848 protein-coding genes, 3 tRNA genes, 3 rRNA genes, 1 other RNA gene, 9 pseudogenes, 10 riboswitches and 5 other annotated features (2 of these 879 cut by a window edge) are annotated in these 922,746 nt (G+C 35.2%); of the genes and pseudogenes, 220 read left to right on the top strand and 644 right to left on the bottom strand.

The annotated features are described in order from the left end of the window. Both ABC346_RS11905 and ABC346_RS11900 read right to left on the bottom strand, forming a co-directional pair. On the bottom strand, nt 1-176 hold the 5' end (the start) of the coding sequence (locus tag ABC346_RS11905; RefSeq protein WP_413235046.1) for an MFS transporter. It extends 1,099 nt beyond the left edge of the window; 176 of the gene's 1,275 nt are visible here — the first part of the coding sequence; its start codon is at nt 174-176; the stop codon falls past the left edge of the window. Nucleotides 177-207: 31 nt separating this feature from the next. Next, complete coding sequence (locus ABC346_RS11900; RefSeq protein ID WP_413235045.1) at nt 208-1,323, bottom strand: MDR/zinc-dependent alcohol dehydrogenase-like family protein; 1,116 nt, start codon at nt 1,321-1,323, stop codon at nt 208-210. A 255-nt stretch (nt 1,324-1,578) separates the two neighbouring features. Here ABC346_RS11900 and ABC346_RS11895 point away from each other — a divergent pair, with 255 nt between their 5' ends. Both ABC346_RS11895 and ABC346_RS11890 read left to right on the top strand, forming a co-directional pair. After that, nucleotides 1,579-2,343, top strand: coding sequence for a DeoR/GlpR family DNA-binding transcription regulator (locus tag ABC346_RS11895; RefSeq protein ID WP_413235044.1), 765 nt, complete (start codon nt 1,579-1,581; stop codon nt 2,341-2,343). Between the two features lie 97 nt (nt 2,344-2,440). After that, entirely contained in the window at nt 2,441-2,806 is a 366-nt protein-coding gene (locus ABC346_RS11890; protein WP_413236551.1) for a glycine betaine ABC transporter substrate-binding protein, read from the top strand. 43 nt (nt 2,807-2,849) lie between these two features. Here ABC346_RS11890 and ABC346_RS11885 read toward each other — a convergent pair whose 3' ends face one another. The 14 genes from ABC346_RS11885 to ABC346_RS11820 all read right to left on the bottom strand — a co-directional run bounded on the left by ABC346_RS11885 (nt 2,850) and on the right by ABC346_RS11820 (nt 15,121). Then, entirely contained in the window at nt 2,850-3,671 is an 822-nt protein-coding gene (locus tag ABC346_RS11885; RefSeq protein ID WP_413235043.1) for a MetQ/NlpA family ABC transporter substrate-binding protein, read from the bottom strand. Nucleotides 3,672-3,692: 21 nt separating this feature from the next. Next, nucleotides 3,693-4,358, bottom strand: a complete 666-nt coding sequence (locus ABC346_RS11880) for a methionine ABC transporter permease (RefSeq protein WP_413235042.1) — start codon at nt 4,356-4,358, stop codon at nt 3,693-3,695. After that, nucleotides 4,345-5,361 (bottom strand): methionine ABC transporter ATP-binding protein, encoded by a 1,017-nt coding sequence (locus ABC346_RS11875; RefSeq protein ID WP_413235041.1) that lies wholly within the window; start codon nt 5,359-5,361, stop codon nt 4,345-4,347. The genes ABC346_RS11880 and ABC346_RS11875 overlap by 14 nt, the downstream gene beginning before the upstream one ends. 61 nt (nt 5,362-5,422) lie before the next feature. Further along, nucleotides 5,423-5,527, bottom strand: a riboswitch (SAM riboswitch). Nucleotides 5,528-5,837: 310 nt separating this feature from the next. Beyond that, a complete protein-coding gene (locus ABC346_RS11870) occupies nt 5,838-7,835 on the bottom strand; it encodes a methyl-accepting chemotaxis protein (RefSeq protein ID WP_413235040.1) in 1,998 nt (665 codons plus the stop codon). Nucleotides 7,836-8,450: 615 nt separating this feature from the next. Next, nucleotides 8,451-9,329, bottom strand: coding sequence for an intracellular short-chain-length polyhydroxyalkanoate depolymerase (phaZ, locus tag ABC346_RS11865; RefSeq protein ID WP_413235039.1), 879 nt, complete (start codon nt 9,327-9,329; stop codon nt 8,451-8,453). Nucleotides 9,330-9,455: 126 nt separating this feature from the next. Next, entirely contained in the window at nt 9,456-9,917 is a 462-nt protein-coding gene (locus ABC346_RS11860; RefSeq protein WP_413235038.1) for a hypothetical protein, read from the bottom strand. Between the two features lie 138 nt (nt 9,918-10,055). Continuing rightward, nucleotides 10,056-10,129, bottom strand: a tRNA-Arg gene (locus tag ABC346_RS11855). Between the two features lie 6 nt (nt 10,130-10,135). Continuing rightward, nucleotides 10,136-10,209 (bottom strand) — tRNA-Gly (locus ABC346_RS11850). A gap of 181 nt (nt 10,210-10,390) precedes the next feature. Then, a complete protein-coding gene (locus ABC346_RS11845) occupies nt 10,391-10,900 on the bottom strand; it encodes a metallophosphoesterase (RefSeq protein ID WP_413235037.1) in 510 nt (169 codons plus the stop codon). A 22-nt stretch (nt 10,901-10,922) separates the two neighbouring features. After that, on the bottom strand, nt 10,923-11,516 hold the full coding sequence (locus ABC346_RS11840) for an XTP/dITP diphosphatase (protein WP_413235036.1): 594 nt from the start codon (nt 11,514-11,516) through the stop codon (nt 10,923-10,925). 31 nt (nt 11,517-11,547) lie between these two features. Beyond that, a complete protein-coding gene (rph, locus tag ABC346_RS11835) occupies nt 11,548-12,276 on the bottom strand; it encodes a ribonuclease PH (protein ID WP_413235035.1) in 729 nt (242 codons plus the stop codon). Between the two features lie 170 nt (nt 12,277-12,446). Further along, nucleotides 12,447-13,505 (bottom strand): GerMN domain-containing protein, encoded by a 1,059-nt coding sequence (locus ABC346_RS11830; protein WP_413235034.1) that lies wholly within the window; start codon nt 13,503-13,505, stop codon nt 12,447-12,449. Nucleotides 13,506-13,819: 314 nt separating this feature from the next. Further along, a complete protein-coding gene (gene racE / locus ABC346_RS11825; protein ID WP_413235033.1) occupies nt 13,820-14,644 on the bottom strand; it encodes a glutamate racemase in 825 nt (274 codons plus the stop codon). Nucleotides 14,645-14,668: 24 nt separating this feature from the next. Beyond that, nucleotides 14,669-15,121 (bottom strand): MarR family winged helix-turn-helix transcriptional regulator, encoded by a 453-nt coding sequence (locus tag ABC346_RS11820; RefSeq protein WP_413235032.1) that lies wholly within the window; start codon nt 15,119-15,121, stop codon nt 14,669-14,671. Nucleotides 15,122-15,368: 247 nt separating this feature from the next. On the opposite strand from ABC346_RS11820, the gene ABC346_RS11815 reads away from it, so the two are divergent. Continuing rightward, nucleotides 15,369-15,593, top strand: a complete 225-nt coding sequence (locus tag ABC346_RS11815; protein WP_010651078.1) for a helix-turn-helix domain-containing protein — start codon at nt 15,369-15,371, stop codon at nt 15,591-15,593. Between the two features lie 18 nt (nt 15,594-15,611). On the opposite strand, the gene ABC346_RS11810 is transcribed toward ABC346_RS11815, so the two are convergent. The 4 genes from ABC346_RS11810 to ABC346_RS11795 all read right to left on the bottom strand — a co-directional run bounded on the left by ABC346_RS11810 (nt 15,612) and on the right by ABC346_RS11795 (nt 19,345). After that, a complete protein-coding gene (locus tag ABC346_RS11810) occupies nt 15,612-16,088 on the bottom strand; it encodes an acyl-CoA thioesterase (RefSeq protein ID WP_413235031.1) in 477 nt (158 codons plus the stop codon). Nucleotides 16,089-16,166: 78 nt separating this feature from the next. Next, a complete protein-coding gene (gene sdhB / locus ABC346_RS11805) occupies nt 16,167-16,931 on the bottom strand; it encodes a succinate dehydrogenase iron-sulfur subunit (protein WP_413235030.1) in 765 nt (254 codons plus the stop codon). Nucleotides 16,932-16,946: 15 nt separating this feature from the next. Next, the gene (gene sdhA, locus ABC346_RS11800) at nt 16,947-18,698 is read right to left on the bottom strand and encodes a succinate dehydrogenase flavoprotein subunit (RefSeq protein WP_413235029.1); all 1,752 of its coding nucleotides are present in this window, start codon (nt 18,696-18,698) and stop codon (nt 16,947-16,949) included. 26 nt (nt 18,699-18,724) lie between these two features. Next, the gene (locus ABC346_RS11795; protein ID WP_413235028.1) at nt 18,725-19,345 is read right to left on the bottom strand and encodes a succinate dehydrogenase cytochrome b558 subunit; all 621 of its coding nucleotides are present in this window, start codon (nt 19,343-19,345) and stop codon (nt 18,725-18,727) included. A gap of 440 nt (nt 19,346-19,785) precedes the next feature. On the opposite strand from ABC346_RS11795, the gene ABC346_RS11790 reads away from it, so the two are divergent. Next, nucleotides 19,786-20,226 (top strand): YslB family protein, encoded by a 441-nt coding sequence (locus ABC346_RS11790; RefSeq protein ID WP_413235027.1) that lies wholly within the window; start codon nt 19,786-19,788, stop codon nt 20,224-20,226. An 81-nt stretch (nt 20,227-20,307) separates the two neighbouring features. On the opposite strand, the gene uvrC is transcribed toward ABC346_RS11790, so the two are convergent. From uvrC to zapA, 12 genes are all read right to left on the bottom strand, one after another. Beyond that, nucleotides 20,308-22,095 carry an excinuclease ABC subunit UvrC gene (uvrC, locus tag ABC346_RS11785; RefSeq protein WP_413235026.1) on the bottom strand — a complete coding sequence of 596 codons (1,788 nt, stop codon included), beginning with the start codon at nt 22,093-22,095 and terminating at the stop codon, nt 20,308-20,310. Nucleotides 22,096-22,436: 341 nt separating this feature from the next. Next, the gene (gene trxA / locus ABC346_RS11780) at nt 22,437-22,751 is read right to left on the bottom strand and encodes a thioredoxin (protein WP_413235025.1); all 315 of its coding nucleotides are present in this window, start codon (nt 22,749-22,751) and stop codon (nt 22,437-22,439) included. Nucleotides 22,752-23,020: 269 nt separating this feature from the next. Next, on the bottom strand, nt 23,021-23,992 hold the full coding sequence (locus tag ABC346_RS11775; RefSeq protein ID WP_413235024.1) for an electron transfer flavoprotein subunit alpha/FixB family protein: 972 nt from the start codon (nt 23,990-23,992) through the stop codon (nt 23,021-23,023). Nucleotides 23,993-24,020: 28 nt separating this feature from the next. Continuing rightward, nucleotides 24,021-24,794: an electron transfer flavoprotein subunit beta/FixA family protein gene (locus ABC346_RS11770; protein WP_413235023.1), complete on the bottom strand. Its 774-nt coding sequence runs from the start codon at nt 24,792-24,794 to the stop codon at nt 24,021-24,023. A gap of 24 nt (nt 24,795-24,818) precedes the next feature. Beyond that, nucleotides 24,819-25,592 carry an enoyl-CoA hydratase gene (locus tag ABC346_RS11765; protein WP_413235022.1) on the bottom strand — a complete coding sequence of 258 codons (774 nt, stop codon included), beginning with the start codon at nt 25,590-25,592 and terminating at the stop codon, nt 24,819-24,821. A gap of 34 nt (nt 25,593-25,626) precedes the next feature. After that, nucleotides 25,627-26,214 carry a fatty acid metabolism transcriptional regulator FadR gene (fadR, locus tag ABC346_RS11760; RefSeq protein ID WP_413235021.1) on the bottom strand — a complete coding sequence of 196 codons (588 nt, stop codon included), beginning with the start codon at nt 26,212-26,214 and terminating at the stop codon, nt 25,627-25,629. A gap of 132 nt (nt 26,215-26,346) precedes the next feature. After that, entirely contained in the window at nt 26,347-28,065 is a 1,719-nt protein-coding gene (locus ABC346_RS11755) for a long-chain-fatty-acid--CoA ligase (protein WP_413235020.1), read from the bottom strand. Between the two features lie 174 nt (nt 28,066-28,239). After that, nucleotides 28,240-28,650 (bottom strand): DUF350 domain-containing protein, encoded by a 411-nt coding sequence (locus ABC346_RS11750; RefSeq protein WP_413235019.1) that lies wholly within the window; start codon nt 28,648-28,650, stop codon nt 28,240-28,242. Between the two features lie 112 nt (nt 28,651-28,762). After that, nucleotides 28,763-31,111: an endonuclease MutS2 gene (locus ABC346_RS11745; protein ID WP_413235018.1), complete on the bottom strand. Its 2,349-nt coding sequence runs from the start codon at nt 31,109-31,111 to the stop codon at nt 28,763-28,765. Nucleotides 31,112-31,149: 38 nt separating this feature from the next. After that, nucleotides 31,150-32,868, bottom strand: coding sequence for a DNA polymerase/3'-5' exonuclease PolX (gene polX, locus ABC346_RS11740; protein WP_413235017.1), 1,719 nt, complete (start codon nt 32,866-32,868; stop codon nt 31,150-31,152). A 264-nt stretch (nt 32,869-33,132) separates the two neighbouring features. Then, a complete protein-coding gene (locus tag ABC346_RS11735) occupies nt 33,133-33,672 on the bottom strand; it encodes a CvpA family protein (protein ID WP_413235016.1) in 540 nt (179 codons plus the stop codon). A 6-nt stretch (nt 33,673-33,678) separates the two neighbouring features. Further along, nucleotides 33,679-33,939 carry a cell division protein ZapA gene (gene zapA, locus ABC346_RS11730; protein ID WP_413235015.1) on the bottom strand — a complete coding sequence of 87 codons (261 nt, stop codon included), beginning with the start codon at nt 33,937-33,939 and terminating at the stop codon, nt 33,679-33,681. Nucleotides 33,940-34,067: 128 nt separating this feature from the next. Here zapA and rnhC point away from each other — a divergent pair, with 128 nt between their 5' ends. Together rnhC and ABC346_RS11720 are read left to right on the top strand one after the other, a co-directional pair. Next, nucleotides 34,068-34,994: a ribonuclease HIII gene (gene rnhC, locus ABC346_RS11725; protein ID WP_413235014.1), complete on the top strand. Its 927-nt coding sequence runs from the start codon at nt 34,068-34,070 to the stop codon at nt 34,992-34,994. Between the two features lie 17 nt (nt 34,995-35,011). Beyond that, on the top strand, nt 35,012-35,689 hold the full coding sequence (locus tag ABC346_RS11720) for a uracil-DNA glycosylase (RefSeq protein WP_413235013.1): 678 nt from the start codon (nt 35,012-35,014) through the stop codon (nt 35,687-35,689). Between the two features lie 227 nt (nt 35,690-35,916). Here the strand turns inward: ABC346_RS11720 and pheT are convergent, their stop codons facing one another. The 3 genes from pheT to ABC346_RS11705 all read right to left on the bottom strand — a co-directional run bounded on the left by pheT (nt 35,917) and on the right by ABC346_RS11705 (nt 40,516). Further along, nucleotides 35,917-38,352 carry a phenylalanine--tRNA ligase subunit beta gene (pheT, locus tag ABC346_RS11715; RefSeq protein WP_413235012.1) on the bottom strand — a complete coding sequence of 812 codons (2,436 nt, stop codon included), beginning with the start codon at nt 38,350-38,352 and terminating at the stop codon, nt 35,917-35,919. Nucleotides 38,353-38,379: 27 nt separating this feature from the next. Beyond that, nucleotides 38,380-39,414, bottom strand: coding sequence for a phenylalanine--tRNA ligase subunit alpha (pheS, locus tag ABC346_RS11710; protein WP_413235011.1), 1,035 nt, complete (start codon nt 39,412-39,414; stop codon nt 38,380-38,382). A gap of 71 nt (nt 39,415-39,485) precedes the next feature. Continuing rightward, nucleotides 39,486-39,722, bottom strand: a binding site (T-box leader). Nucleotides 39,723-39,775: 53 nt separating this feature from the next. Further along, nucleotides 39,776-40,516 carry a TrmH family RNA methyltransferase gene (locus tag ABC346_RS11705; protein ID WP_413235010.1) on the bottom strand — a complete coding sequence of 247 codons (741 nt, stop codon included), beginning with the start codon at nt 40,514-40,516 and terminating at the stop codon, nt 39,776-39,778. 102 nt (nt 40,517-40,618) lie between these two features. Here ABC346_RS11705 and sspI point away from each other — a divergent pair, with 102 nt between their 5' ends. The 6 genes from sspI to ABC346_RS11675 all read left to right on the top strand — a co-directional run bounded on the left by sspI (nt 40,619) and on the right by ABC346_RS11675 (nt 46,579). Then, nucleotides 40,619-40,831: a small acid-soluble spore protein SspI gene (sspI, locus tag ABC346_RS11700; protein WP_413235009.1), complete on the top strand. Its 213-nt coding sequence runs from the start codon at nt 40,619-40,621 to the stop codon at nt 40,829-40,831. A 449-nt stretch (nt 40,832-41,280) separates the two neighbouring features. Continuing rightward, nucleotides 41,281-42,867 (top strand): hypothetical protein, encoded by a 1,587-nt coding sequence (locus tag ABC346_RS11695; RefSeq protein WP_413235008.1) that lies wholly within the window; start codon nt 41,281-41,283, stop codon nt 42,865-42,867. A 38-nt stretch (nt 42,868-42,905) separates the two neighbouring features. Then, nucleotides 42,906-44,129 carry an ABC transporter permease gene (locus ABC346_RS11690; protein WP_413235007.1) on the top strand — a complete coding sequence of 408 codons (1,224 nt, stop codon included), beginning with the start codon at nt 42,906-42,908 and terminating at the stop codon, nt 44,127-44,129. Further along, complete coding sequence (locus ABC346_RS11685) at nt 44,126-45,250, top strand: ABC transporter permease (RefSeq protein ID WP_413235006.1); 1,125 nt, start codon at nt 44,126-44,128, stop codon at nt 45,248-45,250. The genes ABC346_RS11690 and ABC346_RS11685 overlap by 4 nt, the downstream gene beginning before the upstream one ends. A 1-nt stretch (nt 45,251) precedes the next feature. Further along, nucleotides 45,252-45,923 carry an ABC transporter ATP-binding protein gene (locus ABC346_RS11680; RefSeq protein WP_413235005.1) on the top strand — a complete coding sequence of 224 codons (672 nt, stop codon included), beginning with the start codon at nt 45,252-45,254 and terminating at the stop codon, nt 45,921-45,923. 65 nt (nt 45,924-45,988) lie between these two features. Then, the gene (locus ABC346_RS11675; RefSeq protein ID WP_413235004.1) at nt 45,989-46,579 is read left to right on the top strand and encodes a lytic transglycosylase domain-containing protein; all 591 of its coding nucleotides are present in this window, start codon (nt 45,989-45,991) and stop codon (nt 46,577-46,579) included. A gap of 66 nt (nt 46,580-46,645) precedes the next feature. On the opposite strand, the gene ABC346_RS11670 is transcribed toward ABC346_RS11675, so the two are convergent. The 6 genes from ABC346_RS11670 to ABC346_RS11645 form a co-directional block, all read right to left on the bottom strand. Beyond that, nucleotides 46,646-46,780, bottom strand: coding sequence for a YvrJ family protein (locus ABC346_RS11670; protein ID WP_413235003.1), 135 nt, complete (start codon nt 46,778-46,780; stop codon nt 46,646-46,648). Between the two features lie 60 nt (nt 46,781-46,840). After that, nucleotides 46,841-47,056, bottom strand: a complete 216-nt coding sequence (locus ABC346_RS11665; RefSeq protein ID WP_413235002.1) for a DUF2922 domain-containing protein — start codon at nt 47,054-47,056, stop codon at nt 46,841-46,843. A gap of 32 nt (nt 47,057-47,088) precedes the next feature. After that, a complete protein-coding gene (locus tag ABC346_RS11660) occupies nt 47,089-47,313 on the bottom strand; it encodes a DUF1659 domain-containing protein (RefSeq protein WP_413235001.1) in 225 nt (74 codons plus the stop codon). A 105-nt stretch (nt 47,314-47,418) separates the two neighbouring features. After that, on the bottom strand, nt 47,419-48,402 hold the full coding sequence (locus tag ABC346_RS11655) for a ring-cleaving dioxygenase (RefSeq protein WP_413235000.1): 984 nt from the start codon (nt 48,400-48,402) through the stop codon (nt 47,419-47,421). Between the two features lie 251 nt (nt 48,403-48,653). Beyond that, nucleotides 48,654-49,739 (bottom strand): M42 family metallopeptidase, encoded by a 1,086-nt coding sequence (locus tag ABC346_RS11650; RefSeq protein WP_413234999.1) that lies wholly within the window; start codon nt 49,737-49,739, stop codon nt 48,654-48,656. Nucleotides 49,740-49,764: 25 nt separating this feature from the next. Beyond that, entirely contained in the window at nt 49,765-50,253 is a 489-nt protein-coding gene (locus tag ABC346_RS11645; RefSeq protein WP_413234998.1) for a dUTP diphosphatase, read from the bottom strand. Between the two features lie 115 nt (nt 50,254-50,368). On the opposite strand from ABC346_RS11645, the gene ABC346_RS11640 reads away from it, so the two are divergent. Then, the gene (locus ABC346_RS11640; protein WP_413234997.1) at nt 50,369-50,758 is read left to right on the top strand and encodes a sigma-w pathway protein ysdB; all 390 of its coding nucleotides are present in this window, start codon (nt 50,369-50,371) and stop codon (nt 50,756-50,758) included. Between the two features lie 127 nt (nt 50,759-50,885). Here the strand turns inward: ABC346_RS11640 and ABC346_RS11635 are convergent, their stop codons facing one another. From ABC346_RS11635 to citZ, 23 genes are all read right to left on the bottom strand, one after another. Continuing rightward, nucleotides 50,886-51,173, bottom strand: a complete 288-nt coding sequence (locus tag ABC346_RS11635; RefSeq protein ID WP_413234996.1) for a TIGR04104 family putative zinc finger protein — start codon at nt 51,171-51,173, stop codon at nt 50,886-50,888. Nucleotides 51,174-51,185: 12 nt separating this feature from the next. Then, nucleotides 51,186-51,953: an aminoglycoside adenylyltransferase domain-containing protein gene (locus ABC346_RS11630; protein ID WP_413234995.1), complete on the bottom strand. Its 768-nt coding sequence runs from the start codon at nt 51,951-51,953 to the stop codon at nt 51,186-51,188. A 71-nt stretch (nt 51,954-52,024) separates the two neighbouring features. Further along, the gene (locus ABC346_RS11625) at nt 52,025-52,633 is read right to left on the bottom strand and encodes a TVP38/TMEM64 family protein (RefSeq protein ID WP_413234994.1); all 609 of its coding nucleotides are present in this window, start codon (nt 52,631-52,633) and stop codon (nt 52,025-52,027) included. Nucleotides 52,634-52,703: 70 nt separating this feature from the next. Then, nucleotides 52,704-52,982 (bottom strand): DUF1294 domain-containing protein, encoded by a 279-nt coding sequence (locus tag ABC346_RS11620; RefSeq protein ID WP_413234993.1) that lies wholly within the window; start codon nt 52,980-52,982, stop codon nt 52,704-52,706. Between the two features lie 78 nt (nt 52,983-53,060). Beyond that, nucleotides 53,061-53,417, bottom strand: coding sequence for a 50S ribosomal protein L20 (gene rplT / locus ABC346_RS11615; RefSeq protein ID WP_017797263.1), 357 nt, complete (start codon nt 53,415-53,417; stop codon nt 53,061-53,063). Nucleotides 53,418-53,457: 40 nt separating this feature from the next. Beyond that, entirely contained in the window at nt 53,458-53,652 is a 195-nt protein-coding gene (gene rpmI / locus ABC346_RS11610) for a 50S ribosomal protein L35 (protein WP_413234992.1), read from the bottom strand. Between the two features lie 32 nt (nt 53,653-53,684). Further along, on the bottom strand, nt 53,685-54,191 hold the full coding sequence (gene infC / locus ABC346_RS11605; RefSeq protein WP_011066546.1) for a translation initiation factor IF-3: 507 nt from the start codon (nt 54,189-54,191) through the stop codon (nt 53,685-53,687). A 66-nt stretch (nt 54,192-54,257) separates the two neighbouring features. Next, nucleotides 54,258-54,387 (bottom strand) — a sequence feature (ribosomal protein L20 leader region). Between the two features lie 393 nt (nt 54,388-54,780). Further along, on the bottom strand, nt 54,781-56,289 hold the full coding sequence (locus ABC346_RS11600; protein ID WP_413234991.1) for a glycoside hydrolase family 10-like protein: 1,509 nt from the start codon (nt 56,287-56,289) through the stop codon (nt 54,781-54,783). A gap of 316 nt (nt 56,290-56,605) precedes the next feature. Beyond that, the gene (gene thrS, locus ABC346_RS11595; RefSeq protein WP_413234990.1) at nt 56,606-58,546 is read right to left on the bottom strand and encodes a threonine--tRNA ligase; all 1,941 of its coding nucleotides are present in this window, start codon (nt 58,544-58,546) and stop codon (nt 56,606-56,608) included. Between the two features lie 54 nt (nt 58,547-58,600). Beyond that, nucleotides 58,601-58,831, bottom strand: a binding site (T-box leader). A 55-nt stretch (nt 58,832-58,886) separates the two neighbouring features. After that, complete coding sequence (gene ytxC / locus ABC346_RS11590; RefSeq protein WP_413236550.1) at nt 58,887-59,732, bottom strand: putative sporulation protein YtxC; 846 nt, start codon at nt 59,730-59,732, stop codon at nt 58,887-58,889. A 170-nt stretch (nt 59,733-59,902) separates the two neighbouring features. Continuing rightward, entirely contained in the window at nt 59,903-60,829 is a 927-nt protein-coding gene (gene dnaI, locus ABC346_RS11585; RefSeq protein ID WP_413234989.1) for a primosomal protein DnaI, read from the bottom strand. 25 nt (nt 60,830-60,854) lie between these two features. Continuing rightward, complete coding sequence (locus tag ABC346_RS11580; RefSeq protein WP_413234988.1) at nt 60,855-62,189, bottom strand: replication initiation and membrane attachment family protein; 1,335 nt, start codon at nt 62,187-62,189, stop codon at nt 60,855-60,857. A gap of 25 nt (nt 62,190-62,214) precedes the next feature. Beyond that, nucleotides 62,215-62,688, bottom strand: a complete 474-nt coding sequence (gene nrdR / locus ABC346_RS11575) for a transcriptional regulator NrdR (RefSeq protein WP_413236549.1) — start codon at nt 62,686-62,688, stop codon at nt 62,215-62,217. 19 nt (nt 62,689-62,707) lie between these two features. Beyond that, nucleotides 62,708-63,094 carry a cytosolic protein gene (locus tag ABC346_RS11570; protein WP_413234987.1) on the bottom strand — a complete coding sequence of 129 codons (387 nt, stop codon included), beginning with the start codon at nt 63,092-63,094 and terminating at the stop codon, nt 62,708-62,710. 372 nt (nt 63,095-63,466) lie between these two features. Further along, complete coding sequence (locus ABC346_RS11565; RefSeq protein WP_413234986.1) at nt 63,467-64,498, bottom strand: glyceraldehyde-3-phosphate dehydrogenase; 1,032 nt, start codon at nt 64,496-64,498, stop codon at nt 63,467-63,469. 227 nt (nt 64,499-64,725) lie between these two features. Beyond that, a complete protein-coding gene (gene coaE / locus ABC346_RS11560; RefSeq protein WP_413234985.1) occupies nt 64,726-65,325 on the bottom strand; it encodes a dephospho-CoA kinase in 600 nt (199 codons plus the stop codon). Further along, the gene (gene mutM, locus ABC346_RS11555; RefSeq protein ID WP_413234984.1) at nt 65,325-66,167 is read right to left on the bottom strand and encodes a DNA-formamidopyrimidine glycosylase; all 843 of its coding nucleotides are present in this window, start codon (nt 66,165-66,167) and stop codon (nt 65,325-65,327) included. The genes coaE and mutM overlap by 1 nt, the downstream gene beginning before the upstream one ends. Nucleotides 66,168-66,180: 13 nt before the next feature. Next, entirely contained in the window at nt 66,181-68,823 is a 2,643-nt protein-coding gene (polA, locus tag ABC346_RS11550) for a DNA polymerase I (RefSeq protein WP_413234983.1), read from the bottom strand. A gap of 147 nt (nt 68,824-68,970) precedes the next feature. Further along, nucleotides 68,971-70,332, bottom strand: a complete 1,362-nt coding sequence (pnpS, locus tag ABC346_RS11545) for a two-component system histidine kinase PnpS (protein WP_413234982.1) — start codon at nt 70,330-70,332, stop codon at nt 68,971-68,973. Continuing rightward, nucleotides 70,332-71,024 (bottom strand): response regulator transcription factor, encoded by a 693-nt coding sequence (locus tag ABC346_RS11540; protein ID WP_413234981.1) that lies wholly within the window; start codon nt 71,022-71,024, stop codon nt 70,332-70,334. The genes pnpS and ABC346_RS11540 overlap by 1 nt, the downstream gene beginning before the upstream one ends. Before the next feature lie 618 nt (nt 71,025-71,642). Next, nucleotides 71,643-72,581: a malate dehydrogenase gene (gene mdh / locus ABC346_RS11535; RefSeq protein WP_413234980.1), complete on the bottom strand. Its 939-nt coding sequence runs from the start codon at nt 72,579-72,581 to the stop codon at nt 71,643-71,645. 118 nt (nt 72,582-72,699) lie between these two features. After that, the gene (gene icd / locus ABC346_RS11530; protein WP_413234979.1) at nt 72,700-73,968 is read right to left on the bottom strand and encodes an NADP-dependent isocitrate dehydrogenase; all 1,269 of its coding nucleotides are present in this window, start codon (nt 73,966-73,968) and stop codon (nt 72,700-72,702) included. A gap of 52 nt (nt 73,969-74,020) precedes the next feature. Beyond that, nucleotides 74,021-75,142: a citrate synthase gene (gene citZ, locus ABC346_RS11525; protein ID WP_413234978.1), complete on the bottom strand. Its 1,122-nt coding sequence runs from the start codon at nt 75,140-75,142 to the stop codon at nt 74,021-74,023. A gap of 514 nt (nt 75,143-75,656) precedes the next feature. Here citZ and ytvI point away from each other — a divergent pair. Next, nucleotides 75,657-76,763 carry a sporulation integral membrane protein YtvI gene (ytvI, locus tag ABC346_RS11520; RefSeq protein ID WP_413234977.1) on the top strand — a complete coding sequence of 369 codons (1,107 nt, stop codon included), beginning with the start codon at nt 75,657-75,659 and terminating at the stop codon, nt 76,761-76,763. A 1-nt stretch (nt 76,764) separates the two neighbouring features. Here ytvI and ABC346_RS11515 read toward each other — a convergent pair whose 3' ends face one another. The 8 genes from ABC346_RS11515 to dnaE form a co-directional block, all read right to left on the bottom strand. Next, the gene (locus ABC346_RS11515; RefSeq protein WP_413234976.1) at nt 76,765-77,160 is read right to left on the bottom strand and encodes an FxsA family protein; all 396 of its coding nucleotides are present in this window, start codon (nt 77,158-77,160) and stop codon (nt 76,765-76,767) included. A gap of 161 nt (nt 77,161-77,321) precedes the next feature. Beyond that, nucleotides 77,322-79,082, bottom strand: coding sequence for a pyruvate kinase (gene pyk, locus ABC346_RS11510; protein WP_413234975.1), 1,761 nt, complete (start codon nt 79,080-79,082; stop codon nt 77,322-77,324). A gap of 113 nt (nt 79,083-79,195) precedes the next feature. Then, entirely contained in the window at nt 79,196-80,155 is a 960-nt protein-coding gene (gene pfkA, locus ABC346_RS11505) for a 6-phosphofructokinase (protein WP_413234974.1), read from the bottom strand. A 172-nt stretch (nt 80,156-80,327) separates the two neighbouring features. Next, on the bottom strand, nt 80,328-81,281 hold the full coding sequence (gene accA / locus ABC346_RS11500; RefSeq protein WP_413234973.1) for an acetyl-CoA carboxylase carboxyl transferase subunit alpha: 954 nt from the start codon (nt 81,279-81,281) through the stop codon (nt 80,328-80,330). Continuing rightward, nucleotides 81,278-82,171 carry an acetyl-CoA carboxylase, carboxyltransferase subunit beta gene (gene accD, locus ABC346_RS11495; RefSeq protein ID WP_413234972.1) on the bottom strand — a complete coding sequence of 298 codons (894 nt, stop codon included), beginning with the start codon at nt 82,169-82,171 and terminating at the stop codon, nt 81,278-81,280. The genes accA and accD overlap by 4 nt, the downstream gene beginning before the upstream one ends. A gap of 93 nt (nt 82,172-82,264) precedes the next feature. Further along, nucleotides 82,265-82,873, bottom strand: coding sequence for a FadR/GntR family transcriptional regulator (locus tag ABC346_RS11490; protein WP_413234971.1), 609 nt, complete (start codon nt 82,871-82,873; stop codon nt 82,265-82,267). Between the two features lie 15 nt (nt 82,874-82,888). Continuing rightward, complete coding sequence (gene ystJ, locus ABC346_RS11485) at nt 82,889-84,124, bottom strand: NADP-dependent malic enzyme (protein ID WP_413234970.1); 1,236 nt, start codon at nt 84,122-84,124, stop codon at nt 82,889-82,891. A 128-nt stretch (nt 84,125-84,252) separates the two neighbouring features. Beyond that, on the bottom strand, nt 84,253-87,573 hold the full coding sequence (gene dnaE, locus ABC346_RS11480) for a DNA polymerase III subunit alpha (RefSeq protein ID WP_413234969.1): 3,321 nt from the start codon (nt 87,571-87,573) through the stop codon (nt 84,253-84,255). 142 nt (nt 87,574-87,715) lie between these two features. Between dnaE and ytrH the strand changes: the two genes are divergently transcribed. From ytrH to ABC346_RS11465, 3 genes are all read left to right on the top strand, one after another. After that, nucleotides 87,716-88,045 carry a sporulation membrane protein YtrH gene (ytrH, locus tag ABC346_RS11475; protein ID WP_413234968.1) on the top strand — a complete coding sequence of 110 codons (330 nt, stop codon included), beginning with the start codon at nt 87,716-87,718 and terminating at the stop codon, nt 88,043-88,045. Beyond that, nucleotides 88,045-88,548 (top strand): sporulation membrane protein YtrI, encoded by a 504-nt coding sequence (gene ytrI, locus ABC346_RS11470; protein WP_413234967.1) that lies wholly within the window; start codon nt 88,045-88,047, stop codon nt 88,546-88,548. Before ytrH ends, ytrI begins: the two co-directional genes overlap by 1 nt. A 104-nt stretch (nt 88,549-88,652) precedes the next feature. Next, complete coding sequence (locus ABC346_RS11465) at nt 88,653-88,856, top strand: YtzJ family protein (RefSeq protein ID WP_413234966.1); 204 nt, start codon at nt 88,653-88,655, stop codon at nt 88,854-88,856. A 59-nt stretch (nt 88,857-88,915) separates the two neighbouring features. On the opposite strand, the gene ABC346_RS11460 is transcribed toward ABC346_RS11465, so the two are convergent. Then, nucleotides 88,916-89,863 (bottom strand): DHH family phosphoesterase, encoded by a 948-nt coding sequence (locus ABC346_RS11460; RefSeq protein WP_413234965.1) that lies wholly within the window; start codon nt 89,861-89,863, stop codon nt 88,916-88,918. A 114-nt stretch (nt 89,864-89,977) separates the two neighbouring features. On the opposite strand from ABC346_RS11460, the gene ABC346_RS11455 reads away from it, so the two are divergent. Beyond that, entirely contained in the window at nt 89,978-90,274 is a 297-nt protein-coding gene (locus ABC346_RS11455; RefSeq protein ID WP_413234964.1) for a YtpI family protein, read from the top strand. 106 nt (nt 90,275-90,380) lie between these two features. Here the strand turns inward: ABC346_RS11455 and ABC346_RS11450 are convergent, their stop codons facing one another. The 4 genes from ABC346_RS11450 to ABC346_RS11435 all read right to left on the bottom strand — a co-directional run bounded on the left by ABC346_RS11450 (nt 90,381) and on the right by ABC346_RS11435 (nt 93,783). Further along, a complete protein-coding gene (locus ABC346_RS11450) occupies nt 90,381-91,688 on the bottom strand; it encodes a DRTGG domain-containing protein (protein ID WP_413234963.1) in 1,308 nt (435 codons plus the stop codon). Between the two features lie 72 nt (nt 91,689-91,760). Then, complete coding sequence (locus ABC346_RS11445) at nt 91,761-91,988, bottom strand: hypothetical protein (protein WP_413234962.1); 228 nt, start codon at nt 91,986-91,988, stop codon at nt 91,761-91,763. A 69-nt stretch (nt 91,989-92,057) separates the two neighbouring features. Beyond that, a complete protein-coding gene (locus ABC346_RS11440) occupies nt 92,058-92,867 on the bottom strand; it encodes a type IV pilus biogenesis protein PilM (RefSeq protein WP_413234961.1) in 810 nt (269 codons plus the stop codon). 235 nt (nt 92,868-93,102) lie between these two features. After that, nucleotides 93,103-93,783, bottom strand: coding sequence for a metal-dependent hydrolase (locus ABC346_RS11435; RefSeq protein WP_413234960.1), 681 nt, complete (start codon nt 93,781-93,783; stop codon nt 93,103-93,105). Nucleotides 93,784-93,972: 189 nt separating this feature from the next. Between ABC346_RS11435 and ABC346_RS11430 the strand changes: the two genes are divergently transcribed. Further along, nucleotides 93,973-95,070 (top strand): M24 family metallopeptidase, encoded by a 1,098-nt coding sequence (locus tag ABC346_RS11430; protein ID WP_413234959.1) that lies wholly within the window; start codon nt 93,973-93,975, stop codon nt 95,068-95,070. A gap of 75 nt (nt 95,071-95,145) precedes the next feature. On the opposite strand, the gene ald is transcribed toward ABC346_RS11430, so the two are convergent. Then, a complete protein-coding gene (ald, locus tag ABC346_RS11425) occupies nt 95,146-96,261 on the bottom strand; it encodes an alanine dehydrogenase (protein ID WP_413234958.1) in 1,116 nt (371 codons plus the stop codon). A 174-nt stretch (nt 96,262-96,435) separates the two neighbouring features. After that, nucleotides 96,436-96,594 carry a hypothetical protein gene (locus ABC346_RS11420; protein WP_413234957.1) on the bottom strand — a complete coding sequence of 53 codons (159 nt, stop codon included), beginning with the start codon at nt 96,592-96,594 and terminating at the stop codon, nt 96,436-96,438. Between the two features lie 128 nt (nt 96,595-96,722). On the opposite strand from ABC346_RS11420, the gene ABC346_RS11415 reads away from it, so the two are divergent. Further along, entirely contained in the window at nt 96,723-97,151 is a 429-nt protein-coding gene (locus ABC346_RS11415; RefSeq protein WP_413234956.1) for a universal stress protein, read from the top strand. Nucleotides 97,152-97,163: 12 nt separating this feature from the next. Then, a complete protein-coding gene (locus ABC346_RS11410) occupies nt 97,164-97,367 on the top strand; it encodes a hypothetical protein (RefSeq protein ID WP_413234955.1) in 204 nt (67 codons plus the stop codon). 246 nt (nt 97,368-97,613) lie between these two features. Here ABC346_RS11410 and ABC346_RS11405 read toward each other — a convergent pair whose 3' ends face one another. The 5 genes from ABC346_RS11405 to ABC346_RS11385 all read right to left on the bottom strand — a co-directional run bounded on the left by ABC346_RS11405 (nt 97,614) and on the right by ABC346_RS11385 (nt 101,753). After that, entirely contained in the window at nt 97,614-98,807 is a 1,194-nt protein-coding gene (locus tag ABC346_RS11405; protein ID WP_413234954.1) for an acetate kinase, read from the bottom strand. Nucleotides 98,808-98,818: 11 nt separating this feature from the next. Further along, on the bottom strand, nt 98,819-99,817 hold the full coding sequence (locus tag ABC346_RS11400) for a class I SAM-dependent methyltransferase (RefSeq protein WP_413234953.1): 999 nt from the start codon (nt 99,815-99,817) through the stop codon (nt 98,819-98,821). A 302-nt stretch (nt 99,818-100,119) separates the two neighbouring features. Continuing rightward, the gene (gene tpx / locus ABC346_RS11395; protein ID WP_413234952.1) at nt 100,120-100,614 is read right to left on the bottom strand and encodes a thiol peroxidase; all 495 of its coding nucleotides are present in this window, start codon (nt 100,612-100,614) and stop codon (nt 100,120-100,122) included. A gap of 97 nt (nt 100,615-100,711) precedes the next feature. Next, nucleotides 100,712-101,185 (bottom strand): GerW family sporulation protein, encoded by a 474-nt coding sequence (gene ytfJ, locus ABC346_RS11390; RefSeq protein ID WP_413234951.1) that lies wholly within the window; start codon nt 101,183-101,185, stop codon nt 100,712-100,714. Next, the gene (locus ABC346_RS11385) at nt 101,178-101,753 is read right to left on the bottom strand and encodes a DUF2953 domain-containing protein (RefSeq protein ID WP_413234950.1); all 576 of its coding nucleotides are present in this window, start codon (nt 101,751-101,753) and stop codon (nt 101,178-101,180) included. The genes ytfJ and ABC346_RS11385 overlap by 8 nt, the downstream gene beginning before the upstream one ends. A 137-nt stretch (nt 101,754-101,890) precedes the next feature. Here ABC346_RS11385 and ABC346_RS11380 point away from each other — a divergent pair, with 137 nt between their 5' ends. Further along, complete coding sequence (locus ABC346_RS11380) at nt 101,891-102,691, top strand: NAD kinase (RefSeq protein WP_413234949.1); 801 nt, start codon at nt 101,891-101,893, stop codon at nt 102,689-102,691. A 60-nt stretch (nt 102,692-102,751) separates the two neighbouring features. Here the strand turns inward: ABC346_RS11380 and ABC346_RS11375 are convergent, their stop codons facing one another. The 5 genes from ABC346_RS11375 to refZ form a co-directional block, all read right to left on the bottom strand. Beyond that, the gene (locus ABC346_RS11375) at nt 102,752-102,949 is read right to left on the bottom strand and encodes an alpha/beta-type small acid-soluble spore protein (protein ID WP_017797308.1); all 198 of its coding nucleotides are present in this window, start codon (nt 102,947-102,949) and stop codon (nt 102,752-102,754) included. Nucleotides 102,950-103,053: 104 nt separating this feature from the next. Then, nucleotides 103,054-104,256 carry a tRNA uracil 4-sulfurtransferase ThiI gene (thiI, locus tag ABC346_RS11370; RefSeq protein ID WP_413234948.1) on the bottom strand — a complete coding sequence of 401 codons (1,203 nt, stop codon included), beginning with the start codon at nt 104,254-104,256 and terminating at the stop codon, nt 103,054-103,056. 6 nt (nt 104,257-104,262) lie between these two features. Next, nucleotides 104,263-105,402: a cysteine desulfurase family protein gene (locus ABC346_RS11365; protein WP_413234947.1), complete on the bottom strand. Its 1,140-nt coding sequence runs from the start codon at nt 105,400-105,402 to the stop codon at nt 104,263-104,265. A 77-nt stretch (nt 105,403-105,479) separates the two neighbouring features. Beyond that, nucleotides 105,480-107,174: a septation ring formation regulator EzrA gene (gene ezrA / locus ABC346_RS11360; RefSeq protein ID WP_413234946.1), complete on the bottom strand. Its 1,695-nt coding sequence runs from the start codon at nt 107,172-107,174 to the stop codon at nt 105,480-105,482. A 147-nt stretch (nt 107,175-107,321) separates the two neighbouring features. Beyond that, nucleotides 107,322-107,975 (bottom strand): forespore capture DNA-binding protein RefZ, encoded by a 654-nt coding sequence (gene refZ / locus ABC346_RS11355; protein WP_413236548.1) that lies wholly within the window; start codon nt 107,973-107,975, stop codon nt 107,322-107,324. 127 nt (nt 107,976-108,102) lie between these two features. Here refZ and ABC346_RS11350 point away from each other — a divergent pair, with 127 nt between their 5' ends. Next, a complete protein-coding gene (locus ABC346_RS11350; protein ID WP_413234945.1) occupies nt 108,103-108,585 on the top strand; it encodes a GAF domain-containing protein in 483 nt (160 codons plus the stop codon). Nucleotides 108,586-108,749: 164 nt separating this feature from the next. Here the strand turns inward: ABC346_RS11350 and ABC346_RS11345 are convergent, their stop codons facing one another. Continuing rightward, nucleotides 108,750-110,534 (bottom strand): diguanylate cyclase domain-containing protein, encoded by a 1,785-nt coding sequence (locus tag ABC346_RS11345; RefSeq protein ID WP_413234944.1) that lies wholly within the window; start codon nt 110,532-110,534, stop codon nt 108,750-108,752. Between the two features lie 354 nt (nt 110,535-110,888). On the opposite strand from ABC346_RS11345, the gene rpsD reads away from it, so the two are divergent. Continuing rightward, nucleotides 110,889-111,491, top strand: a complete 603-nt coding sequence (gene rpsD / locus ABC346_RS11340) for a 30S ribosomal protein S4 (RefSeq protein WP_011066599.1) — start codon at nt 110,889-110,891, stop codon at nt 111,489-111,491. Between the two features lie 146 nt (nt 111,492-111,637). Here the strand turns inward: rpsD and ABC346_RS11335 are convergent, their stop codons facing one another. The 8 genes from ABC346_RS11335 to ABC346_RS11300 form a co-directional block, all read right to left on the bottom strand. After that, nucleotides 111,638-112,336 carry a hypothetical protein gene (locus ABC346_RS11335; protein ID WP_413234943.1) on the bottom strand — a complete coding sequence of 233 codons (699 nt, stop codon included), beginning with the start codon at nt 112,334-112,336 and terminating at the stop codon, nt 111,638-111,640. Nucleotides 112,337-112,476: 140 nt separating this feature from the next. Continuing rightward, the gene (locus tag ABC346_RS11330) at nt 112,477-113,511 is read right to left on the bottom strand and encodes an aldose epimerase family protein (RefSeq protein WP_413234942.1); all 1,035 of its coding nucleotides are present in this window, start codon (nt 113,509-113,511) and stop codon (nt 112,477-112,479) included. A gap of 116 nt (nt 113,512-113,627) precedes the next feature. Then, entirely contained in the window at nt 113,628-114,782 is a 1,155-nt protein-coding gene (gene mmsB, locus ABC346_RS11325) for a multiple monosaccharide ABC transporter permease (protein ID WP_413234941.1), read from the bottom strand. A gap of 1 nt (nt 114,783) precedes the next feature. After that, entirely contained in the window at nt 114,784-116,319 is a 1,536-nt protein-coding gene (mmsA, locus tag ABC346_RS11320) for a multiple monosaccharide ABC transporter ATP-binding protein (RefSeq protein WP_413234940.1), read from the bottom strand. Between the two features lie 63 nt (nt 116,320-116,382). Continuing rightward, on the bottom strand, nt 116,383-117,459 hold the full coding sequence (gene chvE / locus ABC346_RS11315; protein ID WP_413234939.1) for a multiple monosaccharide ABC transporter substrate-binding protein: 1,077 nt from the start codon (nt 117,457-117,459) through the stop codon (nt 116,383-116,385). 470 nt (nt 117,460-117,929) lie between these two features. Further along, entirely contained in the window at nt 117,930-118,565 is a 636-nt protein-coding gene (locus ABC346_RS11310; protein ID WP_413234938.1) for a queuosine precursor transporter, read from the bottom strand. 51 nt (nt 118,566-118,616) lie between these two features. Beyond that, nucleotides 118,617-119,114 (bottom strand): preQ(1) synthase, encoded by a 498-nt coding sequence (gene queF, locus ABC346_RS11305; RefSeq protein WP_413234937.1) that lies wholly within the window; start codon nt 119,112-119,114, stop codon nt 118,617-118,619. Nucleotides 119,115-119,182: 68 nt separating this feature from the next. Beyond that, nucleotides 119,183-119,229: riboswitch (PreQ1 riboswitch) on the bottom strand. Between the two features lie 74 nt (nt 119,230-119,303). Continuing rightward, on the bottom strand, nt 119,304-120,071 hold the full coding sequence (locus ABC346_RS11300; RefSeq protein ID WP_413234936.1) for an SDR family NAD(P)-dependent oxidoreductase: 768 nt from the start codon (nt 120,069-120,071) through the stop codon (nt 119,304-119,306). A 165-nt stretch (nt 120,072-120,236) separates the two neighbouring features. Here ABC346_RS11300 and ABC346_RS11295 point away from each other — a divergent pair, with 165 nt between their 5' ends. From ABC346_RS11295 to ABC346_RS11275, 5 genes are read left to right on the top strand one after another with little or no spacing between them, the layout of a single operon-like run. Further along, nucleotides 120,237-120,995, top strand: coding sequence for an IclR family transcriptional regulator (locus tag ABC346_RS11295; RefSeq protein WP_413234935.1), 759 nt, complete (start codon nt 120,237-120,239; stop codon nt 120,993-120,995). 4 nt (nt 120,996-120,999) lie between these two features. Further along, entirely contained in the window at nt 121,000-121,953 is a 954-nt protein-coding gene (locus ABC346_RS11290) for a sugar kinase (RefSeq protein WP_413234934.1), read from the top strand. Nucleotides 121,954-121,976: 23 nt separating this feature from the next. Then, a complete protein-coding gene (locus ABC346_RS11285) occupies nt 121,977-122,609 on the top strand; it encodes a bifunctional 4-hydroxy-2-oxoglutarate aldolase/2-dehydro-3-deoxy-phosphogluconate aldolase (RefSeq protein WP_413234933.1) in 633 nt (210 codons plus the stop codon). A gap of 15 nt (nt 122,610-122,624) precedes the next feature. Next, nucleotides 122,625-123,773 carry a galactonate dehydratase gene (dgoD, locus tag ABC346_RS11280; protein WP_413234932.1) on the top strand — a complete coding sequence of 383 codons (1,149 nt, stop codon included), beginning with the start codon at nt 122,625-122,627 and terminating at the stop codon, nt 123,771-123,773. 40 nt (nt 123,774-123,813) lie between these two features. After that, on the top strand, nt 123,814-125,175 hold the full coding sequence (locus ABC346_RS11275) for a GntP family permease (RefSeq protein WP_413234931.1): 1,362 nt from the start codon (nt 123,814-123,816) through the stop codon (nt 125,173-125,175). A gap of 115 nt (nt 125,176-125,290) precedes the next feature. Here ABC346_RS11275 and ABC346_RS11270 read toward each other — a convergent pair whose 3' ends face one another. Both ABC346_RS11270 and tyrS read right to left on the bottom strand, forming a co-directional pair. After that, nucleotides 125,291-126,934, bottom strand: a complete 1,644-nt coding sequence (locus ABC346_RS11270; protein ID WP_413234930.1) for an AMP-binding protein — start codon at nt 126,932-126,934, stop codon at nt 125,291-125,293. 352 nt (nt 126,935-127,286) lie between these two features. Continuing rightward, a complete protein-coding gene (tyrS, locus tag ABC346_RS11265) occupies nt 127,287-128,564 on the bottom strand; it encodes a tyrosine--tRNA ligase (RefSeq protein WP_413234929.1) in 1,278 nt (425 codons plus the stop codon). A 57-nt stretch (nt 128,565-128,621) separates the two neighbouring features. Next, nucleotides 128,622-128,825 (bottom strand) — a binding site (T-box leader). A 119-nt stretch (nt 128,826-128,944) separates the two neighbouring features. Here tyrS and ABC346_RS11260 point away from each other — a divergent pair. After that, complete coding sequence (locus ABC346_RS11260; RefSeq protein ID WP_413234928.1) at nt 128,945-131,851, top strand: transglycosylase domain-containing protein; 2,907 nt, start codon at nt 128,945-128,947, stop codon at nt 131,849-131,851. 94 nt (nt 131,852-131,945) lie between these two features. Here ABC346_RS11260 and ABC346_RS11255 read toward each other — a convergent pair whose 3' ends face one another. Beyond that, nucleotides 131,946-132,389 carry a VOC family protein gene (locus ABC346_RS11255; protein ID WP_413234927.1) on the bottom strand — a complete coding sequence of 148 codons (444 nt, stop codon included), beginning with the start codon at nt 132,387-132,389 and terminating at the stop codon, nt 131,946-131,948. Nucleotides 132,390-132,523: 134 nt separating this feature from the next. Here ABC346_RS11255 and ABC346_RS11250 point away from each other — a divergent pair, with 134 nt between their 5' ends. The 3 genes from ABC346_RS11250 to ABC346_RS11240 are packed head-to-tail and all read left to right on the top strand — an operon-like array spanning nt 132,524 to nt 135,013. Then, on the top strand, nt 132,524-133,177 hold the full coding sequence (locus ABC346_RS11250) for a GNAT family N-acetyltransferase (protein ID WP_413234926.1): 654 nt from the start codon (nt 132,524-132,526) through the stop codon (nt 133,175-133,177). Nucleotide 133,178: 1 nt separating this feature from the next. Continuing rightward, complete coding sequence (locus ABC346_RS11245) at nt 133,179-133,829, top strand: acetoin utilization AcuB family protein (RefSeq protein ID WP_413234925.1); 651 nt, start codon at nt 133,179-133,181, stop codon at nt 133,827-133,829. Then, a complete protein-coding gene (locus ABC346_RS11240; protein ID WP_413234924.1) occupies nt 133,826-135,013 on the top strand; it encodes an acetoin utilization protein AcuC in 1,188 nt (395 codons plus the stop codon). Before ABC346_RS11245 ends, ABC346_RS11240 begins: the two co-directional genes overlap by 4 nt. 88 nt (nt 135,014-135,101) lie before the next feature. Here ABC346_RS11240 and motS read toward each other — a convergent pair whose 3' ends face one another. The 4 genes from motS to ABC346_RS11220 all read right to left on the bottom strand — a co-directional run bounded on the left by motS (nt 135,102) and on the right by ABC346_RS11220 (nt 139,333). Then, nucleotides 135,102-135,860, bottom strand: coding sequence for a flagellar motor protein MotS (gene motS / locus ABC346_RS11235; protein ID WP_413234923.1), 759 nt, complete (start codon nt 135,858-135,860; stop codon nt 135,102-135,104). Continuing rightward, a complete protein-coding gene (motP, locus tag ABC346_RS11230) occupies nt 135,850-136,677 on the bottom strand; it encodes a flagellar motor protein MotP (RefSeq protein WP_413234922.1) in 828 nt (275 codons plus the stop codon). Before motP ends, motS begins: the two co-directional genes overlap by 11 nt. A 103-nt stretch (nt 136,678-136,780) precedes the next feature. Then, nucleotides 136,781-137,779, bottom strand: a complete 999-nt coding sequence (gene ccpA, locus ABC346_RS11225; protein ID WP_413234921.1) for a catabolite control protein A — start codon at nt 137,777-137,779, stop codon at nt 136,781-136,783. 480 nt (nt 137,780-138,259) lie between these two features. Next, nucleotides 138,260-139,333: a bifunctional 3-deoxy-7-phosphoheptulonate synthase/chorismate mutase gene (locus ABC346_RS11220; protein ID WP_413234920.1), complete on the bottom strand. Its 1,074-nt coding sequence runs from the start codon at nt 139,331-139,333 to the stop codon at nt 138,260-138,262. A 156-nt stretch (nt 139,334-139,489) separates the two neighbouring features. Here ABC346_RS11220 and ABC346_RS11215 point away from each other — a divergent pair, with 156 nt between their 5' ends. After that, complete coding sequence (locus ABC346_RS11215; RefSeq protein WP_413234919.1) at nt 139,490-141,601, top strand: cell division protein FtsA; 2,112 nt, start codon at nt 139,490-139,492, stop codon at nt 141,599-141,601. Nucleotides 141,602-142,081: 480 nt separating this feature from the next. On the opposite strand, the gene ABC346_RS11210 is transcribed toward ABC346_RS11215, so the two are convergent. The 7 genes from ABC346_RS11210 to ABC346_RS11180 all read right to left on the bottom strand — a co-directional run bounded on the left by ABC346_RS11210 (nt 142,082) and on the right by ABC346_RS11180 (nt 149,415). Then, entirely contained in the window at nt 142,082-142,594 is a 513-nt protein-coding gene (locus ABC346_RS11210; RefSeq protein WP_413234918.1) for a YtxH domain-containing protein, read from the bottom strand. 20 nt (nt 142,595-142,614) lie between these two features. Beyond that, on the bottom strand, nt 142,615-143,028 hold the full coding sequence (locus ABC346_RS11205) for a DUF948 domain-containing protein (protein ID WP_413234917.1): 414 nt from the start codon (nt 143,026-143,028) through the stop codon (nt 142,615-142,617). A 269-nt stretch (nt 143,029-143,297) separates the two neighbouring features. Continuing rightward, the gene (gene murC / locus ABC346_RS11200) at nt 143,298-144,608 is read right to left on the bottom strand and encodes a UDP-N-acetylmuramate--L-alanine ligase (RefSeq protein WP_413234916.1); all 1,311 of its coding nucleotides are present in this window, start codon (nt 144,606-144,608) and stop codon (nt 143,298-143,300) included. Between the two features lie 405 nt (nt 144,609-145,013). Next, nucleotides 145,014-147,452: a DNA translocase FtsK gene (locus tag ABC346_RS11195; RefSeq protein WP_413234915.1), complete on the bottom strand. Its 2,439-nt coding sequence runs from the start codon at nt 147,450-147,452 to the stop codon at nt 145,014-145,016. Between the two features lie 145 nt (nt 147,453-147,597). Next, a complete protein-coding gene (gene ytpR, locus ABC346_RS11190) occupies nt 147,598-148,206 on the bottom strand; it encodes a YtpR family tRNA-binding protein (RefSeq protein ID WP_413234914.1) in 609 nt (202 codons plus the stop codon). 13 nt (nt 148,207-148,219) lie between these two features. Further along, complete coding sequence (locus ABC346_RS11185) at nt 148,220-149,029, bottom strand: DUF1444 domain-containing protein (protein ID WP_413234913.1); 810 nt, start codon at nt 149,027-149,029, stop codon at nt 148,220-148,222. Between the two features lie 14 nt (nt 149,030-149,043). Beyond that, complete coding sequence (locus tag ABC346_RS11180) at nt 149,044-149,415, bottom strand: thioredoxin family protein (protein ID WP_413236547.1); 372 nt, start codon at nt 149,413-149,415, stop codon at nt 149,044-149,046. 114 nt (nt 149,416-149,529) lie between these two features. Here ABC346_RS11180 and ABC346_RS11175 point away from each other — a divergent pair, with 114 nt between their 5' ends. Further along, on the top strand, nt 149,530-149,970 hold the full coding sequence (locus ABC346_RS11175) for a YtoQ family protein (protein ID WP_413234912.1): 441 nt from the start codon (nt 149,530-149,532) through the stop codon (nt 149,968-149,970). 63 nt (nt 149,971-150,033) lie between these two features. Here ABC346_RS11175 and ABC346_RS11170 read toward each other — a convergent pair. Continuing rightward, nucleotides 150,034-150,536: pseudogene (locus ABC346_RS11170) on the bottom strand (DUF84 family protein). A 52-nt stretch (nt 150,537-150,588) separates the two neighbouring features. After that, a complete protein-coding gene (locus ABC346_RS11165) occupies nt 150,589-151,653 on the bottom strand; it encodes a M42 family metallopeptidase (protein ID WP_413234911.1) in 1,065 nt (354 codons plus the stop codon). Nucleotides 151,654-151,827: 174 nt separating this feature from the next. On the opposite strand from ABC346_RS11165, the gene ABC346_RS11160 reads away from it, so the two are divergent. Next, complete coding sequence (locus tag ABC346_RS11160; RefSeq protein ID WP_413234910.1) at nt 151,828-152,142, top strand: PepSY domain-containing protein; 315 nt, start codon at nt 151,828-151,830, stop codon at nt 152,140-152,142. Nucleotides 152,143-152,183: 41 nt separating this feature from the next. Here ABC346_RS11160 and ABC346_RS11155 read toward each other — a convergent pair whose 3' ends face one another. Next, entirely contained in the window at nt 152,184-153,038 is an 855-nt protein-coding gene (locus ABC346_RS11155) for a YtnP family quorum-quenching lactonase (RefSeq protein WP_413234909.1), read from the bottom strand. Between the two features lie 201 nt (nt 153,039-153,239). Here ABC346_RS11155 and ABC346_RS11150 point away from each other — a divergent pair, with 201 nt between their 5' ends. From ABC346_RS11150 to ABC346_RS11140, 3 genes are all read left to right on the top strand, one after another. Continuing rightward, a complete protein-coding gene (locus ABC346_RS11150) occupies nt 153,240-153,422 on the top strand; it encodes a hypothetical protein (RefSeq protein ID WP_413234908.1) in 183 nt (60 codons plus the stop codon). After that, nucleotides 153,419-154,891: a sodium:solute symporter family protein gene (locus ABC346_RS11145; RefSeq protein ID WP_413234907.1), complete on the top strand. Its 1,473-nt coding sequence runs from the start codon at nt 153,419-153,421 to the stop codon at nt 154,889-154,891. The genes ABC346_RS11150 and ABC346_RS11145 overlap by 4 nt, the downstream gene beginning before the upstream one ends. A 282-nt stretch (nt 154,892-155,173) precedes the next feature. Next, complete coding sequence (locus ABC346_RS11140) at nt 155,174-155,623, top strand: YndM family protein (RefSeq protein WP_413234906.1); 450 nt, start codon at nt 155,174-155,176, stop codon at nt 155,621-155,623. Between the two features lie 51 nt (nt 155,624-155,674). Here ABC346_RS11140 and ABC346_RS11135 read toward each other — a convergent pair whose 3' ends face one another. From ABC346_RS11135 to ABC346_RS11100, 8 genes are all read right to left on the bottom strand, one after another. After that, nucleotides 155,675-155,863: a hypothetical protein gene (locus ABC346_RS11135; protein WP_413234905.1), complete on the bottom strand. Its 189-nt coding sequence runs from the start codon at nt 155,861-155,863 to the stop codon at nt 155,675-155,677. Nucleotides 155,864-155,999: 136 nt separating this feature from the next. Next, nucleotides 156,000-157,052, bottom strand: coding sequence for an FUSC family protein (locus tag ABC346_RS11130; RefSeq protein WP_413234904.1), 1,053 nt, complete (start codon nt 157,050-157,052; stop codon nt 156,000-156,002). A gap of 93 nt (nt 157,053-157,145) precedes the next feature. Next, nucleotides 157,146-158,534, bottom strand: a complete 1,389-nt coding sequence (locus ABC346_RS11125; protein ID WP_413234903.1) for an NAD-dependent succinate-semialdehyde dehydrogenase — start codon at nt 158,532-158,534, stop codon at nt 157,146-157,148. Between the two features lie 187 nt (nt 158,535-158,721). Next, on the bottom strand, nt 158,722-159,888 hold the full coding sequence (locus tag ABC346_RS11120) for a hydroxymethylglutaryl-CoA synthase (protein ID WP_413234902.1): 1,167 nt from the start codon (nt 159,886-159,888) through the stop codon (nt 158,722-158,724). A 121-nt stretch (nt 159,889-160,009) separates the two neighbouring features. Beyond that, nucleotides 160,010-160,696: a reverse transcriptase-like protein gene (locus ABC346_RS11115; protein ID WP_413234901.1), complete on the bottom strand. Its 687-nt coding sequence runs from the start codon at nt 160,694-160,696 to the stop codon at nt 160,010-160,012. Between the two features lie 58 nt (nt 160,697-160,754). Next, nucleotides 160,755-163,844, bottom strand: a complete 3,090-nt coding sequence (locus ABC346_RS11110; RefSeq protein WP_413234900.1) for an AAA family ATPase — start codon at nt 163,842-163,844, stop codon at nt 160,755-160,757. 15 nt (nt 163,845-163,859) lie between these two features. Beyond that, nucleotides 163,860-165,023 (bottom strand): exonuclease SbcCD subunit D, encoded by a 1,164-nt coding sequence (locus tag ABC346_RS11105; RefSeq protein WP_413234899.1) that lies wholly within the window; start codon nt 165,021-165,023, stop codon nt 163,860-163,862. 149 nt (nt 165,024-165,172) lie between these two features. After that, nucleotides 165,173-166,390 (bottom strand): EAL domain-containing protein, encoded by a 1,218-nt coding sequence (locus ABC346_RS11100; protein WP_413234898.1) that lies wholly within the window; start codon nt 166,388-166,390, stop codon nt 165,173-165,175. A gap of 254 nt (nt 166,391-166,644) precedes the next feature. On the opposite strand from ABC346_RS11100, the gene qoxA reads away from it, so the two are divergent. Genes qoxA through qoxD form a run of 4 tightly spaced genes read left to right on the top strand, consistent with a single transcriptional unit; the run spans nt 166,645 to nt 170,408 of the window. Continuing rightward, a complete protein-coding gene (gene qoxA / locus ABC346_RS11095) occupies nt 166,645-167,529 on the top strand; it encodes a cytochrome aa3 quinol oxidase subunit II (protein ID WP_413234897.1) in 885 nt (294 codons plus the stop codon). Nucleotides 167,530-167,576: 47 nt separating this feature from the next. Then, nucleotides 167,577-169,529, top strand: a complete 1,953-nt coding sequence (gene qoxB / locus ABC346_RS11090) for a cytochrome aa3 quinol oxidase subunit I (RefSeq protein ID WP_413234896.1) — start codon at nt 167,577-167,579, stop codon at nt 169,527-169,529. Further along, nucleotides 169,526-170,122, top strand: a complete 597-nt coding sequence (locus tag ABC346_RS11085; RefSeq protein WP_379605015.1) for a cytochrome (ubi)quinol oxidase subunit III — start codon at nt 169,526-169,528, stop codon at nt 170,120-170,122. Before qoxB ends, ABC346_RS11085 begins: the two co-directional genes overlap by 4 nt. Nucleotide 170,123: 1 nt before the next feature. After that, nucleotides 170,124-170,408: a cytochrome aa3 quinol oxidase subunit IV gene (qoxD, locus tag ABC346_RS11080; protein ID WP_011066648.1), complete on the top strand. Its 285-nt coding sequence runs from the start codon at nt 170,124-170,126 to the stop codon at nt 170,406-170,408. A gap of 50 nt (nt 170,409-170,458) precedes the next feature. On the opposite strand, the gene ABC346_RS11075 is transcribed toward qoxD, so the two are convergent. Beyond that, nucleotides 170,459-170,692 (bottom strand): hypothetical protein, encoded by a 234-nt coding sequence (locus ABC346_RS11075; RefSeq protein ID WP_413234895.1) that lies wholly within the window; start codon nt 170,690-170,692, stop codon nt 170,459-170,461. 202 nt (nt 170,693-170,894) lie between these two features. On the opposite strand from ABC346_RS11075, the gene ABC346_RS11070 reads away from it, so the two are divergent. After that, a complete protein-coding gene (locus ABC346_RS11070; RefSeq protein WP_413234894.1) occupies nt 170,895-171,632 on the top strand; it encodes a processed acidic surface protein in 738 nt (245 codons plus the stop codon). 215 nt (nt 171,633-171,847) lie between these two features. On the opposite strand, the gene ABC346_RS11065 is transcribed toward ABC346_RS11070, so the two are convergent. The 7 genes from ABC346_RS11065 to trhA (ABC346_RS11035) form a co-directional block, all read right to left on the bottom strand. Then, complete coding sequence (locus tag ABC346_RS11065) at nt 171,848-172,579, bottom strand: YkgJ family cysteine cluster protein (RefSeq protein WP_413234893.1); 732 nt, start codon at nt 172,577-172,579, stop codon at nt 171,848-171,850. A gap of 135 nt (nt 172,580-172,714) precedes the next feature. Continuing rightward, nucleotides 172,715-173,638, bottom strand: a complete 924-nt coding sequence (gene opp4C / locus ABC346_RS11060) for an oligopeptide ABC transporter permease (RefSeq protein ID WP_413234892.1) — start codon at nt 173,636-173,638, stop codon at nt 172,715-172,717. A gap of 11 nt (nt 173,639-173,649) precedes the next feature. Further along, nucleotides 173,650-174,618: an ABC transporter permease gene (locus ABC346_RS11055; protein ID WP_413234891.1), complete on the bottom strand. Its 969-nt coding sequence runs from the start codon at nt 174,616-174,618 to the stop codon at nt 173,650-173,652. A 246-nt stretch (nt 174,619-174,864) separates the two neighbouring features. Next, nucleotides 174,865-176,661: a peptide-binding protein gene (locus tag ABC346_RS11050; protein ID WP_413234890.1), complete on the bottom strand. Its 1,797-nt coding sequence runs from the start codon at nt 176,659-176,661 to the stop codon at nt 174,865-174,867. Nucleotides 176,662-176,754: 93 nt separating this feature from the next. Further along, complete coding sequence (locus ABC346_RS11045) at nt 176,755-177,747, bottom strand: ABC transporter ATP-binding protein (protein ID WP_413234889.1); 993 nt, start codon at nt 177,745-177,747, stop codon at nt 176,755-176,757. Further along, complete coding sequence (locus ABC346_RS11040; protein ID WP_413234888.1) at nt 177,744-178,739, bottom strand: ABC transporter ATP-binding protein; 996 nt, start codon at nt 178,737-178,739, stop codon at nt 177,744-177,746. Before ABC346_RS11040 ends, ABC346_RS11045 begins: the two co-directional genes overlap by 4 nt. Nucleotides 178,740-178,943: 204 nt before the next feature. Beyond that, nucleotides 178,944-179,585, bottom strand: coding sequence for a PAQR family membrane homeostasis protein TrhA (gene trhA / locus ABC346_RS11035; RefSeq protein ID WP_413234887.1), 642 nt, complete (start codon nt 179,583-179,585; stop codon nt 178,944-178,946). 158 nt (nt 179,586-179,743) lie between these two features. Between trhA (ABC346_RS11035) and ABC346_RS11030 the strand changes: the two genes are divergently transcribed. Further along, nucleotides 179,744-179,965: a hypothetical protein gene (locus ABC346_RS11030; protein WP_413234886.1), complete on the top strand. Its 222-nt coding sequence runs from the start codon at nt 179,744-179,746 to the stop codon at nt 179,963-179,965. Continuing rightward, entirely contained in the window at nt 179,962-180,291 is a 330-nt protein-coding gene (locus ABC346_RS11025) for a YolD-like family protein (protein ID WP_413234885.1), read from the top strand. The genes ABC346_RS11030 and ABC346_RS11025 overlap by 4 nt, the downstream gene beginning before the upstream one ends. Before the next feature lie 24 nt (nt 180,292-180,315). Here ABC346_RS11025 and ABC346_RS11020 read toward each other — a convergent pair whose 3' ends face one another. The 4 genes from ABC346_RS11020 to mmgD all read right to left on the bottom strand — a co-directional run bounded on the left by ABC346_RS11020 (nt 180,316) and on the right by mmgD (nt 184,223). Continuing rightward, on the bottom strand, nt 180,316-180,546 hold the full coding sequence (locus tag ABC346_RS11020) for a hypothetical protein (protein WP_413234884.1): 231 nt from the start codon (nt 180,544-180,546) through the stop codon (nt 180,316-180,318). Between the two features lie 184 nt (nt 180,547-180,730). Continuing rightward, a complete protein-coding gene (prpB, locus tag ABC346_RS11015) occupies nt 180,731-181,636 on the bottom strand; it encodes a methylisocitrate lyase (protein ID WP_413234883.1) in 906 nt (301 codons plus the stop codon). Nucleotides 181,637-181,649: 13 nt separating this feature from the next. After that, a complete protein-coding gene (locus ABC346_RS11010) occupies nt 181,650-183,086 on the bottom strand; it encodes a bifunctional 2-methylcitrate dehydratase/aconitate hydratase (protein ID WP_413234882.1) in 1,437 nt (478 codons plus the stop codon). A 24-nt stretch (nt 183,087-183,110) separates the two neighbouring features. Then, the gene (mmgD, locus tag ABC346_RS11005; RefSeq protein ID WP_413234881.1) at nt 183,111-184,223 is read right to left on the bottom strand and encodes a citrate synthase; all 1,113 of its coding nucleotides are present in this window, start codon (nt 184,221-184,223) and stop codon (nt 183,111-183,113) included. A gap of 166 nt (nt 184,224-184,389) precedes the next feature. Between mmgD and ABC346_RS11000 the strand changes: the two genes are divergently transcribed. Continuing rightward, nucleotides 184,390-185,259 carry a LysR family transcriptional regulator gene (locus ABC346_RS11000; RefSeq protein ID WP_413234880.1) on the top strand — a complete coding sequence of 290 codons (870 nt, stop codon included), beginning with the start codon at nt 184,390-184,392 and terminating at the stop codon, nt 185,257-185,259. Nucleotides 185,260-185,412: 153 nt separating this feature from the next. On the opposite strand, the gene chbG is transcribed toward ABC346_RS11000, so the two are convergent. Continuing rightward, on the bottom strand, nt 185,413-186,111 hold the full coding sequence (gene chbG, locus ABC346_RS10995) for a chitin disaccharide deacetylase (RefSeq protein WP_413234879.1): 699 nt from the start codon (nt 186,109-186,111) through the stop codon (nt 185,413-185,415). 17 nt (nt 186,112-186,128) lie between these two features. Continuing rightward, nucleotides 186,129-186,857, bottom strand: coding sequence for a GntR family transcriptional regulator (locus ABC346_RS10990; RefSeq protein WP_413234878.1), 729 nt, complete (start codon nt 186,855-186,857; stop codon nt 186,129-186,131). Between the two features lie 184 nt (nt 186,858-187,041). Here ABC346_RS10990 and ABC346_RS10985 point away from each other — a divergent pair, with 184 nt between their 5' ends. The 6 genes from ABC346_RS10985 to ABC346_RS10960 all read left to right on the top strand — a co-directional run bounded on the left by ABC346_RS10985 (nt 187,042) and on the right by ABC346_RS10960 (nt 191,510). Further along, entirely contained in the window at nt 187,042-188,352 is a 1,311-nt protein-coding gene (locus ABC346_RS10985; protein WP_413234877.1) for a 6-phospho-beta-glucosidase, read from the top strand. Between the two features lie 12 nt (nt 188,353-188,364). Next, nucleotides 188,365-189,657 (top strand): PTS sugar transporter subunit IIC, encoded by a 1,293-nt coding sequence (locus ABC346_RS10980; protein WP_413234876.1) that lies wholly within the window; start codon nt 188,365-188,367, stop codon nt 189,655-189,657. Then, nucleotides 189,657-189,992 carry a PTS sugar transporter subunit IIA gene (locus tag ABC346_RS10975; RefSeq protein ID WP_413234875.1) on the top strand — a complete coding sequence of 112 codons (336 nt, stop codon included), beginning with the start codon at nt 189,657-189,659 and terminating at the stop codon, nt 189,990-189,992. Before ABC346_RS10980 ends, ABC346_RS10975 begins: the two co-directional genes overlap by 1 nt. 1 nt (nt 189,993) lies before the next feature. Continuing rightward, a complete protein-coding gene (locus tag ABC346_RS10970) occupies nt 189,994-190,299 on the top strand; it encodes a PTS sugar transporter subunit IIB (RefSeq protein ID WP_413234874.1) in 306 nt (101 codons plus the stop codon). Between the two features lie 251 nt (nt 190,300-190,550). After that, on the top strand, nt 190,551-191,018 hold the full coding sequence (locus ABC346_RS10965; RefSeq protein ID WP_413234873.1) for a DinB family protein: 468 nt from the start codon (nt 190,551-190,553) through the stop codon (nt 191,016-191,018). A gap of 81 nt (nt 191,019-191,099) precedes the next feature. Next, the gene (locus tag ABC346_RS10960; protein WP_413234872.1) at nt 191,100-191,510 is read left to right on the top strand and encodes a thiol-disulfide oxidoreductase DCC family protein; all 411 of its coding nucleotides are present in this window, start codon (nt 191,100-191,102) and stop codon (nt 191,508-191,510) included. A 48-nt stretch (nt 191,511-191,558) separates the two neighbouring features. Here ABC346_RS10960 and ABC346_RS10955 read toward each other — a convergent pair whose 3' ends face one another. The 12 genes from ABC346_RS10955 to ABC346_RS10900 all read right to left on the bottom strand — a co-directional run bounded on the left by ABC346_RS10955 (nt 191,559) and on the right by ABC346_RS10900 (nt 205,149). Then, complete coding sequence (locus ABC346_RS10955; RefSeq protein WP_413234871.1) at nt 191,559-192,005, bottom strand: hypothetical protein; 447 nt, start codon at nt 192,003-192,005, stop codon at nt 191,559-191,561. Between the two features lie 103 nt (nt 192,006-192,108). Further along, on the bottom strand, nt 192,109-193,533 hold the full coding sequence (locus tag ABC346_RS10950; protein WP_413234870.1) for a carbon starvation CstA family protein: 1,425 nt from the start codon (nt 193,531-193,533) through the stop codon (nt 192,109-192,111). A gap of 191 nt (nt 193,534-193,724) precedes the next feature. Beyond that, nucleotides 193,725-195,395 carry a thiamine pyrophosphate-binding protein gene (locus ABC346_RS10945; RefSeq protein WP_413234869.1) on the bottom strand — a complete coding sequence of 557 codons (1,671 nt, stop codon included), beginning with the start codon at nt 195,393-195,395 and terminating at the stop codon, nt 193,725-193,727. 1 nt (nt 195,396) lies between these two features. Then, a complete protein-coding gene (locus ABC346_RS10940) occupies nt 195,397-196,569 on the bottom strand; it encodes an aminotransferase class I/II-fold pyridoxal phosphate-dependent enzyme (RefSeq protein WP_413234868.1) in 1,173 nt (390 codons plus the stop codon). 255 nt (nt 196,570-196,824) lie between these two features. Next, entirely contained in the window at nt 196,825-197,124 is a 300-nt protein-coding gene (locus tag ABC346_RS10935; protein ID WP_413234867.1) for a DUF378 domain-containing protein, read from the bottom strand. A gap of 203 nt (nt 197,125-197,327) precedes the next feature. Continuing rightward, nucleotides 197,328-198,356: a spore photoproduct lyase gene (splB, locus tag ABC346_RS10930; RefSeq protein ID WP_413234866.1), complete on the bottom strand. Its 1,029-nt coding sequence runs from the start codon at nt 198,354-198,356 to the stop codon at nt 197,328-197,330. Beyond that, nucleotides 198,349-198,603, bottom strand: coding sequence for a transcriptional regulator SplA domain-containing protein (locus ABC346_RS10925; RefSeq protein ID WP_413234865.1), 255 nt, complete (start codon nt 198,601-198,603; stop codon nt 198,349-198,351). The genes splB and ABC346_RS10925 overlap by 8 nt, the downstream gene beginning before the upstream one ends. Nucleotides 198,604-198,626: 23 nt before the next feature. Continuing rightward, nucleotides 198,627-198,785, bottom strand: coding sequence for a hypothetical protein (locus ABC346_RS10920; protein WP_413234864.1), 159 nt, complete (start codon nt 198,783-198,785; stop codon nt 198,627-198,629). Between the two features lie 409 nt (nt 198,786-199,194). Then, nucleotides 199,195-200,139, bottom strand: a complete 945-nt coding sequence (locus tag ABC346_RS10915) for a phosphoglycerate dehydrogenase (protein ID WP_413234863.1) — start codon at nt 200,137-200,139, stop codon at nt 199,195-199,197. A 61-nt stretch (nt 200,140-200,200) separates the two neighbouring features. Continuing rightward, complete coding sequence (locus ABC346_RS10910; RefSeq protein WP_413234862.1) at nt 200,201-201,397, bottom strand: ornithine--oxo-acid transaminase; 1,197 nt, start codon at nt 201,395-201,397, stop codon at nt 200,201-200,203. Nucleotides 201,398-201,516: 119 nt separating this feature from the next. Further along, nucleotides 201,517-202,074 (bottom strand): O-acetyl-ADP-ribose deacetylase, encoded by a 558-nt coding sequence (locus ABC346_RS10905; protein WP_413234861.1) that lies wholly within the window; start codon nt 202,072-202,074, stop codon nt 201,517-201,519. A 12-nt stretch (nt 202,075-202,086) separates the two neighbouring features. Continuing rightward, on the bottom strand, nt 202,087-205,149 hold the full coding sequence (locus tag ABC346_RS10900; RefSeq protein ID WP_413234860.1) for an SNF2 helicase associated domain-containing protein: 3,063 nt from the start codon (nt 205,147-205,149) through the stop codon (nt 202,087-202,089). A 236-nt stretch (nt 205,150-205,385) separates the two neighbouring features. On the opposite strand from ABC346_RS10900, the gene ABC346_RS10895 reads away from it, so the two are divergent. Both ABC346_RS10895 and ABC346_RS10890 read left to right on the top strand, forming a co-directional pair. Continuing rightward, nucleotides 205,386-206,957, top strand: coding sequence for a peptide chain release factor 3 (locus ABC346_RS10895; RefSeq protein ID WP_413234859.1), 1,572 nt, complete (start codon nt 205,386-205,388; stop codon nt 206,955-206,957). Nucleotides 206,958-207,056: 99 nt separating this feature from the next. After that, nucleotides 207,057-207,257 carry a YjzC family protein gene (locus tag ABC346_RS10890; RefSeq protein ID WP_011066684.1) on the top strand — a complete coding sequence of 67 codons (201 nt, stop codon included), beginning with the start codon at nt 207,057-207,059 and terminating at the stop codon, nt 207,255-207,257. Between the two features lie 317 nt (nt 207,258-207,574). Here the strand turns inward: ABC346_RS10890 and helD are convergent, their stop codons facing one another. The 3 genes from helD to trmB all read right to left on the bottom strand — a co-directional run bounded on the left by helD (nt 207,575) and on the right by trmB (nt 212,210). Next, the gene (gene helD, locus ABC346_RS10885) at nt 207,575-209,887 is read right to left on the bottom strand and encodes an RNA polymerase recycling motor HelD (protein WP_413234858.1); all 2,313 of its coding nucleotides are present in this window, start codon (nt 209,885-209,887) and stop codon (nt 207,575-207,577) included. 206 nt (nt 209,888-210,093) lie between these two features. Then, nucleotides 210,094-211,353 carry a uracil permease gene (uraA, locus tag ABC346_RS10880; protein ID WP_413234857.1) on the bottom strand — a complete coding sequence of 420 codons (1,260 nt, stop codon included), beginning with the start codon at nt 211,351-211,353 and terminating at the stop codon, nt 210,094-210,096. A 215-nt stretch (nt 211,354-211,568) separates the two neighbouring features. Beyond that, entirely contained in the window at nt 211,569-212,210 is a 642-nt protein-coding gene (trmB, locus tag ABC346_RS10875) for a tRNA (guanosine(46)-N7)-methyltransferase TrmB (RefSeq protein ID WP_413234856.1), read from the bottom strand. A 74-nt stretch (nt 212,211-212,284) separates the two neighbouring features. Here trmB and ABC346_RS10870 point away from each other — a divergent pair, with 74 nt between their 5' ends. Next, nucleotides 212,285-212,572, top strand: coding sequence for a YtzH-like family protein (locus ABC346_RS10870; protein WP_413234855.1), 288 nt, complete (start codon nt 212,285-212,287; stop codon nt 212,570-212,572). On the opposite strand, the gene ABC346_RS10865 is transcribed toward ABC346_RS10870, so the two are convergent. The 6 genes from ABC346_RS10865 to ABC346_RS10840 form a co-directional block, all read right to left on the bottom strand. After that, nucleotides 212,564-213,376, bottom strand: coding sequence for a phosphotransferase (locus ABC346_RS10865; protein WP_413234854.1), 813 nt, complete (start codon nt 213,374-213,376; stop codon nt 212,564-212,566). The genes ABC346_RS10870 and ABC346_RS10865 overlap by 9 nt on opposite strands. Before the next feature lie 79 nt (nt 213,377-213,455). Next, nucleotides 213,456-214,370 carry a diacylglycerol/lipid kinase family protein gene (locus tag ABC346_RS10860; RefSeq protein ID WP_413234853.1) on the bottom strand — a complete coding sequence of 305 codons (915 nt, stop codon included), beginning with the start codon at nt 214,368-214,370 and terminating at the stop codon, nt 213,456-213,458. Next, complete coding sequence (locus ABC346_RS10855) at nt 214,370-215,296, bottom strand: NERD domain-containing protein (protein ID WP_413234852.1); 927 nt, start codon at nt 215,294-215,296, stop codon at nt 214,370-214,372. Before ABC346_RS10855 ends, ABC346_RS10860 begins: the two co-directional genes overlap by 1 nt. 12 nt (nt 215,297-215,308) lie before the next feature. Further along, entirely contained in the window at nt 215,309-215,878 is a 570-nt protein-coding gene (gene thpR / locus ABC346_RS10850) for an RNA 2',3'-cyclic phosphodiesterase (protein WP_413234851.1), read from the bottom strand. An 11-nt stretch (nt 215,879-215,889) separates the two neighbouring features. Further along, the gene (locus ABC346_RS10845; RefSeq protein ID WP_413234850.1) at nt 215,890-216,600 is read right to left on the bottom strand and encodes a pseudouridine synthase; all 711 of its coding nucleotides are present in this window, start codon (nt 216,598-216,600) and stop codon (nt 215,890-215,892) included. Nucleotides 216,601-216,610: 10 nt separating this feature from the next. Next, a complete protein-coding gene (locus tag ABC346_RS10840) occupies nt 216,611-218,230 on the bottom strand; it encodes a putative polysaccharide biosynthesis protein (RefSeq protein ID WP_413234849.1) in 1,620 nt (539 codons plus the stop codon). 200 nt (nt 218,231-218,430) lie between these two features. On the opposite strand from ABC346_RS10840, the gene ABC346_RS10835 reads away from it, so the two are divergent. From ABC346_RS10835 to ABC346_RS10825, 3 genes and pseudogenes are all read left to right on the top strand, one after another. Next, nucleotides 218,431-219,696, top strand: a complete 1,266-nt coding sequence (locus tag ABC346_RS10835) for a BaiN/RdsA family NAD(P)/FAD-dependent oxidoreductase (protein ID WP_413234848.1) — start codon at nt 218,431-218,433, stop codon at nt 219,694-219,696. Between the two features lie 73 nt (nt 219,697-219,769). Then, on the top strand, nt 219,770-219,955 hold the full coding sequence (locus ABC346_RS10830; RefSeq protein WP_017797417.1) for a hypothetical protein: 186 nt from the start codon (nt 219,770-219,772) through the stop codon (nt 219,953-219,955). Between the two features lie 132 nt (nt 219,956-220,087). Continuing rightward, a pseudogene (locus ABC346_RS10825) lies at nt 220,088-221,266 on the top strand (dicarboxylate/amino acid:cation symporter). Between the two features lie 694 nt (nt 221,267-221,960). Here ABC346_RS10825 and rrf read toward each other — a convergent pair. The 4 genes from rrf to ABC346_RS10805 all read right to left on the bottom strand — a co-directional run bounded on the left by rrf (nt 221,961) and on the right by ABC346_RS10805 (nt 228,160). After that, nucleotides 221,961-222,076 (bottom strand): 5S ribosomal RNA (gene rrf / locus ABC346_RS10820). 272 nt (nt 222,077-222,348) lie between these two features. Continuing rightward, nucleotides 222,349-225,270, bottom strand: a 23S ribosomal RNA gene (locus tag ABC346_RS10815). Nucleotides 225,271-225,804: 534 nt separating this feature from the next. Further along, a 16S ribosomal RNA gene (locus ABC346_RS10810) occupies nt 225,805-227,368 on the bottom strand. The 16S, 23S and 5S rRNA genes sit together here, the layout of an rRNA operon. A 483-nt stretch (nt 227,369-227,851) precedes the next feature. Continuing rightward, a complete protein-coding gene (locus ABC346_RS10805; RefSeq protein WP_413234847.1) occupies nt 227,852-228,160 on the bottom strand; it encodes a rhodanese-like domain-containing protein in 309 nt (102 codons plus the stop codon). Nucleotides 228,161-228,281: 121 nt separating this feature from the next. On the opposite strand from ABC346_RS10805, the gene ABC346_RS10800 reads away from it, so the two are divergent. Further along, a complete protein-coding gene (locus tag ABC346_RS10800) occupies nt 228,282-229,055 on the top strand; it encodes a hypothetical protein (protein ID WP_413234846.1) in 774 nt (257 codons plus the stop codon). A gap of 45 nt (nt 229,056-229,100) precedes the next feature. Here the strand turns inward: ABC346_RS10800 and leuS are convergent, their stop codons facing one another. Then, nucleotides 229,101-231,515, bottom strand: a complete 2,415-nt coding sequence (leuS, locus tag ABC346_RS10795) for a leucine--tRNA ligase (RefSeq protein WP_413234845.1) — start codon at nt 231,513-231,515, stop codon at nt 229,101-229,103. 81 nt (nt 231,516-231,596) lie between these two features. Continuing rightward, nucleotides 231,597-231,818, bottom strand: a binding site (T-box leader). A 168-nt stretch (nt 231,819-231,986) separates the two neighbouring features. Here leuS and mnmM point away from each other — a divergent pair. After that, entirely contained in the window at nt 231,987-232,544 is a 558-nt protein-coding gene (mnmM, locus tag ABC346_RS10790; protein WP_413234844.1) for a tRNA 5-(aminomethyl)-2-thiouridylate-methyltransferase MnmM, read from the top strand. Between the two features lie 86 nt (nt 232,545-232,630). On the opposite strand, the gene ABC346_RS10785 is transcribed toward mnmM, so the two are convergent. The 3 genes from ABC346_RS10785 to ABC346_RS10775 all read right to left on the bottom strand — a co-directional run bounded on the left by ABC346_RS10785 (nt 232,631) and on the right by ABC346_RS10775 (nt 234,495). Then, nucleotides 232,631-233,032 carry a hypothetical protein gene (locus tag ABC346_RS10785; protein WP_413234843.1) on the bottom strand — a complete coding sequence of 134 codons (402 nt, stop codon included), beginning with the start codon at nt 233,030-233,032 and terminating at the stop codon, nt 232,631-232,633. Between the two features lie 83 nt (nt 233,033-233,115). Next, nucleotides 233,116-233,454 carry a DnaJ family domain-containing protein gene (locus tag ABC346_RS10780; protein ID WP_413234842.1) on the bottom strand — a complete coding sequence of 113 codons (339 nt, stop codon included), beginning with the start codon at nt 233,452-233,454 and terminating at the stop codon, nt 233,116-233,118. Nucleotides 233,455-233,469: 15 nt separating this feature from the next. Beyond that, nucleotides 233,470-234,495 (bottom strand): DUF2332 domain-containing protein, encoded by a 1,026-nt coding sequence (locus tag ABC346_RS10775; RefSeq protein ID WP_413234841.1) that lies wholly within the window; start codon nt 234,493-234,495, stop codon nt 233,470-233,472. A gap of 152 nt (nt 234,496-234,647) precedes the next feature. Between ABC346_RS10775 and ABC346_RS10770 the strand changes: the two genes are divergently transcribed. Further along, complete coding sequence (locus tag ABC346_RS10770; protein ID WP_413234840.1) at nt 234,648-235,169, top strand: gamma carbonic anhydrase; 522 nt, start codon at nt 234,648-234,650, stop codon at nt 235,167-235,169. 250 nt (nt 235,170-235,419) lie between these two features. On the opposite strand, the gene ABC346_RS10765 is transcribed toward ABC346_RS10770, so the two are convergent. The 3 genes and pseudogenes from ABC346_RS10765 to metK all read right to left on the bottom strand — a co-directional run bounded on the left by ABC346_RS10765 (nt 235,420) and on the right by metK (nt 238,006). Further along, the gene (locus ABC346_RS10765) at nt 235,420-235,887 is read right to left on the bottom strand and encodes a sigma-70 family RNA polymerase sigma factor (RefSeq protein ID WP_413234839.1); all 468 of its coding nucleotides are present in this window, start codon (nt 235,885-235,887) and stop codon (nt 235,420-235,422) included. Nucleotides 235,888-236,346: 459 nt separating this feature from the next. Further along, nucleotides 236,347-236,541: pseudogene (locus ABC346_RS10760) on the bottom strand (transposase); the annotation flags it as partial. Between the two features lie 268 nt (nt 236,542-236,809). Further along, nucleotides 236,810-238,006, bottom strand: a complete 1,197-nt coding sequence (gene metK, locus ABC346_RS10755; protein ID WP_413234838.1) for a methionine adenosyltransferase — start codon at nt 238,004-238,006, stop codon at nt 236,810-236,812. 174 nt (nt 238,007-238,180) lie between these two features. Continuing rightward, nucleotides 238,181-238,289, bottom strand: a riboswitch (SAM riboswitch). A gap of 205 nt (nt 238,290-238,494) precedes the next feature. Between metK and pckA the strand changes: the two genes are divergently transcribed. From pckA to ABC346_RS10735, 4 genes are all read left to right on the top strand, one after another. After that, a complete protein-coding gene (gene pckA, locus ABC346_RS10750; RefSeq protein WP_413234837.1) occupies nt 238,495-240,078 on the top strand; it encodes a phosphoenolpyruvate carboxykinase (ATP) in 1,584 nt (527 codons plus the stop codon). Nucleotides 240,079-240,325: 247 nt separating this feature from the next. Next, on the top strand, nt 240,326-241,312 hold the full coding sequence (locus ABC346_RS10745; protein WP_413234836.1) for an ABC transporter substrate-binding protein: 987 nt from the start codon (nt 240,326-240,328) through the stop codon (nt 241,310-241,312). A gap of 15 nt (nt 241,313-241,327) precedes the next feature. Beyond that, a complete protein-coding gene (locus ABC346_RS10740) occupies nt 241,328-242,125 on the top strand; it encodes an ABC transporter ATP-binding protein (RefSeq protein ID WP_413234835.1) in 798 nt (265 codons plus the stop codon). After that, the gene (locus tag ABC346_RS10735; protein WP_413234834.1) at nt 242,118-242,918 is read left to right on the top strand and encodes an ABC transporter permease; all 801 of its coding nucleotides are present in this window, start codon (nt 242,118-242,120) and stop codon (nt 242,916-242,918) included. Before ABC346_RS10740 ends, ABC346_RS10735 begins: the two co-directional genes overlap by 8 nt. 187 nt (nt 242,919-243,105) lie before the next feature. Here ABC346_RS10735 and ytkD read toward each other — a convergent pair whose 3' ends face one another. The 8 genes from ytkD to ABC346_RS10695 all read right to left on the bottom strand — a co-directional run bounded on the left by ytkD (nt 243,106) and on the right by ABC346_RS10695 (nt 251,058). Further along, nucleotides 243,106-243,585 (bottom strand): RNA deprotection pyrophosphohydrolase, encoded by a 480-nt coding sequence (gene ytkD, locus ABC346_RS10730; RefSeq protein WP_413234833.1) that lies wholly within the window; start codon nt 243,583-243,585, stop codon nt 243,106-243,108. Nucleotides 243,586-243,613: 28 nt separating this feature from the next. Next, nucleotides 243,614-244,135, bottom strand: coding sequence for a hypothetical protein (locus ABC346_RS10725; RefSeq protein WP_413234832.1), 522 nt, complete (start codon nt 244,133-244,135; stop codon nt 243,614-243,616). A gap of 160 nt (nt 244,136-244,295) precedes the next feature. After that, nucleotides 244,296-244,616 carry a hydrolase gene (locus tag ABC346_RS10720; protein ID WP_413234831.1) on the bottom strand — a complete coding sequence of 107 codons (321 nt, stop codon included), beginning with the start codon at nt 244,614-244,616 and terminating at the stop codon, nt 244,296-244,298. A 145-nt stretch (nt 244,617-244,761) separates the two neighbouring features. Further along, complete coding sequence (locus ABC346_RS10715; RefSeq protein ID WP_413236546.1) at nt 244,762-246,204, bottom strand: o-succinylbenzoate--CoA ligase; 1,443 nt, start codon at nt 246,202-246,204, stop codon at nt 244,762-244,764. An 83-nt stretch (nt 246,205-246,287) separates the two neighbouring features. Then, nucleotides 246,288-247,106: a 1,4-dihydroxy-2-naphthoyl-CoA synthase gene (gene menB / locus ABC346_RS10710; protein WP_413234830.1), complete on the bottom strand. Its 819-nt coding sequence runs from the start codon at nt 247,104-247,106 to the stop codon at nt 246,288-246,290. Between the two features lie 26 nt (nt 247,107-247,132). After that, nucleotides 247,133-247,930 carry a 2-succinyl-6-hydroxy-2,4-cyclohexadiene-1-carboxylate synthase gene (gene menH, locus ABC346_RS10705; RefSeq protein WP_413234829.1) on the bottom strand — a complete coding sequence of 266 codons (798 nt, stop codon included), beginning with the start codon at nt 247,928-247,930 and terminating at the stop codon, nt 247,133-247,135. Nucleotides 247,931-247,932: 2 nt separating this feature from the next. Continuing rightward, entirely contained in the window at nt 247,933-249,669 is a 1,737-nt protein-coding gene (menD, locus tag ABC346_RS10700) for a 2-succinyl-5-enolpyruvyl-6-hydroxy-3-cyclohexene-1-carboxylic-acid synthase (RefSeq protein WP_413234828.1), read from the bottom strand. Nucleotides 249,670-249,672: 3 nt separating this feature from the next. Then, nucleotides 249,673-251,058, bottom strand: coding sequence for an isochorismate synthase (locus tag ABC346_RS10695; protein WP_413234827.1), 1,386 nt, complete (start codon nt 251,056-251,058; stop codon nt 249,673-249,675). Between the two features lie 184 nt (nt 251,059-251,242). Here ABC346_RS10695 and ABC346_RS10690 point away from each other — a divergent pair, with 184 nt between their 5' ends. Continuing rightward, nucleotides 251,243-252,178 (top strand): 1,4-dihydroxy-2-naphthoate polyprenyltransferase, encoded by a 936-nt coding sequence (locus ABC346_RS10690; RefSeq protein ID WP_413234826.1) that lies wholly within the window; start codon nt 251,243-251,245, stop codon nt 252,176-252,178. 18 nt (nt 252,179-252,196) lie between these two features. Continuing rightward, nucleotides 252,197-252,544: a TraR/DksA C4-type zinc finger protein gene (locus ABC346_RS10685; protein WP_413234825.1), complete on the top strand. Its 348-nt coding sequence runs from the start codon at nt 252,197-252,199 to the stop codon at nt 252,542-252,544. Nucleotides 252,545-252,606: 62 nt separating this feature from the next. On the opposite strand, the gene ABC346_RS10680 is transcribed toward ABC346_RS10685, so the two are convergent. The 4 genes from ABC346_RS10680 to ABC346_RS10665 form a co-directional block, all read right to left on the bottom strand. Next, nucleotides 252,607-253,194 carry an ECF transporter S component gene (locus ABC346_RS10680; RefSeq protein WP_413234824.1) on the bottom strand — a complete coding sequence of 196 codons (588 nt, stop codon included), beginning with the start codon at nt 253,192-253,194 and terminating at the stop codon, nt 252,607-252,609. A gap of 152 nt (nt 253,195-253,346) precedes the next feature. Then, nucleotides 253,347-253,470: riboswitch (FMN riboswitch) on the bottom strand. Nucleotides 253,471-253,504: 34 nt separating this feature from the next. Further along, nucleotides 253,505-254,605: an ethanolamine utilization protein EutH gene (gene eutH / locus ABC346_RS10675; RefSeq protein ID WP_413234823.1), complete on the bottom strand. Its 1,101-nt coding sequence runs from the start codon at nt 254,603-254,605 to the stop codon at nt 253,505-253,507. 152 nt (nt 254,606-254,757) lie between these two features. Beyond that, nucleotides 254,758-259,077: a S8 family serine peptidase gene (locus tag ABC346_RS10670; protein WP_413236545.1), complete on the bottom strand. Its 4,320-nt coding sequence runs from the start codon at nt 259,075-259,077 to the stop codon at nt 254,758-254,760. 745 nt (nt 259,078-259,822) lie between these two features. Then, the gene (locus ABC346_RS10665; RefSeq protein WP_413234822.1) at nt 259,823-260,881 is read right to left on the bottom strand and encodes a M20/M25/M40 family metallo-hydrolase; all 1,059 of its coding nucleotides are present in this window, start codon (nt 260,879-260,881) and stop codon (nt 259,823-259,825) included. 113 nt (nt 260,882-260,994) lie between these two features. Between ABC346_RS10665 and ABC346_RS10660 the strand changes: the two genes are divergently transcribed. From ABC346_RS10660 to ABC346_RS10645, 4 genes are all read left to right on the top strand, one after another. Continuing rightward, complete coding sequence (locus ABC346_RS10660; protein ID WP_413234821.1) at nt 260,995-261,531, top strand: thioredoxin family protein; 537 nt, start codon at nt 260,995-260,997, stop codon at nt 261,529-261,531. A gap of 75 nt (nt 261,532-261,606) precedes the next feature. Further along, nucleotides 261,607-262,605, top strand: coding sequence for a potassium channel family protein (locus ABC346_RS10655; protein ID WP_413234820.1), 999 nt, complete (start codon nt 261,607-261,609; stop codon nt 262,603-262,605). A 91-nt stretch (nt 262,606-262,696) separates the two neighbouring features. Then, a complete protein-coding gene (yugI, locus tag ABC346_RS10650) occupies nt 262,697-263,065 on the top strand; it encodes a S1 domain-containing post-transcriptional regulator GSP13 (RefSeq protein WP_413234819.1) in 369 nt (122 codons plus the stop codon). Nucleotides 263,066-263,199: 134 nt separating this feature from the next. Next, nucleotides 263,200-264,546: a glucose-6-phosphate isomerase gene (locus ABC346_RS10645; RefSeq protein ID WP_413234818.1), complete on the top strand. Its 1,347-nt coding sequence runs from the start codon at nt 263,200-263,202 to the stop codon at nt 264,544-264,546. A 40-nt stretch (nt 264,547-264,586) separates the two neighbouring features. Here ABC346_RS10645 and ABC346_RS10640 read toward each other — a convergent pair whose 3' ends face one another. Further along, nucleotides 264,587-266,710 carry an RNA polymerase sigma factor gene (locus ABC346_RS10640; RefSeq protein ID WP_413234817.1) on the bottom strand — a complete coding sequence of 708 codons (2,124 nt, stop codon included), beginning with the start codon at nt 266,708-266,710 and terminating at the stop codon, nt 264,587-264,589. A 253-nt stretch (nt 266,711-266,963) separates the two neighbouring features. Between ABC346_RS10640 and ABC346_RS10635 the strand changes: the two genes are divergently transcribed. Continuing rightward, nucleotides 266,964-268,136, top strand: a complete 1,173-nt coding sequence (locus ABC346_RS10635) for a MalY/PatB family protein (RefSeq protein WP_413234816.1) — start codon at nt 266,964-266,966, stop codon at nt 268,134-268,136. 150 nt (nt 268,137-268,286) lie between these two features. On the opposite strand, the gene ABC346_RS10630 is transcribed toward ABC346_RS10635, so the two are convergent. Together ABC346_RS10630 and ABC346_RS10625 are read right to left on the bottom strand one after the other, a co-directional pair. Continuing rightward, the gene (locus tag ABC346_RS10630; RefSeq protein WP_413234815.1) at nt 268,287-268,874 is read right to left on the bottom strand and encodes a superoxide dismutase family protein; all 588 of its coding nucleotides are present in this window, start codon (nt 268,872-268,874) and stop codon (nt 268,287-268,289) included. A 158-nt stretch (nt 268,875-269,032) separates the two neighbouring features. Then, nucleotides 269,033-269,251 (bottom strand): hypothetical protein, encoded by a 219-nt coding sequence (locus tag ABC346_RS10625; protein ID WP_413236544.1) that lies wholly within the window; start codon nt 269,249-269,251, stop codon nt 269,033-269,035. A 123-nt stretch (nt 269,252-269,374) separates the two neighbouring features. Here ABC346_RS10625 and kapB point away from each other — a divergent pair, with 123 nt between their 5' ends. After that, nucleotides 269,375-269,776, top strand: coding sequence for a kinase-associated lipoprotein KapB (gene kapB / locus ABC346_RS10620; RefSeq protein ID WP_413234814.1), 402 nt, complete (start codon nt 269,375-269,377; stop codon nt 269,774-269,776). 62 nt (nt 269,777-269,838) lie between these two features. On the opposite strand, the gene ABC346_RS10615 is transcribed toward kapB, so the two are convergent. Next, nucleotides 269,839-270,102, bottom strand: a complete 264-nt coding sequence (locus ABC346_RS10615) for a phosphocarrier protein HPr (RefSeq protein WP_011066736.1) — start codon at nt 270,100-270,102, stop codon at nt 269,839-269,841. 221 nt (nt 270,103-270,323) lie between these two features. On the opposite strand from ABC346_RS10615, the gene deoD reads away from it, so the two are divergent. The 3 genes from deoD to ABC346_RS10600 all read left to right on the top strand — a co-directional run bounded on the left by deoD (nt 270,324) and on the right by ABC346_RS10600 (nt 272,341). Beyond that, nucleotides 270,324-271,031 carry a purine-nucleoside phosphorylase gene (deoD, locus tag ABC346_RS10610; RefSeq protein ID WP_413234813.1) on the top strand — a complete coding sequence of 236 codons (708 nt, stop codon included), beginning with the start codon at nt 270,324-270,326 and terminating at the stop codon, nt 271,029-271,031. 124 nt (nt 271,032-271,155) lie between these two features. Beyond that, complete coding sequence (locus ABC346_RS10605) at nt 271,156-271,755, top strand: biotin transporter BioY (RefSeq protein WP_413234812.1); 600 nt, start codon at nt 271,156-271,158, stop codon at nt 271,753-271,755. 106 nt (nt 271,756-271,861) lie between these two features. Next, nucleotides 271,862-272,341, top strand: coding sequence for a divergent PAP2 family protein (locus tag ABC346_RS10600; RefSeq protein ID WP_413234811.1), 480 nt, complete (start codon nt 271,862-271,864; stop codon nt 272,339-272,341). A 51-nt stretch (nt 272,342-272,392) separates the two neighbouring features. On the opposite strand, the gene ABC346_RS10595 is transcribed toward ABC346_RS10600, so the two are convergent. The 3 genes from ABC346_RS10595 to ABC346_RS10585 form a co-directional block, all read right to left on the bottom strand. Further along, a complete protein-coding gene (locus ABC346_RS10595) occupies nt 272,393-273,067 on the bottom strand; it encodes a 3D domain-containing protein (RefSeq protein ID WP_413234810.1) in 675 nt (224 codons plus the stop codon). A gap of 61 nt (nt 273,068-273,128) precedes the next feature. Then, a complete protein-coding gene (locus ABC346_RS10590; protein WP_413234809.1) occupies nt 273,129-273,440 on the bottom strand; it encodes a YuiB family protein in 312 nt (103 codons plus the stop codon). 101 nt (nt 273,441-273,541) lie between these two features. Continuing rightward, nucleotides 273,542-274,753, bottom strand: a complete 1,212-nt coding sequence (locus ABC346_RS10585) for an NAD(P)/FAD-dependent oxidoreductase (protein ID WP_413234808.1) — start codon at nt 274,751-274,753, stop codon at nt 273,542-273,544. Between the two features lie 412 nt (nt 274,754-275,165). On the opposite strand from ABC346_RS10585, the gene ABC346_RS10580 reads away from it, so the two are divergent. Further along, complete coding sequence (locus tag ABC346_RS10580) at nt 275,166-276,152, top strand: NAD(P)/FAD-dependent oxidoreductase (protein ID WP_413234807.1); 987 nt, start codon at nt 275,166-275,168, stop codon at nt 276,150-276,152. 55 nt (nt 276,153-276,207) lie between these two features. On the opposite strand, the gene ABC346_RS10575 is transcribed toward ABC346_RS10580, so the two are convergent. From ABC346_RS10575 to ABC346_RS10560, 4 genes are all read right to left on the bottom strand, one after another. Next, nucleotides 276,208-276,813, bottom strand: a complete 606-nt coding sequence (locus ABC346_RS10575) for a polysaccharide deacetylase family protein (RefSeq protein WP_413234806.1) — start codon at nt 276,811-276,813, stop codon at nt 276,208-276,210. 141 nt (nt 276,814-276,954) lie between these two features. Continuing rightward, nucleotides 276,955-277,311, bottom strand: a complete 357-nt coding sequence (locus ABC346_RS10570) for a HesB/IscA family protein (protein WP_413234805.1) — start codon at nt 277,309-277,311, stop codon at nt 276,955-276,957. Between the two features lie 72 nt (nt 277,312-277,383). After that, the gene (gene dapF, locus ABC346_RS10565; RefSeq protein ID WP_413234804.1) at nt 277,384-278,247 is read right to left on the bottom strand and encodes a diaminopimelate epimerase; all 864 of its coding nucleotides are present in this window, start codon (nt 278,245-278,247) and stop codon (nt 277,384-277,386) included. A gap of 34 nt (nt 278,248-278,281) precedes the next feature. Continuing rightward, nucleotides 278,282-278,611 (bottom strand): YuzD family protein, encoded by a 330-nt coding sequence (locus tag ABC346_RS10560; RefSeq protein ID WP_413234803.1) that lies wholly within the window; start codon nt 278,609-278,611, stop codon nt 278,282-278,284. 325 nt (nt 278,612-278,936) lie between these two features. Here ABC346_RS10560 and ABC346_RS10555 point away from each other — a divergent pair, with 325 nt between their 5' ends. After that, entirely contained in the window at nt 278,937-279,167 is a 231-nt protein-coding gene (locus ABC346_RS10555; RefSeq protein ID WP_413234802.1) for a NifU family protein, read from the top strand. A 58-nt stretch (nt 279,168-279,225) separates the two neighbouring features. Here ABC346_RS10555 and ABC346_RS10550 read toward each other — a convergent pair whose 3' ends face one another. Beyond that, nucleotides 279,226-280,194, bottom strand: a complete 969-nt coding sequence (locus tag ABC346_RS10550) for a 2-hydroxyacid dehydrogenase (RefSeq protein ID WP_413234801.1) — start codon at nt 280,192-280,194, stop codon at nt 279,226-279,228. Nucleotides 280,195-280,219: 25 nt separating this feature from the next. After that, nucleotides 280,220-281,179 (bottom strand): protein kinase family protein, encoded by a 960-nt coding sequence (locus tag ABC346_RS10545; RefSeq protein WP_413234800.1) that lies wholly within the window; start codon nt 281,177-281,179, stop codon nt 280,220-280,222. An 83-nt stretch (nt 281,180-281,262) separates the two neighbouring features. Between ABC346_RS10545 and ABC346_RS10540 the strand changes: the two genes are divergently transcribed. Beyond that, nucleotides 281,263-281,781, top strand: a complete 519-nt coding sequence (locus ABC346_RS10540) for a phosphatidylglycerophosphatase A family protein (protein WP_413234799.1) — start codon at nt 281,263-281,265, stop codon at nt 281,779-281,781. 215 nt (nt 281,782-281,996) lie between these two features. On the opposite strand, the gene ABC346_RS10535 is transcribed toward ABC346_RS10540, so the two are convergent. From ABC346_RS10535 to ABC346_RS10525, 3 genes are read right to left on the bottom strand one after another with little or no spacing between them, the layout of a single operon-like run. Beyond that, a complete protein-coding gene (locus tag ABC346_RS10535; protein ID WP_413234798.1) occupies nt 281,997-282,776 on the bottom strand; it encodes a TIGR01457 family HAD-type hydrolase in 780 nt (259 codons plus the stop codon). Between the two features lie 27 nt (nt 282,777-282,803). After that, nucleotides 282,804-283,436, bottom strand: a complete 633-nt coding sequence (locus tag ABC346_RS10530; protein WP_413234797.1) for a helix-turn-helix transcriptional regulator — start codon at nt 283,434-283,436, stop codon at nt 282,804-282,806. 12 nt (nt 283,437-283,448) lie between these two features. Beyond that, nucleotides 283,449-283,889 carry a DUF86 domain-containing protein gene (locus ABC346_RS10525; RefSeq protein WP_413234796.1) on the bottom strand — a complete coding sequence of 147 codons (441 nt, stop codon included), beginning with the start codon at nt 283,887-283,889 and terminating at the stop codon, nt 283,449-283,451. Nucleotides 283,890-284,017: 128 nt separating this feature from the next. Between ABC346_RS10525 and ABC346_RS10520 the strand changes: the two genes are divergently transcribed. After that, the gene (locus tag ABC346_RS10520; protein ID WP_413234795.1) at nt 284,018-285,451 is read left to right on the top strand and encodes an amidase; all 1,434 of its coding nucleotides are present in this window, start codon (nt 284,018-284,020) and stop codon (nt 285,449-285,451) included. Between the two features lie 65 nt (nt 285,452-285,516). Next, nucleotides 285,517-285,768, top strand: a complete 252-nt coding sequence (locus ABC346_RS10515) for a hypothetical protein (protein WP_413234794.1) — start codon at nt 285,517-285,519, stop codon at nt 285,766-285,768. A gap of 30 nt (nt 285,769-285,798) precedes the next feature. Here ABC346_RS10515 and ABC346_RS10510 read toward each other — a convergent pair whose 3' ends face one another. After that, complete coding sequence (locus ABC346_RS10510; RefSeq protein ID WP_413234793.1) at nt 285,799-286,074, bottom strand: YutD family protein; 276 nt, start codon at nt 286,072-286,074, stop codon at nt 285,799-285,801. 125 nt (nt 286,075-286,199) lie between these two features. Between ABC346_RS10510 and ABC346_RS10505 the strand changes: the two genes are divergently transcribed. Both ABC346_RS10505 and ABC346_RS10500 read left to right on the top strand, forming a co-directional pair. Then, nucleotides 286,200-286,748, top strand: a complete 549-nt coding sequence (locus ABC346_RS10505; RefSeq protein WP_413234792.1) for a YhcN/YlaJ family sporulation lipoprotein — start codon at nt 286,200-286,202, stop codon at nt 286,746-286,748. A 26-nt stretch (nt 286,749-286,774) separates the two neighbouring features. Beyond that, nucleotides 286,775-287,734 (top strand): M23 family metallopeptidase, encoded by a 960-nt coding sequence (locus ABC346_RS10500; RefSeq protein ID WP_413234791.1) that lies wholly within the window; start codon nt 286,775-286,777, stop codon nt 287,732-287,734. Nucleotides 287,735-287,921: 187 nt separating this feature from the next. Here ABC346_RS10500 and ABC346_RS10495 read toward each other — a convergent pair whose 3' ends face one another. The 20 genes from ABC346_RS10495 to ABC346_RS10400 form a co-directional block, all read right to left on the bottom strand. Next, on the bottom strand, nt 287,922-288,023 hold the full coding sequence (locus ABC346_RS10495; RefSeq protein WP_413234790.1) for a methionine/alanine import family NSS transporter small subunit: 102 nt from the start codon (nt 288,021-288,023) through the stop codon (nt 287,922-287,924). Further along, nucleotides 288,024-289,559, bottom strand: a complete 1,536-nt coding sequence (locus tag ABC346_RS10490) for a sodium-dependent transporter (RefSeq protein WP_413234789.1) — start codon at nt 289,557-289,559, stop codon at nt 288,024-288,026. It lies immediately after the preceding gene. A gap of 209 nt (nt 289,560-289,768) precedes the next feature. After that, nucleotides 289,769-291,337, bottom strand: a complete 1,569-nt coding sequence (locus ABC346_RS10485; protein ID WP_413234788.1) for a Na+/H+ antiporter NhaC family protein — start codon at nt 291,335-291,337, stop codon at nt 289,769-289,771. Between the two features lie 145 nt (nt 291,338-291,482). Beyond that, nucleotides 291,483-291,659: riboswitch (Lysine riboswitch) on the bottom strand. A 40-nt stretch (nt 291,660-291,699) separates the two neighbouring features. Further along, a complete protein-coding gene (yunB, locus tag ABC346_RS10480) occupies nt 291,700-292,488 on the bottom strand; it encodes a sporulation protein YunB (RefSeq protein WP_413234787.1) in 789 nt (262 codons plus the stop codon). Between the two features lie 57 nt (nt 292,489-292,545). Continuing rightward, on the bottom strand, nt 292,546-293,634 hold the full coding sequence (locus ABC346_RS10475) for an HD-GYP domain-containing protein (RefSeq protein WP_413234786.1): 1,089 nt from the start codon (nt 293,632-293,634) through the stop codon (nt 292,546-292,548). Nucleotides 293,635-293,768: 134 nt separating this feature from the next. After that, nucleotides 293,769-294,077, bottom strand: coding sequence for a YunC family protein (locus tag ABC346_RS10470; protein WP_413234785.1), 309 nt, complete (start codon nt 294,075-294,077; stop codon nt 293,769-293,771). 67 nt (nt 294,078-294,144) lie between these two features. Beyond that, nucleotides 294,145-295,548, bottom strand: a complete 1,404-nt coding sequence (locus ABC346_RS10465; RefSeq protein WP_413234784.1) for a bifunctional metallophosphatase/5'-nucleotidase — start codon at nt 295,546-295,548, stop codon at nt 294,145-294,147. Between the two features lie 10 nt (nt 295,549-295,558). Further along, nucleotides 295,559-296,386: a sulfite exporter TauE/SafE family protein gene (locus tag ABC346_RS10460; protein ID WP_413234783.1), complete on the bottom strand. Its 828-nt coding sequence runs from the start codon at nt 296,384-296,386 to the stop codon at nt 295,559-295,561. Nucleotides 296,387-296,611: 225 nt separating this feature from the next. Then, on the bottom strand, nt 296,612-297,769 hold the full coding sequence (locus tag ABC346_RS10455) for a thiolase family protein (RefSeq protein ID WP_413234782.1): 1,158 nt from the start codon (nt 297,767-297,769) through the stop codon (nt 296,612-296,614). An 18-nt stretch (nt 297,770-297,787) separates the two neighbouring features. Then, complete coding sequence (locus ABC346_RS10450) at nt 297,788-298,534, bottom strand: SDR family NAD(P)-dependent oxidoreductase (RefSeq protein ID WP_413234781.1); 747 nt, start codon at nt 298,532-298,534, stop codon at nt 297,788-297,790. A 22-nt stretch (nt 298,535-298,556) separates the two neighbouring features. Continuing rightward, a complete protein-coding gene (locus ABC346_RS10445) occupies nt 298,557-299,336 on the bottom strand; it encodes an enoyl-CoA hydratase/isomerase family protein (protein WP_413234780.1) in 780 nt (259 codons plus the stop codon). Further along, nucleotides 299,326-300,498: an acyl-CoA dehydrogenase family protein gene (locus ABC346_RS10440; protein ID WP_413234779.1), complete on the bottom strand. Its 1,173-nt coding sequence runs from the start codon at nt 300,496-300,498 to the stop codon at nt 299,326-299,328. The genes ABC346_RS10445 and ABC346_RS10440 overlap by 11 nt, the downstream gene beginning before the upstream one ends. 1 nt (nt 300,499) lies before the next feature. Continuing rightward, a complete protein-coding gene (locus ABC346_RS10435; RefSeq protein WP_413236543.1) occupies nt 300,500-301,360 on the bottom strand; it encodes a 3-hydroxyacyl-CoA dehydrogenase NAD-binding domain-containing protein in 861 nt (286 codons plus the stop codon). A gap of 37 nt (nt 301,361-301,397) precedes the next feature. Next, nucleotides 301,398-302,144 carry an SDR family NAD(P)-dependent oxidoreductase gene (locus tag ABC346_RS10430; RefSeq protein ID WP_413234778.1) on the bottom strand — a complete coding sequence of 249 codons (747 nt, stop codon included), beginning with the start codon at nt 302,142-302,144 and terminating at the stop codon, nt 301,398-301,400. A 27-nt stretch (nt 302,145-302,171) separates the two neighbouring features. Then, nucleotides 302,172-303,809, bottom strand: coding sequence for an AMP-binding protein (locus ABC346_RS10425; protein WP_413234777.1), 1,638 nt, complete (start codon nt 303,807-303,809; stop codon nt 302,172-302,174). Between the two features lie 11 nt (nt 303,810-303,820). Next, the gene (menB, locus tag ABC346_RS10420; RefSeq protein ID WP_413234776.1) at nt 303,821-304,621 is read right to left on the bottom strand and encodes a 1,4-dihydroxy-2-naphthoyl-CoA synthase; all 801 of its coding nucleotides are present in this window, start codon (nt 304,619-304,621) and stop codon (nt 303,821-303,823) included. Between the two features lie 23 nt (nt 304,622-304,644). Further along, entirely contained in the window at nt 304,645-305,817 is a 1,173-nt protein-coding gene (locus ABC346_RS10415) for an acyl-CoA dehydrogenase family protein (protein ID WP_413234775.1), read from the bottom strand. A gap of 161 nt (nt 305,818-305,978) precedes the next feature. Further along, on the bottom strand, nt 305,979-307,295 hold the full coding sequence (locus ABC346_RS10410; protein ID WP_413234774.1) for a sigma-54 interaction domain-containing protein: 1,317 nt from the start codon (nt 307,293-307,295) through the stop codon (nt 305,979-305,981). Nucleotides 307,296-307,301: 6 nt separating this feature from the next. After that, a complete protein-coding gene (locus ABC346_RS10405) occupies nt 307,302-307,727 on the bottom strand; it encodes a hotdog family protein (protein ID WP_413234773.1) in 426 nt (141 codons plus the stop codon). Nucleotides 307,728-307,919: 192 nt separating this feature from the next. Continuing rightward, a complete protein-coding gene (locus ABC346_RS10400; protein WP_413234772.1) occupies nt 307,920-309,221 on the bottom strand; it encodes a S8 family peptidase in 1,302 nt (433 codons plus the stop codon). A 320-nt stretch (nt 309,222-309,541) separates the two neighbouring features. Between ABC346_RS10400 and ABC346_RS10395 the strand changes: the two genes are divergently transcribed. The 3 genes from ABC346_RS10395 to ABC346_RS10385 all read left to right on the top strand — a co-directional run bounded on the left by ABC346_RS10395 (nt 309,542) and on the right by ABC346_RS10385 (nt 311,960). Next, on the top strand, nt 309,542-309,766 hold the full coding sequence (locus ABC346_RS10395; RefSeq protein WP_413234771.1) for a hypothetical protein: 225 nt from the start codon (nt 309,542-309,544) through the stop codon (nt 309,764-309,766). A gap of 433 nt (nt 309,767-310,199) precedes the next feature. Then, on the top strand, nt 310,200-311,438 hold the full coding sequence (locus tag ABC346_RS10390; RefSeq protein WP_413234770.1) for an MFS transporter: 1,239 nt from the start codon (nt 310,200-310,202) through the stop codon (nt 311,436-311,438). Between the two features lie 225 nt (nt 311,439-311,663). Beyond that, entirely contained in the window at nt 311,664-311,960 is a 297-nt protein-coding gene (locus ABC346_RS10385) for a tyrosine-type recombinase/integrase (RefSeq protein ID WP_413236542.1), read from the top strand. Nucleotides 311,961-312,055: 95 nt separating this feature from the next. On the opposite strand, the gene sufB is transcribed toward ABC346_RS10385, so the two are convergent. The 14 genes from sufB to ABC346_RS10315 form a co-directional block, all read right to left on the bottom strand. Continuing rightward, a complete protein-coding gene (sufB, locus tag ABC346_RS10380) occupies nt 312,056-313,453 on the bottom strand; it encodes a Fe-S cluster assembly protein SufB (protein ID WP_413234769.1) in 1,398 nt (465 codons plus the stop codon). 38 nt (nt 313,454-313,491) lie between these two features. Continuing rightward, nucleotides 313,492-313,920 carry a Fe-S cluster assembly sulfur transfer protein SufU gene (sufU, locus tag ABC346_RS10375; protein WP_413234768.1) on the bottom strand — a complete coding sequence of 143 codons (429 nt, stop codon included), beginning with the start codon at nt 313,918-313,920 and terminating at the stop codon, nt 313,492-313,494. Beyond that, complete coding sequence (locus ABC346_RS10370; protein WP_413234767.1) at nt 313,907-315,130, bottom strand: cysteine desulfurase; 1,224 nt, start codon at nt 315,128-315,130, stop codon at nt 313,907-313,909. Before ABC346_RS10370 ends, sufU begins: the two co-directional genes overlap by 14 nt. Continuing rightward, nucleotides 315,130-316,440, bottom strand: a complete 1,311-nt coding sequence (gene sufD, locus ABC346_RS10365) for a Fe-S cluster assembly protein SufD (RefSeq protein ID WP_413234766.1) — start codon at nt 316,438-316,440, stop codon at nt 315,130-315,132. The genes ABC346_RS10370 and sufD overlap by 1 nt, the downstream gene beginning before the upstream one ends. 16 nt (nt 316,441-316,456) lie before the next feature. Next, complete coding sequence (gene sufC / locus ABC346_RS10360; RefSeq protein ID WP_413234765.1) at nt 316,457-317,242, bottom strand: Fe-S cluster assembly ATPase SufC; 786 nt, start codon at nt 317,240-317,242, stop codon at nt 316,457-316,459. 291 nt (nt 317,243-317,533) lie between these two features. Then, nucleotides 317,534-317,710, bottom strand: a complete 177-nt coding sequence (locus ABC346_RS10355) for a YuzK family famiily protein (protein ID WP_413234764.1) — start codon at nt 317,708-317,710, stop codon at nt 317,534-317,536. A 185-nt stretch (nt 317,711-317,895) separates the two neighbouring features. Continuing rightward, nucleotides 317,896-318,735 carry a MetQ/NlpA family ABC transporter substrate-binding protein gene (locus ABC346_RS10350; protein WP_413234763.1) on the bottom strand — a complete coding sequence of 280 codons (840 nt, stop codon included), beginning with the start codon at nt 318,733-318,735 and terminating at the stop codon, nt 317,896-317,898. 68 nt (nt 318,736-318,803) lie between these two features. After that, nucleotides 318,804-319,472 (bottom strand): methionine ABC transporter permease, encoded by a 669-nt coding sequence (locus tag ABC346_RS10345; RefSeq protein ID WP_413234762.1) that lies wholly within the window; start codon nt 319,470-319,472, stop codon nt 318,804-318,806. Then, nucleotides 319,462-320,490 carry a methionine ABC transporter ATP-binding protein gene (locus ABC346_RS10340; protein WP_413234761.1) on the bottom strand — a complete coding sequence of 343 codons (1,029 nt, stop codon included), beginning with the start codon at nt 320,488-320,490 and terminating at the stop codon, nt 319,462-319,464. Before ABC346_RS10340 ends, ABC346_RS10345 begins: the two co-directional genes overlap by 11 nt. A 127-nt stretch (nt 320,491-320,617) precedes the next feature. Continuing rightward, nucleotides 320,618-320,716, bottom strand: a riboswitch (SAM riboswitch). A gap of 81 nt (nt 320,717-320,797) precedes the next feature. Beyond that, nucleotides 320,798-321,106 carry a thioredoxin family protein gene (locus tag ABC346_RS10335; protein ID WP_413234760.1) on the bottom strand — a complete coding sequence of 103 codons (309 nt, stop codon included), beginning with the start codon at nt 321,104-321,106 and terminating at the stop codon, nt 320,798-320,800. A 22-nt stretch (nt 321,107-321,128) separates the two neighbouring features. Next, nucleotides 321,129-321,485 (bottom strand): toprim domain-containing protein, encoded by a 357-nt coding sequence (locus tag ABC346_RS10330; RefSeq protein WP_413234759.1) that lies wholly within the window; start codon nt 321,483-321,485, stop codon nt 321,129-321,131. 250 nt (nt 321,486-321,735) lie between these two features. Beyond that, nucleotides 321,736-322,116: a glycine cleavage system protein GcvH gene (gene gcvH / locus ABC346_RS10325; RefSeq protein ID WP_413234758.1), complete on the bottom strand. Its 381-nt coding sequence runs from the start codon at nt 322,114-322,116 to the stop codon at nt 321,736-321,738. Nucleotides 322,117-322,184: 68 nt separating this feature from the next. Beyond that, complete coding sequence (locus tag ABC346_RS10320) at nt 322,185-322,541, bottom strand: arsenate reductase family protein (RefSeq protein ID WP_413234757.1); 357 nt, start codon at nt 322,539-322,541, stop codon at nt 322,185-322,187. A gap of 141 nt (nt 322,542-322,682) precedes the next feature. Further along, a complete protein-coding gene (locus ABC346_RS10315) occupies nt 322,683-323,492 on the bottom strand; it encodes an SDR family oxidoreductase (protein ID WP_413234756.1) in 810 nt (269 codons plus the stop codon). Between the two features lie 115 nt (nt 323,493-323,607). Between ABC346_RS10315 and ABC346_RS10310 the strand changes: the two genes are divergently transcribed. Continuing rightward, the gene (locus ABC346_RS10310) at nt 323,608-324,147 is read left to right on the top strand and encodes a TetR family transcriptional regulator (RefSeq protein ID WP_413234755.1); all 540 of its coding nucleotides are present in this window, start codon (nt 323,608-323,610) and stop codon (nt 324,145-324,147) included. A 690-nt stretch (nt 324,148-324,837) separates the two neighbouring features. On the opposite strand, the gene ABC346_RS10305 is transcribed toward ABC346_RS10310, so the two are convergent. Further along, on the bottom strand, nt 324,838-325,311 hold the full coding sequence (locus ABC346_RS10305) for a DinB family protein (protein ID WP_413234754.1): 474 nt from the start codon (nt 325,309-325,311) through the stop codon (nt 324,838-324,840). 151 nt (nt 325,312-325,462) lie between these two features. Between ABC346_RS10305 and ABC346_RS10300 the strand changes: the two genes are divergently transcribed. Beyond that, nucleotides 325,463-326,251 (top strand): ion transporter, encoded by a 789-nt coding sequence (locus ABC346_RS10300; RefSeq protein WP_413234753.1) that lies wholly within the window; start codon nt 325,463-325,465, stop codon nt 326,249-326,251. A gap of 49 nt (nt 326,252-326,300) precedes the next feature. Here ABC346_RS10300 and ABC346_RS10295 read toward each other — a convergent pair whose 3' ends face one another. Genes ABC346_RS10295 through ABC346_RS10285 form a run of 3 tightly spaced genes read right to left on the bottom strand, consistent with a single transcriptional unit; the run spans nt 326,301 to nt 331,706 of the window. After that, nucleotides 326,301-328,085, bottom strand: coding sequence for an acyl-CoA dehydrogenase family protein (locus ABC346_RS10295; protein ID WP_413234752.1), 1,785 nt, complete (start codon nt 328,083-328,085; stop codon nt 326,301-326,303). A 31-nt stretch (nt 328,086-328,116) separates the two neighbouring features. Next, on the bottom strand, nt 328,117-329,292 hold the full coding sequence (locus tag ABC346_RS10290) for an acetyl-CoA C-acetyltransferase (protein ID WP_413234751.1): 1,176 nt from the start codon (nt 329,290-329,292) through the stop codon (nt 328,117-328,119). A gap of 20 nt (nt 329,293-329,312) precedes the next feature. After that, a complete protein-coding gene (locus ABC346_RS10285) occupies nt 329,313-331,706 on the bottom strand; it encodes a 3-hydroxyacyl-CoA dehydrogenase NAD-binding domain-containing protein (RefSeq protein ID WP_413234750.1) in 2,394 nt (797 codons plus the stop codon). A gap of 337 nt (nt 331,707-332,043) precedes the next feature. Here ABC346_RS10285 and ABC346_RS10280 point away from each other — a divergent pair, with 337 nt between their 5' ends. From ABC346_RS10280 to ABC346_RS10265, 4 genes are all read left to right on the top strand, one after another. Next, the gene (locus tag ABC346_RS10280; RefSeq protein WP_413234749.1) at nt 332,044-332,802 is read left to right on the top strand and encodes a metal ABC transporter ATP-binding protein; all 759 of its coding nucleotides are present in this window, start codon (nt 332,044-332,046) and stop codon (nt 332,800-332,802) included. Nucleotides 332,803-332,817: 15 nt separating this feature from the next. Continuing rightward, nucleotides 332,818-333,645, top strand: coding sequence for a metal ABC transporter permease (locus ABC346_RS10275; RefSeq protein WP_413234748.1), 828 nt, complete (start codon nt 332,818-332,820; stop codon nt 333,643-333,645). 14 nt (nt 333,646-333,659) lie between these two features. Then, the gene (locus ABC346_RS10270) at nt 333,660-334,073 is read left to right on the top strand and encodes a Fur family transcriptional regulator (protein WP_413234747.1); all 414 of its coding nucleotides are present in this window, start codon (nt 333,660-333,662) and stop codon (nt 334,071-334,073) included. Nucleotides 334,074-334,159: 86 nt separating this feature from the next. Then, complete coding sequence (locus ABC346_RS10265; RefSeq protein WP_413234746.1) at nt 334,160-334,639, top strand: SH3 domain-containing protein; 480 nt, start codon at nt 334,160-334,162, stop codon at nt 334,637-334,639. Nucleotides 334,640-334,713: 74 nt separating this feature from the next. On the opposite strand, the gene ABC346_RS10260 is transcribed toward ABC346_RS10265, so the two are convergent. The 6 genes from ABC346_RS10260 to aceB form a co-directional block, all read right to left on the bottom strand. Then, nucleotides 334,714-335,517: a VLRF1 family aeRF1-type release factor gene (locus ABC346_RS10260; RefSeq protein WP_413234745.1), complete on the bottom strand. Its 804-nt coding sequence runs from the start codon at nt 335,515-335,517 to the stop codon at nt 334,714-334,716. A 643-nt stretch (nt 335,518-336,160) separates the two neighbouring features. Next, nucleotides 336,161-337,459 (bottom strand): hemolysin family protein, encoded by a 1,299-nt coding sequence (locus ABC346_RS10255; protein WP_413234744.1) that lies wholly within the window; start codon nt 337,457-337,459, stop codon nt 336,161-336,163. Nucleotides 337,460-337,786: 327 nt separating this feature from the next. Beyond that, nucleotides 337,787-339,277, bottom strand: coding sequence for a BCCT family transporter (locus ABC346_RS10250; RefSeq protein WP_413234743.1), 1,491 nt, complete (start codon nt 339,275-339,277; stop codon nt 337,787-337,789). Nucleotides 339,278-339,518: 241 nt separating this feature from the next. Beyond that, entirely contained in the window at nt 339,519-340,745 is a 1,227-nt protein-coding gene (locus tag ABC346_RS10245) for a C40 family peptidase (protein ID WP_413234742.1), read from the bottom strand. A gap of 244 nt (nt 340,746-340,989) precedes the next feature. After that, on the bottom strand, nt 340,990-342,276 hold the full coding sequence (gene aceA, locus ABC346_RS10240) for an isocitrate lyase (RefSeq protein ID WP_413234741.1): 1,287 nt from the start codon (nt 342,274-342,276) through the stop codon (nt 340,990-340,992). Then, nucleotides 342,276-343,871 (bottom strand): malate synthase A, encoded by a 1,596-nt coding sequence (aceB, locus tag ABC346_RS10235; RefSeq protein ID WP_413234740.1) that lies wholly within the window; start codon nt 343,869-343,871, stop codon nt 342,276-342,278. The genes aceA and aceB overlap by 1 nt, the downstream gene beginning before the upstream one ends. Before the next feature lie 621 nt (nt 343,872-344,492). Between aceB and ABC346_RS10230 the strand changes: the two genes are divergently transcribed. Then, nucleotides 344,493-345,515 (top strand): aromatic acid exporter family protein, encoded by a 1,023-nt coding sequence (locus ABC346_RS10230; protein ID WP_413234739.1) that lies wholly within the window; start codon nt 344,493-344,495, stop codon nt 345,513-345,515. Between the two features lie 17 nt (nt 345,516-345,532). Here ABC346_RS10230 and ABC346_RS10225 read toward each other — a convergent pair whose 3' ends face one another. The 3 genes from ABC346_RS10225 to ABC346_RS10215 all read right to left on the bottom strand — a co-directional run bounded on the left by ABC346_RS10225 (nt 345,533) and on the right by ABC346_RS10215 (nt 347,747). After that, a complete protein-coding gene (locus ABC346_RS10225; RefSeq protein WP_413234738.1) occupies nt 345,533-346,141 on the bottom strand; it encodes a DedA family protein in 609 nt (202 codons plus the stop codon). 105 nt (nt 346,142-346,246) lie between these two features. Further along, complete coding sequence (locus tag ABC346_RS10220; protein WP_413234737.1) at nt 346,247-347,170, bottom strand: MsnO8 family LLM class oxidoreductase; 924 nt, start codon at nt 347,168-347,170, stop codon at nt 346,247-346,249. After that, nucleotides 347,160-347,747, bottom strand: a complete 588-nt coding sequence (locus ABC346_RS10215) for a DUF1836 domain-containing protein (RefSeq protein ID WP_413234736.1) — start codon at nt 347,745-347,747, stop codon at nt 347,160-347,162. The genes ABC346_RS10220 and ABC346_RS10215 overlap by 11 nt, the downstream gene beginning before the upstream one ends. 137 nt (nt 347,748-347,884) lie before the next feature. Between ABC346_RS10215 and trhA (ABC346_RS10210) the strand changes: the two genes are divergently transcribed. Continuing rightward, entirely contained in the window at nt 347,885-348,535 is a 651-nt protein-coding gene (gene trhA / locus ABC346_RS10210) for a PAQR family membrane homeostasis protein TrhA (RefSeq protein WP_413234735.1), read from the top strand. Between the two features lie 182 nt (nt 348,536-348,717). Here trhA (ABC346_RS10210) and ABC346_RS10205 read toward each other — a convergent pair whose 3' ends face one another. Continuing rightward, complete coding sequence (locus tag ABC346_RS10205; RefSeq protein WP_413234734.1) at nt 348,718-349,773, bottom strand: M42 family metallopeptidase; 1,056 nt, start codon at nt 349,771-349,773, stop codon at nt 348,718-348,720. A gap of 181 nt (nt 349,774-349,954) precedes the next feature. Between ABC346_RS10205 and ABC346_RS10200 the strand changes: the two genes are divergently transcribed. Together ABC346_RS10200 and ABC346_RS10195 are read left to right on the top strand one after the other, a co-directional pair. Continuing rightward, nucleotides 349,955-350,527 (top strand): copper resistance CopC family protein, encoded by a 573-nt coding sequence (locus ABC346_RS10200; protein WP_413234733.1) that lies wholly within the window; start codon nt 349,955-349,957, stop codon nt 350,525-350,527. A gap of 3 nt (nt 350,528-350,530) precedes the next feature. Next, nucleotides 350,531-351,631 carry a copper resistance D family protein gene (locus tag ABC346_RS10195; RefSeq protein ID WP_413234732.1) on the top strand — a complete coding sequence of 367 codons (1,101 nt, stop codon included), beginning with the start codon at nt 350,531-350,533 and terminating at the stop codon, nt 351,629-351,631. Between the two features lie 61 nt (nt 351,632-351,692). Here ABC346_RS10195 and ABC346_RS10190 read toward each other — a convergent pair whose 3' ends face one another. The 13 genes from ABC346_RS10190 to ABC346_RS10130 all read right to left on the bottom strand — a co-directional run bounded on the left by ABC346_RS10190 (nt 351,693) and on the right by ABC346_RS10130 (nt 364,947). Next, nucleotides 351,693-352,910 carry a PcsB-like coiled-coil domain-containing protein gene (locus tag ABC346_RS10190; RefSeq protein ID WP_413234731.1) on the bottom strand — a complete coding sequence of 406 codons (1,218 nt, stop codon included), beginning with the start codon at nt 352,908-352,910 and terminating at the stop codon, nt 351,693-351,695. Nucleotides 352,911-353,378: 468 nt separating this feature from the next. Further along, complete coding sequence (locus tag ABC346_RS10185) at nt 353,379-355,070, bottom strand: DUF6044 family protein (protein ID WP_413234730.1); 1,692 nt, start codon at nt 355,068-355,070, stop codon at nt 353,379-353,381. Then, complete coding sequence (gene rffA, locus ABC346_RS10180; protein ID WP_379603820.1) at nt 355,033-356,163, bottom strand: dTDP-4-amino-4,6-dideoxygalactose transaminase; 1,131 nt, start codon at nt 356,161-356,163, stop codon at nt 355,033-355,035. Before rffA ends, ABC346_RS10185 begins: the two co-directional genes overlap by 38 nt. 4 nt (nt 356,164-356,167) lie before the next feature. After that, nucleotides 356,168-356,524, bottom strand: a complete 357-nt coding sequence (locus ABC346_RS10175) for an EamA family transporter (protein WP_069686584.1) — start codon at nt 356,522-356,524, stop codon at nt 356,168-356,170. A gap of 2 nt (nt 356,525-356,526) precedes the next feature. Then, nucleotides 356,527-357,219: a GNAT family N-acetyltransferase gene (locus tag ABC346_RS10170; protein ID WP_011066809.1), complete on the bottom strand. Its 693-nt coding sequence runs from the start codon at nt 357,217-357,219 to the stop codon at nt 356,527-356,529. Then, on the bottom strand, nt 357,220-358,185 hold the full coding sequence (locus ABC346_RS10165) for a glycosyltransferase family 2 protein (RefSeq protein ID WP_011066810.1): 966 nt from the start codon (nt 358,183-358,185) through the stop codon (nt 357,220-357,222). Further along, the gene (gene rfbB / locus ABC346_RS10160; protein ID WP_413234729.1) at nt 358,155-359,192 is read right to left on the bottom strand and encodes a dTDP-glucose 4,6-dehydratase; all 1,038 of its coding nucleotides are present in this window, start codon (nt 359,190-359,192) and stop codon (nt 358,155-358,157) included. The genes ABC346_RS10165 and rfbB overlap by 31 nt, the downstream gene beginning before the upstream one ends. Continuing rightward, a complete protein-coding gene (rfbA, locus tag ABC346_RS10155) occupies nt 359,185-360,117 on the bottom strand; it encodes a glucose-1-phosphate thymidylyltransferase RfbA (protein ID WP_011066812.1) in 933 nt (310 codons plus the stop codon). The genes rfbB and rfbA overlap by 8 nt, the downstream gene beginning before the upstream one ends. Nucleotides 360,118-360,384: 267 nt before the next feature. Beyond that, the gene (gene arsC, locus ABC346_RS10150; RefSeq protein ID WP_413234728.1) at nt 360,385-360,804 is read right to left on the bottom strand and encodes an arsenate reductase (thioredoxin); all 420 of its coding nucleotides are present in this window, start codon (nt 360,802-360,804) and stop codon (nt 360,385-360,387) included. A 13-nt stretch (nt 360,805-360,817) separates the two neighbouring features. Then, nucleotides 360,818-362,116 (bottom strand): arsenic transporter, encoded by a 1,299-nt coding sequence (locus ABC346_RS10145; protein WP_413234727.1) that lies wholly within the window; start codon nt 362,114-362,116, stop codon nt 360,818-360,820. Between the two features lie 13 nt (nt 362,117-362,129). Further along, complete coding sequence (locus ABC346_RS10140) at nt 362,130-362,477, bottom strand: ArsR/SmtB family transcription factor (RefSeq protein WP_413234726.1); 348 nt, start codon at nt 362,475-362,477, stop codon at nt 362,130-362,132. Between the two features lie 570 nt (nt 362,478-363,047). After that, nucleotides 363,048-363,767: a GntR family transcriptional regulator gene (locus ABC346_RS10135; RefSeq protein WP_413234725.1), complete on the bottom strand. Its 720-nt coding sequence runs from the start codon at nt 363,765-363,767 to the stop codon at nt 363,048-363,050. Nucleotides 363,768-363,852: 85 nt separating this feature from the next. Beyond that, on the bottom strand, nt 363,853-364,947 hold the full coding sequence (locus ABC346_RS10130; RefSeq protein ID WP_413234724.1) for a tartrate dehydrogenase: 1,095 nt from the start codon (nt 364,945-364,947) through the stop codon (nt 363,853-363,855). Between the two features lie 190 nt (nt 364,948-365,137). Between ABC346_RS10130 and ABC346_RS10125 the strand changes: the two genes are divergently transcribed. Beyond that, the gene (locus ABC346_RS10125) at nt 365,138-366,772 is read left to right on the top strand and encodes an SLC13 family permease (RefSeq protein ID WP_413234723.1); all 1,635 of its coding nucleotides are present in this window, start codon (nt 365,138-365,140) and stop codon (nt 366,770-366,772) included. A gap of 211 nt (nt 366,773-366,983) precedes the next feature. Here the strand turns inward: ABC346_RS10125 and ABC346_RS10120 are convergent, their stop codons facing one another. The 7 genes from ABC346_RS10120 to ABC346_RS10090 form a co-directional block, all read right to left on the bottom strand. Further along, nucleotides 366,984-368,222: an IS256 family transposase gene (locus ABC346_RS10120; protein ID WP_413234722.1), complete on the bottom strand. Its 1,239-nt coding sequence runs from the start codon at nt 368,220-368,222 to the stop codon at nt 366,984-366,986. An 857-nt stretch (nt 368,223-369,079) separates the two neighbouring features. Next, on the bottom strand, nt 369,080-370,588 hold the full coding sequence (locus ABC346_RS10115; protein WP_336252971.1) for a TniQ family protein: 1,509 nt from the start codon (nt 370,586-370,588) through the stop codon (nt 369,080-369,082). A gap of 124 nt (nt 370,589-370,712) precedes the next feature. Further along, a complete protein-coding gene (gene ltrA / locus ABC346_RS10110; RefSeq protein ID WP_011067109.1) occupies nt 370,713-371,972 on the bottom strand; it encodes a group II intron reverse transcriptase/maturase in 1,260 nt (419 codons plus the stop codon). A gap of 616 nt (nt 371,973-372,588) precedes the next feature. After that, nucleotides 372,589-373,740 (bottom strand): TniB family NTP-binding protein, encoded by a 1,152-nt coding sequence (locus ABC346_RS10105; RefSeq protein ID WP_413234721.1) that lies wholly within the window; start codon nt 373,738-373,740, stop codon nt 372,589-372,591. Nucleotides 373,741-373,897: 157 nt separating this feature from the next. Beyond that, nucleotides 373,898-374,908, bottom strand: coding sequence for a DDE-type integrase/transposase/recombinase (locus ABC346_RS10100; RefSeq protein ID WP_413234720.1), 1,011 nt, complete (start codon nt 374,906-374,908; stop codon nt 373,898-373,900). Continuing rightward, entirely contained in the window at nt 374,909-377,572 is a 2,664-nt protein-coding gene (locus tag ABC346_RS10095; protein WP_413234719.1) for a Mu transposase C-terminal domain-containing protein, read from the bottom strand. It lies immediately after the preceding gene. Continuing rightward, nucleotides 377,559-378,926 carry a TniQ family protein gene (locus ABC346_RS10090; RefSeq protein WP_413234718.1) on the bottom strand — a complete coding sequence of 456 codons (1,368 nt, stop codon included), beginning with the start codon at nt 378,924-378,926 and terminating at the stop codon, nt 377,559-377,561. The genes ABC346_RS10095 and ABC346_RS10090 overlap by 14 nt, the downstream gene beginning before the upstream one ends. A gap of 298 nt (nt 378,927-379,224) precedes the next feature. Here ABC346_RS10090 and ABC346_RS10085 point away from each other — a divergent pair, with 298 nt between their 5' ends. Continuing rightward, a complete protein-coding gene (locus tag ABC346_RS10085) occupies nt 379,225-380,019 on the top strand; it encodes a hypothetical protein (RefSeq protein ID WP_413234717.1) in 795 nt (264 codons plus the stop codon). A gap of 208 nt (nt 380,020-380,227) precedes the next feature. Beyond that, entirely contained in the window at nt 380,228-380,422 is a 195-nt protein-coding gene (locus ABC346_RS10080; RefSeq protein ID WP_413234716.1) for a DUF7695 domain-containing protein, read from the top strand. A gap of 300 nt (nt 380,423-380,722) precedes the next feature. Here ABC346_RS10080 and ABC346_RS10075 read toward each other — a convergent pair whose 3' ends face one another. Then, nucleotides 380,723-381,358, bottom strand: coding sequence for a YdhK family protein (locus ABC346_RS10075; RefSeq protein ID WP_413234715.1), 636 nt, complete (start codon nt 381,356-381,358; stop codon nt 380,723-380,725). Between the two features lie 404 nt (nt 381,359-381,762). Between ABC346_RS10075 and ABC346_RS10070 the strand changes: the two genes are divergently transcribed. Both ABC346_RS10070 and ABC346_RS10065 read left to right on the top strand, forming a co-directional pair. Beyond that, nucleotides 381,763-383,271: a multicopper oxidase family protein gene (locus tag ABC346_RS10070; RefSeq protein ID WP_413234714.1), complete on the top strand. Its 1,509-nt coding sequence runs from the start codon at nt 381,763-381,765 to the stop codon at nt 383,269-383,271. Between the two features lie 302 nt (nt 383,272-383,573). Further along, a complete protein-coding gene (locus tag ABC346_RS10065; protein ID WP_413234713.1) occupies nt 383,574-383,963 on the top strand; it encodes a hypothetical protein in 390 nt (129 codons plus the stop codon). Between the two features lie 147 nt (nt 383,964-384,110). On the opposite strand, the gene copZ is transcribed toward ABC346_RS10065, so the two are convergent. The 4 genes from copZ to ABC346_RS10045 all read right to left on the bottom strand — a co-directional run bounded on the left by copZ (nt 384,111) and on the right by ABC346_RS10045 (nt 387,824). Then, nucleotides 384,111-384,317: a copper chaperone CopZ gene (copZ, locus tag ABC346_RS10060; RefSeq protein WP_068672923.1), complete on the bottom strand. Its 207-nt coding sequence runs from the start codon at nt 384,315-384,317 to the stop codon at nt 384,111-384,113. A gap of 29 nt (nt 384,318-384,346) precedes the next feature. After that, complete coding sequence (locus ABC346_RS10055; RefSeq protein ID WP_413234712.1) at nt 384,347-386,731, bottom strand: heavy metal translocating P-type ATPase; 2,385 nt, start codon at nt 386,729-386,731, stop codon at nt 384,347-384,349. A gap of 13 nt (nt 386,732-386,744) precedes the next feature. Continuing rightward, a complete protein-coding gene (locus ABC346_RS10050) occupies nt 386,745-387,050 on the bottom strand; it encodes a metal-sensing transcriptional repressor (protein ID WP_060681789.1) in 306 nt (101 codons plus the stop codon). A gap of 165 nt (nt 387,051-387,215) precedes the next feature. Next, on the bottom strand, nt 387,216-387,824 hold the full coding sequence (locus ABC346_RS10045) for a nitrite reductase (RefSeq protein WP_413234711.1): 609 nt from the start codon (nt 387,822-387,824) through the stop codon (nt 387,216-387,218). Between the two features lie 296 nt (nt 387,825-388,120). Between ABC346_RS10045 and ABC346_RS10040 the strand changes: the two genes are divergently transcribed. The 8 genes from ABC346_RS10040 to ABC346_RS10005 all read left to right on the top strand — a co-directional run bounded on the left by ABC346_RS10040 (nt 388,121) and on the right by ABC346_RS10005 (nt 396,143). Beyond that, nucleotides 388,121-388,846, top strand: coding sequence for a cytochrome c biogenesis CcdA family protein (locus ABC346_RS10040; protein WP_413234710.1), 726 nt, complete (start codon nt 388,121-388,123; stop codon nt 388,844-388,846). A 12-nt stretch (nt 388,847-388,858) separates the two neighbouring features. Continuing rightward, nucleotides 388,859-390,247: a sensor histidine kinase gene (locus tag ABC346_RS10035; protein WP_413234709.1), complete on the top strand. Its 1,389-nt coding sequence runs from the start codon at nt 388,859-388,861 to the stop codon at nt 390,245-390,247. After that, the gene (locus tag ABC346_RS10030) at nt 390,240-390,920 is read left to right on the top strand and encodes a response regulator transcription factor (RefSeq protein ID WP_413234708.1); all 681 of its coding nucleotides are present in this window, start codon (nt 390,240-390,242) and stop codon (nt 390,918-390,920) included. The genes ABC346_RS10035 and ABC346_RS10030 overlap by 8 nt, the downstream gene beginning before the upstream one ends. A 188-nt stretch (nt 390,921-391,108) precedes the next feature. Continuing rightward, nucleotides 391,109-393,280, top strand: coding sequence for a copper-translocating P-type ATPase (locus ABC346_RS10025; RefSeq protein WP_413234707.1), 2,172 nt, complete (start codon nt 391,109-391,111; stop codon nt 393,278-393,280). A 196-nt stretch (nt 393,281-393,476) separates the two neighbouring features. Next, nucleotides 393,477-394,052, top strand: a complete 576-nt coding sequence (gene resA, locus ABC346_RS10020) for a thiol-disulfide oxidoreductase ResA (RefSeq protein ID WP_413234706.1) — start codon at nt 393,477-393,479, stop codon at nt 394,050-394,052. A gap of 31 nt (nt 394,053-394,083) precedes the next feature. After that, nucleotides 394,084-394,788: a cytochrome c biogenesis CcdA family protein gene (locus tag ABC346_RS10015; RefSeq protein WP_060681782.1), complete on the top strand. Its 705-nt coding sequence runs from the start codon at nt 394,084-394,086 to the stop codon at nt 394,786-394,788. Between the two features lie 162 nt (nt 394,789-394,950). Continuing rightward, entirely contained in the window at nt 394,951-395,478 is a 528-nt protein-coding gene (locus ABC346_RS10010; protein ID WP_060681781.1) for a CueP family metal-binding protein, read from the top strand. Nucleotides 395,479-395,813: 335 nt separating this feature from the next. Then, nucleotides 395,814-396,143 (top strand): four-helix bundle copper-binding protein, encoded by a 330-nt coding sequence (locus ABC346_RS10005; RefSeq protein ID WP_413234705.1) that lies wholly within the window; start codon nt 395,814-395,816, stop codon nt 396,141-396,143. Nucleotides 396,144-396,212: 69 nt separating this feature from the next. Here ABC346_RS10005 and ABC346_RS10000 read toward each other — a convergent pair whose 3' ends face one another. From ABC346_RS10000 to ABC346_RS09985, 4 genes are all read right to left on the bottom strand, one after another. Continuing rightward, a complete protein-coding gene (locus tag ABC346_RS10000) occupies nt 396,213-396,737 on the bottom strand; it encodes a spore coat protein (RefSeq protein ID WP_060681779.1) in 525 nt (174 codons plus the stop codon). Between the two features lie 61 nt (nt 396,738-396,798). After that, nucleotides 396,799-397,359 (bottom strand): hypothetical protein, encoded by a 561-nt coding sequence (locus ABC346_RS09995; RefSeq protein WP_413234704.1) that lies wholly within the window; start codon nt 397,357-397,359, stop codon nt 396,799-396,801. A 280-nt stretch (nt 397,360-397,639) separates the two neighbouring features. Next, complete coding sequence (locus ABC346_RS09990) at nt 397,640-399,010, bottom strand: sensor histidine kinase (RefSeq protein WP_413234703.1); 1,371 nt, start codon at nt 399,008-399,010, stop codon at nt 397,640-397,642. After that, nucleotides 398,985-399,701 (bottom strand): response regulator transcription factor, encoded by a 717-nt coding sequence (locus tag ABC346_RS09985; protein WP_060681775.1) that lies wholly within the window; start codon nt 399,699-399,701, stop codon nt 398,985-398,987. The genes ABC346_RS09990 and ABC346_RS09985 overlap by 26 nt, the downstream gene beginning before the upstream one ends. A 131-nt stretch (nt 399,702-399,832) precedes the next feature. On the opposite strand from ABC346_RS09985, the gene ABC346_RS09980 reads away from it, so the two are divergent. Continuing rightward, a complete protein-coding gene (locus ABC346_RS09980) occupies nt 399,833-400,072 on the top strand; it encodes a hypothetical protein (RefSeq protein ID WP_060681774.1) in 240 nt (79 codons plus the stop codon). Between the two features lie 445 nt (nt 400,073-400,517). On the opposite strand, the gene arsC (ABC346_RS09975) is transcribed toward ABC346_RS09980, so the two are convergent. The 5 genes from arsC (ABC346_RS09975) to ABC346_RS09955 all read right to left on the bottom strand — a co-directional run bounded on the left by arsC (ABC346_RS09975) (nt 400,518) and on the right by ABC346_RS09955 (nt 405,790). Then, complete coding sequence (arsC, locus tag ABC346_RS09975; protein ID WP_413236541.1) at nt 400,518-400,928, bottom strand: arsenate reductase (thioredoxin); 411 nt, start codon at nt 400,926-400,928, stop codon at nt 400,518-400,520. 23 nt (nt 400,929-400,951) lie between these two features. Beyond that, a complete protein-coding gene (locus ABC346_RS09970; RefSeq protein WP_336253373.1) occupies nt 400,952-402,250 on the bottom strand; it encodes an arsenic transporter in 1,299 nt (432 codons plus the stop codon). 91 nt (nt 402,251-402,341) lie between these two features. Beyond that, the gene (locus tag ABC346_RS09965) at nt 402,342-402,959 is read right to left on the bottom strand and encodes a CadD family cadmium resistance transporter (protein WP_071649279.1); all 618 of its coding nucleotides are present in this window, start codon (nt 402,957-402,959) and stop codon (nt 402,342-402,344) included. A gap of 79 nt (nt 402,960-403,038) precedes the next feature. After that, nucleotides 403,039-405,429, bottom strand: a complete 2,391-nt coding sequence (locus ABC346_RS09960; RefSeq protein ID WP_060681772.1) for a heavy metal translocating P-type ATPase — start codon at nt 405,427-405,429, stop codon at nt 403,039-403,041. Beyond that, nucleotides 405,422-405,790 carry an ArsR/SmtB family transcription factor gene (locus ABC346_RS09955; RefSeq protein WP_413234702.1) on the bottom strand — a complete coding sequence of 123 codons (369 nt, stop codon included), beginning with the start codon at nt 405,788-405,790 and terminating at the stop codon, nt 405,422-405,424. The genes ABC346_RS09960 and ABC346_RS09955 overlap by 8 nt, the downstream gene beginning before the upstream one ends. Before the next feature lie 663 nt (nt 405,791-406,453). Here ABC346_RS09955 and ABC346_RS09950 point away from each other — a divergent pair. Further along, entirely contained in the window at nt 406,454-407,866 is a 1,413-nt protein-coding gene (locus tag ABC346_RS09950) for a hypothetical protein (protein ID WP_413234701.1), read from the top strand. Nucleotides 407,867-408,383: 517 nt separating this feature from the next. On the opposite strand, the gene ABC346_RS09945 is transcribed toward ABC346_RS09950, so the two are convergent. After that, entirely contained in the window at nt 408,384-408,764 is a 381-nt protein-coding gene (locus ABC346_RS09945) for a hypothetical protein (protein WP_336253374.1), read from the bottom strand. Between the two features lie 402 nt (nt 408,765-409,166). Here ABC346_RS09945 and ABC346_RS09940 point away from each other — a divergent pair, with 402 nt between their 5' ends. After that, the gene (locus tag ABC346_RS09940) at nt 409,167-410,741 is read left to right on the top strand and encodes an LA2681 family HEPN domain-containing protein (RefSeq protein ID WP_413234700.1); all 1,575 of its coding nucleotides are present in this window, start codon (nt 409,167-409,169) and stop codon (nt 410,739-410,741) included. A gap of 478 nt (nt 410,742-411,219) precedes the next feature. Here the strand turns inward: ABC346_RS09940 and merA are convergent, their stop codons facing one another. From merA to ABC346_RS09895, 9 genes are all read right to left on the bottom strand, one after another. Continuing rightward, complete coding sequence (merA, locus tag ABC346_RS09935; protein ID WP_413234699.1) at nt 411,220-412,860, bottom strand: mercury(II) reductase; 1,641 nt, start codon at nt 412,858-412,860, stop codon at nt 411,220-411,222. Nucleotides 412,861-412,884: 24 nt separating this feature from the next. Then, nucleotides 412,885-413,277: a mercury resistance transcriptional regulator MerR gene (gene merR, locus ABC346_RS09930; protein WP_060681934.1), complete on the bottom strand. Its 393-nt coding sequence runs from the start codon at nt 413,275-413,277 to the stop codon at nt 412,885-412,887. A gap of 301 nt (nt 413,278-413,578) precedes the next feature. Next, complete coding sequence (locus ABC346_RS09925) at nt 413,579-415,225, bottom strand: FAD-dependent oxidoreductase (RefSeq protein WP_336251785.1); 1,647 nt, start codon at nt 415,223-415,225, stop codon at nt 413,579-413,581. Between the two features lie 39 nt (nt 415,226-415,264). Beyond that, nucleotides 415,265-415,546 (bottom strand): HesB/IscA family protein, encoded by a 282-nt coding sequence (locus ABC346_RS09920; protein ID WP_060681933.1) that lies wholly within the window; start codon nt 415,544-415,546, stop codon nt 415,265-415,267. A 19-nt stretch (nt 415,547-415,565) separates the two neighbouring features. After that, complete coding sequence (gene arsA, locus ABC346_RS09915; RefSeq protein ID WP_413234698.1) at nt 415,566-417,338, bottom strand: arsenical pump-driving ATPase; 1,773 nt, start codon at nt 417,336-417,338, stop codon at nt 415,566-415,568. Nucleotides 417,339-417,351: 13 nt separating this feature from the next. Next, entirely contained in the window at nt 417,352-417,708 is a 357-nt protein-coding gene (gene arsD / locus ABC346_RS09910; protein ID WP_413234697.1) for an arsenite efflux transporter metallochaperone ArsD, read from the bottom strand. Between the two features lie 93 nt (nt 417,709-417,801). Then, nucleotides 417,802-418,221: an arsenate reductase (thioredoxin) gene (gene arsC, locus ABC346_RS09905; protein WP_413234696.1), complete on the bottom strand. Its 420-nt coding sequence runs from the start codon at nt 418,219-418,221 to the stop codon at nt 417,802-417,804. Nucleotides 418,222-418,236: 15 nt separating this feature from the next. Next, complete coding sequence (locus ABC346_RS09900; protein ID WP_413234695.1) at nt 418,237-419,535, bottom strand: arsenic transporter; 1,299 nt, start codon at nt 419,533-419,535, stop codon at nt 418,237-418,239. A 15-nt stretch (nt 419,536-419,550) separates the two neighbouring features. Then, nucleotides 419,551-419,895, bottom strand: coding sequence for an ArsR/SmtB family transcription factor (locus tag ABC346_RS09895; protein ID WP_060681928.1), 345 nt, complete (start codon nt 419,893-419,895; stop codon nt 419,551-419,553). Between the two features lie 437 nt (nt 419,896-420,332). On the opposite strand from ABC346_RS09895, the gene ABC346_RS09890 reads away from it, so the two are divergent. The 4 genes from ABC346_RS09890 (at nt 420,333) to ABC346_RS09875 (ending at nt 423,431) form a co-directional block, all read left to right on the top strand. Next, nucleotides 420,333-420,653 carry an ArsR/SmtB family transcription factor gene (locus ABC346_RS09890; RefSeq protein ID WP_060681927.1) on the top strand — a complete coding sequence of 107 codons (321 nt, stop codon included), beginning with the start codon at nt 420,333-420,335 and terminating at the stop codon, nt 420,651-420,653. Between the two features lie 88 nt (nt 420,654-420,741). Next, on the top strand, nt 420,742-421,626 hold the full coding sequence (locus tag ABC346_RS09885; protein WP_071649284.1) for a permease: 885 nt from the start codon (nt 420,742-420,744) through the stop codon (nt 421,624-421,626). A 64-nt stretch (nt 421,627-421,690) separates the two neighbouring features. Further along, the gene (locus ABC346_RS09880) at nt 421,691-421,843 is read left to right on the top strand and encodes a hypothetical protein (RefSeq protein ID WP_155555331.1); all 153 of its coding nucleotides are present in this window, start codon (nt 421,691-421,693) and stop codon (nt 421,841-421,843) included. 619 nt (nt 421,844-422,462) lie between these two features. After that, nucleotides 422,463-423,431, top strand: a complete 969-nt coding sequence (locus tag ABC346_RS09875) for an arsenic resistance protein (RefSeq protein ID WP_413234694.1) — start codon at nt 422,463-422,465, stop codon at nt 423,429-423,431. A gap of 595 nt (nt 423,432-424,026) precedes the next feature. Here ABC346_RS09875 and ssrA read toward each other — a convergent pair. The 6 genes from ssrA to secG all read right to left on the bottom strand — a co-directional run bounded on the left by ssrA (nt 424,027) and on the right by secG (nt 429,474). Further along, nucleotides 424,027-424,390: a transfer-messenger RNA gene (gene ssrA, locus ABC346_RS09870) on the bottom strand. 107 nt (nt 424,391-424,497) lie between these two features. Then, nucleotides 424,498-424,965, bottom strand: a complete 468-nt coding sequence (gene smpB / locus ABC346_RS09865) for an SsrA-binding protein SmpB (RefSeq protein ID WP_011066817.1) — start codon at nt 424,963-424,965, stop codon at nt 424,498-424,500. 181 nt (nt 424,966-425,146) lie between these two features. After that, nucleotides 425,147-425,953, bottom strand: coding sequence for a zinc transporter ZupT (zupT, locus tag ABC346_RS09860; protein WP_011066818.1), 807 nt, complete (start codon nt 425,951-425,953; stop codon nt 425,147-425,149). Between the two features lie 187 nt (nt 425,954-426,140). After that, nucleotides 426,141-428,357, bottom strand: coding sequence for a ribonuclease R (gene rnr, locus ABC346_RS09855; RefSeq protein WP_413234693.1), 2,217 nt, complete (start codon nt 428,355-428,357; stop codon nt 426,141-426,143). A 37-nt stretch (nt 428,358-428,394) separates the two neighbouring features. Continuing rightward, nucleotides 428,395-429,135: an alpha/beta hydrolase gene (locus tag ABC346_RS09850; RefSeq protein ID WP_413234692.1), complete on the bottom strand. Its 741-nt coding sequence runs from the start codon at nt 429,133-429,135 to the stop codon at nt 428,395-428,397. 105 nt (nt 429,136-429,240) lie between these two features. Further along, entirely contained in the window at nt 429,241-429,474 is a 234-nt protein-coding gene (secG, locus tag ABC346_RS09845; protein ID WP_011066821.1) for a preprotein translocase subunit SecG, read from the bottom strand. A gap of 188 nt (nt 429,475-429,662) precedes the next feature. On the opposite strand from secG, the gene ABC346_RS09840 reads away from it, so the two are divergent. Together ABC346_RS09840 and ptsP are read left to right on the top strand one after the other, a co-directional pair. Continuing rightward, the gene (locus tag ABC346_RS09840; RefSeq protein WP_413234691.1) at nt 429,663-430,568 is read left to right on the top strand and encodes an alpha/beta fold hydrolase; all 906 of its coding nucleotides are present in this window, start codon (nt 429,663-429,665) and stop codon (nt 430,566-430,568) included. A 90-nt stretch (nt 430,569-430,658) separates the two neighbouring features. Next, a complete protein-coding gene (ptsP, locus tag ABC346_RS09835) occupies nt 430,659-432,374 on the top strand; it encodes a phosphoenolpyruvate--protein phosphotransferase (RefSeq protein WP_413234690.1) in 1,716 nt (571 codons plus the stop codon). 47 nt (nt 432,375-432,421) lie between these two features. Here ptsP and ABC346_RS09830 read toward each other — a convergent pair whose 3' ends face one another. The 15 genes from ABC346_RS09830 to ABC346_RS09760 all read right to left on the bottom strand — a co-directional run bounded on the left by ABC346_RS09830 (nt 432,422) and on the right by ABC346_RS09760 (nt 449,797). Further along, nucleotides 432,422-433,399, bottom strand: coding sequence for a nucleoside hydrolase (locus ABC346_RS09830; protein ID WP_413234689.1), 978 nt, complete (start codon nt 433,397-433,399; stop codon nt 432,422-432,424). Between the two features lie 126 nt (nt 433,400-433,525). Next, the gene (gene eno, locus ABC346_RS09825) at nt 433,526-434,815 is read right to left on the bottom strand and encodes a phosphopyruvate hydratase (RefSeq protein ID WP_413234688.1); all 1,290 of its coding nucleotides are present in this window, start codon (nt 434,813-434,815) and stop codon (nt 433,526-433,528) included. Nucleotides 434,816-434,838: 23 nt separating this feature from the next. Next, complete coding sequence (gpmI, locus tag ABC346_RS09820) at nt 434,839-436,377, bottom strand: 2,3-bisphosphoglycerate-independent phosphoglycerate mutase (RefSeq protein ID WP_413234687.1); 1,539 nt, start codon at nt 436,375-436,377, stop codon at nt 434,839-434,841. Then, nucleotides 436,374-437,132 (bottom strand): triose-phosphate isomerase, encoded by a 759-nt coding sequence (gene tpiA, locus ABC346_RS09815; RefSeq protein ID WP_413234686.1) that lies wholly within the window; start codon nt 437,130-437,132, stop codon nt 436,374-436,376. Before tpiA ends, gpmI begins: the two co-directional genes overlap by 4 nt. Nucleotides 437,133-437,159: 27 nt before the next feature. Next, nucleotides 437,160-438,341, bottom strand: coding sequence for a phosphoglycerate kinase (locus tag ABC346_RS09810; RefSeq protein WP_011066828.1), 1,182 nt, complete (start codon nt 438,339-438,341; stop codon nt 437,160-437,162). A gap of 183 nt (nt 438,342-438,524) precedes the next feature. Beyond that, nucleotides 438,525-439,532 (bottom strand): type I glyceraldehyde-3-phosphate dehydrogenase, encoded by a 1,008-nt coding sequence (gene gap, locus ABC346_RS09805; protein WP_413234685.1) that lies wholly within the window; start codon nt 439,530-439,532, stop codon nt 438,525-438,527. 45 nt (nt 439,533-439,577) lie between these two features. Next, the gene (locus ABC346_RS09800; protein WP_413234684.1) at nt 439,578-440,597 is read right to left on the bottom strand and encodes a sugar-binding transcriptional regulator; all 1,020 of its coding nucleotides are present in this window, start codon (nt 440,595-440,597) and stop codon (nt 439,578-439,580) included. 661 nt (nt 440,598-441,258) lie between these two features. Beyond that, entirely contained in the window at nt 441,259-441,507 is a 249-nt protein-coding gene (locus ABC346_RS09795; RefSeq protein WP_413234683.1) for a glutaredoxin family protein, read from the bottom strand. After that, nucleotides 441,497-442,789 (bottom strand): RNA polymerase factor sigma-54, encoded by a 1,293-nt coding sequence (rpoN, locus tag ABC346_RS09790; protein ID WP_413234682.1) that lies wholly within the window; start codon nt 442,787-442,789, stop codon nt 441,497-441,499. Before rpoN ends, ABC346_RS09795 begins: the two co-directional genes overlap by 11 nt. Nucleotides 442,790-443,108: 319 nt before the next feature. Continuing rightward, nucleotides 443,109-444,638 (bottom strand): solute symporter family protein, encoded by a 1,530-nt coding sequence (locus ABC346_RS09785; protein ID WP_413234681.1) that lies wholly within the window; start codon nt 444,636-444,638, stop codon nt 443,109-443,111. 4 nt (nt 444,639-444,642) lie between these two features. Next, nucleotides 444,643-444,978, bottom strand: a complete 336-nt coding sequence (locus ABC346_RS09780) for a DUF485 domain-containing protein (RefSeq protein ID WP_413234680.1) — start codon at nt 444,976-444,978, stop codon at nt 444,643-444,645. A 410-nt stretch (nt 444,979-445,388) separates the two neighbouring features. Then, complete coding sequence (locus ABC346_RS09775; protein WP_413234679.1) at nt 445,389-446,291, bottom strand: fumarylacetoacetate hydrolase family protein; 903 nt, start codon at nt 446,289-446,291, stop codon at nt 445,389-445,391. A gap of 66 nt (nt 446,292-446,357) precedes the next feature. Beyond that, nucleotides 446,358-448,376, bottom strand: coding sequence for a TRAP transporter permease (locus ABC346_RS09770; RefSeq protein ID WP_413234678.1), 2,019 nt, complete (start codon nt 448,374-448,376; stop codon nt 446,358-446,360). Continuing rightward, nucleotides 448,369-448,842: a DUF1850 domain-containing protein gene (locus ABC346_RS09765; protein WP_413234677.1), complete on the bottom strand. Its 474-nt coding sequence runs from the start codon at nt 448,840-448,842 to the stop codon at nt 448,369-448,371. Before ABC346_RS09765 ends, ABC346_RS09770 begins: the two co-directional genes overlap by 8 nt. Continuing rightward, nucleotides 448,826-449,797, bottom strand: coding sequence for a TAXI family TRAP transporter solute-binding subunit (locus ABC346_RS09760; RefSeq protein WP_413234676.1), 972 nt, complete (start codon nt 449,795-449,797; stop codon nt 448,826-448,828). Before ABC346_RS09760 ends, ABC346_RS09765 begins: the two co-directional genes overlap by 17 nt. Nucleotides 449,798-450,006: 209 nt before the next feature. Here ABC346_RS09760 and ABC346_RS09755 point away from each other — a divergent pair, with 209 nt between their 5' ends. Beyond that, on the top strand, nt 450,007-450,510 hold the full coding sequence (locus ABC346_RS09755; protein WP_413234675.1) for a FixH family protein: 504 nt from the start codon (nt 450,007-450,009) through the stop codon (nt 450,508-450,510). A gap of 179 nt (nt 450,511-450,689) precedes the next feature. On the opposite strand, the gene ABC346_RS09750 is transcribed toward ABC346_RS09755, so the two are convergent. From ABC346_RS09750 to ABC346_RS09730, 5 genes are all read right to left on the bottom strand, one after another. After that, entirely contained in the window at nt 450,690-451,613 is a 924-nt protein-coding gene (locus tag ABC346_RS09750; protein ID WP_413234674.1) for an ABC transporter permease, read from the bottom strand. A 15-nt stretch (nt 451,614-451,628) separates the two neighbouring features. Then, a complete protein-coding gene (locus tag ABC346_RS09745; protein WP_413234673.1) occupies nt 451,629-452,630 on the bottom strand; it encodes an ABC transporter permease in 1,002 nt (333 codons plus the stop codon). Between the two features lie 505 nt (nt 452,631-453,135). Continuing rightward, nucleotides 453,136-454,800, bottom strand: coding sequence for an ABC transporter substrate-binding protein (locus ABC346_RS09740; RefSeq protein ID WP_413234672.1), 1,665 nt, complete (start codon nt 454,798-454,800; stop codon nt 453,136-453,138). Beyond that, complete coding sequence (locus ABC346_RS09735) at nt 454,797-455,819, bottom strand: ABC transporter ATP-binding protein (RefSeq protein ID WP_413234671.1); 1,023 nt, start codon at nt 455,817-455,819, stop codon at nt 454,797-454,799. Before ABC346_RS09735 ends, ABC346_RS09740 begins: the two co-directional genes overlap by 4 nt. Further along, nucleotides 455,785-456,810, bottom strand: coding sequence for an ABC transporter ATP-binding protein (locus tag ABC346_RS09730; RefSeq protein ID WP_413234670.1), 1,026 nt, complete (start codon nt 456,808-456,810; stop codon nt 455,785-455,787). Before ABC346_RS09730 ends, ABC346_RS09735 begins: the two co-directional genes overlap by 35 nt. A 188-nt stretch (nt 456,811-456,998) precedes the next feature. Here ABC346_RS09730 and ABC346_RS09725 point away from each other — a divergent pair, with 188 nt between their 5' ends. After that, a complete protein-coding gene (locus ABC346_RS09725) occupies nt 456,999-457,391 on the top strand; it encodes a reverse transcriptase-like protein (protein WP_413236540.1) in 393 nt (130 codons plus the stop codon). 64 nt (nt 457,392-457,455) lie between these two features. After that, a complete protein-coding gene (locus ABC346_RS09720; RefSeq protein ID WP_413234669.1) occupies nt 457,456-458,007 on the top strand; it encodes a shikimate kinase in 552 nt (183 codons plus the stop codon). A gap of 106 nt (nt 458,008-458,113) precedes the next feature. Here the strand turns inward: ABC346_RS09720 and ABC346_RS09715 are convergent. Next, nucleotides 458,114-458,189 (bottom strand) — tRNA-Arg (locus ABC346_RS09715). A gap of 242 nt (nt 458,190-458,431) precedes the next feature. Between ABC346_RS09715 and clpP the strand changes: the two genes are divergently transcribed. Continuing rightward, nucleotides 458,432-459,013, top strand: a complete 582-nt coding sequence (clpP, locus tag ABC346_RS09710) for an ATP-dependent Clp endopeptidase proteolytic subunit ClpP (RefSeq protein ID WP_011066849.1) — start codon at nt 458,432-458,434, stop codon at nt 459,011-459,013. A 273-nt stretch (nt 459,014-459,286) separates the two neighbouring features. Here clpP and ABC346_RS09705 read toward each other — a convergent pair whose 3' ends face one another. The 54 genes from ABC346_RS09705 to ABC346_RS09440 form a co-directional block, all read right to left on the bottom strand. Continuing rightward, nucleotides 459,287-459,940, bottom strand: a complete 654-nt coding sequence (locus tag ABC346_RS09705) for a hypothetical protein (protein ID WP_413234668.1) — start codon at nt 459,938-459,940, stop codon at nt 459,287-459,289. 37 nt (nt 459,941-459,977) lie between these two features. After that, nucleotides 459,978-460,649: an alpha/beta hydrolase gene (locus ABC346_RS09700; RefSeq protein WP_413234667.1), complete on the bottom strand. Its 672-nt coding sequence runs from the start codon at nt 460,647-460,649 to the stop codon at nt 459,978-459,980. Nucleotides 460,650-460,875: 226 nt separating this feature from the next. After that, a complete protein-coding gene (locus ABC346_RS09695; protein ID WP_413234666.1) occupies nt 460,876-461,451 on the bottom strand; it encodes a TetR/AcrR family transcriptional regulator in 576 nt (191 codons plus the stop codon). 190 nt (nt 461,452-461,641) lie between these two features. Continuing rightward, nucleotides 461,642-461,902: an HPr family phosphocarrier protein gene (locus tag ABC346_RS09690; RefSeq protein ID WP_413234665.1), complete on the bottom strand. Its 261-nt coding sequence runs from the start codon at nt 461,900-461,902 to the stop codon at nt 461,642-461,644. Nucleotides 461,903-462,045: 143 nt separating this feature from the next. Then, nucleotides 462,046-462,990, bottom strand: coding sequence for a DNA-binding protein WhiA (gene whiA / locus ABC346_RS09685; protein ID WP_413234664.1), 945 nt, complete (start codon nt 462,988-462,990; stop codon nt 462,046-462,048). Between the two features lie 35 nt (nt 462,991-463,025). Further along, a complete protein-coding gene (locus ABC346_RS09680) occupies nt 463,026-463,979 on the bottom strand; it encodes a gluconeogenesis factor YvcK family protein (RefSeq protein WP_413234663.1) in 954 nt (317 codons plus the stop codon). Nucleotide 463,980: 1 nt separating this feature from the next. After that, nucleotides 463,981-464,862: an RNase adapter RapZ gene (gene rapZ, locus ABC346_RS09675; RefSeq protein ID WP_413234662.1), complete on the bottom strand. Its 882-nt coding sequence runs from the start codon at nt 464,860-464,862 to the stop codon at nt 463,981-463,983. Between the two features lie 312 nt (nt 464,863-465,174). Further along, a complete protein-coding gene (gene trxB, locus ABC346_RS09670) occupies nt 465,175-466,122 on the bottom strand; it encodes a thioredoxin-disulfide reductase (RefSeq protein WP_413234661.1) in 948 nt (315 codons plus the stop codon). An 82-nt stretch (nt 466,123-466,204) separates the two neighbouring features. After that, a complete protein-coding gene (locus ABC346_RS09665; RefSeq protein WP_413234660.1) occupies nt 466,205-467,194 on the bottom strand; it encodes a tetratricopeptide repeat protein in 990 nt (329 codons plus the stop codon). Nucleotides 467,195-467,544: 350 nt separating this feature from the next. Further along, a complete protein-coding gene (locus tag ABC346_RS09660) occupies nt 467,545-469,206 on the bottom strand; it encodes a glycerol-3-phosphate dehydrogenase/oxidase (RefSeq protein ID WP_413234659.1) in 1,662 nt (553 codons plus the stop codon). A gap of 197 nt (nt 469,207-469,403) precedes the next feature. Continuing rightward, nucleotides 469,404-469,790 (bottom strand): dihydroxyacetone kinase phosphoryl donor subunit DhaM, encoded by a 387-nt coding sequence (dhaM, locus tag ABC346_RS09655; RefSeq protein WP_413234658.1) that lies wholly within the window; start codon nt 469,788-469,790, stop codon nt 469,404-469,406. A 5-nt stretch (nt 469,791-469,795) separates the two neighbouring features. Then, entirely contained in the window at nt 469,796-470,413 is a 618-nt protein-coding gene (gene dhaL / locus ABC346_RS09650; protein ID WP_413234657.1) for a dihydroxyacetone kinase subunit DhaL, read from the bottom strand. Nucleotides 470,414-470,430: 17 nt separating this feature from the next. Further along, the gene (gene dhaK, locus ABC346_RS09645) at nt 470,431-471,423 is read right to left on the bottom strand and encodes a dihydroxyacetone kinase subunit DhaK (RefSeq protein WP_413234656.1); all 993 of its coding nucleotides are present in this window, start codon (nt 471,421-471,423) and stop codon (nt 470,431-470,433) included. A gap of 215 nt (nt 471,424-471,638) precedes the next feature. Further along, nucleotides 471,639-473,141, bottom strand: coding sequence for a glycerol kinase GlpK (glpK, locus tag ABC346_RS09640; RefSeq protein ID WP_413234655.1), 1,503 nt, complete (start codon nt 473,139-473,141; stop codon nt 471,639-471,641). Nucleotides 473,142-473,156: 15 nt separating this feature from the next. Then, nucleotides 473,157-473,987, bottom strand: a complete 831-nt coding sequence (locus tag ABC346_RS09635) for an MIP/aquaporin family protein (RefSeq protein WP_413234654.1) — start codon at nt 473,985-473,987, stop codon at nt 473,157-473,159. A gap of 250 nt (nt 473,988-474,237) precedes the next feature. Next, entirely contained in the window at nt 474,238-474,780 is a 543-nt protein-coding gene (locus tag ABC346_RS09630; RefSeq protein WP_413234653.1) for a glycerol-3-phosphate responsive antiterminator, read from the bottom strand. 10 nt (nt 474,781-474,790) lie between these two features. Further along, nucleotides 474,791-475,312: an acyltransferase gene (locus tag ABC346_RS09625; RefSeq protein ID WP_413234652.1), complete on the bottom strand. Its 522-nt coding sequence runs from the start codon at nt 475,310-475,312 to the stop codon at nt 474,791-474,793. Continuing rightward, nucleotides 475,305-475,949, bottom strand: a complete 645-nt coding sequence (ppaX, locus tag ABC346_RS09620) for a pyrophosphatase PpaX (protein WP_413234651.1) — start codon at nt 475,947-475,949, stop codon at nt 475,305-475,307. Before ppaX ends, ABC346_RS09625 begins: the two co-directional genes overlap by 8 nt. Next, nucleotides 475,924-476,883 carry a nucleoside recognition domain-containing protein gene (locus tag ABC346_RS09615; RefSeq protein ID WP_413234650.1) on the bottom strand — a complete coding sequence of 320 codons (960 nt, stop codon included), beginning with the start codon at nt 476,881-476,883 and terminating at the stop codon, nt 475,924-475,926. Before ABC346_RS09615 ends, ppaX begins: the two co-directional genes overlap by 26 nt. A 32-nt stretch (nt 476,884-476,915) precedes the next feature. Then, complete coding sequence (lgt, locus tag ABC346_RS09610; RefSeq protein ID WP_413234649.1) at nt 476,916-477,782, bottom strand: prolipoprotein diacylglyceryl transferase; 867 nt, start codon at nt 477,780-477,782, stop codon at nt 476,916-476,918. Nucleotides 477,783-477,796: 14 nt separating this feature from the next. Next, nucleotides 477,797-478,729 (bottom strand): HPr(Ser) kinase/phosphatase, encoded by a 933-nt coding sequence (hprK, locus tag ABC346_RS09605; RefSeq protein WP_413234648.1) that lies wholly within the window; start codon nt 478,727-478,729, stop codon nt 477,797-477,799. Between the two features lie 190 nt (nt 478,730-478,919). Beyond that, the gene (locus ABC346_RS09600; protein WP_017797672.1) at nt 478,920-479,276 is read right to left on the bottom strand and encodes a phage holin family protein; all 357 of its coding nucleotides are present in this window, start codon (nt 479,274-479,276) and stop codon (nt 478,920-478,922) included. Continuing rightward, nucleotides 479,276-479,467, bottom strand: a complete 192-nt coding sequence (locus ABC346_RS09595) for a PspC domain-containing protein (protein WP_413234647.1) — start codon at nt 479,465-479,467, stop codon at nt 479,276-479,278. The genes ABC346_RS09600 and ABC346_RS09595 overlap by 1 nt, the downstream gene beginning before the upstream one ends. A gap of 246 nt (nt 479,468-479,713) precedes the next feature. After that, nucleotides 479,714-480,385, bottom strand: a complete 672-nt coding sequence (gene bshB2 / locus ABC346_RS09590; protein ID WP_413234646.1) for a bacillithiol biosynthesis deacetylase BshB2 — start codon at nt 480,383-480,385, stop codon at nt 479,714-479,716. Nucleotides 480,386-480,404: 19 nt separating this feature from the next. Then, the gene (locus ABC346_RS09585; protein WP_413234645.1) at nt 480,405-480,755 is read right to left on the bottom strand and encodes a YojF family protein; all 351 of its coding nucleotides are present in this window, start codon (nt 480,753-480,755) and stop codon (nt 480,405-480,407) included. A 129-nt stretch (nt 480,756-480,884) separates the two neighbouring features. Beyond that, nucleotides 480,885-483,761 (bottom strand): excinuclease ABC subunit UvrA, encoded by a 2,877-nt coding sequence (gene uvrA / locus ABC346_RS09580; protein WP_413234644.1) that lies wholly within the window; start codon nt 483,759-483,761, stop codon nt 480,885-480,887. A 7-nt stretch (nt 483,762-483,768) separates the two neighbouring features. Continuing rightward, nucleotides 483,769-485,751, bottom strand: a complete 1,983-nt coding sequence (uvrB, locus tag ABC346_RS09575; RefSeq protein ID WP_413234643.1) for an excinuclease ABC subunit UvrB — start codon at nt 485,749-485,751, stop codon at nt 483,769-483,771. Nucleotides 485,752-486,106: 355 nt separating this feature from the next. After that, a complete protein-coding gene (locus ABC346_RS09570; RefSeq protein ID WP_413234642.1) occupies nt 486,107-487,297 on the bottom strand; it encodes a PDZ domain-containing protein in 1,191 nt (396 codons plus the stop codon). A gap of 200 nt (nt 487,298-487,497) precedes the next feature. Beyond that, the gene (locus ABC346_RS09565; protein WP_413234641.1) at nt 487,498-488,967 is read right to left on the bottom strand and encodes a S41 family peptidase; all 1,470 of its coding nucleotides are present in this window, start codon (nt 488,965-488,967) and stop codon (nt 487,498-487,500) included. Between the two features lie 1,014 nt (nt 488,968-489,981). Then, nucleotides 489,982-491,364: a murein hydrolase activator EnvC family protein gene (locus tag ABC346_RS09560; protein WP_413234640.1), complete on the bottom strand. Its 1,383-nt coding sequence runs from the start codon at nt 491,362-491,364 to the stop codon at nt 489,982-489,984. 36 nt (nt 491,365-491,400) lie between these two features. After that, nucleotides 491,401-492,294 carry a permease-like cell division protein FtsX gene (gene ftsX / locus ABC346_RS09555; RefSeq protein ID WP_413234639.1) on the bottom strand — a complete coding sequence of 298 codons (894 nt, stop codon included), beginning with the start codon at nt 492,292-492,294 and terminating at the stop codon, nt 491,401-491,403. Next, entirely contained in the window at nt 492,284-492,970 is a 687-nt protein-coding gene (ftsE, locus tag ABC346_RS09550; RefSeq protein ID WP_413234638.1) for a cell division ATP-binding protein FtsE, read from the bottom strand. The genes ftsX and ftsE overlap by 11 nt, the downstream gene beginning before the upstream one ends. 229 nt (nt 492,971-493,199) lie before the next feature. Beyond that, nucleotides 493,200-493,505, bottom strand: a complete 306-nt coding sequence (locus tag ABC346_RS09545) for a c-type cytochrome (protein ID WP_413234637.1) — start codon at nt 493,503-493,505, stop codon at nt 493,200-493,202. 279 nt (nt 493,506-493,784) lie between these two features. Next, a protein-coding gene (prfB, locus tag ABC346_RS09540; RefSeq protein WP_413234636.1) for a peptide chain release factor 2 occupies nt 493,785-494,886 on the bottom strand; the annotation gives its coding sequence in 2 pieces (ribosomal slippage) (nt 493,785-494,813 and nt 494,815-494,886; 1,101 coding nt in all). 96 nt (nt 494,887-494,982) lie between these two features. Beyond that, nucleotides 494,983-497,499: a preprotein translocase subunit SecA gene (gene secA / locus ABC346_RS09535; RefSeq protein ID WP_413234635.1), complete on the bottom strand. Its 2,517-nt coding sequence runs from the start codon at nt 497,497-497,499 to the stop codon at nt 494,983-494,985. Between the two features lie 203 nt (nt 497,500-497,702). Next, the gene (locus tag ABC346_RS09530; RefSeq protein WP_413234634.1) at nt 497,703-497,855 is read right to left on the bottom strand and encodes a hypothetical protein; all 153 of its coding nucleotides are present in this window, start codon (nt 497,853-497,855) and stop codon (nt 497,703-497,705) included. A 297-nt stretch (nt 497,856-498,152) separates the two neighbouring features. After that, nucleotides 498,153-498,710, bottom strand: coding sequence for a ribosome hibernation-promoting factor, HPF/YfiA family (hpf, locus tag ABC346_RS09525; RefSeq protein ID WP_413234633.1), 558 nt, complete (start codon nt 498,708-498,710; stop codon nt 498,153-498,155). 472 nt (nt 498,711-499,182) lie between these two features. Next, on the bottom strand, nt 499,183-499,536 hold the full coding sequence (gene fliT / locus ABC346_RS09520; RefSeq protein ID WP_413234632.1) for a flagellar protein FliT: 354 nt from the start codon (nt 499,534-499,536) through the stop codon (nt 499,183-499,185). Beyond that, nucleotides 499,536-499,937, bottom strand: a complete 402-nt coding sequence (gene fliS, locus ABC346_RS09515) for a flagellar export chaperone FliS (RefSeq protein WP_413234631.1) — start codon at nt 499,935-499,937, stop codon at nt 499,536-499,538. The genes fliT and fliS overlap by 1 nt, the downstream gene beginning before the upstream one ends. A 17-nt stretch (nt 499,938-499,954) precedes the next feature. Beyond that, on the bottom strand, nt 499,955-501,448 hold the full coding sequence (locus tag ABC346_RS09510) for a flagellar hook-associated protein 2 (protein WP_413234630.1): 1,494 nt from the start codon (nt 501,446-501,448) through the stop codon (nt 499,955-499,957). A gap of 12 nt (nt 501,449-501,460) precedes the next feature. After that, on the bottom strand, nt 501,461-501,823 hold the full coding sequence (gene flaG / locus ABC346_RS09505; protein WP_413234629.1) for a flagellar protein FlaG: 363 nt from the start codon (nt 501,821-501,823) through the stop codon (nt 501,461-501,463). Nucleotides 501,824-501,888: 65 nt separating this feature from the next. After that, nucleotides 501,889-502,113: a carbon storage regulator CsrA gene (csrA, locus tag ABC346_RS09500; protein WP_413234628.1), complete on the bottom strand. Its 225-nt coding sequence runs from the start codon at nt 502,111-502,113 to the stop codon at nt 501,889-501,891. Continuing rightward, nucleotides 502,113-502,556 carry a flagellar assembly protein FliW gene (fliW, locus tag ABC346_RS09495; RefSeq protein WP_413234627.1) on the bottom strand — a complete coding sequence of 148 codons (444 nt, stop codon included), beginning with the start codon at nt 502,554-502,556 and terminating at the stop codon, nt 502,113-502,115. Before fliW ends, csrA begins: the two co-directional genes overlap by 1 nt. Before the next feature lie 21 nt (nt 502,557-502,577). Continuing rightward, on the bottom strand, nt 502,578-503,132 hold the full coding sequence (locus ABC346_RS09490) for a DUF6470 family protein (protein ID WP_413234626.1): 555 nt from the start codon (nt 503,130-503,132) through the stop codon (nt 502,578-502,580). 80 nt (nt 503,133-503,212) lie between these two features. After that, a complete protein-coding gene (gene flgL / locus ABC346_RS09485) occupies nt 503,213-504,094 on the bottom strand; it encodes a flagellar hook-associated protein FlgL (protein ID WP_413234625.1) in 882 nt (293 codons plus the stop codon). An 8-nt stretch (nt 504,095-504,102) separates the two neighbouring features. Beyond that, complete coding sequence (gene flgK / locus ABC346_RS09480) at nt 504,103-505,569, bottom strand: flagellar hook-associated protein FlgK (protein ID WP_413234624.1); 1,467 nt, start codon at nt 505,567-505,569, stop codon at nt 504,103-504,105. A 21-nt stretch (nt 505,570-505,590) separates the two neighbouring features. Continuing rightward, nucleotides 505,591-506,073, bottom strand: a complete 483-nt coding sequence (locus ABC346_RS09475; RefSeq protein WP_413234623.1) for a flagellar protein FlgN — start codon at nt 506,071-506,073, stop codon at nt 505,591-505,593. A gap of 19 nt (nt 506,074-506,092) precedes the next feature. Further along, nucleotides 506,093-506,350, bottom strand: coding sequence for a flagellar biosynthesis anti-sigma factor FlgM (gene flgM / locus ABC346_RS09470; protein ID WP_413234622.1), 258 nt, complete (start codon nt 506,348-506,350; stop codon nt 506,093-506,095). Between the two features lie 63 nt (nt 506,351-506,413). Next, nucleotides 506,414-506,839, bottom strand: coding sequence for a TIGR03826 family flagellar region protein (locus ABC346_RS09465; RefSeq protein ID WP_413234621.1), 426 nt, complete (start codon nt 506,837-506,839; stop codon nt 506,414-506,416). A 544-nt stretch (nt 506,840-507,383) separates the two neighbouring features. Further along, nucleotides 507,384-508,061 carry a ComFC family protein gene (locus ABC346_RS09460; RefSeq protein ID WP_413234620.1) on the bottom strand — a complete coding sequence of 226 codons (678 nt, stop codon included), beginning with the start codon at nt 508,059-508,061 and terminating at the stop codon, nt 507,384-507,386. Beyond that, nucleotides 508,058-509,479, bottom strand: coding sequence for an ATP-dependent helicase ComFA (locus tag ABC346_RS09455; RefSeq protein WP_413234619.1), 1,422 nt, complete (start codon nt 509,477-509,479; stop codon nt 508,058-508,060). Before ABC346_RS09455 ends, ABC346_RS09460 begins: the two co-directional genes overlap by 4 nt. A 66-nt stretch (nt 509,480-509,545) precedes the next feature. Further along, nucleotides 509,546-510,385, bottom strand: a complete 840-nt coding sequence (locus ABC346_RS09450; protein ID WP_413234618.1) for a DegV family protein — start codon at nt 510,383-510,385, stop codon at nt 509,546-509,548. Between the two features lie 123 nt (nt 510,386-510,508). After that, entirely contained in the window at nt 510,509-511,201 is a 693-nt protein-coding gene (locus tag ABC346_RS09445; RefSeq protein ID WP_017797704.1) for a response regulator, read from the bottom strand. Nucleotides 511,202-511,305: 104 nt separating this feature from the next. Beyond that, nucleotides 511,306-512,445, bottom strand: a complete 1,140-nt coding sequence (locus ABC346_RS09440; protein ID WP_413234617.1) for a sensor histidine kinase — start codon at nt 512,443-512,445, stop codon at nt 511,306-511,308. A gap of 154 nt (nt 512,446-512,599) precedes the next feature. On the opposite strand from ABC346_RS09440, the gene ABC346_RS09435 reads away from it, so the two are divergent. Next, nucleotides 512,600-513,256: a YigZ family protein gene (locus ABC346_RS09435; RefSeq protein WP_413234616.1), complete on the top strand. Its 657-nt coding sequence runs from the start codon at nt 512,600-512,602 to the stop codon at nt 513,254-513,256. 54 nt (nt 513,257-513,310) lie between these two features. On the opposite strand, the gene ABC346_RS09430 is transcribed toward ABC346_RS09435, so the two are convergent. The 9 genes from ABC346_RS09430 to ABC346_RS09390 all read right to left on the bottom strand — a co-directional run bounded on the left by ABC346_RS09430 (nt 513,311) and on the right by ABC346_RS09390 (nt 518,624). After that, nucleotides 513,311-513,466 (bottom strand): hypothetical protein, encoded by a 156-nt coding sequence (locus tag ABC346_RS09430; protein ID WP_413234615.1) that lies wholly within the window; start codon nt 513,464-513,466, stop codon nt 513,311-513,313. 122 nt (nt 513,467-513,588) lie between these two features. Beyond that, complete coding sequence (locus ABC346_RS09425) at nt 513,589-514,074, bottom strand: VanZ family protein (protein WP_413234614.1); 486 nt, start codon at nt 514,072-514,074, stop codon at nt 513,589-513,591. A gap of 138 nt (nt 514,075-514,212) precedes the next feature. Further along, nucleotides 514,213-514,536, bottom strand: coding sequence for a helix-turn-helix domain-containing protein (locus tag ABC346_RS09420; protein WP_413234613.1), 324 nt, complete (start codon nt 514,534-514,536; stop codon nt 514,213-514,215). A 78-nt stretch (nt 514,537-514,614) separates the two neighbouring features. Then, complete coding sequence (locus tag ABC346_RS09415; protein ID WP_413234612.1) at nt 514,615-514,743, bottom strand: anti-repressor SinI family protein; 129 nt, start codon at nt 514,741-514,743, stop codon at nt 514,615-514,617. A 22-nt stretch (nt 514,744-514,765) separates the two neighbouring features. Further along, nucleotides 514,766-514,850, bottom strand: a riboswitch (cyclic di-GMP riboswitch). A gap of 115 nt (nt 514,851-514,965) precedes the next feature. Further along, nucleotides 514,966-515,625, bottom strand: a complete 660-nt coding sequence (locus tag ABC346_RS09410) for a hypothetical protein (RefSeq protein ID WP_413234611.1) — start codon at nt 515,623-515,625, stop codon at nt 514,966-514,968. 31 nt (nt 515,626-515,656) lie between these two features. Then, nucleotides 515,657-516,250 carry a signal peptidase I SipW gene (gene sipW / locus ABC346_RS09405; protein ID WP_413234610.1) on the bottom strand — a complete coding sequence of 198 codons (594 nt, stop codon included), beginning with the start codon at nt 516,248-516,250 and terminating at the stop codon, nt 515,657-515,659. Then, the gene (gene tapA / locus ABC346_RS09400) at nt 516,247-517,038 is read right to left on the bottom strand and encodes an amyloid fiber anchoring/assembly protein TapA (protein WP_413236539.1); all 792 of its coding nucleotides are present in this window, start codon (nt 517,036-517,038) and stop codon (nt 516,247-516,249) included. The genes sipW and tapA overlap by 4 nt, the downstream gene beginning before the upstream one ends. Before the next feature lie 375 nt (nt 517,039-517,413). Next, nucleotides 517,414-517,974, bottom strand: coding sequence for a TasA family protein (locus ABC346_RS09395; protein WP_413234609.1), 561 nt, complete (start codon nt 517,972-517,974; stop codon nt 517,414-517,416). Nucleotides 517,975-518,033: 59 nt separating this feature from the next. Continuing rightward, complete coding sequence (locus ABC346_RS09390) at nt 518,034-518,624, bottom strand: TasA family protein (RefSeq protein ID WP_413234608.1); 591 nt, start codon at nt 518,622-518,624, stop codon at nt 518,034-518,036. Nucleotides 518,625-519,150: 526 nt separating this feature from the next. On the opposite strand from ABC346_RS09390, the gene ABC346_RS09385 reads away from it, so the two are divergent. After that, the gene (locus ABC346_RS09385) at nt 519,151-520,113 is read left to right on the top strand and encodes an LCP family glycopolymer transferase (protein WP_413234607.1); all 963 of its coding nucleotides are present in this window, start codon (nt 519,151-519,153) and stop codon (nt 520,111-520,113) included. Between the two features lie 130 nt (nt 520,114-520,243). Then, complete coding sequence (locus ABC346_RS09380; protein ID WP_413234606.1) at nt 520,244-522,256, top strand: penicillin-binding transpeptidase domain-containing protein; 2,013 nt, start codon at nt 520,244-520,246, stop codon at nt 522,254-522,256. A 40-nt stretch (nt 522,257-522,296) separates the two neighbouring features. Here ABC346_RS09380 and ABC346_RS09375 read toward each other — a convergent pair whose 3' ends face one another. The 8 genes from ABC346_RS09375 to ABC346_RS09340 all read right to left on the bottom strand — a co-directional run bounded on the left by ABC346_RS09375 (nt 522,297) and on the right by ABC346_RS09340 (nt 528,170). Further along, complete coding sequence (locus ABC346_RS09375) at nt 522,297-522,740, bottom strand: IDEAL domain-containing protein (RefSeq protein ID WP_413234605.1); 444 nt, start codon at nt 522,738-522,740, stop codon at nt 522,297-522,299. A gap of 147 nt (nt 522,741-522,887) precedes the next feature. Then, a complete protein-coding gene (locus ABC346_RS09370) occupies nt 522,888-523,247 on the bottom strand; it encodes a DUF779 domain-containing protein (RefSeq protein WP_413234604.1) in 360 nt (119 codons plus the stop codon). 14 nt (nt 523,248-523,261) lie between these two features. After that, nucleotides 523,262-524,782: an acetaldehyde dehydrogenase ExaC gene (gene exaC / locus ABC346_RS09365; protein ID WP_413234603.1), complete on the bottom strand. Its 1,521-nt coding sequence runs from the start codon at nt 524,780-524,782 to the stop codon at nt 523,262-523,264. A 281-nt stretch (nt 524,783-525,063) separates the two neighbouring features. Continuing rightward, nucleotides 525,064-525,249, bottom strand: coding sequence for a cold-shock protein (locus ABC346_RS09360; protein ID WP_413234602.1), 186 nt, complete (start codon nt 525,247-525,249; stop codon nt 525,064-525,066). A gap of 458 nt (nt 525,250-525,707) precedes the next feature. Continuing rightward, complete coding sequence (locus tag ABC346_RS09355) at nt 525,708-526,445, bottom strand: Cof-type HAD-IIB family hydrolase (RefSeq protein ID WP_413234601.1); 738 nt, start codon at nt 526,443-526,445, stop codon at nt 525,708-525,710. 81 nt (nt 526,446-526,526) lie between these two features. Beyond that, nucleotides 526,527-527,033, bottom strand: coding sequence for an SdpI family protein (locus ABC346_RS09350; RefSeq protein WP_413234600.1), 507 nt, complete (start codon nt 527,031-527,033; stop codon nt 526,527-526,529). 34 nt (nt 527,034-527,067) lie between these two features. Continuing rightward, the gene (locus tag ABC346_RS09345; protein ID WP_413234599.1) at nt 527,068-527,403 is read right to left on the bottom strand and encodes a hypothetical protein; all 336 of its coding nucleotides are present in this window, start codon (nt 527,401-527,403) and stop codon (nt 527,068-527,070) included. A gap of 146 nt (nt 527,404-527,549) precedes the next feature. Next, nucleotides 527,550-528,170 (bottom strand): pyroglutamyl-peptidase I, encoded by a 621-nt coding sequence (locus ABC346_RS09340; protein ID WP_413234598.1) that lies wholly within the window; start codon nt 528,168-528,170, stop codon nt 527,550-527,552. 183 nt (nt 528,171-528,353) lie between these two features. Between ABC346_RS09340 and ABC346_RS09335 the strand changes: the two genes are divergently transcribed. Continuing rightward, nucleotides 528,354-530,015: an SLC13 family permease gene (locus ABC346_RS09335; protein WP_413234597.1), complete on the top strand. Its 1,662-nt coding sequence runs from the start codon at nt 528,354-528,356 to the stop codon at nt 530,013-530,015. Nucleotides 530,016-530,048: 33 nt separating this feature from the next. On the opposite strand, the gene ABC346_RS09330 is transcribed toward ABC346_RS09335, so the two are convergent. The 5 genes from ABC346_RS09330 to motA all read right to left on the bottom strand — a co-directional run bounded on the left by ABC346_RS09330 (nt 530,049) and on the right by motA (nt 536,008). After that, nucleotides 530,049-531,272 (bottom strand): MFS transporter, encoded by a 1,224-nt coding sequence (locus ABC346_RS09330; RefSeq protein ID WP_413234596.1) that lies wholly within the window; start codon nt 531,270-531,272, stop codon nt 530,049-530,051. Nucleotides 531,273-531,638: 366 nt separating this feature from the next. Continuing rightward, complete coding sequence (locus tag ABC346_RS09325) at nt 531,639-532,106, bottom strand: chemotaxis protein CheW (protein ID WP_413234595.1); 468 nt, start codon at nt 532,104-532,106, stop codon at nt 531,639-531,641. 11 nt (nt 532,107-532,117) lie between these two features. Further along, nucleotides 532,118-534,166 carry a chemotaxis protein CheA gene (locus ABC346_RS09320; RefSeq protein ID WP_413234594.1) on the bottom strand — a complete coding sequence of 683 codons (2,049 nt, stop codon included), beginning with the start codon at nt 534,164-534,166 and terminating at the stop codon, nt 532,118-532,120. 281 nt (nt 534,167-534,447) lie between these two features. Then, entirely contained in the window at nt 534,448-535,230 is a 783-nt protein-coding gene (gene motB, locus ABC346_RS09315; protein ID WP_413234593.1) for a flagellar motor protein MotB, read from the bottom strand. Further along, on the bottom strand, nt 535,223-536,008 hold the full coding sequence (gene motA, locus ABC346_RS09310) for a flagellar motor stator protein MotA (RefSeq protein ID WP_413234592.1): 786 nt from the start codon (nt 536,006-536,008) through the stop codon (nt 535,223-535,225). Before motA ends, motB begins: the two co-directional genes overlap by 8 nt. A gap of 499 nt (nt 536,009-536,507) precedes the next feature. On the opposite strand from motA, the gene ABC346_RS09305 reads away from it, so the two are divergent. The 4 genes from ABC346_RS09305 (at nt 536,508) to ABC346_RS09290 (ending at nt 539,090) form a co-directional block, all read left to right on the top strand. Then, the gene (locus ABC346_RS09305) at nt 536,508-537,128 is read left to right on the top strand and encodes a sigma-70 family RNA polymerase sigma factor (protein WP_413234591.1); all 621 of its coding nucleotides are present in this window, start codon (nt 536,508-536,510) and stop codon (nt 537,126-537,128) included. Beyond that, entirely contained in the window at nt 537,128-537,301 is a 174-nt protein-coding gene (locus tag ABC346_RS09300; RefSeq protein WP_413234590.1) for a YvrJ family protein, read from the top strand. Before ABC346_RS09305 ends, ABC346_RS09300 begins: the two co-directional genes overlap by 1 nt. Continuing rightward, complete coding sequence (locus ABC346_RS09295) at nt 537,298-537,564, top strand: helix-turn-helix domain-containing protein (RefSeq protein ID WP_413234589.1); 267 nt, start codon at nt 537,298-537,300, stop codon at nt 537,562-537,564. The genes ABC346_RS09300 and ABC346_RS09295 overlap by 4 nt, the downstream gene beginning before the upstream one ends. A gap of 200 nt (nt 537,565-537,764) precedes the next feature. After that, nucleotides 537,765-539,090, top strand: a complete 1,326-nt coding sequence (locus tag ABC346_RS09290) for a short-chain fatty acid transporter (protein WP_413234588.1) — start codon at nt 537,765-537,767, stop codon at nt 539,088-539,090. 51 nt (nt 539,091-539,141) lie between these two features. Here the strand turns inward: ABC346_RS09290 and ABC346_RS09285 are convergent, their stop codons facing one another. From ABC346_RS09285 to ABC346_RS09235, 11 genes are all read right to left on the bottom strand, one after another. Continuing rightward, nucleotides 539,142-539,381 (bottom strand): hypothetical protein, encoded by a 240-nt coding sequence (locus tag ABC346_RS09285; protein WP_413234587.1) that lies wholly within the window; start codon nt 539,379-539,381, stop codon nt 539,142-539,144. A gap of 277 nt (nt 539,382-539,658) precedes the next feature. Next, nucleotides 539,659-540,621: an agmatinase family protein gene (locus ABC346_RS09280; protein ID WP_413234586.1), complete on the bottom strand. Its 963-nt coding sequence runs from the start codon at nt 540,619-540,621 to the stop codon at nt 539,659-539,661. A 125-nt stretch (nt 540,622-540,746) separates the two neighbouring features. Continuing rightward, nucleotides 540,747-541,589 (bottom strand): carbohydrate ABC transporter permease, encoded by an 843-nt coding sequence (locus ABC346_RS09275; protein WP_413234585.1) that lies wholly within the window; start codon nt 541,587-541,589, stop codon nt 540,747-540,749. A gap of 31 nt (nt 541,590-541,620) precedes the next feature. Continuing rightward, nucleotides 541,621-542,514, bottom strand: coding sequence for a carbohydrate ABC transporter permease (locus ABC346_RS09270; protein ID WP_413234584.1), 894 nt, complete (start codon nt 542,512-542,514; stop codon nt 541,621-541,623). Between the two features lie 71 nt (nt 542,515-542,585). After that, entirely contained in the window at nt 542,586-543,917 is a 1,332-nt protein-coding gene (locus ABC346_RS09265) for an ABC transporter substrate-binding protein (protein WP_413234583.1), read from the bottom strand. A gap of 175 nt (nt 543,918-544,092) precedes the next feature. Further along, entirely contained in the window at nt 544,093-545,079 is a 987-nt protein-coding gene (locus tag ABC346_RS09260; protein ID WP_413234582.1) for an N-acetylglucosamine kinase, read from the bottom strand. A gap of 182 nt (nt 545,080-545,261) precedes the next feature. Next, nucleotides 545,262-546,917: a glycoside hydrolase family 13 protein gene (locus tag ABC346_RS09255; RefSeq protein WP_413234581.1), complete on the bottom strand. Its 1,656-nt coding sequence runs from the start codon at nt 546,915-546,917 to the stop codon at nt 545,262-545,264. Nucleotides 546,918-547,184: 267 nt separating this feature from the next. Then, nucleotides 547,185-548,225, bottom strand: a complete 1,041-nt coding sequence (locus ABC346_RS09250) for a LacI family DNA-binding transcriptional regulator (RefSeq protein WP_413236538.1) — start codon at nt 548,223-548,225, stop codon at nt 547,185-547,187. A gap of 33 nt (nt 548,226-548,258) precedes the next feature. Next, nucleotides 548,259-549,098 (bottom strand): sugar ABC transporter permease, encoded by an 840-nt coding sequence (locus ABC346_RS09245; RefSeq protein ID WP_413234580.1) that lies wholly within the window; start codon nt 549,096-549,098, stop codon nt 548,259-548,261. After that, nucleotides 549,098-550,414 (bottom strand): sugar ABC transporter permease, encoded by a 1,317-nt coding sequence (locus ABC346_RS09240; RefSeq protein WP_413234579.1) that lies wholly within the window; start codon nt 550,412-550,414, stop codon nt 549,098-549,100. Before ABC346_RS09240 ends, ABC346_RS09245 begins: the two co-directional genes overlap by 1 nt. A gap of 415 nt (nt 550,415-550,829) precedes the next feature. Beyond that, on the bottom strand, nt 550,830-552,110 hold the full coding sequence (locus ABC346_RS09235; protein ID WP_413234578.1) for a sugar ABC transporter substrate-binding protein: 1,281 nt from the start codon (nt 552,108-552,110) through the stop codon (nt 550,830-550,832). Nucleotides 552,111-552,397: 287 nt separating this feature from the next. Between ABC346_RS09235 and ABC346_RS09230 the strand changes: the two genes are divergently transcribed. Beyond that, on the top strand, nt 552,398-554,149 hold the full coding sequence (locus ABC346_RS09230) for a glycoside hydrolase family 13 protein (RefSeq protein ID WP_413234577.1): 1,752 nt from the start codon (nt 552,398-552,400) through the stop codon (nt 554,147-554,149). Between the two features lie 257 nt (nt 554,150-554,406). Here the strand turns inward: ABC346_RS09230 and ABC346_RS09225 are convergent, their stop codons facing one another. The 15 genes from ABC346_RS09225 to ABC346_RS09155 all read right to left on the bottom strand — a co-directional run bounded on the left by ABC346_RS09225 (nt 554,407) and on the right by ABC346_RS09155 (nt 569,641). Continuing rightward, on the bottom strand, nt 554,407-555,096 hold the full coding sequence (locus ABC346_RS09225; RefSeq protein ID WP_413234576.1) for a YesL family protein: 690 nt from the start codon (nt 555,094-555,096) through the stop codon (nt 554,407-554,409). Between the two features lie 451 nt (nt 555,097-555,547). Further along, nucleotides 555,548-556,516 carry a sugar phosphate isomerase/epimerase family protein gene (locus tag ABC346_RS09220; RefSeq protein ID WP_413234575.1) on the bottom strand — a complete coding sequence of 323 codons (969 nt, stop codon included), beginning with the start codon at nt 556,514-556,516 and terminating at the stop codon, nt 555,548-555,550. Nucleotides 556,517-556,536: 20 nt separating this feature from the next. Then, complete coding sequence (locus ABC346_RS09215) at nt 556,537-557,571, bottom strand: Gfo/Idh/MocA family protein (RefSeq protein WP_413234574.1); 1,035 nt, start codon at nt 557,569-557,571, stop codon at nt 556,537-556,539. 5 nt (nt 557,572-557,576) lie between these two features. After that, complete coding sequence (locus ABC346_RS09210; protein WP_413234573.1) at nt 557,577-558,608, bottom strand: Gfo/Idh/MocA family protein; 1,032 nt, start codon at nt 558,606-558,608, stop codon at nt 557,577-557,579. An 18-nt stretch (nt 558,609-558,626) separates the two neighbouring features. Beyond that, a complete protein-coding gene (locus ABC346_RS09205) occupies nt 558,627-559,346 on the bottom strand; it encodes a ThuA domain-containing protein (protein ID WP_413234572.1) in 720 nt (239 codons plus the stop codon). Between the two features lie 52 nt (nt 559,347-559,398). Then, nucleotides 559,399-560,415: a LacI family DNA-binding transcriptional regulator gene (locus ABC346_RS09200; RefSeq protein WP_413234571.1), complete on the bottom strand. Its 1,017-nt coding sequence runs from the start codon at nt 560,413-560,415 to the stop codon at nt 559,399-559,401. 35 nt (nt 560,416-560,450) lie between these two features. Further along, complete coding sequence (locus ABC346_RS09195) at nt 560,451-561,269, bottom strand: carbohydrate ABC transporter permease (RefSeq protein WP_413234570.1); 819 nt, start codon at nt 561,267-561,269, stop codon at nt 560,451-560,453. Then, nucleotides 561,269-562,129 carry a carbohydrate ABC transporter permease gene (locus ABC346_RS09190; protein WP_413234569.1) on the bottom strand — a complete coding sequence of 287 codons (861 nt, stop codon included), beginning with the start codon at nt 562,127-562,129 and terminating at the stop codon, nt 561,269-561,271. Before ABC346_RS09190 ends, ABC346_RS09195 begins: the two co-directional genes overlap by 1 nt. 88 nt (nt 562,130-562,217) lie before the next feature. Continuing rightward, a complete protein-coding gene (locus tag ABC346_RS09185; RefSeq protein WP_413234568.1) occupies nt 562,218-563,516 on the bottom strand; it encodes an ABC transporter substrate-binding protein in 1,299 nt (432 codons plus the stop codon). Nucleotides 563,517-564,020: 504 nt separating this feature from the next. Further along, on the bottom strand, nt 564,021-564,932 hold the full coding sequence (rbsB, locus tag ABC346_RS09180; RefSeq protein WP_413234567.1) for a ribose ABC transporter substrate-binding protein RbsB: 912 nt from the start codon (nt 564,930-564,932) through the stop codon (nt 564,021-564,023). A 13-nt stretch (nt 564,933-564,945) separates the two neighbouring features. Then, a complete protein-coding gene (locus ABC346_RS09175) occupies nt 564,946-565,884 on the bottom strand; it encodes an ABC transporter permease subunit (RefSeq protein ID WP_413234566.1) in 939 nt (312 codons plus the stop codon). After that, on the bottom strand, nt 565,877-567,367 hold the full coding sequence (locus ABC346_RS09170) for a sugar ABC transporter ATP-binding protein (RefSeq protein WP_413234565.1): 1,491 nt from the start codon (nt 567,365-567,367) through the stop codon (nt 565,877-565,879). The genes ABC346_RS09175 and ABC346_RS09170 overlap by 8 nt, the downstream gene beginning before the upstream one ends. Before the next feature lie 17 nt (nt 567,368-567,384). Further along, nucleotides 567,385-567,780 (bottom strand): D-ribose pyranase, encoded by a 396-nt coding sequence (gene rbsD / locus ABC346_RS09165; protein ID WP_413234564.1) that lies wholly within the window; start codon nt 567,778-567,780, stop codon nt 567,385-567,387. A gap of 4 nt (nt 567,781-567,784) precedes the next feature. After that, entirely contained in the window at nt 567,785-568,657 is an 873-nt protein-coding gene (gene rbsK, locus ABC346_RS09160) for a ribokinase (protein WP_413234563.1), read from the bottom strand. Next, nucleotides 568,658-569,641, bottom strand: a complete 984-nt coding sequence (locus tag ABC346_RS09155; RefSeq protein WP_413234562.1) for a LacI family DNA-binding transcriptional regulator — start codon at nt 569,639-569,641, stop codon at nt 568,658-568,660. It lies immediately after the preceding gene. Between the two features lie 166 nt (nt 569,642-569,807). Here ABC346_RS09155 and ABC346_RS09150 point away from each other — a divergent pair, with 166 nt between their 5' ends. Beyond that, the gene (locus ABC346_RS09150; protein WP_413234561.1) at nt 569,808-571,865 is read left to right on the top strand and encodes a thioredoxin domain-containing protein; all 2,058 of its coding nucleotides are present in this window, start codon (nt 569,808-569,810) and stop codon (nt 571,863-571,865) included. A gap of 15 nt (nt 571,866-571,880) precedes the next feature. After that, nucleotides 571,881-572,024: a hypothetical protein gene (locus ABC346_RS09145; protein ID WP_413234560.1), complete on the top strand. Its 144-nt coding sequence runs from the start codon at nt 571,881-571,883 to the stop codon at nt 572,022-572,024. A 452-nt stretch (nt 572,025-572,476) separates the two neighbouring features. Here the strand turns inward: ABC346_RS09145 and ABC346_RS09140 are convergent, their stop codons facing one another. The 5 genes from ABC346_RS09140 to ABC346_RS09120 all read right to left on the bottom strand — a co-directional run bounded on the left by ABC346_RS09140 (nt 572,477) and on the right by ABC346_RS09120 (nt 578,166). Beyond that, nucleotides 572,477-572,716: a ferredoxin family protein gene (locus ABC346_RS09140; protein ID WP_011066973.1), complete on the bottom strand. Its 240-nt coding sequence runs from the start codon at nt 572,714-572,716 to the stop codon at nt 572,477-572,479. Between the two features lie 93 nt (nt 572,717-572,809). Continuing rightward, nucleotides 572,810-574,300 (bottom strand): AbgT family transporter, encoded by a 1,491-nt coding sequence (locus ABC346_RS09135; RefSeq protein WP_413236537.1) that lies wholly within the window; start codon nt 574,298-574,300, stop codon nt 572,810-572,812. A gap of 38 nt (nt 574,301-574,338) precedes the next feature. After that, on the bottom strand, nt 574,339-575,655 hold the full coding sequence (locus tag ABC346_RS09130; RefSeq protein ID WP_413234559.1) for a hypothetical protein: 1,317 nt from the start codon (nt 575,653-575,655) through the stop codon (nt 574,339-574,341). A gap of 5 nt (nt 575,656-575,660) precedes the next feature. After that, the gene (locus ABC346_RS09125) at nt 575,661-576,968 is read right to left on the bottom strand and encodes an amidohydrolase (protein WP_413234558.1); all 1,308 of its coding nucleotides are present in this window, start codon (nt 576,966-576,968) and stop codon (nt 575,661-575,663) included. Beyond that, a complete protein-coding gene (locus ABC346_RS09120) occupies nt 576,961-578,166 on the bottom strand; it encodes a M20 metallopeptidase family protein (RefSeq protein ID WP_413234557.1) in 1,206 nt (401 codons plus the stop codon). The genes ABC346_RS09125 and ABC346_RS09120 overlap by 8 nt, the downstream gene beginning before the upstream one ends. Before the next feature lie 196 nt (nt 578,167-578,362). Between ABC346_RS09120 and ABC346_RS09115 the strand changes: the two genes are divergently transcribed. Next, entirely contained in the window at nt 578,363-578,569 is a 207-nt protein-coding gene (locus ABC346_RS09115) for a DUF2188 domain-containing protein (RefSeq protein WP_413234556.1), read from the top strand. Nucleotides 578,570-578,888: 319 nt separating this feature from the next. Next, nucleotides 578,889-579,786 (top strand): annotated as a pseudogene (locus ABC346_RS09110) (exosporium glycoprotein BclB-related protein); the annotation flags it as partial. 104 nt (nt 579,787-579,890) lie between these two features. Here ABC346_RS09110 and ABC346_RS09105 read toward each other — a convergent pair. From ABC346_RS09105 to ABC346_RS09090, 4 genes are all read right to left on the bottom strand, one after another. Then, nucleotides 579,891-580,961 (bottom strand): glycosyltransferase, encoded by a 1,071-nt coding sequence (locus tag ABC346_RS09105; protein WP_413234555.1) that lies wholly within the window; start codon nt 580,959-580,961, stop codon nt 579,891-579,893. 65 nt (nt 580,962-581,026) lie between these two features. Continuing rightward, nucleotides 581,027-581,299, bottom strand: a complete 273-nt coding sequence (locus ABC346_RS09100; protein WP_413234554.1) for a YwqI/YxiC family protein — start codon at nt 581,297-581,299, stop codon at nt 581,027-581,029. Beyond that, nucleotides 581,300-581,716, bottom strand: coding sequence for a DUF5082 domain-containing protein (locus ABC346_RS09095; RefSeq protein ID WP_413234553.1), 417 nt, complete (start codon nt 581,714-581,716; stop codon nt 581,300-581,302). A 243-nt stretch (nt 581,717-581,959) separates the two neighbouring features. Further along, complete coding sequence (locus ABC346_RS09090; RefSeq protein WP_413234552.1) at nt 581,960-584,122, bottom strand: DNA topoisomerase III; 2,163 nt, start codon at nt 584,120-584,122, stop codon at nt 581,960-581,962. Nucleotides 584,123-584,280: 158 nt separating this feature from the next. Between ABC346_RS09090 and ytaF the strand changes: the two genes are divergently transcribed. Further along, a complete protein-coding gene (ytaF, locus tag ABC346_RS09085; protein ID WP_413234551.1) occupies nt 584,281-584,907 on the top strand; it encodes a sporulation membrane protein YtaF in 627 nt (208 codons plus the stop codon). 195 nt (nt 584,908-585,102) lie between these two features. Here the strand turns inward: ytaF and ABC346_RS09080 are convergent, their stop codons facing one another. Further along, nucleotides 585,103-585,999 (bottom strand): AEC family transporter, encoded by an 897-nt coding sequence (locus tag ABC346_RS09080; protein ID WP_413234550.1) that lies wholly within the window; start codon nt 585,997-585,999, stop codon nt 585,103-585,105. 400 nt (nt 586,000-586,399) lie between these two features. Here ABC346_RS09080 and ABC346_RS09075 point away from each other — a divergent pair, with 400 nt between their 5' ends. Both ABC346_RS09075 and ABC346_RS09070 read left to right on the top strand, forming a co-directional pair. Continuing rightward, on the top strand, nt 586,400-587,260 hold the full coding sequence (locus tag ABC346_RS09075; RefSeq protein ID WP_413234549.1) for a CvfB family protein: 861 nt from the start codon (nt 586,400-586,402) through the stop codon (nt 587,258-587,260). Between the two features lie 452 nt (nt 587,261-587,712). Further along, on the top strand, nt 587,713-588,885 hold the full coding sequence (locus tag ABC346_RS09070) for an IS256 family transposase (protein ID WP_413234223.1): 1,173 nt from the start codon (nt 587,713-587,715) through the stop codon (nt 588,883-588,885). A gap of 343 nt (nt 588,886-589,228) precedes the next feature. On the opposite strand, the gene ABC346_RS09065 is transcribed toward ABC346_RS09070, so the two are convergent. After that, entirely contained in the window at nt 589,229-589,513 is a 285-nt protein-coding gene (locus ABC346_RS09065) for a hypothetical protein (protein WP_413234548.1), read from the bottom strand. A gap of 198 nt (nt 589,514-589,711) precedes the next feature. On the opposite strand from ABC346_RS09065, the gene ABC346_RS09060 reads away from it, so the two are divergent. Then, nucleotides 589,712-591,409, top strand: coding sequence for a M3 family oligoendopeptidase (locus tag ABC346_RS09060; RefSeq protein WP_413234547.1), 1,698 nt, complete (start codon nt 589,712-589,714; stop codon nt 591,407-591,409). 94 nt (nt 591,410-591,503) lie between these two features. Here the strand turns inward: ABC346_RS09060 and ABC346_RS09055 are convergent, their stop codons facing one another. Then, complete coding sequence (locus tag ABC346_RS09055; protein WP_413234546.1) at nt 591,504-591,695, bottom strand: hypothetical protein; 192 nt, start codon at nt 591,693-591,695, stop codon at nt 591,504-591,506. Between the two features lie 5 nt (nt 591,696-591,700). After that, nucleotides 591,701-592,990 carry a helix-turn-helix domain-containing protein gene (locus ABC346_RS09050; protein ID WP_413234545.1) on the bottom strand — a complete coding sequence of 430 codons (1,290 nt, stop codon included), beginning with the start codon at nt 592,988-592,990 and terminating at the stop codon, nt 591,701-591,703. A 258-nt stretch (nt 592,991-593,248) separates the two neighbouring features. Here ABC346_RS09050 and ABC346_RS09045 point away from each other — a divergent pair, with 258 nt between their 5' ends. Together ABC346_RS09045 and ABC346_RS09040 are read left to right on the top strand one after the other, a co-directional pair. After that, the gene (locus ABC346_RS09045) at nt 593,249-594,463 is read left to right on the top strand and encodes a S8 family peptidase (RefSeq protein WP_413234544.1); all 1,215 of its coding nucleotides are present in this window, start codon (nt 593,249-593,251) and stop codon (nt 594,461-594,463) included. 155 nt (nt 594,464-594,618) lie between these two features. Further along, the gene (locus ABC346_RS09040) at nt 594,619-595,407 is read left to right on the top strand and encodes an HAD family hydrolase (protein ID WP_413234543.1); all 789 of its coding nucleotides are present in this window, start codon (nt 594,619-594,621) and stop codon (nt 595,405-595,407) included. A gap of 124 nt (nt 595,408-595,531) precedes the next feature. Here the strand turns inward: ABC346_RS09040 and ABC346_RS09035 are convergent, their stop codons facing one another. The 25 genes from ABC346_RS09035 to ilvD form a co-directional block, all read right to left on the bottom strand. After that, nucleotides 595,532-596,692: a mannitol-1-phosphate 5-dehydrogenase gene (locus ABC346_RS09035; protein ID WP_413234542.1), complete on the bottom strand. Its 1,161-nt coding sequence runs from the start codon at nt 596,690-596,692 to the stop codon at nt 595,532-595,534. A gap of 1 nt (nt 596,693) precedes the next feature. After that, nucleotides 596,694-597,131, bottom strand: coding sequence for a PTS mannitol transporter subunit IIA (locus ABC346_RS09030; RefSeq protein WP_413234541.1), 438 nt, complete (start codon nt 597,129-597,131; stop codon nt 596,694-596,696). A 13-nt stretch (nt 597,132-597,144) separates the two neighbouring features. Next, nucleotides 597,145-599,241, bottom strand: a complete 2,097-nt coding sequence (locus ABC346_RS09025) for a BglG family transcription antiterminator (RefSeq protein ID WP_413234540.1) — start codon at nt 599,239-599,241, stop codon at nt 597,145-597,147. Nucleotides 599,242-599,257: 16 nt separating this feature from the next. Beyond that, nucleotides 599,258-600,736, bottom strand: a complete 1,479-nt coding sequence (locus ABC346_RS09020) for a PTS mannitol transporter subunit IIBC (RefSeq protein WP_413234539.1) — start codon at nt 600,734-600,736, stop codon at nt 599,258-599,260. Between the two features lie 657 nt (nt 600,737-601,393). Next, on the bottom strand, nt 601,394-601,921 hold the full coding sequence (locus ABC346_RS09015) for a chromate transporter (protein WP_413234538.1): 528 nt from the start codon (nt 601,919-601,921) through the stop codon (nt 601,394-601,396). Then, nucleotides 601,918-602,481: a chromate transporter gene (locus tag ABC346_RS09010; protein WP_413234537.1), complete on the bottom strand. Its 564-nt coding sequence runs from the start codon at nt 602,479-602,481 to the stop codon at nt 601,918-601,920. Before ABC346_RS09010 ends, ABC346_RS09015 begins: the two co-directional genes overlap by 4 nt. Nucleotides 602,482-602,698: 217 nt before the next feature. After that, on the bottom strand, nt 602,699-603,361 hold the full coding sequence (locus tag ABC346_RS09005; RefSeq protein ID WP_413234536.1) for a FadR/GntR family transcriptional regulator: 663 nt from the start codon (nt 603,359-603,361) through the stop codon (nt 602,699-602,701). 239 nt (nt 603,362-603,600) lie between these two features. Then, the gene (locus ABC346_RS09000; RefSeq protein ID WP_413234535.1) at nt 603,601-603,879 is read right to left on the bottom strand and encodes a YciI family protein; all 279 of its coding nucleotides are present in this window, start codon (nt 603,877-603,879) and stop codon (nt 603,601-603,603) included. A gap of 260 nt (nt 603,880-604,139) precedes the next feature. Then, a complete protein-coding gene (asnB, locus tag ABC346_RS08995; protein ID WP_413234534.1) occupies nt 604,140-605,984 on the bottom strand; it encodes an asparagine synthase (glutamine-hydrolyzing) in 1,845 nt (614 codons plus the stop codon). A 199-nt stretch (nt 605,985-606,183) separates the two neighbouring features. Then, nucleotides 606,184-606,858, bottom strand: a complete 675-nt coding sequence (gene rpiA, locus ABC346_RS08990) for a ribose-5-phosphate isomerase RpiA (RefSeq protein ID WP_413234533.1) — start codon at nt 606,856-606,858, stop codon at nt 606,184-606,186. 141 nt (nt 606,859-606,999) lie between these two features. Then, nucleotides 607,000-607,506, bottom strand: a complete 507-nt coding sequence (locus ABC346_RS08985; RefSeq protein WP_413234532.1) for a GNAT family N-acetyltransferase — start codon at nt 607,504-607,506, stop codon at nt 607,000-607,002. 84 nt (nt 607,507-607,590) lie between these two features. Further along, nucleotides 607,591-609,438 (bottom strand): oligopeptide ABC transporter substrate-binding protein, encoded by a 1,848-nt coding sequence (gene opp4A / locus ABC346_RS08980; RefSeq protein ID WP_413234531.1) that lies wholly within the window; start codon nt 609,436-609,438, stop codon nt 607,591-607,593. A gap of 106 nt (nt 609,439-609,544) precedes the next feature. Continuing rightward, nucleotides 609,545-610,441 carry an ABC transporter permease gene (locus tag ABC346_RS08975; protein ID WP_413234530.1) on the bottom strand — a complete coding sequence of 299 codons (897 nt, stop codon included), beginning with the start codon at nt 610,439-610,441 and terminating at the stop codon, nt 609,545-609,547. A gap of 26 nt (nt 610,442-610,467) precedes the next feature. Beyond that, nucleotides 610,468-611,430, bottom strand: a complete 963-nt coding sequence (gene opp4B / locus ABC346_RS08970) for an oligopeptide ABC transporter permease (protein ID WP_413234529.1) — start codon at nt 611,428-611,430, stop codon at nt 610,468-610,470. A 7-nt stretch (nt 611,431-611,437) separates the two neighbouring features. Further along, on the bottom strand, nt 611,438-612,373 hold the full coding sequence (locus ABC346_RS08965) for an ABC transporter ATP-binding protein (RefSeq protein WP_413234528.1): 936 nt from the start codon (nt 612,371-612,373) through the stop codon (nt 611,438-611,440). Then, on the bottom strand, nt 612,360-613,367 hold the full coding sequence (locus ABC346_RS08960) for an ABC transporter ATP-binding protein (RefSeq protein WP_413234527.1): 1,008 nt from the start codon (nt 613,365-613,367) through the stop codon (nt 612,360-612,362). The genes ABC346_RS08965 and ABC346_RS08960 overlap by 14 nt, the downstream gene beginning before the upstream one ends. Nucleotides 613,368-613,939: 572 nt before the next feature. Then, nucleotides 613,940-614,956, bottom strand: coding sequence for a threonine ammonia-lyase (gene ilvA / locus ABC346_RS08955; protein ID WP_413234526.1), 1,017 nt, complete (start codon nt 614,954-614,956; stop codon nt 613,940-613,942). 32 nt (nt 614,957-614,988) lie between these two features. Next, nucleotides 614,989-615,567 (bottom strand): 3-isopropylmalate dehydratase small subunit, encoded by a 579-nt coding sequence (gene leuD, locus ABC346_RS08950; protein ID WP_413234525.1) that lies wholly within the window; start codon nt 615,565-615,567, stop codon nt 614,989-614,991. 12 nt (nt 615,568-615,579) lie between these two features. Continuing rightward, nucleotides 615,580-616,986: a 3-isopropylmalate dehydratase large subunit gene (gene leuC, locus ABC346_RS08945; RefSeq protein ID WP_413234524.1), complete on the bottom strand. Its 1,407-nt coding sequence runs from the start codon at nt 616,984-616,986 to the stop codon at nt 615,580-615,582. A 16-nt stretch (nt 616,987-617,002) separates the two neighbouring features. After that, entirely contained in the window at nt 617,003-618,106 is a 1,104-nt protein-coding gene (gene leuB, locus ABC346_RS08940; RefSeq protein ID WP_413234523.1) for a 3-isopropylmalate dehydrogenase, read from the bottom strand. A 14-nt stretch (nt 618,107-618,120) separates the two neighbouring features. Continuing rightward, entirely contained in the window at nt 618,121-619,668 is a 1,548-nt protein-coding gene (locus tag ABC346_RS08935) for a 2-isopropylmalate synthase (protein ID WP_413234522.1), read from the bottom strand. Then, complete coding sequence (gene ilvC / locus ABC346_RS08930; RefSeq protein ID WP_413234521.1) at nt 619,655-620,689, bottom strand: ketol-acid reductoisomerase; 1,035 nt, start codon at nt 620,687-620,689, stop codon at nt 619,655-619,657. Before ilvC ends, ABC346_RS08935 begins: the two co-directional genes overlap by 14 nt. A 53-nt stretch (nt 620,690-620,742) precedes the next feature. Further along, nucleotides 620,743-621,267, bottom strand: a complete 525-nt coding sequence (gene ilvN, locus ABC346_RS08925) for an acetolactate synthase small subunit (protein ID WP_413234520.1) — start codon at nt 621,265-621,267, stop codon at nt 620,743-620,745. After that, nucleotides 621,264-622,985, bottom strand: coding sequence for a biosynthetic-type acetolactate synthase large subunit (gene ilvB, locus ABC346_RS08920; RefSeq protein ID WP_413234519.1), 1,722 nt, complete (start codon nt 622,983-622,985; stop codon nt 621,264-621,266). The genes ilvN and ilvB overlap by 4 nt, the downstream gene beginning before the upstream one ends. Before the next feature lie 803 nt (nt 622,986-623,788). Further along, on the bottom strand, nt 623,789-625,474 hold the full coding sequence (ilvD, locus tag ABC346_RS08915; RefSeq protein ID WP_413234518.1) for a dihydroxy-acid dehydratase: 1,686 nt from the start codon (nt 625,472-625,474) through the stop codon (nt 623,789-623,791). A 218-nt stretch (nt 625,475-625,692) separates the two neighbouring features. Between ilvD and ABC346_RS08910 the strand changes: the two genes are divergently transcribed. Then, nucleotides 625,693-626,850 (top strand): pyridoxal-phosphate-dependent aminotransferase family protein, encoded by a 1,158-nt coding sequence (locus ABC346_RS08910; RefSeq protein WP_413234517.1) that lies wholly within the window; start codon nt 625,693-625,695, stop codon nt 626,848-626,850. Nucleotides 626,851-626,853: 3 nt separating this feature from the next. After that, nucleotides 626,854-628,440, top strand: coding sequence for a phosphoglycerate dehydrogenase (gene serA, locus ABC346_RS08905; RefSeq protein WP_413234516.1), 1,587 nt, complete (start codon nt 626,854-626,856; stop codon nt 628,438-628,440). A 243-nt stretch (nt 628,441-628,683) separates the two neighbouring features. Here serA and ABC346_RS08900 read toward each other — a convergent pair whose 3' ends face one another. Next, nucleotides 628,684-629,472, bottom strand: coding sequence for an HAD family hydrolase (locus ABC346_RS08900; RefSeq protein WP_413234515.1), 789 nt, complete (start codon nt 629,470-629,472; stop codon nt 628,684-628,686). A 146-nt stretch (nt 629,473-629,618) separates the two neighbouring features. Between ABC346_RS08900 and ABC346_RS08895 the strand changes: the two genes are divergently transcribed. Next, a complete protein-coding gene (locus ABC346_RS08895; protein ID WP_413234514.1) occupies nt 629,619-630,713 on the top strand; it encodes a branched-chain amino acid aminotransferase in 1,095 nt (364 codons plus the stop codon). 553 nt (nt 630,714-631,266) lie between these two features. Here the strand turns inward: ABC346_RS08895 and ABC346_RS08890 are convergent. Next, nucleotides 631,267-631,476, bottom strand: coding sequence for an alpha/beta-type small acid-soluble spore protein (locus ABC346_RS08890; RefSeq protein ID WP_413234513.1), 210 nt, complete (start codon nt 631,474-631,476; stop codon nt 631,267-631,269). Nucleotides 631,477-631,686: 210 nt separating this feature from the next. On the opposite strand from ABC346_RS08890, the gene ABC346_RS08885 reads away from it, so the two are divergent. Together ABC346_RS08885 and ABC346_RS08880 are read left to right on the top strand one after the other, a co-directional pair. Continuing rightward, nucleotides 631,687-632,166: an SRPBCC family protein gene (locus ABC346_RS08885; protein WP_413234512.1), complete on the top strand. Its 480-nt coding sequence runs from the start codon at nt 631,687-631,689 to the stop codon at nt 632,164-632,166. Between the two features lie 75 nt (nt 632,167-632,241). Next, complete coding sequence (locus tag ABC346_RS08880; protein WP_413234511.1) at nt 632,242-633,108, top strand: YitT family protein; 867 nt, start codon at nt 632,242-632,244, stop codon at nt 633,106-633,108. A gap of 83 nt (nt 633,109-633,191) precedes the next feature. Here ABC346_RS08880 and ABC346_RS08875 read toward each other — a convergent pair whose 3' ends face one another. The 10 genes from ABC346_RS08875 to mbcS form a co-directional block, all read right to left on the bottom strand. Beyond that, on the bottom strand, nt 633,192-634,520 hold the full coding sequence (locus ABC346_RS08875; protein WP_413234510.1) for an LLM class flavin-dependent oxidoreductase: 1,329 nt from the start codon (nt 634,518-634,520) through the stop codon (nt 633,192-633,194). A 16-nt stretch (nt 634,521-634,536) separates the two neighbouring features. Further along, nucleotides 634,537-635,313, bottom strand: a complete 777-nt coding sequence (locus ABC346_RS08870; protein ID WP_413234509.1) for an ABC transporter permease subunit — start codon at nt 635,311-635,313, stop codon at nt 634,537-634,539. 94 nt (nt 635,314-635,407) lie between these two features. Beyond that, entirely contained in the window at nt 635,408-636,367 is a 960-nt protein-coding gene (locus tag ABC346_RS08865) for an aliphatic sulfonate ABC transporter substrate-binding protein (protein WP_413234508.1), read from the bottom strand. A 12-nt stretch (nt 636,368-636,379) separates the two neighbouring features. Further along, a complete protein-coding gene (locus tag ABC346_RS08860; protein ID WP_413234507.1) occupies nt 636,380-637,504 on the bottom strand; it encodes an LLM class flavin-dependent oxidoreductase in 1,125 nt (374 codons plus the stop codon). A 222-nt stretch (nt 637,505-637,726) separates the two neighbouring features. Further along, on the bottom strand, nt 637,727-638,506 hold the full coding sequence (locus tag ABC346_RS08855) for an ATP-binding cassette domain-containing protein (RefSeq protein ID WP_413234506.1): 780 nt from the start codon (nt 638,504-638,506) through the stop codon (nt 637,727-637,729). Nucleotides 638,507-638,529: 23 nt separating this feature from the next. Then, a complete protein-coding gene (locus ABC346_RS08850; RefSeq protein WP_413234505.1) occupies nt 638,530-638,892 on the bottom strand; it encodes a NifB/NifX family molybdenum-iron cluster-binding protein in 363 nt (120 codons plus the stop codon). A gap of 44 nt (nt 638,893-638,936) precedes the next feature. After that, nucleotides 638,937-640,235 carry an O-acetylhomoserine aminocarboxypropyltransferase/cysteine synthase family protein gene (locus ABC346_RS08845; RefSeq protein WP_413234504.1) on the bottom strand — a complete coding sequence of 433 codons (1,299 nt, stop codon included), beginning with the start codon at nt 640,233-640,235 and terminating at the stop codon, nt 638,937-638,939. A gap of 158 nt (nt 640,236-640,393) precedes the next feature. Further along, nucleotides 640,394-640,500: riboswitch (SAM riboswitch) on the bottom strand. A 325-nt stretch (nt 640,501-640,825) separates the two neighbouring features. Continuing rightward, a complete protein-coding gene (locus ABC346_RS08840; protein WP_413234503.1) occupies nt 640,826-641,134 on the bottom strand; it encodes a hypothetical protein in 309 nt (102 codons plus the stop codon). 59 nt (nt 641,135-641,193) lie between these two features. Continuing rightward, nucleotides 641,194-642,147, bottom strand: a complete 954-nt coding sequence (locus ABC346_RS08835) for a dipeptidase (RefSeq protein ID WP_413234502.1) — start codon at nt 642,145-642,147, stop codon at nt 641,194-641,196. Between the two features lie 379 nt (nt 642,148-642,526). Beyond that, nucleotides 642,527-644,119, bottom strand: coding sequence for an acyl-CoA synthetase MbcS (mbcS, locus tag ABC346_RS08830; protein ID WP_413236536.1), 1,593 nt, complete (start codon nt 644,117-644,119; stop codon nt 642,527-642,529). Between the two features lie 180 nt (nt 644,120-644,299). On the opposite strand from mbcS, the gene ABC346_RS08825 reads away from it, so the two are divergent. Then, the gene (locus ABC346_RS08825) at nt 644,300-645,304 is read left to right on the top strand and encodes a YcjF family protein (protein WP_413234501.1); all 1,005 of its coding nucleotides are present in this window, start codon (nt 644,300-644,302) and stop codon (nt 645,302-645,304) included. Between the two features lie 19 nt (nt 645,305-645,323). Here ABC346_RS08825 and ABC346_RS08820 read toward each other — a convergent pair whose 3' ends face one another. The 12 genes from ABC346_RS08820 to ABC346_RS08765 all read right to left on the bottom strand — a co-directional run bounded on the left by ABC346_RS08820 (nt 645,324) and on the right by ABC346_RS08765 (nt 656,041). Then, nucleotides 645,324-645,887, bottom strand: a complete 564-nt coding sequence (locus ABC346_RS08820; RefSeq protein WP_413234500.1) for a GNAT family N-acetyltransferase — start codon at nt 645,885-645,887, stop codon at nt 645,324-645,326. Between the two features lie 105 nt (nt 645,888-645,992). Next, the gene (locus tag ABC346_RS08815) at nt 645,993-647,402 is read right to left on the bottom strand and encodes a SpoVR family protein (RefSeq protein WP_413234499.1); all 1,410 of its coding nucleotides are present in this window, start codon (nt 647,400-647,402) and stop codon (nt 645,993-645,995) included. A gap of 245 nt (nt 647,403-647,647) precedes the next feature. Beyond that, the gene (yhbH, locus tag ABC346_RS08810; RefSeq protein ID WP_413234498.1) at nt 647,648-648,820 is read right to left on the bottom strand and encodes a sporulation protein YhbH; all 1,173 of its coding nucleotides are present in this window, start codon (nt 648,818-648,820) and stop codon (nt 647,648-647,650) included. A 122-nt stretch (nt 648,821-648,942) separates the two neighbouring features. After that, nucleotides 648,943-649,725 (bottom strand): sulfite exporter TauE/SafE family protein, encoded by a 783-nt coding sequence (locus ABC346_RS08805; RefSeq protein ID WP_413234497.1) that lies wholly within the window; start codon nt 649,723-649,725, stop codon nt 648,943-648,945. Between the two features lie 53 nt (nt 649,726-649,778). After that, nucleotides 649,779-650,006 (bottom strand): sulfurtransferase TusA family protein, encoded by a 228-nt coding sequence (locus ABC346_RS08800; RefSeq protein ID WP_413234496.1) that lies wholly within the window; start codon nt 650,004-650,006, stop codon nt 649,779-649,781. 32 nt (nt 650,007-650,038) lie between these two features. Continuing rightward, nucleotides 650,039-651,160 carry an MBL fold metallo-hydrolase gene (locus ABC346_RS08795; protein WP_413234495.1) on the bottom strand — a complete coding sequence of 374 codons (1,122 nt, stop codon included), beginning with the start codon at nt 651,158-651,160 and terminating at the stop codon, nt 650,039-650,041. Between the two features lie 54 nt (nt 651,161-651,214). Beyond that, complete coding sequence (locus tag ABC346_RS08790) at nt 651,215-651,793, bottom strand: sulfurtransferase TusA family protein (RefSeq protein WP_413236535.1); 579 nt, start codon at nt 651,791-651,793, stop codon at nt 651,215-651,217. Nucleotides 651,794-651,812: 19 nt separating this feature from the next. After that, nucleotides 651,813-652,292 (bottom strand): DsrE/DsrF/DrsH-like family protein, encoded by a 480-nt coding sequence (locus ABC346_RS08785; RefSeq protein ID WP_413236534.1) that lies wholly within the window; start codon nt 652,290-652,292, stop codon nt 651,813-651,815. 139 nt (nt 652,293-652,431) lie between these two features. Further along, on the bottom strand, nt 652,432-652,692 hold the full coding sequence (locus ABC346_RS08780; RefSeq protein ID WP_413234494.1) for a metal-sensitive transcriptional regulator: 261 nt from the start codon (nt 652,690-652,692) through the stop codon (nt 652,432-652,434). Nucleotides 652,693-653,119: 427 nt separating this feature from the next. Beyond that, nucleotides 653,120-655,015, bottom strand: a complete 1,896-nt coding sequence (locus ABC346_RS08775) for a PrkA family serine protein kinase (protein ID WP_017797835.1) — start codon at nt 655,013-655,015, stop codon at nt 653,120-653,122. A gap of 262 nt (nt 655,016-655,277) precedes the next feature. After that, entirely contained in the window at nt 655,278-655,577 is a 300-nt protein-coding gene (locus ABC346_RS08770; RefSeq protein WP_017797836.1) for an iron-sulfur cluster assembly accessory protein, read from the bottom strand. 23 nt (nt 655,578-655,600) lie between these two features. Continuing rightward, entirely contained in the window at nt 655,601-656,041 is a 441-nt protein-coding gene (locus ABC346_RS08765) for a putative periplasmic lipoprotein (protein ID WP_413234493.1), read from the bottom strand. Between the two features lie 196 nt (nt 656,042-656,237). Here ABC346_RS08765 and ABC346_RS08760 point away from each other — a divergent pair, with 196 nt between their 5' ends. The 7 genes from ABC346_RS08760 (at nt 656,238) to ABC346_RS08730 (ending at nt 664,469) form a co-directional block, all read left to right on the top strand. Then, entirely contained in the window at nt 656,238-657,467 is a 1,230-nt protein-coding gene (locus tag ABC346_RS08760) for an MFS transporter (protein WP_413234492.1), read from the top strand. A gap of 62 nt (nt 657,468-657,529) precedes the next feature. After that, entirely contained in the window at nt 657,530-658,318 is a 789-nt protein-coding gene (locus ABC346_RS08755; protein WP_413234491.1) for a Cof-type HAD-IIB family hydrolase, read from the top strand. Between the two features lie 146 nt (nt 658,319-658,464). Then, the gene (locus ABC346_RS08750; RefSeq protein WP_413234490.1) at nt 658,465-660,528 is read left to right on the top strand and encodes a catalase; all 2,064 of its coding nucleotides are present in this window, start codon (nt 658,465-658,467) and stop codon (nt 660,526-660,528) included. A gap of 153 nt (nt 660,529-660,681) precedes the next feature. Then, nucleotides 660,682-661,245 carry an RNA polymerase sigma factor gene (locus ABC346_RS08745; RefSeq protein WP_413234489.1) on the top strand — a complete coding sequence of 188 codons (564 nt, stop codon included), beginning with the start codon at nt 660,682-660,684 and terminating at the stop codon, nt 661,243-661,245. Continuing rightward, entirely contained in the window at nt 661,242-662,003 is a 762-nt protein-coding gene (locus tag ABC346_RS08740) for an anti-sigma factor (RefSeq protein WP_413234488.1), read from the top strand. The genes ABC346_RS08745 and ABC346_RS08740 overlap by 4 nt, the downstream gene beginning before the upstream one ends. Before the next feature lie 440 nt (nt 662,004-662,443). Next, on the top strand, nt 662,444-663,793 hold the full coding sequence (locus ABC346_RS08735) for a copper amine oxidase (protein ID WP_413234487.1): 1,350 nt from the start codon (nt 662,444-662,446) through the stop codon (nt 663,791-663,793). 22 nt (nt 663,794-663,815) lie between these two features. Beyond that, the gene (locus tag ABC346_RS08730; protein ID WP_413234486.1) at nt 663,816-664,469 is read left to right on the top strand and encodes a class F sortase; all 654 of its coding nucleotides are present in this window, start codon (nt 663,816-663,818) and stop codon (nt 664,467-664,469) included. Nucleotides 664,470-664,685: 216 nt separating this feature from the next. Here ABC346_RS08730 and ABC346_RS08725 read toward each other — a convergent pair whose 3' ends face one another. The 18 genes from ABC346_RS08725 to ABC346_RS08640 all read right to left on the bottom strand — a co-directional run bounded on the left by ABC346_RS08725 (nt 664,686) and on the right by ABC346_RS08640 (nt 685,401). Next, entirely contained in the window at nt 664,686-665,513 is an 828-nt protein-coding gene (locus ABC346_RS08725; protein ID WP_017797841.1) for an aldo/keto reductase, read from the bottom strand. 80 nt (nt 665,514-665,593) lie between these two features. Beyond that, nucleotides 665,594-666,535, bottom strand: coding sequence for an MBL fold metallo-hydrolase (locus ABC346_RS08720; protein ID WP_413234485.1), 942 nt, complete (start codon nt 666,533-666,535; stop codon nt 665,594-665,596). Nucleotides 666,536-666,887: 352 nt separating this feature from the next. Next, entirely contained in the window at nt 666,888-668,480 is a 1,593-nt protein-coding gene (locus tag ABC346_RS08715) for a long-chain-fatty-acid--CoA ligase (RefSeq protein ID WP_413234484.1), read from the bottom strand. 58 nt (nt 668,481-668,538) lie between these two features. Then, nucleotides 668,539-669,705 carry an acyl-CoA dehydrogenase family protein gene (locus tag ABC346_RS08710; protein ID WP_413234483.1) on the bottom strand — a complete coding sequence of 389 codons (1,167 nt, stop codon included), beginning with the start codon at nt 669,703-669,705 and terminating at the stop codon, nt 668,539-668,541. 16 nt (nt 669,706-669,721) lie between these two features. Beyond that, on the bottom strand, nt 669,722-670,504 hold the full coding sequence (locus tag ABC346_RS08705; protein WP_413234482.1) for an enoyl-CoA hydratase/isomerase family protein: 783 nt from the start codon (nt 670,502-670,504) through the stop codon (nt 669,722-669,724). Nucleotides 670,505-670,515: 11 nt separating this feature from the next. Then, nucleotides 670,516-671,484, bottom strand: coding sequence for an NAD(P)H-dependent flavin oxidoreductase (locus ABC346_RS08700; RefSeq protein WP_413234481.1), 969 nt, complete (start codon nt 671,482-671,484; stop codon nt 670,516-670,518). Nucleotides 671,485-671,753: 269 nt separating this feature from the next. Then, nucleotides 671,754-673,370 carry a long-chain fatty acid--CoA ligase gene (locus ABC346_RS08695; protein WP_413234480.1) on the bottom strand — a complete coding sequence of 539 codons (1,617 nt, stop codon included), beginning with the start codon at nt 673,368-673,370 and terminating at the stop codon, nt 671,754-671,756. 57 nt (nt 673,371-673,427) lie between these two features. Next, entirely contained in the window at nt 673,428-674,549 is a 1,122-nt protein-coding gene (locus ABC346_RS08690; RefSeq protein WP_413234479.1) for a CaiB/BaiF CoA transferase family protein, read from the bottom strand. 17 nt (nt 674,550-674,566) lie between these two features. Then, nucleotides 674,567-675,721 carry a thiolase family protein gene (locus ABC346_RS08685; RefSeq protein WP_017797849.1) on the bottom strand — a complete coding sequence of 385 codons (1,155 nt, stop codon included), beginning with the start codon at nt 675,719-675,721 and terminating at the stop codon, nt 674,567-674,569. Between the two features lie 330 nt (nt 675,722-676,051). Further along, entirely contained in the window at nt 676,052-676,819 is a 768-nt protein-coding gene (locus ABC346_RS08680; protein WP_413234478.1) for a 3-hydroxyacyl-CoA dehydrogenase, read from the bottom strand. 77 nt (nt 676,820-676,896) lie between these two features. Continuing rightward, nucleotides 676,897-677,427 (bottom strand): TetR/AcrR family transcriptional regulator, encoded by a 531-nt coding sequence (locus ABC346_RS08675; protein ID WP_413234477.1) that lies wholly within the window; start codon nt 677,425-677,427, stop codon nt 676,897-676,899. A gap of 238 nt (nt 677,428-677,665) precedes the next feature. Beyond that, on the bottom strand, nt 677,666-679,084 hold the full coding sequence (locus tag ABC346_RS08670; protein ID WP_413234476.1) for a hypothetical protein: 1,419 nt from the start codon (nt 679,082-679,084) through the stop codon (nt 677,666-677,668). A gap of 446 nt (nt 679,085-679,530) precedes the next feature. Beyond that, nucleotides 679,531-680,481 (bottom strand): 5-oxoprolinase subunit C family protein, encoded by a 951-nt coding sequence (locus ABC346_RS08665; RefSeq protein ID WP_413234475.1) that lies wholly within the window; start codon nt 680,479-680,481, stop codon nt 679,531-679,533. Then, entirely contained in the window at nt 680,474-681,247 is a 774-nt protein-coding gene (locus ABC346_RS08660) for a LamB/YcsF family protein (RefSeq protein ID WP_413234474.1), read from the bottom strand. The genes ABC346_RS08665 and ABC346_RS08660 overlap by 8 nt, the downstream gene beginning before the upstream one ends. A 12-nt stretch (nt 681,248-681,259) precedes the next feature. Then, a complete protein-coding gene (gene pxpB, locus ABC346_RS08655) occupies nt 681,260-681,982 on the bottom strand; it encodes a 5-oxoprolinase subunit PxpB (protein WP_413234473.1) in 723 nt (240 codons plus the stop codon). A 26-nt stretch (nt 681,983-682,008) separates the two neighbouring features. Further along, nucleotides 682,009-683,232, bottom strand: a complete 1,224-nt coding sequence (locus tag ABC346_RS08650; protein ID WP_413234472.1) for an NRAMP family divalent metal transporter — start codon at nt 683,230-683,232, stop codon at nt 682,009-682,011. 373 nt (nt 683,233-683,605) lie between these two features. Further along, on the bottom strand, nt 683,606-684,760 hold the full coding sequence (locus tag ABC346_RS08645) for a toxic anion resistance protein (RefSeq protein ID WP_413234471.1): 1,155 nt from the start codon (nt 684,758-684,760) through the stop codon (nt 683,606-683,608). 17 nt (nt 684,761-684,777) lie between these two features. Continuing rightward, nucleotides 684,778-685,401: a 5-bromo-4-chloroindolyl phosphate hydrolysis family protein gene (locus ABC346_RS08640; protein ID WP_413234470.1), complete on the bottom strand. Its 624-nt coding sequence runs from the start codon at nt 685,399-685,401 to the stop codon at nt 684,778-684,780. A gap of 318 nt (nt 685,402-685,719) precedes the next feature. On the opposite strand from ABC346_RS08640, the gene coaW reads away from it, so the two are divergent. The 3 genes from coaW to ABC346_RS08625 all read left to right on the top strand — a co-directional run bounded on the left by coaW (nt 685,720) and on the right by ABC346_RS08625 (nt 687,954). Then, nucleotides 685,720-686,508, top strand: a complete 789-nt coding sequence (coaW, locus tag ABC346_RS08635; RefSeq protein ID WP_413234469.1) for a type II pantothenate kinase — start codon at nt 685,720-685,722, stop codon at nt 686,506-686,508. A gap of 90 nt (nt 686,509-686,598) precedes the next feature. Further along, on the top strand, nt 686,599-687,681 hold the full coding sequence (locus ABC346_RS08630; RefSeq protein ID WP_413234468.1) for an MBL fold metallo-hydrolase: 1,083 nt from the start codon (nt 686,599-686,601) through the stop codon (nt 687,679-687,681). Between the two features lie 12 nt (nt 687,682-687,693). Then, nucleotides 687,694-687,954 (top strand): DUF3006 domain-containing protein, encoded by a 261-nt coding sequence (locus ABC346_RS08625; protein WP_413234467.1) that lies wholly within the window; start codon nt 687,694-687,696, stop codon nt 687,952-687,954. Nucleotides 687,955-688,013: 59 nt separating this feature from the next. On the opposite strand, the gene ABC346_RS08620 is transcribed toward ABC346_RS08625, so the two are convergent. From ABC346_RS08620 to pdxS, 3 genes are read right to left on the bottom strand one after another with little or no spacing between them, the layout of a single operon-like run. After that, a complete protein-coding gene (locus tag ABC346_RS08620; protein ID WP_413234466.1) occupies nt 688,014-688,196 on the bottom strand; it encodes a CsbD family protein in 183 nt (60 codons plus the stop codon). A gap of 54 nt (nt 688,197-688,250) precedes the next feature. After that, on the bottom strand, nt 688,251-688,844 hold the full coding sequence (gene pdxT / locus ABC346_RS08615) for a pyridoxal 5'-phosphate synthase glutaminase subunit PdxT (RefSeq protein WP_413234465.1): 594 nt from the start codon (nt 688,842-688,844) through the stop codon (nt 688,251-688,253). 23 nt (nt 688,845-688,867) lie between these two features. Further along, complete coding sequence (gene pdxS, locus ABC346_RS08610; protein WP_413234464.1) at nt 688,868-689,755, bottom strand: pyridoxal 5'-phosphate synthase lyase subunit PdxS; 888 nt, start codon at nt 689,753-689,755, stop codon at nt 688,868-688,870. Between the two features lie 123 nt (nt 689,756-689,878). Between pdxS and pdxR the strand changes: the two genes are divergently transcribed. The 5 genes from pdxR to ABC346_RS08585 all read left to right on the top strand — a co-directional run bounded on the left by pdxR (nt 689,879) and on the right by ABC346_RS08585 (nt 696,248). After that, complete coding sequence (gene pdxR / locus ABC346_RS08605) at nt 689,879-691,279, top strand: MocR-like pyridoxine biosynthesis transcription factor PdxR (protein ID WP_413234463.1); 1,401 nt, start codon at nt 689,879-689,881, stop codon at nt 691,277-691,279. Between the two features lie 45 nt (nt 691,280-691,324). After that, nucleotides 691,325-691,954 carry a Bax inhibitor-1/YccA family protein gene (locus tag ABC346_RS08600; RefSeq protein ID WP_413234462.1) on the top strand — a complete coding sequence of 210 codons (630 nt, stop codon included), beginning with the start codon at nt 691,325-691,327 and terminating at the stop codon, nt 691,952-691,954. 30 nt (nt 691,955-691,984) lie between these two features. Continuing rightward, nucleotides 691,985-693,406: an alanine/glycine:cation symporter family protein gene (locus tag ABC346_RS08595; protein WP_413234461.1), complete on the top strand. Its 1,422-nt coding sequence runs from the start codon at nt 691,985-691,987 to the stop codon at nt 693,404-693,406. A gap of 184 nt (nt 693,407-693,590) precedes the next feature. Further along, nucleotides 693,591-694,700 (top strand): nitric oxide synthase oxygenase, encoded by a 1,110-nt coding sequence (locus ABC346_RS08590; RefSeq protein WP_413234460.1) that lies wholly within the window; start codon nt 693,591-693,593, stop codon nt 694,698-694,700. Nucleotides 694,701-694,823: 123 nt separating this feature from the next. Beyond that, nucleotides 694,824-696,248, top strand: a complete 1,425-nt coding sequence (locus ABC346_RS08585) for a dipeptidase (RefSeq protein WP_413234459.1) — start codon at nt 694,824-694,826, stop codon at nt 696,246-696,248. Nucleotides 696,249-696,319: 71 nt separating this feature from the next. Here the strand turns inward: ABC346_RS08585 and purU are convergent, their stop codons facing one another. Continuing rightward, on the bottom strand, nt 696,320-697,222 hold the full coding sequence (gene purU / locus ABC346_RS08580; RefSeq protein WP_413234458.1) for a formyltetrahydrofolate deformylase: 903 nt from the start codon (nt 697,220-697,222) through the stop codon (nt 696,320-696,322). Nucleotides 697,223-697,434: 212 nt separating this feature from the next. On the opposite strand from purU, the gene ABC346_RS08575 reads away from it, so the two are divergent. Further along, nucleotides 697,435-697,902, top strand: coding sequence for an Hsp20/alpha crystallin family protein (locus ABC346_RS08575; protein WP_413234457.1), 468 nt, complete (start codon nt 697,435-697,437; stop codon nt 697,900-697,902). A 540-nt stretch (nt 697,903-698,442) separates the two neighbouring features. On the opposite strand, the pseudogene ABC346_RS08570 reads toward ABC346_RS08575, so the two are convergent. The 18 genes and pseudogenes from ABC346_RS08570 to ABC346_RS08485 all read right to left on the bottom strand — a co-directional run bounded on the left by ABC346_RS08570 (nt 698,443) and on the right by ABC346_RS08485 (nt 715,994). Next, a pseudogene (locus tag ABC346_RS08570) lies at nt 698,443-699,615 on the bottom strand (IS256 family transposase). A gap of 504 nt (nt 699,616-700,119) precedes the next feature. Further along, a complete protein-coding gene (locus ABC346_RS08565; RefSeq protein ID WP_413234456.1) occupies nt 700,120-700,422 on the bottom strand; it encodes a YppG family protein in 303 nt (100 codons plus the stop codon). Between the two features lie 99 nt (nt 700,423-700,521). Further along, nucleotides 700,522-701,490, bottom strand: coding sequence for a Gfo/Idh/MocA family protein (locus tag ABC346_RS08560; protein ID WP_413234455.1), 969 nt, complete (start codon nt 701,488-701,490; stop codon nt 700,522-700,524). 271 nt (nt 701,491-701,761) lie between these two features. Beyond that, nucleotides 701,762-702,385, bottom strand: a complete 624-nt coding sequence (gene hxlA, locus ABC346_RS08555) for a 3-hexulose-6-phosphate synthase (RefSeq protein WP_413234454.1) — start codon at nt 702,383-702,385, stop codon at nt 701,762-701,764. Nucleotides 702,386-702,400: 15 nt separating this feature from the next. Further along, the gene (locus tag ABC346_RS08550; protein WP_413234453.1) at nt 702,401-703,351 is read right to left on the bottom strand and encodes a sugar kinase; all 951 of its coding nucleotides are present in this window, start codon (nt 703,349-703,351) and stop codon (nt 702,401-702,403) included. Nucleotides 703,352-703,373: 22 nt separating this feature from the next. Beyond that, a complete protein-coding gene (gene rpiA / locus ABC346_RS08545) occupies nt 703,374-704,048 on the bottom strand; it encodes a ribose-5-phosphate isomerase RpiA (RefSeq protein WP_413234452.1) in 675 nt (224 codons plus the stop codon). A gap of 19 nt (nt 704,049-704,067) precedes the next feature. After that, nucleotides 704,068-705,354, bottom strand: coding sequence for a TRAP transporter large permease (locus tag ABC346_RS08540; protein WP_413234451.1), 1,287 nt, complete (start codon nt 705,352-705,354; stop codon nt 704,068-704,070). Next, nucleotides 705,354-705,839: a TRAP transporter small permease gene (locus ABC346_RS08535; protein WP_413234450.1), complete on the bottom strand. Its 486-nt coding sequence runs from the start codon at nt 705,837-705,839 to the stop codon at nt 705,354-705,356. Before ABC346_RS08535 ends, ABC346_RS08540 begins: the two co-directional genes overlap by 1 nt. A 19-nt stretch (nt 705,840-705,858) precedes the next feature. Beyond that, a complete protein-coding gene (locus ABC346_RS08530) occupies nt 705,859-706,887 on the bottom strand; it encodes a TRAP transporter substrate-binding protein (protein WP_413234449.1) in 1,029 nt (342 codons plus the stop codon). A gap of 45 nt (nt 706,888-706,932) precedes the next feature. Then, complete coding sequence (locus ABC346_RS08525) at nt 706,933-707,565, bottom strand: bifunctional 4-hydroxy-2-oxoglutarate aldolase/2-dehydro-3-deoxy-phosphogluconate aldolase (protein WP_413234448.1); 633 nt, start codon at nt 707,563-707,565, stop codon at nt 706,933-706,935. 13 nt (nt 707,566-707,578) lie between these two features. Further along, nucleotides 707,579-708,136: a 6-phospho-3-hexuloisomerase gene (gene hxlB / locus ABC346_RS08520; RefSeq protein ID WP_413234447.1), complete on the bottom strand. Its 558-nt coding sequence runs from the start codon at nt 708,134-708,136 to the stop codon at nt 707,579-707,581. Between the two features lie 20 nt (nt 708,137-708,156). Then, a complete protein-coding gene (locus ABC346_RS08515; protein WP_413234446.1) occupies nt 708,157-709,158 on the bottom strand; it encodes a substrate-binding domain-containing protein in 1,002 nt (333 codons plus the stop codon). A 204-nt stretch (nt 709,159-709,362) separates the two neighbouring features. Further along, a complete protein-coding gene (locus tag ABC346_RS08510) occupies nt 709,363-709,641 on the bottom strand; it encodes a hypothetical protein (protein ID WP_413234445.1) in 279 nt (92 codons plus the stop codon). A 239-nt stretch (nt 709,642-709,880) separates the two neighbouring features. Then, on the bottom strand, nt 709,881-711,341 hold the full coding sequence (locus ABC346_RS08505; RefSeq protein ID WP_413234444.1) for an aldehyde dehydrogenase family protein: 1,461 nt from the start codon (nt 711,339-711,341) through the stop codon (nt 709,881-709,883). 13 nt (nt 711,342-711,354) lie between these two features. Further along, nucleotides 711,355-711,762, bottom strand: coding sequence for a methyl-accepting chemotaxis protein (locus ABC346_RS08500; RefSeq protein ID WP_260049339.1), 408 nt, complete (start codon nt 711,760-711,762; stop codon nt 711,355-711,357). Nucleotides 711,763-712,510: 748 nt separating this feature from the next. After that, nucleotides 712,511-713,851: a dihydrolipoyl dehydrogenase family protein gene (locus ABC346_RS08495; RefSeq protein WP_413234443.1), complete on the bottom strand. Its 1,341-nt coding sequence runs from the start codon at nt 713,849-713,851 to the stop codon at nt 712,511-712,513. A gap of 194 nt (nt 713,852-714,045) precedes the next feature. Further along, a complete protein-coding gene (locus tag ABC346_RS08490; protein WP_413234442.1) occupies nt 714,046-715,167 on the bottom strand; it encodes a M20 peptidase aminoacylase family protein in 1,122 nt (373 codons plus the stop codon). Further along, complete coding sequence (locus ABC346_RS08485; protein WP_413234441.1) at nt 715,164-715,994, bottom strand: MurR/RpiR family transcriptional regulator; 831 nt, start codon at nt 715,992-715,994, stop codon at nt 715,164-715,166. The genes ABC346_RS08490 and ABC346_RS08485 overlap by 4 nt, the downstream gene beginning before the upstream one ends. A 173-nt stretch (nt 715,995-716,167) precedes the next feature. On the opposite strand from ABC346_RS08485, the gene ABC346_RS08480 reads away from it, so the two are divergent. The 4 genes from ABC346_RS08480 (at nt 716,168) to ABC346_RS08465 (ending at nt 721,645) form a co-directional block, all read left to right on the top strand. Beyond that, on the top strand, nt 716,168-717,517 hold the full coding sequence (locus tag ABC346_RS08480) for a YfcC family protein (RefSeq protein WP_413234440.1): 1,350 nt from the start codon (nt 716,168-716,170) through the stop codon (nt 717,515-717,517). A 173-nt stretch (nt 717,518-717,690) separates the two neighbouring features. After that, entirely contained in the window at nt 717,691-718,803 is a 1,113-nt protein-coding gene (menC, locus tag ABC346_RS08475) for an o-succinylbenzoate synthase (protein ID WP_413234439.1), read from the top strand. A gap of 226 nt (nt 718,804-719,029) precedes the next feature. After that, entirely contained in the window at nt 719,030-719,878 is an 849-nt protein-coding gene (locus ABC346_RS08470) for a collagen-like domain-containing protein (RefSeq protein ID WP_413234438.1), read from the top strand. Nucleotides 719,879-720,250: 372 nt separating this feature from the next. Then, the gene (locus tag ABC346_RS08465; RefSeq protein WP_413234437.1) at nt 720,251-721,645 is read left to right on the top strand and encodes an L-cystine transporter; all 1,395 of its coding nucleotides are present in this window, start codon (nt 720,251-720,253) and stop codon (nt 721,643-721,645) included. Nucleotides 721,646-721,718: 73 nt separating this feature from the next. Here the strand turns inward: ABC346_RS08465 and ABC346_RS08460 are convergent, their stop codons facing one another. The 4 genes and pseudogenes from ABC346_RS08460 to ABC346_RS08445 all read right to left on the bottom strand — a co-directional run. Then, nucleotides 721,719-722,483 carry an SDR family NAD(P)-dependent oxidoreductase gene (locus ABC346_RS08460; protein WP_413234436.1) on the bottom strand — a complete coding sequence of 255 codons (765 nt, stop codon included), beginning with the start codon at nt 722,481-722,483 and terminating at the stop codon, nt 721,719-721,721. Nucleotides 722,484-722,671: 188 nt separating this feature from the next. Further along, nucleotides 722,672-723,022, bottom strand: a complete 351-nt coding sequence (crcB, locus tag ABC346_RS08455) for a fluoride efflux transporter CrcB (protein ID WP_413234435.1) — start codon at nt 723,020-723,022, stop codon at nt 722,672-722,674. Then, complete coding sequence (gene crcB / locus ABC346_RS08450; RefSeq protein WP_413234434.1) at nt 723,019-723,441, bottom strand: fluoride efflux transporter CrcB; 423 nt, start codon at nt 723,439-723,441, stop codon at nt 723,019-723,021. The genes crcB (ABC346_RS08455) and crcB (ABC346_RS08450) overlap by 4 nt, the downstream gene beginning before the upstream one ends. A 26-nt stretch (nt 723,442-723,467) precedes the next feature. Next, nucleotides 723,468-723,581, bottom strand: a pseudogene (locus tag ABC346_RS08445) (3-hydroxyacyl-CoA dehydrogenase); the annotation flags it as partial. 543 nt (nt 723,582-724,124) lie between these two features. Between ABC346_RS08445 and ABC346_RS08440 the strand changes: the two are divergent. Next, nucleotides 724,125-724,298 (top strand): hypothetical protein, encoded by a 174-nt coding sequence (locus ABC346_RS08440; protein ID WP_413234433.1) that lies wholly within the window; start codon nt 724,125-724,127, stop codon nt 724,296-724,298. 58 nt (nt 724,299-724,356) lie between these two features. Here the strand turns inward: ABC346_RS08440 and ABC346_RS08435 are convergent, their stop codons facing one another. Beyond that, nucleotides 724,357-725,481 (bottom strand): zinc-dependent alcohol dehydrogenase family protein, encoded by a 1,125-nt coding sequence (locus ABC346_RS08435; protein WP_413234432.1) that lies wholly within the window; start codon nt 725,479-725,481, stop codon nt 724,357-724,359. A 395-nt stretch (nt 725,482-725,876) separates the two neighbouring features. On the opposite strand from ABC346_RS08435, the gene ABC346_RS08430 reads away from it, so the two are divergent. Beyond that, nucleotides 725,877-726,443 (top strand): glycerol-3-phosphate responsive antiterminator, encoded by a 567-nt coding sequence (locus tag ABC346_RS08430; RefSeq protein ID WP_017797901.1) that lies wholly within the window; start codon nt 725,877-725,879, stop codon nt 726,441-726,443. On the opposite strand, the gene ABC346_RS08425 is transcribed toward ABC346_RS08430, so the two are convergent. The 7 genes from ABC346_RS08425 to hag form a co-directional block, all read right to left on the bottom strand. Further along, nucleotides 726,400-727,218 (bottom strand): HAD-IIA family hydrolase, encoded by an 819-nt coding sequence (locus tag ABC346_RS08425; protein WP_413234431.1) that lies wholly within the window; start codon nt 727,216-727,218, stop codon nt 726,400-726,402. The genes ABC346_RS08430 and ABC346_RS08425 overlap by 44 nt on opposite strands. 27 nt (nt 727,219-727,245) lie before the next feature. Then, complete coding sequence (locus ABC346_RS08420) at nt 727,246-728,943, bottom strand: ABC transporter permease (protein WP_413234430.1); 1,698 nt, start codon at nt 728,941-728,943, stop codon at nt 727,246-727,248. Continuing rightward, nucleotides 728,940-730,064: an ABC transporter ATP-binding protein gene (locus ABC346_RS08415; RefSeq protein WP_413234429.1), complete on the bottom strand. Its 1,125-nt coding sequence runs from the start codon at nt 730,062-730,064 to the stop codon at nt 728,940-728,942. Before ABC346_RS08415 ends, ABC346_RS08420 begins: the two co-directional genes overlap by 4 nt. 13 nt (nt 730,065-730,077) lie before the next feature. After that, the gene (locus ABC346_RS08410; protein WP_413234428.1) at nt 730,078-731,112 is read right to left on the bottom strand and encodes an ABC transporter substrate-binding protein; all 1,035 of its coding nucleotides are present in this window, start codon (nt 731,110-731,112) and stop codon (nt 730,078-730,080) included. 499 nt (nt 731,113-731,611) lie between these two features. Beyond that, a complete protein-coding gene (locus ABC346_RS08405) occupies nt 731,612-731,788 on the bottom strand; it encodes a YjfB family protein (protein ID WP_413234427.1) in 177 nt (58 codons plus the stop codon). Between the two features lie 39 nt (nt 731,789-731,827). Further along, entirely contained in the window at nt 731,828-734,356 is a 2,529-nt protein-coding gene (locus tag ABC346_RS08400; RefSeq protein WP_413234426.1) for a YheC/YheD family protein, read from the bottom strand. 154 nt (nt 734,357-734,510) lie between these two features. Beyond that, nucleotides 734,511-735,347 carry a flagellin Hag gene (gene hag, locus ABC346_RS08395; protein WP_413234425.1) on the bottom strand — a complete coding sequence of 279 codons (837 nt, stop codon included), beginning with the start codon at nt 735,345-735,347 and terminating at the stop codon, nt 734,511-734,513. A 718-nt stretch (nt 735,348-736,065) separates the two neighbouring features. Between hag and ABC346_RS08390 the strand changes: the two genes are divergently transcribed. Beyond that, nucleotides 736,066-736,251: an aspartyl-phosphate phosphatase Spo0E family protein gene (locus tag ABC346_RS08390; RefSeq protein ID WP_413234424.1), complete on the top strand. Its 186-nt coding sequence runs from the start codon at nt 736,066-736,068 to the stop codon at nt 736,249-736,251. Nucleotides 736,252-736,373: 122 nt separating this feature from the next. On the opposite strand, the gene ABC346_RS08385 is transcribed toward ABC346_RS08390, so the two are convergent. Further along, complete coding sequence (locus ABC346_RS08385; protein ID WP_413234423.1) at nt 736,374-738,344, bottom strand: methyl-accepting chemotaxis protein; 1,971 nt, start codon at nt 738,342-738,344, stop codon at nt 736,374-736,376. Nucleotides 738,345-738,687: 343 nt separating this feature from the next. On the opposite strand from ABC346_RS08385, the gene ABC346_RS08380 reads away from it, so the two are divergent. Next, nucleotides 738,688-738,939, top strand: coding sequence for a GlsB/YeaQ/YmgE family stress response membrane protein (locus tag ABC346_RS08380; RefSeq protein WP_017797910.1), 252 nt, complete (start codon nt 738,688-738,690; stop codon nt 738,937-738,939). Nucleotides 738,940-739,115: 176 nt separating this feature from the next. Here the strand turns inward: ABC346_RS08380 and ABC346_RS08375 are convergent, their stop codons facing one another. Continuing rightward, nucleotides 739,116-739,988 (bottom strand): transporter substrate-binding domain-containing protein, encoded by an 873-nt coding sequence (locus ABC346_RS08375; RefSeq protein WP_069685487.1) that lies wholly within the window; start codon nt 739,986-739,988, stop codon nt 739,116-739,118. A 249-nt stretch (nt 739,989-740,237) separates the two neighbouring features. On the opposite strand from ABC346_RS08375, the gene ABC346_RS08370 reads away from it, so the two are divergent. Continuing rightward, complete coding sequence (locus ABC346_RS08370) at nt 740,238-740,591, top strand: hypothetical protein (RefSeq protein ID WP_017797912.1); 354 nt, start codon at nt 740,238-740,240, stop codon at nt 740,589-740,591. A 236-nt stretch (nt 740,592-740,827) separates the two neighbouring features. Then, nucleotides 740,828-742,990 carry a YhgE/Pip domain-containing protein gene (locus ABC346_RS08365; protein ID WP_260049239.1) on the top strand — a complete coding sequence of 721 codons (2,163 nt, stop codon included), beginning with the start codon at nt 740,828-740,830 and terminating at the stop codon, nt 742,988-742,990. 443 nt (nt 742,991-743,433) lie between these two features. Here ABC346_RS08365 and ABC346_RS08360 read toward each other — a convergent pair whose 3' ends face one another. The 7 genes and pseudogenes from ABC346_RS08360 to ABC346_RS08330 form a co-directional block, all read right to left on the bottom strand. Further along, the gene (locus ABC346_RS08360; RefSeq protein ID WP_413234422.1) at nt 743,434-744,894 is read right to left on the bottom strand and encodes a CoA-acylating methylmalonate-semialdehyde dehydrogenase; all 1,461 of its coding nucleotides are present in this window, start codon (nt 744,892-744,894) and stop codon (nt 743,434-743,436) included. A 22-nt stretch (nt 744,895-744,916) separates the two neighbouring features. Beyond that, nucleotides 744,917-746,260, bottom strand: coding sequence for a GntP family permease (locus ABC346_RS08355; RefSeq protein WP_413234421.1), 1,344 nt, complete (start codon nt 746,258-746,260; stop codon nt 744,917-744,919). A 22-nt stretch (nt 746,261-746,282) separates the two neighbouring features. Then, nucleotides 746,283-747,479: an iron-containing alcohol dehydrogenase gene (locus ABC346_RS08350; protein WP_413234420.1), complete on the bottom strand. Its 1,197-nt coding sequence runs from the start codon at nt 747,477-747,479 to the stop codon at nt 746,283-746,285. A gap of 108 nt (nt 747,480-747,587) precedes the next feature. Further along, a pseudogene (locus ABC346_RS08345) lies at nt 747,588-747,650 on the bottom strand (helix-turn-helix domain-containing protein); the annotation flags it as partial. 188 nt (nt 747,651-747,838) lie between these two features. After that, nucleotides 747,839-748,453 carry a hypothetical protein gene (locus tag ABC346_RS08340; protein ID WP_413234419.1) on the bottom strand — a complete coding sequence of 205 codons (615 nt, stop codon included), beginning with the start codon at nt 748,451-748,453 and terminating at the stop codon, nt 747,839-747,841. A gap of 140 nt (nt 748,454-748,593) precedes the next feature. After that, nucleotides 748,594-749,328 (bottom strand): tyrosine-protein phosphatase, encoded by a 735-nt coding sequence (locus ABC346_RS08335; protein WP_413234418.1) that lies wholly within the window; start codon nt 749,326-749,328, stop codon nt 748,594-748,596. Between the two features lie 40 nt (nt 749,329-749,368). Further along, nucleotides 749,369-749,776, bottom strand: a complete 408-nt coding sequence (locus tag ABC346_RS08330) for a secondary thiamine-phosphate synthase enzyme YjbQ (RefSeq protein WP_413234417.1) — start codon at nt 749,774-749,776, stop codon at nt 749,369-749,371. Nucleotides 749,777-749,915: 139 nt separating this feature from the next. Here ABC346_RS08330 and ABC346_RS08325 point away from each other — a divergent pair, with 139 nt between their 5' ends. Both ABC346_RS08325 and ABC346_RS08320 read left to right on the top strand, forming a co-directional pair. Continuing rightward, nucleotides 749,916-751,232 (top strand): alpha/beta hydrolase, encoded by a 1,317-nt coding sequence (locus ABC346_RS08325; RefSeq protein WP_413234416.1) that lies wholly within the window; start codon nt 749,916-749,918, stop codon nt 751,230-751,232. A gap of 15 nt (nt 751,233-751,247) precedes the next feature. Continuing rightward, a complete protein-coding gene (locus ABC346_RS08320; protein ID WP_413234415.1) occupies nt 751,248-751,736 on the top strand; it encodes a DUF3887 domain-containing protein in 489 nt (162 codons plus the stop codon). Between the two features lie 81 nt (nt 751,737-751,817). On the opposite strand, the gene ABC346_RS08315 is transcribed toward ABC346_RS08320, so the two are convergent. The 17 genes from ABC346_RS08315 to ABC346_RS08235 form a co-directional block, all read right to left on the bottom strand. Continuing rightward, a complete protein-coding gene (locus tag ABC346_RS08315; protein WP_413234414.1) occupies nt 751,818-752,303 on the bottom strand; it encodes a hypothetical protein in 486 nt (161 codons plus the stop codon). A gap of 32 nt (nt 752,304-752,335) precedes the next feature. Beyond that, on the bottom strand, nt 752,336-753,112 hold the full coding sequence (locus ABC346_RS08310; RefSeq protein WP_413234413.1) for a hypothetical protein: 777 nt from the start codon (nt 753,110-753,112) through the stop codon (nt 752,336-752,338). 53 nt (nt 753,113-753,165) lie between these two features. Beyond that, a complete protein-coding gene (locus ABC346_RS08305) occupies nt 753,166-753,546 on the bottom strand; it encodes a hypothetical protein (protein ID WP_413234412.1) in 381 nt (126 codons plus the stop codon). A gap of 666 nt (nt 753,547-754,212) precedes the next feature. Further along, nucleotides 754,213-755,061: a Cof-type HAD-IIB family hydrolase gene (locus ABC346_RS08300; RefSeq protein ID WP_413234411.1), complete on the bottom strand. Its 849-nt coding sequence runs from the start codon at nt 755,059-755,061 to the stop codon at nt 754,213-754,215. A gap of 99 nt (nt 755,062-755,160) precedes the next feature. Next, nucleotides 755,161-756,516, bottom strand: a complete 1,356-nt coding sequence (locus tag ABC346_RS08295; RefSeq protein WP_413234410.1) for a tripartite tricarboxylate transporter permease — start codon at nt 756,514-756,516, stop codon at nt 755,161-755,163. Then, a complete protein-coding gene (locus ABC346_RS08290; protein WP_413234409.1) occupies nt 756,516-756,980 on the bottom strand; it encodes a hypothetical protein in 465 nt (154 codons plus the stop codon). Before ABC346_RS08290 ends, ABC346_RS08295 begins: the two co-directional genes overlap by 1 nt. A gap of 720 nt (nt 756,981-757,700) precedes the next feature. After that, nucleotides 757,701-758,750, bottom strand: coding sequence for a galactitol-1-phosphate 5-dehydrogenase (locus ABC346_RS08285; protein WP_413234408.1), 1,050 nt, complete (start codon nt 758,748-758,750; stop codon nt 757,701-757,703). Nucleotides 758,751-758,770: 20 nt separating this feature from the next. After that, nucleotides 758,771-758,929 carry a hypothetical protein gene (locus ABC346_RS08280; RefSeq protein ID WP_413234407.1) on the bottom strand — a complete coding sequence of 53 codons (159 nt, stop codon included), beginning with the start codon at nt 758,927-758,929 and terminating at the stop codon, nt 758,771-758,773. 55 nt (nt 758,930-758,984) lie between these two features. Next, nucleotides 758,985-759,656, bottom strand: a complete 672-nt coding sequence (gene deoC, locus ABC346_RS08275) for a deoxyribose-phosphate aldolase (RefSeq protein ID WP_413236533.1) — start codon at nt 759,654-759,656, stop codon at nt 758,985-758,987. Between the two features lie 26 nt (nt 759,657-759,682). Beyond that, nucleotides 759,683-760,717: a zinc-binding dehydrogenase gene (locus tag ABC346_RS08270; protein WP_413234406.1), complete on the bottom strand. Its 1,035-nt coding sequence runs from the start codon at nt 760,715-760,717 to the stop codon at nt 759,683-759,685. A 116-nt stretch (nt 760,718-760,833) separates the two neighbouring features. Continuing rightward, nucleotides 760,834-762,093 carry a galactitol-specific PTS transporter subunit IIC gene (locus ABC346_RS08265; RefSeq protein ID WP_413234405.1) on the bottom strand — a complete coding sequence of 420 codons (1,260 nt, stop codon included), beginning with the start codon at nt 762,091-762,093 and terminating at the stop codon, nt 760,834-760,836. A gap of 64 nt (nt 762,094-762,157) precedes the next feature. Continuing rightward, nucleotides 762,158-762,436: a PTS sugar transporter subunit IIB gene (locus ABC346_RS08260; protein ID WP_413234404.1), complete on the bottom strand. Its 279-nt coding sequence runs from the start codon at nt 762,434-762,436 to the stop codon at nt 762,158-762,160. After that, complete coding sequence (locus ABC346_RS08255) at nt 762,436-762,924, bottom strand: PTS sugar transporter subunit IIA (RefSeq protein WP_413234403.1); 489 nt, start codon at nt 762,922-762,924, stop codon at nt 762,436-762,438. Before ABC346_RS08255 ends, ABC346_RS08260 begins: the two co-directional genes overlap by 1 nt. A gap of 42 nt (nt 762,925-762,966) precedes the next feature. Continuing rightward, a complete protein-coding gene (locus ABC346_RS08250; RefSeq protein WP_413234402.1) occupies nt 762,967-765,027 on the bottom strand; it encodes a BglG family transcription antiterminator in 2,061 nt (686 codons plus the stop codon). A gap of 525 nt (nt 765,028-765,552) precedes the next feature. Continuing rightward, nucleotides 765,553-766,407, bottom strand: a complete 855-nt coding sequence (locus ABC346_RS08245) for an ROK family protein (protein WP_413234401.1) — start codon at nt 766,405-766,407, stop codon at nt 765,553-765,555. A 19-nt stretch (nt 766,408-766,426) separates the two neighbouring features. After that, on the bottom strand, nt 766,427-766,924 hold the full coding sequence (locus ABC346_RS08240) for a PTS sugar transporter subunit IIA (RefSeq protein ID WP_413234400.1): 498 nt from the start codon (nt 766,922-766,924) through the stop codon (nt 766,427-766,429). 228 nt (nt 766,925-767,152) lie between these two features. Beyond that, on the bottom strand, nt 767,153-767,950 hold the full coding sequence (locus tag ABC346_RS08235) for a histidinol-phosphatase HisJ family protein (RefSeq protein WP_413234399.1): 798 nt from the start codon (nt 767,948-767,950) through the stop codon (nt 767,153-767,155). A 453-nt stretch (nt 767,951-768,403) separates the two neighbouring features. Here ABC346_RS08235 and ABC346_RS08230 point away from each other — a divergent pair, with 453 nt between their 5' ends. From ABC346_RS08230 to ABC346_RS08210, 5 genes are all read left to right on the top strand, one after another. Next, nucleotides 768,404-768,709 (top strand): PTS sugar transporter subunit IIB, encoded by a 306-nt coding sequence (locus ABC346_RS08230; RefSeq protein WP_413234398.1) that lies wholly within the window; start codon nt 768,404-768,406, stop codon nt 768,707-768,709. A gap of 56 nt (nt 768,710-768,765) precedes the next feature. Beyond that, entirely contained in the window at nt 768,766-770,082 is a 1,317-nt protein-coding gene (gene celB, locus ABC346_RS08225; protein ID WP_413234397.1) for a PTS cellobiose transporter subunit IIC, read from the top strand. 34 nt (nt 770,083-770,116) lie between these two features. After that, nucleotides 770,117-770,428: a PTS sugar transporter subunit IIA gene (locus tag ABC346_RS08220; protein WP_413234396.1), complete on the top strand. Its 312-nt coding sequence runs from the start codon at nt 770,117-770,119 to the stop codon at nt 770,426-770,428. 13 nt (nt 770,429-770,441) lie between these two features. Then, a complete protein-coding gene (locus ABC346_RS08215; RefSeq protein WP_413234395.1) occupies nt 770,442-771,839 on the top strand; it encodes a glycoside hydrolase family 1 protein in 1,398 nt (465 codons plus the stop codon). Between the two features lie 72 nt (nt 771,840-771,911). After that, a complete protein-coding gene (locus ABC346_RS08210; protein WP_413234394.1) occupies nt 771,912-773,855 on the top strand; it encodes a BglG family transcription antiterminator in 1,944 nt (647 codons plus the stop codon). A gap of 344 nt (nt 773,856-774,199) precedes the next feature. Here ABC346_RS08210 and manA read toward each other — a convergent pair whose 3' ends face one another. Beyond that, nucleotides 774,200-775,174 carry a mannose-6-phosphate isomerase, class I gene (manA, locus tag ABC346_RS08205; protein WP_413234393.1) on the bottom strand — a complete coding sequence of 325 codons (975 nt, stop codon included), beginning with the start codon at nt 775,172-775,174 and terminating at the stop codon, nt 774,200-774,202. A gap of 90 nt (nt 775,175-775,264) precedes the next feature. Then, a complete protein-coding gene (locus tag ABC346_RS08200) occupies nt 775,265-777,022 on the bottom strand; it encodes an ABC transporter substrate-binding protein (RefSeq protein WP_413234392.1) in 1,758 nt (585 codons plus the stop codon). Nucleotides 777,023-777,333: 311 nt separating this feature from the next. On the opposite strand from ABC346_RS08200, the gene ABC346_RS08195 reads away from it, so the two are divergent. Further along, nucleotides 777,334-778,572, top strand: coding sequence for an MFS transporter (locus ABC346_RS08195; RefSeq protein WP_413234391.1), 1,239 nt, complete (start codon nt 777,334-777,336; stop codon nt 778,570-778,572). Nucleotides 778,573-778,651: 79 nt separating this feature from the next. Here the strand turns inward: ABC346_RS08195 and ABC346_RS08190 are convergent, their stop codons facing one another. The 4 genes from ABC346_RS08190 to ABC346_RS08175 form a co-directional block, all read right to left on the bottom strand. Continuing rightward, nucleotides 778,652-779,755: a Ger(x)C family spore germination protein gene (locus ABC346_RS08190; RefSeq protein WP_413234390.1), complete on the bottom strand. Its 1,104-nt coding sequence runs from the start codon at nt 779,753-779,755 to the stop codon at nt 778,652-778,654. Beyond that, the gene (locus ABC346_RS08185) at nt 779,745-780,818 is read right to left on the bottom strand and encodes a GerAB/ArcD/ProY family transporter (protein WP_413234389.1); all 1,074 of its coding nucleotides are present in this window, start codon (nt 780,816-780,818) and stop codon (nt 779,745-779,747) included. The genes ABC346_RS08190 and ABC346_RS08185 overlap by 11 nt, the downstream gene beginning before the upstream one ends. Beyond that, entirely contained in the window at nt 780,805-782,127 is a 1,323-nt protein-coding gene (locus ABC346_RS08180; RefSeq protein ID WP_413234388.1) for a spore germination protein, read from the bottom strand. Before ABC346_RS08180 ends, ABC346_RS08185 begins: the two co-directional genes overlap by 14 nt. A 168-nt stretch (nt 782,128-782,295) precedes the next feature. Further along, complete coding sequence (locus ABC346_RS08175; RefSeq protein ID WP_413234387.1) at nt 782,296-783,828, bottom strand: DHA2 family efflux MFS transporter permease subunit; 1,533 nt, start codon at nt 783,826-783,828, stop codon at nt 782,296-782,298. Between the two features lie 297 nt (nt 783,829-784,125). On the opposite strand from ABC346_RS08175, the gene ABC346_RS08170 reads away from it, so the two are divergent. Further along, complete coding sequence (locus ABC346_RS08170; protein WP_413234386.1) at nt 784,126-785,043, top strand: TetR/AcrR family transcriptional regulator; 918 nt, start codon at nt 784,126-784,128, stop codon at nt 785,041-785,043. 41 nt (nt 785,044-785,084) lie between these two features. Here the strand turns inward: ABC346_RS08170 and ABC346_RS08165 are convergent, their stop codons facing one another. After that, nucleotides 785,085-785,765 carry a ribonuclease YeeF family protein gene (locus ABC346_RS08165; RefSeq protein ID WP_413234385.1) on the bottom strand — a complete coding sequence of 227 codons (681 nt, stop codon included), beginning with the start codon at nt 785,763-785,765 and terminating at the stop codon, nt 785,085-785,087. 423 nt (nt 785,766-786,188) lie between these two features. Between ABC346_RS08165 and ABC346_RS08160 the strand changes: the two genes are divergently transcribed. Next, on the top strand, nt 786,189-786,905 hold the full coding sequence (locus ABC346_RS08160) for a DUF6612 family protein (protein ID WP_413234384.1): 717 nt from the start codon (nt 786,189-786,191) through the stop codon (nt 786,903-786,905). 164 nt (nt 786,906-787,069) lie between these two features. Here the strand turns inward: ABC346_RS08160 and ABC346_RS08155 are convergent, their stop codons facing one another. The 4 genes from ABC346_RS08155 to ABC346_RS08140 all read right to left on the bottom strand — a co-directional run bounded on the left by ABC346_RS08155 (nt 787,070) and on the right by ABC346_RS08140 (nt 791,856). Next, a complete protein-coding gene (locus tag ABC346_RS08155; RefSeq protein WP_413234383.1) occupies nt 787,070-787,636 on the bottom strand; it encodes a sigma-70 family RNA polymerase sigma factor in 567 nt (188 codons plus the stop codon). Between the two features lie 326 nt (nt 787,637-787,962). Beyond that, entirely contained in the window at nt 787,963-789,561 is a 1,599-nt protein-coding gene (locus ABC346_RS08150; protein ID WP_413234382.1) for a BCCT family transporter, read from the bottom strand. A gap of 245 nt (nt 789,562-789,806) precedes the next feature. After that, nucleotides 789,807-791,384: a glutathione ABC transporter substrate-binding protein gene (locus tag ABC346_RS08145; RefSeq protein WP_413234381.1), complete on the bottom strand. Its 1,578-nt coding sequence runs from the start codon at nt 791,382-791,384 to the stop codon at nt 789,807-789,809. Nucleotides 791,385-791,526: 142 nt separating this feature from the next. Continuing rightward, nucleotides 791,527-791,856 (bottom strand): hypothetical protein, encoded by a 330-nt coding sequence (locus ABC346_RS08140; RefSeq protein ID WP_413234380.1) that lies wholly within the window; start codon nt 791,854-791,856, stop codon nt 791,527-791,529. Between the two features lie 217 nt (nt 791,857-792,073). Here ABC346_RS08140 and ABC346_RS08135 point away from each other — a divergent pair. The 4 genes and pseudogenes from ABC346_RS08135 to ABC346_RS08120 all read left to right on the top strand — a co-directional run. Continuing rightward, nucleotides 792,074-792,337: pseudogene (locus ABC346_RS08135) on the top strand (TIGR04197 family type VII secretion effector); the annotation flags it as partial. A 74-nt stretch (nt 792,338-792,411) separates the two neighbouring features. Next, nucleotides 792,412-792,756, top strand: a complete 345-nt coding sequence (locus tag ABC346_RS08130) for a DUF3958 family protein (protein WP_413234379.1) — start codon at nt 792,412-792,414, stop codon at nt 792,754-792,756. Next, nucleotides 792,756-794,300, top strand: coding sequence for a T7SS effector LXG polymorphic toxin (locus tag ABC346_RS08125; protein ID WP_413234378.1), 1,545 nt, complete (start codon nt 792,756-792,758; stop codon nt 794,298-794,300). The genes ABC346_RS08130 and ABC346_RS08125 overlap by 1 nt, the downstream gene beginning before the upstream one ends. A 12-nt stretch (nt 794,301-794,312) precedes the next feature. Next, a complete protein-coding gene (locus ABC346_RS08120) occupies nt 794,313-794,933 on the top strand; it encodes a hypothetical protein (protein ID WP_413234377.1) in 621 nt (206 codons plus the stop codon). 69 nt (nt 794,934-795,002) lie between these two features. Here ABC346_RS08120 and ABC346_RS08115 read toward each other — a convergent pair whose 3' ends face one another. From ABC346_RS08115 to ABC346_RS08090, 6 genes are all read right to left on the bottom strand, one after another. Beyond that, nucleotides 795,003-796,523, bottom strand: a complete 1,521-nt coding sequence (locus ABC346_RS08115) for a sodium:solute symporter family transporter (RefSeq protein WP_413234376.1) — start codon at nt 796,521-796,523, stop codon at nt 795,003-795,005. Nucleotides 796,524-796,703: 180 nt separating this feature from the next. Continuing rightward, complete coding sequence (locus tag ABC346_RS08110) at nt 796,704-798,074, bottom strand: LLM class flavin-dependent oxidoreductase (protein ID WP_413234375.1); 1,371 nt, start codon at nt 798,072-798,074, stop codon at nt 796,704-796,706. A 60-nt stretch (nt 798,075-798,134) separates the two neighbouring features. Next, nucleotides 798,135-798,800 (bottom strand): carboxymuconolactone decarboxylase family protein, encoded by a 666-nt coding sequence (locus ABC346_RS08105; protein WP_413234374.1) that lies wholly within the window; start codon nt 798,798-798,800, stop codon nt 798,135-798,137. Nucleotides 798,801-799,083: 283 nt separating this feature from the next. Further along, nucleotides 799,084-799,192, bottom strand: a riboswitch (SAM riboswitch). A 640-nt stretch (nt 799,193-799,832) separates the two neighbouring features. After that, entirely contained in the window at nt 799,833-800,138 is a 306-nt protein-coding gene (locus ABC346_RS08100; RefSeq protein ID WP_413234373.1) for a hypothetical protein, read from the bottom strand. 67 nt (nt 800,139-800,205) lie between these two features. Further along, nucleotides 800,206-801,483, bottom strand: a complete 1,278-nt coding sequence (locus ABC346_RS08095; RefSeq protein ID WP_413234372.1) for a PTS sugar transporter subunit IIC — start codon at nt 801,481-801,483, stop codon at nt 800,206-800,208. 23 nt (nt 801,484-801,506) lie between these two features. Further along, a complete protein-coding gene (locus ABC346_RS08090; RefSeq protein ID WP_413234371.1) occupies nt 801,507-801,815 on the bottom strand; it encodes a PTS sugar transporter subunit IIB in 309 nt (102 codons plus the stop codon). A gap of 161 nt (nt 801,816-801,976) precedes the next feature. Between ABC346_RS08090 and ABC346_RS08085 the strand changes: the two genes are divergently transcribed. Next, nucleotides 801,977-802,291: a PTS lactose/cellobiose transporter subunit IIA gene (locus ABC346_RS08085; RefSeq protein ID WP_413234370.1), complete on the top strand. Its 315-nt coding sequence runs from the start codon at nt 801,977-801,979 to the stop codon at nt 802,289-802,291. Nucleotides 802,292-802,423: 132 nt separating this feature from the next. Further along, nucleotides 802,424-803,647, top strand: a complete 1,224-nt coding sequence (locus tag ABC346_RS08080) for a hypothetical protein (protein ID WP_413234369.1) — start codon at nt 802,424-802,426, stop codon at nt 803,645-803,647. 129 nt (nt 803,648-803,776) lie between these two features. On the opposite strand, the gene ABC346_RS08075 is transcribed toward ABC346_RS08080, so the two are convergent. The 3 genes from ABC346_RS08075 to ABC346_RS08065 form a co-directional block, all read right to left on the bottom strand. Continuing rightward, nucleotides 803,777-805,099 carry a catalase gene (locus ABC346_RS08075; protein WP_413236532.1) on the bottom strand — a complete coding sequence of 441 codons (1,323 nt, stop codon included), beginning with the start codon at nt 805,097-805,099 and terminating at the stop codon, nt 803,777-803,779. Nucleotides 805,100-805,640: 541 nt separating this feature from the next. Next, a complete protein-coding gene (locus ABC346_RS08070) occupies nt 805,641-806,330 on the bottom strand; it encodes a copper homeostasis protein CutC (RefSeq protein ID WP_413234368.1) in 690 nt (229 codons plus the stop codon). 19 nt (nt 806,331-806,349) lie between these two features. Continuing rightward, nucleotides 806,350-807,342 carry an asparaginase gene (locus ABC346_RS08065; RefSeq protein WP_413234367.1) on the bottom strand — a complete coding sequence of 331 codons (993 nt, stop codon included), beginning with the start codon at nt 807,340-807,342 and terminating at the stop codon, nt 806,350-806,352. Nucleotides 807,343-807,536: 194 nt separating this feature from the next. Between ABC346_RS08065 and ABC346_RS08060 the strand changes: the two genes are divergently transcribed. From ABC346_RS08060 to ABC346_RS08050, 3 genes are all read left to right on the top strand, one after another. Next, nucleotides 807,537-808,679 (top strand): CdaR family transcriptional regulator, encoded by a 1,143-nt coding sequence (locus ABC346_RS08060; RefSeq protein WP_413234366.1) that lies wholly within the window; start codon nt 807,537-807,539, stop codon nt 808,677-808,679. 147 nt (nt 808,680-808,826) lie between these two features. Further along, the gene (locus tag ABC346_RS08055) at nt 808,827-810,095 is read left to right on the top strand and encodes a GntP family permease (RefSeq protein ID WP_413234365.1); all 1,269 of its coding nucleotides are present in this window, start codon (nt 808,827-808,829) and stop codon (nt 810,093-810,095) included. 19 nt (nt 810,096-810,114) lie between these two features. Next, a complete protein-coding gene (locus ABC346_RS08050) occupies nt 810,115-811,254 on the top strand; it encodes a glycerate kinase (RefSeq protein ID WP_413234364.1) in 1,140 nt (379 codons plus the stop codon). Nucleotides 811,255-811,567: 313 nt separating this feature from the next. Here the strand turns inward: ABC346_RS08050 and ABC346_RS08045 are convergent, their stop codons facing one another. Beyond that, the gene (locus ABC346_RS08045) at nt 811,568-814,303 is read right to left on the bottom strand and encodes a GTP-binding protein (RefSeq protein WP_413234363.1); all 2,736 of its coding nucleotides are present in this window, start codon (nt 814,301-814,303) and stop codon (nt 811,568-811,570) included. A 288-nt stretch (nt 814,304-814,591) separates the two neighbouring features. Here ABC346_RS08045 and ABC346_RS08040 point away from each other — a divergent pair, with 288 nt between their 5' ends. Both ABC346_RS08040 and ABC346_RS08035 read left to right on the top strand, forming a co-directional pair. Continuing rightward, nucleotides 814,592-816,133 carry an AbgT family transporter gene (locus tag ABC346_RS08040; RefSeq protein WP_413234362.1) on the top strand — a complete coding sequence of 514 codons (1,542 nt, stop codon included), beginning with the start codon at nt 814,592-814,594 and terminating at the stop codon, nt 816,131-816,133. 15 nt (nt 816,134-816,148) lie between these two features. Next, nucleotides 816,149-816,568, top strand: a complete 420-nt coding sequence (locus ABC346_RS08035; protein ID WP_413234361.1) for an OsmC family protein — start codon at nt 816,149-816,151, stop codon at nt 816,566-816,568. Between the two features lie 96 nt (nt 816,569-816,664). Here ABC346_RS08035 and ABC346_RS08030 read toward each other — a convergent pair whose 3' ends face one another. Then, nucleotides 816,665-817,456 (bottom strand): SDR family oxidoreductase, encoded by a 792-nt coding sequence (locus tag ABC346_RS08030; protein ID WP_413234360.1) that lies wholly within the window; start codon nt 817,454-817,456, stop codon nt 816,665-816,667. Between the two features lie 137 nt (nt 817,457-817,593). Further along, nucleotides 817,594-818,505 carry a class A beta-lactamase gene (bla, locus tag ABC346_RS08025; protein ID WP_413234359.1) on the bottom strand — a complete coding sequence of 304 codons (912 nt, stop codon included), beginning with the start codon at nt 818,503-818,505 and terminating at the stop codon, nt 817,594-817,596. Nucleotides 818,506-818,666: 161 nt separating this feature from the next. Here bla and ABC346_RS08020 point away from each other — a divergent pair, with 161 nt between their 5' ends. Further along, nucleotides 818,667-820,451: a BlaR1 family beta-lactam sensor/signal transducer gene (locus ABC346_RS08020; RefSeq protein ID WP_413234358.1), complete on the top strand. Its 1,785-nt coding sequence runs from the start codon at nt 818,667-818,669 to the stop codon at nt 820,449-820,451. Nucleotides 820,452-820,471: 20 nt separating this feature from the next. After that, nucleotides 820,472-820,858, top strand: coding sequence for a penicillinase repressor BlaI (gene blaI / locus ABC346_RS08015; protein ID WP_413234357.1), 387 nt, complete (start codon nt 820,472-820,474; stop codon nt 820,856-820,858). Between the two features lie 83 nt (nt 820,859-820,941). On the opposite strand, the gene ABC346_RS08010 is transcribed toward blaI, so the two are convergent. From ABC346_RS08010 to ABC346_RS08000, 3 genes are all read right to left on the bottom strand, one after another. Next, the gene (locus tag ABC346_RS08010; RefSeq protein WP_413234356.1) at nt 820,942-822,144 is read right to left on the bottom strand and encodes a M20 family metallopeptidase; all 1,203 of its coding nucleotides are present in this window, start codon (nt 822,142-822,144) and stop codon (nt 820,942-820,944) included. Between the two features lie 180 nt (nt 822,145-822,324). Beyond that, entirely contained in the window at nt 822,325-823,839 is a 1,515-nt protein-coding gene (locus ABC346_RS08005) for a CoA-acylating methylmalonate-semialdehyde dehydrogenase (protein ID WP_413234355.1), read from the bottom strand. A 31-nt stretch (nt 823,840-823,870) separates the two neighbouring features. Further along, the gene (locus ABC346_RS08000) at nt 823,871-825,238 is read right to left on the bottom strand and encodes an aspartate aminotransferase family protein (RefSeq protein ID WP_413234354.1); all 1,368 of its coding nucleotides are present in this window, start codon (nt 825,236-825,238) and stop codon (nt 823,871-823,873) included. 255 nt (nt 825,239-825,493) lie between these two features. On the opposite strand from ABC346_RS08000, the gene ABC346_RS07995 reads away from it, so the two are divergent. Next, complete coding sequence (locus ABC346_RS07995) at nt 825,494-827,146, top strand: PucR family transcriptional regulator (RefSeq protein WP_413234353.1); 1,653 nt, start codon at nt 825,494-825,496, stop codon at nt 827,144-827,146. A gap of 182 nt (nt 827,147-827,328) precedes the next feature. Here the strand turns inward: ABC346_RS07995 and ABC346_RS07990 are convergent, their stop codons facing one another. From ABC346_RS07990 to ABC346_RS07945, 10 genes and pseudogenes are all read right to left on the bottom strand, one after another. Beyond that, nucleotides 827,329-828,564 (bottom strand): Zn-dependent hydrolase, encoded by a 1,236-nt coding sequence (locus tag ABC346_RS07990; RefSeq protein ID WP_413234352.1) that lies wholly within the window; start codon nt 828,562-828,564, stop codon nt 827,329-827,331. Between the two features lie 19 nt (nt 828,565-828,583). Next, the gene (locus ABC346_RS07985; protein WP_413234351.1) at nt 828,584-828,805 is read right to left on the bottom strand and encodes a hypothetical protein; all 222 of its coding nucleotides are present in this window, start codon (nt 828,803-828,805) and stop codon (nt 828,584-828,586) included. Nucleotides 828,806-828,846: 41 nt separating this feature from the next. After that, nucleotides 828,847-830,319 carry an NCS1 family transporter gene (locus tag ABC346_RS07980; RefSeq protein ID WP_413234350.1) on the bottom strand — a complete coding sequence of 491 codons (1,473 nt, stop codon included), beginning with the start codon at nt 830,317-830,319 and terminating at the stop codon, nt 828,847-828,849. Between the two features lie 117 nt (nt 830,320-830,436). Next, nucleotides 830,437-831,849 carry a dihydropyrimidinase gene (gene hydA, locus ABC346_RS07975; RefSeq protein ID WP_413234349.1) on the bottom strand — a complete coding sequence of 471 codons (1,413 nt, stop codon included), beginning with the start codon at nt 831,847-831,849 and terminating at the stop codon, nt 830,437-830,439. Between the two features lie 26 nt (nt 831,850-831,875). Next, nucleotides 831,876-833,147 (bottom strand): NAD-dependent dihydropyrimidine dehydrogenase subunit PreA, encoded by a 1,272-nt coding sequence (preA, locus tag ABC346_RS07970; RefSeq protein ID WP_413234348.1) that lies wholly within the window; start codon nt 833,145-833,147, stop codon nt 831,876-831,878. A 20-nt stretch (nt 833,148-833,167) separates the two neighbouring features. Next, nucleotides 833,168-834,484 (bottom strand): NAD(P)-dependent oxidoreductase, encoded by a 1,317-nt coding sequence (locus ABC346_RS07965; protein ID WP_413236531.1) that lies wholly within the window; start codon nt 834,482-834,484, stop codon nt 833,168-833,170. Between the two features lie 542 nt (nt 834,485-835,026). After that, entirely contained in the window at nt 835,027-836,418 is a 1,392-nt protein-coding gene (locus tag ABC346_RS07960) for a sugar porter family MFS transporter (RefSeq protein WP_413234347.1), read from the bottom strand. A 210-nt stretch (nt 836,419-836,628) separates the two neighbouring features. Beyond that, nucleotides 836,629-838,053: pseudogene (gene araA, locus ABC346_RS07955) on the bottom strand (L-arabinose isomerase). A 37-nt stretch (nt 838,054-838,090) separates the two neighbouring features. Continuing rightward, nucleotides 838,091-838,786, bottom strand: a complete 696-nt coding sequence (locus ABC346_RS07950) for an L-ribulose-5-phosphate 4-epimerase (RefSeq protein ID WP_413234346.1) — start codon at nt 838,784-838,786, stop codon at nt 838,091-838,093. A gap of 20 nt (nt 838,787-838,806) precedes the next feature. After that, nucleotides 838,807-840,417, bottom strand: a complete 1,611-nt coding sequence (locus ABC346_RS07945; protein ID WP_413234345.1) for a xylulokinase — start codon at nt 840,415-840,417, stop codon at nt 838,807-838,809. A gap of 311 nt (nt 840,418-840,728) precedes the next feature. Between ABC346_RS07945 and ABC346_RS07940 the strand changes: the two genes are divergently transcribed. Together ABC346_RS07940 and solA are read left to right on the top strand one after the other, a co-directional pair. Continuing rightward, nucleotides 840,729-841,820 (top strand): GntR family transcriptional regulator, encoded by a 1,092-nt coding sequence (locus ABC346_RS07940; protein ID WP_413234344.1) that lies wholly within the window; start codon nt 840,729-840,731, stop codon nt 841,818-841,820. A gap of 278 nt (nt 841,821-842,098) precedes the next feature. Next, complete coding sequence (gene solA / locus ABC346_RS07935; RefSeq protein WP_413234343.1) at nt 842,099-843,226, top strand: N-methyl-L-tryptophan oxidase; 1,128 nt, start codon at nt 842,099-842,101, stop codon at nt 843,224-843,226. A 57-nt stretch (nt 843,227-843,283) separates the two neighbouring features. On the opposite strand, the gene queE is transcribed toward solA, so the two are convergent. After that, nucleotides 843,284-844,006, bottom strand: coding sequence for a 7-carboxy-7-deazaguanine synthase QueE (queE, locus tag ABC346_RS07930; RefSeq protein ID WP_413234342.1), 723 nt, complete (start codon nt 844,004-844,006; stop codon nt 843,284-843,286). After that, complete coding sequence (gene queD, locus ABC346_RS07925; RefSeq protein WP_413234341.1) at nt 844,003-844,440, bottom strand: 6-carboxytetrahydropterin synthase QueD; 438 nt, start codon at nt 844,438-844,440, stop codon at nt 844,003-844,005. Before queD ends, queE begins: the two co-directional genes overlap by 4 nt. A 200-nt stretch (nt 844,441-844,640) precedes the next feature. Continuing rightward, nucleotides 844,641-844,688: riboswitch (PreQ1 riboswitch) on the bottom strand. 293 nt (nt 844,689-844,981) lie between these two features. Between queD and hxlR the strand changes: the two genes are divergently transcribed. From hxlR to ABC346_RS07900, 5 genes are all read left to right on the top strand, one after another. Then, nucleotides 844,982-845,359 (top strand): transcriptional activator HxlR, encoded by a 378-nt coding sequence (gene hxlR, locus ABC346_RS07920; protein ID WP_413234340.1) that lies wholly within the window; start codon nt 844,982-844,984, stop codon nt 845,357-845,359. 162 nt (nt 845,360-845,521) lie between these two features. Next, nucleotides 845,522-846,154, top strand: a complete 633-nt coding sequence (gene hxlA / locus ABC346_RS07915) for a 3-hexulose-6-phosphate synthase (protein WP_413234339.1) — start codon at nt 845,522-845,524, stop codon at nt 846,152-846,154. Between the two features lie 10 nt (nt 846,155-846,164). After that, nucleotides 846,165-846,722, top strand: coding sequence for a 6-phospho-3-hexuloisomerase (hxlB, locus tag ABC346_RS07910; RefSeq protein WP_413236530.1), 558 nt, complete (start codon nt 846,165-846,167; stop codon nt 846,720-846,722). 635 nt (nt 846,723-847,357) lie between these two features. Then, nucleotides 847,358-848,137: a DeoR/GlpR family DNA-binding transcription regulator gene (locus tag ABC346_RS07905; protein WP_413234338.1), complete on the top strand. Its 780-nt coding sequence runs from the start codon at nt 847,358-847,360 to the stop codon at nt 848,135-848,137. Nucleotide 848,138: 1 nt separating this feature from the next. After that, nucleotides 848,139-848,993 (top strand): Cof-type HAD-IIB family hydrolase, encoded by an 855-nt coding sequence (locus tag ABC346_RS07900; RefSeq protein WP_413234337.1) that lies wholly within the window; start codon nt 848,139-848,141, stop codon nt 848,991-848,993. A 167-nt stretch (nt 848,994-849,160) separates the two neighbouring features. Here the strand turns inward: ABC346_RS07900 and ABC346_RS07895 are convergent, their stop codons facing one another. The 40 genes from ABC346_RS07895 to ABC346_RS07700 form a co-directional block, all read right to left on the bottom strand. Further along, entirely contained in the window at nt 849,161-849,955 is a 795-nt protein-coding gene (locus ABC346_RS07895; protein WP_413234336.1) for a hypothetical protein, read from the bottom strand. A gap of 34 nt (nt 849,956-849,989) precedes the next feature. Next, nucleotides 849,990-850,643 carry a hypothetical protein gene (locus ABC346_RS07890; protein WP_413234335.1) on the bottom strand — a complete coding sequence of 218 codons (654 nt, stop codon included), beginning with the start codon at nt 850,641-850,643 and terminating at the stop codon, nt 849,990-849,992. 23 nt (nt 850,644-850,666) lie between these two features. Then, nucleotides 850,667-852,259: a T7SS effector LXG polymorphic toxin gene (locus ABC346_RS07885; RefSeq protein ID WP_413234334.1), complete on the bottom strand. Its 1,593-nt coding sequence runs from the start codon at nt 852,257-852,259 to the stop codon at nt 850,667-850,669. 34 nt (nt 852,260-852,293) lie between these two features. Next, entirely contained in the window at nt 852,294-852,578 is a 285-nt protein-coding gene (locus ABC346_RS07880; protein ID WP_413234333.1) for a YwqI/YxiC family protein, read from the bottom strand. A 2-nt stretch (nt 852,579-852,580) separates the two neighbouring features. After that, on the bottom strand, nt 852,581-852,973 hold the full coding sequence (locus ABC346_RS07875; RefSeq protein WP_413234332.1) for a YwqH-like family protein: 393 nt from the start codon (nt 852,971-852,973) through the stop codon (nt 852,581-852,583). 246 nt (nt 852,974-853,219) lie between these two features. Beyond that, nucleotides 853,220-855,073, bottom strand: coding sequence for an exo-beta-N-acetylmuramidase NamZ family protein (locus tag ABC346_RS07870; RefSeq protein WP_413234331.1), 1,854 nt, complete (start codon nt 855,071-855,073; stop codon nt 853,220-853,222). Between the two features lie 397 nt (nt 855,074-855,470). Continuing rightward, a complete protein-coding gene (locus tag ABC346_RS07865) occupies nt 855,471-856,763 on the bottom strand; it encodes a YhfT family protein (protein WP_413234330.1) in 1,293 nt (430 codons plus the stop codon). 18 nt (nt 856,764-856,781) lie between these two features. Continuing rightward, nucleotides 856,782-857,141 carry a DUF2620 domain-containing protein gene (locus tag ABC346_RS07860; RefSeq protein WP_413234329.1) on the bottom strand — a complete coding sequence of 120 codons (360 nt, stop codon included), beginning with the start codon at nt 857,139-857,141 and terminating at the stop codon, nt 856,782-856,784. 13 nt (nt 857,142-857,154) lie between these two features. Then, entirely contained in the window at nt 857,155-857,520 is a 366-nt protein-coding gene (locus tag ABC346_RS07855) for a PRD domain-containing protein (RefSeq protein WP_413234328.1), read from the bottom strand. A 27-nt stretch (nt 857,521-857,547) separates the two neighbouring features. Next, complete coding sequence (locus ABC346_RS07850) at nt 857,548-858,612, bottom strand: amidase (protein ID WP_413234327.1); 1,065 nt, start codon at nt 858,610-858,612, stop codon at nt 857,548-857,550. A gap of 121 nt (nt 858,613-858,733) precedes the next feature. After that, the gene (locus ABC346_RS07845) at nt 858,734-859,894 is read right to left on the bottom strand and encodes a YhfX family PLP-dependent enzyme (protein ID WP_413234326.1); all 1,161 of its coding nucleotides are present in this window, start codon (nt 859,892-859,894) and stop codon (nt 858,734-858,736) included. Nucleotides 859,895-859,908: 14 nt separating this feature from the next. Continuing rightward, nucleotides 859,909-861,123 carry a phosphopentomutase gene (locus ABC346_RS07840; RefSeq protein WP_413234325.1) on the bottom strand — a complete coding sequence of 405 codons (1,215 nt, stop codon included), beginning with the start codon at nt 861,121-861,123 and terminating at the stop codon, nt 859,909-859,911. A gap of 18 nt (nt 861,124-861,141) precedes the next feature. Continuing rightward, nucleotides 861,142-862,248, bottom strand: coding sequence for an aminotransferase class V-fold PLP-dependent enzyme (locus ABC346_RS07835; RefSeq protein WP_413234324.1), 1,107 nt, complete (start codon nt 862,246-862,248; stop codon nt 861,142-861,144). Between the two features lie 7 nt (nt 862,249-862,255). Then, nucleotides 862,256-863,131: a phosphotriesterase family protein gene (locus ABC346_RS07830; RefSeq protein ID WP_413234323.1), complete on the bottom strand. Its 876-nt coding sequence runs from the start codon at nt 863,129-863,131 to the stop codon at nt 862,256-862,258. A 21-nt stretch (nt 863,132-863,152) separates the two neighbouring features. After that, nucleotides 863,153-864,079, bottom strand: coding sequence for a GntR family transcriptional regulator YhfZ (gene yhfZ, locus ABC346_RS07825; RefSeq protein WP_413234322.1), 927 nt, complete (start codon nt 864,077-864,079; stop codon nt 863,153-863,155). 160 nt (nt 864,080-864,239) lie between these two features. After that, the gene (locus tag ABC346_RS07820; protein ID WP_413234321.1) at nt 864,240-864,872 is read right to left on the bottom strand and encodes a response regulator; all 633 of its coding nucleotides are present in this window, start codon (nt 864,870-864,872) and stop codon (nt 864,240-864,242) included. Next, nucleotides 864,865-865,917: a sensor histidine kinase gene (locus ABC346_RS07815; RefSeq protein ID WP_413234320.1), complete on the bottom strand. Its 1,053-nt coding sequence runs from the start codon at nt 865,915-865,917 to the stop codon at nt 864,865-864,867. The genes ABC346_RS07820 and ABC346_RS07815 overlap by 8 nt, the downstream gene beginning before the upstream one ends. Continuing rightward, on the bottom strand, nt 865,914-866,642 hold the full coding sequence (liaF, locus tag ABC346_RS07810) for a cell wall-active antibiotics response protein LiaF (RefSeq protein ID WP_413234319.1): 729 nt from the start codon (nt 866,640-866,642) through the stop codon (nt 865,914-865,916). Before liaF ends, ABC346_RS07815 begins: the two co-directional genes overlap by 4 nt. A gap of 125 nt (nt 866,643-866,767) precedes the next feature. Then, on the bottom strand, nt 866,768-867,409 hold the full coding sequence (locus ABC346_RS07805; protein ID WP_413234318.1) for a PspA/IM30 family protein: 642 nt from the start codon (nt 867,407-867,409) through the stop codon (nt 866,768-866,770). 26 nt (nt 867,410-867,435) lie between these two features. After that, nucleotides 867,436-867,789, bottom strand: coding sequence for a lmo0954 family membrane protein (locus ABC346_RS07800; protein WP_413234317.1), 354 nt, complete (start codon nt 867,787-867,789; stop codon nt 867,436-867,438). A gap of 549 nt (nt 867,790-868,338) precedes the next feature. Then, on the bottom strand, nt 868,339-869,463 hold the full coding sequence (locus tag ABC346_RS07795) for a zinc-dependent alcohol dehydrogenase family protein (RefSeq protein WP_413234316.1): 1,125 nt from the start codon (nt 869,461-869,463) through the stop codon (nt 868,339-868,341). 39 nt (nt 869,464-869,502) lie between these two features. Next, entirely contained in the window at nt 869,503-870,948 is a 1,446-nt protein-coding gene (locus ABC346_RS07790; RefSeq protein WP_413234315.1) for an aldehyde dehydrogenase family protein, read from the bottom strand. Between the two features lie 99 nt (nt 870,949-871,047). Beyond that, nucleotides 871,048-871,881, bottom strand: a complete 834-nt coding sequence (gene ahlS, locus ABC346_RS07785; RefSeq protein ID WP_077597120.1) for an AhlS family quorum-quenching N-acyl homoserine lactonase — start codon at nt 871,879-871,881, stop codon at nt 871,048-871,050. A gap of 582 nt (nt 871,882-872,463) precedes the next feature. Then, on the bottom strand, nt 872,464-873,120 hold the full coding sequence (locus tag ABC346_RS07780; RefSeq protein WP_413234314.1) for a GntR family transcriptional regulator: 657 nt from the start codon (nt 873,118-873,120) through the stop codon (nt 872,464-872,466). 254 nt (nt 873,121-873,374) lie between these two features. Next, nucleotides 873,375-874,811, bottom strand: a complete 1,437-nt coding sequence (locus ABC346_RS07775; RefSeq protein ID WP_413234313.1) for an SLC13 family permease — start codon at nt 874,809-874,811, stop codon at nt 873,375-873,377. Nucleotides 874,812-874,871: 60 nt separating this feature from the next. Then, on the bottom strand, nt 874,872-876,884 hold the full coding sequence (locus ABC346_RS07770) for a TRAP transporter permease (RefSeq protein WP_413234312.1): 2,013 nt from the start codon (nt 876,882-876,884) through the stop codon (nt 874,872-874,874). A 122-nt stretch (nt 876,885-877,006) separates the two neighbouring features. After that, nucleotides 877,007-878,041 (bottom strand): TAXI family TRAP transporter solute-binding subunit, encoded by a 1,035-nt coding sequence (locus ABC346_RS07765; RefSeq protein WP_413234311.1) that lies wholly within the window; start codon nt 878,039-878,041, stop codon nt 877,007-877,009. Between the two features lie 18 nt (nt 878,042-878,059). Then, complete coding sequence (locus tag ABC346_RS07760; RefSeq protein WP_413234310.1) at nt 878,060-879,112, bottom strand: DctP family TRAP transporter solute-binding subunit; 1,053 nt, start codon at nt 879,110-879,112, stop codon at nt 878,060-878,062. A gap of 179 nt (nt 879,113-879,291) precedes the next feature. Continuing rightward, nucleotides 879,292-879,957, bottom strand: a complete 666-nt coding sequence (locus ABC346_RS07755; RefSeq protein WP_017798032.1) for a response regulator — start codon at nt 879,955-879,957, stop codon at nt 879,292-879,294. After that, nucleotides 879,950-881,545 (bottom strand): ATP-binding protein, encoded by a 1,596-nt coding sequence (locus ABC346_RS07750; RefSeq protein WP_413234309.1) that lies wholly within the window; start codon nt 881,543-881,545, stop codon nt 879,950-879,952. The genes ABC346_RS07755 and ABC346_RS07750 overlap by 8 nt, the downstream gene beginning before the upstream one ends. 74 nt (nt 881,546-881,619) lie before the next feature. Then, a complete protein-coding gene (locus tag ABC346_RS07745) occupies nt 881,620-882,189 on the bottom strand; it encodes a Fe-S-containing hydro-lyase (RefSeq protein ID WP_413234308.1) in 570 nt (189 codons plus the stop codon). 227 nt (nt 882,190-882,416) lie between these two features. Continuing rightward, nucleotides 882,417-883,259, bottom strand: a complete 843-nt coding sequence (locus ABC346_RS07740) for a fumarate hydratase (protein ID WP_413234307.1) — start codon at nt 883,257-883,259, stop codon at nt 882,417-882,419. A 23-nt stretch (nt 883,260-883,282) separates the two neighbouring features. Continuing rightward, nucleotides 883,283-883,801 carry a MaoC family dehydratase gene (locus ABC346_RS07735; RefSeq protein ID WP_413234306.1) on the bottom strand — a complete coding sequence of 173 codons (519 nt, stop codon included), beginning with the start codon at nt 883,799-883,801 and terminating at the stop codon, nt 883,283-883,285. An 18-nt stretch (nt 883,802-883,819) separates the two neighbouring features. Beyond that, the gene (locus tag ABC346_RS07730; protein WP_413234305.1) at nt 883,820-884,971 is read right to left on the bottom strand and encodes a CaiB/BaiF CoA transferase family protein; all 1,152 of its coding nucleotides are present in this window, start codon (nt 884,969-884,971) and stop codon (nt 883,820-883,822) included. A gap of 16 nt (nt 884,972-884,987) precedes the next feature. Continuing rightward, nucleotides 884,988-885,854, bottom strand: a complete 867-nt coding sequence (locus tag ABC346_RS07725; protein ID WP_413234304.1) for an HpcH/HpaI aldolase/citrate lyase family protein — start codon at nt 885,852-885,854, stop codon at nt 884,988-884,990. 259 nt (nt 885,855-886,113) lie between these two features. Then, on the bottom strand, nt 886,114-887,475 hold the full coding sequence (locus tag ABC346_RS07720) for an MmgE/PrpD family protein (RefSeq protein ID WP_413234303.1): 1,362 nt from the start codon (nt 887,473-887,475) through the stop codon (nt 886,114-886,116). A 15-nt stretch (nt 887,476-887,490) separates the two neighbouring features. After that, nucleotides 887,491-888,651: an acyl-CoA dehydrogenase family protein gene (locus tag ABC346_RS07715; RefSeq protein WP_413234302.1), complete on the bottom strand. Its 1,161-nt coding sequence runs from the start codon at nt 888,649-888,651 to the stop codon at nt 887,491-887,493. Nucleotides 888,652-889,547: 896 nt separating this feature from the next. After that, nucleotides 889,548-891,053 carry an FAD-dependent tricarballylate dehydrogenase TcuA gene (gene tcuA, locus ABC346_RS07710; RefSeq protein ID WP_413234301.1) on the bottom strand — a complete coding sequence of 502 codons (1,506 nt, stop codon included), beginning with the start codon at nt 891,051-891,053 and terminating at the stop codon, nt 889,548-889,550. A 107-nt stretch (nt 891,054-891,160) separates the two neighbouring features. After that, entirely contained in the window at nt 891,161-892,225 is a 1,065-nt protein-coding gene (locus ABC346_RS07705; protein WP_413234300.1) for an isocitrate/isopropylmalate dehydrogenase family protein, read from the bottom strand. A gap of 91 nt (nt 892,226-892,316) precedes the next feature. Continuing rightward, on the bottom strand, nt 892,317-893,183 hold the full coding sequence (locus ABC346_RS07700) for a LysR family transcriptional regulator (RefSeq protein WP_413234299.1): 867 nt from the start codon (nt 893,181-893,183) through the stop codon (nt 892,317-892,319). 157 nt (nt 893,184-893,340) lie between these two features. On the opposite strand from ABC346_RS07700, the gene ABC346_RS07695 reads away from it, so the two are divergent. The 9 genes from ABC346_RS07695 to ABC346_RS07655 all read left to right on the top strand — a co-directional run bounded on the left by ABC346_RS07695 (nt 893,341) and on the right by ABC346_RS07655 (nt 904,585). Then, complete coding sequence (locus ABC346_RS07695; RefSeq protein WP_413234298.1) at nt 893,341-894,453, top strand: hypothetical protein; 1,113 nt, start codon at nt 893,341-893,343, stop codon at nt 894,451-894,453. Nucleotides 894,454-894,468: 15 nt separating this feature from the next. Continuing rightward, nucleotides 894,469-895,953 carry a tripartite tricarboxylate transporter permease gene (locus tag ABC346_RS07690; RefSeq protein ID WP_413234297.1) on the top strand — a complete coding sequence of 495 codons (1,485 nt, stop codon included), beginning with the start codon at nt 894,469-894,471 and terminating at the stop codon, nt 895,951-895,953. 1 nt (nt 895,954) lies between these two features. Beyond that, complete coding sequence (locus tag ABC346_RS07685) at nt 895,955-896,398, top strand: hypothetical protein (RefSeq protein ID WP_413234296.1); 444 nt, start codon at nt 895,955-895,957, stop codon at nt 896,396-896,398. A gap of 17 nt (nt 896,399-896,415) precedes the next feature. After that, on the top strand, nt 896,416-897,582 hold the full coding sequence (locus ABC346_RS07680; protein WP_413234295.1) for a 2-methylaconitate cis-trans isomerase PrpF family protein: 1,167 nt from the start codon (nt 896,416-896,418) through the stop codon (nt 897,580-897,582). A gap of 298 nt (nt 897,583-897,880) precedes the next feature. Next, nucleotides 897,881-899,308 carry a sodium:solute symporter family protein gene (locus tag ABC346_RS07675; RefSeq protein WP_413234294.1) on the top strand — a complete coding sequence of 476 codons (1,428 nt, stop codon included), beginning with the start codon at nt 897,881-897,883 and terminating at the stop codon, nt 899,306-899,308. Beyond that, nucleotides 899,292-900,434 carry a M24 family metallopeptidase gene (locus ABC346_RS07670; protein WP_413234293.1) on the top strand — a complete coding sequence of 381 codons (1,143 nt, stop codon included), beginning with the start codon at nt 899,292-899,294 and terminating at the stop codon, nt 900,432-900,434. The genes ABC346_RS07675 and ABC346_RS07670 overlap by 17 nt, the downstream gene beginning before the upstream one ends. Nucleotides 900,435-900,633: 199 nt before the next feature. Beyond that, complete coding sequence (locus ABC346_RS07665; protein WP_413234292.1) at nt 900,634-901,776, top strand: CdaR family transcriptional regulator; 1,143 nt, start codon at nt 900,634-900,636, stop codon at nt 901,774-901,776. A gap of 73 nt (nt 901,777-901,849) precedes the next feature. Continuing rightward, entirely contained in the window at nt 901,850-903,250 is a 1,401-nt protein-coding gene (glcD, locus tag ABC346_RS07660) for a glycolate oxidase subunit GlcD (protein WP_413234291.1), read from the top strand. Nucleotides 903,251-903,253: 3 nt separating this feature from the next. After that, on the top strand, nt 903,254-904,585 hold the full coding sequence (locus ABC346_RS07655) for a (Fe-S)-binding protein (RefSeq protein WP_413234290.1): 1,332 nt from the start codon (nt 903,254-903,256) through the stop codon (nt 904,583-904,585). 483 nt (nt 904,586-905,068) lie between these two features. On the opposite strand, the gene ABC346_RS07650 is transcribed toward ABC346_RS07655, so the two are convergent. Beyond that, nucleotides 905,069-905,920: a glycerophosphodiester phosphodiesterase gene (locus ABC346_RS07650; RefSeq protein WP_413234289.1), complete on the bottom strand. Its 852-nt coding sequence runs from the start codon at nt 905,918-905,920 to the stop codon at nt 905,069-905,071. A gap of 268 nt (nt 905,921-906,188) precedes the next feature. Between ABC346_RS07650 and ABC346_RS07645 the strand changes: the two genes are divergently transcribed. The 5 genes from ABC346_RS07645 to ABC346_RS07625 all read left to right on the top strand — a co-directional run bounded on the left by ABC346_RS07645 (nt 906,189) and on the right by ABC346_RS07625 (nt 911,937). Continuing rightward, entirely contained in the window at nt 906,189-907,073 is an 885-nt protein-coding gene (locus ABC346_RS07645) for an AraC family transcriptional regulator (RefSeq protein WP_413234288.1), read from the top strand. Between the two features lie 186 nt (nt 907,074-907,259). Further along, the gene (melA, locus tag ABC346_RS07640) at nt 907,260-908,558 is read left to right on the top strand and encodes an alpha-glucosidase/alpha-galactosidase (RefSeq protein WP_413234287.1); all 1,299 of its coding nucleotides are present in this window, start codon (nt 907,260-907,262) and stop codon (nt 908,556-908,558) included. Between the two features lie 317 nt (nt 908,559-908,875). Further along, on the top strand, nt 908,876-910,162 hold the full coding sequence (locus ABC346_RS07635) for an ABC transporter substrate-binding protein (protein WP_413234286.1): 1,287 nt from the start codon (nt 908,876-908,878) through the stop codon (nt 910,160-910,162). A 48-nt stretch (nt 910,163-910,210) separates the two neighbouring features. Further along, the gene (locus ABC346_RS07630) at nt 910,211-911,107 is read left to right on the top strand and encodes a carbohydrate ABC transporter permease (RefSeq protein WP_413234285.1); all 897 of its coding nucleotides are present in this window, start codon (nt 910,211-910,213) and stop codon (nt 911,105-911,107) included. Continuing rightward, the gene (locus ABC346_RS07625; RefSeq protein ID WP_413234284.1) at nt 911,107-911,937 is read left to right on the top strand and encodes a carbohydrate ABC transporter permease; all 831 of its coding nucleotides are present in this window, start codon (nt 911,107-911,109) and stop codon (nt 911,935-911,937) included. The genes ABC346_RS07630 and ABC346_RS07625 overlap by 1 nt, the downstream gene beginning before the upstream one ends. 105 nt (nt 911,938-912,042) lie before the next feature. On the opposite strand, the gene ABC346_RS07620 is transcribed toward ABC346_RS07625, so the two are convergent. From ABC346_RS07620 to ebgA, 5 genes are all read right to left on the bottom strand, one after another. Next, nucleotides 912,043-913,656 (bottom strand): BCCT family transporter, encoded by a 1,614-nt coding sequence (locus ABC346_RS07620; protein WP_413236529.1) that lies wholly within the window; start codon nt 913,654-913,656, stop codon nt 912,043-912,045. A 579-nt stretch (nt 913,657-914,235) separates the two neighbouring features. Beyond that, a complete protein-coding gene (locus ABC346_RS07615; RefSeq protein WP_413234283.1) occupies nt 914,236-915,060 on the bottom strand; it encodes a carbohydrate ABC transporter permease in 825 nt (274 codons plus the stop codon). Then, nucleotides 915,053-915,979, bottom strand: coding sequence for a carbohydrate ABC transporter permease (locus ABC346_RS07610; protein ID WP_413234282.1), 927 nt, complete (start codon nt 915,977-915,979; stop codon nt 915,053-915,055). Before ABC346_RS07610 ends, ABC346_RS07615 begins: the two co-directional genes overlap by 8 nt. A gap of 48 nt (nt 915,980-916,027) precedes the next feature. Next, nucleotides 916,028-917,308 carry an ABC transporter substrate-binding protein gene (locus tag ABC346_RS07605; RefSeq protein ID WP_413234281.1) on the bottom strand — a complete coding sequence of 427 codons (1,281 nt, stop codon included), beginning with the start codon at nt 917,306-917,308 and terminating at the stop codon, nt 916,028-916,030. A gap of 116 nt (nt 917,309-917,424) precedes the next feature. Next, the gene (gene ebgA, locus ABC346_RS07600) at nt 917,425-920,592 is read right to left on the bottom strand and encodes a beta-galactosidase subunit alpha (RefSeq protein ID WP_413234280.1); all 3,168 of its coding nucleotides are present in this window, start codon (nt 920,590-920,592) and stop codon (nt 917,425-917,427) included. Nucleotides 920,593-920,960: 368 nt separating this feature from the next. Here ebgA and ABC346_RS07595 point away from each other — a divergent pair, with 368 nt between their 5' ends. Beyond that, the gene (locus ABC346_RS07595) at nt 920,961-922,001 is read left to right on the top strand and encodes a hypothetical protein (protein ID WP_413234279.1); all 1,041 of its coding nucleotides are present in this window, start codon (nt 920,961-920,963) and stop codon (nt 921,999-922,001) included. Between the two features lie 383 nt (nt 922,002-922,384). Here the strand turns inward: ABC346_RS07595 and gudD are convergent, their stop codons facing one another. Beyond that, nucleotides 922,385-922,746 carry the end of a glucarate dehydratase gene (gene gudD, locus ABC346_RS07590; protein ID WP_413234278.1) on the bottom strand. Its footprint extends 1,003 nt past the window's final position, so 362 of the gene's 1,365 nt are visible here — the last part of the coding sequence; its start codon lies off the right edge, out of view — the gene reads right to left on this strand; the stop codon is at nt 922,385-922,387.

Raw genomic sequence — 922,746 nt, 5'->3', positions numbered from 1 at the left:
GTAAGCACTGCTGCTTGCTGTACTGTTAATCCTTGATCTACTAAGTAAGGACTAATCCAAGCAAGTTCTAACCCATCACCCATCATAAAGATTAATACTCCAAAATACCCCCATACTAAATTGGCAGGAATACCAATCTTATCTAAAAAAGTCTGATTTTGACTTAAATTTTGCACAATTTTTCTCCCCCTTTATAGTGGTAACCTCTTACGGTTTCAAAATAATCTTTAGTGACTTATCTCCCTTTTTCATTAATTCGAATCCTTTTTCAAACTCTTCTAAAGGAAGTTGATGTGTCACTACTCCACTAGTAGGGAAATCTCCATTTGCCATTCCATCAATAACTAACGGATAGCAGTATGGCCCAAGATGTGATCCAAGTAAATCAAGTTCTTTACGATCGCTAATAATACTCCAATCAACCGTAACGGGTTCTCCAAATACACTAAATTCTACAAATCTACCTAATTTACGAATAGCATGTAGTCCTTGTTCTACTGATTTTGGATGTCCAGTAGCCTCAATATATATGTCACAACCATATCCATCAGTCATATCTTTTATTTCTTTCACGACATCTGTCTTACTTGGATTCATAACAATATCTGCTCCGAACTGTTTAGCAAGTTCTAAACGGTCTTCTTTCATATCTAATACTATTAATTTAGCAGGTCCTGATTTTTTAATGGCACCAATCATACCTAGACCTAATGTACCCGCACCAGAAAGAACAACGAAATCTCCTAATTGTACTTGAGCACGTTGTACCGCATGTAAGCTACAAGCATATGGTTCAATGAGTATAGCATCTTCAATTGGTAAATCTTCTGGAACTTTATAGTTAATCGCTTCTTTCGTAAACTTCATATATTCCGCCATTCCACCATTTACGTTATTTTGGAATCCATATAAATCATGTTTTTCACACATCCAATATTGACCTCGATTACAGAAACGGCACTCCCAACAAGGTACAATTTGCTCAGAAATAACACGGTCACCTATTTTAAAATCAGTCACTTCACTACCTTTTTGCACAATCCGACCAATAAATTCATGACCAGGAATCATCGGAGCTTTAATATATGCAGGTTGTGTTTCATCTCCCCAAAAACTGGGTGCACCTTCATACGCTTTAATATCCCCAGCACAAATTCCACAAGCCTCTAATTTCACAATAATTTCTTTTTCATTTTCTAGTTTTGGAGTCTCTACACTTTCTTCAAATTTATAATTTTTAGGGCTATATGCTACAACAGCTTTCATATGTGTTGGTATTTCTTGCTGTTTCTTCATTTCTGTTTTTTCTACTGCTTTCTCCATTCTTTCATCTCCCTTGTTAATAGTTAATAAAAATTAATTTCAATATTCCGTTTTGAAATCGTTTTCAAATTATAATTATATATTATCATCCATTTTCGTATTGTCAACAATTTCTTTTAATTTCTATTGTTTATTATCTATATGATGATTTAATGAATTTATTCGAAAGTAAACGAAAGTATTTTTACTTCTTTATTGATTAAATTTGTAAAATAACCTAATATGAAACTAGATTACTTATAAGGGTGAAGTTTCATGAAAATGTTTGCTAGTGAAAGAAGAAATAAAATTATTGCTCTATTACAAGAACAAAAAAGAATTACTGTAAAAGATATCTCTTCACAAATAGGGGTATCTGAAGCAACTTTACGTGCAGATCTAAACAAAATGGAAAATGATGGCTTACTAACAAGAACGCATGGTGGGGCAATCATAAATGAAGAAAATGAAACAAGTTTCAATGCAAGAAAAAAAAGAAATAGAGAGGAGAAAGTTCAAATATGTAATAAGGCTTTTGAACTTATCGAAGAAAAGCAATGTATTTTACTAGATGCTAGTTCCACTGCTCTAGAACTAGCACGTCTATTAAATCAATCCTCAAAGAGAGTAACAGTAGTAACAAGTGGTATTCAAACTGCCTTTGAATTAAAAGATAATCCTGATATCACTACAATTTTGATCGGAGGAGTCGTTACAAAAAAATCCGCTTCGATCGAGGGTACTTTAGGTATCGATATTTTAGATAACGTTAATATTGATATTATGTTTACCTCTGCAAATGCCTTCTCTTTTGAGAATGGCTTAGAAGACTTTAATCTATATGAAGTACAATTAAAAAAGGATATAGTCCGAAGAGCTTCAAAAGTTGTTGCTCTTATTGATTCCACAAAAATTGGCAAATCATCAAGTGCCGTATTTGCAAAGTTCGATCAGATAGATCGGATTATAACAGATCAACCTATAGATCCGTTATTTAATAGCAAATTAGAATCACATCAGATAGAAACAATCGTAGTGTAATCTTTATTATAAAAAAAGCTCTCGGTGATGCTGAAGCAATAGAATTCCGTCCTTTATCAGCTCAAGAACGTTTTACTGCTTTACAAACTGGTGAGGTATAGCAAGTTCTGAACCAGCTATGTTAACCGCATTGCAAAACGCCATTAATAAAGAAGAAGAAATTGTTGTGCCTTTATGGAACCCACATCGCGTGTTTTCTGAAATGGACTTAAAATACTTAGAAGACCCGAAAAATTTATTTGGTGATGCTGAAAAGATTCACCATGCTACACGCCAAGATTTCAGCAATGATTTCCCTGAAGTTAACCAATGGTTTAAAAACTGGAAAATGTCTGATGAACAAATTGGTGAGTTAATGAGTTATGTCAATGAAGCAGAAGAAAATGGTCAAGAAGCCATTGCTGGCGCTGAAAAATGGGTCGAAGAGAATAAAGAATTAATTAATGAATGGTTAGAGAAATAAAGAAAAGCAGTCGGTTTTATATTCCGACTGCTTTTTTATACACCTATTCAAGCATCCACTGAGGTTTTCCAAAACCTTGGAATTTGTCATCGATAATTTGTTCAAATTCATCTGATTCCACAATTTCTTTAATATCTTTCACCCACTGTTCTTCCAAATCTTCTGTGTTTACAACAACTCGATTTCGATAATCATCTGGCATATCTTCTAATACTAAGGCATCCAATAAATCCATATCTGCTGAAAGCGCAAAATTCCCTGGTACTGCTGATGCATCCTCAGAATCTACTAATCGTGGTAATTGAGCAGCTTCTACTTCTTGGAACTCAAGATTTTTAGGGTTCTCTACAATATCTTTAGCCGATGCTTTTAAGGGATCTACCTCTTCACTAATTTCAATAAGACCCGCATCCTCCAACATGATTAATGTTCTAGCTAGATTCGTAGGATCATTCGCAATGGTAATCTTACTACCATCTTCAATTGATTCAATACTATCAAAGGAATTAGAATATAATCCCATAGGGGCAGTAGGTACAATGATTACTTCAGATAAATCCATTCCATTTTCCTCTGCGAATGCTTCATAATAAATTTTATGCTGAAAAAGATTAGCATCAATATCCCCATTATGTAATGCATTATTCGGTTGAACGTAATCCGTAAACTCTGTATTATTCACTTCATAACCCATTTCTTCTAGTAATGGTGCAATTGCGTCTATAACCATATCACTATAAGGGCCGACAGTTGCGCCAAATTCAATTGTTTTCTTTTCCCCATCTCCACCTTCAACTTCTTCGCTACCGCAGGCTGCCAATATTGTAACACTAACTAAAATGACTAAGAATAATTTCCACTTCATATTAATTCACTTCTCCATTCTCTATCTTTTATTTACACTCTTTGCAATAAAATCACCTAAATATTGAATGAATTGCACTAGTACAATAAGAACAATAACTGTTGTAAACATCACGGTATCATCATATCGATAATATCCATACCGAATTGCTAAATCACCGATACCGCCTCCTCCAACAGTACCAGCCATAGCTGAATATCCGACTAAACTGATTGCCGTTATAGTAAGTCCACTAATAAAACCAGGTTTTGCTTCTGGATAAACAATATCTTTAATAATTAACCAAGGCGATGCTCCTGTTGCAATTGCAGCTTCAATCACCCCACGGTCAATTTCTCTTGCAGCAGATTCTACGATTCTTGCATAGAAAGGAATAGCTGCAACAGATAATGATACGGATGCTGCTAATGGACCTGTTGTTGTATCGACTAACCATTTTGTAAATGGAAGTAAAAATACAAGTAGTATAATAAATGGAATCGAACGAATTAAATTAACGACAATACCTAACGTAGATTTAATTAGTCTATTTTCTAAAAATAAACCTTGGTCTGTGACATATAATAGAATGCCAATAGGCAGTCCAATAATTAATGCAACAAGTAAACCAAGACCAACCATCAACATGGTCTCTAAGAAAGCTTGGTTTAGCTCAGGAAGTATATCAAAAATACTAGCGAGATGCATATTGAATCACCTCCACTTGCTTCAAGCGTTCTTCTAAGTAACCAATAGCACTACTTATTTCAGAGGATTCTCCGTTTACCTCCATAATGAAAACACCTAATGGTTTATCTTTTATGTATTCTACTTTTCCGTGAAGAATATTTCCGCTTATCTTATGTTGTTGTAACATATCAGATACGACTGATTCAGCAGCTATATCTCCACGAAATTGAAGTTTAAGTAGTGTTCCAGTGCATTGCTTTAACAAAGCTTCCGGTAATTGAAAATCTAGAACTGTCTGGATAAAATCTTTCGTTAATCTCTCAACTGGATTCGCAAAAATGTCATATGTCTTTCCTTTTTCAATGACTTTACCATCTTGCATCACGGCGCAACGATCACAAATTTCTTTTACTACTTCCATCTCATGGGTTATGATGACAATAGTGATACCCATTTCTTCATTTATTCTCTTTAAAAGTTTTAAGATTGATTTAGTTGTACTAGGGTCTAATGCCGATGTCGCCTCATCACAAAGTAACACTTTTGGATTGTTTGCAAGTGCTCTTGCTATACTAACCCGTTGCTTTTGTCCACCACTTAATTGAGAAGGATATTGATTTGCTTTATCTTCTATTCCCACTAATTTCAATAGTTCCAGAGTCCTCTTATTCCGCTCCAACTTGCCAATCCCAGCTGCCTTTAGTGCAAATGAGACATTTTCCACCACTGTTTTGGAAGATACTAAATAGAATCCTTGAAAAATCATCCCCATGGATTGCCTTGCCTTGCGTAACTGTTTACTGTTTAAATCTAACAAGTCAATGCCATCGACAATCACTCTACCTTTTGTTGGTCTTTCCAGTACATTAATACACCGTAAAAGCGTACTTTTACCTGCACCGCTATATCCAACAATGCCATATATTTCCCCTTCATTGATATCAAGGGAAACTTGATCTACCCCAATTACTCTTTTCTTTTTAGTTTCATAGTATTTCTCGATATTTTCCAACTGGATCATCCACAACACACTCCATCAAAAAACCTTCTTTCATTCCGAAAGAAGGTTTTTACATATCATCACCTTATCTTTCAGAATAAAAATTCTGCAGGAAGAAGCACCACTCCTTAAAGGTAGGTTGCTGTGACATCATCGGTCCTGATCCCTCCGTCACTCTGGATAAGTTATTCAATTTTAAATTAAAAATAATAAGAATAATCATAATCTGATAATCCTGATTTGTCAATATGATTATATATTTTTATCTAGTGATTAAAGAGATACAGTTAAACCAAGTTCCATTGATACTAACCATACCATATTACTAATCGTCAATTATATCTAGCTGTAAGAGATTATATACTTTTAAGTAACTTTCAATTACTTCCTCGGTTCCAAATTCGTAGAAAAACGTATGAGTATAATAGCTATAATGAGAATGAGGCTCTTAACATAATTTAGAGCCCCCCTCGCGCTAGTGTTTTATGATGTGTTGTTTAATTTTTAGACAGTTTAAAATTCTCTACTAACTGTTGTAATTCTTCAGCTACAAGTGTTAAATCAGATGCTGAATTTGTAATTTCTTCCATAGAAGCGAGTTGTTCTTGTGTGGATGCTGAAACATTTTCCGCCTCATCTGAAACTGTATCACCAATAGAAGCTACCCCTTCAAATATAGAAGTAAATTGTTTAGTTGCAGTTGAAATTTCTTCAACTTCAGTAGTTACACTCATAATTTGATTCGTTATGGAGTCAACATAACCAGTAATTGTAGAAAATGATTGATCCGCATTATGTGCAATGGTAATTCCTTTTTCAACTTCTGTTGTTGCAGCTTTCATCGAACTCACTGTATTGGCTGTTTCCGACTGAATTGCACTAATCATTGTCTTAATTTGTTCTGCTGATTGAGAAGACATCTCAGCAAGTTTTCTTACTTCATCAGCTACAACAGCAAACCCTTTCCCATGCTCTCCAGCTCTTGCTGCTTCGATTGCAGCATTTAGGGCTAATAAGTTTGTTTGCTCGGAAATATCTGTTATAACATCAATAATTTTACTAATTTCTTCTGATTGATTTCCTAAACCTTCTATATTATTCGATAGTTGATGTGTATTCTCTTTGATAAATTTCATTTGACCTATTGTCGTATTCAGTGCTTTATTTCCTTCATTAACAGCTGATATGGTATTGGTAACTGTATTTGAAACCTCTTTCGAACTTGATTCAATAGTATGAATAGAATCCGTCATTTCCTTAGCTAATTTGGAACTTTGCGTTATATTGTTATTTAGATTACTCATCCCCTCAGCTACTTCTTGTACAGATGAAGAAATTTGTTCTGTTGCTGAAGTATTTTGTTCTGTACTTGCATTCAATTGTTCTGCAGAAGACGCTAAATGATTAGATTTATCTCTTACTTGCAGTATAATTCCATTCAAGTTTTCTCGCATTTTATTGAATGATTGTGCAAGTGTACCTAATTCATCATTTCTATATAAGTTTACCTCATCGCTTAGGTCTCCATGACTTATTGTGTTACTTGCACTTACAAGGTGATAAATCGGTTTAGAAATGGAGCGAATAATAAATATAATTAATACTCCACCAAGTACTAATGCGATTGTAATAACAAATATTGTCGTGTTTAAAATTGGACTCACATTAGATGAAATCTCACTATTAAACATAGCCCCCGCTATCTTCCAACCTGTAATCTCACTTGTAGCAAATGCTAATTGTTTTTCGTCACCTTCAAAAAGATAGCTGAACTTCCCACTTTCTGAATCATATAGTTTGGTGAAAAAATCTTCGGTTGCTTCAGCACCAGCCTCATAATCGGGATGACTAATATAATTTTGTGTTTCATCTAAGAGAAACAAATACCCTTCTTCTCCGATAGTGACTGAATTAATTATATCTGTTAAACTAGCCAGCTCAAGGTTTACTGCCACCACACCATTATTATTCGAAGTAGTTTTGGCAAGAGTCACCACCACTTGATTAGAAGAAGCCGATACATAAGGAGTTGTGACAATTACTTCTCCTTGATTGTCCATCGCTTGTTGATACCAAGGTCGCTCTCTTGGATCATAATCTGGCGGATTTTTAAAGGATGTAGGAAAGTTCATAAACTCCCCCGTTTCCGTCCCTACATATGTTTGTTCAAAAGCTACATCTTTCGCAGTTTGCATATTTTCTAAAATTCTTCCTGTCGCTTCATCTGCATTATCTTCTATATCCGATGGATCAATTGCAGTTGATAAGTATTCGATACTATCCATTTGGTCATTCATAAACTGATCAATTGTTTGTTTCATTATTTCTACGCTCTTTTGGGAAGAGTCTAACATACTTTCCTCAATCTTATTCTTTGCACTTTGGTATGAAGTTGCTCCAATTGCAATACTTGGGATTAATAATATGATAAGAAACGCTATTATTAATCTATTTCTTAAACTTATTGATTTCTTGGTTCTTTTTATCTTCTTCAAGATGTTACCTCCTGCTATAAGTAATTGTGCATTTATGAACTTTATATCGACCAAAAGCACTATAACTTAACAGCAAATACAAAAATAAAAATAATCATAAAAGTCGAATAATTATAGAACCATTACCACTTTTATGTTTCATACGTCTGTTATTTAATTCCTCATCCGGTTTGGTAAAAGAATGATTAACTGGGCCATTACACTTACAACAACTTAACCCATCAACGAATTTAAACTGTTGTTCAGTAAACACTTTTCTCATTGCATACATTCAAGTGTAGAAACTTTATCTTCATTCGACTTATTGCCAGCCATGATTTAACACTCTTTATATATTTAGTAGACCAGCACCTCGCAGCTCTGTTTATTAACCCCTTACCCTTCGACAGATAAATGCCAATGGTTGCTCCCTAAATGTTAATAATCCCTTTATATAAAAAAGACACCCTTGTTGAGGTGTCTTTAACTTCGGTTTCTATTTCCAGCCAACGATGCAATAAGGATCTCCACCCAATCTATGCTACTATAATCAAGTGTTCTAAAATACAAGAGAAACAAACAGAAGAAAATAATATTGAAACCGTCAATTTAAATTATTGAATTATTTAGATAGTATTAGCCAAACATTTCATCAATACCAACAAGTATTTCATCTAGATTATCTACTAGTGGAGAATGTCCACAATTTTTTAAAACACGTAGTGTAGCATTTGGGAGTGACTCAACTGTATTTTTTACATCCTGTAACTTAATGATCCGATCTTGCTCTCCGTAATAGCTCAGTACGGGTACTTGTATACTTTTTATTTTTCCATTGCCTTGAATATAACCATTATGCTCATCGGAAATATTAAAATGAGCAAGAGCCCAATAAATGTCTTCTAGGTTTCGTTGTTTCATTGTTTCTCTAATTAATGATTGAGATATAGACAAAGGAGGCTTCTTATTTGTATAAATACCTATGTTCCACATATTATTTAATGTATTAAAATCGTTATTTTGAATGGCTTTAGAGGGGATTGATATTTCGGGGTCTTGAGCCATCTCAGCTTTACTAGCATAATATTTTCCAGTGCTTGCACCTAATTGATCTTTCTTTTGTAACGGGTCTCCTTTAAGACTTACTGAACTCAAGAGGATCATTCCTTGCACAAAATCTGGATAATCAATAGCGAATTGCAGGCAAATTGGACCACCAGCAGACCAACCAACTAGAAAAATCCTTTTGATATGCATAGAATCTAAAAATTGATGAATGTCATTAGAAAAATCACGAACTGTTTTGATTAGAGTACCGTAAGTACTGTCGCCAAAACCTCTTAAATCAAGTGCATAAACCGTATATGATTTTGGATCAATTTCGTTTAATAATGTTGAATAATGTTCGCTTGAACACATATTACCATGAACCAGCACCACCACTTTTTCTCCATACCCCTTTGTCTGATAAGCAATGACTTCACCGTTATTTAGATTCACTCTTTTCTTAGGCATCTTACTCTCAGCTCCCTTTACTAACATATTATGGTAAAGGATTGTTGTAATCAAACGTAATTATAAATAGTCGATTTTTATTTCGAATTATCGAACCTTTTCAGATTCTCACCTTATTTATCTCCTCTATGTCAATCCCGGCACTTCGTCCTCTTGAAAGGCCTTAACTTGCTTGACGTTTTCCATCGGATTATAATCGAGATACCCTTCCTCGTGCCAAAATTTCGCCATCGTACTAATCGTTCTAGGGCGGATATTAAGGGTATTTACCGACAACCCTACCGTCTTATCTTTACGTCCTTCCGAGTTCTCATAACGGCGTTTCTGCGTTCTTATATACGTTATATAATCACGTATAGTATCCGGTATAATGTCCGATAAGTATCCGACGTGGTTAATATAGTCGCATACTGTTCGAGGACGTACACCCTCCGTTTCCTTTGCACGTAAGAATAAAGTCAACGCCTGTTGTAGAGTTAGTGGCTCGCTCGTTTTCCGTACAGTTGCCGGAGTATGTGGGACGTTATTTGTACGTGTGACTTTGCGATCACGTGTTCCGATTAATTTTCGTTTATTCTTGCGATTCACCTTCGAATGTTCGATGGCTTCCTGCTCGCTCGTTCAACGTCCTCCCTTGGAAAAAGAAAAAACCGCCATGTGAACGTGCTACTGTTAGGTAGTCTTATCGTTGATATGACGGTGTTTGTGCGCGATTTGTGCGCGGAACGTCCCAGGCAGGATTCGAACCTGCGACCCACAGCTTAGAAGGCTGTTGCTCTATCCAGCTGAGCTACTGGGACAAAAATTGGAGCGGGTGAAGGGAATCGAACCCTCGTCATCAGCTTGGAAGGCTGAGGTTTTACCATTAAACTACACCCGCAAACTCTATCTCTACGTAATAATTATGTATGCCGTCTTTTTTAACGGACAAGTAATATTATATGACCGTGGAGAGAATTTGTCAACAGGTTTTCTAAAAGAATTAACTGCTGGGACAAAAAAATTTAATACCGCTTTTTTATTATTGATCAAAAGCTCCTATTTTGTCCCAGTGATTATTCTTATATGGATGTTGTAAATGACATGTCCTTCAAATATTGACCATCAACTGTATAAAAGTTAACAGAAACAGACTGTTGGTCAGACCATTCTAGGATAGCATATGTTTTTTCAATCCGATTCCTTGGCATTCGTATACTACCTGGATTAATGAATAATTGATTACCTATTTTCTCTGCTCCGGCAATATGCGTATGTCCAAAACAAACAACTTTAGCTTGATGTTCTTCTGCTGCATAGGAAAGCGTGGTAAGGCTAGATTTTACTTGATGAAGATGTCCGTGTGTAATAAAGAATCGAATTCCGTCCATATCTTTAATTTCTTCGTTTGGATACCGTGGATCAAAATCACAATTCCCTCCAACCTTATAAAAAGGTTGGAGCTGATCTGCATCAAAATCTAATTCTGAATCACCACAATGGATATACCAATTGACTGCATGCCGATGTTTTATTTCATATAATTCTTTAGTCAAACCGTGACTATCGCTCGTTATTAATACACTCGTCATGCTTTTCCCTCCATTTCATTCCTTATAATGTATGTAACCATTTTTCTAGATGGTCAATCGCATTTTTCCGATGACTTATACGATTTTTTTCTTTAGGATCTAATTCAGCCATCGTCACTTCATATCCTTGTGGAATAAAAATTGGGTCATATCCAAACCCATGAGACCCTCGGGACTCACTCCCAATTTCTCCTTCACAAAAACCGGTTTTAAATATTGTATCCTGGTCAGGCTGTGCAATAGCTAAAACACAAATAAATCTTGCATTACGATCTTTTTCAGGAACATCCTGCATTTCCTGTAATACTTTCTCTATGTTCGCTTGATCATTCGTAGGTTCACCTGCATATCGTGCTGAGAATAAGCCAGGTCGTCCATCTAGAGCATCAATTATTAATCCTGAATCATCCGCAATTACAGCTGTATTGAAACGTTCACTAATTTCTTCTGCCTTTAAAGCTGCATTTTCTTCAAAAGTGGTTCCTGTTTCCTCAATATCTGGAATAGATTCTGGTAAATCCAATAATGATATTGCTTCAATATCAAAGCTAGCAAAGAATTCCTTGAATTCTTTCGCTTTCCCTTTATTTTTAGTAGCAACAATTATTTTTTTCATATGACTCCCCCTCACAATTAACTTTCCATTCTTAAACTAATTTATCAGCTAATATTTCTTTCTGTGTTTTCACCAGCTGCTGAATACCTTCTTCACCTAATTTAAGCATCTTTTGTAATTGGGCTGGTGTAAAGGTTGCTTCTTCTCCCGTTCCTTGAATTTCCACGAATTCACCTTTACCAGTCATCACAATATTCATATCTACTGCTGCTTCGGAATCCTCTTCATAATTTAAGTCTAGAATTTCCGTTCCGTTTGTTAACACGCCTACAGAAATAGCTGCTAAATAATCATGAATTGGCATCTTTTTTAATGTTTTCGATTCAACAAGTTTTGAAAAGGCAAGTGACATTGCTACGAATGCACCTGTAATAGAAGCTGTTCTTGTTCCTCCATCCGCTTGTATTACATCACAATCAATCCATACTGTACGTTCACCAATTTGATCTAAGTCGACAACTGAACGTAATGCTCTTCCAATAAGTCGTTGAATTTCCATCGTTCTTCCACTTACTTTTCCTTTTGAAGATTCACGAATATTTCTGTGGGCAGTAGCTCTTGGCAGCATGGCATATTCCGCAGTTATCCATCCTTTGCCCTGACCTCGCATAAACGGAGGGACACGATCCTCGATACTTGCATTACAAATAACTTTTGTATTTCCCATTTCTATTAGTACGGATCCTTCCGGATGCGATATATAATTGGTTGTTATGTTTATATTTCTTAATTGGTTTACTTGTCTTTGATCATTTCTCATTTATTTCTTCCTCCTCAATTGTACACTGAATAGCTTATCATATTTTTTCAAAAAGAAACATTCTCCTTATGTTTCCATAAGATTGTTATAACTACTATTTATATCTTAACAAATTAAAAAACCTCTATTCTACTTAAATTGTAGTAATAGAGGTTTTAATTTAAAATATTTTATAATTCTTCACTTGGTGAGAATACTTGTTTTGTTACTGGCTCTGTATATGCTTCTCCATTTTCATTTACGACTTTTTCTACATTCTCTACTTTTACATCGACTGCATCTATATTTGGCTGTTCCGTAAGTGTACGAACCATGGTTTCCATAACCTCATCAGCTATAATCCCCTGCTCACTATCAGCTAATATCTCCTTATTAAAGACGACTTCTAAAATACCATTACTCAATGTTGGTTCAGATGCAAGCCCCGCCTCTGGATTGAACACGTTCACTACTTTTGATTGGTGTCCAGGACCATCAATTAATTCTTCTATAATATTTGCAATGGCTTCATCTTCATTCGTTTCAATATACTGCGTTACTGGCACATAATATCGATTATTTTCTTGTTCGACTGGATAATACATTGTTACAGGTTCACTCTGTAAATAATCCAACGTATCATTGTTAATTATATTAATTCCATTTGCTCTTGAATAGCCAGAATTAATCGGGGTACCATTTACGGGCATTTCTTTTAAGTCTTGACCATTTACTCGTAGCTTAACTTTATGAACATTTTCAAATTGTGTTAACGTATGTGTAACAGATTCTAGTATTTGTACTTCTTGGTTTTCTTCATACTGGGTAAATTCTTCTGATAAATCTACAATAATTGTTCCATCCTCTTGCAAATTAACTCCACGTACTTCGGTACCTTCTGGTAACACCGCTTGGAAGCCATTCGGAAGAAGAGGTGTTACTGGACCACCTTTTACAAGATGCTCTAATACTTGTGCTGCAACTTCGTTTGTATCTGGGACTGGAAGTTCTAGTGTTTGAGAAGCAACCATTCCATTTGCATCTAGGAGATATAAGTCTCTAGATACTGTTTCGGCCGTTTCTTCAGGTGTAGCTGAAACATCTTCCTCATCTACTTTGTCAAGATTATCTACTTCCTGTGCATTTTGAGGTGGATCAATTTCATCAAGTGATTGTTCTCCATCAAAACACCCAGATAAAATAGTGGCAATACTAATTGACCCCGCTAATAGCATTAATCGCTTTTTCATGCAAAATACCTCCCACGATGGTTTGTACTACTATATATACGAGCCTATATAGAAAATAGACCAATAATAGAATAAATTTCCTATAAATGATGTTAAATGGCATGAAAGCAGAAATATATGCAATTAAAACGATGAAACAGCTTTTAATCTATGGTGTTTTTATTTCTCAAAGATAACCTCCACATTGATTAACAAATCCTCATTTTCTTGAAATTGGATTTTAATGCTTGTTTCATGCAGGATAAAACATAAAAGTTCCAATCCTTCATAAAAGATGATTGGAACTTACGTATTAATCAATATAGCTATATTATTTACCAAACTTTATTTGTTGATATATTTGCTTGTTTAATGGTTAGCATTTGGAAATTAGATTCATGGAATATTGTTTTTGCAATTTCAATAAAGATCTCCAAATCGCCTGTTGTATAAAATTGATGAAGTGGGACGAGGTCACTACGGTTCATAATTTGATGAGCCTCAAGAAGTGTACTTGTTTCTCGTGCAGTTTCTTCACTTGAGGAAATAACAGTGACTTCTTCTCCCATTACTTCCTGAATCGTGGATTTAAGTAATGGGTAGTGTGTACAGCCTAATATTAACGTATCCATTTCTTTATTATTTGAGAATGGACGTAAAGCCTCTGATACAACAGCTTTCGCTTCAGGACCAGATAACACACCTCGTTCAACCATTGGAACAAATGGAGGACACGCTAATCCACTTACTCGGATATCCGACTTAATTTTCGTTAATGCCTGTGCATAAGCTCCACTACTTATCGTTCCTTCTGTTCCAATTACACCAACTTGGTTATTTTCAGTAGATTTTATCGCAGCACGGGCACCTGGCTGTATAACACCGATAACCGGTATATCTAATTGTTCTTTTAAATCCTTTAATGTAAATGCAGTGGCTGTATTACATGCAACAACCAACATTTTTATATTTTTCGTTAGTAAGAAATCCACCATTTCCCACGTGAATTGTTGTACTTCCTCTTTTGATCTCGGGCCATAAGGACATCTAGCTGTATCCCCCAAATAAATTAACTGCTCTTTTGGGAGCTGCCTCATGAGTTCGTGAACAACAGTAAGTCCACCTACACCCGAATCAATTACCCCAATCGCTTTGTCCACAAAGATGTCTCCTCTTCCGTTTGATTATTTTTCGTTAACCATTTTCATCTCTTTATATAGAAAATCTAATAATTGATTCAACTGTTCTTTTTCTTCTTCAGAGAATTTCGTTAAGACTTCTCCTAAATATGCCTGTCGTTTATCAATTACTTCTTCAATAATATGTTTTCCTTTTTCTAATAAGTGAATGCGCACGACTCGTCGATCATTTGTATCACGTACTCTCTCCACCAGTTCATTCTTCTCCATACGATCTACTAAATCTGTTGTTGTACTGAACGCATGACTAATTCGGTTGGATAATTCCCCAATAGTTAAATCCCCTTCTTCTAACAACCATTGTAAAGCGATAAATTGGGGAGAAGTAATCGGATAATTATTTAAAATTTTACGGCCATTTTGCTTGATCATTCCAGATATATAGCGTAATCTCTTTTCCATTTGATTTACAGGATCACTTAGTTCGTTCTTTTTCAACGTTCATCCTCCTACTTACTGATCATCTATCCATTTCATTGTATTCATCTTATGTAATTGATGGGAGTTGTTTCATGCAAGGCTTGTTACTATAGTAAACCAAAATGAAGTTCTTGAAAACTTTTTTGAGTAACTGGCTGATTTCCGCACAAATATACGCACTAATTTTTTTCTAATATCATAAGCTATATTGACTAAATAATTTCCCTTCATCATGCAGCTCTATAGAGCAAGGAGGGGGTAACATTTGAAGGACAACGAGTATAAACCGAAGCAATTATTAACCAAACGCGAGAAAGAAGTGTTTGAACTATTAGTGCAGGATAAAACAACAAAAGAAATTGCACAAGAGTTGTTTATTTCCGAAAAAACTGTCCGGAACCATATTTCAAATGCTATGCAAAAATTGGGAGTCAAGGGACGGTCACAAGCCGTAGTTGAGCTTCTTCGCATGGGGGAATTAAAGCTCTAATAAAACCGACTACCCTTATTAGGGGGTCGGTTTTACTTGTGTTTTGGAAAAGGTTCTACCTAAAAGTTTTTCTTTCATATCCTCCGTTAATGGTTTAGATTTACCAAGATTCGCATCGATATACACTAATCTGCCTCTTGCCGTAAGGACTACATCAAAATTCCCTTTTGTCACCATATAATGAATATCAAATGATGAGTTTCCTACTTCTTTCGTCTTCACATGAACTTGCACTTCATCTCCAAAAAACAGCTGCTTTATATAATTACATTGAAGGTCAGCTACAATAATACCTTCTTCTTTATTAGAAAAATCATTAAAAAGTCCGAGTGATTGTAAATATGCGATTCTTGCTTCTTCAAAATAAATGAACGGTGATACATTATTCATATGCCCATACATATCCGTCTCAGAAAATCGAATATTTACAGGTATGTAGAAATTAAACTCTTCTGCCCAAGATGTAAAATCTTCTATATACTCAATGGTTCTCATTGTAACTTCCTCCAGTTTTCCATATTATATGATGAAGACCCTAGCCAGTTCATCGGATAGGGTCTTCGATGTTCAATTTTATAACGCTTGGTCACTTCCAAAGAAGTTTTTAAACGCTTGAATATTAGTAGCTCGGTTCATTGCTGCAATGGAAGTGGTAAGAGGAATTCCTTTCGGACATACTTGCACACAATTTTGTGAGTTTCCGCAACCATCAATACCTCCATCTTCCATCAATCCATTCAGACGATCACTTGCATTCATTTCACCAGTTGGATGTGCATTAAATAGACGTGCTTGTGAAATAGCCGCAGGTCCGATAAAGTTTGAGCTATCGTTAACATTTGGGCATGCTTCTAAACAAACACCACATGTCATACATTTTGATAACTCATATGCCCATTGACGTTTATTCTCCGGCATACGTGGACCAGGACCTAAATCATGTGTACCATCGATTGGTATCCAAGCTTTTACTTGTTTTAATGCATCAAACATACGCTCACGATCAACAATTAAATCTCTAACGACAGGGAACGTAGACATTGGTTCTAGACGAATTGGTTGCTCTAATTGATCAACCAACGCAGCACAAGATTGTCGTGCTGTCCCATTTATTACCATAGAACATGCTCCACATACTTCCTCTAAGCAGTTCATATCCCACATAACAGGTGTGGTATTCTCTCCTTTATTATTAACAGGATTTTGTCTGATTTCCATTAGTGCAGAAATAACGTTCATATTCTGTCTATATGGAATTTCAAACGTTTCCTCGTAAGGAGTCGAATCCGGGCCGTCTTGTCTAGTTATAATAAAAGTAACTTTACTCTGTTCAGCCATTTATATTACTCCTCCTTAGTGTTTTGTAGTGTAATCACGTTTACGCGGTTCAATTAAAGATAAATCTACTTCTTCATAGCTAAATTCAGGAGAATTCGTTTCTAGATTGAATTCAGCAATGGTTGTTTTTAAGAATTCTTCATCATTACGTTCTGGGAACTCTGGTTTATAATGCGCTCCACGACTTTCATTTCGATTGTATGCACCAATAGTGATAACACGTGCTAGATGTAGCATGTTTTTCAATTGACGTGTGAACATAACACCTTGGTTACTCCACCGAGATGTGTCATTGATATTGATATTATCCCAGCGATCTAATAATTCTTTTATCTTTTCATCCGTTTTTAAGAGTTTTTCATTCTCACGAACAACGGTAACATTATCCGTCATCCACTCGCCTAATTCTTTATGAATTTGGTAAGCGTTCTCCGTACCTTCCATGCTCATGAGTTGATCAAAGCTTTCTTGCTCCGCATTTTCACGAGATTGATAAAGTTCATCAGGTAAATCATCGACATGCTGATCTAAACTATCAATATAATCAATTGCTTTCGGACCAGCAACCATACCACCATATATAGCTGATAATAGTGAGTTTGCTCCTAAACGGTTACCACCATGCTGAGAATAATCACATTCTCCCGCAGCAAAAATACCAGGGATGCTTGTCATTTGATTTTCATCAATCCATAATCCACCCATAGAATAATGTACTGCAGGGAAGATTTTCATTGGGACTTTACGAGGGTCTTCACCAACGAATTTTTCATAGATTTCAATAATTCCGCCGAGTTTTATGTCGAGCTCTTTCGCATCTTTGTGAGAAAGGTCGAGATAAACCATATTTTCCCCATTAATACCTAATTTTTGATTTACACACACATCAAAAATCTCTCGTGTAGCGATATCACGTGGAACAAGGTTACCATATGCCGGATATTTCTCTTCTAAGAAATACCAAGGCTCTCCATCTTTATACGTCCAAATACGTCCACCTTCCCCACGTGCAGACTCACTCATTAGACGTAGCTTATCATCACCAGGGATGGCAGTTGGATGAATTTGAATAAATTCACCATTCGCGTATTTTGCACCTTGTTGATATAGTTTACTTGCAGCAGAACCAGTATTAATCATGGAATTCGTTGATTTACCGAAGATGATTCCTGGTCCACCTGTAGCAAATATCGTAGCATCTGAACGGAATGCTTTGATTTCATGTGTTTTAATATCTTGAGCGACAATTCCTCTTCCAACACCGTTTTCATCGATAACAGCCTCTAGGAATTCCCAGCCTTCAAATTTTGTTACTAACCCCTCTACTTCGTAACGACGAACTTGCTCATCTAAAGCATAAAGTAGTTGTTGTCCTGTTGTTGCTCCTGCATATGCTGTACGGTGCATTTGTGTTCCACCGAATCTACGGAAATCTAGTAAACCTTCTGGTGTACGATTAAACATAACTCCCATGCGGTCAAACATATGTATAATGCCTGGTGCTGCATCACACATCGCTTTAACTTGTGGCTGGTTAGCTAAGAAATCGCCACCATATACCGTATCATCAAAGTGTAGCCAAGGAGAATCCCCTTCCCCTTTTGTATTTACTGCACCATTTATTCCACCTTGCGCACATACAGAGTGAGAGCGTTTTACAGGTACGATAGAAAATAAATCTACTTTTACGCCAGCTTCAGCAGCTTTGATTGTAGCCATAAGTCCTGCAAGACCACCACCAACCACTGCAACTTTACGATTACTCATTCGATCACTCACTCCTTCTCTTTCAATTAGACTCCATAAGCAAATGTAATTAGTGATCTAATCCCCAAATAGCTCACTGCTAAGAAAACGACTAGACACGCATACGTTGAAATGCGTTGCGATTTTGGAGTTTGTGTAATTCCCCAAGTAACGAGGAAGCTCCATAAACCATTTGCAAAATGGAATACTGCAGAAATTACACCAATAACATAGAACCAAAACATAATTGGGTTGGTTAAAATACCTTCCATCAAGCTGTAATCTAGTTCCGCATTACCTAGACCGATTTGAACGCGTGTTTCAAATACGTGCCATGCAATAAAGATTACGAGAATAATTCCAGTAATACGTTGAAATCTAAACATCCAATTTCGGAAAAACCCATATTTACGTGTGTTTTGTTTCGCGACAAATACAATATAAACCCCTAAAATCGCGTGAAATAAAATTGGTAAATAGATAACAAATGTCTCTAACAATAATACAAATGGTAGGTTCTTCATGAACCCTGCAGCTGCATTAAAACTTTCTTCCCCATACACAACAAAATGATTAATAAACAAATGCTGCACTAAGAAGATTCCAATTGGTACTACCCCTAATAATGAATGCAGTCTTCTGTAGAAAAACTCACGATGCTCTGCCATGTTTACCCCCCTTAGTCAATTGATCACTCGATAATTATGTATACTACTAAACAATAAAGCGCTTTATTGTCAGAAAACGGTGCCTTATCTAAGTAGTACAAAATGTAACATGTTTATTGTACTTCTAACTGTGATTACCGTCAAGAAATCGTCATGAAAATTCTAGTAAAATAAAATATAACTAAAATAACCTCTAAAATTGTCAAGTTTACTTGATAAATGTATAAATAATATAGATAATGAGATTAGTTATTTTTCTATCACGGTAAATAAACGTCTGTAAAATAATCTTCTATTAAGAAGAGAGCAGTCCTAAATGCTGGGATAATAGACACTAATACCCTGATAAGTCTCACTAAGCAGTGATGAGGAAGTCATTCACCGATGGGAGTCTCACTTTATCGATCGTTTTATATACGATTAAGGAAAGGATGGAAAGGATGTCAAAAAAGTACCAAACGTTTGATGTACCCCAATTAGAAAATTTACATACACCAGGAGCGGGTTATGACATCCTGCGTTATATTGGATTACCAGAGTTATTTGGGGAAGAAAAAGATACATTATTATATTTTTTAGGTAAGAATATAGCTAGAAAATTTAATATCAATACCTTAGAGGACATTATATTATTCTTTGAAAAAAGTGGTTGGGGTACACTTGAGCTCTTAAAAAGTAAAAGGAAGGAAAGAGTTTTCCAACTGTTATCTGATTCAATAGTACTTCGGCTCAATTCTGAAATGGATACTGAATTTCGTTTGGAGGCTGGTTTTTTGGCTGAGGCAATTCAGCAAATCGAAGGAACAGAATGCGAATGTGTCGAGTCAATTAATAAGCGAATTAAACAAGTTGAGTTTTTGGTTCATCTAACAGATGAGTAAAATATCTTACATATTATTCAATATAATAAAACCACAAGAAATCGATTGAGAGATCTTGTGGTTTTATTATAAAATCTTTACTTAAGTTTCTTCATCTGGTGAATTTAAATGATTCAATATCAATTCAGCTATATTACTCGGAATTCCCAGTTTTCTCATATCTTCAATAGTTGCTTTTTTTATTTCTTTTACCGATTTGAAATGTGATAGTAAAAGTTTTCTTCTCTTTTCGCCAACACCTGGAATCTTATCCAATTCAGATTGAAATAAATTTTTCCCTCTTAATTGACGATGAAACGTGATGGCAAATCGATGCACTTCGTCTTGAATTCGCTGAACAAGATAAAATGCTTGAGATTGTCTTTCTAACGGAACCATTGTAGGTGGCACGCCATATAAAAGTTCACTTGTTTTATGACGGTCATCTTTGGCTAGTCCAGCTAAAGGTATATCTAGACCTAATTCATCTTCTAACACTTCTATCGCGGCAGACATTTGACCTTTACCGCCATCTACGATAATTAAATCTGGTAACGGTAAATTTTCTTTCAGCACTCGTGTATACCGTCTTCGAACAACTTCTCGCATCGTATCGTAATCATCTGGCCCTTGAACATCACGAATTTTATATTTCCGATATTCTTTTTTATTGGGCTTCCCATCTTCAAAAACAATCATCGCTGAAACCGGGTCTGTTCCTTGAATATTAGAGTTATCAAAAGCTTCAATCCTATGTGGAGTCTCGATACTTAATTGTTCCCCTAAATCTTCTATAGCTTGAATGGTTCGTTCTTCATCTTTTTCAATTAATTGAAATTTTTCATCCAAGGAGATTTCTGCATTTTTACAAGCCAACTGTACTAATTCTTTTTTTCTTCCTCTTAAAGGAGTATGCACTTGTGTCTCCAGTACTTCAGCTATGATTTCTGTGTCGATACCAACCGGAACCAACACTTGTTTTGGCTTCAAATGGTTTTCATGTAAATAGAATCTTCCAATAAAGCTAACAATCGTTTCTTCGGGACTATCAAAAAATGGGAAAACACTTGTATCTCTTTCAATTAATTTCCCTTGTCGTATGAAGAATACTTGTACACACATCCATCCCTTATCATAACTATAGCCAAAGATATCTCTATCCACTTGATCATTTAACGTCATTTTTTGCTGTTCCATTGTAGCATCAATATGTTGTATAGTATCTCGTAGCTCTTTCGCTCGTTCAAAATTTAACTCTTCACTTGCCTTTTGCATCTCACCTGCTAAATTTTTTCTAATATCCTTAAATCCACCTTGTAGAAATGAGCTAATCTCTTGAACTATTTCTTGATATACTCTTACGGAAGGTGGATGTTCAGCACAAGCTTTGCATTGTCCCATATGATAATAAAGGCATGGCCTACCTGGTGGATTATTACATTTTCGCAAAGGATACATTCGATCCAGAAGTTTCTTTGTTTCTCTAGCAGCTATTACATTCGGATACGGCCCAAAATACTTGCCTTTATCCTTTTTCAAACGACGTGTAACAATTAAACGAGGATGCCTTTCTGAGGTGATTTTTAAATAAGGGTACGATTTATCATCCTTTAACATGACATTATATCTAGGGTCATATTTTTTAATCAAATTCATTTCTAGAATCAATGCTTCAATTTCTGAAGAAGTTACCATATATTCGAAATCGCGAATCTCTTGAACTAATCGTTGTGTCTTTCGATCATTCGCCCCTCTAAAATACGATCGCACTCGATTTCTTAATTTCTTTGATTTCCCAACATAAATAACAGTTCCATTTTTATCTTTCATTAAATAACAACCAGGTTGCTGTGGCAATATAGATAGCTTTTTCTCTATATTTTCATTCATAAGCGTCTCAAATCCTTTGTTCATCGATAAAAAATATAAAATATGGTTAATAAATACTTTCTAAATATGTGAATAATATTTAGCTACAATTGTAACTTTCCATCAAATAAGTTCATCAACAGTTTGTTAGCAGTCATGATCAAATCCTATTCTCTAAAAAAGAGTAGAAGTTTGATAAAAGTCGCCCCTCAAAAAACCAGGTGCAATTTGTACATTGCTAAAACAACTCTACGGTTTCCTTAATCAGAAAATCCCTTATCAGCAACAACGACAGACAAGGGATTTTTCTCTATTTCTTATAATTATACAGGTATTCAGTTACAACACCAAGTAAAATTTACTTATGCGTGTTTGTTTATAAGATCCGCTAAAGCTTCTTTTGGTTGGAATCCAATGACTTGATCCACTACATCACCGTCTTTAAATAATAGTAATGTTGGGATACTCATTACTCCAAATTTACCTGCAGTTTCTTGGTTTTCATCTACATCTAATTTAACGATTTGTACTTTTTCTTCCATTTCACCATCAAGTTCTTCTAATACGGGCGCAATCATTTTACAAGGTCCACACCATGGTGCCCAAAAGTCAGCCAATACAAGACCTTTTGATGTTTCTTCTGTAAAGTTTTGGTCTGATACATTCTTAATAGCCATTATTTGTTACCTCCTTAAAAAACATATTCATCAAGCTTCATCTAAAGCTTATTATGAGTATATCACCCATGACATATACTTCCTAATAGTTTGCTTATTTTTATGTAATTAAATCAATTTTATAATTAGATATGTTGTAAGCAAATCTGTATGTTTCATGAAATTGAATCAATTGTTTAGATTGAACTAAAAAGTAAGACAATAGGGCTTGGTAATCTATGAATGCTTTTCTATTCATAATCAAAAAAACCCTATTGTCTCTTTCTATTTTACATCGCTACTTTAACTTTTTTCACTTCTTCAATGAGTAATGGAAGTACTTCAAATAAGTCTCCAACGATTCCATAATCCGCTACATTAAAAATATTTGACTCTGGGTCTTTGTTTATCGCAACAATTACTTTCGAGTTAGACATCCCCGCTAAATGTTGAATCGCTCCAGATATCCCTACTGCTATATACAAATCTGGTGTTACAACTTTACCAGTTTGACCAATTTGTAATGCATAATCACAATAATCTGCATCACATGCTCCACGAGAAGCCCCGACTGCACCCCCAAGTACTTCTGCTAATTCATATAATGGCTTAAATCCATCTGCACTTTTTACACCTCTACCACCGGCTACAATCACATTTGCTTCAGATAAGTCTACACCCTCAGATGCTTTTCGAATAACATCCTTAATCACTGTTCGTAAATCAGTAATATCCACATCCACTGAGCTAACTTCTCCCGATCTAGATTCATCCTTCTCAAGAGCAGGTATATTGTTTGGTCGTATTGTTACAAAGGTAATGCCATCGGTGATAACTTTTTTCTCAAATGCTTTTCCTGAGTAAATAGGGCGTACAAATACACCATCATCTTCAATATCTACCACATCGGATATAAGTCCGGTGTTTAATTTACTTGCAATTTTTGGAGTCAAGTCTTTCCCAATCGAAGTATGCCCCATTACTATTCCTGTTGGTGACTCATCATTAACTACTTTTAGAACTGCTTGCCCAAATCCTTCTGATGTATACGTTTTCAAATTGTCGTGAGAAACTACTATCACACGATCAGCACCGTAAGCTATTAATGATTGACCTTGAGTTTCGATATCACCGCTACCTAATAACAGTCCAACAACTTCTGCATTACTATTAATTTTTTTAGCAGCAGCAACCGATTCAAATGAAACGTTACGTACTTCGTTATCTCTCATTTCACCTATTACTAAAATTTTGTCGCTCATTATTTAAACCCCTTTCTGCAATCAAACATTAAAGTACTTTTTTCTCGTTTTTCAATAATGATACTAATTCTTTTACTTGATCTGCAGGTTCTCCTTCTAGAATTTTACCCGCTTCTTTTTCTGGAGGAAGATATACTTCTACTGTTTTGGTTTTTGCTTCTATATCATCTTCATCCAAATCTAAATCATCAATTTCAATTTCTTCTAAAGGCTTTTTCTTCGCTTTCATTATACCTGGTAAGGAAGGATAACGAGGTTCATTTAATCCTTGTTGACATGTAACTAAAAGAGGTAAACTTGTTTCAACAATCTCAACATCGCCTTCTACATCTTTTTCAATAGAAGCAGTATCGCCATCTACTTTTAAGCTTGTTATTGTTGATACATAAGGAATATCTAACAGTGCTGCTAAACGTGGCCCCACCTGCCCACTTGCTTCGTCAATAGCTACATTACCGGCAAGAATTAAGTCCACTTCCTTATCTTCAAAAAATGCTTCTAAAATTTTGGCAGTGGTATATTGATCTCCATTTTCAATATCTTCTTCTGTATTTATCAACACTGCTTTATCGGCACCCATTGCTAATGCAGTACGTAGTTGTTTTTCTGATTCTTCATCCCCAACGGTAACAACAGTAACTTCTCCACCATGTTCGTCACGCTGTACGATTGCTTCTTCAACTGCATATTCATCATAAGGATTGATGATGTATTCAGCACTATCATCTTCTATTCTACCGCCTGAGACAGTAATTTTTTCTTCTGTGTCAAAAGTTTTCTTTAAAAGAACATATATATTCATCTAGCTTCCTCCTAAACTATGGATCTATTTATCTTGGAAATTTGGCTTCCTTTTTTCAATAAATGCTGTAACTCCTTCTTTTGCATCATCAGACCCAAATACTCTGCCGAATGATTTTGCTTCTTCCGTTACACCATTTGCGAATTGATCTTTATTTGCATACGGAACTAAATGCATTACTTCTTTTATGCCAGGCTTACTTTTCACTGTAATCTTATTAGCGAGTTCCATCGCTCTTGGAAGCAACTCTTCTTCTGTAACTACGTGATTTGCTAGTCCCCAATCAGCTGCTTGTTGGCCACTAATTGGTTCGGCAGTTAAAATCATTTCATAGGCTCTTGCATTCCCTATGTGCCGTGGTAGTCGTTGTGTACCAGCAAAACCAGGTATAATACCCAAATTCATTTCCGGCAACCCTAACTTTGCATTTTCTGTCACTAATCGAATATGACAAGACATTGCTAGTTCAAGCCCGCCACCTAGAGCTGCTCCATGAATAGCTGCAATAACAGGTATAGAAAAATGTTCTACACGATCAAATACTTTTTGACCAGCAGTAGCAAGAGATTCATATTCAGATGCATGTTGATATCCCGTAAATTCCTTAATATCTGCACCAGCAGAAAAGAATCTACCCTCACCGGATATAACAACTGCCTTCGCTTGCCCCTCTTCTTCTATTTGTTCGAGTCGCTCATTGAGCTGTTCCAATAAAGCCCCGGATAATGCATTGGCTGGTGGACTTTGAATAGTCAGACAGGCAATTTGGTCTTTTAATTCATAAGCTATCTTTGTCAATAATGGCACCTCCCATAGTAATAGTATTTAATAATTAAGATTCATATACTAAGGCACCAATTATCAAAGAATGTACCTCAGGAACCATACGAATCAAGTTATACTTTTGTTCCTTCATTACCCAGTTCGTCACAATTTCATCTAAGGTACCAAATATCATTTGCCTTACAAGTGGTATATTTAAACCTTCACGAAATTCACCTTGGTCCACCCCTTCTTGGACAATACGATCGATCATGGCCAAGTATGGTTTTAATACTTGATTAATCTGTAGGCGTAAAGATAAATTTGATTGTCTTAATTCTAACTGAGTTACGATCGCTAAATGATAATCTGCAGATAATTGGCTGAAATGCATTTCTATTAGTTTCAACAATTTGTCAGATACATTATCTTTCCCTTCAATTGCGTCTGCTATTTTGCTTACAAATTGCCCCATTTTTTGTTCAAAAACAGAAACTAAGATATCTTCTTTATTTTTAAAATAAAGATAGATCGTTCCATCTGCCACGCCTGCCTCACGAGCTATCTTTGATACTTGTGACCCATGATAGCCATTTTCAGCGATAACTTTGACTGCTGCTTCAATTATTTGATGATATTTTGGTTTTTGATTCTTCATGATTATCTCCTTAGATGTGTTTCTAAACTGAGTGAATGATCATTCATAATTTTAATATACATTCCTCGAATTATTCTGTCAATAGGAAAGCTTGTCTATTTTTTTAAGAAAAAAGAGCACTAGGCTCATCATTTAAACGGATGAAACTTCTTCTTCAGATTGTTTTTCTTTCTCTTCATCTACTAATTTCCTGCGTAGTATTTTTCCTACTGCTGTTTTTGGTAATTCATCACGGAATTCATAAATACGAGGTACTTTATACGCTGCCAATTGTTTTCTAGCATATTCATTTAACTCATCTTCTGTTAAATTGGCACCTTCTTTTAATACAATATAGGCCTTTACTGTTTCCCCTCGATATGGATCTGGCACACCCGCAACGACTGCTTCTTGAATAGATGGATGTTCATAGAGTACTTCTTCCACTTCTCTAGGGTAGATATTATATCCGCTTGCAATAATCATATCTTTTTTACGATCCACTACATAAAAATATCCTTTTTCATCCATGTAACCCATATCACCAGTCAATAACCAGCCATCTTTTAGTACTTTCGCTGTTTCTTCTTCGTTTTTCCAATAACCCTTCATTATTTGTGGCCCTTTTACCGCTAATTCACCAACTTCTCCCACCTCAGCTGGCTCTAATTCACCGTCCATTTTAAAGATGGTTGCATCTGTATCTGGCCAAGGAACTCCTATACTTCCATTAATTCTCTCTTCCCAAATAAAATTAGAATGAGTTACAGGTGATGATTCAGTTAAACCATATCCCTCAACTAATTTTCCACCAGTCACTTTTTCAAACTTCTCTTGTACTTCAATTGGAAGCGGTGCCGATCCACTAATACAAGCCTCAATAGATGATAAATCATATTTATCTAAATCTGGATGATTAAGTATACCAATATAAATTGTTGGTGCTCCGGGAAACAGGTTTGGCTTCTGCTTATCAATAGCTTTTAATATATCTGTAGCATTAAACTTAGGCATTAGGATAATCTTAGATCCTTTTTTTATCGAAAAGTTCATTACGGTAGTCATTCCATATACATGAAAAAATGGTAATACACCAAGTACTACATTTTGCTTCTTAGAATCTGACTCAACTATTTTATATAACCACTTTTCACACATTTGCACATTCGATGTAAGATTATAATGTGTCAACATTACTCCTTTAGGATGCCCTGTGGTCCCACCAGTATACTGCAATAATGCTATATCTTCTTCTGGATCAATAGTTGATTCTAAATAATCAGCAACAGAATGTTCCATTATTTTTTGCCATACATGAGTATCATTGCTTGCTTCTACTTTCACTACCATATTATATTCTTTCTTTTGTACGAATGGATAAATCAAGTTTTTGGGAAATGGAAGGTAGTCTTTAATACCTGTGACTATTACATGTTCTAATGGAGTATGACTACGTACTTTATTCACTCGCGGTAATAATATGTCTAAACAAATAATAACTGTCGCCTCTGAATCGTTCACTTGGTAGGCTAATTCTCTTTCAGTATATAAAGGGTTTGTCTGTACTACCACTGCTCCAGCCATTAAAATTCCATAGTAGCTCACTACCGCTTGCGGAGTATTTGGAAGCATAATTGCTACTTTATCTCCTTTTCGAACACCAATTGACTGGAGATAATTTGCCATCTTCTTTGCTTCATCATACAGTGTTTGATAACTTATGTCCTTCCCCATAAAATGAAGCGCTTTCTTTTGACCGTACGTTTTTGCACTTTCTGCCAAATCATCATAAAGCGGCCTTTTGACATAATCGATGGTTATTGGTATTTCATTAGGATAACGACTATGCCAAACCTTCTCTTGTTTGACCATATTTTATTCCTCCTTTAGTTAATACTATAACCATTATACCGATTAATTTCTATTTTTTGAATTTTTATTTATATTTTTTTATAAAATCAGGTAAAAAATACCCACTACTAAAAACACAATTGAAACTGCGATTAAAATTTTCGCCAATCTCTCTAATACCATTCGCTTGTCCCCCTAACCAACAATACTGGCTCCAATTACATAAGCTAACCCGATAGATATTACCATTGATATTAATCCTACCGCTTTATTGCCTTTTCCTATTTCTTCGTCTACCTTCATAGCAGGAGTTAAAAATTCAAAAATTAGATAACCAATCATTAATAAAATAAAGCCGTAAATACCCCAACCAATCGATATAAGCAGACTATCGTTATGTTCAATGGAGAACCGGAACACAGTCGCTATACCAAATAATTTACCACCGGTTGCCATTGCAACAGCCAGATTGCCTTTTTTTATTTCATCCCAGTTTTTGTATGATGTTACTAATTCAAATATCGCTAAAAACAGTAAAGTACATAAAATAAACACACTATACCTTGCTGTTGTAACAACAATAATATGATCCCAGAAGTTTTCCAATTCGGTCCTTCCTTCCTATGTATAATAGGGCAAAGACAAAACGATAGCTTTTTAATAATTTTTTAACATCATAATTAATAGTAAAAGATCGTCTTGTCCGAAACCCGATAACTTAACCTAATTGAATTACAGTTACTCCACTACCACCTTCTCCTGATTCACCTGGTCTTGCACCTTTTATTCGTGGGTGTTTTTTCACAAAATCTTGCACCCCTTTTCGTAAGGCTCCAGTTCCTTTCCCATGTATGATGGATGCCTTTGGATAACCTGCTAATAATACATCATCCACATATTTCTCCAAGCGTAGAATAGCATCTTCATATCTTTCTCCGCGTAGATCTAATTCTGTACTTACATGATAATTAGAACCTTTAATCGTTGCTACTGGATCCACTTGTTTTTTCTTTGGTTTTCGTATCAATTCAAGGTCTTTTCGTTTCACTTTCACTTTCATGATACCAACCTGAACTAGATATTCTTTGTCGCTAACTTTTTCTAACACTTCACCCATTTGATTGACGGTTAATAGTTTAATTTCATCACCAGGTTGAAGTTCTTTATCTTCAGTGTTCTTTTGATCAACTTGTTGTTGATTACCATTTTTCGTCAAGTTTGGTTTAGCTTCATCAAGCATTTTTCTAGCTTCAATCCACTCATGCTCTTTCAGTCCTGCAGAGTCTTTCATCTGGCGCATCTCAGAAACTATAGTCTCCGCTTCTTCTCTTGCCTGTTGAATTGCTTTTTCTGCCTTCTCTTCCGCTTTCTTATATAATTTTTCTTTTTTTTGTTCGAAAAGGTTCCATTCATGTTCCAAAGCATTTCGAAGTCTTTCTGATTCTAATAATACATCATGCGCTTGTTCATAATCTTGTTCGGCCTCAATATGCGATTTTTCTAAAGAAGCAATCATATTCTCTACACTTTTCGAATCCACACCGATTAAACCTTTAGCTCTTTCAATAATTGTTAGTTCTAGACCAAGTCTAGTTGAAATATCAAATGCATTACTTCGTCCAGGTACACCAATTAATAAGCGATAAGTTGGCTTTAAAGTCTCTACATTAAACTCGACCGATGCATTTACTACTTGGTCACGATTGTAGCCATATGCTTTTAACTCAGGATAGTGTGTTGTCGCAATTACACGAGCTTGCTTAGAAATCACTTCATCGAGTATCGCCATTGCTAGCGCAGCACCCTCTTGTGGGTCTGTACCAGAACCTAATTCATCAAATAAGACAAGAGATCGATCGGTTATTTTTTTCATAATATCGACTATATTCGTCATATGGGAAGAAAATGTACTTAAATTCTGTTCAATTGATTGCTCATCGCCAATATCAGCATACACTTCATCAAATACTGGCATCTCACACCCATCTAGCGCTGGGACCTGTAATCCTGATTGGGCCATCAATGTACAAAGTCCAACTAGTTTAAGCGTTACTGTCTTACCTCCTGTATTAGGTCCAGTAATAACAATAGACGTATACTCTCTACCAAATTCAATATCGTTTGCAACAACTTCATCTATAGGGATCATTGGATGCCTAGCCTGCTGCATCTTCATATATCCTTCATCGTTCATTATAGGGCGTGATGCTTTCATTTCTTGTGCTAGCTTTCCACGAGCATAGATAAAATCAATATTTGTTAATACTTTAACATTTTCTAATAAATCCTGTTCATAAGAAGCAATCTGATTACTCAAGTCTTTTAGTATTCGTTCAATTTCTAATTGCTCTTTCGACTTTGATTCATGCAGACTGTTGTTAATGTCAACAACTGCCTTTGGTTCCATAAACAGTGTTTGACCTGAAGAGGATTGATCATGCACGATTCCACCAATAGCTCCACGATACTCTTGCTTTACTGGTAAAACGTAACGATCATTTCTAATTGTTATAATTGCATCTGAAAGCATTTTACTATTACTTCTCGTGTAATTTTCTAGCTTTTCTCGAACCCGACTTTCTAATGTACGAATAGAGCTACGAATCGATCTTAATTGAATAGATGCCCCATCCATAATATGACCATGGTCATCAATACAACTTTTAATCGCCTGTTCTAGTTCACGAATAGGTGTAATATGACTCACTAATTCTTTCAAAATAGGGATTTCTAGCTCTTCCATATTTTCTATAGCACTTTTAACATTTCTACTTCCGTATAAAGTATTGGCAACGTCTAAACATTCATCTGTAGAAAGAATCCCACCTATAGAACTACGTTTTACACTAGCTCTAATATCCGTTATTCCTCCTAAAGGAATCGTTTGATTTAACCTAATAATCTTTGCAGCTTCATCGGTTTCGTCTTGTAACTTATTTACATCATCTAAATTAGAAAGAGGTTTAATGCTTATTGCTCTTCCTTTACCTAAAGCTGTTTCTGCTTGTCCTTTTAGCATTTCAGTAACTGATTGGAAATCTAGTACTCGTAAAACTCGTTCATTCATTTTAAAAACCCCTTTTTGCTAAACCTATCAACGGGCAGTTACTTACCTCGGTTAAAGTAACGTTCTACCTCATCTTTCGTCCAACTATTTATTACAGTTGAAGGTTTTATCCAACCTTTTCTTGCTGTTCCTACACCGTATTTCATATGGTCTAACATATGATAATTATGTGCATCTGTATTAATTGCTAACAATACACCTGCTGCTTGTGCTTTTCTTGCCCACTCATGGGACAAGTCCAAACGATTTGGATTTGCGTTTATCTCTAATGCAGTATTTGTTTCTTTTGCTTTTTGTATCAATTTGTCCATATTCACAGAATAACCCGAACGCCTTCCAAGTAATCTACCCGTTGGATGTGCAATTATAGACACATATGGATTCTCTAAAGCTGTCCATAATCGTTCCATAATCTTCTCTTCAGATTGATTAAAACTAGAATGAATTGCGGCGATCACATAATCCATTTCCTGCAAGAACTCATCGGAAAAATCTAATTCACCATCCGGCTTAATATCCATTTCAACTCCTGAAAAAATATGAAAATCATCAAATTTTTTATTTAAATTTATAATTTCTTCACGTTGTTTTCGTAACCGATCTTCATCTAATCCGTTTGCTACTCGCAAATATTTTGAATGATCGGTTATCCCCATGAATTGGTACCCTTTTTCTCTAACTTTATTTACCATTTCTTCTAAAGATTGAGCACCATCACTCCACGTAGTATGCATATGGAGATCCCCAAGGATATCTGAATTTTGTATCAATGTTTGTTCTTGTTGAAATTCTTCCACTTCCCCTGTATTTTCTCTAACTTCTGGAGGAATATAGGCTAATCCAAAATGATTAAAAAAATCGGTTTCTGTTTCAAATGTAATGACTTCTCCAGTTTCTTCTACTTCTACACCATATTCACTAATTTTTTCTCCGCGTGATTTCGCTAACTGACGCATTGCCACATTATGATCTTTTGAACCTGTAAAATGGTGTAAAGTTGTCGGGAATTCTTTATCCGTCACTAACCTAAAATCAACATTAATATCATAAACATCTTCAATCGTCACAGATACTTTAGTATCTCCATTAGCAATAATTTCTTTAATTTGTGGTAAATCTAATAAAGCATCTCGAACATCCGTTGCTTGATCTGTACCTATAATAAAGTCTAAGTCTTTTATTGTTTCTCTCATTCTTCGAACACTGCCGGCTTGCGAAAAACGGATTATCCCATCCATTTCGTCTAAATAACCTTCTATCTTTTCAGCTAACGGCAACATCGTAGCTATAGGCAAACGGTCTGGTCGCTTTCCAACTTCATCGAGAGCTTTAACAATTTTTTCTGCTGATTTTTTTCCAAAACCTTGTAAAGCTTCTACTTTCCCAGTAAGACACGCTTCTTTTAAAGTGCTTGCATCCACTACTTGCAATTCCTGATATAACTTAGATAGCTTTTTCCCACCTAAACCTGGTAAATCCAATAATGGAAGTAAACCTGGTGGAACTTGCTTTGACAATTCATTTAACGTCTCTGAATAACCATCTTGTATAAACTGCTCAATAACAACACTTGTCCCTTTTCCTATGCCTTTAATCTTCGTAAAATCATCCATTTCTTCTAAGCTTCGGTCGTCTGTCTCCAATGCTTGTGCTGCCTTACGATAAGCAGATATCTTAAATGGATTCTCTCCCTTTAATTCTAAATAAACAGCTATATTTTCTAATAATTTAATAACATCTTTTTTATTTATACTCATTTATTTCACCCATTCAAGTCTTATTTTCGATAAAGCCAACTTGCCATTAGTATTATATTTTTTAACTCACGTATAAATAGATAAACGAATCGAGTTATTTACTACCACATATCGTTTATCCTTTGAACAAAACTTTTTGCTATGTTTGAGTCTCTATGTTGATTAATTGTCTATAAAAAACTGACCCACGCAATTTTCTAGGATGTACTCTTCAAGTCTCCCAAACAACATGAGTCAGTGCGTTAAGTTACTATTTAGCTCGTTCTAATTTCCAATTGAAAACCATAGGTCAACTATTTTCTCAGAAAAGTATGGTGTCTTTTCAATCATAAACAAGGCAATGGATGATTGCTGTATTGCCTCTTGTACTCCACCAAGCGGTGTTAATGCTAAAATAAATAGTAAAATGAAAGTTAGCAAGTAAATCTCAACAAACCCTAATACTGCTCCCAATAATTTATTAACGGAATTAATAATTGGTATAGAAGCTACAAAATCTAACATTGAAGCAATAATTTGTAAAATTACTCGCACCGCAATAAAAATAAGTGCAAACGCGATCGCATTATAAAACGCGCCTTCAAGTGGCAGCGACTGTAGAAAGTTAGCCCATGAACTATCGCTAGATAACTCAGGATAAGGGATAAACAATGATAGTTGCTCACCTAGTGGCTTGTAGTACATGACAGCCAAGACAAAAGCAACAATAAAACCTGTCAAATGAAGCAGTTGAAGAATAAATCCCCGTTTCAACCCCATTAAAAATCCAAAAATCAAAAGTAAAAATAATAATATATCTATCATATGTTTTTAATCCTCTTTCTTCTTTATCGACCCTAAAAGTGTAGCATAATCTTCTTTTAGTTTTAAATAGTCATTCATCGTGTTTACCGCAGTTAAAACTGCAAGACTAGAAGTGTCCAATTGTTTATTCACTTCATGAATATCGTTCATTTTTTGGTCGACAAGATTCGCCACTAATTTTACATGTCTCTCAGACTCTTCACCTACGATGGTGTACTTACGATTATATATTTCAACTGTAATACGTTGTTTATCTTCTTGACTCATAATGTTGCCTCCTGCGACAATAATTCTCATATAATAGTAACATGAAGTTGTTATAAAAAGAAGTATTTCATTGTATCGTTCAATTTGCTATAGTCTAATGTATGTAAGGATTGGAGAGATGTCAAAAAATGAGCCAACAAGTAATTGTAACTACAAAAGAACAAATTCAAGAAATGAAGAAACATTATCTTTCACAGCTCACATCTACACCGCAAGGAGCTATTTTTCGTGCAAAAACAAATAATGCAGTAATAACTGCTTATCAATCAGGGAAAGTTCTTTTCCAAGGCTCTGCACCTGAATCGGAAGTCATGAAGTGGGGTGACGTTACTTTAAATGATAAAAAGAAACCCTCATCAGAACAAAAACACTCCTATTCTCCACAAGTCGGATTATTTACGGAAAATCATATCGGCTCTGATGAAGCAGGTACAGGAGATTACTTTGGTCCAATTACAGTTGCTGCATTATTTGCAACGAAGGAGCAACAAGTCAAACTAAAACAAATTGGTGTACGTGATTCAAAACATTTGAATGATACAAAGATAAAACAAATCGCGAAGGAAATTGCCCGGTTACAAATTCCTTATACCCTTCTTTTGCTCCCTAATGAAAAATATAATAAGTTACAAGCAAAAGGATGGTCACAAGGAAAAATGAAAGCAATGCTACATCACCATGCAATTGATAAATTGTTACAAAAAATCGATGTCAATTCGTTAAAAGGTATTGTGATTGATCAATTTTGTCAACCGCCTGTATATAAAAAGTATTTACTATCAGAAAAGAAAACCTTACATCCAAACACTACTTTTATTACGAAAGCGGAAAGTCATTCTATTAGTGTTGCCGCGGCATCAATATTGGCTAGGGCAAGGTTTGTAAAAGCAATGGATGACCTATCCGCTGATGCAAATATAGAATTACCTAAAGGAGCGTCAGCAAAGGTTGATCAAGCAGCTGCCATGCTCATTCGCTCCAAAGGTTCCGAGGCACTTGATAAATATACGAAAACTCATTTTGCCAATACGCAAAAAGCACAAAATCTAATTTAATGTAAGGATGATATGAAATGAAAAACCCTTTACATAATGATTGGGCATCTTTGTTAGAGGATGAATTCCAAAAGGACTACTACCTTAGATTAAGAAGTTTCTTAAAGAAAGAGTACACAGAGGAGAAGATTCATCCCTCGATGGAAGATATCTTTAATGCGCTCCATTTTACATCCTTCCATAAAGTAAAGGTTGTCATATTAGGACAAGATCCATATCATGGTCCAAACCAGGCACATGGATTAAGTTTTTCTGTGCAGCCAGGGGTAGCCATACCACCATCTTTAAAGAATATATTTAAGGAATTAACCCATGAGTTTGGCATGACTATGCCTACTCATGGGCAGCTAACACATTGGGCTAAACAAGGAGTATTATTATTAAATAATGTACTAACAGTACGTGAAGGAAATGCTCATTCTCATAGAGGTCAGGGTTGGGAGTTGTTTACAGACAAAGTTATTCAAACACTCAATCAAAAAGAACATCCTGTTATATTCTTACTTTGGGGAAGTGCGGCTCAGAAAAAGGGGGAGCTAATCGACACAAACAAACACATTATATTAAAAGCTCCTCATCCAAGTCCATTGTCTGCTTATCGCGGATTTTTTGAGTCGAATCATTTTTCCCAAGCTAATCAAATTTTACGCGAGAATAATTTAGAAGAAATTGATTGGTCAATTCCGAAAATATAAATTGAAATCTCATTCCCCTATCTGAGTAATAATTAATGAATTTGAAAAAATTGAATGAATTTCATTATAAGATCTAATGTTTAAAGACTGAAGCGCATTTTATCAGGCACGACCTGAAGGTGACGTCGTATTCCATGTCATTACAATCTAAAAGTGGGTAAATTCAATTGATCGATGACTTTACCCACTTATCTTTAATAAAATTAATTCACGTTTAAATCTCTACATTAGGACCGAACGTAAGAACCAAATTTCTTATTTACAAATTCTATAATTTGTTGATAAGAATTGTCCACCTCGTCATCTTGCAATGTTTTTGAAGGGTCTTGATACATTAATCGATAGGCAACTGATTTTTTACCTTCTTCCATATGTTCACCTTGATATACATCAAAGATGATAACTTCCTTCACTAAAGGTGCTCCTATTTCTTGAATATACTGTTGTACTTCTCCTGAGAATACTTCAGTATCAAGAATAAACGCAATATCCCGAGAAACGGATGGATATCTTGGAATATCTGTAAAAGATGGAACATTCTTGTATTTTTCAAATACGGTTTCTAAGTCCAATTCAAATACATACGTTTCTGGTAAATCGAATACATTTGCTGTTTTTGGATGTAGTTGGCCCATATAACCTACTTTTTCTCCATCAATGGTAAGCTCAGCACAACGCCCTGGATGCATATCTTTCATTTTGATTTGTGTAAAAGAAATATCTAATCGCAAGTACCTAGATAATCCTTCAATAATTCCTTTAACTAAAAAGAAATCAACTGGCTTTTTCTCTTGTTGCCATGGATGGTTATGCCATAAACCAGTAAACGCCCCACCTAAGTGCAGATTTTCTGTTGGTTGATGCGTTAGTTCCTGTTCTTCTGATATAAATACTTTTCCAATTTCAAAATAACTCAAGTCTGTTTGCTTACGGGCAACGTTATGTTGCAGTGTACGAAGCAATTCAGGCACAATACTTAAACGCAAATATTTATGATCCTCACTCATTGGCATCGCTAATGAAATTGGATAACTATTGTCTATATCAATATTAGGAGTCACTAAACGCTTTGCATTTTGTTCATTAGTTAAGGAATATGTCAATGTTTCCATTGCACCACTACTCATCATATACTCTTTAACTTTTCGTTGCAGTAATTGCTTATCGGTTAATCCTCCAGATTTCACCCAACCTTGTGGTATCGTATATGGTAAGTGATCGTACCCATGAATACGAATAATTTCCTCTAACATATCTTCGAAAATTGTAATATCACTACGACGGGTTGGCACATGAACAATAAATGTATGACCATCTTGATCAAAGTCAAATTTTAATCTATTTAAGACAGCCTGTACATCTTTTTCCGATAATTCCATTCCTAGTCGTTGATTTATTTGGCTAAGTGGTACTTTTACTTCTGTTGTTGCTTTCGTGTCTAGATGATTTTCTTCTATACAACCTTGTAATACTTTACCACCTGCATATTTCTGCATGAGTTGACATGCTCTCAAACCCGCTTCAACAATTCGATTCGGGTCTATACCTTTTTCAAAACGGGTACTTGATTCACTTCGCAAACCAGTTTGTCTCACGGTATGTCGAACAGAAGTAGCTTCAAAATACGCAGCTTCTAATAATACGTTAACGGTCTTATCAGTAACCTCGCTATTTGATCCTCCCATTACTCCTGCTAAGGCAACCGGCTCACTGCCATTTGTTATCACAAGATTATCTTTCGTTAGTTTTCTTTCTTGTTCATCCAATGTTTTGATTACTTCCCCATCGTATCCACGACGAATAACAATTTTATTTGATCCAAAACGATCAAAATCAAATGCATGCAGTGGTTGCCCATACTCTAACAGTACATAGTTCGTAATATCAACTACATTGTTAATTGGTCGAATCCCGGATGCCATTAAGTAATTTCTCATCCATAAAGGTGATGGTTTAATCTCTACATCTTTAATGACAAATGCTCCGTAATAAGGATTTAAATCCTTGGCATCAATGTGAACCTCAACTTCATCAGACGCATTCTCATCAATATAATCAATTTCTTCATTCGGTAAATCAATTGGTTGATCTAAAACAGCTGCAACTTCATAAGCTACACCCAACATACTCAGTGCATCCGGTCGATTAGCTAAAACGTCTAAATCTAAAACAGCATCTGTTAAATTCAACCACTGATCTACCTTGGTTCCAACTTCGATATCCTCATCTTCTGGGAAAACAAATATTCCTTCTGCAATATCTGTTGGTATATACTTCTCTTCTAATCCAAGTTCTTGAAGAGAGCAGATCATCCCGTTTGATTCCACTCCACGAAGTTTTACTTTTTTGATTTTCATATTCCCTGGTAACACTGCTCCTGGTTTGGCTACTGCAACTTTTTGCCCTTTAGCTACATTAGGCGCACCACATACAATTTGTAATGTCTCTTCTCCTATATTTACTTGTGTCAAATTTAATTTATCTGCATCAGGATGTTTTTCACAAGATTCCACATAGCCAACTACTATATTTTCGTTTTTTTCGGCGATGTATTCTACTCCTTCTACCTCAATTCCTGATTTTGTAATCTTCGCTGCAAGCTCTTCGGGTGTAACCGCGTCTAAATTCACGTAATTTTTTAGCCAATTATAAGATACTAACATGGTCTTCCTCCTTTATCTTTTTCCGTTTTATGCTTGGTGAAATTGATTTAAGAATCGAATATCGTTGGTATAGAAATGACGAATATCATTTACTCCAAATTTAAGCATTGCGATACGTTCTTGACCCATTCCAAAAGCAAATCCGCTGTAAACTTTCGGATCATATCCACTCATTTCTAATACTCGGGGGTGTACCATTCCTCCACCTAAAATTTCAATCCAACCAGTCTGCTTACAGACAGAACAACCTTGACCACTGCACACTTTACATGAAACATCCATTTCAACTGATGGCTCTGTAAATGGGAAGAAAGATGGACGAAGTCGAATTTCACGTTCCTCTCCAAACATTTTCTTGGCAAAGATGTCTAGCGTTCCTTTTAAGTCACTTAATGTTATATTTTTATCGATAACTAATCCTTCTATTTGTCTAAATTGATGAGAGTGCGTCGCATCATCAGTATCTCGACGATAAACTTTACCAGGGCATATCATTTTAATTGGCTTTTCTCCATTGTATGCCTGCATTGTACGTGCCTGAACTGGTGAAGTTTGTGTGCGAAGTAACAACTCATTTGTAATAAAAAATGTATCCTGCATATCTCTTGCTGGATGGTTTTTAGGAAGGTTTAATGCTTCAAAATTAAAGTAATCTGTTTCCACTTCTGGACCTTCCTTTACTTCATATCCCATACCGATAAATAAATCCTCTATTTCTTCAACAACACTGGTTAACAAATGTTTACCGCCTATGTGTACCGAATTACCAGGTAAAGTCACGTCAATCGTTTCTTTTTCTAACTTTTCATTTAACGCTTCTTCTTCAATTTTTTCTGTTTTCTGATCTAACGCAGAAGTAATTTGTTCACGAACTTGGTTCGCAATTTCACCAACTACTGGGCGTTCTTCCTTTGATAATTTCCCCATTCCTCTTAGAACACTCGTTAACGAACCTTTTTTCCCTAAATATTTCACTTTTAAATCCTGTAATGATTTCATATCATTTGCTTCTTCGACAGACGCAATGGCCTCATCACGAATGGCGTGTAATTCTTCTTTCATTTTTTATACCCTCCTTAATTCATCTCATCAATACGTAAAACGGATTTACATACAAAAAAGCCCCTATCCCAAAAAGGGACGAGGCTCTATGGTCGCGGTACCACCCTTGTTGATTATACATTATTTCTATAATCCAACTTTAACCTGATAACGGATGGTTCCGAAACACCTTTACATTCATCTATGGTCCAAGTGTTAGCTCCAGAGTGAAATGCAATTCTCATCATCAATAGGAATGCTTTCAGTCAGGACATTCCCTCCCTTAAATGATCAAAAATGAGTCTTGCTAGCTCCTTCTTCGCTTGTATTGATTTTTTTAGTAATAAAACCATTATAGAAAAAACATACTAAGCATGCAAGGTTATTTTTTTAAGTGATACATTAATATTCCAGCTGCAATGCCTACATTTAATGATTCAGCTTTTCCATAGATAGGGATATTTATACGTTGATTTGCTATGTCTAATAATGATGAAGTTACTCCTGCCCCTTCATTACCAAGAATTAAACCAACTTTATTTTGATTTCTTACTTCAGTGTAGTCTACAGCATCATGTAATGCAGTTGCTAAAATTGTAAATCCTTGTGTTTGTAACTTATGAATTTCTTGTTCCAAAGTTGCAGTATAAATTGGTATATGAAAAAGAGACCCTTGTGTAGCACGGATAACTTTATCATTGTATAAATCAACACATCCCTCACCTAATATAACAGCATCGACTCCAGCTGCATCGGCTGTCCGGATAATCGTCCCCATATTTCCAGGGTCTTGTAGGGAATCAAGAAGGATAACCAGCTCGTTCGCCCCCTGTACATTGGTATTATTCATTTCTACCACAGCAATAATTCCTTGAGGAGTTTGTGTCTGTGATATTTCTTTTAATACATTTTCGCTTACATACTCCACAGGAATATCTTTAGCATCGTTTGGTATTTCATATCCTTCAACAACTATTAATTCTTGAATAACCCAATTGCTATTTAAGGCTTCTTGAATTAAATGGATACCATCTATTAAGAATGTGTTGGTTTTTAACCTTTCTTTTCTACGATGTAATTTTTTCCAGTTTTTCACTTTTTCATTTTTTATAGAAGTAATCATGATTCAAAACATCCTTCATTATTTTCCTATCTGTATCATACATATATTTTGTTGTTCTGGTCAAACTATCCATAGTCCACTATTTCAAGAGGAGTGTGTATAATGGATTTAAACTTACGTAAAGCAATTTATTCCAACATTTCCAATAATGACGAGCAACAGCTCGAAGCTACAATTGTGGATGCCATTCAAAATGGTGAGGAAAAAATGCTTCCTGGTCTAGGAGTATTATTTGAATTAATTTGGAAGCACTCTGATGATCAGGAAAAAAAAGAAATGATACAAGCATTAGAATCTGGTGTAAAGCAGATTTAATTAAATTTAGGAGACTGGGACATCAAAGCAAAACTTGTTATGTCCCAGTCTCTTTCATTGATCAAGGACTTTTTTCCTTGTTTAATAAATTTATTTTTAACGAAGAATCATTTACGTTCGTACAATTTGCTTATAAGTAAAAATATTTATTGATTTTTAAAAATAAGCCAAAAGAATCACTAAATGACAAAATTTTAAAAAATACAACATTTTTCTCTACAGCATTTTACATAATAACGTATACAAATATGCTAAAAGAACTATGTATATATCTTAAATTTAAAATTCATATCAAACTTTTAATATATATAACTATTTAGAAGATTATTAGATATATTTGACTACCTATCTGTTAAATGATATAAAAAATTGTAGCAATTTTTTATTATATGTTTTTCAGTATTGTAATAAACTTGTTAAGAGAACAGTATCAGAAAGGGGTAAATGTTTTGGAAGAAAATACGAATAACAAATCGAAAAAAGGTCTATCCAAAGGAATTATAGCCTTAATAGTAGGTGTCATAGTGCTTTTAGGAGGAACAGCGGCTGCATTCTTTATTAATAGCTCTTCTCCAAAAGCTACATATTTTCTTGCTGAGAAGAATTCGTTAGAACATGTAAAAGAATATGTGGAAAATCGGTATTCGGATGAAATAGCTTGGGTTGAGAAATCAGAAGAAGAAGCAATCGAACAAAACCTGGACATCGGTGTTACAATTAATGATCCAAACTCAAGCGGCTTGCAAGCAGATCCAGCAATTGAAATGATTAATAATTCCAGACTTATGTTCAACACACAAACAGATATGGAAGCACGTCAATTTTATACAAATATTGGTGTGAACTATAATGGAATTGAATTAAATGATATTGAATTAGCTATTAATGAAGGAAATCTAACAGCAGGATTACCGTTCCTTAATGAAACGCTTCAATTTAATGATGAAGATTTCGGAAGTCTTATGTATGAACTTGATCCATATACCTTTACTGGAAATGAAACTCTGAATTTAGATAGCATATTATTTGATAATATGTATGCACTAGAAGAAGAAGATCTTGAATACGTTAAAGAAGAATATGTGATGTATGCTTATGATTTACTTCCTGATGATGCATTTGAAAGCTCTAATGAAGACGTTGAAGTAAATGGCGAATCCATTAGTGCCGAAAAAGTTACTATGCACTTATCAGAAGAACAAACAAGAGAAGTATTGATTAGCCTGTTTGAAAAAATGAAAGATGATGAGAAATTGAAAGAACTTGTCCACGAACAATTAGTTAATATTTCTTACGTAGCTGGATCCGATATGTCACAGTTAGAAGAAGAAATTGACCTAATTCTTGAAGACTATGAAACAGTATTTGAAGATGCAATCAAAGAAGTTGAAACCTTCCAATTTAAAGATGGTATTCAATCTGCTTTATGGGTTGCCGATGATAAAGTAGTACAACGTGAGTTTAATATTGCTATAGCTCCTGAAGGAGACGAGTTAGTTACATTAGATATCAATGGACAACAACACTTAACCGATGATCAAATTTTCTTTGATTTTGAATTTACAGCAGATGAAAGCTCATCTTTAGTTCTTTCAGGTGATTTAAGTTCTAAAGATAGTATGATCAAAGACAATGTGGAAATCTCAGTTCCAGATGCTGAAATGAAATTATATTATGAAGGTGAAGAGTCCGTTAGTGACAACACCCGTACCTTTGATCGAACATTTGGATTTAGTGAACCATATACAGGTGAAGGAAGTATGATCTGGTCTGGTGAATCCACTTATGATGAAGATCAAATGAATTCTAGCAATACTATAACTTTCGGAACTACAGAAATGCCTGAAGTTTTCGCACTCGATATGAATGTAGACGGTTCTATTATTGATAGTGTAGCAGAAATGGATACTTCTAATATTGTAGACATTGGAGCAATGTCCTCAGAGGAAATTTCAACCTACTTTAGCACTGATTTCGCCGAACAGTTTCAACAGTGGATCATGCAATTTATGGGTGGATCGGATCTTGAATTCTAATATGTGTTAATTATAGATAGAAAAGAGCGTGCATTACAATGACGTTTATGAAACATGTAGGACTATTTCTAAAAAATTACATGGTCCATTTAAAGAGGAAGTGTCTAACACTTCCTCTTCTTTTCATGTTCCCTGTCCTTATCGTAAGTTTAATCGGATTTATGTTATATACCTTTATTTCTCAAGATGAACAAGATCCTATTCAAGTTGGGTTAGTAGATTTAGATAAATCTGATGAAACTCAGTTAATGGTCCAATTCTTAGAAGGTTCATCTTTATTCAATCAGTTTTTACATATTAATAAACTAGGAGAAAATGAAGCGGAAAAAAAATTAGAAAATAATACATTAACTACCTACATAGCTTTTCCAAAGAATTTTATTCAAGACCTTTATCAAGGAACCACTGTAGATATTCCAATTATAGGAAATCGACAACAATCAGCAGAGAGTTATATGATATATGAAACGATGGAAAGTGTCGTCCGTCATATTCGTTCATCTCAAGCAAATATTCTTACCATGAACTACTATGCAAAGCAATTTGAAATGAATGACGATGAACGAAACGATTTTGTATTTCAACAATTTCAAGAGTTTTTATTGTATACCATTAGCAGAGACCAAATAATACAGGAAAATGAACTTTCTAACCAGGCTACCTCTTCCCCTAAAGACTTTTTTGGAATTGGTATATGGTTTGTCGTTATAAGCATTTGGATTTTTATGATATACCATTTTTTCGCAAAAGAAACTCCGGACTCTATTTATCAAAGAATGCGCTTATATGGAGTTACTGTTTTGCAGCAGATAACTGCGAAAATAATAATCTCTTTGTTAGTCTCTTTTCTTTTCATCATTCCTACCTTATTAGGAACTTTGTATGTACTAGATATTACCTTGGTTATTGAGAATATTGCACGAATAATCACTCTCATAACATTATTTGTGGTGTCCTTGTTATTATTTACTGCTTTCTTAGAGTTGGTTATCTCATCCGAGAAAATTAGAATGTTTACCCAATCTATGTTTATTCTTTTAATTATTATATTAAGTGGAGCTATTATTCCAACTATTTACTACCCGGCATTCCTTCAAGATGTGATGCATTACATACCAAGCTATCTAGCTATGGATTGGATTCAACAGATTACGTTAAACGGTCGACACCATGCCGAATATACTTCATTATTAATGATAAATGGCGCCCTTCTATTTTTAATACTAGCCATATCAAGTTGGAAGGAGCGTGCACGAACTTGATACATGTTTGGAAAACAAGACTCATGCAATTAAAAAAACGATGGTTATCGATTGCTTTTTGGGCTATATTACCTTTTCTTTTAACTTGGATAGTCTTAGAAACTACAGAAGTTATACAAGATGAGAGTAAAATTCCAGTAGGTATCGTTCTAAAAGAAAATACAGAGATGGCTCATCTACTAAAAGAAAACTTGCAGTCTTCTACATTTGTTGATGTCTTGGATATTACGGAAACTGAAGCAAAACAGATGGTTGCTACACATGAAATTGACAGTGCTTTTGTAATTGAAAAAGGTTATGAAGAAGCCATTTTAAATGGAGAAAGAAATCGATTAATAAGTTCATATACTACAAACTTCTCTTTTGGATACGTACCAATTAGAGAAATGATTGGTTCTTTTGTACAAGAAGATAGTGGGAAAGCAAAAGCTGCTCAAACTATTTTACAATTGGGGGATTATTTAAATGTTAATAATCTACCAACTACTTCAGAAATCATTGAAAAGGTTCAAGAAGTAGAAATTAGTGAAAACTTAGTATATACCTCTTTTCAATTTCAAGGAGAGAATGCTACAAAAGATAATAATCGCAGTTATTTATTTGATCCTTGGCAACTCTGGGGTGTTTTTGCGCTCTTAAGTACATTACTCATATTTGATTGGGTCATTCGCGATCGAAATCATTTAATGCAATCACGTTTTGCTTTTATACGTTATTCTTTCAAACATTATATGTTATCGAATGTGATATTTTATATATTATTCCTTTATATTATTGATCTATTAACGGCCATTGGATTTCATTACTTATTTCAAGACCAATGGCAATGGAAATCAATTTTTGTTCTGTTAGGTTTTAGAGTGTTAATAACGATAATATCTTTTCTCATAGCTCTATGCTTCCAAAGATATTTAATTTATTACAGTTTTGTTTTTAGCTTTGTTCTCATCGTATTTCTTATTAGTGGTATTATCATCCCTATTGAAGGTTTAACGCAACTAGTCCCGTGGATAAATGTAATAAATCCAATGTATGCATTTAGTGAAGGGGAATTATGGCATCCACTATTTATATTATCTACCATTTTCCTTGTTCTATGGTATATGAAAGGAGAAAAGTAACTTGCTATCTGTACAAAACTTAAGAAAGTCTTATAAGAAAAATGTAGTTATTGACCAGTTATCTGTAGATATTAACCCAGGAGATATCGTAGGATTAGTAGGTGAGAATGGAGCAGGAAAGTCTTCCCTATTACGTATTCTTGCTACACTATCTAAACCAGATAAAGGAACGATTACTTGGAATAATTTATCCTATGAAAAAGAAACAAAAAAACTTCGTAAAGAGATTGGATTTGTTCCCCAAGATATCTCCATATGGGAAGATTTTACGGTTGAAGAAAATATGAAATTTTTCGAAAAATTATCATGGGTTCATCGTTCCCAATCAGAACTTAGGCAATTATGTATAGAGATGAAACTTTCCAAGTGGAAAGAACCTGTTCACACATTATCTGGTGGAATGAAAAGAAAATTGAACATGGCAATTAGCTTCATTCATGATCCGAGCCTTATACTATTAGATGAACCTACTGTAGGTATAGACTTAAAATCAAAAAAAGAAATTGGGGAATACTTACTCAAACAATCAAAAGAACATCATAAAACTATTATTTACACCTCTCATGATATGGATGAAATCACTTCTTTATGTGATTGGGTTATATGTATAGGTGAAGATAGATTTTATGAGAATGTATTAAAATCTTCAGGACAGGAAATATTTTCTATTTAATATTGCCTATTTATTTATAAACCGCTAAAATAGAATTAATAGATTAGGAAAACGGATGTGATGAAATGGATATAAAAGGTCTTCAGCAAATGATGCCTTATCAGCTTATGTCATCCCTACAAACAAGTAGTTCTACTGATTCTTTAGGTGTATCTTTTCAACAATTATTATTAGAAAAAATAAACGAAGCAGAAAAAAGAACAAGTTTGGATTTTGGATCAAATTTAGTATCTAACCCTTATAATATACATTCCTCATTAACTTATAACAATGCTGGTGCTTCATCTTTTCAAGAAATAATTTCAAGCGCTAGTCAAAAGTATGGAGTAGACGAAAAACTAATACATGCGGTAATTAAACATGAATCTAATTATAATCCAAACGCTACTAGTTCAGCTGGTGCTCAAGGATTAATGCAATTAATGCCAAAAACCGCAGCAAGTCTTGGTGTTACAAATGCTTATGACCCTGCTCAGAATGTTAACGCTGGAACAAAATATCTCAGTCAAATGTTACAGCGCTATAATGGCAACACTCAGCTAGCTTTAGCTGCTTATAATGCCGGTCCAGGAAATGTAGATAAATATCAAGGAATTCCTCCGTTTCGTGAAACTACTGCATATGTATCCAAAGTAATGCAATCTTCACATGTATAAAGTTATTTACAGTAAATAATAAGCATAAGCTGTCCATTTTTTGAGAAATTGGACAGCTTTTTTTGATTAATGGAGCTTATCAGGAAGTGAATGGATCGTTTCAATTAGTTGATTAAGCTTTCCTTCAATGCGGTGAAGAAGATAAAACGTAACCGCAATGGGAAAACCGACATCGGTTAAAAAAGAGATCCAAGCATCCATATAACTACCACCTCCACTTGTAATAAGGAAAGGACCAGCATTTCACTGGTCCGAGTATTATTAACCTAATTCGATATCTTCTACTGTACGTTCTACTATTCTTGCGCTATGCTTTTCGATTAAGTCTCCTCCACTTGATGTAAAAGCATTTTCACTTATAATTGTATCCATCGCCGCATTAATTGCATTCGTATCGACCGGTTCAATTGGCTGATCAAGCGAATAAGTGACAACTTTCCCTTCCTGATTTGTAAATTTAAGTTCTAACCTACGCATTTCTCCTCCTCCTTTCTCTATTTTAATCCAGACTAACTTTCATAAATATCCGAAATATCTCTTCGACTTACCTGATATAACGTATATTCCTGTAACCCTGCAAATGCAGTCGCAACATTGTATAGTTGTTCGTGATTCGCTTCCACCTTGACTTGATTAAAACGTTTATACGTTAAAATCGGTTCACCAGACTCTGCATCGACTCCTTCACTGAAAGTTAATTGCAACATCGAATCTATCAAATCTACTACAGCCATATATAACACCTCCTTCCTCTATACATATAATCGAATACAAATTTAAAAAAGGAGGGAACAAAAAAAGATAATCTCAGGTCTTGAGATTATCTTTTTTTGAAAGATTTATTCATATTCTTTTTCAATTGTTTTAGTACTTCGTATTGTATTAATAGGGCGAACCATGCTTTCAATTTTGTCTCGCTCAGATTCTAGGAAAGGAGGTAATGAAAGTTTTTCACCAAGTGTTTCATAAGGCTCATCTCCCATAAATCCTGGACCCTTCGTTGCTAATTCAAAAAGTATTTGCGGAGCTACTCGAGTATATAAGGACTGGAAGAAAAAGCGATCCACAAAACCTGAAGTTTGTAAGCCAAATGATTTAATATGATTATCCCATTCATATATATCACTTTGTTCATCAACACATAAAGCAGCATGGTGCACAGTTCCGTATCCTTGTCTTGCTATTGGAAGAACCGCATTATGTTCAACTATTAATTGTGCTCCGTTTCCACCTTCGCCAATTTCAAAAAGATACTCTGATCCCTCTCTCATTACTTCTTTATATTGAAATACTTTCTCTAAGATTTCCTTAAAGAAATCATATTGTGCCACTCTCACTACAACTGGCCCTAAACCGACAATTGCATATTCTAAAGGGATGGGACCGCCTTTCCAAGGTAGTCCTGTATTCGGTGACGTATTAGTTTCATCAGATACTAGTTGATACTGCTGATCATCAAAATCTGAAAAAGACAATGTCTGTACTCCAAAATGTTGTTGAATTCCAGAATGATTGATCTCAAGGCGATTAAATCTTTTTACCCAATAATCTAATGCGGCATCGCTCGGAACCCTAAAAGAAGTTTTGTATATTTCATTTGTACCATGAGAGCCTTTTGGAATGCCAGGAAAGTCAAAAAATGTCATATCCGTACCGGCATTCCCTTCATCATCGGCAAAAAATAAGTGATAGGTTTGGATATCATCTTGATTTACAGTTTTTTTAACTAATCGCATACCAAGAATATAGGTGAAAAATTCATAGTTTTTCTCTGCACTGCTTGTAATAGCAGTTACATGATGCATACCTCTAATTGGATTCATAAAAGATCCTCCTCTTTTACTCTTAATTAAATTATCTTTAATTAATTACAATATAGCAATTTAAATCACATATGTCAAATCATATCGAGTGAGTACAAAAGCTCTAAACACCTGTTTAGAACATATCGAGTGCCCCCTGTTTTTTGTTAATTACAACAACAATTATTTTAGAGCCAAATTTTAATGCTTTCTTTCCAATTTAAAAAGAAAACTTAAAGCTATATCGCTCTAAGTTTTCTTAACTCACGTTATTAAGATAATCGAATACTCTCTAAGGTTTTCTGATCAAGTTTCTTGACTACTTCTACAATTAACTTAACTGCATTCTCATAATCATCTCGATGTAAAATCCCTGCATGTGAATGTATATATCTAGTTGCAACTGTTATAGATAGTGATGGTACTCCATTCCCTGTAAGATGAATAGATCCAGAATCTGTTCCTCCACCAGCCATTGATGTAAATTGATAAGGGATTTGATTATCTTCTGCCGTTTGTACTACTAAATCACGCAATCCTTTATGAGAGACCATCGACGCATCGTATAAAACAATTTGAGGACCTTCTCCTAACTTACTATCTGCATCTTGCTTTGAAATTCCCGGAGTATCTCCTGCAATCCCAACATCCACTCCAAAACCAATATCAGGTTGAATAGCATGAGATGAAGTACGGGCACCTCTTAATCCAATCTCTTCTTGAATGGTACCTACGCCATATACGGTATTTGGATGCTTTTCATCTTTTAATTGCTTTAGAACATCGATTGCAATCGCTAGTCCAATTCGATTATCCCAAGCTTTTGCTAATAACATTTTTTCATTTTTCATTGGAGTAAATTCAAAATAAGGAACAATCGAATGCCCTGGTTTGATACCAAATGATTCCACCTCATCCTTATTTGATGCCCCAACATCAATAAACATATCTTTAATTTCATATGGCTTCTTTCTTGCTTCTGGAGATAATACATGAGGCGGTTTTGAACCGATCACTCCAGTTACATCACCTTTATCTCCCGTAATAGTAACTCGTTGAGCTAGCATTACCTGATTCCACCAGCCACCAACAGTTTGGAAATAAATAAATCCATTGTCATCGATACGAGTCACCATCATTCCGATTTCATCCAGATGTCCTGCAATCATAATTTTCGGTCCACTAGCATCACCAACTTTTTTTGCAATAGAGCTTCCTAAGTTGTCTAGGGAAACATCATCAGAATAAGGTGTGATGTATTTTTCAAATACTTCACGAACCTCTTTTTCATTACCAGGAATTCCTTTGGCGTCGGTAAGTTCTTTGAGCATTGTTAACGTGTCATCTAATTTAGCCATATGTAGTCTTCTCCTTTTTAAAAGATTAATATCCTTGATTTTGCCTTTTATAATTTATCTCGTTTTTTTCAAGATATGCACGTTGAATATCTTCTTCTGAAAAACCTAATATATTTCCAAGGTTAATACAAGATGAGAAAAGTTGCTCGTATTTAGCTTTTGTCGGTTCGTTTTTGTATATTATCGTCTGTTCATAAACAATCTGAAACTGAACTACTTCTGAGCTATTTATATTATGATTCGTTTTACTTTCAAAACTATCATAACCTTTGTTAATGCCGATTGACATTAGAAAATGGATGACATCTACATATTCTTCTAAAATTACAGATTGATTATTTCTTGGCTTCTTACTCCAAAATTTAAAGCATCTTGTCTCATTAGCTAGTTCTCCTAATTCAACTAATAATGCTAAGACTTTCTTTTCGAATAAATCTGCTTTTCGCAAGCCATGATTTTCTTCTATGTAGGAATCTAGTTGTTTTTGCATATTAAATAGTGCTATCCAATCCAAACTGCACCCTCCTTCTTCTCGCTTTCATTTATTGTATCATGAAATTATAATATTAGTGAAACCTCCCACTCGTTTAAAACGTATACTATAAAAACAATAACTAGGAGTAGATTACATGCTAGTGATTAGCTTTCGTATATTACTAATAATAGCTATAGGTTTGCTTATTTATACACTTGTACAATACTTACGTAAACCTGAACGCAAGTTAAAACTTGCTCAAAATAATAAACAATTTTATTTATTAGATGAAGAGCAGAATGATAAGAAGAATTTTCAACTCACGTATATGGGTTGTTTGTTTGAAGGAGAAAAGTATTTAGGTGCCACGGAGAACAAATTTGAAGTAGTAGATATTCATGTTACAGTTAAAGATCCACATCAACTTCAAGGGCTTTCAAGAGAAGATTTATTCTTTATAGAAGATGAAATTATTTTTCACTATCCTTATGCTGTGATTACGTGGAAGCATCCAATAAACAAGATTTTACAATCCTCAAAATAGTGATGGGCTCCTGCCCCTGTTTTTACTAGATTGGACATTCATGGGCTGTTTACACCTCACTTTACATTTTAACAAATTCTTCTTTATGAAGTAAGGTGTTACTGCTCATTACATCTTTATCCTTAGACTATATAAATGGTTGTTCTTTGTTTGTAAACTGATAAATAAATGGTAATAAGCTATATATTACGAATAGTATAATTGCTGATATACAAGCGGTTATACTATTATTTACATTAATACTTAACATAACAACTATAAATATTGAACAGATTGGAGTAAATAGAAAAGCGTTATTCCTGCTCTCCTTTGTTAGATACTGCGATTTTTCACATGATGGACATGGTTTAATACGTAAACATAAGTCTTTCCAGGCAAATTGATGTTTACAATTCCAGCAGCGTGGCAACTTCATTTTTTTCCTCCCTCAACTATTCGAAAATTGCGAACGAATAATGTGAAATTCTTCTCTTAGCTTATCAAGCTCTTCAAATGAGATACTTATATTCTCCCCAATTTCATATGCATCTTTAATTTTTTTTAATAACTTCTTTGAGTGTGAGTGATTCCCATTCACGCCCCATCCTGCTGCTTGTTGTTTTGATATAATTTTACCAAAAATTAAATAATATTCAATTCGAAGCAAACTAAGAATACAATATATTGGCTTCTCTTTTATTGATTTTAAACAATCATTATATTCTCCTTGTAATGAAAGGAGATAATCTTTTTTAGGTATGGAGTGAAACAGTTGCCCTATTGGCTTTCCATACAAACACAATCCTGAATTGATTACAATAGTTAAATGAGCCGCTAAATCTGGATCGGTATGAACTTCCATTAGATATGTGTTTACTTCACTAATCGGAGTATTCTCATAAAAATCTCTCCAATACTCACTATAATGGAAATCGTAATTACTAGGGTGCCTCCAATTTTCCAATCCACTTTTTTCTAATACAGAAACTTCAATCGGATAAGGATTCTTCGATTGTGATAAACAATATGAAAGTAATCCATGTTTTTCTTGTAAGCTCAACGTTTGATTAACAATAATGATCAAATCAATATCACTTTTACTTTTTTGAAATCCACCTAATGCGATAGACCCATGTACATAAACACCTTCTAGTTTTCTATGCAAAATTTCTGTAACCCTAGTCTTTATCACATCCAATATTAAATCTAATTCCATCCAACCACTTCCAACTTTTTTGTGCGTATATATCAACAATAACAAAAAACACACGTAGATTCACGTGTGTTTTAAGAAGGAGACCGTGTTAATGAAGTGTGTTGTTGTGAGTCATGTACGGAGAAAAACTCTTGCCATTTGATGATGATTTCTTTTCTTCTTAATAAATATAACATTGGTAATAATGCAACTAGTAATATTCCGATGAACATTGGATTTAAATTAGATATCCAACCTCCTATTGAAGTGTAGACCATTGCGAGTGGTATGCTAGAAAACAATGATGATCGCGCATAATCTTTAAACCCGTTACTTATTTCAATAAGACATAAGGATAATAGATGGAAATGTATAAAAGGGACCAATCGTAATAAGGTAATCTGAGATTTTGTCAGTTCTGCATGTTTGCCTAACAGTTTTTGTTTAACTCCAATCAAACGCTGTACAGATTTTGGAGTCCATCCCATTAAACCGTAGAACAGTAAACTTGAAAGTGTAATACCTATAATTGAGTAAATCGTCCCTGCTACTGGACCAAACAATACTCCACCTGAAATACATATAAATACGACAGGTAAAAATAATAAAGGTCTAAATAAATGAAATATGATAAATAAAAGCGGTGAGAGAACTCCACCCATTTCAACAATAGAAAATAAATAATTTCCTATATATTCCATCCTCCACCTCCTTTGTCTTTACCTTTGATTATACAAAGTTCCATATATCTATATGACAGTAGACGAGCCTTTATGACATGAAAAGTAGAATCCAGCTAAAACTAATCACATTAATAACAATAAGGACAGGTATTCCAATCGTAAACGATCGATGTTTCGTTTTATGTCGAAATGATTTCATACCAATATATATCCCAATACTTCCACCAATGATTCCTAGCAACCAAAATGTTCTTTCTGGAATCCGATAATGTCCACGAACAGCTTTCCTTTTATCTATGTACATCATTACAAAGCCAATAATATTTGCCGCCACTAAATAATATAATATGCTACCCCATTCTTCCATTGTACACCTAGCCTCCCTTTACTTTACATCTGTTTAAAAAAAGACCGATCCTAGTTGGATTCGGTCTTTATCAAACTATTATTTTAAAGCATCTTTTGCTTGAGATACTAACTGACCAAATGCTTTTTCATCACTAATTGCAAGGTCAGAAAGCATTTTACGGTTAATATCAATTCCAGCAACTTTTAATCCGTGCATTAATTTGCTGTAAGAAATATCATGCATACGAGCTGCAGCATTAATACGTGTGATCCATAATTTACGGAAATCACGTTTTTTCTGTCTGCGGTCACGATAAGCATACTGACCAGATTTAATTACTTGCTGTTTCGCTGTTTTAAATAAAGTTCTTTTAGAACCATAGTAACCTTTTGCTAATTTTAATACGCGTTTACGACGTTGACGCGTTACTGTTCCACCTTTTACACGTGGCATAAGAAATCCCTCCTAATTCATTTCCATTTCTACGATTATATTATTTTGGTAGCATGTCTTTAATGCGCTTATAATCTCCAGAAGAAACAAGTGCACTTTTACGTAATTTACGTTTTTGTTTTTGTGATTTGTTTGCAAACATGTGACTAGTGTATGCATGAGATCTTTTTACTTTTCCAGAACCCGTTCTTTTAAAACGTTTTGCTGTACCTTTATGAGTTTTCATTTTAGGCATAATTCATTCCTCCTAGTTATCTACTGTACGAATTAATTTTTTTCATTAATTGGAGCGACCATCATAAACATATTACGGCCTTCCATTTTAGGTTTTGTTTCAATCGTACCAAGGTCTTTTACTTCCTCAGCGAAACGATCTAACACTTCACGACCTAGTTCTTTATGGGTAATCGCACGACCACGGAAACGCACTGCAGCTTTTACTTTGTCTCCTTTTTCAAGGAACTTACGAGCATTTTTCAGTTTTGTCTCAAAATCATGGTCACCAATTCCTGGTGTGAAACGAACCTCTTTTACATTAATGACTTTTTGCTTTTTACGAGCTTCTTTTTCTTTCTTCTGTTGCTCGAAACGATATTTACCGTAGTCCATGATACGACATACTGGCGGTTTCGCATTTGGAGCAACTAGTACTAAGTCAAGATTTCTTGTTGTTGCAATATCCAATGCTTCCTGACGAGATTTTACTCCAAGCTGATCACCGTTTGAGTCGATTAGTCGTACTTCTCTAGCACGAATCTTTTCATTAACGTTCATATCCTTGCTAATAGCCAGCCACCTCCGAAATTATTGTTACTGATCTATTTGACAAGCTTATTTTATGCAATTAAAAAAGTGTCGGTACATACACGCACCCACACATCTCCAAATACAATTAAATAAAAGGTTGGAACCAGTCAACTACCATAATCGGTGTCAATCAGGTGAGAAGCGGGTGCTTCTACTTGTCTTAGATCATTTTATTAACTTTTATAGTGTACCATATCTCGTCTATGACGTCAATACAGCTTCACTAGTTTTTATACAACTGTTTTAGATTATCATGTCATGACAAAACTGTCAATCACCTTTATAAATTTTTTGGGTTGGGACATAGCAAAAAGATTCTTTCAAAAAACGAATGATAGATAGAATAAGCGTAAGAAATACACGGTTACTCCTTGAAAGTCAAAAATCGATTCTTTCCTGAGATGTAATGCTTTCGAGGTCCTCTTTGTCCTGTGGGAGTGAGGCTCCCCAGTCTCCGCTAGAAAAGTGCAGTATATTTCTGAAGCAGGTTTTATAAGCCATTCATTCTGATTTACCTTTTGCGTAGGTACTTTTGTCCCAATCCCAAGATTTACTTCTAATCTTCCAGAAGAATTTTCGTTACGTGTTGTTTTTTTATTTGTACTTTTGTTCGTTCGTCACGATTCTTATTATGGATAAAATAATTACCTGGTGAAAGATCAGTAGCAACAAAATAACCATTCGCATCTGTTTCTATTGTTTTAATTATTTTTCCATTTTTGCCACGTCGTATAACAACTTCTTCAGTAGCTTGCTCACTGATTAGTTGTCCTAATAGATGTCCATGATTCGTCTGACGCCATGAAGGATCTGGCAACTCTGTAGGTATTTCAAATGGTGCACTTCCTTCATTATGTTCTGTTGGTAAGTAAAGCGAATCAATGAGTTCCGATTTAGGAAGACCATCATTGCTCCAAATATTATAAACATACGGGCTTACTCCTTCTGCCATATTACCATTGACAGATGGTGTTAACGCACGATGAATTTGATTCATACTATCCGCTATCGTATTTAAATAGAGTGCTGGTCCAATTATTATACCTCGATTTCTTGGTAAATCTTTTTGCCATTCAATCCATTGATCATAACGTTCAGCCCTTCGTGGGTCTGCATCACTATCGTAATTCATAACATAAGCATAATCTAGATATCCTTCTTGAACCCATGTCTTCCAATTCTGATGTGCTCGCTGAATAGGATCCATATCCCACCAATTCGTTTTACTTGGATCATGAAATCCCCATGATAAAACAGCTGCAGATAGCTCAACATCAGAGTCTACTGCCATAAGCTCCGTGTACACGCGTTTAATTAGTGAATCAACTTGTTTTACTTTCCAAGCGATCCATTCTTGATCATTTACTGGTGGTCGATCAGTACGACCTGTTTCCTCATGAAACCTCGCTAAAGAAGTAGCATTGTATCCTTTCCCGTCTTCGGGGTAACGGATGTAATCCAAATGGACACCGTCTACATCGTAATTTCTTGCAATATCATTTACCATTTCAACTACATGGTTTCTTGCGTCAGGATGACCAAGGTCAAGATAAGGTTGCCAGTACGGTACTGTACCATTAAAATCTTCTGTTACCCATTTATCTTCTACAGCGTCCGGCCCATGTAGATTCCAAATATGTGTTGGATCTGAAGGAGCACCACCGTATACGCTATGCCACATTGGACCTACTACCACCCAAGCATGAACTTCGATTCCCTTGTCATGTGCTTTTGTTAATAAATAGCCTAATGGGTCGAATCCTTCTGGAACAGAAGGATCTTCTGTAAATGGTAAAACATCGCTATGATAATATGCATCATGTCTTCTGCTCACTTGTGCAATAATCGTATTCATATTAGCTTTATCAACATCTTCAACTAGTTCATCAATATCTTCGGGAGTTTTTAAGCCGGGTTCAAAGGCTTGTACCCAAAAAGCTCGTATAAATGGATTTTCTTTTTGTAGAGAAGCTTCTGTGGTGGTAAAAGGTGTAAGAGTGAGGCAAGACATCCCAATCAACATAACAAATACAACAACTACTCCCTTTGTCTTTATCCGTTTCATGTTCTCTCTCCTCCTATAATTTTAATCCAGTACCCTTACCACTTCACCTCCTAATAGATTAGTATTTATTTCTACCGCTCTAGAAGACGATCGTTTCTTGGCTGGATGCGAGAGAAAACATATCTTTCTTATTATTTTTTAGTTTACTATCTCATATTATTGGAAAAAAAGTGCCAAAAGTTGCTTTTTTCCGTCTATTGTTGGGCACTTTGTCCTTTAATACATATTTACAACAAAAAACCGAACTACAACGATATTGAAAAACATCACGTTATAGTTCAGCTTTTATTTGAATAATATCCCTTACCACTGATTCTTATTTAATCTTCTTATTATCTACTTCATCCTTGATTAAGTTTAAGAATTGGTTGTATTCCAATGTCTCTGTATCTTGTTCTCCGTATCTACGATAATTAACACTGTTACTTTCTATTTCTTTATCTCCTAATACTAAAGCGAATGGAACTTTCTGTGTCTGTGCTTCTCGGATTTTATATCCAATTTTCTCATCACGTTCGTCTAATTCTACACGAATTCCTTGATAACGAAGCTTTTCTTCCATATCCTTCGCATAATCTAAATGAGCTTGTAACGAAACTGGGATAATCTTCACTTGTACTGGTGCGAGCCATGTAGGGAAAGCACCTTTATATTCTTCAATTAAAAATGCAACAAATCGTTCCATAGTTGATACTACACCTCGGTGAATTACAACTGGTCGATGTTGGTTACCATCTTCTCCAATATACGTCAGATCAAACCTCTCAGGTAAATGGAAATCTAATTGTATTGTCGATAAGGTTTCATCTTTACCTAATGCAGTTTTAACTTGTACATCGAGTTTCGGACCGTAGAATGCTGCTTCTCCTTCAGCCTCTACATACTCTAAATCCATATCCTCCATTGTTTCTTTCAACATTGCTTGAGCTTTATCCCACATTTCATCATTATCAACATATTTTTCTTTATCTTCTGGATCACGATAGGAAAGGCGGAAATAATAGTCTTCAATCCCAAAGTCCTTATAGACATGTTGCACTAATTCCACTACACGGATAAATTCTTCTTTAAGTTGATCCGGACGAGCAAATATATGCGCATCATTTAATGTCATTGCTCGCACACGTTGTAATCCAGCTAGTGCACCACTCATTTCATGCCGATGCATGGTTCCTAGTTCAGCGATTCGAACTGGTAAATTACGATAGCTCCATAGTTGATTTTTAAACACCATCATATGATGAGGGCAGTTCATTGGACGTAATACCAGTTCTTCGTTATCCATCTCCATTGTTGGAAACATATCGTCTTGATAGTGGTCCCAATGTCCACTTGTTTTGTACAGATCTACATTACCTAATACAGGCGTATAAACGTGGCTATATCCCAATCTTTCTTCTAAATCAACAATATACCGCTCTATATTACGACGAATGGTTGCTCCTTTTGGTAACCAAAGCGGTAAACCTTGTCCAACTTTTTGTGAAACCGTAAATATACCTAATTCTTTTCCTAATTTACGATGATCTCTTTCTTTTCGTTCCTCTAAAATTTGGAGATGTTCTTCCAAATGTCCTTTTTTCTCAAAAGCTGTACCATAAATGCGTTGTAATTGTTTATTGTTACTATCTCCACGCCAGTATGCACCAGAAATGCTCAATAACTTAAATGCTTTAATCTTACTCGTAGAAGGCACATGAATTCCTCGACATAGATCAAAAAACTCACCCTGTTCATAAATAGTAACTTGTTCATTTTCTGGAATAGCGTCGATGAGTTCTAATTTTAAATCATCGCCAATTTCTTTAAACCTTTCTTGAGCTTCTTCTCGTGAAACTTCTATCCTTTTAATTTCGAGGTTTTCATCGACGATGCGCTTCATCTCTTTTTCAATCTTAGGTAAATCTTCAGGAGTTAATTTATGTTCCATATCAATATCATAATAAAAACCTTCTTCAATAATAGGTCCAACTCCAAATTTCACATCTTTATACAAGCGTTTTATTGCTTGAGCTAATAAATGGGCAGTAGAATGGCGTAACACTTCAATACCCTCATCATTTTTATATGTGATTATTTCTATTTTTCCACCTGAAGATAATTCTCTTCGTAAGTCTACAAGCTCACCATCAAGTTTGATTGCAAGTGCTTGTTTTTTTAGTCCTGGTGATATGGAAGCTGCAATATCTTCACCAGTGGTACCCACTGGAAATTGCTTTTCTGAACCATCAGGGAAAATAATCGATAAATCTGCCATGTTCATTCTCCTTTTCCATTATAATTAAAAAACGCCCATCCCTTTGCACTATTGCAAAGGGACGAGCGTTGGTATCGTCGTGGTTCCACCCTAATTCCTATCCATAATTTCAACTAGATAGCTTCATTACATCTTTAACGCAGAAATACGTTGTTGATTACTAAATATTTCACCAACAAAGCTCCGAGGTGGTAATTACTTATCTCATAAAGGTATCTTTCAGCCAATGGATTCCTTCTCTAAATTATGAAATATAAATAATCTTATCCTCATCATCACGAATAAATATATAGTCATTTATTCGTATTATAGACCTTTCATATAAGAAAATCAAGCCTGTTTAATCGTTTTTTAAATAGTAAGAAAAAGGAAAATTGCGGGTTGGCTCAAAATCCACCTTTTCTTGGAAGACATTAATAACTGTTAATGTTTTCGGTTCTGATGGATCATCTCCATAAATCTTAATTTTCTTTGGTCCCATAGCAATTAGTGGAGCTAGATTAAATTCATTATCATGTAACCCTACAACATATAATGGTTCTTCACGCATTAACATTCTTAATTCAAGACGCGATAATTGTTTGCCATTGTCATAATAAAACTGGAAAGTATCACCTTGCATAATATGAATAATTTCCATACCAACATCTTTCTTCTGTATGTAGGCACGTAACATATCAATAAATGCTTGATGATCTTCCTCTCTTCTAAACTCATCAATCGCATCTCCAACACATCTTCTAATTTCATCACGAAAAGGTAATAAACGAAAGTTCACTAATGAATCGAAATGAATTTCGGAATTAATTTGAATATTTTCTTCAAACAAATTTGTCAGTAGTCCATGAATATCTTTATTATTGCGTAAATGCTTACTATCCTCGTCCTCCCCCGTCAAAATCCAATTGGTGAGATCAAGTATACGTTCGATTTCTTCTTGCTCCGTATAATAGTACTCTTTAATCATCTTTCGAATCATATTACCTAAACGATGTGTTAATACTACATCTGCCATCGCTTTACTTATTGTTTTACGAAGATCTTCAGCAGGTAATATTTCATCAATCGTTAAATGATTTCCCCAATCTTCATTTGTTTTCCAATTTAATTCCATCTTTCTATTTCTACGAAAGACAGATTCACAAAAACTTACTACTTCTTTGTCTAATTCAAAAAATACTTCCACCAATACATATCACCCTCATCCACAACCGAACTGTTACATTATATGGACAACCATTTAAAAAAATGAATAAACTACTCAAACTAGCAAATGGTTTTATGAAAATAGGTATGAATGTATTAAAAAATACCTTTTACTGAACTGCTTTAGTAGAGTTCAATAAAAGGTACCCATTAGTCACGGCGATTCGGACCACTCATCTTCACATCTGTGGTAACTTGTTTAATCCGCTCAATAATTCTTCCTGCTTTAACTTGTTCTACTCCATTCCTTGTTGTAGATAATTCTTGTTCTAGTTGATCTAAATCATAATTAGATGTAATAAAAACTGGTAAACCTTCCATCATCCGGTATTGTAAAACAGAACCTAATACTTCATCACGGAACCAGGCAGATTGCATCTCAGCTCCCATATCATCTAACATTAATACATCTGCTTTTTTAAAGAAATCTATTTTTTCATTGAATGAATCGTCTTTAAAAGATGATTTAATTTCACGGACAAACTCCGGCATATATATTAGTGATATTGAGTATTGAAGTTTTTTTAGTTCATTAGCTATTGCACCTAATAGATAAGTCTTTCCGACTCCAAACGAACCATATAAATAGAGTCCCTTTTTGGGTAGCTCATGCTTGGAAGCTTCTAAAAAGTCAAGAACATTCCCTAATGCATTTGATCGGTGCTCATCCTGAATAACATCAGATATTCTTGCTTGAAGAATTTCTTTCGGCATATAAAGACTTTGAATAAGCTTTTGTTGCTGTTCGTTTTGCTCTTCGTCTATTCGTTTATGGCACTTTTCATAACTTAACCGAATTTCATTTTTGCCAGCTTCCAAAACAGGAGAATATCCTTGTATCATATTCTGACACCCACCAAGCGATTTACATCGTTCACATTGCTTGGACTGAGATTTATATTCATATAACTTTATTAAATGTTTATCAATAACTTCACTTGTTAACTCTGGGTGGCTAGATAAAAAATGCTTAATGGATGGGTCTTCTAATACTTCTTTCCTGATGTTTTGATAATTTGTTTGGAAGTTTTCGTTTTTTTTCATCCATGCTTTCAATTCTGATTGTATCGGTTTCACACTCAACCACCCTTATACATCTTGATTAATTTTCATTTAAATATTGTTTTAACCTTGATGCTATTTTTTCTTGATCTTCCATCGAAGAATTTGTTTTTCCAGAAGTTACTTGTGATTTATTTTTTCGCTCTTTAAACCAATCGGGAATAACTTCTTTTGTTGTAGTTTGACGTTGTCTCGTATAGTTATTCATCTTAACTTTAGAATGAGATTTCTGCTGTTCTTGTCTAGCAAAATTCATTGCATCACTTGCCGTTTGAAGATTTAACCTAGACCAATGACTAGCAATTTTCTCTAAATATGCTTTTGAAAGTTTCATATTCGATTGCAGTAATACGTAATGAATGAGCACATTCATTACTGGTGCTGGTAAATCTTGTTTTGTCATTACAGACTCAATTACTTTAATATCTTGGTCAGAAGCATCATTACCTCTTGATAAGTCTTTCAACAATTGTGTTGGAGATATTCTTTCTAGTTCATAAATTAATTGCTCTTTTTTGGTTTTGGGTTTCGTCACTTCATATATTTTATCCTGATTATTTTTTTCAGATAGCTGAACCGATTGTTGATTATTTTTTGAACGAAAAATATCATGACACGCTGCTTTAAATTCTTTTTGATCAAACTGATATGATTCATTGATTGCATATTGACAAGCACGTTCAATTTCATGACTGTCCAAATTATATAGAACTTTCATCTGATAAATAAGACGCTTGATAGCAGTTGTTAAAACCTGTTTAACTGGTATCATTCGTTTGTATAACATTTGCTCTATCCAACTAAAATCCATTGGAACTTCATATTCCCCTGAATTATTTTGACTATTATAATTATCTATTCTAGCTACTTTTTCTGAAGGTGTTACTGTTTGGAAGACATCACTAAAATCAACCGTTATTTCTTCTCCATATTCTCGTTCTTTAGGAACATAATGCGAAAATAGCATATCAAATTTTTGATCTCCAATATGATGTAATAACAATTGAGATAGCATATCATCTTTAAAGAAATCATGTGGAGCATATGGACTCAACAATTCATATGTATAAAAATCACGATTATCTTCTTTATATTTATATGTTTTTAGTAAACCTATCCCTTCCAATTTCAAACGAGATCGGTAAATATCATCCAATGAAAGATTAAGATAATTCATCAGTGTGTGATGTGTCTGTGGGGATACATGTGCATGGATACTTGAGTCGTGTAATAGGGTATGATACAGAGAAACAGCATAAATTCCAATTAATGGTTGATATAAATGAGTTAGTGAAACGGCGTAATCAACAGGTAAATGTTCTTTTCTCATAACATAATACCCATCAATAGGAAGAATCTTCCCTATAAAATTCATGTAATCATACACCCTTTCTACTTTTTCATTTATCTTTCATCGATTTATCCGTATTAATAATATCTTTTAATTCATCCAAAAATACTGTGATATCCTTAAATTGGCGATATACAGATGCAAAACGTACATACGACACCTCATCTACTTTAGATAAGAGTTCCATTACCATCTCACCAATGGAGTTACTCGAAACTTCTGGATTTCCTGCATTCCGTAATTTTTTTTCTACTTCCAGCGCTATACTTTCTATGGTTTCTAGGGCAACTGGTCTTTTTTCACACGCACGAATTAACCCACGAGTTAGCTTTTCACGCGAAAATTCTTGACGCACGCCATCTTTCTTTACCACTATTAAAGGAACTTCTTCAATTCGTTCAAAAGTAGTAAATCGAAATCCGCACCGTTCACATTCCCTACGCCGTCTTATTGCTCTCCCCTCTTCTATCGGTCGAGAGTCTAGAACTTTGGTATTCTTATTTTGACAATTGGAACATCGCATCATTGTTCATCTCCATTCTCTAATGTTCCGTAATTAGTTCAAGTTCTTTATTCATATGTTCATATAATTCTTGAATTACTTTAGAACTATATCCAAAATCTATTTGTAGTAAACTTTCTGTGGTCACAGAAAAATCAACAGCTGTATGATAAGGGCGCACCATAATAATAGTTGCAACTACAAAGACACTCTTGCCTTTTTTTGATGTTGCACTAATTTCACCATGTTCCTTTGAAACTGCATTGATAGAATATGTATCTTTCGATTGAAAATAGGACTCAATGACTTTCATTACGGAGTCTTTGCTTGCTTTATAGTAATGGGTCTGCAACTTTTTTTCCTCATGACGGTCTTTTGTTTCTGCATGATTACTAAAAAACTTCCTTATCTTATAGCCGATTGACATTTGGAAACACACCTCAAACGTTCATAGAATTAGTATAACTAATTATTATTATTCTATTATTTTAACATGTTTTTAACAAATGCTCTAGTTAAATTAAAATAGTGTCAATTTTTAAAAGTGACAATTTAAGATTTTAACAATAAACGGATAGAACCGTCAATCATAAGTGTTTTGCATCTACATAAAACAATCTATTTCAAGAAAAGTTCAATCTTATTCTTTGAAAAGAAGTTAGTTCATTTAGTAGTCATTTTTCACGCAAAATAAAAACGAACAATATCCAGGAAAGAAATTAACTTATCCTATCTATTGTCCGTTTTTTATTCAATTTCTATTTCTAGTGTTAATAGCTATTCAATATAATTAAAATTTTTATGAGGATACTTTCATTTCTGTTTCTAGACGATCTCCTACATAAAGAGCTAAATCAAGAACACGTTTGGAATAGCCCCATTCATTATCATACCAAGCAATTACTTTTATTTTGCTTCCCTCCATTACAATGGTAGATAACCCATCAATAATCGCGGAAAAATCACTTGTTGTATAATCAATTGATACAAGAGGTTCATCAGAGTATTCTAATACTCCTTTCATATATCCTCTAGATGCATCCTTAAATAATTGATTTATTTGCTCGACAGTAACACTTTCTTCTAGATCAATTACCAAATCTACCAACGATACATTTGGTGTAGGTACTCTTAAAGCCATTCCATGTAATTTGCCGTTTAAATGTGGCAAAACTTCACCAAGCGCTTTCGCAGCTCCTGTTGTTGTTGGAATAATTGATTGTGTACAACCTCTTGCTCTCCGTAAATCTTTATGTGGATTATCTAGATTCTTTTGATCATTTGTAAAAGCATGAACTGTAGTCATTAATCCATTTTTTATCGTAAAATGATCATCAATAACTTTTACAACAGGAGCCAAACAATTCGTTGTACAAGAAGCATTCGAAATTACATCATCACTTTCAGGAATATATGCAGCTTCATTTACTCCCATAACAATTGTTTTATCCACTTGCTTCCCTGGAGCTGTGATGATAACTTTTTTTGCACCTGCTTTAATATGCAATCCTGCTTCTTCTTTCGACTTGAATTTCCCAGTAGCTTCAATAACAATATCAATATCCAATTGTTGCCACGGCAGAAGTTCAGGCTGTCTATTGTTAACGATTTTCACTCTTTTTCCGTCTATTTCCAGATAATCTTCAAACGCTTTCACTTCTCCGTCAAAAATTCCATGAACACTATCATACTTCACCATGTGTGCTAATGTCTCAGATGGGTAACTAGCATTGATAGCAACAACTTCTAACTGATCATCTTGTATTGCTTGTCGAAAAATCATTCGACCTATTCGACCAAATCCAGTAATTGCGATACGTTTTGCATTCATAAGAAATAATCCCCCTAATTATGATATACTCATAATCCATTATGCAAAATTAGTATAACATAATTTAACTTTATTGTGTTAAAAATAATGAAAAAGAGGTATCTTGTCTATATATAAAGTTATCATTATAATCTAACAGGCTATATAAATAAGTTTTTACCTAAATAAAAAAAACAGAGTAATTTATGAATGAACCTCATGTTCATAAATTACTCTGTTGAAATTATCTAATCAATATTCCATGTTTGTAAAACTTGGTCTAACTGCAATTTCGTTTTCTCTATTGATTGATTATTATCAATGACGATATCTGCTAAATCAGCTTTTTCCTTAAGGGGCATTTGTGCATTTATCCGATCAGAAGCTTCTTTTTCACTATAACCATTTCTCTTCATCAATCGGGTAAGTTGTATATTTTCATCTACATAAACAACTAATGTTTTATCAACTAGATTGATTAAGTTACTTTCAAATAATAATGGAATATCTAACACAATACACGGCACGTCTTTGTTGATGTAATCGTCTCTTTTGGATATCATACGACTTCGTACGGCCGGATGGACAATCGCATTTAATTGGTTTCTTTTATCTTCATCAGTGAAAATAATTGATCCTAATTTAGGACGATTTATCTTGTGATCATCTTGAATAATTTCTTTCCCAAATGCTTCTATAACTTGATCATAAGCTTTTTCTCCTGGCTCAACTACTTCTCTTGCAATAATATCAGCATCAATAACTGGATAATTCTTTTCTTGAAACATAGAAGAGACAGTGCTTTTACCACTTGCTATTCCACCTGTTAAACCAATAACTAAAGTCATTATCTCACACCTTGCTTATTCGGTTGGCAAGTTGGACATAAGTGGGTTCCTCTTCCACCAACCTTCATTTTAATAATATCTTCACCACAAACTCTGCATGGTTTGGAATCTTGGCCATATACAAATAAATCTTGCTGAAACATCCCCATATCCCCTTGGGTATTTACATAACTACGAATAGTTGTACCACCAGCTTTAATAGCATCTTGTAATGTTTCTTTAGCATTTATTTGTAACTTTTTCACTTCCTGCTTTGTTAATTTGCTACACCGTTTAAGTGGATGAATATTTGCGCGAAACAATGTCTCATCTACATAAATATTCCCAAGTCCTGTAACGATTGATTGATCTAGTAAAGCTGTCTTTACATATCGATCTGTTCGCTTTAATTTTTCATAAAAGTAATCTAAATTAAATGAGGTGTCAAACGGATCAGGACCAAGTTGATTTAATGGCTTGTGCAAAAACTCTTCACCAATTGGATAGACATGCATTGTACCGAATTTCCGTACATCGTTATAACGTAATTCTTCTCCATTTGAAAAATAGAAAGTTACATGAGTATGCTTTTTAACTGGATCCCCCGGGGAATGGACACTATATTTTCCTTCCATTCGTAAATGGGAGATGAGTACATATTCATCTAGATAAAACAAAAGGAATTTTCCTTTTCTCCCCATCGACCGAACCGTTTGACCGGTAACCAATGCTTTAAATTCCTCAACATCATCTGGATACTTAATCATATTTGGCCACTTAATATCTACATGTTTAATTGTTTTATTGCATACAAACAGCTTCAATGTTTCTTTTATTGTTTCTACTTCAGGTAATTCAGGCATTTATTTCTTCTCCTTACTTTGCATCAAACCAGCTATTTCCAAAGGAATAGTCAACCTTCAATGGCACATTAAGTTCCACAGTATGCTCCATTACCTCTGGCACTATTTCCTTTAATTTGTCTATTTCATTTTCTGGTGCTTCTAAGATAAGCTCATCGTGAACTTGTAATAATAATTTAGCTTGTAACTCTTCTTTCTTCAGACGATGATCAAGGTCAATCATAGCTTTTTTTATAATATCAGCAGCACTACCTTGAATAGGGGTGTTCATTGCTGTACGTTCTGCAAAACTACGCAAATTAAAGTTTCTACTTGTTATATCTGGCAAGTATCTTCTCCGCTTCATGATCGTTGATACAAAACCTTTATGCTTTGCTTCTTGTACAATTTCATCCATATAACTTTTTACACCCGGATAACTATTGAAATATCTTTCGATAAATTTTTTCGCTTCTTTACGAGTAATTCCAAGGTTTTGTGATAAACCATAGTCACTTATGCCGTAGACAATTCCAAAGTTTACTGCCTTTGCTTGTCTTCGCATATTTGATGTTACTTCATCCGCCTCTACATGAAACACATCCATCGCTGTTTGCGTATGGATATCGGTATCTTCTTTAAATGCTTTGATGAGTTTTTCGTCCCCTGCTATATGTGCTAAAACACGAAGCTCAATTTGAGAATAATCTGCAGCAAACATAATCCATTTATCTTTTGAAGGTACAAAAGCTTGTCTAATTTTTCTACCTTCTTCGAGACGAATAGGTATATTTTGTAAGTTTGGTTCAATCGAACTTAACCTACCTGTTTGTGTTAAAGCTTGATTAAATCTTGTATGGATGCGACTTGTATCTTTGCGTACAACCTTCAATAATCCCTCAATATAGGTTGATTGCAGCTTTCCTAATTGGCGATACATTAATAGTTTCGGAATGATTTCATGCTCATTTTCAAGTTGTTCTAATACATCGGCAGCAGTAGAATAACCTGTCTTTGTTTTCTTAATAACAGGTAAACCCAATTTTTCAAACAAGATTGGTCCCAATTGCTTTGGAGAATTTAAATTAAACGTCTCTCCGGCAAGTTCATAAACTTCTTGTTCAAGCGTATCTAGCCGTTCTTTTAGATCCTCCCCCATATCTTTTAATTTATCAATGTCTACTTGAACACCATAATGTTCCACCTCAGCTAAGATAAGTGCTAATGGCATTTCTAATTCTTTTAATAACTCATATTGTTCATTATTTCTTAGTTCTTCTTCCATTTCTGGATGAAGATCATATAATAATTGTGTTTTACGAACAATATGCTCATTCAATATTTCTGATTCAGGAACTTTTTGTTTTGCACCTTTTCCAAATACCTCTTCGTCAAATTGAACATCCGTTCTACCTTTTCGATTGGCAATTGCTGGTATATCATGGTTGTTCTCAGACGGATTTAATAGATAAGATGCTAAGAGTGAATCAAAAATTATTCCTTGGATATTGATATTGTTTCGAAGCAAAGCAACTTTTGTTCGTTTTGCATCAAAAACAATTTTACATTTTTGTGGATCTTCCGCCCACGCTTTGAATATATCAGAATTAAGCGCAATATCAGTTGGAATAAAAGAAGCCTTCTCCTTATTTACAACAGCTACTCCTTCAATTGGAATAAGGTGATAATTTTCACCAAGCATTTCTATATATACTGCATCACTATCAGTAAATAAATCGTTCGTTATATTTTCAACAACTTCGAACTCAATTGATTCCATCTCTTTTTTAGGTTCTTCAGAATCAACTTCTGATTCGTCACTAACTCGAGATAGAAGTGATTGAAAACCAAGATTCTTAAACATCTGAATAACACTCGAAGATTGAAAACCACTATACGCTATTTTTTCAAGTGATACTTCTATAGGTGATTCACGATTAATCGTTACTAATTCTTTACTCATAAAGGCATCTTCGCGATGATTGGTCAGGTTCTCTTTTAATTTTTTCCCAGATACTTCATCTAAGTGCTCGTAAACATTTTCAAGACTATCATATTGTTTAAGTAATTTTGTAGCAGTTTTTTCTCCTACTCCAGGAACACCTGGAATATTATCTGAACTATCACCCATCAAAGCTTTTAAATGAATAATCTGGTCTGGAGTTATCTCCATTTTCTCTTTCATATAGGATGGAGTATATTTTTCGATATCACTAATCCCTTTTTTCGTAACACTTACCGTTACTTGTTCAGAAACAAGTTGTAATAAATCTTTATCTCCTGAAATAACTGTAACTTCCCAATCTTTTTTATCTGCTTGTTTGGATAAAGTACCGATAATATCGTCAGCTTCATATTGGTCAAGCTGATAATATTTGATAGAGAAAGCATCCAGTAATTCTTTAAGAACGGGAAATTGTTCGGAAAGTTCAGGTGGGGTTTTTTGACGTCCACCTTTATATTCTTTATATGTTGAATGACGAAATGTTGTCTTACCCGCATCAAAAGCTACTAACATATGTGTTGGTTTTTCTTCTTCTAAAATGCGCAATAGCATTGTAGTAAATCCATATACTCCATTGGTATAAACACCTTTATCATTATTTAGCAAAGGCAGCGCAAAAAATGCTCGATAGATAATACTATTTCCATCAATGAGCACTAACTTATTTGACATTTGATATACCATCCTCTCATTCTAATCCTTAGCTCTATTTTAGCATTCTCATTAAAGAAAAGGAAAAAATACGTGAGTTTCACGTTTTCTTTAATTTTCGGATACAAAAAGAGCTGACGATTTAATACAACGTCAACTCTTTTTCATTTACTTTGGTATATAGATATGAATGGTAGTTCCTTCATTCAAGGTACTCTCTACATCTATTTTGCCTTTATGAACCTCAACAATATGCTTTACAATTGCCAAACCTAGACCTGTTCCACCTGTATTTCTACTTCTTGCTTTATCTACTCGATAAAATCGCTCAAAGACTCTTGTTTGTGATTTTTCATCCATTCCAATTCCACTATCTTTCACTTGAAAATGAATGGCATCCGTTTCCTCAGAAATAGCTAAGCAGATATTTCCTCCACTCGGTGTATAATGAATCGAGTTATCAATCAAATTGATTAGCACTTGTTTCATACGATCTTTATCTGCACGCATTGTAAGTTGTTCGGGAACCACTAGATCAAATGTCAGGTTTTTCTTTTCTGCTTTTTGTTGAAGAGGTGGCAATATCTCTTCCACCATTTTTTTTACATCATAACTATCAATTAATAGTCGAAAATCTTCTCTTTCTAGTCTTGAAAGAGCAAGTAAGTCTTCAATTAACAATTGCAATCGGTGACTTTCTTTATAAATAATTTCCATAAACTCTTTCGTAGCAGGATCCTTTATTTCATTGTCTAATAACGTTTCAGCAAAACCACGAATAGACGTAATTGGTGTACGAAGTTCATGCGATACATTTGCAACAAAATCTTTACGCATATTCTCTAACTTTTTTAGTTCGGTAATATCGTAAAGTACTAATACTGCACCTTTTAACATATTTCTATCATTAAAAATCGGCGCACCGACAACTTCTACGTAAATTTTGTTTAATCCTACTCGATGGACAAATGAATCTTTAACAGCTTTTTCATATAAAAATGTTTTCTGGACTGTTTCATGAACATTTTCATTTTCAAAAACATCATAATAAAGATATCCTCTATAATTACTTTCTTCCTCACCGAACATTTGAAGAAACTTTCGATTTACAACATGGACATATCCTTTTTCGTCAATTAGAACTAATCCACTTTGCATATTATCAACAATTGTTGTTAATTGTTCTGATTGCATTTGTTCTTGTATTGCAATTTCACTCATATTTCTTGCTAATGTATTGATTTTTACACTTAGTTCTTCCATTTCAGGACTATTACCATTATAAAATCGAGCACTATAATTTCCGTCTATAAGCCGATTGACTGTTTTTGTAGCTTTTCCAATTGGCCGTGTATAACGATTATAAAATTGGATAAATAATATCGAAATAATCATAAACTGAACAATTAATACAGCAATAACCATAATCCAATTAGACTCAGCTTGAACAATCATCCAACCAGATAATAATAAGCTCAATATAGTAATAATCATACTTGGAAGTAAAGTTCTAGAAAAAATTACTTTCATTAAACAGGCTCCTCCATTTTATAGCCCAAGCCACGTACCGTTTTGATATATACGGGCTTTTTAGAATTAGGTTCTATTTTATCTCGAAGATGACTAATGTGAACATCTACGATTCGTGTATCTCCAATAAAGTCATAATCCCACACACTACTCAATAATTGATCCCTTGAAATAACTTTCCCTTTATGCTTTGCAAGGTGATACAATAATTCAAATTCTTTTCGAGTGAATGTAATGATTTTATTATTCATTTCTGCTTCATATCTTTCAGGATAAATACTTATTTCCCCAATTTTTAATACGTGAAACCCATTGTTATTAGATAATTGCGATCGTCGTAAAATTGCTTTTACCCTTGCAATTACTTCCTTTGGACTAAAAGGTTTCGTTAGATAATCATCTGCACCCATTTCTAGACCAAGCACTTTATCAAACTCTTCATCTTTTGCTGTTAACATTAGAATTGGTGTATTTATTTGATTCATCCGTAATGTACGACACACTTCCATACCATCTATTTCAGGAAGCATTAGGTCCAATACAATTAAATCATACTTGCTTGACTCTGCCTTATTAATCGCATCTTTTCCATTGTAAGCCACATCAGTTTCAAAACCAGAATTTTCCATATTATATTTTAGTAAAGTTACAATAGATTCTTCATCATCAACGATTAATATTCGTTTACTCATCAATAGTCCCCCTAGCATATACATACCCAATTTATTACCAACTCATACATCTATATTATCATTATTATCCAGCAACGCATAACGAATCACAAAATGTTAAAAAAAATTAACATGCACATCAAACGTATTTAATATTAAAGTTGGTGATTTACATTTAAGTCTGTAAATAGTAATAATCCAAAGCGAGAAAACGAATTCTTACTATATGGAAATAAATAAAGGTTCTAAGTCAAATGTTGGGGTTGAGACAAAAGTATTTAATAAAAAGAGAAATCCAAATTAATGGGTATTGAAAACCCGCTTTAGAAATATACTGCGCTTATCCTAAGGCGGCTGATGAGTATCCGGGTGCTACGCAGTCCGGGGTCTCAACTAGGCCTTCCTCTCACAGGAGTCTCCTTATATTTCTTACGCTTATTTTACTTATCATCCGTCTTTTGACCAAAAATTGCATGCATCTCCTTTTTTGGTTTAGTGGTTTAAACATGATAACAAAAATAGGAGATTGCGTGTTTTTTATTAATTTAATTTTTCCCTTACCCCTACAATTATTTTAGAGCCTAAATAAAAACTGCTCTACAAGTCTACTAATAGACAAATAGAGCAGAATTTTTATACTTATTGAAGAACATTTAATACATTCTTAACAGATTCAGCAGATTTATCAAGTTGTGCTTTTTCTTCTTCTGTTAAATCTAACTCAATAATTTCTTCAATTCCTTCCCCACCCAAGATGGTTGGAACACCTAAATAAATATCTTGATACCCATATTCACCTTCAAGATATGCAATCGTAGGTAATACACGACGCTGATCTTTTAGAATCGCTTCAGCCATCACAGTTAAGGAAGCAGCTGGTGCATAATAAGCACTACCGTTACCTAATAGATTAACAATTTCTCCGCCACCTGTACGAGTACGCTGAACAATTGCATCTAAACGGTCTTTAGAAATTAATTTTTCTAATGGAATTCCACCAGCATAAGAATAGCGAATAAGTGGGACCATATCGTCACCATGACCACCTAATACAAAACCAGTTACATCTTTTACAGAAAGATTAAGCTCCTCTGCTACAAATGTACGGAAACGTGCGGTATCTAAAATTCCAGATTGACCAATTACACGTTCTTTTGGTAGTCCTGACTCTTGAAATACAGTATATGTCATTGCATCCACTGGATTAGTTAAAACAACAATAGTTGTATTTGGTGAGTAATGTACAACTTCTTTTGTAACTGACTTCATAATATTAGCATTTGTATTTACAAGATCATCACGACTCATTCCTGGCTTACGGGCAATACCAGCTGTAATAATTACTAGGTCGGACCCTTCTGTATCAGCATAATTAGATGTACCAGTAATCTTTGCATCAAACCCTTGAACAGGAGCTGCTTCTGCCATATCTAGCGCTTTTCCTTTTGTAGGGTCTTCCATATCAGGTATATCAACTAGTACAACATCGCCTAATTCTTTTTGCGCTACCATTAAAGCAGTTGTTGCACCAGTAAAACCCGAACCAATTACTGATATCTTTTTACGTTTTAATCCCATCGTAATATCTCCTTTATCGTAAGATCTAATTTCACAAATGAAAAGAGTAGGAATGAAGAAACAGAATTTCCAATTGAATATCTAATTCTCATTCCTACTTCATCATCCATTTGTTGCTTTACATATTTTTAATTAGTTCTTGTCCAAATTCAGAGCATTTCACCTCTGTTGCTCCATCCATTAGGCGTGCAAAGTCATACGTAACTACTTTTGAACCAATTGTCTTATCCATTGATTTCGTAATTAAGTCTGCAGCTTCTCTCCACCCTAAATGTTCTAACATAAGTACAGCAGAAAGAATAACAGAAGAAGGATTTACTTTGTCCAACCCTGCGTACTTAGGTGCAGTCCCATGTGTTGCTTCAAAAATCGCGTGTCCAGTATCATAATTGATGTTTGCTCCAGGCGCAATTCCGATTCCACCTACTTGTGCTGCAAGTGCATCAGAAATGTAGTCACCATTTAAATTCATTGTAGCTACAACATCAAATTCTTTTGGACGAGTAAGAACCTGTTGTAAGAAAATGTCAGCAATTGCATCTTTAACAAGAATTTTACCAGAAGCAAGTGCTTCGTCTTGTGCTTTATTAGCAGCATCCTTACCTTCTGCTTCTACAATACGATCATACTCTGCCCATGTAAATACTTTATCACCGTATTCTTGTTCAGCTACTTCGTAACCCCAATTCTTAAATGCACCTTCTGTAAATTTCATGATGTTACCTTTATGTACTAAAGTAACATTTTTACGACCTTCATTAAGTGCATAGTCAATCGCTGAACGCACTAATCGTTTCGTACCTTCTTCAGATACTGGTTTCACACCAATTCCAGACGTTTCTGGGAAGCGAATATTTTTTACTCCCATTTCTTCTTTTAGGAAGTTAATTACTTTCTTCACTTCGTCAGATCCTTTTTGCCATTCTATTCCAGCATAGATATCTTCCGTATTCTCACGGAAAATAACCATATCTACTTCTTCTGGACGTTTTACTGGGGAAGGAACTCCTTCAAAATAACGAACTGGTCGTAAACATGTAAATAAATCTAACTCTTGGCGTAATGCTACATTAAGAGAACGAATACCCCCACCAATTGGTGTAGTTAAAGGTCCTTTTATAGCAATCTTATATTCATTAATTTTATCAAGTGTATCTTTTGGTAACCATTCACCAGTTTTGTCATATGCTTTTTGACCAGCATATACTTCCATCCACTCAATATTTTTCTTACCATCATAAGCCTTTTCAACTGCCGCTTCTATAACTTTTTGAGCAGAAGCCCAAATATCTGGTCCTGTTCCATCTCCTTCAATAAATGGAATAATCGGTGTATCAGGTACATTCATTTTTCCGTTTTCTACTATAATTTTTTCTCCTTGTGTCATTACAATACCTCCCAAATGTTATTCGCAATGTATCTTCTTTAGTTTATCTATATTAACCTCTTTGTTCAATAGAAACATAGTCACGTAATTCTGGACCTGTGTACTCTGCACGCGGACGAATTAAGCGATTATTTTCATATTGTTCTAGAATATGAGCAATCCATCCTGAAGTACGACTTACGGCAAATAAAGGTGTGAAAATATCATGATCAAGACCTAAACTATGATATACTGATGCACTGTAAAAGTCTACATTTGCAGGAAGCCCTTTATTTTCTTTAATATAATCTTCTATTTTTACTGACATATTATACCATTTTTCTTGCCCTGTTAATTTTGTAAGCTCTTTAGACATCTCTCGTAAAAACTTAGCACGAGGATCCCCTGTACGGTATACACGATGACCCATACCCATAACTTTTTCTTTATTTGCTAATTTTTCTTCAATATAAGGAATAGCATTTTCCTCTTCACCAATTTCAGTTAGCATTTTCATTACGTTTTCATTCGCACCACCATGTAATGGTCCTTTTAATGCTCCAATTGCTGCTGTTATACCTGAATAAATATCAGATAATGTTGCCACACATACACGGGCAGTGAAAGTAGATGCATTTAATTCATGATCAGCATGAAGTACGAGCGCTTTATTAATTGCTTCAACTTCGATATCCTCAGGTTCTTTATCATTAAGCATATATAAGAAGTTTTCTGCATAGCTAAGTTCTTTCTTCGGTTTTACTGGCTCTTGCCCTTTACGAATGCGAGAAAAAGACGTTACGATCGTTGCAATCTGTGCTTGAATACGCACCGCTTTTCGTTTGTTAGCTGATTCATCCATAACATCTGCTTCATTATCATAAAGCCCCAGCAATGATATTGCAGTACGTAATGCGGCCATTGGGTGAACCGTACTTAAATCATAGGAACGTAAGTGATCAATAATTGCATCAGGTATTTCCATATTTTCAGCCAATTGAGTTTTTAATTCATCCAATTCAGACTTATTTGGTAATTTTTGATTCCAAAGCAGATAAATAATCTCTTCAAAGCTTGAATTTTCAGCCAAATCATCAATTCTATACCCTACATAGGATAGTTGATCATCAATAATCGAACTAATCGATGACTGCGTAGCGACAATACCTTCTAACCCCTTTGTCGATGCTGTCAAAATAACCCTCTCCTTTTTAAAAAATATTCAAGCATTACTAAGAATGCGAATTATAATATAAGACAATTACAGGCTATTTCCTCTTAACCATTGTTCATCACATTGGCAAAGAATGTCAATTTTAATCTTTAAAACTGACAAAAAGAGCCTATTTTTGTCTACCCCAAGTATCATTATAAAGTATAATTCGTTGATTGTGAAATGAAACCGTTTAATGTTTTAATATTTACTTAAATCTACCAATTAAGACGACGTTATGTCGCTTTCCTTTCGTTATAGCCTTTATTGCTCAATATTGCTTCTTTTTTTGATTGTTACTTCATAAACTAGTACAAGCTATTAAGTAAAACTTTATTCAGTGGGGTTTTGATAATTCCCCCATGAATGTTAATTAAATAGAATCGGACATTGATGGCAGTTTATTCCTCACTTATCCTCTATGGGCCATAGCCTTATTGTCTTGAAGTGAGATTACTGCCCATTACATGCAGGACAAAAAGCGGGGGAAATCATTATGAGTACTGAACTGATTCAAAAATTTTTCAGAGCAATTATCATTATCGGAACAATCTTAACTATTGTAGCTGTTATATATTTTAGTTTTCCGTATATATATCCCATTCTTATTGCTTACATCCTTGCACTTTTATTTCAACCCATGGTTCTTTGGTTTGAAAACAGATTAAAACTTCCTAAAATCCCCGCGATCATTATTACGGTTACTGTTTTCTTAACCATTTGTACAGGTGCATTATTTTTAGCGATTACGGAATTATACCAAGGCACTCTTTTTCTCGCAGATAAGATCCCCAGCCATTATCAACAATTTGTTTTATATTTAGAAAATATGTTCAATACTCATATTTTACCTATGTATGAAAAAGTTCTTTCATATATTGATTCATTAGATCAAGGATATCAACAGACTGTTAAAAACTATATCGCCACACTTAGTGATTTAATTGCATCTGGAGGAGCTTCTTTTTTGCAAGTAGCAATAAGTAATATACCAATGTTCATTGCTGCAATTCCTAGCTCTATAACGAACATCGTTTTTATCCTTATTGCTTCTTGCATGATTAGTTATGAAATGGATCGAATTCACTCATTTTTCAAAAGTATCTTCCCTACTCACATACAATCTATTCAAAATAAAATAGCCTCCCATTTTAAACACGCGGTGGTTGGCTATTTTCGTGCACAATTAATACTAGTATTTACGACAGCATGCATTATACTTATCGGTTTGCTCATCCTGAAAGTGGAACATGCTTTAACAATTGTTCTATTTGCTGCTATTGCAGATATAATCCCATACGTTGGTACGGGGATTATCTTTATTCCATGGATAATCTTTAATTTTTTTAGTGGAAATTATGCATTAACGATCGGACTATCAATACTTTATGGGTTTGTTGTTATACTTCGACAAATTCTAGAACCCAAAGTATTATCTTCATCGATTGGTATTCATCCACTAATAATGCTTATTGGAATGTTCGTCGGTATAAAAGTACTTGGGTTTATTGGATTATTTCTATCCCCAATATTACTTGTTCTTATTAAAGGTTTAATGGAAACTGGTGCATTCCATCTGCTATTTAAATATATCAAGGGATAAACTACCAACGTCGATAAATAATTGCTCCCTTACCCATCATACGTGTCATTAATCGTTTTAATTGATGCTTAATCAAGTTCCTTGTCCATGGTAATACAAGTATTAGACCCACTGCATCTAAAATAAATCCGGGGAATATGAGTAATATAGCTCCAATAAATAAAGCAATACTATCCATTAATTCTTCAGCAGGAGCATATCCTTGTTGCATTTGTAGTTGAGCTTTTTTAAAAGTTTCTGCTCCTTGTTGCCGAACAAAGTAAAAGCCAAATAGCCCTGTTGCAATAATCAATCCTGCAACCCACCATGGACCTATAAGATTACCTAGCCATATAAATGTTCCTATTTCAAGTGCAGGGATAACAATCAACAATAACAAGAAAAATCTTAATTGCATTTGTAATCATCCTTTCCTCTCTATTTTATCATGGAAAATAACTAGAAAGAAATTTGGTGATAGCATTATCCTAAAATCGCTAAATGGATGAGTATTTTTGAATTAAAAAAGGTTCCTAACCTATAAAATGGCAGGAACCTTTACAACTATTTATTTCAACATTACAATACACCTGCATGGCCAGCGTAAATATCTCCACGGTTACCATCAACCGTAATATCTTGTCCATCTTGAAGGATTTCAAATACATTATCTACTCCTACAATAACAGGAATACCAAGGCTTAATCCAACAACAGCTGCATGGGAAGTTAATCCACCTTCCTCAGTTATGATTGCTGCTGCTTTTTCAATTGCAGGCATCATTTCTTTGTCTGTAGCGTAAGTTACTAAAATATCACCGTCTTGAACTTTCGCTATAGCTTCTTCATTGGTTTTAGCAAATACGGCATGTCCATATGCACTTTTTCTGCCTATTCCTTGTCCTTTAGCAATCACATCGCCAATGACATGAACTTTTAACAAGTTAGTTGTTCCACTCTCTCCAACAGGCACACCTGCTGTTATAATCACACGACTTCCTCTACTGCAAATGCCAGTATTTAATCCTTTATCAACAGCAATTTCAAGCATCTCGTCTGTAGAAGTTGCTGGCTTACCAAGAACAGCATGCACTCCCCAAACTAAGGAAAGTTGACGATTTACTACCTCGTTGAAAGTAACAGCGAGAATAGAAGCTTTCGGACGATACTTAGAAATCATTCTTGCAGTATGTCCACTTTCTGTCGGTGTGATAATTGTATCAACATCTAAATTAGATGCTGTATGGGTAACTGATTGACTAATTGCTTCAGTTATAGTCATATCAACATATTGTGAACGCTCTTCTAACATTTGCTTATGATCCAGCGCAGATTCAGCTTTTAATGCAATATTACTCATTGTTTGAACAGATTCTACTGGGTAGATTCCAGCAGCTGTCTCCCCAGAAAGCATAATAGCATCCGTACCATCAAAAATTGCATTAGCGACGTCTGATGCTTCCGCACGTGTTGGACGTGGATTACGTTGCATAGAATCTAACATTTGTGTAGCAGTAATTACTGGCTTTCCAGCATTATTACATTGCTTAATTAATTTTTTCTGAACTAATGGTACATCTTCTGCTGGGATTTCCACTCCTAAATCTCCACGAGCTACCATTAATCCATCACTTACTTCAAGAATGCTATCGATATTATCGACACCTTCTTGATTCTCGATTTTAGGAATAATTTTAATATATTGTGCTTGATGTTGATCAAGTACTTCTTTAATTTCTAGAATATCTGAAGCTCGACGTACGAAAGATGCAGCAATAAAATCAACTTCTTGTTCGATTCCAAAAATTATGTCATTTGTATCCTTTTCTGTTATACCAGGAAGATTTACAGAAACGTTAGGAACATTAACACCTTTTTTGTTTTTGATTTCTCCAGAGTTCAGTGCGATTGTTTCAATTTCACCTTTAGTTTTATCAATAGATTTTACTTCTAATTCAATAAGTCCATCATCTAATAGAATTTTGGAACCCTCATGTACATCATCGATAAGCCCTTGGTATGTAACAGAGAATTTCTCAGCCGTTCCCTCTACTTCAGCCATGGCGATAGTTACAGGTTGACCTTGTATAAGATCTGCTCTACCTTCTTTAAAGCTTCCCGTGCGAATTTCTGGACCTTTAGTATCTAGAAGTATAGCTACCGTTTTATTTTTATTCTTTGCTGCTTTACGGATATTCTCAATTCGTGCTCCATGCTCTTCATAATCCCCATGGGAAAAGTTTAAACGAGCTACATTCATCCCAGCTTCTATAAGTTGCTCTAATTTTTCAATTGATTCTGATGCAGGACCAATTGTACATACGATTTTTGTGTTTCTCATTATATATCCTCCTTGATGTTGCTGCATAATTCCTTGTTAATTCACTTAAATGAATTCATTTTAACATCCGATAAGTTAGTTATAAGCATATCCGATAAAATTGACTCATATCCTTAGATTGATAATTCTTTAGAAAGTTTATACATTCCTTTATCAATTGTATGTTCAACGTTGAACACTTCATCGAATGTATAATCCACTAACATGTTTTTTTGAATACCTACCATTCTGCCGCCTTGATTATCAATCAATAACTCTACAGATCTGGCTCCTAATCGACTTGCCAGAACACGATCTTGCCCAGTTGGTGAACCACCACGTTGGATATGACCTAATACAGTTACTCGAGTTTCAAGTTTTGCAACTTCTTCAATTCGCTTCCCGAATTCGAAGCCACTACCAACACCTTCAGCTAATAAGATAATGCTATGTTTTTTGCCACGGTCATGTCCATTTTTTAATCGTTGAACAATATCGGCAAATTCTTCTTTTTCTTCTGGTATTAATATACTTTCTGCGCCAACAGCTAATCCTGCCCATAGCGCTAGATCACCAGCATCTCTTCCCATTACTTCAATAATATAAGTCCTTTCATGGGATGTGGCAGTATCACGTACTTTATCGACAGCATCGATAATTGTATTTAAGGATGTATCAAAACCAATTGTATAATCTGTTCCCGCAATATCATTATCAATTGTTCCCGGAACACCTATACATGGAAAACCTTTTTCAGTTAATTTTTTTGCACCTTGGAAGCTTCCATCTCCTCCAATAACAACTAAACCATCTATATTATGTTTTTTAAGTTGCTCGATTGCTCGAATCTGACCTTCCTCGGTTTTAAATTCCTCACTTCTAGCAGAAAAAAGGATTGTACCACCTCGATGAATGATATCACCTACAGATCCTAATGTCATTCTTTCAATATTACCTTCCATTAGTCCTTGATAGCCATTTTTAATGCCATATACTTCAAGGTCATGATAGATCGCCTTACGAACAACAGCTCGAATAGCAGCGTTCATACCAGGAGAATCTCCGCCACTTGTTAATACTCCTATTCTTTTCATGAATTGTTCACCCCAATTAGATTATCATTAAATGCCAAAGTACTAACTATATATTTAAAGATAAAGAAAAAAACTTTAAATATCAATTAAAAACCCCACAACCTACTCATTTTACAAAATTTCTCGCAAAAATAAAAGGCTGATATAAAAATTTTATCAGCCTTTGTATTTATTAAGACATGAATGTCCCCATTTGTTTATATTTTTGCCACCTTTTATTTACTAACTCATTTGCCGAAAGTAACATTAGTTCATCTAAGGATTGTTGGATCATATTATCAATCAATTCTGCTTGTGAATCGACATCCCGGTGAGCTCCACCTTTTGGTTCTGAAATTACTTGATCTATTATACCTAATTCCTTTAGGTCTGGTGCAGTAATTTTCATGGATTCAGCTGCTTTTTTTGCTTGAGTTGAATCCTTCCATAAAATTGCAGCAGCACCTTCAGGTGAAATCACCGAATATGTAGAGTTCTCTAACATATGAATATGATTTCCAACACCTAGACCGAGTGCTCCTCCACTACCACCTTCACCAATGACAATACATATAATTGGAACCTGTAAGCCTGCCATCTCCATAAGGTTTTTCGCAATTGCTTCACTTTGTCCTCGTTCTTCAGCAGCTTTTCCAGGATAAGCACCTTTTGTATCAATAAACGTTATAATCGGTCTATTGAATTTCTCAGCTTGTTGCATATGTCGTAATGCTTTACGATATCCTTCTGGATGCGGCATACCAAAGTTTCTTCGTATATTTTCTTTTGTGTCCTTCCCTCGCTGATGTCCTATTACTGTAACTGGAGAATTTTTATAATATCCAATACCTGATACTATTGCTTCATCTTCACCATAGAAACGGTCCCCGTGAAACTCAATGAAATCCGTAAAAATACGTTCAATATAATCTAATGTTGTAGGACGATTAGGATGCCTAGCCATCTGTACTCGATTCCATGGTTTTAAATTCCCATAAATATCCTCTTCAAGTTTGGCTAGTCTTTCTTCTAGCGTTTCAATCTCTTTTGTTAAATCTATCTCACTATTTTCAGTAAACGATTTTAATTCTACTATTTTTTCTTTAAGATTTACAATTGGTTTTTCAAAATCTAGTATTGGAGTCATTTGGGTTGCCCTCCATCCACATGCATTTTAAGTAACTTGCCAAGTGTATCCTTCATATCGTGTCGATGAATCACTTTATCAACTTGTCCATGGTGTAATTGAAACTCCGCAGTTTGAAAATCATGTGGTAACTTCTCTCGAATAGTTTGTTCAATAATCCTTCTTCCTGCAAAACCAATTAATGCCCCCGGTTCTGCAAAATTATAATCTCCAATGGAAGCGAAACTTGCAGAAACCCCACCAGTAGTCGGATGAGTCATCACAGAGATCATTAAACCTCCACTATCTCGAAATCGTTTTACTGCAAAAGATGTTTTTGCCATCTGCATTAAACTTAAGACGCCTTCTTGCATACGGGCACCACCAGAAGCAGTAAAAATTACAAAAGGCGTCGATTCTTCTCTTGCTGCTTCAATTGCATTTGTAATTTTCTCTCCAATTGCAGATCCCATACTTCCCATTCGAAAGTGAGAATCCATAACTGCAAAAGCAATTGGGACGTCATTTATATTCCCTTTGCCAGTAACCACACCTTCATTAAGAGATGTTTTTTCACGATCTTTTGCAATCTTACTCTCGTATTCAGGAAAATCTAATGGATTTGCAGAGGTAATTTCCTTATCCCATTCCTCAAATGTTCCGTTGTCAAATAAACTATCAATTCGGTCCCATGCTGTCATAGGATGATGAAAACCACAATTAGGGCATACATGCAAAGCTTTTACCATTTCTTTACGATAGTATATTTTTTTGCAGTTTGAACATTTTTGCATCAAACCTTCAGGTACATCCATCTTTGCTTTTTCACTTGGAATGGATGCATATTTTTTTCGCTTGCCGAAGAGATCTTTTATTAGCAAGTCTATTCCCCCTTTTGTACACCTGGACATGCGGTATAAAACCACTATATAGATAATTAACTGAAAAAAGTATCGAAACTCGTCGAGTATATCTAAAAAATTGATATTGATACATCTTTGATTTTAAGAAGGGTTCGAAAAGATGGATTCAATTGATCCATAGTCTTTATCCCGAATAAGCTTAATCAATCGAGGATAAAATCCATCGATATAATAATGTTTTGGCACGGTAGATGAAAACTCTTCTAAGAGCATCCAAATTCGATCCATTAACAAATTATTCGTCTTTTTTAACAAAAAGGAAAAGAAATAATGATGTAAATCGTCATCTTCTCTATACAATTGATCTATTTTCTCTAATTCTTCTATATCCGATTCGGTTAGATGTTCTATCGCAAGTTTAGTTGCTTCTTTTTCAATTATTTGTTTGGTCCATGGTATTTCATGCTTTATATTATTTTGAGTCAAGATAAACGAAGATAGCAATTCAACTGTTTGAAAGGATTGATAAGAATTAAGAAATGTTCCTTCTCCATGTCTTGTTTCTATTAATCCTATTAATTCTAATGCTCGTAAAGCTTCTCTTATGGAAGATCTTCCAGCATTAAGTTTATCTGAAAGTTCTCTCTCAGAAGGAAGCTTGTCCCCTGCATTTAATTGATTTATCTCTATATAGCGCTGTAATTCCTTAATCACGCTTTGATAAACCTTTTGTTTATTTGTCATAGTCATGCGGGGATTCACTCCTTAATTCTTCTGCTGTGTTAATTTCCTTGTCTTTTCTGCCACTTCTTCAGGATCAACATTCATTCTAGCAACTCCTGTGCTCATAGCAGCTTTTGCCACATGGGAAGCTACCAATGGTGCAACTCTTTCGTCAAACGGCGATGGAATAACATAATCATCATGTAACTCTTCTTCCGAAATCAGCGTTGCAATTCCTTCAGCAGCAGCTACTTTCATCTCTTCATTAATTCTTGTCGCTCTGACATCTAGCGCTCCTCGGAATATCCCAGGAAAAGCCAACACATTATTAACTTGATTGGCAAAGTCAGAACGCCCTGTCCCAATAACTCTCGCTCCGGCTTCCTTCGCATCCTCTGGAAGTATCTCTGGATCTGGATTCGCCATTGCAAATATAATTGCATCATCATTCATGCTTCTTACCATATCTTTTGATAATGCTCCACCAACAGAAACACCAATAAATACATCTGCACCCTCAAGCACATCAGCAAGACTACCTTCAACTTTATTGGCGTTGGTATATTTAGCAACACTGTCTTTTACCGTATTCATCCCATATGGGCGTCCCTCATATATTGCACCTTTAGAATCACACATAATCATATCTCGTACGCCAAAGCTTTGTAATAAACGAATAATTGCGATACCAGCCGCTCCGGCCCCATTGGCTACTACTTTAATCTCAGAGAATTTCTTTCCAACCAGTTTTAATGCATTAATTAATCCAGCTACTGTAACAATAGCTGTACCATGTTGATCATCATGAAAAATAGGAATATTAGTCTCACTCTTTAATCTATCTTCAATAATAAAACAGTTAGGAGCTGCTATATCCTCTAAATTTACTCCACCGAAATTCGGTTCTAATAATTTAACTGTTTGAACAATCTGTTCTACATCGTGTGTATCTACACAAATTGGGAACGCATCAACTCCAGCAAAACCTTTAAATAATACTGCTTTCCCTTCCATTACTGGTAGTGCTGCTTCTGGTCCGATATTTCCTAATCCCAATACCGCTGATCCATCACTTACTACCGCAACCATGTTACCCTTCATCGTATAGTCATAGACAGTTTCTTTTCGGTCATAGATTTCTTTACATGGTTCTGCTACACCAGGAGAATAAGCTAAACTTAAATCCTTTGCATCTTTTACGGGAACCTTTGTATTTATTTCTAGTTTACCTTGCTTTACTTTATGTAAATGCAAAGCTTCATCTCTTAAGTTTGCCATAACAGTACCTCTCCTTTTAGACTTCGTTATCGATAATTCATATTTTATAATTGCGATACCACAAGTGGTCAGACCACTTGTGACCTCTATATTATAACAAATGATATAAAAGTGTAAAGTCATCACTACTATTTCAATGCCACATTCTCTTTACCAAAATAGCTTTCTAATTGTTTCTGTATTCGGCTATCAACTCGTAAAAAATAGTTTTCTGAAAGCCGATAAGACTGATTTAAATCTCTATCATAAACGATGATTGGTATCGCTCCAGGTTCTGATTCAGCTAGTTGTCTCAATTTTTCCACGACCTGGACTCTTCTGCTAGAATGTGTTCGTATAAAAACTTCCCCTGAAGGTTTTTGTTCCTCGAGATCATTTACTTGGAATGGAGAACCTGATTGAATGACTATTTGTAGTCTTTGTTTTCTATCTTCCACCACTCCAGATAATTGTAATAACATTCCTTCTTCAACTTTATTGCTTATTTGTCTAAATAAATCGGGGAATATTACAGCATCCACTTCAAACTCTTCATCACTTATCGTTAAAAAAGCCATTCTTTCTCCCCGTTTTGTCCGAATAACCTTCACTGTATCTACAATTACTACTGCATGTACGACTTTTCTTGTATTTACTAATTTCATTGCATGAGATAGTGTAATTTTTCCCGCTTGTCGTAATTGTTTACGATATTCTTTAAGTGGATGACTGGAGACATAGAATCCGAGAAGTTCTTTTTCATCACTCAATTTTCTAATTTTGGTAAAATCTTCTATTTCTGTATAACTTTCCACCATTTCTAATTGATCTTGGAATAAACTCGGTTGATCTAGAAATTCTTTAAATAGTTCCCTTTGTTCAATGGCTTGATCTATCGAAGCAAGTAAACTAGCTCGATTATTATAGATAGAATCGAATACCCCCACAAGCACAAGATTTTCAATAATAGTTCTAGAGACTATTTTTAAATTGACTCGCATACAAAAATCAAAAAAGTTTTTAAATGCCCCTTGTTTTCGAATCTGAATGATCTCCTGAATTGGTTGTATCCCAATTCCGTTAATAGCACTAAGTCCCATACGAATATCATTACCTTCTACCACATACTTTCCAAAACTTTTATTAATATCTGGTGGCAGTATATTGCGATTAAGTCTTTTAAATTCCTGAATATAAGTATTAATCTTCTCCTGTTGATTTCTGACACCACTAATTAATTCAGCATAGAATGCACTTGGGTAATGAGCTTTCATATAAGCTAATTGATAAGATATTTTACTATAAGCTACTGCATGACTACGTGGAAAGCCGTAATTAGCAAATCTTACAATCCAACTAAAAATTTCATCTGCGACTTCTTTTTCATACCCGTTATTTATACAACCATCAATAAATACTTGCTTTTGTTTATATATATCTGATTCTTTCTTTTTACTTACAGCTCGACGAAGTATATCTGCTTCACCTAACGTAAACCCAGCAATCTTATTAGCAATTTGCATTATCTGTTCTTGATAAACAAGCACTCCATAAGTCTTACTTAGAATAGGTTTTAAATCAGGATGTGGATAGCTAACAGGTTCTAAATTCTTCTTTCTTCTAATATATACAGGGATAAAATCCATTGGACCTGGACGATACAACGCATTTACTGCAACAATATCTTCAAAAGTAGATGGCATTAGATCTTTTAAAACCTTCTTCATCCCATCAGATTCTAATTGGAAAACCCCATTTGTATGACCTTTTCTCAATAATTGAAAAGTGGTTTCATCTTGTTCAGGAATTTCATCAAGGTGTAAGGGACGATGTTTACTAGAGGTAATGGCTTTATTCACTTTTTCAATTAAAGATAAATTACGAAGTCCCAAAAAGTCCATTTTCAGCAAACCAATAGTTTCTAGTTCACCCATTGCATATTGTGTTAAATAAGTTTGATTGGTTCCAGTTGTCAATGGGACATGATTTGTTAATTTATTCTTACTTATAACTACACCTGCTGCGTGCGTTGAAACATTTCTTGGGATTCCTTCTAACTTTACAGCTATAGAAAACAATAACTTTAACTTAGGTGATTGCTTTACGTACACTTTTAACTCTTCTTTTTCTTGTAGTATTTCTGTAAGTGTTCGGTTCGATTGAGATGGAATTTCCCTCATTACATAATTCATATCTATTTCATGAACATCCAATGCTTTCATTAGCTCTCTTAATACAGATCTTGCAGCAAATGTGCCAAACGTAATAATCTGTGCAACATGATCTTGTCCATATTTCTCTCTAACATAATCAATTACTTCATCTCTGCGAACATCTGAAAAGTCAACATCAATATCTGGCATGGATAACCGTTCTGGATTCAAAAATCTCTCAAATAATAGGTTATATTCTATAGGATCTACTTCAGTTATCCCTAATACATAAGCAACTATAGAACCTGCGGATGAACCACGACCTGGTCCTACAGCAATTTGATTATCCTTTGCATACTGAATAAAATCTGCCACGATTAAAAAATAATCACTATAGTTCATCGATTGAATAATTTCTAATTCATAGTGTAATCGATTCATGATTTGATCATCAGGTTCTTTGTAACACTGTTCTACTTTGCTATAGCAAAGTTGTTTTAAATAATCATCTGCTGTTAGTCCATTCGGTACAGGAAAAGAAGGAATGTGTCGCCCATTCATGTCAATTTCCAAATTGCATTTTTCTTTTATTTTTTCAGTATTTGCTATAGCTTCCGGTGCTATATGTTGAAATATTGATTCCATTTCTTTTTCAGAAGCGAAATGGAGTTGTTTATTTTTTTGATTTATTTCGGTTCCGTTCCACTTTTCACCATAACGAATTGATTGAAGACAGTCATAAGCAATATCATCATTCTCATGAAGATAACGAACTTCTTGTATGGCTGTTAAAGGTATCGAAATTGATTGTACAGACTGAACGACGTCCAAACTATGTCGATCTACTCCAATATAAAAATCTCCAACCGAAAAAAGGTTGCTCCAAGAAGGAATAGAAGTCATTATCTCCTTTGTAGAAGATTTTTTCACAAAGGAACTGACTGGCAATATACCTACAATATTATTCGTGTAGCTATTCAATAATGATTTTTCTATTTCTTTATTTTCATTTAAATTTATAATTGTACTCAATGAAATTAAATGCTGATAGCCATCATTATTTTTTGCTAAAAGAATACATGGTACTGCCTCATCCAAATGTTCGTCCTTCACCATTACCGTAAGTCCAACAATTGGCTTAATTCCATTACTAATACATGCTTGATAAAAAGAAATTACCCCGTAAAGTACTCCGACATCAGTTAGAGCTAAAGAATCATAATTTTCTTGTTTTGCTTTATTTATTAATTTAGGGATAGTAATTGTACTCTCCATTAAACTATATCCCGATTTTATATATAAATGTGTAAATGACATATAATCCCGCCTTTTGATCTTAACAAGTTAATTATAACAAGCAATGAACGAACATGTATACGGTTTTGGTTTGATCCCGCATAACCTGTACAAATATCTCATATACATGTACAAGGATACACTGCATAAGGAGAGTATGTATATGGAAGAACGGTTTTTTGCCGCCTTTATTCATTGTTTTTTTATTGCACTAGGAGTCATTATTGGAGGTTCGATTATAGGAAGCATTGGTGAGTTTGCAACTGGGGATGCAGCTCTTACTTCAATTAGCAGAATTGCTGACCGATTACGAATCTGGGCCATCGTTGCTGCCATAGGGGGTACATTTGATGCCATTGCAAATTTCGAAAAAGGATTACTAGATGGGACACCTCTAGATCTCTTTAAACAAATTCTCTTAATTTTATCAGCAATGGGCGGTGTTAAACTAGGAATTATTATTATTAATTGGTTTGTCCAAGGAGATACCTAATGCATATCCCCCCATATCATAAAAAACCCACTTGGAGATTGTTTTTTGTAGGTGTATTCTTCGGTTCCATTATTGGTTATCTAGTGATTATATATATGTATGGAACAATGTATGAAGATTTATTAAAAGAAAATATAGAATTAACGAGTGAGGTCAATGAACTAAAGAAACAAAACAATGCTTTACTTGAAGATAAAGAAGAAAGAGATGAAGAATCTCAACAACCGCTAATTGTTTCAAGTATTGAAATCATTTTTGAAGAACCGGAACGATTAAAAATGGATTTACTTATTCAAGATCAATTAAAGGCTCTGATTCGACAGGAAATTGATCATCTAATCGGAGAGGAACTAGCTACCTTATCCAAAGCAGATCAATTATTGTACTCCACTATAGAACATAAAGGTTTTGAATTAGAGGAGCTTACCTATCACTTTTCCGTAAAAAAAATTGTTATTGATACTGAATTAGAAATCGTATTATATCCCGAAGCTGTACAATAATGAATGTTATGTGACACATCTTTCCATATATAGTAAATCAACATAATATCGGCTATACTTATAATATAAAAATATAAAAACCTTAAATGAAGGGAGTTATAGTTATGTTACCCATCCATTTAAGAAGAATTCGGGATAAAAAAATGCAACTTCTTCGACAAGGTATCACTGCCTATGCGGAAACGGAAGAATTGATTCGATTAATGGAAAATTCCATTAAAAAGGAAAATATATCTGTACAATATGATTATGATCATGCTGGTTGTTGGTTTGTTCCCAATAATAATTCAAATCAAATTTCCAGTTAAGTTCCTCTTATTGAGTAAAGAGACTGAAACTTTAAATATAAGTTCTAGTCTCTTTTCTATTACATAATGTACTCCTCACATGCTCTTTCAAGCTTCGATTCTAATGCTTTTGCTTCCTCCCAGCTGTAAACAGTAGCTCCGGATGCTAATGGATGCCCGCCACCATTAAATTGTGAAGCTATTTCATTAATGATTGGTCCTTTAGAACGTAATCGTACGCGTATTTGGTCGGACTCCTCAATAAAGAACACCCACGCCTTAATACCTTTCACATCTCCTACTACTTGCACTAGCTGACTGGATTCATCCACACTAACTTTATATTTCTCTAATAATTCTGTGGTTAATTTAATGGTACATAACCCAGACGTGGATAGTTCAAAATTTTGCAATATGTGTCCACTTAACCTAGAAATTTTATCTTCTACACTATACAAAGCATTATAAATTTGCGATCGATCAAAATTAAATGTTACCAACTCTGCCGCTAATTGAAACGTTTTCTTCGTCGTGCTTGGGAACTTAAATCTCCCTGTATCCCCTACAATCCCTGCGTATAAAAGCCGTGCAGCCTCATCATTGAGTTGCAGACCTTCACTTTCACCATATATCGCTAAATCAACAATCATTTCACTAACAGAACTCGCATTAGTATTCACCCATTGAATGTCTCCGTATGTATCTGTCTCTGGGTGATGATCAATCTTAATTAACTTTTCTCCTCTATCGTATCGTTGATCATCTATACGAGGTTGGTTAGCGGTATCACATACAATAATTAAACTATCTGCATAAGTTTCATCGCTGACACTGTCCATCATATCTAAAAAACTTAAAGATGGTTCGGTTTCACCTACAATGTATACTTCCTTATTTGGAAAAGAATGCTGTATCAAATGTTTTAATCCCGATTGAGATCCAATAGCATCTGGATCGGGACGCACATGTCGATGAATTATTATCCGATTATATTGTTTTATTGCTTCGATAATTTGCTGTCTTGTCAATCTACTTCCTCCTCTATAATATCTACTTTACTCTAGCTATCCAATTGGAAAAACGTTACAATATTAACGGTATAGATTATAATATTATAGCATGAGCTAGGAGCGATTTAAAAAATGGTTATATTTCCAATATTTATTGTACTCTCTGCAGTTCTTTATATTTACTATAAGGTCGCTATTATTCGTGAAAAAGACATTCTTACACAAAGATATTTTAATGGTAAGGCAAGAATCTGTTTAGGTATATTCCTTTCAGCATTCGCGATTAATCAATATTTAAACTATTTAACACAATTAAGTCTTTTCATTGGTATTCTTTTGCTTGTTTTCGGGATTCTCCAATTAGTAAGAGGTATTGGTGAAACTAAACATTACCGAAGCGAATGGCGACGTCTTAACCCTAATGAATAAAAAGCAAAAAAACTAAAACCGACCTATAATCTAGAAAAATATCCGATTCGATTATAGTCGGTTTTTTGTTTATCTTCATAAAGAGAACTTCATTCAGCGGGTATTTTTATCTATTGATTAGTTGTGCCATAATTAATCCTTTACCAACCATTTGGTGTAAATTGTAAACTTCGACATCAATTTTTGCATAGAGTCTACCTACATCAATTATCTTAGGTTTAATCGTTAACTCACTTTCAATTTGAACAGGTTTACTAAAGTAAACGGTTATGTTCTCTATTGAAATATCTGCTTTTTTCACTTTTAAGAGCATTCTGCTACATGCTTCTGTTATTAGCGAAGTAAATACTCCATTTGATAAAGTACCTAATTGATTTGTCATTTGAGGAATTATTTTCGTAGTGAAAGACAATTCATCTTCCTCATTAGCAACTAAATTACTTGATACAATATCATCAATTGTTTCCCCAACTTGTGGTTGACGTTGAATCTGCTGCATTGCTTTTAAAACGTCTTGTCGAGATACAACGCCTTTTAGTTGATGAGACTGGTCTACTACCGGAACTAATTCTATTCCTTCCCAAACCATCATATGCCCAACCGAAGCTAGAGAAGTCTTTTCTTGGACAACTTGCGGTTTTCTACTCATGACTCGATCAATTCGATGTTCCTTTGTTTTTCCAACAATGTCTTTAGATGACACCATACCAACTACTCGCAATTTATCATCTAGAACCGGGAAACGAGTATGCGAAGATTTTTCATTTAATTGATACCATTGTTCAATGCGATCATTTGTAGTTAAATAATAAGCACTTTCAAAAGGAGTAGATATATCACCTACGAATACTATTTCCTTTTTAATTAATTGATCGTATATTGCACGATTAATCATTGCAGCAACAGTAAATGTATCGTAGCTGGTGGAAATAATCGGAAGCTCTTTCTCATCTGCAAGTTTTTTTATATAATCTTCCGTATCGAACCCGCCAGTTATTAATACAGCTGCTCCTTCATGTAGAGCTTGCTCATGTGCTCTTATTCTATTACCAACAATTAATAAAGAGTCCGCCTGTGTATAGCGCATCATTGCATCAAGCTCCATGGCTCCAATTACAAATTTACTTAATGTTTTATATAATCCATCTCTGCCACCTAAGACTTGTCCATCAATAATATTAACCACTTCAGCAAAAGTAAGTTGCTCGAAATTTTCTTTATTCTTACGTTCTATCCGAATCGTTCCTACACGCTCAATAGTACTGACTAACCCTTGGTTTTCCGCCTCTTTTATTGCCCGATATGCAGTTCCATCGCTTACATGAAGTTCTTTTGCAATCTGGCGGACAGATATTTTATTCCCCACAGGTAAAGCGATAATATGTTGAATGATCTGCTCATGTTTTGTAGACATGGTCATTCACCTTCTTTCAACTGTACTATATAGTTATCTTGACTATTATTATACAGTTGAAAATACGGAAACTCAATTATTTCCAAGTTTTCTCTTTAAAAATTCCTTCTGTTCCATTACAGGTGGAGATGTAATTTGTAAAAGCGTGGAAAGATTTGCTCCCACAAAAAGAAATAAGAAAACTAACCAACATCCCCAAAAAATAAATTCGAGCTGTGAAGTTGCTTCAGGTATTAATGGCCAAGCAATATATAAGAAAAAAACTGCTAAAAGTAAGCGTAGTAGAGCATATTGTCTCAATAGATATCCCTCCTTATCTTCATACTAGTCTATGAAGAAAAAAAGAATTTCATAACCAATTATTGTAAGCTACAACATAGCCACACCGATGACATCCATAAACTTAGTAGGAATAAATTGATTTCCATATACATAGATGGGAGAACGGATATTTTCCCTTATTTCAGAATAGATTTCAGCTAAATAAGTAACATCACCACTTAGAACAACCTGACCAAAGGCAATTGTTCCTTGATTGGAAACTATCTCGGTATAGTATTTTTTAAATAATCCAGGTAAATAGGTTGAGCTTTCAACATGCCAATGTTTTGTATAGACAGCTTGTCCTAAATAATATGTAGTCATAGTTAATACATCTTTATTCCAATAAACTACTAATACATCATTTGGAATATAGGAGACTCGCTCTTGATACAATCGATAAATGGCTTGTGGTGCGACATCTACTCTTATAGGATGAACTTTTGATCGATTTAATAAAGTTGTATACGTTTGAATATGATGAAGATAATATGAGTAGATTAATAGGTTTGATGTATCTCTATATTGATCATAATTATGTATATCTTTAGACCATTGATTCACAATTAGTAAACTTTCTCTGTTTTTCCTTTTTGATTTATAAAGTTGATAGAGGTGCGCTAATTCACTTGGTAAAGTGAAAGCAACTTTTCTTCCTTCCCATTGATAGCGCTGCACTAAATCTGTAATAACAAATTTAAGTTCTTCTTTATCTTTAATTATCCCTTTATCAATAATACCCAAAGGGAGCTCCACTTCCCCAACGTGACTCTCATCGTTCTTTGGATTACTATGGCCTTCAGAATATCGTATAACATTATTGGTAATAACGAAGCTAATATCCCCATTTCTCCCCACAACGCCAACCTCAATTCTAGTAAAATTTGGTAATATATAGTTCTTATAACCTATAATATCATTTTTTTCACACAGCCAAAAGACTTATTTACATTTTAATTAGGTATATTTACTTATTGTTCTTCCAAAAAAAGTATTATACCAGATATATAACAGTTAAAAAGCCTTATGAATCAACAGAACGTGATTCATAAGGCTTTTTTATTAGAATTCTATTTACTTGTTAAAATACTCTCTACAAATCGATAACTTCTCCAATATTCATTGCGTATCCTTTTCCAGTTTTTATTTGTTTAGCCCATGCTTTAGCATCTTGTTCTATTACTGGAAAAGTATTGTAGTGTACCGGAACAGATATACTTGCATTTATCCAATCAGCTGCATGTATTGCATCTTCTGGACCCATTGTAAAGTTATCCCCGATCGGAATAAACGCAATATCAATATCATTCATTTCACCATACATTTTTAAATCACTAAATAACGCGGTGTCCCCCACATGATAAATTGTCTTACCATTAATAGTGAGAAGGATTCCTGCAGGCATTCCACCATATATTATTGACCCATCTTCTGCTTCATAAGAAGATCCGTGGAAAGCTTGAGTAAGTTTTACTGTACCAAAATCAAATTGTCTAGAGCCACCAATATGCATTGGATGGGCATTTAAACCTTGAGCACTAAGATAGTTAGCTAACTCATTTGGCGCAACAATAAAAGCATCGTTATTTCTGGCAATTTCAAAAGTGTCTCCCACATGATCATTATGTGCATGTGTTAATAGAATTACATCTGCTTTTAATGTGCTTGCATTTAAATCACAAGCTTCATTTCCATTAATAAATGGATCGATAATAATATTATGATTCTCTGTTTCAATTTGTACTACTGAGTGACCATGATAAGATACTTTCATTAATATCTCTCCTTTATAGTTAAGGTAATTTTAATACTATTTTTCATTTTGCTCTATATTACTTCTTCCCATTTCCATCGTTATTTTAAACATTTTCTTGTAACCTTCAAGGAGTCTATACTTCATCACCTTTTAAAAAATATTAATATCCTGTTATAATATCAAAATACGAAACGAGGAGGTAATGAAATGCAAGAACGTTTAGAAAATTTTTTAAAAAAGTTAAATGAACAATCCATAGATAGCGCATTTATAACATCAAAAGCCAATGTCTATTATTTAAGTAATTATTATACAGACCCACACGAAAGAATAGTGGGAATCTATCTATCCGAAAAATTTGATCCTATCTTTTTATTACCTAAAATGGAAGAAAGTGATGCTAGGAATGCTGGCTGGAAATATACCATTTTAAGTTATTATGATCATGAAAATCCTTGGAATTTACTTAAAGATTATCTGAACAAACAAAATCATCAACCCCAATCGGTTGCATTAGAACAAGATCATATAACAATGGAACGTTACCAAGCAATCCAAAATACATTACCGGGATCTCAATTTCTAGATGCGAAAGAATTGCTCGCCAATTTACGTGTAATTAAATCAGAAAAAGAGCTTTCTTTATTAAAAACAGCTGCTGAACTTGCTGATTTTGGAATACAAACCGGAGTAGAAACTATTCAAGAAGGTGTATCCGAATTGGACCTTGTAGCTACGATTGAATATTCCTTAAAAAAACAAGGGATAAGAGAAATGTCATTTCAAACAATGGCATTATCCGGTGCTAAAACAGCCTCTCCACATGGCAACCCATCAACATCTCAATTAGAAAAAAATGGATTCGTTCTTTTTGATTTAGGAGTTATTTACCAAGGGTATTGTTCTGATATAACCAGAACAGTTGCTTTTGGTAACTTAACCGAAGAACAGAAAAGCATATACGAAACAGTATTAAAAGCAGAAGAAGCAGCAATCGAACGGTCAACTATAGGAACTTCTGTTGGTACAATAGACCAAACTGCAAGAAAAATCATTTCCGACGCGGGCTTCGGTGAGTACTTCACTCATCGTATTGGTCACGGACTAGGAATCGAAACACATGAATATCCATCCATGCATGGAGAAAATAAATTACCTCTGCAAAGTGGCATGACATTTACGATTGAGCCTGGTATTTACGTACCCAATGTTGGTGGAGTAAGAATTGAAGATATGATCTATATGACTGAAGAAGGACCGAAAACACTAACGAAATATCCGAAAAACTTACAAATAGTAAATTAAGCAGTCATGTTAAAAACCGACCTAAAAGCTAGACAAATATAGAAGGGTCGGTTTTTTAACATGAACAGTTCTTCTTTACTCCATAATACTAATAACATCACGATACTCTAATTGATGCGCGTCTGCCACAGCTTGATATGTCACAAATCCTTCCAAAGTGTTAATTCCTTTTAATAAAGCTTCATTTTCTAAGCAAGCTCGTTTATAACCTTTATTTGCTAATTGTAATGCATAAGGAACAGTCACATTCGTTAATCCAATTGTTGATGTACGAGGTACAGCACCCGGCATGTTTGCAACTGTGTAATGGAGAACTCCGTGTTTTGTATAGGTAGGAGCATCATGAGAAGTAATGCGATCGCTCGTTTCAAAGTTTCCACCCTGATCAATTGCCACATCTACAATTACTGATCCTTCAGCCATACTCTCCACCATTTTTTCACTTACTAATTTAGGCGCTCTTGCACCAGGAATGAGTACAGAACCAATTACCAAATCAGATTCTCTAACCGCCTCTCCTATATTAAGCGAATTTGACATGAGTGTATTAATGGAACTACCAAAAATATCATCTAATTGACGCAGCCTTTCAGGATTCAGATCAATGATCGTAACATCTGCTCCTAATCCAATCGCTATTTTCGCAGCATTCGTACCAACTACTCCTCCACCAATAATGGTCACTTTTCCTCTTTTAACTCCTGGGATACTCGAAAGTATTATCCCTTTCCCACCTCTAGGTTTTTCAAGAAATTGTGCACCTACTTGTGTTGCCATTCGGCCTGCTACTTCACTCATTGGTGTTAATAATGGTAAAGAGCGGTTTTGCAATTGAACAGTTTCGTATGCAATCCCAATTACCTTTTTTTCAATTAACGCTTTCGTTACCTCTGGCTCATTAGCTAGATGAAGGTACGTAAATAAAATCTGTCCTTCTTGAAAATAAATAAATTCTTCATGTAGAGGCTCTTTTACTTTCATTATCATTTCTTTTGACCAGGCTTCTTGTGCTGTCGGAACAATTATAGCTCCAGCTTGAGTATAATGTTCATCAGTGAAATTAGAACCTAGACCAGCTTCTGTCTCCACATAAATTTCATGTCCCGCATCTTTTAATGACATAACTCCTGAAGGAGCAATCGCCACTCGGTTTTCATTATTCATAATCTCTTTAGGAATACCAATTTTCATGTACATACCTCTTTTCAAATTGATGTACGAGCTTCGATAAATAAATTGTAACAAATATTGTGAAGAAACGCACTATTGTTTCAATTTACCATCTAAATACGATGGCGAATAAATCATCACTAATAGAATATATATGTTTTATGTAAAGAGGAGGTTTACTCCTCTTATTCGTATTTAGGCTTTACGGTTATTAAATGTGTTAATTCCACGGTTGTTATGGAGTTGATCTTCTATGACACCACTTTGATAACTTTCATTTAATTGATTTTTCACAGCAGCGACACCTTTATTATCCTCATACAAAGATTGCATTTTTCCTTGTTTTTTGGACATTCTCTATCACCTCCATGTTTTTATTTTAACCTTATCCCTAAAAACCATAATGTTATTTTATTCCTTTTAGGATTGGAGATAACTAAAAACGGGTATATAATAAGTAGATAAGAAAGGGGAGATTATTGATGGAATATAAAAATATCGTTGTAGCTGTAGATGGATCAAAAGCAGCAGAAAATGCATTTAACAAATCTTTAGACATTGCTAAACGTAACAACTCCAGACTTATCCTCGCCCATGTGGTAGACTCTCGTACTTTTGCTACAGCAGAAGCTTATGATCGCAGTTTATCTGAACGTGCCGAAACTTACGCTAAAGAATTGCTTAATTCTTATGTAGAAACAGCAAAAGCAGCTGGTATAACAGATTTAGCACGCGTTATCGAATATGGGTCCCCTAAAGTAAAAATTGCAAAAGAAATTTCCAAAACATTTGATGCAGATTTAATTATTTGTGGAGCAACAGGAATGAATGCTGTCGAACGTTTTCTTATTGGAAGTGTTTCTGAAAGCATTACTAGATATGCGCCATGTGATGTACTGGTTATTCGATAAAGGAGATTCTGTATGGATGGTTCAAAGAACGTTAATAACCTTATGACTATTTTAATGCCCTTAGGTATGGGAATAGGTTGTATTATCGGTATTATTCTTGGTAATACACTTCAGATGAGCCTTTTGTTTTCAACCACACTAGGAATAATTATAGGCTTTGCAGTTAGTGTAATTGCTTATGTAATTTATAGTGTGAAAGAAAAGAACATAAACTAAAGAACAATTATTATAGGAGGCGTATAGTTGTATACGCTTCTTTTTTGTTGTTTAAATTTTCCCTTACTCCAACAATTCTATAAAGCCATTAAGATGAACAGTTATGATATAAAAAAACGACCTCCTTCAATGTAATGTTTCGTTACAAAGTAGAAGATCGATAATTATAAAAAGGTTAATCAAGGACAATTCTTGATATTTATTTACTTATAACGTATTCGCTAAAATAATTATAAAGTAAAAAAATTATCCATTTAGTCCACTTAATCTCACCGTATCTTTTGCGATCATTGCTTCCTCATTTGTTGGAATAATGATTACTTTTACTGGAGAGTGTGGATAGTTAATAAATTGTTCTTTTCCGCGTACATCGTTTAATTTTGGATCCCAGTAGATTCCCATGAACTCAAGTCCAGTTAGGATTTTTTCACGGATAGTAACACTGTTTTCACCAACTCCAGCAGTGAAAATGATTGCGTCAAGTCCATTCATTTTAGCAGCATACGAGCCAATATATTTATGGATACGACCTGCAAATACATCTAATGCCAACTCCGCTCTTGCATCTGTATCAGATTTCTCTTCAATGTCACGTAAATCACTAGAGAATCCTGATAATGCTAACATTCCACTTTCTTTGTTCAACACGTTTAATACTTCATCTGCTGTTTTACCAGTCTTGTCCATAATATATGGAATTAGTGCTGGGTCAATATTTCCTGAACGAGTACCCATCGTTACACCCGCTAATGGTGTGAATCCCATCGAAGTATCAATGGATTCACCATCTTTAATTGCAGTTACACTTGCTCCATTACCAATGTGGCAAGAGATTAAACGTAGGTTGGATAAAGGTACACCTAATAAATCCGCTGCACGTTCGGAGACATATTTATGGGAAGTGCCATGGAAACCATATTTACGAATCCCATATTCTTCGTAGTATTCTCTTGGAAGACTGTACATATAAGATGCCTCAGGCATTGTTTGGTGGAATGCAGTATCAAATACAGCTACCATCGGAACTTCAGGTAAGATTTCCTTAAATGCATGAATCCCTGTTAAGTTCGCAGGATTGTGCAATGGAGCTAATTCAGATATTTCTTCTATTTTTTGAATAACTTCATCTGTAATTAAGACAGAATCAGAGAAGTATTCGCCGCCATGAACCACACGATGTCCTACAGCGTCTATTTCATCAAATGATTGAATAACACCTGTAGAAGTTAATGATTCTAGTAACATTTTTACAGCAACACTGTGATCGGGAATATCTGTAACTTGCTTATCTTTCTCTCCGTTTGCTTCGACTGAAAAAATTGCGTCAGGCATTCCAATACGTTCTACTAGTCCTTTTGCAATTACTTCTTCTTCTGGCATTTGAATAAGTTGAAACTTTAATGAAGAACTACCAGCATTAATTGCTAACACATTACTCATTACTCTCACTCCTATTTACTATTGATCCCTTTTGGATAGGATGCAAACCATTGGTCCATTTTCTTTAAGATGTCTGCCATTGCATGAGCATTTTTGAAAGAGGGCATCTGAACAAGTAATGGCTGTTTTGGATCACTTGTAGCTTCCCCTTTTTTCTGCAAAATTAAAATGCTCTTTGCTTGTTGTTTGGATTTAAAGGCCGATTCAGGTAAACGAATAACGCCAACAATATGTGCGTGCTTTTGTAAAAACGCATGCAGCTTATCAGATTGATCACTATCAAATAAGAATTCAGGCACGACTCCAATAAAATAAGCGCCTTCCTTCATATATGTTAGGCTTTGCTCTATGAACAGATGATGCGAATAAGAATGCCCTTCATCCGCCCTTAGTTCATAGTCATTAGCCGATATATCATCAGGATAATATCCTACTGGAAGATCCGATATAACGATATCTACAGGTTCCATTAAAAAAGGACGTAAACTATCTTGATGGAAGAATTCAACTTCTTTTTCTTGTAGATTTGCATTAAGTACAGCTAGTCCTATTAATGTTGGATCAACTTCAGCTGCGTATGCAGCAACATCTTTATCCAATTGATTCATCACTGCAGTTAGTAAATTACCCGTACCACTAGCTGGATCAAATAATGCTACTTCTTTTTGTGAAGCTAACAATTTATTTGCTACATAACTCACAATTAGACTAACTGTATCAGGAGTCATTAGATGTTGCTGTTGCGTAGATCCTTTCATCCCTTTTAATATTGCCAACGATATTCCTTTTCGAATTTCTTCATGTAGGAAATCACTTACGTTTATTTCTGATAATAATTGGTTTAATTTATGTTTTGCAATATCATCAAAACCTTCTGGCACATCTTTTTCGAACAACATCTCTAATGTGATTACAAGACTATCTAAAAATGTTTCATTCTTAGTTTGTTGAACATTTTCAGTTGTTTTATCAAGCCAATTAAAAATAAGTTCCACGTTCGTTTGCTCCATGGTATACCCTCCTATCCATGCTGACAACTTTTATATTGTATCAACACTTTTCTCATATGTAAAAAAATAAGAAAGGAATAAAAAATCACCTATAAAAACCTTTGTTAATATTTATTCCCTTTTATACACTCTTTTAAGTGATTAAACCTTATTTTCTCTATTTCAGTAATAAATTGTTCGTTGCTATATCTTCTTTTGAGTAAATATACAAATAAAAAGAAAATTTTTTATTGATTTAAACAAAAAGATTGGTTCATTTAAAAATAGCCATCCCAAATGACCGGGATGACTATCATTAAAAGTTATTTGTTTAAATGAGCGATTACTGCTTCATAATCAGGATGATTAGAAACCTCTGATAGATATTCAACATAAGTTATCTTATCGTTCTCATCAACGACAAAAACAGCTCTAGATAATAAACGTAACTCTTTAATAAGAACACCATATTTTTCACCAAAGTCAGCTTCACGATGATCTGATAACGTATCTACCTTATCGATTCCATTCGCTGCACACCAACGTTTTTGAGCAAAAGGCAGATCCATACTGATAGTTAATATTTGAACATTTTCAAAGTTACTAGCTTCCTCATTAAAACGACGTGTCTGTTCAGAACATACACCCGTATCAATTGAAGGAACAACACTTATCACTTTTACTTTTCCTTTATAATCACTTAAGTGTTTTTCTGATAAATCATTTGCTAGAACCTTAAAATCTGGTGCACTATCTCCAACTTTCTTTTCTGCACCTAGTAATGTTACAGGATCATTTTTAAATGTTACATTTGACATAAATTATCTCTCCCAACCATATTGTGTCTACATTTATTATGAAGCTTTACAAAAAACATGTCCAATGTTACACATCAAATCAGGAGATATATTCTTTTTAAATATCGTAGTGGTGGAAAGATGATGATTTCTTTTCTTCTTTCTTATCTTTCTTTTCTTCTTTATGGGATCCTTCTCCATCCTCATTCTCTTTCATTAATTTTTTCATTTTTTCTACAAGTTGTGGGGCGGCATCAATTAATTTCTCATAAAGATGCGTATGTTGATCTAAATGGATCATTTCCATACCCTTTTCTCCAATTACAAGGAAAGCTACTGGAGTTATAGATACTCCTCCACCACTTCCTCCACCGAATGGCATTTCCTGTTGTCTACTTTCATCCGAATATATTTGACTAGGAGAAAACTCACTCCCCCCAGCAGCAAACCCGAAACCAACTTTAGAAACGGGTATAATTACCGTTCCATCATGTGTTTTCACAGGATCACCAATGATTGTATTTACTTCTACCATCTTCTGTATACTTTCCATTGCTGTAGTCATTAAACCCTCAATTGGATGTTCATCCATGATTAGTAGCCTCCTTCTGTTTATTCGTTAACTTTGATAGTTGTAGAATTCCATAAATAGCTTTTCCTAATCTTATAGATATCATGCAACGAATATCAGTTTGGATAAAAGACTTTTGATAATCTGGAGTAACGTCAACAAGTAAGTCATCTACTTTCTTCATGTGTTCTCGTAAGAACCCGATAATTATTCCTTTTATTGCCCATATTGCTCCTGTCGATATTCCTGTCGTTACTGCATCCCCAGTCCCTCCTTTTGTCTTCCATTCAAAGAGGGAGATTTCAATCAACGATAGAAAATGAGTAACATTACGATAAACAATTGGTATGGATCGAATAAATTGTATAATTTCTTTACGAAAATTCAAATAGTCTATTTTTTCACTTTGATTCTCTTCTATCTTCAATTCTTTCTGATATATTTTCCATTTATAAATAAGAGCTTGAATATATACTACACTTTGCTCTTTTGAATAATGAAATGTTATATGTATGGATATTTTTAAGAGAGCTATTAATACCACAAGTAAAAAAAAGCTAAAAACAATAATACCTATTGTTACCCACATTAGAATCCCCTTCTTCTTCTTCATATATAAACTATTTTTAGGCAATTCACTATATTTTAAACCCTTTATAGGGATATGTTGAAATAAACATGGTAAACTTAAAGTAGGTTGTATAATAAAGTTTTGGAGGTTTCATCATGGCAGAGAGACAAAACATTTTCTTTTACTATCATCCTGATGAAGAAATGGATGGAAAAATTAACGCACTAAAAAAAATATCTTCGGAAAATGGATTAAACGTAGTAGAGGATTCTAAAGATGCCTCTATTATAGTAAGTATTGGTGGGGACGGTACTTTTTTACAAGCTGTAAGAAAAACCGGTTTCAGGCAAGATTGTATTTATACTGGAATTATGCGAGAAGGGCAATCAGGATTGTACTGTGATTTCAATATTGACAATTTTGATGATATGGTTCATTCCGTACTACATGAAGACCTAGAAGTACGAAGATTTCCTACAATTAAAGTACAAATTAATGGTGAAACACCTTTTTATTGTTTAAATGAAGTATCCATAAGATCAACGATTGTAAAAACGATCGTTATTAATGTGCTTGTTGATGGATTCCATTTCGAAACATTTAGAGGTGATGGGATGATCGTGTCCACACCTACAGGAAGTACCGGTTATTCCAAGTCAGCAAGAGGAGCAGTTATCGATCCATTAATTCATGGATTTCAAGTTTCAGAAGTTGCATCTTTAAATAATAACCAATATCGTACCCTTGGTTCTTCCTTTTTATTAAATAAGAACAGAAAATTACAACTTGAGATATTACAAGATGGCAATGATCATCCAATCATTAGTCTGGATAACGAAGCATCACCAATCAAACGTATTCAGAATATAGAAGTTACGATGGACGATACAATTATTAAAACAGTGAAGTTAAAGAATAACTCATACTGGGAACGAGTGAAACGTACCTTTTTATAATTTTAAAAAGCTACCCTTGTCGTTGACAAGGGTAGCTAGCCAAATATTATTGTTTATAAGTTATTTTGTTCCACCGAATTGTTGCTCAGCCATTGTTACAAGACGTTTTGTGATTTCACCACCAACAGAACCGTTAGCACGTGAAGTAGTGTCAGCTCCTAACTGAACACCAAATTCCTGAGCGATTTCGTATTTCATTTGATCAAGTGCTTGTTGCACTCCTGGAACTACCAATTGGTTTGAAGAATTGTTTGCCATGTTAGTTCACCTCCTTGGTACTTATAGATTGTGTTGTTTGGAGGAAAACCATGCATCTAATTTATTGGTAGTTTTTTCTTGTTTCATCTAACAAGTAATCTTTATTACAAGAGATCTTCAAAAGATTGGTCCATCACTGTTTTTTCCGTAATTTTAACTGTCTCAATCCCTTTGATTGTTTCTTCCATTGTTGGAGTAAAATCATGATGAGCCTCATAATAATTTACTTTTTCCCGCTTTGGCTTTGTTTTTGGAGACTTCGGTACAAAAATCGTACAACAATCCTCATAAGGTTGTATGGAAGTCTCATACGTTCCGATCTCTTGGGATATCTCAATAACTTCTTGCTTATCCATCGCTATGAGTGGACGAATAATCGGATAATTTGTCACTTCATTAATCGTATGCATACTTTGCATTGTCTGACTAGCCACTTGACCTAAATTTTCTCCAGTTGTTAGTGATAAAATCTCTTCTTGCTCACAAACTCGCTCACTTATACGAAACATCATTCTGCGCATAATCGTCATTGCATAATCATTTGGCATCTCCCGAAAAATTTCTTGCTGTAACTTCGTAAAAGGGACGATATGCACTTTAATGGATTTTCCATATTTCGTTAATGTCTGTGTTAGATCAAGTACCTTTTGTTTTGCTCGTTCACTTGTAAAGGGTGGAGAATGAAAGTGAATGGCTTCTATTTGAACCCCCCGTTTCATTGCTAAAAATCCAGCTACCGGACTATCGATCCCACCCGATAATAATAATAATGATTTACCAGATGTCCCAACCGGAAGTCCGCCTCTACAACGGATTGCTCCGGAAGTTATATAGGTAGCTTCTTTGCGAATTTCCACACGTACTTCCACATCAGGTTCATGTACATTTACAGTGATCCCATCCGTATTAGTTAATAGATGTCCACCTAAAATCTGATTCATTTGTTGAGAAGGAATAGGAAAATCCTTAGATATGCGTTTCACAGTTACTTTAAATGTTTTTGCGTTCTCTTCTTTCTTTAAAGCATACAGCGCTCCTTCTTTTATTTCCTCTTCACTGTTCTCTACTTGAATCGCTAAACTTATACTATGAATACCAAATACATTTTTCAGTTTTTCTATAATTGGCTCAGGGTCATTTCCATTTAATAAAACAAACATCCTACCCTGCGTTCGTTTAACTTTAACACCCTCAAAATGTTTAATTTTTTGCTGAATGTTCTCCTGTAGTTTTATGATGAATTGTTTTATATTCTTTCCTTTTAACGCCATTTCTCCATAGCGTATTAATATATGATCATAATTCATTACTATCTACCCCAATGCTTCTTTGTATTGTTTAATTGCATTATACAATTCTTTTAGAAATTCTTTTACATCTGCTACTGTATTATTATAAGAAAAACTAACACGTAAACCAGAAATTGCTTCTTCACGTGATTTCCCACAAGCAATTAGAATTCTACTTTCATCTAGTTCTTTCGATGAGCAAGCAGATTTTGTTGAAATATAAATTTCCTTTTCACTTAAAGTATGAATCATTACTTCTGGTTTTACACCAAGAACAGAAAAGTTAACAATATGCTTCGCTCCATGTGATGGTGAATGAATAACGATATGGTCCATTTTTGATAACCCTTCTCTTAACACTTTATTTAACTGGATAAGATGCTGCTGATTTTGTTGATATTGTTCCATCACTAATCGAAGTGCTTTCACAAAGGAAACCGCACCAGCAACATTCTCGGTACCCGAACGTAGACCAAATTCCTGATTACCTCCATGCATCAACGGAAACAGCGTAGTAGTTTTTTCCACATAAAGCATCCCAGTTCCTTTTAATCCATGAATCTTATGCCCAGAAAAGGTACATAAATCAATACCACTATCGGTTAATTTCAATGGTACTTTTCCCAATGCTTGAACTGCATCAACATGGAAAAATACTTTTGGATATTTTTTCAACATATTTCCGATCGCTTCAATTGGCTGAATGGTACCGAGTTCATTATTAACGTACATCATTGTAATTAAGATGGTATCAGACTCAATTGCTTTTTCTACTTGCTCCACGGAAACGTACCCATTCTCATCCACTGGTAAGAAAGTGATTCGAAATCCTAATTTTTCTAAACTCTTACACGTATCATAAATAGACGGATGCTCCGCTTCAGTCGTAATTATATGCTTGCCTCTTTGTTCATGTTCTAAAGCTATTCCTTTAATAGCAGTATTGTTTCCTTCAGTACCACCGGATGTAAAGATGATTTCTTCTTTCCGTACTCCTAACGTTTCTGCAGCCTGTTGCTTAGCAGTAACTAATAATTTCTCAACTCTGCCACCAAGCGGGTGAATAGAAGAAGGATTTGCGAAAAATTGAGAAGAAGCTAGTTGAAAACTTTGTATTACCTCTTCTTTTGGTTGCGTTGTTGCACTATTATCTAAATAAATCATCGGATTCACCTACTTTTACAAAAATGTAAGGCTGACTTAAGAAAACATATCGTCTCTTAATGACAGCCTTTTTTAGTCTATCTATTCAAGGTTAGTTGGTTCTCTTCAATTCGCTTTAAGGCACCAGGCTCAATTTCTTCTATTGCCTTAGCCGCATGCTCTAAGGATAATTCATATTCATAGTTACGGAATAATCGCTCTGCCTCTCTTAATTTCCCATTTAGTTCAGGGTGTTGGCTACGATAACGATTTGCATATTGGATGACTTGTTCCGTTAAATAAGCTTGATCAAGCATTATATCAATTTGTTCATCTGTCTGATCAACTGCTTGTTTCGCTTCAGACAATGCATGTTGAACTTTGGCAATATCTAATGGATAATCCTCTAAAGCATCTACCACTTGACTGTTTTTAGCAGAAGCAGTTTCAAATCTCGTCCAAATAAATCCTGGTACACCTGGTATATTACTCTTTTTCAGCTTTCGATTCAACTCATAAAGCTGTTTGCGCATCTCTATAAGTTTTTCTCTAGCTTCCATTTCATCTTTTCTAAGATTCTCAATTGATTTTTTAAATTCCTCATGCTGTTCTTCTAATTGTTCAATTTTGCTAAATCCATCCTCAACCACACCTTGTAAATCCGAATGGGATTTTTGATCGTCATTCATTTCTTTGTGAAGTTCTTTTAATTGTTCTCTTAAGTTAGAAATGGTTTTACCAACAGTTAAGAATCGTTCCATGTCATTATTCTCTACAAAATAAGCTTTCTTTATTTCCTCAACTTCCAATTTTGTCTCATCAAAAGTAGCAGCAATTTCGCTAATGGATTTTTCATATTCTGGAATACGCTGTTCTAAATAGTTTTTAGCGATAGCTTCCCCTTCAAGAGATTCATAAATCTCGGCAATACGTTCATCTATATCATCTAACCTTGAAGAAACATCTGTAATATCACCTTGTTCTAACTGTTGTTGTAATTTTTTAAGTTGTTCTTGGTATGTAATAATTTCTTTATCAAACCCAAAATGTTTTACACGGTAACCGTCTTCTTTCATTTCCTGAATTCCTGATAACACTTGTTCTAATTGAGAAGGTAATTCCTGTCTACATCTTCTTAGTATTTCTGGGAATTGTTCCATTTTATTTTCAAACTCAACAATTTCTTCTTTTAAAATTTGTATAAGTCTGTTGGCCTCTAAATAATCTCCAGATTCAACATGTTCTTCATATGTAGCTAATCGAGCATCAAAATCATCCAATTTATTATCAAAGTACTTCTCTGCTTTTCCATATTGATATCTTGATTGTGATAATGATTTACGAAGAAGTTTAATTGTAGGAACAATTTGGGAAACTTCTTCTCTGCTAGTTTTTTCTGAGCTTAATAGTTCATCCAATTCCAAAAGTATTTCTTCTATTTGAACTTCAATATTTTGTAGTTTCTGCTCTCCCTCTGATAATATATTATTTGCTCTTTTCATTCGAAATTTATCCGCCGCGTCTTCTGCATCAAATAAATGATCTTCAATGTCTGGAAGTTCTTTCGTAATGATTTGCTCCCAACGACCTTTCCAAAGTTCAAATTTTTCTTGTGTTTCTCCGGACAAATTAAGGCTTTTAATTTTGCTTATTTGTTGTGCAACATCCCTTGCCATGATATCCATTTTCCACTTTTCTTGATGGTCTACTTTGTCATAAATTCGTTTTCTTAGAATAAGTCCAATGGTTAATATTACAATAATTGCTAAAATGACGCTGATGACGAAAACCATAATATGCCTCCCAACCAGAATACCTATAACTCATTACAATCTATTTTGTCATATTTATTAAAATTGAATATATGTAACTATATTTCCTTAATGATACCATGTAATTTGCATTTTTGGCTAAAAAAATGCAAATTTATTGCGGATTCGTCACGATTTTTGCGAAGATCTATTACCAGAATGTATAAAATCTTTTTCATTATTATTTTCCAAAACAAAATCCAACCATTTTTGAATCGTTCTAACATATTTTTTTATAAATTGTTGATGAGAATACTCGCCAATAATTTGGTCTTTCCACTCACTATGCAAAATATATGGCGTGATTAACATACCTTTTAATTGCATTAATAAATACGTTTTTTCATCAGGATGAATTTTATTCGTAAGAGCTTCATAAAAGGTTTGCTGTATATAATAATTCTCTTTCGCCAAATAAGTAACAGCCATTTCTCTAACGAATACCGAATCCAAAGAAAGTTCTCTTTGAATGAAGCACGTTAATTGATGATGGGATTGCTTATAATGTATAATAGTGAAAATTAATTGGTGCAATTGTTCTTTTGGACTTAGAGGTACTACTTCTTCTAGTGTAGATTCAACACTTTGTAAATACGCTTCATAATATGCTGTGACAGCATATTCTAAAAGCCCTTGCTTTCCATTAAAGTAATAGCTTATCAGAGATACATTGACAGCAGCCTTGTCTGCTATATCTCTGACCGAGGTTCCATGAAAACCTTTTTGAAAGAACAATGACGAAGCGGCGTCAACAACTTTTTGTTTAGTTAGGTTATTTTTCATCATAATTCAGCTCCTTATTAATCAGTTACGACAGTTAATGATGAAATTCCTTCAATAAATTCTCGACAAAAAAATTATGATTGTCACCATTTGTCATCCGCTGTAAAACCATGTTAGGGGGATATATATGTTTGAACATAAAAACTATTCTGGTGAAAAAACAAAAGATTACGAACTACTTATCAAACAACTCGATGCATTATCTGAAGGTGAAAATAATAATGTCGCATTGTTATCAAATGCCTCTGCATTATTAAACCAATTTTTAACCGAAGTAAATTGGGTTGGTTTTTATCTTTGGGAAGAAAACGAACTCATTCTCGGACCTTTCCAAGGCCTACCAGCATGCATACGAATTCCGTATGGAAAAGGAGTATGTGGTACAGCTGTCTCTGAACAACAGACACAACGAATAGATGATGTGCACGCCTTTCCAGGTCATATTGCTTGTGATGGTTCCACTAATTCAGAAATCGTAGTGCCTATCACCATTGGTGACCAAATCTATGGAGTTCTAGATATAGATAGCCCGATTAATAATCGTTTTGATGAAGAAGACCAATATTTCCTAGAGAAATTTGTGCTACATTTAACAAAACACCTGCAGTAAATGTTTAATTTATTCGACAGTTTTTAAAGAATACTAAGCGTGAAAAAGTCGAACGATTATCCGCAAACATAAATGATTGGATAATCGTTCGATTTTAATTTTACTAAAACTTTTATTTCGTTGAGTCTAGTAAAAATTCTAGCATATAACAACATCAAAAGCTTCTATTTATATATCACTTTATTCTTTCCAAGTTCCTTTGCCTCGTATAAAGCTTTGTCAGATCTTTCCCATATCGAATTTGCACTGTTATTATCGTCATTAGACCAAGATGATACACCCGAAGAAAGTGTAACACGAGGGTTCGTAGTTTTTTCTACAATATCACAAGCTTTTCTAGAAATTTCAATTGCTTCTTCTAGTGAAATCTGCTGTGCATATATAGCGAGCTCTTCGCCTCCCCATCTTGCTGCTATATACTTATCCTTGACTACTTGTTGTAGTGCTTGTGAAACTTGTATTAACACTTGATCTCCAATTAAATGTCCATATGAGTCATTCACTTGTTTGAAATCATCAATATCAAATAGAATTAACGCGCCTTTACTTCCCTCTTTCATATGAGTATTTACAGTTTCTTCTAAATACTGTCTTGAATATAGTCCTGTTAAATGATCCACTGCCAATGCTTTTGTAAGTTGTTCTTTTTGTAAAGTGTTTGCAATAGCTACAACTGAATGTTGAATCATACTTTCCATTAATTTATATTGATGATAATCATATTGGTATTCTTCTTTATGTCCAATAAACACAATTCCAATTAAATTGTTTTCATGCTTCATGGGAACTGCTATTACAGATTGAAATATAGAGTTTGGCTCACTATCTCTAAAATTTCCACAGAAGAATATTTCTTTATAATCTTTTGTATAGTTTTTCAAATTATGAAGAAACATTAATCCTTCTTCTTGTTCGAAATATGGGTCATTACCTACACTTGCTCCAGCATATTTACCATCTAACGGCAAAATAGCAAATGTCGAATCAGAAGAATAAGAAGCAAACTGACTCTTTAAAGTATTAATAATTTCACGAAAATCTAATCGAGAATTAAAATGGTTACTCGTTTGATTAATCTTTGTTAATTGGTCAATCTCATTTCTAGAATGTTGAAATAAAAAAGCTGTTTCTAAAGCATTACCACATACTTTTGCAACTTCAGTTAAAAAATATTTTCCATTGCTATTCATAGTAAATATTACTTCACCATGTATTTCTATCACTCCGTAATTACCTTGCTTACCTGTAATAGGCAAATAAAGAGTTAATTTATCACTATCATATTGCAAATGACCTTTCATAAAGGTTTGTTTAATCTCACTACTAAGAGATGCATCATTCCAAGCCATTACCTTTACATTTAAATGATCAGGAATCGTAAACTCCTGTGTTACCATGTAGGAAACAGTAATTCCATGAAAAGTCGATTGAATAACATCGGCTATTTTTTGGAATATAAATGACGTGTGAATGGAACCAGACAATTCATTAGTTAATTGCAAAAGACGATTATTGAATAAAGGCATATGCATATTATGTAATATAGATGAAAAAGTAGTAAGGTAATTATTGATTTCTATTTTTACAACATCAATTTTTAATTGGTCCATGTTATCATTAGTTGTATGATTTATAATGATTTTCCAGGGATGTGATGGGGTATCTATCTTTATTATTGTATTTGTCTTATCATCAATAGCTTCTAAATGATTTGACATAAATATATGCGGAACTTTTTCGTCGTTTGAATGATAAATTAAGAAATAACAAGATTCTCCCTCATCCCATTCATAAACAGTAATATTCGAACAATTTAAATAGGACCCAACAGTATCAAATAGTGAAGGTATCCAATTTAAATTTTTATTTTCAATAAAATCAGACATATTCCGGTATAGTTTCTCTATAAAATTGCTTCGTAATTGATTCGAAACGTGCAAAATAATCACCTTTTCTCTATAACATAACGATTATGTAAAATTAAATCACCAAATCGATTACTTTCTACTATAATTATACATCAACTAGTCACATTTTCCTATACCGAGAAAATTATTACTTTTATTATGGCTATTGACATGATTATATAAAAATTATATACTGTAATTTGTGTAAAATAATTAGGTAGCCTAAGTGCATCGACGCTTGCACCCATTTTGTTCCTTACTTATCGAATTGATGAGAAGGTGTATCGTGTAACTCTCTGCTGCTGGAGCGATGGTACATGAAAACAAAATGGACAACGAAACGATCACGCTCGTTTTATTTTATGCAAATAAAACATATAAAGGAGGAAATGACCTATGGCACGATATACTGGATCCGTATGGAAAAAATCCCGTCGTCTTGGCATTTCATTAACTGGAACTGGTAAGGAATTAGATAAACGCCCTTACGCTCCTGGTCAACATGGACCGAATCAACGCAGAAAATTATCTGAATATGGCTTGCAAATGCAAGAGAAGCAAAAATTACGCTTCATGTATGGATTAAACGAACGTCAATTCCGTACTCTATTCGATAAAGCTGGAAAAATGAAAGGTATTCATGGTGAGAACTTCATGATTCTTCTTGAATCTCGTCTTGATAACCTTGTTTATCGTTTAGGACTTGCACGTACTCGCAGACAAGCTCGTCAGCTTGTAAATCATGGTCATGTAACTGTTGATGGCGGACGCGTGGATATTCCATCTTACGCTATTAAACCTGGTCAAGTTATTGGACTTCGTGAAAAGTCTAAAAACCTTGATGTCGTAAAAGAAGCTTTAGAAGCTAATAGCTTTGTACCAGAGTACACTAGCTTTGATGCTGACAAAATGGAAGGTTCATACACTCGCTTCCCTGAGCGTTCTGAACTTCCAGCTGAAATTAACGAACAACTTATTGTTGAGTTCTACTCTCGTTAAGCTTGATTCCTTAATAAGTATAAAAACCTTGACCTGTTGTTAATTCAACGGTTCAAGGTTTTTATGTTTTTCATACTAAAAAACTTCTTCATTTTCTCTTCAAAAAAGTGAATCAATCTATTCCTGGGTTATTTGCTCTGCTACTCTCAATCAATCTGAAAAAAACCTAGAACTTCCACCCCTTGATAATTTATTATATTTTCTATCTCGCTATTTTTTAGTATTACATCTGGGATATCTGATACAAATACAAATTCATATACATTCGCATTAACATTATTATATAAAATATGTTCACCTTCTAAATAGTTAACTATGAGTTTACTAATCATTTTCATTGTTTTATGTTGATCTACATTTTCTGCTATGTTTATATTAAGTTGGTATTTATTCTGCTGAGTGCTTTCTCCCAATGTATTAAAATTTAAAAACTGTTTATAAAGCCTTATTCTTTCATTTCCATCATCTGATAACTGCTTCACACTCCCTTTACTATCATTACCACTGCTCTTTTCTGTATTTCCGCTGCTGTCCAACTTCTTATGTGCATTTATCAACTCAGTTATATCAATCATTGTAATATTATCTACTTTTACTGCGACATCTTTTATATGATTAATTACTTCATTTCTCATATTGATGACAGAAGTTAACATTTTTTGATTGTCTTTACTTTGCTGCAACGACATGGATATAGCCACGATTGCTAAAGCAATGGAAACAGAACTAGACATAATCCCAAAACTCACAGTGAAATCGACTAGCCACAGTGAAAAAGCCAAAATAATAATACCAATAAGAATTCCAGTCAGCCATTTCCAATCTTTACTTGTCCAGTTCGACACGAAAGTATTCACTCCTTTCTTCAAAGAGTAGTGTAGTTCAAAAAGAAAAAGACACCTCAATAGAGATGTCTAATATAAGCAACGTTATCTTCTCCTAAACGTTATGCATTAAAAAAACGTTTTATCACCTAATTACAGAATTAAATTATCCCAAACTGGAATGTTGTTGTTTTTTGATAAAGCTGATTCGCCTCTAGAATAATAGTATCAAGGTTGTCATGGTGTAGGGATGCAGGACTTCCTTGAGTTTCAAAACATACGGCAATGTATTTCTTTGCCTCCCCTTCATAAAACTGATGACTAGAATCTACCGAATTTGACGTATACATGACCATCCCCGGTTGATTAGTTGAAATGAAGAGCTGTCTACCACTTCTCGGTTCAACAATATTCACGACATGTTTTTTCTCATGGTTAAATAAAAAATAGTGATCGTACCCTGCTCCAACAATTTTATTTTGATAAAAATCTTGATTCAAACCAATTCCAAGACGACGTCCACTTCGAAAATCAAACGGGGTCATATCTACATCCATTATCTTTCCAGTTGGAATTAGTTCTTCATCTAACTCTAAAAAATGATCACTATCTAATGTTATCTCATGTTCATGTATCGTTTGTTTTAAATCTCCACTTAAATTAAAATACGAATGATTTGTTAATGTAATCGGAGTCTGTTTATCACTAAGCGCTTTATACTCAATTGTTAATTTATTCTGATTATCCAAATAATAGGTTATTGTAACATTCACATTACCTGGAAAATCACTTTCTTTTTCTTTACTTGTATAAGTTAGTTCAATTCCTACATAATCCGGTTCTTCAATCGTTGTTACATCCCATAAAACTTGATGGAATCCACTAGGACCACCATGAAGCACATGGTTACCTTCATTGGCTTGTAAATGTATATCTTTTTCTTCTATAGTAAAACTTGCATTTTGAATTCTTCCTGCCACTCTGCCAATTACTGCTCCAAGATAAGTTGGATTCTGAATATAATCATCAAAATTGTTATATCGTGCAACAACATTTTCTCTTTCTCCATGTTTATCTGGTGTTATAATACGTGTGATAATCCCTCCATAATTTAAAATAGAAACTTCCATTTCATGATCATTAATTAGCGTAAATTGTTTCCAATTTTTATGTACATTATCTACATGAATTTGCATATTTTCACTCCAAACTAGTAATCTATTTCCTATTATATACGGATTGAATAAGGAACTACATTATTTTATATGATATTAACGAAAAGACTCCTATGTCGAGTCTCTTCGTTTATCTACTATTTATTTTTATTTAAAACATCAAATGCTACAGCGCCTAATAATACCAGACCTTTTATTGCTTGTTGCCAATCAATTCCTATCCCCATTAGTGACATACCATTATTCAACACGCCCATTACTAATGCACCAATTACCGCACCAAATATTGTACCTACGCCACCGGTAAACGAAGCACCTCCTATGACAGCAGCTGCAATGGCATCTAATTCGAATAAATTGCCTGCTTGTGGAGTTGCGGCGTTCAATCTTCCCGCAAAAATTAACCCAGATAATGCTGCAAGCACACCCATATTAACAAATACAAGAAATTTCATCTTCTTTGTTTTTACACCAGATAATTGGGCAGCATTAATATTGCCTCCTAGTGCATAAATATGACGACCTATGACAGTCTTGTTCATCACAAATGTATATCCGAATATGAGAAGCAGTAAAATAATCAGCACATAAGGAATACCTGCATATTGTGCCAAAACAAAGGTGAAAAGATTTAGGATAATCATCTTAAAAAATATTTTACTTACAAATAAAGGAAAAGATAGCGTCTCAAAATTAAATTTTACATTCGTTCTTCTAATCCTAACTTCATTTAAAACATATATAAGCGATAATACTCCCCCTATTATAATAGTTAAAAAGTGCATTTCAGTAGCAAATATATCTGGTATAAAGGAAGCGCTTAGGGATCGGAAATTCTCAGGAAAAGGAGCAATCGTTCTTCCATCAAGCACAATAAGTGTTAAGCCTCTAAAAATCAACATTCCTGCTAACGTTACAATGAAAGAAGGAATATTCACATAGGAAACCCAAAACCCTTGCCATGCACCAATTAAAGCTCCTATAAGCAAACACAGTACAATTCCGACAATTACAGGTAAATCTAGGGTTACTAATAATACCCCCGCCATCGCGCCTACAAATGCTGCTACAGAACCTACTGATAAATCAATTTCACCTGAGATAATCACTAACATCATGCCAATGGCAAGTACAATAATATAGCTGTTCTGCATAATAATATTAGTTATATTTAGTGGAGTAAGTAATATACCATTCGTTAAGATTTGGAATAGAATAATGATACCAACTAAAGCAATTACCATTCCAAACTTACGAATATTATTTGTAATTAAATTCTTCATTATTTCCATTTTAAGACCCCCAGCTTTGCGTCATATAAGTCATTAATGTTTCTTGATCCGCTTCCTGCCTGGATAGATTCCCTGTGATTTTACCTTCGCATAATGTATAAATACGATCACACATTCCAATTAACTCTGGTAATTCTGAGGAAATCATTATGATACTTTTTCCTTGTTCGGCAAGTTCATTAATTAACTTATAGATTTCAAATTTTGCACCGACATCAATACCTCTTGTTGGCTCGTCAAGAATGAGAATATCTGGTTGAGCAAACATCCATTTTCCTAATACAACTTTTTGTTGGTTTCCACCACTTAAATTAAGAACTTTCTGTTCGATAGAAGGCGTCTTAATATTAATTTGTGATTTAAGTTTCTCGGCTTCTAAAATCTCCCTATGGTTGTCTATTACTAAGTAGTTAGCCAGCTTCTGTAAATTGGCTAACGTTACATTGTTCTTTACATTATCAATCAGTACCAATCCATATTCTTTTCGGTCTTCAGATACATAAGCTACGCCACTACTAACGGCTTCAGTAACATTATTAAAAACAACTTCTTTTCCATTTTTGAAGAGTTGTCCAGTAATGTTTTTCCCATAGGATTTACCAAAAACACTCATTGCGAGCTCCGTTCTTCCTGCACCCATAAGGCCTGCAACCCCAACAATTTCTCCTCTTTTCACATGTAAGTTTACGTTGTATAGAATTTGCTTACTAATATCTATTGGGTGATCAATTGACCAATTTTTAATTTCAAAAACAATTTCATCCTTAATGTTGTAAGTGCGCTCAGGAAACAAGTTCCCTAAGTTTCTTCCTACCATGTCTTTTATAATTTGTGTTTGACTAACTTCTTGGTCTTTATGTTTATAGGATTGAATTGTCTCTCCATCTCGTAAAACGGTAATGCTATCGGATATTTTCAATAATTCTTTTAGTTTATGAGATATCATAATTGAAGTCATACCTTGTTTTTTAAACTCTAGTAATAAGTTTAATAGATTCTCACTGTCCTCTTCATTCAAGGCTGCAGTAGGTTCATCTAATATAAGCAATTTAACTTCCTTTGATAACGCTTTGGCAATTTCTACCAATTGTTGTTGCCCGACACCTATATTTTTAATTTTTTCTTCTGGATTGACACGAAGGCCAACTTTAGAAAGAAGTTTCCTAGTTTCTAATATAGTCTCATTCCAATTAATGACTCCTTTTTTACTTCGTTCATTCCCTAAGAATATATTCTCTGCGATAGATAGCTCAGGAATTAACGCAAGCTCTTGATGTATAATAACAATCCCTAATTCTTCACTTTGATTAATATTTTTAAATTCACATTTATTATTTTGAAATACAATATCTCCTTCATAACTTCCATATGGATGCACTCCACTTAATACCTTCATTAATGTTGACTTTCCAGCTCCGTTTTCTCCAATTAATGCATGAATCTCTCCAGACTCTACTTTTAGATTTACATTATTAAGAGCTTTCACACCTGGAAAAGTTTTCTCGATACCTTTCATTTCTAAAATATAATTATCCAACGTACTCACACCCTTACAAAAAGATGATTTAGCATAGAAGATATGCTAAATCACCTTATTAGATTAATTACTTACTTCATCTTCTGAATAATATTCGGTCTCTATTAATTCCTGTTCATAATTATCTATATCTACCGAAATAGGTTCAAGAAGATAAGATGGGACTACTTTATTGCCATTATCATAAGTTTCTGTATCATTAATCTCAGGTTCCTCATCATTTAAAACAGAATCTGCCATCTCAACTGCTTTTTTAGCCAATTCTCTTGTATCTTTAAATATTGTCTGCGTCTGCTCTCCGGCAATTATTGACTTAACCGATGCTAACTCAGCATCTTGTCCAGTAACTACAGGCATTGGTTTATCACCACTCCCATACCCTACTGCTTTTAATGAAGAAATAACACCTCTACTAATTCCATCGAATGGTGAAAGTACTACATCTACTTTTTCACTAGAATAATTTGCACTTAGTAGATTATCCATTCGTTCTTGCGCCTTTGATCCATCCCACCTTAAAGTAGCTCCCTGTTCAAAATCAGTCTGACCACTTTGAACCACTAATTGACCACTATCGATATATGGCTGCAATATCGACATTGCGCCATCCCAGAAAAAGTATGCATTATTATCATCAGGTGATCCTGCGAATAATTCAATATTAAATGGACCTTCACCATCTGCTAAACCAAGAGATTCTTCTATATATTGAGCTTGTAGAACTCCTACTTGAAAATTATCAAATGTTGCATAGTAACTAACATGATCACTATTCATGATTAATCGATCGTAAGCAATAACAGGAATATCCATGTTTTCTGCCTGTGTTAATACATCGGTAATTGCTTCTCCATCAATGGAAGCGATTACTAAAATATCTACGCCTTTCGTAATCATATTTTCAATCTGTGATACTTGATTTTCTACTACGTCTTCGGCATATTGAAGATCAACCTCATAACCTAATTCTTCAAATTCTCCTTTCATATTGTCACCATCGTATACCCATCGCTCAGAAGACTTAGTTGGCATTGCAATACCAACCGTTTTTGAATCACTTGCACCACTAGTATTATCACCACACCCGACCAACAACACACTAACTAAAAAAGCACACAAAATAAATGAAAACCTTTTCATTTTAATCCCCCTTCTTTCTTCTATCGCAAAAAATAAGGAAAGAAAAACATATCACGCATTTAAAAAAGAATATTCAATCTATTTTGAGCGATAGCAATGAATACGTTCGTACAAGATGTAATTATTTGTTTCTTGTACGTACATTTATTATAGAATGTTCAAAATAGATTATCAATAGAAAATTCACAAAATTAATAAAAGTTCTTTAACTATATGGATTTTATGATTTATTTATGTCAAATTGCTTTAATAAGGAGAATTTATATTTATAACTGGAAAAGAATCACTAATCAGGAACACCTAATTACACCTATACCTGTTATTTAAGTTTATTTATCCATTTATAAACCAATTTACTTTTTTATTATTGAATAACTATGTACGTACATATTAAAAACTTCAAGCAATGTATAACTTATACCTTTCCCACTAGATCTTGGGTTAACTAACATTGCTTGAAGTTTATAAAATTAAGAAGCCTTTACCACATGGTCTGGACTGTTGCCTTCGTATTTTCTAGTCCATTTAACCAATATATAAGCAAATGGAGTATCTAATAATGCGACTAGACATTTCCAAATATATTGTGAAACAATCATACCTAGTAATATATTTGTTGGTACTATCCCCCAAAATGCAATGGTAATAAATAATACAGTGTCTATAAATTGACTTGACATTGTTGCTAAATTATTTCGCAACCATAATTTTTTCTTGCCATGTTTATTTTTAAACCAGTGAAATATAGAAACACTTAAATTTTGACTAATTACATAAGAAGTCAAACTAGCAAGTATAAGCCGAAAACTTCCACCTAAGATTTGTTCAAATTCGGCTTGTGCATGAAAATCTGGTGCAGGTGGTAATTGTATAGAAATGTAGATAAATACCATTGCAATAATTTGTGTAAGGAAACCAGCTTGGACCGTTTTCCTTGCTGCAGCCTTGCCATAAACTTCACCAATAACATCTGTCATTAAATATGTAATAACATAAACAATCGCCGCACTTGGAAGGATAAAACTTCCCATTTCAAATAACTTCACTGAAAGAATATTTGATAGCAACAACAAACCTACAAAGATTGCACTAAAATAAATATACATGTTATCCTCTTCTCCCTTTATTATTAGGGTAGAGGATCTTACGCATTCCCTCTATCGATTATCTATATTTTCTGGATACATATCGTGTTGTATTAGTCGTTGGTCTGCCATCTTCTCAAATTTTGTTCCTGGCCTACCATAATTACAATATGGATCAATAGAAATACCACCACGGGGAGTGAATTTCCCTCGAACCTCTATATACCTTGGATCCATTAATTCTATCAAATCATTCATGATAATATTGATGCAATCCTCATGAAAATCACCATGGTTCCTAAAACTAAACAAATATAGTTTCAAAGATTTACTTTCTACCATTTTAACATCAGGGATATAGCTAATATAAATTGTTCCAAAATCTGGTTGGTTTGTTTTTGGACATAAAGTTGTAAATTCCGGACAATTAAATTTAACAAAATAATCACGTGATGGATGTTTATTCTCGAATACCTCTAACACTTCCGGTGTGTAATTAAAATCATAAGTAGTTCCTTGACTTCCTAATAACTGAACATCTTCTAGTTCATTTTCATCTCTTCCTGCCATATATCTATTACCTCCTTTTCCATAAAAAAAGCCATGCCCCTAAGGAACATGACTTGAATAATCATTGTTTGTCCTTAGTTTTTTATAGAGGGTTAAAGCTAAGAACCTCTACCAAAATTATGTTTGGTGTACAATCAATGATTATAAGTATTATTAGCGTTTATGTCAATCCTAATATTACCATCTCGCCTATACTGATGTTGCACCCTGGCCACCATCAATTCGATAATAGGAACCACTAATAAATGACGCTTTATCAGAAGATAAAAATAACATAAGGTTTGCAATCTCCTCAGCTGTAGCATAACGATTCATTGGTACAGAAGCTTCGAATTGAGATCTAGCATCTTCCGCTTTATCCCCCATTGCATTCTTTTCTATACTTCGCATCATTTCTGTGTTAACTCCTGACGGTGCAACTGCATTTACCCGTACACCATACTCCGCCATTTCCAAAGCAGCTGTTTTATTTAATCCGATTACAGCGTGTTTAGACGCAACATATGCACTCATGCCTGGTGCTCCTAATAATCCACCATTGGATGCAGTGTTAATAACTACACCAGATTTTTGTTCTTTCATCACTTGCAGTACATACTTCATTCCAAAAAATACACCCATAACATTAACATCAAATACATTTTTAAAATTTTCTTTTGTCTGCTCGATGATATTACTAAAATTTCCATTGATACCTGCATTATTAATAAAAATATCTATTTTTCCATATTGTTCTTTTGTTCTATCTACATAGTTTTTTACATCTTCTTCTTTACCAACATTTGCTGTAATCAGTAAAATTTCTTCAGTATCGATCTCACTAGCAGCCTCCTCTAATGCTTCATTTTTAAGGTCTACTAATGCCAATTTCGCTCCCTCATGTGCAAATGCTTTTGCAACCTCTAAACCTATCCCTCCGGCCCCGCCGGTAATTAATACAACTTTATTTTCAAACATTTCTTACACTCCTTTAACAAATTAGAATTTTTCATAGCTTTTACTAATTCGAGCACAATATGCTTTAATTAAAAATAGTCTTTACGAGCTAAATAAAGTGTGGTATATTCAATAAAATCACATACATGATTAAAATTCATATATGTGATTTTAGGAGGTGATATGATGTCTGTTAAATCTGCCAAGCGCGCCTTGGACATTCTAGACTTATTAGCAAAACATACAAATGGTCTAACAATTAAGAATATCGGTGACAAGTTAGAATTACCACAAAGCAGTACATTTAATTTATTAAAAACATTACATAACGAAGGATACGTACGGCAAGATGGCATGAAACTATATTACTTAGGTGAAAAGTTAATACCACTAGGAACAAGTGCTTTAGAATCATTAGATATTCACACAGTTGCAAAACCTTATTTAACCGACCTTATGAAAGCGGTTAAGGAGACTGTATTTATGGCGATGTTATCTAAAGATGAGTTAGTGTATATTGCAAAGATGGATGCCGATAGATCAATACGTACCACTGCACAACCTGGATATAAAAAACCAATATATTGTACTGGACTTGGCAAAACGTTTTTATCCTTTATGCCTGAATTTGAGAAAGATAATTTGTTAGATCAAATAACCTTAGAAAAAATCACTGCAAATACAATTACAGATAGATCTCAATTAGAAAATCAACTGCAATTCTTTCAAAAACAAGGATACAGTATTGATGACGAAGAAAATGAAGAAGGTCTGTACTGTTTGGCTGCCCCCATTTTCGATAGTCGAAGACAGCTTTTGGCTGCTATAAGTGTTGCGGGACCAAAAGAAAGAATGATAAAGCAAAAAGAAACTATCATTACAAACTTGAAAAATACAGCTCAACTTATTTCAAATGGTATGGGATATATAAAGAAAGGAGTATGACAAATTGGATGTTATTGGAATCGGGGAAACAATGATATCACTGACCCCAGATAAGAATGGACTTATTAGGCAAACATCATCCTTCGAACCACGAGTAGCTGGTACAGAAACCAATACATTAATCGGATTAAGTAGATTAGGCCATAAAACTGGTTTTATAAGTAGATTGGGAGACGATGAATTAGGTGCGATGGTATTAAAAGAATTACGCGGAGAAGGTGTAGATACTACTTTAATTGAGTTTGATTCGAGTCACCAAACCGGATTATTTCTAAAAGAAATCATTAATGAGTCCGATGTCCACGTATATTATTATCGCCAACATTCAGCAGCTAGCCAAATGGATCCTGATCTACTTGACGAGAATTATATTTCTTCTGCTTCTTACCTTTTTGTAACTGGAATTACGCCAGCAATTAGTGAAAGTTGTAGGCAAACGATATTTACTGCAATAAAAATGGCTAAAAAAAATGGTGTGAAAATTGTATTCGACCCAAATATTCGTAAAAAACTATGGTCAGAATTAGAAGCAAAACAAACATTACTTGATATCGTAAAGCTATCCGATATTATATTACCAGGTATTAGTGAAGGTAAATTTTTATTCGATAGTGATAACCCAGCAAAAATCGGTAATAAATGTTTGGAATTAGGTGCAGAGTTAGCTGTAGTCAAACTAGGTGAAAATGGCGCCTATTATTGTTCAAGTAATCAAAGTGATTATGTCCCTAGTTTTCCTGTAAAACAAGTGATCGATCCTGTTGGTGCTGGAGATGCATTTGCAGCTGGACTGTTATCTGGACTAATTGATGAATTAAGCATCGATCAAGCAGTAAAACGTGCATGTATAACTGGTGGATATGCTACAACTTTTATTGGAGATTATGAGGGATTTCCGGATAGAACTCGATTTCAACGTTTATCCAGCCCATCTTCAACTGAAGATGTGAGTCGTTAATCTATTAGAAGGAGGATTATTCTATGGATATTTTAAAGCAAATCGAAAAAGAAAAGCTTATTGCTATTATACGTGGATACGATACTAATGAAACTATTAAAATAGCAAAAGCTTTGTATGAGGGTGGAATTAGATTACTTGAAGTTACCCTTAATAGTGATAATGCGTTAGAAACAATTAATGCATTACATTCTCACTTAGAAAAGGATGTACTTATCGGAGCAGGAACAGTACTTGACTCCGAATCAGCTATATTAGCTATGAAAGCAGGAGCAAAATTTATTATTTCTCCGACATTGGATGTTGAAACGATTAAAGCAACAAAAAGGTACGGCGTCATTAGTATACCTGCTGCTTTTACTCCTACTGAAATATTATCTGCAGTAGAAGCAGGAGCCGATGTTGTTAAAGTTTTTCCAGCATCTTCATTAGGACCAAATTATGTAAAAGACGTTCATGGGCCATTACCACATATAAAACTACTACCTACAGGCGGGGTAAATGTCGAAAATGTAACCGAATTCATTGAAAAAGGTGCAATTGGAGTTGGATTAGGCAGTTCATTAGTCCCTAACACAGCAAATGTCACAAATGAATTCTTAGAGCAAGTAATAAATAATGCAAAACAATTTACATCAAAAATGAAAACGTTATAAATTGGAGCTGATCATATGAAAATAACAAATTACAAAATCTATCAAGTACCACCACGTTGGTTATTTTTAAAAATAGAAACTGATGAGGGAATTGTAGGTTGGGGAGAACCAGTTATTGAAGGTCGAGCAGCTACAGTAAAAACAGCAGTTATAGAACTGATGGAAAATTTGATAGGTAAGGATCCCCATCGTATTGAAGACCATTGGAATTTAATGTATCGCTCTGGATTTTATCGAGGTGGTCCAATTTTAATGAGTGCTATCGCTGGAATTGACCAAGCATTATGGGATATTAAAGGGAAATCATTCAATGCACCGATCCACCAGTTACTAGGTGGAGCATGTAGAGATTCAATAAAAGTATATTCTTGGATTGGCGGAGACAGACCTTCAGATGTTGGAGCAGCAGCAAAAGAAGTAGTAGATAGAGGTTTTCAAGCAATAAAAATGAACGGGACGGAAGAACTACAATATATTGACTCCCATCAAAAGATTGATGCTGTTGTAGAAAGAATTGCAGCTGTACGAGAATCAGTAGGCCCTTATATTGGAATTGGAATTGATTTTCATGGTCGTGTGCATAAACCGATGGCTAAAATTTTAGCAAAAGAAATAGAGCAGTTTAGACCAATGTTTATCGAGGAACCCGTTCTCCCAGAAAATAATGAAGCATTAAGAGAAATCGCTAATCATGTAACTACACCGATTGCAACTGGTGAAAGAATGTTCTCTCGCTGGGATTTCAAACAGCTATTATCAGATGGATATGTAGACATAATCCAGCCCGATCTATCACATGCAGGTGGAATAACAGAAGCTAAAAAAATCTTTTCAATGGCAGAAGCTTATGACGTTGCAGTAGCTCCGCATTGCCCATTAGGACCGATTGCTCTCGCTGCATGTCTGCAAGTTGACGCAACTTCGCATAATGCGTTTATTCAAGAGCAAAGTCTAGGAATACATTATAACGTAGGAAACGATTTACTAGACTATATTGTTGATAAAGACGTTTTCACCTATGAAAATGGCTATGTCAAAATTCCTGATGGACCTGGATTAGGTATTGAAGTAAATGAAGAATATGTTAAAGAAAAAGCAAACGATACAGAGAACTGGCGTAATCCAATTTGGAGACACAAAGACGGCTCGATTGCAGAATGGTAAATTTATTATTTAAATTTTTAATTATAAAGGGGGATTACTTGTGTCAAACACTACTATGTTAATTCTGGTAACAATACTAGGTATAGCGCTGTTGCTATTCTTGGTTATGCGGTCAAAGCTTCAAGCTTTTGTTGCATTACTTATTTCTAGTATTTTTATAGGTATCTTATCTGGTATGGATTTAAATGATCTTGTAGCTACTATGGAAGAAGGTATGGGAGGAACCCTAGGTTTTATTGCAGTGGTAGTTGGTTTAGGAGCTATGTTCGGAGAAATGCTCCGTGTTTCAGGAGGGGCAGAACGTTTAGCATTGACTTTGGTAAATAAATTTGGTGATGGAAAAGTTCAATGGGCGCTTGGTTTAACAGGGTTTATTGTAGCAATCCCCGTTTTTCTAGATGTTGCCTTGGTAATCTTAATCCCAATTGTGTACAGCCTTGCCCAAAAAACGAAAAAATCATTATTATATTTCGGTATTCCTTTACTAGCAGGACTAGCTGTTACTCATAGTTTCATACCGCCTACTCCAGGACCTATTTCGGTCGCTTCCATTATAAATGCTGATCTAGGATGGGTAATTTTATTTGGAGCTTTAGCAGGTTTACCAGCGATGATTATAGCGGGACCTATTTTTGGTAAATATATTTCCAAAAAAATTCATTTAGATGTTCCCAAATATATCGTTGATAAAGAATACCTTGAAAAAGAGGTAGAAAAAACGAATCGTGAATTACCAAGCTTTAAAACTGTATGTCTATTAATATTAATTCCACTCATTTTAATCCTTATTAACACTGTATTTGGGTTAATATTAGAAGAAGGAACGTTTATACATTCATTCCTTACATTTATCGGACATCCATTTATCGCTTTAACTATATCCACCCTATTAACCTTCTATATTTTGGGTACGAAAAGAGGATATACAAAAGAAGAAGTACAAAATATTGCTACAAAATCATTAGAACCTGCCGGTATTATCATTCTTATTACTGGTGCAGGAGGAGTTTTTAAACAAACACTAATTGATAGTGGTGTTGGTGATGTCTTAGGTAATATGTTAGCAACATCAAACCTTCCTTTAGTATTGGCAGCGTTCATCATTTCTACATTTGTGCGTATAGCCCAAGGTTCTGCTACAGTTGCAATGATTACTGCTGCAGGGTTAATGTCGCCAATTATTAGTATGATGGAAGTCTCTGAACCTATGTTAGGATTAATTGTAATATCTATAGCGAGTGGTGCTACTGTGTTTTCACATGTAAATGATTCTGGATTCTGGTTAGTTAATAGATTTTTCGGAATGACAGAAAAGCAAACACTACAAACATGGACAGTAATGGAAACTATCATCGGATTTGTTGGATTTGCAGTTGTATTTGCATTAAGCTTCTTTGTCTAACATATAAGAATAGTAATAGAGGTTGGAATAGAACAATCAATCTTATTAATTGACGGATCATCCCAACCTCTACTTACTTTCAGATGTAATTAGTAGTAATTTAACTGTGCTATTTTTATATGTTTCTTTCAACTTCCTTCAACGACTTTTCTCGTAACTTAAACTTTTGAATCTTACCTGAAGCTGTCATTGGATACTCATCTGTAATAAATATTTGCTTAGGAATTTTATGTTTGGAAATTTGTCCATTACAAAACTCTCTTATTTCATCTGGTGAACTAGTCTCACCTTCTTTTAAGATAATCCAAGCATGAACTTCTTCACCAAATTTTTCATCTGGTACACCAACTACTTGTGCATCTAGAATTTTAGAATGCTTGTATAAAAATTCTTCAATTTCACGAGGATAGATATTTTCTCCACCTCGAATAATCATATCTTTTAATCTTCCAGTTATTTTACAATAACCATTTTCATCCATTACTGCGAGATCACCAGTATGTAACCATCCATCTTCATCTATTGTTCGTTGAGTCGCTTCGAGATTTTTATAGTAACCTTTCATCACGTGATATCCTCTTGTGCACAGCTCCCCTTGTGTATAACGTGGTAGTTCCTCGTTTGTAGCTGGATCTATAATTTTCACTTCCACATTCGGTAATGCTTTTCCGACTGATTCAACTCTCAACTCGATCGGATCGTTTGTTCTTGTTTGTGTAATTACTGGTGAGGATTCCGTTTGTCCGTAACAAATGGTTATTTCTGACATGTTCATTTTATCCATTACATTTTTCATTACTTCCACCGGACAATTAGCTCCCGCCATCACACCCGTTCGCAATGTACTCAAATTGTATTGTTCAAAGTTTGGATGATTTAATTCTGCGATGAACATTGTTGGCACACCATGAAGTGCTGTGACATTTTCCATCTCCACCGTTTGTAAGACTTGTTCTGGTTCAAATTCTTGTATAGGGATCATAGTTGCCCCTACACTAACCGCTGCTAATGTACCAATAACACATCCAAAACAATGAAAAAATGGCACAGGAATACATAATCGATCTTCTGCGGTCAATCTCATACAGGAAGCTATATTATAGCCGTTATTTGTGAGATTACTATGTGTTAGCATCACGCCTTTTGGAAACCCTGTTGTCCCTGACGTATATTGCATATTAATGACATCATTTGGATCAAGATTTTGAGATTGAGTAATTAGTTCCTCATATGTAATTTCTTCTGCCTTCTCAATGATATCATTCCAATGAAAAGCACCTGGATAACTTCTTTCTCCCATAATTACAACATTTCTTAATAATGGTAGTCGTTCAGATTTCAATTCACCCGGTTTTGAATCATATAATTCTGGACAAATTTCATATAAAGTATCGATATAAGAGTGATTCCGATAATTTTCTATCAAAAATATAGTGGTAGAGTCAGATTGCTTAAGTAAATATTCTAATTCATTTGCACGGTAGCTCGTGTTTACCGTAACAAGGACTGCGCCCATTTTCCCGGTTGCATATTGAAGAGTTAACCATTCAGGAGTATTTGTACCCCACACAGCTACGTGCTCTCCTTTCCCAATCGATAAAGCCATTATTCCTCTTGCCACTTGCTCACATAGATGATTAAATTCTTTATATGTGTAACGTAAGCCACGATCTGAATATACAACTGCTTCTTGTCCTGGCATTTCGTCAGCTCTGTCTTGTAATAATTGCCCTACTGTTTTATGAATTAGTTCCGTCATAGCATCTTCTCCCTTTTTATTCCATCATATTAGCAATCACGTTTGTATTGTTATTGATCTCTTTAGAAAACGCTTACAATTTTATGGCATTCCCTTCTCAAATTCAATTAATAAACTTGTTAATTATTTTATCATAGATCATGGATGTATCCAATGAATTTTCTGAAATATCATAATTATCATCTGTTCATTTAGGAACAATATAATAAACCAATCGTACCAATTTCATAAATTAAGATATTAATGAAATCCGATTGCTACTATAATTCTAACGTAAAAAATATAGACGAGACAAAAATATACTCGTATGAGTGACATTGTTATGTGTCCCGTCCTTCTATATTAATTTATTCTATTGTACTTGAATAAGGAAATACTTTTTCTTCCCACGACGAATGACAGTGAATTTATTGCCTAAATGATCTTTTTCATCCACATGGTAATCCATTTCCTGTACACGGTCACCATTAATGTAAATTGCCCCATTTTTTACATCTTCACGTGCTTGTCGTTTTGATGAAGATATTTTCGCATCGACAAGTAAATCAATTAAACCAACAGGTTCACGGGTAATAATATGATTTGGTACATCTTTAAACGCTTGTTCTACCTCTTCGACGTTTAACTGTTTAATGTCACCGCTAAACAACGCATCTGTAATACGTTTTGCTTGTTCTAATGCAGCTTCATCATGAACGGTTTTCGTCATTACTTCTGCTAAACGTTTCTGAGCAACCCGTTTTTCAGGTTGTGTTTCTACTTCTTTTTCAAGTTCAGCAATTTCTTCTACAGATAAGAATGTAAAGTAGCGAATAAAGCGAATAACGTCACGGTCATCCGTATTAATCCAAAATTGATAAAACTCGTATGGTGAAGTTTTTGTTGCATCAAGCCATATTGCATTACCAGCAGTTTTACCAAATTTAGTACCATCCGCTTTTGTTATTAGTGGCACTGTCAAACCGAATACTTCAATATTCTCATCATGGTTTTCACGGGAACGACGGATAAGTTCCATACCTGCAGTGATATTCCCCCACTGATCACTACCACCAATTTGTAAAGTACAATTTTCTTCTTCATATAGTTTTAAGTAGTCTAATGATTGTAAAATCATATAGCTGAATTCTGTAAAGGTAATACCTTGTTCAATCCTTGCTGATACAGATTCTTTTGCTAACATATAATTTATTCCGAAATGCTTACCTGCATCGCGTAGAAAGTCAATTATTGTCATTTTACCTAACCAGTCGTGATTATTGCGTGCTACTACCTCATTTCCACTTGCGTTACTTTCCATATCAACTAATTTTGCAATTTGCTGTTGAAGTTTCGAAGTAAATCCATTTACCACTTCTGGAGCGTTTAAACTTCTTTCACTCGAGCGGCCGCTAGGATCTCCAATCATCCCTGTTCCACCACCAACAAGAGCAATTGGTTTATGGCCCGCTTGTTGGAATCGTCTCAACATCGTTAAAGGTACTAAATGTCCAATATGCAAACTATCTGCTGTGGGGTCAAATCCACAATATAATGTTACTTGATTATTTTGCAAATGTTTTTCTAATCCTTTGCGATCTGTGGTTTGATGAATCAAACCTCTGCTTTCTAAATCTTGTAAAATATCCATGTAATCTCACTCCAAAATTTATATTTTTCAAATAAAAAACTCGTCTCTTCCTAAAATGGAAGGGACGAGTTGTATTCGCGGTACCACCCTTGTTGCTGGATTATCAGCCACTTGGAATTGTTAACGATGTTTCCACCGATCTCTAACAAAGAGAACTACTCCAGATTGTAATTCACCTGCAAATATATACTGACTCACACCACCCGTCAGTTCTCTTCAATAGTGATTTGCATAGCTACTTCGATCCTTCTTCGTATATAACTTTATTGTATGATACTATTCATAGCATAATCATAATGTGAATGCAACAATTTTAATAAACTTCCCCTACAAAAATTTGTCATATGCTATAATAGTTTAGAGAATTTAGGAGGTTTAACATGAATATGAAAGAAAAACTACTACGTTTTTGGGATACATTAAAGCGTTGGTGGCATGAAGGTATCATCCAACGAACTTCTAGAATTACATATGATATTGTTTGGAATATAATCTTGTTTGTCTGCGTGATCATGTTCATTGGATTCTTTTTAGTTGGAGGTATCGGTTTAGGTTACTTCGCCTCACTAGTAAAAGATGAACCTATTCGAGATAAAGAATCTATGGCTATGGACATATACAATTACTCAGAAACATCAAGTATTTATTTTGCTGGTGAAGAGTATGCAGGAGATATACGTGCTGACCTTTATCGACAAGAGACAACGTTAGATAACGTATCACCCGTTTTAATTGATGCAGTTATTGCTACAGAAGATGAATACTTTATGGAGCACGATGGTGTTGTCCCAAAAGCAATCTTACGAGCTATGGTACAAGAATTAACCAACTCTTCCATACAAACTGGAGGTAGTACATTAACTCAGCAGTTAATTAAAAACCAAATTCTAACCAATGAAGTTTCGTTTGAACGAAAAGCGAAGGAAATATTGCTTGCCATGCGATTAGAACAATTCTTCGAGAAAGATGAAATTATGGAAGCTTATTTAAATATTATTCCGTATGGTCGCAATTCTTCTGGTCTTAATATTGCAGGTATCCAAACAGCTTCTCAAGGTATTTTTGGTGTGGATGCGAATAAGCTCACACTTCCACAAGCAGCTTATCTAGCCGGATTACCACAAAGTCCTACTGTTTATACGCCATTTTTAAATGGTGGTGAATTAAAAGATGAAAATGGCTTGCAACCTGGAATAAATCGAATGAAAACCGTTTTAAATCGTATGCATGATATGGATTACATAACAGATGAAGAGCTGAACGAAGCGTTAGAATATGATATTGCACAAGATTTTACCAAAGGGAAACCGTCAATTGTAGATCAATATCCATACCTTACATTTGAGGTTGAAAAACGTGCAAAAGATATTATTAAAGATGTTTTAATGAAGCAAGATGATATTACAAAAGAAGATCTAGATGAAGATGAAAATCTAGAAGCTGAATATGAAGAGTTAGCTGAACGTTCAATGCGTATGAATGGCTATGAAATTCATACGACTATTGATAAAGGAATTTATGAAGCAATGCAAAAAGTAGCCCGTAACTATGAAAATTATGGCCACGATCGAACGTTTACAAAAACCAACGATGATGGCGAATCCTATGAAGTAACAGAACGAATACAAACCGGTGCAGTGATGATTGAAAACAGCAGCGGTCGCATAATTTCATTTGTTGGTGGAAGAGGTCATGATGAAGATCATTCAAACAACTATGCATTTAATACAGTACGGTCGATCGGAAGTACAAGTAAACCAATTCTTGTCTATGGACCTGCCATGGAAGCAGGAGTAGTACAACCGGGGACACCAATTGCAGATTATCCTAGAACATTTGCTAATGGTAGTTACGAAGTAGGAAATTATGGTGGCGGAAGTTATGGAATGGTATCCGCTCGTAAAGCACTGGAAAGTTCCTATAATATTCCGGCTGTTGATACGTATATGAGAATAATTAATCAGGATCCAGCTGCTAATTATTTGGAAAAAATGGGGATTACATCGTTAACAGAAGGTGACCATTATAATCCTTCACTCAGTTTGGGCGCAATGGCTCACGGTGTAAGCGTGGAAGAAACGGTAAATGCATATAGTACTATAGGTAACAACGGAAAATTTGTAGACGGTTATATGATTGAGAAAATTGTTAATCCTGACGGGGAAGTAATCTATGAACATGAATCTGAACCAGTCGAAGTATTTAGCCAACAAACCAATTATTTAACACTTGACATGATGCGGGGCGTAGTTTCAAGCGGTACTGCTGGTTATTTGAATTCCCAATTAAATAATACAAGTGTCGATTGGGCTGGAAAAACAGGAACCTCTCAAGAGTATAAAGATGCTTGGTTTATGGGGACCAATCCGAACATTACGATGGGGACATGGATTGGTTATGATACCCCGTACTCAATCAATGCACAAAACCATGCCCTATCTTATAGTCAAAGAAACTTGCAGCTTTGGGCAAAATTAATTAATGCTGCTGCAAATGAAAATCCAGAGCTCGTTACACCGAGTGACCGTTTTGAACGTCCGGGTGGAATCGTTGAACGCAGTTATTGTGCGATTTCAGGTATGCTTCCATCCGACCTTTGTGAACAAGCGGGACTTGTGAAAACCGATTTATTCAATGAAAAATATGTTCCATCAGAAGAAGACGATAGTCTCGTTTCAGGAAGCTACGTTGTAGTGAACGGAAAATCGGTAAAAGCAGGACCTAATACTCCTTCTGAATTTGTTGAAGGTGATGGACTAATGTTTAATCCAGAATGGTTGGAACGTAAAGGCTATGATAATCTTAATGATATTACTCAGCTATATCCAATAACAGAAAGAGAAAAGTGGGAAAAAATTGCTGCTCCTGGAGGTTCTGTTGGATCATCTATAGAAGATGATGGAAAAGCACCTGCTAAACCAACTTCTGTAAAGAAATCTGGTAGCAACTTAACTTGGAAATCCTCATCTAGTAAAGATATCATCGGTTATCGAGTTTACAGATCTAATGAACCTGGAGGAAGTTTTAAAAAGATTGGAATTACAACTTCTACAAGTTATGAAATCGGAAATGATGACGGTGTATATATTGTTCGAGCAGTCGATTATTTCGGTGAAGAATCCGATAACTCAAGTGAAGTAATCATAGGTGAAACATCTGATAAAGAAGAAGAAACTCCAGATGATGATGAAACCAATGATGAATCTGAAAATAATGAAGAGGACCAAGAAGAAAGTTCTGATGAAGAAGCAAATGAAAGTAATGCTGAAGAAGACGATGAAGAATAGTATCTGTTGTTAAAAAGACGATGAAAAAACCTCTAATTAGAATTTGAACCTAATTAGAGGTTTTTTTATAAAAAAGAACTGGATATTTATCTGCTTACTTGATAATCAGCATATCTTGCTCATCGAAATGCCACATATCCCCGTAAGCTATTTCCCATAAGTGTCCATCTGGATCTTGAAAATAACCACTATATCCTCCCCACTCTACTTTTTCTGGTAATTTAACAATTGTTGCTTTTGCATTTTTTGCTAAAATAAATATCTCATCAACTTCTTGTTTTGATTTTGCATTATATGCTAATGTTACTCCACTAAAAGCTTTATTTTCTAAGGTTGGTGGATTTTGTTTATAAATATCCTTTGCTAACAAATCTATTGGATACAAGGAAATTTTTGAACCATTACTGTTAAAAAATACTACATCTGGATCTTCTGGATTCCCATAAATTTTTACATCAAATCCCAATCCTTCCTTATAAAAATTAATGCTTTTCACTATATCATGGACACCTAATGTTACTAAATTTAACCGGTTCATAATCATACTCCTTATAATTTGATATCTTTAATGTACTATTTTTTTATGTAAATTTCAAAAAATACTAAAAACAACTTTTTGTTTCCTGTATAATAGAAGTTGAAATATTATGTATTATCACAGGTGGTGAATTAATGGAACATACAAAGAAACACCATTCAATTTCCTATTCAACGAATATGGGTCAAATTACAATCGAAGGACCTATTCCACGCAAAGAACTAGAAAAATATGAATTTCATTCTGAGCTAACAGCTTTTCGTCCTGCTCCAAAACAATTTGAAGCTTTATTAGATATTGCTGAATTCCCTGAGGGGAGAATTATTGTTGCAAGAACAGAAGATACCATTATTGGGTATGTCACCTACCTTCATCCTGATCCATTAGAGAGATGGTCTACTTTTAATATGGAAGACCTCATTGAATTAGGAGCAATTGAAATTATTCCTGCATATCGTGGTGCAAGAGTAGCATCCAATTTATTAAGAGTCTCTATGATGGATGATTATATGGAAAATTATATTATTATATCAACAGAATATTATTGGCATTGGGATTTAGATGGTACAAACTTAAGTATTTGGGAATATCGTAAGGTGATGGAAAAAATGATGGCTGCTGGTGGACTATTACCCGCTCCAACAGATGATCCTGAAATTATTTCTCACCCTGCAAACTGCTTAATGGTAAGAACCGGTACCAATGTTACCCAAAAGTCCATTGAACAGTTTGACGTACTACGTTTTTTAGGAAGGTCAAAATACAGAAATATGAGAGAGGGTCTTTAACATGCTAGTTGAAGAAATTATGAATACGGAGGTAATTACGCTTCCACCAAAAGCAACTATTAACGATGCCCTGCAATTATTACAACAGCATAAGATTCGACATATACCAATTGTTGATGACGATTTCCAAGTAATTGGAATTGTTTCTGATCGTGATGTACGCGATGCTAGTCCATCTACATTTTTCGATTCAACAACAGATATTGATGTATTAAACAATGAAATCCAATCAATTATGACCAGTTCTGTTGTTACCATCCATCCGTTAGACTTTGTAGAAGAGATAGCAGCTATTTTTTATGAAAGAGAAATTGCTTGTCTCCCTGTCGTAAGCCACAATAGACTTATTGGAATTGTAACAGAAAAAGATATGCTATATACATTAATTCAATTAACTGGAACTCATGTCCAAAGCTCTCTAATAGAAGTAAAAGTTCCAGATCGACCAGGGATTCTACCAGAGGTTGCCGCAATCTTTGGTAAGAGAAAAATTAATATTGTATCCGTTCTCATATATCCATATAAAGATCCAGATTATAAAATATTAGTATTTCGAGTAAAAACATTAAATCCAATGCCAATCATACAAGATCTTCGTGAAGCTGGATATCCATTACTGTGGCCAAATAATATTGCGGAGCCTAAACGATGACCGGTTCTTCAGGTTTTGTGTATTCACCAGATTATTTGAAATATCATTTTCATGAAAACCATCCATTTAATCAAAAAAGGGTGCTTTTAACGAAAGAATTATTAGAAGCTCATCAAGTATTAAACGAACATGATTTGATATCTCCTCGTTTGGCCACTGAGGAAGAATTGTTATTATTTCATCACCCTGATTATATTGAAGCCGTAAAACGAGCTGGAAACGGAGAAATTACAGAAGAGAGATCACTAGAATATGGTATTGGCACGGAAGACACGCCTGCTTTTTTTCAAATGCATGAGGCAGCTAGCTATCTAGTGGGTGGTACATTAGCAGCAGTCGACGCTGTATTAAACAATGACTATACACATGCGTTAAACTTAGGTGGAGGACTGCATCATGGTTTTAGGAGTCGTGCATCTGGATTTTGTATTTATAATGACAGCGCAGTAGCTATAAAATATATACGTGAACTTACCAATTTAAAAGTTCTTTATGTGGATACGGATGCACATCATGGTGATGGAGTACAATCTGCTTTTTATGATGACCCAAATGTATGTACTTTTTCAATCCATGAAACTGGTAGATATTTGTTTCCTGGTACAGGAGGTATAAACGAACGTGGTATTAAAGAAGGTCATGGTTACACTTTTAATTTGCCAATTGATGCTTTTACACAAGATGACTCATTCTTAACACTTTATGAAACCGCATTCAAAGAGATTGCTGCTTTCTTTAAGCCAGATATTATTGTTACACAAAATGGAGCTGATGCTCACTGCCTAGATCCACTCACACATTTATGTGGAACCATGCGTATTTATGAGGAAATTCCTCGTATTGCCCATGAAATTGCACATGAATACTGTAATGGAAAATGGATTGCTATTGGCGGTGGTGGATACGATATGTGGAGAGTTATCCCAAGAGCTTGGGGACAAATATGGAATGTGATGAAAAAAAATGAAGCTAGTTATGGTGATTTACCGACAACTTGGATAGAAAAATGGCAAGGTCAGTCACCAGCTACACTTCCTCACCTATGGCAAGATCTTGAGGATATTCAACCAAACATTCCTAGGAAAAATGAAATTACAGAGAAAAACTATCAGTTACTACAAAGTTTATTAAAATATACAAAACCAATTAAACATATAAGTAATGTGTCGACAAAACAAAAGTAAAAGTGTCTTCCCAATAAAGTGATATTAAAAATCAGTGGGGTTGGATTAGTTCTGTCCCCCACTGAATGTTAGTTGGCTAAAGATATTCCTAGTCATTATCTAAAATAATAATTTCTACACGACGGTTTTTACTCATATTCATTTCATTGGTATTTGGTTCTAATGGAACCGTATCAGCATACCCAACGGTTGAAAATCGTGCCATTTGAAGAGACTGTGCTTCTATTAAATATCGAACAACACTACTTGCTCTCGCACCAGATAATTCCCAATTTGAAGGGTACCGATAATTAGCTATTGGTCTAGAGTCTGTATGCCCTTCGACTTTCACTTGATTATGTAACTCACTTAGCAAGGAACCAATATGATTTAGAAAAGGTTCTGCATCATCTAATATTTCAGCTTCTCCTGACTCGAATAGTATTTTTTCTTGTAATACAAGAACAACTCCTCGGTCATTTCTATTTGCTGTAATAACTTCATTAAGGTTATTTTCTTCTAAGTATTGAGAAACACTCATCATTAATTCGTCAAGTTCATCATTATTATCTTCTGCTTCTTTATCTTTTACAAGGTAAATAGGTTCAATTTCATCAACCTTACCATCCTCACTATTTTCACCAGTACTTTCTGTCGGATGGTCTAAAGGTACAGCCGAAGGAAAGAAATCTAGTATCATTCGATTTTGGAAAGACTCTGTTACTTGATCGAATTTTGTTTGATCAATTTGCGACATGGAAAATAATAATATAAAAAACACTAAAATAAGTGTTATCATATCCGAATATGTAACCATCCATTTTGGAGCACCTTTTTTGGGCTTATGCCTTATAGGTCTACGCTTCATTTAGCTTCTCCCCTGTGAAGGTCTCTTCATTTGTTTTATTTTTCTCTTTTTGGATATCCTCTTCAGTTAGAAAAGCACTTAGCTTTTCTTCTAAGATCCGTGGATTCTGCCCTGATTGGACCCCGATTATTCCTTCAATGATAATCTGTCTTATAAAAACCTCTTCCTCCGTTTTAGATTCAAGTTTTCCAGCCATTGGTGTAAAAAACAGATTGGCTAAGACAGTACCATACAATGTAGTCAATAATGCTACAGCCATGCTTGGACCTAATGCGGCAGGTTCAGCTAACTTATTCAGCATAAGAACTAACCCAATAAGCGTACCGATCATCCCCCAAGCAGGGGCATATTCTGCAGCTTTTTCAATTAGTTGACGTCCTTTATAGTGTCGATCTTCCATAGCAGTTATTTCAGCAGATAATATATCTGTAATTACTTCAGGCTCTACGCCATCTACTGCTAACATCATACCTTTGCGAATAAATGGATCTTCCACTTCATCCAATTCATTTTCTAAAGCAAGAATACCTTCTCTTCTAGCACGGTCCGATAAATGAATAAATAACTGAATAAGTTCAGGGATGGAGCGTTGGTTTTTATGAAATGCTTCTTTTAATACTCTTTTTGTTAGTCGAATTTGTTCCATCTTAAAAGTAATTAGCATGGAAGCAGTTAATCCACCTATCACAATGAATATAGATGAAATATCTGCAAATGATGATATCCCTTCAGAACCACTGTTAGACATAATTGCTGCCATTATCATTGCAAATCCAAGTGTAATACCTAGTGGAGTTAATAAATCACGTTTTGTCATCTAATCATTCTCCCATAGCTTTTCTGACATAATAGAAGTTCAAAATGCTATCTGTATGATAACCTTTTGAACTTCTATTCATCTATACCTTTTATCGGTATTATTATTGAATTGTTGAGTTTCTGAATTCAATTCGATGTGGTAATACTACATTTTTTTCATCTACTTGCTCTTTGTTCATATATTTAGTTAACAATCGCATTCCTACAGCACCAATATCATATGTTGGCTGTACTATGGTTGTCAATGTTGGTCGAACCATTGAAGATAAACGAATGTTATCAAATCCAAATACTTCTAAATCATTTGGCACATCGAGTCCTTTATCCTGAGCTCCATGGATAACACCTAATGCAATTTCATCATACATAACAAACACAGAATTAGGCTTGTCATCTAAATCCATTAGATATTCTACTGCTTTAATTCCTGTTTGATAAGCATATTCACCTTTATAAATATAATCTTCATTCACTTCTATATTTGCTTCTTTTAATGCTCTTAAATAACCAGTCGTTTTCAAGTTATTTACACTAGTGTCAGCTTTACTTCCAACTAATGCAGGTTGCTTATTTCCTTTTTGAATTAATTGCTTTGTCGCTTCGTATGCAGCAAGTTCATAATCAATATTTACGGAAGGAATTGTGTCTGTTGGATCGTAAGTGGAAGCTAAGACGACAGGTACCGAAGAAGTCTGGAATTGATGAATATGATCTTCAGAAATATTACCACCCATGAACAGTATTCCATCAACTTGCTTTTCCAGCATGGTATTAATTAATTCTAATTCCTTATCCTTGTTTTGATCCGAACTACTCAAAATTATATTGTATTTATACATGGTAGCAATATCTTCAATACCTCGTGCTAGTTCTGAAAAGAAGATGTTGGAAATATCAGGAATAATCGCTCCAACTGTCGTTGTCTTCTTACTTGCAAGACCTCTTGCTACTGCATTAGGACGATAACCAAGTTGTTCAATCGTAGCTAATACTTTCTTTCTTGTGGTTGGTTTCACATTCGGGTTTCCGTTAACAACACGAGAAACCGTAGCCATGGAGACATTCGCTTCTCTTGCTACATCGTAAATAGTTACATTCATTATATATATACCTCCTATTAGAAACTCTCATCACCAATCTTTATTGGCGAAAGATTCAGTTGCAATCATACAGTAAAGAATATTTATACTTTCTAAACCAGTAAAATGACAATATCCACTGTTCTTTCTATATATGATACTCTACCATGAAAAAAATTACAAAGTTTTCATGTAAACAAAATGAAAATTTTTCATTACAGTTTTCATTCTTGTCAAAAATACCAGTTTCTAACTAGTGAATCAAGTTTTTTTTCATTTATTATAGTATTTTACTCCTAAAGTGAATCTTCATTCAATGGTGGTTCTTCCCCTATTGAATCAGAATTGGACATTCCACACTAAGCTTTAGCCTATGCATCTTGAAGCAGGGTTTTTACCTTACATAAGTGGCAAATTGGCCCATTATTATGTAAAAATGCTCTCCTTTAATCTATCTATTAAAGGAGAGCATTTCATCATTAAAAGATTTTGTAATTTGTTTTATTTCAAACGATTTTCAGTTTCTTTAATTTCTTTATAGAATTGATCGAAAGTTGGAATATCCATTTGTTGAGCAGAATCGGATAATGCCACTGCTGGATCAGGATGCACTTCTGCCATTACACCATCTGCACCAACCGCAATTGCTGCTTTCGCTGTAGGCAACAAGAGATCTCTACGACCAGTTGAATGCGTAACATCCACCATTATTGGTAAATGCGTTTCTTTCTTCAATACTGGGACTGCTGATATATCCAATGTGTTTCTTGTTGCTTTTTCGTATGTTCGAATTCCACGTTCACAAAGAATAATGTCCCCATTACCTCTAGACATAATGTACTCTGCAGCATTTATAAATTCTGAAATAGTAGCAGAAAGTCCTCGTTTTAATAATACAGGTTTTTTTGAATCGCCTGCTGCTTTAAGCAATTCGAAGTTTTGCATGTTTCTAGCACCAATTTGAATGACATCTATATATTCTATTGCTTCTTCGATATGAGCAGGATTAACAATTTCACTAATTACAGCTAGATCATATTCGTCTGCTACTTTTTTAAGTATTTGTAGCCCTTCTACACCTAGACCTTGGAAATCGTATGGAGAAGTACGTGGTTTAAACGCACCACCTCGAAGTAATTTTAGACCTTTATCTTTTACAGATTGTGCTACCGCTGCAACTTGCTCATAGCTTTCTACAGCACAAGGACCAAAGACATAACTTAATTCACCATTTCCAACTTCTTTTCCTTTTAAATTAACTACTGTATTTTCTGGTTGCTTCTTACGTGATACTAATAAAGCTTTGCTATGATCATCTTCTTGTAATTCTAAACTTGCTTTAAATATTTCTTTAAATATATGTTCTAACGTGGCGTCTTGAAATGGCCCGTTGTTATTCTCTTTAATATAATCTAGCATTTCCCGTTCGCGTACAGGGTCAAAGCGAATAATGCTCTGTTTTGTTTTTAATTTACCTATTTCTTGTACAACACTTGCACGTTGATTAATTAAATCTAATATTTCTAGATTTATATCATCCATTTGTTGTCTTAGTTGTTCCATTTCATTACTCATTTGACACGCTCCTTGAAGATACAATTTATATTCTTTTCGAATAATTAGAGACAATTATAGCTAAATTTTTTTCATTTGTCACCATTAAGTTTATAATAAATTAAGAATGATATAATTATATCAATAGTTTACGAGAAAGAAGGGAGCTTTATACCTATGCCTAATACCATGTTTGCACTGGATATTGGTACACGCTCCGTTACTGGTATTTTATTAGAAATGGAAGAAAGTACCTATCAAGTCTTAGATTATGTGGAAATAGAACATACTGAACGGTCTATGCGTGATGGCCAAATACATCATGTTGTTGCTGTAGCAGAGGTAATAAAACAAGTTAAGCAACTATTAGAAGAAAGGAATAGCCTTACGTTATATAAAGCTTGTGTCGCAGCAGCTGGGCGATCGTTAAAAACAACGAAAGCAAAGGCAACTATTACACTTAATAATCAGCCGATTACGAAACAGGAAGAAATAAAACATATGGAACTTCTCGCTGTTCAAGAAGCACAACGGCAGCTGATAATGGAAGAAAAACAGGATACAATCAAACATTATTGTGTCGGGTATTCCGTACTTAAATACCAACTAGATAATGAGGATATTGGTTCATTTATTGATCAACAAGGTGATGCTGCAACTGTACATATTATTGCTACTTTCCTCCCAAAAGTCGTAGTGGAGTCTCTTCTTGCTGCGCTTCAACGTGCGGAATTAGAAATGGAAGCATTAACCTTAGAGCCAATTGCCGCCATTCAAGTATTGATCCCTGAATCTATGCGAAGGTTAAATGTAGCTTTAGTTGATATTGGAGCTGGTACAAGTGATATCGCTCTAACAGATCAAGGAACAGTAATTGCCTATGGTATGGTTCCTGTTGCTGGAGATGAGATAACAGAAGCAATTAGTGATCATTACTTATTAGATTTTCCAAAAGCTGAACAGATGAAACGACAAATAGTCAGTGAAGGCGAAGCACAGATAGAAGATATATTGGGATTCGAGACAATAGTAACTTACAATCAGTGTGTTGAAGATATCAATTCTTCTATTCATCGTTTATCTGATCAAATCACGGAGGAAATTCTCAGATTAAATGAAAAAGTACCGCGTGCTATTATGCTTGTTGGTGGAGGAAGTTTAACTCCAGAACTCAGCAATAAAATTGCTGCCAAGTTAGATCTTCCTGAGAATCGAGTAGCAATAAGAGGCATTGAAGCTATAGCAAATTTAAAGAAGAAAGATCATACACCAAAGGGTCCTGCTTTTGTAACTCCAATTGGAATAGCAATCGCAGCAAGTCAAAATCCAGTTCATTATGTAACAGTTACCGTGAATAAAAAGCGCATTCGTATGTTTGAAATGAAAAAACTAACTGTTGGTGACTGTATTATTCAATCAGGCATTGATACAAATAAATTATACGGAAAATCAGGAACCGGTATTGTCATAAATGTAAATGGAAAGGATATGGTTATACCTGGATCTATTGGTCAGCCTCCTATAATCTATGTTAATTCGGTAATTTCGTCGATTGATGATTTCATTAAAAACGGAGATAGTATAGAAGTTCAAACAGGGGCTCCAGGTAGTTCTCCCCATTTACAATTAAATGAGATCATTGAACCGCCTAATTTAACTTTTTATCATGAAAATGAGATGATTACGCTTCCTGCAAAAATATTAGTTAATGGTAAAGTACGTAGTAGTGACTATATCATCCAAGATCAAGATGATATAGAATGGAAAGAAAAACTAACGGTACAAGATTTTATTGACTTAAAATCTATCCCTATAAAAGATAGCTTTTACGTATACGTGAATAATCGACAATATACTATTCAGGAAGCAGAAACAACGATTCATATTAATGGTCGAAAAGTTTCAACAGAAACTATCCTCTCTAATATGGATAAATTGGAGATTTCAACGATTATTTCTCCTACTGTAGATGATCTTTTAACACAATTAGACCTTCAAAAGGAACAAACGTGTAAAATTATGTTTAATGATAGCCCTGTTGTTCTTACACAATCAATTGCGTTGCTATATCGAAATAGTGAGCAATTGGCTACGGATGCTTTGCTATATGAAGGAGATCATATTCAGTTAACGGAAGAAGTTCCGAAACCATTTATTTTTCAAGATGTTTTTCGTTATATTTCATTAGATATTTATAATTTAGATCCTGGTTTTAAAATCTATCGAAACGAACAACTCGCTTCCTTTGATGAAATTATCCAGCCAGGGGATCGGTTAGAAATTAAATAACATAGAACAAAAACACAATCGCCCGTTTTTAAGGAAAGGCGACTAAGAACGCTCCGTCCTGAAACAACGTCGACATGGCCCACCCGGGTCCTTCGGGCACGTAGCGAGTGCCCCTGCTTTCAAGGTGGTTCGACAGTAGTCGAACTTCCTTTTTTTCGTTGAGATAAAGGATTCACAGTGAGATGACGAATCGATGATGACTTTCACCACACGGTATAAGTGCGACTATGCCTCATAAAAAACATTCGGCAGTCTTCTTTTCACCTCAGGGTATAAGTGCGACTATGCCTCTTAAAAAACATTCGGCAGTCTTCTTTATCGTAGGGCGGTTCGTGAGGTCGCTTAGTTTCTGGGTGCTGGATCTGGACGTTGCCGTTTCTGTCTGCTGACGATGGAAATACCAAACTTTTATACTTTCTTATCTCACAAAAAAGACTTGGAGATTGTATATAGCTCCAAGTCTTTTGATTAATTATTCACTTATTTTTTTACTTCTTCTACTGCTTTTTTAGCTGATCCTTTTGCTTCCGCTTTTTTCTTTGTTGCTTCCACTTCTAACTCAGCTTTTTTAATTTCTGCATCTGCTTGAATTTCCTTTTTCTTGTTGGATGCGTCTTCTTTGACTTCTTCTACTTTTTCAGCTGCGTTATCTTTTAAATCAGAAGCCTTCTGCTTCACATTATCTGTAAACTCTTTTGATGTTGAAGCAACTGATTTAGAAAGATCTGAAGTTGTTTCCATTGCCTTCTTCTTAAATTCTTTTGATGTTGTATATGCTTTATCTTTCCATTCTGATCCTTTTTCTTGTGCAACTGTTTTCCATTCATCTGCACGGTGCTTCACTTGTACAGCACCATCATTTATATCATCACGTAATTCTTTTCCTGACTTCGGAGCAAAAAGCAATGCTGCAGATGCTCCAACTAATCCGCCTATCAGTGATCCGATAAGAAAGTCCTTTGTATTAATTTGGTTATCTTGATTATCAGCCATACTGTATTACCTCCTAAGTATTATTTCGATTTATTCTTCCTATTATTCCAAAACTCAAACAGCGATGCACCCCATTTTACTGCTTGTGCTGCTTTTTCCTGGTCTTCTTTCGAGTGTTTAGAAATAATTTTTGATAGATGTGCTAATGTCTGATTAAAATCTTGAAGTGTATTGCCAATTCCTTTTGCGCCTTCAAATAGGCTGTCTAATTTTGATGATTTTTGATTCATATCTTCCGCAAGTCGGTTCGTCTTATTTAATAATTGTGTAGCTTCAGATGTGACTCCTTGCATTTGCTTTTCCAGCCCTTGCAATGTACCTGAAACATCGTTTAGTGTTTGTTTTGTTGCTTTCAGTGTGATAATTACATAAACCACCAGTATTACAAAAGCAAGAGCTGCAATCCCTGCGGCAATGTATAGTATGATTTCCATTTTTTCTAATCAGCTCCTTTTATGTTGGTTGTTCAGGTTATACAGCTCAAATGTTTAAGGGCTTATTAGTTTCTTGTTCGTTTTATTCCCTGAATTCAATTTTATAAACCTATGTAATTTCAATTTGAACTGTATGTCCATTGTATAGTATTTCCCATAATTTGTACAAATACTAACGTGCTCGATTACTTCGTGTAACAAAAAAGATAGAAAAAACCCGAACCTTAATTTCTAAGGTCCGGTTTAAGATAATTTTTATTATAATACTTTTAGAAATTTGTTGATCTAGTAGTTGTTTCTTCATAAGCAGACTGGAATTTTTGAATATCTCCTGCTCCCATAAAGATCAATACGCTATCAGTAAATTTTTGTAAAACTTCTGTTTCTTCTAGTGATAAGATTTGACTGTTTGGAATTAATTTCTGCAAATCATTAATGGTTAACTGTCCAGAATCTTCTCTTGCTGATTTAAAAATTTCACACAAATATACATTATCAGCTTCATTTAGACTATCCGCAAATTCCTTCAAGAATGTTTTTGTTCGGGTAAATGTATGTGGTTGAAAAATAGCCACCACATTCTTATTTGGATATTTTTTTCTTGCGGATTCGATTGTAACGGAAATTTCTTTAGGGTGATGCGCGTAATCATCAATAACAATTTGCGAACCAATTTCCTTTTCGGTAAATCGACGCTTAACTCCCTCAAAGGAATCCAATTGTTTCATATGTTCAACTGAAATTCCTTCATAATGACAAATCGCAATGACAGCTAGTGCATTTAACACAGTATGATTTCCATATGTCGGGATAATAAAATGATCGTAGTACGTGTTACGTACAAAAACGTCAAATTCAGTACCATTTGCAGTTTCTACGACATTTTGTGCCTGAAAATCATTCGAATCATTAAATCCATAATAAATCACAGGTACCTTCGTATGAATTCCTTGCAACTGCTCATCATCACCACATGCGACAATACACTTTTTAACACGATCTGCCATAGACTGAAATGCGTCAACGACATCATCCAAACTCGTAAAGTAATCTGGATGATCAAAATCAATATTCGTCATAATCGCATAATCAGGCTCGTATTTTAAAAAGTGTCTACGATACTCACATGCCTCAAAAACAAAATATTCGCTGTCTACATGACCATTTCCAGTTCCATCTCCAATTAAATAAGAAATAGGATACGCAGATTTTAAAACATGAGATAACAAACCAGTCGTTGAAGTTTTTCCATGTGCTCCAGTGACTGCGATACTCGTGTATTGTTTTAACCATTCACCTAAAAACTCATGATAACGATAAAACTTACAACCAAGTTCCTTTGCCTTCTGAATTTCAATATGATCATCAGAAAATGCATTTCCTGCAATTATTGTATAATCTTCTTTAATATTTTCTTTAGAAAACGGTAAAATAGTAATATCTTTTTGCTCTAACGCTTCTTGAGTAAAGAAACGCTTCTCAAAATCAGACCCTTGCACTTTTTCTCCAGAGTCATGGAGGATTTGTGCAAGTGCACTCATTCCAGTTCCTTTTATACCGATAAAATGGTAAGTTGTCATAAACGAACCTCCAACATGTTCATACAATCATTCATTCTTATGATGTTTAGTACTTTTTCATACCGCTACATTATAGCAAAAAATTGCTTGCTTTCAAACTTAAATATATTTATTTCATATGTTTTTCCAGTTTTCACCTTTTATACTTGTTTATACATATATCTTTTTTCTACGTTTCTGTGTATAAATTTTTAAACATGATACAGCATAAATCAATATATCTGACGAATCCTAGTTTTACTTTCTTAATCAAACAGTTCTCGCACTCTTTACCTTAGTCTATACAATTACTAGGTAAGATGTTCTTCACACTAGTTCTACTAGCATTAGGAGGGCACCGTATTTAATTTTAATACATAATGTGTTTAATTTCATCTAAGATATTAAATTATTAGCATTCCCCATTTACATGTCATCCGACTGTGTTCTAGAAATCAGTATTTCTCTAGGCTTACTTCCATTCTGACCAGATATTATTCCTCTGCTTTCTAATGAGTCAATTAATCTCGCAGCACGGTTATAACCAATTTTAAAGTGTCTTTGCAACAACGACGTGCTCGCACCATTCTGAGCAATTACAAAGGAAATTGCTTCTTGTAGAAGCTCATCTTCTTCTTCATCGACAGTAATTTGTTCCAAGAGCTCTTCTTGTTCAAATAAATAATTCGGTTCAGCAATTGATCTTGCGTACGTTGCAACTCGCTCAATTTCATCATCGGATACAAAAGGCCCTTGTAGTCGGACACTTTTTCCTGCACCATTTTCTACAAATAACATATCACCTTTACCAAGAAGCTTCTCTGCACCACTTGAATCTATGATTGTTCTTGAATCCACTTGTGATGATACACTGAACGCAATTCTTGTAGGTATATTTGCTTTAATTAAGCCTGTAATTACATCGACAGATGGACGTTGTGTAGCTAATAGTAAATGAATCCCGCAGGCTCTCGCTTTTTGAGCAATCCGACTAATGGCATCTTCGACATCTTGTGGGGACATCATCATTAAATCAGCTAGCTCGTCAATTACAATAACGATAAATGGCATCTTCTTGTCATTTCTGCCTTGCTTAATCATTTTCTGATTATATCTCTCAATATCCCGAACGCCTTCTTCAACGAAACGTTCATACCGATCTTCCATTTCATTAACAGCCCATTTTAAACTTTGCGTAGCGGCTTTTACATCTGTAATAACCGGTGAGACTAGATGAGGTATACCATTATATGGAGCAAGTTCCACCATTTTTGGATCAATAAGTAAAAACTTCACATCTTCATGACTTGCTTTATAAATTAGGCTGATTAAAATGGTGTTAATACAAACACTTTTTCCGGATCCAGTAGCTCCGGCAATCAGACCATGAGGCATTTTTTGTATATTCGTTATCTTTGGATTTCCTTCGATTGTTAATCCGAGTGCTATACTAAGTGGTGATTTACTTTCTTTAAATGACGTACTTTCAAAAATTGATTGTAAACCTACCATCTCTGCATGCCGATTCGGTATTTCGATTCCTACCGTGTTCTTTCCCGGTATTGGAGCCTCAATACGTATATCTTGTGCTGACATATTTAATTTTAAATCATCTGCTAAATTCTTTATTTTACTTACCTTTACACCCATCTCCGGTTGAACTTCAAAACGTGTTACAGAAGGACCTTGAGTTGCATGAACTACTTTTGCCTTTACCTGAAAATGTTTTAACGTTTTTTCCAAGAGTTCCCGTTGTTCGTTCAGCCAAACACTATCATCTTCCGTACGTTGCACAGGATCATCTAATAAATGATAAGGAATCGATACAGGGCCACGCTCATTTTTTGCTTGTATTTCTTCTTTCACTTTATTTTTCGACTCATTAACAGTATTAAATTTTTGCTGAGCTTGTTGTAAAGCTGCTTCTCGCTTCCGTTCAGATTCCAATAGTTGATTGTGAACTTTTTCTCTTTTTTTCTGTTCGTGTACATTTTTTTTATCTCTTGGCGTCATCATAACATTAAATGGAGTAGAATTTTTCTGGATAGAATGTTTTCTGTATGCTTGATTACTCTGATTATCATCTACTGGGTTAAACTTTTTATTATTTGTTTGTTTTTCTTCTTTTTGTTTCATAGCTTGTTCTTCCGTAGAAGCAACTTCGTCTCTTCCATAACTCTCTACTTCAATTATTGGTGGTTTAGAATCAATTAATGTACTTGCATTATCTTCCTTATTATCTATTTCCATCGGTAAAGTTCGTTCGTTTTCTTCTTGCTCCTGTTCAATTAAATGATTACTAACTGTATTCTCCTCATTATCTTCAAAAACAATAGTGTTATCATTATTTTGCTCTTCATTCTTCCGTTGAAAAGCAGGTATATCATCGATCGATGTTGAATATCTTTTTTGATATCCATAGATTGGAGAAGGTACATCTGTAGGTTGGAAAGGAATATCTGGATTTTTCTTGTATATCTTTCTCTCATTACTCTCCGTATTTTTATATTTTTCATTTACACGTTTAGGCTGTGTTATCTTTTCTTTATTTTTACTTTTATTCGACCGTCTATACGTATACGTTTCTTCTTGGTTTTGCTTTTCTTCTTTTTCCCTTCTAACACTACGTTCGGTTTGCCGTTTCTTATAAGCAGGTTCATATGTTTGATGTTTTGTTTGGTTTTTTTCCGTCTCATCGGGAATTACAGGAAATTTAAATGACGAACGTGAAGGATACTGATAAGTCATTTTTGCCTTTACTTCTGACTTTGGCTCAGGATCATCCACTTCTACTTCGATCGTCTCTTCTACTTCAACTTCTTTTGTAAATACATTTTTTAATTTTTCTTTCCATTGTTCCCACATTTCACACTCACTCATTTCTCTAAAAGATCGTACATGCTTAGTTTATCAGTTTTTTCACCTATTTGGAATCATCCATTCGATGTGGGAGAATGGTTGTCTAATTGCACAAGAAATCCCCCTGCAATAATTGCTTAGGGGGCATGTGTTAAGACAATATAAATTCTTCTCCCACTGTATAAGAATCATCCAATACATAAATTCCTTTTTCTTTAGGCGCATTAGGAATTCCTAATTCTTTTTGGGAGCATATCATTCCGTTTGAAGGTACTCCTCTGAGTTCAGAGGCCTTAATTTTCATTCCACTTGGCATCGTTGCACCGACTTTTGCAACTACTACTTTTTGGTCTGCATCTACATTTGGTGCACCACAAACAATTTGCAACTTCTCTGTACCCACATCAACTTGACATACACTAAGTTTATCAGCATTCTCATGGGGGTCTTTCGTAGTCACATACCCTACTACAAATTTCGGACTTAAATCAAAATCAAGGGGGTCTTTAATTCCTTTTTCAATAAAAAGGGCACGTATTTTTTCTAACAAATCTTCAGTTAGGCGAATAGGTCCATTCTCATCTGGTAGGTCAACTACTTGAGAAGCTTGAAAAATATTATATCCAAGCAATTCTCCATCGGTAGACGTGATTCTTGTTACATTATTATAATTAGTTGATTCTATTTCATATCGATTACCATCTTTTACAGGAATAAGTAGTACATCACCAATTCCATTTGGATTATAAAATACATCCATGTTTATTCAGCTCCTATTTATTTTCTGGTTTGTTTTTCGCTAAAATAAAGATAGGTTCTAACTTTCTATCTTCATACACAAATGAAAGTGATGTAATCGGAATACGTCCTTCTGCAAAAAACTTCATTGTCATCTGCGCTAAAATATCATAACCCATTTTATTTTGAATGTCAGCAATAATTAATACATCTTGATGCGGAACAGCTACAGCTAGTTCACCTTGAGCATTGGCCTTCATCTCTTCTAAAAATGCTTCGTTTAAGATTCGACTAGCATCGTAGCCGTCTTGAGTTGCTAAGAAATAAAAATCATTATCAGCCACTTGGTCCTTTTTCACTTCATGAGGTAATGAGCGCACATTAAAGCTAGCAATTTCATCTAAACGTTCCGCAGTCCATCCTTCTTCATTTAACAAATTTTCATCTATAAGCCGATACGATTTCCCTAAATCTAAAGCATAGAAAACTCTCGTCTCTGCAGTGTGATCTTTATAGATTAGTTTCTTACCAGCTTTTGTTTCTGTTGGAAAAGAAGGTGACCGTAATACAGGAAATATGTGTTTTTCCATCCCTTGTAAATGATGTGTTTCATTCATTATCTTTAAAGCTTCTGTAATGTGTTCTTCCATTTCTTGAATGGCAATATCACCGCGACTATTGTATTTTGTAATCAGATTAGGAAGAGAAACGGTCATTCCTTGTCCAGAATCTCTCCATTCAATACGGAGAGCATCGTCATCACGCTTATATACGACACGATAATCTGGATGTTTTAAACGATCTTCGAGGAGTCGTTTCATTTTTATACTTGTTATTTTAGCCATCAAAATTCCTCCTCCTACTCTTTAAGGCCATGTATAAATTGTTCAATTTCTTCTTTTGTTTTTCGATCTTTACTGACAAATCGACCGAGTTCTTTACCTTTTTCAAACGCTAGAAAACTTGGTATCCCATAGACGTCATGGGATTGACATAGTTCAATAAAGTCATCACGATTTATTTCAACAAATTGATAATCACTAAATTGTTGTTCAATCTCCGGTAAGATAGGTTCTATTACTCTACAATCTGGACACCATCCAGCTGTAAACATAAAAATAACTGGTCCTTCTTGTTTATATGATTCAAATTGCTCGATAGTTTCTAATACTTTCATGTCATCTACTTCCTTTCTACACCTATCATAGCTTGCATTGTAGTTCGTTTCAATTATCGTGATTATACCATACTTAACTATAATGGAGGATATCGTGATACCGCCTTACTTTTCAAATTATTGAAAAACGTTTACTATAAGATTAGATTATACTTAGGAGGGATTTAAATGGAATTAACGGTTTATTTAGCTGGACAAATTCATGATAATTGGAGAGACTATGTAAAAGAAATAGCAAGATCGAAGAATTTACCTCTACAATTTGTATCTCCACAAACTAACCATGATCGATCCGATGATATTGGTGAGGCAGTAATCGGTAAACAACCGAGTAATTTACATAGAGACGATGCAGCATCGAGTATTAATAATTTCCGTACACAAGTTCTTCTTTCCAAGTCTGATATTGTTATTGCTTTGTTCGGTGAGTCTTATAAACAATGGAATACTGCAATGGATGCTAGCACTGCAATTACATTAGGAAAACCAACCATTATCGTCCGTCCAGAATCTTTAATTCATCCGTTAAAAGAAATTTCCAATAAAGCAAATGTAACCGTCGAGTCGATTGAACAAGCCTTGGACGTTATTGCTTATATCTATGAATAAACTATTAAAACGAACTCGTTTTTAAGCGATAGCACTTTATCCTTAAACGTAGTTCGTTTTTTATTATTCTTTGTAACTGTTTAACATCGTCCATTGTCCTTTTAATAAAGTAACAACATGGCGAAACATTTCTTGTCTAGTAATTAGTTGATTCGTAAAAATACCAATTGCTCCTTCTTTTTTACTAACATCCTTCTTTTCCGCATAGATATCCATTAATGTTCCAAGTTCTACATTTTTTAACAAACCTTCTTCGACATCTTTAGGTATCTTTATTCTCGCACCACTAGCTGTAATGATATCATTTTCAGGTGTGACAAGTGCTCCCCAATTACAAAGATACAACTCGTTGTCTATATACATGAGAGACCGATTCCAATTGTATATGGATTCTTAATGGCACAATGTTTTGCTCTAGTAATAGCTCCCAATTTAGTTTCCTCATCAGAAAAAGGTTGCGCACTTACTCCTGATTCTGCCCGAGTTCCGATTACATCTATATTCGGAAACATTTCTTTTACCGCTTGAATTTTCGTTGGATTTTTTGACCCTACTTGTATTTGCATATTAATAATCTCCTATGAAAGAGCAGCTACCTAATGGCAACTGCTCATCTCTTTATTTTTCTTTTAATTGTGATACGAAGGAACTATCTGTACCTTTTACTAATTTTACAATTAATTCTTTTGCAGCTGCATAATCATCCACATGAATGATAGAAGCAGACGTGTGGATATAGCGGGAGCAAATACCGACCACTGCCGATGGAACACCATCATTTGCAAGATGAACACGACCAGCATCTGTTCCGCCTTGGGAAATAAAGTATTGGTAAGGGATATTATTGCTTTCTGCAGTATCAAGCACATATTCTCGCATACCTTTGTGAGTTACCATGGTACGATCAAATATACGAAGTAATGCACCTTTTCCTAATTGCCCAAATGCTTGTTTATCACCAGATGCGTCATTTGCCGGAGAAGCATCTAAAGCATAGAACACATCAGGTTGAATCATATTTGCAGCTACTTGCGCGCCTCTAAGTCCAACTTCTTCCTGTACGGTTGCTCCAGAATATAATTGATTTGGTAGTTCCTCATTTTGTAATTCTTTTAACAATTCAATGGCTAGTCCGCAGCCATAGCGATTATCCCAAGCTTTTGCTAAAATCTTTTTCTTATTAGCCATCGGTTGGAAAGGTGTAATAGGAACGATACTGTCTCCTGGCTTTACACCTATTTTGTTTACATCTTCTTTATCGTCCGCTCCAATATCAATAAGCATATTTTTAATTTCCATTGGTTTGCTACGTTGTGCTTCTGTAAGTAAATGTGGTGGAATAGACCCAATAACACCTATAACTGGTCCATTTGCAGTCATAACCTGAACTCTTTGTGCAAGCATAACTTGGTTCCACCAGCCTCCAAGTGGTTGAAAGCGCAACATACCATTGTCGGTAATTTGTGTAACCATAAAACCAACTTCATCCATATGACCTGCCACCATAACTCTTGGTCCATCACCATGCTTCACGCCAAATGTTCCACCTAGATTATCTTGTATTATTTCATCTGAATATTTCCCCAATTCATCCTTCATAAATGCGCGTACCGGATGTTCATTACCAGGTGCACCTTGTAATTCTGTTAACGTTTTAAAAAGAGATAACGTTTCTTTTTCCATTCCCTTACTCCCCTTTCTATTTTTCATACTATGTAACATCTAAATAGTAGTATAACTGAAAAAGTCAAAATCTTTCCAGTAATCTTGTTTAAATCCTTGTCATTTTTAAGTAATTTCCTGTATACTTACAAATAATCTATCCTTCAATAAATATAGTAAGTAGGGGTGAACGATTTGAGTAGAAAAAAAGTACTTCTTGCTGCAGCAGTCGGTGTTGCAATTGGTTATATAGCAAGAGAACAAGTTAGTAAACAAACAAAGATCACACCAGAGAAAGCACTAAATCAAGCGAAGGAAATGTTTAAACGTAAAGGTCCAATTAGTGGTTCTTGGATTTATATGAAGCCAGAAGAAATCGAAAAGAATGGTTTGTTATACGATGTCTATCGAGGTGGAGTAACTCGTAATATAGATGGCGATAATAAACAATATGAGTTTTATGTAGATATTGAAACTGGCGCGGTAATAGAAACAAAAGAGGCTATATAATACAAAAAGCTGTCGAACTTTGTTCGACAGCTTTTTTTCTCCTAATCGTATGCATGCTGATTTCTTTCTACTTGGTCTATCTTTTCACCACGTTCATTGAATTTTATTGCTCGATAATATGCATCATGATAAAACGTTATCCAAGATTTTTCTTTATACAATGTATCCATCCATTTCTCTTTTTGATGCACAGACTCAATCGGATAATCATCATATGCCAATACCCATAACTTATTTTGATGAGCATGCGTTGGCATAATATCCGCCATATGTGTAAATGAATGACCCCCATCCTTAAATCGTATTATGGAATGTCCATCACTATGACCACCAGTATGTATCATCGATAAGCCGGGCAGAATTTCAATCTCTTCATCAAAAGGGATTACCTGTTCCACAATTGGTTTCCAATTCATTTCCCAGTAGGAATTAACCGAACGAATATTTGGATGACGCATTTCATCCCATTCTATTTGTGACACGTATATATCCGCGTTCTGAAACACACTCTGATATTCTTCTTTAACGGGGTTCGTTAATCCACATGCATGATCATAATGCAAATGTGTCATCAATATAATTTCTATATCATTAACTGTTAGATTTAAATTAGCTAAACAACTTTCTACTTTTGATTCTTCTTTCACCCCAAAATTTCGTTGTTGTTTTTCAGTTAGTTTATTTATTCCAATTCCAGAATCGATTAATATATTTTTCCCATCCAATTGTAATAAAATCGGATCGGTGCGTAACTCTATTTGATTCTTTTCATTAGCAGGATATTTTTTAGACCATAGCGATTTTGGTACAACTCCGAACATTGCCCCACCATCTAAATGCGTTACCCCTCCATTTAACCAAGTTAGTTTTGCACGTCCTATTTCTAGTGTCTCCACTTTCAATCGCTCCCTTCTGACATCTAGTTTCTAGAGTAATCTTACATGTAATCGCTATCAATAGTCTAGTATTTTTTAAATAATTGTGGCAAATTTGTGTACAGTCTGCTATGATTACTTTTGAGTTTTAATTGCAAGAAATCGCATTTTAATGTGAATAATTTCACAATAACTAATTGATTAGAAAGGGGAAATTTTAGGATGACAGAAAATAAATGGGCTATAATCATTGGTTCTATCGTATTACTAGCATTTTTCTTACCATTTACGTTACTTACTAATATCGAAAAATGGTATGGTAGTTTTTTTGTTTGGATTGTACTTGCATTAATCGTTGTTATATGTAATATCACTATGACAAAGAATTGGGGTAAATATAAATGAATACGACAATAATTTGGTGGGGAATAATTATTTATATAATTATTGCTATGTTTATTGCAATTCTTTCACGACAAGGGAAACAATCAAACATGACCTCATACTTTTTAGGTGACAGAAAGTTAGGCGGATTTGTTTCGGCACTCAGTTATAGTGCAACTACATATAGTGCTTTTATGTTAGTCGGACTAGCTGGGCTAACATACAGCGGTGGTGTAGGAGCGTTAGGATTTGAATTAATTTATTTAATGGGAGTTTCCCTAGTTGTTTTTTTTGGTCCTCGTTTTTGGCTCGTTGGAAAGAAATACGGATATGTTACACCGTCACAAATGCTCGGAGATCGCTATCAGCATAGAGGTGTTGCTATTGCTATTGCTATTTCTAATGGGTTGTTTTTAATACCATATAGCGCAGTGCAATTAGCAGGTATTGGGTATTTACTACAAGGTGTGTCGAATCAAGCGATAACATTTAGCACAGGAGTAATCATTGCAACACTTTTAGCTATTATCTTTTCTTATATTGCAGGAATTCGTTCAGTTGCTTGGACGGATTCATTACAATCTTTATTTATGATTATCGGATCGACTCTTGTAGTTATATTCTTAGTAAATAAATTGGGTGGTATCAGTGGGTTCTTTAACCAATTAGAAACACATAGTCCAGAGATGTTAACTGTTCCTGGTAATGGTTATTTTAGCTTTTGGACATTTTTAGGATTAACAATCCCTTGGTTTTTCTTTAGTATTTCCAACCCACAGGTTAGTCAGCGATTATTTATGCCTGCGTCTTTAAAAAGTATGCGTCAAATGTTAATCGGCTTTATGTTATTTGGATTTATCTATACTATTGTTGCAATTATGTGGGGATTCACTGCATTTATTTTAAATCCAGGAATGGAGAATGCGGATCTGGCAACACCTTTTGTTTTATCATCGGATGCTATCCCTTCTGTATTAGCAGTCATTGTAATGATAGGTATTATGGCAGCAGCTATTTCAACTATTGACTCTATATTACTTACAGTGTCGTCTTTATTTGCAAAAGACGTCTATGGTAACATTCGAAAAAATAGTAATGATCAGGCTCAATTAAAAGTAGGAAAAATCATTATCCCTATTATTGCTCTTCTTGCGTTTTTATTTGCCGAATTACAATTAGATCTCATCGCAGTATTATCAGTGGCATCTTCTGCAGGACTTATCGTAGTAGTTCCAGCAATTATAGGATGTTTCTTCTGGAAAAAAGGAACTGCTGCAGGTGTTCTATCGAGTGTTATCATTGCTGGTTTACTTGTGTGTATTCTGGAGATTTTCCAATTAAAACCATTAGGACTAGCTTCTGGACTATGGGGATTATTGGTGTCAACCGTATTATTTATTGTTGTTAGTTTATTGACTCGGGCACCTAAACAAAAAGCAGATGAATTTATAGATTATATAAAAAATGAAATGAAAAGTGTAAATTCGTAAATAAGCAATTTCATTGCAGTAGGTTTTTTCATACAAGTGTTATTACTATGAAGCATAACCTAAAAGGCACTTGAAAAGAATTGAACGTCTGGCAGATCAGTTATCTTCGTTTGATAAGTTTTATAGTCTCGAACTGGTGTATTACTGCCCGTTACATACTTGATAAATAGCGTAAGTAACATTTAAGGTATGGATATATTTCTAGTTGGTTATCCTATTCCATAGATAAAAGCGAAATTTCATTTACTAGGCGTTTACTGCTTTTGGAAAGGAAAACTAACGATGAGATATATTGCAGCACTTTTTTTAAAATTCTTAATTACATTATTTACTTTATGGATTGTTCTAGGTTTTATATATGGTAATTCGTTTGGCTCTATTTTCGTACTAAGTATGATCGTTACCACTATCACATATATTGGAGATTTATTCATTTTGCCAAGATTAAGTTCACAAGCAGCTGTTATAGCTGATTTCATCTTATACTGGGCTGTACTTTGGTTTGCGAGTATAACCATAGTCAATGAAATGAATAGTATTGGTATAGCTACACTTATATCTACTATCGCAATATCATTAATTGAAATATACTTTCATCAATATATGCTGGATGATGTCATTCATCAGAAAAAAATGGGGGAGATTGCATATTTTCCTACACATCGTTTTCAAACAGAAACAAGTGAAGAAATAACCCCATCTAAAAATGATGATGATAGCAAAAAAGAATAACGACAAAAACAGGACCCTAATATACTTAGAGGTCCTGTTACTTTATTATCTTTACGTTAATTTTGATATTAATTGCTGTTGAATATGCTTTGCCAATTCTAAATCCGTCTGTAGTCTTTGATTACGTTTTTGATTTGGATTTGCATCCATGAATTCTGTTAGTTGATGGTAAGCTTGCTCATGTTTACCTAATAGATAATATAAATTCTCTATCTCATGATGGGATAAAAACCTTGTCAAATTTTTCTCGCTCTCCTTCATTTTACAATATAGCTCGTTATTTACTATATACAAAAATCTCAGCTTTTATACCATCAAAAGTTCATTGTCAGAATAATATTATCCATCATTTCTTAAAATTTTAACCATCATATGTTTACTGATCATATTGTTTTTGTTCTTTTCTACGTACAAATCTCTCCAATTTATCCAATTCATAAAACAGTTCAATAATACTATTTGCTACAGGAAAGACATAATGCCATTTTTCATAGTCACTTCCTTGTAAAGCCTCAATTAAATTATTAATCGTTACCCGCATTGCATTCTTTGTTTCTTTTTGTAAATCTCGGTCCAATTCGATACGATCTTCATACATTAAAAATACATTCTCGCTATAGTTATTAATTTCACTTACTAATTTTTTAATTAGATGGGACTTTCCGCTAGCAATCTTTTCAATCTCTTGTAAATTCTTTTCTAATTCAATGATTAATGTAAATTTCTTTCTTAGAACTTGAATCATATGCTGATAAATAATTATATTTCTTAAAAAGTCTATACGTTTACGAATAAATAAGCGATTTCGTTCATCCGTAATGATATCAAAATAATCTCTTGCTTTATTAATTTCCTTCTCTATTTCCCGCTCCTCATCTCTTACTTGGGGAACACTCATTGTCTTGCTTGGGATGACACGAAGAAGAAAATTCGATTTTTCACTTGCTCGTTTTATCATACTAAACAATATTTTTTGATGATCTGGTGGATTCACGATGACATTAATAACAAAAGCGGATATGACCCCAACTGCTACTAAAGAGACTCGTTCTACAATGTACAACATATTTGCATGATCATCCGTGCTAGCCAGCATAATACTAACTATTGTTAGAACCGTTAAGCTAACCGTTTTATTTAAACCTAATTTGATATTAATTGCGATTGCAATAATCACAACCGCCCCAACAGATATCGGATGACTTCCTAACAATACAATACCAATAACTGCAAAGATAACACCGACTGTGTTAGATAATAATACTTCTTTAATGTAATTAAAAGACCGCATAATAGATGGTTGCATCGCAAGTACCGTAGCAATTGCAGCAATAATCTCAAATTGCAAATCAAACATTCCTGTGATAAGCAATGTCAGCGCAACGGCTAGTCCCGTTTTCACCATACGCGGTCCAATATTAAATTCCATGTTTTTTGCACCTCACTAGCAGTAGTATACCTTTTTCTTTGATGTCTGTCACCACAAATATCGAGGCAATACAGCTAATGCATGGTGAAGTTTCTATAGCTGAATAGAAATATATTTCACCTCTACATACTCTTCCATTCCATGATGACCGCCTTCTCTACCAATCCCACTTTCTTTAAAACCTCCAAATGGAGCTTGAGCAGTTGATGGTACCCCGTCGTTTACACCTACAATACCATATTCTAATTGTTCACTTATACGAATTGCTGTAGACAGATTTTCTGTAAATAGATAAGCGGCAAGTCCATATGGAGAGTGGTTTGCACGTTTGACCGCTTCTTCTTCAGTTTTAAATGTTGTAACGGGAGCTAATGGACCAAATGTTTCTTCGGTCATACACAACATTTCATCGGTTACCTCGGATAAGATGGTTGGTTTATAAAACAAACTACCCTTGTCCTCCTTACCTCCCCCATATATAATGGAAGCCCCTTTATTTACTGCATCTTCTATATGTGTTTCCACTTTATCCAATGCATCATAGTCTATAAGCGGTCCTACATCTATACCTTCTTCTAATCCATTACCAACTCTTAATTCTCTCACTTTCCGTTCAAAAGCTTCGTTAAACTCATCTTTAATCGATTCGTGTACGTATATACGATTCGTACAAACACAAGTTTGGCCAGCATTTCGGAATTTTGATGCTGTTGCCCCAGCAGCTGCCTTTTCAATGTCAGCATCTTTCATAACGATTAAAGGAGCATGACCACCTAGCTCTAACGATACTTTCTTCACAGTTTCTGCTGATTTTTTCATTAATATTTTTCCTACTTCTGTAGAACCAGTAAAGGAAATCTTTCTTACTCTACTATCTTCCATCCATGCATCACTAATATCACCTGAGCTACCAGTTACAACTTGCAAAACTCCTGTTGGAATTCCTGCTTCTTCCGCTAACTCTGCTAATCGGATTGCTGTTCTTGGAGTTGCACTGGCAGGTTTAACTACAGCTGTACAACCTACAGCCAAAGCCGGAGCAACTTTTCTGGTAATCATAGCTGCCGGGAAATTCCATGGAGTAATCGCTGCTATAACCCCTACCGGCTGACGCTGAACAAGAATACGTTTGTCTGCTTTTGATGCAGGTATTGTCTCCCCATAAAGTCGCTTTCCTTCTTCAGCGTACCAAGATACAAAATTATTTGCATATTGTACCTCACCCAAAGCTTCATTAAATGGTTTCCCTTGTTCCATTGTCATAATTTTTGCCAGTTCTTCTTGGTGTTTGGTAATTAATGCATTCCATTTCATCAATAATTCACTTCGTTCATAAGCAGTACGTTTTGACCAATCATTGAAGGCTTCATATGCTTGATTGACAGCTTCTCTTGCTTCAACTTTCCCTCCGCGCTCGACACGATCAATCACTTCACCTGTTGCCGGATTTGTTACTTCTATCCATTCTTGATTTCTTGCCATACTTATACCCTCCTATATTATTCCTATTCATTTTCTTGACTCTATTATACCTTTTCCCTTATTTCCTTACGATGTAATCGTTCGACAATAAACGATAAAATCCAAACAATTATCTATCAAAAAAAGGCCCAAATCTCATAAAAGAATTGGACCTCTACGTACATTTTTTAGTTGATTTTTATAACGTTTATTTCACATGGTATATACGTTGATGATTTTGTATCCCTGTCAGACAAATTTCAGCCGGGTCCTCTTTTGCGGACCATTCAATAACCGAACCATCTGTTGGGATTTGTTGTTCAAAGATTTTTTCATATTCGGACACCGATATTTTCTGACGTTTTTCAAACATAGCATTATGTTCTGTACGATGTAACTGTTTTTCAAAACCTTCTTGTAATATACCAGAGAAAAATTCTCCTACAGCACCAGATCCATAGCTATACATTCCAATTTTATCGCCAGCTGTTAATTGCTCACTATTTTCCAATAATGAAAGTAAACTCAAATAAAGAGAACCTGTGTAGATATTTCCGATATTCCGATTATATTGAGTACTTAATTGATATTGTTCTTTCAAACGTGTTTGTGCTTCTTCTCCAACTTCATCTAAAACTGTACGTAAAGCTTTTAATCCCATTTTTGTATACGGTAAATGGAAACAAATTGCCGCAAAATCATCTAAACTGCGCTCTGTTTGTTCTTTGTAAGCACCCCACACTTTTTGGAAAAACGCAATATACTGCTCATTGGAGTACTTGCCATCAACGAACGCGATGTCTGAATATACAGGTCTCCAGAAATCCATAATATCATCCGTATAGTAGGTACTTTCTTCTTCAATCTCCATTATACTAGGCTCAGCGGAAATTAATAGCGCAACCGCTCCAGCTCCTTGCGTCGATTCTCCAGGAGTCTTTAATCCGTAACGTGCAATATCTGAACCTAATACTAATACTTTGCGATTTGGGTTTAAAGCAATATGTCCTCTTGCCATCTGAATACCAGCTGTAGCACCATAACAAGCTTGTTTTAATTCAACAGCTCGTGCATGCGGTTGCAATCCTAGTAGTTGATGAACATTTACCGCAGCTGATTTGGAATGATCGATACCTGATTCTGTTCCAAAAATAACCATATCGATATCTTGCTTATCTGCTTCATCTAATATTTGTGCAGCCGCATTCGCAGCTAACGTAACTGTATCTTGTGTAATTGGCGGTACTGCCATTTTTTCTTGGCCAATTCCAATCGTGAATTTTTCTGGTTCGACTCCACGCTCTTTTGCCAATTCATTCATATCTAAATACAAATGTGGAGCATAAAAACCAATTTTGTCTATTCCTATCTTCAATGTCATTCTCCTTCACTATTACAACTTATCTTATTCGTATATTTCTAATAAATTTCTCGAAATCCAATACTTAAATGATAATATAACCTTTCTCAAAAAATCAACTAAGTTAGCTACCCTATTATTTTCTCTTCGTTATTTCCAATGTGCTTTCAATTTGTATTCCTTGAATTGCTTGTGTTGCTAGATGATCCGCTTCCTTATTATCTTTTCTTGATATAGTTTGATAATCAGGTTTAATTCCAAGTTGTTCTATTTTATTTTCAATACGCTCTATCCATCGTTGAAGTTTCTCTTCATAACAAGGCCATTCTTCATTCAATTGATGTATAACCACCATTGAGTCACCTTTAAAAGTGATAGCTTGATGTGTAGCTTGCATCTCTTCAAGTATCTCTAAACTATGATATAATCCAGCATATTCTGCTTCATTATTATTATCTAACTGCTCCAACTTTACGTTTTTTCTATGTCGAAAATATTTTTTATTTTTTTCAAAGTAAATAACTACTCCAACACCAGCAATCAAATCATTTCTATCAAATCCACCATCAAAATAAACCAAAATATGATGGGCTTCTTCTTCTACTTGGACTACTAGACGTTTTAATTCTTTGATCGTCCAAGTTCGGTCTAGATCATCTATTGCATATATATTTTGAACCGACCGCTCCTTTTCTAACTTTTCTGCAACTACAATGCTATCTTCAATACGCATTTCATCTGACATGAAATTTATTTCAATTTCTTTTCCAGCTTGAAACATATATGCTAACCGGATATTCACTTTATCCCCGCCAATCATCATTAAAATTCTTCTTAGTCATTTCCCAAAATACGAAAAAAGATCGGATAGACGATCTTTTTTATTTCACCATTAATTTTGTATGACTATATCCTTCTTTTGTCTTTTTAACTTCTATGGTAGCAGGTAGTATGTCCTTTAATTCTTGGACATGCGATATTACACCGATTAATCTTCCAGACTTTTGTAGTTGTACTAACGTATCTATTGCCTTTGTTAATGATTCTTCATCCAATGAGCCAAACCCTTCATCAATAAACATCGTTTGAATCATGACATTACCTTGAAAACTTTGAATAACATCAGACATACCTAATGCTAGACAAAGAGAGGCATTAAATTTTTCACCACCAGATAACGTTTTAACATCTCTTGTTTGCCCGGTATATGCATCGTAAACATCTAAAGCAAGTCCACTTTGACGACCATGAGATTCCTGTCGATCACTTCTAGTTAAATAAAATTGTCCATTAGACAAGTCTTTTAATCGGTAATTAGCAGCTTCGATAATCTGTTCTAGATATTCCATTTGTAAATATCGTTCAAAAGAAACCTTCTTCTGATTTTGCCCTCGTAATACATCATAAATTTCTGTAATTACCATTAAATTATTCTCTGTTTCTGCGACTTCATTGTGTAATATTTCCATTCGATCTTTCATTGAACGAATTTCTTGGCCATACTTTTTAAGGGTATTTAATTGATTTAAATTTTGTTCGAAATTTCGTTTTAAATCTACAAGTCTTCTTTCTAAGTAATCAAGATCTTGTTTTTCTTGTTTCATTAAAGTTGCTTCTAATTCTTTAATTTGACTGTCTAATTGTTGTTTTTCTTGTTTGAACCTTTCGACTTGTTGTTTTCGTTGAGTAAATATATTTTCTTCTAATTTCGCTTCTCGATACGTTTCTATAGTAAAACCAGCTTCACTGACTTTTTGCTCAAACTCTTTATTCGCGTTCTCTAGATGTTTATTTAGTTCTGTCAACTGCTTTTGATAATTTTTTACTTCAGAACGAATTTCCAAATGCGATTGTGTTATTTGCTGATATTCTTGTTGAATTTCTTTCCATGCTTGTTCCATCTCTTGTTTTTGTAGTTTTTGATTACGTAAATTTGCTTTCAGCTTCGATAATTCATGAAACTCCACTGGTACTTGTTTCTTTTTCTCTTTATGACTAGCTTGCTTCGTCTGTAGCATAGCTATTTGTTCTTGATATTTTTGCTTAAGGTGTTCAAATGCTTCTTTATTCTTTTTATCTTCTTGTTTTTTTTGCTCTAATTTTTCTTCATATTGGTTTCGTTTCTCTTTTGCCTGCTCAATTTCCTTTTCTTTTTCAGCTAATTGTTTACCTTCTTGTACAATCTTATGGAAAGTTTTAGTAGGTTCGTCCAGTAATATCCCCCATTCATTGAGTTCAGTAAACACTTCAGTCAAAGAGGTTTTATTTGAAGATAACACAACTTGTTGTTTCTGCCAAAATTGATTTTTTTCCTCCATTTGGTTCCGAAGCGTCTCTAACGCTTCTTTCGTAATCGGTTGTTTTTCGATAGAAGCTTTTTTAGGGTGTACAGTACTCCCGCAAACTGGACATTCTTCTCCATCATGTAGGTGTGAAGCCAACACGTATGCTTGATTATTTAACCAACTTTGTTCCAATTCTTGATATTCTTTTTTGCTATTTTCATAGGCTTGTTTTGTTTGTTGATACTTATTTTGAATGTTTGATTCTTCTTTTTGCAAATTAATAAGCCTCTGAAGTAACTTCCCTACTTGTCTTAATTCGGTTAATCGCTTATTTAATTCGGAAGCTTGTTCCACTTGTTTTGTTAATTGTTTTATTTCTTCAGCTAGACTTTCTTGTTCCTTCTCTTTTCTCTCAAGTAACTGTCTGTCTTCATGTATCTTTTGTTCCTTCTGTTCACACTGGTTCTTTAAAGAATTGATTTCATTTCTTTCCGTGTCCAGTTGCTCAACTATCGGGAGATACGACTCAAGTTGATTAATATAAAACGATATTTTTTCTCTATGTTCAGCTTTTTCTTCTTCTTTTTTATATTGTGAGGTGACAGATGTTAAGCGATCAGAGGCTTTCTGTTCTTTTTCCAATAGATTTTTTAATTGAATGTTTTTTTCTTGATATTGTTGTCGATAATTTAACGCATATTGCTCGGTCGGTTCAATACGTTGCGCCATCTCTGCTGCTTTTAATTGATTCTCTAGATGTTGTATATCCGCTTGCTTATTTGCCAACTCCTGACTATGTTGTTTTTTCACTTGAAGTTGATCAAATTGTTCATTTATATGTTTCGCTGCATAATATTCATTTTGTGCCGTATCGTGCTTCTTATAACTCGATGTATATTCCTCGGTTTTCTTTTCAATTTCGTGTTCATAATATACTTTTTCATCATTCAACGCCTCAAGAACCTGCTGTACATTATAATATTCTGCTTGAAATACATTTTGTAATTTGGAATTCTCACGAAGTGGAAAAACAGAAGAAACTTGTTTCATTGTTTGATTTAACTGATCCGAAACTCGATTATACGATTGTTCAAAGGTATTTTTTTTCTGGCGTAATATTTCATTCATATACTTATAATGTTCTGTTTTGAATAACCGTCTTAATATTGCTTCTTTATTCTCTGTTTCTGATGTTAAGAGTTTTCTAAATTCACCTTGGGGTAGCATTACTATCTGTTTAAATTGATCTTGTGTTAGACCTATTAGCTCTTCAATCTTTTTATCTACTTCGCTTACAATCTGTCTGTCTACTATCGACACTTCTTGTTGGTCCTTTATTTCAAATAGTTCATACTTCTCGCCTGTTTTCGTTTTATTTCCTTTTTTTATATGACCAGGCTGACGTAGTACCCGATAGGTTCTCTCTTTAATCGTAAATACTAATTCTACGGATGTGTGTATATGATCCTCTGCAAAATCACTTCGAAGCAAACGGTTATCCTCTCGATCGGACCCACTAGCCTTACCATATAAAGCAAATGCAATTCCATCAAATATCGTCGTTTTGCCTGCTCCTGTGTTGCCGGATATAGAAAAAAGCTGTACATCGCCTAATTTGGTAAAATCAATTATTTCTGTGTCTCTATATGGACCAAAAGCTGTTAACTTAAGATATAATGGTCGCATTGTTTACACCTCCATTCACTTCATCTTGACTTCTTCGTGTTCTTCCTTATTTAATTCATCCATTATCTTTTTAATAATTTCAGTTGCCTCTTCAGAAGGTCCTTCACCTTTTACTTCTTTATAAAAGGCATGGAAGAGTTCCATTTCATTCATTTTTGTCTTTGGTATTGAATCTTCTTCTTTTACAAAAATCGGTGATACCTGCACCCGTTCAACATGCATGGCATTTGGAAAAATAGAGCGGATTTTTTCCATCGGTGATAACACTGGAGCTTGATCCATTAATTGAACAAATACATAATCATCGCTTGGTTTTTCGTTAAATATTTCATCTATCGTCATTTTCACACGACGCATATCTCTTCGTGGATGTAAAAGCCTTTTCTCAACAGAGACTTCCCCATTTTCACCAAGCTCTACAATAAGAAAACCTTTTTTATGATTTTCCTCTGAAATAGAATATTTTAAAGGAGATCCCGAATAGCGGATTTTCTCCTCTAATACATAATGCGCTTGATGGAGATGCCCAAGTGCTGTATAGTCAAATATTTTAAAGTGATGTGCATCTACATATTCTGCTCCACCTATGGAAAGCGGACGTTCCGAATCACTCGTATTCTCACGTTCTTCACCAAATGGCGTTACAAAAGCATGTCCAATTGCGACATGCCTTGCATGAGGATCCATATTTTCATGAATTTTTCTTGTTATACATTCTACAGCATCATCATGTGAACGTATGTCATCATTATCTAAAAGTGTGCGTACCGTACTAGGATCTGTGTAAGGAATAAAATGAAAATGCACTTCTCCAAACGAATCTTCTATAATGACTGGTTCTAATTCTGGGGATATTCTGCCAGTAACGTGGTAGCCATTCTCTTTCATTAATCCACTCCCAAAGTGTAGCCTTCCAGGACTATCATGGTTTCCAGCAATAGCTAATACTGGAATATGAAGTCCATGAATTATTTTATCTAATGTCTGGTCTAATAGATGTACTGCATCAACTGGAGGAACTGCCCGATCATATAAGTCTCCGGCAATAATGACAACATCCGGTTGTTCCTTTTCAACTTCCGCAATAAATTGATTTAGTATATACATTTGGTCCTCTGTCATATATGTTCCTTGAACCAGCTTCCCTAAGTGCCAATCTGCAGTATGGAATATTTTCATTATGTCACTCCTTTACATAGATTCTTTTTTATCTCGCATGTAACTTGCAGTAATGTCAGTTCTGTTCAAGGGCAATTAATTTATGCCCTTGAACAGAACTGACATTTATCTGGGGAAGTACGAACTAACTACTGGAATAAAGCTTCATTCTATAATAAACCTTCTTGTTCAAATAAATAACGATAAGGAATATCTAAGAAAATATAACGTCCATCCGCAAGTGGATAAGAATAAGTACGGATTAATTCGGACTTTTCTATATCCGTATACAGATCAGAAAGCAAGCCTTTCTTCTCTAAGTTCATCCGCATCACATTTTCAAAGAAATATGGACGCCAACTCCAGTTTTTATTTAAACCTTCCTTAACCAGTTTCCACGTATCTTGTTGATCCTTTTCGGCGTTGGAAGAGAGTTGAATTCCTTCTTCATCACAAATATAAACACGAAAAGCGAATTCCTTACATGCCTTACCTACATTTAATATAAATTCGTCATAGTTATCAGTTAATGTTGATTGTGCTAAAATACTAGTAAATGTCGCGTGAATTTTTTCAAGAAGTTCCAGTTGCGCTTTACCCTTTTTTCGTTCATATGTAACGAATTGCCTAAAACTATCTTGAATGATTGATTTACAGCTATCAACATCTACAAAATCTTTCTGAGGATGAATTAAGTACCTACCCTGATAATATTGTCCGCCACTTCTCCATGCATAATTAAATTGATTATAGTTGTTAATTCCTTTAAATAAGAGCGATGCACCAATTTTACGTGACAACATGGAAATCGCATGATACACATCTTTGTATAAATGAGGTAATAAATCATCCTTTAGAAAACTAGTATCTACTTTTAATACATTTGGATGTAATGTAGCTAGTTGGTCAAGGATACCATTGGGATTTTCAAGTTGAATACTGACTTTTACACCTAATGTTTTTAAATATTTCATTAGATTAGATAGTTGATCCATATCTTTTGGAAATGCAGTATCTTTCACTTCTAGTATTATTTCATTTAATTTTAATCCTTTTGATTGATATTCTTCAAGTATTGCAAGTAACTGTTCACCATTATTACGAACTAGTAAATCAGCGTCATAATAAAAAGATACTAAACTATTATTTTTCTTTTCCAGTTTATTCTCTATCGCTTTGCGTTGAAGATACGTATTTACTTCTATACGAAATTCATCTGGAATGGATACATCATCAAAAAACCAATCCATACGTTGTAACTTTCCATTCTTATTTTGAAAATAAGCAATCACTTCATATCCAATAATCATTTGCGTATCTGCACTGACGATCGGCTTATAATAAGGAAGTAATTGGTCCATATCTAACATTACATCTAACGGATCCATATCTAATCCCCCTTTCGGCTATTATATCACAGCAAACAATTACCTCACTTCCTTTTTATTTAAAAAAGATGTCAAGCATTCTGTTACAACTTTTTTTGTTATCCATATAAATTCCACATATTCATGAACATTTTGTGAAGCATTTCTCAAACTCTTGTTATTTTAGTTTACGAGTATTAAGATTGTCTCTGACATGTTAACTTGATAGGATTTTACAAACTATCCATAAACATACCGATGAAAGGGGTATCTACATGAAGAAAAAGTGGGCCTATATAATGTTATTAACAGCAACAGCTTTGTTCTTAGCGGGTTGTGAACCATTACTCGTACTTGATCCTAAGGGGCCACAAGCAGCAACGACCGCAAATGTTATATGGATTTCAATTATAACAATGGCAGTAATTGTAATTGTTGTAATAGCAATGCTAGCAGTTGTTTTGTTTAAGTATAGAGCTTCAAAACAAAGTGACGATTATGAGCCACCACACATAGAAGGAAGTCCTATTGTAGAAGGAATTATTGTAGGGGTTCCAGTATTAATTGTAACATTCTTAGCAGTTGTTTCTGTTATTTCTACGTATCAAGTAGAATCTGTACCTGAAGGGTATGAAGATGAAGAGCCTTTAGTTATTTATGCATCGTCTTCTAACTGGAAATGGCACTTTAGTTATCCAGAACAAGATATTGAAACTGTAAACTATGTATTTATACCACAGGATAGAAATGTTGAATTTAGATTATATTCTCATAGTACAATCTCTAGTTTCTGGGTTCCTCAACTAGCTGGTCAGAAATATGCAATGGCTGACATGGTAAATACATTGAACGTAGTTGCAGATCACCCAGGCGATTTTGTAGGAAGAAACTCTAACTTTAATGGTGAAGGTTTTGCAGAAAATATGTTTAATGTAACCGTTATGCCTCATGACGAATTTGACACTTGGATAGAGGAAATTCATGCTACAGCAGATCCTCTTACAGAAGATAAGTTTGAAGAGTTACTAGAACCAGGTCATCTTGGTCAAATGACATTCACAGGAACACATCAAGAATTCAAACCTGCTCCTGAAGGTGAGAATAGTCCTCATAATCATGGACCATCTGAGTCTGAAGATGAAGGGCACGATCACCACTAATTTTTAAGATTCATGCAACAAGAGCATCGAAAGGAGATTCATAAAATATGAATATATTAGAAAGATTTGCCATTCCTCCGCATGACGATCCGATGCTTTATGCATCCTTAGTTGCCATTGCACTTGTTTCTATTGCGGTTGTTGTAGGCATTACCTACTTCAAAAAATGGGGATACCTTTGGAATGAATGGTTGACTACCGTTGACCATAAACGTATCGGAATTATGTATATAATTTCAGCACTTCTCATGCTTTTCCGCGGTGGTGCTGATGGAGTTATGATGCGTCTACAAACTTCAGTACCTGACAACAGTTTCTTAGATGCACAGCATTATAATGAAGTATTTACCACCCATGGTGTGGTTATGATTTTCTTCATGGCCATGGCATTTATTATAGGTTTAATGAACTATGTTATTCCATTGCAAATTGGTGCGCGAGATGTTGCATTCCCTCGCTTAAACGCACTAAGTTTCTGGCTATATTTTGCTGGTGCAATGTTGTTCAATATTTCCTTCGTTGTTGGAGGATCACCAGATGCTGGTTGGACCAACTATTATCCTCTAGCAGGACCAGAATTTAGTGAACATGTTGGTGTTAACTACTACAACTGGGCATTACAGATATCCGGTATTGGTACACTGATGACTGGTATTAACTTTGTAGTCACGATAATGAAAATGCGTGCACCAGGTATGAAATTGATGAAAATGCCAATGTTCACTTGGTCCGCTTTAATTACAAATATTATTATTGTATTTGCATTCCCTGTATTAACAATCGCCCTATTAATGGGTACTCTTGACCGTCAGTTCTTTACGAATTTCTTTACAACATCCGACGGCGGTATGGATATGATGTGGGCAAACTTATTCTGGATATGGGGACATCCGGAAGTATATATCTTGATATTACCTGCATTTGGTATTTACAGTCAGATTATCTCGACATTCTCACAAAGAAACCTATATGGTTATAAATCGATGGTAGCTTCCATGGTTATTATCTCACTATTATCCTTTGTTGTTTGGGTTCACCACTTCTTTACAATGGGTCAAGGTGCACTTACAAACAGTATCTTCTCCATTACAACAATGGCGATAGCAGTTCCAACCGGAATTAAGATATTTAACTGGCTACTGACCATGTGGAAAGGTAAAATTCGATTTACCACACCAATGCTTTATTCCATCGCATTTATTCCTTTATTTACGATTGGAGGAGTAACTGGTGTAATGCTCTCGATCGCAAGTGCTGACTATCAATATCACAACACGATGTTTTTAGTTGCTCACTTCCATAACGTAATTATTCCTGGTGTAGTATTTGCGATGATTGCAGGATTAATTTATTACTGGCCAAAAATGTTTGGTTTCTTACTAAACGAAAGAATTGGTAAATGGGCATTCTGGAATATCGTTATCGGTTTCTGTCTATCCTTCTTCCCAATGTACATCACAGGATTAGACGGGCAAGCACGACGTATGTACACGTATTCGGAAGCTTCTGGTTTCGGTCCATTAAACTTACTATCATTTGGTGGAGTAGCATTATTAACCCTAGGATTTATCCTTCTGGTATTCAATATTTACTATAGTTTCCGTCATGCACCAAGAAATGTTGGAGACGATCCATGGAACGCTCGCTCTTTAGAATGGGCTACGCATAATCCAGTTCCAGAGTATAATTTTGCTGTTACACCAACTGTAGATTCAGAAGAAGCATTTTGGGATTACAAGAAAAACGGATATCAGTTATTCAAAGAACCAATTAGTGACATCCATATGCCAAATAACAGTGGTTGGTCCATTATATTAGCAGGTTTCTTCTTTATCTTTGGTTTCTTCTTTGTATTCCATGTATGGGCTGGAGTTATTGTCGGAGCAATAGGAATATTAGGCTGTCTACTATACCGTACATTTGAAAAAGATGATGGTCACCATATCCATAAAGAAGAAATTATTGAGACTGAAAAGAAATTTGGAGGTGACAAGAAATGAAAATAGATTCTAATCAACCTCTTGAGTATAGTACCGAACAAAATAAGATGAATATCCTTGGTTTTTGGATATTCTTAGGTGCAGAGATCATGTTATTTGCTACACTGTTTACAAGCTACTTTATTTATGAAAGTCGTGTCGGTTCTGGTCCAGGCGCAGCAGAAATCTTCGAAATTGGACCTGTAATCATTAATACGATGATTTTATTAACAAGTAGTTTTACAATTGGTTTAGCAATACATGCAATGCGAATCCAACGTACTAAAGCAATGATCGGTTTTCTGATTGTTACACTCGCACTTGGTGCAGCCTTTGTCAGTGTTGAAATCTATGAGTTTATCCATTTCTATCACTTAAACGCAACATTACAAACAAGTGGTTTCACCGCAACACTATTCACTACCCTAGCAACACACGGAGCGCACGTTACATTTGGTCTATTCTGGGGAATAATGATTATTATTCAATTAGTGAAGCATGGCTTAACTGCTCAGACAGCGAATAAATCATTTATATTCTCATTATATTGGCACTTCCTTGATGTAATGTGGATCTTCATCTTTAGCTTTGTGTACTTGAAAGGAATGATGTAACATGAGAGAATTATTTCCTATGAAGCAGGTTAACGGATTTATCTTTTCCCTGCTCCTCACAGTGATTGCTCTGAGCGTCTACTTTTTAGACATGTCCTTTGCAATGGGGCTAACAATTCTTATTGTTACAGCATTCATTCAAGCTGGAGTACAATTAATTGTATTTATGCACGCAGGAGAAAGTGAAGATAAAGGTACAATATATACTAGTATATATTACGGTGCATTGATTGCATTGCTCACCGTATTCGGATCATTACTTGCAATGGTTTGGGGATATATGTAATTTGAAAAAGCCAAAGGCAAAAGTGCCTTTGGCTTTTTATATGCGTATCATTAATATAAATTTGTTCGTTGTTCTTTCTTATTAACAAAAGATTCCTCCGTTGCTACTAAGAAAATACCCATTATAAAGATGAAAGTTGCGCCCATTACCAACCCTATACCGATAGCAGTCACTGTCGGTAAACCGCTTACAAAGTATCCATAAATAAATAATAATGATCCAATTGTAATTAACGTACCACAAATAATTGACACATATTTCAGCAATTTTTGATTGATATCCATGAAACTTCATCCCCTTTGTTTACATTATGATACATGTTCAAAAAGTTGTCAATAAATTGGTTACAATTTCATGAACTAAGATATTAAAACTTGACTTTAGGTCTTTTGATTTATTTTTTTGCACATCACAGGTTAATCGTAGCAATTTAGGCGTTAACAATTTATACTAAATTTGTATTTTAATTCTTATAGGAGGTTTCATATGCGTAACAAATTTTTATCTGCACTATTTATTATTATGTTTAGCTTCACGATTATTCCAACTGTTGTATTTGCTCTTGAAGCAGACGATCCAGAATTCGAAGCATTTCTCGAGGAAATTGATTGGGATAAGGAAGAATACATTGAATACTTAGATAGTAAGTATTATTCTCTTGATGGTCTTCCTAGCACCGAATACTTAGGTATTCCTGTAACTGAAAAAACGTTAGAAGAAATTTATAATACCTATGACATAACACACGAAGAGTTAAATGAAAAATTAAGAGAGAATGGACAACTATTAGAAAATGAAGATGTGATTGAGTCTACTTGGTTTTTATTTATTGAGGATGTAGCATATGCGCTAGATCAAGGAGTAGAAGATTCTGGTGAATTTGCTGAAATAACAGATTGGGACGAAGAAATCACGGAGGAAAATATTCAAGGTCTACTTGAGTATTATGATTTTAGTTCTTCTGAAGAATTAGAAGAGTACTTAAATAGTATGAACGATTCTATCGAAAACTACGAGACAATTTGGGAACTCGAGTTAGCAGTTGACTCTTATATAGCTGGTCAAGATTTTACTTCTGATGGAACAGATGATTTTTCTGAGGGTTTCGATAATGGAATGGACTTGAGTATATGGGATACGGAGAGTTATTTCCCTACTTCAGATCCAAATTTTAACGTACTTATGGGATTAATGCCAATTGCATTTCAGGCAATCTTTTTTTAGTATAAGGTGAAATAGGTATTTACATTTAATTTTTAAAATGAGGTTAGACTATAAAATATTAATTAAAAGGACCAATATACACATCAATAAAATACTTTCTATGTACATTGCGCTTCTTTTTTATTAATTTTTTTATTTGTCTAACCTTTTTTATATCTTCTCATATATCCGGCAGTAATCCTCATTGAATAAAAGTTTGCTTGTTCGCTTTCTTACTAAGTTAATGATTTGTTCATCCAGTTAAACAAATAATCTGTCTGATATAAGTCATTTGGATATGTAATTTCACCTGTATCTCCATCCTCATAGGCCCACCGAATAAATTCATTTAATGCTGATATATATGGTTCATAAAGAAATTCAAAACTAACCGTTTCTTTTGGAAGTAAATTTTCTTTACATAATAGTGGATCAGAATAGCTCATATATGTTCTACAGGGTATTGGACGTATCTCGTAAGCCATACATTGATTCGTTTTCGTATCTAGCATTACACAAGGGAGTTGTAATTTTTTATATGCTAACTTCACATCATGAATATCCTCTTCCATATTATCAGGGACTTGCTCAAGGATATGCTTATATTTGCTAAAATATTGGTCAATATGATGGTATAATTTTTCTTTCTGTTCAGAATCAAAATTATTCATAGACATCTGAAGTAACTTAGCTTCCAATTTTGTTATAATAATTGGAAAATAGCAGCAAAAAGCACAGCCCATTTGACAAGTCGGTTGTAAAGACACCTTGTCTTCCATAGTAGAAATTTCATTAGATACTATTTTTAATAACCCCTGGAATACCCCTTTTAATTTATCATTAATTGGCTTTTCCGTTTCATCCCAATCTTCAATTACTTCATAAAATAAGTCTTCATTTATATCATAAGTTTCACTTATTTCATCACACTTTTTCCTTACTTGTTCATAATTCAAACCTTTTAGCATTTGCTTCTATCTCCTTATAACTGTCTCCTTCCTATTGTTACGTATAACCTAAAAAAAGTAAATCCTTTTTGTACATAAGAATACCGCAAGAAATCAATGTACAAGATATTGATTTCTTGCGGTATACATTTTCATTTAGCGTTGATTACTTTTCGGATCAAATGCATCTCTTAAACCGTCTCCAATGAAATTAATGGCAAGCACTGTAATAAAAATAGCAAGCCCTGGAGGCACCCATGCTTCCGGATGGTCACGTAAAATCCGAATATTTTGCGCTTCAGATATCATATTCCCCCAAGTTGGTGTTGGTTGTGGAATCCCAAATCCTATAAAACTCAACCCAGATTCTATAATGATATAAGAAGCCATCATAAGTGTCGCATTTACGACAATTGGGCCAACTGCATTTGGTATAAAATGCTTAAATATAATTCGAAAATCATTTGCTCCAATAGCATGTGCGCTCAATACAAATTCTTGTTCACGCAAGGATAAATATGTTCCTCTAATAATCCTTGTTAAACTTGGCCATGACGTTAGTGCAATTGTTGTAACAAATAAACCAATAGTAACATTATCAATTACAGCCATTATAGTAAGTACCAATACTAAAAATGGTAACATTAACATAATGTCTGCCCCACGCATAATTACACTGTCTACTTTCCCACCATAGTATCCAGCTAGTGAACCTAATACAACACCAATTACTAATGTAAAGAACATTGCACTAAATCCAACAATTAAAGATATCCTTCCTCCGTATAGAAGACGGGAAAAATTATCTTGTCCAACTCCATTTGTCCCTAATATATGTTCTTCACTTGGACCTTTCTCAATCTTTAATAGATCCGTTTTTTCAGGATCAAGGTCAGTAAATAATGGAGCAAATATACAGATTAAAATAATTAATATCAATACGATAAGACTAATTAATGCTAGTTTATTTTTTAAAAATCTACTTAATCCTATTTGAAAAGGACTTTTACTTTTTTGTTTTTTGGATAATATACCTTCTTCAGGAGCACTAGGCACTGGTTCTTGTGGCATTGATTGCATTTTCACTCACCTCAATCATAACGAATTCTAGGATCAATAACACTATACAAAATATCAGCAACTAAATTTCCAACTAAGACGAGAACACCCAAAATCATTGCAATTGCCATTACAACTGGGTAGTCACGATTGGTAACAGAGCTTAGAAACAGCGTTCCTAGTCCAGGGTATTGAAATACTTGTTCTGTGATAACAGCACCACCAAGCAGAATTCCAATTTCAAATCCCATTAAGGTAACAATCGGTAATAATGCATTTCGTAGGGTATGTTTATAAAGAACATTTCTCTCTGACATTCCTTTTGCTCGTGCAGTGCGAATATAATCACTACCTAAAACGCCCAGTACCTCAGATCGCATATATCTCATGTATGTTGCTGTACCAGCTAACCCTAGTGTTATCCCCGGTAGAATCATATGATGGATTCGATCAGCAAAACCACTAAAACCTGATGCTCCAGGAGAAGACAGTGTTCCTTGTGCAGGAAACCATCCAAGTTTAATAGATAAAAAGTAAATTGCCATCAAACCAAAAAAGAAATTTGGTATAGCTAGTCCTAAAAAGCCGAATCCAGTTGCAGTATAATCTATTAATGAATATGGTTTTCTAGCAGAATAAATACCTATCGGTATAGATACAACTAATGTAATTAATAATGCAAACACACCTAAGTATACTGTATTCATTATCCTATCCTGAATTAATTCCATTACGGAACGACCGTTAAATACAAGTGAGTTACCAAAATCTCCCTGAGCTACACCTGATATCCATCTACCATAACGAACCGGTATAGGGTCATTTAAGCCGAGTGCTTCTCTCTGCTTTTCGTACACTTCAGGATCTACTCTTGGATCTGCAAGTTGCTGTCCAGTCAGTGCGTCTCCAGGAGCTAATTGAGCAAGCGTAAAAACAATAATAGTTAAAGCTAAAAGCATCGGGAAAAATACTAATACTCTTCGTATAATATATTTCGTCATGTCATTCCCACCTTAATGTTTTTTCCTAGGAACATATATGTAAGTCCTTGTTGGTATGAACTATGCTCTTTAGTAATGGGATTCGATTTTTCTACTACCTCTACACAGCAAATAAAGAAACGACAGAAAAGAATAAATGTTGAATTGGAATATCTCGTTATCACTCAACTCGAATCTTACAGTTCCTTAAGAGCAAAATAGAAAGGAGCATACGGCCACAAATCGCACGCTCCTATACATATACTATTACTCAGAAACCCACCATAGGTGTGAATCATTTATAAAACTATATGGCATTGGATCTATTCCATTTAGGCGTTTATTATGGCCGTAAATTTTATTTTGCGCGTAAAGTAATAGCGCTGGAAGTTCATCTGAAAATAAACCTTGCCATTCACTATACTTTTCCTCACGAAAGCTTTGTTCAAAAGCATCAGGTGGTGTTAATGCATCAGCAATCAATTGATCCGATTCTTCGTTATTCCAGCGACCATAGTTATAAGGGTCTACACTTCTCCATAATCCAGATGGATCTGGGTCCCCACTTCCTAAACTCCAACCTAGTAAATATATATCCCAATCCGTATTATCATTTGTTAATTCTTCTACATATGCAGTCATTTCCTTCGGTTGACGTAGATCGATTTTAATTCCAGCCTCCTCTAAGAATTGTGCTAATATTGGAGCGGATTGTTCACGAAGCGCATTTCCGGTCGGATAATTAATGTTAACAATCCATTCTTCTCCATCCGGAGTCTCTCGGAATCCATCATCATTGGTATCAACGTATCCAGCTTCATCAAGCAATTCTGCTGCTTTTTCTGGATTATATTCATATGCTGTAGTTGCCTCCTCATCATATGCCCAAAATTGTTGTGCAATTGGAGCGTTAATAACAGATCCATGCCCATGCAGTAAATTATCAACAATAGCTTGACGATCAATTGCATATGCCATTGCTTGACGAACAAGTTTTTCTCCCACATCTTCATTTACTTCCCAATTAGCTGGATCAATCGTTCCACTTTCAACATCTGCGTCTGTTCTATGATTCATTTTAAAGCCCATTAATTGATAACCAAAATCAGTCTGTTCAATAACTTCTACATGTTCCATCCCATCTACATCTTCAAAATCAGCTGCAGGAACACCATTTGGATCAGAGATAAAATCAATTTCTCCGTTTTCTAAAAGACCAAGCATAACCGACTGATCTACAATTCTCCATACGATTTGATCTAGGTATGGTTCGTCCTTCCAATAATCAGCATGCTTTTCTAGGATATATTGTTCTCGTTCAAGCATTTCAGTAAATTTAAATGGACCCGTTCCGATTACTTCACCAGCATTTAAAGTCGCTGGATGAGAAGGCATTTCCTCAATTGGTACATCTGCAAAAATATGTTCTGGTATAATTGAAAATGCTACATCCTTCAAAATAGTTACATTTGGTTCTTCGAATTTAAAGGTAACCGTATAATCACCATCTGCAACAACACCCTCAAATTCATCTGTCTCTCCGCTATTAAATGCTTCATAGCCTACTAGTTTCTCTACATATTCAGTACGTACACCACCTGCTTCGATGTATCCAGGAGATGCAATCGATTTGTACGTAAAGACAACATCATCTGCTGTGAATTCTTCACCATCATGCCACTTAACGCCTTCTTCTAAGTTTAGCGTGATTTCTGTGTTATCATCATTGATTTCCCAATCTTTAGCTAAGTTAGGTCCAAACACTAATTCTTTATCTTGGCTCAATAAACCTTCATGCGTAAAGTCCAAGATATTTGCCTCATATGCTTCTTCATAGAAGATCGGATTAAAAACCCCAGCTGGTGCAGTATCCATTGCACCAGTAATGGTTCCACCTGATTGTGGTTCTCCAGTAGCCTCTTCACCGCCATCATCATCTTCTTCTGCAGTAGCTGGTTCCTCTGTATCGCCTTCACCTTCATCATTACCTGAACAAGCTACTGCAATTATAGAGACAAACAAGAATAGTACAGCAAGCATCAGTATTCTTTTCCATTTTCCCATTAATTTTCCCCCTTTAAATATCTTTGATAGAGTTACTAACTTAACCATTCGATAACAGAGACATCACCTCCTAATTATGTACTCCATCTTCTGTCAAGAATGCAAATGACAGGCAACGTAATGTCCATCTTCCTTTTTTATTAATGGAGGCTTTTCCAATGCACATTGTTCGAAAGCAAAAGGACAACGTGTACGGAAAGTACAACCACTCGGAGGATCTGCTGGAGACGGTAAATCTCCAGTTAATCTAATTCTCTCTTTAGTTGTTGCTACCTCATCATTCGCTTTAACGACAGGAATAGAAGAAAGTAAAGCTTGTGTATATGGATGCATTGCGTTTTTATATAACGAATGCTTATCCGCAATTTCAACAATTCTTCCTAAATACATAACAGCGACTCGATCACTAATGTGTTTTACTACACTAAGGTCATGCGCTATAAATAAATAGGTTAATCCTAAGTCATCTTGTAAATCTTTCATTAAGTTAAGGACCTGAGCTTGGATAGATACATCTAATGCTGATACTGGTTCGTCACAAATAACAAATTTCGGATTCGTAATTAATGCCCGAGCAATACTTATACGCTGCCTTTGTCCACCAGAAAATTCATGAGGATATTTTAAGCGGTCTTCTGCTCGAAGTCCTACTTTTTCAATAATGTCGATTACTTTTTTCCTTCTCTCTTCTTTGGACAAATTAGTTTGTACAATTAAAGGTTCTTCAATCAATTCTGAAATATTCATTTTAGAATTTAGCGATGCAAATGGATCTTGAAATACCATTTGCATATCTTTTCTATGAATCCGTAATTTTCTTCTACTTAAATGAGATATATCTGTCCCGTTAAACTCGATCTTTCCTTCAGTTGGGTCTAAGAGACGTAGCATCACCCGTCCTAATGTTGACTTACCAGAACCAGATTCTCCTACAATTCCCAGTGTCTCTCCTTCATAAATAGAAAATGAGACATCATCTACTGCCTTTAAATGTCCGATAGTTCTTTTTAAGACTCCACCTTTTATAGGAAAATATTTCTTCACTTCCTTCACATCTACTAAAACATTTGATTCGGCCTGCTTCATTTCTTCACCACCTCTTCTTGATAGAGATAACAACGTACAGAGTGGTTATTATCTTCTTCCACCTTTGTCAATCTTGGAATAGCTTGTTTACATTCCTCCATGACGTAAGGACATCTAGTTGAAAAGCGACAACCGATTGGGAAATCAAATGCAGGTGGTACAGAGCCTTTTATCGTTCCTAATCGTTCGATATCTTGATTTATATCTGGCAAACTTTCTAATAACCCTTTCGTATAGGGATGTTTGGTATGATGTAGTAATTCTGACACGGTTCCTTCTTCTACAATTTGCCCTCCGTACATAACGATAATTCGGTCAGCATATTCTGAAACTACACCTATATCGTGCGTAATTAATAGCACTGCCATATGAAATTTTTCTTTCATCTCTTGTAATAAATCTAGAATTTGCGCTTGTATCGTTACATCAAGGGCGGTAGTAGGTTCATCAGCGATTAATAGTTTAGGGTCACAAGATATCGCCATAGCAATCATGACACGTTGACGCATACCTCCAGATAATTGATGTGGATACTCATCTATAACTTGTTCTGCACGCGGAATTCCTACAAGTTTTAATAAATGTATTGCTTTTACTCTTGCTTTTTGTTTATTTATCTTTTTGTGTTTTCTTAACATTTCGATAATTTGATTTCCAATTGTGTATACTGGATTTAAAGAAGTCATTGGTTCTTGAAAAATCATTCCTATATCATTTCCTCTTATTTTCGTCATTTGCTTAGAGGTAAGATTTTGGATTTCTTCATTATGTAATTTAACAGTTCCGTCAATAATTTCCCCAGGTTTATTAATTAGCTGCATAATTGATAATGCAGTAATACTTTTTCCACTTCCTGATTCTCCTACAATCGCCACTGTCTCTCCTGGGGATACATGGAATGACACTCCATCCACTGCTTTTGCAACTTTTTCTTTTTCTAAATTAAAATATGTTTTTAAATTTGCAACATCAAGTACTGGTTCCTTTTTCATTCGCACACTCCATTCCCAAACTTTTTGGATATTCTTAACTAGGGATATATAACTAGTTAGTAAATTTGAATTCATATTATACTATAACTCATAAACTGTCAACGGAATATACAGAATTTTATTAAAAATACCAAAATTCGACATAATTAAATAAAAAATGCACTTCTTTTTTTAAAAGAAATACATTCGAATATACATTATATTTTATGGTAGTAAAAAGAATAGGACACAAAAGTAATGAAAAATTGTACCCGCAATAACAAATAAATGCCAAATCATATGATGAAATTTAAACCCTCTCCACATGTAAAAAATCGTTCCTAATGTATAGCATAATCCCCCTGCAACGAGGAGGTATACCCCACTACTTTCTAAGTTATTTGTTATTTGTGACCACCCTATTACAATAAGCCAGCCCATCGCTATATATAATAACGTAGAGGTAAATAGGAATCTCTTTACAAAATATACTTTAAATATAATTCCAAATAAAGCGATCCCCCATACAACACCAAAGATACTCCATCCCATCGCTCCTTGAATAACCAATAGAGTAAACGGAGTGTATGTTCCAGCTATAAATAAATAGATAGAGGAATGATCAAGTATCTCAAATACATCTTTTGCTTTTCCTTTTGGTAAAGCATGTACAAATGTAGAAGAAGTATATAAAATCACCATAGTCGCACCAAATATAGTAAATGTCACAACATGTAATGCTGTCCCATTAAGTGCTGATGAAACAATTAACACAACTAATCCAGCTATACTTAATAAAGCGGCAACACCATGAGTTATGGCGTTTGCAATTTCTTCTCCTTTTGTAAAAATATGTGTATTTGCCAATTCAATCATCCTTCTTTCCAAACAATAATATATCTACTGTAAAATATTACATGTCCAAAAGCGAAAAAGCGAATAAAATCGTATGTATATTTTTTTCTGATCATGATATACTTTAGATACAGAACATTTGTTCCTATTTAAAAGAGGAGGTTCGTTCAATGTACCCATTACTTCTTCATTCTACACAACAAAAAGAAAAGATAATAATAATATATATAGATCAGCATGATAATATAACACAACGAACTGTTCAAGTAGTCACGATAAAATCTGATTCGATTCTTGCATTTTGTTATTATCGAAAAGAAATCCGTTCTTTTCATCTTGACCGGATATTGTCTGTTGGGAAATCACCGTGGCAAGTGAGATATGGTGCATGACAATGAATGATCGCGGAAGTATAAAATGGACAGCTATGATGCTACCAGAACATGTCGAATATCTTAGAAAGAAGAAAAAAGAAGCTCAAAAGATTTCTAAACCTGTTATCGATGTTCAGCAACTTGAATATATGGAACAGCAACTACGGTTTGCTACGAACAATAATTCAAGTATCATCATTACTTACTATGATGACGGAAATATACAAACTACTTCGTGTCAGGCATCACATATAAAAATAACAAAGGAATATCTCCAACTATATATGGATAATGATACACTATCACTCCCTCTACACAGCCTTGTGAATATAGAACCTGAATGAGGAGTAGTACTAGATACTCCTCATTCAACCAAAAACTGTATGCTGGAGTAAATTTTCAATTTCAGTCCAATCATATTCTTCTTCCATTTTTTCTTTTATAAATGACAATATATGAACGGCTTCTATCTCAAAATAAAGTATTTGGTCCATAGACGTCATCGGAATATAAGAACCAAATAGTTGAATCCATTTTTTTATTTGATGAACAGGCGCTTCAATCACCTTACTTATTCCTATTAGACTAATAACATACATGGTTTCACCAACCTTATATCTTTTACAGATTAGAATGTATATATGGAACAATTCTATACTAGCGTGCAATAGTGGAAGTACCATGTGATAAGTCTAAAAAAAGTAAGTAATTTATATGACATTGAACAAAAAGAAATATGCACCCCAAAATTCAATCTTTAAGGGTGCATATGAATATATACTATTAATTCTCTTCTAAAACCGTTTTAGCAATACCTTCATCTAAATCTTCAAAATCATCGTAGGAAATTGTCTGGTATAGCTCTTTCCTTGTTTGCATATCCGATAAACCATTCTTTTGACTGCCTTCTTTCCGAATGGTTGAAAAGATTCTTTCATAGGCTTTTGCTGCAACTCGCAAAGATGTAACGGGATATATGACAATGTCAAAGCCCATTTCTTCAAATTCATCTGCTGTTAGATAAGGGGTTTTCCCAAATTCAGTCATATTAGCAAGTAATGGTGCATCAATCTTTTCTGAAGCAAGACGAAATTCTTCCTCATTTTGCAATGCTTCTGGAAATATAATATCCGCTCCTGCTTCCACATACGCTTGTGCTCTTGAAATAGCATCATCCAAGCCTTCAACTGCACGTGCGTCTGTTCGAGCAACAATAACTAGAGTTGGAGCTACTTCTTTAATGGCTGTAATTTTTTGAAGCATCTCTTCTGTACTAACTAACTGTTTTCCATTTAAATGCCCGCACTTTTTGGGCAATTTCTGATCCTCTAATTGTACTGCAGCCACATTCGCCTCTACCATTTCACGTGCGGTTCTGACAACATTTAAAACTCCACCAAAACCTGTGTCTATATCAACAAGAATAGGCAAATTAGTAGCCCGTACAATATCTCTAGCCCTTTCAGCTATCTCTGTTGAAGTAACAATTCCTAAGTCAGGCAAACCACGACTTGCTGTATACGCTGCTCCTGAAAGGTAAAGCGATTGGAACCCTGCTTCTTTGGCAATCAGTCCAGCCATCGCATCATGTGCACCAGGAATTTGAACAATACCTTTTTCACTTACTTGGGATCGAAATTGACTTGCTAACTCTTGTTGTGATATAGGTTGGTCTACTATCCAAGCCATTTATAAGTCCTCCTTATTTTACAAATAAATCAACAAAGTCCGTTGTATTCATTTGTTGTACCTCTTCAAAGTTATTAGTGATCTTTTGTATGCGTTCACTCTGTTTAGCCGTAAATTGTGTAGATAAATTATATGCATACTTCTCCAAAATCTTAGGGACTGCTTCATCACGACGAAAGCGATGTCCTAATGGATATTCACAATCAATAACATCTGTAGAAGTTCCATCTACAAAATGTACTTGTATTGCATTCGCAATTGAACGCTTCTCAGGATCTAAGTAATCCTTTGTATAGGATTCTTTCTCGACGGTTACCATTTTTTCACGTAATTCATCAATACGCGGATCAGCAGCAACATCATCTTCATAATCTTCTGCAGTAATATTTCCTTTCAAAAGCCCGATAGCAGCAATATACTGCAAGCAATGATCTCGGTCAGCCGGATTGTGTAATGGACCTGTCTTATCGATTATACGAATAGCAGATTCATGGGTTGTAATCGTTATTTCTTTAATTTCATCAAGACGTTCTATTATCTCAGAATGCAATTGAACAGCTGCTTCAGCTGCAGTTTGCGCATGAAATTCTGCAGGATACGATACTTTAAATAAGACATTCTCCATCACATAACTGCCTAAAGAACGACTTAACTTTAACTCCTGTCCTTTAAATAGAACATCTTGGAATCCCCAGCCTTTTGCGGTAAGAGCAGTTGCATATCCCATTTCTCCTTTTATAGCCATTAAAGCTAATCGAACTGCTCTACTTGTAGCATCTCCAGCAGCCCAGGACTTTCTTGAACCTGTGTTTGGAAAATGACGATACGTACGTAAACTTGAATTATCAATCCAAGCATTAGATAATGCATTTTGTATCTCTTCTTTCGTACCGCCAAGCATTTTTGTTACAACGGCAGTAGTAGCAATTTTCACATATAAAACATGATCCAATCCAACTCGATTCAAACTATTCTCTAGAGCTAATACACCCTGAATTTCATGTGCTTTAATCATCATTTCAAGTATTTCTTTTACTTTAATAGGCTCTTCACCTTTTTTTAATCTTTCTTGACTTACATAATCAGCAACAGCTAAGATTCCACCTAAATTATCTGACGGATGTCCCCATTCAGCTGCAAGCCAAGTGTCATTGTAATCTAACCAGCGAATCATTGCACCAATGTTAAAGGCACCTTGCACTGGATCCAACACATAGGAAGTACCAGGTACTCTGCTACCATTAGGTACAACTGTACCTGGTGCGATCGGACCTAATAATTTTGTACATTCTGGATAATTCAACGCTAAAATCCCACAACCCAAAGTATCAATTAATACATGATGTGCAGTTCTATATGCTTCTTCACTCGTAATTTCTGTGTGAAGTACATATTCAGCTATCTCTTCTATAATTTGATCTGTCTTATTTATCGTCTTTACTTGTTCCATAAAAATAATGTCCCCTCTCCGAACTTAATAATCTTTTCCGATATATTTCACTCTTGGTCTAAAAATACGATTATTTGCGTGCTGTTCAGCAATATGCGCTGCAAGACCGGCTGTACGCGCACTAAAAAAGATTGGTGTATAGAGCGAAATCGGTATACCCAATTTCCAATAAACAGGAGCTGCATAATAATCCAAATTAGGATACAATCCTTTTTCTTTTTTCATTACTTCCTCTCCTGCTTCACACATTTCCAATAATGTATAATCATTATCTTTTTCACAAAGCTTCTTTAAAGCTTCTTTCGTAATTAGCGCACGCGGATCCATCTTTTTCATATATACTCGATGTCCAAAGCCCATAATTTTCTCTTTATTTTCTAACTTTTTATATAATAATTGTTGAAATTCTTCTACGGAGTCCACTTCATTCAACATATACATAACGGCTTCATTAGCACCGCCATGCAGATTTCCTTTTAGTGAAGATATTGCGCCAGTTAGAGCACCATACATATCTGAGTTAGTGGAAGATATAACTCTCGCAGTAAATGTTGAGTTTGGCATCTCGTGTTCACTATATAAAAGCAATAAACGATCAAATATCTCCACTTCTAAATCTGACGGTTCTTTCCCTGTAATCATGTATAAAAAGTTCGCACTGTAAGATAATTCGTTCGCTGGTTGAATCGCTTCTTGATTGTTTATAATTCGATAACTATTTACAGTTATCGTCGGCAATTGTCCTAGCAGTTGATAAGCACGATCCTTATTATTACTAGCTGAACGATCATCAATTTTCTTATCGTATCCTGCAAGTACAGATAATGCAGTGCGCATTCCATCCATTGGATGTGTTTCCTTTGGTAATAGTTTTAAAATCTCCAATACTGCTTGAGGAACTTCATAATGATCTTTCAACAATTTCTCTGTATTTGTTTTTTCTACTTTTGTTGGTAGATCCCCTTCCAAAAGTAAATGAAGAATATCTAAGTAATCCTGTTTTAAAGATAATTCGATAAGGTCATGCCCATTAATAATAATCTTTTCCTTATCAACGTCTAAAAAAGATATCGCTGTTTCTGAGGCAATCACACCATCTAAACCTGGAACAAATTTTTCTTCTGTCTTCAATTTCATTCCTCCTCATTTTATTTTTGAAAGCGCAGTCAAATGATAGATAACAAATTACCTTTCAACTAATATACCTTTATTATAATATTGATTAGAAAATTAGAAAAATATATAATATTAATAAATAAACATAAAAAATTTCTATATCACATGCTTCGGGAGGGATAAAACCATGCATTTACAGGATTGGCAAATGTTATCTACATTGTATGACACAGAAAATATAACCCAGGCTGCTCATCAATTATTTCTAACACAACCCACCCTTACATCACGGATCAAAAAATTAGAATCCTATTATGGAATACAGATCATTATGAGAAAACGAAGAGGAATTGCTTTTACACCAGAAGGGGAACAATTGGCACATCATGCACAGCATATGTTACAGGAGCAGCGAAAGATTGAAGAAAAATTAGATAATATGAAAAATCAAGTTACAGGTACATTACGCGTAGGAGTTTCAAACTTTTTTGCATCCAATAAAATGCCCAAACTGCTCCAATTATTTAAAGAAGAATATCCTGATGTTGAATGCCAAGTTGTAACTGGATGGAGCAGTGAAATGCATCGATTGCTTTTGAATCATGATGTACATATTAGCTTTATAAAAGGAAACTATCCGTGGAAGGAAAGAAAACAATTATTGTACGAAGAAGAAATTTGCATCGCATCACCTTGGGAGTTTTCTTGGGACGAGTTGCCGGAACTTCCAAGAATTGATTATTATACAGACGATCATATGCGAATGATGGTTGATAATTGGTGGCATCACCATTATACACAAAGTCCCAATATTACAATCCATGTCAATCAGGTTGAAACTTGCAAAGAAATGGTGGTACATGGTTTAGGATATGCAGTGGTTGCTAATCTCGTAGTTAGAAATAACCCAGAATTAATTGTTAAGCCAATCATAGATGAAAATAACGAACTCATTAAAAGACAGACATGGATGTATTACCCTGAAGATGCATTACAAATGAATGTCGTTCGTGCATTTGTAGATTTCATTCAGACCATTGATGTTAAATCTTTATAACCTGAGAAATAATAAGATTGCCAAAAAGACAAAGATATATTTAAAAAACTAGCATATAAGGCCAAGGTGAGACAACAGAGTAAAGTATATTTACCAATTGTATTAATCTGTATGTCTCATCCTGCTTTTTATAAATAATATATTGCCAAAGTTTCACGTTAATTGTACCCAGTCTGGAACTCGCATTTTACAAAGAAGTTCGACTTCCTTTTCACGAGTATACAGATAAGAACTATTTTCTATTAAATCTTCATCTACAAATCCAGGATGTGTCATAATCTCTACAGAAAGAACATTTTCTTCTTTTAATTTTTCAAAAAGATTATCAGTAACACCATCTTGATAGAAGTCAGTCCATAGCTTTTCAGTCCAGCAAATATCTGGATAACCCTTCAACGAATCCGCATAGCGTACAGGGACTTCATATTCCCTAGCTAACCTTAAAATAACATCTACTAATGGTGGCCATGCATGGATATGGTGATGACTATCTATATGATTCAATGTCAAACCAGTTTCCTTAAATGCTTCTAGTTGAGCTCTCCACTCTTTTTCAACTTCTTCTACTAAAGGCGGCTCCATATCTCGATAACTACTGGTAAACTTAAAATCACCATTTGATTGTATCAAAGAAATGGTATCATTTAAGATTGGTTTTCCCCATGTTAAAACAAGATGTACTCCCACTTTCAACTCGTGATTTTTCTTTGCCTGTTCAACAGCATATTCTACTGACAATCCATTCATCATTAGAGTCGTTGATGTAATACATCCTTCTCTATGTGCTTTTATAATTCCATCCGTTACACCTCTCGTTAATCCATAATCGTCCGCATTGATTTCAACTCTCATTGTTATCCCTCCATTATTTAGTCTAATTCTGGATACTTTCGTTCTATTGTAAAGTTAGTCTTATCTCCTCGGAAAAACGACTTTGAAAATTCTATATTTCGTCCCTGTTGATCTTCTGCGATTGTTTCTATGTAAAAACATGGTAGTCCTGGTTCACATTCTAGATATTTACAAATTTGATCATCTGCAAGGGTTATTTCCATATTCTCATAAGTTTTAGCAATAAATACGTTGAACATATCGCTTAGCGACTTATATAAAGAGGTTTCCACATGTGTATGGGTAATTCCTGGTGCAATATACCAGGGTATAAATGCTATTTCATACTGCGTCGGCTGACCATTTGCTTTACGAACACGTTCAATCCGTTGTATGGGGTCTTTCATATTAACATCTAAATAGGAAACAATCACTTCATCAGCTGCAATTACAGAAATATCTAATACTTCAATTTCCGATACTTTCCCTTGAATAGCTAACTGATCACTATAACGCTTGACAGTCTGGGTCAATGTCTGTTTGACTTTCTCATCAGCTACAAATGTTCCACTTCCTTGTTGACGAACTAAATAGCCTTCTAGTGTTAGTTGGTTCAATGCTGTACGTACAGTGGTACGGCTTACATTAAAATCTTTGCAAAGATCTAACTCTGGTGGGATTTTTTCTCCACTTTTGTATTGATTTGTTTTAATTCGATGTAATAACTCCTGCTTAATGTAAGCGTGTAAAGATTGGCTTTTATCCATTACCTTACTCCTCTTTCACTGTTTTTATTTAGTTTACAAGATTTGAAACTAATTGACAATTATTTATGTTATAACAACTAGATAAAATTGTATGGACAATATAAAATTTGTATGATACATTTTTAATTAGTTGTCTAAACATTTTAAATTCAAGCGATTACAATTTGTAAAGGAGCATTAGATTATGACATTAAAACTCGTTATTATCGGTGGTGGTTCAAGTTACACTCCGGAGATTATTGAAGGAATTATTCAACGTCAGGATACTTTTCCTGTAAATGAGATTGTTCTAGTTGATATTGAATCAGGCCAACATAAACTAGAAGTTATTGGCAATCTTGCAAAAAGAATGATTCAACAAGCGAATGCGAATATTAATCTTTCATGGACACTGAATCGTAGACAAGCATTAGTCAATGCAGATTTTATTACTACTCAAATTCGAGTTGGTGGACTTGAAGCACGTGCAATAGATGAACGTATTCCGCTTAAGCATGGTTTTATTGGACAGGAAACAAATGGTGCAGGTGGCATTATGAATGCTTTGCGAACAATACCTGTGTTAATGGAAATCGCAAAAGATGTACAAGAAATTTGTCCAAATGCGTGGATTGTTAACTTTACAAATCCAGCAGGAATAGTTACAGAAGCACTTCTAAATTATTCTAGTCATCCGAGAGTAATAGGAGTTTGCAATATCCCTATTAACACGCAGCATTCCACTGCCGAATTATTAAATGCAAACCCCAAAGAGGTACAAATTGAATTTATTGGACTGAATCACTTTATTTTTGGCAAGAAGGTTCTTGTAAGCGGAGAAAATCGAACGGAAGAAGTATTCGATAAACTTGCTAATTGGAAAGGCAATTATACACCAGCAAATATAATGCCTTTAGATTGGTCAAAAACATTCATTCAATCTACAAAACTATTACCTAATCCATATCATCAATATTATTTCCAAACACAAACAGTCCTCCAAAAAGATTTACAAGCATATAAGGAAAATGGCACACGAGCGGAAGTAGTACAACAATTAGAAGAATCCTTATTTAGTTTATACCAACAACCAGAAGTAAATACAAAGCCAAATGAACTTGAAAAAAGAGGTGGAGCATTTTATAGCAAAGTTGCATGTAGTTTGATGGACTCCATCTACAATAATAAGAATGATATACAAACAGTAAATACACAGAATCATGGCACGATTACTGATTTACCAAATGATGCAGTAATTGAAGTTAATTGTGTAATAACAAAAGATGGTCCAAAACCAATTTCCATTGGAAAGATTCCAGCTCCTGTAAAAGGTATAATCCAAAATATGAAAGCAATGGAAGAACTCACAATTCAAGCTGCATTATCGGGAAAATATGAAGATGCTTACAATGCGTTTGTTATGAATCCATTAATTCAAGACGAAAAGAAAGCGAAAGTGTTACTTGATGAACTTTTAGAAGCTCACAAATCTTTTCTACCACAATTTAAACAATAGGAGGAACAAAGCATGAATAACAAATTTATGCAGAAATTTATTGAAATTGCTGGTCGTATTGGCTCACAACGTCATTTAGTTGCAATACGTGATGGTTTTGTTGCTATTATGCCTTTAATTATTATTGGATCATTAGCTGTGTTAATTAATAATTTTCCAGACTTCGGGAATTTTAGTCTAGTTGAAATGTTAAATAGTATTTTTGGTGAGGGTAAATGGCAGGTAGTCGGCGGAAGTATATGGAATGGTACATTCGCTGTATTAGGACTACTTATATCATTTTCTATCGCATATAATTTAGCTAAGTCCTATGAAATAGATGGTTTATCTACAGGTTTAATTTCCGCAGCAGCTTTTATTATGCTTGTCCCGACGACTGTTGATGGTGGATTGAATTTTGAATGGCTGGGAGCACAAGGACTATTTGTTGCTATTATTTTATCCATGCTTATAACAGAGTTTTTCCGATTACTCATGAATAAGAACATTACCATAAAAATGCCAGAAGGAGTTCCTGAGGGGGTTTCCAGATCTTTCTCTGCTTTAATACCAGCGATTATTATTCTTGTTCTTGTTGGTCTATTCCATGCTTTAATTAGTGTTTTTTCTGGAATTAGTATATTTGAATTAATATTTAATCTAATACAAGAGCCTCTCCAAGGACTAGGAAATACATTACCCGCAGCGATTATTGTTGCCTTCTTAAACCATTTATTGTGGTTCTTTGGGCTGCATGGTACAAACATTATCGGATCAGTAATCGAACCGGTATATTTGCCTCTGATTGAACGAAATGCAGATTTATTTCAAAAAGGTATGTCCGCATTTGATGTGCCAAATGTTGTAACAAAACCATTTTTAGATACATTTGTTTTTATGGGTGGTTCAGGAACCACAATTGCTCTGCTGATTGCCATATTTATTGTTATCAGACATGAAAAAAATCATCCATACCGAGAAGTCGCAAAATTATCAACACCAGCCGGTTTATTTAATATAAATGAACCAGTAATTTTTGGATTACCAATTGTTTTAAATCCAATCTTTTTAATTCCTTTTATCCTTGTACCTGTTACCTTAACAACAATCTCTTATTTTGCTCTGTCATTAGGGCTTGTACCAAAAACTGTTGCTATACTTCCATGGACAACACCACCTATTTTAAGTGGATATCTTGTCACTGGCGGAAGTATACGTGGAATCATTTTACAGCTCTTTAACTTAACTATAGCCGTCCTATTATATATTCCATTTATTATGGCAGGTGTTCGTTCAATGAGAGAAAAGATGGGAGGTCAAAAATAATGACCACACAACAAGAAGAATTACAAGTTCTTTCATTTCAAATCATATTACATGCAGGAAACGCTAGGTCTGAAGCAATGGAGGCATTACAGCTTGCTAGAAATGGAGAATTTAACAAAGCAGAATTAAAGCTAGATGCTGCTGATAAAGAATTTGCAGAAGCTCATCATATACAAACATCTCTATTACAAAGTGAAGCAAATGGAAACGTTCCAGATTTTTCTATTATTCTTATCCATGCTCAAGATCATTTAATGAATGCTTTAACAGTTAAAGATTTAGCAATCGAAATGATCACTATGCAAAAACAAATAAGAAACTTGGAGGAGAGATAACATGAAGATTCGTCTCGTATGTTCGGCTGGCATGTCTACTTCCATGCTTGTTAAAAAAATGGAAACTGCAGCAATAGAAAAACAATTAGAAGTAGAAATTGACGCAATTCCTGAATCACAATTAAAAAATCATTTATCAGATCTGGATGTTGTTTTAATTGGTCCTCAAGTTCGATATTTAGAGAAAAAAATTCGTGAATTTGTTGAACCAAAAGGGATAAAGGTTGCTGTTATTGATCAAATGGCTTACGGTTTGGTTCAAGGTGATAAAGTATTAGAACAAGCAATTAATTTAAAAAACAGTTAAAACAAGTTTAGTTTTGCGCATAAGATTCCAGATATCACTTTTGATAGATGGAATCTTTTCTTATTTAAAAAGGTAGTGATAGCTATGTATACCAAGCAATACTATCTAATCAATAGGTTTTGTAAACGAATTGATTGTCTTATATCGTTCCATTTACAGATATTTTGCCCAACGATCCTAATTATTTTTTATAAGATAAAGGATTTCATAGTAAGGTTATTGAATATTATATACAAATGGAGGCGATCAATATGTATGAACACATATCAAATCATATGAAGCGAGTACGTGGGATCACATTAAATTCTCTAGAGAAGATTCCTGAAGACTTAGCTGATCATATCCCAGACACATATCGAAATAATATTAGGTGGAATTTGGGACATATTATAGTCGTTCAAGAGAAGCTTATATTTGAAGTAATGAATGAAAAGCTAAAAATCCCGAAATTTTTTATCGAATACTTTAAACCTGATACTAGTCCGAATGAATGGAAAGGAACGCCGCCTAGCTTTGATGAAATAGCTAAAGAATTAACCCTTCAAATTGATAGAATTGACAACTATGCACCTTATCACTTAGAAGAGGCTCTGCCTACTCCTTTTATCAATAGTTCAAAAATGCAATTTGATACTTTTTCAGAAACATTGTTATTTAGTTTTTATCACGAAGCTCTTCATATGGAGACAATTAAGCGTATTTATCGACTTGTAAAATAAATGTTGTTTTAAAGAATTATACAAGGGGAATGTTTTTTCATGTGACCAAATAGTTTAAGTTTAAGTATTAGGAGGCTCACTTTGTATATAATCCTATTTGATGGTGAATGTAATGTTTGTGATTCAAGTGTTCAGTTTATTTTAAAAAGAGATCAAGAAGGTATATTCTCCTTCGCCTCTCTACAAAGTGAAGCAGGGAAATATTTAGGAGAACAAAATAATATTCCTGATGATACGGACAGTATGGTACTTGTAAAAGAAAATAATAATGTGAAAATAAAATCAAATGCAGTACTTGATATTTGTAGAAACTTACCATTTCCTTGGAAATTTTTATACGCATTTTCGATTGTTCCAACCCCTATTCGAGACAAAGCTTATGATTGGTTCGCCAACAATCGATTTAAATGGTTTGGTAAAAAACAACAATGTAAACTCCCTACCCCCGAAGAACGACAAAGATTTATCGAATCCGTTGAAGATATAAAATAAAAGAGGAACCTCTCACTGAAAGAGGTCCCTCTTTTATTGTTAGAAAACTTATTTCTTTTGAATTGGAAACATGATAACATTTCCTTTTTTCTGTTGGTATATTTCTTTTAACTTACTTACAACTAATAATCCATGCTCTCCAACTAAGCCCAAAAGATAATTAATTCCATCTTTATCACCAAAAATCCATCGATCTAATTCTTTATCATCGTATTCTGGATGTGTTAACTGATAATACAAACCAATTCTAGTTGACTCATTCATCAAGTTGTCATAAGTAGCATTATAAATATAATAATCATTAAAGTAATTCGTTTTAACTACTCCGAGTCCTAACTTTTCAACCCAATCATAATCCAGTTGATGATTCTCTACTCCATATAATCTCTCCACCCGATTAAAGTCAAATTCCGTATTAGTCATTACTTCTATATCTAAATAACTTTGTAATGCAGCTGCGTCAATATAAAACATTCTTTTTCTTTCTTGATTCATCGTTTTTCTCCCCCTTAACGACATTTGCTTACTTTAATAGACGGTACACTATACGAAAAAGAAGCAAAAAAGTCATAGAAAATTCTATGACTTTTATATTCATTTACTCCATATCTACTTGAAGGTTATTCTTTTTATTACTTTTTGCTTTTATAAAGAATAGAATTGTGAAGATAACTGTCAATACAAGTCCGATAATGAAAGATATATTTAAATCTAATTGGAATCCAATCTTCGCATTAAGAATATATACAAGAACCATATATGTCATAAAAATGGCTGGTACCATAGATACGAAGTAGTTCTTTCCTTTCACATACAGATACATCGTGGCAATCCATAATGCTAGCATTGCTGTTGCTTGGTTTGCCCAAGAGAAATATCTCCATAACACATTAAAATCAATCGTTGTTAAAAAGTATGCAATAACGAATAATGGAATAGCGATCATTAAACGATTAGCAACTTTCTTTTGGTTAATATTTAAATAATCCGCAATTATAGATCTCGCTGCACGGAAGGCAGTGTCCCCTGAAGTAATAGGTAAAATAATCACACCAATTACCGCAATCGTCCCCGCAACTGCTCCTAATAAAGTAATAGCAATTTCACTCACTGCTGCAGAAGCTGTGCCATCTGCAATTACTTGACTTAAGGTTTGTCCATCAAAAATACTCATTGCTGCTGCAGCCCAAATCATAGCAATAATTCCTTCTGCAATCATCATCCCATAAAATATATATCTACCTTGTGATTCTTTTTGGGTTGTTCTAGATATAATCGGCGATTGTGTTGCATGAAATCCTGATAAAGCTCCACAAGTAATCGTAAAGAATAAAATAGGGAATATTGGTAAGTTATCTGGATGCATATTTTGTAGCGTAAGTTCTGGTATTTTATAATCGGAGAATACCAGTGCTGCACCTATTAATACTGTTCCTATTAATAAAATTGCTCCAAAAAAAGGATAGATTCGGCCAATAATTTTATCAATTGGTAGAATGGTAGAAAGAAAATAATAGAGTAAAATAGCCCCTAAAATAAATACAAACGCAACTTTTCCATCTAGTAGAATATCGATCAAAGAAGCTGGAGTAGTTAAGAAAACGGTACCAACTAAAATTAATAAAAGAAGTGAAAAAGCATTAACAATATGTCTCGAAAAACTTCCTAAAAATTTTCCTGCAAGCTGTGGTATATGTGCCCCACGATTTCGTATAGATATCATACCTGTTAAATAATCATGAACCGCTCCTGCAAAAATCGATCCAATGACAATCCATAAAAATGCAACTGGCCCAAATAACGCACCCATAATAGGGCCAAAGATAGGTCCTGTACCCGCAATGTTTAATAGTTGAATTAAAGCATTTTTCTGTTTATGCATTGGAAGGTAATCTACTCCATCGTTTTGTGATATAGCAGGAGTCTGTCTCTTATCTGATGGTCCAAATAACTTTTCAATAAATTTACCATACGTAAAATATGCAATAATTAATAAGATAATAGCTGTGAAAAATGTTATCATGTATATCCCCCATAACCTATGATGTAATCGCTTCCATAATACTATTATATCTTTTAAGCGATAAATATCAATATATTTTCGCTAATAAAATTTCTATACGTTTAAATCACCATAAAAAAATCAAGAATAACATGGATTGTATTCTTGATTACTAATTTTTTCCATTCATTGAATCAATTTCAAATGCTGACTCAGTTATGAAAGTCTTTTATTTTCTTATTTACGCTTATTTGTTCACGATCGGTAAGTATTTCAATGACAACTGGTGAGTGCTTTGCATGTTCAAGTGCGATTGGAAAAACATGTTCAAATTCTAGAAAACTAGAAACTTGATACCCTTTTCCTCCTAAACTTTGGATATACGATTTAAATGAAATATTTCCAAGGTCTGTCGCTATTACTTTTTTCGGATAATGTATTTCTTGATGCATTCGAATTGTTCCATACATTTTGTTATTAAAAATCAGGCTTAACATACCAACTTTATATCTCACTGCTGTTTCTAATTCTTGTGCCGTCATCATAAAACCACCATCCCCAGACAGTGATATAATCGTTTTATCTGGACATGCTATAGCCGCTCCAATTGCAGAAGGTACACCATACCCCATTGCTCCTGATGTCGGTCCAATATAGGTGTTTTTATGGTTAAATTGAAAATAAGTATGTAGCCATCCTGCAAAATTCCCCGCATCATTTGTAATGATATATTCATTGTTTAATCGCTGTTGTAAATAAGCAATGATTTTACTTTGAATATCCTGTTTTTGATATAGTTGTTTTATCGATTCTATTTGCTTCGTACGTCTTTTGTCCACCCATTCTTTCCAGACAAAGTCACCTGATCCCTTTACCTCTTCAATACTAATCGGCCGTATTGACAATAATGCTTCCTTTATATCTGCTACTATACCTAAATCTGGTGGATATACATTTCCTATTGTTTCAAAAGATATATCAATATGCACCAGTCGTTTATCATTTGTAATAATAGAATAGTCTTGCGTAGTAACCTCCGATAATCTTGAACCAAAAGCAAAGATAACATCTGCTTCATTTACAGACTCTCGTATTTCAGATGTAATACCTAATCCCAAATGTCCAAGATATAAATTATGATTATTTGGGAAAACATCATGCCGCCGAAAGGCTGTCATTACAGGTATTTGAAATGCTTCAGCAAATTCAAGAAGTGCATCTTCCGCACCAGAAAAACGAATGCCACCACCAGCAATAATCAAAGGTTTCTTGGCAATTTGTAAAAAATGCTGGAACATGGATATTTCTTTTATCGATGGTGCCGGACGCGGAATACTAACAGGTGCTTGAAATGTAAATTCGCCTTCTTCATAAAGGATATCTTCAGGCAAAGAGATTACTACTGGTCCTGGCCTGCCGGTTTTAGCAATCCGAAAAGCTTTAGCGAGTATTTCAGGTATACGATGTACATCTGTAATTTCCACAGCCCATTTGGAAATCGGTCGAAAGAAACTTTCTAAATCCACTTCCTGAAACCCTTCTCTTCCTCTAAACTTTGTACTTACTTGTCCCAGCATTACAACCATTGGAGTAGAATCTTGATACGCAGTATGCACACCGATGGATAGATTACTTGCCCCCACACCTCTCGTCGCCATAACTATTCCTGGTTTCTTTGTAGCTTTTGCATATCCTTCCGCCATAAAAGCAATACCACCTTCGTGACGACCTGAAATTACTTGTATTTCTTGCTCATCATAAAGAGCATTTAATACCGGAAGATAGCTTTCGCCAGGGACACAAAAAACCTGTGTAACTTCTTCTCTTCGTAATCCTTTCACAATAGCATCTGCTGCATTTAAATAAATACGATGTTGATTCATATTACTTTCCTCCATTTATCCAAGAATCCAAACGTTGAACTGCTTCTACCAACCTTTCTTCTGGTACTGTTAATGCAATTCGAAAGTATCCTTCTCCTTGATTACCAAACGCTGAACCTGGAGTTACAATTACATGTACCTGATCAAGAACTTGTTCCGTAAAAGAACTTGAAGTATAGCCGTCTGGAACTTTCACCCATAAAAAAATCGTCCCTTTGGTTTTCTCTACTTGAAAGCCAGCTTTTTTTAAAAGTTGCCATGTTTTCAACATACGTTGTTCCATTGTTTGATGTATTGTGCGAATCTCAACTTCACTTTGTTCTAATGCTTTTTTTGCTGCAAGTTGAATTGGTATAAATTGGCTAGTATCAATATTACTTTTCAATGTAGCTAACGCTTGAATGACACTCGAATTTCCAACAATATACCCAATTCTCCAACCAGTCATATTAAAATTCTTAGATAATGATCCTAATTCTACCCCTACCTTTTTGGCATCTTCTACTTGAAGTAGACTTGGAGATTTATAGTTAGAAAATGTCACATGATCATAGGCTGCATCATGTGCAATACAGATATTATATTTATTTGCCATTTCTACCGCTTTCTCAAACGTTTCCCTTTGAGCTGTCGCACCAGTTGGATTATTAGGGTAATTTAGGAACAATAACTTTGCTTCTTCTTTATCTTGGTCGCTTATCATTTCCCAGTTTGGTTTATATTCATTGTTATTATCTAAAGGTAAATAAACTACTTTTCCTTGTACTAAATGTACACCCATTTTATAAACTGGGTACCCTGGATCTGGCAAAATCACTTTATCTCCAGGATTCACAACAGATTGTATTAAATGTACAATTCCTTCTTTACTTCCAATTAAAATAAGAACTTCTTCATCTGGATCAAGTGCTACGTTATATGTTTTTTGATAAAAATGAGCAACAGCTTTTCTTAATTCCGGTATACCTTGGTATGGAGAATAACGATGCAGCCGGGTATCTCTTGTATGTTTATACAATTCTTCAATTATATAGGAAGGTGGGGGTAAATCAGGTGCACCGATACCTAAATCGATAACATCCTTTCCTTGTTCAATCAATATTTGTTTTTTCTTTTGAATATGAGCAAATAAGTAAGACGGCATATTTTGAACAATATCCGATGAAAATGGCATCTTATCCCTCCAGAATAGATATAATTCCGTACTGGTAAAGTGTATGTTCCTCACTTAACTTCCTATGCCTATTTATCCCACATGTAATGTACTAATTTCCAATGCGAAAAAGTACAAAACTACTCCCTCTATTTAAATAGTTTCAATTTATAATTACTCACAGTGTAGCACGTGAAATATAAAATATCTATTATTTTTCAGAATTTTTATATAACAAGAAAACTCAAGGGAAAGTTCCTCCCTCGAGTCTTCATTTTATCGATCTTCTAAATCATCATCTATATCATTTTCGATATCATTTTCCTCAGCAAATTCTGTACCGTAATTTACTCTTCCAGTATTTACAGTATCATCCTCAACTTCTTCTCCAGTAAATAAAGTCGCAACATAATAAACAGCACTAATACCAACTAGACCATAAATAATTCGCGAAAGTACTGAAGTTTGGCCTCCGAAGATCGCAGCAACTAAATCAAACTGGAAAAATCCAATTAATCCCCAGTTGATTCCTCCAATTACTAATAAGGTTAGAGCGATCGCATGCAATGTTCTCATCTTACAATCACCTCCTTACCCATTATCATTTGTTGTTTTTATAATTTCATACTTCTTTATGGCTATCCTTTCGGAAAAAAGAGCATACCAATATAAGGAGATATTGCAAGTACGATCAACTAAAAATTAATAGGGCTGATGTAGCTTTTTAGAAATAGATTCACGGAGTGTACAAAAATTGATTAAGTAAGCACCATCTCAAGTTAAGTAAAATATTCGATAGTACTAGTTGGAAAATAATCGTTTATCCATCCGCCTAGTGTCTTTTTGATATCCTGTTGTTCTTGATCTTGATATACATATTTATAAATACCATATCTTCCCCATTTGGTTTTTCTTTTTGATTCATCTAATTCCAATTTAGTCATTGGATAATTTTTTTCTATTACACGTTTTGCTGGCTTCGTAAACCGATGTTGAATCATCTCAAATGTTAAATCTTTTCTTGCAAATGGAGGAAGAGCATCATCAAGTATATCGAACATTTCTTTATATCCTTCTTTCCAACCATCATGCAAGTAAATAGGGGCTATAATAAACCCTAAAGGATACCCTGCTTCAGCAATCTTAACTGCAGCTTCTATCCTCTCATTCAGTCGAGAGGTTCCAGGCTCAAAATATTTAATAATATGGTTATTATTAATACTAAAACGAAATCTTGTTCTCCCCTTATGATCAGCATCAAGTAAATGATCTACGTGTGCAAACTTCGTAACAAAACGGAGCTTACCGTACTCGCTTCTCCCAAAATATTCGATGGCATGTTTTAATGTATGCGTTAGATGATCCACACCTACAATATCAGAAGTACACGATGCTTCAAATCTCGTATCCAAAGGAGCTCTTTCTTGCATATATCCTTCTGCCGCATCAAAAATTTCATCAATATTAACATAGGTACGAATATATGGTTTACTGCCCATTGTTGTTTGCAAATAACAATAATGACAATGCCCCATGCAACCAGTAGCAAAAGGAATTGCATATTCAGCAGAAGGCTTAGATGTATCAAATTTCAATGTTTTCCTAACTCCGATAACTAAAGTAGACTTTGCGTTACGGTATTTTTGAAAATCATTATCTCCCGGTAAATTTCGAATTTGATTATGAGAAGTTGTTTCCCTAATTTCAATCCCCATATTTTCAAACTTTCTTACTAGTGATTTACCTAAGCTATATTCCATTGCTTTAGGTTCCACATATATCAATTGAGGGACAAAAGGTCTAACCATAAAATTGCCCCTCTTCATCATCAGATACAAATGCTTCCCTAAAAGCATCTTCTGCTGCTTCTTCTGAGGTGAAAATAGCATATTCATCCGTAATCGGGTAATACGTCTCGTGAACAAATAAGGCAAGATCCGATGGATTATCCGGATGTTGTACTACGGCAGCCTGCTGAACTTGAGCTACATCCTGGGCATGAGGATTTCGTATAATCATATAGACTATATCACCAGGAAAGTAAGGATTATTCATATCAATTTCCCCCTTTCTTTATCTTATCCATTAGGACGAAAACGCTTATTTTTCTTGCCATTTACGTTAAGAAATTCGGTCTCTTCTGCTATTTCTACATCTTGTTTTGGAGATGTATTATACTTTCTTATGTTTCTTTGTTTCCCTTTGTCTTTTTCTCGATTTTTGTTTTCTTCAGACATAGATTTCTTCCTTTCAAACATTGACTTGTCAATATCTTTACCAGAAACGTCAAAATTATGAATATGAATACAGACTAATGAAATAGCAAAAAATAAAAATTAAAGGAGGGATTTAAGTTGGCTAAAGGAAAGAAGAAGAAGAATAAGTCAAAAGAAGAATTGAATGAAATGAAAGATGATCATAAATATAAACAAAATAGACCACCTAGATAAAATGAAATTTCATCCACCCATTGTTTTGTTATCCTCTACTAATTAGTTAAAAGATCTATGGGTTAATCTCAACTCTCTTTAAATCAGGTAATCACTGCCCATGTAAGATAAACTAAAATACCGAACTATAAAGGCAGCATTAACTGATTTATAGTTCGGTTATATTATTCATCTTACTTAAATTGTTCAGTTGCCATTAATTAACCACATGTAACAAAGGATGGTCATTTTTCAAACGTTGTACATTTTCTAAAGCAACACTTCCTGTACGTTCTATTGCTTCATTTGTAGCAGCACCAATATGAGGAGTTACCGTTGTATTCGGTAATCTTAACAAAGGATGATTTGATGGTTCTTCTACAAATACATCTAAGCCAGCACCTTTAATCTTGCCGTTTGTAAGAGCTTCATACAAAGCATCCTCATCTACTAATGCTCCCCTTGAAACATTTATAAACAAGGCATCTTCTTTCATTTCATTTAGTGTTTTTGCGTTAATTAACTGATAATTATCCTCGCGAAGTGTTGTCGTAACAACTACAATATCACTTTCATTCAAGAGTTTATTAAGGTCTACGAATTTTACATTTAAACGATCGGCTATTGTTTGATCCTGGAAAGTACCATAAGCTACAACTTCCATTTGAAACCCTGTTGCCCTCAGTGCAATGGCTTGGCCAATTGCACCAAATCCGATAATCCCTAATTTCTTTTGAAATATTTCAATTCCCATAGATAATTCCCAATCTCCATTCCGTAATTCCTCATTCTTTGCAGGAATATTACGTGCGGTGGCTAGCATTAATCCAATTGCAAGATCTGCAACAGCATCTGCATTCTGACCAGGAGTATTTGTAACTGGAATACCTTTCTCTCTAGCATATTTAAAATCAATATTATCGTAACCAGCTCCAAACTTCATAATATATTTTAAATTTGGAGCTGCATCAATTATTTCTTTATCAATTTGAACAACAGCTGTTATAATAACTTCTACTTCTCTTACTGCCTGCTTTAGTTTCTCTTTCTCGATACCATTATCCGTATCTAAAATAGTAACATTTCCTAATCGTTTTAATTTCTCTACAAAGTCTGGGACCGCTTCAATAAATGGAGTTCGCACCATCAATAATATGTTCATGTTGATTTCCTTTCTGTAATAAATAGAGGGAAGGAACTGAGCTCTGCTCCCTCCTAAAATATTAATTAGTAAGTACTTCTTCTATTCGCTGGATTGCCCAATCCATTTCTTCTTTTGTTATAACTAATGGCGGTGCAAATCGTATTGTATTTACATGTGTTTCCTTACATAGGATTCCTTTATCTTTCAATTTCTCACAAATAGTACGTACTGGTTGGTGAAATTCCATACCGATGAATAATCCTCTTGCACGAACTTCTTTAATCCCTTCAAAATTAATTGCACGCAACTTATCTGCAAAATATTTTCCTGATTCTAATGACTTCGTAACTAAATTTTCTTCTTCGATGACATCCATTGCTGCCATCGATACAGCACACGCTAAAGGATTCCCCCCAAAAGTAGATCCATGAGAGCCAGGTGTAAACACATCCATAATATCTTTATTTGCAGCAATCGCAGAAACAGGCAGAACACCACCACCTAATGCTTTCCCCATGACATAGATGTCCGGTTCTACACCTTCCCATTCACATGCAAACATTTTCCCTGTCCGTGCAAAACCAGTTTGAACTTCGTCTGCTATAAATAATACGTTTTCCTTTGTGCAAAGTTCTCTTACTTGTTTCAAATATCCTTCTGGAGGTAAAATAATTCCCGCTTCTCCTTGAATAGGCTCAAGAATGATTGCCGCAGTATTTTCTGTAATAGATTTCTCAATTGCATTTATATCTCCATAGTGTACTTTATTAATTCCAGGAACAAATGGACCATAATTTTTTGTAGCATCTGGGTCATTTGATAAAGATATTGCATTTAATGTACGCCCGTGAAAATTTCCATTGGCAGCAATTATCTCCGCCTGGTTTTCTGTAACTCCTTTGACTTGATATGCCCAACGGCGTGCTGCTTTTATCGCAGTCTCGACAGCCTCCACACCTGTATTCATCGGCAAAACCTTATCTTTCTTGGTTAACTTTGCAATACGTTTTGTCCAAGGACCTAGTAATTCATTATGAAAAGCTCGAGAAGTCAATGTTACTTTATCAGCCTGATTTTTTAGTGCTTCAATAATCTTCGGATGACAATGGCCTTGATTCACCGCTGAATATGCACTTAACATATCCATATACGTATTTCCTTCTGGGTCTTTTACCCATACGCCATTTGCTTCAGAAACAACTATAGGAAGTGGGTGATAGTTATGTGCACCATAATAATTAGTCTCTTCAATAATATTTGTTGATGTTATTGTCATCAAATACCCCTCTCATTCAATTATTTCTATATTTAAGAATTATCATTAAGTTCAAGAAACGTCAACCTTAACATACAAAAATAAAAACCGAACTAATTATTAGTTCGGTAATTCAATGCCTAGATCTTATCCGTCAAATGCTGAAATTTTTCTTGGTAAATGTTAAAGTCTTCATCACTAAATAATACGACTTTTACAAGTCCCACATGATTTTCTTGTAGGAATTGAATAATTGTTTGTAAAGCGATAGTTGCCGCTTCATGAATAGGATAACCGTACGCCCCTGTTGAAATCGAAGGGAAAGAAATACTAGTTAATTTTTTTACTTTTGCTAATTCCAAAGCATTGCGATAACAGTTAGCCAATAATTCTTCTTGTAAATCAGGGGTCTGATTCCAAATTGGTCCTACCGTATGGATAATAAAACGAGCAGGCAATTGGAATCCTGAAGTGATAATCACTTCACCTGTCGGCAATTCTTCACCATTAAGTTCATCATTTCTTACCTCTTGGCATGCCTTCACTAATTTAGACCCTGCGGCATGATGGATAGCCCCATCAACACCTCCACCGCCTAATAAACTACCGTTTGCTGCATTTACAATAACATTCGTTGTTTCCTTCGTTATATCTCCCACCACTATTTCAAGCGTATTATCATTTATATTACGTTGCATCATCTCACCTACCTAATCTTTTGTTTCGTTAAACAATAAATCCTGTATATCTTCATCAGTAAGCTGATAGTTTATTGTAGATTTTCCTGTAACCAAATAATTCATCAATTCTCGTTTCTTACGCTGTAATTCATACATTTTCTCTTCAATGGTTCCTTCAGACAGTAGTCGTATAACAGTAACTTCTTTTTGTTGTCCAATTCGATGTGCACGGTCTATAGCTTGCTCCTCGACAGCTGGGTTCCACCAAACATCAAATAAGATTACTGTATCGGCTCCGACCAAATTTAAACCAGTTCCACCAGCTTTTAATGAAATAAGGCAAACTTCTCTTTTACCTTGGTTGAAAGCACGGCATATCTCTACTCTCTCCTCGGCGGCTGTCTCTCCATCAATATAATAATATGAGATATCCTTATTTCTTAATTCCTTGTCGATTAATTGCAGCATACTTGTAAATTGTGAAAAAATGAGTAACCTTTTATTTGCTCGACTAGCATCTTTTATTATTTGCTTGAGTCTTTCTAACTTTGCTGATTTGTCATTATATTCTCTAACAAATAATGACGGATGACAACATATTTGTCTTAATCGAGTAATTCCAGCTAATATTTTTATACGATTTTTCCGTATAGTTTCCTTATCTAAGTGCTTAAAAGAAGGATGTCGAAGTTTTGCTAAGTAAGATACATATAACTGCTTCTGTTTCTCTATTAAAGGTATACGCTCTACATATTCTACTTTTGTTGGAAGTTCTTGCATGACATCTTTCTTTTCACGTCTAAGCATAAATGGTTGAATACGTCGAATAACTTGATCATGAGTAAGCCAGCTGAAATCTTTTATATTACCTAATAACTCTGGAAATACAACATGGAAAATAGACCAAATGTCTTCCATTTTATTTTCTAATGGGGTACCAGTTAAAGCAAAACGATGTTTAGCACGAAGTTTTTTTACAGTTCGAAATGTTTGGGTTGCTGGATTCTTAAACGCTTGTGCCTCATCAAAAATTACTGTATGAAATTGATCTACTTGTTTTTGTATCCAATCTATTTCGTTCCGTAACATTCCATAAGAAATTATCCAAACATCATAATTTCGTAATTCAGATTTCCTCTGTTTTCTTTCTGATTTTTTACCATCAAAAACAACGGTTGAACAGTGAGGAGCAAATGTCATCCATTCTTGTTTCCACTGATAACAGACAGAAGTTGGACAAACAATAAGAATAGGTCGCTTCCTGTTCTTCCACTCTTTTTCACCCGAAAGGCAATATGCAATACTTTGAATGGTTTTTCCAAGTCCCATCTCATCTGCCAGAACGCCCCCAAATCCTATGTCTGCTACTGCTCTCATCCATCTGACCCCTTCTTTTTGATATTCTTTTAAAAGAGATGAGATAAGATTTGGAATTGGATAAGCTTGTTCATCTGGTTGTTGAATTTGAAATAACATCTGTTTAAACGAGTCTTCTACTTCAAGTATTCCTCGTTCTTCTAGCCGATTAGCGATAGTAAATCCTTCATTTAATGGTTTTTCCAACCCTTCCAAGATCTCAGTGGATGACATTGGAGAATCAATTAAAAAAGATTGTAACTCTTCAATTTCCTTTGTTTCAAGCGAAAGTAATGAGCCATCTTTCAATCGATAATATGGACGTTTTTCCTCTAATGCATCCAAAACACCACGAACCTCTTGATCTACAAAGCCTTTCATTTGAAAGGTAAATTCTAACCAATTTGTACGATCGCTTTTATGTCGTACACGTATAATTGGCTGAAAATGTTTTTTACTAATTCTATTTCTAACTGCAGTAGTAACGAAAACCGTTGCTTGTTTTTGTAAATCGGGTAGATGATGATATAAGAATTCATATTCTAATTTTTCATTCTGAAGAACATAACCACCATCCATATGGGCAAATCCTTTATCTTGTAAAAAACGAATGATTTCCTCTTCTTGTTCTTCTTGCCGATATAACGTCATTGGTGAAGGTTCAAACGGTTGAAACATGATTCCACCGTAATGGAATTCTACACCTGCTAATAAGCGATTACGAATTCGATCTAAGTATATCTTTGCAGTTAATGGCTTTTTACTTTGAGCGACTATACCCGTTGAATCATCTATTTCACCTATTTTTGTTAACAGAGGTATGAGTTGCTCTGCTTGTTCTAATGAAATTAATAAACTACTGTCTCTATTCTCTCTCCATAATCGATCACATAAGTCTATCGTAGTTACTTCTTGTTCTGTCAAAATATGAATCGCTTGTTGTGTAACCAACAGTCGATAAGAAGGTAAACTTACATATGACTGGAATTCCTGCCAACTAATCCGAATTAGATTAGCTGATTTTTCTATTTGAAAATGTAACGGAGGTAAATAATCAACGATAGAAAAACTAGGTAAAATCCAATTGTGTTTTGATTCTTCTATAATTAATTCCGTATTAACGGCAGCTTGAAATAATGACTCCAGTTTATTCCAAATCGAAGGAGGAATGACAAGCTTACTTTTGTCACTATTTTTATAGATATTTGTTAGCGAATTTTCCTGAATTAATTGTATTAAATGACGAAGTATAGCTTCATCGTTCGAATTAAAATAATTATTTGATGAAGAATACGTAATATCATCTGAAATCTTATAGGAGTGTCCATGTTGAACCGCTAATAAGAAATCAGATAGCTGTTTAATTTCATGGTGATTTACATCAATAGATATGGCTATTATTGGAGTTTCTCTATTTGTTAATATATAACATCGAAATAATGGAAGTAATTCTTGTCTATTTTCAAAATACCCTTGATGAGTGTACTTTTGACTCTCTTTATCGTTTTTCTGTAAAAATTGGCGCATAATTTCATCTGTACGATTAATACTCTTTGTACTTGTTTCACAAATACCGATTAATACTGCAGCAATATGTTGACAATATTTTGTAAAAGAAGTTAATGATGGACAACTACATTTCGTTTTTTTGATTTCTCCATCATTCCAATAAATTTGTACTTGGAAATCTTCCGTACTCGTAACCGTAGCAGTTGTTTCATTATGGTTATTATTCATATGGACACGGTTTCCATTCCATAATCGCTCACCATATTTAAATGAAACATCTCCACACAGTTCTCGCACTTTTTGCTTGGTTAAGGAATACATATTTAATCACAACTTTCTTTTCCTTTACTACCATCGTAAAATATAAAATTCTATAGTATAGTATGGAGGTGTCTTTATTTATTATAAAACATCTGAATGAGAACATCTATTTGTATATAGAAATGAAAGAAGGTTAAATCAATATGTCGATAAATAACGAAGTATCCAAACGTAAGACGTTTGCGATTATTTCTCACCCAGATGCCGGGAAAACCACTATGACAGAAAAACTTTTGCTATACGGGAATCTGATACGCTCAGCAGGTACGGTAAAAGGAAAAAAATCTGGAAAATTTGCAACATCCGATTGGATGGAAATTGAAAAACAACGTGGAATTTCTGTAACTTCTAGTGTAATGAATTTCACTTATGATGACTTGCATATTAATATTCTCGATACACCTGGTCATGAAGATTTTAGTGAAGATACGTATCGTACATTAACAGCAGTTGATAGCGTAGTTATGATCATCGACTCTACAAAAGGCATCGAAGCTCAAACCATTAAACTATTTAAAGTATGTCGAATGAGAGGTATTCCTATCTTCACATTTATGAACAAATTGGATCGTGAAGGAAAAGAACCTCTTGCTCTTTTAGAAGAACTTGAAGAAGTCTTAGAAATTGATACCTATCCAATGAATTGGCCAGCAGGTATGGGAAAAGGGTTTTTAGGAATTTTCGATAGACATGGAGATCAATTCGTTCAACATCACCCTGGAGATACGGAAACGTATATTCCAAATAACGAACTGTCCGACCATAAAGATCTTATAGAAAATCCGACATTTAAAGATGCACAACAAGAATTAGAACTAGTAACGGAAGCAGGAAATGAATACTCAGAAGAAGCTATATTAAACGGGGAATTAACACCTGTATTCTTCGGTAGTGCTTTATCTCCATTTGGAGTACAAGTGTTTTTTGATACGTTTATTCATCTTGCACCGAGTCCAACATCTCGTAAAACTACGATGGGACCGATCAAACCAGAAAATGAAGATTTTTCCGGATTTATCTTTAAAATTCAAGCAAACATGAATCCTGCCCATCGTGATCGAATTGCTTTCTTACGAGTTTGCTCTGGTAAATTTGAGCGTGGAATGAGTGTTCGCTTAGCTCGGACGGGTAAAGAATTAAAACTTGCACAATCACAACAAATGGTCGCTTCCTCCAGAGATACTGTTGATGAAGCATATGCTGGAGATATTATAGGTATATATGATCCAAATGCTTATCAAATTGGAGATACGCTTTTAGTTGGAAAAGAGACATATGAGTATGATGAATTACCACAATTTCCACCGGAATTATTCAAAAAGGTTACTGCAAAAAATGCATTAAAATCAAAACAGTTCCGGAAAGGAATAGAGCAGTTAGTCCAAGAAGGAGCCATTCAATTATTCCGTGATCAAATGACTGATGCCTTTATATTAGGGGCAGTAGGGGAATTGCAATATCAAGTTTTTACTTACCGAATGCAACATGAATATAACGCAGAAGTTATGCTTGAATCAATTGGTGAGCGTATTCCTCGTTGGTTAAAAGAGGAACAAGTTGATCGGAAGTTGTTTGACAGTGGTAATTTACTTGTTCGAGATCGAAACAATCAACCACTTGTACTATTCCGAAATGAATTTGCTCTAAACTGGTTTAAAGATAAGAATACTGACGTCGAATTAATTGATTTATTCGAGGTGAATGATTACACATAAGTTTCCATTTCCCGTTACAAGCGGGATAAAATTCCCATTCATGATTATAGATATTTCTTTGCATAATAAGTTTATCTTTAGTTAAAAGGAGTGGAACTTATGGGAGAAAGATCTGAATTTCGAGCTGGTGAAAAGGCTCCTAATAATGGTGTTTATATGGAAATCGGCGAAACTGGAAGTAATGTAAATGATCCACAAATTGTGGAGTTACAGGCAGGAGATTCATTCCCAGATAACACGAATAAAGATCGTGTATGGGTAAATAAGCGTAAACGCCATCACCCCGGAGTACAAGGATAAATATAACATGGCTGAGGTTGGGACATAACATAAATTTCTGGTCAAAAAACGTATGAAAGCCAGAACAAGCGTAAGAAATATACGGAGACTCCTTGAAAATCAAAATCGATTTTCTGCGTGCGATGTAATGCAGTCGCAGCCTTCCTTGTCCTATGGGAGCAAGGCCTAGGCGAGACCCCGATGCATAAGCATCCGGAGACTCACCAGCCACCTTAGGATAAGCGCAGTATATTTCTGAAGCGGGTTTTTATAGGCCAATCATTCGGATTTGTCTTTTGATTAAATACTTTTGTCCCTGCCTCTTAAATTCTTACACTCTAATTTCTTTCTAATATTGTTCTAAATGAGTATTTTTCTTTTGGAATTTCTTTTATAAATGGACTCGGTTTATCCATAAAAACCACTGTTAAATCATGCATTGCTCGTGTACATGCTGTATAAAATAAATACCTCTCATTTTCAGAGTGATAGTTAGCTTCCGATGCTTCTGGAACAATGACAGCATCAAATTCAATACCTTTAGCTAAATATACCGGTACGAAAACTACACCTTTTTGATATGTTTTCGTATTTGAACGAACAAGATTTATCTCCTCCTCATCCTCTAGTAATTCTTTATATTTCTCACATTCCTGCATTGATTTACATATCACAGCAATTGTCTCATGTCCCTCTTTTTTCTTAGCTTCAATTATTTCCTGTAGCACATTCTTATATTTAGAGCTTTTAGGTAATTGGATTACAGTTGGTAGTGGCCCCTGACGATCAAACGCATGTATACCATCATTACTCGGAGCAAAGAAAGTAGTAAAATCTGTAATCGGTTTTGTAGATCGATAACTTTTAGTTAATACAATTCGCTCGATATCCTCTGAGTCTTCTTGTTGAATTGGATTATCAGTTGTCGCATAAGAATAAATTGATTGGTTAATATCACCTAATAGTGTCATAGTTCCATAAGGATACACATGCTGCAGATAAGCAAATTGAAAAGGCGTATAATCTTGTGCTTCATCGATAACAATCAATCGTGTTGGTTGGTCAACATCATGACCAATTATTTCCCCTTTAAAAAATCGATACGCTACTGCATGCTCCCAAGGTAATTTATTTTGGTGAAGATCATGTAATATATACTTCGAATATGCTTTCCATTCATTCTCTCTGCCAACAGGTGCCCACTGGTTAAATAGTTCTGCATACATTCGTACTGTGTGCACAAAACGATTTTGCTTTATATTTTTTATCAAAGGTGCGAATGCTTTATGCACTATTTTTTTACGCAAAATCAGTTCTTCATCTTGAATAGAACTTTCTTCTTCCTCTGCTTCAGCCTCATGATAAGCTTTCATATAGTCTTCTTTCTTTAATAATTCCATTTGATCTTGCACCCAATTAGCTGCGATTTCTTTGGCTTGAAATTCCTTCACTTTTTGTAATAACCATAGCTGGACTTTTTCAATTTTATTGGATAAACGCATCGTTTTAGGCAGTTCGAGAAAATGCGCATTTATTTCTTCTTTTGAGATAAAAAGTTCATTTCTAAAGCGAATATGACGAAACTGCAAACCATGATTATTTATAAATGATAAATAAGATTGTATATCTTTCATAAATTGCATACTTGTAAAATATTTTACTGCGTTTTCTTTTTGCTGTTTGTCTTCACTTATCAACAACTGTTCCATTTGTTCAAATGGTGATTCTACATTAAGATTACTTTCAATACCTTTTACAAGAAAATCATAAAATGTTTGTTGATTCACTGGTTCTTCACCTAATTCCGGGAGAACATTTGAAATATAACTTGTGAATATGTCATTTGGTGAAAGCAATAACACTTGATTTGCCTGTAAACTAGTACGATGGTGATATAATAAATAAGCAATTCTTTGTAATGCAGCTGCTGTCTTTCCACTTCCTGCCGCTCCTTGTACAACTAAAATTTTACTACCTTGATGACGAATTATCTTGTTTTGCTCTTGTTGAATGGTTGCAACAATAGACTTCATGGTCGCATTTGCTGATTGACTCAAACTCTCTTGAAGCAATTCATCAACTATCGTTACAGCTGTATCAAAAATCCCTTTCATTTTTCCTTGCCTGATAACGTACTGGCGTTTTAAAGTCATTTCACCTTTTACTAGATCTTCTTCCGTCTCATATTGAACTGGGCCAGGTGCATAATCATAATAAATACTTGAAATTGGTGCTCTCCAATCATAAATGTAAAAGTCTGATCCATCTTCATCCATTAATGAAGATGTGCCAATATAAATTTGATTTTCTTCACTATCCGATTCTTCTTTGAAATCTACTCTCCCAAAATATGGTTGATTTTTTAATCGTTGCAATTGTTTTATCCGTTGAAAGTTCTTACCATAATGTCTTTCCTTCTGTGCTAAAACATTTGATTGTTGTTTTATACTTTCTTGCGTTTCAATAACATCATCGAGTTCTTCTAGATTAATGGTAATATCATCCCAAAAGTTTTTTCTAAATTCTACGACTTCCTGTTTTAATTTTGAAGATTGCTGCTTAATCGCATTTTCCCTGTCTTCAATAATTTGAAGAATACGTTCTAAACGTTGATGTTCAAAAACCTGTTCATTATTTTTCGATGAACTCATAAACATCCCCCTAATTAAATGTGATATATTTGTTGACAAATCATTAAATTGACATTATAATATAATCAGGATAGTATATATAAAATCAATCATTATGATGTAACTATATTATTGTACCATTAAAGATGACAAAGGTGCAATAGAAAAAACCTGATGAACAATTCATCAGGTTTTTTCGTTTCTTATCAAATATAGAGGCTCTGTGGTTACTCATTCGATAATTTTAATACATCGAGTAATTTAAAGAATAAACTTACAACAATTGCCACTATTGTAGCTAATCCCATACCTTTTAGTTCTACTGACCCTATATTGATGGAAGCACCGCTTACTCCAATAGCTAGAACTACACATGTCAGGATTAAATTCTGAGATTTATTATAGTCAATTTGTTGTTCTACTAACATACGTAACCCGCTGACAGCGATAATTCCAAACAGTAGTAATGAAATCCCTCCCATGACTGGTGTAGGTATAGAAGAAATAAGGGCAGCTAATTTACCACAGAACGAAAGTACTACAGCAATTATCGCAGCTCCCCCAATCACCCATGTGGAATACACTTTACTAATCGCTAATACTCCGATATTTTCACCGTAGGTTGTATTAGGTGTTGAACCTAGAAAACTAGAAATCATTGTTGAAAACCCATTTCCAAATAAAGAACGATCCAATCCTGGTTCTTTCACCAAATCTTTTTTCACAATATTACCGGTTACTACTAAATGACCAATGTGCTCTGGCACTAATACAAGTGCCGCAGGTAGAATAATTAATATATCTGACCAGTTAAATTCGATTTGGTAATACGTCGGCATTTGTATCCATGATGCTTCTTTAACCGCATTGAAATCTACAATTCCGAATATAGCAGCTACCACATAACCAGTTATAATTCCTAATAAAATAGGAATAATTTTTAAAAACCCGCGCATTGTTACCCAATAAATAATCGTCGCTCCCAAGGTTATTAAAGATACCAATATTGCAGTAGTATCCCTTGGTACATCTACTTGAGGTAATAAACCAGCCATATCAGCAGCAGTCGGCACCAGCTCTAATCCAATAACAGCTACAATTGCTCCCATTGCTGCAGGAGGGAATATGACATCTATCCAGCTCGTTCCAGCATAACGTACGATTAAACCAATGATGACTAAAACTAAGCCTACTACAAAGAATCCGCCTAAAGCAGCTCCATATCCGCCACCTTCAGTAAGTACCATTGTTACTGGAGATATAAATGCAAAACTCGATCCTAAATAAGCAGGAATCTTTCCTTTTGTAATAAATATATATAATAATGTCCCGATACCATTCATTAATAATATTGTTGCTGGATCAACACCAAACAATATCGGTACTAAAACTGTTGATCCAAACATAGCAAATAAATGCTGGATACTTAAAGGCAAACTTTGTAATAATGGTAAACGTTCATCTACTTGTATTTCTCTATCTTTCACTGTCCTCACACTCCCCTATTTATAAAAAAACACCCTGCCTGTAAAAGATGGCAAGGTGCAGTGGAAGTACAAGGAAACAGCATTGCATATATGTATGCGATGTTTGCTTATACTATCATTATCTTTTCCGCACAACCTTACCAGCCTCACAGGACTGATTTAAAGGTGTCTATATTTCTATCTAATTATGACAAATTTCGAGAAAAAGTCAAGCATTATTTTTCAAATACTGCTTTACAACGATAAATTGGTTGCCCTTTTGAAGAAAACTTCTCTTCGTACTCTGTCATAACATTTGTTTCGTCTTCTATAGCATGTAAATCCACATTTAATTCATTTATAGTCATTCCATATTGTGAAAAACTGACCACAGAATACTCAAATAATCCCCGATTATCTGTTTTTAATATTACTTCTCCATTCGTACACAAAATATCTTGATATTGATCTAAAAAGCGTTCATATGTCAAACGTCGTTTTTCATGTCGATTTTTTGGCCATGGATCAGAAAAATTCAAATAAATCATTGAGATTTCATTGTTAGCAAACATTTCCCGTACATCTATTGCATTTTCATTTAACATTAATACATTGGATAAGCTTTCTTCATCAATCTTCTGAACTGCAGAAACAATAATACTTTTTGCTATTTCGATTCCAATAAAATTAATATCTGGATATTGCTTTGCCATACCCAATACAAATTGCCCTTTTCCAGAGCCAATTTCTACATGAATTGGATTATTATTATTAAAAAGTTGATTCCAATTTCCTTTTTTGCTTTTTGGGTCATGAATGACAATATGATTTTTTTCTTGTAAATACTCGTCTGCCCACGGCTTATTTCTTTGCCTCATGTTGTATTCCCTCACTTTATTTCATTTTGTATAGAAAACTTCATTCAGAAAAAACTAGTTAAGAGGTGATTAATATGACATTAAATGTATCTAATCAATTAACATTACTTTCAGACATACTCGACGAACAACATGGAGAATGCTGTGCTTCAGTCAGTGAGTGTCAACAAATTGGAAGGCTTGTTCAATCTATACTTGATCGAGACCAAATTACGGATGAACAACTTCTAACTATTCTGCCTGAAATATATAACTATGGCAGACAAGGCGAACAAGCGCAAAGTCTGCCAAATCATGTTAGTTCTAATATAGATAATATAAAACACTGGATAAATGCAATTGAACAAACTAACTTAAAATAAACTCCTTATTTGCCCATTTAATTCCTGTAAATCCCACAAACGTTGGCGAACCTTTTCCGATTCATTTCTAGAATTGTGCCAACTTAAAAAATGCAAGGAATCATGTAATAAATACCAATACATGCGAGTAAATAAATTCTGGCTTGGTTCTATGCCATATTGCTTTAACCATGGAACCCAGTCTTCTTTTGGTAAATACCATTTTAAAAGCATACCAATATCTGTTGCCGGATCAGCAATCATCGCATTATCCCAATCAACTAAAAAGATATTTTTTTCACTTGTCAGTATAAGATTATTATGATTAATATCACAATGACATACTGCTAGTTGTTGATCGCGAGTTTCCGGTAACAATTTCTCTAAATAATAAATAGCTTCTGTTACTTCACCATAACTATCCATTATCCCTTGTGTATGAAGATTATTTTTTATTGACTTTAGACTTTCATCGGAAGTAACTGGCTTCTTTCCCATTCTTAGCAACATATGCAAAAGCTCTGTAGAGTGATGTATTTTATTTAATAAATCAGCCACGTTTTGTTGTTGCATTTCATATACATTTAGTGAACGGCCTTCTAACCATTCCTGCGCAGTAATAACATCGCCATTTTCCATGCGTTTCGTCCAAATTAATTTTGGTACGATTCCTTCTGCAGATAATACTGCAAGAAACGGTGATGAATTACGTTTTAAAAATAAACGTCTCCCATTTTTTTCCGCTATAAAAGCATCACCAGTGAGACCTCCTGCTGGTGTAATATTCCACCCTGTGCCTAGAGCTTGCTCAAGCCACTTAATCATAACTTCTTCACATCTTTCAAATTTAGCGTTCAATTATACATTGTATCTAGATTTTATATAAAATACAATTATTGCTTTTTTATTTCATTATAACTGAGATTGGATTTTTTTCTTTTTCTATTTTACAACTAGCAGAATAATCCGTTTGTCCATCTACTTGGTAGCAAAGAAGTGTATCTGATAATATTTCCACTGTATCAGCTTCAAATAACTCAACTTCCTTAAAATAACGATGCCAACCAAAAATTACCGATAGAAATAATAAAAGTACTTTCCATTTAGGTAATGCGTGAATGATTATACCATATATTTTATCACGATTATTTTTAGCATGAGGTAATATCTTTAATCCTCCACCATAATATGGGTGATTACCAACAGACAGCATCCAACAATCATTTAATCTCCTGGTAATTCCATCGATAGAGATTTGTATACGCTTAGGCTTATATGTTCTTAAAACTTTCACAAGTGAAACTAAGTAAATAATTTTTCCTATTCCTAAATTGTTAAAATACCTTTTTGATTTTGCACTATTTGCCCTCTCGGCAATTTCAGCATCAAACCCAAAACCTAAACTATTGACCATTTTTCTAGTGAACCCATTTGTTTTATAAATACTAAACCAATAATCATTCGGTTTATTGAAAGCCTCGGGTTTCAAAAATTGCTGAACATCGTTTCCTAGATTAATCCCCTTAGCAAAGTCATTTCCTGAACCGCTGGGAATGAATGAGATAGGGATAAGAACATTATCTAGACCATTTATAACTTCATGAATTGTTCCGTCTCCACCAATGATGAATAATCCTTTTAACTTCTCTTTATATTCATGTAGAATTTCTCTCGTTATTACTTCTGCATGAGTTGGATAATCTGTAAAATATACTTTTTTATCTGCCATCATACGATATTGTTCCATTTGTTGAATTAGAGAAAAAATATACCTAGCTCTTCCCTCTCCAGCTGTCGGATTAACAATAAAAATGAACATTAACTTTCCTTGTTCTCTGTTTCCCACTCAGGACGTCGAATAGAATTAGAAATCGATTGTTTTAATAAACATTCCGTTACATGAAGTTGTGTTTTTTTCAATGGAGATGAAAGGTTTCTTTTTTCATTTAACCATCCTTCAAAAGCTAACCGATCAACCACCTTGGTTTGATATGGTGCTGTTGCATATAAAATACGGTTGGTTCGAGAAACTACCGTTTTCTTAACAGGAACCTCCATATTATGTAACCGCAGGATGCCTTGAATCCATTTCTCTGACCGTTTTAAAGAAATTAATGGATTTATGACTCTTTCATTATCTTCTCCTCTAGTCACTGTCCATGTTCGTTCTTCGCCAGCCATAATTACAGCTTCATCATCTACTTCAAGAAAATGGATAATTTCAATTTCTAAGGGACTAATCAGAAGGATATCTGACTCAACAGGAGCTTGTTTTATTTCAAATACGGGCATGTACATGATGAAATATGTATCAGGGAAACGTTGTAATAAAAATCGAAGAAGTTCATCATGATAGAATTTTGAATCTACTACTGATACTCTAGAGACCGTAGAAGTTGCCCATTTCATTTGAATATCAAACAATCGATCCAAAAAATATTGCTTTAACTCTGTTTCAGAAGATGGAAGTGAATCATACTCCACATCCGTTTCATTATTTACTGATTCAATAGACTCTACATAAATATCCTTTCTTTTGATACGTTTTTTCCACTTTTGTAATATTCCTTCTTTATGTGTTTCTAAAGCTTCGTCCTCTTTTGTCTTCTCCATCTCTGGTTGTTGCCATCGTTGATAAAGTAGTTCCCATTGATCGTTTTTTTGACGTATATATTGCGTAGGATAACGATAAATGTCCCACTCATAACGTGATATATAGTCTTGTAATTTGATTAATTGCGCCATATTTACATCCCCTTAACCACGTAATGGAAAACTCATGTATTTTTCATATTTCGGCATTTGTTGTGGAAAAATCTTAAATAAATGAATCGTATTTACTTCAAAACTCGTTGCCATGGATTGAACATTTTTTTGCATAAGATCAAATTGTTTACTATCCATGTTAATGGATGGTTCATTCCATTTCTTAGCTATTGTGATATGCGGTCGATATGGTCGGTTATCTACGTGAAATTCCATCTGTGTTAACATACTGTTAATCTGTTTATGTACTACATGTAATTCATTAGAATGTTCGAGACCTGCCCATAATACTCTCGGTTTCTCGCGATTACCAAATACACCTAATTGATCCACCTTTATAGAAAAAGGTTTTTCTTCTAGTTTATTTAGATAATTCACTATATAAGTTAATTGTTTATCGTCTAATTCCCCTAAAAATGTTAGTGTTATATGAAAGTCAGATGGGTGAGTCATTTGTTTATACGAAAAAGAGGGTGGAAATTTTCGTTGTACATCTTTTAAATTTTGTTTTATATGATCAGGTAAATCTATTCCAATAAAATAATGAGACAATATTTCCACCTCTCCTTTAATTATTTCAATGATTTGCAATACTGTAATTCATCTTCCGTTAATGAACGATAATTACCAATTGGCAATCGTTCATCTAGTTGCAAATCTCCCATCTGAATTCTTTTTAAATAAGTCACTTTATATCCAACAGCAATAAACATTCGCTTAATTTGATGATATTTTCCCTCGGTTATTGTTATCTTAACTTCATTCGATTGTTTATCTAATATCTCTAATTTAGCTGGCTTTGTTTGATATCCGTCTTCTAGTGTTAATCCTTCTTTGAATTGTTTTATAATGTTTACCGGAAATTCTCCACTAACTTTAGCTATATATACCTTTTCTACATGTTTTTTTGGTGAAGTTAACCGATGAGCAAGTTTCCCGTCGTTAGTAATTAATAGAAGTCCTTCTGTATCCTTATCTAGTCTACCTACAGGGAATGGATCGAACTTCTTCTCATCTGCTGATAATAAGTCAATTACAGTTCGATCTCGATTATCAGAAGTTGCAGATATCACACCTGGTGGCTTATGCATCATAAGGTAAATATTTTTTTGATAAGAAACTAATTCATCATCAACGCTTACTCTACCATGCTCCGGTTCTACATGCATTCCACTGTCTTTTACAATAGCTTCATTTACTGTTATTCGCTTTGATTTTACTAATTGCTTTACTTCTTTACGCGAACCTACTCCCATATTAGCGAGTAATTTATCTAACCGCATGATTCCCCTCCTATTTACGCATAAATCTGCCAATAAACGGTATTTTCCCATCAAATACATGCTCTAGTAAAGTTGATTTATAAGCAAGGGTGAGGTAAACTCCTCCACCAACTGTCACTCCAATGATAAGCATTACAATTGCAGCCCATTTTTCTTCTTCAAAAGGTAAGAAGAAGCCAAATATACCTTTAAGAAGGAAGATTACAATACACATAATTATGGTAAAAATCACAATTAGCATCGTTCGTTTAATTGTCTGCTTAAACGAAAATTGTATAGTTGTTTTCAATCGCCATAAATTCATCACTACTGCAATCAGTGCAGCTAATGCTGTACCCAAAATGGCACCTTTGCCTCCAAATATGTGAATCAGTTGACTATTTAATAGGATTTTTACAAATAATCCCGTAAGTAAACTAATAACCGCATAATTCTGCTGGTCTATCCCTTGTAACATTCCTGCAGTTACTGTTATAAATCCAAACAACAATGCTACCGGTGCGTACCATGCCATTAATTCCGCTCTTGCACTTAAATCATCCATCGTAAATAATGAACCATAAATTTCTCCAGCTAACATTGCTATTCCTGCTGAAGCAGGTAGCACTAAAACAAGAATTACTTGTAACGCTTGATTTAAAAGCTTCGTATACTTTTCTCGATTATTATTGGTAAAAGCTTCGGTGAGTGAAGGCAACATTGCTAATGATAAACCTGTTGCAATTGTCATTGGAATAATGATTATTTTATGACCATAATTCATGATGACAGAAGAGGCCAATATCCATTCATCTTCTCCTCTACCACTTGCATTCATTGCTGGCTCAAAGGTAAATTGATCGACTAATTGATATAATGGTATAGCTAATCCAACTAATACAAACGGACCTGCATACCGAAAAAGTTCTTTAAATAAATCTTTTGTTTGAAAATCATACGTAAAACGTTGAGCATCGATTTGTTTTTGTAAATGTGATTTTCTTTTTTTCCAATATAAAAACAATATTACACAAGATGCAAGTGCTCCTAATAATGCAGCAAAAGCAGAAAAACCAACTGCAGTTGTTCTTGAACCACCTAATACGTAGACGATTACGTATGAACCACCTAAAATAAATAAAATGCGAACAATTTGTTCAATGACTTGAGACACAGCAGTTGGCCCCATGGATTGATGACCTTGGAAAAAACCACGTACTATACTCATGGCCGGAATTATAATTAAAGCAAAACTCACCATACGTATAACGTAGGCAACATCATCGGGTGTAATCGCTGAGTTATCTCCTCTGATTTGGAAACTAGCTAACCAATCAGCAGTTGAAAACATAACAATAAATGCCACTAGACCAGTAAAAAGCATTAGTGTGCTTCCAGCCTTAAACATCCGCATTCCTGTTTCATAATCACCTAATGAATTATATTTTGATACAAACTTTGACACTGCAAGTGGTATACCTACAGTAGAAAGGCTAATAAATATACTATAAGGTGTGTAGGCATAAGCAAATAACGTTCCACCTGCATCACCGACAATTGCATAAAATGGAATGACATAAATCATTCCTAAAAATTTGGATAAAAACGATGCCCCCGATAGAAGCATCGTTCCACGTACCATTTTTGACATTTGAATAGTTCACCCACAATTACGATTCATCGTTTAAATTTCATTTCTATGTATTTTAAATACTTATCAATTTTATCATACTTTTAAATAGCTTTCTTATATAAGATTCTTCACTTAAGGGGATTTTTTGACAAACTATATTGGTAATTGTTCTTAGACTCTTTAAAATGGTACGATACTATAGAAAGGAATGAAGATAATTGAAATATGATGTAACCGTAATTGGTGGTGGTCCATCTGGTTTAATGGCAGCATTATCAGCTGCAGAGCATGGGGCTACAACACTTCTTATCGAAAAAGGTAAAAAACTTGGGAAAAAACTTGCTATATCTGGCGGAGGTAGATGCAATGTAACGAATCGACTACCCCAAGAAGAAGTAATCCGACATATCCCAGGAAATGGTAAATTTCTTTATAGTGCCTTTTCTATATTTAATAACTACGACATTATTGATTTCTTCGAGAATCTAGGTGTTGCATTAAAAGAAGAAGATCATGGCAGAATGTTTCCTGCTTCCAATAAAGCGATGGATGTTGTTAACACATTGATAAAAGAATTAAATCGATTAAATGTAACCATACAAATGAACACAAAGGTAAATTCCATATCCTATGGAGACGATAAGCACACTATTCAATTGGATGATCATACAAACATACAAACAACTGCTATTGTAATTGCTGCTGGCGGGAAGGCAGTACCGCATACTGGTTCAACTGGGGACGGATATGAGTGGGCAAAAGCTGCTGGACATACAATAACCAAACTATATCCCACCGAAGTTGCATTAACTTCGAAAGAATCATTTATAAAAGAAAAAAAATTACAAGGACTTTCCTTAAGAGATATTAATCTAAGTGTATGGAATAAACGAGGAAAACCGATAATTACACACCGAATGGATATGATATTTACTCATTTTGGAGTATCAGGACCTGCAGTTCTTCGATGTTCCCAATTCGTTGTAAAAGAACTAATGCGAGGCAGAGAATCAGTAACAATGCATTTAGATGTCATCCCTGATAAACCAGAACAAGAAATAAGACAATGGGTAAAAAACCAAATCAAAGATAATCCAAAGAAGGCATTTAAAAATAGTATAAAAGGATTACTTCCAGAACGGTTAATGGAGTACTTATTAGTTAAATATGAAGTAACTGATGATCAAAAATGTGCAAATATCTCCAATGAAATTATCAATGATCTTGTTCATGATATTAAACACTTTACTTTTGAAGTAAACGGTTCTTTACCAATGGAAAAAGCTTTTGTAACAGGTGGTGGAGTTTCCATCAAGGAAATTATACCAAATCAAATGCAATCGAAAGTAATGGACAAATTATTCTTTTGCGGTGAAATTCTTGATATTCATGGATATACAGGTGGTTACAATATTACTTCTGCCCTTGTAACTGGCCGATTAGCTGGAATGAATGCTGCAAAAGCATCCATCACTTCCAATTGATACCGCTTATGAAATGTCTGTTATACGCTCATTCTATAAATGTCTGGTATTTTATAGAAAGGGTGATTTACGCTTGAATAATCAAAGTAAATGGTTACCAATTATTGCCTCTGTTGGTATGGGAGCTGCAACCTATTACACCATGACAAAGAACAACCAAAACATCGGTCAAACCGTTCAGAAATTCGCACCTTTTTTATCAGATAGTGGAGGCAATAATGGTAATAGTGGACAAATGGGACCGTTTGGAATGAGTTAGTAAAACTCAGGTACGGAGGAGTATAATATATACTCCTCTTTTCCTTTTTTATACACTAGCATATAGAAATAATTATGTGTATAATTGTTAGAATAATTACATCATCACAGAATTAAGGAGAGAGAAACCATCATGAAACAATTTGGACTACTTATCCGAATCATCCTGGCCATAGTTCTTGGTATAGCTTTTGGAACATTTGCCAATGAATGGCTGGTACGATTATTTGCTACTTTTAATGACATTTTTGGTGGCTTTTTAACCTTTATTATCCCTCTAATTATCATTGGATTTATTGCACCAGGTATAGGGTATATGGGGAAAGGTGCAGGAAAACTTCTTGGCATAACTGCACTTATGGCTTATATTTCTACAATAATTGCAGGAATTATAGCGTTTATATCTGCTAAGTCCTTGTATCCAACTATTTTAAGTGGACACAGTCTAAAGATGTTTGATGATCCAAGCAATGCTTTAGAAACTGGGTTCTTATCTTTTGAACTAACTCCACCCTTAGAAGTGGTCACTGCACTTATATTAGCCTTTGTACTAGGTATTGGGGCTGCAGCAATTAAAAACGATTCATTGTTAAAAGTAATGACCGATTTTAGGTCTATCATTGAATTAGTTATACAAAAAGTTATTATTCCATTGTTACCAATTCATATCTTTGGGATCTTTACGAATATGACTTATGCTGGTCAAGTAGCATCAATTTTAAGTGTTTTTGCAGTTGTTTTTGTAATGATTATTGTATTACATATTATTTACTTGATAATTCAATATACTATTGCGGGAACATTAAGTTGACAAAATCCATTTAGTATGCTCAAGAGAATGGTTCCGGCTTATTTTACAGCTTTAGGTACACAATCTTCTGCAGCTACCATTCCAGTAACATTAGAGCATACGAAAAAATTACGAGTGAAAGGTAATGTTGCTGATTTCACTGTACCACTTTTAGCAAACATACATTTATCAGGAAGTACGATTACCATAACTAGTTGTGCTTTAGCTGTAATGTTCTTACAAGGAACTAATGCTACAATTGGTTCTATATTGCCATTTTTACTTGTTTTAGGAGTAACAATGATTGCTGCCCCTGGTGTTCCAGGTGGTGCTGTAATGGCAGCTATTGGTTTGTTAGATACAATGCTAGGATTTGGGCCTACAATGGTTTCGTTAATGATCGCCTTATACCTTGCACAAGATAGTTTAGGTACAGCTTGTAATGTAACAGGAGATGGAGCAATCACCAGTATTGCAGATTCGATAAACAATAAGTGGAAAATAACAAATGATGATGCTTAATTTCATCAGTCCATAAGATAATTTACTAAAACTGTCTTTCCCCAATATAAATAGGAGAAAGGCAGTTTTTATTTGCTCTAAGATAATTTATTAGGTTAAAAGTAAATTAAACAAATGAATCAATTTCATAATCAAGGTATTTAGTTTAAAATCGGAATGTGGTACTGTTTGATTTCTATTGCAGACGGCGCTTTTTAGCAGGTACAGCTTAAACTACCTAGGAAAAGAATAGCCCTTTTCCTAGTGGTTTTTCTAGCTCGAGCAGAAGTCGTCTTCCATTACAATCAAAGCCAAGAATTCCTGTAATTCGAGCATTAATATATATTTATATTTTTAATAAGAATTCGTTATTTAATAAACTTGGAATTATGAAATTGACTCAGTTTGATATAATATTGTTAATGTTACTCTGACAAGATAAATTATAGGAGATAATATTAGAAGTTTCATGATACAAGAGGATGATTATATGTTAGGACATTCCTTAGGGCACATTTGTGTGAAATTTGGTCATTAGCAACAAAGTTAGCGTTACTACTATCGATAAGTGTATTAGTGGACGTTAGGTATGATCAAGGCGATATTTAGACTTTTTATTTTCGCATGAAGTATTCTCGGTAATACGTATATTGGTTTAAAAATCGCCAACAAAAAGCCGGATTAGATTTAATATCTAATCCGGCTTTTTGTTGTTGCCTGGCGGCGTCCTACTCTTGCAGGGGCAAAGCCCCAACTACCATCGGCGCTGAAGAGCTTAACTTCTGTGTTCGGCATGGGAACAGGTGTGACCTCTTCGCTATCGCTACCAGACCTACACGATGTAGGTCATTCGGTGTTGTTCACAGGACGTGAACGGTTTAATCGAACTTCCTTAATTTTTTTAGGATTGTACCCTAAAAACTAAATAAGAGTAACGTGACATCATTCTATTCTAGCTCCAGTCTCTATCAACTAGTAGACTTCCTTCTCTTCCTTACGATAAGTCAATATCAAATCGTCTAACGACTCTTTGTATTTCCTTTATCTCATTCAGAGAACGTCCAGTCTGTACGCTGATGTACAGATCCTGTCGCTTTATATACTTAGATAAGTCCTCGATCAATTAGTATCCGTCAGCTGCACGTGTCACCACGCTTCCACCTCGGACCTATCAACCTCATCGTCTCTGAGGGATCTTACTCACTCGAAGTGATGGGAAGTTTCATCTTGAGGGGGGCTTCATGCTTAGATGCTTTCAGCACTTATCCTTTCCACACGTAGCTACCCAGCTATGCTCCTGGCGGAACAACTGGTACACCAGCGGTGTGTCCATCCCGGTCCTCTCGTACTAAGGACAGCTCCTCTCAAACTTCCAACGCCCACGACGGATAGGGACCGAACTGTCTCACGACGTTCTGAACCCAGCTCGCGTACCGCTTTAATGGGCGAACAGCCCAACCCTTGGGACCGACTACAGCCCCAGGATGCGATGAGCCGACATCGAGGTGCCAAACCTCCCCGTCGATGTGAACTCTTGGGGGAGATAAGCCTGTTATCCCCGGGGTAGCTTTTATCCGTTGAGCGATGGCCCTTCCATGCGGAACCACCGGATCACTAAGCCCGACTTTCGTCCCTGCTCGACTTGTAGGTCTCGCAGTCAAGCTCCCTTCTGCCTTTACACTCTACGAATGATTTCCAACCATTCTGAGGGAACCTTTGGGCGCCTCCGTTACCTTTTAGGAGGCGACCGCCCCAGTCAAACTGCCCGCCTGACACTGTCTCCGAACCGGATCACGGTCCTGGGTTAGAATGTTCATACAGCGAGGGTGGTATCCCACGGGTGCCTCCACGTAAGCTAGCGCTCACGCTTCAAAGGCTCCCACCTATCCTGTACAAGCTGCACAAACATTCAATATCAGGCTACAGTAAAGCTCCACGGGGTCTTTCCGTCCTGTCGCGGGTAATGCGCATCTTCACGCATAGTATAATTTCACCGGGTCTCTCGTTGAGACAGTGCCCAAGTCGTTGCACCTTTCGTGCGGGTCGGAACTTACCCGACAAGGAATTTCGCTACCTTAGGACCGTTATAGTTACGGCCGCCGTTTACTGGGGCTTCGGTTCAAAGCTTCGCTCCGAAGAGCTAACTCGTCCCCTTAACCTTCCAGCACCGGGCAGGTGTCAGCCCCTATACTTCGCCTTTCGGCTTCGCAGAGACCTGTGTTTTTGCTAAACAGTCGCTTGGGCCTATTCACTGCGGCTCCTCCTATGAAGGAGCACCCCTTCTCCCGAAGTTACGGGGTCATTTTGCCGAGTTCCTTAACGAGAGTTCTCCCGCTCACCTTAGGATTCTCTCCTCGCCTACCTGTGTCGGTTTGCGGTACGGGCACCTATGATCTAACTAGAGGCTTTTCTTGGCAGTGTGAAATCCGGAACTTCGGTACTCAATTTCCCTCCCCATCACAGCTTGAAATTGCCAGACGGATTTGCCTATCTGACTTTCTCACTGCTTGGGCGCACACGTCCATCGGTGCGCATTCCTTATCCTACTGCGTCCCCCCATCGCTCAAACAATCATGAGGTGGTACAGGAATATCTACCTGTTGTCCATCGCCTACGCCTGTCGGCCTCGGCTTAGGTCCCGACTAACCCTGAGAGGACGAGCCTTCCTCAGGAAACCTTAGGCATTCGGTGAAAGAGATTCTCACTCTTTTTTCGCTACTCATACCGGCATTCTCACTTCTAAGCGCTCCACCAGTCCTCACGGTCTGACTTCACAGCACTTAGAACGCTCTCCTACCATTGTTCGTAAGAACAATCCGCAGCTTCGGTGATACGTTTAGCCCCGGTACATTTTCGGCGCAGAGTCACTCGACCAGTGAGCTATTACGCACTCTTTAAATGGTGGCTGCTTCTAAGCCAACATCCTGGTTGTCTGGGCAACTCCACATCCTTTTCCACTTAACGTATACTTTGGGACCTTAGCTGGCGGTCTGGGCTGTTTCCCTTTCGACTATGAACCTTATCACCCATAGTCTGACTCCCAAGTTTAAGTAACTGGCATTCGGAGTTTGACTGAATTCGGTAACCCGGTAGGGGCCCCTAGTCCAATCAGTGCTCTACCTCCAGTACTCATCATCTTGAGGCTAGCCCTAAAGCTATTTCGGAGAGAACCAGCTATCTCCGTGTTCGATTGGCATTTCACCCCTACCCACACCTCATCCCCGCATTTTTCAACATACGTGGGTTCGGGCCTCCAGTCAGTGTTACCTGACCTTCACCCTGGACATGGGTAGATCACACGGTTTCGGGTCTACGACCACATACTATATTCGCCCTATTCAGACTCGCTTTCGCTGCGGCTCCGTGTCTTCCACTTAACCTTGCATGAGATCGTAACTCGCCGGTCCATTCTACAAAAGGTACGCCGTCACCCATTAACGGGCTTCGACTACTTGTAGGCACACGGTTTCAGGTTCTATTTCACTCCCCTTCCGGGGTGCTTTTCACCTTTCCCTCACGGTACTGGTTCACTATCGGTCACTAGGGAGTATTTAGCCTTGGGAGATGGTCCTCCCGGATTCCGACGGAATTCCACGTGTTCCGCCGTACTCAGGATACACTCCGGAGGAAATTCCTTTTCAATTACAGGGCTGTTACCTTCTTCGGCTGACCTTTCCAGATCGATTCATTTAAAGAATTTCTTTGTAACTCCAAAGGAGTGTCCTACAACCCCAGAAAGCAAGCTTTCTGGTTTGGGCTCTTTCCGTTTCGCTCGCCGCTACTCAGGAAATCGAGGTTTCTTTCTCTTCCTCCAGGTACTGAGATGTTTCAGTTCCCCGGGTCTGCTCCCTATACCCTATGTATTGAGGTATAGGTACTGCTCCATTACGAACAGTGGGTTTCCCCATTCGGAAATCCCCGGATCAAAGTTTACTTACAACTCCCCGAGGCATATCGGTGTTAGTCCCGTCCTTCTTCAGCTCCTAGTGCCAAGGCATCCACCGTGCGCCCTTATTCACTTAACTAAGTTATTTCAGTAAATAAGCGTGCTAATTTAATAGCCTTGTTTCAAAAAAATATCAATCCAGCATCAGCTCCTAGTGACTAGTGTAACTTCCTTCTCCTCCGTATAATAAGTCAACATCGATTCACTATCGTTCATCGTGTTTCCTTTATCTCCTTCGGTTCAGTCCAGTTCATACGTCACTGAACAGTCGCTTCAGCTTTTTATTATTTGATGTCGTTGTTACTCTTATTTAGTTTTCAAGGTACAAACTTCCACACGGATGTGGTGGCTTCTGTGTTGTCACATGGACGTGACGTTCTTAACAGAAGTTCATTATTTCGAGAGATTGCTCTCTCAAAACTGAACCAAACAACCAAGTACGATTCCGTATTAATCTAGCTTCAGCTCCTAGCAACTAGCGAACTTCCTTTACCTTCGTACGATAAATCAACATCGATTCACTATTGTTCATCGTGTTTCCTTTATCTCCTACGGCTCAGTCCAGTTCGTACGTTGCTGAACAGTCGCTTCAGCCTTTTTAATATATCCTTAGAAAGGAGGTGATCCAGCCGCACCTTCCGATACGGCTACCTTGTTACGACTTCACCCCAATCATTAGTCCCACCTTCGGCGGCTGGCTCCAAAAGGTTACCTCACCGACTTCGGGTGTTACCAACTCTCGTGGTGTGACGGGCGGTGTGTACAAGGCCCGGGAACGTATTCACCGCGGCATGCTGATCCGCGATTACTAGCGATTCCGGCTTCATGTAGGCGAGTTGCAGCCTACAATCCGAACTGAGAATGGTTTTGTGGGATTTGCTTGACCTCACGGGTTCGCTTCCCTTTGTTCCATCCATTGTAGCACGTGTGTAGCCCAGGTCATAAGGGGCATGATGATTTGACGTCATCCCCACCTTCCTCCGGTTTGTCACCGGCAGTCACCTTAGAGTGCCCAACTAAATGCTGGCAACTAAGATCAAGGGTTGCGCTCGTTGCGGGACTTAACCCAACATCTCACGACACGAGCTGACGACAACCATGCACCACCTGTCACTCTGTCCCCGAAGGGAAAACTCTATCTCTAGAGTGTTCAGAGGATGTCAAGACCTGGTAAGGTTCTTCGCGTTGCTTCGAATTAAACCACATGCTCCACCGCTTGTGCGGGCCCCCGTCAATTCTTTTGAGTTTCAGCCTTGCGGCCGTACTCCCCAGGCGGAGTGCTTAATGCGTTAACTTCAGCACTAAGGGGCGGAAACCCCCTAACACCTAGCACTCATCGTTTACGGCGTGGACTACCAGGGTATCTAATCCTGTTCGCTCCCCACGCTTTCGCTCCTCAGCGTCAGTTACAGACCAGAGAGTCGCCTTCGCCACTGGTGTTCCTCCACATCTCTACGCATTTCACCGCTACACGTGGAATTCCACTCTCCTCTTCTGCACTCAAGTCCTCCAGTTTCCAATGCACGTTTACGGTTGAGCCGTAAGATTTCACATCAGACTTAAAGAACCGCCTGCGAGCGCTTTACGCCCAATAATTCCGGACAACGCTTGCCACCTACGTATTACCGCGGCTGCTGGCACGTAGTTAGCCGTGGCTTTCTGGTTAGGTACCGTCAAGGTACCATCAGTTACTATGGCACTTGTTCTTCCCTAACAACAGAGTTTTACGATCCGAAAACCTTCATCACTCACGCGGCGTTGCTCCGTCAGACTTTCGTCCATTGCGGAAGATTCCCTACTGCTGCCTCCCGTAGGAGTCTGGGCCGTGTCTCAGTCCCAGTGTGGCCGATCACCCTCTCAGGTCGGCTACGCATCGTCGCCTTGGTAAGCCGTTACCTTACCAACTAGCTAATGCGCCGCAGGCCCATCTGTAAGTGACAGCAAAAGCCGCCTTTCAACTTCTCATCAGGAGATGAAAAGTGTTATCCGGTATTAGCTCGCGTTTCCACGAGTTATCCCAGTCTCACAGGCAGGTTGCCTACGTGTTACTCACCCGTCCGCCGCTCATTCCATTATCGTCAACTCCGAAGAGAATCAAATAATTTCCTGCGCTCGACTTGCATGTATTAGGCACGCCGCCAGCGTTCGTCCTGAGCCAAGATCAAACTCTCCATAAAAGTTGTGTTTCTTGTGCTTCAGAAGTCAACTTCTGACTTCATTTCTTTTTAAGAAAAACGAGGTGTTTTTCTTCTTTCGTACTGGTTGTTTTGTTCAGTTTTCAAAGAGCAATTTCAGTGCCGCTCTCAAAAAAGCGACTTTTATAATTTACCACGCATAAAAAGATGTGTCAACAACTTTTTTCGAGGAATTTCGCAAGATTTCTTGTTAACTTGTCCTCAATTGGTGGATAACCATTGTAGCATCCATTTATAAAGAAGTCAACATTGTTTTTAAACATAATAATCCTTAAAAGAGCGAACTTAAATACAATACTACATATCTTATTGTTTTACAAGCTTTTTAAACGCTATTAAGGTTGAGGTAGAAATTATGTTTTCTAAAAAACGAATTCGTCCTTAAATCAAAAGATCCCATCGCTTCGCGAGGTTGGGATCTTTTTGCCTATACAGCGCTCACTTGTATAGCAAACGTTTCTAAAGTTATTTGGAAATTGTTTCGCCTTTCCACTCTAACATGCCACCGCTCATGTTTTTTACATTAAAACCTTGTTCTTGTAAAAATTCAGAAGCATTATAACTTCTTCTTCCAGAACGGCAGATCATTATATATTCTTTATCTTTATTTAAGTTCTCATATTCTTGTGGAATATCACCTAGCTTAATATGCTTCGCATTGTCAATGATTCCTTGTGCAACTTCATCATCTTCACGTACATCAACTAATACCACATTTTTTTCATCTTTTATCTTTTCTACTTCTTCCGGAGAAATTTCTTTAATTTCAGCCATGTTAATCCCATCCTTTTTAAAGTCAAGATTTTCTAATTTAATATTACTTGGATTAAGAATAGGATGCAACATCTTTGATTAAAATAAGCCTACTTAATCATTACTAAAAGGCGGTGACCATGTGCTGTACTTTCTTTCACTTCTATTAACCATTCCTATAGTAAATCCTGTAGTCGAACAACCAAGAGATCCAATAGCTATTCATTCCTATCATGAAGATGTTACCGGTGATGGACAGAGTGATACGATTGATTTAAAAGGCGAACTATTTGCGCCTGATGGCCAATACTATCAACATATATGGGCTGATATTACCGATGCAAATAATCATTCTTGGACAATTCCTTATGGTGGAGGTTATGAACCTTCTTTACAATTCGTAGATTTAAACCATGATAACCAAAACGATATTTTTTATCAGAGCGCAACAGGCGGAAGTGGTGGTTTATATACAAGCAAACTCCATACAATTGAAAATAATCAGCTGATTGAAATTCCATTACCAAACAATCAACCGATAAAAGGGAAGTTTATTGATAATTTTAAGGCATCGATAACTTTACTTCCTGGAGAAGATCCAATTATTGTTGATTTATCCGATCGTAAAGATGAATATATTCGCCTCAATATTTATGATGAGAATGGAATTTTATTAGAACCTACATCATTGATGATAGATCCAGTGGCAATGTTTGAACCGGTAAATCTCAGTGAAAGAAATGGATATGGTTTAAAAAGTTATCAACAAATCAGCGGGGCTTATCACGCAGATGGTATTGGTGTTGTAGAATCACTATGGTATTACGAAAAAGGAAAATGGAAATTATTAAAAACAACGTGGAAATCCGATAATCTAACGGAAGAAACGCCAGAAGAAAATAAAAATAATCATTAAAATAAAAAAGAAGCACTGACCATTTCCAGGTCAATGCTTCTTTTTTTAATTTGCTACTATATTTACAAGCTTTCCTGGCACAACGATAACTTTACGGATAGTTTTTCCTTCTAACCATTTTTGCATGCTTTCGTCATCTAATGCCGCTTTTTCAAGATCATCCTTACTAATATCAACAGGGACCTGAATTTTAGATCGAACTTTACCCATGATTTGTAGAACGACTTCCACTTCATCTTCAACTAATTTCGATTCATCATATGCTGGCCAAGTAGCCTTACTTATTGATTCTGAGTGTCCAAGTTTTTGCCAGATTTCTTCACTTAAATGCGGAGCTACTGGCGATAACAATTTAACAAAGCCTTCCGCGTAATTTTTAGGAATTTTATTCGCTTTATAACACTCATTTATAAATACCATCATTTGCGAAATACCTGTGTTAAAATGCATATTTTCAAAGTCATCTGTCACTTTTTTCACTGTTTCATGATAAATCTTGTCTAATTCAGTGGATTCATCATCAATAATTTTATCTGTAAGCGAACCATCATCACCTACATACAATCTCCATACACGATCTAAAAATCTACGCGATCCATCTAATCCGTTTGTAGACCAAGCAACAGAAGCATCTAGCGGTCCCATAAACATCTCGTATAAACGTAATGTGTCTGCGCCATGAGAATCAATTATATCATCAGGATTCACTACATTCCCTTTTGATTTACTCATTTTCTCGTTACCTTCACCAAGAATCATGCCTTGGTTATATAGCTTCTGGAATGGTTCTCTTGTGGAGACGACTCCAATATCAAATAAGAATTTATGCCAGAAACGAGCATATAACAGATGGAGAACCGCATGTTCTGCTCCACCTATATATATATCAATAGGTAGCCATTCTTCTAATGCCTTTGGATCTGCCAATCGCTCTGTATTATTTGGATCAATATAACGTAAGAAATACCAACAACTACCGGCCCACTGTGGCATTGTATTGGTTTCACGACGGCCTTTCAATCCAGTCTCTGGGTCAACTACATTTACCCAATCAGTATTATTTGCTAATGGCGATTCTCCTGTACCTGAAGGTTTTATTTCAGCAACTTGAGGAAGTGTCAATGGTAAATCCTCATCAGGTACAGCTGTCATTGTACCGTCTTCCCAATGAATAATTGGAATTGGTTCTCCCCAATAGCGTTGACGAGCAAACAGCCAGTCACGTAGACGATAAGTTATTTTTTTCTCCCCACTACCATTAGCTTCTAGCCAATCAATCATTTTCGTTATTGCTTCTTCCTTACCCAACCCATTCAAGAATTCAGAATTAACATGTTCACCATCACCAGTATAAGCCTCATCATCTACATTTCCGCCGGCAACTACTTCTTTAATAGGTAAACCAAATGTATTTGCAAATTCATAATCACGTTCATCATGCGCAGGAACAGCCATAATTGCACCCGTTCCATAACTCATTAATACATAGTCAGCAACCCAGATTGGCATTTCTTCTCCATTAACTGGATTAATTGCATAAGCACCTGTAAATACTCCTGTTTTATTTTTCGCTAAATCTGTTCTTTCCAAATCTGATTTGGTCTGAACTTCATCCAAATAGTTTTGAACAGATTCTTTTTGATCCATTGTTGTAATTTCTTTTACTAATGGATGTTCCGGTGCAACAACAGCATATGTTGCTCCAAATAATGTATCTGGGCGAGTGGTGAATACAGTAAATTCACCTTCATGATCCTTAATTGAAAAGGTTACTTCTGCACCTTCTGATCGACCAATCCAATTTCGTTGCATTTCTTTTAGACTATCTGGCCAATCAAGGTCATCTAAGTCCTCTAGTAAACGATCTGCGTAAGCAGTGATTTTTAGCATCCATTGTTTCATTGGTTTACGAACAACAGGGTGACCCCCTCGTTCACTTTTGCCATCAATTACTTCTTCATTGGCAAGTACGGTACCTAGAGCCGGACACCAATTCACCGCGACTTCATCCATATATGCTAGGTCATTTTCATATAATTTTTTAAAAATCCATTGTGTCCATTTATAGTAATTTGGGTCAGTTGTATTAATTTCTCTATCCCAGTCGTAAGAGAAACCTAATTCTTTTATTTGACGTTTGAACGTATTAATATTTTGGGTAGTGAATTCTGCTGGACTATTACCAGTGTCAATTGCATATTGTTCCGCTGGGAGACCAAACGCATCCCATCCCATCGGGTGCATCACTTCATAGCCTTGCATACGCTTCATCCGCGCTAAAATATCAGTTGCGGTATACCCCTCTGGATGCCCTACATGTAATCCCTGTCCTGATGGATAAGGAAACATATCTAATGCATAGAATTTTTCCTTGTTGGAAAATGTATCCGTTTTAAATGTCTTATTGTCTTGCCAATGGTTTTGCCACTTCTTTTCGATTTGACGATGATGAAAACTCATGTCAACCCTTCCTTTCATAGTTAAACTACGTGAGTAATAGCCTATTTTTAGAAAAATAAAAAAGCTACTCATCCCTCAACAAATAGGGACGAGAAGCTTTGATTCCCGCGGTACCACCCAAATTAGTGTCATCATTGACACTCACTTGACATCGATAACGTTGATGAAACGGCAATAGCTACTACATTTTCACTATTGCAACATCCAAGGTGAGTTCATATGATCATCATCAACAGTTTTCACCAACCACTGTCTCTCTATTTTGATGGATTACATACTACTAGTCCTTATCATAGTCGTTAATTGATTTACTGGAATTATAATGAAAATACTTTTCATTGTCAAGATACGATCAAAATATAATCTTAGTATATACATTTTTCTCGGATTGGAAACCTACTTTTATTTATTTATCAATATTAGGCATGCTAAAATATAGATATAACAAAGTAAATGGAGGATAATCTTCTTATGTTAAAAGGAATACTACATTTCGCCCATTATTTATTAGAAGAATCAATTGATGAAGGTGAAATTGTTATTGATGCAACATGTGGTAACGGTAATGACACGATTTTTTTAAGCAGAGTAGTTGGAACAAGTGGTCATGTTTATGCATTTGATATTCAACAACAAGCAATACAAACTACTAAACAAGAATTAGAAAAATTTCATAGAAATAATGTTACTTTAATTCACGGAAGTCATGCTCTTATTGAGGATTATGTACAACATGATGTTATCGGAGGAGCCATTTTTAATTTGGGTTACTTACCCCGAAGTGACAAATCAATTATAACGAAACCCGACTCAACGATAGAAGCTATACAAAGAATACTAACAAAACTAAAGAAGGATGGACTAATTGTAATTGTTGTATATTATGGTCATGATGGAGGTACTAATGAGAAAGAGGCAGTATTAAAACATGTAGCTAATTTAGATCAAAATTTATATAACGTCTTACAGTATGGATTTGTGAACCAAAAAAACAATCCTCCCTTTATTTTAGCTATACAAAAAAGGTAAGAAATCACTTTGCTTTCTAGGCAGCTGATGAGCTCCTATGCTGGAGTCTCATCTTGTCCTTTTTCCATATGAAAGTCTCTTCTCATTTAACTAGTAGTTCCATAAAACAGCAGTATAAACAACAGATTTATAAAATGACCCACGGTTAGAATTATAAGAAGAAATAACCCAGACGTTAGCACTTTTTTTAGTTGATCTTTGATTTGTAGCACAACACGTAACAATATATATAATGCAATTACCATAAATGGTATCGAATATAAATATCCAAATACAGTAACCCAACTAAATAACGGATTCTCTGCCACTTTAATAATTGTTTCACTTCGTTCAATAAATGCTAACCGTTGATTATACCCTACAATAAAAATGACAGATAATATGGTGTAATAAACAAATGAAATTATCTTCAGCCATTTCGCTTCATCGTTTGTTAATATATATAAACCAATAAAAAATAGTATTCCAATAATCAATTGGATCATCATCCAATACCGCTCCACTTCTATATCTTGAATTTTAACTTTTTTATTGTATCATAAATAAAAATTCAAGAAAGAGGAAATTTGCACTACCAGATCTTTTTTGCTTTCGCTAATTCTTCTAAAGTGATAGTTGAACGTTGCATGGAAGTGGGACAAACTGTATTGTATTCTTTAATTCGTTTATTAATTTTTTTTAGTTCTTTTTCATTAGTGATGGTATGAATTTGTAATGCTATCTCTTTTTGAAGCTTTAACCAATAAGGAAGATACCCTGCATCTTTTGCAATTTTCTGGAAGTTTTGAAATACATCTCGTTTCACATAATCCTTCGGCAAGGGTTTTCCTATTCCCTGCAAATCTTTTCTATCCTTTTCACCAGACTCCTTTAAAATATCGCCTATTAAGTCATTATATTTTCTATCCATTGTTTAACTCCTTTTTCAAATTGGCCAATCGAACCATTCTCCATGAGGATGTGTATCCATCCTAAACTCCTCTCGCCTATAACCATTGATATAACTTTCAACGTGTAATTGTCCATCCCAAATATTATTATAGATATGAAATACATCTCGTTTTTTCCCAATTTCAGAAACAATATTTAATAGAGTTTGACGTTGTTCCTTAGTAAGTTGATTTGCAACATGTGTATGAAAGATACAAAGTATAGATTCAGGATCAGATTCCATGGCCAGATCCTCTAAACAACTTAAAGCATCCGCTTCTATTAATCTTAATCGATTATTCGACTTATTAAATTGAGTGATAGCTTTTTCTAACGCTTCTATTCTATGCAGATTTTCCGGCCAAACTAATGACTTTAACCATCTTACATCAACTTCTTTCATTAAATCTAAAACATGTAAATCGATTCCTATTCTATCCTTAATTGGTAATTCTGCCGACGAAAAAGACGGCATGTCTCCATCTCTTATAAACGAACTTAATGTTAATGCAGAATTTATATTTCCAATTTTGGTTTTATAATTATTATATGTATATGCATACTGATCGCATAATAGTTGCAAACCAGCACTTGTACCAATCTCAATTAAAGACATTTGGGTACCGGTCTTTTTGTAAATATAATGTAATACAGGAAATAGGTAAGCGCATCTGTTCACTTCGTTCGTTTGCACATATTTTGTGGTGAGACGATTAATGATATCTTGTTTATTATTTAATACAAAATCTTTGAAATGTGGGTAGGCGTACTGAGATGCTTTCACTTCTTCTTTTGTAAATTCTGGATAATAGTTTTTGAGTGGATGGTCCTCTTGTATATAAAGTAAATCCTTAACTGAAGCAAATAATAAATTGGCTATCGGCTGGCCTTTTGGGATAACTGAACAAATATCGATCATTTCAGGATCTTCAGCAATGTATAAAGATAAAATTGAATAAAGAGGACTTTTATCTTTTACTTCAACTTCACCAAAATGCTTGAATCTATCTTCTAAATTCATGATTCCATTCCTCCTATGTGTTAGTGTTATACACTTAATATATTCGTCAATTATCCTTTAACACCTTTATTTAATTGTTTCGTATTCCTTTTTTCGTTACATTTTAAATTTGGTATACTTTAACATATTACTAATACATAGGAGGTTTTATTGTGATTGGTCACTATAATAATATTTACCCCACGATTCACCCAACAGCATTCGTTGCAAAAAATGCTGTAATTAATGGAGATGTAGAGATTGATGAGGAAGTAAGTATTTGGTTCCATACAGTAATACGTGGTGATGTATCAAAAACAATTATTGGAAAGCGTACAAATATTCAAGATCTATGCATGCTGCATCAGAGTCCTGGGAAACCACTTATCATTGAAGATGACGTAACAGTTGGACATCAAGTAACGCTCCACTCTGCAATTGTTAGAAAAAAATCTTTAATTGGAATGGGATCTATCGTACTAGATGGAGCTGAAATTGGCGAGAATGCTTTTTTAGGTGCTGGGAGTCTTGTTCCTCCAGGTAAGAAAATTCCTGCTCATACCCTTGCGATGGGAAGGCCAGCAAAGATTGTACGAGAATTGACAGAAGAGGATTATAAAGAGATGGATCGTGTCAGAAATTCTTATGTGGAGAAAGGCCAATACTATAAAAGCAATACCGATATGGGAAGATAAAGTAAGACTTCATATAACTGAGTAAGGTCTTAGTCACCCATCTTATCATCTAGGGCTTTAACCTCATCGTCTTTAAGAGCGCGTTACTTGTGGGATAAATTCTAAAAGAGGATGAACCTTACCATTAATGAAATAGGTGTATACTCCTTAGGAACGACCACAAGTAGCCTGTAGTAATTTAAAACATTTTTTGGTTATTAATTCCCGATGGAGTTTCACCTATTTTTATCATTCATGAAGCCTGTTTCTTCTACTGTAATTCTTGTTTAATTGCAAAAGACTTTAATTTCTTTAACGCACGGTAAGATAATGACTTTGTCGTACCATATGGAATATCTAATTGTTCCGAAATTTCTTTGAAGCTTAAGGAGTAAAAAAAACGTAGCATAATAATAGATCTTTCTTTTTCGTTTAGGCGATTTAACAATTGCTCCACTGTAATTTTCAATGGTATATCCAAATCATAATAAGCTTTATTGGATACTTTTTCTGGTTCCATCACAATCATCTTTTTATTCTTTCTAATCGTATCAAGTGCACAATTAATGGTTATTTTCGTTATCCACGTCTTAAAATATTTCGGATTTCTTAACTCTGGTAATTTTTCATACGTTCGATAGGCAGTTTCTTGAATTACATCATTTGTATCACTAGAATTTTTTACATATGTATTTGCAATGCGATATAAATTTTTCTCATAACTATGAAATAAAGTCATAAATGATTCCTGATTCCCTTTTTGTGCTTCTTCTACAAGTTCAATGATACTACCACCTGCTTTGCAATGTATTATATAATATTTGTCATAATATCATATTAAGCAGTTTTGATTTTTCGTAAATTAGTAAACTTATCAGAAGAATTTAACATAATTTCATAATTTTAAGTAAAAACGTATGAAAGTTTTCCTGTATTTTAAGATAATATTATGAAATTCTGTTAAAAAATGATGTATAGTTGAAAAATAGTTATGAATTTGATAAGAAGGTTATAAGTCAAATGTTGGGGATTGAGACAAAAGTATTTAATAAAAAGAGAAATCAGAATGAATGGGTATGAAAACCCGCTTCAGAAATATACTGCGCTTATCCTAAGGCGGCTGATGAGCTACCGGTCGCTATGCAATCCGAATCCGGGGTCTCAACTAAACCTTCCTCCCACAAGAGTTTCCGTATATCATTTGTAAATAGCGACCTAAATACCATCGTTGCTTATTCGTTAACTTCGATTGCCTTTTATAAAATACATGTCGTATACAATTACATTTCTTACGATCATAATCATGAAATTCTCGCTGTACACGAATCCTCACTCTTTCTAAAGCCAAAGTCCAATAAATATATCTGGTAAAATGAAAACGATCAGCGATGAGAGACTCTCTCCAATTCCTACCTAATGTAATAAATACATTCTCGTACTTCCCTATCTAATATATTTCCTTCTTCCAACCCAGGTAATGTTATATTAGAATTCAATTGCACATATCTCCTTTTTGTTTGGTTTAGTAGTTTAAACAACGATAACTAAAATAGGAGATTGCGTGTTTTTTATAAATTAAATTTTTCCCTTACCCCAACAATTATTTTAAAGCCATAAAGAAAAACTATCACCTATAAAGATGATAGTTTTTCTTTATGCATTTATTTAGTTAAAGCAATAAGTTCTTCCGTTTTGTCTGTTTTTTCCCACGGGAATAAAATATCTTTTCGGCCAAAATGACCATATGCTGCAGTGTTTTTAAAGATAGGTTTTCTTAAATCAAGCATTCGAATAATACCTGCTGGACGAAGATCAAACAATTCACGAACGGCTTCTACCAAACGGTCTTCACTTACTTTCCCGGTTCCGAATGTATTAACTGCAATGGATACTGGTTGTGCCACACCAATCGCATAAGCTAACTGAACTTCACAAGATTTCGCAAGTCCTGCTGCTACAATATTCTTAGCAACATAGCGTGCAGCATATGCTGCAGAACGGTCTACTTTTGTAGCATCTTTACCACTAAAAGCACCTCCACCATGTCTAGCATACCCGCCATATGTGTCTACAATAATCTTTCTTCCGGTTAGGCCAACATCGCCTTGAGGACCTCCAATTACAAATCGACCAGTTGGGTTTATAAAGTATTTCGTTTTATCATCTAATAATTCATTAGGCACAACTGCTTGAATTACTTTTTCAACCGTATCTCTTTCAATTTGTTCATTTTGAATTTCTGAATGATGTTGCGTAGATATTACAATTGTATCTATACGTACAGGTTTGTCATTCTCATCATATTCAACCGTTACTTGTGTTTTACCATCTGGACGAAGATAATCCAGAATACCTTCTTTTCTAACATCCGCTAATCTTTTAGACAATTGATGTGCTAATGAAATTGGTAAAGGCATTAATTCTTCCGTTTCATCGCAAGCATAACCAAACATAAGCCCCTGGTCGCCAGCACCTATAGCATCAATTTCCTCTTCACTCATTTTTCCTTGTCTTGCTTCAAGTGCTTGGTTGACACCTCCAGCGATATCCGCAGATTGTTCATCAATAGCAGTTAATACCGCACATGTTTCAAAATCAAAGCCATATTTAGCACGTGTATACCCAATATTTTTCACTGTTTCACGTACAAGTGCAGGTATATCCACATAAGTAGATGTAGAAATTTCTCCTGATACAAGAACGAGTCCTGTAGTCACTGTCGTCTCACATGCAACCCTCGCATTCGGGTCTTTCTTTAAAATTTCATCTAAAATAGCATCTGATATTTGGTCAGACATTTTATCTGGATGCCCTTCAGTTACTGACTCTGAAGTAAATAAACGTCGATTTGCAGCCATAAGGCTAAACTCTCCTTTAATTATGTTGTTACGGATCTCTTTCTAACTTCTATCCTATTCAAAGTGCCAATAAAAGCACCTCGTCCTTACAAAAACGCGGTACCAAAAAATATAGATGAAAACAAAAAAACCTTCCCTTCATAACATGAGGAAAGGAAGAATTATGGCCTTTCGCTCTTATTGTTCAAGGAATTATATCCTTGCATCAGGTTAGCACCTTTTCACCATTGTGATGGTTGCTGGGCTTCATCGGGGCTGTCCCTCCACCAACTCTGAATAAGAGTATCCGTTCATGGTTAACATTAACGAAAGGTGAGTTATCTGTCAACTAATATAGGTCCTGTCACATCAAAAATAATAATGCATAAAATAAATCTCAATAATAGTATGGACTATTGTTTTTAATGTGTTATACTAATAATCAGATTTAGTAATAAGGTTCGTTAAGTAATTTAAACTACTATCACTAATAGTAAGGAGATTATACCATGAAAACCGTTGATAAATCTTATATGAAAGAACTTCAAACCAATCACGTTCACCATAATTTATCAGTAGCTCAACTCGTTGAAAAAATTCTGTACAGACAAGAAGGAATACTTACATCTACCGGAGCAATACGTGCCACAACAGGAACATACACTGGTCGATCTCCAGAAGATAAGTTTATTGTGAAAGATGAAGTTTCTGATCAACAAGTCAACTGGGGTAAAATTAATAAGCCTATTCAAGAAGAAGTATTTAATCAACTATTAACTAAAGTGATCACATATTTAAATGAGAAACAAGAAATATTTAAATTTCAAGGGTTCGCTGGATCTGACCACACCTATAGACTTCCTATTCAAGTTATTAATGAATATGCTTGGCATAATTTATTTTCTAGACAACTATTCATTAATCCAACAGAAGAGGAATTAGCCAAACATCAAGCAGAATTTACAGTTATTTCAGCTCCTGGATTTAAGGCTGATCCAGCTATTGATGGAACAAATTCGGAAACATTTATTTTGATTTCTTTCAAAAAAAGAATTGTACTTATTGGCGGTACGGAATATGCTGGGGAAATTAAAAAGTCAATTTTTTCGGTGATGAATTATCTATTACCTCAGCAAGATGTACTTTCCATGCACTGCTCTGCTAATGTTGGTCAAGAAGGTGACGTTGCCTTATTTTTTGGTTTATCAGGTACGGGGAAAACTACGTTATCCGCAGATCCTTATCGAAAACTAATAGGTGATGACGAACATGGTTGGAGTCCTAATGGCGTATTCAATATTGAAGGGGGATGTTATGCAAAATGCATCAATCTCTCAGAGGAAAAGGAGCCACAAATTTATAATGCGATTCGATATGGCTCGGTCTTAGAGAATGTCATTTTAGATGATAATAGCAGAGAACCAGATTACGATGATACATCGTTAACGGAGAACACCCGTGCTGCTTATCCTTTGGAAAATATAGATAACATTATTGATCCTAGTGTTGCAGGACATCCAAATACAATTATTTTCTTAACTGCCGATGCATCTGGAACGTTACCTCCAATCAGTAAGCTAACAAAAGAACAAGCGATGTATCATTTTCTAAGCGGATATACAAGCAAATTAGCGGGTACAGAACGTGGAATAACAGAACCAACAGCAACTTTCTCTGCTTGCTTTGGATCACCGTTCCTACCATTGGCTCCTTCTACTTATGCCGAAATGTTGGGGAAGAAAATTGACATGTTTGACACAAACGTATTTTTGATAAATACAGGTTGGACGGGAGGATCATATGGAGTAGGTGAACGCATAAAACTTTCTTTCACTAGAGCAATGGTCCACTCTGCATTAGAAGGAGAATTAAATTCTATAGAAACGATTAATGATGAAATTTTTGGATTGCAGATTCCTGCTCATGTTCCTGGAGTTCCTGATGAATTATTAATTCCTAAACAGACATGGGGAAACAAAGAAGCTTACACGAAAGAAGCACAATCACTTGCTTTAAAATTTCATGAAAACTTTAAGAAATTCACTTTAGCCAGTGAAACAATCAAGCAAGCCGGTCCTTTATTTAAAGGATAATCTTAAATTTGTTTACTCATCCCATTAAAGGATTTATATAAATGAGTGAAATATCCGTTCGATATATGCGAACAACCAGTCTCAATATGAGGCTGGTTTTTTCTTTTGAAGGATTCGTTTATCTCATGATACCTCAGTCCAGTTCGGTGTCTCTTAACGGTGAGAAATGCTTTTGACACATATTTATATTTGGGCGCATACACTATTTTTATAAATTTTATCACATTAGTTGAAAGGAACGGTGGATATGCGTAAGAAGGGTTTTATAATTAGTTTTGTCGCTGTTCTAATACTCTTGTCCGCTTGTAATCAAGAAACAACTACAAACATAAAATTAGCTGAAGTAACAAGGTCAATATTCTATGCTCCACAATACGTAGCTTTAGAAAAAGGTTTCTTTAAAGAAGAAGGATTAGAGGTAGATTTACAAACCACTTGGGGTGGAGATACAACAATGACTGCTTTATTGTCGGATGGAGCTGATATTGCATTAGTTGGGTCAGAAACATCAATGTATGTATACGCGCAAGACTCAAAAGATTATGCAGTTAACTTTGCTCAACTTACACAAACCGACGGGACATTTCTTGTAGCAAAAGAGGCAAACACAGATTTCACCTGGGAAGATCTTAAAGATAGTACTTTTCTTGGTCAACGCGTTGGCGGAATGCCACAAATGGTTGGAGAGTATGTATTAAAGGAAAATGGAATTGATCCCCATGGAGATTTGAACTTAGAACAAAATATTGACTTTGCAAATATAGCTGGAGCTTTTGCATCTGGAGATTATGATTATGTACAGTTGTTTGAACCAACTGCAAGCGTATTTGAAGCAGAAGGCCAAGGACACATTGTTGCTTCATTTGGAGAGGAGTCTGGAGCTGTACCCTATACCGTATTTATGACAAAACAAAGCTTTATGGAGGAAGAAGACGACGCAGTAGAAGCATTTACTAGAGCAATTTATAAGGCACAACAATGGGTAGATGAACATAGTGCCGAAGAAATAGCAGAAGTCATCGCACCGTATTTTGAAGAAACCGATATCGAAATGTTAGCTTCATCAATCGATCGTTATAAGTCTCAAGGTTCTTATGCTACAGATCCACTTCTTGATGAAGAAGAGTGGGATAACCTACAAGGAATTATTGAAGAAGCTGGTGAATTACCAGAAAATGTGCCCTATGAAGATCTTGTAAATACAGATTATGCAGAGCGTGTCATGTCAGAATAAAGAGGAGGAACTGTCTTGTCATTTCTGACACTTGAGCATGTAACCCATTATTACTTTGCAAAGGAATCGTATGTAAAGGCATTGGATAATATTTCTTTTACCATGAAAGAAGGAGAATTTGTATCTTTATTAGGTCCTAGTGGTTGTGGAAAATCAACACTGTTATCGATTATTGCCGGTATTATACCTCAGACGGAAGGCCAGGTACGTTTACAGCAGGAAGATTTAATCAAACAAAACCAAGCAATTGGTTATATGCTTCAACAAGATTATCTTTTCCCTTGGAAAACAATTATTGACAATGTGTTAATCGGACCAAAAATTCACGGTGTTATAACTAATGAGGTAAAACAAAATGCAATTACATTACTAAATGAAGTAGGGCTTAAAGATGTTGAATCAAAATACCCTTCTGAATTATCTGGTGGGATGAGACAACGCGTAGCATTGGTTCGAACCTTAATCAATGATCCAAAAATTTTACTATTAGATGAACCTTTCTCTGCTTTAGATTATCAAACAAAATTAAAACTGGAAGATCTCGTTTCCAACTTGCTAAAAACTTATAAAAAAACCGCAGTACTCGTAACACATGATATTGGAGAAGCTATCGCAATGAGTGACCGAATCATCTTATTGGATTCTCATCCTGGTTCCATTGCTAAAATATATGATGTGCCATTAGAACTTAGAGATGAAATGCCGTTTCACGTAAGAAAACACCCAAAATACCAATTATTATTCGATAAAGTGTGGGAACAATTAGAACAGAAAGATGATTCCTCACCATTAAGGGATGATGATCATGAATGACAAGCAACTGTTTATTAATTACCGTCAAGGATTGAAACGAGAAAGTAAAATCGTATTTACTTGGCAAATTTCCATTCTCATCATTTTAGTCGGTTTATGGGAAATCGCCAGTAGAATGTACTGGATAGACCCTTTGTTATTCAGTTCTCCTAGTAGAGTATTTCAATTAATTATTCAACGGTTCGCTAATGGTTCACTATTATCGCATATTCAGGTAACCCTATTAGAAACAATCTTAGGATTTCTGATTGGAACCATTGGGGGGATAGTAATCGCAACTTTATTGTGGTCCTCTAGACGCTTTGCACGAGTAATGGATCCTTATCTTGTTATTATGAATGCAATGCCTAAAGTTGCATTAGGTCCTATTCTCATTGTTGCATTAGGTCCTGGTTACCTTTCCATCATTGCCATGGGGTTCATTATTTCCGTTATCGTTACAACTCTAGTAGTGTATTCTGCTTTTAATGAGGTTGATCCGAACTATCAAAAAGTTATGCTTAGTTTTGGTGCAACTAGATGGCAATGCTTTAAAGAAGCTATCTTTCCTTCAGCATTACCAGCAATTATCTCTACGCTTAAAGTAAATGTCGGATTGTCTTGGGTCGGTGTAATTGTAGGGGAATACCTTGTTTCAAAACAAGGGTTAGGTTACCTCATCATCTATGGTTTCCAAGTATTTGATTTTACTCTAGTCATGTCTAGCTTAGTAATTATCGCTATTCTTGCAACAATTATGTATAAAGTGGTAGAGAAAATTGAAAATTTACTCATACGAAATAGAAGCGTGTAGCCCTTATAGCTTACGCGCTTCTATTATTTTTACTATAATGCGAAACTTCATTTAGTCGGGTTTTCTAATCTTCCCCAACGGAATGTTAGTACTACATGGACTTGACCTAAAGGCTCTTGAACGAAGGCATATCCCCTACCTCTAATGCTTTAGCCTCATAATTTTGAAGTACGGATATTACTTCCTGTTACATTAAGGATAAAAAGGTTGTTTTTATCCGCTTCATACAACTATGAAGTACATCATCTTTCATTATAAAACTATATCCTTTTCGTTTACGCACATTTTTCGGTATTACTGATAATAAGACTGGACCTTTCGTTTCGTAATAGGTTTCCTGTTCGGTTAACTTATGAATATTAGCAAAATATACATTTTTTATCACTGTATCATTTCTTCCATCCACTTTATATTGTCCAATATAATGTAGTGTTTCTACTGAACCACCGGTTTCTTCCATAACTTCTCGAACTGCGGCTTGTTCTGCTGTTTCTCCAGGCTCTACCTTTCCACCAGGAAATTCAATCCCTCGTTCCTTATGAGCAGTTAGTAACCACTTATCCTTATATCGACAGATAACCCATACGTGCTTTGGCTCTGTTGAAAACGGATGATCTAAAAATGATAATTGTACTGTATTATTATAGAAATCCTTAAATCTGTTCAACTCTTTCACTACTTTCTTTGATTGAAAATTACTGATATGTTACCTTAGAAATTTTCCAATCATGTTGAAACGTGAAATCCACTACCAATGTATACTCTCCTACCATTTTATTATAATTTTCTTGAGTTAATTGGATAGTATTTTCATCTTTTTTAATCATATCATAATCGTTTTCCTCTTGAAACCAAGATGGTGCATCCATAGGAATAATGTAGATACCGTCTTGTTTTTCTTCAAAGTAATACGATACAAACTCAAAAGCCAATGTCTCTGTCGTATATTGTTCAAATGCATGAATAAGTTCGTCTTTTGTTTGATAAGCTTGTACTTTATAATTGCTGTCTACTTCCTGTATTAAAGTATTCATTAAACCACTCATTTTTTCTGTAACAGTAGAATGATCTAATGTTGATAATTCTTTCTCTACTTGAACACTATTACTATGATTTTCAGCATTAACTACTTCTTCTTGATTAAATGCGGAGAGTACAATTAAACCTAAAGATGCAACTATACTAATTGCTAATAAGTAATACGTTTTTTTCCTCATATGTTATAATACTCCTCCCATAAGTTGAGTATAAGCTCTTAATATTCTATACCTTATTTTCTGATAAGCTAAACCTACAAAATGATTTATACTGTAGCCCAACGCTAAGTGGACTACAGTAAAATTCCTTTAAAGAAACGTAATTACTAATACACAATCCTTATAAATGCTTATCTGACAATATTCCCATAGATTGTATATGATTCTTGGTTTTTTCGTCACCTAACTCATATAATAATTGAAAAGTTTCCGTCATTGTATCGTCGTATATATCGTTCGGTTCATCGTTGTGGTATGGCATAAACGGAATATGAGCTCGTACAAAAGAATCAAAACTTGATTCATGTAAGTCTTCAAATTTCGATCGTAATAATGTAATCTCATCTTCAGTTGCATAAACAACAAAATCATCATTATTTTGATAACGAACTTGAGATATTTCACCCTCACCTACACTAATAAAATATTTTTGTTTATCCATTTCTAACACCTCCTAGTATATAATCTGTGTCTTTTTTGTTTAATTCATCCAAATAAAAAAAGAGTATCTAACTTATAAAAAGTAAATACTCTTATCATATTATCCATTTCGTATATCTTCATCTGGCAATCATCACGTCTCGAACTTATTTTCCTAGTCTATGACGTACAAGCTTATTTGCAGCATTTCTTGGAAGTTCATTAATTATATGAATTTCTTTTGGTCGTTTATACTTTGCTAAATATTTCTCTAGGTGTGCGTCAAGCACTTTCATTTCTATTGGTTTACTACATACAATATATGCAGCAGGGACCATACCCCATTCTTCATTAGGAATCCCCTTAACTCCTGCTTCTTCAATGCCATCTATTTGTACTAGCACATTCTCTATTTCAGAAGGATAGATATTTTCTCCACCGGAAATAATTAAATCATTTCGTCGATCAACAACATATAAATACCCTTGTTCATCTAAATACCCCATATCTCCAGTGTGCAGCCAGCTATTTTCAAACACTTTATCGTTAGCCTCTGTTCGCTTATAGTAACCCCGTGTAACCATCGGACCTCTCACAATAATTTCTCCAATTTGATTTGGTTCGTTTTTATTGTGGTCTATTTTAAGCTGAGCCGGAAAAAGTGGTTTGCCCGCTGAACCAATCTTTTTTAAAGCATCTTCTGGAGTTAATGTAACGATTTGTGAAGATGTCTCTGTCATACCATATGACTGAAATACTGGTATATTACGTTCTTTTGCTTCTTCTAATAATGATTTAGGAGCCGGACCACCGCCGAGAAGCATACAACGAAAATCATACGGGTAATGATTATTTCCTAGTCGCTTTATTAAGCGTTGCACCATTACAGTAACCACGGAGACTATCGTAACATTACGATTCATAATAGCATCATGAACCTTTTCTACATCGAACTTTTCTAACACATAGATTGGCATTCCATAAATCACGCTTTTTAACATGGTTGACAAACCACTTACATGAAAGAGAGGTAAGGGTATTAACCATTTATCATTCTCATGTAATCCTAAATTCAGTACTGAACTAGTTGCGCTCCACCAATGATTGCCATATGTTTGCTGAACAGCTTTGGGAAATCCAGTGGTTCCAGAAGTATACATCATTGTGAATATATCATCTAAACAAATTTCTTCGTTTAACATTATACTGTTTTGTTTTTCCGATACAGATTCTAGCTCGTTATAACTAATTTTTTGGACTTCAAATTCGCTTTTTGTGAAAGATTCGGAAGTTATAATCAACGTAGAATCAGAATCAATGAGTTGTTGATTTAATTCGTTTATTGTCAGCTTCGTATTTAATAAAACCACTACCGTACCTAAATAACTACATGCATAAACGGTTTGAATCATTTCAACACAATTCGTAGACAGGATAGCAATGTGATCGCCTTGTTGCAAACCAAGATTTGCTAGTTTTTTTGCATAGGATTGACTACGATGAAATAATTCAAGATATGAAATAGAATTCCCATCCTCAAACTCAATCGCGTTTTTATCAGGGGATAGATCTGCCCGTTTTGTTAGCCAATGTGGAGTGGTTTCACTCATAATATTCTCTCCAATCTTCTTCACTATACGATAAAGAAACCCTTGCTCACGCGGAACAAAGGTTTTCTTCATACTATTACTTCTTAAGGAAAACGTGGGAATTGTTTAAAGTTAGGTTTTCTTTTTTCTTTAAACGCATCGCGACCTTCTTTGGCTTCGTCCGTTGTATAATACAATAATGTTGCGTCTCCACCAAGTTGTTGCAGGCCAGCTAAGCCATCTGTATCTGCATTAAATGAAGCTTTTAAGAAACGTAAGGCGGTTGGAGATTTTTCTAGAATTTCTTCACACCACTGGATGGTTTCTTCCTCAAGTTTTTCTAGTGGAACAACCGTATTTACAAGTCCCATTTCATAAGCTTCTTCTGCATTATATTGACGACATAGGTACCAGATTTCACGTGCGCGTTTATGCCCAACTAGACGTGCTAAATAACCAGCTCCATATCCAGCATCAAAGCTACCTACTTTTGGACCAGTTTGACCAAATATAGCATTGTCCGCGGCGATTGTTAAGTCACAAACTACATGTAATACATGACCTCCACCAATTGCGTAACCAGATACCATTGCAATTACTGGTTTTGGTATCGTACGAATAAGTCGTTGTAAATCTAAAACATTCAAACGCGGAATCTCATCAGACCCAACATAACCTCCGTGTCCACGTACCGATTGATCTCCACCTGAACAGAAAGCTTTTTCACCTTCTCCTGCTAATACAATAACACCGATAGAAGAATCATCACGTGCATCAATAAATGCATCAATCATCTCTTTTACTGTTAAAGGTGTAAAAGCATTACGTTTTTCAGGACGATTAATGGTTACTTTTGCAATACCATTATATTTTTCATAAATTATTTCTTCATAGCTATTTACCTTTTGCCATTCTACAGACATATATATGCTCCTTTCAAGCAACAAAATTATGTAGCGATTGGGTTTCTATTTAGAAACTCTTCTACTATTTTACCAAAGATTTGAGGATTTTCCACATGAACTGCATGACCAACGTTTTTACATACAGTTAATTCTGCATTTGGAAATTTCTCTGTCATATTTTTGTTTATATTTACAAATTTCGAATCTTTTTCTCCTACTACTAATAAAACCTTCATACGCATTTGTTCTAATTCATTCCAAAACGACGGCTGTGCGCCAGTTCCCATAGAACGAAGTGAATGTACCAATCCATCTGGTTGATGAGAAAGACGTTCGTTTCTAATTTGCTGCTGTTTCTCTTCAGAGAGTTCCTTCTGTGATAAAAACAAGGAAATATCTTGCCAATAATTAACAAATTGTACTATACCATATTGTAAAATATAGTTTGCTAACAACTCATCATTTTGTTGTCGCTGAATTTGCTCTAATTTAGAGAATAATCCAGGGGAAGCACTTTCTAAAATTAAGGATTGGACCATATCAGGAAATTCATTAGCAAAGTGAATTGCAGTACGTCCTCCCATGGAATAACCAACTAAATGGAATTTCTTTATATTCATTTCAATTAACTGTTCTCTGAGTTGCTTACAACATGCCTTCATTGAGGTTAGAGAATATCCCTGCGATCGGCCATGTCCTGGAAGGTCAAATAAAATTAATTGATATCCGTTAAAAAAAGGCTTTAATGATTCCCAAGTTTGGCGTGTCCCTGTAAATCCATGTAACATCACTAGCGGTTCACCATCACCGACTATTTCACAGTATAATTCTTTATCTTCCAAATCTAATCATCCTTTAAAATAGCTTTCTTAATGGATTGCCATTTTGCTTGATGCCATAGAACATTTTGTTCACGATCCGTTTTCACTTCAATAATGGATAGCCCATCAAGTTGATAACTTTCATATAAAGCTACTTTTAATTGTTCCTCCGTGTTCACATGATTGTAATTTGCTTCATACAGTTTCGCCACCTGTTCAAACGATAAATCCATTGGAGTACCAAATAAAGCTTCAAAATGTCGTTTATCTTCCGCCTGTGGCAAGAAGGAAAAAATTCCACCACCATTATTATTTATTAACACAATTGTAATTGGTAATTTATAATGTTTTGCAGCAAATAACCCGTTCATATCATGAAATAATGATAAGTCCCCAAGTAATAATGTAACCCTTTCATGATCTGCAGAGGCACCTACTCCACTCGAAACCATTCCGTCAATGCCGTTAGCACCGCGATTCGCCAATATTTTTATTGATTTTGGTGAAGTCATATAAAACGTGTCAACGTCCCGAACTGCCATGCTGTTCCCAACATACAAAGTACTTCCGTCTGGAATTACTTCAGCTATACCTCGAACGGCTTCTCCTTCAGTTATTTGCTCTTCGACACCTTCTAATAGATAATGCTTAGCAATTTGGTTCATTTCTTGCCATTTCTTTAACCATTTAATGGACACATCTTGATTCTCCGACATTTGATAAAGTTGTTCGCAAAATATTGTGGGTTCAGCAAATAAAAATGTTGCTTGATTAGAAGAATGATCTCGAACTCCCTCAGTGGGCTCGATTACGTATTGCTGTACATCAGCATTTTCCATAACATAAAATAAATAAGCTTTAGAAACAGGCATGGCTCCAAACCGAATAATATAATCTGGTTTTAAAATTTGTCTGATTTCTGGTTCTCTTAGAAAAGCATCGTATCCATCAATAACATTATCCTTATGATGCTTTCCCGTTCTCAATTGTGATAAAGGATCAGCAATTACGGGAATTCCCCACTTCCCAGCTAATGAAGTGACTGCATACGCAAATTTAGCATCTGTCTGTGGACCACATACAAACAACCCTTTTTTATTTGGGCCCAGTTGCTCAATTAACATTTGCAATTGATCTGTCGTTAATTGTTTCGTTCCCTCTTGCATGATATTTTGTTTAATGTAACTGTTAGTACTCCAAATAGAATTCAATGAAAAATTAGGAGTTAGAGGTTCGCGTAAAGGGAAGTTTAAGTGGACAACTCCAGGATTCCCTTCCTCTGCAACGTGTTTCGCATGAGATGCTTTATTACGAACATAATGCAACATTCTATCTGTTGCTTCTGGCAAAGCCATTTCATGAAACCATTTTGTATAATCACCATACATTTTTATTTGTTCAATCGTTTGAGGAGCTCCAATATGTCTCAGCTCATGCGGACGATCAGCTGTTAAAACAAGAAGTGGTACACGACTATAGTGCGCCTCCACTACTGCCGGATAATAGTTTGCTGCTGCTGTTCCTGACGTACATACTACCGCTACTGCACGATTTGATTTCTTCGCTAATCCTAAAGCGAAAAAAGCAGCCGAACGCTCATCCACGATAATCCACTCTTTTATGGATGGATGCTCTGTAAATACAAGAGCAAGTGGTGTAGAACGAGATCCAGGAGAAATCACCACATCTGTCACACCACTTTTTGCTAATTCATCTACAAAATTCGCGACATAGCGCGTTAACTTTTCTGTATAATCCATCGTCTATCCTCCTAAAACAGAGAGCATTGGCATCAATTTAATATTTGTTTCTTCATATTCACTCACTGGATCTGAATCTGCGACAATTCCGCAACCTGCAAAAAGTGATGCCTCAGTTTCTTGAATCATAGCAGAGCGTATAGCTACAGCAAACTCACCGTTATTATTACTATCTATCCAACCAATTGGAGCACCATACCAACCTCTGTCTAACTGTTCATTTTTTCTAATAAAGGACATAGATTCTTTTCTAGGTGTTCCACCTAAAGCTGGAGTTGGATGAAGTTCCTCTAAAATAGAAAAAATACTATTGCTATTCATTAATTTAGCCGTTACAGGTGTATAAAGATGTTGTAATGTCTTATACATATACACCTGTGGTTCACTAGGAATATCTACATCAGTACAGTATCTTTCAACAGCTTTCCTAATCATTTGAACAACATATTCATGTTCTTTTCGATTCTTCGGATCTGTAAAAAGCTCTTCAGCAATTTTCTGGTCTTCTTTTGTTGTTTCCCCTCTAGGTGCAGTGCCTGCGAGACACGTAGAAAACAACTTATTTCCTTCCACTTTAACAAGACGTTCAGGAGTAGCTCCCACAAAACAATCGTTGTCAATCTCATAGGCAAAAATATAACTATTCGATTGCGTTTCTACAAGTTTTCTTATAATCGAAGGAATATCTGCTCGTTTATCAAAACGCAAGCGAATCTCTCTTGCCAATACAATCTTATTGGTAATGGAGGTCTTCATTTCTTCTGTTGCTTTTTGAACAGTCTGCATCCATTGTTGTGGATCTACTTCTTTCTTTTCGATCATTTTTACATCTTTCCCCGAAAAATTCGACTTCCCTAACAAATAAGACTCTATTTCTTGGTACTCTTCCATTAGTTGAAAACCGTGATCGTTTGTATGCAGATACATATTGAAAGTTAAATAAAATTCATTGTCTACGTTTGTAACCATGATTTGAGGTATGGTTAATTGACCATCTGGAAAATTCCTCCACAAGCTTGTTGATTCTTTTTTAGGATCAAATGCAAAACCACCTAATCCTACTATTCCTGTTCCTTGCTTTTCAAAAGGATTATGGATAACTGCTTTTTTTAACAACTCATTCCATTGATTTTCTATTGATTGATAACGTTGGCCATCCGCTTGTATGGTAACTGCCTGTCCAGCGCCAAGTATGGTTATGTCGTTTGAATTACTCGACCAGAAACTTCTTGATAATTTTCGATCTCCTGCTAATTGCAAAAAAGAATATATACTAGGCTTGTTAATTTTTTTCGTGTAACTAAACAACTTAGCCTGATTTTCAGATAACATTTCATTAATTACTTTATCAATATGTGTTGCTAGTTGTTTTTCTTCTATTTCAATCATTCCTATGAACCCCCGACATAATATCGTAAATTAATTATATCCTTCCTTATTTTATGCTCTTTTTACGAGTTTCTCAAGAAAAGCCTATTATTTCTAAAAAATTCCTATTTATAACATACATTGACACCTTCTTAACCTTTCCATAAAATTAATATGATATAGAAGAATCAGGAGGCTATCTTCAATGCAATCAAAAGATACATCAAACATGAAAAAACTATTAAATGAACGTGAAGGATTTCACGTTTGGTGGCGACTACTTCGTCCACATACGTTAACCGCATCATTTGTACCTGTTTTTGTAGGTACGATGATCGCATTTAATGAAGGTAGCATTAACTGGTTGGTTTTTACAGCAATGTTATTAGCTTCATTATTAATTCAATCAGCTACAAATATGTTTAATGAGTATTATGACTTTATTAGAGGGTTAGATAATGACCAATCTGTGGGAATTGGCGGATCTATTGTACGAGATGGTATAAATCCAAAACATATTCGAAATTTAGCATTCTTGTTTTATGGTATATCTATATTGATAGGAATATACATTTGCATGATGTCTAGTTGGTGGATTGCAATTATTGGTTTATTTTGTATGATAATTGGTTATTTATATACTGGAGGCCCTATTCCAATTTCATATACTCCATTTGGAGAATTATTCTCTGGAGTATTAATGGGATCCGTTATAATCGGTATCACTTACTATATTCAAACAGGAACGATAACTTCGGAAATGGTTTGGATTTCCATTCCCATAACTATCTTTATTGGCTGTATCAATTTTGCAAATAATATCCGAGATCGTGAAGGAGACAAACGTGGTGGCAGAAAAACAATTGCTGTCCTGATTGGAAAGGAACGGTCCGTAGCACTTCTTGGGACATTAATGGCATTAGCGTATATGATGACATTATTATTTATCTTAATCGGATTCCTTCCGTATTGGTCCATCATCACTTTCTTAAGTGCTCCAAAAGCATACGGAGTTATAACCAAATTCCGTGGCAAGAAAACATCGATTGAAATGATGCCTGCAATGGGAGCTACCGCAAAAACAAACACGATGTACGGCATGTTATTAGGGCTGTCATTACTTATAACAGCATTGTTATAACTTTGAAAGGATGGGACTATGACAAATAAATTAAGCAAGGATAAGTTGAATTATTTTAAAAAGAAGTTAGAACAAATGAAAGAGGAGTTAGAAGAAAAACAAGATAACAATACTAACTCTGATGAACTCGCAAATTATGATAATCATCCAGCAGACCTAGGTACAGAACAGTTTGAAAAGCAACGAGATGCTGGTCTTAATCTAATGAGAGAAGATGAATTACAAGAAATTAACGATGCATTACAAAGGATTGAAGATGGCACTTATGGGATTAGTGAAAAATCAGGTGAACCTATTCCAGAAGAGCGCTTAGAAGTAATGCCCACGGCACGCCTTTTAGTATCAGAGGAAGAGGAAAGTAATTAAAAAATATTGCGCTTATGCTGAAAAAAAGCTTCGCTACCAATATGGTAACGAAGCTTTTTAATTTATTTTATAGAAAACCTTGTTTGTTGTTGTTGAAGCCATGCATGCAGTTTTATAAATAAAGGAATAAATAATACTGCAATAAACACACCTTTTAACATATTAAATGGTAATACACCTGCTATAACAGATATCCACTTAACTTGATTCGACATCTCCCATCCCATAAACCAACCATACGCTGGTAAAATTAGATAGTAATTTAGAATACTCATTCCAACTGCCATCACAATCGTTCCAATAACTAACCCCGTGATTAAGCCTTTTATCCCTTTAATTCGGTGATAGATCATAGAAACTGGTACAACTAACATTACACCTGCAATAAAATTAGACAGAACACCGATTGGGTCTCCAGATCCGGAGACTGCAAGATATAATAAATTTTTAAAACCAACTACTACAATTCCAGCTATTGGTGAAAAAATCAATGAAGCTATCAAAGCAGGTACATCACTAAAGTCTACTTTTAAATATGGTGTCGGTAAAAACGGTAAAGGAAAATTAATAAAAAATAATACCAATGAGATTGTACTTAATAACGCAATGATAATTAACTTTAATAGATTGTTCCTTTTGGATTTTTGCATCTGTGTCTCCTCCATCAGTTCATTCGACTCCGATCTTGTGATGAAGGACGATAACCTGTTTTGCATTACATTAAAAACCCTAGAGCGAGGCCCTAGGGTTTGAATACATCGTCAAATAATGCACACAAAAATCGTGTAACACAAAACATGATCGACATCTTCTCCCATCCAGACTATAACTGTCGGTACTGGAATCTAACCAGATCAACCACATAACGTATGCAGCTCGCGGACTTTACCGCCGGTCGGGAATTGCACCCTGCCCCGAAGATTGGAATCGAATATTTATTTGTTAGAAACTATTATACATTCACTTTGAATTTTTGGCAAGTCTATTTTTTTGGGATGAAGTCAGTATCAATGCTACCGTAATTGCTGAAATACCAGCTGATAGCTTTCCAATAATCATCGCAGTCACCATGGATGATTCTATACCTGCAACAAAACCTAAATGACCACCAAATACAAATGCACCACTCACTGCAAATGCTACATTCATAACCTTTCCGCGTTCATTCATTTGAGGTAACAAGGCTAGCATAGGAATCACATGAGCTACAGATGCTATTAGTCCTGTCGTTGCAGCGGAATTTATTCGTAAACTCTCACCAATCTTTTGTAAATGTTTTGAAGCAAGCTTTGTAATTGCTGCAACAAGCGGAAAAGCTCCAGCTAACACAATTGCGATTAAGCCAACTATTTGAATACCTTCTTCTAAAGGTGCTAACCCCGGGATAACTGTAATTTTAGTAATGGTTTCAATACCAATCGCTAATAATCCAATTAATGCAATTGTTGTCACTGTTTTACCTAACCAATGAAATAGTATAATCATCTTGTCAGCAAAAAATAGTAATCCTATTAAAATAAAAATTGAGAACACAATAGGAATAATAAGATTTCTAATCATCATCGACCAGTCAAAACCAGCATAAAATCCTCCCATTAAGCACCCAAAGGGTATTGTACTAACCCCAATCATAATACCTTTCGCAAAATAAGCTTGATCTTGTTTTTTTATCATACTGAGGGCAACCGGTATGGTAAATGAAATCGTTGGTCCGAGCATTGTTCCTAAAAATACCCAAGCAAATAATGCTGCCTCATTACTTTCAGCCATTTGTTCTGCAAGTGCTTGTCCACCCATATCTAATGCTAATATTGTATTCGCGAATGTAGCTGGATCTGCCCCAATCCAATTATATATAGGAGTTACAATTGGAGTTAATATATTTGCGATTACAGGAGCTAAAGAGACAATTCCTACAATTACTAATGCCAACGTCCCCATAGACGTAATTCCTTCTTTAAATTTCTCGCCCAAACCGAAGCGATTACCAGCTAAATAATCAATTCCACCTAAAAATAAAAATACTGCTAATATAAGCATTATAATTTCGTTTATATTCATATGATTACCCCTTATGTATCCATAAAATATGATTACTCGAACTCAGCTTACACTATATCAAATATGGGGTAAACATTTAGAAAAGAAAAAAGTCTGTAGGAAAGGAATTTCTTCCTTCTCTACAGACTTTTATTATTATAAACAAGCGATTACTATTCTTCTAGATTAATAAATAGTTTTCCTTCAGCTTGTTCTCTTGTTTCATTGCCGAAACTATCTTTTGCAATAACTTCAATAACTGCACCATCCGCAACTGCATTACTCGTAGCTGTCCAATAACCAACATACTTACCTTCTGAAACTTCCATCATTGGAAGTTCAGTTGCATTTGTAAGTCCTAGGTTCGTTAATGGCATATGAATAACATATGTTGCGCGCAGGCCTGGCTCAGCTTCAAACTCGATTTTCACACTTTCCCCGGCACTGAGATGAACATCCTCTGTCGGAGTTACATTTTCAATTTCAGGAGCAGTGTAATCCGTTTCTATAGTGACAGATTCAGTCGTTGTATTTCCTGCCAAGTCAGTAGCAACAACTTCAATTGTATTTTCACCTTCATCAAGTAAAATACGTTTAGAATAAGCTCCATCTTCTACGGATGCTTCTTGTCCATTAACTTCGACATAGTCTAAGTTTTCATCTGTAACTACACCTTCGACTGTCACTGTTTCACGATTTAACTTATCACCATCTGCAGGATTATCAATCGTTAATTCTGGTGATTCAGTATCAAGAGTAACTGTTACAGTATCCGATTCTCCTACAACCACATCATTCATAATCGTTTGAGCTTGAAGTTCGTTTGCACCTTCTGTTAAGTCAACTGAAATAGAGAACTCTCCACTATCTCCAACTTCCGTAGCACCTATTTCTTCACCATTATTTACAAGTTGAAGCGTCGTCGTTGGTGAAGCTGTTCCTTCTACAGTTAATTCTGATTCATTTGTAATATAATCTTCTGCAGGAGTAGTAATAACCGGATCATCAACACCGTAAGCTACTCGAGCACGAATCATATAGTTACCCTCAATTGCAGGAGATGCAGACCATGCTCCACCCACACTTTGGTAGCTTCTTCCTGCATTTGGACCATTTTCATCCGTAGCAAGTCCTGGTACATTAGGGTTGGCTGCAGTTTGAACATATACCATGTAGAAGTCCCCTTCTACTTGAATTGCATGTTCAGATAAATCAACTACAGTCCATTCATCAAGGCTTCGAATTGCTTCTGCTTCTACAGGACCGGCAATACGCTCACCAGGAGCACCATCTGGGCCACTCGCATCCCATACTTCGACTGCAAATTCTGTTCCGCCTGGATTAGGGAAGTCTGTACCGTGGAATTGGAACACACCATCAGTAACAATTGCAGATTCTCTGTCTTCATCTAAGGACATTTTTACTGCCCATTTGTTTCCTGCATCATAAAAAGCACGAGCATTTTCAGCAGTACCATCATCATAACCGATTTCTCCACCAGGAACGGTATAGAATGGTTCTAATGAGACATTAACTTCAGCATCTTGACCATCCAAGTCAACTTCAACCTCTGTTGGATGATATCCTTGAGCTAACACTTTTATCGTGTAAGTTCCTTCGTATGCTGTCAACGAGAAGTTACCATCCGCATCAGTTTCTACTGGTGCAATATTTGCATCCTCGACTAAAATTACCGTAGCACCTTCTACTCCTTCACCAGTATCTTCATCTGTTACTGCACCAGTGACAGTATATTGGTCTATTTCTTCTAAAGTAAAGTCAGCTGTAGTAGTTGCATCATCTTCAATAGATACAGATTGTTCTGCAGAATGAAAACCATATGCTTCTGCAACTGCAGTATAATCACCAGCAGCGTGCATAATAGAATAAGAACCGTTTGCTGGGTCTGTATTTACTGATCTACCCGTTTCTAAAATATTTACTGTCGCACCTATAGGTAATAGTGTTGGATTAATTGATTCTTCTTTATTATCCTTTTTCACTATTGGCATAGCAGGTGTGATTTTATTCGGATCAACTTTTTCCTTCTTCGTTACGTCTTTTTCAACTGCAACGTTAGATTCTTTCTGATCGATTGTTAATGCATTTGATCCTTTTACTTCTTTTAAGCCAACTGTATTCGATACAGAAGTGTCGGATAATCCAACATCATCAATATACCAACCATCTCTTAATACACTACCGTCTGTATCAAGATTAAAACCGATATATACTCGTTGACCACTATATTCTGATAAATCCAATTCTACTTGTTGCCAACCATCAGACACATTTGTGATTCGCAACAATTGAGTCCAGTTTTCTTGGTCTGTAGAAATAAATACATGACCATAATCCCAGTTATTTTCAATATTAAACCAATGTTGGAACTGTAAATACGATTCACCTTCTGGAAGATCAATAGGTGGCATTACTAGTGTGCTATTTTCATTGTTTGTATACTGTCCTTCGGTATTTGTTGCATATACATAATCTCCAGAATAAGCTTCTCCTGGTCCAGAAGTTGGCTCTCCTCTGTTCCAACTAGCGTTATCACCAGTTATTAGCCACCCTGATGGATTGGACTCGAAATCAGTGAAATAACCTACACCAATGCCAGGTAACACAGATAACGAATATTCATCTGTTGTTACTTCATTCCCTCCAAAGTCATTAATAACAAAGTGATATGAGAATGAATCTCCAGTAATACTATCACCAGGGATAGTTACCGCATACTCTCCAGATTTGTAATCACCAGATACTCTTTCTGCTACTAATGTTTCATCCCCAAATACAACATCTACAGAAGAAACACTGATATTATCCGAAACGTCAATAGTTAATGGTAAGTCCATTCCTTCATACGTTTCCACTGGAGCTTCGTGTTCATAAGTAGGAGCTTCGTTATCTTCTCCTTCTTTTGTAACTTGTCCTTCTAGAGTACCCAATCCAGATACTACAGAAGAAACAGCATCATGAGCATTAACAAGTCCATAACCATACCCCATATTCGGAGAATCAGGGAACGAGCCATCAGTTAGTGGTTGAGCAGTATTTAAGAGAATTTCCTCTAAATCATCCACTGACAAGCTTGGATCTGCTTGTATTAATAAAGCAACTGCCCCAGAAACCGCAGGCCCAGCCATTGACGTTCCGTTCCATCCACCTTCATACCCGCCACCAGGTACAGAAGAACGGATATTTACACCAGGTGCCGAAATATCAGGTTTAACATCTCCTTCATACGGAGAAGGCCCCTGTAATGAGAAGGATGCCAAGCTATCATTTATATCCGTTGCACCAGTTGCAAATGATTCTGGGTAGTTAGCTGGAACTGCAACAGATCCAGGTCCACCAGGATTAAATAATGTTGTATTACCAGCAGAGAATTCAGGGAAGATTTCCGCTGCTCTCCAAGCAATTACAACATCACGATACCATTCATCTAATCCAGGTCCGCCCCCCCAAGAATTATTAACAACGTCAGGTGCCATTGATGCATCTCCACCAGGAGCAAGAATCCACTCTGCAGCATCTAACAAATCAGCATCGGTACCACCAGCTGCAGTAAATGCTTTTACAGCGATCCACTGAGCACCAGGAGCAACACCTACTTGGTTAGCGCCATCTGGCTCACTACCAACCATCGTACCAGTTACATGTGTACCATGACCTTGGTCGTCATAAGGTGTTTCCTGACCAGCAGTTGCATCATACCAGCTATAGGTATGATCAACTTCACCGGAAGCCGGGTCATATCCACGATATTTTTCTTCTAATGCAGGGTGATCAAATTGTGCACCAGTATCAATACTAGCTACAACAACACCAGAACCATCAAATCCCATGTTCCAAGCAGCTGGAGCTCCAACTCTATCAACGTTCCACTCTACATTAGCCACATCTGATTTTGGTGTTTCTGCATCCTTATCTACGGTCGTATATAATTCACGCGTTTCGTTCGGAAGTATCTTTTCTACTTCTGCAAATGTAGCGACTTTTTCTGCAACTTCTTTCGTTGCTGTTACCGCGATACCGTTGACAATATGATAAGATTTGAGATCTTTTGCATTCCCTTTTTCAACTTCAGATTCTAAATATTCAATCACTTCTGCTTGAGAATCGATAGAAGTTGCTTTCAACTCTGAAATTACTGCAGAACGTTGAATATGTTCCAATTTAGCTGATGATAAACTCGCTTTCTCTGCAGTACTTTTTGCTTCTTTAGCAACTTTTTCTACATCTGCTTTTTCATTGAATTTAACAAGGAATGTCACCTTTTCATCATCTTTAAAGTTTTTCATCAAACGGTCACTGACTTTAGCTTCAGTAACTTGATTTGAATCATTTAAAGAAATACTAGTTTTCCCACTTTCTGCATAAGATAGTCCAGGTGTAATTAGAGATAACGTCATTGCTACTGTAGCAACAAGACTAAACGCTTTTGTCTGACGCCTTTTCTTTTTCCTCAAATCTTTTCCTCCCCTCATTTTTGAACAAGTTGCATAAAATCGACGGTTTGTTTTATAAAGAAACAACACTTCCCCCTTTTTCTAAATTGTCGATGGTATGCGTGTTATGTGTAAGTGGTTCTTGCTGTTAATGCAAGTATAGTAAATGAAAGGAATGATTTTTGTCGATTTGAGTCGAATCAAATCAGAATATTCTAAATTGATAGAAATGTAGTATTTTTTCACTGAAAAATACACAGACTTTTTCACTATAATTAGATAGAAAAACCTTATTTTCTTTATTAATAGAAAAACAACAGATTACAAAAATGAAACAGAGGTACTATGTAATGTTACATTTAAATGTAACATTTTTCTAAAAAGTAGAAATTTAATCGTAAAGTAACAGAAATCACATTAAAACTAGTGACGTTTATATTAGATAATAATTTGATTTTTTCTTTTATAGTTCATTATATTCATAGATAAATATTAAGAGATATCTCTATTCGTAGATATCTTATCGCTTTATTTTACAAATGATTACAATTTATTTCTGAAATATATCAGTTTTGTATCTTCAGCTATAGGTATTTGATAAGCTCACTATTCAGATCCAATAGTTAGTTTGGGTAAAAATATAGGTAGTTTCTTTTACAAATGAAATTTCTAGCAATTTAACCTAATCACCCGTTCCCGTTATATGCGGATAAAAGAATACTCTCCCGAAGTAGATATATCTACTTCGGGAGAGTATTCTTTTACAGGTTAATTTTTGACTAAATTAATCTTCTAGTGGATTTAAACTTTCATTACCCGAAAGGTTGGTTAACATGGATACCATTAACTGAACTTCTTCTTCCATATCCTGTTTACTTGCAGTTTCGACAGGTGAATGCATGTAACGCAATGGTAAAGAAACCAATGATACAGGAACACCTTTACCAGTAAGTCGCATTCGATCTGCATCCGTTCCTGTCATACGTGGTGTTAGTTCGTATTGAACTTTGATATTCGCTTCTTTAGCTGCATTCTCCAGCCAATGATTTATTTTACGATTAATCGGTGCACCTTTTGCTAAAACAGGTCCACCTTCTAAATATACTTCGCCATATTTTTCTTTATTAACTTTCGGGTAATCTGTTGCAAAAGTGACGTCAACGGCAATCGCCATCGTTGGCTCAATACCAGCTGCAGCGAAATAGGCTCCACCCATATTTGTTTCCTCATTAACCGTGCTAACCGCATAAACACCAATAGGAAGTTTTTTTTCAGATAAGAGGCGTATTACTTCTGCTACCATAAATGCTCCTGTACGATTGTCTAAACCTCGCCCTGCAATATATCTGTCTTGCAATAACTCTGGCTCTGTTTTATAAACAGCAAGATCACCAATCTGTACATTTTTAATTGCTTCTTGTTTAGAAGTAAAGCCACAATCAATAAATAATTCTTCTAAATCAAAATCACCTTTTAGTCCTCCATGATGTTGTGCATTGACTCCTATAACTCCTGTGATTTTCTTTTGATACCCTAGTACTTCCACTCTCATACCGACTGCAGCTTTTGGATTGATCCCCCCCATTTTATCAATGTAGAGAAATCCTTTATCATCAATTCGATTTATAACTAACGCAATCTCATCACAATGACCGGCTAATAATACTTTGAATTCCGCTTCTGGATTTAATACTGCAATCGCATTGCCAGCATTATCTGTACGCACTTCGTCAGCATAGTTTGTAACATATTCCATCCATTTCTTTTGAATTTCCATTTCCATACTTGACGGAGAGGGGGTTTTTAGTAAATCCATTAAAAAATCATACTGTAATTTTCCCAATTGATTGTCCTCCTTAAATAATGAAAGCATTGATTTCTAGGCACTTTAGTTTACCATCCGTAAATTAATGGGTACACTAACTATATCAAATTATGTAAATGAGGTGTACAAACATGCAGTTAAATGACTGGTATAATGATGGTATGTCTGTGGATGACTATATCGAGTCAATGACGGTTCATAAAGAAAGTCTCTTACATATCTATGACCATTTTCAGTTACCTAAAGAATTACCACTTGTTGATCAATCCCTTCGTATCATCGTTTTAACAGAAGATTGGTGTGGGGATGCTATGCTTAATATTCCTATACTTTTACGTGTTGCAGAAGAAAATGACATGTCAGTACGTATATTACTACGAGATGATAATCTCGAATTAATGGATCAATATTTAACAAACGGAAAATCACGCTCAATTCCTATCTTTATTTTTATCGATGAAGATGGAAAAGAAGTAGCTAAGTGGGGACCACGTGCAGAAAAAATCCAAGAATTTGTAGATAATGCACGGGAACAACTCCCTCCAAAAGAAGCAACTGACTTCGAAGAAAAGCAGAAAGAAATGCTTCTTTTCCTAACAAAATCATATCGAGATAATCAAGATATGTGGAATACTGTCTACAATAGTATTAAAAATACGTTAGTATAAACAACTCCCCACTCCTCACTGTTATTTTTAAAATAAGTAGCACATACTACTAAAAAACAGTGAGGGTGATCCTTCATGAACATCCGCTCAATAAAACAAGTCTATTTTCGGATACCAATTATATTGAAATTGTTACTGATTGTATTAATTACGATGATTTTTTTTGGGATAATTATTCATTTTATCGAACCAACACAATTCCCTACAGCCTTTGATGGGATTTGGTGGGCTTTTGTTACTGCAGCTACAGTAGGTTACGGTGACTATGTCCCACTCACTCCAACAGGTAGAATCATCGGTATACTTTTAATATTAACTGGTGGTGGGCTTATAGCATTTTATATTTCTTCTTTATCCACTACTACGTTAAAAAGAGAGCAAGATCTTGAGAATGGTCGTCTAGCATTTCATGGACATGACCATTTTATATTTGTTGGTTGGAATGAACGCACGAGACAACTTATGAAACTCGTCCTAGAGTATTATCCAGGTAGAAGAATAGTCGTAATTGATAAAACGGTAAATAAATTAACGTATAAAGAATATCCCGTCCATTTTATCCATGGTGATGCTACTGAAGATGACACAATAAAAAAAGCTAATATTTCGAACGCTAATTGTGTACTTATCACTGCAGATATTACCAAAAATGAACGACAAGCAGATACCAATTCTATTATGACTACGATAGCCATGAGAGGGAATCATTTAAACCTACCTATTGTGACAGAAATTTTATCCCAAAAACAAATCAAGAATGCGCTTCGTGCAGGGGCTACAACGATAATTCGTTCTAATGACTTTATGAGCAGTCTATTCTTTCATGAATTAGACCACCTCATGCAGGCAACCCCTTTTGAAGATATTCACCAGCTTTTAGTACAGCAGCAATTTTCTCATCAAAAGTTACCGCTCGATTTAGAGGAAGAGACATTCAGTAAAGTAGTCAATAATTTCTTATATCAAGGTTATCTAGTAATAGGTCTCATTCGAGATGATGCTTATACCATCCATCCAAAACCAGACTTTATCATGGAGGAAAACGATATTCTCATTACGATTACAAATTGGTAATAACGTTGCCTTTGCTGATTTTTTTAAAGTATGTTATAGTATCTTATTGTGTTCAAAGAATCGAATATATAAGATATAGGAGTTGTTCAGCATGACTAACAAATTAGAAGCTGGTCAGATTATAGAAGGTAAAGTAACAGGAATCCAACCTTATGGAGCATTTGTATCTGTAGATGAAGAAACACAAGGTTTGGTTCACATCTCTGAAATTACACACGGATATGTAAAAGACATTAATGAACATTTATCTGTAGGAGATGAAGTAAAGGTAAAAGTTATTAACGTAGATGAAGAAAGAAATAAAGTATCTCTTTCTATTCGTGCTACTGAAGAAGCGCCAAAAGCTAATACTGAAAAACCTAAAAAGCAAGCAGCTTCCACAGAATCTAATGATACAGCTGGATTTAATACGTTAAAAGACAAGCTACAAGAATGGATTAAACAATCTGAAAACAAATAATGCTTTTTAAAGACTCTACACCATTTAGGATGTAGAGTCTTTTTTATTTGAAAAGGGCTTGTTCTTGATTTCACAAACAGTATCGCTTAAAGTTAAATTATAGAAATAATTGCTTTTACAGAGGAGGAACTACCTTGACACATGTATCCTTTAACTATGAAAAGGCATTGTCATTTTTCGAAAAACAAGAAATAACTAATTTAGAACCATTTGTTCACACTGCACATCAAATGATTCATGAACGTATTGGTGCAGGAAAGGATTTCTTAGGTTGGCTAGATTTACCTAGAAATTATAATCGTGAAGAATATAAGCGAATAAAGGCTGCTGCGGATAAGATTAAACAAGACTCTGATATTTTACTTGTAATTGGAATTGGAGGATCTTATTTAGGTGCAAAAGCAGCACTAGAAATGTTAAATCATTCTTTTCATAACCTTCTCACTAAGGACCAACGTCAAGCTCCACAAGTCATTTTTGTTGGTCATCATTTAAGCTCAACCTATATGAGTGAACTTTTTGATATTCTTAAAGACAAAGATTTCTCCATTAATGTTATCTCAAAAAGCGGAACTACAACCGAGCCTGCAATTGCGTTTCGTATTTTCAAGAAATATCTCGAAGAAAAATATGGACAGGATGAGGCAAAAAAACGTATCTATGCAACTACTGATCGTGCCAAGGGTGCTTTAAAAACTACTGCAGATTCCAATGACTTTGAAACATTTGTTATTCCAGATGATGTCGGTGGACGGTATTCTGTATTAACCGCAGTAGGTCTACTTCCAATCGCTGCTAGCGGGATCAACATCGATGACATGATGGAAGGTGCTAAAGCTGCAATGGAAGACCTTGCTAATCCAGTTGTATCTGAAAATCCAGCATATCAATATGCTGCCGTACGAAACATTCTTTACCAAAAAGGAAAAGTCACAGAGCTATTAATCAATTATGAGCCAAGCTTACAATACTTCTCTGAATGGTGGAAACAACTATTTGGAGAAAGTGAAGGAAAAGATCAAAAAGGGATTTATCCTTCATCAGCGAACTTTACAACAGATCTTCATTCTCTTGGACAATACATTCAAGAAGGACGTCGTAATATATTCGAAACTATCTTACACGTGAATGAACCGAAAAAAGATTTAACACTAGAAAAAGAAGAATCAGATCTTGATGGATTAAATTACTTAGCTGGTAAGTCCATTCATGAGATTAACGATAAAGCTTTCCAAGGAACACTTCTTGCGCATACGGACGGAGATGTACCAAACTTAATCGTAGAAGTTCCTCGATTAGATGCATATACATTTGGTTATCTTGTATATTTCTTTGAAAAAGCATGTGCAATAAGCGGCTATATTTTAGGTGTTAATCCGTTTGATCAACCTGGAGTTGAGGCATATAAAAAGAATATGTTTGCTCTATTAGGAAAACCAGGATTCGAAGATCAAAAAGAAGAATTAGAAAAACGTTTGTAATGAGGAAAAACGTAAAATTGACTCATAACAAAAGAGGCTCTTAAGAAGGAGCCTCTTTTGTTTTTGTTCTATCATAAATTCTATTTATTAACCAGATTCCATCCTGTTTAATTAACTCAATAGAAATCTGAAAAGCTTCTTCCTCATAATATATATCAGGAAAAGAAATCAAATCATACACCGCTTCATCTGCCTCATTCTTCAATTCAATAAAATAATAACTATATCTCCAAATATCATACCAATCATAACTTGCTGTATCTAAATCATTCTCCGTCATTAATTTATGAACAAGCTCTTCATCTGGCTTCACGGATGCATACATAAAAAGTGACAATATCTCACGTGCTGACACATCAGATAATGCAGAAAGCTGATTCTGTTCAATATAATTTTGATATAAATCATGCGTCGTATCGACAACCGGCCACTTATCCAAAGATAAAAAGCTATCTTCCGTTAAATTTTGATAGGGTTCTACAAAAATATACCAATACTCTCGTTGTGCCAGTTCTTCTTTAGGAATCCAATTATTTCTCTCTAATTCTTGAACCACTTTATTTACTACAGTCCAATAGATAGAATCCTGATGGTTCTGAACAAAGGAAAGCAGTTCTTTTTGATGCTCTTCAGATAACGGTTTTTTTGTATCTATTTCATAAAAGTTATCTCTTACAAGTAAATAATCTATTAACACATACTGACCCATTAAAGCTAATTCATGTTGAACGAAAATTTTATGACGATCTCTTGGGAATGTTGTATAAATTTCTTCTATCTGTAAGAGAATATCTTTTAAATTATTAGACTTTCCATTGTAATAAGAATCTAATTCTTCTTGAATGGATAATAGCTGTAAATATGGCTCAGATCCATCAACATCGTGAATATACTGTGTCGACCAACTTTTATTTTCACGCAAAATAAAACTTCCTGTAGCATCATCTAATCCCTCGATGGTATATCCATTATCCTTAATTGCATGTATAGCTAATACAATTTCTTCTGGTACATCTATTCCATCTATACTTTCTTGATTATTTATAATTTCTTGTCGGATATTCTTATCAATAGAATGTTTTTTAAACAAATTGCTTAAGTAATGTTCTAGTGAGGTACGACTATTATATTGTACTGTATAATAATCTGGATGATTTAGAAATATCATGTTCTCATTTCTCTGTTTTTCTGCAAGCTGTTTAGGCGTTGTTAAAAGTGTCATAATTATATCCCTGTGCCATTGAATATCATCTTCAACGATATCTTCACCTTTAACTATTTTATCCCTAAACAGAATAACTACATCCTTTGCTTGCTTCACCTGAATAAAGCCATCTACACTTTCTACACCAAGACTTTGCTTATATTCTTCTTTTTTTCGTTCAAAGTACTGTTCCATTTTTTCTTGTTCGGTGATAGTAGTGGTAGCGGATTGTTGAAAATCGTCAAACATCGGAATAGAAAATAACACAAAGAATACTAAACCCAAGACTACAGCAATCTTTGAAATCCATTTTTTCTTCTTTTTTTCATTTAGCCCTTTTACAATAAGAAGAACTTGATTTATAGAAGTCTTTTCTGGAAGAGTCTTATACTCTTCCTCTAGGGACTCTAGCCATTCTTCTATCTGTTTATCTTCCATTCCGGAAGTACACTTCTTTATTAATGATTCTTTCCCTCCGTAAATTCTATCATCCACTTTATTTGGTGATGATTGTAAGATAAGAGCAATCTCTTCATATGATTTATCATGAAAATAATAAAGAATAAGTGCTATTTTATATTTATTTTCTAATTGTTGTATATTTTTATGTATCATGACATGAATTTCGTTTTTGAAATAATCAGTCAAAAATTCGTGTTGCTGTTTTAATTTCTCCTCCGACTTACGCACTCTTTTTTCTTTACACTTGTAATCTTTAACAACATTTAATGTAATTTTATATAGTAAAGCTGATAAATTTGCATTTTGTTCTTGATAATTTTTGATGCTCTTATTAATTTTTATGAATGTTTCTTGTACAACATCCGGAATTTTATCAGGGTGAATACCTAATTGAAAAGCAAATCGTTCTACGATCAATCGATATTTCTCTATGAATAGCTGCATTCCTAACTCAAATTTATTATCCTCAAAATAACGGATTATCTGATGATCCTCCAACCAAATCCTCCTTTCTAACATTTGATATACATATATAACGTTATAAAAATCAAATTTGTTCCCGAATTTCTAAAAAAAATTTCATTTTTCTTGTTTATAATTTTATACATGGGGTAATACTATAACTGTAAGACTTTCTCGTATTCCCCCTGTAGGCAAGGCGCTCGAACGCTTTGCTTTTTTTTTGCCTTTTTCCCTATACTGTCTGTTATAATAGTAGCATTATATTCACATAGCTAGGAGGTAATTTTGAATGAGTATTTTTGGAAAAGTATATGATAGAAAGCAAACTAGATCTGTTAAATGGGATATGTTACAAGAAGTATTTCAATCCAATGATGTCTTGCCAATGTGGGTAGCAGACATGGATTTCAAAGCTCCTGAAGAAGTTAATCAGGCATTAATAGAACGTGCTAAGCATGGAATTTATGGTTACACGACGATTGACAATGATGTTAGTTCTTCTATAGTCAATTGGCTGCAGCGTAGACATGATTGGAAGATTGACCCATCTTGGTTATCCTATAGTCCCGGTGTTGTGAATAGCTTACATATGGCAGTACAAGCTTTTACAGAACCAGGAGATAAAGTACTTATACAAACTCCAGTGTATACACCTTTTTATAACATCATTAAAGAACTAGATAGAGAAATGGTTAAAAACCCTCTTATCTATAAGGATCAATACTATACGATTGATTTTGATGATTTAGAGAAAAAATTAGCTAGTGGGGTCAAGGCTTTTATATTTTGTTCACCACATAATCCAGTAGGACGTGTTTGGAATAAAGATGAACTACAAAAAATAGCAGATTTATGTTTGCAGTATAATGTCATGATATTCTCAGATGAAATCCATGCTGATCTTATCTTTCCAGAGGAAAAGCATATCCCTATCGCTACTCTATCTGAGGAAATATCTAAAAATACAATAACTTGTATGGCGCCATCAAAAACTTTCAATCTGGCTGGATTAGATGCTTCTTATGTGATTACATCTGATAAAGTAAATCGACAAAAACTAGATAAAGCATTTCATCGCCAAGGTTTTCATAATATGTTAAATACAATGGGAAATACTGCTTTAGAAGCAGCATACCAACATGGTGAAGCTTGGTTGGACGAACTTGTACAAGTATTAGAACAACATGCGCATTATGTTCGTGAAATGTTTGAATCACATGCACCAGAACTAAAGGTGGTCCGTTCAGAAGGAACTTATTTACTATGGGTGGATTGTTCTGCACTAGAATTGAATAAACAAGAGTTGAAGAAATTTATGGTAGAGCAAGCCCGTGTTGGTTTAAATGCAGGTCAAGATTATGGAACTGAAGGAGAAGCCTTCATGCGAATTAATATTGCCTGTCCGAAAACAACACTGGAAGAAGGTATAAAACGTATTATTTCCGCTGTTCAAGCAAGATAATTATCTTGAAACTAATTCATTCAGTCTGAGTTTTTTCCTTCACTGAATGTTTATACACAAAGACATGACCTAATAAAAGAACCGAACTATCCAAAGTATAAAATGGCTTAAGGATAGTTCGGTTCTTTTATTGCTTAAAATTGTTTATCATTATTCCTCTTGTTCATCATTTTGTTCTGTTGGATCCGTTGGTGCTTTTTCAGAATCTCCGGATTCCTGTTCTATATGAATTTCTCCACAAATGATCCGTGATCCAGAATCTCCACCTGGTTGGCTCATTCCGTCGTCTTGACCATCATGGACGATTAATGCTGTTCCATCATTATTTATTAATGCGTTTTTTCCTTCTTTCAACGTTGCTCCAGGAAGTTCAAGTTCAGCATGTACTAATCCCCCGGAATCTGCTTCGATATTCGGTAAATCTCCTAAATGAGAGCCTTCTGGATGCATTAATCCGTGTTCATTTCCTTCTGGATTCAAGTGATTACCAGCAGTTGTAAAATCAGGCCCTTCACATCTTCCATATTCATGAACGTGTATTGCATGATAGCCTGGTTGAAGCCCTTCTAAATCTAATTCTATTGCAACGGCATCTTCTTGTTCACTTAATATAGCAGTTCCAACTCGATCACCATCTATATTATACATTTCTACAGTTAACGACTTTGGATTATGTAGTAAACACGCAGATAATAACAATGTAAGTCCCATTGTTAATCCCAATACTAGAGGACGCATAATCAACTACTCCTTTCCTCTTTTATATCAGTATCTGCAATGTTGAATAATCTAAACCAAAACCTTAGAAAAATTAAGCATCATTACTTCAAATTTAGGAGATTTATCCTGATTAAAATATAATGTAGTTACACTTCTAAGAGATTCAATTATATAAATTACCTAGAATTTGAATCTGTTGTAGTTTGTTCTGCCTGTTTTATTTCATTACTATATTTTTCATTAAATTTCTTTTCATCTTTCCTCGACTTCTTCATTATTAAGCGCATTGCTATTACAGCTAATACAATAAATATAGTTAAAGAAATCACTGCTGGTATATATTCAGTTTTATCTTCTGGAAAATAAAGAAATGGCATCAAAATTATAAATTTCATCAATTTATTTCACACCTTTCCAACTAATTATAACAAACATGACGACGTTTCCAAGTGTTAGTTAACATCATTCGCAATTTTATGTAGTTTTTGGCAAAATATATATAAGAAGGAGTGATTGAAATGAGTAACTTGGTAAAGGGAGATACCGTTAAAGCCCATTATAAATCTGGAACTTATATTGGAATTGTCCAAGAAGATCGTGGACAGCAATACCTTATAGAAGTTAGAGCAGTACTAAAACATCCTCTTCAAGGTGATCTTCATAATTACGGTCAAACTGGTGAAGATGTTTTCTTCCATGAACGAAAAGCACTTTCATTTAAAGAAAAAATGAATGTCAAAAAACCGGCTGTGCACGCTTATGAAACTGAAGAAATCCCCCCTTACGACGAATCATTGCAAAAAGCAATTGCCACTTATAAAGAAAAACTCAACCAAAATTCAACAGTGTTTAGTTTGCAATGCTTAAAGATGTTAGAACAACTTGAAGTAACCCATTATAAGAAAAATCATCATAACTAAAAGACACCCTTGTAAAGGATTACATCCGTTACAAGGGTGTCTTAACATTATATGAAAACAAATTATTCACCAAGATGCTCTTTAATTACTTCAGCAACACCATTAAGTGCATCTTCCTCGTCTTTACCATCAGCACTAACTTCGATTTCTGCGCCTTTTGGAATCCCTAAAGACATAACTCCCATAATCGATTTCAAGTTAACTTGCTTGCCTTTGTAAGATACTTCGATTTCTGAATCGAATTGTCCAGCTTTATTAACTAACAAAGTTGCAGGACGAGCATGTACTCCAGTTTCAGCAGTAATCGTAAATGTTTGTGATTTCATTACATTTCACCCTTCCACATCATATTTTCTCTATGATTGTTTATGCTTGTCTATATACTCAACGTTAAATATTTCACATAAACCTACGTTTATTATATACAAAAATCGTAAAAGATGAAACCGATAACCATAATTTTATTTATAACGAATTTAATTGTTTTTCAAATACTATTATGGTAACTTTAATCTAGAAATAGCAACTATTTCAAGGAGGCAGTATCATGAGTGTACATATTGGAGCAAAACAAGGAGAAATCGCAGATAAAATACTTTTACCAGGAGATCCACTTCGTGCAAAATTTATTGCAGAGACGTTTTTAGAAGAACCAAAATTATATAATGAAGTTAGAGGAATGTATGGTTATACGGGTACATACAAAGGTGAACGTGTATCGGTTCAAGGAACAGGAATGGGTGTACCATCTATTTCGATTTATGTAAATGAATTAATTCAGAGCTATGATGTAAAGAAATTAATTCGAGTAGGTACATGTGGAGCGATTCAAAAAGATGTTAACGTTCGTGACGTTATTTTAGCACAAGGAGCTACAACAGATTCGCAAATGAACCGACTTATTTTTAACGGAATCGATTACGCACCAATTGCAGATTTTGAATTGCTAAAAAATGCTTATGACGCTGGTGTAGATAAAGGACTTCAATTACGAGTAGGTAATGTGTTCACAAGTGACACATTCTATCGTGATAATGCGCAGCAAGTGAATGAGTTACTTGCAAAATATCAAGTACTTGCTATTGAAATGGAATCTACAGCGTTATACACATTAGCTGCTAAATATGGTAGACAAGCACTTTCTGTCTTAACAGTTTCCGATCATATTCTAACTGGTGAAGAAACATCTGCAGAGGAAAGACAAACAACCTTTAATGAGATGATGGAAATCGCACTAGATAGCATAATAAAGTAAGCTACTCACCCAGCATATAATTGCTGGGTCTTTTTCACCTCTATTGTCACCCTTTATAAATATAAGGTTGACAAAATATATGAATCTATCTATAGTAAAAACTATCAAGAAGGGAGAAACGATAATGCAATCATTTCGAGCGATACATATAACCTATACTTCATTATTTGTATGTCTTATGGTAATTGGAGCCAACATCGCTGTTTGGTTTCCATTTTTAACTGTGCCCATTGGTGGGGCTTCCGTTCCACTATCTTTACAGACGTTCTTTGCAATTTTAGCTGGTATGATATTAGGAAAACGACTTGGTGCATTTGCAATGATAGTATATATATTAATTGGATTAACTGGATTACCTGTTTTTGCTGGCTTAAAAGGTGGTTTTTATCCAATGATTAGCCCAACTGGAGGATTTATTATTTCATTTGTTTTCGTCGCTTTTATAGTTGGGTGGGTATTAGAAAATAAGTCAATTTATTCCACCAAAAATTTAATCGCAGTTGCATGTATTGGGTTAGTCATTAACTATACATTAGGTGTTACTTATATGTATATCGCTATGAATGAATGGTTAGAGCTTCCAATTTCTTATTTAACTGCTTGGATTGGTATGGTTCCTTTTCTAATTAAAGATGGGGTGTTAACAATCGCAGCCGCGGTTACAATGATGGCTTTACAAAAACGAATATCTTCCATCCCTGTAATCCAAAACATTTCAAGCTAAGTTACGCTAATAGATTGTTTCTTTATATTCCAAGATCTGTGTGATAAAATAACAGAAACATTTACACAAATACATGTGCTTTTGCAGGAAGGATGTTTCGTCATACATGACTCTGTTTTCCAACTTCCCTCTTTGGGCTGCATTATGTGCAATCATTTTTGCACAAGTAATAAAAATACCGATTAAATTAATTTTCACCAAAGAATTTCAACCCGGGCTGGCATTTAGTACGGGTGGTATGCCTAGCAGTCACTCTGCAGCTGTCACTGCACTAACTACTGCAATTGGTATTACAGAAGGAGTTTCTTCCAGTGTATTTGCTCTAGCTTGTATTTTTAGTGTTATTACCATGTTTGACGCGTCAGGGGTTCGAAGACAAGCAGGTGAACAAGCTATAGTGATAAACCAATTAATTCGAGATTTTCAATTGATTACAACGAGTGCAAAAGATTGGAATAAAAAAGGTGAAACAGAAAAAATGCAAGAATTAAAAGAACTGTTAGGACACCAACCGATTGAAGTATTTTTTGGAGCTCTAACAGGAATTATTTTAGCATTTTCCATTGCACCATTGTTCAGCTATTAAATATGAGGTTGAGACATAAGTTTAGTTTATGTCTCAACCTCATCATTTTTTCTAATTAAACTGTTGACGAAATACTTGCATTGATTCATCTTCATTTAATTCTGTTAATGCTTCTTCAGTTAATGTTCCATCTCCCATTTCAATCACGTATACATCTACTTCTTTCTTTCCCCATTGTTCATATACATCATCTACAGTGTGATAATATAAATCAATTTTATTCCCTGTGATAGCACTACCTTTATCTGCTACAACTCCAAATCCATAATCTGGTATAAATAGAATTGTTCCTATTGGATATACATTAAGATCAGCAGCAATAGTAGAATACAAGTCTCGTTTCACCTGAACACCTGAAAATGTAATTCCATATTCTGGATGTTCAGCAGTTTTACCAGTAGACTCAATTCCAGCTGTATAACCAGTTGCCATTACCGTATGCACAGGGAATTGTTCTAAATCAATCGCTTCGTCTATAGACGAAGGGCCTTCAATTTCATCATTACTTAATAGTGTTTCATTTGCCTTTGCTACGTTGAGTCCTTTAGGTTTTAGGCTAACTTTTTTAAACTGTTCTAAGATACCTTCTGAAGATGGAATAAGTTCAATGGGATTTGCTTTCACATGCTTTGGAATAAATACATTGGTAACCGATGTTATCTCCAATACGGATAAGCATATAATAGATATCATCCCTACATGTTTCATCCAATTTTTGATTTTCATGATTAACACCTCTTTGGATGTCATCATTTCCAATCTATTAAAATTTTATTCAAAAAAGTAGTTAAAACATTTGATAGCCACTTTTTCGTAGAAACTTAATAACAACTCCTGATACGATTGTACCTACAAATCCGGCAATTAAAATTGCTATATCTGCGAATGCTAAATTAAGTAATCTCGTACCTAAATCATTAAATGCTGTTGCAGTATTGGTAAAGTATTCTGTAATTCCTACATTATCAATTATAAGTATGACAACAATTGGATACAAAAATGCCATTAACCATGTTTGTCTTAACAGCATATTTAATATGAATGCGATCCCAAAAAAGATAACAAAATATAGAAATACGGAAACAATTAATTGAACCATGCTACACTCTCCCTTTTCGTCCTATGTACACATACATGAGTCATTTTATAATAAATAAAGTAAAAAGCAAAGGTTTAGCTAAATTACCTTTGCTTTTTAAACTAATGAAACATATTAAATTTTCCCTTTTTCATTAATAGATGAATACCACCTAATTTAAATAAATACCAATTATCAGCAAACCTCTTTAATACTACAGCTTTCCACCCAAAAATATTGCGATTAAACATTTCCGCTACTCCATCTTCCTTACCAAGAGATGTTATCATACCTGGGATATCCGGTATGAATCCCGTCATTTCCTTCCCTTTTAACTTAGCATTAATATTCCGAGCAATAAATTCTCCCTGTTGCACAGCAATTTGTGCAGTTGAAGGTAGTACATTACCATTCTGATCATAGTGAAGCGAACAGTCTCCGATTAAATATATGGAATCGTCTTCTATAGAACGCAAATCATTCCGAACCTTAACGCGACCATGATCCATGGATAGATTTAAACGCTCGACTATGCTATTCGCTTTTGTCCCAGCAGTCCAAATAACCGTTTTGGATGATAACTTGTACTCCGCTCCATCCTTTTCGTATATAATACCATCTGCTGTACAAGCTGTCACAACAGCATCGTTTATAATTTCAACCCCACGTGATTGTAAAGAATTTATAGCATATTGAACAGACGATTCATCATACCCAGACAGAACACAGTCTTTGCCTTCCAGTATAAACACCCTAACTAAGTTTTTTTCAATGTCGTATTCTTCACATATGGTTGGAATATGGTTTATTAATTCTCCAGCAAATTCTACACCAGTTAATCCCCCGCCTCCAATCACGATATTTAATCGTCCATCTTTTGAATATTTTTCATTAGTGTATAATGCAAAATTATATTCAACTCGTTCACGAAGTAGCCGAGCACTGTTAATATCTTGAATAGAATATGCATATTCACTTAAACCAGGTATTCCATATGTTGCAGGCTCAAAACCTAAACTAACAATTAATATATCATAGTAAAGGTCTTGATTCTTAAATTTCACTCGTTTTTCTTCTCTTTTAATGGAGACTACTTCATCTAGAATAAGTCTTACTCGGTTTCGATCAATGACTTCTTTAATATCAATTTTAGAACGATCCTGATGAAGTGTTCCTGCAGCATTCTCATGTAGCCAAGTAGTTTGATAGTGGTAATCATGTTTATTTACTAATGTAATCGTTGCTTCATTGGGATGTATCATTTTTTGCATTTTTGCTGCAGCCATCATTCCCCCGTAACCCGCTCCTAAAATAACGATGTGCGGTTTATTCATTACAATCACAACTCCTATAAATTTTATTTCCCGATATATTTTTATCACGATGAGTAAGTGGCCATTTTAAACCCACACAGAACAAAATCAATAAAATCTCTGCGTGTAAGGAATGTAATGGAAACTTTACACCTGGTAATTATCACTAACCGTTAGAAGACCTCACTGAAGGAAGTCTCATTTATAAAAAGAAATCATTGTTAACAAAATAATTTCTAATTGTAATCAAACTGTAATAAATCACTTCATTATACTACATGGTTTGATATAAATTTTCAACCTTAAAATTACCCATTTTTAAGACTATGACTTTACTTTGACTACTATTCTTTAGTACGGAAAAATACCAACATAATTCAGTTTATGATACCATTGATATGGTTATAAATTGTAAATAGAAAAGAGGGGACATATGGATAGCAAAGTTTTTGATGTAACAATTATCGGAGCAGGGCCAACTGGTTTATTCACTGCTTTTTATGGTGGAATGCGCCAAGCAAGTGTTAAAATTATTGAAAGCCTTCCTCATATAGGTGGACAACTAACAGCCCTATATCCAGAAAAATATATATATGACATTGCTGGTTTTCCAAAAGTACATGCCCAAGAGCTGATCGACCGCCTTGAAGAACAGGCCAAACTATTTGATCCGGAAATTGTACTTGGACAAGCAATTGATAAAGTAGAACGTTTAGAAGATGAAACATTCCGGCTAACCTCTAATACTGGAGAAGTTCATTTAACGAAAACAATTATTATAACGGCAGGAAATGGAGCTTTCCAACCTAGAAGGTTAAATATAGGAAGTAGTGAATCATATGAAGGAAAAAACCTTCATTATTATGTAAGAGATATGAATCAATATAAAGATAAACGCGTTGTATTACTAGGTGGTGGAGATTCTGCTGTTGATTGGGCATTGATGTTAGAAAAAATTGCTTCTAAGGTAACGCTTGTCCATCGACGTGATCAGTTTCGTGCACATGAGCACAGCGTCAATCAACTGAAAGAATCATCTGTAGAAATTCTAACTCCTTATGCTCCTATTAATATTGAATCATCTGATATAATTGAAAAGATTCAGCTTCAAGAAGTAAAAGGTGAGAAAATTATTGATGTAGAGGTAGACGATATTATTTGTAATTATGGATTTATATCAAGCCTTGGCCTAATTAAGGAGTGGGGATTAGAAATAGAGAAAAATAGCATCGTGGTAAACTCTAAAATGGAGACGAATATTCCTGGAATATATGCCGCTGGAGATGTCTGCACATATGAGGGGAAAGTAAAATTAATCGCAACAGGCTTTGGTGAAGGTCCCACAGCTATAAATAATGCGAAAAACTATATTGACCCTAAAGCAAGAATTCAGCCAAAACACTCTACAGCAATGTTTTAAATTCGTATAGGCTTCACTAAATGAACGCATGGGATATGATAATTCCATGCGTTTTCTAGTTTAAAATAAAGGTATCTCCTTGTGCTTCTAGTAATTCACTTATAGTTACTAATTCGTACCCTTGGTCTACTAACTGTGGAATTGCAATTTGCATCGCCTGAGCAGTGGTTGGGTGTATATCATGTAGTAAAATAATATCACCAGGTTGTATGTTATCTAACAAATTTCTAGCAATTACTTCTGCATCTAAAATTTCCCAATCTAACGTATCGTATGTCCATAGTATGGACTGCAATCCTATTCGATTAAATAAAAACTGTGCCTCTGCAGTGGAAAAACCATATGGCGGTCGTACATATTTTATCTGTATACCAAGGAGGTCTTCTAATAACAGTGTACTATCAATTAATTCACGATACACTTCAAAAATCTCTGTTTCCTGAAAATTAGGATGGCTCAAAGAATGCACTCCAATATCATGCCCTTCTTGAACAATTCTTCGAGTTATATCCGGATGTTGAGTTACATTATTTCCTAATACAAAAAATGTGGCTTTCGCTTGATTCTCTGATAAAATGTCTAAGATTTCATTTGTTGGTCCAGGTTTAGGTCCATCATCAAATGTTAGAGCAATCATTCGTTCTTGCCTCGGAAACACCATGTCCCACTCCTCTCCTTTATTAATATATTCTATGATCTTCACCCATCCTTAGTGCAGTAAAGAGAATAAGTTATAAAAAAAACAAAAAAACGATTTTCTCAACGCAATGCGATAAGAAAATCGTTTATTTATGTTTTAAAATTAACAATCACCTGGTGTTCCAACTTTGTCTTTCGTACGGAAGGATGATCCACAACCACAAGAAACAATAGCATTTGGGTTATCGATACTAAATCCACCGCCCATTAAATTTTGTTTGTAGTCAATCGTGGTACCTTCAATAATTGGAATATCTTGATTAAAAAAAACAACTGGAATACCATTAATATTTTGTACAACATCTAATTCTTCATTAATATCTTCATCAAAACCTAAGGAATAAGACAAACCACTGCATCCTCCACCTTTTATTCCAAAACGGAGATGCGATTGATCAGATTCGTCTTTTTTCATTTCCTTTATTTGCTCACTCGCACTATCAGTTAAATTTATAATCATGACGAACCTCCTTAAATAGTTCCTTAATTTTAGTATACACATGTTCTACAGAGTTTCAAGCGTTTGAATTATTCATTCGCCTTTAAAATAAAATAGACCGGATGCAATTACCTCTGCTGGACCAGTCATCCAAACATGGTTATCTTCTTTCCATTCAATATTTAAATCTCCGCCAGCAAGGTGAACTATAATTGGTTGTGACTTCGTTACCTTTTCATTTAAGGTCGCGGCAACCACAGCGGCACACGCACCTGTACCACAAGCTTGAGTAATTCCAGACCCACGCTCCCATACACGAAAATTAATTTCTGTTGGTGAAACAACTTCAATAAATTCTACATTGACACTTTCTGGAAAACGCATGTCCTTTTCTATTGTTGGTCCAAGTGTTTCTAATGGGGCTTTATTAATATCATCTACAAAAAACACTGCATGCGGGTTACCCATTGAAACTGCAGTAACATATTGCGTTTCCCCTGCTACAACAAATGGTTCATTAACTACTTTTGCATCGTTATTTCCCATCATTGGAATCTCATTTCTTGCAAATATAGGTTCCCCCATATCAATCGTTATTTGATTTACTTTATTATTATCATCTACAGACACTTCTGCTTCAACAATATTTGCTTTCGTTTGAATGTGAAATTTCCGACTTTGAACAATTCCATTTTCATATGCATATTTTGCTGTACAGCGTAATCCATTTCCACAGCTTTTACCTTCTGATCCATCCTTATTAAAGATACGCATGCCCACATCTGCATCAGTAGTTGGATGAATTAAAATCATCCCATCCGAGCCAATTCCTGTATAAATGTCTGACATGTGGATAGCTAAATCAGGATATAGTTTTTCATCAATGTCAAAATCAAATAAGTCAATATAAACATAATTATTTCCTAATCCATGCATTTTTGTAAAAGGTACTTGCATCCCTAATCTCCTGCTTTCTTTTTTAAAAATTTGATTAACTAATTAATGGTAACCCTAGATCATCTAAAGTGCGATATATAGGCTTTAATGTTGGGATACCTTCTGCAACTATTTTATCATTAACAAAGATAATCGGATAAAACATATCTTCTTCTACCATCTCATTTATAAATTCTTGATGTATAAGTTCTTTTTGTGGTTCGTTAATATCGATATACGTATAATCGACCATACCGACATCATATTTTCTACCAATTGCTGCTTGAAGCCATTCATACGTATCTTTTGATCCGGGTGCACCTACACAACTAGCACAAATTTGCTTGCTACCATATACGGTAATCATAATCTTCTTGCTCGTCATTGTATCTCCCCCACTTTACATGTTTACCTATCTTTATGAAGTTCATATTTTGTATAAAATACGAGTGTTGCTCTGTTTGATTTCCACTTCAGACGGTGCTTTAAAAAGAAACCCTCTGTATCTAGTGGATTTTAAGAGTGTGCGGTTTCTGCAGAACTCAGCAAGTAGCTATTATAATCCTAACATTAACGTAACTAATTCTGTATCTTTTATTTTACAAAATTGTTCTATAAAGATAAAATAAAAGTAGTTGCTAATTGAAAATAATTTTCAAATAGATTTTTTGTATCATTCCATTTATAATATACATATGGGAAAGGAGTAGATGATAATGCAAGAACAAGTACAAGAAGTATTAAATAAACTCCGTCCATTCTTATTGCGCGACGGTGGCGATGTTGAATTAATCGATGTAGATGAAGAAGGTGTTGTATTACTTCGCTTAATGGGAGCATGTGGTAACTGCCCTAGTTCTACAATTACATTAAAAGCTGGGATAGAACGTGCTTTAATGGCAGAGGTTCCTGGTGTACGTGAAATTGAACAAGTATTTTAATTCCATTTATCATATGTAAAAATGATCTCTGTGTGTTGAACAGAGATCATTTTTTGTATTAATTATAAACTGGAGTAGTTGCTTCTCTACCTGCAGTTACTTCTACAATATTCTTCATACACAAATGCACCATTTCAGTACGTGTCTCATTGCTAGCTGAACCTATATGTGGTAGGCAAACTACATTATGCATATTAACCAGCGGATGATCAGCACGAATCGGCTCTTCATAAAAAACATCCAATCCCGCTGCCTTTATTTCACCATCATTTAGGGCTTTAATCAAAGCTGCCTCATCCACTACTTTTCCTCGAGATATATTGATAAAAATTGCTGACGATTTCATTTTCTCAAACGCAGCCTGATTGAATAATCCTTCAGTCTCTTCAGTCAAAGGAACTACCGTAACGACGAAATCAGATGTTTCGAGTAACTCCTCAAAACTAACATAGGAAGCATGTAATTTTTCTTCTGCTTCTGGTTTTCTCGTACGGTTATGATATTGTAATTTCATATTAAATCCAGTTGCTCTTTTTGCTAAAGCTTCGCCAATTCTACCCATTCCTACAATTCCTAATGTTTTATGGTGAATATCCGAACCCGCTAATAAGAAAGGAGCCCACTGTTTCCAATTGTCTTCCTTAACATAGGCATTCGCCTCTGTAATTCTTCTTGCTGTTGCCGCTAATAATGAAAATCCTAAATCAGCCGTTGTTTCTGAAAGTACATCAGGAGTATTCGTAACAGTAATACCGTGCTTTTTAGCTGCCTCGATATCTATATTGTCATACCCAACAGCCATATTTGCTACTACTTTTAAATTTTTTGATTGTGCCAATAAAGATGCATCAATACTATCCCCTAATACAGTAAATAATGCTTCTGCTTCTTTCGCTTCACTTCGTAATATTTCCGCAGGAACAGGCTCTTCCTCTCTATCCCACATACGAATATCTAACGTTTCTTCATAAGCCTTCACTAGTTCATTTGATAATTTTCTTGTAACAAATACCTTTGGCTTGCTCATCAAAACATCTCTCCATTTTATTTATTTACAGCCAGTTTACCACAGGTATTTGCCAATCAGAAGTATTCACTCCTACGATTTGAAAAAATTCTCGAAGCTGTTTTTCATAACTTTCTTGAATGGTTTGCATTTGAATTAGCATCGAAGTATCTCTTGAAGTGAACCCTTCTTCCAGTAAATCATATAAATGAATAGGAAATAAAAGCCTAGCGTATATAATACGCCACCCAAAAATCGACAATGGTTGATAAGATTGATAATCATGTAGAAATCGTATCATGTTATCTTTGTCTCGTTGATTAACGAAACACCATCGAATATATTCTGCTATATCTCTAGTCGGATGATCAAAAACAAAACCATCCGTCCATAAAACTTGGTTTCCTTGTGGATTCCATCGAACAAAGCAGCAAGTACCTTGATCCGTTTCTAATATGCGTTGTTCTTTTTCACTTTCTTGCAAATATTGAATTGCATTTTCACTAACGCCTACAATGTAAGGTAATATATCCATTAATTCTCTATAATAATCTCCACGTACTTCTTTAGCTTGTTTTTCAATCTCTTCTTCAAAAAAGGTAAGCTTCTCTATCCATAACTCTTTCCATTTCCCATAACTGGATATCGTCTTGGGTTCATATTGAAAAGAAGCACCAATTTGATGAATACTACCTAATTGCAGTCCTGGAACTTTCGTATTTCTAATACTATTCATATCTAATTCTAGGACCATCCAGTTATCATCTCCATAGGAAGTGAACCAATCTCCATTCGAATTGGCAATGGGATAAGCAACATTTGCTACTCCATTCTCCTTAAGGTGATAAGCTAATGTCGCTTGTTCCATTAATATTGTTTCCCTGTTCTTTCCTGAAATGGTAAAATAAATATATTCCCCTTTTGTATATCCTTCTCGATTGTCTATGGTCCGTTTACCTTCAGATTGAATGGAATACAAACTACTTAACATTTCCGTAAGTGGCACAATCCTCTCCCCCTTTACTCGTATACAATAATTATATGAATTGGTATTGGATACATTAACTATAAAAGAGAAAGGTGATAATTATGGCAAAATATACAAAGAAAAGTGAACTTGAAGTAAAAGCAAGACAATTACTGACTGAGCGAGGTGTTGAACTTGATGATATTGCGGAGTTAGTATATTACTTACAATCAAAATATCATGAGAATTTAACGTTGGAAGAATGTCGTCACAATGTTGATCGGGTATTAACGAAGAGAGAAGTACAAAATGCGATTCTCACAGGAATTGAACTAGACATGCTTGCAGAACAAAAAAAATTAGTAGAACCGCTTCAAAAGACGATTGAAATCGATGAAGGCCTCTATGGAATAGATGAAGTAATTGCTCTTTCCATTGTGAATGTTTATGGATCTATTGGCCTTACTAACTTTGGTTATATTGATAAACAAAAACCAGGTATCTTACAAAAACTAAATGATAAATCAAGTGGCCAGATTCACACATTCTTAGATGATATTGTAGGTGCAATTGCAGCAGCCGCTTCAAGTCGATTAGCTCATAGTGATGCTGAGGATGAACATACAGAATTGGATAATTGATAGCTATTTCATTAACAGAGTCAAATAATCGCTAAGTATAGCAACAACTTGGCTTTGGTTATAATGCTCAGAATAGTGAGTTTGAAGATCCACTTGAAAAGTGTTCCTTATTTCAAGTTTGCTAAGAACTGAAGAATTAATAAAGAGACTAGGATATAATGCTTTGTCGGATGCCAACCGTCAAAATTATCCTAGTCTCTTATTCATTTAAATAGTTATATATGTGGAATCCATTCTTTTAATGTTTTCACAGTATATGTTGGTTGGTCATTGAAAGTTAGTAACTGCTCTTTCGTTGTTACTCCTGTTTCTACATGCAACGTATCCATATTTGCTTGTATCCCAGCCTGAATATCCGTATGATAATTATCTCCAATCATAATAACCTGTTCATTTGACATACCTAAAGTTTCTAGGGCTTGTTGCATAATAATCGAATCTGGTTTTCCAACAAACAATGGCTCCACTTCTGTACTTGTTGAAACAAGGGCAGTAATAGCACCATTTCCAGGTCCCATACCTTTCTCAGTTGGAATAGCGTGGTCCCGATTGGTTGAGAGGAATGTTGCACCGTTACGAATTGCCAAGCAAGCACCCTCTAATTTTTCATATGTAATTGAACGATCTAATCCAACAATAACATAATCACTATTTGTATCTTGCGTTAATTCAACACCTTTTTCTTTTAAAGCCTGTTTTAGACCTTCTTCTCCGATGCAATAACAAGTCACTTTTCTTCCTGCATGCTTCGACTGAAGATATCCAGCTATCGCTTTACTACTTGTTATAATTTGAGAATCTGTAGCACGAATTTGCATATCTTGGAGATTCTTCGCTACATTTTCTGCGGTTTTTGTAGAATTATTTGTAACAAATACATATGGGATATTATTCTGATACAAACTTTCAATAAATTCCTTTGCTCCATTTATTTCTTCATTTCCTCGGTACATTGTACCGTCTAAATCAATTAAATAACCTAAGTATTTCTTCATTCCATTTTCCTCCAAAATATAACCATATCAACTGCTACTAATGTTTATTTTCCATTGGCAACATATGTCACCATCTGTTATTAGGGACTGTGCAGTTACTTCTGCCTCAGAAAATAAGTCGGATAACATTTGTTCTTCATGTTTACATATCGATGGATATCTCACAGCTGCTTCTTTAAAAGGACAATGATAATTGTTTAATAAAAACGAGCTCTCCGAACCCTTAAACCTTTCAAACATATACCCTTTTTCATTTTGTTTCTCTATAAAGGTATTCATTTTCTCTTGCGTTTTTGTTTTTTCCAAATCATTTCTTAAACTTTGTTCCTCTCGATCTGTTTGTTTCTTTAATATTGCATTTACAGCTTCTTCTCCATATATATCTTCTATATCCTCTAACAGTTGTACAGAAAGTAGTTGGTACTGATTTGGGAAGTACTCATGTCCTTTTTCAGCTAATTGGTACGTATGATATGGTCTACCTATTTCTTGTTTATGTTGGATGATATTCACAAAGTTTTGACTTGCTAGACCTTGTAGGTGTTTTCTTATTGCAACTTCCGAAATAGAAAAATGCTTCATAATTTCATCAATAGTTAATTCACGGTTCTTCTTTAAAAGTTCTAATAGCTGTTCTTTCACAGGTGTGTGTTTCTTCATCAATAATCACCTCTATAGATTAGAAAAAGCATTAGCAACTCCTAATTCATTTTGTAAATAGCTTTGAATATATTTACTGAACTGAGATATTTCTCCAAGATGCTTATTCATTAATTTGGATAACTGATTATGATCAACTTCCTTATAGTTATTCACAATCTGTTTTCTTAACTCAATAATCCTTTTATAAGCATGTTCATGTTCCACTTCTAAGACATTTTCATCCAATAAAATATCAATAATGTCTTCATAACTACCAGGATCACGCATAATAAATCCATCTATCATCATATTTCCGACATCTAAAATACTCTCTATAACGATATGTATCATTCTTTCTTTTGCCATCTTATCTAAAAATGTTGTACTTGAAGAGTGCTTTTTTAGTTCTTCTATTACTTTATCCATATATGTAAGAATTTCTTCAATTTTTTGTTGATCCACAAAATACATTTTATAATTACCTCCAATATGAGTAAATTGAGTATATATGGATATCATATCATATTCTATAGGTGGAATTGTAAAAACGTGATATATTATAAAGTATCAACATTACATCAGCGAGGAGTAACTAGATTATGGATGATACGCAAATAATCCGAATGGATGCAACGCAGCTTTCAAAAGCAATTTTGAGTTCGGAACTTACAAGTGTGGAAGCAGTTGCTGCATTTATCAAACATATTCATGAAGTAAATCCAATTATAAATGCCGTTGTAGAAGACCGGTTTATTGAAGCAATCGAAGAAGCGAAAGAATATGACAACTTATTAAAGAACGGACAAAAACGTGGGCCATTACATGGGGTTCCAATAAGTATCAAGGAGTCTCTTCATGTTACAGGACTTAAAACAACTGGAGGATTAGAACATAGACAAGATTTAATCGCTATTGAAGATGCGGCTGTCGTTACAAAATTAAAGGATGCTGGTGCGATTATTTTAGGAAAAACCAATACTCCAGCACTTTGTTTTTGTCAAGAAACGGACAATAAATTATATGGTCAAACGAATAATCCTTGGAATATCTCTATGTCCGCTGGTGGATCGAGCGGAGGTGAAGGGGCACTATTAGCAGCCGGAGGAGCAGCGGTTGGTATTGGTTCAGATGTTGGAGGATCCATTCGTTTCCCAGCTCATTTTAACGGTGTCATTGGTTTTAAACCCGGTAAAGATCAAATATCTACCGACGGACACTTCCCTAGTATACAACATGAACTACAAGCACGTATGTTGACGATTGGTCCAATGGGGAAATCCGTACAAGATATGAGGTTACTTTACGAAATCTTAAGCCACTCCAATGTAGATACACAAAAATTAAAGGATTTCAAACTAGAAATCTTACCTGGCAATTCAGGATATCCTTTATCAAATGAAACCATTGATTTATTAAACCAATTAGAATATTTTCTAGAAAAATCTTTTCCAACAAAACGGATGGTTCCTCCATACTTTAAAGACAGTGCATTAATCTGGCAAGAAATCATGTCCATTAATGGTAGTAAACTGGTAGAAGATGAAGCATATAACAATGATCGTTCCGGAGTATACACTTCCTTTTTTAAAGAAAAATTAACACAAAGAACATCGGTTCACCCGTACTTATCTTGGGCGATTATTGGTGCCAAAATGTTTAAACCATCTCATAAACGAGTAAAAGAAATCTTAACGATCATTGAGCAAGGCGATGAAATGTTAGAAACATACTTAGATAATCGACTCCTTATTTTCCCAGTTTATCATGAAACAGCATTACCTCATGGAAAAGTATTTAAAGAAATCTTTTCCATGCGCAAAACTTATCTACAATATATGCCATATGTAGCTTATGCGAATGTATGGGGACTTCCCTCGTTGACCATTCCTATTGGAGACTCCAAAAATGGTCTTCCAATCAGCATTCAAATCATGAGCAAGTCTGGAAATGAGGATGCCATCTTTCGGTTAGGCAAATTAATTGAAAAAAAATATCGTGGATTTAAATTAGCTCCAATACCAAATATGAGATAGGTGAAGTCTTCCTTCATATTTTTCAAAAGTATGCGCATACTGAAAAATATAGGGGGAGTGTTACGATGAAGAAACAAAAATATGAAGAAGTTTCAAATGTTAAAAAGCAAAAAGAACGCCTCATACCAGAAGAATTCCCTGAAGGGGCTTACGGTTCAGATATTAATCAAAACGAGCCTGTCCAAGGTAAATCCGAACCTTGGCAGGAAGGTCAATATCGAGATAGTGCGTTTGTCTACCCAGATCGGGAGAACCATGAAAAAACGGAGCGTCGAGTTCCTGGTTCACATCCACTAGAAGATCAATTAGAAGAATAAAGCATGGGGACACTTCGGTTTGTCCCCTTTTTATTTTGGCAATTTTTTTAGTACAAAATAAGCACAGCCAAAATTACAATACTCAAGTATATAATCATCTAGTGCCGTGATTTTTGAATCGATGGGAGCTTTGGAATTTCTTTCACCATAAAATCCTTTTAAACGTAGTTGATCATATCCCCAATCCCCTACAATATAATCATATTTCGTTAAAATATCGGAATACCGTTCTTTAATTGCCTCTTCTTGAAAACCATCTTTAATATTTTCGATCATTTCATATTTCTTCCCATTCAATTCAATCATGAATGACCCACTCCTTTATGTGTTTTTAGTTTATCATAGTCGCCATAACAAAAACCAGAAAAAATTACCTGCATGATTTCTAGGAATTTATAAAAACTAAAATTACAAAAAGATGGGAGGATATAATGATGAAATTTTTAATACCACTATTCTTAATAACTGGATTATGTTTAGTTGGATGTGGTGCTGATGATGCTACTGATGATACTTCACCTCAATTAGACCCTAATAGAAACCAAACAGAACCAACAGAGTCCAATAATAAGTTAGGTTTTGTTCGCTACACAAAAGATGAGTTTGCAAATGATGGTTCACATGAACATCGTTCTATTACCATTGACCGTCGGGAAATGGCAGATATGATTTCACGAATTTTGTTACAAAATAATCAATATGAAGAAGTTGCTACATTAGTTACTGATGAAGAAGTACTTATTGCATTTGAACAATCAGAAAATATTTCCCAAGATGAAGCAATGATAAATGCAAGAAAAACAGCAGAATCTGTTTTACCTCGTTATTATGATATTTATACATCTGGAGATAAATCGTTAATTCAAGAAATACAAACCCTTCACTACTCGCTTGCGAATAATCCAAATTTCGATTATGACCAAACAGTACAAGCAATTATAGAAGAAATGAAACAAGACGAAACACCAGATGATGAGTAATTAATAGTATAAAGGGAGGTGACAACGTGCATCCAAAACAAGGGTTCATCATATTGGGATTTCTATTTTTTATTCTGTTTCTCCCATTAACTGCCTCGGCTGAGGAAAACGATATTTATGAACAACGAATGGCTCTTTTCAAAAAAACAGAAGCATTAACACAAATTCCATGGTATTATTTTGCAGCAATTGATAACTACGAAAGAAATATAAAAAATAGTGATGAACCAGAAAAAGTAATATCAATATATTTTGAAGAGGAAGTTTGGTATGGCATAGGTAATGCAGCTCAAGCTTCTGAAATGGAAATCATTCAAAGTTTTGGTGGTATTGGAAAAGATGGTAATGGTGACGGTAAAGCACAAATAGACAATGAGGAAGATATCTTATATTCGATGGGTATGGTTATTCAAGAGTTTGGAATGAATGAAGATGATATCAAAATTGCTCTTTGGGAACACTATAAAAGAGATTTAACTGTACAAACCATTATGAATACATCTAAAGTATTTAAGGAATTTGGTCACGTTCACCTTACTAATCGAGCATTTCCTGTAGATACAAATTATAATTATAGTTTCCGTAATACGTGGGGTGACCGACGTGGATTTGGTGGTTTACGGATCCATGAAGGGACCGATATTTTTGCCTCTTACGGCGTTCCAGTTCAATCAACAACTTACGGTGTAGTAGAGATGATGGGATGGAATTTATACGGCGGTTGGAGAATAGGAATTAGAGATATCTACAATATTTATCATTATTATGCACATATGAATGGTTATAGTGACGATTTAAAAGTAGGTCAAGTTGTACAACCTGGTGATGTGATTGGCAGTGTTGGTTCAACTGGGTACGGTCCTCCAGGAACTTCTGGAAAATTCCCACCACATTTACATTATGGCATGTATAAAGATAATGGATATAGTGAATTCTCATTTGATCCTTATCCTTACTTAAAAAAGTGGGAGCGAATGTCTAGATAGCACGGACTAAATTAACTTTAAGGTTGCTAACCGTTTGTGATAATCATTGAAGATGGGGAAAAAGTATTTAAGCAAAAGATAAAGCCGAATGATTAACTGGTGTTTCTCGGATTTCAACCAAATCATACATCTATAAAAAAGGACTACTTTCTATCGCATACTAGAAAGTAGTCCTTTATAAATTTTTCTACGCTTTCCCTTTTCTAATTGTATTCCATATACTAACGGCTAATCCGCCCCATAGAATCACCATTCCAATTATCATTACTGTAATTGCACTAGCAGACATTTATTTTGCCTCCTTTTCATGTTCGGTATATTCAGATAATTCATTGGATTTCCATTTAGTTAATGAGAAAACTATACCGATTACTAATGCTGCTATAGCTACTGTCCATCCTCCAAATAAAACAAAGGTATTTGCATATCCCTCATAATTTCCAGTAGCTGTATCAAATTCTCTTAACAAGTTTTGTTTAAATAATCCTAGCATCATATATCCCATTATAATCGGAGTAACAATAGTTAAACAAATGGTCCACCATGATCCTAATCGGATATCAGAAACACTATTAGCATGAGACTTTAATACATTTGACTTACGTAATATCCAAGCAATTAGTACGACTTCAACCAATCCAATCATTGCTACTCCAAATTGATTGATAAAATAGTCCACAACATCTAAGAAATGAAGCCCTCCACGACTAGCAAATAATAAGGAAATAACTGCAGCTAATCCGCCACCGAATAATACTGCTTTTGTTCGTGTGATCTTAAATTTATCTACCAAAGCTGAAACATATGCTTCTGTAATAGATACTAACGATGTTATTCCTGCTAACGTTAAGGAAACAAAGAATAATACGCCAAACAATCCATTAAATGCAGGTAATTCATTAATAATAGCTGGAAAAACAACGAAGGCGAGTCCTACTCCACCAGCAACAACTTCATCTACTCCTACTCCTGAAGAAGCAGCCATAAATCCTAATACACCAAAAACTCCAATTCCTGCTAATAATTCAAAACCAGAGTTACCGAAACCTACGATGAATGCATTATTGGTTATATCTGATTTTTTTGGTAAATAACTAGAATAAGTGATCATAATTGCAAAGGCAATGGATAAACTGAAAAAGATTTGTCCGTATGCGGCAATCCATACATCTGGTTCTAATATACGACTAAAGTCTGGGGTAAAGAATGCGTTTAAACCTTCTGCTGCTCCAGGCAATGTTACTGCCCGAATGACGATTACTAAAAACACTAAAACGAGAAGTGGTATAAATATCCGGTTAGCTACCTCAATACCTTTCTTCACTCCACGGAACAAAATACCAAGTACAATAATCCAAACAACAATTAAAGGTATGAATACACCTGGAACTAATCCACCTACTTGGCCAGGCACATCTGCTAGATGTAAATAATCTCCAAATAAAAATCCTTCTGTATCTTCTCCCCAAGATAGATTAAATGAGAAGAAAGAATATGAAATTGCCCAGGCAATAATGACAGAGTAATATGTCGAGATAACAAAGGCAACTAATACAGCCCACCAACCTACGAATTCTGCCTTTTTGTTCATTTTACTAAATGTCAACGGAGCTGAACCTCTATATTTATGCCCCATTGTAAATTCCATAATTAAAATTGGAATACCCGCAGTTAATAACGCAAATAAGTATGGAATGAAGAATGCTCCTCCTCCACTTTCATAAGCAACTGCAGGGAATCTCCAGATATTACCCAAACCAATTGCAGAACCAACCGCCGCTAAGATAAATCCAGCACGTGTTCCCCATTGTGAACGATTTTCCATTTACTTTCCCCCTTAAGTTTCAAAAATAATAATAGCCTGTTTCTTTATTAATATGTAGAATAATATCAATTATTAATACTTTCAGACTATTATAGTTGTATTATATCCTGTTATCCCTATTTGTCAAACGGTTCTGATAATTAATTTTGTATAGATTAAAAAATCACATGAGTAATAGGACCCTATACTCTCATGTGATTTTGACTCATTTATTTACTTGTTGTTTTTTCTTTTCTTCTGTCAACAACTACCTTCTTCAGTACTAATACGATAAGAATCATTATTACAATTGTAACTAGCAATGAAAGTAGTGTAGAATGAGTATACCCTATTAAGGTAAATCCGACTATCGCAGATACAGCAGCTATAATTGCATAAGGCATCTGTGTTAGCACATGGTCAATATGATTAGCACCAGCACCTGTAGAGGATAGTACTGTTGTATCTGATATTGGTGAACAATGGTCACCAAATACTGCTCCAGCAAGTACCGCTGCTAGTGCTGGCAGTAATAAACTACTATCTGTATTCACCATAATGTTAGCAGCTATCGGAAGCATAATACCAAAGGTTCCCCAAGAAGTTCCGGTTGCTAAAGCCATTATAGCGGATATTATAAATAATATAACTGGTAACAAGGACACGTTAATCGAAGCATTCTCAACTAATCCAGCTAAGTAATCCCCTGTTCCAATACTTCCAATAATGGAACCAATCATCCAAGCCAATAGAAGTATATTTATTGCAGGCCTCATTGTTTTTGCACCTTCAATTAATATTTTTCCGAACTCTGAACGTGGTACCTTTTGAGAAAAATAGAAAATAGCTGCAATTATTACCGAAGAAAGTCCACCTAATATTAAGGATAGATTAACGTCTGTATTTGCAAAAGCATCGATTAAACCATAACTTGATGCTGCTATAACACCTGTAGTGTACATTGAACCAATTGTAACTATAAATAATACAATAATCGGCACTAACAAATGGTATACTTTCCCATCTTTATGCGGATCAAAAACATCCCCTAAATCTCCGGCAACATTGTCTTGCGCTGGGTTAAGAAGCTCTCCTTCTTTTTCGGCTCTTTTTTCATGAGTATGCATTGGCCCTAAATCCAATCGGAAATACGCTACAATAAACACAAGAATAATTGCTGATATTGCATAGAAATTCAATGGAATCATTTGGATAAATGCTTCAAATGGTTGATACTCTGTAATTTCATTAGCAGCGAATAAAGTCCCTAATGTTCCAATAATATATGCTCCCCAACTAGAAATTGGGGCTAATACAGTAACAGGCGCAGAACTAGAATCAATGAAATAGGCAAGTTTTGCACGTGAAATGCGATGGCGGTCGGTTAGCGGTCTCGCAATTTGGCCAACTGCTAAACTATTAAAATAGTCATCGATAAATATAATTATACCAATAACCGCCGTCATTACCTGTGCACCGGTTCTTGTCTTCACTCGTTTCATCATCCAGTCGCCGAATGCTCTACTTCCACCTGATGCTTGTAAAAATGCTGTTAGTATTCCTAAAAGTAATAAAAATCCAAGGAGAAAAATATTTCCTATTTGCCATTCACCATCAGCATAAAATATAGTGTAAAATACTTTCCAAACCTCAGTGATTGAGGATAAAATATTAAAATTGTGAATAAGCAATGCTCCAACAATAATTCCTGTACCTAATGATATTAAAACATTACGCGTAATAATCACTAAAAGTAGCATAACTACTGCAGGAATAAGCGAATAAATTGTACCTTCCATAGTTGTTACCTCCAAATAAATAGTTAGTGATGGAGATAATACTCGAAATGCTCTTGATGTAAAGCAACGTTGCTATTTTAAGCACAAAAAAAACAACGACAGAAAATAACCATCATTGTTTTACCAACAAACGTTATCCTCCATTTCGATCAGTAGTTCTCCATGCACAAATTCTTGCATGACAGTGCATCTTTTATTCAAAGATGTACCAGCAATAATAAGTATGACCCTTACTACGCTTCGGCAAACAACCCTTCCACCAACTTTCATCGTTGTCATCCTCTTGTTGATTACTAATGTTGTATGCTCCTCTACCTCACCGATCTGATAAGGCATTATTCAATTACTAGTAATATACTATATTATTCATCATTCTGCAAATCATCTTTTGGTATAGCTATATCCGGAGTCCCGTCTCCGCCATAAAAATCAGGAACTTTGCCCATAATTGCACCACTGTCTAAGTATAATTCTGTATGAACTGTAGTTACATCTGACGTAAATGGAACAATAATTTGTACATCTGCTTCTACATTCACATACAAAGTAACCCACGACCCATTAATGCCAAATTCTTCGGTTTCCCTTACTACATTTGTTCTCACATTTCCAATAACTTGCATATTAATAGGAATCTTCGGACCAAGATTTGATAGTACCGAATTACCTGTCACTTGTCCAAGAGGGATCTCAATGAGAGTTGGATCAATAGCTGCTCTCCCCTCAGCACTTCCGTCATCATTCAAAGGTTCTTCTAAGTTATATTCAAAACTTAAAGGTTTCCCTTCATTTACATGTACAAAAAATTCTTCCACACGATCTGTAGCAACTCGATTAATTTCACTAATTACCGCACTATTTTGATTGTAAGTAACAAAGTTCCCATCGTTATCATAAGTAATATCAATCATATCTTCAAAACTATATTCACCTACAAAGTTTACCGCGGAATTTATTGCACGTGTGGCAAATTCTTCGGTTTTCCTCTTTGCAATGTCTTTAACTATTGGTTCAATCTTGTCATTAATAATCCAAAAACTAAAGGCCATGGATACAACAAATATGATAAGGGTTATAATTAATAAAAATTGACGTTGTGGAGGCCTTCTGTATGTCCTTCTCCGGATGCGATATCTTCTTTTGAACCTCAACCTTCATACCCCCTCTACACAATGTATGCTTGTTCTTAGAGAGGGTAGAACTATGGATTATCTATTTTTCATAACTTCCGTAATAAGTGTATTCATCACTCTTCCTAAATCTAATTCATATGGATTATCCAGTATCTTACCTTGTACTTCGGCCACACGAATAATCGGCCGATCACATAATTGTTTATTTTGTCTAATTACTTTTCCAAAACTCCCATCACTCAAAGTAACCATTAACCCTTCTGGATATACAGCGATACTTTTTTTAAATGCCTCAATAATTGTTATATCAAATTCCCTAACTGCGCCAGCATATAAGATTTCCAAAGCTTCATGCGGTAGTAAAGCATCTCGATAAACTCTATTACTTGTTACTGCATCAAAAACATCAGCCACTGCTATAATCTTCGCATAAGGAATAATATCTTTATCATATAGACCTAAAGGGTAACCAGAACCATCTAGTCTTTCATGATGTTGATATGCGCATTGAGCAACTTTTTTTGGAAATCCTGGATAGCTACGTAAATAATCATATCCTAATTTGGTGTGGTTTTTAATAATTTGAAACTCTGCTTCATCTAGGTTTGAAGGTTTATTTAAAATATCTGATTCAATAAAAATCTTTCCAACATCGTGTAATAATGCCCCGATACCTAGTTCTTTTAATTGTTCGGAAGTATAATTTAATTGCTTTCCTATCGCAATAGAATATATAGCTACATTTAGAGAATGCTGTAAAATATAATCGTTGGTGATCATAATATCCGAAAGCAATGTTAACGAACTTTCATTACCTTCTACTTCATCCAAAATCTGGTCAACAACTTCTTTTAACTCCGTTTCTTTTGTTTGCAAGATATAAGACTTACTTAGAAGCCCTGCTTGTTTTATCCCTTTAAATGTATCGTTAAGTGTATGTACTGCTTTTTGACGAAGTTGATCGGAAATAACTGGTTCGTAATACTGATCATCATCGATGTCACCTTCAATATAAACATAAGTAATTCCCCTATCTAGCAGCTTTTTAATAACGCTTGATGTCAACTTCATTCCCCGAGCCAATAGAATTACTCCTTGCTCATTATATAACGATTGCGCTAATGTATCTTCAGACTGAATAAGTTTCGTACTTACTAGTTTCATAGATTTCTCCTATAATCCGACATCTTTCAACATTTTCTTAGTAATATAGTACCAAACATCCAATCATATGCCTATCATATTTTTCCAGATAATTTAAAAAGCTTCTCCTATAAAAAGAAAAGCTTTTTAAACGGTTATGATATTTTTAATAAAGCCTCTTTCCCAGTCATTCCAACTTCCCATCCATATTCTTTAGATGCATCTGTGATTTTTTCTAGTGGTGCGTTAAGTAATTGATCGATTGATCTTACTCCCATCGCACGACCAGCTACCACATTCCGTTCTTGTAGTTTAGGTACTTCATTAAAAATATCAACATCGAGTGCTGCACACATGATATAACCTACATCATTACTAATCGTTAACAATGTTGTCTTTGGCAATTCCACACTTACAGCAGTGAATATAATTCCATCTACCTCGAGAGGTTCTATTGTAATCATTCGTACATTTGCCCCCTTTATAAAATTCACTATAAGTGTATGCAGGAGGCATGAAAAACGTCACATTCTAAGATGAATATTGCTGTAATAAAGTTTCGGCAAGAAGATCTCTTAAAAATTCAGGTACGAAATATTGCTTGGTTGTTGATTTGGCAATCTCAGGTAATAACCTTCCAAACGTAAATGTATCTGCAGTAGCTATATAGTAAGTTTGATCCGGATCAATCTGTTTTCCATTTTGTTCATAAACTGCTTTTACATACTCACCACCGGTACGATGAAAACCTGTGATTACATCTAAACCAGAAAATATCATCTTCCCTAGAATTTCACCGCGAAATCCAAACCCTTTTAACTTCAATTCTGTGAAATCCTTAGATAAAGATGCTCGTATTACTTCTATGAGTTCATCCCCTTTCAAATCAACTAAAACAGGATTGATCGGGTGAGGACAAATACGGTGTATGTCTCCATACGTAATTGGACCAGCAGGAAGGCTTTCCAACAGTACTCCTGCATTTAACATCGCAAAATCCGCTTTTGTCCATTTTCTTAACATAGTTGTCAAACTTTGAATGATTGGTGTGTTTGCAAACCAATTCACTTCAATTGGTTTGTTTGCTTTGACGATAACATTATCTAGATATTTCTTCGATTGCTCATATAATGATTGTATATATTGTTCTGTATTTAAATCAGGAATGGTATTACGGAGATCTACTGCATAACCATTGCGATTTGTAATACGATTCTCCTCATGGCTCCATTCTACAGTGACTTCTCCTACGTAAAAACAGTGTTTTCCAGCCGCTGTAATTAACGTATGATTAATCCTCTCCCCTTCCTGTAATAAATGATGGGTATGGCCGCCCATTATTATATCTACAGAAGGATACCGCCTAGCGATTTCCTGATCAACACTAATTCCTAAATGAGACAACAACACTATAATATCTGTTTCTTTTTCTAATTCAGTTATATAACGATCTAACACGTCAAATTCATTATCAATATACCAATCCAAAAGCTCATAAAACGCATTAAACGGAGCGGTTAGACCTAAGAAACCGATCCTAATGCCACTAGCTGTTTCTTTGATTTCACTTCGTTTTAACCAAGCTGGTAATTGACCATCCAGACTTTCTAGATTAGAACAAACCACTGAAAAATTAGCATGATCATACAGATGATATAATTCATCATGCGACAAAGTAATTCCTTCGTTATTTCCTAAAGTCACGACATCATAATTTAGTTGATTAAGTAAATCTATATTTGCTTTACCACGGCTTGCTTCTGTAATCGGATGAGAACGATCCACGTGGTCTCCTATATCTAACGTCCAAAAGGTCTCTTGATTAGTTTTATGCGTTTCTTGTTTATGAAGTAAATACGCCGCTACTTTTGGCCATTGTAAAAAATGACTATGTAGATCATTTGTAAAGTAAAACGTTAATTGTTCTTTTGACATGTATATTCTCCTAACCAATGCCTTGCATAATCATTCGTATACCAACTAAAACAAGCATCAATTTTAATACTAATTCTAGTACATTGTTTGATAAAATATGATTTACCTTCGCTCCAAGTTTACCACCTATCCATGCTCCAGGTATAAAGAAAAGCACATACTCCCAGACAACATTTCCTAAATATACATGTGTTATCGCACCCATGAAACTGACAAATATAATCATAAACATAGACGTTGCAGCGGCCAAATGAGCTGGAAATCCAAATAATAACATCATTACCGGTACCATTATTGCGCCTCCGCCTATTCCAAACAAACCAGACAACATTCCTACAAATAAAGCAATGCTAATTGCAGATATGAAAGATAATTTATATATGTATAATTCACCTTTTAATTCAAAACTTCTTGCCCCTGGCTCATAAATATCTACACTCCGTCTTCGTTTAGAAGCTTTATTTTTAAGACTTATTATAATAGAAATAACTATAATTAAAATACCAAAATAAAGATAAAATCCGTCAGTATCTACAAATTGATTTAACCATGCTCCAAGCATACTACCAGGAATACTACCTGCGAGAAAAATACTACCTGCATAGAAGTCAACTTGTTTTTGTTTTGCATAGGTAAGCACTGATGAAATCCCAGTAAAAATCATTACAACTAGAGACATTGCAACTACTGATTGTGGACTGACCCATTCAAAACCAGTAACGAATTGGCTGGAAAGTAAAAGTAACGGAATAAGTACTATTCCACCACCAAGCCCTACTAATGAACCAATAAAGGCCGCCAGAATAGCGATTATAATACAGATTATAGCCACAACCATTGATATCTTCTCCTTTATTTTCCTTTATCATATCATAGGTATACTTATTTAACGTAATAGTGCGAATTGAAATTGATCATTATTATATAAAAAATGCATGAGATCTAATGAAAGATTTCATGCATTTTAGTGTTGCTTTTTTCTATTAAGCTATTTTAAGTATGGCGATAAAAATATTAGTTGATTCCTGTGTACATCCATTTTGATGAATTGTTGTGAATTAGCTCAGCTATTAATAACCTCCATGATGGAGGCTGTCGCCATTCCACCACCACAGCACATTACTTGTAATCCAAAGCGATGATTGGAATCCTCTAATTCATGAAGCAATGTTGTCATAATTCTTGCCCCACTCGCACCTGTTGGATGTCCTAAAGCTATTGCACCACCACGTGGATTAACCTTCTCTATTTTAGGATTTAATTCTTTCATCCAAGCTAAGATCACGGATGAAAATGCTTCATTACATTCAAAGATATCTATATCATCCATTGTTAAATTTGCTTTTTGTAAAATTCTTTTTGTAATTGGAATTGTTCCAGTAAGCATCAATTTTGGATCACAACCAATCACATCACTTGCAATAATTCTCGCTCTTGGAGTCACACCTAGTGTTTGTGCCTTTTCCTTGCTCATAACTAAAATAGCTGACGCTCCATCACTTATTTGACTTGAATTACCAGCTGTAATTTTCCCATTTTCTTGAAAAGAAGGTTTTAGAGTTGCTAATTTCTGTGTAGAAGTATTAGCGCGTATCCCCTCATCATGCTTCACAATAATTTTTTCTCCATTTTTTTCTACTTCAATTGGTGTGATTTCCCGCTGAAAAAGACCTCTTTCACTTGCTTCATTTGCTAAAATATGACTTCTAACTGCAAATTCATCTAATTCGCTCCTAGATAGTTCCCACTTTTCGGCAATTCGATCAGCGGCCAACCCTAAACTTGGCCAATCATATGTTTTTATTAATTCATCTGGTAATCCGTTCGTATCTGAACCAATTGGTTGCCTTGTCATATTTTCAATTCCTGCTGCAACGACGGTATCACAATCTCCACTAATAATACTTTGAACAGCAAGATGCACCGCTTGTTGGGACGATCCGCACTTACGATTAATTGTCATTCCCGGAACCGATTCCGGATATCCTGCAATTAAAGAAGCTATCCGAGCAATATTATTTCCTTGCTCTTGGTTTTGAGTGACGCAACCAACTATAACATCATCAACATTTTCTCTTGCTATACTTGTTCTATTCATAACAGCTTCCAATACAGTTGATAACATATATTCAGACCTTGTTTCCGCATATACACCATCTCTTTTTCCTACTGGTAGCCGAACTGCTTCAACGATTACTGCCTCATTTTCTTGATTATTCATATGCCTACCTCTTTCTAATCAGTGAATCATGGAGTACCCTCCATTGACACTCAATACTTGCCCTGTAATCCAATCAGCACTATCTGATAATAAAAATAAAACAGCTCCTGTTATATCTTCTGGCGTTCCAATTCTTTTTAAAGGATAATTTCTAGCAAGTTTGTGAATATGCTCCTTACTTACGTCTCCTTGATCAATCATTCCTAACGATATCGTATTACATTGAATATCATTTTTTCCTACTTCCTTTGCCAAGGATTGCACGAAACTTATAGCACCACTTCGGGCAGCAGAAGAAATGATTAAATGTTTGTCACCAGTTCTTGCGGAATCTCCTACAACATTAATGAATTTTCCACGTTGTTTTTCTTTCATTGGAGGGAGAAATACGTATGCTAAATTTAGTACCCCGTGAAAACAAATATCCGTTTCTTTCTTCCATTCTTCAGGTTGATATTTAAAGAAAGATTTCATCTGTACCCATCCTGCATTATTCACGATATAATCAATCGAACCCAGTTTCTCTTCAATCTCTTTCTTCATTGCAATCACTTCATCATATTTAGAAATATCACCCTGAACCATGATAGATTTAATATGATACTTTTCTAATTGTTTATGTGTTACAAGTACATCTTCACTAGAATGATGATAATGCAATGCAATATTCCCACCGTTTTCAGCTATGGCATCCGCAATAGTACGTCCAACACGTTTTGCGGATCCAGTAACGAGTATATTCTTACCTTTTAAATCTACGTTCATCTTTATCATCCTCTTATGGATATTATTTTCCTATAAAACTAGCTTTTCGCTTTTCCATAAAAGCACTGGTCCCTTCATGCTTATCTTCCGTACCGTATAAAAATGATTGAATAAGACTTTCAATTAGGACGCCAGTATCCATGTCGACATCATGCCCTGTGTGAATGGAAAGTTTAGCAAGTTGTACAGCTAAAGGACCCTTATCTATTATTTTTTTTGCTTTTTCATATGCTAAGTCTAATAGTTCATCTGACTTTACAATTTGAGAGACAAGTCCTACTTGTTTTGCTTCGTCGGCACTGATATATGTCCCTGTTAATACCATATCTAGAGCAAGTCCTTTACCTGCAATTCGCGATAAACGTTGCGTGCCACCAGCTCCAGGGATTACACCTAAATTCAATTCGGGTAATCCCATTTTGCTGTTTTCAGTTGCTATTCGAATATCACAGGATAATGCTAATTCCAGACCACCGCCTAATGCAAATCCATTAATTGCTGCTATTGTTGCTTTATTGAATGCCTCTATCCGACTACATAACTTTGTCAAATTACGTTGTGTAAATACATCGATTGATTTCCGATGTTGTAACTGTTTAGTTTCAGCACCTGCTGCGAATGCTTTTTTACCAGCACCTGTAAAAATAATTACTCGGATATCATCATCATTCTCAATATAGTCCAGCGCATCCCAAATCTCTTGAACTGTTTGTTCATCTAATGCATTCATGGCATTTGGACGGTTTAAAACAATTTTTGAACATCTATTATCTTTGGAGAATTGTATATTTTTATATGCCATGCGTTACACCTTTCTTCTCAAATTCTTTAGATAATTGAGCTGCAATGATATTCTTTTGAATTTCTGAGGTTCCTTCATAGATTTTTGTTATGCGCGCATCTCGATAAAATCTTTCTATTGGATACTCTGAGATATACCCAATACCACCATGAATCTGAACGGCTTTATCTGCAACTCGGTTATATACCTCTGATCCTAGTAATTTAACCATAGCCGCATCTTTAATTACATTAACGTTCGCATCTACCATAGAGGCGATACGATATACCATTGATCGTAATGATTCTACATCGACCGCCATTTCTGCCAAATAATGTTGAATAATTTGTTGTTCAAAAATAGGTTGATTAAATTGAACTCTTTGTTTCGCATATTCAATTGACATTTCAAGTAATTTATCGGCTGATCCCAAATTACGTGCTGCCATCCCAGCACGGCCATTAGCTAAAATTTTTAACGCATTCACATATCCCGAACCTTCTTCACCAAGAATATTCTCTTTAGGTACTTCACAATTTTCAAAGAAGACTTCGGATGAATGTGACCCTTTTAGTCCCATTTTTCTTTCTTGTTTCCCTATAATCAATCCAGGAGTATCCCGTTCAACAATAAATGATGTAATTCCTTTTGCTCCTTTTTTAGAGTCAGTTACTGCCATAACTGTAAAAATATCAGCAATAGGGGCATTGGTTATATAATGTTTACTACCATTTAAAATATATTTATTATCTTCTTTTACAGCTGTTGTTTTTAAATTGGCTGCATGAGATCCTGCACTTGGTTCTGTTAATGCAAACGCCCCTATTTTTTCACCAGTTGCCATTGGCGGTAAATACTTTTGCTTTTGTGATTCTGTTCCTAATTCTACGATACCAACTCCTCCAATGCCGGTATGACCGCCAATAACTGTTGTAAATCCATTATGAGTCCTACCGACCTCTTCTAGTACAGCACATTTTGCTAGCATGCTTAATCCTAGTCCGCCATATTGTTCTGGAACACTTAATGCAAATAATCCCATTTCTTTTGATTTATTCATGATTCGCTCTGGAATATCATTTGTCTCCTCTATTTCCATTGCAAATGGTTCAACTTCATTATCAATAAAATCACGGATCCCTTGTTTTAATTCTAAAATTTCATCTGATAATAATAGACTCATTCTAACTCCCTCTCTCATTTGAATAGTTATAAAATCCGTGTCCAGATTTCTTACCTAATCTTCCTGCTGTTACATATTTTATAAGTATTGGTGAAGGTCGATATTTCTCACCTAAGATACGATGTAAATATTGCATATTACGTAATCTTGTATCCAAACCAACTAAGTCAGCCATTTCTAAAGGTCCCATCGGATGATTCAATCCTAACTTAATAGCTTTATCTATTCCCTCTGCTGTTGAAACGCCTTCCATAAGCATATTCATCGCTTCGTTTCCAATGACACAATTCATTCTACTTGTTACAAAACCAGGAAATTCATTTACTTCGACTGTATCCTTGTTCAATTGCTTAGCAACAGAATTAATTACATTTACCGTTTCATCAGACGTTTCTATTCCTCTAATAACTTCAACTAATTTCATTTGATGTACAGGATTAAAAAAATGCATCGCAATAAATCTTTCTGGGTGCTTTGTAGATGCACCAATTTCTGTTGGACTAATTGTGGATGTGTTTGTTGCTAATATGACATTATCTGGAGCATATTTGTTTATTTCATTAAAGACCTTTATCTTTTCATCTACTTTTTCAATTACAGCTTCAATTACAAGATCTGTTTTATTCACTGCTTCTTTTAGATCCGTTGTATAAATAATGTGTTCCTGCACACTTGTATATTGGGAATGATTAATGTACCTTTTGTTTTCACTTTTCTCTGCTAAACGATGGATATCATCATGAGCTTGCTTAAGTGCTTTCTCCGAAATATCATGAATAATAACATCAAATCCGGATATAGCAGCTTGATAAGCAATCCCTTTCCCCATCGTACCGCTACCAATGACAGTAATCTGTTTAATCATTTGCTCACCTCTTAAGTTATCTTCTAGCTTTGAATTAGACCATTGTTAATCCACCATTAACGGATAAAGTCTGCCCAGTTACATAGTTCGCATCTTCAGAAGCAAAATATCCTACAGCATTTGCTATATCTGTTGGTTTAGCTAGGCGCCTAAATGGTATCGCTTTCTCTAAAGCTTTGGTAATTCCTTGATTATACGAACCAATCTCTGCAAATAGTGGCGTATCACTTGGACCAGGTGCAATACAATTAACATTAATCTTATGTCTGGCCATCTCTCTAGCTAGCGTTTTCGTTAATGCCACGACTCCTCCCTTTGCTGCTGAATAAACAGCTTCACCACTGGAACCTACTCTTGCAGAATCTGAAGCAATATTAATGACCTTTCCATTTTTATTTTCAACCATTACAGGTAAAATTTCTTTACATGTATGAATTTGTCCCATTAAATTTATATCTACTATCCTTTTCCAAGTAGATGGATTACTCTCTAAGAATGGTTCTACTTTATCCCAGCCAGCATTATTGACTAATACATCAATAGAATCATAATGTGTTAGTGTTTCCGATACTGCTTCTTTAACACTTTCTAATGTTGTAACATCACAATAAACTGCTACTCCTTCGGCCCCGTGTTGTTTCAAGATAGAGACCGTTTCCTCTGCATTTGCTCTATCTATATCTGCAACGATTATATTCATATCTCTCTCTCCAAGAATAATAGCTATTTCTCTACCTATTCCGCTTCCAGCACCTGTAACAAAAGCTACTTTTTTCTTCATTTCTATCCCTCCATACTTTTTTCAACATCATAATGTTTGATTAAGCTGATTTATGATTTGCTCTCGTAGTCTAAATTTTTGTATTTTCCCACTTGGTGTTCTAGGAAAATCATCGACTACTTCGATATGTTCTGGCCAATATTGCTTTGTTACTTTCTTTTCTTTCAAAAATTGACGAACATCTTGTAAAGTAAGCGGCTTCTTTCCATGTTTCATACAAATAAATGCACATGCTTTTTCTTGAAGACGCTTATCAGGCATAGCCACAATTTGTGCTCCATCAATATCAGGATGTTCATATAACACATTCTCAATATAGGCAACTGGAATATTTTCACCACCACGGATAATAATATCTTTTTCTCTTCCCGTAATTCGAATATACCCTTCTTGATCCATCATGGCTCGGTCACCAGTGATAAACCATCCTCGATAATGTTCCTCTTTAGTAATTTCCATTTGTTTGAAATAACCAACGAATTGTGCTGGCCCTTTACTAATAAGTAATCCCTCTTGATTTTCAGGGAGTGGGTTAAATTGATCATCGACTATTTTCACTTCCATTCCAGGGAAAGCGAAACCATCCGTTTCTACTAGTCTTTCATCACTATCATTCAGTGAAGTTAACGTAACTAATCCATTTTCAGATTGTCCCCAACCAGCTATAATACGGAATTTCACTTTGTCTTTTGCTGTTCTGACGATTGCCCGAGGAACCGGTGCACCTAAGGCAACGAAAATACGGAATGTATCTAATTCCAAATCTTCAATACCTTCGATTTGCAATATATCTTGTAAAAATGGTGTTGCTGCTGCTGTAAATGTTATTTTTTCTTTAGGGATTAAGTCTAGTAACTCATGAGGATTCCAAATATCTTGGTAAATCCCTGTTCCCCCTAAATGAATCGGTAACCGAACACCATAACCAAAACCGGTTTGATGCGCAAATGTAGAAGCCATAAACATAACATCTTTTGATTCAAGTTGTAGTCGATCAATCCAATAATTTGTGGATACACACAGCGTATTATGGGTATGCATTACTCCTTTGGGATTTCCAGTTGTACCAGAAGTGAAGATAATTTCTGTAACATCATTTGGATCAATACTTATTTCATTTAACTGCTCCATGTTATTTTCGTTTTCCCACGGGTAATCAAATAGAACACAAAGTGATTCCATATTATCGAACTTAGCTTCTCCTAGTACAAATACAACTTCCATATTCGGCCATCCATCTCTTAGTCGCGAGATCATTTCAGGGTAATCAAATTGTCGGAATGATTCTGGTACGACAATCATTTTTGCTTCAGTCATCTTTACCATATAGTCAATTTCCCTATCACGGTAAATTGGGATAAGCGGATTTGTAATTACTCCTATTCGTGTTGCTGCTAAATGTAAGATAATGAATTCATTCCAATTCGGTAGTTGAATGGAAATAACATCACCTTTCTTCATTCCGTACTGAAGTAAACCTAACGCCACTCGATCTACTAATCTACCAACTTCTTTATACGTATATCTACTTTTCTTATCCACAATTGCTGTTTTATTAGGATGTTGTTGTATAGCATGTTGAAGATAATCTAAAATCGTTTTATTCGGCCAGTAATCTTGATATGCTTCAATATATTCATTAGTTAACAAAGTTTCAAATTCCATCATACCCCTCCTTAATTACGAAACTTATTGAAGTCTGCTGACCGTTTTTCTAAAAATGCATGTTTCCCTTCGTTTGATTCATCCGTATTATAGAATAGTGATAAGCTACCCATAGCTAGCTGTGTAATACCATGAATATTTGCAGAATCTGCATTGAACGAATACTTCAACATTTTTAGTGCTGTTGGACTTTTTTGCAGTATCTTCCTTGCCCATTCTTCTGCCTCTTCTTGTAATTGATTCGCTGGAACAATCTTATTGACTAATCCCATTTCTTTTGCTTCTTCTGCAGTGTATTTTTCACATAAATACCATATTTCTCTTGCCTTTTTCTCTCCTACAATTCTTGCTAGATAAGCTGAACCATATCCAGCATCATAACTCCCCACCTTTGGACCTGCCTGACCGAACTTCGATGTATCAGCTGCAATCGTTAAATCACAAATCACGTGAAGAACATGGCCACCTCCTATTGCATATCCATTTACAGCAGCAATAACAGGCTTAGGAATATTTCTGATAATCTGTTGCAGGTTCTCAACCTCTAGACCAATTCCATTTCCTAATCCTCCAGAATAATCATATCCACCTTCATCCCCTTTTTGCTTTTGATCGCCACCTACACAAAAAGCTTTATCTCCAGATCCTGTTAGAATCACCACACCCACTCTATTATCGTCCCACGCATCTCGAAACGCCCAAATCATTTCTTGGATTGTTTCAGCTCTAAAAGCATTTAACTGTTCTGGACGATTTATAATTACTTTGGCAATTCCATTTTCTTTGTGATATAAAATATCCGTTAATTCCATCTTCATTCTCCCTTTCTAATCTTTTACGAAGTTACTGGCTTCTCATACGATTTAAATTCTTTGCCAATAATGTCGTTTGCAATTACCATCTGATTTGCTTGTGCAGTCCCATCTCCTATTTCCAATCCGATAACATCACGTAACCGTTGTTCTAATGGCATTTCCTTTGTATAAGCATAATGTCCATTTAACAGAAGACATTCATGGATAGCTTCTTGGCTGCATTTAGGTCCCATCCATTTTACCGATGCGGATTCCTTTGAATGCTTTAGTCCTTGATCACGCAACCAAAGTCCTCGATATGCTTGCCATTTGATCATTTCTAACTGTGTATAATGCGTAACTATTGGAAAAGACACACCTTGATATTTTGCTAGTGGCTTACCAAATGATTTTCGAACTTTCACATGTTCGATTGTCTCATCTAAGCTTTGTAATCCTGCACCAACACATTGCAATCCAATTAGTAAACGACTTAAATCAAATCCATTCATCACCTGCATGAATCCTTTATTTTCTTCACCTATAAGGTATTTTTCTGGTAACACTACTTCATTTAAATATATTGAACCTCTGCCAATTGGTATATTTCCCATATCTTCATAACCTTTACATTCCACACCATCCAAATGTTTCGGGCAGAGAAACGTACTAATACCACGACTACCTAAATGTGTATCTGTTTTTGCAAACACTATGAAAGCGTCACCAATTGTTGCCACACTAATTCCTGACTTTTCTCCATTCAATACGTATACACCATCTTGATAGACAGCAGTTGTTTTAATTCCAGCTGCGTCTGTACCAGCATCCGGTTCTGTTAGTGCAATCCCAACAATTTTACTACCACTAGCAATTTCCGGTAACCACTCTTTCTTTATTTCCTCACTAGCATGCTTTGTAATGATTTCACCGATTAAGGCATTAAGCATAACTGCATATGTCAGGTTAAAATCACCTCTGCCAATTTCCTCTGCAGCAATTCCTGCTGTGACACAGTCCGCTTCGCTCCCACCGTATTGTACAGGTAGTCTTAATCCTGTCACCCCTATTTCCCCAAGCTTCTTCCATAAAGATCTTGGCAATTCTCCTTCACGATCCCATCTTGTATAATGCGGAAGCAATTCATCTTTCGCAAAATTTTTTAACATGTCACGAAAATACATTTGCTCTTCTGTAAATGAAAAGTTTAACATTTCCTTCCTCACACCCCTTTCAAAAGTTACCATGCAAATATCATGCCAATAATAAAAGATTGATGGCTTGCAGATTGGAAGGTACTAATTCGCAAATATGCGAAAATCTTAGTGTTTATGCGAATAACGAATGCAAAAAAATAACCCGCTCAAAAAGCAGATTATTTTAATCCATATTTATTTATTTTCCGATACAAACTTGCTAAATGAATGTCTAGGATATGAGCTGCTTTTGATCGATCTCCTTCTGCTTCTTTTAACGCTACCCTAATGGCCTTTATCTCCGCTTCTTCTACTGCTTGCGTTAAACTTTTGGAAGCAGTTAATGTTGATAGAGAGGTTTTTGGAATACTATCCGTTTGTTGGGAAGGTAATTTAATATCCTCAAATTTAAGCATAGAACCTTCTACAATATTCATGCCTCTTTCAATATATGCCTTTAGTTCTCTTACATTCCCCGGCCAATCGTACTCCACTAGCCAACTAGATAGCTCGTCTTCAATAGATCTTACTTCTCTTCCTAATATATCATTATAGTTTTGTACAAATTTTTCGGTAATTAATAATATGTCTTCTTTTCTTTCTCTCAAAGCGGGGATACGTAAATCAAATATATATAAACGATAAAATAAATCCTGTCTAAATTTCCCTGCTTCTACTAACTTTTTAAGATCTCGATTTGTAGCTGCAATAATACGAATATCTACTTTCTTTTGCGTAGTACTACCTAAACGATCTACTTCTCTTTCTTGCAGCACACGTAATAGTTTCCCTTGAGCTTGAAACGATAATTCAGATACTTCATCTAAAAATAAAGTACCATGTTGAGCTAATTCAATCTTACCTGGTTTACCATCTCTCTTTGCTCCACTAAATGCACCTGCTTCATATCCGAATAATTCTGATTCAAATAGTTCATCTGGTATAGCAACACAATTCACTGCTATAAATGGATGATTCTTTCTTACACTAAGTCGATGAATCGCTTGGGCAAATAGTTCTTTTCCGGTTCCACTCTCACCACTTAATAAGATAGTAGAATTATTTACAGCTATTTTACTAGCTAACTCTTTAATATGGTTAATACTTTTTCCTTCTCCAATAATATCATTGAACGTATACATACTATTATTTTGCCGTTTATGATTATTTGGATTAATGGAGTGTAAAAAAGATTGCCACTCCCTAAAATTTATATTTCCCTCAGAAATAATTAAATAATAAGTAACCTCAACACTAGTGTTGATCTGCTTAATTAAACTAGGGGTACCATAGACTAAACTAAAAATAGAATGCTTGGATTCTAATTTAGTAAAATCTCGGATCACTGTATGTATGGATTGTCCTATTAAATTACCATCATGAATATGAAATTGCTTATAAAACCCTGGACTAACAGATATTATATCTTTATTCTTATCCACTTTTAAAACGGCATCTTGATAGAAATTACTTATATCGTTTCTTCGATTATCCATTCATTATCACCAACTATCATTATCAATTAATAATAGTAAAACGACCTGACCCCTAATTACCTCATTACCTTGATCATCAAAACAGGTTACTTTTTGAGTTAACCAGTTTCTTTCTTCATTCACATCAATGATTGTGAGTTCAACTGTAATTTTTTGACCAACATGGACAGGCGAATAAAACACTAAGTCCTTTTGTAACAACACACAAGGGCTCCCAGGTAGTTTTGAACTTATCGCTTCGGTAATTAACCCTTCTGTTAAAAGAGCCGGAATAACAGGTTTTTTATAATATGCTTTCCACTCTTTTTCCCTTTCGTCATAGATTGGACTTACATCTCTCGTTAACGCTTTACTTTTTTCTACATCATCATTTGTAAATGTACGAGATAATCTTGTTGTTTTACCTTGATAAAATTGTTGAAGAAGATTCATTCTATACACACGTCCTAATACGATAATTTTCTTAATATACTAATTATATAGTTATTAGGGATTTATTAAAAGGATGAATAAGTAATGAGCTTGGAATCATCGATTTAAAAATCCCAAGCTCTATATTAAATTTATTCCATGTTTCTTTCCGATTGACTCTTAGGTTAAAATTAGATTAGCTATTACTAGGCACTAATTGCTATCTTCCTCCTGATTGAGTAGATTCGCAGCATTTAGATAACCAGCTCCTTGAACATTAGGAGATTGTCCTAAATCTTCACAGGCGGCCATTAATTTTTCTTTTACTTGATCGGGAGTTAAGCTAGAATCACTTTGTAATAACTGAGCTACCACCCCTGCGCATATTGGGGTTGCCATGGAAGTACCAGATAACGAGATATAATTTCCATCTATACGAGCTGATTTATTTGTTTTATCAATGAAAGAACCTGGTGCTCGCAAGGATACAATATCAACGCCAGGAGTTAATAAATCCGGTTTTGTTAAACCATCAATGGTAGGCCCCCTACTTGAAAAATCAGCTACTGAATCGTCAGAACGATCAGCTGTATTATTATCGTCTGCAGCACCAACAGTAATAACTTTTGGACTTATTCCAGGACTTCCAACTGTCTTTTCTCCAGGACCAGAGTTACCAGCAGCTACACAAACAACCATCCCACTATCCCATGCCATTTCAACTGCTTCTACTACAGGATCGTCTGCAGCAGGTTCCGTTGCATCTGACCCTAGCGATAAAGAAAGTATATTAATATTATATTCAGACTGATTTTGAATACACCAATCAATACCTTCTATAACCGTAGATAATGACCCTGAACCCATCTTATTTAATACTTTTACACCAACTAAATTTGCTTCTGGTGCAGGCCCCTGGTACTGTCCATCAGATAATGCACCATTACCTGCAGCATCTCCGGCACAGTGTGTACCATGCCCATTATCATCATAAGGATCTGATTGACCTTTTACAAAATCTGCAAATCCAATGATGCGTCCTTCTAAATCTTCATGTGGGTGTATTCCAGTATCGATAACAGCAATAGTAGAACCCTCACCAGTCAATCCATTCTCCTTTAAAACATCTGCATTTACGGAAGAAGAAGCAGTATCTAATAACGAAAAAACTTTTCTATCATAATAGATTTTTTCAATATGGTTACAGTTTTCAATTAAATGCTCAATCTTTTCGGCAGAAAACCTCGCTGAACAACAGGAAATGGAATGAAATTCACGAAGCGATTTACATTTGGTATTTTTCACTTCATGTAATCCATTAGCAAAATTTTCGGACTTAAACTTTATAACGACTGGTAATTTTTTTGTTTTTTTCCTAACTCGTTCTATCGGACTTTGTAAGAAACAAGGAATATAACGAAACGGTTTATAAAAATTCACCATTTCTTGTCTAATGCCTTTGTCCATCTTCTTACCATTACGACGAACCAAATTAATCATTGAAAAATTTAACATATGATTTCTCCCTCTCGTTGATTTACGATAATGTACGCAAATCTTGTAAAGAGAGAGTAGTGAAATAGTATAAAAAATAGAAAAAGAGGTAGATATCTATCGTACAAATGCTTATTTTATTGGAAATATAACATAAAAAATTCGCTTATAAAGCAATATAACAGCTGGCTAATAATGAAAAAAATATGAATATCACATTTGATCGAGATTATATATTGTTAAATGTTGAGTATTAAAAACTTAGTTATATCCATACAATTGACTTAAGTTGATGTTGCTTTAAAATTAGGATAAATAAAATAAACAGGGTGGTTATAAAAATGTTAATTTGGTTAACTATTGGTTTTATTTTAATTGGATTTTGTGTACTTATTTCAATGAAGAAGGCTATGGAAAATAAATTAGCCTTTATAAAATCAAATGCTGAAAATCAAAATGTAACAAAAGAAACCAATTCTATTGTCCGGTGGATAGTAGGAGTGTTCAGTTGGGGGTTAGTGAGTATTTTTCTAATCATATTAACGTTTCAAGACCTTTTTGGGTAATCACAGAATTTAATCTAGTCATACACTATTAACTGAGATCTTTATAGAAAAAGAAGATAGACATAATTTAATTTACCCAATAAATTGGCCCTAAATAATATACTAGATCCTGAGAGCGGGGTCTATTCACTACTTTCTTAGATTCCAAAGCAGTTTTTATTTTTAGAGCAATCAAGCAAGATTAACATTACAGAAAATAGAAACACAAAAATTACCGATACATTTGTAACGGAAATTTGTATTTGCATGAACCGTTTGAAACTCACATCAAGAACTCAAATTCATTATTTATACCAGATTGTATTAAATTGTAGTAAATTAGAAGAAGGCAATTAGCTTACTATGTTGAATATTGTTGTATGTATTAAATAATTGATCAGAATGCAAAACGAGTATTTGATTCATATAAAATAATAGGGGAATGAAAGGTTATATGAAACTTAGTTCAGTAAACGGATTCAATGCTTTTTGGATTGCCTCAACCAGTACTTATTTTGGTACATATGTTACTACATTTGTGTTACAAGTTTTAATTGTTGTGCATCTAGACGGTTCTGCTATAGATGTTGGTTGGATAAATGCCTCTAGGTGGCTACCATATGTTTTTTTAGGATTAATAGTTGGTGTATTAATTGATAAAACCAATCGACAATTGGTTATTGCAACTACAGATATATGTCGTGGTATCCTATTAATACTTATTTTCTTACTGTACAGCTTTGATACGCTCAATATGATACATATTTCTTCAATAATGATTTTATTTGGAATTCTTTCCATTTTTAATGATTCAGCATATCAATCATTTCTACCTCAACTAGTTCCTCGACAATTATTAACAAAGGCGAATGCTCGTTTAGAGCAAAGTGGAGCAGTAGCCGAAACTAGTGGGCCAGCGTTAGCGGGTTGGATAACGTCTTTAATTACTGCACCATTTACTCTTATAATTAATTCTGCATCATACTTTTTTTCAGGTATTATGATAACTTTCATTAAACATCCGCTTAACACAACCAGCTCTGTTTCAACCTTAACCTTCAATCAATTATTAAAGGAAGGTATAAGTTGGGTTTACGGACACAAACACCTACGAATACTAGCCTTAAATACACATGTTTGGTTTCTTTTTCACAGCATGACAACGACTGTCTTCATTACTTATGTACTGCTAGAGCTGGGATTAAGCTCTTTTATCCTTGGCGTTACATTAGCCTCTGCAGGAATTGGAGCTGTAGTTGGGGCAACTATTGCTCCTAATATTGGTATTAAATTAGGTGTAGGAAAAGCAATATCTCTTGCTCGTATACTCTATTTCCCTGCAGTTATTCTAATTGTTTTAGCGCAACATGTTCAAGTAAATATAGTCACGGGTACAATTATATTACTTATGATTGGACAATTTATATATGGTATAGCTATGGGTATAGAAGGTCCAAACGAGATGGGTTACAGACAATCTATAACACCATTACAATTACAGGGACGAATGAATACAACCATGCGGTCTATTAACCGCAGTATGATTATTATAGGTGCTCCTTTAGGTGGGTTCATTGCTGATGAATTTGGTTCAAGTAATGCTTTAGGGATATCTGCTACTGGATTAGCAATTTGTGCAATTTGGCTTTTTCTCTCACCTATTCGAAATGTTAAAATTGATGAAACCATGTAGAAATGACAAAACCGTGATTCCTAAAAAATGGTTCTAAGTCAAATGTTTGGGGTGAGACAAAAGTATTTAATAAAAAGAGAAATCAGAATGAAGGGGTATTGAAAACCCGCTTCAGAAATATACTGCGCTTATTTTACCTATCATCCGTCTTTTGACCAAAATTTTCGTTATGCATCCTTTTTTTGTAATTAAACAACTTCCTTTTTATATTGATGGTGTAACAGTATCCTTGCTCGAAAGCGATCGAAACTTTACATCTACATAACTTTCCACCTACATATTACCGTATATTTTAGGAGGTGCCTTTCTCATAGGGAAAAAGAAACATGTGTCTATTCTGAAGAAGTAAAACTTAAAGTCCTTTGCAAACAAAGCGAACTGCCAATATTATCACCTCATGCCCTAAGATACTCCCACGCTGTACACTTACTTGAATCTGATGCAACAATAAAATATGTATTAAAAAGATTAGGACATGCAAGTATAAAAACAAACTGCCGATACTTATCTACACATCACTGAAAAGATGAGACAGAAAAATATCAGCAGTATTTTAATTAATAATATTTGTGGGTGAAATAAGTTACAAACACCTCATAACACCGTTCATATCAGTTTTAACCAATAGAGCCTTCCATTTCGAATTTGATTAGACGGTTCATTTCAACCGCATATTCCATTGGAAGTTCTTTTGTAAATGGCTCGATGAAGCCCATTACGATCATTTCTGTTGCTTCTTCTTCTGATAAGCCACGGCTCATTAGATAGAAGAGTTGCTCTTCGGATACTTTTGATACTTTTGCTTCGTGTTCTAACGAAATATTGTCATTTAAGATTTCGTTATAAGGAATAGTGTCTGAAGTAGACTCATTATCCATGATAAGCGTATCACACTCTATATTTGCACGAGCTCCGTCCGCTTTACGTCCAAAGTGTACTAAACCACGATAAGATACTTTACCGCCTTGTTTAGAGATTGATTTGGACACAATTGTAGATGACGTATTAGGTGCTAAGTGATGCATTTTTGCACCAGCATCTTGTAATTGTCCTTTACCAGCAAGTGCGATAGAAAGTGTATTTCCACGTGCACCTTCACCTCTAAGCAAGATTGCTGGATATTTCATTGTTAATTTAGAACCAATGTTACCATCAATCCATTCCATTGTTGCATTCGCATCACAAACCGCACGCTTCGTTACTAGGTTATACACATTGTTTGCCCAGTTTTGAATTGTTGTGTAACGGCAATATGCATCTTTTTTAACAATAATCTCAACTACAGCACTGTGTAGAGAGTTTGTTGTATACACTGGAGCTGTACAACCTTCTACATAGTGTACTGAAGCTCCTTCATCAACAATAATTAACGTACGCTCAAACTGTCCCATATTTTCAGAGTTAATACGGAAATATGCTTGAAGTGGAGTTGTTGCTTCGACTCCTTTTGGCACGTAGATGAAAGATCCACCAGACCATACTGCAGAATTCAATGCAGAGAACTTATTATCAGAGTACGGAATTACTTTACCAAAATACTCTTTAAATAATTCTTCATTCTCTTTTAATGCCGTATCAGTATCTTTAAAGATGATGCCTAGCTCCTGAAGGTCTTCTTTCAAGCTGTGGTATACAACTTCCGATTCATACTGAGCAGATACACCAGCAAGATACTTCTGTTCTGCTTCTGGAATACCTAATTTATCAAATGTTTGCTTGATTTCATCTGGTACTTCATCCCAAGTTCTACCTTGTTTTTCGGATGGTTTTACATAGTAGACGATTTCGTCAAAATCTAATCCAGTAAGGTCTCCACCCCATTGTGGCATTGGACGGTTGTAGAAATGCTCAAGTGATTTCAAGCGATATTCTAACATCCACTCTGGTTCTTCCTTCATTTTCGAAATTTCTTCTACTACTCGTGGCGTTAATCCTTTTTCCGTACGAAAAATTGATACGTCTTTATCATGAAATCCATATTTATACTCATCGATTTCTGGCATATTTTTAGCCATATAGATAACCTCCTCCTAGCAGAAAAAACATCTCTGCTTTATTGATCATGTACACCTTTTTCCATTGCCTTCCATGCCAAGGTCGCACACTTTATTCTTGCAGGGAATTTAGAAACACCTTGTAATGCTTCAATATCTCCCATTTCTTCTGTATCTACATCATTTCCCAACATCATATCAGAAAATGTATGTGACATTTCTAATGCTTCTTCTATCTTTTTCCCTTTAATCGCTTGTGTCATCATCGAAGCAGATGACATGCTAATCGAACAGCCTTCTCCCTCATACTTTGCATCTTGAACAATTCCATCTTCAACATGTAACTGAAGCTGAATGCGATCGCCGCAAGTCGGGTTATTCATATCAACTGTAACAAAATCTCCCTCAAGAGTACCACGATTTCTAGGGTTCTTATAATGATCCATTATTACTTGTCTGTAAAGTGTATCGAGGTTATTCAAAGACATTCCCAAAATACTCCTTTGTTTTTAACAGTCCTTCTACCAATCGATCAACATCTTCTTTCGAATTATAAAGGTAGAAACTTGCTCTAGCTGTTGCTGAAACATTCAACCACTTCATTAATGGTTGAGCACAGTGATGACCAGCACGTACTGCAATTCCTTCTGCATCTAACACAGTAGCAGTATCATGAGGATGTACATCATCTAAATTAAAAGTTACTAGCCCAGCTCTTTGTTCAGGTCCATAAATGGAAATCCCATCAATTGTACGCATTTGCTGTAACGCGTATGCAGCCAAATCATTTTCATGATCGACAATTTCTTGATGTCCTATATCTTCTAAGAAATCAATAGCAGCACCGAGTCCGATAGCTCCAGCAATTATAGGTGTTCCACCTTCGAATTTCCACGGAAGTTCTTTCCACGTAGAGTCATAAAGATTAACAAAGTCAATCATTTCTCCACCGAATTCAATAGGTTCCATGTTTTCTAACAAATGCTGTTTTCCGTATAATACTCCGATACCAGTAGGACCACACATTTTATGACCAGAAAACGCATAAAAATCACAGTCTAAATCTTCTACATCCACTTTCATATGAGGTGCACCTTGTGCACCATCGACTACCATAATTGCATCATGTTGATGTGCAATTGCTGCAATTTCTTTAATAGGATTAATTGTACCAAGTACATTGGAAACATGAGCTATGGCAACAATTTTTGTTTGATCTGTAATTGTCTTCTTGGCATCTTCAATCGTGATAGTACCATCTTCTTGTAGTGGTAAGTACACCAGTGATGCACCTGTTGCTTTTGCAACTTGCTGCCAAGGAATTAAATTACTATGGTGCTCCATTTGGGTGATAACTATTTCATCGCCTGGTCCGACATTCATTCTAGCATAGCTTGATGCTACGATATTAATGGAAGTAGTAGTCCCTCTTGTAAAAATGATTTCTTTTGTACTGTTCGCATTGATAAAGGAACGAACCTTTTCTCTCGAACCCTCGTATTGGTCTGTTGCTCTAGTACCAAGTGTATGAACTCCACGATGTACATTGGAATTATGTTCCTTATAGTAAGCCTCGACAGCCTCAATAACCGAAAGTGGTTTTTGAGATGTTGCAGAAGAATCCAAATATACAAGTGGATGTCCATTTACTTCTTGGTTTAAGATAGGAAATTGTTGTTTAATGGCATTTACATCCATTAATAAACTTTCCTTTCAATTACTTGCGTTAATTGTTTACGAACAGATTCAATTGGGATCTGTGATACTACTGGTGCTAAGAAACCATGAATTACAAGGCGTTCTGCTTCTTCTTGCTTAAGACCACGACTCATCAAATAATACATTTGGATTGGATCCACACGGCCAACAGAAGCTGCATGGCCTGCAGTTACATCGTCTTCATCAATAAGAAGAATCGGATTTGCATCTCCACGTGCTTTTTCACTTAACATAAGCACTCTAGATTCTTGTTCTGAATTTGACTTCGTACCACCATGCTCAATTTTACCGATTGCATTAAAGATAGTAGAAGCTGCACCTTTCATTACACCGCGCTGTAGGATATATGCATCTGTTTGTTTACCAAATTGGCGGATACTTGATGTGAAGTTCTGTGTTTGTTTTCCACGCCCTACAGAAACTGCTTTTGCTTCAGAAGTTGCATTATCTCCTAATAGATACGTAATGTTTTCAGAAACGGTGTTACCATCATTCATTTGACCTAATGCCCAATTTATTTGAGCGTCACGATGTCCAACTCCACGACGGTTCACGTAAGTTGTTGTACCTGCAGCAAAATTATCTACAGCACCATAAGCTACTTGTGCGTTGTCATGTGCAAATACTTCAGTAACAATATTTGCTACAGAAGCTTGCTCGTCATTATGAGATAAATAGTTCTCTACATAAGTAACAGAACTACCTTCTTCAGCTACTACTAAAACATGGTTGAATAACGCATTATCTGCGTCTTCTTGCCAGAAAATAGCTTGTAACGGTTCTTCAATTTGTACATTTTTAGGTACATACACGAAAATACCGCCGTTCATTAATGCAGCATGTAGTGCAGTCAGTTTGTTTTGATCAACTGCTACTGCGTCTTTCATGTAATATTTTTCAACTAGTTCACTATGCTCATTCATTGCAGTAAAGATATCTGTGAAGATAACGCCTTTAGAAGCTAAGTCACTTTGTAACGTACTATAAGCAACGGATTGATTGCGTTGAATAAGCAAGTTATTAGGTTTGTTCTCGTCATCGAAATAAACTTTTAGTTCTTCCGGTAATTCTGATAAGGAAGAAATTGATTTACCTTCTTTATACTCATGTTTAAAATCAGTGAAATTCCAATTCGTAATTTTCGTTTTATCTGGCTTCGGCATATCTAATGAATCAACCATACCTAAAGCACTTGAGCGCAATTTCGTCATCCATTGTGGCTCATTACGATCTTTTGAAAATTGGTTCGTATAATCTTGATTGAATGGAAGTTTTGTTTCTACAGTCATGCTATCCCTCCTTACATTACGCGTTTTGTTCAATAGTTTCGTCTTCGATACCTAATTCTTCTTTAATCCACTCATAACCTTCTGCCTCAAGACGTTTTGCAAGTTCTGGTCCACCAGACTTCACAACTCGACCTTGCATCATTACATGAACAAAGTCAGGTGTAATGTAGTTAAGTAGACGTTGATAGTGAGTGATGATTAGGCATCCAAATTCGTCAGAACGCATTTTGTTAATTCCTTTAGAAACTACTTTCAATGCGTCAATATCTAATCCAGAGTCGATTTCATCTAGAATTGCAATTTCTGGTTTTAATTGCATTAATTGCAGGATTTCATTACGTTTTTTCTCTCCACCAGAGAAACCTTCATTTAAGTAACGTGTAGCCATACTTTGATCAATATCAAGATAATCTAAATCTTTGTCTAATTCTTTAATAAATTTCATTAGTGGGATTTCGTCGCCCTCTTCACGTTTTGCATTAATAGCTGAACGTAAGAAGTCAGAAGTTGTAACACCACTAATTTCACTTGGATACTGCATCGCCAAGAACATTCCAGCACGAGCTCGCTCGTCAACTTCCATCTCTAATACGTCTTCACCGTCAAGAGTGATACTTCCTTCTGTTACTTCATATTTAGGATGCCCCATGATTGCTGATGCTAATGTTGATTTACCAGTACCATTTGGTCCCATGATTGCGTGAAACTCTCCACCCTTTATAGTAAGGTTTACCCCTTTTAAAATCTCTTTATCCTCAATGCTTACATGAAGATTTTTGATTTCTAAAACTGATCCTGACATAAAACATACCTCCAAGTACTTTATTTTCATCAAATGAATTTATATCCATTCTCAATTTATTCTCATTACAATCTTAAAGCATTTCAAATTAATTATCAACTCTTTTAAGCTATACCTATCTTGTCGTTAACGGTTATTTCTAACACGTTTGATAGCTATTCATAAGTATTAAATAGGTGAAAATTTTACTGAATCATTAAGAAGGACATCTAAGTTTATTTTAACATATTATCAAATTTATCTGTAATAATTATAAAAGACTGATGTCGTATTGACATCAGCCTTTAAAATTTATTTTGGTATTTGTGAATTCATTTCAGATGCCACTGATTTGGCATCATGGTATTCTTTATCTCTCAGTTTTTCAACATGAATTTGTTTTTCTAAACTTCTTCCATATTCCTCATAATTCATTCCTCTTGATTGTCCCAGTCCTTTTTCCATTTCCGAAGTATAGTTTAAATCCATTCCACTGGTAATAATAAATCATCCTTTCTTATTCGTTAACATTAAAAATGCTAACACAAGGACTATTCCCGTACAAAATGGATTTAAACCTTGATTTCTCATTAAAACTTCATTTCTCTAGAATAAGTCACTTTAACTGAGTTTTCTATACAATTCTTACATTTTACTCTCTATTACTTACTTCATTAGTTAGTTGGTGTTGGCACCACTGCTCCATCATAATTTTCAATGATAAAGTTTTGAATTTCTTCTGATTGTAACACTTCAACTAATGCTTTTAATGCCTCATTATCCTTATCTTCAGAACGAACTGCAATCACATTTACATAGTCCGATTCTTCATCTTCAACAAATAAAGCATCTTCTGTTGGATTTAATCCAGTATCAATAGCATAGTTCGTATTAATAACAACTAACGCATCTTCTTCACTATGGTAGTATTCAGGTAAGAACCCTGGTTCTGTTTCAGCTGAAAATTGAAGATTTTTCGGGTTTTCCGCGATATCATCAATCGTAGCTGCAGAATTTTCTACACTTTCATCTAATTTAATTAAACCTTCTTTTTCAAATAAAGAAAGAATACGACCATGTTCAGCAACCGAATTACTTAAAATAACTTCTGTACCTTCTGTGATTTCTTCAACACTAGATATATTTTGAGAATATACACCCATTGGTTCCACATGAATGCCACCAATAGATTCAATCTCATAGCCGGTATCAGCAATGGTTTGTTCTAGAAAAGGAATATGCTGAAAATAGTTTGCATCAATACGTTCATCAGCTAAATCATCATTAGGTAAAATATAATCTTGGTACTCTTCAATATTTAATGTAATACCTTGCTCTTCTAATAATGGCTTTGCTTCTTCTAAAACTTCCGCATGTGGAACACTAGATGCACCAACCGTAATTTCTGTTGTTTCATCAGACGATTCATCACCTGATGAACCTTCATCACTTGTTCCACAAGCTGCTAATAACCCCACAATTGCAATAGTTAACAATAATAATAATCTCTTCATCTCTGTATTCTCTCCTTTTAACATTTTATTAATTTCATCAAGTAGTGAAGTTATTTGAGAATTCTACTTTAACGTTTATCAAGTTTTCTAGTAATAGCATCCCCGATAAATTGGAAAATAAATACGATAAGAACGATAATAATCGTACACCATAATACAACATCAAAGTCACGACGTTGGAACCCAAAATAATAAGCATAGTTTCCAAGGCCACCTGCTCCAATTGCTCCAGCCATCGCTGTATATCCTATCAAAGCAATTGTTGTAACCGTTATTCCAGACACAAGTGCCGGTTTTGATTCAGGTAATAACACTTTGAAAATTATTGTTCTTGTCTTCGCTCCCATTGCTTTTGCAGCTTCCACTACACCTTTATCTACTTCATTAAGGGCAATTTCTACTAATCGTGCATAGAATGGAGCAGATCCAATAATTAGCGCTGGTAAAGCAGCATTAGGACCACGAATCGTCCCCATCAGAAAATCGGTAAACGGAAATAGTAATAGAATTAATATAATAAATGGTATAGCTCTGAAGATGTTTACAAAGGCGGCAACAATATTATTCACTACTCGATTTTCCCATATATTTCCTTTTGAAGTAAGGAATAATAGTAACCCAAGTAAAATCCCAAAAATAGCGGTTCCTACCATTGAAATAAGTGTCATGTAAAAGGTCTCGTAGGTTGCTTCAATTAAATCTTCTATTTTTATTCCTTCAAATAAACTATTTAGCATGTTGAATTACCTCCAATTCAACAGACTCTTGACTTTCAATAAAACTTCTAGTTCGCTCAATTTCACTGTCATTTCCTGTTACTTGAACTACCAGTGCTCCATAGCTGCCTGCTTGTGTCTGTGTAATATTTCCTTGGATAATATTTAAATCTACAGAAAATTGTTTAGCTATCTGACTAATTAAGGTTTGATTTGTAGTCTCTCCTAAGAAGTGAATTCGATATAAAACTCCATCAGGATAATTTTCAACGATTGTTGACATATCACTATCCTCATTAGAACTCATAACTTGTTCAACAAACTTTCTCGTCACTGATTGCTTCGGATTTGTAAATACATCAAGGACTTGTCCTTCTTCTACAACTTTTCCTTCCTCCATAACAGCTACACGATTACAAATTTTACGAATAACATGCATTTCATGCGTAATTAAAATTATCGTTAAGTTTAATTTTTCATTAATATCTTGTAATAATGATAAAATCTGATTAGTCGTTTCCGGATCAAGAGCAGAAGTGGCTTCATCACATAATAATACTTTCGGAGAATTCGCTAACGCTCTTGCAATACCAACACGCTGTTTTTGTCCGCCACTTAATTGTGAAGGATAAGATTTCTCTCTTCCTTCAAGTCCAACTAAACCAATTAATTCGTTTACCCTACGTTTTCTTTCTTGCTTATCAACACCTGCAATTTCTAAAGGAAATCCAATATTATCTTCTACTGTGCGTGACCACAATAAATTAAAATGTTGAAAAATCATTCCTATATCTTGTCGTGCAACACGAAGGTCTGTTTTATTTAATTCCGTGATTACTTGATCCCCAATGGTCACTTTTCCAGATGTAGGTTCCTCTAGTCGGTTAATTAAACGTACAAACGTACTTTTACCAGCTCCACTATAACCGATTACGCCATAAATATCGCCATCTTCAATATTGAGGGTCAATGAGTCTACAGCTTTGATGTCTTTTTGATTTAGTGAAAATACTTTGCTTAACCCTTCTATAGATATCAATGTTTATTCCTCCTCTTACTCTCCAACAACCATTTCGTTTAGTTTCCCCACATTTCGTCAAAATAAAAACGCCTTTCTGTTAAGAGAACAGAAAGACGTACGTATTTATCGTATATCGTCTGACGTTCTCTCATCTTTCATTTTCTGCAGGAATTGGCACCTTTCATTAATTATGAAGGTTGCCGCGGTTTCACAGGGCCAGTCCCTCCACCGCTCTAGATAAGAGATATCATATTGTTAATGGTTATTTTTAATTAATTCAGTGTACCTATCTTAGCATGCGCTTATAGGACTGTCAATCAATATATTACGTCGCATTTGAAAATAATTCTGGTTGGTATTTTATCAAATAATCATATATATTTGCAGTTGAATAAAACGTATATATTTTTTCGACAACTTCTCCATTTTCCACAAATAATAAGCATGGTACACTTTCGATTTGGCTATCCTGCATATACTCAGGATGAATAGAAGCATTCATTTCGTGAAAAATGTCTTGTTGATGAAGCCGTTCAATATTCTCTAACATCGCCCTAGCAACAGAACAAGTTCCACAGAATGGTGTGTAAATATAAACCACACCTCGTTCAATATGTTGGTTCCATTCCTTCATAAATTAATCACCTTACATTCCTTTATAACAAAAAAGATGGATGTACAGAAAACCGCGCACCAATTAAAGCATTAGCTAAAATTTTCATTGGTGTAGCCGCAACTTCACGATACTCACTGCTAACATAAATATGCTCTGCATGAGGTAATTCCCTTGCCAATTGTTTTCTTAGTTTCATCCCTGAAGGGTCCTCATCCACTAATATATAAACATCCTTTTCATCTAAATCATATGTTTCTAATAGTTCGTCAAGTTTTTCAACACCTAAAGTTCCATTTGTACAAACGATTTTAACATTGTCATCAATGATTTTTTCAATTTGTCGCTTATCCGACAAACCTTCTACAATAATTACTTTATTAGATTCATTTGTCATCATCGCATAGCACTCCTTATGCAAGCAAGAAACATGCTTATTTATCAGGAAAGAAATTTAAATAATTCGATTACATCTTCTTAAAAACGTAAAGTAAATGGAAGGTGAATTCCTAGGCATTATTCCCCTGAAGAATTCATTCAAAAATAAGTAGTAATTACAACCTTATGAATAAAGATTTCGTTTTATTATCATTATATGATAAAACAAAGGCTGACTATACACAAATAACGTGTAAATGTCAGCCTAAAAATTAGTCTTGAATAAATGCCTCATATTTTTCTGCAGTTAATAATTCTTCAAGTTCCTTTTCATCAGATGGTTCGATCACAATCATCCACGCTTTTTCGTATGGAGATTCATTAACATACTCCGGGCTATCTTCCAACTCATCGTTGATCTCAACTACTTTTCCGCTCACTGGAGCATAAAGCTCAGATACTGTCTTTACAGACTCTACACTTCCGAAAGGATCATCGGCTTTAAACTCTTCTCCAATTTCAGGAAGTTCAACAAACACAATGTCTCCCAATTCATCTTGAGCAAAATCTGTAATTCCAATACGTAGTTTTCCATCTTCTTGTTTTACCCATTCGTGCTCTTTAGAATACAATAGATCTTGTGGCAAACTCATAAACAATCCCTCCAAATTATCATTCCAATTTAACTATACAATCTATACTATCATTTTTCTAGTTAAAATTACTTCCAAACCTTTTCAAATACTTCTTCTTTAAAGCCAATTGTTATGTTATCCCCATCTGTCACAATCGGGCGTTTAATTAACATACCATCTGAACTTAATAAATCTGCTATCTCTTTTTCAGATAGCTGATTGACTTTATCTTTTATATTAAGTTCACGATATTTTTTTCCACTTGTATTGAAAAATTTTTTTGCAGGAAGCTCACTGATATTTATCCACTTTTGAATCTGATCAGAAGATGGGGTCTCATTTACAATATGTACTGCTTCGTAATCTATTTGATTGTCATCAAACCATTTTTTTGCTTTTTTACATGTGCCACAATTAGGATACCAATAAAATTTAATAGCCATCATATTCCTCCTACATGTTTTCTTATCGTGGACATTTTACCACATTTAGTTGTGCAATACATCTTGTAGGAAAAGTAAAAAAATAAAACACCCCATAATCGAAACCACGTCTCTTAATTAGGAGTGAAGTATCATCGCTTATTATTTATTCATATTTTGTATGTTTGCAATTGTTCCACCATCAACTCGAAGATCTGTTCCGGTTATATAAGATGCTGCATCACTAATTAAGAAATTAACTGCAGTTGCAATCTCCATCGGCTCTCCTTCTCGTTGTAGAGGTGTATGCTCAAGCATTACTTTCATTTGTTCCTGTTTGGAAGATTCTTGTCTGCCCATGGGAGTATTGATTGTTCCCGGTGAAACAGATACAATCCGTGCTCCTTTTTGCCCCCACTTCCACGCTTGATCTTCTACCATTACTAAGACACCTAACTTAGACAAACTATATGCCGTTCCTGAATTCCCTTGTGCAATTTGCTCCATTGCTTCAACTGTATTCGGTGCAAGTGGATTTTTTAGTATATCCATGTACGGCCCTTGTTTCGGCGCCATATGTCCACTCATAGATGAAATACATACTGCTACTGTGTCAGTCTCTGCTATTTCGATGAATGCATCTAAGATATTAGCAGTTCCTAGTAAATTTACTTCTGTAATTTTTTTAGAATCTGCCATTGTTGGGGATAATCCTGCAGTATTAATGATCGATTTTAAAGAACCTAGTGATTTCGTTTTCTCAACTAATTCTTGTATATTCTCTTTATTAGTAATATCGACAGTTTGATAATATACATCATTAATTCCCTTTGTTGATAATTCTTCTTTCGTCTGAATAAGACGTTCTTCATTTACATCTGCTAGGAGTATCGTTCCTTCCTTCCCAACTAATTCAGCAATGGATTTTCCCATGCCTCCTGTTCCTCCTGTGATAACATATACATTAGACATCGTTTGACCTCCTAAAATTATTTACTATATAATCATTTTAAACCTAGCTGTAATGGCTTACAAACTACATTTTAGTCTAAAATGTCCATTGAACTTCTAAATAGGAAGTGATTTAATGAATAATTCTTCAACTCGTTCCATTATAATAAACGCTTTTTTAGATTTATTAAATGATACTCGCTTTGTAAAACTAACTGTGAAACAAATTGTAGATAAAACAGGCATTAGTCGTTCGACGTTTTATCTGCATTTCTATGATAAGTATGACCTTTTGGAACAAGTAACAGAAGATATAACCACGAAATTCCTTTCGCATTATCAATCTAATTCGCAAAACCAAGTAAAGAAAATTGAGTTTGATTTAATTCTCAATTCAACTTTGAATATTTGCTTACATATTTTGGAGTTTAAAAGTTTTTATGAGGAACAGTTTAATAACCCAAAATTTATTCATTTATTATCTGAGTCATTATATAATCGTTTACTAAACATTTATTCGTATGAAGGGTATGCAATTTTTGCAAGCTATGGGACAGTAGGCTATTTATCAAAATGGGTATACGAAGGTTGTCATCGAAGTCCAAAACAAGTTGCTATTGAATTAGCTAATATTGGTACGACGAATTGGGCTCGTCATACTGCACAAAGCTTTTAATTCCTTCAAATAATTTATATTTTATTAAAAAACACAACAAATAGCCTAGAATGAATTTTGTTCATATATGTTACACTATTACTATAATAGACCGGCTTCACATGAGGGTGATAGGCACACACATTTCCTTTAAAGGTATTTCCTTTGAAGGGGGGTGGTGCCTATGGATATGGAAGGCGTATTAACGCTTATGATTTCTTTTGGAACACTGATTGCGTTTATTATGTCCGAAATCAACCAAAAAAAATAACCCCTCATGTGCTTTAGCCCGGCGCTGAGGGATTATTGCCTTCGGTGTGCCTTCCCCACTTTTGGGGTTGGTCTATTGGAAGTCGTCTCATGTTGAGTACATGAGACGTCTTTTTAATTTTCTAGGACATTATAAAATTTTGCAGCTAAAGATAAACTTACTACTAATTAGCCACGTCCATCACCTTTTGTCCTTCCGTAGACCTCCTACGATAAAGAAGACTGCCGAATATTCTTTGTGAGGCTATGTCGCACTTAAGCCCTTGCAGTGAAAGTCAACATCGATTCGCATACGCTTATCGTGTTTCCTTTATCTCATACGGTCCCGTCCAGGACATACGGTGATAAACGGGCGCTTACGCTTTTTTTCTTATCGTCTTACTTTCTATCTATAATATACCATATTTAAATTATTATGATAAGTAAAATTAAACTAAACCTTTATTGCTCTTCTTTTGTTGGACCCATAACACCTGGTACTGTTAATCCAGCTTGTCTTAATAATACTGTCATCTGACCACGATGATGTGTTTGATGATCAACCATCTTTCTTAGTATCGCACCACGAGGGATAGGTGTACCAAAACTGTCCACTTGTTCATTTAACGCTTCATCAGTAAGTTGTTGTTCTACCTGATCTTTTACTATCTGAACCATTTTATTATATGCTTCTGCTATGTCTTTCGCTTTTTCAGGGACTTGATCTGGATCATGTGACAAATCAATATCCAGGCCAACTAATTTCCCAAAAAAAGCAGGACTGTTAACTAAATGCCAACCTAACCAACCAAGTGTACTATGATTTTCAACAATTGATTGATCAAGTTTTTCATCTGTTAAATTGTTGATTACTTTTGCTGTACCATCTGCGGATTGACTCCATTCATTCAAAAAATCAGTTACTCTACGATACATTATACTTACCTCCCGTTCATATTTATAACTGTATGCTACCACATTACGTATTTTAATATCCAATCATCTACTTCAACAACTTTAAGTGACATCAAACCATCGACATCGTACAATAGTGACATACATAATTACAGGAGGAAGAATATAAAGAATGAGAACATTACAGAGACAATGTACTAAAATCGCCAATAGTAATATATTTATAAATATTATTATTGTACTTATTATATTTAATGCTATTCTGGTGGGGTTAGAAACCTATCCATTTTTCGCACAATTTTCTACTTTTATTATTTGGGCAGATTGGACATTGCTAACGATTTTTACTGTTGAAATTATTATTAGGCTAATTGGAAGTCCTTCTTTGAAAAGTTTCTTCACCGAACCATGGAATGTATTTGATTTAATTATAGTGTTAAGCAGTATCATTCTAGCTGGTTCAAGTTACGTAATGGTGTTACGAATACTACGTGTGCTTCGTGTACTGAGAGCGATATCTATCATTCCTTCATTAAGAAAGATGGTCAATGCCTTGCTGCTAACAATCCCTTCAATGGGTACGATTATGCTTTTATTAGGGTTATTTTTCTATGTATATGGAGTTATTGGCACAATGTTATTCCAATCAATTTCTCCAGAGTATTTTGGATCACTTCATCGTACGTTATTGACACTCTTTCAAGTAATTACGCTTGAATCATGGGCAAGTGGGGTGATGTATCCTATACTAGACCAAGATCCGACGTCATGGTGGTATTTTGTTACATTTATTTTAATTGGGGCATTTGTCATTATCAATTTATTTGTAGGTGTTGTTGTGAATAATGTGGAAGAAGCAAGTCGTGAAGAGTCTCCTTCTCCTACTGATATTAAATTAGAAAAAATGGAAAAAGACCTGGAAGAGATTAAAAAATTGCTTAAACAACAGAATAAAGATTAACTATGTAAAAGACCCGACTCTACAGTGAGCCGGGCCTTTTAATTTAGTATTAAATTACATATTTCTCTTCTTCAATAATTTGAGCTGCTATTTCACGTTTTTTCTGTACAACATTAATTGGCGTATGGCGTGTTAGTTTGCGTAGCGATGAAAGCATCATACGTAGTGTATCGCCGTCTTCGACTGTTACAAGAATATCTTTCGCCTCTGCTTCAATACGATTAAATGCTTCTTGCACATAAACTTCTGTATATAGAAGTTTTTGTTTTGATTTTTCTTCTCCAACTTTAGAAATTGCCTTTTCGGTACGTAAAATTGCAGATTCCATATTGAATACTTCTGCAACCATATTAGCAAGGTTAACAAGAATTTCTTGTTCACGATCTAATTTTTGACCGTATTTCTGCGCAGCGAGCCCAGCCCCTAACAGTATCATTTTCTTCGCATTTTTGAGTAAATACTTTTCTTGATCTAATGCTTCTGTACCTACCTCTTCAGGCATCATCATCATTAATTCCTCTTGAAGACCTTGTGCTTTTTCCAATAATGGCAACTCACCTTTTAATGCTTTCTTAAGTAGTGTACCAGGAACTAATAGACGGTTAATTTCATTCGTACCTTCAAATATACGGTTAATTCGAGAATCACGATATGCACGCTCAACTTCATATTCTTGCATAAATCCATATCCACCGTGCATTTGTACAGCTTCATCAACAACATAATCTAATAGTTCTGTAGCCATATATTTTGTCATCGAACATTCTATCTGATACTCAGCGATAGCACGAGCAACTTCTCGCCCATCTTTTAATTGCTCATCTGTCAATGCCCCCATACGTTGTTCAAATAATCCAACTGTACGGTAAACTGAACTCTCATTTGCATAAATACCTGCTGCCATTGTAGCAAGCTTCTCTTTCGTTAAATTAAAGCTAGAAATTGGAGTGTTAAATTGTTTTCTTTCATTTGTATACTTTGCAGCTAGTTCAATTGCGCGTTTTGATCCACCAACTCCACCAACTGCAAGTTTATAACGACCAACGTTTAAGATATTGAATGCGATAACATGGCCTCGCCCTTTTTCTCCTAATAAGTTCTCTACCGGAACTTCAGCATCTTCTAATACTAATGTTCGAGTAGACGAACTCTTAATCCCCATTTTCTTTTCTTCCGGACCAGTAGATACACCAGGATACTCTCTCTCTACAATAAATGCTGTAAAATGTTCACCGTCAATTTTTGCATAAACGACAAATACATCAGCAAATGCAGAGTTTGTAATCCATTGTTTTTCACCATTAAGGATATAATGTGTTCCTGCGTCATTTAATTTTGCAGTTGTTTTTGCTCCTAAAGCATCTGAACCAGAGCTAGGTTCTGTTAATGCATATGCTGCTAAAAGTTCTCCGGTTGCTAATTTCGGCAGATATTTTGCTTTTTGATCTTCATTACCGAAAAACACAATAGGCAAAGAACCGATACCCACATGCGCACCATGTGTTACTGAGAAACCACCAGCACGAGAAAACTTCTCAGTAATTAAAGAAGAACTGATTTTATCTAGAGCAAGCCCACCATATTCTTCTGGTACATCCGCTCCAAGTAATCCTAAGTCTCCTGCTTTCTTCAATAGATTAACAGAATGCTCAAATTCATGGTTTTCCAGATTATCAATTTTTGGAACAACTTCTCCTAAAACAAAATCTTCTGTAGTTTTAGCTATCATCTTATGCTCATCTGTAAAGTCTTCCGGAGTAATAATGTCCTCACCAGTTATATCCTCAACTAAAAATGCTCCACCCTTAAATATTTTTTCTTTAGTTTCACTCATGTTTTTCTCCCTCTCCATTGGTTTTTAAAAATTAAAGTAATTCAAATACTCCAGCAGCACCCATGCCGCCACCAATACACATCGTAACAACACCAAACTGTTCATTTCTTCTTTTCATTTCATGCATTAATGTAAGCGTTAGTTTCGTACCAGTACAGCCTAGTGGATGTCCTAGAGCAATTGCTCCACCATTCACATTAACTTTATCTGTGTCTAAGTCTAAAGCTTGAATGACGCGTAAAGATTGGGATGCAAAAGCTTCGTTTAATTCAAACAACCCAATATCGGATAATTCGAGCCCGGCTATTTTCAGTGCTTTCGGGATTGCTTCCACTGGTCCTACTCCCATAATTTCTGGTTCTACACCCGCAACCGCAAAGGAACGAAACTTCAATATTGGAGCTAAACCTTCCGCTTCTGCTTTTTCTCTTTCCATTAATAATACCGATGCAGCTCCATCGCTCATTTGCGAAGCATTTCCCGCAGTTACAGATCCCTTCACATGAAATGCAGGTCGTAATTTACTTAAGATTTCAGAAGATGTTTCTGCACGTACACCTTCATCCTGTTCAAAAGTGAAACCTTTCTCTTCTACTTTGTTGTTCTTGCCAATTATTCTTTGACTCACTTCAACAGGAACAATTTCATCTTTAAATTTTCCTTCTTCTAGCGCTTTCGCTGCTCGTTGATGACTTTGAACTGCAAAAGCATCTTGATCTTCTCTAGATATTTTAAATCGATTTGCAACTTCTTCCGCAGTGTGTCCCATCCCCATATAGTATCCTGGAGCACTTTCTACTAGTTTAGAATTCGGCTTTAGTACATGGCCACCCATAGGTAACATGCTCATTGACTCTGCTCCGCCAGCAATAATTGTATCGCTTGCACCAACCATAATTCTTTCAGCGCCGTAAGCGATACTTTGTAGTCCTGAAGAACAGTAGCGGTTTATTGTAATTCCTGGGACATCATTTCTTAACCCAGCAAGCCCTGCAACATTTCTTGCCATATTCATTCCTTGCTCTGCCTCCGGAGTTGCACATCCGATAATGACATCATCAATATTTCCATCGTAATCTCCAGCACGCTTTAATGTTTCTTTTATTGTTAATGCTGCCAAATCATCTGGACGAACATTCGTTAATGATCCCTTATTTGCTTTTCCAACTGGCGTTCTGGCACCAGCTACGATAACTGCTTCCTTCACGATTTATCCCCCTTTATCGATTAGTTACGTAATGGTTTTCCTTTAACTAACATGTGTTGCATACGTTGTTGTGTCAATGGTTCAGCAATTAAACTTAAAAATGCCTCACGCTCTAAATCAAGCATCACTTGCTCATCAATTTCCGTTCCTTCTTTAATTCTTCCCCCTGATAATACATAAGCCAATTTCTCTGCAATTTTCACATCATGTGCAGAAGCATACCCACTAAACTGCAATGATTTTGCTCCCATTAACATTGCTGCATATCCAGCATCACCAACGACTGGTATTTTTTCTCGTTTAGGTTTCTTATAGCCACCATCATATAAACTGATAACTCTTTGTTTAGCATCATATAAAATATGATCAGGGTTAGCGCTTATTCTATCGTTGCTATTTAAGAATCCATTTTCAATTCCTTCTGCAGCAGAAGTAGATACTTTAGCCGTTGCTACTTTCTCAAAAACATTATTCGCAACTTTAGTTAAATCAAAATCTATTCCTTTAGGCATATGACGTAGTTCTTTTAAGTAGAGTTCTTTCGTACCACCGCCACCAGGAATTAAGCCGACACCAAACTCAACAAGACCAATATATGTCTCAGGTGAAGCTTGAATAGCTGCTGCAGGTAAAGATACTTCTGCACCACCACCAAGTGTCATGTTAAATGGAGCTACAACTACAGGACGATCGGAATACTTAATATTCATCGTCATATTCTGGAACTGACGGATGACCATATCTAATTCAAAGAAATTGTCATCTTGTGCTTCCATTAACATCATTGCAAGGTTAGCACCCACACAGAAATTCTTACCTTGGTTCCCTATTACAAGTCCCTTATAATTCTTATTCACTTCTTCAATCGCAAAATTAACCATTTGAATAATGTCTAATCCAATTGCATTACTTTGAGAATGGAACTCTAAAAGTGCTACACCATCCCCCATATCAATCAAACTAGCACCTGTATTTTTCTTGATAACACCCTTTTGTTCTTTTAAAGTCCGAATGTTTATCTCTTTATCATTAACAGCTTGTGGTTTATACTCACCTTTATCATAATAAAGAATATTTCCATTATCCTTTTGATAGAAAGTTTCAAAACCTTGATCCAACATATTTTTCACCCAAGTTGGAATAGCTTCACCTTCTTCTTTCATTCGTTCTACAGAATCTCGAACTCCAATTGCATCCCAGGATTCAAATGGACCTAATTCCCAGCCAAATCCCCACTTCATCGCTTGATCAATCGATACGATATCATCAGCGATTTCACCAAGTAATTGTGCTGAATATAATAAGCCAGGTTTTAATACTGACCATACTAAGTCACCAGCTCGATCTCCTTTAGCGTCTACAAGCGCTTTCAATTTTCTTTTAGAACCTTTTTGCTGTTTTGCCATTTCAACTGCAGCAGACTTTAATTTCTTTCTTTCTTGGAATTCCAATGTTTCTGGAATAATTTCATAAATTTTTCCGTCTTTTTGCTTTTCATAAAAACCTTTACGATTTTTCGCTCCAATCCACCCTTTTTCAATCATTTGATTAATAAAGGAAGGAATTTCAAAAACCCATTTTTCTTCAGAATCTTCCACTTGATCATAGACATTTTTCGCTACATGGTGAAATGTGTCTAGTCCTACTACATCTAGCGTCCGAAATGTCGCACTCTTCGGTCTACCTATTAGCGGACCTGTAACAGAATCCACTTCACCTACACTATAGCCACCCTTTTGCATTTCACGAACAGTAACCAATAAACCATAAGTTCCTATCCGATTGGCAATAAAGTTTGGTGTATCTTTTGCCTCTACAACACCTTTTCCTAATTCATCTTCGCCAAATTGCTTCATAAAAGATAAAACATCTGGATCTGTATGTTGAGTAGGTATCACTTCTAATAATTTCAGGTATCTTGGTGGATTAAAGAAATGCGTTCCTAGGAAGTGTTTTTTCATATCTTCTGAACAATCTTCTATCATTGCTTCCACAGAAATTCCTGAAGTATTTGAACTAACGATCGTTCCTTTAGTACGATGTTGATCAACATTTGAAAATACTTTCTTCTTTACTTCAAGATTTTCAACAACAACTTCAATAATCCAGTCAACTTCAGCTAGTTTTTCCATATCATCTTCTAAATTACCCACGCTAATTAAGTTCAAGCTTTTCTTTGTTGTAATTGGTGAAGGTTTTTGTTTCAATAATTTCTTTTTACTTTGATCTGCTATTCTATTTCTTACTATACGATCATCTAGAGATAATCCTTTTTTCTTTTCTTCATCAGACAGTTCTTTCGGTACTACATCAAGCATTGTTACTGGTATTCCAATATTCGCTAAATGAGCTGCAATACCAGATCCCATAACACCAGATCCTAATACTGCTGCACTTTTTATGGAATATGCCACAAATTTCTCCCCCAATCCTATTTGAATGAATGTTCATTCATTTTTCATTAAAAAAATAAAAGACATTTACATATCCTCTATACATAACTATAAATCAATATCTGATATTTCGCAATAAATTTAATTAATTTTTTTGTAAGGGGTTTCGTATATTTTTAACTTATTCGTAACGATTACTATTTACATTTCGTAATCATTACGCTATTATAAGTAAGTACAATTATTTACAAATCTTATAGCTGAGTTAAGTTATTATAATAATTATTATTAGTAGATTTTATTAGAGAATTCGTATTTAACTTTTATATATAATTAAAATTAAAAAAGGAGGATTTTTATGAAGTCCCCTGTCGTTTCTATGCACAATCTTAATTTTCGTTATGATACAAGAATCGTTTTAGACAATATAAATTTTGAAATTCCACAAGGCGCTTTTATGGGATTAGTTGGTCCAAATGGTGGAGGTAAAACTACTTTAATTCGATTAATATTGGGTCTTACTAAAGCAGATAATGGAACAATTGAAGTCTTTGGACAACCTATTCAAAAATTGAAAGATAAAAATAAAATTGGATTTGTATCTCAAAAAGCAAATACTTTTAATAAGGGATTTCCAGCAACGGTATTTGAAGTTGTCTTATCTGGCCTTACGTCGCAAATTGGCTATTTTCGCTTCCCTTCAAAAAAGCACAAACAGAAAGTCTATCAGGCAATAGAACAGGTAGACATGAACGAATATGCCCATGAAAATATCGGTAATCTTTCCGGTGGCCAACAACAAAGAATATTTATAGCTCGTGCACTTGTTAGTGATCCAGAGCTGCTTATTCTTGATGAGCCGACAGTAGGGATAGATTATGAACATGTTCGTAGATTCTATGAACTATTACATGAACTTCATCAACGTCATAATAAGACATTACTCTTAGTAACCCATGATACAGGTACAATGACAGAGTACGCTACCGATATCGTTTGTTTAAATAAAACATTACACTTCCATGGGAATCCGGAAGAATATGCTTCACTTACAGAAAAGGACTTCTCCAATTTTTATGGACATCCCGTTAATCTAGTAAGTCATCAGCATTCATAATTGGAGGGGTGAATTATGCTAATAGATTTCTTACAATATCCATTCTTACGATATACATTTTTAACAGGTATTTTAATAGGTTTAATTGCTCCTTTACTTGGAACATTTATTGTCGTTCGTAGATTATCTTTGATAGCAGATGCGTTATCTCATGTAACACTTGCAGGAATCGCCTTCGGTCTTATGGCGGAAAAAAAATTCGGATTAATGCTCTCTCCTATCTATAGTGGGATGGCCTTTTCCGTAGCGGGTTCTGTATTAATCGAAAAACTCCGTACGGTTTATAAAGCATACCAGGAAATAGCTATTCCGATTATTTTATCTGCAGGAGTAGGTTTAAGTGTTATTTTTATATCTATTGCTGATGGGTTTAATAATGATTTATTTAATTATTTATTTGGATCTGTCTCCGCTGTTAGTCAGAACGATTTTATTTCCATTTTAATCATTTCGATTATTGTTGTATCAATCATTATTTTATTTTATAAGGAATTGTTTTCATTATCTTTTGATGAAGAACAATCGGTAATATCAGGGCTACATGCAAAATGGATTCATTTACTTTTTATTGTCTTAACAGCATTAGTCATTGCTGCGTCCATTCGAATTGTTGGGGTATTGCTAGTATCTGCTCTAATGACTTTACCAGTAGCAGCTAGTATGCGTTTAGCAAAAGGTTTTAAACAGATGATACTGTACTCCGTTATTTTTGGGGAATTATCTGTTATACTTGGAATTATCTCAGGATACTATTTAGATATCCCTCCAGGTGGTACAATAGTTATGATAGCGATTATCATATTATTAGTAGCAATCGGAGTTAAAAAGCTTCAATCTAAGTAAACGGGGGCTATAACATGAATCTTCAAGAAGCAATGGTCGTTTTAAAAGATAAAGGTTATAAAGCAACTGGAAAAAGAAAAGACATTTTAGAGTTTTTCGAAGATGTCGATGGTTATCGTTCTGCAAAAGACCTGATATCTCATTTAGAAAAAAGTTTTGATAGTGTAAGTTTTGATACCATTTACCGTAACCTACATTTATACCATTCTCTTGGTATATTAGAGTCAACTGACTTAAATGGAGAAAAACATTTTCGCTTAAATTGTACGCATCATCACCATCATCACTTTATATGTAATGAGTGCGGGAAAACCAAAGAGATTGAAGTTTGTCCTATGGATTCAGCAGAAAAATCATTGACGAATTATGTCATTGAAGATCATAAATTTGAAATATATGGACTCTGCCCACTATGTAAAGGTGCTTAATTTGCTAAATTTCACCATATAACATTTCCTAATCCCATATTTCCATGTATACTACTTTTAGATACTATTTTTGGGAGAAGTGAATGATGGATAAGAAGAAAATGGGAATAATACTACTTATATTAGCTAGTATTGCTTTTGTTTTATTTGTAGTAGTGATGCAAGGTCAATTTAATAATCCAGAATTTGAAAATCATGCGAACTCTACATCAGTTGAGGAAAAACAGACAAACGATCATGATAATAAATCTAATGAATATGTAGATAAAGATAACGAAGAAAATAAGCATCAGGAAGAAACTGATCATGAAACGAAAGATAATACTAACGATGAAGATGACGGTGAATCAGAACAAGAAGATGAAACTGTAGAAGAAGATCGAACCGTTAATGCTGACTTATTAAATGTTCGAAGTGGGCCTAGTACAGACCATGAGATTTCTGGAACGTTAACTACTGGTGATGTCGTCAAAGTATATGATGATGGTAACGAATGGATTGAAATTGAGTATGAAGATATTACAGGGTACGTTAATCGGAATTTTTTAGACTCGATTGATAATTAATAATGTAGAATCGACCAGCTATCCTTTTTTTAGGACTTGCTAGTCGATTTTTTAAATGTGAAAGTCGATTAATTCTATGCTAAAACCTCATGCATTACTTTGCTTTCTTCATGCTCTAACATATTTTTTAGAATAACCTCGTCAATATTTTTGTTCATTTGATTTGATAATTCTTTTGATGCAGGTGCTTCACCAACAATAAATATTTTTTTCCAATTTCTATCCTTCGCTTGTTTATCTATTTTCCCAGCTATACTTTTATACCAGCGCTGTTGATTTGCTTCATATCTAGCTTCAAAGTGATCCTTTTGTAGATTTCCAGATCCAAGCCCTGTAGTAGAATTGCCTTGGCGTGGACCTTGCATAATTCTCCAGGTTTCCTCTTCTACATCTAATTCATAATCTACAGTTTCTTTAAGCATATTTAAGTTTGTATCCAGTAGTTTAATATAATTTTGCTGAACTAAAATAATTCCAGTTTGTGGATATTTTTCTCCTAGAATTTTTAATTGATTTAGTTCAGGGGTTTCTTGCCAATAAAATTCATCATCTAATCTCATTTGTACACGTTCTGCAAACCAAACTGTTTCATCAGCTGTAGCAAATACAATAAGACCTCTCATTAAACTTTTCTCATATTCTTTGATATAGTCTTCTACTTTCTGTTTCACTTCTCGAAAGTTCGCTAATTCCTCTTTGTTGTCACCTTCTTCAAGATATTGCTCAAAATTCCTCATTCCATTTTTAAGATGAATCTTCCATTCTCCACCTTGTTGATCTGGGTCACTTAAATCGGTATTTAAGTACATGGTAAAAATTTTGTTATTTCTTTCAGTCTGTATATATTCAAGTTCTTTTATCTTTTTCTGAATGTCCAAGATAGGACACCTCCTAAAATAATTGTACTAGTTATGTAACCGTCATAAAGGAAAACTAAACTTCATATTTTAGGTAGATGAATAAACATTTATATAGTAGCATGAGAAGAAAACATATTATCAACTATCTAAACCATTAATCTTTTAGATTCATAAGTTGTATGATATCAATGGTTAGTAAAAAGGTTCTAAGTCAAATGTTGAGGGTTGAGACAAAAGTATTTAATAAAAAGAGAAATCCGAATGAATTGGTATTGAAAACCCGCTTCAGAAATATACTGCGCTTATCCTAAGGCTGCTGATGAGCCTCCGGTTGCTACGCAATCCGGGGTCTCAACTAGGCCTTCCTCCCACAGGATTCTCGTATATTTCTTACGATTATTTTACATATCATCCGTCTTTTGACCAAAATTTTCGTTATGCATCTTTTTTTGTATTTAAACAACTTTGTGTTTATATTGATGGTGTAACAGTATCCTTGCTCGAAAGCGATCGAAGGTTAGCGGTTTAAACAATGATAACAAAAATAGGAGATTGCGTGTTTTTTATTAATTAAATTTTTCACTTAACCCAACAATTATTTTAGAGCCAGCAAAAAAAGCTTCGCAGCAGAAATTATTCTACGAACGAAGCTTTTATAATCTTAGGCTATTTTTGTTATTTTAACGCGTTTGATTTGGAAACCATCCTTTTCAATGAGTGCAAATTCATGTCCTTCATATTCCATCACCGTTCCAACATCAGCTTCTAAATTATGAGTAAAAAACCATCCGCCAATTGTATCTACTTCATCGTCTTCTAAATAGATATTTAAACGTTGATTAACTTCATCTAAACTTAGTCTACCTGATACAAGGAAAGTATTTTCGTCTACCGATTCAAAATCCGGTGTTTCATCTTCATCAAACTCATCACGAATATCTCCAACAATTTCTTCTAAAATATCTTCTACTGTTACTAAACCTGCGGTACCGCCATATTCATCATTCACGATTGCCATATGAATACGTTCTTTCTGCATTTTTAGTAGAAGTTGTTTTATTGGAGTAGCTTCGGAAACATGAATAATTGGACGAATAAACTGTTCAATAGAATTTGGTTTATCGTTATCTAATTGTCCAGTAAAGACTTCTTTTAAATTCACTAGCCCAATAATATTATCCTTGTCTTCATCAGCTACAGGATACCTCGTAAATTGTCCTTCACGAATGATTTCCAAATTTGCCTCGAAGCTATCTTCTTTTGAGAAATATACCATTTCCGTACGTGGTACCATAATTTCTCTTGCTACTCTCTCATCAAAATCAAAAATGTTATTCACGTACATCATTTCTGATTGATTAATTTCACCACTTTTGTAACTGTCTGCTAGAATAAGTCTTAATTCCTCTTCCGTGTGGATATCTTCATGTCCACTCATAGGCTTAAGCCCTAATGCTTTGGTAAGCAGTCTTGCTGAACCATTTAAGAACCATATAAAAGGGAATAGTAATCGATAGAACCAAGTTAATGGTCTTGCAACGAATAACGTAACCTTTTCTGCTTTTTGAATTGCTAATGTCTTTGGAGCAAGTTCACCAATCACCACATGTAGAAATGTTGCAAATGCAAATGAAATCGCTATAGACGCAGTTGTAACGATAGCACTACTTAAATTAAAATTTTCTAATACTGGGTGTAACATTCTCTCAAAAGTTGGTTCAGCTAAACGACCAATACCGAGTGCAGTAATAGTGATACCCAACTGACAGGCAGATAGGTATTCATCTAAATGCGTTACTACCCTTTTTGCATAAATTGCACTTTTCTTCCCCTGTTCTAAATGCGGTTCTAATTGCGTACTTCGAATTTTAACAATAGCAAATTCTGACATTACAAAAAAAGCGGTTAATGCGATTAAGATTGCAACCGCAGTTAAATTAATAATCGTCGATATGTCCAATTAAGATCCCTGTACCAAGAAATGGCACAAGGATTTCACCTCCTGATTTACTTTAAAATAATTCTGTTAATAATAAGCACGTTGGTGATTCAACCAAATAGGTAGAATGACAGCCTCAGTGCAATGTCTGATGTTGTTATTCACTTTTACCTTCCCATGGAATCACCCTCTCTCCTATTCAATATTATAATCTAAACACCTTCAACATGTCTAGAATATAGATAGAAATTCAAGAATGGTGAAGTACCTATTTATATAATAATGCGGACTCGAATCTTTTTTTATAATAGTGATCCGAGTCCGCTTTGTAAATTATAAGTTTAATCTTTACCTAGAGCTGTTGTCTTTTTTTATTATTTTAAAGAAAGAAATCATTAAGATAATTATTATAATGGTAAATGGTAATGCTGAGGTCAATGCAGCAGTTTGTAATGCCTCTAATCCACCAGCTAATAATAGAACAATTGCAATAGCAGTAATTAACAGTCCCCATACCACTTTTGTAATAAGTGCTGGATTTAAACTTCCTTTCGAGGTCATGCTACCTAAAATATAAGTAGCAGAGTCCGCAGAAGTTACAAGGAAAGTAAATATGAGAAAAATAGCTAATACAGACATTATTGTACTTAATGGTAAGGTACCAAATGTCTCAAATAATGCTACTGCTAAATCTTCATCCACAGCTTCTGCTATCATGGTACCATTATTTAAATCACTAAATAATGCAGTCCCGCCAAATACAGCTATCCATAGACAAGCAATTATGGGAGAAACTGCTGTGACACCAAATATAAATTGACGAATAGTTCTACCACGCGATACTCTAGCTACAAACGCCCCAACAAATGGAGACCAAGATATCGCCCAAGCCCAGTAGAATACTGTCCATTCCGTCACCCAAGATTCTCCTGTATATGGGGTCATTCTCAAACTATATTGTACAAAATTTGTAATGTAATCTCCAATCCCTAATACAAAGGATTCTAAGATAAATACAGTTGGACCCATAATAAATACAAATAATAACAGTGCTAAACATAAAGTTAGATTTAATGTACTAAGCCATTTCATACCTTTTTTCAAACCTGTAGCAGATGAAATCAGGTAAACTAGCAACATAGCGACCGCGATTCCTATTTGTACCCATATTGAATTTGAAAGTCCAAATACCGAATTTAACCCACCATTCATTTGCATAATTCCAAATCCTAGTGAAGTAGCTACTCCCATCACAGTCGCGATTACAGCTAATGAATTTACCGTGTTAGCAGTGAAGCGGTTTTTTCCAACTACCGGCTCTATTGCTGTTGATATCAAACCATTTTTATCTTTACGGAACTGAAGATAAGCTATCACTAGACCAACTAACGCAAAAACCGCCCACTGGCTAATTCCCCAGTTAAAGAAAGAATAACCCATAGCAACACGAGCAGCTTCTTCTGTTTGTGCTTCTAGCCCAGGAAAAGGCGTACTAAAAAAGTGAGTCATCGGCTCTGCAACACCCCAGAAAACGAGACTAGAACCAAATCCTGTTGAAAATAGCATTCCAATCCAAGCAAAGAAGGAATACTCGGGTTTTGAATCAGCAGGTCCAAGTTTTAATTTGCCATACTTACCGAAAGCCAACCAAATTAAAAAAAGGATGAATACAAAAACTGCAAGTAAGTAAAACCATGCAAAATTAATGGTGGTAAAATTAAATAAGCTATTAGCAACTTCTTCAAATTTTCCTGGAGTGACAGTTCCAACGATTACTAGTATTAATATAAATATGGATGATACAAAAAATACTGGATTTAAAAATTTATGTTTCTTCATCAGTTAATCCTTTCTTTGTTTTTTTATGTATGATAAAGATAACTATATATTTCCGATTATTAAGAAACTTAAACCACATTTTGTCTGGTAATGATATATCGAATCCATTGGAAAATTAGTACTTCCCTCACTATTTCATCCGTCTTTTGAGGGAAACTTTCCATTATGTCCTATCCTAATATAAAAAAACCATAAGGGAAAATTCCCTTATGGTTTTTTAATCAATATTATTATAGTTTACTTACTGTACACTGCGTACATGCCCATTAAATTTATCTGCCCAGTAACCGCTTGTCATGTCAGCAACAGCAAGACCAGTTGAATTTTGTGCTCCAATAAATTGTCCTCCACCTAAGTAGATTCCAACGTGGCCATTTGTTTTATACGTATCAAAAAATACGATATCACCAGCCTGCATATTGCTAGAAGATACTTTCGATCCTGTGCTAGCTAGTGCAGAAGTACTTGAAGGAATTGAAATTCCTCCTTGCGCAAAAGCCCAAGAAACAAATCCAGAACAATCAAATCCGCTTGGTGATTTTCCACCCCAAACATATGGTGTGCCTAAATGATTAAACCCAGCATTAATCGCTGTACTTACCCCACCAGATCCAGAAGTTCTTGTTACGTTATTTTTGCCTGATTTTGAATCTGCTCCAACACTAGCACTTGCTACTGCTGTATTCGGTGCAGGAGAAGTTGCTGTACTTAAACTTCTTTCTACATCCTTTTCTAGAGTAGCTAATCTAGAGTCTTCTACTTTTAATTCATCTTTCATTGCCACTAGGTTGTCTTCTTTTTCTTTTAAATCGTCTTTTTTCACTTCGTTTTCAGACTTTTGTTCCTCAATTGTTGCAAGCATTCCTTTAATTTCTACTTCCATTTCTTTCAAATCATCAAGCTTAGAAACTACTTCATCTTGTTTTGTTTCCACTTCTTTTTTATCTGATTCTTGTTGTTCAATTAAAGAAGTATCTGAATCAGTAATTTTATTGACAGCTTGTACACGAGTAATGAAATCACCAAAGTCTTGAGCTCCGAAAATTACTTCTAGGTATGTAATTTCTCCACCACTTTGTTGTAAAGATATAGCACGTTCTTTTAAGATATCATAACGCTTTTCAATTGCTTCTTCTAACTCTGCAATCTCTTCTTCTAATTTTTTAACTTCTGCTTCTCGCTCAGCAATCTTATCTTGTGTTTCATCCATTTTTTCTTCATTTTCTTTTAATGCTTTATCCACACGTTCAATTTCTTTGTTAAGTTCCTCTAATTCAATAAGAATATCTGCTATCTCACTTTCAGCATCAGATAAATCTGCTTTAATAGCATCTCGCTCTTCTTGAATTTGTGACTGTTGTGATTCTAAATCCTCTACTGTTTCTGCTTGTGCGACACCTGTGAACAAAGTACTGCTTAACCCAACTACAGTTGCTGTAGTCAATGTAAATACTACCTTTTTCAACATTTTTTCCTCGCTTCCCTATTACACTGCAATTCTCTAAGACTATATATGTATGATTGTGAGAAAGTCCTATGCAGTTTTATATATTTGAATGTAATATGTATATTTTCTAGGTATTATGAAGTATAACATTGGAAAATGTCATGCATATTATAGAAATGTTACAGTTATATTTCAATTTCGACAAATATTGCCAAGACAGTCAAAAAAATCTGCTCACTATTAATGTGAACAGATTTTGTCGTGATTATTTGTAAGAACTTGTAAATTGTTCTGTTTCGGTTGAACCTGCTAAAGCTGTAGTAGATGCATTACCACCAGAGATAACTTGTGCAATTTCGTCAAAATAACCTGTACCTACTTCTCTCTGGTGTCTCGTAGCTGTGTACCCGTCTTTCTCACTTGAAAATTCAGCTTGTTGTAATTCGGAATAAGCTTCCATACCAGATTGTTTATACTTTTTAGCTAGATCAAACATACTATAATTCAATGCATGAAAACCCGCTAATGTTACAAATTGGAACTTATAGCCTAATTTTCCTAATTCTTTTTGAAAGTCTGCAATCTCTTTATCCGAGAGTTTTTTCTTCCAATTGAATGACGGTGAACAATTATATGCGAGTAATTTATTTGGAAACTTCTCGTGTATAGCTTCTGCGAATCTCTTTGCTTCCTCCATATTTGGTTCAGATGTCTCACACCAAATCATATCAGCATAAGGTGCATAAGCAATCCCCCTAGCTATTGCTTGATCAATTCCTGGCTTTGTTTTGTAAAAACCCTCGACTGTTCTTTCTCCAGTGATAAAAGAATGATCATACTCATCAACATCACTAGTTATCATATCCGCTGCATTTGCATCCGTTCGAGCGATGATTATAGTTGGTGTCCCCATTACATCAGCTGCGAATCGGGCTGCGATTAAATTTCGAACCGCGTTCTGTGTCGGTAGCAACACCTTACCGCCTAAATGACCACATTTCTTTTCAGAAGATAATTGATCTTCAAAATGTACAGCAGCAGCACCCGCTTCAATCATTGATTTCATTAATTCAAATACATTTAATTGTCCTCCAAAACCAGCTTCAGCATCTGCAACAATTGGAGCAAACCAATCGATATCATACTTTCCTTCAGAATAATGAATCTGATCTGCTCGCTGTAATGCTTGGTTGATTCTTTTCACGACTTGCGGGACACTATTAGCTGGATATAAACTTTGATCAGGATACATTTCTCCTGCCATATTTGCATCAGCAGCAACCTGCCATCCACTTAAATAAATTGCTTTAAGCCCCGCTTTTATTTGTTGAACCGCCTGATTTCCGGTAAGTGCTCCTAAAGCATTTACATAGTCTTCTTCATTAATCAATTTCCATAACTTTGAAGCACCTCTAGTTGCTAAAGTGTGCGTTATATCAATAGATCCTCTAAGACGTATTACATCTTCTGCTTTATAAGGACGTTCAATACCTACCCATCGAAAATCTTCTTCCCATTGTTTTGTTAAATTTTCCACTCTTTCGTTTGTCATTATACAAGTCCTCCTTTATTTAATTGTTGATAAGCTGGTAAAGTTAAAAATTCTTCAAATTCTTTTTGTTTGATTAAAGTTAAAAATAGATTAGTAGCGTCGTATACATGTTCTGATTGCATGTTTTCCTTACCCAAGCTTTCTTCAAATTGAACTAGAACTTCATCTATCATGGACTTAACTACTTCTAAAGTGATTTGTTGTTCATTTTCCATAATTGCTCCATTTTGAATCCACTGCCATACTTGCGCCCTCGATATTTCAGCTGTTGCTGCATCTTCCATTAAATGATTAATAGGAACAGCCCCTCGACCTGATAACCAAGATGCCATATATTGAATTCCGACGGTAATGTTCGTACGCAACCCTTTTGTTGTAATTGGACCAGTTGGTAATTGCAAAAGATCATCCGGTGTAATGTGTATATCTTCTCTTTTTCTATTAATCTGGTTGGCAGCAGGCATTCCTTGATCAAAAACATCTTTTACAAGTTGAACCATACCTGGATGTGCTACCCACGTACCGTCATGACCGTCATTTACTTCCCGTTCTTTATCCTTTTTCACTTTGTCAAATGCTTGACGATTTAATTCCTCATTATTTTTCACAGGAATTTGAGCGGCCATTCCGCCAATCGCATGTGCATTTCTTCGATGACATGTTTGAATTGCTAATAAAGAATATGAACGCATAAAATGAGTCTCCATCGTTACTGTAGAACGATCAGGTAATAGCATAGTAGGATTATTTTGATTCTTTTTAATGAAACTAAAAATATAATCCCACCTGCCACAATTCAAACCTGCCGAATGATGACGTAACTCATATAAAATCTCATCCATTTCAAATGCAGCAGTAATTGTTTCAATTAGTACAGTGGATTTAATTGTTCCTTGTGGTATACCAATTTCGTTTTGTGAAAAAACAAATACATCATTCCAAAGACGTGCCTCTAAATAACTTTCCATCTTAGGTAAATAAAAGTACGGGCCAGATCCTCTTCTTATTAACTCTTTAGCATTATGAAAAAAATACAATCCAAAATCTACTAAACTAGCAGACATAGGCTCATTTCCAACTGTAATGTGATGCTCTTCGAGATGCCATCCCCGAGGTCGAACAATTAGTACAGCCGTTTTATCATTCAAACGATATTGTTTCCCCCGATTATCTAAAAAATCAATTTCTCTTCGTATTGCATCTTTTAGATTACATTGTCCCTGCATCATATTTTCCAAAGTTGGAGAGCTAGCATCTTCAAAATCGGCCATAAAAGTATTGGCACCTGAATTTAAAGCATTAATAATCATTTTTCTATCCACAGGTCCAGTAATTTCCACTCTTCTATCTTTTAAATCTTTTGGTACTGGATCAATTTGCCAATCTTCTTCACGCACTTGTTTTGTCAGTGATAAAAAAGTTAACTCTTCCCCACTGGACAACCTTTTTTGTTTTTCTTGTCTTTTTACAAGTAATTCTCTTCTTCGCTGATTAAAATATTGGTGCAGTAAAAGTAAAAATTCTCTTGCTTTAGGTGTTAGTATATCTTCATATTTTGTTGTAGAAGGACCTTGCAGTATAGATACATCATTCATATAATCTCCTCACTAACTGTTTTATAATAGAATACTTTTATACATTTTGTTATATAACAATATGTATAAAAAAATTTACTCTGCTTTTTTAGACAAACAATAATCGCATTCTAGTGATGTTTGCTTTGCATCCATCGGAATACCGCAATCAGGACATAGCACCTGTTTCTCCGTCATTTGAATTCCTCCTTTTATATAACAGTAAAAATTTGTTATTTTTGTTATAATACAGTTTATAAAATAATCATCTGTTTTGCAACACTTTTTGTAAAAAAATTTGAAATTTATTCTAAAAGGGTGGAGAATAGAAATATTACTTGAATCAATCTCATAATTATCAAGCAAAAACAAATAGTTAGTAATAGTTATGTACTTGGGGATCGGATTATAGGAACAACTTGGTCTTTTTTGTAATGGAAGACGGCGACTCCTGAAGGGAACTTAAAAATCCACTAAGGAAAGAGTTTTCTTCTCGAAAGCTTAAAGCCGATGCCTGCTAAAAACTAGCTCTCTGCAATGGAAATCAAACTTAGTCTTTCTTATCATATCGGCATTTTCACATAGAGTATAACACTTACGAAATTGATTCACTATTAGGTAAAGAATGGAGATTTATTAGTCGTGAAACTTCGATCATTTATTGGTAGCAGAGTAATGAAAACTGGTATAGCTGTTCTTTTAACAGCTTATATTTGCCAATGGATTGGATGGTCTCCTGTATTTGCTGTTATCACTGCGATTGTAACCATCGAACCCACTGTCTCAGACTCCATACGAAAAGGGTTGATACGATTTCCTGCTTCTGCAATTGGAGCAGCATATGCAGTATTATTTATTGCTTTGTTTGGAAACTCACCAGTTACATATGCTTTATCAGCTGTTTTTACAATCACTACCTGCTTTCGCCTTAAATTGCATGATGGATTATTGGTTGCCACGATTACTTCTGTTGCAATGGTAGAAGTTATTCATAGTAATTATTTGATGGAATTTTTTATTAGACTGTCTACAACAACAATTGGTCTATCTGTATCTACATTAGTGAATATGTTTTTACTTCCACCTGATTATCAAAAAAACATTCAATCTAAAGTAGCATCAATTGCTGGAACATTAGGTGAACAAATACAAGGTATTTATCACTGTCTTTTACATCTGGACGAGAAAAATAGTGAAATTAAATATTTAGATAAGTTATTGGAATTAGATAGATTAATTATTAGAACTGAAATTTTAAGTAGGTATCAAACAAATGATTCAAAATATCATTTTATCGAAAACAATCAAGAAAAATTTAAAGACTTAAAAACACAATTACATTTTTTAAGAATCATGCATTACCATATTACAAATGTTATTGATCATCCTAAAGATCAATTAAACATAAATGAACATGAAAAAAATGAACTTATGGTCATATCCTGCTATATAGCACAGGTGTTAAAAAAAGAGATCGCTTTCGATAGGAATGATATACAAGATAAAAGAACTAGACTAAATGAATTATTTTGGAAAGAAAAACACAAAACGCATGAACTTAGTGATGGCATGTTAAACAAGCTCCCTTTTGAATTAGTAATGCTTTATGAATTAATTTCCATCTTGGAACTAACAGAAGATTATTATATGACGGAACTACATTAAGAAAACGTCAACCGAACTTAGCGTTGACGTTTTCTTCGTATTAGTATAATTACTATCCCTATTAGTATTAAAATAATTACGATATATATAAATCTCGAATATACATGCATAAATCCTAAGATCTGCTGCCAGTTTTCTCCTAATATAACACCAAAACTAATTAATACACCATTCCACAAAATTGTACCAACAGTAGTTAAAAAAATAAAAACAGGGAAATTCATCCTTGTCATACCGGCTGGAACCGATATAAGACTTCTTATTACCGGCACCATTCTACAGAAAAAAACAGTCCAATAACCATGCTGATGAAACCAATCATTTGCTCGATGTACATCCGATTTCTTCAAACGAATCCAGTGTCCATAACGATCAATTAACCTCTCTAATCGAGGCATATCTAAAAATGTTCCAATACAATAAAGAATCATAGAACCTATTACAGAGCCCAATGTAGCAGCAGTCATAACTCCAAATATCGTTAGATTTGTATAGGTGGTTAAAAATCCACCGAAAGGTAATACAATTTCTGATGGAATAGGTGGAAAAAGATTCTCTAATGCCATCATAAAAAAAACCCCTAGATAACCTAGCTGTTCCATTACAGCTGTGACCCAATCATTCATCTTTCTGCTCCCCTTTATAACTTGTCCCCTTGTCCTTGTAATCCATTATATGTTTTTCTTAAAACCATATGCTTTAGCTGGAAACAATCTGAGGCCTGTTTCAAACTAAAGACAGATGTTAGCTATACGTTCATATGATTTCTTTCTATCCTGATAATTTGAAGTAATCGTAAGTATCATTAATTCATCACATTGATATAACTGTTGTAATGTTTGTAGTTGTTCTTTTACTTGTACAGGATCACCAATAATCATATTAGAGAATATATCATTATTTTGGTTATCTTCTTCGATTGATGTGTCTTTCTGATTCCACATAGAGGCTTCCTTAGCTAGCTGGAAAGCTTCTTCTTCTGTTTCTCCACAAATGACAGAGACAGCAACAATAATTGGCTTTGTATTCCCTGTTAAATGTTGATACTTTCTAGTGATTTTAGGACCATCACTGTCCGTCATAAAATGGCCAAACACATAAGCAAGTTTTTTTTCAGCTGCAAGAACCGCGCTTCTTTCACTGGTTCCTAATAGCCAAGGTTGTGGGGGCTCCGGTGACTGTGGCGAAATATCTATTTTCGAATACAGATTATCTTCTGGAAAATCATCATACAAAAAATGTAATAACTCATCAATTAATGTAGGCATGTTCTTGACTTTGCTTAAAAAGTCTCCAGCAAGCGCAATCGATGCTTCTGCTGAACCACCAGGAGCACGTCCAATTCCTAAATCAATTCTTCCTGGAAACAAGGAAGCTAACATTTGGTATCTTTCAGCAACAGGAAATGCACGATAATTAGGTAATAAAACTGCACCTGCACCAATTCGTATCGTTGAAGTTTGACTCCCAATAATAGCAAGTAAAATATCTGGTGAAGGGCTTGCAAGTTGTGCCATCCCATGATGCTCCGCAACCCAATAACGATGATACCCCTTACCATCTGCCAATTTAGCTAATTCAATTGTCTCTTCTAATGCTTGTTTCGCGCTAGCACCATCTAAAATTGGAGACTGATCTAAAATACTAAGCTTCATCTGTATTTTCTTCCTTCCATACAAGATTATCTACCATTTTTTCAGCTGCTCTCCGATAGAAATTGCTCATTCCTGTGAAACTTAGAATAAGCAACACTTGTTGTAAGTAGTCTGCTTCAGATACTTCCTTATTATCAAAATCATTACGAACTGAATTTTGTTGCTTTGAAATAAATTCTTCAAATAACTCTACATTATTTTCCATTAATCGTAGATAACTCTCATAAAATCTCTCCAGATGAAGACCTTCTTCTGAAACTTGATGGTTAATACCTTTTAATGTTTTACCAACATCACTTATAGATAGAACACTTTTCATTTGATAAATCATCGCAATCAATAGTAAATGATCTTTGGAATACTTTTTATTTTTAATTGGAAATAACAACTTTCCTTTCGCGTAATTATTAATCATTGTTTTTGTCATTACTTTTTCATCATCATTTCGCTTTGATGAGCTAAACTTGTTTTCAAAAAGTTGAATAACTTGATCCATGTATAAATCAATATTTGGAATTTCGTCCGGTGATAATTGGTTAGACAATGTTAAGTTCTCTAATTGTTTATAAATATCCATTAGTATACTCCTCGCTTTGATTTGATACATATTATACTTTCAAAACACGAATATGTAAACATTGACTACATCACGAAATATATGTATCATTATTATATAGTTTTCAAAACTACATAATAGAATGAAGGTGTATTAAAATGAATAAATATATTAGAGAACCTATGAATGCTTTTACTCATTTTATCGGCATTGTCTTATCGGTAATTGGACTAGTTTTTCTCGTCGTTAAATCAGCACAAATAAGTGCATCTGCTCAAACCATTACTGCTGTTACGATATTCGGAGTCAGTTTAATCCTTTTATATACAGCATCTACAGTGTATCATTCCATCATCGCCCAACCGCCTGTAATCGCATTTTTGCGTAAGTTGGATCATTCGATGATATATGTTCTTATCGCAGGTACATATATTCCTTTTTGTTTAGTTAGTCTAGAAGGAACAATTGGCTGGGTCTTATTTACAATTATTACTGCTCTCGCGTTGTTTGGAGTATCTTTTAAACTTATATGGTTTCACTCCCCGCGATGGTTATCTACTCTTCTATACGTATTAATGGGATGGATTGTTATCTTATTTAGTGGATCTTTAGCCCCTGAACTTGGATTACAAGGAATGTTTCTGTTGATTTTAGGGGGGGTCTTATATACTGTTGGTGCAGTAATTTATTGGTTAAAACCAGGCTTTTTACGTTTTCGTTATTTCGGTTTCCATGAGATCTTTCACATTTTTATTTTACTTGGAAGTATTTCTCATTATTTATGTATCTATGTTTACGTATTAATCTAAATTATCAATGAGTAGGCTCACTATAATATACTTAATTTCTACGGGTAGCTGATGAGCCTTCTCTTGCAATTTTCTAGTTAAGTCTGGCATCATCTAGCCCTACACACCCGTAAAACTTATTCTTCAATTTAGTCTACACTCAAATTTAAAATTAACTATTTTGTTTATACTTACCTATTTCTTTACATATCAATCATTTCTGTTTGAATATAATGATAGATTAATTTTTCTGTGTGAATTAACGAAGACTCATGTGTTCGTTCAAAAGCATGAGATGCATCAATCCCAGGTCCAATTAGTCCATGTATAATATCATTGCCAGATTGGATTGCAGCTGAAGCATCTGACTGGTAATAAGGATATATATCTAATTTATAGCCAATATCATGTTGTTTAGCTATATCAACAAGATGTTTGCGAAGCCCATAATGGTACGGTCCTGATGAGTCCTTTACACAAATAGAAACTGTATATTCATCTGTTGATTGACCGTCACCGATTGCTCCCATATCAACCGCTAAATACTCCACTGTTTCAGGAGTAATGTTTGAATTCCCCCCGTAACCTATCTCTTCATTATTTGAGAACAAAAAATGTGTTGTATGTGGTAGTTTTATATTTTCTTCTTGGATCTGCTTTATCACCTGTAATAATATACCGACACTCGCTTTATCATCTAAATGTCTAGATTTAATAAATCCATTATCAGTTATCTCTACTCGAGGCTCAAATGATATAAAATCTCCTACTTCTATACCAAGAGCTCGTGTATCATTGGCATTATGTACTTCTGCATCAATTCGTATTTCGATATTATCTTCACTTCTTTCTAACGAAGATGATTTACGGTAAACATGTACCGCAGTTTGGTGCATTAAAATTGTCCCAGTAATTGTATTATCATTAGACATATGAATAGTACAGTATTCTCCTTCAATATAATTAAATGGAAACCCACCAATTGGTTGAATTTTTAAACGTCCATTATCTTTTACTTCCTTCACCATAGCTCCAAGCGTATCGACGTGCGCTGTTAAAAAGCGATGTTTACTATCATTTTCTCCTTTGATAGTTGCAATTAGACCTCCTTTACGATTTCGTTTTGTTTCTACTCCTAACTGCTTTAAGTGATTTTCTACAAACAATATCGCATTCGATGTATAACCAGTTGGACTTGGGATTTTAACTAATTGCTCAATTAATTCTTTGATTGCTTGAGTGTTTGGATAACTTTTCATTTCAAATCCACTCCTTATCTAATAATTATCTTCACTTAGTTTACCTCAATACTCTTAAATATCATAGTTTTCACACTCTAGTATCGTCACGAAAGTGTCATTAGTTTAGAGGTATTAAAAGTTGTTTCTATACGCATTATTTAGTAATCTAATAACGACAAAATTTTCAGGAGGTTATTTTATGAAAAAAATATCCATACTACTGTTTGTAGCCACTTTATTCCTTTTTAGTGCAAATACTGTATTTGCACATACACATTTGGATTCTTCAAATCCAGAAGATGGTACGACAGTTACAGAATCAATAGATACGATTGAGTTAAACTTCGATACAGTCATTGAACAGAATGCAACATTACAAGTTGAGAGTAGTGAAGGAGATACGTTTGAGGTTACTGATATTTCCATAACTGATGGTGAACTTGTCGCAACTTTAGATGAGGATCTAGCGAATGGGTCTTATACAGTCACTTGGGATATTATTGGTGTAGATGGCCATGCCATGCAGGACTCCATTACTTTTGAAGTTGATGCTGAATCTTCAGAAGAGGAAGAAATCGAAGAATCAACTACCGCTGAAGAAAATGAATCAATGACGGAAAATAATCAATCTGAGTCGGACGATTCAACCACAGCAGATGAAACAAATGAAGAAACTGCTACAGATTCAAGCTCTAATACCATGATTATTGCAATTCTTCTTGTAGCAATTATAGCTATTATTGCAATTGTATTAATAAGAAAGAAAAAATAAGCCATGTTTTTCGTCACAATATTGAGTGAGACGTTACTTTATTTATGTTTCTCTTTGCTTGCTGGAGCTTTTATTCTAAAATGGATTCCAATTAATTCTAAACCAACTATTAATATATCTACCTCGTTACAATTGATCGCGGTGTTGGGCATTGCATTACTATCATTTATCCCTTTGATACAAATTGTCATGCATGTCTCACAAATGGAAGGGATTGGATCAGCAGTTGAATCTATTTTACTTACTTTCCGAATTGGAAATGCTTGGCTCTTTACATTTATTATTTGTATAGTTACCGCATTTTATATTACACTTTTCGGCAATGAACATCGACAAATATTCATTATAGGAGAGCTGTTACTTTTTTTACTTCTTACTATTGGAATTGCCTGGTCAAGTCATACTGGAAGCATTGAAGGAGCCTATGGAATTACAATCCACACCATGCACGTATTTGCAGTTTCTATTTGGTCGGGAGTATTGTTAATAGTATGTTGGTTCTCATCGAATTCATCAAATTGGTTGAACTTTCTAAGATGGTTTCATCCAACGGCTATTGGTTGTTTCTTACTGATCGTTATAAGTGGTATATTATTAATGAATGTGACTACAGCTGGATCAGATTATACGGATACCTTCTTAGTCTCCTATGGACAAAGCTTATTACTTAAGCATTTATTTATTATTCCACTCATTTTATATGCATTGATTAATGGTTTTTGGATGAAACAAAGGATAAAAAAAGATCCCACATTTAACCCAAGACCATGGGTGCGTGTCGAATTCTTTATTATTACCATTATTTTCATTATAACTGGTGCTCTTAATGAACAATCCCCGCCGATGAATCTAGAGAATCTCATAGAACATGGGGGCTATGCACCGTTGTTAAATATGTTTTATGATGGTTCGTTAGAAGGTAGCAAGGTTGCTCTGATTGCTACAGATTCTGGTTTATTCTTCGCGGCAATAGCACTCTTATGTCTTATTGGAAGTTTATACATTTATAGAATTAAAAAAAATGCAGCACTTTCATTTTTAGTATCGGTTATTTTTGTCGTAATGGCTTACTTCGCTATTATCCAAAGTATCGCGATTAGCTAAATACAGGATTAAAAAAAGAGATTGGACAAAATTTTATTATGTCCAATCTCTTTTTTGATGTTTACCTTACAGTTACTTTTACTGATTTGACTCCCCAGCTACGAGCAGCATTTTTATCGGAAATAAATACATCAATTTTTTTCCCTTTAATGGCACTACCCGTATCCGCTGCAATAGCAACGCCATACCCTTCTACTTCTACTATACTACCGAGCGGTATAACTTCAGGATCTACAGCGATAACTTTCATATCTGGATTTTTTTTCAAATCAATACCATTATATGAAGTCTTACCCGAACACCCCTCACAATCTGCTGTATAAGCAGTTGCTGTTACTGTAAATGTCTTCTTATCATTATCCGATGCTGGCTTTTCTTCTTTAGCTTTATTTGTTGAATGATTACTTTTTTCTTCTTTATTTGAAGTAGAAGCATTTAACACTTCACGCTTAGGTGCTTCTTGCTTTGATGCTTGTGCTTTCTGTTCAGCCTCTTTTGCAGCAACTGCTTTAGCTTTTGCTTCCTCTTCTGCTTGAATGTCTGACTGAATATTACTTTCCAGAGATGCTAATTCACTATCCGACATTTCTAGTTCTTCCACCATTGCTTGAAGACTATTTTTCTTGTTTTCTAGTTCGGATTGCTGTTCCTTTTGTACTACAAGCTTATCTTCAACTTCTACCTTCATTTTATCTTGTTCATCTTTTAATTCATTTAAATCATTTAACTTTACTACAATTTGTTGCTTGTTTTCTTCCAATTGTTGCATATCTAACTCTTGTTGCTCAATCAATGCAGCATCAGAATCTGTTATTTTATTAACTGCGCTCACACGATTAACAAAATCATGAAAGCTTTGAGAACCAAAAATCACTTCTAAATATGTGATATCTCCACCTGTTTGTTGAACAGATACTAAACGATCTTTTAGTATGTCAAATCGTTCTTCGATTTTCTTCTCTAATTCTTTTATTTCTTCTTCTAAATCAGAAATATCATTCATTGTGTCATTCATTTTTTGTTCCGTACTATCTATAAGTGCTTCTTTCTCTTCTAATTCTTCTTGGAGACTATCAATTTCTGTAGATAAAATATTTAATTCTTCTACAGCATCCATAACCTTTTGTTGTGAATCAGACAATTCTTCTTGAACCTTACCTCGTTCATCTTTCACGTCTTTTAAATCCTCTTTTGAATTGGCGTATACTGGACTATGAAAGATAGAAACTACAAAAGTAAGTATAACCACAATTGATAGCAATCTGAGTGATTTCTTCATTATTAAGTTCCCCCTTTGCTTTCTCGGTCTATCTCGAAAAATTGAGTGTACAAATCATTTATGTATTTCTAAATTTTTCATGTTCATCCTAAAATTAGAACATATGCAGTGTAACATCTAGAGATTTCAATGGCATTATCATAGTATTACAATTATGTATCATGTATTGAATAATTAAAATTTAATGAATTATATATTCTCTGGTAGATCTACAAAAAACTGAACCATTTCTTGGTATATTTTAATATACAAGAAATAGTTCAGTTTTTGTTTGAGTCGATATAGAACACTTTTTTTCATGGAGTCAATTTTGCTAAGTTCAATTTAAAAACCAAATATTCAAAAGGGGGATGCTTCACGTGGTTAGTTGAAGCCGTGCCTGCTAAAACAAGCGTCCGTCTGTAATGAAAATCAAAATAGCTAACATTTGGATTTTATACAAAATATCTTATTATGAAATTGACTCCATTATAAAACATGATAAAGATATATTTCCCATGGAGATTCTTCATGTTCAAATCTTTCTTCAAGTTCCAAGTTAATCTCTTCGGCATTATCAATAGGTACGGCTGATAGAATATACTCCCCATCTAATTTTTTTAAAGCTTCTGTATTAATGTCTAATTGTTCAATAGGGTCATTTTTATCTTTTGTAAACATATAATTTTCACCATGATCTGATACATACGTATATAATCTTCCTCCCCAAGTATCAAAGTAATTCTCTAAGGAAGGATTCTTATCTAATTCACCAGCTATAACTTCTCGGAAATCATGCTTATATTCTAAAGGAAAACTATTGTTATATGTATCCAACGTGTAAAATCCATTGTATTGTGCAATTGTTGGATGCATGCCGATGCTAACGACGCGATAACTAGATGGATCCTCACCGATATATTGCTTAATTTCTGTAAATAATTCCTCAGAATAAAACTCGTTAAATGTTGGAGTTCCAACTTCACCATATTTTATATCCTCGGTTAACACAAACAAATAAAGACTTTGGGCAATTAATACGAGTATAACGAGATATTTACCTAACTTTGCATATTTCCAAATAACCACTAATGCTATCGCAAATGCGATATACCAAATAGTCGGATCTAGAAAATGTATTCTTGCAAAGTTAAATGTATTAACAATGGATATCTCATCTTTTATTAAACGCCAGCCTTCCCAATACCAGAATGCATACCAGAAGGAAAGTATTAAATTACTTAGAAATAGTGTGATTAGAAGTTTGGGTTGAACCTTCTTAAATATGGCTAAGAATAACGCAAAAAGAATTATTGGAACAATAATATATGCTTGATGCGCTTCATCGTGGGTATGTCCATATAAGAAATTCTCCCATGCTAATTCATAACTTCGCTCAAACGAATTATATCCTAAATCAAGTTCTTCTCGATGCGATGTAAAATTAGAATCAAAAAACATCGACGTTATTAATAAGTAGTTTTTCACAAGATACATTGATGTCATTAAGCATAGTGCTTTAAAAAAACTCCAATTCCATTCCTTTTGTCGAATATAATCAACTAACCATAAAACACCCATTAATCCGACGAAAAATACAAAACTTAAAATAAAGTTCGAAAAGAATGGAATAATCACTAAAAATACCCAAGCATGTTTCGGTGCTTCGGATTTATATTTTCGAATCGTCAAAAATACATATAAAGCTAATGGAATGCCGGCAATAGATAAAGCTCCTGATGGCCAATACGGTAACATCGCAAATGCAAGTGATACACCAACGGTAATCCAAGGAGTCGTATCTTTTGCTAATACAAATCGTGTTAATAATAGATACATCCCAAAATATGCTGCTAATCGCATTATTGTTTGGCTTATCGTATAGGCGGTTATTGGTTCAAATAATACATAAAGCCAAACGACAGCATCAAATGGTGACGGTAATGCGCTGCGAGGCAATCCGTCTATTGCGTATGGTAACATCACATCTTGTAGTGTAAATATTTTTCCGCTTTCGGCTAGAACTTTATACCATACAACGTTTGAATCCATATTGTCATGTATTCGTAGATGCGTGTTTTCTCCATTAATAAAATATGGTGATAGGTACGCAAGAATAATTAATACACCAAGCCACAGCCATTTATGTTGAATAATATTGCTGAATTGTTTGTATGACATATGCGACATCCCTTTTTGTTATTCCGTAATAAAGTGGTAAGCGTAGAATCCTGTTACTATGAGATGTTGTATACATATCTTCTCCTGAGAAGGATCCATAATATCTACCAGCTTCAGATTGGTGTAATGGAACATAATGGGTTACAGCCATAATTTCTTGTTCCTTTAAGTATTTAATAAGTTCATTTCTGTCTTCTTCTGTTTTTGTTTTAATGTAAAACATATGTGCATTATGCTTATATCCATTTGGTATCGTTGGTAAATCTAGAATTCCTTTTTCTTCTAATGGCTTTAATCCTTTTTGATACAAATACCAAGTAGCAAGACGATCTTGGTTAATGACTTCTGCTTGATCCAATTGAACAGATAAATAGGCTGCATTTAATTCACTCGTTAAATACGAAGATCCGATATCTCGCCATGTATATTTGTCTACTTCCCCGCGAACAAATTTAGAACGGTCTGTGCCTTTTTCCTGTATGATCTCTGCACGTTCGATAAAAGCATCGTCATTTATTATAAGAGCTCCGCCTTCTCCACATGTATAATTTTTTGTTTCATGAAAACTAAATGTCCCAAGATGACCAATAGTTCCTAATGGACGTCCATTATACTGACTCTTTAAACCTTGTGCCGCATCTTCAATTACCCATAATTGATGTTCGTTTGCCAAGTTCATGATAGGAATCATATCACAAGCCACACCCGCATAGTGAACCACTACGATCGCTTTTGTTCGATGATTAATTGCTGCTTCAATAGCCTTCGGATCAATATTCATTGTCGTTGGTTCCACATCTACAAAACGAATATGTGCTCCTCGCAATGCAAATGCATTAGCAGTAGACACAAATGTATAGGATGGCATAATAACTTCGTCTCCTTCTGACACATCTGTCAAAATAGCAGACATTTCCAAAGCGGCCGTACAGGACGGAGTTAATATTGCTTTTTTTGCGTCTAACTGATTCTCCAACCATGTCGTACAATACCGACTAAAACGGCCATTCCCAGATAACTTTTGCTCTTTAATTGCTTCAGCGATTGCTTCTTCTTCTTGACCTAAATGACAAGGTATATTAAATGGTATCAACTGATCACCTCATTACTATAATTCCTAGTATAATTAATCCAAATCCAACCATTTTCTGTGTACTGATTGGTTCTCCAAAGAATATTGCCGATAGTATAAAAACAAGTACAAATGATAGACTCATAAAAGGATATGCATAACTGATATCAAATTTCGTCATGGCCGCCATCCAACTCAATGCTGCAAGAAAGGCTGCTACAAACCCAGATAAAATCCAAGGATTCCATATCATCTGCACTAAAAATAAAAATTTATCCATCAAACCAGCGGGAAGTTCTCCTTGTTTATCCATCGTCCATTTAATAATTAATTGACCATACACAGTGAAAACAATGGTTCCAATAATATATGCATATGCCATAGTTATTCCCTTTCTCCGAGCGTTCCATTTAATTTGTGATATATATCGGTAGCTGGTCCGAGACGAAATCCTAAACCAAGAAATACATTTAAGGAAGCTGGATTACTAGGGGATATGGATGTCTTCAGTTCCGAATAGCCGGTTCTCTTAAATTGTTCGTTGACACACGCTCCAGCAAATGCAGTAGCCATTCCTTTTCCTCGGTAATCTTCGTGCATAGCTAACAACAATATTTGATTATCTTTATAAGCAAAGAAGCCAGCAATTTTCCCGTTTTGTTTGTATGCTAAAATTAAATCTTGATCAATTAAATCTTGAACCCAATTTCGATATCTTTGATCTGCCATGTTATTTGGTATATTAGGATCACGATGGTATCTGCCACCTTGAAACGCTTCTTCTGCAATATTAAGAATCTCGTCTTTATCAAAGTCCTCTGTAAATGAAACCTCTTCTGCTCTTTCAGATAGGAAACGTTCCTTTTTACAAAATGGTGCAATCAAAGTATCAGCATAATAGAATCCATATTCATGTAATAGCTTTGTATCTTCAAACGATCCTACTTTTACTGTAAAATGTCCTTCTACCTGATCCGTTTCTCTTAAAGCTGCTTCACTATATTCTGTTAGTTGATATGTTTCAAATGGGAAATTACGTCGATCCCATGGCGTAGGCTCTAAGTATGTTTTTATCATCTAATCAACCCCATCTTCTTGTTTTTCTCCTATTACATTTCGAACGGTATAAATCGGTCTGTTCTTTGTTTCATTAAAAATTTTGCCTAAATACAAACCTATAATTCCAAATTGGAAAAATATTAAACCACCAATAAAGAAAATAGATACCATTACACTCGTCCACCCCTGTACATGTTCGTCTAAAAAGAAATATCTACCAAATAAATAGACTGCATACACAAAGGAGACCAACGACATCAAAAACCCAAAACTAATCGAAATTCGGAGTGGTTTATTCGATTGGGAAACAATCGCATCAGTAGCTAATGAAACTAGTTTTTTCAGGTTATAAGATGATTCTCCTTCTTTTCGTTGATCATGTTGCACTGGTATCTTCGTTTGCTTGAATCCCAACCATTTGATAAACATCGGGTAATATCTATTTTGCTCTCTCATTTTTCGATAACTGCTTGCAACTTTCGAAGAGATAATACTGTAATTAGCAATAGATGCATCACTCTCTTGCCCAGCGAAATAATCATATATTTTATAAAAAAGTTTGGAAGAAAGACGCTTGATTGATTTATCTTGACGTTTTACACGCTGTGCGAAAACCACGTCATATCCTTCCATTGCCTTTTCAAATAATAACTTGATTTCTTCTGGCCGGTCTTGAAGATCACAATCCATGACCACAACCCAATCTCCTTGAGCATAGTCCAATCCTGCAGTTATCGCATGATGTTGCCCAAAATTTTTAGCTAAATCAATACCTTTAATTTTATTGTCCTGTTCATGCAATCTTGCAATTACTTCCCACGCTTGATCTGGACTTGCGTCGTTGACGAGTATTATTTCATATTGAGCTGGAATGGACAGTACCGTCTCTTTAATACGACTACATAATTCTACAAGGCAGGTTTTGCAACCATAAACAGGTACTACAACTGAAATTACTGGTTCATTTTTGTAGGAGATTCCCATTTTCTTATATACCACTCTATAGTTTGTTTCAGTCCATTCTCTAATGTTTGTTTTGGTTCCCATTGTAATTCATTTCTTAATTTACGATCGTCAATTGCATACCGTAAATCGTGTCCTCTACGATCTTCGACAAATGTAATCAAATCTTGAAACTTCTCCAATTCATACTTGGATAATAAATCAGGACGTAAATCATTTAGAATATCACAAATCTGATTTGTCATTTCAAGGTTAGTTCTTTCGTTTCTACCACCGACGTTATATGTCTCCTGAGATTTCCCAAAATGATATACCGTATCAATTGCCCGGCAATGATCTTCTACATATAACCAATCTCGAACATTTTTTCCGTCACCATAAATCGGAATTTCCTTGCCGCTTAACGCTTTTTCAATAATTGTAGGTAACAACTTCTCTTGATGCTGTCTAGGTCCATAGTTATTCGAACTTGAAGATAAAATAACATTCATACCGTACGTATACCCAAAACTTTTCACCATCAGGTTTGCACCAGCCTTTGACGCACTATATGGGTTTCTAGGATCATAAGGAGTTTCTTCAGTAAACATTCCTTCTTCTCCAAGTGAACCATATACTTCGTCAGTTGATATATGATGAAAACGCCTGCCTTCTAGTTCCCCTTTTTCTTCCCAATCATTACGTGCAGCTTGTAGTAAGTTCAGCGTGCCGACAACATTCGTATCTACAAAAGAACGCGCATCTTCAATAGACCTATCCACATGTGATTCGGCTGCAAAATGAATGACTCCGTGGATATCAAAATTTTGAAATACTTGCTGTACAACCTGTTCATCTGCAATATCACCTTCTACAAAATGATAGTTAGAGTTTGAATCTATTCCTTTAAGATTCTGAAGAAATCCAGCATAAGTTAATTTATCTATATTAACAATCGGAACTTCCGGATATACATCCATAAAGTAATGGATAAAATTTGATCCAATAAATCCAGCTCCACCTGTTATTAAAATTGCTGACTTATTCATTTTCAACCAGTCCTAACATTGGATGATGATCGATCGAATCCCAGTATTGCTGATGATGCTTTCTATCGGCAATTTCCATAAGATATTGACCGTAATCATTTTTTTCCATCGTTTTTCCTCTTTCATATAATGCTTCTTTGGAAATATAACCCATATAAAACGCAATTTCTTCTAAACATGCGATTTTAAATCCCTGTCGTTGTTGAGTTGTTTTTATGAATTCCGCTGCATCGAATAGTGCTTCTTGTGTGCCGGCATCCATCCATGCAAACCCTCTACCTAACAACTCGACATCTAATTGATTGCACTTTAGGTACTCTTTGTTAATATCCGTAATTTCTAATTCTCCTCTGTCAGAGGGCTCTAAATTCTTCGCAATATTAACTGCTCGATAATCATACATATATAAACCTGTTACAGCAAAATCAGATTTGGGATCTTCAGGCTTTTCTTCAATAGAAATTGCTTTTTGATTATGGTCAAATTCAACAACGCCAAATCGCTCCGGATCTTTGACACGGTAACCAAACACCGTTGCATGCTGATGATCTTTAATTGCTTTTCTTAATAACGTGGTAAACCCTTGACCATAAAATATATTATCGGCAAGCATCAAAGTGACATCCTCTGTGCCAATAAAATCTTCAGCAATAATAAGTGCTTCTGGAATTCCTTTTGGTTCTTCCTGCACTCGATAAGTGATACTAATACCTAATTGCGATCCATCGCCAAGTAGCCTTTCAAATCGAGAAATATCCTCTGGCGTACTGATAATCATAATTTCTTTTAAACCACCTAGCATTAATACTGATAGTGGATAATAAATCATCGGCTTGTCATAAACCGGAAGTAAGTGCTTATTTAAGCTATCCGTACTTGGAGACAGTCGTGTTCCGCTTCCACCTGCGAGTAAAATCCCCTTCATCACTAACACACCTTCCTAATCTTATTAGCGTTTAAAGCCTGTTTTAGTGCTATCTTGAAATAAAATTTCCTGTTCATTTGTTCATTCCCTTTAAATATAGTTTTATAAACTTACATTCTTATTTCAAATATATTTCATCTTGATTATTTCGTTTTAACATTTTGGCTTTATACAATAATAAAATCATAGACATTTCCACGGTTTTTATACTTGAATATAACAAAAAAGCATGAAGGTAGTCGTATACCTCCATGCTATCTATGACAATTATTCTCCGGTTTTAGCAAACACTTTTATGCGGTCGCCAATTTTATCACGAACCTGCTGAAATACAGTCCACTTTTCTTCTTCAGTACCTTGTGCTTTTGCAGGATCCTCAAATCCCCAATGGTCTCTGTTTACATGTGGAGGAGTCATTGGACATTTATCTTTCGCATCCCCACATAAAGTAACAACAAAGTCTGCTTTATTTAAGATATCCTTATCAATTTGATCTGAAGTTTGATCTGTAATATCGATATCCACCTCTCTCATTGCTTTTATGGCATTTGGATTAAGTCCATGTGCTTCAATTCCTGCACTATACACATCCCATTCTTCACCTAGGATTTTCTTTCCCCATCCTTCTGCCATTTGACTGCGACATGAATTTCCAGTACATAAGAAATATATAATTTTTTTAGACATATTAAAAACTCCTTTAATTTATAATCATTAACCACATAAACAATCCTGCAAGAGTCATAAATAAGACAGGTATTGTTATTACAATTCCGGTTTTAAAGTAAGTACCCCACGATATTTTAACTCCTTTTTGAGTTAGGACGTGAAGCCATAATAATGTTGCTAAAGATCCAATTGGTGTAATCTTTGGCCCTAAGTCTGCACCAACAACATTAGCATAGATTAAAGCCTCGCGTACCATCTGACTTGTAGAAGTTTCGGCAATTGCAAGAGCATCAATCATCACTGTTGGCATATTATTCATTATGGAAGATAAAAATGCAGCAATGAAGCCCATTCCCATGGTTGCTGCAAACATTCCTTGATCTGCAACAACTTGTATAATATCAGCCAAAATATCCGTTAGTCCAACATTACGCAATCCGTAAACTACCACATACATACCGATGGAGAAAAAGACAATATTCCATGGAGCGCCTTTTACAACCGTCATCGTATTAACAGCCTTACTATTCCTCGCAACAATTAAAAATATAATAGCAATCACACCAGCTATAAAGGATACTGGAATACCAACAAACTCACTAACTAAATATCCGACTAATAACAAACCTAATACAAACCACGATAAGCGAAACATACGATGATCTTTAATCGCCTCATGCGGTTCTTTTAATTTGGAATAATCGTATGTTCTTGGAATTCTTTTTCGAAAATAAACGAAAAGCACAATTATACTAGATCCAAGTGCAACAATTGTTGGAACTATCATATGTGTCGCATATTCCACAAATCCAATTCCAAAGAAGTCCGCTGAAACAATATTTACTAAGTTACTTACGATTAAAGGAAGTGAAGTTGTATCTGCAATAAATCCACTTGCAATGATAAATGGGAAAACTATTTTTTCATCAAAGTCTAAGGATCGTACCATTGCTAATACAATTGGTGTTAAGATTAGTGCTGCCCCATCATTGGCAAAAAATGCGGCAACAATTGACCCAAGCACACAAACATAAATAAACATTAGAATTCCATTGCCTTTTGCAAGACGTGACATATGAAGCGCAGACCATTCGAAAAACCCAATTTCATCCAATATTAATGATATAAGAATGATTGCAATAAATGTAAGAGTTGCATTCCAAACAATTCCCGTTACATCCCAGACATCACTAATGCTGACAACACCAAAAAGTAAAGCTACAATTGCTCCCCCACATGCTGACCAGCCAATATTTAAATTCTTTGGTTGCCATATCACTAATATGAGCGTAAGTAAAAATATACTTGATGCAATAATCACTGATGACAATCTAAATACCTCCCTAACATTCCATAGGTTTTTCTTTTAACAATATACTTTTTACTTTTGTATCTTCTGGATTAATAGTATTGAGAATCTGTTGAACCAATGGATAAAAAGGTGATTGATCGTTTATTGTAAAATATCTCCACTGGCCTTTTCTCGTTTCCGTAATTAAATCCATTCGTTTTAATTTACGTATGTGCTGGCTAATTGCCGGTTGAGTCATTTCAAACATTTCAACAAATTCACATACGCAATATGTTTTACTTTGTAAAAAGTATGCCATTAAAAGACGAGTAGGATCACTCATTATCCTCAGTAACTCTGTTAATTCTTGAGATTCGTATCTAGTTTGACTTTTAACCATAGTTACCGCCTCCTTGAGATAACATATAAGCATTCGCTTATATAAGTCAATGCTTATGTTTGGTGAATGGTTATCCAATCTATTCGGTGGCTTTCGCAGATTTTAATGTTTTGCTTGTTTATCATTTACGTTTAGATTTAGACCACTATAATGAGTATCTTTTTTTATCTCTCTTATAGATTTTGGGCACTCATGAAGCCTATGAGTGACCTTTTTTTATCTCTCTCATAATTTTTGGGCACTCATCCTGCTCATGAGTGACCTTTTTTTATCTCTCTCATAATTTTGGGCACTCATCCTGCTCATGAGTGACCTTTTTTTATCTCTCTCATAATTTTTGGGCACTCATCCAACTCATGAGGATTAAGTCCATATAATTGTGTAAAAAGATATGAAAGTAGCTATTGAAAGACTATGTACATAATCAATCCTCTTGAAAGCATTTATTTATTAGCAAAGATACCAAATAGAGCATTCCCGATTGAGAATGCTCTGAGAAAAGATCTATAATAACTCTGATAGTATTATTCATATTTCCCAATCACAAATAAACATATCAAAGAACTTTATTTATAGCGCTTTAAGAATTTCGTTTCTTGCCCTTTTTCTATGTGATTGCATGGAAGTTTGAGCCGAGTCAACATCTCTTGCCTTCATACAAGCTACTATAGCACGGTGTTCGACTATAGATTGGAAAGGTAATGGGCGTTTATTAATAGTGATGAGACGTGCTCTATATAACTGATCTGAATGGACTTCTATAATGTTTGAAAGTCTCTTATTATTAGCATACTCAATAATTTTGAAGTGAAATAGGTTATCAAGTCTTGCCCATTCTTCTAAGTCATTTTCAGTAATGGCTTTTTCTTGTTGTTCGATTAGCACCTCTAAATTACCTAGCTCTTCTTCGTTAATGGTATTTGTTGAAAGTTTAGCAGATAAACCTTCAAGCATTTCTACTACTTCATAGATTTCACGCAAATCTTTAGCCTCAATAGGTTCTATTTCAAAACCTTTTCTTGGTATCAAATTTACAACTCCCTCTGTTTGCAACCGAATTAATGCTTCTCTGACAGGAGTACGGCTCATTCCTAGAACTTCTGCTATTTCCCTTTCTAGTATCGTCTTTCCTGGTACTAATTTAAGGTTTCTAATCGCTAACCGAAGTATTTGATACGCTCTCAGAGGGAGTTTTTTCTCCTTAACATTACTGATTATTGGCTTTAAATCTTGTTGAACCTTTTGTATATCAATGGATAACTCTAAATTTTTCAAATCTTTGTCTTTCATAATTCATCACTTCACCTTTTCTCTTTCTTACAATTATAACAAGAAGTCAGCAAAAAAGAGGGAAGACCCTCTTTTTTGAAAAAAATTAGACACTCGCATACAATTTGGAAATGTGTGAAATAATTGAATCAGTTACTTCCTTAGTAGAATTATCTCCTCCAATATCTGCTGTTAAGACCCCGTTTTTGGTTGTTGCACGAATTGCGTCACTGATAAGTTGCGCTTCTTCTGATAATCCCAAGTGCTCTAACATCAAAGCAGCGCTTCCAATGGTTCCTATAGGATTTGCTATTCCTTTTCCTGCAATATCAGGAGCAGAGCCATGTACGGATTCAAACATGCTAGGGAATCGTCTATCAAGATGAATATTTGCACTTGGGGCAATGCCAAGACTTCCTGCTAGAGCACTTCCTAAATCTGATAAAATATCTGCGTGTAGGTTTGAAGCTACAACTACCTCTAATTTTTCGGGGTGCAGTACAAATTGTGCTGCCATAGCATCAACTAGCCATTTTTCAGTTTCCACTTCCGGATACTCTTTACTTACTCTTTCAAATACTTCATCCCATAAAACCATTCCGTACTGTTGGGCATTACTTTTAGTCACACTTGTTACTTTTTTCCTTTTTCTATTGAGGGCTAAATTAAAGGCATATCTAATTACTCTTTCACAACCTTCTTCCGTAAAGATAGATGACTGGACTGCGATTTCTTTACCCTCGCCTCTACCTGTGAAGTTGCGTCCTCCAATTCCTGAGTATTCACCTTCTGTATTTTCCCTGACTAGTATCCAATTTAATTCTTCTTTATTTGGGTGGTTTAGCTTCCCTTCTATACCTGGTAGGAATTCAACAGGTCTAATGTTTGCCCATTGATCAAAACCTTGACAAATTGCAAGACGAAGACCCCAGAGACTAATGTGATCGGGGACAGTAGGATAACCAACAGCTCCAAAATAAATGGCATCATAATCCTTAATCTTATCTAGTCCATCTTCATCCATCATCTTTCCTGTTTCTAAATAATATTCACAACCCCAGGGAAAGTAATCGCTTTCAATTGTGAATTTGTTAGATGTTTTTGATAGATGATTAATAACTCGTAGTCCTTCATCTATTACTTCTTTGCCAATTCCATCCCCAGGAATAACTGCTAGTCGAAAATGCTTTTTATCTCCCATTAAAATTTCCTCCTAATAATTATTAAGTTAACTATTCTAAATATTAAACAACTTATACATTAATGTCAAATATATTCTTGCTTTTACTTATTTACTTAATTTTTTAAAAATATGTTGACTTTAATGTATACGTAAAGTATGATTCACACATGAAAGCGTTGTCAATAAAAGTGAAGGGTGTGATATACGAATGTATTTTCATTCAGTCTGGGAAAAGTTATGGCAGTATGATTATCAAGCAAGAATAGAGATTAAAAAAACTACATCTTTTTTATTTTCTAAACTAAAAGTAAAAACAAACGTGTTACATGAAGATGATCCATCCAAGCAAGAGATAAGGGATAAACCTCCTCAACCAGGGAATTATTCATTCACTCAAAAATTAGGTGTGTTTCTCGGTCCTTTATTATATCTATCTATTATTTTACTGTTACAACCTGAGGGAATGAGTAGAGAGGCTGTACAAATGCTTGGTATTATTAGTTGGATCGCCACCTGGTGGGTAACTGAAGCTTTGCCCATACCAATAACATCTCTGCTTCCGTTACTATTGTTTCCATTGGCTGGAGTCATGGAAACTGGCGAAGTTTCTTCCTCTTATGGAGATCCACTCATTTTTTTATTTGCTGGTAGTTTTATGATTGCTTTGACAATGGAAAAATGGAATCTTCATAGACGTATTGCATTAGCAATCATTGCCTTTATAGGGAGCAGCCCAAATATGATCATTCTAGGATTTATGCTGGCGACTGGATTTTTGTCAATGTGGATTTCAAACACTGCTAGTACAATGATGATGGTCCCTATTAGTTTAGCTGTGACAAAACATGTAGCAGATTCATTAAAGAATAATACAGACACTGATGTCTCGCCCGGTAACTTTCCATTTGGTACCGCAATTATGTTAGGGACAGCATATTCAGCAACAATAGGTGGATTTGGTACTTTAATTGGAGCCCCAGCGAATACAATTTTAGCCGCAACTGTTAACAATTTATATGGAATAGAGATTTCTTTTGCAAGATGGATGTTATTTGGTGTACCCATGATTGTCCTGCTAATCCCGGTTATATGGTTTTACTTAGTTAAAATCGCCTATCCAATGGATATAAAAAATATACCTGGAGGACGGAAAATCATTAAAAAAGAGCTTAAGGAACTTGGGAAAATGAGCTATGAAGAAAAAGTGGTATTAACTGTATTTTTACTAACGGCCTTAGCTTGGATCACAAGAAGTCTATTACTTGAGAAATTTATTCCAGGTATTGATGATACGCTTATTGCTTTATTTGGGGCAATTGTTTTGTTTTTAATTCCTTCTAAAAATCGAGAGGATAGTATCTTAGATTGGAAAACGGTCCTAAAACTGCCCTGGGGAATTTTATGGCTTTTTGGAGGTGGATTGGCTCTAGCAGCAGGTATAGTAAGTTCTGGATTAGATAAATGGATTGGGAATCAACTTGTTAATTTTAGTAACATTCCATTTTTTATTATGGTTGGACTAATCATAACTGTAATTACCTTATTAACAGAGTTTACATCGAATACTGCTACCTCCACAATGGTTTATCCAATTGTTGCAGCAGGGGCTGCTGCATTAGGAACTGATCCAATTATTCTTATGGTAGCTGCATGTATGGGTGCAACATTTGCATTTATGTTTCCGGTGGCAGCTCCCCCAAATGCAATAGTCTTTGCAACAGGTTATATCAAAATGAGCAAAATGGCAGCAACAGGCGTATGGTTAAATTTGTGTAGTATCGTTTTTTCAGTGATTATAGTTTACTTTTTCGTGCCACTTATATTTGGAGGACTATTAAATTGAAAATAAAGTAGTATGAACCACGTAGAATGAAAAACTTCTTCGTGGTTTTTGTTGTGGTAAAACAACAAGATTATAAGGATTATACTTAAAACTATGTTTGGTGAATGGTTATCCAATCTATTCGGTGGCTTTCGCGGATTTTAATGTTTTGCTGGTTTATCATGTACGTTTAGATTTAGGGGTTTGTCAAATAAAGTGTGTAAGTCCTTGTTTACTCAAGGTACTTTAACACCCTATTTTTTAACTCATCATGTAGAAGAAGTTGGTTCATAACCATTGCCCAGTTTTGGATGTGGCCACCAACCCATTTGGTCTCGAGTTCTTTTACACGTAAAAACAATACTTTTAATAGAGCGTTCTCGTTGGGGAATGCTCCTTTTTTGGTTACTTTTCTGAAGCTGGAATGAATACTTTCCACTGCGTTTGTGGTGTACATCACTTTTCGAATCGCACTTCCATAATCGTAAAGCTGTTCGACATGGTGAAAGTTCCTTGTCCAAACATCAATAGCCCCTGGATAGGCAGCCCATTGTTGTTGAAAAGATTCGAAAGCACTTAGACAAGCCTTCAGGCTTGGTGCACCATAGATTTTCTTTAATGCTTGGGTGAATGCTTTATAATCCTTACTAGGAACGTATTTGACGGAGTTGCGAATCAAATGAACCATACAGCGTTGGACAATAACATCCGGGAAAATGGCACGTGACCCTTCTTCCAGCCCACTTACTCCATCCATAGATATAAAGAAAATATCTTCGACTCCTCTTGCCTTAATTTCATCGAAAATCTGCATCCATTTATGTTTACTTTCCGTTTCATTGAGCCATAATCCAAGAATTTCTTTAGTGCCCTCCATGGTATATCCTAATATCGTATAAACGGCATATTTCTTTGTTTCATATTGATTCCGAATCGTTGTATACATACAGTCTACAAAAACAAAGGCATAACAGCTGCTTAACGGTCTGGTTTGCCATTCTTCTAACTCAGGAAGAACCTGATCGGTAATATCCGATACCATTTCATGGGACACTGAAAAACCATAAATATCTTCAATCGTTGACGATATATCTCGCTGCGACATCCCGCGTGCATACATCGAAATCACTTTACTCTCAATCGCAGATACATCCTTTTTCCGTTTCGGTATCAGTTCTGGATTATAGGAACCATCACGATCTCGTGGAACCTTAATATCCATTTCACCCGTACTGGTTTTAATCGTTTTCTTTCCATAGCCATTCCGTCTATTTTCTGTCTCTTTTTCCGCTTTATCATTCGAATCATAACCTAAATGATGATTCATTTCACCCTTTAACATGGATTCAAACATAGGTCCAAATATATCTTTGAGTGCATTCTGCATGTCCTCTACAGATTCTGGTTGATATTTTTCAATAATCTTGTTCGCTAATTCTTCGGAGTTAGGATTTTTCTTTGGCTTTGCCATATCAGTCACACTCCTTTTTCGTTACTTTTATTCTACCAAATAAAAAACTGTGTGAGTAAGAACCGTACGCATTCTTACTTACACAGTTTAGTTTACACTCCCAGATTTTAGACCATTATAATGAGTGCCTTTTTTTATCTTTCTTATAGATTTTGGGCACTCATGAAGCCTATGAGTTACCTTTTTTTATCTCTCTCATAATTTTTGGGCACTCATCCTGCTCATGAGTTACCTTTTTTATCTCTCTCATAATTTTTGGGCTCTCATCCTGCTCATGAGTTACCTTTTTTTATCTCTCTCATAATTTTTGGGCTCTCATCCTGCTCATGAGTTACCTTTTTTATCGTTCTCTAAGTTTTTGGGCACTCATAACTTTTCTTAACCTAAATGATGAGTCATCTAGCAGTGGAAGGTTAAACGATTATGACACAGCTAGTATCTACATTCTATATAGACACTTATATCCATCAACATAAAAAAGCCATCACCCAATCGGGAGATGACTTCAACGTACAATATTAGAATTTAAAGTGAGATAACGAAAAATGTTATCATGACTTTTTATGTATGTGACGTAAAGCATATAATTTCCTAGTAATAAAGCATATAACTTCCAACCCTAGAGCCACAAGGTATCTCAGCTCTTTTTAAAAGACTTATTAACCCAAAAGACTACTGCCATTCAAATACAATCGAGTAATAACCTCTTTTTTCTACTTTTAGGAAGCTTTATGCTTTACAATTTTATTTTAGGAAATTATATGCTTTACATTTCTATTTTAGGAAACTATATGGTTTACTTAATTTCAGAACCCTTTTACACTCAATTTTAGAATAACAATTGTAGAATTAAATATTCAATTATATCCTAAACTTTCCAATGCCTCCTTCCAAGCCTGTTTTACCCAGTCTTTTCTAAATAAATGTTTATTTTCAAGATTCTCTTGTACCTTATTTGAACTTGGATAAATTCCTTTTTGATGTAATGTATTTATAATTTCTTTAATTTCTCTTTTTATAATTTGAACTCTCTTCCTTTTCATTTCATGAATATACTCTTCATATCGTTTAACCACCTTTTTACATAAATTAGGGGCAACTCTTTTTGCGGTTATTAAAGCTATACCATAATCTCTTGAAAACTGATTTAAACTTATAGGAGTATCTTTACTTAGACAATCTATTAACATTTCTTCAATTTCGATTCTTATTTTTCTTATTCGTTGATCTCTAAAGGAATTATAGTTTTCTGTTATCTTTTCACATAATATAGGAAAATTCCCTTTTGCAGTCGGTACATAAAAGCCATACTCTTTGGATATTTTATTTAGACTTTTTGGCTCTTTTGAATTGACCTCTTTCTTGAGCCTATCTTCAATTTCACTTATTGAGATAGACTTCTGTTGATGAAGATAGCTATCTTTTTTTATTTCAAGCACTAGCTTTTTATTATTGTCATAAATCATCTCATAAATAGTTAACCCAATTTTTCGAGCAATTTTTAAAAGACTTTCACTTGAAGGTTGTCTTCTCCCTTTTACCCATGAATTTACTGTTCCTGGATTTAACTCTAAAATATTTGCCAACTTTGCTACACTTTTAATATCTAATTTCTTCATTAATCTATTTAAAAAGTTTGAAATAAAAACTCTTGTTGGGTAAATTGATTGCTTTGATGAATTTGCAAGCAATTCCTTATAATTCTGGTAAATAAATGTATCTTCCTCGGTTAAATTTTTTTTATTAAATACCAATTTATCTCCTAACCACGATCCACAATATTGACAATATCCAACCTTTAGATCCTTATGCAAAAACGGTAAATTTCTTTTACAATTTGAACACTTGTCGTGCAGTACTACTTCATGTACTTCGCATTTTTTTATATCAGAAATATACCAAATTAGCGGTTCATATATAATCTTAGAGTTAGATTTCATTATATTTAAGCATATTGGACACCATTTCCTATATCTACTAAAGAGTTTTTTTGAAAAAATCCCCTGCCAATTTAACATAGTCAAACTACGTAGATCATCTCTATTAGTTAGTAATTCCAATGCATTACAATATTCTAAAGTAACGGGACTATTCTCATTAATAAAATGTGAGGTATCCTTAATTATTCCTTGTCTAAGTTGATCTTTTAAATAATCTATATTTAGCATAGGTGCAATTACTTTACTCAGCAATGGTGATACAGCTAAATTATGATTTTCCGCGATTCTAGAAATATAACTTGATAGACTTTCTACATAAGGTGTGCCAATTCCAATCGGCTTAATATTATATAAATCTGTTCTACTGGATAAAAAATTATCTACTATCCTTTGTTCATCTGTTAAACTACTTAAATATAAATTCATTACTGATTCCTCCTGATGTATGATAATACGTTAACAAGCAAATCTAAGAAATAGAGTAGAAGGGGGCGACTAACCCCCGTCCTCTCACACCACCGTACGTACCGTTCGGTATACGGCGGTTCAATTAAGTATTACGAATAAATTCATACCTTTGATACAGACTTTTGAGCCCTAGTCTACTCCAATAGGAGTTGCCTAGGGTTCTGCTTAAGATTGGACTCTTGGAGATACGCCAATAATTCTTTCTGGTGTTTCCCCATTCGTATGCTTTGTGGTCAGGAACACCCAAGCTAATCAGCTTTCGGACTTTTGTCCGTGGAAGCTTCCATTGTTTCCACATACACATGCGCAATCTTCTTCTTATCCACTTATCGAACTCCTCAAACTTTGAAGGTGTCTCCGCTAAAGCGTAATACCCGCACCAACCCATCAGGTATTTGTTTAATTTCTCAATTCTTACTTCCATAGGAAATGGCTTGGAACGTGAAGTTATTTCCCTGATTTTCTGTTTTAGACGCATAATACTTTCTTTTGCGATTCTAATTTTTGGATTCTTTCCATTGGTGAAACTAAAACCAAGAAACTTACGTTTCCAAGGCCGGTCCACTGCTGATTTCTCTTTATTTACTTTCAAGCGAAGTTTCTCTTCGATAAATGTAGTAATGGAATTCATTACACGATTCCCAGCTTTCTTTGTTCTCACATAGATGTTGCAGTCATCCGCATAACGAACGAAACGTAGCCCACGCTCCTCCAGTTCCTTATCTAAATCATCTAATATAATGTTAGAAAGAAGAGGGCTCAACGGCCCGCCTTGCGGAGTGCCTTCTTCGGAGCTAACTACTATCCCATTTATCATGACGCCAGATTGTAGGTATTTCCGAATAAGCCGAAGCAGTTCCTTATCCTTGATGCGCTTCGCTAAAACACCCATGAGCTTATCATGGTTCACCTTATCAAAGAATTTCTCTAGGTCCATATCAATTACCCATCTGTATCCTTCTTTAATAAACCCCCTTGCCTTCCTCACAGCGTCATGTCCTCGACGGTTGGGCCTGAATCCATAGCTATGTTCTGAGAAGGAGGGGTCAAAAATTGTATGAAGCACTTGGGCAATAGCCTGTTGAATGAAACGATCCGTCACGGTTGGAATACCTAACATCCGAACTCCTCCGCTTGGTTTCGGGATTTCGACACGGCGGACAGGAGAAGGTGTATAGGTTCCTTTCCTCAAGTTCTCCCGAAGGGAATCCCAGTTATCATAGAGATGTCTTCGTAGGAATTTTACGGACATTTCATCTATGCCATGACTTCCTTTATTTCGTTCGACTCGCTTTAGTGCGAGAATGAGATTGTCCCGTGACAGAATTTGGTTCATCAACATACTTGGGTTTCCTTTCTTCGTGAATGTGACGTTCTATTTGTGCAAGTTCCACTCCACCCTTCCAAAGTCCCCTGTAGATTCACTACGTCCTCCTTTGGATAAGCCCTTCCGGGTTGTCTGTGTCTGCATGAAATCTTAACGCCTAGTGTCACATTTCTCCTTAATTGTTCCGTCCTTCCCCTTACATTCTCGAGTATGCAGGGTACTATGACTTCTGCTGACTTCTGACCGTTCAGCCATCCATTGCTGAATGGGTTACCAAGAGTGCTTGGCGTTTCGATCAGACCTCCCCGGGTAAGAATGCAGTCTTTCCCTTCATCAATCTGCTTCATTTACTCTGTACCAACTTTGGCAGAAAGGACTTTGTTTTGTTATGCAAACTCATCCATTGATACCTAGCCTCATATGAAGTTCGTGTTCCTCAGACCGAAGGTTTGCCGTCCGCTTCCTTCAGATTCCATGTCGCCACGGACACCCTTGCGTTAGGCTAACTGTTACTTCTGCCTTCACAGTTCGGGACTCTCACCCTATAGACTGCACCCATGCCGGGCACACATAAAAAATTGAGCGGGAAATACCCACTCAATTTTTCTTTAATATTTTATATCCCCTAAGCTTAGGCCAATCCTACAGTATCCCTTTCTGGTTTTCTAATTCCCGGCTTAGGATTATTTTTTCTTTTTGGTTTTTCATTATCTTTCTCATTTTTAATTCCCAGCAAGGTTTGAAGCTCACTTTTGTCTTTTTTATTATCACTGAAATAGTACTCTCCAGTAATTGCCTCTTTTGCTAGTGTTAAAAGCTTTTTTGTTTGTAAAGCATTTCTTTTCAAATTTTGATAGGTAATAGTTTTCTCTTCTTTTTCTATAGCATCTGAAAGACACCTTTGCAACCAATTCTTTAAAATACCCGCACACCCAATGGAATTCTCATATATATATTCCGAGTACTTCTTTAAATCAGGTTCCTTCTCCACAGGTAACAATTTCTGAAAGGTCAATAATAAAGCTTGGAAGTACTTTCTATCTTCAGCATTGGTATAATCATACCTCGGAAAGTGAATTTCCTTAACCCTTCTAGATAACTGACCATCTAAATTGAAAACAGCATTTAAATCATAAGTTCCAAATAAAACAATTTTTGTGGTACTCATGTTTGCTAATGATTTAATAGAATTAAATTGCCTCTGGTTCTGTTCACTGTTACCCCTTTTTTCTGAATTAATTTTAAAAAAGTGCTGAGCTTCATCAATTAGAAGTGCTTTTGTTTTCCTGTTAAAAAATGCACTCTCTATTGATCTACGTAGCTCTGGCGCAGTATTTGCATTAAGGGGGTTGTTACTGTTACTTTTCTTATTTTTCCTATTTTTCTTTTCAATATCAGTAACATCAATCTTATAATCAATTAATGGATCCCTTAATGATGAAAGTACTCTATAATAGAAATCTTTCCAATTGAACTTCCCTAAATCTGGATTTGGAAGCTCTATACCAGAGATAGGGATAATGCTTCTATCTTTCTCAGTTTCTTCTTCCATATCTTTAAGAACAGATAACATTGTTGCAGAAAAGAGTCTGGATTTCCCAACTCCTGATGGTCCAACGACCATAATGATGTTTTGAGAGCCTTTATAAATTTCATTTTTTAATTCATCTGAAACTTGTTTCATTTTTGTATGGCTAACAGTAAAATCATTAAAAAATTTTTCGCGCTCTTTCTTAGATTTTGTTAAAAGCTCTTCTTCAAATAATCTTTGTTTTTTTGTCACCTAAACCAACTCCTCGCAACCCCACAATCATCATATACGCTCTCTGAACAATTGAATCGCCCATAGTTTCACTTTATTTAATCAGGTTTCTTCATTATTAATTATCTTTAAGTCAGGCCTTACAGCTTATAATTTTATCCATTCTCTGTCTTACCATTTAAATACTTATAACACTAAGTTGGCATCGAATCCATTGATTATTAACAAACGCATATAATATTCCAGTATTTAATGGATCAAATTTAACCTCAACCTTAGTATACTCAATCATTGGATCGTTAAATTGTTCGCACCAATAATATAAATAGTTTAATTTAATTCCCCGTCTTGGTTGAACTTTTCTGGTTTTACCTTTTGGGGAAGGTAGTGTCATCAAAATAAAATTTTCGTCATAAGGAATATAGATATTCGGACGTCCGGATACTTCAAAAGAATTAAGGAATATTTCTTTGGGACTTTGTTGAAGTGATAGGTTTATATAATTGTCATATACATTATAAATCCAGTTTTCAAGTCGTTTATTTAAGGTCTCAAGTGTCCATACAACGTAGTTTTTGGAGTCCACAGAATTATTAACCTGCTGTACATTTCTCGTGTTTCCCATAAGGATTTGGATAAATAATTTATTTGTTAAACCAAATAATCTTTCTACCACATTATTAAATCCTGCTTTTAGAAGTGGTCTTTGTTTCGTATGGATTCCATAAGTTGCAAGCAAAGTTTCAAAATCAACACTATTAAATTCCATTCCACTATCTACTACCAAATTTTTTGGAAGCCGGTTATATTTTTTTACGCACTTCCTTATAACCATCATACAACTATTGTAAGAGGGTTCTTCAAAGGTTAGATAAAAGGCAAGAACCCTTCTTGAATAATCATCAATCATTAGTGTTAACCAAAGTCGCTTAGAATGCTTACCATCAATTTCTACTTCTATATCTAATTTGGCATGGTCAATATATACTGTTTCGAAAATACCTTCAGCATATTTCGAAGTAGTAAATTCTAGTTCTTTATAAAATCCCTCATATTTATATAAGGTTCTTCTTCCTTCCTTTCCAAGTCCATACTTTTGCTCATTTGTAATTTCATTTAAAATATCTTCTCGTTCATTCTTAGATTCTGATGAAGGGTATTTTTCAAATAATCTTTTTTCCTTTGTCACCTATATCAACTCCCCAAATATCTCAAGATCGTCGTCATCATAAATATCATCTGTTTCATTAGAATTACTATCTTCCACATTTTCATCATTTGATCTATCGTTGCTTTCAAAGACCTTTAATTCAGGTTTAGTTGAAGCTAAATTTTCATTTATTAATTCTTCTTCTTTTAATTCAGAGTCTATAATATATTGTGCAATCATTTTTGCTGTCACTGTATTGTTTTGTGAATATAATTTATTCTTTTGCCTGATTTCTTCTGTAATAATTTTCATTTGTTTTTCACTTTTACCATATAAATATTTGTAACCTTCAGATTGGCATTCTACCCATTGATCTCCTACATATGCATATGCAATTCCAATATTGAAAGGATCATATTTTACTTCAACTTGGGAATTTTCAATTTTTGGATTTCTGAATTGGTCACACCAATAATATGAATATGATAATTTAATACCTTTACCCGGATGTACTTTTCTAGTTTTTCCTTTTGGAGATGGTAATGTCATTAAAATAAAAGTATCATCATAAGAAATATAGGTATTCGGACGACTTCCAGAAACATTAATTGATTCTTCATATGATTCTTTTGGACTTTGATGAAGCGATGGATTTATTTTATTGTCATAAACTATATTAAACCAGTTCTCAAGGGCTTCATTTAAAGTTTCTAGTGTCCAAATTGCATGGTTTTTCGGATTTACTGATTTAGTAACTTGTCTTACATTTTTTGTTAATTGTGTGTTTCCAGCAAGGTTATGAATAAACAATTTATTAGCTATGCCGAATAATCTTTCCACATCATTTCCATATCTTGATTTTGCAGCAGGTCTCTGTTTCTTGTGAACACCGTAAAAGGCCAGTAAAGACTCAAAATATACACTATGAAATTCTTTTCCCCCATCCAGAACAAGGAAGTTAGGTAGTCGGTTATAATTCTTTACACATTCTCTAATAATCATCATGCAACTCCGGTATGAAGGTGGTTCAAATGTTAGATAAAAGGCAAGGACCCTTCTAGAAAAGGCATCAATCATCACGGTAAGCCACGGTCTCATGGTCTTATGACTAGTAAGTTTTAGTTCAATATCTAGCTCAGTATGATCAATATGCGCCAGTTCGAAAATACGCTCCCCATGCTTCGGAGTAGTAAATTCTAATTCAGTATAAAATTCCTCAAACTTATATGCTGCTCTTCTTCCTTTTCTAGATTCTGCTACTTCATATTTAGAAAGATTATTAATCGCAGTACACAATGTTTGGTATGATGGTGGATCAATATTAAGTTCTTCACATTTAACTAACAATTCACGATAAACTTGTTTCGCTGTTTTAGACTTAATGTTTTTATAACTTTGATCAATTACATCATTCATTATTTTTTCTGTTTCCGGTGGCAATTTCGAATTTTTATTTCCTTTTTTTTTTGTTCTGGGAAGAAGTCCGACAAAACCATTTCCATATAATTCTTCTGCATCATTGTATTTTTTTACCCAATTTCTGAGACTTCTTCTAGTAACATTTAAATGAACATTGTCTCCGTTTAGATACTTTGTAACAATTTCATATTTCTTATTTGCCTCTTCTAAGTCCTTTTCACTAGCTTCTGCAATCATCTTATTTAATTTATTACTTTCTTTCTTGTTATTACTTTCCACAGCCTTTATATAACCTTCTGATATATATGATTCAAACAAGTGGATTGGTAATTCAGCATGTTCATTTGTACTTTTTGAATATAAAAACACTTTTTTATTGCCACTGTCGTAATTTAAGATAGTCCAAGCACTATCTCCCCATAAAATACTGTTCCCATTTTTTATTTCAATCATCTTAGGTGAAATTCTTTTTCTACTTGATTTTTCAATTATCGAAAAACCCTTATGCTGTTCTTTATTTAGATATACCTTTACACTCTCTGGTTCGGTTATTAAATCGTTGTACAAATCAATATAGATGATGTTATTTGCTATTAAGTCATATATATCATCAGAGGTAAATTGTTCCTCTGCATTTTGAATAAGCTCTAGTATGGTTATACCGGGCGCTGATATTATTGCCTCCTTAATCTTTGCAATAATTTGATCTTCGGGTATATGCCCATTGGTAATATAATCTTCCAGAAATTCAAGGTTACGTTGAAGTATCCAATTAATCTCAGATGACGAACGTACAAGAAAATCCAAACCAAACTGTATTGCATAATTTTTTCCAAGTGCGAATTCCCATCTTCCATTATTTCTAAAATATCTGTCTGGTTTTTCCTGAGACTTCTTAATAAGGTGTTCTTCTGTCTTGCACTCTACCCAATAGGCTCTTTTCTTTTCGATTACAAAAAAATCTGCTGTATACCAATAAGCCATTTTTCTATTTTTGTCTTTCTTACTTTGAAAATAATTCATTTTTATTTTGGGTGGCTGATCATAATACTCCAAAACATCATCATTAAATTCCATCATATAGATAGTTGGTAATTCAACCTTGTGACTTTCAAATTGAATGGTAACTCCCATCTTTTTACTACTATACCTTCCGCTAACGTTATTTCTACCTCCCCCAACCCGTCTTGCAGGAGGGGACTGTCTTATACGTTGAATTTCCTTCTTTGCCTCTTCCGTTAAGTCCATTCTTGCTGCCCATTCTTCAAATTCACTTGAACTCATCATTTAAATATGTCCTCCTATTCTTATACTCATAACCACTTTGTACTAATAAAAATTTCCAATAATCTTGTAAAACCTTTTCTTTTAAAACCCCATTTTTATTAATCTTTTCTTCAATTTTTCTACGACTAGGATATAATCCTTCACATTTCAACTCATTAAAGGCTAGCTTAATTTGTTCTTTTAACCTTTTAATTCTCAGCTCTGACTTTTCTTTTGTATAGTCGTAATATCTCCTCGATATTTGTTTACAAAGATCCGGAAAATTTCTGTACAATACTCTCTTATCCCGACCAATTACTTTTGCAACTGAATTCATCGATATTGGAGTATCTGTACTTAAATGTTCAATCAGTTTTTTCTCAATCACATCATAATTAAGTGGTTTTCGAATTTGTTTTGTTTTATTATTAATGACCCGCTTGTCATTAATTTGAAATATATTAACATCTAGTTTTTGAGATTCTAAGAGGAAATCTAAAATTTCTTTATTTAATTTAAAACATATTTTTAGTATGTTATCTAAAGAAGGAAAGTTTTGACCATATAGCCAATATCGGAGAGTGCTTTTTGGGATACTTAGGTGTCTTGAAAAACCCGCAACATTATTTGAAAAACGTTCTTCATTTATTACTTTCAATTTGTTTATAAATGTACGCTTAAAACTTTGAACATCTATCGTGTTATGATTTATTGATAAAATATCCTTCACATTTTCATAAACATAAAGTTCCCACCTGAATTTTTCTAGATTGATCCTTTTGCTTTCACTTTCTTGGGCTAATATAGAGGAACAATTTGGACAATAGCCGGGAACCATTTGCCTGCGTATGATATCAACTTTCTTTTTACATATAGGACATCTATCAACTAAAAAACGACTATGTTTTTTGCAAATCTCTACAGGTTTTAAATGCCATATCAGCGGATAATATATAACCTCTCCATCCTTCTCCCAAGTTCTAATACAGTCAGGACACCAAGTGAGTGTATCCTTCAGTAAATTTCTCAATGGAATGAATTCTTTTAGGTTGTACAAGGTTAAATTAATTAGGTCATCTCTGGATGTTAACTTCTCAACTGTCCATGCAAGTTCAACAGCAATTTCCATGTATCCATTTACAGTTTTTGCCTTTTCATAAAAGCGGTTCCCTCCATAAGCTGAAGCCCGTTCTAAATAACTCTTATTCATTTCAGGAAAAATCATCTTATTGAATAAATGACCAACAGAGAGGTTGTGTTCATATGCTACCCTAATTAAATAACTGCTCAGGCTTTCAACTAACTCAGTTTGCAAACCAATTGGTTCAATACTGTATAAATCACTTCTAGAATCTAAATTTATTTCTATCATTCTATTACACCCCATAAATTTAATAGATTAATAGTTATTATTGCCATATAGAACATTTAACTATTCACCTTTTCCATATCAGGTCGTTTTACGGGCTTAAACGGTCTGTTTTGGGCCTTATTTGGATTAAAGTAAGGTATTTTTGTATTTATTCACACATGAAAATAAGGTTTAAATATACGATTTAGAGTACATTTAGACCTTATTTTTAAATTAAAATAAAAAAATTATAGTTAGCTATTCGAATAGCTTTTTTAATAGAGTATAATACTTAAAATTATCTTAGGAGGTTTAATAAATGCTATCATTTAGAGCTGTTTTTACTATGGAAGAGGAAAAAAATAATTATAATTGTGTAGATGTAACTTGGTACGATTGTCCAATTGACGAACCGTTTAACTACGAATACTTCGAAAATGAATCAAATAGTTATATTGCATGGACAGAGGACCTTATTAATTTTCACCGATGGATTTTCAAATATTTTTATCAAGGTTATGTACTCCAACAATTTGAGTTGATAATATACCAAGACCATAATCAGACTGAAGATGAAGTCCTATTCTCGATTCCACATTTTAATATTAAATATAAGGATTGTTTAAATATAATTCACGATGGATTAGTTAACTATAATAGAGATATAGTAGAGATAAACTTTATTATATCAGTGCAAAATTATGAGCATATTTTTAATAGAATCATTCTCTTTCAAAATCATTGGTTAAGATTGGCAAATATAAGTAGTAACAAAGAAAATGAATTAATTGAGAATGACCTTATATTTGACTTACCATTCCTGATATATTTTGCAAATAGCATAGAGGAATTTAAAGAAATAATTAATAAGGTCATCAACCATTTCAATGGTATATTTAAACTATTAAACAAGAATAGTAATGACCGAAACCTAAGAAAGATCAAAAATATATTGGTACTACTATTAGATGATTTAAGAAATGAGGAAAGAAATATAAATGAATTTAGTTGGATGTTTAAAATCAACGGGAATGAAATTCATAAAGAAAATAAAGATGATATCGAACTACTTCTTCCACTCGAAGGAGAATTCGATGATAATTTACCTCTCTAATTTATATTAAACTATATTAATTAGCTGTCCATGCAGAACTTAACGGCTCTTTGGGCAGCTTTTTTTATGACAAAAACAATTAATTACATACCCTTTATGACATCTTTGCTGTTCTAAAACATAGCGCATTGAAATCATTGTCATTTAATAACTACATAAATTATAATCATATAGAATTCTAAAAGGTTATATAGAAGGAGACAGTAATATGAATAAAAGGATAAAAAGAAATAGAATTCGTTGTAAATGCTGCGGGGATATTATTGAATCAAGACAAATATATGATTTTCAACAATGTTCATGCAAAACGGTAGCGGTTGACGGTGGACTAGAGTATGCCAAAAGAATTTTTCCAAGTAATCCACCTGAAAAATTTTATGATGAATTAGTAGAATATGAATGATTCCGTATATACTTGACGAACTTAGACTGATTCCACTAGTATAATTATTGCTGTTATTGCTGTTCTAATCTAGGTAATCGGTTGGTGAATTTCGAAAGATGCCGTTGCCGTATTAATGGGGGTACTCAAAAGAATGTTGAGAACGATAGAACAATAATTAAGCATAAAGGTATAGGCCACAAAACCTTATACAACTGAATCATTTCTTAGATATGTGAATAATAATAATAAATCTCTCTTATAATTCAACTACTACAAAAAGAACCTATCCGATTTGCGGATAGATCCCTAATTTAAAAATTATTCTACTGGTGACAATTCACTTTCCGTTACCCATTTGTGGTTTTTAACCTCTTCTCCAGAATCGGTAGCTACAAAATCAACCATATATACGGTTGTCTCTTCCGCTGAATCGATTACTGCAGTTGCACCGTCCATACCCTCCATGTGATCTGCATTAAGAGTTACTTCGTTTCCCGGTTCAAAAGGTTCATCTCCTGCTTCTTCAATCTCTTCATGAATAACCCATTTATGATTTTCTACCGGATCTCCACCAGTCGTTGGTGTGTAGGAAATAGTATATACCGTCGTATCATATGCGCCAACAATCGTCGCCTCAGCACCATTCATACCCGGCATATGATCGGATTCAATAATTGCTTGGCCGCCAACCTCATAAGTTGGGTTATCCGCTTCTTGTAAGCCTTCGGGAACTTCGCCAGTACTAGAATGGTTCATACCAGAATGATCCATGCCTTCCATATCTTCATTGGTATCAGATTCTTCCATATCCATTTCATCATTATTGGATTCCACATTTTCTTCCGAATTAGGTTCGGTTTCTGTATTCTCCTCTTCATTAGCACCTGCACATGCAGATAAGATAAGTACTGTGAATATAGTAATTATCCCTATTATGATTTTTCTACTTTGCATTTAAATAATCCCTCCTAATATAATAAAGCTTGCCTATATTCTAACCAGTAAATTTGCAGATTATATGCAGACTTCGCAAAATATGAATTACGATTTCTATAATAAATCTTCATCCCTTTTCCAAGTGGATACAAAAGGTTATGAAAAATACAGTCATTGAATATCAATGACATTTCAGTAGAATAATCCATTTTATACTCAACATCTAAATTAAATAGTGATTAGTTTTTACTCCAATTATGCATTATTTCTCGATATTTGTTCGGTATGATAATTGCGAGAGATTGAATCGTAAGGGAAGGAGGAAAATGTATTAAAGGTTGTTTTCTCACTCGTAGTGATTACAACTAAATAACACATCTGAAGTCTAAATGCAAAGAACGAACGAATAAAGGAGCGACCAAATGAAAAAAATTATATTGGCAGGTGCAGGCTTGTTGCTAATATTGACGGGTTGCACAAACGTCACAACAGAACAACAATCTGGAGAACAAACTTCTGAAGAAATGCAACATGAAGAAAATATGGATATGAACCACGAGAACATGGAAGGTATGGAAGAACACATGGACCATGATAATATTCCCTCTCTTCAAGCCTCCAAAGGCACTCAGGAGTTAGTAATACCACCCCTGCTGGAAAAACAGAAGGACTCAGACTTCGATTATGAGGTGGTCGCACAAGAAGGCACGACGCAATTCTTTGATGGTTCTCTAACCAATACTTACGGATATAATGGGAATTTGTTGGGACCGACTTTACAGCTTAAAGAGGGGGAGACCGTAAAAGTGAAAGTTAGGAATGAGTTAAATGAACCAACAACATTTCACTGGCACGGTCTTGAAGTACCGGGAAGTGAAGATGGTGGTCCGAGTGATGTAATCCAGCCGGGTGAAAGTAAAGTCGTAACCTTAAAAGCAGATCAGCCGGCAGCGACATTGTGGTATCACCCACATCCACATGAAATGACTGCTGAACAAGTGTTCAAAGGGCTTGCAGGAATGCTCTATGTGGAGGAGACGGATGAAGAAGCTCCTGCTTTGCCTCATACTTATGGTGTAGATGATATCCCTCTCATTTTTCAGGATCGTCTCTTTGACGAAAACAAGCAACTGGATTATAAGAATCTGATGAACAACGATGGAACAATCGGGGATGTATCGCTCGTTAACGGTACGGTCAATCCGAAACTGACTGTGACAAAACCGCTGATGCGTTTTCGAATCCTTAACGGTGCGAATGCCCGAAATTACACGTTCCGTTTAAGCAATGATGCCTCATTCACCCAAATTGCTTCGGATGGCGGGTTGTTGCGTGAGCCAGTTGAAACAGATGAGATTACTTTATCCCCATCGGAACGTGCAGAAATCCTAATTGACTTTTCTGCGATGGAATCCGATGAGCCAATTGCCATCACTGATGAGGAAGGTAATGCCCTATTGCCTTTTGATTTGGAATATGATGGCGAAATGAAAAAGATGGAATCCATATCTTGGCCAGACAACACTACCTTCCTTTCAGAAGAAGAGAAATCCTTGCCAGTTACCAAGGAAATCGAATTGTTTGGAATGATGGATAAGGTCACCATTAACGGCAAGAAATTCGATCCTGACCGGATTGACTTACGGCAAAAGAAAAGAGTCCTGGAAGTTTGGGAAGTTTATAACAAGCCAGACGAAATGGGGGGAATGCTACATCCATTCCATATTCATGGTACTCAGTTCAAAATCATATCGCGTGATGGAAGGGAACCAGCTCCGAATGAACTAGGTCTGAAAGATAGTGTTCTTATTGAACCGGGCGAACGAGTCAGACTGCTCGTCACCTTTCCGGAAGAGGGAATCTATATGTACCATTGCCATATTCTAGAGCATGAAGATAACGGTATGATGGGGCAGGTAGAAGTATACTAATTTTACGGAGTAAACATTAAGAAGGGCTGTACGGAATTGTTTTGGATTACGTACAGCCCCTCTCTATTCCATTGACAATTCGCTCTATGACATTGGTTAAAGCTGAAGGTGTCTTAATGATTATTAATTATTTAGGTATCCTTGAAATCATCTACTGTCGTCTTAGAAAAATTCCACTAAAAATATAAATATTAGAATTTTAATTAACAGTTTAAAATATTTTCATATGATATAATAATAGTAAATTTGTATCTAAATAACTTTTTTGCTTTAGGGAAAAAGAGGAGTAGAGGTGAGATGTTTTGTGTTTTTCCTATAGTTTTATTGAACAACAAACTCATGAAATGTCCAAAAAGATATGGGATAGCTCCTTATACAAATTAATTAGGATTGACTTCGCAGGCGGCAACTGTTTTAAGGTCCAAAGTAATTTAAGTGATCGGGTAAGTCTTGAAACGGAAATGGGGAATAAGTCCACTTTAATTACAAAGGTCATTTTGGAAGACATAGAAGGAAAGCTTTATTCTATTGAACCGAATGACAATGGGTTAAGATTTGCAAAAGGAGAACTCACTTATAAAGAGTATAAAAATCTTCAAGAGAAAGGGAACGCTCTTTGGATTACAATCTTTATTGTTGGGTTTTTATTAATTTTTACGTTGATGTCTGTGTTGGTAAAGTTTGTTCTTTAACACTATCTAATTTCTAAGGATTAACATATTGGTTTCCTTAGTGAAACTAACATTATTTCATCCAAATATAAAACTACCCTTACACCTCATGAAATGTATATTAAAAGGCTGGTCTTCTCTGTGAAAAGACCAGCCTTTTTCATATATTTAGGCAACATCATAGCCTTGTTCTTCAATTGCTTCTTTCATGGCGTCAACATTTACCTTCGATTCATCAAAAGTAACATCTACTTTACCAGCTTCTAAATTAACCTCAGCTGCTGATACGCCTTCTAATTTTTTCAATGCACCTTCAACTGACATTTTGCAGTGACCACATGACATGCCTTGAACTTCTAATGTTTTCTGTTCCATAACCTTTTCACCTCCTTTAAATTAGATTTTTATATTTTCACTCGTTTAAGACGAAGTGAGTTAGTAACAACACTTACTGAACTTAACGCCATTGCTGCACCAGCAATCCACGGTGCAAGTAATCCAATTGCAGCAACTGGTATTCCGGCTGTATTATATCCGAATGCCCAGAAAAGGTTCTGACGGATATTTCGAATCGTTGCATGACTGATTTTAATTGCTTTCGGTATAAGCAATAGCTCACCACCAAGAATCGTAACATCAGCAGCTTCAATAGCCACCTCTGTACCAGTTCCAATAGCAATTCCAATATCTGCCGTAACAAGTGCAGGTGCATCGTTTACACCATCTCCAACCATTGCAACTTTCTTGCCTTGTTCTTGAATTTCTTTTACTTTAGCTGCTTTTTCTTCAGGTAATACTTCAGCAATTACTTGGTCGATACCAACTTGTTTTGCAATTGCTTTCGCTGTCCTTTCATTATCACCTGTTAGCATAAACACTTCTATCCCTAAGTCTTTTAATTGTTTAATAGCTTCTGGAGCCGTTTCTTTTATAGTATCTGCAACAGCAACTGTTCCCCGGTACTCACCATCAATGGCAATTAACATGGCTGTTTTACCGTCTATTTCATATTGCACCAATTTTTCTTCATAACCTGTTATATCCACTTGATGATCTTTCATTAGCTTTCTATTACCAACAAGAATGTTTTTTCCAGAAATTGCTGCTTCAATACCATGACCCGGTACTGCCTCGAAATGTTCTACATCTAAAAAGTCGATATTATTCTCTGTAGCGTATGCAACAATTGCTTCTGCAAGTGGATGTTCGGACCCTTTTTCCGCACTAGCTAATAATTGAAATGCTTCCTCATCACCTGAAAAATCAGTTACTTCCGGTTTCCCTTTTGTAATTGTACCTGTCTTATCAAGTACAATTGCTTCTAATTTATGTGTACCCTCTAGGTGTTCTCCACCTTTGAATAAAATCCCACTTTCTGCAGCCTTTCCTGTTCCAACCATAATGGACGTTGGGGTTGCGAGTCCTAAAGCACATGGACAAGCGATAACAAGTACAGCAATCGCCGCAAATAAAGCAGATTCCATTTGTCCGGGTTGAACTAAAGTAATCCATATAATAAAGGTTAAGATAGCAATACCGACGACTATCGGAACAAAATAACCTGAAATAACGTCAGCTAATCGTTGTATTGGAGCCTTTGATCCTTGGGCTTCTTCAACAACCTTGACAATAGATGCTAATGCTGTATCTTTTCCTACTTTTGTTGCTTCCATTTCAATGGAACCATTTTTATTAATAGTAGAACCAATTAATTGTTCCCCTAAATCTTTTTCAATCGGAATTGATTCACCTGTAAGCATAGATTCATCAACAGAAGTTCTTCCCTTAATAACAATACCATCTACAGGTATTTTCTCTCCCGGTTTTACAATTAAATGATCACCAACAACTACATCGCTGGCAGGAATCAGTATTTCTTTACCATCTCGAATTACACGAGCTTCTTTTGCTTGCAAATTGAGTAGTTTAGATAAAGCATTTGTTGTTTGACTTTTGGCTCTAGCTTCTAAATATTTACCGAATAAAATTAATGTGATTATTACAGCACTTGTTTCAAAATATAAATGCGGCATATATTCTGGATTTCCAATTGTCATGAATGCTTCATATAAACTATAAAAATAAGCAGCACTTGTACCTAAAGCAACAAGTACATCCATGTTTGCTCCACCATTTTTTAAGTTCTTATAAGCCCCAACATAAAACTGCCAGCCGATAATAAATTGAACTGGTGTTGCTAAAGCAAACTGGAACCAAGGATTCATGAAGATATCTGGTATACTCATGCCAAATAAATGTACAAGCATCGTAACTAATAAAGGTGAAGTAAGGATAGCTGAAACGATTAATTTGGTCTTCATATCTTTTAATTGTTTTTCTTTATAAGATTGCTTTTCTTTAGCCTCTTCCTTGGGTTTAGCATCATAGCCAGTATTTTTGATTTTATCAATCAAAGATTTTACATCAATTAACCCCGGATTATATTCAATCGATGCACTTTCTGTCGTTAGGTTAACAGTTGCAAGTTTTACTCCATCTTGTTTGTTCAATACTTTTTCAATACGGGTAGAGCAAGCCGCACAGGTCATCCCAAAGACATCTAGGTCCGCTTTCTCCGTTAGAACACCATACCCTACATTCTCTATTTTTTTCGTTATATCATCAACAGAGGTTTTCTCCGGGTCATAATCTATCGTTGCCTTTTCAGTTGTTAAATTAACTTGAGCCTTAACCCCATCCATTTTATTCAAAACCTTTTCAACACGATTAGAACAAGCTGCACAGGTCATCCCTGTTACACCAAGTGTTGTATGATTTGTTTCACTCATAATAATTCCCTCCTTACTTGGAAAATTGTTTCATGACAGTCATTAATTCCTCAATCGTTTCCTTTCCTTCACCTTGTTTAATAGCATCACTAACACAATGGTTAATGTGTCTTTCTGTGATAGAAAATCCTACATTTTTTAGTGCTGATTGAATGGCACTAATTTGTACTAAAATATCTACACAATATCGATCATCTTCAACCATTTTCTGTATCCCACGAACTTGACCCTCAATTCGTTTCAAACGATTAATCGTTTTCTGTATTTCATCTTTCGTTCTTGGTTTACTTGGGTGATCATGTAAGAATCTCTCTTCCAAATGAATCACTTCCTTTTCTTTTATATATTTACTATACCCCCGTACAGTATATTTGTCAATAGGGAAACTTAACTTTTGAAAACATCTTTTAATATTTTACACTTTTTGATGTTAGATATTTTCTTACATAGCCACTAATGGTAAATTGTTATCCAAGGTCTATTATTAGCTTTTTAATTGTTCTTTACCTATCCGTTTTAAAAATTTATGGAATGTCTCCCGTTTTTTCCCCTTTTCAGCATATACAGCAATTATTTTTTCCACTGTATCGTATAATTCTTCTGGTGTTAAATTTTCTTTCAGTAAAGAACCTACCTCAGCATCTTTTCCTTTCGCTTTACCACCAACATATAAATTATAATGATCTTTATACTTCATTACACCTATGTCACTTAAAATTGGTTCACCACAACCAATGATACAACCTGTATAAGCAACTTTTAGGGTAAATGGTACAGGTTTTCCTGCTATACGGCGATTTATTTCTTTTGCCACTGGCATCCCTTCCCTTTCTTCCCCTTTGCAAAAATTACAGGTTCTCAAGCTCTTTACGTAATTTCCAACTGGATAACATTTTAAACCAACACTTTCGAATTCTTTAATTACTACATCTTTATTATCCTTTGGAATCTCTATATAGAGTTGTTGAAAGGTGGTTAACTCCAGTTCATCTTCCTCATTCATGTATTTTGAGATTGTCATAAGTTGCTTGGAATTGAGTTTGGCACCAAACCCTATTCCACCATTCACGGCGATTTTTATTTTATTCTCCATATTCTTATCTCCCCTATTTTCAATAATCTTGTATCAATGGATAAAATATATCTATATACAAATTAAACAGAACTTTGATGCAAACATCCTCCCACCATATAATACTATACCCCCCTAATGTATGTAAAGTGATAAAAGGGGAGAAAATTTCTGCTAAACAATATTATGAGATTCTTTATCCTCATTATTGTTAGTACCTTTAATTAATTTTTGCTGAAATCTGCACAAAAAATGGACATATTTTTTATATGTTAGTTAATGGAAAAAACTATTAAATTCAAAGTGAGTGAGTTGATATGTTCGATCTCTTTAATGAAATAGGCATTATGCTAAATGGACCACTTCAGCAAATTGCATATGGATATGAACACATTCCACTGTTATTTGCATTTTTTCTAGGGTTAATTGGCGCCGTTGCTCCTTGTCAGCTAACAGGCAATATCAGTGCAATGACTATTTATGGTAACAGATCGTTAGTTGAAAAAGTCCCTTGGTTACACGTATTTCTATTTGTTTTAGGTAAGGTAGTTGTTTTTTCAATAATCGGTTTAGTAATTTGGTTACTTGGGAAGGAAATACACAGTACTTTAACACAAATGTTCCCGATTCTAAGAAAGGCAATTGGGCCATTACTTATACTGGTTGGTTTATTTATGATAGGGTTATTTAGCTGGAGAAAAACAGGGAAAATGTTTAAAATACCCACTAAATTTAAAGATAGTTATCTAGGAAGCTTTTTAATGGGTGCGAGTTTTACGTTAGCATTTTGCCCTACAATGTTTGTATTATTTATACTAACCTTAATGCCAGTTGTATTAGAAACATCATATGGATTTGTATTACCTTCTGTATTTGGAATTGGAACCTCACTTCCACTTTTATTAATTATTTTTCTTATTTGGTATTTTGGGGCAAGTGGCATTATATTAAAGAGAAGCAGAAAAATAGGGTCACTAGTGCAGAAACTTGCAGGAGTTATCATTCTTATTATAGGTATTCTGGATACTTTAACTTACTGGTAAAAGAGGTCAATTATGTTTAATAAATTATCCTTAAAAATTGGACTATTATTCTTTGTGTTCATGTTAATTATCGAGGTTTTTGTTTATTTTATTCTATATACAAATATAGCAAATGAACGTATTGATGAAGTGATGGATAGTTTATTAGCTCGTGCCAATACACATAGTGCTGTCTTGGAAAATAACTTTGATTCATCAACGTTGGAGCATGTTGCTATCATGGAGTCGGAATCGGAATTTTCTGTTATTATTACCGATGCCAATGGTAACATCATCATTAATTCCGATCCTGTTGAAAAGGAAATGTTTGAAGTAATTGATCATACGGATTATAAGGATATACCCAGTGTAGGAAAAGTAGTAGAACAACGCTGGTCAGAAAAACAATATATAGCGGTTGATAGCCCTATTACTATTGATGAAGAACATCAAGGGCATGTCTTTATGTTTGCTAATACCAATATTGTAAAAAATATGGTTAATCATTTGAGTGATCAATTTGTCATAGTTGGACTAATCACCATTGTTCTAACAATTTTTACCGTCTTTATTCTTTCTCGTTTTATTACGTTACCATTAATGAAAATGAAAGAAGCCACAGAACAACTAAGCAAGGGAAAAAATAAAGTGGAATTACATAAGGAACGAAAAGATGAACTAGGAGAATTAGCTGGTTCTATCATGAAGCTATCTAGTGATCTAGAACGATTAAAAAATGACAGAAATGAATTTTTGGCAAGTATCTCCCATGAACTTAGAACGCCATTAACTTATATAAAAGGATATGCGGATATTATAAATAAGCAAGAAATAACAGATGAAGAAAGAAAAGAATATCTGGATATTATACGGGAAGAAACAGAGCATTTGACAGTTCTAGTTAAAAATCTATTTGACCTTGCTAGAATGGATGAGAATAAGTTTGTAATTAATCGAAAAAATGTTAATTTTAGACAACTAATCCAAACGATTGAAGAACGAATTTCTCCAGTACTGGAAGAAAAAAATATTACACTTTTTGCTTCATGTCCAGTAGATATCATAGGTAATATTGATCCCGATAGAATCCAACAAGTTTTATTAAATATACTGGATAATGCCAGAAAACATACACCCGAAGGAAAGTCTATATCATTAGAGGTAAACCAGTATGATAGAGAAATTAGTATAACTATTTCAGATGAAGGAGAAGGAATTCCAAAAGAAGAGTTACCTTATCTATTTGAACGGTTATACCGTGTAGAAAAGTCGCGTTCCAGAGAAAGTGGTGGAACGGGATTAGGATTAGCTATTGCAAAAGAAATTATAGAATCTCACGGAGGTACGATTGAAATCGAAAGTGAACTTGGAAAGGGTACAAGAGTTATTGTTCATTTAATAAGAGGTGAATATAATGGTTAAAGCTCTATTAGTAGATGATGAAAAACGAATGCTAGATTTATTAGCGTTATATTTGAGACCACATAGTTATATATGTAAAAAAGCTATTAGTGCTAAAGAAGCGTTATCGTTTTTAAAAGAAGAAACTTTTGACATAGTACTTATAGATATTATGATGCCTGAAATGAACGGCTGGGAGTTATGCCAAGAAATTAGAAAGGATTCGGACATACCTATCATCATGGTAACTGCTCGTGAACAGAAAGAGGATATTGTAAAAGGGTTAAAATTAGGTGCAGATGATTATGTAACGAAACCCTTTGACGAAGATGAGCTATTAGCAAGAATAGAAGCGGTATTACGTAGAATGAAACCTGCGAGGAAGATTGAAGTAAATGGTCTCTTATGGAATGAAGATGAGTTTGAGTTATCATATAAAAATAATACATTAAAGTTAACGCCAAAGGAATTTACAATGCTAGGTTATTTTATAAGAAAACCAAACCAAGTGTTTACTAGAGAACAATTAATTGAATTAATTTGGGGATACGATTCACACACAGAAGGAAGAACAGTTGATTCCCATGTACGGAACATGCGAGATAAAATTCGGCAATCTGGATTTCCAATCGATGATTATTTAATAACTGTTTGGGGTATTGGATACAAATGGATAAACAAGCCTTCATTATAGGTATAAAAAAAGGTCTTTAATACAAATGTAAAAAAAGACCTTTTGTTTTGACACAAAACTTTTACAAAAATCAAAGCCTTATTAATACCATACAGAGGTATAGTATTGTATAGTATGGATAGAAGGATGAAAAATACAGAAAATAATAGGAAATTCATCAAAATATCCGTACCAAAGGAGGAGTAATAATGAAGAACAAAGGAAATGAAGAGAATCCACACAATCACAATAAGCATAGAGAACATGACCATCATAATCATAAACAACATGAGGAACAAAAACATCTCAGCCATCAACATCATAATCATGAACATGAAGATATGCATGGTTATCACAAACATGGACATGGAGAACAAAAAAATCACGATCACAGTCATGGACATAGTGGGCATCATGGTGGGCATGGTGGACACGGCGGACATCACGAACATATGGTAGAAGATTTTAAGAAACGTTTTTGGATATCCCTTGTTTTATCAATTCCTATTTTATACTTATCCCCAATGATTCAAATGCTGTTTGGATATGAGGTAAATTTCACAGGTGATACCCTCTTACTTTTCTTGCTTTCCACAATTGTCTTTTTCTATGGTGGAAAACCATTTTTACTTGGTGCATGGGATGAGTTAAAGGAGAAATCTCCTGCAATGATGATGTTAATTTCTTTAGCTATCATCGCCGCTTATGTATATAGCACACTGACAGCATTCTTTATAGAAGGCAGTGATTTCTTCTTTGAACTAGCTACTCTTATTGTAATTATGTTGTTAGGACATTGGATAGAAATGAAATCCCTTATGGGTGCTTCAAAGGCATTGGAAGAGCTAATCAAGTTAATGCCAAAAGAGGCCCATAAACTGGACAAATCCGGAAATATTGTTGAGGTAACAGTCGAAGATTTACAACCGGGTGACCAAATTTTAGTTAAATCGGGTGAAAAGATTCCAATTGATGGTGAAATTTACGAAGGAGAATCTACCGTCGATGAGTCGATGCTTACTGGAGAATCTGTCCCTGTTGAAAAAGCGCCCGGAATGGAAGCGATAGGTGGTTCCGTCAATGGTGATGGTGTATTAAAAATTAAGGTAAGTAAAACAGGAAATGACACCTACCTATCCCAAGTTATTAAATTGGTAAGCGATGCAGAAAAATCGAAATCAAAGGCCCAAGGCTTTGCGGATATTGCTGCTAAATGGTTATTCTATGTTGCTCTTGTAGTAGGGATTATAACCTTTGCAGTTTGGTGGACTAACGGGGATTTAGATTTTGCTTTGGAACGAATGGTTACCGTTTTAATTATTGCTTGTCCACATGCCCTTGGTTTGGCAACACCACTAGTAACGTCTAGATCTACTTCCATTGCAGCTAAAAACGGCTTGTTAATTCGGAATAGAGTAGCATTTGAAAGTGCATTTAAAGTGGACCGCGTGGTGTTTGACAAAACAGGAACACTTACGGAAGGTAATTTTGGTGTTACAGATATCCATCCAAGCGAGGGTATTAGTGAAGAAGAATTATTGAAATTAGCTTATTCTGTTGAAACACAATCAGACCATCCAATTGCTAAAGGAATTGTGAAAGAAGGAAATGATCGTAATTTGAAACCCTTTGATGTTAAGGATTATCAGAATTTAACTGGGAAAGGGTTAGTAGCTAAAATCGGTGATGCAGAAATTGCTGTTATTAGTCCCGGTGCTATGAAAGCAAATAAAATTTCTTTTGATGAAAAAACTTATGACCAACTGGCTTTACAGGGGAAAACAGTCGTATTTGTCCTTAAAAGTAATGTCTTACAAGGAATGATAGCCCTAGCCGATATCATCCGTGAATCTTCTTATAAAGTTATTAAAGAATTAAATGACCGTGGTATAGAGACGGTTATGATGACTGGTGACAACACACGTGTAGCAAATTATGTAGGAGAAAAACTGGGTATTTCCAAAGTCATCGCTGAAGTACTTCCGCATGAGAAATCAAATAACGTGAAATATTTAAAACAAAACGGAAAAAAAGTGGCGATGATTGGAGATGGTATTAATGATGCCCCCGCTTTAGCGGAAGCTGATTTGGGAATTGCTATTGGTGCGGGTACAGACGTTGCGATTGAAACAGCTGATGTTATACTAGTTAACAGTAATCCAGTAGACATTTTAAATATCATAAAATTGTCTAAGGCAAGTCGCAGGAAAATGGTTCAAAATTTAGGATGGGCCGCAGGGTATAACATCATTGCTATTCCTTTAGCTGCAGGTGTATTGTACAATGTTGGGTTTGTCATAACCCCTGCCGTTGGAGCTGCAGTTATGTCACTTAGTACCATTATTTGTGCAATAAACGCTCAATTATTAAAAATCGATTAATAGAAATAAATAGTTTCTGTTTGGCTAAGCATGTATGGTATTGCTTAGCCTTTTATTTTTCTGTAGGTAAATTTCTGTTCATAAATAGTACAAAGAATCTGCTTAATTTCTGCAAACTTATAACGTAATCTAACAGAGAATGTCTTTAGATAATACCACCGTTATACTATATTTCTATAAGGAGTGATACATTCTTATGAGTTTGGAGGAAACAAAAAAGAAGAAGAAAAATAAAAGGAAAAATCGATTAATTTTTAGAACTTCTATATTAATTGTTATGGTTGGAGCTATTATATTTGCATTAGTGTCCAATATACAAGCGGATAAAACCATTTATCAAGTCGGAGATGAAGCACCTGACTTTGAATTAAAGCAAATTAATAAAAATAATGAATTAGAATCTATACAGCTTAGTGATTTTAAGGGACAGGGTGTGATGTTAAACTTTTGGGGTACTTGGTGTAAACCATGCGAAGATGAAATGCCTTACATGCAAGAACTTTATCCCGTATATAAAGAAAGAGGAGTTGAAATTATTGCAGTTAGTTTAGATAGTACAGAATTGGTTGTTGATCGTTTTATTGATAAATATGATCTAACCTTTCCAATTCCCCATGATAAAACAGGAGAAGTAAGGGATCTATACAAAATAGGACCAATTCCAAGTTCCATATTCATTAATCCGGATGGAAAAATTCATAGAGTTGTAAATGGAGCTTTATCATTGGAGAGTTTGGAAAGTTATTTTAAAGAAATTGTACCAAAAGAATAGGCTACAATTTTCTTATAAAGGGGGATAAAAATTGAATGAAATAAACATATTTTTAGCTTTTGGGGCTGGTTTCCTTTCTTTTATTTCACCTTGTGTATTACCACTATATCCAGCGTTTTTATCTTATATTACCGGAATGAGCGTAAGTGAGATAAATGAAGAAAATAAAAAAATGAATAAAAAAGCTCTTTTACATACCGTACTATTTTTACTAGGGTTCTCAAGCATTTTTATTATGATTGGTTTTACCACCTCTTATATATCGGAATTCTTATTAACCTACCAAGATGCGATTAGACAAATTGGTGCTATTTTAATCATTTTCTTTGGACTAGTGATTGTCGGAATTTTTAATTTTAAATTTCTAATGAAAAACAAAAAAATCACATTCAAAAATCGTCCCGGTGGTTATGTTGGTTCTTTCATCATTGGAATGGCATTCTCCTTGGGATGGACTCCTTGTACCGGTCCAATACTAGCTATTGTGTTATCATTAGCTGCAACAAATCCTGATGTTGGTATGATTATGATGATTAGTTATGTTTTAGGTTTTTCGATTCCCTTTCTATTATTAGCATTGTTTATTGGTAAAATTAAATGGATTAAAAAACATAGCCTAAAGTTAATTAAAATTGGTGGATACATTATGATTTTCATGGGAGTAGCACTATTCTTTGATTGGTTGACGAAATTAACTTCCTTCTTAGCTGGATGGTTTGGTTTTTATGGATTTTAAAATATATTTTCTATAATTTATCTATTACATCTGCACGAATAATGCATATTTAAGCATTATAATTTGTCTTGTAGATTTTGTTACAAGTAGAATATCACTCGTTTTACATGGTAGTATATATTAACATTTAACAAATTGGATGAAAGAGGAGTCGAACAATATATGAAAAAAGGATTATTGGCAGTTTTTGGATTATTACTTATTTTAATAGTTGCTGCTTGTAGTGAAAGCGAAAGTACATCAAATGAAAAAGAACCACAAGACATCAAGAAAATGGTCCAAGATTACAGTGTCGGGGATTCCGATGATGTGTCTGCTTCTATTACTTCAGAAGAGCTTATTGTCACCGATAGCGGTGATAAAGAAACCACCTACGATCTTCCCGAAGATGAATTTTTTGTTTCCATCGCACCATTTGTTGAGACAACACACCCTTGTACCAATCATAGTTTAACTGGCTGCCAAGGGGAATTAGTGGAAAAAGAATTTGATGTTTATATTGAAGATGAAGAAGGTAATGTAGTTGTGGATGAAACCATGACATCATTAAAGAATGGATTTATTGATTTTTGGTTACCACGTGACAAAACATACAACGTGACGATTCAATACGATGGAAAAACAACTCAATCTGAGATTTCCACTTTTGAAGGTGATAATACTTGTATAACAACAATGCAATTAATCTAGTCGTATTTCCCCGTGATATCTTTTAAATTAAAAAATACAAAATAAAGGGTAATAGAAAAAAATTATATAGTTTTATAATATTCCCATTAGAATCGAGTGTTATCAAAGATAAAGCACTCGATTCTTTTTTGCTTAATTTTACTATTTAGAAATTTTTTGGCTCCCTTTTATCCTCGTTACCACTGACTGTAAACGAACTGAATTAGATTAATACCTGATAATAATATGAAAAATAAAAATTCACACTAATATTGAAGCAGCCTTGTTGGATAAAATACAATGTCAAGGGAATAGTAAAATTTGTATTTAATCTTGAAGCAAAGGAGAATTTTCAGATGGCCGTGTCTTATGAAGAGTGTATTAAAGCTTGTTTAGAATGTATGGAAGCTTGTAATGGGTGTTATGATGCTTGTTTAAAAGAAGAGAATGTAAAAATGATGGCTGACTGTATCCGCTATAATAGAGAATGTGCAGACATTTGCGCATTAGCAGCAAAAGCAATGCAATCGGATAGCCCTTTTGCTAAGCAGATTTGTAAGCTTTGTGCTGAAGTTTGTGAAGCATGTGGAAAAATGTGTGAACAACATAACCATGCTCATCACTGCCAAAAGTGTGCAGAGTCCTGTTTTAAATGTGCAGACATTTGCCGAACAATGGCATCTTAAATATAAAAACGGTGAACTTGCGTCACCGTTTTTATTAGTTTAAAGTTATGATTAAGACTTTTTCTATATTTAATTATTTAACAAGTGTTGAAAATGTTGATAGGTTTTTATTTGTTCCTCAGTGTCTGCTTTGGGGACAAATGACCAACCCATACGGTTGATAAAATCAGAATATCTTTTTTGAATTTCTAACTGTTGCAAAGCCATTTCCACATGCGCATTTCTAACATTTCTATCTTTCATTAATAAAGCAGAAGTATAATTTTCATTTGACATCAATTTGGCTCCAGCACGTGCTTCTAATGCAATCCATTTATCGTTGTATTTATTAACCCCTGTACCTTCTACTCTTCGGTTGCTTACATCATACATATCTAAATCCGGAACTTCAACATACTCATTATTATCAGGATTAATTAAAGATAACATTACCCTAACATGCGACATCATTACATTTATCTGGAGAGCAATAATACTTTTCAAATCTGAATTTGTAGTGTTAATATGATAGACTTTTAATTTATTAATCATTCCCTCGTGTGTAGACAAATGTTCTGCCATTAAGCCAAGGTCTACGGATGGTAAAGTTGACATATAACTCACCTTTCATTAAATAAATTCCCTTTAATATATGCTGTTTAATGAAAATCTGTTATTAATGCCCACTTTTATCTAAAAAGGGAAAATCGAGTGGATCAATGTAATTCAATACCAAAAACAATATTGCAATGGTAAAAATCATTAAGAATGGATATTTAAAAAAGGAAAGAATTTGTTGGTTGGCTTGTTTACGTATGGATTCTTCTGCTGTATATAAAACAAGTAACAAAATCATTGTTATCATCACAGCTATAATATTAATGATTGCATTCGGCCTAGTCATTGCTACCATATCTCCAAGCATGGCTCCCATCATCCCCCCCATTAGTCCAGAAAGTATGCCATCAATGACAGCAGGAAGACCTATAGGTAATCCTGCTAAAAAACCAACAACCAATCCAATCAATATAGCGTAAATGGTTGATTTAAATAAATCACCATGATAGATGACTCCTAAAATAGTTCCCATTAGAATTCCTGCCGACATCCCTAATGACATGGAAATCAACATTCCATTCATTTTAGTTACCCAATTTCGGTAATACGCTACATATATAATGGTTGTTATAACTTGGGTGGCACACAACAAAAGTATAAAAAATAATGAAATTGACATTATTTCAACCCCAATCTTAGTTTGTCCACTTTTATTGTATTCACTGTTAACATGCATTATGATATACCCATAGGAGGTTTATGTATTTAAAAATAAACATAAAAGAGTTAACTGCATAAAACTGTAATTTCATTATTAATGAGTTTAGATATTCCTTATGCTTAGTTAAGATAATAATATTTACTTAGCGAAAAACGCTCCAAGTTTTCAACTTAGAGCGTTACTAGGGTCTTATAGTTTGGTAAATACTTCAAATAAATCACATTAAACATACATTCCTTCAATGCTTTGGAAAAAGAATAGAAACCTTCGTTCCAATATTTAATCTACTATCTATCTGAATTTTCCCTTGATGTGCATCTACTAATGCCTTCACAATGGACAATCCAATACCTATTCCACCTGTTTTCCTATCTCTGGATTTATCCCCACGATAAAACCTTTCATAAAGATAAGGAATGTCTTCCTCAGCAATTCCAATCCCTTCATCTTTCACAAGGAAACCTATATAATCAGTAGAACCCTCTAGCTTTATCGATACCTTTTTTCCTTTTGGGGTATATTGAAGAGCGTTATTTATTATATTCGTCAAAATCTGTGCAACACGATCACGATCCGCTTTAAACCAATATTCTCTTTTAGGTTTTTGAATGTTTAATATAACACCTTTATCCTGAAATACTGACAAAAATTGTCCTTCCATTGAACGTAATATTTCACCTGCTTCTATATTAGTTTTGTTCAACTTTATTTGTGGATTTTCAGCGGCAAGTAACTCTTCTAATTCACCGACAAGGCGCACTAAACGCATCAATTCATCATGACTTTGCTGCAACCTTTTTGGCGTTGGCTCAAATATCCTATCCTGAAAAGCTTCCATTTGACTTCTTAGTGTCGCAAGTGGGGTTCGTATTTCGTGAGCAAAATCAGCAGTAAACTGTTTACGAAGCACCTCTTCTTTTGATAATGATTCAGCAAGTCGGTTAAACGATTCACCAAGTGGCTTCATTTCATTTGACAATTCCTTAACTGGTACACGCGTTCGCCATTTATGGTCTTGTAATTCTTGAATAGCTTTTGATAATTTTCGAAACCCAGTTGTTAGGCGCTTAGAAAACAATAGGCTAAACACGAACGCTAAAACAACTGTAACAATAATAGCAAGATAAATATTCGATTTAATTGTATTTAAAAAAGCAATGTCTTCCCCCATCATTTCCTCTGGGTAATAAACTTCCATATTGCCTATATGTCTTTCATCAAATGTTAAATCATAAGAATGTGTCTGGTATTCCGTTTTCATATCGGTTTCCGAATGCATCCCCATGCTATCCATCATTCCAAGCATCATCGTTGTATCAGCTATTATTTGTCCGTCTTCATCAGAAATTCTATAAAATAAATTATCCGTCATAGCTTGTTGATGCATTAAATTTGTTAGTTGGTTATCAATAAGTTCCCCTGTTTCTTTATAAGAATTAATTGCTTCATTTTCTATAAGTTTACTGCTTTCCTCTCTATTATTTTGTAAATATTCGTTGAATTGATCTTCAAACCCCCATAATATAGAGAAACTAGTAAGAAAAATACCACAAAGTGACACAACTAATAGGTAAAACAGGATTTTAGAACGAAGTGTCAATCGACGCATCAGATGTTCCTCCAAACCTATATCCCATCCCAAAAACAGTTAAAATATATTCTGGGTGACGAGAATCTGTTTCAATCTTTTTCCGAAGGTTTTTTATATGCGTATCAACACTTCGTTCATATCCTTCAAAATAAGTTCCATCATCCTGAATCTTTTCCAGTAAATCCAAACGACTGTAAACTCGCCCGGGGTAGCTTGCCATAGCTATTAAAAGCTTATACTCAATAGGAGTTAGTGGGATGATCTGATTATTCAATGTAATTTCCTTCTTTAAAAGATCTATTGTTAGCTTTCCTTCATTGAACGATAAATGGTTTCCACTATTTATTCTTTTTAACCTACGTAAAATAGCCTTAGCCCTTATTACGACTTCTCTTGGACTAAAAGGCTTTGTAACATAGTCATCCGCCCCAATAACGATTCCGTTAATTAAATCGTCTTCTGTCGATTTTGCTGTTAACATAATGATAGGAACATCACTTTCATTTCTCGTTAATCTACATATCTCTTCACCTGATATATCTGGTAGCATAAGATCTAAAATAATAATATCCGGATTATTTTCTTTTATTTTTTTTAATGCTTCTATTCCATTAGAGGCAAGAATGGTTTCCCATCCCTCTTTTTCAAAATAAGCTTCTAACACTTCAAGAATCATATCTTCATCGTCAACAATAAGAATTTTAGTCATGTTAAACCACCTCTTTCATATAGTATCATCAATTAAAATGAAAATGATAATCTTCACAACTTCCACATAAGTTCACCACAAATTCTCCATATATGAAAGGTATGATGTAGTTAAGAAAGGAGATGTTTTATATGAAAAAATTAGTAGTAGGGTTATTAACTGGAGCGGTTCTATTAGGAAGTGCAACTTTTGTTGCGGCCGAATCAAATGGAAATGGCATCTTCAACTTTGAGGAAATGCAACCGCATATTGAAGAAATGCATCCTAATTTATCATCAGAACAGCAGGAAGAAATGTTTAATAACTGTCATGGCGACAATGGTATGATGCAAAACGATACTGAATTCCGTGATATGATGTATAATTTATAGATTAAAGAGGTGATCCCGTATAATGGGGATGATGAATATGATGGGTTATGGGTTACTTGGATGGATACTTAACCTTGCATCTATCGGTATCGTTGTGTATTATGCCACCAAATTAGCATTAAAAAATTATCATAAGGATTAATTTAATCGTAATCTCTTTATAAAGGAGCGACTGTAATTGTGATCATTCCTTTTTAATCATGATAATCGATGTTACTGTTTAACCCGTTTAACATAAAACTTTAACTCATGCATGAAATGATTGTATTTTGCAAATCAAAGAACCTTCAATATACGACCAATGTCTAATTGATTGTCTATTGAAGGTAATCCTAACACTTATTTCATCAAACTTCCGTTAGTTTAAATGAATTATTCACAATATTTATTAGTAAAGACTTATATATTACAAGAGAAAACACCAAGAGGATTTCTTGGTGTTTTTTTATTCCCCTGTCTCAGCAAAGTGTTTGATTCGATTGCCAATTTCATCACGAACACGCTGGAAAACTGCCCATTTTTCTTCTTCCGTTCCTTCTGCTCTTGCAGGATCATCAAATCCCCAGTGTTCCCTTTTGACTTTAGGTGGTGTAACAGGACATTTATCTTTTGCATCACCACAAAGGGTAACAGTTAAAGCTGCGTTGTTTAGTATTTCAGAATCGATAATATCCGATGTTTGATTTGATATGTCAATTCCTGCTTCTTTCATTGCTTTAACTGCATTCGGGTTCAGTCCGTGTGCTTCAATTCCACCACTTTTAACTTCCCATTCCTCATGGTTTAAGTATTTTTTTGCCCAACCCTCTGCCATTTGGCTTCGGCACGAATTCCCAGTACATAGAAAGTAGATTATTTTTTTTCATAGCTCATTCTCCTTTAGAAAAATAGTAATGAAATATAAAGTCCAATTAATGTTATCAATAGGATGGGTATCGTTAAAACAACCCCAGTTTTAAAATATGTTCCCCAGGATATTTTCACCCCTTTTTGGGATAAAACGTGAAGCCATACCAATGTGGCGAGTGACCCAATTGGAGTGATTTTTGGTCCTAAATCAGATCCTATAATATTCGCATAAACAAGTGCCTCTCGTATTACACCTGATGTATTTGTTTCTGCAATTGCCAAAGCATCAATCATAACAGTTGGCATATTATTCATAATTGCAGATAGAATAGCTGCTATAAAGCCCATAGAAACGGTAGCAATTAACAATCCTTCTTCAGCCACTTCTTGAATAACACCTGCCAAGACAGAAGTAAGTCCTGCATTCCCTAATCCATAAACAACGACATACATTCCTATTGAGAAAAAAACAATATTCCAAGGCGCTCCTTTAATTGCTGATTTTGTATCAACTACTTCGCTTCTTCTAGCCATCAGAATAAAAAGTATCGCAACAATACCTGCCACAATGGAAACAGGAATATGAATGAATTCACTAGTAAAGTAACCAATTAATAATACCGTTAAAACAAACCAAGACAAACGGAACAATTTTTGGTCCTTGATCGCTTCTACTGGTTTTCTTAGTTTAGACAAATCGTATGTTTTAGGGATACTTTTTCTGAAATAAATGAGTAAGACGGTAATCGTTGCAATTAGTGAAAAAATGTTTGGAATAACCATCCTCACAGCATATTCGAGGAATCCAATTCCAAAAAAATCAGCAGAAACAATATTTACCAAGTTACTTACGATAAAGGGTAATGATGTTGTATCAGCAATAAAACCACTAGCAATAATAAACGGAAAGACCATTTTTTCCTTGAATTTCAAATGACGAACCATTGCAAGTACAATTGGTGTTAATATTAATGCAGCACCATCATTGGCGAATAATGCAGCAACAATCGCACCTAAAATACTCACATAGACAAACATTTTAATTCCATTTCCTTTTGCAATCCTCGCCATATGTAGAGCGGCCCACTCAAACAAACCAATTTGATCTAATATTAATGAAATAAGGATGATTGCAACAAACGATAATGTTGCGTTCCAAGTAATGTCTATTACTTCTAAGACATCACTAAATCCAACAACTCCTACTAAAAGAGCAATGATTGCTCCAGCACAGGCAGACCAACCGATATTTAATCCTTTAGGCTGCCAAATAACGAAAATTAATGTAGCAATAAAAATAATAAGTGCTAAAGTGAAATCTTGATTCAATCGTATTACGCCACTATTGCACTACCCTGTAGCATAATAACTTCAACAACAAGGGTGCGTGAATTCTTCTTGGATCAACGCACCCGGTTTGTTAAAATTGGAATGAGAATAATGCATTTAATGTGCCATTTTCAAACATAATATAAATCCCTAGCCCTATAAAAACAATTGGAACAATCCAACGTTCATATTTCTCAACTTTTTCTGATACAAAATCCAAGGAAGCTAAGCGATAGCTGACATAACATAAAACCCCAACCATAATGAAAAAGACAATACTAGCAATAAGAATTTCAACCGCGTTTAATGCTGTGAAATAAGGTATATAAATAGAAAAGTCATCTGCACTGGAAGACAGCACAATAAATATAACTGTTAAATATAATTGATTAAACCGATTGGAGGAAAATAAAGATAATATATTGCTATCATCTTCATCTTCCTCACCCTTGATCCAAATCTTAATACCCAAATAAAGGGGAATAAGCCCAAGGAGACCTAAAACCCATTGCTCAGGAATTAACCATGTAATACCGAGGGCAACCAATAGACTTGCAGCTATAATAATTGCTGTACCTATGTATTGTCCAATCCATATATGTTTTGCTTGCCCTTTTTTTATTTGCGAAAACAAAAGGATTAAAATAATAAGATAGTCAATCCCTGTTGCTACATAAACTGCAGCTGCTGTAAGTGCCGTTGCAATCATTATTTCATCTCCAATACTTCTGGATAGGGCTTTTCAATGGCAAGAAAAGCCCTTAATTTTACACACACATATTTATATATTAATTTTCTTTTACCCGCATTAACCTTAAACCATTTAAAGCGACTAAAAGAGTTGCTCCCATATCTGAAAGGATGGCAATCCAAAGTGTTAGCCAACCGGGGATAACCAATAATAAGGCAATGAATTTAATAGCTAATGCGAATGTGATATTTTGCTTAATTATAGTCAGTGCTTTTCGGCTTAGTTTCACAGAAAATGGAAGTTTTCTTAAATCGTCTCCCATTAAAGCTACATCTGCTGTTTCAAGGGCAGTATCTGTACCAGCTCCACCCATTGCGATTCCAACAGTAGAGGCAGCTAACGCAGGGGCATCATTGACACCATCTCCAACCATCGCTACGTTGCCATATTTAGATCTCAATTGTTTAATAAATTCTAATTTGTCTTGTGGCAATAGTTCTGCTTGGATATCCGTTACCCCAACATGACCTCCAATTGCATTGGCTGTACCTTTGTTGTCACCTGTAAGCATGATGGTTTTTTTGATTCCAAGTTGATGTAACTTATGAATAATTTCCTTGCTGGATTCACGTACTTCATCAGCTACTGCAATGACAGCAAGGATTTCTTTTTCAGTTCCAACAACCATTGCAGTTTTCCCTTGATTTTGAAGGGTCTTAATAAGTTGATCTTGCTCGTTATTAAAATCGACTGATAGATTCTCAAATAATTTCGGATTTCCAATGTAATAAGTCGTGCCGCTGATAGTCCCCTTAATTCCTTTTCCTGTGATAGAAGAGAAATCATCCACGATTATATGAGTGTAGGTAATGTTCTCCTCTTCTGCTTTTTTCATAACGGCTGAAGCTAATGGATGCCCGGAACGATATTCTAATGCAGTAATGATAGATAACATTTCTTCTGCATTTACCTGATTATTCAATACGTTAAAATCTGTTACAACTGGAATCCCTTTTGTTAATGTACCCGTTTTATCAAAGGCAATCGCTTTTAAGGCGCCCATTTCTTCTAGATAAATTCCGCCTTTGATAAGCACACCTTTTTTAGCTGCATTTCCAATTGCTGAAACAATAGAAATTGGGGTTGAAATAACTAATGCACAAGGGCAACCAACGACAAGAACAGCTAGCCCTTGGTAAACCCATGTTCCCCAGCTGCCACCAAATAATAATGGTGGCACAACAGCAACCAGTCCTGCGATAATCATAATAATAGGTGTATAATATTTTGCGAATTTATCTACAAACGCTTGAGATGGCGCACGTTCCCCTTGAGCCTCTTCAACAAGGTGAATGATTTTGGAGATTGTTGTATCTTCAACCAGCTTTGTTACTTTAACCTCAAGTATTCCCTCTTCATTTAATGTTCCTGCAAAAACTTCATCATCCATCGTTTTCTCGACAGGGACTGACTCGCCTGTAATAGCCGCTTGATTAACAGCAGAGTAACCATTTACTACTACACCATCCATAGCAAGCTTTTGACCGGGTTTCACAATCATAATATCGCCAACAGCAATATCATCAACATGAATCATCATTTCTTGCCCATTTCTTCTAACAAGCGCCTTTTTAGGAGCAATATCCATTAGAGATCGAATCGATTGTCTTGCTCGATCCATAGAGAATCTTTCTAGAGCTTCACTAATTGCAAAAAGAATAACAACAATTGCACCTTCTGCCCATTCCCCAATAATAGCTGCTCCAATAATTGCCACTGTCATAAGGGTTTTCATGTCAAATTCAAAATGTAGCAAGTTTTGAAACCCGACTTTAAAGAGTGAATATCCGCCAATTACTATCGCTGCTGCAAACAATAGGGAAGTAATAATATTTTCCTCTCCATTAACAAACTGAGAAATATAACCAAAAACGATTAATAAAGTAGCATATAGTAACGTGCTGTGTTTTTTATAAAATGGCTCTTTTTCTTCTTTAACCTCTTGTTTCTCTTCCCTTAATGGTTTATCTTGAGTCACTTTAAGATTTTCAAAAGCACCGGCTTTTTCTAATTCTTCAATGTTTGTATCGCCATATACCTCGATTTTAGACGCACCAAAATTTACTTTTGCATCCTGAACCCCTGATAATTTTTTTACATTCTTTTCGAATTTACCCGCACAATTAGCACACGAAAATCCTTCAACCCGGTACACATTTTTATCCTGATGAACAACAATTGGTGCTTGCCGTTTTGGTTTTTCAGGCATTACTTTAAGATTTTCAAAAGCTCCTGCTTTCTCTAATTCTTCAACAGTTGCATCACCATACACGGATATTTTAGATGCGCCGAAATTAACTCTTGCGTCTTGAACATTGGGTAGTTTCTTAACATTTCTTTCAAATTTTCCTGCACAATTTGCACATGAAAAGCCTTGTACTCGGTAGGAAGTCATTTCTGATTCTGATTGTTCTGCTTGTTCAGACATTTACCTCCACCTCTTTCTTGTGTGTTAATGCAATCATCATAATTTGTTTGATATGTTTATCGTTTAACGAATAAAAGGAGAGCTTTCCTTCCTTCCGATATTTGACAATCCTTTGCTTATAAAGTGTTCGTAAATGATGAGAAGCATTAGCAACCGTAACTCCTAAGATATTTGCTATATCACAAACACATAGCTCATCATCTTGACACAGAGCATAGGTGATTTTTGCTCTATTTTCATCGGCAATTGCTTTTAACATTTGAGAAATACCAGAAATATCTACTGTTTGTAAATCACCCTGTATTCTATTAACCTTTTCCTCGTCATAACAAAAAACATCACAAGTATCCTTTTTATTCAAATCATCACCTCATTCAAATATTCATTTGAATATATCATAACTTTTTTCCATTACATATTCAAGCAATTACTTGAATGATTTTAAAAAAGAACTGAGATTTCCCAATTCTGATAACATCTTCTTGAACTTTCATTTATTAGCCTCAATAAGAGCGTATACCCATAAAAATTTCGATAGTCCAAATAATAGTTCAAGAAAGAGCGAATATTATTCTTTGCTCAATAAAGCTAAGTTTCTCAAATATGACTTAAATAACAAAAAGTTGGTTATACTAAGATTAGAATAACCCAACATTCTATACTAGCGTGATAAAGATGTTTAGGTTGTATTTCTTTATAGAATCCCGTCCTTATTTTGATTTTAGCAGATCAATTAAAATAAGGATGGGATTTCTCATTATATTAGTGTTGATACTGTTTTTATATATTTGCTTTAGATGGTAAATGTAGTTATAATGTAAAGTATTAATTTTATTTTTAGTATCTATCTTGCTATTTCTATATTGTTTACTATATAATAACTATACTAAACTTTATAAGATTAAATCAAAATTTCATAATAAAAAAGGGAGAACCCCAAATCTATGTTAGGTCTTTGTTAGTTCAAAGGCGTACTTAGATTTGGGGTTCTTTTCTTTTTGCACAAGTTTTGGAGGGTTAAGTAATGACAATGTTAAGTAGAGAAATGCTAAAACAACAAAAAATATTAAAGAGTCTTTCATCTGTTTCTCTTCGTCTAATCCCATTTTTAGCGGCAAATACAGATTTAGACAAACGAATTAATGTAACATTAGAACAAATTGAAGCAGCTAATATTATGACTCCGCGACTAATAAAGGAAGCATTAGGAAGACTGGAGAAAGTTGAGTGGATCTATCGGGGTAAAGATGGTTACTTATATAGTAAATTCAATACTATTTCAACAGCTGAGAACCATAATTTCTACTATATAAACTTGTATAAATTCTTTCAATCTGATGAATTTAAAAAATCATACAAGCGCCAATTACAATTCCTATTTTATATTCTAACAGCAAAACTACCGGGCCACGAACATTCTTTAGCTATTGAACACCTTTATCAAAACCGGACAAATGCAAAGCATGTAAAGTTAGACTTTTTTATTAGTTTTGAAGATATGATATCCAACCTTTTAGATTTAATTAACAAAGGTTTTTTTGAAGTGCGACTTGGAGCGAATAGAGAAGTACTAAATAAAAATACTAAAAATCTTAGAGAAAGATTAAATACATTTGCTGAAAAAACTGGTAAAAGAAAGAAACGAATGAGTCATAAAGAAGAAAAACATCATATCATTCATATTCGTATAGCAAAAGATTTAGTTACAAAAGATCAAATTTGTGACATTTATGATATGACAAGATTGGCAACGTTGCAGGATTTAAAATCTATCGCAAAAGATTTTGGATGTAGTTTAGACAGCTTTGATGTAAAAGCTTTAGAGAAGGTCCATATGGTAAAGGCAAAAATATATAAGGAATTCGGTGATGTAGGAATACAATTATATCGTGAAGGCTTAAAAGATTTTTTCAAAAATAGAAGCCATTCTTTTCAAAATCTGATGGAAAATAGTAATTTTGGTAATACAATTAAAAACTTTTATGTTATTCCTAGAATTGAACAAAGACTTAAAACCTTATTCGAAGAGGTGAAAAATGATTATTTTACTAAAGTAAAAACATTGCCATATCAATCCTTAAATTTAAAACATGCTATTAAAGATAGTAAACCATTTATATCTTACATTATGGAAGAATCATATAACGACAACCTTATCATATTAGACCGTGAATTAGAAGCAGCATATAGCTTCATATATAGCCAATTTACACAGGTAGATAAGTCTTGGTATGAATTTAAAGAAAAAGTAGAAAAAATCTATAAAGATGAGGCCGAAGCTCATGGTAATGATAGGAATAAAGTATTTTATCTTGCTATCCAAAGGCAATTAAATCAAAAAGAACGTACTATCTCTAAAATCAAACGGGACAGTAACTATAAAAGAGAAAGAAGAGAAAAATTACTTTACAATCCTTACGTAGCAATTACCGAGTAATATCGGATCTTTTTAAAAAATTATTATTACTGTTTTTTTAAGATCCAAAATGCGGGAACTACCTAATAATAATTTTTTTAAAAATATAAAATATAAATTCTGCCTTTCTATCCTAGTGGAGAAGGGTTATTTGGCATGAGCATTTTTTCAAACAATAACTTTTTATAAAAAAGTATAGGACGATTCTCTTGTTTCTGTATTGTATTCTTTCTCAATAAAGCTTTTTTTTAAAGAATAAAGTCCAATTACACCAGGAAATTTTTATAGTATCTGTTTAATATTTATATTTTAAGATAAAATTTTTTTTTAGATTTATTAATTTTATATTATAGACATTTAATTTATAGTATCAATAAAATTAATTATCATAAAAACTATTCAATTCCTTACCACGTAAGGGTTTGTAATAGTAATTTAAAGATACTAATGTATCTTATTATGTTTTTTATCATTAAATATTATTACAATACATATTACTTTTTTGATTAAATTCTTAGTTATAAAACAACTTCAAAAACTATTCTTTTAATAAACTTATAACATCTTCTATTACATCCTTGTCACACTTCTTATCTATCAATTGTTCAATGACCATTACTAAAGTCTCTCTCCGATAAATCTTTGTTAATATTTTTAGAATGGATTGACTATCGATTATCCCATATTGATCTAAATGCTTCTTTATGAGCGCAGCTTCTCCGTCCCCCAAAACTAAAACATTCTCAACCTTTTTAATTGTGTATCCTTTTGAAAATAAGATTTCCGCCACCCTTCTTTTTTCAATGGAACTTACAATATAATCTATCCAATATAATTGGTTTTCTCTGAATGAGGTAGCTTCCTGTAATTCCTCAAAAGAGGCATTTTTTATGATATGTTCAATATCCATATTGTCCATATGTCACACCGCCTTATTGTGGTTAATAATTTAAAAAATAGAAATGTATAAGTATATCCATGTGATAAAACTATTGCTTCATAAATTGAGACGCTTGCTTTATGTTGAGTATGATAACTTTCAAAGCATAACTAAGCCTTGAACAACAGTTTATCATCTGACACACAGAGGATTCATGGTAAGTTATCTTCTATAATATTCGTTTTAAAAATCATTTCCTTTTTATCAATTTATGCCAAATAAGATATTAGTTTATTCATTTATCCCATAAATAGTTATTTTGTAGTCATAATTGGTTGATATATAGCCATGAACTTCTATTCAAAATTTAATAAGAGGTTATAATTATAGAATGAGCAAATGTAATAAAATATTTTATCTAACTAAACGGGGGAGAAAGTTATGATTAACGATGATGTGCATACTTTAGGAATGTTTGCCGATAAAGCTTTCGATGAGGGAGATATAGACACTTTACACAAAATAGCGGAGGATTGTTTAAACCGAGTTGAAACAGGAAAGTATAATCGCCTTGAGAAAGGAATTTTAGCTTACCATGGGGCTACTTCCTACAGTAACTATATCCACCTAAAGTATAAAGGTTTATTAATTTATTCTGAGAAGAGTAATAACGAAGAAGACTTTGAAATGTGTTTATTATTGTTTCGATTATCTATAGAAAATTTAACTTCATATCAGGAAAGAGACGAAATAAAAGAAGATTCAGAGGAATCTTATCACCTTGGAAATTATTTATTAATGGCATATACTAACTATGCAAACGTATTGAATACATGCGGTAGGATTATTAAGGCACTATCATATTTAAAAATTGGAGTTGGTAGTGGTTTTCCAATGGCTATAGGAAACTTTGCTGGATTTTTAATGGATTATGCTTCGCTCGACTATGATAATGGTCATCGTTCAGTTCTTGCTAATGAATCCTATCAATTATTAAAAGAAGTATTGGAATTCAATGATATAGAAGAGTATGCAACTGAGCATTATAAAAGTTTAAAAGCTAGTTTAAAACAATGGTATCCAATAGAATATCTAGAGAAACCTTACGAATTTGAAGAATACTCATTAGGGGATTCCGATGATGAAATCAATTACCGAAAATGGTGTATTAAAAATACATTGATTCTGAATACTTTAAACGATGCCTTTCCTTATTCCATCTCTGCACATGATATCCTTCATCTGCCTAATATTATTACAAAAATCGATGAGGGACCAAGATTTCATGGTTTGTTTAATCAAATAAAACAAGAATATGTATCTGCTAGATTCATGATTTTTGATGCCATTTCATTTCAAGGGTCTCATTTTTCGGATAGAGATGTTCACCTTGTCAATACATTAGATTATCCGGTATATGGCATTTCAATTGAGAAATTGAAATATGCCTATAGAAGTTTATATTCATTATTTGACCGTATTTCCTTTTTTATAAATGATTATTTTGAAATTGGAATCAAGGAAAGAGATGTATCTTATCGAACAATCTGGCAGGACAAAGTTAGAAAAGGGAAAAACTCCTACAACTTAAAAGTCGATTTAAAGAATAGGATGACAGAAAAAGATACATTTAATCTCCCATTAATCGGTCTGTACTGGTTATGCAAAGATATTGGAAAGCAAAAGGTAGAACATCACTATATAGAACCAGCTATCGTACATATTTCGAAAATACGACATCATTTAGAGCATCGTTATTTAAAGGTTCATGACACTCTTTTGTATCCAATTACAGAGGAATTACGAGAAAATAAGGATGATCCGTTGGCCTATTCCATTACGGTTGATGAATTTAATGATGCTGCAATGAAACTACTTTCTTATGTACGTGAAGGAATTATATTATTGACTATGGGTGTACACGTAGAGGAACTTAGAAAGAAAAGTGCGTCAGATGGTTTAATTATGCCGATGCACATGGATCAATACGATGATGATTGGAAACAGCTAAATTGAATTTTAGATTGCCTTCTTTGAATAAATTATATATCTTTGGAAATAATAAAATATGTTAGTGCAACTTGTATTTCAGACATAAAAATAAGGAAGTATTTACTTCCTTATTTTTTGTCCTCTCTCGTTGATAGTTTGCCCACTTAAAATAATAAGATTTGCTGCATCTTTATAAGATTCCGTTCGATATTAGTCAGTACAAGAAGACGAGGTTTAAGGATAATGTGTATTTCATCTATTCCAAGCCATTTAGGAGTCTCGATTTGATATTCTTGTTCTTTGAATGCCACATGGCCTTAAAGACGTACAGTACTAAATTATTTTTGTGACCACAAATGCTCTTAGAAATTCCTTAAAGTATTAATATAATAGGTGATTGGAAAATAGTTTATGGAATCCTTTTGTAGACTTTGCTTAACTACTGCACCCTTTAGTAATTATTAGCCGGTTTACTTGAATAAGAAGTTGTAAAAAGGTTGCCTTAGCCTGCACAACAAGATAATTTCGATACATCTTTATCGAACGTAAGTGCAGCTAATTTTAGCCCTTCAGCCATTGTTAAATATGGTGATAGGGTTTCTGTTAAATCTTCTATCGTTAAGCCAAATTTAACAGCTAATGTCGCTGCATAGATGACATCTCCTGCATTCTCAGATACAATATGGACCCCTAATACTTTCAATGTTTTTGCATCTGCTACTAGTTTAAATACACCGGTGGTTTCACGGTTTACAATTGCTCTTGGAACAGCATCTAAGGGTAATACAGATGTCTTCACATCATACCCTTTCCCTTTTGCTTGTTCTTCTGTTAAACCAACCGTTGCAACCGATGGATTCGTAAACGTAACAGCAGGAACAATTGATAAATCTATATTTTTGTTTAACCCACCGATAGCATTATCAGTAGCAATTCCACCTTCATAGCCTGCTACATATACAAATTGCGGTCCTAACGTCACATCTCCTGCTGCATAAATCTTTTGATTACTTGTTTGACCAAAATCATTGATCAGGATTTCATTATTTTTTCCAATTTCAACATCTGCAGCACTTAAATTTAAAGAATCCGTATTTGGTTTTCTTCCAGTAGCAACAAGTAACTGATCTGATTCAATGACTTTTTTACTGCCATCCACTGTTACGTAAACCTTTTTTATCTCTCCACTTTGTTCAACACGCTCAAAAGTTGCCCCTTTGACAAGTTTTATTCCCTGTTCAATCAAGGCTTTTTCAACTGTCTCTGAAATCTCAGGATCATATTCTTTTAAAAGTCGCTCACTTCTTTGGATTAGTGTTATTTCTGAACCTAGATGATAAAATAGTTGTCCAAGCTCCATTCCAATGTATCCTGAACCAATCACCGTTAACCGTTTTGGTACTTTCTTTAATTCAAGTAGAGTTGTACTAGTTAAATAGTCCACTTCTTCAAGTCCTGAAATTCGTGGTAACGAGGGAGATGCACCTGTTGCAATTAAAAAGCGTTTTACAGATAACTTTGCCCCATTGACCTCAATCGTACTAGCATCAACGAATTTTGCTTCACCTTCAATTAAATCAAAGCCATATTCATCAATTAAATCCACATATTTTTGATTCCGAAGTTCACTCACCAATTTATTCTTTTGCGTGATTAAACTAGCTAAATCCACTTCTCCAGCAGATGTTTGTAAACCTATAAACGGATTTTCTTTTGATAAATGATTGATTTCCCCTGCCCTAAGAAGAGTCTTTGATGGAACACAGCCAATATTCACACAGGTTCCCCCAACCGTTCCACACTCAATCATTCCAACTTTTGCACCATATTCAATAGCTTTAATTGCCGAAGAAAAAGCAGCAGCGCCAGAACCAATAATAAGAAGGTCATAGTTGTCCTCATTACTTAAAGCCACGTTTTCTTGAGATGATACTTCCTCAATTTCTCCAGTTTGATAATTTGCTTCATCAATCGCCTTTTTTGCACTTTCAACCTCAATATCATCGGGCAATTCAAATACGACTTCACCACGACGAAAACTAGACTCAATATTTTTAGCACCTATATTTCCAAGTGCTGATGCCACGTGTTTTTCACAACCCGTACAAGTCATTCCTTGAATGTTTACCTTAAATTTAATCATAATAAAGCTCCCTTCGTTAATCTCTCATGTTAATGTTTCTATTATTGGACATGAATGTAATTGCTTTTCATCTGGACATCGTTGTTTTAAGTCATCTAACATAGTTTCAATACGTTTTAAATCCTCTATTTGCTTTTGAACTTCCTCTTGTTTTTTAGAAACAAATTCGAACATATCTTGACAACGAACTTCATCTTTATCTACAACGCCAAGTAATTTATAAATCTCACTTAAAGAAAAACCAAGTTCCTGTATTCGCTTAATAAACCCAACACGCTTCACTTCATCATCTGAATACATCCGATAACCAGCTTCCGTTCGGTAAGGCTCTTGTAATAAATTTTTTCGTTCGTAATATCTAATAGTTTCTTTGTTAACTCCACATTTATTTGCGAACTCACTAATTCGATAAATCACCTTATTTCACCCCATAAAAATTATAAACCGTGTACCATAGTACACGGTCAAGTAAATATATTATCAAACTTTTCTATTTCTTGTTCAATTAATATGAGTCATTAGTTACAAGATAACATTTAAATTCTTCTATACAATAATTTGAATATCCCTCTTGGTTCGGACCATTTTAATTTTTTCACAACTTAACATTCCACCAAATAATCCAATTTAAACATTAATTGTTTTAAAGGCATTAAAATAGTAATTCCACTATATATTCTGAAGACCCTTTATTATATTTATCTACATTCTATAAATTTTATTGTTTCCCTTTATTAAAACTCTGATAATTCTTATTCCCACCTGAAAGATTAAATACATCTTTAAATCCCATATTTATTAACACATTTTGCGCAGCATTTCCAGTTACACCTTTGTTACAGTACGTTACGGTAGGGATATTAGGATCCAAATTCTTCGCTTCCTTACGCAACTTTGCTAGTGGTATATTTACTGCTCCATCCACTTTCGATACCTCATACTGCTTCGTTGCTCTTGTATCGATGATTTGTATTTGCTCACCGTTCTCGATTCGGTCCGTTAATTCTTGTGGGGTAATCAGTTTATTTTTCTTATCAATCGCATTTTGTAAAGCCATACCTGTATACATTACCGGATCTTTCGTTGTACTAAATGGTGGTGCATATGCTAAATCTAGATGGAACAAGTCTTTTGCTTTTGCTTTAAAGGAAATGGCTGTTACAAATACATCGATTCGCTTATCAACACCATCTTCACCTACGATTTGCACACCTAAAATTTGGCTTGTTTTCCTATCGGCAATTGCCTTAATTACTAATTCTTTACCACCCAGATATTCTGCTCTTGCTGGTTTAATATTGTGTAATACTTCAAGATCAAAACCTTCTGCCTTAGCCTCTTTTTCACTTAACCCGGTATAGCCTACCGCTAAGTCAAATACTCTTAAAATTCCTGTCCCTAAAATGCCCCGATGTTCCAAATCTCCACCAGTAATAACATCACCAGCGATACGTCCCATTTTATTAGCTGTAGAGCCTAACGGACGGTATATAGGTTTTCCAGTTATAACCGAAAAACTTTCTGCTACGTCCCCAACGGCATAAATATCAGGTAGATTCGTTTGCATCTTGGTATTAACTTTAATCGTTCCAGATGTGCCTAATTCCACGCCTAAATCTCTTGCTAGTTTCGTATTTGGTCTAACACCAGTGGCTAAAATGATCATATCGGAATCAATGACATTGCCACTTTTCGTTTCCACAGTATTCTCCGTAATCACAGTTGCTTCTTCGTTTAATAACAAGTTTACTCCGTTATCTCGGATATGCTCCTCTACACGGAAAGCCATATCTTTATCCAAATGTGGCATAATCTGATTACTGCGCTGAACAATCGTTACTTCTAATCCTTTATGAGTCAATTGTTCTGCCATTTCAAGACTGATGAAGCCAGCACCAATAATGGTGACCTTTTTCGGGTTATTTGAAACCATAAACGAGTTGATAGATGCTGTGTTTTGGATATTGCGGACATGAAAGACATGCTCCATCTCCACCCCTTTAATTGGTGGAGTAATTGGAGTCGCACCAGTTGCAAATACCAAGGTATCGTAACTGTCTTCTTTCGTCTCGCTTGTATCTAGATTTTTAACTGTAATTACTTTCTTATCTGGATCTATCTTTATCACTTCATGACGTGTTTGAATATCCACGTTGTAACGTTTTTTAAACCATGCAGCACTTCTAGGTGTTAGTGTCTCTAACTCGTCTACTTCCCCTCCTAAAAAGTAGGGGATTCCACAAATAGAATAGGAGATATCATAATCTGCATTATATAACGTAATTTCTGCGTTTTCGTCGTTTCTGCGTGCCTTTGCAGCAACAGATGTACCAGCTGCAACGGAACCAATAATAATTATCTTCATATGTTTATAATCCTCCAGATCTTATCTTGATGTCTATTCTTAGCAGCACTGATCCATTCCTAGTAACACAAATTGCGAACCGTTTGGTGTTTCATCGTCATCTAATGTTAATCCTTCTACTGTATCTTTAACATCTTTATCAATGGACACTTTAATTCCATCAATTTCTTCAACAATATCGTTTTCTTCAGGCGCATCTAAAGAAATTCCTAATTGCGGTCCACAACATCCTGCTCCCATCGAATAAAAGCGAATACCTTCTGCACCCTTTTCTTGAAAAATAACCTGTAATTTATTTTTAGCCTTTTCTGTGATATTCATTATAATTCCCCCTTATTTTTTAAAGTTGAACAAATTCCTTCAATTGGTCATAGCCTATTTTTACTTCCTTCATCCAAGGGATTAACGCACTATTATCAGCTAATTCTTCTTGTACTTTCTTAATCCATTGCCTTTCCGATGCTGCACGTGCTTTTAATACTTTATCTGTTGTTCCTGTTGCATATAAACTTCGATTGATGACCCACCATTTTGGAGTTATCTCTGCTCGCTTTAAGTCATCCTGCAAGCGTGTTGCCTCAAAAACAGGAGTTGCTTCTGGCAATGTAACAACGACTACCCCTGTCTCTTCTGGGTTACGCAGTCTTGGCAATAACTTTTTCACACTTTCTGGAATTTCACCAGTAGAACGGCTCATTTCCTTGTGATAAGCCTCCGATGAATCAAGTAAAAGCAACGTATGCCCGGTTGGTGCAGTATCGATAACAACAATTTCTTGTTCAGACCTTTCTACTACATCGGCAAAAGCACGGAACACCGCAATCTCTTCCGTACATGGAGACTCAAGGTCTTCCTGTAAGTAGGCAAGTTCGTCATCATTCAATTCACCAGCATTAGTGATTACTTCTTTTTTGTAGGCTTCCACTTCTACTTCTGGGTTAATACTGCTGATGGATAGATTCTCATTAACAGTACCGTTTTGGAACATATAATCCAGATGTGCTGCTGGGTCAGTTGTTGTTAAATGAACTTTATGCCCTTTTTCCGTCAATCCAACTGCAATTGCTGCAGCAACAGATGTTTTTCCAACTCCACCTTTACCCATTGTAAAAATAACACGAGTATTTTTAGATGAAAAATCATCAATTACATCCTTTAGTTCAGAAAGTGGTGCAAATTCAGTACCCTGATCGTCCTCCTTGAATTTAACTAAAGGAGCATCACTCACAATCTGACGAAGGCGATCAATACCAGTTAACGAATACGATACAAAAGGTAATGAGAAGGTTTGAATCTTTTTCAATTCCTCTGGTGTTTTCGTCAATGCTTCATGCTGCCCTTCGTAAAAAGCAGTAGATACCTCATCATTTTTTTCATAAGACTGCAATAACCCATTTATGATAAGCATTTGTTTTTGGATGCCAATGTCTCCAAGTTCTAATGATGCACGGTTCGCTTCAATCAGGGTGGATTCCTCTGGTCTGGCAACTAAAATTATTGTTGTTTTGTCACCATCAGAAAGGGATTCAACTGCTTTTTGATACATAGCCTTCTTATCACCAAGGCCTGATAATGGTCCCAAACAAGAAGCCCCATGTGTTGCTTCCTCCAAATAACCAGACCATGCTGTCGGCAGAGATAATAAACGAAGCGTATGGCCCGTTGGAGCTGTATCAAATAAAACATGGTCGTATTCGCTAAATATCCCATCATCTGTTAATAAATGAGAGAATTCATCGAATGCAGCAATTTCTACGGTACACGCTCCAGAAAGCTGTTCTTCCATCTGATTGACTACCGATTCAGGAAGTTTATCTCTATATGGGCCAACTGTCTTTTCTCGATATGCTCTTGAAGCTTCTTCTGGATCAATATTACTGACAAATAAGTTTTTCACACTTGGAATTTCAACAGGTTCACGAGATAACTCGATTTCAAATACGTCCTGCAAATTAGAAGCAGGATCCGTGCTGACAAGCAAAACCTTTTTTCCTTGATCAGCAAGTGCAACTGCTGTTGCACATGCTACAGATGTTTTTCCAACTCCACCTTTGCCAGTGAAAAATAGATAAGGTGTTTCAACATGCTGTTTCGGATTATAAAGTGTATACATTTTAAGATCTCCTTTAGTCGAGTTTTACGGAAACACGTACACGAGGTTTCTGAGCCAATTCCTTTGCACGTACTTCCAACCATTCCGCAAATTCTTCATTGGTTGGATATTCACCCACTTTAACTACTTCCCCATCTAAAAGTGTGACCGGAAGTGCATCTGCTCCTTTTTCTTGAAGAACCTGATTAACCGTTTCATTTTCAGCAAAAGCAGCAGGTTCATTAGCTAAATTAAATCGCTTAATGTCTACATCTTTCTGTCCCAGTGAATAAACGGCTGAAGCTACCCTTGTTAAATTTGGGTCAACACTTGGTCCGCAAACACCTGTTGAACAGCACATAGCTGGGTCAAAGATTTCTACTTTTTTCATACGTTATACCCTCCAATTATTTGTATATAACTATATACTTATATGTTAACAGATAGTTAAGCCTTGAGGATATTCTCATGGCTTAACTTCTTGTTATTCTCCCGTTTCAGCAAAACGTTTGATTCGTTCACCAATTTCATCACGAACACGCTGAAATACTTTCCACACTTCCTCTTCTGTACCTTCTGCTTTAGCTGGATCATCAAAGCCCCAATGTTCTCTTTTTACATGCGGTGGCGTCATTGGGCAACGATCTTTTGCATCACCACATAAGGTTACTGCAATTGTTGCGTTGTCTAAAAATTCTTTGTCAATGGTTTCCGATTTTTGGTCAGAAATATCAATTCCAACTTCCTTCATTGCTTTAACAGCATTTGGTTTTAGTCCATGTGCTTCAATACCTGCACTTCTTACTTCCCACTCATCTCCAAGATACTTTTTTGCCCAGCCTTCTGCCATTTGACTTCGACATGAATTTCCTGTGCATAAGAAATAAATAGTTTTTTTAGCCATATAAATACTCCTTTATCAAAATATAGTTAATGTTAAATATAGACCTAGTAACGTGATAAATAGGATTGGTATTGTTAAAATAATACCCGTCTTGAAATATGTTCCCCAAGAAATCTTAATTCCTTTTTGTGAAAGAACATGAAGCCATACTAATGTTGCCAAAGAACCAATTGGTGTGATTTTTGGACCTAAGTCTGATCCAACAACGTTTGCATAAACAAGTGCTTCTCTTAATACGCCAGTAGTATTTGTTTCCGCAATTGCTAGGGCGTCAATCATTACTGTTGGCATATTATTCATAATGGATGATAGAAAAGCAGCAATGAACCCCATTCCAACAGTAGCAATAAATAAGCCTTCTTCGGCAACCATTTGAATGACACTTGCTAGAGCAGTGGTGAGTCCCGCATTTCCTAATCCATATACCACGACATACATTCCGATGGAAAAGAACACAATATCCCACGGCGCACCCTTAATAGCTTTTTTTGTATTTACTGCAGAACTTTGTCTACCCATAATTATGAAGAAGATAGCAATGGTTCCTGCAATAACGGAAACAGGTATATTGATAAATTCGCTGGTAAAGTATCCAATTACTAATAAGCCAAGGACATACCAAGATAGACGAAACATTTTATGATCTTTAATAGCATTTCTAGGTTCGGTTAATTTAGAAACATCATACGACCTTGGAATACTTTTTCTAAAATAAATCAGTAACACGGAAATGGTTGCAACTAATGAAAATAAATTTGGAATAATCATTCGTGAAGCATATTCAACAAATCCGATACCAAAGAAGTCTGCAGACACAATATTTACTAAGTTACTTACAATGAATGGCAATGATGTTGTATCAGCGATAAACCCACTTGCCATAATAAACGGAAAAATCATTTTTTCTTTAAAATTTAAATTACGTACCATAGCAAGTACGATTGGTGTAAGAATTAACGCTGCACCATCATTCGCAAACAAGGCAGCAACAATCGCACCTAATATACTGATATAGATAAACATTTTTATTCCATTACCCTTTGCAAAACGGGCCATATGTAAGGCAGCCCATTCGAACAATCCAATTTCATCCAAAATTAAAGAAATAAGAATGATTGCTACGAATGCCAATGTGGCGTTCCAAACGATTTGTGTTACTTCGATTACATCACTAAACCCTACGACTCCTACAATTAGAGCTATAACTGCTCCTCCCATTGCAGACCAACCAATATTTAAACCTTTTGGTTGCCAAATGACTAGGACGAGGGTTGCTACAAATATGAGTATTGCGAGTATAAGCGTTGATGACAATGTTTTTACCTCCAATTAACAACAAGTAATTCGTGTACCCTTTTCTTCCAACTCTTTTAGTTTATCTTCTTGACTTGGCAATTGATCCAGAATCGGTTTGATGAATGAATAATACTCATTATTTTTATTTACCGAGTAGAAAATCCATTGTCCTTTCCTTTCTTCCACTACCAGTCCTAAATCTTTAAGCTTACGCAAGTGTTGACTAACAGCTGGCTGACTGAACTGAAATATTTCTACAAATTCACATACACAACAAGCGTGATTATCCATTAATTTCATCATCGTTAGACGTGTCTTGTCACCAAGCAGTTTTAAAATGTTCGCAGCTTTGTCTATTTCAAAAGATTTTTGCAGCATCTATATCCCTCCTTATTATTATTTATTATGAAAATAGTATATAACTATTTGCTTATATGTTCAATGGATTAACCTACAGAAACATGAAATTTTAAGAAATCATTTTATTTTATTCCCTACTACTACTATTCTTTAGGTTAGAATCCTTATATGCATGTATTAATTATTGGATTTTTAACTTCATATTTAATTTGATGCGTTTTCTAACTTTTCCCCACCGTTCCTGTAATCCAGCAGGCTTTTCTAAAATCCTAGTGTTGAAAACAAAGCCAATTTTATAGTCCTTTTCGAACAACTCTCATGCGGAACATCGTGTTAAAAGGGAGTTATGGGGAATTCAGCAAATAAATTTGACTAAAAAGGTTGCAATTTAATTTTATGGATAATATACTGTTGATAAATCAAAAAAAATTGATGTATTAGTTGGAGGTGAAATAATGGAATTAATTAAAAAAGTAAATGAATTAGGCGAAGATGAGGCACTTGATTTTTATGAAAATATGTTTAATGCTTTAGCTGATAAAATAAGATTAAAAATTATAAATGAAATTAGTAAAAGTCCAAATAAATCTTTGTGTGTCTGTGATTTAGAAGAAAAATTAGAGTTAAAGCAATCAAAACTATCTTATCACTTAAAGAAATTAGTAAAAGCCAATATACTTATACCCGAAAAACATGGTACATGGAACTATTATAAAATTAATGAAGAACAAATACAGGTTGTCTTATCTGAAGATACTTGTTGTAAAATTTTCTAACAGGTATCTTAGTTATTTATTATATAAATAAACTTTTTTTGATTTATATATCAAAAAAAGTTGATTTAAAGGTGAAGGAGTTATACTTATGACAGATTCAATTTTAGAATTTATAAAAACCTTTTTCATGCTATTTTTTGAATTGCTTGCCTTATTTATTGTAGTGAGTTTTATTGTGAGTTTAATTCAACAAGTAGTATCAGAGGTAAAAATTAAAAAATTTTTAAGTCGTCCAAACAAAGCTGTTAATTATTTACTTGGTACATTATTTGGTGCAATTACACCATTTTGCTCCTGTTCAACAATACCTGTGCTAGCAGGATTATTAAATGCCAAAGTACCATTTGGACCTTCAATGAGTTTTTTAATTGCTTCACCATTAATGAATCCGCTTATTATTTTCATGCTTTGGGTACTTTTAGGTTGGAAAATTGCACTATTATATTTTATCGTGCTAGGTGTTTTTAGTATTTTAGTAGGGTTTGTATTCTCGAAACTTAATTTAGTAGGGACGTATAAAGGTGTAACTGTTAAAGGTGATGGCTTTTTCAGTAATAAACAAGGGTCCAGAGTTAAGCAAGCTTTAAATGATGCATGGGCATTTCTTTATCCAATGCTTCCTTACTTATTCATAGGGGTCTTTATTGGTGCATTTATTTATGGATTTGTTCCGGCAGAGTTTATTACAAAATATGCAAGTGGTGACGGCATTTTCTCTGTAATGATTGCTTCGGTCATTGGTATTCCAATGTATATTAGACCTGAAACAATGTTACCTATTGCAGAAGCACTTGTTTCAAAAGGTATGTCAATGGGTACTGTAATTGCTTTAGTTATTGGTGGTGCAGGTGCAAGTATTCCAGAAGTAGTTATGTTGTCTAAACTATTTAAGAAGAAATTTTTAGTTGCATTTATTTCAGCTATTTTAATTGTGGCTATAAGTACAGGTCTTATTGTTAATTTAATTCTTTAGGTTTAAAGAGAAAATAGTTGTTGCGCTTGCATCATCAAATTATCCTTTTAAGGAGGTGATATTCATGGCAGAAAAAAAGTCTGGTCTTAAAAAGTTGTTCTCTAAACCCAATCAAGCTTGCTGCAGCGTTGAAATTGAAGAAGTCAAACCGACTGAAAACAACAGCTGTTGCGGATCCTCAAAGGAGAACACTAATAAGCAACGGAAAGAGGCTTAATAAGGAAGGTCAAAACTCGCAATTATTGCAAAAGGGCTTCGTTTAGAGGCCTTTTTGCTTTAATTACTCATAGAAAAGGATGATACCAATGATTGTCAATCATGCAAGTACATTGAGTAAAGAATACTTTAAATCGTAAATTCAACTTATTATAATACCAAACTGAATCAATATTGGAATCAGCCTGAATTTAATATTGAAATTTATTTAAAATAAGCGTTTGATCTATGATTAAAAAGCTATTGAATTCGTATTGAATAATGCCCTCTGTTTTCTCTATACTCTTACCTCCAATGTACAACTATTTAGCAGTAGATAAGAACTTTTTAACATGGAAGCCAACTCTTATAACTGTGGCTCTTAAATAAAGTTTGATTAAAAATATCCCAAACTCACTTTTTATGGTAATTCAAAGAACCAGTTTTGAAAAAAAGATTGATCAAAACTGGTTATCTCTTTGTGAGATGTTATACAACTTTTATAAAAAAGTGTGATCATTTTTCACTGCTAATCTTCCACAATCGCGCCGATTGTGGAATGGAAAGAATGCAATAGAAATGTAATTATACTATACTTACTAGTAATTGGATTATATAGTTTTAAGAAGGATTGAATTTTTATGGGGATATTAGATAAACTACAAACCTTTATTATATTATTTGCTGTTGGTTTAGGTCTCATATTAGGACAGGTAAACGTAATTGAACAATATGCGGAAAATCTCATTACACCCTTTCTATTGTTAATGCTATACGGATTGTTTTTAACTATTCCATTACAACAATTAAAAAGGGCTTTTTCAAATATTAAATTTCTAGGGTCCAGCACGATCATTAATTTTATCTGGACACCAACAATAGCTTGGGGTTTAGGTTCCGTTTTCTTATATGATTATCCTGCTTTATGGATTGGTTTTATCATGCTTATGGTGACACCTTGTACAGATTGGTATCTAGCGTTTACTGGTATAGCAAAAGGAAATGTGTCCCTTTCAACATCTGTTTTGCCGATTAATTTAATTTTGCAAGTCGTACTTTTGCCAGTATATTTGTTAATATTTGCTGGAACTATTGAATCGATACCCATGTCCACGCTTATAGAAAGTATAGTAATTGTATTAGTTATTCCATTTATACTTGCTCATCTTACACGATTCTTATTAAGAAAAAAATCTAATTTAAACAACAAGATTATTCTTTTTTTCGGCAATGCCCAAATTTTCTTTTTATCATTAGCTATTATGGCAATGTTTGCTTCCCAAGGTTCTTACTTACTTGAAAACCTAGAAGTCATTTACATTTTAATTATTCCAGTTTTATCATTCTTTGTTATTAACTATGTAGTAGGACGCTTTGTTGGAAGGTTTTTAAAGTTTTCCTATGAAGATACAGTTAGCTTAAATATGACAATTATTGCTAGGAATTCACCAGTGTCTTTGGCTATAGCTGTGACAGCATTCCCTGATCAACCTCTTATTGCTTTGGCTTTAGTTATTGGGCCGTTAATTGAATTACCTGTACTTGCCATAGTTTCGCAAGCTTTACTTTTCACAAGGAAAAAAAGTAAAAATAAAGACTATCCTATATAATCTAGGATAATCCTCCTTATTTTATTTAACAATCAGGCCGTTTGTTAGATTGTTCCAATCGGATAGATCAAGTAATGAATAAAATATATATTTTTGGAAATAATTAAGTATGTTAGAGCAACTTGTATTTCAGACATAAAAAAATGAGGGAGTGGATACTTCTTCATTTTTTTATGCAATCCCTCCCCTTAAAACGGATCAATTTTTTAATTTATCAAATACACTTTTCTTTACTAAAAATGATTTGATGATATCTTTTAAATGAAAACTATCTATTTTTCTCATTTAGAAGAAACGTAATATAAAATCCTACATTGATTCTTCAATACCATTCTTTTATACCACAACATTGAAAATTACCAATAAATATTTTTTGTGTCCATAATGAATTGAACCACAATAATAAGTGCAAAGTTATTTACAATTTCACTTTGAAAATTAATGATCGATATAAATGATGAATTCGTAATATATTAGCTATGAAAGTTGAGGAATCAAGCATAAAATTTCCTAAAATAAAATAAAGCATAAAGCTTCCAAACGGAAATTTTATGCTTTACGTCACAATGTAATTTCACACCAATATATTATGTATTGGTGGAGACGGAGGGAGTCGAACCCTCGTCCAAGGATATCGCCACTCAGGCTTCTACACGCGTAGTTGGTATATTATCATTCGCTCTCATGTTGGCCTACCAACAGGCTTTCATGGAGCTAGCCTGATTAGATTCATCTACAAATCCCCAGGCGGAGGATCGTAGCATAGCCCGCTTAATTTGAGACCCTTCAATCTGCCACACGGGCGATGCCAGGAAGGATCGTTTTAGGCTACTTACGCAGCTGCTAAAACAGGTTGATTAGTTTCTTTGCCAGTTATATTTAGGCATAACGTTTTACGAGCCGTAACCTCGACGTGCAACCTGAACTCAATCTATCCCTGTCGAATCCGTAACGTCCCCGTAAAAGAGAAACGCTCGGGAATGAGCTCATTTCTGTTATTTAATTCTATAACTTATTATAACAAAGCCACGCTAAAAATCAAGTGCTGGCAACATTTAACAACATCTTAACGCATATGATCTTTAATGGCACGATCTACATCTCTTTTCATTTGCTTCTGTTTTAAATCTTCTCGCTTATCATATTTCTTCTTCCCTTTTCCAAGACCGATTAATACTTTGGCAAATCCATTTTTTAAATAAATCTTTAACGGCACTAAAGCATATCCTTGTTGTTGGGTTAAACCAATTAATTTATCGATTTCCTTACGATGTAGTAATAATTTACGAGATCGCGTTGGATCATGATTATAACGATTTCCCTGTTCGTATTCTGCTATGTGCAAATTAATTAATTGCACTTCACCTTTTCGATCTATACGCGCATGTGAATCTTTAATGTTCACTCTACCATTACGAATTGATTTGATCTCAGTTCCATGAAGAACGATACCAGCTTCGTACGTATCCTCTATGAAATAATCATGGGAAGCTTTTTTATTTTGTGCAATTACTTTTCCATTTCCTTTTGGCATAACCGTTCCTCCTACTACTATGTGTTCAAAATCAAAATAAAAAGGATGTGAGTTCGACACAGATGTTATGAGATTGTAGACACTCTCAGCATCGATGCACCAATCATTTTATTAGTCATTTGAACAACGATAGACCTTATTTTATCAAAAAAATAAGTGTATTCCAACTGGAACACACCCATCATGCTAATAATAATAGACTGACTGCCATAAGTGCCATACCTGAAATCACACCATACATTGACATATGTGCTTCATCATACTTTCGAGCTGCAGGTAATAATTCATCCAACGATATAAATACCATTATACCAGCAACCATTGCAAATATAATTCCAAACATCAAATCATTTAAGAAAGGCATTAAGATAAGTATTGCAACTATCGCACCTAAAGGTTCGGCTAAACCAGATAAGAATGAATATTTAAAAGCTTTTTTTCGATCACCAGTTGCATAATAAATTGGAACAGAAACGGCAATTCCTTCAGGGATATTATGAATCGCTACTGCAATCGCAATCGCTAAACCAATAGAAGGATCATGTAATGTCGATACAAAAGTTGCAATCCCCTCTGGAAAATTATGAATGGCAAGCGCGAGAGCTGTAAAAAGGCCCATTTTCATTAAATCCGGATCTCGTAAAGGTTGATGTGGCTTCTTCATATCTTCTACTTTTTTCACTTCATGAGGATTTGTATATTTAGGAATAAATCGATCAATAAATCCAATTAATAACATTCCACCGAAAAAGGCTATAACTGTAAGCCAATATCCTTGTGTATCGCCTAGATATGCAGTTAGCGCATCTTTTGCTTTAAAAAAGATATCAACCATCGATACATAAATCATTACTCCCGCAGAAAGCCCTAAAGCAAAAGATAAAAATTTCGTGTTGGTGGTCTTTGCCATGAAAGCAATCAAACTCCCAACACCTGTTGCTAATCCTGCAAATAAGGTAAGCAGGAATGCCAATAACATGTTATCCATCTAACTCCCCCACATAGTTGTTCCAACTGTTTTGAATATAATTTTTTCATTCATTATATACTGAAAAAATTAATTAGTCATTATATAGTCTTCTTCACTTATATGTCATATGCCTATTTTATGTTACTCAGATAAGCTTATCCAAAAAACTACATGAATGATTTTGATCATTCATGTAGTTTTTAGTTTATCTTTTCTTTTTATTCTTTGGCTTTGTTTTTTTAGAAGACTGCACTACCTTTTTCCGTACTCGCTGTCTCTTTTTCTTTTTTGGAGTTGCTTTACCAGAAGAAACCAATTCAAAATCAACGGTATACTCATCTGTATTCACATGGACCACTTTAACATCTACTTCATCACCGACACGATAAATGTTTGCGGTACGCTCACCAATCAGCGCTTGACTACGTTCATCGAAGTGATAATAATCATCTGTTAGATAGCTGACATGAATAAGTCCTTCTACCGTGTTCTCCAATTCAACAAACATACCAAAATTGGTAACTGAACTAATTAATCCTGTAAACTCTTCGCCAATTTTGTCTTTTATATATTCTGCTTTTTTCATTTCATCTGTATCACGTTCCGCATCAACTGCTCTTCTCTCCCGCTCTGAAGTATGTCTAGCGATTTCAGGCATGCGGGATTTCCAATGTTTCAACGTTTTACTGTCCATTTTCTTCTCAATCAAGTAAGTTCGGATTAAACGATGTACAATTAAATCTGGATAACGTCTAATTGGAGAAGTGAAATGGGTATAGAAATCGGTCGCTAAACCAAAGTGTCCAATACTTTGAGGATCATATTTCGCTTGCTGCATAGAGCGTAGCATTAATTTCGATACAATCATCTCTTCTGGTTCCCCACGAATGGAATCAATAACTTTCTGTAACTCTTGAGGGTGGATATCTCCTGCTGTACCTTTCACAGAAATACCTAAGCCTGCTAAAAAGTCAAAGAATTTTTCTAATTTTCCTTCGTCAGGTTCTTCGTGAATACGATGGATAAATGGTACATCCATCCAATGGAAATGCTCTGCAATCGTTTCATTTGCAGCAAGCATAAATTCTTCAATAAGTCGTTCAGCAACAGAACGCTCTCTTATTGCGACATCAGTTGGTCTTCCCATGTCATCCACTAGAACTTGTGCTTCTTTGAAATCAAAATCAATCGCACCGCGACCAAATCGTTTTTCTCTTAAGATGGAAGCTAAATTCTCCATTTCTTCAAACATCGGAACAAGTGGTTCATACTTGTCTCGCAGTTCTTCATCTTGATCTACCAAGATTTTATTCACATCACTATATGTCATACGTTCAGTAGAATGAATCACACTTTGAAAGATTTCATGTTCAACTACCTGACCTTGATGATTAATTTCCATTTCACAACCAAGTGTTAATCGATCAACTTTTGGATTTAATGAACAAATTCCATTAGATAATCGATGAGGTATCATCGGGATAACTCGGTCAACTAAGTAGACACTTGTTCCTCTTTCAAGAGCTTCGCGATCAATAGGAGATTCCTCTTTTACATAATGACTTACATCGGCAATGTATACACCTAATTTATAATTTCCGTTAGATAATTTCTTAACGGTTACTGCGTCATCTAAGTCCTTTGCATCTGCACCATCAATCGTTACAATAGTTTCGTTACGAAGATCTCTTCTACCATTTATCTCGTCTGGATGAATCTCTTCTGGGGTCTGTTGAGCCTGTTCTAATACATCCTCTGGGAAATCAACTTGAATTCCATGTTTATGAATAATGGATAAAATATCAATACCCGGATCATTTTTATGGCCTAGAATATGGATAATTTCGCCTTCAGCACTATTTCGGCCCTCAGGATACTTGGAGATGCGGGCTATTACCTTATGCCCATGTACAGCTCCGTGCGTATTTGCCTTAGGGATAAAGATATCACTTGGTATCCGCTTATCATCAGCGATTACGAACCCAAACGAACGATTATCTTCATACGTACCAACTACTTGAATAACAGCTCTTTCTAAGATACGTATGACTTTCCCTTCTGGTCTCGCACCATCAGAATAAGGTTTTTCTAATCGAACCAATACTTTATCGCCATTCATTGCTGACCCCATATCATTTGCATGGATATATATATCTTTTGAATTTTCATCCTCAGCAATTAAAAATGCAAATCCCTTTGCATGCATTTGTATATTTCCTTTTACCAAATTCATTTTATCCGGTAGTCCAAATCGATTTTTTCTTGTTCGAACCAATTCCCCTTCAAGTTCTAATTCATTTAACGCCTTGACAAGATCTTTAAAATCATCTGCATTTTCAAGTTGGAATGCTTCTTCTAATTCCTGTACAGATAATGGTTTTGTTCCAGATTCTTTAAAATAATTTATTATTTTCTCTTTCATACTTTCACCTTCTTTCATAATATTCTTTTCCTGTTTGTTACCAATCTAAACTTTCTAGAAATTGATAAATATCCTCATGAAGCTGATCTTTTTCTTTGTCCATCGTAATAACATGACCAGACTCTTCATACCATTTCATATCTTTTTTGGAAGCTTCTACATTTTCATAAATATAATTGGCACTGTCGGTATTAATCATCTTGTCATTCTTAGCTTGTACCACAAATGTCGGAGTATAGATCATATCGATATTTGACTTTACTTCATTAATCGTTGTAGCTACACCCTTAAATAAGTCTTTAGATTGATCCATTAATTGATTTACTTCGTCTTCGATAACTTCTTTATCTTTTTTCTCCAGCTGTTTAAATTCTGTGGAAAATTGACGGAACCCCTTTGTCAATTCCTGTTCATTATCAAAAAACATAGGAGAACACATGGTTACAATACCTTTGATATTTTTGGAATAAGCTAATTTAAGTCCTAACACACCACCTAAAGAAAGGCCAGCAACTGCAATTTCTTTATAACCCAAATCTTGCAAGTGATAATATGCAGCTTCCACATCTGCCCACCATTGTTCAGGGTTACTTTTAATTAATTCTTCAGGAGGTTGTCCATGTCCTCTATAAATTGGGGCATGTGAAGTATACCCTTTTTTCTCCAAAAATCTACCTAGCATACGTACGTCTGCAGAATGACCGGTAAATCCATGTAGTAATAATACAGCTTTATCTCCTGCTTCAAATGTAAATGGCTCTGGTAATTTTATTTTCATTTCTCTATCTCCTTTTATCGTCTCTATTTACTTTACCCGTTCTTCAAGGATATACAACGTAAAAATAAAAAATCCTTACCACATAAGTGATAAGGAATCGCTTCTTTATTGTAAAACGTAGGCTGCTAAAAAAGCTAATACAAAGAATAGAACACCTGTTACAATAGTAGAACGATGTAATACTAAATCAATGCCTCTTGCTTTTTGCTTACCAAATAATTGTTCTGCTCCTCCGGAAACGGCTCCTGACAATCCAGCACTTTTTCCAGATTGTAATAAAACAAGTGTAATCATCACAATAACATCAATAACAAGCAATATATTTATCACAGTAATCATGTGTCCCCGACACCTCCTGTATCCGACAATACCTAACATATACTTTATCATATATTGGATTTATTTAGCAAGATGATTTTACAATATTGTTTTTAAAATAGTGATGATGTTCAAAGAATAAATTATTTTGCAATTATATTGATAGAACACTAAAATAAGTATATACAAATGAAAATAGGAGGAAATACATGGAACAATCCTATTATTTAACCATGCAAGACGGTACAAAACTATACGTGAAGCAATGGAATCCCACTATAAAACCAGTTGGAATTATCCAAATTGCACACGGGATGGCTGAACACATCTCCCGCTATCAATATTTTGCAGAATATTTTATTGATAAAGGGTTTGTTGTATTAGGCAATGATCATCGCGGTCATGGAAAAACAGGTGAAAAACATGTTCAAGGTTTTTTTGCAGACGCAGATGGAAATGCAATCGTAGTCAAAGATTTGTATGAAGTAATGCAGGTGACAAAGAATCAATATCCTTCTCTTCCTTATTTTTTTGTTGGACATAGTATGGGTTCATTTTTAATGCGAAATTTTATTCAGAAATATAGTAATTGCATAGATGGATTAATATTAACCGGAACAGGTCATTATCCAAGATTAACAAGCTTCTCTGGACGAACTCTCGCCTCTTTGCTCCCACCACATGAAAAATCTAATTTAATGAATTATTTAGCTTTCGGTAATAGTAATAGAAGGATCCCATCGCCAGCACATAAATATAGTTGGTTAACTAGAGATCTTGAACAAGCAGAAGCTTATGAGAATGATCCCCAATCAGGTTTTATACCAACTGCTCGATTCTTTTACGATCTACTTGATAGTATTAATACCATGCTAGACCCAAAATTAAATCGTAATATTCGTAAGGATCTTCCGCTTTTATTATTGAGCGGGGATAGAGACCCTATTGGACAGCATGGAAAAGGTATTTGGAAAACGGCGAACTTATACGGTAAATTAGGGATGGAAAATATTACGATTAGCGTCTTTGAAGACGGGCGTCATGAACTATTAAATGATATTTGTAAGCATGAAGCGTTTACATTAATAAATAGTTGGTTAAAAGCATATCTATAGGGATTCTATTAGTTGCACCATATAGGAAAAATGATTTAAACTATACAAGAATACAAAATTCTACATAACCTTGATGAAAGGATGTTCAGCATGGCAAAGAATATCGAAGGAATTGCAGCTTCTTCTGGCATTGCAATTGCTAAGGCATACGAACTAAAAACTCCAGAACTATCATTCGAAAGAAGTAACATAGATGATCCAACTAGTGAAATTAATCGTCTTGACAAAGCTTTGGAGATTTCTAAACAAGAATTAGAAAAAATCAAAGCGCATACACTAAAAGAAATCGGCGAAGAGCATGCGGAAATATTCTCTGCTCATTTATTAGTTTTAAGTGATCCTGAATTGATAGGTCCAATGAAAGACAAGATTAATGAAGAAAAAATAAATGCTGAAGCTGCTTTAGATGAAGTAGCAACAATGTTTATTGAAATGTTTAAAGCAATGGATAATGAATACATGAGAGAACGCGCAGCCGATATACAGGATGTTACCAAGCGTGTGATGTCCCACCTATTAGGTGTAACATTCCCGGACCCTGCACTTATCGATGAGCAAGTAGTCGTTATTGCAGAAGATTTAACTCCATCTGATACTGCTCAATTGAATCGTGAATTTGTAAAAGGATTTGCAACTGATATCGGAGGTAGAACTTCTCATTCAGCAATCATGGCACGCTCTCTAGAGATACCTGCTGTGGTGGGTACAAAAAATATTACTTCATCTGTACAAAAAGATGATGTGATTATTGTAGATGGACTAGATGGCAATATCATTATTAATCCATCAGAAGAGGAAATACAAGCATATAAACAAAAACAAGCAGATTTCGCCAAAAAACAAGAAGAATGGGCAAAATTAAAAGATGAACCTAGCTTCACTAAGGATGGCGAACAGGTCGAGCTTGCTGCTAATATTGGTACTCCTGAAGATGTTGAAGGAGTATTAAACAATGGTGGAGAAGGTGTAGGATTATATCGAACAGAATTTTTATATATGGGTAAGTCTGAACTTCCTTCTGAAGACGAGCAATTCGACGCATACAAAACCGTTCTAGAGAAAATGAAGGGTAAACCCGTTGTAGTCCGTACTTTAGACGTAGGTGGGGACAAGGAAATAAGCTATTTAGATCTTCCAAAAGAGCTAAATCCATTTTTAGGTTATCGCGCAATACGTTTTTGCTTAGAAAATGAACATGTATTCCGTCCACAATTACGTGCATTACTTCGTGCTAGTGCTTACGGAAACTTAAAAATTATGTTTCCAATGATCGCTACGATTGAAGAATTTCGTCAAGCTAAAGCGCTATTAATGGAAGAAAAAGATTCCTTAAAGAATGATGGAATCGAAGTTTCAGATGATATTGAGGTTGGAATTATGGTAGAGATCCCTTCTACAGCTGTGATTGCTAAACAATTTGCAAAAGAAGTTGATTTCTTTAGTATTGGTACAAATGACTTGATTCAGTATACAATGGCTGCAGATCGTATGAATGAGCAAGTTTCTTATCTATATCAACCATATAACCCAGCCATTTTAAACTTAATTAATACAGTTATCGAGACAGCACATGCTGAAGATAAGTGGGTAGGCATGTGTGGAGAAATGGCAGGAGATTCAATTGCAATTCCTTTATTAGTAGGTCTTGGATTGGATGAGTTTAGTATGAGTGCAACTTCTATACTTCCTGCACGTACCCAATTACTAAGCTTGAATAAAAAAGAATTAGTGAAAGCAAAAGAACAATTCTTAGCAATGAGCACTTCAGAAGAAGTAGTAGCATTTGTTAAGGAAATAACGGAATAAAAGATTAACACTGATAGGTTCTCATCATACAAGTGAGAACCTATTTTTCATTTTTTATATAACGACCGATCAAATTGACCACCGGACATAACCGTCATAAAATCCAAAAAGAATTGCTGATATTCCATTTGAAAAGCTATTTGATGGTGATTCGTCTCCGTAATAGCATAATATCCATCTTCATAGGGGCGTATATCAGCAATACTTTGTCCCCTCTCTTCTCCAAACAATGATTGAACAATCATTATCGGTCTACTAAAAAATTGAAACATATTTTCATTTTTTATTGCCATTAATACCAATACATCATGCATCGGACTCCCTATAATTGAAGGGTCTCTTTTTTTGTAAAAACTGTAGTAATAATCAATCATTGGCTTTACAATAGATAGTTGTCCGACCTGGTCAATATAATCTACCATTTCGGGAGTAACTATTGCTTGATTTGTTACATTAAGTGGTAAGATAGTCAGGTTAGTCGCATAGCGCATGACTAATTGTGCGGCTACTGGATCACCGTGAAAATTAGCTTCAGCAACAGCTGTAATATTTCCCGGAACCCAAAATGCTCCCCCCATAATATAAATTCCTTTTACTTTTCTCATTAAATCTTCATATAATATAAATAATGTTGCTAAGTCGGTTAGCCTGCCGATATTAGCTATGTATATATCTTCATTTCTTTGTATTATATCGATTATCTGCAAAAAGTTTTCAACAACCTGAGCATCATTTACAGGAGGAATAACAGGACCCATGCCGTACTCACCGTGAATTTCGGATACTTCTTTTGGTTTTTCTCCTGTCATTGGACGCTGTGCTCCCAATATTAATGGTATCTGTAAGTCTTTATAATATAATAGTTCTTGTATGTAACTAATTGTGGTTATTGCTTTCTCGCGACTTATATTCCCATATGATGCAACTACACCAACAATTTCTATTTCATCATCTAACGAGGCATAAATAAGCGTAATAATATCATCAATACCGATATCTCCAAATAATAATACTTTCTTTATCATGATTACCCCCTTTATTTAACTTATGCTTAAAAATAGCAAACTTTCCAAAAGTAGAGCTGAAGTATATAAAAAAACTACAATCAGAGTAATAACTCTAATTGTAGTTTTTTACTAATATCAATATAATTATTTGTTAGCTAGGTTGTAGAAGGAAGCTAATCCACCGTACTCACCCATACCAGCTAGTTCATCTTCAATGCGAAGTAATTGGTTATATTTCGCAACTCGATCAGTACGAGATGGTGCGCCTGTTTTGATTTGCCCAGCGTTTGTTGCAACCGCAATATCAGCAATCGTAACATCTTCTGTTTCACCAGAACGGTGAGAGATAACAGCTGTATAACCAGCGCGTTTTGCCATTTCAATTGCTTCAAACGTTTCTGTTAGTGTACCGATTTGATTTACTTTAATTAAGATAGAGTTACCGATACCTTGTTCGATACCTTTAGAAAGCTTGTTAGTGTTTGTTACGAACAAGTCATCTCCAACTAATTGAACTTTATCACCAAGACGATCAGTTAGGATTTTGAAACCATCCCAATCATTTTCATCTAAACCATCTTCAATAGAGATGATTGGGTATTTAGAAATCATTTCTTCGTACCAGTCAACCATTTCTTCAGAAGAACGAACAACGCCCTCACCTTTAAGGTTATATTTCCCATCACTGTAGATTTCAGAAGCAGCTACATCCATAGCAAGTTTAACTTCTTCACCTGGCTTGTAACCTGCAGCTTCAATTGCTTCAACGATTGTTTGTAATGCTTCTTCATTAGAACCCAGGTTTGGCGCAAATCCACCTTCATCACCTACTGCAGTATTGTAACCTTTTGAGCTTAACACTTTTTTCAATGAATGGAAAATCTCTGCACCAGTGCGTAATGCTTCTTTAAATGTTGGAGCTCCAACAGGCATAATCATAAACTCTTGAATGTCCACGTTGTTATCCGCATGCTCCCCACCATTTAAAATGTTCATCATTGGCGTAGGTAGTGTTTTTGCGTTGAATCCACCTAAATAGTTGTATAATGGAACTTCTAAATAATTAGCTGCTGCATGTGCTGCTGCCATGGATACTCCAAGGATTGCGTTCGCACCTAATTTACCTTTGTTTTCAGTTCCATCTAAATCGATCATTAAAGCATCAATAATGTTTTGACGAGTAACATCAATGCCAATAAGTTCAGGAGCAATTAGATCATTTACATTTTCAACTGCTTTTTGAACTCCTTTACCTAAATAACGATCTTTGTCACCATCACGAAGTTCTACTGCTTCATACTCACCAGTTGATGCACCACTTGGTACGATTGCTGAACCAAATGCTCCTGACTCTGTGAAAATTTCAACTTCAATGGTTGGGTTACCTCTTGAATCTAAGACTTCTCTAGCATAAACATCTGTAATATATGGCATATTATTCTCTCCTTATTGTTTTATTATTTTTTTATAAGACTATTGCCAGTCATTTCTTTTGGTTTTTCAACATTTAATAAATCAAGCAGTGTTGGTGATAAATCTGCTAAAATTCCACCATCACGTAACTCAATATCATCTTTGGTTACAATAACAGGTACAGGGTTAGTTGTGTGAGCTGTCATTGGTTTATCTTCCAAAGTCATAACTTCATCAGAGTTGCCGTGATCTGCAGTTATTATGGCATGACCACCTAATTCAGTAATTTTATCAATTACCTTACCTAAACATTCATCCACTGCTTCAATAGCATCAATAGTTGGTTGTAATTTCCCTGAATGTCCAACCATATCTGGATTAGCAAAATTCAAGATAATCGCATTTTGCTCCCCTTTATCTAATTCCTTTAACAGTGCATCAGTAACTTCATATACACTCATTTCAGGTTTCAGATCATAGGTTGCTACTTTGGGTGAATCGATTAAAATCCTTTTTTCACCAGGGAATTCTTTTTCGCGTCCACCACTCATAAAGAAAGTAACGTGTGGATATTTCTCCGTTTCTGCAATACGTAATTGGTTCAAATTATTTTGTGCTAGAACCTCTCCAACAGTATTATCTAGATTCACTGGTTGATACGCAACATATCCATCTACTGTTTCACTAAAGTTTGTCAGCATTACAAAGTCTAGTTTTTTTGGAGCTTTATCGCCTCGCTCAAAGTCACGAAAATCCTCATTCGCAAATGTTCTAGAGATTTGTATCGCACGATCAGGACGGAAATTATAGAAGATAATAGAATCTTCATCCTTAATCGTAGCCACTGGTTCATCATTGTCATCTGTAATTACAGAAGGAATTACAAACTCATCATAAATTTCATTTGCATAGTTATCATCTACAACTTCTTGTGCATTTTTATATGATGGACCTTCACCGTATACCATTGCGTCATAACATTTCTTTACACGGTCCCAACGTTTGTCACGATCCATGGAATAGTATCGACCAGATATAGTAGCGAATTGACCAACACCAAGTTCATCCATCACATCTTGTGTTTCTTTGATATATTTGCTCGCTGTTTTCGGACCAACATCACGTCCGTCTAAGAAAGCATGTACAAATACATTTTCTAATTCATGTTTCTTCGCTAATCGAAGTAAAGCAAATAGATGATTAATATGACTATGCACACCACCGTCAGATAATAAACCAAATAAGTGAAGCGCTTTGTCATGTTTCTTTGCATGTTCTACAGATTTAATGAACGCATCAACCTCATAGAAATCACCTTCGTCAATAGACACATTTACACGAGTAAGGCTTTGATACACAATACGACCAGCACCAATGTTCAAATGACCAACTTCGGAATTCCCCATTTGCCCATCCGGTAATCCAACAGCCTTTCCAGAAGCCTCTAATTGATTATGAGCATATTGATTCCAAAAACGATCAAAATTAGGGGTGTTTGCTTGTTTGACTGCATTTCCTTTTACTTCATCACGAATAGCGAATCCATCAAGAATAATTAATGCAGCTAATTTATTCTGACTCATTTTGTACCTGCCTCCACTAGTTGTAGGAATGATTCAGGATCGAGACTTGCCCCACCAACTAATGCTCCGTCAATATCAGATTGAGCTAATAACTCATCCACATTGGCAGGTTTTACACTACCGCCATATTGAATAATTACTTTTTCAGCCACATCTGCTGACGTAACTTCAGCTACCACTTTGCGAATTTCAGTGCAAACTTCATTTGCTTGTTCACTTGTAGCTGTTTTTCCTGTACCGATTGCCCATACTGGTTCATAGGCAATAATAGTTTCAGCAACTTGTTCATTGGTAAGACCAGCAACTGCTTGCTTTACTTGTTCGCCAACAATGTTCATCGTTTCGTTTGCTTCACGTTGATCCAGTGTTTCTCCTACACAAACAATCGGAGTTAAATCATGAGCAAATGCTGCTTTCGTTTTCTTATTTACTAATTCGTTCGTTTCAGCAAATAGCTCTCTTCTTTCTGAGTGTCCAAGTACAACATGTGTTACACCTAGATCTTTCAACATCACAGGGCTAACCTCTCCAGTAAAAGCACCAGAATCTTCAAAATGCATGTTTTGCGCTGCTACTTTTACTTCTGATCCCTTCGCTTGCTCAACTAATTTTGACAGGAAAGGGAATGGAGCACACACAATTGCTTCTACGTCATTTCCTTTCGGAGCTTTTGGTACTACAGAATCCATAAATTCTCCTGCTTCAGATAGTACTTTATTCATTTTCCAGTTACCAGCTATCACTTTTTTACGCATCGAATCACCTCTGTTAGTTATTAATTATTATTTATCATTTAGAGCAGCTAATCCAGGAAGAACTTTTCCTTCCATGAATTCTAATGATGCTCCTCCACCTGTAGATACATGATCCATTTCTTCTGCAAGGCCGAACTTTTCAACAGCTGCCGCAGAATCGCCACCACCTATTATAGAGTAGCCTTCTGTAGATGCTAATGCTTCTGCTACAGCTTTTGTACCACCTGCGAATGCATTTAATTCAAATACTCCCATTGGTCCATTCCATATAACAAGTTTTGAATCTTTCACGATACTACTATATTTTTCTCTTGTCTTCGTGCCTATATCTAACGCTTCCCAGTCAGAAGGAATTTTATCTATATCTACAATTTTTGTATTAGCCTCTTCTGAGAAATCGTCGGCCACAATAGCATCGACCGGCAATACAAAGTTAACACCTTTTTCTTTCGCTTTGTTCATAAATTCTTTAGCCAAATCAATTTTATCTTCTTCTAGAAGTGATTTTCCAATCTCATGACCTTGTGCTTTGATGAACGTGTAAGCTAGACCGCCACCAATAATCAAATTATCTACTTTATCTAACAGATTATCGATCACACTAATTTTATCTTTTACTTTCGCTCCACCAACAATTGCTGTAAACGGTCGTTCCGGATTTTCTAGTGCGTTGCCTAGTGCTTCAATTTCTTTTTCCATTAATTTACCTGCTGCTGCTGGCAATTTTTCTGCTACGCCAGTTGTAGATGCATGTGCACGATGAGCAGCACCAAAAGCATCATTGACATAAAGGTCAGCCATGTTAGCGAATGCTTCCACTAATTCAGGATCATTTTTTTCTTCTCCAGCTTCAAAGCGAACGTTCTCTATTAAAAGAACTCCACCATTTTCTAGCTCACTGATAGCCTGATCAACTTCTTCACCATAAACTTGATCTGTTTTCAATACTTCTTTACCTAATAGATCACTAAGTCTATCAGCAACAGGGTCTAAACGTAGTTCTTCTACAACTGTTCCTTTAGGTCGTCCTAGATGACTAGCTAAAATCACTTTTGCACCTTGTGCTGTTAATTGCTCAATTGTAGGTAGTGCAGCGCGAATACGCGTATCATCTGTGATCTCACCATCTTTTAAAGGAACATTGAAGTCTACGCGTGTAAATACTCGTTTTCCTTCAACTTGTAGATCGTTGATTGTTTTTTTGTTCAAGATAATCCCTCCTAATACTGGATTATGTAATACATAATCATCCTTGACCAAGCAATATTATACCATGTAGCAGACATTTAAAAACAATACTGTTAAAACGGAAAATGGAGGAGGAAACCATTCCCTCCTCCAATATCCTTTCGTCCGGAGAGAACAAATTGTTTCTGCGAACGAATAATTCTATTAAAGTCCTTTGCTGTTCATAAAGATTGCTAAGTCGATACAACGAGCAGAATAACCCATTTCGTTGTCATACCAAGATACAACTTTTACCAAGTTATCTTCCATTACAATTGTAGACAATGCATCAAAGATAGAAGAGTGGTTGTTACCTACGATATCAGAAGATACAAGCGGTTCCTCTGTATACTCTAAAATACCTTTTAATGGACCTTCAGCTGCTTCTTTCATTGCATTGTTAACGTCTTCGATAGTAACGTTTTTATCTAACTCAGCAACTAAGTCTGTCAATGAACCATCTGGAGTTGGTACACGTACTGCATTACCATTTAATTTACCATTAAGTTCAGGTAATACGAGTCCAACTGCTTTTGCAGCTCCAGTTGAAGTTGGAATAATGTTTTCAGCTGCTGCACGAGCACGACGATAATCTTTGTGTGGTAAATCTAAGATTTGCTGATCATTTGTATAAGAGTGGATAGTAGTCATTAAACCACGCTTAATACCAAAGTTATCATTCAATACTTTCGCAAATGGTGCTAAACAGTTTGTAGTACAAGAAGCATTTGATACTACGTTGTGCTCACTTGGATCATATTGATCATCATTAACACCCATAACAATTGTTAAATCTTCACCTTTAGCTGGCGCAGAGATAATTACTTTTTTAGCTCCTGCTTGAATATGCTTCTCAGCATCTTCTTTATTAGTAAAGCGACCAGTAGATTCAATTACGATATCAACACCAAGGTCTCCCCAACCTAGATCAGCAGGGTCACGTTCTGATAATACTTTAATTTCTTTACCATCAATTACAAGGTTAGAACCATTTACAGTTACTTCTTCTTGTAATTTTCCGTGTACAGAATCATATTTTAATAAGTGTGCAAGCATGTTAGCATCTGTTAAGTCATTAATAGCAACAACTTCCACTTCATTATTTTTTAGAGACTGACGAAATACGTTACGTCCAATTCTACCAAAACCATTAATACCAATTTTTACTGCCATGTATAATTCCTCCTAGAATTTTTATTGAATTATATATTAAAGAGGCTACCCTCTTAATATCTCTTCTGCTGCACCTTGATCGGTGATCAAGATATTGCTTTTCGCCTGTTTAAAATACGAGACGATTGCCTTTGCTTTAGAACTACCACCAGCTACCGTTATGACTTGCTTCGAATCGTTAATATCTTGGAGTTGTATTCCTACCGTTTTGACTTTATAGATTACATTTCCATATTCGTCAAAATAATAGCCAAAAGCTTCACCTACCGCTTTCTTCTCTTTGAGTAATTGCATCACTTCTTTAGTAGATCGCCGACGCTCAGCCATTTTCAATGCATCTCCAACTCCATGTAAAACAATATTCGAAGACTTGATAACTTCTAATGCTTCCATCACATGTGGCTCTTTCATAATTGTTTCATATGTCGAATCACTTATTGGATCAGGTACATATAACATGCGGTAATCACCATCTGTTTTACGAGACATCTCAGATACAATTCTAGAAGCTTGATTCTCTACTTTTTCTCCTATACCACCACGGGCAGGAACAAAAAGTACTTTCTTATCTTTGGTTAAAGGAGTCATTGCATCAGCTACAGCAGCGATCGTGCTACCTCCTGTTACAGCAATCGTATTATTAGAAGTGAGTTTCTTACGTAAATACGATACAGTAGCTTTACCCATTTCTGTTTTAATAGAAGCACGCTGATCACTATCTCCGGGAACCACAATAACGGAATCTACTGATAATATTTCCTTTATTCTTTTTTCTAAAACATGGAGTCCACTTATTTCTCCAATCATTGCTGCTAATTGCTCCAGTACTACTTTGCCCTCTTTAGTAATAAACATTCCTTTTGTTGTAATTTCTACCAAACCTTGGGCATGTAAAAAATCGATTTCGCTACGTACATGTCTTTCTGTTAAATTCGTATTCTCTGCTAATCCGCGTCGACCTATAGGCTGTAATAGATCCACATTTTGAAGCAATGAATAGCGCTCTTTCATAACATGTACCAACTCTGGAACAAGCTTTTTCTGTAACTCAATGATGGATTCCATCAGCTTGCACTCCCTTCACCGGGATTGATTACGTCCCGCGTGGTTACATTATGTCCCGATGACAACTTCATTATATCATAATTTAATTCGAATTCAATCGAAAAGCTTTATTTATTATGTCCTAAAAACAAATAGCTTAAAATACCTTTATTATAGATATTTCTACTCTTCACATTCCTCAGGAATATAAAGTAAAACTTCATTTAATGGGGGAATTCGTTCCTCACTACTGAATGCTAGTACCACATGGCCATAACCTAAAGGCCCTTGAGCCGAATCGGACATATACAAGCAGTTGAATATCCACTTATCTGCTTTGACACCTCATTATCTTGAAGTGCGTGTATTACTGCCCGTTACATCTGACATAAAAAATCTCTTACTTAGATAGCAAATATAATTTCGTTTTGCCATGTAAATAAGAGCTTCGAATTGAATGATTTATTTATTTTCATATTTGCCAAGTTTCATTAATCGGATTATAGAACAACTTGGCTTTGATTGGAACTGAAAACGACGATTCTCTCTCAGAATAACAGAGCTTGAAAATCCACTTAAAAAATTGTTCTTCTTTTTTCAAGTTAGTTGAAGCTGTGCCTGCTAAAAAGTTGCTGTCTGAAATAAATCAACAGAGCAATACCCTGATTTTATACTTTATATATTATAAATTTGACTCATTTAATAATCGATCTATATCTTTTATATTTAGTTGTTCACCGAAAAGTTCCGTTTGATTATATTCAATCACTGGAATTATCAACTGATATTTTTCGAGTAGTTCATCGGATGAGTAGATATCTTTTTTTATAATTGGAATGTCCTTTTTATTTAGCATTATTAGTAATTCTTCCGCTTCTACACATAACGGACAATTCTCTTTTGTATAGAAAGATATGTATTCATTTTTCATTATAATTAGCTCCTTTTCGTTTAACAGATGAAGGAATTTGCAGCTCATCACGGTATTTCATAATCGTTCTACGTGCTATTTTAATTTGATAACGTTCTTCCATCAATTGTCTTATTTTTTGATCTGATAGTGGTTTACTTTTATCTTCGAGATCTATTAAATCTTTAAGTAAATGCTTAATGACTATAGATGCAACGCCAGCTCCTTTTTGTACTTCACGTTGTAGAAAATATTTTAATGGTATGACGCCATGTGTTGTTTGAACATACTTCTGACGAATCGCACGACTAATCGTTGATATGTGAAGATCCAATTGTACAGAGAGCTCAGTCAATGTTAATGGTTTTAACATTTTGGGACCACTTTCAAAAAATGGTAGCTGTTTCTCTACAATTATCCGTATCACTTTCTCCAAAGTCGAGCTACGATAATCTATCGCCTGTTGTAGCATCTCTACTTCTTTTTGTTTTTTCTTCACAAATGAAGCAGCCTCTCCTTCTAAACCGTGATTATTATACTGACTATTTAATTGTATTGCAGGTGAAGACCAATTAAAAAAAGATATTTTCCATTCTGTATCTTCTTTAAAAATAGAGGCTTCGGGGATAATGAATTCTGTTTTAGTCGGTAATAAAAGTTTTCCTGGTTTTGGGTGACATAACTTAATCGATTCTATTAATTTTTGCGCTTTTTCTTCGGTAATCTCATAATTTAAAGCAATCTGATGTGAGTTTTCTTCTGCAAGTAATACAATATCTTCATTCATTAGCAACGCGATATAAGGTGCATCAATATTCATTTGCTTTAATTGAAGTTGAATACATTCCGTAAGATCCCGAGCACCAATACCAGTTGGCTCCAATGATTGAATATATGATAATGCTTCTTCAACTATAGTTAATTCTACTTCACAATAATCTGCCCAGTCTTCCATAGTTATATCTAAATAACCATCCTCATTTAATGAATCAATTCCAAAAATAATTACTGGTAATAAAGATTTATCTTCTATTTCTAAGACATATAGATTGGACTTTAATTGATCATATAGTGACAGTTCAGTTGTATTCATTTCATCAATGGAATAATCAGTAGTCCGAAATTGGGAGATGAGTTCCTTATCTATTGGCTGTACCTCTTCTATCAGTGGATTCTCTTCAGCAACTTGTTTCATATAATCATAAAGTTCCATGCCTGTTAATTGTAAAATTTCAATTGATTGATATAAGGATTGATTCATTTTCCACTGCAATGATTGATTCAATACAAGTCTTTGCTTCAACTCATCTCACCCCTTTTTATCTACTTCTATTTTGCCACGACTTATCATTTCTGTCATCTTCATTTCCAGTTCTTAACAACCATTCGAATTATAATAGACTAATCCTGTGAAAGGGATTACATTATATTCTACACCTGATTAATTAAAAAACCAATCTACTCCTGATAATAATAAAATCATAGAATAGATTGGTTATGAAAAACTGAATCAGAAATAGACTCCGCTTATCCATTCATACATGTAACGCATACATCCAAAAAACAAGTATAGATTACATAGAATGAAAATAGTCTTCATTTGTCATTAGTTCGATAGATAATTAGTTTCCACGATATCCTGTATTCGCTCGAACTTTAACTTCTGCATATCTCTCTGAGTCCAATTCCTTCGACATAATGGTTCCAAGAAATCCACCTAAGAAACCGATAGGAACAGATATTAATGCTGGATTGGTTAATGGGAATAATGGATCTCCAACAAAAATTGCGCTTCCGTCTAAAGCAAATACATTCGGACTCATAGAAACTAAAATTATCGCCGTTAATAGCCCTGACAACATCGCTGTAACTGCACCAGTTGTATTAAACCTTTTCCAATAAATGGTGTAAAGTATTACTGGTAAGTTTGCACTTGCTGCTACACAAAAGGCTAAGGATACGAGAAATGCCACATTTAACGATTGGGCAAATAGTGATAGTAGTATTGAAAATACTGACACACCCAAAGATGCCCATTTTGCTGCCAACATTTGCTGTCTATCCGAAGCTTTCCCCTTTTTAATTATTTGCCCATAAATATCATGAGCAAATGCAGAAGCACCCGATAGTACTAGACCTGCTACAACCGCTAATATAGTAGCGAAAGCAACTGCTGCAACAAATGACATTAATAAATCTCCACCTAATGCTTCTGCAAGAAGAGGTGCTGCCATATTTCCGGCAGGATTTGCTTGAAGTATATTGCTTTCTCCGACAAATGCTGCTGCACCAAACCCTAAGAATATAGTAAGAATATAAAATATCCCAACTACCCAGGTAGCTGTCACTACAGATGAACGTGCTGTTTTTGCATCTTTCACTGTAAAAAATCTCATTAAAATATGAGGTAACCCTGCCGTCCCTAGAACCAAAGCCAACATCAATGATATTGTATCTAGAGGCACGGTATATTGTAAGCCCGGTTGTAGATATGAATCACCATGACTAGTTACTGTTTTCACCTCTGAGAACATTTGAAAAATATTAAAGTTAAATTTCATTAACACTAAAAAAGCAATAATCACAGTTCCTAACATTAATAGTACTGCTTTTATAATTTGAACCCAACTGGTTGCAGTCATACCACCAAACAGTACATAGATAGTCATCATAACTCCGACTATTAAGACTGCTACCCAATATTCAATTCCAAATAATAATTGAATAAGTGCACCAGCACCTACTAATTGTGCAATCATATAGAAGATAACAATGGTAATCGTACTAATCGCTGCAACAGCTCGTACTTTTTTAGCATCAAATCTAGAATTAATCATATCAGCCAATGTGTACTTACCTAAATTACGTAAGGGCTCTGCCACTAGGAACATAACTACTAAGTATGCAATTAAAAATCCAATACTATAGAAAAATCCATCGAACCCGTATAATGCGATAGCACCTGCAATACCTAAGAAAGATGCTGCGGATAAATAATCTCCGGCTATTGCTAGTCCATTCTGCCACCCCGTTAAACCTCCACCAGCTGTATAAAAATCACCTGTGGATTGGGTCCGCTTTGCTGCAAAATATGTAATCACTAAAGTTAGTGATACAATTGCTAGAAATAAAATGATTACAATTAAGTTCATTAAACTACCTCTCCCCTTCTATTTCTTCTTCGATGATCTCATCAATCTGTTTATCAAATTTCGCTGAACGTTTTACATAGACGATACAAAGTACCCACGTCATTACAAACTGAGCAAAAGCAAATATCCACGCCCATGAAATATCGCCTATAGCAGTTCGATTAAGTATCGTGCTATAAGAAGTCATAATGGGTAAGGCAAAATAAAATGTTAAGAAAAAAATTGTAAGTGGGATAATAAATTTCTTTCGCTGATTGATTAAATCCTTAAACTTTCTACTGTTTGCAACCTTTTTAAAATCAGTCTTCTTATTGTAATCGCTTTCAACTTTTAACGGCAAACATGATTCCTCCTTTAAAAAGAAATGGATATTAATGTAAGAAATTTCATTAAATACATAATAAATTAATTAGAATAAAAATTCAATCTATTAAATAAAAGTATTCTAAAATTAAGAATATAGTCTTTTACTTTAATAACGTTAAAAGAATAATATTAGGCATTTATTACTAAATATAGTAAAACTTCGTTCAAAGGGGGTTTTCGTTCTTTCTACCACTTATCCTCTTCCGCTATGCCCTATCGTCTTAAAGTACTGCGTCCCTTACATATGGGATAAATGTAGCCTTGTTATTACACTTTTCCACTAAACATATAAAAATCCGAACTACATTCTTAGAACATAGTTCGGAGGTAAATAGGAATGATTATTGTTTTTGTAAATAGAGCATTATGAAGTCAATTTATTTATCAAACTTTTTTTACCACGTTTTCCATCACACCTATTCCTTCTATTTCTAATTTTATCTTATCTTTGTCTTTTACATATCCTGGAGGATCCATTGCAAACCCTACACCATCAGGAGTACCTGTCATAATTATATCTCCTGGTTTTAATGTAATTAAATTAGAAATAAATGACACGAGAAACGGTACAGAAAAAATTAAATGTTTGGTATTTGAATATTGACGTTTTTCATTATTAACATAGGATGCAATAGTCAAATTACCAGGATCTAAAATTTCATCTTTCGTTACAATCCAAGGTCCAATTGGAGTTGTATGATCTAAACTTTTACCTTGCAACCATTGAGGTGTCCGCTTTTGCAAATCCCTAGCAGATGTATCGTTTCCTATCGTATAGCCAGCGACATAATCCAAAGCATTCTCTTCATTCACATGGGAAGCTTCTTTTCCTATTACAATCGTTAATTCAACTTCATAATCCAATTTTTCAGTTACGGAAGGAAAATATATCTCCTCTTCTGGTCCAATTATCGCATTGTCAAACTTAGCAAATAGGACTGGAAATTCTGGAATTTCACTTTTCATTTCAGCTACATGATCCGCATAATTTTTACCGACACAAATCACTTTCTTAGCTATCCCTAATGGCATACCTAATTGAATATCATTCATAGAAAAAGTAAACTTACTATCATTAATCCCAACTAATTTTGTTGCTTCATCAATAAAATATTGCCCTTCTTGATAAAATAGCTCAGGTTGATAAGGTAATTCTATTATTGTTTTTCCATCTTGGATAGCCTTTTTTGACGCAAGATGTATATCTACAACCTCTTCATTTCCAGTGATAAAACCCATACGAAAACTAGAGTCGGATTCTTTTTTTCGATAACTTACTAGTCTCATTCCCCATTCCCCCATTCTATTCCATAGTATAAAACAATTTTCACTTCAAATCGAAAGAAGTAACTTTTAGCTTGCTGATTTTGTGGAAGAAATAGTTTCTTGCTTTTTATATTGAATCGTCTTCCAACCAAAAATAAGGATTACAATAATAATACCAATTATATCTGTATAGCTCTCTGGGATAATTAATAGTAACGAACCAATTCCTAATATGATACGAATCAACCACTGTAATTCCATTTTATAAAATCCTTCTAAGGCAGCACCAAACCCTATTATTCCTATAATAGCCGTCACGGTAATTATAACTACTTCAATTATTGGAGGAAATGGAAATTCCGTTGCATTTACTGCTAATCCTGATGGGTCAATGAATAACATCGCAGGGTTGTATACAAACATATAAGGAATTAGGAACCCAGCTAAAGAAAGACGCAGCGCTGTAAAACCTGTACGCATAGGATCTCCACCAGATATACCAGCACCTGCAAATGCTGCTAATGCTACAGGTGGTGTGATATTTGCAAAAATACCAAAGTAAAAAACAAATAAGTGAGCTACGAGTACTGGTACCCCAAACTCTGCTAGAGCAGGGGCAGTCATTGTAGCAGTAATGATATACGCTGGAATTGACGGTAATCCCATTCCCAAAATAATTGAAGCGATCATCGTTAAAAATAATGTGAAGAATAAAGATCCTGCACCGAAACTAGTAATTGCTGAAGTCATTACGGTACCAAAACTTGTTAAGTTCACAACACCAATAATAATTCCTACAACCGCACAAGCAACCATTACAGCCAATGACTGTCTTGCGCCGTCTTCTAATGCTTTGAGGATATCTTTAATCCCCATTCTACTTGTTTTTCGTAATGCCGCGATAATAATTGTTAATCCAATTGTATAAAGAGCAGCGAACCCAACAGGAACTCCCATATAAAGAAAAATGATCAAACCTACAATTGGTAAAAGAAGATGTCCTCTTTCTTTTAATACTTCTTTTACTCTTGGTAAGTCTGCTTTAGGTATTCCTTTAAGGTTTCTTCTTCCCGCTCGAAAATGCACTTGCATGATTACACCTAAGAAATATAAAACCGCTGGTATTAAGGCAGCAAGTGCAATTGTTCCATATGCAATCCCTGTTGTTTCCGCCATAATAAATGCGCTTGCTCCCATAATCGGTGGCAAAATTTGCCCTCCAATTGAGGCACTTGCTTCAACTGCTCCAGCGAAGTTTTTAGAGTAGCCAATTCGTTTCATTAATGGAATCGTAAATGCTCCTGTTCCAACTACATTTGCTACTGCAGCGCCATTGATACTCCCCATAAAACCACTAGAGATTACAGCTACTTTAGCAGGCCCCCCTTGTTTACTACCAGCTAATGCCATTGCTAAATCATTGAATAATTGTCCCATTCCAGACTTCGCTAAAAAAGCACCAAAAAGAATGAAAAGAAAGATAAATTGAACAGATGCACCGATAGCTGTTGAGAATAGGCCTTCTGTTTTTAAATATAGTTGTCCAAAAATATCTCCTAAATCAAATGGTCTGGTCATTAACATGTCAGGCATCCATAAATTATGGCTGAAAAAAGGATATGCAAGAAAGATTAAAGCAAGAATAGGAAGAATCCATCCTGTAACACGCCTCGCAGCTTCTAATACCAAGATAACCGTCAGTATGGCAAACAGAATATCTGCCATGTTCGGTATTCCTCCACGTGTTGTCATCAATGCATTATATTCCAAAATTAAATAGAGAGCTGAAGCAATACTTAATATAAATAATATCCAATCATAATATGGTATTTTACCTCGATATTGTTTTTTAAAAGTAGGATAGATTAAAAATATTAATGCTATTCCAAACGACATATGTACAGACCGTTGTAATAATGCTGGAATTGGATTAACCGTAACATATATATGATAAAGTGAATAAAGAATCGCAAGCAATGTAAGTACTAAGGCAATATTCTTATTCGTGACGGTCCGGACTCTAGATTCACTATCAAACTTCTCTAAAATATCCTGTGTTGAAGGACTGTGTTCGTCTTTTATTGTTTCTTGATGTTTCTTACTCATAAAGTTTCCCCTCCCAAAATTCCCATCTAAACACGTCTTTTACAGCTAAAGTTATATTGTTATAATTTTCTGTTTTTTCGTATAAGCGAACCTCTTTTTTATCGGTGGATAAAGTTGTTTTCACATTTTCCGACACGGCTACATTTAATTCTTTATAACTTACATCCATTTTCATATGTATATAACCATCTGAAGACGGTATAACTTCTCCCTGTGCAGGCACACCAGCACCAAAAGTCTTGAAATATGTTTCTACTAAAGTTAATTTATTTTGTTTAATTTCGTAGACTTCCACCCATTCTTCTTTTTCCACAGAATGAATCCATTGCAATTCAAACTTAACATCATAGATATAATAACTTTCTCCATCAATTTTCACTTCTATTACAGTAATTTTGTTAAAAAGAAAAAATAGGAGTACAACCGTAATTGCACCCCCTATAATACGTTTATTTTTGTTCTTCATAGTAACGCTCAGCACCTGGGTGTAATGGCGCAACATGTCCTTCTTGTGCGTCCTCTAACGAAATCTCTGTTGCAGCTTGATGTGAGTTTCCTAATTTCTCTAAGCTTTCAAAGAACGTTTTGGTTAATTGATAAACATCGTCTTCACTCATGTCCTCATGAACAACTAAAGCATTCATAATCGCAGCTGTAGGAACTGGTTCCGCGTTTCCGTATGTATCTGCAGGAATTTCTAAAGATACAAAATAAGAAGCATCTTGTGCAATTGACTCAACATCTTCAGGGTTTATAGTTACAAGGCGAATATCTAATGTTTCCGATAATTCCATTAATGAAGCATTAGGAAGTCCACTTGTTAAAAATGCTGCATCTAATTGACCAGCACGTAACCCGTCAGCTGCTTCTGCATACCCTAGATAATCTACTTCAATATCATCATATGTGATACCATGACCATTTAGTAAAGTTCTGGCATTTACTTCTACACCAGAATTTTGGTCACCTACAGCGATCCTTTTCCCTTTCAAATCCTCAAATGTTTCAATCCCTGAATCAGCAGTTGTTACAATTTGCACATAATTAGGGTATAACGACGCAATTTGATTTACTTTTTCAACCGGTTGCTCAAAACTTACTTCTCCCTCAATAGCTTGACTCACAACATCACTCATTGTGAATGCCATTTCTATCTTATCTTGTTCCATCAGGTTTACATTTTCAACGGATGCTCCTGTCGTTTGAGTTCTCGAGTTTATACCATAAACACTACTATATTCTTCAGCTAATGTAGTACCTATTATATTATATGGACCCGATGAGCCACCAGTAGCTATTGTGACGATATTTGTTTCTAAACTTTCTCCTGATTCACCTTCTGCATTCTCACTATCTCCTCCACATGCAGTAATAATAGGTATCAATAATAACAGTAATAATATTGCCCAAATCTTTTTCATTTTCCTTCCCCCTTATTTCCTTCATTTAATTAAGCGTTTTCATTAGTTATATTAATTTAATTTTTCTGTAAAGTCAATATAGTGACATTTTTACCAAAAATAGGTTATACAATAGTAAAATGGTATACATGTTGTCATGAAACGTTCAAAATAGAATGACAAATATATGATATACTCAATGATAGAATTAAATAATCGGAGGTATAATTATGAAAAAGAACAAAGCACTATTTATTGTATCCGTTTTATTTCTATTCCTCGCAGCATGTTCTCAGAATGAGGAAGATAATAATGCTAATGATGAGAATTTAGATGATGTTATACCAGAACTTACAGTTGACTTTGATATCCCTGAACAAGTAGAAAAAGGAGAAACAATTGATTTAACTGCTCATGTTACCTATGACGGTGTTCCTGTTGAAGATGCTGATGAAGTACTTTTCGAAGTCTGGACACAAGGGAATAGTGATCAAAGTGTTGAACTAGAGGGAAAACATCAGGAAAATGGTACGTATACTGCATCTTTTACATTTGAAGAAGAAGAGGTATATGAAATGTATGCACATACTACTGCAGAAGCCATACATAGTATGCCATTTAAGACAGTTATTGTAGGAAGTGCTACTCCTTCAGAAGAAGACGAGCATGACGAAATGGATCACGAACATCACCAAGAAGGACATGAATCGAAGAATCATGACGATCATGAATAATAGATGTAGATTTGAAAATAACATTATCACTTAAGGAAATATACTCTACTTTCACGGGCTAAAATATAAATGAGACTGCATAGGGCTGAAACCCTAAGATCTCATTTAGCGCCCGCGCACAGTAGAGTTTTTTTCTTTACCAGAATATCCAATTCGTTCTTGCAAATTGACTCTAATATCTAATGTTTCATCTTCGGATCCAATGCATCTCGTAAACCATCTCCAATTAGATTAAATGCAAGAACAACGAGCATTATACATAGCCCTGGGGCAATTAAAGTCCACGGCGCTAACTGAAGAAATGCTCTACCATCAGCAAGCATCCTTCCCCATTCCGGAGTAGGGTGCTGTGCTCCTAAGCCAAGAAATCCTAAAGCGGCAGCTTCTATTATTGCAGTCCCAAAGCTCAACGTAGCTTGTACGATAATAGGAGCTGTACTATTTGGCAAAATATGTTGAAAAATTATTCTACCATTCTTCATACCTTGAGCACGCGCAGCCATTATATACTCTTCTTCACGCAAACTAATTACTTTAGATCTTACCAATCTACCGAAAATCGGGATGTTAACGATGGCTATTGCCACTAATGCATTTTCTAATGATGGTCCCAAAATAGCTACGATTGCTATAGCTAATAGTATACTAGGAAACGCTAGTAAAATATCAAATATTCTGGAAATAATCATATCAATCCATTTCCCAAAAAATCCTGCGACAACTCCAAGTAACGTACCAAACAGTAATGCTCCTATAACAGCATAAAATCCTACCTTTAGTGAGACGGACGCTCCATATATAATCCGTGTAGCTATATCACGACCAATATGATCCGTACCGAGTAAATGCGCTTCTGATGGAGGCTGAAGTCTATTCGTAAGGTCTTGTTCTGCATAATTATAAGGTGTTAGCAATGGACCTATAATTGCAATAGCTAAAAATAGAAATAGTATGATAAAACCAATCAATGCTAGACGACTTTTAAATAAACTAGAAAGCGTCTCCTTCCACGGGCTAATTTCTTCTATATGATCGTGTTCTAATTGACCTACAAGAGATGGATTAGCAATTTGTTGTTCTGCATGTGAATTTTTGCTCGCCATTATGTTCCATCCCCCTTAATAATTAATCCTTGGATCGATTTTCTTATACAGGATATCAACAATGAGATTAATAATGACGAATAAAAATGCAATCACTAAAATCCCTGATTGAATAACAGGATAATCTCGGAAACTAATTGCTTCATACACATATCTTCCTATCCCTGGCCAGCTAAATATAGTTTCTGTTAATATTGCTCCACCTAACAACACGCCAGTTTGCAGTCCAATAACAGTAATTACAGGGATAATCGCATTTTTTAATGCATGTTTATAAATGACTAAAAATTGTCCTGATCCTTTTGCTCGTATTGTTCTAATGTAATCCGATTTCATTACTTCTAACATACTTGATCTTGTCATTCTTGCAATAATCGCCATCGGTATAGTCCCTAAAGCAATACTAGGTAGTACTAAATGTTTAAGAATAGTTAATGTACGTTGAAAATCAAGATGTATTAATGAATCAAGAACATAGAAATGAGTTATGGCGGCTATTGGATCCCTTGGATTCTGTCTACTATTTGCTGGTAACCACCCGAGTTCTTGTGCAAATACCCATTGTTCCATAAGTGCTAGCCAGAATACCGGCATCGACACTCCAATTAACGCAAACAACATCGCAAGAAAATCAAACCAGGAGTTTTGCTTCCAAGCACTGATAATTCCCGCATTTACACCTATTACAATCGCAAAAAGCATGGCGAAAAGAGTTAGTTCAAATGTAGCAGCTATATACGGCCAAATTTCGGTTGAAATATCTGCCTTTGTACGTAATGAAGTACCTAAATCCCCTTGTACCAAATCACCAAGATAGCTAGTATATTGTACAAGATACGGTTCATTCAATCCCATAGATTCTTCTAGATTTTTAATGGATTGTTCCGTAGCTGTTTCTCCTAGAATAACTTTAGCTGGATTACCAGGAATTAAATGTACAATAGAAAACGTTATAATTGTCATTCCGAGCAGAACTGGTATGAGCATTAATAATCTACGGCCTATGTATGCTAGCATTTCATCACCTCAGACTAAATTGGTTTTTAAATTTGCTCTATGTATTAGGTCCATAGATAATTAAAACAAATGAATATTATTCCCTATCCCAAGTGCCTGCGGTTATTAGGCAAATACAAAACAATAATTATTTATGGTAAATCTATATGGCTACTTCTCACATTTCCAACTAAATGAAAATGATAGAGCCCTTGTGTTTACATAATTAAGAAAAAGAGGTTGTAACAAAAAATAGATTTAATCTCAAAAGACGGTTAATAATTAAACAAGCATAAAAAATATACGAAAATCTTTGAAAATCAAAAATCGCTTTTCTGCGTGCGATGCAATGCTGACTTGGTCTTCCTTATCCTATGGAGAGGACTAGGTGAGTCCCCGATAAATAAGCCATCTGGAGGCTCACCAGCCGTCACTGTTGGATAAGCGAAGTATATTTCTGAAGCGAGTTCAAAAACCTATTCGGATTCATCTATTAGCTAAATACTTTTGCCCCAACCTCTTTCCTTTATTCTCCTAATTGTACTTCTGCTAGTGATTCACTAGTTGATAGGTGTGGCACATAATTTTGTACATTCGATGAGATAGCCATTACTGGTGTCGAGTGTACAAGTGTCACCATTGGGGAATCTTCAGATATTAGTTCTTGTGCCTGCATGTATAAATCCGCACGTTCTTCCTGATCAACAGCACGTTTTGCTTGGTTCAATAAATCATCCACTTCACTGTTTTCATAGAAGGTATTGTTACTACTTCCAATGTTTGAGCTATGCAATAGACTACTTAGGAAGTAATCTGGATCACCATTTGTACCAGACCAACCCATGATGTACATTTGATGTTCTCCTTGTTCCGTTAACTCCAAATATGGAGCCCATTCATGTGAAGTAATTGTTAACTCTATACCTACTTCTGATAAATTCTCTTGTACAATTTGAGCAACTGTTTCAGGATCTGGCATATAAGGACGTGCAGTTGGAGAAAGCATTAATTCAATTTCCAGACCGTCTGCATACCCCGCTTCTTCTAATAATTCTCTTGCTTTATCTGGATCATAAGCATATCCCGTTACCTCATCGTTATATCCTAAATAGCTTGGTGGTAGTGGATTTTTTGCTGTAGTTGCATAACCTGCATATAATGCATCCGCAATCGCTTGTTTATCAATCGCATAGTTAATCGCCTGTCTCACTTCTTTTTGATCTACTGGTTCTTTTTGAGTATGGAAACCTACATATCCAAAGTTATTTTCCCCACGAGTTAATAACTCAATACCTTCTTCTCCTTCTAATCCAGCAGCATCATCTGGGTTTAGCCCATCCATCATATCAATTTCACCTGACTGCAAAGCAATTAGACGTGCTGAATTATCCGGTATTACTTGGAAAATCACTTGATCTAGCTTAGGTTGATCCTCAACTCGATAATCTTCAAACTTGTCTAAAACAATTGAGTCATTTTTACTCCAACTGTTAAATTTAAAAGGTCCTGTCCCTACTGGGTTTTCAGTAATATCTGGACCATATTCCTCTAATGCAGCAGGAGATGTTATCGCAAAATAAGACATCGCTACATTTTGTAAGAAGAACCCTAATGGTTCTTTTAAAACAAATTCTATTTCATAATCACTTACGACATTGATTTCGTCTATTACATGTCCTTCATCACCTTCAAATCCACCAAACAATGTACTATAAATATTGTAAACAAATCCTTCATCTGTAAATGCGTATTCATGATTAGGGTCTGCCCATCTTTCATAATTTGTTTTTACAGCTTCTGCATTAAAATCTGTACCATCATGGAAAGTAACTCCTTCTTCTAAATAGAAAGTGTACGTAAGACCGTCTTCTGATATATCCCAATCATGAGCTAAACCAGGTTTTATCTCGAATGAATCCTTTTCAAAATCAAGCAAACTTTCTAGGATTTGTTTAGTGACTCTTGAAGATTCTCCATCAGTTGTACTTCCAGGATCTAGACTCTCCGAATCTCCACCTCGGGCAAATACAAGTACTTGGTCTTCAGAAGCGGAAGCGTCAGATCCAGTATCTTCTGTTCCTGCATCATCATCAGTATTATCTTCTTCTGGGTTCGCTCCTCCGTCACCAGAACATGCAGCCATTATTAAAACAAGTGCAAGCATTAACATAATCAGATATTTCTTTTTCATACTAGTTCCCCCTTTTTATGTTTTGATAAATGTTGCTGCTGATCATTATATAAATGACATGCAACAACATGATTATCTTCAACTGGTAAAAACTGTGGTAATTCCTGTTTACATATGTCCATTGCCATTGGGCATCTTGTATGGAATGGACACCCACTAGGTGGATCTTGTGGGCTTGGAACATCACCTTCTAAAATAATTCTCTCTCGTTGAATATCTGGGTCTGGATCTGGTACTGCAGATAACAACGCTTGAGTGTAGGGATGTTTCGCATGTTCATATAATTGATCTTTAGGTGCAATTTCTACCATTTTTCCTAAATACATCACACCAACACGATCACTAATATGCTTAACTACACTTAAATCATGGGCTATAAATATGTACGTTAACTGGAATTCATCCCGAAGTTTCTCCATTAAATTCAAAACTTGAGATTGCACAGAAACATCCAGAGCAGATACAGGTTCGTCACATATTATTAGTTTTGGATTATTAGCAAGTGCACGTGCAATTCCAATACGTTGCCTCTGCCCCCCACTAAACTGATGCGGATAACGTGAAGCGTGATAAGGACTAAGCCCGACAACTTTTAATAGTTCCTTAATTCTTTCTCTTCTTTCTGCCTTTTTTGCATCGGTATGTATCATTAAAGGTTCATTAATGATTTTTTCTACAGTATGTCTAGGATTTAAGGATGCATAAGGATCTTGAAAAATGATTTGCATATCCTTCCTCAACAACCTCATTTGCTCATTATTTAGCTTCGTAATATCTTTTCCTTCAAACAGCACTTCTCCCTCAGTTGGTTCGATTAATCGTAAAATTGATTTTCCGGTTGTTGATTTACCACAACCTGACTCACCAACTATTCCTAAAATCTCCCCAGGATATACTTCAAAACTTACATCATCAACTGCTTTTACTTCTCCTACTGTACGTCCCAAAACACCACCTTTGACAGGAAAGTATTTTTTAAGATTTTTAACCTCCAAGAGGGGTTGATTGTCTTGATTCATTAGCTAGAACTCCCCCTTCTTTTTCATCTTGAAGAAAACACCTACTCGTTCTGCCTTCACCAATATCATACAAATCCGGGCTCTCTTTAAAGCAACGCTCAAAAGCAAATTCACATCTTGGTGCGAACCTGCATCCAACATGGTCAAGATTCGGTTTAGCAACAGTTCCTGGTATAGAATATAATTGCTGTTCTTGTTCTCTGAGATTTGGAAGAGAGCGGATAAGTCCTTTAGTATAAGGGTGCTTAGGGTCTTTCAATACTTCACGCTTTGTTCCTTGTTCAACAACTTGTCCAGAATACATCACCAATACCCGATCACATATATCAGCCACAACACCTAAATCATGTGTAATTAACAAAATGGCTGTACCTTGCTTATCATTCAAACTCTTCATTAGGTCGAGTATTTGTGCTTGAATCGTTACATCTAATGCTGTTGTAGGTTCATCCGCAATAAGTAGTTCTGGATTACAAGCCATTGACATGGCAATCATAACTCTTTGTCTCATACCACCAGAAAGTTGATGCGGATATTCATTAACAATGGATTCAGCCCTTGCTATACCAACTAATTTCAGCATTTCTACAGATCTTTCAATTGCTTCTTTCTTTTTCATTTTATGATGTAAACGAATTGCTTCACACATCTGATTACCAATCGTGAATAACGGATTCAAAGAAGTCATTGGCTCTTGAAATATCATCGAAATTTCATTGCCGCGTATTTTCTTCATTTTTTTCTCCGTTGCCTTAGTTAAATCTTCCCCTTTAAACATAATCTCGCCTTCCACAATTTCGCCTGGAGGATTAGGTACTAATTTCATAATCGATAGAGAGGTCACACTTTTACCAGATCCGGATTCCCCTACAATTCCAACTACCTCTCCTTTTTTTATTTGCAAACTCACACGATCGACAGCGGGAATAGTTTCCTTCTTCGTCGTAAAGTGCGTACTGAGATTCTTTAATTCAAGAATAACTTCAGACAAAGATTCTCCCCCTTTTTATTTTTATATATTGCAAAGAGTTTATTATAATATACTGAAAATTAATTAAAATTGCAACACATTTATAATTTAGTATATTGATAATATTTTTGTCATTTTTCTTTTTAGAGGAAAACCCTTTATACTTAAAATAGTGTGTTGAAGTCTACTAATGATATGAGGTGTTTATGTTGATTGAGGTATATACAGATGGAGCAACATTAGGAAATCCAGGTATTGGTGGTGCAGGAATTTATATAAAAGACGGCAAACAGAGTTATCAATATTCTATTTCACTTTCGACTATGTCAAATCATGAAGCAGAATTCCATGCAATCATCCATGGGCTTCAATTATGTAAGAAACATTTTCCTAATGAAATATTATCTTTTCGTACAGATTCCAAGGTTGCAGCGGATTCAATTGAAAGGGGCTATACTAAAAATAAGCTATTTCAAGGTTTATTACATACAATAAATCAGATTTCATCAGAGTTTCCATTCTTTTTCATAAAATGGATTCCAGAAAAACAAAATAATCATGCAGATAAACTTGCAAAAAAAGCTATTCAACATCACTCATAAAATTCGTGCAAACTAAATTATATTCCATTATACTAACGTAAAGATGGTATGTAGGAGGAACAACATGGGGAAGTTTCCATTAAGAGAACAAAGCATAGTTTTAATAGGTTTTATGGGGGTAGGAAAAACAACCATAGGAAGAACCGTTGCGAAAAAGTTGTTTCGTGATTTTATCGATATAGATGAAGTAATTGAAAAGAAATTTAATATGTCTACAAAAGAGGTTTTTCACCATTACGGTGAAGAGACTTTCCGTAAAGCAGAAAGAGAAATAATTACGGATATATGTCAACAACGCTTAAAAGTAGTTTCCTTAGGGGGAGGCGCATTTTTACAAAAAGAAATACAAGATATTTGTTTACATTCAAGTATTATTTTTTACTTGGATTTATCTTGGGATCAGTGGAAAGATCGGATCGAATTATTAATGGAAAATAGGCCTGTATTACAAGGAAAGTCAATTGAAGAAATGAAACAACTGTACGAAGACAGAAAACCAATTTATGAACAACACCATTCACGTGTCATTACCGATGATCATGAAATTGAAGAAGTAGCAGATTATATAGTAGATTCATTGAAAATAGCTTGGGATATTTACGAACCTACTTCATAATGTATTATAGAAGTGCTTCTACCCTATCAATATAATTTCAATAGAAGAATAAGTACGTAAAAATGTAAAACCAAGGGAGTAAGTGATTCTTCCTTGGTTTTTTTAACGCGCCCGGAGGGATTCGAACCCCCGGCAAACCTGGTACCGGAAACCAGTGCTCTATCCAACTGAGCTACGGGCGCATAATATCAATTTTTAAAGACACATCCACTATTATACAGAGGTTCTATTATATAGACAAGCATTTTTTTATTGCTTTTATTAGGAATGCAATACGTTTATAATTAGATAAAAAGGGAATCATGGATATGGTAAATAAATAGTTAAACTTTTTGTTTGACCTTTATTGACCAATAAGCTATGATAAGTTTATACACATTCCATGGAAGAACTATTTCAATTGGAAATTAAAGGAGGATGTATGATGAATTTAGTACCTACAGTTATTGAACAAACTAACCGTGGAGAGCGCGCATATGATATTTACTCTCGTTTACTTAAAGATCGTATTATCTTATTAGGAAGCGGAATTGATGATAATGTCTCCAATTCCATAGTAGCACAGCTACTTTTCTTAGAAGCTGAAGACCCAGATAAAGATATCTCCTTATACATTAATTCACCTGGTGGTTCGATTACAGCTGGGATGGCGATTTATGATACGATGAATTTCATTAAGCCAAACGTATCTACTATTTGTATCGGTATGGCAGCATCTATGGGTGCCTTCTTACTTACAGCTGGTGAAAAAGGCAAACGATTTGCTTTACCTAATAGTGAAATCATGATTCACCAACCATTAGGTGGTACGCAAGGTCAAGCTACAGATATTGAAATTCATGCAAAACGTATTATTGATATTAAACGTCGTATGAATGAAATTATGGCTGAGAAAACAGGTCAACCTATTGAAGTTATTGAGCGTGATACAGAACGTGATAATTTCATGACTGCTGATCAGTCTGTTGAATATGGCTTAATTGATAAAATTTTAGAACGTAAATAGCCATTAAAAAATGTTGAGCCTATTTTAGCTCAACATTTTTTTGTATCCTTTAAACTTAATATCCAACAATTTCCTACGATTTTGAATAAGCATATAATACTATTATCCACCCTACCTATTCCGAGATCAAATGTAAATCCATCATTGTTAATCTGATGAATTTTACCACCTGACATCCCCATCCACTCTTTTCGTTAAATTCTGCATGTTGTAATCAATCGCCACACCAGTTCCACCGTCTTGTAGCGGGGCTACTACTACCCGTTATATGTATTATAAATCTCTTTCTACATGTCGTTTTGTAAATACTAAAAAGATGATTAATATTACTTCAAATCCGTTTGTGATTGCTCCACTTTCAATAGGAAAAGATACAATACTACCTATAGTCATTAAACTAGCTCCAACAAACATCCATATCCATTTCTCAAATATCCATAATAGGATTCCCGTCAATAGTAGAATGAAGGTAACAATTAGAATCATAATTGGTGGTCCGTAAGAAATTTCTGTAGGTATATAACGCAAAACACCAAATTCCCACTGCGGTTGTAGCGTTAAATTTAGAAGTTCAGATTGTATCTCAACTGTAATTAACAAAATTGTGATTAATGTAGCTCCATAGAGCGCTGTTTTCCTTATGTTAATATTTTTAGATTTTTCCAAAATCCCAATACAGTAAATAACTAATGTTGGTGTTAAAAATGCATGACTCCAATAACGAAGGTAACTTAAGTTTTCTAATAAAGATCCTTCTCCTATAAATCTCCCTATTGCAACAATTGCATTATCTACTATAAGTCCAACAATAACTAGATAAATAAATGAACGGCGTGAAGAATAAGAAATGATGTTTCTTCTATCTATAGAAAAGATTAATATACCAATATAAATTAATGTATATAAAAAGTATAAATAGCCATCCATATAGGTTCCTCCTTACATTCGTTTATAAATTATATGTCTATTCGTTATTCACCCAATCTAAGATGGACTCTATGACTATGTTTTGTTGCTCAACTACAGAAATAGTAGCCTCGCCATCACCCTTTTGTTCACAATAAACACCAAATTGCGAATGATTTCCTCCACTTATCTCTTTCATTACCGTATTCTCAGATAGTAAATTAGCCGACTCATCTATTTTATCGAGTGTAGTGAGACCATCTTTATCTGCAAACAAAGATAAGATAGGTATAGAAGTGTTACTAAAATCACTATTTTCACTTGGAAAAGAACCTAGGAAAAAAATACCTGTGATTACATCTGAATGATTTTTTGCATAGTTTGCTGCAGCAACGCCTCCTAATGAATGACCTCCAATAAACCAATTTCCCACAGAAGGATATTTATCTATGATTTCATCCGCTTTATCAATTTCTAAAATTGGTAAATTTAATCGCACATTAGGTATCGCTACAAAATATCCATGTTTGGATAATTCTTGACCGTAATAGCTGTATGCTTCTGGTTCTACTTTAGCTCCTGGATATATTATGATTCCTCCTTTAGTTTGTCCTTCTCCCTTTGAGTCAAAGACTAACCAATCTTCGAAATACGTTACCTCATCTACATCCACTAACTTTAATTTACTAGATGGTTCATAGGTTTGTTGAGTCCAATAATAAAAGGTCAAACCACTTACAAGTAATAATAAGAGTAGTACTAGTAAAATTATTTTTAATAGTTTTTTTATACCACCATGCGGTACTTATCAATTGATAAGTAAACCGCATAATAAAAGAGATCAAGTCAATATTTTTTAGCTGAATGAATTTCATAATAAGATATTTTCTATGAAATCCAAATGCTTCCACCTAAGTTAAATACTTTGTCTGCCTTAACCTCTTAAGATTTTTATATTATGAATTTACTGTACCATGTAAAATAAAATCAACAAGTAAATCATACTGAGTGGATAATGATTGAGTGTTTCTAGTCCAAGTCGACATTGTTTGTCCCATCGTTAACAAACAAAATCTTGCAGCATCTTCAGGGGCAATATGTTTTCTTAATTTACCTTTTTCCTTCAATTCTTCAAACACGTTAATAAACGGCTCTAAGTATGTTTCTCTCCATAATAAATAAATTTTATGTTTGTTCTCATGTTTAAATTCAACCGAAATATCATGAATCATCATCATAATACTAGTAGGGTGTTCATCAGCTAATATCTCCAACATTAATCGTAACCGTTGTTCCAAAGGTTCATCAGAGATCAAATTTAATTTGGATTTAATTCTCTTTACAAACCTTGTTAACATTTCAATATACAAGGATTCTTTATCTGGGTAATGATAATATAATGCTGGTTGAGATATCTTACATCTAGCTGAGATTTCACGAGTGGTAACAGAGCGATACCCTTTTTTCATAAACAATTCTTCAGCAATCTGTAAAATACGCTCTTTTGAATCTTCATCTTTATTGCGAGGCATTTTTTAATCTTACTCCTTTAAATTATTAAGCTTCGTCTTTTAATGCTACATTAATATTATTTATTTTATCTAGATAAGTTTCTACATTTTAAAGGAGACTGTATATCGTATACATAAAACCAGACTACCATTAACCCTTGGTATTATAGTAGTCTTTTAAGATATTGTTACTATCTACATATTTGTTATTTTAAGCTTCTACATCGTATACATATTTTTCTAAATGCTCTATTGCTGTATCCTCATCAGGTCCTTCAGCAATCAATTTTATTTGTTCTCCTTTTGTAATTGCCAGACTCATCAGTCCCATTATACTTTTTGCATTTATTTTCTTATTATCTTTTTCTAAAAAGACATGTGATGAAAAACGATTTGCTTCTTGAACAAATAGTGCAGCCGGTCTAGCCTGTAATCCGGTATCTAATTCAACCGTTACCAATTTTTCTATCAATACTCTCATCCTCCCCTAAACTCGAAAACGCTATCAAATAGTTTCTGATAGAGAATTATCTATCAGCAAACACATCATTAAATTATAAATATTATGAAATTAATCGTATTATATCATAATACTCTAGTTACCGCATTACTTGTCTAAGATAAGGTTTCTCCTCGTTTAATCTTTTCAGCGAACTCATCTATTTTTTTTAGTCGGTGATTCACACCTGATTTTGAGATGGTACCACTGGCAACCAATTCACCTAGTTCTTTCAATGAAACATCTTCATACTGTATTCGAAGTTTTGCTATTTCTTGCAATTTCTCAGGCAATTGATCGAGTCCAACCGTTCGCTCAATTAATTTTATATTTTCAATTTGTCGAAATGCCGCTCCTATTGTTTTATTCAAGTTAGCTGTTTCACAATTCACAAGTCGATTAACAGAATTCCTCATATCTCTAACAATACGTACATCTTCAAATTTAAATAATGCTTGATGTGCACCAATAATACTTAGGAATTCGGTTATCTTTTCCGCTTCCTTCATATATACGATATAGCCATTTTTTCGTTCTAATAATCGTGCATGAAGGCCATAGGAATTCAACAATTTCTGTAAAGATTCTGCGTGCTCTTCATAATAATTGAAGATTTCTAAATGATAGGATGATGTTTCAGGATTATTCATCGATCCTCCAGCTAAAAATGCACCTCTTAAATAAGACTTTTGACAGCATTCTTTTTCCAAATATTTATTTGAGATTGTTCGTACAATTGTATATTGGTTTTCAATTAAATCTAGATCTTCTAGAAGTAATTGTACTTCCTCTTTTAATCGTACAATATAAACATTATTCTTTTTTAATTTCATTTTTTTACGGACGAGTAATTCAACTGCTATCGAATAGTTCTCCTTAATCAATGTATAGATGCGTCTCGCTATTGCTGCATTCTCTGTTTGTACATCTAAAGAATAACCTTGGCGTGAAATGGAAATTGCACCATTCATCCTGACCAAGGCTGCCAGTTCTGCTAATTGACAACATTTTTCTGATTCTATCGCTGTCAATTCTTTTTTTATTTCGGATGCGAAAGACATGTTACTCCCCCCTTTTCTTATAAAATTTATACAAATTACACAAAATCAAATAGTAATGATGCTATCTTTTCATTGTCATGTCGTAAAGAACCATGTGACTCGGCTAAAATATTTCCTGCAATCACATGCAAGCCCATATCGTTTAATCTTTTTTCATCAAATGTCACCGGCATTGCATTCTCGCTTTTATAAAGAGCTTGAATTTCATCTGGAATTTTCTTATCATGAACAACGATTGCATCTATACACGCTTCACCAATATGATCATGAATTGCTTTTACATGATCAGAAGCTGTGTAATTCGTGGTTTCACCGTCTTGTGTCATTGCATTACATACATATACGACTTTTGCTTTTGAAGAAGCGATTGCCTCTTTTACTTGTGGAACAATTAAATTAGGCATAATCGAAGTATATAGACTACCAGGAGAAATCACGATTAAATCTGCGGACTTAATCGCTCTTACAGCGTTTGGTAATGGTTTGACAGGTTGAGGTTCAAGAAATACTCGTTTTATTTTCTTTTGAGCTAGCGGAATATTTGACTCACCTGAAACAATTTCTCCATCTATCATTTCAGCGTGTAATGACATATTTTCATTCGATATTGGATATATTTTTCCTTTTACATTTAAAACTCGAGAAATTTCTTTAATTCCATTGTTAAAATTGCCAGTAACTGAAGTCATTGCTGCTAACAAAAGATTTCCCATAGAATGTCCGGATAATCCATTTCCTTGGGTAAAACGATGTTGAAACAACTCTAATAGCATTGGTTCAGCATCAGAAAGTGCAGCAATTACATTCCGAATATCTCCTGGTGCAGGTATTTCCATTTCGGTACGAATTCTACCTGTACTACCTCCATCATCCGCTACAGTAACAATTGCTGTTAAGTCAATAGGTAGTTTTTTCAAACCTCTTAATAATACAGGCATTCCAGTTCCTCCACCAATTGCTACTACTTTTGGTTTGCTTACTGTCCCCATATTATAAAACCTTCCTTTTGTCTATATCACGATGACTTACATGGGTAGTATACCCATTACTTAAACCTTTAGAGAAATGCTCAGCTAATGCTACTGATCTGTGCTGTCCACCTGTGCAGCCAATTGCTACCACAAGTTGTGACTTCCCTTCTTTTTTATATTGAGGAAGCATAAATTTAAGTAAATCTGTTACTTTATCAATAAATGTCTGCGTGTCCGTCCATTTGAATACATATGAGGATACATCTGGATTTAATCCCGTTAACGGTTGTAAGTTTGCTACATAATGAGGGTTTGGTAAGAATCTCACATCGAATACAAGGTCGGCATCAATAGGAAGCCCATACTTGAAACCAAAAGATACAAAATGTACAGAGAATACTTCTTGCTTTTCTTCTTTATATACTTTCAATATTTTCTCTCGTAAATTTCTCGGTTTTAAACTCGTCGTATCAATAATTCGTTGAGCTCTTCCTCTTAGTTCATCCAAGATTTCTCTTTCCTGTTTTATTCCATCTAATGGCAATCCACCAGTAGCTAATGGATGAGAACGTCTTGTCTCTTTGTAGCGCGTTACTAAAGCTTCGTCCTTGGCATCTAAAAATAAAATATGGCCTTCTAACCAATTCTCTTTAGCTAATGCATCTAAGGCTTCAAAGAGTGAATCAAAGAATTCTCTTCCCCGTAAATCCATGACTAATGCAACTCTTTGAATATTATTTGTTGCATCTTTCATCAAGTCTAAAAATTTTGGAAGTAATGCAGGAGGTAAATTATCAACGCAATAATACCCTAAATCCTCAAAACTCTGAATAGCGACTGTTTTCCCTGCACCTGACATTCCAGTAATGATTACGAGCTTCGTTTCTTGTTCTTGATTCATTATCCTCGCCCCTTTATTGCATTCTTTTCTATATATAGATTAGATGTTTTTTATATTAACTCTAACATATATTATACAATGAAGTAATTCACCCCAACAAGCAATTAAAAGAACTTAGAATACTCGACAAAACTGGACAAGTTATCGCAAAAAAAGCACAGGTTATAACAACCTGTGCAAAATAACTAATCTATCTATTAAAAGGGGGTCAATTAGTTATTTATAGTGTACCCCATAAATATTTCGTACGTATTACAACAGGATTAAAAAGCAGTTACTATTGGTAAATTTTTCTATAAGATACCTTAAGAATTACTTGCTTTTCAACTTTTCCTCTAAATCTTCGACATATTTTATTGCAGCCTCTGCAGCAATGCTCCCATCTCCAGTTGCTGTAACAATTTGTCGAAGTTCTTTGTCTCTAATATCTCCAGCAGCATATATTCCAGGAATCGATGTTTCCATATTTTCATTCGTTGCTATATATCCCTCATCATTGGTAATTCCTAGTGATAGGAACGCTTCATTTAACGGAACCATTCCGATATAAATGAAAACACCATCTGCATCAAAATTATTCACTTCATTTGTTTTTGTGTTTTTTAATGTAACACTACTTACTTTCCCATCAGTACCATTAATGGTCTCTGCGACCGTATCCCAAATAAAATCTATTTTTTCATTATCAAATGCACGATCTTGTATTATCTTTTGAGCACGAAGATTGTCTCTGCGATGCACTATAGTTACTTTATTAGCAAACCGTGTAAGATAGATGCCTTCCTCAACTGCTGAATCCCCTCCACCAATTACTACAAGGTTACGATTCTTAAAGAATGCACCATCACATACTGCACAATAAGATACACCTCTACCGCTAAGGGCTTCTTCTCCCTCGACTCCAAGCTTTTTATATTGAGCACCAGTTGCAATAATTAAGGAACGAGTATAATACTCTTTATTCCCTGCTTTTATTAATTTATAATCACCATGATCTTCTACTTCTTTGATATCACCATATGCATATTCAGCACCAAATTTTTTCGCATGTTCAAACATTTTATTCGATAAATCCGGGCCTAATATATTATCAAAACCTGGGTAGTTCTCTACATCTTCTGTATTAGCCATCTGACCACCAGGTATTCCTCTTTCTAACATTAATGTCTCCAAATTTGCTCGTGATGCATAAACTGCCGCTGTCATTCCTGCTGGACCTGCTCCCGCAATAATAACATCATACATTTTTTGTTCGGACATATAAATTGCCCCCGTATTCTATTTAATTCCATCATCTAGTTTAATTAATCGATTGTTATACGTCTATCTTTTTGCTCATTACTTATTTATTATTCCAGGGACCTTCTTCATCAGATAATCGTGGGTGTTTTTTGCAGCCTTCTTCCCAGATATCCAAAGCTTTTCCTGGGTCTCCACAATTATATGCACAAATACTATACCATTTATAATAAGATAGATGTGTTTTCACTGGTTCTTTAGCAAGTTGTTTAAACCTACTATAAGCTGCTTCCGCATGCCCTGTACGTGCTAAAGTTACTGCTACACGCAGTTTTTGCTGTACATGTATTGGATATATATTTAGTAATGCCTGAATATGCTTTTCATATGCAGGATCTTTTTGTTCATAATAAAATAAAGCTAAATTCATATGGCTGTACAAAGAATTTGGGTCTTCTTCCAGAATATCTTGCTCAATCTGAATAGCTTCAGTTTGCTTACCTGTATAAAAAATTGCTTGTGCGTAATCATGTTTTGCTAAAATATGATCTGGGAATAACTCTATCATTTCTTCAATAATCGGAATAGCTTTTGTCCATTCACTATTTTCCATATGATAAAATGCGGTTTCTTGAAAAATGAGTAGTTCATCTTCATCCTCTAAATCTAAGTCGTCCATATCTTCATCAATTTGTATTAATTCAAGTAATCTATTTGCATCCTCACTAAAATCTCCGTCTGGTTCCTTATCCAAATAGAACTGAGCATATTTTCTTGCATCATACAACAGACCAAGATGAGCATAATTATTTGCAATCAAATAATAGCAATCTATATAATCACTAGACTGCAAGACTTCGGTTAATAATTGATTTGCTTTATGATAAGCACCTACTTCGGTATATATAATAGATAATTGGCATTTATATAAAGGGTCTTTTGGTTTTTGTTCCATCGCTTTCTTCATCCATTTAATAGCAATGTCGAATTTGCGTTTTTTAAACGCTTCAACACCTTTTGTATAATAAAAATCTCCTTCAGGGATAAAAGGGATCACCTTATTATATTCAACTTTTTTACCTTTAGATTGCATGTGTATCCCCCTATTTTCTAAACATTCGTCCAAAGTATATCACACTATATATGATATCACCATACTGTCTACTCACATTGCAAAATTTGTAAGAATTTTAAAAGCTAAATCATACAGTTCTCAAGTAAAGAAATAGTAAGTTATAATTGAATCTTCCATAATTCTCAAACTCCATAAAAATCGAATTTTGTGCTTTGTTACTATATCATCACCTCTATAGTATGATAAAAAGCACCTCCTATACGCCGTTATATTTCATACGACGCTGGAGATGCTTTTTTTACCCTACTGCTTTAGGTAAATACTTAAAGAGAGATCTTCAACTGCAAGTATATTTATTTCATGAAACATTATTTACTTGGATGAGTTGTTTCGTATAACAATTCTTTCAGTTGGTCTGTATACTCATTAAATTGCTCATCAGTATATTGTAATTTCCCCTTCATATATGGAAGAACTTTATCCATATGTGCTTCTACCCAGGGACGTTGGAAGAATAATGCACCAGTTCGACGGATAAAGAAGTCCACCGGTTTATATGCAAGTTCGTATTCTATTGCATATACCAATTCTGCAAATACGATAGGATCAATATCATACTTATTTGCTTCTTCTTTTTGATTTTTATAAATGTCTAACACTGTTTCTACATTTGAACCATAACGTTGAATAACTTGAAGCGCTTCTTCTTCGGAAAGACCTAATTCGATCGCTTCTTTTATTTTATCTTTTTTATATGCTTCAAATCCTTTTGATCCACCAACATCGCCACCAGATATTGGTAAATGCTTGGTTTGACAATCCGTATAAAGAATATTTTCCTCTTCTTTTAATTGTTTTGATACTAAATCAACTGCATGTTGAGCCATTTTGCGATAACCAGTTAATTTTCCACCCGCCATGGAGAGTAATCCAGAATCCGATTGGAAAATCTCATCCTTACGCGAAATTTCACTTGGACTTGTTGCGCCTTCTTGTGCAATTAATGGACGCAACCCTGCCCAACTAGATTCCACATCTTCTGGTTTTAACTGTAAAGAAGGGAACATATAAGCAATAGCTTTTAATAAATAATCACGATCATCCTCTGTCACTACTGGATGAGCAATATCTCCTTCATAGGTTGTATCAGTAGTACCAATATAAGCTTTTCCATCACGTGGAATAGCAAAAATCATACGGCCGTCAGGTGAATCAAAGTAGACTGCTTGTTGTAATGGGAATGTTTTTTGATCGAATACAAGATGAACTCCTTTTGTTAAGTGAAGGGTCTTTCCTTTTTTAGAACCATCTAATTCACGTACATTATCTACCCATGGTCCACCAGCATTTATGATTTTTTTCGCATAGATTTTGCGTTGTTCTCCTGTAATTAAGTCTTCTGCAACAACTCCGACCACTTTGCTGTTTTCATAAACAAAGTCAACCGCTTTAGTGTAGTTTATAGCATGTACACCTTGTTCTACAGCTTTTTTCATAACTTCGATTGTTAAGCGGGCATCATCTGTTTTATATTCAACATAGTAACCACCGCCACGTAACTCCTCTTGTTTAATTAAAGGTTCACGTTCAATTACTTCTTTTGGTTTGAACATTACTCTACGTTCATCTTTTTTAACACCTGCTAAAAAGTCATACACTCTTAAACCGATATTGGATGTGAATGGTCCAAGCGTACTTCCTTTATGAAATGGAAGTAACATCCATTCTGGTGTTGTTACATGTGGTCCATTTTCATATACAATTGCTCTTTCTTTACCAACTTCTGCGACCATCTTCACTTCAAATTGTTGTAAATAACGTAACCCACCGTGAACCAGCTTAGTTGATCGACTAGATGTACCAGCTGCAAAGTCTTGCATTTCGATTAGTCCCGTATTTAATCCACGAGTTGCAGCATCTAAAGATATTCCTGCTCCAGTAATACCTCCGCCAATCACTAGTAAGTCTAATTTTTCCTTCTGTAAAGCATCTAATGTATCTTTTCGTTTATAGCTTGAAAATTGATTCATTTTTATTACACTCCCGTTTAATAGTTATTCTTATAATCACTTTACCCGTTTTTAAATATAATCATGTAGAGAAAAAGAAAAAACCGCAAAATCACTGGTATATACACTACCAGTAAATTGCGGTTTCTCCTGAATTCTCCGTCCATCATTATTAACTTAAATATAGTGTAACATAACCCATCGTTAATGTACAGAGGTTAATCTCTTTGTTTAGAAAAAGATTGCGTTACAGCTTCGATAATTTCCTGTTTTTCTTTCCCCATACCAGCTTCGACGGCTGCCACATAAGCTCCCTCCACTATTGGAGCTTCGATAATTTCCACGTCATCTACTTCGGTCATTTCAATTGCCATTTCGGCATTCATTTTTGCACTGCCAATATCGTATAAAAGTAGAACTCCATTATCGTTATTTACCTTATTAATAGCTGAGAGGATCTTATCGATACTTGTGCCAATCTCTCCCTCATCGGTACCACCAGCTACTTCAATAGAAACATCTTTCATTACTTGCTGCACTAACTCTTTTGTACCATCTGCTATTTTTGCACTGTGCGAAATAAGCACAATTCCAACTTGTCCCATGTTAACTACGCTCCTTCTAAAGAAGTTGATAATGCTGAGAATATATAATAAGAAGATGCTGAACCCGGATCGATATGACCAATTGATTTTTCCTTAAAATAGGATGCCCTTCCTTTGGTTGCTTTTAGATCTTTGGTATCATTCATTGCTTTTTTTGCTGTTTCTTCAAAGAATGAGGAGTCAATATTATCATTTTCACTTAATAACTGCACAATAGGCTCCCAAACATCAATCATCGTTTTCTCACCTGAGGTTGCTTTGCCTCGTTGTTTAATACCATCCAGGCCAGCTTGTAGTCCACCTTTTATATCATTTAACTGAATCTCATCTTTATCTTTCCAAGCCATCGATAATTTAAGAAAAGCAGTACCATAAAGTGGCCCAGCCGCTCCTCCTACTTTAGACATTAACGTCATCGCAACATCCTTTAACATATCTGTGGGAGTCTCGTAGGTTTGATCTTGAATCTTTGTTATGACTTCTTGAAAACCTCTTGCCATATTTATTCCATGATCACTGTCACCAATAGCTTGGTCCAACTCTGTAAGATAGGACTTATTCTCTTGAATTAATTGGTTTGATACTTCCATCCATTTTCTTATATCGTTTACCTGTAGTTTCAATGAATATTCTCCTTTCCTTAGACACGAAATGATGTAGCTTCACTAGTTGCTTCTAAAAGAGATTTTAATTGATCGTCCACTTTCAATAAAGTGACTGAACAGCCTGCCATTTCAAGAGATGTCATAAACTCACCGACATACGTACGAAACACGGATAAGTTATTATCCTTCAGCAGTCGATTTACGTGCTGTTGTAAAATAAATAATTCCATTTCTGGTGTAGACCCTAACCCATTGATCATCACTGCGACCTCTTCACCTGATTGCAATCGAAGGTCGTCGAGTACTTTTTGCGTAAGTTCATTGGCAATATTTTCAGCAGATGTTATTGGTTTTCTCTCAATACCTGCTTCTCCATGAATTCCAATACCAATTTCCATTTCATTGTCTTCTAACTGAAAACTTGGTTTACCTGCAGCAGGTACTGTACATGGAGTAAGTGCCATTCCCATAGACCTAACTTGCTTAATTGTTTTTTCTGCAACTTCCTTCACTTCTTTTAATGTAGCTCCTGTTTCAGCCATTGCTCCAGCAATTTTGTGTACAAATACCGTGCCAGCAATTCCTCTGCGGCCAGTAGTGAAGTCACTATCTTCTACCGCTACATCATCATTAACAATAACTTGTTCTACCTCTATCCCCTCGGATTCGGCTAATTCACTCGCCATATCAAAGTTCATCACATCTCCTGTATAGTTTTTTACGATGAGAAGAACTCCATTCCCAGTATCTACAGCTTTTATTGCTTCTAAAATTTGATCTGGAGTAGGTGAGGTAAATACTTCTCCTACAACTGCTGCATCTAACATTCCTTTACCAACATATCCAGCATGGGCAGGTTCATGACCACTTCCTCCACCACTAACAAGACCAACTTTATTTGAAGATAATTCCTTACGTTTAATTACCATTGTTCCTTCAATTTGTTCTAGTTTTTCTGGAAAAGCTTGTATCATCCCAGAGACCATATCTGATACAACATCATTTGGATTATTAAGGATTTTTTTCATAAGTATTATTCTCCTTTTTTCATAATATTGGAAGAAAGACGCAAGTATCAGTTTAGAAACATAGCAAGTGCGCGCCAGATTTTCAGAAGTTGGTTTGACATTGGTCGAACTTCCTTTTTACTTTTGAGATAAAGGTATACGATGGTGAAGTGACTTATACTTTCTTATTTTTGTACAAGAAAACTGCCTCATATTCGAGACAGTTTTCTTTTTTATTATGATTCAAATTTAAATGAACGAGTGGCTTCAACGGCCTTTTTCCATCCTTTATAAAGATGTGCACTTTCTTCTTCATCCATTTTATTTTCAAATGTTTTTTCATTTAACCACTGTTTTGCAATTTCATCTTTATCTTTCCAGAACCCTACAGCTAAACCTGCTAAATAAGCTGAACCTAATGCAGTTGTTTCTTGAACAACAGGTCGTTCAACGGTTACTCCTAGAATATCACTCTGGAACTGCATTAGTAAATTATTTTTAACAGCACCACCATCAACACGCAATTTCTTCAAATCAATGTCAGAATCCGCCAACATTGCGTCCATGACATCTTTTGTTTGATATGCTAAAGATTCTAATGTTGCACGAACAAAATGTTCCTTCGTTGTTCCACGAGTTAAACCAAAGACAGCTCCTCGAGCATCACTATCCCAGTAAGGTGTTCCAAGACCAACAAACGCTGGTACCAAATAGACACCATCTGTTGTCTCAACTTGCGATGCTAGTTTTTCACTTTGAGGACTTGATTCAATAAGTCTTAATCCATCACGAAGCCATTGAATAGCAGATCCAGCAACGAAGATACTACCTTCCAATGCATACTCAACTTTACCATCTACTCCCCAAGCAATAGTAGTGAGTAGACCATGTTTAGAGCGTACTGGTTCTTCACCTGTATTCATTAATAAGAAACAACCAGTACCATACGTATTTTTAGCCATTCCTTGATCGAAACAAGCTTGACCGAATAAAGCAGCTTGCTGGTCTCCAGCTACACCCGCAATGGGTACTTCTTCACCAAAGAAATGATAAGAAACGGTATGTGCATATACTTCAGAAGATGGTTTTACTTCAGGAAGCATACTTTTCGGTACATCCAATATTTCTAATAACTCATCGTCCCATTTAAGATCGTAAATATTAAACATTAATGTACGAGAAGCGTTGGAGTAATCTGTCACATGTGTTTTACCACCAGATAATCGATATATTAACCAACTATCAATCGTTCCAAATGATAATTCTCCAGCTTCTGCTTTTTCTCTAGCTCCATCTACATTATCTAAAATCCATTTTACTTTTGTACCAGAGAAATAAGGGTCAATTAATAAACCTGTCTTATGACGAATTGTATCTTCATGTCCCTGTTCTTTTAGTTCTTTACAAATCCCTTCTGTCTGACGAGATTGCCAAACAATGGCCTTATAAATTGGTCTACCCGTATTCTTATCCCAAACTACAGTTGTTTCGCGTTGGTTGGTAATTCCAATTCCTTCAATTTGGTTAGCCTCTATATCTGCTTTTCTTAACACATCGGCAATACAAGCTAATACAGACGTCCAAATCTCATTTGCGTCGTGTTCCACCCAACCTGGTTTCGGGAAGAATTGCTCAAATTCCTTTTGAGCAGATTCTACGATTTCACCTTTATGATTAAAAAGTATTGCGCGAGAGCTTGTTGTTCCTTGGTCAATAGACAAAATAAATTTTTCAGACATATCAAAATCCTCCTCCTATCTTAATTTTTGATTCATTTTTTCAGCAGGGTTTGAACCCGTTTTCAACTCACTCACTGCTGCTCCTATAAATAATATTAATACAAAAATAGTCATTACCCAAAACGGGAAGGTGTAATTAGCTAGAAAAACACTGTCATAAAATAATGTGCCATACACACCACCTAAAATAGGACCTAAAATGGGAATCCATGCATAGCCCCAGTCAGAACTTCCTTTTCCTGGAATCGGTAAAATTGCATGTGCTATACGTGGTCCAAGGTCACGTGCTGGGTTAATTGCATAGCCTGTTGTTCCACCCAATGAAATACCAATCGCAGTAATTAACGCCCCAACAATTAACGGATTTAAACCTTCTGTAAAATCATTTGAACCGATAAACATCAGTCCCAAAAGTAATGCAAATGTACCAATCATTTCACTAATTAAGTTAGAAAATGGACTGCGAATTGCTGGCCCTGTTGCAAATACACCTAATTTTGCTTCTTTACTCTCTGTAACCTTCCAGTGTGGTAAGTAATTAAGGAAAACAATTATAGCACCAACAATGGCACCGATTACTTGGGCAAGAATATAAAGTGGTACTTTCGCCCAAGGAAAATCACCTACAGCGGCAAAACCCACAGTTACTGCTGGGTTAAGATGTGCCCCAGTAAAATTACCTACTGCATAAACACCAAGTGTAACTGCTAGACCCCAACCTAAAGTAATAAGTACCCAACCTGTACCTTCAGATTTCGACATCTTTAAAGAGACGCCAGCTACTACACCTCCACCGAATATAATAAGTATCATAGTACCGACTAATTCTGCCATGAACTCAGTCATACAAACTACCTCCCTTTTAATCAAGTACCCTTTGTAGTAATAAAAAAACCCACACTTCAATTAGCATACCCCAATATTTGAGTACGATTGAAATGTAGGTCTCCTAGTCTCCACCACAAATTAACTTGTATATAAATAGTACAAAATACTGAAAGCGTTGTCAACAGTTTTTCCTATAAGAAATTCTTTCCAATTCATCATTAATCGACAAAAGGCCCAAAAATATCATAAGATAGTTGGACCTTTCTGTTTATTTCCATAACGTTGTATTTGAAGTAGATACCGCTATCGCTCCTGCTTCTAGAGCATTATTCACTTCTTCATTTTTTCGAATTAGACCACCAGCAATAATTGGTATTTTTGTCTGTGTTCCTACTTGTTGAATTATATTCGGTATCAATCCTGGTAGTAATTCAATACAATGAGGTTGGAATTTCCGGACTAATTTCATGTTTTGGTCTAATGCAAGACTATCTAGGAGAAATATTCGTTGAATTGCAAGAAGCTTATACTTTTTTGCTAAAGCAATCACATTCCCTCGTGTAGATAAAACACCATCTGGCTTCATTTCTCTATTTAAAAATTCCATTCCATATTCATCTGCTTTCAATCCCTGAATAAGATCAAAATGTACTAATACTTTTTTTCCGTTACGATGACTATATTCAATCAAGCTTTTTAACTGTACGAGTCTAGATTCTAAAATAACAATATACTCATGGTCTGTTTCTAATGCCTTATCGAAATCTTTCATTTGTCGAACGGCTGGTAAAACTCCTTTAGGAAGTTCCATTATACACCACCTATTCTTCATTAATCATATTATTATTTCTTTCCATCTCATCTTTCGTATATATAATTTTCATCGGGTTTCCACCAACGAAAGCTCCTGCTGGTACATCTTTATGTACTAATGTTGCAGCAGAGATAATTGCCCCATCACCAATAGTTACACCTGGGAGAATGGTAGAATTCGCACCGATCATAACTTCATCACCAATGTGAACATCTCCTAGGCGATATTCTTTGATAAGATACTCATGGGCTAGAATTGTTGTATTATATCCTATCACACAATTATTACCCACTTTTATTTTCTCGGGAAACATAATATCGGGCATTACCATTAATGCAAAAGAGGTGGTTTCTCCGATCTTCATATCTAATATATTTCTATATAGCCAATTTTTTATTTCTAGGAAAGGAGTATACCTTGCAATTTGAATCACTATAAAATTTCGTATGACTTTCCAAAACGGTACAGTATCATATATTTGCCATAATGAATTCGCACGCTTCACAGTATAGCGCTCTGTTTTACGCACAAGAATCACCTACTATTGTTAAGATATCTTTCATATCGTCAATAAAATAATCTGGATGAAAACTTTCTAGATAGCTCCTATCTTTTAATGACCATGCTACTGCTACTGTTTGTACATTTGCTCTTTGGCCCGATACAATATCATGATGATTGTCGCCTATCATCATCGTTTGCTCAGGAATAGCGTCTAGTTTTTTCATTGCCATCTGTACCGGTTCTGGATGCGGCTTAGCATGAGTCACATCATCATATGTTATGACCGTAGAGAAGAACTTAGATATACCTGTTAAATCAAGCCCCATTTGCACCGTATGACGCATTTTTGTACTCACTATCCCTAGAGATATGTTTCTTCTCTTCAGTTCTTCTAATGTTTCGTATACACGAGGAAAAGCTGTTACAAACTTATTATGTTCACGAATATTGTGCTCGCGATAGGTTGAAATCATCTCATCAGCTCTTGTTACATCAATTTTGTTAAACGTATCTATAAGAGGCGGACCATTAAACTTTAAGATTTCTTCATTACTAAATTGGAGATCATATTGTCTAAATGTATGTTCAAAGGAAGCCGTTATTAACTCATTTGTGTCAATAAGAGTTCCGTCAAGATCAAAGAGTATGGTACGAATGCTCATGAATCATTTCCTTTCTTTTCTTGTTGTCATGTTTATTCCAGAAGTATGCAATCGTCATTGTGAGAATAATTGCTGTTAACAACCGAATAACCAGTAACGGCCAAACAGGTATACCCAGTGGAATAAATACCAGCGTATCTTCCACTACAGCATGACAAGATACGAGAAAAATTAATGCGAGAGACATATCCTTTTTGGACACATTATCTTCTTTCACAGCTTGTATCATTAACCCAGCTCCATATGCTAGACCGATGGTTAAACCTGCAACCATCGTCATAGATGCACTTTTATCAATACCTAGCAATCGCATAAACGGGGCCATCTTATTCGACATAGCGTCTAACCATCCACGGTCACGCATGAATTGCATAATGATCATTAACGGAATTACAATACAAGCTAACTGTACAATAGCAATTACTGCCGTTTGTGTACCATTCCATATAATTTCTCCCCACCCATTTGGAGAAGATGCAGAATCAGACACAAATCCATATTGCGCCAACTCTGTACCACCATTCCATACTAGGTTAATAATAAATGCAGAAAACAACGCTAATCCGACTCGTACACCAACGATAATCCACCACTTAACACCTACACTTGTCGCAACTGCAGATTCCACGAATAAATTATGAGAGAAAGATAACATAATTGCCATAATAAATACTTCTTTAACGGTAAAATCAAATGAAATAATCGCAGCAATACCTGCATAAAGGTTTAATGCATTCCCTAAAACTAACGGCACAGCTGCTTCTCCTGATAAACCTAATAATCCCATCATAGGAGAAATAAGCTCTATAAACCAGGGTAAAACTGGCGTAAACTGAAGTATTGTAACAATTAATGTTATTGGAAAAATAATCTTACCTAATTTCCATGTAGTATGAAGTCCTTCCCAAAACCCTCTTTGTAGTGTACCAGACATATTATTCAACCCCTGACTAGTCATGTTGGACTTTATTTTTTCTTTTTCTGATTTGATGTTTTCTTCGTATTTTTGTTTTTCGGCGGTGCATCTAAATAACGATCGCTAACGGTTTTACGACGATATATAATTAGAATTATAGACACAACGATAATTAAAATAGAAATAAATTGTGCTGTACGAATTATATCGAACATATATAGACTATCTGTACGTAATCCTTCAATAAAGAACCTGCCAACAGAATACGAAATTGCGTAAGTTAAGAATACTTCACCTCGAATTGGATTGTACTTACGCAAGAGCAATAACCCAACAAAAATTAAGATATTCCATATCGATTCATATAAGAATGTCGGATGATACATGACACCGTTAATAGTCATTTGATTCATTATAAAATCAGGCAAGTATTGATGAAAACTTTCATATGTAGCTTGCGAAATCGGGCCACCATGAGCTTCTTGATTTACAAAGTTTCCCCATCTTCCAATAGCCTGCCCTAAGATAAGACTAGGAGCAACAATATCAGCTATTTGCCAGAAAGAGACCTTTCTTACTTTAGCAAAAACAATCGCCGTTAATACTCCTCCAATCACTGCACCATGGATAGCTATTCCACCTTCCCAAATTGCAAAGACCTTCCACCAGGGACCATTAGTATACTGATCAAACTCAAAAAATACATAGTATATTCTTGCAAAGATAATTGCAATTGGAACGGCAAACATAACGAAATCTAACATTAAATCTTTTGTTAATCCTAGTCGATCCGCTTCTTTAGAAGCAAGGTAAATAGCTAATATTGCACCAAATGCAATAATTATGCCATACCAATATATCGAAATAGGACCAATTTCTATAAATACTCTATCAATTGGGGCCGCAGTATGTAGCATAGTTTACTCCTCCTTTATTCCAGTTCTCCTTTTTCAATCATTGTAGACAATCTCTCTGAAAATTCTTCTGCTGTGTTCACTCCCATTCGTTTTAATCGGAAGTTCATTGCAGCTACTTCTATTATTACTGCAAGGTTTCTTCCAGGACGAACAGGTATGGTTGCTTTTGGTAAATGTACATCCATGATTTTCATCATATCTTCATCCAAACCAAGACGATCATATTGTTTTTTCTCATCCCAATTCTCAAGATTAATAACTAAAGAAATTCGCTTTTTACTGCGTACAGATCCCGCTCCAAATAGGGTCATTACGTTAATAATACCTAGCCCTCTGATTTCTAATAAATGCTCAATTAAAGGAGGAGCATTTCCAATTAGGCTATCATAATCTTCTTGCCGAATCTCTACATTGTCATCTGCGACTAATCGATGGCCTCTTTTCACTAGTTCTAAAGCTGTTTCACTTTTACCTACGCCACTTTGACCAATAATTAACACACCAACTCCATAAATATCTACGAGCACACCATGTATAGCAGTAAATGGAGCAAACTTTGATTCTAAATAGTTGGTTAATCGGCTGATAACTCGAGTAGTTTTTCGAGGCGATTGAAGAATAGGTACACCAGATTTCTCCGATGCTTCTTTTAATTCTTCCGGGATATCCATTCCTCTTGAAACCACTATCCCCGGAGTGATATCTGTACATAACCGTTCAGCACGATCTCTTCTTTGAGCCGAACTTAAATCTAGAAAATAAGCCATTTCTGTTTTACCAATAAGTTGCAAGCGTTCTTTAGGGTAATATCTAAAATAGCCAGTCATCTCTATTCCTGGTCTAGAAATATCACTTGTTATAATCTCACGTTGTATTCCATCTTCTCCTGATACTAAAGTCAGGTTAAAAGTATCCAATAAATCTTGTGTACGGACCACCGCTACCATAATTGCAGCTCCTTCCATTGCTTGTTAACTGAATACCATTTTAGCATAGTCAAACAAAAAAACGTAGACAAGAGTCTACGTTTCCAATAGTTTTATGAAATATTCCATCTAAGAAAAGAATGTCTCGCTTATCCTAGCCATCATCCGTCTTTTATCTAAACATACTTATTATGTCCCACCGTTCAGAATATTATCGGACGGAGTCTCTTACTAAACTATTTAAAATCATTGTAATTAAGGAAATAATAATTGAAGCAATAATGGCAATTCCGAAACCATCAATGACAAATGAAGAACCTATCAACGCTTGAGTTATCATTAACGTAATCGCATTAATCACAATTAAAAACAATCCAAAGGTGACTATGGTTATAGGTAACGTTAAAATCACTAAAATTGGCTTCACAATTATATTTAGAATTGCTAATATAAAACTTGCTAAAACAGCCGTGCCAAATCCTTCTAAATGAAACGAATCAAATAGTTGAGCAACAGCTATTAATGCAACAGCATTTAAAATTAACGAAACAATCCACCTAATAATCATTAATAGATATCCTCTTTAGGCATAATCATCGCAACAGCGATATAAATTAACGAAAGTGTAAAGACACTAGGAATAAGTAAAATAATAAACCCAATACGTAGAATCGTGGAATCAATATTAAAATAATTTCCTAATCCACCAAATACACCCGCTACATACTTATCTGAATCTGAACGAAATATCTTTTTCATGTTATACCTCCTACTCGCTTATATTTATACATACCCGTTTTTTCTATTTATATATACGTAAAAAGAGGTATAAAGTTTCATTTTCGATTATTTAAATGAATTCATAATAAAATATATTATATAAAATTCAATTGTTGATCTGTTTTATTTCGATTGCAGACGATTTTTTCAACAAGACTAGCTTCAATTAACTAAGTAAAAAAATCTTTTTGTTTTAATATGGATTTTTGCAATAATGAAATTCACTCATTTATCAAATTGCCAAGTATAAAATCTTTCTTTACCAAAGTTCGCTACAATTTCTCTACGTTCTTCCTCATCTAATTCATCCAATACTTTAAACTTGCCAAACATCCCTGCTACTTGAGAGTCATGGGACAAAATAGCTTCTAATTTCTTTCCAAAAAATTCATTTACATCTGTTATCACATCTGGATTCCCAAGTTCTAACTCATAATCATTGGAAATAGCTTGAGCCCATACAGTTGGACGCACAGTAGGATCCATTAATCGAACTGCCTCGATGGCTGCTGCTCCGAGCGCATTATGATCAGGGTGAACAGCATAATCAGGATAATGCGTAATTACTAATGTGGGACGAATTTCTTCTAATATTCCTTTTAAACGTTCGGCTACTTCTGTTCGATCTTCGAATTCGATTGTTTTATCACGATATCCTAACATTTGTAAATCTACATCTAATGCATCACAAGCCTTAATTAATTCACTTTTTCTTATTTCTGGTAGTGTTTCTCGATTTGCAAATGTAGGATTACCCATATTTCTTCCCATTTGACCTAATGTACCACAAAGATACGTAACTGGAATGCCTTCAGAACGAAACTTAGCCATTGACCCAGCTGCTCCAAATGATTCATCATCCGGATGCGGATATATTACAACAACATGCTTTTCCATTATTTTCACCTATCTTTCTTTAATTATGAAATGGATTTTCACTAATTTCTAATGCTACCATTAATCTTCCTTCTCGATCATGGCCAGCTAGTAGTAATTGTTCTTCGTGAACAGTCCAATCGGTAAGCCCTTCGGCATATACCCAGCCCATTCTTGTTTTTAGCCCTACCCGATACGACTTTCCATCTCCAACAATTTTAGCTTGCTCATATATAACGTTAGCGTTTCGTATGTATGCCCCAACATTATATGCTTTATCGTCAAAATGACTTGCATAAGCTCCATTTGTTGTTTCAAGGTGAATATATACTTCTTTGTTTGCATACTGATCCAATAAACCTTGAATATGATTTATTTCAATTGGTTTCATATTTCTAGCCTCCAATTCATCTCAACATTTACTCTATCGAAATGATTATTTTACGTCAAACAGATAGCTTAGTATATTGAACTTGAAAAGAAAACAGGTAGCAATTTATTACTACCTGTCCTTCATCACTTATGATTTTGATACAGTCTTCGCTTCAAGGTTCTCTTTCATTCGCCGTTTATCCCTATCCAAAACCGGAGCTAGATACTTTCCTGTGTAAGAAACATCTTGTTGTTCGGCAATTTGTTCAGGTGTACCAGTAGCAATAATTTGCCCACCACGATCGCCACCTTCTGGTCCTAAATCAATGATATGATCAGCACTTTTAATGACATCTAAATTATGCTCAATGATTAGAACTGAATCACCGTTATCTGCTATTCGCTGTAGGACACTGAGTAGTCTACGAATATCATCTACATGTAGCCCAGTAGTTGGTTCATCCAAAATATAAAAGGACTTACCACTAGAACGTTTGTGCAGTTCACTTGCTAATTTAACACGTTGCGCCTCCCCACCTGAAAGGGTAGTTGCTGGTTGACCAAGTTTTACATATCCTAAACCAACATCATAAATCGTTTGTAATTTACGATTAATCTTTGGAATTGCCGAGAAAAATTCCAACGCTTCTTCAATTCGTAAATCGAGAACTTCAGAAATGTTTTTCCCTTTGTACTTAACTTCTAATGTTTCACGGTTATAACGAGCTCCGTCACAAACTTCACAGGGAACATAAACATCAGGCAAGAAGTGCATCTCAATTTTTAAAATACCGTCACCTCGGCAAGCTTCACATCTTCCACCTTTTACATTGAAGCTGAACCTACCTTTTTTATATCCTCTTACTTTTGCTTCATTGGTCTGTGCAAAAACATCACGAATATCATCAAACACTCCTGTATACGTAGCAGGATTAGAGCGAGGTGTACGTCCAATCGGTGATTGATCAATATCGATCACTTTATCTATATGTTCAATTCCTTTTATTTTCTTATGCTTACCTGGTTTTACTTTTCCTTTATATAGTGACTTTGCTAAAGATTTATATACAATTTCATTAACCAATGTACTCTTCCCTGATCCAGATACACCCGTCACCACTGTCATTAATCCAATTGGAATTTTTGCTGATACATTTTTCAGATTGTTTTCAGAAGCTCCCATTACCTCTATCTTACGTTTGTCTGCTTTTCTGCGTTTTGCAGGTAAAGGAATAAATTCTTTTCCGGATAAGTATTTACCAGTTAGAGACTGTTCATTATCCATCACGTTTTTTGGTGTATCACTTGCTACAATTTCTCCACCATGTTCACCTGCCCCTGGCCCTATGTCTATTAGCCAGTCCGCTGCAAGCATTGTATCTTCATCATGCTCGACAACGATTAATGTATTATCTAGATCTCTCATTCGTTTTAAGGTATCAATTAATCGATCATTATCACGTTGATGCAAACCAATCGACGGTTCATCTAGCACATAGAGAACACCAGTTAATGCCGAACCAATCTGTGTTGCTAATCGAATTCGTTGTGCTTCTCCACCAGATAAAGTTCCCGCCGTTCTTGATAATGTTAAATAATCAAGTCCTACATTATTAAGGAATTCCAATCGATTATCAATTTCCTTTAGAATTAATCTAGCTATCTGTTGTTCCTTTTCAGTAAGATCAAGTTGTTGGAAAAGTTGTATTGATTCTACTATAGAAAAGTCGGTTACGTTACTAATATGCTTACCATTAATTAATACCGCTAAGGCTTCTTTCTTCAAACGGTGTCCTTTACAAGTTGGACAGTTTTTCTGAGCCATATACTTTTCTAAAGTCTCTCTTATAAAATCAGAACTTGTTTCCCTATAACGTCTTGCCACATTCTTTAAAACACCTTCGAATGGTGATTCTGATCTCCTTATACTTCCAAAATCATTTTCATATTCAAATTTTATCTTTTCCTTGCCACTTCCTTGTAAAATGATATCCATTTGTTGCTGTGGAATTTCCTTTACTGGAATATCCATATCAATACCAAAATGATTACAGACACTTTTTAATAATTGTGGGTAGTATTGGGAACTAATTGGTTCCCATGGTGCAATTGCATTTTCATTTAATGTTTTATCCCAGTCCGGAATGACAAGGTCGATATCAACTTCTAATTTTGTACCTAATCCATCACAACTTGGACAAGCCCCAAATGGGCTATTAAAAGAAAACAATCTTGGCTCTAGTTCACCAATGGAAAAACCACAAATCGGACATGCGTGATTTTCACTAAAGGTCAGTTCTTCCTCACCAATGACATCAACTATAATATTACCTTCTCCTAGTTTCAGTGCAGTCTCAATAGAATCACTTAATCTTGACGCGACTCCGTCTTTTACTACAATACGATCAATTACTACTTCAATCGAATGCTTTTTATTTTTTTCTAATTGAATATCGTCTGTAACTTCTCTCATTTCATTATCTACACGAATTCGTACATAACCTTCTTGTTTTAAGTTTTCTAAAACTTTTACATGCTCACCTTTTCTTCCTGATACTACAGGCGCAAGAATTTGAAGTTTTGTACGTTCCGGATACTCTAAAATACGATCAACCATTTGTTGAACAGTCTGTGAACTAATTTCAATACCGTGATTTGGACAAGTAGGTCTACCAACTCTTGCATATAACAGACGTAAATAATCATAAATCTCTGTAACTGTCCCAACTGTAGATCTTGGATTTTTACTTGTAGTTTTTTGATCAATAGATATTGCTGGAGATAGTCCTTCAATAACATCTACATCCGGTTTATCCATTTGTCCTAAAAATTGACGTGCATAGGAAGATAAAGATTCTACATATCTACGTTGTCCTTCTGCATAAATGGTATCAAAAGCAAGAGAAGACTTACCTGAACCTGATAACCCTGTTAATACAACTAATTTATTTTTAGGAATATTGATATCAATATCCTTTAAATTATGTGTTCGTGCACCTTGAATTTTTATAGACTTACTTGGCATTCCTTAATCATCCTTCCGCTTTAAGTTCCAAAATGACATCTCGTAATTCTGCTGCTTTCTCAAAGTCAAGGTCTTTTGCTGCTTGCTTCATCTCGTTCTCCATTTGTTCAATCACTTTTTCTTTTTCTTTCTTCGTCATTTTGTTAATCTGTTTTGTTTTCGGTTCATATGATTCGGTTTCTTCTGCTGCGGTTGTTGCTTTAATAACATCTCGAACATCTTTTCTAATTGTCTTAGGAGTAATACCATGTTTTTCATTATATTCTGTTTGTATTGTTCGACGTCGATTTGTCTCATCAATTGCTTTTTTCATCGAGTCTGTTATTTTGTCAGCATACATAATTACTTTTCCATTTTCGTTACGTGCAGCACGACCCATAGTTTGAATTAGAGACCGTTCAGAACGTAAAAATCCTTCTTTATCAGCATCTAAGATAGTAACTAGAGAGACTTCTGGTATATCTAAGCCTTCTCTCAACAAATTAATACCTACTAACACATCAAATTTTCCAACTCGTAAATCACGTATTACTTCTATACGTTCTAATGTTTTAATCTCAGAGTGCAAATAAGCTACTTTCATACCAATCTCTTTTAGATAATCGGTTAAATCCTCCGACATCTTTTTTGTTAACGTCGTAATTAGTACACGTTCATTTTTTTCCATTCGAATCCGAATTTCTTCTATAAGATCATCAATTTGTCCTTCAATTGGACGTACCTCAACTATTGGATCTAATAATCCGGTAGGTCGAATAATTTGTTCTGTCATTTCAGGAGAATGTTCAAGTTCATATGGTCCAGGAGTCGCAGACACATAAACCAACTGTTTTGTTTTATCTTCAAACTCTTGAAATCGGAGTGGGCGATTATCCATTGCAGACGGTAACCGAAAACCATGATCAACAAGCACTTGTTTACGAGCTTGATCCCCATTAAACATTCCGCGAATCTGCGGGAGGGTTACGTGTGATTCATCAATAACTACTAAGAAATCCTCTGGAAAGAAATCCAATAAAGTATATGGAACAGCTCCTGGACCACGTAGTGTTAGATGACGGGAATAGTTCTCAATTCCTGAACAGAAACCCATTTCTCGCATCATCTCTAAATCATAATTAGTTCGTTGTTCTAATCGTTGTGCTTCTAATAATTTTCCATTATCACGCATTTCTTTTAATTGTTCTTCAAGTTCTTTTTCTATATTTTGAATAGCAATTTTCATTTTTTCTTCTCTCGTAACAAAGTGAGAAGCTGGAAAAATAGCTACATGTTCTCGATCACCAATAATTTCACCGGTTAGTGCATCAACTTCACGTATACGATCAATTTCATCGCCAAAAAATTCTACACGAATACAATACTCTTCATGAGAAGCAGGAATAATCTCGACTGAATCACCACGAACTCTAAATGTACCACGCTGGAAATTAATATCATTTCTAGCATATTGAACTTCTACTAAATCACGAAGTAATTGGTCACGATCTTTCTCCATTCCCATTCTTAATGACAACACTTGACTCTTATATTCTTCCGGATTACCTAAACCGTAAATACAAGACACACTAGCTACAATCAATACATCTTCTCTTTCAAACAATGCAGATGTTGCAGAATGTCGCAGTTTATCAATTTCATCATTGATACTCGCATCTTTTTCAATAAAGGTATCTGTAGATGGTACATATGCCTCTGGTTGATAATAATCATAGTAGCTAACAAAGTATTCTACAGCATTATTTGGAAAAAACTCTTTAAACTCACTGTATAACTGTCCAGCTAATGTTTTGTTATGCGCAATTACTAATGTCGGACGATTTATCTCTTTTACAACATTGGACATGGTAAATGTCTTCCCGGTACCTGTAGCACCAAGCAATGTTTGATGACGTTGACCAGCTAATACTTTTTCAGTTATCTCTTTAATAGCATTTGGTTGATCACCAGCTGGGTCATAAGCAGATACTAATTCAAATTTCTCCTTCACAATAATGCCTCCGTTCTTTTCGAGCTAATATCTATTATATCTCTTTATAAAAAAACGAACAAGTATTCGTTTTTTTATTTTATCTTATCTTTTATTCTACCCATTTCAGTATAATGGAAATCATATCATACCAATTGAATTGCATGAATTATTCCGCTACATCGAAAGAAACTACCAAATTCATTTATAGTTACAAAACGGTTACCAGGTATAACTTTAAATTCATGCTAATGGTTAAACATTGTATATTTTTATATAAAAATTAAAACGAACAATACTTCAGATATATATACATATATCATCTAATTATTGTTCGTTCATACATTCATTTTTTCTTTTGTTCTTCATACTTCAGTTAGCTTGTTTGCTTTTGTTTCTGCTTAAACGGTTCCTTAGCAAATAATAACCCTAATGCATGATGTTCTCCTTCATATAGTGATCCTTGAACGAGTCTTATTTCTTGTTGATAATCAATAATTTCTAGTTTGATAAATGCACCATTACCTTGAAGCGCCTCGTAAAAGCCTTGACTATCTGTAACCTTTCGACCGTTTACTCGATAAATTGATTCACCAGGAGAAATTTCAAGTCTATTCGCTGGACTATTAGGTATCACACCAACTACACGTAGCCCCTGATCATGCGGCTGATAGTAAGGACGACGAAGTCTATCTCCTTCTCTATAACGATAATTTAAATATTCTTTACCGATAATAGCTAAAATCACAGAAGTCAGTGATAAATAAGGTACAAATATACCTGCTATAGCAACCATTAATATAACAATAGCTAGCATATAATTTGCTTTCGAAACTTTCTTTATTGCATCCAAATGGTAATGACCTTTTGCAGTATAATCAAAGCCAATTATAAAAGGCACGAAAGCTAATCCTAGCGATGTTTCACCAACAGATAAATATGGCCACCAAGGTGCAAAAGAAGTAATAAGTCCTTCTGGAACTAATACAAGTAGTGGAATTAAAGCTAATCTTTTCACTTGATGTTGACCTACCCATATCCCCCTGTCACTAAGGGAAATCCGTGGAAATGTTGATTGTTTTTGAATTCGTTGGATTAAAAAGGATTCTACAATAAGTAGCAAAGCCCCTATTACCGCTAATGATTTAAAGCTCAACCCATAATCAAAACTATAATTTATTTGAGTCTGTATTTCTAATAGAGGTGGAATAACTAACAACAGTAAAAATGTCATTCCAATAATATAGCTTGGTGACAATAGTGAAAATTTTGTACTAATACTAAGAATAATTGTCACTATTGCTAATAAAATTAAGACTTCATAAGAAAATACCATGCCTGTACCAACTACAATTGCTGATAAGACTAGTCCTGTAATTAAAGAAACAGCTAACGTTCCTTTCCACTCAATAAATTTCTGGTAGACTTTTATTCCAAAGTCCTGCCTCTCCCTTTTAATACGAAAATAACTAGCTACCGTCAGAATAAAAATAAACCAATACAATGTCGGATTCAGAAAAAATCTGCCGACTGCTTTCGCCCCTTCTAACAACCAAGATTCAACCATTTCGTCACCTTCTTTACTATGCCTAATCAAAATGTCTATATAAAAAGATTCGATTCTTCTATCGTTTTTCCTGCTTTTTTGTAAAAGAAAAAGGAAAATCCACGAGTAATCACTCGTGGATTTATCTCAAGAATCTATCACAGTGAGTAATCATCCTTAAAATCCTCAATTCAAGACTTAAACTTACACTGAAGTCCTGCTTATTGATACAATTCTTCTAATGATGTATCCAGTTGTTGATCATCTTCACCGTTTCTTATTTTTTCAACGAGTTGTGATTCAATTAATCCCCCTGTTTCGGGATCTACTTCTCCAGTAGATTCTATATCATTATCTGCTTGAAAATCTTTCACTGCTTCTTCAGTCTGTTCATCAAAATATCCATCGGTTCGTCCAGTATCATAACCTAATCCAGAAAGCATTACTTGCATATTAGCTATTTCTTCACTAGTTTCATCAATAGAAAACGGCTCTTCTTCTACTTGAATCGGGATAGAATAATAATATTCAGGTTGTTTTTCTTCAATGGTAGGTTCTACACCTTCTTCATTTATCCATTCGCCTTTAGGAGAAAGCCATTTCAACGTAGTTAATTTAATAGAACTTCCATCCCCCATTGGCACGGCTTGTTGAACTGTTCCTTTACCATAACTTGTTTCACCAACAATATCATATCCAAGATCTTTCATTGCAACTGCAAGAATCTCAGAAGCTGATGCACTTCCTTCGTCAATTAGAACACTAATTGGATAATCTTTTTTAGCTTCTAATTCAGAATATACTTCCTCTACTTGCCCTTCTCCATCTTCAATTTGTAGAATAGGAAGATCTTTTGGTACTAGATGTTTTAGAATATCTTCTGCTACATTTAGGAGTCCCCCTGGATTACCACGAACATCAATTACTAATCCTTCTACACCTTGATTCTCTAATTCAGTTAATTGTTGATCAAACTCTTCTCCTGTTTTTTCAGAAAAATTGGTGATCTCGATAATTCCAGTTAGTTTACCATCTACTTCCTGCGTTTCACTATATACAGTTTCTACTGGAATAGTATCACGGACAATGGTGACTTCAAATGGTTCAGTTACACCTGTCCTTTGTATCTCTAATACAACTTCTGAACCTTTTTCTCCTCTAATTTGCGCTACAGCTTCATTTAAGTTTAAACCATCTAAACTTTCACCATCTACTGTTAATACTTGATCATTTGGTCGTAAACCAGCTTCTTCTGCTGGGGAGCCTTTCATCGGAGATACAATAGTAACATTTCCGTTCACCATACTTACTTCTGCTCCAATACCTTCAAATGAAGATTCGATTTGCTCATTAAATTGTTGCATCATCTCAACATCTAAATAAGATGTATGTTGATCGCCAAGGGTTGCTAACATCCCTTCAATCGCACCTTCTACTAACTGTTTATCTTCTACATCTTCTAAGTAATTTTCTTTGATAATATCATAGGCTTGAGAAACTTTACTTAAATCTCCCGTCAACTCAGACTGCCCACTACCACTATCTTCATTCGATGAAGAATTTTCAACAGACGATTGTGGTGTTTGTTGATCATTATCTTGTGCTAATTGAATTCCTGCAAATGCACCTATAAATCCTAAAAGCAATGCACCTACAAGTATAAGCACTATTTGTTTTTTACTAAGCTTCATGTCTCCACCTCTTAGTTAATAGTACAAGCAATCGCTTGTTTCTAAATTTAATATTTATTCTAGATGAATCAATTTCATATTAAAAATTAGGTATGAAATCAGAATGGTTTACTGTTTTGATTTTCATTGCAGACGGACGCTTTTCGTAGGCAGCTTCAGCGAACTTGAAAAAGAAGAACACTTTTACAAGTGGTTCTTAAGTTTAACCTATTCAGTGCAGGAGTCGACGTCTTTCATTACCATCAAAGCCAAGTATTACTTATATTCCCAACATTAATATATAACTATCAATAAATATTTGTTTTTCAAATGAAACTTGGCAATTATGAAATTCATTCAAATATGAAATACTCCAATATGAAAAGGATACCATGTTAAGAATTGAATGACTATGGATTTGTTCATAAAAATTCAATTGCATTCTAAATGTCAGGTATAGATAATGTCCATTCTCCTTTAAAGTATAAATTCTATAATTAAGGTTCTAAGTCAAATGTTGGAGATGAGATTTAATAAAAGAGAAATCCTAATGAATGGGTATTGAAAACCCGCTTCAGAAATATACTGCGCTTACCTAAGGCGGCTGATGAGCCTCCGGTTGCTAACTATATCTTCTCTTCCGGAAAAAAATATTGTTTGCTTCCCGAATATGCTAGGGTGACGGACTTTCTTCGTTCAATAGTCATGTGCCTTGTTTGTCCACTCACCACATTGTGGAGAGCGATGAGATGCTCTCTCCAACTCCCAGCTAATTTAATAAATACCTTCTTGAACTTCTGTATCTAATATATTTCCTTCTTCCACCCAGGTAATGCTATGTTAGAATTCAATTGCACACATCTTCTTTTTGTTTGGTTTAGTAGTTTAAACAATGATAACAAAATAGGAGATTGCGTGTTTTTTATTAATTAAATTTTCCACTTTATTTTAGAGCCATAATTAAGAAACCGAATTATAATCCATAATCTGGATTATAATTCGGTTTCTTAATTTACATGTTTTATATAAAACAATTTAGTTAATATAATTAAATGGATTTACTGGATTTTTATATCCGCCTGGATGAATTTCAAAATGTAGATGTACTCCAGTAGAGTTACCAGTATTCCCCATTACTCCAACCTTATCACCTTGTGATACAGTTTGTCCTGTTGAAACTGACATACTGTCTAAATGTGCATAAAGCGTAGTAAAGGTTTGTCCATTCACATGATGTGTAATCATTACTGTATTCCCATAACCACTTAATACACCGGCTTGATACACAACTCCGTCAGCAGAAGCCATAATGTTACGGTCCCCTGCGTTAGAAGCTCCAAAATCAGTACCAGTATGCGGTCTTACTTCATTGAAAATTGGATGCATCCGATTTGGATTGAATCCAGATGTAACCGGTCCTGTAGTTGGACGGATAAAGTCTCCGCTAGGAACAGAATTGCTCCCACCCGCTGATGCTGTTGAATTACTACCTTGATTCGATGTGTTTTGTTTTTCTTTCTCTTTTTTCTGCATGTTAGCTTTTTTATCTTGAGCTAATTTGATAGCTTGTTCTTTTGCAGCAGCTTCATCAGCAATCAGTTTTTGTTCCTCATCAGCAGAAAGTTTAATCTCTTCTAGTTCTTCATGTTCATCAACTAATTCTGCCATTAGCGTTTCTTTTTCAGCGATTTGATTATTTAATTGATCTTTTAACGCTAGTAACTCATCATGCTGGCCTTCAAGAGATTTCTTCTTATCTTCAACTGCAAGCTTTTTCTCTTCTATTTCATCTTTACTAGCTACAACTTCTTTTTTATTTTCTTCTAAAGCCTGTTTATCTCTTTCTTGTTCTTCCATTATTTCTTTATCTTGATCCATAATAGTATTTACTGCAGAACTTCGAGAAATAAAGTCTCCAAAACTAGATGCGCCAAAAATCACTTCTAGATATTTGATATCTCCACCGTTTTGTTGAATAGAAAGAAGGCGATTCTTTAATAACTCGTCCCTCTTCGCAATCCGTTCTTTTAACAGTTTAATTTCTTCCTCTAGTTCTTTAATCCGTTCTTTTAATTCTTCTACTTTTTCTGTAAGACTATTAATTTCGTCATTTGTTTCATCAATTTCCGTTTGTTTCGTTTCAATTTGATTTTGTGTATCCTCTAATTCCGAGTCAATACTATTGATTTCAGACTCAACTGAGTTTTGCTCTTGTTTATTTTCTTCCATTTTACTCTCAGTATCTTTTTTAGAGTCTTCAATGTCTTGTTTTTCTTTCTCTAAACTCGATTTTTCTTTTTCAAGATCTTCAATTTGTTTTTGAACATCATCTGCAGATTCAGCAGAAACTTTTAAATTAGGTCCAAACACCGTTAATGTTAATAAAGTAATAACTAGAATGGAAGTTATCTTTTTCAATCATATTTCCCCCTCTGTATGGATTTTCTCAATCTATTAAACTTTTAAGAATTTACGAACACTCATTACACTACCCCATATGCCTATTGCCGCACCGATTACAAGCACCATTCCAGCTAGTTGCCAAGCAAATGGATTAAATGGTAATAGTTCAACAAATGGAATCGTTATCGCATTATTAAAATTACTATATATATAGTAGTAGCCACTTAATATCACTGTGATTGGAATTACTGAACCAAGTATTCCAAGTAAAGCTCCTTCAATAAAGAAAGGCCAACGAATAAAGCTATTTTTCGCACCTACTAGTTTTTGAATACCAATTTCGGTGCTTCGTGCAATAATCGTGATTTTAATAGTATTTGAGATTAGGAAGATTGCAGTAAATACAAGAGCTATAATCAAACCTAATCCAATTGTTCTTGCATAATTATTAAACTCGAATAGTTTTTGTATTACATCTTGTCCATAAAGAACATCATCTACATAGTTTAACGATTCAATTTGAGATGCAATTTGTTCTGTTTCTTCAGGATTTGTTGGATCAACATAGTATGTATGGTGCAGTGGATTATCTTGTTCAAACATTCCCCAAGCCTGTCCTTCTTCCCCCATACTATCCATTAACTTCGATAGTTCATCATCTCTTGATGAAAATTGAACATTTTCAATACCTTCTATTTGTTCTAATTCTTCCCCTAATTCAACTATCTGTTCTTCATCTGCAGTCCGGTCTATAATCGTACTAATTTGAACATCTTCTTCGATGTTGGTTGCCATTTGATCTAAATTTAACACTAGTGCCAAAAATACAGCTACAAGTATTAGTGTTGTGGTAACAGCTGCTACTGATGCAAAAGTCATCCAGCCATTTCTAAATATATTTTTTATTCCTTCACGAATATGTCTCATTAAAGTTCTAAATTTCATAGCCGTAATCACCTCGTTGCTCGTCTCTCGCGATGACACCATCCTCAAACGCAATAACTCGTTTTTTCTTCCTGTCTACGATATCTTTACTATGCGTGGCCATGATGATAGTAGTGCCTCTATCATTTATTTCTTCAAAGAGTTCCATAATGCCCCATGAAGTTTCTGGATCTAGGTTACCTGTAGGTTCATCGGCAATAACAATTCTTGGTTTATTCACAATCGCTCTTGCAATAGAGACACGTTGTTGTTCTCCACCAGAGAGTTCTGTTGGTATCATTCTAGCTTTATTCTTTAAACCTACCATTTCTAGAACATCCATAACCTGCTTTCGAATTACTTTAGGAGATTCTTCAATTACCTCTAACGCAAAAGCTACATTCTCATATGCTGTCAATTTAGGTAGTAATTTAAAATCTTGGAAAATTACTCCTATATCTCTTCTTAAAAAAGGAACATGCTTTTCTTTCAGATCGCTTAAATCTTTTTCGCCTATTATAATTTTTCCTTTAGAGGGCTTTTCTTCTCGATACATTAACTTAATAAATGTTGACTTACCTGCCCCACTGGGACCAACTATGTATACAAATTCGCCTTGATCGATATTAATATTAATACCATTCAATGCAGTTACTCCATTTTTGTATGTTTTATATATATCTTGCATTAATATCATTGGAATACTCACCTTTATCGTTTTTGTCAATCAAACAGCTAGTTCATTTGTAACTAAAAACTAGCAGAATACTAATTAATTATAACATTTATCTACAAAATTTTTAGGACAATCATATTACATTTTCATTTCAATTCGACATATTATGTAACAATTATACAAAAAAACAGACCACTTTCCCGATATTACTCGGTTGAGTGATCTGAAATACCTACTATTGTTATTGGTATTATTGCTCTGAGAGCCAATTTGTTAATTCTTCCAAGTTCTGTCCTTCTACATTCATAGGAGGCATACTTCCCTTACCTTTTGTAACGATTTCAGCTATTTCATCTTGAGTATATTTAGAACCAACTCCTACTAAAGATGGCCCTCCACTACCCGACAAGTCATTTGCATGACAGGACGCGCAATTATTCCGGTAAACTTCTTCACCAGGATCTAGATTCTCAGTAGCAGTATCGTTATCTGCATTACCACATGCTCCTAATGTCAATACAACTCCTAACAGCATTACAACTAGCCACTTTTTCATATAACTACCTCTTTTCAAATATGTATAGTATCATTATAGCCTTTTTGTGTTATAAAAAAACAAGTTAAATCTTAGTGAAACATCTATACATATTGTTGTGTAAAGGATTTAAGGAACTTATGGCAAATTTATGAAAAAGATTCGATAACTTAGAAAGGGTTATTACAAAAGTATTTATACAAAATTAATACGAATCATCAGGTTTGAAAACCTTATTCTAGCTATTATCCGTCCCTTGACAATTTGTCCCAACCTAATTTTCTTCTTACACATATTATTTTAATCCATTTGTGAACGTAAATAAGCATCAATAAATGGATTTATATCTCCATCCATTACCGCTTGTGTATTGCCAGTCTCTGTATCTGTTCGATGATCTTTAACCATAGAATATGGGTGGAATACGTACGACCTAATTTGACTTCCCCAGCCAATTTCTTTTTGTTCTCCACGTATATCATCTAATTCTTGTCTTTGCTTTTCTACTTCTAATTGATATAATTTTGATTTTAACATTTTCATTGCTGCTTCTCTATTTTTTATTTGAGAACGTTCATTTTGACAAGTTACAATGATGTTTGTTGGCAAGTGAGTAATTCGAACAGCAGAATCAGTAGTATTTACATGCTGTCCTCCAGCACCACTTGCACGATACGTATCCACTTTAATATCCTCTGTTCTAATATCTATATCAACATCGTCTGACATTTCCGGTGTTACATCACACGAAACAAATGAAGTATGTCTCCTACCAGAAGAATCAAAAGGTGAGATCCGCACGAGACGGTGTACCCCTTTTTCAGCTTTTAAATACCCATAAGCATTATGGCCTTTAATCAGTAACGTTACGCTTTTCAGTCCAGCTTCTTCACCCGGTAAATAGTCTAAGGTTTCCACTTTAAAACTACGCTCTTCTGCCCAACGCTGATACATTCTAAGTAACATACTGGCCCAATCCTGAGATTCTGTTCCTCCTGCACCTGGGTGCAGTTCTAGAATAGCATTGTTCGCATCATACGGTTCACTTAATAATAACTGCAATTCAAATTGGTTTATATCCCTTATAAACTGTTGAAGCTCAGCATGTAAATCTTCAAATAGTTCTTGGTCGTTCTCTTCCTTCACTAACTCATAAGATACTTCGAGATTTTCGAGATTTTCTTCAATTTCTTCAAATCCATTTACATATTCTTTTATACCATTTGTCTCTTGAATTACGCTTTGGGCCTTATTTTGGTCATCCCAAAAAGATGGATCTGCCATTTCTGCTTCTAATTCAGCAATTCTCGCCTTTTTCACATCTAAGTCAAAGAGACCCCCTAAAATCTTCAACGCGTGAAGCTATTTTATTTAACTCTTGTCTTATCTCTGTTAATTCCACTTATATCTCTCCTTTAAAATAATAATCATAGAATAGCCTCCAAGTGCATTTCGATTACACCGGAGGCTTTGATAGTTACAGTTTTGATAATCACCGTTATTGACCGTGGCAATTTTTATACTTTTTACCACTACCACAAGGGCAAGGATCGTTTCTTTTTACCGTGTTGGATTTCACAATCGGTTTCTTCGTTTTTTTCTTTCCATTATCTTCTCCACCTGAAACTGCTTGTGTATTTTTCACAACTTCTTGCCTTTGTAAGTTTTCACGGATTTGTGCTTTCATAATATATTTAGCAACTTCATCTTCAATGTTTGCTACCATTTCTTCAAACATTGAGAAGCCTTCCATCTGATATTCACGTAAAGGATCATTTTGTCCATAAGCTCGTAAATGAATACCTTGTCTTAATTGGTCCATTTGATCAATATGATCCATCCATTTTGAATCAACGGTACGTAACAGAATAACTTTTTCAAATTCACGGAATTGTTCCGGTGTTAATTCCTGCTCTTTTGCATCATATTTATTTTTTACTTTTGTCATAAGAAATTCTGTTATTTCATTTGCTTCTTTATCTTTTAAATCATCCACATGAAGTGTATCAGGATCAAACAAGTTACCGTGTGAATATTCCACAATCGCTTCAAGGTTCCAATTCTCTTCATCATTATCTTGTGTATGTGTAGAAACTACACGTTCAATCGATGATCGAATCATATTTTCTATAATCTCTCTTAGATTACTATCAGCGTCAATAACTTCAAATCGTTGTTTATAAATAATCTCACGTTGTTCACGTAATACATCATCATATGAAAGAATCGTTTTACGAGCATCAAAGTTATTTCCTTCTACTCGTTTTTGAGCTGATTCCACTGCTCTTGACACCATTTTACTTTCGATTGGTTGAGAGTCGTCCATTCCGAGACGTTCCATCATTGATTTTAAATTATCTGAGCCAAATCGACGCATTAATTCATCTTCCATGGAAAGGAAAAATTGAGATATACCTGGATCACCTTGTCTACCAGAACGTCCCCGAAGCTGATTATCGATTCGTCGAGATTCATGACGCTCTGTACCGATAACGGCTAAACCACCTAAATCTTTAACACCTTCTCCAAGTTTAATATCTGTTCCACGTCCGGCCATATTAGTAGCAATCGTTACAGAACCTCTTTGACCAGCATGTTCAATAATGTCTGCTTCTCTAAAGTGGTTTTTCGCATTCAGTACCTCATGTTTTATCCCAGCACGTTTTAACATTTTAGAAATCAACTCAGAAGTCTCTACCGCAACAGTACCTACTAGTACTGGTTGTCCATTTTCATAGCGTTCTTTAATATTTTCCACGACAGCCTGGAACTTACCTTCCATGGATTTATAAATTAAATCTGCTCTATCGTCACGAACAATAGGTAAGTTAGTAGGGATTGCGATAACATCCATATTATAGATATTCCTAAACTCTTCTTCCTCTGTTTTGGCAGTACCAGTCATCCCTGATAACTTATTGTACATTCGGAAGTAGTTTTGAAAAGTAATCGACGCTAATGTCATACTTTCATTCTGAATTTGCAAACCTTCTTTTGCTTCTATTGCTTGATGAAGACCATCGCTATAACGGCGACCTTTCATTTTTCTTCCAGTGAACTGGTCAATAATTACCACTTCACCTTCTTCAACCATATAATCCGTATCACTATGCATCGACACATGTGCTTTTAATGCTTGATTTATATGGTGTGTCAAAGAAACATGATCAAGATCAAAGAGATTTTCAATCGAAAAGTAACTTTCAGCCTTATTTATACCTTCCTCTGTTAACTGAACTCCTTTGGTTTTCTCATCATAGGTATAATCATTTTCTTTATTTAATGTTCTCACAAATCCATCGGCTTGCTGATATAGTGCTGCGGATTTTTTAGCAGAACCAGAAATGATTAATGGAGTACGAGCTTCATCAATGAGAATAGAATCCACCTCATCAATAATTGCATAATTTAAAGGTCGTTGTACCATTTGTTCTTTATATAAGACCATATTATCGCGCAAATAATCAAAACCAAATTCGTTATTAGTTCCATAAGTAATATCTGCTTGATAAGCTTCTCGTTTGTCATCTTTAGAAAGACCATTATGATTCAATCCTACTGATATACCAAGAAAATCAAATAAAATTCCATTCTCTTTCGCATCACGCTCTGCTAAATAATCATTAACCGTGATAATGTGTACACCTTCATCAGTTAATGCATTCAAGTATGCTGGCATCGCAGAAGCTAGTGTTTTACCTTCCCCGGTTTTCATCTCTGAAATATTACCTTCATGCAGCGCAATTGCCCCCAGTAACTGTGTACGGAAAGGCCGCATTCCGAGTACACGTTTAGAAGCTTCTCGAACTACTGCATAAGCTTCCACTATGAGATCATTCAATGATTCCCCATTTTTATATCGTTTTTTAAATTCAGCCGTTTTATTTTTAAAATCTATGTCCGCTAGCTTTTCCATTTCAGGTTCTAGCTGTTCAATTAAATCTACTTGTTTTTCTAATCGCTTTAATTGTTTTTGGTTACCATCACCAAATATTTTGGTCAAAATACCTGCCATATCTAACGCTCCTCAATAATTTCAATCATTGAATTTCTAAATGATACCATTATTATCATAACACTTTATAAACTGATGTGACAACTAAGCAAGTGGTTAAATAGTACTTGAAACATTTTATATCAAAAAAATAGAGCGATAGAATTCTATCGACTCTATAAAAGAAGAGAATATTTCGAGGTAGTTGATAAGGGGAATCAAATTTAAGTGGTAACTTTCTCTTTTTCATCAGGGGAGATTTCGGAAACTTTTTTGTTTGTAGTGGCAATGATTCGCAGTAATTGAATAACCGCTTCCTCTTGTTTATCTAGTCGTTGAGCTAATTCATGAAGTAACCGGCGTTCATTTTCACTCAACTTCTCACCCCCCTTCCAACGTTAAGCTCATTTATATCATGTATTACGTTTTTTTCCAAAAAGTTATTTTTGTATTGGTTACACTTAAAATGGAATGAATAAGTCACAAGTATGCAAAAAGACTAATTGATTAATTTCAAATAATGGATTCCTGTCAAATTTCATCTTTAAAACCGTATTTTCAATTTTCGTTCGACATTTTTTGACAAAAGCACTACAAATAACTTCACAAAAATAGGGTTGGAACATATGTATTTATTATGTCCCAACCCTATTTTCTATATAGGTAAACGATTTTTAAACATGTGGTTCGATTAAACCATATTTTCCATCTCTTCGTTTGTAAACTACGTTTGTTTCACCAGAGTCATCATTCGTAAATACGAAAAACTCATGTCCTAACATATCCATCTGTAAGATAGCTTCCTCAGAATCCATCGGTTTTAAGTTAAATCTTTTTGTACGAACAATTTCTAATTGATTTTCATATTCGTCATCTTCAGCTAGTCTAGCTTCTTTTTCCATTTCTGCAAAAGCGTGTTTAGGAGAACCATTTTGTCTGAACTTACGATTTATTTTTGTTTTATGCTTACGAATTTGTCTTTCTAACTTATCAACGACTAAATCCACTGCAGCATAGAGATCAATATGCTGTACTTCTCCACGAAGAAGCAAATTGGTCATTGGGATCGTAACTTCGATTCGTTGCTCATCATTGTAGACACTTAAATTGACATGTACATCGGTATTTGGAGCTGAATCAAAATATCTTTCTAGCTTGCTAATCTTTTTCTCAACATATTCTTTGATTGCTCCAGTAACTTCAATATTTTCGCCTCGAATATTAAACTTCATACAAGTGTCCTCCCTTTGTACTTTATATATTTATTATATCACTATATCACAAACATCTCTTCTCTAAACTTGTTTTTCATCACAAATTACTGATTTCTGTCTGAAAATAATAATGATGATAAAACTACAACATACAAGATAAAGGAATGTCAATTAACTCTATTTTTATTCATGACGTTAAATACTTATGATAGTATAATATTGTCGAAATTAATCTTGAATAACAAATAACAGCCGCGACTGCTAAAAGCTATGTCTGAAATGCAAATCCAAAAACAGTAATGAGGTTGAGTCAAAGTATTTATGAAAAAATAAATTCGACTGAATGGCCATTGGAAACCAGCTTCAGAAATATACTGCGCTTATTCTAGCTACCATCCGTCTATTGATCAAATCTTTTTGTTAAGTCTAGCCATATCTTATTATAAAATTTTTCATTATAGGTATGTTTCATTGTTGTTATACTATAAGATTATTTTTTATTATCCATAAAATATCCGTCGTTGGTTTGTACATGTTGATAAGGGTTCGTATATGAATTATTCGATTTCTTTTTCTTCTTCATTAGTTTTAACTCTACTTTGATTTGATCAAATATCACATTCATTTTAATTTCAATTTGCTGATTAAGTTTAACAACCTTAGCACCTAGAGTTTCTTCTTCAATACTGTATGGTTCGGTTAAATGTTGTAGTAGCTGCCCACGTTCTTCTATTTTTTGTTGCAACATTTCAATAACTTGCTCACGATTCTTAGCCGTTATTTCTTCATCTAATAATAGTTGCATACTTTTTGTTATATTAAAAATTGGCTCTACACGATTCATTATACTGAAGCACCTTCATTATATTGCTGCTGGCGATTTTTAATAATCACTTGCTTCCAAGTATCACGAAATTCAGTAACAAACCCTAGGACTTCGTCTAATTTAGAAGTATCATTATGAATATTAGCTTCTTTTAACTGATACTGCATATATTCATACAGAGGGAGAATTTGTTTAGAAATATCAATTTTTGGATCTAAAGTAATCATTAATTCATGAATAATATCTTGTGCTTTTTGGATGTTCTTATTTTTCCCTGCAAAATTATCTGCTTGTATTTCCTTCTTCGCTTGCTTAATAAATTTCATACATCCATTATAAAGCATTAGAGTTAGTTCTCCGCTCGATGCTGTATTCACTGAATTATTTTGATAGGTTTGATAAGCTTTATTTGCTCCCATTATTCATTCCTCCTTATCTATCCTTGTGCCATTCCAGAACCAAAGTTAGACATTAACATGGACGATTGCTGATTCATCATGGAAATTGCTCTCTCCATTTCCGAGAATTGTCTCCAGTATCTTGCTTCAGTTTGCTCTAGACGACGCTCAAAATTTGTTATTCTGCTATCAATATCTTTCATACGTTTACCTAAAGTATAGTTATCCAAAGATGTGTCCGTTGCTTTACCAGCTCGTTGGCTAATTTGTGCCATTGTGGTATCTACAGCATCTTCTAAGCGATTTATTAATCCTCTATCTTCTCCATCACTACTATTTGAGAATAACTTTTGTACACTTTCTGGATCTTCTGTGAGTGCCTCTCTTAATTTCGCTTCATCGACGACTAACTTACCTCCGTCTAAATAATTGTTTGAGGTAGCAATACCAATTTCGGTTAAACTTGAAAACGCTCCCTCACCATTTACTGAACTATACCAACTTTGTCTCATATTAAATAATCCGTTAGTTAAAGAAGATTCCCCTTTGAGGAGGCCACTTTTCGCCTTTTCTTCCCATAGTTCAATTTCTCTTTCCGTCATTTCTTTTTTCTGGTCTTCTGTTAAAGGAGGAAAATCACGATGTCTTTCTTCCTGTTGAGATCCATTTATCGTTTCAACAATTTCATTGTATTTATCAACAAATTTCATGATATTTTCTACTGAAGCATCTACATCATTGTTGACGGTTAAACTTGCATTACCATCAGTTGTATCAAAGAATTGAAATGTCACTCCATTTAAGGAATACTGATTATCACGAGATTCTGTTTCATATGCATTATTGTACGTGAATTTTGCGTTTTCTCCACCTTTTTCTTCACCCATGGAAAGATGTAAACTATTGGTTAGAAAACTATCCGTAAAGACAATCTCATTGTCTGTACCATTTTCACCGTTCACATTATATTTACCTGTTCGTGTAGTCTCCATAATGACTTTATTCGCATTTTCATCAAAAGTCATTCGAACTGGGCTATCTTTATCATCATTAATCTTTTTAAATAGATCACTTAATTTATCGCCTTCATTAATCTGATAAGTATGAGTCTGGGCATTTCCTTCTTTATCAAATGTAGTAAATACTACATCTTCGGTAATACCTTGCTCATGTAACGTTTGATCTTGATTTAATGTAACTTCATTCTCACTCACATTAATCGCTGATGTAGCTAATTGACTGACATTTATCGAATAAGTTCCATTAGATGCCCCTGCGTTTGCAGTAGCTTTCACAGCATCACTTTGTGTAGAGGAAATCATTTTAGAATTATACGTAGAACTCAATTTCATATTAAGCATCATATTATCTAACTCAGATAATAGTTTATTTACATCACGAAATGCATCACGTTGCCATTCCAGTTTTGTTTTATCCTGTTCTAATTTGTTCAAAGGTATTCTTTCTGCTTGCATTAGATCTTTAATAATCGATTCTGTATCAATCCCACTAGCTAATCCGCCAATTCGCATACCATCACATCCTTAGATTTTCTCGTCGATTAAGAATCCCATAAATTCAGCTAACTCTGCGTACATATCTAGCATTTTCTTTGGTGGGATTTCCTTAATAATCTCGCTTGTTTCTGAATCTACTACTGTTACATAATATCGTTCTAACTTTTCATGCATCTCAAATTTGAGATTTCTTCTTATTGGTTTTAACAGTTCATTCATCTGATCTACAGCAACTTGTAAATCTACTTTGTTTACAATTTTCTCGGCATATCCACCTTGTTTTAGATGACTGTTTTCGTTTGTTATACTTTTTATTTGGGATAATGCAACTTCCTTCGTTGGTATTCCAACAACAGCTGGTTTACTAGCTCCAATATTATTCACTGCCATTGTAGTTACACTCCTCATTGATTTATTTATATATCGGTTAATATTAATTTTGTTTTAAGTTAAGTCTATGATTCATTACTTTTTAAAAATTGAAGCAAATTTTTATCTAACTTTGCTGCCTCATTGTTTTGATTCGTAATATCTACATATATTTCTTTCCGATAGATATCTACAGATTTTGGAGCACGGATTCCTAATTTTACTTGATCTCCCTCAACCGCAATGACTTCAATTTCTATATCTTCCCCAATTTGAATAGCTTCACTTTGTTTTCTCGATAATACAAGCATTATTCTCCCTCCTTTGATGGAGGTGTTTGTATAGGGGCTTGTGATGAATATTCATCAGAATTCAATACATATTGCTTCGCAAGTTGTTTCTTCATATTTATTACAATCGGCGCCTTCAAATTAATGGTACTTTTTTGAAATGTTTCTTTTAATGTCATGATCGTAAAGACAGCCACATCTTCTTGTGATGTAATTTGTAAGGATTCGATCGTATAATCATCCAATTCGAATGCATAAGAAGTATAGATTTGGTATGGATCAGTAATTACAAAAGCAAGATTCGGGTTATGTATGGATTGCAGAATATGGAATAATTGATTTTCTGGAATTTCTAATATGACAAATTCTTTTTCTTCTGCAAATCCTGGTAATCCTGCTTGAAATTGGATTATTTTTTCTTCATCAATAACAATATTTCCTAAATAACTAGACTCAATGTGCATCTTGTATCACCTCTTTATTTTCTAAGCTTCTAGCCAGATATCTAATTCCGGTTGCTGTTTTAGCGAAATCTCCACATCTCCTGGTTGATAGGATATTTGTGGTTGGTTCACTTTAGCCTGTATGATTGGTTCATTTGTTACTACAGTTATATCTACATCTGCAGGCTGATAATTTGTCTGTACAGAAAAAGTAGAAGGAATAAACTTGATTCCTAACGATTTATAAGGCTCATACCCATTTTCAATACTTTGCTGTTGAATTGGATTCGATTGATGTTCGATCTTCATTAATTGATCTCCTTGGCGGGCTCTTCTAGCAATTCCGTTCATTACTTCTTGTTTACCTTCTGCAGCTATTTTTTCTGTTCGGCGCAATATTCCCATTAGATTCATATCTTCCCAAGCTTTTGATTGATCAATCGTTAATTTGCTTGGGGTTGTTTGAATTTTTAATTCTGCTTTAGGCTGTTGTATCGTTAAATCTGCTTTGGGTTGTGAAATAAATTGCTTTGCATTAATTGTCTGTATTGCAATTTGCCCTCGTTGGGAGCGCATTTGCAATTGTGGAATCTGCATATAGTTCACCCTTTCAAACTATCTCATTTACACTTATTATTCGTTAAAAAACCCTGTACCTTTTGGCCAGGGCCTTAACATTACCTTAAGAAATCAATTAACGACGGTTGAATAATGCGTGATCCAGCTGACAGAGCTGCACGATGGAGACTCTCCTGAGTAATTAGTTTTGTTATAGCCTCAGCAAAATCCACATCTTCATTATCAGACATAGTTTGTGTCGCCACAATTTCTTGCTCTGATAAGCGATTTTCAATCAGTTCTAAACGATTCATGCGCGCACCTAGTTCAGCTCGTGAATTAATAATTTGGTTTATTCCGGTATCTAGTTCTCCGATGCTCGCATCAATATTCTCGCCATTTTCTAAATTTGTAATAAAATTATCTACTGCAGTAAATAGATCTGGTTCTCCTCCAAAAACGGATTCACCGTTCACATTTGCTTTCAGTTTTGTTCCAGCGGATACTTCGATAACCACATCATTATCTTGAAAATCTGACGTTATATTTCCATCTTCATCTACAGTAACTGGAGGTGTATTTGTGTTGGTACCATTAAAGATATATTTACCATTTACATTTGTATTGGCAATATCCGTTAGATGTCCTTTTAATTCTTTTGCTTCTTGGAGAATGCTTTGCAACTCATCATCACTATTCGTTCCGTTGCTCGCTTTAACGGCTAATTCTCTTAGGCGTTGCATTGCTGAAGTAGCCTGGTTTAGGGCAGAATCAGTATTGTCCATCCAATTATTTACTTCCGATGTATTACGTTGATATTGTTCTACACGTACTAACTCTGATCGATAACCAATACCTTTCATTGCAACAACGGGATCATCAGAAGGTTTGGTGATTTTTTTTCCTGTATAGAGCTGCTCCATATATTTGTTCATTTGAGCATTACTATTGGTTAAATTTCGCAACATATTATTCGATAACATTGACTGTGTAACACGCATTTAAATCCCTACCTTCCTACTAATCCCATACGATTAATAATCGTATCTATCATTTCATCCATTGTCGTCATCCCTCTTGCTGCTGCATTGTACGCATGTTGGAACTTAATCATATTCGACATTTCTTCATCAAGTGATACTGCACTTATTGAATGGCGTTGATTTTGCACTTGGTGTTGTAATGTCATTGTATTTTCTTGCATTCTATTCGCTTGTTCAGCTTTTACTCCAAGATCCCCAATAATCGATCCAAAATAGTCGTTAATTGAAGCCCCATCTAAAATCTCATTCGCATTCGTAAAAATATCCGCTAGTGCACTCGATCGTTCTCCATTTCCAGCTTCACCATCAGCACTGGCATTAATATCTTCATAGTCTTCAAGTACGACAGATATTGCTCCTGCTGCACCTTTTTTATCTGTTAAATCAGCAAAGAAAAGTGCCCCTCCATCTTGGGAGTGAATCTCATTAAAAGAAGTAGCAATAGCATATGCTAATTCATCTAATCGATTCATCATTTCCGGATAGTCTCCAACTCTTTCCTCACCATCCAAGTAACCATAGGAATCAACAAGTCCGCTCAAACTACCTTTTGATGATAGGATACTTACGCCGTTCACTTGAATATCCTCAATTACTGTTAAATCATTTTCTTCCCCTTCATTATATTGAGGAGCTTCAATATGATTCACGGTACCTTTTTCTCCATCAACTAATATAATCGGATCGCCACTATCGTTCAGAACTTCTACAGTAGCTACGCCATCTGCTCTATTTTTCGCATGGCTATTATCATAGGAAACTTTTATATTTACGATTCCAGATAGCTCATCTAATAGAACGTCCCTTTTATCATACAAATCATTCGCATCATACCCATGTGTTTCCAAATTCTTAATTTGTGCGTTAAGATTATTAATACTATCTATTAGAGAATTGGCATCCTTTACGGTCGTATCAATTTGGTTACTTAAGTCCGAACGAATGGTACTCATGGATGAAGATAAATAATTAAATGTATCTGCTAATGCATGACCGCGTTGTAATACAACAGAACGCGCACCCGCATTATCCGGATTTACTGCTAAGTCTTGTAAAGACTGCCAGAACTGATTCATCGTTTTAGATAGACCCGAATCACTTGGTTCATTCATTACATTTTCCATTCTGCTTAACGCATTTGCTCGTTCTGTCCAATATCCAGAACTGTTATTTTCACTACGAAACTGGTTATCTAAAAACTGGTTACGTATTCGTTGAACTGAACCAGCTTCCACTCCAGTTCCCATTTGCCCTGGAATATTTGGACGATTTCTGGAAGCATACGGAAATCCATTCATTGCTTCTAAGTTAACTCGCTGCCTTGAATAACCTTCCGTATTCGCATTCGATATATTATGTCCGGTTGTATATAATGCGCTCTGTTGTACAGCTAATGCTTGTCTTGACATTTCTAACCCATAAAAAGTACCCATCTCTTTAGCTCCTTTTTCTCACTAAGCTTTTGAATCGAACACAGATCTACTCGTATCCTTTGTATCTTTTCCTGATCCATAGTTCATCGTTTTAATAGTTGGACTTATTAAATCTAGTGATAATTGAACAAACTTCATTGATTCATTTAATAACACTTGATTTAATTGTTCTTGTCTTTTAAATTCCGTAATTGTATTCGTTAAAGAGGTTGCAATCGACAACAACTCTTCCTGATTTTCTTCTTTTATATAATCAATGATTTCTGAAATAGTAGGGCTTGTATTCGGTAATTCAACTTCTTTACTCCACGCTTGGACAACCTGCATTCTTTCTTCTTCACATTGTTGCAATTGTCGAGCAAGTTTTCTCTCTTTTACTAGTAAAGACTGGAGTTCATCAATATGGCCATCTTTAATTTCGACTGTTTTTTCCTTCGAAAGTTCCAATATTTCTTGATGCATCACTAACAACTTATTCATTGCAGAAATAATTTTTTCCGACAACCTCTATTCCCCCTTACCTTCATTTCTTCCAGAAGTTCATCAATTTTTGCGCAGTTTGATCATAATCCACTTTATATTCACCAGCATCAATTTTGTTTTTTAACTCTTCTAGGTACGCAGCTCGTTTCGGATCACTTGCGCTTTCCTGCAATTGTTTTGCTTTAGATGAAATCTCTATTTGATCTTTTTTATAAGCATCACTTTTTTGTTCTGGTTTTGGTTGGATAGATTGTTTATAAGGGTTAAAATTGGTTGGATTTGGTCCATTAATTTTCATTTATCCCGTCACCTCTTCTGCTAAAAATTATATCGGTAATAAAATACTTATTCTGTAGTTGTATTATTTTCCATGTTTATCAATAGCATAATATGTGTTAACTTTTTTTTCTGCAGTCAGTTCCTGGTTCAATTTTCTTTCTTCCATTTGCTCAAAAGTAGATAAGTCATCTTTTAATTTATTTATACAGTTATCACAGAGCTTTCCGCTCGTGATTTGTGTATTACAATTTTCACAAGAGTAACCTAAATTCGGAAAGTTTTTCACATGTAATCTGCGTTCTTTTATAAACTTCGTTATTAATGTTTCTTTCACTTCTGTTGCATCAACAATTTCCGATAATGTTGCTTGTCTATTTTGTCTTACTCTTAGAAACGCATACACTTTGTGAAAAGCTTGCTCTTCCTTTTGATAACAATCTGCACAAATATTGCGAGTTGTTTTCACATAAACAGTGTCGCAACGTACACAATTTGCTAATTCCCCCACTGTTATCTCTCCTCATTTAATGATAACTAAATAAAAATTATTTATATTCGTTAACTGCTAAAGATTTTGTTAGTTCATTCTTGATTATATCATCGTCATAAATAGGCATTATGTTAATAGTTATATTCAAAATAAGCACATCGGCCTAACCAATCTCACTTTCTTTGTTTAGAACCGGAAAACATATACCTTTATACCTACAATCATTCACTAATTTATTCCAGAAATAAATGTTTAACTAACAAGCTGAGCCGTTTTAGGAAATTTACAATATATCATTTTGTTTATGAAGCTCATTAAACGTATATTGATAGTGGTACACGAAAAATTTCATGAAATACGCTTGCCTTATAACCGTATATGTTATCATTAAGCTCTTGTTAGTTTCTCTAAGTTTTATTGGAGAATTTATGACGGCTTATCAAAAAGTGCAATCAGATCTTCTTTAATTATTTTTCTACTTCTAAATAAACATGAACAGGATTACTTGGATTCAAAATTTCTTAATCACGTGCAATTTAATCAATCTTATTATGTTAAATCATTATCCTCTTATAAGTGTAAAAGCATAAACTTCCGGGCAGCCATGCTGTAATAAAACCGAAGCTGCCTGACGAATAGTAGTTCCGGTTGTATAAATGTCATCAATTAGAACAACTTTCTTTCGAATTGGCTTCAAACTATAGTATGGATTAGAAGATTTCAATCTTTCTATCCTCGATTTCTTTGACTGCTTATCACTTACTTTTCTGCCTAGTGATTCATCAATTGGCATATCTAACATTTCAGCCAGTGCTAGAGCTTGATTGAAACCTCTTTCCTTCATTCGTTTATCGCTAAGTGGTATAGGTACTAGAATTAATTCTTTTTTCTGAGATGAAAAAATGCTGTTAAACGAATATTTCCAATCCTCTCGAAATATTTCACGTAATATATAATCACCTCGAAACTTCCATAATGATATGAGATTTTTCATCCATTCATTATAAAGAAAGACGGAATGATTATATTGAATTACTTCACCAAGCTGATTCCATTCAATACAATCATGACATGTTGACAATTCACTTGGACGGCTACAAACGAAACACCTACTTCCTTTTATTTTTTCCATATTAGACATACAGTTGGAACAAATAACATGTTTTCTTTTATAGGTTAACCAACTTTCCCAAGAGACTGGTGTGTCCATAGATTGACCACAACTTAGACATTGACTCATAATTTTTCACCTTTTTGGTTCATATCAATAATCAATTGCTTACTTTTTTCCATCGCCTCAGTTCGCCCATCATGAAAAAATACAACTTCTCCAGCAGGATCATCCGCACTTCTTCCAGCTCTACCCGCAATTTGCACCAGTGCAGCTTCATCAAATACTTCATGTCCAGCATGCATGACTGCTACATCTACGGATGGAAATGTTACTCCTCTTTCCAATATTGTGGTTGTAAGTAATACTTGTAATTTCTTTTCACGAAATTTATTTACCTTATCTTCTCTCCGCTGATCCTCCGCGTATACCTCTTGAAATTCCGATTGATTCTTGATGGTACGTTTGTTAAGTAATTCTACACATAAGTCTCCCTTTAAATCTTTTGCTAGTTTAACTGTTGGCACAAAAATTAATAGTTGTCTTTTGGGATTAGTTCTTTTGGATAACCATTTGAAAAAAGTAGGAGGAAATTGTTTTTTCGACAAGTATTGTTGGAGGCGAAATGTCATCTTCATCGTTGGTACAGGTAATAGATGACCATGATAACGTAGAGGAACAAAAACATGCGGTAGTTTTCGTAGTTGAATTCTTTTTTGTAAATCTTTACGAGGTGTTGCAGTTAGGTAAACCATAGTTGCATGAGGTTTTTTTGCATTGTTTGCAGCATAAGCTAATGTATCATCATATTGAAAAGGAAAAGCATCTACTTCATCAATTACTACTACATCAAAGGCTTTTCTAAACCGCATTAATTGATGTGTAGTAGCCAAAATAATTTGAGACATCCCATATTTATTTTCACTGCTTCCATATAAAGCTTCTATAGGTACTTTCTCAAACGCGGACTGTATTCTCGGATATAGTTCACGAATAACATCCACCCTCGGCGAAGCAATCGCAATTCGTTTTCCTTGCTTCAGGCAATAATTGATAGCATCAAAAAGCATCTCTGTTTTACCTGAACCACAAACCGCCCATATTAGAAATTCTTTCTCTTCTCTTTGAATCGCTTTAACAAGGCTGTTCGATGCTACCTGTTGAGCATGCGTTAATTTGCCTTCCCACGTTAATGGATTGTTATGAAATGCGTGCTTCCCTCTTGATCCATTCCATTGATATAATGGCTTGCATTCACTTATCTTTCCCATTTGAATACAATTTCGACAATAAAAATGATTTTGATTACATAGACTACAAGGATAAGTAGAAAAAAAGTTTCGATTTTTATTACCACAACGTACACATTGAATAGACAAACCTTTTCGGATAATCGTTTTCACGGGAATAAGTTGATGAGTCGATATGAGTGTTTGAAGACATTTCATGGGGAGAGGAATTTCTTCTTCAAGTAATAACTTATCAGAAAAGTAATAGGAGATTAATAATGGTGAGGATGTAATACAAATACTATCTTTTTCTTTCATATATGCACCTCCATATAGTTTTACCGTGCTGTACATAAATAAGCATACATACAGCACGTATGATTATTATTTTTTATACCAGCCAACACCGATAGCACCCTCACCAAGGTGAGTGCCGATTACGGGGCCAAAATAACTGATAGATGTTTCTGCATTCGGATATTTTTCTTTAAATTGTTGTTCTAATTGTTTTGCAGACGCTTCATCATTTCCATGGATAAACACAACGCGTAAATCACTGTCTTCAGCATCTTCTTCCAACATTCCCATAATACGATGGATAGCTTTTTTTCTAGTCCGAATTTTTTCAAAAGGAACAATCATCTTGTCCTGAAAATGAAGTATTGGCTTAACTTGTAACAGACTTCCAATCAACGCCTGTGCTCCAGACAATCTACCGCCACGTTGAAGGTTCGTTAGATCATCTACCATAAAATACGCACGTATAGATTGCTTCATTTCATGTAAACGATCTAAGATTTCATTCACAGATTTACCTTCTTTTGCTAATTTTGCAGCCTCGATGGCATAAAATCCTTGAACCATACAACTTATTTCTGAATCAAAGGTAATTACTTCAATCCCATTAACCATTTCACCTGCACCTGTAACAGCTTGAAAGGTCCCACTAATTCCACTAGATAAATGTATGGAAATAACTGCATCAAAATCTTCTGCTAATGATTCTAATTTCTTAGTTACGTAACCAATGGAAGGTTGGGAGGTACTAGGAAGTTCTTTTGCTACCTTCATTTTTTTATAGAATTCTTCTGTTGTAATATCAATTTCTTCTTGAAAGGATGCATCATCAAATATAACGCTTAATGGTACCATATGTATATTGTATTTTTCTCTATCATCCTTCGAAATATAAGCCGTACTATCTGACATGACAGCTATCTTCATGACTATCCTTCTCCTTAATAGATTTTAACTGTAGTTATTTCATTTTACATGAATTCCTACAAAAAATCGACACAAAAAATGCCTTGATGATGTACACCACCAAGGCACTTTTTATTACCTTTGTTAAATTACTTCTACCCATCCTTTACGGATAGCAGATACTACAGCTTGTGTTCGATCATTAACGTTCATTTTTTGTAGAATATTACTTACATGGTTTTTTACTGTTTTTTCACTAATGTATAGTGTCTCTGCTACTGCACGATTGCTCTTTCCATCAGCAAGCAATTGTAGCACCTGACATTCTCTTTTTGTAAGTAAATGCAGCGGCTTCCTATATTCAATACCTTTATCTGCGATACTGGAAGAATTCTCTTTAGCCAAGCGTCGATATTCTTTTACTAAATTATGTGTAACACGTGGATGTAAGTATGATCCACCCTCACTCACTACTTTAATTGCATCAATTAAAGCATCTGAATCCATTTCTTTCAATAAGTATCCTTGAGCCCCAGTTTTTAATGCGTGAGTTACATAACTCTCATCATCATGAATCGATAAAATAATAACTTTCGAATTAGGAAAGTATCTTACTAAATCTGCAGTTGCTTGAACCCCATTAATCTCTGGCATGTTAATATCCATTAATACAACATCTGGTGCATTTTCTTTTACTAGTTTGGATGCCATTGAACCGTCGTCACCTTCAGCAACTACTTCAAATGACGGTTCAAAATCTAGTATTCTTTTTACACCCTCTCGAAATAACTTATGATCATCAATTAATACAATTCTTACTTCTTTCTCTGTAATCATTTGGAAAAACTCCCTCCCGATGATAGTAATTCTTTTTATAATTCCCTACACGAAATGACAGTAAATAATAATTCTATATCTTCTATCTATTGTCTATTATATACTTAACTTGGCGAATATGGAACTTTAATTATTACAGAAGTTCCTTTTCCTATTGCAGATTTTATATTTAATTCTCCTTCAAGCATCTCTACTCTTTCTCTCATCCCAATGAGGCCAAAGGATTTATCACTTTTTTCATTTTGATCAAAACCTTTCCCTTCATCTTTCACTATCAATGTTAAATCTTCTCTACGAATCTCTAATTTAACTTGAATTAAAGAAGCTTCACTATGCTTAAGTGCATTTTGAATCGATTCCTGCATCAATCGAAACAGAGCAATTTCATACTTTTGATTCAAACGTTTTTCTTCGCCAATAACATTAAAGTTTATTGTAATTGAATGATATTCCGAAATACTTTCCACATATTTTCTAATCGTAGGTATAAGTCCTAAATCATCTAATGCCATTGGACGAAGGTCGTAAATGATTCTTCTCACTTCATATAATGAAGATCGAACCATCGTTCTAACACTGCGAATTTCCTCAATTGCTTGCTCATGCGTTCCTTTTTTTATCGTTCTCTCTAGGATTTCTGATCGGAGTAACATATTCGCTAGCATTTGTGCCGGGCCATCATGAATTTCCCTCGATAGCTTCCTTCTCTCTTCTTCTTGAGCTTCAATAATCTTCAAACCAAATTCTTGCTTTTCTTTGGCGTTTTCGATCATTTCATTAACTTGACGAAAATCGTCCTGTAGATAATTTAAGATAACAGCTATTTTACCTGCTAAATTTTCAGCTCGATTAATAGTATGTGATAACCCAATTAACCTTCGCTCAAGTTCATCCCTCTTTTCCCTCAGCGATTTCTCTTCTTGTCTAAGAATAGCAAGTTTCGTTTGCATTAGATGCGTATTTTCATAGACTTCTCGAATTTCATCTTCGGAATATTTTTCAAAATATTTACTAACTTCAGCTAATCGCTTACGAGAAAATCGAACTCTTTCTTCCAGTTGGTCACCATTTTGAATATGGCGTAAAACTTTTTCTTTGGTTAATTTAAGCTCTCGAACTAAATGTTCGTGCTCTTTTCTGGCTTCTTCACTTATATTAAAGATCTCATCTTTACTGTTTTCAACTACATCAACCATTTCATTAACCACATGATCCAAAGCTTTATCACTTATTTTGATTGCCATAATACATCCACCAACCTATGTTATAATTATTCGTAACGTTTCTCTGTTTGTAAGGGTCAGATTAAGAATATTTCAAAAGATATTATTTATTCCATCCTTATACTCATAAAGTTATCTATCTACTATAATGTTAGTTTGAGGTGAGAAAATCAAGATGTTAAATACTTATTATACCGTAAAACAACAAGGTATGGATGAAATAACTATTCAAAAATCCCGATTTATTGGACATGTCAAACGTGTGGAAACAGAAGAAGATGCACAGAAATTTATTCAAGAAATTAAAAAAAAGCATTATAATGCCACACACAACTGTTCGGCATATATGATTGGAGAGAATGATCACATTCAAAAAGCAAATGATGATGGTGAGCCTAGTGGAACAGCTGGAGTGCCAATATTAGAGGTATTAAAGAAAAAGGGCTTGAAAGACACAGCAGTAGTAGTAACTCGTTATTTTGGAGGGATAAAATTAGGAGCTGGCGGTCTAATTCGTGCTTATGGAAGTACTACTTCTCAAGCAATCAAAACTACTGGAATTGTAAAGCGTCAATTGATGCAAGGTATCTCCGTAAAGGTCGAATACACTTTACTCGGTAAACTAGAAAATGAACTAAGACAATCTACCGAATTTAAATTGGCTGATATTCATTATCTGGAAAATGTGGAGTTTATTGTTTATGTAAAAGAAGAACAAGAATCACAATTTCTTACTTGGATTACTGATTTAACAAATGATCAAGCAACCGTTAAATTACAAGGGACAAAATATATGGAAATTGATGTTGATGACACACCTTCTCCTTCCTAATTAAGTCAAAAAAGCCTACGGACGTATATAAGTTACGTTCGTAGGCTTTTTTGGCTATCTTGCAGTGTGTATATACTTTTTTAAGTTCGGATTCATTGATAACTCTTCAACAAGTTGCTTAATCAACTCTTCAGAAGAGCCTATCTTTTGGTTTTCGGTATCATGAATCATTCGTTGAAGAATATTCTGATACTGTTCTTGCTCCCTCATTTAACTCTACCGCCTTTTACGAGAATATAAGTTTATATTCCATTAATCATGTAGTCGGATTTTGTCTTACAATGAAATTTATTGTAGCTAATCGTAATTTTATACAATTTTTTCAAACATGTCTATACTTTTTTTGTAATCTGAAAAATCATTGCAATTGCAATTAATGCTAGACTTCCTCCAAATATATCTAGGATTACATCTCCGACATATGGGGTTCTATTTGGAGTAATCCCCTGATGAAGCTCATCAATAACTGCATAGAGGGCAGTGAGAATAATAGACCAAATATATATTTTACTTTTTTTCCATTGCGTGTTCTTTATAATAGATATGAAAAATAAACATGTTAGAACAAAAAATACGCCAACATGAGCACCTTTTCTTATAAAGAACTCTATAAAACCTTCTACTCCTAAAGATTTAATACTTATAATAGAAGAATGATACGTAAACTCAATCCATGATAAGTACGGGGTTAAAAATTGTATGTCTAACCCACTTAATAAAGGTTTTACATCTTGGTTCTCATACGGAGTGGCAGATGAAGTGAAAATTAACATCATCCACATAATCGGTAACAGCCAATATAATAATCTTAAACGCATTACAAATACTTCCTTTTAGATAAACTTCTACAGAAATATTACTCGTATCTAGTATATACATTTTCAATATAATTGCCACATCATATGTACTTCATATCTAAAAAATCATTAGCCTGTTAAGATTATAAGCTTAACAAACTAATGATTATTTTTTTGACGCCATTTATTAAATTCAAGGTATTCTTTAAATTGCTCTTTTGATACCCCCGATTTCATTGCTTCTTGAACTATTTGCATCCACTCTTCATCAAGGTCAATTTCAACTTTATCTTCTAAGATTATTTCATTTACAGTAACCCCTAACACATTACTTATTTTTTCAATAAATTGAATGGAAGGGTTAGATTGAAGGTTACGCTCAATCGAACTTAAATATGATTTAGCGACTCCCGCTCTTTCAGCTAATTCAGATATAGACATTCTTCTTTCTTGGCGTAGTTTTTTTATCTTTTCGCCGATCAAGCTTATCACCTACTTTCACTGCAAATTATAACATAATTGCAGCGAATAGTTCTATATTGCGTAAGTTATTCACACAAATTACACCTTATGACCCGTAATCATTATGAATTGTCTGATTTCTTCGATTGTTAGTCCTAATTCTTTCGCTTGTTTAATTAAACGTACCCACTCTTGATCAACCTTAACAGAATGTAATGTTTTATCCACGATTTAGTCCCCTACCTTACATCCAGATAGTCCAGCCATCTTAGTAAAATCACCTTAGATCTGTGACTTTGCGTCCCTACTTTTCAGTAGGTTTGCCTTTTTCTGAGGATTTCGTTTGATTATAAGACTATCATACTATAATATCTTGCTTGTTTGTTTGACTTGTTTTGTCAGATAAACACTAGTTTTGCAAGGAGTAATCATATCTTTTAGCAAATGGATTCATTTGGGAATAGACTTGTATTTTTGCCAAATCATAATAAGCAATCCAACAAATACAACCAAAAGTCCTAAAAGTAGTATTGAAAATATGGAAGTAGCCGTGTTAGGCAGTAATTGATTACTTGAATTTCCGTTATTATTATCAACCAAACCCGAAACTTCAGCCACATCATTGTCTTTACTTCCTTGAGTGGTATCGCCTTCTGCATAGAAGATAAAAGAAAAAGAGCTAGATACACCTTGAAATTCATTACCTAAATGTTCTGGGAAGGTAACTGTTATATGCAAATCTTCATGATTTCCAGCATCTAAATATCTAGAAGGTATAGAAGAAAACTCAGAAATCTTTCCATCAAATAACTTGTTCTGATCATCATCCTCAATTAATAATAAAAGCTCTTTGAATAATTTATCATCACCATTATTTTCAACAGACATTTGATATTCAAATTCGCTTCTCCCCGAGTTATTGATAGTTAGCGTCCTTGGTGCCCAGTCACCAGGTTTCATATTCTCAATTTTAAATAGGAAATCGTCAGGTGTAATGGATAATTCTATTTCATTCGCATCTGAATTATCAGTATCAGCAAATGAATAATAAGGAAAGATTAGTGATACAATAATCCCAAAACAAACAATAAGCAGTAAACTTTTCTTCATTTCTTCACCTCCACTCTATATACTCAAACAATCATGTGGCGATTTGTTTATCTTCTTTTTCATCGTGTAATGCTTTCTGATGTTTTTCTAATTCACGTAATCCCTGCCAAATGGTGATAACAGCATATCCCAAAAGCAAAACACCTGGTATTAACAACAGAAAAGCTCCGTTTTGTGTTTGTGCAAAGCTTACGAGGTATCCTAAATACGGTATTGTAAACCCTGTATATTCAGCGGTAACATTTTCTGCAAATACAGGATTAACATCAGCTGCATTATTATTATCCCCTTTTGTTTGGTACATGATATGCTCTCCATTGTTTAACACTTCTGTAACTCGGTGGGTAACAAGTTTCGAATCCTCTTCCATAAATGTGATGACATCACCTTCTTGAAAACGAGTCATATCTCCACTAGTCTCTACAGCAATGACAGATCCTGTTTGAATACCTGGCTCCATGGAACCAGATAATACAGTTTTAAATTGATAACCAAATAATTCTGGTTCTCCGCCACTCGCTTTCGTTGTTATAACGATAGTTGCCATTGTAATTAATCCCAAAAAAAGGACAAATGAAATTAAATTACTTCCCCATTTAAGTAGTCTTTTTTTTGTTATCTTCATTGATCATTCTCCTCGCCTTCACCTGTTTTTTCAGCTTCTGATTGTTCTACTTCTTCATCATCTTCTGTATTCGTTTCAGGTACAGTCTCTATATCTTCCGTTTCTGCTTGATCATTTTTATCTGATGTTTCTTGTGATTTCTCTTCTTTTGTCTCTGTGTTATCTGTTTGATTCTTCGAGTTCTGTTCCACATTCTTATTCTCTTTGCTACCGTTCTCTACCTTCTCTTCTTGTTGATTTTCATTCACCGCTGTATCTTCTTTTTCTTGCTTAACTTGATTAGATTTACACTTAATTACAATCTTCTTACTCCATTCATCATGTTGTTTTCCATCATTTTTAAATTCAGGGTGTTGGAGTACTCGAAATTGATAAGAACCATTTTGGGTAACATCAAATTTTAAAGTTGTTTGTTTTCCAGATTTAAGTGGTGCTAACTCTTTTGTACTTATTTTTTCCCCTTTTTTTGGATCTCCGTTTTTACTAAAATAAATTTCATAAGTAGTTGATTGTTTCATATCTTTTCCAATATTTTTTATCTGCGCTTGAATGGTTTGCATGTTACATCCAGTGCTAGGATCCGTACCTTTTTCAGTGAATATAAGTTCACTTCCATCCCACCAAACCCCCGCTTGCACATATCCATCTTGATTCCTCTCTGAAAAATACGAGGCTGTTCCAGTTGTAGTAATCATAGATAAACAGGCAATTGCTACATATAATATGGCAACTAATTTAAGGATAAGTATACTTTTCTTCTTTGATTTAAACTTACGGATTCGCTTCATACGCAAGTTAACCCCTCCCTGGTTAGCTATTACTTTGGTTTAATAATTATTAGTTGGTATGATTAGTAAACCAAAATATACTAACCAACAAATATGTAATAGAAATTGATGTATAAATCAATTTCATAATAGGATATTTCATGTGAAATTCGAGTTTCGCAGTATTGATTTTCAATACTGACGGACGCTTTCCGCAGGTACAGCTTCAGCTAACTTGAAAAGAAGAACACTTTTCAAGGGGATCTTCAACTCGCGCTATTCCTGCTGGAGTCGCCGTATTTCATTCCAATTAGAGATCCCTCATGATTATCCACTAGGAGTCTCAGCTTTTTTATACACACTGTTGGTTTATTACTTATCTAAATAAATACCTATTTACTCTTCTTCTTCCTGACTTGCATGGAAGATTAGATCGAATTTAAGTTCATCACCTTGAAACATATTTTGATCCCCACCATTGTCTTTAAACCAGAAATCAAGTTGCAATTTTGTTGTAGATTCTGACACTTGACCTTCTGTGAGAATCACATCTTTTAATTTACTAATCGCAATATAATCAGATAATAATTCACCTGAGTCTTTATTCGTTATTTTGACGAAAATATGATCTGCAAAGTCAGCTTTCTTATTATCTTTATTTTTATCTTTAATAGAATAAGTAGTAGTTAGTAGCACATCTTTAAACGTAAGTGATCCTGCATTATGGAGATTAATAAAATATGTTTCCTTATCCCCAGGTTTTATATCTTCTAAAGATAAATCAAGTTCGCCTGATTTTTCCGGAGTTTGTAATACTAAATCCAAGGTTCCAGAGACAAAGGAATTTTGCGTGGTTTCCGTATCACTAAAAAATGCAAACGTTCCACCACCTACAAATCCCATTCCAATCATTCCTGCAGCAACACCAATTAAAAGTTTTTGCTTGTATTGTTTCATTGCCAAACCTCCCTTATCTATAAATTAAAAGAGAAGGGAGGTCCAGCCTCCCTTAGATACTATTTTGCTTCCCCTTCAGTTTGGTGACCAGTAAAGGACCATGTTAGTTCTAGTGAATCACCTTGGAAGATATTTTGATCTTCACCATTATCAACAAACTTGAATTGAACTATTAAATCGTCAGAAGTCCCAACCGGAAGTCCTCTATCTCCAAGCCAAGGATAAAAGAGATGACGATCAACTACTTCTGGATCCATATTTTTTAATTCTGCTAAAGTTGTTTCAAAGATTGGAACATCTACTTTATCAATATTTGCAAGGAATGAAACTTCTATATGTTCACCGAAATCTTCGTTGCCATTATTACCATTTGCATCAACAACTTCATACTCTGTATCTAATAACACATTTTTAATATCTAATGAACCTTGATTTGATAAATTAAAAGTTCTTATCATGTAATCGCCTGGTTTTATATTCCCTACATTAATAATAGTTTCTGGCTGTGCACTAAGATCTAGAGTGCCAGCTGCAAATGTGTTATTCGTTGTTGCTGTATCACTAAAATATGCAAAAGTTCCTCCACCAATTAGTCCTAAACCTAATACTGCAGTTGCAACACCCATACCTAATTTTTTCTTTAATTTCATGTTTTTCTCCTCCAATTCATAAATTAAATTTCGCTGCATTCTTTATTCCTTTTACTACAATTGCTCCAATTTAAATAAGTCCTTTTTAACGGGTCCATGCTAACAAGGCCACAGCGATTTTCCCCCTCCCTATGTAATTTTACCTAATTCGTTCGCAATAAGATGTAATTAGTTCTTTATAAAGAACAATTAATATAAGTATATTTACTTTTCTTCATTAAGAAAAGGGGTAAATTCGGCTGTTCATTCTATATAAAGAACACTTATCTTTAATTTTCTCATATTTACTCGTTTTTATGTAGTTTATCATCCTTTTTATTCTTTATTAAGAACAATTTACTACCTTTGATTAGTACATCATTTGTTCAAAATAAAATAGCTAATATTAAAATAAATCAACTTTCCCTATAGACGCTTCCTTTTATTTCCGATATAATTTATGCAAGATTTGATATTTTTTTTGTTTAAATATCATATAAAAGTCTTAATTTGTCGAAATATACAATAAAGATAGTGGGGAATAATATTGGTTTCTAGAAGTCAGAGAAAACATCATAAAAAACGTAGGAAATGGCCGTTTTGGCTTGGTGGAATTGTATTAGTACTTTTTTTATTAATTGGTGGAATAATCTTTTTTGTATATAGTCAAGTTGGTGCTGTTGTCGACACAATGCACAGTCCATTAAATCGAGATAATGATCCTGACAGACAAAAAGAAATTAATCAATTATATAAAGAAAAAGACGCAGTTAATATTCTATTGTTGGGTGTTGATGAAAGAGATGGAGATTTAGGCAGATCAGACACTATGATACTTCTTTCCATTAATCCGAATACCGATAAAATGATAATGTTAAGTATACCACGTGATACTTATGTTAATATCCCAGGAAGAGGAATGGATAAAATTAATCATGCATATCCGTTTGGCATTGTAGATGGGGTCGGTGGGCCTGACTTATCTGTACAAACAGTGGAAGAAACTTTCAATCTATCCATTCATTCCTATGTCCGAGTTAATATGGAAGGTTTCCAACAAGGAATTGATGCTGTTGGTGGTGTAACAGTTAATAACGCTACAGCATTTAACAGTGGAGGATATAGTTTTCAAGAAGGACAAATTAATCTTAATGGTAAAGAAGCATTAGAATATATTCGGATGCGAAAACAAGATAGTCGTGGTGATTTAGGAAGAAATGATCGTCAACGTCAAGTCATCCAAGCTGCTATGAATGAAGCTGCCAGCTTCTCCAGTATTACAAAAGCAGGAGAAATCTTAGATATCTTAGGAAACAATGTACAAACAGATCTTGATATGGATAAATTACAAACACTATTAACAAATTACTCAGGAGCTCGTAAGAACATTGCTACAATGGAAATAGATGGACATGGTGAAACAATAAACGGCGTTTGGTATTATATCGTAAGTGATGAAGAGATAAATCGGATTAATTCTGAAATCACTGGACATATGGAGCAACAATAACATAAAAAGTCACCTGTTCAGCGAGCAGTGTGACTTTTTCTTTACTATTCATAAGAGTGAGATTGATTCATATACTTTCGATGAAAAAGTGCTATACTTAAAAACGAACAGATTTTATGGGGGTTTAATTATGTTTAAAAAATTATTACTGTTTGGAGTAATGGTCGTTTTATTAGCGGCTTGTTCTGATGATCAGGTTACTCCAAATGATAGGTTAGAAGATTTTACAAGTAAGATGCAAGAAGAAACGTATGAAGGCTTGTATGAATATTTAACACCCGAAGCTAAAGATACATATTCAGAGGAAGATTCAACGTTACGAACAGAAAAAATATATGAGGATTTAAATGTAACCGATTTATCATTCGAAGTTGAATCACTAAGTGAAGATGCTTTAGATATTGCCTTTGAAGAAAAATCAGCTTCTGTACCTTTTCATGTTTCAATGGAAACAATGGCTGGGCCGGTTGAATTTGATTATGAAGCAGATTTAAAACTCCTTGGTGAAGAAGATGAGGAAAATTGGTATATCGATTGGAATCCTGGTTTTATTTTTTCTGAATTAGCTGATGGCGGAGAGCTAGGGATTTCCTCAACTCCCCCTAAGCGCGGAGAGATATTAGATCGCAACAATATGCCATTAGCTATGAATGGTGAATTATATCAAATTGGGCTTGTTCCTGGAGAACTTGGGGAAAATGCAGAAGCTAATAAAGAGAACGTAGCTGATTTACTTGGAATGTCTGTTGAGAATATTAATGAAACTTTAAATGCCTCTTGGGTAACAGATGATGTGTTCGTTCCATTGGCAAGTATTATGACAGACAAAGAAGAACTTTTCCAAGATTTAATGGCTATTGATGGAGTGACTTATCAAGAAATCACTGGAAGAATCTATCCAGGTGAAGAAGCAAGTGCACATTTAGTTGGTTATATACGAAATGTAAATGCCGAGGACCTGGAAGAATTAGACCCGGGTGAATACAGTGCAAACGATAAAATAGGATCACGCGGTTTGGAAAGTCTATATGAAGAAAAATTGCGTGGTAAAAAAGGTACTACTATTTATGTGGAACAAGAAGATCAGGAAAATGTTGTAATAGCAGAAAAATCTGTAGAACATGGAGAGAATGTTCGACTGACAATCGATATCAATACGCAAGAGAAATTATTTGATCAATTTGACGGCAATCCTGGTAACGCTACAGCAATAAATCCTTCCACAGGGGAGACAATTGCCTTGGTAAGTAGTCCATCCTTTGATCCTAATGAAGCCTTATATGGAACTTCTGAAAATTTCTGGGGTGATTTGGAGGAAAACGAACTTAATCCTGTATTAAATCGATTTTCTGCGACATTCGCTCCTGGATCTGTGATTAAACCAGTAACTGCAGCTATAGGATTAAAGAATGGCTCTATAGCCTACGGTGATGGAATTGAGATTAATGGATTGACTTGGAGTAATGGAGAAAATTGGGGTGACTACGAAGTTACTCGTGTATCTACTTCTAATGGTCCAGTAGATATAGATGATGCACTAATTAGATCTGATAATATTTACTTTGCAATGAAAGCAGTAGAAATGGGGACAGATGCATATGTTGAGGGGCTTCAATCGTTTGGAATTGGTGAAGAATTCCCATTTGAATATCCTGTTCCTGATTCCACAATTTCCTCAAGCGGAGATCTAAGCGATGAAGTGTTACTAGCTAATTCAAGTTATGGTCAAGGTGAACTTGAAATGAGTGCTATTCATCTTGCATCTACGTATACTACGTTTCTTAACGAAGGTAATATGTTAAAACCAATCTTATTAACCGATGAAGAAAAAAGTCAAATATGGAAAGAAGACTTAATAACAGAAGAACAAGCAAATAATATAACAGACTCTCTTCGTAAAGTAGTAACAGAAGGTACAGGAAAAGCTGCTCAAGAAGCCGATTTCCCCATTTCAGGTAAAACAGGTACAGCTGAGCTTAAATTGACTAGTGAAGATAGTGGTGATGAAAATAGTTGGTTTGTTGGTTATCCAACTGAACAACAAGATATTTTACTGTCTTTAATGATAGAAGGTACTAAAAATCATGACAGACCAACTGCAGTAGAAGTTGCTACCGATGTCTTTATAAAGTTAAATGAATAACGATCTAAAAGAACTCCACCATTGTATGGTGGAGTTCTTTTTATAATAAACTTGATAATTTTATAAACATGTCATAATCATTTTGATCTAATGCTTTGTCAATCAATCGTTTAATATTATTTAGTTCTAATTCTTTTATAATACGATGGACCTCTTTTTGTTGATCAGTAATGGAAGTTGATGCTTCCGTTAAGTAATAGGATTCCGCAATTCCGTGTAACTGCTCTAAAAATTCAGGAATAGATATCAGTTGAGACATAGAAATAGTAATAATATCTTTTCCATTTTGGAAGGCAAAGACAGCATCCGTATTGACGATCCGCTTTGTTTTCCGGTCTATTCTAATCTCATTTGCCTCAACAGGAATGAATTGATACACTTTCTTATTCATCATCACCGAGAAATATTGATACGCCAAGATAATTCGGACAAACTTTTCTTCTGTCTTTACATAGTATGGCTTTAACATTTTGACTGTAACCACCTGTTCCACCTCCCAATAATATCTAACATCAATCTAAATTTTCAGTTAATTTATTTTACACGACTTTTAGTTGAATTTCAAGGGTATTTCTAACTAGCATTTTTTCTAGAAGTCGTCAAATTCATCTAGGAATTTGACGACTCTTGTCTATATTTGAAGTTCAGATTTTTCTTCTTCTGTAAAAACTCTAGATCTTGTTAAAAATCGTTTCCCTTCAGGTCCTTCTAGAGAAAACATCCCTCCCCTTCCATCTACTGCATCGATAATTAACTGTGTATGCTTCCAATATGCATATTGATCTCTGGAAATATAAAAAGGTGTATCACCTGGTAAGAACCCTAATAAAATATCCGATTCACCAGTCCGTAATTCGTCCTTTGGATAACACATTGGAGAACTTCCATCACAGCATCCTCCAGATTGATGAAACATTAATGGTCCATGTAAGTCCATCAGCTTTTTCATTAATTGTTCGGCTTCCTTCGTCGCGGTTACACGATCAACCATTATGCACACTCCTTCTAGAATAATCCAGTTGGTCCTTCACCATAACTAATCAGTAAATTTTTTGTTTGCTGGTAATGACCAAGCATCATGAGATGATTTTCTCGTCCAATTCCTGATTTTTTATATCCACCAAAAGCAGCGTGTGCAGGATACTGATGATAACAATTCGTCCAAACACGTCCAGCTTCAATACCTCTCCCAAATCTGTAAGCATTATTAATATCTCTTGTCCATATACCTGCACCTAAACCGTATAAAGTGTCGTTAGCAACTTCCATTGCTTCATCCTTATCTTTAAATGTAGTAACGGATAGAACTGGACCAAATATCTCTTCTTGGAAAATACGCATCTGATTATTGCCTTTAAATATAGTTGGTTCCACATAGTAGCCTGCAGCAAGTTCTCCTTCTAATTCATTCACATTTCCTCCGGTAAGAATCTCTGCTCCTTCTTGTTTTCCAATATCCAGATACGATTTAATTTTTTCCATTTGTTCTTGAGATGCTTGTGCTCCCATCATTGTATCCGTGTCTAATGGGTGTCCTATCTTTATCTGATTTACTCGCTCTATTGCTTTTTCCATAAATCGTTCATAAATGGATTCATGTACCAATGCGCGAGATGGACAAGTGCAAACTTCTCCTTGATTCAAGGCAAACATCACCATGCCTTCGATTGCTTTATCTACAAATGCGTCATCTTTATCCATTACATCTTCAAAGAAAATGTTTGGTGACTTGCCGCCTAATTCTAATGTTACAGGAATAATATTTTCAGAGGCGTATTGCATGATTAACCTTCCAGTAGTTGTTTCACCAGTAAATGCGATTTTTGAAATACGACTATTCGATGCTAATGGTTTACCTGCCTCTACACCAAATCCATTTACCACATTTACTACACCATCTGGGAGCAGATCCTTAATTAAATCCAGCAATACATGAATAGAAGCTGGTGTTTGTTCTGCTGGTTTTAGTACTACACAATTTCCTGCAGCGAGTGCAGGTGCTAATTTCCACGTTGCCATTAAGATAGGAAAATTCCATGGTATAATCTGCCCAACAACTCCTAATGGTTCATGAAAATGGTAAGCTACCGTGTCCTCATCGATTTGACTTAGAGTTCCTTCTTGTGCTCTTATGACACCTGCAAAATATCTAAAATGATCAACTGCTAAAGGAATATCTGCAGCGAGTGTTTCACGTACCGCTTTCCCGTTATCCCATGTTTCTGCAACTGCAAGTTTCTCTAAATTATCTTCTATTCTGTCTGCAATCTTATTTAATATTATAGCTCTTTCCGCAACAGATGTTTTTCCCCAAGAATCTTTAGCCGCATGAGCTGCATCTACTGCAGCATCAACATCTTCTTTTGTTGAACGTGCTATTTCACAGAACACTTCACCAGTTACAGGACTAACATTTTCGAAGTAATTTCCGTTTATTGGAGGTTGATATTTACCACCAATAAAATTATCATACCTTTTCTCAAAATTTACGATTGCATCTTGTGTATTTGGATTTGCGTACCTCAAAATAGTTTCCTCCTTTTAATGTAAGCGATTACATTTGCTTGGTGGTTATCTTGGTTGTTTTTCTAAAAAAAGTATATCAGATATCCACACACTTTTCCAATAATTCAATTTATTATCAATAAAGCGAAACTAACTAACATTTAATGGAGGGTTCTTTCTTCCCAATGGATGTAGATGCCACAAGACATGACCTAAAGACCCTTGGACAGTAAAAAAGAACCCTTCTTCAAAAGGATCCTTTGCTAATAAAATTATAAAGATGTGTGTACGTAATAGAGATACTACTTTTTCATTTCAGGAATTACACGAATTTCTTTTTCCATTGATGAACTACACAGCGGACATGTCGGTTCTTCCTCAAAACTAAACGATTCTCTCATCCAACCTTGACAATCCTCACTCGTACATGACCATACATTCGTTTCAACCTCTTGTACCGGTTCTTTCGGTCCTCTTGAAAAAGACATTATAGCATCTCCTTTCTTCTACATCTTCTATTATACGCTTTATTTTGCAGAAAGGTAAGGGCATTAATGAGAAGAATATTTAATTACTTACTTCTAAATACTATATTAATGCACGTAGTAGAAGGTATTTATAATAGTCTATGTGCAAATGGTAATAATATACATAACTAGATATAACTATCATTACTCTTATAACCCATTAATCTTATCGTTTCTTTCTTTTTACCAAATTCATTCTAATAATAGAGAAGTAGATAAATTAGTCTATATTGTTTATGAGTTATAAGAAATAGATACAATATTCCTACTAACTAAAATAATCCAGGTTCTTTTATAAGCTACATACTGACAACTGTTATTAACAAATAAAAAAAAGGATTCAGCTCTAACAATGAGACAAATCCCTTTTCCTTACTTATTTATTTTTTTATTACATCTTTTTATTCCAATCCATCTCGCTATAACGCATATTTTTCAATTGCTTTTCCTACACCATCTTCTTCATTTGTATCAGTTGAATAGTTAGCAACTTTCTTTATGGCTACCTGGGCATTTCCCATCGCCACTCCAACACCTGATTCTTGAATCATTTTAATATCATTTAAACTATCGCCCACTGCCATCACATTATCCATCGTAATCCCAATCTTTTCACATAAGAATTTTAATGCTTGTGCTTTACTAACACCTTTTGGATTTATCTCTATGTTGGTTGGTAATGAATTTGTTAATTCCAACTCTTCATAATGGGATAATTCCTTTATCATTTGATCCAATTTATTCTTATCCTCAGATGCGCATCCAAATTTCAACCATTGATGATCATACAAGTTATCTGGAGCATGCCCTCTAAAAACTTTTTCCGTTGAAATCATCCAACAATGCATATTCTTTTCTCTCGCAAGGATGTACATTTTTTCAACTGTTTCTGTTTTAAGTAAATGTTCTTGTAATAATTCTTTTTCTATCGTCCAAATCTGTCCCCCGTTTGCCGTAATGAGATAAGAAGTCAATCCTAATTCTTCTGCAACAGGAAAACACGTATCCCAACTTCTTCCAGTACTTAATATTACATCAATTCCTTGCTCTAAAGCAGTCTTAATTGCCTTTCTATTTCGCTCAGAGACTTCATGTTCCGGGGTTAATAATGTCCCGTCCATATCTAATGCAATTAGTTTCACTTGTTTATCTGACATTTATACAAACTCCTTTATACTTCAACTTAGTCTATATTCTAAGTATACGGTAATTGATAAATAGAATTCCAATACAATACATTAATCTAGTTTATGCTTACGAATTCTTATGAAGAAATAAATAATGTGTATAAGTAAGCCGCTCATTACTGCTCCTGTTAACCAAGGTGTCTCAGATACGGATTGTTCACGTTGCGCATCATTTATAACTTGCCATACAATCGAACCCATTAATAAAACTAAAAATAAACCTAATGTAGCTAACATTAATCTTCCTTCTTTATATACAGGTTTTGCATTTACCTCTGTTACTTTTAATGGATAATTGCTCATGTATGGTACTTTGCACAGAAAAGAAACAACAACAGCAAAGATAGTAGTAATTATTGGGAATATCCATATTCCACCTTTTGACATTGTTCTTGTAATCTCCCCGTTAAAATTATAATGCGCAGGAATCTGCTCTGGTAGAGAATTATATTGTAAAGTAACAAAAAGATATAGTAGCCCTAGTAACGTATAAGTTATGATATGTATTCTTTTTTCTAATCTTGTTGCAGGTACTTCTATAATAGGATTTGCTTTCATTTAATTCTCTCCTATAGCTCTGATAGTTTACTTACTAATCTAATTTATGTCTTCTCATTCGGAAAATAAAATAAATAAGATGGATGAATATAAAAATTAAAAGTATGTTAATCCACAAATTAGACATTTGATTATCTGGATTTATAGCATCATAAATTATATTTATAACCAATACAAAAAAGAAAATAACGATGAGCAAATTCATGGAGGCAATCATTAATCTTCCTTCTTTATACACCTCTTCAACATTTTCTTCTGTAACTTTTAATGGATAACTATACATATATGGAACCTTACACAGAAAAGAAATTGGTATGATGATGACAGTTAATATTATAGGTAGAATCCATACTTCTGTCTTAGATCCCATTCGTGTAATTTCTCCACTCATATTATAGTGACCTGGAATCTCATCAGGAAGTTTGGGATATTGAATATATATGTAGATAAATATGGCAATAAGTCCAAGATAAGTTAAAGATATGCATTATAACTTCCAATCTCGTCGGAGGAACTTTAATAATTGGATGAGTTTTCATCATCTAAACATCCAATACATATTTCTATTGCACGCTGAAGATCAGTTTGGGCAAAACTCGGGACATTACTTGTTAGTGCTAGCTTATGAGATGCAGGTATATGAATAAATCCTGAAGGGATATTTAACTTATTTTGCTGAATTTCATATAATGCACGGTACATAACATGATTACATAAATAAGCTCCTGCCGTATTTGATATTTTTGCTGGTATTCCATTATTTTCTAATTCTTTTACCATCATTTTAATCGGTAACGTACTAAAATAACCATCTGGCCCGTCATCTATGATTTTTTCTCCATTGGGTTTATACCCTTGATTATCTTTAGGACCGTCATTACAATTAATCGCAATTCTTTCTGGAGTTATTCGATTACGTCCAGCAGCTAATCCTAAAGATATTATCGCACTTGGCTGTACTTTATGTATAAGTTCCACTAAATGTTTTCCTGCTAAATGAAAATCTACAGGGATGACTTCGCCTATAATTTTCCACCCATTCAAACTTTCGTTATGTAAAACTTGAACAATCTCTTCGGTAGGATTAATTGGATTATCTAAAAATGGTTCAAATCCAGTTAATAATACTTTTCTCATGACATCGTTCCTCTCCCTATTTTCTATTATTCTACCAAAATTATGAATTAATTTCGACAATTTAAAGTATAATTATGACGGTAATTTGAACGGAACTAGGATGTAAACGTAATCAATTTTTGTTGTACGTTTTTTTATATGCATGTATAATTTGAATTAATCTGAAAAAATGGGGGAGTTTATATGTTCCAGGCAACGTGGTCTTGGATGTGGGAGAAGCATGATCAAGTGAAAGACCTATTCCGTTTATTTGTCAAACCAAGCGAAGTTATCGAAAAGAATAAAACAAATAGTAATACTTCATCTTCCAAAACTAATAATAGTAATAACGGGGATGATAGTGGAAACAAGCGTCAATATAACAAGGTACAATTAATCGGATTATTTCTAGGACCGACTGCATTTATATTAACACTCTTATTCTTTTCTCCAGAAGGATTGAGCAGTGAAGGCCAAGCAGTACTCGCAAGTACCATATGGATAGCGATTTGGTGGATGACAGAAGCGATCCCGATTCCAGCAACCGCATTATTACCTGTAATCCTTTTTCCACTCACAAATGGATTAGATATAGGTGCTACAACATCTGCATATGGAAGCGATACGATTTTCTTATTCATGGGAGGATTTGTCATTGCTCTTGCAATGGAACGTTGGAACTTACATAGAAGAATCGCGGTTAGTATTATATCCGTTATTGGAACTAATACCGATCGAATTATACTAGGATTTATGGTAGCAACGGGCTTTTTGTCCATGTTTATTTCAAATACAGCTACTGCAATGATGATGGTACCTATCGGATTAGCAATTATTTACCAAGTTTCTGATACACTTAAAGAACAAAAAGGCATGGATATTACTCCAGAGAATTTTGCTTTCGGCAAATCATTGATGCTTGGAATTGCCTACTCAGCTTCAATCGGTGGGATGGCTACATTAATTGGTACTCCACCAAATGTTATTTTTGCAGGTACAATTAATACGATGTATGGTATAGAGGTTTCTTTTGCTTCTTGGATGATATTCGGTGTGCCGTTTGCATGGGTATTTATATTCCTAACATGGTTCTACCTATCGAAAATAGCATTCAAAATGGAAGTTACCCAAATACCTGGTGGAGCTAAAATAATCAATGAAGAAAAGAAAAAGCTTGGAAATGCTTCATATGAAGAAAAAGCAGTATTTGTCGTATTTATCTTAGCTGCCATAGCATGGATTTCTCGTGAATTTTTATTAGGTCCTTATGTGAGCGAGAATATCAATGATGCAATTATCGCAATCACAGCTGCATTAGTTCTATTCTTAATACCTGCTAAGAATAAAAAAGGTGATTTTCTTATGAATTGGGAAAGTGCTATAAAACTTCCCTGGGGAATCCTCTTACTATTTGGTGGAGGTTTAGCTATTGCTGCCGGCTTCACGGCTTCGGGACTATCAGATTGGATTGGTCAACAACTTGCTGGCTTAGAAAATGTCGCTCCAATTATTATTATTTTATCTATTGCAGCGCTTGTAATCTTCTTAACAGAGATCACTTCTAATACAGCTACAGCTACAATGATGTTTCCAATTATGGCAGCATTAGCAGTTGCAGTTGATGTTCACCCGTTTATTCTAATGATCGCTGCAGGTTTAGCAGCATCTTGTGCATTTATGTTACCAGTTGCAACACCACCAAATGCAGTAGTATTTGGATCTGGATATTTACGAATTCCAGATATGGCAAAGGCTGGTTTCGCACTTAATATTCTTGGAATTATACTCGTAACATTAACTGTATATTTTCTTGTACCAATGGCTCTAGGTATAGATATAAATGAAATCCCTGCCTATATAGAATAAGTCATTAAAAAGGTGATCGAGGAATATTCTCGATCACCTTTTATACGCAGTTTCTTTATTTGATCGTTTTTTATCAACACGAAATTGCACGTATTGTTTCACAATAATATATACAAGAGGTAACATTAATGCTGTCGTTACAATACCGTTCCATCCATACATATTCCATAAAGGCCCTGCAGAACTTCCTAATGTAACTCCAATATAATAAGACACTAAGTATAAACTAGATGCACTTCCTTTATGATGCGCGGCTCTTTCTGTAACAGAAGCTGCAGTTAATGAATGGGTAGTAAAGAAACCTAAACATATAACACACAGCCCTATTACAATAACTGATACTGAAGTGCTAAATGTTAGTGCAGTTCCCAGACATAATACTATAATCCCGCCTATTTGAACATTGGATAATCCAAGTCTACTAGCTAACCATCCTGCAATTGGTGCGCCGATTATTCCTAATCCATAAGCGTAGAATGTGTTAGAAATCCCTTGTAGTGACATTGAAAAAGCAGCTGATTCAAGATGGAAAGGTAAAAATGTCCAAATGGAAGTAAAAGCATACTGCAGTACAACACCTAGTCCAAAAACGACAATCATTGATGGGTCCTTTAAATGATAGGCCATACCCTGTATATCTTTACCTATACTGACTTTACTAGGCTGGAAAAATTTGGACTTTGGTAATAATAGAGTCATAAGAATAAAAATGAAGACACCTAACCCTGCTAGTACATAAAATCCTATTTCCCATGAGAACTCAGCAGCTAGTGAACCTGTTAATACTCTCCCAACCATTCCTCCTAGTGCATTACTAGATATATAAAGAGCAGTTGCAATACTCGCACTTCGCCGATCTATTTCTTCACTAATATAAGCAAGTGCTGCAGCTGGTAAACCAGCAAGCAGAAACCCCTGTATAAAACGAAGCATTATAATTAATATAAAATTATCAACCATAGGTATTAATAAAAACGGAATAGCAGCACCTATTAAGGATAATTTAATAAATACGGTTCTACCAATTCGATCGGAAATAAAACCAAAAATAATTAATCCAATAATCAAACCGACAATATTCATAGAAATGGTTAATGTTGATTGAGACACGGATATTTGAAATTCCCGTACAAACACATTCGATAAAGGTTGTACGGCATAGAGACTAGCAAAAATAAAAAAGGAGCCTAGTGCTAAAGCAAATGATATTCTCCAAAAATATGCGTCCTTTACTCCATATTTATTGTCTTCCTTCATATGTATGACCTTCTTTGTATAAAAATTCGGTTACTTCCAATAATTACTATAACACATAAAGTGAGACTCATTCAGTAGAATTTTTCTCCCTTCTAAACTGAAATTAATGGAACAAAATTGGAATATTCGGGCAGTTTATCCTTACTTATCCTCCTTCTCTAAACCTCATTGATTTAAAATTACAGAATCTATTGTCCATTACACCATTACATGAGAGACAGTTTCTATCATATGAACGAATTCTAAAAGCTTATCTCTTCTACACATATGGACAAAATAAATGATTAATTTACATATTTCCTGGGAAATAAAAAAGCCTCTGACAGATTTTAAATCTATCTAGAAGCTAACTTGATATAAATTCAATTAATTTTCTTCTTCCAATACTTCTTTAAGTTCATTTGTTTCTTCAAAGTTAATAATTTGTTCCAATTGAAGAATTAATAATAAACGTTCATCAACTTTTGCTACTCCTTTTAAAAAGGTATTACGAACTTTTCCAACTAATTTTGGTGGCTCCTCTATCATTTCTTCCTCGATGTCAATTACTTCTGTAGCTGCATCCACTACCATTCCAATTTGCATTTCATTTACATGTACGACTAGTATTCTTGTATTATCTGTTTCTTCTAGCTTATTTAGTAGCAATCGTTCTCTTAGATCAATAACAGGAGTAGTTTCTCCTCGAAGTTTAGTCACACCTTTTATAAACTCAGATGTACGTGGAACTTCAGTTATTGTCTGCATTCTTTCAATTGATATAATTTGTTGAACATTTACTGCAAATATTTGCTCATGTAGTTTGAACAGTATATATTTCTTAGACTCTGCCATCTTGTTCCTCCTTACTTGACTAATGCATTGGGATCAATAATCAACGCTACTTCACCATCGCCTAAAATTGTTGCTCCTGAGATGGCAAAAACTTCACCCATGTAATTTCCTAATGATTTTAAAACAACTTCTTTTTGTCCGATGAACGCGTCAACGATAAGTCCCGTCAATTTTTCTCCTTTTTTTACAACTACAATTGAATAATCTTGTTGATCTTGTTTCTCTTCCATTGGTGGAACATTGAATATAGAAGCTAGCGAAACAATCGGAATGACCTTCCCTCTGAAATCCATTACTTCTTTTCCGTGTGCAAGCATTACCTTATTCTTTGGTAAGACAACTGTTTCTATGATTGAAGAAAGTGGTATTGCATATGTTTCTTTTTGAACAGAAACAAGTAAAGTAGCAATAATTGATAATGTTAAAGGTAATTGAATGGAAAATATACTACCTTCCCCAGCGCTCGTTTCAATGGAGACTTGACCTCCTAAAGATTCAATTTTGCTTTTTACGACATCTAGGCCTACTCCGCGTCCTGATATATCCGAAACTTTATCAGCAGTACTAAATCCAGATGACATTATAAATGCGGCTATTTGGTCATCGGTTAATAATTCTGCTTCTTGTTCGGTAATTAGTCCATTTTCAATTGCTTTAGACTGTACTTTATCTCTATTTATACCTGCTCCATCATCCTCTATTTCTATAAAAACATGATTCCCACTATGGAAAGCACGAAGAATAAGTTTACCTTCTTCCGATTTACCACGTTTTTTTCGTTCATCTGGTATTTCAATCCCGTGATCTACTGAATTACGAATTAGATGCACTAAAGGATCGCCGATTTCATCAATAACAGTGCGATCCAATTCCGTATCTGCACCGATTATTTCTAGTGATATTTGTTTATTTAAATCTTTGGATAGTCCACGAATCATACGTGGAAAACGATTAAATACTTGATCAATCGGAACCATCCGCATAGCTAAAATTAGAGACTGCATATCTGAAGAAACTCTACTCATATGCTCGACAGTTTCCTTTAAATCTATATCTTCTATCGTTTCTGATATTACTTCTAAACGGCTACGATCTATTACCACCTCTTCAAATAAATTTAGTAAATCATCGATTTTTTCTAAATTGACACGAATAGTACGAGATGATGAAGTTCTTTTTTCAGATCTGTTATTTTCTTTTAATTGTACTTCTTTCCTTGAAACAGCAGTTTGACTTTCTTCTATTTGATTATCTTGTTCTGTATTTGCCTTCTTACTGTCATTTGAACTCAACGTTTTTGAAAGAAGTTGTATATTTGTTTGTTTTACTTCGGATACTTTTTCAATAATCTCTTTAATCGTATCTATAGGATCGCCAGTCAGAAATATTAATTGAAATGATTGTCCAAAGTTTCCATCTTCAATCTCCTCGACTGTTGGTGAAGTTTGAATGATTTCACCATGATTATCTAAAGCCTCAAATACCATATAAGCTCTTGCACCCTTAAGAATACATTCTTCACTTAATTCCACTGTTATTTGAAATGGTTCGAATCCTTGTTCTTTCGCTTGTTTTAAAATAGTTAATTGAAATTCATCTAAATCCAACTTATCTACATCTAATGTCCTTACTAGTTCTTGTTGATCTTGCTTAATTATAGTTTCAGTTGCAGCAGCGACCTCACCTTTCTCAATTTGTTCTAAACGTGTTAACAGGCTAGTAACATCTTTTTTACCATCATTACCCTCACTAATAGACTGAACCATTTCTTCCAAATACTCTATTCCTATAATAATGCTATCTATTATCTCAGAATTAACAGTCAACTGATGATTACGGATTAAATCTAATACATTCTCCATTTTATGTGTTAAAGAAGCGATATCCTCGAAACCCATTGTAGCTGACATTCCTTTTAACGTATGGGCAGATCGAAATATTTCATTTACTATACTAATTTCTTCTGGTTCTTTTTCTAATTGTAAGATATTATCGTTAATTATTTGAAGGTGTTCTCTGCTTTCATCTAAAAACATATCTAAGTATTGCTCTGTCTCCATAGGTCATATATCCTTTCCTTTTTTTCATTCTTTTCTTTTTATATAATTATGTATTGAATTTATTAGAACTATTTCCCTACTATTTATATCGGCTGTTCTTTGGATATATAAAGTGAAATTAGTAGATAAAAGAAATGTATATAATAGAGAAAAAGAGGTCGGACAAACATTTTTAAAGAAAGCATGAAGGTAACAGTACTGGAGAGAAAGTGTTACGTTAGTACATTGTTCATCTTCTTTAGTTAAACTTTGTGTTATGTCCAAACCTCTTCAAAATATAACTATTTTTCTGGTACTTTAATGTCGTAATTAGGTAAAATTAATACTTCCACACGTCTGTTTTTTGCTCTGTTTTCAGCACTCGTATTCGGCACAATTGGATGAAATTCACCGTACCCTTTTGCACTAAATAAAGTAGGGTCTAACTCTTCGTTTTCTAATATTAACGTCATAAAATTAATCGCTCGTGAGACACTTAATTCCCAATTCGAATTAAATTCTTCTGTTTCAATCGGTACATCATCTGCATGTCCACTAATTACTACTTGATGTGGCGGCTCTGTATATAATAAAGCTGAAACATCATTTGCTATTTCTTTACTATTATCTTTTACTTCTGCACTTCCTGAGTCAAAAAATACTTCATTAACCAATGTTATCATTAGACCTTCATCCGTTAATTCCGTACCTAATTCTTCTGTCAGTTCATGATCTTTAATATAGTGATTAATTTGTGTTTGTAATGCTTGTAAATCTCTTAATTCACTTTCACTTGGATCTACTTCTTCTTCCTGTTCTTCCGTATCCTCATTTTCATCTTCTTCTGCCCCTTCTTCAACTGGAGGTGGGACAGGCACTTCTTGATGTTCAAGAACTCCGGAACCCGCGTTAGAAAATTCACTTCGAAATACACTAGCGAGTTGCTCGTATTTTTGTATATTAATATCACTCATTGCAAACAAAACGATAAATAAAGCAACTAGTAAAGTAAGCAGATCTGCATAAGGAAGCAACCAAGATTCATCCACATGTGATTGGCTTTTCTTCTTCCGTCTCCTACTCATCCGAATTCCCCTCTTTTAACGAAGCTACATCTTTGGATGTAAGTAAAGAACCAAGCTTTTCTTGTACGATCAATCGGGAATCTCCAGTGGTAATTGATAGAATTCCTTCAACAATAATCTCTTTTTGTAAAACTTCTCTTTTTGATTTCTCACGTAATTTATTCGCAAAAGGATGCCACAGAACATAACCAGTAAATATCCCTAATAAAGTCGCAATAAATGCAGCTGATATCGCAGAACCTAGTGCATCAATATCAGACATGTCTCCCAACGCAGCTATCAATCCGATAACTGCACCAAGAACTCCTAGTGTTGGAGCATATGTACCAGCTTGAGTAAATATAGCTGCTCCTTCTTCATGACGTTGTTCCATCGCCTCTATCTTTTCAAGCATAATATCTTTAATAAAATCTGGAGATTGTCCATCAATGGCAAGTTGTAAACCTGATGATAAAAATGGATCTTCAACTTCGCTAATTTGTTGTTCTAAAGACAATATCCCTTCTTTTCTTGTTTGATCCGCCCAATCGCTAAACATTTCTATTATCTCTTTTGTGTTTGCTTGTTTAGGTTCTGTAAATATAATCTTAAAGAGTGCCGGTATCTTCTTCAAAGTACTTCCAGGAAATGCAATCGTAACTGCCGCAACAGTTCCTAATAAAATAATTAAAATTGCTGCTGGGTTAATGAGAGCTTCCAATCCTACCCCTTTTAATACCATTCCGACGCCAACGGCAATGAGGCCTAATATTAATCCAATAATTGATGTCTTATCCATTGATATCCTCCTGTTAACAAAAGTTACTAATCTTTTTATCGGTAATTTTTATAACTTTTGTAGAAATAGAGATGCAATTTTTTTGCAATCCGATAAATTATTTCTAGATTTTTCTGTAGTATGTAAGATATACTCGTTACTTTTTTGTTAAACATGTATTATTGTTGAAATTTATTTGTTATAAAAAAACAAGACTAATAACCTAGTTCTTATGGCCGAAACAATGAAAATACTCTATTATACTTCCAATTATTTCTATAATATATTACAAGTTTTCTCCATAGTATTAACGATTTACGGTCATTATTGCCTAATTTATTTACTATTAGTTGATTTCCCTCAAAAAATAAGACCTAAATACCTATTATTCTTCTAGGTAAAATGCAATTAGAAAAAATTGTAAATATTCAATATAATATACAAAATTAACCATTTATTGGTTGTGAACAGATCATTTGTTTTGCCTTTATCACATTATAGAAGGGAGGAGAGAATAAGGATGAGTAATCAAGGAGTATCACCTGAAGAAATTCGTCACTTTCATTGTGCACAGAAATTTGTCAAAGATAATGAGCTAATTTTCCGTAATGCTTTGCTTCAGTCATTTATGCAGTCACAGGAACATTGGGCGTTATTAGAAGAATCTTTACATTGTCCGAGCTCTGATGCCACAAGATTGTTAGATAAAAAGTTTAAAGAACACTTCTCTGAAATATCACTAATTAGTCTTTTATCGAATGAAATTCGCAGGTTTGCTATCCGCTATGATCAACGATATCGTCGTAATACAAAGAGACAGATGCTCATTCTCGACCGACCACGATATCACGACTCCCAGGCAACCACTTGGATGGAATTAATTCCATCTAAAAAATCGTTGGAACAAGAAGCTTTTCAAACGGAAACACGTTTAGAAAATAGAGTTGAAAATCCTATTATTCATAAGGCAATAAACGAATTAACAGCAAGACAGAAATTCATTCTTGAAGCAGCGTATATTCATGAGTGTACAGACACAGAAATCGCTCAAATTGATGGCGTCTCACAACAAACAATTAGCAAAACAAGGAAAAAGGCATTGCAAAACATTTACTCGTTTTTGCAAAGGGAGGGAGAATGATGAGCGAAGTTTCAATCATGACCTATCTTATATCCTTGTTAGAAAATGTTGGATTCCCTGTAATGGTAACTTTATTCTTATTGATTCGTTATGAAGTTCGAATAAAGCAACTCGAAGATCATTCAAAAAACCTATCCGATCTTATTAAAGATTTAAGGAGGGATATGACATGACTAGACTCATTGAGCTAACAAAACGTGTTCAACTCGAAAATGACCTAGAGTCTCTAGAAACCATCCTTCATTTATTCGAACCAAAAATGAAACAATCACTTCTACAAACAAATTTTCAGGAACGCGAAGATTTATTACAAGAGTTACAAATTAAAACGATTGATATTATAAAGAACTATGATTGGACAAAAGGATATACCTTTTGGGAATATACCGAAAAACTCCAATCAGATTATTATTCAACGTTTCAAGAAGCTAACTAAATAGATTTCCAACACCATCTCATATGATGGGGTTGGTTACATAGAATTATCCACTTATTATCTAATACCTTCACGTTAATACTCCCTCTTATTAATGGTTTTCCTTTTTCTATTTATTTGCTATTCGTCTTTAATAGAATTATAGTATCTTATATGTATGTAAAAATTGTAATGTAATAGTTTTAAAGGAGAGAAATATATTGAAAACGCTAACTTCTTTTTTCGATAGAATGGTTCAACGGTATCTGCCCGATGCCTTTTTATTTGCAATCATATTAACAATTGCTGTATTTATAATTGGTTTATTATTCAATGGTAACGGACCAATTGAAATGGTTCAATTCTGGGGGAACGGCTTTTGGGGACTGCTGGAATTTGCGATGCAAATGTCACTTGTCGTTATTACTGGATACATTCTAGCAAGTACCAATGTTGTCAAAAAGTACTTATCTAGACTTAGTAAAATAGCAAAAACACCAGCTCAAGCAATTATTTTAGTTACTTTTATTGCATTAATTGCTTGTTTTATCAATTATGGATTTGGATTAGTAGTAGGAGCTTTATTTGCGACTCACGTAGCAAGGCAAGTTCCGACCGTTGATTATCGCTTGTTAATCGCTAGTGCTTATAGTGGTTTTCTGATTTGGCATGGTGGGTTATCCGGGTCCATACCATTAACTATCGCAACAGCAGGTCATTTCCTAGAAGGACAAGTTGGTATCATTCCTATTACTGAAACATTATTTAGTCCTTATAATTTATTTATTGTCATCACCTTATTGGTGGCACTGCCTTTATTTAATCGCTATCTTTTAAACGGTGTTTCAGATAATAAAACGTATTTTATAGAAAAAGATCAACTATCAGAGAAAAAATCAAATGTAGACGTTAATTTCAAACCAACAACACCTGCTGAAAAATTAGAAAATAGTCCAATTGTTTCGATGATAATCGGAATTTTAGGCATAATTTTTATCGTCTATTATTTTGTATCAAACGGATTTAATTTAAATATTAATATTGTTAATTTCATCTTTTTATTCCTAGGTATTATCCTGCATAGAACACCGAGACAGTTTCTTGATAATGTCAGTCAAGGTGTTAAGAATGCTGGGGGGATTATTATTCAATTTCCATTCTATGCTGGAATTATGGGAATGATGGTTGATTCTGGTATATCAGAGGCATTGTCTATGTGGTTTGTGAATATTTCTACTGAATATACGCTCCCTTTTCTATCTTTTATAAGTGCGGGTATCGTTAATTTCTTCATTCCATCTGGCGGAGGACAGTGGGCAATACAAGGTCCGATTATGATCGAAGCAGCGCTTGAAATTGGCGCTGATACAGCAAAAACAGCAATGGGGATTGCGTGGGGAGATGCATGGACAAATATGATACAGCCATTCTGGGCACTACCGGCACTTGCTATTGCAGGCTTAAAAGTTAGAGACATTATGGGCTTTTGTGTAATGATTTTAATATTCAGCTTTATTCCTATATCTATTGGACTATTATTCTTTTAGATTTTGTAACAAAAAAAGGCTTTCTTCTTTGAAGAAGGCCTATATATGGACTTACCCAACTTGTCGAGTACTTATGGTCTCCTTCGCCTTATCGATTACTGAGAAAAATCGGTCGTTTAATTGATTAGCATTTTTTTCCAAATCATCTATATTTGATTCCATATTTTCGATTTTGGATTCTAATTCTTTCACTAATTCATCCATTTGATAGCTATTTTCCTGAATGTTTTCGACTTCATTTAAAAGTTCTGTAATATTCAATAATAATCGATCTATCATTTCGGGTGTCATCGATTCCCTCCTTTTTTGTTTCATCATACTTGTGAACGTATTTACAAACAAGTGCATATCGTATGAATTTAAAATAAAAGTCAGGACTATATATGCAGGCATTCCTCATCAATGATGGATTAGTTGGATATCTTTTACAGAAAGAAAAAGGCAAAAAGGTTGTGATATAACCAAATATTTGCCCCACCTCTTTATAATGAGAAAGTATAGGAGACTATCTTTGGAAGATACCTCCCTTTCCCGGTCCGTATTATAGTTTTTCCTTAACCGCTTATTGTTATATTTTTTCTTTTTCATCATGTATTAACTTACCAGCTAATGCATAAAGAACAGCATAGGTGACAAAATGAGATGAGTTATCGTTAGTATCTTGTTGTGGGTAGACTTCTACATAATCCATCCCATTGATTCCCATCTGTGAAAATTCCAAAATAAGTTCTAACAACTCATAAGATGTTAATCCATTACCATCTACTGGCCCCCCAGGATTGAATGCAAAATCCAAGACATCACTACAAATACTTAAATAAACAGCATCTGTACCTTCACTTGCAATATCATATGCTTTTTTAGCTAGTTCATGAAGTTGATTATTTGCTTGTTTAATTTCACGAACGGAAATGGTAGTAGCCCCTACTTCATTTGCATACTCTCCTGTTTCTGGTTTGTTTCGTGGACCGTGAATTCCCATATGGACAATACTTTCATTACGTACGCTTTCACTCTCATAAATACGATGGAAAGGTGTACTTCTTGCATAAAGATCTCCATTATAATCGGGATGATTATCATAATGTGCATCAAGATGAATAATCCCTACCTTTCCTTTCACTTCATTACTTAATGCTTGTACTATCGGATACGTTATACCATGGTCTCCACCAAATGCAATTGGGAATTTCCCTGTCTTCCAAACATTACTTGCAAAGTTCTCTATTCTTCGCATTGTTTCTGGAGAATCTGCAGGCACTACATCTACATCCCCTAAATCTCCAAACGAGTAATACTTTAATACATCGATATCATTTAATTCTGGTAAATAGCCAGAATATCGTTCTGAATTTAATCTAATTGCTTTTGGACCAAGTTCACAGCCCGTATAATCTCCCCATGTGACGGCTCCTTCCCATGGGACACCGTAAATTAGAACATCCTTATTCTTATAGGAGTTATTTTGCAATGATACTTTCTCTCCATCTAAAAAGCATGGAGTATTTCCATAAATATAGTTTTTAGCCACTTCTATTCTCCTCCAATAACAAAAACGTGTCCTAATACTTATTCCTTAAAAATAAGAAAAACAAACCTTATAATTAATGGATCCATTTGTATTGATTTAAATCTATTTCAAATTGTATTTTGGAATTATCCTTTAATTGCTCCTTCCGTCATACCTTTAGCAATCCTTCTCTGGAAAATGGCGTATAAAACAATTACAGGAATAATAGCAATAACTAGACTGGCAAATAATGTACCCCATGCATTTGTATACTGAGCCTCATTACTTATAAAATCAATTGCCAACGCAAGCGTGTAGTTTTCACTAGAATTCAAGAAAATTAACGCCATAAAATATTCATTCCAAAATTGAATAGCATTCATTATTGTTACCGTTATGATTCCTGACATACTTAGTGGGGTAACTACTTTCCATAACACACCGTACGGAGACATTCCATCTATGGAAGCTGCTTCTTCTAGTGATTTTGGAATAGTGCTCATAAAGCTTGTCAATACAAATATGGTAAAGGGAAGCTGGCTTACACTATATACAATTGCTAATCCAAAAACATTATCAAGCAGTCCAATATTCGATAATAGAAAAAATAATGGAATCCATCCTAGAACCATGGGAATCATCATGGCTGATACATAAAGTGTAAATAGAAGCTTGCTTCCCTTAAAATTAATACGTTCAATCGCATAAGCTGTTGGAATTGCCATTAATAGTGTCAATATTGTTCCAACCAATGTAACAATAAAACTATTCCATACACTTGTATCAATATTGTAATTTGACCAGGCATTCACATAGTTTTGCCAATTCATGATTTCAGGTAATCCCCATGGATTTCGATAAATTTCTGCATTTGATTTTAAAGAGCCAATAAACATCCAAATGATTGGATATAAAACCGCTATACTCCAAAGAATTAAAGGGATTCGTATTCCCGCCCTACCCAATATTTGACCTACGCTTCGTTTCAAAATAATACCTCCTCAGGCACACCTAGCTAAGCTAGTACTCTACTTTATCCCTCCGTAATACAAATTGTAAAAGTAATACTGTAATCAATGATAATACTAAAATCATTACACCAATCGTAGCCCCATAACCAAAGTTAAATTGTACAAATGCCTGCTGATATAAATAGGATCCCATTACATGGGTAGAGTTATTTGGTCCGCCGCCTGTCATTACCTGAACAATTACAAATGAACCATTGAGCGTAGTAATCACGATATATAAAATGGAGATCTTCACCTGTGGCCAGACTAATGGAAGCGTTACTTTCCAAAATTTTGTCCATTCACTTGCTCCATCAATATCAGCTGCTTCATAATAGCTTTTTGATATATTAGAAATACCTCCCATTAACATCAACATAAATAAACCAATACCAGCCCAAATAGATGGTAAAACAAGACTTGGCAATGCCCAGGTTTCACTACCTAACCATGGTCTTGCCCAATCGCCTAATCCAACCATTTCTAATCCAGAATTAACTAAGCCCATGGTTGGGTTGTAGATAAACATCCATAATATACCTATTACGACCACCGACATAATATTGGGAAAGAAGAACACGATTCGATAAAAGGGTGCTTCTTTAATTTTTAATTGTGTAAGAGCCACAGCAAAAAACATAGCCATTATCATAATTCCAATTACTTTAGTCACAACTAAGAAATAATCATGAATAATCGTATCTGGAACAATCGCATCTTTAAATAATTGGATATAGTTATCTAGACCAATAAATGTCTTTACTTGTGACGACCCTGACCATTCAAAAAAAGAATAATACAATCCACTAAACAATGGGTAGAGTGTAAAAATGCTGAACATAATGAATGTTGGGATAAGACATATAGCTAGGAATGTATACTTTTGCTTTTTGGACTGAACCATCAAACCACTCTCTTCTAAAAAATATACCGAATGAGACTGGACAATGATGTCCCGCCTCATTCGCACATGTGCTATCTATATGCTTCAGCCGCTTTCTCAGCTTCTTCGATAAATTGTTCTGCTGTAGCATTTCCAAGCATCAATGACATTAACGCATTACCAATAGGCGTCTCTAAATCTGCACTCATAGGGTGCGGCTTATTATATATTTGCACGATGGAAGGATCATTGATCATTTCATTTGCTTCTGTTAAATAAGCAGGAACTTTATCACTTTGTGTTAAATCCACCTCGGTCAAATTCATAATTGCTCCAGTATGTTCTGAGAAGGACACTGCATACTCTCTTGTAAAAACAAACTCCACAAAGGCTTTTGCAGCTTCCGGATTCTCTGCATTTTCAGCAATAGCTAATGGTCGTAAATCTGGAACAATCGCATATGGCTCTCCTGCCTCTTGCATTGGTGAAGGAATAAATCCAAAATCAAAACCTTCTGGAATATCATTAGCCATTTCATTTGGAAGCCAGAATCCTACTGGTATAAATGCATTATCATGTAATAGGAAATCCATTTGTGATTGTGTATGATTTAACGCTCCTAAACCAGCATCAATCATTCCCTCGTTGACCATCTGCTCCACATTCTTCATGATTTCCAATGTTTCTTCACTACTCCACGCACCTTCTTCACCTCTAATTAAATCAGCTAAATATTCTTCTCCACCAGCTGCAGCAAATGCAGGGAATAGCATACCGCGAATAAAATAATACGGATGCTGACCACTAGTTACAAAAGGTTCTATACCTTCACCACTTTTAATTTCTTTCATCGACTCCATAAATGATTCAAAATCTGTAGGAACGGTATATCCTTTTTCTTCAAACAATGCACGATCATACCAAGTTCCCCACGTATCAAATACAAGTGGTAATGTATAAATCTCTCCATCAAAATCAGAAGGATCTACGATAAAACTTTCTTTCAACTTATCTCCACCTTCTAATTCAATTCCATCTAACCATTCTGTAAGATTCATTAATTGCCCATCTTCTACCATTTGTGTTTCATTCGAACCTGCTCCATCAATATAGACAACATCCGGTGGATCATTGGAAACCCAACGCGAGCGCATCTCTTCATTAATATTTGGTCCAGCATGTTCAATAATATTTACGTCCGGATATGCTTCCTGAAAATCTCCTATAACCTCTTTCCACCAAGCGTCCCCATATCCTCCAACAAAATACTGTATCTCTAAATCTCCAGCAATTTCTCCGTTTTCACCGGTTTGAGATTCCTCGGTATCATCTTTATCTCCTTCACTTTCTTCATCTGAGTTACAAGCTACAAGAAAAAGTGAAATTACAAGCATTAAAATGATTAAATACCAGCTTTTCTTCATCTAAAACTGCCCCCTTTTAATATATATTTCTATGAAACACATGGCAGATAACACCCATGTAATTTCCGAAAATTTACAAAAATAACCTAATCATGCATTAATCTAAATCTAATAAAGTATACTTAGCTAATCTAATATTTATACTAAAAAAAGCTAGCAAATCATTTATAATTTGCTAGCTTTTCTCCTTTAATTGAGCAAAGGAATGCTGTATATGTTGTCGAAATTCTTCCGTTAATTCTTTCCCTGCTAATATCTGCGCACCAATGATCGCTCCACCAACAGGAGGTAAACTCGGTTTTATCAAATGAAGCGAAGAATTTGCAGCAAGCATTTCTTTTAAGTAAATTTGAATTAATTCTGTTTGAAATAATCCCCCGCTTAAAATGACGAGAATCGAATTATCTTCACTTGAGTATAATTGGCTAACTACCGTTTCAATCGACAACGCAAGTTCACTTGCAGCTTCATATATTAATTGTTTTGCTAATGGATCTTCCTTTTCTGCTGCTTGAAATACTATCGGAGCAACCTTTGCTACTTCTTGTTTTAACTGATTTGATTGATAGATCCTCGTAATAATCTCTTGTGGATCATCTGTTTTATAATATTCTTGGAGTATTTCCAATAGAATGGTAGGTTCTCCTCTACCATCAAAGTATCGAAGTGATGCTTGTAGAGCCTTCATTCCAAGTATGGCTCCACTACCTTCATCACCAAATAAATGTCCCCAGCCTCCTACGCGTACTTCTTTTCCATCTGGATTAATTCCATAAGTTACAGAACCAGTTCCTGCTATTTGTACAATCCCCGACTCTCCAAATGTACCTGAGTATAATGCATTTATCATATCAGGTAAAACTTGCTTTTTTTCAACATGCGGTAATAATTCATTCAATAAATTTTCCATCCAAGATCTATTTTTTTCAAAGCCAGTTCCAGAAATACCTGCAAAAGCAGAAGTGATTTGACCTACGCTTCCTCCCCCTTGCATTTCTAATTTTTGAATTAACTGTTCAAATCGATCCTTTACTTCAGCCAGTGAAATAGATTGTAAATTGGAAGGACCACCTTGAACATGAGCAACAATATTACCACTATTATCCGATATTGCCATCGTGGTCTTTGATCCACCTCCATCAATTCCCAAACAATAGCTCATACGAACCCCTCCTTTGCTTGGTTAATCTTATGCTTGTTCCTGTTGAGATTATGTCAGAAAGGTAATAACAATAATAAAGTGAAGTGTCACAGAGTCCCACACCTATACTCTTGTGCCAATCCTTTATAATTTCCAATACACTAAAAAACTGTCGAGTGAATCTTCTCGACAGTTCTTTAACTTTAGTTTACTTGATAGACTCTTGCTTCATATGGTTGTAATTCTCCATCTAATGTTATTTCATAATTACTTAGTAATAATGAATTTTCCAGCTTTGTCACAGACAATGGTAGTTCAAAACTACATTTTTCAGGAAATAAGTTAACGAAAACAACCAATTGCTTTTTATCCAAAGTTCTCGTATAAGCGTATATTTGTGCGTGATCTTCTAAAATTAAGTCATATCCACCATAAATTAGTACTTCATTTTGTTTTCGTAATTCAATTAGCTTACGATAATAGTGATATATAGAAGTTGAATCACTCAATTCTTGTTCAACATTTATATCAGTATAATTATTATTTACTTTTAACCAAGGCTTTCCAGTAGTAAAGCCAGCATTTTTGGAAGTGTTCCACTGCATTGGAGTACGAGAATTATCTCTTCCAGTCTTCCAAATAATCTCAAGTACTTCTTTTGATGAAGCTCCCTCATTTATCATTTCTTCATAAAGATTTTTAGCATCTACATCATCGTAATCGTCTATGGAAGAATAGTGAACATTCGTCATTCCAATTTCTTGTCCCTGATAAATAAACGGTGTCCCTTGCATAAGAAAATAAAGTGTAGCAAGTGCTTTCGCAGATTCTTTATGATATATTGTTGTATCTCCCCAACTAGAAATAGATCTTGGTTGATCATGATTTTCTAAGAACAATGCATTCCAACCAACGTCTTCTAGTCCTTTTTGCCATTTGGTTAACGTTTCTTTTAAAGCATGCATGTCTAACCCTTTATCCGTATTTTTGCCCCATAAATCTAAATGTTCAAATTGGAATATCATATTAAATACACCATTATCCTCGCCAACCCAGTCGTCCGCTTGAGATATAGATACTCCATTCGCTTCTCCAACAGTCATTACATCATATTTATCTAATGTCTTCTCTTTGAACTCTTGTAAAAATGTGTGTATTCCATCACGATTCATATGACCCTCGAAGGAAGGAACATATTTTTTATTTTCAGGGTTAGGAAGATTCGGAAACCCCGCTACTTTTTTAATATGTGAAATTGCATCAACACGAAACCCATCAATGCCTTTGTCTAGCCACCAGTTGACCATGTTGTATAATTCTTCTCTTACCGTTGGATTTTCCCAATTAAGATCAGGTTGTTTTTTTGAAAATATATGCATAAAATATTCATCTGTCTTTTCATCATACTTCCAAGCAGACCCACCAAAAATGGAAGCCCAATTATTCGGTTCTTGCTTGTTCTCAGCTGAACGCCAAATATAATAATCACGGTATGGACTATCTTTTGATGATCGAGATTCTATAAACCAAGGATGTTCATCAGAAGTATGATTAATTACTAAATCCATAATCAGGCGCATACCACGATTATGAACCTGTTCTAATAGTTCATCAAAATCCGCCATTGTGCCAAACTCATCCATAATATCTTGATAATCGCTTATGTCATATCCATTGTCATCATTTGGGGACTCATAGATGGGACTAACCCAAATAATATCAATACCAAGATCCTTAATATAATCTAACTTTGAGATTATTCCTTGAATATCACCAATACCGTCGCCATTTGAGTCCATAAAGCTCCTTGGATATATTTGATAAGCAACTGCTTCTTTCCACCAAATTTTATTATTCATACAATTGATCCTCCTCGGATATGAAATAGTAGAATGATTATTTAAAAGAAGAGGTGTTACTTATTATGTAATCACCAAGTCGAATCAATCTATTAGATAAAGTGAAACTTCAATTCGTAGTTTTTCGTTCTCTCTCTGGGCAATCGCACATTCACAGTTATCCCTCACTTATCTTCTTTCTTCTTGAAGTGGAAATATTACTGCCCGTTACATGTGGAAAAAAGTGGAGAGCGCATACACTCCCCACTCCTTCTTTCATCTATTTTTTTATGATTCTCTTTGTACAGAATCTCGATAGATAATATAATGCGGAATAATTATTCGTTTCGGCTTATCAAAACCAACTTTTCTATCGATAATGGCTTTTGCTGATTCTACGCCAAGTTTATAAATTTGAATATCTATTGTTGTTAACGAAGGATGTATAATTTCTGAAAGATAAGCGTTATTAAAACTTACTAAAGAAATATCCTTTGGTACGCTTAATCCCGATTCTTCTAACATTCCGATTACACCTATACTAATTAAATCATCACTTACAACGACTGCATCGGGTCTCTCAGGTAAACGAAGAATCTTTTCAACTGCTTCTTTTCCACCAGACTTTAAGAACTCTGTATGAATCAGATAATCTTCTAATATTGGTAAATTCGCTTTTTTAAGTGCATTCGTATACCCTTGCATACGATCGATGGTAACGACTAGATCTTTTGCCCCACCAATAAATGCAATTCGATTGTGACCAGTCTCAATTAAATGTGTGGTAATATCTTCTCCAGCTTGAATGTTATCATTATCTACATATGTGATCTTATCGTTAAACTCCTGAGGTTTACCTACAATCACGAATGGAAAATCTTGTTCCACTAGAAAGTGAGTAACTCGATCATTCAAACGCGAATACAACAATATAATTCCGTCTACATAACTTCCTAATACAATTCTTTGCACTTCCGCGTAAATCTCATCTTCTGTTTGACCAGAGGAGAGCATCATAGAATATTGAAGTTTATGCGTAACAGATCCAATTCCTCTTAATATTTCTGAGAAAAATGGATTTTGTAGTGACTTATCAGCGGAAGATGGTAATATCACCCCAATTGTCTTCGTTGATTTCACCGCCAAATTACGCGCAGTCAGATTAGGAAAATACCCTAAATCTTCCATCGCTTTTCTTACCTTTGCCTTTGTTTCTTCACTAATCCGTGAATTATCAGCAATTACTCTTGATACTGTTGATGGTGATACTCCTGTCGCTTTGGCAATATCTTTTATCGTAACCATTCTTTCACCTTCTAGCTGTTCCATGTACAACGAATATATTTCGTATATTACTATATTCTAGCCTTTTGTTCCACCTGCTGCTAATCCTGATATTAAATAGCGTTGTAAGAATAAATAAATTGCTGCTATTGGAACTGCTACCAAGACAGAACCAGCCGCAAAACGTGTAAAGTTGTTTGAGAATTGGTCATTAATGAAGTTATATAAACCAACTGCTAATGTATAATTTTCTTCACTCGAAAGTACGATGGATGGAAGCAAAAAGTCAAATAATGGTGACATAAAGTTGAATAACGCTACCACAGCCAATATCGGTTTTGCTAAAGGTAACATGATACTCCAAAATACTTTTAAATGTCCTGCCCCATCAATTTTCGCTGCTTCATCCAATTCTCTTGGAATCGTATCAAAATACCCTTTTACAAGCCAAGCATTAAATGGTATTTGACCTCCTAAATAGATAAGAATTAGTCCAAATAAAGAATCTAATAAACCAATCATATTTAAAAAGATATATAATGCGACCATTGCCATCATCACAGGGAACATCTGCAATAATAGGAATACATACAAGCCATTTTTTCGACCTACAAATTGGTATCTTGAAAAAGCATAGGCAACCAATGCAGTTAGAATCACACTGCCTATTGCATTAGCAACAGATACAATAAGAGAATTCTTATACCATAATAAATAATCACTTTCTGGGCTAAATAACCATTTATAATGATCTAAAGAGAAATTTTCTGGAATTATACTAGATGAGTATAGACTCGAACTCTGGTTAAATGACATTCCTATCGTCCAAACTAAAGGATAAAAAATAATTACTGCTACAATAGCGATTATCAAGTAAATGCCGGTTACCTCTAATTTTGATTTTCGACTTGAGTTCATTATATTTCACCCTCTTCTTTAAACGATCTCGTCTTCCTAAACTGGTAAAAAGCAAAGGCAGAAACAATTAATCCCATAATTATCGATATTACAGCTGCCATCGAGTAATTATTCGTATCAAATGTCAGTTTATATACCCAAGAAATAAGTATATCGGTCCCACCGGCATTCTGTCCTCTTACTGGAGGACCTCCTTCATTAAATAGATAAATAATATTAAAATTATTAAAGTTCTGTGCATATTGCATAATTAACAGTGGTGCAACGGCAAACATTACATGTGGAAATGTTATGTTTTTAAATTTCTGGAAACGAGTTGCACCATCAATCTCAGCAGCCTCATACCAATCTTTCGATACACTTTGCAGAATTCCCGTTATTAAGGCAAAAATAAACGGAAATCCTAGCCATGTTTGAATCATTAAAATTGCAATCCTACTGTAAAATGGATCACTTAACCAAGCGACACCTTCCCCACCAAATAATGGAATAATGATGTCTCTGTTAATTGCTCCAAAATCATCATTGAACATTGCTGCAAATACTAGAATTGTCACAAAAGCTGGTACTGCCCAAGGTAAAATCAATATTGTACGAATAAGCTTTTTAAATTTAACTCGAGAATCGTTTACCAACACTGCTAAAAAGAATCCTATAGCGATCTGTAATGTAGTAGCGACTACCGTCCAGACAATCGTCCAGGAAAATACACTTAAAAATGTATCCTGCCATATCGGTACAGTAAATAAATTCTTAAAATTATCAAACCCTACCCAATCCACTAAATTACGTGGTGGTGAATTATATAAATCATAATTTGTAAAAGCTAATAAAATTGAAAATAACAAAGGAAAGATAACGACAAAGATCATTAATATTAATCCGGGAAAAGTCATTAAATACGGAAAAGAATAATTATATATTTCTTTGATAGATTGACGGAACTTTAATGGTTTCCATCCTGATCTTATCTTTTTAGCTTGTTTCCTTGCATCTATTACATTAAATACATACAAGGTTATCACGATGATTGTTACAATTAACGATAAAACCCCTAAAACTAATAAACGAATAGAATGATCTGTTCCTGGTATAGTTCCTAATGTTCGTAAACCCCATAACCCATAGTTAATTGCTTCCAAAGATGTAATGATAAAAGCAATTTCTATAACCATAAAAGATATACCTTTCAAAAATCGACGATTATATAATTGACCTAGTCCAGCTAAGAGAATAGATAATATCATCGCAACGTTAGGATTATGGTTTTTATATTTCTTTTCCTCGTGATTTTGAGTTTCTGATGGAGCAGACAATTTTTTTCCCTCCTTATAATCCGAATTCGTATGTAAATAATATCTAATAATATAGCTTGATTTGAAATAATTGGGTGTTTTCCATAGACACTTTTCCACCTGAGAATACTTTATTAGGTAAAATTTCAAACATAAGGTGTCCACTTAGATCACCCAAAATTTCAAATATGAACTGAATATTTCGTTATTTATTCCCGTTGCAGATGGCGCTCTCCGCAGGCAGCAGTTTTTAGCTAACTTGAAAAAGAAGAACACAATTTCTGAGTAAATCTTTAGCTCGCGCTTTTCCTGCAGGAGTCGCCAACTTCCATTCCAATCAAAGTCAAGTTGTTTTTATATACCTTTAGCCAAATATCAATTCTAACTATTACTAATTGCTCATATTTAATAATACTTGGATAATTAAGAGCGATTATTAGTTACTCCCACCACTTGCATCAATATTTGTTTGAACCTGTTCTAACGCTTCTTCCAATACTGTTTTAGGATCTTCTCCTTCAGCAAGGAACTGTAACGCATTATTCATTGGCTCCCAAACTTGTGCCATCTCTGGTGCACTTGGCATTGGGAATCCATGTTGAATCTGCTCAGCAAATGCAGCATAAATTGGATCATCTATATTACTTAAAGCTTGAGCATTTGGCGGTAATTCTCCTGCAATTTCAAAATACTCACTTTGGTTTTCTTCATTCGTCATAAATACCGCTAACTCTTTTGCCCACTCTTTATTCTCAGAGTAATAAGAAACCATCCAAGATTTCACACCAACAAATGTTTCAGTTGGCTGGCCGTTAATCATTGGAAATGGAGCAAATCCTAAATCTTCACCTAATGCTTCCTTATAGCCAGGAATACTCCATGGACCACTAATAACAGACCCAACTTTTCCTTCCGTAAATAAACCATCGATTACATCACCAGTAGTCGAAGTCGGGATCTTTCCTTGACCAAAGAAGGATTGAAACAATTCAGCTCCCTCGATTGCTCCTTCATTTGCTAGCCCAAGATCTTCTATATCATAATTCCCTGTATCTCCACCAAAGATATAAGCGCCATAGTTTTTAAAGAATGGAAAATTAAAATATAAGTCATTTGGACGCATTAAAAACCCGTATTGATCTTCTTGAGGATTTGAATTCTCTTCTAAAACCGTAAGTAAATCTTCAATTGTTTCTGGAGCTTCTTCTTGTAATGCTTTATTATAAAAAATTCCATATGTCTCAATTACTGCAGGTACTCCATAAATATTCGTATTTCCATCATACGTATACGTAACCGCTTCTACTGCTGTATCTACGTATTCATTTAATTGTTCGTCTGTCAATTCCATAGGTTCTGCTAAACCTTGAGCAACAATATTTCCAATACGATCATGAGGTTGAAAGAATAGGTCTGGACCTTTGCCCTCTGGACCTGCTAATGATAATTCTTGCATTTGATCAAGCATAGATTTCGTCTCTAATTTAACTTTAATTCCTTCTTGTTCTTCAAATTTCTGAGTAATATTCTCTAACGCTTCAATTTGTTCTTCTTGATCATTCACCCAGATTACTAATTCATCTGGTTTTTCTGCTGCTTCTCCACTATTACTATCACCCTCACTACCTACCTCTTCGTCACGTTCAGGTGCACATGCAGCCAATAACATAGATAAAGCTAGGATAGCAATGAATAAAAACCTAAATCTTTTGTTCATTTCGTATTCCCCCTATTATTGTTTAATCCAATGTACTTATTCGGCATATGTAAAGTTTGCGCAACCGTTTGCACATTGGTTACGGTTATATTTTATACGAAACATTTTGATTGCGCAACCGCTTTCATAAAAATTTTTTTAATTTATTGACTTTTACCATATTTTATGTGCTAATATAAGTAGTACAATTTAAGGGCAATGCTTTGTGACCACACAACAACCCCGAGATTCCGACAATATTATGTTGGAAGTCGGGGTTGTTTTATTTTTGAGGAGGAGGAATACCGATGTTAAGAGAAGCCATATTTCATCGACCAAAGAATAATTATGCTTACCTTTACAAAGAAAGTACGTTACATATTCGATTACGCACAAAGAAAGATGATGTAGTAAACGCTACACTCATCTTTGCAGATCCTTATAATTGGGATGATTCAGGATGGATTTATAACAAGGCAGACATGCATATCGTAGCTTCCGATCACCTATTCGATTATTGGCAAATCGAAATTTATTGTAAAACACGTCGAATAAGATATGGGTTTGAATTATCAGATTCTGAAGAAACAGTTATCTATACGGAAAAAGGGTTTTATGAACAAATTCCAAACGATGACACTGCATATTACTTCTGCTTCCCATTTTTAAATCCAATTGATCAATTTCAAGCACCAGAATGGGTAAAGGAAACCGTATGGTATCAAATTTTCCCTGAACGATTTGCAAACGGTAATGAGAAAATTAATCCTCCTGGAACATTACCGTGGGGAAGTACCGAACCAACGCCTACAAATTACTTTGGTGGTGACTTCCAGGGGATAATTAATCACTTAGATTATCTTGTGGAGTTAGGAATTTCTGGTATTTATTTCACACCGATATTTAAAGCATTTTCTAACCATAAATACGATACGATTGATTATATGGAAATCGATCCTCAATTTGGTGATAAACAGACATTTAGAAAGTTAATTAAGGAATGTCATCATCGTGGAATTCGCGTTATGCTTGATGCTGTATTTAACCATAGTGGATATTTCTTTGAACCATTTCAAGATGTGCTAAAAAACCAAGAGAAGTCTATTTATAAAGAATGGTTCCATATCGACAGCTTTCCTCTGAAAACAGAGCCAGTTCCAAACTATGACACCTTTGGATATGTAGGTTCGATGCCAAAGCTAAATACAGAACAGCCAGATGTAAAATCATATTTACTTAACGTAGCATCATATTGGATTGAAGAGTTTGATATTGATGGATGGCGATTAGATGTCGCTAATGAAGTGGATCATCAATTTTGGAGAGATTTCCGTAGGCAAGTGAAAACCATAAAGCCAGATGTCTATATACTGGGAGAAATATGGCATGATTCGATGCCTTGGTTACAAGGAGACCAATTTGATGCCGTTATGAACTACCCTCTCAGTAGTGCTGCGCTTGATTTTATTGCAAAGGAAAAAATAAATGTGGAAGAATTTATCCAACAGATATCTAATGTTCTAATTTCTTATCCACAGAATGTAAATGAAGTAGCATTTAATCTATTAAGCAGCCATGATACACCTAGAGTTTTAACACAATGTAACAATCAAGTCGAAAAAGCAAAACTTCTATACTTATTGTTATTAACAATGCCAGGGTCTCCTTGTATTTATTATGGAGATGAAATTGGGATGACTGGAGAAGGAGATCCGGGATGTAGAGAATGTATGGTTTGGGATGAAAAAGATCAAAATATAGAATTAAAATCTTTTCTTAAGAAGTTAATTCATTTGCGCAAGACGGAAAATACTATAGCAAATCAAGGAGATTTTTCTTTTGTGCATGCTACTGATCATTATTTTATTTATAAAATATCCGTACAAAATAAGCAGATCTACTTTATTATAAATCCAAGTAATCAACCTTTTGATGTAACACTTCCTATCAACAATTGGAATAACGCTTTTAATTTATGGGATGAAGAAGAAATTAACATAAATACTCCAATTCCTTGTAGAGAAAATAGCTTTAAAATAATCAAAGTAAATTATTCATAACTGAATTATTAGTCAAAACACGAATTTTGACATTATGATAGGTGGCGACTTTCAGCGGGGTATGCATGGGTTGAAAATCTTTTTGAAAAAGTGTTTTCCATTTTCAAGTTGAGCTATGCCTGCTGAAAACTCCTGTCATTAATGACACTCTACTATTTAGACTTTTTGAACTACTTCCACATAGTATAAAGCTTAAAATCGGAGATTCTTGGGAACAGTGCAACTTGCTGACATATTTCTTTGCCAACAATGTTTTCTTATCCTTTCTCCTCTTCCTTCACACGCAAAAATAATCGATAAAAAGCAGAAAACGTTATAAATGCAATTAGGCTCCCTGTAAAGAAAGGTATGATTATTGGTAAAGTTTGTATACTTACAAGAAGCACTATTCCTGTCACGATCGTAATCGAGAAAAATAGTACCGGACTTCCGACTGTTAAAATAAAAGCCTTTTTCAATAATGTCTTCAAGTCTATATCATAGTGGACAATTACAGTAAAAAATAATAGCGTAAACACATATAAGATTACTCCCATAATGAGAAAGACAAACATGATTACCGTATTTACCTGTTGAAAATAATAATAATCTATAGCCCAAATAAACCATAGGAGAGTGAAAATTACCCCTGCCTGCATACTTTTCTTATAGTTTTCTCTATAATACTTCCAAAAAGAACCTAATATTGTCGCTTTCTCCTGATCTATTATCCAATCTCTAACAAGAGCAAACATTGCTGATGTTGCTGGGAACAAACAAAAAGGAAAGCATAGAAGAAGAAGAGGTATTAATATAATTGCATCTTGGATACTGCTTATAAATAATACGCTTAACCCAATAAATACTAGTGGAGTATTAAATAGAATCCACAATAAATTTGTTACTGAAAAACGCATTATCCATTCACATATAGTATAAATATTTCCCATCAAACCTGACTCTCGCAATTAAAATACCTCCTGATGTAAAACATCCTTAATCGAATCAATTTCATAATAAGATAATTTGTTTCGAAACCGAATGTTCGCTATTTTGATTTCATTGCATACAGACGGTTTCCACAGGTACTGTTTTTTAGCAAACTTGAAAAGAAGAACACTTATCAAATAGATCTTCAAGCTCCCTGTTCTGAGCAGGAGTCGCCGTCTTTCATTCCAATCAAAGCCAAGTATTTATTATAATTCGAACATTAAATAAACTTATCACTAAAATGTTCGCTCTTAAAATTAAATTTAGCAATTATGAAATTGACTAAGTTAATAAACAATAATTGGATAAGCGAGACCTCCGATTGCTTTAAGCAAGCAAAGGTCTCAACACCCGACCTTGTTAATTAAAGTATATTTCTTAAACTTTTTTAGTAAATACTTTCACTCTCAGTCTTATTAAACTTATATATTATGCCCACCACATTGTAGCAGGGGATTCTTCCATATTTACCGCTTTTAAGTTTTTAACAGCTGCTTGGAATCCTTCGTCAATCGACATAATTGGATCTTCATGTTCAATACTGATTACATAGTCATAACCATAAGTTCGTAATGCACTTACAATATTAGACCACTCTTGAATACTATGACCATAACCTACTGAGCGAAAACTCCATGCTCTTGTTTGTACTTCCCCATAAGGTTGCATATCCGTTAAGCCATACATGTTTACATTGTCTTGATCGATATATGTGTCCTTCGCATGAAAATGGTGGATTGCCCCCTCTTTTCCTAATATTTTAATTGCCGCAACCGGATCAATGCCTTGCCACCATAGATGGCTCGGATCTAAATTTGCACCAATTGCATCATTAGTAGCCTCACGTAATTTCAGTAAAGTATAAGGTGTATGAACCAAAAATCCTGCATGTAGTTCAAGACCAATCTTCACACCATGATTTTTGGCAAATTCAGCTTGTTCTTTCCAATAAGGAATAAGCTTTTCTTCCCATTGCCACTTTAAAATATCAGAGTACTCCGTTGGCCAAGGTGTTACTGGCCAATTTGGATATTTTGAACCTTCATGCGAACCTGGTGTCCCTGAAAAAGTATTAACTACTGGTACATCTAATAATTCTGCTAAACGTACAGTTTTTCTAAAATCATCATGCGCTTTTTGAGCATGTTCTTTATTAGGTGAAATTGGATTATCATGACAGCTTAATGCACTAATGGTTAGACCTCTTGAATCTGTTTTCTCTTTAAACTGTTTACGTTTCTCTTCACTTTCCAATAGCTCATCTACGTCACAATGAGCTTTCCCGGGATTCCCTCCAGTTCCAATCTCTACTGCTTTTAACCCTGATTCTTGTACATAATCTAGCATTTCTTCGAATGATTTTTCTCCAAATAAAACAGTAAAAACACCTAGCTTCATATTTTATCCCTCCAAATATATTATTGTATTCTCACACTTCTACCAGATGTACTAGATTTATAAATTGCATCGATTAACTGTGTTACTTGTAGCGATTCCTCAGGTTTATTTACAAGCTCAGCATGCCCCAAACAACTCTCTATAAAGTTCTTTGCCTGTAGAATTCCAGCTTGATGTTGGTCATCTTGCACATAGGCACTACTTGTTGTAAATGCACCATGTTTTGGCGTATAGGATTCAAATGGAAATACTTGAAGTCCTCCATCTACACCAGAAATACTGATTTGTGTCGTATCTTCTTTAATATTTGCTGCCCAAGAACATTCAAATAATATAGTACTATGATCATCAAAACGTATATACGCGGTAACATGATCATCTACATCAAACGTATGGTGATCAAATGTTCCCCATTCATTAATTTGATTTGGAGTCTTCGATAATCGATTATACGTCTGCCCACTTACTTCAATTGGTTTTCGTTTATCTAGCATCCATAGAGCTGCATCTAATAAATGACAACCCCAATCAATTAAACTACCTCCACCTTGCATTTCTTTATTCGTAAAAACTCCCCAGCCTGGCACTTTTCGACGTCGCATCGCTTGTACTCTCGTAACTAAAGGATCTCCAACTTCATTCATCGTTTTTTTTGCTAATTGTACGGATTCCACAAAGCGATAATGATATGCGATAGATAATAGTTTCCCACTCTTTTCCGACGCCGCAAGCATTACTTCTGCTTCCTGCGTTGTCATAGCCATTGGTTTTTCACACAATACATGAATCCCCGCTTCTAATGCTCTAACAGCAATTTCTGCGTGAAACTTATTTGGCGTACAGATTGTGACTGCATCTACAACAGGAAAAATGTCTTGATAATTTTCAAATACAGTTGCAATATCAAATTTATTTGCAACTTCTTCTGCTCGAACACGATTCACATCACAAACAGCAGTTACTTCCACTATATCTTGAAGATGAAGATAAGCTGGAATATGTCTCGTCTCTGCAATACCCCCAACACCGATGATACCCATCCTTAACTTACTCATTGATTTCACTTCTCCAACTGAAAGATTTGTTTTGTTTCTACAGATGATAATGCTGCTAAAATTACATTTAAAGATTTCAACCCTTCACTTCCGTCAATTAATGGCTGTTTGTCAGTTGCAAGACACGTAATAAAATGATCAATTACATGAGAAGAGGTTTGACCACCTTCTTCATTCGATTGAATTCCACCTAGTTCATATTTTACAACTTCACCATTTGTATACTGTACAATCATAGAATAGTTTGGATCATCTTCTAAACGAACAATCGCTTTTTCAGCAAATATAACTGTCGAATTATCCTCTTTTGCATTGTAAGCCCAACTAGCTGCTAATGTACCGATTATCCCGCTTTCTGATTTCAATACTAATGTTGCATTATCATCAACAGTTGCTTTTTCTTTTGCGCTTGTTTCAATAAAAGCAGCTACCTCAACAAATTCTTCATTCAATAGATAACGCATTAGATCCGCTTTATGAACACCTAAATCACCCATCGCACCAACAAAAGCTTCATCCTTTTTAAAGAACCAACTATCAGTCCCATCTGCACTCCAACCTTCAGGACCTCCGTGACCAAAAGTAGTACGGAAACTATAAATTTTCCCAAGTGTACCACTTTCAATAAGCTTTTTGGCTTTTTGATGAGATGGTACGAAGCGTTGATTATGGCCGATCATTAATTTGCGATTGTTTTTCTCCGCTGCTTTTATCATTTCCTCTGCTTCTTCTTTTGAAGTGGCCATTGGTTTTTCACATAAAACATGGCATCCTGCTTCTAAAGCAGCTATACTAACTGGAGCGTGTAAATAATTTGGTAAACATACACTCACTGCATCAATATCTTCTTTCACTAAAAGCTGTTTATAATCTGTATAAGCATTTGCGTTGTATTTATCAGCCGTTTCTTTCGCTCTTTTCTCAACAATATCACAAACAGCTACCACATCAACTTGTTGATTAGCCCCATATTCGACTAAATGACGATTTTGCGCGATGCTTCCACATCCAATAACTGCTACACGTACTTTTGCCATTTTCGATTCCCCCTATGATTACTTTTCTTTAATTATTTCTAGCGGTTTTACATTTCCATAATTATGAACTGGTGTATCTGTATTTTTCGCCCATCGAACTCCATTGACAATAACTTGCTGGACCTCCTTTTGATGATATGTAGGATGCGTTTCATGTCCAGGACGGAAATAAAAGATTTTTCCTCTTCCACGTTTAAATGTTGCTCCACTACGAAATACTTCTCCACCTTCAAACCAACTGATAAAGACAAGTTCATCTGGAGTTGGTATATCAAAATGTTCACCATACATTTCTTCTTGAGGAATTTCAAAGTACTGACCAATTCCTTGAGTTATTGGATGTGTTGGATCAACATTCCAAATTCTTTCTTTCTCTCCAGCTTCTCTCCACTTCAAATCACACCCCGTTCCCATTAAACTCTTAAATACTTTAGAGAAGTGACCAGAATGTAATACAATTAATCCCATACCATCTAGCACACGTTGTTTTACTTTTTCTACAATTTCATCACTCACTTCATCATGAGCTTTATGCCCCCACCAAATAAGTACATCCGTCTCTTCTAGTAAATCATTAGAAAGACCATGATTTGGTTCATCCAGAGTTGCTGTTTTCACATGAAAATCCTCTGTTTTTAAAAAGTTTGCAATCGTCCCATGGATTCCTTCTGGATAGATATTAGCAACAGTTTCATTTTGTTTTTCATGTCGATATTCATTCCAAACAACTACGTTCATTTTTATCCTCTCCTTTTTTATTACTAATAATATTAAAACGCTTGCATATTTACTAGTTAATCTTTTTATGAGAATCACTTGATTCAATAATAGTGGGAATAATTACACTACGTTTAAACATTTTCGGGTCATTAATTAACTCTATTAAGCACCTCGAAGATTCATAACCTAATTGATATGTTTGAGTATTTACGGTAGTCAATGAAGGCATTGCCAAATCTGTAATAAATGTTTTATTAAATGTAATTAAACTTATATCATTGGGAACTTTATAACCTTTTTCATGTAAAATTTTTAGAATGCTCACTGCCTGTATATCAGAAGATACGACTAAAGCTGTGGGTATTTTATTCTTACTGAATAATTCCGTAACTACTGACTGATCGTTATTATCTTTTATATACTTAATATCCTCTTCCCTGCATGGTAAAGAGTGAGAAATTAGAGCTTCTTTATATCCATTAACGCGGTCTTGGATTACCTGGAAATCTGGATTATCACCTATAAAACTTATATTTTCGTGACCAAGATTAATCAAAAAATCAGTTGCTTCTTTACCTGCTTGAACATTGTCATTATCAACATACATAATCTCATTCTTATGTTCCATTGGTTTTCCGATCACGACGAAAGGAATCTGTTGCTCTATTAAAAATGGTACAACTTTATCATCTTTTTTTGAGTAGAGTACTATGACACCATCTATACGCTTTCCATTTACCATTTTCACTACCTCATTATAGATAGATTCTTCTGACTCGCCGGTAGTCAAAGAAATACTATAATCTAATTGGTGACAGTACGTACTAATCCCCCTTAATACTTCCGGAAAAAATGGGTTGTGCCAAGAATGACTAGCAGAGTGCTTCATAACAATGCCGATTGTTTTGGTAGATTTTTGGACAAGTACTCGTGCATTATAATTAATATGATATCCTAGCTCATTCATGACTTTTCGTACTTTTCGTTTCGTCTTCTCACTAATCTTATCACTATCGGCTAGCACTCTAGATACTGTAGATGGTGATACACTTGCTTTCTTCGCCACATCTTTTATTGTAACGGACAAGGTAATCAGGCCTCCTTTCCATTTAATCTAAAGGATTACTTCACCGCTCCTTCTGAGACCCCTTTAATAATATGTTTTTGTGCAATAAAGTAAATAATGATCACTGGAATTATTGCAATTGTTAAACCAGCTAATGCTAAATGCCATTGCTTCGTATATTGCCCAAAGAAAAAGAACATTTTCAATGGAATTGTAGCTTCATTAGCACTTAAAACAAGAGATGGTAATAAATAGTCATTCCAAATCCAAATTAAGTTTAAAATCATCACGGTTACAGAAATTGGTTTTAACATTGGAAAGATAATCTTCCAGAATAATTGCCACTTATTTGCTCCATCAATGGTAGCGGCTTCATCTAAAGATTTAGAAATACCAGTCATAGCACCATGATATAAGAAAATAGATAGACTAGAGCCAAAGCCGAGATACATAAAAATTAATCCCCAACGATTTAGCATATCTACTTGACCAAAGACCGATACAAGTGGAATCATGACAGATTGGAATGGAATTAACATTGCAGCAACAAAGATCATAAATAACACTGCACTTAATTTACTTGTATTTCGAGCAAGTGCATAACCAGCCATGGAAGAGAAGATGATGATAATCCCAACACTTAACAAACTAACAAGTACTGAATTAAATAAGGAATTCGCAAAATCTAAATCAATAAAAGCTTGGACGAAATTATCAAACGTCCATTCTGAAGGTAAACCGAGTATATTTGTAAAAATATCATTCTTCGTTTTAAATGCATTAACAAACATTAAATAAAATGGAGATAACCATAATAGTGTAAGGAATAGACCTAAAATTAATAATAATAATCGATTTCTCTTTTTTTCTTTCATTATAGGTCAACCTCCCTCTTCTTATTATAATACACTTGGGTCAAAGCTACAGCTGCAACGAGTACAAAGAATACAACTGCTTTTGCTTGAGCGAATGCCATATCGTACTCACTAAAAGCAGTATTATAAATATCCATTGCAATCATTTCTGTTGACTTAAATGGTCCTCCACCAGTTAATGCGAGGTTTTGATCATACATTTTAAACGCATTGGATAACGTTAGGAACATACTAATTGTAAATGCTGGTGCAACTAACGGAAAAGTAACTTTCCAAAAACGTTGAAAAGGATTTGCTCCATCTATTTCAGAAGCTTCCATTAATTCTTGAGGAACCGCTTCAAGATAAGCAATATATATAATCATAATATAACCACCATATTGCCATGCATTTAATATTACTAATCCCCAAAAACCAGTTGTAGCATCGGAAAGCCACCCTTGTAGGAACTCCAACCCAAATAATTGTCCTGCACTATTAAATGCACTTACAAAAATAAACTGCCAGATGAACCCTAAAATCAAACCACCGATTAAGTTAGGCATAAAGAATACCGTTCGGAATAGGTTACTTGTTTTTAATTTTTGCGTAACGAGAAGCGCAAGTCCTAACCCAATGATATTAACAAGAACAATAGATACAACTGCAAATTTAACTGTAAACCAAATAGCATTAAGAAATTCTCTTTCTTGAAATAGTTTTATATAGTTTTCAAATCCTAAAAAGTTATTTGCTTGTAACCCGTTCCAATCCGTAAATGAATAGAATAAACCATAGATAAAAGGAACAAATACTACTAAACCTAAAGCTACCAATGTTGGTGTCATAAATAACCAGAAAGATAGACTTCTATTTTTCATGACTACTCCCCCTCCTTTGCTTGATGCCGATGTATATTAATAGCCAACAAAATAATCTTCATTATTTTGTTGGCTATTTCTTCGTAAGTTATTGTCTAGCGTTTTCCCAATCAGCGGTAGATTGTTCAATTACTTCTTCCCATGAAATATCTCCACTTAAATAACGCTGCATATTTACTGCCATTGAATCTTCTTGCCAACCTACAGGAGATGCCATAAATACCCAACCAATCGTGTCACCTTCTTGTGCATATTCATATACTGCTTGAGAGAGAGGATCAGCAATACGCTCTGTATCATATCCTTCATATGCAGGAATAAATTTAAACTCATCTAAAACAAAATCTTTCCCAGAATCAGATGTATATAACCAATCTAAGAAATCTTTTGCAGCTTGTTGAACTTCTTCATCTTTATTCTGATTTACTACCCAATATTGAGGAACACCTACCGGCAATTGTCCTTCCAAACCGTCAACTGGAATTGGAATCATACCAATATTGTTTTCTGCAAACTCTGCGTCCATTTGTTCCACTGTAGGATAAATCCAGTTACCTTGTTGAATAACTGCTACTTTTCCAGTTGAGAATAATTGTTCTACTTGTTGAGAATAATCTAAGCTCAAAACTGGTTGTACAGAATATTCATTTTGTAAATCTAGCATACGTTGTAATTCGTCACCTTTTGAAAAAGGAATAGTTGGAGCTTCATAAGCTTCCATAATATCATTATTAAAATCTGGTGCGATATACGTATTTGCTAGGTGATTCCCCATCACCCATAATTCTTTAGCTGGTAACGCCATTACTGCTTCAAGACCTAAATCTTCTTTTTGACTATCAATTGTAGCAAAAGCTTCTTCCAAAGCTTCATAAGTAGTTAATTCTTCTGGATTAATTCCAGCTTGTTCAAAGATTTCCTTGTTGTAAATATATCCATATCCTTCTTGGCTATATGGAAGACCTAATAACTTATCATCTTCCATAACACCTGTTAATGTACCTTCTAATGCTGCTTCAGCTGCTTTTGTATCAGAAAGATCGGCTAAATAATCACGATACTCTTCTACTTCTGTCGGTCCACCAACATTGAAAATTGCTGGTTCATTTCCAGCAGCAAAAGATGATTTTAAGGAAGCAGCATAATCATTTCCTCCACCTACTGTTTGAACGTCAATTTTCACTTCAGGATTTTCTTCCTCATATTGTTTTACAATTTCTTCAAATTGTTCTTTAAATTCTACTTTAAATTGAAAAATATCTACTACTGTTTTACCGTCTGCTGATTCTTCATCTCCATCTCCTGAAGAGCATCCTGCAATAATAAGTACAGCCACAAACATAAATGCTATTAAACCTTTAGTAAGAAACGTTTTGTTCCTTTTCATTAACCCCACTCCTAAGCAGTATTTTTTAACAATCTATGAAAACGCTATATAATAACGCTTTCATATAAGTCTATTTATTTAGGGCATATAATTTATGCCCTGGAATGCAAACAAGGAAAACGTTTGCATTGATATATCTGAATAATACCACAAGGATGTCAAATCTACAACTACTAATCTAAAAATTTAATTGTTTTAGATTAGTAGTTTTCCTTATTGACTATGGCTTTTATATAGTTTTGATGATATTTTATAAATCTCTCAATAGTTTATTAAAACGTTTGCATAAATTAAATCTTTGTAACGTCGGAATATTCTTTTCTTTCCCACACGAAATGTCAGTATCATAAGACCATGACCTCTTTTAACAGAAGATTGTAATCCCCCCTAGTATACTATTGAATAGGCGCATTACTGCCTGTTAGTTATATACTTAAAAAGCCAAACTATGCTGGAAATATAATAATCTATATCTCCAATATAGTTTGGCTGCCTCTCACTGCTTTAGTCTTTTGTTTTTAAGTCTAATGGTACAGGAATTAACTCATCCACATCATTCCCTGCCATAACTTCTTTCACTGTATTTATCGCCTCTTGGCCCATTAAATCAGGCTGTTGAGCTACTGTCGCTGTTAGTTCTCCTGCTTCTACAGCAGCAATTGCATCATCAACACCATCAAATCCAACAACAACAATGTCTTGTCCAGATGCTTTGATGGCCTCAATCGCTCCTAATGCCATTTCATCATTATGCGCAAATACAGCATCAATATCGTTATAACCTTGTAGCGTATTTTCCATAACCGTTAAGCCTTCTGTTCGATCAAAGTTTGCTGGTTGAGAAACTAATACATTCAGTTTTTCTTCAGCTATATTATGGAAGCCTTCACCTCGTTCACGGGTTGCTGATGCCCCTGCGATTCCTTGAAGTTCAACTACATTTGCATCTTCTCCAACTGTTTCCGCGATAAATTCTGCCGCCATTTCTCCGCCAGATACATTATCTGATGTTATTAATGTTTCGATTTCCCCCTCATCTGCAGAACGATCAATCGTTATTACTGGTATTCCTGCTGCATTTGCAGATTGTACCGCTGACGATACTGCTGCTGAATCCGTTGGGTTAATTAATAATATATCCACTTGCTGTTGGATTAAATCTTCTATTCCACTAATTTCCACTGAGGCATCATCTTGTGCATTTACAGTAACAATATCCATACCTTGCTCTTCCGCTTCTTTTACAATCGTATCATGTAATGTAACAAAGAAAGGATTCTCCATTGTAGATATACTTAGACCAATTTTTATATCCCCTTCGTTTTCTGAACCATTATTTACAAATGGACTCTCCATTGAACAAGCTGCTAAAAATAACAACATAACACTTAATAATGCTATTTGGAAGTTCTTCATTATGTTCACCTCGTTAAGATTTTTTACGATCTAGTAGTACTGCAATTAGGATAACGACACCTTTTACTACTTGTTGATAGAAAGAGGAAATACCTAGTAAGTTCATTCCATTATTTAAAATACCAATAATCAACACCCCGATAAATGTACCAGCTATACGGCCCTTTCCTCCAGCAAGGCTTGTTCCACCTAAAACTACAGCAGCAATTGCATCCATTTCATAGGAAGTTCCTGCAGTTGGCTGAGCTGAATTCAATCGAGAAGTAAGAATCATTCCCGCCAGCGCTGCCATCATACCACTGATAGAATAAATAAGGATTTTTACACGATCTACCTTTATTCCTGATATTTTTGCTGCCTTTTCATTCCCACCAATCGCATATGTTTTACGTCCAAATGACATCTTATGAAGTAAGAACCAAAGAATAACAAAAGCAATAATCATCGTAACTGCTGGAACCGGAATTCCTAAAAAGTATCCTTTACCAAATAATTGAAAAGCATAAGAATCTCCTAATCCAGTTACCGGTTTTCCATCTGTAAATACTAGTGTTAATCCTCTAAATATGGTCATTGTTGCTAACGTAACAATGAATGGTGCCAAGTTTCCTTTTGATACTAAAATACCATTCAATGCACCAAAAACAGCACCTAATAAAACACCGATAATTACGGCTAAAATTGGATCAATTCCGGATGTCATCATTATAGCGGCTATCGCACTTGACAGAGCAAGAATAGAACCTACTGACAGGTCTATTCCACCTGTTAAAATTACAAACGTCATTCCAAACGCAATCAAGCCATTAATGGAAATTTGTCTTAATAAATTCATAATATTTGCCGGATCCAAGAATGCTGGATTCATTATGGTAACGGTGACAATTAGTAATACTAAAGCTATTAACGGAATTACTTTTTGCCAAACGGAAGCTATTTTATTATTATTCATGCCCATTCCCTCCTGTAGCATATGTCATAATTTTTTCTTGTGTGGCTTCTTCTCGAGCTAATTCTCCTGAAATCTTCCCTTCGTGGATAACCATTATTCGATCGCTCATACCTAGAACTTCTGGTAAATCTGAAGAAATCATTATAATTGCTAAGCCACGATCAGTTAATTCATTCATTAATTGATAAATTTCTCGTTTTGCACCAACATCTATTCCTCTTGTAGGTTCGTCCATAATTAATACTTTTGGTGATGTTCCTACCCATTTTGCAATGACAACCTTTTGTTGATTTCCTCCAGATAAGTTACCTGCAGGCAGTTCCTGTGTTTGCGTTTTAATTTGTAACCGCTTTATCATAAGTTCAACAAAATCTTTTTCATCTTTACCTTTGATAAAGCCTTTACTAGAGAAACTGTTTAAATTTGATAATCCAATATTCTCCCTAATAGAGAAGTCTAAAACTAGTCCTTCATCTTTCCGATTTTCTGTGATAAATGCTAGTCCTGCTTTCATCGCATCTGTCGGATCTTTAATTGTCATTTTCTTTCCATCGAGGATTATTTCCCCTTGGTCTACATCATCTATACCAAATATTGCTCGCATAATTTCTGTACGTCCAGCTCCCATTAGTCCAGATACACCAAGGATTTCTCCTTCTTTTACGAAGAAATTTATATCCTTGAAATAGCCTTTACGATTAAAGTTATTCACTTGTAAGATTGGTTCTCCTAATGTAGGAGTTCGATCTGGGTAACGTTCCTCTAGTTCTCTTCCTACCATTTGTTTGACAATCTCGTTATAATTTGTATCTTTGATCCATGACGTCTTTACGGAGATTCCATCACGCATTACAGTAATTCGATCACAAATTGCAAAAATCTCTTCCATACGATGCGAAATATAAACCAACGAAACACCTTGTTGTGTAAGCTCTTTCATAATTTCAAATAACTTATCAATTTCCCTATCTGTTAGTGCAGCAGTAGGCTCATCCATAATGATAACTTTAGCATCTAGCATAAGTGCTTTGGAAATTTCAATAAGTTGTTGTTCTCCAACAGAGCATTCGCCAGCTTCTTTATCAAAAGGAATTGAAAAATCTAATCTATTGAATACCTCTTCTGCTTGTTTTTTCATTTCTTTTTCTTTTAAAAATCCAAATGCATTTGTCATTTCTTTTCCAATAAATAAATTCTCTAATACAGTCATCTGCGGCAATATATTTAACTCTTGACGAATAAATGCAATCCCTGACTGCTCCGATTCTTTAGAATTTTTATATTGTGTTTTTGCTCCATCGATGGTTATAGAACCTTGATTCGATGGAAACAATCCTGTGAGAATATTCATTAATGTAGACTTTCCAGCTCCATTCTCTCCCATCAGCGCATGGATTTCTCCAGATTCTAATGTAAAATCTACACCTTGGAGCACTTTGTTGGAACCGAAAGATTTATGAATGTTTTCCATGATAATCTTCATTTCTAGTCACTCCTTTTTTAGAAAAAGACACCTGATTGTAAGATACAATTTGCATAAGGAGTCGTTTCCCCTGTACGAATAATTGCTTTCACCTGTTTATTCATATCTTTGAATTGTTCGTGAGTAATATAAGAAATTGGTATATTGCTCACTATTTGCTTAAGTTCCTTATGTTTTTCTATATTATTAGTCTTCATTTCCTGTGCTAATGTTACATGTTCAATTACCATATCTTCTTTGACTGTTTCTACTACATCTAGAAAAGATGGGGTACCTGGCTTTAAAGCAAGATCAATCTTTTTTATTCCATCTGGAATAGGTAGACCAGCATCGGCAATTACTATTTTGTCAGTATGACCTAAATCAGCTAAAATTTTAGTTATTTCACTATTTAATATTCCATTTTTCTTCATTGATTTATCTCTCCATCTCTTCTCTTGTTGGCATACCACCTTGAGCACCAAATTTAGTAATGGATATCGATGCAGCCTTATTTGCAAAACGAATTGCGTCTGCTATTGATTTACCTTCTGCAATTGCAAGTGCGAAAGAAGCATTAAAGGTATCTCCAGCTCCAGTAGTGTCCACAGGAGTAACTTCAAAGGAAGGAATAACGACTTCTTTGTCACCGTCAAAGTATCGTACTCCATTCTTGCCTTCAGTAATCAATAATCTATTAGGATAACGTTGTAATACCTCACTTCGATTATCATCACCAAACATAATCGCAAATTCATGTTCATTTGGGGTTAAATATGTTGCATTATCAATTACTTTCTTAGACACCTCTCGGGCTGGTGCTGGATTGAGTAGAACGGGTACTTCAAATGAATGACAAGATTCTAATACAAACTCTACCGTTTCTTCAGGAATTTCTTGCTGAATCAACACGATATCTGCCTGTTTTAATTTATCTATTGATTTCTTTATATAATCTGGCGTCACATAATCATTCGCACCTTTTACGACAATGATGCTATTATCTTCTTCTGCTAAAGTTATATGTGCGGTTCCAGATGCAACATCGGTAACCGGTTCCACATAATCCACAGAAACACCTTTGTCTTGTAAATTGCTTACAATTTTCTCACCAAATGTATCTTTTCCTACTCTGCCAATCATAGATACATTCGCACCTAAGCGAGCTGCAGCTACAGCTTGATTTGCTCCTTTACCACCTGGCACCGTTTGAAAATCATTCCCAATAATTGTCTCTCCTGCCTTTGGTCTTGTTGCAGCTGTAACAACCAAATCAATTGATGAGCTCCCTACTACAGTTATATTTACCATTTATATTCCTCCATTTACTGTTGAATTTCTTTCTTTTAAGTAAACAGGTAATTGTTCATGTATCGTACCTAGTTTTTCATTGTTGATGAGTTTTATAAGCATATCGGCTGCTTTTATTCCCATATCATACGTTGGTTGATGAATTGTAGTTAAGCTTGGATGGACTATCTCACTAATCGTAATATCATCATAGCCAATCACCTGAAGTTGCTCAGGTACTTTCCGTTTTCTATTAGCAGCTTCATATAACATTGCAGCAGCTACTAGATCATTACAAGCAATAATCCCATCAGTATTAGGAAATTGATTAAATAGCTCTTTTGCTTTCTGCCTACCATCTTCAAAAGATAGCTGACAATCTATATAATTGACCGAAATGTTCTTTTCGCTTAAATATTGCATCGCTGATTGAAATCGATCATATAAGGGTTTCGCATCTTGAGGTCCTCTTAGAACAATAATTTGTTTACAACCAGAAGTTACTAATTTTTCTGCAGCTAATCGTCCTCCTGATTTATGATCTGCATACACTGCTGGAAGTTCTTCTGCAGTACGATCGACCGTTACAACCGGCACGCGTAAATTAGAGAGTACTTCATGATGTAAGCGATCAACAGAAGCTATTAATCCAACAACGTTATGTTGTAAAAATGTATCAATATAATCCATTTCTTTTGTTGCATCACTATCCGTATTACCAAAAATAACACGATACCCTTGCTGTTGAAGTTTATCTTCTACTCCTCTTGCTAACGCAGGAAAAAATGGGTTTGCGATATCTGGTAATACAAGTCCAATTAATTTAGATGTCCTTTTATACAGTGATCGAGCAACTTCATTAGGCTTATATTGCAGTCTGTCAATTGCTTCCATAACTGCTTTCCTCGTGTCTTCATAAACATATCCACTATTATTAAGCACTCTTGATACAGTGGCTGCTGATACACCCGCTTGTTTAGCTACATCTTTAATGGTTACTGTCATAATTATTCATTCCTTCAAGAAAATGTGGAACCGGTTACAGATAAATATTATCATGAAAGCGTTTTGATAGCAATAGAAAATATCATTCGTTATTGTATAGTTTCTGGAAATCCATTTCTCTATTTCGTATGATAGAAGGAAGACCATTAGAAAAGGTGGAGCTTATATGCAATCCTCAGAACACCATAATCATTTAATTAACGAAACCTCTCCTTACTTACAACAACATGTGAATAATCCTGTAGATTGGTATCCATGGGGAGAAGAAGCATTTAATAAAGCAAAAAATGAACAAAAACCTATTTTTTTGAGCATAGGTTATAGTAGTTGTACATGGTGCCATAACATGAATCGCGAATCATTTATGGATGAAGAAGTTGCTGGGCTATTAAATCAGCATTATATCTCTATTAAAGTAGACCGAGAAGAAAGACCCGATATAGATGGCATATATATGAAAACATGCCAAATGATGACCGGACATGGTGGCTGGCCATTAACAATTATTATGAATTTTGAGCAGGTCCCATTTTTTGCAGGAACTTATTTCCCGAAAAATCAAAATTACGGCTTACCAGGTTTAATGGATATATTACCTACAATCGCTAATAAATACGATAAACATCCGCAACAAATTGCAGAATATATGGAAAAAGTTGATTATGCATTAAAAGAAACTCTTAGTAAAAAAAGTAATATATCTCTAACTAGCGAAGATACGGTAAGAACTTACAAACAACTTACAGAAGTATTTGACTACCAGTACGGGGGGTTTCATAAAGAACCTAAATTCCCTTCTCCCCATCACTTATCTTTTTTAATTCATTATTACCATGTAACTGGAGATAAAAATGCCTTAAAAATGACGGATATGGCATTAAAGTCAATGTTTCAAAGTGCTACTTGGGATCATGTAGGTTTCGGCTTTTTCCGTTATGCTACTGATAGAAAATGGATGTTTCCTCATTTTGAGAAAATGCTTTATGACCAAGCGTTTTTATTAGATGTTTGCGTAGATATGTTTCTCATCACAAAAGATCCTTACTATCAATTAAAAGTTGACCAGATTATTCAATTTGTAAAAAGAGAAATGTCAGCTGAAGATGGTTGTTTTCATGCTTCTTTAAGTGCAGAGTCAAACGGAGGAGAAGGAGCTTATTATCTTTGGTCAATTGAAGAAATATATTCTTTATTAGGTGAGGACGACGGAGATATGTTCGCTGAAGCGTATGGAATCACCCCAGTGGGATTATATCAAGGCAAGAATCTTCCTTATCAGCGTGGTATTTCTATCGATTCACTTGCATCCACTTATGGAATTGATGCTGAGAATATTAAGCGTACGTTGAATACAAGTCTATATAAATTACAAAAAGCGAGAGAGCAACGAATAGCTCCTGCAGCAGATGATAAAATTCTTACAAGTTGGAATGGTTATATGATAGCCGCACTTGCTAAGGCAGGAAGGGTTTTTCAAGAAGAAAATTGGATTAATCACGCTTTAAAAGCTATGGATCAATTAAAAAAATCACTTATAAAAAATAATCGCTGGTTCGCAAGTTATCGGAGTGGTGAAAAAAGAACAAAAGGATTTCTTGATGACTATGCTGCTATTCTTTGGGCGTATCTCGAACTACATCAAGCTACGATGGAAATTGACCTCCTGAAGAATGCGAAAACACTTGCTAATGAAATGATTGAACTTTTCTGGGATAGTGATGAAGGTGGTTTCTTTTTTGTAGCAAATGATGCAGAGCAATTACTATCCAGAGAAAAGGAAATCTATGATAGTCCCATCCCTTCAGGTAATAGTCTTGCCAGCATTCAATTGTCTCGATTAGCAAACTTAACTGAAAATATGATTTATTATCAGTATATTGATACGATGATGTATACTTTTTATAGAGAACTTCACAATGAGCCAAGTGGGGCCTCTTTCTTTATGAGAAATCTTTTTTTACAACAAGACAAGATGAAGCAAGTCATAATCATTGGGGAAGATACGGATGTTTTCTTTAATCACCTTAGAAAGAGTTATTTACCTAATCTCCATATCATTTCAGTAAAGGATTCCAATACTTTAGCCAAGTTATTACCAAATGGAAAGAGTTATAAAAAAATTAATGGAAAAACAACCTACTATGTGTGCAACAACTTTCATTGCAATCAACCAACTACTTCTATTCAAGAAGCTTTAGCAGAAATACACACGGAGTCTAAATAATAAGGAGCGTTTTATATGAAAGTAAAAATGAATGTACAGACTGCTTACCATGGAGAATTATTACGAGCGGGAAAAGTATATGATATCGATGAAGAAACAGCAAAACGTTGGATTTCCAGTAAGTTAGCAATTGAAGATACTGAAACACAATCCGAATAATACTCAAAGTACCTATCTTAGAAACGTACAAACTGCTCCTGTTTTTAGGGGGCGAAGCTCGGGACTTACTCAGACCGTTTCAGTCTACACAGGTTATGAAAACAAAAAAACGGAGGCTTGTCTATTATTACAAGCCCCCCGTTTTTATATTTACTAGGAAATTATAAAATTAGGTGATTGTGGATAGAAATATCTGTATAACCACGTCCAGCTCTCTCCCAGCAACTAGGCAACTTTACGAAATCGCCCTACGATAAAGAAGACTTGTCGAATGTATTTTACGAAGCTTAGTCGTACTTATACCCTCTCGTGGTGAAAGCCATCATCGGTTCGTCACTTCACCGTGATTCCTTTATCTCAACAAAAAAGGTAATTCGACTACTGTCAAACCATTCCTAAACGCAGGGAAGCATTCGCTACGTTGCTAAAAGGTGTGCTTACACCTTTGTTCTTTATCTATTAGCGAAAAACTCTTCTGCCTCTTCTAAATATTTTTCCTGATTAGGAGTTAGATCATATTCTTCTTCAATGGCAGATACAGGACATACTGCTTTACAAGCTCCACAATCAATACAGATATCTGGATCAATGTAAAATTGTTTTACGCCTTCTTCTATACAATCAACAGGACATACACTGACGCATTCTCCTGCTTTTTCACCTCTACAAGGATCAAGTATGACAAAAGCCATAGATGGATTTACCTCCTTACTCATTTAACAATACTCATTTTAAATGATAAGGGTTTTCAAAAAAGAAGTAAACCATTTAAATTCACTTTATCTTTAAACATGCACATCTACACCTGGACCGAATGGAATACCAGTAAAGTAGAAAATTAATAACATGATCGTAAATGTAATTAAGAAGAAAATAGTATATGGGAGCATCAATGCAATGATTGTTCCAAGACCAGCTTTCTTATCATACTGTCGAACAAACCCTAATACGATTATCATATATGGATTCATTGGAGTAATTACGTTGGTAGAAGAATCAGCAATACGGTAAGCCGCTTGTACAAATGCCGGACTGTATCCTAAGTAGTAGAACATCGGAATAAAGATTGGCGCTTCTAAAGCCCATTGAGCCGAACCACTAAATATAAACAAGTTCAGTATTGTTGTAAATAATACAAATGCTAGTATTACTATAATTCCTGTCATTCCGATAGATTGTAAGAATTCAGCCCCACTAATTGCTATCCAAGCTCCCATATTTGTCCAACTAAAGTAAGCAATAAATTGTGACGCTGCAAATACTAATACGATGAAACCAGACATATCTTTCATAGCTTCTCCCATAAAAGAACCAACATCTCTGGATGATTTAATTTTTCCAACGGTAACACCATAAGTGACACCTGCAACAACAAATAATAATAATAGAATTGGTACGATTCCAGTTAGGAATGGAGAGGGAACAATACTACCATCTTCACCAGTTAACGGAGAGTTTGGAATCAAAATTGCTGTTACTAGTAATGCAACAAAGATCACGCATGCTATAATCGAATTTCTTAAGCCTTTCATTTCTAGAGGAGTTGTTTCTTTTACTTCTTCTCCAGCATTACCCTCGTAATTACCCAATCGTGGTTCTACAATTTTTTCCGTTATAAATCCACCAACAAACGTTAAGATAAACGTACAAGACATCATAAAATACCAATTATCTACGGGCGTTACAGATAGATTTTCATTAACTGTTCGGATTGCTTCTGTTGAAATTCCAGCTAGCAACGCATCCGTTCCTGTAACAATTAAATTGGATGTAAAACCTGCTCCAACACCAGCGAATCCAGCTGCAAGTCCTGCTAGTGGATGGCGGCCAAGATTATAAAATACCATTGCCGCTAATGGTGGAATAATAACAAAAGCTGCATCAGATGCTATGTTTCCTAAAATACCTGTTAGTACAATCGCATACGTAACAAGTGATTTTGGCGCTTTTAAAATCGTACTTTTAATTCCCGTTTCAATTAGTCCTACTTTATCAGCTAGTCCAATACCTAGCATCATTGTTAATACAATACCTAGAGGAGCGAACCCAACAAAATTTTCTAATGTGTCTGATAATATATATTGAATCCCTTCAGCAGATAAAATGCTTTTAATCGCTAATTCCTCTGGCTCTTCACCTGGTACTACGAATGTTACATCAAATAACGAAATTACCCATGAAGCTACAGCTACGAGAGCTGCCAATACAATAAATAATATAAATGGATCGGGAAGTTTATTACCTATTCGTTCGACTGCATTTAAAAATCTTGCCATTCCTGTTTTCTTTTGCTTCGCCAATTTAATTTCCCCCTCTATTTAAATGACTCTTTTTCTTTAAAACAAAAAACTCTACGTGGTCTACCACGTATTCCCGATTGGATTTCACCACATTGTTCGATGATATTCGCTTTTTCTAATAATGTAATGATCCTTCTTGCATTACGATCCGTTCCTTTAAGCCATCGTGATAAATCTTGAGCGGTAAATTCCTTATGGTTATATCGTTTGCTATATGAGAATATACGATGGACTACCCCAGGGCTTACACCGGTATGTTTGATCTTGTTCCGCCAACTCTCCCCTAATTCAATCGTTTTATAGGAAACAGATGTATCATCCCCATGCTTCACAGTGATTGTTTCATCTTCATCAATGATGACTATAGACGGAAGATGTTGATCTTTTTGATGATGGAACCCTTTACGTACATGTTGTTCAGCCTGGGAAACCGTTTCTCCATAACCAATTGTAATTAGAAGTTCCATATTTTCTTGTTCTTTTACATCATGAATCATACTTAATAATTCCGCCTCAGATTGTGGTCCAATTTCACCTCTGGTAGTGAATATTAAGAATAATCCGTCTCCAATCTGTAATAAAGAACCATGAACCTTTTCAGTGATAAATAAGAGTGTTCTTCGGAGTTCAATTTCCTTATGTTTCATTCGAAAAGAATAATGTATATCTTCGACAGATGTATCAATATTCACCTGACAGCCAATTACCGCAAGCTGTGCATTTTTATAACGAGAAGTTTTTGCTCGTTCAACTAATATACGAAAGGTTTGTTCGATTGATAAATAAGAAGGTGTGACACGAAATACTGGAATTCCTTTTCTTTTGAGCTCATTGTATGTTTCCCATATAAAGGTTATCGCAATATCCGTTTTTCCTTGTTCAAATAAATCTTCGTGAAACGCCACACGTTCTTTTTGATCTGCATATGATTGAAACGGACGATTAAAATATTTAATTTGTTTTAATCGATAATAAGAAACTATCTTTTCGACTTCTTCATTGGTAATCGTATCCATACTTATTCGTTTATACACTTGATCGTTTTCTAGTTGAGCCTCTAATAATGTACCGAAGAAAGTTGATCCACTCATATTTGGGTATAGCGCATTATGGTTTGTAACCAAATTCTTTTCAGTTGCATAACTGTAATTTAAAATCCCGGAAAAAAACCATTGATCCATACCCATATCATTTTCTTGAATAATGCCGTGTATTTCTTCTAAATGATTATACGTAAAAGGGGTAATTTCAGTATTAGGAAACTCTTTTGCCACTGCCATTATTTGTTTCACTGAATCAGCAGGTCCAATAACACCAATTTTTATTTTCACATTATCTACCTCTCTCCAGGATTATAAGCATTCTCTTGTTCTATAACTCTAGTGAACGTATCAACAGCAACTGGTAATACTTCTTCCTGAAAATCAAAGAATGGATGATGGTGCGGATAATCTAATTTTGTACCAAATAACATATATGTCGCTTTACCACCATGTTTTTGTACTTCATTCATCATATAGCTAGCATCTTCAGAACCTGATACCGATGCTTCAGAGATGATATTTTTTATATAATCACTATTTTCACATGCATGTTTAATGTTACTTATTATGGACGGACTACAATCCATTTCCTCTGTTGAACCAACAATAGTTATTTCGCAATTCGTATCGTGCATTGAGCCGGCTGAATTTATGATTCTTTTTGCATGCTCTGTCATATAATTGTTTAATTCTTTTGTCTCCCCGCGAACCTCTACTTCCATATAAGCTTCGTCAGGAATAATATTTCTGCCACTACCTGCCTCTAATTTACCTACATTTACTCTCGTCGTACCTTTACTATGTCTAGGTATACCATATAGATGTATTGAAGCTGATGAAGCAGAAAGAAGTGCATTCTTTCCAGTTTCAGGATTCATACCTGCATGTGATGCATTACCATGAAAACGAACATTTAATTTAGTAGAAGCTAGGAATCCTTTCACGGTTGCTGCAACAGTTCCAACTGACATTTCTTCTATTCCAATATGTCCAGCGTAAAAACGGTCAACATCAACTAACCAGCCTTTTTTCGTCATCGCTAACGCACCTCGACCTCCCTCTTCTGCTGGTTGAAATAAGAAGGTGAATTTTCCGACTAATTGGTTTTGATGTTCATAAATATATTTGGCAACACCTAATCCAATCGTAATATGGCCGTCATGACCACATGCATGCATCACCTTTGGATTTATGGAGTTAAACCCTTTACTTGTCGGCGTATGAGATGGCTGTGTTGACTCTTTAATAGGTAAAGCATCTATATCAAATCGAAGGGCAATATGTTTTCCAGGTCTACCAGTATCAAAGGTAGCTACTAAACCAGTATTTCCACCAGCCATTTTACGAAGCCAAGAATCTTCTACACCTTGCTCTTTTGCCTTTTGTTCAAAATGAGTTAAAATCTCTGTATTTGGTATACCGACCCTTGCATCAGAATCAAGAGCATCTTCACCAATAAATATCGAATAATCCCAGCCCTCTAATAATTTCCCAATACGATAAGTAGTTAAATATTCTGTAAATCCTAGTTCTGGATAAGCGTGGAACATCCTGCGCCAGTGAGTCAGTTCATGAGTTAGATTATGAATAAATTTAGACATGATCTCCCTCCTGTCGCAACACTTGTAATGCATCGAGCGCTATTTGTACTAACAATCTAGTACCATTTGGTAATGCACGCTCATCTATTTGAAATTTACTGTCATGAAGTGGCGCTTGATCATCTTCATTGTCTATTTGAGTACCTAACCAAATAAATGCTCCAGGATATTTTTGTAAAAACCTTCCAAAATCCTCACCAGCTAAAGCAGGATTCATATCCGGTGTCGCTGATTTCCCATAGACAGATTGGGCAGCCTTACGAGCAACTTGTGCCCACTTTGGCGTGTTTATTGTTGCAGGATATCCTTCTTGATAATCAATTTCAGCCTTCGTACCAAAAGCTTCTGCAATTTGATTGGTAATTGTAAAAAACCGTTCCTTTAATCGCTTTTGAATATGTGGTTGAAATGTTCGAATAGATCCTTGTAACGTAACCGTTTTGGGAATGATATTTGGAACACTACCGGCTTCTAGCATACTAATAGTAACTACCGACGCTTCCATTGGATCTAAATTTCTACTAACGATAGTTTGTAATGAAGTAATTAAGTGACCAGCTGCAACCACTGCATCATTCGTTTGGTGTGGCATGCTTGCATGTCCACCTTTACCTTCAAGTATTATCTTAAAACGATCCGATGCTCCCATCACTTCTTTATCATGCACACCAATAATGCCAGGCTTTATTGATGGCCATACATGCTGTGCAAATATTACATCCGGTTCATAAATAGAAAATATTCCATTATCCATCATTGTTTGTGATCCACCTATAGGCGCATCTTCCTCTGCAGGTTGGAAAACAAGTAATACTGTACCTGATAATTCTTTTTGCATTTGTTTTAAGATATATCCTGCTCCTAGAAGCATAGATGTGTGTGCATCATGTCCACAAGCATGCATTATATTTTCTTTTTTTGATTTATAAGATAGATTGGTCTCCTCTTGAATCGGAAGAGCATCCATATCTGCTCTTAAAGCAACGGTTTTACCAGCTTTTGCTCCTTTTATAATACCTAACACACCGTACCCAGAAAAACCTGTTTCACAATCAATACCATATTCTTGTAATTTCTGTTGAACAAAGGCTGACGTTTCCTTTTCTTGATGACTTAATTCCGGATTTTCATGTAAAAATCTTCGATTATTAATAATTTCATCCGTTAAATCTGATAGTTGTTGATCAATATTTCTCATATGTATCCCCTCCATTATTAACGGAAAATTTCCTTTAATGTTCCTTTTTTGAGAATTATATAGGAAAATCTTAAATTTGTACATATTTATTTGAAAATTAGTTCTTATTACCAGTGATTACCTTTTAGTTTAACGTTAATTACAGGTGGGTATATTTATTTTATAACTACAACTTAGATAAAAGGAGATATGTTTGATGAGATTATATACTGTAACCCCAAATTTAGATGCAACAGGATGGTTTATTAAACTAGAAAATGTAGCACCCGAAGAATTATATGATTCAAAAGATGAGGCGATTAGTTCCGCTACGCAAATGGCAAAGGAAAATACACCTAGTACGGTTCAAATATTAGATAGTGATAATAATGTTGAAGACGAATATCATTACAAAGGTATTTAAATATAAGTTAGAGAAGAGCCAATCAGATGAGATTGGCTCTTTTTTGTAGAAGTAGATTTTTAACTATTTCTTATAATTAATAAGCAATTCCCCCTTACCTTCTGTTACTTTTTATCTATATATAAATATAGAGAAATTTTAAGGGGGTATTAATTTGAATAACCACAATGATTATAGAAGAAATCAAGACAAAATATATTATTCAAAAAAACGACATTACCATAACCAATCTTCTAATTTTCATTATCATAAACCTGAGACACATTGTAATTGTATATATGAGTGTACATGCTTCGGTCCTCCACCAAACCCTATTCCTGGTCCAACGGGGGCTACTGGGCCGACCGGTGCTACTAAGAGGAGCAACCGGGCCTACTGGTGCTACAGGTCCGACCGGCGCTGACGGCATTGATGGTGTGACTGGAGCCACAGGCGCTACTGGGCCTACCGGGGCTGATGGGATTGACGGTGTGACTGGGGCCACACGCGCTACAGGTCCAACCGGGGCTGATGGGATTGATGGGGCTACCGGGCCTACGGGCGCTACAGGTGCGACCGGCGCTGATGGCATTGATGGTGTGACGGGACCTACCGGCGCTACCGGGCCTACGGGCGCAGATGGACTTGACGGGGCTACTGGTGCGACGGGGACCACAGGACCAACCGGAGCAACTGGAGTTACGGGGGCTACAGGAGCAAGTGCAATTCTTCCTTTTGCATCTGGGTTACCAACGGCTTTAACTGTTCTATTAACTGGATTAGCGGGCACTGTTGAATTAATTGGATTCGGAAACACTGCTAATACAGCACTGGTAGGAGGAACAACTATTGACCTAACTGGAGCAGCAGGAACGTTACTAAATATGGCATTCTCTGTCCCAAGATCTGGAACAATAACATCTATATCAGCCTATTTTAGCGTTACAGCAGCTCTAAGTTTATTGACGTCGAGTGTGACAATCCATGCTCAACTTTTCCGGTCTGCAGCTCCAGCTACAAACACATTTACTGCTATAGCTGGAACAAACGTCTCTCTTACACCTAGTTTAACAGGAGTTATTTCAATTGGTGCTATTGCAAGAGGACTGTTATCTGAACTATCTATTCCAGTGACTGCCGGAGATCGGTTATTAATGGTATTCTCTGTTACAGGTACTGGTCTTACAGTTGCTACAACAGTAGCTGGATACGCAAGTGCTGGTATTACCATTAGTTAATCTCATTAACTCTTAATAATTCACAATAGAAAAAAATGACCATCTTTCAGAAAGAATGGTCATTTTTTCTATAAAACTATTCATATTCCTCGGATTACTGCCATTTATTTACGCATAAACAACTGCTCATTTGATAAAATTCTATTATCATTTGGTCGAAACTCTTTTGCTTTTTGGTTATGATATTCCGACTGTTCCCTATCTCCAACATGCCAATAACAAACACATAATTGTAGGTGAGGATACCAAGTAGAATAGTCCTTCAACTGGAATCCCATATTGTTTTCAGCTTCCTTTTCCAAAGCTATCTTATACCAGACAATCGCTTTTTGATATTGTAATCTCTCTTTATACAAATCTCCCAAACGGCAAGAAACCTCTGGCCTCGGTATATCAAATGATAAGGATTGAAGTAAACAATCAATTTCTCTCTCCGGCTGTTCAAGGGTTCGATAACAATTCGCCATATAAATGCATGCACGAATATTATCTTCTATCCAACCTTCTCTTGTCATTAAAAATTCTATATACTTATCAATTGCTTCTTGATAACGTTTATGATCTTTTAATTCGTTTGCATAATAAAATAAGTCCCTTGCAGTAAACTCGACTTCTTCTATATCCATCTTTTCATAAATTTTTATATTTCTATAATTGTCTTTTTTATTTGAGAAGTTTGGTTTGTGAATTATTGAAATCTCCGTATCTAATACTTTACCACTTACAGCTAAATATTCATGGACATTACCATACCATAAAAAATTCCTTGAACGTTTTACTAAGCGATGGCGTTTAAAGGAAAATGTAGGATTACCATATTCATCTGTGGCAGTGATATATTTCATAGTGACAACATCATAAGTTGATTCTAGTTCACTCTTTAAATTTATTAATTCTTCTATATTGTTATCATCAATAACATCATCTGCATCTAAAAATAAGATATAGTCCTTCGTTGCCTTTGAAAATGAAAAGTTTCTAGCTTTTGCAAAAGAGTCGCCCCATTCAAACTCATAAATTTTATCAGTAAATTCTCTAGCTATATCTATCGTACTATCTGTTGATCCAGTATCCACAATTACAATTTCATCACAAAAACGTTTTGCACAAGACAAAATACGCTGCAAAACGTCCTCCTCATTTTTCACAATCATACATAGGCTAATATTAATCATTTCGTACCCCCACCAATATTTACTTAAAATATTGTATGATGAAGGTATCCTTACTGATATTATCTTTAAACATTAAAGTTTTGTGCCGAAAATTTTTCTGCTTCTTCTAGAGATTCTACAACCAACTTAGTCGACTTTACATGTTGCTCAGCTAGTTGTTGATATGTTTGAAATATTTGCTTCATATTTTGATTAATTTCATTGATTTTTTCTGAAAAGTTCATGATACTCTGACCGGAAGGAGATTCTTGAACATCAATATGTAAATTTGCAATTGTTTCATTTAAAAAAATAAGCTTTTGTTCAAGTTGCGCAACATCTAATTTTATCTCACTCATCTATGTATACTGCTCCTCTCGCTTCATCACTTCGAGATCGTCTAATCGTAGTTCTTGATGTTGGATGTCAGATTCTAATCCAGCGACTTCTGAACGTAATGTATCTCTCGCTTTCAAAAGCGTATGTAGAATCTGTTCTAATTGAACCCTTGAAACATGATGATAGCTTTCCCGGATGTTTTCTTCTCGCATAGATTCAAATTGAACCGCAAACTCTCCTGTCCATGTTGTACGTGTTAATAATGGTTGTTCCCAGTGCTTTTTACTTTGATCATATTCTTGTTGATATAATTCTACATCGTTAATTACTTGTTCTAATCGTTCTAAATCTTCACTTCTCTGATCCATTTGATAATTTAAATTATAAATTTGCTCATGAACATTACTCATTTGTAAATCAATTGAATGTAAAGACATTCAAACACCTCGTTTCAAAATCAGAAAAATCCCATTATATCTTCATATTATATCGACAAATTCAAATCATTCGTAGAGTAGAATAGCACTGTTTTTATCTTAAATCCAAATAAAATAAGTAAAAAAGAACTAAGTAATAAGTATCATTTTTAAAGAATTTTATAAATATTATATCACTGTTGACTAATAGGAGTCTTTTAACACAAAAAACTGCCTCTTAATGGAGACAGTTTTTTTCTATTTTTATTCATCTTTTTTCAGTTTAGCTAATGCGTCAGCTAATGCATTATTTTTAAATCCCTCATCTTGTTTATTCAAGTATTTTTTCACATCTTTTTTGGATACTTTTTGTTTTTTCTCTTTCTCTTTTCTCGCTTGGAAAGTAGATAATTTTTCACGATGTCCGCACTTACAAGTGAATATTTGCCCATCACCTTCTCCACGAAGTTCTAATCGCTTATGGCAATTTGGACAGCGCGCATTCGTATACTTAGCAATATTTTTCTTGCCACCACAGGAACGGTCCTGGCATACTAATTTCTTTCCGTGTTTATTTTTAATTTCTAACATAAGTTTTCCGCACTTCGGACATTTTGTTCCAGTCATGTTATCATGCTTGAAAGTTTCATTACTTTGCTTAATCTCTGTAACTGCTTTTTTTGTATATAATTTAATTTCTTTGATAAACTGTTCTTTCTTCAATTTACCTTCCGCAATAAGCGATAATTTTTGTTCCCATTCTGCAGTTAACAAAGGAGAACGCAATTCTTCTGGAGCAAGATCTAGTAGCTGACGTCCCGTTTGTGTTAAATGAATATTTCTTCCTTTTAATTCAATGTAGCTATTCATAAATAGTTTCTCAATAATATCTGCACGGGTGGCTACAGTACCTATTCCACCCGTTTCTTTAATGGTATCTACTAATTCTTTTTTATTCGTACCCATATAACGAGTCGGATTTTCCATCGCCTGCAAAATAGTACCTTCAGTAAAGCGTTCAGGTGGCTTTGTTTCACCCTCTTTTAACTCAACTTTTAAGGATAGTTTGCTTCCTTTTGAGACGTTTAATGGTTGTAATTCGTCTTCTTCATTGTTGTTTTTATAGAGTTCTTTCCATCCAAGTTGTTTCGTGACTTTACCATTAGCTATGAATTGTTCGCCTGCAATGTCAACAGTAATAGTTGTTTGTTCATACTCCATGGGATCAGACAAAGCTGCCAGAAATCTTTGTACGACTAAATGATATATCTTCTTCTCCTTATCATCTAATGCAGTCCAATCTACTGGAACCTCCGTTGGAATAATCGCATGATGATCTGTTACTTTTGAATTGTCTATAACCGATTTACTCAATCGTAATTCTTTTTTTAAAATAGTGTTTGCTGTTTTCGCATATTCATCTACACCACAAGCTTTTACCCGATCTTTTAATGTTGGTACAATATCAGTCGATAAATGCCTTGAATCTGTACGAGGATAAGTTACCAGTTTATGTTGTTCATATAGTTTTTGCATAACGGATAATGTTTGTTTACCTGAAAATTGAAATATTCGGTTTGCGTCTCGTTGTAAATCCGTTAAATCATAAAGCCCTTGAGCATGTTTCTTTTTTAGTTTTTTATCTACATGGACGACTACAGCTTGTTTATCAGTTAACTTTTCTTCTAACTGAAGTGCATGGTTTCTCGAAAAGATTCGATTTTGGTTCTTCTCATCCTTCCATAAAAAGCGGTGTCCTTTATTTGTTTTTGCTTCTAATTGATAGAACGTTTGAGGTTGGAAATTTTTGATTTCTTGTTCTCGTAACGCCACCATTTCCAATGTAGGAGTTTGCACGCGCCCACTAGATAGTTGTGCATTATGTTTCGTTGTTAATGCTCTTGTTGCGTTAAGTCCTACATACCAATCAGCTTCTGAACGTGCTACAGCTGATTGATACAAATTCCAATAATTTTTTCCTGGTTTTAAAAGTTTAAAACCATCTCTTATTGCTTTATCTGTTACGGAACTAATCCAAAGACGTTTAATCGGTTTTTTCACTCTGGCTTTTTCAATAATCCAACGCGCGACCAACTCACCTTCTCTACCGGCATCTGTAGCAATGACAATATCAGCAACATCTTGACGATTTAATTGGGTTTTTACCGACTGAAATTGCTTTCCTGTCTTTTTCATAACCACAAGCTTCAAGTGGTCTGGAAGCATAGGTAAATCTTCCATACGCCATGTTTTATATTTATCATCATACATATCTGGATCTGCTAATGTAACCAAGTGTCCTAAAGCCCACGTTACAATATACTTCGTTCCCTCTAAATATCCATTCCCTTTTTTATGACATCCGAGTACTTTTGCTATATCTCGTCCAACGGATGGTTTTTCTGCTAAAACTACTGTTTTACTCATTTATGTACTCCTCATTTCTGAGATATCTATATTATTTCATAGTTTACTGTAACATATTTTCCTCAAACTGTATGGGATGATGCAATCACAACATCGTCTCCATAACCATACTATAAACTACAAAACACCGAGTTTCATTATGAAAGAGGATGTTCATCATGCTGATATATGCTGGAATGCTCTTACTTGTTATGGCAGTTAGCTTAGACGGATTGGGCGTTGGTATCACATATGGAATGCGCAAAATAAAGGTTCCATTTATTGCAATTTTAATAATTATGATTTGTTCAGGATGCATTGTCTACACTTCGATGACAATTGGAGAGATTATAAGTGTTTTTTTATCTACAAAAATTACAAGTATGTTAGGTGGTAGTATATTAATTTTCCTCGGGGTCTTCTCTCTTATCAATATATTTCGTTCTAAAAAAGATTCCGCAAACTCCGAAGAATTAAATGATCCATCGAAATTGGAAAATCTCAAAACTGTAATGTCAACACCAAATAACGCAGACCTTGATAAATCAGGAGTAATTTCGGTTGGCGAAGCATTCTTGTTAGGGTTAGCACTTGCATTAGATGCTTTTGGTGCTGGAATCGGTGCGGCTATGCTTGGATATCCACCTTTAACTACAGCTATTTTAACCGCTGTTATGAGTGGATTATTCTTGAAATGCGGTATTCAATTAGGCAGTTTTCTGTCAAAAAATCCAAGACTTCGCAGGCTGTCATTTTTACCACCTGCTATTTTAATAAGTATAGGAATTTTAAATTTAATTGCATAACAATTATAATATCCCAGCAAAGACGAATGAACGTCTTAACTGGGATATTTTTCCGTTTATTTTAAATCAACGATATAATAAAGCTGATTACTACAATAGCACCAATGATCATTAATATTGTACGTAACATGGCAATCCATCCTTTCCTTTTGCCTTTGTTTCTTACAATACCCAAACATTCAAGTAAAAAAACATTTATGTAATAATATTTAGAAGAATAGTTAAAGTGATAACACTTACGATCGTTGAAATAAAGGTAATACTAGATACTAATTCTGGTTCCGTATCAAATTCAATAGCATACATTGTCGTTGTTGCTGCAGTAGGCATTGCCGAAATAATTATAAGAACAGATGCAATTAATGGATCCACATCAATAATAATAACAAATGCCCAAGCAATTAAAGGTGCAATAATCATTTTTAATGATACCGAAGATAAAACAACCTGCCAGTCTAATTTCAAACCGATTAATGATCCAAGTTGCATTCCTAACATAATCATCATTACTGGAATAGCTGCATCACCAACCATCGTTAATGTTGAATGAATAAAATCAGGTATAGTTATCGACACCCAAGAACATACAAATGCGAAAACTGCTGCATATGTAGTTGGCATTTTCAGTACATTTTTTACTGCTTTTTTCATTCCACTCGTACTGCGGGACGCATAATATACCCCAAAGAAATTATTCTGTAAGGCTTGAACAACCATTATAAAAATCGCATATGGAACCGCTGCTGGCCCTATACTATATAAAACTACAGGTAATCCATAGTTGCCAGAATTCATAAATCCTGTTGCTAAGATAGCCGCACTTTCTTTATTCGAGTTCCATCCGAAGATTTTCGCTAATAATTTATTTAGAAACACCATAATGAAAAATAGCACAAACATATAAATTAATATTATTAGAAAACCACTATCAAATGTTGCATCATATAACGTTACAAATACCAAAGCTGGAGTTAATATGTATAAACTAACTGCAGAAACTGATTTCACATCTAACAAGCGAATACGTTGTAATATAAATCCTGATGCAAAGACTGCCATAATCGGCAAAATAACCTCTATAAACAAACTCATTTAAAACAACTCCATCTATCATAGTACTCTCCTATTAGTTTACCATATACCGTCAAGAGTCAGACAGGATACTCTTGACAAATCGAATAAGATACTCCATAATATATTAGTTAAGAAGTAACATTAAGTGATGATCTGGCATTCTGCTATGTTTTAGGGAAGATGCTTATTCACACTGGCGCGACTAAGGGGTCGCAAGGATGTAAGAGCAGGTAGGGCTTACATTGCTTAAGTAGAAACATCAAGTAGGAAAATAACCGCGGTAAATAATATAAAATAAGATTAATCTTAGAATGAAAAAATTATAAAGTGTTACTTTAACTATAAAAGGGTACTCTTTTAAGAAGGGTATCCTTTTTCCAATCCATACATAAAACATACGAAGAAAGGATTGTTGTGAATGCAAACAGAATTGCCTTTAGGCTCAATTATTACCATGAAAGTAATACGAAAAATAGATACGGGATATGTACTTACTGTATTTGGAGAAGAAGCTTTACTACACAATAAGGAAACAGAAGAACAATTAGAGATTGATCAAGAAGTGGATGTTTTCCTATATACCGATAAACAAGGAAAAGTAGTTGCCTCTGCTCGTTTACCGTATATTACTGTCGGTATATATGATTGGGCTGAAGTAGTAGGTGTCATTCCAAGACTAGGTGTATTTGTATCCATCGGTATCGTGAAAGATATACTTGTATCTAAAGATGACTTGCCATTATATAGAGAAACATGGCCAAAATCAGGTGACCGCTTATTTATCACTCTTAAAGCAGATAAAAAAGGTCGCTTATTAGCTGTGCCAGCATCAGAAGACATTATTGCAAATGAGGTTTTTGCTGCTCCTGAACAAATCATTCATCATCAAGTACGTGGGACAGTTTATCACACAGAAAAAGAAGGAGCTGCATTACTGACAACCGAGGGATATCGCGGTTTTATCCATCATACAGAAAGAAAAGAAGAGCCACGAGTCGGGCAAGTAGTTGAGGGAAGAGTAATTGCAGTAAAAGAAGATGGTTCTATCAATATTTCTTTGCGTCCATTAAAACAAGATAGTCTCGATGAAGACGCAGACTTAATTCTGCAACATTTAAAAGATAATCATGGTTCCATTCCTTTCCACGATAAAAGCGATCCTGAAGAAATAAGGGCAACTTTTCAAATTAGTAAAGCTGCCTTTAAACGTGCATTAGGAAGATTATTAAAACAAGGAAAAGTGAAACAAGAAGACGGACAGACTATACTTTTAGGATAATACGAAAAGGCGCTCTCTAACTTATGAGCGCCTTTTCTAGTTTTTCCGAGTTCTGGTCACTCATCACACTTATGAGTGACCACTTTCTACTTTCTCATCAAATTCCGGGCACTCATTACGCTTATGAGTGACTACTTTCTACTTTCTCATCAAATTCCGGGCACTCATCACACTTATGAGTGAACACTTTCTACTTCTCACCAAATTCCGGGCACTCATCACACTTATAAGTGACCACTTTCTACTTCTCACCAAATTCCGGGCACTCATCACACTTGTGAGTGACCACTTTCTACTTCTCACCAAATTCTGGTCACTCATCACACTTATGAGTGACCACTTTCTACTTTCTCAGATTAAGTCCATATAATTGTGTAAAAAGAAAAAGAGTCATTTTAATCTCTTTCGGTTACAATGTAATCAACCACGAATACACCGGAAGGAGAATTAAAATGACCCAATTACAGTTTAACCTAAATATGGACTTTCTAAAAGACTCTATCATGAATTCCAATCTAGATCATGTAGTGAAATCAACTATCATCCTAGTTTTGAATGAATACATGGAAAAAGAACGTGATGAATATTTAAAAGCGGAGACCTATGAACGAACGGAAGAACGCCAAGACTATAGAAATGGTTACTATGAGCGAGATTATATGTTGAGTATTGGGAAAATCAAGTTGCGTGTACCTCGAACACGAAGTGGAGAATTTGCCCCAACCGTATTTGAAAAATATAGGCGTTGTGACCAAGCATTTGCTTTATCGATGCTTGAAATGGTGGTGAATGGCGTATCCACTCGAAAAGTAAAAAATGTGGTGGAACAATTGTGTGGAGAATACGTTTCGAAATCTTTCGTATCTAGTCTTACGGAAAAGCTTGATCCGGTTGTAAAAGAATGGGCAAGTCGTTCATTAAGTACCGATTATTATCGATATGTATATGTAGATGCGATGTATATCAAAGTTCGCGAGCATCATAAAGTGGTATCTAAAGCAGTATATATTGCCACGGGGTTAAATGAGGGGAATAAACGTGAAGTAATTGGGTTGAAGGTAAGTCATGAGGAAAGCTATGAAGCTTGGAAAGAATTCTTAAATGAATTAGTAGGACGTGGTTTACAATCACCAAAACTCGTTATTTCCGATGCACATTCAGGATTAAAAAAAGCGATACAGAAAGTGTTTATTGGAACGTCCTGGCAGCGTTGTACGGTTCATTTTAAGAAAAACCTCATCGAACGGCTACCCAAAAAAGGAATGGAAGATATAAAAGAAGAATTAAAACGCATTTTCGCTGTAGTAACACCTGAAAACGCACGAAAGATAAAAGATGAATTCGTCCATCAACGCCAAGATAATCCCAAACTGGAAAAAGTAATAAATAATTTAGAAGTTGGTTTTGATGATGCCATTCAGTATCTTAATGAACCACAAGAATATCAAAAGCATATACGTAGTACAAACTCCCTCGAACGACTAAACCAAGAAGTAAGACGCAGGGAAAGAGTAATTCGTATCTTCCCGAATACGCAATCTGCTTTTCGTTTAATTGGAGCTGTATTAATGGATTACGAGGAAGAAGAACAAAAGAAAAGACCCATTTTCAACAGGGACAAATAGGCCTGATCGTGAGCGAAATTTGTTTTGGAAGGAAGGGTACCCTTCCTTCCAAAACAAATACAACTATATATTTAAAGTGGTTGATAATTTGTATTTTTGATTTTACACAATAATAGGGACTTGACTCTTCTCACCAAATTCCGGGCACTCATTACGCTTGTGAGTGACTACTTTCTACTTTCTCATCAAATTCCGGGCACTCATTACGCTTATGAGCGAGCAGATTTCATGACTTCAACGATTTTCAGGCACTCATACGCTTAACAATTATTTACTCCCTACCTCACATCCACTCTAAAAAGAAAAAAGCAGAGTCTGCAATTAAACAGAGTCTGCTTTATCTTTAGGCTTCTGCGTTCTTATAAGAATCCATTACGGATGAAATTATAAAGCCTAGTGCGGCAGCAAATAAGCAAGCGATACCAAGTCCGCCAAACCCTGCCCCCATAATATCAACTTTTGGTGCAACTGAAGAGACTAAAATTAATAATAAACCTACTATTGCTAATAAGAAATTTGGATAGTATCCAGCATGCGATTTTTTAGAAGTCATTCTAACTAAGAAAATACTCGCAATTGCTGTTACCGCTGTCAAAATAGCCCCAATCGTTATCACTGATTCGACCATATCTTTCACCTCATCACAAAAATAAATTACTCTAACTTAAGTCTACAATTGAATGTTTATAAAGTCAATTGACGTATTATTTACTTTACATAAATATTGTAGATAAACAAGTTCTCTAATACAATTAATTATATCCATAACAAGGAATATCATTACTCAATGTCGAATTTAGTTTATAAAGAAAAAGGGGGACATATGATGCTCACATTTAAAGATTATACATATGAACGTCCAGATATCGAAAAAAGCAGAGAAAAATTTCAACAATTGGTGGATATTTTTAAAAATGCACCTGATGTGAAACAAGCAATAAAAGCAATTGATGAAATTAATCAATTAAGAAATAACCTTTATACGATGTATAATCTCGTATATATTCGAGCTTCTATTGACACAAAAGATGAATACTATCAGCAAGAAAGGGATCACTTTGACTTAATTGAACCAGAGATACAAGAGATGGTAACAAGCTTCTATAAAGTATTGTTCGAATCACCGCATGAAAAAGATTTACGTAAAGAATATGGTTCACAACTTTTTGAATTAGCAGCTTGCGAAGTAAAAGCTTTTTCTAAAGAGATTATACCGCTGCTTCAACAAGAGAACAAACTTACTTCTGAGTACTCTAAGTTGATTGCGTCTGCAGATATCGAGTTCCAAGGGAAAAATTATACCTTAGCTCAATTAGGCCCTTTCGCACAACATAAAGATCGTATTGTGCGTAAAGAAGCGATGGAGGCAGCTCAGAGTTTCTTTATTGAAAATGAAGAAGCATTAGATCGGATCTACGATGACTTAGTTAAAGTTAGACATGAAATTGCCCAAAAGCTTGGGTATGATAATTTTATAGAGGTTGGCTATTTACGTATGCAGCGAGTGGATTACAATGCAAATATGGTGGATGTATTCCGACAGCAAGTACGTGATGTTATAGTGCCAATAGCTACGAAATTATATGAGAAACAATCAAAACGAATAGGTGTCGATAAACTAAAAGCATATGATGAAAGCTTTGTGTTCCCTTCTGGCAATGCTACGCCTAAAGGATCTCCAGAATGGATTATTGAAAACGGAAAGAAAATGTATCAAGAGTTATCAAAGGAAACAGGTGAATTTTTTCAATTTATGTTAGATCATGAACTCATGGATTTAGAAGCGAAGAAAGGAAAAGAAGCTGGAGGATACTGTACGTTTATCGAGGACTATTCCTCTCCATTTATCTTTGCTAATTTCAATGGAACATCGGATGATATTGATGTTTTAACACATGAAGCTGGTCACGCTTTCCAGGTCTATAGCAGCAGAAATTACAGTGTTCCAGAGTACTATTTTCCAACAAGTGAATCAGCTGAAATACATTCGATGAGTATGGAATTCTTTACCTATCCTTGGATGAAAGAGTTCTTTGGAGATGAGGTAGAAAAGTATAAATACGCTCATTTATCCGATGCTTTACAGTTTATTCCTTATGGTGTTGCGGTTGATGAATTTCAACATTTAGTATATGAAAATCCTGAATGGACGCCTAAACAAAGAAAACAAGCGTGGAAAAAACTTGAGGAGATTTACTTACCACATCGGGATTACGATGGTATTCCAAATCTAGAAGCTGGTGGATTCTGGCAAAAGCAAGGTCATATCTATGAAGACCCTTTTTATTATATTGATTACACATTAGCACAGATTTGCGCATTCCAATTTTGGAAGAAATCCCAAGAAGATAATGAATCTGCTTGGAAAGATTATGTACATTTATGCAAATTAGGCGGATCTAAACCTTTTCTCCAACTTGTAAAAGAAGGTAATTTACAGTCACCATTTGAAGAAGGTACAGTTGCCTCTGTAGTAAAAATGATTGAAGATTACTTAGAATCGATTGATGATAACGACTTATAAAGAAAAGATCCAGCCTGATCATTTCTTAAATCACAAAAAAAGTGTTGGGACAAACTGTTGCTTTTGAAAATCGTTTGTCCCAACACTTTTATTTTTAGCTAGGATCTGGATGTTCTTCTTCACTTGGTTCAGGATGTTCCTCCTCACTAGGTTCTGGATGCTCTTCTTCAGTTGGTTGGTAAGTGGATGACTTTAAATCGACTTTCTCTGCTCCAACGTTCACAGGAACAATTACCATTACAGTTAGCAGAAATACGATTCCTAAAAGATAGTTGATCTTTTTCATCTTATTCACCTCCCTTCAACAACTTTTGTAGTATGAAGTGCATGATTATAATAAGTTGCTGCTAGTTTGTATTTTCTTTGATCATAATAATGTGTCGCTAATATTTCTAAATAAGCTGTTTTCTTCAAGTACAATTGTTTTTCATCAACAAACGGTATAATTTTCTCCAATATAATTTCTTCTATCTTTGAAGATACTTTATTAATTAGTTGGTTATACACATCTAGCTCATACCGATACATTGATTGATCATCTTCTTCTACGATAGCTAGTCCTTTCTCTAACCACTCTTTTGCTTGAACTAAATCATGGATACGATAGTATTCTTTCATCAATCCTACAATTGGATATAATTGTTTTTTTGGTTCAGCTCTTAGTACAAAACTTTTTTTATAATAATCTATGGCTTGTTCCGATTGATTACATTCAGAAAACAAATATCCAACATTTTGATAACATTTTGTTTGCAAATTTATATCGTTTATCCGATCTGCAATTTTTTTTGCTTGTTGATAGTTATTCATTGCAGCTTCATAATCGTGCATTCTGGAATGAGAAATCCCCAATAATATATAACATTGTGCTGTACGTTTAAAGTTATATTGCTTTTGATAAAATACTAAAGCTTGTTGAGCATGGACGAGTGTCGTATAGGTTTCTCGAATATAGCTTGCCGATAATGCAATCATATACAGCACATCGTGTTTTTCTTCTTTTTGTGATACTTGAATAAAAGCCACGCAATCCAACGATTCTTGAAAATAGATAATTGCTTTCTTATATTTCTCTCGCCAAAAGTAATATTGTCCTATGAATTTCAACCAATAATAGGATTCTGTATCTGTAAAATAAGGCGATAATAATTGAAGCTTTTGAAATTGCTCTTCTATCTTCTGTTTATCATTTTGGATAAGAAAGAATCTTAATTTATGAATTTCAAAGAGATGATTCATTTCTTGAACAGTAATGAGTTGCTTATTATTACATAACTGTTTATATAACATAACTGAAGTGTTCATATTTCTTAAAAACAAGGCTTTAAACCATCTTTGGCACAATTCTAGGACAGGAACTTGTTGTATATGTGTATGATTAATCCCAAGTTTTCTAGATAGTAATTCTTTTACTTCATCCGGAGGGTCGACATACTTATTTTCAATCTTTGATAAATAAGAAATTGATATAATACCATCGGCGAGTTCGGATTGCGTCATTTGTTGCTCTTGTCTATAAAATCTAAGCATATAGCCAAAATGCACCAATCGATATTCATCCCTCTCTATATGAATTTTCATTTATCTTACCATAATATGTAAAAAAACACCATTTATTTTTATCTAAATTTTTAGATTTATTAACTTAATTATAATCTTATTTTTTACTTTAATTTTAGAAGCTAGAAATAAGGCTTTTATATTATAATTTTCGAAAAAAACAGCCCCACCAAAAGTTTATTTTCTATTATTCTCTTACTTTTTCCCAACCTGTAAATAGCAGGATTCTCCGAAATTTCACAGAATATGTATAAACATATCTTAAAAGGAGGAATCATGATGAAAAGTAAAATTTTTGGTGGATTAGCATTAGCAACTCTATTAGTTACTTCACCACTGGTAACGGATGCTGCAGCGGACAGGAACACTGAGATTGAGAAAGAGACAAACACAAGTATTATAGACTCTTATGATAAACAAGCTCCTTATGTTGAAGGAGAAGTTCTTGTTAAGTTCAAAGAGGATATGTCCATGAATATGCAACAAGATGTATTAAGTGATATTAATGCCAAAATTCTTGTTGATGAAAATGTAGTAGACTCTCCTTTTAGTGTTTTGAAAGTAAAGGACGTCGAACAAGTAGTACAAACGTTAAGTGACCATTCTCAAATTGAATATGTTGAACCAAATTATATTTTGAATGCAACTTACACACCAAATGATCCATTCTTTGATATTAGTTATCAATATGGATTATTCACATCAGAAACAACTTCAGCATGGGATGTGACTACAGGTAATTCCAATCAAGTCGTTGCCGTTCTTGACACTGGCGTTGATTACAATCATGAGGATCTAGATGATAAAACGATTCTTGGATATAATTTTGTTAATAATAATTACAACCCGATAGACCGTAATGGTCATGGTACTCATGTAGCCGGAACTGCAGCTGCAGAAACAAATAATGGATTGGGAATTGCTGGTGTAGCTCCAGACACTTCAATATTAGCTGTACAAGTTTTAGATAGTAGCGGTAGCGGGAGTTTAGCAAATATCGTTGATGGTATAATTTACGCAGCAGATTATGGTGCAGAAGTTATTAACCTTTCCTTAGGCTGTAATTGTGATACACAAGCAATGGAAGATGCTGTCGATTATGCTTGGGATAGTGGTTCTGTCGTTGTAGCAGCAGCAGGAAATAGTAGTACATCAACAACATTTGAACCAGCATCTTATGATAATGCTATTGCAGTTGGTGCAGTAGATGAAAATAATAATGTAGCTAGCTTTTCAAACTATGGAAGTTGGGTGGATGTTACTGCTCCAGGTGTTGAAATTGCAGGAACATACCCATCAAATAGATATGTCTATTTATCCGGTACATCAATGGCTTCTCCACATGTTGCTGGTTTAGCAGCATTACTTGCTTCACAAGGTAAAGATAATAGTGCGATTCGAAGTTCTATTGAAAATACTGCAACACCGATTAGCGGAACAGGTACTTACTTCCAACACGGATTAATCAATTCATTTGATGCAGTAAACTATTAATCTTTGAAAATGTGCCCCCTTCCCCTTCTCTTATTGAAGGGGAATTTTTTACGTGCAGATAATTTGTATTTCACGTTAATTTACAGTAAATATGTGAATATGGGATAACCAATGTGATAAAATAAGTCTAATTACGATAAGATAAGGAGAATACAATGAATTATCAAGCACTTTTCTTAGATATTGATGGTACTATTTTACGACCGGATCATACATATTCCGAACGAACTAAGCTAGCAATTGAACAAGTGAAAAAACTCGGATTAGAAGTTTTTCTTTGTACAGGGCGACCAATTATTGAAATCGATGATTTGGCAGATGAACTCGGGGTAGATTCATTAATTGGTTATAATGGGGCCTATGCAAAATATAAGGGAAAAACGATATTAAATGAGCCGATGCTGGAAAATGATGTAGATACGTTTTTAAGTATAGCTACAAGTAAAAACCATGAACTTATTTTATACACAAAAGATAAAAATCATTTTACAACATTCGAAGATGATTTCGTGCAAACATTCTCTGAAATATTCCAATTACGGAAAAACGAATTATTTGATGAACGACTAAAAGATAAAATTCTCGGTATTACGGCACTAAATGTGGGCCCTAATGAAGCTAATCATTATATTATTAATGATAATATTCGTCCTTCTCAAGTAAATGTTAATGGAGTAGCATCTGCGTATGATATTATTCGCATTAATATGAACAAAGGAGAAGCTATTAAGCGTGTATTAGGAGAACTTAATATTTCTTTAGAAAATTCCATTGCCTTTGGGGATGGTATGAATGATAAAGAAATGCTACAAACAGTTGGTGTTGGATTCGCTATGGGAAATGCAGATAGCGAACTGATTCAATACGCAAATTATCAAACGAAAACATCAGAGGAAGATGGAATTTTTCATGGCCTGAAACAGTTGGGACTCGTCAATGAATAATTGTACATTTTTCAACAGACAATAACCTCCCTAATGAACGAAGTTTCTATTTCTGAAAGAAAAAAGCCTATAATGATGCAGCAATTATCCTTTTAATGCTGATTTTCATTCTAGGCTTAATTTTCTACTTCTTATTTTGCAATAAGCTTAGTTGGTCCATTACCAACTTAGTAAGTACAGAATCCACATCACAACCACTTACTTCTACAAAAGCTTGTTGGTAACTAATATCAGTAATTTTCTTTTGTAATTCTATCGCTTCTGCATCTTCTTGATTGTTAAATAATAATGCCGCTGCGATTGTTTTCGCTAAGTAAACTGGCGGCTTACCTGTATATTCGATATACATTAAAGCTGGTTTTACTAAGCGATCATTTGCTCCTAATTTACGGAGAGGTCCACGCGCAACTCGTTTTACATCATCTGATATATATGGATTTTGGAAACGCTGAATGATTTTATCCACGTACTCTTGATGAGTTTCACGATTGAAACCATATGCTTGAATTAATGCTTCTCCTGATTCAGATAAAGCACCGTGTATAATCTCATCAATAACCGGATCTTTCATCGCTTCTACGATAGTTTCATATCCTAAATATGTTCCTACATATGCCGGAATAGCATGTCCCGTATTTACCGTAAACAATTTACGTTCAATATAAGGAGCAAGGTCATCTACATACGTTATACCAGAAATTGGAGGTACTTCACCCACAATCGATTTTCTCTCCACAACCCACTCATAATATGGTTCCACCATCACATCTAGTAGGTTTTCGTTTGTCTGATTCGGTACGATTCTATCAACCGCTGCATCTGGAAAACCATATAGTTTTTCAAAGGTCTCCACTTCTTCTACTTCGATGGACTGATATATATGCTCTTTTAACATTGAACTACCACCGACCATATTTTCGCAAGCGATGATATTTAAGGCTTCGTTATTTTGCTTTTCTCTCTCTTGCAATCCTTTAGCAATAGCTTTTGCAATAATTGGAAGAATAGTTGGTCCAACCGCAGTAGTAACGACATCCGCTTGTACAATTGCTTCTGTAACAGCATCCGGCTCTTCCACACTACTAATCCCGGTAATATGACTTACAGTTAATTTTTGTTTTTCCTCTCCAGCAAGATAAACATGATATGATTTTTGTCTATTGATTTCTTCAATAACTTGATTATTTACATCGATAAAAGTTGTTTGATAATCTGATTGATCTAGTAAAAGGCCGATAAAACCTCGTCCGATATTACCTGCTCCAAAATGGACTGCTTTTTTCATATTAGTTTACCTCTTGAAGGAGTTCTAAAACTTCTTCTTTAGAACCTGCATTTACTAATTTATCCACATTCTCAATTTCCGAACAAATAATTGCAATTTGAGACAAAATTTCCAAGTGTTCATCACCTTTACCAGCAATCCCAATTAAAATTTTCACTTCATTTCCATCACCAAAATCTACACCTTCTGGTACTGTTACAACAGATAGTCCGGTTTCGATTACCATTTCTCTTGCATCTTCTGTTCCATGAGGAATTGCTAATGCATTCCCCATAAATGTTGAAGTTAATGCTTCTCGTTCAAGCATTTTTTCAATATACGTTTCTTCTACATAGCCATTACGGAATAAAATTTCTCCAGTATAACGAATTGCTTCTTCTTTTGATGAGAATTCAACACCTAATTGAATATTTTCTTTGCCCAAAATTTCTTTTGCCATGATGTATGCACTCCTACTCGTGAAATTTTTCGTTCATAAAAATTTGAAACTCATTTGCCAGAAATTGATGGATATCTTTCTCTGTTCCATCTTCAAAAATTTGAATATTTCCTTCTTGTTGTATGAATAAACTACTAATAAAACTTAAAATACTTAATACTTCTGATCCAGCTGATTGCGGAGCCAACATGAGTAGAATTCGCTTAACTCTCATCGGGTTATTATCCATCCCTTGTAAATAAATTGGTTGTTCCAATTCATATACCCGAAAGCATGGCCCCTGAACCAATTCTGAACGAGTGTGAAATAATGCAAGCTGAGAGGAAGGTATTCCTAATCCTCCCAGTTGTTCTCGCTCTATTAACTTTTCTAAAATACCATCGGAATGTGTAACTACGGCTGTTTGTACCATATCTTTTCCAATTAACCGTAAATAAGACAGCTTATCGTTTTCTTTTGCTAAAGCGGTAACTGAAAAATTATCAATTAATTGCAGCATGACTTTTGAATAAAGCTGCATAGAATATAGTTTAGCAACAAAATCATCCTGGTTATTTTTTGTTTTCTGTGGCTGTCTTTTAATCGGAGAAGTAATTTTACTTTTTCTCAATTCCACTTTTATTTTTCTTGCTTCTTCATCAGTTAATAATGGAGATATCAATACATAACTACGATCAATATCTTCCAATGCAACCGTTGATACTACGACATCGTATCCTGCCAATGTCTCTTCATTCAAGTCAAATAATGATTGGTGATTAGCAATACTTATTTCTGGGAACGTATTTTTTAATTTAGAAGCTAACATTTTCGATGTTCCTATCCCACTAGAACAAATTACTAGCACCTTTACATCCTGTTGCGAATCAGTTTGCATAAACGTTGCAGCAAAATGCAGCACGATATATCCTATTTCTTCATCTGGGAACGCAATGTTAGGGAATACATGTTCAATAGCTTTCTTAATCACTTCAAAAAGTTCAATATAATCTTTCTTAATTTCATCAATCATAGGGTTATTAATATTCATTTGTTGCTTTAGACGATATACAGCTGGTTTTAAATGTGTCGTTAAATCATTTAAAAATCGATTATTATTTGTAACATCAATATTCATTTCATTGCTTACAAAGCGTATTAATTCTTTTGCTTTATAAGCTATATCCATGCTCGATTCTTCTAAAAGATAGTTTTGGTTCTCTCTTAATTTAGCTCCCATTAAATGCATCGTAATATACCCAATTTCATCTTCTGGAATAGATAGAGAAAATGCTTCTTCCAAATGGTCTATAATTTCTGCAGCAATTTTATATTCTTGTTTATCTTTGATTTGTTCTTTGTATCCATCATCGAAATGAATAGTATCTCCTTTTTGTAATCGTTCAATTGCCAAAGCAAGATGAACGACTAAACCTATATATCCACTATCAGCAAGATCATAAGGCAGTTGGTGGCGCATTCGTTGGATTTCTTCTTCTATTTTATCCAGTTTATCAGCATCAACCAGGCCAAGTAATCGCTCTGAAATCGTGTCTGATTTCGAAGCATTTTCTTGAATTCTTTCTTTTAGCTTCTCTACATATTGAAAAGGGTCAATATGACGTGAAATAAGGTGACTGAGCACAGATCTTTTCCGTGCTTCGTCCCCTTCAATTCGTACTCCATAACCTTTTTTCCTTATTAAGCTTAAACCAAAAGAATTTATTTGAGATTCTAACTTGTTCAAGTCTTGACTAACCATGGAAATAGTCACATTTAGCTCGGTTGCTAAATGAAATAATTTCACAGGATCTCGAAATTTCAATAATGTATATAACAAAATCACTTGTCGCTCTTCTTCGGTTAATTCTGCAGCAGACAACTCTTCAATAGCTTGTTGTAAGAAGTTTTGACTTTCCAAAGAACCTTGGATTGAGATACCTGAACCTGTTTTTTTAGTCAGTTTTAGCTGATAATCTTCAAGCACTTTCTCAATCTTCTTTAATTCACGGTGAATGGTCCGAACGCTTACCCCAAGCTGATCCGCTATATCTTTTACCGGCTTTTCTTTATCTGCCTCTAAAAGAAACTTCAGTATGTGTCGTTCACGACTGGAAAGATACAAGACCATTCACCTCCAATATAAATTATTTGTTTTTTAATCGTTCCACAAGTTCATCATATTTAGGACTGTTTAAGAAGTTCTCTACAGAAATATGCTCCGCAGTTGGTAATTTAGCCTTTGCGCGACTTGTTAACGTTTTTTGAGTAATTACAATATCGGCATCATCAGGTATTTCATTAATCGCTTTATTCGTAACATTAATATTAATATCGCTCTTCTTAAATTTATTCTTTAATAACGATGCACCCATCGCACTAGAGCCCATTCCAGCGTCACATGCAAAGATTATTTTGTCTACTTGTGATGCGTCTTTTACAGGTGTTTCTGGTTCTGATATAGCATCATGATCATTTATTTTTTCAGAATTTTTTTCATCATTATTTTGATTCCCTTTTAACGTTCCTGCTACACTACTTTCTTTTCCTTTCATTGCTTCCATTTTTTCTGTAGAAGCACTTAAATCACCTTCGTCATCCGATTTCGATGATTTCAAAATAATTGCAGCAATAATAAAGGAAACAGCAGTTGCTAAAATAACACTCAAAATAACTCCGATATAACTGTCAGATGCTGTCATAGCTAATACAGCAAATATACTTCCTGGAGATGCTGCCGCACGTAAACCTGCATCAAATAATTGTAGTGTAAATACTCCTGTAACCCCACCACCGATTGCAGCTAAGATAAGCAGCGGTTTCATAAGAACATATGGGAAATAAATCTCATGAATACCACCTAGAAATTGAATTATTGCAGCACCCGGTGCGGAAGCTCGGGAAACTCCTTTACCAAAAATAGCAAATGCTAGTAATATTCCTAACCCTGGACCAGGGTTTGCCTCCATAAGGAATAAAATCGACTTTCCAATCTCTGATGCCTGATCAGCACCTAATGGAGTTAAGATCCCATGATTAATTGCATTATTAAGGAATAAGATTTTTGCTGGTTCAATAATGATATTTGCCAGTGGCAATAATCCAGCATTTACAATTACTTCTACTCCAGCAGCAAGTGCAGTGTTTAATCCTGATACAATTGGACCAATTGCTTTTAGTGCGATAATCGCCATGATTGCCGCTAGTATACCTGCTGAAAAGTTATTGTATAACATTTCAAACCCTTGACGAATTCTGTGTTGGAACACACCGTCTAACTTCTTCATCAAGTAAGCAGCTAATGGACCCATTAACATTGCTCCTAAAAACATTGGGGCATCTGCTCCAACGATTACCCCCATTGTTGCAGTTGCACCGACGACTCCTCCACGAATATCGTAAACCATACGTCCACCAGTAAAACCAATTAATAATGGCAATAGATAAAGGATCATTGGATCTACTAATCCTGCCAAGTCTTCATTTGGCAACCAACCATCCGGTATAAATAAAGCTGTAATTATTCCCCATGCGATAAAAGCACCGATGTTTGGCATAATCATTCCACTTAGATAGCTACCAAATTTCTGTACTTTTGCACGAAAGCCAGATTGTTCTTCAGACATGAAAAAACTCCCCTTTCTTCTTTTCTATATTTATTGTTACTACTTATATTTTATGGCATTTACGAATCCGCTTACAACACTATCTTAATGTAAATTTGGCAATTGATTGTTGCCATATATAAATTTGTGCTATAGGTAAATAACTTTTTGTCCCTTATGTCGGATAGAGAGATGCGGTGATTTTTGACTGAGATGTCACCTTGGATGTGAATTTCATCACAAAAGTGTGTAGTCACAGATAAAGTGTGGTGGGGGTAGGCTGTGGTGTACGAAATCCAATCCGCCTTTTCTATAAGATAACTCCACCCATCGATTTAGACAGTGAACAATCATGTGGGTTTAAGAAAAGCCATACAATCATTCAAGTATAAGATCATTACGTGTGAGATCAAATTAAACATCGGAAAATCGGAATCTGATAGGAGTCATATTGCATTTGCTTGTAAAAGGAGATTCGTATTGTGAATTGTGAAAGGTCCCAGGCGACCCTTAACTGGAGATCACCTAGTTACCTGTTGCCGTTTGATAAAAGGGGTATATTTCGGAAGATTTTTTCCAAGCAAAGTATTCTTTTGAATACATTCGCCCGCTCTCGAAATTTTAATATTTGTTCTTCCACTTGATTGCAATACAGATTAAGTCTTTTTCAAAATTCATCTACAGGAAAAAACCGCCGTATAGTAACGCTCCTGCAATAATAAATGCTGGATGAACATTTCTTCGTTCAATTAAATAATAGCTTAAAACTACTATTATTGCTGTTTGCCAAAATCCAATTCCTATGTACGCTTCATTCCAAAAATTCCAAGCTAATACTCCTAACAGTATTGCGATTACCGTTTGTACAAATAGTGTAAGCCTTTTGATACGAGGAGATTTCTTATATTTTATTAAAATTCCTCCAAGTAAAATCATTAATATTAATGAAGGGGCAATGCTAGCAAATAGTCCAATTCCAGCACCTAAATAACCACCTACTTCAAATCCAATATATCCAGCTAGTTTTGTAGCAATTGGACCTGGCAACGAATTAGCAAATGCAAGTACTTCACCAAATTCTTGTGTAGACATCCATTCAAAATTTCGTACTACCTCATTTTCCACAAGCGGAATGGATGCTGGTCCTCCGCCATAACCGAGTATTCCAGGAATAAAAAAAGCTACAAAAATCTCCCAATATATCATGAGGATTCACCTTCTTTATCTTGGCTTTTTACAGGTAGTGCGAGCGCCAGAATAAGTAATACTGCAATGACAATTCCCGGATGGATGTGGACAACTTGAAGTAATACAAACATAATAATAGTCATAATAATTGTTAATACCCAACCCAAACCTTTTCCAGCTTTTTGTATAAATTGCCATGTCAAAACAGCCATCATCATTCCAACAACTGCTATAACCGCTGCTGTCATCCCTTTTACCCAATCAAATTCACTAATCCCCGATAGTGTCCTTAATAATATAATAAGTAAGATTACTGTGGGGATAACAGAAGCAATCAAAGAATTAAGCATACCTATCCAACCAGAGACCCGATAACCGATATATCCTGCAAGTTTGGTTGCAACTGGACCTGGTAATGTATTTGCAATCGCTAAAATATCACTAAACTCTTCATCATCCATCCATTGATATTTCTGGACTACTTCTTTTTGAATTAATGGTATAGAGGCTGGACCTCCTCCAAATCCAAGCATCCCTACCCGGAAGAATGCAATAAAAACGTTCCAATGTTTTTTCATTACGCCATTTCCTTCTTTGCTCAAATAATTATTATCAACTAAAGGATACCATATTTACTTCATTATCTATAGTTACCTATAGTTTGTTCAACTAGTTGAAATTCTACTGTTTTTTATATTATTGGTAAAGGAATGTATCCATTGTTTCTTTATGCGTAAATGAAAAAATATTAATTTTTAATGCATCTAATGGAGTTTTTAGTGGAGTAATTAGAAATTAGATGGAGTAGGTCCAATGTGCGTGTAGATGTTCCATCATCATTTTTTTCGCGTTGGTTTCTTGGTGTGTTTTTATTGCTTCATAAATTTTCATGTGTTCTTCAAAACACTTGACTGAATCTACCGTTTCCCATTTTTGGTAAAGTGCATCTTGAACCAAATCATGAAGGCTTTGATAAACATGCTCAATAACATGATTATTGGATGCTACAATAATTGCATGATGAAATAATTCATCGGCTTGCATAAAAGATGTCTTCTGGTCGATTGCTTGCCGTTGTAAATAAATTGCTTCCTCCATTTGTATAAGATTTTGTTTACTCGCAAAACAAGCTGCTCTTCCCGCCATTTCTACTTCTAACATAAAACGAAAGTCCAGCAATTCTTTTGAACAATTATTATCTAGCAAGGACGCAATCACATACGCATCAGCAAGTTGGTTCACTCTCAATTGTTTTACAAACACGCCAATCCCCATTCGCTTTTCAACAATCCCCATATCTTCTAAGGTGTTCAAAGATTCACGAATGGATGAACGACCAACATGAAGTAATTCCATAAATTCTCTTTCTGACGGTAATTTATCACCAATCTTATATCGTCCATTTTTTAATTGCTGAACAATATATTCTGTTACCGTAGCACTTATTTTCTTTGACATCCAAGCCCCTCCCCTAAGCAAACCAATTACCTTTATAGAATAGCTTTTCCATACTGTTATTTATTCTTACTTTTTATGTTAGGTTATATAACATATATTTTAAAGGGAATTTTCAAAAAAATCAATCCAACTTCCGACTTATAACAGAAAAGAACAAACAATGTCTCATTTAATCAACATCTAAACACACAAAAAGAGCCAATCACATTTAAACGCAATTGACTCAAACTCAACTTATCTTATTCTGGTAAAACGGCTCTTGTAGTCATTTCCCATTCATGAATCTCATATGTACGTGCACCTTTAACAACATATGGATCTTCTTTCGCTATTGACTCAGCTATAGCTAAATCTCCCGCTATATAAATGACCATACCACCAAAACCATCAACAAATCTTCCCTTTGCAAATACGTGACCTTCTGCATCTTTCTTCGCTAAATAATCAAGATGATCCTGACGATATTGTTTACTTTTCTCTTCATCTAACATTGGTAATAGCACCACAAAATATTTCATCTCATCCCTCCTCAGCTAGTATTATACTATATTTCTTGTCCAAATATTGATTAAAAAGTTCAAACAAAAAAGTTTCTAATAGAAAATATAATGAATTCTTTTTTGAAAAATTTTTATCAATGAGTGGCTGGTAAGCCTCCCGTTTACTTGGTAAAACCGGGGGCTCACCTAAACCTTCCTCCCACAAGAACCTAACTATATTTATTATATTAATCACAATCATCGTTCTTTTTTTATTAAATCGTTGTTAAGCTCCGACATCAATCAACGACATCAACTTCATACTGTCGCAACCAATGATCAATTTGACAAAGATGCGCAATCAACTGTGGACCACGCATTAATTGACCATACCACGGATTCTTAAATTCTTTCCCTTCGCTTTTTACAATCGCTTCTACTTTTTCTTTTTTCATAAATTCAAATAATCTCGCATTCGGATCAACAAGTATTCGATTCATCCATTGACTTACTTGCTCTGTATATTCTGGTTGGAAAGTTCGAGGATAAGGACTCTTTTTTCGATAAAGCACTTCGTTTGGTAGAATACCTTCCATCGCCTTACGTAAAATTCCTTTCTCATGACCGTTTACCATTTTGATATCCCATGGAATGTTCCAGACATATTCAACAAGACGATGATCTGCATATGGCACACGTACTTCCAAACTCGCTCCCATACTCATTCTGTCCTTACGATCTAACAATTGAGACATAAACCATTGCATATTTAAATAAAATAGCTCTCTACGCCTTGCATCTACTTTATTTTCACCATCTAAACGAGGTGTTTCAGCTATCGTAGATTGATATTGTTCTTGTACATAACTCTCTAAATCTAATTTTTTCTTCCAATCTCCATGCAGTAAATCAATTCTGGAATCTAAAGAACGTATCCAAGGAAAATTATCGCCAGCTGCAGTTGGATCATGGAACCATGGGTATCCTCCAAATATTTCATCTGCACATTCTCCAGATAAAGCTACTGTGGTATGTTGTTTAATTTGTCGGCAAAACCAAAGCAACGAAGAATCAATATCTGCCTGGCCCGGCTGATCACGAACCTCTACCGCTGCTTTTAGTAAAATCGCAAGCTCCTGACCTGCAATAATCTCATCATGATGGTCTGTGGAGAAACCTTCTACCATTTTTTCAATCCAAGCACGATCGCTGGAAGGCTGAAATTTACTCTTCTCGAAATGCTGTTCATTTCCTTGATAATCAATGGAAAATGTCGTTAATGGTCCATAACCTTTTTCTTTATAATAATTTGCTGCGATTGCTGTTATCGCACTGGAATCTAAGCCACCTGATAAGAAAGTAGAAACTGGAACATCCGCTACGAGTTGCCGTTGCACTGCATCTACAAAGAGTTCTCTGACTCTTTCAGCAGTTTCATCTTCCGTATCCGTATGATGATCACTTACCATATTCCAATATCTCCATACTTTTAAACCATGCTTTGAGAAAGTTAAAGAATGTGCCGCCCTTAGTTCATCAATGTCTTTAAATAACCCATGACCAGGTGTACGCGATGGTCCCAGACCAAAAATTTCTGATAGTCCCGTACGGTCAACTTTTGTAGAAATATCCGGGTGAGCTAAAACTGCTTTTAACTCTGAACCAAAAATAAATCCTTTTCCTTTCTCTGCATAGAATAAAGGTTTCACTCCTAATCGATCACGTGATATAAAGAGTTGTTCTTTCTCTTCATCCCAAATTCCAAATGCAAAAATACCATTAAAATGGTCCACACACGCTTCTTTCCATTCAATATAACTTGTTAATAATACTTCTGTATCGGATGTTGTAGAAAATGTATACCCTCTTTTTAGAAGCTCTTTACGAAGATCTTCTGTATTATATAATTCCCCGTTATAACAAACTGTATATGTTACCCCTTTGACAGTCTTACTCATTGGTTGCTTTCCGCCCTCTAAGTCTACAACCGACAAGCGTTTATGGCCGAAACCTATATGCCCTTTCGTCCAAAGTTGTGTATCATCTGGACCGCGTAGTGATAACGTATCCGTCATTTTTTCTAATACAGACCGTTGTTCGTCTGCTATTTTACCCCAATTCACAAAACCTGTAATTCCACACAAATCCAATCACCCTTTCTAATGGACCTTAGGCCTCCTACACATTTTATGCGTCAGTGCCCATGAAGTGATTAGAAATCCATTATTCTTACTTTAAATAGAATTTTATGAAGTAAATTTGGGATTTAAGAGCCGCTACATAAAAAGGCAGGAAAAATCATTTTCTAATGATTCTTCCCACCATTCAAATAGTATCTAGAAATTACTTTATATAGATATTATCTTTTTCTCCGACAATTACAGTGGTGGCCATATCAATAAATAAACCTGTTTCAATTACGCCTACAATCGATTTAATCTCTTTATTTAATTTGTCCGGATGCGGAATGACTTTAAATGGACAATCTAGTATATAATTTCCGTTATCGGTAACTAACGTTTCTTCTCCATTAACACGAAGCTTCGGAACACAACCTAATTTAGAAATCTCATTCGCAGTTCGATGCCATGAGAAAGGAAGAACTTCAACAGGAAGAGAAAATTCTCCTAATGTATCCACTACTTTTGATTGATCGACAATAATCACAAACTCTTTTGCTGCCTGTGCTATTACCTTTTCACGAAAAAGCGCTGCTCCTCCTCCTTTAATCAAATGATTATTAGTATCTACTTCATCTGCTCCGTCAATCGTTATGTCTAATTCTTTCACATTCGAGAAATCAGTAAGCGGTATTCCTGCTTCTTCTGCCCACGTTGCTGTTTGATTTGAGGATGGAACTCCTTCAATTTTCAGTCCATCTTGCTGAATACGTTCGCCTAGTGAACGAATCATCCAATATACAGTGGATCCTGATCCTAATCCTACTTTCATTCCGTCCTTCACCATGGTTGCTGCTTTTTCTCCAACTGCTTTTTTTAATTTATCTTGCTCATTCACCGATAGTTACCTCCTCATTATGTATACGTAACCATTATAGCTTAAAAGGCGAAGAAGTTAAATTTGTATATGCATCAAACGAGGGGATTTGGTTTCGCAGAAAATCATGTCTATCATAAAAGATATGGAAGTTTTTAACTATTAAACTAAATCTCTTCTAAATTTAAGTACGATTGCTCCAGGTTCTTGCTCGATATTAGAATGAATTTCTTCTTTAAAAACAAAATCACGCGCTTCATAAAATGGAATTCCTTTCATATTTCCTTTTTGGACAGTTACATATTGCTCAATGGCACCTAATTGTTTTTGTTGCTCCGTCACTGCTTCGAGTATTTTTGTCCCAATCCCCTCATTTCTACGAGTAGGATTCAAGTAAAGAACGTAAAGCCAACCAGTTTGATCCGTCGTCATGCCGCCCCCTCCTGCACCAATTACAATATCATCCTCAAGCGCAACAAAATAACCGCCCCATGAATGACTAAATTGTGTTACTTCTTTGCTTATACGTTCTTCGTTATAATATTCTTCGCATTTTTCTTCGATAAGGTCATCGGATAATATTTCTTTTGATACATCACGGTAGCCAGCTCTACATACTGAGATAATTCCTTCAACATGTTTTTCATTTGCAAGTTCGATATGAATCATTTTTTCACCTACTAGTTTAGTATTATAATTTATTTCTAATACAAAGAAAAAACCCCACCAACGCAGGGTTTTTTCTTCATAAAATTATTCCACAGTTTGTGGAGTGTCTTCTGTTACTCCAACTTCATGCCATGCATAATTCCAATCAGTAGCGATTGAATATCCAACCACTCTCTCGTTAGCTGGAGAAAGAACAGCACGATAAACAGTTGGGAATACTGGAATATCCTTAACCATTAATTCTTGCCACTCTTTATACACTTCTTGACGATGTGCAACATCTATTGACTCTGGTTCATTACCTTCTGTAATTAAAGCTGTGCTTTCTTCACTCTCATAACGAGGATAGTTAAATGGCGCTTCTGCTCCGTATAATCCTGAAGGATCAACATCAGATCCAGTAGACCAAGCACCTTGGTAGATATCAATATCAGGATCATCTGCTTCGACACGATCATAGAAAGAGTTAAATTCATGTAAACGACCTTCTAACAATTGCACTTTCAAACCAACTTGTTCCCAAGCTTGGATATAGTAGTTTGCAATCGGTTCAGCGGTGTCTCCACCTTCCATAGAAGCAAAGTTAATTACCAACTCTTCTCCATCAGGAGTTTCACGGAAACCATCATCATTGGTATCTTTATAACCAGCATCTTCAAGAATTTGTTTTGCTTGTTCTGGATCATATGCCGGTACTTCGATATCTGAATTATGATAATCTGGATATGCTGGACCAATTAATGTAGTAGCTTTCCAACGTAAGCCATTATAGAAACGTTCACCAACTGCATCATTATCAACTGCATGCCACATTGCTTTACGTAATTCTACATCTGCCATTTTGGCATCCGGATCCATCTCAACTTTATCTTCATCTGCATTCCATTTTCCTAGTTTAAATCCAATATAAGTATATGCATTATCAATTCTTCCTAAAAATTCCACATTTGTCATTGTCTCAGCAACATCTGGATATTGATCAGTCGGGAACGAATCCACTATATCAACTTCACCAGTTTCTAAAGCTTGAGCAGCTGTTGTAGATGCAACTACTTTTAATGTTAGCTCATCAAGTTTTGGTGCACCTTGCCAATAATCTTCGTTAGCTGAGTAAGATACAGATTCACCTGGTACGATAGACTCTACTTTAAATGGCCCCATACCAATTGGGTTTTTACGTACTGCGTCAGCTTCTTCCATTTCCGCAACTGGAATATCTTCAAAGATATGTTTCGGAGTAGCATATGCCCAAATACCACCAGCTAATAATGATGGGGAAGCTACTTTATAATTGATTTCTAATGTTTTCTCATCGATTACTTTAATTCCTGAAATTGTATCTGACTCACCAGCGTGATATTCTTGCATACCTTCAATATTTTGGAAGCTCGAATCGTAGCGAATACCAGTATAGTCAGGATGCCCAATTATTTCATAAGAATATGCCCAATCCTCTGCTGTTACCGGCTCACCATCATGCCAATTTACATTATCACCAATCGTGAACGTAAATGTTTTGTTTTCATTACTTGTTTCAAATGTTGCTGCTCCATCTTGAGTATAACTATAATTTTCATCAATACTTAATAAAGATTCGTCAAATATTTGAAGAATTTCTGCGTCAGGAGCACCCGAATAAAGGTTCCAACTTAATGTACCTTCAAATACTGTATCTGTTACTAAACCATATGTTAAAGAACCGCCATCCATTGCTTCTCCTGCATCTGTTTTAGCTACAGAGAAGTCTTCAATGGAATAAATGCCATCTTCAGCACCACTCTCACCTTCACCTTCAGACCCTTCTTCAGTTCCTTCTCCAGAGTCACTTCCCTCTGACCCTTCATCAGAACCACCACTATTACAAGCAGCTAATACCAAAAGAAGCATTAACATGATTGCGAGCAATAGCTTACTTAACTTTACTTTCTTCATCCTCATAACCTCCCTTTTTTATCCCTTACCTCGCCGGATTTTTAATTTTCCGACTTATATACTAAACACCAACCTAACGAATGATTGATGTAAGTAACAAAATTCTCTACCCTCGTCGTTGACGAGCATCAGCAGCCCGTTTTAATGCTTCACCAACATTTCTTACAGAAAGCATCAATAGAAATATTAATACTGCTGGCGGAACCCAAATCCACCATCTAAATTCAAGTGTTTGTGGATTTGTAGCATAACTTAGTAAAGTACCTAAACTAGGTGTACTTTCAGGAAATCCAAATCCTAAGAAGGACAGTCCGGATTCGAGACCTATGTTTGACGCAAGATTTAACGTCATTGTAACAATGATTAATGAAGCTATATTAGGTAAGACTTGCTTAAATATAATATTAAAATTGGATGTCGCTAACGTCTTTGAAGCTTGAGCATAATCTAATTCCTTTTCTTGTAAAGCCTTCGACCGTATGAGTCTGGCTATTCCCATCCACGAAAATGCTGCCATAATTAATGAAAATGTGATCGTATTATAATCTGGAACAATTGCAACAAATACGATTATAATAAACAAGAATGGCAATACATTAAAGAAGTCTAAAATACGCATCATGACGTTATCTACGTGTCCACCGAAGTAACCTGATACAAGACCGTACGTAATACCAAATACTCCACTAATAAGTGTTACTAATAAACCAATTACTAATGAATTTCTTGTACCAATGATTAGTTGCCCAAACACATCTCTCCCACCATAATCAGTACCTAATATAAATTGACTACTTGGAGGTTCATGAATAGCAAACAAATCAACTCGAACAATTTCACTTTGATCTAGAAATAAAGATAGACCAAATACAAATAACGTTACTAACATAAAAAATATCAAAGATACAAGCGCTAATTTATCACGATATAGTTCTTTTAGTAATATGTTTATCGTTGAAGGACTTTTGGTTTGTTCGATTTCCTTCATATTCTGAATTTCCATCTTTTTTCACCTCAGTGTGATCAAGTTTACTTAATACGAATTCGCGGATCGACGATACTTAAAATAATATCTGATAATAATGCGCCTAAAATATTAGCTACTCCAAAGAGTAAAACAATTGTATTAGCTACACTAAAATCACGCTGTGTAATTGATTCTAAGAATAGTACACCCATTCCGGGATAACTAAAAATCCTCTCCACAAAGACCGTACCAGTAATTAATAACGTTATTTCCCACCCAAAGAATGCTGCGATTGGTAATAATGAATTACGGAAAATATGTTTGTTATATACTCTTCCTTCAGTTGCTCCTTTTGCTCTTGCAGTTATAATAAAATCTCTCTGCTTCGTATCTATAATCTCACTTCGCAAATATTGAACAGTAGATACAACTTGAATGAGAGCCATTGATAAACCAGGTAAGAAAGCATGATGGAACTTACTAACATAATATTGGAATGATCCAGGTTCTAGACCAGGTTGAACACTACCACTCGTTGGTAGCCAACCAAGATAATACCCAAAAATCCACAACATGACGAGCGCAAAAATAAATAATGGTGTCGCAAAGCCAACATACGTGTACCCAGAAATGCCTTGATCTAATAAACTATCATTGTAACGTCCACTTATAATTCCTAATGGTAATGCAATTAAATATGTAAATATTAATGTAACGATAGAAAGAATAATTGTATTTTCCATTCGTTGGCCAATTAATTCAGTAACCGGCATCTTAAATCGGAAAGATTGCCCAAAGTCCCCCTGCATAATCCCTGCTACCCAATCTTTATACTGAATATACCAAGGATCATTTAATCCTAGACGTTCTCTTTGCTCAGCAATTGTAGCTGGATCGACATTTGGATCTAATAGACCTGATAAAGCATCTCCTGGCATCATTTGAGCCATCAAGAAAACTAAAACACTCAACACGATAATTTGAGGAATTGTTATTAGTAAACGGCGTACTGTAAATTTCCACATAGCTGAATCAACCTTTCTGTTGTGGCAGAGCAACTTTATGACTATCAGAGATAGACTGTAAATTGAACGCTAATCCTGCTTGATCAAAGTAATCATCATACGCGTTGTTATACTCGTCTAAAACTTTATTCCGATACTTGAATTGCTCTTCTCGATTTCTTGGATTTATATCAGGAATTGCTGCAATAAGTCTTTTTGTATAAATATGCTGAGGACTCTCAAAAATATCATTTCTAGTCCCTTGCTCTACATACCTACCTTTATACATAATTGAGATATCATCGCACATATGTTTTACAATCCCTAAATCATGACTGATAAACAAATAGGTCAGGTTGAGTTCACTTTGTATATCTTTCAAAAAGTTTAATACTTGTGCTTGTACAGATACATCAAGAGCAGATACTGGTTCATCCGCTATGATTAATTTTGGTTTTAGAGCGATTGCTCTTGCCACTCCAATACGTTGTCTTTGTCCCCCAGAAAATTCATGAGGATACTTATAAATACTATCCGGACTTATGCCCACAATCTCTAATAAACCTTGCACTCTCATAATTTCTTCTTTTTTGGTTAGTTTTTCAAAATTCCTAATTGGTTCAGCAATAATATCAATAACCCGTTTTCTAGGATTCAAAGACGAATATGGATCCTGAAAAATCATTTGTACATCTTTTCTAAAAGCTTTATCTTTGCTTTTCTGACTTGTAATATCTTTTCCATTAAAGAAAATTTGTCCACCGGTAACTTCCTCTAGTCCGATAATCGCTCTACCGGTAGTAGATTTCCCTGATCCGGATTCACCTACTAATCCATAAGTTTTTCCTTCTTCTAGTTGAAAAGAGACCCCATCAACCGCTCTTATATGATCTACTGTACGGTTAAATATTCCGCCTTTAATTGGAAAATAGACTTTTAGATCTTTTACCTCAAGAAATGCCATTGGATTGTTCCTCCTTGTTTTCCTCTGGGAAGTAAAAATTCTCATAGCAAGTACATCGAACAAAGTGACCTGGCTCTACTTCATGTAGTTCCGGATTCTCTTCATGTGCAAATTCATCAATCCATGGAATTCGAGCAGCAAAACGACAACCTTTTCTCGGTAAATTTTTTAAATTTGGTACGATACCTTGTATAACATGAAGTTTATCTTCCCCTTCTTGGGGTACAGAGTGTAATAAAGACTTTGTGTAAGGATGTAACGGATTCTCGAACAACGTGTGTACTTCCGCTACTTCAACAATTTGACCAGCATACATTACTGCGACACGATCTGCCATTTCGGCAACTACACCTAGATCATGAGTGATCAACACAATTCCCGCATGGATTTTTTCCTTTAAATCCCGAATCAAGTCTAGTATTTGAGCTTGAATGGTTACATCTAATGCTGTTGTAGGCTCATCAGCAATCAATAATTGTGGTTCATTCGCAATTGCAATTGCGATAATAACTCTTTGTCGCATACCACCAGATAACTCATGAGGAAATTGTTCATACACATTTTTAGGTCTTGGTATTCCAACCATATCAAGTAGTTCTATAACTTTATTTTTCCGTTCATTTTGTCCCATTTTTTTATGAAGTAAAAGAACTTCTTCAATTTGTTTACCTATAGGCATCAGTGGATTTAATGCAGTTAGTGGATCTTGGAAAATCATCGCCATCTCATCTCCACGCATTTGATCCAAATTAGACTTCGACATTGTTACGATATCTTTATTATTTAAGAGAATTTCTCCTTCGATTTTTGCTCGATTATGTAAACGCATAATAGAAAACGCCAGTGCGCTTTTTCCTGATCCAGACTCACCAACAATTCCTAACACTTCATTTTTATTAAGTGTAAGACTAACATCATCTACTGCTGCATAATATTCACTTTCAATACGAAAAGATGTTTTTAAGTTTTTAATCTTCAACAGCTCATTACTCAATCTTAATCCCCCTAATGAAATTAATTTATATATATATATGTCTAGAATCTATTGGACGGCTACAAATTTCATCAGGATAATACCAACTTAAACGCACGCTCTATAATTATAAGAACTTGCGATAAAATCTACTATCCTTTGATTTTTTATTGTTGTGATTTTTCTAATAATTCACATCAAATTTTATGTTTGATTTACTTACTTATTAATTTTAAATTTGAGGCAATTTATTCATCCCGAAATATAAACGTAAACAAATCTTAATATATTATGAAATTATAGTTCATAATTTTTAGAAAAGCAATAAGTTTTGATAAAAATTAACATTGGTAATTTACAAAAAATTATGCATGAATTCCTACAATGCTTTACTATCAAGGTGTTTCACAATTTCTTTTATATGGAAATTTTTAATTTTTTCACTACAGAAAAGTGTCGTTTTATAATATTAACCCTCCCAAAATATTACAAATTTCGTCTTAACTTGAAACTCATTTCTTAAAATCAATTAAATTTTCTTATATACGGAAAAAGTCTTTCAACCTTCTTTCTAGGTCAAAAGACTTTTTCTTTTACAATGCAACATATGCTTTTTCGTACTTATTATCGATATGACTGGATAGATGTTGTATTTTTTGCATATTACTGATGTCCAAGTTACCTCCACTAACGATAACACCACAATGTCTAGATGAAATGGAGTCATTATGTGCAAACAATGCAGCTAGAGCTGCGGCACCAGCACCTTCCATTAACGTCTTATTTCTTTCCAACATGTAAATGATCGCTGAAGCAATTTGTTCATCGTTAACTGTAACAATGTCATCAACATAAGAGCGAATAAGTGGCAATGTCAATTCACCTGGCTGTTTTACTGCAATTCCTTCTGCTATTGTCGATACATTTGATAAAGAATGCGCTTGGCTCGAATGATAGCTTCGATGCATCGCAGCTGCACCTTCAGCCTGTACGCCTATTACTTTGATATTTCTATTCACATGTTTGGCAGCAACTGCAATGCCACTTATTAATCCCCCACCACCAATTGGCACAATAATTGTATCAATTCGGTCCTCTTGACGAAGTAATTCCATTGCTATCGTCCCTTGACCAGCCATAATATCATAATCATCAAAAGGGTGAATATAAGTAGCACCAGTTACTTTTTGATGTTGAAGTGAAGCTTCATAGGCTTCTTGAAAGCTTTCACCAACAAGGTTTACTGTTGCCCCATAATTTCTTGTTGCATTAATTTTTGCTAATGGTGTTCCTTCCGACATAAAAATCGTTGCCTTAACACCTAATTTTGCTGCTGCATGAGCTACTCCTTGCGCATGATTTCCAGCTGAAGCAGTAATTACTCCGTGTTGTAATTCTTCATTTGACAGTTGCATTAATTTATAACTTGCTCCTCGAAATTTAAACGCTCCAGTTTTTTGCTGATTTTCCATTTTACAGTACACATGCTTACCAACAATATCATCCGTTGTATGTGATGTTACTAATGGTGTACGATGAACAATCGGTGTTAATTTCTTCATTGCTTGGTATACTTTTTCACCATTTAAGCGATCCCCAAGACAACTCACTCTCCTTCTATTCTGTAACGATAAAGTAAATCCTAGTTTGCAGATTCATAGGATGCAATCTTCTCTTCTTTTAATAAGGTTAACGCTATATCATCCCAACCATTAATTAATTTCTCACGTTGGTATGGAGTAATATCAAAAGATGTCGTTGTTCCATCAGAGGCTTGAATAATTTGCTGCTTTAAATCAACATCTAACGTTAACCCCTTTTCTGCTTTATGCATCCACGACTTCACTTGCTGCTCATCCATCTTAATAACTAATATGCCATTTTTTAACGCATTATTATAAAAAATATCCGCAAAGTCTGGCGCAATAATGACTTTAAATCCATAATCGGCAAGAGCCCACGGGGCATGTTCCCTACTTGACCCACATCCAAAATTATCACCAGCAACCAAAATGGTAGCATCCTTATAATTAGGATCATTTAAGACAAAGTCACTTCGCTCTGTTCCATCATCATTAAATCTCCAATGAAAAAATAGAAACTGTCCAAAACCAGTTCGTTCAATTCGTTTTAAAAATTGTTTTGGAATGATTTGATCTGTGTCTACATTAGCTCTATTTAATGGACAAACCTTTCCACTATGAAATTCCAATGGTTCCATTTCTTTTCCCTCCTAACTTGGGACGCCTGTATACGATCTTACATCAACAAAATGTCCTTCTATTGCTGCAGCTGCAGCCATTTCTGGACTCACGAGATGTGTTCTAGCTCCGTTTCCTTGTCTGCCTTCAAAATTCCGGTTGGAAGTGGAGGCGCATCTACCTCCAGCTGGCACAATGTCATCATTCATTCCTAAGCACATGCTACAACCTGAATTTCTCCATTCAAATCCAGCATCGATAAATACTTGATCTATCCCTATTTCTTCGGCTTTTTGTTTTACTAGAAAGGATCCAGGAACCACCATGGCACGAATACCAGCTTTCACTTTTTTCCCTTTCACAATTGCTGCGGCTTTTTTTAAGTCACTTAATCTCGAGTTTGTGCATGAACCAATGAATACATGGTCTACTTCAATAGATGTCATCAATTGGTTTTCTTTTAACCCCATGTATTCCAATGCACGTTCTACTTCATCTGGATAACTTGCTTTTTCAATCGAAGGTGTAGTGGAGCTAATAGGTACACACATACTCGGATTTGTTCCCCATGAAACTTGGGGTTCAATTTCATTCGCATGAATGGTGACCGTATGATCATAGACAGCTTCTTCATCTGTAGCTAATTGTATCCATTCAGCTGCTAATACTTCATATGCGTCTCCATCGGGAACCATTTCGCGCCCTCGTAGGTAGTCTACTGTAGTTTGATCTGGACTAATCAAACCTGCTCTAGCACCTGCTTCAATGGACATGTTACAGATTGTCATTCTTTCTTCCATAGACATTTTACGAATCGCGTCTCCGGTATATTCCATGACATAACCAGTACCAAATTGAACACCAAACTTTGCAATAATCGCTAAAATTAAATCTTTTGCAGTAACGCCTAACCCGAGTTCACCAATAACTTTTACATTTAATGTCTTTGGTTTGTCTTGCCAAATAGTTTGTGTTGCTAAAACATGTTCAACTTCACTTGTACCTATCCCAAATGCCAAAGCGCCAAAAGCTCCATGTGTTGACGTATGACTGTCTCCACATACAATTGTTTTCCCCGGTTGCGTAAGGCCAAGTTGCGGCCCAATAACGTGTACAATTCCTTGATCTGGATGGTACATATCAGCAAGTTTTATTCCAAATTCTTCACAATTTTTCTTCAGTGCTTCCATCTGCTTTTTAGATATTTCATCTTTAAATGATTCTCTATTTATAGTTGGAACGTTATGGTCCATAGTTGCAAAGGTTAAGTCAGGTCGACGAACCTTTCGATTATTTAAACGAAGTCCCTCAAAAGCTTGAGGAGAAGTTACTTCATGAACCAAATGTTGGTCAATATAAAGAAGACTTGGCTTGCCCTCTTCTTCATGAACAATATGTTTTTCCCATATCTTTTCGAAAATAGTTTGTGGTTTCTGCATGTCTTACACCTCCATCCTATACATACGAGTTGCATATAGAATCTGAAATACTTTTTGTTGTTACATTTTCCAATACTGCTTCTGTCATTTGTTTCGTACCCACTTGTATTCCACCTGGTATATGAATATCTGCAGTGTGAAAACCTTGTAATAAGCAATCATTTACCGCACGTTCTATTTCTTTTGCTTCATCTACTAAACCAAAAGAATGTTCTAGCATTAGTGCAGCGGATAAAATCATCGCTAATGGATTGGCAATTCCATCTCCAGCAATATCAGGTGCTGATCCATGAACAGGTTCATATAAACCAAGTCCATCAGCACGTAAACTTGCTGATGGAAGCATTCCTAAAGATCCGGTAAGCACTGATGCTTCATCACTCAAAATGTCACCAAATAAATTCTCTGTTACGATGACATCAAAGGCACTTGGCTGTGTAACAAGCTTCATGGCAGCTGCATCAACAAGTAGATGCTCTACGGTAACATCTGGATAATCTATAGACTTTTCCTCTACAATTTCTCTCCATAACTTACTAGATTCTAAAACATTTGCTTTATCAACGGACGTAAGATGTTTTCTTCTAATTCGTGCAGCTTCAAATCCACGTTCTACAATCCGTTCAATTTCTTCCCGAGAGTAACGAAGTGTATCAACTACCCCTCCATCAGTTGTTCGTTCACTTGGTGTGCCAAAATAAATTCCACCAGTTAATTCTCGAATAATTAACATATCTGCCTGATTTACAATTTCTTCTTTCAATGGTGATGCATATAATAAGGAAGAAATTGTTTTAACTGGTCGTAAATTGGCAAAAAGTCCAAGTTGTTTTCGAATTCCTAATAATCCTTTTTCCGGTCGTAAATGAGATGGGTTGGCGTCCCATTTGGGACCGCCAACAGCTCCCATTAGAATTGCATCTGCTTTTAAACAGGCATCTACTGTTTTATCAGGCAATGGTGTACCATATTCATCTAAGGCACTTCCCCCAATCGCATGTTCTTCAAATGTAAAACGATAATTATATTCACTTGCTATCGCTGTTAATACTTGTTTAGCAGAATCAATAATCTCTCTACCTATTCCATCACCAGGAAGCAAAATGATATGTTTCTCCATTTCTTTTTCCTCCTTTATGACTCATAGACAAGTCGAGTTAAATTTGCTTTCTTCTGAACATAATAACGATTTACTGCCTGTATAAACGCAACTGCTGATGCCTGTAATACATCCTGAGCAGATCCTCTGCCATTTATTGTCTGGCCATTAATGATAATTTGAACATGGGATTCAGCCAAGGCGTCTTTACCGCCGCCAACCGAATTAATTTGATAATCTACCAATGTGATATCTTCTGCAATCAAGTAATTTATCGTTTTATATAACGCTTCAACACTGCCATTTCCTTGTTGTGTCGCTTCAATTAGTGATCCATTCGGAGATTCTAAGATAACATTTGCTTTAGGAGTGTCGGCAGTATCATAAGAAACTCCAAATTGAATTAACTTGTATTTATCTACTACGGTTGAATCTGTTTTGATATCCATCAAAATGGTATATAAATCATCATCCGTTACTTCTTTCTTTTGATCTGTTAGTAGTTTAAATTGGTCAAATGCCGTTTTTAACTCTTCTTCTGATAGTTCTACACCGAATTCTTTTAATTTATCTTTAAACGCATGCCTGCCTGAATGTTTTCCAAGAAATAGTGTATTAGAGGATACTCCTACCATTTCAGGGGTAATAATCTCATATGTCTCGGTATTTTTTAAGACACCATCTTGATGAATGCCTGATTCATGAGAAAAGGCATTTCTTCCTATTACCGCCTTATTTGCTTGCACATACATGCCTGTTAGTTTTGCTACCAAGTCACTCGTACGTTTCGTCTCTTTCAAATTTAATCCTGTTTCAAACGGATAATAATCGGAACGAATTTTTAACGCGACAGCCACCTCTTCTAAAGCAGCATTTCCTGCTCGTTCACCAATACCATTGATTGTTCCTTCTACTTGTGTAGCTCCATTTTCCACAGCGGCTATTGAATTAGCTACTGCCATTCCAAGGTCATTATGACAATGGCAGGATAAAGCGACTCGATCAATGTTCGGAACTGTTTCTTTGATAAATCGAAATAATTTCCCATATTCTTCTGGGGTTGTATACCCAACCGTATCCGGAAGATTAATTACGGTTGCTCCAGCTTCAATCACTTTCTCGATAATTTGTGCTAAGAAATTCCAATCTGAACGAGTTGCATCCTCAGCCGACCATTCAATTTCATCAAATCGTTCTTTCGCATAAGCGACCATGTTAACCGCAGTTTCAATCACTTGTTCCGGTGATTTCTTCAATTTGTAAGTCATATGAATTGGTGATGTCGCTAAGAAAATATGAATCGCTGGTTTCTCTGCCCCTTTTAGCGCTTCATAAGCTGTATCAATATCAGATTTAACCGTACGAGCAAGCGCAATAACTGAAGATTTCTTGATCGTTGAGGCAATTTGTTTTACCGATTCAAAATCCCCTTTGGAGGAAGCAGGAAAACCTGCCTCCATCCGATCTACACCATATTTTTCAAGTTGCTTTGCAATCTCAAGTTTTTCTGCTTTATTCAAATTAACTCCTGGAGACTGTTCCCCATCTCGAAGTGTTGTATCGAAAATCTTAATTCGGGACATGGACATTCACATCCTTTTTCTTAGAATTAATTGGCTGTTTAACAAAAGGCATTAACTCACGTAACTCCCTTCCCACAGTTTCAATTTGATGACTATTTTCTCTGCGATTAATCGCATTGAATTGTGGTCTACCAGCCTGATTTTCCAAAATCCAACCTTTAGCGAAAGAGCCGGTTTGAATATCATCAAGGATAGATTTCATACGCTCTTTAGTTTGATCATCTACCACACGTGGACCCGATACAAAATCTCCCCACTGTGCTGTATCCGAAATAGAATAGCGCATATTTTCTAATCCACCTTCATAGAGGAGATCAACAATTAATTTCATCTCATGAAGACATTCAAAATATGCTACTTCTGGTTGATACCCAGCATCTGTTAATGTTTCAAACCCAGCTTTGATAAGACTGGTAACTCCTCCACATAACACTGCTTGCTCGCCAAATAAGTCTGTCTCTGTTTCTTCTTGAAAACTTGTTTCGAGTACTCCCGCTCTTGCAGCACCAATTCCTTTTGAGTAGGCAAGGGCTACTTCTTTTGCTTCACCAGTATAATCTTGTTCAACACCGTATAGCGCAGGTACTCCAGCTCCATCTTCAAACGTTCGACGAACTAAATGCCCAGGCCCTTTTGGTGCAACCAAGAATACATCAACATTCGCTGGAGGTACAATTTGCGTGAAGTGAATATTAAATCCATGTGCGAATACAAGCGCATTCCCTTGTTCAAGATTATCTTTAATGCTTTCTTCATACACTTTTGGTTGCATTTCATCCGGAAGTAGTACCATGACAACATCTGCCTGACTACTTGCTTCTGCTACTGATAAAACATTAAAGCCATCTTCTTCTGCTTTTTGCTGTGACTTCCCTGGACGTAATCCAACTACGACATCATAACCAGAATCCCTTAAATTCATCGCATGAGCATGCCCCTGTGAACCATATCCGATAATTGCAATCTTCTTGTTTTTTAATACTCCATCTTGAATATCTTTTTCATATAATACTTTAGCCATTTTAATCTCCCTCTCCATTTAAAATTATTTAAAATTTATGTTCAAAAAGTGAATTAACCTTTTGCTACTAAATTAAAATCACTGTTGGATTGTTCTGGCTGCTGACCTCTTAAGAATGCAGTTAAACCAGTTTTAGTAAGTTCCTTGATACCATAAGGTCGTAATAAGGCAATTAATGCATCGACTTTATCTGGTTTACCAGTTACTTGAATGATTAAGCTATCTTTACTTACATCGATTACTGCTGCTCGGAATGGTGTAATAATACTTTGTATTTCTGCTCTTGTTTGATTGGTTCCGACTACTTTTATTAGAGCTAACTCTCTAGCAACTAGCGCTTTGTCAGTTACATCCATTACTTTTAATACATCGATTTGTTTATTTAATTGTTTGGTTAGTTGTTCTAATTTCTGTTTGTCATTAATCTCAACAACGAACGTCATTTTGGATATTCCTTCCGTTTCTGATGCTCCTACAGAAATACTTTCAATATTGAATTGCCTTTTATGAAGCATTCCAGTAATACGGTTCAGGACTCCTCCTCGATCCTGTACAGTAGCGATGATAATTCTTTTCATCTTCTCACTCCAATCATTTCTTGAATCCCTGTACCTGGAGCAATCATTGGATAAACAGATGTTTTTTGGACCACCCTGCAATCAATAACAACCGGGCCATCATACGCAAATACTTCAGATAGGATTTCAGGAACATCGGCTTCCTTTTCGACCCTCATTCCTCTCACGCCATAACTTTCTGCCAATTTAACAAAGTCTGGGTTTTCTGAAAACAAGGAATGTGAATATCTTTCTTCGTAAAAACTTTCCTGCCATTGGCGTACCATCCCGAGTGCCTCATTGTTCAAAATGATTACTTTTACTGGCAGGTTTTGCGACTTCAGTATGGACAATTCTTGTAAAGTCATTTGAAAACCGCCATCACCTACTACCGCTAATACTAAACTTTCTGGTTTAGCGATTTGAGCTCCAATTGCTGCAGGAAAACCAAATCCCATCGTTCCTAATCCACCGGATGTCACCCAATTATGCGGATTTTTAAATGCATAATATTGTGCCGCCCACATCTGGTGTTGTCCTACATCCGTTGTTACAACAGCTTCTCCATTAGATAACTCATATATTTGCTCCATTAACCATTGGGGTGATATAGATTGATCCGAACGGTCATACCATAATGGGAAATCCAACTGATTATGCTTCACTTGATGTAGCCAGTTTTGATGATCACATTTTTCTGTTGTATTTTTTAAAAGAGCTGTTAACGCTCGTTTTGCATCAGCAACTACTGGAATATTCGTCTCAATATTTTTGCCAATTTCAGCGGGATCGATATCAATATGAATGATCTTCGCATTCGGTGCGAAATGTTTAATATTTCCTGTCAACCTGTCATCAAATCGTGCACCAATATTTATTAATAAATCACATTCATATATCGCCATATTCGCTGCGTATGTTCCGTGCATCCCCGCCATTCCTAGAGATAAGGAGTCCTTGCCAGGATAGCTTCCTAACCCAAGCAAGGTTGTAACTACCGGCAGTTGATAATGATCAGCAAATTGCTTTAACTCATTGGAACCATCAGAGATAAGAACTCCCGCTCCAGCTAATAATACCGGCTTTTCCGCTCGTGCTAATGCCTCGTTTACTTTTGTAATTTGCAAAGGGTTCGGAGTTATTGTTGGCTGATAACCAGGTAAATGAAAATCTCCTTCATAGTCATTCACGGTTACTGTTGAAGATATATTCTTTGGAATATCAACAACGACTGGCCCTGGTCTACCTGTTGTTGCAATGTGAAATGCTTCATTGACAATACGAGGTAGGTCAGCTATTTCATTCACTTGGTAGTTATATTTGGTAATTGGTGTTGTTATTCCCATTACATCAGCCTCTTGAAAAGCATCCGTTCCAATTACTCCTTTTGCAACTTGACCAGTAAATATGACAAGAGGAATGGAATCCATCATTGCATCCGTTATCCCCGTGATTAAATTAGTTGCCCCTGGCCCTGAAGTAGCAATTACAACTCCTGGTTTTCCAGAAACCCGGGCATAACCTTCTGCTGCATGAATAGATCCTTGCTCATGTCGCGAAAGCACATGCTCAAAAGATGTTTGATTTCGATGTAAAGCATCGTAAATCGGTAATACAGCACCTCCAGGATAACCAAAAACTACTTCGACATTCGCTCTTTCCAATGCTTGCACAAACAAATCAGCACCTGTTACTAAATTTGTTTTAACCTCCACCTGCTGGTTTGCATCTACTTTCACAACAGTACCCTCCTTTAAATAATTTACCTACTAATCGAAAAAAAGACCCTTCTCACCCACATACATGTTCTCTAGCATGCATGGGATGAAAAGAGTCTTCTTTTCACGGTACCACCCAGTTTCACAGAATCCTCACGAACCCTGTCTCGTCAGCTGTATATCAGCTGTTTGATAACAGGTACACGATTATGTGCACCCGACCACATCTACTTAGATGAACAATCCAAGTCTATCTGGCTGTAATAAAAAGCCATCTAAACTTGAAATACCCGTTCCATGTGGCACTCAGGGACGATGTCAGATCAAAGCACATTTCTGGGCTTCCAGCAACCCCAGCTCTCTGTGAATGCAACTCTTTTGATCCTTTATTCCCGTCAACGAATTAACGATATTTAATTAACATTATCCAAGTGTCAGAATAATTGTTTTTATTAGTCAATTGTTATATTGCGGTTAATCATATCTCGTTTTTTTTATGTCGTCAATAGGTTTTCGAAAGTTTTTTAATTATTCCGGATTGTCAGATTTTATGAATGCGTTTACATCACTATCATAAATAGGTATGGAGTATTTTATTACATTTATGTAATAAAGTGAGAAAGAACTGATATTTTTATTGAAATTTATGTCAGAGAACCTCACATACCAACATTTCTATGTATTAGGGATGAAAAAATTTGCTTTCTCAATAAAAAGCATTAATTTTAATCAATTAGTTTTTTTATATGTAAAAAGGCTTATTGAATAACATAAGAAAAAAGCTGCCATTTAAGTCTTATTTGACCTAACTGACAGCTTTCACCTTAATCTCGATGTAAATAATCTGTTACAGCACCTTTTGATGAGCAAGTAACATTATGCGCGTATTTTCCAAGAACCCCTTTCATATATAGTTCAGGTGCTTCCCACTTTCCTTGACGTAGTTTTATTTCATCTTCTGAAACGTCCATGGAAATCTCTCTTTTATCAGAATCTATGGTCACCATATCTCCCTCTTGCAGGAATGCGATAGGTCCACCATCTTGCGCTTCCGGACTTATATGCCCTACGACAAGCCCATGTGTACCACCAGAGAATCTACCATCTGTCAATAAAGCTACCGATTCTCCCATTCCTTTACCTACGAGAATACTAGAAACAGACAACATCTCCGGCATTCCCGGTCCACCTTTTGGTCCAACATAACGGATAACTAACACATCGCCCTCGTTAATTTTGTTATCTAGTATTGCTTGGGTTGCCTCTTTTTCTGTGTTAAATACACGAGCTGGACCTGTGTGTCTTTTCACCTTCACACCAGATACTTTCGCAACAGCACCAGTTGGGGATAAATTTCCCTTTAAGACAATCAGAGGACCATCTTTTCTTTTTGGATTATCAAAAGGCATAATTACTTGCTGATTTTCTTTAAGATTAGGCGCTTCCGCTAGATTTTCTGCGATAGTCTTCCCTGTTACAGTAAGACAATCACCATGTAAGTATCCATTTTCATATAACAATTTCATTACTGCTTGTACTCCACCAACCCGATGAAGATCTTGCATAACAAAACGTCCACTTGGTTTTAAATCTGCTAAATGCGGAACTTTTTTCTGAATTCGATTAAAATCATCAATCGTTAAGTCAACTTCTGCTGCATGGGAAACCGCAAGTAAATGCAAGATCGCATTTGTAGAACCCCCTAATGCCATAACAACAGTAATTGCATTTTCAAAGGCTTTTTTTGTAAGAATATCTTTTGGATAAATGTCTTTTTCTAATAATTTTTTAATCGCTTCACCAGCTTCTTCTACATCGTTTCTCTTTTCTTCTGATTCTGCTGGGTTAGAAGAACTTCCCGGTAAGCTGATTCCTAAAGCTTCCGCTGCAGATGCCATTGTATTCGCAGTATACATTCCGCCACATGCCCCAGCGCCTGGACAGGCGTGACATTCTACTCTTCTTAATTGATTATCGTCAATAGTGCCTGCGTTATGTTGTCCTACTCCTTCAAAAACCGAAACAATATCTATATCTTTCCCATTAACATTTCCTGGTGCAATTGTGCCACCATATACAAATACAGAGGGAACTCCTGCATTAGCAATAGCAATCAAGCACCCTGGTATATTCTTGTCACATGCTCCAATCGCAACCAATCCATCTAGATTTTCCGCTCCAACCACGGTTTCAATCGAATCAGCGATGAGATCTCGACTTGGTAGAGAGTAGTTCATACCTTGCGTACCCATGGAAATCCCATCAGAAACAGTTATCGTATTAAAGATAAATGGAACAGCATCAGAATGACGTACTCCTTTTTTTGCAAGAAGAGCCAAATCATTCAAATGTATATTACAAGGCGTTACTTCTGCCCATGTGCTTGCTACACCAATCATAGGCTTTTTAAAATCTTCATCGGTAACACCAACAGCGCGAAGCATTGCTCTATTAGGAGCTCGCATCGTTCCATCAAATGCTTTACTTTTTATACGCAAATCTTTACCCATAAATATTCCACCCTTCTTTTCGGACTATTATATGACTAATATTTTTATAGTTCAATGAATTTCGTCTTTTTAATTTACTTTGCGATAATGGTGCACCTTAAAATTATCGAAGTGATTTTTGATATCAGAAATATATTGACAATGGTTTTCAGATTGCTATATTGATAACAACACATCAAATACTTTGCTGATTTACAGCATTAAAAAGGAGTAATATTATGCTTACTGACCAACACCTCCTTCGTATACCTGGTCCAAGTCCAATACCACCTAGTGTACAACAAGCTATGAATGGTACGATGATTGGACATCGAGGTAAGGAAACAAAAGAACTTTTACAACGTATATTACCTAGATTAAAACCAATTTTTGGTACAAAACAGGATGTAATTCCAATTGCAGGCAGTGGTACTGCAGGGCTGGAAATGGCTGTAATCAACGCTGCAAGACCAGGAGATCATGTACTCGTTATAGTTACTGGGGCATTTGGCGATCGCTTTACAAAGATTTGCAACGCATATGACTTACATGTAAATCGAATTGATGTACCATGGGGAGAAGCAATTGATCCATCTTACATAGAATCATATTTACAAGATCATCCAGAAATTAGTGTCGTTTTTGCAACATTTTGTGAAACTTCTACTGGAGTTTTAAATTCCATTCAAGCCTTGGGTAAAGTAATTCATAATAAATCCAATGCTTTATTCGTTGTTGACGGTGTCTCTTGTGTAGCTGGGGTAGAAACAAAAATGGATGATTGGGGAATTGATATCCTTGTAACTGGTTCGCAAAAAGCATTTATGCTGCCTGCCGGTCTAATGTTTATTAGCGCTAGTGATCGTGCTTGGAAAGTAATTGAGGACAATCCACAGCATCGTTTCTATCTAGATATGCGAACGTATAAAAAGAGCTTAGCGGACATTTCCACTCCATTTACACCAGCTTTGTCTCTGTTATTTGGTTTGGATCAAGTATTGAATTTAATCGATCAAGAAGGATTAAGTAATGTGTTTAAACGTCATCTTCTTTTGCGCGATATGACAAGAGCGGCTTTTAAGGCATTAGATATTCCGCTGTTAACCTCAGACGAAGCAGCTTCACCGACTGTTACTGCTGTTCAGCCAACTGATTTTGATTCTGAAGAACTCAGACAAGCATTGAAATCACATTTTAATCTATCGCTTGCAGGAGGACAGCAACATCTAAAAGGAAAAATATTTCGGGTAGGACATATGGGTTATTGTTCCCCAGCAGATGCATTGCAAACAATCAGTTTAATTGAGATTGGTTTACAACTGATCGGAAAGAATGTTGAGTTAGGTAAAGGCACAGCTGCTGCTCAGCAAATTTATACACAGCAGGAGGTAAGATAAAAGATGACTTTTCAAGTACTTATTAGTGACCCTTTAAGCGAAGATGGCCTCAAACCGCTTCAAGAGGCTGAAAATATTGAACTCGTGATTAATCCAGGATGGAATGACGAAGAATTATTAGACCAAATTGATGTTTTTGATGCCATATTAGTTCGAAGTCAGACTCAAGTTACACGTGCCTTAATTGAAAAAGCAAGTAATTTAAAAATCATTGGTCGCGCTGGTGTTGGTGTTGATAATATAGATTTAGATGCTGCTACAGAAAATGGAGTTATAGTCGTCAATGCTCCAAACGGTAATACAAACTCTGCAGCAGAGCATACAGTGGCCATGATTATGGCATTATCACGAAATATCCCACAAGCTTATCACGCTTTAAAACAAAAACAATGGGATCGTAAACGATTTGTTGGAGTAGAATTAAAACAAAAAACACTAGGTATTGTTGGCTTAGGAAGAATCGGTGCTGAGGTAGCTGCAAGAGCAAAAGGTCAACGTATGAACGTCATTGCCTACGATCCGTTCTTCACAGAAGAAAAAGCAGAACAAATGGGAGTGCAATATGGAACATTAGAAGATGTGTTACGTGCTGGAGATTTTATCACTGTCCATACTCCGTTGCTAAAGGAAACCAAACACTTAATTAACAAAGATGCATTTGAAATCATGAAAGATGGTGTTCAAATTGTTAACTGTGCGCGTGGAGGCATTATTGACGAAGACGCATTATACGATGCAATACAGTCAGGAAAAGTAGCAGGTGCCGCATTAGACGTGTTTGAACAAGAACCCTTTACAGATCATAAGTTGTTAACACTCCCAGAAGTAGTTGCTACACCACACTTAGGTGCAAGTACTGTCGAAGCTCAAGAAGTAGTAGCTATCGATGTAAGCCATGATGTACTTCGTTTTTCACAAGGAGAAGCAGTTCGAAATCCGGTTAATATGCCATCTGTTCCTAGCGAGATTATGTATAAAATTGAGCCGTATTTCCATCTCGCTGAAAAGCTTGGTACTTTTATTACTGATTTAACCAAAGAAGTGGTGAGCGAAGTAAAAATTACGTATGCCGGCGATCTAGCGGATATTGAGATTGCACCATTAACTCGAAACGCTGTTAAAGGTCTCCTGAAGCGTTACTTAGGAAGCAGAATCAATGATGTAAACGCACTGTTTCTAGCTGACCGTAAAGGAATTGAGGTTAGCGAGAGTAAAACGTCATCTAAAAAAGGATTTACAAACTTAATCACAATCGAAGTTTCAGGTAAGTTTGGTACTAGGAAAGTAGCAGGAACATTGTTAAACGGTTTGGGTCCACGATTAGTTCGTGTTGATGAGTATCGCGTGGATATAACACCACAAGGTCATATGGTCGTTATCCAACATCGAGATCAGCCAGGTGTAATTGGACGAATGGGAAGTACTATCGCAAAACATAATATTAATATTGCTACGATGCAAGTGGATCGATCAGACATTGGTGGTGACGCTATTATGATTCTTACCATAGATCGGCACCTAGAGGATGAGGCATTAAACGAAATTGAAAGTCTAGATGAAATTAAATCCGTTACTGCGATTGATTTATAAATAATGTTCAATGGAGATCGACTATAGGTATAACAAACCGTTTTATAAAAAAACGAACATTTATAGATGTTTTGATTTTCATTCCAGACGGGCGCTTTCCGCAGGCACGGCTTCAGCTAACTTGAAAAGAAGAACACTTTTCAAGTGGATCTTCAGCTCGTGCTGTTCCTGCAGGAGTCGCCGTCTTCCATTACAATCAAAGCCAAGTTATTAAGAACATTCGAATTAAACATTAAAAACTTTTTATGACATTGATTCCACTAGTTTTAATAATTCATCTAATGATTTTATTTCATAAACTGGTTGAATATCCGTATCATTTTTTAGATCAAATCGATTTAACCATACAGAAGGAATCCCTTGGCGATTCGCTCCAATAATATCTGTATGTAAGTTATCTCCAACCATCAATACATCTTCAGACAGTAACTCTAATCTTGATAAAGCTAAATCAAATATCTCTGTGTCCGGCTTTCCTACACCTACACCCCCAGAAATAATAATATGTTCAAAATAAGGTACTAATTCAGGTGATAATTCTAATTTTAGATTTTGTAAGCTGGGAGAACCATTTGTTAACAGTACAAGCGGTAGCTTTGTATATAACTTTTCCAATACTTCAATCGCATCAGAAAATATACATGCCGTTCGTTTTCTATTTTCACGAAAAGCATTTGCTAGCTGACTTGCATAGTTTTCATCTTTTATTCCCACTTCTTGCAATCCTTGATTCCAAGCATCTTTTTGATAAAGAGGAGCGATTTCTTTTAATTTTTCAAAGTCGATTCCTTTATCATCAAACGTAGCCCAGAGACCTTCAAAAGGATTTATACCAATTTTTTTCGTGAATTCATAAGTGTCGTATGATGCATACAATCTTCGAGCATGCTTTTTCACACTATTTTCTAACTTCTTAGGATCAATATTCTTCTCTCGATTAGCGGCATCACAAGTGATATTAAATGCATCTTGTACACTTTTTTTATCCCACAATAATGTATCATCTAAATCAAATATAATTGCTTTAGCCAAAATATAGCCTCCTTTATTCCATAATTCTCTTTAACAAACTAATATATTACTAATTTAACATAATTAATTTAAAATTTAGGCTTGATAAAATCTTTTTTATGTCTTATGATAAATAGAAATTTACAACAGCAAGGGAGACGTTTGATATGGAAGAACAAACAATTCGCGTACAACGAAGTGAAACAAAGAAAGAGAAACCTCAGTCCGATCAGTTGATTTTTGGAAGATCTTTTACGGATCATATGTTTGTCATGGATTACTCTGATCCTTTAGGATGGCATAATGCGAGTATTGTACCATATCAACCACTAATGATAGATCCTTCTTCAATGATTTTTCATTACGGGCAATCCGTTTTTGAAGGATTAAAGGCATTTCGTACGGAGAGTGGAGATATTCAATTATTCCGCGCAGAGAAAAACCTTGAGCGTTTAAATCGTTCCAACGATCGTCTATGTATTCCACAAATCGATGAGGAATTCACATTAAAAGCAATTAAACAATTAATCTCCATCGATAAGGATTGGGTTCCGAGCGCAGAAGGAACATCCCTGTATATTCGTCCTTTTATCATTTCAACGGAGGCTTATATCGGGGTAGCACCGTCGATGAGCTATAAACTAATCGTCATTTTATCTCCAGTAGGTGCTTATTACAAAGAAGGAATAAATCCAGTTAAAATTGCTGTTGAAGATCACTATGTACGTACGGTGAGAGGTGGTACTGGTGAAGCAAAAACTGGCGGAAACTATGCATCAAGTCTTAAAGCACAAGAAATCGTTGCGAAACAAGGATTTGCACAAGTACTTTGGTTAGATGGTGTTGAGAAAAAGTATATCGAAGAAGTTGGAAGTATGAATGTCTTTTTCAAAATTAATGGAGAAGTTGTTACCCCTCAATTGAACGGTAGCATTCTTTCAGGTGTGACTCGTAGCTCTGTTATTGAACTATTAAAACATTGGGGCGTACCCGTATCTGAAAAGCGAATTTCGATTGCAGAATTATATCAAGCTTATTTAGATGGTGATCTAGAAGAAGCATTTGGATCTGGTACAGCTGCTGTTATCTCTCCAATAGGTCAACTTACTTGGGAAGGCAAAGATATGATCGTCAACAAGGGTGAGACTGGAGAACTTTCTAAACGTATTTACGACACAATCACTGGAATTCAATATGGTCATGTAGACGATCCATTCCAATGGGTTCAAGGTATTGAGGCAAAAAGTCCCGTGAAGCATTGAAAGAATAAGAAATAATATATATCAAAATCTCCTTGGTGTTCTACTAAGGGGATTTTTTTAATTTCATTCAACAGTGTTATGAAAGTAGCTTGGACATTCTTTACACCTTTGAGTTACCGCTTTTCATGTTTCCTCCTAATTATGAGCATTCATACCTCTTATGAGTTACCATACTTCTTATTCTTTCCTGATTCTGGGCACTCATGCCTCTTATGAGTTACCATATTTCATAATCTTTCCTGATTCTGGGCACTCATGCCTCTTATGAGTTACCATATTTCATAATCTTTCCTGATTCTGGGCACTCATGCCTCTTATGAGTTACCATATTTCTTATTCTTTCCTGATTCTGGGCACTCATGCCTCTTATGAGTTACCATATTTCTTATTCTTTCCTGATTCTGGGCACTCATCTTAATTATATCTATCGAACCTGGCTACCCTAAAGCAATGCCTTGCTTATTATCATTTTCCCTAACAAAATAGCGAAAAGGACTGCGCTAAATAGCACAGCCCTCTCAGATCATTAATTTTTATTACTCAAATTAATGATCTAGTGATGGTCATCATTACGATAAGCCATGCTATCTTCAGCAATGCTTATCATTCTTTTGACCATCTCGCCTCCCACCGATCCGTTTTCTCGTGCTGTAGTATCAGCACCTAATTGAACGTGCATCTCACTCGCAATTTCTTCTTTCATTTGGTTTAATGCACGGTCTGCCTGCGGTACTAACAACTTATTTCTTCGCCTGTCAGCCACATGATCACTCCTCGGTGTAATTGAACAGCAGTTATATCACCACTGCTCATCCATCATTTTTTGTTAATTTACTTTTTTTATGCTCGGAAAACACTTCCACCTATTTGTTACGTTATTTTTCACAACTTAGGAAAATCTCTCGTTCTAATCCGACTTCTATTTTCATAAACTACCCATGTGCGATTTTTTAGTAATGGGAGGAAATAGTAAATGGTAAAGTGTCATCACGAGGTTAAACTAAACACTGACAGTATACAGGTTTGGGAGTTTATTGAAGACTGGTCTAATTGGGTAGAGATCGTTCCAGGTTATAAAAATCATAAGATTGTATCTAAAGAGGAATCGATTTGGAAAATACATGGCGAAATTGGCTCATTGAAAAAAGACACACATATTCATGTACGTATTTTAGAAGTAAAAGCTCCTTCGTTCATTTTATTTACGATGGATGCTTTAAAAGACCAATGTATTGGTAAAGGTAGCTTCCATGTAAAATCATTTAATCAGAATGACACTATAGTTTCAGGAAATATGGAATTAACAATAAAAGGTTGGAAAGGTACGATGCTTTATCCGATCGTTAAGCAATTACTCCCAAAAATACTGGAAGATTTCATGGAAAAAATTTCGACAAAAATAGAAACACCAAGTAAACAACAACGTTCTATGCGGGTAAATATTCCCATCTAAACAAAGACAGTATTTACTCCTTTCCCCTCCAATGATAAAGTATAAGAGGTATGTTTGGGAAAGGATACAATTTAAATGGATAAATTAAAACAGAACAAAACTATTTTAGAATATATGTATATTATTGTCGGAGCTACACTTGTAGGGCTATCCTATAATATCTTCTTTTTACCTGCGAGACTTGCTGCAGGTGGTATTTCAGGAATTAGCACTATTTTATTTGAACTATATGAATTCAGTCCCGCGTTAACACAATTTGCTTTTAATATTCCAATTTTTATCATTGGTTGGATTGCATTAGGAAAAGACTTTAGCTTCAAAACACTAATTGGAACATTTTGGGTTCCATTCATTATATTTGTAAGTGCCGAAATACCTGTCACTGTAACCAATCCGCTTTTAGGTGCATTATATGGTGGATTATTGCTTGGTGCAGGGTTAGGTATTGTATATAAAGGAAATGGATCTACTGGTGGAACAGCAGCGATTGCCCAGATTGTAAAAAAATTCACTGGTATATCTAGTGGTTACTCCCAGTTTATTGTTGATGGACTTGTCGTAATTGGTTCTATTATTGTATTTAGTGTCGAGCTTACTTTATTTGCATTAATGGCTATTTATATTTCAGGGAAAGCAATTGACTTCGTTCAATTACGTACTTCATCCACTAAATTAATTATGATTATCACTGAAGATGAGGAAGGCGTTCAAAATCTCATCCAAAATGGAATCGATCGTGGACTCACTAAAATCCGTTCCGTTGGTGGTTACTCCAAACTCGATAAAACCATGATACTATGTGTAGCAGAACAACCGGAAGCAGTAAAATTAAAAAGACTCTTACAAACAGAGTCTCCAGAGTCATTTGTCATATTTATAAATGCATCTGAGATACTTGGAAAAGGATTTTCACTTGATCGTTATTCTGGACAAAAATTATAAAGTCTTTCTATACAAGGGACAAAAGCAGTTATTTATTCGGATTTATTTTTTAAGTACATACTTTTGTCCCTGTCCGTTTTGTTTTATTTCGTTTTTAACGTTGTATATCTTGATGTTGGTATTGATAATCCTAAATGTCCCCTTAGAGTATCCTTGCTATATTCTTCTCTAAAAACCCCCCGTTGTTGAAGAATTGGTATCACCTGTTCTACAAATTCAGCCAACGAGCCTGGTAAGTATTGGAACATCAAATTAAAGCCATCTGCTGCTTCAGATACTATCCATGATTCTAACTGGTCGGCAATTTGTTCTGGAGTACCAAATATGGTCCAATGTCCTCTCGCACCAGCAATTCGTTTATAAAGCTCTCTAATTGTTAAATTTTCACGTCTTGCTAATTCGATAATTAACTCTCTTCTACTTTGATTGCCATTTGTTTCTGGAATTACTTCTGGAAGTTGATCATCAAGGGAATATTCCGAGAGATCTATACCTCCAAGATAATCCGATAAGAAATCGAGTCCAATTTCAGGTACAATCAAATCCTGTAATTGTTCATACTTCTCTCTTGCTTCATCTTCTGTCTTGCCGATAAATGGAGAAACACCTGGCATGATTTTTACTTCATCCGGCTCCCTCCCGGATTCAATTACTTTTTTCTTCACCTTTTTATAAAAATTCTGTGCATCTTCCAAAGTTTGCTGAGCAGTAAAAATAACATCTGCTGTTTGTGCAGCTAATGTAGTACCTGCTTCTGAAGAACCTGCTTGAACAATGACTGGTTGACCTTGTGATGAACGAGATGCGTTTAATGGTCCTTTAACAAAAAAGTGTTTACCTTCATGATTTAAAGAATGTAGTTTTTCAGGATTAAAATAAATCCCAGATTCTTTATCTCGAATCAATGCTTCATCTTCCCAACTATCCCATAGTCCTTTAACAACATCGACAAATTCACTTGCACGTTCATAACGCAATTCATGTGCTAAATGCTTTTTCTTACTAAAATTACTTGCCTCGTGTTCATAGTAAGAAGTTACCACATTCCAGGCTGATCGTCCCTTACTTATTTGATCTAATGAAGCAAACTTTCGCGCGATATGAAACGGTTCATTATATGTCGTTGATGCGGTGGCTGCAAGACCAATCTTCGAAGTAACAGCAGCTAGCGCAGGAAGCAGTGTAAGTGGATCTAATCTGACTAATTCAGCAGGATGTGATAAGTGATTAAATGATAAACCATCACTTAAAAAGATCATATCTAGTTTCCCGTTCTCAGCAATTTGTGCAATTTCACGAAAGTAATTAAAGTCCTCAAAGCCATCAGATGGAACTTCTGCATGTCTCCATGATGCCATATGATGTCCTGTTCCCATCAGAAAAACTCCTAAAGCTATCTGTTTTTTCGACACTTATTCCCATCCTCTCCTATTTCTTTTGATAAACGGGGTTCCATTTTAACAATCTACTTTCCAAAAGTTTTGCAAGCGAATCAGCTAATTTTCCTAACAAAGCATATAGTAGAATCGCTAGAACAACAATATCTAACTGCATAAACTCCCTGGCATTATTGGACATATAACCAATCCCTGAAGATGCTGCTACAGTTTCCGCTACGATTAATGTCACCCACATTGTACCTAATGCATAGCGAACACCTACTAAGATAGAAGGTAGCGCACCTTTCAACACCACTTTTGAAAAAAGTTTCCAACGTGATAATCGATATACATTTCCCATTTCAATTAGCCCCTTATCCACGGAGCGTATGCCATGGTACGTATTTATATAAATTGGAAAAAATACACCGATAGCTACTAAAATAACTTTTGCCTCTTCCCCAACTCCGAACCAAAGTATAATAAGTGGAATCAAGGCCAAATGTGGAATATTCCGAAACATTTGAACAGTAGTATCTAAATGTTTCTCTGCAACTGGATAAATCCCATTTAGTAAACCTAGGATTAATCCTAGTCCTCCTCCAATAATAAATCCGGTTATGGCACGATTAAAACTTATCAAAATATGGGTCCATAGATCTCCACTCATCGCCATTTGTGCACCTGTTTGAATAACTTCAAACGGAGGAGGTAATATACTTCCTGAAATAGAATTATCTATCGTAAATAGATACCATGCTACTAATAGTCCTATAGGAATTAACCAAGGAGCGATACGATTATATAAATACTTTTTTTCTCTCAAACTTTCACTTCCTCCCCTTCTATTTTAAGTCGGCTACTTTCACACTAGAATTTTTTCTGTACCAAAAAGCCCTTTTCTACAACTAAAAATACGTTTATTCATCTGATGGATACCATATATTTTCTGTAAAATCAATCTCATTTTCAATTAATCCAATATCTAATAAATCTTTTGCCTCAATTTCTAAATCTTCCAATGCTGTATCATCCATATACTGTACATTCGATTTTTTCCTACTTAATACCGTTTCCCACGTAGCAGAAGGAATTTTTGTTTCTTCTTCTAAAAGTCTTGCTGCTTCAGTTGGATCCTCGTCGATACTTTTGCCAGCTTTTGATAAATGTTCAATGAATAATTCGATTACTTCTGGGGATTCCTCCGCTATTTCAGAAGTTGCAAAATAAAAGGATCGAAAAGGGACGATATCCTCTGCAGTTTGTATAATTACATTACCTCTTGACTCCGCATCAGCTAAATAAGGATCCCATACCACCCACGCATCTACTTCTCCTTTTTCAAAGGCGAGACTTGCATCTGGTGGATTTAGAATAACAGATTCGACATCATCAATAGATAAATCAACCGAATGTAATGCTTTTATTAATAAATATTGCGCAATGGACGCATTATTAAAAGCTACCTTTTTTCCTTTTAAGTCCTCAATTGACTGAATACCAGAACCTTCACGCACTAATATTCCCTCCGAAGTTGGAGCTGATGGTTCACTCGCTATATATTGGAAGTTACTTCCTTTATCAAGTGCAAAGATAGAGGGAATATCTCCTGCACCTGCAAAATCAACACTTTCTGAATTTAATGCCTCCAGTATCGAGCTACCAGTATTAAATTGGGACCAAGTAACTTTATATCCCAGATCCTCGAGTTCTTTTTGAAGTTCCCCGTTATTTTTTAACGTTAGTATAGGACCACTTTTTTGATATCCAATTTTGATTTCATCTGTGGAACCAGCAATTGTATTGCATCCTACTAATAAGAAGGTTATAAAGAAAATACTTAACAAGACCAGTACATTTTTCATTTTAAAATAAGTCATTCTGTATTCCTCCTATACGGTCTGTCTTACTCTTATAATGTCATGTACTTTCGGTATCACCTTTTCTCCGATTTCCTGAATAGTTTCTAAGTGTGGAAAACCACGTAATAACACTTTTTCAAAACCTAAATCAACAAATTCAACAATTCGGGTTGCTACTTGCTCTGGTGTACCAACTAGCGCAATTGAATTTCCTGACAAGACTTGAGTCAGACCAGCCCATAGGTTAGGTCCAATTTTAAAATTATTTTCTCTCCCATTTTCCATTAATTCATGCAGTCTTTTTACACCTATAGAGTCACCTTTGGCAGTTGCTTGATTCTTCTCATTTAATAAGTCAATATCTGCTTTGCTTATCAGTCGCTCTGCATTCTCATATGCCTCGTCTTCTGTCTCTCCTAGTACAACTTGGAAAGAAACACTATAGGTCAATTCCCGATTGTAAGTTGCCGATCGTTGCTTCATTTCTTCAATTCTTTCTTTTGTATTTTCTAATGTTTCGCCCCAAAGCATATAGACGTCTGATTCAGAAGCAGCTACATCTTTACCAATATCGGATGCCCCTCCAAAATAAATTTCCGGTACTACTTCAGGTCTTGGAAATAATGTAGCACCTTGTAATTTATAAAATTCCCCTACATGATTAACGGTATCTTCGGAAAATAATCGTTTTAATATTTGTATATACTCCCGAGTTCTTCGATATCTTGTTCCATGATCTAAAAAGTCACCATCTGCAGCTAGATCTACTGGAGATCCTCCTGTTACAACATTTACCAAAGCTCTTCCTCCTGACCAATAATCTACAGTTGCAAATTGTTTAGCAAATATCGATGGTTGGATTGAGCCTGGACGAATGGCAAAAAGGAATTTCAATTGATCAGTATGACCAATTAAATTTGCAGCAACAGCTAAAGAATCCAAACATCCTCCTCCGGTTGGTAGCAATAAAGTCGAGAATCCTCCTTTTTCTGCTGCCTGAGCAATATCTCTAATATACTCAAATGTAGGATTACGTTCCGACCCTTCTTTGGTTCCAGACCAGTGCTTCACCTTTCTACGTGAAGCATTATTGTGGGATGATCCGACGAACTCACCATCTCCAGACGTTGGTGCCATAGTAATAAATTCAACCATTTTAAAACCTCCTAATTGTAAATATTTCCCTTCATCTATCAAGGAAACTTCATTCAGTAGGGTTTGCTCTTTTCCACTACATATTGGTAACACAAGGTATAACCTAAAGACCATTGAACAGAAACGGATTTTTCAAGGAAGTTTACCCCCACTATGCTAAGGTTTGTTTTGTATTGGGGGATACTGCCTATTACATGCAGAATAAATCACAGCAAAAATAATTTATTCATTCCCTACTTTTTTCAACCTTTGTTCATGTATTTCCCGATTTTGTTGCCCGAGTACATGAGATAAAAGTTCCTCTTCTAACTTTGCAAATTTTGGATTTGATCGCGTCCTTGGCCTTGGTAGATCTATAGCTAAATCTAGCTTTATAGTCCCATTCTCGATTAGTACAACGCGATTGGCCAGTTTTATTGCCTCACTCATATCATGCGTAACAAGAACCGTTGTGAATTTTTGTTTTAACCAAAGCTCTTCTATAAGAACCTGCATTTCTAATCGAGTCAATGCGTCCAATGCGCCTAATGGTTCATCTAAAAGCATTAAATTTGGTCTCGATGCAAGAGCCCTAGCTAGTGCAACCCGTTGTTTTTGCCCTCCAGATAATACAGCCGGCCATTCCTTTTTCCGCTCTAATAAGCCCACCTGATGTAAAGCCCATTCTGCTTGTTCTTCCCATTGTTTCTCTAATCCTAATCCGACTCCGACATTTTCAAATATAGTTAACCAGGGTAGTAATCTCGCATCTTGAAACATAATTCGAGCTTGTTCATTTACTCCATCTAGCACTATATTATCCTGCTTAATTTCTCCATAAGTTCCTTTCTCAAGTCCAGAAATATGTCGAAGCAAGGTACTTTTTCCACATCCGCTCTTTCCAACAATTGCAACGAATTCACCCGGATGAATGTGTAAATCAATCTTCCGCAAAACTTCCAAATCCCCAAAAGATTTTTCGAGTTGGTTAATACTTAAATCGACTCCGAGACTTTCTGTCATTGTATAACCTCCATTTCGATTACTTAAAAACTTGGAGCAATCTCGTTTTCTGGTAATTTTGATTGTTGCTCTATAGAGTTCGAGTGAAACTGTTTCTCAAATTGTTCAAATGGAATTGAATTGTCTAATTTAAAAAACTGAATACCATCCGTTCTAGCTTTTTTATAGGATAATTCACAAAAAGTCTGTGGTGGAGTAATAAACGATTCTGCTCCTTTTTGTTCTGCAAATTTTAATGTTGCACCTCTTCTTCCCTCTTTCAAATGTACGGCTGGATTTTCAAAGTCTTCTATTTGTTTTGTCTTAGAATTAAAAATCCGTAAAGTCTTTCCTTCTACTATTGGTACAATATACTCCTTCTCATCTAATACAGATGCAATTATCATTTTCTCTCTCCTCACTTTTTGATCTATTAATTGCCTTATCCTAATCAAGTTTTTACACTTTTTTGAAGGGCTTGATGTATATCCTTTTTTATATCCTCCACATCTTCTAATCCAACAGATATTCGAATTTGATCTGGTGTCACACCAGTTTTTCCTTGTTCTTCTGGGGTTAATCTTGAATGTGTCGTACTTGCAGGATGAATTACTAGAGTCTTTGAATCCCCAATATTAGCAACATGTGATAAAAGATTTAATGATTGAATAAACGTTTTTGCAGCTTCGTGTCCACCTTTTATCCCAAATGTAAAAATCGCCCCGGTGCCTTTAGGTAAATAGATTTTTGCAAGTTCATACTGATGATTTCCAGATAATCCAGGGTAATTCACCCAGGTAACTTGTTCATGCTCAGCTAAAAACGAAGCTATTTGTCTTGTATTTACTACGTGCTGCTTCATTCGTAATGGTAGTGACTCTAGCCCTTGAATAAATAACCACCCATTAAATGGAGATAATGCTGTTCCAATATCATGCCCTAATTCAAATCGTGCTTTTGAAATAAAAGCATTTGTATCAGTTAGTTCAATATAAGATTGATTGTTTAAAGAACTTTTTGGTGTTGTAAATTCAGGAAAATTACCATTTGACCAATTAAATTTACCAGCATCAACGATAATTCCACCGATGGATGTGCCATGTCCTCCAATAAACTTTGTGGTCGAATGGATTACAATATCTGCACCAAATGTAATTGGACGCTGTAAGTATGGAGTTGTAAATGTAGAATCAACCACTAAAGGTATCCCGTGATCATGGGCTATAGTACTTAACGCTTTGATATCAGCTATTTGTAACCCGGGATTTCCAATTGTTTCTGTAAAGATTGCTTTTGTATTCTTGTTAATGGAAGAGGCTATTTCTGGGAAGTTTGTGCCATCTACAAAGCGAACCATTACACCAAAGCGTTTAAACGTCTCAGAAAAAAGATTATAAGTTCCACCATACAACTCATTTGTTGCCACAATTTCATCGCCTACTTTTGCAAGCGTTAATAATGCAATTGTGATAGCGGATTGTCCAGAGGAAACTGCAAATGCATCAACGCCTCCCTCTAATTCAGCTATACGCTTTTCGAGAACTCGGTTTGTTGGATTTGCATTACGAGAATAAATATAGCCCGCTTCCTGCATTTGAAAAAGAGAAGCAGCATGTTCCGGACTTTCGAATCCATAAGATGTCGTTTGATAAATAGGTACTGCCCGAGCATTTGTTTCCTTATCAAATTCCTGTCCTCCATGTTGAGCAATCGTATTAAAATTTAATGTTCCATCAGATTTTTGAGCCAATGTTATGTCTCCTTTTTAAAGTTTAAAAAATAAAACGATCTAAACCAATCTAATAACTTGGATTAATGTATATATAAAATCTCCCCCTTCATTCTGTGTAACAAAAAAACCTCTATTCCACGATAAGAATAGAGGTTTTGAAACAATAAATCATTCTATTCTTATCTTCCAAGCAAACTGCTTGATGGAATTGGCACAGTATTCTATTAAGAACCTGTTGCCGAGGTTTCGTTGGGCCATATCCCTCCACCTCTCGTGATAAGAAAAACAAAATATGAAGTTGTTGGTAGAATAATAATCCAAAATTTAAGAAATGTCAATAAATTATTTCGTATTATTCTTAGTTGAATGATATGAATAGGTTAATGCCAATATATACAGCTTATCATTTTTTGTGACAACTTCATTTAATAAGATATTCGTTCTTCCCAATGAAACAAATATAACTACACTTCGCCATTAGTTGAACATTTAAGGGGAGTTTATCGGCTGCTTATCCAATATTATCGTAGAAAGATTGCTGATTTATTATCTTGTAAATAAAAAGTGAGAAAATTATCTGCTGATAATTTCCTCACTTTTAACCCTTATTATTCATGATCTTCACTATGTTCAACTTTTTCTAAGATCGTTTCTACTTTTGTATGTCCATGTATTTCACAATAGTAAACAATAGTACGTATATGATGATAAATTTTACAAGGTCTTGTTTCTTTAATAAAATTTCGACGATATTCTATATAATGAGTATCTACATGTATTTTTTCTACATGATTTTCGATCTCTACCCATTCATGTATCCTGTTCTTTGAAGTATCTGATTCCAAAGGCTCAGCAAAAGTCTCTGTATGATTAAAACTAAATAATACTACGAATGTTAAAACGAGGAATCGTAACATGTAGAGCACCTGCCATTCTATTCTTCTCTACTGACTAGTATTGGAAAAATCAAAACTTCTTATACATCAGGTAAATGATTCATAAAGTTTTGATAAACAAATCCTTTTACTAATTCTTCAGAATAATGTTTTTGTAACTCGTCTCGCAATAACTCATACTTAGAAGCATCCTCAAGCCCTTCAATAAAATAAGAGATACCATCAAAATCGGAACCAAAACCTATATGTTTCTCTCCACCTAACGCACATATATGATCTATATGATGAAAAAGGTCCGTTAGTTTAACAGCCTCTGCATCTTTAACAAGAAACGGTGGATAAAATACAAGCTGTATTTGTCCATTGTGAGCAATCAACGCCTTTATCTGATCATCATATAAATTTCTTGGATGATCACAAATTGCACGAACATTAGAATGCGAAGCGAAAGGATACTTAGCAATTTTCATTACATCCCAAAAGCCTTCTACGGTTAAATGAGATACATCTGTAAAAACCATCTGCTTATTGTTCATATCAACAACTGATTTTCCTAATCTTGTTAATCCACCTCCACGTGGTTCTTCGGAGCCGTCTGCACATAGATTAGCATGATTCCATGTTAGCCCAATGGAAAGAACTCCTAACCGATACAGATGTCTCAATTTCACTAAGTCATTTCCTATTGCTTCTGCTCCTTCTAACGTAAGGACCGCTCCAATTTGATTCGCTTTAAGATTATTAATTTCATGCCATTGTTTAATATGTTTTATTTGTGGATTTTTCCTAATAATTTCTGAATAAAACAAATCTATTTGCTCTAAAGCATGTTGCCATTGTTCATTAGTTGGTACATCCGGATGAATGAAAATAGCAAAGAACTGTACTTGCACACCTCCTTGCTGCAACCTTTCTAAATTTGTATCTAATTCATGATCATTTTTAAAATTCAACAATCTTTTTGGTTGTTGAAAGCCCCTTTTTGCCATCTGCAATTTAAGGAGTGCATCGCAATGTGTGTCAATAAATCTCAATACATTCACGCTCCTTCAAATATAAGTCACTATACATTATAAACTATCTATGATTAATGACATGATATTTTGTAAAGTGAATCCATTTCATCATTATCAAGTTTTATGAATAATTAGTGAGAGTAAGTCAGATTCTAGCAATAACTTGGCTTTGATTGGAATGAAAGACGGCGACTCCTGCTTAGAATAACAGAGCTTGAAGATCGACTTAAAAAGTGGTCTTCTTTTTAAGTTAGCTGAAGCCATGCCTACTAAAAAGGTCCGTCTGTAATGGAAATAAATCAGCATTATTCGAGTTACAGACACTATCTTGATTATGAAATTGATTCAAGTAAAAAACCCGAATTTACTTTCATAAATTCAGGTGATTTAATCTATATTAACGTTTAATATCATCCATTACGTTTTGTCTTTCTTTCTGTCTAAGTTCCACTCTCCGTATTTTACCAGAAGTAGTTTTTGGTAAATCTGACACAAATTCTACTTTCCTTGGATATTTATATGGAGCAACACTATTTTTTACATGATCTTGTAAGTCTTTTACTACGGCATCATTTCCTATTACATCATCTTGTAAAATAATAAATGCTTTAACAACACTTCCTCTTTCCGCATCTGGACTTGCTACAACCGCACACTCTTTTACTAAAGGATGCTTAACTAATGCGTCTTCTACTTCAAATGGACCAATCGTATATCCAGAAGTAATAATAATATCATCGCTTCTACCTTCAAACCAGAAATATCCATCTTCATCGATCCGTGCTTGATCACCAGTCACATAATAATCACCGCGTCGTGACCTTATCGTGCGTTCCTCATCTTTGTAATATCCCTTAAACAAAGCTGGCGTATCAAGTGGTATAGCGATATCTCCTACTATTCCAGTATCAACAATATTCCCATCTTCATCAATAACCTGTACATTATTACCAGGTGTCGGTTTTCCCATAGAACCTGGTCTTACTTCCATTCCTTTTAAAAATCCAAGTAACAATGTATTTTCTGTTTGGCCATATCCATCTCGTACGGTTACATTAAAATGCTTTTGAAAACGTTCAATCACTTCACGATTCAATGGTTCCCCCGCCGATACTGCACTGTGTAGAGCATCTAAATGGTATTCAGATAAATTATCCAATTTTGCCATTAAACGATATTCCGTTGGTGTACAGCAAAATACATTTACTTGATGTCTTTCAAGGATTTCAAGATATTTATTTGGCTCGAATTTCCCTTGATAAACAAGGGCAGTACCTCCCTTATATAATACCGATAGGAACGGGCTCCAAACCCATTTTTGCCATCCAGGAGCAGCTGTTGCCCATACAGTATCTCCCTCTTCTATACTAAGCCAATATTCTGGCGCTGTTTGCATATGAGCATAGCCCCAGCCATGTGTATGCATAACTGCTTTGGGATTGCCTGTTGTTCCCGATGTATAAGGTAAGAAAGCAATATCATCTTTTTTAGTAATAGTAGTTTCTAATGTTGAAGAGGCAGTTTGTTTCAAATAATCCAAAGACAACCATTCAGACTTCTCTTGACCAACAGAAAATTTTATTAAATCATGAAACTCTTTTACATTTTGGAATTCACTGGTGTATGCAGAATAACTAACTACACCCTTCACTTCACCATGAGTTATTCGATATTGTAAGTCTTTTGTTCGAAACATTTCCGAACTAGGAATGATGACAATTCCCGTCTTTAATGCTGCAAGATATATTTCATAGGTTTCCATCAATCTTGGAAGCATTACAAGAATTTTATCACCTTTTGATAATCCATTTTCTAGAAATAGATTCCCTATTTTATTAGCATTGTCAAACAATTGTTTGTACGTTATCTGCTTATATTCACCGAATTCGTTTTCCCATCTCACCGCAATTCTCATTTGATCATTTGCATATTTTTCAAACTCATTCACGATATTATATTGCTCTGGTGCAATTAAATCTGATTGATTCATCAATTATTTCCCCTCCTCTAATTAGTACCTACTACTATGTTCTGACTATTATAGCAGAAACTAACACTAATTCAAAACGATATTAATATTCACATTATATTACCACGGACTAGCTAGAATCTAATAACTGGTGTATGATTCGTTATATCAGGGAATAGTACAGTTAAGGAGTGTGAGAACGTGCAAGAATTTAATGAAAAAGATTTTGAACAAGCTTATAATCAAGAAACTTCTAAAATAAATGAGCAGTTAGATAAAGAGATACTATTTGCAATGATAGGTGATGTAAACACCGGGAAATCTTCTACCATAAACCAATTAATCGGAGATGAAGTAGCAAAGGTTGGAGCACAACCAGGAGAAACGATCGGAATTGATAAATACATTTATCGAGATAAAATTATTTTTGCAGATACTCCAGGCTTAGATGATATTAATCATAAAAATTCGGAAGAAACGATTTCTTTTTATCAGCAAGCAGATGTTGTATTATTTTTCTTAAACGCTGCAGGTACTGTATTTTCTGATGGGGAACGAAAATCCTTCGAGCTAATTGAAAAGCACAATAAAAATATTGTATTTGTTTTAAATAAAATCGATGCTGCAGATGATATTCCAACTCTTGTGCAATATATTAAGAAGCATACGAAAAATCGCTATACGGTGGTACCCATTTCGTCACGTACAGGTGAGAATATTGATCAATTACGAAATGAGATCTTAAGTATTCTTAAAAAAAAACATAAGGAAATTCAGTTTGCACGACTAATCAAAGAAAAGTCTGCCACTGCAAATAAATGGATTTTAGCGGCCTCTGGATCAGCAACTGCTGTAGGTGCCGTTCCATTACCAGGTTCTGATTTCATTCCGCTTACCGGAATACAAGTTGGCCTAATTGTTCGTTTAGCAGCCCTTTATGAAAAACCTCTCTCTAAAAAGAAAGCCAGAGAACTTACCATTGCTACCATTACAGGCAATATTGGTAGAACGATCTTTCGACAGGTTACAAAATTTGTTCCAGGAGCAGGCTCTGTTATTGGTGGAAGTGTTGCTGGTGGAATGACTTTAGCTTTAGGTTATGCAGTGAAATATGCATATGAAAATGATATTGAACTCAATGCTGACACATTAAAATCGTTATATACGTACTTTCAGGAAAGAGATAAGAAAGCTTCTCGTCAATAGTGGGGAGAAGCTTTTCAGGTTACATATATTCTGACCGCAATATAGCGTACATTTTTATATCCTCTTGTTTTCCTTTACGGAACATTGATTTTCGCAATGTACCTTCATAAGTCATTCTAACCGTTTCCATTAGACGATAAGAAGCAATATTATCCGTTACGCACCTTGCTTGAATGCGTTCTAATTCCATCTTTTTGAATCCAAAATCGATTATTTTCTTTACTGCTTCAGTACCTATACCTTGCCTCCAAAATTTTCGAGATATTGCATAGGCCAATTCTGCGCTATTATGTTTTTTATTCCAAACTAAATCGATTGTTCCAATTACCTGATTTGTTTCTTTCCATACAATTGCCCATGGTCCAACACCAGTTTCCTCGTATTGCTTAAATGCAAACTGAATAAAATCATGCGTATCTTGAAGCTTACGATGAGCATCCCATGTTAAATGCGTTGTTAATATTGGATCGGATGCATATCCGTAGATATCATCTACATCACTTTCCTCCACTTGCCTTAAGATTAATCGATTTGTTTCAAATCTCGGATATTGCCTAAATAGATCTTGGATCGGCAATCTCATCTCCCCCATTTAAATAAAATTAATAATCATTATAAGGGATTAGTATTTCGATGTCACTAAAAAAAGAGCTACGGAATCTTTCTTTCCGGCAGCCCTGATTTTCCGTTATATTTTTCGTTTTAGCATGTCTTTTCCATCATACGTATATAGCATTTCTTTTTCTTCAAGAACCGTCTCTAAATGAATGGTTCTTCCCCATAACTGATAAATATATGGCATTACATGTTCCAAATATTTTATATCTAACTCAATTCCTTCATATCCGTGAACAAGATACAATTCCCCATTGCGAAGATAATCCCCATTCTCTACCGTAATATAAGGAAAACCACCATTAACCCGCATAGATATAAGCTGATCACGAATTTGCTGATGATCTTTTTCCGTAATGCGATAATCTCTTCCCTTTTTTTCAAAAAGATACATATCTTCTTGTGCAACAAGATCTCTTGTTAAGTAATTACGAATAAACGAAATATCTGATTCAATTTCTCTAACTTCAAAGATTTTTTCCCTTCCACCATTTGGTTTATAACCATTCTCTATCATTTCTTTTGTAGGATGGTTATAACGCGCCTCGATATCTTCAAATATCTTTATTCCTAAATAATACGGGTTTATGGAAGTTCGAGATGGCTGTACTACGCCTGCATTTAATTTAGAGTATTCAATGGTTTCATTCGTAGTTAAATCAAGTTCTCGCATAATAAGTTGATGCCAATAAGATGCCCAACCTTCATTCATAATTTTTGTTTCCAGTTGTGGCCAAAAGTAAAGCATTTCTTCTCGCATCATCGTTAAAATATCTCGTTGCCAACCTTCCAGTTCACGACTGTATTCTTCAATAAATAGAAGAATATCCTTCTCCGGTTGTGGTGGTATTTTCCTCGATTTTTTTCTTTTCTTTGGTTCTTGTTTTGATTGGTCATCATCTAACTTCCATAAATCGTCATACTCAGATGCTCTTGATATTGTAGTATCCTCTATTTCTTCATCCTCGTTTTGAGGTAATTTGGATCGAACAATGGATGGATCAATATGTTCTTGAATCGATAAAACTGCATCAAGAAAACTTTCTACTTCATCTTTACCATAAATCATTTCATAATGAGCAATTCTTTCTGCAGTAGCAGTCATACTCTCGACCATGTCACGACGAGTATTCGAAAAACGAATATTATTTTTAAAGAAATCACAGTGAGCAAGCACATGTGCAATAATTAATTTATTTTGTACCAAGCTATTCGTATCCAATAAAAAAGCGTAGCATGGGTCTGAATTAATAACTAACTCATAAATTTGGCTTAATCCTAAATCATATTGAAGTTTCATTTTATGAAATTGTTTGCCAAAACTCCAATGTGTAAACCTTGTAGGCATACCATATGCACCGAATGTATAAATAATATCCGCTGGGCAAATTTCATACCTCATCGGATAAAAATCAAGCCCAAATCCCTTCGCCACTTCCGTAATTTCTTCAATTGCATATGATAATTCTTTTGTTTGTTCCAACAAATATCCCTCCCCAATTCACTTATTAATAGTCTATGATACAGAGCTAAAAAATTTACGTTGAATTGCCAGAGTTTTAAATAATATCTAGATTATAAAACGTTTGTGACAACAGGATAATGTGAAACCCTTCAGTGGGCGTTCAGGATAAAGAGTAAAAGTCATTGATTCGCTTATATTCCCTTTCAAAATAAAATACTAAAAGGCCCAAAAGCATGTGTTACCTTACTCTTGAGCCTTTATTACTATACTTTTTCGGACTGCTTATGAAAGAAACTTTTCATCGCATGATAGACATCTGCTTTTTCTTTTAAAATATAATGCTTAAATTTTGGATCTTCAATATTCTTATAAGCATTCATCAACGTAGAATAACGATTATACCCATTTACCTCACCGTATCCAAACATATTCGATTTTTCCATAATTTCATGAACTAGGTCTATACAAGTGGCATTATCTGAGCTAATATTCTCGCCATCAGAAAAATGGAATGGATAAATATTATAGCTTCTTGGGTTAAACTTCTCTTCAATAACTTCTAATGCTTTATAATAGGCAGAAGAACATATTGTTCCACCACTCTCTCCTTTAGAAAAGAAATCTTCCTCAGAAACAACTTTCGCTTCGGTATGATGAGCTATAAATTCAAATTCTACAGTATCATATTTCGTACGTAGGAAACGATTCATCCAAAAGAAAAAGCTTCGTGCCATATACTTCTCAAAAGTTCCCATAGAAGCACTTGTATCCATCATTGCTATAACCACCGCTTTAGAGTCTCGCCTAATTACTTCATTCCATGTTTTAAAACGGAGATCATCATTATAGATCGGCGTTATTTGTGCTTTCCCTTCCCTTGCATTACGTTTTAATGCAGTTAAAATGGTACGTTTCTTATCAACATTTCCCATTAGTCCTTTTTTACGAACATCATTAAATTCAATCTTTTCTGTGGTAATTTCAGCCTCATCTTTCTGTTCCAGATTTGGTAGCTCTAACTCTTGAAACAATGCCTCTTCAATTTCTGCAATGGATACTTCAGATTCATAAAAATCGGTTCCTGGCTGATCGCCCGCTTTCTTTCCATTACCCTGCCCTTGCTGTCCTTGTTGGGAAGCATTCGGATCGCGAGCTATAACATCTCCAACTTCTGATTCTCCGTCCCCTTGCCCGACATGCTTTGATTTCTCATAATTATATCGAATTTTGTATTCATCTAGCGAACGTATCGGTATCTTTACAACATCTCGACCATTAGACATAATAATATTCTCTTCACTAACCAGATCAGGCAAGTTATTCTTAATCGCATCTTTGACTTTATCATTATGTCGTTGCTGATCTTGGTATCCTTTTCGATGGAGAGACCAGTTTTCCTGGGAAACTACAAAATTATGCTCATGTTCTTCCGCCATGTTAACCCTCTCCTATTATTATAATTTTCAGTATTTTCAAGTTATAAAATACTTTCTTTATCCTATGCAATAGAATACAAGTTATTTCCTAATAATTGAAAATAGGGCTAACAAGTCTAGCCCTATAAAATAATATCTATCCATATTTTGATTGCAGTTCCAGTAATTAATATCGCTAGAATCCACTGAAGTAACGCTGTATTAACTTTTTGTCCTATCTTCGCTCCAAGTGGTGACGCAATTAAACTTGCAATAATCATAATAACAGCTGGAAGCAGCGGGACTTGACCTGTTGAAATCTTACCGATTGTTGAACCAATAGAGGAGATAAAAGTAATTGCTAAAGATGATGCAATTGTAACTCTCGTTGGTATTTTTAAGATGGTAAGCATAATCGGTACTAATAAAAATGCTCCAGCTGCACCCACAATTCCTGCTCCAATACCAACGATTAATGCCGACACACTTGCTAATAATCTATTAAACTGGATCTGATCTGATTTTGCATCAACCGCTTTTCTTGGGATGAACATCATAATTGCTGCTATTATTGCTAATAAACCATAAACAATATTGATAATTCCCTCAGAAAAAGAGCTAGATCCGAAACTTCCTATAATACTACCAATTAGTACACTAACTCCCATATATCCAATTAACTTTCGATGTAAATAACCTGTGTTACGATAAGCCCAAACACCACCGATAGTTGCAAAAAATACCTGTACGGCACTAATTCCTGATACTTCATGCGCAGTGAAAGCAGTAAAACCTAGCATAGATGGAATGTATAACAGCAGCGGATATTTTATAATTGATCCACCGATCCCCACCATTCCAGAAATTAATGATCCAATAAATCCAATCATAAAAATCGTAATCATAAATAAAATATCAAATTCCACATTTTCCCCTCCTTACAAAAAAAGGACCAATAGATGGCCCCTATTGTTTGTCACTATCCTTTTTTAATACAAAATTTGAATACACCATCTTCTTCACTAGACTCGAGTAGTTCATGACCACTTGATTTAGCCCAAGCAGTCAAATCATTTTTTGCACCTGGATCGGTTGTGTGGATTTCGATAATTTCACCCGAATCAATTTGTTCAATTGCTTTCTTTGTTCTTACGATTGGCATTGGGCATGCTAATCCTTTTGCGTCTAACACTTTTTTCACATTCATTTTTTATCCTCCTAAAAAGTTAAAGTTTATAGTTAGCGAATAGCACATCGGTTTGGACCAATTTCCATTTCACGTTGTTTTTCTGTATCTGGGTTAATTTTACCCATGTTGGTTTCACGAATTTCTTGATAAGCATTTGGTTGTGGCGGAAGATTTTTTGTAACAGATTTTGTAAAAGCTTCTTCATCCATATTCAATCCGTGGTTTTCTTCATATAGATTGGATAATTTTTTTGCTACACTTCCATCCTCATTCAACTCTTCCATAATCATAAAGTGTGCTGGCAATACCATTAATTCTCCAGACAGTTCTCTATACTTGTTATACAGGCTATCTCGTAAATCATCCCCCCAGATTCTAGCTTTTCCAGCTAAGTCTGGTCTGCCGATGGAATCAATAAATAAAATATCACCTGTTAGCAAATACATATCATCAATTATTAACGATGTAGAACCAATCGTGTGCCCTGGTGTATAAATTGCTTTTATATCTATAGTTGAAGAACCAACAGTTAGTTGACTGCCGTCTTCTAATCCTTGATAGTGAAAAGTAACTTCTTCAGCATCCAGTGGTGGTAGCCAATAAGACCCGCTTGTCTGTTCTGCAAGTATACGACCTCCGGAAATATGATCTGCGTGTAGGTGCGTATCAATCGCATGTATAATTTTAACTTCTTTTTCTTCCGCAAATTTCGTATATTTATCTATCATTCTTGTCGAATCGATAATTGCCGCTTCGTCATCTGAGATGATCATATAAGATAGACATCCTTTTCCGATTCGAACAAATTGATACAATTCACCTTTACCGTTTAAATCGCCTAATTTGATTGGCTCTAGATGTTCACTCCATGCTTTCATCCCACCTTCGAGATAGAAAACATCCATACCCTTTTCAGCGAGCATCTCCGCTACCATCACCGAAGAGCCTTCTTTTGCACAAACCACGAGAATATCTTTATCAGAAGGTAACTCCTTCACTAAATCATCGACACCTTCTAATAGTTCAAAATAAGGTATGTTCTTGTGTGTAAGTTTTTCTCCCTCTACCTTCCAGTCTTCATAATCTTCTTCGTTTCGAACATCCAATATAAACAATTCTTCTTTTTGTAAAATCCGCTGTGTTAAATCATGTGCACTCATTTTTTTCATCATTATCCTATACCCCCGTGCGTATTAAAAAAAGTAAAAATAAAATGCCTTCTCGGCTTATATATCGCTTTTCAAATCCCCTTGCCATTCACTCATACCTGGTTTTACATTTACTACATTTTCAAAACCGTTATTTGTTAGCTTTAGTGCCGCCATCCCACTACGTGTCCCAGTTCGGCAAATAACATATATTGTCTTATCTTGATCCAGTTCGTCTTTGCGATTATCTATTTCTCCTAAAGGTATGGAAATCGCTTGTGGAATATGGCCAAATATATATTCTGCTTGTTCACGAACATCTATCAATATATCTTGATCAGTATCATAATCCAATAATTTTTTGGTTAATTCTTGGTTATCTATTGTTCTTGAAAATACCATTTCTTCTTTTTCCACCTCTGTAGTCTTTCGTAAATAATGCTTGAGTACGTTATCTTCTACAGTAGTACCCAGATATTGGTGTCCAGCACTCTTTGCCCAAGCCTTTATATCCGCTTTCGAACCTTGATCAGTTGCAAGAATTTCAATTGTTTCTCCTGCATTCACATTGTTCATCGCTTTTTTCGTTTTAACAATTGGCTTTGGACATGCTAATCCTTTAGCATCAACTTGATGATCCGTTTTCAAGTATTCCATCATAAATTCCTCCCTCAGATTATATGAATAGGTTAATTTGTCCCTCTTCAGCGTCACCAATATATGCAGCCACACCTGCATATTCGAGGTTATCTAACAATTCTTCTTTTTGCAGTCCTAGCAAATCCATTGTCATCGTACATGCAATTAACTTCACATCTTGTTCTTGAGCTAAATTAATTAAATCTGGTAATGGCATCGCATTATGCTTTTTCATTATTTGCTTTATCATTTTTGGTCCCATCCCACCATAATTCATCTTGGATAGCCCCATTTTATTTGCACCGCGCGGCATCATTTTCGCAAACATCTTTTCCATGAAACCTTTCTTGAGAGGTACTTGTTCTTCTTTTCTGAGTGCATTTAGCCCCCAAAATGTATGGAAGATGGTTACCTCATGGTCATATGCTGCTGCACCATTCGCAATAATGTATGCAGCCATTGCTTTATCATAATCTCCACTAAAAAGTACAATGGTTGTCTTCTTTTTTTCCATAATTCTTTCCTCCTTTTTATACCCGCATAGGTATTAAATTAATGAAATAAAAAACGAGTGAATTAGATAACTTATAATCCTATTTACCCATACCCGCATAGGTATATATTATTACTAAAAAAAGGAACTGTCAACCTTTTTATTATCTGCTCTTTACAAGCATATTGACAGCTTCTTTCACTAGTTCATCACTATCTTCACCACGTTCTTCTGCGTTTCGGACACAATCAATTAAATTCGTACTGACTAAAACACCAATCGTACGGTCAATGGCTGTCCGGCTTGCAGACAACTGTGTAATAATATCTTTACACTCTTTTTCTTCTTCCATCATCTTCAAGACTCCCCGAAGTTGTCCTTCAATTCGTTTTAATCTATTTTTAGTTTGAACATCGTATTCCATTAATATTTCCCCTCCTTTTCTTCTACATTATTGTAACGAATACCCTTATCTTATACCCCTATAGGTATAATGTCAAATTACTAAACTTTCGCTACAATAAAAAACCTAAAGAGTTAGTTTATCGACTCTAACTTTTCAGGTTTTTTATTTCTATTTGAGTGAATTTCATAATTGCCAAGTTTTATTAAAATCCGAATAATAAGAGTACAAACATTAATATCCGGATTACAGAAGATACTTGGCTTTGATTGTAATGGAAGACGGCGACTCCTGCTCAGAATAGGGAGCTTGAAGATCCACTTGAAAAGTGTTCTTCTTTTCAAGTTAGCTGAGGCCGTGCCTGCGGAAAGCGTCCGTCTGAAATGGAAATCAAACAATGCAACCTTCGCATTTTATATCAAATATATTAATTATGAAATTGATTCATTTACCTATTCAATAAACTTCCAACATATCGAAGTAATTCATTAGCAGAAACGGAATTATAACCATGTTCATCAATAAGACGAGCAATAACTTCATTAATTTTCTTTAGTTGTGATTCATCCGGTGTTTTGGACGAGGTGGTGATTTTAACCACATCTTTTAAATCTGCAAATAACTTCTTCTGAATTGCTTCTCTTAAACGTTCATGCGAATTATAATCAAAACGTTTCCCTTTTCGAGCATAAGCTGATAACCGAATTAAAATTTCTTCTCGGAATGCTTTCTTCGCATTTTCTGAAATTCCTATTTGTTCTTCAATCGAACGCATTAATTTTTCATCTGGATTCATTTCTTCTCCAGTCAATGGATCACGAAGCTTATTCTTATTGCAATATGCTTCCACATTGTCGAGATAATTGTCCATTAATGTCTTGGCAGATTCTTCATATGAATAAACAAATGCTTTTTGTACTTCTTTCTTAGCAATTTCATCATATTCTTTTCGTGCAATCGAGATGTAATTTAAATACGTTTCCAAATCGTCTTTGGAAATGGATGGATGTTGATCTAAACCTTCTTTCAGTGAGCGAAGAACATCCAATGCATTAATGGAAGGGACTTCTTTACGAATAATGGTAGAAGATATTCGATTAATGACATATCTCGGATCTATTCCATCCATGCCTTCATCTTGATATTCTTTCCGCAATTCTTCTACGTCTACTTGATTAAAACCTTCTACATTTTCGCCATCATAAAGACGCATTTTCTTAACAATATCAACGCCTTGTTTTTTTGATTCTTTTAATCTACTTAAAATAGAAAAGATAGCAGCAGCTCGTAAAGCATGTGGTGCTACATGTACATCTGATATATCACTTTCTTTAATCATTTTTTGATAAATACGTTCCTCTTCGCTAACTTTCAAATTATAAGGTATTGGCATAACAATCATTCGAGAATGTAATGCTTCATTTTTCTTATTAGAAATAAATGATTTATACTCTGATTCATTCGTGTGAGCAATTATAAGTTCATCTGCCGATATCAGAGCAAACCTTCCAGCTTTAAAGTTTCCTTCTTGTGTTAAGGAAAGTAGATGCCATAAAAATTTCTCATCACTCTTTAAAATTTCCTGGAATTCCATCATTCCTCGATTTGCTTTATTTAATTCTCCATCAAAACGATAAGCACGGGGATCTGATTCAGAACCAAACTCTGCTATTGTAGAAAAATCTATACTTCCTGTTAAATCAGCGATATCTTGTGATTTAGGATCGGACGGACTAAACGTACCAATTCCTACTCGTTTATCTTCAGAGAAAAAGATTCTCTCTACTTTTACATCCTCAATTCTCCCACCGTATTCTTTATCTAATCTCATCGTATTTAATGGTGATAAACTACCTTCAATACGAATACCATATTCTTGGAAAAAATCTTCTCTTAAGTGTTGTGGAATTAAATGTAGAGGGTCTTCATGCATCGGACATCCTTTTATTGCATACACTGCACCTTCATCTGTCCGAGAGTATTGCTCTAGTCCTCGCTTCAACATACTAACAATCGTTGATTTCCCCCCACTTACCGGCCCCATTAATAACAATATACGTTTTCTAACATCGAGGCGTTTTGCAGCTGGATGAAAATATTCTTCTACTAATCGTTCAATTGCAGACTCTAAGCCAAAAATGGACGATCCAAAAAATTCATACATCCTACGACCATCACGTTCCTTTACTCCTGCACTTTTAACCATATTATACACACGTGAATGTGCGGTTTGAGCAACTTCTGGACGTTCCTTTACAATCTCTAAATAATCTGCGAATGTACCTTCCCATTCTAATCGTTTTTCTTCATCTCTCAAATTTTTCACTCTGTTGATTATATCCATCGATGACTCCCTCCATCTTGCAACGATTTCTATATCCTATGCATAGGCTATTTAAATCATGCTTGTACAAATAATTTTGACGAATGGTCCTTATGAGATAACCCCTAATTCGACAAATATAATAAAATACCACATTTACAGATTGTTTTTCCACGTCTATCCTCTTGATTAAGCATAAGAAATGCAGGGATTACATCCTATCACTTTCAAAATAAAAAAATCTGTAGATAGCAAAACTGCTGCTCTACAGATTTTTTTATAATTAATGATGATGGTGATGGCCTTTTGTTGGATTCGTTATTACAAATCCTTCATCTTCCACAAAGAAGTATTGAATCCAAATTCCATCTAAAAATTCTTCTCTAGAATCTAATATAATATCGACATCTTTGTCAGTTTGTACAATAACATCATGTTCACCGGGAGTATCTAAAGACATCCCATAATGTGCGTGATCACCATGCATATGAGATATATATATACGAACCTTTTTATCTGAGCCATCCTCTAACAACATACGTTTTAATACCTTTGCTGCATTACGATTAATTTTTACTTTCATCATGTCATCTCCATTTCTTTAGTTTAGCTAATAATTTCTTCATTATATCTATCAAAACTCATTCGATCACTATTGACAAGAATATAGCTTGCTTCACCACGAATTATTGTCCAAACAACCACTTCTTGATCGTTCGTTTGAGCCACTACAATACTCCAATCATCGTTATCATACCGCTTTTCTAGTTCTTCTACATAACTATCTTGCATTTCTCTAATACGTAATTCTTTCAAATTCATCATGTTTACACCATAGCGATTTCTTACATCTTCAGCCATTTCTTGCGTTAGTTCTTCAGCGGAATGTTGTGCCAAATACTCCTCAGAAAAGTATCTAGCAACTAATTCATCGTCTTCCACAATTGCTGCTTCATATACATCAGCTACTACCTTTACAGAAGTTGGGCTAAGACAACCTACTAATAATAGCGGGATACATAGAATAATTGGCAATAATTTTTTCATGTCCGTAACTCCTAACTGACAACATTCTAGTATGATTGTAAGCGATTTGTCTCATTTTGTAAAAATTAGAAGTCGAATAATGATAGAAAATAATAATAAATTAATGGTACCGCGCCACTTCCATCTATTTAAGATTATGTTATAATATAATGTTATTTTCTAAAAAATTCATATATAGTAGGAAGGTGCTGACTTCATGAATTTATCTTCTCGTAGTAAGGTTGCGTGGATTGCCGTTATTACAGGCGTTGCGGTTATGGGTGATGCTATGTTATTTATCGTACTCCCGTTATATTGGCAAGATTTCGGACTGACGGAAATATGGCAAATTGGAGTATTGCTATCGATTAATCGATTTATTCGATTGCCATTAAATCCATTAGTAGGCTATTTTTATAAACATTTTCAACTGAGAACTGGAGTTTTTATTGCACTCATTCTTGCCGTAATTACCACATTATCTTATGGTATCTTTGAAGGATTTTGGATGCTTGTTATTATGCGGGCTTTGTGGGGAGTAGCCTGGTCTTTTATAAGATTAGGAGGATTTTTAACAGTTATTGATGTAACAACAGATAATAATCGTGGATGGCACATGGGGATGTATAATGGATTATGGGGGTTAGGTGGTCTTATCGGTATGTTAGCAGGAGGATTCTTAGTCGATCAAACTTCTATTCTATTTGTTACTGCGTTATTTTCTCTTGTTAGTTTACTAGCAATACCCGTAGCTTGGTTTGTTGTTCCTCCTAATAAAGGAGAGAAAAAAGATTCTTCTGTTCATGGTCCAGTACCCAAAACAAAATGGATGACTCCTTTCACTGTACTCGTGCTAGCTACAGGGGTAACTCAAGGCTTTATTATTATGGGATTATTTAATTCCACTATCAGTCCTTTGTTAGAAAATGTATATCAGCGTCCAATTCAATTAGGAACTATTATTTTAGGAGTAGCTACGTTAGCCGGTACGTTGCAAGCAATCCGATGGGCATGGGATCCATTTATTGCTCCAGCTATCGGTAAAATGATTGATCAGCGTAAACTCATTTATCCAATTATACTTGTTCCATTAATAGGTGGATCGATTTTATTATCAGCAATGGCATTTACCTCTTCCATTGCACTGTTAATATTATTGATATTTCTATTTCAATTATTATCAACAATCTTTACCACTACCACAGATACTCTTGCAGCTCGTGCGGCCGTGCGAACGGATCGTGTTAAAATGATGACCGCTCATACTATAGTTGTAGATGTTGGTTCAGCATTGGGTCCAATGGTTTCATTTATAATTCTAATGTATTTACCACTTTCTGCAGTGTATATTTTTGCTAGTTTTCTAATGATAACTTTAGCCATATTTTGGATTGTATTTCGCAGGCTTGAATTAGAAACAACAAACGTACAAAGTAATATAAGTTGAATACTATTACTACTTTCTCCATAATAGAGTCGTATGACATCGTTAAAGAATAGAGGGATATAGTGGTTAAAGAATCAAGTATTATATTTTTTGATATTGATGGCACCCTTCTAACTGAAGGGGATAAATTATTACCGCCTTCAACGAAGGATGCAATATTTCAATTAAAAAAGCTTGGGCATGAGGTTGCGATTGCTACTGGTCGAGCACCATTTATGTTTGAAGATATACGAAAAGAACTAGAAATTGATACGTATGTCTGCTATAACGGTCAATACGTAGTGTATAAAGGTAAAGTTATATATGCGAACCCACTAAAGGCAAGTTCTCTAGAAGAACTTACTCAGTTTGCCCTTGATCGAGATCACCCCATTGTGTTTATGAATCATGAGTCCATGAAAGCGAATGTACCAGAAGATCATGAATATATTCAAGAAAGTATTAACAGCTTAAAATCAGTACATTATCCTACACATGACCCAGCTTTCTATAAAGGCAGAGAAATATATCAGGCACTTTTATTTAATACAGCTGGAGAAGAAAAGCAATATGAAAAAGCGTTTGAGGATTTTCAATTTGTTCGTTGGCATGACAAATCCGTCGACATTTTGCCAGCCAATGGTTCTAAAGCAAATGGAATTAACAAATTATTAGCTTATACGGACTATCCGGATGAACAGCAGTATGCATTTGGAGATGGTCTTAATGATATTGAAATGCTTACGGAAGTTCAAAACAGTGTAGCGATGGGTAATGGGCAACCAGAAGCAAAGGCTGCAGCACGTTATATTACAAGACCCGTAAATAACGATGGAATATTACATGGATTAAAAATGGTTGGATTACTGTGATTAAAAATTTGGTCCCCTGCAATTAGATTTTAAAATAATTGCAAGGGGATTTTTTCCGTATCATGTCATTTCTGAACTCTGACTTGAATACACTCTTAATGATGTTTTTGGAAAAATCTCTATGCTTTATTAGGAGGGGTATAAATATGTCAGATAAGGATAATGAACCAGAGAAACGAAAACAAGATGACAATAAGAAAATGGATCAATTAAAGAAATTCTATCGTGATAATACTGACAAGGTAATGACTACAGATGAAGGAGTAAAGATCTCAAATGACGAAAATACGTTAAGTGCAGGAGATAGAGGACCTCAATTATTAGAAGATTTTATCTATCGTGAAAAACTGACCCACTTCGATCGAGAGCGTATCCCAGAACGAAATGTACATGCACGTGGTTATGGTGCACATGGAGTATTTGAATGTTATGAAACTCAATCAAATCTAACGAAAGCACATTTTTTACAAAAAGCTGGTCAACAAACACCTGTATTTGTCCGCTTTTCGCAAGTAGCCGGTTCACGGGGAGCCAATGAAACATTACGTGATGTTCGTGGTTTTGCTACAAAATTTTATACCGATGAAGGAAATTTTGACTTAGTCGGAAATAATATTCCTATATTTTTTATTCAAGACGGTATCAAGTTTCCAGATTTAATTCACGCACTGAAACCTGAACCTAATAATGAAATCCCTCAAGGACAAACAGCCCATGATACGTTTTGGGATTTTATTGGTAGTAATGAAGAATCGGCAGCTATGATGATGTGGATTATGTCGGATCGAACCATTCCTAGGAGTTTCCGTACCATACAAGGTTTCGGGGTACATACCTTCCGACTGGTAAATGCGGAAGGCAAGTCTGTCTTTTGTAAATTCCATTGGCGTCCTGTACTAGGAATACATTCATTAATTTGGAATGAAGCGCAAAAAATTGGCGGTGCTGATCCTGACTTTCACCGGAGAGATCTTTGGGAAAATATTGAACAAGGATTTTATCCAGAATATGAACTAGGGGTCCAGGTCATAGAAGAAGATCAAGAATTTGATTTTGATTTCGATATATTAGATGCAACAAAACTATGGCCTGAAGAAGATGTGCCCCTACAAATGATTGGAAAGATGACATTAAATAAAAATGTAGAGAATGTTTTTGCTGAAACTGAACAAGTTGCACTTCATCCCGGTAATATTGTTCCAGGGATTGACTTTACAAATGATCCTTTACTACAAGGAAGACTATTCTCATATACCGATACGCAAATTTATCGTGTAGGCACTAACTTCAAGCAGCTCCCTATCAATCGTCCCGTTTGCCCTTTTCACAATAATCATCGCGATGGATCTCAACGTTATATTATCGATAAAGGCCAAGTAGCCTACCATCAGAATTATTTAGCTGGAAATACTCCATATACCGTACCTGGTTCTCAAGGTGGATTTGTTACGTATCCGTCTTTAGTCGAAGGGTTGAAAGTACGAAAAACTGCACCTAGTTTTCTCGATCATTTCTCACAGGCGAGACTATTTTGGAACAGTATGACGGATGTTGAAAAGAGTCATATACTTCAAGCATTTAGTTTTGAATTAGGTAAAGTGAATGTTCCTGAAGTCCGCCAACGTGTTGTTAATCTTATTGGACATATAAGCCGACCACTCGCTACTGCAGTAGCAGAACAAGTTGGTGTAGAACCACCAGATGGGAGCATAAAACAATCAGATGTCACTAAATCCTCTCCTGCTTTAAGTTTAATGAATACAAAATTTCTTCCAGATACGTTAAAAGTTGCTGTTATTGTTGGTAATGGATATGATGGAAATGCTTTAGAATCTTTATTACAATCTTTTAAAGAAGTAGAACTTAAACCATTTATTATAAGTGAGCGCTTAGGAGAAATAACTGCGGATAATGGTGATAAATTAAATGTAGATGCCACCTTCTTAACAACTTCACCGGTTCTGTATGATGGGTTACTCGTTGTTGGAGGAGATCAAACCAGTGATCAATTCGCTTATCAGACTGGCAACTTTATTACGGAACAATTCAACCATTATAAACCAATTGGAGGCATTGAAGAAGGTGCTATATTAATTCAACAATTAGGAATTGCTAATCGGCCAGGAGTATTCACAAGTCCAACAGGTGGAGGACAATTTACAAGGCAATTTATAGATGGAATGGCAAAACAACGGTTTTGGGATAGATAAATAAGATTATTTTACTACCACAGTTTTTATTCTGTGGTTTTTTTTTGTTTAAGATGATCCAAAACAATAATAATGTTCGTTATCTAAATAAACATTTTATATACCTCCTTACTCTATGGTATCTTTAAATCAAACAAATAAAAGGAGAATGAGATGCGAATAGATGATATACAACTATTTCGGCGTATTCAGGAAAAAGATGAAGAAGCATTAGAGCAACTATATGATCGCTATGAAAAACTGCTTTATTCATTTTCTCTTCGAATGACAAGCAATGAAACAATTGCAGAAGAGGCCGTTCAAGATGTTTTTACAAAATTATGGACAAACAACCTTCCTTATAAAGAAGATAAAGGAAAGTTTTCTTCCTGGTTATTAACTATTACAAGAAACGCTTGTTTGGATCTAATAAGAAAAACAAAGACAAACAATGTAGAATTCCAGGAAAGAGATACTCTACAAGAGGATAATGAACCAACACCAGAGGAACAGGTTGAATGGAATGAAAAAAGACAACAAATCAACTCTGCAATGCAGAGTTTAAATGATGAACAAAAAGAAATTATCGAATTATTTTATTTTAAAGGATTATCACAATCCAAAATATCAGAAGCATGTAATATACCATTAGGAACAGTGAAAGGAAGAGTACGATTAGCGTTAAACCATCTAAACAAGCAAATGGAAAAAACAAATGAAAGGGGGATTCAATCATGACAAAGCTTGCGTGCCATAATTTAATTGATTATATTAACCATCAATTAACTGAAGAAGAAAGAAAAACTTTTGAACAACATCTTGAAGAATGTGCAGAATGCAAGAATGAATTGGACGAATTACAAGAACTGATGGATGATCTCCCTTATCATAGTAATCCAGAACCAGTTCCTTCCGGTATGAAACAAAGAGTATTGACAAATGTTCTAGACAGTGAAAAATCTAACAATAATACTAAAAAAAGTGAAAATGAAGTCAAGAAAGATAATTCTGTGCATATGCCAAAGAAGAAAAATAGCACTTGGCTTAAGCCAGTATTGGCTGCTGTTCTTACCTTATCCCTGATTGGAAATGGTGCAGCACTCTATTATATTAATTCCGGAACTACAGAGGAAGCTAGTCCACCAATTGACTCTATAAACCAAATTGCTAATAAATATCAAATGCAGGCTTCGGAAAATGTAGAAGCAAATGCTACAGCATTTTTACTTGATCAAAATGAGACTCCAACATTGATGATCCAAGCCGATAACCTTCCTGAGCTTACCGGAGATGAAACTTATCAAGTTTGGGTGTTAGAAGGTGAAACCCCACATCGCGCAGGAACGTTTACTGTTGATCAAGATGGAACCGGTGCTGTCATGCATTCCTTAGACAATATTGATCAATATAATTACGACACGATCGCCATCACAAAAGAACCGAATGCAAACAGTCAAACTCCACAAGGAGAAATTTTATTGCACAGTGCTTTTTAGACTAACATTCTAAAATATCGTTTTTTCTAGGTTAGAGGTTGGACAGAAGGGATTTACTCAAAAAATATATGGTAGCGAACTGGTGTGAAAAACCACTTCAACATTATCATTCATCTTTTGAGCAAACCGTATTCTTTTGTCCGTACCTCGAACCTTTTTTCTATAGACGCTACTCCTGCTCAGTCAACAAAGATTGAAAATCCACTAGGTAAAGTGGTTTTTTCTTTTTCTAGATCGTTGTAGACTCGCCTGCTAAAAAACGGTCGACTTCTAAGAAATAAGAAAAGCTTTAATTCTTTGTTCTGGAAGGAGTTTTTCTTTTCGGTACAGGTGAAAAATAGATGTATAGAAAAACATTAAAATTTTATTTTAGAAATACTGATCCAATTTAATATTCCTTTCGTTAGCTTATTAAATAAAGAAAAAGGAGAGGGATTTTCATGAATTGGAAAAAAACAATATCAATCGTACCATTAAGCGCAGCATTAGTTTTTTCAGGTACAGCTAATTTTGTTGGTGCACACGAAGGAGAACACAGTGAGGAGCCTACAGTTCAAACAGCAGCAGTAGACTTACGATCAGATTTAGGTCACTTATTGAGTGAACATGCCTATCTAGCTGTAGAGACTATGAGAAACGGAGCAAATCAATCTGAGGATTTCGAGGCTTCTGTCAATGCTTTAAATAGCAATACAGACGACTTATCAAATGCAATATCTTCAGTATATGGTGATGAAGCTGGGGAAGCATTTAAAGATATGTGGAGCGACCATATAGGATTTTTTGTTGATTACGTAAATGCAACTGCTGAAAATGATGATGAAGCAAAACAAGCAGCATTAGATGAACTCTCACAATATCGTGAAGACTTTTCTCAATTCTTAGAAGATGCAACCGGAGAACGTCTTGAAGCAGATTCACTAGCAGAAGGATTACAAATGCACGTTAATCAACTTATTGGAGCATTTGATAGTTATATAGAGGAAGATTATGCAACTGCCTACGAACATGAAAGAGAAGCAATTGGTCATATGCATATGGTAGCCAAAGGCCTATCCACAGCTATTTCCGAACAGTTCCCAGAGGATTTCGATAATACAAAAGCGGCTACGCCTGCTGGAGATTTGCGAGCTGACTTAGGACATCTACTTTCTGAACATGCTGGTCTAGCTGTAGTTGCTATGCAGAATGGATCAGATGGGTCACCTGATTTTGATGCTGCTGCCAATGCACTGACTTCAAATACAGAAGATTTATCCAAAGCAATAAGCTCTGTATATGGTGACGAAGCAGGGCAAGCTTTTGAAGAAATGTGGTCAGAACATATTGGATATTTCGTTGATTATGTAAATGCAACAGCTGAAGAAGATGAAGCTGCTAAGGAAGAAGCATTAAATAATCTAGAAAATTATAGAGATGAATTCTCTGGATTTATGGAAGAAGCAACGGAAGGAAATGTTCAAGCTGACGGTTTAGCGGAAGGATTGCAGATGCATGTTGAACAATTAATTGGAGCATTTGATGCCTATGTAGCTGGGGATTATGAAGAAGCATACAGTCAAGCAAGGGAAGCATATGGTCACATGTATGGTGCAGCTGAATCCTTATCTTCAGGCATTGTAATGCAACATCCTGATATGTTTGCTGCGGATATGCCTTCTGAAATGCCAAACACTGGACTTGGAACACCAGAAACTCAATCTACTAATGCGCTAATGTGGACAATGGGAGCAATTATTTTAGCTGGAATTGTTGTATTTACAATTCGCCAAAAATATTCAAAACAATAAAGAAATTAAAAGGAGGAATTGGATGTTTCGTCTAATAATTAGTTTTATGTTACTTTTTTTAGTCGCATGTAGCCAAGATAATCAATCACCTTCATCTGACAGATCCAGTTCCTCTTCACAACAGGAAAATGATACGTATGTACCATTAGAATATAATACAGATATAAATGATGAGGAGGATGATACTTCCTCATCATTTATCATTAAAGATAAACAATACAATATTACTCCTAGTGAAATTAATATAGATTCAATCAATGTTTCTTCTTCTGTTGAAAGTGTTGGTTTATTAGAAAATGGAGAAATGGCTGTCCCAGAGGATTTCACAAAAACCGGTTGGTTTGACTTAGGAACAAACCCTGGAAACCGTGGCAGTGCAGTTATTGCTGGCCACGTCGATGATAAGACTGGACCAGGAGTCTTTTTTGACCTTGATAAACTTAAAAAAGATGATGAAATTGAGGTTATTGGAGAAGATGGGGAGAAATTAACATTTAAAGTGGTTGACATAGAAGTCTTTCATAAAGATAATGCACCGATTGAAGATATATTTGGTTATACATCTAGACGAATGTTAAATTTAATTACCTGTATTGGAACTTTCGATCATTCTATTGGTGGTAGAACAGAAAGATTAGTCGTGTATACTGAATTAGTTGAAGAAGATTTAGAATAAAAACAAAGTAATTTCCGATTAACTCTATTAACCACTTTTTTCGATTTCTAAAGCTATTTTGGGTTTTAGAGCTGCTCTATTAACCACTTTCACGGATTTCCAAAGCTGTTTTGGGTTTTAGAGCTGCTCTATTAACCACTTTCACGGATTTCTAAAGCTATTTTGGGTTTTAGATCAGTTTAATAATTAGTGATCGTACAAAATAATTAAACTTTATCAATCAAAACTATCTGGGTTACTACCGGAACGATCATTTTGATTCATCGCATCAATCTGGTTCATTTCTTCTTCTGTTAAAGAAAAATCAAAGATATCCGCATTAGCTATTATTCTTTCTTTAGTAATTGATTTAGGTATCGTAATTACATCATGCTGAACATCCCAACGTAAGATGACCTGTGCTGGAGACTTAGCGTATTTCTTAGCGATCGTTTGAATAATATCCTCTTCTAGCAATTGCCCTCGCTTCAATGGAGACCAAGCTTCTAGTTGAATATTATGTTGACGACAAAATGCACGCAGTCCTTCCTGTGTTAGATGCGGATGGAATTCCACTTGATTAACTGCCGGAATAATTTCAGCATTCGCAAATAATTTTTCTAGATGTTGTACATGGAAGTTACTTACACCAATGGCTCTTACTTTACCTTCTCGGTAGAGTTCTTCCATCGCCTTCCAGGTTTCTACAAAAGTATCTTTCACTGGCCAATGAATTAAATATAAATCCAAATAATCAGTTCCTAATTTCTCTAAGCTTCTTTGAAATGCCTGTTTGGTAGAAGTATATCCTTGCTCATCATTCCATACTTTAGAAGTAAGAAAAATATCTTCACGAGGAACTCCAGAATTTTTGATTCCTTCACCTACCCCTTTTTCATTATCATAGAATGAAGCTGTATCAATACTACGGTACCCGTTTTCTAAAGCTGTTTTCACCGCCTCTTCTGCAACCGATCCATCTTCAACTTTATAAACCCCTAAACCGAATCCTGGCATTTCTAATCCATTATTTAATGTAAATGTATCCTGTAAATGTTTAATCATGTAGCGCACCTCCATAATCTTTGTTACTACTATCATACATGAAATACCTTTTTTTCTTAAATATATCGTCACACTATAATTTAGTTTGCTTTATATAGATAGATTCCATTGATTAACTCTTTGGTACACTCTCCTGCTAATCTTAAATATTCTAAGTGAGCAATGGTCTCACCAACAGCAAATCTTGAATCATGTACCGACATTTTTTTCGGAAATAGTTTTTCGGTTGCTTCATAGACCGTAGTCTCCACTTTTATTTTGTCCAATAAATAGGAAAGTCGCTCTTCATGATGTGCTTTTATTTCTTCTATTCGCTTATTAGCATCTGAGAACGGGTTACCATGAGCAGGAATCACCCATTCTACATGTAACTTTTTAATTTTTTCTAGTGAAGATAAATAATTTTTTAATGGGTTTTCATTACCATGAAACCAATAAGAAATATTTGGCGTAATCTTAGGTAAAATATGATCTGTTGATAAAAGGACGTTTTTCTCTTGATTGTAAAAGGTTACTAATCCATCAGAATGTCCTGGTGTATAGATAATCTCATATTCATATGTACCGAATTGAATTCGATCTCCTTCCCTTAAATACCCATGAACAGATGGATATGGAGTTACATACAGGTAAAAGGATGATGTGTTATCCGCTAATTCCTTTGCTATTTCTTCTGGTATACCTGCTAGTTTATAATTATCTTTTAACTGCTGCAGGAATGGTTTTTCCCAAGATGATAAAGCTGCACGCGCATCGATCTCTGTCATCCATACATTAGCGCCCGTCTGTTGTTGTAATCCTCCTGCATATCCAAAATGATCTGGATGATAGTGAGTAATGATAATATCGGAAACATGTTTTCCTCGCAGTTCTTCATTCCAACGTTGTACAGTTTGGTTACGATGTAGTCCTGTATCCATCACTTTCACGCCTTGATCCGCTTCTCCAATAAAGCAATTTACATGATTTAATCGAAATGGTAGATCTAAGGTAACTTTTTTAATTCCAAGCTGATCTAACAAACAAATCCCTTCCTTCACTAAGCTGATGATTGTTTAATGAAGAAGAGTTTGGGATATAACAAAAAGATTTGATCATAAGACGGATGGTAACTAGAATAAGCATAAGAAATATACGTAGAGTATACTCACTCCCTCCCGTGGGAGGAAGGAATAGGTGAGACCCTGATTCGGGAAGCTCACCAGCTAGGCCCGCCCAAGAATAACCGTCGTATATTTCTAAAAGCGGATATTCAAAACCTGTTCATCTTTTGAGTAAATGCTTTTCTCCCAACCTCTTTCAACAAAGATCTATAAACTCTATCTACTTAACTCTTTTTTCTAGTTAACAACTTTTCAAATTCATAGCACTACATTAATTTACCTTCTTCGCTTTCTCCCAGTACAACTCTCTTAAACGGAATTTTTGTAGCTTTCCTGTAGCTGTCTTTGGCAACTCTTCGACAAACTCAACTTTTTTTGGAGCCTTAAAGTGAGCAAGATTCTCCCGACAATACGATATGACTTCATCTTCTGTCAGCGTTGAATGCGGCTGTGGAACAATGATTGCTAATGGAACTTCTCCCCACTTTTCATCAGGGATTGCAATTACGGCTACTTCTAATACATCTGGATGTTTGTATAGGACTCCCTCTACTTCTGTAGATGAAATATTCTCTCCACCGGAAATAATTAAATCCTTTGCTCGATCTCGTATTTCTATAAAACCATCCGGATGAATGACAGCTAAATCACCCGTATGGAACCACCCGTCTTTCATAGCTGCATCAGTTTTTTCTACATCTTTATAATATCCTTTCATCACGACATTTCCACAAGTGATTATTTCTCCTAACTCCTCCCCATTCCAAGTAACCTCTTCTCCATCAGGACGAATAACCGTTGTTTCACCATTAAACGCAAGCTCAATTCCCTGTCTCGCTTTAATGGTTGCTTGTTCATCAGTGGATTTGTCATTAAAATCTTGTTTCCATTCACAATATAAAATAAAAGGGGACGTTTCTGTTAGTCCATATACATGAATCATTTGTAATCCTAAAATATCTTGTGCTTTTTGAATTAATGCCGCTGCAGGAGGAGATCCAGCGGTAGCCATTCTAAGTTTAGACTGTAACTTTACATGTTTTGCTTTCGGCTCATTCACCAGCATATTTACCACTGTAGGTGCCCCGCATAGCATGGTTATCTGTTGTTGTTCAAATATATCTAATATTAATGGCGGGTCGACTTTGCGTAAACAAACATGCGTACCCCCTGCAGCAGTTATTGCCCAAACTCCTCCCCAACCATTCGCATGAAACATCGGTAATGTGTGCAAATAGCGATCATCATGGGAAACATTAATATGATAAAGAAAGTTGGCTGCATTTATATAATTGCTACGATGGGTTAGCATAACACCTTTTGGATTCGACGTTGTACCACTAGTATAATTAATCGTCATTAACTGATTTTCATCAATTTCTACTATCGGTAATTCGGTCTTTTCTTTATCATGATGTATTAACGCTTCATAACGAGTACCTTGTAAGGAAGTGTTCTCTCCATCTACTTCTACAATAATAATGTCTTTTAAGGACAAACTATTCTGAATATCTTCAATTGGACCAGCAAATGCCTCATCAACAATTAACAACTTTGCATCACTATGATTAATGATATAGTTTAAATCTTTTGAAGAGAGACGATAATTTAATGGTACCATCACTGCTCCAATCTGGCATATTCCATAAAAGCATTCCAGCATATAGTGTGTATTTGGCAGCATTACAGCGACATGGTCACCTTCTTTAATACCTTTATCGAGTAAACCCTTGGATAATTGATCCACCCGATGGCCAAATTCTTTATACGTAAACGATTTATCTCCATCAACTATAGCTACCTTTTCAGGATAATATTTAATTGCTCTCCGTTTCCAATCTAGTGGGGTTAGTGGTGCTAGCATTTGCAAAACAACTCCCTTATAGTAAGATTTGTTCTATACTCCTCACTTAAACATCCAGTTACTTTGATAATAATTCTCTACTAATAATTAACTTCATCACTTCTGATGTACCACCATAAATCCGTTGGACTCGTGCATCCGCATAAGCTCGGGCTACAGGATACTCTAGCATATAACCATAGCCTCCAAATAACTGTAGACAACGATCAATCACTTCACCCTGTACTTCCGTACAGCTTAGTTTTGCCATACTAGCTGTAGCTGTGTCTAAACTTCCTTCTATACATCTTGTAGTACATTCATCGGCAAAAGAACGTTGGACACGTACTTTGGTTTGCAACTCAGCCAAGGTGAATTGTGTATGCTGTAATTGGTCGAGCGTTGTTCCGAATAACTCTCGCTCTTTCACATAAGTAACCGTGTCAGTAAGTACACCTTCCATACAAGCAACGGCACAATTCGCAACAATTAGCCGTTCACGAGGTAATTCGTTCATTAACACGGAGAAACCTTGATCTACTCCTCCGAGAATATCTCGATCATCTAACAGAATATCTTCAAAAAATAACTCCGAAGTATCACAAGCATGTAATCCTATTTTTTCAAGATTTTTCCCTTTAGTAAAACCATCCTTACTTGCGTCAACGATAAACAGCGATATTCCTTTCGATGGTTTTACATCCAATTTCGTTTTCGCTACAACAATCGCAAAGTCACAAAGCTGACCATTCGTAATAAATGTTTTAGAGCCATTTAATACATATCCACTCATTGCCTCATCAAAATTTGCTGTTGTTTTTATCCGTTGGAGATCACTTCCGGCACCCGGTTCAGTCATTGCGATTGCACCAACTAATTCTCCTGAAATCATTTTTGGTAAGTAATATTTCTTTTGTTCTTCGGTTCCATATTGGAGGAAATAGTTTGCGAGAATCGTATCATGTACCGATAAATTTGCAGCTATCGAACTATATCCTTGACGACAAAACGTCTCTATTATTGTCGTGGAATAAAGAAAGCTAGCTCCTATACCGCCATATTCTTCTGGTACCTCTGCTAGCAGAAAGCCTTGTTCTCCTAACTTATTCCAAAATTCTCTCGGTACCATTCCTTGTTCTTCCCACATGCTATAAAATGGAGCGACCTCCTGTTTGCAAAAAGACTCCACACTACGTTTTAGTAAATCTAGTTCTGCTTGTTTCGATGAAGAGATAGATAAATTCATTACTGGTCTCCTCCTTTTACTTTCCTTTAAAAGCAGGTTTTCTTTTTTCAAAAAAGGCAGCAATTCCCTCTTTATTATCTTCCGATTGTAAAAGTAATGTTTGCACAGCTAATTCCTGTAAGTCATTCGTATCTTGGTTGTATTCACTGGCATGATTCACCATATGTTTTACAAATTGATTGGCTAACGGCGGACCTTGTACAATAAATTGCGCAAATTCCGTTGCCTCTTCTAATAGATTTCCTTCCACCACACGGTTTACTATTCCTCGCTCATAAGCTTCTTGCGCAGATACTGGTCTACCAGACGAAATCCATTCTTTTGCAACTGCAGCTGGTAGTTTATCAGCGAGACCTTTTAACAGACCTAAGTCAGGAATAATCCCTACATTTGTAAAACTACAAGCAAAACTTGCATCTTTCTTAGCTACAATAAAGTCGGCCGCGATTGCAATACTAAATCCTGCTCCAGCTGCAAATCCATGTACGGCACTGATGACATATTTATCTAAGTCTTTCATCGTTTGAATGATTTGCAATGCTTTCTTCATATAATTCATAATTTGAGCGGAATTATTTAATGTGTTTAATACTTGCAAATCCCCACCAGCTGAAAAGCCTTTTCCTTCACCAGTCAATATTACTGCCTTTACTTCAGGGTCTTTCTCCGCTTGGTGTAAGGCTGCTATTAATTCTTCCGCCATTTCTATTGATAATGCATTTCTTTTTTCTGGTCGATTCATTGCTATATAAGCGATTTGGTTTTCTTTTTGATAATGAACTGTAGACGTTATTGTCATTTTTCCACTCCTTACTTTTGCTCAATAGCAATTCCGATTTTATTTTTCGCCTGCTCATATTGTTGCTGTAGTTCATCAACTACTTGTTGAATTGACTGTACTTTTGTAGTTCCTGCGACACCTTGACCAGCACCCCAGATGTCTTTCCACGCTCTGATTGATGGATCTCCAAGCTCAGAGAAATCTATCTTCTCTTTTTTTGGTAGTTTATTAGGGTCAAGTCCTGACTTTACTATACTTGGTATCAAGTAGTTTGCTGGGATTCCACTAAATGCTGGGGTATACAGTATATCTTTACTAGTAGAATCAATCGTTGATTGCTGATATTCTTCATTTGCTCCACTTTCTTCTGTTGCAATAAAATGAGTCCCGATATAAGCAAAATCAGCCCCTAATATTTGCGAAGCTAATATCTGCTCCCCTTGAGAAATAGCCCCTGCTAGAGCAATTGGGCCATCAAAGAACGTCCGAACTTCTTGAATAAAAGCAAACGGATTTAATGTTCCGCCATGACCACCCGCACCATTAGCAACTAGAATTAATCCGTCACTTCCTTTTTCTAAGGCTTTTTTGGCAAATTTAAGGTCGATCACATCAGAGAGCACCATTCCACCGTATGAATGTACAATTGAAACTACTGGAGATGGATCACCTAAAGATGTAATGACTATTGGAGCTTGATGTTTTTCTATTAATTTTAAATCCTCGTAGAATCGCTTATTCGATGTATGACTAATAAAATTAATCCCCCAAGGTGCTATTTTTTTATTAGGATCTTCTGCTCTTTTTTCAACTAAAGTTGTATTAATTTCTGTCATCCACTCATCCAAAATGTCTGTAGTACGGGCATTTAATGCTGGAAAAGTACCGATGATCCCCGCTTCACATCCACGAATCACCATATTCGGATTTGAAATTAAAAACATCGGTGCCATCATTACCGGTAATGTCATTTGATTATTAATATCTGTTAATTGCATAATAATTTCCCCTTTTTTCTATTTGAGTCAATTTCATAATTGGAATGATAATAATGTTCGGATTATAGCTATAACTTGGCTTTGATTGTAATGGAAGACGGCGACTCCTGCAGGAATAGCGCGAGTCGAAGATCCACTTGAAAAGTGTTCTTCTTTTCAAGTTAGCTGAGGCCGTGCCTGCGGAAAGCGTCCGTCTGTAATGAAAATCAAAACAGTGAACATTCGGATTTCACACAAAATATTTAATTATTAAATTGACTCATTATTTTTTACTCATCTTTTATAGATAAAGCCTCTTTCACTTGGTCTCTCAATGCCTTTTTCAGGAATTTACCAACTGAGGTTTTCGGAATTTCCTTCATAAATATCACTTCATCTGGCAACCAAAATTTCGCAAATTGAGGTTGTAAAAATTGTATTATATCTTCTTTTGTTAGTTGTGTTTTTTCTTTGCATACTACACATGCAACTGGACGCTCTTGCCATTTAGGATCTGGTATTGCTACTACGGCTGCTTCGAATATATCTTCATGTGCCATTAAAGCGTTTTCTAAATCGACAGAAGAAATCCATTCTCCTCCGCTTTTAATAAGATCTTTTGTACGATCTACAATTTTGATGGTACCTTCTTCATCCAACGTGACCACATCTCCAGTATGCAACCACCCATCATGAAATGCGTCTCCACTACGATCATCTTTATAATATTGATCAGCAATCCATGGACCTCTAATTAATAATTCACCCATATCTTCTCCATCTCGGGCAATGTCTCCATTTTCATTTATCGCTCTAATTTCAATCCCTGGTACGACCATGCCTTGTCTGGAACGTAATTCCAGCCGCTCTTCCCCGTCCATACTGTGTTGATAGCTTTTTAATCTAGATACGGTAACTAAAGGTGACGTCTCTGTCATCCCGTACGCATGCAAAAATGGTATATTGTACTTTGTTTCAAACGTTTTTATCATACCCTTTGGAGCTGCAGATCCCCCACAAAGAATGTTTCTTAAACTTTTCATCGAGTAATTTCCTGACTCTAATTCTTTTAACAAACCTAACCAAATCGTTGGTACTCCTGCAGTAGTTGTCACTTCATAATCATCAATTAATTGGGCTAACACTTGTGGTGTTGGCATTGGACCTGGTAATACTTGTTTTGCTCCTAACCAAGTAGCTGCAAAGGGCATTCCCCAGGCATTCACATGAAACATCGGTACCACAGGCATTGTTGTATCCATTTCTGATAATCCGACTGTATCTGTCATTCCTAAAGCCATACTGTGTAAGTAAATACCACGATGTGTATACACAACACCTTTTGGTTTTCCGGTTGTTCCTGAGGTGTAACAAATTCCTGCAGGGTCTTCTTCGTTCAGTTCAGCAGTAAATTCATACTCCGTATTTGCTCTTTCTAATAGTGCTTCGTAGGAATAGACAGAACTTAAACTAGTTTCTGGAAGGTTTTCTCGATCTGTCATAACAATATAAGCTTCCACATGTTCTAATTGATCCTTCACTCTCTCAATCAACGCCAATAAATCTTCATCAACTAAAATCACTTTATCTTCAGCATGATTAATAATATATACGAGATCTTCTTGGGCTAACCTAATATTTATTGTGTGTAAAATTGCTCCCATACTAGGAACAGCAAAATATGCTTCAAGGTGACGATGGTGATTCCATGCAAATGTCCCCACCCGATCGCCTTTTTTTATACCAAGCGACTCCAAAGCATGACCAAGGAGCTTCATACGTTGTACCGTCTCTTCATACGTAAATGTCTGTATACCAGCTAATGTTCTTGAAATCACTTCTTTCTTTGGAAAATATTTTTCCGTATGTTTAATCATCGATGCTAAAGTTAATTGCGTGTTCATCATAACAATCTATCCCTTCACTATTTTTTAGATTGATTGAAAAAACTGCATCATAATGATTTATTTCATGGTTCTTGCTGGGTTTAATAACTCTTCATTATGTTCACCAAGAGATGGCGCATCAGACCGAATTTTTCCTGGAGTCTCTGACATCTTAATCGGGATTCCGATTTGTTTCATCCCTCCTCTATCAATAATCATCTCTCGGAAAGAGACATGTGGATCTACTACAAGTTCATCTAGAGTTTGTAATGCTGTAACACATGCATCTTCCTCATTAAATAACACCATCCATTCATCTAATGTTTTTTTCTTAATGATAGTTTGGATAGATGTAATCATTTCTCGTTGAATCTCAAGTGAAGCATGTAATTTTGATATATATTCATACTTACCTATTACTCTACAAAAATTTGTCCAAAATTTATCTTCTAATCCTCCCATGGATAGATATCGGCGATCTTTCGTTTCATATATTTGATAACAAGCATAACCACCATAAAGCAGGGATTTTTCTCGTTCCATCGACTGCCCATGGAACGTAGCAGGTAACAACATATGCAGCCAAGATACTGCCCCGTCTAACATGGATACATCTATATACTGTCCCACTCCTGTATTTTGACGATGGATATATGCCATTAATATTCCGATTAATGCTGGATATGCTCCTGTACCAATATCTGCAATTTGAACGGAAGGTAATACTGGTTTTTTCCTATTATCACTCATCAATTGCAGGATACCAGCAGTGCTTAAGTAATTAATATCATGTCCTGCTTTATCTTTATACGGCCCTTTCTGTCCATAACCAGTTAGAGAACAATAAATTAAACTAGGCTGATATTCTTTTAGTGTGTCGTAATCAAGTCCAAGCTTTTTCATCACTCCAGGACGAAAAGATTCGATTAAAATATCAGCACTAGATAATAATTCTAGAAAACTTTGTTTATCCTCTTCATCTTTTAAATCAAGACAAACACTCTTTTTGTTTCTATTTAAAGACTGAAAAAACACACTGTCTTCGTTTCCAAATTTAGGATCAAAATCACGTAGATAATCCCCACCATTTGGTTGTTCTATCTTAATTACCTCCGCTCCAAAATCCGCTAGCATCATCGAACAATAAGGACCAGGAAGTAGCCTCGTTAAATCTAATACTCTTATATTGGATAGCGGCATATTGTTCCTCCTCTTTACTATTCATCTAATCTTTCAATAATAGTTGCATTTGCCATCCCATGTCCCTCACACATAGTTTGAAGACCATATCTTCCACCTGTTCTTTCCAATGTATGTAACATGGTAGTCATTAATCGGGATCCACTAGCACCAAGTGGATGCCCTAAAGCAATCGCACCTCCATCTTGATTCAATTTCTTTGGATCCGCTCCCGTTTCTTTCAACCACATCAATGGTACAGAAGCAAATGCTTCATTCACTTCAAATACATCAATGTCATCTAACTTTAATTTTGCTTTTTCAAGCACCTTTTTTGTAGCTGGAACGGGACCAGTTAGCATTAATGTTGGATCTGATCCAATTACAGAGCGCGCAATAATTCGAAAGCGTGGTTTAAAACCCAGTTCTTCTGCCTTCTCTCGCGACATAATCAATAATCCAGCTGCACCATCACTAATTTGACTCGCATTTCCGGCAGTCACACTACCATTCTTCTCAAACGGCGACGATAACCCAGCTAATTTTTCCATCGAAGTATTTTCTCTTGGGCCTTCATCAGTATCAATAGTCACTTTTGTTCCATCAGATCTTGTAATTTCTACTGACATAATCTGATCGGAAAAATAACCGTTGTTTCTTGCTTCAATTGCTTTTTGATGACTTTCTAACGCAAATAAATCCATCTCTTCTCTGGAAATATTCCATTTCCTTGCAATTCTCGCTGCAGACAATCCTTGATTAATAATCTCGTAATTCGATGTCAACGATTTACTTAACTTTACTCCCTGTTGATTCGATCCCATAGGAACTCGCGACATACTTTCTATTCCAGCAGCGACAACTATATCCATGTCCCCACTTACAATTGCTTGTGCTGCAAAATGAATGGCTTGTTGACTCGAACCACATTGACGATCAATCGTAGTACCCGGAACTTCTATCGGGTATCCAGCGATTAAAGCTGCTTGCCTACCAATATCAAAGGCTTGTTCTCCACTTTGAGTGACACAACCCATAATGACATCTTCAATTAATCCTGAATCCAATCCAGTGCGAGTTATTAATTCTTTTAAAGGCATTGCTGCCAAATCCTCTGCTCTAATTTCACTAAGTGAACCGTTTCGCTTTCCAACAGGTGTACGAACCGCTTCTACTATTACTGCTTCACGCAAGCGAACTCCTCCTTTTAAATGATTTTGATTTCCTTTATCATAAGGGAAAAAGGAAGTTACTGGGACATAACAAAAAGATCTGATCAAAAGACGGATACGTAGCTTTTCGCACGCTATCGCTTTTTTTGTCTAGCTTTAGCGTCCAGCAACTAGTAAACTTCACACTTCTTCACTACGATAAAGAAGACTTGCAGAATGTTATGATGCTTAGTCGCACTTATACCCTTGTGGTGAAAGTCAATATCGATTCGCTTAAGCTCATCGTATTTCCTTTATCTCATTGCGAAGTGCTCCAGTTTATACGTTGCTTTTCGGACGCTATCACTTTTCTTACTTTGGTTGCATTCGGATGGCTCCGTCAAGTCGTATTACTTCCCCATTTAACATTGGATTTTCTATAATGCTTTGTGCGAGCTTTGCATACTCAATTGGTTTTCCTAAACGTGATGGAAAAGGTGTCATTTTCCCTAATTCTTCTTTTGCTTTCTCTGGTAACTTTTCAAATAACGGTGTTAAAAATAAACCAGGAGCAATGGTCATAACCCGAATACCATGGGTAGATAAATCTCTAGCAATAGGAAGCGTCATACCTGCAACGCCCCCTTTTGAAGCACTGTATGCTGCCTGTCCAATTTGACCTTCAAAAGCCGCTACGGAAGCCGTATTAATAATAACTCCTCGTTCTCCCTCTTCGTTTGGTTTATTTAGTGCCATTTTATCAGCAGCTAATCGAATCACATTAAACGTTCCAATTAGGTTAATTTCTATTACATTTGTAAAATGTTTTAAGGAATGAACTCCTTTTTTTCCAACCGTTTTTTCTGCAATTGCAATACCAGCACAATTAACAACTGCATGAATGCCGTTACCTTGTTCCACGACATCATCCAATGCTTGTTGAACACTAAATTCATCAGTTACATCAACTTGATAATAACGAACGCCATCTCCCAACTCTGTTGCTAATCGTTCTCCATTCTCTTTATTCAAATCAAAAATGGCTACTTTTCCACCTTTATTTTTTAGTCTTCGCACGGTTGCTTCTCCTAGACCTGATGCACCACCAGTAACTACTGTTGTCATTTGTTTTATATTCACAAACATTCTCCTTTTCAGGCTTGTTTTACTAATACATTTAATAGATATTCGGTTATTTGTTCTAGCATATCTTGCTTCTATTTCTTGCCCTCGTTCTTATACCATTGCGTCAACCAATTCATTGCTCCTAAATAAATATTACGCGTGATTTTCGGATCTAATGCTTGAAATACGCCTTCTTCTATCCCATTTACTATTAAATGATCCAATAATTCCGTATAGTTTCGATGGAGTTGTAGAATGATTTCTAATTGTTGATGTGAAAAAAATTGCTCAGGTTTATGCATGAGTTCAAATCCATATTGATCATCTAACAGATGGTCCATATGTGCGATCATTGCATTTTTTAATTTTTCTCTTGGGTGTAAAGGTTGCTTGTGGATGTTTTTTAAGTTTTCAATGCTATTTTGAAGAAGAAGTTGGTGGCTTTGAAATAATAAATCTTGTTTATCCTGAAAATAATAGTATACAGTGCCCTTCGTAATTAAAAGCTTAGCAGCAATGTCTTCTATAGTCGTGCGATAATAACCTTTTTCAGCAATAATTTGCATTGCTGAATGTATGATCTCTTTCTTTTTTTTCTCTGTTTTCTGTTCACGTAGAGACAAAAGATCCCTCCTTTTCTCTTCTTTTTTTGAAATCGCTTTCATAATTATATTCTAGTAAGTATAATTTTGAATGTCAAGTATAATTTCTGAAAATTTAGTCATGAAGTTGTTTATTCAGTCGAGGTATACTGACTGTTGTAGAGGATAAATTTTAGTAGTATATCTTTCTGTAAAAAAAAGCAGATAACTATCCGCCTATTCTCAATAAACGCTGTTATCTGCTTAATCGTTACCTATATTAAGTCGTAAGGACAACCATGATTTGAATATATGACATTACAACAATATAAAAGGCTAAGGCAAACCAACCATTAAAACGCAGGCCATTTTTAAAACCGCTAAGTCCGTTAGAACCACTTAATATAATGATCGGCATAATTACTGGGGACAGCATTATAGAAATTGAACTTCCCAAGGTTACTGCCAATACAATTAATTCAGGTGGGTATGGCAAATGTATTGATTGTAAAATCCCTGCAACGAGTACCATCACTGTTAATGGTCCAAGTCCAAAGAATCCTAAAATGATTACCATAATCGGCAATAAATATAAAACATTAATAAACGGTAGTACATTTTGGATAGAATAAATGCCATTCACTACATTTTCAGCAAACGAAGTATGGCCTAGTGATGCAATTAACATTCCCGCACCTAGCATTACACAAAGTTGATAAGACTTGCTTGCCATTTCATCTTTAATATAACTCGTTGCGATCTGCGTCAATTTATATACTCTACGTTTGATTACGTAATAACATACAATCCAAACTACAATCGTTAATGGAATTAGAACTAAAAGTTCTATTTCAACAAAAAAGCTCAGTATAAAAATCGAACCAAATAAGGTAATAAATAAAATAGCAAATTCACGTACTACTCGATTCATTTCTTTTTTATTTTTAGAATGATGCAGAACTTCATCGATTTCTTTTTGCAAACCTGCAGTGAAGTCTACTTGGTATCGTTTCTGTTCTTTCGTAGTAAATACAAGTGCTAACAGCGTACCGAATATAGCTGCTGCAACCCCCTGTATAATAGCTGAACTTAAAGAAGCGTCCATAATTTCAACAACATAGGCAAACGATGGAATACTCAACACCCACATAACCGAAAGAGCAAACCCACGAAGTAATGCAGTTCCTTTAAAATATTCCCAAGCTTCTCCTTTTTCATCCTTTAAAATCATACTTACAAATTGATACATCATTGGAATCGCACCAAATAATAAGAAGTAAGCAATGATTTGAGTAAAGGAGACCATACCAAGGTAGAACTTTCTGCTGGAATTTAACAACCGATGCCCGAAGCCGATAATTGATTCTAAAAATGCTTCTTCTCGTAATACCCAACTGACCATAGGAATTACTACCAACAAACCGATCATATTGCGCATTTGCTGGAGCCCTTCTCTAAGTCCATTTATGAGATTCGTATCTGTAAAAAGAAAAATTACAATCCCTGTTACGAATAGCCCTAACGGCATTTTTAAATTTGAAGGTCCATAATAAAATGTAGCGAATAAAACAATCGCAAATCCACAAACCGCCATAATTAGCACTAAGCTATCTAACTCTTGGAAATACGTAAAGAAATGAAGGAGAGTGAAACCTATAATTCCTGTTGTTAAACCTGTTGTTACAAATCGATTACGCATATAATTAACTCCTATACAATTACTTTCTATATTTAACTATACACCCTTTGTCAAACCAAATTTCATGATATCGAGCTTCCGGGTATTTAAAAACCATAGGAGAAATTTATTTGATTATAGGATTGTAAATCTGTGGTGAATTGTCTATTCACCACTTTTTTGGATTTCTCGAGTTGTTTTGGTTGATAGACCATGTCTATTCACTACTTTTTTGGATTTCTTGAGTTGTTTTGGTTGATAGACCGTGTCTATTCACCACTTTTTTGGATTTCTCAAGTTGTTTTGGTTGATAGACCGTGTCTATTCACTACTTTTTTGGATTTCTTGAGTTGTTTTGGTTTTCCCCCATTAACAGAAACTCTACGAATAGCAAAAGCTAATCATCCCTATGCTGGAATGATTAGCTTTCATTAATTCATCTTATTTTTTTCACTCAATATTAAAGATTAAGAAATTGCTAAATAACGCAAAAAGCTTTCTTGGCTTTTATATAGTTGCTGTGCCTCAGCCAAAGAAATTAATTCAAATGTAAATGTAGCTCCACTCATTCTCTGAATAACCTGTGGTAAATCGACAGAGATCACTGTGGCTATACGGGCATAGCCTCCGGTGGTTTGCCGATCAGCTAATAAAATGATTGGTTGCCCATTTGCTGGAACTTGGATAGTACCTGGCAATATGGCATCTGAAATAATATCCGCACTGTTTTCACAAATATGTGAAATGGACTCTCCTTCTAAACGATATCCCATTCGATCTGATTGTGAAGACATTTTATATGTAGAAGCAAAAAAAGTATCGTACGTAGTTGATGAGAAAAGTTGCTGATCCGGCCCTTTAATTACTCGAATCGGTCGTTCATTGTCGTAATCGGGAATATCATTATATTTTAATTGTCTACCAGAACGAGCATTTACCCCATAACTATCATGATTCTTAAGAATATCTCCTTTTTGCAGATATCGGCCATGAAATCCACCCAATCCAGCCTTTACAAAAGTAGATTTACTTCCCATTACTGTTGGGACATCAATTCCTCCTGCTACAGCTAAATAAGCATAGCTCCCATGTACTGGTTGCCCAAAAGTAAGAACTTGTCCTTTACGAGCTTTGTAAGAACGCCACGGATGAATCGGTTGATTATCTAACTTTGCAGATAAATCCGCTCCACCAATTGAGAAAATAATATCTTCTAGAATTTTAATTTTTGGTCCCATAATTACGATTTCTAAGCCAGCTTCCGTTCTTTCATTTCCAACTAATACATTGGCAACTTGAAGCGCAAAAGCATCCATCGCTCCTGATACAACCACTCCGTATTGCTGATATCCAGCTCTCCCAAGGTCTTGTACTGAAGTAGCTAATCCAGGCTTTATCACTTCGAAACATTTAACCATGATGCTTTCCTACTTTTTTAATAGATATACCTTGGTTTTTTAGTTCGTGTGATAACTGTCTAGAGAACTCCAATGATTTTGGGCCATCACCGTGTACACATATTGTATCAGCAATTATACTGACATCTGTTCCATCAACTGCTTTAACTTTATTTTCTTTTATCATTCGTATCACTCGTTTTACGGCTTCCTCCGTATCGTGGATCATAGCATTCGTTGACGTACGAGGAGTTAGGCTTCCATCTGGCTGATAAGTTCGATCAGCAAAAACTTCATTCGCAACTTGAAGTCCAACATCTTTTCCCATTCGAATCAATTCTGAATTGGCAAGCCCGAACAAAATTAAATCTGGATTATAATCATATACTGCTTGTGCAATATCTTTAGCGATTGCCGAATCCTTTGCTGCCATATTATATAGAGCTCCATGAGGTTTGACATGGTGAAGATCGTACCCTTTCACCTGTGCAAAAGCTTGTACTGCTCCAATTTGATAGATCGTTAGTTGATAGACTTCTTCGGGTGAAATTTGCATTGGTCTTCTGCCAAATCCGATCAAGTCTTGTAACCCTGGATGTGCACCGATGGCTACGTTATTTTCAATCGCCATCTTAACTGTACGGTGAATAATATTATGATCGCCAGCATGATACCCACATGCAATGTTAGCTGAAGTAATGAATTCCATTACTTCTTCATCCTGTCCAATTGTATACGCACCATAACTCTCACCAATGTCACTATTTAAGTCTACTTGAAATTGCATCGTCATTTCCCCCTAAGATTTATAATTCTCTATCGTAGGATGAAAACTTCCTGTCTCCACCTTTTTTGTAATCTCGTCGAATTCTTTACGTTCAACTGGTATAAAACGAATATAATCTCCTGCTTTCAATAGTATCGGATGCTCATTCTCAGGATTATATAAAGAAATTGGAGTCTGACCAATAATTCTCCAACCACCTGGCGACTCCAATGGATAAATTCCTGTTTGCTCTCCTGCTATCCCAACACTACCTGCTGGAATACTTCTCCTAGGTTTTTCTAGACGTGGAGTAGCAATTTGCTCTGGTAGCCCCCCCAGATACGGAAAACCAGGTATAAATCCCATCATATAGATAAGATAATCGGAACTAGAATGAAGTGACACTAATTCTTCTGTAGTTATCTTATGATACTGTGCCACATCATCTAAATCCGGACCTTTTTTCCCTCCGTAATAAACAGGAATATGAACTACACGAGCCGGAGAGATTTCTCCATTATGCATTTTTTCTTTTACATTAAAAATCTTTTCCTCCAATGAATCATAAACAATTTCAAACGGATCATACCAAATCGTCACTGCTGTATAGGTTGGAATCCATTCAAGCACCCCTTCGATACGCGATTTTTCTAAAACGGTACAGAAATCTCGTATCTGGTCATTGACCACTTTTTGAATAGACTCCCCAAATTGAATTCTTACTCCTCTATCCCCATAGGGTTGAACCTCAAACATCTTGAACCAACCACTTTCTGTGAATTTTACATATTAAATAATTGTGGGATTTGAGTGATTAATGTTTGGATACCTAAATAAGTAGTTAATATAACTACAATAGCCCCAAAGACAGTTAACCAAACTGGATGTTTATATGTTCCCACGATTGATTTTTTATGTGCTGCAAATAGAATGGAACCTAATGTTAATGGTAAAATCAATCCATTTACCGCACCTGCTAATACTAATAATAAAGCAGCGTCTCCGATGAACACAAATACAACGGTTGAAAAAAGAATAAAACCAATTATCCAATAACGGTAGTGTTCATCAATTTTTTTATGGAACGTACGTAAGAACGAAACAGACGTGTAGGCTGCACCAATCACAGAAGTAATACCCGCAACCCATAGTGCTAAACCAAATAATCGTAAACCTATTTCACCTGCAGCATGTTGGAATACAGATGCTGCAGGATTGACTGGATCAAGTCGTAAACCAGCAGAAACTACACCAAGAACTGCTAAAAACAACAGAACACGAATTAAAGAAGCGACAAGAATTCCCATAACCGATGTTCGTGTTACTTCAGGTATACTCTCTTTACCGGATATACCTGCATCGAGCAATCGATGTCCACCTGAGAATGTAATATAACCACCGACAGTTCCACCAACAACTGTAATAATTGCGTAGACATCTAATTCAAGTGGTATAAATGAGCGATGAATTGCTTCACCTACTGGCGGTTGACTGACAACCATCACATATGCAATCAGCAAAATTAATAATCCACCGAGCCATTTTACAATTTGGTCCATTGCTGCACCGGCTTCTTTAGATATGAATACAAAAATTGCAATACCTGCCGTTATAATTGCCCCGAGTCTAGGGTCAATACCTAACAATGCATTGGTTCCTAAACCGGCACCTCCAATATTACCAATATTAAATGCTAGTCCACCAATAACGACAAAAATGGCTACGACAAATCCTAAACCTGGTAATACTTCATTGGCAATTTCTTGCCCCCGTTTCTTTGAAACTGCAATTATTCTCCATACGTTTAACTGTGCCCCTATATCTAAAATGATTGACGCTAAAATAACAAACCCGAAACTAGCTAATAACGTTTCCGTAAAAACAGCAGTTTGAGTCAAAAAACCTGGTCCGACAGCTGAAGTCGCCATCAAAAAGGCTGCACCAATCAAGGAATTTCTTCTATTCTTTTTTTCTTCCTTTGACATCAATTGAGGATCTTTTTCCATGATGTCCACACTCCTTCCAATATATTTATTAACAGCGTTTAGTTTCTCCGATTTAACTTAATTTATTTGATAATCCCTAAGAAATGGAAGGTGGCTGGAAAATTTCAACTCATTATATCACAGGATATTTTTTATGACACCCCGAAATTTAAATTTAAAAAAGATTATTTTGCGCATTATTTCAGAAATTATTTCTTGCTTTTTACGAATTAACTTTTATCTTGGTTTGTTATTTTACACTCTTCGACTTATTTTTTTATTTTTGGGTACTTACAAGAATACTTATATACATCTTATTGCTACTTTTTATATTTCCCACTAATTGAAAAAAGCATCGTTAGCGATTTGTCGCTAAATCGATGCTTCATACATTTTATTCTTTAAACTCCAACATTTTTTGTTTGAGTTCCTCTTCCATTCCCATTAATTCTTTTTCTGCTTCTGTTCTTTTCTTACGTCCTTCAGATTGAATTTGTAACGTTTCTTCAATCGTTGACATTAATTTTTCTTGTGTTTGTTTTAATGTTTCTAAGTCGATAATGCCTCGTTCGTTTTCTTTTGTAGTCTCTACTGCATTTTCATTTAATAGCTCAGCATTTTTTAATAATAAATCATTCGTCGTTTTCGATACTTGCTTTTGCGCTTCCATAGCATGACGTTGACGTAATAATGTCAACGCTATAGCAACCTGATTTTTCCATAACGGAATTGCAGTGAGTACGGATGATTGAATTTTTTCTACTAATGCTTGATTTGTATTTTGAATCAGCCGTATTTGTGGTGCACTTTGCATGGTTATTTGCCTACTTAGTCGTAAATCATGAGTTCGTTTTTGCAAGCGATCTGCAAATTGCCTCATATCATTTACTTCTTGTACATCCATCTGACTCTGACTTTTATCAGCTCTGTTACGCAATGAAGGCAGTAGTTCTTGTTCGATTTCTTCTTGCTTTAATTCTCCAGCTGCAATATAGATATTCAGTGCATCGTAATAGTCTCTATTTGTTTGGAATAGTTTATCTAACATCTCATTATCTGATGTTAATATATCCTTGTTACGTTCTAAACGTACACTTATTCGATCAATCTGTGCACTCGTTTTTTGATAACGAGATATCACTTCATTTACTGACTTAGAAAATTTCCCAAAGACCTTTGCGATAATACCTTTCTTTTCTTGCTGTAATTCACTTGGATCTACTTGCTCTAGTCTTTTCATTAAATTTTCTAAAACAGATCCGACTTGACTTATATCTTTTTCTTGAACATGCTCTAGCATTTCGTGTGAAAACTGAATTAGTTTTGATTGAGCTTCGGTTCCAAATTGAACGAGTGCTTGTTGATTATTTGTATCTATTTGAGACGCTAAGTGTTCTGCTTTTTTTCTATACTCTTCCGGTAACTGATCTACCAGTCTTTTGTTTTGATTTGGAGATTTATCTATTTCATTATCAGATGCCTTTGATTCTCCAAATGGATTATTTAATAATTCATCCATCGCATCATGTCTATTTGTTTGAGCTGTCATAAGTGAAACCTCCTAAACTATTTTTTCGATCTTTTTAGAGATTGCTTCGCCACATCTAATTCATAATCCAATGTATCCAGATCTTCATGAAGCATGACGTGTAAGTCTTTTTGTATCGTCCCTCCCAATTCGACTAACGTAAGCCTCGTTTGTATTAGAGACTGTTGCATTTCTAAAGATTTGGAAGGTTGATTATATAGATAAGCATACTTCTCAGCTAATTCTACAAGGGAGTCAAGATGATTGTAAAAGAAAGACTCTGCTTGATAAAAACGTGCTGGCTCTCTTCTTGCATTACTATAAATTTTCTGTGCTGTTCGAGCAATGGATAGATTTTCACGTGCATGCTGTAACGATCGAACTCTAAACAACGCTTTTTGCATACGAGAAATTTTCTGTCTTGCTTCTTTTAAATTTGTATCAATATATTTATACTCTTTCTTTTTCAACCCATGTCTCTTTACAAAACGATAATCCAGAAGTTGTTTTGAAGAAATATACATTACAACTCCACCAATCGCTGCAAATAAACTAGTTAATAACACGGTTTGACTATATATAAAAAAGCTAACTAACCAAATAACTGTCATACTACTAAAACCAATCATACTTTGTATAAAAAATTGGAATACTGCTCTCATCCCATCACTCCTAGATCATTTAGCCATCTAACATCATACTTATATTATACTATTACGAATGAAAGCTTTAAAAGTTTCACCTTCTCTTTTTTCTATTATTTCCTTATAAGGAGAACAAAATTCACAGTTTTCTTAATCATTAAAGTCATTACTTCCCATAATTAAAAGATTCTCCAACTAGAGGCATTTTTCTTTTCCTACTGATGTTTAGCGAAACTTATCTAGGTGCTAGCGACTGTTAAGACAGGTTTTACGGAAACTTACTCCGCATGGTAAACTATTAGCACTAACTTGAGCGAGATAGAAAGGGGTATGTAGGTGAAACGAATTGGGATCGATGCTGGTGGTTCGCTTGTTAAAATTGCTTTTGAAGAAAATGGGAAGATGCATTTGAAGACATATTCATCTCATAAAATGGATGAAGTAATACAGTGGTTAAAAACTTTATCTCCATATGCTTCATTTCATATAACCGGAGGAAGAACGAATCAATTAAATCTCGAAGGATATCGTGTCTATACGATTCCTGAATTTAATGCCATCATTGAAGGAACATCCTATCTGCTTCATCAAGAACGAAAAATACCACAAAGTAACTATTTACTTGTAAATATTGGTACAGGTACTTCTATTTTTTATAATGGAGATCGTATTTCTGGAACTGGAACTGGCGGTGGTTTATTAACCGGACTTGGCAAACTATTAACTAATGAATCAGATTATAATCAACTTATCCAAATAGCAAAACAAGGTGACCGTACTAAAAGCGACTTAATGGTCGGAGATATTTATACCGATTCAACATCACCTATCGATGAAATGCTCACCGCTGCAAATTTTGGAAAAGTAGAGTTAGATCATTCGGCTTCACAGGAAGATCATATGGCTGCGCTAATACAATTAATAGGTGAAACAATACTCTTGATATCAAATGCAGCTGCACAATCAGTAAATACGAGTCAGATTGTTTTTATTGGCGGAGCACTAACAAATAATCAACCTTTAAAAGAAGTATTACTTCATTTCCAAGAACAAATGAACTATACCGCTACCTTTTTAGATAACGGTGGTCATGCTGGAGCAATTGGCGCCATGCTATCTTTCTAATGTAAATTATCATACCTTTGGCGGATAGTCTTATCTCCCATATTTTGGTAATCTGTAAGTCTAAACAAACTGGATGGGAGTTAACAAACATTGAGTAAAAAAATAGTTCTAGTCTTATCAATCATATTATGTTTGGTTGGCTGTGGAGATACTTATACATCTGAAGCTAACAACCCTTCTAATGCGCCTATAGAAAATGGAAACTTAAACGTTCACTTTATCGATGTTGGACAAGCTGATGCAACTTTATTTTCCTATAATAATAAAGATGATAAATATACTGTGCTGTTTGATACTGGAGATTGGCAAGGAGACGAAGTAGTTCCATATCTACAGGAACAAAATATATCTCATCTTGATCTTGTTATCATCAGTCATCCGGATGCTGATCATATCGGACAATTAACAGATGTACTAGAAAATATTCAAGTCGAAGAAGTATGGATGTCTGGAAATGAAAGTACATCACAAACTTATTTAGATGCTATGGAAGTTATTTTAGACCAAGATATTACCTATCAAGAACCTCGAACTGGTGAAGAGTTCACAATTGGACCACTTGATATAGAAGTGATATATCCAGAAACCATTTCAGGTAAATCAAACGAAGAGTCCGTATCCATTCGATTGAGTTACGATGAAGTTTCTTTTTTACTTACTGGAGATGCCGGTAAACAAGAGGAACTTGAAATGATAGAAACATCCAAATCACTAGATAGTACCGTCTTACATCTTGGTCACCATGGATCTGATACTTCCTCTGACACTACTTTCGTAAAAGAAGTCAAACCAGAGTTAGCAATTTATAGCGCTGGACAAGATAATTCATATGGCCATCCGAGTGAAGAAGTAATTCAACTATTAAACAATGAGAATATTGAATGGTATGGAACCGATGTCAATGGTACGATTATTGTAGAAACAGACGGGCAAGAATATTCTGTACAAACGGATAATCCTCATGATGATTCTGATCCTTCTGAATGTGTAAATATCAATGAGGCGAGAGCAGAAGAACTTCAAGAGATCGTTCATATCGGAGCTTCCCGAGCAGAACAAATCATAGAAGAACGCCCGTTTGAGTCACTTCAAGATTTGGATGTCATAGAAGGAATAGGTCCGAGTCGAATTGCAGATATTGAGGAAAAAGGAATCGTTTGTAGTTTAGAATAAGGAGGATATCATTTGAAAGGAATCATTGATCGTTTTGAAAAAGACTTTGCTGTTATTCTCGTGGAAGAACAAAAAAAAGAATATCTAATCAAAAAATCTGATCTACCCACAGATTGTAAGATAAACTCAGTAGTGCAAATAGATGAGAGTAATGGGCATATATATGTAACCTCTGATATGCAACAAGAAGAACAACAGCATGATAAGGCAGCTGCACTTCGTAAAGCTCTACTTAACAAGAATAATCCGAGTAAACTAAAACGAAAAAAATAATATTAAGAATAAAGCTAGAGGGCCAATGATTTATCGTCCCCCTAGCTTGATCACTTTAATCACTTATGCTTATGCTTATTCTTTGCATCAGCAATCGTGTCTTGAGCTTCGCCTTTCGCTTTATCACGTTTACCTTCTGCTTTTCGTTGGGAATCATCTGTTGCACTTCCCCATTGATCCTTTGCTTCACCTTTAATTTTATTTCCAATTGCTTTCGCTTTATCTTTCATTCCTTCGCTCATGATGAATCCCTCCTACCATGTTTGTTAGTATGTGTTTTCCCGTAATATTATTGACTAAACATGATTGATGTTTTTGCTTGATGAAATCATATTTATAAACATCTCTAAAAATCGGTCATCATCTGTCAATTCGGGATGAAATGCACAAACAAGATAGTTTTTTTGACGTGCGGCAACGATTTTATCATCATAGGAAGCTATTACTTCTACACCTTCCCCAACAGATTCGATATACGGTGCACGGATAAATACAGCATGATAACTTTCTTTCATATATTGGACTTGTATTTTAGATTCAAAACTATCTTTCTGTCTACCAAATCCATTTCGTTGAACAGTTATATCCATGAGTTGTAAAGTAGGAGTACAATCCCTTCCAATAGTTGCTTTACTTAATAATACTAAGCCTGCGCAAGTCCCAAATATAGCTTTTCCGTCATTTGCAAAGTTCTGTATAGGCTGAAATAATTGATTTTCTTCAATCAGTTTCCAAATAGCTGTACTCTCCCCACCAGGTATAATTAAGCCATCTAATTGATGTAAATCTGTTGTTTTTTTGACAACTACTGGTTGCTGTTTTAATTCCTTTAATCTGCTTACATGTTCACTAATCGCTCCTTGTAAACCCAATACTCCTATTTTGTACATTCTATACACCACCTTTTACGTTATTACCAACCACGTTCTTGCATACGTTGGTTAGCAGCTAAAGAATGCACATCTATACCAGTCATTGCTTCCCCTAAGTTTTTTGATACTTCTACAATACGTCCATAATCATCATAATACGTAGTTGCTTGAACTATCGCACGAGCGAACTTTTCAGGGTGGTGGGATTTAAAAATACCAGATCCAACAAACACACCGTCTGCCCCTAATTCCATCATTAACGCAGCATCCGCGGGTGTAGCTACTCCTCCTGCTGCAAAATTAACGACTGGTAATCTACCATTTTCTTTAATTTGCAGAAGTATTTCATAAGGTGCTCCAAGATTTTTGGACTCTGTCATTAACTCATCTTTGCTCATATGGACAACTTTTTTGACTTGTGCTTGAACTTCTCGCAAATGACGAACCGCTTCAACAATATTCCCAGTACCAGGTTCTCCTTTTGTACGAAGCATTGCTGCACCTTCACCAATTCTCCTGGCTGCTTCTCCCAAGTCTCTGCAACCACAAACAAATGGCACCGTAAAATCAGACTTATTTAAATGGAATACTTCATCTGCTGGAGTTAACACTTCACTTTCATCAATATAATCAACTCCCAGCGATTCTAGTACTCTTGCTTCTACAATATGACCTATGCGTGCCTTCGCCATCACAGGGATCGATACTGATTGAATAATTTCCTCTACTAAACTTGGATCTGCCATCCTTGCCACTCCCCCAGCAGCACGAATATCAGATGGAACTCGTTCTAATGCCATAACAGCTACCGCACCTGCTTGTTCAGCAATCTTGGCTTGCTCACTATTCACAACATCCATGATTACTCCACCTTTTTGCATTTGAGCCATTCCTCTCTTAACTCGATCTGAACCAATTTTCCTTTCCATAGATCTCACTCCTCACAATAGATTTTCTAATGATTTTTTATTATTATAAAAATAGATTGATATGTTTAAAAGCGTCAATTTATTATAATTTGATAAGGTCAGTTAATGAAAAGGAGTTTTAACATGGAAATGCTTAGTATACATTTAGATAGATCCATTGATACACCATTATATGAACAAATATATCTCTATATAAAAAAGGAAATCATCAATTCTCATCTTTCATATGGAGAAAAGTTACCTTCCAAACGTAAATTATCGGAATTTCTTGAGGTCAGTCAAAATACTATCGAAACCGCTTTTGATCAGCTTGTAGCAGAAGGATATATTGAATCGAAGCCACGAAAAGGATATTTTGTATTGGCTCAGGGAGATTTAGAATATATATATCAAGAGAGACAGACTACCTCCGCAAAAAATACTTCTGAAGATGAAATCAAGTATGATTTTTATCCAAGTCGCATTGATACGGAAGCTTTCCCTTTCGATCAGTGGAGGAAATATGTAAAACAAATGATTGATAAACAGCATCATCAGCTATTATTACTAGGAAATGCACAAGGAGACGTTGAATTAAGAGAAGAAATTGCAAATTATCTTTATCACGCAAGAGGAATCCATTGTGACCGTGAATCTATTATCGTTGGTGCTGGTGTAGAAACTCTATTACAGCAACTTATTTCTTTGTTCTCAAAGCAAACTTTATTTGGTATCGAAGACCCTGGTTACCAGCTGATTTTACATATTGTAAAACATTTTGGTCACCAAGCTTTCCCATTAGAGATGGATGATCAAGGGATTATTATAGAGAAATTAGAGAAAGCAAATCCAACATTAATTTATGTAACCCCATCTCATCATTTTCCATATGGATCTGTTCTATCTATTAATCGAAGAAATCAATTACTTCAATGGGCAGAAAATAAGCAGCAACGATATATCATTGAAGATGACTATGATAGTGAATTTCGTTATACAGGGAAAACAATCCCTCCGCTGAAAAGTATGGATACAAATGATCGTGTCATTTATTTAGGTTCCTTTTCTAAATCCTTAATCCCATCTCTTAGAATAAGCTATATGATTTTACCAAAGCAGCTATTGCATTTCTTCAACGACAAGCTTTCATTCTATCATTCCACTGTCTCTAGAATTGATCAGCAAGTACTTGCATTATTTATGAAAAATGGAGATTTTGAAAAACATCTTAATCGAATGCGTAAAATTTACCGAAGGAAGTTAGAATTGGTTCTCGAACTTATTAAGCCTTACCATCCTATTATTCAGCTTATTGGTGAACAATCTGGGTTACATATTGTTTGTGAGGTGAGGAATGGGAAAACAGAACAGGAAATTTTAGAAAATGCTAAAAAAGCGAAGCTTAAGATTTATCCAATTACTGCCTATACTGCTACGGATTGGTCAACGGAACGTCCACAATTTATTATCGGATTTGCAGGTATACCATATAAACATTTACAACATGCGTTTGAATTATTTTTAAACATCTGCCTGTCAAAGTAGAAATATGGTATAATTAGCATCTGTATATTTTAAAGGTGTGACATGATGAATAAACAAGAAATTATACAACGTATACTAGTTGTATTCACATTAACCTTAGCTGTAGCGTGTATAGGTATTTACATGGGACAATTCATACCTCAACAATGGATGCTGCCATTAATGATTATTGAAATTATCATGTTAATAGCTGCTGCACTTTTACGACGCTCGGGTCGGGTCGGTTATATATTCTTATTTGCATTTGTGATAATATCCGGAACAACAATGTTTCCAGCAATTTACTATTATCTAAGTGAAATAGGTGCTGTGATTGTATTATTTGTATTTTTGTTAACTTTATTGATTTTTACCATTTTAGGAATAGTTGGCTGGGTATTACAAAAAGATCTCTCTTTTATGGGATCTACCTTATTTATTATCTTACTTGTACTAATTGCTTTTAGTATCTTTAATTGGTTTGTTCCACAATCTGATAGGGTATTAGTTATTGTAGCTTGTATTTCCGCAGGACTATTTTCCGTTTATATCGTTTATGACTTCAACCAAATTAAACATCGAGCATTAACTGCAAAAGATATTCCAAGTGCAGTATTAAGCTTATATCTTGATTTTGTTAACCTTTTCCTCGATTTATTACGAATTGTAGCTTATATTTTCAAAAGAAGGAGTTAACCGAATCACTATTTATAGAGAGGAAGATTAATGTTGGAAGTAATTCAAACAATTATAGATTATGTAAATAATTTTTTATGGGAATACGTTTTAATCTTTGTATTAGTAGGATTAGGACTTTACTATACTGTCAAAACAAAGTTTGTTCAGTTTCGTTTATTCCCTGAAATGTTCCGAGTCCTTGGAGATAAGCGTTCCTATGATGCTTCAGGTAAAAAAGGAACTAGTTCGTTTCAAGCATTTGCAATAAGCGCAGCATCTCGCGTTGGAACAGGAAACATGGCCGGTGTTGCATCCGCCGTTGCTTTAGGTGGTCCAGGGGCACTATTTTGGATGTGGATTATCGCTCTTTTAGGTGCTGCTTCTGGTTTTGTGGAAAGTACACTTGCACAGCTTTATAAGGAGAAGGACTCGAATCAATATCGAGGTGGCCCAGCCTATTATATCGAAAAAGGTATGAAGAAACGTTGGCTCGGTATTGTATTTGCAATTACGATTACATTTACATATGGACTCGTATTTAATTCAGTACAATCCAATACAATTAGTTTAGCATTCGAAGGCCAATTTCAAATTGATCCTGTTTGGATAGCTGTTATCTTAACTCTACTTGTCGCTGTGATTATATTTGGTGGATTAAAGAGTATAGCTAATGTATCACAAGTGATTGTACCTTTTATGGCAATACTGTACATCGTGCTTGCTTTAATCATACTAGTAATGAATATTCCTGCAATCCCAGACATGTTTGCACTTATTTTTGCAAATGCATTCGGGATTGAACAAGTAGCAGGCGGTGGATTTGGTGCTGCGATTATGATGGGAATAAAACGTGGGCTATTCTCTAATGAAGCAGGTATGGGTGCTGCTCCTAATGCTGCTGCGACTGCTGAAGTTAGCCATCCAGTTAAACAGGGGTTAGTTCAAGCACTAGGAGTATTTTTCGATACTATTTTGGTGTGTACAGCAACAGGATTTGTTATTTTAACCGCTGGTGGTTTTGCAGGTAGTGAGGATGATGGCATACAAATTACACAAACTGCATTTACACAGACTCTTGGCGACTGGGCTGGAATATTTATTGCCGTAGCAATTTTCTTATTTGCATTTAGTTCTATTCTCGGTAATTATTACTATGGAGAAAACAATATTGCATATATTCGTGATACGAAAATTGGGTTATTTATTTATCGTATTGCAGTTCTAGCAATGGTTATCTTTGGAACACTTGCTTCATTTGATATGGTCTGGTCGTTGGCAGATGTTACGATGGCATTGCTAGCATTAATTAACTTGTACGCAATTACTGTCCTATTTAATAAAGCAAATATTCTACTTAAAGACTATGTGAAACAGCGTAAACAAGGAAAAGATCCTGTATTTTATAAAGATACATTAGATGATCAAACTGGTATTGAGTGTTGGGATAGAGAATTCCACAAAAACCAATAAATTGTAACGATAAGCATCGCTTCCTAGCGGTGCTTTTTTATGGAAATCTTTATACGTGAACATTTTCTGTCTCATTTTTCTTTTACATAACTATAAAGGGTGCTACATAGGTGACAATACCAACATTATTTCGATAGAATAGGTATGTCGAATACACTCGAAGATTAATAGGAGGTACATTCCTTTGACAATAGAACAAGTTTCTCAAGAAGCGAAGTTGTTTTTAACACAATACTGTGACGAAACAGAGAAGCCTGATGAGTACTTAATCCAACGAATCGCCCAAGTAAAATCAGAGATAGATGAAAAAGGATACTATACACAAACATATGATGAGATAGTCTATGGTGTTAAGTTAGCATGGCGAAATTCCAACCGATGTATTGGTAGACTTTTTTGGGAACGAATAGAAGTCGCTGATGCACGAAAAGTGGACACTTACGAAGAAGTTTTTGAATACCTTCTCAACCATATACAATTATCGTTCAACCATGGAAGAATCAAGCCATACATTACAATCTTCCGTCCTCAACAAGAGAAGAAGAACATCATAAAAATCTGGAATCATCAACTTTTAAGATATGCAGGATATCATACAAACGAGGGTATTATTGGAGACCCAGATTCTATAGAGTTCACAAAAATTTGTGAGCGTTTAGGATGGAACGGTGCACGCACAAATTTCGATATACTACCACTTGTTGTACAAATTGGAGAGAACCATCCACAATGGATGGAAATCCCAGATGATATAATTCCAGAAGTACCAATTGAGCACCCTGAATATCCAGATATAGCTTCTTTAAATCTAAGGTGGTATGCTATTCCAATCATATCTGATATGCGTTTAGAAATTGGCGGGATCGATTATATTGCAGCTCCATTCAATGGTTGGTATATGGGAACAGAAATTGGTGCAAGGAATTTTGCGGATGAATATCGATATAATATGTTACCAAAGATTGCTGAAAAGATGGATATAAATACAAAACATGAGAGTAATCTTTGGAGAGATAGAGCATTAGTAGAGTTAAATGCCGCTGTGCTTTACTCATTTAAAAAGCAAGGGATTACGATTACAGACCATCACACTGCAGCTAAACAATTCGAAGTCTTTGAGAAGCATGAGGCGGCAAAAGGTCGAGATGTCACTGGTAAGTGGACATGGCTTATACCACCAGTTTCTCCTGCAACAACCCATATATGGCATAAACCTTATAAGAATGATATTTTAAAACCAAATTTCTTTTATCAAAATAAAACTTATCTACCAATATCTTGTCCTTTTCATTAATAAAGCATGTGAGGTCGCTTCTCCCCTATTTAATGAACAAATGTACGACTTAAAGGGCATCAAACGGAATCGGACATTTACAGGCAGGATTAAATCAAAAGCTTTTGGAGGAATTTTTTTATAATGAACCTTTCATCTATTTTTTTATTGGGAATCTTATCTATCTTACCAGGTGTAAGTGGTGCCGATTTATGGGATCACCTAACCAAACCTTTTCAACTCATACATGAAATTCAGGAAAAACAACCCGTCCATGAGCAATCTATTATTGTTGATAGTCATATTGATACAATGATGAATGTTCTTGACGAAAATACATGGCTTCCAACTCTAAATATTAAAGAGCCGACGTCACTCCATATTGACATGGATAAATTAAAACAAAGTGGTATAGATGTAGGTTACTTTGCTGCATTTACAACAGACTATGGTTATACAGAAAGAAACTTAAGCAGAACATTAGCTTTAATAAATGCTTTGTATTGGACTGCAGAAAACAATCAAGAATCCATAACAATTTCAACATCACTCAATGAAATTAAAGATACACTTTCTAATAACAAAATTGCAATTGTGCCGACTATAGAAGGTGGTTATTCTTTCTCACAAGAAAATAGTATAGAACTAGTGCAACAGTATAAAGATCTTGGAATAAAAGCAATCGGCTTCAATTGGAACTATTCAAATATTCTTGGCGAAGGAGCAGATGAAGTATACTTAAATGGTCGTTCTTCTTCAGGTGGGTTAACGACAACAGGAGAAGAACTTGTTCAAGAAATGAATCGACTAGGAATGATTGTAGATGTTTCTCATATGTCTAGGAGTACATTTTGGGACGTTATGGAAACAACAAAAGCCCCTATTATGGCAACACATTCTGGTGTGGAAGAATTGAGAAGTCATCAAAGAAATCTTACGGATGAGCAATTACAAGCAATAAAAGATAATAATGGTGTTGTTGGTATTGTATTTTATCCAGTATTCTTATCCGAAAATAACCAAGCTACAATCAATGATATTGTAGACCATATAGATTATGTCGTGGATTTAATTGGAATTGATCATGTTGCGATTGGATCAGATTTTGATGGGGCAGATCTTCCTTCCGATATGACCGATAGTACTGATCTTCCACTTCTGACCAAGGAATTGGAGAATAGAGGTTATTCAGCTGATGATATTCGAAAAATTCTAGGAGAAAATTCATTAAGAGTAATGAAAGAAGTGGAAGAAATTTCAGAAGTTGAAGATGCGACATCAAGTTCGAAAGCTAAGATTCTTCCTGAGTTTCAAATGGGGGATCACATTAACACTTCAACTCCTACTTTCAAAGCAACCATTGAAATAGATGATTCCGTTCAAGTGGAGGATGTTAATATTATTATTGATGGACACAGGTTTGAAGCAGAATATGATACAAGTTCTTTAGAGGTTTCTCATACAGTTACCGAAAAACTAACAGAATATTATCATGTCATCACCTTTGAAGTTGTATTAAATAATAAAGACATCATTCGAGATACTGCGATAGTTTATTTAAATAACTAATTAAGAACGAGCTTTAGGATGTTATGTAGGGATTTCGTACCATTATGTCCTCCTAAAGCTCGTTCTTTTACTTATTCAAAAATGATCGTCTTGTTTCCATGTACAAGGATTCGATCTTCTAAATGCCATTTTACTGCTCGTGCAAGAACACGTCTTTCAATTGATTGTCCAATTTTCTTTAAATCAGCTGCATTTTGTTCGTGATTTACACGGTCAATATCTTGCTCAATAATTGGTCCTTCATCTAAATCATTTGTTACATAATGTGAAGTTGCTCCAATCATTTTGACCCCGCGATCATATGCACGTTCATATGGTTTTGCTCCTATAAAAGCAGGTAAAAAAGAATGGTGAATATTAATTATTTTACTTTCATATTTTTCAACAAAACGAGGACTCAGTATTTGCATATATCTTGCTAAGATAATGAGCTCAATATCGTATTTTTTTAGAATTTCATTTTGTTTTTCTTCTGCTTCCCTCTTTTGTTCTTTCGTAACTGGAACATGATAAAAAGGAATCCCAGCAGCCTCTACCATTTCTCTTGCCATTTCATGATTACTAATTACTACCTTAATATTCGCTAATAAATCTCCACTTTGCCATTCCCACAATAGTTCAAGTAGACAATGAGGCTCTTTCGAAACAAAGATGGCTACATTTTTAAACTCACTCATCATTGCTATACGCCATTCCATATCCATTTGTTCAGCAACGAATTGAAACTTTTCCTTTAACTGTTCTACTTGTTCAGATAAACCTTTGATCTCAAATTCTAAGCGCATAAAGAATTCTCCGCCCTCTGGATCAACGGTATATTGATTTGAAGCTACAATATTTGCTCCCTGTTCATGTAAAAATGTTGAAACTGCGGCGACAATCCCTTGTTTATCCGGACATTTTATTAATAGTCGAGCTCGATCTTTATATCTTTCTTGAAAAGTATCTAATTTACTTTCTGAATATCGGTACATATCAATCACAACTTTCTATAATCTTTTACTTTCTAGTACTTTAAAGTATGAAAGAGCTATCAGTCAAGTTATGACTTATATCTCACTATTGATCTCTATCATGTTAGCATTATTTCCTTAGAATTATTATATCCTCTCAGACTTTCGCCCATCCTAACTGATTATGTTTTGCATACAGTATAGATAGAACATCTAGAGTAGGGGGTATTGAAATGACTTCAGATAATAATTCATCTGATCCGAACAAGAAAAAAATATTACCTGAGAACTGGGATATTGATTTTAAACCACTACACCAATTCATGGATCGCATGGACTCTTTGTTCAATCATTCGTTTAAGCAAATAAATGGTCATGTACTTCATCCCTTTTATGTAGATACCATTGAAACCGATCAGGCTATGATTGTTAAAGCGGAGTTACCAGGCTATACACGAGAACAAATTGAATTAGAAATCATCGGGAATCGCTTAAAGATAGTTGTGGAAAACACTGTGTCAGATGAACTACATTCAGATTCATTCTCCAAAAAGGAATTATCAACTGAAAAAAAAGAGAGAACCATCACAATCCCATTTAACATTCCTAAAAAGGAAACAAAAGCAACTCTAGAAAAAGGAATTTTAGCAATTACGATACCTAAATTGAATACAAATCGACATTTTTTAGATATTGAATAAGTACAACGGCGCAAGCGCTCGTATAGAAACGTAGCGAGTGTGCCCCTGTTTTTTAGAGGTGGTTCGACATTGGTCGAACTGCTTTTTCTTACGCTTTCTGCATGGGACGGGAAAACTAGGTGGTAAAATTCACTACAGGCTTGTCAGTAGAACTGTTAATGAAAGGAAAGTTTGCTATAGCGATGTAGTGGTTGAAGGAAGTTGGATATAAACTTCTAAACTGACGAGCACTAGATTGAAAAATGAATGAGGTCGGATAAGTCTGCATTACAAGGCAAAATCAATACTGCCCGAAATCTATAGGACCAAACAACTTGGATTTGAAAAGCATAAATTTATATGCCGTAATTTACTCGAGAGCTTGAATCTGGTAACATAAACGACATTTATGTGCCCATAATTCGCATGAGAGAGTCAAGTCCCTATTATTGTGTAAAATCAAAAATACAAATTATCAACCACTTTAAATATATAGTTATATTTGTTTTTGGAAGGAAAGGTACCCTTCCTTCCAAAAACAAATTTCGCTCACGGTCAGACCTATTTGTCCCTGTTGAAAATGGGTCTTTTCTTTTGTTCTTCTTCCTCGTAATCCATTAATACAGCTCCAATTAAACGAAAAGCAGATTGCGTATTCGGGAAGATACGAATTACTCTTTCTCTGCGTCTTACTTCTTGGTTTAGACGTTCGAGGGAGTTTGTACTACGTATATGCTTTTGATATTCTTGTGGTTCATTGAGATACTGAATGGCATCATCAAAACCAACTTCTAAATTATTTATTACTTTTTCCAATTTGGGATTATCTTAATGTTGATGAACGAATTCATCTTTTATCTTTCGTGCGTTTTCAGGTGTTACTACAGCGAAAATGCGCTTTAATTCTTCTTTTATTTCTTCCATTCCTTTTTTTGGTAGTCTTTCGATGAGGTTCTTCTTAAAATGAACTGTACAACGCTGCCAGGATGTTCCAATAAACACTTTCTGAATCGCTTTTTTTAATCCTGAATGTGCATCGGAAATAACGAGTTTTGGTGATTGTAAACCACGTCCTATTAATTCATTTAAGAATTCTTTCCAAGCTTCATAGCTTTCTTCATGACTTACCTTCAATCCAATTACTTCACGTTTATTTCCCTCATTTAAGCCCGTGGCAATATATACTGCTTTAGATACCACTTTATGATGCTCACGAACTTTGATATACATCGCATCTACATATACATATCGATAATAATCGGTACTTAACGAACGGCTTGCCCATTCTTTTACAACCGGATCAAGCTTTTCCGTTAGACTAGATATAAAAGATTTCGAAACGTATTCTCCACACAATTGTTCCACCACATTTTTTACTTTTCGGGTGGATACGCCATTCACCACCATTTCAAGCATCGATAAAGCAAAGGCTTGGTCACAACGCCTATATTTTTCAAATACGGTTGGGGCAAATTCTCCACTTCGTGTACGTGGTACACGCAACTTGATTTTTCCAATACTCAACATATAATCTCGCTCATAGTAACCATTTCTATAGTCTTGGCGTTCTTCCGTTCGTTCATAGGTATCCGCTTTTAAATATTCATCACGTTCTTTTTCCATGTATTCATTCAAAACTAGTATTATAGTTGATTTCACCACATGATCTAGATTGGAATTCATGATTGAGTCTTTTAGAAAGTCCATATTTAGGTTAAACTGTAATTGGGTCATTTTAATTCTCCTTTCAGTGTTTTCGTGGTTGATTACATTGTAACCGAAAGAGATTAAAATGACTCTTTTTCTTTTTACACAATTATATGGACTTAATCCATGAGAGCTTGAACCTGGTAACATAAACGACATTTATGTGCCCGCAATTTGCTCGAGAACTTAAATCTGGTAACATAAACGACATTTATGTGCCCACAATTCGCTCGAGAGCTTGAATCTGGTAACATAACCGGCATTTATGTGCCCGCAATTCGCTTGAGAGCTTGATTCTGGTAACATAAACAGCAGCGATGTGCCCAACTATCAGCAATAATATTTTGTAAGTTCTAAGAGCTGTGAAAGGTACTATTATTTCAAGTACTCCTTCGCTCGACAAAGAACTGGCATGGAGAGGATATAAAGACATCAAACCCCACCAATACCAGTTCGTATACTCAAACTATTGAACCGCCGTTTACGGAATCGTACATATAGCGGTGAGGGGAAAAGTTACTGAACTCCCCCTTATTTTAATTTCTTTATTACTCCACTAATTAATGGACTGACATTTTGATACACTTCTTGTAATTGACCAGCCGTTGTCATTAACTTACCGTAATCCCATTCACCTTCGTCATCTTGAAACATCGTTTTCACATGATTAGCAGTGCCTTGTATTTGATTAAACTTATTTGATTGACCTGGTAAATACTTATTTTGTGGAGATAACCCAAAACCTCTTCTTCTTGGCGCAAACGGTTGAGATCTACGTGGCTGCGGTCGTGGTCCAGGTCCAAATAATGGTCTTTCTGAACGTCGATCAAACATTTGTACAGTTACCCTCCTCCGATACTTTGCTATAACTTATGCAAATATCTTTCATCGGAAAGGGCAATCCGTCTATCTCTCTGCATAAAAGATACTTTTTTATAATCCGAGTCCAATTTGATTTCTTGCAGCTTCCATTACACTAGCTACATGAAGGGAATGTTCTAGGAGTTGGTCTCTTGCCACATAATCCTCGTTTGTAATAATCTCTTGAAAACGTCTAAATTCATACGTTAATCTAGGATCATCTTGTTGAACAGAAATAACTATTTCTTCATCTTTTTTCTTCAACGTTACTTTTTGAACTCCATTAGCCCCTTGAGAAACATAGAGATATCCTTCTTCGCCTTGAATCATTACAAAATTAACTCCAGTCGTATCCTTTGCCCCTACACAACTAGCTTGGAATGTCGGATAAGATAACACCGCTATTCCAGAAGTATCTATTCCATTGCTATGTTGATTCGCTGAATAGTTAACTTTTTCTGGCTTTCCAAATAAGTTAAGCACGAAATGAAGATTATAAATGTTTATATCTGCCAATGCACCTCCAGCAAATTTAGGATCAAATATATTCGTAACCTCTCCATTTTTTAGTTGATCATAACGACTAGAATACTGGCTATAATTGCATTGCACTAGTTTAATCGGCCCAAGACTGTCTAAATGTTCTTTAATTAGTTGATAATTGGGTAAATGTAAAGTTGGAATAGCTTCAAATAAAAATACTTCTTTTTCCTTTGCAAGTGAGAATAATGCTTTAGCTTCTTCATGAGATGAAGTAAAAGGTTTTTCACAAATGACATTTTTTCCATATTCCATCGAAAGACGAGCTTGTTCAGCATGTAAACTATTAGGCGAGGCAATATAAATGGTATCAATTTCAGAATCACTTAACATTTCCTCTAGATCCGTATATATTTTTGCAATATCATAACGATCTGCCAAACGCTGTGCTTTTTCTCTTGTACGTGAAAAAGCAGCAACACATTGCACATCTTGTATCGGTTCAATTGCTTGTAACATTTCCTCTACTATTTTCCCAGAACCAATAGTTGCTATATTCAATTTAGATCATCCCTTCTTCCATGTTATTTCTGTTTCTCCTACATTGTAATCTAAATCATTAAATAGATGTAGTTTTTTTCATTTAAAAACAAAAAAAGACAGAGACTAATGTAAGAAACTCCAATCTCTATTAATTCTATATTTTTCCTATAAGAAAAAGATACTTAATAATGTTGAAATTGACTCAATTAGTAATCTATCCACTTTTTTAAAGGACACGATCTTCCCGTCTTTTATTCATCGTCTCGAAAAACGGGAAGATCAACTGTGATTATCTATCTTCCATTATGTTTCTTATTGTTTTTGTAGCTAACACTGGGTTCTCTTGTCCAGTAATTGCACTGCCGATAATAACAATATCTGGTTTATGTTGTTTAATGGCTGGTAATGTTTTCGAGTTGATCCCCCCTGCAACTGCTACTTGTACAGAAATTCCTTCGATTAACGAAAATAAATCAGTATGAAAAACCCCTTCTGCTTGTTTATCTTTCCCCACATGTAAACTTACTAAATCGGCACCAATTGATGATAACTCTTTAACTCGATCTGTAGATTGAATTTCTAATAAATCTATCATCATTTGTCCATTCATTTCTTTTGCAACTTGTAAAGTCTCTTTAATGGTAGAATTAGCTGCGAATCCCATTACAGTTACAATATCTGCCCCTGCTGTAAATGCTTGCTTTGCTTCATATTTTCCAGCATCACATATTTTCATATCTGCTAGAATCTTTTTTCCAGGATATAATTCTTTTATTTCTTTTATAATCGTGACGCCATATTCTTTAATTACGCCAGTTCCAATCTCGATAATATCAATATGTTGTTTCACACTTTCTAGTATGCGAATACTTTCCCCACGTGTTAGTCGATCTAATGCTAATTGTAATTTCATAAATTCTCACCTCGATTACCGTTCTATTCTCTCTACTTCTCCTAGTCGTTCTTGAACATCTTCATAATATGGAAGCCCTTCGTTATCACCTGTAATACCAACAACCATCGATCCTATTGTATTTGCAAAATTAAGTGTTCGCTTTAAAGACCATTCATGAAGATAACCATAGAGAACTCCAGCATTAAATCCATCACCTGCACCGACCGTATCTACGACTTTGCTAGCTTTAACTGGAGCTGCTTTAATCGTTTCACCAAGAGAATAACCTACTGATCCGTTTTCTCCTTGCTTAATCGTTACATAAGAGATCCCCATTTTTTTACACGCTTCAATAATTGCTACCGGGTCCCGTTTTCCAATAATAATGTCCATTTCCTCGTCACCAGCTAACAAAATATCAACATCCGGTAAAATTTCTAACAATACCTTCCGAGCTTGTTCCTTCGACCACATTTTTAAGCGAATATTTGGGTCAAAAGATATTTTCACCCCATGTTTCTTTGCCAAATGTATGGCCTGCTTCCATACTTTTAATGCTGCGTCACCAATAGCAGGGAATATTCCTGTTAAGTGGAGAATTTTTGCATTTTTAAAGTATGATTCATTTAAATCATCTGGTGTCATCGACAACGTAGGTGATTTATCACGATAGTAAAATGTTTTTACACTGCCATCTTCCATAATTTCTTTAAAGTTAATCGATGTTGGATAGTGATTGATAAAATCTATTTCCGATGTATCAATGCCTTCTCCTCTTACAAAATTACGAATGGATTTCCCAAATTCGTCATTACCGAGCCTGGTTATATATCCAGTATCTAGCCCTAATCGAGAGCATCCGATAGCCAAGTTCAACTCTGCTCCACCAATTGTTTTATGAAATCCATTTACAAATTTCATAGGTCCAGTAGATTCTGGGTTAAATACTATCATCGCCTCTCCTAACGTTATAATATCTTTCATATAGACCTCTCCCAATCAACTTTTATTTTTCCAAAACAGTGATTTGACCGTTATCTGCAATAATCGCTTTATCTACCATATGTGTAAAAATCCCAGTTTCGATTACACCTACGATTTGTTTCAATGATGCATGTAATGCCTCTGCCTCATCTATCTTTTTAAAATCACAATCAATAATATAGTTCTGATTATCCGAAACAAAAATTTCTCCATTCGATAAACGTAATTTGGTTAGGCATCCAAATTCTTGTAGTCTTTGTTCTGTAGCCTGCCATCCAAATGGTACAACTTCAACTGGTACCGAAAACGTTCCTAACTTCCTTACTTTCTTTTCACCACTAGCAATTACGATAAAGGTTTCAGCAATCAAATCTATCATTTTTTCTCTAACTAATGATCCGCCTCCACCTTTAACTAAATCTAGCTGTTCATCGATCTCATCTGTTCCATCAATCGCAATATCTACGTATTGATACGACGCAAAAGTCGTTAAAGGTATCCCAAGCTTCGTTGCTAATTGCTCTGATTTCTTCGATGCAGGAATACCTACTACTTGCAACCCTTCTTCTTTTATTCTATATGCCAAACAATAGAGAAATTCATTTACGGTTGATCCAGATCCAATTCCAATAACCATGCCATCTTTAATGTGCTTTACCGCTTCTTGTGCTGCAATCTGTTTGTCATTGTATTCCACTATAATCGCCTCTTTCTAATTAGAACAAACCAGGATTAATCAGTTTCGGAATATAGAAAGCAATATCCGGGAAAAACGCAATGAATAACAGAACTACTAAAACAATTGCTATATATGGTATAACCGCTATAAAGGATCGTTCAATCGACATATCTCCAATTTTAGCTGCTAATAATAAGCATAAACCATATGGTGGTGTAATAAGTCCTACCGCCAATGTAATTACTACAATTAATCCTAGATGAATCGGATCCATTCCAAACTCAAGAGCTGTTGGAAGAATAACAGGAACAAATAAAATCATTGCTGGTATCGCATCCATAAATGTCCCTACAAATAAGAAGAATACAATAATGATTAGAATAAATAACCATTCTGCTCCGATGTTATTCGCAAAGAATTCTTGAGCGATTGTACCTAATTGGTAATAACTCATTAATTCACCTAATGCACTCGCTGCAGCTAGAGCGAATAATGATAAAGAACTGAGTGCTAATGTATCAAATAAAATCTTCGGAAAATCTTTGAACTTCAACGTTTTATAATAAAACATACAAATAACAATTGTATAAAGTGATGCTACGGCAGCTGCTTCTGTTGCTGTAAAGAATCCGGTGATAATTCCACCGATAATGATTACTGGAGTAAGCAATGCTGGTATCGCTTCCAATAGCAATTTGAAAAATACTTTCAACTCCACTTTTGCATCTTTTGGGTAGTTTCGCTTCAGTGCAATAAAATAGATAAGTACCATCATTCCTACACCAATTAGAATACCTGGTATAATCCCACCTAAAAATAAGGCACCAATGGAGGCATTCGTTAATCCAGCAAAAATAATCATTGGAATACTTGGTGGAATGACAACTCCAACAGTCGATGAAGCTGCAGTAACCCCAACTGCGGTTTCCTTGTCATAGCCTTTTCGTAACATACTCGGTATAAGGATTTTCCCCACACCTGCAGTATCTGCTTGTGCTGCTCCAGAAACTCCAGCAAACATCATCGAAACCAACACATTGGCATGAGCTAGCCCACCACGTATTGGGCCAACAATTGCTAGCGCTAACTCAATTAGCTTTTCTGATATCTTCCCTGAATTCATTAAGTTTGCTGCTAGAATGAACAAGGGAACTGCGAGTAGAACAAATGAATCTAAACCATTAACCATCTTCATTGCAACCGTAGCTTCGGGTGTATACGGAATTCCACTAATACCAATTAAAGCAACAATTCCTATGACAAAAGCAATTGGTACACCGATAATCATTAATATTAAGAATATTGCCAGTAACATAAATCCCATTATTCATATACCTCCTTTGCCTTGATAACGCGAATGTGCTCTATAAAATGAGAGATGGTATAAATCAGCATAGTTGCTGCCATCACTGGAATTACTAACCATACATACCCCATTTTCATTTGTGGTATGGACGACCATGTATAATTCCAAAACTCACTTACTACTTGTACTCCTAATAAGAAAATACATATATTAAAAATGAAAAGGATTGCATCATTAAATATACTAAGATAAGCTCTTTTTTTACCTTTTAACTTTTGAACTAGAAAGTCAAAATTAAAATGCTCTCTACGATTTACCATAACTGCTGCTCCCATAAACACGGCCCAAATAAATGAATAATTAGCGGCCTCTTCTGTCCAGATCATAGAAATTCCTAAATGTCGAGTTACAATTTGTAATACAATAATCCCAAAAAATACACAGAGAAAAATAACACCAATCGTAATTTGTATTTTCTCTAAAATGCTCGTAATCTTTTTCATGGCGATTCCTCCCCTTTCGTTATTCTTCTAAATCTCGAATCTTTTGAAGCAGGTCTTCTACTTCAATTTCTTTAGCAAAATCATTTAAAATTGGTGTCGCAATGTCAATGAAAGGCTGGCGATCAATTTCATTAACTTCTGCACCATCTTCAATTGCTTTTTCCTTATATTCTTCATCTTGTTTCATCGTTGCCTCTCGTTCGGCTACCACAGAAGCCTCTGCTGCTTGCAAGATGATTTCTTGTTGTTCCTTTGTATAATTATCGAACTTCTCTCCATTTGTTAATAAGAAGCGAGTGGTGTAGTCATGTGCTGTTTCTGTAATGTATTTTCCATTACTGGTCGTGTGATGTGCTTGTTGTACGAAAAACGGATATGCATTCTCTGAGGAATCTACAACATCTTGTTGTAGTCCTTGATATAATTCACCCCAAGATATTCCAGATGGAATTGCTCCAGTAGCCTTCCAGAAATCTGAAATTACTCCTGAAGTTTGTGTACGCAAAGATACCCCGCTTAAGTCCTCCACTGATTCGATTGGTTTCTTGCCATAGTAATGTCTTACACCCGCTGACCAATAACCTAGCAACTTAAATGAATTATCTGATTTCTCATTGATGATCTGAGCCATTTCTTGTCCAACTTCTCCATCAACTGCAGCTAACCAATGTTGGTAACTATTAAACAAATACGGTGCTGAGAATAAGTCTACTTCTCGAATTCCTGTTTGTGTCATAAATCCGGGAGAAGCTAACACAACATCCGCTGCTCCCAATTGAAGTTTCTCTACTAGTTCTGATTCTTCTGTCCCTATCGTACCTGCATGAACTTCTACTTCCATTTTCCCATCTGATTCTTCTTCTACCACTTCTTTAAACTTGAGTAATCCGGTTTGATATGGGTTATCTGGTGAAGTCTGGTTATGAGCTGCAATAATTTTTATCTTGCCATCTTCACCTGCATCTACTTCGTTTGTGCTACAAGCAGATAGTAATAAAGGCATCAAACTTATAAACATAAATATGAAAGCGATTTTATTTTTCCCCATTGTTATTCCTCCTTCTGTTGATGTGAAATCTAAGAACATAGATTACTAGACTTGATTTGCTCTTTGAATATATTTTTTCGCACGTTCTGTTAGTTCAACGTAATCTTCTTTTGTTTGGAGTAACGGAGCATTCACTAAGCTACTTCCTGTTCCAACAGCTACACTTCCTGCTTTCAAATAATCACTGATATTATCCAAAGTGATTCCACCAGTTACCATCGCTTTCACATGTGGTAATGGACCACGAATATTTTTCACATAGTTTGGACCTACCGCATCGATAGGGAAAATTTTTACCATTCTCGCACCATGTTCATATGCCGTTAACACTTCTGTGGGTGTAAATACACCAGGAATATGTTCCACACCGTAACGTTGACAAATTTCTAGCGTTTTTGTATTTAATGTTGGAGATACGATAAAAGTTGCTCCAGCTAAAATTATTGTCCTTGCCGTCTCTGGATCAAGCACAGTCCCGGCTCCAACTTGAATTTCTTCATTAACATTTTGTACTGCTGTTTTAATTACATTTTCTACATTTGGTGTTTCGGCTGTTATTTCCACATGATGAATTCCACCTTTTGCTAACGCTTCCAAAATTGGTACAATATTCTCCGAATTTGCTTTTCGGATAACTGCTACTACTTTTTCTTTCTGAATACCTTCTATTACTGACATAAATAACCCCACCTTATTCTAAATTAGAATGTTTTTGGTTTAGACTGTCTACACTTCGATTAGCTGGATACGTATCTAATAAGTACACCACAATGGCATCTAATAACAGATGAGCCGATTGATCAAACTGACTACCTAGTGGTTGAATTGTATTTGGTTCTTGTGGCAAACGCTTTTTAGTTGCAGCAGGTACACGGACAATATAATTACTTTGAGAGCCAATTGCCGATTGTTTATTTGTTGTCACTAAAGCTACTTTCGCATCAATTTCCTTTGCTTTATTTGCATAATTCAATAAGGAAGTTGTCCCTCCAGAACCAGAAATTAATAACAATAAATCATCTGATTCTATACTAGGCGTATTTGTTTCTCCTACAATAAAAATCTTATAGCCACTATGCATAAGCCGCATGCCAAACATCTTTCCAACTAACCCAGAGCGACCGGTTCCGGCAATAAATACTCGAGGTGCTTGTTGGATACCTTCCGCTAATTCGATTACTTCTGTTTCATTGACTTGTCCCAGCACCTCTTGAATTTCTTTAGCGATAGTATTTATTTTTTGTTTCAAGATATTAAACATCCTTTCTTTTAACAAGATTTTCTTCGATTCACCATTGGTTCAAAACGTAAGGTTTCTCTAGTACTTGTATTATATGGATTTTTGATTTGCTCAAATAGTATTTCAGCTGCTTTCTTCCCCATTTCAAAAGCCGGTTGTGAAATCGTTGTTAATGCTGGCTGATAAAATTCTGCAAATGATACATCATCGACATTTACTAATGCTACATCATCTGGTATCCGTATATTTTGGTGATTCATAAAAGTTAATACTTCGTGTAATACCCGATCATTTATCGCGAATATTGCATCTGGCGGTTCAGATAATTGAAAGAGCTCAGTCAACTTACTTTCTATTTCATCAATTTCATCACAAGCAATATATTCATCAGATAACGATTTCCCATGTTTAGCTAATTCATTTTTAAAGCCATTTAACCTTTCCATTCTTGGTGTCAAATTCTCTTTTAACGGTGGTGTTACTATGGCTGGTCGTTGATAATCTTTTAGCAACTCAACTGCTAGAGTTGCAGCTTTATAGTTATCGAGTAATACAGTAGGAATATCTAATCCATCTACCAATCTGTCCATAAATACGATTGGATACTGTTCCTCTAAAAGCCCCTGATAAAGTGCAACGTTATCGCCTGTCGGAAAAGCAATGATTCCATCTACTTGTTTAGCCCGAAGCATTTCTATATATGTTTTCTCTTTATCAGGATCGTCATCCGCATTACATACAATGACGTGAAATCCTTTTTCATGGCAAAAATCTTCTATAGCCCGAATCACCTGTGTTGAAAACACATGAAGAATATTCGCAACAATAACCCCAATTGTAGTTGATGATTTTTGTTTTAAACTTCTGGCCACCATATTTGGACTATACTTTAGTTCTTTTATTGCAGACTCAATTTTTTCTTTTGTTTTTAGTCCCATATAATCATATCGTCCGTTCAAATACTGTGATACTGTGCTTTTTGATACGCCTGCATGTATCGCAACATCTGAGATTGTGATTCTTTTTGTCATAATTTATCCCTTCTATCTCTATAACTAAAACGGTTTAGTAAATCGATTTAGTAACAGTATAAATTAAATGTAACCGTTTTACAATATTAATTTTTGTAAAACTATTTTTTAGATCACTTTTTGAAAATAAAGTATGCTGTTGAATTGAATGCTAAAATGAAAAGCCAACTCTTCTAAAAAGTTGGCTTAAAGTTTTTATTTATATTACCATCCATATGGTGGATAGTAACCATATGGTGGGTATGGCGGATATGGTGGATAATAATAAGGAGCTGATAATAATTCACCAGCTAGTAATCCTCCTGCCAATCCCCCTATAAATGGCGCTCCTCCAAATCCAAAAAATGGCCCACCAAATCCTCCGTGAAAACCAGGTCCTCCATGAAAACCAGGTCCATGAAATCCTCCTCCATGAGGTCGTGATTCTATATACGTTTCATATGGATCCACATAGTTATTTTGCTCAAATTGATAATTATTCAATTTGTGATCCCTCTTTCCTCCAAAATATATATCTTTATAATGCATTCTATGCAAATGTCTATATTTTGGATGGGCGAATCACTATGAAGAAAAAACGAATGTATAAAAATAGCCCTCCTAATGATACAGATAGCTTAACATAAGGAGGACTATATTATTCATTTAATATAAATGAATAAGTAAAGTTCATACAATATTCTATTTCTTTTATTATGACCTAAATCTATTTTTAAATCATTTTAGGAATAAGGGAATTGACGTTTCGTATGTTGAATGGATATCCACTTTGTAGTAGTGAACGCTTCTAAACTCCACTCACCATTTAGACGACCTACACCGGAATTTTTAACTCCTCCAAATGCAACATTTGGCTCGTCATTAATGGTTCCATCATTAATATGGATCATACCAGATTCTAGTTGTTTCGCAACTTCTGCACCACGGTTAACATCTCTCGTATGCACTGCACCACTGAGTCCATAGGAGCTAGCATTTGCATAAGCGATAGCTTGTTCTTCTGATTTAACTTTCATAATCGCTACTACTGGAGCAAAGAATTCTTCATTGGCAATTGCCATATCTGGAGTTACTTCTGTAAAGACGACTGGCTCAACGACATTACCTTTCACCTGTCCTCTTACTAATGGATGTGCACCTTCTTCAATCCCTTTTTCTATTAAATTAACTGTATTTTGTACTTGGCGTTCATTAATTAGTGGACCAATGATTGTACTTGAGTCTGCTGGGTCACCGCAAGTCAATGTTTTAACTTTGTCCACATACTTCTGAACAAATTCATCATATACATCCTCATGAATAATGATTCGATTTGCAGACATACAGATTTGGCCTTGGTGTGTAAATCGACTAAATACTCCAGCACTTACTGCGTAATCAATATCTGCATCTTCTAGTACAATTAATGCACTGTTGCCACCTAGCTCTAAGTGAACTTCTTTTAGATTACGAGAAGCCACCTCACCAATATGCTTACCTACCTTTGTAGATCCAGTAAAGGAAATCGCACCAGGAACGGGATGATCTACAAAACGATCACCAATTTCAGAAATCTCTGTTGTTACTACTTGAAGGACGCCTTTTGGAAGTCCAGCTTCTTCGAATATTTTTGCAATCATTGTCCCGCCTGTGATTGCCGTATGTTCATGGGGTTTTAACACAACTGCATTTCCAGTAGCTAATGCTGGTGCAACAGACTTCATGGATAAGAAAAATGGGAAGTTAAATGGACTAATCACACCTACAACCCCGACTGGTACTCGATAAACACGATTTTCTTTTCCATCTATTGGTGATGGTAAGATACTTCCGCTCATTCGCATTGGAAATGAGGATGCTTCTTTAATCATATTTGTAACAAGTCCGATTTCAAATTCCGCCTTTAGACGAGTTCCGCCTATTTCTTGAATAATTATATCGACAATTTCTTCATGATTTTCTTCCATATAAGTCACAGCTTTATCCATGATTTTTCGTACGTTAATCGGATTTTCTTTAGCCCAGGATTTCTGCACTTCTTTTGCTGTCTCATATGCTTCATCTAAATCTTGTAAAGAAGCTGCACGATATGAAGCAATAACTTCTCCATTAAATGGATTTGTATTTTGAATTGTAGCCTGACCACTTCCATCTTTCCATACACCATTTATATATTGTGATTCTAGTTGCTTATAAATTGACATGATACACTCTCCTCTAATTTCGTATTTCTGTATTTTCCTTAGCCATTGTAGCTAAGCTTTGAATATTGCTATTTACTTCTTGCATTGTAGCTGTAAGTTCCTCTATGGCAGCAGATTGAGAGTCTGATTCAAGATTTGCTTTCTGAATATCTTTATCAAGACCATCGATAACGGATTTAATTTTATTCGTAATCGTATAGATTTCATCTACTTGTATTTTTGAATTAGCAGCCATTTTGCGAACTTCGCTAGCAACTACAGAAAAACCTCTACCATATTCTCCTGCTCGAGCAGCCTCAATAGCTGCATTTAAACCAAGTAGATTACTTTGGTCGGCAATGCCTTTTACCGTTTGAGAAAACTCTTCAATTAACTGGACACTTTCTCCAACCTCAATTGATTTTTGTGATACAAAGTTCATATTCTCTGACAATTGAGAAATAGATTCCGCCATATCTGTTATTGTTTTAGTAATATCTTCAAAAACATTAGATAAATTCCCGGAAACATCTGACAATTGTTGTGCCTTATCAACGTTCATTCCTAACCCCACACCGCCAACAATGTTTCCAAATTCATCTATTATAGGTACTGCTTTTGAAATTAATTTAACCCCTAGAATATGAGCAGGAACCACCATTGACTGATTCTTACCTTCTTGGATCGCTCTCGTTACGATATCTCCCTCTAATAATGGGTCTCCTGCTGAAACATCCAATGAAAATGTTTGACCTGGATAGTTCTTTAATAATTTCTCCGTATCATATATTCCAATCGTTATATCATCATTGACTAACTGTTGAATATAAGGTCCAACCTGAATAAACGCTTCTAGTAATGGATGATTTTTTACATTTATTGAATCCACTCTCTTCCTCCTTTAAAAATATTCATAACCTCTAGAATTTATATCGGTATGAATATAAGTTTGTGAAGACTATTATCTATTTCCGAACTTTCAAAATACCCTTACTATATTGGCAAAGTCTGAGAATGTATTTTAATTTATGAAGCCCGAATGGTAATCAACTTAAAAAATAAGAGTTTGAGACCTAACAAAAGAGTTGTATCCGGAGGCTCACCAGCCGCCGCTGGATAAGCGCTATATTTCTGAAGCGGATTTCAAAATCTATTCTTCTGTTTTATCTTTTAGTTTTAAATCATTTACCTTATAAAATAAATCTTTCTTGATATACTTGGTTTCCCTCTCGTATTAGTTTTGAAATAGCAGGCTTAGGAAATACCGTGCAACCTAATTCCTCTACACGCCCTTCTAATTCTAACAACGATGCAGGTTGCGATATCATTTCAGTAACATATGGACCAACCATTACAACTCCCAATACTTTCTCATCTTTTTTATTGGCAATGGTCTTCATAAAACCTTTATTATTTTGACTTCCTAAATCTACTTTAGTAGTAATAATATCGTACCCAGAATGTATAGCTTGCTCTTCTGTCTTACCAATACTTGCTACTTCGGGAGATGTGAAAATACAACGTGGAATTAACGATTTTTTGTTCACCGCTTTTCCAGAAATATGTTGAATTGCGTTTGTTGCTTCGATCATTGCTGCATGCGATAATTGATACCCTCCAATTAAATCTCCAATAGCGTAATAAGATGGTATCGACGTCTCCATAGATTCGTTCACTTTTACAAAGCCAGCATCGTATTCTATAGGTAAACTCTCTATCCCAGAAGTATTCGGAATTCTACCAGTGGCTACCATTACTGCCTCCGCATCTATGGAAAAAATTTGTCCATCATATTTAATCGATAAGATGCCACCTTCACTACAATCTATCACTTCTGCTGAAGTGTATACATGAATACCTTGCTCCACCATTGATCTATACAAATAATCTGATGCTGCTTTATCCTCCGATGGAAGGATTCGATCGCCAACTTCAACAACATACACATCTAAGCCAATATTGTGAAATGTCGTTGCAATCTCTAAACCAATAGCACCACCACCGAATATTACAATCGAGGAAGGTAATTCCTCCAACTCAAAGATCGTATCGCTCGTGTAATAATTTATTTTATCTAAGCCAGGTATATCTGGAATGTTCGGTCGTGATCCATTGGCAAGAATAATGTGCTCAGCCTTTAATTCTTGATAGTTTCCATTTGAAAGGATTTTAATTCTATTATTCGTTTGAACAATTGCCTTTCCTTGTAATAATTCTACTTTATTTTCAGATAACCATGTCTGTATCCCATTTCTCAAACTAGAAATAACTTTACTTTTTTTAACCATTATTTGATCTAATGAATGATTATAATTTGAGTTCTTTGAACTTAACGTGTTACTATTCCATTGATCTAGATCTTTGACATATTTTAAAAATGTTTTGGATGGTATACAACCTTTATTTAGACATGTTCCCCCAATATCTCCACCTTCAATAATAACAACGGTGAATCCTAAGTTTGCAGCTTGAATCCCAGCAGTATATCCTCCAGGACCTGCTCCAACAATGGCAATATCATAGCATTTCATCTTATTCATCCTCCCACATCCACTAGATAAGCAAACAAATAAGTCTTTCTGTAAAAATCTACTCAAATTATTTTCAATTATAACACGATGTGTCGTTCATTTTCTCGAATAGTGTCACTATTTAAATTAATAAATCAAACCAAAAACCCCTATCAAGAAAACTAACTCCACGATAGGGATTCCATTAAGAATTACTAATTATATACATGCAGTATTGCTTTTGTAAGTATTTGCACTCCATTTTCAAGTGCACTTTGATCAAATGTCATTGCAGGATGATGCAGACCTGGAGTTAAAGCACATCCTAAACCAAGCATTGTTGCTTTTAATCGTGGACGTTTAATGGTGTAAAAATGAAAATCATCCCCTCCAGGCGTTACTAGTGGTTCAAGTAAATTTCCATCTCCTAAATGAGAAGAAATTGCTTGTTGCATAACCTGAATTGCCTCCTCATTAATCTCTGCTGCGGCAATCCCATGAACATCCGTTATTTCAATATTAATATCATATAAATCTCGAACCGCATCAAAGATATTATGAACCTTTCTTTCCAAATGTTCCATTACTACATTGGATTGTGCTCGTAAGTCAAGGCTAAATGAAGCATTTCCAGGGATAATATTCGCATTCTTCCCCCCAGACTGAAACTTCGTCATTTTTACAGAATGGGGAACACGCGGATCCAAGTGAATTTGTCGGATCATGTTAACGATTTGAGCTCCGACTTCAATCGCATTATGATTGAGATGTGGTCTAGCTCCATGAGCATCATCCCCTTGAATGTCTCCATGAAACATTCTCGTTGCCCCGTGCACAATAACTGGGGTTGCTGTTCCGATCTTCGCTTCTTGGTTTGGGCGAAGATGTACACCGAATAGATAATCTACGTTGTCCACAACACCTTTTTCTACCATTTTAAGTGCACCACTACCATTTTCTTCCGCTGGCTGAAAAATAAATTTCACCGCGATTTTATCCTTTATATTTGGAATTTCTTGCAATGACCACAGTACGCCCAGAACCATTGCCATATGAGCATCATGACCACAAGAATGGTTCGCCTGAAAAATCCCATTCACTTCTTGCCAAAGTGCATCCATATCCGCTCGAATCCCTACAACTGGAAGACCTTTATTAAAATCGCCGTATTCTCCAATTACCCCCGTACAATCAGGAAAAGTTGTCACGTTACACCCTGCTGCTTCTAAGTAATGCTTAATATACTTAGTTGTTTCTACCTCTTCCCAACTAATTTCTGCATGTTGATGTAAATAATGAAATGTATCTCTTACCCTTTGTTCAACACTAATTGTCATTCATTTTCCCCGTCCTTTATATAATACTTAAATGTCGGTTGTATTTTGCCTCGATTTTGAACCTGGTCAATTAACTCCGATAAAATTGAATTCATAATCGACATCGTTATCGGTCCTTTCTGTAAAAGAACATTCGAATGTTCCGATGAGTATATCGAAATGACAAAATCAGCATATTCAGCTGCTGGTGATGCCCATGAATCAGTGATTACGATCACAGGGACCCCTTTCTTCTTTGCTTCTTCCGCTAAACGTATCGTGTCTACTGCATATCGAAAGAAAGAAAAAATGATGATACAAGATTTTTCAGGCATTAATTCGAGTATCCCTGCATCGCTTTCTGGACGAAATAATGAAGCATTTCCGACAATGTAATTCAAGTTAAAAGAAAACCAATGTGCAAAACTAAAAGAATGATAGTAACCTGCAACTACCACTTTTTCACTTTCTAATATTTTTTCTACAACATTGTTAAATACTTCTGCATCTATTATATTCTTCATTTGCTTTAAATTCTTAACATCATCATCAATAAAATTTTTAAAATTATTATCTCTTGTTAACACATTCTCCTTATCATTTACTCTCTCTAAATTCATTAAATGATGTCTCACTTCTTTTTGTAACTCTGAATATCCTCGATATCCTATATAATGACAAAATCGTATAACCATTGTTTCGCTTACGTCTATCATACTTCCTACTTTTTTAGCTGGATGTATCGCAAATACAATCGGTTCTGCTAATAGGTATTCCCCTACTTTCTTCAATCCTTTCGTCATTTCTGGAAGCTTTTGTTTCGTTTTTTCTACATATTCTCGATTCATAAACGTCACCTTTTAAAGTATTTACAATATTTTATATTGATTTAAAGTATAAACTTTATTATAATTTATTTCAACTTTAAATTTTTAGATAATTTACACAAAGGAGACAATTATGGCTAAACAACAAAAGAAAAAAAAGAAACTCATCTTACCTGATGCTTATGTGATTCTATTTGCTATTTCTTATTATCGCTGCATTACTAACGTACATTATTCCAGCTGGATCGTTTGACCGGGAAGCTTCTGAGAATGGAATTGATGTGATCGTTCCAGATAGTTATAGCCAAATAGAGCGGCATCCTACTTCAGTGATTGACATCTTTCGCTCTATTCAAGATGGTCTCATTGGTGGAGCTGGTTTAATATTCCTTGTATTGATCATTGGCGGGGCTTTTGCAGTCATTGAGAAAACAGGTGCTATCGACAACCTTATTATGAAAACAATCCGGGGAACACAAAATAGAGAATGGATGTTAATTATTATCGTAGCTAGTTTATTTTCTATATTTGGAGCACTCGGTATAATTGTGAATGCTGTTATCGCTTTTATTCCAATTGGAATTATTTTAGCTAGAGCAATGAAGATGGATGCAATCGTAGGAGTATCTATAATTTATTTAGGAGCTTATTCTGGTTTTGCTATCGGTTTTCTCGATCCAATGACAACAGGGTTTGCTCAACAAATTGCTCAACTTCCTTTATTTTCAGGTATTGGATTACGTCTAATAATATATGTCACTGTTGTAAGTGCCACTATTGCTTATATTATCTGGTATGCAAATCGGGTTAAAAAAGACCCGAACAAAAGTATCCTACGGGAAAATCGTTTTCCAAAATATGATGAACAAAATGTTGAAGAAGTAGATGGAATATTAACAACTATTCACAAGATTGTACTCGCTATACTTGTTCTCGGTATCGCAACATATGTCTATGGAGTATTCCAGTTAGAATGGTCCATTAATGAAATGGCAGGCGTATTTATTGCCATTGCCATGTTAACTGCTATTGTTTCTAAAATGGGAGCAAATCAAATGGTAGAGGAGTTTATGAATGGTGCGAAAGGAGTACTATATGGTGCATTAATTATTGGTATGGCTCGTTCCATTGTCGTTGTATTAGAAAATGGTTATGTTCTCGATACAATTGTTCATGGAATGGCAATTGTAATGGAACCTTTTTCCAGTGTATTAGGAGCGATAGTTATGTTTATCGGAAACGGTCTGTTTAATCTCATTGTTTCTTCTGGTAGTGGACAAGCAGCGATCGTGATGCCAATTATGACACCTCTTGCAGATTTGATGGATGTACCAAGACAAGTTGCCGTGCAAGCCTACACAATGGGTGATGGATTTACAAACATTATTACCCCGTTATCTGGTGTATTAATGGCAAACTTGGCAATTGCAGGCATTCCTTGGATAAAGTGGATTAAATTCGCATTTCCTTTAGTAATTATCTGGTATATCATTGGTATTATTTTCTTATGTATTGCCGTCATAATAAATTGGGGACCGATGTAATTCTCATACCAAGATTATTTTCCAATAATGCGTTATTCTTATATAGTAAGACATCCTTCAGTACCTATCACTGAGGGGTTAGCTATACTTATCAGAGTGATAGCGTCCATCTTTCCCTATTAATATGAGGAACGTTTGCTCATGTGTAAATCAAACAAAGGAGTCCTTTAATAATGAAATTTCAAGAAATCACCATGCATAAAGTAAGTATGCGTATGAAAAATCCATTTACAACAAGCTTTGGTACAGAACAAGACCGTAGCTTTGTTATTATCGAAGCAACAGATGAACTCGGAAATATAGGCTGGGGAGAATGTGTCACATCAGATTCACCATTATATATTGAGGAATTCACAGATGGAAGCTGGGTTATGTTAGAACAGTTTCTCGTACCGCTTGCGTTGCAACATGAGTGGGAACATCCAGATGAATTAGCTGAATTGTTCGCTCCGTTTAAACGAAATAATCTCGCAAAAGCTGTGATTGATGCAGCAGCTTGGGATATATATACAAAACGCCAAGGAATCTCATTAGCAGATGCTCTTGGTGGAACAAAAAAAGAAATTGAAGTTGGCGTCAGTCTAGGTATCGAAGAAGATATGGAAAAACTACTTATGAATATAAAGGAAAAAGTAGATGAAGGATACAAACGAATTAAAGTTAAAATCAAACCAGGTAAAGATGTAGAAGTAGTAAAAGAAATTAGAGAATATTATCCTGACATACCGCTAATGGTTGATGCAAACTCTGCCTATACGCTAGATGATATTGATTTATTGAAACAACTTGACCCATATAACTTAATGATGATTGAACAACCATTAACTGCTGGTGATCTTATTGACCACGCAGAACTACAAAAACACTTGGAAACACCAATATGTTTAGACGAGAGCATTCATTCTTATGATGATGCAAGAAAAGCGATACAACTTGGTAGCGGAAAAATTATTAATATGAAAGTTGGTCGTGTCGGCGGACTATCCATCATGAAAAAAATTCATGACCTATGTGAAGAAGCTGAAATTCCAATGTGGTGTGGTGGAATGCTTGAATCCGGAATAGGACGCGCTCATAATATCGCAGTAACATCATTAGCAAACTTTACGTTACCAGGTGATACTGCTGCTTCTTCCCGATATTGGCAAGAAGATATTATCGACCCTGAAGTATTTGTCCATGACGGTATAGTACAAGTACCAAGTGACCCTGGTATTGGATACAACGTAAGTCGAGAAAAGCTAGCAAAATACACGGTACAGAAGAAAACATTCAATTCAAATTAACTAAAAAAACTTTTTAGGCAAATCTATATTTTCCATGTAGTATAACGAGTTTCATCATTATATAGTTATCTCATATTAAACTGAACTACCAACTTGTGTGTTTAATGATTGAATTTCATTCCACACTCTCCCTTAGTATATTTTTATCGCCATTATTGTCCACACATAATTATCAAAAGTAGAATAATTTAACTATTAGTAAAGTGATAAGAAAGTTAGGGATAAAATGGCAAGAGAGAACAATGGTAGGAAAAAAAATCAAAAATTGAATATACAGTTTACCGGCCTTTTAATAGAAATAATCATAACTATTATAATCTCTAATCCCTCTAGAACAATCGGCCCTACTGGCGCTACAGGGCCTACGGGGGCTACAGGACCGACTGGAGCTACGGGACCTACGGGCGCGGATGGCATTGATGGCGCTACCGGACCAACTGGAGCTACGGGACCTACTGGGGCGGATGGCATTGATGGTATTACTGGAGCCACGGGCGCTACTGGGCCGACAGGAACTACGGGGGCGACCGGCGCGGATGGAATTGATGGTATTACTGGAGCCACCGGCGCTACTGGGCCTACTGGAGCCACTGGACCAACAGGACCAACTGGGGCTACCGGACCGACTGGACCAACAGGGACTTTCTCTTCAGCATATGGATATGTATATAATACCGGAGCTCAAACCGTTGTTGCCGGAGGAGATATTACTTTTAGCGCAAATGGACCTTTATCTGGAGGAGTTGCTCATGGATCTGTAACTACAACTGTCACAATTACAACTGGTGGTGACTATTTGATTTCATACACAGTTAACGTATTAAATTCCGGAACAAACTCTACTTTAGCTTATGCAATAGTTCTAAATGGGGCAATTCAAAATACAACAAGGTACGGCCAAACCGGTGGGCAAAATAATATAACTAGGCCAGCTGTAGGCTCTGCTATATTAACCATACCAAGTGGTTCTACATTGACACTGCGTAACATTGGGACTACACCCGACACGCTAGTTACAACATCCGATGGAGTAACTATTGTTAATGCATCGTTGAATATAACAAGACTCACTTAATTGAATTTTCTTTGCATAACATAACTATGCAACAAAGTGAAATATATGTTTATACGAAACAAATATATATTATTGTAGGATTGAACACAGGGAGGAAATTCAAGTTTCCTCCCTTTTCAATTATATAAAGTATATTTTTTATAACACATGTTTCAAGATTTATAACTAATAATTTATTTTGGATTAACGGTTACTTCAAATTGTAATTTAACTAGACTCACTGATATTCTTATATGTTTATTATTATCCATATTACATAAACTCAAAAGACAGCCAATCATTTTCTCTTGATTAAGACATAGAATCATTGTATAGTTTAATTCGTAGTAAATTCATAGGAATTATTTATATTTAAAAGGAGGGTAATTATTAATGGATAATTTATTTATTTTAATCAATGTTATAGTGTTACTGGCTCTTATTGGATTACTAATTTATATGCAGAAGAAACATGTATCATTCTCCAAACGAGTCTTTACTGGTATGGGAATAGGAATTGTCCTTGGAGCAATTTTACAAGCCATTTATGGAGAAGGTTCTTCTATATTAACTGGGACACTAGATTGGTACAGTATTGTTGGTAGTGGTTATGTAAGATTTTTGATGGTAATTGTTGTACCACTTGTAATGATATCCATTATTCGCGCCATTATTAACCTAGATAAGACAAAAGAACTCGGAAAAATGGCTGGGTGGATAATCGGAATACTTATCTCTACAACATTAATTGCAGCATTAGTGGGTATTGGATCTGCATTAGTATTTGATTTAAATGCCGAGCAAATTGAAGCTGGTCAAGCAGAAACAGATCGTGGGCTTTCAATCGAACAAAGCTTTTCTGAAATGGAAGGCCAAACAACACCACAACGAATTCTAAACTTTATTCCTAGTAATATATTTTTAGATATGACTGGTGAGCGTCCAACTTCAGTTATCGCTGTGGTAATCTTTTCCGTAATTATCGGTATTGCCACACTCGGTGTAAAGCGAAAACAACCGGAGCATGCAGCGATATTTACCAAAGGAATAAACGCCATATTCAGTGTGATTATGCGAATTGTAACTCTTGTTCTTCGGTTAACACCGTTTGGAGTACTTGCTTTAATGACAAATATGGTTGCAAGTACGAATTATGAAGGAATTATTCAATTAGGTAAGTTTGTTATTGCATCCTACGCTGCACTACTCGTGATGTTCTTGATTCATTTGGTTCTCGTTGGTGTATTTGGACTTAATCCGATGACCTATTTGAAAAAAGTCATTCCAGTTCTCGGTTTCGCATTCACATCACGTTCAAGTGCTGGAACGATTCCATTAAATATCTCCGCGCAAAAGAATGCACTTGGCGTAGATGATGGAGCGGCTAATATATCTGCATCATTCGGAGCTACAATGGGGCAAAATGGTTGTGCGGGTATCTATCCGGCCATGTTAGCAGTTATGATTGCTCCTACGGTCGGGATTGATCCTTTATCGTTTGATTTCATTATTCAATTAGTATTAATTACAGCTATCAGTTCATTTGGTGTAGCTGGTGTTGGTGGAGGAGCAACTTTTGCAGCAATTATTGTTCTATCTTCAATGGGATTGCCAGTAGGTCTGGCAGGATTATTAATCTCCATTGAAGCATTAATTGATATGGGCCGTACCGCTCTAAATGTAAATGGAAGCATGGTATCCGGAACATTAACTTCAAAAGTAATGCGAAACCTTAACCATGAAACTTACCAAGATAAAAAATCTGTTGTTGAGAACACAGGTATTTAATTTTTAATTAGAATTTTAATATTGAGAATAAAAAAACAGCAGGTTGGCTTGTAACCAACACTGCTGTTTTCTATTAATCAGCTTGCATCCCACCGTCTACATTGTAAAGCGATCCATTTACAAAGGATGCATCATCAGAAGCTAAAAACTTCACAACTTGAGCAACTTCTTCTGGAGCTCCGAATCTTCCTGCTGGGATACCTTGTTTTAAAGCTTCCCCAGATTTTTCTGGTTCCCCAGGAGTAAGGTTATTCTGAATATCAGCAAGCATTTGTGTATCGATTGCAGCTGGTGCTACGGCATTTACCCGTATTCCATCTGGCGCTACCTCTAAAGCAGCTGTTTTAGTAATACCAGCAACTGCATGTTTAGAAGCAATATAACCGACCATACCTGCCGAACCAATATATGCAGCATTTGAAGCTGTATTCACAATACTACCATAACCTTGCTTTTTCATTTGTTTAATTACATGTTTCAGACCTAAGAATACGCCCGTTACATTAATTGACATTATCTTTTCAAAAGTACCTTGTTCCAGTTCTGTAATAGGTGCTACTGGTCCATTAATTCCTGCATTGTTAAAGAAAACATCAATCTTCCCAAAACGGTCTACTGTTTCTTTCACATAATTTTCTACGTCTTCCTCAACTGTCACATTTCCAGTAATTGTATAGATTCGATCCTCTTCTACGTTAAGAGATTCTTTTGCCTTTAATAACGAACTTTCATTGATATCTACCAAAGCAACCTTTGCCCCATGATCTAATAATAGTTTTGCAGTAGCTTGACCTATACCACCTGCACCACCAGTGATAAGTACGACTTTTCCTTCCAAGATTATCCACTCCCTTTTAATAATTTACTTCTCTTTCGTAACTTGTTTCTCTATCATTCTATGCAAACGTTTACAATATCACAAGTAATTTGCTTGACTATTTACACTTTTTTAAAATCAGCAGCAATCTCAAATTCAATTAATATGGAAACCTTTTTTTCAAAAAGCGGTGCATAGCATTTTTGAAATTAAATAATAATCCCAAGCCACGCACCGAATAAACTCAAAATTATCGTTATATTTATATAGAGGATAGCTTGTTTCCATTTCTTATGTTGTAACATTGAAACTACCTCCGTACCAAAAGTAGAAAAGGTTGTAAATCCTCCACATATACCAACTCCAATAAATGCCCACCAATCTAAACTTAAAACTCCCGCTAAATAATATTGCAAACAAAGCCCTAATATAAATGAACCTAATATATTAATTATCCACGTTCCTAAAGGAAAAAAAGGATATTTATTCAACCACTGGCTCAAACCATATCTTGCCGCAGCTCCAAGAGAGCCTCCGATACCAACCATCCATATTGTCATGAAATATCTTCCTCTTTTCTAGATGTGAATGCAATACGGGCACCAAAGTAGGCGAGACCAACTCCAAATAATACACTCCCTAAAACGTATACAATTGATAACATATATTTAGCTGACTGTACAAGTAATATTGTTTCTACAGAAAAGGTAGAAAATGTGGTAAAAGATACAAGTAAACCTGTTCCAAATAAAAGTGACCATTCTTGCCGTACATAGTGATTCCTTGAAACAAACGATATTAACCACCCCAGCACAAAACATCCAATTAAATTAATGAAAAATGTCCCAATCGGAAAGCCACTGTTTGCTGACATCCATTCCCCTAATAAATAACGCAATATAGCTCCAATAAAGCCGCCCACCATAACAATAAGTACATTCATATCTTCACCACTTAATAACGGGTAGATACTACCCATTTTTATTCTACTTACAACCAGTTCATTTACTTCAAGAAATCCCTTTCTGCGTCTGCAGGGTTCGGATACTTATAAAATCCCTCTCCAGATTCAACACCAAGTTTCCCTTTTTCTAAGTATGCTTCTTTTAATAAATTGGCAAAGTACGCCACTACCAGCAACAGTTACATTTTTAAAGTCCATCACAATACCTTCTCTCCTTAAGATTGTTCTTTAAGAGCATGGATATACATCCATATTTATTGTAGACATCTTATAAATAAACGAAGTATATGCTAAAACTACATCTTTTTTTCTTACCTCTATTGGTGACTCTTCCTCATTTTGGACACATAAACCGACTCTACTACGAACATCAATTTACCTACGACAGAAATACAATTGATTTTATAAAAACCTATGATAATCTCAATAATCAAAAACGACTGATTAAATTATAATAAGTTCCTTACTTTTTACATTTAGAAGCCAAATCTATGCTATTCTTTCTAATATAGTAATTCGATAATACTAGGATATAAAATAAATAACGGTTATTGCCTAATGTGAATATAATAAAATAAAAAGATTAAACGAGGAATGGCTATGACAAATAACAACTTTAATTCATCCGGTGTTACGGAAGAGGATATCGAAATTGCAAGAAGTTTAAAGTTAGGTTTAATGCAGGGCTACTCACCACAGTGGGAGACGCTATTGCGACGTACGCTGCAGGAGTTGCAATTGAAGAGTCTATACAAGCAAATATCGTTCAAAACACAAAAACAAAACAACAAGACGAACGGTTAAACAGAATTGAAAGAAATCTAGAATTGATTCAACAGCAATTGGCAGAGAGACGAGATGAATCCAAATAGTTATCTATTCAAATAAGAAAGCCGTAGCCTATTATTTAAGGTACGGCTTTCTTATTATCTAAAATTGAATAATAATACGAGAAGCGTCCCCTTTGGCTAGTTTATCAAAGCCTTCATTAATATCATCCAACTTTATAAATTCGGTCATTAATTGGTCTACTGGCAGTTTTTCTTGTTTAAATAATTCCATGAATCTTGGAATATCACGATCTGGCACACAGCTTCCAACATAGGAACCTTTTAATGTTTTTTCTTCTGCCGTTAATGTCACATAGGGAAACGAAAACTGATGTTGTGGATGCGGTAGTCCTGTGGTTACAGTTGTACCCCCACGTTTGGTTATACCATATGCAACTTCCATTGCAGGTACTGCTCCAGCTGTTTCAAATGCATAATTCACTCCACCATTTGTTGCTTCCTTAATTTGTTCGATTACTGTCTCATCTTTCGAGTTAAAAACATCGGTAGCTCCTAATTTTTTCGCTTGTTTTAATTTATTTTCATTAATGTCGACAGCTATAATACGGGAAGCACCCGCAGTTACTGCCCCAAGCAATGCACTTAGTCCGATACCACCTAAACCAACAATTGCAACAGTACTGCCAAGCTTAACATTGGCTGTATTGACGACAGCACCTACTCCTGTAATTACTGCACAACCAAATAGCGCTAGCTTTTCAAAAGGAATATCCTTATCTACTTTTACTATGGAATTCCTAGATACAACCGCATATTCAGAAAAAGCAGAGACACCAATATGATGGTGGATGGTATCGTCCCCTTGACGTAATCTTCGTTCACCATTGAATAATGTTCCTTCATTATTCGCTTTCGCCCCAGGCTCACATAATGCCGGCCTACCTTCTTTACATGGGAGACAATGACCACAGCTCGGTACAAATACACATACAACGTGATCTCCTTCTTCTAAATCTTCGATACCTTCCCCTACTTCTTTTACCACTCCAGAAGCTTCATGACCTAACACCATCGGTAATGGTCTTGGTCTACTTCCATTAATAACGGATAGATCCGAATGACATAAGCTAGCTGCCTTTATTTCTAATAATACCTCTCCACGCTTTGGAGCATCTAACTCAACTGTTTCAATTCGAACTGGCTGACTTTCAGTGTATGGATGTTTTACTCCTGATTTACGTAGTACCGCTGCTTTTGTTTGCATAATATTATCCCTCCAGCAATTTTATCAATCTATTATTCATAAAACTCTTTTGTGGATGAAAGAAAATTAGGAAATTCCTCAGAATCACGCACGAATACCTTGTCGCATGTATTATTCACATTTAAGGAAGCGCTTTAATTTAATCATAGTAATTGATTGCATCTGTTGCAATGATTATATTCTACTTAACATAAAATTACAAAAATATCAGTAAAGTGTACTTCTTCTCTTCTCTTATTCCTATCACCATTATACGTGACTTGCTTTATACATCCATCTACCGAATAAATCCTGTCCATATAGAATAATATGATATAGATAACGATATTAACATTACAAAACTGTATTTTTTACAGATAATTACTCAACAAATTTAGTAGAAAGGACGGGATAGATTGGCTCATATTGTGGATATTGTTCAGTCACAAGTTATTGCCTCTGTGAAAAAGGAACAAGATATTCAATATGCGATTACTTCAAATGCGAATGTTATATTTTTATTGACAGGGAATCTTCTCTCTACAAAGCAATATATTGATAGATTAAAAGAAGCAAATAAATCGGCCTTTATTCATCTTGATTTTATTGATGGGTTAACCAATTCGAGAAATGCCATCCAATATATTGCTAGAGAATGGAAACCTCTTGGCATAGTCACTACAAAAAGTAATCTAATTAAATATGCAAAAGAAGAAAATTTAGCGACCATACAACGCATTTTTGTAATTGATAAAAATGCTTTATTAAAGGGAGTCGAAATCGCAAATTCTGTTCGTCCAGATGCCATTGAAATACTCCCCGGATTAATGCCAAAAATTATCGATCAAATTACAAAACAAACCCACCTACCAGTAATCGCAGGTGGATTGATTAGTGAAAAACAAGAAATTATGAATGGACTTGAAGCCGGTGCACTTGCTATTTCTTCCGGAGATCCTTCCCTTTGGAATTTAGATTTGTAGTTGCATCTATTAAATCTCGAATACTATCAACTATAAATTCAGGCTGGTATTGTGACTGGTTCACCATTTCTTTAGTTGTGATGCCCGTAAGTACTAATACCGTATGCATCCCACTTTCGATGCCCATCTTTATATCTGTTTCTATTCGGTCTCCTATCATAAAGCATTGCTCAGGTGGGAGACGCATCAACTCTTGTGTAATAAATTTCGCCGCTTGAACAGAAGGTTTTCCTAATATCATCTCAACTTTTTCGCCTGTTGCTCCTTCTAAAGCTCCAATCATTGCTCCGCAATCTGGAATTTCACCACTTGCGACTGGACATGTTCGGTCAGGATTTGTCGCGATGATTGTTGCTCCTTTTTTCCAAGCTTGAAACGCAAGGTTGAGCTTTTCATATGTGAACTCTCGATCCCAACCAATAATAACATACGATGTTTCTACTGGATTCCACGTACATCCTATTCCTATTTTTTCTATTTCTTCAATCAAAGGATTTTCACCTATGACCATAACATTTGCTTGTTGTGCAATATTCTTCTCTAAATATCGAGCGACTAGGTAATTAGAGTTTACGATTTGATTATCTTGTACTTCGATACCTAACGCCCTTAGTTTTTGTACATAAGTGGCAATACTTTCGATTGATTTGTTCGTAAAGTAAATAATCTTGTCGCCACGTTCAATGAGTTTTTGTACGGTATCCAAAGCCCCAGGAATTAATTGATTATCAATATAAATCGTACCATCTAAGTCAAATATGAATCCCCTTTGCAATAATATTCCTCCCCATGATGAAATACACTATTTACTTGAAGATGAAATTTTATTGGCAATCATTTGCAGTGTTACTACCATTAATACTAAAATAATCGACATTGCCGCGGCAGAATAATACTCCGCGCGCAGTACATTTTGAAAAATAGCCAAACTCATCGGTGCCCACTCAGCAGGCGCCATTAATATCGATATACTTGTTTCTTTAATCACCGTTACAAACACTAAGATAGACCCAGCTGCAATTCCCGGTAACATTAACGGTCCAAGAATCGTTATGGCAGAAGTAAATGTAGAAGCACCTAAATTCACTGCAGCTTCTTCAATGTCTTTTTTTATTGATTTCATTGTTCCAACAGTTGATCGCACCATATATGGCAGCCTTCTTATCGCATAAGCTACAATCAGAATGAATGCTGTTCCTGTTAATTGTAATGGTGCAACATTAAATGTTTGGATTAATGCCACCCCAAATGCAATCCCGGGAACAATAAGCGGAATCGTCGTCATAAAATCCAATGAAGTAGACTTCTGCCTAACGACGAAATACGATACAAATACAGCAACTACCACACTAATGATTAAAGCGCCAAATGCTAAAATTAAACTGTTTTGTATATTCCCTAATGATGAGGAAAAAATTGTTTTGTAATGATCGAGTGTATACCCTGTTGGTAATGGGTCTTTCCCCCATGTTGTCGCAATTGACTGGAGAAATACCGTAAGCATTGCAAGCAAAGGAACAAATACAACAAATCCAGAAAAAATGGATAACGGAATCGTAACTTTTCTATTTTTGTTTAATTTAATTTGCTTTGGTTTTCCAGAAACCGTATCGTAATTTCTTCCTTTTAAAAAGAAATTTTGTAACCAGTATACAATGGCAGCAATTGCAATCATAATTACCGTTAAGATAGCAGCTCCACCCCAATTAAAGAATCCAGCAATTTCTCGATATGCATCCACAACAATTAAATTTAAATCCGTTGGAGCTAAAATGATTGGTGTTCCAAAATCGGAAAAACTGACCGCAAAAATAACCATTAACGTCGATAGCATTCCTGGAATCACTAAAGGAAATGTCACCGTCTGAAAAGTCAACCAGCCCTTTGCCCCCATATTCCTGGAAGCTTCTTCTAAGGAAGCATCACTAATTTTAAACGCGGCAACCATTGGCCACAGTGCATATGGAAAGAAGAAAAAGATCTGTACAATAGCAATGCCTGTCATCGAATACGGATCAATAAATAATCCTTCACCGCCAAGTGCTTGATAAATATATGTGACCCACCCAGAACGTCCAAACATAATAATAAATGCATACGCCGAGATAAATGTTGGTACAACGAGTGGTATCGTACATAATGCACTTATCGTTTTCTTCCATGGCATATTTGTCCGTGCAATCCCATATGCGATTGGAACACAAAGTAAAATGACCGCAACCGAAACGATAAAAGACAAGAGAATGCTATTTTTCAGGCCAGAAAAATAATGCCCATTTGAAAAAATCGCCTTAAAGTTTTCCAACGTTCCGTTTTGAAATTGTTCCAACGTAGTGCGCAATGTTTCTGTATTTTTAAACGAACCAAATAAGTTGATTGGGTCATTTGTAAAACTAACCAAAAATACTGCAAGTAATGGTAGTATTAAAAACAAAAGAAAAAATGCGTAGATGAACCATTTGATAGCTGTCATGCTTGAGAATTTCCGGAGTTTTTTCATATTAATAACACCCTCTCAGGTAAAACTCCAAGTTGCACTGCTGTACCATTTTTCAAAATACTATCTCCAGATTCATATGTGGTATCAATAATAAGTAACTGCCCTCCCACCTTGACCTCATAACGGACAACGGATCCTAAATAGGTCGCAATTTGGATGGTTCCTTCAAATTGATTATCATATACATGCTGATCATTATTTTTAATGATAATTATATTTTCTGGCCGAATAATCACTTGCACTTCCTTTTCGTCAGTCTCTTGAGCTGATTGAACTGTTTGGTCACCAATTTGAATCGTTGTCCTACCAGATTCTGAAGAGATAACTTGACCAATAATAATATTTGAAGTACCTACAAAGTCAGCGATAAACGATGTTTTCGGATGACTATATAAATCCGTTGGTGTTCCAACTTGTAAAATTTCTCCATCTTTCATCACCGCTATACGATCAGCCATGCTCATTGCTTCCTCTTGATCGTGGGTTACAAAGATAGTCGTAATTTTTAAATCTTGTTGGATCCGTCGAATCGTATTCCGCATTGTATGCCGAAGTTTTAAATCTAGATTTGATAATGGTTCATCCATTAACAACACTTCTGGTTCCATGATCAAAGCTCTTGCTAGGGCTACTCGCTGTTGCTGTCCACCAGATAGTTCTCCAGTTAATTTATGGGCGTGATCTTGCAATTCCACATATTCTAAAATCCCCATCACTTTTTCTTCGATTGGTTTTGAATACTTCACAATCCTACTATTAAGCATGCGTATATAAACGGCTATTTTTTTAAATGGATTTCCCTTCCGTAACTCTTTAATATTTAAACTATAAGCGACATTATCGAATACATTCATATGTGGAAATAAGGCATAACTCTGGAATACCATGCCACAATTCCGCTGATTTGGAGCAAAGCGATTTACTTCTTGATTGCCAATTTTTATTGAGCCGCTTGTTAGATTTTCAAATCCAGCAATACAACGCATGGTTGTCGTTTTACCACAACCGGATGGACCTAAGAGGGCGAAAAATTCGCCCTCTTTAATATCCAAATTTATATTTTCAAGTACCGTTACTCCACCAAAATCCTTTCGCAAATTCTCTACAGAAACTGCCCCCATGATTGATCATCCTTTACTTAATTTTGCTATTCCACTCATTACGTATTCGATCATAATTTTCATTCACCCAGTCGATATCAAGGTCTACCGCATGTTCACTAATATTATTAATGGACAAAGGTGTCTTCGATTCTATGTCTGGATTAATCGGAATATGATACCAGTCCGCAAGAATTTGCTGCGCATCCTCACTCAACATAAACTCCATAAACTTCTGTCCACCTTCAGGATTCGGACCGTCTTTTACTAATGTCATTGGATTAGACAATATTGGCGTTTTATCTGGAACAACAAAGTCAACAGTCTCTCCATTCGCTTGATGTTCATAAGCCATAAAGTCAAAGCCAACCGCAACATGCGCTTCCCCCATCGCTACTGCTTTTGTTGGGGCAGAACCAGAATCTGGAATTGAATTGGCTTGATCCTTTAGTTTTTGGAAATATTCCCAACCCTCTTCTTCACCGTATTGCATCATATAACTAAGTACCATAAGAGTTGATGTACCAGATGCTGCTGGGTTCGGAAATTGAATCTTTCCTTCCCATTTCGGATCTAATAAGTCTTCCCAAGTCTTTGGAGCTTCTTCTTCTGAGACTAAGTCTGTATTATAAGAGAATCCAAGTACAAATAATTCTACCCCTGTATAATAACCATCTTGATGTTTCATTTTGATACCGTTTTCAATTACTTCCCAGTCTTCCGCACTCTCCGGGATATAAGAAGTAATAATACCTTTATCCACTGCTGATTCAAATGGCAAAATCCCTCCACCACCATACCAAACATCCGCTTGTGGATTACCTTTCTCTGCCATCATTTGATTGACCAATACATTCGTTCCTGCGTAATGGACATTCACCTTACCGCCATGCACTTCTTCGTATTTCTGTGCTAGCTCCTTTGTTAAATCAGGAGTTTCTGGTGAATACAATGTGATACTATCGCTACCACCAGTATCACTTTCGCTACTATCTCCCCCATCTGCACAAGCTGTAAGCATAAACAACGGTAACCCTAACACCAAACAGAATATTAAAAGCTTTTTCATATAAGACAACCCCCTCTTGCTATATTTATATCTCATAAAAAAAGAGAAAAGACCAAATAATCCCTAAAAACATAGGGGAAAATTTAATCTTCTCTCGTCATCTCTTGAGATATATGAAGTTATACACATCATAGCAAGCACTTAAAAATTTGTGAATAGCGAAAGATAAGAAGTTTTGTAGGAAATTGGAGGGGTTAATTTAACTTTTTAAGAGAAAACAATACCCAGGGTAGAATCAACCGAAGATTGTGCTATTTGATTTCCATTGCAGACGGCGCTTTCCACAGGCACGGCCTCAGCTAACTTGGAAAAGAAGTACACTTTTCCAAGTGGATCTTCTGCTCGTGCTATTCCTGCTGGAGTCGCCGTCTTCCATTTCAATCAAAGCCTAGATATGCTCCTAACACAAAATTAATAAAGATTATTAACTTGATTTAATAAAAACTAAAAACGTCTACGATAGTGAATAAACTCGTAGACGTTATTTATAAAGTATAATTCATCCTTTTATGTCGATGGATTGACCTAAATGAGGATGCATTGGTTGATCAAGCATTTTTAATAGATTGGAACCTTGGCGTTCCGATTGGTCCATTACCTTATTCATCAGTCCAAAAGATACTTGCTGTTGTACATTCGCTTGACTCATTGCGATAGATAGCCCTGCTATATCCATGTAAATCACCTCACTTTATTAAATAAAACTTCCCCATAATCATTTCAGGTATATTTCTGGTTCATTTAGCTCTTCTCGAACTGTGTTTTCTATTTTATCTATTTCCGCTAAATAAATAGCATAAGGAATAGCATGTTTGGCTACTTCAAATTCATAATATAATATTCCAGGCTGGTTAACATTCACTTCAATTAAATATATATTTGAACTCTTATCTATAGCAATATCAATACCCAATTCACCTATTTTTTCAATGTATAAATTTTCAAAACTTGCTGCAATTTTCAAAGCAACTTCTTTAATTCGATCTTCTAATTTTGTATTTTCATTAAAATGTCGCTTTAAAAAACCATCAATTCCACCTATATAACCACCACTACCTGTAGGAGATATGGTTGCATAATTTACTCCAATTCTAGGATAAATATTAGGAAAAGACCATTTTCCGTTACCGTCTTTCATCATATGAACCCTAATATCGAATGGATTCCCTTCTTTAGTTCTGGTTTCTATATATTTCTGAACAATAAATACACCTTTTTTAATTAAGACTCTTAAATATTCAAATAATGCAACTTCACTAAAATAGGATTCTTTCTCTCCATCAACTAAAAAATACTTATCGAAATCAACTTTTTCAATAAAATGAACACCCTTAGCAAACGACCCCACTTCTGGCTTAACAATAATTTTTCCATATTTTTCAATAAATCGGTTTATATCCCTCACCTTCGTTATTTTTTGATATGGAATTATCACTTCATTTATTGATTTGGTGGACGCTAATTTATTATAGACTTCTAGCTTACTAATAGAATTCCCAAAGAATTCATTAGTGAATGGAATACCTTCCAATTCTTCATAAACTATATTATAACCTTTTCTTCCTTTTAATCTAAGACGGTCATACACGGCATCCGGATAATTAACTAGTTTTGGCATCCATTTTTTATTTTTATAAAAATGTCCTCTAATTAGCATTTCATCATAATCAATATCTTTTGGGGTGAAATAAAAAAATTCTATTCCCTCATATTCCGCTACATAAGCGCAAGCTACTTCTAAATCTTTTACTCCTTTCTCCAGAACAAGCATTCCAATAGTAGTTTTTCCTTGCGTATTCACCAAAGGTAATTTTGTATTCTTTGCTTTAAAATGTCCTTTTTCTTTTTGTGAACTATTGGTTAAATATATTCCATTTTCAGCTATATATCTAGCATAGCCAATCGTATTAACAGCTCTGTCGTTTTCATGATATGTTGATTGAGGTCCCATATTAACTTCATGCAGCCAAATACGCCCACTTCTATCTATAGCTAAATCAAGGCCAAGTTCATCTAGAACTAAACCATATAATTTATCAATATGCTGTGTTAAATCTAACGATAAGTTTATTAATTCCTTTTCATATTGTTCCCCTTTATGATTTAACTCGTTTATTAAGAAATCCTTTAAATCCTCTGTTCTACCTCCACGGCTAATATTACTCAAAATGCTTTTACGATTACCAATTCGTGGATATATTTTGGTGATTTGCCATTTACCTTCTCGATTTTTTTGTACATGCGCTCGTATATCAAAGGGCTCACCTTTTATAGTGCGAGCTTCAATATACCGTTGAATCATGAACCCATTTTTTGTTTTCAAGATATTTTCTTGAATCCATCCCTTTAACTCACCTTTAGTAAATCTTTGCTCTTTTGTATCATCTTGAATAAAATAATAGGCACCAGATTTATAGATATGATAAATATTTAAACCTCTTCTTCCAGCAATTGGCTTTATGACAGCTTTATTGTTAGAGTCCAAGAAATTATATATAATTGATATTTCAGTAACAACTTTAAATGGGACCAATAACTCAGCAAACTTTACGTTTTCAACTATTTTTTTAGGTAAATAAAATTTATTCCCTATTCCAAAGCTTGTAAATGGACGTTTTCTTCGTAATTTTCTTTCTACTATTGATTGCTTTGCTCTCTGTGTTATACCTATATTATGTATTACATCTGGAAATGAATTTACAATTATTTGCCATGAATCATTAAGAAACATCTCGCCCTTAATCGTTTCATCTTCAAAACTAACCTCACTTGAAGAAAAGAACAATAACTTAACTCCTTGTTTTTCTGCTTCTTCAACAAGTGCATTTATTCGAGTTTCTGGATACACTTTTCTTGGATTAATTTGATCATAGTAAACACCAATAGTTATTTCTTTACTTTTAATGGTAGTATTTATTTCTTCAAAACTGTCTTTCAATTTTCTAAGTTGTGGAACCAATGAGAATTGATTTAGTTCCAATACTTTGGAGAAATTATTTTTTTCTAATTCTATAGTAGTTAATAACAATAGATTATTAATTTTTTCAATCTCTAATAACGAATCTGCTCTAGAGTTAAGCAATTTATTAATAGCAGTCATACCTTCTACAATCGAATTAAATATATATATACTTTGATAAATTTCTTTTTCTTTCATTAGTCCAGAAAAATGCTCAGATGCCTCGATTAAAGTATCAATAATATTATTAATTTGAAAAATTTGTTTATCATTTAAATTGTTCATAACTATACTCCTTTTAGTAACATACACACAGTAAACTTTAAACTTCTTATATTATCGGTCCTAAAATAAATTTCTTTAGGAATTATTTTAAAACAATATAAATACTATAAAAAAAGAGAGTTTCCCATTAGGAAACTCTCTTTTTTTATAGTATTTATTGAAGTAACTGCAATACACCTTGTGGTTGTTGGTTAGCTTGAGCAAGCATGGATTGAGCAGCTTGAGAAAGAATGTTACCTTTGGTGAATTCCATCATTTCTTTAGCCATATCAACGTCACGGATACGTGATTCTGCAGCAGTCAAGTTTTCTGCAGATGCTCCTAGATTGTTAATAGTATGCTCTAAACGGTTTTGAATCGCTCCAAGTCCAGAGCGCTGAGAAGATACTGAAGTAATAGCAGCATCAATCTTAGCAATAGCTTCATCGAAATGGGAACCCTCTGTAAATTCAGCTACATTGATATCATTAACTTCAAGTGCTTCTGATGACATATCATTAATGTTAACAGTTAATTGTTGTGTTGCATTTGCACCAATTTGGAACACTAGATCAGATTCTCCTGTTGCTAAATCTCCATTTAATAAGTTTTTACCATTAAATTGAGTACGATCAGAAATTCCATCAATTTCATCAATTAATGCTGTAATCTCATCTTGAATAGCTGTTAAATCTTCTTGTTCTTGAGTTCCAAGGTTACCTGCTTGTACTGTTAGTTCACGCATACGTTGTAAAATAGAATGCGTCTCAGTCAAAGCACCTTCAGCAGTTTGGATTAGAGAAATTCCATCTTGAGCATTTTTAGATGCCATTTCTAGACCACGAATTTGTCCACGCATTTTTTCAGAGATTGCTAAACCTGCAGCGTCATCTCCAGCTTTGTTGATTTGAAGACCTGAAGAAAGTTTTTCTAAAGATCCTTGTACTCCGTTTTGGTTTGCTCCTAATTGACGATGTGCATTAAGAGCTGAAATGTTGTGATTGATAATCATAATTTTCTACCTCCATGTAGTTGTTTTTTTCAGGTCACGTCCTTGTGTCCTGATAATCTATATTAACCATTTAGGTCAATATCAAAGTAAACTTAAAACGATTGCGACTTGCTTGAGCTTCCCCCTCAAACACTTGTCTTTCTTTAACGTTAAGGCCCTAACCAATCATCTCTTTAGATGATCTATTTACTATATCGGATAAACTGATAAAAGGTTTAATAGTTTTTATAAAATTTTTTTGTAACATTATATTCTTCATCTACATGTTGCTTTTAAATAATAAAACGATTTAGTACTTCGTTCCCTTCACAAGTGAATCCCTATTCATGTATACTAGTTTAAATTCAAGATTCTTTTTCATTAAGCTATTATTTTTTACTCTATCTTCATTAACTAATAGTTAAATTTTAGATTTATAATTACATTTCAAATTGAATTACAACGTGGTGACTCCACCTGGAATAGCATGAGCTATCCTTTCGGAATAGGTGTTTTCTGAGTTAGTCGACCTTATATCGGAGAAGGCCGTTACTTGTAGTGAAAGTAAAACCGTATATTCTTTCAAATTTTACTTATATTGACAAAATTTTTAAACAATATTATGATAGGTAATAAGAACTATTGATTATATATTTTTTTGGCAGAGGGGAATTTGACATTCTTTAGTTCTTGCCGTATCCAGCAGCAAGACGTTGATTATTGGAGAGGGCGTGCAATAATGACCAAAGTAGACAAGTTGAATCAGCAAGTAGAAGCTACACGAAGAGAAATGTATGCGGCATATGAACGAAATCCAAAAGATCCTTATGTACTTCATTTATCACAAACACTAGACAGTCTATTAAATGAACTCACGCACGCTTTGCAAGAACATTCCCGAAGAGATGTTAGTCGAAATTTGTAACAGTTATAATGCAAATATTATTTTAATTACCTAATAAAAAACAGGAGCTTTCATGTTATACAGATATTCTTGGTGACCGTCCGTATTTCCATTATATAAGCTCCTGTCTTTTGTATTATACGTTAATATTTATATTTTGCGATTTTTCCGGTTAACTCTTCTGCCATAGCTGTTAAGGATTTAGCTGAAGCAGAGATTTCCTCCATCGATGCAAGTTGTTCTTGTGTTGAAGCTGCAACTTCTTCAGATGATGCTGCGTTACTTCTTGCAATATTAGCTAAATCATTTGCCGTTGCAGTCACTTGTTGTAATGCTGCAGCCATTTCTTCAGAGATGGCGGTTACTTCTTCTACTTGTGGCCGAATTTTATTGCTTGTCTGCATAATTTGTCCAAATTTATCAATTGCATCATAGGACACATCCACACCTGAAGAGACCTTATCCGTTACGAGTGACATTCCCTCCACAGTAGTATGGATATCGTGTTGAATTCCATCAAGAATAACATTAATATCATTCGCTGAGCCCTGTGATTGTTCCGCTAATTTACGTACTTCATCCGCGACCACAGCGAATCCTCTTCCATGTTCTCCAGCTCTTGCCGCTTCAATTGCAGCATTAAGTGCTAAAAGATTCGTTTGTTCTGAGATATCCGTAATTGCACTTAAAATCGTTGTAACTTCTTTGGAGCGTTCTAATAAAGACTCAATCATTTGATTAGAGTTATTAACAGATTCCTGAATTGAATTCATTTGTTCTAACGTATTGTGTACCGCTTGTCCACCAATCTCTGCTTGACTATTCATTTCATCTACATATCCAGATACCGCTGTTGCACTATCAACTATTTTGTCAACTCCAGTTGATACTTCTTCCAATGAGTTGGCACTTTCTTCTGTACCATGTAATTGATGTTCTGCACTTGAAGACACTTCTTGAATTGCTGATGACACCTGTTCCGTTGAACTGGTCATTTGATCCGAATTGGCATTTAATTGTTCTGCAGAAGCAGCTACTTGTTGTGCATTAAATTCCACATCGCGAATTAATTCTCTTAAACCATCTTGCATTTGATTGAATGCGTTGCCTAATTGGCCAATTTCATCTGTTGTTTTCATGTCAATTACTTGTGTTAAATCTCCAGTACTAATAATAAGTGCAGTTTCTTTTACATCACGAATTGGTTTCAATATAGAACGCACAACGAATATAATTAAGACTCCGCCTATTATGAGTGATGCAACAATAACAATTACTGTCGTGAAAAATACAGATAATGCTGCATCTTGTACTTCATCTTGATCCATTGTCCCTCCGAGTTTCCAACCTGTTAAATCGTTCGTCGCAAAATGAACAAACTTGTCTGTACCTTGAGAAGAGTAGGAAAATTCATCATTTGTGCTTTCATAAAGTTTGCTATATATTTCTTCTTCTGCCTTTGTTCCTTTATCTAGTTCTGGATGATAAATCACATTTTGTTGTTGATCGAGAAGAAACGCATAACCATTATTGCCAATGTCTATACCAGAAACAATTTCTTCGATAAAATCAAAACTTAAATCTACTGCTACAACTCCTGAACCATCTTCAATAGCTTTCGATACAGTTACTACCAACTTTCCTTCTCCTACACCGATATAAGGATCAGAAATGATAACATCATTCGTATTTTCCATGGATGCTATGTACCAAGGACGTTCTCTTGGATCATAATTGCTATCTTGAACCAATTGAGGTTCTTGTATAAATTCTCCTTCTTCTGTACCAACATATATACTCGCTGCTTCTGGATGTAACTCCACATATTGTGAAAACTGTTGAAATACTTCTTCACTTTCATTTTCATACATGGAATCATTCATATTGTCTGCAAAGATTTGTACATCATGTACTTTCGATTCCATTGTATTATCTATTGTTCTATTTATTATATCTATATTCTCATTAATCCTTGTTTTCAATTGACCTTCAATCTGATCCACAGAGCTAAAATATGTTAGCACACCAATAATATAACCCGGTATTAATAAAAACCCTGCAAATGCCAATATTAGCTTAAAACGTATGCCTTTCTTCTTAAATAATTTTTTCACTATAGCATCTCCTTTATTTATACAAAATAGAAATTATTTTGTATCCCTCTACTTATTTTCGGTGTGACGATCATAAAATAAATAGAATATACGGAAGATGGAATATTGAAATATTTCTGTTATTTAATGTTTTATGGATTTAATTTGTTTTAAACAACTAAAATGACACTTTGGATGTAGTTATAAAAAATAAGTTTTTGCTAATTTTTACTGTTTTTTTACATATATTTCTATTATTTAGTCATACTATTGTACAAACCAAAATTCTTCATGTTGGTTTAAACATTCAATAAATAGGATATATAGTTATTAGTAATAACATCTCAAGAAAGGAATGATACACATGTTAAGTTTTATTTGGAGTTTAATCATAGGTGGTATACTTGGTTGGATTGCTAGCTTGATTGTTGGAAAAGATTTACCAGGTGGTATAATTGGAAATATATTAGCAGGATTTGTTGGTGCATGGTTAGGTTCATTTATTTTAGGAAGTTGGGGACCAGAAATCGGCGGGTTCTTTATTGTTCCGGCATTAATCGGTGCAATCATTCTAATCTTTATTGTTAGCTTAATTATGCGCGCTGTAAGAAGATAATTATCGAATTCCGTAGCATTTCAAGTAAGACTAATAAAAAGATTCCAGTATCTGATTCAAAAGATAACTGGAATCTTTTTGCTTGTTTTGGAACTTTGTGCTTATTCAGATCCTTCAATCTTAAATTTTAAATAGGGAAAAGACTACCATGGTGACCTTTTTCACAAAACCATTTGTTATAGATCTAGACCCTCTATTTCCTCCATTTCTAGATTAGGCTTTTTAGATGCGTCTTCCTCAAAATACTGAATTGCCAAATCAGAGAGTGTTCCATCATTACGCATTTCTTTAAGAACTTGATTTATTTCAGTTGTTAGCTGAGTTTCACCTTTTGGGATTACTATAGATTGCTCCGTTGTTCTAAATCGTAATTCAGGATGTAAATGGATATCAAATTCAGGGAACTCGGCGATACCAAATTTCTGCAGATAATAATCATTGATTACTACATCTGTTCTACCGTTATGTACATCACGTAAATATGCTTCATTTGGTGCGTTTCCGTAAGTAACAACTTCCGCTCCAAAATGTTCTGCAATTTGGCTATAGACTGTTGTTGCTCCACCACCAGCTTTCTTCCCTTGCAAATCTTCTAATGAATTAATTTCAGAATTATCATCTTTACGAACTACCATGGTAGTATAAGAATATTTATATGGTTCACTGAAATTAAATTCTTTCTTTCGTTTCTCTGTTGACTCAATTTGATTGGCAGCAACATCAATTCTTCCACTTTGAATTGCTGAAAGCATACTATCAACGCCCATTGTTTCAAAAGTAATATCCAAGTTCAATCTTTTGGCTAACTCCCGCATGACTTCAACATCAAATCCAGTTAAAGTATCACCTTCATAATACGATGCAGGAAATAATGTACCCGACGTCCCAACAACAATCTCCCCATCAGTATTAATTTCTTCCCACCTTTCATCATCGCTGGTACTCTTTCCATTTTCATTTTTGTCTGTCCCATCTTCACTGGAACTACCACATGCACTTAATAACAAGATAGAAAATAAAATAATTAGTATGATATTTATTCCTTTCAAGATTGCACCTTCTTTCGCTTTTGTAATTATAACAAAACTCTACTTAAAATAAATTGTGTTGTCAAAATGTTTATGAATGTAGTTTATCGAATTTTATGGTAGATATTTAATGAATAATTACCAGTGTGAACAAGAAATTTTACAACACTACAAATGTTTACTTTTACAACATAATAAAACAACCAATTTAACATTAGGCCACTGTACTGCATATGTTGCTATATAGGATTGTAGAAAAGAGGGATGCATATGAATAATGATTTTCATGAAGATCAAGTAGTACACCAAGAGCAGCAACTTGTGCCTTATCACACGAATGCTTATAATTGGAACGCACCTTATGGCTATTATCAGAGTTATCGTATAGAAAATGGTGCTCCTATTCATGACGGTGAACGCTTCATCTGGTTAGCGCCATTTGTTGGTGGATTAGCTGGAGGATTATTAGGTAGTGCCCTATTCCCTGGACCTGGATATTATGGGCCACCAGGACCTCCTGGGCCGCCGGGGCCTCCAGGACCACCAGGACCTCCATGGGGATACGGACCATATCCACCAGGTTATGGGCCAGGACCTTATTATTATGACGGACCATATTACTAATCTTTATCAACAACTTTTTAAAGTAAAGTATCAGAAATATTCTATACAATAATACAGTGATGATAAGCCCTTGTTAAATAAAAAGGGCTTTTTTTTGTTATATATCGAACTATCGTTCACAAGTTAAAATGAAAAGGCTATCAAAAAATATTTCCGAGTACTTACTAGATTTCGTATAATAAAGTTTGTTATAGTGATAATCGTATGAACAAATTAACTTGATAGGAAGTCATAAAATGAAGAACATATGGAATATTTTTTCGACGGATGTTCGTAAAACAGGTACGAATTGGGTTGCACTTATTATTCTAGGCGGTTTATTGATTTTACCGTCCTTATACGCTTGGCTAAATATTAAAGCTGCTTGGGACCCTTACAGTCAAGTCGATGAAGTACCGGTTGGTATTGTAAATGAAGATGTCGGCGCAGAAGTGCGTGGAGAAGACATACATGTTGGAGACGAGCTTATATCTACCTTAAAAGAGGATAACTCCATGAATTGGCAATTTGATAACCGCGAAGGTGCGATGGAACATATTGAAAACGGGGACTATTACGCAGTGATAATTATCCCAGAAGATTTTTCCGAAAAGCTAGGAACGGTTACTACCGGAAATCCAGAAAAAGCAAATGTAGAATACTACGTAAATGAAAAGGTAAACGCAATTACCCCACAAATGACCAACCGTGGCGCAAGCACGATTGTTGATAATGTAAGCAGTCAGTTTGTATCGACGGTGAATGGCGTTATTTTTGATTTATTTAATCAAATTGGTGTGCAACTAGAAAATGATCTACCTGACATTGAACGATTTGAAGAGTACTTATTTAATGTTGAAGAAAGTTTACCTGAAATTGAAGAACTATTAACAAGTACATTAACAGATGCAGAGAATGCTGCTGATTTAATTAATGAGGCACAAGGATTAATTCCTCGTGCAGAAGAAACAACAAATGATGGACTAAATACAATTGATAATACGATAGCATTTCTTGATAATGCAGAGAGTCGTTTAAACGAAATGGCTCCGCAAATCCAAGAAGATTTAGAGACGATACAGCAAGTAACACAATCAACAAATGATTTCTTACAAGATGTTCAAGATTCTAATATCGATTTTGGCAGTGGTAATGCAATCGTGGAACAAGTCGACACACAAATTAATGATGGATTAGAGCGTCTTACAACGATAGAAGATGCTCTAAATCAAGTACAAGAACAGCTTGATCCTGAACAACCAGAATACGAACAAATTCAAGATTCACTTGATCAGATTGTATCATTAAGAGAATCATTAGAGAATGTTCAAACAGATGCCAATGAAATTAACACCGTGTTGCAGAATACAGAAGACGAAGTATCCACTTTACTCAATGATTTAAAAGAACGTTCGCAAACGGTTAATGAACAAGTAGATGCCTTTGTTGTTGAATATACGGATACAATTGAACCAACGGTACGTCAAACAGTTGATGAGGCTCAAGGGACGTTACAAGAAGCAAGAGGAATACTGGTTGATATTCAATCAACCATCCCAGAAGTCGAATCTATTCTTGCTTCTACGGATGGGAATCTACAAGAAGGAACGGATACGATTAATACCGTACTCGGTGAATTCCCTTATGTAAATACGAAAGTAAATGAATTAGCGGATCGCGTCCGTGAAATACAAGATGAAGCCGATTTACAGGAAATTATTGATTTACTCCAGAATGATCCTGAGGCAGAGCAAAGCTTTTTCCAAGAACCGGTAACATTGGATGAGACTCAAGTATTCCCAATTGCGAATTATGGTGCGGGTATGACTCCATTCTATACTGTTCTCGCTATTTGGGTTGGCGGTCTATTATTAATTTCACTGTTGTCCACCGAAGTTCACCATGTTTCGGAGTTTACGTTACGTCAAGAGTATTTTGGAAAGTTGATGACTTTCTTACTCATTGGGATTATTCAAACCATCATTATTACATTTGGAGATATTTTTATTCTTGGAGTAGAGATGGCACATCCAGGATGGTTTATTTTGTTTGGGCTATTCATTAGTTTCATTTTCATTACGATTATTTACACGCTTGTCTCTGTATTTGGAGATGTTGGAAAAGCAATGGTAATTGTTTTTCTTGTATTACAGATTGCCGGTTCTGGAGGAACATACCCTGCGATGCTATTACCCGAGTTCTTCCAGACAATCAATCCATTCTTGCCATTTACGTATGCAATCGACTTATTACGTGAAGCTGTCGGCGGAATTATCTGGAGTAAAGCAATCAAAGATATGCTTGTGTTAGCCTTATTTGGTTCTGTTTTCTTTGCTTTAGGAGCATTCTTTAAGCAACCCATTAACAAACATACGAGAAAACTAGCAAAAAAATCACGAGAATCAGGTTTATTCCATTAATAGAACAGGTTGGGACATAACAAAAAGTTTTAGTCAAAAGATAGAAGATACTAGAATAAGCGTAAGCAATATACGGAGACTCCTTGAAAATCAAAAATCTAATTTTCTCCATGCGATGCAATGCTTTCGAGGTCTTCCTTGTCCTATGGGAAAGAGGCCTAGACGAGCATCCCCCGATGCATAAGCATCCGGAGGCTCGCCAGCCGCCTTAAGATAAGCGCAGTATATTTCTGAAGCGGCTTTTCAAAACCAATTACTTTTGTCCCAACCTCCTCTCTTTATTGATAGAATGCTGCTAAATTTATGAGTTGTTTTTATATCCACAGCCTTAACTAATTTGGAAAAGAAAATCACTATCCTAACAGCCAAGAAACTCTTAAGTAGGAATTAACTCATATTCTATTCCTAACACTTAATACTTCTAAATTTTTTACTTTGTATACCTACACCCATTTGGTAGTAAGTACTTTTTTACGTGTATAAAATTGTAATCCATCTTTTCCGTTTGCATGTAAATCCCCATAGAATGAATCTTTCCAACCAGAGAATGGGAAGAATGCCATTGGTGCAGGAACACCAATATTTACACCAAGCATGCCAGCATCGATAGTCTCTCTAAATCTACGCACGCTTCCCCCATCTCTTGTAAAGATACATGCCCCATTTGCAAATCTAGATTCGTTTGCTAAATCTACACCTTCCTCTAAATTATTCACACGGGCAATTGACAACACTGGAGCGAAAATTTCATCTTGCCAAATTTTCATTTCTGAAGTTACATGATCAAATATGGTTGGTCCGACAAAATAACCTTCTTGCTTAGCTGCTTCATCTGTACGACCATCCCGAACAAGATTTGCACCTTCTTCCTCACCAGAATGAATATATTGTAACGTACGTTCCCTATGTTTATCACGGATTACCGGTCCAAGGAATACCCCTTCATCTAACCCATTTCCAATTTTTATTTCATTCGCTTTCTGCGTTAATGAAGCAACGAACTCATCAGCAACCTCTTCTTCAACTGCTACTACTGAAGCTGCCATACATCGTTCTCCTGCAGAACCGAATGCTGCATTCAATATTTGAGTAGTCGCATTTTCAAGGTTGGCATCACTCAGGACAATAGAGTGATTTTTTGCTCCTGCAAGTGCCTGTACACGTTTTAGATTCTCTGTTCCTCGTTTATATACATATTCAGCTACTGGCTGAGAACCAACAAAGGAAATAGCAGCAACTTTTTTATGATCAAGTAATCCATTTACAACATCATGAGCACCATGCACAATATTGAATACCCCATCCGGAAGTCCAGCTTCTTCTAGAAGTTCTGCTAAACGACTAGCTAATAATGGTGTACGTTCTGACGGTTTCATGACGAAGGTGTTTCCTGTGACAATTGCCATCGGAAACATCCAGCATGGTACCATCATCGGAAAATTAAACGGTGTAATACCACCAATAACCCCAATTGGGTATCGGTATACACCTGATTCTAAATCAGTTGCAATGGAAGGAAGCTGTTCTCCCATCATTAATGATGGTGCCCCGGTCGCAAATTCTACATTTTCTATTCCTCGTTGTACTTCCCCATACGCCTCCGTGTAATTTTTCCCATTTTCCAACGTAATCAACTTCGCTAATTCATCCCAATGTTCAACGAGTAATTGCTGGTATTTAAATAAAATTCGTGCTCGTTTAGGAACAGGCACTTCTTTCCATGTTTTGAAAGTTTTCGCAGCCACTTGCACTGCATGATCAATATCTTCACTTGTAGATATTGGTACTTTTGCAATCACTTCACCTGTTGCTGGATTAAATACATCTTCTGTTGTATTTGTATTTGCTTCAATCCATTTCCCACCGACATAGTTTTTCACTGTTTTTACTGTAGTTTGTGTCATATAAATCTCCTCCTATGTTAGGTTAAAAAATAGTGTAAAACAGAACAGCTAACGCTAGAACTGCGGTAGGTAAGACTACACTTATCATTAAAATTGGTTTATACGCTCTTCCGTGTGTTTCTCCACAAATTGCTCGTACCGTCGTTACAACATATCCATTATGCGGAAGTGAATCCAGTCCACCAGAAGCAAGTGCTGAAATACGATGCATCGCTCCTGGATCCACACCTTGACTTAAATAAATTGGTGCAAGGATCGGCAATGCAATTCCTAACCCACCTGATGCAGAACCAGTTATTCCACATATAATGGTGACCCCAATAGCCAAACCAACTAAAGGAGGTCCGGGTAGATTAACCAAACCAGTAATTAATGTATCAAATGCAGAGACTTGAGCGGCAACACTCCCAAATCCTACGACTGCACAAGTATTTGCTAAAGCTACCAATGCATTTTGTGCTCCTGTGGCAAGAGAGTTCCAAAACTCAGTAAGAAATCGAAGCATACTAATACACGCTATAGCAATTCCTACTAATAATGCGATTAGCAATGCAATTGTCGGATTCATAAACTGTCCTAACACATTTAATAGAACAATGACTAATACAAGTGGAATAATGGATACAATTATATTGGGCAAGTCCCCCTTCTTAGGATCTGGTTCCTGTTGTACAACATTAGCTTCCATACTTGCAGCTGTTTCCTCTCCCCTACCATTTGGTAAAGAAAAAGTTTCTCCATTGGCAGAAGCTCTTTTCACCATCGAACCTAGCCATAAACCGCCCAAAGTCATGATCAACAATGCACTAAACACACCAATCCATCCACCAGCAGTTGGAGTTGTGCCAAAGAATTCAGTAGGAATTATATTTTGAATTTCTGGTGATCCTGGTGAAGTCATAGTAAAAGAAATAGATCCAAAAACTAATGCAGCAGGAATAAAGCGATGTGGTAAATTGGCTGAGCGAAATAGCGAAACTGCTATTGGATATACCGAAAACCCTACCACAAACATACTTACTCCACCATATGTCATAATTGCTGCAGCTGCCACCACAGCAAATACTGCGCGCTTTGCTCCAAATATCTTTTTTATCCAAAGGGAGATACTATCCGCTGATTTCGTCTCTTGCATTATTTTACCAAATATTGCGCCTAATAAGAAAACAAAAAACCACGAAGCAAAATATCCTGTGAAACCAGTCATATAATTATCCATTAATGCCGTATCAAGTCTTAACCCTCCTGTTAGTGCTACAATCACCGAGCTAATAATCGCTCCAATGATGATATTTCCACCTTTCATTGTAAGGAAAATTAAAACTATTAGTGATACCAATAATCCAATCATACTTAGAAACTCCATCATTTCTCCCCCTGTTCGCGGATTAATTACTTACCGACTTTTGCGATGAAAATTGATAGCTATAACAAGTTTGATATAGTTTCTCTATTTCTTGTTTTGTTGGTATTCTTGGATTGTTGTCTGGGCTACCACTCGCTATTGCATCCTCTGCCATTTTACTGATGACTTGCTGAAACTCCGTATGATTAATCCCCCATCCTTCTAAGTTTGGAATATTTAATTCAAGACAAAGCTGCTTTACTGACTCTACGGCAATCTCTGCTACAGCCTTATCAGATACTCCCGAATGAGGGTTAAAAAACCTTCCTAAATCCGCAAGTCGCTCCACACAATGTTCTTTACTAAACTCTAGTACAGCTGGAAGTAACATGGCATTAGAAAATCCATGTGGTACATGAAATAAAGCACCAATTGGCCTGGACATTCCATGAACAAGACAAACAGAAGCATTCGTAAATGCCATACCAGCTTGCAAAGAACCTAATGACATCTCTTCTCGAGCTTGGATATTTTCTCCATCTTCATACGCCTTTTTTAGACTACGTACTATTTTCTCCATCGAAGAGAGTGCTAACATATCTGTCATCGGTTGAGATTTTCGAGAAATATACGCTTCAATTGCATGACTAAGTGCATCTACTCCGGTTGCAGCAGTTACAGACTTCGGTGAAGAAACAGATAATAATGGATCTACAATAGCAACATTTGGCATAAAAGCTGGTTGTTTAATCATCATCTTTACATCGTTACTTGTATTTGTAATAATCGTCGCGTCAGTTGCCTCTGAACCAGTTCCAGCCGTTGTTGGTATAGCTATGTGTGGTAAAGGTGGAGAAGTAGCTATCCTTTTAAGACCCATATACTCCTCAATATGACCACCATTTGTTGCAATTACTGCAATTGCTTTTGCAGTATCAATACAACTTCCTCCACCTAGGGAGATGACAACATCACATTGTTCATCTTGAAGTAATTGTAATGCTTCCTCTACAAATCTATCTGTAGGTTCTGATTCAACCCCTAAATAGACAGCGCTTTCAATTTGTTCTTTACGAAGCAAATCTCTACACTCACTTACATACCCCAGCTTTTCCATTATTTTATCACTAATAATAACCGCCTTGTTACCTCGTACTGCTGCTTCTACCCCTATCTTTCCAAAAGCATTTCTACCATAATTTATTGTCTCTGGTGTACGAAAGACTGCATAATCTTGCATTCTCTCTCCCTCCCCTTTTTTTCTATTCATTAATTTCTATGCAAACATCATGCCAATTAATGATGACTTTCATATTAGCTAGAAGTATAAAGAATTGTAGTGATAACACTACATCTCAATACCAAACTTCTTTAATTTTTGATAGAGTGTAGTTCGATGAACACCTAAATGACTTTACGTTTTACTTCTATAGAATATACATTTTTCTTTTCATCCTTGAGAAAAGCACCTCCTATAAGTCGTTAATATTATATACGACTCAAGGGGTGCTTTCTCCTCTGTTTCATTTAATTAGATCTCTTCAATTTATAAACAGTTTCCTTTTCTATTACTATATATAGGTATATTAGAGCAGTTAATTATTCTATGTCTGATTCCATATCTTCAGGATAATTTATAGTGTTAAATACCTCTCCATTCTCATTTTCTACATAAATTATTATATTATAATCATCCTCAGATACCCCATCATATAATTGATAAAACATACCGGAAAATCCTAATGTTATTGCTGCAAATCCATCCATACTATTTTCATATTTTTCTTGGTCTACTACCATAGTAAATTCAGAAAAATCATCATTTGCAGTTACATTTTGAACGGAAGGATAATCTCCGCTTGAAGTAATTTCTTCCGTGGTTTGATTTAATTGTGTTTTTATTTCATCCATTATTTCTTTATGTTTTGATTTTGACATCTTATAAGTTAGACTACCATCTTCATTCTCTGTTACTTCTAGACCTTCTTCTTCTGCATTTGCAATCGTCTCTTCCGATGATTCTATCATAGAGGCAGGGATATTAACCTCAACACTTAATAAATTTTTATCTACTTCAACAGATTCATCTTCCTTTTTTGACTCTTCATTTTCCGTTTCTGCTGAGGCTTCTTCCTGTTGAGTAGAATCACTCCCGCAGGCTGCTAAACTAATCATTAAAAAACTCAATAACACTAGAAACAATACTTTTTTCATGATATATTTTCCTCCTATTTTTTGCTCATATAGGATTTTATCACTAAATGTATAATATTTCCATATTAATTTGGGGAATATAAGAATTTAAAAAGTTGCCCCGCATTCTCACCTTACTGGGCAACTTTTTTACATCAATCTTATTTTTCTATAAATGAAGCTCTTAATTGTTCCATCTCTTTCTCGTTAAATCCAATTTTATGGAGGAAGCCTTCCGTACTTCCATAGTTATCATATAAATAACGTAAAAATTGTTCCATATATTCTGGTTCACATAATAACATACTTCGAAATTGTTTTTTCGTCATAAGAGGAGGCGCACTTCGTAATGCTTCTTCTGTTACTGGTTTATACTTACTCGTAAGTGCATAATCTTTTATAATCAAATCATGTGATACACCTGCTAAGTCTAGCAACATTGCGGCTAAGACACCTGTTCGGTCTTTTCCAACTCGGCAGTGAAATAATACTGGATTATCACCTGCTTGAATAAAATGTTGAAATACTTCTTTAAATTGCTTTTGACTCGAATCTAACATCATGCAATACATATCCACTAACGACTTTGGTATCTTTGTTGTGAATGTGGCTGGATCTAATAATGGGATATTGATATAGTCATAAGACAATTGATCAATGTGCTTATACTTCCCTTCAAGGGACAAACGTAAATCAACAATTGAACGCACACCTTTTTCCCTAGCTAAATATTTTTCGCTTTCTAAAGGTAACGAGTGTAACGAATCGCCTCGGAAATATTTGCCCCATCTTGTGAAGTTACCGTCTTCTGTTGGATAGCCGCCAAGATCACGAATATTCGCTGCACCTTTAATATCAATATGCCTTGCTGGATTTAAAAGTAATGCATCACTCATACTAAGATTCCCCTCTCAATAACTTCTATATATATCTATCTTAGCCTTCAATTATTTTCACGTACACTGTTCTGTTTCTTGGTCCATCAAACTCACTAAAATAAACACTTTGCCATGTTCCTAGAATTAATCTTCCATTAGAGATAATTAATGTTTCATTCGCTCCAACAACAGATGATTTCATATGACCATCGGAATTTCCTTCAAAATGTACATACCCATCTTTATTTGGAAAAGTTTCATTTAAACCAAGAGAAAGATCTTTCTTCACATCTGGATCTGCATTTTCATTTATCGTTATTGCAGCAGTTGTATGGGGACAGAATACAACCATGATTCCCTCTTGGACATTACTTTTCTTCAAAATATCATTTAAGTAATTATCTAATCGAAAAAACATCTGCTTTTGATCCGTTTGTATTTGAAATGAATGTACGTTGCTTGTCATTCCTATTCCTCCTAGTTGTTTTTATTATGCATATCATAACGAATATTTGATAGAACAACAAATAATTGAGTAAAATAGAAACTTTTTTGCTGGCTCATCCGTATACATATTTATCCAATTACAATAAAAGGAGGAATTTATGCGAACTCGTATTCTTACCGTCCTGTTTATTATGCTATTACTAGTAGCCTGCTCTTCCGATAAAACGTTGGAAGAACAATCAGAAAAGATAATCGATGACTTAATTGCTGGGGAATTTGAAAATGTTAGGAATAACTACTTTAGTCAAGATTTACAAGAGACATTTTCTAAAGAAGAGCTTCAGGCTTCTTGGGAAGAAAAGATCGTCGATAAAGACGTAGAAGTAGAGTTTGAATCAAGTGAACAACAAGCATTTCATGTTATCGAAGGTATTGTCGAGCAAACAGATTCTTCCATCAAAGTACGTATGACATGGAACAATGAGGAGGAACTGGTCGGTTTTCATATTGAACCTTCGCAAACAAAAACAGCATTGCCAAGTAATGTAGAAGAAGAAACCATTACTATCGGTGAAGGTACTGATTTTGAGCTAGACGGTACATTAGCTTTGCCAACAGATCATGATGAAGTCATACCTGGCGTCATTCTCGTTCATGGCTCTGGACCATCGGATCAAGATGAAACTGTGTACGAATATGCACCTTTTCGCGATCTTGCCTATGGCTTAGCTGAACAAGGGATCGCTGTACTTCGATATCCAAAACGCTCGTTTGTATACCCAGAGAAGGTGAATACATTTGGAAATGATTTGACTGTTAATGAAGAAACCATTGATGATGCTGTACTAGCAGCACAACTACTAAAAGAGGATAATCGCATTCAAACAGATTCTGTATTCGTTGTAGGACATAGTCTTGGGGGTATGCTTGCTCCACGAATAGATCTACAAGCGAATACAGCAGGCATGGTTATTCTAGCTGGGTCACCTAGACCGTTATGGGAGATTATTTATGACCAAAATATATATTTCCTTGATATGCTCGTGAATGATGAAGAGGAAAAAATGGAAATGATTCAAATGTTGGTAGAAGAAAAGAAAGTTGGTGCAGCTTTAATTGATATGACGGATGAAGAGGCGAAAGAAACTGATGTATTTACAATCAATGGTTACTACTTAAAAGAAATGGAGGAACATGATGTTAGTGAAATTGCACTTAACTCCAATAAACCAATGTTACTTTTACAAGGAGAAGCAGATTTTCAAGTAACGATGGAACAAGATTTTACTATGTGGCAGGAATTATTGAAAGAAAAAAGTAATGCTACGTTTAAAAGCTATAAAGAGCTAAATCATTTCTTTATCACTTCGGAAGGCTCAAATAAAGGGACTGTAGAAGAGTATTCTATTCCTGGTCATGTAGATGAACAAGTAATTGAAGATATTGGAAGATGGATTCAGGAACAAGCCAATTAGGAAGGGGCAGTTTTAATGAGAAAATCACTATTTGTATTAATTACGATGTTATTATTGCTAGCAGCTTGTGGAGAGAATGAGGATACCTCGGCTGATAATGACAATGCTGGCAATGATACCGAACAAGAAGAGAATCCTAATGAGGATGAATCTAATCAGGAATCAGGCAATAATCAAAACGAGTCACCTGATATTGCTGAAGAGAAGTCAGATGCTGCAGAAGCTTTTCTAGATAAGATGGTAAATGAACAATTTGCAGAAGCTTATAATGATATGAATGAACTAATGCAAGCAGAAATTACTGAAGAACAATTAACAGAAATATGGAATACAGTCACAAGTGATATCGGTTCTTTTGTTAGTTATAAATTAGTAAGTGCGACTCAGGAGCAAGGAAACGATATCTTCATCTATGACGGGTTATTTGCTGGAGGAAATGCACAGTTTAATGTTGCTGTGGATAGTGCAAATGAAATTATTGGCTTTTATATTTATCCAAAGTAACGTTCTGTCTTCCTAAAATGACAAAGCGATCCCTTCATTATTAAGCTACACTCAGGAAAGCGTTCCTGAGTGTAGCTTTGTTTAATCTTCTTCTGATTCTGTTATATTCTCGGTTTGTGTGGAATCATTTTTTCTAAGCGAATCCATATCTTCTTTAGCCTGTAAAATGATGGCATCAATCTCGGTTTGTAAATCTTCATTTGTCTTGTTTGGCGAAATTTCAATATGTTGAATAATTTCATCAGCATATTGTTCTAATTCCAAGGATCGCTCCATAATTTGTTGATCAATCAATACTTGTAACTCTCGATCAACAGTGTCCATTTGCGAATGAATTTCCGTTTGGAGTCGCTCTAGCTGTTGTTGTTTCACTTGATTCAATTCTTCTTCCATCGTTTTAACCGATTCTTCCGTCTTGGTATCGAACCAACTACTGATCATTTTTTGCATATCCGTATTAGCAAAAGTTACATGAATAGTACAGCCAATCAATAGAAAGAAAATAACCACTGTTTTTCTGGCTACTGACTTCCATTTCAAATCCGATTTATGTCTCTTGCCGTTCATAATATTGGTCTCCTATTACTTTTAAAATTTGCTTATTGGTTTATCCCTTCAACAACTGCATCTAAAGCAGCCTTTGCATCATCTTCCAGTTCTTTTGCTTTTGCTACAATAATTGCTTCTTGTTCAGTTACCAGTTCATCAAGTAAAGTTGTTACAGATGCTCGTAAATCGTCGATTGTCCATCCTAACCAATTAGAAATATTATCTAATGTTGCTTCTTCATGGCTATTTACTTCGGCTGCAAGTTCTTCCTGGGCAGCTCGAATTGCTTCTTCTAGTTCTTGCACCGCACTTTCTTTTGCTGTAGTCAAGTCCGTAGTTAATTGCGCTACCGCTTCATCACCGAGGTCAGATGTATAATTGGTTAAATCATTCGTGGCAAATGCCTCGCCTTCACTAGCCAGGCGATCAATTTCTAGGTACGCATCTAAAAACACATTATAGTATTCATAACCAATGTTTTCTAAAATCGCCGCTTTCTCCGCATCTATTCCTTCAATGTGGTCTAATTTTACAGAAATGATTTCTTCTAGAGATTGGCCAGTAGATAATTCTCTTGATAAATCAATATCAATAGCTGCATCTGATTTTATTTGTGCATATTCCGATTCCAATTCACTAAAACGATCCGTAGTCATACTTTCCACTTCAGATTCAATAGACGCTACACTTTCATTAAATAATCCATTATACCAATCACGTAACCCTTCACCAGCTGGCGTACTCGCGAATACAACACCCGCACTAACCACAACACTTATTGCTAACACTCCTGCAATGAACTTTTTCTTTAATCCTCTTACTTTCATTTATGTGACCCCTCTCTACTTTCAATAATATAAATAGGATAATATATAAAAACTTAATATTCAGATAAAAATTCTTGAAGAAACGTATTCCATTCAGCATTGATTTCTACTTTTAAATCACGTTTTACTTGCCTCTCTATTTCTTGCCAATCTTTCTGTAACAATGCTTGTTTCTCTTGTTCCAACTGTTTCAAATAGCTTTGTTGATAGGCATCTATTTGTTGGATAGATTGCTGCTTTCTTTCTTTAAAATACGTAGTTAAATACTCCTGATGTTCAGCTTTGTTTTCTTTGTTCATATCACGAAATAAGTCCTGAAATATGATGCTATGGTAGTCCCAAACTGCTAATCGAACATCCCCCTTCTCAGCAAATGTAGTAGAATAGGATAAGCCGATGAAGAGCACGAACAAAATGATTAAACGTTTTTTCACCAACACATCCCCTTTCTTTGTGAGATAATTTGTGTATTCCCTTGTTGTCTATCTAACCTATCACCTATACTAGCAAATTACTTCCTAACATAAATCCTAGAATGCTACCATTTTTATAATAGTTATATAGTTTTGAATTATATAAATTTAATCGTTGGTTGCACTTCTTTTTACCTAATAGTCAGTAAATACAGCAATCACTGAAAGGAAAATACTACCATTAATTAGGACTATCGATGTTATTGTAAAATACTGGGATTTATAAAATGATCCTAGGAATTTTGTTGGATAGAGTAAATAGAGGTGAACTTTGTATAGTGTATCTTGTCGAAATTAACACGTTTCTTCATGATACTAACTGTTTATCTCTACTATATTGTCGAATCTGAACTTCTAAAAGGAAAAAAGTCCCTCTTGTATTAGGTAGAAAGTTTGATTGGACTGTAAAAATTAGTGAACAATAAACAATTGATAACTTTTTAATAATATATTTAACTACCAATCGTATAGTAGAAGAAAAAATAGGTGACTTCTAATGGAATAGCACTAGCACTAGCTAAAGTTTCACACGGAGTACAGTATTCTGTTCCATATGAACAAATTCAGTGCTCTTTAGAAATCACCTATTATAATATTTTTTTGCTGGCAGTCTAGTTCTGAATCACACTATATTATTAGATAGTTAAGCGCGTATGCTACACCATCCTCGTTGTAATTTTTAGTGGTTATATCGGACATTTCTTTAACTTCTGGTTCTGCATTTCCCATCGCAATACTTTTACCAGCTACTTCAAACATTGGTATATCATTAAAATTATCACCGATAGCCACTGTATCTTCCAACGGTACTTGAAAGTATTTCGCTAAACTTTGTAATGCATTTCCTTTGCTCGCATCTGCATGTGCAATCTCTAGTTTTCGTCGCCCCGATCCAGTGATAGATATATCTTTCCTATTTTCTAGATCTAAGTGTAATTTGTCTAGTAACTCTCTCTGGAAAGACAAAATAAATACTTTATATACATCCAATGTTTCATACTGTATTGCACGATAATTATCAACCATTTTTAACCCGAACTGATCTTTCTGGGTTGCAATCATTGCCTTCATTTTTTTACGATCAGCCTCACTCAATTTAGGATACTCGTTTATCTCTTTTTCTAAAATATGTATTATATCTTTCTCTAGATAAATACCTTCATTTGTATATATCTCATAATAAAGTCCTTCTCTATCTGCTTTTTCCATTAGTTCATGTACGAGGTTTGGTTTCATCGATAAATGCTCTATGACATTATGATCAGCATAAGTAACTGCTCCATTTCCCGTAATAAGTGGTAGGTCTAATCCTGCTCTTTTTGTTAATTCTTTCGTATCATGTAGCGATCTACCAGAACAAATCGCGACGATATCACCTGCCTCTAGTCTGTTACGAATTGCTTCACTACTTGCTTGATTTATGTTTCCTTCGTCTGATAATAGTGTTCCATCTAAATCGATTGCAATTAATTTCATACCTTCCCACCCTTTATTGATCTCATTTATACAGTTAGTATTTCCAAAAAGAAAGGAGTCTACTTCAATAGTTGAAGAGGACTCCGTTTTTCAATATATTTACATTCCTAGTAATGTTCCTACAATCCAACTCGAACCATAGAATACCATAAATTGTACGCCGACACCTACTCCTAGGAATCGATTCAATATACCACCAACCATTGCCATTGCAAATGTCACCGTAATTCCGACAATCCCACCCTCATAAAAGGCTAGAAGTGCAACTATTCCAATGAACATACCAATAATTGCCTCTTGGTTAATATGTTTCAATACCAATACCGTTGCTTTACGCGCAAAATTCATAGAAAAGGGATAGGCAATAATAGCTGCAATAACAATTCCAATCAAACCAAATATTAAAAACTCAAATGGTTCCATCATCGTGTGTAAGTTATTGACTGGTTCTGTAGTGAAAACTGGTGGTGCATTGAATAACGCTTGTGCAGGACCAATTGCCACTGGACTTAATGGAATACCAAACGCCACGAGTGGAATGATTGTCTCCGCAATATATGTTGATTCGGTTACCCCATTCATCGTGGATAGGCTCGTTGTCGATTTCTTGTATTGCCCTTTCACTCGTGATCCAACTAATTCTCCCATTAATGCAGTCATTCCTACCGGGCTTAAAGCAAAAGTTAGCGACGATAGAAAAGACGTCCCTGCTACAGCTGACGTTTGTTTTTTTGTTAATACTTTAAATGGATTTGGAAAATAACCACTCCATGATTTTTTCTCGGGAGCAAGTTTATATTCATTTTTCTCATGTCGAGTAATCATTGGACGAGCACTGCGAGACAATGCTAATAATATATCCGTCAACATTGGCCCAATTGCAATACCAAGGAAGAAACTTATGGACAGACTGGTTTCTAATATCGTTGTACTTACAAGATTCAGACCTTGAATAACAAGAGCTAAAGGTACGATTAAAATAATGCTGGCCCATCGTCCTTTAGAAAAATATCCAATTAGTACAGCTGCTAATGTAAAAATAATCCCGGCATTCTCTTGGAAAAACTCCCCAAATTGACTTAAGAATACTGCAAATAATAGTGCAACTGGTAAAGCGATAAATGCACCGATAATCCCACCTGAAATCATTTTACGTAGTGCAATATGCGGTAAACCAATTCGACGCATAAAGTCTGCATGCTCAAGCATTGGCGTTGCAGTTGTATCTCCAGGAACTCCCATTAAGGCTGTTGGGATGGCATGGGTTAAATGCTTGGACAACACAGCAGCCATAAAAAATGCAAATACACCTTCAGGAGGAGCTCCCAATAACACGACAATTAACGTCGCTGGAACAAGTACCGCTGTTTCATCCGATCCCGAAATTAAACCAATTAATGTAAAGATAATACTTCCTAACAGCGCTAGACCTATCGCTATCATTAATGTTTCCATTATTGATCATCCTCCTTTTTTCGGGAGAATGTCGTATCTTGAGAAACTTCCTTCTCATCTTCCATGAACATATCGTAAAATCCTTGTTCTTTCATTTCTTGTATAATAACTGGGTCATTCTTAATAGCTTCCCGTTCTTCATGTATATCAAATTGCATTTTTCCATAAACCGAAGATAACTCATCACTCGTACTAGCAGTTTCATTTAGCATCCGTTTTGGTTTAAATAAAAATGTATTGAGAATTAATCCAGTTACACTTCCCACAATTCCCAACAATAGTGAATAAGACTCTATCATTTCTTCCGCAGCAATATTCGAGAAAATGACCTCTCTACCTAGGAAAAAACCAGCTAAACTTAAACAAACACTAATGATAATCGTCATCATCAAATGTTTTCCGTACACAGTATCCCCAATAACTTCAACATAGGATTCATCATGCTTGGATGGTGATTGATCCACTTTTTCTACCTTCTTTCTATCTAACACTATGAAAAGTTAGAATGTAATTCGTAAATAAGTAGATTATACTATACTACGAGAAATTATTCTAGATACTAGTACCAGATACTAAACGATACATTCCAATTTGTGCCTGCAGACAAGAATGAGAGGTATTTATGTAACGCGATTCTTCCACTCTCTTTAATTCCGGGCACATAATTCCCGGTTATCTTACCCTGTTCTTCCTCGCTCCTTAATTCTGGGCACATAAATCCCGGTTATCTTACCCTGCTCTTCCTCGCTCCTTAATTCTGGGCACATAAATCCCGGTTTCCTTACCCTGTTCTTCCTCGCGCTTTAATTCTGGGCACATAAATCCCGGTTATCTTACCCTGTTCTTCCTCGCTCCTTAATTCTGGGCACATAAATCCCGGTTATCTTACCCTGTTCTTCCTCGCTCCTTAATTCTGGGCACATAAATTCCCGGTTATCTTACCCTGCTCTTCCTCGCTCCTTAATTCTGGGCACATAAATCCCGGTTATCTTACCCTGCTCTTCCTCGCGCTTTAATTTCGGGCACATAAATCCCGGTTTCCTTACCCTGTTCTTCGTCTCGCATTAATTCCAGGCACATAAAGTTTAGTAATCGGATATCTCCAACTTTCACTGTAAAAACAAAAAGCCGAAGCTATTACGCTTCGACTTTTTACTATTGCCCAGGCTCAGCAACCCAATCCTCTATTTACCGGGATGAAAAATTACTTTTACAGAATCGGAGAGTCTATTGGTTATTTGATGAAAGATTTCTGGCCCATCTTCTAGCCTGAGTCGATGAGAAATCATAGGTTTTACATTTAACTGGCCGGTGCTCATATAATGTAAAGTAGCATCCCATTCTTTTCCTGGAAATGGTGCAGAAAGAGCATTCCATGAGCCAAGAATTCTTAATTCATTGCGAACAATCTTCTCGAAATAATATCGCTTTAGAGTAATATCGCCGTATGGAATTCCTAGAAAGATGACTTCTCCTCCTTTTTTTGGTAAAGCAAGTACTTGCTCACTTGTGATGGGTGATCCGGCTGATTCCACAGCAAGGTCAACACCGAGTTCACCGGTAGATTGCTTCACGATTTCTTCAGCATTTTCTTTCATCGGATTAACTACAATGTCCGCACCAAGTTCTTGAGCAATCTGTAATTTATGTTCATCAATATCAATCGCAATCACTTTACTGGCACCAAAAATTTTAGCCCATTGAACTGCTAATAATCCAATGCTCCCGACTCCCATAATGGCTACTGAACTACCTGGTTTTATGGAAGTCCGGTAAAACCCATGAGCGACTACTGCGGATGGTTCGACCAAAGCAGCCGTGTTATCATCAATCAAATCAGGCAAGATTTTCACATGTGTTTCTGGTAGTTTCGTATATTCTGCATAGGCACCTGGATGTCTTGCCCCAATTACGGTTAGTTCCACACATCTAGTTGGATTTCCTTCCTTACAATAATGACAATGCCCGCAAGAAAAAGTAGGACAGGCTACCACCCGATCACCTGATTTAAAATTAGTGACACTTTTCCCTACTTCTACTACTTCACCCGAAAACTCATGCCCGAATATCATTCCTTCCACATAAGGACCTAGCTTTTTATATCGAGAAGTATCTGAACCACATATACCTACAGCTTTTACTTGAATGATCACATCATTATCTTTTTCAATGATAGGCTTTGGCGTATCTTCGTAGCGCAAATCCCCCACGCCATACAATTTTAAAGCTTCCAAGGGAATGCTCCTCTCTATATCTAGTTATTCGCTTCTTTGGTAGATTTCTTCTTATTTTTGATTAGAAAATATGCCGCTATCCCAACAACGATTGAGTTGAAAAGTAATTGATATTCAAAATAAAATTGACTAATCCCTCGCATTGGTCCAAGCATAAAGTCTAATAATGCATCAACCATGTATATCCCTCATTTCAATAGTTTTTGTTCAAGCAAGCTTTCTATTCTAATCTCATTAATAAGAGCTTGTTGATATCTCGCCTCGGATTATTTGTACAGCACCACTAGAACCTATTCTTGTTGCACCAGCATCAATAATTGCTAGGGCATCTTCATATGTTTTTATGCCACCAGCTGCTTTTACTTGTATTTTTCCTTTACCGACTTCATTTAATAAACGAACGTCTTCTACTGTTGCTCCACCACCATTAAATCCAGTAGCTGTTTTCACAAAGTCCGCACCTGCACGAATAATACATTCCGTGACGTTAATCTTCTCTTCTTCGTTCAATAGAGCAGTCTCAATAATTACCTTTGTATTTAAACCGTTTGCCACCTCTACTACACTCGCAATATCATCTTCTACCGTTTGATACTCTCCAGATTTTAAGGCTCCTAGATTAACAAGCATATCGATTTCTTTTGCACCATTGCGGATTGCTTCCTTCGTTTCCATAACCTTTACATGTGTGGTTGCTCCACCTAAAGAAAATCCTATTGGCACACCAACTTTCACATCACGCCCCGCTAACCAGTTAACGGCAAAAGGTACATAATACGGTTGCACAAAAATGGTCTTGAAACCATACTTAATTACTTCTAGTAAGAAGCTCTCAATATCTGACCGACTTGCTGTTGGATGTAATAACGTATAATCAATAATTTTTGCTAGCTCATGTCTCTCCATAACGACCAAAAAGCCTCCTCCTGAAGTTAATCTTGTAATGGTTTTAATAATACCTTGATTGCCTCTCCGCCTTTTATAGCTTGGTATGCTTCATCCCATTGATCAATCGTGAATTCATGCGTAACTAATGCTTTTGCATCGACTTTCTTATCTTTCATTAACTGAATCGATGGTTCCCAATCTGCTGACTTTTGACTTCGGCTTCCTACTACTTGAATTTCCTTTTGAATGACTTTTTCCATATCAAAATTCACGTTAGACTCCGGAAAAATTCCTACTTGTGCATAGCTTCCCTTTTTCCGTAGTAAGTCTAGTCCTTGATTAGCCGCATGAATAGAACCAGAGCATTCCAATACAACATCCGCTCCATATCCATCCGTTAATGTTGCAATTTTTTCCTTAATATCTTCTTCTTGGATGTTGACAACAAAATCGATGCCAACTTCTTTCGCCTTATCTAAACGAATCTTGTCATTATTAAGTCCCGACATCAGCACAGTAGCACCATAGCTTTTAGCAACCTGAGCCGCTAATAATCCAATCGGACCTGGCCCAAGCACAACAACTAAATCTTCCTCTTTGATATTCGTTTTTTGAATAGCATGATACGTACATGCTAATGGTTCTGTCATCGACGCAGAACGATCATCCACCTCATCCGGTAAATGATGAAGGCTTTCTTCTCTAGCAATCAAGTAATTGGTAAATCCACCATTTTGCTGCGTACCTAATCCTTTACGATGATTACATAAGTTAAAATCACCCGTTTGACAATACCTACACTCTCCACAAATATAAAAAGTTGTTTCTGAAGTTACACGATCACCGACTTTAAAACCAGTAACTCCTTCTCCAACCTCCACAATTTCACCGGAAAACTCATGCCCTAATGTTACCGGAGCAGCTACTTTATAATGACCTTCATACGTGTGAATATCCGAACCGCAAATTCCAGCATAGGCTACTTTTATTTTCACTTGATGACTGGATACGTTTGGTTCTTCAACATTTTGAATGTGTAAATTTCCATGTCCTAACTCTGTTTTCACTAATGCCTTCATGTTGATGTGCCTCCTATAAAGATGTATACTTTTTTGCCATTAATTTCCCCACAAAATAATAAGGCTAAAGGACCGATATACTACTAGCGTCGATCCTTGTTAAAGCCAGTTATTCATTAATTAAATAAATCAAAGAATCTCCAGATAACCCAGTTTACGATGTTTCCACCTTGGTCAATACTTGATACCATTGCAGAACCTTCTGGTAAATTAATTTCTGCATTTGTTGCCATATCTGTAAATAATGGAGCGATATCTGTCGCTACATATAAAGAAATTGCAATCATAATTGTACCGACGATCACCGAGTGAATAATATTTCCTCGTGCTGCACCTACAACAAATGCGATAACAAATGGAATTGTTGCTAAGTCACCAAATGGTAAAACTGCATTTCCTGGTAAAATAACTGCTAGTAACACAGTCACTGGCGTTAAAATTAAAGCTGTCGCAATTACAGATGGATGCCCTAACAGTACGGCAGCATCCAACCCAATATTGATTTCACGATCACCAAAGTGTTTATTTAACCATTCACGTGCAGATTCGGATACCGGCATAAGACCTTCCATTAAGATTTTTACCATACGTGGCATTAATACCATTACGGCTGCCATGGAAATACCGATATTGATAATTTCACCTACACCGTATCCCGCTAGTGCTCCAATGGCTGCACCTAATAAAAGCCCGATAACCATCGAATCTCCAAATACACCAAAGCGCTTTTGAATAGAATCCGGATCTGCATTTAATTTGTTTAGTCCAGGAATTTTTTGAAGTCCTTTTACAACAAAGATAAACGGCGCATAAGAAATTGTGCTTCCAGTTGCAACGGATACACCTGGCATATCATAAAAATCACGAACCATTGGCTGTGTCCAATCGGCAATTTTTAAACATACGATTTGGAAAATTGTTGCTGCAATTAAGCCTTGAATGATGCTACCAGAAATGGTATACACCACAGCTCCCATAAATGTGTAATGCCAAAAGTTCCAAATATCCACATTCATCGTCTTCGTTGTTTTCGTTACAAGCATGATAACGTTTACAGCTAATCCCAAAGGAATTATAAATGCTGCAATAGTCGACGCCCATGCGATAGATGAAGTTGCTGGCCACCCAATATCGATTACATTTAAATTAACACCTAATCTATCAACCATTCCTTGAGCAGCTGGTCCTAAGTTTAACGTCAATAAGTCTATTACTAGAAAAATACCTACAAATGCTACACCAATCGTCAAACCAGATCGAAATGCTTTACCTGGTTTTTGTCCGAATAACAGCCCTATTAAGAAAATTGCGACTGGCAAAATTACAGTTGCGCCTAATCCTAAGAAAGCTTGAATAAAATCAACAAAACCTTGCACGATAACTCCCCCTCCGAGTTTAAGATAAAGCTCGACTCTGACTTAAGAATCGAGCAACATCATTTTATTTTTGCAATTCTTCTAAGATTTGTTTCTTTGTATCTTCCACACCAATTCCTGTTAAGAAATTGCGAGCGTTTATAACTGGGAATGCATACTCTTTCTTCGTCATTGCAGTTGTTACTAATAAATCCGCTGTTGATTCGTATGTGCTTACTTCAGCGATTTTAATTTGTTTTATATCAACTTTGATATTATTTTCTTTCGCTAATTCTTCAATGGCATTGTTCACTACGGTAGAAGTTGCAATACCTGCGCCGCATGCTACTAGTACTTGTTTCATTACGATTCACCTCCTTTAAAAGAATATAAGTTTAACTTATTCGTGATTAATTGTTTTACACTGCTAGCGTCACTTTCAACTACTAACTGCTGTAAAAAAGATTCATCTTGAAATAGCTTCATTAAATCTTGTAAAAGTGATAGTTGAGAATGCGGTTCATCCATTGCTAACATAAATACAATCTGAACCGGCGTTGTTTCGCTATCTTCACCCATAATGACAAAGTCCACTGGTGATTTCAGAACACCGACGCTAATTGTTTTTGTATTTACATGTTTTGCATCCGTATGTGGAATAGCTACGGATACACTTATTGTTGGTAATCCTGTGGCAAATTCCTCTTCCCGTTCAATAATCGCCGGAATAAAGCTTTCCTTCACATATCCTAAATCAACAAGATTTTGCCCCATTTTCTTTAATACTTCATCATTTTTTTCTGCATCTAAATCTAGTAAAATAACATCCTCTTCAAAATGTAATTCACTCATTTATGTCACACCCCTACCCTTTGTTCCGTTCTTTTGCTGTAATTAGCTCTCCATAACATCAGCTTCAATTAATTGATGGATATATTGCTTTGAATTTGCCTGAACGAGTTTAGGTAAAATCGTCTCAGATGAAGCAATTTTCATTAGTTGCATTAAAGCATGTATATGTTGTTGTTTATCAACAGCTGCAATCATTACCATTAATTTGATTTGATGTCCTTCTTCCCCATATGTCACACCATTTTTAATCCGTAGTAAGCTCATCCCCACTTTATTAACTCCGTCCTCAGGTGCAGCATGGGGAATTGCTACGTGTGGTCCGATGGCAATATAGGAATCCTCTTGAGAGTGTCTGATCGCAGCATCTACGTAATGTTGCTCAATATGCCCTGATTTCAGTAGTGGTTCAGCACAAAGTCGAATCGCATCTTCGAAAGACGTAACTGACTCTCTGAGCGTAATATATTCTGGGTGAAGAAATTCATGTAAATCCAATTCCATGGAAATATTTAACTGTCTTGTAATTGCTGCATTTTCATCTCGATGGATATATGCATATAGTTCTTTTCTTAGTTGCTTTTCATCATTTACATCTGCATACTGTCCGATTGTTTTTAAGATGTCATCCACATTAATTTCGTTTGGAATATAATCGTATACTTCTAACATGACCTGCTTGCGCAATCGATGTTTATCTTCTGAAAACAGCATTGTTTTTGAAATAAACAAATTCTTTTCCGTCTCTAAAGCGATTGGTGAAAAAACAAGATCATACTCTAGGCCATAGTTTAAAAATTCTCGTACTGATAATGAATCCAAGAATACAAATTCAGGGAAAAGTTCTTTTAATTGATGGAACATTAACCTTGATACAGAAACTCCTTGTGGACATACGACAATCGCCTTTACTTTCTCTGTCATACTTTCCCCTTGCATATGCATCCAACCGCTGACAAGCATGACAATGTAGGTAATTTCATTTTCAGGAATCTTACTTTCCATTACTTCACTAATTGGATCAAGAGCCCGTTTAATTAAATGTCGAATTTGTTCAAATTCCTCATTGTACGTGCTTTCAAATACAATTGCATCGGTTAACTTATACTTAATCCGATAGTAAGCCGGAGTTAGATGCTGCAATAGTTTATCAATTAGCTGCTCACGATCCTGAAAGATAATACAAGCATTTTTCTCAAATAATCGAACCATTTTATCGATCGCTGGTACTAAGTCTGGAATGGAATCTTCTATTAAAAGTTGATTACGATGCACACTTCCAGTTAATAAATTTAATGTAATAAATAGCTTCTCTGGAACTGGAAGACTCTTATCATATAAAATCTCTTCCGTTGCTTGGTATTCCTTTGTATTCGATAACTCATCATAACGAATGGATAATGGCTGAATCTGAAATCCTTTTTGAATCCGTCGCAATATTAAAGAAAAAATGGTTGGCATCGTCATCAATTTTTCATCTGTAAATTCGATATTGAGCTTATTCTCTACTCGTTCTAGGCGGCGGTGAAATTGCTGGAGTAAACTACCCTCGAGTTGCAGTACTTCATGTAATTTTTCCTTTTCATCGGAATGAAGAATAATGCCATTCGCTAACCAAATCATTACTTTTCTAGCTTGGAATTCATCACCTTCAATTTGATACCCATTTCTACGTGAATATTGAATAGTCAATTGATAGGAATCTAATTGCTTCTGGGCTTGTTTCATATCATTTAAAACCGTATTTTTACTAACGAATAACTCCGACGTAAAATGTGCCAATGATAATGGCTCTTTACCACCAAGAATCATCATTAGTAAAAACTTAACTCGATCCACTTCGGATAAAATCATTTCACTGTTTGATCCAGATGATACTTTTGATGTCACCGTAGCCGTTAGAATGGACTGATCAATAATAAATTGACCTTTGCGCGTCCGCTCAATCTCTGGTAACTGACTTTCCGTTAACCAATTATTTATTTTTTTAAAGGTGTAGCCTAACTGCCGACGAGAAAGATTGTACTTTTCTGCTAATTTCGAGCTCGTGATACTTGTATCTTTAATTAATTCATTAAAAATCTGCTCTTCTCTTTCTCCCAACACGGTTGTTGACCTCCTTTGACATTTATCATAACAGTTGATTTTTCAATAATGTATACGTTTTCATCACAAATTTAAGAATCATCTTTGTACAATATTGTGATGATTAAAAATAGATTACAACATTATTGTTCCTAATAACACTAAAAATGTCGTTTTTTCTCGAATTTTCTTTGTTATGGAAAGTCATTAATATGTGGGGAATATTTTTGAAAAGGTGATGATACTAGTGAATATAAATTGAATTTAGCTGATTCAATTTTAAAATTAAGTCATTGCAGACGGACGCTTTTTAGCAGACACGTCTCAACTAACTAGGAAAAGAAACCCACTTTTCCTAGTGATATTCAGCTCTAGTGAACTTCCTGCAGGAGTCGATGTCTTCCATTACAATCAAAATCAAGTTTTTCTCTAACCCGAACATTTTTAAAAATGAATTTTAGCAATTATAAAGTGACTCAGCGAATAACCTCATAAAAAAAGAACTGTCGCTTGTGACAGTTCTTTCTGATTTCTTTATAATCAATATTATTTTTGCATCGCTAAAGAAATGGCACCTTTCACTCCTTGATTATCGTTAAGTGCTGGTGCAACAATCAGCTGATTGATATCTTTCACTTCTATATAATCATTTAATAGATTCATAAATTGTTCACGTATCATTTGATATAATTTTTCTTGTTTCATTACTCCCCCGCCTATAATAATTTTCTCTGGGGATAGCATCACAAAATAATTCATGATTGCTTGTGCGAGATAATATGCTTCTAGTTCCCAAACGTCATCTTGATCAGCTAAATCCACACCTTTTTTCCCGTAACGTGCTTCAATAGCTGGTCCAGCTGCTAGCCCTTCTAAGCAGGTCTTATGGCTAGGACAAGCTCCATCAAAAGAGTCTTCAGGATGTTTTTGAATTAAAATATGCCCCATTTCTGAATGATCGTACCCTTGAAAAATGTTACCGTTTTGTACAAAACCTGCTCCAATTCCAGTTCCAACAGTAATATAAAGACAACTCTCAGCATCTTTGGCAACCCCATAAGTATACTCTCCAAGCGAAGCAACATTCACATCTGTATCGATATATACAGGAATTTCTAGACGACTTTTTAAATCTTGCAATAATGGAAAATCACGCCACGCCATTTTAGGAGTATTCCCGATTGTGCCATAATATTTACTCACTGCCCGCAGATTAATAGGACCAAACGCCCCAACACCGAGACGTTCTATTTTATATTCTCGAAAGAACGCTTCTACTTGATTTAGTGTTTCACCTGGAGTAGTGGTAGGAAAAGAAATACGTTCTAAAATTTCACCATCTTGACTGCCTATAGCACAAACAAATTTTGTACCACCTGCTTCAATAGCTCCAATTCGCATGGCAATTTTTCCTCCTCAACTAGTTAATCACTTGTAAAATCTCATTCTCTCCAGCTATTACTTTCGTTACTTCTATACTTTTAACTTCCCGGACATCATCAGTATTGGAAATAATGATAGGGGTAATGCTGCTAGGAGCTTTTTCTTCAATCGTTGCAATATCAAAACTCATTAATTTATCGCCGACCTTTACTTTATCTCCATCCTTAACATGAGCAGTAAAACCTTCTCCGTCTAAATTAACAGTATCTAGTCCAATATGAATTAAAATTTCCGCATCATTTTCCGCTAGTATACCGATTGCATGTTTAGTTGGAAAAACTTGTATAATTTCACCGTCAACTGGAGAAACAACTTCCCCTTCCGAAGGCATCACTGCAACACCTTCACCCATCATCTTTTGAGAAAATACAGGGTCAGGAACATCTTCTAATGGTATAATTTCACCTGTGATTGGTGCAACTATCGTAATTTTTTTTGGTTCTTTCTCTTTTGATTTAAATAAGTTCTTAAACATCTTCCAAATCCCCTTCTGATTGTTAATATCATAGATGAACATTTACATTTGCTTTTCTATCTAATTCGATGCATATACATAAAAGCAGTAGTTATCATAATAATCATCTAATTCTTAAAATAACAACTATATTATACTAGCTTTATCATTTTCCCAACAACTTTAACTATCCTTCATTGACGGACTGAGATTTGTTTGTAACGAACAAAGAGACACGTCCCTTTCATACTATTCTATTCTTATTGGCTCCGGCTTTCGCTTGTTAAATGTATAAATGTAGGAAAATCCAGCTTCTTTTGCCATTTCAATTGCATCATTAAAATAATTTCCTACTGTCTCAACTCGATGTGAATCCGACCCAATCGTTAATATTTCCCCACCCAATTGTTTGTATATCTTCAATAACTCTAGCCGCGGAAAAGCTTCTCCAACTGTCTGACTTGCAAATCCAGATGTATTTATCTCCAGTCCGATACCTCGTTCCACCGCTTGATGAAGTACATGCCGGATGATCTCTTCCATACCTTTTAATTTATAATTTCCGATTTTTGTTATGGCATAACGCTTTAATAAATCAAAGTGTGCTAAAACATCTATGTCTGCATTCATTACTAGTTTTAATAATTCTTCAAAATACCCTAAATAAGCTGTTTCATTTTCTTTATCAGATAAATAATTTCTTAGTTTTTCTTCATTTATATTATGTACAGACCCTAATATAAAATCAAATTCAATCCCTTTTAACGATTGCTCATACTGATCCATCATTAAGTGAGGTTCACACAGTTCTATCCCCATCTTAATTTTGAGCTTATCTTGCCAATTTGATTTTGCATGTTGAATATCTGAGATATATTTTTTAAAATCCATATGACCATAAGTTGGTGCTTTCGGATTCACTGAAAAATGCTCTGTAAAGCAAATTTCGCTAATACCTTTCTCGACTGCCTTTGCACATACTTCATCCATAACTGCTTCTGAATCAAAAGAATTATTTGTATGATGATGATAATCAATCCAGTACATCCAATACCTCCTTCATAATCTTCTTCTTTATAGACTACCTTATTTTCTAAAAAAGTTACATGAATCATTTTTTTAGGAACTGTTACGTTGATGATTATATTGTAATGGAAGACGGCGACTCCTGCAGGCTCATGAATACGCGGTTGGGACTTAACGATAAGTGTTGCTTAAAAGACATAAGCGTATGAAATATACGGAGAATCTTATGGCAGCAAGGCCTATGCGAGCCCCGGAATGCGGAGCATCCGGAGCACCACAACACTTATCCATTAGGATTACACATATAATACAAGCTCTGTATTTATTTCATCCACTCATTATCTCTTCCAAATGTAGTAAAATTGAAGGATACAATTTTTTCCGTTACATAACGGAAAAAGAATCGATATATTTGTAACCGTTTTCTTATTACAATAGAACTATAGATAGACAAACACAAGGAGGAAATCAACGATGAAACATATTCTATTAGCTTGTTCTTCTGGCATGTCAACAAGTTTACTCGTATCAAAGATGGAAGAAGCAGCTGCCAAACAAGGATTAGAAGTAAAAATCTGGGCCGTTGCTCAAGACAAAGCTTTTTCCGAATTAGAAAATGCAGACGTTCTTTTAATTGGTCCTCAGATGCGTTTTCTTAAAAAGAAATTCGAAAAAGCTGGTGCAGAAGCCCAAGTACCAATCGATGTTATTGATCCGGTAGCTTACGGACGAGTTGATGGAGAAGCTGTATTAAACAAAGCAATATCATTAATGTCATAGTTTACAACTAGAATTGCTCCTCAAAGAACAACATTGACAAAAAGGGGGAATTACAATTGGAAAACAATAAGTTTATGCAAATGTTAGAGAATTTTTTACTTCCGATTGCAGATAAATTAAATAACAACCGTTATTTATCTGCTTTACGAGACGGATTTATGGTAGCATTACCTCTCATTATCTTTGGATCTATATTTGTCGTAATTGCAAACTTACCATTCCTAGACAAACTATTAGGTGAAAGCGCATTTGCTACTTATCAAGATGCACTTGGACCTGCTTCTGCTTCCACATTAAGTATTATGGGATTATTTGTTATTATAGGGATAGGTTATAAATTAACAGAACATTATGAAGGAGAAGCGATCTACGGCGGTGTGGTAGCAATTGCTGCATTTATTATCCTAACACCGCAAGTATTGGAAGGAGTTGCTGGAGTTATCCCTTCCGCGGCTCTCGGAGCACAAGGAATGTTCTTAGGTATTTTTACAGCTTTTATATCTGCAGAATTATATCGGTACTTTGTAAAAAAAGATTGGATGATCAAAATGCCTGCAGGAGTTCCATCAGCTGTAGCAAAATCATTCAGTGCACTCATTCCAATTGCATTGACTCTTACCATATTTCTTGCAATTCGAATAGCAGTAAGTTTTACACCTTTTGATACGGTTCAAAATTTCATCTATACCATTATTCAAGAACCATTAACACAATTAGGTAGTGGACTCCCTGCAACCATTGTAGCAGTGTTACTCATTCAACTTTTCTGGTTCTTTGGACTGCATGGTCAGATCATCGTCAACTCTGTATTTGACCCAATTTGGTATACCTTAAATGAACAAAATCTATCAGCTTTCCAAAGTGGAATAGAACTACCAAATATTATTACTAAACAATTTATTGATTCATTCTTAGTTGGTATGGGTGGATCAGGAATGACACTTGCAGTAGTAATCTTAATCATATTAATTGGACGTAGTCGACAATTAAAAGAACTCGGTAAACTAGGTGGACCTCCAGGAATATTTAATGTAAACGAACCGATTATCTTTGGATTACCAATTATTATGAATCCATTGGTACTTATACCATGGCTGATTGCTCCTGTAGTAGTAACAGTAATTACCTATATTTCTATGTCGATAGGAATTGTTCCTAAACCTGCTGGAATCATTGTTCCTTGGACGACACCACCATTATTAAGTGGATTTTTAGCAACTGGAAATGCATGGCAAGGGGCTGTATTACAAGCCGTAAACTTATTAATTGTAATGGGAATATGGTGGCCATTCTTAAAAATCTTGGATAAAAACTACTACGAAAATGAAAAATCTAGCGATAGCAATTCTGATTCAGTGAAAAAAACTTCATAAATCAGGATGTCTAGCTAACACAGAGGTGATGTACATGAATCAGACACAATTAACGGAAACCGCATTTCAAATCATCCTTTATGCAGGGAATGGAAAATCAAGTGCGATGGAAGCAATCCAAGCTGCGAAGGAAGGAAATTTCACAGAAGCAGATACCCTTATCCAAACTGCAAGTGAAGAATTAACAAATGCGCACAACTTTCAAACGAAACTATTACATGATGAAGCAAATGGAGATAAAAAGGACATCAATCTTATCCTTATTCATTCACAGGATCATTTAATGAATGCGATGACCATTAAAGATTTAGCTATCGAAATTATTGATATTTATCGAAATAAGTAGTGGAGGTTTTACTATGACGGAGCAAAACTATCAATTTCCTGATGGATTCTGGTGGGGGAGTGCAACTTCGGCAACACAGATCGAAGGCGCTGCAGATCAATATGGAAAAGGACAAAACATATGGGATCATTGGTATAATGTACAACCAGAGCGATTTTACAATCAAGTTGGGCCAGAACATACTTCTGACTTTTACCATCGCTACAAAGAAGACATTGCCTTAATGAAAGAATTTGGACATAACTCGTTTCGTCTATCTATTTCTTGGTCGCGATTAATCCCAGATGGGATTGGAGATGTAAATGAAGAAGCTGTTTCCTTCTATAACAATGTTATTGATGAATTAGTTGCCAATGATATTGAACCTTTTGTTAATCTATTTCACTTTGATATGCCTCTACCAATGCAAGAAATTGGTGGATGGGAAAACCGTGAAGTTATTCAAATGTATCAACAATATGCAAAGAAAGCCTTTGAACTATTTGGCGATCGTGTAAAAAAATGGTTTACCTTTAACGAACCAATTGTACCAGTCGAAGGTGGATATTTGTATAATTTTCATTATCCAAATGTAGTGGATGCAAAAAGAGCAATTCAAGTTGCCTATCATACTATTATTGCTCATGCGACTGCGGTCGAAACGTTTAGAGAATTGAATATTACTAATGGAAAAATTGGTATTATCCTGAACCTCACACCTTCTTATCCAAGAAGTGAACACAAAGCTGATCAAAAAGCAGCGCATATCGCGGATTTATTCTTTAATCGCAGCTTTTTAGATCCTGCTGTACTTGGGGAGTATCCAGAAGATTTAATTGACCTTTTAAAAGAACACGATCATCTTCCACAAACAGAGAATGGAGATGCAGCACTAATCAAAGAAAACACCATAGATATTCTAGGTGTGAATTACTACCAACCTAGAAGAGTAAAGGCGAAAGAGTACTTGCCGAATCCGTATAGTCCTTTTATGCCTGACTGGTTCTTTGATTCATATGAAATGCCTGGAAGACGTATGAATGAATATCGTGGATGGGAAATCTACGAAAAAGGAATCTATGATATTATGATCAATCTAAAAGAAAATTATCATAATATCGAATCATTTATTTCAGAGAATGGTATGGGAGTTCAAGGTGAAGAACGATTTATCGAAAACGGACAAATTCAAGATGATTACCGCATCACCTTTATACAAGATCATTTGAAATGGCTACACCGAGCAATTAATGAAGGCTGTAATGCCAAAGGCTATCACCTTTGGACAACAATGGATAACTGGTCGTGGTCTAATGCTTATAAAAATCGCTACGGATTCTTCTCTGTAAATATTGATACAATGGAAAGAACTCCGAAGAAGAGTGCCTACTGGTTTAAACAAATAAGTGAACAAAATGGATTCCATGCATAAAGAATAACAGTGGCTGAGGAGTTGTTTCTTTTATGAAAGCAACTCCTCTCTACGTTTAAGGATGTGTGTAATTTGGATGCAAGATTACGAGTGATGTTAAAGGAATTGATCCAAGCAAAAGCACCTTTAACAAGTACATTTATTGCAAATATTAATAAAGTCACCTCACGAACAACGAGAGACGACATTAAAAAGTTAAATCAACAACTCTTGTCTCATGGTGCAATCATTCATTCTATCAAGGGAAAGGGATATCAACTTGCCATTCAAAACGAAGACTTATTCCGTCAATTTTTAACCTTAGAATTAAACGAAGAATCCAATCACGAAAAGCAGATACCACATACTCCTGAACAACGAGTTAAATATACAATACGACGATTATTATCTACAATGGATTATATAAAACTAGATACACTAGCAGACGAAATGTACATTAGTAAATCTACCATTCAAAATGACATGAAACTAGTTCGAGAGCAGTTATCCCAATTCCAATTAGATATACATGTGAAACCCAGTTATGGTATAAAAATTATTGGCGAAGAAATGAAAATACGCTTTTGTATGGCAGAGTATCTGGTGGAGCGTCAAGATGATGTGCAAGCTAATGTAAATGCAAGTTATGAATTTGTTACTTTACCAAAACAACAGATGAAAACCATCAAAGATATCATTATTCATCAATTGGAATCTCATCGAATGACATTATCAGATATTGCCATTCACAATTTATTTATTCATATTGCTATTGCGGTCTTACGAATTAAGGATGGATATCCAATTAATACAAACTTATTGAAAGACATGCAAGATATGAAAAATACAAAAGCATACCATGTTGCAGAAGCAATTGTTAAAGATACGGAAAAACAATTACAATTATCTTTTCCAAATACAGAGACATCTTATGTTGCTTTACATCTCTTTGGCACAAAAATGGTTGCTACAAATAATATGAAGAACAATGATATAGAATCAATATTGGATCCAGCCATTTATAAGCTCGTTATTCATTCCTTAGATAAAATTGAAGAAGAAATGCATCTTAACATTCGCTATGATACAGAATTAATGATTAGTCTTGGATTACATTTAAAACCTGCCATGAATCGATACAAGTATGGGATGAACATCCGAAATCCTATGCTTGCTCATATTAAGAAAAACTATCAATTAGCTTTTCAAGCAGCTGTCTATGCAGGTATTATCATAGAACAAGAGACCGGAATTGCTATAGATGAAAATGAAATCGGTTACCTTGCACTTCATGTTGGTGCAGCAATGGAAAGAAACAAATTAAAACAAGGGCCAAAACGATGTCTTGTAGTCTGTGCTTCTGGGATGGGCACTGCGCAGTTAATCTATTACAAATTAAAATCAAAATTTGAAGGAAAAATGGAAGTTGTAGGCACTACTGAATACTACCGATTACGTGATTATCCATTAGACAATATCGATTTAATTATTACATCCATACCAATTCAAGAGAATTTAGGAGTCCCAATTATTGAAGTGAATGCAATCATTGAAGAAGAAGATTTACAACATATCCAGTCCTTTATTTCCGGGAGACAGAATAATTTACTATCGAAGTATTTACACAGTGCTAACTTGTATTTAAACCTCTCTCTGAAATCAAAAGAGGATGTACTAAAATATATGGTGGAGCAATTAACAAGTAAAAACTTAATTAAAAATACTTTTCTAGAGTCAGTATATGATAGAGAGAAAATTGCACCAACTGCTTTTGGTAATTTAGTGGCTATTCCTCATCCGTTAACACCACAATCGAATCAGACGTTTATTTCTATCGCAACTTTAAAAGAACCGATAGTCTGGGCTGATAAAACAGTGCAATTCGTATGTTTACTAAGTGTAAAACGAAACAGTGAGGAAGACTTGCAATCTTTATATGAAACACTCGGAAAAATTATTGATCATCCATCAATTGTACAAAAGCTCGTCCAAGCAAAAGATAGTAATACATTTATGGAAATTGTAGAGAAAGTCTAAAATCAATCAAATTTAAGTGAATGAATTTCATATTGGATAAGTTATAAGATAAATACAGAATACAGGCAGTTTATCCCCAACTTATCCTCTTTCTTTGGCTAAACCTCATTGTCTTATAGTGAGGGATTACTGCCTGTTACATGTGAGATAAAAAGAAAGATCCATACGCATTCTAAAAAAAATGAGTGAGCCTAACCTTAGGCGGTGTAAGACCTACTCTAAAGAACTCTTCTATTGTATTTCTTCTCCTCGTTAGAGTCGACCAATATTTATTAAACTACGTATTATGCATTGCACCTATTTAATTATATCTACAGTATCTAACTCTTCTCACTATATTTAAGTCATCCTATTTGATTAGTTGATGGATGTGATACGATAAATTCAACATTTCCTTCTAGTTCGTATTTCTGCAAACCACTCGGAAGGATAAAGTTTGCTCCTTTTACAAGGGTAAACTCTTTCTCTCCAACTGTAATTGTTCCTTCACCTTCTATTACACTAATTTGCAAAAAGTCTTTGTCTAGTAGTTTCGTTACATGTCCTTGTAAATCCCATCGATAAACCGAGAAATATTCGGAGACAATTAGTTTCTCTATCCTTAAATCTTCCTGTACTTCTTCTGTCGGATTAATTGTATTGTCCACGTGTGGAACAGTAGTCACTTCCTTCGCCTTTTGCAAATGAAGTTCTCGTTTATTCCCATTTGAATCGACTCGATCATAATCATACACTCGATATGTAATATCAGAGCTTTGCTGGGTTTCAAGAATTACGATTCCTTTTCCAATTGCATGAATGGTACCACTAGGAACATGAACGAAATCTCCTTTTGTAACGGGAACACGTTTTAATAATTCATCCCACTCACCTTGATCAATCATCTGGTGTAATTCTTCTTTTGTCTCTGCATGATGACCTAAAATAAGTTCCGCTCCAGGATCTGCATCCAACACATACCAGCATTCTGTTTTTCCATATGCTTCATGTTCTACTTCTCGAGCATATGTATCGTCAGGATGTACTTGAACAGATAAGTCATCGTTCGCATCCAATATTTTAATAAGTAAAGGATACGCTTCGTCCGAATCAGGTAATTTATTAAATAATTCCCCATAATTTTCCCAAGCATCTAGTAATGTTTTCCCTTGTAAGGGTCCATTTAAGATTTTACTCGGCCCATGTGTATGTGCTGAAATTGCCCATGCCTCGCCAGTTTTTTCATAAGAGCTATCGTACCCAAATAATTTATGTAGCTTTTGTCCTCCCCATATTCTTTCTTGCATCACTGGTTGTAAAAATATTGGTTCTTGATACATTGGTTTGTCTCCTCTATGTCAATGGATTAACTATTTATAATGATACGTTATCTAAACAATTATTAAAAGAATAATTCGTTACTACCCATCCTACCACCTCTTCCAAATTCGTCTGTAATCAACACGACCATTCTGATCAAGTTGTAATGACCCATAATGATGATCACTTGGTTCATAAATAGAATGCGTTCGATGGCTTAAAAAGTATATATAGTGTTTGGAAATCAATTGTTCTTCTAATTTAAAATATATATTCCATCGTTTTGAATCTTCCTTTTCTTGTTTCATTCTATTCAATTGGTGAATTAGTTCAGTTCTCATCTCTGATTCATGAATGCATTCACTTATTGATATCGTACTTCCATATAAATTACTAACCAACGAAAGTAATCTGTCCTCCCCAAGCATTACACCGCCAACAAATAAATCATAATGCTTTATATCCTTATAATAATTTTCTACTGGGAGCATCTCAATAATGGATTGTATACCTAAATCTTCAAGTTGTTTCTGTAGGATTTCTGCAACTGGGCGATGGTGGGCATCTTCACGTATTTGCTGTGCTGCAATACGAATAGGGCGATGAATTTTTCTATGAATAATGCTTTGTAAATTGCCTTTTGGCTCTTCACATGATGAACCCCCTTGTTGCACTTCTGAGTTCGAGCGTGACTGTTCAGATAAAAAACTGTGTGCCGGTATTTTTCTTGATTGATGCTTTTGAAATTTATATCGGTGAATACAGTAACGAATCATTTTTCGAGTATCTATATCCTGGCATATTTCTGTATTATCATTAAATAGAATAAATTCAGCTCCCTCCTCAATCACATCGAGTTTATGCCATGATTGATCAGGTGATTCAAGCAAAAACGGCGAGTCGAGATCTGATTGATATAGTTTAGGTGTTTGTATAATATCCACACGATCAATCCATGATCGTTTTCCAAAATAATCATTAAACGCCTCTAAACGAATTTTATCATTATTATGAACTGTTAATTGGTAAGGACCACTTCCAACAGGAAACTTTTGAAATTGTTGTTCACCTACCTCCTTTAACACATCCATTGGAATAATTGAAGCGCTCATTTTTGCTAAGTATCTAGGAAATATCCAATTTATTTTATTTAATTGAAAATGTACGGTCGTTATAGAAGGAGTAGTTATCCATTCAATTTCATGTTTAAATAACTGTAACTTTCTTAATCGATTAAAACTTTGTTTAACATCATCACTTGTTAATCGTTTCCCATGGTGAAAATGAATTCCTTTATGTAAATAGAAATACCAATTAATCCCGTCTTCACTCTCCCAATTATGTGCAAGACTTGGTACCAATTCATCGGATTCTCTATCATACTCCACTAGGCGATTAAATATCTGTTGAATCATATGAGAATCGTGACGAGACTTTGCATACATCGGGTCCATAATGAGTCCAACATTATAAAATGGATATCGAAATACATCCAATTCCCTGTCTGACTCCATTTGAATATGATTAAATTGTTTTAAAAACCAATCTTTAAATTGTTGTTGTACCCATACGGAGGCAGACTCCATTAGTTGAAATGCATCATGATAATTTTCCTGTTGAACAGATTGTTTTGCTCTAATAAATAGGAAATCGTCTTTTGATACATTCATACGTATTCTAGGATGCTTTCCCCTCCCTCTTTCTGCATGCCAATTCAATAATTGCTGTTGATCACCATAATGCAAAACTGTTTTTACATGTTTCGGTGTACAGTGCAATAACTTCGAAACTTCTTGTATGGAAGTTTCTATATCTAATCCTTTAGGGTAATAACTCGTTAGCTTTTCCATATGTTCCATATATCTCATTATGAATCCCCCTTCACAACTTTATCTTAAAAGGTGAACTTCGAAATATCTAGATGATCACTTTTTATTCACTTTTTTTGAATATATACTAAATTTAATGAAAAATCTATAAAGTCATACCTCATTCATGGGAGATTTCGTTTTTCTACACTGAATGTTAGTGCCACAAAAGACATGACCTAAAATCCCTTGAACAGATTCGGACATTACGGGGAGCTAATCCTTCACTTATCTACTTTCGTTAGGACTTTTCATCTTAAAGCGTGGAGTATTATTTCCCGTTACTTGTAGGATCTAGAAAGGAGACAAATATGAAATCTACTCTCTATAAAAAAGCAACGAATATAAATAAATCCCCCGGACTATGGGGAAACAGAAATTTCTTATTACTTTGGGGTGGATCGATTATCTCTGGGTTTGGTTTACAAATTTATACGATTGCCATCCCTTTATTAATCTACGATATGACACAATCTGCCTTGGCAATGAGTATGATGCGCGCTGTTGATTTTCTTCCCAATATTTTTATTGGTATTATCGCTGGAGTGCTCGTGGATCGATTTAATCGCAAACGAATGATGCAATGGATGAGTATTACACAAATTATCTCCCTAACTTTCATTGTTTTTTTACTCTACGTACATACCCTAGAGCTATGGCATTTATATTTATTTGGATTTATTTTATCTAGTGCTGGCTATACGTTCGGAAATGCACAGCATTCTGTTATTCCACAAATAGTTACTAAAGAACAATTGACAGATGCCAATGCAAAAATACAATTTATTAACACACTTATCTCTATGGTTGGACCAGGACTAGCAGGAACATTACTACTTTATATGGATTATTCTTCCACACTTTTTATTTTCCTTATTTGTTTGTTCTTACTATTTTTATGTGTACAGTTTCTCAAATTCCCAACCGCTACTCTTCCAAGGGAAGCACAAGGCACTTTTAAAGAAGATATAAAAGAAGGCATTAATGTTTTGTTTGCTAATAAATACTTACTAACGCCTACTATCGTTGTTATTTTTATAAATTTTGCATCTAGTCTTGTTATTGGAGTTTTAATCTTTTATGTAACTGATCAATTAGGAGCAACTTCCGATGAAATTGGGTGGATGTTTACGATATCTGCTATCGGTGGACTGTGTGGAGCAAGTGTTGCTAAGTACTTGCGTAATTATTTCGGAAGAGGTCAGATTTATACTTATAGCCTCCTTATTAATACGCTTGGTATGGTCATATTAATATTTGCAAACACTTGGTGGATGATCGGCATCTCGCTTGCAATTCGAACTTTTGCTACGATTACGTTAAACATCGTTTACTTTACGGTAAGACAAGAATTTACTCCCAATCATTTATTAGGAAGAGTAGCGGGAACTTCGTCTATGCTTATGAAACTCGCCCTCCCTGCTGGATTAATTATCTCAGGATTATGGGCCGAATGGTTTTCGATTAAGTTTCTATTTATTTTCTCAACCGTTATTTTATTCTTCCTATTTATTATATTGCTGCGACATCCTTTTCGAAAATTACAGTAAAAAATGAGTTCCATTCAACAACGCCCGAGCGTTTATTAAGATTCTAGCTTTAAAAAATGTAGGAATAGTGGTTATATCACTATTCCTCCCAATTCTTAAAATCATCCTTATTTAAGTTTCTCAATTTACCATTATTTTCAATATCTGCTTCTACTTCTACATTCACATTAATGTTTGGATAAATTTCATCTACATATGTTTTCAGTTCCGAATTGGTATAGCGTGCTCGCATGCGATTGCTTATTCCCAATATATCAACTTGTTTCTCTTGCAATTTTTGCACAAGCTGTAAAGTATCACGTTCCATTTTCTCTTTAAACATTCGTTCAATATCTTTATCTGTTAAATCATCTTCAGCTTCAGCAACGATAACTATAAATTCTAATTTTATAGTGAGATTAATCTCATCTCCTATTTGGTTATAATCGTATTTTACTGCTCTATCTACCAACTCGACATTTGTTGTATCATCTATCGTTACAAATGTTTTTATCACTTCTTCATTTTTCAATAAGTTCATAATCATAACCTCGGTTGAGTCTATTGTGTCCACAATACGTCCATTTTTTAAAACAGATGCACCTAGATAATCCATTGTTAAATCTCTATTAGATCCAATTAACGGTACAGCAATGTTGGTAGTATATGAATTTATTCCTCGGTACACCTCCCATAAACTTACTTCTGGATCATAAATATCCCAACCTACTTGCTTCTCCAGAAATCCAAAAATAGGAGTACCCACTTCTTCAAAATTACTTATCATCAACTCCATATATTCATTCATATCCTCATCAATAAATGCAATGGCTGGAGTTGCGGGCATATCACGCATTCTCATAAACGTATTGATAATTTTCTCAATTCCCTCTTCTCCTAACTCCTCATCTATTACGATAAAATCGATATGTTCCAAGTCAATCGTTGTTTCGATTTTTTTTCGTACTTGTTCGATAGCGTCTATTACAGTTACCCCTTTCCCATCAACCTTAGCCAGATTTCTTTGCTCAGAAACGACGGATACGGGAATAATAAAATAAACATGAAACAACCCTTCTTCTTTCGTAACTCCCATCATAATCGGCATGGAGCGATAATTAATATCACGGGAGTCCCAACACCCAGTGAGTAATAGTAATGTAAGGAATGTGGCTAGCAGTTTTAACCAATGATTAGATTTCATGCTTATGCCTTCTTCCTATCCAAAAGATGAAAACCAAAAGACTAACTATCGTATAAAATCGAAAAGGCACAAGCCACATAATATGACTTTGAACTTGTTCCCAAGTAGAAATCATATTTGCAACAAAAGTAATCCCTATAACAATGAAAATTAAGGCAATTGAGGCGTGGAGATTACTAGTCTGGAACATAGTCTGATACAGCATTCGTAAAATATGTAATAACATACCTAAGAAGATTGTTGCATATAGTAAGAGGCTTAAGCCAAACAAACTAGTCAGCGTTTCAAAGATAGACCATTCAATATCAACTGTCGCCAACATTTCTATATAAGGGAATGTGAAATTCTTTGCTACTTCGTATCCAAATACTAATATTGGTGAATAAGCTGATAAGAATATAATTGGAATTAACAGCAAAGATGACCAAAATATTGTTTTAAAACTATAATTTTTCCCTCTTGGCAAGAAAGCAATAAATAAAAATGTAGGAGTTAAAATAAGAAACCCGGTAATAAAAGGAGATTGTATTAAAAAGTCAATACCATCAACTTTTGCTGGAAAAAAGTTATACCATTCCGCATTGTAAAAAGACAAAAAGAAAATAATTGCAATAATAAAACCTGAAGTTACCATAATTAAGAAAGTAGTACGAAAAATACTTCCCATCGAACCTAGACCAATATACGTTGCTGAAATAATAAATATAAGCATTACATATAGTAATGGTGTTTGATTAAGAAATAACACAGTTGTAAATTCAGCATACGTGCGGATAGCAGTAATTACCGTTCCAATGATAAATAAACCAATGGGTATAAAAACTATAATGGACACTACCCACCGATTTTTAGGAACATAATCCAAAATATTTGGTTGCTTTAATTTTGACATCCCGTACAGCAAAATTCCAAAGAAAACCATGTGAGAAATCCCATGCAGAAGAACTACTAACCAGTGTCCATTTTCTACGGTATCAATGATTAGTGATGGATAAAGAAGAAACATCAGCCCCATATTCACAATCAAAAAATAGGTTATCACTAATAAATTATTGATTTTCACTTTGAATCCCTTCCTTTTTCCAGCGGACATAAGGTACTCCAAAATTTGTAACACGAGCGATGTAGGAACATAGAACCAACAACCCAATTACATGTCCTAAGATTCCAAATAAAGCCGAGAAAATAACAATAATATATTTCATAAGACGTAAAGTGATTCCGTTCTCAAAGTTAACTATAATTCCATTTGCAATTGTAGTTGCTGCAATAACAATGATTAATACGCCACTCACAAGACTTGCTTCCACAATTGCCTGACCTAGAATAATACCACCAACCACTCCAATCGTATTCGATATCGTAAGTGGTAGGCGAACTGCCGCTTCTGTAATTAATTCAATAAGTAATAGCATGATCATGATCTCTATAAAAGCCGGATACGGCACAAATTGCCTGCTTTCTGTGATAGAAAGTGCCAATTGTATTTTGAGCATTTCCGGATTAATGGTAATTAATGCCACATATAAACCTGGCAAAAGAAGTGCTAACATAATCCCAACGATACGAAGTGCATAAAGTGAATACACAAACACACTTAAATAATTGCTATCACTAGGCTGTTTGAATATATCAAATACAGTGTTAAACAATACTAACCCAAACGGATATCCATCCATAAAAAAGACAAGTTTCCCCTGTTCTATATATTCCATCGCATTTTCTGGCAACTCTGTAGATGATACTCTAGTAACTAGGTCAAATTTAGAAAATCCAAGAGCAACATGTACATCTTTCACTTGCTTAATTTCATTTGGATATTCCTCAATTTTTTTCTTGATTCTTTCCATCATTTTTTCATCGGTTGTTCCTTTTAACATAATAAAAGAAAATTTTCGATTTCTATTGCCATGTGAAGTGGATAATACTTCTAAATCCTTGGATTGATACTTACTACGAAGTAAGCCAATGTTTTGTTGACTGCTTTCTGTAAAAGCATCTCTTGCACCATAAATAATCGATTCATTCACTGGTACATCTAGACTTCGATAAAGAGGTTGCGAAACCGGATCAACAATTAGGGATACTTCATTACTACGATCCCAAATCACTATTTTTCCTTCGTAAAGTGTTTTAAATTGCTCGGTTGATCGCATTTTCCTCCAAATTGAACTTTCCGAACGAACACTAATTTCTTGTAGGGGTTTTTCTTCACTCTTAACCAAGGTTTCAATCATTTTCCATGTAGCTGAAAAGTCGACCAAACTATCAAAACCAATGACATCATATTGGATCTCATTAATATAGATGGACTTCATTTGCAAATCTTTATTTTTTTTCTGTAAGTCCTCTACTTGATCAATAAAACCCATTTTTCAGCATCCTTTCCCTTCTCTACCTTTTATTTATGAACCAGGAAGCGATTTTTCATGCAGAATTATCCTATATTTTATCTCAAATAAGGAAATTCCCCCCACAAAAAAGAGCATCATCACCGATGTGACAATGCTCAGTATTTTAAATACTAGCGAGAAATAATATCAAGAACTATATTCTGCTTTATTTTGAGTTTGTAGCTTTTTCTTGCTAATCATTTTACCATCCGTTCCAATTCTACGGATAAAGAAAGATAACACTAAAGCTATCCCCATAATTAATAGAGAAATAAAGAATGAAAAATTAATTCCTTGAAGCATTGCTTCATTCATAATCTCTGTTTCCATAGCTGCCATCGCTTGTTCGGATGGCATTTGACTTGGATCTATACTATTCATTGCAGATTGCGCAAGTTCTTCAGCTTTTGTCTCTGTGCGATTATTCATAATTGTAATAAGTAGAGCTGAGCCAATCGCACCTGATACTTGTTGTAAGGTATTATTCATCGCTGTACCATGCGGATTTTCATGCATTGGCAACTGATTTAAACCGTTTGTCATTACTGGCATCATTACCATCGACATACCGAAACTACGTATCGCAAATACAAGCATCATTTGTCCAAATGTGGTTTCCAAGTCCAATTGAGTAAAAAAGTAAGTCGTTGACATCGTAATTAACAATCCAAGAATCGCTAATGTACGTGCACCAAACTTATCAAACAGTCTTCCCGTAATTGGAGACATGAACCCCATTACGAGTGCTCCAGGTAGCATTAATAATCCGGCTTCAAATGGTGTAAATCCGCGAACAGTCTGCACGTATAATGGCAATAGAATCATTCCGGAAAAAAGTGCCATTGCTAATACAATCGAAATCGCAGAAGATAATGCAAACATTGGGTATTTAAAAATCTTAAACTGTAGCATAGGCTCTTCCATTTTTAATTGGCGTAGAACTAAAGCAATCACAGAAATGACACCAATTATAATTGTTCCATATACATATGGACTGCTCCAACCTTGTTCTCCAGCAGAACTAAATCCATATAATAATCCACCGAATCCAAAGCTAGATAATATAATTGAAAATACATCCAGCTTAATTTCACGTTGAGGAGTTACATTCTTCAACTTGAACATTCCAATAACTAATGATAGTAATGCAATCGGAATAACAATATCAAATAAAGTTCTCCAGTCATAGTGCTCTACAATCCACCCAGATAATGTTGGGCCGAGAGCTGGTGCAACGACCATTACAAGACCGAATGTTCCCATCGCAGTTCCGCGTTTTTCGATTGGAAATGCAGTTAGCATAACGTTCATAAGTAATGGCATCATTACCGCTGAACCAGCTGCTTGTATTAATCTTGCAATAAGCAGAACAGCAAATGTTGGTGATATACTTGCTAATACTGTTCCGATTGTAAATAGCGACATTGCCGTTAAAAATAAACTTTTATTAGTAAAACGTTGAATCAAAAATGCACTTGCAGGTATTAATATACCATTAACGAGCATATAACCATTTGTTAACCATTGTACAGCAGTTGGACTAACTTCAAACTCGTTCATAATGGATGGTAATGCAACATTCAGCAAAGTCTCGTTTAAAATTGCAACGAATGCACCAATAAATAATATAGCAATCATACCGTAAGGCGGTTTTTTATGAAGTGATTCCACATCCGTCATCATTATACCTTCTTTCTTTTATATAAATCCTATTAATAATAGTTATTATCTTTTGAAACAAATTCATTACTCAATCATCTAGACTGACAGTATAAATATAGGAAAATATCATTTACCCAATTATTCTATCAATTGAGTACTCATCCGTTTTTAAGAAACTTTTTTCATTTTATACCCATAGTTCAAAAAATGCAATACTTATTTCTGTTAAATTTTATTAAAGTTGATAGATCAAAGTTTTTTAGATAAAATTAAATTATACTGACGTTATAAAATTTTTAGATAAGGATCGATTTGATGAATCATAAAAAAAAGCAAATTATTGATGCTGCTCAATCATTATTTATAAAAAAAGGATTCACTTCTACTTCAATTCAAGATATTTTGGATGTGGCATCTATCTCAAAAGGTACATTCTATAACTATTTCACCTCTAAAAATGAGTGTTTAATCGAGCTGTTACAACTAATAAGAGAAGAAGTAGTTTATGAACGAAAACATTTGGCAGCTTCAAAAGAAGCGAGTGATAAATCTGTTTTTATTAAACAAATTGCGGTAAGATTTCATATTGATAAAAAGCATAATTTACTTGCTTTATTTTCATCATTACCTACTAGTTCCACAGAAGATGATGAACTTCATATGTATATCAAAACACAATATTTACAGGAAATCGTTTGGATTGCAGAACGATTGACTTCTATATACGGCGATTTTATTAAAAACCATGCTTACGATTATGCTGTTAGTCTACTTGGCAATTTGCATTTTACTTCCAAGGTTTTGTACGATGTAAGACCCCGTACTATGGATGTAGAGACAATTATTAACTTCTCTTTAACCGAGTTAGACAATATTATCCGTACCCATTCAAATGATAAGCCTATCCTTTTCCAAACGGAATATTTTTATCCTTATATAGCAAAACCAAATGGCTCTTTAAAAGAATACAAGTTCGAAATGAGACAAATATTAACAAGTCTAGAACAACAAACAGATCGTGAAAGTGAACCAAAAACGAGTCACTTTATTGATTTTTTGTATGAGGAAATAGAAACAAAAGAACCAAGGATATTTTTATTAGAGAGTGTTATCCAATCGTTAATTCATGCATTTGAAGGATCTGATAACGAAAACAATGCACGGCATCTATTGACCTTGCTTTACTATATGGAAAATCTCGCATCAAAAAAAACGCTGTCCAACAAGTCGTAAATTCACTTGTTGGACAGCGTTTTTCACTATAAATGGGATTTTTATCCTTGTCTCTTCAAACGCTCTATGAACTCCTGATGAAACTCATAATGAAATAACTGCTTCGCTTCATACGTACCTACACTTATATCTCGATTGGTAAGCAATCCATTTAATTCAGACATATATTTATTTACGTTTTTTATATCTACAAACTGGTTATTTAAGATATTTGAAGCATTATGATCAAAATCGTACATCTTGTCCACTGTATCTAAAACATGTCTCCTTGAATTTCTAATGTTTTCATGAAATTCTTGATCATCCAAATTAGGAATAGATACAATATCTCTTATGGAAGAAAGACTACGGTTAACGGAGTCCGTGAGTGACATGGTCACATTACCAGCCTTCTTTAATGATTGCTCTACATCTCTACGTAAAAAATCTTCATCAATCCAGCCATTATCACTAGGCTCAATTTGATATAAATTCATTCTTATTTTTCTTAAATTCGCATCATAATTCTCAATCATATCCAGTACATATTGCTGTAAAGGTAAGTGTGTCTCACGATAGAATGTACGTACTGATTCAGCTGCTTCCCCTGTAAATATCTCTTCAGACTCCAATAAACTTTCAACAGCTTTCTTCATTTCATCAAGCTTTTCACGAGATTGGTTCAGCATAGATTGCGTTTGATCGATTTGTGTATGTAGTTGTTTAATATCCATTGTTTTCATATCTAACACACCACCTTTGATGAACGCCTCTATACAATTTCTTTGACATTCATGCAAATCATTCTACTACTATTATAATGAAAGTTACCATAAAAGATAAGCGGTTTTCTGATAATTAAATCAATTGAACTAAAATATTTGGGGTGATTTTTATCAAAATAGTTCTTTTCACATAGGAGACTGTTGTGCAAACAACCTTTAAGTATCTACAGTTAAAATGATGCACAGCGTAATATTATTAATGTGGAAAGTTATCTGAATATAATCTAAAGAAGATCGTCATCGAGGTTTTAATGTATTCATTACATTATAGTCCGAAAATTCCCCTTTATAATATCCTACCATATGTTTATACAATAATAATAGACACCTTTAGACCCATATAGTATACTTAGCACGATGATTCTTAAAGGACGTGAAGTCATGAAAAGATTGATGTTGCTTTTATTTTTTACAATTATTTTATTCTTATCAGCGTGTTCAGAAAATAAGGAAGATATTGTTGAGAAAACACTAGAAACAGAAGATACAATAGAAAGTTATGCTACTGATTATGGAATTGCAATCGATGTTAAGACAGAATTTCGAGATGAATCTTCTTCCGTACAAGGAAATGCAACTATCGTCGAAAATCCAGCAGCATTGCATCAGGTATTCACATCAACAACGTCGAATGGTGAATCAACCGTAGAAGGATATATGGTTGGTGAAGATAGTTATATTAATGAAGGTGATGTGGAATGGATCTACCAACAGATCGAACAAGACGCTATACAATTTGAACCATCCTACAAAGATATTCTTAATATTATTGATCAAGTACAAGAGCATACGGAGTTCACAGAACAAGATAGTACATATCAACTTTCATTTGAAGGGTTCAATCGAGAAATCTATGATACGTTAGCAAGTCCCTTCAATGTAGAGCTAACAGGATTCAATGTTGATGATGATGTAAAACAAAAACTAGTCATTTTAATAAACAAAGAGGACCATACCGTTCAAGCATTACAGTATGATATTGCAGCAGATAATCAGGAAACAGGAAAAGTTACGATGGATATTCACATGGATTACAACAAATTTAATGAAGTGGAAGAAATCACGATCCCTGAGGAAGTGAAAGATTCTGCTTCCTAATATGGATGAAGCACAAGCCGATTACCAACGATTGATAGTCGGCTTTATTTATGGAAGCACATCGTTGCAGGGAGTGTATTACTTTCCTTCCAAATCTGCTTCACCATGCTTATCTCATATATACGCAACCTAAGGTAAAAATAATCCTCTTTTATGTGCACCAATTATAAGAAATTTTTAAAATTCTCCCAGCCCACCGACCTAAGTTTCTTTCTCACTTCTCTTGCCCACCCTTTGACAGCTACTAATGTTACTTTTTCCTGATCGGCTATTTCCTGTTGAGACATACCCTCTATTACATAATAACGGACCCACTTCCATTCTTTTTCAGTTAGTAAACTACGTGTTACTTTCCAAATTTCTCTATCTAAGTCCAGATCACTTCCAGCTATCATCTCTTTGTCTATTAATATATGACTAACTCCAGAAGGATTACGATAGTTTCCAGGTGTGAAATCTACTTGATATTGATATTTGAACTTTTCCAACCGATCCTTCTCTTTCCCCCCTTTTCGAATTGTGTCAATGAGTCGATTTCGAATCGTATAATTCATATATGTGGAAAGTGGTCCTTTATCTGGTTGATAGTTTTCATATGCTTTCCACATTGCTACCAGACCTTCTTGAAAATATTCCTCATCTTTGTCGTCGATTTGCAATTGATGTATTTGGTAGTATATCCTCCGCTCATTTTGCCTGAGAAATTCCTCTAAATCCCAGTTTTCTTTCATCTTTTTCCCTCCAGTAAATATAAAGTACTATTATCATAGCTAACAGCTTTTAGATTTGCATTGTTGCTAAGAATGTTTTTACTAGTAGAAAAAGCTATATTTTAAGGATATTTTTCAATTTTGCTTCCATCTACAATAGATAAAATTGGATATCTACGGTAGTTTTAGCAAGTTAAGATATAATTTTATTTTAAGCGATATGTGATAGGAAGGGGTCTTTTGACGCTTTACATTGGACAAATGGCAGGTGTGGTTTGAATGCATACAAAAAAACCGAACGAAGTTTAATGATTAATTCATCGTCCGGTTTTTTGTGCAGCAATAATTTAGTCGTGGCTTCTCTTACCCTTATTCCTATCATAATTCTTCTTATCTTCTTCTCTAACATTCGTAATCCATGCACGATCCTTATCCATCATTTTTTTAGCAGCGTATATCGTCAGGAACTGAATAAAGATAATCGGCAGACCCATAAGACCAGAAACAACTTCTAGTGGTGCTAAACCACCAATTCGCATTAAAATAAGTGCTACAACTGTAATAATAGCTGCTACTATAATACGTAAATTTCTTGAAGGTTCCGCCTTACTCATATTTTCCGTTCCTGCATAAGATGCAATCGTATATGTTGTTGAATCAAGTGTTGTAGTTAAGAAAATCATAGCGATTATGATAAATACAACTAACACTATATTTCCTAACGGTAAGGACGATAAAATTGCTGGTATCGCCGCCATCGGATCTTGATTAGATATAATATCTAAGACCGCAACTTCATCATTTACATATTTATATACACCTAATCCTCCTAATACTCCTGATGCAATCCAAGAAATCATTGTTGGAGCAAGAAGGTACGTCAAGATCATTTCCTTAATCGTACGCCCTTTAGATATTTTTGCAGCAAACACACTGTGTAACATTGCCCAAGTAGCATTATAAGCAAACCAGAAAATAGTATTACTTTCAATATGTGTCGCTTCTCCATTTCCCAAAGCATTTGTATGAAAAGAAATATCGGCATAATTAGAAATTAAAAATCCAACCGTATCTGTAAAGTAATTAAGAATAAATACTCCTGGACCAATAATCATAATAAATAATGCGAATGCTCCAGCTAAGTACATATTCAACGTACTTAATCGCTTAATCCCCTTTTCTATACCAAGGTAGGCACTAATAGAGAATAGCAATACCCAAACAACAGTGACAACGAGTGTTAAACCAAACGACAGCTCTATATTTAGTAATTCTGCTAAATTATAGGTAACAATCGGTGCTCCTAAACCTAATGTAACGGCGGCACCTGATAAGATACTAATTAAGAATAAAATATCTAGCACTATACCACCGATTCCATCAGTAAATCGGTCACCAAATAAAACTCTACACGCTTCAGATATACGCATCATTGGCCGTTTTTTAACATGTAAAATATATCCCATTGCTGGCGCAGCCATTACAAATACTGCAAATACTTGAAAACTCCAAAGGAACATGCTGTATGCACTGCCCCATAGAATTGCAGCATCTGAACCAGCCTCTGCTCCAAACGGTGGATTTACTGCCACATTTCCCCATTCTATCATTGATGTGCGCATAATTGTTGATCCTAAACCCATTGCAACTAAAATAGAAGCATACTCAAATAATGTGAAACGAGGCTTTTCCATCGGATCTCCTAATACAACTTTCCCATATTTTGAAAATGAAAAATACAATCCAGCAATGAGTAATATTATTCCATACCACAGATATCCCCAACTAAAAGAATCTACTACTGTATTAAATATGGAATTTAAAAGTGACAAAGATTCATCTTCATACAAAGACAATGGAATACTAATTCCTATAATAATAATAATAGCAGGTAGAAAAATCTTATAATCTATAAGTCCTTTCCTTGAACTTTTATCTTTACTCATGGTAGTACCTCCACTAAATTAAATTCAACTGTGTTTACCACATAGACCAATCGAATAAACATATTTAAAAGCTATTATAAGTAGAAGGTTCCTTTTTATTTGCCAAATTTATAAACTCTGTATTTAGAGCCAGATTCATCGTTTATTCCTATTATCCAATCATTAATACGCACTAATTATTCGCTTAAGAAAAAACCGAACCTACCATATTCAGGTAAGTTCGGGAATAATCAAAAACCTAATTGCTATTCTTCTTTTGTCACATCACGTAAATAAGGAAAACTACTTGGAAACTGATAAAAGCCCTGTACTTCATCACGCAAACCTGCTAGTAATACCGAGTGATAAAGTGGAACGATTGGAGCTTCATTAATAATGATTTGTTGTGCTTCTTGATATAATTCAAGTCTTTTTTCATCATTTCCTTCTTGTCTTGCTTTTTCTAATAAGTCATCAACTTCCTCATTTGCATAAAAGGAGCGATTCCCTGGACTTCCTGCATTTGCCGAATGGAACATTGGATACAATCCATAATCTGCATCCAATGTTACAGTGCCCCAGCTACCGACAAACATATCAGCTCCACCATTACCAGTAACCTCAAGATAATTACCTATTTCCGTCATTTGAATTTCCACTTGAATGCCTATCTGTTGTAAATTTGATTGAATTACGGTTGCTATATCACTTGTAGTTGTATCGTAAGCGATAACTGTTGTTTCAAATCCATCTTTATAACCAGCTTCTGCTAATAACTCTTTTGCTTCTTCAACATTTTGTTCAATTGGTTGCAATCGATCGCTATGTCCAAAAACAGTTGGAGCAAGTGGACTTTCCGCCGGTATTGGAATTCCATTCATTGTACCATTAATGATTTCATCTTTATTGATAGTCATTGCAATTGCTTGACGAACTCTTTCATCTGTAAAAGGTTCTCTTTCAACGTTAAAACCAACATAGGTCATGCTCGCACTTTCTGATCGTTTGACATATGTTCCTTCATTGGTGTCAATCTCTTCTACATTATTTGCATTCACTGGATAGATGATATCTGAGTTACCAGTTTGAATCTCTGCTACACGTGTTTGATCCTCAGGTACAGAACGAAAGGTAACGGAATCTACACCAGCCTCTTCTCCCCAATACTCGTTATTTTTAGCAAGGCTAATCTCACCATCTATTGATCTTTCTTCAAATTGAAAATATCCTGTACCTACAGGGTGATCATTAATAGTTGTAAAAGGTTGCTCCCCGTTTTCAATTGCTTCATTATCTTTATTAATTGATTCTAAGCTAATCATATGACCACCTGGATGTGCCAGGTGAGATGGCAATGCAGAGAAAGGATATTCCGTTTTTATATGTACGGTGTAATCATCAATTATTTCTACTTCTTCAATCATATCGAACAAAAATGCTAATGGAGACCCAATTTCTGGATCAAGCACACGATCTAAATTTGCTTTAACAACTTCTGCATTAAAAGTACTTCCATCATGAAACGTAACACCTTCTCGCAATTTCGCTTCCCAGACAGTATCCTTAATCTGTTCCAAACTTTCTGCTAATGCTGGTTGAATCTCTAAATCTGTATTTTGTTCCACTAATGTATCATACATCGCATTCATTACATATAACGAATTTCCATCATTCGCTGCATGTGGATCTAACGATACTGGCTCTGCTGCCAAACTTACATTTAGTTGGTTGTTTTCATTTTGTTCATTATTACTCGATTCCTCATTCGAACTACCTTCATCTGAACATGCGGCTAATACTATTCCAATAAATAATAATAAACTAATCATTACACTCTTTTTCATTATCCCCACTCCGTTCTATCTTGTTGTATACACAGAAACTTATAATCCCCATAAGAATACTAAGGTTTATTATAGTCGAAGACATACCCCTATTAAAGAGATATGCCTGAAAATGATTAATATTATTAGCTGCTTATTCGAATTAGTCCTTATCCTTCATTCGAATCTCTAATCCACCGAATTTCTTAGCAAAAAAATTATAGAAAAATGCCATGATAAGTGAAATTAAAACATAAAAAACAAGTAACCATCCAATCATTAAAAATATAGATAAAAGCCCATCCCATACGGATGAAAAATCTTCATTCAAATCACTAAATCTAAATAACATGATCGTTATAATCAATAAGAAAAATGGAAAATACAAGTATGCCACTACTTTCATCACACTTTTGTACGTAACACTGGTAATCTCTTGTATCTCATCTTCCACTTTTATTTGATTGCTATCATTGTTTTGACTCATCCCCATCTTTACACCTCCCGCCCACATTTAATATAGTATATTTTTCCTAATCCGAATATAAATAAACCAATTTTAGGTAATTAGCATGGTTTTAGTATAATTTATCTAGTTTCAATTGAAAAAAGATTTTCTATTGCTATAATAAGACTGAAAATAATAAATAATAACTATACTCAATAATAAATGCAGAAGTGTAGAATAGTTAAAATAGGAGTGATTCCCATTGTTTATAAGCAGCTTTGCAAGTGCGGAACAAATCGCAACAAAAATGCAAAATGCTTCTGATTCAATCTCTAACGCCACCAACACAACAATCCTCAAAGCGACCAACACCACTGTATCTATAAACACAATAGCACAAGAGGCAAATGAAGAGGCAATACAATTAACTCAATTATTCAATCAATCCTTCCAAACGACCATCCAGAATATACAATCCGTAGCTAGCGATTTTGAAAGATTAGATGATGATCTTGGTAATGGTTTTGCAGGTCCTTTTTTCTTTAGTGAATATATGAATGACCTAAAAACATATAATAATGCCAAAAAAGGTTGATAAACATGAACAAGGTGGATGCAATAAATAAAAAAATATCTCAAGTACAAGAAGAGCAACAAACTGTTACAAAATCGATTACAGATATAGAAAATGAAGAGAATGATTTAGCAGAAATAATAAAACGAAATAGTCGGTTGTTTAACCAGCTAAAATATTCATGGCACAAAGACAAGGAACTTAGTAATGTTTTTGATAATGACAAGAGTGAACTTGATCATTTCACACGTAAAATCTCAGAAATACTTCATGAAAGACGGGTTGAATTATTAAAGAAGAAAAAAGAGCTTCATATGTTTGAAGAGGATTTAATGTATCAACGAAAGTTGCTTCACATGGAGGGAAAATAATGAGTCTTAATATGTATCTAGGAGAAACAGACACGCAAAGGAATAGTATGAACAAAATATGTATAGAGATTATCCAATCAATGGAACAAGTTCGATCTTCTATTTATTCTTTTAATAGAGCTTTGCTATTACAAGGGAAAACATATAGTTCAGCAAAATCTTATCTCACTGACGTATACCTTCCCCTAGCTCAAGGAATCATCTACCTTTGTGAAGAACTCATTCGTCAAAATGATAATTATCCAAACGAATTCCGAGCGCAAGTAGCAACCACGGACGTCATTGAACAAGAAGTAATTGAACAAATTCAAGAAATTGATAAAAGTATTGAAGCTTTACGTGACACTACAGTTGTTCTACCGTTTCAAACCATGATGATTCAAATTTATATTCGAATGAAACAAAAACTCCAAGAGAAATTAGAGAATCTCTATACGTATAATTCGAGATCCAGTAGTAACTTTGACACAGCGCTAAGCCTTGCTAAAGCAGTTATGGCTGGACTTCAACAAGTGCAAGACGGAAATGGATTCAACAGCGATAATGGTACCTTTCAAACAAAAGGAATGGATTTAAGTTGGATTTCCACAATAGATGATATTCATTACACTCGAAAAGCAGAAGAGCACTACGCAGAATATCTTCAACAATATCCAGAGGATAAAGATAAATTAATTGAGATCATTAAATATGAAGAATCTAATAGTCAGTATGTAGATCAAACAAATGATTTTCTCTCCCCTCTTGAAGACAAAGATCAAATAGAAATTAAGTTTCTTATGTATACCTCAGAAGAACCTTATCGCACGATGTCTTTAAAGTATTTAGACGAAGTGACTATTGCAGATCCTGAAGCAGGTGGTGGAGCATTCTACCGGTCTAGTGATAATAGCATCACAATGGGTAGTATAATTGAGGATCGTACAAATGCCAGAGGTTCATACTTTACTTTTTTTCATGAATTAGGCCATGCTATTGATTATAACCATGGGGTAGAGAATGGTATGGATGGATTTTACTCCGATTATTACACATCAGATGGTAAAACATTAGCAAATCATATGCATGGAGATGTATCAAACAGAATACAGATCGGAATTAACAATAGACTTGAAGATTCTAAATATGACGAGTACTCTTCAGCGGAAAAACAAGCTATGGTAAATAATATTACAGAGGAATTTATTTATGAAGGTCCATCCAACATTTCGTTAACAGCTGAAGAAGAAACGCTATATAGTGAAGTACAGACACAAATATCTCGTGAATTACAAGCAGATGAACATAATAACGCATCTGATGTATATGGTGGCGTAACCGTGAATGAAATTGTTGGCAAATGGGGACACCACGACAATTCCTATTGGATAGATGAGAATTCAGAAGAAAGAATCAATGAACCAAATAAAGAAGGGTTTGCAAGTTACTACGCAGCTTACATGCTCGAAGACTCTGATTTCAAAGATAAGCAGTTAAACAGTGTTGATGAATTCTTGCCAAATTCTAAAGAACACATGGATGAAATGCTTAATAACATGAATTAAAGGTGGGAGCACATGTCCAAATCTATTAAATACCTACTACTTATCGTAGCCTGCATTTTCTTAATAAGTTGTCAACAGTCAGAAGGAACTAGCGGGAGCGACACAACTGATCCAGATAATACAGAAGATAAAAATAGAGTAGATGAAGGCGAGGATGATAACATGAGTGAAGTAGATATCTATGACTTTAAAAATATTGAAAAGGCACCAGAAGCTACTGAAACGCAACCCTTAGAAAATGTGATCAAAATTTTCTTTGACGAAACAAAAATAGACGCTCCTTATCAAGCAATTGCTATTGATATTAAAAATAATGAAATCTATAAAAATCCTATTATCAGTCGTAGGGGGTTACGTGCACAAGACGGTGTAACCAAGGTAAATAGAGCTGATGAAGTATACGACATATTAGCAGAACATGATATACAAAACTGGGAAGAAGATTATACATTTGAAGACGCTGAAACATATGAGGATGGTTACAGTTGGAGGCTATGGTTACAATATGAAGACGGAACCATTGAGAAACATGGCGGAAAAGGCACAGATGTGAAAAAACTTACTCCAGATAACTTCGTAACATTCGTAGATGAACTAAGGCAATTTGAAAAACAAAAATTAGAGGAAAAATAATACATAAATATCCGAACATACTCATCAACGAGAGTTTGTTCGGATATTTATTTTATTTAACTCCATTATTTACAAAACTTGTTGTTGTTCAATTTGTTTAACTTTCCGATGACTGTTCACATGTTCTGCCCACAGACTTCCAGCAATCATAACTCCATAGCCAAGTATAGAGCTATATAGCAATGCGGTAAAAACATGGTCTTGAATCCCAAAACCAGTAAGAATCATGAAGCTACTCGCCCCGACGATTACTGAAGCAATTGCCCCAACACGATTTGCTTTTTTCCAGAAATAACTTAATGTTAACGGCGCAACTACACCACTAATAATTGCCGATGTCCCAAACTGTAGCAATAACGAAAGAGATTCTGGTCGATTAAAGGACATATATAACGAAAGTAGTCCGATAATAAACAACGCAATTCGGGCTACTCGGACTGCCTTCCGGTCGATTTGCTTCGCTGATACATCTTTGTTTTTATAAAGCAAAGGAGCGACAATTACTTTATAAATGTCATTTCCTATGCTAGTCGTGATTCCTAGATACAAGCTATCTGTTGTTGATAGAATAGCAGATACTATACCAACCACAATCAGTACAATCAATACTGTAGGGAAGTACTCCAATACATATGCAGGAACGGCACTATCGGATGATGATAAACCTGGAATTAGAACTCTTGCTGCTAAACCAGCGAACACAGAGAAAGTAGATAAGAAAAATAATGTTACTCCTGCCGATAATGTAAATTTACGAAGATCTTCCTTTTTCCCAACAGATAATACTTTATTCATTAATTGTGGGAGAAGAACGAAACTAAGCAAAAACCATTGTATTGCCATGATGGCGAACCCACTATAAAATGGACTACCGGCAGCAGTCGGAGCAGTTAATGCAGGATCAGCATTATTTAATTGTCCAGTTAGGTTGTCTAAAGTTCCCCATCCTCCTCCAATTGTCCAGAAAAGAGAGATAAAAAGTAGAACGGAAATAACGGACATCACAATACCTTGAATCCCATCTGTAATCAATTGTGCATACGCTCCACCCATACTAATATATAAAATTGTCAATGTGACTCCAAACAGGATTCCCCAATAATATGGAATTCCTATAATTGTTTCAAACATCGTTGCTAATCCTACGTTTTGGGCAACAATATAATAGATGTTAAATAGAATTAATAACGCTACAATCACTTGTAAGGCTTTACTATTATATCGATTGCCTAGCCATTGTGGTAGTGTTAAACTACCTTCATTCTTTTGACCCTGTTTCCAAAACTTTTTCGTTATAAGCAATAGGCCAATCCATGTGACTCCAAAACATCCTAATGTATACCAAAGTACAGATGTACCATACATATACGCCCAGCCAGGAACACCTATAAATAAATTAGCACTAGAATAGGTTGCTCCAAAACTAATTCCAATTATCCATGGACTTACCTTACCTTTAGCAATGGAAAAACCCTTCATGGAACGACTATATTTAGCTCCACGTTTACCAAACCAAGTGATGAGCAAAAAATAACCGACCATACATGCTCCGATGATCCACGCAAGAGTCGTTTGATTATCTGTCAGCATTCGTATCCTCCTTCGTTCCCTTTGGGTAGATTTTATTCCAGACAATCAAGCCAATTATCCAGAAAACGACAACTCCAATAAAATAAAATGTGATCATCTGCTTTTCCACTCCCTTTTTCCGAACTTAATGTAAATGAAGGTCTTCATGTCAACGAAAGTGGCATGATTTTTGTTTTCCCATTAATTGCGAACTGTACCAAGTTGCTTCGCTATATGGTTTTCTGACAAACGTTGCTTCCCTTTCCCAAAGAAATTTTCACGTAATGTAGTGCCTTCATACTCCTTGCGATAGATACCGCGTTCTTGTAACACCGGAACTACATGATCAACAAAATCACGGAACGTATCCGGAGAAGTTGCTAATGCAACATTAAATCCATCTATATCACCTTCAATTGCCCACTTTTCAATTTGATCAGCAATCTGTTCTGGAGTACCAACAAACTTTGGACATCCATTTCCAAGGCCATGATTTTTTATTGCCTCACGTAATGTCCATTTACGATGCGGATCCTTCGTATACAAGTCTAGATTTCCTTGGACTGCTTCTGTTTCAATATCTTCAATATATTGATCTGGATCATACTCGGAAAAGTCAATTCCTGTATGTCCTGAAAGTAAGGAGGCAGTACCCTCATAGCTAATATGATTTACGAAGTCCTCATACTTCGCAATCGCCTCTGCTTCTGTTGAACCAACTATCGGTAACATCATTGGAAATATCTTAACGTCATCTTTATTTCTACCTTTTTCTTGAGCACGTTGACGAATGTCAGCTGAATAATTTTTCAACGATTCAATGGATGTTTGCTTTGTAAAAACTGCTTCCGCATGTTTCGCTGCAAAATCTCTTCCTTTTGGTGATGCTCCAGCTTGAAATAATACTGGTGTTCGTTGCGGTGAAGGTTCAATTAAATGCGGTCCTGGCAAATTAAAAAACTCCCCGCTATGATTAATCAAACGAACTTTCTCTGGGTCAGCAAAAGCATCATTTGCACGATCATAAATTATCGCATCCTCATCCCAGCTATGCTCCCAAAGCTTATATACTACATCTAAAAATTCATCTGCTCGATTGTAACGTAATTCTTTTGGCAACCGTTCCGTTAGCCCCATATTGACAGCTTCACTTTCTAGATAGGAGGTTACAACATTCCAACCAACTCTCCCATCTGTTAAATGATCTAATGTAGAAAGTTGTCGTGCCAAAACATACGGTTGAGCATAGGTTGTAGAAATCGTTGGCGCAAAACCTAGATGCTCAGTCACTGCAGCCATTGCTGTAATTGGTAGTAAAGGGTCATGTGCAGGAAGTTGAACTGCACCTCTTGCTGCTGCATCATGACTTTTCCCATAGACACTATACGTCCCTAACACATCAGCAATAAATAATGAGTCAAATTTACCACGCTCTAAAATTTGTGCGATTTCCGTCCAATAGTTTAATCGATTATGGTTCGTGCCTTGATCCTTGTCGTGTTTCCATAGACCAGTTGAATGAGGTGAAGGTGAATTTTGCACGAATCCATTTAAATGAATTTGTTTTGCCATATGCTCAACTCCTTGTTGTTATTAATAGAAAGCGTCATTGTTTGGTTATCTAGAAAACTATTATTCATCGTATGCATTTAAAGCATTTACACTATGTGCTAATGCAGAACCCGCTTTAAGAGCGACAGCAACAAAAATTGCTTCTGATAGCTCTTCTTTACTGGCTCCGGCTTCTTTTGCATTTTTCGTATGTGAATCAATACAATATGCACACCCAGTTGTATGAGCAGAAGCCACTGCAATCAACTCTTTCTCCTTCAGGGATAGCTTTCCTCCCTTTAATGCAGCTCCATCAAATTTTATGAAGGCTTTGAAAGCATCTTCACTTGTCTCACCGAGTTCTTTTAATCGATTAAAATAGGAGGCTTTATACAATTCATCATCGCTGTTTCCGTCGTATGCATTTAAGCCATTTACCCCATGTGCTAATGAGGAACCTGCCTTTAATGCTGTAGCAACAAATATCGCTTCTGTCACTTCTTCTTTATCAGCACCTTGCTTTTTCACATTCCCTACATGAAGTTCAATACAATATGGACAACCTGTAATATGAGCAACTGCCACCGCAATTAATTCTTTTTGCTTGACCGAAAGCTTCCCTTCTTCTAATGCTTTGTTATTGAAAGCAAAGAACGAATTAAATACATCTGGTGCAAACTCCTTTAATTCTTGAATTCGACTAAAATACGATTTTTTATAAAGACTCTCTGTTTTTGTAGTTGGCATTATAAACTCTCCTCTTCGTTTTAATTTTTCTTGTGAAATTTCGTTTGTCTGGCTTTACGTCTGTTTCGATCCGCCTCCTAAATGTAGTTAACTTATCAGTTTAGTCATATTTAAAGTTTCATTGTTCCAATTATTCTTTACACCCTTTTAGAAGAAATCAAGAGCGCTGGAGCGGAACGTACTCGGCTGTTTATAGTTATCTCGTTATACACAGCACACCATTTCGTAAAAAGAAAAAACCCTTCCGATGAGGAAGAGTTTCATTTAGTGGGCATAAACACTTTTCTCATCTATCAAGCATAAGCTTGCTGGAATGAGCACCATGTTACTTAACTGTAACTGGTTGCTGCGGGATCCACGGACCAGGTTCCTCCCCCGACTCTTGATAAGGAAAATAAATATGTAGTTGTGTAAGATTTGTATATTAGCATAACGAACCAGCAAATAACTGTCAATAGTTAATTTTCGATTAATTCAATGTAATGTGAAATTTGAATCCATCGGACTATTTTCTCGATGTTTATATTTATTCTGGCTCAGACTTTACTCAGTATTCGGTAGCAGCGGCGGGAATTACCATGTACCCTCATTCGACTGCACAAACTGTAGTTTGGTAACATAACATTATTTTATCTTACCGGGTTTGCTCTCCCGTTCTGATTACGGGAACATAAACCGCGTTTATCTTACCAGATTCCCTCTCCCGTTCTGATTACGGGAACATAAATCGCCTTTATCTTACCAATTCCCTCTCCCGTTCTGATTACGGGAACATAAATCGCCTTTATCTTACCAGATTCCCTCTCCCGTTCTGATTACGGGAACATAGATCACGTTTATCTTACCAGATTCCCTCTCCCGTTCTGATTACGGGAACATAAATCGCCTTTATCTTACCAGATTCCCTCTCCCGTTCTGATTACGGGAACATAAATCGCCTTTATCTTACCAGATTCCCTCTCCCGTTCTGATTACGGGAACATAGAATGACTTGACTCATATATCACTACTTCTAATCCTAATTCACTTTTACTACCCTAGTATGTCGCCTCCGAAAACGAATGTCATTAAGGCACTAGTGACAAATCCAACAACGATTGCTAGAATGATTCTCTTCTTAAAGAGCGGTCGATCAATAGATTTTGCATCTACTTTTGTCAAAACAATAATTCCGCCTAAAGATGCTGAAATTCCTGCACTTAGAAAATATATCAGTGGCTCTGATTGAAAAATAAGTCGCAACAACATAGATAGAATTATCGTTCCAATAAAGAGAGTACCTACAAATATGAATACACCTTTAAAACTGATTTGTGGTATTATTTTAGAACTTCTCAACTTCCTCACTCCCTAAATCAACTTAAGGGATCTCATACAAATAGATACCCTTTGTAGGATGAATATATTAATCTATTGGAGTCGATTCACCATTCTCCATATCTAGCATTTTGCGATCGTACACTTTGAAAAACGGAAGATAAATTCCAATAGAAATTGCGATATTTACAAATACTAGAATGATTGATCGCCAATCCCCTCCTGTGGCTAAATACGCGCCAACTGGTGCCGGCAATGTCCATGGAGCTTTTACAAATGTAGGTGAAACAAGTCCCCACGAAGTTGCGAAATACGCAATAGTTGCTGTAACTAATGGTGTTATGACAAATGGAATTATCAATATAGGATTTAAGACAATCGGCAAACCAAAAATTACTGGCTCATTAATATTAAAAATACTCGGTGCTACAACAGTGCGGCCTAAATTTTTTAAGTACTTTGATCTTGCAAAAAGTAACATGACAATAACGAGACCTAACGTTGCTCCCGATCCCCCAATCCATATAAACCACTGATAAAGAGGTTCTGGAGCAATATGTGGTAATGTATCTGCCCCAGACGCAACAGCTTCTCCATTATTTAATAAATACACTTCCCAAAGCGGACGTGCAACTGAACCAACGACAGAAACCCCATGAATCCCAAAGGACCAAAAAAAGGTAATTAAAAATACAGGAACTAATATGCCAAATAGACTGTCTCCAGCAGTTACAAGTGGGGCCGCCATTCTCTCCACGAGTGCATGTAAATTAACTCCCATTACTACAGTGATCAACGTCATCAGTAAAATAACAATCGCTACTGGAATTAATGCCTCAAAGGAACGACTGACAGAGGCTGGCACTGCTTCAGGGAGCTTAATCGTAATTTCCCGTTGCTTACAAAATCGAAAAATCTCCACCGAAAGTATCGATACAATGATAGTGACAAAGAGACCGCTCCCTCCTAAGTATTGCATTGGTATAACGAATCCAAGTTCTTCTACAACAGAAGGTGTAATAGTAAGTAATAATGAAGCCACCGCAATTTGACCACCGGATAAAGGATCGATCTTATACGATTGGGCGAGATTATACCCTATGCCAAACGCAACATATAAAGACATAATAAACATGGTCATTCGATATGGAATTAATATCTCAGCTGCATGTTCGGTTGCCCACTGCGTAATCATCCATGATTCTGGTAAAGGTGGAAATGCAATAATTAGAAAAAATGACCCAACAATAATAAACGGCAATGATGAAATGACTCCATCACGAATAGCTAATAAATGACGTTGTTCCGCTAACCTTGCCATTGGATTAGATACTTTATGTTCTAAAAAGTTGGTGAACTTTCCCATAGATGTATACCCCTCTCATGATTTTATGATTCTACCAACTCATTCATTGTCTTTAGCAACAATGGTCCGCCGAGTGGAGTATAGGCCTGTGGTGGAATTGCTCCACAAGGAACACCTGCCTCATCTGCTTCTTTCTTAATATGGTCGAATCGATGACGAATTTGTGGGGCTACCATCACTACATCCCAGCCATTCTCTAATTCAGGCGCCACTTCACTAGAACCTATTGCTTTCACATCTAGTTCTTGTCCAATTTTAGCCGCTTCTTTTTTTAGTGTATTAACGACAATCGAACTCGACATCCCACCTGCGCAAACAAATAATACCTTCATCCTCCCACTCCTTTTGTATGATCTTCCTTGGCGCATTATTGTCAATATGGAAAAATCAGTCGCCAACTTTATTTCAAAAATAAATCGTTATTAAAATTTATGAAGCTTGTTCTCATTTTATGATTATTGAAAACATACATAAAAGTAGGAGGGGTGATGTCATGGATTTAGAATTAGAAATTTTTCAATTGATATCAAAAAGTGGAGATGCAAAGGCAATTGCTTATGAGGGACTCCAATTAGCTCAAAATGGAGAATTAGAAACTGCGAGAAAAAAATTAAAAGAAGCCCATAGCACCTTAAATTTGGCACATAATACACAGACTAAACTAATTCAAGCAGAGATTACGGGAGAAAACATTAAAATGTCTTTATTAATGGTTCATGCACAAGATCATCTAATGGCCGCATTGAGTGAGATTTCTCTAATTGAAGAAATGATTAAAATCCTACAACGTTTTGAAAAAACTGAGTGAAAGAAAATATACCTATAGTAACCTAAATGTTGTCTATAGGTATTTCTATATTACATAAAAGTTTAAGGCAACTACTTTTTGGATAAATATAGAAATATAAAATTGGTTAACATAGATAGAGAAGGTGAAAATATGTCTACGTCCACAACTAGAAGTCTAGGTTTAATATCAGCCCCAGGCTATCCAAAAGATATCGCAGCAAGACTTCAGGATGAGCTCCCTAATTTACTACAATATTACGTAGATGAGAATTGTGAATGGGAATTATATTATCTAGAAGATCCATTAACAGGTGCTGGAGATTCATTAGATATTTTAAAAGCTACTAAAGAGATCAAAGAAAATAACAACTGGGACTTTACTGTTTGTCTTACGGATTTGCCTATATTTAAAGAAAAAAGGTTAATCCTTGCAGAAGCGAGTGAAGAAGAAAATATTGCATTAATCAGCCTGCCCAGTCTTGGTTCGACAATGATGATTAGAAGGCTCCGCGAATCGATATTACAACTAGTCAATGAAATGTTTTATGGTAGTGATGATGCAGATAGAGACAAAGCGCAACAACGCATTCAATCGATGAACGATAATCACAAACAATTGAAAAACAAAGACTCGAGACATTTAATTGGGAAGCGTTTCTTCGAGTATCTTTCTCCAATTAAAAGAGAAACGCCTAATGAACAAGAAGCGAAACATGATTCAAGCATTGATGTTCGTTTTACCGTACCAAAAAAGTGGAGTATTGCCTTACGAATTATTACTGGTATGGTAAGAGCAAACCGTCCTTGGTCACTGTTTCCAGCATTTATGAAAGTAATTATCATTGCTTTTACCACAGGGGCATATGCACTCGTATTTCCAACTCTATGGCAATTGAGTAATTACTACACGATTACTCGAATGATGATCTTATCTATTGTCGCCATATTAGCAATGGTAATCTGGATTATCCTTGGTCATCAATTATGGGAACGACCACAAGATGCGAATAATAACTATTTAAGAAAGTTATATAATGCGACAACTTTTCTAACGCTATTATTAACGGTATGTATCTACTATCTTATTTTGTTCTGCTTATTCACCTTAGCAGTTACAACATTTATCCCAATGGGAATGTTGGAAGATCAACTAACAGGCGAAGTTGGTATACAAAATTATTTCTACATCGCATGGACAGCTACAAGTATTGCAACAATTGTTGGTGCCCTTGGTTCTGCATTGGAAAATGAGAATGCCGTCCTAGAATCAACCTACGGATATCGCCAACGTCAGAGACATAAACGAATCCAAGAAAAAAGAAATCAGAAGAAAGCAGAAGAAGATCAAAAAAAATCTAAAAGTGAAGATAATTAAACGAAAAACACCTCTAAATCTAGATTAAAATCTGTTCTTAGAGGTGTTTTTATCTGGTTTAATTTCATATTAAAAGCTATTTCTTTAATGCGATCTTTCAAAAGTACTACTTATTTCTTCTAAAACTTTTTACGCATTTCGCTTCATCGTTACTACTTTAGTCAACTTTCGAGATAAATCCTCTGAAGCTTGTTGCATATAGCCATCAACAATAGAAAAAACTTCTGGAGAAACTGTTGCTAATCCTCCTGCCATATTGTTGATTAAATCATCTTTTTGATCATCTGAAAGTGACTCGTAAAATAGACCGGGCTGTGTAAAATCATCTTGCTTTTCTATATCGGATCGTTGTAATTTACCTTCAACAAATCTGTCGTTTCCACTTGTCACTAAATCACCTGGCCACCAGTCGGATTGCTTGTTCACTGGAACATTGCGAAAATCAGGTCCGATACGATATCGCTGTGAATCCCAATAAATATTTGCCCTTCCTTGTAACATCTTATCATCTGATAGTTCAACACCCTCTAATAAATTGGACGGTGAAAAAGCCGCTTTCTCAACCTGTTCCATGTAATTTTCAGGATTCTTATTTAATACCATTCTACCTACAGGTTTGAAAGGAAATTGCTGTTGATCCCATAGTTTAGTATCATCTAATGGATCATATGGTAACTTGGCTGCATCTTTTGGATCCATAATTTGTACATATAAGCCATATTCTACTTGATCCCCATTTTCAATGGCGTCATGTAAATCCTGACCTGCAATGTCTGGATTTTCTCCCGCCAATCTTATTGCTTCATCATTACGAATATACTGTTCTCCAGCCATAGGCGCCCATGTATATTTGATAAAATATCTCTTTCCTCCTGCATTTTTCCAAACATAGGTATTAACACTATGTCCAGGTAGGTGTCGTAAACTCTTTACAGTACCAAGATTTGAATAAACAAGTAATGTAAAGAGCAATGATTCAGGTGCCCGTGCAACAAAATTCCAATAACGTGTTGGGTCAATTAAGTTGTCTACTGGAGAAGGTAAAAATGCTTTAATCGCCTCGGGAAAACGAATGGTATCGCGAACCGAAAAAACAGGAATATGATTACATATCAAATCAAATATTCCATCATCTGTATAGAATTTTGTGGAAAATCCTCTTACATTACGTGATGTGTCTGGTGTTCCTTTTGTACTAACTGCTAATGAGAAACGTACAAATACTGGAACTTGTGTACCTGGGTTTTGTAGAAAAGATAATGAAGTATAGTCACTCATGGAATACAATGTTTCAAAATGTCCAATTGCCCCCCATCCTTTTACATGAACCGGTCTTTCTGTAATCTTCTCATGGATAAAAGTCTGTAATGTCTCATGCTCAATATTATCTTGTTTTAAAATTGGACCACGCTTTCCTACTGTTTGTGAATGAATCTCTGCAGGTAAATCAATATTCCAATTAAATGAGGATGGATTCGTATATGATTGATTTTCATGTGGTCCTTGACTTCCCTCTCCTGTCCCGTAGTTGCGAGCGTCTTTATAATGATCTTTACTCAATACTTTTACCTCCTTACATCAATATAACTTTTACCAATTTATGAAATAATCAAATCATATAGAACTTTGGTTAGGAACTAGCAATAAATGCAGATAAAGAGGGTTATTTACGTTTTGATACATTGAAACTTCATTCAATGGGGGTGATCATTCTTTCCCAACTGATTATTAGTACCACAAGAGCATACCCTGAACAGAATCAGACAATTTTGGGCAGTTTTTATCCACCAGTTATTCCTTTCGTTAAGCCTCATCGTCTTGAAGTGGGGCTATCACTGCACTTACATGCGTATAACAAAAGATATATGCGTTCCAAAAAAAGAAAACCTATGGATTAGTAATGACATAGGTTTATAAGAATTTAGATTCTTATTTCATTTTTATTCACTATACCATTTATACATAGGTTCTAACTTTATCCATATTGAATGAGTTATATCTTTGTATTATTCTTCACTATCCGCACTTTTTCTCTATCCAGCCCTTTAGAAAAATCTCCCTCAACCTGTAATCCAGAACCGAAATGATATTGATCCGCTTCAACATGCCGATGAATTTCTTTAATATTATCTACCTTTAATCCTCCACCAGGAAGTATTTTCGGACCGCCAATTTCATCTGATAAAGCAACTAAACGCCTCAATTGCTCTTTCCCTTCCATACAATCTGCTTTACCGCCAGAAGTTAGTATACGACGAACATTCTTACTACTAGCTATGGAGTAATATGCTTTCTCCTGTGAAGGTACTTCATCAAAAGCACGATGAAACGTAATACTCAACTCATTAGAAATGCCTGCAATAGTTTCTAAAGCATACATGTTTATTGTTTTATCCTGATTTAACGCCCCAAATACAATCCCTTTTCCTCCTAAATGTATAACGTTTCGAATATCTTCATAAATCGTTTCTAAATCACGTTCATCATAAGAGAAATGATAACTATGTGGACGAATCATTATTTGTACTGGAATAGAAATCTCGTTCAACACCTGTTTTATTGTTGCGTAACTTGGCGTCAACCCACCCTCTTTCATACCAGATACTAGTTCAATCCGATCAACTCCTAATTCTTCTGCCCGCAGTGCCTCTTGAGGTGTCTGCACAATTGCTTCTATAAACATACTTTCACTCCATTCTAATTTACAAGCACAATCTTATTTCTCCAACCACATTTCCCTCATCATTAAGAATATGTTTATTTCTTAATTGATTCAGACGCTCAATAGTCTTTTTATTGGTATAACCTATCTTTTCTAATAACGTAGCAACTATAAGTGGCCAAAGTTTCTCTGTTCCACTCATTACTTTTAAAGCAATGCTTATTTTCTCTTTTTTTAGAGCTAAACAATACACACCTTGTGCACCGCCCTTTGCAATGATATTTTTATCTTCTAATAAAATCGTGCATATAAAATCATACGAAGCAACTATTTCTGGATGTGCATGCATCACTGTATTGATTTGCTTCACGGCATTTACTGTATTTGTATTCTGAATCATACTTGGTGAAGCAAATTTCAAATACGATATCGCCATATGATAGAGATCTAATGCAAATACAGGAACCCCACACCCATCCATTGCAACATGAATGTTAGTTTTATCCAACTCAGATAACTCAGCTACATATTCCAATATCTCCAATTGTAGAGGATGTTCTTTAGCTTCATAATTTTCAAGAGGATAGCCTTTTTCCCGTGCATAAGCTAAGAATCCTAAATGCTTTCCAGCACAATTATGTAAAAGTCTGCTCTTTTGATTACCAGCTTTAATATAATCCAGTTTTGCTTGTTCATTTAATGGGTAGCTAGAACCACAACTTAATTGATTTTCTGAGAATCCCAGTTTCTTTGCTAATTTTAATAATGCTTGTTGATGATAGATTTCCCCTCTTTGAGACGCAGTGAATAAAGCTGCCTCGGCCTGCGATACCCCATACTTTTTAATGACATTTGTTGAAAATACGGGAATGGCTTGCAATGGCTTCATAGCAGAACGGAAAAAAATAGATTGATTAGTATTTCCTTTTTGATAAATAATATTTTTATATTGATCAATAACACATACAAGCCCTTGATGAGCGTTTTCTAATACTCCACCTCTGAATTCTTCGGCAATTGTTGGAAACGACATCCCATCACTCCCCCAGCTCTCCACAATATTACATCAGCATAGTCGTTATTGTAATAGTTTAATGATTTATTACTTTCGTTATCCTGTCAAGTTCGCTTCGTGTATAACATTTACGATATTTTTCTAACATACAAATAATCACATCAAACATCATACAACATTTTCATTTATACTATTACTTAGAAACACAAGGAGTGATTGTTATTTTAACAGAGCAATTAGCAAATGAAATCGTTAGACGAACAATGTCAATTATACAAGTAAATATAAATATTATGGACCGAACTGGGACGATTATCGCATCAGGGAATGCTTCCAGAATTGGACAATTACATGATGGTGCCGTACGTGTTATCCAAGAAAAACAAACGATAGAAATAGAATCAACAAAAACAAATCAATGGAATAGCTCACAGCCGGGTATTAATTTACCGATTACTTTTCAAGGAAATATTATCGGGGTTATCGGTATAACCGGTGAACCTAATCGTATTCGTGATTATTCTAAATTGATTCAAATGGGTGCCGAACTGACTATAGAACAGGCTTTTCTAACAAATGAAATTCAGCAAAATAAACAAATAAGACAAAATCAAATTGCCAATATATTGATAGGAACAGAAGATGACCAAACCTATATTCAAGAAAGAGCACACTATGCCAACTTGAACACCAATGCAACGTATGCTGTTATCATCCTATCTCCTTCATTATCAGATAAGTCACACACGAAAATTTTCGAGAATCACATCCTGTCGTTCCTCAATGAAGGAGATGAATATATACCATTATTTACGAATCAATACCTGATTTTAAAAAAATCAATACGTCCGACTGAATCTACAGAACAGCTAAAAGCGTTCTTCCAAGAGAAACTCTCCACATCAAATATTTCTAACCTGTTTATTGGGCTTGGTTCATATTTAAAAGGAACTAAAGGATGGAGACAATCTTATCAAGAAGCTCAAAAAATCATGAATGTTGCACAAACCCTTTATGGTGATGGAGGCATTTGGAGTTATAGTGACCTTGAATTAGAGATACTTTCCTATGATTTGTTCAAACATGCTGAAGAATCTACGGAACAGCTCATCAATACTTATCAACTAATTTTCAACGAGAATGATGGATATCAACTACACCAAACATTAGACACATATATAGAAGAAAATGGGAAGATGGCAATCACATCTAATAAGTTATTTATCCACCGAAATACATTAACGTATCGATTAGACAAAATACATCAGCTTACCGGAAAAGACCCAAGAAACTTTAATAACTTACTTGAACTGAAAATGGCACAACTTCTCTATACATTTACAAAGAAAAGTTAATCTGCAAGGATCATCAATCATGCATATGCACAAAAAAGCATCTAAGAAAACGCTATCTTTATGTTTATTTGACTAATGAAAAACCATACTGATACCGCTTACAATAAGTATAGAACGAAAACACAAACATAATGTAGGTGAGCAGCTATGGAAATAGAAGTAAGTGCACTCGGTGCAATTATCGGTTTAATTATATCCATTGTAATGATATTAAAGAAAATCCCACCAGTATATGGCCTGATGGCAGGTGCATTAATCGGTGGATTAATAGGTGGTACAAATATTGTTGACACCGTTAGCTTAATGGTTAGTGGTGCCCAAGGAATTATTCCATCCGTTTTAAGAATCTTGGCTGCAGGGATTCTCGCTGGTATCCTTATTGAATCAGGAGCAGCAGCTAAAATAGCACAATCCATTGTAATGAAATTTGGTGAGAAACGTGCCCTATTAGCACTTGCACTAGCAACAATGTTCTTAACAGCAGTCGGCGTATTTGTTGATGTGGCAGTTATTACCGTTGCACCAATCGCTCTTGTAATCGCATCCAATGCAGGATTATCTAGAATGGCCATTTTACTTGCAATGGTCGGTGGCGGTAAAGCAGGTAATGTCATGTCTCCTAACCCAAATACGATTGCAGTTTCTGATGCGTTTGAAGTTCCGCTTATTTCTGTGATGGGGGCAGGAGTTGTTCCTGCAATATTCGGTATTATCGCTACGTACGTTATCGCGAAAAAGATTTCATCACGCGGTACAATGATTGAAGAAAAAGAAATCGAACATTCCGAAGAAAACACTCTACCATCATTACTTACATCATTACTGGGTCCTATTGTTGCAATTATCCTACTTGCATTGCGACCTCTCTTCGATATTAATATCGATCCAATAATTGCACTTCCTGTCGGAGGGTTGATTGGAATTATCGCAATGGGACAATGGCGTAAAACAAATGATTACATTAAAACTGGTTTAGAAAAAATGGCGCCTGTAGCTATTCTATTAATTGGAACAGGTACATTAGCAGGTATTATCCAAAATTCTAGTATTGATACAGTATTAATAAGCGCATTAGAAGGACTTGGGTTACCAGCATTCTCACTTGCTCCAGTCTCTGGAATATTTATGTCCGGTGCAACTGCATCGACTACAGCAGGAGCAACAGTAGCAAGTAGTGTATTTGCTTCTACCTTACTCGAAATGGGAGTAGCAGCATTAGGAGGAGCAGCAATGATTCATGCTGGTTCAACGGTAATTGACCATATGCCACACGGCAGCTTTTTCCATGCAACAGCAGGAAGTGTAGGAATGCAAATAAAAGAAAGATTAAAATTAATTCCTTATGAAACGTTGGTAGGTTTAACCATCGCAATTGTATCTACGATTATATATGGAATTATACCGTTGTTCTTTTAAGTTGGGAGAGTGAATTGAATTGAAGAAAAAGAAAATTGTTATTGCACCAGATTCATTTAAGGAAAGTATGACAGCTAAGCAAGCGGCAGTTGCAATTGCTAACGGATTCAAATCCGTATTTAAAGAACAGGTAGATTTAGAACTTATACCAATGGCAGATGGCGGTGAAGGAACCACTCAATCTCTTGCCGATGCGCTTAAGGGTACCATTTATACCAAAAATGTTACTGGACCTTTAGGAGATTCGGTTACTGCTTCTTACGCCATTTCTGGAGATAGGACGACAGCAATTATCGAAATGGCAGAGGCTTCCGGCATTGCACTCGTTTCTAGTGATAAGCGAGATCCTTTAAAAACATCGACCTTTGGTACGGGAGAACTTATACAGGTCGCTTTAGATCATGGTGTATCTAAAATCATTCTCGGCATAGGTGGAAGTGCCACCAATGATGGCGGTGCAGGTATGGTAGAGGCATTAGGTGGTAGATTGTTAGATAGCAAGGGTAACTCTCTGCCATCAGGTGGAGGAAGTCTAATCGATCTAGATAACATTGACTTAAGTAATTTAGATGAGAGATTACAAGACGTAGAAATAATCGTGGCTTGTGATGTGGATAATCCGCTATTAGGAGAGTACGGTGCCAGTGCTATTTATGGACCACAAAAAGGTGCGGATAACAAAATGGTAGCTGAACTCGATTCTGCTCTTAGTAATTACCATGATGTTTTAGAAAGAGTAACAAAGAAATCTGTCAAAGATATCCCAGGTGCAGGTGCAGCAGGAGGACTTGGTGCTGGATTACTAGCATTTTTAAATGCAAAACTCGAACCTGGAGTGAAGATTGTTTTAAAAGAAACCCATTTTAACAATCGAGTAGCTGATGCAGACCTTGTCATAACTGGAGAAGGAAAAATCGATGGACAAACTATCTATGGAAAAACCCCTATTGGTGTTGCCAAGGCTGCAAAAAGAATCAATATTCCAGTTATTGCTTTAAGCGGAACGTTAGGTTCCGATTATGAAAAAGTCTATGACCATGGAATCGACGCCGCATTTAGTATTGTTCAAGGACCTTGTGATTTAGAAGACGCATTAAAAAATGGACCCGACTATTTGGAAGGGTTGGCAAGGAATGTGGCAAGATTACTAGTAATTTAGCACTTAAAGAATTTTTATAGTTGAATCTCACAGGAATTAATAAAATTACTTGTACGAGTTAGCCTAATTACTTTAGAACACGATCTTTAAAGAAAAAGTATTAACAGGCATCTATACAGGCTAAATCCTAAAATGGCGATTAATAGTAATCGCCATTTTAGGGGATATAGAATTATAAAATCTTTCCAAAATTCTTTTGTTTTTATCTTATTTCCCTATTAAAAAACGCATCAATTAGTGTAACCTCTATAAGCTAGCTTTTTTACGCTAATTATAAAAGACTTTTACTAATTGTACGTTCTTTATATATCTATCACTTAACGATAGTCATATTATCTTCTTCAGCAAGCTTCATCCACTCATATTGACGGATTTGTAATTCAAATAGTTTAAGTGGATCTGTATAAACCTCAGGATTTTCACGCATTTTACTTAGTGATTGTTCATTGGATTCCATCGCATGTTGATTATCCTCTACTGCTTTATTCAACTCTGTATACGGCTTAGCAAAAAACATATGAATATCTCGTTCCAGTGTTTTTCCGAAAAATTCAAAAGGCTGCATAAACCCATCTGTTATGAACTCCGCTGTTTTACTGTAATCCTTCGATTGAATGAATTGCTTATATTTACTTTTTAACATCCCTTTATTTTTTACAATTGCACCAAATAGCTTATCTGCGTTTTTCATAATAAACTGTGACGACGCAGAACCTTTTAGTATATTGTTGTATTCTAATTGGATACTTCCACTCGTCATTCTTGCTAGATCACGACGCCAATCATCCAACACCCTAAAGTCACAATTCAAGTTAATTATAGATTTATTAGCTAGCTGACTTATACCTTCAGCCATTTCATCTAAATATTCTTGACTATCCTTGAACTCCACTTCACTTGTTGCGATCCACTCTTGAATAGCTATTGTTAAGCTGGGCAATGCTTTGTCATTGATATAGCTGTGAATTCGTTTATTCATTTCATCATTGAGTAATACATGGATATTGTCAAAATTGGAATCTTCCTGAACTAATTTGGCACATTGCACAAGTAAATCAGGAATACTGGCTAATAAATCTTGTCTCATCTCATTCATAATGATATGATAATTACTTTTCATAACCTGCATTTTTTCCTCTTGCAGATCATGTAACTGGTTTATGGCCGCATCCAGTTTTATAGCCATCTCATCATGCCATTTCACCGTTTCGACCATCTTATTTTCCATTTCAATTCGTTTATCAAATAACAGCTTAATCAGCTGCTTACTAAAATGTAAAACCTTGCGCTTCATTTCATTTTCTGGGTTGTATTCTTGCACCATGGATGAAATAAACTGCATAATCGTTTCTATTTTATTATCGTTCTTAGAAAACGGATGATATATATAAACGCTCGAATTTGGGAAATATGTTTGAATCCAAGATGTAATTTCCTCAAGCGTTTGTGTATTCGTATCTTGTTGAGTATCGCTTAGAACAAAATTAATTGGTAGCTCTGGTGATTGCTCCCTAATTTTGATGGCCACTTCAACCTCTTGATAAGTAAGATGAGTGCTGGCATCCATCACAAATAATAAACCATCTGCTAAATGCAGATAGGAAAATAAAGTATTTCTGGACTCTTTCGGATTGACGGCCATTGTATCAATTAAAGCGAGATTATTACGATTCAAAAAGGAGCTCGGCATTTCAACATTTTGTACTGCCTGATAATCATTTTCTATCATTTCATCTAATTCTAATGATTCTTCTAAAATTATAACCCCTTTATCCGTTATCACTTTAATCTCCAGTTGCTCGGCATATTTGAATTGACTCGTAGCTAGTGGTAGTTTGTTCGCCACCTCTTCCCCTAGCAGATGGTTAACCAATTTAGATTTCCCCTCTGTTTCTGTGCCAGCAATCATCAGATGGAAATGCGTTGAATCAAGGAGCTCATCGATCATCCATTCTTCCCGTTCATTCAGACTTAATTCATTCGGCTTTGCCCAATTCCTTATCAAATCGAAAATTCTCATTATATTCTCAAACTCTGGTTCTTCATGAGAAAAACTGTTCTGCAATTTTTCCGCTTCACTTACGATAGTTTCATCTAACCACGCAGGGTATAATTCATGCCAAGTTAATACAGCTGTTGAAGCAGTTAGGGTATCTGGACCGATTGATATATTCATCCAATTTGTTAAATGATTTGGAATAAAAGCAGTTAAGTCTTCGATTAACATCGAACCGTTCATTAATTTCGAATATGTTTCTTCGTATAGCTTTGTCAAATTTCTCCATCTATATGAGGGATTTGGACTTATATCTAAAAGAAGATGATTAATCTCTTTGAGCCATAGAAGAGAGATATCATGTTGTTCGTAACTCTGCCAAAGTGCTACTAACAGACTTTCAAATCGAGATTGATCGAGTGAATATAAGCTCATCAATACCTCACGAAAAGTAGCTGGCGCCATTTCTACAGTATAACCTTTTATCATATACGATTCTAAGACTTCAAACCATACCAAGGAGTCTGTCCTAACTGCCTCACTCATCGCTAGTTCGACAGCATTGCTATGGTCAGATTGGTTCTCAAAGAACACTCGTGCAATCTCGGTTACATCCGAATAATCAGGATTTAATTCAACCGCATTTTTAATTGAGTTAGCAGCCATTTCGTATTTACCACGTTGTTTATATACGGAAAACAGCTGTAAAAGTACTTCAATTTTCAAATCAGTCGAATCGGTTTTAACGGCCTGGTAATTTTCCACCGCCATTTCATAAAGTTCAAGTTCGACGTGCGCATCTCCAATATTTTTCCTTGCCCACGATTTCAGTTCATTATGAACATTCTCCCATTTAAAAACTGCTGTTTCATAATCTTTGTTATGATAATATAATTCTCCTTGTGCAAAGCGAAGAGACGATAAATCTGTCACTACTTTTTGTTGCTCAGAGTGAAATAGTTCTCCTACAACCTTGATAGGTTCTTCCTTTTCATTACCTTCCAAAAATGCTTTATAATAATTTTTGTTAATTAATAATCTCTCAGATGTCATCTTTACCCCCCAAAATTTAGATTGAGAAGGTTCTTTGCAACAAAGAATTAAACTATATAACTTAGTGAAGTTCTTATGTAGTTATGTTAGAAAAATTTTATGCCCAGAACCTGCTAATTTATTTTATTAAGAATAATACTATACTATTCGTAATTTTATTTCAAAGTTAGGGATGTATCGCGTTATATTGCATTATTTAATGATTAAATAAAACTCTTTGCTAGACATAATTAATCTCATATGTATACTTGGATATGTATTTATACTCTTTCATAATAGGAGGTAAAAATGAAACATAATAATCAGTCCAAATCGATAAAAGCATTAAACACGATAGAAAAGTTAGGGAACAAGCTCCCTCACCCTGTAACCATATTCATCTTATTTACCTTAATTGTTATTGCCTTATCACATATTTTATATCTCATGGGAGTGGCCGTTTCATTCGAAGGTGTCAATAATGAAACAATGGAAAGAGAGACACTTTCGGTAGAGGCAGTTAGCTTACTAACTCCAGATGGTATTGCACATATGTTTTCCAGTGTTGTTAGTAATTTCACCTCATTCGTAGCACTAGGACCAGTACTTGTCGCAATGCTTGGTGTTGGGGTTGCTGAAAAAAGTGGATATATTAGTGCTTTAATGACAAATACTGTCTCTAAAGCTCCAAAACGTTTTGTTACACCGATTGTTGTATTAATGGGTGTACTTTCTAATGTAGCAGCATCTGTAGGATATGTTGTACTTGTACCATTAGGAGCGATCATATTTTTAGGTTTTAACCGCCACCCCCTAGCAGGGCTTTCTGCAGCTTTTGCCGGTGTAGCTGGTGGGTACTCTGCCAATTTAATAATAGGTACAAACGATCCTTTGCTAGCTGGTATTTCTACTGAGGCAGCGAGAATTTTAGATGCAAATTATGTTGTTAACCCAACAGATAATTGGTTTTTCATGCTGGCATCTACATTCATAATTGTAATTTTAGGTACGCTTATTACAGATAAACTTGTTGAACCTAAATTAGGAAAATATACTTCTAATGAAGATACCAATAACAATAAAACCACGGTAACTCAGGTAGAGAAAAAAGGACTAATCTGGGCAAATATATCAATATTAATAATGATAATTGCAATCGCTTTTCTTGTCATTCCAGAAAATGGACCTTTAAGAGGAGAGAATGGAAGTATTATTACTTCTCCATTTATGAGTAGTATTATTTTTCTAATGATGTTAATCTTTTTAATTCCTGGTATTGTTTATGGAATTGTTACGAAAACTATTCGGAATGACAAAGATATAGCAAACCTAATGACCTCTTCTTTAGAGACGATGGCTGGATTTATCGTATTGATATTTTTCGCAGCACAATTCGTTGCATTTTTTAATTATACAAACTTAGGTACTATTATTGCCGTAAACGGAGCAAACCTACTTGAAGCAATCCAATTAAATGGCGTATTCTTACTTCTTGCATTAATTTTGTTTACTGCCATTATTAATTTATTTATTGCAGCAGATTCTGCAAAATGGGCAATTATGGCTCCAGTATTTATTCCAATGTTTATGCAAATGGGAATTTCTCCAGAAGTAACACAAGTAGCTTACCGAATTGGCGATTCTGCAACAAATATTATCGCTCCATTAATGCCATTTTTCCCACTTGTTGTAGCATTTGCTCAAAGATATGGAAAGCAAAATGGTATAGGAACTGTAATTTCTCTGATGCTCCCTCATTCAATAGCAATTTTAATCACATGGATGATATTCTTTGCTATCTGGTACCTTCTTGGCATACCTGTTGGACCAGGAACAAGCTTAAATTATTAAGAAAGGATGATAACTATGAAAGTAACTACTAAATGGACTGGCGGTAGAGCTTTTACTGCAAAGGGTGATTCAGGATATGAAATAAATATGGATGCAACAGAAGCCTATGGAGGCCTAGGTAAAGGCGCTACTCCTACCGAAATGCTTTTAAGTTCATTAGCAGGTTGTATCGGTATTGATGTAACGATGATATTGAGACCACACCTTGATAAAATAACAAAAATAGAAATACAAACTGACGGGGTCAGAAAGGAAGAAGCTCCGAAAGGATTTACAGATATTGTTGTTACTTTTATCATCGATGGTGATATTGATAGCAAAAAAGTATGGCGTGCAATTAATCTAGGAGAAGAGAAATATTGCTCTGTATCCGATTCGTTAAAAGCAAATATCTCTTTTGAATTAATTTTAAATGGAGAGAGCAAAAGCATATAAATAAAAAAAGCGCTTAGAGATTAAACTCAATCTAAGCGCTTTTTTCTATCTTATTTAATAATCACTACTCTATGCTTGTTCTAAATAAATTGAGATCTACAACGCCTTCACCATACCACCATCCACTAACAATGATTGTCCAGTTATATACGTATTAGCACCAGAACATAAGTATACAACCAAGTTAGCAAATTCTTCAGGCTTACCATAGCGTCCGATTGGAATAGATGCTTCTGCTTTCGATTTAACATCTTCATAATCTATACTCTGTTGATTAGCTACAAATTCATCTAAATGCTTCACACGATCAGTTCCAATTCTCCCAGGACCAATCGTGTTGATTAAGATGTTATCCTGCGCTAATTCCTGGGATAGGCTTTTCGACAGACCTGCAATTCCTGCTCTAAATGTATTAGAAAGTATCAGATTATCAATAGGTTGTTTAATAGAAGATGAAGCAATATTTACAATATGTCCACTTCCCTGCTTTCGCATATGAGGCAATACCTCTCTTATTAAACGAACGAAGCTTAGTAGATTTAATTCAAACGCAGCCTCCCAATCTTCATCACTTACGTCATCAAAATTTCCGGCAGGCGGACCTCCAGCGTTATTAACAAGAACATCTACAGTTCCATTTAATTCAATTACCTTTGACACTAATTCTTTCACAGACATTGGATTCGTAATATCACAAACTATATAGTTCACATTGTTATTCCCAGTTTCTAAACGAATTTCATCTTGTGCTTTCTCTAATTCTTGTTGATTACGACTCAAGATAATAACCTTTGCCCCTTCTGCAGCAAACTGCTTTGCAGACGCCTTTCCTAACCCTTTACTAGAAGCAGCAACAATTACTGATTTCCCATGCAGACCTAAATTCATTATGTTTTCCCCATTTCCCTTCTCTAAAAAGGAACTTCCATTCCATTTTAGAGACCCTTTTAAATTCATTATATCAATAGTTTCATTTTATCAAAAACATACTGAATTTTAAGTCTAATATCTATTATTAAATCACTTTAATTACTAAACTCCTCTACTACTATCTCCGTCGCTTTCTCTATTAATTTATCATCATACTCTGCATCTTCTTCACTACGACTAGACATAATAGCAATAACAATTGGCTCTTTGTTTCCTTCTGGCCAAATGATACCAATGTCATTTCTTGTTCCATATCCTCCTGCCCCAGTCTTGTCTCCAACAGTCCAACCTTCAGGGACACCGGCACGAATTAGCGCATCACCGGTGGTATTGTTGATAAGCATATTTGTGAGAAGTTCTTTTCTATCTGCATCTAACGTATCTTTTAATACATATTGTTGAAGAGTATTCGCCATTGCTTTTGGTGTACTCGTATCACGTATATCACCTGGAGTTGCTTCATTTAACTCGGTTTCATAACGCTCCATTTCAATTGTTTCATCTCCAATATCCCTTAATACGCTTTCCAAATCATCAGGACCACCTATGGCTTCCAAAAGTAGATTTCCAGCTGTATTATCGCTATAACGAATCGCTGCATCAGAAATTTCTACAAGGGTCATACCTTCATCCACATATTGCTCTGTAATGGGTGAATACGTAACTAAATCTTCTTCGGTGTATCTAATCACTTCTTGCAACTCTTCATCTGACTTCGTTTGCAAAACGGCCCCAGCAGCTAAAGGTTTAAACGTTGAAGTATACGCAAACCGATCATTTTCTCTAAAGCTAATTTCTTTATCTTCTCCTGTATCAATCGCATACACACCTAACTTCACATCAAATTCCTCTTCTAATTTTTTGAAAGCTTCACTTACATTATTTGAAGCTTCATCGTGTAATTCTGGCTCCTCTTCTTTACTTTCAGCTTCATTCGTACATGCCATTAATCCTGTTCCGACTAACATTAATAGTAATATAACGCTACTTCTTTTTAAAATACTCATCGTGTTTCCTCCTTGATAGTTTTAGATTACACTTGTAGTATTATATTACACTTGTAATCCAAAAAGGTCAATAATATTTCATAAACATTTGAATACCACCTATTAAAGTGCTACACTCTACATATTACAAGTGTAATAATAATCCGAACGGAGACGAAAAAATGTTTATGAACTTCCTTGTTATTGGGCTCATCGTTTCTACTATTACAATCGCAATTATTATGTTCACTAGAAAACTATTTTATAGACAGATGTCCGCTAAGTGGAGATATAACATATGGTTTTTACTACTCTTCGCACTAGCAATTCCTTTTCTGCCAAGTCATTTTTTACATGCAATTCAATTTTCAATTCCTTTTGAGAGTAATCTATCTACCTCGATAGATAGAGCTAATTTAGGTAACAATGTAGTACCTTCTGCTATACACTCAAATTGGATGCAAGATTTCACCGTATCCGTAAATCAATCTAACCCTGATTTCTTAAATATCTCACTAATGCTAATATGGATATGCGGAACTTTAGTTTTTACTATTTTTGCTATTCAAGCATGGCTTAAACTAAGAAAAATAAAAATGTCAGTTGATAAAATAGAGGATAAAGGTGTAACTTCAACATTTGAAATTTGTAAACAACAACTAAACATCTCAAGAGATATTACATTAGGAACGTCTTCATTTGTTCAATCGCCCATAACATTTGGTATCATTCATACGTATGTCGTCTTGCCGATTCACATAGAGAAACGAATGACAAACGAAGATCTACAACATATCTTCTTACACGAATTACATCATTATAAATATAAAGATATTCATACAAACTATTTGATGATGTTTTACCAAATTGTTTATTGGTTTAATCCGATGGTATGGATAGCTCTAAATAAGATGCGCTTAGATCGCGAAATCGCTTGTGATTTCTCTGTTTTACATATCCTCGACGGCAATGAACAAAACACAAAATATGGAAGAACCATGATTAATTTTATTGATTATGCATCAAAAAGACGTTCTAACCATTTAACTAATGAATTCAATGGTTCAAAGAAACAGTTAAAACAACGAATCAAAGAAATTGTAGCCTATCAAAAAGAATCGAAACTTTTGAAGCTAAAGAGTCTGACTATCTTTCTAGTAGTAGGATTGTTGATTACTAGTCTTATTCCATTCGTTTCTGTATTAGCAAACGACAGTAATCAATATGAAAATTTCACAGCCAACAACGTAAAGTATGAAGATCTAAGTTCATATTTTAACCAAAGTGATGGAAGCTTTGTGTTATATAATGTACAGGAGGATGAACATTTAATTTACAATCAAAACAAGAGTACAATGCGTGTCTCTCCAGTATCTACCTATAAAATCTATAGTGCACTAATCGCATTAGAGGAAGGTATGATCACAAGTGAAGATAATACAATTGAATGGAATGGTGTAGAGCAGAACTATGAACAATGGAATCAAAATCAAACACTCTCATCTGCGTTAGCCTATTCTGTTAATTGGTATTTCCAAACACTTGATAAGGCAACCGGACTAAATACCATAAAACGTTATTTAACATACATGAATTACGGTAATGAAGATATATCTGGTGGCATCGAAGACCACTGGCTCGAGTCTTCATTAAAAATATCTCCTGTAGAGCAAGTAGAGTTACTCCAATCCTTTTATAATAATGATTTTGATTTTCAAGAAAAACATATTCAAACCGTGAAAAATGCACTAAAAATGGAGGAAAAGAATGGTGCAACGTTGTATGGAAAAACTGGTACTGGGAATATAAACGGAAAAGATATCAATGGATGGTTTATCGGTATTGTAGAAAACAATAATAACACCTACTTTTTTGCTACAAACTTGCAGGACATAACAAATGCAACTGGTAGCAGAGCAACAGAGATTACATTATCGATCCTTAGAGATAAGCAGATATACTATTAATAAATTGAAGGAGAATTTGTATGAGTAAAGATGTCCCCAATATTTCAGAGGCGGAATGGGAAGTAATGAATGTCTTATGGGATTCATCGCCAAAAACAGCGAATGAAGTAATCTATTCCTTACAAGAGAAAACCGAATGGAAAGCAAAAACAGTTCGAACTTTATTAGATCGCCTTGTAAAGAAAAATGTACTTCGAGTCAATAAAGACCAACGAATCTATACGTTTTATCCACTTTATTCTCAAGACGAATGTCAAAAAGCAGAAGCAAAATCATTTATCCAACGTATTTATGGAGGAACCGTCAAATCTATGCTTGTTCAATTTATGGAAGATGATAATCTATCAGAGGATGAAATTAAAGAACTAAGAGAAATTTTAGATGATAAACCGGATACAAGGAAATAAAATACTTCCACTAAAGTGTTCAAATCTATTTCACCATAAAAGAGCTGAGATTCTATTGAACCTCAGCTCTTAGTAGTTTCAATCTATAACTCCACGACATTCTCACTCTTACTATGTTCTTGCATATACGTTAATGTCGCTGTTCCTAATACTTTTGCTGCATTAAGTAATCCTCTTTCATCAATATCAAATTTAGGATGATGATGTGGAAAGGACTCTTCCCTTCCTTTTATCTCAGCACCGGTAAAGAAAAATGTTCCCTTCACATGTTGAAGATAATAGGAAAAGTCTTCGCCACCCATGACTTGAGGTGATTCTTGAACTACTTCTACCCCAGGGATATCTTTTGCTAGTTCTGCAACAAATAATGTTTCCGTTTCATGATTGTCAAGGGTTGGATACCCTCTACGATAATGTAGAACACCTTTTGCCCCAGATAACTCACAGGTTGCAGAAACCACTCTTTCCATTTCTGCTTCAATCAATTCTCGAACACTTTCATCAAACGTTCGAACTGTTCCCTTTAATTCCGCAGTATCAGCAATCACATTATTCGCATTAATCGCTTCAAACGAACCAACTGAAACAACAGCTGAATGTAGGGGATCGACTTTTCTACTGACAATCTGTTGAAGATTATTTACTAACTGACTGCCAACAACAATACTATCCTTTGTTTGATGAGGATAGGCACCATGCCCGCCTTTCCCTTGAATATCAATTTCAAAGAAATCCGCCGCAGCTTGTAGTGGACCGACTCGATAATTTACTTCTCCTAATGGAGTCTGTGCTTGAATATGCGTACCAAAGATAACATCCACCCCATCTAAGCAACCATCTTCAATCATGGATTTTGCTCCACCTGGTATAACTTCTTCTGCATGCTGATGGATAAAAACAACCGTACCTTCTATTTCTTCTTTCATCCCATTCAATGCTTTTGCAAGCCCTAAAAGTGTAGCTGTATGTGCATCATGCCCACATGCATGCATAACACCATCATTTTTAGATTGAAAAGGTAATCCAGTTTCTTCTTTAATTGGTAATGCATCAAAGTCTGCTCGCATCGCAACTGTCGGACCTGGCTTACCTCCTTCTAAATAAGCAACAACTCCATTTCCACCAACACTGGTACGAACTCGGTGTCCTAACTTCTCATGATATTCTGCAATATACTTTGGTGTATGCACTTCTTGGAATGAAAGCTCTGGGTGTTGATGCAGATATCGCCGCATTTGTACGATTTCTTCATATAGGGAATCCAATGATTGGTACAGGTTGTTCATATTTTTCGACCTCTTTCTATTTTTATAATTTTTAATATCTGATAATTAATATTATTTAAATATTAGAAGTGTCTAGTTAATTTGTCAATGATAGAATTGGTTTAAGTTTTCATTAACGGGGCCTAAAAAAACCTCACTGCAAAAATACAGCAAGGTTTTTCAATACTCTCATAGTGTAAATCAATCTTTCGTACCCGGAAAGTCGAACGTTAATTCATCTGAATCTTCTACGTCAAACCATCGTTCCGATATCGTCTTTGTTTTCGTAAAAAATCTTGCATTATCTGGTCCAAACATCTGTCCCTCACCATATCTAGAGGATTTCCATCCTCCAAAATTATAGTAACCTACTGGTATTGGTATGGGAACATTAACACCGACCATGCCTACTTCGATTTCGTGAGTAAACTTTCGTGAGTCCCTACCACTATTGGTAAAAATAGCTACCCCATTTCCATACTGGTGTTCATTGATTAATTCTATTGCTTCATCTAGCGTTTCTACATTCACTAGCATCCTTGCAGGACCAAAAACTTCTTCTCTATATACTTTCATATCTGGTGTTACTTGATCTAGAAGTGTTGCTCCCAGATAAAATCCTTCTGTATTCTCTACATCCGGATTTCTCCCATCAACAAGTAAATTTGCTCCTTCTGCGAGAGCCGTGTCAATGTCGTGCAGAATGCTTTCTTTTGCTTCTTTACTAATAACAGCTCCAAAATCAGCATTCTCATCATCAAATGAACCTGCTTGTAAGTTCTCTACTTTTACTTTCAGTTTCTGCGTGAATGCTTCTGCTGTCTTTTTCCCTACTGGCATGACAACAGAAATCGCCATACAACGTTGTGATGCTGATCCATATGCAGCTCCGATAAAAGAATCCACAGCTTTATCTAAATCTGCATCTGGCATAACAACCATATGATTTTTTCCACCGCCAAATGCATTTACTCGCTTATGATGTTTTGTCCCTGTTTCATAGATGATTTCAGCTACTTTGGATGAACCAACAAAGCTGATTGCCTTTATATCTTTGTGTGTAATTATCTCTTGAACCGTGTCCTTATCTCCATTAACTACGTTCCATATTCCTGCTGGTAATCCAGCCTGTTCCCAAAGATCAGAGATATACAGTGCAGAATAAGGAACCTTTTCAGAAGGTTTTAAAATCATCGCATTCCCTACGGCAACAGCCATCGTACTCATCGCAAGCGGAACCATCACCGGAAAATTAAATGGAGAAATACAAGTAACCACTCCAAGCGGTTGTTTAATTGAATACGCATTGATTTCCCCACCTACATTGACAGAGTGTTCTCCTTTCAATATATGCGGTGCTCCAATAGCAAGATCAACTGACTCAATCCCTCTCCCTATTTCTCCCTTCGCATCGGAGATCGTCTTTCCATTTTCCAGTCCTATTAATCTCGCTAATTCGTCCGTATGTTCTACAAGTAAATGTCTAAAACGATGTAATACTTCTACTCGTTTTCCTATCGATACTTTTGCCCACTTTTTGGCAGCTTGCTTTGCAGATTGAACCGTTTCATCCACTTCTTCTTTTGTAGCATACGGTACTTCTGCAATCTTTTTTCCTGTGGATGGACTATACACATAGCCTACTTGATCACTCTTACCTTTTACTTTTTGTCCATTAATATAATGATTGATTGTATCTAATGTTATAGATTCCATTCATATTACCTCCTATATCTAATACCAATTCTTATGATTGATTCTCTGAAAATACTTTTTGCAATACAGCAATCATAAACTCTATATCTTCTTCGGTACTTGAAAGCGGTGGACTCAATGTCAAAATGTTATTATAACCCGCCACTGTATCTCCATTTTTGCCGATAATCAACCCATTATCCTTACAATCAGCAATAATCTTTCCTACTCTTTCTTTTGATGCCGGTTCCTTTGTTGATTTATCCTCAACCAGTTCGATTCCTACGATGAGGCCAATCCCTCGCAAATCTCCTACAAATGGATGTTGTTTCAATCCATCTAATCCTTGTAAAAGTTTTTCTCCTGATTCCGCCGAGCGATCATATAAATTTTCTCGATTCATGATTTCAATGTTTTTCAAAGCGAGCGCACAAGCGGCGGGATTACCTCCAAATGTATTTACATGTCGGAAATGACTTGTATCATCTCCATCTTTAAACGTTTCATAAATATCTTTCCGAACAGCAGTGATAGATAACGGTAGATAAGCACTTGTTAGCCCTTTGGCCATCGTTACGATGTCTGGTTTAATACCGAAGTGCTGATGACCAAACTTTTTTCCTGTTCTTCCAAATCCACAGATAACCTCATCTATGATAAGAAGCACTCCATGTCGATGGCAAATTTCCTGAACTTTTTCCACATAAATGGGATGCGGAATAAGCACTCCTCCGCCAGTAATGACGGGTTCCATAATCACACCAGCAATTGTTTCTTTTTGTTCCCAGATAATTGTATTCTCCAGTTCTTCTGCTCGTTGAAGGTTATAATCTTCTTCAGAGATTCCATCTGGTTTACGGTAATTATCAGGCGGAGATACATGTAAAAAGCCTTGAATAAGTGGTTCATATTTATATTTTCTCATCGACTGCCCTGTTGCAGATAATGCTCCCATGGAACTCCCGTGATACGCACGATAACGAGAAATAAATTTATAACGATCTGCTTCTCCATTTTGTCGGTGATATTGTCGAGCCATTTTAAATGCTACTTCATTCGCATCGGAGCCACTATTTGAATAAAAAATCATATAATCATCATCTAGCATCTCATTTACTTTCTCGGCTAATTCAATGGCCGGTTCATGACTCATTGTCATTGGCGCATACGCTAATTTTTTTATTTGTTCGTATGCCGCTTGTGCTAATTCTTCACGTCCATACCCGACATTTACACACCATAATCCTGACATACCGTCTAAATAACGGTTCCCTTGATCATCGGTAATCCAAGAACCTTTTCCTTCTTCTATAACCATCGGAGGATTCTTCACGTTATAGGGAGAAATATGATGCCAAATGGAATTCCTATCTCTAGATGTAAGATCGGATACACTTGATACTTTCTCAGTAGATTTCAATATAACTCATTCCTTTCTTTATATTTCAGATTGGCTTAAGCAGAAAAAGAATAAAAAATTTGATAAAAACAATTCTTACTATAAAAAAGACAGATCTCTTCACTTTACAAAACGTTAAATTTAAAAACTTTTCGATTTGACATATTATTTTGTATATTACATAATTAATTCTATTACGATTTAATTCTGTATTCACTTTACAATGTGTCACATCTTCTAATAAAAACATTAACGATTTGAAAGGTGGCCTTTTATATGGAAAAGTGGAAAGTAAGAATTTGCGATATACTGAAAAGAGATATGTTTAAACACGCAAAGCCAATTGCTGGAATCAACGGATTGGATCAAGAAATCAAATGGACCCACATATTAGAGGTTGGTGATGTCGAAACACTGATTAACGGCGAAGAGCTTATTCTAACCACCGGATCAGGCACCAACTTTGACTCTCCAGATGGAATTGGTTTTATTGAAAAACTACGTAGTAAAAATGTTTCTGGAATCTGTATAGAACTTGGAACCCATGTCCAAAGTATCCATCCTGATATAATCACATATGGAAATAACTACGATTTTCCCATCATCGTCTTTGAACAGATTGTAAAATTTGTCGATATTACCCAAGACCTTCATACCTTAATCATTAATCAACATCATCAAATGCTGCACCAACTAAATTCTTTTTCACAAAAAATAAATGAGCTTTCTTTATTACCAAATGGAATTCTAAAAATATTACGTGAATTATACCTTCAACTAAATCATCCTGTCGTACTAATTACAGATGAAATCAAATCACACTACTATCCTCCTACGATGAAAGACGATGTTCCGATCCTTCAATCTTTCGAAAAAACGCTAAGTGTAGATCATTCTTTTGAGACACATGTCCATGACAATCATTATTATTTTCTCTTCCCAATTAAAGGACTAGGTCATACGTGGGGATACTTATGGTTAAAAAGCTCCTCCATTGATATAGATGAATTCGCCCTTTCTTTGATAGATAGAGTTTTGCTAGCGATTGCCCAAATTATGCTCCGAAATAGAACCGTGGAAGAACGTAAACAAAATCAAGAAGAAGAAATTGTACGCTCCCTTTTAAAAGGAGATCATCTTTATTCATCGGACACCCAAAAATTTCTACCAGAACCAGCTCAAAATCTCAATTACCGATTGGTACTTATCCACTTTCAACAACCAAACCTCACAAAAGAGGAAGATTGGGAAGAAGTAAAGTTACAACAAACGATGATTATCCGCTCTCTTTTTAAAAGGGCTGGATTTATCCCTACAATGTCTATAAGTAGAAATGAAATTGCAGTGATTGCTTCCTTTTATAAACATAAAGAAGCAAACAAAGATACAGAGCGTTTCACAAACATCATTGAAGAAATGAAACAGATTCAAGAGAAAAATGTATTTAATGGTAACTCATGTACCTTTGGGATTAGTAATATCAAACATGATTATGTTCACTTGCCAACTAGCTATCGTGAATCTAAAACAGTTACTATTATTCAATCCATCAAGCTTCTCCAAACGTACTTTTTTGAAAAGATAGGCGTTTATCGCATTTTATTGGACAACCCGCAACAACATTTTTTAGAAGCATATATTCAAGAGTATTTAGGACCTATTTTAGATCATGATCAAGAGACAAAGAGTGAATTACTAGAGACTGTTTCTACGTACATTAATTGTTTAGGATCTAAAAAAGAGACCGCTGAACAACTATTTATCGTCAGACAGACGTTATATCATCGTCTAGATAAAATAGAGCAACTATTAGGTGAAGATTTTATGGAACCAATTAATCGGCAGGCCATTGAATTAGCATTGGCAGCATATAAATTCTTAAAGAAATCCGTTCATCATAAAGCTTTAAATAATAGCTTATTTGTTTAGATCAATTGCATCCTCATTTATAATGCATATCTGAATGGTGCAGGTTTTGAATTTGATTGTACACGGAATACTTTTAAATTAATCTTCAATCAGTGAGGGGCAATTCGCATAACCTCACTGATTGATAGATGCATGGACATATTATAAATTAGCAACTTACTGTCTCTAATATCCTAATCAACCTATGAACCAACTAATTCCAACACCGTTTGCAGGACCACATTAACCCCTCTTTCGCAATCTTCCCAGGAAGTTAACTCGTCTTCTGCATGACTTTTTCCATTCACACTTGGAACAAAAACCATCGCAGCTGGAAGATAAGTAGCAATAAACTGTGCATCGTGTCCTGCACCACTTGGCATGCGTTTATAAGAGTAATTTAGTGACTTACAGGATTTCTCTACGGATTCAACCAATTGATCATTGAACCACACCGTATCACGATCCCAAAGTTTGGTTGGCTTAACTTCACAGACTTCCTTGGATTCTGAATGAGATAACCCTTTTATAATATCCTCTACTTCTTTAATAACTGACGCTTCTTTATGACGTGCTTCTATGCTAAAAACAACTTTATTTGGAATAACCGTATGAATATTAGGGCTAACATTGACTCGACCTATCGTGTAGACCAACTCCGAATCCAATTTACTCATTTTATCTCGGATCTCATTAATTAGACTGTTAGTTGCGAATAGGGCGTCTTTCCGCATAGACATCGGTGTTGTACCCGCATGATCCGAATCACCTGTTACTTCAATTTCATAACAGCACATCCCTACAACACATTCTACGACCCCAATATCTAGAGATTCATTTTCCAATACAGGTCCTTGTTCAATATGGAGTTCAATAAGTCCAGTAGCCTCAACCAATCGATTTTCTTTTGCACCTTCAAATCCACTATCCTTTAATGCTTCTCCAAAGGTCAAACCATGTTCATCTGTGGATTGGAGCATTTTTCCTTTATCAAATTTCCCTGATATAACGCCCGATGCCATCATAGATGGTTCAAATCGAGCACCTTCTTCATTGGTGAAATTGGCAACAACAATTGGAATCTTCGGCTTTATATCATTATCAATCAATGTTTGTACGACCTCAAGACCGGTTAATACCCCGAGAACTCCATCAAACCGGCCTCCTTTTTTTACAGAATCAAGATGGGATCCAATAACGAGAGGTGGCTTATCATTCTCGATACCATCCAATCTGGCATACATATTTCCCATATCATCCCATTTCACTGTCAATCCTAACCCCTCGCAAAAACGTTTGAAGTGTTTTCTCACCCTTATATCTACCTCAGATAGAGCTAATCGTGTAACACCGTTATTCTCCGTTCTACCGTAATCTGCAAACTCGTCTACGATTTGTTTTAACCGTTCGCCATTTATCAGCATTTGTTGTTTTTCCATTTTTTTCACCCTTTTCTTATTAATTTTTCTGTAATTGATTCTTAATCAAAATTGTCGCAACATATTTTCTGCTATTGGCATTCTTTAATAGAATCGATTGTTTATCTGTTGGGTCACCTATTTTCGCAAACTCAACGATATCTCCTTCTAACGAACCTTCGATGTAATGAATGGTATAACTATCTTTGATAAACGCATCAATTTTTACTTTTTCGTCCATAAACTCCTCATACGTTGCCATATCATCTTCTCCCTTCAACATGATGGTTTCTCTCAAATTTATTAAACTACCTCATGAGTAGAATTCGCTTCCTCGTTGTTTTCAATTGTCCAATCTCTACCAACAGTAATTCCTAAGTATTCTTCATCACTTGGATTTTTTATTTCTGCCTGTGGGTACTTATTAAAATACCAATATTTAGCCAACACATAGTAAACACCTGCAGCCACTACAAAACCAATAATGAATGAATAAGTCATAAATAACGTAGCAATGACTCCACCAACGGCCCAGGAGATAAATCCAACAACATTTATACCTTTCGAATACTGATACTGACCTTTATTTTTGTATAAATCCGGTACATTGACTCGACGTTTTCGTAATAAATAGTAATCCGCAAAAAGAATACCACTTACAGACGATAAAATCGCCCCGATAATTAACAGTACCTGAGTCAGAACTTCATAGACACTCCACGGCTGAATAACACTGCCGATTATACCGACGACAAATACAGAAATAGCATTTGAAACCTTAGGACCAAATACATTTGAAAATACCGCAGCTGCTGGTAAGATGTTTGCAGCTGTGTTGGTAGACCATTGAGTTAAGACAATCATGAGTAAAAGCATCGCAAGCATCCATCCTGAGGCGGTGTCTTGCAAGGCTGTAACTGGATTAGATGTTCCAGAAACAATAAATGCTGCAGCTCCGATCATAATCATAAATGCTTCAGTTAACGGAAGGGCGATTAGACTTCCAATGACTGTTGTTTTATTGCGCTTGAACCAATTCCGTTCATACTTCGGAGCTTTAAAATGCCTTGAGATTGTTGGAATGTCACATCCAAGTGTTGCCCAATATCCCATATTTGCAAATATGACGACCATGAAAGCAGTTATGGCTGCACCGCCCGTAACTGGACTAGATACCCACGACCATACATTTTCTCCCTGCGCATTAATTTCTCCCGTTAAGTTTTGATAGATAATGAGAGAGAAAATAACGATAAGTGGTGCTGATATGTCAGCAAAACGTTCGATCCATTTAATCCCCGAAGCTGTATTGATTAATTGAAATAGCGCAAAAACGATATAGCATAAGAGCCAATTATCGAAGCCAGCAACCATTGTATTAATGATGGCGTTGATCGCAGTAGCACCAAAATAAGTGTTAATCCCGAACCAAAATGAAGCCGTAATCGCTCTCGTTAACGAAGGGATATGCGTACCGACGATTCCAAATGGTGCTCTCATATAAACCGGAAAAGCTAAGCCATGCTCTACACCAATATCACCAATAAGAGATATAAAGCCCCCAATTGCAATACACCCGACTAATGTGGCAAGTACCACCCAAGAAAGTGGAATTTCTTGTATTCCTGCAGCTCCTATATCAAATGTAGCTAAAAGAATGGCCATCCCGACCCACATTGCAAAAAAACCAAGTACACCAATGGTTTTCTTCTCATGATGGATCGGAAGCAAATCCGGTGATTTTAAATATGAATGCTTCTTTGTTTTTTTCTGCATCAAGAGCACCTCCCTTTTTTGTATTTTCCTTTTTGATTTTCATTAAAGACTGGATAAAAAAGAATGCTGCTTCATTGATGAATCAATCAAGCAGCTATACATTCATGATAGTAATTTTTATTTTATTGCCACATTCTCTTTTTGAATCGTTTTATTGAACGTGGAGCGTTTCAAGAAATTACCCATACCTGGCTTCCCTACAAATTGCTTATCTTTGATGACATATTCACCACGAGATAATACAGAGACTGGCTCCCCAGTCACTTTCATTCCTTCTAGCGCATTGTAGTCGACTGCCATATGATGCGTCTCTGCTGAAATAAAGCGCTCCGCATCTGGATCAAAAAGAACAATATCGGCATCGCTTCCTGGCGCAATTGTTCCTTTTTGAGGAAATAGACCAAATAACTTAGCAGCCTGGGTAGAAACCATATCAACAAATTGATTTAATGAGATACGACCTTTTTTGACTCCTTCTGAGAAGAGAACACTAAAACGGTCCTCTACAAATGGTCCACCATTTGGTATTTTTGTGAAATCATCTTTACCTAAATCTTTTTGTCCATTAAAGTCAAAAGAACAATGATCAGACCCAATTGTTTGTAATTGCCCGCTCTTCAATGCATTCCAAAGTACATCCTGATTGGACTTGTCACGTAACGGTGGCGACCAAACGTATTTTGCTCCTTCAAAGTTTTCTTTTTCCATATAGGATTGATCGAGCACAAGGTATTGCGGGCAGGTCTCCCCAAATACACGGAATCCTTTACTGCGCGCATCAGCAATTTGATCCACCGCTTCTTTACACGTTACATGCACGACATATAATTGTGCATCAGCAAGCGCCGTTAATTTCGCTGCACGTCCGGTTGCCTCTCCCTCTAGCTCTGGTGGACGAGTTAACGCATGATATATTGGATCGGTATTTCCTTGTTCAAGAGCTTCTTTTGTCAAATGTTCAATGACATCCCCATTCTCCGCATGCACCATAACTAGTCCGCCATTATCTCTAGCAGTTGTTAACGTTTGGAATAAGGTCTCATCATCAGCTTGGAAGACATTTTTATAAGCCATAAATACTTTAAATGACGTTACCCCTTCTTCTTCTATAACACTCGGAATCTCTTTAAGGACATTTTCGCTAGCTTCCACAATTTGCAAGTGGAAACCATAATCAATCACACTGCGTTCATCCGATTTTTCATGCCACTTATCAAGCGCACTCTTTAGAGTCTTTCCTTTTTCCGTTAAACAAAAGTCAATAATGGTTGTTGTTCCTCCATGGGCAGCTGCAATTGTTCCTGTTTCAAAATTATCCTTTGTTGTCGTACCTCCGAATGGCATATCCATATGTGTATGTGGATCAATTCCACCTGGGAAGACATATTGTCCAGTTGCATCAATTACTTCTGCATACACATCACTTAAATCATTTCCAATCGCTTTTATCTTCCCATCTTCAATCAAAATATCCGCCTGATACGTATCTGCCGCAGTCACAATCGTTCCATTCTTAATAATCTTCTTCATTCCTAATTCCTCCTCTTTTAAACTTTTTAGGAATTTCTTTGAAGCATACTTATTGCTGATTCCCGATCGTTCCATGACATTGCCGGTTCTGTTGCAGTAAGATTAACCATATCGATAGCCCCATCAACTGGACAAACGATAGAACATAGATTACAACCAACACAGTCATCCTCACGTACTTGTAGATAGTCGTTCCCATCTCCATCCTTCAGCATATCGATGCATTGGTGCGAAGTATCTTCACATGCAATATGACACTTATTACAATTAATGCAAATATCATTATTAATACGAGCAACAACCTTCGTATTTAAATCCAAATTACTCCAATCGGTATATTTATCCACGGAAGCACCGACAATCTCACTCAGACTCTCGATCCCTTTTTCATCTAAATAATTCGATAGTCCTTCCGTTAGATCATCTATAATACGAAAACCATGATGCATGGCAGCAGTACAGATTTGTACACCACCTGCACCCATTAGCATAAACTCAACCGTATCTTGCCAGGTCGAAACTCCGCCTATTCCAGATATCGGGATATTAATTTCCGGATTTCGGGCACTTTCTCCAATCATGTTTAAAGCAATTGGTTTTACAGCTGGTCCACAGTAACCACCATGAGCTCCCTTGCCATTTACATTTGGTACCGTATCCCATGTATCCAGATCGACACCAATTAAACTATTAATCGTATTAATCATACTTATCGCATCTGCACCGCCACGAACGGCAGCTTTAGCTGTCTCTCTGATATCTGTAATATTCGGCGTTAATTTCGTAATGACAGGTACAGTAGCTGCTTCTTTGGCAAATCGAGTTGTCATCTCGACTAAATCCGGATGCTGACCAATTGCAGAACCCATCCCTCGTTCCGACATACCATGTGGGCAACCGAGATTTAATTCAATCCCATCGACCCCCACTTCTTCTACCTTTTTGACAATTTCATACCATTTCTCTCGTTTTGGTTCTACCATTAATGAAGCAATAATTACTCGGTCAGGATACATTTGTTTAGTTTCATAGATTTCTTTTAAATTAACTTCCAACGGTCGATCCGAAATAAGCTCAATATTATTAAATCCGGCAACTCTCTGGCCGTTAAAATGCGTGGCCGCAAAGCGTGAAGTAACATTTAATATAGGTTCTCCTAATGTTTTCCATACAGCTCCGCCCCAACCTGCTTCAAACGCTCGTTGTACTTGATAGCCTGTGTTTGTAGGTGGCGCAGAAGCAAGCCAGTACGGATTCGGCGACTCTATACCAGCAAAATTAATACTTATATCAGCCATGATTCATCATCCTCCTCCTGTTATGCACTCTCGATTTTTTCTTGAAAACGTTGATGAATTGCTAACGCAGTTTCTTTTCCTTGTTGAGCAGCAGAAACTACCATTGCTTCGCCTACTCCTTTACCAAAGATGACATCTCCTGCTGCATAAACTTTTGGATTACTCGTAATAAATGTCTCTGGATCTGCCTTTACCACTCCACTTGCATGTTCTAAACCGAAACTCTCAATCATCTGAACATGTCTGTTTTGTCCAATTCCTTTTACAATAATATCGACATCCATAAGAAACTCCGATCCAGGAACCTCGACCGGTCGAGCTCTCCCATCATCTCCTGCTTCTTGCAGCTCCATTCGAACGCATTCTAATTGACAGATATGCCCATCACTATCTCCAATCAATCGTTTTGGAGTCGTCAACCATCTGAATTCTACACCTTCTTGCTTTGCAAAATCATATTCAAAATCATAGGCAGTCATTTCCGCTTCTGTACGACGATATAAGATTTTTACATTTTCAGCTCCAAGTCGTACGGATGTTGTTGCCCCATCAATCGCGGTATTTCCAGCTCCAATAACCGCCACACGTTTATTGATAAACTCTTCTTCGTAGTTTCCATGCTTTGTTCGTTCCACTAGATCAATGGCATCATAAATACCATCGAGTTCTTCACCTTCGATCTCCAACTTCGGTACTTCTGCCATACCAACAGCAAGTACAACTGAATCATAATTCTCAACTAAATCTTCAGCAAAAATATCTTTGCCGATTTCCGTATTTGTTCGGATCTCGACACCTAGGTTTTTCACTTGCTCCACTTCCCAAAGAGAAACTTCTTTTGGTAGACGAAACGGCACAATCCCAAATGTATCTAGTCCGCCAGCTTCACTACGCTTCTCAAAAATGGTAATTTCATAACCTAAACGAGCTAACTCCCGTGCTGCGGAAAGTCCTGCTGGCCCACTTCCAACTATAGCAATACGCTTTCCATTCTTTTTACCTGCTTTAAATAACTCTACTTCGTTTTTTATTGCCCAATCCGTCGCATAACGCTGCAAATCACCAATTGGAATTGGATTGGTTGAATGATTTAATACACAAGCTCCTTCACAGAGTTCCTCTGTCGGACAAACACGAGCACAACTAGCACCTACCGGATTGGATTCCATAATGGTCGTCGCTGAGCCCTTCATATTTCCTGATGCGATCTTTTTAATAAACGTTGGAATATCAATGCCTGTTGGACATGCCGTAATACAAGGTGCGTCGTAACAGTAGAGACATCGATTTGCTTCATCTAAAGCTTCTTGCTGATTAAAACTCGGTTTGGCTTCCATAAAGTTTTCATGGGTAGAATTAACGGTGTTAAGATGCTTCAATAAATTACTCAATGATAAACCTCCTTCATTAGGGTAAACACATTAATGTGAGAAAAAATGACATGTTTTTAAAATCACCAAAAATCTTTAATTCATTTTAAATGAAGTGAAATACTTGAAATGACACTAACTAGTGCAATAATGAAGAACAAGTGAGTAATATAGTTAAGAAAATTCTAACTATAATATTCTATTATAAAATGCATACAGTTTACTAACATTGGACAAAAAGTTAAACCTTCACCTTATTTATTATCCATAATGTAAACATATTATGTTAGATTACCTAACATATAAATGCATAAAATGATGTGTGAAAAAAAGTGAGGATATAAAAAAAGAAGCGTTCAACCCGATCAAATTGGATTAAACGCTTCTTTCGCATACAGCTGATCCCACTATTTCTAGTAGTCGCATACCCTTCACCAACTATACAAACTGTCTCCTCATAATCAAAAAATAGTCGGACATACATCCGACCATTTTTTACAATCTCAATATTAAACCGTTTTCTTTTCAAGGTATTTATTTTCCCCTAGCTTTTCAATTTCCTCAAGAGAACGACCACGAGTTTCAGGTACACATAGCCGAACAAATAGTACACCTAGTAGACAAATCGCCCCAAAAATTGCGAAAACTGCTTCTTGTGCCATTGAAGCAACCATAATTGGGAATAATAGTCCAACCAAGAAAGAACCAATCCAATTAAACGATGAAGCTAACCCTGATGATCGTCCTCGAATGATTAGTGGGAAGATCTCTCCTACTATTACCCATGTTAAAGGAGCCCATGTAAACGAATAAAAAGCAACATAGATACTTAAAAATACAACTATCATCATCGGACTTGCATTCGGGATTACAAGATTTAGTATTGCCGGTAAAACAAACGATAATCCCATAACCGTTCCACCAAGTGTTAATAACGTACGTCGATTAAATTTGTCTGCAATGAGTAGAAACAGTAGTGAACCTAGCACTAGAATTACTCCTTGAATAATTGGCCACATGAGAGCTGAACTTGCCGCATTCCCGGTCGCATTCTCTACAATTAGTGGGATGTAATAAAAAATAGCGTTTGCACCTTGGAATTGTTGAAAAGCAGCTACTCCTAAGCCGGCAATTACTAGATAACGATATTTTCCGCTAAACAGTGTACCCCAAGATGTTTTTTGACTTGCTTTCGCTTCCATCTTAGAAGTTTCTTTAATTTTAGAAATTTCACTTTCGATATTTTGTTTAGGACGAATATAACTTAACACTTTACGTGCTTCATCAATTTTATTATTTTTAATTAGAAAACGAGGTGATTCTGGTAATCTTAATACCCCGAAAAATAGAATTAATGCTGGTACTGCTGCCAAACTAAGCATTAAACGCCAAGCCATCGTTTCCGGCAAATCTTTCAATGCAAATGCTACAATATATGACAATAACATTCCTGAAACAATCATCGTTTGATTAATTCCTGATAAACGTCCACGTAGACGTGCAGGCGCCATTTCAGACATATATGCTGGTACTAAAGCGGAAGCAGCTCCAACAGCAAGTCCTAATATAACGCGCGAAACTATCATAAATAAAATGCCATTATGAGGAGATATCCCCGCCATTATCGAACCTAACGCAAATATGATAGAAGCTATTAAAATCATTTTACGCCTTCCTATACGGTCAGATATTTGACCAGACAGCGCACCTCCGAAGATTGCACCCAGCATTAACGAAGATGTAATCCACCCTATCGCAGTAGGATCGTTTTGAAGATTCCAATCACTTTGTAGAAAAGGTAAAGCACCTGTCATAACACCAATATCATAACCAAAGAGAATACCGCCAAAAGCTCCAAAAAAATAAATGAACTTACTTGATATTTTCTTTTCTTGAATCATAATTATTCACTCCTATAATGCTTAAACTCAGATGTCTTGTTAATAAACCGCTAACAAAATTAAAGATAATCTATTTTCGATCATTAAACGCTTTCATATTTTCTGTGAATATGATTTTGCTGTTCACTATCTAAGTTGCATTTATTTTTTTAACATCAACATACTATATTTCACCCAAGGAAGGGGTACTTCCCTGGATGTGATTTATCATTATTTAATTACCGTATAATCTAAACCTACAAGTTTAGCATAAGACACCACTTGATCTGTCGTTAAATTTAATGAAACAACCGTATGATGACCTCCACCATTTTCGATCCATGCCTTCACTCCATCTTGGAAATTCGGTTTCACTTCCCAAAGCACACGAGCTACTGGCAGGTTAGGGGCAGGGATTGTTGGTTCAAACGCTGTAACTTCATTAATAAGAAGTTTAAAATGCGTACCAAAGTCAGCCATTGAAACAACGACACCTTCTCCAGCTTTCCCATCAAATACGAGTCTAGCAGGATCTTCACGATCACCAATCCCTAGAGGAAAAACAGTAATTTTCGGTTTAGTAGATGCTAAAGTTGGATCTACCTCAAGCATATGTGATTGAAGAATCGCCTCTTTACCTTCAGCTAACTCATACGTGTAATCTTCCATAAAACCTGTGGATTGATTATGACTCATTACTTTTAATAAACGATCAAGAGCTGCCGTTTTCCAATCACCTTCACCAGCAAATCCATAGCCCTGTCCCATCAATCGTTAAACTGCAAGTCCAGGAAGTTGCTTCATCCCATATAAATCTTCAAAGTTAGATGTGAAAGCATTGTATCCACCATCATCTAGAAAACGTTTTATGGCAATTTCGTAACTTGCTTGGACTCTGACACTCGCCTCCCAATTTTCTTTACTATAATTCCCATAATCAAATTCATAACTATCTTTATACTCTGCTAATAATGCATCAATTTCTTCTTCCTTCACAGTATTGACATACTCTACTAAATCGCCAATTGCAAAGTAATCAACTGTCCAGCCAAACTGAATTTGCGCTTCAATTTTATCTCCATCGGTAACCGCAACATTACGCATATTATCGCCGAATCGAGCAACTTTAATATTGAAACTTTCATTATATGCTGCTGCAACATCCATCCATTCTGCAATTTGACGTTGCACTTCAGATTTACCCCAATAACCGACTACAATTTTATTTTGCTTATTTAATCTTGCATTGATAAATCCATACTCACGATCTCCGTGTGCTGATTGATTTAAATTCATGAAATCCATATCAATGGTGTCCCATGGAATACTTTCATTAAACTGTGTCGCTAAATGGAGTAAAGGTTTTTGTAATAGTTTTGTTCCACGAATCCACATTTTTGCAGGTGAAAATGTATGCATCCATGTAATGACACCCGCAACCTCATCACGGTAGTTCACTTCTTTCATCACATTTGTGATTTGATCGGCATTAATAGCTAAATCTTTTAAAATAATTGGATACGGTAAAATACCACTTTCATTTAATGCATCCGAAATTGTTTGCGCCTGCGCTTTCACCTCTTGTAAAGCTTCTTCTCCGTATAATTGTTGAGAACCAACGATGAACCAAAATTCTTTTTCTTTTATCGTTAACATATTCATCCTCTTTTCGTAGTTTAATTGTTTCTCTCTATTATTTTTGTCCGTAGTAAGAATCCTCACCATGCTTACGTAAATAGTGTTTATCTAAAATCCGATTCGGCAATTCCGGTGCAAATCGATTTAATTCGCGTGCAAACAAATTCATTTTTGCCACTTCTTCTAGTACCACGCTATTCACAACTGCTGATTGAACATCTTTTCCCCAAGTAAATGGTGCATGCCCGTGTAGTAAAACACCTGGGATTGCTAGAACATCTAGACCACGTTCTTCAAAAGTTTCAATAATTACACGTCCTGTTTCAGCCTCATACCCACGGTCAATCTCTTCTTGAGTCAAAAATCGGGCACAAGGTACCGCACCATAAAACGTATCTGCGTGTGTAGTACCCATCACAGGTACATCCAGACCTGCTTGAGCCCAAATAGTTGCCCATGTGGAATGCGTGTGAACAATTCCTCCAATTTCAGGGAAACGCTTGTAAAGTACTGCGTGAGTTGCTGTATCTGAGGAAGGATTTAATTTCCCTTCGACAACTTTTCCGTCTAAATCAACAACAACCATATCGCTCGGTTTCATCGTTTCATAATCTACACCACTAGGTTTAATGACAAACAAGTCACTTTCACGATCAAAGGCACTAGCATTACCCCATGTATATTTAACAAGACCTTGTTTAGGTAAGTCTAAATTCGCTTGAAAAACTTCTTCTTTTAACTGTTCTAACATGTTCACTCCTCCTACTTTATTTATTCAATAAAATTATCTACTGCAGCTTCTTCTATGGCTAAACCTTTTTTATAACGTTTCATAAATTTTTCAAAGCCTTCCACGTCTAATCCATCAGGATAAATTTCTTTCGCAGATGCATTTTCAAAGACTTTCGCATCAAGGAATTCTTCTAAACTCTCATTTTGTTGTCTATTTCTCATATAAGAAGCTAGAATCGCAACTCCCCATGCACCACCATCTTCAGCTGTTTCCATAACAGAAACTGGAACATTCATAGCAGCAGATACAATCTTCTGTCCGGCTAATGGCGTTTTAAATAAGCCACCGTGTGCTAGGATGGAATCAATTGATACCTTTTCCTCTTTCGTCAAAATATCCATTCCAATTTTCAAAGCACCAAAAGCTGTAAACAGGTGCGTCCGCATAAAGTTTGCTAGATTAAAATTACTTTCTGGAGAGCGAACAAATAACGGTCGCCCTTTTTCAATCCCTGTAATATTCTCCCCAGAAAGGTATCCATAACTAAGTAATCCCCCACCATCTGGATCCGCTTTCATCGCTTCCCCTAACATTACTTCAAATAATTGATCTGTATTAACGGTCTGCCCCATTGCTTCATAAAATTCTCGGAACAAACCAATCCACGCATTAAGATCACTTGAACAATTATTCGCATGAACCATGGCAACTGGACTACCATTTGGAGTCGTCACCATATCAATTTCTGGGTAAACATTCTCAAGATCGTTTTCCAATACAATCATGGCAAAAACGGAAGTTCCTACAGAGACATTTCCTGTTCGCTTTCTAACGCTATTCGTAGCTACCATCCCTGTACCCGCGTCACCTTCTGGAGGACAGAATGGAATTCCAGGTTGCAGATTCTTTGATCTATCAAGAATTTCTGCTCCAACTAGAGTTAGTTTACCTGCTTCTTCTCCCCCGTTAAGAACAGTAGGTAGAATGTCATTCAATTCCCACGGATATTGTTCACTACTAATTTTTTTATTAAATAATTCCATCATTGACTGATCGTAGTTCTTCGTTGATTTGTCTATTGGAAACATTCCGGAAGCATCACCAATTCCAATCACTTTTTCTCCAGTCAATAACCAATGAATAAAACCAGATAACGTCGTAATTAAGTCAATACGTGGAAGATGCTTTTCCTCATTTAATATCGCTTGATAAAGATGCGCAACACTCCATCTTTCTGGAATATTGAAATGGAATAAATCCGTTAGTTCCTTTGCTGCAACAGTTGTTGTTGCATTGCGCCATGTTCTGAATGGCACTAAAAGTTCTCCAGTTTTATCAAATGCCATGTATCCATGCATCATCGCAGATACTCCAACAGAACCAATCGTACGAATAGTTATACCATAATCTCGCTCTACATTTTGTTTCATTTCACTATAAGCTGACTGCAGTCCTGTAACAATATCAACTAAGTTGTACGTCCAAAAACCATTTTCTAAATTGTTTTCCCATTCAAAACTACCAGAAGCTATTGTTTCAAATTCGTTATCTATCAAAACCGCTTTTATCCGAGTAGAACCAAATTCGATGCCGAGTGACGTTTTACCTTCGACAATCAACTCTTTGATTTGTGCTTGATTTGTCTTCAAGTTAATCCCCTCTCTGATAGCGTCTTTATTAATTAGTAATAATTATGCGCTTTCTTTTTCATTCATGTAATGGTTTACATTAATTAAATATAGTTTAAAACTTGTGCGTACATTTGTCAAACCAAAATAAATACATACGCACAAGTTGTTTAATGGATTTATTATCTCTAGCAAAAAGCAATTCTCTTAAACTACTTTGTTACATCAAGAGATACTAATCTTCTTTTCAATACTTAAAAACTATGTCAAAATATGTACATACAATTTTTTTGATAGGACGTTCGGGCACGAACAAGAAGGAAGTGACATTCATGAAACCTAAATATCAAGTCATCATAGACGATATGAAAAGTAAAATCCTTTCGGGAGAATACCGTGTATTGGAAAAAATACCTACAGAATCTGCCTTGCAACTTCAATATAATGTAAGTCGTCATACTGTTCGTAAAGCTATTCTAGAATTATCTAATGAAGGGTTTTTACGAAGTGAAAAAGGATCCGGCACTTATGTAAGTAACCTTTATCAATCTAAATTTAGTGGAAATAACAGTAACAAAAAAACAATTGGTGTAATCACTACCTACATCTCTGACTATATTTTTCCATCGATTATTCGAGGAATTGAACGAAGATTAAATGAGGATAATTATTCTTTACTGTTAGCTAGTACAAACAATGATGTTGAACAGGAAAAAAAAGCCTTAGAGATGATGTTATCTTATGGAGTAGATGGTTTAATTGTTGAACCAACGAAGAGTAATTTATATAACCCAAATATAGCCTACTATTTATTATTTATGGAACAAGACATTCCTTTCATTATGATTAATGCTTATTATGAAGAATTAGATGTACCATTTTTACGTTTAGATGATGTAAAGTCCAGTTATCTCGCAACCAAAGAGTTGATATCAAAAGGACATAGACAGATTGGCCTGATTTCAAAAGAAGATGATTTACAAGGAAAGTACCGGATGAAGGGTTATATTAAAGCTGTTGGAGAGGCCAAATTGCGTTTTCAACCTGAAAATGTGTTCTCTTATAATACGGAAACAAAAGCAAATTTATCCAATGCCTTGAAAGATTTTATTACTGAGAATAAAGATCTTCTAACTGCAATTGTATGCTATAACGATGAAGTTGGTTTAGTTGTGGCCAATATATGTAAACAGCTCGGAATATCCATCCCAGAGGAATTATCCATTATTGGACAGGATAATTCCTATATTGCTCAAAATGCGAATATCAAACTTACCACCTTGACGCATCCCCAAGAACAAATGGGAAATGATGCAGCAGACTGGGTAATAAAGAAATTACAAGGAAAAAGAGACTTACCTAACGAGCATTATTATCAACCAAAATTAATTAAAGGGGAGACTGTGAAAGAACTAGAGGAATAAAAGCGAAACTCATTTAGTGGGGGCTTTCTTCCTCCACTGAATGTTATTCCTGAAGAGGAGTGAGATTTAGCAATAGAAACCTAAAAGAACAAATGAAGAAATCAAACATAATTTGAAATGTTTCTATAAACTCAGTAAATTTTTTTATTCTTCAAGGTAGTTTCTTCTATATGACCCGCTATTCTTAATCAAACACTCCTTGTCTATTCAGACTTAATTGAATCCTCAACCAGTATCTATTAAAATACTCGTATACAAAGTTAAGGAGATTGGTAATATTGATTTACGACATTGCAATTATTGGAGCAGGATCAATGGGTTTATCGGCAGGATATTATCTTTCAAAAGCTGGAAAGACGGTAGCACTTATTGATGCAGATAATCCACCCCATACAGAAGGTTCGCACCACGGAGAAACACGAATTATACGACATGCATATGGCGAAGGAGATGTTTACGTCCCATTAGCATTACGTTCACAGAAATTATGGTATGGATTAGAAGAAGCTTCCAATCGGAACATTTTTCATAAAACTGGAGTATTAAATATTGGACCGGAGAGTTCTCAATTTTTACAGAATGTAATTCAGTCTATTGAAAAATATAATTTACAAGCTGAGATTCTATCTGCACATGAGATAAATAATAGGTGGACAGGTTATCAGTTACCGAATCACTTAAAAGGGGTTTATGAAATTAATTCTGGAGTGTTAATGAGTGAAATTGCCCTTCAGACTTATCGAGACCTAGCTACATCACTCGGCGCTTCATTTTATACAAATGCACGTATTCAACGTTTGGATGTAACAAATCAACACGTAATGATTCAATTATCTAGTAATACGATTAAAGCAAAGCAACTAATCATAACTGCTGGGAAAGGGACGAATCAAATTCTGTCCTTACTTGGATATGAGCTTCCATTATTCCCAATTCGAAAAACGTTCTCGTGGTTCGAAGCAGCTGAATCTATTTATCATTCTAATTACTTTCCAGCTTGGTCTTTTGCTGATGGAAACGAAACATACTACGGCTTCCCTAGTATTGATAAAGCTGGTATAAAAGTTGGCAGACATGACGGTGGCCAACCTGTGAAGGCAAATGAAACCTTGAGAACATTTGGTACATATCCCGAAGACGAACAAGATGTCAGCCGATTTGTTCATCGTTATATGTCTCCTGAATTACAGCACAAACAAGGAAAAGTTTGCACTTATACGAATACACCCGACGGCGATTTCATCATAGATCGACTTCCAAATTATCAACATATACTAGTCGCTTGTGGATTCTCTGGTCACGGATTTAAATTTAGTAGCGGAGTCGGGGAATTATTGAGTCAATTAGCTATTCAAGGAGAAACTACTTTGGACATATCCCACTTTTCTTTAAATAGATTCGCATGAATTAAAATAAACAAGGAACGTGGGCAATGACGGTTCCTTGTTTATTTTATGATAGGCTTAAACCCCTCTTTTGTTCCCCCACAAATATGTATGTAATTGCGGTAAAACCCGAACATCCTTCAGTACTTTATTTTCCATCACTAGATCGATCAAGTTCTCATATTTCTCCAACAGGTCGGATAATAATCTTTTATTTTCACTCGCTTCCACATTATCATTTCCTACCTGCAGAAATAATGCAACAGATGGATATCTTACATGTATTTGTTCTGCGTAGGTCAAATCCTCTTCATCAAAAATAACAACTTTCAAACTAAAATGCCCTTTTTGTTCGTTATGTAATTTCTCAATGATGAAATCGAGCGTAGTAAAATTAGTTTCCATTCCTGAGCTGGGAGGTTTGGGAGACAATGTTAGATCATCTACTTTCGTAAACCAAGTTTGCCATCTACTTCCCTGTGTTTCCAGGGCAACTTCTATTTGATGTTCATGCAATAAATCGACCAAACCATCTATTTGCTTCAATAATGCAGGGTTGCCACCGGAGATCGTCACATGACCAAATTTGTTGCCTCCTATGTCTGTTAAAGAATTAAAAATTTCCGCTGGTTCCATCATTTGAATCGATTCTTTTTCCGATCCATCCCACGTAAATTTAGAATCACACCAAGAACAGGAGTAATCACAACCCGCTGTACGCACAAACATCGTTTTTCTACCTATGACCATACCTTCTCCTTGAATAGTAGGCCCGAATATCTCCAAAACAGGTATTTTCATATTGAATTCTCCCCTCTTGGACGATAAATGCAGTAACTTGTTGGGGTTTCTCGTAAATAAACTTGTATACACTTCGGCTTATTTTGCAATCCATTTAAATAATCCTGAATGATTTCATATATTTTACGAGCAACTACTTCTGTAGTTGGAAAGTCAACAGCTTGCCCATCTGAAAAGGAAGAATCATAATTGATTACTCCATGATCAAAACGTTTATGAATCAAATTCTTAATCTGTTTAAAATTTACTAAAAAACCAGTTTCATCAAGTTCATCTCCAACAACCGTTATATTCGTAAAATACGTGTGTCCATGCATTTGTTGACATTTCCCTGCTTGATCATGTGGAATATAATGTGCTGCAGAAAAATGAAAATCTTTATTTAGTTCATATGCATAAGAATGAGGAGTAACGGGATATATTTGTTGCATCATATCAACGTCCACCTCATTCTTTTTATAACATTAGAAACTTTCGGCTTTTGAAACATATTATTTCCCCTCTCTTTGTTTCATAAATGAATCCACCCCATATAAAAAAGAAGAAGTAATTAATGTTTCCAGGTGATTGACCGTATACTTTTTTTCACACGGCCCACACAACCAAAAAAACAACACAAAGAAGCGTGTTGTTTATCTCCTTAGTTTTTTATAGAGGGATTTAAATCGCGAACCTCTCCTGCAACAAAGCAGTATTCTATTTTATTCACAACGTAAGATTAACATAATTCTGCTTGAAAATATAGATAAGTCATTGAATAATTTCAAATCTAATGTTCAAATTCCTAACATAGTTACAGTCATTTTTAAACAAGATAAGCAAAGAAAAAAATTTAACTCTTCCTTTCATTTATGTACACCACTCAATATTTGTGAATTTTTCAATAAGTTCCGTTATTTGCTGCGCACAATTATAAACGGTATAATCTTTTACAATCATTCAGATAGCTATGGTTACTTTGAAAGGAGAAAAAGCATGGGACATGTTTGCAATAGAGATTTCAACTGTGAAAAAGAATTAACATTAGCAGTAATTGGCGGTAAATGGAAAATGCTAATTCTTTGGTATTTAGGAACAGAAGGAACGAAGCGATTTAACGAATTAAAATCACTCATGCCTAATATTACGCAGCGCATGCTCGTAAATCAGCTTCGAGAATTAGAATCTGACTTTATTGTTCATCGTGAAGTTTATCCAGTCGTACCTCCGAAAGTAGAATATTCACTGACAGACCGTGGAGAGACATTAATGCCGATATTAGAAGCAATGTATGATTGGGGAAAAGATTACAAGGTTTTTTTAGAAGACCATCTAAATCATTCAAAACAAGAAAGCACAACGAATAACTTATAATTGCGACTGAACCTATATGGTGTCTTTTCAACAAGTAATACCACTTCTTACAGTATACTTTTTGTTACTATATGAGTTTAAAGTGCGTACTTTCGTTTATGATAGTTAGAATTTATAATGAACATCATACTTTAAATTAACTAAAGAAAGGGAGATTTCAACATGAAATTACAACTAGCATTAGATCTTGTCAACATCCCAGAAGCAATTGAATTAGTAAAGGAAGTTGAATCATATATTGATGTCGTAGAAATTGGCACACCTGTCGTTATTAATGAGGGACTTAAAGCAGTAAAAGAAATGAAAGCCGCATTTCCGAACTTAACAGTATTAGCTGACCTCAAGATTATGGATGCAGCTGGATATGAAGTAAGTCAGGCTTCTCAAGCAGGAGCTGATATTATTACAATTCTCGGTACAGCCGAAGATCAGTCCATCGAAGGTGCTGTAGAAGAAGCAAAAAAACATAACAAAAAGATACTTGTGGATATGATTGCTGTAAAAGATATTGAAACACGTGCAAAAGAATTAGATGAACTAGGCGTGGATTATATTTGTGTGCACACTGGCTATGATTTGCAGGCGGTTGGTAAGAACTCTTTTGAAGATCTTGCAACTATTAAAAGTGTTGTTAAACAAGCTCAAACAGCAATCGCAGGTGGAATCAAGCAAGAAACACTTCCAGAAGTAATTAAACAACAACCAGACCTTATCATTGTAGGTGGCGGAATCACAAGCAAAGAAGATAAACAATCCGTTGCTCGTGAAATGAAGAAATTAATCCAATTAGGATAGTGATACAGTGATGAAAACAACACAGTATGCATATGAGATCGTACAGGAATTAACCCAGTCACTTGAGCTAATCTCTGATCATCAAGCAGAGAAATTAATAGACAGTATTTCAGCGTCCAATAAAATTTTTGTTGCTGGGGCTGGAAGATCTGGCTTTATGGGAAAATCTTTTGTGATGAGAATGATGCATATGGGAATTGACGCATATGCAGTGGGCGAAACAGTAACTGCTAATTTAGAAGAAGACGACCTGTTGATCATCGGATCAGGATCAGGAGAAACAAAAACCTTAGTTTCTATTGCTGAAAAAGCAAAAATTCTAGGAGGTACTGTCGCAGTAATAACTACTGCACCGGAATCCACAATTGGAAAGTTAGCAGATATTGTTGTTCAATTACCCGGAGCTACAAAAGACCACACAGAAAGCAACTTCAACACAATTCAACCAATGGGATCCCTTTTCGAGCAAACCATGTTGGTATTCTATGATGCTCTGATCTTACGGTTTATGAACAAAAAAGGATTAGATTCTCAGACTATGTACGGCAAGCACGCAAATCTCGAATAATTCACAGAGAGTAGTTATATGGTTAATCACAAAAAAATAAATCATATTTTGGGATTAACTACGTAAATCTGCTTGCTAGTTAGCCCTGGTTTGCTATTAAATGCAAACTAGGGCATTTTGTTTACCTCCCCATCTATATGTTTATTTTCGGTTTTGGATTTAACTTTGTGCTGTTTATTTTGGATTTCTAAAGAATTCGAGCTTTTAGAAACGATCTATTCACTACTTTCTTGGGATTATAAAGATTTTTTCGTTTTTAGAAACCTTCTATTCACTACTTTCTTTGAATTCTGAAGCTTTTTTCGTTTTTAGAGCCCTTCTATTCACTACTTTCTTCAGGTTCTAAAGCTTTTTTCGTTTTTAGAAGCCTTCTATTCACTACTTTCCTCGGATTCTGAAGCTTTTTTCGTTTTTAGAGCCCTTCTATTCACTACTTTCTTCGGGTTATAAAGTTTTTTTTCGTCTTTAGAGACACCCTATTCACTACTTTCTTCGGGTTATAAAGAAATTATGGTTTTTACAACGAAGCTATATTATAAATTTATACCCAATCTTATAAAATTACTTATTTTTACTTATTTATAATTACAAACACTTATTTTTGTTGTATAATTACTTAAAAGGAGGAGATTTCTTTGTATCAAGAAGAAAGATTGTTATCTATACTGGACTATTTAAAAGAGAATAAAAGAATTTCTGTTGAACAAATATGTTCACTTTTCGATATATCAAGAGATACTGCGCGTAGAGATCTGGTAAAGCTTGAAGAAGAAAGCAAAATTGTACGCACTCGTGGTGGAGCCCTCCTCCCTTCCATCCATAGGGAAATTAAAAATTACTCTCATCGACTAAACATTGTTTCAGATGAGAAAAAGGTGATTGGTAAAAAGGCAGCATCCTTAATTTATTCAGGAGACAGAGTAATCTTAGATGCTTCGACTACGGTACAATCATGTGCCGAGCAAATTAACAATACTGAATGTACGATAATCACCAATTCTATCAATCAAGCAGATGTATTATCCTCCAATTCAAATATCAATATTCAGTTATTAGGTGGGATTTTGGAAAAAGAGCATCGATATGTATATGGCTCTTCTGTTATAGATAAACTCTCCGAATACATTGTGGATAAAGCTTTTATTGGAGTTGTAGGTATATCTGAAAGTGGCTTGACAATTGCACATGAGGAGGATGGGGCAGTAAAAAGAAAAATGATACAGCAGGCTAAGCAGGTAATTGCATTAGCTGACAATACTAAATTAGGAAATACTGATTTCTTCCGATTTGCGGATTTACAAGACATTGATTTATTAATCACAGATAAGAATCCACCTCAAGCATTCAGAGATTTACTGCATAAACATCATGTTGAACTTTTAACAGCAGAGAATAGCGATCAAGGAGATGAGTAATATGGTCAAATTAATTGCCTTAGATTTAGATGGTACGTTACTTAATGAACAAAATGAAATTAGTAAGACAAACTTAGAGTCAATTAAATCTGCTCAGGCCAATGGAGTAGAAGTTGTAATTGCTACTGGGAGAGCACATTTTGACGTTCAATCTATTTTTGAAACTACTGGAATAAATACATGGATAATTGGTGCAAATGGTGCCACGATCCATCGACCGAATGGGGAATTGTATCATTCTACATCCATAAACAAGAATGATGCTATCAACGTTCTCCGTTGGCTGGAGCAAGAAAATTATTATTACGAAGTTCTCAGTAACCAATCCATATTTTCTCCTAAAAAAGGCAGAGATCTTTTAGCTGTTGAAATAGATAGGTTAATTAGTGCAAATAAGGAAGTTAGCATAGATGATCTTCAAGCAGCTGTGAACAAACAATTTAGTCAAAATGGGTTTTCGTTTATCGATTCTTATCAAGATCTAATTGATTACAATATCGACTTTTATAATGTTTTAGCCTTTTCATTTCACCAAGAGAAACTCCAAAAAGGTTGGACACATTTTGAGAAGTTTGAGGGATTATCAATTGTAAAATCTGCTGAACACAACTTTGAACTTGAGCACAAGAATGCTTCAAAAGGAAATGCACTTAAAATGCTTGCGAATAAGTTGAATGTAGATTTAACTAAATCAGCTGCAGTAGGTGATAGCTTTAACGATTTATCTATGTTAAAACTTGCAGGTAGAAGTGCTGCAATGGGTAATGCTCCTAAAGAAATACAGGATGCATGTGATGAGATTACCCTTTCAAATAATGAAGATGGAGTTGCACACTTCATCCACTCGCTAATTTAGATTGATTTTTTTACATGTAGCTATAACTCTTATTGGCGTAACGGACTGCCGGCGTGACGATAAGAGTTTAGCATATAAGAGAGAGAAAATAATAGTAATTTTTTCGAGTGTTCGTATTCGGACACTTTTTTTTCGATCAATTCAAAGATGATAGTCTTATTGTGGGTCTATTCATTTAAAAACTCTCTCATAGCCTTATCTATTTCTTCAAAGTACGATTGTACAGGAATCGGTTGAAGGACGACTTCCTTATTTATTTCCACGTTTTCATAATTCAAGTGCCAAATATAATTATTAGCCGGTAACAAAAACTGAACTTCATCAAACTCTGACTGGTCTTTTACGTAATTGGATACCATAAAAGAAATATTATCGAATTCTTGACCGTTCTTCAGAAGATCACCTGCGAATTCACGCAAAGGAATAGCTTGATTTTCATCTTCTTTCATTGCATGTAAAATTTCAGGATCTGTAGTATGTAATTCATCAAACATCTCATCTGTCATTTGTATTGGTTGCCATCCCTCCACATTAATTTCGATATTCGCCATTCCATAATGATTACGAAGAATATCATAAAATCCATCTCCACTGTGACGGAATGAAAATGTATGCTCCCCCGTCTGTATTCTTTGAACAAGTACATTTTGGTTGTTCAAAGAATGAATAAGCAAAACTTGTTTTTCTCGCATTTGAATGCAACGAACTTTTTTCTTTGAATGTACAAGTAGATAAAGTAAATCTTCTAATCCTTTTGCTAGATTGGATTCTCTGTTATCATCCCAATAGCCTTTCTGTTTTAGTTTCGTTTCTGTTTCATCTATGAAACGAGTAAATTCAGTTTCATTTTTTATTAATTCCTTTTCATTTATCACTTGTCTAGCCATTGAATCATAACCACACAGTGCAAGAGCAGAAACAAATTCATGCATGGAAAGTCTAATCTCTTCTGTTTTTTGCATCGTTTGCCCTCCTTTTTAAAGATATATTCATTTGTTACTGATTAAAAATATCAACAACAATAAACATTTGCCAGACCAAAAATAGTACAAAAATAATTGCAACTAGTTTATTTATTATAAGTGGAAGTTTTAGGAGCTGCTTTTGTACAAAATAGTTGATACCCATTAAATATATCGATAAATATTTAAAAACATTATCAAGCAAAGACTTATCCCCTTGATAGAAATTCGCCTCATAAATACGTATAGCAAAAGGATGAAATATAATAGAATACAAAGCTACCATAAAATTCATTGATAACATTCCAAATATTAACGTACTAGGAAAAGGAATATTAGCACCTAAAAAAACTAATGAAAACATTGATATTAAGATTATCGCAATCAATAATGCAGTCCACTCTTTTGATTGTTCCTTGTCAAATTTTATTTTTTTAATTTTTTCGTAAGGTTTAAATCCAGCTATTATAGAAAGTAAAATAACAAAAGGCTGTGCGAAAGCTACAAACATCTCAACGGAAGTACTTCCATTAACTTGCCAACCGCTTTTATTAATAAAAAATATTGCAGTGAAGATAGCCAATAATATGTTTGTCATCAAAAAATATTTAAAACCATGAACTATAGAAAATATTTTCTGTTTTTGCCTATCACTCGATCTGTTTTCTGCTTGAAATATTTTATTCACTTTGATGACTCCTCTTTTATATGTTAATTAAAAATACCAGATATAAAATCACCTGCACCTGATATTAGATTATCGGTCTTTTCACTTACCCAATCTTTTGCATCATCATAAAACTCCTTGGCATCTTCTGCTCGATCTTCAACCCAACGACCGGCACTTTCTCCCCAGTCTTTTACAGTATCTTCAGCTAGCCAAGAACCTACAATACCGACTCCTGCTCCTACTGCGCCACCTATTATAGTACCTACTCCTGGACAAATCATTGTTCCAATTGCAGCACCAGCTGTAGTAACACCCGCAACTCCAGCATCTAAACCTAACCCAGCTACAAAACGCCCCGTTTTTTCTCCACCAGATTTATGCTTATTTTCATCACTAAAGAATTCCCCTGAATTTGTAACTCCTGAAAAAATCATTCCAACTACAGGTACTTTTTTAGCAATTTGAGCAACAGTTCCCTTAGATGGATTAAACGTCTCTTTAACATCCACTTTCATTCCATAATTCTTTAATTCATTTTTATCAAATACTAATACACTTGAAGAATAACTATCTGCTATTTTCCCAAAACCTATCCTGTTCGTAGCACTATTCAAACCTATAATTTCTCTAAGTACACCACTAGGAGATTTACCCGCTTTTCCAATATAACGCTTTAAAGGATTAACTGAATTCTTGTCTCCATGTTGCAATAACTTGTAGACTCTCTCTGCTAATTTTGAATTATATTTTCCGCTTTTGTTTTGTTTCCAAGCGTCGGAGGCTTTTACTATAAAATTCCCTTTACCGTCTTTCTCCATTGTAAGCATACCACTATTTAAAATTTGAAAAGCAAGCGCGCCTTTGGCTAAATTGTATGCTCCATTAAACTTACCTAAATTAGATAACCAAGTTGCTATATCACCTTGTATAGTTGAATCTCCTTGCTCAACGGATAGTTTAGTTGCACTATCAATCATATCTTGTATCACATTTGACTCTAAGAAATAGTCTTCAACTTCCTCAATCTGAGATGGGGTTAGAAACACCCCATTCTTTGTCCATGTTTTAATCTTTGAAATAAAAGAAGATATTTCATCCAATGAAGTTGAGGAACTCTGTAAATTTGAAGTGCTATTCTCATCCAGATCAGCAAATTTAGTTAGTGTATCACTTAGTACAGTTCGTGTACTTGCTATTTGGTAATCAAAGTCCGATGTTCTCACAGTACTATTAGGGACGAGGTCACTGACTTCATTATAATGACTGTTAATATCATTTACAATTTCGTGTGTTAATTCTTCTAACTTCATTAATCCATTGTTTATATCATCTTTTATAAACTCTTCACGCACTAGACCATTCTCATTATCAAACGAAAGTACTAATTTCTTTATCTGCTCCAATACATTAATATACTCTTCCAAAAACAAGTTAAATAGAGTAACAGCAGGAAAGTGCAATGTCATAAAGTGTTCTTTAATTGCATCTCCTCCCTCTCCTTTTAATGCATCATTAAGATCTATTATCTTATTTAAACCATCACGTATGCTTAGAATTTGCTCTTTTTCTTTTGTTTTTTTATCAATAATTTTATCTAAGCCACTTATAACCTCATCAACTTTGATTACTTTCATTGTATATACTCCTTATTCACTTGATAGGATGCATTTATTTAACAGGAATAGGTCCCATTTGTTTCGCAAGATTTTCATCAGTTTCTACATAAGCTTGAACAGCTTCATCCACACTTGATTCGACTTTTATTAGTGCATCCTTATAATTGTTTAATGTAGAATAATAGTTTTCTTCAATCGATTGAATCTTTTTTAGGAAGTCTAAATCAGATGTTGAAAAGGTCGGATTTGGATTGCTAGTTTCTAAATCTTGTGTTTTTCTTTTTAAATTGTTTAATACAGGTGTTACTTTATCAGGGTCAACTCTAACCTCTGGCATGATCAATCCTCCTCCATTTGTCTTAATGTACGAATTCTACTTTGATTCGTTTCAATTAAACTGGATAAATTTGCATTCGTATTCTTTAGCTGCCTAATTGCCTCAGAAATATTATCCAGCAAAACGTTAACATTGTTAGTCATTATATTGTTATATTCCTTTTTAATACTTTCCCTTTTATTCATAAAGTCACCGGCATGTTTCCCATGCCATAAATCCGACGTTATTTCAGGGCGATTAACCTCTCCTTTTTGCATGCTGAGATCATCTTGATCTCCTAAAATTTTCTTATTGGAGTTTTCAAGCCGATTAATTTTTTCATTATTTTCTTGTATTGTAGCATTTAAATTAGAGATTTCACTCGTTAACTGACTTATTTGAAACGAAGCATCCATAGCAATTACCTCTTCACATTAATATAGTTATAATTTCTCACATTCTATTATTAAAATAAGTATAAACAATTAGGAAAAATGATTAAATCAATACAAGATAATTATCAGAAAATGAATCTTTATTCCTATATATGTTCCATTAATATGTATTTAAGGTATTTCATTTTACTCATTTCACAAATATAGATAAGTACAAATAAAATAGTCCACGCTTTTTTAGGTGTGGACTATTTTAACCTCTGTCTATTAATGTTTAATATCTACTACAATTCTATTTGAAAACCCTGGTAAATCATAGTTAACTTGATCAACTTTTAAATTTAGTTCACCTATAAATTCATTGTTTTCTATATAATACTTGATGTTATTCACAACCGGGCTATTATTAATCATAATTGTTCCTCCATCAGCTTCTAACTCTTTACCAATTTCTCCAAAAGGGATCTTCACTATTAATTTTCCAGGAGACTCTTCCACTACATAGTTATCAGTTGTTTTATTCAAGTCAAAAACAATGCGAGAATAGGTAGAGTGAACACCATACCGTATATTATCAATTTCTGTTGTAGAGACTTTCACTTTTCGAGATGCTGTCAAATCCCCATACATACCTATTATTTCCCCTGTACCTTCACTGGTTGCATGGAAAAATCCACTCTCAATATAGCCAATATCACCGGATACTTCCCAATCAATATCTTCAGGTAATATATCTATTCTTTCTTTGTTTTCATCGTATCCTTTTACATTTAGTTGTACGGACTCTCCTACCGATATGTTAATATCTAGAGGTAGGATACCTAATGTTCCAGCTTCTTCATATGGTTCTGTACCATCAGGAAATGGTCTATATAATAAGTAATTATTCCGCACATCCGTTACCCAGGTATTCAGTTCTCCTTGCCAAGATTCAATAATTTCTTCAACTGGTACATCATTTAAAATCATTTCTGGAACATCTTGATTGCCGATTAAATTCGCATAACTGGAGGTTATTTCAAATTCATCTGGATTCTGGTCACGCATGGCATCAACGAGATGAAGCCCTAGTGACACTAAATCAATTTCCGCTGGATTATCTATATGCACTTGCACTCCGCCGAGCAATTCTCCTTCATAAGTTCCAAACATCGGAGTATAATATGCCGATCTAAACTTCACCCCAGGAATTCCTCTATTATTCATTTCTTCTGCAAGTTCTGTCCCATTCACCCAAGGAGCTCCGACTAGTTCAAATGGTTTTGTTGTACCTAAACCGGTAGACAATGTCGTATCATCGAGTAATTCCGTCCCAGCATACAAATATGCCGATTCTATCGTTGGTATATTTGGTGAAGTCATGACCCAAGGAAGTCCAGTATCCTCAAAGTACATTGATCGTTCCCAGCCCTTTACTTCAGCAACTCTTAAATTCACACCCATACTGTATTCATGATTCCACATTGTAGCCAGTTCACCAACTGTCATTCCATGTCTTACAGGTAAGAGAAATCTCCCCATAAAACTAACTGTTTCTTCTGAACGCAAAGGACCTTCTACTCTTTGTCCACCAATTGGATTTGGACGATCTAATACGATAAGTTCTTTATCAAATTTCACTGCTGATTCCATCGCAAACCCAAGTGTATAAATGTATGTGTACACATTCGAGCTAATATCCTGAATATCAAATAAAAGTACATCAACATCTTCTAACATTTCTTCCGTAGGCTTCCAAGTCGGACCATATAAACTATATACAGGTAATCCAGTCTCTTCATCAATATAGGACTCTATAAATTCTCCTGCTTCTTGATCACCTCTTATCCCATGTTCGGGACCAAACAATGCTGTCAAATCAATATCTGGATGGTTGTACAACAAATCAATATCGCTAATTAGATTACGATCTACACCTGTTGGATTGGTGATTAATCCTACTTTTTTGCCTTTTACCCAATCAATATGATTTCCTAGAAATTCTTCAATTCCAGGAGTGACTTTGTCTTTCTTTTGCTCTTTTCCATCAGTAGTATTTTCATCCGCATTTGAAGTTGACATAAGATAAGTCATGATTATGAGAAAAGTAACAGCTACCATAACAATTTTTATGAATTTCATCAGAATCACTCCTTGATTTTAATTCATCTTGGTTTATCGCTATATATTCTTTTCCGTTTTTCAACAACTGACTTTACTGCACATAAATCAACTTTCTTTCTATAACCCTTTACCGCTTATCAATAAATTGAATATCCACTCCTTCCCCAGAAAAAGTTTTCTACATGATTTCCGCTTAATAAAACTTTTAGGCTTACAATCTCAATAAATTTAAAAAAAGCAATATTTATCAAGTGTACTTCTATAGATACGCTTGTAAATATTGCTTCTTAAAACAACCTTTATTATATAATTACTAAATAGTGGAAATAGTTTACGATTATAATTTACAGAAAATTACATAATTTGTCAAGACTAATTTCTCTAATTAGCATTATCTTTTTTTAACTAACTTATTTTATTGAGGTATATTCATTATCCCCAGTATTACTAAAATATTTACAATAATTCCTACCGCTATTGCTCCCACAGGTCCTATTGCCATCCGTACAATTGGTCGTCCAGCAACTTCATTTAAAAGATAGAATCCTGCGATAAAGAAAAATCCAAATCCAGGTGCAATTACATTGGCAGCATTAGCGCCACCAATTAATAATGCAACTTCCAATAATTTTGTCATAGCACTTCGAATATTTTCCCCAGAATTACGTACCCCTGGATACTTATCTAAGAACTTAGCAATATAGCTTAACAACATTACTTCAGCAAGTATTACTACAGCACCTATAGCAACTGCAATCCAAACATTGGGTGAAAACAAACCAACTACGAAAATCAAAGTAAACCCCACAGGACTATAAACACCAGTAGCAATTGCTGTGCTTGCCACTAATGGTATAAACCCAATCGCCCTTGCTGCTGCAGCTATTCCAGCATCAGCTTGTTTTCCTTCAGCAAGTAAGTTTAGAGAAATTGGATCACCTGCCATAAGTAAAAGATTCGTCGCTCCAGCGATTAGAGCACCTATAATCATAAAGTAAACTACATTTTTCTTAATACGTAATACTTTTTCGCTAAATACAGAGGCTAAATCTACAGCAGAGCCTTCTCCTGCCTTTTCACTCATAGCATAAGTAAATAAGAAAATCATCCCTACAATTAATGCCATACCTTCTTGATTTAACGAAATAACATTATCTCCGATAGTAAGTAATCCTTGTTCATTTACGAATACAGCAAGTTGTCTTACTAAAGCAGCAACAGCAAAGGTTAATATACCTTTCTTAATACTAAATTGCATAGCAACTGCAAGTGCAGGAAAGGCCATAAATGTAACAACAACTGGCGTACCAACCTCTCCAAGTGGTTCAATAAAGTTAACTGGTAGGTGTTCAAATAATTTAACAAAACCCTCAAGTCCAGTAAGAATGCCCCATCCATATAATCCACCAACTATAGCAGCTACTGGAGTTCCCCATTTATTTTTTGGAGTGACCAGTCCAATAATATCTGTTCCAAGTAAAATGCTATGAATTAAGATTATACTAGCTGATAATGTAAAAGGTATACCAAAACCTATCACTAAACCAAAACTCATTGCAAATGCTGTTAAACCAAGTTCTCTACGCTTTAGTCCACCATCTATATGTTCTGATACAATTGGTCTTAAACCGTCATTAAAAACAGCTATATTTCTATTCGCTAATATGGCAGCAACTGCGCCAATAAGTATAATAAATAAAGTTTCCATATTTCTCCCCCCTATTTTTTATTCGTTTGCTTTTAACGCTTTAATAATCATCGGAACTGCAGTTTCCACATGATCACCAGTAAAGCCAAAAGCTTTTTTTCCGTTTTGAACCGCTTCTACAACTTTTTTTTCATTAGGTTTCCTACCTGGCATAGAAACGGTTTCGCATTGATTCCTCCCAAGCATTGCGATTGCCATCGCCAAAGCTCCACCGCCTCCCGTATGGCATGCTCCTAAATAAAAGTCGGAATTACCCGATTTCACTTCCATTGCAGCATCTAAATCAGATTTGATAACGGTTTCAATATTTGTATCAATATCTCTAATCAACGCTTCTATTTCCTTTTTCTCCACTTGTCCACCAATTACAATTTTCATTAAAAATTCCTCCTTATAAATTTGTATTAAAAACTGTTACATAATGCATATAAAGGTACTCTCTTTCACCCTCCGGTATTGAATCCCCCCATTTATCCTCAATAAATGTAATTTGTCTTTTAGCTAGTTCATAATGAATAGATTGTTCAATTTCTGCCATCAATTCCGCTGTTGGTTTTTCAACTTGTTCACCTTTTTCAATTCGTGTCAAGGCCATAGGTAAGTGAGTAAACAGCATTTCAGACTGATCAATATCGTTTTTGTTAACTAAATCCATCACTTGTTCGAAAGATTCTAGGGCTACACTATAAGCTGGTGTAGATATAATACCTTTTTCAATTAGAAGTTGTAGTCTTTCTTTGTAATCTTGCATATTCATTACTAATCCCCCGTTTTTAAAGACTAACTAAAAGCTTAAACCAGAAAATTGCTGACCGTGATCTAGATAGTATCTACGCCAAACTTCTGGTAAGTTAATCGTTTTTTCAAGTTGATTTGCCATTGCTAGAGCTTTCCCACAGTTAGCTATACCTTTCTTAGCAATAATAACGAATCCGCTTGCCAAGATATTAGAAGGAACTGTTACCGCTGTTGTTCCAGCCATATTAGCAGCTCTCAACAGATATTTACCGTGATTTCTAGTTAAACTTTTTCCTGTTTCTCCAAAAGCCTGAGGAATAGTCTCACCGTATCCATAAATATCTATTGGACCTTCAAAAGTTATTACTAAATCAGCGTTATTGTCATGGAAACACATGTTAATTAAATCAATTCCAGTCTTTCTATCATCAACCCCATTCATATCGACTTCAACAATTTGATACTTTTCATTGATCATACTTATTTGTTCTATTAACTTCTCATGCATATCTATGCCATCAGGTCTTATTAGAGAATCTTTTTTAGGAATAATAATCTTTAAGGTTTCATTTTTTGAATGTAACTTCTGGTCTAACATACACTCCATAACTTTTTTGAGTATAGATACTCGTTTAGCTATTACACCAATACTTCCCTTAAATTCTAGTTGGTCGGTAGAAACTTTAGTAGATTTTACAAGTAAATTCGTGCCTGCTCCTATAATCGATGGTAATTGACAACTCATCGCTGGACCTAGTACTGATCCACCGCCATCCGTACCCAATGCAAAATCATTTATACCTTTTAAAATATTTATTGGACCGCCGCTAGTTGATCCTGTCATAACTTTATATGTTAATGGATTAATTAAGTCAGTATCAATTGCTCTACCCATATTTGATGATTTATCAATAGTTAACCAAGCAAACCTCATATCTTGTTGTAATCTTTTTATATATGATTCTGGTATTTGATTTGTATCTTTCACCCCAAAACACATCAATTCTCTACTTTTCTCTTTAACTTCTTTCATAATAAATGGATTAATTTCTATAACTGATCGCTGGAATTCTCTTTCAGCTAAGCGTATTCTACTTGACAAAGATTGCACTTAATCCCCCCGTTATGAATATTTATGCTTTTGTACAAAATATTGTATATTGTAATTATAGTTTTTAAAAGTAATTGTTTCAACAACATTTGTCGAAATATTGTTATAAAACAAAAAAACATTATAATGAATAAGATATACTGTTTCCAGTAGAATCATAAAGTCCTAGCAGCTCTGGATTTGAATCTAAATTTTGTACAATAGCTACTAAACTATTTGTTTTAAAAATTTGGGTACGAAAGGCATAAATCACCGAATCTCCAACATTTACTTTGTTTGTATTTAATGCACCATAGTAATCAATATTGGTTGGATCAGCTTCCATAATAGGTACTTTTTTTATTTTCCCATTTTGGCTTGCTACTAACGCTTGTTTCATATGAGACCTAGAATAAAATCCACCTCCAAATACATATGATTTGTGATTATAAAGGTGGGAAACTTCTGTAACATAAACCATAGCTGGCTTTTCAGAGAGCCCACCCTTCTCATGTAATGGAGTAGTACCAGTAATTGCATGTCCTGGCTCAGCTTGGGTCGCCCCGTACTTTTTTAATAATCCTAAGGTGGCTGTAGATGAAGCACTAGGCATATTCATTTCGACATTCTCTATACCTCTACTCAACAATATATTTCTAGCCTTCTCCATCGTTAGAACGTTTGATGTTACTATTGGAGTTCCATCCTTGATTAATACACATGGAAAACTAGTTACTCCTCCAACTTCAATTCCTTTTAACTCACGTATTTTGTCAATATCTTGAATCAAACTTTCTAATGTAAAACCCCCAATTTGTCCATCAAACATATAATCATTTATATTCGCTATACGCAATAATATCTTTTGTTGTTTATTTAACTGCACAGCACCTTTACTAATATTTAATGCATTTTCATAACTAAAAACCGTTATATAATCTGGTTCTATTTCTAGAATTTTATGAATCATTCTCTTAGGAATTTGTACTAAATGTCCAACATGTCCTATGTCTACTCCATATTGATATAATTGTACTGCTTCCCATGGGTCAACAGCTACTGCTTTTGTTATCCCAGATTCCATTATGGCCTTCGAAATAAGTTCATTTCTTCCAAATTGTTTGGTCATAAAGAATAGTTCAATATCCTGTTTTTTGGCTTCTCTACATAGATAAGCTGTATTTTGTCTTACCATGTCTAAATCTATTACATACGTATTTGGGGGGATTGTACCTTGTTGATGTAAATGTATTGCTGTGTTTACTAATTTTCTATTGTTATTCATCGTTGTATCCAAAAACATAGGTAATCTCCTTCCTATTTTCTTTTCATTAAAGAAAGAAATGATGTTCCATTTTCCGTTCCTTCTAAATTAAGGAAATCTGCACAAGTTGCGGCAATATCAGATAATGTTTCTCTTTCTCCTATATTAATTGGTACAGATTCTTTTTGATAGGCCAATAAATACGTTTTTTCTCTCGTATGTTGATTGTGACCAATCGTAGGGTCATTTCCATGATCCGCACTCAAAATTAATAAATCTTCACTTGTCATTTTACTTATAATTTCAGGTAAATATCGATCAACTACTTCAATACGATCTGCATATCGTTCTGGATTTTGAGCATGACCTGCTAGGTCAGTTTCTTGTACTGTAGCAGCAATTACACCTTTTTCCATACTATCGACTTCTATAATTATATTTTCCATTACTTGTTTTGTATCTACACCTGGATACTTAGAAGCTGCTTCACAGTAGATAACATCTTGCATTTTACCAACAAGTGATACTTCAAAACCAGCGTTTTTTGCTAGAGTTGGTAATTGATAGTTAGGAGAAATTCCAAACCCTAGGTGCCTCACTTGATAACCTTGTTTATATACATTAGATTTAGGAGAGTTAACACCTATTAGACCATCTTCTCTTTTTTCAATAGAATTTTGTATATGCTGGAAGCTAACATTCTCTCCCCCCAACGCAATTACTCGATTGACCTTTACATTTTCCCTTACACAATTACCTATATCTAACACATCATCAAATGAAATATAGTCAAGTGGTGCCGTAACATTATAAATTTGACCATAATCCGTTTCTATATTATCTGCAACAATCACACAATCATTAACTAATAAATAAGGTAAATCAATTTCCGGTATCTTTACTCTATACCCTCTGCTTACTAATGCTTCTTTTACTTCCTCCATATTTTCTATAAACGGTGCAAGATATGTTTTTTTCGGTTTTGAACCCATAATTTCATTATGTCCTTCAAAACTATCAGCTCCGTTGTGCATTAAATTCAACGTACCATAGCTAGCAAGAATATCTCTTGACTTCTTTAGTAAAGGATGATTTATGATATGGTTTATCCCCAGTCTTTCAAAAGTAGGAATCTGTATGGATGGTACCTTATCAATAATGTGTAAAAACGTATTTGCTCCAATATCTTGAGGATGATATTCTTTGGCATCCTCCATATAACCTACACCTAAACTATCCAGAATGATGATAATAACTCTTTTTCCCAAGAGAAACCTCTCCTTTCCTTAATCTCTCATAGCTCTTTCTATAGACAAAGAAAGTATTCTTAAAATAGTATCTGGGCCACTTCGTAAAGGATTAATTCGTATCATCGTTTTTTTCAATTCTGGGTTTGCTTTTAAGAATGTTCCTGATACCTTATAAAACATTGGTACAAATTCATATTTGGATTCTGCACCAATTGGATGAGGGGCAGCACCTAACGCTGTTGCATAATGTAATACTCTTTCTGCAATAGGTCTATCTAGTTCTACTATAAGAACTTTTGATTGCGCATTAGCGAGAAATGCTCTTTTAACATTAGATATAATTCCATCGTTCAGTTGATTTACTAATTGTTCATTAACGTTTGCTTGAATAGCTAACATTACAGGTGCATAAATAAGTCCTCTTAATGCTTCGAGAGCTTCATATCCCTGCACTTGACTTCCACCAGAATAATTAAAAGCTTCGATTTCGTCTATTAACTCTGTTTTTCCCAGTACTAGTCCTACCCCTTCAGGTCCGAGTAATTTAAACAAAGAAAATGTTGATAAATCTGCACCTAATTGTGCACCAACTTTATTGACTTTCATTGCAGCATAATTATCATCTGTAATAATTGTTAAAGAAGAATTAATCGATTGAATAACATGAATTAATTGAGCAAAGTCATAACTATCATCTATTTTCTGTCGTGTATGTTGAATTAACACGCCTTTTAAATCTGAATTATTTAGAATAGTAGACTCTACTTGTTGTTGATTATGGAAATCTACTTCTATAAGATTTATACCCATAGCATCTAATGTAGTTTTACTTGTTGGATATACAGGGGCGCTATGTATTAATAATTTATCATTTGGTTTTAAAAAACTCATAAATCCAAATCTTAAAGCTCCAGTACCCGCACCTCTTACTAATTTCGCGCACTCAACTTGGAAATAATCTGCTAAGATATCTTCTATCTTTTTCGTATAGGAAGGTTTATTAAATTCTTTTCGTACACCTAAGTCACCAGTGGAAAGAATATCATTACCATTAAAATGTTTTGTAATCGTATCAACTAATCTAAACTGAGCTTCTTGTGCCTCCTCGAGAGAAATACTGTTTAAAGGACTTATTTGAACCATTCGCTATTCACCCTTTCATAAAGTCCATCGGGTTTTTAATTAGCAATTTTTCAATCGATGCTTCGGTTACACCAGTTTGTTCAAGTAGTGGTACAAACTGATCTAATAAGTAAGAATAGCCAATTCCATTTTGATATTCTAAGTGGGATTTTCTAGTGATATCCATCGATAAAAATACTTGATTAATAAAACCCTTATCTTGAATTTCTTTTAATATATTCGCCCTTGTTTTATCAGACATATAGTTTTCCTTCCCGATTGTATCAAATTCTACGTAAGCGCCTTCATCTAACATATGAAAAATATAATCACTATCTCCAGTAAGATCTACATGCCCAATAATTACACGATTTAAGTTAACATCTTTTTTCTTAAAGAATGCTACTTGTTCATGTCCTAATGTTCCTAGAGTGGTATGAGTAGTAATAGGTGTACCTGTTTCTCTATGCGCAATTATTACGGCCTCAAATACTTTTCTTTCTGTCTCTGTCCACTTATTATGACTCGTACCAATTTCCCCAATAATTCCTGCTTTAATATCTGTTCCTTTTATTCCTTCATATATATCTTTAATCATTCTTTCAGCTAATTGTTCTTTTGTTTCTCTGAACACTTGTATCGGATAAAATGTCTCCTGATAAAATCCTATTGAACAAACAATATTAATACCACTTTCTTCAGCTACTTTTTGAACATAAGGTATATTTCTGCCCATACCAAAATTAGTTACATCAATAATGTTTCGAACACCTTTGTCGTATAATTTTTTGTATTCATTAACAGTCTCTTCAAGTATATCTAAGTTACAATCTTCGCTATTTTTAACTTCTGATAAATCAATGGTCGTATGTTCATGCATATAAGTAATCCCATCTACTAACAACGTAATTCCCACCTCTCCCTTCTAATATCTAGGGATTTTTTCACCTAACTCCACTTGTTGCTGAATCATGAGTATATCTTGAATATCAACATACCCCCATTTATCCATGATCTCTTCTTCTCTATCACGATCAATTATAATAACTGCTTTAGTGGTGTCTTCAGCAAGTTCCTTTGCCATAGATGATTGAAAGTCTATTGATTTAAATGTTTTTCTAAGACGCTTATCATCTATGCTCCAAACAGCAGCATCCAATTGTTGTGAATCTAGCATATCTAATAATTGCATATAATTAACGTGTACATATTCCACTTCTACATCTTTAAATTCGTGGAAAGTTAATTCTTTTTGGTCAGGTGAATCCATATCGACCCCTACTCGCATTCCTTCACGAATTGAAGTTTCACTTTGATCAGCGAGGAAAATTCTATGTTGTGAAACATAACTGTTTACTCCCAGTTCTTTTATAACTTTTAAATTAGGGTATGTAGTCAAAATGTTATCTGCTGTCATCTTAGACACAATAGAAAAATCACATCGTTTTGTTCGAACAGCCTCAATTCGATTCAGTCCCCCGCGCATATAAGATAAATTAATCTTCTTACCTTTTAATTCAAACGCCTCCACAATTCCAGTTGCTAAGCCTTCGTATTTTCTAGAATAGGGTAATGGCATAAATCCAATCATTGGAGCAATTCCTGCGATTTGTTCTAGTAATTCATCATCTTTATCTATTAGATAAGTGCCTAAATGTCCTCTAGCCTCAAGTCGAATTGCTTTCAACTCTTCTAGTAGACTAAGAGCAATTTGTACTGTTCCTCTACCTATAGATAATTTCCCACTATAGTCCGTTACTCGAGGAATCTTACTACCTACTTCTAACTTCAGAAGTTCTTTTGCTATATTTTTTGCTGTCAATCCGTTCTTTGAATATAACTGTTCCCACATAATTTTACCCTCAAATCAATATACTATTTTTCGTATATTACAAGTATAAGCATATATAGATATTTAATCAATGATTTTATAAATTAAAACATCAGTAAGTTACAAGCTATAACTAAAAACTGAGACACGAATATTTTTTCCCTTGTCTCAGTTTTTTACACTACTCCACCAACTTATTCTGAAATGCATAAATAACAGCCTGTGTACGATCATGCACTTCTAACTTCCCTAGAATATTGCTCACATGTACTTTTACTGTTTTTAAAGCAATATACAATTCATTCGCAATTTCTTGATTTGATTTCCCTTTTGTCATCAATAATAAAATTTCTTTTTCTCGTTCAGTTAATTGCTCGTGAAGCGCAGTATCCTGACCAGCACGCATGCGATTCATGATTTTCCCAGTTACTTCTGGCTCCAAAATGGACTGCCCTTCATACGTAGAACGAATGGCTTTCGCAATTTCACTTGCTTTCGATGTTTTTAACATATAGCTTGTCGCTCCTGCTTCTAATGCAGGATAAACTTTTTCGTCATCTAAGAAGCTCGTTACAATGATAATTTTAGCTTCTGGCCAGGCTTCAATTATCTTTTCCGTTGCCTGAATTCCGTCCATTTCTTTCATGACAAGATCCATTAAAATAATGTCTGGGCGTAAATCTAATGCAAGATCTACAGCCTGCGTACCATCATCTGCCTCTGCTATTACATCAATATCTGGTTGTGAAGAAAGATATGCAGATACGCCAATTCGTACCATTTCATGATCATCGACAAATAAAACTTTAATCATTGGTTGCATCTTCCTTTCTTAAGATAGGGACTTTTACTTCCAACCGTGTTCCTTCATTCGGAACACTTATAACCTTGAATGTACCGCCAACTTCGTATGCTCGTTCACGCATATTTTGCATTCCATAAGAGCTTGTTTTGACATCTTCTGTTTGAAATCCAATACCATCATCTGATACACGTAAAATTATATTTTGATCTCGCTCAATTAGTAGAACAGTTAGCGTAGTTGCTTTCGCGTGACGTAACGTATTCGATATCGACTCTTGGAAAATACGAAATAGCTGATCTTCCACACCTTTATCTGTATTAAAATCCTCTACTTTTGCATCAATTTCTAATGGTACTTTTTGCGTTAATTCATGTAGAAGCTCTTCGACTCCCTCTTGTAATGACTTTCCTTTTAATGCTACAGGTCGCAAATGCAATAGTAATGCACGCATTTCGAGCTGTGATTGGTGAATCATGTTTTCTACCATATTTAATTGCTTGTTTAATGTTTCATCTTCAGAAGTTCCCGCTTCATTAATTGCTGACATCATCATCGAAGCAGCAAAAAGTTGTTGACTTACCGAATCGTGTAATTCTCTTGCAAGTCGATTTCTTTCCTGTACAACCACTTCTTGTAAACTCTGTTCCCGTTCATTCGCTCTCTCTGTCGCAATCCGCTGAGCCTGTTCTGTTTGAATTCTTAATTTCTCTTGAAGTTGATTCATGCGATTCGAAATAGTGTACATTTCTTTTGGAATTTCTTCTTTTTCAGGATGTCTATCCCCTTGTATGATTCCGGTTAACATTTTTTCAATTTGTTTCAGGTTCTCTTTCCAGTACCAGCCAATAATCGTACCAATGACTGTACCGAAGATAATCGTTAAAGCGAATAATGTTAATAAGAAAGATACATCTCCTATTCTCGCTTCCAATAATGCACTCCACCCGATAGAATCATTTAAGGAAAAAGTTAAAAACGTCATTACGACAAATGAAAATCCTAAGAAAACACTGCAGGCAATCGACAAAAGGACATATCGAATAATTGTATTCATACGCGTTTCACCTCAATGTCTCCAGAAAATATTGAGGTAATGATTTTCACTCTTGGATACGTTTCACTGTAGGACTCGGTTTCATAATGAATAGATTTATTCATTAACCTTTGATGATACTCTCCAAGTATCGATGCTCTTCCAAAAACAGAACTATGGTGAATACTGACCTCAACTTCATAAGGAACGTATATTTCAATATTACCGATGAGGTGGCGGATAGATATTACAGCTGTATCATTCGGTAATACGGTATTACTTAGATCAATAATACGATCACCGAAAATGCCATGCATGTTGACATCCTTCCACTGATAAGCGGTTTCTTCTGTTCGATAATCATCAAAAAAACGTTCATCAAATAAAGGTTCTACATGGGTCATCGTTTCTCGCTCGTAATCTTTCCCCGGAAATTCCGGTGTTTCCTTACTTGGTTCTTGTGTTGATTTAATATAATTCAAAATGAAAAAGACAATCGCAGCGACAATGAAGAAACGTATTGCCAATAAGTTAAAAAATGAAAAGGTGAAACTAATTAAAGAAATCGCAAATACTATTTTCCACCATAAGCTGTGCAACCTTTTCCAACTAAAATACACGAAGAATCCCGCAATTAATGCAGAGAACAAGGATCCACCGTGAAAAAATATAATTTCAAAAACAAAGAGAATCGCTCCGATGATCAATATCCAGTTAAAATATTTCGTGCTGAGTTGTTTGAACATCTGCCATTCTCCTCTCTTTTTGGTTTGTTTAAAGGCTTTTGTTCATTATATTATGTAATAAATACAGGCGCAAAGTAATTACGCCTGTATTAGTATATCATGTAATTTTACAATCTACCTAAGGTCTATTTTGCTTCATTTTCTTTTTGTTCTAATTTTTTCTCAAGTGCTGCAATCTTATTATCGAACGTACTTTGATAGTAGGAACTATTTACTCTATACTCTAGGTTTTCAATATATTGTTCCATTTCTTCAAACTTGGAGTAAGGTTTTTCTGCTGAGTCTGTAACCACGCGGTTAATCTGATGATTCGCTTTTGCGATATTCTCACGCCCCATTAATTCCATTCTGCGCAAATGCATATCTTTTAAGCGGTGCTTCATTTCTTCGTATTTTTGTTCTAAATCTTCTAGTTGGTTCATCGCTTCTTCTCTTGATGCCTTCATGCGATCAGCGCGACCTTGGTATTCTTCATACTCTTTCAAAGCAAATTCATGCATCTCTTCTTCCTGTGCACGGTCAGCAATACTCGCCTGTTTTAATCGTTTATCTGCAAGGTCTTGTGCTTTCATGTATTCGCGTGTAAATTCTTCCTTTAATTTGTACTGACGATCAATAAGCTTTCTTACTTTTTCCTTCTCTTGCTCACTTTGACGTAGATAATGGTTTAATGCCGCAATTGGATTCTTTTGTTCCTTTTTATCCATCATCATGTGTAGATCTGCAGAAACCGAGTCCTTAATTCGTGTAAAAATATTCGTTGTCATAAAAATCTCTCCTTTTAATTTTATTTTTATTTATTTAAATCTGCCCACTGTCTTTCAAAGTTGGTAAATGGATCATCTTTTCCTTTTACTTCATCGACGATATCACTATCTGCTGAATTCCAGTTTTTATATATGAGGTAAAGCGCATAGGCTGCTGCTAATCCAATCACCGCATAAATGTTTGAAAAAGTAATGCTTAGAACAACTAATCCTAGAATCACCCAACCAACTTTAGCAGCTGTGGAGTCCGTCTGGATGAATTTCTTAAAGCATAGATAAAGTAGCCCTACACTGATTGCTAGTAATACCATCGGACCGAGATTGACAAGCAAGATAAATAATGCAACCATCCCACCGAGAAATAACATAAATTTTTTCATTCCGTTTTCCTCCTTTCGTTATCGTATCTTTATCTTACCGACTATACCGTTCCCCGATAATGAGCTTGAGAAATATCTTTTACTAAGACTTAAGATGTATATGGGGCTAAACTATCTACTTTTTATGCAATGTTAGAAAAAAATGACTTTGATCGATTGATGAAGCATTACATAAGATATTGAGCGATGGTGATGAATCAATTGCTTGGTCAAGACCATCTAGAAGATCGTGTGTTAAAGTATTTAATTGACAACCCCAGTGATTAAGAATGGGTCTGGTCTATTAACTATTTTTTTGGATTTCTATTGCTGTTTTGGTTTATAGAGCGCTTCTATTCACTACTTTTTTGGATTTCCAAAGTTTTTTTGGGTTTTAGAGAACGGGTCAAATTGTATCTCAAGGCATTTCTGTCCTGGTTTGGATTTATACCGTTCTACTAAAAAATGGATATGTTTTCTGGAACCCTTAACATGGCATACCACACTAAAAAGAGCTCAGGCTTTTTAACCCGAGCTCCTTTACTTTGTCTATAACTCATATTATATTATTTACATCTTAATAATAATCCTCGACGAATCTCCTTTAGCCAATTTATCAAATCCTTCATTTATCTCATCTAATGATATAAAATCTGTCATCAATTTATCAACAGGCAGTCGATTTTGTTTAAATAAATTCATGTAACGAGGAATATCCCTATCTGGTACACAGCTTCCAACGTAAGAACCTTTTAACGTCTTCTCCTCAGCAGTTAATGTCACATATGGAAATGAAAATTGATGCTCTGGATGTGGCAAACCAGTGGTCACAGTAGTCCCACCACGTTTAGTTATGCCATAGGCGACTTCCATTGCTGGTACTGCTCCTGCCGTTTCAAATGCATAGTTTACGCCACCATTGGTTGATTCTTTTATTTGTTCTATTACGTTTTTATCTTTGGAATCAAACACATCGGTAGCTCCTAGTTCCTTCGCTTGTTTTAATTTAGCTTCATTAATATCGACTGCTATAATTCGGGAGGCTCCTGCTGCTACTGCTCCAAGCAACGCACTTAGTCCGATACCACCTAACCCAACAATCGCAACGGTACTACCAAGCTTTACATTAGCAGTATTAACAACGGCACCGACGCCAGTAATAACGGCACAACCAAATAATGCAAGTTTTTCAAAAGGAATATCCTTTTCAACTTTTATAATTGAGTTCCTAGAAACCACTGCATATTCTGAAAAGGCTGATACACCAACATGATGATTAACAGCTTCTCTATCAGCATGTAGTCTAATGCCTCCATTAATTAATGTTCCAGCTGTATTTGATTCAGCTCCTGGTTCACATAATGCAGGGCGTCCTTCCTTACACGGAAGACAATGTCCACAACTTGGGACAAAGACACATACAATATGATCACCTGGTTCTAAATCTGTAATCCCTTCACCAACTTCTACAACAACACCTGCAGCCTCATGACCAAGAGCCATAGGAAGTGGTCGTGGTCTACTTCCATTAATAACGGATAAATCTGAGTGACACAGACTTGCAGCTTTAATTTGAATAAGTACTTCTCCATGCTCTGGGGCATCTAATTCTAGCGATTCAATCTTAATTGGTTTACTCTCTCTATATGGCAAATTAGCTCCTGAAGTTCGTAAAACTGCTGTTTTCACTTTCATTCGTACTCACTCCTCCATAATCTGACTTTATTTGTTTTGTTAATAAAGTTTGATTCCAATAAATTTTGTATCCAACATTTCTTCCATAGCATATTTAACCCCTTCTTTTCCAATACCGCTATTTTTTACACCACCATATGGGATATGATCATAGCGGCGTACAGACACTTCATTAATCCAAACACCACCAGTTTCGATTGCGTCTGCTACACGTATTGCTTGGTTAATATCCGAAGTAAAAACACCTGCATGCAGTCCAAAATCAGTAGCATTTGCATGTTCAATTACTTCCTTCTCTGTGGAAAATGACATAATGCTAACAATCGGTGCAAATACTTCTGCACAAACAACTTTCATTTCAGGTAGCACATTAGCTATTACAGTTGGTTCTAATAACGCTCCTTTACGTTTCCCACCGGTCACTAATGTTGCTCCTTGATCAATTGCTTCTTCAATCCATGATTGAGCACGTATTGCTGCTTCCTCGGTAATCATTGGCCCCATCTCTGTTGATTCTTCAAGCGGGTCTCCAATTTTTAAGGCCTCTACTTCTGTAGTAAACTTCTCTAAAAACGAATCATATATGCTTTCCTGAACATAGATACGTTGGGCAGAAACACATGCTTGGCCTGCATATGTATACCCTCCCATAATAATTGAACGAACAGCAATATCCATATCTCCAGCTTCGAAAATAATATTAGGAGCGTTTGATCCTAATTCAAGCGTTACCTTCTTCCGTTTAGCGATTTCGTTTATCTTCCATCCTACTGCACCACTTCCAGTAAAAGTAACTTTTTTTACGTATTGATGTGTTATAAGTGGTTCTACAAGGTCTTTCCCAGGCCCCATAACTATATTGAAAACACCATTTGGAAGTCCTGCTTCTTCAAATAATTGATATAGTAGTACAGAAGATAGTGGTGTTTTTTCTGCAGGTTTGAGAACAATGGTATTTCCTACTGCTATCGCTGGAGCAACTTTATGAAGTACAAGATTTAATGGAAAATTAAATGGTGTAATTGCCGCTACAACACCCACAGGAATTCGCTTCGTTATACCAATTTGATCCTCTCCACCTACTGCGCTATCCATAGGAATTTGTTCACCATAAATTGACTTTGCTCCTTCCGATGCAAACCTTAAAACTTGAACAGCGCGTTCTACTTCACCTCTACTTTCACGTATTGGTTTACCTGCCTCTAACGTTAACATTCTAGCAAATTTTTCAGACTGCTCTTCTAATAGTCCAGCAGTTTTCCGCAATATATTCGCTCTCTCATGGGCAGGCATCCTTCTCATCGTATTCTTAAAAGTATAGTGAGCAGTATCTACTGCATCATGAACATCTTCTTTTGTTGCACATGATATTTTTCCAATTACTTCATTATTATATGGATTAATTACATCTAAATTTTTTCTTTCACCTTTTCGCTCTTCTCCATTAATTACCGAACCAAAGTAATGACCGTTTACATCAATCATGTAGACCAAACCTCCGTTTAGTGAACTTACTTTATTATAGAAGAGTCTCATGACTATTCTAATTAAGATGTCATGAGACTAATCTGTTATCTTGAACTATTACTCATAAAACCCTTCAGTTGATTTGATAAACTTTCTGAATTGTTCCGAATCATGTCCAAACCAAACCTGAGAATCGGTGCGCTCTGCATACTTTTTAATCTTTTCCACTGCATTTAAATAGCCAATAGAATCATATATAATTCCAGGCATCTTTACCGGTGGACCATAGCTTTCTGATGTATATACAGCATCAGAAGCTAGTATAATCCCTCCCTCACCTGGCAATTCTATGTGTAATCCAAGTAACCCCCAAGCATGACCAGGACCGAAGTTAAGAATCTTCACTCCTTGAGCAAGTTCTAATTCATCTTCATGCGGCATCACTGTTTTCCATTTCAAATCATTTGTTATCCACGCATTAACATCTGCCCAAATATAGGCACCCATATCTTTTGTCATCGCATACTGCTTCATAGTATTAGAAAGCTCTGTATCATGAACAATAATAGTAGCGTTTGTAAATAATTCTAAACATCCAGCATGATCTAGATGTAAGTGGGAAGCAACAACATACTTAATATCTTCTGGTCTCGTATTTAGTTGTTCTAACCGATTAATCAAATAACAAGATTCATCTTGGAACGAAGGGAACATCTTTTGAGTTCCTTCTGGCCAACGACCGCCTTCCCCCATACCTTCTGGATTGCAACCAGTATCAAAAAGGATTTTCCCTTCAGGATGATCAATTAATACAGCATATACAGGAAATTCAACAAATTCTGCAGGCGGGTTAGGATTATCTATATTCGCTGGATTATGCATGGCAATCATATAGTTTTTATCCATCTTCATTGTTCCTGTATCCAATACATACAACTTTGGTTTAATCATTTGTTTACCTCCATATTTATAATTTTATTTAGCTCATCTAAATCTAATCACTGCTAAAATGAAATACGTTATACATCTCCCATAACAATCGACCCCCTTGCTACTTCTCTTGCTGAGCTAATGATAGCTTTATTTCATCCAATGTAAACTCTGCACACACCCTTCATTAACATGGTGCTTTTTTTAATCAACCTTCCTTGTTTACATTTTATAAACGAAATATTCAATTTATTTAAATGATACTTTTTTCTCTGTATATATAACTTACGATTGATCCATATTCATTTTAGTAAAGCGCTTACATTTTATTAATAAAATTTCTGGATACTGTATAACTGGATACAATTTATTGTAATGTATATTCATTATTTTGTAAATATTTTTATTATTATAAATTGAATTGAATAGACAAAATTTAAACCATACAAAAAGAATACGAAAAAATGAAAATAATTTAAAACACACACAGTTACAGTTGATATCCTTCCCCCATAAGTCGTCAGGTTTTTACTTTTTAATCTTTCTACCTATAAGGGAGCATGTCACAAAACTATGTGCGTTTTTTATTTACAATAAATTTATTTACTTTTTTTCTAATGTCTGAAGTAATTCCACACCAGTTCGCTGGATATGTTGAGCAAGTAATTCTGAGGCTTTGTCAGCATCTCTTTCGACAATTGCTTCTAATATAACTCCATGTTCCTTATTCGATTTTTGAACTTGACCTGGAATGATTTGTGGAGTATCAAGAGCAAATCCATTTAAAACCGCTTCTATGAAACTTAATAAACGAGAGCTCTTACAACGACTAACTAGTATATCATGGAAATTTGCATTATATTCTACATACTTCTGATCTGACTCAGTTTGCAGCATTGTTTGATGAAGCGCCGATAGCTCTTCTATATCTGTCTGTTTAAATTGCTCCATACTTTTCTTCAATGCCATTGGTTCTAGAACCGAGCGAAGTTCATATATTTCTTGAATATCTTCCTTTTTTATTTCACGAACGATCGCTCCCTTATGTGGCTGCATTACGATAAGTCCCTCTAATTCTAGTGTTCGCAATGCCTCTCTTATTGGCATACGACTTACACCGATTTGATTAGCTAGCTCTGTTTGAACTAATCTTTCTCCAGGTTTAAAATCACCTTTCAATATAGCTTCTCTTAAGACGCTACAAACACGATTATGTAACATTTCTCTATCGCCAATTCTTAAATTCATCTCATCAGCCATAATATTTTCCCCATTCTAATAAATCTGGATATTTTATACAATAATTATAGCGAACGTACTGTTTAATTAAAAGGATTCACGATAAAAATATTACGATACATTTTAAAACAAATTGTTAAATATATAATATTCGTTGCCATCTAGGATTGAAGTAGACACCAAATATATTATGATTCTTAAAACAAGACATTGGAGTATTTTTCTTAATCAATCTGCTTAGTGAAATTAAACAAAACCTTATATTCCCTAACAAATTATGGCCAAAATCCCAACCACCTCCACCAAGTAAATGCAACAAACAAGGTTATAATGGTGCTCGCAATAGTGGATAGTAACCCAGGTAAATAGAAGTCTCGTTGATTTATCATTCCCGTTCCATGAACTACTACATTTGGCATAGTCTCTACGATTAATAGATATCCGAATAATATCGTTATTGCAGAAGTAAAACTTACTACCACTGGGTCAATTCCAGCCTGTAGTGACAAACTAATTAGTACAGGAAGTAATGTCACTACTGCAGTAGAAACATTTGTAACCCCCAGATGATAAATTTGTGATATTAAAATAACCATAAGTATTGCAAGCCATGGGTTAGCGAATATATTTATTAGATTTTCAGAGGTAATAAGTTCTTCTAGAAGTTCAATGGCACCTGACTCAATTAATGCAAATCCTAATGATAAAGTCGCACCAATTAATAAGACCAAATCGAAGTTGACACTAACGATTTTTTTCCATTTTACAAAACCAATTCTCGGCAAAGCCATTAGTACGACAGCCAATAGAGCGGGAACAGTGGGATGGTACCCATGTATTGGTTGTGTCATCCATAATAAAACAGTAGTCGATAGAATGATTATACATTTTAATTCTGAGTTACTTAACCCTCCCAAGTCTTCCTTTTTCTGTTTCATTTGTTTATGGAGAATGTTAAAAGAAAAATCTTCAGGAGGGAAACATTTCCATACAATATATGGGATTACCACAATTAATAATATCCAAACAGGAAAAGCATACACAAACCAATCTAGGTAAGATAAAGATTTGCCTACATATAATTGTAAAATCTCTATCGTTAATATATTACCAATAGCCGCTGTTAAAATTGCTGTCCCGCTAATATTTCCCGCATATGCTGTTCCTACCAACATAAGTTTGCTAAAATTACTTCCTTTTTTTGCCCCCACTGATTGAAGTACAGATAGAACAACAGGTACTATCAACGAAGATCGCACAGCAGTTGCCGGAATAAAAAATGCCTGTAATTGCATAAGTAAAAACACCCCTATAAATATACCTTTTGCCGATGAACCCCATTTAGCAAAAAGCATATAGGTGATTCTATTCATTAATGGAGTCTCATTTACTCCTTTAGCAATCATCATTCCTGCTACTATCAGAAATACAGCTGGAGAACCAAAACCGCTTAATACCACATCAATAGGAACAGCATGTAAAAACAATAATAATATCATCATAAAAACAGAGGTCATGCCCAGAGGCAGCGATTCAAAAGCCCAAAGTAAAATACCATATATCATAATACTGATTGTGGCTTTTGCAGACCAAGGAATATCTTCAGGCAACCAGATTAATAATCCAACGAAAATAGCTGTAGAAATTAAAAACGTAATCATTTTTCCGGACAGCTTCAAACGCTTGAATGAATGAATAAAATTAAATAACATAAGCAGCCTTCTTTATCTAGTTTGTTTAACCTTCTCGAATAAGCTATAAAGTAAAACTTGCTAAAGCGGAGATTCTGTACTAGCGCTTTCTATCATAGATTGATTGGGCGGTTCAGATTTATTTAAAAACTTTTGAATTACTAAAACTGCAACTACCATGACAACCCCAATAATATCTGTTTTAATACCAGAGAGCATAAACATAATTGCAGCTAGCAAAACGATAATCCGGCTATACCAGCTAGCAATTTTCCCGAAAATCCATCCTTGTACGGACGCCGATAGCAAGTATACTCCAATCAGTGCTGTGATTACTGCTAAAATAATTTCCGCTACTGTTCCACTTTCTAGTAATAATTCCGGACTGAAGAAAAACATAAACGGCACGATAAATGCCGCAAGACCAATTTTGAAGGCCTGCACACTAGTTTTCATTGGATTTGTTCCGGATATACCTGCTGCTGCAAAGGCAGCTAGTGCTACTGGTGGCGTAATTGCTGAAATAACTGCATAATAAAAAACAAACATGTGCGCAATTATAGGATCAATTCCTATATTAACCAATCCAGGTGCAATAACAGAGGCTGCAACCGCATAAGCAGCAGTCGTTGGCATACCCATCCCAAGAATAATAGAAATTAACATTGCAAAAATTAGTGCAATGATTAAATTGTTATCCGCAATGGTAAGCAGCATTGAACTAAAACGCTGACCAATACCTGTTAATGCAATTACCCCAACAATAATCCCTGCTGTAGCAACAATGGCAATAAGCTGAATAGCATTTTTCATCCCCAATTCCAATGCCTCTAATACCTTATTTAAGCCCATTCGTGTCTCTTTATTAAACAAACTTAGTATAAAACAAGCAATGATCCCTGCTGTACCCGCAAAAATTACGGAAAACCCACTAACAAGCAAATAAATCAGCAAAACAACCGGTGCAAATAAGTAAAATTTCTTTAGCAATTTCTTCAAGTTTGGTAGACGGTCACGAGATAAACCAACCATACCACTCTTAATAGCTTGAAAATCAACCATAAAATAAACAGAAACAAAATATAAAATAGCCGGGATCGTTGCAGCTATAATAATTTCGGAGTAAGGGATACCAGTAATTTCCGCCATCAGGAATGCTCCCGCTCCCATAATTGGCGGTAGTAACTGTCCACCTGATGATGCTGTTGCTTCAGTTGCTGCAGCAAACATTGGTCGGTAACCTGTTTTTTTCATCAATGGAATCGTCAATGAACCGGTTGCAACAACATTACCTGCAGAGGTTCCGTTGATCATTCCCATTAGACCAGAGGAAACAACTGCAACTTTTGCCGGACCGCCTCTTAAACCGCCGGCTATCCTGAAGGCAACATCAATAAAATATTGACCAACTCCGGACATTTGCAAGAATGCACCAAATATAATAAATAGGATAATATATTTGGAAGATACATCTGTAGTAACACCAAAAACACCGTCCAACCCATATACATAAGTGACAAATCGCTCTAGAGAATAACCATTATGATTTAAGATACCTGGTAAATACGGCCCCGCAAATGAATAAAGGATAAAAATAAACGCCAATATTGGCAAAATCCAACCACTTGACCGACGAGTTATTTCCAGAACCAACAATAAACCAAGAAAGGAAACAATAAAATCCATCGTCGTTGGTGCTACACCAAACCGAAAAACTAACTGTTCCAGATTTATATAAATATATAAAGCTATAAAAATAGCGATTGCAATAAGTACCCAATCTATAATGGTCACTCTATTTGATTTGGTCTTCCACCCTTTATAAAGCATTAAAGCAAGCACTGTACCAAATGCCAAATGGGTACTTCTAAATACCCACGGGTCAATTGGATTAAAGTTAAGAATATATAAGTGAAAAAGTGCTCCTATGACAGCTATAGCCATAAATATATAGCGGAAAGCACCCTTCAAATCTCTTATCTGAGGAGAAGATTCTAATTCATCCTCTGTAATTCTCGTATCTATTTTTTTATTTTCAATTTCATCCGTATGTTCCGTTTGCTCTCTTGCAACATTGTTTTTTTGTTGAGACATATGATTCCCCTCCCTGTTTACATGCTGAAAAATAACTACGATCCCCTGTCATTTCAACAGAGAATCAATAGTTTAAATAGAATTTTATTGTGTGAAATTTTAATTGGGTTGTCCAATCTCAATCAATTATTTTGTTCCCATTCAGGAGGATAGACTGCATCAGGAAGGTCAATTCCTATTTCCTCATAATAACGAATTGCTCCAGGATGCAACGGATACTCTTTATTTTCTAATATGGCAGCAGGATCCTCTGATTCCTGAGCGGATGCATGTGTTGAAATCATTTGATCAATATTTTCGTGATATGCTTTAACAAGATCGTATACAAACTCCTCATTTGCTTCTTTTTGCACAACACCAAAGTTAAACTGGGCTATAGTTTCCACGTCTCCATCAAGAGATTCATACGTGTCTTGAGGGATTACAAATTCAGTAAAATATGGTAATGCTTCCATTACTTTTTCACGTTCTTCACCATCTATACCGTAAATATTAATATCAGCCTGCGTTTCTACCTCTGTGACGGCAGCTATTGGTAACCCCGCAGAAAAACCAATATGATCTAACTGCCCATCTAACATTTGAGAAGCCATATCGCTTGCACCTGCTGCAACCTGGTCACCCGTTTCAATGCCAAGCGCTTCATAAATTAAGGGATTATACGTACCTGGTGTTCCGCCTGCAGGACCAATACCGACACGCTCTCCTTCATGTTCCATTATGCTGGTAACTCCTGAACTTGCTGTAGACCACCACTGAAATGGTGTATTATACATTGGAAATATAACACGGATATCACTAAATTCTTTACTTGCCCATTCCCCTTCACCATAGTATCCTTCATACAACGGTCCCATTGTCACCATACCAAGCTGAATATCATCAACATCCAAAAGTTGTATGTTATGCACAGGACCACCTGTTACCTCCACATTTGAAGTAATATCAAGATTTTGCTCCAATAATGTCGCAAGTCCTCCACCCCAAATATAATATGTACCGCCCTGAGAGGCTGTACCAATTGTTACTGTAGATGGATAATCTCTTTCTTCTACCTCTCCACTATCCTCACCTTCTGCTTCCTCACTGTTACATGCTGCAAGTAACATAATTATCAATATAAATGTGATTAAATAAAACTTTTTAATCCCTTTCATTTAAACCCTCCTATTATTTTAATAATTCAGAAATCTTGGTAAATAATGAATATATTGCGCCCCATACTTTTCAGTAAAACGCTCATACAGCGGATCTAATGTTTCTTCCCAGGTATTTTTTTCCTCATCACTTAACTCGTGAATATCAATGCATTGACATTCTTGAAGATATTCGTACTCCTGTACATTCAATTCTCGCGCTTTCTTAATTTCCCATTCCGTTACTTCCTCCATCACATCTAGAATAATCACCTGAACTTCATCAGGAAGACTTTGCCAAAAATCATCATTAATTAATACCAAATATCCTAAGTAACCATGATTGCTAACTGTCAAGTGATCTTGTACTTTGTGGATATTTTTACTGACAATATTGGAATAAGTATTTTCCTGTGCATTTAAAACTCCCTGTTCCAATAAAGGGAATACCTGATCAAACGTCTCTACCTGAGCATGAGCCCCGAGTAATGAAAACTGTTCTTTTAGAATATCACTGCTCATGATTCTAAATTCCAATCCTTTAAAATCCTCCGGGTAGTGTAACGCGTTTCGATTGTTAGTTACTTGTTTAAAACCACTTTCCCAAAAAGCAAGAGGATAGAAGCCTTTTTGCACCAACTTATCTTCCAGTATTTTTCCAGCTGAACTATTTAAGTAATCATGAATCTCTTCCTCATTTTCAAAAGCGAATGGTATATCAATTACTTTCCATTCTGGGACCAACTCCGTTATCTTTGAAGTAGACGGAGCAAGCATTTGCACATCACCAGCTAACAAAGCCTCTATCTCTTCTCCATCTTTATAAAGAAAACTATTTGGAAAGACCTGTACTTCGACATACCCATCCGTTCTTTCTTCTACCAGCTCCGCAAACTTTCTAGAAGCAAGTCCTTTTGGAGTTTCTTCTCCAACAACATGAGAAAAACGGATAACAATTCGTTCTTCTTCACTCAGTTGTTCATGATCTTCCGGATAGGATTGCACTTGACATGCATTTAATAAGAATAAAAAAATTATCACTAAACTAGTTTTATACCACTGAAAAAGAACTTTTACTTTCGATAATGACACCACCTCTATTCAAAAGATAATAGACTTAAATAACCCTGATTGGCGAAAGCGATGACAGCGCAAGAATATAGGATAAAACCTTTCACAATCTATGTTATCCCAGATTATAAAGCGCTTTCATTATTATGACAATAAAATATTCATATTGATCTTTTTGGTCTTTGTGGTCTTAACATAGGTCAAACAGAATAGTTATGACTTGGCCTTCCTACCTTGCCATATTCTATCTGGACTGTTATTCTTTCTTGTTTTTCCAAATGTTCCAGATATCTACGTACAGTTACCCTTGCCATACCCATTTTTTCAGCTAACTCTTCGGCAGTAACTGGACGTTGTTGATCTAATAGAGCCATATAAATTTGCTTTAATGTAATTTCACTTAGCCCTTTTGGAGGTGAATCTGTTTTCATGTTGTTTTTTTGTTTATTCCAATCATCAATATCTTCTTGACTTAACGATTGGGACCACTGTAACTTCATCCACATTTTTTTATAATTTTCCAGAGCTTGCTGAAAACGATTGAAACGGAAAGGTTTCACTAAATAGTCAACAGCACCGAGTCGAAATACTTGCTGTATCGTTTTGGCATCTCGTGCAGCTGTAATTAGAATAACATCTGAAGGCAATTCTTTTTGGCGTATTTCTTGTAATACATCTAAACCGGAAATATCGGGTAAAAACATATCAAGCAAAATAAGGTCAGGGGGAGATTCCATGGCTTTATCCAACACTGTTTTTCCGCTTTCAGAACAAAATTGCAAATGAAAGCCCTCCATTTTCTCAAGGAAACTTTTGTTTACCTCCTGTACCATTGGATCATCCTCTACAATCATTACATTAACCATCATCACCCACTCCTATTTTTTGGCCTACAATTATTTCCATAATTGTCCCATTAGTTCCCTTTGAAGTAATGCTTATTTCACCCTGGTTCGCCTCAACAATACTTTTTATAAGAGCAAGTCCAAATCCTCTTCCTTCCTTGGCCTTGGAACTATAACCTTCTTGAAAGACCAGTTCGCTTTCCCCTGTGGGTATCCCTTTACCACTGTCCTCTACCATGATATATAAAGAATTGTCACCGCCTTGAATCAGACAGCTGACTTCTTTGAGAACAGCATCTTCACAAGATTCGATTGCATTATCAAGCAAATTTCCAATCAATGTAATCAAATCTCCAGAACTAAAACCTTCCACCACTCTGTTTAAATAGCTATCCTCATGAATCCATAAAAGCACACCCATTTCTTTAGCACGTGCCCGTTTTCCTAATATAAGCCCAGATATTGGGTAGTGATCAATGCGATCCCTTAAAAACTGAATCATATTCTCTTCATCAGATGTTTCCTCAATAAGCAGTTCCAGTGCCTCATCAGTTCTATCAAGCTGGATAAGCCCAGCAATACTATGAAGCTTATTCATATACTCATGATTTTGTGCACGGAGCGCGCTTACTAAACTTTTAACACCGGTTAACTCTTCTCCAAGCTGATGAATTTCAGAGCGATTTTTCAAAATAATCAAAGATCCCATAAAATCTTTTTTTACAAAAATAGGATATATAGAGACCAAATACATCGTTTTATTAAAAGATATAGGTTTGTTAATAACCTTCTCACTTTCTAAAAGCTGCTCAGTTATCCATGATCGTGTGAACACTTCACTTATGTACATTTGACCGGAAAATGTATAGCCTGTATATTCTTCTGCAAGTTTATTCATGAAACTCATTTTCCCTTTATCATCTGTAACAATAATTCCTGTATCCAATGTCTGCATGATTGTTTGCCGCTCTTCAAACAGTTTTCCAATTTCATAAGGCTCCAATTGATAGGTTTGCTTCTTCACATTGGTTGCTAGGAACCAAGAACCACCTATCCCAATAAGTAATCCCCATACAAGTGAAACGAGCAAATCACTCTGATAATCTTTTACTAGAGACTGAAAGGTCGGTGACAGAATTCCAACAACTGCTACTCCAACCTGATGTGTTCCTGCTTCATCCATAATTGGAACAAAAGCACGTATAGCATATCCTAATTCTCCCAAAGCTTTGGATGTATATTCATGCTCAGAATATGCTGCTATCTCATCTCCTCCCTCAAAAACCTCACCTATTCTCGTTTCTGATGGATGTGAATAGCGAATGCGGTTCATATCTAATATGACAATATAGTCAACATTGGTAGATAGACGAATACGCTCTGCAATCGGTTGTATATACTCCTCTCCCCCTTCCTGTCCAACATTAATAATTATGTCATCCAGTTGTGTCAGTGTTCTGGCAATAGCGATAGCGCGCTCGCCTATCTCTTCCTCAAAAGAATCAGATATACTGATGAGCATCATCCAACCGCTTACCAATACAGAAGAACAAACTAAAATAGAAGAAAGAATCAATATTTTCGAACGTAATCTAATCCTTTTTTTCATGATTATCAAATCCCTGTATCAAGGATTGGCAACTCTTTATTTTAAATATTACAAAAAATCATTTTGATCTGCTACTATGTTTTGCTACTACTCTTTTTAAATGCTTCCTGGGATTCTTTATACCAATCCCTACCTTCTGAGTCATTGATAACCATGCAAGGGAAATCTATCAATTCCAGCTTTCGGATAGCTTCAGTACCTAAATCCTCATATGCAATGACTTCAACTGATTTTATTCGTCTGGCTAATAGAGCTCCTGAACCGCCAATTGCTGCAAAATAAACAGCACAATTATTTGCAATGGAATCAATGACTGTTTGACTGCGATACCCTTTTCCAATCATACCTTTTAACCCCTTCTCCAGCAATAGAGGTGTGTACTTATCCATACGACTGCTTGTTGTAGGTCCAGCTGATCCTATGATTTCTCCGGGCTTTGCCGGAGTGGGTCCGACATAATAAATAACCTGATTTTGTAAATCAAATGGGAGGTTTTCATTTCGTTTCAATTGTTCTTCCATTCGTTTATGTGCAGCATCTCTAGCTGTATAAATTGATCCACTGAGTAACACTCTATCTCCAGGACGAAGCGATTTTATCGTATCTATATCTTGAAATGGTACATCTATTTTTATTTGAGCCATATTCACCCTCCAAAAAAAGGAAAATTTGTTTTGAAGAGAAACTTCATTCCGCGGGGGTTTCGTTTCTCTTCACTCATAGAATGTTAATATCGCAAGGGCATGACCTGCCCTAGAACAGAGTTATACATATACGGGGAGTTCATCTCCCACTTATCCACCTTAGTTAAGCCATGAAGCAGAGGTATTACTTTCCGTTAAGTGCGGGATAAAATCTAGTACGTAATTTACTATAATATAGCATGTTTATGCCTGCTCGCATGACAATTTAAATTAACAGCTACCGGAAGTGCTGCAATATGGCAAGGTGCTATTTCGATTTTGACATCCAACGTTGTTGTGCTTCCACCCAATCCCTGAGGTCCAATTCCTAGTGCATTAATAGATTGAATTAATTGTTCTTCTAATTCAGCAAGTTCAGGGTCTAGGTGACGTTCTCCTACTGGTTTAAACAATGCCTTTTTAGCTAGATAGGCACAAGATTCAAAGTTACCACCGATACCTACACCTACCACTAATGGAGGGCATGCATTCGGACCAGCCTCTTTAACTGTATCCAATATGAATTGTTTTACACCTTCAATTCCATCACTGGGGGTCATCATCTTAAGTGTGCTCATATTTTCTGCACCCCCACCTTTTGCGGACATTTGAATTTCCAGTTGATTACCTTGAACTAATTCGATATGGATTACAGAAGGAGTATTATCGCCGGTATTCTTCCTATTTATAGGATTATCTACAATTGAATACCTTAAATAACCTTCTTCATATCCTTTTCTTACCCCTTCATTAATTGCGTCATAAAGACTTCCTCCAGTTATATGACAATCCTGCCCAAGCTTCACGATAAATACAGAAACGCCAGTATCCTGACACATGGGAACACGGTTTTCGGTCGCAATATTAGCATTTTCAATTAACTGATTTAGCACGTCTTTCCCAATCTCTGACGATTCAGTCTGAACTGCCTGCTGAAATGCGGACACTACATCTTGGCCTAAATCATAATTAGCTTCCTTACAAAGCACTGCAACTTTATTGACTATTTCTTCATAATGAAGTTCTCTCACCTTTTCACCCCTTGCTATTAACTCTATTCCTGCGATTCCAATACTTTATTTAATAGTATATTTTCTTTTTTTGGAGCATGCTCTTTTTTATAAATCATAAATGTGCGTTTAAAAGTAATGACAATTTCTCCACGTTGATTGTAACCACTAGTTTTCACATTAACAATTCCTACATTTGGTCGTGAATTCGATTCTCTTTTATCTAATACTTCAGAGTAAGAATAAATCGTATCTCCTTCAAAAACAGGTTTAGGAAGTCGAATTTCATCCCATCCTAAGTTCGCCATGGCATTTTGAGAAAGGTCAGTTACCGACTGACCTGTTACAAGAGCAACCGTAAATGTGGAGTCGATCAAAGGTTTACCAAATTCCGTTTGCTCGGAATAATAGTCATCAAAATGAATCGGGTTTGTATTTTGTGTTAATAAAGTCATATAAATATTATCTGTTTTCGTTACCGTTCTTCCCAGTGGGTGCGGGTATATATCACCTTCTTCAAAGTCCTCATAAAATCTTCCATTCCAGCCATTCTTTACAGTCATAAAACTTCCTCCTTTTGGTTACTTAACCTGTGAGTGCATTCCTATTTCCTTTAAAATCGATTCAGTATGTTCCCCTAAGGCGGGAATAGGATTCATTACAGATTGAACATTTTTCATGGTGACTGGCGGTTTAAGTGCAGCAATTTCTCCAACAGGTGTTTGAACTTGTTGCCAGCGATTTCGTGCAGTTAGTTGCGGGTGTTCAAAAAAGTCTTTCATGCTATTTAAGCGTGCATTGGCAATTTTAGCTTCTTCCACCTTTTCAATTACTTCTTCAGATGTTTTTGATTTAAAGTTTCTTTCGATGATGCTCTTTAATTCATCCCGATTTTCAGCTCGTTTGTAGTTACTTTCAAATTTCGGGTCATCTGTTAGCTGTGGCTGCTCTAAAATACGAAGGCAAAAGCTCTCCCATTCCCTCTCATTTTGTAAACCAATAAACACGGTCTTTCCATCTCCACAGGTGAACGGCCCATAGGGATAAATAGTAGCATGACTGGCGCCTGCACGCCTTGGTTCTTCACCGCCGTATGCTGAATAATATTTAGGATAACCCATCCATTCACCAAGAGCTTCTAACATAGATATTTCCATTACAGTACCTTTTCCAGTTTTTGAACGGTTTAATAGTGCTGTCAAAACACCTGTATACGCATACATTCCTGCAGCAATATCAGCTATCGAAATACCTGCTTTTGAAGGGATTTCTTCGCTTCCCGTAATGGAAACAAGACCCGCTTCACACTGAACAAGTAAATCATAAGCTTTTTTAGTTTCATAAGGTCCGCCTTTTCCGTATCCTGATAAGCTACACACAATTAGTTCAGGATGTTTTTCCGTTAATTCATCTGGAATAAAACCCATTCTTTCTATTGCTCCTGGTGCTAGATTTTGCACAAAAACATCTGATTTTCCAATTAAACGACGAAGGGCTTCTTTTCCTTCTTCTGTTTTTAAATCCAACTCGATAGATTCTTTAGACCGATTACACCAAACAAAGTGACTGGAAAGACCATTAACAGTAGTATCATAGTTTCTTGCAAAATCTCCTACCTCAGGTCGTTCTATTTTTATTACTCTTGCACCCATATCTGCAAGCTGCCTAGTAGCAAAAGGAGCTGCAATTGCCTGTTCCAAAGTGACTACAGTTATACCTTCTAAAGGCAACATTTTATTCACCTTCTCTTTATATATTGTTTTTGTATCGTTCTCCAGTTTCAAGAATCATTTTTGCTCTTTCAGCGATTGGAGCATCTATCATTTTTCCATTTACTTGAACAGCTCCTGAACCATTTAATATAGCATCATTGTATGCGTCTATTATCCTCTCAGCTTCTGCTATTTGTTTAGCAGAAGGCGAAAAAACCTCATTCACTATTGGTATTTGTCCTGGATGAATGACAAGTTTACCTTGGAAACCAAGTTTCTTCCCTTCCTTAGCTGTTTTTTTCAATCCTTCATCGTTATGAATGTCTGTATAAACCGAATCAATAGGTGGATCTAATCCTACTGCCTTTGAATCTATCACCAACTTTGAACGTGCATAGAGTAGCTGAATCTGTTCTTCATCAGGTGATATATTTGTATTAAGTATAAAATCTTCTGAGCCAAATGCCAGACATGAAACTCTTTGGCTTGCTGAACCAATAGTGTATGCATTATGAAGACCAGAAGCTGTTTCAATTATCGGAATGATTGACACAGAACCACTCTTTAAATTGTTTCTCTTTTCCATTTGTCCAAGAAAATAATCAGCAATTACAATTTTTTCCCTATCATCGGTCATTGGGAGTACAATTCCATCCAGATTTGCGTGTACTATTTCCTGTATATCTTCTAAAAAATAATCAGTATCTACGGCATTCACACGAACGAATGTAGTTATATGCTCCGTATTTTCTATGAATCTTTTTACTCTCTGTCTTGCACTTTTTTTATTTTCCTCTGCAACGGCATCTTCCAAATCAAGGATGAAAGCATCTGCTGAAAGTGCCCTTACTTTTTCCAGACGCCTATCCTTGTCTCCTGGAATAAACATACATGTTCTCAGCATGTGTGACTCTCCTTTACTTACTGAAAAAAGTTCTTTTGAATTCAAGCCGTTAATCGATAATTTATTCCCATAAACTGTTCTGATCAATAGACTTGTATATTACTTATTTTCCAATGATTATCTAAAATATGTTCTGAGATTATTTGTAGTGTATCTTGAGCAAAAACACGTGAAATTGTTTCAATGGACCCTATTACAATAGTTAAACAACCAATAATGAAAATTCACATTTATTTAATGAAAAAAGTTGCACTAAACCTCAATCTAGAATTCCTCGTACCTTTGTAAATTCAAATAAACCATCTATTGTATCTAAATTCTCCAAATTGAGTAGCTTATCGGATAATATATTTTGTGATTCGATAGACAAATCTCTTGTTAAAGTTCTAAATTTCTTCAAAAGATCTTCAGAAGAAACAGCATTTTCAGGATCTCCTTTAGGAAAATCAGTTTCTTTTCTTATCCAGTCTTCTGATGTCAATTTAATTTCTACAATAGCTCCCCATTTATCTGGATAATTACTATTTATTTCTGGATCAACTTCTACATTTACCCGCTTCATTAATTTACGTATATTTTCATTCCATAAGCTTTCTTCATTAAATGCATCGACCCCACCATTACCAGTTAACAAAGCTAAAGCAGTGCAGAACTGCAAACTAAATTTAGATGCATATTGAGTGTCCGGATTTTTATTATCGGTAATGTCGATTGCTACCTGATATGTTTTTACATTGATTTGTTCAATATCATGAAGTCGGATGTTTCTTTCTTCTGCAAGTTCAATCATTAAATCCATAGCATGATGTGTATGCCGGCATGATGCATGAACTTTAAATGAATTTTCCATGATTTTGAACTGCTCGCCTAAATCTATAGTTATTTTTGAAACATCATATTCTGTACTCATTGCTGCAAAAAAACCTCGTTTACCTTCTAATATTTTCTTTGCAGCAGTAAAGCCTTTCTCTGCTAACAAAGCACTAATTACTCCATTCATAGCTGCTTTTCCAGGATGCAATTGCTTAGACATTGCACCATCTTCTATAAACTCCCAAAGTCCTGCCGCTTGAGTTCCGGCACTGCCTAACGCATGAATAATTTGTTCATGGGTAAGCTGAAGCAATTTTGCAACTGCAGCAGTTGCTCCAAACGTTCCGCAAGTGGCCGTATTATGCCAATAATAATAATGAGAGGGAGTTACCGCCTCACCTATTCGATAGCAAACTTCATACCCTATTACAACTGCTGTAATCAAGTCTTTACCGGATAGTCGCTTCCATTCTGAAATAGCCAAAGCTGCAGGAATCACTACTGTAGCTGCATGGATAATAGAACCTTTATGAATATCATCCTGTTCTACAATATGACTTGCTGCTCCATTTAAGAGTGCAGCTTGTGTAACTGAGGTCTTTCCACCTGTAACTAAAGCTGCTTGTGGTTCCCCTCCCAGTTCCTTGACTAAATCATCAACTTTTTGAATCGCTTCCTGGTTGGAACCAGCTATAGCTGAGGAAAAGTAATCCAATATACATAATTTAGTGAATTCCACCACATCGGTAGGTAAGTCTTCATAGTTTGTATTTATAATATAATTAGCAAGTTTCTCACTTAAACTCATCTTATCTCCCCTTTATTAAAAGGATCTTGGAAGACCAAGCACATGCTGACCGACATATGATATAACAAGGTTATTAGTCACTGGAGCAACAATAAATAATCTGGCTTCCCTAAATTTACGTTCAATATTGTACTCTGTAGCAAAACCATAACCTCCAAAAGTTGTCATAGCAGCATTAGCAGCTTTCCAAGTCGCCTCTGTTGAAAGGTATTTAGCCATATTTGCTTCCGGTCCACAATTTTCACCGGCATCAAACAGATTAGCTGCCTTATCACGCATTAAAGCCGCTGCTTCAATATCCATATATGCCTGAGAAATTGGAAATTGCACACCTTGATTTTTACCGATAGGACGATTGAAAACTTCTCTTTCATTCGCATATTGAACAGCCTTATCAATAAAGTATTTACCATCACCAATACTCTCAGCAGCTATTAAAATACGCTCAGCATTCATTCCACTTAAAACTTGTTTAAATCCTTTTCCTTCTTCTCCAATCAAATTTTCTTCGGGAATCTCTGTATTTTCAAAAAATACTTCTGTTGTCGCATGGTTTATCATCGTATCAATGGGGCGAATCGTAATATTATTTTTTTGGTCTTGCATGTCAAGAATAAATAAACTTAATCCATCCGTTTTCTTCTTCACCTGATCTTTCGGGGTAGTTCTTGCTAACAATAGCATTAAATCCGAATGTTCGGTGCGAGAAATCCAAATTTTTTGACCATTAACGATATATTTATCTCCTCGCTTTTCTGCTGTTGTTTCAATACTTGTTGTATCACTTCCTGCAGTGGGCTCTGTTATACCGAATGCCTGGAGACGTAATTCTCCACTGGCGATCTTTGGCAAGTAACGCTGTTTCTGATATTCATTCCCATGTCGCAATATTGCTCCCATCGTATACATTTGAGCATGGCCTGCGCCAGCGTTACCTCCTGATCGATTAATTTCCTCTAAAATAACTCCAGCCTCATACATTCCTAATCCAGCCCCGCCGTATTTCTCAGGAATTAAGACCGAAAGCCATCCTTCTTCAGTAAGTGTTTGAATGAATTTTTCAGGATACTCTTTCTTTTCATCTGTCTGTCTCCAGTATGATTCGGGGAACTTTTCACAAAGTGAACGGACACTCTGACGAATTAAATCCACTTCTTCTACTGTACTAACTGTCATTTTAACTCCTCCTTATACATTGTAATGAATGCGTTTACAATTATAAGATAATTTAGATTAATCTAATATCTAGTTTAACAGTATACTGTATCCAATATCCAAAGTCTAGAGATTTTTTACTTATTTTTCATTAAAGAACCTTAATTCGCTTTTAAATGGGGGTGTAAATAGTGGAGGAATTTTAACCCTAATTCAAATAGAAAGCCAGTTTTACTGAGAAGCATAAAATCAATCAGTGGAGTTCATGAAGTAATGCATTGAACATGAGGACTTATCTAATAAGATGCGGGAAGTACATATATTTCGAAATTATTGACTGAGTATGAGTGACGAGGTTAAGAAATGTTATTTAAGCCAGCTTGGGTTTTAGACCGTGTCTATTCACTACTTTTTTGAATTTCTAAAGCTGTTTTGGTTTATAGAGCGCTTCTATTCACTACTTTTTTGAATTTCTAAAGTTGTTTTGGTTTATAAAGCGCTTCTATTCACTACTTTTTTGGCTTTCTAAAGCTGTTTTGGTTTATAGAACGTGTCTATTCACTACTTTTTCGGCTTTCTAAAGCTGTTTTGGTTTATAGAACGTGTCTATTCACTACTTTTTCGGCTTTCTAAAGCTGTTTTGGTTTATAGAACGTGTCTATTCACTACTTTTTTGAATTTCCATTGCTGTTTTGGTTTATAGAGCGCTTCTATTCACCACTTTTTTGAATTTCTAAAGCTGTTTTGGTTTATAAAGCGCTTCTATTCACCACTTTTTTGGATTTTAGATACGATACATATTCTTTAAGCTAATAGACCTATATCAAAGTGATTAGGATTTTCTTTTGCATTAAAAGTAAAAAAGAATGGATGCCTCAGCTAAGTTAAGGCCATCCATTCTCTATAATAAGATATTACTAATTGCTAATTTTTGCATTTTCAAGCACATATTTTGTTGCTGAATCCCCAGCTAGCTTGCCAAAAACTGCTCCAGACATTAAACCAGATCCTCCTGGATAGTTATGGTAAAATAACCCGCCTACCATTTCTCCTGCGGCAAATAATCCAGGAATTTGCGATTGATTTTGGTCTAATACTTCCCCATATTCATTGACATGAATACCACCAAATGTGAAAGTAATACCACAAGTAACGGGGTAAGCGTAAAATGGTGCTTTTTCAAACTTCAATGCCCAATTACTCTTTGGTGGAGTGATTCCTTGCGTTCCTTTTCCATCTTTGATTGCTGGATTATACTCTCCATCCTGAACTGCATTATTATATTCTTCTATTGTTTTTATAAATGCATCTCTTTCAATACCTAACTTGTTAGCAAGATCTTCTAGAGTATTTGCTTTTAAGGAGGTCGCTTCCTCTAAATCATACTCTACTCTCAACAAATTTCGAACCTGTTCATCAAAGAGTTGAAATGCTTTTTGTTCTGGCTGTCGTAACGTCTCTTTTCCATACTTTGCATAAGTATAGTTGCGGAAATCTGCTCCTTCATCTACAAAGCGCTTTCCGTTACAATTTATAATTAATCCTAATGGATAAGAAGACTTTTTATAAATATCTCCAGGTTTCGTATAATCTCCTACTCTTGGAGCTTGAAAATCAGTTGTGTGGGCATGACATCCAGACCAATCCCCATATGGTTGTGCTCCTATTTCTATAGCCATATCTAGACCATCACCTGTATTATATTCACTCCCTCTAACTAAAGCCTGTTCCCATTCTTCCCCTAAAAATTGTACTCGTTTTTCTCTATTTGCTTCAAAGCCACCACATGCTAATACAACAGAATTTGCACTGATTTGATTTTCAACTTCATCTTCAATCACTTTGATACCGCTTACTTTTTTATCTGTTGTCAATAGTTGAATAGCTCTTGTATTGTATTTGAATTCGATACCTAATAATTCTGCTTTTTTGATTAGTGCTTCAATCAGGCCAATTCCTTTACGATGTGTTTTTACTGGTAGTCCTCCCCAAAATTGTAAAACACCGTCATTGTTAAAGGATTGATTCTCGTTTAGTTCAAATTCTACTCCTTGTTTTATCATCCACTGAATAGTTTCGTACGACTTATTAACGAGTTGTCGAGCTAAATTGGGGGCGCTCTTTCCTTTCGTTACTTTCATAATGTCATTATAATAATCTTCCGTATCATATTCAGGCATATCTATATGTTTTATTTCTTTGGTAGATACTTGAGATAAAATCGGCTGTAACGCATGTTTATCCTTATAAGCAAATCGTATAGCACCATCTGTAAAGTAAGAATTACCGCCGCGTTTTTGTTTTGTTCCACGTTCTATTATGAGTACTTCAGCCCCATTCTCTTTAGCAGCAATAGCCGAACAAAGCGCAGCATTTCCAGTTCCAACTACAATTACATCATAGGTTTTGTTATAGTTAATCATTAAAAATTCCTCCTTAGTAAAAATTATCTTCTACGTTCAGTATAGAAGGAATTTTAATATAAATAAAATACAGTTTTTTTAGTGTATTCAATAAATATATTTTATAATCAAAAAATCCTTTTGATTACTTCTTTTGTAAATGCGGATGTCTTTTTGTCTCCACCAAGATCTTTCGTTTTTATCTCTTCTAACAGTGCCTGATGTATACTTTGCTCCATCTTCGTTCCAACTATTTTCAAACGTTTATCATTAAATTTTTCACTCAACCAATCAAATAATAAAGCGGTAGACAGCATCATTCCTATTGGATTAGCAAGATCTCTTCCTGCAATATCTGGCGCGGACCCATGGGCTGCTTGTGCCATAGCAATCTCTTGATTTGTGTTTATCGATGGAGCTAAACCTAAACTTCCAATTAATTCTCCAGTTAAATCCGATAATATATCTCCGAACATGTTCTCCGTAACAATAACATCAAAATCCTGAATTCGACGAACAAGATGTGCACACATTGCATCCACATGGTAGTCATCAACTTCAACTTCTGGATAACTATTTGCTACTTCTTTACAAATATCTAGGAACATTCCTGACCCAATTCTAATTACATTTGCTTTATGCACAATGGTGACCTTCTTTTTTCGTTTCATGGCTTTTTGAAAAGCCGCATGTGCTATCCTCTCAATAGCATGTCGAGTGAATACACCTGTTGTAATGGCAACATCCTTCGTCACTCGAAATTCACCAGTACCCTGATACATATTTCTATCCACATAGAAACCTTCCGTATTCTCTCGATATATTACTAAATCAGCACCCTCTACTAAAGCATTGATACCTAAAATGTTTTTTGATGGACGAATATTCGCATAAAGATCAAAATAGTGCCGTAATTCACCACTTGGATTACGAATTGTTTTAAATTCTTCCGGATATGATGCGGAATCATGAGGACCAAGTAACCAGGCATGGCAATCCTTTAATTTCTCTTTTGTTTCTTCTGGTAAAGGGTGATTCTTTTCATCTATACCCTTCCAACCAACTAGTAATGGAACCCATTCAATCGTTATTTTCTCCTTTTCTGCTACTGCTTTTACAAGCTCTATAGTTGCCTTTACAATTTCTGGTCCAATCCCATCTCCTTCTAGTACACCTATTCTATATAAAGTCATCTCTATTTCCCGCTCTCCCTTCTATCTTTAAGTTAATCAATCCTTCCAATCATGTCCAATACCTTTTTTCTTATTATTCCGATAAATAAAATTAATAGTTATCATCCCATTCTTTCAAATGATCAACAAAACGATCAACTACAGTTAGATTTTTAAACGATTGATTATACATAAGCCATGTTTCTCTATTAACTGTTGTTCCGTCTTTCAAATAAATTGGTTGTTGGTATAAACCGTCATCTTTTTTCAAGCAAATTTCAGGTACAACGGCAAAACCAAAATCATTTTTAACCATTTCCTTACAAGTTTCTAGCCTATCGACTTCCATTTCAATATTTGCTGGCTCTGAAAACTGATCCGCCCACCAACTTGTTATACTATCCTTCAATGAACTATCGGTACTATAATTAATTAATCGATAATCCGGTAAATTCTCCATATTTAATTTTTCCTTAGAAATTAAATATAGCGGTTCTTTTCTTAGTAACACTTTCTCTCCTTGCCATCCTCGTTTATTTCGTAAAATACCTACATGCACACTAGAGTTGTTAAGAAGTTCAATCACTTGTGTGCTCCACCCAGTTTGAACATTAAACCTTACGTTCGGATACTTTTTAGAAAAATCCTTTAACACTTTTGGAAGTACATATTGAGCAAAATTACTGGAGACACCTATTCTTAAAACTCCTGATACTTCTTTCCCCATGTGACTCATTGTATCTTTCATATTTTGCAATTGTTTTAACATGTCCTTAGAATACTGGACTAAATATTCGCCTTCCGAAGTAAACTCTATCCCTTTTTTAGTTTTAAAGAAAAGCGAGACACCGAATTCATCCTCTAGATTTTTTAAGCGATAACTTAAAGAAGGTTGTGATACATATAATTTCAAAGCAGTGCGAGTCATGTTTCTCTCTTCATAGAGCGTTTTCATTAATGTCCAATCTTTTTGATCCATATTTTACCTCCACTCGTTTGTTTCTACCTTCATTATGAAAGAATTTATTATGTGTTATCAAGTTTTTTTATGAGGTTAAATAAAATATCATTATTTTACTTATATAATGAAAGCGATTACTATATTACACAAGATAATTCAGAAGGAGTTGAATATTTTGAATATACGTTACACTTTAGTTTCACTTTCAATCATATGTTGTTTTCTTATTGGCTGCAATACTCTTGAAGCGTCAGGGAATCAAGAAAACAAAAAAAGCAACACTTACCAAGATGAAACACTATCATTTGTCGTACCATTTCAAGCAGGCGGTGGTACAGATGTATTCGCAAGATTCATGACACCTTATTTTGCTAAGCATATTGAAGGTAGTCCAAGAGTTCAAGTTGAAAATATTCCTGGTGGAGCAAGTATCACTGGAACGAATGAATATGCGAATGGGCGAATACCGAATGGCTTAAATATCCTTACTTCAAGTGCATCATCTCATATCCCGTTCATGCTGAGTCAATCTTCTGTGGACTATGAATTTAATGATTTTACTCCTTTAATCGGTGCACCGTCTGGTGGTGTTGTATATACAAAGCCTGAATTAGCACAAGACGGAATTGAAAGCTTAATTTCGTCAGATGAAAAATTATTTTATGCAGGAATCTCCCCTACTGGTTTGGATTTAGTGACGCTTCTTTCCTTTGAAGTTTTACAGATGGATGTAAAAGCGGTACTCGGATACGAAGGGCGCGGACCATCTCGTGTAGCATTTGAGCAAGGCGAAAGTAACATCGATTATCAAACTACTTCTGCCTATAATAACAACGTTGTAGGACTAGTTGAGGAAGATAAAGCAACCCCATTGTATAGTTTAGGACAAATCGATGCAGATGGAAATCTTATTCGCGATCCTCAATTCCCTGAATTACCTACTATTGAAGAAATCTATGTTGATATCTATGGAAGAAAACCTAGTGGGGAAGTATGGCAAGCTTATAAACAAACTGTTGGTGCTTCTTATACTATGAACAAAGTTATTTGGGTGCATAAAGATGCACCTGTTCACTATCAAGAACTGCTTAAAGAAGCAATGACTACTTTAATTAAAGATGAGGGGTTTAAGACTCATTCAGAAGAAATTTTAGAAGGATATGATACGTATATAGGCGATGAACTAAACGAACAAATTAACCAATCTTTTTCTATTAATGCAGAAACGAAACAATGGATAATCGATTATTTACAAGATAATTTTGATATTGACATTACGAAGCTTTAGAGGGGGAGCAAAATTATGATTGAGAGCGCAATAGAAGCATTACTTATTGTATTAGACCCCTCACGACTAATATATATGTTTATCGGTATCTTTATTGGGGTTATTGTAGGGTTATTACCTGGACTAAGCGGTACAGTAGGTATGTCGCTGATGCTACCTTTTGTATTTGGTCTAGATCCATTTGTAGGGATGGCACTTTTAATTGGAATGATTGCTGTAATCCATACCGGTGATACTTTTCCGTCCATTCTTTTAGGAATACCCGGAACATCAGGTTCTCAAGCAACCATTATGGACGGTTTTCCTCTCTCCAAAAAAGGGGAAGCCTCTCGTGCCATGGGAGCAGCCTTCTTTAGCTCAATGATAGGAGGCGTAATTGGTGGAATCGCACTTTATCTAACTATACCATTTGCAAGACCATTAATATCATCATTTAGTTCTCCAGAACTCTTTATGCTAACCATGCTAGGACTTAGTATGGCAGGTTTACTAGCTGGAAAATCTCCTTTAAAAGGAATTATTTCAGGGATATTAGGGCTACTTATTGGCTCCATTGGCAGCGCACCTGCCGTTCCAGAATATCGATATACTTTCGATACTCTATATTTAACACAAGGAGTCTCTTTACCTGTAGTTGCAATAGCTATATTTGCATTTCCTATCCTTATAACTATGCTTACTGACAAAGGAAGTATATCAAAACACTCCGAATTACAACGCGGTATTACCAAAGGAATCTTAGATGCACTTAAAAATAAATTCCTAATAATCCGAAGTGCCGTAATGGGAGCAATTATTGGTTTTATTCCGGGTCTAGGAGGTAGTGTAGTTGATTGGTTAGCTTATGGCGCCGGGCAAAAAACAGTAAAAAACAATTATTTTGGGAAAGGAGACATACGAGGAGTTATTGCTCCAGAAAGTGCTAATAATGCAAAAGAAGGTGGATCCTTAGTACCAACACTCTTATTCGGTATCCCAGGAAGTGGAACAACAGCAATTTTACTTGGCGGTTTAACATTAATGGGATTAGAAGCAGGACCTAAAATGCTAACAACTGATTTATCAGTAACCTTATCTATTGTTTGGACCTTGGTTTTTGCAAATATATTCGGAGCGCTTCTATGTATGATGTTAGTTCGTCCAATATCTAAAATTAGTTTTGTACCTGGAGAAAGGATTGTACCATTTCTTCTTGTATTACTTGTTCTTGGTGCTTACCAAAGTAACATGTCTTGGGGAGACTTAATAATCTTTGTCCTTATTGGTTTGCTTGGTTATGTGATGACCATATTAGATTGGCCACGGCCCCCACTTCTTATCGGTTTTGTACTGGCTCTCCCTGCCGAGAGATATTATTGGATCTCAATTGAAAGGTATGGTTGGGAGTGGCTTTCCAATCCTATAGTTATCTCCATAGCTATTATTATCGTCGTGCTTTTAACTGGAGGTACCATAATGAAGCGATTCAGCAATAGCTATGAGAAAGGAGGAATGAATTAAGATGAACAAAGAGTATCTTAATCTTATATTCAGTGGCTTCCTCTTTATTACATTCACATTTGCCATTATTGAATCCATAACATTTAGTAAACTAGCTCAATTCTTTCCTTTATATATATCTATTGCTGGTTCAGTATTAACATTTATTTATTTGATTACTCAGATTTACATTGTCTATAAACAAAAAGTAGAAAACGTAAAGCAATTTAACATTTCCCTACTAAAACCCTTACGTTACATTGGGTGGGTTATTGGCTATTTAATCTTGATTTATATTGGTGGACTAATGCTTGCAACTGCAATATTCTTAGCTTTATTTCTCACTATAGAATCAAGGATGAGCTATCTTCAAACTAGTATTTCTATATTAATCGTTCTGTTTGGTGTGACATTACTGAGTTCTGCACTCGATATTTACTGGCCAACAAATTTACTTGGCTTTTAATACAAGGAGGTTGAATAATGCGAGATTATGAAAAAATACGGTCTGCAATCATACGTGGTGGTACAAGTAAAGGAGTATTTATTTTAGAAAATGAGTTACCTAGTGATCCTAAAATGAGAGACCGGGTTATTCTATCTATCTATGGCGGAACAGACAAAAGACAAATTGATGGGCTTGGTGGTGCAGATGCTCTAACAAGCAAATTAGCAATCGTAAGCGTATCTTCTAGACCAGACGCTGACATTGATTATACGTTTGGGCAAGTCGGAATTGGTACTGGAAAAATAGATTATAACTCCAATTGCGGGAATATATTAAGTGGAGTTGGCCCCTTTGCCATTGATGAAGGGTTAGTTCCTTTGAAGGAACCATATACCATTGTAAGGATATATAATACAAACACAGACTGTATCATTGAGGCAAAAATTCCCGTTGATTCTGGTAAATCACTATCAACAGGGGATTATATGATTGATGGTGTACCAGGAGAAGGTGCAAAAATCTCCTTGAACTTTTTAGATGCATATGGATCGAAAACAGGTAAACTATTTCCTACAGGTAAACGTAAAGAATTATTAATAACAGAAGCTGGAGAGTTTGAAGTTAGTATTATAGATGTTGCAGCACCGGTAGTATTTATAACTGCTGAACAAGTTGGCTTAAAAGGTACCGAATCCCCCTCTGACCTATCTAAAGATACTTTACGGAAACTCGAAAATATCCGAGCAAATGCTGCAAAAAAGCTAAACTTTGTAAGTAATATTAATAACGCGACCATAGTAACCCCATCTAGTCCAAAAATAATAATCGTTTCAAAAGCTCAGACATATTCAAATTTACACGGTAACAAAATAAACAAGAACCTTATTCATCTAACTGCACGAGCCATGTCTATGCAAGAAATGCATAAAACATTTCCTGTTACAGGCGGTCTTTGTACAGCAACTGCATCAAAGCTCAAAGGAACAGTAGTATATGATTGCTGTGAGAACTCAACTACTGATGAAGTTAATATCGGCCATCCCTCTGGTACGATGGACTTCCTTATATCACTTAATGACGATGGTGAGAGAGTGCTTTTAAAAAAAACAGTAGTAGCTAGAACCGCACGCCGCTTAATGGAAGGGTATGCTTACGTACCAAAAGAACTGTTTTGGGATGAAGCCAATATAACGAAGAAATAAGAAGAGACATACTATGATTAGTGAGTAAGGTCATCAACAGATGATTTTACCCACTATTTTTCTTTGAAGCTGAAAAACTATCTCACAATAAGAGGAGGATAATCAACTAATTTATACATAAAGTTAGTTAAATATACCTAAAAATTACAATTAGAATGAAAATTGACAATACACCTTACAAATATTAATATTTAAACTAACATTTCTATACCAATTGTTTTTCTACTCGTTTGATGAAAGGAGGTAAATTTTAAGAATTGGCTATACCTTTAAATAGAATGAAGGAGGCATAGGAATCTTGGGGTTAGAATACAACAATAGTTTTCTTTGGTTTGTAATAGGATATGGATTAATTATCGTAGTAATGGGCGCTTTTTATTCAAAAAAAGTATCCTCAAGTGAGGATTTCATACTTGCTGGTAAATCTCTTGGGCCAATCGTATTAATGGGGACATTACTCGCAACTTGGGTTGGTAGTGGAACAGTAACAGGTGGACCAAACTCCATCGCATACTCAAACGGTTTATGGCCAGCAATTGGTTATGTTATCCCCAGTTTAATTGGTATTACTATTCTGCTATTAATATCAGCTAAAATTCGAAACTATGGAAAATATACTGTGTCAGAAATACTTGAGATTAAATATGGTTCTTTTGCTAGAATCCTTTCGTTAATCATTATTGTGCTTGCCTTTGTTGGTATAGTTTCTTATCAATATCAAGGGCTAGGATTTATTTTACATGTATCAACCGGTATCTCTGTAGAGACAGGAACAATTATAGGGGCTGTATTAATTATCTTCTTGGCAACAATTGGTGGATTAATGTCTGTCGCTCCAACCGATACGTTAAGTGCATTAATTATTTTTTTAGGCTTAATTATTGGGGTTCCTGTTATTTTAGGAGATATTGGAGGATTCGATCAACTAGTTAATAGCGTAGAGACAGAAAGCTTAGATTTATTTGGTAACCTATCTCTGCTTCAAGTAATGGGATTCTACATTCCTGTATTATTTTTACTTTTAGGTGACCAAAATATGTATCAAAGAATTTCTGCATCTAGTAGTGATAAAACAACTAAACTTGGTATCTCCGGTTGGATTATAGGAATGTTAATCTCCACCCCATTAGTAGCACTTCTGGCATTTTCTGCTAGATACTACTTTCCTGACTTAGATCCGGGAATGGCATTGATATCAACTTCATTAGTTTTACCAACTGCAATTGGTGGCTTATTAATAGCCGCAGTTACCTCTTTTATTGTTACTACAGGAAATTCTTATTTATTATCTTCAGCAACAAATATAACTTATGATATTTACGGTAAATACATTAATCCTCAAGCTACGGATAAGCAGAAGTTAGTTTTTACAAGACTATTAATACCAGTACTAGGATTAATTGCATATTTATTAACTACTTATTTCCCAACTGTCTTAACCGTTCAGATGTATGCTTATACCGTCTACGGTGCGGGAATTACACCTGCTTTGCTAGGAGTATTTTTATGGAAACGTGTAACAAAACAAGCTGGTATTTCTTCAATGTTAGCTGGTGTTACATCTACATTAATATGGGAGTTCTTAAATACACCATTTGGTATTAATAGTTCTCTGATTTCTATTCCTATAGCAATATTAGTATTAATTGTTGTAACTTTATTCACCTCAAAAAAACAAGAATTAGTCGACTACAGAAAGGATGGTTTAATTGCAAACAAAAAGTAGAGTTGAAAAATTAAGGGCAATTATGGGAGAAAATAACATTGATGTATCTATCATTATGAACTTTGAGAATCAATACTATTTAAGTGGATTAAAAGCAATTACTTACTCTCGTCCAATTGTTCTTGCGATTGATTCAAAGAATCTCAGTTTAATTATCCCTTCATTAGAAGAAAATCATGCAAAAGAAAAAACAGATGCAACTGAACTCTATATTTACCATGAAACAAACCTATATGGTGGTGACAAAAACAAAAACTCTTACTTAGATTACTTAGAAACCGTAATTTCTCATTACCCGAATGGAACGAGAGTAGGAGTGGAATTTTCATCCTTATCTTTGAAAATGGTAAATATACTAAAAGAAGCTGGATTTGAATTGGTTAATTTAGATCATAAAATTGCGGAGATGCGCTTTATTAAGAGCGATGAAGAAATTGAAATGGTAAAAGAGGCCGGAAAGTTAGTAAGTTTAGCCTTAAGTAAATCATTGGAAAATGCACAATCAGGGATTACCGAAATGGAGCTTGATCGTCACGGAACACAACTCTTATTTGCAGAAATGGATAATTATCCAAACGCTACTCTTGATTATTTTGCTATGTCACCATCTGGATTAGAGAGAAGCATTATGCCACATGTGTTTTCAAATACTAGAAAGCTCTTAGATAATGACATTGTGGTTCATAGTAGACAAGTAGCTTTAAATGGGTATCGAGCGGAATGTGAAAGAACTTTTTTTGTAGGAAAACCAACTGAGAAACAATTAGACGCATTTAAAGCTGCATACGAAGCACAATTAGTAGCAATGGAAAAAATAGCCGTCGGAGTTACTGCTATGGAAGTAGATGAAGTGGCTAGAAACATCTTTCAACAATACGATTTAGAAAAGTATTGTATTCATCGAACTGGTCATGGGATCGGAATTGGGCTCCATGAAGAACCTTCCCTTCGTTTTGATAATGATCTCGTCTTACAAGAAGGAATGATCTTTACAATTGAGCCAGGAATATATATTCCTGGTGTTGGAGGATTCCGACACTCAGATACTGTTGTCCTTACCAATGAAGGAACGGAAATAATCACAGAATATCCTAGAGAAATAGAAAATTTAATTTTTAATAGATAAATTTCACTAAATAAAACAGCAATAGCCTTGGATGGTTACTGCTGTTTTTACTTTGGTTTTTTTATTTTTTGCTTGAGATGTCTATTAATAAGATAGACATATATATGTCTAACAGATATATCCAGCGTAATTACGTTATAATTAACTATAATTAATGTTGTTTTAACCGAATTCCAAGTTATAAAAGGAGTACTTTATCATGAACATCTACCACATTGCAGACAAAATTATCAACGTAATCAAAGATATGATAGATGAACAAATTATTATATGTGATATTAATGGAATTATCATTGCTGGTACAAACCCAGAGCGTGTTGGTGATTTTCACGAAGGATCCGTGTTGGTTATCAAAAATAAAGAATCACTCATGATTACGGAAGCTTTAACGATAGACTTAAAAGGAGTTAAAACTGGTATTAACCTCCCCCTCTTTTTTAATAAATCCGTTATAGGAGTTATCGGCATTACTGGAGAAATCGAAAAAGTAAAGCCGTTTGGGGAAATTGTCCGGAAGATGACCGAGCTATTGATTCACGAGAATAATTATTATGAACAGATTGAATTTGAACATCGATCTGTAGAGAATGTTGTATTTGATTTACTTCGGAGTAAAAAAGTAGATCGTTCATTACTGGATAGAGCAGAAACACTAGGAATAACACTGGATGGGACGAAACAGGTAATTATTTTAGTAATAAATGACATAAACTCCACTCTCCAAAACCAGGTATGGCAGTATCTAAAGGATCTTATTCCAAAGAAGGATATTGTTATTCGCTGGGGAGACAACCGCTTGTTTTGGATGCATACACTTTCATCGAAGAAAGAGCAAATAAAACCTGACTTTTTGAAAGCATTACAAAAATCTTGTGAAAATAACTTTCCTATTAAATTACATATCGGTGTAGGAGATATGGCAACGGCTGGTGACCTATATCGTTCTTACGAAGAGGCACTTATTGCGATTAATTATTTCCCAGTCGATACCCAGCTATCTTTTCATACTGATTTACAATTGGAACTTTGCCTGCAAGATATTTCTGATCGTACAAAAAAAGAATACATTAAAAGAACAATCGGTATGTTAATCGATCATAAACAGTTACTTCATACATTGCACGTGTTCATAGAAAATGAATCTTCCCTACAAAAAACAGCTGACGCATTATTCATCCACATCAATACACTGCATTATCGATTATCAAGAATTGACCAGTTAACAGGTCTTGACCCGAAACGCTTTAAAGACTTAACGAATTTATATTTAGCTATTACATTTTTAGATGAACATACAACTAATTTTAAAAATCCAGCATCTTTTTCGTATAAAAACACATAGAATTTTCTATGTGTTTTTATTTATACTATATAAATTAAAGTAATAGTTAAAGGCCTATAGGAGGTTATTAATTATGTTAGATAAGTCAATTATTGAACGATTTAAAGAAATTGTTGGAGAAAAAAATGTAGAAACATCGAGCATGTCGCTTCATTCTTACAGCTATGATGCCACACCGGGTTTTCGAAAGACTCCAGACGTCGTAGTGGCACCAAATAACTCAGAAGAAATCGCAGAAATCGTAAAAATTTGTAATGATCATAAAATACCACTGACTCCTAGAGGGTCAGGCACAAATTTAAGTGCTGGAACAACGCCTCTTAAAGGTGGAGTTGTCTTACTTTTTAAGCATATGAATAACATCCTAGAAATTGATGAGCAAAACCTAACTGCAACGGTTCAGCCAGGAGTAGTTACGAAAAACTTAATCGAAAAAGTAGAAGCAATAGGATTATTGTATCCACCAGATCCTAGTTCGATGAACATCTCTACGATTGGTGGAAATATCAATGAGAATTCTGGAGGGTTGCGCGGGCTCAAATACGGTGTAACAAGAGATTACGTACTAGGTTTGAAAATTGTTCTTCCTAATGGGGACATTATTGAAACGGGCGGAAAGCTCGCAAAAGATGTAGCCGGATATGATTTAACGCGATTATTTGTTGGCTCTGAAGGAACTCTCGGAATTGTTACAGAAGCTATTTTGAAATTGGTACCGATGCCAGAATATAAAAAAACGATGCTTGCAACGTATGCAGATATCGATGACGCTGCAAGGACGGTATCCGCAATTATCGAAAACCGAATAATCCCTGCTACTCTTGAGTTTCTAGATCAGCCAACCGTTGAAGTTGTAGAAGAATACAATCAAATTGGCCTACCTACCGATGCAAAAGCAATTTTATTAATTGAACAAGATGGTCCAGAATCAGTAGTAAACAAGGATATAGAAAAAATAGCGGAAATATGTAAGGAATTAAATGCGGTAACTGTAAGCGTTGCTAAAAATGAACAAGAAGCAACAGCTCTTACGACTGCACGTAGATCAGCACTGTCTACGATTGCACGTTTACGACCAACTACCTTTTTAGAAGATGCGACCGTTCCAAGATCACAAGTAGCTCCAATGGTAAAAGAGATTAATAGAATCGCGGAAAAATATAATGTAAAAATATGTACATTTGGTCATGCCGGAGATGGAAATCTTCACCCCACCGTTCCAACAGATGTTCGAAACAAAGAAGAATATCATCGCGTTGAACAAGCTTTTGCTGAGATATTTGAAAAAGCGGTTGAGCTCGGTGGGACAATTACTGGTGAACATGGTGTTGGCGCAATGAAAGCACCATTTCTAAAATTGAAATTAGGCGAAGAAGGAATTCGAGCATTAAAGAGTGTCAAGCAAAGTTTTGATCCCAATAATATTATGAATCCCGGAAAAATGTTTTTCGAAGAAGAGGAGAAAGGAGAATAGAACGTGGATACATTAGTAAAAGAACGTATTCAAGAAGACTTTCAGAACCGGATGGACAGAGATGAATTGGAAAATTGTATGCGCTGTGGATTCTGTCTCCCCGTTTGTCCAACCTATATCCAATCAGGGTATGACGAAACACAATCCCCTAGGGGACGGATCGCTTTAATGAAAGGCATTGTTGATGGAGAAATCGAACCCGATGAAGATATTGAACAAACATTGAATGAATGTCTTGGATGCAGAGCCTGTGAACCCGCCTGCCCTGCTGGTGTAAATTATGGTCAGCTGTTAGAGGAAGCAAGGGATATTTTCAATCAAAACAAGCAACATTCCCTTCCAGAAAAAGTAATTAGAAAGACTGTCTTTGAAGGATTATTTCCACATCAAAACAGAATGGAAAACATGACCTCTCTTCTCACCTTTTATCAGCGATCTGGCCTACAAAAGGTAGCAAGAAATATTGGATTTATGAAGCTATTTCCGGATACACTGGCTACTATGGAAAAAGTATTGCCATCCACTCCAACACGAAAAGAAATGGGGTCTCGAGCTACCTACTATGTCCATAAAAGTCAGCCAAAAGCGACCGTAGCATTTTTCAAAGGCTGCTTGATGGATACTATGTTTCGAGAAGTGAATAAAGCAACGATTGAGCTATTGCAAAAAGTGGGATGTGACATCGCTGTTCCAGACACACAAAACTGTTGCGGTGCATTACATGGCCACTCTGGAGAAAAAGAGAAAGCGAAAGAACTAGCCAAGAAAAACATAACTGCATTTGAAGAAGTCGGTGCTGATTATATTATTACAAATGCTGGTGGATGCGGAGCTTTCCTCCATGATTATGGTCATCTATTGCACGATGATCCAGAGTGGTCAGAGCGAGCAGCAAACTTTGCTTCAAAAATAAAAGATATCACTGCGATTCTTGTCGAACTTGATTTCCATCTGATGCCACTGCAAATGCCAAAACAAGTCGTTACTTACCAAGACTCGTGCCATCTACGAAATGTACAAAAGACATTTGATGAGCCAAGACTTCTATTGCAATCAATTGATGGTCTTCATTTTGAAGAAATGAACGATGCAGCACGATGTTGCGGCTCAGCCGGAATATATAATATCGTTCATTCCGAACTGTCCATGAAACACTTGGATTACAAAATGGAACAAGTGAAAGATACCGCGGCAACAACCATCGTGACTACCAATCCTGGATGCCTCCTGCAAATGAAATTAGGCATTGAACGAGAAGGATTGTCTGATAGAATGCGTGCTGTTCACATTGTTGAGCTGTTGATTGAGGCTGTGGACCGAAGAACAAGTGTATAAATTTACACATTTGAAACCCAAACTGTTTAATTAATTCTACCAGTTTGGGGTTTCGTTCTATTTACAACTTTTTTATATTTCTCATGCTATTTTAGTTTATAGAACGGCTCTATTCACTACTTTCTTTGATTTCTCATGCTATTTTGGTTCTTAGAACAGCTCTATTCACTACTTTCTTTGATTTCTCATGCTATTTTGGTTCTTAGAACAGCTCTATTCACTACTTTCTTCGATTTCTCATGCTATTTTGGTTTATAGAACCCGCTCTATTCACCACTTTCTTCGATTTCTCATGCTATTTTGGTTCTTAGTACAGCTCTATTCACTACTTCTTTAAATTTTTTAAGTTTTTTTCGTTTATCGGTCCGCCTATCCACCATTTTCGCGATTTCTCAAGCTGTGTTTGGGTATTAGACCATCCTCTAAATTTAAAAGGAGCCAGCAACATAACTAGCTCCTTGAAGAATTGTTACATTAACTCCTCTACCACTTCCCCGGGTGTCTATGTACATATTCAGGGAAGTCGGTAATAATTCCATCTACTCTTAGGTCAAGTAAGCGATCTGCCTGTTCTTGTGTTCTCACCGTATAAGCCCACATTTTCAAGTCTTTATCATGAACACGATCAACTAATTCTTCTGTAACAATATTCATATTCGGATTAAAATAGTCGGCATATGTAGCAAATTCTTCTAGTTCTTCATCCGTTACATCTGCCCATGTAAGGCCTGCAAGCACACCATGTGGAATTCTAGGTAACAGTTCCTTTGATAATTGTACGGATTCATGGTTGAATGACTGGATGATAATTTTACCGTTTCTTGGTTTATCCATATTACGTTCCCTCAAGGCTTCAGCAACTTTTTCTTCCATACCTGGATAAAGTTCAGGAGACTTTAATTCTATTAAAATACCAATTTTTCCACGGTACTTATCCAGAATTTCTTCAAATGTCGGAATAGGCTCCCCTGCGAACTCTTCACCAAACCAGCTTCCCGCATCTAATTGTTGAATCTCTTCTAAAGTATAATCACTAACATCCCCAGATCCATCTGTCGTCCGATCGACGGTCGTATCATGGATAGCAATTACCTCACCGTCTGCTGTCATTTGTACATCGATTTCGATAAAGTCAGATTTCATTCGTAATGCCTTATCAAATGCTGCGATAGTGTTCTCTGGAGCATGGCCAGACGCACCTCGATGTGCTACGTTTACCACTTTTTTGTGATGCGGACTTGCCTTAGTTTCTGCATTGGACGCTAAGACTGGTGAAGTAAATACAGACATGAAAATAATTGCTACTAATCCAATAAAAACAATCTTTTGAAACATGAAATCACTCCTTTTCCTATATTTGGTTTTCATTATAATCAATGACTATTAAAGGAAAGTGAATTGTATGATAAGTAATTGTAAGGATTTCCCATAAAAAAGACCCACTTACTAATCGTTTTGAACTATGTTTTTGATTTTTTACATCATCAAGTTGACAACTTTTGTATATAAACTGATACTGCTATTGAAGTATTCTTCTTTTCAGTTCTCAGCTTTACATAAATATTTAGAAGGAATAATAACGTTTTTATAAGGAGGTATTCATGTGCAAAAGTACTCCAAGCATAATTCATATGGATTTCGATTTAAAGGAGATTATCAAAGGAATGTAGCAGGCTTGCACGCGATAGGATATGAGCTACGACAGGATTCTAGCTATTATTGGGATGGCCTAACTAGAGGTGAAAAGAACGTTATTGTCTTTCAATACACCTTAAAGGGAAAAGGCGCTATTCGTATTGGTGAAACAACGCATCAATTAGAAAAAGGAACAGCATTCTTTATAGACATTCCAAGTGATCATTGTTATTACTTTCCTGATGACTCTACAGAATGGGAGTTTATATTTTTCACTATGTACGGTAATGAAGCACAAAAATATTATTCCGAGATTACAAGAAAACATGGACACATCTTTCAATTACCGATTCATGCAGGTCCGGTAAGACACATTCTAAAAACTTTAGAAAAAATAGAAACGACAGGTATCAATCATGGCTATGAAGCCTCCTCGTGTGCATATTCATTTATTATGGAATGTCTAGAATTTGTAGAATATGGAATCCAAAATGCAACAGATGCGCCTCCACCTATTTTAAGAGCAGTCCAATACATGAAAGAAAATTTTCAAGAAGATCTTACGCTGGATGATATTGTCGGTGAATCAGGATTGTCAAAATATCATTTCACGCGTCGATTTGTTAAATCAATGAACGATACACCGATTCACTATCTCAATAATATGAGGGTGAAACAAGCTCTGCAACTACTATTAATAGAAGAAAAAACAATCGAAGAAATTTCAAGAGAAGTTGGATATGCATCAAGCAATTATTTTAGTAAAGTTTTTAAACAAATGGTTGGTGAGACTCCTAGTGAATATCGAAAAAGTACCTGTGTTATGCCCGTCGACCATTTATTTATCGACTAAAACCAAAGAGCAATATTTTACTCATAACAAAAATATTTACGATTGAAAGCGCATCCAAACCATATTATGATGTATTCAATAAATAGCAATTTTCTCCCCTATGTTAACAGGTCTTAATGCTGCCACTTCAAAAAATGTGGACTACTAAAGATCGTAAATAGGAGAATATTTCAGGAGGTATAAGTAATGTCTAAAATAACATTTCTAGGTGCAGGCTCTACTGTTTTTACGAAAAATGTTTTAGGTGATTGCATGACAGTAGAAGCTTTACAAGATTTCGAATTTGCTTTGTTCGATATTAACCAGGAACGACTGCAAGATTCAGAGATGATGTTAAATAACATGAAGGCAAACATGAATTCTACCGTAACGATTAAAGCATATCAAGACCGTAAAGAGGCACTTCGCGGGGCAAAATATGTTATCAATGCGATTCAAGTAGGTGGCTATGATCCATGCACGATTACCGACTTTGAAATCCCGAAAAAATACGGTCTGCGCCAAACCATTGCTGACACGATTGGTATCGGTGGTATTTTCCGCAACTTACGAACGATTCCAGTAATGCAGGAATTTGCTAAAGACATAAAAGAAGTATGTCCAGATGCATGGTTCCTTAACTATACAAACCCTATGGCTACCCTAACAAATGTGATGTTAAAAGAAGGAATCAAAACTGTCGGACTTTGCCATAGCGTTCAGGTATGTGCAAGTGATTTACTAAAATCATTAGAGATGCCAACGGATAATATCCAATATAAAATCGCTGGTATCAACCATATGGCTTGGCTTTTAGAGATTACCCGTAATGGAGAAGACATTTATCCTGAAATAAAGAAACGAGCTAAACAAAAACAGAAAGAAAAGCACGATGATATGGTTCGTTTTGAACTGATGGATAAATTCGGCTATTATATTACAGAATCTTCTGAGCATAATGCGGAATATCATCCATATTTTATTAAGAGGAATTACCCTGAATTAGTTGATCGTTTTAATATCCCCTTAGATGAATACCCTCGCCGTTGCATTAATCAAATTGAGGGATGGAAACAGATGCGTGAAGATATAGTGAATAATCAAGAATTAAATCATGAGCGTTCGCATGAATATGGTTCATACATTATCGAAGCGATGGAAACAAATAATCCATTTAAGATTGGCGGTAATGTATTAAATACAGGACGATTAATTAATAATTTACCTGAAAATGCCGTTGTCGAAGTCCCTTGTCTGGTTGACGCTAGTGGTATTTCCCCAACCTATGTTGGTGATTTACCGGAGCAGTTAGCTGCTTTAAACAGGACAAATATTAATACGCAGTTATTAACCATTGAAGCTGCTTTAACAAGGAAAAAGGAGACAATTTATCAAGCTGCCATGCTCGATCCACACACATCTGCAGAATTATCCATGGATGACATTATTTCTTTATGTGATGATTTAATCGAAGCACATGGAGATTGGCTACCTGCATACCAGTAATAGATGGGAGACTAGGAGACTAATTGAATTGGTTACTAAAAGCGTTTCAGAAATATACTCCAGTCATCATTTGGGGGCTTTAGGGTCCTCCGGGTTGCTCATGCATCAGGGGTCTCGCCTAGCCCTTTATCTCACAGGAGTCTCCGTAAATTTTTAAGCTAATTACCACTATCCATCGGCTTTGAAGAGTAACATTTAATGATTTCCTCATAACCTCTCGTCTTATAAAAAGTATAAGTCTTTACGAAAGTATAGTTCAAAATTGGAAGCGGTTTAATTTGTTGACTGTCAAACTTCTAACGAAAAGGAGTATCCTTATGCGATTATGTTTCAAAGCTTTTTTAATTGTAATACTATCAGCTATAACCCTTGCAGGCTGTACGGAAAATGAAACAGAAGTCAGCTCAAAGGATAATGAAAGTACTGGTAATCAGGTAACATTATCTGTCTATTCAACTGTATCCAATGAAGCAGAGCAAAATGCAGTCAAGAAAGTAGTAAACGACTTTGAAGAAGAAAACCCAAATATTCGTATCAATTTGAATCTTCCCGGTCAAGACTACGAAAGTCAATTACGGATTCGAATGGCTGCCAACGACCTTCCAGATTTATTTGATACACATGGATGGGCACAAAATCGATATGGTGAATACACGATGGACTTAAGAGAAATGGGATGGGTTGAACATCTTGATCCGACATTAGAACAAATCTTTATGGATGAAGATGGTAAAGTCTATGCTTATCCACTTAATCAAGCAATGGATGGATTAACTTATAATAAACAAATTCTAGAAGACTATAACATTGAAGTACCAGAAACATTTGAAGCTTTCATGCAAGCTTTAGAAACAATAAAAGAAAAAAGTGATAGAGAAATCGCACCATTTTGGTTCGATGGTTCTACTACGACTTCCTTTGGCCAGTACTATGATCAGTTCGCTACTCCCCTACTCATCACTCACCCTGAACATGACTATAGTGATGAGCTATTGAACGGTACTTTTGATTGGGAACCTTATAATTTCTTATCAGAAAAACTGCTGGAAATGTATGAGAAAGATCTACTTAATATCGATGTATTAACAGCTAGACCTTATGAACAAAATCAACTCATTGCGCAAGGAAAAATTGCCTTTGTGATGCGTACCGTACCCATAAATGTCATTAAGGAATTGAATCCTGATATCGAACTAGGCGTTATGCCTGTACCAGCTATTCACGAAGGAGACAGTCCAAGTTGGATTGGTGGAGAACGACATACACTTGCTATTTGGAAAGATACACCACATCCCGAAGAAGCAAAAGCATTTCTTGAATTTCTCTCTAGACCGGAAAATGTAAAAGCTGTTGCAGAAGGAACCTCTTTATCTGCGGGACTTACCAACACAAAAGCCGACATCTATTATCAACCATACTTTGATCAATATGAAGATATAGTTGTAGAGCCTTATTTCGATCGGATTTATTTACCAAACGGTATGTGGAAACCAATGGGAATGAGCGGCCAAGAATTATTATCTGGGGTACTTTCTCCAGAAGGTGTGTCACAAAAAATGAAAAGTGAATATTTACGATTATTTGAACAAGCAGGATTCGATTAAACCCTTAAGATTATCCTCAGAATAATTTTCTATAGGAGTTGAATGAAAATGGCAGTAGGCGTAAAGAAGCCCGCACGTATCGCGCGCAACTCATCCCTTTGGTGGATGTACTTACCAGCTCTCCTGTTTGTTTGTTTTTTTATCGTTTACCCATTTTTAAATGGTATTCGCATTTCATTTACAAACTGGAATGGCTTTTCTCAAACATATGACTATGTAGGTTTTAGACAATATACACGGATGCTTACTGATCCAGATACTTGGACGATTGTTCGTAACACTTTAATTTACGGAATAGGCAGTACCCTATTTCAAAATATCATCGGTCTAGGTTATGCGCTTTTACTTAATCAAAGCATTAAATTCAAACGTATTACCAGAACAATCATCTATTTACCAGTTATTATCAGCCCATTAATTATGGGGTATATTTGGTACTTCTTCTTTTCCTATCAAGGCGGTGCGCTAAATGATGTTCTCTTGGTATTAGGATTAGACAGAGTAAATATCTTAGGAAATGTGGATATCAACATTTGGATCATCGTATTCGTAAACACTTTTCAATTCGTTGGTGTCGCAATGATTATATATTTAGCTGGTTTACAAAGTGTCCACAGAGATTATTATGAAGCAGCAAATATCGATGGGGCATCTGCTCTCCAGAAATTCAAAAATATTACACTTCCACTATTGATGCCAGCGGTTACGATTAATATAGTAATCAATATCATTGGTGGTTTAAAACTATTTGACGTGATTATCTCGCTAACTGGTGGTGGACCAGGCAACTCTTCGCAATCGATGTCTACGTTTATGTACGATTTATATTTTACAAGAGAAGATGCAGGGTATGCCGCGACACAAGGTGTATTGATGATGGTGATTATTTTAATACTGAGCTTGTTAGCACTTATCTACTTTAAACGTAAGGAGGTTGAAGCATAATGGATTATATTTCAAGTAAACGAAAAATTACATTATCCACTTTCGCTATCATTATTGCAGTGCTTCATTTTCTTCCTTTCTATATATTAATTACGACAGCGCTAAAAACAAAAAGTGATTTCAGTTCAAAATGGGTTTTCCCAACAGAATTTAGCTGGTCTAACTTCACAGAAGCTTGGCAAGTAGCGAATTTGGGAAATGCTTTATTAAACACTGGTATAATAACTTTTTTTGCAGCTATTTTATTAATTGTTATTGGATCACTTGCCGCTTATCCACTGGCAAGAAGGCAAACAAAGCTTAATCGATTTATGTTTATGTTCTTTATCGCCATTATGGTCGTCCCACCACTTGCTGCGTTAGTACCATTATATCAGTTAGTGGTAAATATTGGCTTAATGAATACACATGAAGTAGCCATCTTTAATAATGTTGCTTCCTATCTACCACTTACTATCTTTTTATATGCAGGATTTATTCGCTCGACGATTCCCAAATCCCTGGAAGAAGCAGCTAGAATAGATGGTGCGGGAACGTTTCGAATTTTTTTCCAGATAGTCTTTCCTTTATTAAAACCGGTAACTGCTTCTATTCTCATTATTGCTTGTGTATATATTTGGAACGACTATCAATTTGCAATCTTTTTCCTTCAAGACGAATCCGTACAGACAATGACAGTTGCACTATCTAGATTCTTTGGAGAAAATGCTAATAATATTAATTTAGTAGCTGCGGCGGCGATTATTGCAACATTACCGATGGCTATTCTCTTCCTCCTCTTGCAAAAACACTTTGTCAACGGACTTGCAGCTGGATCTGTTAAGGGATAGGCCATGTATAGAAAGCATCTTCTTGACGTATTAAAGAAAAGTTGTTTATCGAGAAAAAAACTGTCCAGGTTCGGAGAATTCTCCTATCTGGACAGTTTTTTTACTTTATAGATCTCTATCTTCTGTAGCGTCAGGAAGTGTTTCCTCAAATCCTTCACGCATTTTTTTAAGTTCTTTCTGCTGCTTTTCCCTAAACTTAGGATCATGCTGACGCTGTCTATACTCTATCATTAAAATGTCATGTTCACTTCTCAATGCCTTGATAAGCGAAATACACATAAGAACCATTAAGATTCCAAATGGGAATGCAGAAATCAGCATAGCCATTTCGAGAGCTGAGAGCCCACCGGACCACAATAGAACGGCAGCAATTGCAGCTAAGATAATACCCCAAATAGCCTTAATTCCCATACCTGGATTTAATTGCCCTCCTGTAGTCAGCATACTTAGCACAAATGTACCGGAATCGGCAGAAGTAATGAAGAAGGAAGCAATCAAGAGTACTGCCACACCAATAACCACAGCTGCCATTGGTTGTGACTCAAGAAATGCAAATAATGCTACTTCATTTCCTAGTTCATTCATTAACTGATGGATTACTCCTCCTTGAGCGGCATCCATTTCTAATCCTGCAACACCAAAAACAGAGAACCATAAGGCACTAAATATTACTGGTACAGCAGTTACCCCAATAACAAATTCACGAATTGCTCTACCTCTAGAAACCCTTGCAATAAAGGTTCCAACAAATGGTGACCAGCCAATCCACCATGCCCAATAAAAGAGTGTCCATGCGTTCAAAAACTCTCTTTCACCGGTAAATGCATTCATATTTAAAGTCATTGATGGTAGATTTTGAACATAATTACCAATAGTAGTTGTAAATGACTCAATCATTTGTACAGAAGAGCCAAGAACAAATACAAATGCCATTAATGCGATAGCAAGAACAACATTTATCCAACTCAAGTATCGGATTCCTTTATTGATACCTGTAGTTGCAGAAAGAATGAATAATATAGTGACAATCAAAATGACAATTAAATTTGTTGTCAGGTTGTTTTCAATTCCATCAAATGAAAAGCTCAAACCAGCTGTAATTTGTGTCGCACCAAGTCCGAGAGATGTTGCAATACCAAATACAGTAGCAAAAACTGCTAATGTATCAATGGCAATTCCCAGGGGACCCTTAACACGATCGCCAAATAGTGGTGCAAAAGTGGAACTAATTAAAGCAGGTGCGCGGTGGCGGAATTTAAAGTAAGCCAATGCCAATGCCAGCACAGCATATGTAGCCCATGGATGAAGTCCCCAATGAAATAAGGTGTACTGCATTGATTGTTCTGCAGCCGCAATCGTTTCAGGTTCCGCTGAAGGTGGTGAATAATAATGTGTTACTGGTTCTGTTACTCCATAGAATACCAGTCCAACACCCATACCAGCGGTAAATAAAAACGCAAACCAAGTAAAATAACTATAATCTGGTTTATCGTCAGGTTTACCAAGTTTGATTTTTCCATATGGCCCAAAAATAAGAAATATGGCAACCAAAACAAACCCTGTAGTAACTAATAAGTAAAACCAGCCAAACGTATTCGAAATATAGGTATCAACAATGCCTAAAACATACTCTACATTTGCAGGGAAAAAAGCTCCCCATATAATAAATACAGATACTAATGCCATAGAAACCCAAAAAACAGGTGTAATTGATTTGATAATATGACCTCCTTATCTTTCTTTGTCAAAACTCTTGTAGTATAACATAAACAGAATACATGTAAAATACTTCTGTTTGATTACTACTTCTTCTGTGTTTTAAAGAGTAATCGCTAAATTATTATTTGATGAGTGCTGTCAATATCCACCTTTAGTCGCGCTTTCATCTGTGTACTTGCTTCCATTTCCCTATTTCAGAAACAATAAACATATCAAATTTTGTAGTAATACGAAATAGATACATGGTATGTTCAGTTTGTCCTAATTGAGAAAATATAACCAAAAAATTGTCTCAAATAATTCGAGTTATTTTTTATTTTTTTTAATTAAACCGAGCACTTATAAAATTGACTCATAGAAAAAAAGCATTACCAAAAACATCCTAAAAGGAAGGTATTGATAATGCTTTAAATCAAGCTACACTCACCAGTAATTGCCATTTTCCATTTCAATCAAAGTATTATAAAAAATTGGTTCACATACTTCCTTATTAAATAATTTCACCATAAATGAAGTGTTTTAAATCATTAAGACAAACTTCTATATATAATAAACATAAGTACAAGACAATAGCCTATCCTATTTCACCGATCCCAACATACCAGCAACAAAGTATCTTTGTAATAAGAAGAATATTAGTGCTGTTGGTATGGTCGTAATTACAATAACTAACATAATTACCCCATAATCAGGTGTATAACTAGAGCCTAAATTCGAAATTAATAAAGGTACCGTCTGATTTTCTGGGGACTGTAAAACTACCAATGGCCACAAGTAATTATTCCAACTATTCATAAATGTTATAATTGCTGCTGCAGCATATGTTGTCTTCATCGATGGAAGATAAATCCGAAAGAAAAGTCCTAGTTCCGATAATCCATCCATCCTGCCTGCTTCTAAAAGCGCACGTGAGAACATCTTTGTATTTTGCCTAAAAAAGAAAATTAAAAACGCAGTGGTAATGGTCGGCAATGCCGCTGCAGCCAATGTATCAATACCTATTAGAGGTGCTACTTGTGAAATACCTCCAAAAAATCGAAATAACGGAATCATGATTGCTGCAAAAGGAATCATCATTGACAATAACAAAATGCTAAATACAATATCCTTCTTCTTACTACGGAAAATTTCAAAACCATACCCAGCCAACGATGCAATGAGAAGCGCAAAAACAGTAGTACCAATTGCAATAACCGCTGAATTCCACATAGCTTGACCGATGGCAACGGAATCCAACATGTTTTTAATATTCTCTATTAAATGTGCACCAGGAATTAAACTTCCCCTAGTCACATCAATGGATTCGTTTGTCGCACTAACAATCATATAGTAAAAAGGAAAGATCGATATGATCGAAACAACGGTTAAAAATGCATACATAAACCCTTGTTTGAACTTAGTCATTCTTATCACCTGCAATTCTGAACTGAATAATCGAGAAGAATACTACCATTGCAACAATCGTAAATGATACTGCAGCTGCATAGCCAAAATCAGGAGTATATTCAAATGATAAATTATAGATATATTGAGAAATGGTCGTCGTAGCATTACCTGGTCCACCCTCTGTTATATTCATAGGCTCATCAAATAACTGAAGCGTACCAATCGTGGAGACAATAGAAGTAAATAATATAATCGGTTTCAACATGGGAACGGTAATTCTAAAAAATTGTTGAAAGGCGGATGCACCATCTATTCTTGCCGCTTCATAAATAGAATCATCCACATTTTGAAGTGCGGACAGATAAAATATCATGTTGTAACCTACCCACCTCCACGTAATTGCCAAGATTATGACTACTTTTGCCCAAAAAGGATCTTGAAGCCATAAAATAGGTTCAGAAATAATCCCGAAATCCATCAACATGGTATTCACGGTACCATTATTACTAAATAAATATTTGAAGATAATCGAATAAGCAACGAGTGACGTTATTGCCGGCAAGAAAATAGCTGTTCGAAATAGTCCTTTAAACTTCAGATTTTTATTATTTAACATGACCGAAATAATCAAAGCGAAAATGATCATCAGAGGTACTTGAATGATAAAAAAGATAACCGTATTAAATAAAGCTGTAAGAAAATTTGGATCTGTAAATAACCGAATATAGTTATCAAAACCTACATACTCTAAATTCACCCCAGGACCTGATTGAAATGATAGAAGAAACGCGTGGATCATAGGATAAAAGTAAAAGAGACAAATCATAAATACTGCTAATAATATAAATAACCATCCGGTTTTTTTACGTGACTTTAGTGATAACTTCCATCTTTTTTTCTTTCTATTAAACTCTGTATCTGTATTCATTGACTCCATGAATTCCCACCCCTCTCTTCAAAAAACATACACTCTACCACATGACTACTATCTAAGCTGTCTTTCTGCTTGTTGTTGAGCTTCTTCCAATATTGCATCGAGGTCTCCCCCTCTAAGATACTGCTGCAGAGAAATAGCGAGCATATCCGAAATCGCATACGTATGCATACCATAATTTACACCTGGAATTTCTTCAGCCCAATCCGAAAAATCTTCATAAATCGTTTGACCCCCAAAGAACTCTACCTCTTCTCCATATATCCCTGCTTCGTTAGCTGGAATATAGGTCCCTATTGCACCTATCTCATTCACAAGTTCACTATATAGATCTATATTTGAACCAAATGTATGGATAAGAAAATCAGCAGCCTGTTCTTTACCGGGTATATTCAGTACGTAAAAAGATGAACCACCTGAATTGGTCGCATTCACAGATTCATCTATACCAGGGAGTCTTGGAAATGGAACCACTGCCCAATTACCTGAATGTGATTCTTCTGCAGTTATCGATGGCGTAAACCAATTCCCATTAGCTTGCGATATAACCAGGTCATTATTGACCGCTTCTAATAATTGACTCCACCCAGAATGAAGGTTTAGTAAACCCTCATCAACAAATGTCTTATATAACTCTAGTGATGTTTTTAACGATTCATTACCGGCAATATTCGGTGTAACTCCATCCTCTTCTGTCAACCATTCCCCTGAAGATTGAATCATCATACGAATAATACCGAGATCATTATGGTCGTTCGTTATTAGATTTTTACCGGTTGCTTCTTTTACATCTTTACCGATTTCAATGTACTCTTCCCAAGTGATATTCTGCAGGTCTTCAACAGTGTACCCAGCTTCTTCCAAGTAATCTCTTCGCACATATAATCCAGCCGACCCCGTATCAAATGGAATAGCATAATTTTTGCCATCTTTACTAGTAGCTTGAATCTTATAGGAAAGGAAATCATTCGCTTCAAACTTACCAGTCAAATCATAAAAAGCATCCGGGTACGCTTCAAGAAATGTCTGCGCGCGATAATCCTCTATTAAAACGATATTCGGAAGACCCTTTTGGGCCCCAGAACTTAAACTCGTATTTAACTTTTGAACAATATCTTCCTGCGCATTTTCAACGATATTTAGCTCAAAATCAGGAACCTTTTCTTTATGAATTTCTTCAGCTATTCCCAAAGCCTTCACGTTGTAATAAGGGTCCCAAGCCCAAACAGTAAACGCTTCTGGTGCTTTGGATTGAGCATCAGATTCATTACCTGAACATCCAGCTATAAAAATCACGGTGACAACTACAATGATCAATAGAATTTTTCTCATTTTCTCCCTCCTTCTAAACTTTTCATGAATACTACCAAAAATAATGCGCTTACAAAATAGTTTTTAGTAATGGATAATAGTATCTCCGTCACGAAATAACGAGACGGAGATGATTACTATCTAGAGAGATGAATACATTTATATAGATTTAATGGAGAAAATTCATTCTTGGAATAACCTTTCAAACTCAATGAAAAATAAAAATCATCGTGTTTCAGTTGATACTTTTCCAATACACCTGGACCGCAACTCGCTGAACCTAGTCCTTGTTGTTGATGGTCTAAATTTAATACAATAAAGTCCTCTTCGACTAAATCGGTCGTATGACGAGCTTCGTGAATATTTTCAGTTGTATAATAATGCGCGCTAAAATTAAAGGCATTCCCTGCAATAAATAAGCCGACTCCATTATTATCTGTTAACGAAGCCCATGTCACATCTGATCGATTTCCGTTTTCCTGTGGAACCACATAAGGCGTGTACATTTCCTCCACTGTTCTTGACCAAATCCCAAAACGATTCGCTAATTTACTATCAACATAAGATTCTCCAGGTCCACGACCATACCAATCGACATAGTTATATCGTTTATCCAGATTCAGTTGTAAACCAATACGTGGTAACGTCTCGGAAGCTTCCCCCACCTTTATTCCTGAGACATCCATATTCACCGTACCATCATTGAATACCTTGTACGTAATCGTCGTATCAAATCCCCAACTAAAATTTGGAGGAGAAACTTTGCTTTTGACAGTGATAGTAACAGAATCTTTTTCCTTTGATACTTCATAATCCATGGAATTCAGCCTTCGCTGCATCATATGGAGTCCATGATTTTTCCAATTTTGCTCTTCGACTGTCGATCCGAATTCATCCGAACCTAATTGATCATTATCTGTTGTTGCCCGCCAGAAATTTAACGCTGGGCCTTTTTCTACCATTTCATGACCAGCCACTTGCCAAGAATCTAAGATACCTGTACTTTTATTAAAAGTAATTTGAAAATGATCACCCTTCACGGTAATCGCATGACTTGACTCATCAGCTTTCACTTGCAATGCGCCATTACCTGTTAATCTACCTACTTGTTGCACGTTGTTTTCTTGCACCGGAAGTAATAATTGTTCCCAGGCAACCTCATGTCCAGCTGTTGCCCATTTCGTATCTTCTTTCTGATTGAACTGGATGTTCAACCAATAATCCGTTTTATCTTTTATAAAAGCAGGTAATGTATACGGAATCTCTACCTCTTTGGTATCTCCAGCTTCAATCACTGGAAGTTCAATTGACCCAGAATCAATAATCGTATTATCTGCCACCACTGACCATGAAGCCGACAAGTGGTTCAAATTACGGAAGTTATAGCGATTCGTAATTCGGACAATCCCCTTTTTCAGATTTACTGATTCTACTTGTACAGGTTCAATCACTTTCTTATACTCTATTAATGCAGGAGAAGGTGTCCGATCTGGCATCACCATTCCATCGATTACAAAATTAGAGTCATGCGGTATCTCACCAAAATCTCCACCATAAGCAAAATATTCTTCTCCATCCTCAGCTTGTTGACGAATTCCATGGTCTAACCATTCCCATACAAATCCGCCTTGCAAACGATCATATTTATAAAATAAATCGAAGTACTCTTTGAAACCTCCAGGACCATTTCCCATTGCATGCGCAAATTCACATAATATATGAGGCTGTTCTAAATCTCTCCGTTCACCTAACTGTTGCATGATTTTCACAGGAGTATACATCGTCGAAAACATATCTGCCGCTACATGTAATTCATCCGGTTTGTTATTTGTTTTATCCAATATGTGTCGTGACTCTCCCTCATAATGAACGAGTCTGGTCGGGTCTTTTTCCTTCGTCCATTTATACATCGCTTCTTGGTTACGCCCAAAACCAGATTCATTTCCTAAAGACCAAATAATAATAGAAGGATGATTCTTATCCCTCTCCACCATCCGCTTCATCCGATCGACATAGGCTTCTTGCCAAGTTGGATTGTCACTTATGGGATGGTCGTACCCCGCAAATCCAAAGCCATGACACTCGATATCTGTTTCATCAATCACATATAATCCATACTCATTACATAAATCATAGAACTTCGGATCATCTGGATAATGCGACGTTCGCACGGCGTTAATATTATTCTGCTTCATTAATTGAATGTCTTTTTCCATCCACTCTAATGGAACAGCTCTTCCTAAATCCGGATGATGTTCATGACGATTAACCCCTTTAAACAGTACCGGCTCGCCATTCACCTGAATCAGGCCATCTTTTAATTCCACTGATCTAAAACCGACTTTGGCAGGAATTACTTCTATTACATTGCCCTCGCCATCCTTTAATGTCATGAGCAAATGATAGAGATATGGCGTCTCTGCTGTCCACTTTTCAGGAGAAGTAACATGTAACTTGAGCGAAACTTTTCTTTCTTCCTCCTTATTCACATTTACATCGATAGCCGTTGTCTTTACGACTTGATACGCTTGATCTAACAGCTCTAATTCAACGTTATAAACACCTGTGTTCTTTGAAGTTGAATGAATAATCGCATCCACATCAAGTTCAGCGTCTTCGTAATTCTTATCTAGGATTGTCTTCACAAAAAAATCATGTACATGTACACTTGGTTTTGTGGTTAAATACACATCTCTGAAAATACCACTTAACCACCACATATCCTGATCTTCAATATAGCTTCCTACTGACCACTGATACACACGTACCGAAATTGTATTTTCACCTTCATGCACGTAGGTTGCTATATCAAATTCGGATGGCAATCTGCTTCCTGTGCTATAACCAACAAATTCTCCATTTATCCAGACATGAAAGGCACTATCTACTCCTTCAAAACGTAAAATTATCTGATCTTCTAACATCTTTTTTGAAATATGAAAGTCTCTTCGATAAGACCCGGTTGGATTTTCTGAAGGAATATGTGGCGGATCGACAGGAAAAGGATACTGCACGTTCGTATAGTGTGGCTTCCCATAACCATTCATTTGCCAATTGGAAGGAACGTTTAAATCATCCCAATCGTCATCGTTGTAATCATTTTTATAAAAATGTTGAGGAGCTAATTCTGGAGTTTCAGCATAATGAAATTTCCATTTTCCGTTTAATAGTAGAAAACCATTTGAAGTACCACGCTCATAACTTAGAGCATCTACCTTGTTACGATAAGACATAAAATGGGAACGTTCTTTAAGGCGACTTTTTTCTAATACTGATTGCGATTTGTAATCATTAAAAAGTGACATAATAACCTCCTGAGTTGAATAAATGTATAAAACCTTTTCAAACGCTTACAAAATAGCCTTTTCATACCCTCCTATGGTTAAGTTTAATTGTATTTTGGCGTAATCCTATATTACCTTAATGTATCGTTAATCTTTATTAATTAACTTAATTAAGATAACGTTATAGTTATCTTAACGAATATATAATCATTTATCAATACTAAATTTTTAGAATAGAATAATATTTATATCTGTTACATTCACCTATAACAATGAATGGGCATAAGTTATATAAAAGGAGACTTCCATCAGTAACGTAATACAGACGGTTGTTCTCTAGATAAAAACAACCAAGTACCTATAACTTATTAGAAAAAGGAAGTGTGTCGATGAAAAAGTATTACTATGTAACGGCAAACACAGCGAAGGGATTTTTAAACTTACTTCCCTCCAATATAAAGCGCCTCCATCGAGTCATTGGATTAAAACATCCTTCCCAAAAGATAAAATCAAAAATTCTAAAAAGCTTAATCTCAAAATATGAATCTACTAATGAAGTGGAAGTATTAAAAAGCCCATTAGGGGATAGTTACTTAGATGGTGTTATTATTCGTAAAAAAGGCATCGCTTTTATAAATGATTGCATTCTACCAGATAATAGAAATGAGATAATCGAACTTGATTTAAGTCCATTTACACAACACAATCCAGTAAAAAATAAAGAGCAAGTAGAAAAATTCAACCATCATAAAGAAAAAGCATATAAAAATCTAGAAACAGGCTTACGAGTTCATGATGATCTGGAAGAGATCTATATTAACGAAATGGATTTTGAACGAGCAGATGAAATAACCGAGAGATTTATTCAAGAAAGATTACAAGGGCAACTAAATAAAAATCGAAATGCACTTGAATATCATCGCCTTTTTGGTACCACCACTGTGGATGGTCCTGTCAATGTCATCCCCCATATTACGGAAAAACTTTCTCGCGTTTTTTATGTAAAAGGGCGAGCTGGAACAGGTAAGTCTACATTTATGAAAAAAGTAGCAAGCGCTTGTGTAGAATATGGTTATGATACGGAAATTTATCATTGTAGTTTCGATCCTAATAGTATTGATATGGTATTAGTTCCCGATTTACAATTTGGTGTCTTTGATAGCACGGACCCTCATGAATTTTTCCCAACCAGGGAAGGGGAGGAAATCATTGATTTATACGAAGAAGCAGTCACTCCTGGAACAGATGAAAAATATGCCGATGAAATTAATAAAGTAAATGACCACTACAAATCCTATATGAAAAAAGGTGTTGTGGAGCTGAGAAAGGCTGGAGAATACTTGGAAGAATTGGAACAACAGTATTCGTGCACTGAGAAAGAGCAAAAAGAAATACTCAAATTTATCGAACATCAGATAACAGTAATTTGAATTTAAAGATAGAAAATATTTTATTGAACATCAATGTTATCGCTACAACTGACTATTAAGATTATGATATTATGCTGTAAAAGGAACAGGGTGCGTATAAACATCCTGCTCCTTTATTTACATCTTATTAATATTAATAAGGTATTCATCTGATTGAAGTAAATAACACTTTCTCCGTCAACAACTGGACCAAAAGCCTCCCCTGCTCCTAAAGCATAATTTTCTAACATTTCACCTGTTTTTCCGTCTATAACCGTATAGGTGGTTTCATATCTTGGTGTTGTCCCCAGAGTATTGAAGCTTTATCTCATAAAATAAAAATTATAGCCAGGATATTACTAAACTACAATTAAAAAACTAAGAAGAAATTTACTTCTTAGTTTTTAACGAATTAATGCTGGTTTCTTACTGTCAAACTTCCATCCGGAAATCAGATATTGCATTGCTTTTGCGTCGTCTCTTACCCCTAAATTATTATTTACATATAACTGATGAGCTTTATCCACTTTCTCCATATCAAGTTCAATCCCTAATCCCGGTTTTATAGGAACTTTTACTTTTCCGTCCTTAATCTGTAATGGATTCTTGGTTAGACCTTGGCCATCTTGCCATATCCAATGTGTATCAATAGCTGTGATGTTACCTGGCGCTGCTGCTGCTACATGTGTAAACATGGCAAGCGAGATATCAAAATGATTATTCGAATGTGAACCCCAAGTTAATCCCCATTCATAGCATAATTGCG

It is taken from the genome of Oceanobacillus phoenicis (assembly GCF_047238145.1).
In the GTDB taxonomy this organism is placed as follows: domain Bacteria; phylum Bacillota; class Bacilli; order Bacillales; family Amphibacillaceae; genus Oceanobacillus.
Note: the sequence above shows the minus strand (reverse complement) of the source record. Positions and strands in the feature narration are given on the sequence as shown.

What these genes read in the sequence shown, in the direction of transcription:
- ABC346_RS11900 (WP_413235045.1), bottom strand. Translation starts at nt 1,323, where the DNA reads ATGGAGAAAGCAGTAGAAAAAACAGAAATGAAGAAACAGCAAGAAATA.
- ABC346_RS11895 (WP_413235044.1), top strand. Translation starts at nt 1,579, where the DNA reads ATGAAAATGTTTGCTAGTGAAAGAAGAAATAAAATTATTGCTCTATTA.
- ABC346_RS11885 (WP_413235043.1), bottom strand. Translation starts at nt 3,671, where the DNA reads ATGAAGTGGAAATTATTCTTAGTCATTTTAGTTAGTGTTACAATATTG.
- ABC346_RS11880 (WP_413235042.1), bottom strand. Translation starts at nt 4,358, where the DNA reads ATGCATCTCGCTAGTATTTTTGATATACTTCCTGAGCTAAACCAAGCT.
- ABC346_RS11875 (WP_413235041.1), bottom strand. Translation starts at nt 5,361, where the DNA reads ATGATCCAGTTGGAAAATATCGAGAAATACTATGAAACTAAAAAGAAA.
- phaZ (WP_413235039.1), bottom strand. Translation starts at nt 9,329, where the DNA reads ATGCCTAAGAAAAGAGTGAATCTAAATAACGGTGAAGTCATTGCTTAT.
- ABC346_RS11845 (WP_413235037.1), bottom strand. Translation starts at nt 10,900, where the DNA reads ATGACGAGTGTATTAATAACGAGCGATAGTCACGGTTTGACTAAAGAA.
- ABC346_RS11840 (WP_413235036.1), bottom strand. Translation starts at nt 11,516, where the DNA reads ATGAAAAAAATAATTGTTGCTACTAAAAATAAAGGGAAAGCGAAAGAA.
- rph (WP_413235035.1), bottom strand. Translation starts at nt 12,276, where the DNA reads ATGAGAAATGATCAAAGACAAGTAAACCAATTAAGAAATATAAACATA.
- ABC346_RS11830 (WP_413235034.1), bottom strand. Translation starts at nt 13,505, where the DNA reads ATGAAAAAGCGATTAATGCTATTAGCGGGGTCAATTAGTATTGCCACT.
- ABC346_RS11810 (WP_413235031.1), bottom strand. Translation starts at nt 16,088, where the DNA reads ATGAGAACCATTGAGTATATAGAAGATTTTACATCTTGGGCAGAAGAG.
- sdhB (WP_413235030.1), bottom strand. Translation starts at nt 16,931, where the DNA reads ATGGCTGAACAGAGTAAAGTTACTTTTATTATAACTAGACAAGACGGC.
- sdhA (WP_413235029.1), bottom strand. Translation starts at nt 18,698, where the DNA reads ATGAGTAATCGTAAAGTTGCAGTGGTTGGTGGTGGTCTTGCAGGACTT.
- ABC346_RS11795 (WP_413235028.1), bottom strand. Translation starts at nt 19,345, where the DNA reads ATGGCAGAGCATCGTGAGTTTTTCTACAGAAGACTGCATTCATTATTA.
- ABC346_RS11790 (WP_413235027.1), top strand. Translation starts at nt 19,786, where the DNA reads ATGTCAAAAAAGTACCAAACGTTTGATGTACCCCAATTAGAAAATTTA.
- uvrC (WP_413235026.1), bottom strand. Translation starts at nt 22,095, where the DNA reads ATGAATGAAAATATAGAGAAAAAGCTATCTATATTGCCACAGCAACCT.
- trxA (WP_413235025.1), bottom strand. Translation starts at nt 22,751, where the DNA reads ATGGCTATTAAGAATGTATCAGACCAAAACTTTACAGAAGAAACATCA.
- ABC346_RS11775 (WP_413235024.1), bottom strand. Translation starts at nt 23,992, where the DNA reads ATGAGCGACAAAATTTTAGTAATAGGTGAAATGAGAGATAACGAAGTA.
- ABC346_RS11770 (WP_413235023.1), bottom strand. Translation starts at nt 24,794, where the DNA reads ATGAATATATATGTTCTTTTAAAGAAAACTTTTGACACAGAAGAAAAA.
- fadR (WP_413235021.1), bottom strand. Translation starts at nt 26,214, where the DNA reads ATGAAGAATCAAAAACCAAAATATCATCAAATAATTGAAGCAGCAGTC.
- ABC346_RS11755 (WP_413235020.1), bottom strand. Translation starts at nt 28,065, where the DNA reads ATGGTCAAACAAGAGAAGGTTTGGCATAGTCGTTATCCTAATGAAATA.
- ABC346_RS11745 (WP_413235018.1), bottom strand. Translation starts at nt 31,111, where the DNA reads ATGAATGAACGAGTTTTACGAGTACTAGATTTCCAATCAGTTACTGAA.
- polX (WP_413235017.1), bottom strand. Translation starts at nt 32,868, where the DNA reads ATGAGTATAAATAAAAAAGATGTTATTAAATTATTAGAAAATATAGCT.
- ABC346_RS11735 (WP_413235016.1), bottom strand. Translation starts at nt 33,672, where the DNA reads ATGATAGATATATTATTATTTTTACTTTTGATTTTTGGATTTTTAATG.
- zapA (WP_413235015.1), bottom strand. Translation starts at nt 33,939, where the DNA reads ATGAGTCAAGAAGATAAACAACGTATTACAGTTGAAATATATAATCGT.
- rnhC (WP_413235014.1), top strand. Translation starts at nt 34,068, where the DNA reads ATGAGCCAACAAGTAATTGTAACTACAAAAGAACAAATTCAAGAAATG.
- ABC346_RS11720 (WP_413235013.1), top strand. Translation starts at nt 35,012, where the DNA reads ATGAAAAACCCTTTACATAATGATTGGGCATCTTTGTTAGAGGATGAA.
- pheT (WP_413235012.1), bottom strand. Translation starts at nt 38,352, where the DNA reads ATGTTAGTATCTTATAATTGGCTAAAAAATTACGTGAATTTAGACGCG.
- pheS (WP_413235011.1), bottom strand. Translation starts at nt 39,414, where the DNA reads ATGAAAGAAGAATTACACGCCATTCGTGATGAGGCCATTGCGTCTGTC.
- ABC346_RS11705 (WP_413235010.1), bottom strand. Translation starts at nt 40,516, where the DNA reads ATGATTACTTCTATAAAAAATGAAAAAGTGAAAAACTGGAAAAAATTA.
- sspI (WP_413235009.1), top strand. Translation starts at nt 40,619, where the DNA reads ATGGATTTAAACTTACGTAAAGCAATTTATTCCAACATTTCCAATAAT.
- ABC346_RS11690 (WP_413235007.1), top strand. Translation starts at nt 42,906, where the DNA reads ATGACGTTTATGAAACATGTAGGACTATTTCTAAAAAATTACATGGTC.
- ABC346_RS11675 (WP_413235004.1), top strand. Translation starts at nt 45,989, where the DNA reads ATGGATATAAAAGGTCTTCAGCAAATGATGCCTTATCAGCTTATGTCA.
- ABC346_RS11670 (WP_413235003.1), bottom strand. Translation starts at nt 46,780, where the DNA reads ATGGATGCTTGGATCTCTTTTTTAACCGATGTCGGTTTTCCCATTGCG.
- ABC346_RS11665 (WP_413235002.1), bottom strand. Translation starts at nt 47,056, where the DNA reads ATGCGTAGGTTAGAACTTAAATTTACAAATCAGGAAGGGAAAGTTGTC.
- ABC346_RS11660 (WP_413235001.1), bottom strand. Translation starts at nt 47,313, where the DNA reads ATGGCTGTAGTAGATTTGATAGATTCGATGTTGCAATTAACTTTCAGT.
- ABC346_RS11655 (WP_413235000.1), bottom strand. Translation starts at nt 48,402, where the DNA reads ATGAATCCAATTAGAGGTATGCATCATGTAACTGCTATTACAAGCAGT.
- ABC346_RS11650 (WP_413234999.1), bottom strand. Translation starts at nt 49,739, where the DNA reads ATGGCTAAATTAGATGACACGTTAACAATGCTCAAAGAACTTACCGAC.
- ABC346_RS11640 (WP_413234997.1), top strand. Translation starts at nt 50,369, where the DNA reads ATGCTAGTGATTAGCTTTCGTATATTACTAATAATAGCTATAGGTTTG.
- ABC346_RS11635 (WP_413234996.1), bottom strand. Translation starts at nt 51,173, where the DNA reads ATGAAGTTGCCACGCTGCTGGAATTGTAAACATCAATTTGCCTGGAAA.
- ABC346_RS11630 (WP_413234995.1), bottom strand. Translation starts at nt 51,953, where the DNA reads ATGGAATTAGATTTAATATTGGATGTGATAAAGACTAGGGTTACAGAA.
- ABC346_RS11625 (WP_413234994.1), bottom strand. Translation starts at nt 52,633, where the DNA reads ATGGAATATATAGGAAATTATTTATTTTCTATTGTTGAAATGGGTGGA.
- ABC346_RS11620 (WP_413234993.1), bottom strand. Translation starts at nt 52,982, where the DNA reads ATGGAAGAATGGGGTAGCATATTATATTATTTAGTGGCGGCAAATATT.
- rplT (WP_017797263.1), bottom strand. Translation starts at nt 53,417, where the DNA reads ATGCCACGTGTAAAAGGTGGAACAGTAACGCGTCAACGTCGTAAACGC.
- rpmI (WP_413234992.1), bottom strand. Translation starts at nt 53,652, where the DNA reads ATGCCTAAAATGAAAACTCATAAAGGTACAGCAAAACGTTTTAAAAGA.
- infC (WP_011066546.1), bottom strand. Translation starts at nt 54,191, where the DNA reads ATGAACGTTAATGAAAAGATTCGTGCTAGAGAAGTACGACTAATCGAC.
- ABC346_RS11600 (WP_413234991.1), bottom strand. Translation starts at nt 56,289, where the DNA reads ATGAAACGGATAAAGACAAAGGGAGTAGTTGTTGTATTTGTTATGTTG.
- thrS (WP_413234990.1), bottom strand. Translation starts at nt 58,546, where the DNA reads ATGGCAGATTTATCGATTATTTTCCCTGATGGTTCAGAAAAGCAATTT.
- ABC346_RS11580 (WP_413234988.1), bottom strand. Translation starts at nt 62,189, where the DNA reads ATGAATTTTATAGGGAAGATTCTTCCTATTGATGGGTATTATGTTATG.
- nrdR (WP_413236549.1), bottom strand. Translation starts at nt 62,688, where the DNA reads ATGCGATGTTCCAATTGTCAAAATAAGAATACCAAAGTTCTAGACTCT.
- ABC346_RS11570 (WP_413234987.1), bottom strand. Translation starts at nt 63,094, where the DNA reads ATGTCAATCGGCTATAAGATAAGGAAGTTTTTTAGTAATCATGCAGAA.
- ABC346_RS11565 (WP_413234986.1), bottom strand. Translation starts at nt 64,498, where the DNA reads ATGAATGCAAAACGTATCGCAATTACTGGATTTGGTCGAATAGGTCGA.
- coaE (WP_413234985.1), bottom strand. Translation starts at nt 65,325, where the DNA reads ATGACTTTAGTTATTGGTTTAACAGGTGGAATAGCAAGTGGTAAAAGC.
- mutM (WP_413234984.1), bottom strand. Translation starts at nt 66,167, where the DNA reads ATGCCTGAATTACCTGAAGTAGAAACAATAAAAGAAACATTGAAGCTG.
- polA (WP_413234983.1), bottom strand. Translation starts at nt 68,823, where the DNA reads ATGTCAAATAAGTTAGTGCTCATTGATGGAAATAGTATTATCTATCGA.
- pnpS (WP_413234982.1), bottom strand. Translation starts at nt 70,332, where the DNA reads ATGAAAGTAATTTTTTCTAGAACTTTACTTCCAAGTATGATTATTACT.
- ABC346_RS11540 (WP_413234981.1), bottom strand. Translation starts at nt 71,024, where the DNA reads ATGAGTAAACGAATATTAATCGTTGATGATGAAGAATCTATTGTAACT.
- mdh (WP_413234980.1), bottom strand. Translation starts at nt 72,581, where the DNA reads ATGGGATTAAAACGTAAAAAGATATCAGTAATTGGTTCGGGTTTTACT.
- icd (WP_413234979.1), bottom strand. Translation starts at nt 73,968, where the DNA reads ATGACACAAGGAGAAAAAATTATAGTAGAAAACGGAAAAATGAATGTA.
- ytvI (WP_413234977.1), top strand. Translation starts at nt 75,657, where the DNA reads ATGAGTACTGAACTGATTCAAAAATTTTTCAGAGCAATTATCATTATC.
- ABC346_RS11515 (WP_413234976.1), bottom strand. Translation starts at nt 77,160, where the DNA reads ATGCAATTAAGATTTTTCTTGTTATTGTTGATTGTTATCCCTGCACTT.
- pyk (WP_413234975.1), bottom strand. Translation starts at nt 79,082, where the DNA reads ATGAGAAACACAAAAATCGTATGTACAATTGGTCCTGCATCAGAATCA.
- pfkA (WP_413234974.1), bottom strand. Translation starts at nt 80,155, where the DNA reads ATGAAAAGAATAGGAGTATTAACAAGTGGCGGAGATTCTCCTGGTATG.
- accA (WP_413234973.1), bottom strand. Translation starts at nt 81,281, where the DNA reads ATGACTCCAATACTAGATTTTGAAAAACCAATTGTAAATCTTAAAGAA.
- accD (WP_413234972.1), bottom strand. Translation starts at nt 82,171, where the DNA reads ATGTCCAGGTGTACAAAAGGGGGAATAGACTTGCTAATAAAAGATCTC.
- ABC346_RS11490 (WP_413234971.1), bottom strand. Translation starts at nt 82,873, where the DNA reads ATGACTATGACAAATAAACAAAAGGTTTATCAAAGCGTGATTAAGGAA.
- ystJ (WP_413234970.1), bottom strand. Translation starts at nt 84,124, where the DNA reads ATGGCAAACTTAAGAGATGAAGCTTTGCATTTACATAAAGTAAAGCAA.
- dnaE (WP_413234969.1), bottom strand. Translation starts at nt 87,573, where the DNA reads ATGTCATTTACACATTTATATATAAAATCGGGATATAGTTTAATGGAG.
- ytrH (WP_413234968.1), top strand. Translation starts at nt 87,716, where the DNA reads ATGGAAGAACGGTTTTTTGCCGCCTTTATTCATTGTTTTTTTATTGCA.
- ytrI (WP_413234967.1), top strand. Translation starts at nt 88,045, where the DNA reads ATGCATATCCCCCCATATCATAAAAAACCCACTTGGAGATTGTTTTTT.
- ABC346_RS11465 (WP_413234966.1), top strand. Translation starts at nt 88,653, where the DNA reads ATGTTACCCATCCATTTAAGAAGAATTCGGGATAAAAAAATGCAACTT.
- ABC346_RS11455 (WP_413234964.1), top strand. Translation starts at nt 89,978, where the DNA reads ATGGTTATATTTCCAATATTTATTGTACTCTCTGCAGTTCTTTATATT.
- ABC346_RS11450 (WP_413234963.1), bottom strand. Translation starts at nt 91,688, where the DNA reads ATGTCTACAAAACATGAGCAGATCATTCAACATATTATCGCTTTACCT.
- ABC346_RS11435 (WP_413234960.1), bottom strand. Translation starts at nt 93,783, where the DNA reads ATGAAAGTATCTTATCATGGTCACTCAGTAGTACAAATTGAAACAGAG.
- ABC346_RS11430 (WP_413234959.1), top strand. Translation starts at nt 93,973, where the DNA reads ATGCAAGAACGTTTAGAAAATTTTTTAAAAAAGTTAAATGAACAATCC.
- ald (WP_413234958.1), bottom strand. Translation starts at nt 96,261, where the DNA reads ATGAAAATTGGTATTCCTAAAGAGATTATGAATAATGAAAACCGAGTG.
- ABC346_RS11420 (WP_413234957.1), bottom strand. Translation starts at nt 96,594, where the DNA reads ATGTCCAAAAAACAAGGAAAAATGCAATCTTTGTATGAGGATAATAAA.
- ABC346_RS11415 (WP_413234956.1), top strand. Translation starts at nt 96,723, where the DNA reads ATGGAATATAAAAATATCGTTGTAGCTGTAGATGGATCAAAAGCAGCA.
- ABC346_RS11410 (WP_413234955.1), top strand. Translation starts at nt 97,164, where the DNA reads ATGGATGGTTCAAAGAACGTTAATAACCTTATGACTATTTTAATGCCC.
- ABC346_RS11405 (WP_413234954.1), bottom strand. Translation starts at nt 98,807, where the DNA reads ATGAGTAATGTGTTAGCAATTAATGCTGGTAGTTCTTCATTAAAGTTT.
- ABC346_RS11400 (WP_413234953.1), bottom strand. Translation starts at nt 99,817, where the DNA reads ATGGAGCAAACGAACGTGGAACTTATTTTTAATTGGCTTGATAAAACA.
- tpx (WP_413234952.1), bottom strand. Translation starts at nt 100,614, where the DNA reads ATGTCAAATGTAACATTTAAAAATGATCCTGTAACATTACTAGGTGCA.
- ytfJ (WP_413234951.1), bottom strand. Translation starts at nt 101,185, where the DNA reads ATGGATGAACATCCAATTGAGGGTTTAATGACTACAGCAATGGAAAGT.
- ABC346_RS11385 (WP_413234950.1), bottom strand. Translation starts at nt 101,753, where the DNA reads ATGTGGGTAACAATAGGTATTATTGTTTTTAGCTTTTTTTTACTTGTG.
- ABC346_RS11380 (WP_413234949.1), top strand. Translation starts at nt 101,891, where the DNA reads ATGGCAGAGAGACAAAACATTTTCTTTTACTATCATCCTGATGAAGAA.
- ABC346_RS11375 (WP_017797308.1), bottom strand. Translation starts at nt 102,949, where the DNA reads ATGGCAAACAATTCTTCAAACCAATTGGTAGTTCCAGGAGTGCAACAA.
- thiI (WP_413234948.1), bottom strand. Translation starts at nt 104,256, where the DNA reads ATGAATTATGATCATATATTAATACGCTATGGAGAAATGGCGTTAAAA.
- ABC346_RS11365 (WP_413234947.1), bottom strand. Translation starts at nt 105,402, where the DNA reads ATGATTTATTTAGATAATAGTGCAACAACGCAACCAAAAGAAGAGGTA.
- ezrA (WP_413234946.1), bottom strand. Translation starts at nt 107,174, where the DNA reads ATGGTTTTCGTCATCAGCGTCATTTTAGCAATTATTGTAATATTAACC.
- refZ (WP_413236548.1), bottom strand. Translation starts at nt 107,975, where the DNA reads ATGAAAAATAACCTAACTAAACAAAAAGTTGTTGACGCCGCTTCGTCA.
- ABC346_RS11350 (WP_413234945.1), top strand. Translation starts at nt 108,103, where the DNA reads ATGTTTGAACATAAAAACTATTCTGGTGAAAAAACAAAAGATTACGAA.
- rpsD (WP_011066599.1), top strand. Translation starts at nt 110,889, where the DNA reads ATGGCACGATATACTGGATCCGTATGGAAAAAATCCCGTCGTCTTGGC.
- ABC346_RS11330 (WP_413234942.1), bottom strand. Translation starts at nt 113,511, where the DNA reads ATGCAAATTCATGTAGATAATGTACATAAAAATTGGAAACAATTTACG.
- mmsB (WP_413234941.1), bottom strand. Translation starts at nt 114,782, where the DNA reads ATGGAAATAATGAAGAATTTAATTACAAATAATATTCGTAAGTTTGGA.
- chvE (WP_413234939.1), bottom strand. Translation starts at nt 117,459, where the DNA reads ATGAAAAGGTTTTCATTTATTTTGTGTGCTTTTTTAGTTAGTGTGTTG.
- ABC346_RS11310 (WP_413234938.1), bottom strand. Translation starts at nt 118,565, where the DNA reads ATGTATATTTATTTTAGTGCAATCTTTGTAGGTTTGTTGTTGCTATCA.
- queF (WP_413234937.1), bottom strand. Translation starts at nt 119,114, where the DNA reads ATGGCAGGAAGAGATGAAAATGAACTAGAAGATGTTCAGTTATTAGGA.
- ABC346_RS11300 (WP_413234936.1), bottom strand. Translation starts at nt 120,071, where the DNA reads ATGTTTGAAAATAAAGTTGTATTAATTACCGGCGGGGCCGGAGGGATA.
- ABC346_RS11295 (WP_413234935.1), top strand. Translation starts at nt 120,237, where the DNA reads ATGTCTGTTAAATCTGCCAAGCGCGCCTTGGACATTCTAGACTTATTA.
- ABC346_RS11285 (WP_413234933.1), top strand. Translation starts at nt 121,977, where the DNA reads ATGGATATTTTAAAGCAAATCGAAAAAGAAAAGCTTATTGCTATTATA.
- dgoD (WP_413234932.1), top strand. Translation starts at nt 122,625, where the DNA reads ATGAAAATAACAAATTACAAAATCTATCAAGTACCACCACGTTGGTTA.
- ABC346_RS11270 (WP_413234930.1), bottom strand. Translation starts at nt 126,934, where the DNA reads ATGACGGAACTAATTCATAAAACAGTAGGGCAATTATTACAAGACAGA.
- tyrS (WP_413234929.1), bottom strand. Translation starts at nt 128,564, where the DNA reads ATGGATATTTTACAAGATTTAGAAAGCAGAGGTTTGATTCATCAAACC.
- ABC346_RS11260 (WP_413234928.1), top strand. Translation starts at nt 128,945, where the DNA reads ATGAATATGAAAGAAAAACTACTACGTTTTTGGGATACATTAAAGCGT.
- ABC346_RS11255 (WP_413234927.1), bottom strand. Translation starts at nt 132,389, where the DNA reads ATGAACCGGTTAAATTTAGTAACATTAGGTGTCCATGATATAGTGAAA.
- ABC346_RS11250 (WP_413234926.1), top strand. Translation starts at nt 132,524, where the DNA reads ATGGAACATACAAAGAAACACCATTCAATTTCCTATTCAACGAATATG.
- ABC346_RS11245 (WP_413234925.1), top strand. Translation starts at nt 133,179, where the DNA reads ATGCTAGTTGAAGAAATTATGAATACGGAGGTAATTACGCTTCCACCA.
- ABC346_RS11240 (WP_413234924.1), top strand. Translation starts at nt 133,826, where the DNA reads ATGACCGGTTCTTCAGGTTTTGTGTATTCACCAGATTATTTGAAATAT.
- motS (WP_413234923.1), bottom strand. Translation starts at nt 135,860, where the DNA reads ATGAAGCGTAGACCTATAAGGCATAAGCCCAAAAAAGGTGCTCCAAAA.
- motP (WP_413234922.1), bottom strand. Translation starts at nt 136,677, where the DNA reads ATGACAAAACGTGATTTATTAACTCCACTAGGTATTACACTTGGATTT.
- ccpA (WP_413234921.1), bottom strand. Translation starts at nt 137,779, where the DNA reads ATGAATGTAACTATTTACGATGTAGCAAGAGAAGCGAATGTCTCCATG.
- ABC346_RS11220 (WP_413234920.1), bottom strand. Translation starts at nt 139,333, where the DNA reads ATGAGTAATGAAATGGAACAACTAAGACAACAAATGGATGATATAAAT.
- ABC346_RS11215 (WP_413234919.1), top strand. Translation starts at nt 139,490, where the DNA reads ATGCCTAATACCATGTTTGCACTGGATATTGGTACACGCTCCGTTACT.
- ABC346_RS11210 (WP_413234918.1), bottom strand. Translation starts at nt 142,594, where the DNA reads ATGGCTGATAATCAAGATAACCAAATTAATACAAAGGACTTTCTTATC.
- ABC346_RS11205 (WP_413234917.1), bottom strand. Translation starts at nt 143,028, where the DNA reads ATGGAAATCATACTATACATTGCCGCAGGGATTGCAGCTCTTGCTTTT.
- murC (WP_413234916.1), bottom strand. Translation starts at nt 144,608, where the DNA reads ATGACAACTTACCATTTTATCGGTATAAAAGGAACTGGAATGAGTGCA.
- ABC346_RS11195 (WP_413234915.1), bottom strand. Translation starts at nt 147,452, where the DNA reads ATGTGGGAACAATGGAAAGAAAAATTAAAAAATGTATTTACAAAAGAA.
- ytpR (WP_413234914.1), bottom strand. Translation starts at nt 148,206, where the DNA reads ATGGATGTATTTTATAATCCAAATGGAATTGGTGATGTACTACTTATT.
- ABC346_RS11185 (WP_413234913.1), bottom strand. Translation starts at nt 149,029, where the DNA reads ATGGCTAAAATAACAAGTATAAAAATGAAACGACTCCTCGAAGATCGT.
- ABC346_RS11175 (WP_413234912.1), top strand. Translation starts at nt 149,530, where the DNA reads ATGGAATTAACGGTTTATTTAGCTGGACAAATTCATGATAATTGGAGA.
- ABC346_RS11165 (WP_413234911.1), bottom strand. Translation starts at nt 151,653, where the DNA reads ATGGAAAAAGAAACGTTATCTCTTTTTAAAACGTTAACAGAATTACAA.
- ABC346_RS11150 (WP_413234908.1), top strand. Translation starts at nt 153,240, where the DNA reads ATGACAGAAAATAAATGGGCTATAATCATTGGTTCTATCGTATTACTA.
- ABC346_RS11145 (WP_413234907.1), top strand. Translation starts at nt 153,419, where the DNA reads ATGAATACGACAATAATTTGGTGGGGAATAATTATTTATATAATTATT.
- ABC346_RS11140 (WP_413234906.1), top strand. Translation starts at nt 155,174, where the DNA reads ATGAGATATATTGCAGCACTTTTTTTAAAATTCTTAATTACATTATTT.
- ABC346_RS11130 (WP_413234904.1), bottom strand. Translation starts at nt 157,052, where the DNA reads ATGGAATTTAATATTGGACCGCGTATGGTGAAAACGGGACTAGCCGTT.
- ABC346_RS11125 (WP_413234903.1), bottom strand. Translation starts at nt 158,534, where the DNA reads ATGGCAAGAAATCAAGAATGGATAGAAGTAACAAATCCGGCAACAGGT.
- ABC346_RS11115 (WP_413234901.1), bottom strand. Translation starts at nt 160,696, where the DNA reads ATGATGATTGGCGGGGATAAAGTGAATATCCGGTTAGCATATATGTTT.
- ABC346_RS11110 (WP_413234900.1), bottom strand. Translation starts at nt 163,844, where the DNA reads ATGCGACCATTATATCTTAAGTTAACAGCTTTTGGTCCATATAGAGAC.
- ABC346_RS11105 (WP_413234899.1), bottom strand. Translation starts at nt 165,023, where the DNA reads ATGAAAATATTCCATACTGCAGATTGGCACTTAGGGAAGCTGGTTCAA.
- ABC346_RS11100 (WP_413234898.1), bottom strand. Translation starts at nt 166,390, where the DNA reads ATGGATCCGTTAGATGTAATGTTAGATATGGACCAATTACTTCCTTAT.
- qoxA (WP_413234897.1), top strand. Translation starts at nt 166,645, where the DNA reads ATGAAGAAAAAGTGGGCCTATATAATGTTATTAACAGCAACAGCTTTG.
- qoxB (WP_413234896.1), top strand. Translation starts at nt 167,577, where the DNA reads ATGAATATATTAGAAAGATTTGCCATTCCTCCGCATGACGATCCGATG.
- ABC346_RS11085 (WP_379605015.1), top strand. Translation starts at nt 169,526, where the DNA reads ATGAAAATAGATTCTAATCAACCTCTTGAGTATAGTACCGAACAAAAT.
- qoxD (WP_011066648.1), top strand. Translation starts at nt 170,124, where the DNA reads ATGAGAGAATTATTTCCTATGAAGCAGGTTAACGGATTTATCTTTTCC.
- ABC346_RS11075 (WP_413234895.1), bottom strand. Translation starts at nt 170,692, where the DNA reads ATGGATATCAATCAAAAATTGCTGAAATATGTGTCAATTATTTGTGGT.
- ABC346_RS11070 (WP_413234894.1), top strand. Translation starts at nt 170,895, where the DNA reads ATGCGTAACAAATTTTTATCTGCACTATTTATTATTATGTTTAGCTTC.
- ABC346_RS11065 (WP_413234893.1), bottom strand. Translation starts at nt 172,579, where the DNA reads ATGCTAAAAGGTTTGAATTATGAACAAGTAAGGAAAAAGTGTGATGAA.
- opp4C (WP_413234892.1), bottom strand. Translation starts at nt 173,638, where the DNA reads ATGCAATCAATGCCACAAGAACCAGTGCCTAGTGCTCCTGAAGAAGGT.
- ABC346_RS11055 (WP_413234891.1), bottom strand. Translation starts at nt 174,618, where the DNA reads ATGACGAAATATATTATACGAAGAGTATTAGTATTTTTCCCGATGCTT.
- ABC346_RS11050 (WP_413234890.1), bottom strand. Translation starts at nt 176,661, where the DNA reads ATGGGAAAATGGAAAAGAATACTGATGCTTGCTGTACTATTCTTGTTT.
- ABC346_RS11045 (WP_413234889.1), bottom strand. Translation starts at nt 177,747, where the DNA reads ATGAAGCAGGCCGAATCAAATGTTTTAGTAGATGTGAAGGAAGTGAAG.
- ABC346_RS11040 (WP_413234888.1), bottom strand. Translation starts at nt 178,739, where the DNA reads ATGAAAAAGGAACCAGTACTTGATGTTGCAAATTTAAAAACATATTTT.
- ABC346_RS11030 (WP_413234886.1), top strand. Translation starts at nt 179,744, where the DNA reads ATGTACCCATTACTTCTTCATTCTACACAACAAAAAGAAAAGATAATA.
- ABC346_RS11025 (WP_413234885.1), top strand. Translation starts at nt 179,962, where the DNA reads ATGACAATGAATGATCGCGGAAGTATAAAATGGACAGCTATGATGCTA.
- ABC346_RS11020 (WP_413234884.1), bottom strand. Translation starts at nt 180,546, where the DNA reads ATGTATGTTATTAGTCTAATAGGAATAAGTAAGGTGATTGAAGCGCCT.
- prpB (WP_413234883.1), bottom strand. Translation starts at nt 181,636, where the DNA reads ATGGCTTGGATAGTAGACCAACCTATATCACAACAAGAGTTAGCAAGT.
- ABC346_RS11010 (WP_413234882.1), bottom strand. Translation starts at nt 183,086, where the DNA reads ATGGAACAAGTAAAGACGATAAATAAGACAGATCAAATTATAGAAGAG.
- mmgD (WP_413234881.1), bottom strand. Translation starts at nt 184,223, where the DNA reads ATGAAATTGAAGACAGAAGAAAAATTTGTTCCAGGTTTAGATGGTGTG.
- ABC346_RS11000 (WP_413234880.1), top strand. Translation starts at nt 184,390, where the DNA reads ATGCATTTACAGGATTGGCAAATGTTATCTACATTGTATGACACAGAA.
- chbG (WP_413234879.1), bottom strand. Translation starts at nt 186,111, where the DNA reads ATGAGAGTTGAAATCAATGCGGACGATTATGGATTAACGAGAGGTGTA.
- ABC346_RS10990 (WP_413234878.1), bottom strand. Translation starts at nt 186,857, where the DNA reads ATGGATAAAAGCCAATCTTTACACGCTTACATTAAGCAGGAGTTATTA.
- ABC346_RS10985 (WP_413234877.1), top strand. Translation starts at nt 187,042, where the DNA reads ATGACATTAAAACTCGTTATTATCGGTGGTGGTTCAAGTTACACTCCG.
- ABC346_RS10980 (WP_413234876.1), top strand. Translation starts at nt 188,365, where the DNA reads ATGAATAACAAATTTATGCAGAAATTTATTGAAATTGCTGGTCGTATT.
- ABC346_RS10975 (WP_413234875.1), top strand. Translation starts at nt 189,657, where the DNA reads ATGACCACACAACAAGAAGAATTACAAGTTCTTTCATTTCAAATCATA.
- ABC346_RS10970 (WP_413234874.1), top strand. Translation starts at nt 189,994, where the DNA reads ATGAAGATTCGTCTCGTATGTTCGGCTGGCATGTCTACTTCCATGCTT.
- ABC346_RS10965 (WP_413234873.1), top strand. Translation starts at nt 190,551, where the DNA reads ATGTATGAACACATATCAAATCATATGAAGCGAGTACGTGGGATCACA.
- ABC346_RS10955 (WP_413234871.1), bottom strand. Translation starts at nt 192,005, where the DNA reads ATGAATCAAGAAAGAAAAAGAATGTTTTATATTGACGCAGCTGCATTA.
- ABC346_RS10950 (WP_413234870.1), bottom strand. Translation starts at nt 193,533, where the DNA reads ATGATAACATTTTTCACAGCTATTATCTTATTAATTATTGCATATTTT.
- ABC346_RS10945 (WP_413234869.1), bottom strand. Translation starts at nt 195,395, where the DNA reads ATGAATCAACATCGTATTTATTTAAATGCAGCAGATGCTATTGTGAAA.
- ABC346_RS10940 (WP_413234868.1), bottom strand. Translation starts at nt 196,569, where the DNA reads ATGCCATTTTCATCGGATATTGTTCAAAATATGCCGTCTTACTTATTT.
- ABC346_RS10935 (WP_413234867.1), bottom strand. Translation starts at nt 197,124, where the DNA reads ATGAGAACATTGCATGCGATCGCTCTAACCTTATTAGTAATTGGAGGA.
- splB (WP_413234866.1), bottom strand. Translation starts at nt 198,356, where the DNA reads ATGGTTAGACCTTTTGTCCCTCAATTGATATATGTGGAACCTAAAGCA.
- ABC346_RS10925 (WP_413234865.1), bottom strand. Translation starts at nt 198,603, where the DNA reads ATGAATAATCCTTACTTTCCTGGTGATATAGTCTATATGATTATACGA.
- ABC346_RS10920 (WP_413234864.1), bottom strand. Translation starts at nt 198,785, where the DNA reads ATGTCTGAAGAAAACAAAAATCGAGAAAAAGACAAAGGGAAACAAAGA.
- ABC346_RS10915 (WP_413234863.1), bottom strand. Translation starts at nt 200,139, where the DNA reads ATGAACATATTATTGATGGTGCGAACTCCATTTATTGAAGCGGTCCCA.
- ABC346_RS10910 (WP_413234862.1), bottom strand. Translation starts at nt 201,397, where the DNA reads ATGACAATAACATCAACAAATATTATTGAAGAGACTAATTATTATGGT.
- ABC346_RS10905 (WP_413234861.1), bottom strand. Translation starts at nt 202,074, where the DNA reads ATGCAACGTAATATAAATGATAATACGCTTGAAATAGTGGTGGGAGAT.
- ABC346_RS10900 (WP_413234860.1), bottom strand. Translation starts at nt 205,149, where the DNA reads ATGAATAATAACCATAATGAAACAACTGCTACGGTTACGAGTACGGAA.
- ABC346_RS10895 (WP_413234859.1), top strand. Translation starts at nt 205,386, where the DNA reads ATGTCGATAAATAACGAAGTATCCAAACGTAAGACGTTTGCGATTATT.
- ABC346_RS10890 (WP_011066684.1), top strand. Translation starts at nt 207,057, where the DNA reads ATGGGAGAAAGATCTGAATTTCGAGCTGGTGAAAAGGCTCCTAATAAT.
- helD (WP_413234858.1), bottom strand. Translation starts at nt 209,887, where the DNA reads ATGAGTTCATCGAAAAATAATGAACAGGTTTTTGAACATCAACGTTTA.
- trmB (WP_413234856.1), bottom strand. Translation starts at nt 212,210, where the DNA reads ATGAGGCAAAGAAATAAGCCGTGGGCAGACGAGTATTTACAAGAAAAA.
- ABC346_RS10870 (WP_413234855.1), top strand. Translation starts at nt 212,285, where the DNA reads ATGACATTAAATGTATCTAATCAATTAACATTACTTTCAGACATACTC.
- ABC346_RS10865 (WP_413234854.1), bottom strand. Translation starts at nt 213,376, where the DNA reads ATGATTAAGTGGCTTGAGCAAGCTCTAGGCACAGGGTGGAATATTACA.
- ABC346_RS10860 (WP_413234853.1), bottom strand. Translation starts at nt 214,370, where the DNA reads ATGTTCATTTTTATTGTTAATCCGACAGCTGGAGAGGGAAGAGCTAGG.
- ABC346_RS10855 (WP_413234852.1), bottom strand. Translation starts at nt 215,296, where the DNA reads ATGGCGCAATTAATCAAATTACAAGACTATATATCACGTTATGAGTGG.
- ABC346_RS10845 (WP_413234850.1), bottom strand. Translation starts at nt 216,600, where the DNA reads ATGCGGTTAGATAAATTACTCGCTAATATGGGAGTAGGTTCGCGTAAA.
- ABC346_RS10840 (WP_413234849.1), bottom strand. Translation starts at nt 218,230, where the DNA reads ATGTCAAAAATGGTACGTGGAACGATGCTTCTATCGGGGGCATCGTTT.
- ABC346_RS10805 (WP_413234847.1), bottom strand. Translation starts at nt 228,160, where the DNA reads ATGGCTGAAATTAAAGAAATTTCTCCGGAAGAAGTAGAAAAGATAAAA.
- leuS (WP_413234845.1), bottom strand. Translation starts at nt 231,515, where the DNA reads ATGAGTTTTCATCATCGTCAAATCGAAAAGAAGTGGCAAAACCATTGG.
- mnmM (WP_413234844.1), top strand. Translation starts at nt 231,987, where the DNA reads ATGTTAAAAGGAATACTACATTTCGCCCATTATTTATTAGAAGAATCA.
- ABC346_RS10785 (WP_413234843.1), bottom strand. Translation starts at nt 233,032, where the DNA reads ATGATGATCCAATTGATTATTGGAATACTATTTTTTATTGGTTTATAT.
- ABC346_RS10780 (WP_413234842.1), bottom strand. Translation starts at nt 233,454, where the DNA reads ATGGATAGAAAATATAATGACTTAATAGGCGATATTTTAAAGGAGTCT.
- ABC346_RS10775 (WP_413234841.1), bottom strand. Translation starts at nt 234,495, where the DNA reads ATGAATTTAGAAGATAGATTCAAGCATTTTGGTGAAGTTGAAGTAAAA.
- ABC346_RS10765 (WP_413234839.1), bottom strand. Translation starts at nt 235,887, where the DNA reads ATGACTTTATTTCATAGTTATGAGAAAAATTTATATCGCATTGCAAAT.
- metK (WP_413234838.1), bottom strand. Translation starts at nt 238,006, where the DNA reads ATGGCTGCAAATCGACGTTTATTTACTTCAGAGTCAGTAACTGAAGGG.
- pckA (WP_413234837.1), top strand. Translation starts at nt 238,495, where the DNA reads ATGAAAACCGTTGATAAATCTTATATGAAAGAACTTCAAACCAATCAC.
- ABC346_RS10745 (WP_413234836.1), top strand. Translation starts at nt 240,326, where the DNA reads ATGCGTAAGAAGGGTTTTATAATTAGTTTTGTCGCTGTTCTAATACTC.
- ABC346_RS10735 (WP_413234834.1), top strand. Translation starts at nt 242,118, where the DNA reads ATGAATGACAAGCAACTGTTTATTAATTACCGTCAAGGATTGAAACGA.
- ABC346_RS10725 (WP_413234832.1), bottom strand. Translation starts at nt 244,135, where the DNA reads ATGAGGAAAAAAACGTATTACTTATTAGCAATTAGTATAGTTGCATCT.
- ABC346_RS10720 (WP_413234831.1), bottom strand. Translation starts at nt 244,616, where the DNA reads ATGGATAAACAAAAATATTTTATTAGTGTAGGTGAGGGTGAAATATCT.
- ABC346_RS10715 (WP_413236546.1), bottom strand. Translation starts at nt 246,204, where the DNA reads ATGAGTGAAACCACTCCACATTGGCTAACAAAACGGGCAGATCTATCC.
- menB (WP_413234830.1), bottom strand. Translation starts at nt 247,106, where the DNA reads ATGTCTGTAGAATGGCAAAAGGTAAATAGCTATGAAGAAATAATTTAT.
- menD (WP_413234828.1), bottom strand. Translation starts at nt 249,669, where the DNA reads ATGGATTATACAGAAAAGTTAACGCGCTATGTCGCGAATTTTGTAGAT.
- ABC346_RS10695 (WP_413234827.1), bottom strand. Translation starts at nt 251,058, where the DNA reads ATGATTGAAATAGAAGAAAAACAACTAGCAACACATATTGATAAAGTA.
- ABC346_RS10690 (WP_413234826.1), top strand. Translation starts at nt 251,243, where the DNA reads ATGCAATCAAAAGATACATCAAACATGAAAAAACTATTAAATGAACGT.
- ABC346_RS10685 (WP_413234825.1), top strand. Translation starts at nt 252,197, where the DNA reads ATGACAAATAAATTAAGCAAGGATAAGTTGAATTATTTTAAAAAGAAG.
- ABC346_RS10680 (WP_413234824.1), bottom strand. Translation starts at nt 253,194, where the DNA reads ATGCAAAAATCCAAAAGGAACAATCTATTAAAGTTAATTATCATTGCG.
- eutH (WP_413234823.1), bottom strand. Translation starts at nt 254,605, where the DNA reads ATGAATATAAACGAAATTATAATGCTTATATTAGCAGTATTTTTATTT.
- ABC346_RS10670 (WP_413236545.1), bottom strand. Translation starts at nt 259,077, where the DNA reads ATGAGGGGAGGAAAAGATTTGAGGAAAAAGAAAAGGCGTCAGACAAAA.
- ABC346_RS10660 (WP_413234821.1), top strand. Translation starts at nt 260,995, where the DNA reads ATGCAGTTAAATGACTGGTATAATGATGGTATGTCTGTGGATGACTAT.
- ABC346_RS10655 (WP_413234820.1), top strand. Translation starts at nt 261,607, where the DNA reads ATGAACATCCGCTCAATAAAACAAGTCTATTTTCGGATACCAATTATA.
- yugI (WP_413234819.1), top strand. Translation starts at nt 262,697, where the DNA reads ATGACTAACAAATTAGAAGCTGGTCAGATTATAGAAGGTAAAGTAACA.
- ABC346_RS10635 (WP_413234816.1), top strand. Translation starts at nt 266,964, where the DNA reads ATGAGTATTTTTGGAAAAGTATATGATAGAAAGCAAACTAGATCTGTT.
- ABC346_RS10630 (WP_413234815.1), bottom strand. Translation starts at nt 268,874, where the DNA reads ATGCGTCCTCTAGTATTGGGATTAACAATGGGACTTACATTGTTATTA.
- ABC346_RS10625 (WP_413236544.1), bottom strand. Translation starts at nt 269,251, where the DNA reads ATGAAATTTATAATTTTGATGCCATTTCTTTATTTTCCAGAAGATAAA.
- kapB (WP_413234814.1), top strand. Translation starts at nt 269,375, where the DNA reads ATGAGTAACTTGGTAAAGGGAGATACCGTTAAAGCCCATTATAAATCT.
- ABC346_RS10615 (WP_011066736.1), bottom strand. Translation starts at nt 270,102, where the DNA reads ATGAAATCACAAACATTTACGATTACTGCTGAAACTGGAGTACATGCT.
- deoD (WP_413234813.1), top strand. Translation starts at nt 270,324, where the DNA reads ATGAGTGTACATATTGGAGCAAAACAAGGAGAAATCGCAGATAAAATA.
- ABC346_RS10605 (WP_413234812.1), top strand. Translation starts at nt 271,156, where the DNA reads ATGCAATCATTTCGAGCGATACATATAACCTATACTTCATTATTTGTA.
- ABC346_RS10600 (WP_413234811.1), top strand. Translation starts at nt 271,862, where the DNA reads ATGACTCTGTTTTCCAACTTCCCTCTTTGGGCTGCATTATGTGCAATC.
- ABC346_RS10595 (WP_413234810.1), bottom strand. Translation starts at nt 273,067, where the DNA reads ATGAAAATCAAAAATTGGATGAAACATGTAGGGATGATATCTATTATA.
- ABC346_RS10590 (WP_413234809.1), bottom strand. Translation starts at nt 273,440, where the DNA reads ATGGTTCAATTAATTGTTTCCGTATTTCTATATTTTGTTATCTTTTTT.
- ABC346_RS10585 (WP_413234808.1), bottom strand. Translation starts at nt 274,753, where the DNA reads ATGAATAAACCGCACATCGTTATTTTAGGAGCGGGTTACGGGGGAATG.
- ABC346_RS10580 (WP_413234807.1), top strand. Translation starts at nt 275,166, where the DNA reads ATGGATAGCAAAGTTTTTGATGTAACAATTATCGGAGCAGGGCCAACT.
- ABC346_RS10575 (WP_413234806.1), bottom strand. Translation starts at nt 276,813, where the DNA reads ATGGTGTTTCCGAGGCAAGAACGAATGATTGCTCTAACATTTGATGAT.
- ABC346_RS10570 (WP_413234805.1), bottom strand. Translation starts at nt 277,311, where the DNA reads ATGATTATAAATTTAACTGATAGTGCGAGTGAGCAAATAAAGGAAATG.
- dapF (WP_413234804.1), bottom strand. Translation starts at nt 278,247, where the DNA reads ATGCAAGTACCTTTTACAAAAATGCATGGATTAGGAAATAATTATGTT.
- ABC346_RS10560 (WP_413234803.1), bottom strand. Translation starts at nt 278,611, where the DNA reads ATGACGAGCAAGAAGATTATGATTACCGTATATGGTAGCAAGCAAATT.
- ABC346_RS10555 (WP_413234802.1), top strand. Translation starts at nt 278,937, where the DNA reads ATGATAATGCAAGAACAAGTACAAGAAGTATTAAATAAACTCCGTCCA.
- ABC346_RS10550 (WP_413234801.1), bottom strand. Translation starts at nt 280,194, where the DNA reads ATGAGCAAGCCAAAGGTATTTGTTACAAGAAAATTATCAAATGAACTA.
- ABC346_RS10540 (WP_413234799.1), top strand. Translation starts at nt 281,263, where the DNA reads ATGGCAAAATATACAAAGAAAAGTGAACTTGAAGTAAAAGCAAGACAA.
- ABC346_RS10535 (WP_413234798.1), bottom strand. Translation starts at nt 282,776, where the DNA reads ATGAAGAAATACTTAGGTTATTTAATTGATTTAGACGGTACAATGTAC.
- ABC346_RS10530 (WP_413234797.1), bottom strand. Translation starts at nt 283,436, where the DNA reads ATGAAGAAACACACACCTGTGAAAGAACAGCTATTAGAACTTTTAAAG.
- ABC346_RS10525 (WP_413234796.1), bottom strand. Translation starts at nt 283,889, where the DNA reads ATGTATTTTGTGGATCAACAAAAAATTGAAGAAATTCTTACATATATG.
- ABC346_RS10520 (WP_413234795.1), top strand. Translation starts at nt 284,018, where the DNA reads ATGGATGATACGCAAATAATCCGAATGGATGCAACGCAGCTTTCAAAA.
- ABC346_RS10515 (WP_413234794.1), top strand. Translation starts at nt 285,517, where the DNA reads ATGAAGAAACAAAAATATGAAGAAGTTTCAAATGTTAAAAAGCAAAAA.
- ABC346_RS10510 (WP_413234793.1), bottom strand. Translation starts at nt 286,074, where the DNA reads ATGATTGAATTGAATGGGAAGAAATATGAAATGATCGAAAATATTAAA.
- ABC346_RS10505 (WP_413234792.1), top strand. Translation starts at nt 286,200, where the DNA reads ATGATGAAATTTTTAATACCACTATTCTTAATAACTGGATTATGTTTA.
- ABC346_RS10495 (WP_413234790.1), bottom strand. Translation starts at nt 288,023, where the DNA reads ATGTCTGCTAGTGCAATTACAGTAATGATAATTGGAATGGTGATTCTA.
- ABC346_RS10490 (WP_413234789.1), bottom strand. Translation starts at nt 289,559, where the DNA reads ATGGAAAATCGTTCACAATGGGGAACACGTGCTGGATTTATCTTAGCG.
- ABC346_RS10485 (WP_413234788.1), bottom strand. Translation starts at nt 291,337, where the DNA reads ATGGAAGGTACAATTTATTCGCTTATTCCTGCAGTAGTTATGCTACTT.
- ABC346_RS10475 (WP_413234786.1), bottom strand. Translation starts at nt 293,634, where the DNA reads ATGAAACTAGTAAGTACGAAACTTATTCAGTCTGAAGATACATTAGCG.
- ABC346_RS10470 (WP_413234785.1), bottom strand. Translation starts at nt 294,077, where the DNA reads ATGATTACAATAGAACCTCTCGAGGTAGATGGAATTATATTCACTGCT.
- ABC346_RS10465 (WP_413234784.1), bottom strand. Translation starts at nt 295,548, where the DNA reads ATGTCAAAAGAACAATTAACGTTTTACTTTACAAATGATCTACATAGT.
- ABC346_RS10460 (WP_413234783.1), bottom strand. Translation starts at nt 296,386, where the DNA reads ATGGTTGTGGCTATAATCTGTATTATAATCGCTATTCTGGCGGCCTTT.
- ABC346_RS10455 (WP_413234782.1), bottom strand. Translation starts at nt 297,769, where the DNA reads ATGAATAATCAAGAAAATGAGGCAGTAATCGTTGAAGCAGTTCGGCTA.
- ABC346_RS10450 (WP_413234781.1), bottom strand. Translation starts at nt 298,534, where the DNA reads ATGAACGTAGATTTAAAAGGTAAGAATATACTCGTTACTGGATCCGCA.
- ABC346_RS10445 (WP_413234780.1), bottom strand. Translation starts at nt 299,336, where the DNA reads ATGGCATATAAAAATATACAATTCTCCAAAGATAATAGATGTTCAAAA.
- ABC346_RS10440 (WP_413234779.1), bottom strand. Translation starts at nt 300,498, where the DNA reads ATGAGTCTATTATTATCAGATGAAATTTTAGAATTAAAACAAGGGATC.
- ABC346_RS10430 (WP_413234778.1), bottom strand. Translation starts at nt 302,144, where the DNA reads ATGAAGAAAAAAGTAGCTTTTGTTACAGGTGCTGGAAGCGGAATAGGT.
- ABC346_RS10425 (WP_413234777.1), bottom strand. Translation starts at nt 303,809, where the DNA reads ATGGAATTTGAAACTTTGTTAACTAATGAATATATTGAAGCATATCAA.
- menB (WP_413234776.1), bottom strand. Translation starts at nt 304,621, where the DNA reads ATGGAATTAACGGATATTTTATATCACAAAGAAAATGGAATTGCCAAA.
- ABC346_RS10415 (WP_413234775.1), bottom strand. Translation starts at nt 305,817, where the DNA reads ATGTTAAACTTTTCATTTACAGAAGAGCAAATGTATTTTCGTGACATG.
- ABC346_RS10410 (WP_413234774.1), bottom strand. Translation starts at nt 307,295, where the DNA reads ATGGATAATCGAAGAAACGATATAAGTAATTTCTATCAAGATGCCGTT.
- ABC346_RS10405 (WP_413234773.1), bottom strand. Translation starts at nt 307,727, where the DNA reads ATGAATCTTCTTCAACAATTTTATCAAGGTAAAACAACAAGATTATCT.
- ABC346_RS10400 (WP_413234772.1), bottom strand. Translation starts at nt 309,221, where the DNA reads ATGTTAAATTTTTCAATGATTAATTTGGTTCGTCGTAATGGTAAGAAG.
- ABC346_RS10395 (WP_413234771.1), top strand. Translation starts at nt 309,542, where the DNA reads ATGTTAATTTGGTTAACTATTGGTTTTATTTTAATTGGATTTTGTGTA.
- ABC346_RS10390 (WP_413234770.1), top strand. Translation starts at nt 310,200, where the DNA reads ATGAAACTTAGTTCAGTAAACGGATTCAATGCTTTTTGGATTGCCTCA.
- sufB (WP_413234769.1), bottom strand. Translation starts at nt 313,453, where the DNA reads ATGGCTAAAAATATGCCAGAAATCGATGAGTATAAATATGGATTTCAT.
- sufU (WP_413234768.1), bottom strand. Translation starts at nt 313,920, where the DNA reads ATGTCTTTGAATAACCTCGATACACTTTACAGACAAGTAATAATGGAT.
- ABC346_RS10370 (WP_413234767.1), bottom strand. Translation starts at nt 315,130, where the DNA reads ATGGATGTAAATGCCATTAAACAACAATTTCCTATCTTAAACCAAGAA.
- sufD (WP_413234766.1), bottom strand. Translation starts at nt 316,440, where the DNA reads ATGACTGTAGAAACAAAACTTCCATTCAATCAAGATTATACGAACCAA.
- sufC (WP_413234765.1), bottom strand. Translation starts at nt 317,242, where the DNA reads ATGTCAGGATCAGTTTTAGAAATCAAAAATCTTCATGTAAGCATTGAG.
- ABC346_RS10355 (WP_413234764.1), bottom strand. Translation starts at nt 317,710, where the DNA reads ATGGATTTAAACTATACTTCGGAAATGGAAAAAGGACTGGGACAATCA.
- ABC346_RS10350 (WP_413234763.1), bottom strand. Translation starts at nt 318,735, where the DNA reads ATGAAGAGATTATTATTATTGTTAACTATTGCAATTGTGGGGTTATTA.
- ABC346_RS10345 (WP_413234762.1), bottom strand. Translation starts at nt 319,472, where the DNA reads ATGCTAAATAGTTTATTTGAAGGAATAAAAATAGAAGATTTAATTGAA.
- ABC346_RS10335 (WP_413234760.1), bottom strand. Translation starts at nt 321,106, where the DNA reads ATGAAGGAATGGAACCAACATATTGAACGAGGTGTGGTTTATATTTAC.
- ABC346_RS10330 (WP_413234759.1), bottom strand. Translation starts at nt 321,485, where the DNA reads ATGATGACAAATGAATCTAATAAAGTAATTATTGTAGAAGGTTTGTCG.
- gcvH (WP_413234758.1), bottom strand. Translation starts at nt 322,116, where the DNA reads ATGAGTTTGCCACAAGATCTATTGTATTCTAAAGAGCACGAATGGGTA.
- ABC346_RS10320 (WP_413234757.1), bottom strand. Translation starts at nt 322,541, where the DNA reads ATGGCTATTAAATTTTATTGGTATCCTAATTGTGGCACATGTAAAAAA.
- ABC346_RS10315 (WP_413234756.1), bottom strand. Translation starts at nt 323,492, where the DNA reads ATGTCTAATGTATATGTTATCACAGGAGGAACAGGAGGCATGGGAAAA.
- ABC346_RS10310 (WP_413234755.1), top strand. Translation starts at nt 323,608, where the DNA reads ATGAATAATTCTTCAACTCGTTCCATTATAATAAACGCTTTTTTAGAT.
- ABC346_RS10305 (WP_413234754.1), bottom strand. Translation starts at nt 325,311, where the DNA reads ATGTATCGTAGAGTAACTGATTTTTTGAATGAATGGAGTCAATCCGCA.
- ABC346_RS10300 (WP_413234753.1), top strand. Translation starts at nt 325,463, where the DNA reads ATGAGAACATTACAGAGACAATGTACTAAAATCGCCAATAGTAATATA.
- ABC346_RS10295 (WP_413234752.1), bottom strand. Translation starts at nt 328,085, where the DNA reads ATGAGTGAAACTAAAGAAAAAATATTTAAGGGTGGAGCATTTTTAGTT.
- ABC346_RS10280 (WP_413234749.1), top strand. Translation starts at nt 332,044, where the DNA reads ATGAAGTCCCCTGTCGTTTCTATGCACAATCTTAATTTTCGTTATGAT.
- ABC346_RS10275 (WP_413234748.1), top strand. Translation starts at nt 332,818, where the DNA reads ATGCTAATAGATTTCTTACAATATCCATTCTTACGATATACATTTTTA.
- ABC346_RS10270 (WP_413234747.1), top strand. Translation starts at nt 333,660, where the DNA reads ATGAATCTTCAAGAAGCAATGGTCGTTTTAAAAGATAAAGGTTATAAA.
- ABC346_RS10265 (WP_413234746.1), top strand. Translation starts at nt 334,160, where the DNA reads ATGGATAAGAAGAAAATGGGAATAATACTACTTATATTAGCTAGTATT.
- ABC346_RS10250 (WP_413234743.1), bottom strand. Translation starts at nt 339,277, where the DNA reads ATGAAGAAACATAAATTTTTAAATCCAGTATTTTTTGTATCATCCATA.
- ABC346_RS10245 (WP_413234742.1), bottom strand. Translation starts at nt 340,745, where the DNA reads ATGTTGAAAAAGGTAGTATTTACATTGACTACAGCAACTGTAGTTGGG.
- aceA (WP_413234741.1), bottom strand. Translation starts at nt 342,276, where the DNA reads ATGACAAACGAAAGAGTGGAAAATTTAACAAAACAATGGGAAGAAGAT.
- aceB (WP_413234740.1), bottom strand. Translation starts at nt 343,871, where the DNA reads ATGAATGATGTATCTATACTGCAAGGTCCTTCTACAACAAAATATGAA.
- ABC346_RS10225 (WP_413234738.1), bottom strand. Translation starts at nt 346,141, where the DNA reads ATGAATGATTGGGTCACAGCTGTAATGGAACAGCTAGGTTATCTAGGG.
- ABC346_RS10220 (WP_413234737.1), bottom strand. Translation starts at nt 347,170, where the DNA reads ATGAAGCTTAGTATTTTAGATCAGTCTCCAATTTTAGATGGTGCTAGC.
- ABC346_RS10215 (WP_413234736.1), bottom strand. Translation starts at nt 347,747, where the DNA reads ATGGATATTTATAAACAATTAGAGAACTTAACATTGTCTAACCAATTA.
- trhA (WP_413234735.1), top strand. Translation starts at nt 347,885, where the DNA reads ATGAATAAATATATTAGAGAACCTATGAATGCTTTTACTCATTTTATC.
- ABC346_RS10205 (WP_413234734.1), bottom strand. Translation starts at nt 349,773, where the DNA reads ATGAAAAGTTATCCAAACACTCAAGCAATCAAAGAATTAATTGAGCAA.
- ABC346_RS10200 (WP_413234733.1), top strand. Translation starts at nt 349,955, where the DNA reads ATGAAAAAAATATCCATACTACTGTTTGTAGCCACTTTATTCCTTTTT.
- ABC346_RS10195 (WP_413234732.1), top strand. Translation starts at nt 350,531, where the DNA reads ATGTTTTTCGTCACAATATTGAGTGAGACGTTACTTTATTTATGTTTC.
- ABC346_RS10190 (WP_413234731.1), bottom strand. Translation starts at nt 352,910, where the DNA reads ATGAAGAAATCACTCAGATTGCTATCAATTGTGGTTATACTTACTTTT.
- ABC346_RS10185 (WP_413234730.1), bottom strand. Translation starts at nt 355,070, where the DNA reads ATGTCATACAAACAATTCAGCAATATTATTCAACATAAATGGCTGTGG.
- ABC346_RS10175 (WP_069686584.1), bottom strand. Translation starts at nt 356,524, where the DNA reads ATGGCATATGCATATATTATTGGAACCATTGTTTTCACTGTGTATGGT.
- ABC346_RS10170 (WP_011066809.1), bottom strand. Translation starts at nt 357,219, where the DNA reads ATGATAAAAACATACTTAGAGCCTACGCCATGGGATCGACGTAATTTC.
- ABC346_RS10165 (WP_011066810.1), bottom strand. Translation starts at nt 358,185, where the DNA reads ATGGGAATCTCCTACAAAAATGAACCAGTAATTTCAGTTGTAGTACCT.
- rfbB (WP_413234729.1), bottom strand. Translation starts at nt 359,192, where the DNA reads ATGAATAAGTCAGCAATTTTAATAACAGGTGGAGCTGGATTTATTGGA.
- rfbA (WP_011066812.1), bottom strand. Translation starts at nt 360,117, where the DNA reads ATGAAGGGGATTTTACTCGCAGGTGGAAGCGGAACACGACTGTCTCCA.
- arsC (WP_413234728.1), bottom strand. Translation starts at nt 360,804, where the DNA reads ATGTCTAAAAAAATTATATATTTCTTATGTACTGGAAATTCATGTCGC.
- ABC346_RS10140 (WP_413234726.1), bottom strand. Translation starts at nt 362,477, where the DNA reads ATGGTTAAAAGTCAAACTAGATACGAATCTCAAGAATTAACAGAGTTA.
- ABC346_RS10135 (WP_413234725.1), bottom strand. Translation starts at nt 363,767, where the DNA reads ATGAAAGACAAAGATTTGAAAAATTTAGAGTTATCCATTGATATACAA.
- ABC346_RS10130 (WP_413234724.1), bottom strand. Translation starts at nt 364,947, where the DNA reads ATGGGAGATAAAAAGCATTTTCGACTAGCAGTTATTCCTGGGGATGGA.
- ABC346_RS10125 (WP_413234723.1), top strand. Translation starts at nt 365,138, where the DNA reads ATGTATTTTCATTCAGTCTGGGAAAAGTTATGGCAGTATGATTATCAA.
- ABC346_RS10120 (WP_413234722.1), bottom strand. Translation starts at nt 368,222, where the DNA reads ATGGCAAAGCCAAAGAAAAATCCTAACTCCGAAGAATTAGCGAACAAG.
- ABC346_RS10115 (WP_336252971.1), bottom strand. Translation starts at nt 370,588, where the DNA reads ATGAATTTATATTTAAGTAGTTTAACAGATGAACAAAGGATAGTAGAT.
- ltrA (WP_011067109.1), bottom strand. Translation starts at nt 371,972, where the DNA reads ATGTTGATGAACCAAATTCTGTCACGGGACAATCTCATTCTCGCACTA.
- ABC346_RS10095 (WP_413234719.1), bottom strand. Translation starts at nt 377,572, where the DNA reads ATGAGTTCAAGTGAATTTGAAGAATGGGCAGCAAGAATGGACTTAACG.
- ABC346_RS10090 (WP_413234718.1), bottom strand. Translation starts at nt 378,926, where the DNA reads ATGATAGAAATAAATTTAGATTCTAGAAGTGATTTATACAGTATTGAA.
- ABC346_RS10085 (WP_413234717.1), top strand. Translation starts at nt 379,225, where the DNA reads ATGCTATCATTTAGAGCTGTTTTTACTATGGAAGAGGAAAAAAATAAT.
- ABC346_RS10080 (WP_413234716.1), top strand. Translation starts at nt 380,228, where the DNA reads ATGAATAAAAGGATAAAAAGAAATAGAATTCGTTGTAAATGCTGCGGG.
- ABC346_RS10075 (WP_413234715.1), bottom strand. Translation starts at nt 381,358, where the DNA reads ATGCAAAGTAGAAAAATCATAATAGGGATAATTACTATATTCACAGTA.
- ABC346_RS10070 (WP_413234714.1), top strand. Translation starts at nt 381,763, where the DNA reads ATGAAAAAAATTATATTGGCAGGTGCAGGCTTGTTGCTAATATTGACG.
- copZ (WP_068672923.1), bottom strand. Translation starts at nt 384,317, where the DNA reads ATGGAACAGAAAACATTAGAAGTTCAAGGCATGTCATGTGGTCACTGC.
- ABC346_RS10055 (WP_413234712.1), bottom strand. Translation starts at nt 386,731, where the DNA reads ATGAGTGAAACAAATCATACAACACTTGGTGTAACAGGGATGACCTGT.
- ABC346_RS10045 (WP_413234711.1), bottom strand. Translation starts at nt 387,824, where the DNA reads ATGGAGAATAAAATAAAAATCGCCGTGAATGGTGGAATAGGGTTTGGT.
- ABC346_RS10040 (WP_413234710.1), top strand. Translation starts at nt 388,121, where the DNA reads ATGTTCGATCTCTTTAATGAAATAGGCATTATGCTAAATGGACCACTT.
- ABC346_RS10035 (WP_413234709.1), top strand. Translation starts at nt 388,859, where the DNA reads ATGTTTAATAAATTATCCTTAAAAATTGGACTATTATTCTTTGTGTTC.
- ABC346_RS10030 (WP_413234708.1), top strand. Translation starts at nt 390,240, where the DNA reads ATGGTTAAAGCTCTATTAGTAGATGATGAAAAACGAATGCTAGATTTA.
- ABC346_RS10025 (WP_413234707.1), top strand. Translation starts at nt 391,109, where the DNA reads ATGAAGAACAAAGGAAATGAAGAGAATCCACACAATCACAATAAGCAT.
- resA (WP_413234706.1), top strand. Translation starts at nt 393,477, where the DNA reads ATGAGTTTGGAGGAAACAAAAAAGAAGAAGAAAAATAAAAGGAAAAAT.
- ABC346_RS10010 (WP_060681781.1), top strand. Translation starts at nt 394,951, where the DNA reads ATGAAAAAAGGATTATTGGCAGTTTTTGGATTATTACTTATTTTAATA.
- ABC346_RS10005 (WP_413234705.1), top strand. Translation starts at nt 395,814, where the DNA reads ATGGCCGTGTCTTATGAAGAGTGTATTAAAGCTTGTTTAGAATGTATG.
- ABC346_RS10000 (WP_060681779.1), bottom strand. Translation starts at nt 396,737, where the DNA reads ATGTCAACTTTACCATCCGTAGACCTTGGCTTAATGGCAGAACATTTG.
- ABC346_RS09995 (WP_413234704.1), bottom strand. Translation starts at nt 397,359, where the DNA reads ATGTCAATTTCATTATTTTTTATACTTTTGTTGTGTGCCACCCAAGTT.
- ABC346_RS09990 (WP_413234703.1), bottom strand. Translation starts at nt 399,010, where the DNA reads ATGCGTCGATTGACACTTCGTTCTAAAATCCTGTTTTACCTATTAGTT.
- ABC346_RS09985 (WP_060681775.1), bottom strand. Translation starts at nt 399,701, where the DNA reads ATGACTAAAATTCTTATTGTTGACGATGAAGATATGATTCTTGAAGTG.
- ABC346_RS09980 (WP_060681774.1), top strand. Translation starts at nt 399,833, where the DNA reads ATGAAAAAATTAGTAGTAGGGTTATTAACTGGAGCGGTTCTATTAGGA.
- ABC346_RS09965 (WP_071649279.1), bottom strand. Translation starts at nt 402,959, where the DNA reads ATGATTGCAACGGCACTTACAGCAGCTGCAGTTTATGTAGCAACAGGG.
- ABC346_RS09960 (WP_060681772.1), bottom strand. Translation starts at nt 405,429, where the DNA reads ATGTCTGAACAAGCAGAACAATCAGAATCAGAAATGACTTCCTACCGA.
- ABC346_RS09950 (WP_413234701.1), top strand. Translation starts at nt 406,454, where the DNA reads ATGACAATGTTAAGTAGAGAAATGCTAAAACAACAAAAAATATTAAAG.
- ABC346_RS09945 (WP_336253374.1), bottom strand. Translation starts at nt 408,764, where the DNA reads ATGGACAATATGGATATTGAACATATCATAAAAAATGCCTCTTTTGAG.
- ABC346_RS09940 (WP_413234700.1), top strand. Translation starts at nt 409,167, where the DNA reads ATGATTAACGATGATGTGCATACTTTAGGAATGTTTGCCGATAAAGCT.
- merA (WP_413234699.1), bottom strand. Translation starts at nt 412,860, where the DNA reads ATGATTAAATTTAAGGTAAACATTCAAGGAATGACTTGTACGGGTTGT.
- ABC346_RS09925 (WP_336251785.1), bottom strand. Translation starts at nt 415,225, where the DNA reads ATGAAGATAATTATTATTGGTTCCGTTGCAGCTGGTACATCTGTTGCT.
- ABC346_RS09920 (WP_060681933.1), bottom strand. Translation starts at nt 415,546, where the DNA reads ATGAATATCACAGAAAAGGCTAAAAATAAATTACAGGTTATTTTTCAA.
- arsA (WP_413234698.1), bottom strand. Translation starts at nt 417,338, where the DNA reads ATGTATACACTTTATAATCCGAAACAGCATGTTGAAACACCTTATCTA.
- arsD (WP_413234697.1), bottom strand. Translation starts at nt 417,708, where the DNA reads ATGAAAAAAGTAGAAATCTTTGACCCAGCTATGTGCTGTTCAACAGGT.
- arsC (WP_413234696.1), bottom strand. Translation starts at nt 418,221, where the DNA reads ATGGCTAAAAAAACTATTTATTTCTTATGCACAGGAAATTCATGTCGA.
- ABC346_RS09895 (WP_060681928.1), bottom strand. Translation starts at nt 419,895, where the DNA reads ATGCTGCAAAAATCTTTTGAAATAGACAAAGCTGCGAACATTTTAAAA.
- ABC346_RS09890 (WP_060681927.1), top strand. Translation starts at nt 420,333, where the DNA reads ATGGAATTAATTAAAAAAGTAAATGAATTAGGCGAAGATGAGGCACTT.
- ABC346_RS09885 (WP_071649284.1), top strand. Translation starts at nt 420,742, where the DNA reads ATGACAGATTCAATTTTAGAATTTATAAAAACCTTTTTCATGCTATTT.
- ABC346_RS09880 (WP_155555331.1), top strand. Translation starts at nt 421,691, where the DNA reads ATGGCAGAAAAAAAGTCTGGTCTTAAAAAGTTGTTCTCTAAACCCAAT.
- ABC346_RS09875 (WP_413234694.1), top strand. Translation starts at nt 422,463, where the DNA reads ATGGGGATATTAGATAAACTACAAACCTTTATTATATTATTTGCTGTT.
- smpB (WP_011066817.1), bottom strand. Translation starts at nt 424,965, where the DNA reads ATGCCAAAAGGAAATGGAAAAGTAATTGCACAAAATAAAAAAGCTTCC.
- zupT (WP_011066818.1), bottom strand. Translation starts at nt 425,953, where the DNA reads ATGGATAACATGTTATTGGCATTCCTGCTTACCTTATTTGCAGGATTA.
- rnr (WP_413234693.1), bottom strand. Translation starts at nt 428,357, where the DNA reads ATGAAAGAGAAAATAATAAATTATTTTAAAGAATCTGGAACAAAACCA.
- ABC346_RS09850 (WP_413234692.1), bottom strand. Translation starts at nt 429,135, where the DNA reads ATGAAAATAAAATTACCAGAGCCATTTACATTTGAAGCAGGAGATAAA.
- secG (WP_011066821.1), bottom strand. Translation starts at nt 429,474, where the DNA reads ATGATTACTGTGATAAATATATTGCTTGTTATTGATGTTATTGTGATG.
- ABC346_RS09840 (WP_413234691.1), top strand. Translation starts at nt 429,663, where the DNA reads ATGGAACAATCCTATTATTTAACCATGCAAGACGGTACAAAACTATAC.
- ptsP (WP_413234690.1), top strand. Translation starts at nt 430,659, where the DNA reads ATGGCAAAGAATATCGAAGGAATTGCAGCTTCTTCTGGCATTGCAATT.
- ABC346_RS09830 (WP_413234689.1), bottom strand. Translation starts at nt 433,399, where the DNA reads ATGATAAAGAAAGTATTATTATTTGGAGATATCGGTATTGATGATATT.
- eno (WP_413234688.1), bottom strand. Translation starts at nt 434,815, where the DNA reads ATGCCATATATTACAGATGTTTATGCTAGAGAAGTCTTAGATTCAAGA.
- gpmI (WP_413234687.1), bottom strand. Translation starts at nt 436,377, where the DNA reads ATGAGTCAGAATAAATTAGCTGCATTAATTATTCTTGATGGATTCGCT.
- tpiA (WP_413234686.1), bottom strand. Translation starts at nt 437,132, where the DNA reads ATGCGTAAAAAAGTGATAGCTGGTAACTGGAAAATGAATAAAGTACTA.
- gap (WP_413234685.1), bottom strand. Translation starts at nt 439,532, where the DNA reads ATGGCAGTAAAAATTGGTATTAATGGTTTTGGTAGAATTGGACGTAAC.
- ABC346_RS09800 (WP_413234684.1), bottom strand. Translation starts at nt 440,597, where the DNA reads ATGGAATCCATCATTGAGTTACAGAAAAAGCTTGTTCCAGAGTTGGTA.
- ABC346_RS09795 (WP_413234683.1), bottom strand. Translation starts at nt 441,507, where the DNA reads ATGAAAAATGAATACATATCTTTCTATACAAAAGAGAATTGTCCGTTA.
- ABC346_RS09785 (WP_413234681.1), bottom strand. Translation starts at nt 444,638, where the DNA reads ATGAACTTAATTGTAATCATTTTATTTCTAGCAATTGTATCACTAACT.
- ABC346_RS09775 (WP_413234679.1), bottom strand. Translation starts at nt 446,291, where the DNA reads ATGAGACTAGTAAGTTATCGAAAAAAAGAATCCGACTCTAGTTTTCGT.
- ABC346_RS09770 (WP_413234678.1), bottom strand. Translation starts at nt 448,376, where the DNA reads ATGAGTAAGAAACATCAAGAAACAATAAAAGACGAACACAGTCCTTCA.
- ABC346_RS09765 (WP_413234677.1), bottom strand. Translation starts at nt 448,842, where the DNA reads ATGAAGAACAAAAATAAACGTATTATAGGGGGTGCAATTACGGTTGTA.
- ABC346_RS09760 (WP_413234676.1), bottom strand. Translation starts at nt 449,797, where the DNA reads ATGAAAAAGATTTGGGCAATATTATTACTGTTATTATTGATACCTATT.
- ABC346_RS09755 (WP_413234675.1), top strand. Translation starts at nt 450,007, where the DNA reads ATGAAAAAGAACAAAGCACTATTTATTGTATCCGTTTTATTTCTATTC.
- ABC346_RS09750 (WP_413234674.1), bottom strand. Translation starts at nt 451,613, where the DNA reads ATGGCGAGCAAAAATTCACATGCAGAACAACAAATTGCTAATCCATCT.
- ABC346_RS09745 (WP_413234673.1), bottom strand. Translation starts at nt 452,630, where the DNA reads ATGCTAGCATACATAGGCCGTAGATTATTAATGCTCATACCAGTTCTG.
- ABC346_RS09740 (WP_413234672.1), bottom strand. Translation starts at nt 454,800, where the DNA reads ATGAAAAAGAAATATCTGATTATGTTAATGCTTGCACTTGTTTTAATA.
- ABC346_RS09735 (WP_413234671.1), bottom strand. Translation starts at nt 455,819, where the DNA reads ATGAATCAAGACAATCAACCCCTCTTGGAGGTTAAAAATCTTAAAAAA.
- ABC346_RS09720 (WP_413234669.1), top strand. Translation starts at nt 457,456, where the DNA reads ATGGGGAAGTTTCCATTAAGAGAACAAAGCATAGTTTTAATAGGTTTT.
- clpP (WP_011066849.1), top strand. Translation starts at nt 458,432, where the DNA reads ATGAATTTAGTACCTACAGTTATTGAACAAACTAACCGTGGAGAGCGC.
- ABC346_RS09705 (WP_413234668.1), bottom strand. Translation starts at nt 459,940, where the DNA reads ATGGATGGCTATTTATACTTTTTATATACATTAATTTATATTGGTATA.
- ABC346_RS09695 (WP_413234666.1), bottom strand. Translation starts at nt 461,451, where the DNA reads ATGCCTCGCAATAAAGATGAAGATTCAAAAGAGCGTATTTTACAGATT.
- whiA (WP_413234664.1), bottom strand. Translation starts at nt 462,990, where the DNA reads ATGTCTTTCGCATCCGAAATAAAAAAAGAATTGACAGCGATAGAATCA.
- ABC346_RS09680 (WP_413234663.1), bottom strand. Translation starts at nt 463,979, where the DNA reads ATGGGGACAGTAAGCAAACCAAAAGTAGTAGCAATTGGTGGAGGAACT.
- rapZ (WP_413234662.1), bottom strand. Translation starts at nt 464,862, where the DNA reads ATGAATCAAGAACAAGAAACGAAGCTCGTAATCATTACTGGAATGTCA.
- trxB (WP_413234661.1), bottom strand. Translation starts at nt 466,122, where the DNA reads ATGTCCGAACAAAAAATGTATGATGTTATTATTGCGGGAGCAGGTCCA.
- ABC346_RS09665 (WP_413234660.1), bottom strand. Translation starts at nt 467,194, where the DNA reads ATGCAATCTAAAGGTAAAAAAGTTGAATATAATAAGGTGATCCCTTTT.
- ABC346_RS09660 (WP_413234659.1), bottom strand. Translation starts at nt 469,206, where the DNA reads ATGAATCAATTTTCAAGCTATAAACGAAAAGATACATTAGATGCTTTA.
- dhaM (WP_413234658.1), bottom strand. Translation starts at nt 469,790, where the DNA reads ATGGGACAAGTTGGAATTGTGCTTATTTCGCACAGTGCAAAAATAGCA.
- dhaK (WP_413234656.1), bottom strand. Translation starts at nt 471,423, where the DNA reads ATGAAAAAAATCCTTAATAATCCAAATGATGTTGTATCAGATATGGTC.
- glpK (WP_413234655.1), bottom strand. Translation starts at nt 473,141, where the DNA reads ATGTCTGAAAAATTTATTTTGTCTATTGACCAAGGAACAACAAGCTCT.
- ABC346_RS09635 (WP_413234654.1), bottom strand. Translation starts at nt 473,987, where the DNA reads ATGACTGAGTTCATGGCAGAATTAGTCGGTACTATGATACTTATTATA.
- ABC346_RS09630 (WP_413234653.1), bottom strand. Translation starts at nt 474,780, where the DNA reads ATGGAACTTCCTAAAGGAGTTTTACCAGCCGTTCGACAAATGAAAGAT.
- ppaX (WP_413234651.1), bottom strand. Translation starts at nt 475,949, where the DNA reads ATGAGCATTCGTACCATACTCTTTGATCTTGACGGAACTCTTATTGAC.
- ABC346_RS09615 (WP_413234650.1), bottom strand. Translation starts at nt 476,883, where the DNA reads ATGTCTGGTACACTACAAAGAGGGTTTTGGGAAGGACTTCATACTACA.
- lgt (WP_413234649.1), bottom strand. Translation starts at nt 477,782, where the DNA reads ATGCTACATACTGCGGCCCCAATTGATAGAGTATTTATAGAAATTGGT.
- hprK (WP_413234648.1), bottom strand. Translation starts at nt 478,729, where the DNA reads ATGGTAGCGGTGGTCCGTACACAAGATTTATTGGATACTTTTAACCTG.
- ABC346_RS09600 (WP_017797672.1), bottom strand. Translation starts at nt 479,276, where the DNA reads ATGATTATTAGGTGGATTGTTTCGTTAATTTTAAATGCTGTTGCATTA.
- ABC346_RS09595 (WP_413234647.1), bottom strand. Translation starts at nt 479,467, where the DNA reads ATGAAAAAGATATTTCGTTCAGATTCAGATAAGTATGTAGCGGGTGTA.
- bshB2 (WP_413234646.1), bottom strand. Translation starts at nt 480,385, where the DNA reads ATGGAAAAGCATGTTGTTGTAATATATCCGCATCCGGATGATGAATCA.
- ABC346_RS09585 (WP_413234645.1), bottom strand. Translation starts at nt 480,755, where the DNA reads ATGAAACCAATTGAAATAAATCATATTCAAGGTTTATTGGATCAGTAT.
- uvrA (WP_413234644.1), bottom strand. Translation starts at nt 483,761, where the DNA reads ATGCCAAGTAAGTCTATAAAAATTCAAGGTGCACGAACACATAATTTA.
- ABC346_RS09570 (WP_413234642.1), bottom strand. Translation starts at nt 487,297, where the DNA reads ATGGTTGAATCTTGGTTGTTAGAAGGGGCGAAAGCAGTCGGCAGATTT.
- ABC346_RS09565 (WP_413234641.1), bottom strand. Translation starts at nt 488,967, where the DNA reads ATGAAGCTTAGTAAAAAACAAATAGTGCTTATACTTGTAGGTGCATTG.
- ftsX (WP_413234639.1), bottom strand. Translation starts at nt 492,294, where the DNA reads ATGAAATTTAGAACTTTAATGAGACATATTCGTGAAGGAATAAAAAAT.
- ftsE (WP_413234638.1), bottom strand. Translation starts at nt 492,970, where the DNA reads ATGATATTAATGCAAGATATATATAAAACATACAAAAATGGAGTAACT.
- ABC346_RS09545 (WP_413234637.1), bottom strand. Translation starts at nt 493,505, where the DNA reads ATGAAAAAGTGGCTAGTTGTAATGCTGTTAGGAGTTGTATTGACATTA.
- secA (WP_413234635.1), bottom strand. Translation starts at nt 497,499, where the DNA reads ATGGCAGGTATTTTGACCAAAATATTTGGTGATGGTAACCAAAAACAA.
- hpf (WP_413234633.1), bottom strand. Translation starts at nt 498,710, where the DNA reads ATGAAGTTTAATATTCGAGGCGAAAATATTGAAGTTACTGGAGCAATC.
- fliT (WP_413234632.1), bottom strand. Translation starts at nt 499,536, where the DNA reads ATGAATCGTGTAGAGCCAATTTTTAATATAACAAAAAGTATGCAACTA.
- fliS (WP_413234631.1), bottom strand. Translation starts at nt 499,937, where the DNA reads ATGGGAGCAAATAAAGCTTATCAAACCTATCAAAATAATTCAGTGAAT.
- ABC346_RS09510 (WP_413234630.1), bottom strand. Translation starts at nt 501,448, where the DNA reads ATGCGAATTGGCGGATTAGCTAGTGGGATTGATACAGAATCGATTATT.
- flaG (WP_413234629.1), bottom strand. Translation starts at nt 501,823, where the DNA reads ATGGCAGTGAATAATATTGGAGCTAGTAAACCAGCTGTTGTTGGAATA.
- csrA (WP_413234628.1), bottom strand. Translation starts at nt 502,113, where the DNA reads ATGCTTGTATTATCGAGAAAACAAAGTGAAGCTATTCAAATTGGGGAA.
- fliW (WP_413234627.1), bottom strand. Translation starts at nt 502,556, where the DNA reads ATGCACATTGAGTCTAGTTATTTAGGAAATATTGTTATTGATGAAGAA.
- ABC346_RS09490 (WP_413234626.1), bottom strand. Translation starts at nt 503,132, where the DNA reads ATGCAGATTCCACAATTGCAAATGCGCTCCCAACGAGGGCAAATTGCA.
- flgL (WP_413234625.1), bottom strand. Translation starts at nt 504,094, where the DNA reads ATGCGTGTTACACAGTCAATGTTATCGAATAATATGTTGCGAAATTTA.
- flgK (WP_413234624.1), bottom strand. Translation starts at nt 505,569, where the DNA reads ATGGGTACTTTTTATGGGTTAGAAATGTCAAGACAAGCATTAGCTGTA.
- flgM (WP_413234622.1), bottom strand. Translation starts at nt 506,350, where the DNA reads ATGAAAATTAATGGACCAAATCCAACCAATTTTAACCCTTATAAACAA.
- ABC346_RS09460 (WP_413234620.1), bottom strand. Translation starts at nt 508,061, where the DNA reads ATGAGTCAATGTCTAAGTTGTGGTCAATCTATGGACACACCAGTCTCT.
- ABC346_RS09455 (WP_413234619.1), bottom strand. Translation starts at nt 509,479, where the DNA reads ATGAAAGAAAAAGATAGTATTTGTATTACATCCTCACCATTATTAATC.
- ABC346_RS09450 (WP_413234618.1), bottom strand. Translation starts at nt 510,385, where the DNA reads ATGAAGATAGCTGTCATGTCAGATAGTACGGCTTATATTTCGAAGGAT.
- ABC346_RS09445 (WP_017797704.1), bottom strand. Translation starts at nt 511,201, where the DNA reads ATGATTACAGAGAAAGAAGTAAGAATTGTATTAATTGATGATCATAAG.
- ABC346_RS09440 (WP_413234617.1), bottom strand. Translation starts at nt 512,445, where the DNA reads ATGGCAATCAAAATAAGTGATAAAGCTTTGGATCATGTGGTTAATGAA.
- ABC346_RS09435 (WP_413234616.1), top strand. Translation starts at nt 512,600, where the DNA reads ATGTTAAATACTTATTATACCGTAAAACAACAAGGTATGGATGAAATA.
- ABC346_RS09430 (WP_413234615.1), bottom strand. Translation starts at nt 513,466, where the DNA reads ATGAGGGAGCAAGAACAGTATCAGAATATTCTTCAACGAATGATTCAT.
- ABC346_RS09425 (WP_413234614.1), bottom strand. Translation starts at nt 514,074, where the DNA reads ATGCGTTTAAGATTATTATATTGGCTGTTACCGATTATGTGGATGATG.
- ABC346_RS09410 (WP_413234611.1), bottom strand. Translation starts at nt 515,625, where the DNA reads ATGAAGAAAAGTTTACTGCTTATTGTTTGTTTTGGGATTATTGTATCA.
- sipW (WP_413234610.1), bottom strand. Translation starts at nt 516,250, where the DNA reads ATGAAGATAACAAAAAAAAGACTACTTAAATGGGGAAGTAATTTAATT.
- tapA (WP_413236539.1), bottom strand. Translation starts at nt 517,038, where the DNA reads ATGAAGCGAATCCGTAAGTTTAAATCAAAGAAGAAAAGTATACTTATC.
- ABC346_RS09395 (WP_413234609.1), bottom strand. Translation starts at nt 517,974, where the DNA reads ATGAAACAATACAAGCAAAAACTTTTAATTGGTGTTGCTGCAGGAATG.
- ABC346_RS09390 (WP_413234608.1), bottom strand. Translation starts at nt 518,624, where the DNA reads ATGAAATTAAAGAAAAAATTAGGTATGGGTGTTGCAACTGCAGTATTA.
- ABC346_RS09380 (WP_413234606.1), top strand. Translation starts at nt 520,244, where the DNA reads ATGTTTAAAAAATTATTACTGTTTGGAGTAATGGTCGTTTTATTAGCG.
- ABC346_RS09370 (WP_413234604.1), bottom strand. Translation starts at nt 523,247, where the DNA reads ATGGTTGATCGTGTAACCGCGACGAAGGAAGCCGAACAATTAATGAAA.
- ABC346_RS09360 (WP_413234602.1), bottom strand. Translation starts at nt 525,249, where the DNA reads ATGTCTTTTTCAAGAGGACCGAAAGAACCGGTACAAGAGGTTGAAACG.
- ABC346_RS09355 (WP_413234601.1), bottom strand. Translation starts at nt 526,445, where the DNA reads ATGTCAGATAAACAAGTGAAACTAATTGCATTAGATATGGACGGGACA.
- ABC346_RS09350 (WP_413234600.1), bottom strand. Translation starts at nt 527,033, where the DNA reads ATGAAAGCAAATCCTATTATAGAAGTACCTGCAACAAGATTAGAAAAA.
- ABC346_RS09345 (WP_413234599.1), bottom strand. Translation starts at nt 527,403, where the DNA reads ATGGGATCTAAGACAGAAGTATGGATTCTACCTATAATATTAACTGTC.
- ABC346_RS09340 (WP_413234598.1), bottom strand. Translation starts at nt 528,170, where the DNA reads ATGAGAAAAGTATTATTAACTGGATTTGAACCATTTTTAGATAATCCA.
- ABC346_RS09335 (WP_413234597.1), top strand. Translation starts at nt 528,354, where the DNA reads ATGTTCCAGGCAACGTGGTCTTGGATGTGGGAGAAGCATGATCAAGTG.
- ABC346_RS09330 (WP_413234596.1), bottom strand. Translation starts at nt 531,272, where the DNA reads ATGAAGGAAGACAATAAATATGGAGTAAAGGACGCATATTTTTGGAGA.
- ABC346_RS09325 (WP_413234595.1), bottom strand. Translation starts at nt 532,106, where the DNA reads ATGGCAGAGTCTAAGAAATATATACTGTTCAAACTACATGAGCAAATA.
- ABC346_RS09320 (WP_413234594.1), bottom strand. Translation starts at nt 534,166, where the DNA reads ATGGAGACAGAGCAATACTTAGATATGTTTTTAGATGAAAGCAGAGAA.
- motB (WP_413234593.1), bottom strand. Translation starts at nt 535,230, where the DNA reads ATGAGTAGGAGACGGAAGAAGAAAAGCCAATCACATGTGGATGAATCT.
- motA (WP_413234592.1), bottom strand. Translation starts at nt 536,008, where the DNA reads ATGGATAAGACATCAATTATTGGATTAATATTAGGCCTCATTGCCGTT.
- ABC346_RS09305 (WP_413234591.1), top strand. Translation starts at nt 536,508, where the DNA reads ATGAGTAATCAAGGAGTATCACCTGAAGAAATTCGTCACTTTCATTGT.
- ABC346_RS09300 (WP_413234590.1), top strand. Translation starts at nt 537,128, where the DNA reads ATGAGCGAAGTTTCAATCATGACCTATCTTATATCCTTGTTAGAAAAT.
- ABC346_RS09295 (WP_413234589.1), top strand. Translation starts at nt 537,298, where the DNA reads ATGACTAGACTCATTGAGCTAACAAAACGTGTTCAACTCGAAAATGAC.
- ABC346_RS09285 (WP_413234587.1), bottom strand. Translation starts at nt 539,381, where the DNA reads ATGACACCCGAAATGATAGATCGATTATTATTGAATATTACAGAACTT.
- ABC346_RS09270 (WP_413234584.1), bottom strand. Translation starts at nt 542,514, where the DNA reads ATGGTTCAGTCCAAAAAGCAAAAGTATACATTCCTAGCTATATGTCTT.
- ABC346_RS09265 (WP_413234583.1), bottom strand. Translation starts at nt 543,917, where the DNA reads ATGAAGAAAAGCTGGTATTTAATCATTTTAATGCTTGTAATTTCACTT.
- ABC346_RS09260 (WP_413234582.1), bottom strand. Translation starts at nt 545,079, where the DNA reads ATGAGCTATTGTTTGGGAATTGATGGAGGTGGATCAAAGACCACGATG.
- ABC346_RS09255 (WP_413234581.1), bottom strand. Translation starts at nt 546,917, where the DNA reads ATGAATAATAAAATTTGGTGGAAAGAAGCAGTTGCTTATCAAATATAT.
- ABC346_RS09250 (WP_413236538.1), bottom strand. Translation starts at nt 548,225, where the DNA reads ATGGAACAGCTAGAAGGTGAAAGAATGGTTACGATAAAAGATATTGCC.
- ABC346_RS09245 (WP_413234580.1), bottom strand. Translation starts at nt 549,098, where the DNA reads ATGAACTCAAGTCGAAAATCAAAATTAGAGGTAACCGGCATTTACTTG.
- ABC346_RS09235 (WP_413234578.1), bottom strand. Translation starts at nt 552,110, where the DNA reads ATGAACAAAAGATTTAGGTTTTTATTCATTGCTATCCTAGCTTTATCT.
- ABC346_RS09230 (WP_413234577.1), top strand. Translation starts at nt 552,398, where the DNA reads ATGTTAAGAGAAGCCATATTTCATCGACCAAAGAATAATTATGCTTAC.
- ABC346_RS09220 (WP_413234575.1), bottom strand. Translation starts at nt 556,516, where the DNA reads ATGAAGCTAGGTGTTTTTACTGTTTTATTTGGAGAAAAATCATTCGAA.
- ABC346_RS09215 (WP_413234574.1), bottom strand. Translation starts at nt 557,571, where the DNA reads ATGAGTAAGTTAAGGATGGGTATCATCGGTGTTGGGGGTATTGCAGAG.
- ABC346_RS09210 (WP_413234573.1), bottom strand. Translation starts at nt 558,608, where the DNA reads ATGGCAAAAGTACGTGTAGCAGTTATTGGATGTGGAAGCATCGCGCAA.
- ABC346_RS09205 (WP_413234572.1), bottom strand. Translation starts at nt 559,346, where the DNA reads ATGAACGTAGTTGTTTGGAATGAATATCGACATGAAAAACAAAATGAA.
- ABC346_RS09195 (WP_413234570.1), bottom strand. Translation starts at nt 561,269, where the DNA reads ATGAAAGAAAAAAAGAGAAATCGATTATTATTATTAATTTTAGGTCTA.
- ABC346_RS09190 (WP_413234569.1), bottom strand. Translation starts at nt 562,129, where the DNA reads ATGAAAAATAGAAGTCTATCTTTCTGGTTATTTATGACACCAACATTG.
- ABC346_RS09185 (WP_413234568.1), bottom strand. Translation starts at nt 563,516, where the DNA reads ATGAAAAGGAACAAAACGTTTCTTACTAAAGGTTTAATAGCATTTATG.
- rbsB (WP_413234567.1), bottom strand. Translation starts at nt 564,932, where the DNA reads ATGAAGAACTTCCAAATAGCATTATTAAGTGTTATGTTGTTATTTTTA.
- ABC346_RS09175 (WP_413234566.1), bottom strand. Translation starts at nt 565,884, where the DNA reads ATGAATAATAATAAAATAGCTTCCGTTTGGCAAAAAGTAATTCCGTTA.
- ABC346_RS09170 (WP_413234565.1), bottom strand. Translation starts at nt 567,367, where the DNA reads ATGAAGATTATCATGGAAAACATTCATAAATCTTTCGGTTCCAACAAA.
- rbsD (WP_413234564.1), bottom strand. Translation starts at nt 567,780, where the DNA reads ATGAAGAAAAATGGAATATTAAATAGTGAAATAACTAAAATTTTAGCT.
- rbsK (WP_413234563.1), bottom strand. Translation starts at nt 568,657, where the DNA reads ATGGTAAATATAACTGTAGTAGGGAGCTCATCAATTGATTTGGTTGTT.
- ABC346_RS09155 (WP_413234562.1), bottom strand. Translation starts at nt 569,641, where the DNA reads ATGACAGTAACCATTAAAGATGTAGCTAAACAAGCGGGTGTATCAGCA.
- ABC346_RS09150 (WP_413234561.1), top strand. Translation starts at nt 569,808, where the DNA reads ATGCAATCCTCAGAACACCATAATCATTTAATTAACGAAACCTCTCCT.
- ABC346_RS09145 (WP_413234560.1), top strand. Translation starts at nt 571,881, where the DNA reads ATGAAAGTAAAAATGAATGTACAGACTGCTTACCATGGAGAATTATTA.
- ABC346_RS09140 (WP_011066973.1), bottom strand. Translation starts at nt 572,716, where the DNA reads ATGGCTTTTGTCATACTTGATCCTTGTAGAGGTGAAAAAGCAGGAGAA.
- ABC346_RS09135 (WP_413236537.1), bottom strand. Translation starts at nt 574,300, where the DNA reads ATGGCAAGATTTTTAAATGCAGTCGAACGAATAGGTAATAAACTTCCC.
- ABC346_RS09125 (WP_413234558.1), bottom strand. Translation starts at nt 576,968, where the DNA reads ATGTCTAAATTTATTCATAATCTAACTCATGAACTGACTCACTGGCGC.
- ABC346_RS09120 (WP_413234557.1), bottom strand. Translation starts at nt 578,166, where the DNA reads ATGAGAAATATTGATCAACAACTATCAGATTTAACGGATGAAATTATT.
- ABC346_RS09115 (WP_413234556.1), top strand. Translation starts at nt 578,363, where the DNA reads ATGAGATTATATACTGTAACCCCAAATTTAGATGCAACAGGATGGTTT.
- ABC346_RS09105 (WP_413234555.1), bottom strand. Translation starts at nt 580,961, where the DNA reads ATGATTAATATTAGCCTATGTATGATTGTGAAAAATGAGGAGGACGTT.
- ABC346_RS09100 (WP_413234554.1), bottom strand. Translation starts at nt 581,299, where the DNA reads ATGAGTGAGATAAAATTAGATGTTGCGCAACTTGAACAAAAGCTTATT.
- ABC346_RS09095 (WP_413234553.1), bottom strand. Translation starts at nt 581,716, where the DNA reads ATGTCTTTACATTCAATTGATTTACAAATGAGTAATGTTCATGAGCAA.
- ABC346_RS09090 (WP_413234552.1), bottom strand. Translation starts at nt 584,122, where the DNA reads ATGAGTAAAACAGTAGTTTTAGCAGAAAAACCATCCGTTGGACGAGAT.
- ytaF (WP_413234551.1), top strand. Translation starts at nt 584,281, where the DNA reads ATGCTGATATATGCTGGAATGCTCTTACTTGTTATGGCAGTTAGCTTA.
- ABC346_RS09080 (WP_413234550.1), bottom strand. Translation starts at nt 585,999, where the DNA reads ATGAGTTTGTTTATAGAGGTTATTTTGCCGATTATGGCAGTCTTTGCA.
- ABC346_RS09075 (WP_413234549.1), top strand. Translation starts at nt 586,400, where the DNA reads ATGCAAACAGAATTGCCTTTAGGCTCAATTATTACCATGAAAGTAATA.
- ABC346_RS09070 (WP_413234223.1), top strand. Translation starts at nt 587,713, where the DNA reads ATGACCCAATTACAGTTTAACCTAAATATGGACTTTCTAAAAGACTCT.
- ABC346_RS09065 (WP_413234548.1), bottom strand. Translation starts at nt 589,513, where the DNA reads ATGGTCGAATCAGTGATAACGATTGGGGCTATTTTGACAGCGGTAACA.
- ABC346_RS09060 (WP_413234547.1), top strand. Translation starts at nt 589,712, where the DNA reads ATGCTCACATTTAAAGATTATACATATGAACGTCCAGATATCGAAAAA.
- ABC346_RS09055 (WP_413234546.1), bottom strand. Translation starts at nt 591,695, where the DNA reads ATGAAAAAGATCAACTATCTTTTAGGAATCGTATTTCTGCTAACTGTA.
- ABC346_RS09050 (WP_413234545.1), bottom strand. Translation starts at nt 592,990, where the DNA reads ATGAAAATTCATATAGAGAGGGATGAATATCGATTGGTGCATTTTGGC.
- ABC346_RS09045 (WP_413234544.1), top strand. Translation starts at nt 593,249, where the DNA reads ATGAAAAGTAAAATTTTTGGTGGATTAGCATTAGCAACTCTATTAGTT.
- ABC346_RS09040 (WP_413234543.1), top strand. Translation starts at nt 594,619, where the DNA reads ATGAATTATCAAGCACTTTTCTTAGATATTGATGGTACTATTTTACGA.
- ABC346_RS09035 (WP_413234542.1), bottom strand. Translation starts at nt 596,692, where the DNA reads ATGAAAAAAGCAGTCCATTTTGGAGCAGGTAATATCGGACGAGGTTTT.
- ABC346_RS09030 (WP_413234541.1), bottom strand. Translation starts at nt 597,131, where the DNA reads ATGGCAAAAGAAATTTTGGGCAAAGAAAATATTCAATTAGGTGTTGAA.
- ABC346_RS09025 (WP_413234540.1), bottom strand. Translation starts at nt 599,241, where the DNA reads ATGGTCTTGTATCTTTCCAGTCGTGAACGACACATACTGAAGTTTCTT.
- ABC346_RS09020 (WP_413234539.1), bottom strand. Translation starts at nt 600,736, where the DNA reads ATGTCTGAAGAACAATCTGGCTTTCGTGCAAAAGTACAGAAATTTGGT.
- ABC346_RS09015 (WP_413234538.1), bottom strand. Translation starts at nt 601,921, where the DNA reads ATGATATATTGGGAGATTTTTGTAGCTTTTTTTATTCCTGGAATACTC.
- ABC346_RS09010 (WP_413234537.1), bottom strand. Translation starts at nt 602,481, where the DNA reads ATGAAAAAACATTGGAACGTTTTTATTGCATTCTTCCGGGTAGGGATG.
- ABC346_RS09005 (WP_413234536.1), bottom strand. Translation starts at nt 603,361, where the DNA reads ATGTCAAAGAAAATAAGTGCTACGGTAACAGAATATATTGTTCAGCAA.
- ABC346_RS09000 (WP_413234535.1), bottom strand. Translation starts at nt 603,879, where the DNA reads ATGAAATATTTTGTGGTGCTATTACCAATGTTAGATGAAGAGAAAAGT.
- ABC346_RS08985 (WP_413234532.1), bottom strand. Translation starts at nt 607,506, where the DNA reads ATGATTCATATCGAACTTGCAAATGAAAAACATGTTGAAGGAATTATC.
- opp4A (WP_413234531.1), bottom strand. Translation starts at nt 609,438, where the DNA reads ATGAAGAAAGTAAAGTTAAGTAAGCTATTGCTCGCAATCATGTTAATG.
- ABC346_RS08975 (WP_413234530.1), bottom strand. Translation starts at nt 610,441, where the DNA reads ATGGAAATTCAGAATATGAAGGAAATCGAACAAACCAAAAGTCCTTCA.
- opp4B (WP_413234529.1), bottom strand. Translation starts at nt 611,430, where the DNA reads ATGTGGAAATTTACAGTACGCCGTTTACTAATAACAATTCCTCAAATT.
- ABC346_RS08965 (WP_413234528.1), bottom strand. Translation starts at nt 612,373, where the DNA reads ATGGCATTTCTTGAGGTAAAAGATCTAAAAGTCTATTTTCCAATTAAA.
- leuD (WP_413234525.1), bottom strand. Translation starts at nt 615,567, where the DNA reads ATGGAACCATTGGAATTTCATAGTGGAAAGGTTTGTCCATTAAATAGA.
- leuC (WP_413234524.1), bottom strand. Translation starts at nt 616,986, where the DNA reads ATGCAGAAACCACAAACTATTTTCGAAAAGATATGGGAAAAACATATT.
- leuB (WP_413234523.1), bottom strand. Translation starts at nt 618,106, where the DNA reads ATGGAGAAACATATCATTTTGCTTCCTGGTGATGGAATAGGTAGAGAG.
- ABC346_RS08935 (WP_413234522.1), bottom strand. Translation starts at nt 619,668, where the DNA reads ATGTCCCGAATTAAGATTTTCGATACAACACTTCGAGATGGGGAACAG.
- ilvC (WP_413234521.1), bottom strand. Translation starts at nt 620,689, where the DNA reads ATGGCTAAAGTATTATATGAAAAAGATATTCAAGATGGAGTATTAAAA.
- ilvN (WP_413234520.1), bottom strand. Translation starts at nt 621,267, where the DNA reads ATGAAAAGAATTATCATCGCTACTGTACAGGATCGAGGAGGAGTCCTG.
- ilvD (WP_413234518.1), bottom strand. Translation starts at nt 625,474, where the DNA reads ATGGGTAAAGATTTGCGTATAAAAAGTAAAGCATTTGATGGAACGATG.
- ABC346_RS08910 (WP_413234517.1), top strand. Translation starts at nt 625,693, where the DNA reads ATGCTTACTGACCAACACCTCCTTCGTATACCTGGTCCAAGTCCAATA.
- serA (WP_413234516.1), top strand. Translation starts at nt 626,854, where the DNA reads ATGACTTTTCAAGTACTTATTAGTGACCCTTTAAGCGAAGATGGCCTC.
- ABC346_RS08895 (WP_413234514.1), top strand. Translation starts at nt 629,619, where the DNA reads ATGGAAGAACAAACAATTCGCGTACAACGAAGTGAAACAAAGAAAGAG.
- ABC346_RS08885 (WP_413234512.1), top strand. Translation starts at nt 631,687, where the DNA reads ATGGTAAAGTGTCATCACGAGGTTAAACTAAACACTGACAGTATACAG.
- ABC346_RS08880 (WP_413234511.1), top strand. Translation starts at nt 632,242, where the DNA reads ATGGATAAATTAAAACAGAACAAAACTATTTTAGAATATATGTATATT.
- ABC346_RS08865 (WP_413234508.1), bottom strand. Translation starts at nt 636,367, where the DNA reads ATGACTTATTTTAAAATGAAAAATGTACTGGTCTTGTTAAGTATTTTC.
- ABC346_RS08860 (WP_413234507.1), bottom strand. Translation starts at nt 637,504, where the DNA reads ATGGTTGAATTTATTACTATGGCACCAACGTCTGGAGATGGTGAGTTC.
- ABC346_RS08855 (WP_413234506.1), bottom strand. Translation starts at nt 638,506, where the DNA reads ATGACAGAAAGTCTCGGAGTCGATTTAAGTATTAACCAACTCGAAAAA.
- ABC346_RS08850 (WP_413234505.1), bottom strand. Translation starts at nt 638,892, where the DNA reads ATGATAATTGCATCTGTATTAGATGAGAAGGAGTATATTGTACCAATA.
- ABC346_RS08840 (WP_413234503.1), bottom strand. Translation starts at nt 641,134, where the DNA reads ATGTTACGATTCCTCGTTTTAACATTCGTAGTATTATTTAGTTTTAAT.
- mbcS (WP_413236536.1), bottom strand. Translation starts at nt 644,119, where the DNA reads ATGAATCAATCAGATTTAATTGCACCAGAGCAATATAATATCGTGAAT.
- ABC346_RS08820 (WP_413234500.1), bottom strand. Translation starts at nt 645,887, where the DNA reads ATGAGATTGCCGATCCAAGATCTATTTAGGCAATATCCGAGATTTGAA.
- yhbH (WP_413234498.1), bottom strand. Translation starts at nt 648,820, where the DNA reads ATGGCGGAAGAACATGAGCATAATTTTGTAGTTTCCCAGGAAAACTGG.
- ABC346_RS08800 (WP_413234496.1), bottom strand. Translation starts at nt 650,006, where the DNA reads ATGAATGTGAAAAAAGTGTTAGACGCAAAAGGATTAGCATGCCCAATG.
- ABC346_RS08795 (WP_413234495.1), bottom strand. Translation starts at nt 651,160, where the DNA reads ATGATGAAAAAAATGAGTGCACATGATTTAACACAGCGGATTTTACAA.
- ABC346_RS08790 (WP_413236535.1), bottom strand. Translation starts at nt 651,793, where the DNA reads ATGGAATACTTGAAAACGGATCATCAAGTTGATGCTAAAGGATTAGCA.
- ABC346_RS08780 (WP_413234494.1), bottom strand. Translation starts at nt 652,692, where the DNA reads ATGGAATACGATGTTCAAACTAAAAATAGATTAAAACGAATTGAAGGA.
- ABC346_RS08775 (WP_017797835.1), bottom strand. Translation starts at nt 655,015, where the DNA reads ATGGATATAATCAACAGAGTGAAAAATTTGAGAGATGAAGAAAAACGA.
- ABC346_RS08770 (WP_017797836.1), bottom strand. Translation starts at nt 655,577, where the DNA reads ATGAAAGTAAAAATTAATCGTAATGCAGCAAAGGTATTAAAACGTATG.
- ABC346_RS08765 (WP_413234493.1), bottom strand. Translation starts at nt 656,041, where the DNA reads ATGAAAAAATTATTGCCAATTATTCTATGTATCCCGCTATTATTAGTA.
- ABC346_RS08760 (WP_413234492.1), top strand. Translation starts at nt 656,238, where the DNA reads ATGAATTTATCTTCTCGTAGTAAGGTTGCGTGGATTGCCGTTATTACA.
- ABC346_RS08750 (WP_413234490.1), top strand. Translation starts at nt 658,465, where the DNA reads ATGTCAGATAAGGATAATGAACCAGAGAAACGAAAACAAGATGACAAT.
- ABC346_RS08745 (WP_413234489.1), top strand. Translation starts at nt 660,682, where the DNA reads ATGCGAATAGATGATATACAACTATTTCGGCGTATTCAGGAAAAAGAT.
- ABC346_RS08740 (WP_413234488.1), top strand. Translation starts at nt 661,242, where the DNA reads ATGACAAAGCTTGCGTGCCATAATTTAATTGATTATATTAACCATCAA.
- ABC346_RS08735 (WP_413234487.1), top strand. Translation starts at nt 662,444, where the DNA reads ATGAATTGGAAAAAAACAATATCAATCGTACCATTAAGCGCAGCATTA.
- ABC346_RS08730 (WP_413234486.1), top strand. Translation starts at nt 663,816, where the DNA reads ATGTTTCGTCTAATAATTAGTTTTATGTTACTTTTTTTAGTCGCATGT.
- ABC346_RS08725 (WP_017797841.1), bottom strand. Translation starts at nt 665,513, where the DNA reads ATGATTAAACATTTACAGGATACATTTACATTAAATAATGGATTAGAA.
- ABC346_RS08715 (WP_413234484.1), bottom strand. Translation starts at nt 668,480, where the DNA reads ATGCTAGCACCACTAACCCCACTAGATTGGAAACGGAGAGCAATTAAA.
- ABC346_RS08710 (WP_413234483.1), bottom strand. Translation starts at nt 669,705, where the DNA reads ATGAATTTATCTATCTCTTCATCGAAACAAGCAGAACTAGATTTACTA.
- ABC346_RS08705 (WP_413234482.1), bottom strand. Translation starts at nt 670,504, where the DNA reads ATGACAATAACGTCTACAGTTCATTATCAAAAAGAAAACCAAATCGCT.
- ABC346_RS08700 (WP_413234481.1), bottom strand. Translation starts at nt 671,484, where the DNA reads ATGCAATTAACAGATATTAATAATCAAATGACATTACCGGTAATGATG.
- ABC346_RS08695 (WP_413234480.1), bottom strand. Translation starts at nt 673,370, where the DNA reads ATGATGAACACGCAATTAACTTTAGCATCGATGATTAAACATACGGAA.
- ABC346_RS08690 (WP_413234479.1), bottom strand. Translation starts at nt 674,549, where the DNA reads ATGCCGCTATCCAATATAAGAGTATTAGATTTAACGAGGCTACTTCCT.
- ABC346_RS08670 (WP_413234476.1), bottom strand. Translation starts at nt 679,084, where the DNA reads ATGCGTAATCGATTTGTAACAACAGGTTTAACAACAGGAATTATAGGT.
- ABC346_RS08665 (WP_413234475.1), bottom strand. Translation starts at nt 680,481, where the DNA reads ATGGTTAAATGTTTCGAAGTGATAAAGCCTGGATTAGCTACTTCAGTA.
- ABC346_RS08660 (WP_413234474.1), bottom strand. Translation starts at nt 681,247, where the DNA reads ATGCAATTTCAAGTAGACTTAAATAGTGACATTGGTGAGAGTTATGGT.
- pxpB (WP_413234473.1), bottom strand. Translation starts at nt 681,982, where the DNA reads ATGTTTGAGGTTCAACCCTATGGGGATAGAGGAGTAAGAATTCAATTT.
- ABC346_RS08650 (WP_413234472.1), bottom strand. Translation starts at nt 683,232, where the DNA reads ATGGAAAAAGATCCTCAATTGATGTCAAAGGAAGAAAAAAAGAATAGA.
- ABC346_RS08645 (WP_413234471.1), bottom strand. Translation starts at nt 684,760, where the DNA reads ATGACAGCTCAAACAAATAGACATGATGCGATGGATGAATTATTAAAT.
- ABC346_RS08640 (WP_413234470.1), bottom strand. Translation starts at nt 685,401, where the DNA reads ATGAGAGCAGTATTCCAATTTTTTATACAAAGTATGATTGGTTTTAGT.
- ABC346_RS08620 (WP_413234466.1), bottom strand. Translation starts at nt 688,196, where the DNA reads ATGAGCGAAGGAATGAAAGATAAAGCGAAAGCAATTGGAAATAAAATT.
- pdxT (WP_413234465.1), bottom strand. Translation starts at nt 688,844, where the DNA reads ATGTACAAAATAGGAGTATTGGGTTTACAAGGAGCGATTAGTGAACAT.
- pdxS (WP_413234464.1), bottom strand. Translation starts at nt 689,755, where the DNA reads ATGGAAAGGAAAATTGGTTCAGATCGAGTTAAGAGAGGAATGGCTCAA.
- pdxR (WP_413234463.1), top strand. Translation starts at nt 689,879, where the DNA reads ATGGAAATGCTTAGTATACATTTAGATAGATCCATTGATACACCATTA.
- ABC346_RS08600 (WP_413234462.1), top strand. Translation starts at nt 691,325, where the DNA reads ATGAATAAACAAGAAATTATACAACGTATACTAGTTGTATTCACATTA.
- ABC346_RS08595 (WP_413234461.1), top strand. Translation starts at nt 691,985, where the DNA reads ATGTTGGAAGTAATTCAAACAATTATAGATTATGTAAATAATTTTTTA.
- ABC346_RS08585 (WP_413234459.1), top strand. Translation starts at nt 694,824, where the DNA reads ATGAACCTTTCATCTATTTTTTTATTGGGAATCTTATCTATCTTACCA.
- purU (WP_413234458.1), bottom strand. Translation starts at nt 697,222, where the DNA reads ATGTACCGATATTCAGAAAGTAAATTAGATACTTTTCAAGAAAGATAT.
- ABC346_RS08575 (WP_413234457.1), top strand. Translation starts at nt 697,435, where the DNA reads ATGACTTCAGATAATAATTCATCTGATCCGAACAAGAAAAAAATATTA.
- ABC346_RS08565 (WP_413234456.1), bottom strand. Translation starts at nt 700,422, where the DNA reads ATGTTTGATCGACGTTCAGAAAGACCATTATTTGGACCTGGACCACGA.
- hxlA (WP_413234454.1), bottom strand. Translation starts at nt 702,385, where the DNA reads ATGAAATTACAATTAGCATTAGATCGACTAACACGTGGGGAAAGTATT.
- ABC346_RS08550 (WP_413234453.1), bottom strand. Translation starts at nt 703,351, where the DNA reads ATGAAAGATATTATAACGTTAGGAGAGGCGATGATAGTATTTAACCCA.
- ABC346_RS08540 (WP_413234451.1), bottom strand. Translation starts at nt 705,354, where the DNA reads ATGGGATTTATGTTACTGGCAATATTCTTAATATTAATGATTATCGGT.
- ABC346_RS08535 (WP_413234450.1), bottom strand. Translation starts at nt 705,839, where the DNA reads ATGAAAAAGATTACGAGCATTTTAGAGAAAATACAAATTACGATTGGT.
- ABC346_RS08530 (WP_413234449.1), bottom strand. Translation starts at nt 706,887, where the DNA reads ATGGGGAAAAATAAAATCGCTTTCATATTTATGTTTATAAGTTTGATG.
- ABC346_RS08525 (WP_413234448.1), bottom strand. Translation starts at nt 707,565, where the DNA reads ATGTCAGTAATAGAAGGTATTCAGAAAGAAAAAGTAGTAGCAGTTATC.
- ABC346_RS08515 (WP_413234446.1), bottom strand. Translation starts at nt 709,158, where the DNA reads ATGACAAAAAGAATCACAATCTCAGATGTTGCGATACATGCAGGCGTA.
- ABC346_RS08505 (WP_413234444.1), bottom strand. Translation starts at nt 711,341, where the DNA reads ATGTCAATTTATAAGCAACTAGAATCACAATATATAAATGGTGTATGG.
- ABC346_RS08500 (WP_260049339.1), bottom strand. Translation starts at nt 711,762, where the DNA reads ATGAACTTTGTATCACAAAAATCAATTGAGGTTGGAGAAAGTGTCCAG.
- ABC346_RS08495 (WP_413234443.1), bottom strand. Translation starts at nt 713,851, where the DNA reads ATGAAATGCTATGATATTGCCATTGTTGGAGCAGGTCCTGGAGGATAT.
- ABC346_RS08490 (WP_413234442.1), bottom strand. Translation starts at nt 715,167, where the DNA reads ATGACAATTAGTGTTGAACAAAGGGTAAGAGATACATTTCATTATTTA.
- ABC346_RS08485 (WP_413234441.1), bottom strand. Translation starts at nt 715,994, where the DNA reads ATGAATCGAGAATATGTAGAAAAAACGAAACAAAAGCTTCCAGAAATG.
- menC (WP_413234439.1), top strand. Translation starts at nt 717,691, where the DNA reads ATGAAATTTCAAGAAATCACCATGCATAAAGTAAGTATGCGTATGAAA.
- ABC346_RS08470 (WP_413234438.1), top strand. Translation starts at nt 719,030, where the DNA reads ATGGCAAGAGAGAACAATGGTAGGAAAAAAAATCAAAAATTGAATATA.
- ABC346_RS08465 (WP_413234437.1), top strand. Translation starts at nt 720,251, where the DNA reads ATGGATAATTTATTTATTTTAATCAATGTTATAGTGTTACTGGCTCTT.
- crcB (WP_413234435.1), bottom strand. Translation starts at nt 723,022, where the DNA reads ATGACAATATGGATGGTTGGTATCGGAGGCTCTCTTGGAGCTGCGGCA.
- crcB (WP_413234434.1), bottom strand. Translation starts at nt 723,441, where the DNA reads ATGGGTAGTATCTACCCGTTATTAAGTGGTGAAGATATGAATGTACTT.
- ABC346_RS08435 (WP_413234432.1), bottom strand. Translation starts at nt 725,481, where the DNA reads ATGCAAACAAAAGCAGCGGTACTACGTAAATCAGGAGTAAAACATCCA.
- ABC346_RS08420 (WP_413234430.1), bottom strand. Translation starts at nt 728,943, where the DNA reads ATGAAAAAACTCCGGAAATTCTCAAGCATGACAGCTATCAAATGGTTC.
- ABC346_RS08415 (WP_413234429.1), bottom strand. Translation starts at nt 730,064, where the DNA reads ATGGGGGCAGTTTCTGTAGAGAATTTGCGAAAGGATTTTGGTGGAGTA.
- ABC346_RS08410 (WP_413234428.1), bottom strand. Translation starts at nt 731,112, where the DNA reads ATGAAAAAGCTTTTAATATTCTGTTTGGTGTTAGGGTTACCGTTGTTT.
- ABC346_RS08405 (WP_413234427.1), bottom strand. Translation starts at nt 731,788, where the DNA reads ATGGATATAGCAGGGCTATCTATCGCAATGAGTCAAGCGAATGTACAA.
- ABC346_RS08400 (WP_413234426.1), bottom strand. Translation starts at nt 734,356, where the DNA reads ATGAACAATTTAAATGATAAACAAATTTTTCAAATTAATAATATTATT.
- hag (WP_413234425.1), bottom strand. Translation starts at nt 735,347, where the DNA reads ATGATTATCAATCACAACATTTCAGCTCTTAATGCACATCGTCAATTA.
- ABC346_RS08390 (WP_413234424.1), top strand. Translation starts at nt 736,066, where the DNA reads ATGACCAAAGTAGACAAGTTGAATCAGCAAGTAGAAGCTACACGAAGA.
- ABC346_RS08380 (WP_017797910.1), top strand. Translation starts at nt 738,688, where the DNA reads ATGTTAAGTTTTATTTGGAGTTTAATCATAGGTGGTATACTTGGTTGG.
- ABC346_RS08370 (WP_017797912.1), top strand. Translation starts at nt 740,238, where the DNA reads ATGAATAATGATTTTCATGAAGATCAAGTAGTACACCAAGAGCAGCAA.
- ABC346_RS08365 (WP_260049239.1), top strand. Translation starts at nt 740,828, where the DNA reads ATGAAGAACATATGGAATATTTTTTCGACGGATGTTCGTAAAACAGGT.
- ABC346_RS08360 (WP_413234422.1), bottom strand. Translation starts at nt 744,894, where the DNA reads ATGACACAAACTACAGTAAAAACAGTGAAAAACTATGTCGGTGGGAAA.
- ABC346_RS08355 (WP_413234421.1), bottom strand. Translation starts at nt 746,260, where the DNA reads ATGGAGTTTCTAAGTATGATTGGATTATTGGTATCACTAATAGTTTTA.
- ABC346_RS08350 (WP_413234420.1), bottom strand. Translation starts at nt 747,479, where the DNA reads ATGCAAGATTATGCAGTCTTTCGTACACCAGAGACAATAAATTATGGT.
- ABC346_RS08340 (WP_413234419.1), bottom strand. Translation starts at nt 748,453, where the DNA reads ATGAAAAAAGTATTGTTTCTAGTGTTATTGAGTTTTTTAATGATTAGT.
- ABC346_RS08335 (WP_413234418.1), bottom strand. Translation starts at nt 749,328, where the DNA reads ATGAGTGATGCATTACTTTTAAATCCAGCAAGGCATATTGATATTAAA.
- ABC346_RS08330 (WP_413234417.1), bottom strand. Translation starts at nt 749,776, where the DNA reads ATGACAAGCAACGTACATTCATTTCAAATACAAACGGATCAAAAGCAG.
- ABC346_RS08325 (WP_413234416.1), top strand. Translation starts at nt 749,916, where the DNA reads ATGCGAACTCGTATTCTTACCGTCCTGTTTATTATGCTATTACTAGTA.
- ABC346_RS08320 (WP_413234415.1), top strand. Translation starts at nt 751,248, where the DNA reads ATGAGAAAATCACTATTTGTATTAATTACGATGTTATTATTGCTAGCA.
- ABC346_RS08315 (WP_413234414.1), bottom strand. Translation starts at nt 752,303, where the DNA reads ATGAACGGCAAGAGACATAAATCGGATTTGAAATGGAAGTCAGTAGCC.
- ABC346_RS08310 (WP_413234413.1), bottom strand. Translation starts at nt 753,112, where the DNA reads ATGAAAGTAAGAGGATTAAAGAAAAAGTTCATTGCAGGAGTGTTAGCA.
- ABC346_RS08300 (WP_413234411.1), bottom strand. Translation starts at nt 755,061, where the DNA reads ATGAAATTAATTGCAATCGATTTAGATGGAACACTATTATCAGACGAA.
- ABC346_RS08295 (WP_413234410.1), bottom strand. Translation starts at nt 756,516, where the DNA reads ATGGAAACATTAATGATAGCGATAGGTCTAGCGCTGTTAGGAAGTATT.
- ABC346_RS08280 (WP_413234407.1), bottom strand. Translation starts at nt 758,929, where the DNA reads ATGGTTGATGCATTATTAGACTTTATGCTTGGACCAATGCGAGGGATT.
- deoC (WP_413236533.1), bottom strand. Translation starts at nt 759,656, where the DNA reads ATGGAGAGACATGAGCTAGCAAAAATTATTGATTATACGTTATTACAT.
- ABC346_RS08270 (WP_413234406.1), bottom strand. Translation starts at nt 760,717, where the DNA reads ATGAAGGCATTAGTGAAAACAGAGTTAGGACATGGAAATTTACACATT.
- ABC346_RS08260 (WP_413234404.1), bottom strand. Translation starts at nt 762,436, where the DNA reads ATGAAACAAGTACTAGTAGCATGCGGCGCAGGTATTGCAACTTCTACC.
- ABC346_RS08255 (WP_413234403.1), bottom strand. Translation starts at nt 762,924, where the DNA reads ATGAGTGAATTACATTTTGAAGAGGATGTTATTTTACTAGATTTAGAT.
- ABC346_RS08245 (WP_413234401.1), bottom strand. Translation starts at nt 766,407, where the DNA reads ATGCGAATTGGAGCTATTGAAGCAGGTGGTACAAAATTTGTTTGTGCT.
- ABC346_RS08240 (WP_413234400.1), bottom strand. Translation starts at nt 766,924, where the DNA reads ATGTTTAAGAACTTATTTAAATCAAAAGAGAAAGAACCAAAAAAAATT.
- ABC346_RS08235 (WP_413234399.1), bottom strand. Translation starts at nt 767,950, where the DNA reads ATGTACTGGATTGATTATCATCATCATACAAATAATTCTTTTGATTCA.
- ABC346_RS08230 (WP_413234398.1), top strand. Translation starts at nt 768,404, where the DNA reads ATGAAACATATTCTATTAGCTTGTTCTTCTGGCATGTCAACAAGTTTA.
- ABC346_RS08220 (WP_413234396.1), top strand. Translation starts at nt 770,117, where the DNA reads ATGAATCAGACACAATTAACGGAAACCGCATTTCAAATCATCCTTTAT.
- ABC346_RS08215 (WP_413234395.1), top strand. Translation starts at nt 770,442, where the DNA reads ATGACGGAGCAAAACTATCAATTTCCTGATGGATTCTGGTGGGGGAGT.
- manA (WP_413234393.1), bottom strand. Translation starts at nt 775,174, where the DNA reads ATGTATCAAGAACCAATATTTTTACAACCAGTGATGCAAGAAAGAATA.
- ABC346_RS08200 (WP_413234392.1), bottom strand. Translation starts at nt 777,022, where the DNA reads ATGAGATATATGGAACATATGGAAAAGCTAACGAGTTATTACCCTAAA.
- ABC346_RS08195 (WP_413234391.1), top strand. Translation starts at nt 777,334, where the DNA reads ATGAAATCTACTCTCTATAAAAAAGCAACGAATATAAATAAATCCCCC.
- ABC346_RS08190 (WP_413234390.1), bottom strand. Translation starts at nt 779,755, where the DNA reads ATGAAATCTAATCATTGGTTAAAACTGCTAGCCACATTCCTTACATTA.
- ABC346_RS08180 (WP_413234388.1), bottom strand. Translation starts at nt 782,127, where the DNA reads ATGGGTTTTATTGATCAAGTAGAGGACTTACAGAAAAAAAATAAAGAT.
- ABC346_RS08175 (WP_413234387.1), bottom strand. Translation starts at nt 783,828, where the DNA reads ATGACGGATGTGGAATCACTTCATAAAAAACCGCCTTACGGTATGATT.
- ABC346_RS08170 (WP_413234386.1), top strand. Translation starts at nt 784,126, where the DNA reads ATGAATCATAAAAAAAAGCAAATTATTGATGCTGCTCAATCATTATTT.
- ABC346_RS08165 (WP_413234385.1), bottom strand. Translation starts at nt 785,765, where the DNA reads ATGAAAACAATGGATATTAAACAACTACATACACAAATCGATCAAACG.
- ABC346_RS08160 (WP_413234384.1), top strand. Translation starts at nt 786,189, where the DNA reads ATGAAAAGATTGATGTTGCTTTTATTTTTTACAATTATTTTATTCTTA.
- ABC346_RS08155 (WP_413234383.1), bottom strand. Translation starts at nt 787,636, where the DNA reads ATGAAAGAAAACTGGGATTTAGAGGAATTTCTCAGGCAAAATGAGCGG.
- ABC346_RS08150 (WP_413234382.1), bottom strand. Translation starts at nt 789,561, where the DNA reads ATGAGTAAAGATAAAAGTTCAAGGAAAGGACTTATAGATTATAAGATT.
- ABC346_RS08145 (WP_413234381.1), bottom strand. Translation starts at nt 791,384, where the DNA reads ATGAAAAAGAGTGTAATGATTAGTTTATTATTATTTATTGGAATAGTA.
- ABC346_RS08140 (WP_413234380.1), bottom strand. Translation starts at nt 791,856, where the DNA reads ATGGGGATGAGTCAAAACAATGATAGCAATCAAATAAAAGTGGAAGAT.
- ABC346_RS08130 (WP_413234379.1), top strand. Translation starts at nt 792,412, where the DNA reads ATGAACAAGGTGGATGCAATAAATAAAAAAATATCTCAAGTACAAGAA.
- ABC346_RS08125 (WP_413234378.1), top strand. Translation starts at nt 792,756, where the DNA reads ATGAGTCTTAATATGTATCTAGGAGAAACAGACACGCAAAGGAATAGT.
- ABC346_RS08120 (WP_413234377.1), top strand. Translation starts at nt 794,313, where the DNA reads ATGTCCAAATCTATTAAATACCTACTACTTATCGTAGCCTGCATTTTC.
- ABC346_RS08115 (WP_413234376.1), bottom strand. Translation starts at nt 796,523, where the DNA reads ATGCTGACAGATAATCAAACGACTCTTGCGTGGATCATCGGAGCATGT.
- ABC346_RS08110 (WP_413234375.1), bottom strand. Translation starts at nt 798,074, where the DNA reads ATGGCAAAACAAATTCATTTAAATGGATTCGTGCAAAATTCACCTTCA.
- ABC346_RS08105 (WP_413234374.1), bottom strand. Translation starts at nt 798,800, where the DNA reads ATGCCAACTACAAAAACAGAGAGTCTTTATAAAAAATCGTATTTTAGT.
- ABC346_RS08095 (WP_413234372.1), bottom strand. Translation starts at nt 801,483, where the DNA reads ATGGGAAAGTTCACCAACTTTTTAGAACATAAAGTATCTAATCCAATG.
- ABC346_RS08090 (WP_413234371.1), bottom strand. Translation starts at nt 801,815, where the DNA reads ATGAAGGTATTATTTGTTTGCGCAGGTGGGATGTCGAGTTCGATTGTC.
- ABC346_RS08085 (WP_413234370.1), top strand. Translation starts at nt 801,977, where the DNA reads ATGGATTTAGAATTAGAAATTTTTCAATTGATATCAAAAAGTGGAGAT.
- ABC346_RS08080 (WP_413234369.1), top strand. Translation starts at nt 802,424, where the DNA reads ATGTCTACGTCCACAACTAGAAGTCTAGGTTTAATATCAGCCCCAGGC.
- ABC346_RS08070 (WP_413234368.1), bottom strand. Translation starts at nt 806,330, where the DNA reads ATGTTTATAGAAGCAATTGTGCAGACACCTCAAGAGGCACTGCGGGCA.
- ABC346_RS08065 (WP_413234367.1), bottom strand. Translation starts at nt 807,342, where the DNA reads ATGTCGTTTCCAACAATTGCCGAAGAATTCAGAGGTGGAGTATTAGAA.
- ABC346_RS08055 (WP_413234365.1), top strand. Translation starts at nt 808,827, where the DNA reads ATGGAAATAGAAGTAAGTGCACTCGGTGCAATTATCGGTTTAATTATA.
- ABC346_RS08045 (WP_413234363.1), bottom strand. Translation starts at nt 814,303, where the DNA reads ATGACATCTGAGAGATTATTAATTAACAAAAATTATTATAAAGCATTT.
- ABC346_RS08040 (WP_413234362.1), top strand. Translation starts at nt 814,592, where the DNA reads ATGAAACATAATAATCAGTCCAAATCGATAAAAGCATTAAACACGATA.
- ABC346_RS08035 (WP_413234361.1), top strand. Translation starts at nt 816,149, where the DNA reads ATGAAAGTAACTACTAAATGGACTGGCGGTAGAGCTTTTACTGCAAAG.
- ABC346_RS08030 (WP_413234360.1), bottom strand. Translation starts at nt 817,456, where the DNA reads ATGAATTTAGGTCTGCATGGGAAATCAGTAATTGTTGCTGCTTCTAGT.
- bla (WP_413234359.1), bottom strand. Translation starts at nt 818,505, where the DNA reads ATGAGTATTTTAAAAAGAAGTAGCGTTATATTACTATTAATGTTAGTC.
- ABC346_RS08020 (WP_413234358.1), top strand. Translation starts at nt 818,667, where the DNA reads ATGTTTATGAACTTCCTTGTTATTGGGCTCATCGTTTCTACTATTACA.
- blaI (WP_413234357.1), top strand. Translation starts at nt 820,472, where the DNA reads ATGAGTAAAGATGTCCCCAATATTTCAGAGGCGGAATGGGAAGTAATG.
- ABC346_RS08010 (WP_413234356.1), bottom strand. Translation starts at nt 822,144, where the DNA reads ATGAACAACCTGTACCAATCATTGGATTCCCTATATGAAGAAATCGTA.
- ABC346_RS08005 (WP_413234355.1), bottom strand. Translation starts at nt 823,839, where the DNA reads ATGGAATCTATAACATTAGATACAATCAATCATTATATTAATGGACAA.
- ABC346_RS07995 (WP_413234353.1), top strand. Translation starts at nt 825,494, where the DNA reads ATGGAAAAGTGGAAAGTAAGAATTTGCGATATACTGAAAAGAGATATG.
- ABC346_RS07990 (WP_413234352.1), bottom strand. Translation starts at nt 828,564, where the DNA reads ATGGAAAAACAACAAATGCTGATAAATGGCGAACGGTTAAAACAAATC.
- ABC346_RS07985 (WP_413234351.1), bottom strand. Translation starts at nt 828,805, where the DNA reads ATGGCAACGTATGAGGAGTTTATGGACGAAAAAGTAAAAATTGATGCG.
- ABC346_RS07980 (WP_413234350.1), bottom strand. Translation starts at nt 830,319, where the DNA reads ATGCAGAAAAAAACAAAGAAGCATTCATATTTAAAATCACCGGATTTG.
- hydA (WP_413234349.1), bottom strand. Translation starts at nt 831,849, where the DNA reads ATGAAGAAGATTATTAAGAATGGAACGATTGTGACTGCGGCAGATACG.
- preA (WP_413234348.1), bottom strand. Translation starts at nt 833,147, where the DNA reads ATGGCTGATATAAGTATTAATTTTGCTGGTATAGAGTCGCCGAATCCG.
- ABC346_RS07965 (WP_413236531.1), bottom strand. Translation starts at nt 834,484, where the DNA reads ATGGAAGCCAAACCGAGTTTTAATCAGCAAGAAGCTTTAGATGAAGCA.
- ABC346_RS07960 (WP_413234347.1), bottom strand. Translation starts at nt 836,418, where the DNA reads ATGATTCAAGAAAAGAAAATATCAAGTAAGTTCATTTATTTTTTTGGA.
- ABC346_RS07950 (WP_413234346.1), bottom strand. Translation starts at nt 838,786, where the DNA reads ATGTTAGAACAGTTAAAAGAAGAAGTTTTTCAAGCGAATTTAGACTTA.
- ABC346_RS07940 (WP_413234344.1), top strand. Translation starts at nt 840,729, where the DNA reads ATGAAACCTAAATATCAAGTCATCATAGACGATATGAAAAGTAAAATC.
- queE (WP_413234342.1), bottom strand. Translation starts at nt 844,006, where the DNA reads ATGAAAATACCTGTTTTGGAGATATTCGGGCCTACTATTCAAGGAGAA.
- queD (WP_413234341.1), bottom strand. Translation starts at nt 844,440, where the DNA reads ATGATGCAACAAATATATCCCGTTACTCCTCATTCTTATGCATATGAA.
- hxlR (WP_413234340.1), top strand. Translation starts at nt 844,982, where the DNA reads ATGGGACATGTTTGCAATAGAGATTTCAACTGTGAAAAAGAATTAACA.
- hxlA (WP_413234339.1), top strand. Translation starts at nt 845,522, where the DNA reads ATGAAATTACAACTAGCATTAGATCTTGTCAACATCCCAGAAGCAATT.
- hxlB (WP_413236530.1), top strand. Translation starts at nt 846,165, where the DNA reads ATGAAAACAACACAGTATGCATATGAGATCGTACAGGAATTAACCCAG.
- ABC346_RS07900 (WP_413234337.1), top strand. Translation starts at nt 848,139, where the DNA reads ATGGTCAAATTAATTGCCTTAGATTTAGATGGTACGTTACTTAATGAA.
- ABC346_RS07895 (WP_413234336.1), bottom strand. Translation starts at nt 849,955, where the DNA reads ATGCAAAAAACAGAAGAGATTAGACTTTCCATGCATGAATTTGTTTCT.
- ABC346_RS07885 (WP_413234334.1), bottom strand. Translation starts at nt 852,259, where the DNA reads ATGAAAGTAATCAAAGTTGATGAGGTTATAAGTGGCTTAGATAAAATT.
- ABC346_RS07880 (WP_413234333.1), bottom strand. Translation starts at nt 852,578, where the DNA reads ATGCCAGAGGTTAGAGTTGACCCTGATAAAGTAACACCTGTATTAAAC.
- ABC346_RS07875 (WP_413234332.1), bottom strand. Translation starts at nt 852,973, where the DNA reads ATGGATGCTTCGTTTCAAATAAGTCAGTTAACGAGTGAAATCTCTAAT.
- ABC346_RS07870 (WP_413234331.1), bottom strand. Translation starts at nt 855,073, where the DNA reads ATGAAATTCATAAAAATTGTTATGGTAGCTGTTACTTTTCTCATAATC.
- ABC346_RS07865 (WP_413234330.1), bottom strand. Translation starts at nt 856,763, where the DNA reads ATGGAAACTTTATTTATTATACTTATTGGCGCAGTTGCTGCCATATTA.
- ABC346_RS07860 (WP_413234329.1), bottom strand. Translation starts at nt 857,141, where the DNA reads ATGAAAATTGTAATTGGTGGACAAGTGGAGAAAAAGGAAATAGAAGCG.
- ABC346_RS07855 (WP_413234328.1), bottom strand. Translation starts at nt 857,520, where the DNA reads ATGAATATGCAAGATTACAAAGAAAGACTACAACTTCTAATTGAAAAA.
- ABC346_RS07845 (WP_413234326.1), bottom strand. Translation starts at nt 859,894, where the DNA reads ATGTTTTTGGATACAACGATGAATAACAATAGAAAATTAGTAAACACA.
- ABC346_RS07835 (WP_413234324.1), bottom strand. Translation starts at nt 862,248, where the DNA reads ATGGTTCAAATAAGTCCTTTAAACAGTATTTCTCTCGAGGAGGCACAA.
- yhfZ (WP_413234322.1), bottom strand. Translation starts at nt 864,079, where the DNA reads ATGTGGGAACAGTTATATTCAAAGAACGGATTGACAGCAAAAAATATA.
- ABC346_RS07820 (WP_413234321.1), bottom strand. Translation starts at nt 864,872, where the DNA reads ATGATTAAAGTTTTATTTGTCGATGATCATGAAATGGTACGAATTGGC.
- ABC346_RS07815 (WP_413234320.1), bottom strand. Translation starts at nt 865,917, where the DNA reads ATGAATACAATTATTCGATATGTCCTTTTGTCGATTGCCTGCAGTGTT.
- liaF (WP_413234319.1), bottom strand. Translation starts at nt 866,642, where the DNA reads ATGTTCAAACAACTCAGCACGAAATATTTTAACTGGATATTGATCATC.
- ABC346_RS07805 (WP_413234318.1), bottom strand. Translation starts at nt 867,409, where the DNA reads ATGACAACGAATATTTTTACACGAATTAAGGACTCGGTTTCTGCAGAT.
- ABC346_RS07800 (WP_413234317.1), bottom strand. Translation starts at nt 867,789, where the DNA reads ATGAAAAAATTTATGTTATTTCTCGGTGGGATGGTTGCATTATTTATC.
- ABC346_RS07795 (WP_413234316.1), bottom strand. Translation starts at nt 869,463, where the DNA reads ATGAAAGTGAAAACAGCAGTTTTACGAACTTCAGGAGCTAATTTGCCA.
- ABC346_RS07790 (WP_413234315.1), bottom strand. Translation starts at nt 870,948, where the DNA reads ATGATTGATGTAAACGGTCATTACTTTGGTTCGGTAATTAATGGAGAA.
- ahlS (WP_077597120.1), bottom strand. Translation starts at nt 871,881, where the DNA reads ATGATTAAACCAAAGTTGTATGTATTGGATACAGGAACAATGAAGATG.
- ABC346_RS07780 (WP_413234314.1), bottom strand. Translation starts at nt 873,120, where the DNA reads ATGGCTGATGAGATGAATTTAAGAATTGGCGATAGAGAAATGTTACAT.
- ABC346_RS07775 (WP_413234313.1), bottom strand. Translation starts at nt 874,811, where the DNA reads ATGTTATTTAATTTTATTCATTCATTCAAGCGTTTGAAGCTGTCCGGA.
- ABC346_RS07770 (WP_413234312.1), bottom strand. Translation starts at nt 876,884, where the DNA reads ATGTCTCAACAAAAAAACAATGTTGCAAGAGAGCAAACGGAACATACG.
- ABC346_RS07765 (WP_413234311.1), bottom strand. Translation starts at nt 878,041, where the DNA reads ATGAAAGGGATTAAAAAGTTTTATTTAATCACATTTATATTGATAATT.
- ABC346_RS07755 (WP_017798032.1), bottom strand. Translation starts at nt 879,957, where the DNA reads ATGGTTAATGTAATGATTGTAGAGGATGATCCAATGGTACAGGAGGTA.
- ABC346_RS07750 (WP_413234309.1), bottom strand. Translation starts at nt 881,545, where the DNA reads ATGAAAAAAAGGATTAGATTACGTTCGAAAATATTGATTCTTTCTTCT.
- ABC346_RS07745 (WP_413234308.1), bottom strand. Translation starts at nt 882,189, where the DNA reads ATGGCTCAAATAAAAATAGATGTACCATTTCAAGATATAGATACGATA.
- ABC346_RS07735 (WP_413234306.1), bottom strand. Translation starts at nt 883,801, where the DNA reads ATGACTGTAAAGAATGGCTGGAATGGAAGATTTTATGAGGACTTTGAA.
- ABC346_RS07730 (WP_413234305.1), bottom strand. Translation starts at nt 884,971, where the DNA reads ATGTTGCCTTTAGAAGGTATAACTGTAGTCACTTTGGAACAGGCAATT.
- ABC346_RS07725 (WP_413234304.1), bottom strand. Translation starts at nt 885,854, where the DNA reads ATGCTGAGAACATGTATGTTTATTCCAGGAGACAAGGATAGGCGTCTG.
- ABC346_RS07720 (WP_413234303.1), bottom strand. Translation starts at nt 887,475, where the DNA reads ATGAGTTTAAGTGAGAAACTTGCTAATTATATTATAAATACAAACTAT.
- ABC346_RS07715 (WP_413234302.1), bottom strand. Translation starts at nt 888,651, where the DNA reads ATGACAGTTAGTACAGTAGAAGAAGTGGATTTAATTCGTCAGAGTGTC.
- tcuA (WP_413234301.1), bottom strand. Translation starts at nt 891,053, where the DNA reads ATGATTAACTATAACAAAACCTATGATGTAATTGTAGTTGGAACTGGA.
- ABC346_RS07705 (WP_413234300.1), bottom strand. Translation starts at nt 892,225, where the DNA reads ATGACTTTATATAGAATAGGTGTACTAGAAGGAGATGGGATTGGACCA.
- ABC346_RS07700 (WP_413234299.1), bottom strand. Translation starts at nt 893,183, where the DNA reads ATGGATCAAAAAGATTGGACATTAATGAAAACGCTCTATGAAGAGAGA.
- ABC346_RS07690 (WP_413234297.1), top strand. Translation starts at nt 894,469, where the DNA reads ATGATTGAGAGCGCAATAGAAGCATTACTTATTGTATTAGACCCCTCA.
- ABC346_RS07685 (WP_413234296.1), top strand. Translation starts at nt 895,955, where the DNA reads ATGAACAAAGAGTATCTTAATCTTATATTCAGTGGCTTCCTCTTTATT.
- ABC346_RS07680 (WP_413234295.1), top strand. Translation starts at nt 896,416, where the DNA reads ATGCGAGATTATGAAAAAATACGGTCTGCAATCATACGTGGTGGTACA.
- ABC346_RS07665 (WP_413234292.1), top strand. Translation starts at nt 900,634, where the DNA reads ATGAACATCTACCACATTGCAGACAAAATTATCAACGTAATCAAAGAT.
- glcD (WP_413234291.1), top strand. Translation starts at nt 901,850, where the DNA reads ATGTTAGATAAGTCAATTATTGAACGATTTAAAGAAATTGTTGGAGAA.
- ABC346_RS07650 (WP_413234289.1), bottom strand. Translation starts at nt 905,920, where the DNA reads ATGTTTCAAAAGATTGTTTTTATTGGATTAGTAGCAATTATTTTCATG.
- melA (WP_413234287.1), top strand. Translation starts at nt 907,260, where the DNA reads ATGTCTAAAATAACATTTCTAGGTGCAGGCTCTACTGTTTTTACGAAA.
- ABC346_RS07635 (WP_413234286.1), top strand. Translation starts at nt 908,876, where the DNA reads ATGCGATTATGTTTCAAAGCTTTTTTAATTGTAATACTATCAGCTATA.
- ABC346_RS07630 (WP_413234285.1), top strand. Translation starts at nt 910,211, where the DNA reads ATGGCAGTAGGCGTAAAGAAGCCCGCACGTATCGCGCGCAACTCATCC.
- ABC346_RS07625 (WP_413234284.1), top strand. Translation starts at nt 911,107, where the DNA reads ATGGATTATATTTCAAGTAAACGAAAAATTACATTATCCACTTTCGCT.
- ABC346_RS07615 (WP_413234283.1), bottom strand. Translation starts at nt 915,060, where the DNA reads ATGACTAAGTTCAAACAAGGGTTTATGTATGCATTTTTAACCGTTGTT.
- ABC346_RS07610 (WP_413234282.1), bottom strand. Translation starts at nt 915,979, where the DNA reads ATGGAGTCAATGAATACAGATACAGAGTTTAATAGAAAGAAAAAAAGA.
- ABC346_RS07605 (WP_413234281.1), bottom strand. Translation starts at nt 917,308, where the DNA reads ATGAGAAAAATTCTATTGATCATTGTAGTTGTCACCGTGATTTTTATA.
- ebgA (WP_413234280.1), bottom strand. Translation starts at nt 920,592, where the DNA reads ATGTCACTTTTTAATGATTACAAATCGCAATCAGTATTAGAAAAAAGT.
- ABC346_RS07595 (WP_413234279.1), top strand. Translation starts at nt 920,961, where the DNA reads ATGAAAAAGTATTACTATGTAACGGCAAACACAGCGAAGGGATTTTTA.